The organism is Peribacillus sp. QJM3NY_7 (genome assembly GCF_056173225.1).
In genome coordinates this window covers 2,566,371-3,489,116 of sequence record NZ_CM149663.1, presented here as the reverse complement: position 1 = coordinate 3,489,116, position 922,746 = coordinate 2,566,371, and the positions used below count along the sequence as shown (strand labels likewise).

Annotated in this window: 829 protein-coding genes, 3 other RNA genes, 42 pseudogenes and 7 riboswitches (2 of these 881 running past the window's edge); of the genes and pseudogenes, 635 read left to right on the top strand and 239 right to left on the bottom strand. The window is 39.2% G+C overall.

What is annotated here, in order from left to right; translation table 11 throughout:
• The 11 genes from AC0VX1_RS16630 to AC0VX1_RS16580 all read left to right on the top strand — a co-directional run.
• On the top strand, positions 1-91 hold the end of the coding sequence (locus AC0VX1_RS16630; protein ID WP_413000863.1) for a D-alanyl-D-alanine carboxypeptidase family protein. The gene continues 1,070 nt to the left of window position 1, outside the view; 91 of the gene's 1,161 nt are visible here — the last part of the coding sequence; its start codon lies off the left edge, out of view; the stop codon is at positions 89-91.
• Positions 84-677: a nucleoside recognition domain-containing protein gene (locus AC0VX1_RS16625; protein ID WP_413022823.1), complete on the top strand. Its 594-nt coding sequence runs from the start codon at positions 84-86 to the stop codon at positions 675-677. The genes AC0VX1_RS16630 and AC0VX1_RS16625 overlap by 8 nt, the downstream gene beginning before the upstream one ends.
• Before the next feature lie 2 nt (positions 678-679).
• A complete protein-coding gene (locus AC0VX1_RS16620) occupies positions 680-1,219 on the top strand; it encodes a spore maturation protein (protein WP_239858453.1) in 540 nt (179 codons plus the stop codon).
• A gap of 303 nt (positions 1,220-1,522) precedes the next feature.
• Positions 1,523-2,263 carry a 23S rRNA pseudouridine(2605) synthase RluB gene (rluB, locus tag AC0VX1_RS16615; protein WP_034308106.1) on the top strand — a complete coding sequence of 247 codons (741 nt, stop codon included), beginning with the start codon at positions 1,523-1,525 and terminating at the stop codon, positions 2,261-2,263.
• Between the two features lie 210 nt (positions 2,264-2,473).
• The gene (gene resA, locus AC0VX1_RS16610) at positions 2,474-3,004 is read left to right on the top strand and encodes a thiol-disulfide oxidoreductase ResA (RefSeq protein WP_034308103.1); all 531 of its coding nucleotides are present in this window, start codon (positions 2,474-2,476) and stop codon (positions 3,002-3,004) included.
• Between the two features lie 18 nt (positions 3,005-3,022).
• Complete coding sequence (gene resB / locus AC0VX1_RS16605) at positions 3,023-4,672, top strand: cytochrome c biogenesis protein ResB (protein ID WP_098865317.1); 1,650 nt, start codon at positions 3,023-3,025, stop codon at positions 4,670-4,672.
• Positions 4,665-5,843 (top strand): c-type cytochrome biogenesis protein CcsB, encoded by a 1,179-nt coding sequence (gene ccsB / locus AC0VX1_RS16600; protein WP_034308099.1) that lies wholly within the window; start codon positions 4,665-4,667, stop codon positions 5,841-5,843. The genes resB and ccsB overlap by 8 nt, the downstream gene beginning before the upstream one ends.
• A 294-nt stretch (positions 5,844-6,137) precedes the next feature.
• Positions 6,138-6,854, top strand: coding sequence for a response regulator (locus AC0VX1_RS16595; RefSeq protein ID WP_034308096.1), 717 nt, complete (start codon positions 6,138-6,140; stop codon positions 6,852-6,854).
• A complete protein-coding gene (locus AC0VX1_RS16590; protein WP_475471812.1) occupies positions 6,851-8,644 on the top strand; it encodes an ATP-binding protein in 1,794 nt (597 codons plus the stop codon). Before AC0VX1_RS16595 ends, AC0VX1_RS16590 begins: the two co-directional genes overlap by 4 nt.
• 216 nt (positions 8,645-8,860) lie before the next feature.
• Positions 8,861-9,421 carry an RNA polymerase sigma factor SigX gene (gene sigX, locus AC0VX1_RS16585; protein WP_053537311.1) on the top strand — a complete coding sequence of 187 codons (561 nt, stop codon included), beginning with the start codon at positions 8,861-8,863 and terminating at the stop codon, positions 9,419-9,421.
• Positions 9,387-10,616, top strand: coding sequence for a GerMN domain-containing protein (locus tag AC0VX1_RS16580; protein WP_475468002.1), 1,230 nt, complete (start codon positions 9,387-9,389; stop codon positions 10,614-10,616). Before sigX ends, AC0VX1_RS16580 begins: the two co-directional genes overlap by 35 nt.
• 48 nt (positions 10,617-10,664) lie before the next feature.
• On the opposite strand, the gene serA is transcribed toward AC0VX1_RS16580, so the two are convergent.
• The gene (serA, locus tag AC0VX1_RS16575) at positions 10,665-12,239 is read right to left on the bottom strand and encodes a phosphoglycerate dehydrogenase (protein ID WP_475468000.1); all 1,575 of its coding nucleotides are present in this window, start codon (positions 12,237-12,239) and stop codon (positions 10,665-10,667) included.
• A gap of 321 nt (positions 12,240-12,560) precedes the next feature.
• A riboswitch (FMN riboswitch) is annotated at positions 12,561-12,697 on the top strand.
• Positions 12,698-12,861: 164 nt separating this feature from the next.
• Between serA and AC0VX1_RS16570 the strand changes: the two genes are divergently transcribed.
• Positions 12,862-13,443, top strand: a complete 582-nt coding sequence (locus AC0VX1_RS16570; protein ID WP_034308089.1) for an ECF transporter S component — start codon at positions 12,862-12,864, stop codon at positions 13,441-13,443.
• A gap of 127 nt (positions 13,444-13,570) precedes the next feature.
• Here the strand turns inward: AC0VX1_RS16570 and AC0VX1_RS16565 are convergent, their stop codons facing one another.
• Entirely contained in the window at positions 13,571-13,819 is a 249-nt protein-coding gene (locus AC0VX1_RS16565) for a ferredoxin (protein WP_034308087.1), read from the bottom strand.
• Between the two features lie 289 nt (positions 13,820-14,108).
• Here AC0VX1_RS16565 and AC0VX1_RS16560 point away from each other — a divergent pair, with 289 nt between their 5' ends.
• From AC0VX1_RS16560 to fni, 20 genes are all read left to right on the top strand, one after another.
• Entirely contained in the window at positions 14,109-15,173 is a 1,065-nt protein-coding gene (locus AC0VX1_RS16560) for a YpbB family protein (RefSeq protein ID WP_475467998.1), read from the top strand.
• Positions 15,173-16,678 carry a RecQ family ATP-dependent DNA helicase gene (locus AC0VX1_RS16555; protein ID WP_413023399.1) on the top strand — a complete coding sequence of 502 codons (1,506 nt, stop codon included), beginning with the start codon at positions 15,173-15,175 and terminating at the stop codon, positions 16,676-16,678. The genes AC0VX1_RS16560 and AC0VX1_RS16555 overlap by 1 nt, the downstream gene beginning before the upstream one ends.
• A complete protein-coding gene (locus tag AC0VX1_RS16550) occupies positions 16,668-17,294 on the top strand; it encodes a CPBP family intramembrane glutamic endopeptidase (protein ID WP_057276274.1) in 627 nt (208 codons plus the stop codon). Before AC0VX1_RS16555 ends, AC0VX1_RS16550 begins: the two co-directional genes overlap by 11 nt.
• Entirely contained in the window at positions 17,272-18,036 is a 765-nt protein-coding gene (locus tag AC0VX1_RS16545) for a LysM peptidoglycan-binding domain-containing protein (RefSeq protein ID WP_475467996.1), read from the top strand. Before AC0VX1_RS16550 ends, AC0VX1_RS16545 begins: the two co-directional genes overlap by 23 nt.
• Positions 18,037-18,433: 397 nt before the next feature.
• Positions 18,434-18,892: a YpbF family protein gene (locus AC0VX1_RS16540; RefSeq protein ID WP_034308074.1), complete on the top strand. Its 459-nt coding sequence runs from the start codon at positions 18,434-18,436 to the stop codon at positions 18,890-18,892.
• Between the two features lie 94 nt (positions 18,893-18,986).
• Complete coding sequence (locus AC0VX1_RS16535; protein WP_057276314.1) at positions 18,987-19,802, top strand: metallophosphoesterase; 816 nt, start codon at positions 18,987-18,989, stop codon at positions 19,800-19,802.
• Positions 19,803-19,900: 98 nt separating this feature from the next.
• A complete protein-coding gene (locus tag AC0VX1_RS16530; RefSeq protein ID WP_098865324.1) occupies positions 19,901-20,794 on the top strand; it encodes a MerR family transcriptional regulator in 894 nt (297 codons plus the stop codon).
• 91 nt (positions 20,795-20,885) lie between these two features.
• Positions 20,886-21,461, top strand: coding sequence for a genetic competence negative regulator (locus AC0VX1_RS16525; RefSeq protein WP_034308068.1), 576 nt, complete (start codon positions 20,886-20,888; stop codon positions 21,459-21,461).
• Between the two features lie 269 nt (positions 21,462-21,730).
• Positions 21,731-23,008, top strand: a complete 1,278-nt coding sequence (locus AC0VX1_RS16520; RefSeq protein ID WP_413023403.1) for a Glu/Leu/Phe/Val family dehydrogenase — start codon at positions 21,731-21,733, stop codon at positions 23,006-23,008.
• A 153-nt stretch (positions 23,009-23,161) separates the two neighbouring features.
• Complete coding sequence (locus tag AC0VX1_RS16515; protein WP_057276277.1) at positions 23,162-24,130, top strand: YpdA family putative bacillithiol disulfide reductase; 969 nt, start codon at positions 23,162-23,164, stop codon at positions 24,128-24,130.
• Positions 24,131-24,157: 27 nt separating this feature from the next.
• Complete coding sequence (locus AC0VX1_RS16510) at positions 24,158-25,123, top strand: asparaginase (RefSeq protein WP_098186626.1); 966 nt, start codon at positions 24,158-24,160, stop codon at positions 25,121-25,123.
• A 97-nt stretch (positions 25,124-25,220) separates the two neighbouring features.
• Positions 25,221-25,907, top strand: coding sequence for a glutamic-type intramembrane protease PrsW (gene prsW, locus AC0VX1_RS16505; protein WP_034308057.1), 687 nt, complete (start codon positions 25,221-25,223; stop codon positions 25,905-25,907).
• Between the two features lie 136 nt (positions 25,908-26,043).
• A complete protein-coding gene (gene sleB, locus AC0VX1_RS16500) occupies positions 26,044-26,868 on the top strand; it encodes a spore cortex-lytic enzyme (protein ID WP_371748539.1) in 825 nt (274 codons plus the stop codon).
• A gap of 14 nt (positions 26,869-26,882) precedes the next feature.
• Complete coding sequence (ypeB, locus tag AC0VX1_RS16495) at positions 26,883-28,238, top strand: germination protein YpeB (protein WP_328145008.1); 1,356 nt, start codon at positions 26,883-26,885, stop codon at positions 28,236-28,238.
• 126 nt (positions 28,239-28,364) lie between these two features.
• Complete coding sequence (locus AC0VX1_RS16490; RefSeq protein ID WP_475467993.1) at positions 28,365-28,784, top strand: flagellar brake protein; 420 nt, start codon at positions 28,365-28,367, stop codon at positions 28,782-28,784.
• A gap of 241 nt (positions 28,785-29,025) precedes the next feature.
• On the top strand, positions 29,026-29,211 hold the full coding sequence (locus AC0VX1_RS16485) for a YpfB family protein (RefSeq protein ID WP_034308049.1): 186 nt from the start codon (positions 29,026-29,028) through the stop codon (positions 29,209-29,211).
• Between the two features lie 195 nt (positions 29,212-29,406).
• A complete protein-coding gene (gene cmk / locus AC0VX1_RS16480; RefSeq protein WP_057276282.1) occupies positions 29,407-30,081 on the top strand; it encodes a (d)CMP kinase in 675 nt (224 codons plus the stop codon).
• Positions 30,078-30,665: a lysophospholipid acyltransferase family protein gene (locus AC0VX1_RS16475; protein ID WP_475467991.1), complete on the top strand. Its 588-nt coding sequence runs from the start codon at positions 30,078-30,080 to the stop codon at positions 30,663-30,665. Before cmk ends, AC0VX1_RS16475 begins: the two co-directional genes overlap by 4 nt.
• Before the next feature lie 216 nt (positions 30,666-30,881).
• A complete protein-coding gene (gene rpsA / locus AC0VX1_RS16470) occupies positions 30,882-32,021 on the top strand; it encodes a 30S ribosomal protein S1 (protein WP_323597750.1) in 1,140 nt (379 codons plus the stop codon).
• A 19-nt stretch (positions 32,022-32,040) separates the two neighbouring features.
• Complete coding sequence (gene fni, locus AC0VX1_RS16465; protein ID WP_057276316.1) at positions 32,041-33,087, top strand: type 2 isopentenyl-diphosphate Delta-isomerase; 1,047 nt, start codon at positions 32,041-32,043, stop codon at positions 33,085-33,087.
• A 67-nt stretch (positions 33,088-33,154) separates the two neighbouring features.
• On the opposite strand, the gene AC0VX1_RS16460 is transcribed toward fni, so the two are convergent.
• Complete coding sequence (locus AC0VX1_RS16460) at positions 33,155-33,286, bottom strand: YpzI family protein (RefSeq protein ID WP_065311210.1); 132 nt, start codon at positions 33,284-33,286, stop codon at positions 33,155-33,157.
• A gap of 112 nt (positions 33,287-33,398) precedes the next feature.
• Here AC0VX1_RS16460 and AC0VX1_RS16455 point away from each other — a divergent pair, with 112 nt between their 5' ends.
• The 32 genes from AC0VX1_RS16455 (at position 33,399) to AC0VX1_RS16300 (ending at position 66,833) form a co-directional block, all read left to right on the top strand.
• Positions 33,399-34,019 carry a YphA family membrane protein gene (locus AC0VX1_RS16455; RefSeq protein ID WP_475467988.1) on the top strand — a complete coding sequence of 207 codons (621 nt, stop codon included), beginning with the start codon at positions 33,399-33,401 and terminating at the stop codon, positions 34,017-34,019.
• 497 nt (positions 34,020-34,516) lie between these two features.
• Complete coding sequence (der, locus tag AC0VX1_RS16450; RefSeq protein ID WP_034308039.1) at positions 34,517-35,827, top strand: ribosome biogenesis GTPase Der; 1,311 nt, start codon at positions 34,517-34,519, stop codon at positions 35,825-35,827.
• Positions 35,828-35,843: 16 nt separating this feature from the next.
• Positions 35,844-36,896, top strand: coding sequence for an NAD(P)H-dependent glycerol-3-phosphate dehydrogenase (locus tag AC0VX1_RS16445; RefSeq protein ID WP_413000890.1), 1,053 nt, complete (start codon positions 35,844-35,846; stop codon positions 36,894-36,896).
• A gap of 376 nt (positions 36,897-37,272) precedes the next feature.
• Entirely contained in the window at positions 37,273-38,610 is a 1,338-nt protein-coding gene (locus AC0VX1_RS16440) for an APC family permease (RefSeq protein ID WP_413010998.1), read from the top strand.
• A gap of 856 nt (positions 38,611-39,466) precedes the next feature.
• Positions 39,467-41,575: a sigma-54 interaction domain-containing protein gene (locus tag AC0VX1_RS16435; protein WP_475467985.1), complete on the top strand. Its 2,109-nt coding sequence runs from the start codon at positions 39,467-39,469 to the stop codon at positions 41,573-41,575.
• A 304-nt stretch (positions 41,576-41,879) separates the two neighbouring features.
• Positions 41,880-43,253 carry a putrescine aminotransferase gene (locus tag AC0VX1_RS16430; protein WP_475467983.1) on the top strand — a complete coding sequence of 458 codons (1,374 nt, stop codon included), beginning with the start codon at positions 41,880-41,882 and terminating at the stop codon, positions 43,251-43,253.
• Positions 43,254-43,951: 698 nt separating this feature from the next.
• Positions 43,952-44,149, top strand: a complete 198-nt coding sequence (locus AC0VX1_RS16425) for a DUF2768 domain-containing protein (RefSeq protein WP_048681698.1) — start codon at positions 43,952-43,954, stop codon at positions 44,147-44,149.
• Positions 44,150-44,162: 13 nt separating this feature from the next.
• Positions 44,163-44,888 (top strand): hypothetical protein, encoded by a 726-nt coding sequence (locus AC0VX1_RS16420; RefSeq protein ID WP_413011002.1) that lies wholly within the window; start codon positions 44,163-44,165, stop codon positions 44,886-44,888.
• Between the two features lie 233 nt (positions 44,889-45,121).
• Positions 45,122-46,600 carry a stage IV sporulation protein A gene (gene spoIVA, locus AC0VX1_RS16415; RefSeq protein ID WP_034308024.1) on the top strand — a complete coding sequence of 493 codons (1,479 nt, stop codon included), beginning with the start codon at positions 45,122-45,124 and terminating at the stop codon, positions 46,598-46,600.
• Positions 46,601-47,104: 504 nt separating this feature from the next.
• Positions 47,105-47,377: an HU family DNA-binding protein gene (locus tag AC0VX1_RS16410; protein ID WP_034308023.1), complete on the top strand. Its 273-nt coding sequence runs from the start codon at positions 47,105-47,107 to the stop codon at positions 47,375-47,377.
• 305 nt (positions 47,378-47,682) lie between these two features.
• On the top strand, positions 47,683-48,249 hold the full coding sequence (gene folE, locus AC0VX1_RS16405; RefSeq protein WP_034308020.1) for a GTP cyclohydrolase I FolE: 567 nt from the start codon (positions 47,683-47,685) through the stop codon (positions 48,247-48,249).
• Between the two features lie 20 nt (positions 48,250-48,269).
• Positions 48,270-48,518 carry a trp RNA-binding attenuation protein MtrB gene (gene mtrB / locus AC0VX1_RS16400; RefSeq protein ID WP_034308017.1) on the top strand — a complete coding sequence of 83 codons (249 nt, stop codon included), beginning with the start codon at positions 48,270-48,272 and terminating at the stop codon, positions 48,516-48,518.
• A 249-nt stretch (positions 48,519-48,767) separates the two neighbouring features.
• Positions 48,768-49,598 carry a heptaprenyl diphosphate synthase component 1 gene (locus AC0VX1_RS16395; protein ID WP_106026837.1) on the top strand — a complete coding sequence of 277 codons (831 nt, stop codon included), beginning with the start codon at positions 48,768-48,770 and terminating at the stop codon, positions 49,596-49,598.
• 3 nt (positions 49,599-49,601) lie between these two features.
• Positions 49,602-50,312, top strand: a complete 711-nt coding sequence (locus AC0VX1_RS16390; RefSeq protein WP_034308012.1) for a demethylmenaquinone methyltransferase — start codon at positions 49,602-49,604, stop codon at positions 50,310-50,312.
• Between the two features lie 34 nt (positions 50,313-50,346).
• Positions 50,347-51,309, top strand: coding sequence for a heptaprenyl diphosphate synthase component II (gene hepT, locus AC0VX1_RS16385; protein WP_413023415.1), 963 nt, complete (start codon positions 50,347-50,349; stop codon positions 51,307-51,309).
• A gap of 96 nt (positions 51,310-51,405) precedes the next feature.
• Positions 51,406-51,852, top strand: a complete 447-nt coding sequence (ndk, locus tag AC0VX1_RS16380; protein ID WP_034308008.1) for a nucleoside-diphosphate kinase — start codon at positions 51,406-51,408, stop codon at positions 51,850-51,852.
• 187 nt (positions 51,853-52,039) lie between these two features.
• Positions 52,040-52,813 (top strand): CheR family methyltransferase, encoded by a 774-nt coding sequence (locus tag AC0VX1_RS16375; RefSeq protein WP_475467980.1) that lies wholly within the window; start codon positions 52,040-52,042, stop codon positions 52,811-52,813.
• A 252-nt stretch (positions 52,814-53,065) separates the two neighbouring features.
• Positions 53,066-54,238 carry a chorismate synthase gene (gene aroC, locus AC0VX1_RS16370; protein WP_475467978.1) on the top strand — a complete coding sequence of 391 codons (1,173 nt, stop codon included), beginning with the start codon at positions 53,066-53,068 and terminating at the stop codon, positions 54,236-54,238.
• A 3-nt stretch (positions 54,239-54,241) separates the two neighbouring features.
• A complete protein-coding gene (gene aroB, locus AC0VX1_RS16365) occupies positions 54,242-55,321 on the top strand; it encodes a 3-dehydroquinate synthase (protein WP_475467976.1) in 1,080 nt (359 codons plus the stop codon).
• 24 nt (positions 55,322-55,345) lie between these two features.
• Positions 55,346-55,714: a chorismate mutase gene (gene aroH, locus AC0VX1_RS16360; RefSeq protein ID WP_082609239.1), complete on the top strand. Its 369-nt coding sequence runs from the start codon at positions 55,346-55,348 to the stop codon at positions 55,712-55,714.
• 81 nt (positions 55,715-55,795) lie between these two features.
• Complete coding sequence (gene hisC / locus AC0VX1_RS16355; protein WP_475467974.1) at positions 55,796-56,908, top strand: histidinol-phosphate transaminase; 1,113 nt, start codon at positions 55,796-55,798, stop codon at positions 56,906-56,908.
• 47 nt (positions 56,909-56,955) lie between these two features.
• Positions 56,956-58,059, top strand: a complete 1,104-nt coding sequence (locus tag AC0VX1_RS16350) for a prephenate dehydrogenase (RefSeq protein ID WP_413011014.1) — start codon at positions 56,956-56,958, stop codon at positions 58,057-58,059.
• Between the two features lie 22 nt (positions 58,060-58,081).
• Entirely contained in the window at positions 58,082-59,368 is a 1,287-nt protein-coding gene (aroA, locus tag AC0VX1_RS16345; protein ID WP_057276292.1) for a 3-phosphoshikimate 1-carboxyvinyltransferase, read from the top strand.
• 369 nt (positions 59,369-59,737) lie between these two features.
• Positions 59,738-61,009, top strand: a complete 1,272-nt coding sequence (locus AC0VX1_RS16340; RefSeq protein WP_413023420.1) for a tetratricopeptide repeat protein — start codon at positions 59,738-59,740, stop codon at positions 61,007-61,009.
• A 41-nt stretch (positions 61,010-61,050) separates the two neighbouring features.
• On the top strand, positions 61,051-61,602 hold the full coding sequence (locus AC0VX1_RS16335) for a ReoY family proteolytic degradation factor (protein WP_034307987.1): 552 nt from the start codon (positions 61,051-61,053) through the stop codon (positions 61,600-61,602).
• A gap of 161 nt (positions 61,603-61,763) precedes the next feature.
• The gene (locus AC0VX1_RS16330) at positions 61,764-62,225 is read left to right on the top strand and encodes a YpiF family protein (protein ID WP_057276294.1); all 462 of its coding nucleotides are present in this window, start codon (positions 61,764-61,766) and stop codon (positions 62,223-62,225) included.
• A 160-nt stretch (positions 62,226-62,385) separates the two neighbouring features.
• Entirely contained in the window at positions 62,386-62,892 is a 507-nt protein-coding gene (locus AC0VX1_RS16325) for a Rieske (2Fe-2S) protein (RefSeq protein ID WP_057276295.1), read from the top strand.
• Between the two features lie 3 nt (positions 62,893-62,895).
• A complete protein-coding gene (gene qcrB / locus AC0VX1_RS16320) occupies positions 62,896-63,570 on the top strand; it encodes a menaquinol-cytochrome c reductase cytochrome b subunit (protein WP_034307974.1) in 675 nt (224 codons plus the stop codon).
• A gap of 56 nt (positions 63,571-63,626) precedes the next feature.
• Positions 63,627-64,394, top strand: coding sequence for a menaquinol-cytochrome c reductase cytochrome b/c subunit (locus AC0VX1_RS16315; protein WP_034307972.1), 768 nt, complete (start codon positions 63,627-63,629; stop codon positions 64,392-64,394).
• Between the two features lie 177 nt (positions 64,395-64,571).
• The gene (lhaT, locus tag AC0VX1_RS16310; RefSeq protein WP_098186643.1) at positions 64,572-65,168 is read left to right on the top strand and encodes a lipoprotein heptaprenylglyceryl N-acetyltransferase LhaT; all 597 of its coding nucleotides are present in this window, start codon (positions 64,572-64,574) and stop codon (positions 65,166-65,168) included.
• A gap of 119 nt (positions 65,169-65,287) precedes the next feature.
• Complete coding sequence (ypjB, locus tag AC0VX1_RS16305; protein WP_034307968.1) at positions 65,288-66,073, top strand: sporulation protein YpjB; 786 nt, start codon at positions 65,288-65,290, stop codon at positions 66,071-66,073.
• A gap of 85 nt (positions 66,074-66,158) precedes the next feature.
• Positions 66,159-66,833: a zinc metallopeptidase gene (locus AC0VX1_RS16300; RefSeq protein ID WP_048681645.1), complete on the top strand. Its 675-nt coding sequence runs from the start codon at positions 66,159-66,161 to the stop codon at positions 66,831-66,833.
• Between the two features lie 136 nt (positions 66,834-66,969).
• Here AC0VX1_RS16300 and AC0VX1_RS16295 read toward each other — a convergent pair whose 3' ends face one another.
• Positions 66,970-67,842: a YitT family protein gene (locus tag AC0VX1_RS16295; RefSeq protein ID WP_098937403.1), complete on the bottom strand. Its 873-nt coding sequence runs from the start codon at positions 67,840-67,842 to the stop codon at positions 66,970-66,972.
• Between the two features lie 167 nt (positions 67,843-68,009).
• Between AC0VX1_RS16295 and AC0VX1_RS16290 the strand changes: the two are divergent.
• From AC0VX1_RS16290 to AC0VX1_RS16225, 14 genes and pseudogenes are all read left to right on the top strand, one after another.
• Positions 68,010-68,370, top strand: a pseudogene (locus tag AC0VX1_RS16290) (nucleotide pyrophosphohydrolase).
• A complete protein-coding gene (gene dapB / locus AC0VX1_RS16285) occupies positions 68,363-69,163 on the top strand; it encodes a 4-hydroxy-tetrahydrodipicolinate reductase (protein ID WP_096337595.1) in 801 nt (266 codons plus the stop codon). The pseudogene AC0VX1_RS16290 and the gene dapB overlap by 8 nt, the downstream one beginning before the upstream one ends.
• Before the next feature lie 18 nt (positions 69,164-69,181).
• Positions 69,182-69,607 carry a methylglyoxal synthase gene (locus AC0VX1_RS16280; protein ID WP_328118643.1) on the top strand — a complete coding sequence of 142 codons (426 nt, stop codon included), beginning with the start codon at positions 69,182-69,184 and terminating at the stop codon, positions 69,605-69,607.
• Entirely contained in the window at positions 69,591-70,301 is a 711-nt protein-coding gene (gene bshB1 / locus AC0VX1_RS16275) for a bacillithiol biosynthesis deacetylase BshB1 (RefSeq protein ID WP_057276299.1), read from the top strand. The genes AC0VX1_RS16280 and bshB1 overlap by 17 nt, the downstream gene beginning before the upstream one ends.
• Before the next feature lie 7 nt (positions 70,302-70,308).
• Positions 70,309-71,448, top strand: a complete 1,140-nt coding sequence (bshA, locus tag AC0VX1_RS16270) for an N-acetyl-alpha-D-glucosaminyl L-malate synthase BshA (RefSeq protein ID WP_063590701.1) — start codon at positions 70,309-70,311, stop codon at positions 71,446-71,448.
• A 13-nt stretch (positions 71,449-71,461) separates the two neighbouring features.
• Positions 71,462-72,646, top strand: coding sequence for a CCA tRNA nucleotidyltransferase (locus AC0VX1_RS16265; RefSeq protein ID WP_475467966.1), 1,185 nt, complete (start codon positions 71,462-71,464; stop codon positions 72,644-72,646).
• The gene (locus AC0VX1_RS16260) at positions 72,631-73,611 is read left to right on the top strand and encodes a biotin--[acetyl-CoA-carboxylase] ligase (RefSeq protein WP_034307941.1); all 981 of its coding nucleotides are present in this window, start codon (positions 72,631-72,633) and stop codon (positions 73,609-73,611) included. The genes AC0VX1_RS16265 and AC0VX1_RS16260 overlap by 16 nt, the downstream gene beginning before the upstream one ends.
• A gap of 342 nt (positions 73,612-73,953) precedes the next feature.
• Positions 73,954-74,790: a 3-methyl-2-oxobutanoate hydroxymethyltransferase gene (gene panB, locus AC0VX1_RS16255; protein WP_053535578.1), complete on the top strand. Its 837-nt coding sequence runs from the start codon at positions 73,954-73,956 to the stop codon at positions 74,788-74,790.
• Positions 74,787-75,635, top strand: a complete 849-nt coding sequence (gene panC, locus AC0VX1_RS16250) for a pantoate--beta-alanine ligase (protein WP_057276302.1) — start codon at positions 74,787-74,789, stop codon at positions 75,633-75,635. Before panB ends, panC begins: the two co-directional genes overlap by 4 nt.
• Before the next feature lie 24 nt (positions 75,636-75,659).
• Positions 75,660-76,043 (top strand): aspartate 1-decarboxylase, encoded by a 384-nt coding sequence (gene panD, locus AC0VX1_RS16245; protein ID WP_057276303.1) that lies wholly within the window; start codon positions 75,660-75,662, stop codon positions 76,041-76,043.
• Positions 76,044-76,203: 160 nt separating this feature from the next.
• Positions 76,204-78,984 (top strand): ATP-dependent DNA helicase DinG, encoded by a 2,781-nt coding sequence (gene dinG, locus AC0VX1_RS16240; protein WP_239858433.1) that lies wholly within the window; start codon positions 76,204-76,206, stop codon positions 78,982-78,984.
• A 150-nt stretch (positions 78,985-79,134) separates the two neighbouring features.
• On the top strand, positions 79,135-79,305 hold the full coding sequence (locus AC0VX1_RS16235) for a YpmA family protein (protein WP_065310840.1): 171 nt from the start codon (positions 79,135-79,137) through the stop codon (positions 79,303-79,305).
• An 18-nt stretch (positions 79,306-79,323) separates the two neighbouring features.
• Positions 79,324-79,800 carry a cell wall elongation regulator TseB-like domain-containing protein gene (locus AC0VX1_RS16230; protein ID WP_034307930.1) on the top strand — a complete coding sequence of 159 codons (477 nt, stop codon included), beginning with the start codon at positions 79,324-79,326 and terminating at the stop codon, positions 79,798-79,800.
• Between the two features lie 19 nt (positions 79,801-79,819).
• On the top strand, positions 79,820-81,004 hold the full coding sequence (locus AC0VX1_RS16225) for a pyridoxal phosphate-dependent aminotransferase (RefSeq protein WP_413023428.1): 1,185 nt from the start codon (positions 79,820-79,822) through the stop codon (positions 81,002-81,004).
• Positions 81,005-81,147: 143 nt separating this feature from the next.
• Here the strand turns inward: AC0VX1_RS16225 and AC0VX1_RS16220 are convergent.
• Positions 81,148-82,190: pseudogene (locus AC0VX1_RS16220) on the bottom strand (IS1182 family transposase); the annotation flags it as partial.
• Between the two features lie 435 nt (positions 82,191-82,625).
• Between AC0VX1_RS16220 and AC0VX1_RS16215 the strand changes: the two are divergent.
• From AC0VX1_RS16215 to AC0VX1_RS16190, 6 genes are all read left to right on the top strand, one after another.
• A complete protein-coding gene (locus AC0VX1_RS16215; protein WP_057276306.1) occupies positions 82,626-83,303 on the top strand; it encodes a GntR family transcriptional regulator in 678 nt (225 codons plus the stop codon).
• Between the two features lie 109 nt (positions 83,304-83,412).
• Positions 83,413-84,330 carry a 2,4-dihydroxyhept-2-ene-1,7-dioic acid aldolase gene (gene hpaI / locus AC0VX1_RS16210; RefSeq protein ID WP_475467963.1) on the top strand — a complete coding sequence of 306 codons (918 nt, stop codon included), beginning with the start codon at positions 83,413-83,415 and terminating at the stop codon, positions 84,328-84,330.
• Between the two features lie 77 nt (positions 84,331-84,407).
• Entirely contained in the window at positions 84,408-85,922 is a 1,515-nt protein-coding gene (hpaE, locus tag AC0VX1_RS16205; protein WP_057276308.1) for a 5-carboxymethyl-2-hydroxymuconate semialdehyde dehydrogenase, read from the top strand.
• A 32-nt stretch (positions 85,923-85,954) separates the two neighbouring features.
• A complete protein-coding gene (gene hpaD, locus AC0VX1_RS16200; RefSeq protein WP_475467961.1) occupies positions 85,955-86,938 on the top strand; it encodes a 3,4-dihydroxyphenylacetate 2,3-dioxygenase in 984 nt (327 codons plus the stop codon).
• Positions 86,939-87,480: 542 nt separating this feature from the next.
• The gene (locus tag AC0VX1_RS16195) at positions 87,481-87,819 is read left to right on the top strand and encodes a DUF485 domain-containing protein (protein WP_475467959.1); all 339 of its coding nucleotides are present in this window, start codon (positions 87,481-87,483) and stop codon (positions 87,817-87,819) included.
• Between the two features lie 3 nt (positions 87,820-87,822).
• A complete protein-coding gene (locus tag AC0VX1_RS16190) occupies positions 87,823-89,388 on the top strand; it encodes a solute symporter family protein (RefSeq protein WP_475467958.1) in 1,566 nt (521 codons plus the stop codon).
• 163 nt (positions 89,389-89,551) lie between these two features.
• Here the strand turns inward: AC0VX1_RS16190 and AC0VX1_RS16185 are convergent, their stop codons facing one another.
• Positions 89,552-90,439: a LysR family transcriptional regulator gene (locus AC0VX1_RS16185; RefSeq protein ID WP_475467956.1), complete on the bottom strand. Its 888-nt coding sequence runs from the start codon at positions 90,437-90,439 to the stop codon at positions 89,552-89,554.
• Positions 90,440-90,603: 164 nt separating this feature from the next.
• On the opposite strand from AC0VX1_RS16185, the gene hpaB reads away from it, so the two are divergent.
• The gene (gene hpaB, locus AC0VX1_RS16180; protein ID WP_063575765.1) at positions 90,604-92,076 is read left to right on the top strand and encodes a 4-hydroxyphenylacetate 3-monooxygenase, oxygenase component; all 1,473 of its coding nucleotides are present in this window, start codon (positions 90,604-90,606) and stop codon (positions 92,074-92,076) included.
• 78 nt (positions 92,077-92,154) lie between these two features.
• Here hpaB and AC0VX1_RS16175 read toward each other — a convergent pair whose 3' ends face one another.
• The 3 genes from AC0VX1_RS16175 to AC0VX1_RS16165 are packed head-to-tail and all read right to left on the bottom strand — an operon-like array spanning position 92,155 to position 94,132.
• Positions 92,155-92,541 (bottom strand): 5-carboxymethyl-2-hydroxymuconate Delta-isomerase, encoded by a 387-nt coding sequence (locus AC0VX1_RS16175; protein WP_034307909.1) that lies wholly within the window; start codon positions 92,539-92,541, stop codon positions 92,155-92,157.
• A 17-nt stretch (positions 92,542-92,558) separates the two neighbouring features.
• Positions 92,559-93,347, bottom strand: a complete 789-nt coding sequence (locus AC0VX1_RS16170) for a fumarylacetoacetate hydrolase family protein (protein WP_475467953.1) — start codon at positions 93,345-93,347, stop codon at positions 92,559-92,561.
• On the bottom strand, positions 93,344-94,132 hold the full coding sequence (locus tag AC0VX1_RS16165; RefSeq protein WP_475467952.1) for a fumarylacetoacetate hydrolase family protein: 789 nt from the start codon (positions 94,130-94,132) through the stop codon (positions 93,344-93,346). The genes AC0VX1_RS16170 and AC0VX1_RS16165 overlap by 4 nt, the downstream gene beginning before the upstream one ends.
• Before the next feature lie 507 nt (positions 94,133-94,639).
• Here AC0VX1_RS16165 and asnS point away from each other — a divergent pair.
• The 4 genes from asnS (at position 94,640) to AC0VX1_RS16145 (ending at position 97,957) form a co-directional block, all read left to right on the top strand.
• Entirely contained in the window at positions 94,640-95,932 is a 1,293-nt protein-coding gene (gene asnS, locus AC0VX1_RS16160; RefSeq protein WP_413024274.1) for an asparagine--tRNA ligase, read from the top strand.
• A gap of 114 nt (positions 95,933-96,046) precedes the next feature.
• On the top strand, positions 96,047-96,742 hold the full coding sequence (locus AC0VX1_RS16155) for a DnaD domain-containing protein (RefSeq protein WP_053535560.1): 696 nt from the start codon (positions 96,047-96,049) through the stop codon (positions 96,740-96,742).
• 22 nt (positions 96,743-96,764) lie between these two features.
• Positions 96,765-97,421 (top strand): endonuclease III, encoded by a 657-nt coding sequence (nth, locus tag AC0VX1_RS16150; RefSeq protein WP_063593994.1) that lies wholly within the window; start codon positions 96,765-96,767, stop codon positions 97,419-97,421.
• Positions 97,418-97,957 carry a YpoC family protein gene (locus AC0VX1_RS16145; protein ID WP_268591118.1) on the top strand — a complete coding sequence of 180 codons (540 nt, stop codon included), beginning with the start codon at positions 97,418-97,420 and terminating at the stop codon, positions 97,955-97,957. Before nth ends, AC0VX1_RS16145 begins: the two co-directional genes overlap by 4 nt.
• 39 nt (positions 97,958-97,996) lie before the next feature.
• On the opposite strand, the gene AC0VX1_RS16140 is transcribed toward AC0VX1_RS16145, so the two are convergent.
• Together AC0VX1_RS16140 and recU are read right to left on the bottom strand one after the other, a co-directional pair.
• Positions 97,997-100,771, bottom strand: coding sequence for a PBP1A family penicillin-binding protein (locus AC0VX1_RS16140; RefSeq protein ID WP_475467948.1), 2,775 nt, complete (start codon positions 100,769-100,771; stop codon positions 97,997-97,999).
• A gap of 26 nt (positions 100,772-100,797) precedes the next feature.
• Positions 100,798-101,409, bottom strand: a complete 612-nt coding sequence (gene recU / locus AC0VX1_RS16135; protein ID WP_034307899.1) for a Holliday junction resolvase RecU — start codon at positions 101,407-101,409, stop codon at positions 100,798-100,800.
• A gap of 141 nt (positions 101,410-101,550) precedes the next feature.
• Here recU and AC0VX1_RS16130 point away from each other — a divergent pair, with 141 nt between their 5' ends.
• The 4 genes from AC0VX1_RS16130 to AC0VX1_RS16115 all read left to right on the top strand — a co-directional run bounded on the left by AC0VX1_RS16130 (position 101,551) and on the right by AC0VX1_RS16115 (position 104,228).
• A complete protein-coding gene (locus AC0VX1_RS16130) occupies positions 101,551-102,492 on the top strand; it encodes a DUF2515 family protein (protein WP_413024272.1) in 942 nt (313 codons plus the stop codon).
• 355 nt (positions 102,493-102,847) lie between these two features.
• Entirely contained in the window at positions 102,848-103,123 is a 276-nt protein-coding gene (locus AC0VX1_RS16125; RefSeq protein WP_048688368.1) for a hypothetical protein, read from the top strand.
• Positions 103,124-103,192: 69 nt separating this feature from the next.
• The gene (locus AC0VX1_RS16120; protein WP_054400300.1) at positions 103,193-103,561 is read left to right on the top strand and encodes a YppE family protein; all 369 of its coding nucleotides are present in this window, start codon (positions 103,193-103,195) and stop codon (positions 103,559-103,561) included.
• A gap of 76 nt (positions 103,562-103,637) precedes the next feature.
• Complete coding sequence (locus AC0VX1_RS16115; RefSeq protein ID WP_475467946.1) at positions 103,638-104,228, top strand: YppG family protein; 591 nt, start codon at positions 103,638-103,640, stop codon at positions 104,226-104,228.
• A gap of 69 nt (positions 104,229-104,297) precedes the next feature.
• Here the strand turns inward: AC0VX1_RS16115 and AC0VX1_RS16110 are convergent, their stop codons facing one another.
• Positions 104,298-104,750 carry an Hsp20/alpha crystallin family protein gene (locus tag AC0VX1_RS16110; protein ID WP_475467944.1) on the bottom strand — a complete coding sequence of 151 codons (453 nt, stop codon included), beginning with the start codon at positions 104,748-104,750 and terminating at the stop codon, positions 104,298-104,300.
• Between the two features lie 141 nt (positions 104,751-104,891).
• Between AC0VX1_RS16110 and AC0VX1_RS16105 the strand changes: the two genes are divergently transcribed.
• The 21 genes from AC0VX1_RS16105 to AC0VX1_RS16005 all read left to right on the top strand — a co-directional run bounded on the left by AC0VX1_RS16105 (position 104,892) and on the right by AC0VX1_RS16005 (position 130,571).
• Positions 104,892-105,653: an alpha/beta fold hydrolase gene (locus AC0VX1_RS16105; protein WP_098186732.1), complete on the top strand. Its 762-nt coding sequence runs from the start codon at positions 104,892-104,894 to the stop codon at positions 105,651-105,653.
• 124 nt (positions 105,654-105,777) lie between these two features.
• On the top strand, positions 105,778-108,054 hold the full coding sequence (locus AC0VX1_RS16100) for a DEAD/DEAH box helicase (protein WP_475467942.1): 2,277 nt from the start codon (positions 105,778-105,780) through the stop codon (positions 108,052-108,054).
• Positions 108,055-108,090: 36 nt separating this feature from the next.
• A complete protein-coding gene (locus AC0VX1_RS16095) occupies positions 108,091-109,347 on the top strand; it encodes a ribonuclease H-like domain-containing protein (RefSeq protein ID WP_413024268.1) in 1,257 nt (418 codons plus the stop codon).
• Positions 109,348-109,799: 452 nt separating this feature from the next.
• Positions 109,800-110,255 (top strand): CotD family spore coat protein, encoded by a 456-nt coding sequence (locus AC0VX1_RS16090; RefSeq protein WP_475467941.1) that lies wholly within the window; start codon positions 109,800-109,802, stop codon positions 110,253-110,255.
• A gap of 66 nt (positions 110,256-110,321) precedes the next feature.
• Positions 110,322-110,873, top strand: coding sequence for an SLOG family protein (locus tag AC0VX1_RS16085; RefSeq protein WP_034307880.1), 552 nt, complete (start codon positions 110,322-110,324; stop codon positions 110,871-110,873).
• 198 nt (positions 110,874-111,071) lie between these two features.
• Positions 111,072-111,383, top strand: a complete 312-nt coding sequence (gpsB, locus tag AC0VX1_RS16080) for a cell division regulator GpsB (protein ID WP_034307876.1) — start codon at positions 111,072-111,074, stop codon at positions 111,381-111,383.
• A gap of 80 nt (positions 111,384-111,463) precedes the next feature.
• Positions 111,464-111,853, top strand: an RNA gene (gene rnpB, locus AC0VX1_RS16075) — RNase P RNA component class B.
• Positions 111,854-112,464: 611 nt separating this feature from the next.
• Entirely contained in the window at positions 112,465-113,613 is a 1,149-nt protein-coding gene (locus tag AC0VX1_RS16070; RefSeq protein ID WP_413024264.1) for a THUMP domain-containing class I SAM-dependent RNA methyltransferase, read from the top strand.
• Between the two features lie 193 nt (positions 113,614-113,806).
• The gene (locus AC0VX1_RS16065; RefSeq protein ID WP_034307871.1) at positions 113,807-114,007 is read left to right on the top strand and encodes a cold-shock protein; all 201 of its coding nucleotides are present in this window, start codon (positions 113,807-113,809) and stop codon (positions 114,005-114,007) included.
• A 226-nt stretch (positions 114,008-114,233) separates the two neighbouring features.
• Positions 114,234-116,147, top strand: a complete 1,914-nt coding sequence (locus AC0VX1_RS16060; protein WP_413010216.1) for an ATP-dependent DNA helicase — start codon at positions 114,234-114,236, stop codon at positions 116,145-116,147.
• 131 nt (positions 116,148-116,278) lie between these two features.
• On the top strand, positions 116,279-117,790 hold the full coding sequence (locus AC0VX1_RS16055; protein WP_475467936.1) for a carboxypeptidase M32: 1,512 nt from the start codon (positions 116,279-116,281) through the stop codon (positions 117,788-117,790).
• A gap of 914 nt (positions 117,791-118,704) precedes the next feature.
• A riboswitch (purine riboswitch) is annotated at positions 118,705-118,806 on the top strand.
• A gap of 161 nt (positions 118,807-118,967) precedes the next feature.
• Positions 118,968-119,567: a xanthine phosphoribosyltransferase gene (locus AC0VX1_RS16050; RefSeq protein ID WP_475467935.1), complete on the top strand. Its 600-nt coding sequence runs from the start codon at positions 118,968-118,970 to the stop codon at positions 119,565-119,567.
• Positions 119,560-120,873, top strand: coding sequence for a nucleobase:cation symporter-2 family protein (locus AC0VX1_RS16045; RefSeq protein ID WP_475467933.1), 1,314 nt, complete (start codon positions 119,560-119,562; stop codon positions 120,871-120,873). The genes AC0VX1_RS16050 and AC0VX1_RS16045 overlap by 8 nt, the downstream gene beginning before the upstream one ends.
• 732 nt (positions 120,874-121,605) lie before the next feature.
• On the top strand, positions 121,606-122,694 hold the full coding sequence (locus AC0VX1_RS16040; protein ID WP_475467931.1) for a type III polyketide synthase: 1,089 nt from the start codon (positions 121,606-121,608) through the stop codon (positions 122,692-122,694).
• Positions 122,694-123,224, top strand: coding sequence for an isoprenylcysteine carboxyl methyltransferase family protein (locus AC0VX1_RS16035; RefSeq protein WP_063575780.1), 531 nt, complete (start codon positions 122,694-122,696; stop codon positions 123,222-123,224). Before AC0VX1_RS16040 ends, AC0VX1_RS16035 begins: the two co-directional genes overlap by 1 nt.
• Positions 123,225-123,371: 147 nt before the next feature.
• The gene (locus tag AC0VX1_RS16030; RefSeq protein ID WP_186442078.1) at positions 123,372-123,530 is read left to right on the top strand and encodes a hypothetical protein; all 159 of its coding nucleotides are present in this window, start codon (positions 123,372-123,374) and stop codon (positions 123,528-123,530) included.
• A 188-nt stretch (positions 123,531-123,718) separates the two neighbouring features.
• Positions 123,719-127,432 (top strand): dynamin family protein, encoded by a 3,714-nt coding sequence (locus tag AC0VX1_RS16025; RefSeq protein WP_475467929.1) that lies wholly within the window; start codon positions 123,719-123,721, stop codon positions 127,430-127,432.
• A 15-nt stretch (positions 127,433-127,447) separates the two neighbouring features.
• On the top strand, positions 127,448-128,209 hold the full coding sequence (locus AC0VX1_RS16020; protein WP_413022510.1) for a nucleotidyltransferase domain-containing protein: 762 nt from the start codon (positions 127,448-127,450) through the stop codon (positions 128,207-128,209).
• A gap of 11 nt (positions 128,210-128,220) precedes the next feature.
• Positions 128,221-129,048: a sulfurtransferase gene (locus tag AC0VX1_RS16015; protein ID WP_475467927.1), complete on the top strand. Its 828-nt coding sequence runs from the start codon at positions 128,221-128,223 to the stop codon at positions 129,046-129,048.
• Between the two features lie 85 nt (positions 129,049-129,133).
• A complete protein-coding gene (locus tag AC0VX1_RS16010) occupies positions 129,134-130,009 on the top strand; it encodes a 5'-3' exonuclease (RefSeq protein WP_057277833.1) in 876 nt (291 codons plus the stop codon).
• Positions 130,010-130,277: 268 nt separating this feature from the next.
• A complete protein-coding gene (locus AC0VX1_RS16005; protein ID WP_057277834.1) occupies positions 130,278-130,571 on the top strand; it encodes a DUF6123 family protein in 294 nt (97 codons plus the stop codon).
• Between the two features lie 41 nt (positions 130,572-130,612).
• Here the strand turns inward: AC0VX1_RS16005 and AC0VX1_RS16000 are convergent, their stop codons facing one another.
• A complete protein-coding gene (locus AC0VX1_RS16000; RefSeq protein ID WP_063575783.1) occupies positions 130,613-131,521 on the bottom strand; it encodes a DMT family transporter in 909 nt (302 codons plus the stop codon).
• Positions 131,505-131,918: a reverse transcriptase-like protein gene (locus AC0VX1_RS15995; protein ID WP_063575784.1), complete on the bottom strand. Its 414-nt coding sequence runs from the start codon at positions 131,916-131,918 to the stop codon at positions 131,505-131,507. Before AC0VX1_RS15995 ends, AC0VX1_RS16000 begins: the two co-directional genes overlap by 17 nt.
• A 220-nt stretch (positions 131,919-132,138) precedes the next feature.
• Between AC0VX1_RS15995 and AC0VX1_RS15990 the strand changes: the two genes are divergently transcribed.
• The 4 genes from AC0VX1_RS15990 to AC0VX1_RS15975 all read left to right on the top strand — a co-directional run bounded on the left by AC0VX1_RS15990 (position 132,139) and on the right by AC0VX1_RS15975 (position 134,092).
• A complete protein-coding gene (locus AC0VX1_RS15990; protein ID WP_222619895.1) occupies positions 132,139-132,810 on the top strand; it encodes a reverse transcriptase-like protein in 672 nt (223 codons plus the stop codon).
• A gap of 5 nt (positions 132,811-132,815) precedes the next feature.
• A complete protein-coding gene (locus AC0VX1_RS15985) occupies positions 132,816-133,001 on the top strand; it encodes a zinc-finger domain-containing protein (protein ID WP_475467924.1) in 186 nt (61 codons plus the stop codon).
• 97 nt (positions 133,002-133,098) lie between these two features.
• Positions 133,099-133,791 carry an HD-GYP domain-containing protein gene (locus AC0VX1_RS15980; protein WP_475467923.1) on the top strand — a complete coding sequence of 231 codons (693 nt, stop codon included), beginning with the start codon at positions 133,099-133,101 and terminating at the stop codon, positions 133,789-133,791.
• Between the two features lie 13 nt (positions 133,792-133,804).
• Positions 133,805-134,092: a hypothetical protein gene (locus AC0VX1_RS15975; RefSeq protein ID WP_475467921.1), complete on the top strand. Its 288-nt coding sequence runs from the start codon at positions 133,805-133,807 to the stop codon at positions 134,090-134,092.
• On the opposite strand, the gene AC0VX1_RS15970 is transcribed toward AC0VX1_RS15975, so the two are convergent.
• The gene (locus AC0VX1_RS15970) at positions 134,037-134,501 is read right to left on the bottom strand and encodes an RrF2 family transcriptional regulator (protein ID WP_063593973.1); all 465 of its coding nucleotides are present in this window, start codon (positions 134,499-134,501) and stop codon (positions 134,037-134,039) included. The genes AC0VX1_RS15975 and AC0VX1_RS15970 overlap by 56 nt on opposite strands.
• Positions 134,502-134,671: 170 nt before the next feature.
• On the opposite strand from AC0VX1_RS15970, the gene hmpA reads away from it, so the two are divergent.
• From hmpA to AC0VX1_RS15905, 13 genes are all read left to right on the top strand, one after another.
• Complete coding sequence (hmpA, locus tag AC0VX1_RS15965; RefSeq protein WP_475467920.1) at positions 134,672-135,880, top strand: NO-inducible flavohemoprotein; 1,209 nt, start codon at positions 134,672-134,674, stop codon at positions 135,878-135,880.
• A 334-nt stretch (positions 135,881-136,214) separates the two neighbouring features.
• Positions 136,215-137,303 (top strand): glutamate 5-kinase, encoded by a 1,089-nt coding sequence (gene proB, locus AC0VX1_RS15960; RefSeq protein WP_413000952.1) that lies wholly within the window; start codon positions 136,215-136,217, stop codon positions 137,301-137,303.
• Between the two features lie 35 nt (positions 137,304-137,338).
• Positions 137,339-138,586 (top strand): glutamate-5-semialdehyde dehydrogenase, encoded by a 1,248-nt coding sequence (locus AC0VX1_RS15955; protein ID WP_413010227.1) that lies wholly within the window; start codon positions 137,339-137,341, stop codon positions 138,584-138,586.
• Between the two features lie 80 nt (positions 138,587-138,666).
• A complete protein-coding gene (locus tag AC0VX1_RS15950; protein WP_095679369.1) occupies positions 138,667-139,101 on the top strand; it encodes a general stress protein in 435 nt (144 codons plus the stop codon).
• A 658-nt stretch (positions 139,102-139,759) separates the two neighbouring features.
• Positions 139,760-141,694, top strand: a complete 1,935-nt coding sequence (locus AC0VX1_RS15945; RefSeq protein WP_475467918.1) for a sigma 54-interacting transcriptional regulator — start codon at positions 139,760-139,762, stop codon at positions 141,692-141,694.
• A 188-nt stretch (positions 141,695-141,882) separates the two neighbouring features.
• Positions 141,883-142,857, top strand: coding sequence for a hydroxyacid dehydrogenase (locus AC0VX1_RS15940; RefSeq protein WP_475467916.1), 975 nt, complete (start codon positions 141,883-141,885; stop codon positions 142,855-142,857).
• 86 nt (positions 142,858-142,943) lie between these two features.
• Complete coding sequence (locus tag AC0VX1_RS15935; RefSeq protein ID WP_034307824.1) at positions 142,944-143,135, top strand: DUF3311 domain-containing protein; 192 nt, start codon at positions 142,944-142,946, stop codon at positions 143,133-143,135.
• Entirely contained in the window at positions 143,135-144,631 is a 1,497-nt protein-coding gene (locus AC0VX1_RS15930) for a sodium:solute symporter family protein (protein ID WP_413022501.1), read from the top strand. Before AC0VX1_RS15935 ends, AC0VX1_RS15930 begins: the two co-directional genes overlap by 1 nt.
• 79 nt (positions 144,632-144,710) lie before the next feature.
• On the top strand, positions 144,711-146,375 hold the full coding sequence (locus AC0VX1_RS15925; protein WP_475467914.1) for a thiamine pyrophosphate-dependent enzyme: 1,665 nt from the start codon (positions 144,711-144,713) through the stop codon (positions 146,373-146,375).
• Positions 146,376-146,426: 51 nt separating this feature from the next.
• The gene (locus AC0VX1_RS15920) at positions 146,427-147,608 is read left to right on the top strand and encodes a Glu/Leu/Phe/Val family dehydrogenase (RefSeq protein WP_413022499.1); all 1,182 of its coding nucleotides are present in this window, start codon (positions 146,427-146,429) and stop codon (positions 147,606-147,608) included.
• 58 nt (positions 147,609-147,666) lie between these two features.
• Positions 147,667-149,097: an amino acid permease gene (locus AC0VX1_RS15915; protein WP_412992973.1), complete on the top strand. Its 1,431-nt coding sequence runs from the start codon at positions 147,667-147,669 to the stop codon at positions 149,095-149,097.
• Between the two features lie 114 nt (positions 149,098-149,211).
• A complete protein-coding gene (locus tag AC0VX1_RS15910; protein ID WP_475467912.1) occupies positions 149,212-150,654 on the top strand; it encodes an aldehyde dehydrogenase family protein in 1,443 nt (480 codons plus the stop codon).
• A 63-nt stretch (positions 150,655-150,717) separates the two neighbouring features.
• Positions 150,718-151,749, top strand: a complete 1,032-nt coding sequence (locus tag AC0VX1_RS15905) for an aromatic ring-hydroxylating oxygenase subunit alpha (RefSeq protein WP_475467911.1) — start codon at positions 150,718-150,720, stop codon at positions 151,747-151,749.
• A gap of 176 nt (positions 151,750-151,925) precedes the next feature.
• Here AC0VX1_RS15905 and AC0VX1_RS15900 read toward each other — a convergent pair whose 3' ends face one another.
• A complete protein-coding gene (locus tag AC0VX1_RS15900) occupies positions 151,926-152,372 on the bottom strand; it encodes a DUF5392 family protein (protein WP_475467910.1) in 447 nt (148 codons plus the stop codon).
• Between the two features lie 493 nt (positions 152,373-152,865).
• On the opposite strand from AC0VX1_RS15900, the gene AC0VX1_RS15895 reads away from it, so the two are divergent.
• The 3 genes from AC0VX1_RS15895 to AC0VX1_RS15885 all read left to right on the top strand — a co-directional run bounded on the left by AC0VX1_RS15895 (position 152,866) and on the right by AC0VX1_RS15885 (position 155,158).
• Complete coding sequence (locus AC0VX1_RS15895) at positions 152,866-153,246, top strand: hypothetical protein (RefSeq protein WP_413010235.1); 381 nt, start codon at positions 152,866-152,868, stop codon at positions 153,244-153,246.
• A complete protein-coding gene (locus AC0VX1_RS15890) occupies positions 153,236-153,706 on the top strand; it encodes an endolytic transglycosylase MltG (RefSeq protein WP_057277853.1) in 471 nt (156 codons plus the stop codon). The genes AC0VX1_RS15895 and AC0VX1_RS15890 overlap by 11 nt, the downstream gene beginning before the upstream one ends.
• 103 nt (positions 153,707-153,809) lie before the next feature.
• A protein-coding gene (locus AC0VX1_RS15885; protein ID WP_475467907.1) for an IS3 family transposase occupies positions 153,810-155,158 on the top strand; the annotation gives its coding sequence in 2 pieces (ribosomal slippage) (positions 153,810-154,269 and positions 154,269-155,158; 1,350 coding nt in all).
• A 700-nt stretch (positions 155,159-155,858) separates the two neighbouring features.
• On the opposite strand, the gene AC0VX1_RS15880 is transcribed toward AC0VX1_RS15885, so the two are convergent.
• From AC0VX1_RS15880 to AC0VX1_RS15870, 3 genes are all read right to left on the bottom strand, one after another.
• On the bottom strand, positions 155,859-156,434 hold the full coding sequence (locus tag AC0VX1_RS15880; RefSeq protein ID WP_328178588.1) for a DUF2238 domain-containing protein: 576 nt from the start codon (positions 156,432-156,434) through the stop codon (positions 155,859-155,861).
• Positions 156,435-156,454: 20 nt separating this feature from the next.
• Positions 156,455-157,030, bottom strand: a complete 576-nt coding sequence (locus AC0VX1_RS15875) for a DUF2238 domain-containing protein (protein ID WP_239858409.1) — start codon at positions 157,028-157,030, stop codon at positions 156,455-156,457.
• Positions 157,031-157,157: 127 nt separating this feature from the next.
• Entirely contained in the window at positions 157,158-158,270 is a 1,113-nt protein-coding gene (locus tag AC0VX1_RS15870; protein WP_475467906.1) for a GerAB/ArcD/ProY family transporter, read from the bottom strand.
• Between the two features lie 551 nt (positions 158,271-158,821).
• Here AC0VX1_RS15870 and AC0VX1_RS15865 point away from each other — a divergent pair.
• From AC0VX1_RS15865 to AC0VX1_RS15820, 10 genes are all read left to right on the top strand, one after another.
• Entirely contained in the window at positions 158,822-159,175 is a 354-nt protein-coding gene (locus tag AC0VX1_RS15865; RefSeq protein WP_057277857.1) for a GNAT family N-acetyltransferase, read from the top strand.
• A 704-nt stretch (positions 159,176-159,879) separates the two neighbouring features.
• Positions 159,880-161,478, top strand: a complete 1,599-nt coding sequence (locus AC0VX1_RS15860; RefSeq protein ID WP_475471810.1) for a spore germination protein — start codon at positions 159,880-159,882, stop codon at positions 161,476-161,478.
• Between the two features lie 26 nt (positions 161,479-161,504).
• Complete coding sequence (locus tag AC0VX1_RS15855; RefSeq protein WP_475467904.1) at positions 161,505-162,692, top strand: Ger(x)C family spore germination protein; 1,188 nt, start codon at positions 161,505-161,507, stop codon at positions 162,690-162,692.
• Positions 162,693-162,698: 6 nt separating this feature from the next.
• Positions 162,699-162,932 carry a hypothetical protein gene (locus tag AC0VX1_RS15850; protein WP_063590757.1) on the top strand — a complete coding sequence of 78 codons (234 nt, stop codon included), beginning with the start codon at positions 162,699-162,701 and terminating at the stop codon, positions 162,930-162,932.
• Between the two features lie 13 nt (positions 162,933-162,945).
• Positions 162,946-164,031 carry a GerAB/ArcD/ProY family transporter gene (locus AC0VX1_RS15845; protein ID WP_475467902.1) on the top strand — a complete coding sequence of 362 codons (1,086 nt, stop codon included), beginning with the start codon at positions 162,946-162,948 and terminating at the stop codon, positions 164,029-164,031.
• 191 nt (positions 164,032-164,222) lie between these two features.
• Positions 164,223-165,209, top strand: a complete 987-nt coding sequence (locus tag AC0VX1_RS15840; RefSeq protein ID WP_475467900.1) for an SIS domain-containing protein — start codon at positions 164,223-164,225, stop codon at positions 165,207-165,209.
• Between the two features lie 116 nt (positions 165,210-165,325).
• Entirely contained in the window at positions 165,326-166,612 is a 1,287-nt protein-coding gene (locus AC0VX1_RS15835; protein WP_413022492.1) for an ABC transporter substrate-binding protein, read from the top strand.
• A gap of 41 nt (positions 166,613-166,653) precedes the next feature.
• Complete coding sequence (locus AC0VX1_RS15830; protein ID WP_034307788.1) at positions 166,654-167,532, top strand: carbohydrate ABC transporter permease; 879 nt, start codon at positions 166,654-166,656, stop codon at positions 167,530-167,532.
• An 86-nt stretch (positions 167,533-167,618) separates the two neighbouring features.
• Positions 167,619-168,425: a carbohydrate ABC transporter permease gene (locus AC0VX1_RS15825; protein WP_226990416.1), complete on the top strand. Its 807-nt coding sequence runs from the start codon at positions 167,619-167,621 to the stop codon at positions 168,423-168,425.
• Positions 168,426-168,442: 17 nt separating this feature from the next.
• On the top strand, positions 168,443-169,279 hold the full coding sequence (locus AC0VX1_RS15820) for a PfkB family carbohydrate kinase (protein ID WP_098864309.1): 837 nt from the start codon (positions 168,443-168,445) through the stop codon (positions 169,277-169,279).
• 38 nt (positions 169,280-169,317) lie between these two features.
• On the opposite strand, the gene AC0VX1_RS15815 is transcribed toward AC0VX1_RS15820, so the two are convergent.
• The gene (locus AC0VX1_RS15815; protein WP_034307783.1) at positions 169,318-170,076 is read right to left on the bottom strand and encodes a GntR family transcriptional regulator; all 759 of its coding nucleotides are present in this window, start codon (positions 170,074-170,076) and stop codon (positions 169,318-169,320) included.
• Positions 170,077-170,394: 318 nt separating this feature from the next.
• Between AC0VX1_RS15815 and AC0VX1_RS15810 the strand changes: the two genes are divergently transcribed.
• Both AC0VX1_RS15810 and AC0VX1_RS15805 read left to right on the top strand, forming a co-directional pair.
• On the top strand, positions 170,395-171,588 hold the full coding sequence (locus tag AC0VX1_RS15810) for a M14 family zinc carboxypeptidase (RefSeq protein WP_413010242.1): 1,194 nt from the start codon (positions 170,395-170,397) through the stop codon (positions 171,586-171,588).
• 399 nt (positions 171,589-171,987) lie between these two features.
• The gene (locus AC0VX1_RS15805; protein ID WP_400448205.1) at positions 171,988-173,052 is read left to right on the top strand and encodes a M14 family zinc carboxypeptidase; all 1,065 of its coding nucleotides are present in this window, start codon (positions 171,988-171,990) and stop codon (positions 173,050-173,052) included.
• A gap of 395 nt (positions 173,053-173,447) precedes the next feature.
• On the opposite strand, the gene AC0VX1_RS15800 is transcribed toward AC0VX1_RS15805, so the two are convergent.
• Both AC0VX1_RS15800 and speB read right to left on the bottom strand, forming a co-directional pair.
• Positions 173,448-174,796, bottom strand: a protein-coding gene (locus AC0VX1_RS15800; protein ID WP_475467897.1) for an IS3 family transposase whose coding sequence is annotated in 2 segments (ribosomal slippage) — positions 173,448-174,337 and positions 174,337-174,796 — 1,350 coding nt in all. Because the reading frame shifts where the segments join, the coding sequence is not laid out codon by codon here.
• A gap of 197 nt (positions 174,797-174,993) precedes the next feature.
• Positions 174,994-175,962, bottom strand: coding sequence for an agmatinase (gene speB, locus AC0VX1_RS15795; protein ID WP_413011126.1), 969 nt, complete (start codon positions 175,960-175,962; stop codon positions 174,994-174,996).
• Between the two features lie 410 nt (positions 175,963-176,372).
• Here speB and AC0VX1_RS15790 point away from each other — a divergent pair, with 410 nt between their 5' ends.
• Entirely contained in the window at positions 176,373-177,719 is a 1,347-nt protein-coding gene (locus AC0VX1_RS15790; protein ID WP_475467895.1) for an APC family permease, read from the top strand.
• 389 nt (positions 177,720-178,108) lie between these two features.
• Here AC0VX1_RS15790 and AC0VX1_RS15785 read toward each other — a convergent pair whose 3' ends face one another.
• Positions 178,109-178,963 (bottom strand): MurR/RpiR family transcriptional regulator, encoded by an 855-nt coding sequence (locus AC0VX1_RS15785; protein WP_413022521.1) that lies wholly within the window; start codon positions 178,961-178,963, stop codon positions 178,109-178,111.
• 215 nt (positions 178,964-179,178) lie between these two features.
• Between AC0VX1_RS15785 and AC0VX1_RS15780 the strand changes: the two genes are divergently transcribed.
• From AC0VX1_RS15780 to AC0VX1_RS15750, 7 genes are all read left to right on the top strand, one after another.
• Positions 179,179-179,583, top strand: coding sequence for a PTS sugar transporter subunit IIA (locus AC0VX1_RS15780; RefSeq protein ID WP_063575813.1), 405 nt, complete (start codon positions 179,179-179,181; stop codon positions 179,581-179,583).
• Complete coding sequence (locus tag AC0VX1_RS15775; RefSeq protein WP_106027840.1) at positions 179,583-180,053, top strand: PTS sugar transporter subunit IIB; 471 nt, start codon at positions 179,583-179,585, stop codon at positions 180,051-180,053. Before AC0VX1_RS15780 ends, AC0VX1_RS15775 begins: the two co-directional genes overlap by 1 nt.
• Positions 180,054-180,092: 39 nt before the next feature.
• The gene (locus tag AC0VX1_RS15770) at positions 180,093-181,679 is read left to right on the top strand and encodes a PTS system mannose/fructose/sorbose family transporter subunit IID (RefSeq protein ID WP_475467893.1); all 1,587 of its coding nucleotides are present in this window, start codon (positions 180,093-180,095) and stop codon (positions 181,677-181,679) included.
• Positions 181,680-181,688: 9 nt separating this feature from the next.
• Entirely contained in the window at positions 181,689-182,390 is a 702-nt protein-coding gene (locus tag AC0VX1_RS15765; protein WP_063577687.1) for an N-acetylmannosamine-6-phosphate 2-epimerase, read from the top strand.
• A gap of 361 nt (positions 182,391-182,751) precedes the next feature.
• Positions 182,752-184,029: a Glu/Leu/Phe/Val family dehydrogenase gene (locus AC0VX1_RS15760; RefSeq protein ID WP_053535500.1), complete on the top strand. Its 1,278-nt coding sequence runs from the start codon at positions 182,752-182,754 to the stop codon at positions 184,027-184,029.
• Positions 184,030-184,063: 34 nt separating this feature from the next.
• Positions 184,064-184,354 carry an SAV0927 family protein gene (locus AC0VX1_RS15755; RefSeq protein WP_034307765.1) on the top strand — a complete coding sequence of 97 codons (291 nt, stop codon included), beginning with the start codon at positions 184,064-184,066 and terminating at the stop codon, positions 184,352-184,354.
• A 17-nt stretch (positions 184,355-184,371) separates the two neighbouring features.
• Positions 184,372-184,620, top strand: coding sequence for a biotin/lipoyl attachment domain-containing protein (locus tag AC0VX1_RS15750; protein WP_057277871.1), 249 nt, complete (start codon positions 184,372-184,374; stop codon positions 184,618-184,620).
• Between the two features lie 302 nt (positions 184,621-184,922).
• On the opposite strand, the gene AC0VX1_RS15745 is transcribed toward AC0VX1_RS15750, so the two are convergent.
• Positions 184,923-185,663 (bottom strand): IclR family transcriptional regulator, encoded by a 741-nt coding sequence (locus AC0VX1_RS15745; RefSeq protein ID WP_475467891.1) that lies wholly within the window; start codon positions 185,661-185,663, stop codon positions 184,923-184,925.
• A 175-nt stretch (positions 185,664-185,838) separates the two neighbouring features.
• On the opposite strand from AC0VX1_RS15745, the gene AC0VX1_RS15740 reads away from it, so the two are divergent.
• From AC0VX1_RS15740 to AC0VX1_RS15705, 8 genes are all read left to right on the top strand, one after another.
• Positions 185,839-186,717 carry a dimethylarginine dimethylaminohydrolase family protein gene (locus AC0VX1_RS15740; RefSeq protein WP_475471808.1) on the top strand — a complete coding sequence of 293 codons (879 nt, stop codon included), beginning with the start codon at positions 185,839-185,841 and terminating at the stop codon, positions 186,715-186,717.
• Positions 186,714-188,330, top strand: coding sequence for a M20/M25/M40 family metallo-hydrolase (locus AC0VX1_RS15735; protein WP_475467889.1), 1,617 nt, complete (start codon positions 186,714-186,716; stop codon positions 188,328-188,330). Before AC0VX1_RS15740 ends, AC0VX1_RS15735 begins: the two co-directional genes overlap by 4 nt.
• A gap of 166 nt (positions 188,331-188,496) precedes the next feature.
• Positions 188,497-189,840 carry a YfcC family protein gene (locus tag AC0VX1_RS15730; RefSeq protein ID WP_475471806.1) on the top strand — a complete coding sequence of 448 codons (1,344 nt, stop codon included), beginning with the start codon at positions 188,497-188,499 and terminating at the stop codon, positions 189,838-189,840.
• 51 nt (positions 189,841-189,891) lie between these two features.
• Entirely contained in the window at positions 189,892-191,094 is a 1,203-nt protein-coding gene (locus AC0VX1_RS15725; protein WP_475467888.1) for an amidohydrolase, read from the top strand.
• A 168-nt stretch (positions 191,095-191,262) separates the two neighbouring features.
• A complete protein-coding gene (locus tag AC0VX1_RS15720; protein ID WP_098186360.1) occupies positions 191,263-192,024 on the top strand; it encodes a dimethylarginine dimethylaminohydrolase family protein in 762 nt (253 codons plus the stop codon).
• A 51-nt stretch (positions 192,025-192,075) separates the two neighbouring features.
• Complete coding sequence (locus AC0VX1_RS15715) at positions 192,076-193,491, top strand: amino acid permease (protein ID WP_413022485.1); 1,416 nt, start codon at positions 192,076-192,078, stop codon at positions 193,489-193,491.
• Positions 193,492-193,664: 173 nt separating this feature from the next.
• Complete coding sequence (locus AC0VX1_RS15710; RefSeq protein WP_413011144.1) at positions 193,665-193,823, top strand: hypothetical protein; 159 nt, start codon at positions 193,665-193,667, stop codon at positions 193,821-193,823.
• The gene (locus AC0VX1_RS15705; protein ID WP_413022484.1) at positions 193,780-194,181 is read left to right on the top strand and encodes an SRPBCC domain-containing protein; all 402 of its coding nucleotides are present in this window, start codon (positions 193,780-193,782) and stop codon (positions 194,179-194,181) included. The genes AC0VX1_RS15710 and AC0VX1_RS15705 overlap by 44 nt, the downstream gene beginning before the upstream one ends.
• A 179-nt stretch (positions 194,182-194,360) precedes the next feature.
• On the opposite strand, the gene AC0VX1_RS15700 is transcribed toward AC0VX1_RS15705, so the two are convergent.
• Both AC0VX1_RS15700 and AC0VX1_RS15695 read right to left on the bottom strand, forming a co-directional pair.
• Positions 194,361-194,552, bottom strand: a complete 192-nt coding sequence (locus AC0VX1_RS15700; protein WP_142398305.1) for a hypothetical protein — start codon at positions 194,550-194,552, stop codon at positions 194,361-194,363.
• A 92-nt stretch (positions 194,553-194,644) separates the two neighbouring features.
• Entirely contained in the window at positions 194,645-195,592 is a 948-nt protein-coding gene (locus AC0VX1_RS15695; RefSeq protein ID WP_475467703.1) for an IS110 family RNA-guided transposase, read from the bottom strand.
• A 351-nt stretch (positions 195,593-195,943) separates the two neighbouring features.
• On the opposite strand from AC0VX1_RS15695, the pseudogene AC0VX1_RS15690 reads away from it, so the two are divergent.
• From AC0VX1_RS15690 to AC0VX1_RS15680, 3 genes and pseudogenes are all read left to right on the top strand, one after another.
• Positions 195,944-196,263 (top strand): annotated as a pseudogene (locus AC0VX1_RS15690) (VOC family protein).
• Positions 196,264-196,875: 612 nt separating this feature from the next.
• A complete protein-coding gene (locus AC0VX1_RS15685) occupies positions 196,876-198,012 on the top strand; it encodes a YibE/F family protein (protein WP_475467885.1) in 1,137 nt (378 codons plus the stop codon).
• The gene (locus AC0VX1_RS15680) at positions 198,012-198,788 is read left to right on the top strand and encodes a YibE/F family protein (RefSeq protein WP_475467884.1); all 777 of its coding nucleotides are present in this window, start codon (positions 198,012-198,014) and stop codon (positions 198,786-198,788) included. Before AC0VX1_RS15685 ends, AC0VX1_RS15680 begins: the two co-directional genes overlap by 1 nt.
• Before the next feature lie 295 nt (positions 198,789-199,083).
• Here the strand turns inward: AC0VX1_RS15680 and AC0VX1_RS15675 are convergent, their stop codons facing one another.
• Positions 199,084-200,916, bottom strand: a complete 1,833-nt coding sequence (locus tag AC0VX1_RS15675; RefSeq protein ID WP_191929704.1) for a sigma 54-interacting transcriptional regulator — start codon at positions 200,914-200,916, stop codon at positions 199,084-199,086.
• A 167-nt stretch (positions 200,917-201,083) separates the two neighbouring features.
• Between AC0VX1_RS15675 and AC0VX1_RS15670 the strand changes: the two genes are divergently transcribed.
• The 10 genes from AC0VX1_RS15670 (at position 201,084) to AC0VX1_RS15625 (ending at position 214,608) form a co-directional block, all read left to right on the top strand.
• Positions 201,084-201,314 carry a hypothetical protein gene (locus AC0VX1_RS15670; RefSeq protein WP_475467881.1) on the top strand — a complete coding sequence of 77 codons (231 nt, stop codon included), beginning with the start codon at positions 201,084-201,086 and terminating at the stop codon, positions 201,312-201,314.
• 82 nt (positions 201,315-201,396) lie between these two features.
• Positions 201,397-202,809 (top strand): purine-cytosine permease family protein, encoded by a 1,413-nt coding sequence (locus AC0VX1_RS15665; RefSeq protein ID WP_413022479.1) that lies wholly within the window; start codon positions 201,397-201,399, stop codon positions 202,807-202,809.
• A gap of 47 nt (positions 202,810-202,856) precedes the next feature.
• A complete protein-coding gene (locus AC0VX1_RS15660) occupies positions 202,857-203,846 on the top strand; it encodes a heme-dependent oxidative N-demethylase family protein (RefSeq protein ID WP_475467879.1) in 990 nt (329 codons plus the stop codon).
• A gap of 12 nt (positions 203,847-203,858) precedes the next feature.
• Positions 203,859-204,377, top strand: a complete 519-nt coding sequence (locus tag AC0VX1_RS15655; RefSeq protein ID WP_413022478.1) for a hypothetical protein — start codon at positions 203,859-203,861, stop codon at positions 204,375-204,377.
• A gap of 29 nt (positions 204,378-204,406) precedes the next feature.
• A complete protein-coding gene (locus AC0VX1_RS15650) occupies positions 204,407-205,348 on the top strand; it encodes a PDR/VanB family oxidoreductase (protein ID WP_278088969.1) in 942 nt (313 codons plus the stop codon).
• Between the two features lie 54 nt (positions 205,349-205,402).
• Entirely contained in the window at positions 205,403-206,896 is a 1,494-nt protein-coding gene (locus tag AC0VX1_RS15645; protein WP_053535484.1) for an aldehyde dehydrogenase family protein, read from the top strand.
• A gap of 1,985 nt (positions 206,897-208,881) precedes the next feature.
• A complete protein-coding gene (locus tag AC0VX1_RS15640) occupies positions 208,882-210,486 on the top strand; it encodes a sigma-54 interaction domain-containing protein (protein ID WP_475467876.1) in 1,605 nt (534 codons plus the stop codon).
• A gap of 131 nt (positions 210,487-210,617) precedes the next feature.
• A complete protein-coding gene (locus AC0VX1_RS15635) occupies positions 210,618-211,769 on the top strand; it encodes an iron-containing alcohol dehydrogenase (RefSeq protein WP_475467874.1) in 1,152 nt (383 codons plus the stop codon).
• Between the two features lie 14 nt (positions 211,770-211,783).
• Positions 211,784-213,172 (top strand): hypothetical protein, encoded by a 1,389-nt coding sequence (locus AC0VX1_RS15630; protein WP_475467873.1) that lies wholly within the window; start codon positions 211,784-211,786, stop codon positions 213,170-213,172.
• Positions 213,169-214,608 (top strand): NAD-dependent succinate-semialdehyde dehydrogenase, encoded by a 1,440-nt coding sequence (locus tag AC0VX1_RS15625; RefSeq protein ID WP_475467871.1) that lies wholly within the window; start codon positions 213,169-213,171, stop codon positions 214,606-214,608. Before AC0VX1_RS15630 ends, AC0VX1_RS15625 begins: the two co-directional genes overlap by 4 nt.
• Before the next feature lie 84 nt (positions 214,609-214,692).
• Here AC0VX1_RS15625 and anmK read toward each other — a convergent pair whose 3' ends face one another.
• Both anmK and AC0VX1_RS15615 read right to left on the bottom strand, forming a co-directional pair.
• Positions 214,693-215,871: an anhydro-N-acetylmuramic acid kinase AnmK gene (anmK, locus tag AC0VX1_RS15620; RefSeq protein WP_475467869.1), complete on the bottom strand. Its 1,179-nt coding sequence runs from the start codon at positions 215,869-215,871 to the stop codon at positions 214,693-214,695.
• 163 nt (positions 215,872-216,034) lie between these two features.
• On the bottom strand, positions 216,035-217,645 hold the full coding sequence (locus AC0VX1_RS15615) for a glycoside hydrolase family 10-like protein (RefSeq protein WP_475467867.1): 1,611 nt from the start codon (positions 217,643-217,645) through the stop codon (positions 216,035-216,037).
• A 341-nt stretch (positions 217,646-217,986) separates the two neighbouring features.
• Between AC0VX1_RS15615 and murQ the strand changes: the two genes are divergently transcribed.
• The 10 genes and pseudogenes from murQ (at position 217,987) to AC0VX1_RS15565 (ending at position 226,485) form a co-directional block, all read left to right on the top strand.
• The gene (murQ, locus tag AC0VX1_RS15610; RefSeq protein ID WP_063575832.1) at positions 217,987-218,871 is read left to right on the top strand and encodes an N-acetylmuramic acid 6-phosphate etherase; all 885 of its coding nucleotides are present in this window, start codon (positions 217,987-217,989) and stop codon (positions 218,869-218,871) included.
• A 42-nt stretch (positions 218,872-218,913) separates the two neighbouring features.
• Positions 218,914-219,219, top strand: coding sequence for a PTS sugar transporter subunit IIB (locus tag AC0VX1_RS15605; RefSeq protein WP_063575833.1), 306 nt, complete (start codon positions 218,914-218,916; stop codon positions 219,217-219,219).
• A 48-nt stretch (positions 219,220-219,267) separates the two neighbouring features.
• Positions 219,268-220,557: a PTS sugar transporter subunit IIC gene (locus AC0VX1_RS15600; RefSeq protein ID WP_098186345.1), complete on the top strand. Its 1,290-nt coding sequence runs from the start codon at positions 219,268-219,270 to the stop codon at positions 220,555-220,557.
• A 69-nt stretch (positions 220,558-220,626) separates the two neighbouring features.
• On the top strand, positions 220,627-220,911 hold the full coding sequence (locus AC0VX1_RS15595) for a hypothetical protein (protein WP_057277887.1): 285 nt from the start codon (positions 220,627-220,629) through the stop codon (positions 220,909-220,911).
• A gap of 46 nt (positions 220,912-220,957) precedes the next feature.
• Positions 220,958-222,298 (top strand): annotated as a pseudogene (locus tag AC0VX1_RS15590) (6-phospho-beta-glucosidase).
• Between the two features lie 79 nt (positions 222,299-222,377).
• Positions 222,378-222,707 (top strand): PTS lactose/cellobiose transporter subunit IIA, encoded by a 330-nt coding sequence (locus AC0VX1_RS15585; protein ID WP_413011172.1) that lies wholly within the window; start codon positions 222,378-222,380, stop codon positions 222,705-222,707.
• A gap of 14 nt (positions 222,708-222,721) precedes the next feature.
• Positions 222,722-223,825 carry a DUF871 domain-containing protein gene (locus tag AC0VX1_RS15580; RefSeq protein ID WP_475467865.1) on the top strand — a complete coding sequence of 368 codons (1,104 nt, stop codon included), beginning with the start codon at positions 222,722-222,724 and terminating at the stop codon, positions 223,823-223,825.
• A 34-nt stretch (positions 223,826-223,859) separates the two neighbouring features.
• The gene (locus AC0VX1_RS15575) at positions 223,860-224,753 is read left to right on the top strand and encodes an N-acetylglucosamine kinase (protein WP_475467863.1); all 894 of its coding nucleotides are present in this window, start codon (positions 223,860-223,862) and stop codon (positions 224,751-224,753) included.
• Between the two features lie 23 nt (positions 224,754-224,776).
• Positions 224,777-225,643: a MurR/RpiR family transcriptional regulator gene (locus AC0VX1_RS15570; RefSeq protein ID WP_054400352.1), complete on the top strand. Its 867-nt coding sequence runs from the start codon at positions 224,777-224,779 to the stop codon at positions 225,641-225,643.
• Positions 225,644-225,757: 114 nt separating this feature from the next.
• Positions 225,758-226,485, top strand: a pseudogene (locus tag AC0VX1_RS15565) (GntR family transcriptional regulator).
• 157 nt (positions 226,486-226,642) lie between these two features.
• Here AC0VX1_RS15565 and AC0VX1_RS15560 read toward each other — a convergent pair.
• Positions 226,643-227,845 carry an MFS transporter gene (locus AC0VX1_RS15560; protein ID WP_034307700.1) on the bottom strand — a complete coding sequence of 401 codons (1,203 nt, stop codon included), beginning with the start codon at positions 227,843-227,845 and terminating at the stop codon, positions 226,643-226,645.
• A gap of 25 nt (positions 227,846-227,870) precedes the next feature.
• Positions 227,871-228,461 (bottom strand): TetR/AcrR family transcriptional regulator, encoded by a 591-nt coding sequence (locus tag AC0VX1_RS15555; protein WP_308789433.1) that lies wholly within the window; start codon positions 228,459-228,461, stop codon positions 227,871-227,873.
• A 398-nt stretch (positions 228,462-228,859) separates the two neighbouring features.
• Between AC0VX1_RS15555 and AC0VX1_RS15550 the strand changes: the two genes are divergently transcribed.
• Positions 228,860-229,600 (top strand): VCBS repeat-containing protein, encoded by a 741-nt coding sequence (locus AC0VX1_RS15550; protein WP_475471804.1) that lies wholly within the window; start codon positions 228,860-228,862, stop codon positions 229,598-229,600.
• A 169-nt stretch (positions 229,601-229,769) separates the two neighbouring features.
• On the opposite strand, the gene AC0VX1_RS15545 is transcribed toward AC0VX1_RS15550, so the two are convergent.
• Positions 229,770-230,390 (bottom strand): NAD(P)-dependent oxidoreductase, encoded by a 621-nt coding sequence (locus AC0VX1_RS15545; protein ID WP_475467861.1) that lies wholly within the window; start codon positions 230,388-230,390, stop codon positions 229,770-229,772.
• 429 nt (positions 230,391-230,819) lie between these two features.
• Between AC0VX1_RS15545 and AC0VX1_RS15540 the strand changes: the two genes are divergently transcribed.
• Positions 230,820-231,446 carry a hypothetical protein gene (locus AC0VX1_RS15540; protein WP_034311227.1) on the top strand — a complete coding sequence of 209 codons (627 nt, stop codon included), beginning with the start codon at positions 230,820-230,822 and terminating at the stop codon, positions 231,444-231,446.
• A 236-nt stretch (positions 231,447-231,682) separates the two neighbouring features.
• Positions 231,683-232,187 (top strand): annotated as a pseudogene (locus AC0VX1_RS15535) (transposase); the annotation flags it as partial.
• Positions 232,188-232,444: 257 nt separating this feature from the next.
• Here AC0VX1_RS15535 and AC0VX1_RS15530 read toward each other — a convergent pair.
• A complete protein-coding gene (locus tag AC0VX1_RS15530) occupies positions 232,445-232,609 on the bottom strand; it encodes a hypothetical protein (RefSeq protein ID WP_153246145.1) in 165 nt (54 codons plus the stop codon).
• A 276-nt stretch (positions 232,610-232,885) separates the two neighbouring features.
• Here AC0VX1_RS15530 and AC0VX1_RS15525 point away from each other — a divergent pair, with 276 nt between their 5' ends.
• Complete coding sequence (locus AC0VX1_RS15525; protein ID WP_475467859.1) at positions 232,886-233,875, top strand: MBL fold metallo-hydrolase; 990 nt, start codon at positions 232,886-232,888, stop codon at positions 233,873-233,875.
• Positions 233,876-234,327: 452 nt separating this feature from the next.
• On the opposite strand, the gene AC0VX1_RS15520 is transcribed toward AC0VX1_RS15525, so the two are convergent.
• A complete protein-coding gene (locus AC0VX1_RS15520; RefSeq protein WP_156319673.1) occupies positions 234,328-234,495 on the bottom strand; it encodes a hypothetical protein in 168 nt (55 codons plus the stop codon).
• 1,022 nt (positions 234,496-235,517) lie between these two features.
• Here AC0VX1_RS15520 and AC0VX1_RS15515 point away from each other — a divergent pair.
• From AC0VX1_RS15515 to AC0VX1_RS15500, 4 genes and pseudogenes are all read left to right on the top strand, one after another.
• Positions 235,518-235,580 (top strand): annotated as a pseudogene (locus tag AC0VX1_RS15515) (winged helix-turn-helix transcriptional regulator); the annotation flags it as partial.
• Between the two features lie 713 nt (positions 235,581-236,293).
• Complete coding sequence (locus tag AC0VX1_RS15510) at positions 236,294-237,712, top strand: sigma-54 interaction domain-containing protein (protein ID WP_475467856.1); 1,419 nt, start codon at positions 236,294-236,296, stop codon at positions 237,710-237,712.
• Between the two features lie 407 nt (positions 237,713-238,119).
• Positions 238,120-239,286, top strand: a complete 1,167-nt coding sequence (locus AC0VX1_RS15505; protein ID WP_475467855.1) for an alanine dehydrogenase — start codon at positions 238,120-238,122, stop codon at positions 239,284-239,286.
• 21 nt (positions 239,287-239,307) lie between these two features.
• Positions 239,308-240,693 carry a sodium/glutamate symporter gene (locus AC0VX1_RS15500; protein WP_475467853.1) on the top strand — a complete coding sequence of 462 codons (1,386 nt, stop codon included), beginning with the start codon at positions 239,308-239,310 and terminating at the stop codon, positions 240,691-240,693.
• A gap of 566 nt (positions 240,694-241,259) precedes the next feature.
• Here AC0VX1_RS15500 and AC0VX1_RS15495 read toward each other — a convergent pair.
• On the bottom strand, positions 241,260-241,421 hold the full coding sequence (locus tag AC0VX1_RS15495) for a hypothetical protein (protein WP_413022459.1): 162 nt from the start codon (positions 241,419-241,421) through the stop codon (positions 241,260-241,262).
• Positions 241,422-241,773: 352 nt separating this feature from the next.
• Positions 241,774-242,592, bottom strand: coding sequence for a histidinol-phosphatase (locus tag AC0VX1_RS15490; RefSeq protein ID WP_475467851.1), 819 nt, complete (start codon positions 242,590-242,592; stop codon positions 241,774-241,776).
• Positions 242,593-242,833: 241 nt separating this feature from the next.
• Between AC0VX1_RS15490 and AC0VX1_RS15485 the strand changes: the two genes are divergently transcribed.
• The 6 genes from AC0VX1_RS15485 to AC0VX1_RS15460 all read left to right on the top strand — a co-directional run bounded on the left by AC0VX1_RS15485 (position 242,834) and on the right by AC0VX1_RS15460 (position 247,705).
• Positions 242,834-243,469 (top strand): FMN-dependent NADH-azoreductase, encoded by a 636-nt coding sequence (locus AC0VX1_RS15485; RefSeq protein ID WP_098937171.1) that lies wholly within the window; start codon positions 242,834-242,836, stop codon positions 243,467-243,469.
• 604 nt (positions 243,470-244,073) lie between these two features.
• Entirely contained in the window at positions 244,074-244,703 is a 630-nt protein-coding gene (locus AC0VX1_RS15480) for a fumarylacetoacetate hydrolase family protein (RefSeq protein WP_475467849.1), read from the top strand.
• Between the two features lie 248 nt (positions 244,704-244,951).
• A complete protein-coding gene (locus AC0VX1_RS15475) occupies positions 244,952-245,380 on the top strand; it encodes a MarR family winged helix-turn-helix transcriptional regulator (protein WP_034307691.1) in 429 nt (142 codons plus the stop codon).
• A 655-nt stretch (positions 245,381-246,035) separates the two neighbouring features.
• Positions 246,036-246,980 carry a sporulation protein gene (locus AC0VX1_RS15470; protein WP_475467847.1) on the top strand — a complete coding sequence of 315 codons (945 nt, stop codon included), beginning with the start codon at positions 246,036-246,038 and terminating at the stop codon, positions 246,978-246,980.
• Between the two features lie 305 nt (positions 246,981-247,285).
• Positions 247,286-247,423 carry a hypothetical protein gene (locus AC0VX1_RS15465; RefSeq protein ID WP_413011909.1) on the top strand — a complete coding sequence of 46 codons (138 nt, stop codon included), beginning with the start codon at positions 247,286-247,288 and terminating at the stop codon, positions 247,421-247,423.
• A 54-nt stretch (positions 247,424-247,477) separates the two neighbouring features.
• Positions 247,478-247,705 carry a hypothetical protein gene (locus tag AC0VX1_RS15460; RefSeq protein WP_063575845.1) on the top strand — a complete coding sequence of 76 codons (228 nt, stop codon included), beginning with the start codon at positions 247,478-247,480 and terminating at the stop codon, positions 247,703-247,705.
• Positions 247,706-248,026: 321 nt separating this feature from the next.
• On the opposite strand, the gene fabF is transcribed toward AC0VX1_RS15460, so the two are convergent.
• Entirely contained in the window at positions 248,027-249,262 is a 1,236-nt protein-coding gene (fabF, locus tag AC0VX1_RS15455; protein WP_413011907.1) for a beta-ketoacyl-ACP synthase II, read from the bottom strand.
• Between the two features lie 121 nt (positions 249,263-249,383).
• Here fabF and AC0VX1_RS15450 point away from each other — a divergent pair.
• Positions 249,384-250,236 (top strand): annotated as a pseudogene (locus AC0VX1_RS15450) (helix-turn-helix transcriptional regulator).
• A gap of 285 nt (positions 250,237-250,521) precedes the next feature.
• On the opposite strand, the gene AC0VX1_RS15445 reads toward AC0VX1_RS15450, so the two are convergent.
• Together AC0VX1_RS15445 and AC0VX1_RS15440 are read right to left on the bottom strand one after the other, a co-directional pair.
• Positions 250,522-251,229, bottom strand: coding sequence for an SDR family oxidoreductase (locus tag AC0VX1_RS15445; protein ID WP_475467844.1), 708 nt, complete (start codon positions 251,227-251,229; stop codon positions 250,522-250,524).
• Positions 251,230-251,389: 160 nt separating this feature from the next.
• Positions 251,390-252,136: an SDR family oxidoreductase gene (locus AC0VX1_RS15440; RefSeq protein ID WP_034307681.1), complete on the bottom strand. Its 747-nt coding sequence runs from the start codon at positions 252,134-252,136 to the stop codon at positions 251,390-251,392.
• Positions 252,137-252,317: 181 nt separating this feature from the next.
• Here AC0VX1_RS15440 and AC0VX1_RS15435 point away from each other — a divergent pair, with 181 nt between their 5' ends.
• From AC0VX1_RS15435 to ltrA, 4 genes are all read left to right on the top strand, one after another.
• Positions 252,318-252,863, top strand: a complete 546-nt coding sequence (locus tag AC0VX1_RS15435) for a TetR-like C-terminal domain-containing protein (protein WP_063575850.1) — start codon at positions 252,318-252,320, stop codon at positions 252,861-252,863.
• 151 nt (positions 252,864-253,014) lie between these two features.
• Positions 253,015-254,325: an HAD family hydrolase gene (locus AC0VX1_RS15430; protein WP_475467842.1), complete on the top strand. Its 1,311-nt coding sequence runs from the start codon at positions 253,015-253,017 to the stop codon at positions 254,323-254,325.
• 771 nt (positions 254,326-255,096) lie between these two features.
• On the top strand, positions 255,097-256,359 hold the full coding sequence (locus AC0VX1_RS15425) for a dicarboxylate/amino acid:cation symporter (protein WP_475467840.1): 1,263 nt from the start codon (positions 255,097-255,099) through the stop codon (positions 256,357-256,359).
• Between the two features lie 837 nt (positions 256,360-257,196).
• Positions 257,197-258,471: a group II intron reverse transcriptase/maturase gene (gene ltrA / locus AC0VX1_RS15420; RefSeq protein ID WP_475467838.1), complete on the top strand. Its 1,275-nt coding sequence runs from the start codon at positions 257,197-257,199 to the stop codon at positions 258,469-258,471.
• Between the two features lie 122 nt (positions 258,472-258,593).
• Here ltrA and AC0VX1_RS15415 read toward each other — a convergent pair.
• The 6 genes and pseudogenes from AC0VX1_RS15415 to AC0VX1_RS15390 all read right to left on the bottom strand — a co-directional run.
• A pseudogene (locus tag AC0VX1_RS15415) lies at positions 258,594-258,862 on the bottom strand (IS110 family RNA-guided transposase); the annotation flags it as partial.
• 253 nt (positions 258,863-259,115) lie between these two features.
• Positions 259,116-259,352, bottom strand: a complete 237-nt coding sequence (gene tatA, locus AC0VX1_RS15410) for a twin-arginine translocase TatA/TatE family subunit (RefSeq protein WP_413011893.1) — start codon at positions 259,350-259,352, stop codon at positions 259,116-259,118.
• A gap of 59 nt (positions 259,353-259,411) precedes the next feature.
• Entirely contained in the window at positions 259,412-259,594 is a 183-nt protein-coding gene (locus AC0VX1_RS15405; RefSeq protein WP_475467836.1) for a helix-turn-helix domain-containing protein, read from the bottom strand.
• A gap of 156 nt (positions 259,595-259,750) precedes the next feature.
• Positions 259,751-260,920: a ZIP family metal transporter gene (locus tag AC0VX1_RS15400; RefSeq protein ID WP_475467834.1), complete on the bottom strand. Its 1,170-nt coding sequence runs from the start codon at positions 260,918-260,920 to the stop codon at positions 259,751-259,753.
• 16 nt (positions 260,921-260,936) lie between these two features.
• A complete protein-coding gene (locus AC0VX1_RS15395; RefSeq protein WP_475467832.1) occupies positions 260,937-261,953 on the bottom strand; it encodes a multicopper oxidase domain-containing protein in 1,017 nt (338 codons plus the stop codon).
• Positions 261,954-262,417: 464 nt separating this feature from the next.
• A pseudogene (locus tag AC0VX1_RS15390) lies at positions 262,418-262,833 on the bottom strand (HAD-IC family P-type ATPase); the annotation flags it as partial.
• A 445-nt stretch (positions 262,834-263,278) separates the two neighbouring features.
• Here AC0VX1_RS15390 and AC0VX1_RS15385 point away from each other — a divergent pair.
• From AC0VX1_RS15385 to AC0VX1_RS15370, 4 genes are all read left to right on the top strand, one after another.
• Positions 263,279-265,450, top strand: coding sequence for a DNA topoisomerase III (locus AC0VX1_RS15385; RefSeq protein ID WP_475467830.1), 2,172 nt, complete (start codon positions 263,279-263,281; stop codon positions 265,448-265,450).
• Positions 265,451-265,552: 102 nt separating this feature from the next.
• A complete protein-coding gene (gene mntR, locus AC0VX1_RS15380) occupies positions 265,553-265,981 on the top strand; it encodes a transcriptional regulator MntR (RefSeq protein WP_048687667.1) in 429 nt (142 codons plus the stop codon).
• Positions 265,982-266,211: 230 nt separating this feature from the next.
• Entirely contained in the window at positions 266,212-266,907 is a 696-nt protein-coding gene (locus AC0VX1_RS15375; protein ID WP_413010744.1) for a class I SAM-dependent methyltransferase, read from the top strand.
• On the top strand, positions 266,907-267,602 hold the full coding sequence (locus AC0VX1_RS15370) for an AIM24 family protein (protein WP_098864242.1): 696 nt from the start codon (positions 266,907-266,909) through the stop codon (positions 267,600-267,602). Before AC0VX1_RS15375 ends, AC0VX1_RS15370 begins: the two co-directional genes overlap by 1 nt.
• 108 nt (positions 267,603-267,710) lie before the next feature.
• Here AC0VX1_RS15370 and metA read toward each other — a convergent pair whose 3' ends face one another.
• Positions 267,711-268,619, bottom strand: a complete 909-nt coding sequence (gene metA / locus AC0VX1_RS15365) for a homoserine O-acetyltransferase MetA (protein ID WP_057277307.1) — start codon at positions 268,617-268,619, stop codon at positions 267,711-267,713.
• Between the two features lie 167 nt (positions 268,620-268,786).
• Between metA and AC0VX1_RS15360 the strand changes: the two genes are divergently transcribed.
• The 9 genes from AC0VX1_RS15360 (at position 268,787) to AC0VX1_RS15320 (ending at position 278,113) form a co-directional block, all read left to right on the top strand.
• On the top strand, positions 268,787-269,320 hold the full coding sequence (locus tag AC0VX1_RS15360; protein WP_413010746.1) for a hypothetical protein: 534 nt from the start codon (positions 268,787-268,789) through the stop codon (positions 269,318-269,320).
• A 78-nt stretch (positions 269,321-269,398) separates the two neighbouring features.
• Positions 269,399-269,875, top strand: a complete 477-nt coding sequence (locus AC0VX1_RS15355) for a glutathione peroxidase (RefSeq protein WP_034307586.1) — start codon at positions 269,399-269,401, stop codon at positions 269,873-269,875.
• Positions 269,876-270,016: 141 nt separating this feature from the next.
• Positions 270,017-270,862, top strand: a complete 846-nt coding sequence (locus AC0VX1_RS15350; RefSeq protein ID WP_475467827.1) for a DegV family protein — start codon at positions 270,017-270,019, stop codon at positions 270,860-270,862.
• A 53-nt stretch (positions 270,863-270,915) separates the two neighbouring features.
• Positions 270,916-271,560 carry an HD domain-containing protein gene (locus AC0VX1_RS15345; protein WP_475467825.1) on the top strand — a complete coding sequence of 215 codons (645 nt, stop codon included), beginning with the start codon at positions 270,916-270,918 and terminating at the stop codon, positions 271,558-271,560.
• Positions 271,557-273,434, top strand: a complete 1,878-nt coding sequence (locus tag AC0VX1_RS15340; protein WP_413023296.1) for an ABC-F family ATP-binding cassette domain-containing protein — start codon at positions 271,557-271,559, stop codon at positions 273,432-273,434. The genes AC0VX1_RS15345 and AC0VX1_RS15340 overlap by 4 nt, the downstream gene beginning before the upstream one ends.
• Positions 273,435-273,564: 130 nt before the next feature.
• A complete protein-coding gene (locus tag AC0VX1_RS15335) occupies positions 273,565-274,701 on the top strand; it encodes a conserved virulence factor C family protein (RefSeq protein WP_475467823.1) in 1,137 nt (378 codons plus the stop codon).
• A 283-nt stretch (positions 274,702-274,984) separates the two neighbouring features.
• A complete protein-coding gene (gene ilvD, locus AC0VX1_RS15330; protein WP_034311212.1) occupies positions 274,985-276,655 on the top strand; it encodes a dihydroxy-acid dehydratase in 1,671 nt (556 codons plus the stop codon).
• Between the two features lie 173 nt (positions 276,656-276,828).
• Positions 276,829-277,257 carry a BrxA/BrxB family bacilliredoxin gene (locus AC0VX1_RS15325; protein ID WP_057277313.1) on the top strand — a complete coding sequence of 143 codons (429 nt, stop codon included), beginning with the start codon at positions 276,829-276,831 and terminating at the stop codon, positions 277,255-277,257.
• Positions 277,258-277,333: 76 nt separating this feature from the next.
• On the top strand, positions 277,334-278,113 hold the full coding sequence (locus AC0VX1_RS15320) for a class I SAM-dependent methyltransferase (RefSeq protein ID WP_475467821.1): 780 nt from the start codon (positions 277,334-277,336) through the stop codon (positions 278,111-278,113).
• On the opposite strand, the gene ggt is transcribed toward AC0VX1_RS15320, so the two are convergent.
• Complete coding sequence (gene ggt, locus AC0VX1_RS15315; protein ID WP_413010752.1) at positions 278,114-279,802, bottom strand: gamma-glutamyltransferase; 1,689 nt, start codon at positions 279,800-279,802, stop codon at positions 278,114-278,116.
• Between the two features lie 436 nt (positions 279,803-280,238).
• Here ggt and AC0VX1_RS15310 point away from each other — a divergent pair, with 436 nt between their 5' ends.
• Together AC0VX1_RS15310 and AC0VX1_RS15305 are read left to right on the top strand one after the other, a co-directional pair.
• Positions 280,239-280,856, top strand: coding sequence for a YpjP family protein (locus tag AC0VX1_RS15310; RefSeq protein WP_475467820.1), 618 nt, complete (start codon positions 280,239-280,241; stop codon positions 280,854-280,856).
• 195 nt (positions 280,857-281,051) lie between these two features.
• Complete coding sequence (locus AC0VX1_RS15305; RefSeq protein ID WP_413023292.1) at positions 281,052-281,822, top strand: TerC family protein; 771 nt, start codon at positions 281,052-281,054, stop codon at positions 281,820-281,822.
• A 1,712-nt stretch (positions 281,823-283,534) separates the two neighbouring features.
• Here AC0VX1_RS15305 and AC0VX1_RS15300 read toward each other — a convergent pair.
• On the bottom strand, positions 283,535-283,777 hold the full coding sequence (locus AC0VX1_RS15300; protein WP_475467818.1) for a hypothetical protein: 243 nt from the start codon (positions 283,775-283,777) through the stop codon (positions 283,535-283,537).
• Positions 283,778-284,001: 224 nt separating this feature from the next.
• Between AC0VX1_RS15300 and AC0VX1_RS15295 the strand changes: the two genes are divergently transcribed.
• The 11 genes from AC0VX1_RS15295 (at position 284,002) to AC0VX1_RS15245 (ending at position 292,600) form a co-directional block, all read left to right on the top strand.
• On the top strand, positions 284,002-284,715 hold the full coding sequence (locus tag AC0VX1_RS15295) for an anthrax toxin lethal factor-related metalloendopeptidase (protein WP_413010754.1): 714 nt from the start codon (positions 284,002-284,004) through the stop codon (positions 284,713-284,715).
• Between the two features lie 57 nt (positions 284,716-284,772).
• Positions 284,773-285,567 (top strand): thymidylate synthase, encoded by a 795-nt coding sequence (locus AC0VX1_RS15290; protein WP_048686772.1) that lies wholly within the window; start codon positions 284,773-284,775, stop codon positions 285,565-285,567.
• Positions 285,564-286,049, top strand: a complete 486-nt coding sequence (locus AC0VX1_RS15285) for a dihydrofolate reductase (RefSeq protein ID WP_034307562.1) — start codon at positions 285,564-285,566, stop codon at positions 286,047-286,049. The genes AC0VX1_RS15290 and AC0VX1_RS15285 overlap by 4 nt, the downstream gene beginning before the upstream one ends.
• A 151-nt stretch (positions 286,050-286,200) precedes the next feature.
• Entirely contained in the window at positions 286,201-287,469 is a 1,269-nt protein-coding gene (gene ilvA, locus AC0VX1_RS15280; protein WP_034307560.1) for a threonine ammonia-lyase IlvA, read from the top strand.
• 194 nt (positions 287,470-287,663) lie between these two features.
• Positions 287,664-287,855: a twin-arginine translocase TatA/TatE family subunit gene (tatA, locus tag AC0VX1_RS15275; protein ID WP_034307557.1), complete on the top strand. Its 192-nt coding sequence runs from the start codon at positions 287,664-287,666 to the stop codon at positions 287,853-287,855.
• Between the two features lie 85 nt (positions 287,856-287,940).
• Positions 287,941-288,687 carry a twin-arginine translocase subunit TatC gene (gene tatC, locus AC0VX1_RS15270; RefSeq protein ID WP_475467814.1) on the top strand — a complete coding sequence of 249 codons (747 nt, stop codon included), beginning with the start codon at positions 287,941-287,943 and terminating at the stop codon, positions 288,685-288,687.
• 29 nt (positions 288,688-288,716) lie between these two features.
• Complete coding sequence (locus AC0VX1_RS15265; protein ID WP_475467812.1) at positions 288,717-289,085, top strand: DUF2535 family protein; 369 nt, start codon at positions 288,717-288,719, stop codon at positions 289,083-289,085.
• A gap of 226 nt (positions 289,086-289,311) precedes the next feature.
• On the top strand, positions 289,312-290,154 hold the full coding sequence (locus AC0VX1_RS15260) for a DegV family protein (protein WP_057277320.1): 843 nt from the start codon (positions 289,312-289,314) through the stop codon (positions 290,152-290,154).
• 153 nt (positions 290,155-290,307) lie between these two features.
• A complete protein-coding gene (locus AC0VX1_RS15255) occupies positions 290,308-290,898 on the top strand; it encodes an SCO family protein (protein ID WP_268591209.1) in 591 nt (196 codons plus the stop codon).
• Between the two features lie 278 nt (positions 290,899-291,176).
• Positions 291,177-292,019, top strand: a complete 843-nt coding sequence (locus AC0VX1_RS15250; RefSeq protein WP_413003513.1) for an SGNH/GDSL hydrolase family protein — start codon at positions 291,177-291,179, stop codon at positions 292,017-292,019.
• Positions 292,016-292,600 (top strand): YpmS family protein, encoded by a 585-nt coding sequence (locus tag AC0VX1_RS15245; RefSeq protein ID WP_057277322.1) that lies wholly within the window; start codon positions 292,016-292,018, stop codon positions 292,598-292,600. Before AC0VX1_RS15250 ends, AC0VX1_RS15245 begins: the two co-directional genes overlap by 4 nt.
• 53 nt (positions 292,601-292,653) lie before the next feature.
• Here the strand turns inward: AC0VX1_RS15245 and AC0VX1_RS15240 are convergent, their stop codons facing one another.
• Positions 292,654-293,394: a DUF4397 domain-containing protein gene (locus AC0VX1_RS15240; protein ID WP_475467808.1), complete on the bottom strand. Its 741-nt coding sequence runs from the start codon at positions 293,392-293,394 to the stop codon at positions 292,654-292,656.
• A 234-nt stretch (positions 293,395-293,628) separates the two neighbouring features.
• Here AC0VX1_RS15240 and msrA point away from each other — a divergent pair, with 234 nt between their 5' ends.
• Positions 293,629-294,120 (top strand): peptide-methionine (S)-S-oxide reductase MsrA, encoded by a 492-nt coding sequence (gene msrA, locus AC0VX1_RS15235; protein ID WP_475471803.1) that lies wholly within the window; start codon positions 293,629-293,631, stop codon positions 294,118-294,120.
• Positions 294,110-294,538: a peptide-methionine (R)-S-oxide reductase MsrB gene (gene msrB / locus AC0VX1_RS15230; RefSeq protein WP_057277324.1), complete on the top strand. Its 429-nt coding sequence runs from the start codon at positions 294,110-294,112 to the stop codon at positions 294,536-294,538. The genes msrA and msrB overlap by 11 nt, the downstream gene beginning before the upstream one ends.
• Positions 294,539-294,588: 50 nt before the next feature.
• Here msrB and AC0VX1_RS15225 read toward each other — a convergent pair whose 3' ends face one another.
• Positions 294,589-295,677 (bottom strand): SGNH/GDSL hydrolase family protein, encoded by a 1,089-nt coding sequence (locus AC0VX1_RS15225; RefSeq protein WP_475467806.1) that lies wholly within the window; start codon positions 295,675-295,677, stop codon positions 294,589-294,591.
• Between the two features lie 294 nt (positions 295,678-295,971).
• Between AC0VX1_RS15225 and AC0VX1_RS15220 the strand changes: the two genes are divergently transcribed.
• Positions 295,972-296,139, top strand: a complete 168-nt coding sequence (locus AC0VX1_RS15220) for a YjcZ family sporulation protein (RefSeq protein WP_475467804.1) — start codon at positions 295,972-295,974, stop codon at positions 296,137-296,139.
• A 1-nt stretch (position 296,140) separates the two neighbouring features.
• Here the strand turns inward: AC0VX1_RS15220 and AC0VX1_RS15215 are convergent, their stop codons facing one another.
• Positions 296,141-296,290: a hypothetical protein gene (locus AC0VX1_RS15215; RefSeq protein WP_230137084.1), complete on the bottom strand. Its 150-nt coding sequence runs from the start codon at positions 296,288-296,290 to the stop codon at positions 296,141-296,143.
• A gap of 156 nt (positions 296,291-296,446) precedes the next feature.
• Between AC0VX1_RS15215 and AC0VX1_RS15210 the strand changes: the two genes are divergently transcribed.
• From AC0VX1_RS15210 to AC0VX1_RS15165, 10 genes are all read left to right on the top strand, one after another.
• Positions 296,447-297,421, top strand: coding sequence for a S66 peptidase family protein (locus tag AC0VX1_RS15210; RefSeq protein WP_475467802.1), 975 nt, complete (start codon positions 296,447-296,449; stop codon positions 297,419-297,421).
• Between the two features lie 221 nt (positions 297,422-297,642).
• Complete coding sequence (locus AC0VX1_RS15205) at positions 297,643-297,972, top strand: hypothetical protein (protein WP_034307530.1); 330 nt, start codon at positions 297,643-297,645, stop codon at positions 297,970-297,972.
• A gap of 180 nt (positions 297,973-298,152) precedes the next feature.
• A complete protein-coding gene (locus AC0VX1_RS15200) occupies positions 298,153-299,517 on the top strand; it encodes an aspartate aminotransferase family protein (protein ID WP_475467799.1) in 1,365 nt (454 codons plus the stop codon).
• A 2-nt stretch (positions 299,518-299,519) separates the two neighbouring features.
• Positions 299,520-300,230, top strand: coding sequence for a CoA transferase subunit A (locus AC0VX1_RS15195; protein ID WP_475471801.1), 711 nt, complete (start codon positions 299,520-299,522; stop codon positions 300,228-300,230).
• Positions 300,197-300,862: a 3-oxoacid CoA-transferase subunit B gene (locus AC0VX1_RS15190; RefSeq protein WP_098185832.1), complete on the top strand. Its 666-nt coding sequence runs from the start codon at positions 300,197-300,199 to the stop codon at positions 300,860-300,862. Before AC0VX1_RS15195 ends, AC0VX1_RS15190 begins: the two co-directional genes overlap by 34 nt.
• Before the next feature lie 9 nt (positions 300,863-300,871).
• Positions 300,872-302,143, top strand: a complete 1,272-nt coding sequence (locus tag AC0VX1_RS15185) for a peptidase (RefSeq protein WP_413023274.1) — start codon at positions 300,872-300,874, stop codon at positions 302,141-302,143.
• Between the two features lie 77 nt (positions 302,144-302,220).
• Positions 302,221-303,069, top strand: coding sequence for a putative beta-lysine N-acetyltransferase (gene ablB, locus AC0VX1_RS15180; protein ID WP_057277900.1), 849 nt, complete (start codon positions 302,221-302,223; stop codon positions 303,067-303,069).
• An 82-nt stretch (positions 303,070-303,151) separates the two neighbouring features.
• Positions 303,152-304,531, top strand: coding sequence for a sigma-54 interaction domain-containing protein (locus tag AC0VX1_RS15175; RefSeq protein ID WP_413023272.1), 1,380 nt, complete (start codon positions 303,152-303,154; stop codon positions 304,529-304,531).
• A 119-nt stretch (positions 304,532-304,650) separates the two neighbouring features.
• Complete coding sequence (gene kamA / locus AC0VX1_RS15170; RefSeq protein ID WP_063575877.1) at positions 304,651-306,054, top strand: lysine 2,3-aminomutase; 1,404 nt, start codon at positions 304,651-304,653, stop codon at positions 306,052-306,054.
• Position 306,055: 1 nt separating this feature from the next.
• Positions 306,056-306,343, top strand: coding sequence for a YokU family protein (locus tag AC0VX1_RS15165; RefSeq protein WP_413023256.1), 288 nt, complete (start codon positions 306,056-306,058; stop codon positions 306,341-306,343).
• Positions 306,344-306,687: 344 nt separating this feature from the next.
• Here the strand turns inward: AC0VX1_RS15165 and AC0VX1_RS15160 are convergent.
• Positions 306,688-306,830 (bottom strand): annotated as a pseudogene (locus tag AC0VX1_RS15160) (amino acid permease); the annotation flags it as partial.
• A gap of 213 nt (positions 306,831-307,043) precedes the next feature.
• On the opposite strand from AC0VX1_RS15160, the gene qoxA reads away from it, so the two are divergent.
• From qoxA to AC0VX1_RS15105, 11 genes are all read left to right on the top strand, one after another.
• Positions 307,044-307,985, top strand: coding sequence for a cytochrome aa3 quinol oxidase subunit II (gene qoxA, locus AC0VX1_RS15155; RefSeq protein WP_413023303.1), 942 nt, complete (start codon positions 307,044-307,046; stop codon positions 307,983-307,985).
• A gap of 50 nt (positions 307,986-308,035) precedes the next feature.
• Entirely contained in the window at positions 308,036-309,991 is a 1,956-nt protein-coding gene (qoxB, locus tag AC0VX1_RS15150) for a cytochrome aa3 quinol oxidase subunit I (RefSeq protein ID WP_268564088.1), read from the top strand.
• Positions 309,982-310,578: a cytochrome aa3 quinol oxidase subunit III gene (gene qoxC / locus AC0VX1_RS15145; protein ID WP_063575880.1), complete on the top strand. Its 597-nt coding sequence runs from the start codon at positions 309,982-309,984 to the stop codon at positions 310,576-310,578. Before qoxB ends, qoxC begins: the two co-directional genes overlap by 10 nt.
• Positions 310,579-310,580: 2 nt before the next feature.
• Positions 310,581-310,868, top strand: coding sequence for a cytochrome aa3 quinol oxidase subunit IV (gene qoxD / locus AC0VX1_RS15140; protein ID WP_057277337.1), 288 nt, complete (start codon positions 310,581-310,583; stop codon positions 310,866-310,868).
• A gap of 941 nt (positions 310,869-311,809) precedes the next feature.
• Positions 311,810-312,052, top strand: a complete 243-nt coding sequence (locus tag AC0VX1_RS15135; RefSeq protein WP_034307512.1) for a YozE family protein — start codon at positions 311,810-311,812, stop codon at positions 312,050-312,052.
• Between the two features lie 14 nt (positions 312,053-312,066).
• Positions 312,067-313,833: an ATP-binding protein gene (locus tag AC0VX1_RS15130; protein ID WP_413023255.1), complete on the top strand. Its 1,767-nt coding sequence runs from the start codon at positions 312,067-312,069 to the stop codon at positions 313,831-313,833.
• Positions 313,834-313,983: 150 nt separating this feature from the next.
• Positions 313,984-314,691, top strand: coding sequence for a hypothetical protein (locus AC0VX1_RS15125; RefSeq protein WP_034307510.1), 708 nt, complete (start codon positions 313,984-313,986; stop codon positions 314,689-314,691).
• A 171-nt stretch (positions 314,692-314,862) separates the two neighbouring features.
• Positions 314,863-315,033 carry a YozD family protein gene (locus AC0VX1_RS15120; RefSeq protein ID WP_064505166.1) on the top strand — a complete coding sequence of 57 codons (171 nt, stop codon included), beginning with the start codon at positions 314,863-314,865 and terminating at the stop codon, positions 315,031-315,033.
• 231 nt (positions 315,034-315,264) lie between these two features.
• Positions 315,265-315,969, top strand: coding sequence for a purine-nucleoside phosphorylase (deoD, locus tag AC0VX1_RS15115; RefSeq protein ID WP_034307509.1), 705 nt, complete (start codon positions 315,265-315,267; stop codon positions 315,967-315,969).
• Positions 315,970-316,221: 252 nt separating this feature from the next.
• The gene (locus AC0VX1_RS15110) at positions 316,222-317,712 is read left to right on the top strand and encodes a lmo1851 family serine protease (protein WP_475467790.1); all 1,491 of its coding nucleotides are present in this window, start codon (positions 316,222-316,224) and stop codon (positions 317,710-317,712) included.
• Between the two features lie 113 nt (positions 317,713-317,825).
• Positions 317,826-318,713: an LCP family protein gene (locus AC0VX1_RS15105; protein WP_475467788.1), complete on the top strand. Its 888-nt coding sequence runs from the start codon at positions 317,826-317,828 to the stop codon at positions 318,711-318,713.
• Positions 318,714-318,882: 169 nt separating this feature from the next.
• Here the strand turns inward: AC0VX1_RS15105 and mtnA are convergent, their stop codons facing one another.
• The 3 genes from mtnA to AC0VX1_RS15090 all read right to left on the bottom strand — a co-directional run bounded on the left by mtnA (position 318,883) and on the right by AC0VX1_RS15090 (position 322,232).
• Positions 318,883-319,929: an S-methyl-5-thioribose-1-phosphate isomerase gene (mtnA, locus tag AC0VX1_RS15100; RefSeq protein ID WP_475467786.1), complete on the bottom strand. Its 1,047-nt coding sequence runs from the start codon at positions 319,927-319,929 to the stop codon at positions 318,883-318,885.
• A 14-nt stretch (positions 319,930-319,943) separates the two neighbouring features.
• The gene (gene mtnK / locus AC0VX1_RS15095) at positions 319,944-321,146 is read right to left on the bottom strand and encodes an S-methyl-5-thioribose kinase (RefSeq protein WP_475467784.1); all 1,203 of its coding nucleotides are present in this window, start codon (positions 321,144-321,146) and stop codon (positions 319,944-319,946) included.
• A 78-nt stretch (positions 321,147-321,224) separates the two neighbouring features.
• A riboswitch (SAM riboswitch) is annotated at positions 321,225-321,378 on the bottom strand.
• Positions 321,379-321,449: 71 nt separating this feature from the next.
• Positions 321,450-322,232, bottom strand: coding sequence for a carbon-nitrogen family hydrolase (locus AC0VX1_RS15090; protein WP_413010771.1), 783 nt, complete (start codon positions 322,230-322,232; stop codon positions 321,450-321,452).
• 99 nt (positions 322,233-322,331) lie between these two features.
• Between AC0VX1_RS15090 and AC0VX1_RS15085 the strand changes: the two genes are divergently transcribed.
• The 7 genes from AC0VX1_RS15085 (at position 322,332) to AC0VX1_RS15055 (ending at position 328,562) form a co-directional block, all read left to right on the top strand.
• A complete protein-coding gene (locus AC0VX1_RS15085) occupies positions 322,332-323,504 on the top strand; it encodes a pyridoxal phosphate-dependent aminotransferase (protein ID WP_106027686.1) in 1,173 nt (390 codons plus the stop codon).
• 118 nt (positions 323,505-323,622) lie between these two features.
• Positions 323,623-323,776: riboswitch (SAM riboswitch) on the top strand.
• 108 nt (positions 323,777-323,884) lie between these two features.
• Positions 323,885-325,117, top strand: coding sequence for a 2,3-diketo-5-methylthiopentyl-1-phosphate enolase (mtnW, locus tag AC0VX1_RS15080; RefSeq protein WP_095678882.1), 1,233 nt, complete (start codon positions 323,885-323,887; stop codon positions 325,115-325,117).
• Between the two features lie 6 nt (positions 325,118-325,123).
• Positions 325,124-325,783: a 2-hydroxy-3-keto-5-methylthiopentenyl-1-phosphate phosphatase gene (locus tag AC0VX1_RS15075; protein ID WP_057277346.1), complete on the top strand. Its 660-nt coding sequence runs from the start codon at positions 325,124-325,126 to the stop codon at positions 325,781-325,783.
• Positions 325,780-326,409, top strand: a complete 630-nt coding sequence (locus AC0VX1_RS15070; protein WP_098864272.1) for a methylthioribulose 1-phosphate dehydratase — start codon at positions 325,780-325,782, stop codon at positions 326,407-326,409. The genes AC0VX1_RS15075 and AC0VX1_RS15070 overlap by 4 nt, the downstream gene beginning before the upstream one ends.
• A 24-nt stretch (positions 326,410-326,433) precedes the next feature.
• Positions 326,434-326,967, top strand: a complete 534-nt coding sequence (locus AC0VX1_RS15065; protein ID WP_048686713.1) for a cupin domain-containing protein — start codon at positions 326,434-326,436, stop codon at positions 326,965-326,967.
• Positions 326,968-327,401: 434 nt separating this feature from the next.
• Positions 327,402-328,328: a CobW family GTP-binding protein gene (locus tag AC0VX1_RS15060; protein ID WP_475467780.1), complete on the top strand. Its 927-nt coding sequence runs from the start codon at positions 327,402-327,404 to the stop codon at positions 328,326-328,328.
• A gap of 66 nt (positions 328,329-328,394) precedes the next feature.
• Positions 328,395-328,562, top strand: coding sequence for a DUF2188 domain-containing protein (locus AC0VX1_RS15055; RefSeq protein WP_475467778.1), 168 nt, complete (start codon positions 328,395-328,397; stop codon positions 328,560-328,562).
• 36 nt (positions 328,563-328,598) lie between these two features.
• On the opposite strand, the gene AC0VX1_RS15050 is transcribed toward AC0VX1_RS15055, so the two are convergent.
• Complete coding sequence (locus AC0VX1_RS15050; RefSeq protein ID WP_034307479.1) at positions 328,599-328,841, bottom strand: hypothetical protein; 243 nt, start codon at positions 328,839-328,841, stop codon at positions 328,599-328,601.
• Positions 328,842-328,948: 107 nt separating this feature from the next.
• Here AC0VX1_RS15050 and AC0VX1_RS15045 point away from each other — a divergent pair, with 107 nt between their 5' ends.
• From AC0VX1_RS15045 to AC0VX1_RS15015, 7 genes are all read left to right on the top strand, one after another.
• On the top strand, positions 328,949-329,215 hold the full coding sequence (locus AC0VX1_RS15045; RefSeq protein ID WP_106027689.1) for a hypothetical protein: 267 nt from the start codon (positions 328,949-328,951) through the stop codon (positions 329,213-329,215).
• A gap of 119 nt (positions 329,216-329,334) precedes the next feature.
• A complete protein-coding gene (locus tag AC0VX1_RS15040) occupies positions 329,335-330,297 on the top strand; it encodes a YncE family protein (protein WP_475467776.1) in 963 nt (320 codons plus the stop codon).
• A gap of 1 nt (position 330,298) precedes the next feature.
• Positions 330,299-330,985, top strand: a complete 687-nt coding sequence (locus AC0VX1_RS15035) for a response regulator transcription factor (protein WP_034307471.1) — start codon at positions 330,299-330,301, stop codon at positions 330,983-330,985.
• A complete protein-coding gene (locus AC0VX1_RS15030; RefSeq protein ID WP_475467774.1) occupies positions 330,982-332,397 on the top strand; it encodes a sensor histidine kinase in 1,416 nt (471 codons plus the stop codon). Before AC0VX1_RS15035 ends, AC0VX1_RS15030 begins: the two co-directional genes overlap by 4 nt.
• 19 nt (positions 332,398-332,416) lie before the next feature.
• A complete protein-coding gene (locus tag AC0VX1_RS15025; protein ID WP_063575895.1) occupies positions 332,417-332,854 on the top strand; it encodes a FixH family protein in 438 nt (145 codons plus the stop codon).
• 463 nt (positions 332,855-333,317) lie between these two features.
• Entirely contained in the window at positions 333,318-334,064 is a 747-nt protein-coding gene (locus AC0VX1_RS15020) for a CAP domain-containing protein (RefSeq protein ID WP_475467772.1), read from the top strand.
• A 128-nt stretch (positions 334,065-334,192) separates the two neighbouring features.
• Positions 334,193-335,526, top strand: a protein-coding gene (locus tag AC0VX1_RS15015; RefSeq protein WP_475467770.1) for an IS3 family transposase whose coding sequence is annotated in 2 segments (ribosomal slippage) — positions 334,193-334,589 and positions 334,589-335,526 — 1,335 coding nt in all. Because the reading frame shifts where the segments join, the coding sequence is not laid out codon by codon here.
• Positions 335,527-335,730: 204 nt separating this feature from the next.
• On the opposite strand, the gene AC0VX1_RS15010 is transcribed toward AC0VX1_RS15015, so the two are convergent.
• Complete coding sequence (locus tag AC0VX1_RS15010; RefSeq protein ID WP_034307462.1) at positions 335,731-336,198, bottom strand: hypothetical protein; 468 nt, start codon at positions 336,196-336,198, stop codon at positions 335,731-335,733.
• Between the two features lie 158 nt (positions 336,199-336,356).
• Between AC0VX1_RS15010 and AC0VX1_RS15005 the strand changes: the two genes are divergently transcribed.
• Positions 336,357-337,130 (top strand): SDR family oxidoreductase, encoded by a 774-nt coding sequence (locus AC0VX1_RS15005; RefSeq protein ID WP_475467768.1) that lies wholly within the window; start codon positions 336,357-336,359, stop codon positions 337,128-337,130.
• A 63-nt stretch (positions 337,131-337,193) separates the two neighbouring features.
• Here the strand turns inward: AC0VX1_RS15005 and AC0VX1_RS15000 are convergent, their stop codons facing one another.
• A complete protein-coding gene (locus AC0VX1_RS15000) occupies positions 337,194-338,549 on the bottom strand; it encodes an MATE family efflux transporter (protein WP_413010780.1) in 1,356 nt (451 codons plus the stop codon).
• 294 nt (positions 338,550-338,843) lie between these two features.
• A complete protein-coding gene (locus AC0VX1_RS14995; RefSeq protein WP_475467766.1) occupies positions 338,844-339,956 on the bottom strand; it encodes a mechanosensitive ion channel family protein in 1,113 nt (370 codons plus the stop codon).
• A gap of 192 nt (positions 339,957-340,148) precedes the next feature.
• On the opposite strand from AC0VX1_RS14995, the gene AC0VX1_RS14990 reads away from it, so the two are divergent.
• Together AC0VX1_RS14990 and AC0VX1_RS14985 are read left to right on the top strand one after the other, a co-directional pair.
• Positions 340,149-341,237: an undecaprenyldiphospho-muramoylpentapeptide beta-N-acetylglucosaminyltransferase gene (locus AC0VX1_RS14990; protein ID WP_475467764.1), complete on the top strand. Its 1,089-nt coding sequence runs from the start codon at positions 340,149-340,151 to the stop codon at positions 341,235-341,237.
• Between the two features lie 52 nt (positions 341,238-341,289).
• A complete protein-coding gene (locus AC0VX1_RS14985; RefSeq protein ID WP_082609322.1) occupies positions 341,290-341,433 on the top strand; it encodes a DUF2639 domain-containing protein in 144 nt (47 codons plus the stop codon).
• A 40-nt stretch (positions 341,434-341,473) separates the two neighbouring features.
• Here the strand turns inward: AC0VX1_RS14985 and AC0VX1_RS14980 are convergent, their stop codons facing one another.
• From AC0VX1_RS14980 to AC0VX1_RS14965, 4 genes are all read right to left on the bottom strand, one after another.
• A complete protein-coding gene (locus AC0VX1_RS14980) occupies positions 341,474-342,157 on the bottom strand; it encodes an LrgB family protein (protein WP_063575899.1) in 684 nt (227 codons plus the stop codon).
• Positions 342,132-342,524: a CidA/LrgA family protein gene (locus AC0VX1_RS14975; protein WP_413024158.1), complete on the bottom strand. Its 393-nt coding sequence runs from the start codon at positions 342,522-342,524 to the stop codon at positions 342,132-342,134. Before AC0VX1_RS14975 ends, AC0VX1_RS14980 begins: the two co-directional genes overlap by 26 nt.
• A 205-nt stretch (positions 342,525-342,729) precedes the next feature.
• Positions 342,730-343,284 (bottom strand): GNAT family N-acetyltransferase, encoded by a 555-nt coding sequence (locus AC0VX1_RS14970; protein WP_057277357.1) that lies wholly within the window; start codon positions 343,282-343,284, stop codon positions 342,730-342,732.
• A gap of 333 nt (positions 343,285-343,617) precedes the next feature.
• Positions 343,618-344,397: an undecaprenyl-diphosphate phosphatase gene (locus tag AC0VX1_RS14965; protein ID WP_098864283.1), complete on the bottom strand. Its 780-nt coding sequence runs from the start codon at positions 344,395-344,397 to the stop codon at positions 343,618-343,620.
• A gap of 208 nt (positions 344,398-344,605) precedes the next feature.
• Between AC0VX1_RS14965 and AC0VX1_RS14960 the strand changes: the two genes are divergently transcribed.
• The 5 genes from AC0VX1_RS14960 (at position 344,606) to dapF (ending at position 349,930) form a co-directional block, all read left to right on the top strand.
• Entirely contained in the window at positions 344,606-344,926 is a 321-nt protein-coding gene (locus AC0VX1_RS14960) for a DUF4870 domain-containing protein (RefSeq protein WP_057277906.1), read from the top strand.
• A 918-nt stretch (positions 344,927-345,844) separates the two neighbouring features.
• Positions 345,845-346,639 (top strand): hypothetical protein, encoded by a 795-nt coding sequence (locus AC0VX1_RS14955; RefSeq protein WP_475467761.1) that lies wholly within the window; start codon positions 345,845-345,847, stop codon positions 346,637-346,639.
• 88 nt (positions 346,640-346,727) lie between these two features.
• Complete coding sequence (locus AC0VX1_RS14950) at positions 346,728-347,300, top strand: beta-class carbonic anhydrase (protein WP_048688633.1); 573 nt, start codon at positions 346,728-346,730, stop codon at positions 347,298-347,300.
• 156 nt (positions 347,301-347,456) lie between these two features.
• Positions 347,457-348,758: an NCS2 family permease gene (locus AC0VX1_RS14945; protein WP_475467758.1), complete on the top strand. Its 1,302-nt coding sequence runs from the start codon at positions 347,457-347,459 to the stop codon at positions 348,756-348,758.
• Between the two features lie 182 nt (positions 348,759-348,940).
• Complete coding sequence (gene dapF / locus AC0VX1_RS14940; RefSeq protein ID WP_475467756.1) at positions 348,941-349,930, top strand: diaminopimelate epimerase; 990 nt, start codon at positions 348,941-348,943, stop codon at positions 349,928-349,930.
• A gap of 547 nt (positions 349,931-350,477) precedes the next feature.
• Here dapF and ligD read toward each other — a convergent pair.
• Entirely contained in the window at positions 350,478-352,325 is a 1,848-nt protein-coding gene (gene ligD, locus AC0VX1_RS14935) for a DNA ligase D (protein WP_475467754.1), read from the bottom strand.
• Positions 352,326-352,475: 150 nt separating this feature from the next.
• On the opposite strand from ligD, the gene ku reads away from it, so the two are divergent.
• The 11 genes from ku (at position 352,476) to AC0VX1_RS14880 (ending at position 370,083) form a co-directional block, all read left to right on the top strand.
• On the top strand, positions 352,476-353,318 hold the full coding sequence (gene ku / locus AC0VX1_RS14930) for a non-homologous end joining protein Ku (protein ID WP_048687774.1): 843 nt from the start codon (positions 352,476-352,478) through the stop codon (positions 353,316-353,318).
• Positions 353,319-353,808: 490 nt separating this feature from the next.
• The gene (locus tag AC0VX1_RS14925) at positions 353,809-354,459 is read left to right on the top strand and encodes an MOSC domain-containing protein (RefSeq protein WP_400448105.1); all 651 of its coding nucleotides are present in this window, start codon (positions 353,809-353,811) and stop codon (positions 354,457-354,459) included.
• Between the two features lie 111 nt (positions 354,460-354,570).
• A riboswitch (SAM riboswitch) is annotated at positions 354,571-354,669 on the top strand.
• 104 nt (positions 354,670-354,773) lie between these two features.
• Positions 354,774-356,618, top strand: a complete 1,845-nt coding sequence (locus tag AC0VX1_RS14920; protein WP_475467752.1) for a bifunctional homocysteine S-methyltransferase/methylenetetrahydrofolate reductase — start codon at positions 354,774-354,776, stop codon at positions 356,616-356,618.
• A complete protein-coding gene (gene metH / locus AC0VX1_RS14915; RefSeq protein ID WP_475467750.1) occupies positions 356,615-360,064 on the top strand; it encodes a methionine synthase in 3,450 nt (1,149 codons plus the stop codon). The genes AC0VX1_RS14920 and metH overlap by 4 nt, the downstream gene beginning before the upstream one ends.
• 103 nt (positions 360,065-360,167) lie before the next feature.
• Complete coding sequence (locus tag AC0VX1_RS14910) at positions 360,168-360,935, top strand: polysaccharide deacetylase family protein (protein ID WP_475467748.1); 768 nt, start codon at positions 360,168-360,170, stop codon at positions 360,933-360,935.
• A 75-nt stretch (positions 360,936-361,010) separates the two neighbouring features.
• Positions 361,011-361,781: a dioxygenase family protein gene (locus AC0VX1_RS14905; protein WP_034307426.1), complete on the top strand. Its 771-nt coding sequence runs from the start codon at positions 361,011-361,013 to the stop codon at positions 361,779-361,781.
• Positions 361,782-362,155: 374 nt separating this feature from the next.
• Positions 362,156-365,008 (top strand): 2-oxoglutarate dehydrogenase E1 component, encoded by a 2,853-nt coding sequence (locus AC0VX1_RS14900; RefSeq protein WP_475467746.1) that lies wholly within the window; start codon positions 362,156-362,158, stop codon positions 365,006-365,008.
• A gap of 1 nt (position 365,009) precedes the next feature.
• Positions 365,010-366,287, top strand: a complete 1,278-nt coding sequence (odhB, locus tag AC0VX1_RS14895) for a 2-oxoglutarate dehydrogenase complex dihydrolipoyllysine-residue succinyltransferase (protein ID WP_057277368.1) — start codon at positions 365,010-365,012, stop codon at positions 366,285-366,287.
• A gap of 226 nt (positions 366,288-366,513) precedes the next feature.
• Entirely contained in the window at positions 366,514-367,266 is a 753-nt protein-coding gene (locus AC0VX1_RS14890; protein ID WP_475467744.1) for a DeoR/GlpR family DNA-binding transcription regulator, read from the top strand.
• Positions 367,266-368,186 carry a 1-phosphofructokinase gene (gene pfkB, locus AC0VX1_RS14885; protein ID WP_475467742.1) on the top strand — a complete coding sequence of 307 codons (921 nt, stop codon included), beginning with the start codon at positions 367,266-367,268 and terminating at the stop codon, positions 368,184-368,186. Before AC0VX1_RS14890 ends, pfkB begins: the two co-directional genes overlap by 1 nt.
• A 4-nt stretch (positions 368,187-368,190) precedes the next feature.
• Positions 368,191-370,083 (top strand): PTS fructose transporter subunit IIABC, encoded by a 1,893-nt coding sequence (locus AC0VX1_RS14880; protein ID WP_475467740.1) that lies wholly within the window; start codon positions 368,191-368,193, stop codon positions 370,081-370,083.
• Between the two features lie 147 nt (positions 370,084-370,230).
• Here AC0VX1_RS14880 and AC0VX1_RS14875 read toward each other — a convergent pair whose 3' ends face one another.
• Complete coding sequence (locus tag AC0VX1_RS14875; RefSeq protein ID WP_413010131.1) at positions 370,231-370,488, bottom strand: VOC family protein; 258 nt, start codon at positions 370,486-370,488, stop codon at positions 370,231-370,233.
• Positions 370,489-370,670: 182 nt separating this feature from the next.
• On the opposite strand from AC0VX1_RS14875, the gene AC0VX1_RS14870 reads away from it, so the two are divergent.
• From AC0VX1_RS14870 to AC0VX1_RS14860, 3 genes are all read left to right on the top strand, one after another.
• Entirely contained in the window at positions 370,671-371,075 is a 405-nt protein-coding gene (locus AC0VX1_RS14870; protein ID WP_475467739.1) for a secondary thiamine-phosphate synthase enzyme YjbQ, read from the top strand.
• 39 nt (positions 371,076-371,114) lie between these two features.
• Positions 371,115-371,690: a GNAT family N-acetyltransferase gene (locus tag AC0VX1_RS14865; RefSeq protein WP_475471799.1), complete on the top strand. Its 576-nt coding sequence runs from the start codon at positions 371,115-371,117 to the stop codon at positions 371,688-371,690.
• 106 nt (positions 371,691-371,796) lie between these two features.
• On the top strand, positions 371,797-372,396 hold the full coding sequence (locus AC0VX1_RS14860) for a cell wall hydrolase (protein WP_475467738.1): 600 nt from the start codon (positions 371,797-371,799) through the stop codon (positions 372,394-372,396).
• Between the two features lie 59 nt (positions 372,397-372,455).
• Here the strand turns inward: AC0VX1_RS14860 and AC0VX1_RS14855 are convergent, their stop codons facing one another.
• Entirely contained in the window at positions 372,456-373,043 is a 588-nt protein-coding gene (locus tag AC0VX1_RS14855) for a DUF2087 domain-containing protein (RefSeq protein WP_328145211.1), read from the bottom strand.
• Positions 373,044-373,204: 161 nt separating this feature from the next.
• Between AC0VX1_RS14855 and trhA the strand changes: the two genes are divergently transcribed.
• A complete protein-coding gene (trhA, locus tag AC0VX1_RS14850) occupies positions 373,205-373,849 on the top strand; it encodes a PAQR family membrane homeostasis protein TrhA (protein WP_063575916.1) in 645 nt (214 codons plus the stop codon).
• Positions 373,850-373,949: 100 nt separating this feature from the next.
• On the top strand, positions 373,950-374,435 hold the full coding sequence (locus AC0VX1_RS14845; RefSeq protein ID WP_475467735.1) for a YusW family protein: 486 nt from the start codon (positions 373,950-373,952) through the stop codon (positions 374,433-374,435).
• 262 nt (positions 374,436-374,697) lie between these two features.
• Here AC0VX1_RS14845 and AC0VX1_RS14840 read toward each other — a convergent pair whose 3' ends face one another.
• Complete coding sequence (locus AC0VX1_RS14840) at positions 374,698-375,270, bottom strand: biotin transporter BioY (RefSeq protein WP_048679976.1); 573 nt, start codon at positions 375,268-375,270, stop codon at positions 374,698-374,700.
• Between the two features lie 314 nt (positions 375,271-375,584).
• On the opposite strand from AC0VX1_RS14840, the gene AC0VX1_RS14835 reads away from it, so the two are divergent.
• The 4 genes and pseudogenes from AC0VX1_RS14835 to AC0VX1_RS14820 all read left to right on the top strand — a co-directional run bounded on the left by AC0VX1_RS14835 (position 375,585) and on the right by AC0VX1_RS14820 (position 378,163).
• Entirely contained in the window at positions 375,585-376,103 is a 519-nt protein-coding gene (locus AC0VX1_RS14835) for an NfeD family protein (protein WP_475467733.1), read from the top strand.
• Positions 376,104-376,123: 20 nt separating this feature from the next.
• The gene (locus tag AC0VX1_RS14830; protein ID WP_241634125.1) at positions 376,124-377,656 is read left to right on the top strand and encodes a flotillin family protein; all 1,533 of its coding nucleotides are present in this window, start codon (positions 376,124-376,126) and stop codon (positions 377,654-377,656) included.
• A 216-nt stretch (positions 377,657-377,872) separates the two neighbouring features.
• Positions 377,873-378,016 (top strand): annotated as a pseudogene (locus tag AC0VX1_RS14825) (DNA methyltransferase); the annotation flags it as partial.
• A gap of 45 nt (positions 378,017-378,061) precedes the next feature.
• Complete coding sequence (locus tag AC0VX1_RS14820; protein ID WP_475467730.1) at positions 378,062-378,163, top strand: DUF3732 domain-containing protein; 102 nt, start codon at positions 378,062-378,064, stop codon at positions 378,161-378,163.
• A 130-nt stretch (positions 378,164-378,293) separates the two neighbouring features.
• Here the strand turns inward: AC0VX1_RS14820 and AC0VX1_RS14815 are convergent, their stop codons facing one another.
• Genes AC0VX1_RS14815 through AC0VX1_RS14800 form a run of 4 tightly spaced genes read right to left on the bottom strand, consistent with a single transcriptional unit; the run spans position 378,294 to position 380,258 of the window.
• Positions 378,294-378,704 (bottom strand): cupin domain-containing protein, encoded by a 411-nt coding sequence (locus tag AC0VX1_RS14815; protein ID WP_057277380.1) that lies wholly within the window; start codon positions 378,702-378,704, stop codon positions 378,294-378,296.
• A gap of 33 nt (positions 378,705-378,737) precedes the next feature.
• Positions 378,738-379,484, bottom strand: coding sequence for an SDR family oxidoreductase (locus tag AC0VX1_RS14810; protein WP_475467728.1), 747 nt, complete (start codon positions 379,482-379,484; stop codon positions 378,738-378,740).
• 18 nt (positions 379,485-379,502) lie between these two features.
• Complete coding sequence (locus tag AC0VX1_RS14805; protein WP_475471797.1) at positions 379,503-379,772, bottom strand: carboxymuconolactone decarboxylase family protein; 270 nt, start codon at positions 379,770-379,772, stop codon at positions 379,503-379,505.
• Positions 379,773-379,778: 6 nt separating this feature from the next.
• Positions 379,779-380,258 carry a carboxymuconolactone decarboxylase family protein gene (locus AC0VX1_RS14800; protein WP_475467726.1) on the bottom strand — a complete coding sequence of 160 codons (480 nt, stop codon included), beginning with the start codon at positions 380,256-380,258 and terminating at the stop codon, positions 379,779-379,781.
• A gap of 217 nt (positions 380,259-380,475) precedes the next feature.
• On the opposite strand from AC0VX1_RS14800, the gene AC0VX1_RS14795 reads away from it, so the two are divergent.
• The 8 genes and pseudogenes from AC0VX1_RS14795 (at position 380,476) to AC0VX1_RS14760 (ending at position 391,567) form a co-directional block, all read left to right on the top strand.
• The gene (locus AC0VX1_RS14795; RefSeq protein WP_063575922.1) at positions 380,476-381,021 is read left to right on the top strand and encodes a TetR/AcrR family transcriptional regulator; all 546 of its coding nucleotides are present in this window, start codon (positions 380,476-380,478) and stop codon (positions 381,019-381,021) included.
• A 548-nt stretch (positions 381,022-381,569) separates the two neighbouring features.
• Positions 381,570-382,909, top strand: a protein-coding gene (locus AC0VX1_RS14790; RefSeq protein ID WP_475471795.1) for an IS3 family transposase whose coding sequence is annotated in 2 segments (ribosomal slippage) — positions 381,570-381,957 and positions 381,957-382,909 — 1,341 coding nt in all. Because the reading frame shifts where the segments join, the coding sequence is not laid out codon by codon here.
• Positions 382,910-383,166: 257 nt separating this feature from the next.
• Positions 383,167-384,365: pseudogene (locus AC0VX1_RS14785) on the top strand (IS110 family RNA-guided transposase).
• A gap of 135 nt (positions 384,366-384,500) precedes the next feature.
• Entirely contained in the window at positions 384,501-384,755 is a 255-nt protein-coding gene (locus AC0VX1_RS14780; protein ID WP_475471793.1) for a GNAT family N-acetyltransferase, read from the top strand.
• 470 nt (positions 384,756-385,225) lie between these two features.
• On the top strand, positions 385,226-386,164 hold the full coding sequence (locus AC0VX1_RS14775; RefSeq protein WP_377421532.1) for a DNA/RNA non-specific endonuclease: 939 nt from the start codon (positions 385,226-385,228) through the stop codon (positions 386,162-386,164).
• A 458-nt stretch (positions 386,165-386,622) separates the two neighbouring features.
• The gene (locus AC0VX1_RS14770) at positions 386,623-387,918 is read left to right on the top strand and encodes an IS110 family RNA-guided transposase (protein WP_475467723.1); all 1,296 of its coding nucleotides are present in this window, start codon (positions 386,623-386,625) and stop codon (positions 387,916-387,918) included.
• Positions 387,919-389,015: 1,097 nt separating this feature from the next.
• Positions 389,016-389,234, top strand: coding sequence for a hypothetical protein (locus AC0VX1_RS14765; RefSeq protein ID WP_057277386.1), 219 nt, complete (start codon positions 389,016-389,018; stop codon positions 389,232-389,234).
• Between the two features lie 137 nt (positions 389,235-389,371).
• Positions 389,372-391,567, top strand: a complete 2,196-nt coding sequence (locus AC0VX1_RS14760; RefSeq protein WP_475467721.1) for a transglycosylase domain-containing protein — start codon at positions 389,372-389,374, stop codon at positions 391,565-391,567.
• A gap of 220 nt (positions 391,568-391,787) precedes the next feature.
• Here AC0VX1_RS14760 and AC0VX1_RS14755 read toward each other — a convergent pair whose 3' ends face one another.
• A complete protein-coding gene (locus tag AC0VX1_RS14755) occupies positions 391,788-393,020 on the bottom strand; it encodes an IS110 family RNA-guided transposase (protein ID WP_475467719.1) in 1,233 nt (410 codons plus the stop codon).
• Positions 393,021-393,500: 480 nt separating this feature from the next.
• Here AC0VX1_RS14755 and AC0VX1_RS14750 point away from each other — a divergent pair, with 480 nt between their 5' ends.
• From AC0VX1_RS14750 to AC0VX1_RS14740, 3 genes and pseudogenes are all read left to right on the top strand, one after another.
• Positions 393,501-393,848 (top strand): VOC family protein, encoded by a 348-nt coding sequence (locus tag AC0VX1_RS14750; RefSeq protein ID WP_475467717.1) that lies wholly within the window; start codon positions 393,501-393,503, stop codon positions 393,846-393,848.
• Between the two features lie 411 nt (positions 393,849-394,259).
• Entirely contained in the window at positions 394,260-395,357 is a 1,098-nt protein-coding gene (locus AC0VX1_RS14745; RefSeq protein ID WP_475467716.1) for an L-dopachrome tautomerase-related protein, read from the top strand.
• A gap of 306 nt (positions 395,358-395,663) precedes the next feature.
• Positions 395,664-395,855: pseudogene (locus tag AC0VX1_RS14740) on the top strand (flotillin family protein); the annotation flags it as partial.
• 415 nt (positions 395,856-396,270) lie between these two features.
• Here the strand turns inward: AC0VX1_RS14740 and AC0VX1_RS14735 are convergent.
• On the bottom strand, positions 396,271-397,659 hold the full coding sequence (locus AC0VX1_RS14735) for a M28 family peptidase (RefSeq protein ID WP_413010169.1): 1,389 nt from the start codon (positions 397,657-397,659) through the stop codon (positions 396,271-396,273).
• A gap of 656 nt (positions 397,660-398,315) precedes the next feature.
• On the opposite strand from AC0VX1_RS14735, the gene AC0VX1_RS14730 reads away from it, so the two are divergent.
• The 3 genes from AC0VX1_RS14730 (at position 398,316) to AC0VX1_RS14720 (ending at position 401,412) form a co-directional block, all read left to right on the top strand.
• Positions 398,316-398,498 carry a YolD-like family protein gene (locus AC0VX1_RS14730; protein WP_034307388.1) on the top strand — a complete coding sequence of 61 codons (183 nt, stop codon included), beginning with the start codon at positions 398,316-398,318 and terminating at the stop codon, positions 398,496-398,498.
• Between the two features lie 621 nt (positions 398,499-399,119).
• Positions 399,120-399,749 (top strand): NAD(P)H-binding protein, encoded by a 630-nt coding sequence (locus AC0VX1_RS14725; RefSeq protein WP_057277389.1) that lies wholly within the window; start codon positions 399,120-399,122, stop codon positions 399,747-399,749.
• A 46-nt stretch (positions 399,750-399,795) separates the two neighbouring features.
• On the top strand, positions 399,796-401,412 hold the full coding sequence (locus tag AC0VX1_RS14720; RefSeq protein WP_336059408.1) for an FMN-binding glutamate synthase family protein: 1,617 nt from the start codon (positions 399,796-399,798) through the stop codon (positions 401,410-401,412).
• Positions 401,413-402,410: 998 nt separating this feature from the next.
• Here AC0VX1_RS14720 and AC0VX1_RS14715 read toward each other — a convergent pair.
• Together AC0VX1_RS14715 and AC0VX1_RS14710 are read right to left on the bottom strand one after the other, a co-directional pair.
• Positions 402,411-403,049: an HD domain-containing protein gene (locus tag AC0VX1_RS14715; RefSeq protein WP_475467712.1), complete on the bottom strand. Its 639-nt coding sequence runs from the start codon at positions 403,047-403,049 to the stop codon at positions 402,411-402,413.
• Between the two features lie 104 nt (positions 403,050-403,153).
• On the bottom strand, positions 403,154-404,071 hold the full coding sequence (locus tag AC0VX1_RS14710) for a LysR family transcriptional regulator (protein WP_475471791.1): 918 nt from the start codon (positions 404,069-404,071) through the stop codon (positions 403,154-403,156).
• Positions 404,072-404,508: 437 nt separating this feature from the next.
• On the opposite strand from AC0VX1_RS14710, the gene AC0VX1_RS14705 reads away from it, so the two are divergent.
• A complete protein-coding gene (locus tag AC0VX1_RS14705) occupies positions 404,509-405,120 on the top strand; it encodes an FMN-binding negative transcriptional regulator (protein WP_475467710.1) in 612 nt (203 codons plus the stop codon).
• Between the two features lie 215 nt (positions 405,121-405,335).
• On the opposite strand, the gene pdxR (AC0VX1_RS14700) is transcribed toward AC0VX1_RS14705, so the two are convergent.
• Positions 405,336-406,721 carry a MocR-like pyridoxine biosynthesis transcription factor PdxR gene (gene pdxR / locus AC0VX1_RS14700; RefSeq protein ID WP_475467709.1) on the bottom strand — a complete coding sequence of 462 codons (1,386 nt, stop codon included), beginning with the start codon at positions 406,719-406,721 and terminating at the stop codon, positions 405,336-405,338.
• A gap of 126 nt (positions 406,722-406,847) precedes the next feature.
• Here pdxR (AC0VX1_RS14700) and AC0VX1_RS14695 point away from each other — a divergent pair, with 126 nt between their 5' ends.
• From AC0VX1_RS14695 to AC0VX1_RS14685, 3 genes are all read left to right on the top strand, one after another.
• Positions 406,848-407,471: an FMN-binding negative transcriptional regulator gene (locus tag AC0VX1_RS14695; RefSeq protein ID WP_475467708.1), complete on the top strand. Its 624-nt coding sequence runs from the start codon at positions 406,848-406,850 to the stop codon at positions 407,469-407,471.
• Positions 407,472-407,710: 239 nt separating this feature from the next.
• Positions 407,711-408,349 (top strand): LysE family translocator, encoded by a 639-nt coding sequence (locus AC0VX1_RS14690; RefSeq protein WP_413010175.1) that lies wholly within the window; start codon positions 407,711-407,713, stop codon positions 408,347-408,349.
• A gap of 964 nt (positions 408,350-409,313) precedes the next feature.
• Positions 409,314-409,436: a DNA methyltransferase gene (locus AC0VX1_RS14685; protein WP_412761221.1), complete on the top strand. Its 123-nt coding sequence runs from the start codon at positions 409,314-409,316 to the stop codon at positions 409,434-409,436.
• A 294-nt stretch (positions 409,437-409,730) separates the two neighbouring features.
• Here the strand turns inward: AC0VX1_RS14685 and AC0VX1_RS14680 are convergent, their stop codons facing one another.
• Complete coding sequence (locus AC0VX1_RS14680) at positions 409,731-410,276, bottom strand: cysteine hydrolase family protein (RefSeq protein WP_475467705.1); 546 nt, start codon at positions 410,274-410,276, stop codon at positions 409,731-409,733.
• Positions 410,277-410,395: 119 nt separating this feature from the next.
• On the opposite strand from AC0VX1_RS14680, the gene AC0VX1_RS14675 reads away from it, so the two are divergent.
• Positions 410,396-410,839: an Lrp/AsnC family transcriptional regulator gene (locus AC0VX1_RS14675; protein WP_063575991.1), complete on the top strand. Its 444-nt coding sequence runs from the start codon at positions 410,396-410,398 to the stop codon at positions 410,837-410,839.
• Positions 410,840-411,638: 799 nt separating this feature from the next.
• On the opposite strand, the gene AC0VX1_RS14670 is transcribed toward AC0VX1_RS14675, so the two are convergent.
• Together AC0VX1_RS14670 and AC0VX1_RS14665 are read right to left on the bottom strand one after the other, a co-directional pair.
• A complete protein-coding gene (locus tag AC0VX1_RS14670; protein ID WP_142398305.1) occupies positions 411,639-411,830 on the bottom strand; it encodes a hypothetical protein in 192 nt (63 codons plus the stop codon).
• Between the two features lie 92 nt (positions 411,831-411,922).
• Positions 411,923-412,870, bottom strand: a complete 948-nt coding sequence (locus AC0VX1_RS14665) for an IS110 family RNA-guided transposase (protein ID WP_475467703.1) — start codon at positions 412,868-412,870, stop codon at positions 411,923-411,925.
• 378 nt (positions 412,871-413,248) lie between these two features.
• Between AC0VX1_RS14665 and AC0VX1_RS14660 the strand changes: the two are divergent.
• Positions 413,249-413,451 (top strand): annotated as a pseudogene (locus tag AC0VX1_RS14660) (IS110 family RNA-guided transposase); the annotation flags it as partial.
• A gap of 20 nt (positions 413,452-413,471) precedes the next feature.
• On the opposite strand, the gene AC0VX1_RS14655 reads toward AC0VX1_RS14660, so the two are convergent.
• The gene (locus tag AC0VX1_RS14655) at positions 413,472-414,563 is read right to left on the bottom strand and encodes a GntR family transcriptional regulator (RefSeq protein ID WP_413010177.1); all 1,092 of its coding nucleotides are present in this window, start codon (positions 414,561-414,563) and stop codon (positions 413,472-413,474) included.
• Between the two features lie 338 nt (positions 414,564-414,901).
• On the opposite strand from AC0VX1_RS14655, the gene AC0VX1_RS14650 reads away from it, so the two are divergent.
• The 7 genes and pseudogenes from AC0VX1_RS14650 to AC0VX1_RS14620 all read left to right on the top strand — a co-directional run.
• Positions 414,902-416,512 (top strand): xylulokinase, encoded by a 1,611-nt coding sequence (locus tag AC0VX1_RS14650; RefSeq protein WP_475467700.1) that lies wholly within the window; start codon positions 414,902-414,904, stop codon positions 416,510-416,512.
• A 22-nt stretch (positions 416,513-416,534) separates the two neighbouring features.
• Complete coding sequence (locus AC0VX1_RS14645) at positions 416,535-417,230, top strand: L-ribulose-5-phosphate 4-epimerase (RefSeq protein WP_475467698.1); 696 nt, start codon at positions 416,535-416,537, stop codon at positions 417,228-417,230.
• 51 nt (positions 417,231-417,281) lie between these two features.
• On the top strand, positions 417,282-418,706 hold the full coding sequence (gene araA, locus AC0VX1_RS14640) for an L-arabinose isomerase (protein ID WP_475467696.1): 1,425 nt from the start codon (positions 417,282-417,284) through the stop codon (positions 418,704-418,706).
• Between the two features lie 307 nt (positions 418,707-419,013).
• Complete coding sequence (locus AC0VX1_RS14635; protein WP_413024331.1) at positions 419,014-420,408, top strand: sugar porter family MFS transporter; 1,395 nt, start codon at positions 419,014-419,016, stop codon at positions 420,406-420,408.
• 256 nt (positions 420,409-420,664) lie between these two features.
• A complete protein-coding gene (locus tag AC0VX1_RS14630; RefSeq protein ID WP_475467694.1) occupies positions 420,665-421,720 on the top strand; it encodes an aldose epimerase family protein in 1,056 nt (351 codons plus the stop codon).
• A gap of 816 nt (positions 421,721-422,536) precedes the next feature.
• On the top strand, positions 422,537-423,220 hold the full coding sequence (locus AC0VX1_RS14625) for a C40 family peptidase (RefSeq protein ID WP_475467692.1): 684 nt from the start codon (positions 422,537-422,539) through the stop codon (positions 423,218-423,220).
• A 212-nt stretch (positions 423,221-423,432) separates the two neighbouring features.
• A pseudogene (locus AC0VX1_RS14620) lies at positions 423,433-423,556 on the top strand (hypothetical protein); the annotation flags it as partial.
• A 664-nt stretch (positions 423,557-424,220) separates the two neighbouring features.
• On the opposite strand, the gene AC0VX1_RS14615 reads toward AC0VX1_RS14620, so the two are convergent.
• From AC0VX1_RS14615 to AC0VX1_RS14595, 5 genes are all read right to left on the bottom strand, one after another.
• On the bottom strand, positions 424,221-426,053 hold the full coding sequence (locus AC0VX1_RS14615; protein ID WP_475467690.1) for an amidohydrolase: 1,833 nt from the start codon (positions 426,051-426,053) through the stop codon (positions 424,221-424,223).
• Between the two features lie 13 nt (positions 426,054-426,066).
• Positions 426,067-426,660 carry an antibiotic biosynthesis monooxygenase gene (locus tag AC0VX1_RS14610; protein WP_475467688.1) on the bottom strand — a complete coding sequence of 198 codons (594 nt, stop codon included), beginning with the start codon at positions 426,658-426,660 and terminating at the stop codon, positions 426,067-426,069.
• Entirely contained in the window at positions 426,657-427,301 is a 645-nt protein-coding gene (locus AC0VX1_RS14605) for a hydrolase (protein ID WP_106027448.1), read from the bottom strand. Before AC0VX1_RS14605 ends, AC0VX1_RS14610 begins: the two co-directional genes overlap by 4 nt.
• A 187-nt stretch (positions 427,302-427,488) precedes the next feature.
• Entirely contained in the window at positions 427,489-428,133 is a 645-nt protein-coding gene (gene ycaC, locus AC0VX1_RS14600) for an isochorismate family cysteine hydrolase YcaC (protein WP_098864717.1), read from the bottom strand.
• A gap of 161 nt (positions 428,134-428,294) precedes the next feature.
• Positions 428,295-428,864, bottom strand: coding sequence for an NADPH-dependent FMN reductase (locus AC0VX1_RS14595; RefSeq protein ID WP_328144168.1), 570 nt, complete (start codon positions 428,862-428,864; stop codon positions 428,295-428,297).
• Positions 428,865-429,132: 268 nt separating this feature from the next.
• Here AC0VX1_RS14595 and AC0VX1_RS14590 point away from each other — a divergent pair.
• The 12 genes and pseudogenes from AC0VX1_RS14590 to AC0VX1_RS14535 form a co-directional block, all read left to right on the top strand.
• Positions 429,133-429,863: pseudogene (locus AC0VX1_RS14590) on the top strand (low temperature requirement protein A).
• Between the two features lie 301 nt (positions 429,864-430,164).
• Complete coding sequence (locus AC0VX1_RS14585) at positions 430,165-431,106, top strand: ring-cleaving dioxygenase (RefSeq protein ID WP_475467685.1); 942 nt, start codon at positions 430,165-430,167, stop codon at positions 431,104-431,106.
• A 105-nt stretch (positions 431,107-431,211) separates the two neighbouring features.
• The gene (locus tag AC0VX1_RS14580; protein ID WP_475467683.1) at positions 431,212-432,159 is read left to right on the top strand and encodes a ring-cleaving dioxygenase; all 948 of its coding nucleotides are present in this window, start codon (positions 431,212-431,214) and stop codon (positions 432,157-432,159) included.
• A pseudogene (locus AC0VX1_RS14575) lies at positions 432,156-432,760 on the top strand (alpha/beta hydrolase). Before AC0VX1_RS14580 ends, AC0VX1_RS14575 begins: the two are co-directional and overlap by 4 nt.
• A 369-nt stretch (positions 432,761-433,129) precedes the next feature.
• A complete protein-coding gene (locus tag AC0VX1_RS14570; protein ID WP_098186430.1) occupies positions 433,130-433,966 on the top strand; it encodes an alpha/beta fold hydrolase in 837 nt (278 codons plus the stop codon).
• Positions 433,967-435,015: 1,049 nt separating this feature from the next.
• Positions 435,016-435,548 (top strand): annotated as a pseudogene (locus AC0VX1_RS14565) (FecCD family ABC transporter permease); the annotation flags it as partial.
• A 266-nt stretch (positions 435,549-435,814) separates the two neighbouring features.
• Positions 435,815-437,644 carry a cache domain-containing sensor histidine kinase gene (locus AC0VX1_RS14560; RefSeq protein WP_413010186.1) on the top strand — a complete coding sequence of 610 codons (1,830 nt, stop codon included), beginning with the start codon at positions 435,815-435,817 and terminating at the stop codon, positions 437,642-437,644.
• Positions 437,622-438,788 (top strand): response regulator transcription factor, encoded by a 1,167-nt coding sequence (locus AC0VX1_RS14555; RefSeq protein ID WP_413024320.1) that lies wholly within the window; start codon positions 437,622-437,624, stop codon positions 438,786-438,788. The genes AC0VX1_RS14560 and AC0VX1_RS14555 overlap by 23 nt, the downstream gene beginning before the upstream one ends.
• The gene (locus AC0VX1_RS14550) at positions 438,788-440,062 is read left to right on the top strand and encodes an ABC transporter substrate-binding protein (protein ID WP_475467680.1); all 1,275 of its coding nucleotides are present in this window, start codon (positions 438,788-438,790) and stop codon (positions 440,060-440,062) included. Before AC0VX1_RS14555 ends, AC0VX1_RS14550 begins: the two co-directional genes overlap by 1 nt.
• A gap of 145 nt (positions 440,063-440,207) precedes the next feature.
• Positions 440,208-441,671, top strand: coding sequence for a glycoside hydrolase family 68 protein (locus tag AC0VX1_RS14545; RefSeq protein ID WP_098936807.1), 1,464 nt, complete (start codon positions 440,208-440,210; stop codon positions 441,669-441,671).
• Between the two features lie 85 nt (positions 441,672-441,756).
• The gene (locus tag AC0VX1_RS14540) at positions 441,757-443,316 is read left to right on the top strand and encodes a glycoside hydrolase family 32 protein (protein ID WP_475467677.1); all 1,560 of its coding nucleotides are present in this window, start codon (positions 441,757-441,759) and stop codon (positions 443,314-443,316) included.
• 406 nt (positions 443,317-443,722) lie between these two features.
• Positions 443,723-443,984, top strand: a pseudogene (locus AC0VX1_RS14535) (flotillin family protein); the annotation flags it as partial.
• A gap of 425 nt (positions 443,985-444,409) precedes the next feature.
• On the opposite strand, the gene AC0VX1_RS14530 reads toward AC0VX1_RS14535, so the two are convergent.
• Both AC0VX1_RS14530 and AC0VX1_RS14525 read right to left on the bottom strand, forming a co-directional pair.
• The gene (locus tag AC0VX1_RS14530; RefSeq protein WP_057277415.1) at positions 444,410-444,682 is read right to left on the bottom strand and encodes a hypothetical protein; all 273 of its coding nucleotides are present in this window, start codon (positions 444,680-444,682) and stop codon (positions 444,410-444,412) included.
• A gap of 198 nt (positions 444,683-444,880) precedes the next feature.
• Complete coding sequence (locus tag AC0VX1_RS14525) at positions 444,881-446,500, bottom strand: ABC-F family ATP-binding cassette domain-containing protein (RefSeq protein WP_034307325.1); 1,620 nt, start codon at positions 446,498-446,500, stop codon at positions 444,881-444,883.
• A 344-nt stretch (positions 446,501-446,844) separates the two neighbouring features.
• Between AC0VX1_RS14525 and AC0VX1_RS14520 the strand changes: the two genes are divergently transcribed.
• Positions 446,845-447,246: an RDD family protein gene (locus AC0VX1_RS14520; protein ID WP_063576010.1), complete on the top strand. Its 402-nt coding sequence runs from the start codon at positions 446,845-446,847 to the stop codon at positions 447,244-447,246.
• A gap of 207 nt (positions 447,247-447,453) precedes the next feature.
• Here the strand turns inward: AC0VX1_RS14520 and AC0VX1_RS14515 are convergent, their stop codons facing one another.
• Entirely contained in the window at positions 447,454-447,693 is a 240-nt protein-coding gene (locus AC0VX1_RS14515; RefSeq protein WP_413022250.1) for a ribbon-helix-helix domain-containing protein, read from the bottom strand.
• Positions 447,694-448,041: 348 nt separating this feature from the next.
• On the opposite strand from AC0VX1_RS14515, the gene AC0VX1_RS14510 reads away from it, so the two are divergent.
• Positions 448,042-450,300: a HelD family protein gene (locus AC0VX1_RS14510; RefSeq protein ID WP_475467673.1), complete on the top strand. Its 2,259-nt coding sequence runs from the start codon at positions 448,042-448,044 to the stop codon at positions 450,298-450,300.
• A 40-nt stretch (positions 450,301-450,340) separates the two neighbouring features.
• On the opposite strand, the gene AC0VX1_RS14505 is transcribed toward AC0VX1_RS14510, so the two are convergent.
• Positions 450,341-450,862 (bottom strand): GNAT family N-acetyltransferase, encoded by a 522-nt coding sequence (locus tag AC0VX1_RS14505; protein ID WP_063576011.1) that lies wholly within the window; start codon positions 450,860-450,862, stop codon positions 450,341-450,343.
• A gap of 141 nt (positions 450,863-451,003) precedes the next feature.
• Between AC0VX1_RS14505 and AC0VX1_RS14500 the strand changes: the two genes are divergently transcribed.
• Together AC0VX1_RS14500 and AC0VX1_RS14495 are read left to right on the top strand one after the other, a co-directional pair.
• Positions 451,004-451,195: a hypothetical protein gene (locus AC0VX1_RS14500; protein WP_034307314.1), complete on the top strand. Its 192-nt coding sequence runs from the start codon at positions 451,004-451,006 to the stop codon at positions 451,193-451,195.
• 78 nt (positions 451,196-451,273) lie between these two features.
• A complete protein-coding gene (locus AC0VX1_RS14495; protein ID WP_145505272.1) occupies positions 451,274-451,687 on the top strand; it encodes a hypothetical protein in 414 nt (137 codons plus the stop codon).
• Positions 451,688-451,828: 141 nt separating this feature from the next.
• Here AC0VX1_RS14495 and AC0VX1_RS14490 read toward each other — a convergent pair.
• Both AC0VX1_RS14490 and AC0VX1_RS14485 read right to left on the bottom strand, forming a co-directional pair.
• Positions 451,829-453,186, bottom strand: a pseudogene (locus tag AC0VX1_RS14490) (IS1182 family transposase).
• Between the two features lie 363 nt (positions 453,187-453,549).
• On the bottom strand, positions 453,550-454,740 hold the full coding sequence (locus tag AC0VX1_RS14485) for an alanyl-tRNA editing protein (protein ID WP_268936165.1): 1,191 nt from the start codon (positions 454,738-454,740) through the stop codon (positions 453,550-453,552).
• Between the two features lie 284 nt (positions 454,741-455,024).
• On the opposite strand from AC0VX1_RS14485, the gene AC0VX1_RS14480 reads away from it, so the two are divergent.
• The 3 genes from AC0VX1_RS14480 to AC0VX1_RS14470 all read left to right on the top strand — a co-directional run bounded on the left by AC0VX1_RS14480 (position 455,025) and on the right by AC0VX1_RS14470 (position 456,540).
• Positions 455,025-455,225 (top strand): Hpt domain-containing protein, encoded by a 201-nt coding sequence (locus AC0VX1_RS14480; protein WP_095678933.1) that lies wholly within the window; start codon positions 455,025-455,027, stop codon positions 455,223-455,225.
• Positions 455,226-455,408: 183 nt separating this feature from the next.
• Positions 455,409-455,546, top strand: coding sequence for a hypothetical protein (locus AC0VX1_RS14475; RefSeq protein WP_156500294.1), 138 nt, complete (start codon positions 455,409-455,411; stop codon positions 455,544-455,546).
• Between the two features lie 121 nt (positions 455,547-455,667).
• Positions 455,668-456,540, top strand: a complete 873-nt coding sequence (locus AC0VX1_RS14470; protein WP_230137227.1) for a CvfB family protein — start codon at positions 455,668-455,670, stop codon at positions 456,538-456,540.
• Positions 456,541-456,585: 45 nt separating this feature from the next.
• Here the strand turns inward: AC0VX1_RS14470 and cotJC are convergent, their stop codons facing one another.
• From cotJC to AC0VX1_RS14455, 3 genes are read right to left on the bottom strand one after another with little or no spacing between them, the layout of a single operon-like run.
• A complete protein-coding gene (gene cotJC, locus AC0VX1_RS14465) occupies positions 456,586-457,155 on the bottom strand; it encodes a spore coat protein CotJC (RefSeq protein ID WP_214811943.1) in 570 nt (189 codons plus the stop codon).
• A 13-nt stretch (positions 457,156-457,168) separates the two neighbouring features.
• Positions 457,169-457,435, bottom strand: a complete 267-nt coding sequence (locus tag AC0VX1_RS14460) for a spore coat protein CotJB (protein ID WP_034307303.1) — start codon at positions 457,433-457,435, stop codon at positions 457,169-457,171.
• A complete protein-coding gene (locus tag AC0VX1_RS14455; protein WP_048679115.1) occupies positions 457,436-457,669 on the bottom strand; it encodes a spore coat associated protein CotJA in 234 nt (77 codons plus the stop codon).
• Positions 457,670-457,927: 258 nt separating this feature from the next.
• Between AC0VX1_RS14455 and AC0VX1_RS14450 the strand changes: the two genes are divergently transcribed.
• The 4 genes from AC0VX1_RS14450 to AC0VX1_RS14435 all read left to right on the top strand — a co-directional run bounded on the left by AC0VX1_RS14450 (position 457,928) and on the right by AC0VX1_RS14435 (position 462,388).
• Positions 457,928-458,725, top strand: coding sequence for a 3D domain-containing protein (locus tag AC0VX1_RS14450; protein WP_413022245.1), 798 nt, complete (start codon positions 457,928-457,930; stop codon positions 458,723-458,725).
• Positions 458,726-458,880: 155 nt separating this feature from the next.
• Positions 458,881-461,007: a DNA helicase RecQ gene (recQ, locus tag AC0VX1_RS14445; protein ID WP_475471789.1), complete on the top strand. Its 2,127-nt coding sequence runs from the start codon at positions 458,881-458,883 to the stop codon at positions 461,005-461,007.
• Between the two features lie 124 nt (positions 461,008-461,131).
• On the top strand, positions 461,132-461,338 hold the full coding sequence (locus AC0VX1_RS14440; RefSeq protein ID WP_034307297.1) for a cold-inducible protein YdjO-related protein: 207 nt from the start codon (positions 461,132-461,134) through the stop codon (positions 461,336-461,338).
• Between the two features lie 855 nt (positions 461,339-462,193).
• Positions 462,194-462,388 carry a cold-shock protein gene (locus tag AC0VX1_RS14435; RefSeq protein WP_034307294.1) on the top strand — a complete coding sequence of 65 codons (195 nt, stop codon included), beginning with the start codon at positions 462,194-462,196 and terminating at the stop codon, positions 462,386-462,388.
• An 83-nt stretch (positions 462,389-462,471) separates the two neighbouring features.
• Here the strand turns inward: AC0VX1_RS14435 and AC0VX1_RS14430 are convergent, their stop codons facing one another.
• Positions 462,472-463,386 carry a YitT family protein gene (locus AC0VX1_RS14430; protein WP_222619851.1) on the bottom strand — a complete coding sequence of 305 codons (915 nt, stop codon included), beginning with the start codon at positions 463,384-463,386 and terminating at the stop codon, positions 462,472-462,474.
• Positions 463,387-463,759: 373 nt separating this feature from the next.
• On the opposite strand from AC0VX1_RS14430, the gene AC0VX1_RS14425 reads away from it, so the two are divergent.
• From AC0VX1_RS14425 to AC0VX1_RS14395, 7 genes are all read left to right on the top strand, one after another.
• On the top strand, positions 463,760-465,892 hold the full coding sequence (locus AC0VX1_RS14425) for a PAS domain S-box protein (RefSeq protein WP_475467666.1): 2,133 nt from the start codon (positions 463,760-463,762) through the stop codon (positions 465,890-465,892).
• Positions 465,893-465,948: 56 nt separating this feature from the next.
• Complete coding sequence (locus tag AC0VX1_RS14420; protein WP_413010734.1) at positions 465,949-467,145, top strand: MFS transporter; 1,197 nt, start codon at positions 465,949-465,951, stop codon at positions 467,143-467,145.
• Positions 467,146-467,620: 475 nt separating this feature from the next.
• Complete coding sequence (locus tag AC0VX1_RS14415) at positions 467,621-468,415, top strand: SGNH/GDSL hydrolase family protein (RefSeq protein ID WP_249596162.1); 795 nt, start codon at positions 467,621-467,623, stop codon at positions 468,413-468,415.
• Positions 468,412-469,323, top strand: a complete 912-nt coding sequence (locus AC0VX1_RS14410; protein ID WP_098865268.1) for an ABC transporter ATP-binding protein — start codon at positions 468,412-468,414, stop codon at positions 469,321-469,323. Before AC0VX1_RS14415 ends, AC0VX1_RS14410 begins: the two co-directional genes overlap by 4 nt.
• Positions 469,316-470,296: an ABC transporter permease gene (locus AC0VX1_RS14405; protein WP_034307282.1), complete on the top strand. Its 981-nt coding sequence runs from the start codon at positions 469,316-469,318 to the stop codon at positions 470,294-470,296. Before AC0VX1_RS14410 ends, AC0VX1_RS14405 begins: the two co-directional genes overlap by 8 nt.
• Before the next feature lie 392 nt (positions 470,297-470,688).
• Positions 470,689-471,525: an MBL fold metallo-hydrolase gene (locus tag AC0VX1_RS14400; protein ID WP_400449428.1), complete on the top strand. Its 837-nt coding sequence runs from the start codon at positions 470,689-470,691 to the stop codon at positions 471,523-471,525.
• Positions 471,526-471,605: 80 nt separating this feature from the next.
• Complete coding sequence (locus AC0VX1_RS14395; RefSeq protein ID WP_096339657.1) at positions 471,606-472,037, top strand: CBS domain-containing protein; 432 nt, start codon at positions 471,606-471,608, stop codon at positions 472,035-472,037.
• Between the two features lie 42 nt (positions 472,038-472,079).
• Here the strand turns inward: AC0VX1_RS14395 and AC0VX1_RS14390 are convergent, their stop codons facing one another.
• The gene (locus AC0VX1_RS14390) at positions 472,080-474,053 is read right to left on the bottom strand and encodes a S9 family peptidase (protein WP_475467662.1); all 1,974 of its coding nucleotides are present in this window, start codon (positions 474,051-474,053) and stop codon (positions 472,080-472,082) included.
• Between the two features lie 166 nt (positions 474,054-474,219).
• Positions 474,220-474,540 carry a YckD family protein gene (locus AC0VX1_RS14385; RefSeq protein WP_048678029.1) on the bottom strand — a complete coding sequence of 107 codons (321 nt, stop codon included), beginning with the start codon at positions 474,538-474,540 and terminating at the stop codon, positions 474,220-474,222.
• Between the two features lie 262 nt (positions 474,541-474,802).
• On the opposite strand from AC0VX1_RS14385, the gene AC0VX1_RS14380 reads away from it, so the two are divergent.
• The gene (locus AC0VX1_RS14380; protein WP_106027466.1) at positions 474,803-474,949 is read left to right on the top strand and encodes a lmo0937 family membrane protein; all 147 of its coding nucleotides are present in this window, start codon (positions 474,803-474,805) and stop codon (positions 474,947-474,949) included.
• Between the two features lie 90 nt (positions 474,950-475,039).
• Here AC0VX1_RS14380 and AC0VX1_RS14375 read toward each other — a convergent pair whose 3' ends face one another.
• The gene (locus AC0VX1_RS14375; RefSeq protein ID WP_475467659.1) at positions 475,040-475,957 is read right to left on the bottom strand and encodes an NAD(P)/FAD-dependent oxidoreductase; all 918 of its coding nucleotides are present in this window, start codon (positions 475,955-475,957) and stop codon (positions 475,040-475,042) included.
• Positions 475,958-476,096: 139 nt separating this feature from the next.
• Positions 476,097-476,420: a winged helix-turn-helix transcriptional regulator gene (locus tag AC0VX1_RS14370; RefSeq protein ID WP_057277432.1), complete on the bottom strand. Its 324-nt coding sequence runs from the start codon at positions 476,418-476,420 to the stop codon at positions 476,097-476,099.
• Between the two features lie 263 nt (positions 476,421-476,683).
• On the opposite strand from AC0VX1_RS14370, the gene AC0VX1_RS14365 reads away from it, so the two are divergent.
• The 3 genes from AC0VX1_RS14365 (at position 476,684) to AC0VX1_RS14355 (ending at position 479,728) form a co-directional block, all read left to right on the top strand.
• On the top strand, positions 476,684-477,763 hold the full coding sequence (locus AC0VX1_RS14365) for a nitric oxide synthase oxygenase (protein WP_475467656.1): 1,080 nt from the start codon (positions 476,684-476,686) through the stop codon (positions 477,761-477,763).
• 62 nt (positions 477,764-477,825) lie between these two features.
• On the top strand, positions 477,826-478,098 hold the full coding sequence (locus AC0VX1_RS14360; protein ID WP_057277433.1) for a hypothetical protein: 273 nt from the start codon (positions 477,826-477,828) through the stop codon (positions 478,096-478,098).
• Positions 478,099-478,789: 691 nt separating this feature from the next.
• A complete protein-coding gene (locus AC0VX1_RS14355) occupies positions 478,790-479,728 on the top strand; it encodes a magnesium transporter CorA family protein (protein ID WP_034307265.1) in 939 nt (312 codons plus the stop codon).
• 227 nt (positions 479,729-479,955) lie between these two features.
• Here AC0VX1_RS14355 and AC0VX1_RS14350 read toward each other — a convergent pair whose 3' ends face one another.
• Positions 479,956-480,147, bottom strand: coding sequence for a hypothetical protein (locus AC0VX1_RS14350; RefSeq protein ID WP_475467654.1), 192 nt, complete (start codon positions 480,145-480,147; stop codon positions 479,956-479,958).
• Between the two features lie 98 nt (positions 480,148-480,245).
• Here AC0VX1_RS14350 and AC0VX1_RS14345 point away from each other — a divergent pair, with 98 nt between their 5' ends.
• A complete protein-coding gene (locus AC0VX1_RS14345) occupies positions 480,246-480,407 on the top strand; it encodes a hypothetical protein (RefSeq protein WP_170946911.1) in 162 nt (53 codons plus the stop codon).
• A gap of 125 nt (positions 480,408-480,532) precedes the next feature.
• Here the strand turns inward: AC0VX1_RS14345 and AC0VX1_RS14340 are convergent, their stop codons facing one another.
• Positions 480,533-480,667 (bottom strand): YuzL family protein, encoded by a 135-nt coding sequence (locus AC0VX1_RS14340; protein WP_095392115.1) that lies wholly within the window; start codon positions 480,665-480,667, stop codon positions 480,533-480,535.
• A gap of 98 nt (positions 480,668-480,765) precedes the next feature.
• On the opposite strand from AC0VX1_RS14340, the gene AC0VX1_RS14335 reads away from it, so the two are divergent.
• Positions 480,766-481,017, top strand: a complete 252-nt coding sequence (locus tag AC0VX1_RS14335; protein ID WP_034307261.1) for a YkuS family protein — start codon at positions 480,766-480,768, stop codon at positions 481,015-481,017.
• Positions 481,018-481,072: 55 nt separating this feature from the next.
• Here the strand turns inward: AC0VX1_RS14335 and AC0VX1_RS14330 are convergent, their stop codons facing one another.
• The gene (locus tag AC0VX1_RS14330; protein ID WP_063576028.1) at positions 481,073-481,522 is read right to left on the bottom strand and encodes an OsmC family protein; all 450 of its coding nucleotides are present in this window, start codon (positions 481,520-481,522) and stop codon (positions 481,073-481,075) included.
• A 371-nt stretch (positions 481,523-481,893) separates the two neighbouring features.
• Between AC0VX1_RS14330 and AC0VX1_RS14325 the strand changes: the two genes are divergently transcribed.
• From AC0VX1_RS14325 to AC0VX1_RS14315, 3 genes are read left to right on the top strand one after another with little or no spacing between them, the layout of a single operon-like run.
• Positions 481,894-482,655 carry an SDR family oxidoreductase gene (locus AC0VX1_RS14325; RefSeq protein ID WP_475471787.1) on the top strand — a complete coding sequence of 254 codons (762 nt, stop codon included), beginning with the start codon at positions 481,894-481,896 and terminating at the stop codon, positions 482,653-482,655.
• Between the two features lie 27 nt (positions 482,656-482,682).
• A complete protein-coding gene (locus AC0VX1_RS14320; RefSeq protein WP_475467652.1) occupies positions 482,683-483,186 on the top strand; it encodes a hypothetical protein in 504 nt (167 codons plus the stop codon).
• Positions 483,179-484,231, top strand: coding sequence for an alpha/beta fold hydrolase (locus tag AC0VX1_RS14315; protein ID WP_082609327.1), 1,053 nt, complete (start codon positions 483,179-483,181; stop codon positions 484,229-484,231). Before AC0VX1_RS14320 ends, AC0VX1_RS14315 begins: the two co-directional genes overlap by 8 nt.
• A gap of 184 nt (positions 484,232-484,415) precedes the next feature.
• On the opposite strand, the gene AC0VX1_RS14310 is transcribed toward AC0VX1_RS14315, so the two are convergent.
• Positions 484,416-485,015, bottom strand: a complete 600-nt coding sequence (locus AC0VX1_RS14310) for a nitroreductase family protein (RefSeq protein ID WP_475467649.1) — start codon at positions 485,013-485,015, stop codon at positions 484,416-484,418.
• 243 nt (positions 485,016-485,258) lie between these two features.
• On the opposite strand from AC0VX1_RS14310, the gene AC0VX1_RS14305 reads away from it, so the two are divergent.
• The 7 genes from AC0VX1_RS14305 (at position 485,259) to AC0VX1_RS14275 (ending at position 491,676) form a co-directional block, all read left to right on the top strand.
• Positions 485,259-486,236, top strand: coding sequence for a ring-cleaving dioxygenase (locus AC0VX1_RS14305; RefSeq protein WP_475467647.1), 978 nt, complete (start codon positions 485,259-485,261; stop codon positions 486,234-486,236).
• A 24-nt stretch (positions 486,237-486,260) separates the two neighbouring features.
• Positions 486,261-487,208 carry a ring-cleaving dioxygenase gene (locus AC0VX1_RS14300; protein ID WP_475467645.1) on the top strand — a complete coding sequence of 316 codons (948 nt, stop codon included), beginning with the start codon at positions 486,261-486,263 and terminating at the stop codon, positions 487,206-487,208.
• On the top strand, positions 487,208-487,816 hold the full coding sequence (locus tag AC0VX1_RS14295) for an alpha/beta hydrolase (protein WP_095678950.1): 609 nt from the start codon (positions 487,208-487,210) through the stop codon (positions 487,814-487,816). The genes AC0VX1_RS14300 and AC0VX1_RS14295 overlap by 1 nt, the downstream gene beginning before the upstream one ends.
• Positions 487,817-487,834: 18 nt before the next feature.
• Positions 487,835-488,443 carry a flavin reductase family protein gene (locus AC0VX1_RS14290; RefSeq protein WP_063576035.1) on the top strand — a complete coding sequence of 203 codons (609 nt, stop codon included), beginning with the start codon at positions 487,835-487,837 and terminating at the stop codon, positions 488,441-488,443.
• A gap of 234 nt (positions 488,444-488,677) precedes the next feature.
• A riboswitch (SAM riboswitch) is annotated at positions 488,678-488,780 on the top strand.
• Between the two features lie 83 nt (positions 488,781-488,863).
• The gene (gene mmuP, locus AC0VX1_RS14285; protein WP_336060249.1) at positions 488,864-490,258 is read left to right on the top strand and encodes an S-methylmethionine permease; all 1,395 of its coding nucleotides are present in this window, start codon (positions 488,864-488,866) and stop codon (positions 490,256-490,258) included.
• A complete protein-coding gene (gene mmuM / locus AC0VX1_RS14280; protein WP_475467642.1) occupies positions 490,248-491,210 on the top strand; it encodes a homocysteine S-methyltransferase in 963 nt (320 codons plus the stop codon). Before mmuP ends, mmuM begins: the two co-directional genes overlap by 11 nt.
• 298 nt (positions 491,211-491,508) lie before the next feature.
• The gene (locus AC0VX1_RS14275) at positions 491,509-491,676 is read left to right on the top strand and encodes a hypothetical protein (protein ID WP_162878727.1); all 168 of its coding nucleotides are present in this window, start codon (positions 491,509-491,511) and stop codon (positions 491,674-491,676) included.
• A 459-nt stretch (positions 491,677-492,135) separates the two neighbouring features.
• On the opposite strand, the gene AC0VX1_RS14270 is transcribed toward AC0VX1_RS14275, so the two are convergent.
• Positions 492,136-492,510 carry a helix-turn-helix domain-containing protein gene (locus tag AC0VX1_RS14270; RefSeq protein ID WP_475467640.1) on the bottom strand — a complete coding sequence of 125 codons (375 nt, stop codon included), beginning with the start codon at positions 492,508-492,510 and terminating at the stop codon, positions 492,136-492,138.
• A 229-nt stretch (positions 492,511-492,739) separates the two neighbouring features.
• Here AC0VX1_RS14270 and AC0VX1_RS14265 point away from each other — a divergent pair, with 229 nt between their 5' ends.
• Positions 492,740-493,729 carry an asparaginase gene (locus AC0VX1_RS14265; protein WP_034311152.1) on the top strand — a complete coding sequence of 330 codons (990 nt, stop codon included), beginning with the start codon at positions 492,740-492,742 and terminating at the stop codon, positions 493,727-493,729.
• A 23-nt stretch (positions 493,730-493,752) separates the two neighbouring features.
• The gene (aspA, locus tag AC0VX1_RS14260; RefSeq protein WP_034307227.1) at positions 493,753-495,183 is read left to right on the top strand and encodes an aspartate ammonia-lyase; all 1,431 of its coding nucleotides are present in this window, start codon (positions 493,753-493,755) and stop codon (positions 495,181-495,183) included.
• A 263-nt stretch (positions 495,184-495,446) separates the two neighbouring features.
• Here aspA and AC0VX1_RS14255 read toward each other — a convergent pair.
• Positions 495,447-495,809, bottom strand: a pseudogene (locus tag AC0VX1_RS14255) (glycerol-3-phosphate transporter); the annotation flags it as partial.
• A 468-nt stretch (positions 495,810-496,277) separates the two neighbouring features.
• Here AC0VX1_RS14255 and AC0VX1_RS14250 point away from each other — a divergent pair.
• The 3 genes from AC0VX1_RS14250 to cls (AC0VX1_RS14240) all read left to right on the top strand — a co-directional run bounded on the left by AC0VX1_RS14250 (position 496,278) and on the right by cls (AC0VX1_RS14240) (position 498,838).
• On the top strand, positions 496,278-496,721 hold the full coding sequence (locus AC0VX1_RS14250) for a CoxG family protein (RefSeq protein ID WP_475467638.1): 444 nt from the start codon (positions 496,278-496,280) through the stop codon (positions 496,719-496,721).
• A gap of 167 nt (positions 496,722-496,888) precedes the next feature.
• Positions 496,889-497,152, top strand: coding sequence for a metal-sensitive transcriptional regulator (locus AC0VX1_RS14245; protein WP_034307218.1), 264 nt, complete (start codon positions 496,889-496,891; stop codon positions 497,150-497,152).
• Between the two features lie 228 nt (positions 497,153-497,380).
• Complete coding sequence (gene cls, locus AC0VX1_RS14240) at positions 497,381-498,838, top strand: cardiolipin synthase (protein ID WP_427601521.1); 1,458 nt, start codon at positions 497,381-497,383, stop codon at positions 498,836-498,838.
• Positions 498,839-498,936: 98 nt separating this feature from the next.
• Here the strand turns inward: cls (AC0VX1_RS14240) and AC0VX1_RS14235 are convergent.
• Positions 498,937-500,285, bottom strand: a protein-coding gene (locus AC0VX1_RS14235) for an IS3 family transposase (protein ID WP_475467635.1) whose coding sequence is annotated in 2 segments (ribosomal slippage) — positions 498,937-499,826 and positions 499,826-500,285 — 1,350 coding nt in all. Because the reading frame shifts where the segments join, the coding sequence is not laid out codon by codon here.
• Positions 500,286-500,785: 500 nt separating this feature from the next.
• Between AC0VX1_RS14235 and AC0VX1_RS14230 the strand changes: the two genes are divergently transcribed.
• Positions 500,786-501,241: an SDR family NAD(P)-dependent oxidoreductase gene (locus tag AC0VX1_RS14230; protein ID WP_475467633.1), complete on the top strand. Its 456-nt coding sequence runs from the start codon at positions 500,786-500,788 to the stop codon at positions 501,239-501,241.
• Here AC0VX1_RS14230 and AC0VX1_RS14225 read toward each other — a convergent pair.
• Positions 501,230-501,346, bottom strand: a complete 117-nt coding sequence (locus AC0VX1_RS14225) for a sugar phosphate nucleotidyltransferase (protein ID WP_475467631.1) — start codon at positions 501,344-501,346, stop codon at positions 501,230-501,232. The two genes, AC0VX1_RS14230 and AC0VX1_RS14225, sit on opposite strands and share 12 nt — an antisense overlap.
• Before the next feature lie 776 nt (positions 501,347-502,122).
• Here AC0VX1_RS14225 and AC0VX1_RS14220 point away from each other — a divergent pair.
• The 5 genes and pseudogenes from AC0VX1_RS14220 to AC0VX1_RS14200 form a co-directional block, all read left to right on the top strand.
• On the top strand, positions 502,123-502,413 hold the full coding sequence (locus AC0VX1_RS14220; RefSeq protein WP_475467630.1) for a hypothetical protein: 291 nt from the start codon (positions 502,123-502,125) through the stop codon (positions 502,411-502,413).
• Entirely contained in the window at positions 502,394-503,110 is a 717-nt protein-coding gene (locus AC0VX1_RS14215) for a class I SAM-dependent methyltransferase (RefSeq protein WP_475467628.1), read from the top strand. Before AC0VX1_RS14220 ends, AC0VX1_RS14215 begins: the two co-directional genes overlap by 20 nt.
• Before the next feature lie 67 nt (positions 503,111-503,177).
• Positions 503,178-504,776 carry a glycosyltransferase family protein gene (locus AC0VX1_RS14210; protein WP_475471785.1) on the top strand — a complete coding sequence of 533 codons (1,599 nt, stop codon included), beginning with the start codon at positions 503,178-503,180 and terminating at the stop codon, positions 504,774-504,776.
• A 537-nt stretch (positions 504,777-505,313) separates the two neighbouring features.
• Entirely contained in the window at positions 505,314-506,105 is a 792-nt protein-coding gene (locus tag AC0VX1_RS14205) for a glycosyltransferase family protein (protein ID WP_475467626.1), read from the top strand.
• A gap of 813 nt (positions 506,106-506,918) precedes the next feature.
• A pseudogene (locus AC0VX1_RS14200) lies at positions 506,919-506,996 on the top strand (sugar phosphate nucleotidyltransferase); the annotation flags it as partial.
• Between the two features lie 74 nt (positions 506,997-507,070).
• On the opposite strand, the pseudogene AC0VX1_RS14195 reads toward AC0VX1_RS14200, so the two are convergent.
• A pseudogene (locus AC0VX1_RS14195) lies at positions 507,071-508,220 on the bottom strand (IS3 family transposase).
• Between the two features lie 109 nt (positions 508,221-508,329).
• Here AC0VX1_RS14195 and AC0VX1_RS14190 point away from each other — a divergent pair.
• From AC0VX1_RS14190 to AC0VX1_RS14170, 5 genes and pseudogenes are all read left to right on the top strand, one after another.
• Positions 508,330-508,458 (top strand): hypothetical protein, encoded by a 129-nt coding sequence (locus AC0VX1_RS14190; RefSeq protein WP_475467624.1) that lies wholly within the window; start codon positions 508,330-508,332, stop codon positions 508,456-508,458.
• A gap of 164 nt (positions 508,459-508,622) precedes the next feature.
• Positions 508,623-508,894: pseudogene (locus AC0VX1_RS14185) on the top strand (sugar phosphate nucleotidyltransferase).
• A gap of 23 nt (positions 508,895-508,917) precedes the next feature.
• Entirely contained in the window at positions 508,918-509,142 is a 225-nt protein-coding gene (locus AC0VX1_RS14180; RefSeq protein WP_475467622.1) for a hypothetical protein, read from the top strand.
• A gap of 99 nt (positions 509,143-509,241) precedes the next feature.
• Positions 509,242-509,577 (top strand): annotated as a pseudogene (locus AC0VX1_RS14175) (GDP-mannose 4,6-dehydratase); the annotation flags it as partial.
• 806 nt (positions 509,578-510,383) lie between these two features.
• The gene (locus AC0VX1_RS14170) at positions 510,384-511,646 is read left to right on the top strand and encodes a glycosyl hydrolase family 18 protein (RefSeq protein ID WP_475467621.1); all 1,263 of its coding nucleotides are present in this window, start codon (positions 510,384-510,386) and stop codon (positions 511,644-511,646) included.
• A gap of 180 nt (positions 511,647-511,826) precedes the next feature.
• Here the strand turns inward: AC0VX1_RS14170 and AC0VX1_RS14165 are convergent, their stop codons facing one another.
• The gene (locus AC0VX1_RS14165; protein WP_475467619.1) at positions 511,827-513,068 is read right to left on the bottom strand and encodes an MFS transporter; all 1,242 of its coding nucleotides are present in this window, start codon (positions 513,066-513,068) and stop codon (positions 511,827-511,829) included.
• A 217-nt stretch (positions 513,069-513,285) separates the two neighbouring features.
• Here AC0VX1_RS14165 and AC0VX1_RS14160 point away from each other — a divergent pair, with 217 nt between their 5' ends.
• From AC0VX1_RS14160 to AC0VX1_RS14105, 12 genes and pseudogenes are all read left to right on the top strand, one after another.
• Positions 513,286-515,001 (top strand): ABC transporter ATP-binding protein, encoded by a 1,716-nt coding sequence (locus AC0VX1_RS14160; protein WP_475467617.1) that lies wholly within the window; start codon positions 513,286-513,288, stop codon positions 514,999-515,001.
• A gap of 909 nt (positions 515,002-515,910) precedes the next feature.
• Positions 515,911-516,830 (top strand): annotated as a pseudogene (gene manA / locus AC0VX1_RS14155) (mannose-6-phosphate isomerase, class I).
• Positions 516,831-517,043: 213 nt separating this feature from the next.
• Entirely contained in the window at positions 517,044-517,784 is a 741-nt protein-coding gene (locus AC0VX1_RS14150) for a sugar phosphate nucleotidyltransferase (RefSeq protein WP_475467615.1), read from the top strand.
• The gene (gene rfbB, locus AC0VX1_RS14145) at positions 517,781-518,728 is read left to right on the top strand and encodes a dTDP-glucose 4,6-dehydratase (RefSeq protein ID WP_475467613.1); all 948 of its coding nucleotides are present in this window, start codon (positions 517,781-517,783) and stop codon (positions 518,726-518,728) included. The genes AC0VX1_RS14150 and rfbB overlap by 4 nt, the downstream gene beginning before the upstream one ends.
• Positions 518,721-519,590 (top strand): dTDP-4-dehydrorhamnose reductase, encoded by an 870-nt coding sequence (gene rfbD, locus AC0VX1_RS14140; RefSeq protein WP_475467611.1) that lies wholly within the window; start codon positions 518,721-518,723, stop codon positions 519,588-519,590. The genes rfbB and rfbD overlap by 8 nt, the downstream gene beginning before the upstream one ends.
• The gene (locus tag AC0VX1_RS14135) at positions 519,583-520,041 is read left to right on the top strand and encodes a dTDP-4-dehydrorhamnose 3,5-epimerase family protein (protein WP_475467609.1); all 459 of its coding nucleotides are present in this window, start codon (positions 519,583-519,585) and stop codon (positions 520,039-520,041) included. Before rfbD ends, AC0VX1_RS14135 begins: the two co-directional genes overlap by 8 nt.
• Before the next feature lie 504 nt (positions 520,042-520,545).
• Entirely contained in the window at positions 520,546-520,809 is a 264-nt protein-coding gene (locus AC0VX1_RS14130) for a CmcI family methyltransferase (RefSeq protein WP_475467607.1), read from the top strand.
• Positions 520,810-521,137: 328 nt separating this feature from the next.
• A complete protein-coding gene (locus AC0VX1_RS14125; protein ID WP_475467605.1) occupies positions 521,138-522,742 on the top strand; it encodes a glycosyltransferase family protein in 1,605 nt (534 codons plus the stop codon).
• A gap of 23 nt (positions 522,743-522,765) precedes the next feature.
• On the top strand, positions 522,766-523,572 hold the full coding sequence (locus AC0VX1_RS14120; protein WP_475467603.1) for a glycosyltransferase family 2 protein: 807 nt from the start codon (positions 522,766-522,768) through the stop codon (positions 523,570-523,572).
• A gap of 1,363 nt (positions 523,573-524,935) precedes the next feature.
• Positions 524,936-525,157, top strand: a pseudogene (locus AC0VX1_RS14115) (glycosyltransferase family 2 protein); the annotation flags it as partial.
• A gap of 73 nt (positions 525,158-525,230) precedes the next feature.
• Positions 525,231-526,381, top strand: a protein-coding gene (locus tag AC0VX1_RS14110) for an IS3 family transposase (RefSeq protein ID WP_475467602.1) whose coding sequence is annotated in 2 segments (ribosomal slippage) — positions 525,231-525,480 and positions 525,480-526,381 — 1,152 coding nt in all. Because the reading frame shifts where the segments join, the coding sequence is not laid out codon by codon here.
• 25 nt (positions 526,382-526,406) lie between these two features.
• A complete protein-coding gene (locus AC0VX1_RS14105; RefSeq protein WP_475471783.1) occupies positions 526,407-526,559 on the top strand; it encodes a glycosyltransferase family A protein in 153 nt (50 codons plus the stop codon).
• Between the two features lie 320 nt (positions 526,560-526,879).
• On the opposite strand, the gene AC0VX1_RS14100 is transcribed toward AC0VX1_RS14105, so the two are convergent.
• From AC0VX1_RS14100 to AC0VX1_RS14080, 5 genes are all read right to left on the bottom strand, one after another.
• A complete protein-coding gene (locus tag AC0VX1_RS14100; RefSeq protein ID WP_475467600.1) occupies positions 526,880-527,314 on the bottom strand; it encodes a hypothetical protein in 435 nt (144 codons plus the stop codon).
• 187 nt (positions 527,315-527,501) lie between these two features.
• Positions 527,502-528,329, bottom strand: coding sequence for a glycosyltransferase family 2 protein (locus AC0VX1_RS14095; RefSeq protein WP_475467598.1), 828 nt, complete (start codon positions 528,327-528,329; stop codon positions 527,502-527,504).
• Positions 528,330-528,593: 264 nt separating this feature from the next.
• Complete coding sequence (locus tag AC0VX1_RS14090; RefSeq protein ID WP_475467596.1) at positions 528,594-529,205, bottom strand: class I SAM-dependent methyltransferase; 612 nt, start codon at positions 529,203-529,205, stop codon at positions 528,594-528,596.
• Between the two features lie 82 nt (positions 529,206-529,287).
• Entirely contained in the window at positions 529,288-530,175 is an 888-nt protein-coding gene (locus tag AC0VX1_RS14085; protein WP_375541164.1) for a glycosyltransferase family 2 protein, read from the bottom strand.
• A gap of 172 nt (positions 530,176-530,347) precedes the next feature.
• Entirely contained in the window at positions 530,348-535,435 is a 5,088-nt protein-coding gene (locus AC0VX1_RS14080; RefSeq protein ID WP_475467594.1) for a coiled-coil domain-containing protein, read from the bottom strand.
• A gap of 645 nt (positions 535,436-536,080) precedes the next feature.
• Here AC0VX1_RS14080 and AC0VX1_RS14075 point away from each other — a divergent pair.
• Positions 536,081-537,325, top strand: a complete 1,245-nt coding sequence (locus AC0VX1_RS14075) for a hypothetical protein (protein ID WP_475467592.1) — start codon at positions 536,081-536,083, stop codon at positions 537,323-537,325.
• 30 nt (positions 537,326-537,355) lie between these two features.
• Entirely contained in the window at positions 537,356-538,087 is a 732-nt protein-coding gene (locus AC0VX1_RS14070) for a GT-D fold domain-containing protein (protein WP_475467590.1), read from the top strand.
• Between the two features lie 108 nt (positions 538,088-538,195).
• On the opposite strand, the gene AC0VX1_RS14065 is transcribed toward AC0VX1_RS14070, so the two are convergent.
• The gene (locus AC0VX1_RS14065; protein WP_475467588.1) at positions 538,196-538,630 is read right to left on the bottom strand and encodes a M67 family metallopeptidase; all 435 of its coding nucleotides are present in this window, start codon (positions 538,628-538,630) and stop codon (positions 538,196-538,198) included.
• A 319-nt stretch (positions 538,631-538,949) separates the two neighbouring features.
• Positions 538,950-540,080, bottom strand: a complete 1,131-nt coding sequence (locus AC0VX1_RS14060) for a BMQ_0737 family morphogenetic spore coat protein (protein ID WP_475467586.1) — start codon at positions 540,078-540,080, stop codon at positions 538,950-538,952.
• A 180-nt stretch (positions 540,081-540,260) separates the two neighbouring features.
• Here AC0VX1_RS14060 and AC0VX1_RS14055 point away from each other — a divergent pair, with 180 nt between their 5' ends.
• The 8 genes and pseudogenes from AC0VX1_RS14055 to AC0VX1_RS14020 all read left to right on the top strand — a co-directional run bounded on the left by AC0VX1_RS14055 (position 540,261) and on the right by AC0VX1_RS14020 (position 545,548).
• A complete protein-coding gene (locus AC0VX1_RS14055; RefSeq protein WP_475467584.1) occupies positions 540,261-540,599 on the top strand; it encodes a DUF1360 domain-containing protein in 339 nt (112 codons plus the stop codon).
• Between the two features lie 600 nt (positions 540,600-541,199).
• Positions 541,200-542,186: an NAD(P)-dependent alcohol dehydrogenase gene (locus AC0VX1_RS14050; protein ID WP_475467583.1), complete on the top strand. Its 987-nt coding sequence runs from the start codon at positions 541,200-541,202 to the stop codon at positions 542,184-542,186.
• Between the two features lie 150 nt (positions 542,187-542,336).
• Positions 542,337-542,861 carry a GNAT family N-acetyltransferase gene (locus AC0VX1_RS14045; RefSeq protein ID WP_475467582.1) on the top strand — a complete coding sequence of 175 codons (525 nt, stop codon included), beginning with the start codon at positions 542,337-542,339 and terminating at the stop codon, positions 542,859-542,861.
• Positions 542,862-543,051: 190 nt separating this feature from the next.
• Complete coding sequence (locus AC0VX1_RS14040; RefSeq protein WP_475467580.1) at positions 543,052-543,612, top strand: HPP family protein; 561 nt, start codon at positions 543,052-543,054, stop codon at positions 543,610-543,612.
• Positions 543,613-543,781: 169 nt separating this feature from the next.
• The gene (locus AC0VX1_RS14035) at positions 543,782-544,480 is read left to right on the top strand and encodes an AraC family ligand binding domain-containing protein (protein WP_475467579.1); all 699 of its coding nucleotides are present in this window, start codon (positions 543,782-543,784) and stop codon (positions 544,478-544,480) included.
• Positions 544,477-544,800, top strand: coding sequence for a helix-turn-helix domain-containing protein (locus AC0VX1_RS14030; RefSeq protein WP_475467578.1), 324 nt, complete (start codon positions 544,477-544,479; stop codon positions 544,798-544,800). The genes AC0VX1_RS14035 and AC0VX1_RS14030 overlap by 4 nt, the downstream gene beginning before the upstream one ends.
• Positions 544,733-545,077 carry a hypothetical protein gene (locus tag AC0VX1_RS14025; RefSeq protein ID WP_413010119.1) on the top strand — a complete coding sequence of 115 codons (345 nt, stop codon included), beginning with the start codon at positions 544,733-544,735 and terminating at the stop codon, positions 545,075-545,077. The genes AC0VX1_RS14030 and AC0VX1_RS14025 overlap by 68 nt, the downstream gene beginning before the upstream one ends.
• Positions 545,067-545,548 (top strand): annotated as a pseudogene (locus tag AC0VX1_RS14020) (DUF4822 domain-containing protein). The gene AC0VX1_RS14025 and the pseudogene AC0VX1_RS14020 overlap by 11 nt, the downstream one beginning before the upstream one ends.
• 76 nt (positions 545,549-545,624) lie before the next feature.
• Here AC0VX1_RS14020 and AC0VX1_RS14015 read toward each other — a convergent pair.
• Together AC0VX1_RS14015 and AC0VX1_RS14010 are read right to left on the bottom strand one after the other, a co-directional pair.
• On the bottom strand, positions 545,625-547,361 hold the full coding sequence (locus tag AC0VX1_RS14015) for a methyl-accepting chemotaxis protein (RefSeq protein ID WP_475467576.1): 1,737 nt from the start codon (positions 547,359-547,361) through the stop codon (positions 545,625-545,627).
• Between the two features lie 539 nt (positions 547,362-547,900).
• Positions 547,901-547,975: pseudogene (locus AC0VX1_RS14010) on the bottom strand (hypothetical protein); the annotation flags it as partial.
• Between AC0VX1_RS14010 and AC0VX1_RS14005 the strand changes: the two are divergent.
• The 23 genes and pseudogenes from AC0VX1_RS14005 to AC0VX1_RS13895 all read left to right on the top strand — a co-directional run bounded on the left by AC0VX1_RS14005 (position 547,942) and on the right by AC0VX1_RS13895 (position 570,453).
• Complete coding sequence (locus tag AC0VX1_RS14005; RefSeq protein ID WP_328131809.1) at positions 547,942-548,970, top strand: TRAP transporter substrate-binding protein; 1,029 nt, start codon at positions 547,942-547,944, stop codon at positions 548,968-548,970. The pseudogene AC0VX1_RS14010 and the gene AC0VX1_RS14005 sit on opposite strands and share 34 nt — an antisense overlap.
• Positions 548,971-549,014: 44 nt before the next feature.
• On the top strand, positions 549,015-549,587 hold the full coding sequence (locus AC0VX1_RS14000) for a TRAP transporter small permease (RefSeq protein WP_230303255.1): 573 nt from the start codon (positions 549,015-549,017) through the stop codon (positions 549,585-549,587).
• Positions 549,584-550,861 (top strand): TRAP transporter large permease subunit, encoded by a 1,278-nt coding sequence (locus AC0VX1_RS13995; protein ID WP_475467573.1) that lies wholly within the window; start codon positions 549,584-549,586, stop codon positions 550,859-550,861. Before AC0VX1_RS14000 ends, AC0VX1_RS13995 begins: the two co-directional genes overlap by 4 nt.
• Positions 550,862-550,921: 60 nt before the next feature.
• Positions 550,922-551,968, top strand: a complete 1,047-nt coding sequence (locus tag AC0VX1_RS13990) for a TRAP transporter substrate-binding protein (protein WP_475467572.1) — start codon at positions 550,922-550,924, stop codon at positions 551,966-551,968.
• Positions 551,969-551,992: 24 nt separating this feature from the next.
• The gene (locus AC0VX1_RS13985) at positions 551,993-553,243 is read left to right on the top strand and encodes a nickel pincer cofactor-dependent isomerase, group 22 (protein ID WP_475467570.1); all 1,251 of its coding nucleotides are present in this window, start codon (positions 551,993-551,995) and stop codon (positions 553,241-553,243) included.
• A 64-nt stretch (positions 553,244-553,307) separates the two neighbouring features.
• Positions 553,308-555,512 carry a dihydroxy-acid dehydratase domain-containing protein gene (locus AC0VX1_RS13980; RefSeq protein ID WP_475467569.1) on the top strand — a complete coding sequence of 735 codons (2,205 nt, stop codon included), beginning with the start codon at positions 553,308-553,310 and terminating at the stop codon, positions 555,510-555,512.
• A gap of 61 nt (positions 555,513-555,573) precedes the next feature.
• Positions 555,574-556,341 (top strand): IclR family transcriptional regulator, encoded by a 768-nt coding sequence (locus tag AC0VX1_RS13975; RefSeq protein ID WP_063593711.1) that lies wholly within the window; start codon positions 555,574-555,576, stop codon positions 556,339-556,341.
• Positions 556,342-556,373: 32 nt separating this feature from the next.
• Entirely contained in the window at positions 556,374-557,261 is an 888-nt protein-coding gene (locus AC0VX1_RS13970; RefSeq protein WP_475467567.1) for a fumarylacetoacetate hydrolase family protein, read from the top strand.
• Between the two features lie 11 nt (positions 557,262-557,272).
• The gene (locus AC0VX1_RS13965; protein ID WP_413022196.1) at positions 557,273-557,572 is read left to right on the top strand and encodes a UxaA family hydrolase; all 300 of its coding nucleotides are present in this window, start codon (positions 557,273-557,275) and stop codon (positions 557,570-557,572) included.
• A 4-nt stretch (positions 557,573-557,576) separates the two neighbouring features.
• Positions 557,577-558,734, top strand: a complete 1,158-nt coding sequence (locus AC0VX1_RS13960) for a UxaA family hydrolase (protein ID WP_475471782.1) — start codon at positions 557,577-557,579, stop codon at positions 558,732-558,734.
• A gap of 22 nt (positions 558,735-558,756) precedes the next feature.
• A complete protein-coding gene (gene gucD / locus AC0VX1_RS13955) occupies positions 558,757-560,226 on the top strand; it encodes an alpha-ketoglutaric semialdehyde dehydrogenase GucD (protein WP_475467565.1) in 1,470 nt (489 codons plus the stop codon).
• Between the two features lie 66 nt (positions 560,227-560,292).
• The gene (gene dgoD, locus AC0VX1_RS13950; RefSeq protein ID WP_106027458.1) at positions 560,293-561,441 is read left to right on the top strand and encodes a galactonate dehydratase; all 1,149 of its coding nucleotides are present in this window, start codon (positions 560,293-560,295) and stop codon (positions 561,439-561,441) included.
• Between the two features lie 17 nt (positions 561,442-561,458).
• Positions 561,459-562,370 carry a dihydrodipicolinate synthase family protein gene (locus tag AC0VX1_RS13945; protein WP_413022194.1) on the top strand — a complete coding sequence of 304 codons (912 nt, stop codon included), beginning with the start codon at positions 561,459-561,461 and terminating at the stop codon, positions 562,368-562,370.
• The gene (locus tag AC0VX1_RS13940; protein WP_283928610.1) at positions 562,367-563,314 is read left to right on the top strand and encodes a U32 family peptidase; all 948 of its coding nucleotides are present in this window, start codon (positions 562,367-562,369) and stop codon (positions 563,312-563,314) included. Before AC0VX1_RS13945 ends, AC0VX1_RS13940 begins: the two co-directional genes overlap by 4 nt.
• Positions 563,315-563,348: 34 nt before the next feature.
• Entirely contained in the window at positions 563,349-564,308 is a 960-nt protein-coding gene (locus tag AC0VX1_RS13935) for a C-terminal binding protein (RefSeq protein ID WP_475467562.1), read from the top strand.
• A 14-nt stretch (positions 564,309-564,322) separates the two neighbouring features.
• A complete protein-coding gene (locus AC0VX1_RS13930) occupies positions 564,323-565,186 on the top strand; it encodes a fumarylacetoacetate hydrolase family protein (RefSeq protein ID WP_475467560.1) in 864 nt (287 codons plus the stop codon).
• A gap of 21 nt (positions 565,187-565,207) precedes the next feature.
• Positions 565,208-566,164, top strand: coding sequence for a sugar kinase (locus AC0VX1_RS13925; RefSeq protein ID WP_413022191.1), 957 nt, complete (start codon positions 565,208-565,210; stop codon positions 566,162-566,164).
• Positions 566,165-566,177: 13 nt separating this feature from the next.
• On the top strand, positions 566,178-566,810 hold the full coding sequence (locus AC0VX1_RS13920) for a bifunctional 4-hydroxy-2-oxoglutarate aldolase/2-dehydro-3-deoxy-phosphogluconate aldolase (RefSeq protein WP_098185453.1): 633 nt from the start codon (positions 566,178-566,180) through the stop codon (positions 566,808-566,810).
• Between the two features lie 161 nt (positions 566,811-566,971).
• Complete coding sequence (larE, locus tag AC0VX1_RS13915) at positions 566,972-567,787, top strand: ATP-dependent sacrificial sulfur transferase LarE (RefSeq protein WP_475467559.1); 816 nt, start codon at positions 566,972-566,974, stop codon at positions 567,785-567,787.
• Complete coding sequence (larB, locus tag AC0VX1_RS13910) at positions 567,784-568,554, top strand: nickel pincer cofactor biosynthesis protein LarB (protein WP_475467558.1); 771 nt, start codon at positions 567,784-567,786, stop codon at positions 568,552-568,554. The genes larE and larB overlap by 4 nt, the downstream gene beginning before the upstream one ends.
• Positions 568,535-569,347: a nickel pincer cofactor biosynthesis protein LarC gene (gene larC, locus AC0VX1_RS13905; RefSeq protein WP_475467556.1), complete on the top strand. Its 813-nt coding sequence runs from the start codon at positions 568,535-568,537 to the stop codon at positions 569,345-569,347. Before larB ends, larC begins: the two co-directional genes overlap by 20 nt.
• Positions 569,344-569,820 carry a nickel pincer cofactor biosynthesis protein LarC2 gene (gene larC2 / locus AC0VX1_RS13900; RefSeq protein WP_413003400.1) on the top strand — a complete coding sequence of 159 codons (477 nt, stop codon included), beginning with the start codon at positions 569,344-569,346 and terminating at the stop codon, positions 569,818-569,820. The genes larC and larC2 overlap by 4 nt, the downstream gene beginning before the upstream one ends.
• Positions 569,817-570,453: pseudogene (locus AC0VX1_RS13895) on the top strand (urease accessory protein UreH). Before larC2 ends, AC0VX1_RS13895 begins: the two are co-directional and overlap by 4 nt.
• A gap of 344 nt (positions 570,454-570,797) precedes the next feature.
• Here the strand turns inward: AC0VX1_RS13895 and AC0VX1_RS13890 are convergent.
• On the bottom strand, positions 570,798-571,715 hold the full coding sequence (locus AC0VX1_RS13890) for a DMT family transporter (protein ID WP_413010075.1): 918 nt from the start codon (positions 571,713-571,715) through the stop codon (positions 570,798-570,800).
• 387 nt (positions 571,716-572,102) lie between these two features.
• On the opposite strand from AC0VX1_RS13890, the gene AC0VX1_RS13885 reads away from it, so the two are divergent.
• From AC0VX1_RS13885 to AC0VX1_RS13850, 8 genes are all read left to right on the top strand, one after another.
• Positions 572,103-573,059: a sugar kinase gene (locus AC0VX1_RS13885; protein WP_475467554.1), complete on the top strand. Its 957-nt coding sequence runs from the start codon at positions 572,103-572,105 to the stop codon at positions 573,057-573,059.
• Positions 573,060-573,085: 26 nt separating this feature from the next.
• Entirely contained in the window at positions 573,086-574,096 is a 1,011-nt protein-coding gene (allD, locus tag AC0VX1_RS13880) for an ureidoglycolate dehydrogenase (RefSeq protein ID WP_475467552.1), read from the top strand.
• A gap of 9 nt (positions 574,097-574,105) precedes the next feature.
• Positions 574,106-575,125: a zinc-binding alcohol dehydrogenase family protein gene (locus AC0VX1_RS13875; RefSeq protein WP_475467550.1), complete on the top strand. Its 1,020-nt coding sequence runs from the start codon at positions 574,106-574,108 to the stop codon at positions 575,123-575,125.
• 15 nt (positions 575,126-575,140) lie between these two features.
• On the top strand, positions 575,141-575,761 hold the full coding sequence (locus AC0VX1_RS13870) for a bifunctional 2-keto-4-hydroxyglutarate aldolase/2-keto-3-deoxy-6-phosphogluconate aldolase (RefSeq protein WP_413010071.1): 621 nt from the start codon (positions 575,141-575,143) through the stop codon (positions 575,759-575,761).
• A 12-nt stretch (positions 575,762-575,773) separates the two neighbouring features.
• Positions 575,774-576,850, top strand: coding sequence for a mannonate dehydratase (uxuA, locus tag AC0VX1_RS13865; protein ID WP_475467547.1), 1,077 nt, complete (start codon positions 575,774-575,776; stop codon positions 576,848-576,850).
• Positions 576,847-577,683, top strand: a complete 837-nt coding sequence (locus tag AC0VX1_RS13860) for an SDR family oxidoreductase (protein WP_413022186.1) — start codon at positions 576,847-576,849, stop codon at positions 577,681-577,683. Before uxuA ends, AC0VX1_RS13860 begins: the two co-directional genes overlap by 4 nt.
• Positions 577,684-577,842: 159 nt before the next feature.
• Positions 577,843-578,844 carry a LacI family DNA-binding transcriptional regulator gene (locus tag AC0VX1_RS13855; protein ID WP_475467544.1) on the top strand — a complete coding sequence of 334 codons (1,002 nt, stop codon included), beginning with the start codon at positions 577,843-577,845 and terminating at the stop codon, positions 578,842-578,844.
• Between the two features lie 159 nt (positions 578,845-579,003).
• Positions 579,004-580,245: an MFS transporter gene (locus tag AC0VX1_RS13850; RefSeq protein WP_413022185.1), complete on the top strand. Its 1,242-nt coding sequence runs from the start codon at positions 579,004-579,006 to the stop codon at positions 580,243-580,245.
• A gap of 67 nt (positions 580,246-580,312) precedes the next feature.
• On the opposite strand, the gene AC0VX1_RS13845 is transcribed toward AC0VX1_RS13850, so the two are convergent.
• Entirely contained in the window at positions 580,313-581,182 is an 870-nt protein-coding gene (locus tag AC0VX1_RS13845; RefSeq protein ID WP_369316679.1) for an AraC family transcriptional regulator, read from the bottom strand.
• Between the two features lie 198 nt (positions 581,183-581,380).
• Between AC0VX1_RS13845 and AC0VX1_RS13840 the strand changes: the two genes are divergently transcribed.
• The 4 genes from AC0VX1_RS13840 to AC0VX1_RS13825 all read left to right on the top strand — a co-directional run bounded on the left by AC0VX1_RS13840 (position 581,381) and on the right by AC0VX1_RS13825 (position 586,521).
• Complete coding sequence (locus tag AC0VX1_RS13840) at positions 581,381-582,886, top strand: UxaA family hydrolase (RefSeq protein WP_475467542.1); 1,506 nt, start codon at positions 581,381-581,383, stop codon at positions 582,884-582,886.
• Positions 582,887-582,930: 44 nt separating this feature from the next.
• Positions 582,931-583,944, top strand: a complete 1,014-nt coding sequence (locus tag AC0VX1_RS13835) for a zinc-binding alcohol dehydrogenase family protein (protein WP_475467540.1) — start codon at positions 582,931-582,933, stop codon at positions 583,942-583,944.
• Positions 583,945-584,006: 62 nt separating this feature from the next.
• Positions 584,007-585,494, top strand: a complete 1,488-nt coding sequence (locus AC0VX1_RS13830; protein WP_475467538.1) for a tagaturonate reductase — start codon at positions 584,007-584,009, stop codon at positions 585,492-585,494.
• Between the two features lie 322 nt (positions 585,495-585,816).
• Positions 585,817-586,521 (top strand): TerC family protein, encoded by a 705-nt coding sequence (locus tag AC0VX1_RS13825; protein WP_413010059.1) that lies wholly within the window; start codon positions 585,817-585,819, stop codon positions 586,519-586,521.
• Between the two features lie 189 nt (positions 586,522-586,710).
• On the opposite strand, the gene AC0VX1_RS13820 is transcribed toward AC0VX1_RS13825, so the two are convergent.
• Positions 586,711-588,192 carry an aldehyde dehydrogenase family protein gene (locus tag AC0VX1_RS13820; RefSeq protein ID WP_095679523.1) on the bottom strand — a complete coding sequence of 494 codons (1,482 nt, stop codon included), beginning with the start codon at positions 588,190-588,192 and terminating at the stop codon, positions 586,711-586,713.
• A gap of 498 nt (positions 588,193-588,690) precedes the next feature.
• On the opposite strand from AC0VX1_RS13820, the gene AC0VX1_RS13815 reads away from it, so the two are divergent.
• The 8 genes from AC0VX1_RS13815 to AC0VX1_RS13780 all read left to right on the top strand — a co-directional run bounded on the left by AC0VX1_RS13815 (position 588,691) and on the right by AC0VX1_RS13780 (position 601,544).
• Positions 588,691-590,523: a sigma-54-dependent Fis family transcriptional regulator gene (locus AC0VX1_RS13815; protein ID WP_475467536.1), complete on the top strand. Its 1,833-nt coding sequence runs from the start codon at positions 588,691-588,693 to the stop codon at positions 590,521-590,523.
• 239 nt (positions 590,524-590,762) lie between these two features.
• Positions 590,763-591,908: a histidine kinase N-terminal domain-containing protein gene (locus AC0VX1_RS13810; RefSeq protein ID WP_098864378.1), complete on the top strand. Its 1,146-nt coding sequence runs from the start codon at positions 590,763-590,765 to the stop codon at positions 591,906-591,908.
• Positions 591,909-592,712: 804 nt separating this feature from the next.
• Positions 592,713-594,131 carry an amino acid permease gene (locus AC0VX1_RS13805; RefSeq protein WP_156404363.1) on the top strand — a complete coding sequence of 473 codons (1,419 nt, stop codon included), beginning with the start codon at positions 592,713-592,715 and terminating at the stop codon, positions 594,129-594,131.
• A 509-nt stretch (positions 594,132-594,640) separates the two neighbouring features.
• A complete protein-coding gene (locus AC0VX1_RS13800; protein WP_475467535.1) occupies positions 594,641-595,393 on the top strand; it encodes a hypothetical protein in 753 nt (250 codons plus the stop codon).
• A gap of 266 nt (positions 595,394-595,659) precedes the next feature.
• Positions 595,660-596,655, top strand: a complete 996-nt coding sequence (locus AC0VX1_RS13795; protein ID WP_063576112.1) for a cation diffusion facilitator family transporter — start codon at positions 595,660-595,662, stop codon at positions 596,653-596,655.
• Between the two features lie 166 nt (positions 596,656-596,821).
• The gene (locus AC0VX1_RS13790; protein WP_413024709.1) at positions 596,822-597,565 is read left to right on the top strand and encodes a Cof-type HAD-IIB family hydrolase; all 744 of its coding nucleotides are present in this window, start codon (positions 596,822-596,824) and stop codon (positions 597,563-597,565) included.
• A gap of 172 nt (positions 597,566-597,737) precedes the next feature.
• On the top strand, positions 597,738-598,736 hold the full coding sequence (locus tag AC0VX1_RS13785; RefSeq protein WP_475467533.1) for an NAD(P)H-dependent flavin oxidoreductase: 999 nt from the start codon (positions 597,738-597,740) through the stop codon (positions 598,734-598,736).
• 411 nt (positions 598,737-599,147) lie between these two features.
• The gene (locus tag AC0VX1_RS13780) at positions 599,148-601,544 is read left to right on the top strand and encodes a YhgE/Pip family protein (protein ID WP_475467531.1); all 2,397 of its coding nucleotides are present in this window, start codon (positions 599,148-599,150) and stop codon (positions 601,542-601,544) included.
• Between the two features lie 521 nt (positions 601,545-602,065).
• Here the strand turns inward: AC0VX1_RS13780 and AC0VX1_RS13775 are convergent.
• A complete protein-coding gene (locus tag AC0VX1_RS13775) occupies positions 602,066-602,665 on the bottom strand; it encodes an exonuclease domain-containing protein (RefSeq protein ID WP_475467529.1) in 600 nt (199 codons plus the stop codon).
• Positions 602,666-602,896: 231 nt separating this feature from the next.
• Between AC0VX1_RS13775 and AC0VX1_RS13770 the strand changes: the two genes are divergently transcribed.
• A protein-coding gene (locus AC0VX1_RS13770) for an IS3 family transposase (RefSeq protein ID WP_475467527.1) occupies positions 602,897-604,056 on the top strand; the annotation gives its coding sequence in 2 pieces (ribosomal slippage) (positions 602,897-603,155 and positions 603,155-604,056; 1,161 coding nt in all).
• Between the two features lie 67 nt (positions 604,057-604,123).
• Here AC0VX1_RS13770 and AC0VX1_RS13765 read toward each other — a convergent pair.
• The 3 genes from AC0VX1_RS13765 to AC0VX1_RS13755 form a co-directional block, all read right to left on the bottom strand.
• The gene (locus tag AC0VX1_RS13765) at positions 604,124-604,630 is read right to left on the bottom strand and encodes a tetratricopeptide repeat protein (RefSeq protein WP_475467525.1); all 507 of its coding nucleotides are present in this window, start codon (positions 604,628-604,630) and stop codon (positions 604,124-604,126) included.
• Positions 604,594-605,004, bottom strand: a complete 411-nt coding sequence (locus AC0VX1_RS13760) for a helix-turn-helix domain-containing protein (RefSeq protein ID WP_475467523.1) — start codon at positions 605,002-605,004, stop codon at positions 604,594-604,596. The genes AC0VX1_RS13765 and AC0VX1_RS13760 overlap by 37 nt, the downstream gene beginning before the upstream one ends.
• Before the next feature lie 529 nt (positions 605,005-605,533).
• A complete protein-coding gene (locus AC0VX1_RS13755; protein ID WP_411738339.1) occupies positions 605,534-606,163 on the bottom strand; it encodes a CAP domain-containing protein in 630 nt (209 codons plus the stop codon).
• Between the two features lie 514 nt (positions 606,164-606,677).
• Here AC0VX1_RS13755 and AC0VX1_RS13750 point away from each other — a divergent pair.
• From AC0VX1_RS13750 to AC0VX1_RS13710, 9 genes are all read left to right on the top strand, one after another.
• Positions 606,678-607,361 (top strand): NAD(P)/FAD-dependent oxidoreductase, encoded by a 684-nt coding sequence (locus tag AC0VX1_RS13750; protein ID WP_475467521.1) that lies wholly within the window; start codon positions 606,678-606,680, stop codon positions 607,359-607,361.
• 218 nt (positions 607,362-607,579) lie between these two features.
• Positions 607,580-608,158 carry a GNAT family N-acetyltransferase gene (locus AC0VX1_RS13745; protein WP_475467519.1) on the top strand — a complete coding sequence of 193 codons (579 nt, stop codon included), beginning with the start codon at positions 607,580-607,582 and terminating at the stop codon, positions 608,156-608,158.
• A gap of 155 nt (positions 608,159-608,313) precedes the next feature.
• A complete protein-coding gene (locus AC0VX1_RS13740; protein ID WP_413010037.1) occupies positions 608,314-608,748 on the top strand; it encodes a DMT family transporter in 435 nt (144 codons plus the stop codon).
• A gap of 684 nt (positions 608,749-609,432) precedes the next feature.
• Positions 609,433-611,067, top strand: coding sequence for a peptide ABC transporter substrate-binding protein (locus tag AC0VX1_RS13735; RefSeq protein ID WP_413005037.1), 1,635 nt, complete (start codon positions 609,433-609,435; stop codon positions 611,065-611,067).
• Positions 611,068-611,200: 133 nt separating this feature from the next.
• Positions 611,201-612,130: an ABC transporter permease gene (locus AC0VX1_RS13730; protein ID WP_034311122.1), complete on the top strand. Its 930-nt coding sequence runs from the start codon at positions 611,201-611,203 to the stop codon at positions 612,128-612,130.
• Complete coding sequence (locus tag AC0VX1_RS13725; protein ID WP_076369602.1) at positions 612,130-613,059, top strand: ABC transporter permease; 930 nt, start codon at positions 612,130-612,132, stop codon at positions 613,057-613,059. Before AC0VX1_RS13730 ends, AC0VX1_RS13725 begins: the two co-directional genes overlap by 1 nt.
• Before the next feature lie 49 nt (positions 613,060-613,108).
• On the top strand, positions 613,109-614,122 hold the full coding sequence (locus AC0VX1_RS13720) for an ABC transporter ATP-binding protein (RefSeq protein ID WP_034307038.1): 1,014 nt from the start codon (positions 613,109-613,111) through the stop codon (positions 614,120-614,122).
• A gap of 13 nt (positions 614,123-614,135) precedes the next feature.
• On the top strand, positions 614,136-615,128 hold the full coding sequence (locus tag AC0VX1_RS13715) for an ABC transporter ATP-binding protein (protein ID WP_048679436.1): 993 nt from the start codon (positions 614,136-614,138) through the stop codon (positions 615,126-615,128).
• A 205-nt stretch (positions 615,129-615,333) separates the two neighbouring features.
• A complete protein-coding gene (locus AC0VX1_RS13710) occupies positions 615,334-616,188 on the top strand; it encodes a crotonase/enoyl-CoA hydratase family protein (RefSeq protein ID WP_197281826.1) in 855 nt (284 codons plus the stop codon).
• Between the two features lie 221 nt (positions 616,189-616,409).
• On the opposite strand, the gene AC0VX1_RS13705 is transcribed toward AC0VX1_RS13710, so the two are convergent.
• Positions 616,410-616,610: a cold-shock protein gene (locus AC0VX1_RS13705; RefSeq protein WP_029714163.1), complete on the bottom strand. Its 201-nt coding sequence runs from the start codon at positions 616,608-616,610 to the stop codon at positions 616,410-616,412.
• 184 nt (positions 616,611-616,794) lie between these two features.
• Positions 616,795-617,751: a D-2-hydroxyacid dehydrogenase gene (locus AC0VX1_RS13700; protein WP_475467515.1), complete on the bottom strand. Its 957-nt coding sequence runs from the start codon at positions 617,749-617,751 to the stop codon at positions 616,795-616,797.
• Positions 617,752-617,872: 121 nt separating this feature from the next.
• Here AC0VX1_RS13700 and AC0VX1_RS13695 point away from each other — a divergent pair, with 121 nt between their 5' ends.
• The 5 genes from AC0VX1_RS13695 to AC0VX1_RS13675 all read left to right on the top strand — a co-directional run bounded on the left by AC0VX1_RS13695 (position 617,873) and on the right by AC0VX1_RS13675 (position 623,296).
• Entirely contained in the window at positions 617,873-618,421 is a 549-nt protein-coding gene (locus tag AC0VX1_RS13695; RefSeq protein ID WP_413024459.1) for a GNAT family N-acetyltransferase, read from the top strand.
• A 212-nt stretch (positions 618,422-618,633) separates the two neighbouring features.
• Positions 618,634-620,091, top strand: coding sequence for a CoA-acylating methylmalonate-semialdehyde dehydrogenase (locus AC0VX1_RS13690; RefSeq protein ID WP_475467513.1), 1,458 nt, complete (start codon positions 618,634-618,636; stop codon positions 620,089-620,091).
• A 71-nt stretch (positions 620,092-620,162) separates the two neighbouring features.
• A complete protein-coding gene (locus AC0VX1_RS13685) occupies positions 620,163-621,503 on the top strand; it encodes an aspartate aminotransferase family protein (protein ID WP_239858218.1) in 1,341 nt (446 codons plus the stop codon).
• Between the two features lie 286 nt (positions 621,504-621,789).
• Positions 621,790-622,404, top strand: a complete 615-nt coding sequence (locus tag AC0VX1_RS13680) for an NUDIX hydrolase (RefSeq protein WP_053535163.1) — start codon at positions 621,790-621,792, stop codon at positions 622,402-622,404.
• Between the two features lie 94 nt (positions 622,405-622,498).
• Complete coding sequence (locus tag AC0VX1_RS13675; protein WP_413010025.1) at positions 622,499-623,296, top strand: endonuclease I family protein; 798 nt, start codon at positions 622,499-622,501, stop codon at positions 623,294-623,296.
• 60 nt (positions 623,297-623,356) lie between these two features.
• Here AC0VX1_RS13675 and AC0VX1_RS13670 read toward each other — a convergent pair whose 3' ends face one another.
• The 3 genes from AC0VX1_RS13670 to AC0VX1_RS13660 form a co-directional block, all read right to left on the bottom strand.
• A complete protein-coding gene (locus AC0VX1_RS13670) occupies positions 623,357-624,415 on the bottom strand; it encodes a lactonase family protein (RefSeq protein WP_413024462.1) in 1,059 nt (352 codons plus the stop codon).
• Positions 624,416-624,559: 144 nt separating this feature from the next.
• Positions 624,560-626,323, bottom strand: a complete 1,764-nt coding sequence (ade, locus tag AC0VX1_RS13665) for an adenine deaminase (RefSeq protein ID WP_475467511.1) — start codon at positions 626,321-626,323, stop codon at positions 624,560-624,562.
• Positions 626,324-626,347: 24 nt separating this feature from the next.
• The gene (locus tag AC0VX1_RS13660) at positions 626,348-626,800 is read right to left on the bottom strand and encodes a nucleoside deaminase (RefSeq protein ID WP_057277922.1); all 453 of its coding nucleotides are present in this window, start codon (positions 626,798-626,800) and stop codon (positions 626,348-626,350) included.
• 247 nt (positions 626,801-627,047) lie between these two features.
• Between AC0VX1_RS13660 and AC0VX1_RS13655 the strand changes: the two genes are divergently transcribed.
• The 8 genes from AC0VX1_RS13655 (at position 627,048) to AC0VX1_RS13620 (ending at position 633,205) form a co-directional block, all read left to right on the top strand.
• Complete coding sequence (locus AC0VX1_RS13655; protein ID WP_475467509.1) at positions 627,048-627,950, top strand: AEC family transporter; 903 nt, start codon at positions 627,048-627,050, stop codon at positions 627,948-627,950.
• A 266-nt stretch (positions 627,951-628,216) separates the two neighbouring features.
• A complete protein-coding gene (locus AC0VX1_RS13650) occupies positions 628,217-628,627 on the top strand; it encodes a hypothetical protein (protein WP_475467507.1) in 411 nt (136 codons plus the stop codon).
• Positions 628,628-629,063: 436 nt separating this feature from the next.
• A complete protein-coding gene (locus AC0VX1_RS13645; protein ID WP_034307008.1) occupies positions 629,064-629,792 on the top strand; it encodes an amino acid ABC transporter ATP-binding protein in 729 nt (242 codons plus the stop codon).
• A gap of 22 nt (positions 629,793-629,814) precedes the next feature.
• On the top strand, positions 629,815-630,642 hold the full coding sequence (locus tag AC0VX1_RS13640; protein WP_475467505.1) for a transporter substrate-binding domain-containing protein: 828 nt from the start codon (positions 629,815-629,817) through the stop codon (positions 630,640-630,642).
• A gap of 107 nt (positions 630,643-630,749) precedes the next feature.
• A complete protein-coding gene (locus AC0VX1_RS13635; protein WP_057277535.1) occupies positions 630,750-631,388 on the top strand; it encodes an amino acid ABC transporter permease in 639 nt (212 codons plus the stop codon).
• 14 nt (positions 631,389-631,402) lie between these two features.
• Positions 631,403-632,053 (top strand): amino acid ABC transporter permease, encoded by a 651-nt coding sequence (locus AC0VX1_RS13630; RefSeq protein WP_034307000.1) that lies wholly within the window; start codon positions 631,403-631,405, stop codon positions 632,051-632,053.
• Positions 632,054-632,492: 439 nt separating this feature from the next.
• Complete coding sequence (locus tag AC0VX1_RS13625; protein ID WP_063577730.1) at positions 632,493-632,774, top strand: DUF4190 domain-containing protein; 282 nt, start codon at positions 632,493-632,495, stop codon at positions 632,772-632,774.
• A gap of 110 nt (positions 632,775-632,884) precedes the next feature.
• Positions 632,885-633,205 (top strand): hypothetical protein, encoded by a 321-nt coding sequence (locus AC0VX1_RS13620; protein WP_053535156.1) that lies wholly within the window; start codon positions 632,885-632,887, stop codon positions 633,203-633,205.
• An 80-nt stretch (positions 633,206-633,285) separates the two neighbouring features.
• On the opposite strand, the pseudogene AC0VX1_RS13615 reads toward AC0VX1_RS13620, so the two are convergent.
• Positions 633,286-634,297, bottom strand: a pseudogene (locus AC0VX1_RS13615) (IS1182 family transposase); the annotation flags it as partial.
• A gap of 349 nt (positions 634,298-634,646) precedes the next feature.
• On the opposite strand from AC0VX1_RS13615, the gene AC0VX1_RS13610 reads away from it, so the two are divergent.
• Together AC0VX1_RS13610 and AC0VX1_RS13605 are read left to right on the top strand one after the other, a co-directional pair.
• Positions 634,647-635,096 carry a nucleoside 2-deoxyribosyltransferase gene (locus AC0VX1_RS13610; protein WP_475471779.1) on the top strand — a complete coding sequence of 150 codons (450 nt, stop codon included), beginning with the start codon at positions 634,647-634,649 and terminating at the stop codon, positions 635,094-635,096.
• Positions 635,097-635,206: 110 nt separating this feature from the next.
• Complete coding sequence (locus AC0VX1_RS13605) at positions 635,207-635,335, top strand: hypothetical protein (protein WP_255256757.1); 129 nt, start codon at positions 635,207-635,209, stop codon at positions 635,333-635,335.
• 621 nt (positions 635,336-635,956) lie between these two features.
• On the opposite strand, the gene AC0VX1_RS13600 is transcribed toward AC0VX1_RS13605, so the two are convergent.
• Positions 635,957-636,700, bottom strand: coding sequence for a L,D-transpeptidase family protein (locus AC0VX1_RS13600; RefSeq protein ID WP_239858214.1), 744 nt, complete (start codon positions 636,698-636,700; stop codon positions 635,957-635,959).
• A gap of 225 nt (positions 636,701-636,925) precedes the next feature.
• On the opposite strand from AC0VX1_RS13600, the gene AC0VX1_RS13595 reads away from it, so the two are divergent.
• Positions 636,926-637,378 (top strand): YueI family protein, encoded by a 453-nt coding sequence (locus AC0VX1_RS13595; RefSeq protein WP_034306989.1) that lies wholly within the window; start codon positions 636,926-636,928, stop codon positions 637,376-637,378.
• A 198-nt stretch (positions 637,379-637,576) separates the two neighbouring features.
• On the opposite strand, the gene AC0VX1_RS13590 is transcribed toward AC0VX1_RS13595, so the two are convergent.
• Together AC0VX1_RS13590 and AC0VX1_RS13585 are read right to left on the bottom strand one after the other, a co-directional pair.
• Positions 637,577-638,644 (bottom strand): AI-2E family transporter, encoded by a 1,068-nt coding sequence (locus AC0VX1_RS13590; protein WP_413010012.1) that lies wholly within the window; start codon positions 638,642-638,644, stop codon positions 637,577-637,579.
• 362 nt (positions 638,645-639,006) lie between these two features.
• Positions 639,007-640,275 (bottom strand): L-lactate MFS transporter, encoded by a 1,269-nt coding sequence (locus tag AC0VX1_RS13585; protein WP_095679677.1) that lies wholly within the window; start codon positions 640,273-640,275, stop codon positions 639,007-639,009.
• A 642-nt stretch (positions 640,276-640,917) separates the two neighbouring features.
• Here AC0VX1_RS13585 and AC0VX1_RS13580 point away from each other — a divergent pair.
• Positions 640,918-642,006, top strand: a complete 1,089-nt coding sequence (locus tag AC0VX1_RS13580; protein ID WP_034306982.1) for a branched-chain amino acid aminotransferase — start codon at positions 640,918-640,920, stop codon at positions 642,004-642,006.
• A gap of 39 nt (positions 642,007-642,045) precedes the next feature.
• On the opposite strand, the gene AC0VX1_RS13575 is transcribed toward AC0VX1_RS13580, so the two are convergent.
• On the bottom strand, positions 642,046-642,732 hold the full coding sequence (locus tag AC0VX1_RS13575) for a helix-turn-helix transcriptional regulator (protein ID WP_413010010.1): 687 nt from the start codon (positions 642,730-642,732) through the stop codon (positions 642,046-642,048).
• Positions 642,733-642,870: 138 nt separating this feature from the next.
• On the opposite strand from AC0VX1_RS13575, the gene AC0VX1_RS13570 reads away from it, so the two are divergent.
• Together AC0VX1_RS13570 and AC0VX1_RS13565 are read left to right on the top strand one after the other, a co-directional pair.
• Positions 642,871-643,758 (top strand): R2-like ligand-binding oxidase, encoded by an 888-nt coding sequence (locus AC0VX1_RS13570; RefSeq protein WP_475467500.1) that lies wholly within the window; start codon positions 642,871-642,873, stop codon positions 643,756-643,758.
• Positions 643,759-643,885: 127 nt separating this feature from the next.
• Positions 643,886-645,097: an iron-containing alcohol dehydrogenase gene (locus AC0VX1_RS13565; RefSeq protein WP_413023656.1), complete on the top strand. Its 1,212-nt coding sequence runs from the start codon at positions 643,886-643,888 to the stop codon at positions 645,095-645,097.
• Positions 645,098-645,220: 123 nt separating this feature from the next.
• Here AC0VX1_RS13565 and AC0VX1_RS13560 read toward each other — a convergent pair whose 3' ends face one another.
• On the bottom strand, positions 645,221-645,475 hold the full coding sequence (locus AC0VX1_RS13560; protein ID WP_098864592.1) for an alpha/beta-type small acid-soluble spore protein: 255 nt from the start codon (positions 645,473-645,475) through the stop codon (positions 645,221-645,223).
• A 138-nt stretch (positions 645,476-645,613) separates the two neighbouring features.
• On the opposite strand from AC0VX1_RS13560, the gene AC0VX1_RS13555 reads away from it, so the two are divergent.
• From AC0VX1_RS13555 to AC0VX1_RS13520, 8 genes are all read left to right on the top strand, one after another.
• Positions 645,614-646,348, top strand: a complete 735-nt coding sequence (locus AC0VX1_RS13555) for a YqcI/YcgG family protein (protein WP_034306969.1) — start codon at positions 645,614-645,616, stop codon at positions 646,346-646,348.
• A 172-nt stretch (positions 646,349-646,520) separates the two neighbouring features.
• Positions 646,521-647,147 (top strand): FMN-dependent NADH-azoreductase, encoded by a 627-nt coding sequence (locus tag AC0VX1_RS13550; RefSeq protein WP_187049447.1) that lies wholly within the window; start codon positions 646,521-646,523, stop codon positions 647,145-647,147.
• A gap of 117 nt (positions 647,148-647,264) precedes the next feature.
• Positions 647,265-649,061 (top strand): oligoendopeptidase F, encoded by a 1,797-nt coding sequence (gene pepF, locus AC0VX1_RS13545; protein WP_475471777.1) that lies wholly within the window; start codon positions 647,265-647,267, stop codon positions 649,059-649,061.
• Between the two features lie 231 nt (positions 649,062-649,292).
• Positions 649,293-651,539 (top strand): AAA domain-containing protein, encoded by a 2,247-nt coding sequence (locus AC0VX1_RS13540; protein ID WP_475467497.1) that lies wholly within the window; start codon positions 649,293-649,295, stop codon positions 651,537-651,539.
• A gap of 280 nt (positions 651,540-651,819) precedes the next feature.
• The gene (locus AC0VX1_RS13535; RefSeq protein ID WP_413023659.1) at positions 651,820-652,818 is read left to right on the top strand and encodes an LLM class flavin-dependent oxidoreductase; all 999 of its coding nucleotides are present in this window, start codon (positions 651,820-651,822) and stop codon (positions 652,816-652,818) included.
• Positions 652,819-652,909: 91 nt separating this feature from the next.
• Entirely contained in the window at positions 652,910-653,932 is a 1,023-nt protein-coding gene (locus AC0VX1_RS13530) for an LLM class flavin-dependent oxidoreductase (RefSeq protein ID WP_057277548.1), read from the top strand.
• A 93-nt stretch (positions 653,933-654,025) separates the two neighbouring features.
• Complete coding sequence (gene pabB, locus AC0VX1_RS13525; RefSeq protein WP_413023663.1) at positions 654,026-655,774, top strand: aminodeoxychorismate synthase component I; 1,749 nt, start codon at positions 654,026-654,028, stop codon at positions 655,772-655,774.
• Between the two features lie 101 nt (positions 655,775-655,875).
• Positions 655,876-657,207, top strand: a complete 1,332-nt coding sequence (locus AC0VX1_RS13520; protein ID WP_475471775.1) for a D-serine ammonia-lyase — start codon at positions 655,876-655,878, stop codon at positions 657,205-657,207.
• 456 nt (positions 657,208-657,663) lie between these two features.
• Here AC0VX1_RS13520 and AC0VX1_RS13515 read toward each other — a convergent pair.
• Positions 657,664-657,861: pseudogene (locus AC0VX1_RS13515) on the bottom strand (transposase); the annotation flags it as partial.
• Between the two features lie 209 nt (positions 657,862-658,070).
• Positions 658,071-659,465 (bottom strand): MocR-like pyridoxine biosynthesis transcription factor PdxR, encoded by a 1,395-nt coding sequence (gene pdxR / locus AC0VX1_RS13510; RefSeq protein WP_413009998.1) that lies wholly within the window; start codon positions 659,463-659,465, stop codon positions 658,071-658,073.
• Positions 659,466-659,600: 135 nt separating this feature from the next.
• Between pdxR (AC0VX1_RS13510) and pdxS the strand changes: the two genes are divergently transcribed.
• The 26 genes from pdxS to AC0VX1_RS13380 all read left to right on the top strand — a co-directional run bounded on the left by pdxS (position 659,601) and on the right by AC0VX1_RS13380 (position 684,363).
• Entirely contained in the window at positions 659,601-660,488 is an 888-nt protein-coding gene (pdxS, locus tag AC0VX1_RS13505) for a pyridoxal 5'-phosphate synthase lyase subunit PdxS (RefSeq protein WP_034306956.1), read from the top strand.
• A 1-nt stretch (position 660,489) separates the two neighbouring features.
• Positions 660,490-661,089, top strand: a complete 600-nt coding sequence (gene pdxT / locus AC0VX1_RS13500) for a pyridoxal 5'-phosphate synthase glutaminase subunit PdxT (protein WP_328178172.1) — start codon at positions 660,490-660,492, stop codon at positions 661,087-661,089.
• 141 nt (positions 661,090-661,230) lie between these two features.
• Complete coding sequence (locus tag AC0VX1_RS13495) at positions 661,231-661,977, top strand: SDR family NAD(P)-dependent oxidoreductase (RefSeq protein ID WP_475467495.1); 747 nt, start codon at positions 661,231-661,233, stop codon at positions 661,975-661,977.
• 173 nt (positions 661,978-662,150) lie between these two features.
• On the top strand, positions 662,151-662,738 hold the full coding sequence (locus tag AC0VX1_RS13490; RefSeq protein WP_475467493.1) for a TetR/AcrR family transcriptional regulator: 588 nt from the start codon (positions 662,151-662,153) through the stop codon (positions 662,736-662,738).
• 186 nt (positions 662,739-662,924) lie between these two features.
• Positions 662,925-663,458, top strand: coding sequence for an NADPH-dependent FMN reductase (ssuE, locus tag AC0VX1_RS13485; RefSeq protein ID WP_048680796.1), 534 nt, complete (start codon positions 662,925-662,927; stop codon positions 663,456-663,458).
• A 279-nt stretch (positions 663,459-663,737) separates the two neighbouring features.
• A riboswitch (SAM riboswitch) is annotated at positions 663,738-663,846 on the top strand.
• Between the two features lie 156 nt (positions 663,847-664,002).
• Positions 664,003-664,146, top strand: a complete 144-nt coding sequence (locus AC0VX1_RS13480) for a YezD family protein (protein ID WP_082609336.1) — start codon at positions 664,003-664,005, stop codon at positions 664,144-664,146.
• A 169-nt stretch (positions 664,147-664,315) separates the two neighbouring features.
• On the top strand, positions 664,316-665,032 hold the full coding sequence (locus AC0VX1_RS13475) for a phosphoadenylyl-sulfate reductase (protein WP_057277554.1): 717 nt from the start codon (positions 664,316-664,318) through the stop codon (positions 665,030-665,032).
• A gap of 52 nt (positions 665,033-665,084) precedes the next feature.
• Positions 665,085-666,242: a sulfate adenylyltransferase gene (gene sat, locus AC0VX1_RS13470; RefSeq protein WP_475467490.1), complete on the top strand. Its 1,158-nt coding sequence runs from the start codon at positions 665,085-665,087 to the stop codon at positions 666,240-666,242.
• Positions 666,243-666,275: 33 nt separating this feature from the next.
• Positions 666,276-666,875 (top strand): adenylyl-sulfate kinase, encoded by a 600-nt coding sequence (gene cysC, locus AC0VX1_RS13465; RefSeq protein WP_475467488.1) that lies wholly within the window; start codon positions 666,276-666,278, stop codon positions 666,873-666,875.
• Positions 666,876-666,891: 16 nt separating this feature from the next.
• Positions 666,892-668,517, top strand: a complete 1,626-nt coding sequence (locus tag AC0VX1_RS13460) for a nitrite/sulfite reductase (protein WP_475467486.1) — start codon at positions 666,892-666,894, stop codon at positions 668,515-668,517.
• 20 nt (positions 668,518-668,537) lie between these two features.
• On the top strand, positions 668,538-668,753 hold the full coding sequence (locus AC0VX1_RS13455; RefSeq protein ID WP_063576145.1) for a DUF3906 family protein: 216 nt from the start codon (positions 668,538-668,540) through the stop codon (positions 668,751-668,753).
• Positions 668,754-668,772: 19 nt separating this feature from the next.
• Positions 668,773-669,549 carry a uroporphyrinogen-III C-methyltransferase gene (gene cobA / locus AC0VX1_RS13450; RefSeq protein WP_057277558.1) on the top strand — a complete coding sequence of 259 codons (777 nt, stop codon included), beginning with the start codon at positions 668,773-668,775 and terminating at the stop codon, positions 669,547-669,549.
• Positions 669,549-670,310 (top strand): sirohydrochlorin chelatase, encoded by a 762-nt coding sequence (locus AC0VX1_RS13445; RefSeq protein WP_475467484.1) that lies wholly within the window; start codon positions 669,549-669,551, stop codon positions 670,308-670,310. Before cobA (AC0VX1_RS13450) ends, AC0VX1_RS13445 begins: the two co-directional genes overlap by 1 nt.
• The gene (locus AC0VX1_RS13440) at positions 670,291-670,923 is read left to right on the top strand and encodes an NAD(P)-binding protein (RefSeq protein WP_413009985.1); all 633 of its coding nucleotides are present in this window, start codon (positions 670,291-670,293) and stop codon (positions 670,921-670,923) included. The genes AC0VX1_RS13445 and AC0VX1_RS13440 overlap by 20 nt, the downstream gene beginning before the upstream one ends.
• 152 nt (positions 670,924-671,075) lie before the next feature.
• Positions 671,076-671,975 (top strand): sulfite exporter TauE/SafE family protein, encoded by a 900-nt coding sequence (locus tag AC0VX1_RS13435; RefSeq protein WP_057277561.1) that lies wholly within the window; start codon positions 671,076-671,078, stop codon positions 671,973-671,975.
• Between the two features lie 949 nt (positions 671,976-672,924).
• The gene (locus AC0VX1_RS13430; RefSeq protein ID WP_412992053.1) at positions 672,925-673,443 is read left to right on the top strand and encodes a mismatch-specific DNA-glycosylase; all 519 of its coding nucleotides are present in this window, start codon (positions 672,925-672,927) and stop codon (positions 673,441-673,443) included.
• A gap of 150 nt (positions 673,444-673,593) precedes the next feature.
• Positions 673,594-673,761 (top strand): AzlD domain-containing protein, encoded by a 168-nt coding sequence (locus AC0VX1_RS13425; RefSeq protein WP_413009983.1) that lies wholly within the window; start codon positions 673,594-673,596, stop codon positions 673,759-673,761.
• Positions 673,762-674,193: 432 nt separating this feature from the next.
• Entirely contained in the window at positions 674,194-675,207 is a 1,014-nt protein-coding gene (locus AC0VX1_RS13420) for a glycoside hydrolase family 15 protein (RefSeq protein ID WP_034306927.1), read from the top strand.
• Positions 675,208-675,453: 246 nt separating this feature from the next.
• Positions 675,454-677,394: a 1,4-alpha-glucan branching protein GlgB gene (glgB, locus tag AC0VX1_RS13415; protein ID WP_475467482.1), complete on the top strand. Its 1,941-nt coding sequence runs from the start codon at positions 675,454-675,456 to the stop codon at positions 677,392-677,394.
• Positions 677,394-678,560: a glucose-1-phosphate adenylyltransferase gene (locus AC0VX1_RS13410; protein ID WP_034306925.1), complete on the top strand. Its 1,167-nt coding sequence runs from the start codon at positions 677,394-677,396 to the stop codon at positions 678,558-678,560. The genes glgB and AC0VX1_RS13410 overlap by 1 nt, the downstream gene beginning before the upstream one ends.
• 17 nt (positions 678,561-678,577) lie before the next feature.
• Complete coding sequence (gene glgD, locus AC0VX1_RS13405; RefSeq protein ID WP_057277565.1) at positions 678,578-679,684, top strand: glucose-1-phosphate adenylyltransferase subunit GlgD; 1,107 nt, start codon at positions 678,578-678,580, stop codon at positions 679,682-679,684.
• A 16-nt stretch (positions 679,685-679,700) separates the two neighbouring features.
• On the top strand, positions 679,701-681,137 hold the full coding sequence (glgA, locus tag AC0VX1_RS13400) for a glycogen synthase GlgA (protein WP_475467479.1): 1,437 nt from the start codon (positions 679,701-679,703) through the stop codon (positions 681,135-681,137).
• A gap of 126 nt (positions 681,138-681,263) precedes the next feature.
• Complete coding sequence (cls, locus tag AC0VX1_RS13395) at positions 681,264-682,769, top strand: cardiolipin synthase (RefSeq protein ID WP_413009978.1); 1,506 nt, start codon at positions 681,264-681,266, stop codon at positions 682,767-682,769.
• Positions 682,770-682,844: 75 nt separating this feature from the next.
• The gene (locus AC0VX1_RS13390; RefSeq protein WP_475467477.1) at positions 682,845-683,600 is read left to right on the top strand and encodes an exodeoxyribonuclease III; all 756 of its coding nucleotides are present in this window, start codon (positions 682,845-682,847) and stop codon (positions 683,598-683,600) included.
• A gap of 63 nt (positions 683,601-683,663) precedes the next feature.
• Positions 683,664-684,068, top strand: coding sequence for a hypothetical protein (locus AC0VX1_RS13385; RefSeq protein WP_034306917.1), 405 nt, complete (start codon positions 683,664-683,666; stop codon positions 684,066-684,068).
• A gap of 16 nt (positions 684,069-684,084) precedes the next feature.
• Positions 684,085-684,363, top strand: a complete 279-nt coding sequence (locus AC0VX1_RS13380) for an HNH endonuclease (RefSeq protein ID WP_330501063.1) — start codon at positions 684,085-684,087, stop codon at positions 684,361-684,363.
• Between the two features lie 43 nt (positions 684,364-684,406).
• On the opposite strand, the gene AC0VX1_RS13375 is transcribed toward AC0VX1_RS13380, so the two are convergent.
• Positions 684,407-684,928 carry a DUF2179 domain-containing protein gene (locus AC0VX1_RS13375; RefSeq protein WP_034306915.1) on the bottom strand — a complete coding sequence of 174 codons (522 nt, stop codon included), beginning with the start codon at positions 684,926-684,928 and terminating at the stop codon, positions 684,407-684,409.
• Positions 684,929-685,170: 242 nt separating this feature from the next.
• Between AC0VX1_RS13375 and AC0VX1_RS13370 the strand changes: the two genes are divergently transcribed.
• The 3 genes from AC0VX1_RS13370 (at position 685,171) to AC0VX1_RS13360 (ending at position 686,889) form a co-directional block, all read left to right on the top strand.
• Positions 685,171-685,515 (top strand): avidin-fold protein, encoded by a 345-nt coding sequence (locus AC0VX1_RS13370; RefSeq protein ID WP_098936439.1) that lies wholly within the window; start codon positions 685,171-685,173, stop codon positions 685,513-685,515.
• A 27-nt stretch (positions 685,516-685,542) separates the two neighbouring features.
• Positions 685,543-686,112 (top strand): histidine phosphatase family protein, encoded by a 570-nt coding sequence (locus tag AC0VX1_RS13365; protein ID WP_413010113.1) that lies wholly within the window; start codon positions 685,543-685,545, stop codon positions 686,110-686,112.
• A gap of 69 nt (positions 686,113-686,181) precedes the next feature.
• On the top strand, positions 686,182-686,889 hold the full coding sequence (locus tag AC0VX1_RS13360) for an NAD(P)H-binding protein (protein WP_475467473.1): 708 nt from the start codon (positions 686,182-686,184) through the stop codon (positions 686,887-686,889).
• Positions 686,890-687,119: 230 nt separating this feature from the next.
• Here the strand turns inward: AC0VX1_RS13360 and AC0VX1_RS13355 are convergent, their stop codons facing one another.
• Positions 687,120-687,299 (bottom strand): DUF4180 domain-containing protein, encoded by a 180-nt coding sequence (locus AC0VX1_RS13355; protein WP_413009971.1) that lies wholly within the window; start codon positions 687,297-687,299, stop codon positions 687,120-687,122.
• 450 nt (positions 687,300-687,749) lie between these two features.
• Here AC0VX1_RS13355 and AC0VX1_RS13350 point away from each other — a divergent pair, with 450 nt between their 5' ends.
• The 4 genes from AC0VX1_RS13350 (at position 687,750) to AC0VX1_RS13335 (ending at position 690,330) form a co-directional block, all read left to right on the top strand.
• Positions 687,750-688,166: a BlaI/MecI/CopY family transcriptional regulator gene (locus AC0VX1_RS13350; RefSeq protein WP_048680873.1), complete on the top strand. Its 417-nt coding sequence runs from the start codon at positions 687,750-687,752 to the stop codon at positions 688,164-688,166.
• Complete coding sequence (locus AC0VX1_RS13345; protein ID WP_475467469.1) at positions 688,166-689,017, top strand: M56 family metallopeptidase; 852 nt, start codon at positions 688,166-688,168, stop codon at positions 689,015-689,017. The genes AC0VX1_RS13350 and AC0VX1_RS13345 overlap by 1 nt, the downstream gene beginning before the upstream one ends.
• A gap of 71 nt (positions 689,018-689,088) precedes the next feature.
• A complete protein-coding gene (locus AC0VX1_RS13340; protein ID WP_340862038.1) occupies positions 689,089-689,517 on the top strand; it encodes a DoxX family protein in 429 nt (142 codons plus the stop codon).
• A gap of 387 nt (positions 689,518-689,904) precedes the next feature.
• Positions 689,905-690,330 carry a VOC family protein gene (locus tag AC0VX1_RS13335; protein ID WP_413009966.1) on the top strand — a complete coding sequence of 142 codons (426 nt, stop codon included), beginning with the start codon at positions 689,905-689,907 and terminating at the stop codon, positions 690,328-690,330.
• 175 nt (positions 690,331-690,505) lie between these two features.
• On the opposite strand, the gene AC0VX1_RS13330 is transcribed toward AC0VX1_RS13335, so the two are convergent.
• Positions 690,506-690,640: a hypothetical protein gene (locus AC0VX1_RS13330; protein ID WP_413023686.1), complete on the bottom strand. Its 135-nt coding sequence runs from the start codon at positions 690,638-690,640 to the stop codon at positions 690,506-690,508.
• 202 nt (positions 690,641-690,842) lie between these two features.
• Here AC0VX1_RS13330 and AC0VX1_RS13325 point away from each other — a divergent pair, with 202 nt between their 5' ends.
• The gene (locus AC0VX1_RS13325; RefSeq protein WP_264641298.1) at positions 690,843-691,622 is read left to right on the top strand and encodes a hypothetical protein; all 780 of its coding nucleotides are present in this window, start codon (positions 690,843-690,845) and stop codon (positions 691,620-691,622) included.
• Positions 691,623-691,854: 232 nt separating this feature from the next.
• Here AC0VX1_RS13325 and AC0VX1_RS13320 read toward each other — a convergent pair whose 3' ends face one another.
• Complete coding sequence (locus tag AC0VX1_RS13320; RefSeq protein WP_063576161.1) at positions 691,855-692,508, bottom strand: 2OG-Fe(II) oxygenase; 654 nt, start codon at positions 692,506-692,508, stop codon at positions 691,855-691,857.
• 514 nt (positions 692,509-693,022) lie between these two features.
• On the opposite strand from AC0VX1_RS13320, the gene AC0VX1_RS13315 reads away from it, so the two are divergent.
• Positions 693,023-693,592, top strand: coding sequence for a kinase (locus tag AC0VX1_RS13315; protein ID WP_413023688.1), 570 nt, complete (start codon positions 693,023-693,025; stop codon positions 693,590-693,592).
• Positions 693,593-693,654: 62 nt separating this feature from the next.
• On the opposite strand, the gene AC0VX1_RS13310 is transcribed toward AC0VX1_RS13315, so the two are convergent.
• The 3 genes from AC0VX1_RS13310 to AC0VX1_RS13300 all read right to left on the bottom strand — a co-directional run bounded on the left by AC0VX1_RS13310 (position 693,655) and on the right by AC0VX1_RS13300 (position 696,612).
• Complete coding sequence (locus AC0VX1_RS13310) at positions 693,655-694,443, bottom strand: HipA family kinase (protein WP_098185951.1); 789 nt, start codon at positions 694,441-694,443, stop codon at positions 693,655-693,657.
• Between the two features lie 607 nt (positions 694,444-695,050).
• Positions 695,051-696,139 carry a glycosyltransferase gene (locus AC0VX1_RS13305; protein ID WP_475467465.1) on the bottom strand — a complete coding sequence of 363 codons (1,089 nt, stop codon included), beginning with the start codon at positions 696,137-696,139 and terminating at the stop codon, positions 695,051-695,053.
• A complete protein-coding gene (locus AC0VX1_RS13300) occupies positions 696,139-696,612 on the bottom strand; it encodes an NUDIX hydrolase (RefSeq protein WP_475467463.1) in 474 nt (157 codons plus the stop codon). Before AC0VX1_RS13300 ends, AC0VX1_RS13305 begins: the two co-directional genes overlap by 1 nt.
• A gap of 332 nt (positions 696,613-696,944) precedes the next feature.
• Between AC0VX1_RS13300 and AC0VX1_RS13295 the strand changes: the two genes are divergently transcribed.
• The 12 genes from AC0VX1_RS13295 (at position 696,945) to AC0VX1_RS13240 (ending at position 712,002) form a co-directional block, all read left to right on the top strand.
• Positions 696,945-697,541, top strand: a complete 597-nt coding sequence (locus AC0VX1_RS13295; protein WP_475467461.1) for a serine/threonine protein kinase — start codon at positions 696,945-696,947, stop codon at positions 697,539-697,541.
• Positions 697,542-698,423: 882 nt separating this feature from the next.
• Positions 698,424-699,041, top strand: coding sequence for a hypothetical protein (locus AC0VX1_RS13290; protein ID WP_475467459.1), 618 nt, complete (start codon positions 698,424-698,426; stop codon positions 699,039-699,041).
• 860 nt (positions 699,042-699,901) lie between these two features.
• Positions 699,902-700,807 (top strand): UTP--glucose-1-phosphate uridylyltransferase GalU, encoded by a 906-nt coding sequence (gene galU, locus AC0VX1_RS13285; protein ID WP_054395745.1) that lies wholly within the window; start codon positions 699,902-699,904, stop codon positions 700,805-700,807.
• Between the two features lies 1 nt (position 700,808).
• On the top strand, positions 700,809-702,128 hold the full coding sequence (locus AC0VX1_RS13280; RefSeq protein WP_475467457.1) for a UDP-glucose dehydrogenase family protein: 1,320 nt from the start codon (positions 700,809-700,811) through the stop codon (positions 702,126-702,128).
• A gap of 394 nt (positions 702,129-702,522) precedes the next feature.
• Entirely contained in the window at positions 702,523-704,298 is a 1,776-nt protein-coding gene (locus AC0VX1_RS13275) for a glycosyltransferase (RefSeq protein WP_475467456.1), read from the top strand.
• Positions 704,285-705,466, top strand: coding sequence for a hypothetical protein (locus AC0VX1_RS13270; RefSeq protein WP_475467454.1), 1,182 nt, complete (start codon positions 704,285-704,287; stop codon positions 705,464-705,466). Before AC0VX1_RS13275 ends, AC0VX1_RS13270 begins: the two co-directional genes overlap by 14 nt.
• A gap of 343 nt (positions 705,467-705,809) precedes the next feature.
• On the top strand, positions 705,810-706,814 hold the full coding sequence (locus AC0VX1_RS13265; protein WP_063577735.1) for an NAD-dependent epimerase: 1,005 nt from the start codon (positions 705,810-705,812) through the stop codon (positions 706,812-706,814).
• A gap of 285 nt (positions 706,815-707,099) precedes the next feature.
• Positions 707,100-707,432 carry a hypothetical protein gene (locus tag AC0VX1_RS13260; protein WP_475467452.1) on the top strand — a complete coding sequence of 111 codons (333 nt, stop codon included), beginning with the start codon at positions 707,100-707,102 and terminating at the stop codon, positions 707,430-707,432.
• Positions 707,429-708,655 (top strand): glycosyltransferase, encoded by a 1,227-nt coding sequence (locus AC0VX1_RS13255; RefSeq protein WP_475467450.1) that lies wholly within the window; start codon positions 707,429-707,431, stop codon positions 708,653-708,655. The genes AC0VX1_RS13260 and AC0VX1_RS13255 overlap by 4 nt, the downstream gene beginning before the upstream one ends.
• A gap of 113 nt (positions 708,656-708,768) precedes the next feature.
• On the top strand, positions 708,769-708,972 hold the full coding sequence (locus AC0VX1_RS13250) for a hypothetical protein (protein WP_413009943.1): 204 nt from the start codon (positions 708,769-708,771) through the stop codon (positions 708,970-708,972).
• Positions 708,938-710,668: a phospho-sugar mutase gene (locus AC0VX1_RS13245; RefSeq protein WP_475467448.1), complete on the top strand. Its 1,731-nt coding sequence runs from the start codon at positions 708,938-708,940 to the stop codon at positions 710,666-710,668. The genes AC0VX1_RS13250 and AC0VX1_RS13245 overlap by 35 nt, the downstream gene beginning before the upstream one ends.
• A 947-nt stretch (positions 710,669-711,615) precedes the next feature.
• Positions 711,616-712,002 carry a DUF192 domain-containing protein gene (locus AC0VX1_RS13240; RefSeq protein ID WP_413022624.1) on the top strand — a complete coding sequence of 129 codons (387 nt, stop codon included), beginning with the start codon at positions 711,616-711,618 and terminating at the stop codon, positions 712,000-712,002.
• Positions 712,003-712,753: 751 nt separating this feature from the next.
• Here the strand turns inward: AC0VX1_RS13240 and AC0VX1_RS13235 are convergent.
• Positions 712,754-713,944 carry an MFS transporter gene (locus tag AC0VX1_RS13235; RefSeq protein WP_098185960.1) on the bottom strand — a complete coding sequence of 397 codons (1,191 nt, stop codon included), beginning with the start codon at positions 713,942-713,944 and terminating at the stop codon, positions 712,754-712,756.
• A gap of 298 nt (positions 713,945-714,242) precedes the next feature.
• On the opposite strand from AC0VX1_RS13235, the gene AC0VX1_RS13230 reads away from it, so the two are divergent.
• The 10 genes and pseudogenes from AC0VX1_RS13230 to speD all read left to right on the top strand — a co-directional run bounded on the left by AC0VX1_RS13230 (position 714,243) and on the right by speD (position 722,990).
• Positions 714,243-714,458 carry a hypothetical protein gene (locus AC0VX1_RS13230; RefSeq protein WP_098936455.1) on the top strand — a complete coding sequence of 72 codons (216 nt, stop codon included), beginning with the start codon at positions 714,243-714,245 and terminating at the stop codon, positions 714,456-714,458.
• A 425-nt stretch (positions 714,459-714,883) separates the two neighbouring features.
• Positions 714,884-715,282 carry a hypothetical protein gene (locus AC0VX1_RS13225; RefSeq protein WP_413022622.1) on the top strand — a complete coding sequence of 133 codons (399 nt, stop codon included), beginning with the start codon at positions 714,884-714,886 and terminating at the stop codon, positions 715,280-715,282.
• Between the two features lie 70 nt (positions 715,283-715,352).
• Positions 715,353-715,813: pseudogene (locus tag AC0VX1_RS13220) on the top strand (flavodoxin).
• A gap of 36 nt (positions 715,814-715,849) precedes the next feature.
• On the top strand, positions 715,850-716,623 hold the full coding sequence (locus AC0VX1_RS13215; protein WP_475471669.1) for a hypothetical protein: 774 nt from the start codon (positions 715,850-715,852) through the stop codon (positions 716,621-716,623).
• A 554-nt stretch (positions 716,624-717,177) separates the two neighbouring features.
• The gene (locus AC0VX1_RS13210; protein ID WP_475471667.1) at positions 717,178-718,353 is read left to right on the top strand and encodes an acyl-CoA dehydrogenase family protein; all 1,176 of its coding nucleotides are present in this window, start codon (positions 717,178-717,180) and stop codon (positions 718,351-718,353) included.
• A gap of 208 nt (positions 718,354-718,561) precedes the next feature.
• Entirely contained in the window at positions 718,562-719,716 is a 1,155-nt protein-coding gene (locus AC0VX1_RS13205; protein ID WP_475471665.1) for a betaine/proline/choline family ABC transporter ATP-binding protein, read from the top strand.
• A 12-nt stretch (positions 719,717-719,728) separates the two neighbouring features.
• Positions 719,729-720,382: an ABC transporter permease gene (locus AC0VX1_RS13200; protein WP_475471663.1), complete on the top strand. Its 654-nt coding sequence runs from the start codon at positions 719,729-719,731 to the stop codon at positions 720,380-720,382.
• Between the two features lie 11 nt (positions 720,383-720,393).
• Positions 720,394-721,311, top strand: a complete 918-nt coding sequence (locus AC0VX1_RS13195; protein ID WP_413022617.1) for an osmoprotectant ABC transporter substrate-binding protein — start codon at positions 720,394-720,396, stop codon at positions 721,309-721,311.
• A gap of 17 nt (positions 721,312-721,328) precedes the next feature.
• On the top strand, positions 721,329-721,991 hold the full coding sequence (locus tag AC0VX1_RS13190) for an ABC transporter permease (RefSeq protein WP_034306858.1): 663 nt from the start codon (positions 721,329-721,331) through the stop codon (positions 721,989-721,991).
• 162 nt (positions 721,992-722,153) lie between these two features.
• The gene (speD, locus tag AC0VX1_RS13185; protein ID WP_475471660.1) at positions 722,154-722,990 is read left to right on the top strand and encodes an adenosylmethionine decarboxylase; all 837 of its coding nucleotides are present in this window, start codon (positions 722,154-722,156) and stop codon (positions 722,988-722,990) included.
• A gap of 24 nt (positions 722,991-723,014) precedes the next feature.
• Here speD and AC0VX1_RS13180 read toward each other — a convergent pair whose 3' ends face one another.
• Complete coding sequence (locus tag AC0VX1_RS13180) at positions 723,015-724,040, bottom strand: YeiH family protein (protein WP_475471772.1); 1,026 nt, start codon at positions 724,038-724,040, stop codon at positions 723,015-723,017.
• 133 nt (positions 724,041-724,173) lie between these two features.
• Between AC0VX1_RS13180 and AC0VX1_RS13175 the strand changes: the two genes are divergently transcribed.
• The 12 genes and pseudogenes from AC0VX1_RS13175 (at position 724,174) to AC0VX1_RS13120 (ending at position 740,761) form a co-directional block, all read left to right on the top strand.
• On the top strand, positions 724,174-725,067 hold the full coding sequence (locus AC0VX1_RS13175) for a selenium metabolism-associated LysR family transcriptional regulator (RefSeq protein ID WP_475471657.1): 894 nt from the start codon (positions 724,174-724,176) through the stop codon (positions 725,065-725,067).
• A 237-nt stretch (positions 725,068-725,304) separates the two neighbouring features.
• Positions 725,305-726,210 (top strand): hypothetical protein, encoded by a 906-nt coding sequence (locus AC0VX1_RS13170; protein WP_063591086.1) that lies wholly within the window; start codon positions 725,305-725,307, stop codon positions 726,208-726,210.
• A gap of 498 nt (positions 726,211-726,708) precedes the next feature.
• A complete protein-coding gene (locus AC0VX1_RS13165) occupies positions 726,709-727,335 on the top strand; it encodes a metal-dependent hydrolase (protein WP_098185970.1) in 627 nt (208 codons plus the stop codon).
• 246 nt (positions 727,336-727,581) lie between these two features.
• Positions 727,582-728,001, top strand: a complete 420-nt coding sequence (locus AC0VX1_RS13160; protein WP_475471655.1) for a C40 family peptidase — start codon at positions 727,582-727,584, stop codon at positions 727,999-728,001.
• A 726-nt stretch (positions 728,002-728,727) separates the two neighbouring features.
• Positions 728,728-730,857, top strand: a complete 2,130-nt coding sequence (locus AC0VX1_RS13155) for an ATP-dependent Clp protease ATP-binding subunit (RefSeq protein WP_475471653.1) — start codon at positions 728,728-728,730, stop codon at positions 730,855-730,857.
• A gap of 387 nt (positions 730,858-731,244) precedes the next feature.
• Positions 731,245-733,131, top strand: a pseudogene (gene pulA / locus AC0VX1_RS13150) (type I pullulanase); the annotation flags it as partial.
• Between the two features lie 178 nt (positions 733,132-733,309).
• Complete coding sequence (gene fdhF / locus AC0VX1_RS13145) at positions 733,310-736,273, top strand: formate dehydrogenase subunit alpha (protein WP_475471651.1); 2,964 nt, start codon at positions 733,310-733,312, stop codon at positions 736,271-736,273.
• Positions 736,266-736,787, top strand: a pseudogene (locus AC0VX1_RS13140) (helical membrane plugin domain-containing protein); the annotation flags it as partial. The gene fdhF and the pseudogene AC0VX1_RS13140, both read left to right, overlap by 8 nt.
• 501 nt (positions 736,788-737,288) lie before the next feature.
• Positions 737,289-737,534, top strand: coding sequence for a hypothetical protein (locus AC0VX1_RS13135; RefSeq protein WP_475471649.1), 246 nt, complete (start codon positions 737,289-737,291; stop codon positions 737,532-737,534).
• 509 nt (positions 737,535-738,043) lie between these two features.
• On the top strand, positions 738,044-738,547 hold the full coding sequence (locus tag AC0VX1_RS13130) for a PCYCGC motif-containing (lipo)protein (protein WP_475471647.1): 504 nt from the start codon (positions 738,044-738,046) through the stop codon (positions 738,545-738,547).
• Between the two features lie 182 nt (positions 738,548-738,729).
• Positions 738,730-739,701, top strand: coding sequence for a UV DNA damage repair endonuclease UvsE (uvsE, locus tag AC0VX1_RS13125; protein ID WP_475471645.1), 972 nt, complete (start codon positions 738,730-738,732; stop codon positions 739,699-739,701).
• Positions 739,702-740,188: 487 nt separating this feature from the next.
• A complete protein-coding gene (locus AC0VX1_RS13120; protein WP_194719377.1) occupies positions 740,189-740,761 on the top strand; it encodes a site-specific integrase in 573 nt (190 codons plus the stop codon).
• Between the two features lie 586 nt (positions 740,762-741,347).
• On the opposite strand, the gene AC0VX1_RS13115 is transcribed toward AC0VX1_RS13120, so the two are convergent.
• Positions 741,348-742,058 (bottom strand): Dph6-related ATP pyrophosphatase, encoded by a 711-nt coding sequence (locus AC0VX1_RS13115; protein ID WP_063576190.1) that lies wholly within the window; start codon positions 742,056-742,058, stop codon positions 741,348-741,350.
• A gap of 391 nt (positions 742,059-742,449) precedes the next feature.
• Here AC0VX1_RS13115 and AC0VX1_RS13110 point away from each other — a divergent pair, with 391 nt between their 5' ends.
• The 5 genes from AC0VX1_RS13110 to AC0VX1_RS13090 all read left to right on the top strand — a co-directional run bounded on the left by AC0VX1_RS13110 (position 742,450) and on the right by AC0VX1_RS13090 (position 746,960).
• Complete coding sequence (locus AC0VX1_RS13110; RefSeq protein WP_475471643.1) at positions 742,450-743,121, top strand: GntR family transcriptional regulator; 672 nt, start codon at positions 742,450-742,452, stop codon at positions 743,119-743,121.
• Between the two features lie 17 nt (positions 743,122-743,138).
• Positions 743,139-744,356: an L-2-hydroxyglutarate oxidase gene (gene lhgO / locus AC0VX1_RS13105; protein WP_475471641.1), complete on the top strand. Its 1,218-nt coding sequence runs from the start codon at positions 743,139-743,141 to the stop codon at positions 744,354-744,356.
• Between the two features lie 26 nt (positions 744,357-744,382).
• Entirely contained in the window at positions 744,383-744,724 is a 342-nt protein-coding gene (locus AC0VX1_RS13100; RefSeq protein WP_034306813.1) for a DUF3870 domain-containing protein, read from the top strand.
• A gap of 328 nt (positions 744,725-745,052) precedes the next feature.
• Complete coding sequence (gene glaH, locus AC0VX1_RS13095) at positions 745,053-745,991, top strand: glutarate dioxygenase GlaH (protein ID WP_475471638.1); 939 nt, start codon at positions 745,053-745,055, stop codon at positions 745,989-745,991.
• Positions 745,992-746,198: 207 nt separating this feature from the next.
• Positions 746,199-746,960, top strand: coding sequence for a uracil-DNA glycosylase family protein (locus tag AC0VX1_RS13090; RefSeq protein WP_475471636.1), 762 nt, complete (start codon positions 746,199-746,201; stop codon positions 746,958-746,960).
• A 319-nt stretch (positions 746,961-747,279) separates the two neighbouring features.
• Here the strand turns inward: AC0VX1_RS13090 and AC0VX1_RS13085 are convergent.
• Positions 747,280-747,598 (bottom strand): annotated as a pseudogene (locus AC0VX1_RS13085) (transposase); the annotation flags it as partial.
• Positions 747,599-747,948: 350 nt separating this feature from the next.
• The gene (locus AC0VX1_RS13080; protein ID WP_475471635.1) at positions 747,949-749,061 is read right to left on the bottom strand and encodes an NAD(P)/FAD-dependent oxidoreductase; all 1,113 of its coding nucleotides are present in this window, start codon (positions 749,059-749,061) and stop codon (positions 747,949-747,951) included.
• A 173-nt stretch (positions 749,062-749,234) separates the two neighbouring features.
• On the opposite strand from AC0VX1_RS13080, the gene AC0VX1_RS13075 reads away from it, so the two are divergent.
• On the top strand, positions 749,235-749,828 hold the full coding sequence (locus AC0VX1_RS13075) for a branched-chain amino acid aminotransferase (RefSeq protein WP_475471633.1): 594 nt from the start codon (positions 749,235-749,237) through the stop codon (positions 749,826-749,828).
• Between the two features lie 235 nt (positions 749,829-750,063).
• Entirely contained in the window at positions 750,064-751,002 is a 939-nt protein-coding gene (locus AC0VX1_RS13070; protein WP_475471631.1) for an MBL fold metallo-hydrolase, read from the top strand.
• Between the two features lie 184 nt (positions 751,003-751,186).
• On the opposite strand, the gene AC0VX1_RS13065 is transcribed toward AC0VX1_RS13070, so the two are convergent.
• Together AC0VX1_RS13065 and AC0VX1_RS13060 are read right to left on the bottom strand one after the other, a co-directional pair.
• Positions 751,187-752,794 carry an FMN-binding glutamate synthase family protein gene (locus AC0VX1_RS13065; RefSeq protein ID WP_475471629.1) on the bottom strand — a complete coding sequence of 536 codons (1,608 nt, stop codon included), beginning with the start codon at positions 752,792-752,794 and terminating at the stop codon, positions 751,187-751,189.
• Between the two features lie 141 nt (positions 752,795-752,935).
• Positions 752,936-754,030 (bottom strand): CdaR family transcriptional regulator, encoded by a 1,095-nt coding sequence (locus tag AC0VX1_RS13060; RefSeq protein WP_475471628.1) that lies wholly within the window; start codon positions 754,028-754,030, stop codon positions 752,936-752,938.
• Positions 754,031-754,327: 297 nt separating this feature from the next.
• Here AC0VX1_RS13060 and AC0VX1_RS13055 point away from each other — a divergent pair, with 297 nt between their 5' ends.
• From AC0VX1_RS13055 to AC0VX1_RS13040, 4 genes are all read left to right on the top strand, one after another.
• Positions 754,328-755,473: a glycerate kinase gene (locus AC0VX1_RS13055; protein ID WP_063576200.1), complete on the top strand. Its 1,146-nt coding sequence runs from the start codon at positions 754,328-754,330 to the stop codon at positions 755,471-755,473.
• A gap of 4 nt (positions 755,474-755,477) precedes the next feature.
• A complete protein-coding gene (locus tag AC0VX1_RS13050) occupies positions 755,478-756,824 on the top strand; it encodes a GntP family permease (RefSeq protein WP_475471627.1) in 1,347 nt (448 codons plus the stop codon).
• A 159-nt stretch (positions 756,825-756,983) separates the two neighbouring features.
• Entirely contained in the window at positions 756,984-757,331 is a 348-nt protein-coding gene (locus tag AC0VX1_RS13045; protein ID WP_063576202.1) for a PadR family transcriptional regulator, read from the top strand.
• Entirely contained in the window at positions 757,318-758,307 is a 990-nt protein-coding gene (locus AC0VX1_RS13040; protein WP_475471624.1) for an HAAS signaling domain-containing protein, read from the top strand. The genes AC0VX1_RS13045 and AC0VX1_RS13040 overlap by 14 nt, the downstream gene beginning before the upstream one ends.
• A gap of 175 nt (positions 758,308-758,482) precedes the next feature.
• On the opposite strand, the gene AC0VX1_RS13035 is transcribed toward AC0VX1_RS13040, so the two are convergent.
• Positions 758,483-759,010: an IseA DL-endopeptidase inhibitor family protein gene (locus AC0VX1_RS13035; protein ID WP_413022597.1), complete on the bottom strand. Its 528-nt coding sequence runs from the start codon at positions 759,008-759,010 to the stop codon at positions 758,483-758,485.
• A 646-nt stretch (positions 759,011-759,656) separates the two neighbouring features.
• Between AC0VX1_RS13035 and AC0VX1_RS13030 the strand changes: the two genes are divergently transcribed.
• The 5 genes from AC0VX1_RS13030 to ssrS (AC0VX1_RS13010) all read left to right on the top strand — a co-directional run bounded on the left by AC0VX1_RS13030 (position 759,657) and on the right by ssrS (AC0VX1_RS13010) (position 764,643).
• Positions 759,657-760,049: a sporulation protein gene (locus AC0VX1_RS13030; RefSeq protein WP_063576204.1), complete on the top strand. Its 393-nt coding sequence runs from the start codon at positions 759,657-759,659 to the stop codon at positions 760,047-760,049.
• 21 nt (positions 760,050-760,070) lie between these two features.
• Positions 760,071-760,952, top strand: a complete 882-nt coding sequence (locus tag AC0VX1_RS13025) for a mechanosensitive ion channel family protein (protein WP_475471621.1) — start codon at positions 760,071-760,073, stop codon at positions 760,950-760,952.
• A 460-nt stretch (positions 760,953-761,412) separates the two neighbouring features.
• Entirely contained in the window at positions 761,413-762,666 is a 1,254-nt protein-coding gene (locus AC0VX1_RS13020; protein ID WP_413008594.1) for an MFS transporter, read from the top strand.
• A 204-nt stretch (positions 762,667-762,870) separates the two neighbouring features.
• Positions 762,871-764,352 (top strand): UDP-N-acetylmuramoyl-L-alanyl-D-glutamate--2,6-diaminopimelate ligase, encoded by a 1,482-nt coding sequence (locus AC0VX1_RS13015; protein ID WP_475471619.1) that lies wholly within the window; start codon positions 762,871-762,873, stop codon positions 764,350-764,352.
• Positions 764,353-764,456: 104 nt separating this feature from the next.
• Positions 764,457-764,643, top strand: a non-coding RNA gene (gene ssrS, locus AC0VX1_RS13010) — 6S RNA.
• A 138-nt stretch (positions 764,644-764,781) separates the two neighbouring features.
• Here the strand turns inward: ssrS (AC0VX1_RS13010) and AC0VX1_RS13005 are convergent.
• Positions 764,782-765,324, bottom strand: a complete 543-nt coding sequence (locus tag AC0VX1_RS13005; protein WP_034306780.1) for a ribonuclease H-like YkuK family protein — start codon at positions 765,322-765,324, stop codon at positions 764,782-764,784.
• Positions 765,325-766,197: 873 nt separating this feature from the next.
• Here AC0VX1_RS13005 and AC0VX1_RS13000 point away from each other — a divergent pair.
• From AC0VX1_RS13000 to cobA (AC0VX1_RS12985), 4 genes are all read left to right on the top strand, one after another.
• Positions 766,198-767,403: a nitrate/nitrite transporter gene (locus tag AC0VX1_RS13000; protein WP_475471616.1), complete on the top strand. Its 1,206-nt coding sequence runs from the start codon at positions 766,198-766,200 to the stop codon at positions 767,401-767,403.
• A 53-nt stretch (positions 767,404-767,456) separates the two neighbouring features.
• Positions 767,457-769,778 carry a nitrite reductase large subunit NirB gene (gene nirB / locus AC0VX1_RS12995; RefSeq protein ID WP_475471614.1) on the top strand — a complete coding sequence of 774 codons (2,322 nt, stop codon included), beginning with the start codon at positions 767,457-767,459 and terminating at the stop codon, positions 769,776-769,778.
• Positions 769,779-769,884: 106 nt separating this feature from the next.
• Positions 769,885-772,035, top strand: coding sequence for an assimilatory nitrate reductase catalytic subunit NasC (nasC, locus tag AC0VX1_RS12990; protein ID WP_475471612.1), 2,151 nt, complete (start codon positions 769,885-769,887; stop codon positions 772,033-772,035).
• 101 nt (positions 772,036-772,136) lie between these two features.
• On the top strand, positions 772,137-772,907 hold the full coding sequence (gene cobA / locus AC0VX1_RS12985) for a uroporphyrinogen-III C-methyltransferase (RefSeq protein ID WP_098864519.1): 771 nt from the start codon (positions 772,137-772,139) through the stop codon (positions 772,905-772,907).
• A 176-nt stretch (positions 772,908-773,083) separates the two neighbouring features.
• Here the strand turns inward: cobA (AC0VX1_RS12985) and AC0VX1_RS12980 are convergent, their stop codons facing one another.
• Entirely contained in the window at positions 773,084-773,359 is a 276-nt protein-coding gene (locus AC0VX1_RS12980) for a MerR family transcriptional regulator (RefSeq protein ID WP_269450004.1), read from the bottom strand.
• A 255-nt stretch (positions 773,360-773,614) separates the two neighbouring features.
• Here AC0VX1_RS12980 and nirB (AC0VX1_RS12975) point away from each other — a divergent pair, with 255 nt between their 5' ends.
• The 16 genes from nirB (AC0VX1_RS12975) to AC0VX1_RS12900 all read left to right on the top strand — a co-directional run bounded on the left by nirB (AC0VX1_RS12975) (position 773,615) and on the right by AC0VX1_RS12900 (position 792,607).
• Positions 773,615-776,029 (top strand): nitrite reductase large subunit NirB, encoded by a 2,415-nt coding sequence (gene nirB, locus AC0VX1_RS12975; RefSeq protein WP_475471609.1) that lies wholly within the window; start codon positions 773,615-773,617, stop codon positions 776,027-776,029.
• Positions 776,030-776,046: 17 nt separating this feature from the next.
• Complete coding sequence (gene nirD, locus AC0VX1_RS12970; protein ID WP_054395784.1) at positions 776,047-776,364, top strand: nitrite reductase small subunit NirD; 318 nt, start codon at positions 776,047-776,049, stop codon at positions 776,362-776,364.
• A gap of 198 nt (positions 776,365-776,562) precedes the next feature.
• Entirely contained in the window at positions 776,563-778,179 is a 1,617-nt protein-coding gene (locus AC0VX1_RS12965; RefSeq protein ID WP_268591730.1) for a family 14 glycosylhydrolase, read from the top strand.
• 511 nt (positions 778,180-778,690) lie between these two features.
• Entirely contained in the window at positions 778,691-779,116 is a 426-nt protein-coding gene (locus tag AC0VX1_RS12960) for an OsmC family protein (RefSeq protein ID WP_413022590.1), read from the top strand.
• A gap of 352 nt (positions 779,117-779,468) precedes the next feature.
• Positions 779,469-779,789 carry a hypothetical protein gene (locus tag AC0VX1_RS12955; RefSeq protein ID WP_475471606.1) on the top strand — a complete coding sequence of 107 codons (321 nt, stop codon included), beginning with the start codon at positions 779,469-779,471 and terminating at the stop codon, positions 779,787-779,789.
• Positions 779,790-780,059: 270 nt separating this feature from the next.
• Entirely contained in the window at positions 780,060-780,521 is a 462-nt protein-coding gene (locus AC0VX1_RS12950; RefSeq protein ID WP_278089440.1) for a hypothetical protein, read from the top strand.
• An 893-nt stretch (positions 780,522-781,414) separates the two neighbouring features.
• Positions 781,415-781,738 carry an ArsR/SmtB family transcription factor gene (locus AC0VX1_RS12945; protein ID WP_034306755.1) on the top strand — a complete coding sequence of 108 codons (324 nt, stop codon included), beginning with the start codon at positions 781,415-781,417 and terminating at the stop codon, positions 781,736-781,738.
• 2 nt (positions 781,739-781,740) lie between these two features.
• Positions 781,741-782,133 carry an SRPBCC family protein gene (locus AC0VX1_RS12940; protein ID WP_278089441.1) on the top strand — a complete coding sequence of 131 codons (393 nt, stop codon included), beginning with the start codon at positions 781,741-781,743 and terminating at the stop codon, positions 782,131-782,133.
• An 82-nt stretch (positions 782,134-782,215) separates the two neighbouring features.
• Positions 782,216-782,809: a YdeI/OmpD-associated family protein gene (locus tag AC0VX1_RS12935; protein WP_475471603.1), complete on the top strand. Its 594-nt coding sequence runs from the start codon at positions 782,216-782,218 to the stop codon at positions 782,807-782,809.
• 1,191 nt (positions 782,810-784,000) lie between these two features.
• Positions 784,001-786,022: a transporter substrate-binding domain-containing protein gene (locus AC0VX1_RS12930; RefSeq protein WP_475471770.1), complete on the top strand. Its 2,022-nt coding sequence runs from the start codon at positions 784,001-784,003 to the stop codon at positions 786,020-786,022.
• Between the two features lie 24 nt (positions 786,023-786,046).
• On the top strand, positions 786,047-787,423 hold the full coding sequence (locus tag AC0VX1_RS12925) for a sigma-54-dependent transcriptional regulator (protein ID WP_475471602.1): 1,377 nt from the start codon (positions 786,047-786,049) through the stop codon (positions 787,421-787,423).
• 162 nt (positions 787,424-787,585) lie between these two features.
• On the top strand, positions 787,586-788,593 hold the full coding sequence (locus tag AC0VX1_RS12920) for a TAXI family TRAP transporter solute-binding subunit (protein ID WP_475471600.1): 1,008 nt from the start codon (positions 787,586-787,588) through the stop codon (positions 788,591-788,593).
• 19 nt (positions 788,594-788,612) lie between these two features.
• Positions 788,613-789,713, top strand: a complete 1,101-nt coding sequence (locus AC0VX1_RS12915) for an ABC transporter substrate-binding protein (RefSeq protein WP_475471598.1) — start codon at positions 788,613-788,615, stop codon at positions 789,711-789,713.
• Positions 789,714-789,732: 19 nt separating this feature from the next.
• Positions 789,733-790,893 (top strand): ABC transporter ATP-binding protein, encoded by a 1,161-nt coding sequence (locus AC0VX1_RS12910; RefSeq protein ID WP_413022585.1) that lies wholly within the window; start codon positions 789,733-789,735, stop codon positions 790,891-790,893.
• The gene (locus tag AC0VX1_RS12905; protein WP_048684420.1) at positions 790,857-791,801 is read left to right on the top strand and encodes an ABC transporter permease; all 945 of its coding nucleotides are present in this window, start codon (positions 790,857-790,859) and stop codon (positions 791,799-791,801) included. Before AC0VX1_RS12910 ends, AC0VX1_RS12905 begins: the two co-directional genes overlap by 37 nt.
• Positions 791,801-792,607 (top strand): ABC transporter permease, encoded by an 807-nt coding sequence (locus AC0VX1_RS12900; RefSeq protein ID WP_095678476.1) that lies wholly within the window; start codon positions 791,801-791,803, stop codon positions 792,605-792,607. The genes AC0VX1_RS12905 and AC0VX1_RS12900 overlap by 1 nt, the downstream gene beginning before the upstream one ends.
• Positions 792,608-792,730: 123 nt before the next feature.
• Here AC0VX1_RS12900 and AC0VX1_RS12895 read toward each other — a convergent pair whose 3' ends face one another.
• On the bottom strand, positions 792,731-793,312 hold the full coding sequence (locus AC0VX1_RS12895) for a hypothetical protein (RefSeq protein ID WP_475471595.1): 582 nt from the start codon (positions 793,310-793,312) through the stop codon (positions 792,731-792,733).
• 109 nt (positions 793,313-793,421) lie between these two features.
• Here AC0VX1_RS12895 and AC0VX1_RS12890 point away from each other — a divergent pair, with 109 nt between their 5' ends.
• Both AC0VX1_RS12890 and AC0VX1_RS12885 read left to right on the top strand, forming a co-directional pair.
• Positions 793,422-794,828: an FAD-binding oxidoreductase gene (locus AC0VX1_RS12890; RefSeq protein WP_106026371.1), complete on the top strand. Its 1,407-nt coding sequence runs from the start codon at positions 793,422-793,424 to the stop codon at positions 794,826-794,828.
• A complete protein-coding gene (locus AC0VX1_RS12885; RefSeq protein WP_475471593.1) occupies positions 794,825-796,156 on the top strand; it encodes a (Fe-S)-binding protein in 1,332 nt (443 codons plus the stop codon). The genes AC0VX1_RS12890 and AC0VX1_RS12885 overlap by 4 nt, the downstream gene beginning before the upstream one ends.
• A 216-nt stretch (positions 796,157-796,372) precedes the next feature.
• On the opposite strand, the gene AC0VX1_RS12880 is transcribed toward AC0VX1_RS12885, so the two are convergent.
• Entirely contained in the window at positions 796,373-797,002 is a 630-nt protein-coding gene (locus AC0VX1_RS12880; protein ID WP_098186777.1) for a homoserine/threonine efflux transporter, read from the bottom strand.
• A gap of 139 nt (positions 797,003-797,141) precedes the next feature.
• On the opposite strand from AC0VX1_RS12880, the gene AC0VX1_RS12875 reads away from it, so the two are divergent.
• The 6 genes and pseudogenes from AC0VX1_RS12875 to AC0VX1_RS12850 form a co-directional block, all read left to right on the top strand.
• Positions 797,142-797,969 carry a TrmB family transcriptional regulator gene (locus AC0VX1_RS12875; protein ID WP_475471591.1) on the top strand — a complete coding sequence of 276 codons (828 nt, stop codon included), beginning with the start codon at positions 797,142-797,144 and terminating at the stop codon, positions 797,967-797,969.
• A gap of 275 nt (positions 797,970-798,244) precedes the next feature.
• A complete protein-coding gene (locus tag AC0VX1_RS12870) occupies positions 798,245-798,700 on the top strand; it encodes a HEAT repeat domain-containing protein (protein ID WP_098865835.1) in 456 nt (151 codons plus the stop codon).
• Between the two features lie 173 nt (positions 798,701-798,873).
• Entirely contained in the window at positions 798,874-799,692 is an 819-nt protein-coding gene (locus AC0VX1_RS12865) for a methyltransferase domain-containing protein (RefSeq protein ID WP_475471589.1), read from the top strand.
• 673 nt (positions 799,693-800,365) lie between these two features.
• Positions 800,366-801,061 (top strand): GntR family transcriptional regulator, encoded by a 696-nt coding sequence (locus tag AC0VX1_RS12860; protein ID WP_475471587.1) that lies wholly within the window; start codon positions 800,366-800,368, stop codon positions 801,059-801,061.
• On the top strand, positions 801,054-801,971 hold the full coding sequence (locus tag AC0VX1_RS12855; protein WP_475471585.1) for a DMT family transporter: 918 nt from the start codon (positions 801,054-801,056) through the stop codon (positions 801,969-801,971). Before AC0VX1_RS12860 ends, AC0VX1_RS12855 begins: the two co-directional genes overlap by 8 nt.
• A gap of 180 nt (positions 801,972-802,151) precedes the next feature.
• Positions 802,152-802,682 (top strand): annotated as a pseudogene (locus tag AC0VX1_RS12850) (family 4 glycosyl hydrolase); the annotation flags it as partial.
• A 163-nt stretch (positions 802,683-802,845) separates the two neighbouring features.
• Here AC0VX1_RS12850 and AC0VX1_RS12845 read toward each other — a convergent pair.
• A complete protein-coding gene (locus tag AC0VX1_RS12845) occupies positions 802,846-803,073 on the bottom strand; it encodes an SDR family oxidoreductase (protein WP_475471583.1) in 228 nt (75 codons plus the stop codon).
• 564 nt (positions 803,074-803,637) lie between these two features.
• Positions 803,638-804,009 carry a cyclic-phosphate processing receiver domain-containing protein gene (locus AC0VX1_RS12840; RefSeq protein ID WP_413008567.1) on the bottom strand — a complete coding sequence of 124 codons (372 nt, stop codon included), beginning with the start codon at positions 804,007-804,009 and terminating at the stop codon, positions 803,638-803,640.
• Positions 804,010-804,310: 301 nt separating this feature from the next.
• On the opposite strand from AC0VX1_RS12840, the gene AC0VX1_RS12835 reads away from it, so the two are divergent.
• Positions 804,311-804,490 (top strand): hypothetical protein, encoded by a 180-nt coding sequence (locus AC0VX1_RS12835; RefSeq protein WP_413008565.1) that lies wholly within the window; start codon positions 804,311-804,313, stop codon positions 804,488-804,490.
• Positions 804,491-804,705: 215 nt separating this feature from the next.
• Here the strand turns inward: AC0VX1_RS12835 and AC0VX1_RS12830 are convergent, their stop codons facing one another.
• A complete protein-coding gene (locus tag AC0VX1_RS12830) occupies positions 804,706-805,473 on the bottom strand; it encodes a FadR/GntR family transcriptional regulator (protein ID WP_475471581.1) in 768 nt (255 codons plus the stop codon).
• A gap of 518 nt (positions 805,474-805,991) precedes the next feature.
• Between AC0VX1_RS12830 and AC0VX1_RS12825 the strand changes: the two genes are divergently transcribed.
• On the top strand, positions 805,992-807,380 hold the full coding sequence (locus AC0VX1_RS12825) for an FAD-binding oxidoreductase (protein ID WP_475471579.1): 1,389 nt from the start codon (positions 805,992-805,994) through the stop codon (positions 807,378-807,380).
• A gap of 4 nt (positions 807,381-807,384) precedes the next feature.
• Positions 807,385-808,359 (top strand): bile acid:sodium symporter family protein, encoded by a 975-nt coding sequence (locus AC0VX1_RS12820; protein WP_413022576.1) that lies wholly within the window; start codon positions 807,385-807,387, stop codon positions 808,357-808,359.
• A 90-nt stretch (positions 808,360-808,449) separates the two neighbouring features.
• Here the strand turns inward: AC0VX1_RS12820 and AC0VX1_RS12815 are convergent, their stop codons facing one another.
• Positions 808,450-809,481, bottom strand: coding sequence for an acyltransferase family protein (locus AC0VX1_RS12815; RefSeq protein ID WP_475471577.1), 1,032 nt, complete (start codon positions 809,479-809,481; stop codon positions 808,450-808,452).
• 749 nt (positions 809,482-810,230) lie between these two features.
• Between AC0VX1_RS12815 and AC0VX1_RS12810 the strand changes: the two genes are divergently transcribed.
• On the top strand, positions 810,231-810,872 hold the full coding sequence (locus AC0VX1_RS12810) for a glycosyltransferase (protein WP_475471575.1): 642 nt from the start codon (positions 810,231-810,233) through the stop codon (positions 810,870-810,872).
• Positions 810,873-811,418: 546 nt separating this feature from the next.
• Here the strand turns inward: AC0VX1_RS12810 and AC0VX1_RS12805 are convergent.
• Complete coding sequence (locus AC0VX1_RS12805) at positions 811,419-812,147, bottom strand: exosporium leader peptide-containing protein (RefSeq protein ID WP_475471573.1); 729 nt, start codon at positions 812,145-812,147, stop codon at positions 811,419-811,421.
• 1,012 nt (positions 812,148-813,159) lie between these two features.
• Here AC0VX1_RS12805 and AC0VX1_RS12800 point away from each other — a divergent pair.
• Genes AC0VX1_RS12800 through AC0VX1_RS12790 form a run of 3 tightly spaced genes read left to right on the top strand, consistent with a single transcriptional unit; the run spans position 813,160 to position 817,021 of the window.
• A complete protein-coding gene (locus AC0VX1_RS12800; RefSeq protein ID WP_475471571.1) occupies positions 813,160-814,707 on the top strand; it encodes a spore germination protein in 1,548 nt (515 codons plus the stop codon).
• On the top strand, positions 814,704-815,798 hold the full coding sequence (locus AC0VX1_RS12795; RefSeq protein ID WP_475471570.1) for a GerAB/ArcD/ProY family transporter: 1,095 nt from the start codon (positions 814,704-814,706) through the stop codon (positions 815,796-815,798). Before AC0VX1_RS12800 ends, AC0VX1_RS12795 begins: the two co-directional genes overlap by 4 nt.
• A complete protein-coding gene (locus AC0VX1_RS12790) occupies positions 815,795-817,021 on the top strand; it encodes a Ger(x)C family spore germination protein (protein WP_475471568.1) in 1,227 nt (408 codons plus the stop codon). The genes AC0VX1_RS12795 and AC0VX1_RS12790 overlap by 4 nt, the downstream gene beginning before the upstream one ends.
• A 342-nt stretch (positions 817,022-817,363) precedes the next feature.
• On the opposite strand, the gene AC0VX1_RS12785 is transcribed toward AC0VX1_RS12790, so the two are convergent.
• The 21 genes from AC0VX1_RS12785 to cdaS form a co-directional block, all read right to left on the bottom strand.
• Positions 817,364-818,269 (bottom strand): tyrosine-type recombinase/integrase, encoded by a 906-nt coding sequence (locus tag AC0VX1_RS12785; RefSeq protein ID WP_475471567.1) that lies wholly within the window; start codon positions 818,267-818,269, stop codon positions 817,364-817,366.
• A gap of 619 nt (positions 818,270-818,888) precedes the next feature.
• Complete coding sequence (locus tag AC0VX1_RS12780; RefSeq protein ID WP_475471565.1) at positions 818,889-819,236, bottom strand: hypothetical protein; 348 nt, start codon at positions 819,234-819,236, stop codon at positions 818,889-818,891.
• A 950-nt stretch (positions 819,237-820,186) separates the two neighbouring features.
• The gene (locus AC0VX1_RS12775) at positions 820,187-821,164 is read right to left on the bottom strand and encodes an NAD(P)H-dependent flavin oxidoreductase (RefSeq protein ID WP_413021217.1); all 978 of its coding nucleotides are present in this window, start codon (positions 821,162-821,164) and stop codon (positions 820,187-820,189) included.
• Positions 821,165-821,235: 71 nt separating this feature from the next.
• Positions 821,236-823,122 (bottom strand): sigma-54-dependent Fis family transcriptional regulator, encoded by a 1,887-nt coding sequence (locus tag AC0VX1_RS12770; RefSeq protein WP_475471563.1) that lies wholly within the window; start codon positions 823,120-823,122, stop codon positions 821,236-821,238.
• 206 nt (positions 823,123-823,328) lie between these two features.
• Positions 823,329-824,105, bottom strand: a complete 777-nt coding sequence (locus AC0VX1_RS12765) for an acetoin reductase (RefSeq protein ID WP_413021215.1) — start codon at positions 824,103-824,105, stop codon at positions 823,329-823,331.
• Between the two features lie 35 nt (positions 824,106-824,140).
• Positions 824,141-825,523, bottom strand: a complete 1,383-nt coding sequence (gene lpdA / locus AC0VX1_RS12760; protein WP_475471561.1) for a dihydrolipoyl dehydrogenase — start codon at positions 825,521-825,523, stop codon at positions 824,141-824,143.
• Between the two features lie 16 nt (positions 825,524-825,539).
• Entirely contained in the window at positions 825,540-826,760 is a 1,221-nt protein-coding gene (locus AC0VX1_RS12755; RefSeq protein ID WP_475471559.1) for a dihydrolipoamide acetyltransferase family protein, read from the bottom strand.
• Between the two features lie 105 nt (positions 826,761-826,865).
• A complete protein-coding gene (locus AC0VX1_RS12750; RefSeq protein WP_098936477.1) occupies positions 826,866-827,900 on the bottom strand; it encodes an alpha-ketoacid dehydrogenase subunit beta in 1,035 nt (344 codons plus the stop codon).
• A gap of 21 nt (positions 827,901-827,921) precedes the next feature.
• Complete coding sequence (locus AC0VX1_RS12745) at positions 827,922-828,914, bottom strand: thiamine pyrophosphate-dependent dehydrogenase E1 component subunit alpha (RefSeq protein ID WP_096339542.1); 993 nt, start codon at positions 828,912-828,914, stop codon at positions 827,922-827,924.
• Positions 828,915-829,248: 334 nt separating this feature from the next.
• Positions 829,249-829,791: an NADPH-dependent FMN reductase gene (locus tag AC0VX1_RS12740; protein ID WP_048684481.1), complete on the bottom strand. Its 543-nt coding sequence runs from the start codon at positions 829,789-829,791 to the stop codon at positions 829,249-829,251.
• A gap of 74 nt (positions 829,792-829,865) precedes the next feature.
• On the bottom strand, positions 829,866-830,189 hold the full coding sequence (locus AC0VX1_RS12735) for an antibiotic biosynthesis monooxygenase family protein (protein ID WP_095678418.1): 324 nt from the start codon (positions 830,187-830,189) through the stop codon (positions 829,866-829,868).
• A 110-nt stretch (positions 830,190-830,299) separates the two neighbouring features.
• The gene (locus AC0VX1_RS12730) at positions 830,300-830,893 is read right to left on the bottom strand and encodes a TetR/AcrR family transcriptional regulator (protein ID WP_413021204.1); all 594 of its coding nucleotides are present in this window, start codon (positions 830,891-830,893) and stop codon (positions 830,300-830,302) included.
• A gap of 525 nt (positions 830,894-831,418) precedes the next feature.
• Positions 831,419-832,767 (bottom strand): IS3 family transposase gene (locus AC0VX1_RS12725; protein ID WP_475471556.1). Its coding sequence is split into 2 segments (ribosomal slippage): positions 831,419-832,308 and positions 832,308-832,767, totalling 1,350 coding nucleotides; the frame shifts between segments, so codons are not numbered across the junction.
• Between the two features lie 113 nt (positions 832,768-832,880).
• Positions 832,881-834,869, bottom strand: coding sequence for an acetoacetate--CoA ligase (locus AC0VX1_RS12720; RefSeq protein ID WP_413021202.1), 1,989 nt, complete (start codon positions 834,867-834,869; stop codon positions 832,881-832,883).
• Positions 834,870-834,977: 108 nt separating this feature from the next.
• A complete protein-coding gene (locus AC0VX1_RS12715; protein WP_475471768.1) occupies positions 834,978-836,249 on the bottom strand; it encodes an ATP-binding protein in 1,272 nt (423 codons plus the stop codon).
• A 377-nt stretch (positions 836,250-836,626) separates the two neighbouring features.
• Positions 836,627-836,959 carry a (2Fe-2S) ferredoxin domain-containing protein gene (locus AC0VX1_RS12710; RefSeq protein ID WP_413021198.1) on the bottom strand — a complete coding sequence of 111 codons (333 nt, stop codon included), beginning with the start codon at positions 836,957-836,959 and terminating at the stop codon, positions 836,627-836,629.
• Between the two features lie 588 nt (positions 836,960-837,547).
• A complete protein-coding gene (locus AC0VX1_RS12705; RefSeq protein WP_475471553.1) occupies positions 837,548-838,690 on the bottom strand; it encodes an acyl-CoA dehydrogenase family protein in 1,143 nt (380 codons plus the stop codon).
• Between the two features lie 116 nt (positions 838,691-838,806).
• A complete protein-coding gene (locus AC0VX1_RS12700) occupies positions 838,807-840,054 on the bottom strand; it encodes a GTPase family protein (protein ID WP_034311978.1) in 1,248 nt (415 codons plus the stop codon).
• 117 nt (positions 840,055-840,171) lie between these two features.
• Positions 840,172-840,924 carry a PadR family transcriptional regulator gene (locus tag AC0VX1_RS12695; RefSeq protein ID WP_052137416.1) on the bottom strand — a complete coding sequence of 251 codons (753 nt, stop codon included), beginning with the start codon at positions 840,922-840,924 and terminating at the stop codon, positions 840,172-840,174.
• A gap of 229 nt (positions 840,925-841,153) precedes the next feature.
• Entirely contained in the window at positions 841,154-841,900 is a 747-nt protein-coding gene (gene map / locus AC0VX1_RS12690; RefSeq protein WP_475471551.1) for a type I methionyl aminopeptidase, read from the bottom strand.
• A gap of 268 nt (positions 841,901-842,168) precedes the next feature.
• The gene (cdaS, locus tag AC0VX1_RS12685; RefSeq protein WP_413021190.1) at positions 842,169-842,789 is read right to left on the bottom strand and encodes a sporulation-specific diadenylate cyclase CdaS; all 621 of its coding nucleotides are present in this window, start codon (positions 842,787-842,789) and stop codon (positions 842,169-842,171) included.
• A 272-nt stretch (positions 842,790-843,061) separates the two neighbouring features.
• Between cdaS and AC0VX1_RS12680 the strand changes: the two genes are divergently transcribed.
• Positions 843,062-843,382: a 2Fe-2S iron-sulfur cluster-binding protein gene (locus AC0VX1_RS12680; protein ID WP_095678412.1), complete on the top strand. Its 321-nt coding sequence runs from the start codon at positions 843,062-843,064 to the stop codon at positions 843,380-843,382.
• Positions 843,383-843,479: 97 nt separating this feature from the next.
• On the opposite strand, the gene AC0VX1_RS12675 is transcribed toward AC0VX1_RS12680, so the two are convergent.
• Positions 843,480-843,860, bottom strand: coding sequence for a VOC family protein (locus AC0VX1_RS12675; RefSeq protein WP_053535009.1), 381 nt, complete (start codon positions 843,858-843,860; stop codon positions 843,480-843,482).
• Positions 843,861-844,711: 851 nt separating this feature from the next.
• On the opposite strand from AC0VX1_RS12675, the gene AC0VX1_RS12670 reads away from it, so the two are divergent.
• From AC0VX1_RS12670 to AC0VX1_RS12655, 4 genes are all read left to right on the top strand, one after another.
• Positions 844,712-845,179, top strand: a complete 468-nt coding sequence (locus tag AC0VX1_RS12670) for a DinB family protein (RefSeq protein WP_475471549.1) — start codon at positions 844,712-844,714, stop codon at positions 845,177-845,179.
• A gap of 62 nt (positions 845,180-845,241) precedes the next feature.
• The gene (locus AC0VX1_RS12665; RefSeq protein WP_475471548.1) at positions 845,242-845,655 is read left to right on the top strand and encodes a VOC family protein; all 414 of its coding nucleotides are present in this window, start codon (positions 845,242-845,244) and stop codon (positions 845,653-845,655) included.
• Positions 845,656-845,941: 286 nt separating this feature from the next.
• The gene (locus tag AC0VX1_RS12660; protein WP_475471546.1) at positions 845,942-846,442 is read left to right on the top strand and encodes a VOC family protein; all 501 of its coding nucleotides are present in this window, start codon (positions 845,942-845,944) and stop codon (positions 846,440-846,442) included.
• Between the two features lie 163 nt (positions 846,443-846,605).
• Complete coding sequence (locus tag AC0VX1_RS12655) at positions 846,606-847,157, top strand: DUF402 domain-containing protein (protein ID WP_475471545.1); 552 nt, start codon at positions 846,606-846,608, stop codon at positions 847,155-847,157.
• Positions 847,158-847,245: 88 nt separating this feature from the next.
• On the opposite strand, the gene AC0VX1_RS12650 is transcribed toward AC0VX1_RS12655, so the two are convergent.
• Positions 847,246-847,896, bottom strand: coding sequence for a lysozyme family protein (locus AC0VX1_RS12650; protein WP_034311999.1), 651 nt, complete (start codon positions 847,894-847,896; stop codon positions 847,246-847,248).
• 156 nt (positions 847,897-848,052) lie between these two features.
• Between AC0VX1_RS12650 and AC0VX1_RS12645 the strand changes: the two genes are divergently transcribed.
• A complete protein-coding gene (locus tag AC0VX1_RS12645; RefSeq protein WP_082609346.1) occupies positions 848,053-848,208 on the top strand; it encodes a DUF4021 domain-containing protein in 156 nt (51 codons plus the stop codon).
• A gap of 188 nt (positions 848,209-848,396) precedes the next feature.
• Here AC0VX1_RS12645 and AC0VX1_RS12640 read toward each other — a convergent pair whose 3' ends face one another.
• The 5 genes from AC0VX1_RS12640 to AC0VX1_RS12620 all read right to left on the bottom strand — a co-directional run bounded on the left by AC0VX1_RS12640 (position 848,397) and on the right by AC0VX1_RS12620 (position 852,515).
• Positions 848,397-849,182 carry a glucose 1-dehydrogenase gene (locus AC0VX1_RS12640; protein WP_475471542.1) on the bottom strand — a complete coding sequence of 262 codons (786 nt, stop codon included), beginning with the start codon at positions 849,180-849,182 and terminating at the stop codon, positions 848,397-848,399.
• A gap of 48 nt (positions 849,183-849,230) precedes the next feature.
• Positions 849,231-849,983: an SDR family NAD(P)-dependent oxidoreductase gene (locus tag AC0VX1_RS12635; RefSeq protein WP_034312008.1), complete on the bottom strand. Its 753-nt coding sequence runs from the start codon at positions 849,981-849,983 to the stop codon at positions 849,231-849,233.
• 34 nt (positions 849,984-850,017) lie between these two features.
• Complete coding sequence (locus AC0VX1_RS12630) at positions 850,018-850,806, bottom strand: SDR family NAD(P)-dependent oxidoreductase (protein ID WP_475471539.1); 789 nt, start codon at positions 850,804-850,806, stop codon at positions 850,018-850,020.
• Between the two features lie 113 nt (positions 850,807-850,919).
• On the bottom strand, positions 850,920-851,570 hold the full coding sequence (locus AC0VX1_RS12625; protein ID WP_413021182.1) for a GntR family transcriptional regulator: 651 nt from the start codon (positions 851,568-851,570) through the stop codon (positions 850,920-850,922).
• A gap of 147 nt (positions 851,571-851,717) precedes the next feature.
• The gene (locus AC0VX1_RS12620) at positions 851,718-852,515 is read right to left on the bottom strand and encodes a DUF2935 domain-containing protein (RefSeq protein ID WP_475471537.1); all 798 of its coding nucleotides are present in this window, start codon (positions 852,513-852,515) and stop codon (positions 851,718-851,720) included.
• Between the two features lie 259 nt (positions 852,516-852,774).
• Here AC0VX1_RS12620 and AC0VX1_RS12615 point away from each other — a divergent pair.
• A pseudogene (locus AC0VX1_RS12615) lies at positions 852,775-852,867 on the top strand (formylglycine-generating enzyme family protein); the annotation flags it as partial.
• A 364-nt stretch (positions 852,868-853,231) separates the two neighbouring features.
• Here AC0VX1_RS12615 and AC0VX1_RS12610 read toward each other — a convergent pair.
• The 12 genes from AC0VX1_RS12610 to AC0VX1_RS12555 form a co-directional block, all read right to left on the bottom strand.
• Complete coding sequence (locus AC0VX1_RS12610) at positions 853,232-854,782, bottom strand: histidine kinase N-terminal 7TM domain-containing diguanylate cyclase (RefSeq protein WP_475471535.1); 1,551 nt, start codon at positions 854,780-854,782, stop codon at positions 853,232-853,234.
• A 219-nt stretch (positions 854,783-855,001) separates the two neighbouring features.
• Positions 855,002-856,801 (bottom strand): S9 family peptidase, encoded by a 1,800-nt coding sequence (locus tag AC0VX1_RS12605; protein WP_475471767.1) that lies wholly within the window; start codon positions 856,799-856,801, stop codon positions 855,002-855,004.
• Between the two features lie 298 nt (positions 856,802-857,099).
• Positions 857,100-858,137, bottom strand: a complete 1,038-nt coding sequence (locus tag AC0VX1_RS12600; protein WP_413021172.1) for a C40 family peptidase — start codon at positions 858,135-858,137, stop codon at positions 857,100-857,102.
• Positions 858,127-859,209: a dipeptide epimerase gene (locus tag AC0VX1_RS12595; RefSeq protein WP_475471533.1), complete on the bottom strand. Its 1,083-nt coding sequence runs from the start codon at positions 859,207-859,209 to the stop codon at positions 858,127-858,129. The genes AC0VX1_RS12600 and AC0VX1_RS12595 overlap by 11 nt, the downstream gene beginning before the upstream one ends.
• 15 nt (positions 859,210-859,224) lie before the next feature.
• Complete coding sequence (locus AC0VX1_RS12590) at positions 859,225-860,385, bottom strand: DUF819 family protein (protein WP_475471532.1); 1,161 nt, start codon at positions 860,383-860,385, stop codon at positions 859,225-859,227.
• 161 nt (positions 860,386-860,546) lie between these two features.
• A complete protein-coding gene (locus tag AC0VX1_RS12585) occupies positions 860,547-860,864 on the bottom strand; it encodes a DUF3870 domain-containing protein (RefSeq protein ID WP_034312026.1) in 318 nt (105 codons plus the stop codon).
• Between the two features lie 320 nt (positions 860,865-861,184).
• Entirely contained in the window at positions 861,185-862,051 is an 867-nt protein-coding gene (locus AC0VX1_RS12580) for a carbon-nitrogen hydrolase family protein (RefSeq protein WP_413021166.1), read from the bottom strand.
• Between the two features lie 52 nt (positions 862,052-862,103).
• Positions 862,104-863,588, bottom strand: coding sequence for a sodium:solute symporter family protein (locus tag AC0VX1_RS12575; protein WP_034312033.1), 1,485 nt, complete (start codon positions 863,586-863,588; stop codon positions 862,104-862,106).
• Entirely contained in the window at positions 863,585-863,785 is a 201-nt protein-coding gene (locus tag AC0VX1_RS12570; RefSeq protein ID WP_053534973.1) for a DUF3311 domain-containing protein, read from the bottom strand. Before AC0VX1_RS12570 ends, AC0VX1_RS12575 begins: the two co-directional genes overlap by 4 nt.
• Positions 863,786-863,914: 129 nt before the next feature.
• Positions 863,915-865,147 carry a Zn-dependent hydrolase gene (locus AC0VX1_RS12565; RefSeq protein ID WP_063591173.1) on the bottom strand — a complete coding sequence of 411 codons (1,233 nt, stop codon included), beginning with the start codon at positions 865,145-865,147 and terminating at the stop codon, positions 863,915-863,917.
• A gap of 102 nt (positions 865,148-865,249) precedes the next feature.
• Positions 865,250-866,869 (bottom strand): amidohydrolase, encoded by a 1,620-nt coding sequence (locus AC0VX1_RS12560; protein ID WP_475471528.1) that lies wholly within the window; start codon positions 866,867-866,869, stop codon positions 865,250-865,252.
• Positions 866,870-867,167: 298 nt separating this feature from the next.
• Entirely contained in the window at positions 867,168-868,052 is an 885-nt protein-coding gene (locus AC0VX1_RS12555; protein ID WP_475471527.1) for a hypothetical protein, read from the bottom strand.
• Between the two features lie 192 nt (positions 868,053-868,244).
• Here AC0VX1_RS12555 and AC0VX1_RS12550 point away from each other — a divergent pair, with 192 nt between their 5' ends.
• From AC0VX1_RS12550 to AC0VX1_RS12540, 3 genes are all read left to right on the top strand, one after another.
• Positions 868,245-868,976 (top strand): hypothetical protein, encoded by a 732-nt coding sequence (locus tag AC0VX1_RS12550; RefSeq protein WP_475471525.1) that lies wholly within the window; start codon positions 868,245-868,247, stop codon positions 868,974-868,976.
• A 555-nt stretch (positions 868,977-869,531) separates the two neighbouring features.
• A complete protein-coding gene (rocF, locus tag AC0VX1_RS12545) occupies positions 869,532-870,482 on the top strand; it encodes an arginase (protein WP_034312048.1) in 951 nt (316 codons plus the stop codon).
• Between the two features lie 373 nt (positions 870,483-870,855).
• Positions 870,856-872,292 carry an amino acid permease gene (locus AC0VX1_RS12540; protein ID WP_413008415.1) on the top strand — a complete coding sequence of 479 codons (1,437 nt, stop codon included), beginning with the start codon at positions 870,856-870,858 and terminating at the stop codon, positions 872,290-872,292.
• Positions 872,293-872,553: 261 nt separating this feature from the next.
• Here the strand turns inward: AC0VX1_RS12540 and AC0VX1_RS12535 are convergent, their stop codons facing one another.
• The gene (locus AC0VX1_RS12535; RefSeq protein WP_475471522.1) at positions 872,554-872,832 is read right to left on the bottom strand and encodes a hypothetical protein; all 279 of its coding nucleotides are present in this window, start codon (positions 872,830-872,832) and stop codon (positions 872,554-872,556) included.
• Positions 872,833-873,213: 381 nt separating this feature from the next.
• Between AC0VX1_RS12535 and AC0VX1_RS12530 the strand changes: the two genes are divergently transcribed.
• Positions 873,214-874,545 (top strand): oligosaccharide flippase family protein, encoded by a 1,332-nt coding sequence (locus AC0VX1_RS12530; protein WP_034312057.1) that lies wholly within the window; start codon positions 873,214-873,216, stop codon positions 874,543-874,545.
• Positions 874,546-874,724: 179 nt separating this feature from the next.
• A complete protein-coding gene (locus AC0VX1_RS12525) occupies positions 874,725-874,916 on the top strand; it encodes a DUF3934 family protein (protein ID WP_413008411.1) in 192 nt (63 codons plus the stop codon).
• 215 nt (positions 874,917-875,131) lie between these two features.
• On the opposite strand, the gene AC0VX1_RS12520 is transcribed toward AC0VX1_RS12525, so the two are convergent.
• Both AC0VX1_RS12520 and AC0VX1_RS12515 read right to left on the bottom strand, forming a co-directional pair.
• Complete coding sequence (locus tag AC0VX1_RS12520; protein WP_057277700.1) at positions 875,132-875,497, bottom strand: DUF948 domain-containing protein; 366 nt, start codon at positions 875,495-875,497, stop codon at positions 875,132-875,134.
• A 95-nt stretch (positions 875,498-875,592) separates the two neighbouring features.
• Positions 875,593-875,982: a DUF948 domain-containing protein gene (locus tag AC0VX1_RS12515; RefSeq protein WP_063576276.1), complete on the bottom strand. Its 390-nt coding sequence runs from the start codon at positions 875,980-875,982 to the stop codon at positions 875,593-875,595.
• 130 nt (positions 875,983-876,112) lie between these two features.
• On the opposite strand from AC0VX1_RS12515, the pseudogene AC0VX1_RS12510 reads away from it, so the two are divergent.
• The 3 genes and pseudogenes from AC0VX1_RS12510 to AC0VX1_RS12500 all read left to right on the top strand — a co-directional run bounded on the left by AC0VX1_RS12510 (position 876,113) and on the right by AC0VX1_RS12500 (position 877,475).
• Positions 876,113-876,366, top strand: a pseudogene (locus tag AC0VX1_RS12510) (four-helix bundle copper-binding protein).
• Positions 876,367-876,686: 320 nt separating this feature from the next.
• Positions 876,687-876,848, top strand: a complete 162-nt coding sequence (locus AC0VX1_RS12505; protein ID WP_475471519.1) for a hypothetical protein — start codon at positions 876,687-876,689, stop codon at positions 876,846-876,848.
• A 315-nt stretch (positions 876,849-877,163) separates the two neighbouring features.
• Positions 877,164-877,475: a hypothetical protein gene (locus AC0VX1_RS12500; protein WP_098936493.1), complete on the top strand. Its 312-nt coding sequence runs from the start codon at positions 877,164-877,166 to the stop codon at positions 877,473-877,475.
• Positions 877,476-877,854: 379 nt separating this feature from the next.
• On the opposite strand, the gene AC0VX1_RS12495 is transcribed toward AC0VX1_RS12500, so the two are convergent.
• Positions 877,855-878,526, bottom strand: coding sequence for a hypothetical protein (locus tag AC0VX1_RS12495; RefSeq protein ID WP_475471518.1), 672 nt, complete (start codon positions 878,524-878,526; stop codon positions 877,855-877,857).
• A gap of 313 nt (positions 878,527-878,839) precedes the next feature.
• Between AC0VX1_RS12495 and AC0VX1_RS12490 the strand changes: the two genes are divergently transcribed.
• The gene (locus tag AC0VX1_RS12490) at positions 878,840-879,049 is read left to right on the top strand and encodes a YqaE/Pmp3 family membrane protein (protein ID WP_034315248.1); all 210 of its coding nucleotides are present in this window, start codon (positions 878,840-878,842) and stop codon (positions 879,047-879,049) included.
• Positions 879,050-879,109: 60 nt separating this feature from the next.
• On the opposite strand, the gene AC0VX1_RS12485 is transcribed toward AC0VX1_RS12490, so the two are convergent.
• Positions 879,110-881,680, bottom strand: coding sequence for a helicase-related protein (locus tag AC0VX1_RS12485; RefSeq protein ID WP_475471516.1), 2,571 nt, complete (start codon positions 881,678-881,680; stop codon positions 879,110-879,112).
• A gap of 533 nt (positions 881,681-882,213) precedes the next feature.
• Here AC0VX1_RS12485 and AC0VX1_RS12480 point away from each other — a divergent pair.
• Positions 882,214-883,173, top strand: coding sequence for a sensor domain-containing diguanylate cyclase (locus tag AC0VX1_RS12480; RefSeq protein WP_475471514.1), 960 nt, complete (start codon positions 882,214-882,216; stop codon positions 883,171-883,173).
• 278 nt (positions 883,174-883,451) lie between these two features.
• Here the strand turns inward: AC0VX1_RS12480 and AC0VX1_RS12475 are convergent, their stop codons facing one another.
• Entirely contained in the window at positions 883,452-883,631 is a 180-nt protein-coding gene (locus AC0VX1_RS12475; protein WP_034312075.1) for a hypothetical protein, read from the bottom strand.
• Complete coding sequence (locus AC0VX1_RS12470; RefSeq protein WP_475471766.1) at positions 883,632-884,375, bottom strand: type II toxin-antitoxin system SpoIISA family toxin; 744 nt, start codon at positions 884,373-884,375, stop codon at positions 883,632-883,634.
• A gap of 260 nt (positions 884,376-884,635) precedes the next feature.
• On the opposite strand from AC0VX1_RS12470, the gene AC0VX1_RS12465 reads away from it, so the two are divergent.
• Positions 884,636-885,724: an MBL fold metallo-hydrolase gene (locus AC0VX1_RS12465; RefSeq protein ID WP_307730059.1), complete on the top strand. Its 1,089-nt coding sequence runs from the start codon at positions 884,636-884,638 to the stop codon at positions 885,722-885,724.
• A gap of 326 nt (positions 885,725-886,050) precedes the next feature.
• Here the strand turns inward: AC0VX1_RS12465 and AC0VX1_RS12460 are convergent, their stop codons facing one another.
• The 4 genes from AC0VX1_RS12460 to AC0VX1_RS12445 form a co-directional block, all read right to left on the bottom strand.
• A complete protein-coding gene (locus tag AC0VX1_RS12460; protein ID WP_475471511.1) occupies positions 886,051-886,998 on the bottom strand; it encodes a DMT family transporter in 948 nt (315 codons plus the stop codon).
• Between the two features lie 183 nt (positions 886,999-887,181).
• Positions 887,182-888,648: a sodium:solute symporter family protein gene (locus AC0VX1_RS12455; RefSeq protein ID WP_475471510.1), complete on the bottom strand. Its 1,467-nt coding sequence runs from the start codon at positions 888,646-888,648 to the stop codon at positions 887,182-887,184.
• 17 nt (positions 888,649-888,665) lie between these two features.
• Entirely contained in the window at positions 888,666-888,887 is a 222-nt protein-coding gene (locus tag AC0VX1_RS12450; protein WP_034312093.1) for a DUF3311 domain-containing protein, read from the bottom strand.
• Positions 888,888-888,963: 76 nt separating this feature from the next.
• Positions 888,964-890,628, bottom strand: coding sequence for an amidohydrolase (locus tag AC0VX1_RS12445; RefSeq protein WP_475471508.1), 1,665 nt, complete (start codon positions 890,626-890,628; stop codon positions 888,964-888,966).
• 356 nt (positions 890,629-890,984) lie between these two features.
• Here AC0VX1_RS12445 and AC0VX1_RS12440 point away from each other — a divergent pair, with 356 nt between their 5' ends.
• Positions 890,985-891,311, top strand: a complete 327-nt coding sequence (locus AC0VX1_RS12440; RefSeq protein ID WP_475471506.1) for a YnfA family protein — start codon at positions 890,985-890,987, stop codon at positions 891,309-891,311.
• Positions 891,312-891,595: 284 nt separating this feature from the next.
• On the opposite strand, the gene AC0VX1_RS12435 is transcribed toward AC0VX1_RS12440, so the two are convergent.
• The 5 genes from AC0VX1_RS12435 to ssrS (AC0VX1_RS12415) form a co-directional block, all read right to left on the bottom strand.
• Positions 891,596-892,846, bottom strand: a complete 1,251-nt coding sequence (locus AC0VX1_RS12435; protein WP_268565895.1) for an MFS transporter — start codon at positions 892,844-892,846, stop codon at positions 891,596-891,598.
• A gap of 123 nt (positions 892,847-892,969) precedes the next feature.
• Complete coding sequence (locus tag AC0VX1_RS12430) at positions 892,970-893,941, bottom strand: glycoside hydrolase family 43 protein (RefSeq protein WP_411740120.1); 972 nt, start codon at positions 893,939-893,941, stop codon at positions 892,970-892,972.
• A gap of 724 nt (positions 893,942-894,665) precedes the next feature.
• Positions 894,666-894,854, bottom strand: a complete 189-nt coding sequence (locus AC0VX1_RS12425; protein ID WP_053534951.1) for a hypothetical protein — start codon at positions 894,852-894,854, stop codon at positions 894,666-894,668.
• Between the two features lie 299 nt (positions 894,855-895,153).
• Complete coding sequence (locus AC0VX1_RS12420) at positions 895,154-896,521, bottom strand: MFS transporter (protein ID WP_475471504.1); 1,368 nt, start codon at positions 896,519-896,521, stop codon at positions 895,154-895,156.
• 326 nt (positions 896,522-896,847) lie between these two features.
• A non-coding RNA gene (ssrS, locus tag AC0VX1_RS12415) (6S RNA) lies at positions 896,848-897,035 on the bottom strand.
• A 324-nt stretch (positions 897,036-897,359) separates the two neighbouring features.
• Here ssrS (AC0VX1_RS12415) and tatA (AC0VX1_RS12410) point away from each other — a divergent pair.
• The gene (gene tatA / locus AC0VX1_RS12410) at positions 897,360-897,566 is read left to right on the top strand and encodes a twin-arginine translocase TatA/TatE family subunit (RefSeq protein ID WP_187049373.1); all 207 of its coding nucleotides are present in this window, start codon (positions 897,360-897,362) and stop codon (positions 897,564-897,566) included.
• Positions 897,567-897,891: 325 nt separating this feature from the next.
• Here the strand turns inward: tatA (AC0VX1_RS12410) and AC0VX1_RS12405 are convergent, their stop codons facing one another.
• A complete protein-coding gene (locus tag AC0VX1_RS12405; protein WP_475471501.1) occupies positions 897,892-899,190 on the bottom strand; it encodes a protoglobin domain-containing protein in 1,299 nt (432 codons plus the stop codon).
• Positions 899,191-899,712: 522 nt separating this feature from the next.
• Positions 899,713-901,125, bottom strand: a complete 1,413-nt coding sequence (locus tag AC0VX1_RS12400; RefSeq protein WP_187049371.1) for an amino acid permease — start codon at positions 901,123-901,125, stop codon at positions 899,713-899,715.
• A 504-nt stretch (positions 901,126-901,629) separates the two neighbouring features.
• On the opposite strand from AC0VX1_RS12400, the gene AC0VX1_RS12395 reads away from it, so the two are divergent.
• Positions 901,630-902,691: a DUF3900 domain-containing protein gene (locus AC0VX1_RS12395; protein ID WP_072272954.1), complete on the top strand. Its 1,062-nt coding sequence runs from the start codon at positions 901,630-901,632 to the stop codon at positions 902,689-902,691.
• 56 nt (positions 902,692-902,747) lie between these two features.
• On the opposite strand, the gene AC0VX1_RS12390 is transcribed toward AC0VX1_RS12395, so the two are convergent.
• From AC0VX1_RS12390 to AC0VX1_RS12375, 4 genes are all read right to left on the bottom strand, one after another.
• On the bottom strand, positions 902,748-902,906 hold the full coding sequence (locus AC0VX1_RS12390) for a hypothetical protein (RefSeq protein WP_475471499.1): 159 nt from the start codon (positions 902,904-902,906) through the stop codon (positions 902,748-902,750).
• A gap of 1 nt (position 902,907) precedes the next feature.
• Positions 902,908-903,306 carry a hypothetical protein gene (locus tag AC0VX1_RS12385; protein ID WP_475471497.1) on the bottom strand — a complete coding sequence of 133 codons (399 nt, stop codon included), beginning with the start codon at positions 903,304-903,306 and terminating at the stop codon, positions 902,908-902,910.
• Between the two features lie 181 nt (positions 903,307-903,487).
• Positions 903,488-904,105, bottom strand: a complete 618-nt coding sequence (locus AC0VX1_RS12380; RefSeq protein ID WP_475471495.1) for a hypothetical protein — start codon at positions 904,103-904,105, stop codon at positions 903,488-903,490.
• A 13-nt stretch (positions 904,106-904,118) separates the two neighbouring features.
• Positions 904,119-905,054 (bottom strand): ParA family protein, encoded by a 936-nt coding sequence (locus AC0VX1_RS12375; protein WP_475471493.1) that lies wholly within the window; start codon positions 905,052-905,054, stop codon positions 904,119-904,121.
• 373 nt (positions 905,055-905,427) lie between these two features.
• Between AC0VX1_RS12375 and AC0VX1_RS12370 the strand changes: the two genes are divergently transcribed.
• Positions 905,428-906,285, top strand: coding sequence for a hypothetical protein (locus AC0VX1_RS12370; RefSeq protein ID WP_475471491.1), 858 nt, complete (start codon positions 905,428-905,430; stop codon positions 906,283-906,285).
• Positions 906,285-906,791 (top strand): Pycsar system effector family protein, encoded by a 507-nt coding sequence (locus AC0VX1_RS12365; protein WP_475471489.1) that lies wholly within the window; start codon positions 906,285-906,287, stop codon positions 906,789-906,791. Before AC0VX1_RS12370 ends, AC0VX1_RS12365 begins: the two co-directional genes overlap by 1 nt.
• A 28-nt stretch (positions 906,792-906,819) precedes the next feature.
• On the opposite strand, the gene AC0VX1_RS12360 is transcribed toward AC0VX1_RS12365, so the two are convergent.
• The 5 genes from AC0VX1_RS12360 to AC0VX1_RS12340 form a co-directional block, all read right to left on the bottom strand.
• Complete coding sequence (locus AC0VX1_RS12360; RefSeq protein WP_475471486.1) at positions 906,820-908,112, bottom strand: nucleotide-binding domain-containing protein; 1,293 nt, start codon at positions 908,110-908,112, stop codon at positions 906,820-906,822.
• Positions 908,113-908,364: 252 nt separating this feature from the next.
• Positions 908,365-908,565, bottom strand: coding sequence for a hypothetical protein (locus AC0VX1_RS12355; RefSeq protein ID WP_475471484.1), 201 nt, complete (start codon positions 908,563-908,565; stop codon positions 908,365-908,367).
• Positions 908,565-908,924 carry a P27 family phage terminase small subunit gene (locus AC0VX1_RS12350; protein ID WP_475471482.1) on the bottom strand — a complete coding sequence of 120 codons (360 nt, stop codon included), beginning with the start codon at positions 908,922-908,924 and terminating at the stop codon, positions 908,565-908,567. Before AC0VX1_RS12350 ends, AC0VX1_RS12355 begins: the two co-directional genes overlap by 1 nt.
• 451 nt (positions 908,925-909,375) lie before the next feature.
• Positions 909,376-910,905, bottom strand: a complete 1,530-nt coding sequence (locus tag AC0VX1_RS12345) for a phage major capsid protein (protein WP_475471480.1) — start codon at positions 910,903-910,905, stop codon at positions 909,376-909,378.
• 453 nt (positions 910,906-911,358) lie between these two features.
• Positions 911,359-913,119: a DEAD/DEAH box helicase gene (locus tag AC0VX1_RS12340; protein WP_475471478.1), complete on the bottom strand. Its 1,761-nt coding sequence runs from the start codon at positions 913,117-913,119 to the stop codon at positions 911,359-911,361.
• A gap of 312 nt (positions 913,120-913,431) precedes the next feature.
• On the opposite strand from AC0VX1_RS12340, the gene AC0VX1_RS12335 reads away from it, so the two are divergent.
• The gene (locus AC0VX1_RS12335) at positions 913,432-913,944 is read left to right on the top strand and encodes a hypothetical protein (RefSeq protein ID WP_475471476.1); all 513 of its coding nucleotides are present in this window, start codon (positions 913,432-913,434) and stop codon (positions 913,942-913,944) included.
• Positions 913,945-914,117: 173 nt separating this feature from the next.
• Here AC0VX1_RS12335 and AC0VX1_RS12330 read toward each other — a convergent pair whose 3' ends face one another.
• The 4 genes from AC0VX1_RS12330 to AC0VX1_RS12315 all read right to left on the bottom strand — a co-directional run bounded on the left by AC0VX1_RS12330 (position 914,118) and on the right by AC0VX1_RS12315 (position 916,199).
• Positions 914,118-914,723 (bottom strand): hypothetical protein, encoded by a 606-nt coding sequence (locus AC0VX1_RS12330; RefSeq protein ID WP_475471474.1) that lies wholly within the window; start codon positions 914,721-914,723, stop codon positions 914,118-914,120.
• A 268-nt stretch (positions 914,724-914,991) separates the two neighbouring features.
• The gene (locus tag AC0VX1_RS12325; RefSeq protein ID WP_475471472.1) at positions 914,992-915,186 is read right to left on the bottom strand and encodes a hypothetical protein; all 195 of its coding nucleotides are present in this window, start codon (positions 915,184-915,186) and stop codon (positions 914,992-914,994) included.
• Between the two features lie 201 nt (positions 915,187-915,387).
• Positions 915,388-916,014, bottom strand: a complete 627-nt coding sequence (locus tag AC0VX1_RS12320; RefSeq protein WP_475471470.1) for a hypothetical protein — start codon at positions 916,012-916,014, stop codon at positions 915,388-915,390.
• A gap of 14 nt (positions 916,015-916,028) precedes the next feature.
• A complete protein-coding gene (locus AC0VX1_RS12315; protein ID WP_475471468.1) occupies positions 916,029-916,199 on the bottom strand; it encodes a hypothetical protein in 171 nt (56 codons plus the stop codon).
• A gap of 293 nt (positions 916,200-916,492) precedes the next feature.
• On the opposite strand from AC0VX1_RS12315, the gene AC0VX1_RS12310 reads away from it, so the two are divergent.
• Positions 916,493-917,623, top strand: a complete 1,131-nt coding sequence (locus AC0VX1_RS12310) for a site-specific integrase (RefSeq protein WP_475471466.1) — start codon at positions 916,493-916,495, stop codon at positions 917,621-917,623.
• Between the two features lie 56 nt (positions 917,624-917,679).
• A pseudogene (locus AC0VX1_RS12305) lies at positions 917,680-918,207 on the top strand (DUF3898 domain-containing protein); the annotation flags it as partial.
• 335 nt (positions 918,208-918,542) lie between these two features.
• Here AC0VX1_RS12305 and AC0VX1_RS12300 read toward each other — a convergent pair.
• Positions 918,543-918,680 carry a hypothetical protein gene (locus tag AC0VX1_RS12300; protein WP_475471464.1) on the bottom strand — a complete coding sequence of 46 codons (138 nt, stop codon included), beginning with the start codon at positions 918,678-918,680 and terminating at the stop codon, positions 918,543-918,545.
• 268 nt (positions 918,681-918,948) lie between these two features.
• On the opposite strand from AC0VX1_RS12300, the gene AC0VX1_RS12295 reads away from it, so the two are divergent.
• On the top strand, positions 918,949-919,185 hold the full coding sequence (locus AC0VX1_RS12295; protein WP_475471462.1) for a helix-turn-helix domain-containing protein: 237 nt from the start codon (positions 918,949-918,951) through the stop codon (positions 919,183-919,185).
• 642 nt (positions 919,186-919,827) lie between these two features.
• Here AC0VX1_RS12295 and AC0VX1_RS12290 read toward each other — a convergent pair.
• The 5 genes and pseudogenes from AC0VX1_RS12290 to AC0VX1_RS12270 form a co-directional block, all read right to left on the bottom strand.
• A pseudogene (locus AC0VX1_RS12290) lies at positions 919,828-920,400 on the bottom strand (hypothetical protein); the annotation flags it as partial.
• Positions 920,401-920,495: 95 nt separating this feature from the next.
• Positions 920,496-920,624, bottom strand: a complete 129-nt coding sequence (locus AC0VX1_RS12285) for a hypothetical protein (RefSeq protein ID WP_412992307.1) — start codon at positions 920,622-920,624, stop codon at positions 920,496-920,498.
• Entirely contained in the window at positions 920,611-920,973 is a 363-nt protein-coding gene (locus AC0VX1_RS12280; protein WP_412992309.1) for a YolD-like family protein, read from the bottom strand. The genes AC0VX1_RS12285 and AC0VX1_RS12280 overlap by 14 nt, the downstream gene beginning before the upstream one ends.
• Before the next feature lie 87 nt (positions 920,974-921,060).
• Positions 921,061-921,207 (bottom strand): hypothetical protein, encoded by a 147-nt coding sequence (locus AC0VX1_RS12275; protein WP_475471459.1) that lies wholly within the window; start codon positions 921,205-921,207, stop codon positions 921,061-921,063.
• 351 nt (positions 921,208-921,558) lie between these two features.
• Positions 921,559-921,996: an endonuclease domain-containing protein gene (locus AC0VX1_RS12270; protein WP_475471457.1), complete on the bottom strand. Its 438-nt coding sequence runs from the start codon at positions 921,994-921,996 to the stop codon at positions 921,559-921,561.
• A 621-nt stretch (positions 921,997-922,617) separates the two neighbouring features.
• Between AC0VX1_RS12270 and AC0VX1_RS12265 the strand changes: the two genes are divergently transcribed.
• Positions 922,618-922,746 carry the start of an FtsK/SpoIIIE domain-containing protein gene (locus AC0VX1_RS12265; RefSeq protein ID WP_475471455.1) on the top strand. Its footprint extends 1,008 nt past the window's final position, so 129 of the gene's 1,137 nt are visible here — the first part of the coding sequence; it begins with the start codon at positions 922,618-922,620; its stop codon lies beyond the right edge, outside the window.

Below are 922,746 nucleotides of genomic sequence, written 5' to 3'. Positions count from 1 at the left end.
GGAAGCAAAAGAAAGCTTCAAGCAACAATCATTCCAATCTTCATGGGCTGAAGTATTTGAAGCGGTATTGGGAATCGGACGCAATGGTTAATTACATTTGGGTCGGGATGTTCGTGATCGGTATCGTCTTTGGCATGGTTAATGGAACGATGGATCAGGTGAATGAAGCTCTATTTGTCAGCGCAAAGGAAGCGGTCACCCTTTGCCTGGGACTGATGAGCATACTTGTCTTTTGGCTGGGTTTGATGAAAATTGCGGAGGAATCGGGGCTGTTAGATAAACTATCCAACTTGTTCAAGCCGTTCATGAGATGGCTATTCCCTGAAGTGCCTCCTAATCATCCCGCTATGGGGTATATACTTTCCAATATGATGGCAAACACATTCGGGTTGGGGAATGCAGCCACGCCTCTTGGTATAAAAGCCATGGAACAGCTTAAGAAACTAAATGGAGGAAAAGCAACGGTCAGCCGCTCGATGGTCACTTTTTTAGCAATCAATACCTCAAGCGTAACGTTGATTCCAACCACTGTCATTGCGATCCGCATGAACTACGATGCCCACTCCCCGACGGACATCGTATTTCCGACCATAATAGCAACGGCCGTTTCCGCCGTTGGAGGAATCGCGATAGATCGATATTTTTATTACAGGAGAAAGAGGAACGGGAGGGAATAAGGATGTTGCACTGGATGACCACCATTTCAATTTGGATGATACCGGTTTTGATCCTCGGAATATTACTGTATGGCACATTGAAAAGAGTTCCCACCTATGAGACCTTCGTTGAGGGGGGGAAAGAAGGAATCAACATGTCCTTTTCCCTTATTCCTTTCCTGGTAGGGATGCTTGTGGCGATTTCGGTATTTAGGGCATCAGGGGCCTTGGATTTCATTGTACAATCACTAAACCCCTTGCTTTCCTTTCTTCATTTTCCGTCTGAGGTTTTACCCCTTGCGATTATTAGACCAATATCCGGAACAGCGGCTTTAGGAATCACCAGCGACCTGATATCGGTTTATGGACCGGATTCCTTTGTTGGCCGCTTGGCTGCCACGATTCAGGGAAGTACGGATACCACCTTCTATGTATTGACCGTTTATTTTGGAGCCGTCGGAATCAAAAAAATGGGTGATGCCCTTAAGGTCGGCCTTTTGGCAGACTTGATCGGAATCATAGCTGCCGTTATTGTCGTCACACTGGTTTTCGGCATGAATTAAAAGGTAGGGAAATGGACGATTCCATTTCTTTTTTTTTGTCTTTTTTCTTAAAAGCAGCCATCCATTATTAAGGTGTATTCAAACTTTCATCAAAAGAAACATTTTTTTGTATGGAAAAATAAGCTATGTTACACTCATTATGGAAACCAACCCATTTAACCGTCCCATTATTGGTGTAATAATAAAAGAAAAGCTCTTAATCGCGAAAAACCTTTTGTTTTTGCCTCTCAATATGTAATAATTGTATGATTGTGTATGTATAGGCAATAACAAACGAATGATTATACTATGGGGTGAAGATAGATGGAACGATTACAAAAGGTGATAGCACATGCTGGACTGGCTTCCCGCCGTAAAGCAGAAGAGTTGATTTTAGAAGGTAAGGTAAAAGTGAACGGCAAAGTAGTGAAGGAATTAGGTGTGAAAGTGGGGCCTAATGATAAGGTTGAGGTTAATGAAGTCCCGCTTGAAAAAGAAGCTCCGGTTTATTTCCTATTCTATAAACCGCGCGGCGTCATTTCGGCCGTTTCTGATGATAAGAACAGAAAAGTCGTAACGGACTTTTTCCCTTACATCAATGAACGGATTTATCCAGTTGGCCGCTTGGATTACGATACTTCGGGCTTGTTGATTTTAACCAATGACGGGGAATTTGCAAACACGTTAATGCATCCGAAGCATGAAGTGGATAAAGTGTATGTGGCAAAAGTGAAAGGGATGCCTTTGCGTGAAAGTTTGAAAAAGCTGGATAAGGGAATCAAGTTGGAGGATGGCAAGACTGCTCCGGCCAAGACAAGGGTATTGTCTACCGACAAGAAAAAGGAAACGGCCATAGTTGAAATCACAATACATGAAGGCAGGAATAGGCAAGTCCGCCGGATGTTCGAAGCAATTGGCCATCCCGTCATTAAATTGAAGAGGGAGCAATATGGTTTCTTGACCTTGGATGGTTTAACTGCAGGGGATTCCCGGGAGCTGACTCCACATGAAGTTAAATTAATGCGGACTTTAGCAACGACCGAGCCTAAACAGCGGAGAATGTAAGCTAGTATTTTGCCTGTATTGATAGGTTGAAACCACTACCCCTACTCTTCCCCTGGAAGAAATGGGTGGTGGAAAACAACCTGTAAATACCTTTTCCTTCATGAATCGGGAAAGAATGTCACAAAACCTTCAGAAATGCAAATATAAAGGACATGGCGTTAAATGGTATAATGGTAAGGTTAAATTTAGTGTGGCCTTAGGAGGATCTCTATGGATAAAAAGAAGCGACGCCTCATTAGCAGAACCATCATTCTCCTGCTATTAGGTGCAGCTTTAGTGTTTGCCCTTTATACGAACTTCACTAAAGATAAGAATGAAAGCCTGAGAAAAGGATCCGATGCACCCAATTTCGTCTTGACTGATATGGAAGGTAAAGAGCATAAACTTTCAGATTACAAGGGAAAAGGCGTCTTCCTGAACTTTTGGGGTACATATTGCAAGCCGTGTGAATATGAAATGCCTTATATGGAAAATCAATATAAAAACTTTAAAGACCAGGGCGTTGAGATATTGGCCGTTAACGTCGGGGAATCTGACTATGCTGTCAATAATTTCATTACAAAGCATGACCTTACCTTTCCTGTCATGATCGATAAAGGTAGGGAAGTGGAAAATGCTTACCGCGTGGATATATTGCCTGTCTCCTTTTTGGTTGATAAAGAGGGGAAAGTGATAGATATCATCACCGGAGCTTTGACAGAAGAGAGCATCCAAAAGCATATGGAGAGAATTAAACCATAATATTGGGGAGTTTTTGACATGAAAGAAGTAAAATGCGATTGTGGTCATGTAAATCCGTTTGGCACAAAGATATGCGGGAAATGCGGAATGGTGCTTGGTAACGAAAAAGAGAATCAGCTTATTGATATGAGATATGAAGGAAGTGCCAGGCGTTCACAAACATATAAAAAAACGATCATCGATAAAATATGGAATTTCTTTTCTTCCGTTAAGGTCGGGGTGACGCTCATAGTCATTGCTTTGATCGCTTCAGCTATCGGGACGATTTTACCCCAGGAAATGTACATCCCTTCAACCGCGACGCCTGCAGAGCATTATGAACTGGAATATGGCTGGTTTGGAAGGGTGTATTATGAACTCGGGTTTCATAACTTGTATAGTTCATGGTGGTATTTGATTATCATAGGCATGCTGGGCATATCACTATTGATTGCCAGTATCGACCGGTTCTTTCCGTTATATCGATCGTTAAAAAAGCAAGGGGTCACACGTCATGACGGTTTCATGAAACGTCAGCGGATTTATGGGGTGACAAAGCTTGAAGACCACGATATAAACCTTGAAGAAGTAAAGGATAGACTAAAAAGGCAGCGTTATCATATACGAGAGGAAAACGGTCATATACTTGCCGAAAAAGGTCGTTTTTCACGTTGGGGACCCTATGTCAATCATATTGGACTTATCATTTTCTTAATTGGAGCATTATTGCGTTCCGTCCCTGGGATGTATATCGACAAAGTACTTTGGCTGCGTGAAGGCGAGAGGAAAGAAATCCCCGGTACAAATGGTGAATACTATCTTCAGAATAATGAATTTACCTTAGAGGTGTATGACAAAGAGAGTGAAGAAGATAAGCAGTACAGTGCTGCAATTGATAAAACCGGTACGATCGCTAAAACATATCAATCCGATGTTACGCTCTATGAGCGCAAGGGAGAAACCTTACCAGGGGAAAAAGTGGACCTTGATAAGCTTAAAGATTATAAAATCAAAGTCAATGAACCTCTGAAACATGATCATTATGCCCTTTACCAAGTAGACTATAAATTGGATGAGCTCAGTACGATGGCTTTTAATTTGATAAATAAAAAAACCGAAGAGAAATATGGAAGCTTAAAGGTTGATTTGAACAACCCGCAAAAGAAATACGAGTTGAAAGAAGGATATTCCGTTGACTTGATCAGTTACTTCCCTGATTTCGAGTTCGATGAAAAAGGCGAACCTAGAACGATATCGAAGATTCCGAATAATCCAGCATTTATCTTTAAGATGCATACCCCGGATAAGCCAGAGGGTGAAGTCAGTTTCGTAGCGATTAAGGAGACTGTGGAGCCTTTAGGGGAAAACACTTATAAAATGGCTTTTAATGGTGTGGAAACCCAAGATGTCACGGCTTTGACCGTCAGGAAGGATTTAACCCTTTGGATCTTATTCACGGGTGGAATCATCTTCATGATCGGCGTTGTCCAAGGGTCTTATTGGAATCATCGGCGTATATGGATCAAGAGGAAAGATGATGAGATACTTTTGGCCGGCCATACAAACAAAAACTGGCACGGCATTAAAAGAGATATAAAACAAGCGATAGAATCAACATCACTTTCCGAACCAATGGATCAACTTGAAGAGGAGAAATCTTCTAGTAAGGGGGAAGTTTTAAATGGCTGAATTAAGCAGTAACCTTTTATATGCAGCTTTCATTTTATATCTGATCGCTACCTTTTTATTCGGGGGATCGATCAAGGATAAACGCGGTGCGGAGGAAAAGAAACAAAACAAATGGGCAAAACTGGGCATTTTCGTCACCATTATCGGGTTTGCGGCGCAAATTGGGTATTTCATCACTAGATGGATTGCTGCCGGGCATGCCCCGGTAAGTAACCTGTTTGAATTTACGACCTTTTTCGGAATGATGCTGGTCGGTGCTTTCATATTAATTTATTTTCTTTATAAAACACCTGCCCTTGGGCTATTCGCTTTACCGATAGCATTATTGATAATCGCTTATGCAAGTATGTTCCCTACAGAAATTTCGCCACTCATCCCTGCTTTGCAGAGTGATTGGCTCCATATTCATGTAACGACTGCAGCGGCAGGACAGTCAATCCTTGCCATAAGTTTCGTTACTGCCATCATTTATTTAATCAAGTTCGTTGATCAGACACAATCAAGCAAAAGAACGTTCTGGCTTGAAGTCATCATGTTCACATTAGTCTGCACCATCGGTTTCGTCATCATCACTTCTTCTTTTGCTGCCATGGATTATAAGGCGAATTTTGATTGGGTCGATAAAAAAGGTGCCGAAGTCAAACAGGAATTCAACCTGCCGGCATTGGTAGGTCCCAATGAAGGGAAACTCATCGAGACGGATCGATTTGAACCGTTGGTGGACATGCCTGCACTGATCAATGCCAAGAAACTGAATACTGTTCTTTGGTCATTCGGCATGGGACTCGTCCTGTATGGTTTAATAAGGTTGATTGCTCGCAAAAGAGTGGCAGCTTTGATTAAACCGATCGTTAAAAATGTGAATTTGAATTTATTGGACGAGATTAGTTATCGTTCGGTCCTTATCGGTTTTCCGATCTTTACACTCGGTGCCCTCATTTTTGCAATGATCTGGGCCCAAGTGGCCTGGACACGATTCTGGGGCTGGGATCCGAAAGAGGTCTGGGCATTGGTTACTTGGTTGTTTTATGCGGCTTTCTTGCATCTGCGGATGTCAAAGGGCTGGCAAGGGGAAAAATCGGCTTGGCTTGCCGTCATCGGTTTTGCCATCATCATGTTTAACCTGATTTTCGTCAATCTTGTTATTGCTGGTTTGCATTCATATGCTTGATTCTGTATTGTAATGTTTAGATGAAGGGGGTCTTTTGATAGAAACGTCGAGAGTTGGCTTATCGATTTTTCTAGAAAATGATCCCTTTTTCTGTAAATCCCATTCAATGGGAATATTTCGGTGAAATAGCAATTATCCATTCTTGATGGGCGGTCGGAGTCTTTTTTGTGACAAAATGGTGAAAGGTTCATGGAAGCCTTGTGAAATCGGTTCTTTATCGTACGATGTAAGGAGAAAGTATTAGTCATGGAAGTATTCATTTTGTAGAATATATGATAGGAGGCTGATTACATAATGTATAACGCTATTAAAATTCTCGTGGTGGATGATGAGGAAAGAATCCGCCGGCTGCTAAAGATGTATTTGGAAAGGGAAGAATACATAATCGATGAAGCTGAAAATGGAGATATGGCTTTAACAAAAGCCCTTGAAAATGATTATGATTTAATTTTATTGGATATTATGATGCCTGGGAAAGATGGAATCGAAGTTTGCCGTGAATTAAGGGAAAAGAAAACGACTCCAATTATCATGCTGACGGCTAAAGGGGAAGAAGTGAACCGTGTTCAAGGATTCGAAGTGGGGACTGATGATTATATCGTAAAGCCGTTCAGTCCCCGTGAAGTCGTGTTAAGGGTTAAAGCTTTATTGCGTCGCTCTTCAAGCACAGGTTACATGCAGACGGAAACGACGGCAAAAGATGTGATCGTCTTCTCGCATCTAACAATAGATAATGATGCCCACCGTGTACTTGCTGATAACAAAGAGGTTTCATTAACACCGAAAGAATATGAATTGTTATATTTCTTGGCGAAATCCCCAGATAAGGTTTTTGACCGGGAGCAATTGTTAAAAGAAGTATGGCACTATGAATTCTTTGGAGATCTTCGAACTGTAGACACGCATGTTAAACGCTTGCGTGAAAAATTAAACCGCATATCCGAAAACGCAGCCAAGATGATTGTGACCGTTTGGGGTGTAGGTTACAAGTTCGAAGTCATTAATGACTGATGCTATGGGGCAGTGTTGTAGGGAAGCTATGGGCAACGATCCTATTGCTCGTGTCGTTTGTATTAATTGTTTTAACCGTTCTGCTGGTCGAATTCTTTGAGAATTTCCAAATTGAAAATATTGAAAATGATTTAACCAAAACGGCTGAACAAATCATTAAGGTGACCAATGAACATCAGGGATCCAGCAATGAGGTATTACAAATAGCTTCGGAATTAATAGGCAATGAAACGAAAATGATCATTCTTAATGATGACAAAATGGTATTCTCATCCATCGGTGGAGATAATGAGTTTGAAATCACGCCGGAACTCATTAAAAATGACCCCGAATTGATCAAGGTTTTTACGGAAAGAAAGACTGTAAAAAAGGAAATGGCGCTATCGGATGATGCGGGAAACGAGGGCTTATCCGCAATCGTGGTAGGCATTCCGCTTGAATTGAATGGGGAACAGGATGAAGTGTTCCTATTTCAATCGTTGGAGTCCATGGAAGAAACCACAAAATCCACTACACAGTTCATTTTATTGGCAGCAGGCATCGCCATTATTTTGACAACGATTTTTGCTTTCTTTTTATCTACAAGAATCAATGCTCCATTGGTGAAGATGAGGGAAGCCGCCCTAGCGATTGCCCGGGGGAAATTTGATACAAAGGTTCCAATACTGACTCAAGATGAAATCGGTGAGCTGGCCATAGCGTTTAATCAGATGAGAAAGCAACTGAAATTCAACATGAATGCACTTAGTCAGGAAAAGGAACATCTCTCCAGCATTCTTAGCAGTATGGCAGATGGGGTCATCACCTTCAATAAAGACGGCACAATTCTTGAAACGAATCCGCCAGCGGAAAGGTTTCTGCAATCCTGGTATTTTGAAAAGGGCTATAACCGGGAAGATAATGTGAATGTCCCTTTGGTTTTGATGAATCTTTTTGATGAATCTGAGTCCTTCGATAAGGAACAAGTCGGTGAAATTACCTTGCAGGGCCGTAATTGGGGATTGATTGTCAGTCCGCTATATACAAATGGCGACAATATACGGGGAGCGGTGGCCATCATAAGGGATATGAGTGATGAAAGACGTATGGACAAACTCAGGACTGATTTCATAGCGAATGTCTCCCATGAGTTAAGGACCCCGATTTCAATGTTGCAAGGATATAGTGAAGCGATTGTAGATGACATTGCGGGCAGTGAAGAGGAAAAGGTGGAAATGGCCCGCATCATCTATGATGAATCTTTAAGAATGGGACGTTTAGTCAATGATCTACTCGATCTAGCTAAATTGGAATCGGGTAAAATGAATCTTAGCTATGAATGTGTACCCGTTTCTCCATATTTAAAGAGGATTACAAGTAAGTTTTCTGGGCTGGCTAAAGAAAAAGGGATTACAATATCTGCCAGCCTGCAAGACAATAAGATTCAATGGCATTTCGATCCGGACCGTATTGAACAGGTTTTGACCAATTTAATTGATAATGCGATTCGTCATACTCCCCCAGGCGGTAACATTGATGTCATTCAGAGGACAAGTGATCGAAGGGGACTGATCATTGATGTGAGGGACTCTGGATCTGGAATTCCCGAAGAGGATCTGCCTTTTGTATTCGAGAGGTTTTATAAAGCGGATAAAGCAAGGACCCGCGGCCGTTCGGGTACCGGATTGGGTTTGGCAATCGTAAAAAATATAATCAATGCCCATGATGGGTACATTTCGGTAAACAGTTTACCTAATAAAGGGACGACATTCAGTATCATTTTGCCTCGAATTATGGAAAACGCTGAATGAATGACAGGTGGATCGCCAGATAATCTTGTTTCATAAAGAACTGCGAAGACAAAGGCAATTGGATTTCTTTCCAACTTGTCTTTGTTTTTTTAGGACACAAAATAAGAAGTACCTGATATGTGGAAATTAACGGAATTTTATAATAAGATTAAAGCCGAAGTATGTAACTTTTGTTTAGGATTGACGACTATATTTATGAACGGATGTGGGGAAATGATGGATTCCGTTTTCCACGATCTTTATGAAAAATATCATCAGGAAATATATCAATTCATTTTCTATATGACTAAAAATCGAGAAACCGCCGAAGACCTTGTTCAGGAGGTCTATATCCGGGTGATGAAGGCCTATGAACGCTTCGAAGGAAAAAGCAGTGAAAAAACGTGGATGTATTCGATTGCCAGAAATGTGACGATTGATCACTTTCGGAAACAAAAAGGTTGGAAAGACAAAATCTTTCCTAATTTTGATTGGGATAGGCAATTGCTGAAAGATGAAGAGCCCATTCCCGAGGAAGTGGCTATCAAGAACGATGAAATCCAAGATATTTACCAATGCTTAAACCGGTGTACCACGAATCAAAGATCCGTGATCATTTTACGATATATTCAGGGATTGTCCATTACGGAAACTTCTGAAGTATTGAATTGGAGTGAAAGTAAGGTAAAAACGACCCAGCACCGAGCTTTGAAGGCCATTAAAAAGTTGATGGAAGATTTATCAGGAAAGGAGGGCCACCGCATTGAGGAGATCCCGTTGGAAAGAAAGCGAAATTGAAGACATGCTGCGCGAGCTTCCGACATTAAAAGATGACCGGACCAAGGCAGAGGTGTATGCGAGAATACATGATAAAAAGAAAAAGAAGAAGAAACACTGGATACCTCTGTTCGCGGGTGTTGCCTCCTTATTCTTAATGGTTGTTTTGGCATCATCGTTCATTATTGAAAAAAAAGGAACGACAAGTCGAGAAGACAGCGGCAGCAGTGGGAAATTATCTCTATCTGAAAGTAAGGAAATGGCAGATCTTGAACGGAAGGATTCAAGTAACCAAGAAAAGCCCTCAGAAGATAAACAGGAAGCTCAAGAGTTTTCGAGTAACCAAGCGAAAATCGAATCCAAGGACAAGTTTTCAGAAATGGAACCGCGAAAAGGGGAAAAGGAAAAAACATTTGAACAAGCGATCTACCAGGATGACCTTAAAAATGCCTCGATCATTACGATGGGTGTCCCGGATGATCAAATGAATTTCATCGTTCCCATTTCAATTAAACTTAAACATCATGATGAAAGTGATACACTGAATCAGTTAGTTAATCAAATGTCCGATATTGATGAAGCGCAATATGGGCTATCTGACTATTTTCCGCTTGATATAAAGATTAGCCAAGGAAACGATATAAACACTGCCCATATCGATTTTCCAGAAAAAAGCCGACTGTTGGCTGAAGATACACTTTTTCTCCATTCGATGGAAGAAACGCTTTCCTATAACAATATAGAGAAAATGACATTTTCCACAGAAGGTAAGCAAGGTGCCAGGTTTGCGCATGCGGGATATTTAAAGGAGGTGGATATACCTCATCAAAAAAAACGCACATACCTTCTTTATCAAAGGGATGAGTCATCTCCAAGTTTCCTTGTTCCAAGCAATATGGGTTATCGGGACTTTGAGGAGGCGCTTCAAGCCGGAAAAGGGGAGGCGGACATCGAGGGAATTTCACCTGCAATCCCCCATGACCTGAAATGGGAAAGGATAAGCACTAATGGAAATCTTGTGACTATTCACCTATCAGATCAAGCTGTTATTGAAAATAGTGAGGAAACCCTTCAAGCTTTAGAAGCCATACTCTTCATAGCTAAGGATTTTGGTTTTGAAAAAGTGAAGTTTGAAAATGCTCCTATTGAAGAGGTGGGAAAGCTGAATTTAACTGAAGACATAATGGTGCCCGAAGCACCGAACCAAGTGAATTGAATGCATTAACAGAAAAAAAGTGCCCGCGCTGCGGGCACTTTTTTCTTCTTATAATGAAATACGGGCCAAGAACGTAATTTCTTCTGTTTCCATTAAAAACTGTTTCATGTTGTCTTCTAATGGTAAATCGAAGCTCAAAACCATGATGGCTTCACCGCCAGCTTCTTTTCGGCCAACCTGCATGGTGGCGATATTCACTCCGTGATCACCCAGGACCTTACCTACGTTACCGATTACACCGGGTTTATCGGTATGCTGGATATAAAGTAAATTCGATTCTGGGTGAAAGTCGATTTTGAAACCATTCAAACTTACAATTCGAGAACCGTAATTTTCGATATAGGTCCCACTTATTGTTAATTCTCGGTTGTCACCTTTTACTTTAAGGCTGATCAAATTCGAGTAACCTAATGAGTCCGTAGAGATTTTTTCACCAATGGTTATGCCACGCTCTTTTGCGATCAACAAGGCATTCACTTCATTGACTGATGCATCGACTCTTGATCTTAAAAAGCCGGAGATTAAACTTTTTGTAAGAATCGCGGTATCGAAATCCAAAGATTCTCCTGCATATGTAACGGAGATTTCCTGAATTCCTTCATTCATGCACTGGGAAGCAATCGATCCCATTTGCTGAACAAGTTGATGGAATGGCTGTACCTTTTCAAACACTTCTTTAGATATGGCTGGAAGGTTGATTGAGCTTGAGACTGGATTTCCTTCGAAATAGGTCAAAACTTCTTGGGCAACCTGTACGGCGACATTCAATTGGGCTTCTTTCGTGGAAGCGCCTAGATGCGGTGTAGCAATGACGCTGTCCAGTTCCAGCAGTTTATGGCCAAGTGGAGGTTCTTCGACGAAAACGTCCAGTGCCGCCCCTGCAACATGCCCTTGAACTAACATTTCATATAAATCATCTTCGTCTAGAATTCCACCACGGGCGCAGTTCAGTACATAAACCCCTTTTTTACAGGTAAGCAGTTTTTCTTTATTAATTAATCCTCTAGTTTCATTCGTTAGTGGTGTATGAACAGTAATGATGTCTGCTTTAGGAAGCAATTCATCCAATGGCAGGGCCGTTACGGACATTTTCTTTGCACGATCTACAGTCAGGAACGGGTCATAGACAATGACATCCATGCCAAACACTTTAGCACGTTTGGCAAGTTCCCCTCCGATGCGTCCAAAGCCAACTATGCCTAATGTTTTTCCACGAAGTTCAGTTCCCGTATATGAAGAACGTTTCCACTCCCCATTTTTCAATGAAGCATAAGCTTGCGGAATGTGGCGCATTAATGAAGCCATCATCGCGAATGTATGTTCAGCTGTTGAAATGGTGTTGCCGTCAGGTGCATTAACCACGACAATCCCGCGTTTTGTCGCTGCGGGGATGTCTATGTTATCAACACCGACACCAGCGCGGGCTATAATTTTCAACTGCGGCATACGGTTCATTAAATCTTCCGAAACCTTTGTTGCACTTCTCACAAGAATTGCATCGATCTGATCAAGTTCGTTTGCAGCTTCCTCTACGGTCTTCTGAGTGAGCTGAATATTGGATGCTTCTGAAAGCGGTCCAAGTCCTTCTGGTTTAATGGCGTCTGCTACTAAAATCCGATACACGTCTAAACACCTTCCTAAGGAAAAAAGTTATCTTAAATTTCAGTTAATTTTACAATTGAAATGCTGATAATGTCAATTTGGCATATCTGAATGAAAGCGCTTAAACAAATGATTTTCAACTGATCATCCGTTTAAGGTGGCGATATAAATAGCTTCGCTCCTTTTGCGAAAAATTTTCGAATTGCCATATTGTAAATCCGCTGTTTGTTTTAAGCCGTTCACTGCGACAATCGATATTCATCCTACATGCATCAAATGAGAAAAAATGCTATCAAAAAAAAGGCATTTCAGATATAATGGGAAGTATAAAAAATTTTATAGGTCTATCTTCGGGGCGGGGCGCAATTCCCCACCGGCGGTGATGAAGGAATTTCTACTTCTAAGCCCGCGAGCCTTACAAGGCAGGATTTGGTGTGATTCCAAAGCCGACAGTATAGTCTGGATGGGAGAAGATGGAGGTTCCTTAGTGCGTTTCAACAGTTATTTGCTGAACGTTTGTTTGATGTAACCTTTAATTTATCCCTTTAATTCCATTGGAATTAAAGGGTTTTTATTGAACATCAACATATTTTGGAATCCTAACCTCTTTTTCAGGTAGATCGGAAAAGAAGGAGAGAGAACTATGAAAAAGAACAAAGTGAAAAAAATGGTCTCACTTGCCATGATGGGAAGCATTTCGTATTTATTGATGCTTTTAAATTTCCCGTTTCCAGGATTCCCGCCTTTTCTCAATGTTGATTTTAGCGACATACCAGCACTGATGGCGGCATTGATTTTCGGTCCGATGGCTGGAATTCTAGTCGAGTTCATTAAAAACCTATTGGATTTAGTCATGACAGGGACCTTGACTGCTGTGCCTGTGGGGCATATCGCTAACTTTATAGCCGGAATACTGTTTGTCTTGCCGACTTATTATGTATTTCAGAAAATCAATTCAAAAAAAGGAATGACGTTCGCCTTACTTGCGGGAACAGTTTCCATGGCAGTATTCATGAGCGTATTAAACTATTTTGTCTTTTTACCGGCTTATACCTTCTTTATGGGATGGGATGCCATGTCGGCGCCCGAGTCAAGAAAGTTCGTTACGACGGCAATCTTGCCTTTCAACGTGATTAAAGGCGTGCTCATCACATCTGTATTCATGTTGCTGTTCATTAAATTACAGACATGGATCAATAAGCAAACATTATATAAAAATGCTTAATGGCATTGACGATAGATATGAAAAAACAACCGGATATCCATATCCGGTTGTTTTTTTTATGCCTGTTTTTTGGTATGTGCATTGGCCAAAAGAAAAAGCCATTCTCGATTGAAAATGGCTTGTACCTTTATTCGAATTTTAGTGCATCTCCGTCAAATGCCTCGTCAGCAACTTTGATGGAATCCGTTGGGCATCCTTCAAATGCATCCATCATGTCGTCTATAAGTACATCTGGAATTTCAACGATTCCCTCGTTATCGTCAAGGGTAACAAATGCAATCCCTTCGTCATCATAATCATATATATCTGGTGCAGCTGCTCCGCAAGCTCCACAAGCTATGCATGTTTCTTTATCCACAATAGTAAATTTAGCCATGAATATAACCCCTCCTAAGTTGATTAACAACTGATAATCTTGTATTTCAGATTATTATCTCTTTCTTATTGTAAGACCGAATGCCAAACTTTTCAATAGAAATTGTATTGATAATAACTATCATGTAGCTGAATGTCAACGAAAAACATCGGAAAAATTAACTTGGTCCTTTCCATGTTTCGTCATTTAGTCACATAATTTCCGTTGTATTCATCAATAATAACGGCGGTTTTTGCAGATTTTTGTTACAATGGGTTTATTGGTTAAATGAAACAAGGATGTGAGTCCCATGAATAATTATCTACAGGCCATCATTCTATATGCGATAAAAAAATTTCAAGGTGAGCGCTCCATTTATGCTATATACCATATGCTGCAGGGTAAGAAATCGTCACAAACCATCCAAGATGCCCATTTATTCGGGTTAACGGATATTTTTGGGACAATACCTCGATTTACCCGTCAGCAATTAAATCAAAACATTGAACATTCACTTAAGCATGACTTAATTAATTTAACGGATAAACAGGATGCATATGAAATTAGTTTGCAAGGTGAACGAATGTTGGACGATTACTTTAAAAATAATCCTTTTCCGGAGTATTTAAATGGTTGGAAGTATCACAATATCACCCCTGTTTTCTGGGGAAGGTTAAATTTACTCATTCAAACCATATCCCATATTGTCCACAATGAAAGACGTTTTTATCCGATACAACGAAATCCCAAAATTCAATTCTTCGTAAAGGAATTTTTACATGCCAATCGTCAGGATCGAGCGTTGATTGCCCAACATTTATATGATGAACTGGTATCCCTTTTAGAAAATCAAAGTGATATGAAACGAGACATTTTCATTTTGAAATTGACCGGGATAAACAGGATTGGTCTAACGTTTGAACAGATTGCCAAAAGGAAAAATACGGAAGAAGAGTATGTTCGCTATACATTCCTTGACTCATTGCATCAAATGCTTGCAGATATGGAAACGGGTGGTGATTACCCTCTCTTATCCTCATTAACCAATGATTGGAAAAGAAGTGGTAATCCTCATTTGACACAATCTACAAAGACTACTTTACGATACATCCAGGAAGGGAAAAACCTCGGTGAAATAGCTGAAATCCGCAGATTGAAAGTCAACACCATCGAAGATCACCTCGTAGAAATTGTTTTATCGGAAAAGGATTTTCCGATTTCCGATTATGTGACAATCGAGGATGAGAAGGAAATCGCTGAAGCGATTAAGGAACTTGGTACAAAAAAGCTTAAAGCTATCAAGCAGATGGTCGATAATAAACAAATAAGCTTTTTCCAAATAAGACTTGTACTTGCGAAAATAGGTGAGAGATGATGAACATAGAACGAGTCCTCAAAGAAAAATTCGGTTTTGATGAATTCCGTCCTGGACAGAAGGAAGTGGTTGAATCATTGATGTCCGGCCGTCATACATTAGCGATGCTCCCAACCGGGTCAGGTAAATCATTATGTTATCAGCTGCCTGCTTATCTGGTGAATAAGACTGTCATAATTGTCTCCCCGTTATTATCTTTAATGCAGGATCAAGCGGATCAGCTGAAGATGAGCGGCGAAAAAAGTGTATTGACCCTCAACTCTTTTTTGACGCTTAATCAAAAAAGGAAAGCTTTCGATCGGTTACATAGTTATCGATTTATCTTTTTATCTCCTGAAATGCTGAGCATCGATGGTGTGATAAAATCCTTGAAATCCATAGAAATAGGTTTGTTCGTCATAGACGAAGCACACTGCATTTCACAATGGGGGTACGATTTCCGTCCGGATTATTTGAATTTAGGAGAAGTGAGGCGTGAGCTGAATAATCCGTTGACGCTTGCCCTGACGGCAACTGCAACCGATGAGGTCCGGAGGGACATCGTTGTTAAACTTAACATTGGGCAGGCCGAGGAAATGGTTTCATCGGTTGATCGTGAAAATATTGCCATTATTATCGAGCGAATGTTCAGCTACGATGAGAAGCTAGCCCGTGTGCTGGAGCTTGTCAGGAAATTTACCGGAAGCGGAATTATTTATTTTTCCTCTAAAAAAGTGGCGGAATCAGTCGCTGGTTTTTTACAGGATAACGGGATCGATAGTGTCAATTATTATCACGGTGGAATGGAGCAGGAACAAAGGATGCTCATTCAGCAGCAATTCATTTCCGGCCAGCTGAAAATCATATGCGCAACAAGTGCTTTTGGAATGGGTGTGAATAAATCGGATGTCAGATATGTTATCCATTATCATATCCCGTCCACGATGGAAGCATATCTTCAGGAGATTGGCAGGGCGGGGCGAGACCGGAAACAAAGTGTGGCTGTCTTATTATATAGCGAAGGGGATGAAGGGCTTCCCCTTCATTTGATGGAGCAACAGTTGCCTACGGATTCGCAAATCGATGGTGTATGTTCTTTCCTTAATGAATCACAAAAGAATTTGGCGAATTTGACCCCCTCAGAAAAAGAGCAGCTGTCGCAATCCTTTTCGTTAAACGAAATCCAGCTCCGTTTTTTTACCCAGTTTATTATGGGCAATAACCAGGATCAAGTGGCAGAGATGAAAGAGTATTGTAAGAAGAGGAAAATCAGGAATCAAGAAAAGCTGCATAAATTCCTTCACTGGATATATGCACAGGAATGTCGCCGTTCAGGGATACTGGACTATTTTGGAGAAAAGCATCGGGAAGCGAACCCCATCTGCTGTGATATCTGTGGGATGGATTCCGAAAAAATGGCTGATGTTTGGCCGGAAGTAAAGGTGGATCCGGCCAATTCCTTTTCCACTTGGAAAAAGGAATTGGCTTATATCTTACTAAAGAAGGAAAATGGCAATGAAAAATAAGCAAGCTGAATTAATTAAACAACTTACAGATAAACAGTTGCTATATAATTTGTTTCTTACACAAATTATTCTCTTAACGTTAGCCACTTTTTTAGGTATTATTTTATTTAAAGACCGTTCTGCTTTTTTCGACTTATTTATCTTTGATGACCTGAACATTTTGCTGATTGGTGTTCCTGCGGGAGTCATTGTCGTGTTAATTGACATATTGCTTATGAAAGTGACACCATCTTCCTATCAGGATGATGGCGGCATTAATGAACGCATTTTCAGTAATTTGTCATACCCGATGATATTTGTCGTAGCTTTGGTTGTAGCGGTAAGTGAAGAAGTATTATTCCGAGGAGTGTTGCAAACACATTTTGGGTTGCTGCTTACGAGCCTCATTTTTGCAGCTGTTCATTATCGTTACCTTTTTAATTGGTTTTTATTTTTAAATGTATTGGTTTTGAGCTTCTTTATCGGGTTTCTATTTGAAATGACTAATAATATCATCGTGACGATAACGGCCCACTTTTTGATTGACTTTATCCTTGGTATTTTAATCAGGAACAAAAAGCAAAGAGGGTTTAGCAAGAAAGGGGGTGACTTGAATGAGCCGGGTGCAAAAGAATGAAAAAGAAAATGATCAGGCTGTTGAACTTCGTTCGCGAATTGAACGCCAGAAGGCTAAGTCATCATTGCCCAAACGGAGCAAAGTCCACCAGAATAAAAAGAAAAAAAGTAAAGTGAAGATTAAACTTCCAATGATACAATTATTAGCGTTATTTTTCATTTTGCTTCCAATTGGATTTTACAGCCTTTATACATATTTTCAGGATAGGCCTTTACCTGTTACTAAAAGTGACCAAGTCGTCTTAAAAGAGGAAGATAAAGAATCGATTCCAACTACAGCAACGGCAGAGGACTTAAAGGAAAAAGAGTCGGCAAAGGCTGAAGCGGAGAAAGAAAAAGAAGAAGCTGAGGCTAAGGCTAAAGCTAAAGCCAAAGCGCAGCAGGAAGCTAAGGAAAAAGCCAAGGCACAGGAAGAAGCTGAAGAAAAGGCTAAAGTGCAGCGGGAAGCTGAGGCTAAAGCCAAAGCGCAGCAAGAAGCAGAGGAAAAGGCCAAGGTGCAGCAAGAAGCTGAGGAAAGGGCAAAGAAAGCAGCAGCAGAAAAGAAAAATGTACAAGCCGCTAAATCGGATAAAGAGGAATACAAAGTTGTTTTACATACTGTTCAAGGTGAAGAAACATTATTTCGCATTTCAATGAATTACTACAAATCACAGGAAGGAATTGCTCTGATCAGGGAGTGGAATGGGCTGAATGGCAATGAAATTTCCAGGGGTCAGGTTTTGAAAATTCCGATCAAGAAATAATGATGGCACCTTAAGAAAAAATTAAGTTTTTAAATCCTTCTATTTCAAAACAAAAAAGACTTTAGGCAAAAGGAGTTCTACCTTAATGTTAAAACAAAATTGATTGGAGCGGGTGTTCGAGACTCCTGCGGGGAAAGCGTGTCCAAGGGAGAACCTCGCAGGCGCAATGGCGCCGAGGGCGGGCCGCCTCGGAAAGCGAGTGCCTGAAGTGAAAATCAACATTCAAATTTTAAAAACCTAAAACGAGTTTGTCTCCAGTCTGACCCTGTCTTTATAGGCAGGGTATTTTTAATATTGTTCAACTTGGTTAAGTATGAAGGGCATCGTGACAGGTACATTATCATTTTTTCCTCTACTCTTTCATATCATGATTTGAAAGAGCAGAGGAGGAAATGCGATGGAATCGACAATCATTTTACTGGATGAGAAAACGGATCAAGCAACAAAACAAATGCTGCAAAATGTCGTGGATCGGAAGAAAAAATTCGAGGCACTTAAAAAGAAGCACCTTCAAAGCTTATGGGCAACCATGATTGTTGCTGTCCTTTTTATGATTTATCTTTATTTTTATATCGTTGTACCTTATTCTTATTCCTTTTTCAGTATGTTTAGTGTTTTCGTCGACCATTTTAGCCATTTCCTTTTTTTGGCGGCAGCGATTGGTCTATATGGATATATGGTTTTAATTAAAAAAAAGCTAGATAAAGCTGAAAAGGAGTTTCAACTGCTACGCTGTGAAATCATTAATAAAAGTAAGCAATTGTGGGAAAAAGAGGAAGAATGGAAAAATCGCCATAAGGTTTTTGAAATGATGAAGAAGAATTATGATATTAACCTATATCATGAAAATAAATGATGATCGCGTTAAATCATATTTAATTGCGGGTAATACCGTTTTATGGTTATATGAAAGTACGTTTGGATAAGGATGGAAAGAAGGTTTAACGATGATGTTATGGTTATCTGGCTTATTTTTAATCATCATCCTGCTGTCATTTGCCATGATCTTTTACATGTGGCGTACGGCTATGCAAGATAGGGTGATTTCTCAAGACCTATATTTCAAAGACTTTCCTGAAGGCTTTGGCGATGTGCGGATTTTTTTTATATCCGATCTTCATCGGCGTATCGTTGCGGATAAATTGATTGAGGAAACACGTGACAAGGCAGATTTGGTGATAATCGGCGGTGACATTAGGGAAAGCGGGGTTCCCTTAGAACGTGTGGAAAAAAATATATTGAAGTTAAAAGAACTTGGTCCCCTTTATTTTGTTTGGGGTAATAATGATTATGAAGGAGACTTCCATGAATTGGATGCGACGCTTTTGAAACATGGGGTGAAGATCCTTGATAATACAGCTGTTTCTTTTGAGTCTCAGAATGGAAGCAAAATCGCTCTTCTGGGCATTGATGATATATCGGAAGAACGTGATAGGCTTGACCTTGCCCTGTCGGATTGCGGGAATGAAGATTTCCGGATTTTGGTGAGCCATAATCCATTGGTCAAGAAACAGTTGAATCCGGAACACCATATTAGTCTTGTCCTGTCAGGTCACACCCATGGCGGTCAGATTCGCATATTCGGATTCGGGCCCTATCAGATCGGAAGCGTTAAAAAAGAGGGGGACTGTATATATATGACGAGTAATGGCTATGGGACAAGCGCAGTGCCTTTAAGGCTTGAAGCTAAGCCTGAAACGCACCTCTTCACCCTGAAAAGGGGGACAGACACCGAAATAGGCGAAGCGGTGGAAAAAACCTATTAGGATGCTTTTAAGCGAGTATACCGGGATTTTACAGACCTTGAAAAATCCACTATAATTTCATCAAATGATCGTACAGTTATTGGAGGCCTTGTAAAACCATGCAAGAAGGTAAATATAATATAAAGGCAGTTTCAAAGCTGCTGGACATTCAGTCGGGAACCCTTAGGGCTTGGGAAAGGCGCTATAAATTTATCGAACCTGTAAGGAATGAATCGGGGCACCGGCTGTATACTGAAAAACATCTGCAAATCCTTAAGTGGCTCATTACTAAAACAAAGCAAGGTTTTACAATAAGCCAAGCCGTTTCACTTCTCGAAAGTACAGGCACCCTGGCGCCTGGAGTTCCTGAAACGAACCGTAAGGATGAACAAGCGATTAAGTTATCGGATGAATTAATCGAAGCTCTATTGAATTTCAATGAAAATAAAGCCCATATGCTGATAAGCCGGGCATTCAGTATGTATACAATCGAACAAACCATAGTGGATGTACTCGGTTCAATAATGGTTCAGATTGGGGATAAGTGGGAAAGGGGAGAAATTACTTCCGCTCATGAACACTTTGCGTCGAACATAATAAAATCCAGGATCAGTTCGGTTATGCATACAATTCCGACTAATGGTTTTCTTCCGAAAGCCCTTACCGTCTGCGCTCCCGGTGAAAAACATGAATTTGGACTATTAATCTTCACCATTTTTTTGAAGCGGAAAGGGTTTGAAACCATTTATTTAGGGGAATCCATTGCTGATAAGGACCTTTTCACCGTTCTAAATATCATTAAGCCCTCTTACCTATTCATGTCATGTTCACTGAAAGAGAATCTTGATGGAACATTTAAGCTGGTTGAAGCGTTAATAAAGGATTTTCCGGATTTGAAGGTGGGTCTTGGCGGTGCGGCTTTGAGCCTTATTTCTGAAGAAGACCGAACTGCCTTCAGCGGAGTCTTAATGGGGGACACGCAATCGAAATGGGAGGAGTGGCTGAAAGGTTAGCGACGGCCGTATTAGGAGAAATAATGGATATGCACTCTAAGACCAAGGCTTCATATGATGTATGAAGATGGTAACCAGGGGGCATTTTTTTATGAAGCTGGAGCGATTAACTAATAATAAAATCAAGATTTTTTTGACCCTTGATGATTTAATTGATAGAGGCATAACGAAAGAAGATATTTTAGGGAATTCCTTAAAGGTCCACAAGCTATTTCAGGATATGGTCGAAGAAGCGTGCGAAGAACTCAGCTTTAAAATGAGTGGCTCCATTGCAATCGAAATTTTCTCCTTGCCTGCACAAGGGTTGATAATCATTGTGACAAAGGAAGAAGAGGAACTATTGGCAGACGAAGAGGAATTTTTGGATTTACAGGTGAAAATTGATGATTTCCCCCATATTCTTTATGTTTTCGATGACTTTGAAGATATCGTCCAATTATCTCATAGATTATCTTTTCAAGGTTTGCTTAAAAGTACCCTTTATCATTTTGAGGGTAGATACTATTTACTTATCGAAAATGTTAAAGACACGACATATGACACGGTCATATCTCTAGCGGCTGAGTATGGCCATGCATCTACATTGACACTCAGCCGCATCAATGAATATGGAACATGTATCATCGAAAATGAAGCGATACATGTTTTGCTCAAACATTTTAGCTGATGTAAAACAAAGAAGACAAGGCAGCCGCATTACGGTAAAAAATGTGGTTTGCCTTTTTTTATGTCAACTTTCGGCCGAACAAGATATACGGTAAAAGAGTAAGAAAGCAGTTGATATGATAACGTTTTCATTTTTAGAATATTTCCAACTTTTAATTTCCCGTTTTTACTCTTGCATAAATGTAACGAAGGTGTATACTAGCACATGAAGAGGACTATTTGTACATTATAATATTATATATGGATGAGATATTCTAGGAGGTACTTTTAATGGAATCGGCAAAAGGCAATAGCCATGTAAATGAAGAAGAAAAAAACGACGTACTGAGGTCAACCCAAACTGTAATACATAAAGCTTTGGATAAGCTGGGTTACCCGGAAGAAGTTTTTGAGCTGTTGAAGGAACCTTTGCGTTTATTGACGGTGAAGATACCGGTACGCATGGATGATGGATCGGTTAAAATTTTCACGGGTTACCGTGCGCAGCATAACGATGCTGTTGGGCCTACAAAAGGCGGTATCCGTTTTCACCCTAATGTAACGGAACGTGAAGTGAAGGCATTATCCATTTGGATGAGTTTGAAATGCGGTATCGTAGATTTGCCATACGGCGGGGGTAAAGGCGGTATCGTTTGTGATCCTCGTAATATGTCATTCCGTGAGCTTGAAAGACTGAGCCGGGGCTACGTTCGTGCAATTAGCCAAATCGTGGGGCCGACTAAGGATATCCCGGCACCTGATGTATTTACAAATTCCCAAATCATGGCTTGGATGATGGATGAATACAGCCGTATGGATGAATTCAACTCGCCAGGATTCATTACGGGTAAGCCGCTAGTGCTTGGTGGTTCTCATGGCCGTGAATCAGCCACTGCTAAAGGTGTAACGATCTGTATCAATGAAGCTGCCAAAAAACGCGGCATCGATATTAAAGGGGCACGGGTCGTCATTCAAGGTTTTGGTAACGCAGGTAGTTTCTTAGCTAAGTTCATGCATGACGCAGGTGCTAAAGTCATTGGTATTTCAGATGCATATGGTGCACTCCACGATCCGGAGGGATTGGATATCGATTATCTTCTCGATCGGAGAGATAGTTTCGGAACCGTAACGAAATTGTTTAAAAGCACAATTTCAAATAAAGAACTGCTTGAATTGGAATGTGATATTTTAGTTCCGGCTGCAATCGAAAACCAAATCACTGAAGAAAATGCTGCGGATATCAAAGCATCGATCGTTGTCGAGGCAGCTAACGGACCTACAACAATTGAAGCGACACAAATCCTGACGGATCGCGGAATCCTTCTTGTTCCTGATGTGCTTGCTTCTGCTGGCGGTGTAACGGTTTCTTACTTCGAATGGGTACAAAATAATCAAGGGTATTACTGGTCTGAAGAAGAAGTGGACGAAAAGCTGGAAAAAATCCTTATAAAATCTTTTAATAACATTTATGAACTTGCTCAATCAAGACGCGTTGATATGCGCCTAGCGGCTTATATGATCGGCGTAAGAAAAATGGCTGAAGCTTCTCGCTTCCGTGGTTGGATCTAAAAGGATTCAAATCGGTTTTAATATATAGTTAACATCATGTTCATTGCTTTATCATTGAAATGAATTGTAAAAACTCCTATCATGTATTGATAGGAGTTTTTATTTTTAGACGAACGTATCACATAGTGGATGGAAAGGCAGTGGAGAATAAAGATGAATGTTGAAGAAGTCATTATCATAGGTGGGGGCCCGTGTGGATTGGCTGCTGCGATCGCTCTTAAAGAAGTGGGAATACAGTCCCTGATCATTGAAAAAGGAAATGTGGTTGATTCCATTTACCGTTATCCGACACATCAAACATTTTTCAGTTCGAGTGAAAAACTGGAAATTGGTGATGTCGCTTTTATAATCGAAAACCGTAAACCGGTCCGCAATCAGGCGCTAGCCTATTATAGGGAGGTAGTCAAAAGGAAAGAATTGCGGGTCAATACATTCGAAAAAGTGGAAAAAGTGGAAAAAAGAGAAGATGGCAAGTTTTTAGTCAAGACATCGAAAGGGGACTATACAGCTCTGCATGTGATCATATCGACCGGATACTATGACCATCCTAACTATATGTGCATACCGGGCGAACAGCTCCCTAAAGTATTTCATTACTTCAAGGAGGGCCATCCCTACTTTAATTGTGATGTTGCAGTCATCGGTGGCAAAAACTCAAGTGTGGATGCAGCTTTGGAATTGGTCAAATCAGGAGCAAGGGTATCAGTCCTTTATAGAGGATCGGATTACTCTCCAAGTATCAAACCTTGGATTCTTCCGGAATTCGAATCATTAGTCCGCAATGGAACGATCAAGATGGAATTTAATGCGAATGTCGACAGGATAACGGAAGACAGCGTGATTTATCATGTAGGTGATGAGGAAAAAGTCATTAAAAATGATTTTGTATTTGCAATGACTGGTTACCATCCTGACCATTCCTTTTTAGCTGCAATGGGCATAACTATTGATAAGGAGACTGGAAGGCCTGCATATAACGAGGAAACGATGGAAACGAACGTTAAAGGTCTTTATATTGCAGGAGTTCTGGCAGCCGGAAATAATGCGAACGAAATCTTCATCGAGAACGGCAGGTTTCATGGTGGATTGATTGCCTATCATTTGGCCGTTAAAGAAAAGTGAATGATATAAATGAGGAGCAGTGACCGTATGGAAAAAATATCGCTAATAACGACTGGTGGGACTATTGCCAGTAAAGAAACCGTGAATGGTATGCTGGCCTCTGGTGCATTGACTGGCCATGAGTTGGCATCACTTTGCGAATTGCCCAACGATATCGAGGTTAAGGTGGTTAATCTTTTCCAGATTTCAAGCATGTCCATGTCCTTTGAGAAAATGCAACAGCTTAATTTAGCCATTCAAAAGGAATTGGAGGATCCCGAAGTTACGGGAATCGTCGTGACACACGGTACGGATACACTTGAAGAAACGGCATATTTCCTTGATGTCACGAGTAAGGACCAACGTCCAATCGTATTAACCGGCTCCCAACGTTCTCCTCAAGAAGTGGGCACCGATGTATATTCCAATCTAAGGAATTCGATATTATGCGCTGCAAGTGATCTTATTAGGGATGTTGGGGTAGTGGTCGTTTTTAATGAGCGGATCTATTCAGCAAAGTATGTCAAAAAAGTTCATGCTTCCAATTTACAGGGATTCGAATCTTTTGGCTATGGATATTTGGGGATAATTGATAATGATGTCGTGAGCATCTATCAAAAACCTTTACATAGGGAGTGTTTTGATATTCAGAATCTCATCCCAAGGGTCGATATCATCAAGTGCCATACAGGAGCTGATGGCCTCTTTATTGATGCTGCGGTTGCAAACGGTGCGAAAGGCATCGTGCTCGAGGGTGTAGGAAGGGGGCAAGTCACCCCTGTAATGGTAACCTCCATACAAGCTGCAATCGATAAAGGAATCACGATCATCATGACTACAAGTGCAGAAGAAGGAAAAGTGTACCCAGCTTATGATTATGAAGGCAGCGCATTTGATCTAAAACAACGCGGTGTGATTTTGGGCGCTGATTATGACAGCAAGAAGGCACGAATCAAGTTAGCTGTCATGCTGGCAAGCGAAAACCCTATAGATGAGACCTTCTTTAAGTACTGAAGGATTAAATAAAAAATGGAAGAGTTGATTCTTGGATTCAGTTTTTCTTCATTCCATGGTACGATTAAGGAAAAGAAGATGAAAAGAGGGTCAGCTAATGCTGGTCATGTTGTCAGCGGCTATTGCGCCAGGATTGGCGCTACTGAGCTATTTCTATTTGAAAGATCAATATGAGACCGAACCGATATCGGTTGTGGTCAAAACATTTATATTCGGTGTTTTTCTTGTATTGCCGATTATGTTCATACAGTATGTGCTCGAAACCGAACATATCTTGAATACGGATTTAGCAAATGCTTTTTTATGGGCTGCACTGCTTGAGGAATTCTTCAAGTGGTTCATACTCATTTACGTTATTTATCAGCATGTGGCATTCGATGAGCCATATGATGGGATTGTTTACGGAGCTGCAGTCTCCCTTGGATTCGCCACAATGGAGAATATTTTATACCTGCTGGCCAACGGGGTGGAACACGCTTTTCTCAGGGCCGTTCTCCCTGTATCCAGTCACGCTTTGTTCGGTGTGATCATGGGATATTATTTGGGCAAGGCGAAATTTTCGGCTTCGAATAATAGGGTCTATTTATTATTGGCATTGATCATACCAATTTCGTTACATGGGGTTTACGATTATATTTTGGTTTCCCAAAAATTTTGGGTGTACTTTATTATGCCATTCATGATTTATCTATGGTGGTTAGGCATGAAAAAAGTAAAGAAAGCACGTTTGTTGTCCGACTTTCACGCAGAAAAACTTTCACAGAATCACTACCTTAGCAAATGACGAATACTATCAAAAAACGGAGTGCTGGCATATTTTGCCCGCTCCGTTTTTTTTATGTTTGGAATAAAAAAGCCAGTAAAGAAGAAAATAGAATTACATTAATTCAAGAAAAAGAGGAGTGTTTTTGATGAAAGGAATTTCGTCAAAATGGAAATGGCTTTTGCTGTTTTCGTGTATAACTATATGTTTCGGAATTTACCCGGAAACAAGAACAAATGCCTTTTCGAGCCAAGTCATTCAAAAAGGTGCGGTTGGAGATGATGTAATTGAACTGCAGGCACGCCTGCAAAACATCGGTTACTATAACGGAAAGATTGATGGAGCCTATGGATGGGGCACTTATTGGGCACTTCGAAACTTTCAACAAGATTTCGGGCTGCCAATCGATGGTTTAGCAGGGACTACAACAAAACAGAAGTTAGCGAATGCGTCTAATTTCAATAAAGCATGGGTTCATGAGCAAATCAATAAAGGAAACGAGTTCACCTATTTTGGGGGGGTCCCCATTGAAAAACAGGTAAAAGCGAAAGGAAATGGAACTGGAGGGACGGCTACCGGAAAGGCCCCTTCCAAACCAACGACATCTGCCAATCTTCCAGGGGGTTATTCTCAAAACGATATACAGCTGATGGCCAATGCCGTTTATGGAGAGGCGCGAGGGGAGCCATATACAGGTCAGGTTGCCGTTGCAGCTGTAATCCTGAATAGGGTGGAAAGTGCCGCATTTCCTAATACCATTTCGGGAGTGATTTTTGAACCTGGGGCGTTTACGGCTGTTGCGGATGGACAGATTTGGCTTACACCGAACGAAAGGGCGAAAGAAGCCGTGGTGGATGCTATCAATGGGTGGGATCCAAGCGGTAATGCAGAATATTACTTTAATCCCGATACGGCAACAAGTAAATGGATCTGGTCAAGGGAACAAATTAAAAGAATCGGAAAACATATCTTTTGTAAGTAAAGAGGTGAAGGAAAATGATCAGGAATATAGTGATTGCCCTGCTTGTTGTAGTTGTTGCGGGAACTGCATTCTGGGGTTATCAAGAACATAAGGAAAAAAATGCTGTATTAATCAACGCGGAAAATACGTATCAGCGTGCCTTTCATGATTTAAGCTATCAAGTGGATTTATTGCACGATAAGGTCGGCAGTACTTTGGCCATGAATTCACGTTATTCATTAAGTCCGGCGTTAACAGATGTTTGGCGTATAACTTCCGAAGCCCAGAGTGATGTCGGGCAGTTGCCATTGACCTTGCTTCCTTTTAACAAGACAGAGGAATTTTTATCGAAAATTGCGGACTTCAGTTATAAAACAGCGGTACGGGACCTTGAAAAAGAACCATTGGATGATAAGGAATATGCGACACTGCAATCCTTGTACACACAGGCAGGAGACATCCAGGGCGAGTTAAGGAAAGTGCAGTATCTAGTCCTTAAAAACAATTTAAGATGGATGGATGTCGAGATGGCTCTTGCATCAGGAAAAGAAAATTCGGATAACACGATCATTGACGGATTAAAGACGGTAGAGAAAAAAGTATCTGGGTACGGGGAAACAAATGAGATGAACCCGACTTTTACTTCTGCACAACAGAGGGATGAAAACTTCAAAAATTTGCAAGGTGAAACCATTACGAAAGAAGAAGCAATCGCGACAGCAAAAAACTATGCACACTCAAAAAGCAAAAATCTGAAGGTTAATGTGGAGGAAAATGGAAAAGGTTCCGATTATGGATTTTATAGTGTGAGCATCCTCGATAAAGATTCAGATACTGAATTGAATATGGATTTGACAAAAAAAGGCGGTTACCCTATTTGGTATATCAATAATAGAGACGTGAACAAAACAAATATTGATTTGAATCAAGCCTATACAAAAGCCGAAGCTTTTTTAAAGGAACATGATTTCAGTTCACTTGAATTATTTGAAAGTGCTCAATACGATAATATCGCATTATTGAATTTCGTAACATCGGAAAATGGAGTCAAGATTTACCCGGATTCAGTCAAGGTCAAAATCGCATTGGATGATGGATCCGTTATAGGTTTTTCAGCTGATGAGTATTTAAAATCACATAAAACCAGGGAAGTAGGGAATCCGAACATATCCGAGAAAGAAGCAAAGGACAAAATCAACAGCAACGTAAAAATAATGGAAGAAGGAAAGGCGTTAATCACCAATGATATTGGTGAAGAAGTTCTTTGTTATGAATTTCTCGGTACGATTAAAGACGATACCTACCGTATTTTCATTAATGCAGATACCGGTCAAGAAGAAAAGGTGGAAAAATTAAAGAATTCCGAACCGGTATATGAGAATTTAATTTAAAACAATCGCCAATCATAAGTTGTAGGGAAATGTGCTTAGTCACTTTCCCTTTTTCTTATGACATAAAAACTTCATGATTATTGGATTATATGGGGAATTATACCACAGAAGGAAAAGTTCAAATGAATGGTTGTAGAAATGGGAACGGGTTGTTTCTATACGGACTTTCCCATCGATGTAGAGACTGGAAAAATTGCATTCCTTATGAATGGGACACAATTCAATGTCACATTTTCCAATGAAGAGCAGGCTGTTTATGTATTCGAGTCTGAAGTGCCTGGAAAAGTGAAAGGTAGAATACCCATGATGCAACTATTGCTGCCCGAAGCAGAAACGTTTGTTAAAATCCAGTGGAGGCAAATTCGTACTCCTGGATGTAACCTTGGATACGGCCATTCATCCAGAACATTCCGAGTCTACCCCTTTTCGCACATTAACGGAGGATATCAGCGCTGGCGGAGCTTCCATAAGGCTTTTAAGAGGCACTGCAATTCAATCGGTTTCGCAATTATACCTGTGGATGCCGCTTACGTTGAAATCAGGTGAGTTTCATTATTTAAGGTTAAAAGCAAAGTCATTCGCGTAACGGAAAAGAGCATGGAAATATGCTGCTGCACGTCCAATTTCGTGAACCTTCAAAAAATGATGTACAGACATTAATGAGGTTTATATTTGAAAAGCAGGTGGATTTAAAGAAAAAAGGTTTGCATGTTTAACTTGATTGAATGAAAAACAGCGATTCCATCCATACTGCTAATATAAACGGATGGAGGGTGCGGCGGCTTATATGAAAACATTTGAAAGACTATTAATTAAAGTGATCATCATCCAATTGGCCTGCTTATTTTTTTTCCAATTCCTTTTGAGCAGGGAGGATCAAATCTTTGATTTGACCAAGCTCTCGAGGTATGAAGGTGTCACCAGCAATAATTATACGAAAATCATTGAAACATTCAATGGGCCCCATAAGTAAAAGCGGTGATACCCGCTTTTTTTTGTAAGAAGATTTTCAGTAAAACGATAACGTTTGATGGCTGTTGGGATCAAAAAAAGAACAAAGGTGATTTTGATCGTACACATCCCTTTTATTAATGATTTTCCCGCTAGTTGTGATAAAATGAAAAGGTACTAAATAATCAGCATGATTGTAGGATTCTTGGGAGGATTTATGAAAAAAAAATTATCAGTCGCAATCGATGGACCAGCTGCTGCTGGAAAAAGCACGGTTGCTAAAATTGTTGCAGAAAAGTTCAATTACATATATGTGGATACAGGGGCAATGTATAGGGCCATTACCTATAAGGCCCTTAATCAAAAGATTCTTCTTAATGATGAACAAGCATTATCAGAAGTTCTCATCAATACGGAAATCGAATTAAGACCAAGTGAAAATGGGCAGTTGGTTTTCTTGGATAACGAGGACGTGACAGCCCAAATCAGGAACAATGAAGTGACTGGTTCCGTTTCGGAAGTGGCCAAGCACCGGAGCATCCGGGAGGAATTGGTTCGCAGGCAGCAAATCTTAGGTGAAAATGGCGGTGTCGTCATGGATGGCAGGGACATCGGTACGCATGTGTTACCAAACGCCGAAGTAAAGGTATTTCTAATCGCTTCTGTGGATGAAAGGGCACAGCGGAGGCATCAGGAAAATATATTGAAAGGTTTTCCTTCAGATATCGAAAAATTAAGGGAAGAAATCGCAACAAGGGACAAGCTGGACTCCGAACGCGAGGTATCGCCTTTGAAAAAGGCAGCGGATGCTATCGAAATCGATACGACCTCATTATCGATTCAGGAAGTTGCAGAAAGTATCATGTCTTTAATAGAAGAGAGGAAAAGATGACATTGGATTTTTACACATTTGCCAAGAACATCGTAAAAGGCGTTTTAACGCCTTCGTTTAGGGTTAAAACACTCGGAAAGGAATATATCCCTAAAGAGGGCGGGGTATTGATCTGTGCCAATCACATTGATAATTTGGATCCGCCCGTAGTTGGCATGACGTCTCCAAGAGATATTCATTTCATGGCGAAAGAAGAGTTGTTTCATGCACCTGTTTTAAAGGGTATATTACCGAGAGTAAATGCATTTCCCGTGAAACGTGGCAATAGCGATCGGGAATCCCTTAGGAAAGGCTTAAAGCTTTTGAAGGAGGGCAAGGCGATTGGTCTGTTTCCCGAGGGAACCAGAAGCAAGACTGGTCAATTGGGAGAAGGTTTGGCGGGGGCAGGATTTTTTGCGTTGCGGTCTGATGCCATTATCATACCGTGTGCAATCATCGGCCCATATAAATTTTTACGTCCATTGAAGGTCGTTTACGGTCCTCCAATAAATTTTACCGAATATCGTGAACAGAAAATATCAGCCGATGAAGCCACCAAGATCATCATGGAGCATATTGGGAAATTGATTTCCGAGCATAAATAGTCCTTCATACTTGACAATTTTCTGATTTTGTTAGAATTTATAAAATAAGGGTATTGTTCCTTATTGCCGATGAAAAGGAATATAACTTTATTACTCTAAAAAAAAACTGTTTTTATCTTTATTAGGAAAGTGTTTTTATTGAACCACTTTAAATAAAATATGTGGCCGATGAAGAGGAAATTTGCTGATCAGTCATGGGTTAAGGAGGAGTTAGTAATGACAGAAGATATGAACCAAGTAGAAGTGAACGATTACAAAGTTGGGGATCAAGTTAAAGCAACCGTTTCAAAGGTAGAAGAAAAACAGGTCATTGTCGATGTGGAAAACAGCAAGACTGATGGAATCATACCTATCAGTGAGCTTTCAAGCCTGCATGTCGAAAAGGCGTCAGATGCCGTTTCGGAAGGTGATGCATTGGAGCTGGAAGTCATTAAAGTCGAAGAAGAAGCTCTCATTCTATCAAAACGTAAAATTGACGCTCTTAAGGCATGGGATGACCTGGAATTGAAATTTGAAAATGGAGACGTATTTGAGGCTGAAGTTAAAGATGTCGTCAAAGGCGGGCTTGTCGTAGATCTAGGCGTACGTGGTTTTGTTCCAGCTTCTCTAGTAGAAGACTATTTCGTTGAAGACTTTTCTGATTACAAAAACAAAACTTTAACATTCAAGATCGTTGAACTTGAGAAAGACAAAAATCGCTTAATCCTCTCACATCGGGCAGTGGTCCAGGACCAAAAGGAAAAGCAAAAAGCAAACGTCTTGGATAAGATTGAAAGCGGGCAAGTGCTTGAGGGTGTGGTCCAAAGGATTACCGATTTTGGTGCGTTCGTGGATATTGGTGGCGTAGACGGCCTTGTCCACATTTCCCAGCTTTCCCATCAGCATGTCGACAAGGCATCCGATGTCGTGTCCGAAGGGGATAAGGTGCAGGTGAAAGTGCTATCCATCGATCGTGATAATGAAAGGATTTCACTTTCCATCAAGGATACCCTGCCTGGACCTTGGGCAGGAATTGCAGAAAAAGCTGCCAAAGGCTCTAAACTGGAAGGTATCGTCAAACGCCTTGTTTCTTTTGGTGCATTCGTGGAAATTTTTCCAGGCGTAGAAGGGCTTGTCCATATATCACAAATTTCACACAAGCATATTGCCACACCGCAAGAAGTACTTAAAGAAGGCCAGTCTGTCGAAGTGAAAGTGCTGGAAGTCAATGAAACGGATCAGCGTTTATCATTGAGCATCAAGGAACTTGAAGAACCTCAATCCAATTACAACACATCAGATTATGAGATGCCTGAAGAATCGAAGGGTTTTCAGTTAGGTGAAATGATCGGTGATCAATTGAAAAAACTAAAATAAGATAATAATGGTGATGGCCTTGGAGAGAAAACAACGAAAATTAGATCATATAGAATTTGCGCTTAAGACAGGACAGCAGCATCAAACCGGACTAGAAGATATTTCGTTTATTCACCAAAGCTTACCAGGTATTTCCTTGAATAATGTGAACCTCACAGCAGAAGTTGGCGAACTTGAATTAAGTTCGCCAATTTTTATAAATGCCATGACCGGAGGCGGAGGCCCTGAAACGGAAAAATTGAATGGTGACCTAGCCATTGCTGCAAGGGAAACGGGAATCGCCATGGCGGTAGGATCGCAAATGGCAGCCATCAAGGATCCTAGCCAGCAAGCTTCTTTCAAAGTTGTAAGGAAGGAAAATCCTGATGGTGTGTTGATTGGTAATCTCGGTGGTGAAGCAACAGTCGAACAGGCTAAGCGGGCAAGCGAAATGATCGGGGCCGATGCCCTTCAAATACATATTAACGTCATCCAAGAATTGACGATGCCTGAAGGGGACAGGGATTTTGCGGGTACCCTTTCGAGAATAGAAAAAATCAATGAAACGATCGGAATTCCTGTCATCGTAAAAGAAGTTGGATTTGGGATGAGTATGGAAACGGTACGGCAATTACATTCCGTAGGTGTTTCAATCATTGATGTAGGCGGGTTTGGCGGAACGAACTTTGCTAAAATCGAGAATGAAAGACGAGCAAAAATACTCGGATATTTTAATGAATGGGGCATACCGACAGCCGCTTCGATTGTCGAAGCAGTGAATGTTTCACCACAGCTTTCAGTCATTGGGTCGGGTGGCATTCAAAGCCCTTTGGAAATTACAAAAAGCCTGGCGCTAGGAGCGAAAGGTGTCGGATTGGCTGGACATTTCCTCAAGCTCTATAAAGAGTTGGGCTTGGAGCATTTGATTAAAGAAATACATTACATACATGAAGATTTAAAGGTCATCATGACTGCACTCGGATGCGGTAATATCTCAGAGTTAAGAAAATCGAAATTAGTCATCAAAGGAAATACCTATCATTGGTTATCTCAAAGAGGCATTGATTGTTCCGCGTATGCTAAATGAATGACCACAAAAAGGAAGCATCTCATTGGATCGAATGGAGATGCTTCCTTTTTGTTCATGGATAGACTTAACTATTCCTTTTTCGTGCCTCTTCAGGGCTTTCCATTCTTGTTGCCCCTTTATGACCCAGTGATTGGTCCCTGTCGGACTCCACCCGTTTACTTTCTCTTAACTTCTTCTCTTGTCGATCTTTTCCCATGTTCACACCTCCTTTTTAAATGAATGGGGTAAGGTTTCCTCATTAAATGCCGTGCTTAACGTTTATACTTTGAATAAACAACCCATAATGTTCCTAAAAGGGGGGACGCTGCATGGATGGAATTATATTTTATTGGATTTCATGGATAGTTTGGGTCATTGTCATGTATTTTATTCCGAAAACGGTTCCCTTTCGTTTTGATTTTCTTTTTCATCTATTGGCCGTAATGGTATTAGCGGGCTATAAACTGGAGTCTCCGTTGGTTTCCGTGCATTTGAGCGGACCGTATCTTTTCTTTATTCTGTGTGTATATATTAGGAAGAAATCCATCATCAAGATGATGGAACTGATCAGCGGAAGTCTTATTATCACTCTCGCCTATGCGAGTTTTCAACTTTTTTCTTTACTTGATCCGATATGGCTCATAATGAAACCTTCTTATCTATTGTGTATTTTCCTGAATTATCTTATATTATTACTTTTTAAAAATTGGAAACATCGATTGTTCGTCCTTTTAATTGGGATGCTGCTGGGAGATATCATATATTCCGGATTACTTGCTTACCACTCTTTACCTTATGTGGCCCTTGCTTACGCATGGCATGATAATGCCGTAAAGGTATTGGGAGCAAACATACTGTGGAGAATGTTGGAACTGGTTGGCCAATACATTTATACAATTTCCCATTCGAGATTTTTATCAAAACAAGGAAAAGAGAATTTTAATCAATGAGTATGGAGAAAATTAGTATGGGGTATTAGCTGTTTTATCAAAAGGCAGAAATATAAATGGAACCAATTGGAATTGGAAGGCTTTTATTCATACAATCATTGTTGATTGGCGAGAAATTTGTTACTATAGGATAGTTAGAGGTCTGTAGATAAATCGTAAAATGCTCAAAACAATTAAAAAGGAAGCCGTATGCCGAAGCTTTCTTCATTTTATTGGGCTGTTTAGAATCAAGTTTTAGCATGCAGAGGGTTCAGCTTCATGTCACCTAAGGAACCGGGGCGTCAAGTGGACAAACCGCCCGTGAATACCTGATGAGTTTAACTGAACATCAGTTGGGATTATCCTTACTGATGAAAGATTCCTTTAAATGATGATGAATACAACCTTTTCCTTTAAAAGGAAATTATGAAAATCAATAATGCAAAGCAACCGTAATAAATGCATTCATGAATTTCGTGACTTTGACAGAGATATAGTAGCAGAAAGGGTGAATAGCAATGCCAAAACCGGTAATTGCGATAGTCGGTCGTCCGAACGTGGGAAAATCGACAATCTTTAATAGAATAGTTGGAGAACGGGTTTCGATTGTTGAAGACGTTCCAGGAGTGACCCGGGACAGGATTTATAGTTCGGGTGAATGGTTGACACATGATTTCAACATTATTGATACAGGTGGAATTGATATCGGTGACGAGCCGTTCCTAGAACAAATTCGCCAGCAGGCTGAAATTGCCATTGACGAAGCTGATGTGATAATTTTTATGACGAATGGTCGTGAAGGTGTAACAGCTGCTGATGAAGAGGTCGCAAAGATACTATATAAATCAAGAAAGCCGGTTGTCCTTGCAGTAAATAAAGTCGATAACCCAGAAATGAAAGATCAAATTTATGATTTCTATGCGTTAGGTTTTGGCGATCCATTCCCGATCTCCGGGTCTCATGGACTTGGCCTTGGTGACCTTCTGGATGAAGCGGCTAAACATTTCCCTAAATTTGACGGCCCGGATTATGCTGATGATGTCATTAAATTCAGTTTGATTGGAAGACCGAACGTAGGTAAATCTTCTCTGGTCAATGCATTGTTAGGTGAAGAACGCGTCATTGTCAGTGATATTGAAGGTACGACTCGTGACGCGATTGACTCTCCGTATAAGTATAATGGCAAAGAGTATGTCATTATTGATACAGCAGGGATGCGGAAAAAAGGCAAGGTGTATGAAAGTACGGAAAAATATAGCGTACTTCGTGCATTAAGGGCAATTGAACGTTCAGACGTTGTTCTTGTAGTCCTGAACGCTGAAGAAGGAATTCGTGAGCAGGATAAGAAAATTGCGGGATATGCCCATGAAGCGGGTAGGGCGGTCATCATCGTCGTCAATAAGTGGGATGCCATCGAGAAAGATGAAAAAACGATGAAGGATTTTGAAGAAAAGATCCGTGCTCATTTCCTGTTCTTGGATTATGCGCCAATCATTTATCTTTCTGCCTTAACGAAAAAACGGACACATACCTTAATACCGGTCATTGATCAGGCTAGTGAGAATCATGCTATCCGGGTTCAGACAAATGTATTGAATGAAGTGGTTATGGATGCCGTGGCAATGAATCCGACACCGACTCATAATGGAAACCGTTTGAAAATTTACTATACGACACAGGTAGCCATCAAGCCGCCAACTTTCGTCGTATTCGTTAACGATCCGGAGTTATTGCATTTCTCATATGAGAGATTTTTAGAAAATCGAATTAGGGATGCCTTTGGTTTTGAAGGAACACCAATACGAATTTTTGGACGCCAGAGAAAATAGTAAAGGTGGTTATACCGTGGTAAAAGAAAAAGAAAGTATCGCAGTGATTGGAGCGGGGAGCTGGGGGACTGCTTTAGCGCTTGTAATCGCTGATAACCAGCATGAAGTGAGATTATGGGGACATAATCAGAAACAAATCGATGAAATCAATCAAAATCATACGAATGAAAAATACTTGCCTGGGATTGAATTGCCTTTGGGGATTAAAGGTTATTCTTCCCTTAAGGAAGCATTGGCCGGGATTGAAATAATTATTTTGGCGGTGCCGACAAAAGCCTACAGGGAAGTGCTTGGCCAGATTAAAGAGGCTCATGATAAACCATTGACGATCGTTCATGTGAGTAAAGGAATTGAACCTGATACACTGCTTCGTATATCAGAAATGATTGAAGAAGTCTCTTCGGCGGATTGGCTTAAAGATATAGTGGTTCTTTCTGGACCGAGCCATGCAGAAGAAGTCAGTTTACGTCACCCGACAACAGTTGCCGTTTCTTCAAAGAATATGAAAGCTGCCGAAAGGGTTCAGGACATCTTTATCAATAATAATTTCCGTGTCTATACAAATCCGGACTTGATTGGTGTTGAAATCGGTGGGGCATTAAAGAACATCATTGCTTTGGGTGCCGGCCTTACGGATGGTTTAGGCTACGGGGATAATGCCAAGGCTGCATTAATGACACGAGGGTTGGCTGAAATATCCCGTCTAGGGGTGGCCATGGGGGCTAACCCACTAACGTTTTCAGGTTTAGCTGGGATTGGCGACTTGATCGTCACTTGTACAAGCGTTCATTCCCGTAATTGGAGAGCTGGGAATATGCTTGGTAAAGGGCAAAAGCTTGAAGAAGTTTTGGAAAACATGGGGATGGTCGTTGAAGGTGTCAGAACCACTAAAGCCGCCTATCAACTAGCCCAAAAGTACGAAGTGAATATGCCGATCACCGAAGCCCTGTACGATGTTTTATTCAATGGGGAAGAAGTGAAAAAGGCAGTTGACCTTTTGATGAATCGTTCAAAAACGAATGAGATGGAAGAACTTTTTAACATATTGGATAGCAGGCAGCAGGATTAATCTCCAATCTGTTGATTTTCATAAAAGAATTTCATTAAATTAGGCATTTGATGATGCGCCTTGCCGTGTATCAGCATACAATGCAACGAAAGTAAACTAGTAATTTGACCTCGGCACGGGGGATTTAGTCAAATGAGCAGAAGATATCTAAATATCTTCTGCTTTTTTTTATTGGCAAAAAATCTTCTATTTATGAATAATTGAATAGATTATTCGATTTTGCATAAATCATTCTACATATTTCCTTGTTTTTTGTTAAAAATCGACCCTTTTTTTTGGTATGAAAATTGCGAAGTGTAATATGACCAAAAATTTATAAGGGAGGCTAGAAAAGTTTGTCTTAACTTTTCTCGCATAAAAGGAAGGGGAATGATACATGCAAACAGGTAATCTGAAAAGGTCATTAAACTTGTGGCATATCGTATTGCTCGGTGTTGGATATATGACGCCGATGGTTGTTTTTGATACATTCGGGATAGTTTCCGAAAAAACCGGGGGGCATGTGCCGACCGCTTATATCATTGCTCTTTTGGCAATGTTGTTTACAGCAGCAAGTTATGGGAAAATGGTTAAAATATATCCGCAGGCAGGTTCATCCTATACGTACACACAAAAAACGATCAGTCCGCATTTAGGATTCCTCGTCGGGTGGTCTTCGTTACTTGACTATTTATTTTTACCGATGGTGAACGGCATTTTGACAAAAATATACTTAACTGCTCTTTTTCCGGAAGTATACCCATGGATATGGGTGGTGGCATTTGTCCTTTTAATGACAGTCATTAACTTATTCAATGTTAATTTTGCGGCCAACTTTAATAGCTTCCTGGTTTTTTTTCAAATGTTGGTCATCGTCATTTTTGGGGTACTTGTCGTTAAAGGAGTCATGGGTGGAGAAGGGACTGGAGAGGTCTTGTCGGTTCAGCCATTCATCGGACCCCATATGGAAATCTCGACGCTCATAACTGGTGCAACAATCCTTTGTTTTTCTTTTTTGGGGTTTGACGCAGTCACTACTTTATCGGAAGAAACACCGAATCCATCCAAAACGGTCCCCCGGGCCATCTTTTTGACTGCCCTGATCGGAGGGGTTTTATTCGTGACGGCATCATTCTTTACACAGTTATTTTTCCCGGATATTTCCCGTTTTAGCGATCCTGAAGCAGCTTCTCCGGAAATTGCCCTTTTCGTGGGCGGGAAGTTATTTCAGGCATTCTTTCTTGCAGGAACCTTATGCGGTACCCTTGCCTCCGGTCTTGCATCTCACGCTAGTGTTTCTAGGTTGCTATATGTCATGGGGCGTGACCAAATGATTCCGAAAAAACTATTTGGGTTTGTCCACCCCAAGTACAACACGCCATTTTTTAATGTCATTTTTGTCGGGTCGATATCACTGGTTGCCTTATTCCTTGATTTGGTTACGGCCACTTCCCTCATAAACTTTGGGGCATTAATCGCTTTTACCTTCGTGAATATTTGTGTAATCGTCCATTCGATAAGAAACAAAAGCTTCAGAACGATTAAAGGATTTCTTTCAACTATTCTGTCCCCCGTTTTAGGCGCGGCTTCGGTCTTCATCCTTTGGCTTAATCTCGAGATGAGTTCCTTGATTTTAGGAATAGTCTGGGCGGTAATTGGGATTGGTTATCTTCTATATCGGACAAAATGGTTTACGGAATCCCCTCCGCTATTCCAATTTGAAAAAGCACAGTGAATTTATTCTACTGTTTCATTACACGAGGGAGGGTGTTATATGCCTGATGAGAAATGAAGAGGACATTAATGCTATTGCTTGTTGTCTATTTCCGTTCATGGCGTTAGCAACATGTATTCAGCGCTTAGGGCAAGAATATGTCGCTTAGTATGGTGCCCGGGAGCTTTCATGGTAATGCTTTTCCCGGCGTACGGTTATGTAATGTGGCAAAGTCATTCCTTCGGCAGGTTCGGTGTAGGTTTATATGCAAAAGTCCATTCATACATACGCCTGTTTTTGCAGGTTAGTCGACACTGATGGATTAATTATTCATTTCAATTATATTGCTTTTAATAAATTTCCTTTTGTACTGACCTTTCCATAAGCATTGAATTTACTGATTATTGTGACGGATCCCGTGTCATGGTTGGGAAAGTGGGTGTTATTTATCTGGGAAATTATGTAGGGGGATGAATAAGGAATAGCGACGGGGGCAGAAGCATGGAAGCATATATGTTACCCTTGGTTCCTTATAGTGTTGAAAACAGGGTATGAAGCCGTAATGACGGTATGGAGGGAGCTGTCCTATCTGTATAAAAAGCCCTGGCAGAGGACGGCCATCCACGAATCATAACAAACAGGAATAAGCAAAATTCAAACATGATTGGAATGTATAAGATAAGGTGGACGGTCTTTTATAAAATAAGTCTAAGCTGCATATCAGGTTTTTAGGTCAAAAGGGTCCGTTAAAGGACCCTTTTGTCGTGGGATGAGTAAAGGTAAATGCTGGATATGAGTAATGGTGCCTCTTATTTTTTATCTTGCAATTCGGAATTGTGATAAAATATAGGTTAGGTTACAAAAGGAGAGTGAAACTGTGTTATCTATTCCGGATGATAAAATTAGACCATTCATAACTATAACAATTGATCAGCCTACATTTTCAGACCAAAATATTCATGAGATACAGGAACCTTTCTTCTTTCTTATGAAGGAAAATCAAGTGTTTGCGTATATCCGCATGGATGACCTCCCGTTAAATGAAAAAATAACGACAGTCGATCAGCTTTTACAGTATGCTTTTTCGATTGATAATGTCTGTAAATTGCACCCTAACATTTCCTTGCCGCATTTGTTTCAAATTATCGGTGAGCCTATCGTACTGATAAAAACGGATGATGGCCTGCTAACCGGTTATGTAAAAAGGGAAGATGTATTAGCTGAATTATTCAAGCAGGACAGCAAACAAAATTTAGACCTGTTAAATGTTATATTAACCTCCATTCCTATGGGGATATTTGTGGCTGATAAAGAAAAGAATATCGTGAACTTCAATGAATCAGGCTTGAAGATGATAAAAAAACCTTCTGAACAAGTCATTAATGAACCTGCTGCGAGCATCTTCAATAAGCAGCATATACATAGCGTGTTTGCCAGCGGGAGCAGTATTCTGAATCAGTTGGAGATTACTGATGTCATGAGTGTGCTTGTCGACTATAGCCCGATTCTGAACCATGAAAAAGAAGTCGAAGGCCTGATCATCATCGTTCAGGATTTACCGATGGTTGAGGAAATGGCCATGGAAATAGAATTGATAAAAAGCTCGAATAAAGATTTGAATGCCATTTTAGCGAATATCTATGATGAAATACTTGTAGTCAATCAAAAAGGAGAGCTGCTGCGCTATAGTGACAGCATCATCTCGGGATTCTGGGGGAAGGACTTAAAAGATTATATCGGGAAGAATCTCTTGCAATTAGAGGATGAAGGGATTTTTAATCCTTCGGTAACCCGGTTAGTCCTTGAACAAAAAAAGAAAGTATCGATTGTCCAAGATACGAAAATGAATAAGAAAGTCCTTTCCGTCGGCACCCCTGTGTTCAATGAAAAAGGGGAAATAGATCGAATAGTCATTGCATCAAGGGATATAACTGAAACGACACAATTGAAATCGGAATTAAATGAAATGAGGAAAGAACTGGACTCTTTCAAAAAACAGGATCAATTTTATAAAGAGTTGGTTTTTGCAAGTCCTAAAATGGAGCAGATAATCAGCCAAGTCAAGAAAATCGCCCATTTTTCATCTACTGTATTAATTAATGGGGAGTCGGGAGTAGGTAAAGAAGTGATAGCTGAAGCCATTCATAAAATGGGCAGGCGATCTAAAATGCCTTTCCTGAAGATAAATTGCGGGGCGATTCCGGAAAACCTTCTCGAAAGTGAATTGTTTGGTTATACGAAGGGTTCCTTTACAGGAGCGGATAAAAATGGGAAGGTAGGATACTTTCAGCAGGCCAATAAAGGTGTTTTATTCCTGGATGAAGTTGGTGACATGCCCATACATCTGCAAGTCAAGCTACTGCGGGTACTCCAGGAACAGGAAGTGATTCCGATTGGCAGCACTACACCCATTTCCATTGATGTTCAAATTGTTGCGGCCACGAATAAGAGTCTGGAAAAAATGGTCGAGATGGGCACGTTCCGGGAAGATTTATTCTATCGGTTGAACGTCATACCCATACATGTGCCCCCATTAAGGGAAAGGCCGGAGGATATCCCGCCGCTAGCCTTTCATTTCCTGCAAAAACTGAATGAAAGGTATCAGCGGAATTATCACTTTTCCCCTGATGCATTAAATATACTGGAAGTCTATACTTGGCCGGGAAACATTCGTGAGTTGCAGAACATGATTGAAAGGTTGGTTGTTTCGGCAGATGAAGAGATGATCGATGCTGACTTCATTCAAAGGTTCATACCTGTGGGCAGTGACTTTAAACAAACGAAACCCATCATTACGAGAATCCTTCCGCTGCAGGAAGCGCAGGATCATGTGGAAGAACAATTGATCATGCTTGCCATGAAACAGTATAAAACCACGACCAAAGCGGCTAAGGCGCTCGGGATAAGTCAATCGTCAGTGAGCAGGAAGTATCAAAAAGTGTTAGCTGAACAACAAAGTAAGAAAATCGAAAATGATGCATTTTGATCAAAAGCCGTTGCCGAGTGATGAAAATCACTTGTCAACGGCTTTTATTTTTATGAAGGCATTTTCGAAGCTTTTCAATGATTTCCCAAACTTGATTATGCAAAGTGAAATAACGATATGCATATTTGCATAGTTTTAGAGTGGTTTTTTTTAAAAAAATGCGATTTTATTGGTTAATTAACTTGGCATGCTTCTTGCTTGATTAGTAAGTATAAGAAAAAAGGGAGGTAAGCATCAAAGTTTCATAAAACAAGCAAACTTAATTAACCCATCAACTAAAGCTATAAAAAAAGGAGATTATAAAATGTCAATTAACGTAGAAAGTAAAAACACTCAAGCTAACCAATCAGCAACTCAAGATTATATTAAAAAGGTGCTTCAATTGATCGAGCAGAAAGAAATTTCAAAAGAAGATGCACAGTGGATAACAAGAGAAACGGTCGAGAATTTCCGTAACCATGTAAACCCTGGGTTTTTGGAATACCGGAAGACGGTCACTAAAGACACACAGTTCGCTTCGGTGGAGTGGTCTGATCAAGATTCCTGTTTTACGGATGTAAATGGAAAAAAATATATTGATTGTTTAGGTGGCTTTGGTATTTATAATGTTGGCCATCGTAACCCTAAAGTAGTAAAGGCAGTAACCGATCAATTGCAAAGACAAGCCCTTCATAGCCAGGACTTACTTGATCCATTACGTGCAATGCTTGCCAAGATCCTTGCCGAAATCACACCGGGAGATCTAAAATACTCATTCTTTACGAACAGCGGTACCGAGAGCGTGGAAGCTGCACTTAAGTTGGCTAAAATGTACAGTGACAAATACACGATCATTTCCACGACAAAATCATTTCATGGGAAAAGCCTTGGTTCCCTATCGGCAACGGCAAAGGGCATGTTCAGAAAACCGTTCATCCCGTTGGTTCCAGGTGTGCGCCATGTACCGTTCGGTGATGTGGATATGATGAGAAAAACGTTTGAAAGTTGTGCATTGGTCGGTGAAGATGTTGCTGCTGTGCTGTTAGAGCCTATTCAAGGTGAAGGAGGGGTCATTCTGCCTCCGCAGGATTATTTAAAGCAGGTTCGGGCATTATGTGACGAATATGATGCGTTATTGATCTTGGATGAAGTGCAAACAGGAATGGGACGGACAGGTAAAATGTTTGCATCCCAGCTATATGATGTTGTTCCGGACATTATTTGTTTAGCGAAAGCATTTGGTGGCGGTGTAATGCCTGCAGGCGCTGTTGTAGCCAATGAGAAAGTATTTAAAAGCTGGTTCGACAATCCATTCATGCATACTACGACATTTGGTGGAAATCCATTAGCTTGTGCTGCGGCCATCGCTACGATCGACGTACTTTTGGAAGAAAACTTACCGCAGCGTGCTGCGGAAGTTGGAGAATACTTCTTAAATGGGTTAAGGGAAGTGGCTGCTGAGCACAAAGATAAGGTGCTGGAAATCCGTGGCCAAGGATTAATGATCGGTATTGAGTTCCATAAAGATGAAGTGGGTTATGAATTCTCAAAAGCCCTTTTTGATAAAGGCATTTTGGTGGCAGGTACGCTTATTAATTCCAAAACAATCAGGATCGAGCCATCATTGACTATTAAGCTGGATGAAGTCGATACAGTAATTAAAGCGTTTAAAGAAGTCTTGCCAACTCTTCAATCTTAATTAAAAAAAGCAGAAAAACAGCCTTTGGCTGATTCAGACTGTAGATAAAAAGGTTTCGGAATGGTATCATTCCGAAACCTTTTTGAATTTGTAGCAGTTTTAGATAATGATGAACTCTCCAAGGTCATTATTTCCACCATTTCTCCCCTTCGTCAAGTCCAGGTGGCCATCTTCTTTACATGAATGGGAACCTCCATTCTACTAATCTGCAAGAGGTGTTCTAAGTAAACATTTCAAGCTGATCAAAGGTATCCTCACCACCTCGAGTATTCACCCTTAAATAAGGAGCTTATCTTCCTGTTAACACAAGGTTGACTGGAACGGAACGTACGAGACTCCTGCGGGAAAACGGGGCCAAGGGAGACCCCACAGGCGCTAATAGAGCCGAGGGCGGACCTTCCGGTAAAGCGAGTGCCCTACGTTCCAATCAACGGTCAAATTTTAAACACCTTAAAAAACTGTCGACAAACTCAATTATTATCGAGTTTGTTTATAAACTGAAACAGTCATTGCGCTGTTTTTTTGTTGCTTGGAGGAGGGAATAATTACATATTTCTCGTTTTATAACTTGATCTCAGAATTTTTTTTCACGAGAACGAGTAATGAAAACGGGAATTACACAGATTGGACAAGGATTTAATTCCTTTAACGTAATTTGGTATGTTATAATAATTTCTGGAAAAAGGAGTGATGAAGATATGACACCTGCTCTGCAAAAAATGTGGATATCCTTTATAGCTATGGGCTTTATGGTTATCTCTATATTTCTAATCTACTTAAGCCGCTATAAATTAAAAGGTTTTTGGAGAGTCTTGACAGCAATTATCGCATACATACTTATGATTCTGGCCGGCTTGATCATCCTTATCGTTGTTCTTAGCGGGCCAACCACTTGATAGGTGAGGAGAAATGATGAGAAATTTTTTCAAAATATTATGTTTATTATGCATCTCTGTATCATTATCCGGCTGCTTATATCCGGAGAAGCAAAAAATGCAAAACCAACTGCCTTATAAAGAACAAATACAATCCGTCCAAAGTGCAGTGGATCAATTTCAGAAGGATGAAGGCGGCATACTGCCGATAGTTACTAAAGATGCAGGGACACCGATTTATCAAAAATATGTCATAAAATTTTCTAAGATTTCGCCGAGGTATATGGCTGAACCGCCTGACAATGCCTTTGAATCAGGGGGTGTCTTTCAATACATCCTCGTTAATGTTGAAAAAGATCCGACTGTAAAGCTGTTGGATGTCAGGATGGCGCAGAAGATTCAGGATGTTTCCTTGAGATTGACTGCCTATCAGCAAAGCAACGGATACCCGCCGTTTAAGGAAAGGTTATCCGATAATGTCTTCACGCTTGATTATGAAAAGATGGGCCTGAAGGAAGCTCCGACGGTCACGAGTCCATTTTCACAAAAAGATTTATACCTTGTAGTCGATGGTCAAGGCAGCGTTTTTGTTGATTATACCCCGGATTTACTTGAGGCATTGAAGAAGAATGAGGGGGAAATCAAGCAAGGTGAAGATATCCGGGAACTGCTGGTGCAGAGTTCGGAGTTCGTCCCTGCCTATTCGTTACCATATACAATTGATGAAAAAACAAATACTCCAATATTTCTTACAAAATAGGCATAACCCTTCTTCTGCAAAATATATTGTAGGGGAAGGGTTATTTCTTTTATCTTTATTTCATCTTACTTTTAAAATAACAACCCTTATATAAAAATTTCTGGTGGAGGAAGGGATTGAACCAGGGAAATAAATGGAATAAATTTTTAGGACAACATCATAGATATATATTGTCCTAAATAAATGCAAATGGATAAACGAAATCCCAAAACTCTAATTCGGGAGGGGATACCTTGGAAAAGGTAGATATTTTTAAAGATATAGCTGAACGGACCGGTGGCGATATATACTTGGGGGTGGTCGGTGCCGTCAGGACTGGAAAATCCACATTTATTAAAAAATTCATGGAGCTAGTCGTCATTCCGAATATACCGTCTGAGGCGGACCGCGCCAGGGCACAGGATGAATTGCCACAAAGTGCTGCCGGAAAGACGATCATGACGACGGAACCCAAATTCGTACCGAACCAGGCAGCATCGATTCAAGTAGCTGAGGGTCTCGACGTGAACATCCGTTTAGTCGATTGTGTCGGTTATACAATACCCGGGGCAAAAGGGTATGAGGATGAAAATGGTCCCCGCATGATTCACACGCCTTGGTATGAAGAGCCGATTCCGTTCAATGAAGCTGCCGAGATCGGTACTCGTAAAGTAATTCAGGATCATTCCACATTAGGTGTGGTCGTTACGACGGATGGTTCGATAGGAGAAATCCCGCGAAGTGATTATTTAGAGGCCGAGGAAAGGGTCGTCGAAGAATTGAAGGAGGTTGGCAAGCCATTTATCATGATTGTCAATTCCGTTCAGCCTCACCACCCGAATACGGTAGCACTGAGGGAATCCTTGCAGGAAAAGTATGATATCCCCGTATTGGCCATGAGTGTCGAAGGAATGCGGGAATCGGATGTTTACAGCGTACTGCGCGAGGCCTTGTACGAATTTCCTGTTCTCGAGGTCAATGTTAATCTCCCGAGCTGGGTAATGGTTCTGCGCGAGGATCATTGGTTAAGGGAAAGTTACCAGGAAGCGGTTAAAGAGACAGTCAAGGACATTAAGCGCCTGAGGGATGTTGATCGTGTAGTCGGTCATTTCAATGAATTCGAGTTCATTGACCGTGCAGCGCTTGCAGGCATTGAGATGGGGCAGGGGGTTGCAGAAATAGACCTATACGCCCCGGATGAACTATATGATGATATTCTGAAGGAAATTGTCGGTGTGGAGATTCGGGGCAAGGATCATCTGTTATCATTGATGCAGGACTTTGCGTATGCGAAAGCAGAATATGATCAGGTGGCCGATGCGTTGAGAATGGTTAAACAAACTGGATATGGTGTCGCAGCCCCATCCCTTAACGATATGAGTCTTGATGAACCGGAAATCATCCGCCAGGGAGCCAGGTTCGGTGTCAGGCTAAAAGCTGTAGCTCCTTCCATCCATATGATCAAGGTCGATGTCGAATCCGAATTCTCGCCAATCATCGGTACGGAAAAGCAAAGTGAGGAATTAGTACGGTATCTGATGCAGGATTTCGAAGACAATCCACTTTCCATTTGGAACTCCGATATTTTTGGAAGAAGCCTAAGTTCCTACGTAAGGGAAGGCATACAGGTGAAATTAGCGATGATGCCAGACAATGCACGCTATAAATTAAAAGAAACACTTGAGAGGATTATTAATGAGGGCAGTGGCGGTTTGATTGCCATCATCTTATAGAAAACGTTTAAGGCCGGACCAACTCCATTTATGGATTGGTCTTTTTACATGGAAGAAACGGCAGGATCGAAAGAAAAATATCATTTATGAACGCTAATATTTGAATTAATCTGCTATTCTTTAGTATAATCTTGAAAAAACCTTGTGGTTAAGCGATTTTCAGCAATATAATAAGTTTAATTTCTATAAAAAAGGGAAATGATGAATAGCGAAAGACAAAATTTATAATATATACAATTTTTGATGAAAAGATTCCCATTATTTTTTGAATTCCCTTGCTAAGCTTATAGGATTTGTGATAATCTACATACAGAAAACGCGTTATAACAGCGATTTCAACCTATTTATAAATTTCTGGATGAATTATTTGGAAATTAAATCGGCTTGGTAATCCTTGATTGTCAGGGAATGAAAATTTTTTGACCGAAGCTAATATCAAATCACTATTATAGTGTTGTAATAATGATTTTTTATAAAGATTCCTTTTGGGAGGAGGTGAATGGCATGAACAAAACAGAATTAATTAATGAAGTTGTTACAGCAACTGAAATTTCTAAGAAAGACGCTACAAAAGCTGTTGATGCTGTTTTTGATACAATCTTAGAAGCTCTAAAAAACGGTGATAAAGTCCAATTGATCGGTTTTGGTAACTTTGAAGTTCGTGAACGTGCGGCTCGTAAAGGCCGTAACCCACAAACTGGTGACGAAATCGAAATTGCAGCTAGCAAAGTGCCAGCTTTCAAACCCGGTAAAGCGCTGAAAGATGCAGTGAAGTAATTCTACCATTACATACGGGTGCTTAACCGAAAAGGGCCGCGTGAAAACGCGGTCCTTTTTTTGCTTCTTAATTTCCATCTGTGATAATATAAAAGACAGTGAATATTTTAGATACGCTTCAGATGGTAAATCTGTCACAAGAAAATACCCATCCGAAACCGCTTCTGGCGAAACCGCCTTTAAAGGGCTTGAATCTTTGGGTAATCGGTCGCTTTATAATTGCAATTATGGATTTCCGGGTGCAACGCGCTTTGGTTTTTTTATCTGAATACATAATATTATTGATTTTTTAGGAGGTACAAAAAATGGCTAATGTTGATCATGCCAAATTAGAAGAAGCGGTTAAAATGCTTCTCGAGGCTGTAGGGGAAGACCCAACGAGGGAAGGACTGCTGGATACTCCTGCTCGTGTAGCCAGAATGTATGAAGAAATTTTTTCTGGACTTAATCAGGATCCAAAGGAATATTTCGATACTGTTTTTGGGGAGGACCATGAAGAACTCGTACTTGTAAAGGATATTCCGTTTTACTCGGTATGTGAACATCATTTAGTCCCTTTTTACGGGAAAGCCCATGTAGCATATATTCCGAAAAACGGAAAAGTGACTGGTTTAAGCAAATTGGCACGGGCGGTTGAGGCTGTATCGAAGCGTCCGCAGCTTCAAGAGCGCATCACTTCTACAGTTGCAGACTCGATAATGGAAAAGCTCGAGCCTCATGGTGTAATGGTTGTAGTCGAGGCTGAACATATGTGCATGACCATGCGAGGCGTGAAAAAACCCGGATCTAAAACAGTGACTTCAGCTGTAAGGGGAACGTTTGCGAAGGATCACCGTACTAGAGCTGAAGTACTGGCATTCATTAAAGACTAAGGATATGGGGGCAGGAAAAAATGAATGATAAAAAGATTCTGAATGATTTTGTCGTAATCAAAGCCATTGAGGATAGTGTGAATGTCATCGGGTTGACAAGGGGAACGGACACCAAGTTTCACCACTCCGAAAAACTGGACTCAGGAGAGGTGATGATCGCACAATTCACGGAGCATACCTCGGCAATTAAAATCAGGGGCCATGCAAAGGTCTATACTCCATTCGGAGAGATAGAAAGTGATTCCAAAAAGAATTCACCTGACAAATGATCGTTTCTCAATGCTTGGTTAATTATAAATCAATCACCTGATACGCGTTTAACAAGCTGTAAATTTCCCGCATCCATTTTTTGAAGAGCAAAAGTCGATGATTTCCTTGTTTTTGGAAGTTTCATTTTATAAACGTTGACCATTTCATCTGATTGTTTTTATGGTATAATAATGTGTATTTTACACAGACAGAAACCAATATGTATGTATGAAAAAAATTATCTTTCGGGGATGCAAGGGTGATCTCAATTGTTAAACATAACGGACGACATAAGGCAATTAAAACGATTAATAGAAACGAAAGCTCAACATCCATATTTGTTGAAGTATATACAAAAGCCAAGCTTGGACGAAGATAAACTGATGTTGCTTTGGGGATTGTTTAACGATTTGGACGTTACAAGCGAAAAACGGAATCAATACATCATTTCAACCATGTTAGTGCAAATAGCTTTGGATACCCATGAAATCGTCTCAAATTCGGGTGAAGGAATCGAGTCGCCGGAGGTATTGAAAAATCGCCAATTACAAGTGCTTGCCGGTGATTACTATAGTGGCTTATATTATCAAGGGCTTGCCAGTATAGGTAATGTTGATATGATCCGTATCCTTTCAAGCGCGATAAAAAAAATAAATGATAATAAAATCATTCTATACCAACAAGGGTCGATTCAAGATGTACCAACGCTTTTAATGACGATAAAAGCGATCGAGGCTTCGCTGATTCAGAAACTTGCGGATTACTATAATGAGCCTGTCTGGATAGAGATATCGGAAGATCTGCTGCTTTTAAAACGGTTGCATGCCGAGAAGAGAAGTTATATGAAGTCGGGGGAATCAATAGTTTTTGATGTCCTAAGGGAAATGCCTTTTGATGACTCGATCGGTGGGGATGTTCCCATTTCGGAAAAGGAAGAACAGGTACGCACCCAATTCGACAAGTGCCTGAGGGATGCCAGGCAATCCGTAGAACGCTCGATGCGGAAGCTGGCAAAGTTGGATGATGAACTACTGGAAAGAGTGAAGGCCATCTTGGAACAAACAGAGAGTATGGCAAATTCATATGTGAAAGAAGGGTGAATCATGGAGCAGTCTAAAGAGCAAAAAGTTCATCATGTCTTTGAAAAGATTTACGGAAATTATGACAAGATGAATTCCCTCATCAGCTTTAAACAGCATCTTAAATGGCGGAAGGCTACAATGGCCATCATGAATGTCCCAAAAGGCGCCCATGCACTGGATGTATGCTGTGGAACAGCGGACTGGACCATTGCCCTTGCTAATGAAGTAGGACCAGAAGGAAAGGTTGTTGGTCTGGATTTTAGTAAAAACATGCTGAAAATCGGCGAACAAAAGGTGAAGGAACTCAATCTGGATCAAGTTTCCCTAATGCATGGGAATGCAATGGAACTTCCTTTTGAGGATAATAGCTTTGACTATGTCACGATCGGTTTCGGGCTGCGGAATGTCCCTGATTACATGAAAGTGCTTAAAGAATTAAACCGTGTAGCGAAGCCAGGTGGTATGGTCGTTTGCCTGGATACGTCACAGCCAACGATGCTAGGCTTTAAACAGGGATATTATTTTTATTTCCGTTTCATCATGCCCATGTTCGGCAAATTATTCGCAAAAAGCTATAGTGAATACTCATGGTTGCAGGAATCGGCTCGAGATTTCCCAGGCATGAAAAAGCTTGAAAACATGTTTAAGCAGGCAGGAATGGAAAATGTCAGTTATAAAGCCCATTTCGGTGGGGTAGCAGCAACGCATTTCGGGTACAAGCCTTCAAAATAAGCAGAATAGCAATGGACAAAGCTGGGTGGAATGTATGAAATTTAAAATGATGTATTCATTTTTGAATGCAGATTTGCAATTAATAGAAAAAGAACTGGAAGCCGCAATTGAAGCGGATTCCACGGTTTTAAGGGAAGCTTCCCTGCATTTACTGCAATCCGGTGGAAAACGGATCCGTCCGGTATTCGTCCTATTGGGTGCGAAGTTTGGCAACTATGATATTCATGTCGTAAAGCATGTCGCAGCGACTCTGGAACTGATTCATACGGCTTCCCTTGTACATGATGATGTTGTGGATGATGCGGATTTACGCAGGGGGTCGGCTACCATCAAGTCGAAATGGGATAATCGTGTCGCCATGTACACAGGCGACTTCATTTTTGCTCGTGCACTGGAAATGATGGCGGTCATCGAGTCTCCGCTTGCGCATCAAATTCTCGCTGATACCATGGTTGAACTATGTCTTGGGGAAATTGAACAAATTAAAGATAAGTATAATTTCGAACAGAATTGGCGGATATATTTTAGACGGATCAAACGGAAAACGGCATTGCTCATTGCATCCAGCTGCCAGTTGGGAGCCATTTCAGCAGGTGTTGAAGAGGCAATTCACGAAAAGCTATTTAAATTCGGATATTATGTCGGTATGTCCTATCAAATCACCGATGATATATTGGATTTTACGGCGTCGGAAGAAGAGCTTGGTAAACCGGCCGGGAGTGATTTGATTCAAGGTAATATCACTTTACCCGTTTTGATCGCTATGGAGGATCCAAAGTTAAAAAAGCTTATCGAAACTGTTCGGGAAGATACGCCAATAGATGAAATGTCCCATATAATCAATGCGATAAAAACTTCCGGTGCCATTGAACAGGCAGCGAGGATCAGTGATATGTATTTAGAAAAAGCTTTTACTGAGTTGAAGGGTCTTCCTGCCATTAAAGCTAGAAAAACTTTATCGGATATCGCGAAAAATATCGGAAAAAGAAAGTTTTGATAATGGGAGTTGCGAAACTCATCAAACAATGGTAATATTCTAAAAGTATTGCCTTATATAGGCAAATAACAATGATACATATTAGGAGTGACATTCATGGAAAGAACTTTTTTAATGGTAAAGCCTGACGGCGTTCAACGCAATTTAATCGGTGAAATCGTTTCCCGTTTCGAAAAGAAAGGCTTCCTTCTTGCAGGAGCAAAATTAATGGTCATTTCTCAAGAATTGGCTGAGCAACATTATGGCGAGCACAAAGAACGTCCTTTCTTTGGCGAATTAGTGGACTTCATTACTTCAGGTCCTGTCTTCGCAATGGTTTGGGAAGGTGAAAATGTAATCGCTACAGCACGTCAAATGATGGGTGCTACTAACCCTAAAGATGCAGCAGCAGCAACAATTCGTGGCGATTTTGCGGTAACTGTCGGCAAAAACATCATTCACGGATCTGATTCAGCTGAAAGCGCTGTACGTGAAATCGGTTTATTCTTCAAAGAAGAAGAACTTGTTGAGTATTCTAAACTTGTAAACGAGTGGGTTTATTAATTAGTACTCATCACTATATAGGAAGCGGGTTTCATCGTCATTATGCGATGGAACCCGTTTTTTTTTGCGTTGCTTTTTTAGCTTCCCGGGATGGTAAGGAATTATTGTAGTTTAAAGAAAATATGGCACTCTCCGATATATAAAGGGAAGGACCACTTAAATAATTATGTGCAGGGGAGTCGTAGGAATGCCTCAAGAATATGAAGAGTTTATTCGTAATATCAAAACGCTGACAGGCATTGATTTGGCATTATATAAGGAAGGGCAAATGAAAAGGCGATTGAAATCTCTATATGAAAAAAGAGGATATCATTCATTTCGTGAATACCATAAAGACATTCAAACCAATCCCGAAGTTTTAAATGAGTTTCTGGATAGAATGACAATCAATGTTTCCGAATTTTATCGAAATGCGAAAAGATGGAAGGTGTTGGAGCAGAAAATCCTTCCAGGTTTATTAGCAAGCAAAAAAAAGTTGAAGATTTGGAGTGCGGCCTGTTCAACTGGCGAGGAACCATACACACTTGCCATGATTTTATCCAATCTGGTTCCACTTAGCCAGATAGAGATATTGGCGACGGATCTGGATGAAAATGTGTTGGCGCGAGCGGAATTGGGGATGTATCCTGAACGTTCCTTAAATGAAGTGCCTGAAGAAATCAAAAGGAAATACTTTGAAAAAAAAACGGATTTTTATCGCGTTGATGAAGAAATCAAGAGAAGGGTGACATTTAAAAAGCAAAACCTTCTCGCTGATCGTTTTGAACAGGGGTTCGATTTAATCATTTGCCGCAATGTGCTAATTTATTTCACGGAAGAAGCCAAAAATTTGTTATATGAAAAATTCAGTGCATCACTAAGAAGCGGCGGGGTTTTTTTTGTAGGAAGTACAGAGCAAATATTCACCCCTGGAAAATATCAATTTGAAACGATCGACACATTTTTTTATAAGAAAAAGTAAATACTATTTAAAAAAGGGACTGATTCTGCTCATGGGCGTTCAGTCCTTTTCGTTTGTCGAGTAATAGCAAATCCAGTAGAACTCTGATTTGAAAGAAAAACTATATCGAAAATGTTTAAGTGCTTGTAAAATAGAGTGAAAAATGATTAAATTCAAACAATATGGTTTTTACGTTTTACATATACCCACATTTCATAAAATTGTGGTATATTGATACATATACACTTTAAAGTGCTAAAAGGGGGCTGGAAGATGAGATATTTAACAGCGGGAGAATCACATGGTCCGCAACTGACTACTATCATTGAGGGATTACCGGCAGGAATGCCGATTTCGAATGAGGATATCAATCAAGAATTGGGACGCCGGCAAAAAGGGCATGGACGTGGAAGAAGGATGCAGATCGAGAAAGATCAGGCTTTTATTTCTTCAGGAATCAGACATGGCTACACACTCGGTTCACCGGTTGCTTTGGTGGTCGAGAACGATGATTGGAAACATTGGACAAAGATTATGGGAAGTGAAGGGCTTTCAGAAGAGGAAGCTGAAGAAATTAAACGTAAAATCACCCGGCCTCGCCCTGGTCATGCCGACTTGAACGGCGGGATTAAATATGGGCACCGCGATTTGAGAAATGTTCTGGAACGATCTTCAGCCCGTGAAACGACAGTAAGGGTGGCGGCAGGTTCTGTCGCAAAAAAACTATTGTCTTTATTGGGGATAGAAGTGGCATCGCATGTTTTGGAAATTGGCGGAGTGAAGGCAGAACCGCCAAAATACGAAACGATCCAGCAATTGCAACAGGTAACAGAAGAATCTTCCGTTAGATGTTTCGACAAAAACGTAGAGCAGCAGATGAAGGATGCAATTGATGAAGCGAAACAAAAAGGAGATTCCATCGGCGGAATCGTCGAAGTCATTGTAGAAGGAATGCCGGTAGGAGTGGGAAGTTATGTGCATTATGACCGTAAGCTTGATGCAAAACTAGCCGCAGCGATAATGAGCATCAATGCATTTAAAGGGGTGGAAATAGGTCTAGGATTTGAAGCGGCCCATCTATTCGGCAGTGATGTCCATGATGAAATCGCATGGGATGAAGAACAGGGTTATTACCGGAAAACCAATCGCCTTGGAGGTTTTGAAGGCGGTATGACAACTGGAATGCCAATAGTTGTACGCGGTGTGATGAAGCCGATCCCCACTTTATATAAACCTTTGAAAAGTGTTGATATTGATACGAAGGAAGTGTTTGAAGCAAGTGTCGAGCGTTCCGATAGTTGTGCGGTTCCTGCGGCAGCAGTAGTTGCTGAGGCGGTAGCGGCATGGGAACTGGCGGCTGCCATCGTTGATCAATTCCCTTCAGATCGTTATGAGCAATTAGCAGAGTACATAAGATCATATCGGGAAGAAGTAAAGGGGTTTTAAATCATGGAATCCATCCAAATAAAAACGGCTTCCAAGCAATATCCGGTTTTAATTGGCAAGAAGGCAATCAATGAATTGCCCGAATTAATAACACATGAGCTGAATCATCTAAACAAGATTCTGATCATAACTGATGAGAAAGTGGCGGCACTTCATTTGCAGACTGTGAAGGACGCCCTGATCAAGACGGGAAAACCGGTCTTGCATCATGTAGTGCCAGAAGGGGAGCATGCTAAAACATTCGATGTGTTTTATGAATGCCAAAGCTTCTGCTTAACACAACAGATTAATCGAAAGTCATTGATTATTGCCCTTGGCGGCGGTGCAGTCGGTGACTTGGCTGGATTCGTTGCAGCTACATTTATGAGAGGGATTCCATTTATACAGGTTCCGACGACTTTGCTTGCCCACGACAGTGCAGTGGGCGGCAAGGTTGCCATCAATCACCCGCTAGGGAAAAATATGATTGGGGCCTTTCATCAGCCTGAAGCGGTCATTTATGATCTGGAATTTTTAAAGACTCTGCCACTTAAAGAATTAAGGTCAGGTTTTGCAGAAGTCATTAAACATTCCTTGATAGCAGATAATGAGCTTTATCTATGGTTAAAGTCGAATATTGTTGATTTGAATGATATAACGGATGAGCAATTCCTTACCATGATTACAAAAGGGATTGGCATTAAAGCTAAAATTGTCGAAGAGGATGAGAAGGAAAACGGCATTCGTGCCTTTTTGAATTTTGGTCATACGCTTGGACATGCAGTGGAAGGTTCAATGGGATACGGAAACTTTACGCATGGGGAATCGATTTTAATCGGGATGGTATATGCTCTTAAACTAAGCAGAAAGAAAGTGGATCTTGATTTTAAACTAGATGAGTTTATTGCCTGGGTTTCTTCTTTAGGTTATCAAATAACCATTCCAACCCGACTTGAACATGAAATGCTGCTAGAATTAATGAAAACAGACAAAAAATCGGTCAATGATGCAGCTACCTTTGTCCTGCTAAACGAAGTGGGGTCACCGCTATTAATGGATATAGCCGACTCTGAGCTGATAGAGGAAATGGCGGAGATGATTTAGAGTTCAGTAGAAGGGGGACTACGTGTGATAAGAGGAATAAGGGGTGCCACTACAGTAGAAAGTGACACAGAAATGGAAGTGATTTCTGCTGTCGAAAAGTTGATGGCCGAGATCATTCAGGTCAACGAAGTTGATCCCGATATGGTAGCTTCTGTATTTTTTTCTGCTACGGAAGAGATTCGTTCTGTCTTCCCTGCCAAAGCCTTGAGGAAATTCGAAGGCTGGACTTATGTACCGGTTACATGCATGAAAGAAATACCGGTGAGCAATTCCTTGCCATTTTGCATCCGGGTCATGATCCACGTAAATACGACAAAATCTCAAAAAGAGATACAGCATGTATACCAGGCAGGGGCTACGGTATTACGGCCAGATTTGACAAAGCAGATATAAGATGATTATAAATCTATTAATATGATATACTATTCTCACACTTTCTTACTTTAAAGTGATAAAAATATAGAGGTGATTGACATGAAATGGAATGAAGCGGTCCTTTCCTTGAAGTCTTATCAACCGGGAAAATCCACTGATGAAGTGAAAAAATTATATGGGCTGGAAAAAATCACGAAATTAGCTTCAAATGAAAATCCTTTTGGCTGTTCGGAAAAGGTCAAGGAATCCGTTAGGAATTCAACCCATTCGTTTGCCATCTATCCAGATGGATATGCAACGATGCTAAGGGAAGCTGTTGCGAAACATACAGGTGTGAAAGAAACTCAGCTTATTTTTGGAAATGGATCTGATGAGAACATTCAAATCATCTCCAGGAGTCTATTGGGAGCTGGAAAGAATACGGTCATGGCAACAGGCACTTTTTCGCAGTATCGCCATAATGCCATACTAGAAGGAGCGGAAATAAGGGAAGTTCCTCATATTGACGGTGCTCATGATCTAGAAGGAATGCTTAAAGTAATAGATGATGAAACATCGGTTGTATGGCTTTGTACACCAAATAATCCAACAGGTAAATACATTTCGGAACAGGACTTATTATCGTTCATCGAAAAAGTGCCGGAAGATGTTCTTATCGTTTTGGATGAAGCTTATTGTGAATATGCAACGGCTGAGGATTACCCTAGAACGAATCAATGGATCAATAAATATAAAAATTTGATCATACTCCGGACTTTCTCGAAAATTTATGGACTTGCCAGTTTTAGGGTAGGGTACGGTTTGGCGGATGAGGATATCATCCAGAAACTAGATCCATCCCGGGAACCATTCAATGTGAACACATTTGCACAGAATATTGCTATCGTCGCTTTGGAAGATCAGGACTTCATTGAAAAATGCAAGGAAGAAAATCAAAAAGGGCTAAAGCAGTACTATGAATTTTGCAATAAGGAAAATTTGGCTTATTACGCGTCACAAGGTAATTTCATCTTTATCCATTTTAAACAGGATGCCGATGTGGTATTTCAATATTTGCTTGAGCGCGGCTTCATCGCAAGGTCGGGGAAATCTTTCGGTTTTCCTAACAGCCTGAGGGTAACGATTGGTTCTACGGAAGAAAATGAAGGAATGATCCATGCTATTAAAGCTTTTTTGAATGAAGTTGAGGCACCTTCTGATTCGCTGCTTTAACGTTTCATCAAACCTAGAGGAGCATAAAAGATGCGGGGGAGAGAAGAGTGAAGGGTAAGGTTTTTGTAATAGGTTTAGGTCTAATAGGCGGATCACTGGCCATGGCTGTACGCCATGCACATCCTGAAGCCGTGATTGTTGGTATGGACCTAAGTGAAAAGAATATTCAACTATCGATGCTATTGGGGATCATTGATGATTCTGTATCATCTTTGGAAGCGGGAGCATGTGAAGCTGATTTGATTCTACTTGCTGTGCCTGTCAATGAAACCGTGAAGATTTTAGCTCAATTGGCTGATATGGATTTGAAAAGTGATGTGCTCATATCTGATGCAGGAAGTACGAAGGATACAGTCGTTAAGGCAGCGAAACCATTGATAGATAAAGGGGTGGCCTTCATCGGGGGGCACCCTATGGCTGGTTCCCATAAGAGCGGCGCTGCGGCAGCCAAATTACATTTATTCGAACATGCATTTTATTTGCTTACTCCCGGGGAAACCATCAAAGAAGAAAAAGTTGAGCAGCTGAAAGGGTGGCTGCAGGGGACAAGAGCTAACTTTCTTATTGTTAGTCCTGCCACACACGATAAGCTGACTGGGGTCATTAGTCATTTTCCGCATATTGTCGCATCAGGGCTCGTTAAGCAGGCAGAAAATTACAGTAAGGAAAACAAGTTGATTTCAAGGCTCGCAGCAGGTGGATTCCGGGATATTACCAGAATCGCCTCAAGCAGTCCGGAAATGTGGCGTGACATTTTGTTACATAACCGGGATGTGCTGCTTGAATTAATGAATGATTGGCTGAATGAAATGGAGCATATAAAAGGTCTGGTTGCGAATGAAGAAAGTGAAGAAATCCTTCGATTCTTTACCGATGCCAAGATTTTCAGGGATGATTTGCCGACACATGCGAAAGGCGCCATACCAGCGTTTTATGATTTATATATCGATATACCGGATTATGCCGGAATAATTTCTGAGATTACCGGATATTTGGCACAAGAAGGTATCAGCATTACAAACATAAGGATCATTGAAACCAGGGAAGAGATATACGGTGTGCTGGTCATCAGTTTCCAAACGGATGTTGATCGCATAAAAGCTGCGGAGTGTATTTCAAGACATACAGATTATGAAACGATCCTGGCATAATAATATAGGGAAGGATGGTTTTATGAATACTAAAAAATTACAAACAAAAATCCAAACATTGCGTGGTTCGATTGCCATACCTGGAGATAAGTCGATCTCCCATCGTTCGATAATGTTTGGAGCCCTTGCCGAAGGGGAAACGACAGTAACTAATTTTCTGCCAGGAGCTGATTGTTTAAGTACGATTTCCTGTTTTAAGCAGCTTGGAGTCCATATTGAACAAGATGGCCAGCACGTTAAAATTGAAGGCAAAGGTTTTAATGGATTAAAGGAACCTGAATCAGTACTGGATGTCGGAAATTCTGGTACCACGATCAGGTTAATGATGGGCATATTGGCAGGACAGGATTTTTCAGCCGTTTTGGCAGGTGACGAATCGATAGCCAAACGTCCAATGACCCGGGTAGTCAACCCTCTACGTCAGATGGGAGCAACCATTGATGGCCGAAAAGGAGCCGAATATACCCCCCTCGCCATAAGAGGAGGCAAATTACAAGGGTTTCGCTACGAATTGCCTGTAGCGAGTGCACAGGTGAAATCTGCGATAATCTTGGCCGGTTTACAGGCAGAAGGTGAAACGATCATTATCGAACCGGAAGAGACCCGTGATCATACAGAACGAATGATCCAGGAGTTTGGCGGTAAAATCGAAAAGGACGGCCATACGATTAAAGTAAGCGGAAATCAAGTCTTCAAAGGGACGGCCATCCATGTGCCGGGTGATATTTCTTCGGCAGCTTTCTTCATGGTGGCTGCAGCGATTACGGAAAATAGTGAAGTGGTATTAAAGAATGTGGGCCTTAATTCGACAAGGACTGGAATCATCGAAGTCATGAAATCGATGGGGGCTGATATCACGATAGAGAAGAAGACGAGCGAGGGAGAACCTGCAGGTGACATCACGGTCAGAAGCTCCCGATTAAAAGGAACGACCATCAGCGGTGATTTAATTCCCCGTCTCATCGATGAAATACCGGTAATTGCACTTCTGGCGACACAGGCAGAAGGGATAACGACGATCAAGGATGCAGCAGAATTAAAAGTGAAAGAGACGAATCGAATTGATACTGTTGCAAATGAGCTTTCCATTCTGGGGGCAGATATAACCCCGACAGCAGACGGATTGATCATCAAAGGCCGTAAAGCCCTGAATGGAGGTATGGTTACAAGCCATGGGGATCATCGTATCGGGATGATGCTTGCTGTAGCGGCTTTGATAACGGATGGGGAAGTGGAACTTGCCGACCCTGATGCCATCGATGTATCATATCCACAATTTTTTGGGCATTTGACGCAATTGATAAAGTAAATTTAAAAAAAGTTTACATACCTTATTTGGTCTGTAAACTTTTTTTAAATGCTTAAAAGTGTTGAAAGCGCTAACATCAGGGGTGTTTTGTACCTGAATTGATCATGAAAATAATGAAAAAGGGGTTCAAGATCAAAAAGGAGATTTACCGTAGCATGGAGAATTAACTAGTAACCTTTTTTTAATGAGAATGGGAGGGGACTTCATCGATGGAATACAAGGCTGCAGTATGGTAAACTAATGAATACTGTTTACTATGCATCTCGCGATTACAAGGTATTTTGTTCTTAATGGCAGAGTATGTTACATTATGGCGTGAGTGTGTATGACTAGGGACCAAGTCTATCATGCAAAAGGAAGGATTCAACAATGAACACAGTGGAACAAGTTATACAGCATTTAAAAAAAGGGGAATTAACAGAAGCTCTTAAACATATAAATCGAATTAAATCATCAGAGTCAGCAGAGGACATTTTATTGCTGGCCGAAGAAATGCTCCAGCTTGGCTTTGCGGAAGAGGCAAAGGATCTTTTTGAACATCTGCTGCAACTCTATCCCGATGAAGGAGAATTGATTGTTTCGTTGGCGGAAATCCTAATTGATATGGACCAGGAAGATGAAGCGATGCTGATGCTTGAAAAAGTAAGTGCAGATGATGAAGTGTATCCAAGTGCTTTGCTTTTGGAAGCGGACCTTTATCAATTGCAGGGGATGGATGAGGTCAGCGAACGGAAATTACTGCAGGCTAAGGAAATGCTTCCAGATGAGATCATCATTGATTTTGCACTAGCTGAACTGTTCTTTCATCAAGGCAGGGATCAGGAAGCCATTGCAAATTACATAAAGGTTTTGGAACAGGAACAAGAAATCGCTGGTGTTAATGTCAATCAGAGGCTTGCTGAAGCATTAAGCAGCTCGGGCAAGTTCGAGGAGGCCCTTCCGCACTTTGAGAAGGCCTTGAAGGACGGACTTGAAATCAATACTCTATTTGAATATGCATTTACTGCTTTTCAGGCAGGTCTTTATGAGACAGCCGTACGAAAGTTTATTGAACTGAAAGAATTAGATCATGAATATCATTCACTATATTTGTACCTGGCAAAGAGTTATGAACATCTTGAAGATCTCGAAAATGCCTTGAAAACGGTCAAAGAAGGAATCAATGCTGATGAATTCAATAAGGAACTTTACTTCTTCGGTGGTAAAATAGCCTTGAAAAGCGGGCTTGACGAAGAGGCTGAAAATCTATTTAAAGAAGCACTTGCCATTGATCCGGGATATCTGGAAGCTGCACTCACCCTTTTGAAATTGTATATGCACCAAGAAAGGTATGAAGATGTATTGGAGTGTATAGGTGAAGTAAGGCGATATGGAGAGGATGATCCTCAGTTTGATTGGATTGCTGCTGTATCTTATCAGCATACCGAACAATTTAAAGAGTCATTAACCAGCTATCATAAAGCATATAATTCATTCAAGAGCAATCAAGATTTCCTTGAAGATTATGGTTTCTTTTTAATTGAAGAAGGAGACAGAGCCACATCTAGAGAAGTATTTAATAAGCTGCTTGAGATGAATCCGGCGAATGATGAGTATGCAATGATCTTGGAGCGGCTAGGTGAAAGCACAGAGGAAATGTAGATAAGTGAAATAAAACTAAATCAAGACAGAGGAGGGAATTCATGGTGGCTGCCCCTGTTTCTGTGAATGAGAAGAAGGATTTTATTCGGTGGTTCTTAAATCATTATCAACTGAAACGAAGAGAATGCGTGTGGATATTGAATTACTTAATGAGTCATGATCAACTGATGAAAAAGGTTCATTTTGTAGAAAATGCACAATATTGCCCACGTGGACTGATCATGTCGACACATTGTGTGGATGAGGTCCCTTTCAGGTTCTATAAGTCCAATATCATGACGACCGATGCAGAGAAATCTTTTCATGATATCCGTTTAAATCGGGACGAAGACATTTATATTCAGCTTAATTTTAAATCGTCTTACTCTTCCTATCAATATGCAGCGGTACTCGAGCATAATCCCTTCATGCCGAAATCGACGGCATCGAATGAAAAAGATCAGCTGCTAGCTGAACAATTTTTAGAAAGAAGCATGTTGTATTTTCAAAGGGACCGTCTTCTTAAGGAAATCGATGAAGCACTTGATAAGCATGATGAACAAGCATTTAAGGATTTAACCGAACAATTGAATCAATTGAAAGTACTTGGATGAAATAAATTGACCTTTCCTTAAACAGGAAAGGTTTTTATTTTTTATAAAACATTGATAAAATCCACATTTTTGTAAAGACTATGGGTATATGGTAAAGATGTTATAAAAATAATGGTAAAATGATAAGGAGTTGATTCAAAAATCGGGAGTGAAGAAAAAACATGAAATGGACAGCAAAAGATCTTGACATGTATATGCAATCAAAAGAGTATGTGGATACCGTTTTGATTCCTTTGGTTCCCCTATCTTTTAAAGGGCAAATGAAGCAAACGGGCTCAATGAATGAATTTCTTACCATTTTAAGCTTGGAAATTGAAAAGCAGATGAAAGGTAGAATTCTTTTATTGCCGACATTTCATTATTTAAGCGATGAAATGGATAAGGTTGAACGGTTAAAGCGTTGGGCCAATGAAGTGAAAGAAAATAATTTCGAGCATGTTTTCTTTCTTACATCGGATTTCGAGTGGAAAAAAGAAGAGCGGGAATTAGAAAATAATTTAGTATGGATTCCTGCCATTCCCTTGGAGGGGCTTGAAATTGAACAAGCAAGGGAAATGATTAACCAGCAAGTTATCCAAATCCTTGATATTTTCTCTTATAATTGGAAAAATGAAAAAAAGTAGGATTTTTCGCATTATTTGACACATAGTTGCCACCTTTTGGGTTTTACAAATATTGACCTTGGTAAATTATTGAGATATCATGGAAATGTCCTAGTTTTATAGTGTCGCTATTTATTGGTCCTTTGGGCTCTCAGTATAGTAATAGAGGGGGGGAAAACGCATGAGCAAGCATAATGTTTCACGACGTCAATTCCTTAATTACACACTTACTGGCGTTGGTGGATTTATGGCGGCCGGTATGTTGATGCCTATGGTTAGGTTTGCAATTGATCCTGTATTATCAGCTGATAAAGGCGGGGATTACGTTGCAACTAAGCAAAAGGTAGGTGAACTCACTACCGAACCAACCCGTGTCGACTTTAGTTTTAAACAGGTCGATGGGTGGTATGAGTCTGAAGAAACAAATACAGCTTGGGTTTACAAAACGGATGATGGTAAGATCGTTGCTTTATCTCCAATCTGTAAACATTTAGGCTGTACGGTAGGGTGGAATACGGATAAGACTAATCCGAATCAATTTTTCTGTCCTTGCCATTACGGCAGGTATACGAAAGATGGGGTGAATGTGAAAGGGACACCGCCAGTTTCACCATTGGATGTCTTTGACACGAAAGAAAAAGATGGAATACTTTATTTGGGTCAACTAAAACCGCACGGGGAGGCGTAAACATTGCTAACAAAGTTATATGACTGGGTGGACGAGCGTTTAGATATTACGCCGTTATGGCGGGATATTGCTGACCATGAGGTTCCTGAACATGTTAACCCCGCACATCATTTTTCTGCATTCGTATATTGTTTTGGTGGGTTAACTTTCTTTATTACGGTCATCCAAATCTTGTCAGGCATGTTCTTGACGATGTACTATGTCCCGGACATTAAAAACGCTTGGGAATCTGTTTATTATTTGCAAAATGAAGTTGCCTTCGGTCAAATTGTCCGTGGTATGCATCACTGGGGAGCAAGTCTAGTTATCGTTATGATGTTTTTACATACTCTTCGTGTCTTCTTCCAGGGAGCTTACAAAAAACCGCGTGAATTGAACTGGATGGTCGGCGTATTGATTTTCTTCATCATGCTGGCATTAGGCTTGACTGGTTATTTATTGCCATGGGATATGAAAGCGCTATTCGCAACGAAAGTTACGTTGACAATTGTCGAATCGGTACCGTTGATGGGACCGGCACTCAAGACATTGATAGCAGGAGATCCAACCATCGTTGGAGCACAGACATTGACACGATTCTTTGCAATTCATGTATTCTTCCTGCCAGCAGCATTATTTGCTTTACTAGCGGCTCATTTCCTGATGATCCGAAAACAAGGTATTTCAGGTCCGCTATAAAAGAATGGTGAACCAAAAACCAAAAAAACCTTTTCATAAAGGAGGGGAATTGTTCAATGCATCGTGGGAAAGGTATGAAATTCGTAGGTGACTCGCGTATCTCCGCGGACCGTAAACCGAATATTCCGAAAGATTATTCAGAATATCCTGGGAAAACTGAAGCATTTTGGCCTAATTTCCTTTTAAAAGAATGGATGGTAGGAGCTGTATTTCTTGTAGGCTACCTTTGCCTGACAATCGCACATCCGTCACCATTGGAAAGGATAGCAGATCCAACAGATACAGGGTATATTCCGCTGCCGGACTGGTATTTCCTATTCCTTTACCAATTACTTAAGTATACCTATGCTTCAGGTCCTTATAATGCTATCGGGTCCATGGTAATACCCGGCTTGGCTTTCGGAGCGTTGCTCTTGGCACCTTTTCTAGATCGTGGTCCAGAGCGGAGCCCGGCGAAACGTCCTTTTGCTGTAGGCTTCATGCTATTGGCAATGGCCGGCGTTTTCTATCTAACATGGGAGTCCGCAGCCCATCACGATTGGGAAGCTTCCAAGAAGCAAGGAGCCATCGTGGAAGGTGCAGACATTGATAAAGAGAGCGATGGGTATAAACTGATGGATTCTAATGGCTGTATTAGCTGTCACGGAGCAGAATTAACTGGTGGAGCAGGAGCGCCAAGCTTAATTGACACTGGATTGAAGCCAGAAGAAATTTCTAAAATCGCAGTCAAAGGCCAGGGTGCCATGCCAGCTGGCATGTTCAAAGGTACAGATGAAGAACTGAAAACATTAGCTGAATTTGTATCTGGTTTATCGACAAAGTAATATAGCCATAAACTTCAATTTCTTTCATAGGCTGCAAATAAAGCTGACGACTACGGTTGTCGGCTTTTTTATTGGTAAATTGAAGCGTATATGAGAGGAATTTGAAATGAATACTTGGTTTTCTGGTTGATGGCCTGTAAAATGAATATACTTGAGAATGTAAGTGAGGGTAAAAGAATGAATGTTATTTACAGTTTGCTTGCAAACCGGCAAATGCTCGCTTTGTTATTATTAATAAATATATTCGGTACTGCCTATGGATATTATTGGTATGGTAGTCAATTGGAAAACACTCCGGCGATTTTTTTGGCATTTGTTCCGGACAGCCCGACAGCTAGCCTGTTTTTTGTATTTGTTTTATTGGGGTTCCTGTTAAGAAGGAATTTCGGACTTATGGAAGCGTTGGCGATCATAACACTATTCAAATATGGAATATGGGCGGTTGCAATGAATTTGATGACCTTCGTGACAACCGGTTCATTGCCATGGGAAGGTTATATGTTAATGGCTTCTCATTTGGGGATGGCGATACAAGGGGTATTATATGCACCATTTTATCGAATAAAACCTTGGCATTTGATAGTGGCAGGGATTTGGACCATACATAATGACATAATCGATTATGTTTTCGAAATGATGCCAATTTATCGTGATTTATTGGTATTTATGAATTCGATAGGTTATTTCACTTTTTGGCTCAGTATACTATCCATTTTTGTCGGCTGGTACTTTGGATATAGAAAAAAGCGGACCACCCTATCCTTCATCCATTAAAAAGTTAACTTTAAATACAGCTTTGTAAAAGCAGGGTTAACTTTTTTATGATGAACGAGGTCTACTCATGTTTTTTCTTTCATATCGTTTTAGTAGAGATATGAGGAGGGACGAGTAGCATGTTGAAAAAATTCATATTAACCATTGCTGTTTTATTTGTCGTCTTACATTTCCCTGTCTATGCAGAATCCTCTTCAAGTTTGGAGCAATTAGATAACATTTCCGATAGAGCCTTGGAAATGACCAAGTTGAAGCGATATGGAGATTCGGAAAAGATGCTGACGTTTTTTTCTGACCGGTTTTTAAAAGAGACAGCGAAAGAGCAGATCCTTGACATGGACGAACTTCGAATTATCACTGTAGCTCATAATGAGGCGTTGATGACAATAAAGGATATGAACAAGGGAGATTCCGAAAAGGTTAATTCTGTTACAAAGTTCCGGCTTGTTGTTGATGCGGTCAAGTCCACCCATCAGCCTCTTTGGACAGAGATGGAGGATCAAATGATGAATTCTTTCCAGCAGACAAAGAATGCCGCGATCAATCAAGACACAATTACCTTCAATAGCCAATTGAACTTATTCCTATCACAATATGAAATGATATATCCAAGCTTGAAAGTTGACCTTTCTAAAGAAACGATGCAGCAACTGGACACGAGGATTCAATACATCAACCAATACCGTCCGGAGGTAATCAGTGATGGAGAAAGTCAGAAGGAACTGGATGCGTTGCAAAACGAACTAACTTCCATTTTTGATGATATGGGTGAAGATGATGCAGATCCTTCCCTTTGGTGGGTCATCATATCGACAGGCTCAATCATTATCATGACGCTTTCTTATGTAGGCTGGAGAAAATATAAAGGTGATAGGGAAAAACCAAGGAAAGAACATAATGATTAAATAGACAGGGGAAGAGAACACTATATTTGACACGGTTGCCTTCAATCCATAGAATTAAGAGTAATAATAGTTATAGGAGGATACCATGTATTTCATTTATTTGGCGATTATCATTTTAATCCCGATTTATGCACAAATGAAAGTGAAAAGCACATATAAAAAATATTCAAAGGTATCGGCCTCTTCCGGTATGAGCGGTGCTGAGACGGCGCGGGCCATTTTAGATCAAAATGGACTGTTCAATGTCAGGGTCGAAGAGACACCTGGAATGCTTTCGGACCATTATGACCCAAGGGATAAAACGGTGCGTTTATCATCGGATAACTATCACGGCCATTCAGTTGCCGGTGTAGCGGTAGCAGCCCATGAAGTTGGACATGCGATTCAAGATAAAGAAGCCTATGCATTCTTGCGTTTCCGTCATGCATTAGTACCGGTAGCTAATTTTGGCTCTAACATATCTTGGATTTTGATTTTAATCGGGATGTTAGCTTCAATTCCTGGGTTGCTATTGGCGGGTATCGTATTTATGGCAGCCGCTGTATTGTTCCAAGTGATTACCCTGCCGGTTGAATTCAATGCCTCTTCTAGGGCGATGGATCAACTCGTTTCCGCCGGGGTCATCCGCAACGATGAAGAACGGGAAACGAAAAAAGTATTAAGTGCCGCTGCGATGACTTATGTTGCTGCCGCTCTTGTAGCCGTACTGGAATTAGTTCGTCTTCTGCTTATGTATACAGGAATGAGGGAAGAAGATTAATGAGAAAAGGACACCATCTTGGGATGGGGTCCTTTTTTCATTTTTAAGAGTATTTGCTGCACATTGCTAATAAAATTCAGTTGGACAGGGAAACATTCATAAGGGTTGCATTCAATCGGTATGTACAGTCAATGGATCACCTTTCAATGGGATTCTTGTTCTCATCAAGGGTAAAGCCCTCACCCAATACGTCATGAACTTCACTGACTGATACAAACGCATGAGGGTCCACAGAAGTTATGGCATTTTTTAAGCGGACTAACTCATTTTTCCCAACAACACAATAGAGGACTTCCCGGTCATTGCGTGTAAAGGACCCATAGCCCCTTAATACAGTTACGCCCCGCTCCATATCATTCATGATTTTTTCGGCAATTTCCTTGTTTTTATCACTAATGATCATTGCACCTCTAGCAGCATAGGCTCCTTCTTGCATAAAGTCGATTACTCGGGCACCTATAAAAACGGCAACGAGGGTATACATCGCTTGCCGGTAATCCAGGTATGTAAGGATGGACAGGCCAATGACGACGGCATCAAAGATGAACATGGTCCGACCCATGCCAATCCCTAAGTAACGATGAGCAAAACGGGCAATGATATCCACTCCGCCTGTTGTACCGCCGTAACGAAAAATGATGCCCAGCCCGACACCAACCGAGACCCCGGCAAACAATGCCACAAGCATCAAATCATTACCGAGATTGATTTCAAATTCGTATCTCTCGAAAACCCAAAGCCAAACGGAGAGGCCAACCGTTCCGATAATCGTATAAAAGAAAGATGTGCGCCCTAAATATTTCCACCCAATTAAAAATAAGGGAATATTCAAAATCAAATTAGAATAAGAAGGATTTATCCCGATAAGTTGATATATAATCAAGGTGAGGCCAGTGAATCCGCCCTCGGCCAAGTTGTTCTGCATGTTAAAATGCACAAGGCCAAAAGCGAATATTCCAGCCCCAAAAAGGATAAATATGATGTTTTTCAATTTTAAGCCCAAAAGCATGTCCCATACCTCCAAAGGTTTGCATAGCATTAATTTACTTATTATAACTAATTAACCAATTATGGGCAATTTTGATTCCAAACGTATCTGTTGTCATCTGTTTCACTTTTAGCTAACATGGAGAAGGTATGATGTTTGAAAACGAAAATCAAGAATGGGTGACTCATATGGAAAAGCAAAAGACGATCCAACAAATGCAAGCGGAAGTCGACCGATACATAGGACAATTTAAAGAAGGATATTTCAGCCCTCTGGCCATGCTCGCCCGCATGTTCTGAAGAACTTGGGGAATTGGCTAGGGAAGTCAATCATTACCATGGTGAAAAACCAAAGAAGGCGACAGAGGAAGAGAATACCATTGAAGCGGAATTGGGGGACATGCTTTTTGTGTTGATTTGTTTTGCCAATTCTTTAGGGATTGATCTTCAAAACTCGCATGATTTGGTCATGGAAAAATTCACAACCCGCGATAAAGATAGATGGACAAGAAAAGAAGAGGAAATGGAGGAGGAAGGTAAAGATGAGTAAAGTGAAAGTGATTGTAGCAGGTCCACGGGGCAGAATGGGAAATGAAGCGGTGAAGCTTGTACATAGGACAGAAGGGTTTGAATTGGCAGCTGTCATAGATCGCAAGCATAACGGGGAAAGCCTTTCCGCAATAGAAGGTTTTCACGGGATTGAAGCACCGGTTTTTTCTGATATAAATGAATGCTTTTCTTCTGTAGAGGCAGACGTATTGATCGATTTGACCACACCGGAAGTGGGCATGTTCCATACCGAAACGGCACTTAATCATGGCATCCGCCCTGTAGTGGGAACGACTGGTTTTACAAAAGAAGATTTAGCAAAGCTGGATTCATTGACAAAAGAAAAAGGCATTGGTTGCATCATCGCGCCAAACTTTGCAATTGGCGCCATTTTGATGATGAAGTTTTCCCAAATGGCCGCAAAGTATTTCCCGGATGTGGAAATCATAGAAATGCACCATGATCAAAAACTGGATGCACCTTCTGGAACTGCTTCCAAAACGGCAGACATGATTGCAGCGGTACGTGAAACAAAACAACAGGGGCACCCTAATGAAAAAGAAACCATCCAGGGGGCAAGAGGTGCAAATGTAGATGGCATGCATATCCACAGTGTCCGTTTACCGGGACTCGTTGCCCATCAACAGGTGCTTTTCGGAAGTGATGGAGAGCTATTGACGGTTAGGCATGATTCCTTTAATCGAGCTTCCTTCATGTCAGGAGTCAAACTTGCTGTCGATACGGTCATGAAATTGGATGTTCTTGTATACGGCTTGGAAAATATTATTGAATAGGGATCAGGAGGATTTACGATGAAAATTGCCTTAATTGCCCATGATATGAAAAAGGAAGATATCATTCAATTTGTGACAGCCTATAAAGATGTATTTGAGCAGCATGAATTATTTGCAACAGGTACGACTGGGAAACGAATCAAGGAAGAAGTATCACTGCCTGTCCATCGTTTTCATTCAGGACCTCTTGGCGGAGATCAGGAAATAGGTGCAATGATTGCACGCGGGGAAATGGACATGGTCCTATTTTTCCGCGATCCTTTGACATCACAGCCGCATGAACCTGATGTATCTGCGCTTATCCGCCTATCAGATGTATATGAAATTCCCTTGGCAACAAATATGGGCACTGCAGAAGTGCTCATACAAGGTTTGAAACATGGGTATATGGACTGGTTAAAACTACGGCAAAAACAAGGTGAGATAAATGATAAACAAAAGTAATATAGATATCCTGGCTTTCGGGGCACATGCTGATGATGTTGAAATCGGTATGGGTGGCACAATCGCTAAATATGTGCAACAAGGCAGGAAAATTGTCATTTGTGATTTGACAAAAGCTGAAATGTCGTCCAATGGAACCGTTCCACTGCGGCAAGAGGAAGCCGATAAGGCTGCTGAAATCCTTGGGGTGAAGAGGATTTCCCTTGATCTGCCCGACAGGGGACTATACATGAAGGCGGAATACATAAACCAAATCATCACGGTCATTCGCCAATATAAACCTGCACTTGTATTTGCACCATTTTTGGAAGATCGCCATCCCGATCATGGTAACTGTGCCAAATTAGTCGAGGAAGCAGTTTTTTCGGCAGGAGTAAGAAAGTATATGGAAGAAGAAGGTCTGGGTTCCCATCGTATCCAAAATATGCACTATTATATGATCAATGGGTTTCACAAACCGGACTTCGTCGTGGATATCACGTCTACAATATCGAAAAAGCTGGATAGCCTTAGGGCATATGGGAGCCAATTCGAAAAAAGTCAGGTATCTGTAGAAACACCGTTAGTTAATGGCTATATCGAGACTGTAGAGGCACGGGAGCGGATGTTTGGCAAAGAAGTGGGTGTCGCCTTTGCGGAGGGATTCATGACAAAAAAACCGTTACTGATCGATGCCGACTTGTTAGGAGAATAATAATCTTATGAAATTAAAAATTGGAATTACCTGTTACCCGACAGTTGGGGGTTCTGGTGTCGTAGCAACTGAATTAGGTAAGATGCTTGCAGAAAAAGGACATGAAATACATTTCATTTCTTCAAGCATCCCTTTTCGCTTAAATAAGATGTACTGTAATATTTTTTATCACCAGGTTGAAGTGAACTCATATTCAGTCTTTCAATATCCGCCATATGACTTGGCGCTTGCGAGCAAGATGGCGGATGTCGTAAAACGGGAAAAATTAGATATCCTTCACGTTCACTATGCAATTCCACATGCTGTTTGTGCGATCCTTGCAAAGCAGATGTCAGGTAATGAAGTAAAGATCGTAACGACACTGCATGGTACGGATATCACCGTTTTGGGCCAGGATCCCTCATTGACCAATTTGATTAAATTCGGCATAGAGCAATCAGATGTCGTTACAGGAGTATCTAATTCCCTTGTTCAGCAAACGCACGAATTAATCGCGCCGGATAAGGAAATCAAAACCGTTTATAATTTCATTGATGAAAGAGAGTACCATAAATCCGATTCAGATTACCTTAAGGATGAATACGGAATCAGGGAAGATGAAAAAGTGATCATACATGTTTCGAATTTCCGTTCGGTCAAGCGAGTGAAAGATGTCATCCAGGCGTTTTATTTAACTCAAAAGAAAATGCCTGCAAAGCTACTGCTCGTAGGAGATGGGCCGGAGGTGACAACCGTATTGAAATTGGCTAAAGATCTTGGAATCGATGATGCGGTCTTGTTCCTTGGTAAGCAGGATAACCTTGCGGAATTATATTCAATCAGTGATTTGATATTCCTGTTATCGGAAAAAGAGAGTTTCGGACTTGTGCTGCTCGAGGCGATGGCATGTGGAGTTCCTTGTATCGGGACGAATATCGGGGGAATACCTGAAGTCATCGTTGATGGGGAGACTGGTTATATTTGTGAATTGGGAGATGTCAAAATGGTTGCTGAAAAAGCGGTTGGACTTTTAAGCGACCCGAGTTTACATAAACGCTTTTCTGAAGCTGCGCTGGAAAGGGCCAATACTGATTTCCATAGTGATACGATTATGTCAGAGTATGAAGCCATCTACATTCAAGCACTTGAAGGTAAATCCATGGAATAGGGAGGAGACGCTGATGGATCGGTTATTCTTGAAATCAGTACCCATTCTGGAATTGATTGAAGAAGCAGGATATGAGGCTTATTTCGTTGGCGGCTCTGTAAGGGATTATATCCTTGGCAGGACAATAAACGATGTGGACATCGCTACTTCCGCAACACCCCAGGAAATCAAAAGGATTTTTCCTAATACGGCTGATATCGGAATCGACCACGGTACAGTGCTTGTCATTACGGATATGGGTACATACGAAATTACGACGTATAGAACGGAAAGCGGGTATTCGGACTTTCGGAGGCCCGATGCCGTAAAGTTTGTCCGTTCTTTGACCGAAGATTTGCAAAGAAGAGATTTTACCATGAATGCAATAGCAATGGATAAGACCGGAAAGGTCATCGATCCATTTAATGGTAAGCGCGATTTGGCACAAAAAAGGATTATCACAGTTGGTAACCCGCATGAAAGGTTTCATGAAGATGCATTGAGAATGATGCGTGCTTTAAGGTTCGTCAGTCAACTTGATTTTGAACTGGATCAAGAAACCTTTGATTCCCTTAAAGAGAACGCCCAGAACATCAGTGAAATCGCTGTCGAAAGAATCCTGGTTGAATTTGAGAAACTAGCGGCCGGCTCCAATAAGATAAAGGCTTTCTCACTATTGCTGGAAAGCGGATTATATCAATACCTGCCTCTATTCTCAAGTAAAAAAGATCATCTGATGGACTTACTGAACCTGCCGCTTCATCAACTGAATGCGGCAGAAATATGGTCTATCATCATGATTCACACAAAGGATCAAGAAATCGAAGAGGCTTTGAGGGCATGGAAGCTGCCATTGAAAACGATAAGAAACGTTCAACGTACGATAAAGCTGGTGAAGAGTAAGAAACAATCAGCCATCGATGTATTTCAGGCAGGTCATGGCATAACGGTACAAGCTGCTAAAGTCAGAGCTGCACTGAATGCCGGGAATGTATCGGATGCTGAAGAGAATGCACACCAACGCTACAATGGACTTATTATAAAACAAATGTCGGATCTTGCCGTCACGGGGACGGATCTATTGATTTGGCATCAAGAAAAGCCAGGTCCATGGGTCAAGGAATACTTGGAAAAAATATTGAAAGCTGTCTTGAATGAAGAATTAAGAAATGATAAAGAAGAAATTAAGAGGTGGCTGGTGAAATGCAATCTGAGTTAAGAACAAAGCTGATGGAAGCCCTCTCAAAAGCGGATGGTGCGTTTATATCCGGTCAGGAAATTGCTGAATACATTGGCTGTTCGCGCACAGCGGTCTGGAAGCATATAGAAGACCTGCGCAGTGAAGGATATAATGTCGAAGCTGTTAGGAAAAAAGGCTACCGGATCATATCGGCGCCGGAAAAAGTGTCCGAGAGCGAAATACAACTTGGCTTGGAAACAAAAACGATCGGCAAGATGATCCATTATCAGGAAACTGTTGAATCCACTCAAAAAATTGCGCATCAACTAGCAAATGAAGGCGTTCAGGAGGGAACCCTCGTCGTTGCCGAGGAGCAGTTATCCGGCAAAGGAAGGCTAATGAGATCTTGGCATTCCCCAAAATTCAGCGGGATATGGATGAGTCTGATCCTAAGACCGAAAATTCCGATTCATGAGGCGCCACAACTTACATTATTGGCCGCGGTCGCTGTAGCTCAGGCTATAGAGGATACCACTGATTTGAAGCCGCAGATAAAGTGGCCGAATGATATTTTGGTGAATCGCAAGAAAGTGGTGGGCATCCTGACGGAGATGCAGGCGGAGTCAGATAGAATCCATTCTGTCATTATCGGAATTGGAATGAATATCAATCAGCAATTGGAGGATTTTCCTGAAGAACTGCAGGAAAAAGCGTCCTCCCTACTCATAGAAAGTGGAGGGACGATTTCAAGGTCCAAGGTCATTCAACGAGCATTATTTCGTCTTGAAAATCTGTACGAACTCTATTTAGATCAAGGGTTCATGCCTATAAAGGATTTATGGGAGAGTTATGCGATCAGTCTTGGACAGGTAATCAAAGCCAGTACCGTTAATGACATGATTGTCGGAAAAGCATTGGGCATAACGGATTCAGGCGTTTTACTTCTCGAAGACGGAAAAGGTACCGTACATTCCATATATTCTGCTGATATTGAAATTCAGTAGATTTTTGTCAAATTCGTGAAAATTAAATAGAAAATTTCAAATTTGCTTGATATAATGCAAGTGGGCAGTATCTCATGTGAACTGCACCCCCATAAATACCAAATTATTTGAAAATCTGCCTTGATCCAGAGAACTGGACTGGGACGGAGGGATGAAACTTCTGATGAAACAAAGGGATTGACTAAAAAGCTAAGTGCTGTTTATTGATCGAATTGTGGCTTTTCATGCCATTTTTCGTAGCGAAACAGATACTTTTTTAGTCAGTCCTTTTTTTGCGCATGAATGTATAGACACCAGTTTTCGCTGATGTTTTCATCTCCTCCATTAAAAGGAGGAAACGTAATGAAATTGTCCGGAGATTTTTTGAAGATGAAACAAAATCAAGAGAAGATTGTCATGCTCACGGCTTATGATTACCCGTCAGCAAAGTTAGCCGAACAATCAGGTGTAGACATGATTTTAGTCGGTGATTCTTTAGGAATGGTCGTATTGGGGTATGACTCAACGATTCCAGTTACGGTGAATGACATGATCCATCATACAAAGGCAGTAAAACGCGGGGCACCGAATACATTTGTCGTGACGGATATGCCCTTTATGAGCTATCACCTATCTATGGATGAAACACTGAAGAATGCAGCCCGGATCATGCAGGAAGGTCATGCGGACGCCGTGAAGCTCGAGGGAGCGGATGATGTTGTTGAAAAAATATCAGCATTGACAAAGGCAGGCATCCCGGTTGTAGCCCATCTTGGCTTGACTCCTCAATCCGTCGGCGTTCTGGGCGGATATAAAGTGCAAGGAAAAGATGCAGAAAGTGCAGCACAACTCTTGGAAGATGCGAGAAAGTGTGAAGCGGCAGGGGCGATGCTAGTAGTTTTTGAATGTGTTCCATATCAAGTGGGGGAACTCGTCACACGGAACCTCGAAATTCCAACCATTGGAATTGGAGCAGGTGCAGAAACGGATGGTCAAGTCCTCGTTTACCATGATGTAATCAAGTATGGGGTAGACCGGCTAGCGAAATTCGTAAAAGTTTATGGAGATGCAAATGAACTGATTGGCCAATCGATTACAAGCTTTGTGAATGAAGTGAAATCTAAAGATTTTCCGTCGGAAGAACATACATTCACGATGAAGGAAGAGCAGCTTTCTGAACTTTACGGAGGAAAAAGATGAAAACTTTTACATCAGCAGCTGATTTGCAATTGGCACTTAGAGAGGAAAAAAACAATCACAAAAGCATTGGCTATGTAGCGACAATGGGGTTTTTGCATGAGGGGCATGCAACCCTTTTGGAAAAGGCCCGCAAAGAAAATGATATTGTGGTATTGAGTATTTTTGTAAATCCGATGCAGTTTGGACCGAATGAGGATTTTGAAACATATCCGCGGGATTTGGAACGGGATGAAAATGTCGCAGCCAATGGCGGAGTGGATTATCTCTTCTATCCAACAGTCCATGAAATGTACGGTGAAGAACCATCTGTGAAAGTTGTTGTCCAAAGCAGGACGGATGTTTTATGCGGGAGACAAAGGCCTGGACACTTTGATGGTGTAGCGACAGTCTTAACGAAATTCTTCAATATCATCCTTCCCGATAGAGCTTACTTTGGTAAGAAGGATGCCCAGCAAGTCGCCGTGATAGATGGACTGATCAAAGACTTCAATTTCCCTATCCAGCTTGTTGCTGTAGATACCGTACGCGAGGAAGATGGGTTAGCGAAGAGTTCGCGAAATGTGAACCTATCAGATCAAGAACGCATGGAGGCTAAAGAGCTGTACCAAAGTTTATTGAAGGCCAAAGAGGCGGTTGAATCAGGTGAAAGAAATGCAGCTACCGTCACGGCTCTAATTAGTGAACATATTACTGCCCAAACAAGTGGCGTGATTGACTATATTGAAGTCTATCAATACCCGGAACTTAAACCACTTGAATCACTGGCAGGAAACATCATCATTGCAATGGCTGTAAAGTTCAAGCATGCAAGACTAATTGATAATATCACCTTATATATAGAATAAATCATAAGATCAGGGGGAATTGAGATGTTTCGAACGATGATGAATGGAAAAATCCACCGTGCACGGGTAACTGAAGCTAATTTGAATTATGTAGGCAGCATTACGATTGATGAAGATATAATAGATGCGGTAGGGATTTTGCCTAATGAGAAAGTCGCCATCGTGAATAATAATAATGGTGCAAGGCTTGAAACGTATGTGATTGCGGGTGAACGGGGTAGCGGTGTCGTGTGTTTGAATGGAGCGGCAGCTAGACTGGTGCAGCCGGATGATATCGTGATAATCATTTCTTATGTGATGGTTTCTGAGGATAAACTGGGAGATCACAAACCAAAAGTTGCGATCATGGATGAATACAATAAAATCATTGATTTAATTTCAAACGAACCTGCAGCTACAATCATGTAAGCGGAGGGCCGGCACATGTGCATGAAACATGCATATAGGTGCCGGCCCTTTTCGTCTTTTGATGAACGGCTTGTTTCCTTTATTACGATTATTATGGTATAAAAAAGATAAGAGAATTCCATCAGGAAGTGGAGAAAGCGAAGTTTGAGGTGTACAATTCATGATGCAACGATATGTAGTGGTCGATTTGGAAACAACAGGGAATTCTCCGAAAAAAGGAGATAGGATTATTCAATTTGCTGGAGTGGTCATCGAAAATGACCAAATCGTGGATGAATACTCGACATTCATCCACCCTGGACAGGAAATTTCCTTGTTTATTGAAGAATTGACCGGAATAAGCAACGAGACGGTAAAAAATGCACCTGACTTTGAAGATGTTGCAGAAAATATTGCCCGGCTTATAGAAGGGGCATGTTTTGTTGCCCATAATGTTTTATTTGATTTATCTTTTTTACAGGAAGAATTAGTGCGATGCGGGTTTGAGCCGTTTTATGGTTCCACCCTTGATACAGTGGAGTTAGCGAAAATATTAAAACCAACATCCGATGGATATAAGCTGCACCAGCTGGCTAAAGAAGAAAACCTAGATCATTCCAGGCCCCATCAAGCGGATAGTGATGCATATGCCACCGCTTTATTATTGTTGGAATTGAAAAAAAAGCTGATGAATCTTCCAGTCATGACACTTAAACAGTTGTATCGATTATCTTATTCCTTACAAAGTGAGGTTTCCGAATTAATAGATGCTTGCATTGCAAGCAAACTTGCCAAAGCAGAAGTCCATTCACCTGATCTAATTACTTATAGGGGCCTTGCCTTTAAAAAGGCTGAACATGAAGGTGATCATAAAGACACGGGGTCTAAATTCCCGCTCGACAATGAGGAAAAAGTAGCCATGCTCCAAAGTGCATTCCCTGCATTCGAAGCAAGAAGCGGACAACTTGATATGATGAACCTGATTCACAATTCTTTCGAAACCAGCCAGGATGCAATCATTGAAGCTGGAACCGGTATTGGTAAATCGATAGGTTATCTGCTTCCGGCCGTTTATTTTGCAAAAAAACATCAAAAACCTGTCGTCGTTTCGACATATACGCTTCAGTTGCAGGACCAACTACTTCAAAACGAGGTTCCTAAGCTTAAGAAAATCCTTCCTTTTACCTTTCAAGCTGTTTTACTGAAGGGGAGAAGCAATTATTTGAGCTTGGCAAAGTTCGAAAGGGCTTTGCGTGAAAAGGAAGATAATTATGAAACGGCCTTAACGAAAATGCAGATATTGGTTTGGCTTACTGAGACCGTAACAGGTGATAAAGATGAATTGAACCTTACAAGCGGCGGTCAGCTATTTTGGAATAGGCTTCAAAGTGATGGTCTTACATACGCCGGTTTAAAACAGCCCTGGCTTGAATTGGATTTTTTTGAACGGGCAAAAAAAACAGCTGCAAAGGCGGATATCATCATTACTAACCATTCATTTTTAATGACGGATCTTCTTACGGAAGACGCCTTGATTCCCAAAAAAGGGTATTTGGTTCTCGATGAAGCACACCATTTGGAACAGGCTGCATCCAAACAGCTTGGGAGCAGGCTTAATTACATTTCGGTGAAGACGATTTTGAACAGACTAGGGACATCGGATCAAAAGCAATTATTATATAAATTGGACAGGATGCTTTTGAATAACGGACTGACGGACGGGAGATCTTCACATGAATTGGATCAAAAGCTTAGTGATTTTTCGTATGAATTCGAACAGCTTTTTTATTACCTTTCCAATCAGGCGGAAAAACTTTCACGTTCTGTAAGTCCAAAACGGCTTTCATTCAAAATAGATGATGGAAGATGGGGAAAAGCGATTCTTGTCGCTGAGCGGTTGGTGGATTTATTAGGATACATCATCACGGAGTTAGAGAAAAGATTGGCCCTTTTATTGAATAATGAGTCCCCATTAGGGAAAAATTCATTATTTCACTTAAATGATATCGAGGTGCTGCTTGGACATTTACAGGATACCAGGGACTCCTTGCATGAGTTTTTCATCAAGCCTCATGAAGAAAATATTTATTGGCTTGATTATACGAATGCAGCACCTCAGCATGGGGTGACTTTGACGGTTCAGCCGATTGCAGGCAGTAAACGGCTATGGGATTCCTATTTCGGGCGCCAAAAAAGTGTGGTCATGACATCGGCAACCCTTGTGGTGAAGGATTCTTTTAAGTATTTTAAGGAACAACTCGGATTAGAGAATGAGCCTATGCAGACAGCAAGTTTTCCATCACCCTTTCCTTATAAGAAACTCGTAAAGGTACTGGTTCCAAATGATCTACCAGATATCAATTGTTTATCGGTGGAGGAATTCTCCGAAACCGCGGCAAACCATATTATTGCTGCCGCTCAGGCAGCGAAAGGGAGAATGATGGTATTATTCACCTCGCATGAAATGCTGCGCGCAACCTATCATTCGGTCAAAGATTGTGGTGTTCTGGATGAGTTCACCCTGTTTGCACAAGGGATTTCTGGCGGAAGCCGGATGAGGCTGCTCAGGAATTTCCAAAACTTCGAGAAAGCGGTCCTGTTTGGGACAACAAGCCTATGGGAGGGCGTCGATATCCCTGGCGAGGATTTATCTTGTTTAATCATTGTCAGGCTGCCTTTTTCGCCACCGGATGAACCAGTGACAGCTGCAAAATGCCAACTTCTCGAGAAGCAGGGGCGCAATCCATTCTCTGAGTATTCATTACCCGAAGCCCTATTAAGGTTCCGACAAGGTTTCGGCAGGCTTATACGCACTCCAGAAGATAAAGGGATTTTGGTTATACTTGATCGCCGCATCATCACGGCTAAATATGGAACTGAATTTCAAAAGGCGATTCCGAAAGTGGACTGGCACCAAGGCACTATTTCAGAAATGGCTGAAATGATAGAAGAGTGGATTTAAATGATCTTGATAATTCATTAATCCAGGAATTTTTATAATTTTTAAAGAAAAATAACCACTGAACTGGTATAATGTGATAGGTGGTAAAGCCTTCAAATCCTATTCATACCAGTGGTTGTTGACAATTTATTAAAATGGAGGGGCATTTTCATGGAAAGTAAAATCGAAGTAATTTCAACAGTCAGGTTGCAACATTCTCCTGATCTGTATAAAATTGTGGATTCCTTGAACCGAACATTGAAAAAAGATGATTTGATGTTCGGTCTGGCATTGGATTCCCAAGATCAAGAAAAAGCGATATTTACAATTTATCGTACATAGAAAGAAGGAAAAGCAGCTTTGAAAAAATGGTTGATTATTGCTTCTATCCTAGTCCTTTGTTTTATCGGATTTGTCAGCGGGGCATATATTAAAGCGTTGCAGCCTAAAAAAGAGGCTGGTAATGAGGCTTTTAAAAAGGCAAAGGAAGAGGGCGGCCTTGTTACCATGGAAGAATTCTACCTTTATAATGGGCAGGATTCATACTCTGTCATCATTGGTAAGGGGGAAAAAGGGACTAAGAAAATAGTCTGGCTTCCTGAGGACAAGAAGAAAGAAATAGTAGTGGAAAACTATAAAGATGGTAAATCAAAAAAAGAAATCATGAACATTGTCAAAGAAAAGCTTAATCCCCAAAAAATCATTTCGGTTAAGCTAGGCATGGAAAAGAACGTCCCGCTTTGGGAAGTAACGTATCTTGATGAATCCGAGCGCTTTAATTATGACTATTATGATTTTAAAACTGGGGAATGGCTAAAGTATTATCGAAGCATTTAGAATGGAGGATTAATTTAAAATGAAATTAGCGAACCGTGTTCAGTCATTAACGCCATCAACAACATTGGCCATTACGGCAAAAGCAAAGGAACTTAAGGCCCAAGGTTTAGATATAATTGGTTTGGGTGCAGGTGAACCAGACTATAATACGCCCAAACATATCATAGATGCAGCACTTCTTTCCATGAATGAAGGTCAAACTAAATACACGCCATCCGCTGGTCTGCCGAAGTTAAAAGAAGCAATTGCGGATAAATTGAAGCGTGATCAGGGCTTGGATTACAAACCGTCTGAAATTGCAGTTGGATCAGGTGCAAAGCACTCGCTGTACACATTGTTTCAAGCTATCCTGGATGAAGAAGATGAAGTCATTGTTCCGATACCATATTGGGTGAGCTATCCTGAGCAAATCAAGCTTGCTGACGGTAAGCCGGTTTATATAGTCGGTACGGAAGAAAATCAATATAAAATCACGAAAGAACAATTAGAACAAGCAATTACCGATAAAACGAAAGCGGTTATCATCAACTCTCCAAGCAATCCAACGGGCATGCTTTATTCCAGGGAAGAATTGGCGGCTATCGGGGAAGTTTGCCTGGCTCATGATATCTTGATCGTTTCCGACGAAATTTACGAAAAATTGGTTTATGGAAATGCTAAACATACATCCATTGCAGAGATTTCCCCTGAATTGAAAAAGCAAACGATCATCATCAATGGTGTTTCTAAATCGCACTCGATGACTGGCTGGAGAATAGGCTATGCAGCCGGTGATGAGTCCATCATTAAAGCAATGGCGAACCTTGCTAGCCATAGCACATCCAACCCAACCACAACCGCTCAATATGGTGCGATTGCGGCTTATGAAGGTACACAGGAGCCTGTTGAGGAAATGCGTCAAGCATTTGAAAGCCGTTTGAATAAAATCTATGATAAATTGGTTGAAATTCCAGGCGTAAGCTGCATTAAACCACAAGGGGCATTTTATTTATTCCCGAACGTTAAACGTGCAGTTGAATTAACAGGGTATAGCAATGTCGAAGATTTTACGACTGCGTTGCTTGAAGAAGCTCAAGTGGCTGTTATTCCAGGTTCAGGGTTCGGTGCACCTGATAACATCAGACTCTCTTATGCAACTTCACTGGAGCTGCTGGAAGCAGCCGTTGAAAGAATACATTCATTCGTTAATTCAAAAATGGCCTAATTTATTAAAAACCTGCAGACTGAGTCTGCAGGTTTCAGTTTGTAGACAAAAGGGGTTCGGAATTAAAAAATTCTGAACCCCTTTTGAAATTCCTTTGAATTTTCGCCTAAAGTTAAGAGATTGCGGCTCTACGAGCCCACATGTTAGGCCATTTTTGGACCTCGCCATGTCCAATTGGCCATCTTCTTTAAATGAATGGCAGCGAAAGTAAGCATCGCCTGCATTGACAATTTTTTAAGTCCTCTTAAAGTAGTCCAACGCATACCATGCTTTTCTTTTGCATCTGCGAATACACGCTCAATCGTTTCTTTACGTTTTGCATATATAGGTTTTACATCTTGATGATGACGCAGATAATCTGCTTCTTCCACATGTGTTTGCCAGATATGCCGTGTCACCACTTTTTGACAGTCTTTGCTTTCTGTACACCGAGATAAAAATGAGCATGTTGTACAAATTTGTTTTGGCGATTTGTACTCGCGATAGCCCTCTTTATTTGTTGTTGAGTACTTTAAAGTTTCGCCCGAAGGGCAAAGGTAACAATCAAAATGTTCATCGTATACATAGTCCTGTTTGCGGAAAAATCCTTCTTTGGTGCGAGGACGTGTATAAGGTAAAGCCGGTATGATTTCTTTGTTAAATAGGTAGCTTGTAATCGCTGGTGTTTTATAAGCTGCATCTGCGGCAACGGCTTCCGGTTTTCCAACTTTCTCAATCACTTGTTCAACTAGTGGCTCTAAGATCTGACTGTCATGTGTATTTCCAGGTGTTACAATCGTTCCCAATACAAAACCGTTGCGGTCTGAGGCCGCGTGGAATGAATAGGCCAACTGTTTTGTTCGTTCATCTTTCACTTAGTAGCCACTCTATATTTTCTTTAATCTCTTTGGTCTCTTCTTTATCAAATTTATCTGGTGGAAAAGGCTTTTTTCCATGGTTTTCACGATCTTGATTGATTTCTTCTTGAAGACGTCCTTGATACGCTCGTGTTTCTTTACGAACGATTTTCTTTTCAAATTTCCGTTTATTCGCACTGGCTTTCACATGGGTGGAATCTACAAAATCGTGTTCAGCACTTATTAACTTTTTATTAGTAGCTGTCATTAAAATGCGATAGAAAATCTGTTCAAACAGGTCTGTATCTTTAAAGCGTCGTAGAGAAATGAGGTACTTTATCATGGAAACCTAAAAGGTAAGACAAAGTTGATTGGAGCGGGTGTTCGAGACTCCTGCTTAGAAAAGCGAGTCTAGGGGAGACCCCGCAGGCGAAAGCCGAGGAGGCTCCCGGACCGCCCGCGGAAAGCGAGTGCCTTACGTTCCAATCAACGTCCAAATTGTACAAGCAATAAAAATAGACAAACTCGATTTTCATCGAGTTTGTCTACAGTCTGCAGTTTTTTTTAGTTGGATTATATTTCGATACGTGAAGAAGGCGGGACATTGCATTTTAGTTCACTTCACCATTGTAAAGGAAAAGGTGGGCTGCCGGATTTTCTAGATACATTCAGTCTATTCATAGGCACAGATCATTCGTATATGCAAAACAAGCATGTGGAAAATCATATATGATTTTTAATGAAAATCGATTGCAATCATATATGATTTCATATATGATGAAAATATGGAAGAGAAAAGCAAAAACCCCAGCAAAAAACAACTAGCTTATGAGCACCTTCGTAAATTAATTTTGGATGGAACATATGGTTCTGGACAGCGGATCATTATCGATCAAACGGCAAAAGAACTTAGTTTAAGTCCGATTCCTGTCAGGGAAGCGATCAGGCAACTGGAATCTGACGGCCTTATTCAATATAAGCCTTATAGTGGAGCGGTGGTTACAAGCATAAATGAGAGCGAATACATTGAAACTCTTTCTGTTTTATCTCTGCTTGAAGGATATGCAGCTGCACTCAGTTCTTTAACCATGAATGATCATGATTTTGAAAATCTAATTAATTTAAACAATGAAATGGAAAAAGCCCTCCATAACTTTGAATTAGAGCTGTTTGGTAAATTAAACGAATGTTTCCATGCGGAAATTTATGAAAAGTGCGGAAATTCCTTTTTAATAGAGGAAATTAAACAGGCACAACAAAGAATGAATAGAGTCAGAAAGTCCATGTTCACCATGGTGCCGCAACGCGCAGTCCAATCGATTCGCGAACATGAAAGCATCATAAAGCTCCTAAAGGAAAAAGCATCTTTTGAAGAAATTGAATCATTGGTGAGAAAGCATAAACTGAATGCGATAAGCACTTTCAAGCAGAGGGCGGAAACTAATCAAGATCAGGCACTTTGATGACCCAGGCTTTGTTTTATTATAGTCGATTGATTATTGATAAAAGCAAAGCCGATTTTTTCATTTGAATTATTCGGAATATTCAAATAATAAAAAGGTGGTAGAAAAAATGTACGAGGAAATCAAAAGTCGTTTAAGAGGATCCATCGCACCCGTTATCACTCCCTTTGATGACAAGATGGAAGTTGATGTAAAGGCCATTGAAAATCTAGTAAACTGGCATATTGAAAGCGGTTCCCATGGAATTTCGGTATGCGGGACTACAGGCGAGCCGAGTTCACTTACGATTGAGGAACGGGAATTAGTGATGGAAACGGCAATTAAAGCAGCAAAATCCCGTGTTCCAGTTGCACCAGGTACCGGATCTGCCAATCAGAAAGAAACGTTGCATTTGACAAAAAGGGCACAGGAAATGGGCGCGGATGCTGCTTTAGTCATCGTACCTTATTACAATAAACCGAATCAACAGGCACTTTATAATCATTTTAAAACCGTAGCCAATGCTGTTGATATCCCGCTGATCGTTTATAACATTCCCGGAAGAACGGCGACGAATTTAGAAGTGAAGACATTGGCACGTCTTGCTGAAGATTGTGAAAATATTATTGGTGTAAAAGAATCTAATAAAGATTTCGAACATGTGAACCGTGTCTTATTGAATTGCGGAAGGGATTTTCTCTTATATTCTGGCATTGAATTATTATGCTATCCAATGTTGGCTATTGGAGGGGCAGGACATATAAGTGCTACTGCCAATATCACTCCTAAAGAAGTGGCGGACATTTATAATTTTTGGGTGGAGGGTGATGTAGATAAGGCGCTTGACCTCCATTACAAATTAATGCCATTGAATGATGTTTTGTTTAAAGAAACCAATCCAGGACCATTAAAAGCTGCGATGGGGATGATGGGGAAAATCAATCCGGCATTAAGGCCGCCTATGGGACCGCCTTCGGAACCATTGGAAAAAGAACTGCGTGAAACCCTTCAATCATATGGGTTGATTGACCAGAAAATCCAGTCATAAAGCTAGATTGGGAAGATTGCACAAATCCAAACGATTTTTGTCATCTTCCCGAATTAATTTTTAAAGGAGGATTTATCATGCAAACTTTTCCCGTGCAGGATGTGAAGCATTACGTCAATGGTCAATTTGTGGATGGTATCTCAGGAAAAACATTTGAAAATCTAAGCCCTTTTAATAATCAAGCAATCAATAATGTGGCAGAAGGCTTTAAAGAGGATATTGATCAAGCGGTCGCCGCCGCAAGAGCTGCATTCGATAATGGCCCATGGAGAACGATGAAAGTGGAAGAAAGATTGAAGTACATGAATAGGATTGCTGATCTAATTGAAGAAAATGCCGAAGAAATCTCCTTTTTGGAATCACTGGATACAGGGTTGCCGATTAGCCAGACAAAAAAACAAGCGGCAAGGGGAGCGGAGAATTTTCGTTTTTATTCTGAAATGGTGAAAAGCAGGCTGATAGGAGAGTCATATCAAGTGGATGACACTTTCATCAATTATACGATTCATAAACCGATAGGAGTGGCAGGATTAATCACTCCTTGGAATGCACCTTTCATGTTAGAAACCTGGAAGATCGCCCCGGCCCTGGCTACAGGTAATACATGTGTCCTTAAACCAGCGGAGTGGTCTCCATTGACTGCCAATAAATTAGCTCAAATCATTGATCAATCCGGTCTGCCAAAAGGCGTATTCAATATTGTTCACGGTTTTGGGGAGACAGCGGGGGCGTCCTTGGTTGCCCATCCTGAAGTCCAATTGATATCCTTTACCGGAGAAACGACAACCGGCGCTGAAATCATTAAAAATGGTGCAGATACAATGAAACGTTTTTCCATGGAACTCGGCGGTAAATCACCAGCAGTAATTTTTGAAGATGCCGATTTAGAAAAGGCCCTGGATTCAGTGGTATGGGGAATCTATTCGTTCAATGGGGAGCGCTGCACAGCCAATTCCAGATTATTTGTCCATGAATCGATAATAGACCAGTTCGTGGCAGAATTGAAGGAACGTGTTCATAATATCAAGATTGGAAACCCAATGGATCCAGACACGGAAATCGGACCGCTGATCCATCGTAACCATTTTAATAATGTCTCCCGATATCTGGATATAGCAAAAGATGAAGGGGCGGAAATTGTAAGCGGTGCCATACCAAGTGCTTTCAAGGAAGGGAATTATATTGCCCCGACGCTTCTTTTGAACTGTACAAATGATATGACGGTGGCACAAGAAGAGATTTTTGGCCCTGTCATGGCAGTCATTCCTTTCAAGACTGAAGAGGAAGTACTGAGAATGGCTAATGATGTAAAGTATGGGCTAGCTGCTTATGTATGGACCAATGATATGAAACGTGGACATAGGTTTGCTCAAGCTGTCGATAGTGGGATGGTCTGGGTGAATTCCCAAAACGTTAGGGATTTGCGGATTCCTTTTGGAGGGTCGAAATATAGTGGGGTAGGACGTGAAGGCGGCCATTATAGCTTTGAATTCTATACGGAAACACAAGTTATCCACGTGGCAATTGGAGAACATCACATTCCGAAATTTGGCGACGTAAAACAAAATGCCGTTTCTTCTGCTGAAAAATAATCCGGGTTTCATTAAAGAAGGGGAGAAATACTATGAATTTTTCTATTATTCGTGTTGCGAGAACGATACTTAATGTAACAGATTTAGATAAATCAAGAGCCTTTTATGTGGATGCTTTAGGTTTTATTGAAACGGAAAGAACGAATGACCACATATATTTACGTGGTTTAGAGGAAGCGCATCATCATTCGCTTATCTTGCAAAAGGCAGAAAAGCCAAGCGTTGAAGCAATAGGATACAAGGTTGAAAAAGAGGAAGACCTTGAAGGGTTGGAATCTTTCTTCCTATCCAAGGGAATGAAAATGAAGTGGATGCAGGAAGGAACACAGCATGCACTAGGCAAGTCACTGCGAGTTCAGGATATTTCAGGATTGCCAGTGGAGTTTTTTTACAAAATGGATAAAGTCGAGAGATTGCTGCAACGATATGATATGCATAGGGGTTCGAGGGTCCAAAGAATCGATCATGTGAATTGTTGTGTGCCAAATGTGCAAAAAGCCTCTGACTTTTATATGAAAGAATTAGGTTTTGCCTGCTCGGAAGATACTGTGGATGAGTCGGGCAAATTATGGGCAACGTGGCTACATAGAAAGCAAACGGTCCATGACCAGGCGTTCATGAACGGTATCGGTCCAAGACTTCATCATGTAGGCTTCTTTCTGCCTGACCCGCTTGCACTTATCCATGCCTGTGATGTACTGGCATCTCTTGGATATGCACAGTCAATCGAACGCGGCCCAGGGAGGCACGGCCTATCCAATGCATTCTTCCTATATTTAAGAGATCCGGATGGTCACAGGATCGAATTATACAATGGGGATTACTTAACATCTGACCCGGATACCGAACCGATTCATTGGGATTTGAATGATCCAAGACGCCAGACATTCTGGGGAGCCCAAGCTCCGGATTCATGGTTTGATGAGGCATCTTCTGTGCTTGATATAATATCAGGAGAAGAAGTTCCTCTTAAAGAACCGATCCTGGCAAAAAGTAAGCCTGAATTCATCATCTAAAAAGAAGCGGGATTTAGGATGAAAGATGGAAAATTCAGCAAAAATGCATGGACTCTCATAGTCTTTTCAATAGGGCGCCTGTGCAAATGGTGAAAAGTTGATGGAAGACTGCTGGATAAGGAATGGCCCATCAAATAATGGACGGATCCTTTCAAGGGAGTTGGCACTTACATTTCAATGATTCTCTTCCCTTGAAAGGAAAGAAGATTCATATCAAATGGAAAAGTGAATGTATCAAGAAGTCGAAACAGATGAAGGATAGGCGAGCCAAGACTATTGTGAAAGTGCAAACCTTTTAAAAGATATGGTCTGGGACAGGGCAGCAGTGGGAGCTTACTGCTGCCCTATTTGTAAGTTTCATCGGTTTCACAAAAGGAGTATGGAAAGCTTAGGGAATGGGCTTCAGACCCTCTTTGGGCAGATGAGGTTGTAGGTATTCTGGGATGGAGGGGGATCTGTGCCATTGAAGAATGCGGCTGACATTGGAGGAATACTACCAGGACCGTCCTTGTAAAAATAAATATCAGAAGAGGTGTGTAGAGATGGTTCAGCTGGAAAAAAACCTTGATGAATCGGAACAAACCAATCTAGTGGATTATGAAAAGATTGTTGCCTCGAAAGAGTTTCAGAATATGCTCTCCGACAAAAAGAAGTTCGTCATCCCTTTTACGATTTTCTTTATGGGATATTCCTTGCTTTTGCCCTTCTTAGTTTTTTACACAGATATCCTGGATCACCCTTTCATCGGGGACATAACCTGGGCGTGGGCGTACGGTGTCTCCATTACGGTTATGTCTGTATGGGTTTGCAGCATATATGTAAGGAAATCTGAAAGAATCGATGAACAAATAAAAGAAATCATCGAGAAAGAAGGGCTTTGAAACATGAATTGGACAGTTATCATTCTCTTTGCGCTAATGTCGATAGGTACGCTTTTCATCACGTATATCGCTTCCAAAAAAACTAAAACGGCAGGCTCCTTTTATACGGCTGGGGGCGGGTTGACCGCTAGGCAAAATGGACTTGCATTGGCCGGGGATTTTATGTCGGCTTCCACGTTTTTAGGGTTGATAGGGGCATTTTCCTTAACGGGATATGATGGATTTTTCCTGATGTATGGAGCACTTGTTTCATTTCTTGTCGTGTTATTCCTAGTGGCTGAGCCATTAAGGAACTTAGGGAAATACACATTGGCTGATATGGTGACTACAAGGTTTAAATATAAACAGGTCCGGGGAGTGACCGCATTTAATACCCTGGTGATATCAGTCATGTACATGCTGGGGCAACTTGTTGCTGCAGGCGCTTTATTTAAATTGCTTTTAGACATCCCGTATAATACCTCTGTCATCATCGTAGGTATTGTAATGCTGGTATTTGTTCTATTCGGGGGGATGACGGCGACTAGCTGGGTGCAGATCATTAAAGCCATCCTGCTGATAGGCGGAGTGTTTATATTATTCATGATCGTCATGTGGAAGTTGAATTTTAGTTTCATCGGAATTTTCACGGATATGAAAACAGCGACACCCATGGGTGCAGATTACCTGAAGGCAGGAATTAAGTATGCCAGTGGGTGGGATGCAGCATCCTTGTCACTGGGCCTGATTCTGGGAACGGCAGGTCTGCCTCACATTTTAATACGTTTTTTGACTGTCCCGAATGCACGAGTGGCAAGAAAGTCGGTTGTTTGGGTGATGTGGATTATGGGTGCATTTCATATCATGGTCATTTTTCTCGGATTCGGTGCTGCTAAGTTGGTCGGAACATCGAATATCATGGCCGCTAATCCAGCAGGTAACATGGCTGCACCTTTATTGGCCCAACTTGTGGGCGGGGACATCTTATTCGCATTTATTGCGGCCGTTTCCTTCGCTACGATACTCGCAGTAGTTGCAGGAATCGTTTTAACTGGTGCTACGGCATTTTCACATGATTTTTATAATGAAATATTAAAAGATGGAAAAGCCACGGAAAAACAGCAAATGACGATGGCTAGATGGGCTTCTATTGGTGTGACTGCACTTGCGATTGTTTTATCATTAGGTCTGCAGGAATTCAATGTAGCGTTTCTGGCATCTATCGCCTTTACATTGGCCGCCAGTTCGAATTTGCCAGTAATCCTTCTTACGATCTATTGGAAAAAATTCAATAAAACTGGAGCGATAGTCGGTATGATGACAGGTCTTTTTGGAACACTTTTGCTCGTGGCCCTCAGTCCAAATGTCTGGGACCCGGTCCCCGGAGCATCCATAATGACAGGTGAACCGATTTTCCCTTTGAATTCACCAGGAATCGTTTCCATTCCGCTTGGATTCATCGCCTGCTATTTAGGTGCCCTGATCGGTAATCGCAGGACCGGTCCGAAAACGGTTGCAAAAGACAATTATAATGAAATCCTGGTAAAGTCCAATACCGGTCATGATGTTAAGGGGGTTTTGCGACATTAAATGATGTAAAGGCATGCCTATTAATAAAGCACAGTCCAACGCAATTGTGAATGGATTTGAAAAAGCGGCCATCAAATGATAGGTTGCTTTTTTCTTTTCAATGGATAAAGAAATTCGAACAAATACAAAAGATTACTACAAAGAGGTACAGATGAACTAATATTCAGGGATAACTGGGCATTCCTTCAGAAAATGTTTCTAGGAATTTGACGGCTCCTTTGGAAAGATAGCGTTCTTCGAGCCAAATAAGGGCGGCTTCCGATTGTACTACACAATCTATCAATTCGACTATTTTTATCCCCTGGGTTGAAAACGATATGGACGTGGTACGTGGCATGATGGTAGCGCCTACTCCTTCCTTCACTAAGGATAAGATCATGGCAGCATCAGGACATTCACATACAATCGTAGGGTCAAATCCATGTCTTAGGCATTCATCCACTATCAGTTCGTAAGTACCTTGACCGCTAACCCTATGCAGCAATAAGAGAGGATATTCCTTAATTTGTTTGAATTCGATCGAGTCTGGGATATCCCAATCTTTTGGGGTGACAAGCACAAAATCTTCCGGCGGAAGGTTAATCGATGAGAATTGCTTACCGTTAATAGGAAGCCTTACAATGGCCAACTCGATTTCCCTGTTTATTAAGCCTTCTGTCAAACGGAACGTATCACCTTCCATTAACTTGAAACGAATGTCAGGGTATTTAACCCTAAAGGTTCTCATCCTTTGCGGAATGTAAGAAAAGCAAGTTTTTACTGAACCTATGGAAAGAGTCCCCTTTACCCCTTTACTGACTTCCTTCACTTCCAGTAGTGATTCTTCGAACTGGATTAATAGAGCTTCAGCTTTTTTATAAAGGACCTTGCCAGTTTCAGTGAGTTCAAGTTTCTTTCCATTCCGATCGAAAAGTTTTTCACCGATTTCCATTTCCATTAATTTAAGTTGCTGGCTAAGGGGCGGTTGAGCCATATGTAATTTTTTTGCGGCTTTGGTTACTTGTTCTTCCTGAACGATCGTCACAAAATACTTTAACTGCCGGATGTCCATTATATACACCTCATACATATGATTTACATATACATATTGAATTTTTAAAGTATTACATATATATCATAACACATGGTATATTTTGTTATAGGAATTAATTCAATTTTTGGAATTTATTTAATTGTAAGCGCTTTATTAAGTTAATACTAAAGGGGGATGTAAGCATGCCGGCTAAAACAGGTAAAGAATATATCGAGAGGGTAGACAAAGCAAAGGCGAATGTATGGATCAATGGAGAGCAAGTAAAAAATAAGATCAGTCAACACCCAGCTTTTAAAGGGGTCATGAAATCACAGGCCGAATTATATGATTTGCAGCATGATTCCGCGAAAACTGACATCATGACTTATATTTCACCAACTTCAAACGAAAGAGTAGGGACCTCATTCATGCAGCCGCGGACTAAGGAAGACCTTGAAAAAAGGAGGAAAATGATTCAAGAATGGGCAAGGCATAATAATGGAATGATGGGACGTTCCCCTGACTATATCAACAGTGGGATGATGGCGTACGGTACAGCAGCTGATATGTTCGGCACTCAGGATTCGACATTTGCTAAAAATATGAAAGATTATTATGAGCTCTGCAGGGAAAAGGATTTGTCGTTGACACATACCCTGATTCAACCCCAGGTTAATAGGGGAGTTAGTGCCGCAAAGCTTCCGGATCCTTACATCGCTGCACGGATTGCTGGCAAGAATTCAGAAGGGCTTATTATAAAGGGAGCTAGATTATTAGCTACACAAGGAGGAATAACGGATGAAATCATGGTATTCCCTTCAACATTGCTTAAACAATCGGAAGAAGAAAACCCTTATGCATTCGCATTCTCCATACCAAATAATACACCAGGGTTGAAATTCATCTGTCGTGAATCATTCGACTATGGCAAATCACATTTTGACCATCCTCTTGGTTCAAGATTTGAGGAAATGGATACGATTATCGTTTTTGATGATGTAGTCGTTCCTTGGAATCGGGTATTTGCATATGGGGATGTCGGCATTTGCAACCAGGCTTATAATGAAAGCAATGCGGTTGTTCATATGACCCATCAGGTGGTAGCGAAGAATATCGCCAAAACCGAGTTCATTCTGGGGATTCTGCAACTAATGGTGGAAACCATCAATATCGGGCAATACCAGCATGTTCAGGAAAAAATCTCGGAAGTCATCATAGCGCTTGAAACGGTAAAGGCTTTCATAACAGCTTCGGAGGCAAACGCGAAAGTGGATAAGTGGGGAATGATGACACCCGATTTCACACCGTTAAACATTGCCCGTAATTATTATCCGAAGATTTACCCTAGATTCAGTGAAATAATGCAGCTTCTTGGGGCTAGTGGCTTAATGGCGATACCAAATGAAGCCGATTTCAATTCGGAGCTTCGACCGGATTTGGATAAATATCTTCAAGCTGCGAATGGTGGAGCCTATGACAGGGTTAAATTGTATCGTCTCGCATGGGATGTATGCATGAGTTCATTTGGATCCAGGCAAACCCTGTACGAAAGATTCTTTTTTGGGGATCCGGTCCGTATGGCTAGCGCTTTATATAACGGCTATGATAAACAGGAATATGTGGACCGTGTCAAGGAGTTCTTGAACCGTACTGAAAACCTTGCTGAAATCAACTGAGCCCGGTAGCATTGGCAAAACATATTAATTTAAAGGCCTTCCCGATGATGTGGAAGGCCTTTAAATATGAAATATTGTTCATTTATTATATCGATTATGGATATTATTCTTTTTATATGTGCCAAAATCACTGAATTCCGTAAGTTCCATGGAGAGGGCAAGATATCTTTTTGAAAAGAGGGATGCCAAATGGGACTCCATCGTTTCGAAAAGGTGGTCACATACTTTTGTTTTATCACTGTCCTGGCGTCCAGCGCCAATTTTTAGTATGGCATGAACAAAAGCATCATCCTCTGTACCATCGGCAACACGATAATGCTTCAATTCAATGGCCCGGGATCGAATCCCGCCAATTGGAAAGATGGAGGGATAGGATATCAGTACATCATTCACCTTTCTTAATAAGCCGTCAATCTGGATTTCATCTTTGATATTATCCGTATATTCAATAATTATATGAGGCATATGATTAGTCCCTTCCATTATTTGTGGATATTCAGATGAGGCCGATCCACGTTTTCAGTAAATACATCGTCCCCGACTATTGTGCTAACGAGTTTTCCGATACCTTCAATTTCAGTGATGATTTCATCGCCTACAGCAGTATCCGCCAAGCCTTCAGGTGTGCCTGTCAATATGATATCGTTCGGACTCAAAGTCATGAAGCTGCTGAAATATTCAATTAAATCAGCAATGCCGAAAATCATGTCTTTCGTGTTGCCTTGCTGAGTCAATTTTCGGTTGACGTAAGTTTTGATGGCAAGATTCGAAGGATCTGGAATATCTTCGGCATCGACGAGCCAGGGACCAATGGGGGTGCAGGTATCGCGATTTTTGACCTTTAAATTTGGCCGGTAGTAGTTCTCCAGATAATCCCGTATTGCATAATCATTTGCAATCGTATATCCACTTACATAATTAAAGGCTTCTTCCTTTTTTATGTTCTTCGCCTTTTTACCGATGACCACTGCCAGTTCACATTCATAATGCATATAAGCTGTATCAGCAGGCCGCCTTGTCTGTCCCCGGTGGCCGATGAATGTATTGGGACCTTTTAAGAATGCAAGGGGTTCTTCCGGGGCTTTAAAAGCTAGCTCCTTCGCATGGTCTGCATAATTCAAGCCAAGCGCGAAGACAGTTCGTGGTTCCACAGGGGGAAGCCAGACAACGTCCTGCTCATTGACAAGCCGGCCATCCGCCAATTGGAGCTGGCCATGATATTCACTTGCTGGATGTATGGCACCTGCATAGGCTACACGTGCTCTCTTCATAAAATCCCCTCCAGTGATAATTTTTCCTCGGAAATGATCGTATTTTCCAAATAACCGATTTCGTCTATTTCTATCCTGACTTGATCATTGGCTTTGGCCAGCGGTGCATTCTCAGGAACTCCAACTAGAAGGACGTCACCCGTACTCAAGGTCATGAAGTCCGTTACATCCTCAATAAGCCGGGGGATGGAGCGAATTAGATTTGAAGTTGAATTTTCTTGCCTTAGCTCTCCATTAATATATACACGAAGTCCTAAAGAATCGGGGTTGGAGATGGATTCCTTGGATACGACCCATGGACCGATCGGGCAAAATCCATCACGGGCTTTATGGCGGATAGCAGGACGGAAAACGCTTTCATGAGGAATGCTAATATCATTGGCGATCGTAAAACCTTCTATATAATCCGAGGCATGTTCTTTCTTGACTCTTGTCGCCGTTTTACTGATCACTATTCCAAGTGCGGCTCCGATTTCCAATTCAGGTATGCCGGTTGGAAGGGGAACTGGATTTGAATAAGAAGAAAACGTGTTTCTAGGTTTAATATAAAGGATCGGCCCTTTAGGAGGTTCATTATAAGGCGGATGGTCGATCTTTCCCTTCATTGCTTCCAATGATCCTTTATAGTTTAATAATGTTCCATATACCGTTCCGGAAATAGGGTTATCCAACTTGATTCGTGATACCTCATACTTAACACCGTTCATTAATATATAGCGGTTCGACAGTATTTCCATTTCTTCTGAGTAATCTGTCTTTTGGAGTTTAACTCTTGCTTTTGCCATGGCACTCACCCCTTGATTTTTTAATTAATCATATATGATATCGTATATGATTTTTTGTTTAAGTTCAACATATTTAGATTATTCAGTATAATTAGACAAAAAATGTTAGAAAAAAGCTGGGTTTCAACAGAAAAATGCCTGGAACATTTAGTTAGTATGAAGCTAGGAGTTCAAATTGAAAGATTATGAATGGGGGATATTCTGATGATGAATGGTAAAGAGTATTTGATTACTATTGGTTGATTGGATTCAATCCTTTGTTCAATATTAGAAATGTCGGCCTAAACATATACCGAGATGATTTTACTGTAATAAGAGCATGGGCATTAGTGAAAAGTAATTTACCATGCAACAATCTGGCGAATACGCGACAAAAACATAATAAGAATGATATAAAAGGCATGGAACCTCCGCTTCAATTGATTTATTTGCTTGTAAGCAGGGCTATGGGTATAATAAGTAGAGTAAATTCATTAGTAAGTTAAGTTATTTTTGGAGGTAAATTCCGTGAAAATTACAATAAAAAATGCTAGCAAATTCGTCGATCAAGAAGTAACCATTGGAGGCTGGCTTGCCAGCAAACGTTCCAGTGGGAAAATTGCTTTCCTTCAAATACGTGATGGCTCTGGTTTTATTCAAGGGGTGGTCGTGAAAGCTGAAGTTGGAGAAGAGATTTTCGCTCGTGCGAAATCGGTTTCGCAAGAGTCATCCTTGTATGTAACTGGTGTCATTCAAAAGGATGAACGCTCGCCGTTCGGTTTTGAATTACAGGTGAAAGATATTGAAATCATTCATGAATCATTGGATTATCCCATTACACCTAAAGCGCATGGTCCTGAATTTTTAATGGATAACCGCCATTTGTGGCTGCGTTCAAAACGGCAGCATGCAGTCATGAAAATCCGGAACGAAATAATCCGTGCTACATATGAATTCTTTAATGAAGAAGGCTTCGTTAAAGTGGATCCCCCAATTTTAACGGGAAGCGCACCAGAGGGAACGAGTGAATTGTTCGCGACCAAATACTTTGATGAGGATGCATACCTTTCACAAAGTGGTCAACTCTATATGGAAGCGGCTGCCATGGCACTTGGGAAGGTATTTTCCTTTGGCCCAACCTTCAGGGCAGAAAAATCCAAAACAAGACGACACTTAATCGAGTTCTGGATGATTGAACCAGAAATGGCTTTCATCGAATTTAAAGAAAACCTGGAGGTACAGGAGAAATTCGTTTCTTCCATCATCCAATCCGTATTGAAAAACTGTGAGCTTGAGTTGAATACACTGGGCCGTGATACCTCGAAGCTTGAACAAATCCAAGCTCCTTTCCCGCGCATTACATATGATGAAGCCATTAAGTTCCTTCATGAACAAGGATTTGATGATATTCAATGGGGGGATGATTTTGGAGCTCCGCATGAAACTGCGATAGCGGAAAGTTATGATAAGCCCGTTTTCATAACTCATTACCCAACCAAAATCAAGCCTTTCTATATGCAGCCAGATCCTGACAGGGAAGAAGTCGTTCTTTGTGCCGATTTGATCGCCCCGGAAGGATATGGAGAAATAATTGGCGGTTCAGAACGGATTCATGATCAGGGATTGCTTGAACAGAGAATCAATGAGCATGGCTTGAGCGAAGATGCTTACAAATGGTATATGGAATTAAGAAAATATGGCTCTGTGCCGCATTCAGGCTTCGGTTTGGGATTGGAACGCACCGTAGCATGGATCAGTGGAGTCGAGCATGTCCGTGAAACCATCCCGTTCCCACGTCTATTAAATCGATTATATCCTTGATTACGTTATGAAGCGGTTATCTTGCCTATTGGCAGATAACCGTTTTTTGTTAAAATTATAAACTTATTCGATGAGCCGTATTCATGTTATACTAAATCAGAGGTGTCCAAAAACATGAATAAAGAACATTTATATGCGTGGTTTAAGGAAGGAACGATAACGATTCCATCCTTTTTGTTGACTAACTATAGTGCAATGGGACTGAATGAACAAGAAATGGTCCTATTATTACAATTGCAAAGCTTCATCGATAAAGGTAATCATTTCCCTGCACCCTCCCAACTTTCTGACCGAATGACATTGCAGGAAACGGAATGTCTATTCATGATCCAGCGTTTGGTCCAAAGGGGATTTGTTGAAATGGTGGTTGAGGGGAGCCAAGAAATCGGACAGGAAAAATATTCGTTGTCTCCACTGTATGAAAAAATGATGGACTGTTTCTTGAAAACTTTGAAACAGGCAGAGTCTGCAGAAATTCAAAAAGCGGGGGAGAGCCTTTATACGATTTTTGAACAGGAGTTCGGCCGCCCTTTATCTCCCTTTGAATGTGAGACATTGGCAATGTGGATGGAGGATGACCATCAACCTGAAATCATTAAGTCAGCTCTGAGGGAGTCTGTCATTTCCGGAAAATTGAATTTCCGATACATTGATCGAATTTTATTCGAGTGGAAAAAGAATGGAATTAAAACCTTGGAACAGGCAAGGGAGCAAGGACAAAAATTTAGAGTTCATCAAAAGAGGGACCGAAAGACGGAAACTGCACAACCATTGAAAGATGTGCCTTTCTATAACTGGCTCGAGCAGTAATGTAAATTGAAGGAGAACCGATATGTTGAATAAAGCTCAAATTCGATATTGCCTGGATACGATGGGTGAAATGTTTCCAGATGCCCATTGTGAGCTGAATCACTCCAATCCATTTGAATTGGTGGTTGCTGTTGCCCTGTCAGCTCAGTGTACGGATGTATTAGTCAATAAAGTGACGAAGGATTTATTTCAGAAATATAAAACGCCTGAGGATTACATAAGCGTTCCGATTGAAGAGTTGGAAAATGACATTCGCTCAATCGGTTTGTTTCGTAACAAGGCTAAGAATATACAAAAGCTGTCGCGCATGCTGATCGAAGAATACGGTAAGGAAGTACCGAGAGATCGTGATGAGCTTGTTAAATTGCCTGGCGTTGGCAGAAAGACGGCGAATGTAGTCGTTTCCGTTGCTTTTGATGTGCCGGCGATCGCTGTGGATACCCATGTAGAGCGTGTTTCCAAGCGCCTGGGATTATGCCGTTGGAAGGATAGTGTCCTCGACGTTGAAAAAACGCTGATGGCTAAGATACCGAAGGATGAGTGGTCCGTTACGCATCACCGCCTGATATTCTTTGGACGCTATCATTGCAAGGCCCAGTCACCAAGGTGTGAAACCTGCCCGCTTCTCGAATTATGCCGTGAAGGAAAAAAAAGAATGAAAAGGAAAGAAGCCAATTGACGCAGTCCATATCATTAAAAGTCCCTGAAGAATTGGCTCATCATTTGTTTTTTCCTGAAAAGGAAACCATCTTGGAAAAAGAACGATATGCAGGTTGGAGTGAAACGATTCCATTCGAGGCTTTCCCGTATGAGTTACTTTATTATAATAATGTAGAAGCCTATGCTCCCTGGACGAAGGGGGCAATGCATGTAAAGGAACTCCTGGAGAGATGGAAGGGAATTGATTCGGAATGCAGTTTGCTATATTCTGAGCGAAAAGCGGGACAAACCTTGGGACTCATGAAGCAGGGGATCGGTTTATTTTTAACCGCAGTCTTCTGGATGCATGGGCAGCCAGTGGCATTGAATGATATCCGGTGCCAAATACAATCCTTTAACAATATTCCGGTGAACATGGATGAAAGGCTTTCTTTCATCCTTGCCAGACCCGCTTTTTTTCATTCTTATAGACAGCTCAGTGAGTTGTTCCGAGAATTTGAAAAACAATATGTAAAGTTCATGATCAAAAATAAGAATAGCCAAAAAAACGTCTAAGCAAAAGCTTAGACGTTTTTTTGGTCAATCTTCATATATTTATTCGGTATCTTGGTTTGGATCTGGGTCCGGATTAGGATCGGGATCAGGGGTCTCGACTGGTTTTTCCTCTTCTACCGTTCCAGGGTCAGTGGTATCATCCCCGCCCTCGACATCCTCTCCATTATTGCCATTTCCGTCATCCGTGTTGTTGCCATTACCATTACCATTACCATTACCATTACCATTATTACCATTGTTCCCATTGCCATTATTGTCGTTATTGCCATTATTACCGTTATTGCCATTATTGTCGTTATTATCTTTATTGCCGTTTTCGCCATTGTTATTTTTGTCTTCGTCTTGTTTATCCTCTTCGCCTTCAGCAGGAATTTCTTGTTCCGGATTATCACCTTCGGCAGGATCTTCAATCTTCTCGTCTTCAGTATCCTCAGGGACTACCGCTTCAGCAGGTATTTTGACAGATGTACTCGCAGGATCACTTTGTTGGTTATCCACTAGAGCTACCACTGAGAAAGTATATTTACTTCCAGGGGTTGGATTAGGGATCGTTAAACTAGTATCCTTCGATTTTTTCAATACGCTCTGTGCGCCGCCGTCCACGGACATCTTAACCTCGAATTGGGTATTCCCATTTCCTTTAGGATATGACCATGATAGATTGATTTCATTGCTTTCCTGGTTGTAAGAAGCGTTAATGCCAGGTGAGTCGATTTTTTCATATTCTGTCGTCACTTGTGTAGGCTCGTGACCTTTAACATAATATTCATAAGTGATTTTACTGCTTGGTGTATATTCATTGGCTTTAACAGCTGGATTCGAACCTTTGATGACTCCAACCTTCACAACACTGTCAGGTTGATCAAAGTCTTTCGTTTCTTTTGATTGGGCCATATGTTCCATTAAATTCTTAAAGATGAATTTAGGGATCCTTTGAGATGATTCACCCAGATATTCCATTTTCTCACCAGATGCATTATCATAACCAGCCCAAACCGCGACTGTATAATTGGTAGTGTAACCTGCCATCCAGCTATCTTTTACACCCGAAGATGGGATGTTGTTCGCTGCACGCTGTTCAGGCGTGAAGTTGGTTGACCCGGTTTTACCGGCTACCGGGAGACTAGGTATATTGGCTAACCTTCCTGTTCCATAAGGTTCTTTCATGACGCTTTTCAACATGTCCGTCACGATGAAAGCTGTTGAATCTTTCATGACCGGCTTTGATTCCGTCTTGTTTTTGATGGTTGTTTTATCACGTAAAACAATCTTTTTCACACTATGCGGTTCATTATAGATACCGTTGTTTCCGAATGAACTGTATGCACCGGCAAGTTCAAGTGTAGAAACATCCTTACCGCCGCCCAATGCTGCCGATTCGGTAATCTCCTTGTCGAAAGGAATCCCAAGATCAGTGGCAAAATCACGTGCCCGGTCCAATCCGACTGCTTGTAGCGTTTTTAAGGCAGGGATATTTAATGACCGTGCCAGTGCTTCCCGAGTCGTTACAGTGCCATAATGTCGTCCTGAAGCATTTTTAAGCGGTGTTCCATTACTGTAAGTATATTCCTCATCCTTGATTTGGTGGTAGGTGGACCAATTTAAATATTCCACGGCAGGACCGTAATCCAGAATCGGCTTAATGGTCGAACCAGGTGATCGCTTGGCATCCGTTGCATAATTCCAGCCGCGTTTAACCGTCGTATTCCTGCCGCCGCCCACTGCTTTAATTTCACCAGTTTCTGTATCGAGTAATGTGACTCCGGCTTGGAGATCTTTACTTGGATAATTGATGATTTCATCACTGTTCAACATGTTATAAACATATTCTTGGGCATCTTTATCAATGGTCGTCTGGATTTCCAGACCATCGGTAAATACGTTATAGTCACCCATATCTCCGACTTCCTCAATTACCAAATCGATGAATGCATCGTATGCGGTCGTATCGATTTGGCTCTTATCGATTTCTTGAAGTCCTTCTGTTATATCGATGCTTTGTGCATTTTTCATTTCCGTTTCCGTGATATATCCATGTTTGTTCATTAAATGCAAGACAATATCACGGCGTTCTTTCGCACGTTCAGGGTATTTATACGGGTCATATCTGCTTGGGCTTTGCGGTAATCCTACAAGCATGGCCGCTTCGTTCAACTTCAATTCGTTAAGATCTTTTCCATAATAAGTTTGCGATGCAGTTAAGATCCCGTTGGCACGGTTTGCAAAGAAAATCTTATTCACATACATTTCGAAAATTTCTTCTTTTGTATATTTTCTTTCAAGCTGTATGGATAGCCACATTTCCTGGACTTTCCTTTTAATGGTCTTATCAGGCGTTAAATAAGAACGCTTGATGACCTGCTGGGTCAATGTACTTGCACCCTCTGAGCCGAATCCGTTTTTGACGTTGGCTATGACGGCACTGCCCAGACGTAAGAAATCGACACCGTGATGCTCATAAAAGCGGGAATCTTCCGTTGCCAGGAAAGCTTCTTCGACAAGATCGGGTATGTCTTCATAATTTACATAATCCCGGTTTTCCTTTCCGATTTCAGCAAGTAATTTACCATTTTCATCGAGAATCTTGGATGTGACCGGATCTTTTAAAAGCTTGTCGTCAAGTTCTGGAGCGTCGCTTATAAAATAAGCCATTGCAGCTCCTCCGGCAACCAGGCCTATTATTCCGAATGTAACAAGTATAAGGAAAATCCGCTTAAGCATATTGGTTGGTTTTTTAGGACTTTTATTCTGTCCCTTTTTTTGAGTCTGCCCCTGCTTTCGGCGTTCTTCTCTAGTATTATATTTTTCAGCCATTACAGCTAACCTGCCTTTCTAAAAAACTAAAAATTTTCTGAGATGAGCGAATCTACTACTTTAATATAGTCAATTCTCGGTTGAAAGCCAAGAGTAATCTTTCGTGAACTGCTTTCAACCTCTTGAAGAGTTATAGATTTGCGTCCGCCTTCTTTCATTCTCTTCCAATAAAAACTCAGTTGTTCGGAACTCATTAAATATATATCATCCATTGCGGAAAACCGGATGATGACAAACGCAATTCCGTCATGCTGAACGATATGCTTCATATGTTCAATTTGATGGTCATGAAAATTCTTCAGCGGGAACGAACTGCTGTTTTTCGTTTCCTTTGCCTCAAAATCAATGTACTTTCCTTTATAAACACCATTATAATCGGTGGTCGATGCTTGTTTGAAATAAGCTTCTTTAATGACTGCAGCACTTCTTTTCGGATAGTGGACATCGACAATTTGTATGGGTGTCGGTTTTTTATGGATGACGGCAATGCCGTGTGCTAAATAATACTGATTGGTTTCGTTCAAATCGTCTTCCAATGTTTTTCCCCGGTTGCTGTAACTGATTTTTTTTAGTGGACTTTTCTTTTCTTCCATAGCCTGCGGTACAAATCTTCGTCCGTTGGGATAATGAAATGCCACTTTTACCCCTCCTTTTTTTCACTTATCTATATTAGCAAAAAAAGAATCCAAAATGTGAATAAAAAGAATTGTTTCTTAGAACGATAGGATTTAAGTACAACTATATGTCACAATTCATCGCTATAGAAAGGCTAGATGCGAATGTTAAAGACGGAAAAGCAGTTGCTCCAATCCATAAAAGCCCAAACTGCAAAAGGGAATAGGGATAATATATCAAGAACGAAAGCATATGAACAATTTTTTAGAATCCATCCAGAAATACAATGGTCTTTTTTAGCCGGGATGGTTTCCAGGAATGCAGGCTGGAATATGTGTGATCTTGAAGGGATTTGGTTTTCCAATTTACTTGGCCTTAAATACAGGCATCAATTATTCCTAACGTATGAAGAAGCCAACTGGAGAATATTCCAAGATGCATATCCGCAATTACTTCTCTATCATTATTCGACGAAATATGGACGTCCATTGTTTCACTTATGTCATTATTTTTTTATTACCAAATTCATGAAGAACGAATGGCATTCCTTTTGGAAATATGGAAATCGTGAAAAATTAGTCACTGCGCTTATCATAAATGAACAAAACATCATTGAAGAACCGGTTATTAAAAAGCAATCCTTCGTTTTTCATTCTCTGTTATTTTTCCTGCAGGATTGGATGCATTTTAGCACCGTTTTATTTCCTACTTGCAATGGAGAACTGTATGGATCGTCCGTTGCGCATTTTAGAAATATCGATAAAAGGATTGAATTGGGGAAAAGGTTGGCTGGACTTTTATTTTCTGAAGATTTATTTCCACTATTTTATGAATTTTCCTGCAGGACTGAACCAACGGGTGCCAGATATGATTATGAACAATATCGAAAAAAGCCTAGATACCATGAAACCCCGATGCTGAGAGGAGTATATCCATTAATTCATCATCAAGCAGGGGAGACAGAGCAATGGGATATGAAAAAAAAGGTTAAAAAAAAATGGTTCAATGAACCCAAATGGGAAGAAGACCCGCATTTGACGGAATGGTATGATCATAAACAAAAGCAGCTGCATACGGCAGCAAAAATCAAAAATTGGATTTTATAATAGGAAACAGGGAAGGCATCGATGAAGCCTTCCCTGTTTATCGTTCAGTATTTATTACTTACGTAGAGGGGCGGTTTTCTCCACTAAGTTTCGGGTTTCCCGTTCCTGCCTCTTTAGTGGGCGGCTTTTGTCGTTTTTCGTTTTTCTGCTGTCTGCTTTCATTCGACTGCATAAAATCACCTCCTGTCTGTATTCTTGTTTAAAACTCCATTCTTCATTCTGCCATTGTTGTCGAAGGGCATAATAAATTAAGTGAATTGCACTTTCTTTGCCGATTAGCTTCTAGTTTTGTCAGTCATGAAGGGCTTTCAGATAAAAAAAAGAATAGTACAGGTAAAGAATGGGAGGGATCAGCATGGTCAATAAAAGTGTCGCAACAGAAGAGATATTAAGGATGATAGCTGAGATCAGTACCAGCCTGGATCGTTTGGAAATTTCATATGGGGAAACTGTAAATACAGTGCGGTGTAAACTATGGGCGGAACAATATACATTAGTTAATGAAGCCCAGGAAGCCATTGAGAAAGCCGAGGATTATTGGGTGAATGCTGAAGGTGTGAACCACTCCTTTTCCATTGTTCCGGAAAAAACAATTATAAAACACAAGGTTTTCACTGAATTGCACGTATAATCCGCAGGAATTTCATTTTATGGAGAACTGGATTATACTAAGGGAAACAAATGTACGGAGGAATATATTGTGCAAAAAGAAAAACTGCAGCTGTTAACAGAACAATTGATTAAATATACGGACCAGGCAGATGATATTTATGAGGGTGTACGCCTGGAAGGAAAGGAAAAGGATTTCTTTTCGGAAGTAAAGCCGTTTGCAGATCAGGTCAGGACCGTATGCATCGAATGGGAAACCGGAATGAAGGAGTGGATGAAAGAAACCGAATTTAGGCATCTTTTCCCCGAGCAAATCGAACAAACCGCCCATAACCTTTCTGATGTGGCCGTTCAGGCATTTTTTCCTAAAACAAGTTATAAGCGATTTAAAAGCCATGTCCAGTCGATCGAATTCATCCTTAATAATGTAAAAACGGAAATCGATCGGATTTTATCATAAAAACACCTACACTTTATTCCTTCTTTTTTCATATATTATCAGAACCATGTAATGAAAAAGAGGAGGGCTTATTGTCATGATGAGATCCGGTTATAACCAAATCTCCCCAAATCAAGGACAGTTTCCTCAATCAATTCCGGAAAATTGGGGAGGATACCAACAGCCAATGCCATATCCTCCGCCAAATAATCATAATCTTGAACAACCATTTATGTATCCATATCATCACCAGGATACAGGGGGCTATATGACGCCATATCATGATCCTTATCAGCAGGCAGCGTATCACCCATTTCAACCAGTCACGCAGCAGGCGATGCCCGTGGGAGCTTATCCGGGCAACAGTGTTATGCAGCCAATGGCACAAATGCAGCCAATCCAGTCCAATCTTCAGCCGCAAGCTTTTACTTTTAGTCCGTTCGCAAATCCGTTACAGCCAGCTAAAAGACCTCCGCAAAGTCAGCAGCAGGCTCATAATCCATATCCAAAGCAGCAGTTCATGCAAAAACCCCAGCCATCGGGTTTCAAATCGGTCATGAATCAATTCAAAACACAAGATGGCTCCATGGATATAACGAAGATGATGAACACAGCTGGACAAATGATGAATACAGTTTCCCAAGTATCTTCAATGGTCAAAGGAGTAGGGGGCTTCTTCAAAGCATAGATGGTGAATAAAGAAAAAAGCAGACTTACAAGTGACCAGCCACTTTTTTAAGTCTGCTTTTATTCATGCCTAATGGATTTCAATCCGATTCCCCCTGATTTTGGGTAGGTGAAGCGTGAGGATGCCATCGCGATGTCGAGCGGTCACATTTGCTTCATCAATCGGTTTTGGAAAGGAAATGGTTCTTGAAAAAGTACCGGCTGAAACTTCCTTTTGGAACAATCCTTGATTTTTATCCTTTCTATCTCCATATTTTGCAGATATGGTTACGGAATGGGCCAGTACATCAATTGATATTTGGCTGCGTGGAATTCCGGGCAAGGTGGCAGTTAGGGTATATTCTGAATGCGTTTCGTGAATATCAACCGGAAAGCTGCGTTCTTTCGTCGAGCCGAAGAAATCGTCAAGAGATTTCAGCATGCCTTTAGGAGGCCTTTCGGAAAACAGCCGATCCATTTTGTTAATGAAATGGGAAAAGGGTTCCATTCGATTCCGGTTATTATTTTTTTCAGAAGAGGTCATCACGGTGCTCCTTTCTAAAAAATTCCTTTGCCTATAAGCTATGTGAGGAATGAAGAAATGTGAATGGACTGTTGGGTTTCAGATTCAGGTCCATAGGGAATAACGGTACTGAATGATTAATAAAGGAAATGAGGGATTAATATGACAGATAGCAAGCTTTCCTACATAGATACCGGGAAAGGAAAGGAAACATTGTTGTTTATCCATGGATTTTGCGGAAGCCATGAATATTGGAGCGACATCATTGCTGGATTAAAGGAAGAATACCGGGTTATTGCCGTTGATTTACGGGGACATGGTGCAAGTGAGGAAATAGGGGAGTCTTTCTCGATTGAAGATATGGCAGCTGATATTGCGTCATTTTTGGAAGAACTGGAAATTGGACAGGTATATATGTTTGGTCATTCGCTTGGGGGATATATCACCTTGGCATTCGCAGAAAGGTTTCCTGGGAAATTGTCTGGTTTTTCATTGGTACATTCCACCGCTTTCCCTGATGATGAGACTGGAAAGGCGGGGCGCTTAAAATCAGTCGAGAAAATCGAAAGTGAGGGAATCCCTGCTTTCATTGACGGACTTATACCGAAGCTTTTCGCTCATTCCGATGATCCCAATATTGAACATACAAAGGAAATCGGATATAAAACAAGTGAAATTGGTGCGATAGGATCTTTACATGCCATGAGGAACAGAATGGACAGAAATCATGTTCTCGAAGATACGAAGTTGCCTGTCCTTTTGGTTGCAGGTGAAAAGGATAAGGTGATTCCCGTTGAAAAAACCTTTTCTGTAAAAGGGAGCCATATCAATGAAGTAATACTTAAGGGCAGCGGCCATATGGGAATGTTGGAAGCTCCAGGCAGACTAATTGAAGAAATCATTCGCTTTGTCGAGAAGAATTAAGTGAAAATAATGACCGGGCTGGAAACGAGATGTTGACGTTTCCAGCTTTTTTTTTTTGAATAGGAAATAGTTTCCCTTTTGCATAGAACGTTCATTCGGTAGAATAGGAGGATGAGGTGGTTAAATGAAACTGCGAAAAAATTTACTGGAAGTCATAAAGGATCTAAAAACAAATGAAGATTTTAAAGAAAATATAGTACATTGGCAAGTCATTGAAGCAAAAGAGGCAAAACATGTTCCCTTTCCCGAAGCAATGAATGATAAAATCAAGCATGCTCTTGAAATACGGGGGATTAATGGGTTGTATACCCATCAGGCAACTGCATTTGATACTGCTGTCAGCGGCAATAGCCTTGTAGCGGTAACACCTACAGCTTCTGGTAAAACATTATGCTATAACTTGCCGGTCCTTCAAAAAATACTGGAAGATGAAAAAACCAGGGCGCTTTATATTTTTCCGACAAAAGCACTGAGCTATGATCAAAAAAGCGAACTGAATGAAATGATTCATGAAATGGATGCTGAAATAAATAGTTATACATACGATGGGGACACACCTTCAAATATCAGGCAAAAAATCCGCCAGGCCGGACATATCGTGATCACCAATCCTGATATGCTCCATTCAGGAATCCTGCCCCATCATACGAAATGGGTCTCTTTATTTGAAAACTTGAAGTATGTGGTCATCGATGAACTTCATATTTACCGCGGCGTTTTCGGAAGTCATACAGCCAACGTCATTAGAAGGTTAAAACGGATTTGTAATTTTTATGGAAGCGACCCTGTATTCATCTGTACTTCCGCTACGATCAATAACCCAAAAGAGTTGGCAGAAGAGCTTACGGAAAAACAAATGGTCCTTATCGATAATAACGGAGCCCCGAGTGGGAAAAAGCATTTTGTGTTTTACAATCCCCCAATAGTCAATAAACCGCTGAACATACGCAGGAGTGCGGTTTTGGAAGTCAGGAAGCTGGCAAATGAATTTTTGAAAAATAAAATTCAAACCATCGTTTTTGCGCGAAGCAGGGTTCGTGTGGAAATTCTATTGACATATTTACAGGAGCTTGTATCAAAGCAATTGGGGCCAAAATCAATCAGGGGCTATCGCGGCGGATATCTGCCAACACAGCGTAGGGAAATTGAACAAGGCCTTAGGGATGGTTCCATTTATGGAGTGGTGTCCACAAATGCACTTGAGTTGGGTGTCGATATCGGCCAGCTTCAGGTTTGCATAATGACTGGTTACCCTGGGTCCATATCGAGTGCCTGGCAACAGGCGGGACGGGCAGGAAGGAGACATGGTGAAGCATTGATCATCATGGTTGGCAGTTCCAGTGCCCTTGATCAATATATCGTACAGCATCCCGATTATTTCTTTACCAGAAATCCAGAAACGGCAAGAATCAATCCTGATAATCTTTTGATCCTGGTTGATCATGTAAAATGTGCAGCATATGAGCTGCCATTTAAAAAAGGCGATACATTTGGGAAAACAGAGATTATGGACGTTCTTGAATTCCTTACAGAAGAAAGGGTCTTACACTTGAATGGGGACAAATGGCATTGGATGAATGATGCTTTTCCCGCAAGCAATATCAGCCTGCGTTCAGCGGCACAGGAAAATGTCGTGATCATCGACCAAACCAATGCACCGGTTAATCGGGTCATCGGGGAAATGGATACGTTCAGTGCAATGACCCTTCTCCACGATGAAGCCATTTATTTGCACCAGGGAATTCAATTTCAGGTGGAAGAACTTGATTGGGATGAAAAGAAAGCTTATGTACGAGAAGTCAATGTGGACTATTATACGGATGCTAACCTTGCTGTCCAGTTGTCTGTATTGGAAGTCGATAAACAGCGAACTTTCGCTTCCACAGCAGCTGCTTTTGGTGATGTCGCAATCCGGGCAATGCCTACGATCTTCAAGAAAATCAAATTCGAAACTCATGAAAATATTGGTTCAGGACCAATCAGTCTTCCGGAGATGGAGCTGCATACGAGTTCGGCCATGCTTTCCATGGATTCTGATATATTCAATTGGGACGAAAATCGAATAGAACAAGGAATGATAGGAGCCTCCCATGCACTGAATTACATGATTCCGCTATATGTTATGTGCGATCCGCATGATATCCATGTGTATCCGCAGGTTAAGGCAGCGCATAATGAAAAACCGACCATTTTCATCTATGATAGTTATCCGGGTGGCATAGGGTTAAGTGATAAAGTATATGAAAACTCTGAAGTCATCCTGATGGAAACAATATCAATGATCGAGAATTGCACTTGTGAAAGCGGCTGTCCTTCCTGTATTGGAACGGAATCCGCAACGAAAACAGCCAAGAGTGATGCCAAACAATTATTAAGTCAATTTTGTAAGCAAAAACATTAATAGATTACAGGGATCCGTGAAAAGAGGTGTAATTTCATGTCTTTAAAAAATAAACTAAACCGTATGAAAACCCATATGAACCTAGAGAAACATACTTCTCCTGTAGAAGTAATTGACCAGAAAGAGAATGAAGAAATTCCTTACTTTGAAAAGTGGCTGGAGAACGATACCGTTTCCTTTCATTTCGATGGTGACTATTGTTTCATTAGGGAAGTCCGCTACCCTATAAATCACAAACACGGCTTATATGCATTTTCCGAGCTAAAAAAGGTCGTAAAAGAGTGGAATCAAGCTTCATTGGAGCATCCACTCTCCGCCAAGGGCGTTAAAAGTGAAGATCTGTTTTTCTTCGATACGGAAACGACAGGGCTTGGAGGCGGAGCGGGCAATACCATTTTTTTACTTGGCTATGCGTATTTAGAAGGTGAAGAAGTTGTCGTGAAGCAACATATCCTTCCGCAGCCAGGAAGTGAAATCCCGCTTTATCAAAGCTTTCTGGAAAACATCAATTACGAAACCCTTGTCACATATAATGGTAAATCCTTTGATTGGCCTCAGCTAAAAACAAGACATACCTTGATAAAAGAACATGTACCAAAACTACCGGAGTTCGGACATTTCGATTTGTATCATGCTTCAAGGCGCCTTTGGAGAAACAAATTGGAGCGAGTGAAATTATCAGCGGTCGAAACAGATATTTTAGGTGTACATAGAGAGGATGATATTCCTGGATATTTGGCGCCGATGATTTATTTTGATTTTGTTGAGAGGAAGAATCCGGAAATTCTGTTTGGGATCATGAAGCATAATGAATGGGATATCTTATCACTGATCACATTGTATATTCATTTGTCCCGAAAAATCCTCCAAATCGATGGATATACGGAAGAGTCCATGGAGATTGCACGATGGCTCGATTATTTGGGGAAAAAAGAGGAGTCAGTTGAGACATATCAAAAAATATTGGAAGCGGGAAGTGAGGAAGATCGGATAATGGCTGGTCATGCCTTAGCTTTCCAGAAAAAGAAGCTAAAACAATTCAATGAAGCTTTGGAGATTTGGAAGGAAGTTGCCTTAAAAGGCAATGTGCAAATAAGGATACAGGCGCAGATTGAATGTGCAAAATTATACGAACATCAATTTAAGGAAGTCGGTCATGCTCTAAAATGTTCAATAATTGCCCATCAAGAGATGGTAAGAGAAGGGATCAATCAGGAAAAAAAACAATTGGAATTGGAAAAGAGGATTCGGCGGCTCGAAAAGAAAGAAGGTTCAAAGGATATTTCTGTATAAAATAAAGGAATAAGAATGGTCTTTTAGTGCAAAAGGATGAAAATAAAAAATATGTATACAATTATTGTAGGCTTCAACTATTGTGTGTAAAATGGAAAGAGTTGAGGGTGAAATTCCAAGCGTTCATTTCATACCTTTACATCAAATAAAATTAAGGTGAAAGCGGAGCGGAGAAATGTATAAAACGACTTTATTTCTATTTTTTGTTGTCCTTTGTTTAACGATTGTTTTATTTACTTCATTAAAAGACAGTCTCTATTCCTTTTTGTAGAAAATTACCCTCTATATTTGAAGAGATAGCATTCATATAATAGTGTACTTATCGACAGCCATACTTCGTTTTATACTTATTCTGTATAATTAGGTCATTTCATCAGTACACGTATCCCCTTTTTTTCATAGTCTGTAATGGTAAGACTAAACTTATCATGATGAAAGGGGACGTATTATAAATGTATTTTCGTAATTGTGGAGGAAATAAACCCCATGTTATGGGAGCATCCAACAATGTTATGGGAACATCCAATGTAATGGGCGCACACAACAATGTAATGGGCGCATCAACCGGTAAAAAAAATTCAAACGTAATGGGAGCGTCTGACGTAATGGGAGCCTATAGTCCAATGGCTGTGTCTCCAGCGCAATATGGTCCAACACAAACTTCTCCATCTCAAGTTGCCCCAGCGCAAGTCTCTCCAACACAGCAATATGTCAATACGAATGTATCGAACACAGTGATTCCTGTCGTTCATCCATCACATACTACAAATGTCAATAAACATGTGAACACGTTTAAGCATTATTTCCCGCATACTCAATCCGTTGTGAATGAGTGCTATAATCAACACTTGATTTGTGGGAGGCCGCCGCAAAAACCATGCTGTCCGCCTAGGCATTTCGGATACTAAAAAATAAGGGCTTATCAAGCCCTTGTTTTCTTACATAATCATGTTAAAAGGGAGATTGACTATGCAATGAAGGTTTTGTATATGACCGGCTACAAAGCTTTTGAATTCGGGATATTTAAAAATGACCATGAAGCCGTAAAATATATAAAGAAAGCGATGAAACAGCGTCTCCTGCCATTGGTGGAAGATGGGCTGGAATGGGTGATCATCTCAGGTCAGTTGGGTACGGAATTATGGGGTGCCGAAGTGGTTTTCGAATTACAGGAAGAATTTCATCAGCTTAAATTAGGTGTGCTTACTCCTTTCCTGAAACAGGAAGAGTCATGGAATGAAACGAATCAAGAGTTTTACCGATCCATATTGGCCCGTGCCGATTTTATTGAATCCATTTTCAACAAACCATATGAAGGGCCCGAACAGCTTAAAATCAAAAATAGGTATATGGTCCATAAAAGCGATGCCATGCTCATCATTTTCGAAGCCGAAAAAGAAGGATCAGCCCGATATCCTTATTTTGAAGCGATGAAAAAAGCAGAAACACAGCCATACCCCATCTTTCAGATAAACTTTGATGATTTGCAATCGGCTGCGGAAGAAGCGAGCTGGTCTGAAGAATGAGAGAAAATAATTATGGATTAAAAGTTGTTTCTAAAGCATAATCATATTATTATGAAATTTAGATACAGTTTTAATGGGAATACATACCGTTCACTGAAACAGTAAGATACAAAAAGGTGTTTCGTTGACAAACCCAAGCAGATTTGAAAAAATAATAAAAAGTCGATTGTATTGGCGAAAGTATTGAGGTGAAGTCTTATGCTATCCGATAAGATAAAATTAACGGCTAAAGATATTCTTGAAAAAGATTTTAAAACAGCCATGCGCGGGTATAAACCTGAAGATGTGGATCAATTCCTGGATCTGATCATTAAAGATTATGAAGTGTTCCATCAGGAAATTGAAGATCTTAAACAAGAAAATCTTAAATTGAAAAAACAAGCCGACGAGAGTACAAAACGTCCAAATCAACCTGCTCCAAGTGCTACCCCGGGAACCACTAACTTTGACATCCTTAAACGGTTATCCAACTTGGAAAAGCACGTTTTTGGTAACAAGCTTTTTGATTGAGGTTTTGCATTGTAAAAGTAAAAATTATTGTGGTATTGTGTTTTCGTGAATAATGGAGTATAATCAATTATGTTATGTTAACGTTTGGGTAATTGCTGCTGCATTTATGCAGTAGAGGAAAGTCCATGCTCGCACGGACTGCGATGTCCGTAGTGTTCGTGCCTGGCGAAAAAATAAGCTTGGGCAGCAATCTTGGATTGCTGACGGCTGGGAAAATGCCTAAGTCCTTTTGGATATGGCATGAATACCTATAAAAGTGCCACAGTGACGTAGCCTTTACAGAAATGTAAAGGGTGGAACGAGGTAAACCCCACGAGCGAGAAACCCAAATTAATGGTAGGGGCGCTTTCTTCCTTGGAAATGAACGAGGAGAAGGACAGGAGCACATGCTTCTGTAGATAGATGATTACCGCCGAAGTACGAGACGCGAGTCGCTTGCAGTACTGAGGAACAAAACATGGCTTACAAAACGTTATCATATTACACCAAAAGCACAACTCTCCTTTTAAAAGGAGAGTTTTTGTTTATGGAGATTGCCCTAATATAAAAAGATTGGGCATTTCCTTTTATTTTTCGTTTTCTGAAACTCCGCTGTGTTAAACTTAGAACTTGGCCAGTTTTTCATACCATTCGAAAAGTGTCCAGCGTAAAGAAAAGGCATGAATGAAGTCTTCGGAAACGGTGTTAAAAATAGTGTTGGAATGTTAAGCATTCCTTGATTCTGGGTATCCTATTTATAAAGGTTCCTTAACTCTTCTGTTAGCTGAAGGCGGATGATGGATGGGAACCATACATAATTGGTTTGGATGATTTCAATCATATAATTGCAGCGAGTGTCTTAAGGTGCAGTGATAATAGAGTAAAGCTTTAATTTCACGGTAATCCATAGACGTTCCCGCTATATGATCATGATAGAAGCTAGGCCAACAATGAAGAATTCTAACGACAAGATAATGGTAGTGGACCTTTTAAATAAGGTTTACATGTAAAAAATCAATGCCTGCTTCTAAAAATACATAAATGAAGAAATTCGCGAAAAGGTGCCATTGATTTGGATTAATGGAAAGAAGGTGCAGAATTAATGAAACAATTCGATATTATCGCAACATCAGCAATGGGATTGGAATCAATTGTTGCCAAGGAGGTTCGGGATCTTGGTTACGATTGTCAAGTCGAAAATGGTAAAATCACGTATAAAGGGGATCAATCCGCCATTGCCCGCTCTAATTTATGGCTGCGCACTGCCGATAGGGTGAAAATTAAAATCGCGGAATTTAAAGCATATTCATTTGATGAGTTGTTTGAAAAAACAAAGGCATTGAATTGGGAAGATTACTTATCGGCCGATGTCGAGTTCCCCGTGAGTGGAAAATCCGTTAAGTCAAAGCTATACAGTGTCCCTGATTGTCAGGCAATTGTCAAAAAGGCAATTGTTGATAGATTGAAAAGTAAATACAAGCAAGTGTCTTGGTTTGCCGAGACTGGTCCTTTGTTTAAAATTGAAGTATCTATTTTAAAAGATGTTGTGACACTTACCATGGACACTTCAGGTGCAGGTCTGCATAAACGGGGATATCGAACCGGGCAGGGGGAGGCACCTCTTAAAGAAACATTGGCGGCTGCGTTAATCATGCTGACCAATTGGAAAGCGGATAAACCTTTCATAGATCCATTTTGTGGATCTGGAACGATTCCCATCGAGGCGGCCTTAATTGGTCAGAACATAGCACCTGGGTTTAATAGGGAATTCGTATCTGAAACTTGGTCTTGGATGGACAGCAAGGTTTGGGATGAAGCACGGATCGAGGCTGAAGATTTAGCCGATTATGATCAGTACTTGGACATAACCGGTTGTGATATTGACCATCGAATGGTCGATATAGCTAAAGCTAATAGTTTTGAAGCCGGTCTGGGTGATCTGATTGAATTTAAACAAATGCAAGTGAGGGATATCTCAACCAGGAAAGAGTATGGTGTCATTGTCGGGAACCCGCCTTATGGAGAACGTCTTGGCGAGAAAAAAGCGGTTGAGCAGATGTATAGGGAAATGGGCCAAGCCTTCAAGAAGCTTGATACTTGGTCAGTATACATGATTACCTCCAACCCTGACTTCGAACAGCATTATGGTAAGCCTGCAACGAAAAAAAGGAAATTGTTCAATGGTTTCATTCGTGCTGACCTTTATCAATATTGGGGGAAAAGGCCGCCAAGACAGCCTCAAGGTGAATAAGTAGGTAGAATATAACGGAGGATTTTGCTAGTCAGGACGATTTATTCATAATAGGTTCCAGTCTTGCTTATCATTTCCTTTTCTGTTATTCTAATAATGAATTATTTTTGTTCAGATTTAAGGAATACCTTAATATTCTTTTGAACAAGGATAGTAATATAATGTGTGGAGAACACACTAGGAGGCAACAAAAATGGAACAAGGTAAAGTAAAATGGTTTAACGCAGAAAAAGGTTTTGGATTCATCGAACGTGAAGGTGGAGACGATGTATTCGTACATTTCTCAGCTATCCAAGGCGAAGGTTTCAAAACTCTTGAAGAAGGCCAAGACGTTACATTTGATGTAGAACAAGGTCAACGTGGACCACAAGCATCAAACGTAAACAAAGCTTAATTCAACCCTATATTATTTACAGACAGGCTCTCTTTTGGAGCCTGTCTTTTATTTTACGAATGGGACAACCAGGCAGCATAAATAGAAAAAACATAATACGGTTTCATTTTCTAATGGTTGGTAAATATCTTGACTATTAATGTGAAATAAAGGATAATATACTTTTGCCTAAGATTATAATGATTCGGATTCTATATACTGATGATAGATAAAAGGGGAGACCAGGATGCTTAAAACACTGCCTTTTTCGGTAACAAAGGAAGATTCTTTTTACGATAAGCTTTCAGAATGGATCGGTGATGTCTTTTACGATATTCTTCCCGAAAAAGGATTTGAGCTGCGTGACGAACAAATCTTCATGGCATTTCAATTAGAAAAAGCCTTTAAGGAAAAGAATGTAAGTTTTGCTGAAGCAGGGGTAGGGACCGGTAAGACATTGGTCTATTTACTATATGCGATTTGTTATGCGAGATATACGAATAAACCGGCCATTATTTCGTGTGCAGATGAAACGTTGATTGAACAGCTTGTCAAAGAGGAAGGCGACATCCAAAAAATCAAGAATGCTTTAGGTATTGAAGTGGATGTTCGGCTTGCTAAATATCACGATCAATATGTATGTCTAAAGAAGTTGGATTACGCAGTGAATCATGAAGATTCAGAGGGAATAGATCAGCTATATGATGAACTTCCCAAGTTTGTCCATGATAACTCATCCATGAACGCCTATACAGCATATGGGGACCGTAAACAGTACCCATATTTAAATGATGAAGACTGGTCTAAAGTTGGCTGGGATCAACTCCAAAACTGTTTCACTTGTGATAAACGCCATCGATGCGGGCAAACCCTATCACGGGACCACTATCGAAAATCAAGTGATTTGATCATTTGTTCACATGACTTCTTCATGGAGCATGTATGGACCAAGGAAAAGCGTAAGCGTGAAGGACAGTTACCATTGCTGCCAGATCATAGCTGCGTTGTCTTTGATGAAGGCCACTTATTGGAATTTGCTGCTCAAAAGGCTTTAACTTATAAAGTTGGGGAACAAACCCTTGCCTCGGTTTTGGAATTGCTAACAGCCAATCAGGTTCGTGAAGAAACCTTATACATCATTGAGGATTTAATTGATATCAATGAAGAATTTTTTGATTTGTTGGATGAAAAAGCGATACATGTCAGCGGATCTAATCGTTATGAAATCCCAATGTCCAAAGAAATTACAAGCTTTGCCCATAAGCTTCACAAAAAGGTTGAGGAGTTAGAGGAGAACCTAGTTTTTGAAGCGGAAATGTACACGATCAATGATTATGATTTAAAAGTGACGGAAGAATATTTAGAGCAGCTGGGCTACTCCCTTTCTTTATTTATAAAGGATGAACAGGCCGTTTCCTGGTTTGAAGAAAATGAAATGACCAAAACATTGGTCATCATGCCAAGGCTCGTACAGGATATTTTGTCTGAACAGGTATTCTCTAAAAAAATCCCTTACATTTTTTCATCGGCAACATTATCGGATAATAAATCCTTTCAGTACATTGCAGATAGTTTAGGGATAGAAAAGTATGACAGCTTTTCCGTTGAATCACCGTTTGATTACGATGAAGTCATGAAAATGAACATGCCTACCTTCGAAAATGGAGATCAATTGGCTAAACTTCAATTTACGATGAAGACAATTGAGGAAAATCAAGGTCGAACACTCGTGTTGTTCCAATCAAAAGAAGAATTGCATTGGTTCAAGGAAAACTGCCCAATGTCTTCTTATCCATTTTATTTTGAAGGGGAAGCGGAAATCAGCGAGCTGGTTAAGAAGTTCCAAGAGGATGAGCAATCTGTTCTTTTCTCCTATCATTTATGGGAAGGACTTGATGTTCCAGGGCCTTCATTACAAAATGTTGTGATACACTCCCTGCCATTCCCGCCGCGCGATCCAGTTTTCGAGGCTAAACGCAACTCGGTTTCCGAAGCATTTGAAGAAGTGGACCTTCCATACATGCTCCTTCGCTTGCGCCAGGGAATAGGGCGTTTGATCAGGACGAGCAATGATTCGGGGACAGTCCAGATTTTGATTGATAAGGATCTTTCGGAGCAGGTGAAAGAGAAGATTGTATCCATTCTTCCTGTCACGCTTTAACTAAAGTCAATCCAAAAAAGAGCCAAGGTGCCCCTTGGTTCTTTTTTTATTTTAATTTTTTAATCGGAGTGGTTCTGATAGGAATGATTTTTGTATAATATGGTAAAGTGTAGTTGGAAGGAGCAGTGACTATGACTAAAAAGGGTATCGATCTGATAGAAAAAGAGTTTAAAGAATATGTAAAGAAAATCTCGGCGTATAATGAAGCACTCGCGTTAATTTTTTGGGATTTGCGTACAGGTGCACCGAAAAAGGGAGTTGAGCAGCGTTCCGAAGTTATTGGGGTGCTTTCCTCCGAAGTGTTTAATATGAGCACAAGTAAAGAAATGGAATCCTTCATTGCAGAACTTTCGATGGAGCCTCTTAGTGAAACGACTAATAAAATGGTGCAAGAGTGTAAGAAAGATTTTGAAAGGAATAAGAAAATTCCTGCAAACGAATATAAGGAATTCGTCATTTTACAATCGCGTTCTGAAAGTGCATGGGAAGAGGCAAGGGAAAAAGCTGATTTTTCTTTATTTCAACCTTATCTGGAGCAAATTGTAGCGTATACCCGCAGGTTTGTAGAATACTGGGGATATGAAGGGACGAAATATAATACCCTTTTGGATATGTATGAACCAGGCATGACTGTAGATGTACTTGACAGCGTATTCAGTGAGCTTCGGTCGAGGATCGTTCCTTTGGTAAAACAGATTGCAACAAGCGAACATAGACCTGAAACAGGGTTCCTTTATAAAGAATTTCCAAAAGAAAAACAGCATCAACTCAACTTGGAAATTCTAAAACAGCTAGGATACGATTTCAAGGCTGGCAGGCTGGATGAAACGGTTCACCCTTTCGAAATTAGAATAAATAGGGGAGATGTCCGGGTGACGACCCGATACGATGAAAATGATTTTAGGGGGGCAATCTTTGGTACCATTCATGAATGTGGACATGCCATTTATGAACAGAATATCGCCAATGAGTTAACCGGAACACTTCTTGATTCCGGGACATCCATGGGGATCCATGAATCACAATCTTTATTTTTCGAAAACTTCATTGGACGGAACCATAGCTTCTGGAAAAATAAATTCTCCTTATTAAAAGAATATGCCCCCGAACAATTCAATGACGTGACACTGGATGAATTTTACCGGGGCATTAACGAATCGAAACCATCGTTCATCCGTATTGAAGCAGATGAACTGACGTATCCTCTACATATAATGATTCGGTATGAACTGGAAAAGGCTCTTTTTAATGGAGAACTTGAAGTGAAGGATTTACCGGAAGTCTGGAATGAAAAATATAAGGATTATTTGGGAATTGTTCCTGAAAATGATGCCATGGGCGTGTTGCAAGATGTACACTGGGCAGATGGCAGCTTTGGTTATTTCCCTTCTTATGCATTGGGCTATATGTATGCAGCCCAAATCAAGCAAGCGATGCTTAAAGATGTGCCTGATTTTGATGGACTGTTGGAAGCGGGGGATATTGCGCCAATCAGGGAATGGCTTAATGAAAATATACATAAATATGGAAAAACAAAAAAACCTTTGGAGATTTTGAAAGAAACGACAGGGGAAGGCCTGAATGTTCAGTATTTAATAAAGTATCTTGAAGATAAATATAAAGAAGTTTATAAAATCAAATGAATCAAAGGAAGAAGGACTTGCATTAAGTGTAAAGGCCTTCTAAGTTTGTAGACAAAAGGGGTTCGGAATTAAAAATTCCGAACCCCTTTTGGAAATTCCTTTAAACTTCCGCCTGGAATTAAGCGATTGGGGCTCTACAAGCCCACTAGGTTAGGCCATTTTTGGACCTTACTATGTCCAATTGGCCATCTTTTTTTTAGTAATCCAGCGAAAAAGTAAGCATCGCCTGCATCTACAATTTTTAAGTCCCCTTAAAGTAGTCCACTGCATACCATTCTTTTGCATCTCCCGAATACACGCTCAATCGTTTCTTTACGTTTCGCATATATAGTTTTTACATCTAAATGATGACGCAGATGATCTCCCTCTTCCACTTATGTTTGCCAGATAGGCCGTGTCACCACTTTTTGAAATTCTTTTTGTACACTGTGATAAAGATGAGGATGTTGGACAGATGTGTTTTGGCGATTTGTACTCACGATAACCCTCTTTATAAGTAATCATTTCCAGTTGATTTCGCTGAATAGAATCATGCTTTATAGGCAAAAGGGTTCTAAAAGTTAAAACAAAGGTTGAACGGAATATGCGAGACGCCTGCTTAGAAAAGCGAGTCCAGGGGAGACCCCGCAGGCGCAAAGGCGACGTGGGCGGACCGCCCGTGGAAAGCGAGTACCTGTAGAGGAAATCAACGGTCAAATTGTACAAACCATAAAAGGGCATGAGTAAAATACCAGTAAATGTTATTTGAAGTGGCAGCGGTGTTTTTTCTTTATAGGTAAATCCATGCTATTTAGGTTTAGTGATTTCACAATTTTCTATTAATACGAATGATGACTTATTTTTTTTATTGAAAGTTCGGTTTTTAACAAAAATAACTTTTCAAATAGAGTCAGCGTTGTTATAATTCATATATTAATAAAATATTAAGTTTCACTCGTATAATAGCAGGGATATGGCCTGCAAGTTTCTACCGGATTACCGTAAATAATTCGACTATGGGTGAGTAATAGATCTTGTTGCATAATGAAGGCTTTTGCTGATTCATTTTTCATTCATGCCCAAGAAGTATTGCTTCACTCAAAAAAAGTGCAGCAATGTTTCTTGGGCTTTTTTATATGCCTGGAAACAATTGCATAGATTATGGGTCAATAAACATCCAAGATTGGGAGGAACCTTCATGCAACTTTTAAAGGATAAAATTTTGTCCGAGGGTCAAGCTTTATCAGAAGATATTTTAAAAGTAGATTCATTTTTAAATCATCAAATGGATCCTATATTAATGAAAGAAATTGGTAAAGAATTCGTAAAACGTTTCGAACAAAAGGAAATAACGAAAGTGCTGACAATTGAATCTTCTGGTATTGGACCTGGTTTGATGGCTGCGCTGGAATTGGAAGTTCCGCTCATTTTTGCCCGTAAACGTAAATCACTTACTTTAACAAATGATTTAATAACGGCGTCCGTTCATTCCTTTACAAAAAAAGAAACCAATGCCATTACGGTTTCCAATAAATATATTGAAGCCGGAGATAAGGTTTTGATCATTGATGACTTCCTTGCTGTCGGACAGGCAGCGCGTGGGTTGGTGGAAATCTGTAAGCAGGTTGGAGCAGAAGTGGCCGGAATCGGCATCGTGATTGAAAAAGCATTCCAAAGCGGTGGTAAGGATCTTAGGGAACAAGGTTTTCAAGTGGAATCACTTGCACGGATTGCTGAGTTGAAATTCGGTGAGATAACGTTTGCTGAGGAAAAGGAAGGAGAAGCCGTCAATGTCTAATCAATCACCATTAAAAGTTGCTTCATTAGGATTACAACATGTTCTTGCCATGTATGCCGGTTCAGTCGTCATTCCATTGATAGTCGGTGGGGCGCTGGGATTGAATGCAGCGCAGTTAACTTATTTAGTTTCGATAGACATTTTGATGTGCGGGATAGCCACTTTATTGCAAGTTTGGAAAAATAAATTCTTTGGAATTGGGCTTCCGGTCGTCCTGGGCTGCACATTTACAGCAGTTAGCCCGATGATTGCAATTGGTACGCAATATGGAATCAACTCCATTTATGGATCTATTTTGGCGTCGGGATTGATCGTCATTATCATTAGTAAGTTTTTCGGAAAACTGGCAAGGTTCTTCCCGCCCATTGTCACTGGATCGGTCGTTTTGATTATTGGCATTACGCTCATTCCTGTTGCCATCAACAACCTTGGTGGTGGCCAAGGAGCTGCTGATTTCGGAGACTTGAATAATGTAGCTCTTGGGTTCGGAACTTTGTTATTCATTATATTCATGTATAAATTCTCATCAGGATTCGTACGCTCCATCTCTATTTTATTGGGGCTGTTAGTAGGAACATTTGCAGCTTTCTTCCTTGGGAAAGTGGACTTTAGCTCGGTTGTCAGTGCCACTTGGCTGCATATGCCTCATTTTTTCTACTTTGGAACCCCGACATTCAACGTCACGGCAATCATTACAATGACATTGGTGGCGATCGTCAGCTTGGTGGAATCGACTGGTGTTTATTATGCTCTTGGTGAAATCACGGACAAAGAAATTTCAGAAGACGATCTGGCTCGCGGATATCGTTCTGAAGGACTTGCCATCATGATTGGCGGTTTGTTCAATGCGTTTCCGTATACAGCTTTTTCACAAAATGTCGGCTTAATTCAATTGTCAGGCATTAAAACAAGAAATGTCATATTCACAACGGCTGGCATTCTTATTTTCATAGGTTTTGTTCCAAAAATTGGTGCATTCACGACAATTATCCCTTCATCCGTGCTTGGCGGTGCAATGGTGGCGATGTTCGGGATGGTAATTGCCGCTGGAATTAAGATGTTGAGCAAAGTTGATTTTGCTTCTCAAGAAAATTTATTGATCATCGCTTGTTCAGTAGGGATGGGACTAGGGGTGACCGTCGTTCCTGAGTTATTTGCGCAAATTCCGGAAAGCTTTCAAATCTTAACGGAAAACGGTATTGTTGCCGGAAGTTTGACAGCCATATTCTTGAATATCGTTTTTAACATCATCCCTACAAAAGGGAAAGTGAAGGAAGCCCGTATTGAAGGGCAAAATGTAGCCTGATTAAAAATAGATTCTGTAATCTTGATAGATTCACCCGTTTACATGCCCAAAATCCTCAGGTGAAGAGGATTTTGGGCATTTTTTTCATTTAGGCCTAAGCATATCATTGATAATGAATTTGGAGTTTTGTCAGATAAAAGGAAACTCTCTTCACTTTTTGAATATATTGATAGTATATGTTCAGGAAAGTAGTGATAGGGATGGAGAAAAAATATTGTATTCATTGCAGGACCATACTAAGCCAGGAGTATAGGTGCAGTGTGTGTGGAAAAGAGGAGTTTCAAAACATTATTATACAAGTGCAAAATCAATCTTCAGTAAAGAAAGATGACTGAAAGCGCCCCCTTACCAAATTATAGGTAAGGGGGTTTTATTATATCGTGTATACATATCGATTATTAAGGTGATATGAAGAGTACCTCGCCATTTTATCGCCATTGCCCATCATGTTTCTCTTTGGACATTCAAAAGCCGTACCTCATAAGTCAGCCTTTCGTACAGGAATGCATTAGCGTCCTTATTTGCATGAAAGGTGATATTCGTGGAAGATGTTCCTCCGCTTGTATTGTTGTACTTTCCGTTTTATAGTATTACGCAGTCCTTTTTGCCTGAGTATTTAGAAGAAAAGAAAAAAATTGTTAAATGCCTATACATATCACCATTTAGCTATAAAGCATAATTGGTGTCATGGTGGGTATATTAACCATATCATGAATATTTAGGGGTGGAATCATGCCGTATTTATTATCTGCATCTCATGTAAAACTGCCACATTTGCTTTCACAAGAAAAAATCATGGAATTTTCGAGAGAAATATTTGGAGCATCATTTAAGAATATAGAACGGTTACTAAAGGCCTTTAAAAATGGACAAGTGGAAAATAGATATTTTTCAAATGATCTCGATTGGTTTAAAGAGGATCATTCTTTTGCCGATCGGAATGATTTATATATACAGCAGGCAATCAAATTTGGGAAAGAAGCTATAGAAAAATGCTTAGCCAACACAGAATTTTTAAAAGAAGGACTGCAGGCAAACGAGCTAGATGCTTTCTTCTTTATCTCAAGCACGGGGATTGCCACCCCGACCATTGATGCCAGGATAATGAATGAACTAACATTTAACCCGCATGCTAAAAGGATTCCGATTTGGGGGCTTGGCTGTGCAGGGGGAGCGAGTGGCCTATCACGTGCTTTTGAATATTGCCAAGCATACCCGACTGCGAAGGTCATTGTTTTAAGCGTGGAGTTATGCAGTCTGACATTTCAAAGGAATGATATCTCCAAAAGCAATTTAATTGGGACTTCCCTATTTTCCGACGGAGTAAGCTGTGTTTTGGTTTGCGGTGATGAAGTGCCGAGTGAACAGTTCTCAAAAAAAGTAAGACATTTGCATTTTTTGGATTCGCAATCGACGCTCATGCCGGATTCATTGGATGTAATGGGGTGGGATGTTAAAGATCAAGGGTTATACGTGATTTTTTCGAAAGATATCCCTACAATCATCAAGGATTGGCTTAAACCGAATGTTCAAGAGTTCTTAATGGAGAATGGATTCGATCTAAACGATGTAAAAGATTTCATCGCTCATCCTGGAGGCAAGAAAGTAATTGATGCTTATCACGAAGCCCTCGGGTTCGATGAAAGCATGACGGGAGAGTCAATGAGCGTATTGCGTGAATTCGGCAATATGTCCTCAGCAACTATTTTGTACGTTCTGGAGAGGTTCATGCAGCGGGGCGGGAATAAAGGTGAGGTGGGCCTGGCTGCTGCATTGGGGCCTGGGTTTTCATCTGAACTTGTGTTAATGAGGTGGAAGTGATGATCTTCGCCATTTTCATTATTTTGATCGCTATACAGCGCCTTGTTGAATTATATATCGCCAAACAAAATGAAAAACAGTTGAAAGCCGGAGGAGCAATAGAATACGGTGAGTCCCATTACAAATGGATGGTTCTGATGCATCTTAGTTTTTTTATTGTTCTCATTATTGAAGTGGTCGCCCTTGAAAGGGATATATCTGGACTTTGGCCGATTTGGCTGACCCTTTTTCTAATTGCGCAGTCAGGAAGGATTTGGGTAATCCGTTCATTGGGAAAACATTGGAATACAAAAATCATAGTGGTTCCTGATGCCGATGTAGTCATTAAAGGTCCTTATAAATTTTTCAAACATCCGAACTATATCATAGTGGCAACTGAGATTTTAGTTATTTCCTTATTATTCAATGCATATTATACTGCTATCATCTTTAGTTTATTGAATGTTTGGATGATGATGGTAAGAATTCCACTGGAAGAGAAGGCATTAAAGGAACACACGGAATATTCTACGGTTTTTAAGGGAGAATAATAAAAAAATTTAATTACTTATTGAAAATGATTATCGTTCGTGATAAGATTCTAAATGAAGATGAAAATTATTCTCATTCGGATTTCAATCATTTATTTTAATTAAAAAACTAAAATCTAATCAATATAAAAGAGGATGGTGTTGGTAATGGTTTGGGTATTCATTTTATTGACAATCGCTACATATGGTTTTGTGATGAAACATGTATTGAATAATATTCAAAAACCGGCAAAGGCAGTAAAACCTTATACCGGGTCACCAATGGAAAACCGAGCTGCTTTTAACCCCACCCCAACAACCAGGTAAACATCCTGGTTTTTTTTTTGCATTCCAACAATAGGATCAAATTGCGCGAATCCACCAATTGGTGGTTTTTTTTTGAACATGGCCTGTAATGAATCATATAGTAAAAATAAAGCTGACGGTATGAATAACAAACGAAATCGTTTACAATAAGAATATCAAAATGACGATAGATTAAGGGGTATGGATTCATGATTCAAGAAACATTAAAGCAACAGTCCAAATTGGGAATTTTGACTGCCATGTATGAGAAATTTCAATCGGCAGGTGATACAGGCAATGCAGATAAAATGAAACAGTTAATCATGAAAGTGAATAATGAGGAGTTCATCATTGCTTTTTGCGGGCATTTTTCAGCGGGGAAATCTAGTATGATCAACTTTCTCCTTGGTGATCAAGTATTGCCTTCAAGTCCGATTCCTACGAGTGCAAATACGGTAAAGGTACAAAAAGGGGAAGACTATGCCAAAGTCTTTTACCATCATGAGCCACCAGTCTTATTTCCTGCACCTTATGATTTTAAAGAGGTCAAGAAATTTGCCAAGGATGGAGATTCAGTATCGGCAATAACGATAAGTTCCAATGATTTTTCACTGCCGGATTCATGTGCGATCATGGATACGCCAGGAATCGATTCGACAGACGATGCACATAGAGTTTCTACGGAATCTGCCCTGCATCTAGCTGATGTCGTCTTTTATGTCATGGACTACAATCACGTCCAATCAGAAGTGAACTTCCTATTCACGAAAGAATTGTTGGAGGCTGAAAAACCGACATACTTAATTATCAATATGATCGATAAGCATGATGAAAAGGAGCTTGGATTTCAAGACTTCAAGCTTTCCGTTTCTGAAGCTTTTGCGAACTGGAATGTATATCCTGATGGTATTTTTTATACATCCGTAAGAGACTTGAACAATTCCGAAAATGAAATAGAAGTGGTCAAGCAATTCATATATGAAATGGCGGGCAAAGGTTTAAATGATGGGAAGGATGCCATCATGCAATCGGCTAATGCCCTTGTCGAAAGACATCTTAATTGGCTGAAGGAGCAGTATGAAGAGGAACATGCCGATGATATTGAAGTATTATCAGAACTGCCTCATGAAGAGCGGATACACCTGACCAATCAGGTGGACAGCCTATTGAAAGAAAAAAAATCATTGACTGGACGCATAGAGGAAATCAAGGGCCAGTATGCCGATGCATTGGAAACCATTTTAAAAGGCGCATACATCATGCCGGCTGCAACACGGGACCTAGGTAAATCATTCTTGGAATCGGCTCAGCCGGACTTTAAAATGGGTCTATTATTTGCCAAGAAAAAAACGGATGCCGAACGTGAGGCACGTATTAAGGCGTTCTTGAGCGATCTGCAAGAAAAGGTGAAAACCCAGCTTGAATGGCATCTTAAAGAACTGGCGGTTAAAACGCTTAATCAAGCGGAAATCCATGATTCAACACTTGAAAGTAAGGCTCAGGCACTTCAGATCGAGGTAACGGAATCTTACATAAAAAACTCTTTGAAGCCTCAAGTCGATATTACGGGTGAATACGTTTTAAACTATACGAATGATCTGGCATCAGCCATCAAAAAGAAAGCACGTGATGTGTCAGAAGGATTTTTGAATGATATGGTTACCGTTATGGAAGGAATAGTGGAACAGCAGTCCATGTCCATCGATAAGGAACTTGAAGGTTTTTCTGAATTTGCGGAAGCCCTTAAAGTTACTGCTGCGATGAACGCGGAAATCGAGTACCAAACGGAACGTTTAGAGGCCATTGCCCATCAAACTGAATCATTGGTCGATGAGCGTGAAATCGATATGCTGTTAACTGAATGGAATGAAGAGGAAAATAATATTACAGTCAAAATCATGACAACCGATAAAGTAAGTAATTCAAGGTCCGTCAACGAACAATCTGTAAGTGATCATGTTAAAGAAATCACGGATGCTGTACCTTCCGTGACTGTTTCTTCATCTGATGCTACTGATTTACGCGGAAAAGAAAAGCTGGTGGAAACTGCAGCGAGTTTAAAACAGGCGGCCGAGCTGATCCAACCTCTGAGAGGGTTTCAATCGCTTTATAAAGAACTGAAAGAGAAGGCAAATCGCTTGGAACAACAGACGTTTACGGTTGCCCTCTTCGGTGCATTCAGTGCGGGTAAGTCTTCCTTTGCCAATGCTTTGATGGGAGAAAGCGTCCTTCCTGTCTCACCAAATCCGACAACTGCCGCAATCAACAAAATCATGTCTTCGGACGCTGAGCATCCACATGGAACGGCAACCGTCAAATTAAAGACCGAAGCGATGCTGTTGGAAGATGTAAGCCTGGCATTGGCAGCTTTTGATAAATCGGCAAAGACTCTGGATGAAGCACTTCAACTAGCAGGGCAAATCATTGCGAAGGCAGGGGAAGTTGATAAGGGTAAAACGCACTTATCGTTTCTTAGGGCGTTTCATCAAGGGCTTCCCGAGTACCAAAATGATTTAGGAAATGTGGTTACGGTAGACCTTGAAGGATTTAAACGGTTTGCTGCGGAAGAGTCCAAGTCATGTCTTGTTGATCTGATCGAATTGCGTTATGACTGTGAAATGACAAAGCAGGGGATGGTCCTTGTTGACACACCTGGTGCCGATTCGATTAATGCACGCCATACTGGAGCAGCTTTCGAATATATTAAGAATTCGGACGCCATCCTATTTGTGACTTATTATAATCATCCATTTTCCCGGGCAGACAGGGAGTTCCTGATACAGCTTGGACGTGTGAAAGATTCTTTTGCTATGGATAAGATGTTTTTCATCGTAAATGCCGTCGACCTGGCACAAACGACTGACGAATTGGACGAAGTGATGGATTATGTCACAGATCAATTGAATGGATTCGGTATCCGTTTTCCAAAACTGTTCCCGCTTACGAGTAAGGGGGCGTTGATGGAAAAACAAACGCCTGGTTCGTTTAAGCATTCATTCCTTCCTAATAGCGGAATCATGGAATTCCAAGGCCAATTCGATTCTTTCATAGAAAACGATTTAACTGGACTTGCGATTGAATCGGCTCAAGCGGCTGTAAAAAGAACCGAAGAATTGCTACGAGATGTAATTACAGCTTCCAGACAGGATGAGAAAGCGAAACGAAAAGCCCTGGAGACACTTTCTCATGAGTCACAGGCCATTTCGGAACTCCTTTCAGTCATTAAAGGGGATGCCGAAAAGCAACGGTTGAAAAAAGAGATAGACGAATTGACTTTCTATAGTAAACAACGGGTCTTCTTCCGGTTTAATGATTTCTTCAAAGAATCGTTCAATCCAGCTGTTTTAAAAGATGATGGAGGCGATCTGAAAATTGTCCTCAAGCAATCGATGAAGAACTTATTGGATGCGTTAGGCTTTGACCTTGCCCAGGAAATGCGGGCAACGGCTTTAAGGACGGAAATGTTCGTAAATAAATTACTGAATGAGAAACAGGGCAGTTTGCTTCAGCAAATGCAAAAAATAAGAAGAACCCTTTCATTACAGCCATATGAACCCAATGAGAGGGAATCCCTTGAATTCACTGGAGCTTTTGCCCAATTGGATACAGGGGAATTCAAAAAGGAATTGGCATTATTCAAGAATCCAAAATCTTTCTTTGAAAAGAATGAAAAAGCGAAAATGAGCGAAGGTCTTCAGAAGCGTTTGGATGAACCTGCCCTTATATATGCAAAAGAACAGGGTGAGCGGATTTACGAAATGTATAATGAAGTCCTCGATCAAGAGCTACTCGCGATTCAAAAAGAGTTTAAGACGGAAGTATCGGATATCTTTGCAGGTTTACGTGCAGCATTGGAGGAAACGGTTGATTTACCGTATTATGAAAATGCTGTAGCGGAATTGGCTAAAATGCATTCGAAATAGAAACGAGGTTCATTCATGAAAGAAAACCTTATTTCACGCTTGAGATACCTGGAAAAGAATGAGGATATAACGATATTGATGGCTGCTGTTACTGGCAGCCATTCTTTTGGTTTATCATCGGTCCAATCGGATTTCGATGTTCGGTTTATATATGTTCATAATGATAAGCGATCATACTTGAGCTTGAGTCAGCCAGTTGAAGTCATTCAAGTGAAAGAAGGCCTATTCGACATGGAAGGCTGGGATCTCTTTAAATCATCCCGACTTACCTTAAAGAGTAACCCTGCTCTATTTGAATTGTTTCAGTCACCTATCAGGTTGATAACCCATCCGGATTATTATAGGAAGATGACTGGTTTGATAGCGGATTGCTATTCCAAAAAGGCACTGGGGCACCATTACTATCGGATGATGAGCGACAATCTTCAACAATTGTCAAAAACAAGGGGTTCCGAAAGAAAAGAGCTAAAAATATGGGTACAAGTATACCGTTCGTATTTAACCCTTGAATATATCTTCCAACGGGGTTCGCTGCCACCATTATCGGTATGGGAATTACTTGATTCGGTTTCAATGGACCAAGGAATGAAAAACAGGATGATCCGGATATTTAAAGCAAAACAAATGGAAGAATGTATAAGCAACAATGAAAGTGAAAATAATCTTTCGCTAATAGAAGGGAAATCACTTTCCATAAAGAATGAGATAACTAGGCTACATCAAGGGAAGAACATGGAAATGGAACTTAATGAATTGATTTGGGCCATTTTGGAATAGGGGGATATGAGATGAGTTTTATAATCGAAAAAGAAGAGCTGTTGCCGTTGTTGAATTCTAAAGATATCAGAATTTGTGACTGCCGCTTTCAACTAGGCTCTCCTGATGCAGGGTATAATGATTACAAAAAAGACCATATTTTAGGCGCTGTTTATTTCGATCTTGAAAAGGACTTATCTGGTCAGGTTCAAGATCATGGCGGAAGACATCCTCTTCCTGACCTGGAAACCATTAAAGATAAACTGGAATCAAATGGAATCACCAACGATACTGTACTTATCGCTTATGATGGCGGGGAAGGTTCTTTTGCTTCCAGGTTTGTCTGGTTGCTAAGCTACCTTGGGCATCAGAAAGTCTTTGTCCTGAACGGGGGATACCGCGCCTGGAGGGATGCGGGCTATCCGATTGACTCGATTCAAATGAATTATAGGCCAACCGAATATCGTATCGATTTAAATGAACACGTTTTTGCATCTTTTCGAAAAGTGAAGGATTACACTTTGAATAGACCTGACGATATCGTATTAATGGATTCACGGGAATCTAAGCGCTACGAGGGAATCGAGGAGCCAATTGATAAAAAAGCCGGCCATATACCTGGTGCAGTAAATAAGGTGTGGACGAACGTTCTGGAAAATGGCTATTTTAAAAAGAAGGAAGATCTTCAGTCGAATTTTACAAGCATCGGTAAAGATAAGGAAATCATTGTGTACTGCGGTTCAGGTGTAACGGCCTCACCCAATTATATCGCCCTGAAAGAAGCGGGCTTTAAAGATGTAAAGATTTATATTGGCAGTTTCAGTGACTGGATATCGTATGATGATAATCCAATTGAATAATATTTTTTCCAATTAAACGATCCTTAAAAAAAGGGACAGTTATGTTAAAATGGAAGTACATCATGATAGAGGTGATAATGTGTTAATGAAAGAAAATGAGCAGCATCCATCCTTTATGCTTGTCGATGGAATGGCGCTTTTATTTAGAGCTTTTTATGCAACGGCCGTTACTGGTCAATTCATGATTAACTCCAAAGGCATCCCGACCAATGCCGTTCAAGGTTTTTTGAAGCATATGCTGACGGCGGTGAATCACTTTTCACCCAGTCATGTAGCGGTATGCTGGGATATGGGCAGCAAGACTTTCAGAAATGAATTATTTGATGGATACAAGGCGAACCGATCAGAAGCTCCAGTCGAAATGATCCCTCAATTCGACTTAGCGAAAAAAGCGGTTGAAGCATTCGATATCCCTAACATAGGACTATCTGGTTATGAGGCGGATGACTGTATCGGAACAATTGCCAAAGCATCTGCACAGCATAGCCGAGTGGGTATATTGACTGGCGATCAAGATATGCTTCAGTTAATAGAGGAAAACATTTCCGTACTATTATTAAAAAAAGGGTATGGTAACTATGAGGTGCATAATCCCGATAGCTTTTTTGAGTGGAAAGGGATTACACCAAGGCAAATGATCGATTTAAAAGCTTTAATGGGTGATACAGCTGATAACTATCCCGGAGTTAAAGGAATTGGGGAGAAGACAGCGTTGAAATTATTGATACAGTATCAAAGTATCGAAGGCATTCTTGAAAATGTTGCTTCATTGACGAATGGGCAACGGGCTAAAATTGAATCCGCTGTCGATATGCTTCATTTATCCAGAAAGCTAGCAGAAATAAAATGCGATGTACCAATTTCATGTCCTTTGGACGATGCGGTTTATCAGTATGATCGCGAAAAGGTCAAAAACCTGGCTAGGGATCATGAATTCAGGACATTACTGCGCATGATCTAATCTAACAAGGGGGAGCTTCCTAATGGGGGCTCCCCCTTTTGAAATTCCCTTTAAATTTTCGCCTGAATTTAAGAATTTGGGGATCTACTAGCCCGCGAGTCGAAGGGAGACCCCGCAGGCGGACCGCCCGCGGAAAGCGAGTGCCCTAGTTCCAATCAACGTTCAAATTGTACAGTCCGGGACATCGGTCCTTTATTTTGTACGATGATTTTTTTGTCGAAAAATGGATAGTCAAATTCTTTGATATACGGTAAGATGAAAATAAGGCATGAAGTATGGAGTGGATGAGCAAGTGGCGAAATCAACTGAAGAGTATGTTAGTTTTTTAGAGGGTAAGGGATTCACTTTTGGTAATGACGCAATTGGTTTTATTTATTTTGGTAAGCGCTACACGGATGCAAGTGATATTTTAGTCAATGCAGCAATAGAGTTGACATTAAAGGTACAAAAGAATTTTGATGGCAGCTTTTATATCTCCTTTTTGGAAAATTTAAAACAAAATGGCATTGAAACGCGTAGTGCAGCGGTATCGTTTGCAAAAGAACAGGGGCTACTTAAATAAATCGGACTTCGTAACTGGAAGTCCGATTTATTTTGGGCTTTTCAAGAAAACCCCTGTGTCACCGGTTTCTTTTTCTTAACAGGCAGTTCTGCAAAAATCATTCCCAAGAATATGAATGCGCAGCCGATGATGGAAGCGGAAGTTAATTTTTCCCCTATCAATATGTATGAGGATAACGCTGCAAAAACCGGTTCCATTGAAAAGATCAGCGCCACTCTTGTAGGTGTCGTATAGGCTTGGAAGAAGGTTTGTGCGAAAAAGGCGAAGGCCGTGGCAAGGGCTGCCGTAACCAACAAAGCAGTCCATACATCTCTCTGTAACATGACCTCTGAGCTGAAGATGACGGAATGATTCTCTTTGAAAATGAAAGCTGAAACAAATGATAATAAAGATACGGTGGAAACCTGAATCAACGTCAGCGGTAAAGCGGGAAGGGTCTTGGCATATTTAGCGGTAGTGATGATTTGCATGGCAAAACTGATTGCACACAAAAATACCAGCAAATCACCGATATTCAAATTGGAGCGGTCAGCGAAAGTCATTAAATAAAGTCCGATGGTTGCGGCTGCGACACCTATTATTGTATTGCGGGAAAGCCTATGCTTTAATAGCAGCAGGGAAAAAACAGGTACCATGACAACACTTAATCCTGTTATAAAGCCAGTCTTGGCAGGTGTTGTATAATTCAATCCGATCGTTTGAAGTCCATAGCCGAGAAAAAGCCATACACCAATGTGAAACCCAGCTTTAAAAAGGCCTTTGCTCCCGTTTTTCCCCTTTTTGTGTAGAGTAAATAAATAAGGGATGAGCAAGAATACGAACGCCATGAAAAAACGGACGGCATTAAACGTGAAGGGGTCAAGAAAAGATAGCGCATTTTGGACCATGACAAAAGTGACGCCCCAGATGAATACAACGAATAATAATGAAAAATCAGCTGTCTTGTTCATGATTTTCCTCAGCCTTATTCAAGCGAATGGCCCGTCTCGCCAACTCATCCGCGGACTTATTTTCGATATTTGGAATCCATTTCATGAAAAATAAATCAAGCTCGTCGGAAAGCTTTAACGCCCGTTCCAGCAAAAGGGCATACTTATTTTTTGCAAATCTTTTTTCAATGGCTTGGTTGATGGCTTGGGAGTCTGTACGAAAAGAAACGACTTGATACTCATTGGCCACACAAATCTCCAATGCTTTGATTAAGGCATGGTACTCCGCTTCATGGTTTTCCATATTCCCAAGCGGAAAGGAATGCCTCTCGACCACACCGTTATTATTTATGAAAACACCTGCACCGCTAGGCCCTGGATTGCCCGCACTGGCACCATCAATATACACTTCGATCAAGATGTGCTCCTCCTCGAGTTTAACTGTTTAAATGTTCGATATAATAACGTTCCTTTAAAATTAAGATTGAAACATGAGAATTTCAGGCTGATATGGGAACTATAATTAAAAAGAGTGATTAAAATGCTTACAATATATTATAAAGGGTATGACGAAAAAAAGGTATGAAAATTGTAAGCTGTTCTGCATGAATCGTGAATGGATAAGGAGCTGGAAATCTTTGAAGGTAATTATGCAATGGACATATCAAGCTTCAAAAAAACCATCTGCCGATTTCGTTTCGGATTGGCTTGATGCCGGGACTGCACTGGTCATTACAGAAGATCTTGAAAAGGCAGGAAGGCTGAAAGAAGTGGAATTCAAGGATGAATTCGATACAACATGGAACAAGAAGGAGTTAAAGAAACTCCTGACGGAAATTGAGGAAGAACCGCAGGATGTGACGGTCTTCTTTGATGGAGGTTTTCAAAAAGATGAAAAGGTGGCAGGAATTGGTGTTGCCATTTATTATCGTCAAGGAAAGAAGTTCTTGCGGTTACGCACCAATGTGAAATTGGAGCAATTCGAATCCAATAATGAAGCTGAATATGCGGCTTTTCATGAAGCGGTCAGGCAGATGGACGAACTTGGAATCCACCATCAAAGCTGTGTCTTTAAAGGTGATTCTCTCGTCGTCTTAAATCAACTTTCCGGTGAATGGCCCTGTATGGAAGAAAACTTAAATAAATGGCTGGACCGCATTGAAGCGAAATTGGATAAATTAAAGATCATTCCTGTCTGCAAGCCGATTTCTCGAAAGGAAAACCAGGAAGCCGATCGCCTGGCCACACTTGCACTGCAGGGAAAGGCCATTTTCAGTAAAATAGAAATTGCTGGGTCAAAGGAGCCATAACAACAATGAACAGGAAAAAAATATATGAAGAAGTGGAAGATGTTCTCGCTTCATTTTGCCAAGATTGTTTTTTAAGAAAGCATTTTCGAAAAGAGAATGGGCGTACGTATGCCCATCAGTTCTGTATTTCAGAATGCACGGTTGGTGAAAAACTAAAACAGCTCGGCAATGAACTTAGTGACCGAACTTAATTGCTTTCATTAAGACACAAGAGAAAGAAGGATATGGTATTACAGATAAAAAATAGAGAAAAGTGTGAGAGCAATAAAAAATAGAAGAGGGAAGCATGTGAAACAGCCTCTTACCATACCCCAAAATGATTTCATAAGGGAAGAATTGAAAAAAGATGCATTTGCTTTAAGGGTAGAACATGTACAACCTAACGTAAATATTCAGGATAGAATCAACGAAGCTTCGCTTCATTTGAAAAACATCTTTCAAGATATACGTAAAGAAGGAAAAATACAGCTTGAAAAGATTGTATTGATTAAAGCAAAAGTTGCACCTGTCATTGCAGAAGCTGCAATGAACCCTGATATTTATTCCCTTTTCGATGAGCCGCATGCAGATCACGAGTACACGTATCGGCATAATATAGGTGTCGGGATAATCGCCACTTATCTAGGGATGAAGCTTGGATTATCCAAAGAAAACCTTTCAGCCCTGACTTTGGCAGCCATGCTGCATGATGTGGGGAAAACAAGGATTTCGGATAATATAGTGGAAAAACCGGGTAAACTGAATGAGGCAGAATATGAAGATATGAAACGCCATGCCATTTATGGATATGAATTACTTAAAAATATCCCTGGAATCCCACCATCGATTGCATTAACAGCCCTCCAGCACCATGAACGGGAAGATGGGCAAGGCTATCCTCAAGGGAAGAGTGGAAAGGATATCCATCTTCATGCGAAAATCGTCGCTATAGCCGACGTATTCCATGCGATGTCATCATCATCAGGCCATGCCGTTTTATAAGGTGATTGAGCAAATGAACAGGGATATGGTCAGTAAATTCAATCCTGAGATCCTAATGGAGCTTGTAAGCCGATTAATGTCCACGTTGGTAGGAAAAGAAGTCATGCTAACCAATGGACGATTCGGGACGATCATCATGATCGATCCATACAATCCCCATAAAGCTTTATTGAAAACCGGTACAGAGATCATAGATTTACGAATGGAAAATCGAATGAATCATCGGTTAATGGAAAAAAGCCCGATTATAAAAAATCGGGCTTTTCGTCATTCTGCTTTACCGAATCAAAATAGGTTTTGAGCATCACTTTATTTTCGCTGAAGTCTGCAATCGTATATTGATCAAGGACTTGAAGAAAAGCATCCAAGGCATTGTTAAGGACAAATTTCAATGAACAAACGGGAGAAATCACACAGTTATCGTGATCTTTAAAACATTCCACTAGATAAAAATCTTCTTCGGTTCTCCGCACAAGTTCCCCTACATTTATTTCAGCGGGTGATTTTGCAAGCCGGAAACCGCCATTTCTTCCACGTATCGTCTCAATATAGCCTAATTTACCTAGATTATGAACAATTTTCATCAAATGATTTTTAGACAGTTGATATACTTCAGAAATCTCTTTGATATTTGATAATTTGCTTTGGTCGTGGGTAGCCAGGTAAATCAACACTCTAAGTGAGTAATCGGAATAACTCGTCAACCTCATGTTTATCGCCTCACATTCTATCCCCATTTGACTATATCATAAATGTGAACATTTTATAAACATGAAAACTTATTATCTGAAAAGATGTATAAAAAATATTGCTTTTAATGCATTTAAGTTCTAATATAAACATGTATTCAAAATACTTGTTTATGAAAAGAGGTTTACCTATGCTATCCCAGAAAACTATCGATATTATAAAATCAACCGTACCTGTATTAGAAGTGCATGGTACAACTATCACAACTGTATTCTATAAAAATCTTTTCGAAGCACATCCTGAATTATTAAATGTTTTCAATCATGCCAATCAAAAAAAGGGGCGCCAGCAAACTGCACTTGCCAACACGGTATTGGCAGCAGCTAAATATATAGATCAACTTGAAACGATTTTACCTGCCGTGAAGCAAATAGCACAAAAACATAGAAGCCTTGCAGTCAAAGCCGAACATTATCCGATTGTTGGTGAACACCTATTAGGCGCAATCAAAGAAGTGTTACAAGATTCGGCTACAGAAGAAATCCTTCAAGCTTGGGGAGAGGCGTACGGAGTCATTGCGGATGTTTTCATCAGCATCGAAAAGGAAATGTACGACGAAGCTTCCAATCAGGTCGGCGGATGGTCTGATTTCAAACGATTCACAGTGGTGGAAAAAGTACGTGAAAGTGACGTAATCACATCCTTTTATCTAAAGCCATCAGATGGAAATCAGGTTCCGGCATTTCTTCCAGGACAATATATTACCGTTCGGATCGAGATACCGGGTGAATCTCATTTATTCAACCGTCAGTATAGTTTATCTGATGTTCCGGGAAAAGATTATTTCCGTATTTCCGTTAAAAAAGAAAAGCCGGGAACCTCTCCTGATGGAAGGGTCTCTAACTACTTGCATGAATCCATTCAGATGGGTGACAGTATTGACGTAACGGCTCCTGCAGGTGATTTCACCATCGACTTGGATAAACGAACACCGGCAGTATTCTTGAGCGGAGGCGTTGGCATAACGCCTTTCATGAGCATGGTACATGCGTTGGCTGAAAAGACACCTGAGCGTGATGTACAATTCATTCATGCAACCGATAATGGCCATTTACAGCCGTTCAGAATGGAACTGACAGAACTAGGACACAAACTTACCAACTATCAATTATCCTTTGTCTTTAAAAACCCGAGTGAGGATGATAAGAACCTGCCGAATTTTGCAAAGCAAGGGTATGTAGATAAGGAATTATTGAGCAGTATTGTTAAACCTGAAGCTGATTATTATGTGTGCGGCCCTGTGCCTTTCATGAAGGCCATCATCACTTACCTGAAAGAGCTTGAGGTAGATACGGATAAAATCCACTATGAATTCTTCGGCCCGGCCATGGCGCTATAAGGTTCATTCATCGAAGGAATGTTATTGACATCAAGCAGATAATTTTGCATACTATATTAAAACAATGAACGTTGAGAGAAGATTAGTATGCGAGAATCACTGTGACAGAGAGCGGAGTCATTTGCTGGAAGGCCCGCGACAGGAATGCGCTGAACCTGCTTCTTGAGTCCTATGCAAACCATAGGCGCAAATCCTGGCGTTATCAGGCAAAGTGGAATGCATGAATTTGCATTCAATGAAGGTGGTACCACGGAGAGCAGCCCTTTTCGTCCTTATTTCGAGGATGAAAAGGGCTTTTTTTCATGTCTTAGATATTTATTGGAGGAAGTAATCGATGGAAAAGAAACGCATCGTTGTAAAGATAGGAAGTAGTTCTTTGACCAACACACAAGGTGAAATCGACCAGAATAAATTTTCCGATCATATCCAGGCAGTGGCAGCTTTAAGGAAAGCCGGACATGAAGTTGTCCTTGTTTCATCAGGTGCTGTAGCGACAGGTTTTCGCAAGCTTGGCTACCCTACGCGACCTATCACTCTCAAAGGAAAACAAGCTGCTGCAGCTGTAGGTCAAAGCCTATTGATTCAATCGTATATGGAACAATTGGGGCATTTTGGAATCGTTCCGGCGCAGATTTTATTAACAAGGAAAGATTTCTCGAAAAAAGATCGATATAAAAATGCATATGCCACATTGATGGAATTGCTTGAACGCGGCATCCTTCCGATCATAAATGAAAATGATACAGTATCGGTCGAGGAGTTGACTTTTGGTGATAATGATATGCTATCCGCCTTGGTAAGCGGGTTAGTCCATGCCACGAACTTGATCATATTAACGGACATTAATGGGCTCTATGATTCCAATCCACAGACAAATCCAGGGGCGAAACGATTTGATGAATTATCCGAAGTTACGGATGATTTATTGCAAATGGCAGAAGGTGCAGGATCTAATGTCGGAACCGGTGGGATGAAATCGAAGCTGATTGCAGCGCAAACGGCATTGTCACTAGGGGTGAAAGTATTCATCGGATCTGGTTTGGGGAGTGATAAACTTCTAACTATCCTTGAAGGCAATGGTGATGGCACATATATAGGGAATGAAGACATGGCGATGGTAACGAAAAACAAACAATGGATATCCCTTCATTCAAAAGTATCCGGGAAAATTTTCGTTGATGAAGGTGCCGAAAGGGCCTTAGTTTCAAATGGAAGCAGTCTGCTGCCAGCTGGAATTTATGAAATTAAAGGAGTCTTCAATAAGGGTGATGTTGTCGAAGTCTTTGGTGCAAATGGGTTATTAGGGCGGGGTGAGGTCCTTTATTCCGACGAAGAATTAAAACAGGCGATGGGAAAGAGGACATCCGAGCTTATAATCACTTCCATAGAAGTTATTCATCGCGATAAATGGGTGAAAGCATAAAAAATCAATTTCAAGAAAAAAGGGGGAATTTAGAAATGAGTGAAGTGACGGCGAAAGGAAAGGCAGCCAAAAAAGCCAGTTATCAGCTAATCGGATTGAGTACGGAAAAAAAGAATGAGGCTCTTGGGAAAATTGCTAAACAACTTATTATCGATAAAGATTTTTTGATAAAGGAAAACCAAAAGGATCTGGAAGATGGCAGGAAAAAAGGTCTCAGCGAGTCTATCTTAGATCGAATTATGTTGAATGGTAACCGTATTGATGACATGGCAGCGGCCATTATGCTTTTAATCGATTTAAATGATCCGATTGGGGAACGATTGGAAACGATTGAAAAAGAGAATGGTTTATTGATTAAAAAACAACGGGTGCCTATCGGGGTAATCGGAATGATTTATGAAGCAAGGCCGAATGTGACCATCGATGCAGCTACATTATCCTTGAAAACGGGGAATGCTGTCATCTTAAGAGGCAGCTCGTCAGCCAAATACTCCAATATCGCACTAGTCTCTTCCATTCATAAAGCATTGGAGAATACGGAAATCCCTGTAGAAGCTGTTCAGTTGATCGAGGATACGAGTCGTGAAACCGCTAAGGAACTTTTTCATCTAAATGACTATTTAGATGTCTTGATTCCACGCGGCGGAAAGAACTTAATTGAAACGGTGATTAAGGAGTCCACTGTCCCCGTCCTTGAAACAGGAGCAGGCAATTGCCATATCTTCATCGATCAGACCGCAGATATCACGATGGTCGAGAAAATTGTCTTAAACGGTAAAACTCAGCGACCATCCGTATGCAATGCCATTGAAGGGCTTCTGATCCATGAAAAATGGTTTGAAGAAAATGGAGTGCGTATTCTGGAACTCCTGGAAGAAAAGGGTATTGAATTATATGGAGATGAAGCGGTTTGCAGCTCCTTTCCGAGAGCGAAAACGGCTACGGAGGAAGATTGGTCAACTGAGTACCTGGCTTTAAAACTCAGCGTGAAAACTGTAAAAGGTGTATCCGATGCCATTGATCACATAAACCGATACGGTTCCAAGCATTCTGAAGCAATCCTAACGAGGGATGAACAAAATGCTTACGCATTTTTGAATAAAGTGGATGCCGCAGCCGTTTATCACAATGCTTCCACCCGTTTTACCGACGGCTTTGAATTCGGTTATGGCGCAGAAATCGGCATTTCCACTCAAAAGCTGCATGCACGCGGACCAATGGGTTTACCTGCCTTAACATCAAGCAAGTACTTCATATACGGCCAGGGGCAAATCCGGGAATAGAATTCATTTCTTTCATGGAAGGTTATTAAACCTCAATTAAGGGTATTGTACAATACATTACTTTTAAAGGAGCAGATACCATGGACAAGAGGTTTATAGCAATATATGATAATGAAAATGAAGCGACTTCAGCAGTCAAAAATTTAAAGGAACAAGGATATACATCCGATCAAATATCAGTAGTGGCAAAAAACATCGATAAATTACCAACTGAAGCAGAGGAAGTCAGCCCGGCAAAAACTGATGGATTAGTAGCCGGGGCAGCAGCCGGCGGAGCTGTCGGATTGACAGGCCTGCTTATTGGAATGAGTGCATTGGCCGTACCAGGAATAGGTCCGATATTGGCAGCGGGTCCGATTTTCACCACATTTGGCGGAGCCGCAGCCGGGGCAGCATCGGGAGCAGGCGGATTGAGAAAGCCATTATTGGACATTGGACTGGAGGAAGCCGAAGTCGATCAATATCTAGAGGATATTAAGGCAGGGAAAATCCTTGTCATCGCCGATCCTTTTTAAGTTCGTAAGTAAAACCACCTTGAATGAACAGACTTATGATGTTTGAGACCTAAACTCCATAAAAACTCAAAAATAAACAGCTCTTATTTATTGATAAACCCCGTTCAGGATTCTTGAACGGGGTTAATCTGTTTGTAGGCTAATTTTATTGTCACTAACGATAAAATCAAAAGGAATTCCACATTTGTATGAAGAATAAAAGGAATATAGTCCTGTTAGCGTGAAAGGAAGGGGAATTATGGAAAATAACGTAGATGGAAGCCGCTTTAAGAAATTAAAGAGACATATCAATTTCACCATAAGGATCATTATGATGATGTTGATATTAAAAATCGTTCTCTAGTAATGAAAAGTAAGTTTAAATGAGATGATTTGAATGTCCATTCTTTTTGTAATAATTAATATCAATCGGAATCCTTAAAAACCCAGGATAACAGGGTTTTTTATTTTTCAAAATGAAAAATCTTAATAAAATGCAGAAATAACCTCAAGCGTACTTATGGCCATTACTTTTCTTAGCGCGGCTTTAAATGAAAACTTTTGCGGCGTATTAGCTACCTTTATTATATCTCGTCCTTATTTGACCTGGGCTAGAATAACAGGTTGCCAGAGCTTACATCCAATAAGCCAAATTGATTTTACGCTGGAGGTGGGTATTTTGATAAAAATAAAACTCGTTGTTCCCCGAAAAGGGTATATTACGGATGCTTTTGAAAGATTTGAGGAGTTCAACAAGTTGGAAGAATCGGAAAACGGTGGTAACGTTTCAGTGAAGTTTGTTTTAGAGGAGGTAGTTGAGGATGCCGATAAGATTGGGAAGTTGAAGCTTGATGCCGATGTAATCATCTCAAGGGGATTAATCACGAAACTATTAAAAGAATGCAATGAATCCATTCCTATCGTTGATATTCCTGTGCAGGGCATTGACCTCATTCGTTCCCTGCATGATTGCAAGGCACGTTTCGGCAGTAAAAAAGTGGCCGTCATAGGAGCTTTGAATATGATTTATGGCGTGGAAAACCTTTCGGATATCGTCGATTTGCCAATTCAGTCCTATATATTAAATGATATCGAGTCCTCAGTCAGTTTAGTGGATTTAGCCGTCAGAGATGGCTGTGAGGTTGTGTTAAGTGGGTTAAGTACCTGTAAATATGCTGAAGAGATAGGGTTGGGGGCCATTCTGGTTGATACTGGAAAGGAATCATTTCGGCAGGCGTTGATTGAGGCGAAAAGGGTAGCTCTTGTCAGCAGAAGGGAACAGGAGAAGACCAAGCGTTACCAAACGATTCTTAATTATGCCTATGAAGGGGTTATTGCAATAGATTTAAAAGGACAAATATCCGTATTCAATACGGCCGCTCAGGAGATATTAGCCATTTCCAAGGGGAGCTTAATTGGAAATTCTGTATACGATATAATAAAGCCCGGAACATTTCGTAATATGCTTTTAAGCGACGATGAATACGAAAAAGATACCGTTGCTTACCAATCCATTCAATTATCGGTAAAAAAGGTCGGGATATTTTTAAAAGGTAAAAAAGTGGGGGATATGGTCGCCTTTCAAGATGTTACCCGCATTCAGGAGATGGAAGGGAAGTTCTTTAGAAAGCTTCATTCACGCGGACATGTGGCAAAGTACACATTTGATGATATATTGTATCGGAGTTCGGAAATCAAGAGGACGATTGAAACAGCTCAACGTTATAGTGAAGTGGATTCAAACATTCTTATAATTGGAGAAACTGGAACGGGCAAGGAAATATTCGCCCAAAGCATACATAATCATAGCAATCGGAAAAATAACCCATTTGTTGCCATTAATTGCGCAGCGCTTCCCGAAAATTTATTGGAAAGTGAGCTTTTCGGATATGCAGAAGGTGCTTTCACGGGAGCCATGAAAGGCGGAAAGCAAGGATTTTTTGAACTTGCTCATAGAGGTACGATTTTTTTGGATGAAATAGGAGAAATCTCCCCAAAAATGCAAAGCCGGCTGCTGCGTGTCCTGCAGGAGCGTGAAATCATGCGCATCGGTGATGATAAAGTAATCCCTGTTGATGTGAGAATAGTGTCGGCAACGAACAAAGACCTCATGCAAATGGTAAAGAGTAATGACTTTCGGGAGGATCTTTATTATCGCTTGAGCGTGCTGGACCTTGTATTGCCTCCACTTCGGGATCGCAGAGAAGATATTCCGTTATTGGTGAATGCTTTTATTCGGAAAGGTCATTCGGACCAGAAACAAATCAAGATTACGGAAACTGCCATGAAAAAGCTAAGTGAAGGGAATTGGGAAGGGAATATTCGCCAATTGCAAAATTTTTGTGAGCGATTATGCGCTCTTTATAAGAACAAGTTAATTGATGTGTACGATATCGAAATGTATTTTCCGAATAATAGTAATAAGAAAATACTTCTTTCGGAACAAAACGAAGAGATGGATATATCACCTGGGATACATTTATCCGAGCGTGAAAGAATTGTTCAAACGTTAATAAAGGTGAATTTTAACAAAGGAAAAGCTGCTTTTGAGTTAGGGATGAGTCGGACGACTTTATGGAGAAAGATAAAAAGTTTGAATATTGAAACAAATTGAAACGTAATGAAACAAATTCATTCATTTTGATACAATTTGTTAACTTTATTTATGTCTTGGTTTGAGAACGAATAGGCTTCTTTCTTGAATAAACAGATCTTTTTTATGTTGGCACAATAATTGTATATAAACAATGTAGTAGGAAAGGTTTTTCCTTCAAGGTTTACATGAAAGGTTGGTGGGAATGTGTGAGTCATTTAGTGTATATTCCTCAAGATATTGAGAAAGAGGGGAAAAGTTATTTAGTAGAAAAAGGCTTTAAGATTAAAGTAGGATCTGATTTGTCGCAAGAAATTCTTATGGAAGAAATCAAGGGTTGTGATGCAGTACTAACGAGATCAACGGCTGTAATAAATAGAGAAGTTATTACAGCAGCTGAAAACCTCAAAGTAATAGCCAAGTATGGAGTGGGCTTGGACAATATTGATATTGAAGCTGCTACAGAGCGTGGCATTTATGTAACAAATACCCCAGAGGCAAATGCGAATTCTGTAGCGGAACATGTAATGGCATTAATTTTATCTTTGTCCAAAAACTTAAGCTTGGCTGACAAAGAGCTGCGCAGCGGGAATTTTGCTATCCGTAATCAACTTTTTGGTATGGACTTGGAAGGCAAGACTTTGGGGATTATCGGACTGGGGAGAATCGGTAGAATACTGGCAAAAAAGGCTTCCGAAGGCTTCGATATGAAAGTGATTGGCTACGACCCTTATGTTACCGCCAGCCCGAATTCTGGGCTGGAGATAGCAACAGATTTAGAATGGGTATTCAGAAACGCTGATGTTATTAGTCTGCATCTGCCGTTAACGAAAACAACAAAAGGATTAATAGGAAGCCGTGAGTTTTCCTGGATGAAAACTTCCTCCTTTTTTGTAAACGCTTCCAGAGGCGGTGTGGTGAAGGAAATTGATCTAGTAAACGCTTTGCAAGCAGGCGAGATTGCCGGTGCCGGAATAGACGTATTTGAAGTTGAACCTCCTGATAAATGGAATGCACTTTTTAAATTGGATAATGTGATTGTCAGTCCTCATAATGCCGCTTTAACGAAGGAAGGTTCCGTACGCATGGCTGTACATGCCGCAATGCAGGTGGAACAAGTTCTTTCTGGCGTGAAACCGAACTGGGCTGTAAATGAGCCTTTAACTAAAGGAGTGTCAATGTAATCATACAGAGATAATTATCCGTATTTTCTGACAAATGAGGTTTGAAAGATTCGAGTTTAGCATTTGTTGATAAGGGTGGTGAACAAATGAAGAAAATAATCTATGTGATAAGTGCAATACCGGCACTTGGCTCGCTAGTGGTTATCAATCGAATTGAACCTTATGTGTTAGGGATGCCATTTGTTCTTTTTTGGGCCATATTATGGGTCTGTCTTACTTCAGTTTTTTTGATAATCGCTAATAAACTTGATCCTGCAACCGAGGAGGAAGAAGACTGATGAATGAAGCCCTGCTCGTTATCCTTTTCTTTCTGGTTCTGTGTATTTGGTTAGGGCTTCAAGCTCGAAAAGGTAAAAAAATGAGTTTGGAACAATGGGCCATTGGCGGAAGAGGCTTCGGCAGCTTTTTGCTCTTCTTTTTGATAGCAGGTGAAATGTTTACGACATATACGTTTTTGGGGGCGAGCGGCGGAGCTTATCGATCTGGTATGCCTCCTGCCTTATACGCTTTTAATTGCTTCTATTTTGTAATCGCCTATTGGCTGTTGCCGCCTATTTGGAGATATGCAAAAAAAAATAATGTCATTTCTCAATCTGATTTTTATGACAAAAAGTACAACAGTCCGGCTTTAGGTGTTCTTGTGGCGGTAATTAGCGTCATTTCAATTATTCCATATCTGATCATGCAGTTGAAAGGGTTAGGTATTATCGTATCGGAAACCTCCTATGGTTCCATATCTCCAAATGTGGCTATAGTTGTTGGGGTAATTGCAATCACAATTTATGTAACGGCTTCAGGGATGCATGGAGTGGCGTGGACCGCGGTCATTAAAGATATCATGATTCTGACAGTTGTCGTCTTTATGGGGATTTATTTTCCACTTCATTATTACGGTGGTATACAGCCGATGTTTGAAGCAATCGATACAGCAAAACAAGGATTTTTGATTTTCCCGGAACAAGGTTTGAGTATCTCTTGGTTTATTTCAGCTACGATCATGACAGCATTGGCATTCTACATGTTTCCTCATATGTTAGCGGGAGTGTTCTCTGCAAAAAGTCCGAAATCACTTCGTTGGAATGCTGGGGTTATGCCAATTTATCAAATAATCATCATTTTTTCGTTATTTATTGGTTTTTCTGCGATTCTCCAAGTTCCGAATTTACAGGGAGCAGAAGCAGATTTAGCTTTATTTAAAATGGCGAAGATGTCATTTGATCCCTGGTTTGTAGGAGTTATTGGAGCATCAGGGGCAATGGCCGCCCTTATTCCCAGTTCACTCGTTTTGACGGCTACGGCCACGATACTTTCAAAAAATGTATATAAGGTATGGAAGCCGAATACATCGGATGACCAGCTACAAAGATTGAGCAGGATGTTAGTACCTGTCATTTCTATAGTGACTCTATATTTTACGTTCAATGGCGGGGAGTCGATTTTTACCTTGTATCTTATGGCATATAGCTTCATGGCACAGTTGTTTCCAGCACTATTTTTCAGTTTGTGGAAAAAGAATCCTGTCACGGTTCAAGGAGCATTTGCCGGCATGATCGTTGGAATTCTAATTGTTGTATATTCGACTACATCAGGTACGACACTTGCTACATTATTTCCATCTCTGCCGCAAGCCATACAAGATCTTGATGTAGGGTTAGCTGTATTATTCATCAACATCGCAGTGACTTTAGGAGTGAGTGCCATTACTAGAAAAACTTCACTTGGGATGAAAGAAGATATTAAACCGGCTTCAGGAATGGAAAAGCTTGTTAAATGACAGTGGGAATCAGTCCAATATTCATATAATCATAGATTAATAGAATAAAAACACGTTTTCGAAAGCGGGAGGCTTGATTATGAAAGTCAGTGGAGGAAGAGCAGTCGTAGAAGTAATGGCTAAAGAAGGGGTAAAAAAAGCTTTTTGTGTACCAGGTGAAAGTTATCTTAGTGTAATGGATGCACTATACCAACATCCTGAAATAGAACTTATTTCCGCAAGGCATGAAGGAGGTGCCTCTTTTATGGCGGAAGGGTATGCCAAGGCTTCAGGAGAGGTGGGGGTCTGTATGGCAACGCGTGGAGTGGGTGCTACAAACTTAGCTATCGGCATTCATACTGCTGCTCAGGATTCAACCCCTTTGATTGCGCTTATTGGCCAAGTCGAACGCCCTTTTAAAGAAAAGGAAGCATTCCAGGAAGTGAATTTGACGGGTTTTTTCAGTCATTTATGTAAATGGACGGTAGAGATCGATCGTGTGGAAAGAATCCCGGAATTATTGCAACGAGCTTTCCATATTGCGAGATCGGGGCGTCCTGGCCCTGTATTAGTGGCTTTGCCGCATGACATGTTGGAAGACGAGGCAGAGTTGAACATGAACCCTTCATATCGCTCGCTTCCTCCTCAACCACATATGGAAGATGTGAAGCAGGCGATGGATACGATACGAAACGCGGAGCGCCCCGTATTGATTGCTGGCGGAGGTGTGATTCATGCTAAGGCCAACAGGTTGCTTGTACAGTTTGCGGAGGCAATGAAACTTCCTGTCGTTACAGCTTTCCGTCGGTTTGACGCGTTTCCGAACTCACATCCTTGCTATGCAGGGTGGCTTGGATTTGGGACATCTCAATATTTACTTGATGCAATCCGGGATGCAGATGTAGTTTTGGCATTAGGGACACGATTCTCTCAAGTAGGAACACAAGATTACACCTTGCTTTCTAAAAATTCAAAGCTGATCCATGTGGATATTTGTCCCGATATTTTTGGTAAAGTGTATGCTCCTTCTCTTGCCATTGAAGCGGATGCCAAGAGCTTTTTGGAACAAGCACTGCAAGCGCCAGAATCAGGATCTTTTATTTCAGGCGAAGATCATCTGAAAGAATTGCACGATAAATATATGGGATTTTCTGAACCGAAGGCCGATTACACAGAGGATTTCGTGGATATGGACGGATTGATGCATGATCTGGCTGTCTGTCTGCCGAAGGATACCATCATTACAAATGATGCAGGCAACTTTTTTGGATGGCTATCAAGATATTATCGTTTTGAACAAGAAAACACATACGTGGGGCCAACGTCGGGTGCAATGGGATATGGATTGCCTGCTGCTATTGGGGCAAAACTGGCGCAGCCTCACAAACATGTTGTTTCTATTTCGGGGGATGGCGGCTTCATGATGACTCTCCAAGAGATTGAAACCGCTGTAAGGTATAAAATTCCGACCATATCAATTGTTGTGAACAATAATATTTACGGAACAATTCGAGCACATCAAGAAAGGCATTTTCCAAACCGGGCCGTTGGAACTGACATATCTAATCCTGATTTTGCTGGATTGGCCCGCTTATTTGGAGCACATGGTGAAAAGGTTGAAAAAAATATTGATTTTGCGCCAGCGCTGCAACGGGCGATTGCTTCAGGGCTGCCGTCTGTAATAGAAGTTGCAGTCAATCCAAAGATTCTATCTGTAGGCCAGGACAAGAAGGAAGTATACGAAAAGTTAGTGTCTAATAATTAACTTTGGAAGTTAGCAGGACCCAATAAAAGGCATGTAAGGGAGGTATCATAGTTGTTAAAACCATATATAGTTGTTGAATGGAATGATACGGAAACAGATGCTAAAGGCTGGCTGGTCGTCCATAACTTTGTAAAAGGATACACAGGCGGCGGTACAAGAATGCACCCAACGGTTACCAGAGAAGAGGTCGAAAGACTGGCCGAGGCGATGGCTTATAAGTATGTAGCCTGTGAGTCTGAGACGACTGGCGGTTGTAAAGCGGGCATTGCCTATGATTATAAAGCGCCAGACGCATATGCAGTGTTAAGAAGATTTCTGATTGCGATGATGCCTTATATAGATATAGGGGTATCGTTAGGCAGTGATTTAGGTACCAAATATGAAGATGTACTCAAAATATTTAATGAATTTGGCATTGATATCCCCCTAACGAAATCAATGAAGCAGAATCCGAATGTTCTGCAAGGGATAAAAGACTTTGATGAACTGTTGACGACAAAAATCGACGGGTTGTTTTTAAACGATGTCGTTACAGGCTATGGTGTGGCTTTCTCCGCAGATGAGGCATGGAAATTTAAAAACGGAAAAGGTGGAGCAAGAGTTGTCATTCAAGGATTCGGCTGTGTAGGGGCAAGCTGCGCATTGAAAATGTTCCAGTTCGGTTATAAAGTTGTGGGAATTTCCGATGCAGCCCTTTTGGTTACATGTGACGAAGGATTGGATGTCCAAAAGCTTATTGATCATAAGAATATGTACGGGGAAATGGATAAAGCCTTTTTTGAACCGCATTATGATGTAAGGCCAAACACGGAATGGCTCGACATAGATTGCGACATTTTAATTCCGTCCGCATTGGAGGATGTCATCCACATATCCAATGCCAAAAGCGTAAAAGCGAGCTTGATTGTGGAGGCGGCAAACATTCCCCTTTCTCCCGAGGGAGACGAAATCATAAGACAGAGAGGAATAGATGTTGTCAATGATTTCGTTGCCAACCTGGGGGCGATAAGATTTTATGATGCGGTTATTTTCGGACTGATTAAACCAAATCCACAAGCTGTCGTCGATGATATAGAAAAACTATGCAGGAAAAATACGTATCATTTGTTTACTCAAGCAAAAAAACAAAAAAAATATCAAAGAGAAGTAGCTTATGAAATATTTAAACCGACAATCAGCGACTTGCCGGAATATGCAGTGCCTTCCGAAGCGTTATCGGGGAACTCTCGTTAACTTGTGTTAATCATGAAAGTGTTCAGGCAGTTTATCAATCAGGAACGGGGGGGAATTCATGCAAACAGAAGATGAAAATCAGCCAAAAGAATTACAGCGTTCAATGAAGAGCAGACATTTATTCATGCTCTCCTTAGGTGGGGTAATTGGAACAGGTCTTTTCCTGGGATCAGGATATGCAATCGGTGAAGCTGGACCCTTAGGATCGATTGTTGCCTATTTGGTCGGTGGTTTATTAATGTACTTGGCGATGATTTGTCTCGGTGAATTATCGGTAGTGATGCCGGTGTCCGGTTCCTTTCAGGTCCATGCAACGAAATTTATTGGTCCCGCCACTGGATTTGTCATTGGCTGGATTTACTGGCTAAGCTGGGCTCTTTACGTAGGCCTGGAATTTGTAGCGGCCGGTTTGCTCATGACCAGATGGTTTCCCGATATACCAGTATGGATATGGTGTGTGATATTTACGGTCCTTTTATTCACTATAAATGCATTGACTACGCGAAGTTTTGCAGAGACCGAGTATTGGTTCTCCGGGATTAAAGTGCTTGCCGTCATTCTCTTCATAATTATCGGTGCAGCAGCGATGTTTGGATTGATTCATATGGAGGATGCACAACCTGCTCCGTTCCTTTCCAATTTTATAGGAGATGGACTATTTCCTACAGGGTTCACTGGTGTTTTCATATCGATGATGACAGTCGTATATGCTTTCCAGGGATCGGAAATCATGGGTGTTGCAGCAGGAGAGACGGAAAACCCGCAACAAAGCATTCCGAGAGCGATTCGAAACATCGTAATACGTGTGCTGCTTTTCTATGTACTGGCAATCTTTGTTCTATCGGCCATCGTTCCTTGGAAAGAAGTCGGTGTACTGGAAAGTCCATTTGTAACCGTGTTTGAAATGGTAGGCATTCCTTATGCAGCAGACATTATGAATTTCGTAATTTTGACGGCGGTCCTCTCTGTAGGAAATACGGGTCTGTTTGCTTGTACAAGAATCCTTTTCTCCCTTTCTCAAAACGGTATGGCACATTCTTCATTTGGAAAGCTCAATCGGCGCGGTGTACCTATGAACGCCTTACTAGTCACCATGGTCTTTGCCTTGCTGTCGCTGCTTACTAGTGTAGTAGCGGAAGAAACGTTATTCGTTGTACTGCTTTCCATAAGCGGGGTTGGAGGGGTGCTTACTTGGATGGCGATTGCGTTCGCACAGTACAGATTCCGCAAGCAGTATATCAGAGCAGGCGGAAAGGTTGAAAATCTGAAGTTTAGAGTACCTTTTTTCCCGTTTGCCCCGATTCTCTGCATCATTATGTGTCTAGGTATTTTCGTGTTCACCGCTTATGATCCGACACAGCGAACTTCGTTGTATTGGGGATTGGGCTTCGTCGTTGCTTGCTATATATTTTACTATTTCAGATATGCGCGAAGGAACGTCGAGGTGCCAGCCTTAAAAACTGAACAGACCAATGATTTTATTCAATAGTGATTATTATATCAAGATATAAGAAAACGGTCGTTTAAGATTCATTTAGAAGTGCAGTTAAAAGCAAGACCTATAACTTAGAGAAGTAGAATAATAGAATACGGAGGAAATAGTATGCGTTACTTAAATTATATTAATGGAAAATGGAAAGAACCCACTACAGGGGAGTATAGAGAAAATCTTAGTCCCCATGATGGTGAAAATTTAGGAGAATTTCCATCTAGTGCGGCGGCTGATTTACATGATGCAGTGGCAGCCGCAAAAAGTTCATTCCCTTTATGGAAAAAACTTTCGTTTCAGCAACGGGCTTCATATTTGCAAAAAGCAGCTGATATTTTGAAAAAGAATATGCAGGAAGTAGGTCAAGATTTGATAAAGGAAGAAGGAAAAACATTCTTGGAAGGGATGGGGGAAGCCAATCGGGCTGCCAGCATACTTGAATATTATGCTGCTGAAGCTCGGCAGCCACTCGGGGAAGTAATTCCTTCAGCCAATGCCAATACATTTTTATATACTACCCGCACGCCGCTCGGTCCGGTGGGTTTGATTACACCATGGAACTTTCCTATCGCCATCCCTGTATGGAAATTGGCGCCGGCCTTGATTTATGGGAATACAGTCGTGATTAAACCGGCTGATCTTACACCTAAGTCTGTCCATCATGTGATAAAAGCCTTTGATGAAGCGGGTCTTCCGCCCGGTGTCATCAATTGTGTATTCGGAAGGGGTTCCGTCATTGGTGCTGCATTAGTGGAACATCCTGATGTGAAGGCTATATCTTTTACGGGCTCGAATCAAATAGGTCAGCAAATTCAAAAACAAGCCATTGAGCATGGAAAGAAAGTGCAAGCGGAAATGGGAGGGAAAAACCCGCTTGTCGTCCTCGCCGATGCTGATCTTGAAAAAGCAGTGGAAATAGCTATAGGCGGAGCTTTTAAATCCACAGGGCAAAAATGCACAGCCACTAGCCGGGTGATTGTGGAGGAAGGAATTTATGAAGTATTCCGGGAACGGCTTGTCGCACGTACGAAAGAATTAAAAGTGGGCGACCCGCTCAAAGAAGAAACATATATCGGTCCCGCTGTTTCTAGATCACAACGCGATGGCGTACTTGAAATGATCGATGTTGGGAAATCAGAAGCTACACTTTTATGCGGAGGAGAGATCCCGGCAGAAGCGGAATTGGCGAATGGTTTTTATGTCAAGCCGGCAATCTTTGAAAATGTTCCTCAACATGCCCGCATTGCGCGTGAAGAAATCTTTGGACCAGTCATTGCCCTTTTTAAGGCTGGAAATTATGAGGAAGCAGTTAAGATGGCAAATGATACAGAGTATGGATTGAGCGCAGCAATTTGTACAAACAATTTAACATTGGCTCAACGGTTTATTGAAGATGTTGAAGTGGGTCTTGTTCATGTCAATTCGGAAACGGCAGGAACCGAACCGCAAATGCCATTTGGCGGATGTAAAAGTTCAAGTGCGGGCAGCCGTGAACAAGGGAAGAGTGCCGTTGAATTCTATACAGAAGTCAAGACAGTCTATATGGATCGGATATAACTAAAATTGAATTAAGCGTTTTTAAACTTTTAAATTAGATCAAAAACAGGAGGGGATTTCAAAATGTCCACGAAAGAAAATGTACAGTTCAGCCCAACACTGCCTTATTCACGGTATGTCGATCCAGAGGTATTCAATGAAGAAAGCAAAAAGATCTTCAGAAAGAGTTGGATTTTGGCAGGGCATGCAAGCCAAGTGGAAAAGGTAGGAGATTTCATGACATTGGATATCGCCGGAGAGCCTATTATCATTTCTCACGGGACCGATGGTGAACTGCGTGCTTTCTACAATATTTGCCCTCATCGCGGAATGAAAGTAGAAAACGCCGATAAAGGAAATAAGAAAATTTTACAATGCGGATACCATGGATGGACGTTCAAATTAGATGGAAGTGTAAATAGAGCCCCTAATTTTAAAACGAATGAGCTGGGGATACACAGCTGTATGAAATCCATTCGCATAGAAGTTCAGAATGCCATGATTTTTGTCAATCTTGACAAAAATGCACCCCCTATGGCAGAAGCATATCGGGAATTTTTAGAGGAAATGAAAGAGTATCCATTCTTTGATTCACTGAAACTAGTTAGGGAAACCCGCCGTGTGGTAAAAGCTAATTGGAAGGCCGTTGTTGACAATTACCTGGAATGTGATCATTGTTCCATTGCTCATCCTGGCTTTGCTAAATCCTTTGATTTAGCAAACTTTTGCACAACGACACATGACAAATTCACCTATCAATATATGACAGCAAGCAAGAATGGCGAAGGGGACCAAGCGCGTTTTTATTGGGTTTGGCCGAATATGATGATTAACGTTTATCCAGGAGACGGAAACGTGAATACCATTCAAGTAATTCCCGTTGATGCTGTGACGTCGTTAGGTATTTATCGGGATTATTCCTTAGATGAAAAAACAACCATAGAAAAAGAGGAATATTTTAAATTTGTTGATCAAGTACGGCAGGAAGATTTTGATCTAGTGGAAAAACTGCAAAAAGGATTAAGTTCCGAGGCATTTACAAATGGAATCTTTTCTCCAACAGAACATGCTGCAGTCTATTTTCATGAACTCATTGAAAATAAGCTCCAGAACTAACCACTGAGCTCTCAATTGGAATGCACTAAAAAAGGATCATGGAGAATTTGTAAATGAAAAAACCTAAGCAACCAACCAGTGTGATTCGGCAGTTTACCGGAGCATACTGGTTGAGTTGTTTTTTTGTGCTGCCTTTTTTGCCTTATTTGTTATGAAATTTGCGAACTTCCTTTTATTTATTCGGAGTGGGAGGATTTGTTCTTCCATTGTTGTTCTTCAGCAAGAAACTCAAAAAAAACATTCATGGCAGTAAGCGGATGCTCATCTACTCGTTTAAAGTAGTTGTTTTTTCTGGCATCTGTTAAATAGTTGCTTTTTTTGATTCTCTCCAACATATATTTTTGACTCATTTTCACTATTTCTCTTTGGTTGTGTTTGTTTTCTTTTAATAAGGCAAATCCTACAGCTCCCACCAATGCATAGATTCCAAGTGCGATTTTCGAAATGGGTAAAGAGTCGTTCTTAAATAAGAGAAAAAAAAGATTAATGATGGAAAAGCCTATCATCACCGTTGAAAAAAAACCGTATTTCATATTTTTCTTCAACAAGGGGGACAACTTTAATTGAAGTTGTTCGATTTCGTTTTGCATGAAACCGGGTATATTATTTATTTTGATATTCATTGTTTCCTCCTTATTATCTTGCACCAATAAATAAATGGCACTGTAAAATCGTATTTATTAATGAAATAGGAAAAGGAACCTATATATATCTTATCGTTTGGAAACATGTTTGTCATTTAATATACTCTTGGACCTTTTTGAGGGAAAAGTAAACGCTGTGACACATGTGGATGATCAATGGAATGCCCTGTTATATGTGTTGAAAAATTCTTGAAGTATTCTTGAAGTATGAGGAGTCGAAATACAGATCATTTACCTTAATAAACCAATAGTGGTATGAATGATGAATGAATTATGGTAAAATGGTCCTCAAATGGAAGCTTTATTTTTCGTTTTTTCATTATTAATAGTTATGGATGACCTTCTCGCGCCTTTTTTTGTCATAATTACGTGACTAATGTGGTATTTAGTACTTTTAAATCGAGTTTTGGAACAAATCAATATATAATTAGAAGGCGAGATAGTAGATTCAAAGATTAAGGAGGGACATAGAATGATGGAATGGGCTCTGATCATTTTGTTCGCTGCAGCAGTATTACTGTTCATTTTATCGTTTATTAAAAAGGACTCTGTAAAAGTGGACAGTCAATTGGAACAGATTGCCAGCACTTTTGGGAATGAAATGAATGTATTACAGGAAAAAATCAGGAACATCGAGATAGATGCTGAAATTACGGTGCAAGAGGCAGGCATTTTGGCAATGTCTTCCGAAAAGCGAAACATGTTGCGTGAAGTACTCGACCTACATAAGCGAGGCTATTCATTTGAAAGCATCGCACTTAAGACAAAACAGCCGGAAGAAGAAATAGAACGGATGCTTACTCCTTACATGAAAACGACGAATGAAAGGAGAAATGTGGCCAATGACATCTAAATCAATGCGCAGCTTTGCCGGAGGCCTTGTTGTTGCCGCAGGCTTATGCGGTGCAGTGTACTTCTTTGGTCCAGGTGAAGCGACCGGCACGTCTGAGAAACTATCAGAAGATGAAATGAAAGAGTCTCTGGCTTCAGAAGGGTATGTCATACATTCCGAAAAAGAATGGGAAGATCAGATTGCTGAAGCACAGTCGGTTAAAGATAAGGCGGAGGCGGAAAAAGAAACGGTAAAAGAACCAACGGAAAAAATCATATACCGTACAGTTCTTACTGTGTCTAAAGGCTCGACAAGCATCGATGTGGGTAAAAACTTGCAAAAAGCAAAAGTCATCAAAAATGCCAATGAGTTTTCCGACGCGGTTGAAAAGAAAGGCAAGGCCAACGGATTACGACCTGGAACATATGTGGTGGATAGTGCGATGACTACGGAAAAAATAATTTCCATCATATTTAAATGAACATAAAAATGACCATCGGTAAGATGGTCGTTTCAGACTGTAGACAAACTTGAACTGCCCCGTAAATGTTAGACACCAAATTAACATTTACGGGGTGTTTTTTATGGCTAATTTTTCTGCCGAACAGAAAATATTCATTACACGACTTTACCTTGAAGGTGAGCACAGCTATATGGATCTTCAAAAAATATTTGAAGTTTCGTACCAAATGATTCAAGGATGGGTTCGTTTATACCAAATTCAAGGAGCCGATGGATTTAAGAAATCCAATACAAGTTATTCTACGGAGTTTAAAATGGATGTACTTAATTATATGAATGAAACGGGTATATCTTCTTACGACGCAGCCGCAAGGTTTAATATTTCATCTCCAGCGCTAATTCGGACGTGGAGAATAAATGTTAATGCCTATGGATTAGATGCCCTAATTTCTAAGAAAAAGGGGAGACCATCCATGAAAAAAGATATCAATCCATCCAAACAAATTGAAGGTTCGGTTAAAGATCTTGAAGAACGAATTAAACAACTAGAAATGGATAATGCATATTTAAAAAAGTTAAATACTTTAGTTCAAATGCAGGAAAAATTACAACCCAAATCAAAGCGCAAGTAATTTATGAACTAAAGTCCATTTATGAGGTTGTGGCCTTAATTAAAGTCGCTGATATTCCACGTAGCACGTACTATTATTGGGAAAAACGCTTGAATCGAGAAGATAAGTATTCGAAGGTAAAAGCCACTATTCAGTCTATCTATCATGAACATAAAGGACGTTACGGTTATCGTCGTATCACAAAAGAGTTAAAAAAATATGGATTTTCTCACAATCCAAAGACCATCAACCGCCTCATGAATGAAATGGGCGTAAAATGTTTAGTCCGTATGAAAAAGTATCGTTCGTATAAGGGGCGTGTTGGTCGAATTGCCCCCCATATTTTACAACGTGATTTTCAAGCCGAGAAAATGAATCAAAAATGGGTAACAGACGTAACGGAATTTCATTTATTTGGAGAGAAACGTTACCTATCCCCTATCCTTGATTTATGTAATGGTGAAATTATTGCCTACAAAGTGATGAAACGCCCTGTTTATAAACTTGTTGGAGATATGTTAGATGAGGCGATTAAACACCTAAAACCAGAAGATACGGTCATCCTCCATTCGGATCAAGGGTGGCATTATCAAATGAAGAAGTATCAAAAAACCTTAAAAGATTCCCGCATTATACAAAGCATGTCCCGTAAGGGAAATTGTTTAGATAACGCAGTCATTGAAAACTTTTTTGGCTTGTTAAAGTCTGAATTGCTTTATCTCCAAGAGTTTGAAAGTATGGAGCACTTTGAAAAGGAATTAGATGATTATATACATTACTATAACCACAAACGAATGAAGGTAAAATTAAAAGACCTGAGTCCGATAGAATACCGAACTCAGGTCTTAGAAGCTGCTTAAATTATATGTCTAACTTTATTGGGTCAGATCAACTCGATTTTCATCGAGTTTGTCTACAGTTTTTTTGCTTATACAAATTTGGAGGTTGATTGGAGACGTTTGCGTCGAGAAGGCTTGACAGACAATCGGCGGAAAGGGAGCAGGTACCTGAAATCAACTGGAACGTTTTTTAAAATGGCTGTTTTCCCATACTTTGTTGCAATATACCAGGAAGTGAGTTGTGGTTGATTTCCCCTTCAGATGCTCGCTTTCCGCGGGGCGGGCGGTGAGCCTCCTCGGCGTAAACGCCTGTGGGGTCTCACCTGTCCCGCTGCTCCCGCAGGAGTCTCGCACTTCCGCTCCAATCAACCTTAAATAGTTTCGTTTTAAAAACTCTTTACGAAAAGAGCCTTTAAAATAAAAAGACCTATAATGGAATATGGTGTCTCAGTTAATTCGCAAAATAGGGGTGAATGGTCTTATCCGAATCCCTTTCACGATTTTTCTGAGGGAATGGATACCATAATTTTAAAACAGACTTGGTTATACACCATGACTTTTTTTCATTTAAATAGAAAGAAACCTCATTAGATTGAAGAAATTTGCAACACTCCTGCCGAATAACTGGCTAGCCGATACCCCGGAGACATTTGCGTCGAGGAGGCGTGACAGACAGTCGGCGGAAAGGGAGCAGGTACCTGAAATCAACTGGCATGCTTTTTTATATTTTTTTTAACTTAATCTTTGTCCGCACTCCAGCCCACACTGCAATGATAAGTCCTCCAATCGTATCCGCGATTAAATCGATCATTGTATCTTTATTTCCCCCGCCTTGCAGTGTCATTCCGAATAATTGATCAGAACTAAATTCGTAGATCTCCCATATGACACCTCCAAGTGCCGAGAAAGAAAGGGTGAACAAAAAGACGAACCAAGGGGATATCTCTTTGCCCGCATTTCTGTATACCAATCGTTCATATAAAGCAATTCCCGTAAAAGCAAGAAGGGAACCGCTTAACAAATGCAAAAATGTGTCCCACCAACCCAGTCCATACCAACCTAAAATAGATCCTAAAAATTGTGAAGCGAATAAGAAGATCAAATAGGAAATGATAATTGGCAAATTGAATTGAAGCTTGGTAAATAAGGCCAGTGAAAGGGGAATTGCCCCACATACCACACCGCCTATCGAAACCAGTGATTTGAAAGTTTCATCGGCTGTATAGTAATAAATAGATAAAGCTCCCATGAAAAGTACATACACTAAACTTAATGAAATAACTAGCTTACGATTCATATGATTACCTCAACAAATCATCATAATTTTAATTTTTGTACACTAGAATAAATGGAAATGAGCAGGCCGCCGGTTAGTCCGAAAATTATATCGTACATGGTATCTTTGTTACCGCCTCGCTGCATGGTATGAGTAAAAGTGAGATCTCCCACAAATTCATATATTTCCCAAAAAACAGTGACACAAGCTGAAAGTGATAGAACAAAAAGGAAAATGACCCACCTTGAAGTGTCTTTTCTCGCTTTTTGAGGGATGTAAAGTTTATAAAGGGCAATCCCCACAAATCCCACGAAGATGCCTTTGTAGAAATGAAGTCCAGAGTCCCACCATTTAAAATCAATATAAAAATTTGCGATGGATCCTAAAAATGCCGTACAGAAAATAAAAACATAATAGCCGATTATGATTGGAATGTTAAAGGGATTATTTTTTACAAATAGTAATGAAATGGGCAAGGCACTTACCACTATTCCGCCAAGAGCTACCATCCATCGGGAAGAATCATCCTTTTTGAGGTAAAAGATGAGTAACCCAGTCATGAATGCTATAAATACCAAACTAAAAATAATGATTATTTTATGTTTCAATATACTCACCTCATTCGTAAATATTCATTACGATCATCCAATCGAGCCAGATTGAACCCGGAAAAAATGACTATTTGGAGTATTTTTATGACGTTCTTTTTAAAGTCTCCAACTCACTCATTATATGATCACATTTTTATTGGCTACCATGGTGCTTTTTAAAGATGTTTCTAAATTTAGCCGTTATAAACAATAATAAAGGCATGACCAGACCAAAAGCCGCTGCATGGAATAACCATATATTTTTATTGTATTCCCCGGATGAAGAGACCGTCGGAAAAACAATCAATGAATAAAAAACCATTATCACCCCTAAAGCTGTAGTAAATGGCCGATAATCCTTTATATTGAAAATGTTTGAAAATACGACAACCGAAACATAAAAATACATAACCGTCCTCGTATAGGTTGTGAAAATCCAAATAGTGGCAATTACTGCTTCGATCCGCATGAGGAAATTCCCTACATTTATTTTTTTTGCCATCGTGTAACTTGGAGCAATATTTCTTGCGGTGTTATCGGGTCCAAGAACCAAGATATCCAGCATGATAACCAGAATTAATATGATTCCTCCGATCAAAGTGCCAATATAAAAGGCTTTTCCCCCTTGTTTTCTTTCATTTACTTTTGAAGGGAAAATCATTAAAAACATAACAGGGGAAAGCGTGAACACGCTGACATAAAAAAGTATCGCCCGTATTAAGGGTTTAGTGCCTCCTTCAAATACTGGCAGAATGTTTTGAATGTTTGCTTGAGGAATGATGGAAACCAAAAAAATAATCAGTAATAGTAATACGGGAATGAAGAATATTTCCAACGTGCGTGTAAAAGTTTCAAAACCAAGGCGGACTGTAAAGATCACTACTGCAGCTAACAATATATTTAAAGCTACAAGAGGAGTATCCGGCATCCAAAAAGTTTTAATGAAATTCCCCACATAATAGGTGGTCTCGGCAGCAGTTGAAAATGACCAGAAGAAAAATGTGAGATTGATCATCTTTCCGATTAACTTACCGAAAACCTTTTCATTTATTTGATCTAAAGCGAGATCAGGATATAAATTTCCAACCCTGATGTAAAACCATACAAAAATTAATGCGATTCCTGTTCCAAATAATGCAGCAAGCCACGCATCCTGCTTTGCAAAACCAGCTAAAGGTGAAGGAGTATGTAAAATAACCGTTCCTACCGAATACAAGAGGATTAAAATCATCAATTGATGTGATGAAATTTTGAAACTACCAGGCATTATTTTTCACCTATATGTTTGTTCCTTCCTTCTTAATACTCCCTATTTTTGGCTATTCTTGTTCAAGTTATTCACACGGACATCAATTGCCTATCTTCAACAATCCACCCCCGTTACATCAATCGGTCGCGAATTTTCTGCCTTTTTACTGATGTAGCTCTACTATACAATCATAGAATTACTGTCCAATAGAAAGTAATTTAATTCCTTAGTCCCGAACCTTAATGGTTTAGGAACCGTATATTGTTTTAACTATGGCCTAACTTTTTCAGTAATTCCTCCTAGTACTTGATAGGGACCTTCTTGACTTTCCTGGAAGATATTAATTGCACTGAACGTGTACATTTCCTTTGATATGGCACAATTCTTGCAAATGATTTATTGGTATATCTAATATTTGGAGAAAGGAAGAGGAACTGTTGGACATATTGAAAAATATTTAAGCTCTAGGTTATCAAGCATATTTGATAGGCTTAAATGTCAGAAACTTAATCCGGATTCATAAAGGGCAAGGCGAAGCGGTTAAACTTAAAATGTTAGGAGAAATTAGTATGAAAATACCAGTGGAAAATATAGTGGAGTTAACTGTAGAACATCAATTTTTACAGGCTTTTCCTATATTGAGTCAGTTACGTACAGATTTGACTTTAAAGGAATATCTAGATTTATTAAATGATATGCGTAAGGAGGGGAAACGGTTATTTGCTTTATATCATGATACAAGCATTGTAGCATTAGCAGGTATTAGCTGGCGTGAAGATTCATATAATGAACGCTATGTTTATGTACAAGATTTGGTTACTGATGTAAATCATCGTCCTAGTGGCCTTGGATATAATCTGCTCAGTTATATACATAATTGGGCAAAAGAACAAGGAGCTGAATATATTACATTGGAAGCTTGAAATCGGCGCCTTGTCACCCATATTAGGATGGGGAAGAGGACTTATTGGGCGTAGTCTTTTTATCGTACATATGTACCGGAAATGAAATGTTGCGACTTCAAGAGTGTTGGGAAAATGGGGACGAAACAATTATAAAAGTTGAGTTTGGAAAAAACAGGTATTAATATACTTGGAATTAAACAAGTTGAAGGAAAAAGCTCTTTACTCTTTAATTCTTGCCATCCAAAAATTAGTTGAAAGCTTTTAAAAACTCTGTGGAAATCTGCAGGGTTTTTTTTTGCTCTAAACCATCCCGTCAATTTAGTCCAATAATGGATTATGCGAATATTGGCAATCTATGCATTTACTCATAGAATGCTTTTATACATAATTTCCAATGGATTTGATTTAGATTGTGCACCCTGCCGAATTGATTCTAAAAAGCAAATTTTTTCCGAGTTTGAAAAGATGGCGGGAAGTGGTTGATAACAATCGTGGATTTAAGGGAAAAAGTGAAATTTTGATAAAAGATTATCATGTTTATAATGTTTTTTGCACAGCGATTTATTTTACATACATGGATATAATTGCTGCGAAGGTGAAAACCTAATTTTAGCAAGCTTTTGGTTATGAGGGGGTTAGCATTGAAATCTCGAATTCCTATCCCATTGAGGAAGTTAATTGAAGATAAACAATCGGTGAAAAATAAAAAACAACAAGAAGACCTGAATCAAAGCGAAAATCCAAACTCCAGCAAAACTAAAAATCAAAACCAAAATCCAGTTACATCCCAAAACAGAAGTAAGGACTCAAGGAATCATCAAACAAAACTTATATCCCCTGATCTTCAATATAATATAGACCATATTAAGAAAACGTTAGGAAATAGTTCAGACATCGTTATAAGGGATTTCCAAGCAGGTAAAAATGGGGAAATTAAGTTAGGCATAGTATACACAGATGGATTAACGGATTCTGCTTCCATCCAGGATTTAATCCTCGACACTTTGATGGTTCAAATTCGGAACTCTGACTCGGACGTAGCGGTCCCTGATTGTTTTGAATTGATAAAATCACATACTCTTCCTGTAGGGGGAATAGTGGAAATAACAGATTTTCAAAAGCTTTTCAACCATGTTTTATCGGGAGACACGATGTTATTGATGGACGGCTCCCCAAAAGGATTGGCACTCGGCTCAAGAGGGTGGGTCGATCGCGGAGTTCAAGAACCTTCCTCCCAAACAGTAGTAAGAGGGCCAAAGGATGGATTTACTGAAACGCTGCGAACAAATACTGCCTTAATAAGACGGAGAATAAAAGATCCTAACCTTTGGCTTGAAACAAAGCAGATTGGAGAAAAAACGCAAACGGACGTTGCGATTATGTATCTAAAAGGTGTTGCCAATGATAAAACGGTTTCAGAATTACAGAGCCGGTTAAACCGAATCAATATAGATGCGATTCTTGAGAGTGGCTACATTGAAGAGCTTATTCAGGATGAAGTATACACCCCGTTTCCAACCGTTTATAATACGGAACGTCCTGATGCTGTAGCCTCTGCCATTTTAGAAGGTAGGATTGCGATTCTTGTTGACGGAACGCCGTTTGTCCTTATCGTTCCGGCTCTGATGGTACATTTTTTCCAATCCAGTGAAGATTATTATCAACGGGCAGATGTAGCAACGTTAATTCGACTATTACGGTATTTATCCTTTTTCCTTGCTTTGCTTACACCGTCACTTTATGTAGCTGTCTCAACCTTTCATCAAGAAATGCTTCCTACCCCTTTGCTCATAAGTTTGTCTTCACAACGAGAGGGTGTACCATTTCCAGCATTTGTTGAGGCGATGATGATGGAGCTAGTGTTTGAAATCTTGCGTGAAGCAGGTGTGAGAATGCCTAGAGCAATTGGTTCATCCATTTCCATCGTAGGTGCGTTAGTTATTGGACAGGCTGCTGTCGAAGCAGGGTTCGTTTCAGCAACAATGGTTATCATCGTGTCCTTAACAGCCATCTGCAGCTTTGTGTTTCCATCCAATAGTATGGCCATGGCTTTTCGGATGCTTCGTTTCTTGTTTATGATCCTTGCGGCTACGTTTGGATTATACGGGATCATTTTGGGGCTGATTGTTATGGTCCTACACTTAAATAGCTTACGATCTTTTGGATTACCTTATTTAGCTCCGAATGCACCATTCATTTTACAAGATCAAAAAGATAACATCATTCGAATGCCGCATTGGTCATTATTAAAGCGGCCTCGTCTGATTAGTAAAAAAGATACAGACAGAGGAGATACAAGTTCTCCGAAACCACCTAGTTAAAATGATGAGATAATGAGGGGTTCACGATGAAAAAAATGTTAAGGGTTTTTTTAATGTTACCTATTATATGTCTATCCGGTTGTTGGAGCAGCACTGAGTTGAATAAACTTGCCATCGTTACTGCCATGGGAATTGATAAAACGGAAAATGGATACCTTGTAACCGTTCAAATTCTGAATCCGAGTGAGCTAGCAGGTGATGCCAGGTCTGGTCGCACAGAAGTTGTAACCTTTAAGAAAAGTGGTGCAACTATTTTTGAAGCAATTAGAAGCCTATCAACTGATGTACCAAGAAGGTTATATGTCGCACATCTTCGTGAAGTTGTCTTTGGTGAGGAAATGGCCAGGGCAGGAATTGCAAAACCTCTGGATGTCCTTTCCCGGCAAAAGGAGTTGCGTTCGGATTTCTATATGACCGTTGCGAAGGGTTCAACTGCTTATGATACGCTTAATGTGCAAACGGCCCTTGAAAAAATACCGGCAAATAAAGTTTTTGACTCCTTGGAAAATTCAGAGAGAAGATGGGCGCCGACAAGGACGGTCACTTTGGATGAGCTGGTCAGCAGTATCGTCAGTAAAGGCAGAGAGCCTATGCTGACGGGTATTTATGTTTATGGTGATCCCGAATCCGGAAGCAAGGTCACAAATGCACAAAATATCTCCCCGAAATCTGGTTTGCGACTGGATTATCTTGGAGTATTCAAGAAGGATAAACTTGTCGGATGGTTAAATAAGAACGATAGTAAAGGTGTTAGTTACATTACAGATACTGTGAAGTCAACAGTGGAAACTATTCCATGTGAAGGTGGAAAAATTACAATAAATACGACTAGTTCAAAAACGAAAGTAAAGGGAAAAATGGAAAAAGGAAATCCGAAAATTGATATAAATGTCACGTCAGAAGGGAGTATTGATGATGTAGAGTGCAAAATCGATTTAGCTAAACCGGAAAAAATCAAAGAATTAAATAAAAGATACGCAAAAGACATTAAAGGTAAAATAGAAGGATCGATAAAAACGCTTCAAGAGAAGTATCAAAGTGACATCTTCGGTTTTGGTGACGAAATTCATAGAACCGATCCCAAAGAATGGAAGCGTTTAAAAGGAAATTGGGATCAGGAATTCGCAAATTTGGACGTGAATGTAACCGTTACTGCAAAGATTCGCAATTTAGGGACGATATCAGATTCTTTTCAAAAAGAAATTGAGGAGTAAAGACCAATGTGGGCAATTATTGGAACAGTTTGTACCGGAGCCATTATTTCATTTTTCGAAATACCCCCTCTTATTAAAAAGAAATGCTGGAAGGAAATTGTCATTTTCATTTTATTGCTTTTAATTGGCATGACGTTGAGTATTTTAATAATCAAGGATATTACCATCCCCACTCCTATAGACTGGATAACGAAAATATATAGTCCACTCGCTCATTTCATGGATCGCATTTTATCCTAGGGAGGAATGGAATATGCTTGAAAAAGGAAAAATCAGCTCTGGTGAATTTCTTATAATGGTCATCATATTCACCATTGGAGGAGCGATACTTACTTTACCTTCCGTACTAGTTTCATTAGCAAAACAGGATGGCTGGATTGCTTATATTATAGCTACTCTCATCGGGTTATGTTTCGTTCTGTTATTTACCCGGCTCGCCTTACTTTACCCATCCATGAATTATATAGAAGTTAATGAAAAAATATTTGGGATATGGATCGGGAAGATCTCGGCACTGCTTTTCCTATTATATTTATATTACCTTTCTTCAGCGTTACTTAGTGAAATTGGGAATTTTTTTTCAACACAGGTTCTGGTTGAGACACCTATGGAAATGATTATGATCTTGTTTATATTAACAAGCTTATTTGGTGCACGGCTAGGATTGGAAGTCATCTGCCGAACGGCATTAATCTTTTTTCCTTGGCTTGTACTGCTGCTTTTCATATTATTCGTATTTCTTATCCCTGACATCAAAATGGAAAATATGCAACCTGTATTTGAAGAAGGCATGAAACCGATAATGAGGGGGGCATATCACTCTTTAGCCCTGCCTTATGTTCAGCTTGTTTTCTTTTTAATGATCACTCCATATGTACATGAAAAGGCTGAAATGAAGAAAAACTTTTATCTAGGGACCATATTAGGTGGCGGCGTTCTATTTTTAGTGATCATTTTCTGTATCCTTGTTTTGGGTGCTGAGAATACAGCAAGATTAACCTACCCTTCGTATAAACTGGGAATGAGGATAAGCATTGGTGATTTTTTTGAAAGGGTCGAGGTCATTGTAGCCTTCATATGGGTTTTTACAGAGTATTTTAAGTTGACCATATGCTTTTATGGACTCGCCTTGGGACTAGCACAATTGATGGGACTGCAAAATTACAAAATACTTCTATTCCCATTAGCTTTTCTAATTCTCACGTTTACCATCTTTTCGCATCCCGATCTTGTGCATTATCAACACTTTATGGCTACAGCTTGGACACCATTATCCTTAACGATTTGTTTTATTATGCCATTGTTATTATTAACAGTTGGGAAAATTAGGGGAAGGTAAGGGGGCGTCACTTGTTCAGGTAGACATTACTTGCATCTGGAAAAAATTTACCATGAAAATTTTGATGGGACATGGAAATGGAGTAAATAAAATATTCTGACAAATACATTGACTAAAGAAAGCTGATGATTTAATATAACAATATATAACATTACATAATGTTGTATATCAAATATTAAAGGAGTGGGAAAATGAGTAAATCGGTAATGAATGTAAAAAGTAATGTAAAAACAGTATTGGATCAATTAAAGGGTAAGAAAATTAACAATATTTATTTGGTAGCATGCGGGGGATCTTCTGCCATTATGTATTCAGCTAAGTATATACTGGATCGTGAAGCTAAAAATATAACCTCCGATCTGTATAGTTCAAATGAGTTTATACATCGCAATCCACAACAACTAGGGAAGGAATCTTTAGTCATTTTATGCTCGATGTCCGGAACAACTCCTGAAACAGCTGAAGCGGCTAAGTTTGCAAAAAGTAAAGGTGCGTTTACAGTGGCATTAACGAACGAACCAGCATCACCATTGGCCCAAAATGCGGACCTTTATATTAAATATGAATGGGGGAACGGTGTAAACGCCTTCGATACAAACCTCAGTGTTTTATATCAATTAGTTTTTGGTGTACTTCATATGGCGGAAAACAATGAAAAGTTCGGAAAACTGGTTTCAAGTTTGGAGAACTTACAGCCAGTGTATGAAAAAGCCCTGGAGCAAGAAGTTTCCAATGCAAGGGTATTCGCACAATCTCATGCAAAAGAACCTGTTATCTATACAATGGCAAGTGGTTCAAACTATGGGACAGCCTATTCTTTCAGCATTTGTATCTTAATGGAAATGCAATGGATACACTCACATGCCATTCATGCTGGTGAGTACTTCCATGGACCATTCGAAATTATTGACGAAAATGTACCGTTTATCATTCTATTGGGATTGGATGAAACAAGACCATTGGAAGAAAGAGCATTATCTTTTTCTCAGCGTTATGGCAAAAAGCTAACGGTGTTAGATGCAAAACAGTATGATCTTAATGGTATTGATGAAGAAGTAAAAGGATATATTGCACCGCTTATCTTAAACCGTGTATTACGTCAATATGCAGATGAATTAGCGGAAGCGCGTAATCATCCCTTAAGCAAAAGGCGTTATATGTGGAAAGTAGAATACTGATAGCTAGAGAAAACTTAATATTCTGTATATTTTATTTGCGAATTATACTATAATGTTTTATAACATTATAGTATAATTTCCTGATGATAAAAGCATTTATAAAAAGGAGGGTATTCATGAGAAAAACAAAACTTATATTCGCATCATTTTTAAGTTTATCTTTAATGCTTGGGGGATGTTCTGGTGAAAGAACATCTTCAGAATCAGAAGTTGGAAAAACCACCTTAACATTTTTCCATAGGTGGCCAAAGGAACCGGAAAAAACTTACTTTAATGAAGTTGTAAAAGAATTTGAAAAACAAAACCCCGATATCCATATTAAAACCGAAGCAGTCCTAAACGATTCGTATAAAGACAAAATTAAAGTAATGACAGGTACAAATAATCCGCCTGATATTTATTTCTCTTGGAGTGATGAATTTGCCAGTCAGTTTGTGCGAGGCAATAAAGCTTTGGATTTAACTTCTTATTATAAAAACGATCCGACATGGTCTTCTCAACTCGTTCCATCCCAAGTCAAACCATATACAATTAATGATAAGGTATATGGTGTCCCCGTAACAATGGATGGGAAAATGTTTTTCTATAACAAGGATGTCTTCGAAAAATTGAACATACACCCACCTAAAACCTGGAATGATTTTATCGATGTATTAAAAGTGTTAAAAAAGAATAACTACACAGCTCTTCAATTCGGCAGTCAAGATACTTGGACAATTTCCCATTATGTGGGCACATTGAATCAACGTCTGGTTAGTCCGGAAGTGCTGGCAATGGATTATAATCGAAAAACCGGAAAATTCAAGGATGACGACTACATAAAAGCGCTTGAGAAATTCCAAGAGTTGTTACCTTACTTTAATGAGAATACTAATTCAATAGATCATGAATATGCAAGGCAGCAATTTTCAAATGGTAAAGCACCTATGTTTTATGCAGAAACGGCAGAGATCAAGTTATTTGGACCCACTAAGTTTGAACTTGGAATGTTTAACTTCCCTGAGGTAGAAGGAGGAAAGGGTAATCAAACAAATCTAACGGGATCGCCTGAAGGCTTTATGGTTTCTTCCAAGACAAAGCATCCCAAAGAAGCGATGGAGTTTTTAAAGTTTCTAACCACTAAACATATGGGAGAAAAACTAGTCACTGATGTGGGCAAGTATAGTGCAGTTAAAGGTACGGTGAATGAAAATAATTCTTCCCCGGAACAGCTGGAAGCGGTTCAAAGCATATTAAACACAAAAGAAATGGCCCCATGGTTTGACATGAGCATCGATGCGCGTATTGCAGATGCCTATTTAACCGGAACACAAATGATGTTAAATGGAGATAAAACACCTAAACAAATTATGCGTGATGTTCAAAAAGCTGCTGATACCGTTAGATTTGAAGCGGGGAAATAAGGGAATTCATTTTTCCGTTTTATTAAGGGAGTGATATTTTAATGATAAAACCCGATAAATTTGTACCTTATCTATATCTTCTTCCAGCCTTAGTTTTTTTATTGCTTGTTTATATTCCCATTTTCCAGAATATTGGCGATAGTATGTATAATTGGAGTACATTTTCACCAGATAAAGCATTTGTAGGGATGGATAACTACTTTACTTTATTTAAAGATCCCGTATTTTATGAAGCTTTAAAAAATAATATTCTTTATGCTGTCATTTCGATTGTTTTCCAGGTTTTTGGAGGGTTAATTGTTGCAGCCGTTTTAGAAGATAAATTAATCCGTAAATTTTCACCTATATTTCGCACAGTCTATTTTTTGCCGGTCGTCGTTTCAATGACAGTCATCGCATTGCTGTTTTCATTTTTTTACAACCCGGAAGTAGGGTTGTTAAATCAGTTTCTTAAAATGATTGGATTGAATAATTTAGCATTGCCATGGTTGGGTGATAGTGAAACAGCAATCTATGCAGTCATTGCTGTCTCACAGTGGCAATCAATTGGTTATATAGCCATGCTATATATCGTTTCCATTCAAAAAATTTCACCTGAACTATATGAAGCAGCTGAAATGGATGGAGCGAATAAAATAAAAACGTTTTTTCACATTACGGTTCCAGCAACAAAGGAAATGACATTCGTCGCCGTAATATTAACATTGACAGGTGCCTTTACAGTGTTTAATGAACCATATATCTTAACCGGAGGGGGACCGGGAACTTCTTCGGAAGTCCTGAGTACCTATTTATATAAAACGGCTTTTTCAAAAGATATGATGGGATATGCTTCTGCCATAGCAACGGTTATCTTAATTATTACGTTACTTATTTCTCTTGTACAAATGAAAATATTTAAAACGGGAAAGGAGGACTAATAATGGAGATGCCTAAATCAACGATCGGAGTACCGGAATTAGTTGTGGAAGATCTAGAGTATGCAAGGAAAAGAAAAACCTATAATATGAGAATAGCCCTTGTTTATGCAGGTTTGATCGCCTACTTTCTTGTTGTTGCATATCCCTTATTATGGATGGTCATCAGTTCCTTCAAAAGCACAGAGGAAATTTTTAACCATAGTTGGTCACTTCCTCATACATGGTTGTTTGAAAATTATGTTACAGCTTGGAATAGTGGGATTTCTTCCTACTTTTTAAATAGTGTCATGGTTACTGGCATGACTTGTATGCTAACGGTTTTAGTAAGTGCGTTAGGTGCATACGGATTATCTCGCTTCGATTTTCGTGGAAAGGCTTTCATTTTGGTCATATGCTTAGGCGGTTTGATGCTATCTCCTCAAGTAAGCCTGATCCCTTTGTATAATATCATTCAGAAGCTTGGGATATATAACACCCATTGGGCGCTAATCTTACCTTATGTAGCATACAGAATTCCGCTAACCATCTTGTTGATTCGTGCCTACTTCCTGTCCATTCCGAAAGAACTGGAAGAGGCTGCCCGGCTGGATGGGTGCACAAACCTTGGAATCCTTTTTAGGATTTTCATACCCATGAGTAAACCTATTTTATTAACGACGGTAATTTTAACAGCTTACTATACATGGAATGAATTCATGTTCGCCATCATCTTTATAGATGATGATAGTTTACGTACGATACCTGCCGGTTTAATGCAATTCCGAGATGCATTGCAAACCGATTGGGGAGTGTTGCTTTCTGGATTAACGATTTCAGCGGCACCTATCGTCATTTTATTTTTATTCATGCAGAAGTATTTTATCCGTGGAATTGCTAGTGGAAGTGTAAAATGATAACAGGGGGAACAGGCATGAAGCTAATTGGAATTGGGGATAACGTAGTAGATTATTATAAAGACCAAGGAAAGATATATCCCGGCGGCAATTCATTAAACGTGGCAGTCATGTACAATCGTTTAAATGATGAGCAATCTTCATATATTGGCATTGTAGGAAATGATGGGGCGGCAGACCATGTGTTGGAGGTATTGCAAAAGGAAAAGATGGAGATCAGTAGAGTAAGACAAGCGGTAGGAGAGAACGGTATGGCCGTCGTCGCGTTGGATAAGGACGGGGACCGAATTTTCATTGGTTCCAATAGAGGGGGAATTCAATCCAGATTGGGGATTGTACTGAATGACAAGGATTTGGATTATATTCGGCAACACGACCTTCTTCATACAAGTGTTTATAGCCATATAGAGCATAACCTCCCATCATTAAGCCAACTCATTGACATTTCTTTTGATTTTTCGACAAATCAAGAGGAACACTATTTACAAAAAGTTTGTCCGTATGTGACATATGCATTTTTTTCAGGAAGTAATTTAAACACTGCAGAGTGCCATGCACTGATTCAAAAGGTGCATTCGTTCGGCTCAAAAGTGGTATGTGTTACTCGTGGGGAAAAGGGAGCACTCTTATCAATTGAAAATCAATTATATGAACAAGCTATTATCCAAACCAAAGTTGTAGATACATTGGGGGCGGGAGATTCATTTATTGCTGGTTTTCTCTCATCGTATGTCCAAGGGCAAGATGTAAATAAAGCTTTACAAAAAGGAGCTTTAGCTGCCTCCCAAACCTGTCAGGATTATGGAGCTTTTGGGTATGGTAAAGAATATATTCCTGACCATATGCTGGTTTAACATGATTTATAGATGGAAAAAGGTAACGAGATCCCGGATTAGGAGGGGGATTCGTTACCTTTTTCTTGCGACATGGAACTATCAATCGTAAAGGTCACGCGATTGGCAGGATAATATAAGAAGGAGGAATGGATGGGCTGCTTCTTTGCGTCATATGCCACTTTCTCCACTTTGAAAAGGGGATCTCCCACTTCGCACTCTAAAAATTTTGCTTCATCTGCATTTGCTAATACCATATTTAAAAGTTTCGTGTTATGAACAGGAGTTATATTATATTTATGTTTTATGATGTCATACATGGAAACGGAGTTATGGACATGTTCATTTAAATTAGGCAGAACCTTTAAGGAATAATGAGAAATTTCCAAGGTGAGAGGTTGATTATCATAGTATAAGATCCGTTGTAATTCAAGAACATCACTTTCAGGAGTAATCTCCAAGGATTTAGAAATATTAGCCGGTGCGGGTATGATCCCAAATGAAAGGATTTTAGTTTGAGGTATCTTCCCTAATTCTGACATATATTCAGCATGACCGTTAACAGCAAATAGTTCCCTTTTTACTTTAGGATATTGGACAAATGTTCCCTTTCCTTGTTGGCGTATTAGAAGACCCTCTTCCACCAAGTCCAAAACCGCTTTTCTAACAGTAATGCGACTTACTCCATATATGTCACATAATTCTGTTTCGGTTGGTAATCTTTCGCCAGGAGAGTAAATCCCTTTGTTTATATCTTCAATAATAGATTGTTTCAATTGCATATATAATGGCGTAGAACTATGAGTGTTGAGTTTCATGTTTTCCCCTTTCTCTTATTTTTTTCTTTTATTATAACGTAATGTGATGTTATAGTACAAATCATCAATTCGACTAAATGCATAGCCAATATATATATGGTTAAAGGCATCCGGCAACAACGATCGTTGTTGTGGGAAAATATGCATTTTTGCACTAACATAAAAAGAGTATATTTTAGTGCAGCTCCCAACTTTTAGCTCAAGCTAGTGGCAGCATCATAAAATAGCCATAATACGACACCAAATTCCAACATATTTCTACTTTTCCATTTTGTATAATGAGATAGAAAAATATTTTAAGGGAGTGATTGTTGTCATATGAAAAACAGGAAGGTTATTTCAACTCTGGGAGTTGCCGTTTTATCGGCGAGTATTGCGGCACCAGCATTTGCAGCTAATGAAACATCCCCGGGAACACCCATTCAACAAACTTATTCGGTTTCAGGTTTTACAGATCATGTTGAACTAGGGAAAAAGCTAGAACAAATTGCGAGTGATAGCCAAGGTAAAGTGAAAGTGGAGGTAGCTGGATATTCCAATAGACATAGAGAAATCTATAAAGCAACCGTAGGAACTGGCGACAAAGTCGTTTTCATTCAAAGTGAGATCCATGGGAATGAGAAAACTGGTACGGATGCCATCTTGAATATCTTGAAGTTTTTGGGGACCAACTCACCTGAAGCGGAAAAAATTCGTAAAGAAATTACCTTGGTAGCTTTGCCTAAAATGAATCCCGATGCCGCTGAATTGAACCGTCGCGGAAATGATATGACCTGGGCAGAGGTCGTCGACCAGTTTCCGCAGTTAGCAGGAGCGAATCCATCTTGGAACTACTATACATACAAAAATGAATCATTCGATTATGAGTCCAAACCAGGTTTCGATGTTAATCGTGACTTTAATCCTGATTTAAATTATATTCCTCAAGCTAAAGACTTCCCTGGAAAATCATCCACCCCTGGTTGGTTCATAACACCTGAATCACAAACAACACGTGATGTTTACAAGTCTCTACTGAAGCAATACGGTAAGGTGGAGATTTTTGTGGACCTGCATCACCAAGCTCCCTATTATGAAGTTGATGGAACGGATGATTTAGTCACCTACTCGATTTCCGCTCAATTTGTTCCTGATCCAAGCTCGCCTTCAGGACAGGATTATGCAAAATATGCAAAAAACTATAATTATGATTTTTCCAGACAATTGAATGTGGCGGTATATAATGCCATGAAAGCACAAGGTAATTCTCCATATGGGAATATATCCTTGTATCCGCAAAATCAAAACCTTCCTGGAACGGCTTTAGGAGCCTTTGCTTTAAACGGAAGCGGGACAGTACTCTTTGAAGTTAGAGGTCAAACTCAGTCTTTTGGCCAAAAGAAAAAAGGCATGCTCATTAAAGCAGTTGAAAGAGGCCTATATGGAATAATTGATGGAGTTACTGATGGCTCTGTATATAAAATCAATCCGGAACAATACGAGTCAATTCCACTGACGGAGGGCAGGCAATAATTAAAAGTGAGGAAAAGATAGTTTTATAACTTCCAGCATATATTGAAGTAACCAGACGGAACTCTAGGCAAATGTGTTCTATCTAAAAGGTAAGACAAAGTTGATTGGAGCGGGTGTTCGAGACTCCTGCTTAGAAAAGCGCGTCTAGGGGAGACCCCGCAGGCGAAAGCCGAGGAGGCTCCCCCGGCCGCCCGCGGAAAGCGAGTGCCCTACGTTCCAATCAACGTCAGACGAATGTCCGTCTGGTTTTTCTTCATCGGGAACAAAAATGTTTTTTGGTAGAAGAAAACTATTTGGAAACATAGTCATTTTTCACTATTAACATAAAGTAGTAAAAGTGTCAGAATATTATTAATAGTATTTTTTTCTGATTATTATATTTGATAAGGAGGGTTTTTATTGAATTTTAAAAAGAAGGTTCTATCAGTTTCATTATCTAGTTTAATGACGTTAAGCGCAGTAACAGCTGTTGCGTTACCTGTCGGAGCGGTTGGAAATGGTCCCAGTGCTGGAAATGGACAAGTGACAACTTCAAATCTTCATACATATGAAAGCCTGGTGAGCTATCTTAAAACGCAGGATGCTAAACAAGAAAGGCTGGCACTGGAAGTAATCGGGGAAACGGTAAAAGGAAGGGACATTTACCTAGCGAAGTACATCTCAAATCCTAAGAATCCAACCATACTATTTTTGACGCAACAGCATGGAAATGAACAACTGACTACCGAGGGTGCACTCGAATTCATTAAACATCTAGGCACGAACAAGACTAAAGGTATTTTGGATAATGTAAATATATTGATCATTCCCATGTTAAATGCAGATGGAGCCATGGGAGATGTTAATTTCCCTCTTGATGATTATTTAGCAAAAGGTGATCGGCATTTAACACGGGCAAATGCAAATGGGATTGACTTGAACCGTGAGCATGATAAAAAAACTGATAACATGCAAGTAGAGGTAAAGGCTTTACACGAAAATGTATTTGCGAAATACGATATAGATTACATGATAGATTTACATCATCAAGGGACGCTAAGCGAAACGGACGGTGAACTTGTTTCAGGTTCAATTCTTTATCCTACAAACCCGAACGTAAAGCCTGAAGTGTTAGAAGCCTCAAAAAAATTGGGTGCTGTCGTATATAACTCCATTGAACCAACTGGTTGGGGGCATATTGGTAGGTATGATGGCGGTTCTGGAGAAAATATAGGCCGTAATGGTGCAGCCGTTCGCTATGATATTGCCACACTGCTCTTTGAGATGCGAGGTATGTCGGACCACAATGTCGAGTCAGTAGCGCTTGGACAAAAAAGTAATGGCTATCTAATAAAGCAAACGGTAACCACTTTGGATGCAGCTGTCAGAGCTATTGCCGATGATTCAATTGAAACTGTCGATGCAAGCTTTTGGGACACCCTGCCAACACAATCAAATCGTCCCGGGATAGAATCGGACGAATAAAATGAAGACACATTCCATTCTTTCAGATGGGATGTGTTTTTTTATTTTCCTACACCGATAGACGAAGTTGTTATATGGAATGTAGCAGGACAAGGATAAAGATGACATAGAAAAAAAGCATCTGCTTTCACCTAAGAAGATGCTCAGTTTGTCGACAAAAGGGGGTTCGGAATGATTTCACATAGAACCATGATTTTAAAGGAAGATTAGATGTTCCTTAATGATTTTTGTTTTATGAAACCCTCAATGGATGGAAGAAATTTGCGACACTCCTGCAGAATAGCTCGCTAGCCGAGACACCACAGACGCTTGCGTCGAGGAGGCTTGGCAGACAGTCGGCGGAAAGGGAGCGGATTTCTGAAATTGATCTGACCCAATAAAGTTAGACATATAATTTAAGCAGCTTCTAAGACCTGAGTTCGGTATTCTATCGGACTCAGGTCTTTTAATTTTACCTTCATTCGTTTGTGGTTATAGTAATGTATATAATCATCTAATTCCTTTTCAAAGTGCTCCATACTTTCAAACTCTTGGAGATAAAGCAATTCAGACTTTAACAAGCCAAAAAAGTTTTCAATGACTGCGTTATCTAAACAATTTCCCTTACGGGACATGCTTTGTATAATGCGGGAATCTTTTAAGGTTTTTTGATACTTCTTCATTTGATAATGCCACCCTTGATCCGAATGGAGGATGACCGTATCTTCTGGTTTTAGGTGTTTAATCGCCTCATCTAACATATCTCCAACAAGTTTATAAACAGGGCGTTTCATCACTTTGTAGGCAATAATTTCACCATTACATAAATCAAGGATAGGGGATAGGTAACGTTTCTCTCCAAATAAATGAAATTCCGTTACGTCTGTTACCCATTTTTGATTCATTTTCTCGGCTTGAAAATCACGTTGTAAAATATGGGGGGCAATTCGACCAACACGCCCCTTATACGAACGATACTTTTTCATACGGACTAAACATTTTACGCCCATTTCCTTCATGAGGCGGTTGATGGTCTTTGGATTGTGAGAAAACCCATATTTTTTTAACTCTTTTGTGATACGACGATAACCGTAACGTCCTTTATGTTCATGATAGATAGACTGAATAGTGGCTTTTACCTTCGAATACTTATCTTCTCGATTCAAGCGTTTTTCCCAATAATAGTACGTGCTACGTGGAATATCAGCGACTTTAATTAAGGCCACAACCTCATAAATGGACTTTAGTTCATAAATTACTTGCGCTTTGATTTGGGTTGTAATTTTTCCTGCATTTGAACTAAAGTATTTAACTTTTTTAAATATGCATTCTCCATTTCTAGTTGTTTAATTCGTTCTTCAAGATCTTTAACCGAACCTTCAATTTGTTTGGATGGATTGATATCTTTTTTCATGGATGGTCTCCCCTTTTTCTTAGAAATTAGGGCATCTAATCCATAGGCATTAACATGTATTCTCCACGTCCGAATTAGCGCTGGAGATGAAATATTAAACCTTGCGGCTGCGTCGTAAGAAGATATACCCGTTTCATTCATATAATTAAGTACATCCATTTTAAACTCCGTAGAATAACTTGTATAGGATTTCTTAAATCCATCGGCTCCTTGAATTTGGTATAAACGAACCCATCCTTGAATCATTTGATACGAAACTTCAAATATTTTTTGAAGATCCATATAGCTGTGCTCACCTTCAAGGTAAAGTCGTGTAATGAATATTTTCTGTTCGGCAGAAAAATTAGCCATAAAAAACACCCCGTAAATGTTAATTTGGTGTCTAACATTTACGGGGCAGTTCAAATTTGTCTACAGTCTGAGCATCTGTTTTCATAAACAGGTGCTTTTTGAATTTCAGGACTTTATTTTGTACTTAGACTTTTATATCATTAGCTTGGATCTATCTGATCGATTAACAGTATCGGCCTATATGGCCAGTGTTTGTCCTATAAACTTTTTTCGGTTGAATTCTCCTTTTTTTCTTCTTCTTTTAGTTGTAAGGCTACTAGACTGGCAAAGTCATGAATGATGGTGGCTGCCAATAGTGATGTAATTTGTGTTGGATCATACGGCGGGAGGACTTCCACCAGGTCGAACCCAATAAAGTTGAATCCTTGCAGAGAGCGTATCATCTCTAGGGTTTCAAAGCTATTTAGACCGCCGACCTCCAATGTGCCAGTCCCTGGAGCGCAGGATGGATCGACAAAATCAATATCGAATGTCAAGAAACATGGTGTATCCCCAATGGTTTTCTTGACTTCCTTCACGACATCTTCGATTCCTCTCTTCTTCAGCTCGGGCGTAGTTATCACATTGTACCCTAGTTCTGTACTGGAATCTAAATCTCCTGGATGATTGAGCGTACCTCTGATGCCAATCTGGAAAACTTTATCCGTTTGGAGCAAGCCTTCCTCATATGCACGGATAAACGGGGAACCATGCCAGTATTTTTCTTCATAATAAGTATCCCAAGTATCTGTATGTGAATCAAAATGAAGAAGTGCAACAGGACCGTGGATTTTTGCGGCTGCTCTTAAATTAGCCAATGTTACTGAATGATCTCCTCCGATGCCTATTGGAATGATCCCGTTTTTCATCAAGTCTGACATAGCCTTTTCAATTAACTCATAGCTTCGATGTATATTATGGGGAATCACCGAAACGTCCCCGATATCAATTGCATTACATTCGTCAAAAGGAAATACCTTGTGAATGGGATGATAAGGAAACAACGTCATGGATGCTTGGCGGACTGCCTGTGGAGCAAACCGGGCTCCTACCCTGAATGAAGCAGCTGTATCAAAAGGCACACCTACCACTGCCAATTTGGCATTTTCCCTTGAAGAAGGTAAGCGCATAAATGATCCGGTGGTACAAAACTCTGGTTTAACATCAGGTGATAAAGGATATTTCATTTTTTCTATTCCTCCATTTTCTTATAACTATAGTAGTTTTGAAACTCATTAAATGAATTCCTATAGATGATTAATCATGCAATTACCATGCCAAGTCACTGTGAGTGATTTAACGAGGGTTTTTACAAGATAACATGGGCTTTGTGTATGCAAAGGCGAATAAGTTATGGGAAATTGAATCATCAATGAAGAGATACTGAAAGACTTCATATCTGTGAATCAATCAATTGTGGGTAAGAATACAGGAATTAAGGCGTTTTTCGTCTGTCGAAATAAACCGAAATCATGTGGCACAGAAATTGCATAAAGGTATACAGGTAAAACTTTTAAAAAAGAGGGAGGCATGGGGATTATTCTAGTTAAGAAATTGAACTCACTGGTTTGAAAGCGGTTTCAAGGAGGAATGATAGGTGGAAAATGAGGTTACATTGAAAAGATCACTGAAATTATGGCAAATCGTTATGATGGGGTTAGCATATATGACCCCCATGGTCGTATTTGATACATTCGGCATTGTATCTGGGATTACGGGCGGCCATGTGCCGACTGCCTATATCGTTGCATTGGTGGGGATGCTTTTTACAGCTGCCAGCTATGGAAAACTTGTAAAGGTTTTTCCTGCTGCAGGTTCTGCCTACACTTATACGCAAAAAGCGATTAACCCGCATTTAGGATTCCTGGTAGGATGGTCTTCGTTGTTGGACTATTTGTTTTTACCTATGGTCAATGCATTGTTGACCAAAATTTATTTGACAGCATTATTTCCAGGAGTTCCTACATGGATTTGGGTAGTATTGTTCGTAGCAATCGTCACCATTCTCAATCTCAAGAGCGTCAATGTACTTGCTAACTTTAATGCGCTTTTTGTTTTAATTCAGATTGCCATCATGGCAGTGTTCATCATTCTTGTTATCAAAGGATTGAATGATGGAGAAGGTACAGGAGAAGTGTTTACATTAATGCCTTTCGTAAATGAAGGGATGGACTTCTCGGCCATAATAACCGGAGCTACGATCCTTTGTTTTTCCTTTTTGGGATTCGATGCGGTAACGACCCTATCTGAGGAAACGCCGGATCCGAAAAAAACGATTCCAAAAGCGATATTTTTAACTGCACTTTGGGGTGGAATCATCTTCATTACCGCCTCTTTCTTTATTCAGCTCTTTTTTCCGGATATATCCCGTTTTAAGGAACCGGATGCTGCATTACCGGAAATCGCCCTTTATGTAGGCGGGAAGCTATTTCAATCCATTTTTCTTTGTACGACTTTCGTCAATACGCTAGCCTCGGGACTAGCATCACATGCCAGCGTTTCCCGTCTTTTGTATGTTATGGGCCGTGATAAAGTGTTTCCGGAAAAATGGTTTGGATTCATTCATCCCAAGTGGAAAACACCAGCCATTAATGTACTCATAGTTGGAGTCATTTCAATGTCTGCTTTATTCTTTGATTTAGTGACAGCAACGTCACTGATCAACTTTGGTGCATTAATGGCATTTACCTTTGTAAACCTTTCAGTGATCAGCCATTTTATCATTCGGGAAAAGGAGCACCGAACGATAAAGGGGTGTATTAAATACTTAATTATGCCTTTAATTGGAGCTATAGCAATTGGCATTCTATGGATCAACCTTGAGGCAAGTTCCCTAATAATGGGGACAAGTTGGTTCATTATTGGTTTTTGTTATCTATTATATATCACAAAGGCATTCAGGAAGGCACCGCCCCAATACCAAGTTGAAGAAATTCAGCTATGAAATTTTCGAAGGAGAAACGCATCCGATAAGGGTGCGTCAGAATGTAGACAAACTCGATGAAAATCGAGTTTGTCTACATTTTTTTTTTGGCTTGTACAAATTTGGACGTTGATTGGAACGTAGGGCACTCGCTTTCCGCGGGCGGTCCGGGAGCCTCCTCGGCGCAATTGCGCCTGTGGGGTCTCCCTTAGACTCGCTATTCCCGCAGGAGTCTCGCACCTTCCGTTCCAATCAACTATGTTTAAAAATTTAGATGGAAACCCCTTTTGTCTACAAACTGAACGCATCCTAAAAAGGATGCGTTTTTTTATATGCAATCCTGAAATGCCTATGAATTAATACATACCAAGCCTCTTAACGAAATGTAGTAAAACACATCCTTAAGCAGGCTATCTTCTTAGACGTAGAATTTCTTCACGTGCTTTTTGATAGTTATCTATGGTTTTTTTATCGATTCGATGAAAAACACTTAAGTAAAGAGCATCAACCATGTTAAGTTGCATGATTCTAGATGCTATACTACCGATTCGTTGATCATGTTCGATGTCAGGAAAACAAAGTTGTATACTTGCTATTTTCAATAAAGGCGACTTTGTATAAGCAGTTATTGCCAATACTGGTACGTTTATCTTTTTTGCATATGAAGCCATCTCCAATATATCTTTTGTTTTTCCGGATGTGGAGAAAATGACCAATGCGTCTTCTGGTGTGAAATTGGAAATGTAGGAAATCACTGTATGAAAGTCAGTGTTCATTCCTGTAGTAACGCCAAGTTTAGCAAATTTATTACTAGCATCCAATGCAGCCGTAGAGGAGCCCCCAACACCAAAAAATGCAATTTTCTTTGCTAGACTTAAGCATTCTACTGCTTTTTCAAACTCTTTTTTGTTAAGCGTTTGTACTAAAGAGTCTAAAGCGAATTTATTGCTCATAGTTACTTTTTGGAAAAGTTGATAGGGCGTATCATTTTCACGCAGTAAAGAAAGATCATTAATGTTGGCATTATTTGAACTCATTTCTTTCACCAATGTATGTTGAAAGGTTTTAAAGCTGTCTATACCCATTCTTTTACAAAAACGCACAACACTAGCTTGGGAAACATTTGCGTTGGTTGATATTTCAGAAATCGTGTAAGTTTGCACCAAATCCGCATGGTCCAATATATATTTGGCTACTTGCCGTTCAGCACGAGACAAGGAATCGGCTTTTTCATTTATTTTTTGTAATAAAGTTAAGCTCATGATATGTCTCCTTTATTAAATATTTTATTAAATGATGTAAATCCCTATTGTTTCATTTATATCATAAATGAAATGTTTTTTGCACATAATGCAAAAAAAAATGCCATAATTGAAATTTTATTTCTTATATTTTTAATAAAACCTTGATTTTTTAATTCTTTTTCAATAAGATGTACTTGTGTGAATATTCAAAAAATAAGTTATAAGGAGGAGATAGTTTGAATCGGGCCATTTTACTTGTAAGTCATGGGAATTTAGCTTCGACTATGAAAGACTGTGTAGAGCTTATAGCAGGGAAACAGAAGCAACTCTTTGCATTGAGCATGGATGATCAAGTAACGTTAGATTCATTTGCAAGAGAACTGGAATCGGCAGTCAATCAATTGTTGGATTGGTACAAAGAAATAATCATTCTGGCAGATATTAAAGGGGGTACCCCATGCAATGCAGCTACACTTCAAGTGTTGAAAGATAGCCGGGTACAAGTAATCGCTGGTTTTCATTTAGGTTTAGTTATTGAATCTTGCCTTTCACCTGTAAGTCCCGAAGAGCTTATAGCTAATACCTCTATGAGTATTAGCTATATAAACTCTACAGTTAACCCCATAAAGGAGGAATTGTAATGAGTATCGTTGTTACCCGTATCGATGAACGACTCATACATGGGCAAGTTGCTTATTCATGGAGTGTTGCTTATCAAGTCACAGAATTTATTGTAATTGATGATAGGGTTGCAACCGACCCTACACAACATTTGTTACTAAGCTTGGCAGTACCTTCGGGGAAAAGACATGCTATCCTTTCTGTCGAAGATGCAGTCAAATATCTGGTTGAGCAGTCTGATCAGGAAAAAACGTTTATTGTAGTAAAAAGTCCTCGAGTCCTTTTATCTCTCATTGAAAAAGGTATCATTCTGCCTTCTATAAATGTAGGCGGCATGTACTATAAAGTAGGAAAACAGGAAATAAGTAAAACAGTCTATTTGGATGAAGAAGATAAATCTATTTTTCTCAAGATTAGAGATCACGGGATCCCTTGTGAGATCAGAACCTCTCCTAATGATAAATCGATTGATTTATTCACCAAGATTTAAAGGTCGAAAAGATAGTCAGAGTAAAAAGGGGGAGGAAAAGTGGAAATTGAGTTAATATCAGCGATTTTGTTAAGTGGTTTTGTTGCAATTCTCATGACCGAAAATTATGGATATGGATATTGGATGATTAGCCGTCCCATTTTTGCTGGGCCATTGATGGGACTAATAATGGGAGACCTACAGACTGGATTGATTGTAGGGGCCAGTGTGGAATTGATGTTTATGGGGGTCTTGCCCATTGGAGGCAGTGTTCCTCCTAATGCACAAATTGCTGGTCTAATTGGGACTATTTTCGCGATTAGTGCTGGGGGGAAGCCTGAGGTTGGAATTGCTCTGGCATTACCAATCGGTATTTTAGCACAATTTTTAATCATGCTAGCTTGGAACTTTAATATTTATCTAGTGCATCGGGCAGACAATGCTTTACAAGAGCTAAATCTAAAAAGGGCAGAACGGCTTCACCTTTTTGGAATAATCGTTTTTTTTACAGTGATGTTCATTCCAACTTTTTTAGCCGTTTATTTTGGCAGTGAATTTGTAAATAATATCGTAGGCTCAATGCCTTCTTGGTTTATGGAAGGGTTAAAGATTACAGCAGGGATCCTACCTGCAATTGGAATGGCCATGCTCCTGAAAATGATGAACTTCAAGAAGTTTTGGTCATTTTTCCTAATTGGATTTGTTCTGGCAGTCTACTTGGAACTAAATGTACTTTCGATAGCCTTTTTGGGTCTTGGAATCGCGGTCAGCATTACAGCAGTGGGAACGAAAGGAAATGATAGTGGAACTTCCCGTGATTCCTCCCGCAAGAGTACAGCTAAAACGACGATTCTGACAAGGAAAGATTTAATGAAAACATTCTTCCGCACTTTCTTCAGTATGACGTCTATAAATTATGAGCGTTATGGCAGTTTAGGATTCTGCTATGCGATATTGCCGGCACTCAAAAAACTATATCCAATTAATCAGGATTTAAAAGAATCGGTTGTTCGTCATAATGAATTTTTTAACTGCCATCCGTATACTTCCAATGCCATCATAGGTGTTACTCTTGCACTTGAAGAACAACGGGCACAAGGTAATCCCATCACATCCGATACAATTTCTTCTACGAAAGCCGCATTGATGGGACCGCTCTCTGGAATTGGCGATTCTGTTTTTAAAGCAACTTTTATGACCATTTTTGCTGCAATCGGCGCTGGTTTGGCGTTGGATGGAAATTCACTTGGACCCATTATATTTATTGTGCCAAACGTCTTGCTCAATATTTTTTCTCGTTACTACGGTATTGTCTATGGGTACCAGTTTGGGATAAGCCTCATCCTTAAAATGAAAGACTCTGATGTGTTAAATAAGTTTGTTCAGGGAGCTACCATTGTAGGATTAATGGTAACAGGATCAATGGTAGTGAATTTTGTTAAAGTGGCCGTGGCTGCTAAATGGAACTTTGGTGGAAAAGAAATAAATTTACAAGAACTTCTTGATTCAATTTTACCTGGGCTTTTACCGCTCCTTTTAACACTTGGTTTCTTATGGGCATTACTTAAATATCAAAAAGCTATCTACTGGTTAATCCTCCTTTGCTTTATGGTAGGATTAGCTGGTAAATTCTTGGGGGTTGTTTAGGTGGTAATTATGGATAAAAAAAACGTACTGGAATCTATTAAGAATGGATTGATAGTTTCGTGCCAGGCTAGAAGGGGATGGCCGATGTATGGGGCGGAAATCATGGGCGCATTAAGCAAGGCTGCAGAAAAGGGAGGCGCAGTTGGTATTAGGGCTACCGGGCCAGAAAATATTAAAGCGATTAAAAAGGTAACAAAATTGCCTGTATTAGGTATTCACAAGCAATGGACCGAAGAATGTGAAGTATATATTACTCCTACCTATGAAAGTGCTATAAGCATTATTGAGGCTGGAGCGTCAATCGTAGCATTAGATGGGACTCAACGAAAGCGCCCCCATGGAGAAACGGTAGAAAGAATCATAGGTAAAATCAATAGTGAGCATCCCAATATTTTAGTGATGGCAGATTGTGCGACTTTTGAAGAGGGACTAATCGCAGAAAAATTCGGTGCTGATATAATATCAACCACATTGTGTGGGTATACAGAGGAAACAAAATACGTGAAGGAGGTTGATTATGACCTTATTCGAAAACTCTCTTCTGCCTTAAATATCCCCATCATCGCTGAAGGGCATATTCATACGAAAGATCATGCTAGAAAAGCTATTGAAAGTGGAGCTTTTGCAGTCGTAGTAGGAACGGCCATTACTCGCCCGGAAATTATCACAAAAAGGTTTGTAGATGAGTTAAACCTGTTGGTTGGAAAATAGAAGTTTCAATATATATTTTGAGTATTTTTTTAAGCTTAACAGTCCTAGGATTGACTGCCGTGGATTAGATTTGTACCATCATTTGGCATCTGCTACAGGTCAACACTTTCTTTTTCAGGATAAACAAAAAAAGAGCACTCAATGAATGTTTATACATTTATCTGGTGCTTTTTTTTTTGTATTTAATCATCATTTTTACATATGCAAATCTGAATTGCTTATGAATTAATACATATGTCCTGATGATTGTATGTGTGATTTGGGTGAGGACAGATGGCGGTATGGTGCCATTCATACAATATCCTCACAGCTGGCATGAAAGTTGCTTAATAAGTAATAAGAATAAAAGTGAGGTGCTAAAATGTCAGAGGAAATTAAGGTTATTGAAAAACGTCAATTGGATAATCCACTGCAAGAATTCCAGGATATCTTAAAAGAAGCGATTCATGTTTTGGACTATCCAGAGCAGGTTTTTGATTTTTTGAAAGCGCCAATGCGTTTTCTGGAAGTCTGTATTCCTATTCAAATGGATAATGGCGAGACAAGGATGTTTCAAGGGTATCGTGCTCAACATAATGATGCAGCCGGTCCAACGAAAGGGGGAATCCGGTTTCACCCGGATGTCACTCCTGAAGAAGTTAAGGCATTGGCCGGATGGATGAGCTTGAAATGCGGAATAACCGATCTTCCATACGGAGGGGCAAAAGGCGGCATTGTGTGTGATCCGAGACAGATGAGTTCATCTGAGCTTGAACGATTAAGCAGAGGGTATGTCAGGGCAGTAAGTCAAATAGTGGGCCCTACAAAAGATATCCCTGCACCAGATATGTATACGAATTCCCAAATCATGGCATGGATGCTGGATGAATATGATCACATCAGGGAATTCGATTCACCGGGCTTCATTACAGGAAAGCCTCTGAGATTAGGAGGATCGAAGGGCAGGGAAAAAGCCACTTCCAAGGGCGTATTATATACACTTCAAATGATTTGTGATTTAAAGGGGATTCCCATTGAAGGCATGCGGGTAATCATCCAGGGATTCGGGAATGTCGGCAGTCATTTAGCATTGTATTTACATGAAATGGGGGCAAAGGTTGTCGGAATAGCGGATGAACTTGGAGGTTTATATGATCCGAATGGATTGGACATTCCTTACCTTTTGGAGAACAGGGACTCTTTTGGGGTCGTTTCGAACTTATACAAAGATTCATTATCCAATCAAGAATTATTGGAAAAAGAGTGTGATGTGCTGATCCCCGCAGCGATTAGCGGAGTGGTGAATAAGGATAATGCAAAACGACTAAAATGTGAAATCCTGATTGAAGCAGCAAATGGGCCGACGACAAAGGAAGCGATCAAGATTCTCGATGATAAAGGTATAGTGCTAGTCCCGGATATTTTGGCGAATTCTGGAGGGGTAATTGTCTCGTATTTTGAATGGTGTCAAAACAATCAAGGTTATTACTGGACGGAAGAGCTTGTAGATGAACGATTGAAGGAAAAGATAACGGCCAGCTTTTTGAATGTCTACCATACTTCACAAAAATATTCCGTGAACATGAAAGTGGCTGCTTATATTGAAGGGATTCGCAAAATAGCAGAAGCATCCCAGCTTCGGGGGTGGATCAGGTTCTGAACGAATTAGGGTTTACAAGAAAGGAGGCAATCCGTTGAATTTTGATATTCTTTCCGAAAATAAAGAAAACCAGGCTATTCATCATTATTGCTTATTGTCACAAGATTATAGATATGATGTAACCATTGTATATTCGGCCCAGTTTTTCGGTAAAGCAATGGTGACTTCCATGCAAAGCGGAAGAATGATCCTGCTTTGTGCCAATGATATTAATTTAGATCAGTACTGGGCTCCGACCCTTGGCATTGAACAAGAAGATATATCTGAGTTCCAAAACTTTCTAAGGTTAGTTTTACAAACCCCATTTCATTTTGAAGAATACTGAAGGAAGGAATGATGTAAATGTACGTTGATGTGATTCTTAGCCCTTGTGATGGCAGGATTGAAAAAATTTCAATATCCAAAAATTCGAGATTTTACGAATGGGAACAATTATTTCAGATTAAGAAGGCAGATGGAAGTGTGGAAATCATTGATATTGGTGTCAGCGGGAAAATAGAAACTTTGGAGGTATTGGAGGGCGAACCAGTGGTGGCCGGCGAGGTCCTCGCCTATTTTAAAGAAGATTTATTTGTGACCGGCAGCGATTAATATAAAACGAAAGGCTGTTTTCGCATACTTTGTTGCTATTTACGAAGTAGTGCAGTGTGGTTGATTTCCCCTCCAGGCGCTCGCTTTCCTTGGTGCGGGCGGTGAGCCTCCTCGGCGTAAACGCCTGTGGGGTCTCACCTGTCCCGCAGCTCCCGCAGGAGTCTCGCACTTCCGCTCCAATCAACCTAAAATAGTTTTGTTTTAAAAACAACAATCTTTACGAAAAGAGCCAAACAAAAAGAAGATGATATGATTCATCTTCTTTTTGTTTTATCCGATAATCCTCCACTTCTCTCTTATTATCATGGTCCCCTATACCACAATTTTGCAGAAACCCGATTCCCAGTTTCCATCACATTCTTAATGAGGAAATCGAGTCTTTCATCTGTCAGGTTAAAACTGACAAAACCAATGCTCACCGCACCGTGAACTTCCCCAAAATGGTTCAATATCGGTACGGCAACAGAACAGGTTCCCTCTGTTCTTTCACTGTGACTGATCCCATGTCCCTTCGTTTTAGTCTCTTGCAATATATCCCAAAAAGCTGCTCTTTCTTTAGTTGGCAGAAGAGCATCTATGATTTTTTTTGTTTGATTATATGGCATATAGGCGAGCATCGCTTTATTGGCAGCCCCGATATGCATAGGTACACGTGAGCCAAGCTGGTCATAAACCCGGATTTGGCTCTTTTCACTGTCGATCCTTTCGATAACGAGTGATTCCATCCCGATTGGTTGGCTTAGATAGACGCTTTCCTCCACTTTGTTCATAAGCCTTTCGAGTTCAGGTCTTATTTGACTAATGTAATCCATTTTGTCATACATGCGTAAACCATATTCGAGCCAAATATTCCCCAAACCATATTGTTTGGATTGCCCGTCCTGTTGAATTAATCCATGCAAGGACATTGCCTTTAACAAACGATGCATGGAGCTGACAGGAAGATCACATTCTTGGGAAAGTTCCGTAATTGACAGCCAGTTTTCCGAAGAATTGGATACCAGCACCTTTATAACGTTCATGGCGCGGTCGATTGATTGCATATAAAAACCACCTATCTTTCCATACAAGTTAAATAAAAAGTTAATTTATTTGAAAATTTAAAACATATTGACATTATACCAAAACTAAATTTATAATAAAAGAAAAATTCCTATTGGCGGAAACGTTTTCCGCTATGCGGAAAAGGAGGGGGAGGCAGTGACATTTTGTTCGTCCATGTACAAACCATTGGAACGTGTCATTGTAAAACATCCGAAAGAAGCTTTTATTAGTCAAGAGCATTTAAGCCAAACATGGGAGAACTTCAACTTTTTGGAAGAGCCAGATTTCAACGAAGCGCTAACAGAGTATGGTGACTTTATATCCATTTTGGAGAAATATGTCCCAAACATCGATTATTTGCCAGCATCTTCGGTAGTTGGAATTGACTCCTTATATGCGCATGACCCAGTCAAATTCACTAGCCAAGGGGCCATTATTTTAAAGTCGGGGAAAGAATCGAGGCAGCCTGAAGCGACTGTATACAAGGAATACTGTAAGGAAAAGAACATCCCGATCATTGGGTATTTAACGGGTGATGCGGTCGCGGATGGCGGTGATATCGTTTGGCTTGATGATAAGACCTTGGTTGTCGGGCATGGTTATCGTACAAACGCTGAAGCCATTCGGCAATTAAAGGAAATGACCGCACATCTTGTGGATGAATTCATCGTAGTTCAGCTTCCGCATGATCAAGGAGAGGCAGAGTGTCTCCATCTCATGTCTTTCATCAGCATGGTCGACCATGATTTAGCGGTAGTTCATTCCCGCCTTATGCCTGTCTTTTTCAGAAAACTGCTTATTGAACGAGGCATTCAGCTTATCGAAGTGCCGATTGATGAGTACTTGAACTTGGGGTGTAATGTGCTTGCCATAGCTCCGCGGGTTTGCGTGATACCTTCTGGTAACGCTTACACGAAGCAAAAGTTAATTGATGCGGGAGCGACAGTTTATGAGTACAAAGGAACTGAAATCAGTTTCAAGGGCACTGGAGGTCCTACCTGTTTAACCTGCCCGGTGGTGCGTAGAAATATTGATGAAGGGGGATTGAAATGATTCAATTACTATGGGATACTCCAGAAACGCTCCGTGCTTTGTTGTGTGAACTTGTTAGCTGGGAAAGCCGGACTCTTACACCAGGGGAGCGAATGTTCCCTTATAAGGTGCAAGAGAAATTAAGGGAGCTTGATTATTTTAAAAGGAACCCGGCACACTTATCGCTTCATGAGGCAGATTTAGGAAGGAATTTTGTCAATGCCTTTTATAAACATCCCGATAGCAAGGAGACCGTAGTATTAATTAGCCATTTTGATACGGTTCATACTGAAGAATACGGTGACCTTGAGACTCTTGCATTTCAACCAGAGGAGCTCACGAAAAAACTTCATGATAGGAAAGATGATCTGCCGGAAGAAGCGCGCATTGATCTGGAATCAGGAAAGTACTTGTTTGGTAGAGGAACGATGGATATGAAAATGGGGCTTGCCCTTCATATGGCTATCATCGAAAAGGCAAGCATCGAACAATGGCCGATCAATCTCCTGCTGTTAACGGTTCCGGATGAGGAAGTGAATTCTGCGGGAATGAGGGCTGCAGTTAAAGAACTTGTGGCTTTACGGGATAAATATGACCTTTCCTATAAAATGTTTTTTAATAGTGAACCGTCCTTTTCACAGAAACCGGGTGATAATAATCATTATATTTATTCCGGAACTTTGGGGAAAATCATGCCCGCTGCCCTTTTTTATGGGAAAGAAACTCATGTAGGTGAGCCATTAAAGGGCATAACCGCTAACTATATAGCCTCGTTTCTCACGCAGCTCATGGAGTGGAACACTCTTTTTCTGGAAAGTGACCTTGGCGAGGAAACACCTTTACCAGTATCGCTTCAGCAAAAAGATCTAAAACTACAATATTCAACACAGACACCTTATCGGGCAGCCGCGCTTTATAATGTGTTCATCATGAAAAGAACAGCTGCAGAAATAATGGATCTATTCGAGCAGGTTGCGAACGAAGCAGCGATGAAATGCAATGAATCTTATAAAGAACTATGCCTGCGTGAACAAATTGAAGGTGTGGGCGAAGTACAAGTATTGCGCTACGAAAAGTTACTTTCATATGCCGAGGGCAAATTTGGCGGGAGTTTTGTTGAGCAAATAAAGAGTGAAGTTAAAGGAAACAAGGATTTGGATGAACGTGAAAAATCAGTGCGGATCGCTGAAAAATTGATGATACAATGTCAGGAGCTATCACCCGCCATTGTATTGCTGTTCGCACCGCCATATTATCCAGCCGTCAATTCGTCCGATGATCCGCTTATCATCGAATCTGTGAAATTAATGAAGGAGACTGCCAGAAAGTTTGATGAAGAAGTCAGCCAAATTCATTATTTTAATGGCCTTTGCGATTTAAGCTATGTTCAATATACTGATGATTCTGACGGCTGGACGGCTTTTGAAAAAAATACACCAGTCTGGGGCGATACTTACAGCATTCCTTTTGCCGATATGCAAAAACTTCAGGCACCCGTACTTAATGTGGGGCCATTCGGCAAGGATGCCCATCAGCGTACTGAGCGCCTTCACATCGATAGCGCCTTTGTCCATACGCCCGTTTTGCTTGAGAAGTTAATAAAGAGTATGTTTAAGTGTTTGGTTGAGAAGTGATGGTCCGACAGGAAAACTGGATTAATAGCATTAAACTTTAACTGGGGGTATTAAGATGAATGACCTTCCTAATGGTCCAATCACTTCCAAGCCGCTTAACCAGAATAATAAACCACTTAACCAACTAACGGAGTTGCCGGAAAAAGGGGTAAATCCTTTTGTATTAATGTTTATCGTAATTGTGATAGTGACGGTTCTAACCTATATCTTACCAGCAGGCCAATATGAAAGAATTGAAAAGGATGGCCGAAGTGTAGTCGATCCCACTTCTTTTGAATTCGTAGAATCAACACCTGTGGGATTATTGGAAATGTTCAGCAGTATTCATGCAGGGATGATTGAAGGAGCGTCAATTATCTTGTTCGTCTTTTTGTTTGGCGGAGCACTGGGAATCATGCAGGCAACAGGAGCACTGGATTCTTTCATTAAGTTTGTGGCTGTCCGATTCGGAACAAAAGAAAAATTGCTTATTCCGTTGATGATATTAATCTTCGCATCATTAGGGACACTGATCGGCTCTGCTGAAGATGCATTAGTTTATATCGCCATCATTGTTCCGATGACAATCGCATTAGGCTTTGATGCACTCACTGGTTTTGCGATCGTCATCCTTGGAACATTGGCGACTGGATTCATTTCGGGCATTACGAACCCATTTAATGTTGGAGTTGCCCAAAGCATTGCAGAATTGCCCATGTATTCGGGAATGGGATTGCGGATCGCTCTTCTTGCAGTTTTTTATATCGTTACAGTATTGTACATCTATTTTCATGCAATGAAGGTTAAAAGGAACCCTGAACTGGGGGAGTATGGGAAATTCAGGCGTGAAGAACATGGACAACTTGATAAAAACTTTAGGATGAGCAAAAGACATAGCGCTGCTTTAATTATTTTATTGGTGAATTTCATCCTATTAGTATATGGAGTTATTAAATTAGGATGGTATATAAGTGAAATTGGCGGCTTGTTTTTATTAAGCGGGATCATAATGGGCCTAATCGGAGGCTTGACTCCGTCCAAGATGGCTAATGGTTTTATTTCAGGAGCAGGCGATATGGTTTCCGGGGCATTGATAATAGGTGTTGCTCAGACAATCTTGGTCATCATTACTAGTGGCGGATTGCTTGATACCATTTTATATTATGCTGCAGGATTGGTTGAGCAGCTTCCTCCCGCCATAAATGCAATTGGAATGTTCATTGTCCAATTATTCCTTAACTTCATTGTTCCTTCAGGAAGCGGACAAGCAGCATTGACGATGCCGATCATGGCTCCATTAGCGGATTTAATGGGTGTGACAAGACAAACGGCAGTTTTAGCTTTTCAATTAGGGGATGGGATTTCAAATATGATATTTCCGACTTCTGGAGTGCTATTGGCTGGACTGGCAGTGGCCGGCATATCATTTACGAAATGGGTAAAATGGGTATTTCCTTATCTTTTGATTCAGGTTGCCGTAGCGATTATCTTTCTGATCATTGCTCAAAGCATACAGTATGGCCCCTTTTAAAGATCTAAAAAATCTGAATATTGGCACTAAGTGATAAGGGAGGCATTTTTGATGAAGACAATACAGGAGACAGTTGTGGATGAAGTGATTTCATGGAGACGTCATTTTCATGAAAATCCGGAGCTCTCGTATCAGGAGCACCAGACTTCCGAATTCATCTATAGGAAATTAAAAACCTTTACAGGATTAGAAGTGACAAGACCTACCGAAACGAGTGTATTAGCGGTTCTCAAAGGCGCAAAAAAATCACCCCGAAAATCGAATACGATTTCCTTTCGTGCAGATATTGATGCACTCCCGATTGAAGAGGAAGCAGATATTGAATATCAATCAAAAAATCCAGGGGTTATGCATGCATGCGGACATGATGCACATGCTGCGATGTTATTAGGTGCTGCAAAAGTCCTCTCCGGGAAAAAAGACGAGATTAATGGAGAAATCAGGTTCATTTTCCAACACGCCGAAGAGGTTCTGCCAGGAGGAGCTCAGGAATTGGTGAAAAAAGGGGTCATGGAAGGAGTGAATTATGCATTTGCATTGCATGTTACTCCTTATGAACGAACAGGAACCATATGTTTAAGGGAAGGGGTATTCTGTGCAGCAGCCGATGATTTTGAAATTAAAATCATAGGGCAAGGCGGTCATGCGTCGACTCCGGAATTAACGGTAGATCCGCTTATCATTGGTGCAGAAATAACGACGAATATTCAACATATCGTTTCCAGAAAAATTTCAGCTCTTAGGACACCTGTCATTTCAGTCACCCAATTCCATTCCGGAAGTGCGCTCAATGTCATACCTGAATATGCAGAAATCGGCGGTACCATTCGTTCCTTGGACGCTGATAGCCGAGTGAAAGCTAGGGAGTATCTAGAGCAAATCGTTAAGGGGATTTCAGAAGCGCATGGGGCAAAATGTGAAGTCACTTGGTATTTAGGGTATCCAGCGGTGGTGAATGATAAAGCTGCCGTTGATATTTCAAGAACGGTCATGGAAGGTATTTTTGAGGAAAATAATATCATCCAAGTTGATGATCCTATGTTTGGGACAGAAGATTTTTCGGCTTTTTCCGAAATCGTTCCCTCTTCCATGCAATTTCTAGGCGTCCATGATCATGAGTTTGGAAAAGCTTATCCTTTGCACCATCCTAAATTTAAAATCGATGAGAAGGCTTTAGGGTATGGAGTAAGATATTTTGTAGGAATAGCGGAAAAATTATGCGGTCATCAAAATAATAGAGAAAGCATGGATTAAGAAGAGACACCCCTTTTAGTTAAGTAAGGCTTTCGGTTGTCTTTTCTCTCGCTTTTGTCATAGTTAAGCAACTGCTTGAACAGCAAAAAGGTCAAAAAGGAAATTCATTTCAAAAAGGTGAATTTCCCACATTTTAAAAAATAAGCAACCTATTTAGGAGGAATATATATGTTTAATCACGCGATTGTAAGAAAGATTGGAAAAAGTTTTGTAAATGGCTTAACAACATCAGATTTAGGAAACCCGAATTATGAAAAAGCGCTTGTACAACACGAGGCTTATGTAGAAGCATTAAAACAATGCGGTGTGAAAGTGACCGTTCTCGAATCGGATGAGAGGTATCCTGATTCCACGTTTGTAGAAGATACCGCGGTGTTGACGCCCAAATGTGCCCTTGTAACCAATCCTGGAGCAGAAAGCCGGAATGGTGAGATTGATGAAATGAAAGAAGTTTTAAAGGACTTTTATGACACAATCGAATATATTCAATCTCCAGGTATGTTAGATGGCGGGGATGTAATGCAAGTTGAGGATCACTTCTATGTTGGCCTTTCAACCAGAACGAATGAAGCAGGTGCTCTGCAGTTCAAAGATATCATGGGTAAGTATGGTTATGGCACGACCATCATTCCCCTTAAGAAATTCTTTCATTTAAAAACGGGTGTCAATTATCTGGGAGACAATAATTTATTAGTGGCAGGAGAATTCATTAATCATGAGGCTTTTTCTAGCTTTAATCAAATCATCGTAAAAGAGGAAGAAGAATATTCCGGTAACTGCGTCAGAATGAACGACTGCGTTATTGTCCCGAAAGGGTTTGAGGGTACAAAGAAAAAGATTGAAGAATTGGGATACACAGTGATTGAAGTGGAAATGACTGAATTTCAAAAACAAGATGGCGGCCTTAGTTGTCTCTCATTGAGGTTCTAAGATGTTTTGGAAGAAGGCATAGGCTAATAGATAAAATAAGGACGTGATTATATGGGGTATGGACTGGAGAATAATGATCAGCTGCAACGCTCAATGAAAAGACGCCATTTATTTATGCTTTCACTTGGCGGCGTAATTGGTACAGGCCTTTTTTTAAATGCTGGCTATACGATTAACCAAGCGGGGGCAGGAGGAGCCCTGATCGGTTATCTAGCAGGCGGTCTTATTTTGTATATGGTCATGGTCTGCCTTGGCGAGCTAGCCGTTCATATGCCGGTTACAGGATCATTCCAAAAATATGCTGCCGAATATATTGGGCCTTCCGCAGGTTTCTCTCTAGGATGGATGTATTTCGTAGGCTCAGCCGCAACTGCAGGAGTTGAATTTACGGCAGCAGGAATATTGATGAAACAATGGTTCCCCCATAGTCCTACCTGGATGTGGTGTGCGGTGTTCATAGTGCTTTTATTTACATTGAATGCATTAACGACAAGAGGTTTTGCAGAGGCAGAATATTGGTTCGCTGGAATAAAAATCGTTGCAGTGATTTTGTTTATCTTGATTGGAATCGCTGGTATCTTTGGTTTTGTCTCTTTATCTGATCGTCCAACCCCATTCTTCGAGAATTTGGCACCTTCTGGTCTATTTCCAGCTGGCGGCATTACAATTATCTTTGTGACAATGATGAATGTAATATTTTCTTATCAAGGCTCAGAACTTATAGGAATAGCGGCAGGTGAAAGTGAAAAACCTGAAGAAAACATTCCTAAAGCCATTCGAAACGTACTATTTAGAATCATTGTTTTTTACATTTCATCCATTATCATCCTTTCCGCCATATTCCCTTCTTCGGAATTAGGTTTATTGGAAAGTCCTTTTGTAACTTTGATGAAGATAGCGGGGATTCCTTATGCAGCAGGTATCATGAATTTCATTATATTAACAGCCATTCTTTCAGTGGGGAATTCATGTCTTTATGCATCTACAAGGTTGCTTTGGTCGATGGCCCATGATGGGATGGCACCAAAAGTGTTTGGTCTATTGTCCAAAAGGAAAGTGCCCTTGAATGCCCTTCTTTTTACAATATGCTTTTCGCTTCTCTCGTTATTGACTAGCTTCATTGCGGCGGATACTGTGTTCGTGATACTAATGTCCATAGCGGGTATCTCCGTCACGATTTCATGGATGGGAATTGCTTTATCGCAATATATGTTTAGAAAGAAATTTATTAAAGCGGGTGGCAAAACGGAAGACTTACAATATATAGTACCGTTTTACCCATTCGTCCCGTTGTTTTGTTTAGGCTTTTGTTCGCTGATTCTAGTATTCCTTGCCTTTGACCCCACTCAAAGAGTTGGACTGTTTTATGGAATAGGATTTTTGGTAGCCTGTATATTATTCTATAAATTTAAATTGGCTAAGAAAGCAGAGTCGAACACGAACATAGAAAATGAAAAAATATTGTAATAGAGTCCCTATATTGATTGCCCGTTCGTATAAAAGGTTAACCAGTAATTACTGGTTAACCTTTTTTAATCTTGTAGCTGCGGTCACTTGAATGATTATTTGGGAGGGGAATACTGACATTTTGACGAAATAGAAGGAATATCATATTACGAAAATAGGAAGGAGGAATGGGAATGTCTGATAACAAAGTGACTAATAACATCACAACGAGTATAGAGGGGAGGGATCTCGTCATGGAACGTATATTTGACGGGCAGCGGGACCTTGTTTTTTCTGAGCACTGGCTGGATGGTGGGGACCGAGTGGATGGCAACGGAAAATCGGGCGTTTAATTTTAAGTCTGACGGCTTATGGCATTATTGCATGCCGTGCACAGGTGAAAACCAAGGTGAATTTTATAACCAAGAATCTTGGGGGAAAGCTGTTTATCAAGAAATAACCGTACCCGAGAAGATTGTCTTAACGGACATGTTTGCAGATGAAGAAGGCAACGCAGCCGACGGTATGCCAGTTACACTGGTAACGTTGACGTTTGTTGAACACGAGGGTAAGACAAAACTCATCATGCGTTCTGGATTCGCTTCAGTCGAGGGGCTTCAGCAAGTAATGGGAATGGGTATAGTTCAAGGATGTGCCTTGCAATTTTACCGCCTCGACGACCTGCTGGATAAGCTTCAGGAGCTGTGGTAAAAAGGTATAGGTGCTATTTAACAACTCGTGTCATATGAACGTAACATATGCGAGTCTTACTTAAGCAGGATCGCTTTTTTTGTATGAAAACACAATAGTAAAAAAGCCATGCTAAAATAAACCCTCCATATTCTCATTTTTTTGATGGGGGTAAATGTACTATGTCGTTATTTAACTGGTTATGCAGTTTGTTGTTCAGATGGAGCGATTGTATAGCCTTTCTTTTTTAGGTATTCGATCATTTTTAATTCTTTGTTCATTTGTTTTTCTTCAAGGTAATTTGAGCCTAGTTCATGATAAGGTTCTCCTGTTTTTAAGATGTTGTAAGCAATCGTTAATAGTAAATGGGCAGATGCGATTCGTCCCTTCATTTTCCCCTGTCGTTTAGTAATCCTTTTTCGATGTGAAGCAATTCGGTTATTTTGCCTTGATGTCGCTAATACACACTCTACGGCCATCGTTTTTAATGCTTTATTTCCTTGTGTGGTTTTACTCGTTTTTTTTTACCAGCACTTTCGTAATTTCCGGGACTCACACCAGCCCAAGATGCAAGATGTTTAGCCGACTTAAATACGGACATATCAACGCCCATCTCCGCAATAAAAGTAGCTGCGGCAGCTTTGTTCACACCAGGTATACCATCCAATAATTCTACTTCCTTACGATAGGGGGACAGGAGTTGATCGATTTGTTTTTCCAATTCTTCTATGGCTTTTTCTAAATAACTCATATGATCCCAATGGTAACGCAACATATCACGGTGATGACGGCGAATACGACCATTAATTGCATGGGCAATGTCAGTAATACTTGCTTTTGTTCGCCAATCCACCATTTTTCGGAGACCATCGGTCTCTATTTTTTCGCCGTTTAGAATCGCTTCAAGGATACGGCGTCCCGATACACCAAAAATGTCTGATAATACGGATGTTAGCTTGATATTAGCATCTTGAAGAATTTTGTGAATGCGATTCTGCTCTGAAGTGCGATGATGAATCAATTTTTTTCGATAACGAGTAAGATCTCGTAAATCACGAATATTTTCTGGTGGAACAAAATTGCTTTCAATAAGTCCGCATCTTAAAAGCTTGGCAAGCCATTCGGCATCTTTCACATCAGTTTTACGCCCTGGAACATTTTTGACATGTCTGGCATTGGCAAGAACAAGGTGAAAAGAATCTTCGAGTATATTCCATATTGGTTTCCAGTAGACTCCAGTACTTTCCATCACAACATCGGATACCTGAAGGGTAGCGAGCCAATCACTTAAAGCCAAGAGTCCCGTTGTTGTAGTTGAAAAAGTTTCAATAGAGGTTTTTGGCTTTTTATCTAATGGACCAAATAACACACAGGCTACTACTGTTTCTTGGTGTACATCTAAGCCAGCACACCGTTCAATCATTGCTTCCATAGGAGAATCACCTCAAAAAAAGATTAACAATACATATGACAGGAGATTTGTTACAAAAATTTTTGTATACGTACTAGTAGCACACTAAATGGTTCTTCAAACCTGTCACAACCAGTTTCTTATACAGGGTATCTTCCTTAAGATCCACCAAAAAAAGTTCAGCCTGGTTGTATTGTTATCATCCATTATCGTCAAGGGGTTAATGGGTTAGACTCTATTTTTGAGTTTGGATTTTCGTAGTAGATGGTGGCGGCGAGGTTGGCCGCCATAGAAGTTTCTTATGCACCTAAGGACAATGAAGCATGTGGAGAGAAGGAAAAGAAAACTATACAATTAAAAATGGGGGAAGTAATGAAAATCAATCACATAAATTTAACTGTTAATGATGTTACAGCTTCACGTGACTTTTTAGAAACATACTTTGGATTGACATGTGCAGGAAGTAGGGGAGATGGGTTCGCTGCAATGAAAGATGATGATGGTTCCATATTGACTCTGATGAAAGGAAGCAATGTACGATACCCCAAAACTTTTCATGTTGGATTCATTCAAGAAAATGAAGAACAAGTTAACAGGATCAATCAGAGGTTGAAGGAGGATGGATTCAAGGTAAAACCTCCACAACACTTACACAAGCACCCGGAGGATTTAACGTTGAAGTACTGTGTTAAAAGTATATGGAGATGAAATGCCGTTTTCTAAAGATGAATTAGGTGGAAAACTGAAAAAGATGGTAGTGAAAGTGCTAAAAAGGCTGGATTTACACAAAATATTTCTGCAATGGAAATGCAAGAATTTGTTCAAAATCAATTGATGGAAAAAATGAAAATACCTACATTCATTGCAATCTAGGGAAGCTCCAAAGTTGGAGCGATGGATGTAGGCATGCTCTAGAAATCCACCATAGATCTCTGAGATACTTGATTTTAAAAAGATCTTCTATATATTCTTGAATCATTCACATTTTACTAAACGATAATTATACGAATTTAAGGGCAATACTACTTAGGAATTGTAGTATTGCCCTTAGTTTTTCACAACTGATGATATTGACAATGAAGTGAGAAAAACAGGAATGAAGAGGCTTGACAAGTATTTTTTTGGAATTTGCTTCTTCCCATCCTACCGTGGAGACGTTAAGGTGGTATATCGGATTTTGTTTACGCAAACCAAATCCATTCATGATAAGATAAATAAATCAAATACTAGTAAGGCGGGGTGGAGTCAGTCAATTCTGGCTCCTTCCTGCCTTTTTTGCCCACCCAATATTTGGAGGTTTTATTTTGAATGTTATCGCAAATAAATTTAAAAAAATGGGATACAAGCATGTTTCTTTGTACGCCGTCATAGCACTTTGTTTTGTCTTGTCTGTTTTCTTTGTTCATTACAATTATTCATTCTATGAACGCCCAATAGCCAAAGTCATTAAAACAAATCTGGAAAATACAACTGAATTGAATGATATGTATCAAAATGAAGATCGACTATTTACCCAGAGTATAATAGCCGAATTACAAAATGGAGAAGAAAAAGGAAAACTTATTCATCTAAAGAATGAATATTCCTCATCCGGAGCGTTTGATCAAGAATATCGAGTTGGAAATGATTTATTTGTTTCGATTGATACGAAGACAAAAGGAAATAAAGAGTTGACCGGAACCATAAAAGACGTAAAACGGGATAAATTTGTGTTGATCGTAGCATGGGTTTTTATTTTGACATTACTTATCGTTGGAAAAAAACAAGGCCTGCTTTCAATTATTAGTTTGGCAGTCAATGCCATACTATTGTCATATGCATTAGATTTTTATTTGAATACATCAAACATTGGTTTGGTTTTGATATGCAGTATAAGCATCATTCTATTTACGGTCTTTTCCCTTTTACTCGTTAATGGTTTTAATGAAAAAACATATGCAGCCGTTATTGCGACACTGTTAGGGACATTTTTATCTCTGCTCATTGCTTATCTTGTTATGTGGTTAACTTCCGAAAAGGGCCTTCGATATGAAGAGATGCAATTTATCACTCGTCCTTATAAAATGGTGTTTTTGGCAGGGTTATTTATCGGTTCTTTAGGAGCCGTAATGGATATAGCCATTACCATGTCTTCTTCGATTTTCGGGTTGTATGAAAAGAATATCCACATATCAGTAAAAGCACTTAAAACTTCAGGATTAGAGATTGGAAAAGACATAATGGGAACCATGACAAATATTTTGTTTTTTGCCTATATAAGTGGTTCCATTCCTATGATTATTTTGTATTTGAAAAATGATTCCGCATTGGGTTTTACCCTTTCCATGAACCTCACATTGGAATTGGCCCGTGCCCTAGCTGGTGGTATCGGAATCGTGTTAACTATCCCGATCGGTCTATATGTCTCTATTTTTTTCATTAATCGAAAGAGGGAAAGATAATGAATGTATTAGTGTTGCTAGCGTTTATACTATTTATATTAATGATCTTGATTGGCGGAAAAAAAGGGGCACGTTCATTTTTTGCTTTGTTCCTAAACTTTGGTGTGTTACTTTTCACCATCATTTTTATGACTAATCCATATATTGATCCGTATATCGTAACATTGATTGCATGTACGGTGATTAGTTATATTAATTTATTTTTCATTAACGAAGTGTACAGTACAACAAAAACAGCATTCATTTCTACTATTATCACGATTGTTATTGTCCTCTTTTTTATTGTCATTGTGACGGAAAATGCGATGATACAAGGTTTCGGTGAAGAAGAAATAGAAGAGCTTAGCATCTTTTCCCTTTATATTGGGGTGGATTTTGTTAAAATTGGAGCTTCAGTAATTATTATGAGTACTATTGGCGCGATTATCGATACAGCCATGGCCATTGCATCTCCCATGCGAGAAATGCATCATCACCATCCATCCATTAGCAAGAAGGAATTATTCACATTTGGATTGAGTATTGGGCGGGATATTTTAGGGACATCTACGAATACACTATTTTTTGCTTTCTTTGGAGGCTATTTGGCATTGCTTATATGGTTTAAAGATTTGTCCTATTCTGTTGGGGAAATAGTAAACTCAAAAATATTCAGTGCTGAAATGATCACTATATTTTGTGCTGGAACCGGAGTAGCCCTGATAATTCCTATTACAGCCTTGATTACTGCTTATTTTTTGGTGAAAAAAGGAGAAAATAAAGAGAAAGCTATATAGGTTCATGGCAAAAAGGCTTATGGGCACTCATTTTTATAATCGGAATAAGTCTTTGTTTTTTTGCAAATGATTATCCAGATTCGGCGGGATACGCTTAACCGTTTCATTTTTGAGGACGGTTGGTGGAGGAACAAGATGCCATATTGCCTACAGCCATTTTAATTGCTTGATGTATATATATGGTTTGATAATAACGAAAAAGCTGACAGCAGAAGCCCGTTCAAAACGGCTCCTGTTGTCAGCTTTTCTTTTTTACCATGGGCTCCAATTCGATAATGGGACTGCACGCCGAAAATCAAACATGTATGTTTAGCTGTTTGCGGAGACGTTGCATTTCTGAATTGAAATAGGCTTTGCTGTAATCACATCCGACAATTGCTACGATATTGCCGTCATCATCGATGATTGGCGCAAAGCTTGTTTTCCACTCACCGTACCTGTCTTCGTATATGGGAGTAACACCCGCTTTACCATTAAACGCCTGGTAAGCGACATTGACCATTTCCGGGGGACCCATATATTCTTCTCCCGGTTCAATTACAAAGCCTTTGTCTGCAACAAGGTGAATCAGACGTCCATCCTCCGACATGATAAATATAAAGACCCATTCAATTACGCCTTCCTTTTCTTGAATCATGGTAAGTTTTTGTTTTAATTTCTGGGAATAGGAAGTTTGCCGGTTCATATTTTTTTGTAGACTGATAACCTCTTCAGCTGGAATGATAGCTGCGGTTACAACGGCAATGGATCGAAGCCGCTGGTTTATTTGTTCTTCTAAAATGGCCCGTTTATCCACTGGTGAAAAGCTTGCCTCTTCCATTTTATTTCGTAATTTTTTATATTTCCTGCTCATCGTCGGCTGGCTGACTTCCAATACCTTTGCCGCCAGTTTCAATGATTTATATTGTTCCATCGCCATGTTGATGAGTTGTTCTTCCACAAGGTCAACGGCTTCCTGCAAAGGCATTAGGAAATCGATGACAGGTAGTGAAAGAGGTTTGGGCCCTTTAAATGGAAGCACCTCTTTAACCAAAGCAACATCCACTTCCGGCATTCCGCTAGTAATCACAAGTCTTTCAACTGTATTTTCAAGTTCGCGCACGTTACCGGGCCATTGATAGATGCAAAGCAAGTCGATTGCATCCGGGGTGAACGCTACCTTTCGATTGTACAGTGTATTGTACTTTTGTAAAAAAAACTGAACCAGGTGGGGGATCTCATCCACACGATTTCTTAGCGGCGGAAGATGGATAGGCACGACATGAAGACGATAATATAAGTCTTCTCGGAATTCACCTTTTTTCACCATTTTTTCGAGCGATTTATTTGTTGCGGCAATCACTTGAATGTCAACAGGGTGTGAGGTCGTACTTCCAATTGGTGTGACAACTCGCTCCTGAAGGACACGAAGCAGTTTTACCTGTACGTTAAGCGGTAACTCGCCCACTTCATCCAAAAATAAGATACCTTTATGGGCCAGTGTGAATTTTCCCTTGGCGCCTTCTTTCCGTGCGCTGGTAAAAGCCCCTTCTACATAGCCAAACAGTTCGCTTTCAATCAGGTTTTCCGGAATGGCGCCGCAATTGACAGGTATAAATGGTCCGTCGCTTCTATTACCCATATTATGTATGGCCCTGGCGGCTATTTCCTTTCCTACACCGGATTCCCCCAATAAAAGGACGGTTGCGCTGACATCACAAACCATTTGCATTTTATGCAGAACATCAAGCATCGGTTTACTGCGGATCACAAATGGAAAAGTTGGCTTTTTCGATTCCATTAATGGTCCCGATTGCCCCCTTGATGTATCTGGATATGAGTCTTTAATTTCTTTGTAAGCCCAGACCCATGCCCCGGATTCAATTGGGTATGCCGTCATCAGCAGCTCATGACCCTGCCATGAGGACTGCATGATAGATCTTTTCTCATTTTTGCCCATTATCTCTTCTGCCAAGCTTGTGGAAAATAAATCTTGTTCAACATCCTTGATGGAACCACCGACATTAGCGGATTTGATTGTATGGAATAAGGTTTTCCCTGTTCCGGTCGATTTCATGATGGTGCCATTTTTATCTGTCACAATAAGCTGATCGTAAATAGACAAGAGTGCAGAGGTGAAGTGATCCATTTATGTCTACCTGCCTTTCATTTAACTTCCTAGTTTCATATTACAGAAATTTCACAATTGTTCAATAGTTTCAAAAATGAATATTCTTCCTATTGAAAACCCTGTTAGCATAGTGCTTTCTGATTGGCATGGTTATTGCAATAAGTAAAGAGAAGGGACTAGAAAGCATGATTGCAAAGGAGGGAGAAGCGATTTTGAATAAAGAGAATCAGTTCCGACAGAATATCAATTCTCAAGATCCCTTTATTAAAAATCTATATTCAGATTTGAATGAGCGGATCAATGCGTATGAGCAGGAAGATGCCGTGAAAATCGAAAAAATGAAATGGAGTGATGCGACAGGTTCTATTTTTTTCATGATTTTAATCATAGCCTACCTAATCTATTCATTTGTCTAAAATGTTGTTTAGGTCACGAAGAACAATGACAGCCTCATTCCAAGCCATACAATCATTATTTTAATAGTTGGGAGAGAAGCGTGTGAGCAAAGAAAATTCCTCCATTTCAAAGGATGTGGCCTTTGGGTTCTTACCGGCAAGTAAAAACGACCGGATTTTTAACCTACGGGATTTAATTTTAGTTCAAGTTGTTATTGGCCTCTCATCTTTTGGGCTGTTGACTGGCGGATATACAGGTACAATGCTTGACGCGAAGCAGTCACTTGCAGCGATTTTATTCGGTAACGCCTTCCCTATGCTGTTGATTGTTCCCATTACCCTTTATTTTGCGCGTTATGGCATAGACACTTTTGTAGGGTTTCGAAGTTCACTTGGTTATTTAGGATCCAATATCTTTTTCTTTGTTTTTCTTATTTTAACCCTCGGCTACATTTCCATTGCGCTCTTTATGTCCGGCCAGGCGTTGGCCGAGGCTGCTAATTGGCTGGGGATGCCCGCGATTTTTTCAAGCCAGGCAATGGGGGCGCCGTTTTTCTCGATTTTACTCTTTATCTGTGCATTTCTTGTAACTGTGAGGGGACCGGTAGCGATACAAAAATATACCGCAGTGGCCGTGCCGGTTTTTATGGTTCTCATGTTTGGGCTTCTCGCAATTGTTTTGTTTGGACAGGGATTCACGAAAGTTGCCCATATACTTCCTTCTGAACCCTTTGAAACGACTTCTCGTTCATTCGCGACAGCCCTGGAATTAAATGTCGGTCTCGGCTTTTCATGGCTTCCGTATCTTGGCCAATACAGCCGTTTGTCCAAAACAGAAGGAGGCGCATTTAAAGCGGGATTCTACAGCTATGGAATCATCGTCTGTATCGCTGCATTAGTTGGGGCCCTTGCTGCATTAGTCGCTGGTTCACTTAATCCTTCTGACTGGATGTTTTCCATCGCAGGAAGTTGGGGCGGCTTCATTGGCTTGATTTTACTTTCGGTAGGGAATGTCGGTGCAGCCATTTTCCTTATGTACTCACAAGCTGTCAGCTTTAAAACTGTATTCCCGAAAAAATCATGGATGATTGCGATGGGAACGACCGTACCGGCTATATTCTTACTTCTAAGCTCAACGTTCTATGATGCATTTGGTTCATTTATTGCTGTCATTTCCTTCATTATGGCTGTACTTGGCGGCATTGTCGTGGCAGATTACTTTTTTGTAAAGCGCCAACGCATTTCAATAAGGGATTTGTATGACACACAAGGCTCTTATACTTATTGGAAAGGCATTAACCCGTCTGCCGTTCTCACGGTGGTCATTGGAACGATTGTTTACTGGGCACTCTATAATCCATTGACTTTTGAAGCAAGTGACTTTTTCCTTTATACAGCTGCCGGAATTCCAACATACTTTGTCGCTTTAGTCACCTACTATGTTTCATCTAAATACATTTTCCGTTATGAAGTTGACATGGTGCGTCCATCCGTGGAATTAAAGGAAGCTAAGTAGAAAAAAACTCACTTTAAAGAATCTAGGGAACGAGAGGAGATTGTTCAATGTTTACACAAAGTTTAGATTTCAAAACAACAGATTTAGATACATTCCCATTTCCATTCACTTCGGGTAACTATCGTTATTCAAACGACTTGAAAAAACTCTCAAACGTTAACTGTATTGAAGTTACACCAGAATACAAACTCCAAGTGGAAACGAAGCGTCGTCTCCTTGAAGAACAGCCGCATATAAGGTTTCAATCTTTTTCACACACAATGGAAATGCAATGGGAAGTGTTGGAAATGCTGATTGACATGGCAGCTGATCGCTATCCGGAGCATTTCGATGTCATTAAAGATGGGGACAAATGGACTTTCAAGAACCACATTTTCGGGGAAACCGATTCATTCGTGTATGGCGATGCCAGCACGCTTCCAAATGAGCCGCTTGACTATATAGGCCGCCATTTCCATAATGATTTTGTTTTAATGGTTCATCGCGATAGTAATTTCTATTTGGAAGTGGGTCAAGTTTCATACGCTGCACTCTTCTCGGCTAACTGGAATAAAGGGATGTCCTTTGATGAGATACATGCACCTGTTCCATTCGTATCACGGAAAGGTGATGAACTCGCAGATCGCGTTCGTAAGTTTTTATTATCCATCGAGCCAGGAAAGCCATGGACACGCATCAATTGGAACCTGATGGCGGACCGTTGGGATGTCAACTATGAAACGATGGATGTCTGGGGACCGCAACGTTCTGAAATAACACCGGAAAATGCAGGTAAACTTGTTCGTTTGCGTGTTGAAGAACAAAAATTTTATCGCATGCCACGAAGCAACGCCATTCTATTCGTATTGAATACTCAATTCCTGCCGCTAGAGGATTTGACATTGCGCCAGGAGTGGTTTGATCTGACATATAGCGTACTGCAGGATATTCCCGGACCAATGGCTGAATACAAAGGAATTGCCCCATTCCTTCCACAATCGGTCGAATATTTGAGGGGTATCGATGAAAAGAAAAAAGCGAAGATAAACAATAAGTAGGAGGATAGGGCCTTGTACAATAGTCCAGTATTGTTTGATAAATCCATTACGATCGTAAACAAATTTACCCCTCGGAATGAACGAAGAAAGTTTGTCGTCATTTCTGATCAAGCCGGATATGATCAGGCGAAAAGTTTCACTTCTGAAATCGAAGGTACAGTGCCTGTTGAATGTCTATCCATTAACGGAATGGAAGATAAAGAGGAGATTAAGAGAGTCATCCTGTCACAAAAGATGGGCACCCAATTTTATATTGCAGCTGCGTGGAACAATGCCGTGATGATCTTCTCGCTCGGAGTGGAGGCTGGTCTATCTGAAGCTGAGATCCAGACGGTGATTATCGGGCCTAAACGACGTTACGTATATTGCATGAAATGTTTCGAAGTGTCGGAAGTCGAAGAAGAATCAGAAATTGCAGAATGTGACCATTGCAAAGCCAGTCTTGAAATAGGTCCTTTTTATTCAATCGTACGGGAAGGTTATATTGGTTACCCATACATCCCGATCGGAAAAGAAGAAGTAGGGAGCTGATCATCATGCGGGTAGTAGGAAATATTCAAATGAAAGTAAACAAGATCATTCAAGAAACTCCATTCGTGAAACAGTTCGAGTTGATTCCAGTTGATGGAAAGCCGTTGCCTGCATTTACAGGCGGTTCGCATTTGACCACTTACATGCCGGCTGGAGATAAGATTTTCGAGAGAGAGTACTCCCTTATCAGCAACCCAAGGGACCGCAATAAATATGCGATTTCTATTCGGCGTGATGAGGCATCACGCGGAGGTTCGGCTTTCTGGCATGATCAAGTAAAGATAGATTCCAGGTTGGAAGTCAGTTTTCCTAAAAATAACTTCCCTCTCAGCTTTCGAGCTAAGCATCATGCTTTTTATGCAGCTGGAATCGGCATAACCCCATTTCTGGCAATGATGGAAGACATGGCCGCCGAAGGGCAAACCTTCGAACTCCATTATGCTGCACGCACTCCGGAGTTATGTGCTTTTTATGATCTGCTGAAAGCCAAATACAATGATCAATGCACCTTTTATTTTTCACAGGCAGAAGACAAACGCAGAATGATGCCCGAGACGATGATGGATCATCGCATTGGCACGCACGTCTATTTTTGCGGACCAATCGAGATGGTGCAAGAGTATCGAAAAGCTGCCAGTTCCTATGGTTATCCGGAACATGCGATCCACTTCGAATTATTTGCGGCAAAAAATGATGGGGCGAGAGATCCTTTCATCGTCGACCTTACAGACAGCGATCGGTCCATCCGCGTTCAGGAGGGTGAAACACTGCTTGATGCGCTTTTAAGGGAAGGAATCGATGCACCTTATTCTTGTAAAGTAGGCGGGTGCGGAAGTTGTGAGGTGGATGTTGCAGAAGGTGAAGTGGATCACCGTGATTTCTTCCTTAGCGAAGAAAACCGTCAAACACGGAAATCAATCCTGACATGCTGCTCACGTGCGAAGGACGACAGACTGGTCTTAAAACTGTAACGATTAAATCCTGTACAGATTATAAAAAAATAATGAAAACCGGAGGAATGAAACATGACAATATTAGAAACGGCAGTATTAGAGCTTAAAAATTACATCGACGGTAAGTGGCAGGCCTCATCTTCAAATGAAGTAATCCCGGTAATCAATCCTGCAACACAGGAAATCATCGCAAAAGCTCCGCGTGCCACCAAAGAAGATACAGAAAGGGCAATCTCAGTAGCGAAGGCAGCCTTTGAAAGTGGAATCTGGTCAGGCCTAACAGCACAGGAGCGTGCTTCCTACCTATATAAAATTGCTGATAAAATTGATGAACGTGCCGAAGAGTTAACGATTCTTGAAACAATGGACAACGGGAAACTTAAAGCAGAGGCAGGTTTCGATATTGCTGATGCCGCCGCGTGTTTCCGTTACTACGCTGGTTTGGTCCTTCATCCAGAAGGGGAAACGTATCAAGTTCCCGCTCCCGTGCAAGCGATGGTTGTTCGTGAGCCAGTAGGTGTAGCCGGTTTGATTGTACCTTGGAATTTCCCACTTCTAATGAGTGTCTGGAAAATCGCACCGGCGCTTGCAGCAGGAAACACCATTGTATATAAACCGGCTGAAGTGACACCTGTAACAGCAATGAAATTATTCGAAATCCTGGAGGAAGCAGGCATCCCAAAAGGTGTGGCTAATATGGTGATGGGCCGCGGCACCGTTGTCGGTCAAACCATCGCGGAAAGCAACGATGTTGACATTGTTTCATTTACAGGAAGTACGGATGTTGGCCGCTCCATCATGAAGGCGGCAGCGGGCAACTTAAAGAAAATTTCCCTGGAGCTTGGCGGTAAATCACCTAACATCGTTTTTGCAGATGCAGATTTAGAGACGGCCGTCGATTATGGATTATTTGGCATCTTCTTCGGTGCCGGTCAAGTTTGTTCATCAGGCAGCCGAATTCTAGTTGAAGAAAGTATTTATGATGAATATGTAAAACGTTATGTTGAACGCGCAAATAAAATTAAAGTTGGACCTGGACTTGCAGAAGACAGCAACATGGGGGCCATTGTCAGCGAAGCGCAAATGAATAGCATTTTGAACTATATTGAAATCGGCAAACAGGAAGGTGCGACACTTGCGGCAGGCGGTTACCGTCTTGTTGATGACGGTCTTGACAAAGGGTATTTCATTGCACCGACTGTCTTCACCGATGTAACACCTGATATGCGCATCGTACAAGAGGAGATCTTCGGTCCAGTCGTTGTCATTCAAAAGTTCAAAGATGAAGAAGAAGCTATTAAACTGGCAAATGATACAGACTACGGACTTGCAGGCGGCGTATTCACGAACGATGGAGCAAAAGGATTGCGTGTGATCAAGAAGGTACGGGCAGGCATCACATGGGTAAATGATTATCATCCAACATATGTCGAGGCGCCATGGGGCGGTTACAAACAGAGCGGGATTGGACGCAGTTTAGGAAAATACGGCTTGGACGAATACCAGGAAATTAAACAAATCAACATCAATCTCGATGTAAAACCCGTCGGCTGGTTTCCAAAATAATCGTCACTTACTTTCTTTAATCAAACCAAAAACCTAATCCAAATACGGATTAGGTTTCAGTTTGGCGACAAAATGGGTTAGTGAAAGGGTTATGTGTAATGATTTCCACTCCAGGCACTCGCTTTCCGCGGGCGGTCCGTGAGCCTCCTCGGCTGTTCGCCTGCGGGGTCTCCCTTGGCCACGCTTTTCCCGCAGGAGTCTCGTACCTTCCATTCCAATCAACTGGAACTTCTTTTTTAAGAAATATTGAAGGGAAACTGTCACTTCTTCTCCAATTCGTTTAAACAGTCTGGCGGTTTCATCAATTTTTTGACAAAAGGAGTTTCGAATTGGCACTCGCCCCGAACCAAGGTTTTAAAATTAAACTTGAGTATCTTTCATGTTTTTTACTAGTTTATACGGAAGAAAGAAACCTTCACTAGATTGAAGAGACTTGCGACACTCCTGCCGAATTACTGGCTAGCCGGGACCCCACAGGCGCTTGCTTTGATGAGGCTTGGCAGACAGTCGGCGGAAAGGGAGCGATTTCCGAAAAGGGGTATGTGTAATGATTTCCACTCCAGGCACTCGCTTTCCGCGGGCGGTCCGTGAGCCTCCTCGGCTGTTCGCCTGCGGGGTCTCCCTTGGCCACGCTTTTCCCGCAGGAGTCTCGTACCTTCCATTCCAATCAACTGGAACTTCTTTTTTAAGAAATATTGAAGGGAAACTGTCTCTTCTTCTCCAATTCGTTTAAACAGTCTGGCGGTTTCATCAATTTTTTGACAAAAGGAGTTTCGAATTGCACTCGCCCTGAACCAATATTAAACTTGAGTATCTTTCATGTTTTTTACTAGTTTATACGGAAGAAACCCTCACTAGATTGAAGAGATTTGCGACTCTCCTGCCGAATTACTGGCTAGCCGAGACCCCACAGGCGCTTGCTTTGATGAGGCTTGGCAGACAGTCGGAGGAAAGGGAGCGGATTTCCTGAAAGGGTTATGTGTAATGATTTCCACTCCAGGCACTCGCTTTCCGCGGGCGGTCCGTGAGCCTCCTCGGCTGTTCGCCTGCGGGGTCTCCCTTGGCCACGCTTTTCCCGCAGGAGTCTCGTACCTTCCATTCCAATCAACTGGAACTTCTTTTTTAAGAAATATTGAAGGGAAACTGGCTCTTCTTCTCCAATTCGTTTAAACAGTCTGGCGGTTTCATCAATTTTTTGACAAAAGGAGTTTCGAATTGCATTCGCCCCGAATCAAGGTTTTAAAATTAAACTTGAGTATCTTTCATGTTTTTTACTAGTTTATACGGATGAAACCCTCACTAGATTGAAGAGATTTGCGACACTCCTGCCTAATTCCTGGCTAGTCAAGACCCTAAAGGCGCTTGCTTTGATGAGGCTTGGCAGACAGTCGGAGGAAAGGGAGCGAATCTCTGAAATCATCTGCAACTTTTTTCAATTAAAAAACTGCAGGCAAACTGAGTTTTCATCGAGTTTGTCTACAGTCTGAAACCTAATCCAAATACGGATTAGGTTTTTTCAAACTGTCGAGAAACTTTTTAAAACACTTAACAAATAGTTCTTAACCCTTAAAGTATCTGAAATTAAACAATCTTAAGGTATGAGCCATTTCGCAGGCGTTTTTATTATGCAACAAAAGGACAAGTTTTCCTGTGATGAGTGAAAATGGATTTGAGCATAAAAAACACCATTGATATGATAAAAGTAACATACCATTGCTATTTATCGTTTTAATCAGAAATAGGGCAATGAGATTGAATCGTTTTACCGGTGCAGCATTTATTCTTGGTGTCGTTGATTGTCGTACATAGTATCATTAAAAAGAAAAAGGAAAAAACATTACATAATGCTCACACAATATAATTTAATAAGTTCATTGTCTTCTTTAATTGAATAGACTTGGAAGCCGACAGGACCTTCAAAAAGTCTTCAATCAAGGAGGAAGCGTTCTATCAAATAGTAAAGACCAGCCAGGGAGTGGATATTGATGACTAAGTTTTATTCGGATATGACAGTGGAGGAAGCAATATCTTGTTTCCCGATAGGAAGCACTGAAGTGGAAGTTTTGGATGATTCAGAGGATTTCATCGGATTTTTGACAATAGAGGCTTTATCAGCGGCAGTGCAGCAGAGTGATTTAACGAAGCCCATTTCTCATTTCATTACGGTTAATGCACCGCTGCAAAATTTACGGAATTACTCAATACCATATGATCAATTTCAAGCATTCTTTGAGAGTGATTTATGCAGGGTTGTTTTTAATGCACTGTATGATGGAGTGTATATCACTGATGGTGTTGGAACGACATTATTTATCAATCAAGCTTATCAACGTATTACTGGAATAAGAGAAGAGGAAATCATCGGAAAACCGATGAGTTATTTAATTGAGCAAGGTATGATATCCGTTTCAGCTTCATTGGATTCCATTCGAACGAAGAATCAAGTTACTTTGACACAAAGAATTCGAAATGGAAGAAAGATTATCGTATCGGCCACACCTATTCTATCGCCACAAAATGAAGTTATATTTGTCATAAATAGTGTCAGGGATATTACTGAATTAATCCGGATGAAGTATACGATTGACAGCCAAAAGTTATCTTTCCAACCTATTTCCCAATTATTGCCTGGCTCGGAACAGGTCAATTTTCAGGAAATAATCATTGGTCCTTCTACAACTCCATTATTCAAACTGGCTGATAAAGTGGCTAAAACGGATGCGAAGATCTTGTTACAGGGGGAAACGGGAGTAGGGAAGAGTTTAATCGCCAAGTACATACATGCCAAAAGCTCCAGAAAGGAAAAAATTTTCCTTGAATTAAATTGCGGAGCCATTCCAGCGAACTTGGTGGAATCTGAACTTTTTGGATATGAACCAGGGGCATTTACCGGATCCCTAAAGAATGGAAAAATGGGGATTTTTGAAAAAGTGAATGGTGGCACTTTATTTTTGGACGAAATTGGGGATTTACCTTTAGAGTTACAGGTGAAACTTTTGAAAGTGGTAGAAGAAAACAAGTTTATGAGAGTGGGTTCTACCGAAATGAAAGAAGTGGATGTCAGGTTAATTACAGCCACCCATCGCGATCTGGCCTCCCTCGTGCAAGAAGGATCCTTCCGCGAAGATCTCTATTACCGGCTTAATATCGTTTCCTTTGAAGTCCCGCCTTTACGCCAGAGAAAGGAAGAAACGATCCCGCTTTTAGAAATGTATTTGAAAAAATTCAATGAAAAATATAATGAGAAGAAAAAGATGACACCGGAATGCTATGAATGGCTGACGAACTATTCGTGGCCTGGTAATATACGTGAGCTTGCGAGTCTTGCAGAGCGGCTGGTCGTCACGACTTATGATGATACGATAGATTTATCTAATTTGCCATCTTTCATCCAGCCGGTCTTATCAAGAAAAACGACAACACATTCTTTGAAGGAAGCCGTTTCCGAGCTGGAGCGTTCACTGATATTGAATGCGATGAAAAAATATGGGACTACAAGGGCCGCCGCCATCTCTTTGGATATCAGTCAAAGCGCTTTGGTGCAAAAAATGAAAAAATTTCACATGCGATTAGAAAACGAATCGAATTAGTTTATTTGATTTGATTTCTACTCATTATTGATCCGGTAACACATGAAAAAAAGGTTATCTCCCTTATAAATTAAGCGTTTTCACTTTGGCATGATTCCTGCATTAGTAAAAACATGAAAGGGGAGATAACCATGAATATTTCTATATTTTCTATGGCAAACAAATTGGTGACAGGAGCAGACTCTTTACAGCAGCTGACTGATGAGGCTACGCGATTAGGGATGAGGAATCCGTTGATCGTTACAGATAAAGTTTTAGTGGGTGCCGGGGTTGTACAAAGGGTTGAGGATTTACTTTCATCAGCATACGGTATTTTCTCGGATGTGAATCCAGAACCGGAAATTGAAATCGTTGAGCATTGTGTACGGACAATCAAGGACGGAAAACATGATGGACTGATTGCGGTAGGCGGTGGAAGTGCGATTGATATTGCAAAAGCCTCTTCCGTCATGGCTACGAATTCAGGCAGCATCGAGAGCTATTTCGGTACGAACTTGATTGAAGTTCCAGGTCTCCCTTTAATAGCGATACCCACGACGGCAGGGACCGGGTCAGAAGTGACGAATATTTCGATTTTATCGGACAAAAAAGAACAGGTAAAGAAGGGAATCGTAAGTCCGTACCTTTTACCGGATGTAGCGATTGTATCACCCGTCATGACGCTGACTTGCCCGCCAAGTGTGACTGCTGCGAGTGGAGTGGATGCACTTGTTCATGCGGTCGAGGCTTATATTTCCAAATTTGCTTCGCCCGTTACGGATGCTTTGGCAATTGGGGCCATGAAGTTAATCGCAAAAAATTTACCTAAGGCTTATGCTGCGCCGGATAATATGGAAGCACGGGAAGCGATGATAACTGGAAGCCTAATGGCAGGGTTAGCTTTTGGCAATGCAGGTGTTGGAGCTGTTCATGCCTTAGCTTATCCGCTTGGAGGCCGCTTCCATTTATCACATGGAGTCAGCAATTCATTATTACTGCCATTTGTCATGAAGTGGAATAAAATTGCCTGTTTGGAAAGGTTTCGCGACATTGCTGAAGCACTTGGAGAGAAAGTCAATCATTTAAATGATGATGAGGCAGCGGATAAAGCGATAGAAGCGATGACCAGAATATGTCGCTATGTTGATATACCACAGTCACTAAGTGAATTTGAGATTCCTGAATCGGCTTTAAGTGAAATGGCTGCCGAGGCCATCAAACAAGTCCGTTTACTTCGCAATAATCCCCGTGCATTAAACGTTCGGGATATCGAAAAAATATACCGTTCAGCCTATGGCTTTTAAGTGGAGGAAACATTATGAAATGGAAAAAACGCCGCTACGGAGAAGAGACATCGTATATACCTGCGGGACCTTTTAAGATTAGACTGCCATTTGTCCATTATCGTTTTGAGTGGCCTGACTACGTTCAAGGATTATTGATGTGTGCAGTTGACCTTGGAGCGATAACGCTGCTTGCAGACCATCTCGGTATGTCTTTTGACGTGGCTCTAGCCGTCGTTATCTTGAATGGATTATTATACTTGGCGCATCATTTACTCGGGGACCCGGTTATACCAGGTTGGATTACACCTGCGGTCCCATTGCTTGTATTGTTCGTCGGGCAATTTCCGGAGGGGCCTGATCGGGTCTATGCACTCGTTGCGTTTCAATTAACATTAGGTATTTTATCGATATTGCTTGGAATGACCGGACTTGCCAGTAAGGTCGTGCGACTAGTGCCGAATGCAATCAAATCAGGCATTATTTTAGGGGCGGGTATTGGTGCTGTCGTTTCCATTTTTGAAGTAGGTGGAAAGTTTGATTTATTTCCTTATACAATTAGCATTTGTATCGGCTTTGCTTTTTATCTGCTTTTTTCGAAAAGTTTTGGAAAATTGAAAATGCGAAATAAAGCTTGGGTATTCATAGGGAATTTAGGGATATTGCCGGCAATTTTACTCGCGGTCTTTGTAGCCCCGATTTTTGGAGAAGCAAAATGGCCTGATATCCAATGGGGATTCAGCAGTCCGGATTTTGCTACGCTATGGTCAGACTATACTGTTTTCGGTTTAGGTTTTCCTGCCTTGACCTTCTTTTTAAGTGCGATTCCAGCTGTTTTTGCTACTTATTTAGTCGTATTCGGGGATGTGCTCAAAACAAAAGCGCTGCTTTCTGAATCCGATGAGGTCAGGGAAGATGAAAAGGTGGACTATAATCCAAACAGAGCCCATTTAATTTTTGGCGGCCGAAATGTGATCATGAGTTTTATCGGACCTGATATAACAATGTGCGGTCCGTTGTGGGCAGCCATGCAGGTCGTGGTTGTGGAACGGTTCAAGAATGGCAAGAAAGCCATGAATTCTTTCTTCGGCGGTGCCGGCTCGTTCCGTTGGGGTACGAATACAGGGTTATTCTTATTGCCGGTAGTCAGCCTGGTGGAACCCATTCTCGGTGTCGCCTTGGCCTTGACGCTTTTGGTTCAAGGATATGTTAGCGTACGCGTAGGGGTGATGCAGGCGAAGAGCCAACGCGACCTCGGAATTGCAGGTGTCGTTGCTGCCATCCTTGTTATAAAAGGTGCTGGCATGGCGTTTGCTGCAGGCATTCTATTATGTGCCCTATTATATGGCAAGGACTTTTTCAAAGGAGAGAATGATAAGACTTTTACAGATCATGGAGAAGAAGAGGAGAGTAAGGCATCATGAAAAAAGTAGTGGAAAAATGGCCAATTTATATTAATGGCGCACCTATTCATACAGAAAGTCATTTTGTAGTGGAAAATCCAGCAACATTGGAGCCTGTGGGCTATGTTCCGGACGCTAACGAAAAAGAGGCAAAGGCTGCTGTGGATGCAGCTCAAGCTGCTTTTCTGACTTGGTCGAAAACGAGTGCATACCATAGGGCGGAATTACTTGAGAAATGGTATACCATCATTGAGAACAGGCTGGATGAAATCGCAACGATCATGACCCTGGAACAAGGAAAGCCATTGGCAGAGGCAAAAGGTGAAATGAAGTACGCCTCAAGTTTCGTGAAATGGTACGCTGAAGAAGCAAAGCGCAACTATGGGGAAATCATACCAGCCTCCGTTGCATCAAAGCGTATTTTAGTGCAAAAGCAGGCAGTCGGTGTTATTGCTGCCATTACCCCGTGGAATTTTCCTGCTGCCATGATCACGAGAAAAGTGGCGCCGGCTCTTGCTGCGGGATGTACCGTGGTCATAAAACCCGCGGAACAAACGCCTTTGACCGCTTTGCTATTGGTTGAAAGTGCTCATGAAGCGGGCATTCCGGCAGGTGTGATAAATATTGTAACTACACAAAAACCGGGAGATGTATCAGACGTGTGGATGAATGATTCACGTGTTAAGAAGATCACATTTACCGGCTCCACTCCAGTAGGGAAACATTTAATGAAAAAGGCGGCAGAAACAGTGAAAAAAGTCTCGCTTGAACTCGGTGGATTGGCTCCGTTCATCATTGCTGAGGATGCGAATATCGAAGAAGCAGTATATGGTTTGATTCAATCGAAATTCAGGAATGCTGGACAAACATGTATTTGTGCGAACAGGATATTCGTCCATGAGACAATTGAACAGCCGTTTTTACAAGCTTTCGAACAAGCTGTTTTAGCTTTGAAGGTTGGAAATGGAATGGAAGGAGCCGATCTTGGTCCATTGATAGATGGAGCTGCAGTTAAAAAGGTTCGGCTTCAGTTGGAGGATGCTGCAAGTAAGGGCGCCATAATCCATAACACCTCAAGAGTCGATGAACAACAAGGCCATTTCATAGCACCAGCCATACTTTCCAATGTAACGGATGATATGCTGTGCATGCAGGAAGAAACGTTTGGGCCAATTGCGCCAGTCAGTACATTCAAAACCGATCAAGAAGCGATAGATCGAGCCAATAACACGAATTTTGGCTTGGCAGCTTATGTGTATACCGAGTCACTTAATAAGGCGGTTGCCTACTCGGATGCACTTGAATATGGGATTGTCGGTATTAATGACAGTGCCCCATCCACTGCACAAGCGCCATTTGGAGGCATGAAGGAAAGCGGTATAGGCAGGGAAGGCGGACACTACGGCATGGATGAATATTTAGAAGTGAAGTATGTCTCCATGCAGCTTGGCAAGTAAAAAAAACAGAAGGGTCCGCCATGATTCTTAAGGCAAAAAAAGAGTGGAAGGCCCATCAATTATCGATGTGCCTTCCACTCTTTTTCAATGGTTAAAATGATTTTTACGTCCCTTCAGATAGGAAGGAGGAAAGGTCATGTTTCCAAGGATGACATCGGAGACAGCACCGGTAGCCATGGGAACGTTACTTGTATGACCATGGAAAGTCTCATTTGCAAGTAATGCAAAGGCCACCGCTTCTTTCGCTTCAGAAGAGTATCCCAACTCTTCTTGAGTCAAAACTTGAATAGAATTTCCAAGCAGTGATTGAATCATGTTTAATAGCGTTTTGTTATAGCTGCCACCTCCGCCAATGATCACTTCTTCAATACTGGTTTTTGGGAAGATGAAATTTCGATAGTTTTCCACAATGGACTTTGCTGTAAACATCGTTACGGTTGCCAAAATATCTTGGTTTGGAAGCGATTCAAACATCTTTAATAGTTTTACTACATATTGCTTTCCAAACAATTCCCTGCCCGTTGATTTTGGTGGAGGGCTCATAATATAAGGATGACTGATACAATAAGATAAAAGTTCGTCACTGATTTGTCCTTGTTTAGCTATGTTTCCACCTTCGTCATAGCTTATATTGAACAATTGGCGGCATACTTCATCAATGATCATATTCCCAGGCCCTGTATCAAAAGCGTACATGTCATCCAAAGATGCTTGCTTGGGTAAGACGGTTACGTTTCCAATGCCACCTATGTTTTGAAGTAATCGTCCCTTTGCTTCACTTCTATAAAGAATGTATTCGGTAAAAGGAACAAGAGGAGCTCCTTGTCCACCAGCAGCCATGTCCATCGTCCGAAAATTAGAGATTACAAGTGTGTTTGTATCGTGAGCAATTACTGCAGCTTCCCCAATTTGCAAAGTGGAGGGGATATAATTTTGTTCTTTTAAAGGCTGGTGGTAAATGGTTTGTCCATGGGATCCGATAAGATCAAGTTTATTAATGGGAAATCCAGCTTTATGACAAACTTCCTTTACGGCATTGGCAAATAATTTCCCTAATTTAAAATTCAAACTGCATATTAACTGCACATTGGATGTGTCTGCAGATAAAGACTGTATAATTTCTTTTTCAATTTCTTTTGGAAACGGGCATGTCATGAACTCAATCATTTCGATTTCAGTTTCGAGTCCACTTTTATTCACCCGAACGAGTGCGGCATCAATTCCATCCAGTGATGTTCCGGACATTAATCCAACTATGTACATCGTCATTCCACCTACTTCGATTCTTTTATCATCGTGATATAGCATAATATACAACAGTGTATGCTATTAAGATAAAACCTTTTCCAATATATTGTTTATGGATGCTTTACGTCCATTGTTCACTGAGAAGGGCCTTTTAAACTATAATGCTTTTTCTTGAAGATCATTTTACTTTTATATCAATCTGTTTAGTTTGTTTGCTTTCATTGTGGGTGCGGTCCAATGCTGTCACAACATATGTGTAAGTCTTTCCTTTTTCTACACTGCCGTCATTAAACAATTGACTTGTATTTTCCTTATGCACTGTGGCAAGTAAGTTCGTTGAATCTTCAATGTTTCCTTTTTTATTCCCATCAAAACGATAAATGGCATAATAGGTTGCATCTGATTGCTTATGATCTTGAATTTCGAATTGTATCCCATCTCCTGATTGTGTGGCCTTGCTCACCTTTGGGGCCTTTGGTGCATGATCATCAATCCAAGGCATGGCTGGAACCAATGCGGGATGCTTATAAATATCCTCGCTTAAGCGATCCGCTATCCCAAGAGGGTTTTTCCGTAAATCCTTGGCACTGAAATGCATGCTTCCATCAAATTCCTTATATGTTCGATTCAGTTTTAACTGGTTTGGCATTTCTTCAGAATTGAACCAGTTTTGCACACCATTGGACTCGGTATTAATTTTATAGTCTCCCTGTCCAATATAGAGTTGAACATTTTTTCCTGCGACTTCTTTTGTCCACCAATCCAGAAGTTTGGCATAGTCAGCTACTGGCAATCCTATATTCCAATATAATTGAGGGGCAATATAATCAATGTATCCATTATTGATCCATGTTCGGGTATCTGCATATAAATCATCATAATTCGTTTGTCCAGCGGCAGTGTCAGATCCTGTGGGATCAACTGCTTTGTTGCGCCAAACTCCAAATGGACTTATACCAAACTTCACAAAAGATTTTTCTGCCTTGATTTCTTCGTTTATATACTTAACAAGGTTATTTACATTATCCCTGCGCCAATCTTCAACATTTGTAAATCTATCTGCTCCATATTTTTGATAGGAAATATCATCTGGGAAAGGTACTCCTGCAATCTTGTAAGGATAGAAATAATCGTCCATATGGACTGCATCGATATCATAATTCTTAACAACTTCCAATATTCCATCGATCACAAACCGTTGTACGCCAGGAATGCCTGGGTCAAAGTACAATTGCTGCCCATATGGTATGACCCAATCCGGATGCTTTCTAGCAGGATGAGATTCTGGAAGATTATCAATATCCGATATTTCAGCTGTTTTACCTAAAGGCATCGTAATGCGGTACGGATTAAACCACGCATGGAATTCCATATTACGATCATGTGCCGCTTCTACCATGAATGCAAGAGGGTCATACCCAGGATCTTTTCCTTGGACCCCTGTTAAATATTTTGACCAAAGACCGTATTCAGAAGGATAAAAAGCATCCGCAGTGGGTTTGATTTGCATAACGACAGCATTCATCCCCATCGCTTTTTGTTCATCCAAATATTTTATGAATTCTTCTTTCTGTGCTGATATGGATAAACCAGGTTTGGACGGCCAGTCAATATTTAACACACTTGCAATCCAAGTTGCGCGCAGTTCCTGTTTTACATAAGTGGTTGCTTGCGGGATTGTCCCTGATTCTGCATTTGCAATCAAATCAGCTGGAAGGAGAAGTGATCCTCCCACCAAAGCGGCTAGAGCCAATGAACCCAATTTTTTCTTTGTAATTCTTTCATTCATCAATAGTACAACCTCATTTCATTACTAATATTTATATTTAATTATTTGTAAGCGTTAACAAATAATGAATATATGCATTTATCACCTATGAAAACTGAGATAAAAACCAACAATAAAAAGAATCGTAGGTTTGGTTCACGAAATGGCTACTCGGTTTACATTTTTTATTTTTAGTAGAAAGATAACAATCAATCAATCAATTTAGGTATCTTACTTTTATTTTAAAATTAAATTTTAAAAATGTATACACAATATTGAAATTAAATTTTAATAGTGATATAGTCTCTTTAGCTAATAAAGTTTCACCACTTTCACCACTGAAATAAAAAAGGATGATATGTATGCTAGAGCATTTAACGACAGAGAGTCGTAATGAAAAGACCATGAGTTTAGATGAAATGGGAACTCTTGAATTTTTAGAAGTGATGAACGAAGAAGACATTAAAGTTGCTCATTGTGTAAAAAAAGAACTTCCGCAAATATCTAAAGCTGTGGACATGATCGTTGAAGCCATGAATAAAAACGGCAGATTAATTTACATGGGTGCAGGAACAAGCGGGCGCATCGGTTTATTGGATGCAGTAGAATGTCCCCCAACATTCAATACCGATCCGAGTGAAGTAGTGGGTCTCATAGCTGGTGGGGAAAAGGCTTTCATTAAGGCGGTTGAAGGTGCTGAAGACAGTTTTGAATTAGGTCCTGAAGATTTGAAGAAAATCGAATTGACAAACAGGGACGTCGTAGTGGGCATTGCAGCTAGTGGACGCACTCCATATGTTATTGCTGGATTGGAATATGCCAATCAAGTTGGTGCAGGAACTGTGTCGATAAGCTGTAACAAAGGTTCCGAAATAGGTAAGATTGCAAAAGTTGCGATTGAAGTGGTAAACGGGCCTGAAGTCCTGACGGGTTCTACACGTTTAAAAGCTGGAACATCGCAAAAGTTAGTATGCAATATGCTTTCCACCGCCTCAATGGTTGGAGTTGGAAAAGTTTATGGGAATTTAATGGTAGATTTACAGTTAACTAATGAAAAGCTGGTTGAACGTGCAAAACGTATTATCATGGATGCTACTGACTGCAGCTATGAAATTGCAGATGAATTTTTAGAAAAGGCACATGCCCAGCCTAAAATCGCCATTGTCATGATATTAACGAATGTATCATATGAAGAAGCGTCAAATCGTTTAGTGAAGGCACAAGGATTCATAAGAAAAACGATTTAACGCTTTTTATAAAAAAAAATTAAAAAATTGGAGGAACAAATAATGAAGGTATTATTCGTATGTTCAGGTGGAATGTCCAGTGCAATCGTTGTAAGCGCTTTAAAAAAGGAAGGGGAAAAACAGGGTATAAACATAGAAGTATTGGCGGTCGGCACACAAGAATTCGATGCAGAAGTACGAAATGGCTGGGATGTCGCGATGGTAGCTCCGCAAGTCAAACATCGTTTCGACGGCTTTAAGGCTTCTGCAGATGAAGCGGGCGTCCCATGTGAAGCCATTCCAGCTCAAGCCTACAGCCCTCTTGGCGGACCTAAGCTACTTAAACTTGTAACGGAACTAGTAAAATAATAAACGGACCACTATTCTTATCACTAAACGTAAAAGGGGAAAACACGAATGGACAAGTTTGTAGCTTTTTTAGAAAATAATCTTTCAACACCTATGGCTAAATTGTCTGAGCAAAAGCATTTACGCGCAATTCGGGATGGTGTGGTTTCTGCGTTACCATTCATCATCTTTGGCAGTTTATTCTTGATCATTGCATTTCCGCCCGTTGCAGCAGATACTGCATTAGGTGAATGGTCTGCAAAACATATAGCTGAAATTTTAATTCCATATCGATTAACGATGTTTATCATGACGCTATATATTACTTTTGGTATTGGCTACAGCTTATCTCAAAGCTATAAACTTGATCCGCTATCTGGAGGTTTACTTTCATTGGCAGCCTTCTTGTTCACAATTGGTGTAAAGATGATGGATGATGTGGGGTTTGTTTTGCCAATGACAAATCTCGGAGGCCATGGCCTTTTTGTAGGAATGCTTGTATCCATTTTTGCTGTCGAAATTCTGCGTTTTTGTAAAACAAAAAATATCACGATTAAAATGCCGGATTCTGTTCCAACTTCAGTAGCCCGCTCATTTGAAGCATTAATTCCAGTTTCAATTGTCCTGCTTGTCATGACTTTAATTACAGTCGTTTTTGCTGTTGATTTACATTCACTTGTTGATAAAGCGGTTGCACCGCTCATCAGTGCTGGCGATACATTGCCAGGTGTATTAATTCCAGTATTTTTGATTACATTCTTCTGGTCATTTGGTATTCACGGCGTATCGGTAGTAGGTGCCGTAGCTCGTCCGGTATGGGAAGTATACTTGGGGAATAACTCTGCAGCAGTTGCAGCTGGAAAGGCAATTCCCCACATAGCACCTGAAACATTCTTCCAATGGTTTATTTGGATTGGTGGATCTGGTGCAACATTGGGATTAGTAATAGCCATGCTCTTAACGGCGAAGTCCAGCTATAGTAAAGCAATGGGGAAAGCAACAATTGTGCCGAGCATTTTTAACATCAATGAACCTGTTATCTTTGGGATGCCGATTGTACTAAACCCGGTACTGATTATTCCATTCATCATTACACCGCTGATTGGAGCAACACTTGCATATATAGCAACGTCCATCGGACTTGTGAACCCGACATATGTAATGGTTCCCTGGACATTGCCCGCTCCAATAGGTGCCTACCTTTCAACGGGCGGGGATTGGAGAGCCATTGTTCTCGTGATGGTGAATTTAACCATTTCGGTCCTTATATATCTGCCATTCTTTAAGATGTACGATAAAAAGCTTTTAGCACAGGAAAACATGGTAGAAACAACGGATAATAAAAATATCGCTTTATAAGGAATACCTAAAAGGGAGTTTGGGACTAATGCTCCAAACTCCTTTTATAAATTGAGAGGAGGAAAGGACATGAATTCAACATCCAGAATTCACTTTTTTAGTTACAAAAGTGCCTTTCTATTTTTTGGCTTCATTCTTGTTTTTAATTTTATCTTTAACGGATTAATGGATGCCTTTGAGATAAATAAACAATTATCACTGTACTTAGGAAATACCTTTGCCATAAGCGCAGGATTGACGATGGTTGTTTGTTTTGTTGAAGGTAAGTTTAAAAACAAGAAACAGGCAACACTATTATTCTTGTCTTTATTAGCGGTAAGTGCACTGGTTTGTTATGCAATAATCTATAAATGAATGAAGAATCCAGATTAGCTTACGATGAGGTGTTGGGGAAATGGAAATGGAAAAAGGGCTGAAGATTGCCACAATCGGTGGAGGCTCCAGTTATACGCCAGAATTAATAGAAGGTTTTATAAAACGATATGATGAGTTGCCTATTAGGGAACTGTGGTTAGTGGATATTGAGGCAGGAAAAGAAAAACTGGAGATTGTAGGAACCTTGGCAAAACGGATGGTTGAAAAAGCAGGACTTCCAATGGAAATACATCTAACGTTAGACCGCCGTCAAGCCTTGCAAGATGCTGATTTTGTCACAACTCAAATGAGAGTGGGTTTACTTGATGCACGAATCAAGGACGAGAGGATCCCGTTGGAATTAGGATTAATTGGTCAAGAAACAAATGGGGCAGGAGGATTGTCCAAGGCATTACGAACGATACCCATACTTCTGGAAATTGCAGAAGAAATGGAGGAGCTCTGCCCTGATGCATGGTTAATTAACTTCACAAATCCAGCGGGGATGGTAACGGAAGCCCTGCTCCGCTACAGTAAACATAAAAAAGTCATTGGAGTATGCAATGTTCCATTTAATATGCATATGTCTATTTCTAGCATGCTTGGTGTCGATATGAAGAGAGTGCACATAGATTTCGCCGGTTTAAACCACATGGTATTTGGGATGCATGTGTTCGTTGATGATCAAGAAGTAACAGATAAAGTGCTTGAAATGCTTGGCAATCCTGAAATTCAGCTGACAATGAAGAATATTGCCCCATTGGCTTGGAACAGAAGGTTTTTGAAATCTTTAGGAGTGGTGCCTTGCCCGTACCATCGGTATTATTACAAAACAAAAACGATTTTAGAAGAAGAGTTGGAAGCATTCAAATCAGGGAAAACCCGAGCTGAAGTTGTCAAAAAATTAGAAGAAGGTTTATTTGACCTATACAAGGATGAAACCCTTGACATCAAGCCTCCACAACTAGAGTAGCGCGGTGGAGCTTACTATAGTGATGCAGCATGTAACGTCATTTCTTCTATTTATAATGATAAAAAAGACATTCAAGTGCTAAATGTACAAAACAAAGGATCGCTTACTGATATTGATTATGATTCAGCAGTCGAAGTAAGCTGTATCGTCACCAAGAATGGACCAATTCCTTTGGCTATGGGTAAATTACCCGTACAAGTGCATGGCTTGATCCAACAAATCAAATCATTTGAGAGAATTGGTGCTGAGGCAGCCGTTACAGGTTCTTATGATAAAGCGTTATTGGCTTTAACGATCAACCCGCTCATCCCAAGTGATGACCTGGCGGAAATGGTTTTACAAAAACTTTTAAAAGCGCATGAAGAATACTTACCGCGATTCTTCAGTGAAAGTGCTGTTCCGAACATCAAGTGAATGGTGTTTTAACTAGTGAATCTGGATTACAGAAATCCAATGAACCTTCATAATCTAACATAAATGGGAGTGTAATGATATGTCAACTGAACTGAACAATAACGAAATGGAAATTTTTGAAATAATATCACATAGTGGAAATGCAAGAGGATTAGCATTCGAAGCACTGAAAGAAGCGGAAGAATTTAATTTTGAAATGGCAGAGGAACTAATTAAACAAGGCCAGGAAGAATTGAACATGGCCCATAAGACACAAACCAAGCTCATTCAAGCAGAATTGAATGGAGTTCCAAGTGAGAAAACTTTATTGATGATTCATGCTCAAGATCACTTGATGACTGCAATGAGCGAACAAAAACTAATAGAACACATGATTCGCATAGTAAAAAAGCTAGCCCCACAACAGTAAAGAGGTGATTGAAAATGGGAAAACTCGGTATATCTATCTATCCAGAGCATTCAACCGTTGAAAAAGACATGGAATACATTGCACTTGCACACAAATATGGCTTCAAAAAGATCTTTACTTGCTTGCTTTCTGTCGAAGGAGACAAAGAGAAGATTTTAAAAGAATTTAAAGAAACGATTCATTATGCCAATCAATTGAATATGGAAGTGATGGTCGATATTGCTCCCCGAGTATTCGGTTCACTAGGCATTTCGTATAATGACTTATCATTCTTTGCAGAATTAGGCGCGTATGGAATCAGGCTGGACATGGGTTTTACAGGCAACGAAGAGTCGATCATGACACATAATCCATATGGTCTAAAAATTGAAATAAACATGAGTAATGCAACGAAGTATCTAGAAAATATCATGGATTACAAACCAAATATAGAAAATTTAGTTGGATCTCACAACTTCTATCCCCATCGCTATGCAGGATTGAGCTATCCACATTTCATTAAATGCTGTGAGTCATTCAAAAAGCATAATATCCGCACGGCAGCTTTCATAAGCTCACATGCAGCAACGTACGGACCTTGGCCTATAATGGAAGGATTATGTACATTGGAAATGCACCGGGAATTACCGATTACAACACAAGCGACACATTTGTATGCAACAGGATTGATTGATGATGTAATCATAGCAAATGCTTACGCATCTGAAGATGAATTGAAACAGCTTAGCATGTTAAACAGCGGTCTGTTAACATTTAATGTTAACCTTCACGAAACCATAACAGCTTTGGAGAAAAAAATAGTATTGGAAGAATTCCATTTTTACCGTGGAGATGTTTCCGATTATCTAATTCGCTCGACTCAATCACGAGTGAAATATAAGAGCGAAGAATTTAAACCAACATATACGCCTGATATTAGACGCGGTGATATATTAATTGAAAACGAGCTCTATAGACAATATAAAGGGGAATTGCAGATTGCATTGAAGGAAATGAAGAATTCGGGGAAAACGAATGTAGTTGCCCGAATAGCAGAAGAGGAGATTTTTCTCCTCGATTATTTGGAACCATGGGGGAAATTCCAATTCAATATTAATGGATCAGGGAAGGAACGGTGATATTCCTTCCTTTTTTACTGAATAGGAGAATGACATGAATTATATTATCGGTGTTGACGGCGGAGGGACCAAAACTGAAGCAGTGGCTTATGATATGGATGGTAATAAAATTAGTGAAGGCAGAGCGGGCTTTGGAAACCTGCTTATTAATGAAAAACAAGCCACCGCTAACATTATACAGGCAATTGAACAAAGCATGACTCCTATTGATGGCAGCTGCCTATACATTTGTTTAGGATTAGCCGGGTATGGAGGAGTTGAAAATCCGCAGGGCATAAAAAGTGCATTAAGCAAGGCATTTAAGGCCCCGTTCACCATTGTAAATGATGCAATTATCGCTCATGCTGCTTTGCTAAAAGGAAATGATGGCATTTTGACCATATCCGGAACGGGATCTGTAAGTATCGGCATCCATGAAGGAATCGAGAAATCGGCTGGTGGATGGGGACACATTCTTGGGGATGAAGGAAGTGGCTATTGGATCGCCATGCAGGCTTTTATAAGAATGACGCAAGAAGAGGATGAAGGGTATGAATATAGCCATTTAACCGAGTCGATACTGAAAAAACTTGGCTATCTTAGTGTAATGGAACTGAAGAAATTCATTTATTCTGCCACGAAATCCGAGATAGCCGCGTTTGTTCCCCTAATAGTCCAACATGCGGAGAAGGGGGATGGCTTCTCGCAAAATATTCTGAATCAGGCCGGGTACCACCTTGCAAAACAAACGCTTGAGGTTATCAAGAAGTTAAAGTTGTGTGAGAATGTTACAATTGCATTAAAAGGTAGCATATTGTCTAATGTACCATTGGTGCAAAGCTCATTCATCAATCATATTAAACTTGAAAACCCAAATGTGAAATTTGTTTTAGAAGACGTATCAGCTACCTTGGGTTGTTACTACATAGCAATGAAGCATTTAAAGTAAGTAGATCAAGGAGAGTAAATCATATGCACGGCGAAAATATTATATTGAGAATTGAAAGTTTATTGAACCAATTGCCCAAATCAGAAAAGAAAATTGCACAATATATTTTAGAAAATCCCAAAGATATAGTAAGAATGACGATACATGAATTGGCCGACCATGCCAACGCAAGCAGTTCGGCAGTAACGAGGTTCTGTCATTCCATAAAAGTTAATAGTTTTTCAGAACTGAAGGTATCCCTATCATCCCTGATTTCCCAGCCGGAGAAAAAAGGTTTCCATGACATTGAGCCTAATGAAACAATAGCATCGATCAAAAATAAAATAGTGTCCAACTCTGTCCAGGCCATTCAAGAAACGGCACATTATTTGGATGAGGCCGTTCTTGACAATATCATTGAAACCATGAGAAGTGCAGATGTGATTTATGTCTATGGTTTAGGGGCATCATGGCTCGTTGCTGAAGATATTACACAGAAATGGTTACGGTTGGGAAAGATTGTAAGTGCCAATCAAGACCCGCATATTACGGCCACTGCACTTGCTGCATCATCAAAGAATACCGTTTTTTTCTGTATATCCAATAGTGGCGAAACTGAAGAAATCCTGGAACTCGTTGATATTGCTAAAGCATATGGCATTAAAACAATTGGTTTATCGCGATTGGGGAACAATGGACTAACTAAAAAAGTTGATATGTCACTAAATCATGTCCGTGCACCGGAGGCTAAATTCCGAAGTGCTGCAACAAGTTCGCTATTTGCCCAATTTCTAACGGTCAGCATTATTTTCTATGCGTATGTTTCTAAATACTATAATGAAAATAAAAACGAAATTGAACGTTCAAGGGAATCGGTACTGAAATTCACAAAAAGGAATGTGGATACCTAAATGTGGGCCTAATAAAATGGATAAAATCAACGAACCTAAATTTTAGCTTGAGATGTTTCCGATCAGGATGCCTTGTAAAAATATACATCACGATGAAAGGAAGATGTAAGCTGAATGATCCAAAAGAATTCTCCGAGTCCCATTTATCATCAACTTGAAGAGGAGATTAAAGGAGCGATTCAAAGTCTTGAATTGGTGCCAGGAGAGATGATTCCTTCAGAAAAAGAATACACTGAAAAATATGGCATAAGCAGGATGACGGTGAGACAGGCCATTTCTAACCTCGTGAATGGCGGTTATTTATACAGGCAGCGCGGAAAAGGAACTTCGTTGCCGAACAAAAATCGGAGCCGCCCTTGCAAGGTCTGACTAACTTTACAGAGGATATGATTTCAAGAGGACTTAAACCAAGTACGCGAGTTATCAGTTTTACGGAGGTCAAGGCAGATCATGAACTTGCTGTAAATCTTGAGGTTGAAGCAGGAACTGCTATTTTCGAACTGGAACGTGTAAGGCTTGCTGATCGGTTGCCGATGGCATATGAAAAGCTATACATCCCTAAAGATCATGCCCTGGACCTTAAGGAAGAAATAGCTGTAAGTGCCATTCATGATTATGTTGAAAAAAGGTTAGGCTTAAAAATCCAGCATGGCAGACAGGTAATTGAAGCCGCCATCGCTCAAAAAAAAGAGGCGGAAATGCTCGGGGTAGCTGAAGGTTCTCCTGTATTGCTGATAGAACGAAGAAGTACCCTTGAAACCAATCAGCCACTTGCGGTTGTCAGATCTGTCTACCGGGCTGATCGATATACATTCAAAATCAATTTGGAGCGGTTATCGTGAGCAAAATGGTAGTAATAATCCCGTTCTCAAAGGATTACTAAAAAACCCCCCCTGCCCAAATATGGACAAGGGGGGTTTTTAGTAGAATATCATTTTTCAAGATTGAGAATTTGCGAGATAGAAAGGAAAGATACGGATTAACAATCCGGGACTTTCATTATTTCGCTAAGCTTTCTGTCAATCGGTTTTCTTTCCAAATGACTGTAATGCCAAGGCCAATGACGATAATGACAGCAGCGAAAAGATAAGGGTAGTGGATGTTTACGTCAAAAAGCAATCCTCCCATGGATGGCCCGGCGATATTCCCTAAGCTCGTATAGGTGGAGTTCATTCCAGCAACGAATCCTTGTTCTTTTCCGGCAGCTTTTGATAAAAATGTCGTCAATGCCGGACGAAGCAGGTCAAATGCAAGGAATATGAAGCAAGTTACCACTAGTACTGCCAAAAAGCTGGAAATCATAGTGGATGCTACCGCAAAAATGGCCCCGACGATTAAACATAATTGGATAAGCTTCTTTTCGCCGAGAATATCTACCAGCTTTCCAAACATGAATACCTGTACAACAACTCCGAAAATAGAGCTTATTGTAATGATAATGGCAATATCCTTCGGCGTGAAGCCGAATTTATGATCAGAAAATAGGCTAAAAACCGTTTCATAGGCTGACAAACCAAAAGCGAGAACAAATACAATGATGAACGCAATGAAGTAAAGCGGATTCAGGGATTTTTTTAAATCGCCGATAAAGTTCGTTTGCTTTGTATTAGCAGAAACTTTTGCAAGCTGTTCCTTTGTCATCGGTTCTTTTAAAATGAATATTGATGAAAGGCAAGCTATAAAAGCAATGCCCGCCGCAAGGAAGAAGGGCAAGCGTATACCATATTCTGCAACAAAGCCACCGATTCCTGGTCCTATTATAAAGCCCAAGCTAATGGCGGCTGAAATATAGCCCATTGCTTTTGGCCTTTCTTGAACGGATGTAATGTCCGCAACATATGCAGTAACACCAGGCATGATAAAGGCGGCACTGATTCCGCCTAGGATCCTAGATAAATAAAACACCGACACATTTGTCCCTACACCGAAGATTAGTTCAGAAACACCAAAAAGGAATAAGCCGATGATGATGATTTTCTTTCTGCCGTAACGGTCAACCCAACGACCTGCGAAAGGAGACATGACAAGCTGTGAAACCGCAAATACGGCAACCAGATAGCCCATCGTGCTTCCGGATAAATGCATGATATTCATAAATGACGGCATAACGGGGATGATGAGTCCTATTCCCAGAAAAGCAATGAATATATTGCTTAGAAGAATAATTAATACCGCCTTTTGATCTTTAATTGGTTTATTCATGTTTTAACACCACTTTCTTTGTGAATCATTTTTGCGAAATACCCCTCCAAAACACTTTCCAGGAGGCTGATAATTTATCATTCAGCCGTTTCTCATCATTGCCGTATACAAGCTCAAGCAAAATGGAATCCACGACTCCCAAGAATGCATAGGTCGGAGTTATGGCTTCATCTTCGACGATTAATTTGGCATTGATCCAATCATGGAATTTACATTCCAGGATCGCCTGCACCTTTTCCTCGATATCGATCACTTCCTGCCCGATTTCTTTTTCAAGATGTGCTGGCGGAAAAAAGGACATACGCAGCCAAAACTTTATATGCTCATTTTTTTGGAAAAGGTCGATGACCAATTGAAGGAATCCGTATAAATCTTTTTCAGGATTTTTTGAATCAACTTTACGGAAATATTGGAGCTTCGACGATAGCTCCGTCTCTTTCGCATCACGTAAAACTTGCAGGAAAAGATCATCCTTGCCTTTAAAATGAGCGTAAATGGATTGCTTTTTCATGCCGACTTCTTCAGCTATTTGAGAAAGCGAAGCTCCTTCATAACCATGAATCGTGAAATATTTTAGAGCGGCTTCCTTAATTTCATTACTTTTCAATAATATCACCTCATAATTTAACGAACGTTCGTCAGTTATATTAGCAAATTACATAAATATATGCAAGCGAATATGTTAATAAAAAGGTATTATGCCCGAAATCATTGATAATTATGGCGCTATATTTGAAAAGGACATAGCTATGCACTCAAGGCTATTCACAAAATTCCTGCATATAATTCTATATGGAAATTAAAGAGGCAGGTGGGATGAAGTTGGATATGTATGACATCAGAAATGAGATTCATTACTATTACACAAAAATACAAGAAACGAATCATCCTTATTATTGGTACTGTTTGGCTGAGACCCAAAGTAGGGCCGGATTAACAAATGAAGCACTGAAAACGATAGATAACGCCTTGTCGTTTCAGAATCCTTATCCTTCCAAACAGGAACTGCTAGTCATGCAATTGAACCTCCAAACCGTTCTTTCAAGACAAATGAACTCAAACAGAACAGTCATAGTGACCTCAAAGCAGGGAGATATTGATGGGGACGGGATAAAGGACAATGTTTTTCTTACCGCTAACAAAACCCCTGATAGTCCCTTTTGGAGGAATATAACGTTGGTTATCCATAATGGGAGGACTAATCAATATGAACAAGTTCCAATGAAAAATGACTCAGGATATAATCCGACCCTTTTTCTTGGTGATTTTACAGGTAATGAGGGGGATGACATATTAGTGGTCATTGATACAGGAGGAAGCGGGGGTTCCATTTATGCGTATGTTTTTTCCTGCCTTAACGGCCAACCCATGACCATTTTTAATTCGGATTCATTCAATGAATCCTTTCAATACGATGTTAATTATCAAAACCAATACAAAGTGAAGGTGAACAGTCGCTACCTAAAAGAAAGGTACATTCTTGACCTGACTTCTAAGGATCAGGAATATTTATCTGAAATTTATAACAAGGAAGGTATATTGAAGGCGCCGATTGAAGGATGGGTCAATCCTTTATCTGGTTTATATCCGGTTGATTTCAATAGAGATGGCATATATGAGCTCGAAGCGTATCAGAGGATCGCCGGGAGGTACAATGCCGACTCACTGGGATTTGTACAGACCGTATTGAAATGGAACGGGAAAGCATTTGCTCCTGACCGGCAGAATGTGGCTATTTTTGGAAAGGAAATATAGCACAAAGGAATAGATGGTCCATGAACAAGGTACAGGCAAAATCTTCGCCCAAAAGAAACCGGAAAATATTCCTGGCAATGGTTCACCTGACTGTGTTCATTGACGAAGAAAATTGAACCGGCTTTCTATACGATTTAACTTCGAAGGGGTTTATTGCATATTGGAATTTTTAGTAGGCGATGCCTACACGTGCTTTTAAATAATCGTTACTTTTTATTTGACTAAATGCAAATTCTGCTGTATCCGGAACGGATATTTCAACCCCATCCTCCGGCAAAAAGTCGCCTTCTATACGATATATACCAACTCTTTTTCCATCCGGCAAATACGTAGGACAGACAATTGTCCATTGAAGTGTTGATTGTTTAAGCAAATCGAAAACTTCATGATGTTCTTTCGCTGCACGGGTAGACCTCTGCTTTGATTCACTTGTCTGATAACGCAAAGAATTTGGGATTGTTCTACTTTGGAGGATACCTGCCGTTCCAATGGTAATAATTCGTTGTATACCTTCGTTTTCCATAGCTTCGATAATTAGTGGCATACTTTCTGATAAAGTCGTTGTCCCATCAGTATTAAGTGCACTAATCACTACATCAATTCCATGCATGGCGCGTACGATATCATCTTTATTTAAAACATTACCTTGAATAATGGTTAAATTGGCATTGTTTATAGTAATCTTCTCTGGAGTGCGAACTAAAACCGTAACATGATGATTGTCTTGCAGACCATAAATAACTAATTGACCCCCAACTCGTCCAGTTGCACCCAAAATTAAAATATTCATGGAAACGACCTCCTTTTTATCTAATATAATTATTCCACTAACATTGTATCGTCATTTTCAACTAATGGGGAGTTTTGTGCATTAAATCATTATAATCCAGTGTTTGCTGGCGGTACCCCATGCCCAAGAGCATTTTCCCACAATCTTGTTGTGGGTATATTTTTTCCTCAACATTGAATTCATCCAAAAGCTTATTGTGGATAGCTTAATGAAAGATTACCTATTTCCTGCTTCAGATAAATTAAATAAATTTTTTATAAAATTATTCATATTTAGACAAAATTACTAATTTCTGTTTTATAAAGCCTTTCTAATATGAAATCCTGTTATGTCCAAGCTCACTTATTCCTTTTCCATATACTAATAAAAAAAGGAGGTGAGAAAGTGAGTAAAAGTAAGAATAGCTCTTCACGCAAGGATGAAGAGAAAGTGAGTAATAATGAGCATAGCTCTTTACGTAAAGATAAAGCGAAAATAGAATCGGCACACCAAGAGTGTATTGATCGTGCTTATCGTATTCCTATATTTTTAAGTACGACGACTCATTTAAATGACAACCAACAACGGTTTCTAAACCGTCTAATTTTAGAGATTGAGAATGCTTTGCTTTTTCCGCGTACATTACCATTAAGCGAAAGTTATCCTGAATCCATTTTAACTGATATTCGTCGGTTAGTTTCATCAAGCTATGGAATGTTGGCAGTAAACCTTCGTCGTTTTAAAATTCAAACAGTTGATGTCAATGCAGGACCCCTTCCACCTTCCACTCCATTCTGGACAGGATCCGTTTATTCACAAGTAGAACCTTCAATGGCTTTTCAATTTGGTCTACCCTTATTATTAGTAAGGGAAGAAGATACTGACGCAAATAATGGAATTTGGGCAGGAGGAATTGCCCCACTCAACCTATTTATAGTTTGGCATTCTGAAACTCAAACTGTAGATCAATTCTTTAACACTCCTGAATGGAGATCAGCCTTTGCAAATTGGAGTGCACAAGTAAGAAATGCTTTTTATATACAGACAGAGCCTCAGTTCAAGTACAGATGTGAATGAAACCCTGGTACTTTAGCAACAAGTCGAAAATATACAATGTTTAGTTCACCTTTATATATTTTCGACTTATTCACACAAAAACAAATATTTCCTTTTTGTTATCACGAACAAAAAGATTTACTTCATAAAAACAGACTTTATAGAAGAGAGACGGCCGGGTCTGGTAACATCCGAAGGCTTTGCGTATAATTTCGTTAAAATGTTGGCGGGACCCCATCGCCATCAAGCTAAGGTGAATTTGTATCATCATAAAAAAACGAGAGTTTCAAAACTACTTATCTCCATCTTCTCTACAACAATTAGCTAAAGAAGTTGGTTTTGTTCAACGTACAACTAAATATCAAGCACAAGAATTAATTGCTTTATGTGTATGGTTTAGTCAACAGTCGCGAGTAACACCACTCACACAATTGTGTAGCCGCCTCGAAGCATCTACAGGTGTCCTCATGAGCCCTGAGGGGTGGGGAGTTCCTCCACGTTTAGTAGGAAAAGCGAGGGAAAATGATAAAACCACTTTCGGTTCCACGGGTCTACTAACCATTCAATCGAAAGGCTTATACATAAGGGATTTAGGGTATTTCGACTTACACGCTTACATTGAAAATGAATGATGAAGGTGCTTACTAAATCTCACGTTTGAAGTTGAATTCTCGTATATATCGTAAGAATGATGAACCAGATTTTTTTTGGAATGGGACTGTGAAGAAAGGTACTCTCTTTATTCAGTTAGAACGGAAGGAGTTTTGAATCAATTTCAACATGGATGTTTTTTTGTCAGCGTTATTTTTAGCGTTACCATAGCAAATTAAAGAGAACATCCTTGTATATTATCTCTTGCGGGCGTACCTTGATGGCGATGTGGCGGTATCCCAATAAGAAAAACGTTCGTTGATAAGGAAACAAAACGGGCCGCTCAATAGCTTCATGAGGGGCCCACTTAACGTGAAAAAAATATAAAAACGTCTTAAAACAAGTCAATAGCGACCACAATTTTGCCCCTAATATCCCTGTCCTTCTTTCGATTTTAGAAAAGCATCAACGGATTCATCCAATAATTTTTCCCGATTAGGATCTTCATTGACATCTGTATCCACTTCCATCACGTCGTTTAATCGACTAACCTGACTTTTTGGCTGAGCTGGATTATTTTTTTCTTTTGGCATATAAACTCCTTCTTGAACAGTTATTTTTTATTTAGTATGAACGATTCATCCAATATTCACTAAGATTATTTCCGCTTCTTTCCCAAATTGAGTCCGGTTGTCTTAATGGAAGGTTGAAACAACATACACGATATTCTTTCGGTTATCGTTGACTGAATATTATAAATATTGTAATATTTATTTTGCGTATTTGTTTTTTTTGAAACGAGGTTTTATATTCGAAACAACTGGATTTTCTTTGTGTACAGTCAAATAATCTGACAGGAGGTTTTTGTTATGAAGAAAAGAATAAGAAATACTTCGTTTGGTTTTTTGTTGGCAGTGACCATAATTCTATCATTATCATTATTTCTTCCTTCATTTGGCCAAACAGCGGTCCAGCAAACCGAGTTTAAAGTAACCCTATTAGGTACAGGTTCTCCACTTTTAAGTACATCCCGCTCCGGTCCAGCTACTCTTGTAGAAGTTGGTAATGAAAAACTCCTCTTTGATGCTGGGCGCGGAACCGCTTTACAATTATATAAAGCGAATATGTTACCAGGAAGTGTTGATAAGTTATTCCTGACGCATTTGCATTCGGATCATACAATCGGCATACCGGACGTATGGCTTACAGGTTCCTTACCAACAGGAGGGAAAAGAGAGCAAGCATTTAAGATTTGGGGACCTAAGGGAACCGAGAAAATGATGGTACATATGAATAAAGCATATAAAGCCGATTTGGATGCAAGGGATGACTCTGGAAATGGGAACGTTGAAGGAGCAAGTATTGTCGCAAATGATATCAAGGAGGGTATTGTCTATAACAAAAAGGGAATTGAAGTAATAGCCTTCAAGGTTGACCATAAATCAATAGAGCCGGCTTTCGGTTATCGGGTTAATTACAAAGGACATTCAGTCGTTATCTCAGGCGACACCCGATATAATGAAAATCTTATAAAATTCTCCAAAGGTGCTGATGTAGTGATTCATGAGGTTGCAGCGGCAAAACCTGATAATGAATCAGAATCAATCGCCAATATACTTGATCTTCACACTACACCGGAGGAAGCAGGTAAAGTCTTTAGCCAAATACAACCAAAACTTGCTGTGTACTCACATATAGTATTATTGGGAGGATTAACAGAAGAAAAAGCTGATTTGCTCGAAAGAACAAAAAAAACATATGAAGGAACTGTGTTAGTAGGGGAGGATTTACTATCCATTCAAATAGGGGAAGAGGTACAAGTACAACAGCCGGTTAACGAGGCGAACTCGGGAAACTAAAACGGACAGAGCTTCAGCGAGCAAATGAGTTACTCCTATCAATTAATGCCATGAGAGTTTGAAACACGAGCTACCTTACCAAAGCCAAATAAATGCATATTTTTTCTAAAGGGAATCCAAAAAGAAGGATTCCTTTTTTAGTTAGGTAAAGAAGGAAAAACAGAGCTAGGCCGTCCGTCAGAAGAAATCAGTGAAAAAGATGGGAATATTATATGGTTCTTATACGAATAGAGGAAAAAATGGAGGAAAGAAATCAAAATTTGCTTTTGCCTGCATAGACCAAAAGCAAGGCTTTTTTAAAGTCAAATATTAAGGAAGACAAAACGAAAAAAATCCCCGACATGTATATCGTGAATGGCTCCAGGAAGTCTATGATAATGCTTATTTTTTCACTCTCTCTTCACCTTGATTTTATTCATTTTGATGCCAGAACGTTTCATTACCTATGAAATTTAGAACCAAGACTGTTGAACTTCTTGAAGTTGTTGTTGAGCTTCTTCAAGCTGTTGCTGTGCTTGTTGGAATAGTTGTGGATTATCATTCTCTTGGGCAGATTGTATAGCCTGTTTGGCTTGTTGCGCAGCAATGATAGCTTGCTGATATTGTTGTTTTTGTGTCATTTTAAAAGTCTCCTTCATTATTTTTACTAAAGGCTAAACCTTTAACTTTTTTATATTTTGTATTAAAATTTTGATATTATCCATGTATAGGTTGATTCATTTCTCCTTTTGCAGGATAGAAGGCATGAACGGAAAAAATTTGATTTTCTTGAAGTTAATAAACGGATACTCCATAAAAAACAAGATGAAAGGTGAACGTTACAGACATACGTTTTTTCCCTACTTCAAATGAAATCCGTTATAAATCACCACCGGATATTACTTCAGCATGGAAACAATGAAAGAAAATACAACATAGACTAAATAAGCCACGCTGATTTTCCATTAGGTTATACAAACTTGTCGGAACCATAGTTTAGTCGCTCATCGTTTTCACCTTCATCAATTTATTAGACCTGTCACATTAAAAAAACTCCCGAAGCTTTGAGAATACTAAGTCTATCCAACATTTGATCTGATTAACCGTGCTTTCTTTCGGGGCGTTCCATAATTACAGCGCATTGGCTTGATATACGAAGCTTACGAACATAATCAGATATCCAGTTGATAAAGGTTATATCAGCTAATGTATCCTATAACATCGCCTTTGAGTTGCCGATTATTTTAATAGTGGCATAAGGGTAGAACCTTGGATTTGATAAGAATTTGTCATGAAACCTCTTAATAAAGAGAAGGGACTATCCGTAAGGAATGGAATCATAAATGATTCAATTAAAGGGGGCAGGATAGCGTAATAGCTTGCTTGCAGATATAATGTTCAAAGAAGGAATTTAATGCTATGGTCCTTACTCTGATGTTTTCCAGTGATTATGTCGAAATATTCGAAAAAGGGAGCCGAGGTGTATAATGAAGGATCCTAATAAGATTTACTGCAATGCGGTTGAGACAATTTTGGTAGGTTTTGGATGGAAATGGAATCTTGTGATGAGAGAGACGTACCAATGAATTGAAAAAAGTTTGATACCCGCAATTACTCAAAAAAATGTTTAACTCAGCAACTTCGGGAGCTTGAAGAGGAAGGTGTAATCTTAGGTATTACTTACAACCAGGTTCCACCGAAGGTAGAGTATGAACTGACAGACTAAGTCTGGATTTTAAAAGGAGATCCTGCATCTGAGGTGTAGGTGGGCGGATTCACATATAGAGAAAAAGTACGGGGGAGGCTATCGTTCTAACAAACCGGCAGCTCGATAACGTACAAAATATATAAGAAGCCGACCTAATACAAGGCCGGCTTTTGGTTTATGGGATGACTTTGCGTTTGCGAAAGTCTCAGAAGATGTTCATAAACATGGCTTCGGTATCTACGTAATCGTGAAAACCTAAGCGACACGCATAGTTCCATGGCACAACGCTCTGTTGCATCCACGAGAAGTCACGCATCTGTCATCTCCAAGAGGCTATTGTAAGCACCCGGCTTGCAAGGAAACTGCAACGGAATTCCAAAATCCTTCGAAATTGGGGTCTAAGACGCATTAACCAAGGAGAAATTCATCGCACTTCCAAGCAAAAATCCGCAGACTATAGAAGGACGAAACGCCAATTTAGTCCAATCTTCAGCACTTTGAACGGGCCGAGATGTGCACCATATACCTTGTATCCCTGCATCAAACTACATATTTTAGCCCACCACGATGGTTCGATGACCTCTACGGTGTTTCTAGCATGGCAAGGTTAGGCGGAACAAGTTCAGCCATTACATTCTAAGTCTTTCGTGGCACAAGCATCAAGCATATTTTTTACTAGAATATCCCAAAAAAGTACACCCCCTTACTACAAAATCATGGAGGAGTATACAATGAGTCGATTAAATGATTATGAGGTTCTAAATCAACTGAAATACATTGATGGTATAACTATTATTGATAACAAAGGGACAATCTTATTTACAGTCAAATTTAATCCTCGATTTCACTCTGAGGTTCTTGAACGTGAGGAAATATTAGGAGAAAGTTTATTTTCCGTTTTCCCTACGTTGAATGAAAAGACGAGTACGTTGTTAAATGCGATGAAATCAGGGCGTCCGATTTTTAGAGGTAAGCAAGAGATTGTTGATTTTATGGGACGGAAAATTGAAACCACAAATATTTCACTACCAATCAGAGCCCATGGGAAAATTATAGGAGCAATTGAATTTTCGAAAGAAATAAGTAAAGAAAATAAAGAAAATCTTATTCCTAATCATACAATCGATATAAATTCAGAAATGTTTAAAGGTGATAAACGATTACTAGAAAATATTCATCCAGAACGAGCAAAATATACATTGAGAGATATTATAACGAATAACGAACAAATGAAGAATATAAAGCGCTTAACCGAAAAAATTGCAAAAGGGAGCTCACCCGTCTTTATATATGGTGAAACAGGAACAGGAAAAGAATTATTTGCTCAAGCGCTGCATAATGCCAGTAATCGTGTAGAAAAGCCTTTCATAGCGCAAAACTGTGCAGCAATTCCGGAAGCCTTAATTGAAAGTATTTTGTTCGGTACAATTAAAGGGAGTTTTACCGGAGCGGAAAATAATCCAGGCTTATTTGAAATAGCAGAAGGTGGAACGATTTTTCTAGATGAAATTAACTCAATGCCAATTCATCTACAGTCCAAGTTATTAAGAGTACTGCAAGACGGATATATTCGAAGATTAGGAGATAAAAATATTAGAAAAGTTGATGTGCGTGTAATCACCGCATCCAATAAACGCCCTGAAGATTGTGTAAAGGATAAAGATATTAGGCTTGATTTATATTACAGATTATGTGTAATGACTCTCAATATTCCACCATTACGGGACCGGAAAGATGATATAAAGCTATTATTGGTATCTTTTATTTCTAAATATAATGTGTTGCTGCACAAAAATATAAACAATGTATCGAGAGAGGTATATGACTTTCTCTTGAGTTACAACTGGCCGGGAAATGTACGGGAGTTGGAACATATTGTTGAATTTGCAATCAATCAAATGGATGACTGGGAAGATACACTTCAAATGAAAGATATTGAAGAGCGTGTGAAGAATTTCATTCGACATAGTGAAGAAGAGTTTCAGATTGGACCTTTAAAAGAAGCTGTTGCCAGATTAGAAAAGAAAATGATTGATAAGGCAATCCAACAAACAAAAAACAATGTATCACAAGCAGCTAAAATACTCGAAATCCCAAGACAAACTCTGCAAAATAAGATCAGATTGTACGAAATTGTGCCCAAAAGTTAACAAAAGTGAAATAAACTTATGTACATAGTGCCCGAAAAATAACATTCACTGCTCAAATATTAACAATTTAATCATTTTTTATATCTGCAATCGACATATATTAAATAAAAACTCTTGTTTTTTCTGATTTTTCAGCTTAAATCAGCCGAAAATGATGATTTCTTTTGGCATACTTCTTGCTTAAGTATACATATGAAAGAAAAGGGATTTGTGACCTTTCAAAAAATAGGAAGTAATATTTAGTCATAAAGATAGGAAAAGGAGTGAAAGGTTGAGTTAAGAAAAAGGATTATAAAAAATTAGGATTATATTGAATCAAAAAGGTACCTTATAGTGAAAAAATTTTATTGTCACAATGAAAACACAGCAGGTATTGCTGTGAATTTTGAAACTAAGGGGGAAGTAAATTGATATTTGGTGTATTGAAAGATAGTAAAGTCGGGGAGTTCCGAGTAATAGCAACTCCATTAGAGGTCGGAACTATTAAAAGCGATGGTCATACCGTCCTTGTTCAAAAAGATGCGGGACTCCTAGCAGGGTTTAGCAATGAAGAATATGAAGAGCAAGGTGCTGAGATAGTAGACGAATTGAAGGAAATGTATGAAAGGTCTAACCTCTTAGCAAAGGTGAAAGAAATTGAAGAAATTGAGTACAAATTACTTAGAGAAAATCAAATTATCTATACCTGTATCCATCCAGCTGCTAATGAAAAACAAGTCCAAGCCATTCTTGACAGCAAATGTATTGCATTTACGGCAGAGGATTCACATCGATTCGGCTCAGTGAATTGTGAAGCAGCAGGTAAACAAGGAGCTCTAATGGGCTTACACTCGATGCTAACGATAAATGGAGGCAAAGGGAAATTTGTAAGCGGATTAGCAGGGGCACCCAGCATTAAAGTCCTCATCCTCGGGGGAGGTCTAGTCGGAAAATCAGCATTACAAGTTCTACATTCATTAGGAGCTTGGTGTACTGTAATGGATATAGACTTCGGTACATTAAGGGAAATTGGAAAGATTTATAACGAAAAAGTAAACACTCAAATATCAACTAAACAAAATATCCAAAAAATACTTCCGGAAATTGATATAGTGATTAATAGCGTGAAATGGCCAAAAGGAAATAAGGATTATTTAATAGATAGAGATATGCTCAACTTAATGGAAAAAGGATCTGTAATAGTAGATATTAGCAATGATGCTGAAGGGGCGATCGAGTCCTTCCGTGAAACCACTCATGATAATCCTACTTATATTGAAAACGGCGTCGTTCACTATTGTGTGGGCAATATTCCAGGTGCTATAGCAAATTCCACATCCGTAGCATATGCTGCATCTGTATTAGGCCACCTTAGATCTATTCTAAATTCAGGTGTTAAAGAAGCCTGCATAAAAGATGGTTTTTTAAGACGGAGTCTGACGGCGTATAAAGGCTATCTCACTCATGAAGAAACTAGTGCTATTCAAAACAGACCATGGATAAAACCGGAAGATATCCTTGATATTACACAAGTGAAATTGGACATTGCACCACCCGCTACAGTTACAAGGTCAGATTACTTTTTAAAAATCTAATCAGAAAAGGTGGATTCAGCTATGACGTTATATACGCTGTTGGTAGACTTCACTCTCGCAAGTATACTTATATTAATAAGTATGTTTATGCGGTCAAAAATCAAGTTATTGCAAAAGAATTTCATTCCCGCAAGTTTAATGGCAGGATTTTTAGGTTTAGCGTTAGGTCCTGGATTCCTGAATATCCTACCTTTTTCAGCGGACATAGGTTCGTATGCAGGAGTCATCATAATTTTTGTGTTTGCTTCGGTAGGGATAAATGGATTTTCATTTACCCCGGGGAATATGAAAAAAGACCTCAAAAGAATGGGGGCATATGCTTCATACAAAATATTGATAATTGGCGTCCTCATTTTTATTCCAATTACATTTTCAATATTGGTTATTTCTAAATGGGTTCCTGAGATTAATTATGGTTTTGGATTAATTTTGGCAACTGGATTTTATGGGGGGCATGGAACAGCAGCTGCGGTAGGATCAACCTTTGAAAATTTAGGTTTTGCCGCAGCAACAGATTTAGGTATGACATCAGCCACCATTGGTATATTAGCAGGTATTTTCGGTGGACTAATATTTATAAAAATGGCCACAAAAAAAGGATATACACAATATGTTAAAGACTTCTCCGAAATATCAGAGGACATGAGGACAGGTTTAGTGAAGCCTGATAATCGAGTATCCATAGGGACGGAGACGATTTCACCGATAGCACTTGATCCATTGGCATTTCATGTTGGGCTTTTACTAATTCCATCCGGTTTAGGTTACTTGCTTAATACATATATTGCAGATACCTGGGGCCTAGACTTTCCAACATTTACAATAGCATTCATCGTTGCATTGTTAATGTATGCATTCATGGGCAAGGGGAAAAAGGGTGTCTATAAATATGTGGACGAAAATGTGGTAAATAGGTTAGGTAGCTCAGCAACGGATTACCTTGTATTTTTTGGAGTAGCCTCAATAAAACTACCTGTCGTTCTTGAGTATGCACTTCCACTTGGATTATTAATGCTTTCAGGAATCATAATTGTCATTTTAATGTTATGGGCAGTCGGTCCACTCATGAACTATGAAAGTTGGTTTGAGCGTTCAATATTTGTTTACGGTTATGCAACAGGTGTCTTTGCGATAGGGCTGACCCTATTAAGAGTAGTTGATCCAAATAATAAATCTAAGACACTCACAGATACAGCTATCGTTGGACCGCTTAATACGCCTATAGAATTATTTGCATGGTCAGCTGGACCGGCAATGCTATTAGGCGGACAACACTGGTCATTTGTTGGGATTTACGCGGCTATTTCTATTGTCTGCGTTTTAATCTCCATTAAGTTAAAATGGTGGTATTGGAAAATTCCTTTAGAGGATAAGCCGGATGCATCTGCACTTAATCGCGATGGATGACGAAGGTGGTATCCACGCCATTGGAAACAACACTTATAGTTTCATAAAATAAAAATCAGCCATTTAGATGAATGGTTGATTTTTTTCTGAATGTTTATTCCCATTACAAAAGTCATGCCAAGATTATTAGAGCTCGGGATGGGATAGTTTGGTAGGCATAATTAGAGTTGGTCGGTGTCTAAATCAGAGGAGTTAATGCTGTCGCTCCTGTGATGGTTAATACTCCGATGATGGTAAGATACCTGCTTGGAAAAAAGAGGACTATATAAATCACATCTCATAAAAACACCTGTCCGGCCTGAAGATGTGACTGGATACGGTTGTCTACTTAAAATCAGATAGAGCCAAACATTTTACAGGCGTAACATTAGATAATTAATAATAGAGGATATCTAAGATAATAAGATTAATTATTAATTGGGTACACCAGCTATAACCCAGAATAGGGCGCTTGAATTTAATAAAAGGAAAGCACATATTATACGTGACTAATATGTGCTCTTCTTTTTAGGAATTTATAATGTTTTAGGTCTTGAAATAAGGTTTATTCAATAAGGAAGTATAAATTAAAGATACCCATTTAATACTGTGCCAAAAAGATCGAATTCAGGATCTTTTGACTGGGTTTTTGGAGGGGCTTCGGATCGCCCTATTGAAGAGTTGATACCACCTTCAACTGACTCTTCAAGGGTTTCATCATTCTCTTTATGCAATGGGTTTTCAATCATCCCAAAATCAACTCCTTTTTATAAGATAAACGAATGGTTAGTTATTAATTCCCTAAATACTTTTATTTTATGCAAAAAAATATGGCGATGACTGGAATTCATTGAAATGAACGGAGAAAAACGTGTAAGCAATCGTGATGATTTTTATGACTGGATGCATAATGATTATTTTATGCCCATAAAAAAAAATGGTACCGATTCATTGATCAGTTGAGGGATTTAACAGGATTAACTAGCGACCCACGAATTAATTTTTGGACTTTGGCCTTCTTAGTAGCAAAAGGATTGAAAAAGTTCATTCCACATGTGGTTACAGGAAGCTCTAATGATCGGACCAGTTCTCATTGAAAGGTTAAAGTGGAGTGAGAATCCTTTCCTTTTTATCAAAGTAAGCCCACTCAGAAAAGCCGATCTCCTTTAGTCTTTTTTTAACTAGTTCAAATTCATCGCCAATACGTTCCGGTGTATGCGAATCCGATCCAAAGGTTACCTTCACATCATAGAAAAGAGCTCGTTCTAAAATGTCATCTGCTGGATACCACCCACCACAATCTTTCGTTTTACCAGAGGTATTAATCTCAATGGCGATATCTTCTGAACTAATGATTTTTAGCGTTTTTTCAATACTGTCTGTCTCAATGGAAGAAAAGGCTGGATAAAAACCTTTCATTGCATCAATATGGCCTAAGATTTGGAACACTCCGCTTTTAGCCGATTTCTGTATTAATTCATAATATTCATCCTTTACTTTTGACTGTTCTTTAGAGGTTAAGCCATTCCAACGACCTCTTTTAAAAATGCTAATATCCTGAACATAATGAACAGATCCAATTATGTAGTCAAAAGGGTGTAAAAGATATTGATCGCGGTAGACTTCAATGTGATCAGGGAAGAAATCACTTTCCATTCCTAATAACACGTGAATTTTGCCTGCATATTTCTCTTTTAAGCGAAGTACTTCCTCAATATAAGGAACTAATTCACTTTTTGCCATTGCAGTAGTTGGGTAGAGATGGTCGTCCTCACTATAAAAGTATGGAGAATGGTCAGAAATCCCAATATAATGCAAGCCGTATTCGATGGCTTGCTTTACATAATCCTCAATTGTGCCGATAGCATGTCCACAGCGTTCATGGTGAGTGTGGAGATCAAATTTTATTGAATTCGTCATTTACTTAGTCCTCCTAAAGTGAACCAGATTGTCTTATTTTATCATATCCAAAATTCATATCCTTTCTCACAAAATGAAAGAAGATTTATACCTTACTACCCTCGAAAACGAATTTCTATCTTACGGATTTAATTTTATACCCATCAATTAAAGATATTTTAGTTCGAGTAATTGTATAAAGGTTGAATTCCCAAGACAAACTAGAATGTCCAAATATGTAAAAAGAAAGGGAAGATACTGAATGACAAAGGTATTGTATATCACGGCTCATCCTCATGATGACAAACAATCTTACAGTATGGCTGTTGGAAAAGCATTTATTGACACATATAAAGAAGTAAATCCTAGCCATGAAATTGTGAATATTGACCTTTATAAAGAAAATATTCCTGAAATTGATGTGGATGTTTTCAGTGGTTGGGGGAAACTTCAAGCTGGAAAGGGTTTTGAAGAACTCTCGTCGGAGGAGAAAGCGAAAGTTAGTCGGCTCTCAGAATTATGTGAGCAATTTATAGCCGCCGATAAATATATATTTGTATCGCCTTTATGGAATTTTTCATTCCCGCCAGTTTTGAAAGCTTATATTGATTCCGTAGCTGTTGCAGGTAAATCATTTAAATACACCGAACAAGGCCCCGTTGGTCTTTTAACTGATAAAAAAGCCTTGCATATTCAAGCTCGCGGTGGTATTTATTCAGAAGGACCGGCAGCTGAAATGGAAATGGGTCACCGATATCTAAATATCATTATGCAATTCTTCGGAGTGCCTTCCTTTGAAGGTTTATTCATTGAAGGACATGCAGCAATGCCTGATAAAGCACAAGAAATTAAAGAAAATGCTATAGCACGTTCAAAAGATTTAGCTTCTACTTTTTAAATCAAGGAGCCAACAATTTTTGTTGGCTCAGACTGTAGACAAACTCGATGAAAATCGAGTTTGTCTATTTTTATGGCTTGTACAATTGGACGTTGATTGGAACGTAGGGCACTCGCTTTCCGCGGGCGGTCGGCCCTCGGCTTTCGCCTGCGGGGTCTCCCCTAGACGCGCTTTTCTAAGCAGGAGTCTCGTACACCCGCTCCAATTAACTTTGTCTTGCCTTTTAGATAGAACACTTTTGCAAGGAGTCATTTTTGTTTTAAAATAGAAGTATTAAAACTTGAGGTGATGAGGATGCTGATCTCGCTGAATAGAATCATGTTTAGAAGTTGGCTCTTTTTTTGTCAAAATAAAAAATAATTATATGTCTGAATTCTTCTTCACCAATCATAGCGCATTAAGAATTCGTATTTTATCCGCAAGTTAAAATCTGGACCGCCCTAACGTCATTCGAACATGAAATTATATTAATCATTGTATAAAAAGTCAGAAAAATATAAAATGTACTTAAATCGGAGGGCTTCTTCTTATGTCATGAGTAAGGTTTTCAAATTGTTCCACTATCATTTAAATATTTATTTCTTAAGAGAAAAGAGTGGTTTTTATGAAGAAAGACATTAAAAATATCTATTGTGTAGGTCGAAACTACGCCTTGCATGCAAAGGAATTGAATAATGAAATACCAACTTCCCCTTTTTTATTTTCAAAACCGACTCATTCGCTCGTGGAAGCACACGGTCAGTCAATTACGTTGCCGAGTAATCAGGGTTCCGTTCACTTTGAAACTGAACTTGTCATACATATCGCAAAACAGTTCGAACCAGGAATGAAAGTAGATGAAATAGTAGACTCCATGGCCATTGGGTTGGATCTGACACTTAGAGATGTTCAATCACAGTTAAAACAAAAACAGCATCCTTGGCTTTTGGCTAAAGGATTCAAAAATTCGGCAGTTGTTAGTGATTTTATTCCGTTTCCAGGTGTTGAAGCATGTGAACAATTAGATTTTTCCCTTTTTAAAAATGGAGAGCGTGTACAGGTCGGGAATATTAAAGACTTACTTTTTGATTTGCAAACCATTATAGAATTTACAGCAGAGCATTTTGGGCTTGGAAAAGGAGATATAATTTATACCGGTACTCCAAGTGGCGTCGGTCCTCTTTCAGATCAAGACCAGCTTTCACTTAACTGGGGTGGAAATGAAATAGGGTCCTGTTCTGTTACGATGGGTTAAAGAAAAAAGCAGTCATTTTGACTGCTTTTTTTATGGATTAGCTCAATTTTAGACAAAAAGAAGAAACTCGTCTAAAATAACCATATAACATACATGGCACGCACTTTTTTAAAATAAGTTCAACCATTACATTATGGCTTTGGTAAAATTATTTTTTATGAAGTATCTTAGAACAATTTATATGCCTTATGATAATCAATTAAAGTGCCAAATTTTAATTATATAGGATGGAACAGGGTGGAATGTGCATGAAAAACAACCAAGAAAAGAAGTATTTAGATAATTGGCTCTCGATTACAAATATTCAAATGGGCATTACGAATGAGCTGGAAAGTGCTTTGCAAAAAAATCATAACCTTTCATTAAAAGAGTTTTACGTTCTTTACTTTTTATCCAAAACAAGCGAAAAACAATTGAGGCTACAACAATTACAAGAGATGGTAGGATTAAGTCAAAGTGCTATATCCAGGCTGGTAGTCAGGCTTGAAGCAAAAAGCTGCGGCGTATTACAAAGGCAAATATGCGAAGATGATCGAAGAGGTATTTACACACGGTTAACTACATTAGGTGAAGAAAAACTACAAATATCCTTAAATACTGTTCATGAAATTCTGCACTCTGCTTTTTCAAAAGGAAACCTTCAAGAGGAATTGCAATCATTAATCGAGAAATTATAATATGGTCCTAATATCCCTTAATAACGTGAAGTCGGTTATTTCTATATATTTTAGATAGGAATATACCTTTAGCCCAGTAAGGTAATAATGAACGGATCTGTTGTGAAAGAGAGACGTGTTTATCCGGATTTGAATGTAAGCGCATGCATTTAAGAGGGATGGAATAGATTTGTTTTACCAGCGAGGATAAATTAGTTTAATGGCTAATAATGTTCCGGGAAATGGATATATCATAATAAAGACGAACTGTTATTTTTAAAGTATTTTCTAAACAAAAAAAATGCCAGGACGGAGGATTGTTAGCTCCTGGCATTTTTTTTAGAGAGAAAATTGAACTCTCTCTTTCTTTACTTTGACGTTTTGTTGCTGGATTTCCCCCTATATAAATATAATTAATAATAAAAGAGAAGGAATCAATCCTTCTCTTTTAAATTTAATAATCCATCAACAGCATTATAAAAGACGACGAACTCCATTATCAAATGAAGATCACATACTGCGGCAAATTATTTGAAACTATTTTCATTTTTTGACGTAATACTATCAGGGATAATTTAGAAATCTCATAAAAAACAAATGGATTTCCTGTTCTTTCTAATTACGCCCCATTATACATATAAATTCTAATATAGGTTTGACGAAGGGAAGAGGACGTATGTTTAAAAAAATCTTAGCCAGCTTAGGAAAAGGAGCTGCAACTGTAGATTTACAATGTGACAATCATAATTATCAAGCTGGAGAAAGCATTCAAGGGCAGATAGTCATTCAAGGCGGTGAGGTGGAACAGAAAATCAATCAAGTGACTGTCCGGCTGATGATGAATGTGGTATTAAACCAAGGAAGCGTTACTAAGGAAGTTGCCCATATACCATTAATTAATCGAGATTGTATTCAGCCCAAAGAACGTAAGGTCATTCCTTTTCATTACGTCCTACCTGCGAATATTCCTATTTCAAGGGGAACTGTCTCATACTATCTGGATACACATCTTGATATTGAGGGCGGGGTCGACCGCAAAGATGTAGACCGGCTAGTCATCCAATCCCAGGAATCCATCACATCCATTTTTAATGCAATGGCTCAATTAGGATTTCGCGAGACAGCTGACTCAGGTAAACTCGATCAATATGGACAGGAATTTGCTTTCTTTCCCACTCAACAATTCATGGGACAAGTAAATGAAGTGGAAATGCGGTTTGCCAATGAAGAATCAGGTATCCGGGTCTGGATGGAGGTTGACTGTAAAAGCGGCTACAAGGAAATTGAAGCGAAACGAGAGTTTCTTTTAAATCGAGAAGTTCTTGAGCAAGAAGACGATCTTCATAAGCTACTTGAAAAGTATATATCGGAAGCTATAGAACAGCCTCATGCTTTTACACGGACGTTCTCTTATTCCGCAAACCATCCTCATGGTCGCTCTTACCAAATGGGAAACGCTATACCTGGAATGGTTGGTGGATTAGCAGTGGGTGTTTTAGGGACTATGTTATTCACTGAGATGATGGAAGGTTTTGATATGGAGGAGATGTTTGAAGAAGCAACAGAGGAATTTGATGGGGGATTTGATTCATTTTTTGATAATGGGGATGGGGAATCCTAAAAATAATTAGGGTATGTTATAAAATAAAAAAAGGCGCACTAATTAGTTCTTGAGTAAGAATTAGTAAACAAGCGTTACTTACTTTGATCAGTAAGTAACGCTTGTTTTATTGTTGTTTTTATAAGCCAGGAAGAGAACATTTAATAGTGCACTTGCTTCCTATTGCGCTCCGATTTCCCCTTAATCCTCCTATATTTGGAAAAGTTTTATCCATCAGACTAAAATCTCCGTTCTCCTTTCCCGGAACAGTTCACTAAAAACGAAGTCATATCTAGCCGATTGTGATAAAGGATTAGGTGAAGATCATGAAGGAAAATGAAGAAGTGATGGAGAAAAAATATGAATGTTCAACTATGATAACCACAAAGTTAATGGAATTGACATTCTTTCATCTTCTGAAAATAGCCCTTCGTTTTTTGGTTTGGCGTGAAAAAAATGAATAAACAATCATATAAGGCTAATTCTATAGACAAGAATGTTAAAAAGGAGATTACATCGTGAAGCCATATGAAATAAAAAATATGATTATTGATGACGAGTTTAATGGTGAAGAATCGGTTACAGCTGACTTTACTCACAATGATAAAGATTATAGCATTACTTTAAAAAAAGAAGATCTTGAAATAATTAATGCATGGGTTTTTGAGGATGGTTCATCACTTCCTGCAAACTTATCAGGTACTATCATTGAATCATTAAGAGAAGATATTAAAAAGAGAATCTAGTCATTGGCACTAAATCTTTTTTTGTCATTTTCTTAATCGAAGAAAAATGTAGCCTTGTTTATAGGATGATAAAAGATAATGAAAAATTATTGCTTGTGGTGCAATACCAACAAGAGTATTAATATGTTTTACTTCAGAAGACTTGTGGACAAGGAATTCTAACTGTTTTGTTTACTAAATTAGTTAGTATAGCTAAAAGGTATTTCAAAAAATAGGGCTTTCTGAATAAGAAAAAAAACCTTAATCGAAGAAAAAGACCCAATGCGGCGCTAACTAAAGGTACTATTGAGGACTTTAATAAAAATACGAGTGAAAGTTAATTCACTCGTACTTTTTTAAAACGATAGCTGCATTATGACCTCCAAAACCAAATGAATTGGATAGACCAGTATTTATTTTCACTTTCCGAGCAACACCTGGTACATAATCCAAATCACATAATGAATCAGGCTTTTCTAAGTTGATGGTTGGAGGAATAATTCCTTCCTTTAAACTTTTTGCCAAAGCAATTGCTTCCACGCCTCCAGCTGCTCCTAACATATGACCTAGCATAGATTTATTAGCTGTTATTGGGATTTGATAAGCTTTTGATTCAAATAGCTTTTTAATCGCTAGTGTCTCAGATAGATCTCCCACTTCTGTACTTGTTGCATGTGCGCTAATAACATCAATCTCTTCTGGAGAAATATTTGCGTTTTTCAAAGCCATTTTCATTGCAAGGTAGGCTCCTTTTCCTTCTGGGTGTGTAGCTACCATATGATAGGCATCAGAACTTGCACCATACCCTATGACTTCAGCATAAATCTTTGCATCTCTGCGTAAAGCGTGAGATAAAGATTCCAAGATTAAAATTCCTGCTCCTTCTGACATGACAAATCCATCTCGATTTACATCAAAAGGACGGCTAGCTTTAGCTGGATTATCGTTTCTCGTTGATAATGCTGTAGCATTACCAAAACTAGCTAGTGATAAATCTGTAATAGCTGCCTCTGCTCCTCCAGCAAAAACGGCATCAGCTTCTCCAAAGCGAATAAGCCTGAATGCTTCACCAATAGCGGTATTTCCGATTGCACAAGCAGAAACAGGTGACATAGTAGGTCCCATTGCGTTCCATTTGATACTAATTTGGGCTGCGGCTGCATTAGAAATCATGGCTGGTACCAGGGTTGGACTGACTCTTCTTGGACCTTTCTCTCGAAGAGTATCCACATTTTCAATCAATGTTTCAATTCCTCCTATCCCCGAACCAACATATACGCCAAGTCTTTCTAGATTGATATCATCAATATCTAATTTAGAATCAGTCCAAGCTTGTTCAGCAGCAGCCAAAGCAAATTGGGAAAAGCGATCAAGACGTCGGGCTTCATTTTTTCCTAAAGTATCATCTGCATTAAAATCACGAATAATTCCAGCAATTTTTGCTTTATGGTTGCTCACATCAAATGTATCAATAGAGGAAATGCCTGACTTACCTTCAGTCAGATTTCTCCAAAATTTTTCTACGTTGTTTCCAATAGGAGAGACTACTCCCATTCCGGTAATAACGACTCTTTCCATTTTTCATCACCCCAAATGAATAGTATACTCGTATTATACTTCAGGGTTATCCTATTACAAGTGAGCATTTATCCTGGTATAATAACTACCCGGTTAAATGGTTATGATGGAGGGTTTAGAAATGAATGATAAAACCAGACTCGAAGCTTTGTCTACATTTTTGAAAACGAAGCGATCCCAAATTAAGCCTGAATCTATAGGTATACCTGCTGGTACCCGGAGAAGAACACCTGGCTTACGAAGAGAAGAAGTTGCACATTTGGCGGGAGTTAGTACTACTTGGTATACGTGGCTAGAGCAAGGTCGGGATATAAAGGTCTCTACAAGCGTATTGGATTGCATATCTACAGCTCTGCAATTAAATAATGATGAACGAGAGTATCTATATGATTTAGCTTTAGAAGCGAAATCATCCATTATTCATCGAAAGAAGGATCAGCCAAAACTTAGTCCTTCTTTGGAAAGAATTTTAGCGGAGTTAACGTATTGCCCTACTATCATTACAGATCGACATTGTCATATTGTAGGCTGGAACAATGCTGCCGCTCATGTATTTCTAGATTTTGAACAACTTCCTGATGACCAAAGAAATTTGATCCATCTATTATTTACAAGAAAAGAATTAAAATCATTAGCTGTGAATTGGGAGCATTTTGTTAAAGGATTTCTTTCCATTTTTCGTGCCTATTATGGTCACTACTTAGGTGATGAATGGTACAACCTATTTATTAAAGAAATGAGTGATTCTCATCCGGAATTTCAATCTTTATGGCAAGAAAGTCAAGTGAGTAAAGCTCCAGAAATGATGATTGAATTTAGACATGCCAAAGCCGGTAAGATGCTGTTTAATTTAACTTCTCTCCAAGTCCAGGGGGACATGGACCTAAGATGCAGTATCTATACACCAGTAGAGGGAACAGCTACGGAAGATAAATTAAAAACGATTTATGAAAAAAATCTCCATTGAAAGTTAATAAACCAGCATATCTACAGTCTATGAAATAATACTCGCAAAATACTTCAACTAAAGTGCTTTACTTCAATAAGGCAGGTTGCTGAGGCAGCCTTTTTCATATGGCACGAACGGGACAGTTTAGTTTAGGTATATTTCTTCACCAAATTATAGAAAAATCCGGTTATCCTAGTTAGGCAAAGGAAAACCGGATTTTTTCTTTAATTGGTTCTAAAGCAATAACAATTGCAAAAGATGGTTTCATCGAACCAGCTTTAACACCAAATAATTTGCACATGAAGTATTGCTACCAATCGATTCGTTTTCCATCTTTGAAGAATCCCCCGTTAGGTCCTTCAGCTCCAGTAGTAGCTAACCAAAGGATAGATTCAGCAGCTTGCTCAGGAGTTCTTGGAGCAGATGGTCCCCCCATATCTGTACTTACCCATCCCGGGTCGACCGCATTTATTTTGATATCAGATTTGATTTCTACAGCTATTAATTGTGTCAATCCATTCAGGGCAAATTTGGACATTTTATAAGCCCCTACTCCTGGATATGACATTTCGCTCATTGCCCCATATTCTGAGGAAACATTGATGATTCTCCCATAGCCTTGTTTTTCCATGAGGGGAATAAAGGAACGGATCATATGGTAAACTCCAAAGAAATTGGTTTCCATTGTATTCTCTAAAATTGATGGATCCATATTCAATAATTGTTTATTCTCATCCAGATACACGCCAGCATTATTAATCAATACGTCTAATCTGCCATACTTCTCATTTATTGCTACCGCAGCTTGACGGATGCTTTCTTGATTATTGACATCTATCGACACAAACGAAACGTCCAGATTTGACTCCCTAAATTGTTGTATCGCTTTATGACCCATCTCCGGATTCCGACTTGACAAAATAACCTTAAAACCTATCAAAGCTAATTGTTTGACTAATTCATATCCAATTCCTCTATTTCCGCCTGTGACAAGTGCAACTTTCGCATCCTTTGACATGTTAATTCCTCCATTTTTTGGATAATAATTTTGATCAGAGGAGATTTCTCCAGTTAAAGTCTGTAAACATCCCGAGAAGAAATTGAAAGGCTGTCAAGATCTTCTCGACAGCCTAAATTTCAGAAAATGAATAGCTCTTAGTTTTATCTTCCTTTTATTATTACCAAGGTTGACTTGTTGGTCCAATTGTAAACTCATTAATGTTCGTATCTTCTGGCTGATCAATAGCGAATGCCACAATATTGGCAACTCTATCAGGTGCAATACCATATTGTTCGTACAGCGCAGTCATACCTTCTGAAATATTCTTATCAGTAATCGTATCCAGCAATTCCGTGTTGATCGCTGCTGGATAAATAGTTGCTGTGCGGATATTAGTACCTTCTTGGGCAGATTCCATACGCAAAACTTCCATTAAATCACGAACAGCCCACTTTGTTGCTCCATAAACAGCACCGCCTGGGTATGCTTTAAGCCCAGCTACTGATGACGTTGTGATGACATGTCCAGACTTTTGCGAAGTAAATGTTGGCAATACTGCTGCGATACCATTCAATACACCTTTAATATTAACGTCAACCATGCTATTCCACTCGTCGGTTTTTAATTCGGAAAGTGGTGAATTAGGCATTAGTCCAGCGTTCAAGAAGATTACATCAACACCGCCAAAAGTGTCTTTAGCTAGTTGAACAAGCTGCTGACTATCATCTGGGTTAACGACATCTGTGACGCGATAAGCCACTTGACCACCGTTCGATCTAATTTCTTCTGCTAATTTTGCTAAACGCTCTTCACGTCTTGCGCCAAGTACAACTTTTGCACCTTTTTCAGCTAACAGCTTAGCTGTTGCTTCCCCAATACCCGAACTTGCGCCTGTAATTACAACCACTTTGTTTTCAATTGTCATTTCGTTTCATCCTTTCATGTAAAATAAAACTACAATTGATGTTTTCTCGACATCTGTCTATAATTTAAAATATAAATTTAAACAAAACAAGGCATATAAATCGTTAATTTAATCAGTTTTGTTGTTTAAACAACAAATCAATAAAAATTGTTGACTATCTCAAGGAAAGTATGGTGTTAATATGGCAAAAGTGGATAGAAGAATTGTAAGAACTCAAGAAGCAATTAAGAAAGCATTTCTTGAATTGATGTCTGAAAAAAATTTTGATAGCATGACCATTCAGGATATTTCTGATAGGGCAAATATTAACCGTGCAACTGTTTATCTCCATTACTTGGATAAATTTGATCTGTTGGATAAAATCATAGAAGAACATATCAATAACATGGTTAACCTTTGTGAATCGGAAGCTGAAATGGATTGGATTGAATCGACTGTACACTGCATGGAATATCTTGAACGTAATTATTTATTTTTTTCGACGATGTTGGCAAGTGAGGGAGCTCCGTACTTTCGCAGCCGGTTTGTTCAGCATAATATCGAAGAGTTCAAAAAAGACGTGGATATAACAAAAGGAAAAAATTTTGGTCAAAGTGAAGATGTAGTTGTCGAATTTGTGGCAAATGCTTATGTAGGTGTAGTGGAATGGTGGTTAAAAAATGGCATGCCTTATCCACCGGAGGAAATGGCAGAGAAGGTAGGGGACTTATTAGAGAGGATTTTATAGAAAATGTTAAGAATTACAAATGATATTTGACTATTATGGAAATTATTGATAATATTTACGCATAAAAGAATCAATCGGCAATGGCGCCTGTTTCAATAGCTAATAACGAGCTATTGGGCAGGCGTCTTTTGCATTTTTCAGGGGGGATAATATGAATAATAGAACCAAATTAAAGGCTCTATTTGGCATGATCATTATTTGCTTGTTTTTGTCTGCTTCCTTAGGAGCGGCTGCAAGCGGAAATGCAGTTTCGAATGAGCAAAAAAGGGAGCCCCACTGTATTCAAGTGTTGGATAAAGGAAAATGGGCTCCTGACACCTATAAGTCTATTCAAAACCTAATTGATAAGCATGGTGCTGGAAGTACAGCATACGATCCAAATCGAAAACCTTATGTTGTTTTTGATTGGGATCATACGAGCATCATGAATGATACGGAGGAGGCCCTCTTTCTTTATCAAATTGATCACTTGGCATATAACATGCAACCGGAAGAGTTTTATGAAGTGATCAAAAAGAATGTGCCGAATGGACCCTTTTCACACGAGTTTAAAAACCTTCAGGGAGATGCAGTCACTCTCAAGCAAATCGCCGAGGATCTGAAACGCGATTACGAATTTCTTTATTCCAACTATAATGGGATGAATGGAAAAGAGCGGTTAGAAACGCTACATTCAACTGATCGATTTAAAGATTTTAAAGCGAAAATGTACTTTCTGTATGAAGCCATTGGGGAAACATACGGTGTTGAAATCGGATATCCATGGGTGCTTTATTTATTTGCGAACATGTCGACCGAAGAAGTTCAGCAGCTTGCAGAGGCTTCAAATGATTATAACTTAGGGGCGGAAATGTCATCGGTGACGCTTATAAGTCCTGGGTCCATGTTAGGAAAAGCCGGTACAGTTGAAGTTACCTATACAACAGGACTGCGTCTGGCCTCGGAAATCGCAAACTTAATGCATACTTTTATGGAGAATGGGATTGACGTTTATGTTATTTCGGCTTCGATGGAAGAGGTGGTGGAGGTATTTTCGTCAAATCCAAAATACGGCTACAACCTTCCAAAGGAAAATGTCTTTGGGATGAGATTAAAAAAGAAGGAAGGAATTACTCAAGCAGAATATGAAGACAATTGGCCGATCACTGCTCGAGAAGGTAAGGTGGAAGTGATCGAACACGCCATCTCCAAAACGAGGGGCGGATACGGTCCGATATTCGTAGCTGGAGACAGCAGTACAGATTATGAAATGCTGACAATTAAGAGTTTGAAACTAGGTTTAATTATCAACCGCCTCAAAACAGGTGATATCGGCAAGCTTTCGAAAACAGCTGCAGAACGTATGGGCAAAAACAACCCGAAATATGTTCTCCAAGGAAGAAATGAGAATACAGGCTTATGGATACAGACTGAATACACGATCAAGCTTGGGTCAAATGAAGAAAAATTGTTGGCGAATTAAAAAGATTCGTCCCAGTAGATTCAGTCAAACTGGGAGTATAAAATAAAGATTGATGATGATATCTTAGACTCGCTTTTATACATTCAAGTTTCCGAAACATATCCAAAATCAGTGTAAATCATGCACCCTATTTCCATTAAGCCATATTAAATGAAGATAAATCTTCTACTCTCATTTCGTAAACATAAAGTATTTTTGGTTTTACATCTTGAAGAATTTAATCAAATTCAGTAGCAAACAAGCGTATTTATATAAATTCTAAATCTCCTCCTAATCTAGTGAATTGCCGGTTACCCTATTTTTTCCTTATAGTATCACAGCTTCGATCTACGTCCCAACCAGCCTAATCATGTTTCTACAAGCAGGGGCAAACTGTTTATTGACGGGGTTTATCCCACGAGCAGGTACGTTTTGCCCCGGCTACCGTTATAATAAAACCAAAAAAAATGGTCAACCAAAAATATTTTCTGGCTGACCTTATACGAACGGGTGCGTTAGCTGATTAAGGAAAAATTAAAAATGTAAACGGGATTAATAATTTATTCTTATAACTTTATAGTAATTCAGTATTTTACTGAATCGCGAATAGGTGATACAGTTTTTTTATATTTACAAATATTTTTAAAAGGAGGTTATCTATGGAATATACAGAAACGGTTTTTAAAAGCTATTTCTTCTTTCTCTTTCAATAGTCAAATGAGATAGGAATGATCTATTTATTGACATATTGTGTGATGAGGCTATTAATCTTTCGTTCAGGGAGGACAACCTATGAAAAGGTTTTTTGCTTTTCAAGTTTTAATTGCATTGTTTATTGGAGCACTTATCGGACATTTTTTTCCTGAACTTGGCCAATCCTTAGAACCAATTGGCGACGCTTTTATTCATCTTATTAAAATGATTGTTGTGCCTATTGTTTTCACTACCATTGTCATTGGGTCATCGGGCGACGGAAACATGAAAAAAATGGGTTCATTAGGACTTAAAACAATTATTTGGTTTGAATTTATAACCACTCTGATTCTAGGTATAGGTCTTCTACTTGTTAACATTTTAAAGCCTGGTGCTGGGCTTAATTTGTCCCATCTTGCTCAGAAGGATATCACACAATTAAATGAAAGCGTTACCAAAGTTGTCGATTTTAAAACGATGCTTGTTAACATCATTCCAAGCAACATTGTTGATGCGATGGCAAAAAGTGATTTATTAGCTGTTATATTCTTCGCTATTTTATTTGGTGCAGCTGCTGGAGCAATTGGCAAAAAGTCAGAGCCAGCAATGAAGTTTATGGAATCAGTTGCAAATATCATGTTTAAACTGACACAAATGGTCATGGTAACCGCTCCGATTGGTGTACTCTCTCTCATGGCAGCCTCTGTAGGTCAGTATGGTATTGCCCTTTTAATCCCTATGGCAAAGTTGATTGGGGTTGTGTATCTTGGGCTTGCTATTGTTATTTTCGTTCTGTTTCCAATAATTGCTTGGTTCTTGAAGATTTCTTACTTTAAAGTGTTTCGAATGGTATGGGATTTGTTCCTTATCGCTTTTTCTACAACAAGTACAGAAACCATTCTGCCTCAGTTAATGGATCGAATGGAAGCATACGGTTGTTCGAAACGTGTTGTTTCATTCGTTATTCCTTCTGGGCTATCACTGAATTGTGATGGTTCGACATTGTACCTTTCTGTTTGCTCTATTTTCCTAGCACAGGCATATGGCATCCCGATGGATTTTGGCCAACAGTTGATTGTAATGGGGGTTCTTGTTGCAACCTCAAAAGGAATTGCTGCTGTTCCATCCGGTTCGCTAGTTGTCCTTTTAGCTACCGCCTCAGCAGTAGGGCTTCCGGCAGAAGGCGTCGCAATTATAGCAGGCATTGACCGTGTGCTGGATATGGCACGTACAGCTTGTAATACTCCTGGACATGTCCTCGCTTGTATTGTGGTTTCGAAGTGGGAAAAAGAGTTCCGTCAGGAAGAATGGAAAGCTCAAACCGAACAGTCAAGCATTCGGCAGGTACCACCAACATTTTGATGATTCGTTAAGCAGTATCATTACATCAGAATTATTGGGAAAAGCAATGATACAAGTAGCAAAGACTGGATATTCTCGGCCCATTGTGGAAAGTCATGAGTTAAAACTAATGATGGGGTCTGACACATATTATGATTAGTCATCTTGAAGACTTTTTTTGAATTGTATGGCTGTTGGGTGGGTGAAGAAAATGGAAAGCGAGAAGGTGAGATACCTTTGAGAATCAATGGCTTTGACATTGATCAGGAAAAACGTTTGTGAAAGTTGAGAAATAAGAGTTTTCCTTCACTAACACTCCGTTAGTTTAAATCGGAGCTGCCTTTAAGGCAGCTTTTTCTTGTGTGCCAGGCATGGCAACTATCTAGGTGGTGAAAGTCCGCTGTGGGGGTACACATCGACCACCCACTAAGGAAGCGCAAGGTGCTTATCGTGAGGTAAGGGCTGGAGGAAGCGTGGAATAAAATCTTGGTTCGACGAACAGGAATCTGATACTAAGGCTCTATAAAGGGACTAAACTCCAAGACAAGTTAAAGTCCAAAAGATGTGCGTAACTTTATAGAGTAAATCAGGCGAGTAAAAGAGGAAAGATAGGTGTCTTACCCTGGGAGGTCTTGCGGATGTACAGAAGTACAGTCGAAAAAGGTTAGTCGCAAGAAGTCAGCAGAAGCCATAGTATTGAAATAATTTCATGAAGGGCTTAACAATTTATAGTGTTTCAACGCCACGAATGCGTAAGTGACGGACTCCGAATGTGTTAATGGTGAAAGTATGAGCGTACCTCAAAGAATAACCAAATGGAGATATCACTTACTACGTGAGAGGAAAGGAGAAACGAGTGTGGAACTTTTAGAACAAATCCTAAGTAATAAAAATATGAACGAAGCCTACATACGTGTCTATAAAAATAAAGGTGCAAGTGGGGTCGACGGAGTAACAGTCGACGAACTAAAGCAATACCTGAAAGAGAACAAAGATGAACTGCGTCAGCGCATCAGAACAAGAAAATACCAACCACAAGCTGCCTTAAGAGTGGAGATCCCAAAAGAAAATGGAAAGATGCGCAAATTGGGAATACCAACAGTAGTGGATAGAGTCGTTCAACAAGCCATTCATCAAGTTCTCAGTCCACTATTTGAAAAGCAATTCAGTGAATTCAGTTACGGTTTCAGACCAAAAAGAAGTTGTGAAATGGCGATAATTAAAAGCCTGGAGTTTCTGAATGATGAACATGATTGGGTAGTCGACATTGATCTTGAAAGGTTCTTCGATACCGTCCATCACAATAAACTCATTAGAATCATATCCAACACAATAAAAGACGGAAATGTCATCTCGTTAATCAGAAAATACTTAGTCAGTGGAGTCATGGTGAATGGAAAATATGAAGACACACCTGTCGGTACTCCGCAAGGAGGCAACCTCAGTCCACTATTAAGTAATATAATGTTAAACGAACTTGATAAGGAACTGGAGAAAAGAGGATTAAGGTTCGTGAGGTACGCTGATGATGCCCTTATCTTTGTGAAAAGTGAAAAGGCAGCGAACCGAGTAATGAGCACAATCGTGAGATTTATAGAAGAGAAATTAGGCCTGATAGTCAACGTAGAGAAGAGTAGAATCTCACGTCCAAAAGAGTTGAAATTCTTAGGATTTGGGTATTATTACGACACTAATAACAACAACTACAAAGTGAAACCTCATCCAAGTTCTGTACAGAAGTTTCAAAGGAAACTTCGACAACTGACAAAGCGAAATTGGAATGTGCCACTAGACTACCGAATATTGAAATTGAACCAAGTAATAGTTGGATGGGTAAACTACTTCAGAATGGCAAACATGAAAAAAACGACGGAACGAATAGACACAAAGCTTCGCTCTAGAATTAGGGTCATCATATGGAAACAATGGAAAGTAGCGAAAAAACAAATTAAATCGCTTATTCAACTAGGAATTCCGGAGGAAGAAGCGAAAGGATTAACCTACTGTCGAAAAGGTTACCGATTCATAGGAGTATCCAAAGTCGTCCAAAGAGCAATCTCAAACAAAAGACTAAAGCAGAGGGGAGTCCCCTCTGCTTTAGAACATTATCTAAAAGTACACACTGTGATATAAATTGAAACGCCGTATACGCGAACCGTACGTACGGTGTTGTGAGAGGGGCGAAAATAAACTTATTTTCGCCCTACTCGATTATGCAACTATCGGGGCAGATTACTGTTTTTGTTCATTATGACTAACCATTTTGATAGATTCAACCAGTAATGAATTCCCACGATGGCGGTGTCTAAACGGTTTATTGGTTTAAGTTCTTTGATCGAACTTAGAAATTTAGTAAACCCCTCATCGTTATTTTCAAAGGTTAGAGGATGACCGACCAAATTCCTCGATAGTTAACAGCTCAAGCAACATGAGATTGTTGTGCAATATCAATTCCTACAACAAGATGACGATTCGTGATTCTTTCAATTAGTTGATTTTGTTTGTTTTGCATTTTAAAATTCATAGAGCTTTCTCCTTAAGATGAGTTTTGGTTTGTGTGTACTCTCATCATTATTCAAGAAAAAGGTGTAATTCTTCATTAAGAAAAACTAACAAAGTCGATTCCTTAATGTAAAGGAGATCGACTTTTTATGTTGGAATTCTTTTAGCGTATAAAATTTCAGAAATGGGCTATATAGTTTGCTAAGACCGTTTGTAAACGTAATACTTTTTTGTTGATATTCTAAAAATCAAAAAGCAGGAACAATTTTTAATTCTTAGGCATCACCTGATTTATCCTGCTTCTTTTCAACAGTCGTTAACTCAGGATTTTCCCCTTCTCTTTCTCCTTCTCCTTTATCTTCGTCAGATACTAATCCCTTGGTTGCACCCTTGAATTCAGTTAAAGTACGTCCAAAGGCTCTACCGATTTCCGGCAGCTTTTTAGGTCCAAAAATAATCAAGGCAATGACAAGTATTAAAATTAAACCTGGTATACCTATACTTTGAAACATAATACTTCCCCCAAGTAATTAAATTTTGTAATTCCTTTTAGATCATTTTTAGAATAACTTCAGTAAAAAAAATCGTTTAAATCCATATTCTTATCAAGTTTTTTTAAGCCCTGATTTATTTTAATTACCGTTGAAATTTTTGGTCGATAGTTCGGATCGCTACATAATTTTGAAATTGTACCTCTACTTATATTTGATGCTCTTTCTAACTCTAATTCATTTAGGTCTTTTTGTTTATCCACCCATCTACCAAAATTACTTTTTTCCCAAGTCTCATTGCCAATTACGCTCCTTTTAATTAGTTTTAGCAGCGTTGGTTAATTTTTAATTCAACAATGTTGAAAAGCTCTACCAAGTTCGGGGATTGCTTATGGGTCCAAACAAGATTAAGGCATCCCTTAAAATTTCACGAAAAATGCAGTAAAGTACATGATTAATAGTCCAATCGCGAAACCAGAAAGGTTTAACCATGAAACAGATGCTTCATTATGTTTTCTATGATCTTCAATGAGCATTTTTGTTATGACATAAATTACTTGAAGAATGGCCCCTGCTCCAATACCAAGGAATAAAGCTCCCCAAATTGGTGAGAAGATGAATCCGCCCACCCATGTACCCGCAATGGCGGGTGCACCTGCGATAACTCCAAGTAATAGAAAGTCTCTAAAACGAGGTGTGGCCTTTAATAAAGGAGCAGCGATTCCAATTCCTTCCGTGATGTTGTGAAGGGTAAACCCTACGATTAAAAAGGTTCCTAAAGCAGCTTCACCTAGTGCAAAGGAAGAACCAATTGCCAAACCTTCTCCAAAGTTATGAAGGCCAATTCCGGTAGCCATTAACAAAGCCAGACCAAAAGGGGAATATCCTTTCCTTTCTTGTTTTCTTTGTTGATACTGTTCAAAGCCGATCAATAATAAAAAGGTTAAGGAAGCCCCAATTATGACAACCATATTCCCCTGAAAGACAGAAGGTGCTTCTGCACCAATTTCAAATCCATCAGCCAGAGTCCCGACAAATAAGAATAAAAGGAGCCCAACGGTAAGCGCAAGAATCCCATTTATAGATTTTCGTGAGAAACGTTTCATAAATGGATACCATAACAACCCCAATGTGATCGGGACAATTCCAACGTAAAATCCGATTAAGCCGTAATTAAGAAAGTTGCTCCAGGTGGTTTCTGGAGTTAGTGTGGCAGCTGCAATTTCACCTTCCGTGATAATGCCATATTCTGTGATTAACTTAATGGTATGTGGATCACCTTCCACCCATGGGTAAGAGATGGTCACCTTTCCCTCATCAAATCGTTCAAGTTTTGCTTGAGGAGAGACATTATAATTCCACACCGAATCATTAACCATCACTTGAGAAATCGTTAAGGGTTTAGGTCCGGTATTACTAACAGATAATTCGAAACCGAATTTAGTTACCTTGATGCGTTCAATGTTCAAGACTTCTATCGGTGCTGCAGGATCTTTTTCTACACCTGCTCCATTCATTAGCACCCAACCTAGCACCCCTATAAGTAATACTAACGGTATTAAAACAGTAATTAGCCATTTTCCCTTCATAATTATCCCTCCTTTTTTATTCGACCTCAAAGAATCCCATCCAGCCTAACTCAGCAAATTCACTTACATGGGCATGGAACATATATGTTCCCTTGTATGGAAATCGAACTTCAATAATTCCACGTTCTCCCTGACATTGCATGATCGTATCAGTGAACTGAGAGGGGTTATCGTTTCTCCCGGTTGGATAATACGTAAAGTAATTCGCATGCAAGTGAAACGAATTTAATAAGTCGAATTCTGTTAAATTACTTAGATAGATCCTTACGAGTTGATCTTTTTTGATTTTAATAGGGTGATTCATAAATGCGAAGGCATAGCCATTCACCGTATAAAACTCGTTTTCGCCGTCTAAATCCAAATCAAATCCATTCATAACCATGTTTAACTCTAATGCCGGCTCTCTTGGCTTCTTTGGATCAATAATAAAATTACCGTATAAGCCTTTATGAATATGGCGGGCTAGGGGGAGCACATGGCAATGGTAAATTTGTAATCCGTAAGGCTTCGCTTCAAATTCGTACGTGAATTTCTGTCCAGGATAAATAGAAGTTAAACCGTCCATCTCTGGAGGATGAATTCCGTGAAAATGAATAGAGTGGGGGTGGCTGCCCTGATTAATAAAGTGAAACCGCAATAGGTCCCCCTCGGTACAACGAAAAGAAGGTCCTGGAATTGTTCCATTATAAGTCCAGCCTGGAAATTTAATTCCTTTGGCAACTTCGATTTCCTTATCAATTGCCACGACTTCATATTCCCGGAGTGTTTGACCGTTGGGCAGCTTGGTAACGTTTCCATAATCAAACTCAGTAAGGAGCCGTTCTGCCATTTTATAACCTGTGGTTTTTGTTTTATCACTCATATTTGCATGATTGGAATGATTGCCATTCTTGTGAGATGAATTATTGGATGCCTGAGCCATAGTTGGAAATTGTGCCATTTTATTTAAGTAATAAGATCCAGCTACTCCAAACGCACCTGCAGTTCCCATCTTTAAAATATCTCTGCGGGAAACCTTTTTCTCATCAGTCATTACTTGACCCCCTTCTAAAAAGTTTCCTTAAGGAAACTTTTTGTTGTATAAGCTATACTTTAAGGTAAGTACAAGTTTGATGTCAACTCTTTTTTCAGAATACTTCGTATACGATGATAAGCAAGTATGGATCTGGAAAGGTGGATGAACTAAGATCCATCCGGACGGTTACAGACGATATATTGCTGCAAAAAGGGTGGAATGGATCTAGCCTATTGTTTATGAGAACTAAACTTTACATCATCAAAAATAGGAAAGAGAGGATTTGTGCATCAATAATTGGTTGCTTCGGCAACCTTTATAAATAAAAGAAGCCATTTTGGTCAATCTTTTTTCAAAATGGATTCTAATTTAAGTTAATATGGGACTCGGGAGGAACTTTTGATCAATCTTTATTTCGAAGATAAAAATAGTATTTTTTAAAAAAATGAGATGCTTCTTATCAAGAAGCATCTCATTAACATCTATTCTTTAATTTTTAATAATCTTATTGCATTTAAAATAACAATTAATGCAGCACCTGTATCACTTAATATCAAAGTGTAAGCCAGCCAGGAAAGAATAAAACCAATGCAATGACTTTAATAATTACGGAGAAACAAATATTTTGTTTAATAATAGTTAAAGCTTTTCTGCTTAACTTCATTGTATGAGGAAGTTTATCAAGATTATCAGCCATTAAAACAATATCTGCTGTCTCCATTGCGGTGTCAGTCTCTGCACCGCCCATAGCAATACCTAAATCTGCTGTTGCAAGTGCTGGGGCATCATTAATACCATCTCCAACCATTGCTACCTTATGTCCTTCATATTGTAATTTCTTTATGGCATCTACTTTATCCTCTGGTAATAAATTTGCAAAATAACGAGTAACATTAGCTTCTGAAGCTAGATTTTTTATACTTCTTTAATGTTTGGCTGGTTATAAGGAATAATTTTATTGCCGGCTATAGCCAAAGCATTTAAATATACTATATGAGTTAGTCTAAATTGGCTTGTAATCACTCCATTCAACAGGTATTAAGTATTTTTCCTTAGGCAACTCGGCTATCTTTGTATTCTTTATTAATAACATTTTTTAAAGTGACTTTAGTTCTTTTGCCAATTAGCGTTCCTTAGAAGGGCTTTTTAGGGTAATCATTAACTGGATTGCAATCAAACCAAGACTATAATGTTGATCCAATTCCTTTAGCTTTTATAAATCATAGATAAAAACAATACTTTAGAACAGTCCGGTAAAAACGAAGTCATATCTAGCCGATTGTGATAATTAAGGTATAATGATAGGGGAAAGATATTATGTAACGGATTAGGTGAAGATGATCATGAAGCTAATCATTGCGGAGAAACCAGATCAAGGTTCAACGCTAGCGGCTCAATTTAAAACGAAAAAACAGCAAGGCTATATAGAAATCATGCCGAATGAACTTTTCCCCGATGGAGCTTATGTAACTTGGGCCGTCGGACATTTATGTCAACTTGTTTCGCCGGAAACCTATCATTCAAAATGGAAAAAATGGTCGATGGAAACGTTGCCGATGATTCCTGAGAAATTTCAATATGAAGTGACCCGGCAAAAGGCAAAGCAATTCAATGTTGTGAAGACTTTGCTTAGGAAAACGGAAGTCGATGAAATCATTCATGCAGGTGATGCCGGGCGTGAAGGAGAATTGATTGTACGCAACATCGTTAACTTATGCAATGTCAATAAACCGATGAAACGTTTATGGATATCCTCTTTGACCCCGAAAGCGATTTATGAGGGATTTCAAAATCTGAAGAGCGAAGAAAAAACCAGGCCGCTTTATTATGAAGCGTATACGAGAGCTTGTGCGGACTGGGTTGTGGGAATGAATGCGTCGAGAGCGTATAGTATTTTATTGAAACAAAGGGGTGTTTCGGATGTGTTTTCAGCTGGAAGGGTTCAGACACCGACTCTTGCTTTGATAGTAAAGCGGGAAATGGAAATTGAGCAATTCAAGTCTGAACCGTTCTGGGAAGTGTTCGCTGACTTCAAGATGGACGGTAAGAAATATCAGGGTAAATGGCAGCTGAATAATGATCCGAGAATCAAGACAAAAGAAATGGCTGATAAAATTGCCGCCTTTTGTAAGGGTAAGGAAGCTGAAATAGCGGAAATGGATACTGAAAGGAAAGAATTTCAGCCGCCTTTGTTATTTAATCTATCATCATTGCAAGCGACAGTGAACAAGATTTATAAATATTCACCTAAACAGACGCTTGATATCGTGCAAAGTTTATATCAAAAAGGGATCGTTTCTTATCCACGTTCAGATTCCAATTACGTGACGGAGGGGGAAGCCGAAACATTTCCCGATATTTTACAAAAACTAAGCGGATTTTCAGAATATGAATCCCTGTTTCCTTTGCCACAACCGAACATCATGAATAATAAACGGTTTGTAAATGAAAAAAAAGTGACTGATCACTATGCCATTATTCCGACGGAGCAGGTAACCGACCCGAAGCGGCTTTCCGCTGAAGAACGGAATATATATGACTTGGTTGTTCGCCGGTTGATTGCGGCCCATTATGAGAAGGCCATTTTCGATTACACCACCATTAAAACGCTCGTCGATAAGCGGGCCGAATTCATTTCTAAAGGCAAGCAGCAGATTCAAGAGGGATGGCGCAAAGTGATTTTCCAAGATGACAAGGATGATGATATCATTTTGCCGTCCGTTTCCAAAGGGGATACTGGAAATGTCGCCAATATAAAGGTGAAAGAAGGAAAAACCCAACCTCCTAAGCGCTATACAGAGGGTCAGCTGATCACTTTGATGAAAACTGCCGGAAAGCATCTGGATAATGAAGAGTTAGAAAAAGTACTGATGAAAACCGAGGGTCTCGGAACCGAAGCAACTCGGGCTGGCATCATTACCATGCTCAAAGACCGTAAATACATCAATGTCAAAAAAAACCAGGTGTTTGCGACAGATAAAGGAAAAGTGCTGATTACTGCCATCGGGGAGAAAATCCTGGCTTCACCTGAAATGACAGCCAAATGGGAACAGCGTTTGAGGGAAATCGGTGAAGGAAAGGCTTCAGCTGGAGGCTTTATGGAAGCTGTTAAAAAGATGTCAGCAAAAATCATCAGTGATGCCGTGGAATCATCGGAAAACTGGGATTTTCAAGGGCTGGATACCGAGTCGATTCAACGGAGCGGCTCTAAAAAAAGAAGCTCGGCATCTGTGGGCAGCTGTAAACTATGCGGTTCTAAGATTGTCGATAAAGGGGAATTCTATGGATGTGTAAGTTATCAAAAAACAAAGTGTAATTTCACAATATCCAAAAAAATCCTTAATAAGAAAGTTAGTCAAGCAAATATAAAAAAGCTGTTGGCGAGCGGTGAAACGGATTTGATAAGCGGTTTTAAGAAAGGGGAAAAGACCTTTGATGCCATTTTATCTTGGTCCGACTCTGAAAAGAAGATCAGTTTTACTTTCCCGACAGAACAAAACGTCAAGCAAACTTAAGGAAAGACTTCATTAAAGGCGCCCCGAGACTTATATCTTCTTGTTTCGGGGTCGTATATATAGTAAAATTTTTAGATATGCGTTTGAATGGGAGGATTCCGAATGCCTACACCGAGCATGGAGGATTACATAGAACAAATTTATTTACTTATTGAAGAAAAAGGATATGCAAGGGTTTCCGATATTGCTGAAAATCTTTCCGTCCACCCATCTTCTGTTACAAAAATGGTTCAAAAACTTGATCAGGAAAAATACTTGATATATGAAAAGTACCGGGGGCTGGTCTTAACCGCAAATGGGAAAAAAGTTGGTAAAAGGCTCGTATACCGCCATGAACTTTTAGAACAGATGCTAAGGTTGATTGGGGTCAAGGAAGAAAATATTTATCAGGATGTAGAGGGGATTGAACACCACCTTAGTTGGAATGCCATCGATAGGATTGGAGACCTGGTTGAATTCTTTGAAGAATCTCCAGACCGTGTCGAGGATTTACGAAAGATACAAAAAAGAAATGAAGAAAATTCAAAATAAGCTGCCGCTGGCAGTTTTTTTTATGTTTTAATATCATCTGTCTTCTTGAGCCGGGCATGGTTCATTTTACAAATAAGGTCTAAAGGGGAGTAACGTTTTAAAAGAGGATTTTTTAATTATGAACAGAATAGCTATAAAGAGGCCCCGGTATTTTGATTCAGGAAAACGAAGTGTTTTTGTGTTTTTCAGTAACTTATTGATTAGGGGTTAAATGGGAGGGAGAATTTCTTATGAATATACATACATGGCATAAAGAGTCGGAAAAGGAATGGGATGTTTTTGCACCTATGTGGGTGAAGAATTCGCAAGAAATGTGGGAAACGGGGAGTCGGAAAAACATCATTCCCTTCTTTTCTGAATATGTACCTTCGGGATTGAAGGTGGCTGACATAGGCTGTGGAGATGGAGTTGGTTCCTTGAAATTGGCCGAAGCGGGATTTAAAGTAACTGGAGTTGATTTATCCAATGTGATGATTGAATTTGCAAAGGGGAAAACCGCTCAACAACCAGGACTTTCTTTCCTGCAAGGGGATTTCTATAACCTTCCCTTCGAAGATGAAGAAATGGATGCGGCAATGGTCATTAATTCTTTGGAATATACGGGCGAACCATTAACGGTGATGAAGGAAATCCAACGGGTAATAAAGCCTGGAGGTTATGTCTGTTTTGGAATACTTGGTCCAACAGCTGAGCCGCGAAAAAAATTCAGCTTCCACCGGTTATTGGGAGATGAAGTCATCATGAATACCATGCAGCCGTGGGAATTTGAAAAAATGGCTTTAGAAACGGGATGGAAGGCAGTGGCTGATACCGGCGTTGCAAAGAGAGGGGTGGACTATGCAAAGCTGGGACATTTTTCAAAGGAATTAAAGCAAGCTGTATCGTTCATGTGGCTTTTCCTCCTGCAAAAAGAGGTGGGGCAGTGATGGGGAAGTATCAAATCGATCAATTCGTTGAAAAGACGAAGCAGCAGGATAAAGGGCAAGGATTATTCGAACTTGAAACGGAACGAATCCTGGAGATTAATTTGGAAAAGCAGATCTGGGCAAAAATGGGGACGATGGTTTCTTATCGAGGTCATGTTAAATTCGAGCGGGAAGGCATCTTGGAGCATGGTCTTGGTAAACTCTTTAAAAAAGCCTTAACTGGTGAGGGGGCATCCCTGATGAAAGCGACCGGAAGCGGCAAGCTATACGTCGCGGATCAAGGGAAGAAGATTTCCATTTTACAGTTAAATGGTGAATCGATCTGTGTTAACGGAAATGATTTACTCGCATTTGAGCCGGGGATTTCATGGGATATAAAAATGATGCGGCGCATTGCCGGGTTATTGGCGGGCGGATTGTTCAACGTAAGGCTCGAGGGGAGAGGCATGGTCGCATTCACTTCCCATTATGAGCCTCTTACTTTAATGGTGGAACCTGGGAATCCAGTTTATACCGACCCGAATGCCACAGTAGCATGGTCAGGGGAATTGCAGCCTGAATTCGTAACGGATGTTTCATTGAAGTCGTTTTTTGGAAGGGGAAGCGGCGAATCCGTTCAAATGAAATTCGAAGGACAAGGATTTGTGGTGGTCCAACCTTTTGAAGAGGTATATTTCGGTAATAAGGAATCATGAAACAAACAACCTGAGTCAGATACTCAGGTTGTTTCCCATGATGATCGGATGTGTCTGCCATAAAAAAGCGATTCATTTCAAAGTGAAAGCTTCTTTTTTCTTACCCTTTCAATCCCACTCATAAGGGGTTGATTGGTAGACATAATAGTTCAGCCAATTCGAGAACATCAGGCTGCAATGGCTCTTCCAGCGGTGAAGAGGTATCCTGGTCGGATCGTTATCAGGAAAGTAATTTTCAGGGAGTTGCGTATTGATCCCGCGTTCCCTATCGCGCTTGTATTCTTCACCGAGGGTATCGGCATCATACTCGAAATGGCCGGTAACCATAATTCTTTTTCCATCAACTGAAGCAGCCATCAATACACCAGCTTGATCGGACTGTGCGAGAACCTTCAACTCAGGATGGTTAACTAATTTTTGATAGTCAATATCCGTATAGCGTGAATGAGGGGCCATAAAATAATCATCGAAACCGCGGACTAGATTTTCATTCGGTTCAAGAACCTCATGAGTGTATACCCCAAAGCATTTCTCTGGAAGTTCGTATTTGCCTATTCCATAATGATGGTACAGTGCAGCTTGTGCCCCCCAACAGATATGTAGGGTGGAAGTGACATTTTCACTTGACCAGTTCATGATGCTCTGCAGTTCTTCCCAATAATTAACGTCTGAAAACTCCAGCTTTTCCACTGGAGCGCCTGTAATGATCAAGCCGTCATATTTCTTTGTGCGAATATCATTGAATGATTTATAAAACTGATCTAAATGAAATTTACTTGTGTTCTTTGATTCATGTGTGCTTAAGCGCAGGAATGATATATTTACTTGAATGGGAGTATTGCCAAGAAAGCGCAGTAACTGGGCCTCCGTTTTTTCTTTCTCTGGCATTAGGTTTAAAATTAATATATTCAATGGACGGATTTCCTGATTGGTAGCTCTTTGCTCATCCATTACGAAGATATTTTCCTGTTCTAAAATTTCCCTTGCTGGCAGTTGTTCCGGAATTCTAATTGGCATGATTAGCCTCCTTCTTCAAAAATCATAATATTTTAATTATATAGAAAATTATTGAATAGAAAAGCTATTTTAATAATTTCTTGTAAATCCCGAAGGAAAGGGCCTGGGAATGGTAAAATGGGAAGAGCGGAATACATTAACTATGAAGTTGGAGAGGTGTTTGGAGATTGTTTGATCCTACAGCATTTGAAAACATGAAAGTGGTATTGGAAGGAGCGGTTTACGATCGTGACTTCATTGGGGATATATTGGTCATAAACCGTGATGAAATAGTGAATCTCTCAACCATGTCCAGATCATATAAGATCGAGATGGAATTGAAAAAAACAAACGCGCCCATTTCCATTAGCGGTGCCATTGAGCTACACGCTTCCCTACATAACCTAAGTTCAGAGTTACTCGATGCAGCTATTGATGATACGCATTCAGGCTGCACGGTCAATATATTCATTTCTTTTCCTAAAAAGCTTGATGATGTGAATGCTGAACAATTTATGAGTGACCTGGAAAAAATCTGGGGAGATCAGAGAATCATATCTGTGACGACCAGCGAAACGGTCAGTAAAAAAATGCAACCCATTACTTCTTCTATATATAAAATTTCATTTGGAAGGCTTGTAAGAGAAGAGCAAATGGATGATTTGGAAGACATGGTAGAGTATTTGATTCAATCCATTCAAGCAGTGAAGATTCCTGGATGATAGGAAAAGGATTAAAGTTGGTAAACCTACCTTTAAATACGGTAAAATGAATCATCATACTAAAGGGAGAGATCATTCATGTCCATTTACGAATTTGAAGTCAATAAAATCAATGGCGAAACCATCTCGCTTGAGGAATATAAAGGGAAAGTGATGATTATAGTGAATACCGCAAGCAAATGCGGTTTTTCGCCACAGTATGATGATTTGCAAAGTCTGTATGTGCAATATAAAGAGGATGGGGTAGTCGTGCTTGGTTTTCCGTGTAATCAGTTTTTGAATCAGGAGCCTGGTGATGATCTGGAAATCGATTCATACTGCAAATTGAATCATGGTGTAACCTTCCCGATGTTCGCAAAAGTGAATGTCAAAGGAAAGGAAGCCCATCCCTTATTCAGCTATCTGACTGAAAATGCTCCTGGAGTGATGGGGTCCAAATCGATAAAATGGAATTTTACAAAGTTCTTGATTGATCGTAATGGAAATATCGTCAGCCGGTTTGCACCTAAAACAAAACCTCTGGAAATGGAAGAAGATATAAAAAAATTAATATGAAGTATGAAATCGAGTCCAACGGAAAGTTTCTGTTGGGCTCTTTTCTTGAGGTAAGATATTTATTGCATGCATCCGTTTTTAAAAGGGGACAGATGGTTGGGATATTGAATATAATAAAAGACACAAATGAGGGGGGAAACCATGGAACGAATTGCATGGGTAACAGATAGTACGGGAACTTTAGATGAAGAATTATCATTGAATGAACATGTATACATCGTTCCGATGGTCGTCATCATCGATGGGAAGGAATATGAAGATGGCGTCGACCTATTACCTGAGGAATTATACCGGCGGATGAGTGAGGAAAAAATCACGGCAACCACGTCACAGCCCTCGGTCGGCCGATTCCAGGAATTATATAAGGAGCTTGAAAAACGCTATGATCGAATCATAGCCGTACATCTTTCCAGTGAATTGAGCGGGACGGTTTCTGCGAGCAGGCAAGCTGCACAAATGGTTCCGATCCCTGTTGACGTTTTTGATACTTTACTTATTTCCTTTCCAATGCTATTAATCTTGAAACGGCTCATGCATTATATTGAGAATGGCGATACCATCAATGAAGCATTCGTCAAAACGAGAATGTATGCGGATAACCATGAGACCTATGTAATGATAGGCTCTTTAGATCAGCTGCATCGGAGCGGCAGGTTAACAAACGCACAGTATATTCTAGGAAGCCTATTGAGCTTTAAACCCATCATTTCAATTGAAAATGGTGTGCTCCATACTAAATCTAAACCTCGGAACCTTAAAAAAGCGGAAAAACAGATCTTCACTGATTTTCGCAGATCAGTCGAAGCGGGAACAGTAAAGGAATGCACCATATTATATGGTGGAGTGTCGGAGCAGGCACAAAAATGGAAAAAGGTGATTTCCGAAGAATTCCCTCATGTGTTGATCCATGTATCCCCACTGGGGAGCGCCATCGGGGTGCATACCGGTGAACAGACGATTGGGCTCAGTTGGTTCAATGAAGATTAAAGCACACCATTATTGAGAACCATGGTAAAATAGAAAGGACATGGAGTGGTGAAATGAAACAAACGATGATTGAGTTAACGGAGAAGTATGTATATGACCGATTGAATTCTGATGCCAGCGGCCATGATTGGTTCCATATCGATCGTGTTCGTAAGCTGGCTTTACATATTGCAAAAGAAGAACGGATAGGAAATGAGTTCATCATTGAAATGGCGGCTCTGCTTCATGATATCCCTGATGATAAACTAAACCAGGAAGCCGATGGGGGCTGGAAAAAGCTTGATGCTTGGTTTGATGAAATAAAGTTGGATATTGATAGTGTTGATGCCATCAAAAAGATCATCAATACAATTTCATTTAGTGCAGGACAGATGAGGCTACCTTCGATAGAGGCTGAAATTGTTCAGGATGCGGATCGCTTGGATGCAATTGGTGCCATTGGCATAGCCAGGACATTTGCATTTGGCGGAAAGAAGGGACAGCTTATGTATGATCCTTCATTGCCCATTAGGGAAAATATGACCAAGAAGGAATACAGGAATGGCAAAAGCTCTTCCATTCATCACTTTCATGAAAAATTATTGCGCTTGCAAGACATGCTTAATACTTGTACAGCCAAGAAGATTGCTAGTGAAAGGCATGAATATATGGTAGGATTTTTAGAGGAATTTAATAAGGAATGGGATGTACGATTATGAAAGTTTTTAGCATGGAACATGTAATGAAAACCCAAGGGGAAAAGCTGCTTTTTAAAGATGTCTCTTTTTCCATTACCGAAGGGGAAAAAATCGGGATCGTTGGGATAAACGGTACCGGTAAATCGACATTATTGAATATCATCGCAGGGCTGGAAGACAGTGATTTAGGAACGAAGGATCATCCGAATGATTATACGATTTCCTATCTGTCCCAAGATCCGCATTTTGATGAGAAATTGACGATCATGGAATATATGTATGAAAGTTCAACTCCTGTATTTTCGTTGATTAAAGAGTATGAAAAGACGCTCATTGAACTTCAAGTGGACCCGCAGAATAGCGCAATACAGGACCGTTTGTTAAAACAGCAGCAGGATATGGACACGCTAGGCGCCTGGGATACAAGTGCCAATGCCAGAACGATACTGACCAAGCTTGGACTTCCTGATCATTCAAGGAGACTGGGGGAACTATCAGGCGGCCAAAAAAAACGTGCGGCCCTGGCAAAAACCTTGATTGAGACCCCTGATTTATTGATTTTGGATGAACCTACGAACCATCTCGATTTTGAAAGCATCACTTGGCTTGAAGAATATTTAGGTAAATATCAAAAATCCGTTTTATTTGTAACCCATGATCGATATTTCCTTGATCGTGTGTCCAATAAGATTTGGGAAATCGCCCAGACCCAGCTTTTCGAATACAAAGGAAACTATGCGGATTATTTAGAATCAAAGGCCATTCGTGAAGAGAATGAATCGGCTGAAAGAACGAAAAAGGAAAGTCTATTCAAAAAAGAACTGGCCTGGATCCGTAAGGGTGCAAAGGCCCGGACAACGAAACAAAAGGCCAGGATCCAACGCTTCGAAACATTGGAATCAGGTGTAAAGGATAAGCAGAAAACCGAGAACCTGGAAATGGAATTAAGCGGTGCCCGTCTTGGGAAAAAAGTACTTGAGATGCAGGATGTTTCTAAATCCTTCGGTGATCGAACCATCATCAACCATTTTTCCTTCCTCTTCAAACCAGGTGATCGAATTGGGATCGTCGGTAATAATGGCAGCGGAAAGTCAACCTTGTTGAATATCCTGGCAGGTAGGGAATCCATAGATGAAGGAAACCTGGAAAAAGGGCAAACCGTGAAAATAGGGTACTATACGCAAGAAAGCGTCGATATGGATGAGAATTTGCGCATGATAGAGTATATTCGGGAAACGGCGGATTCAATCGCCCTTAAAGATGGTAGTTTCATATCGGCTGCGCAGATGCTTGAAAGGTTCTTATTTCCAATGGGATCGCATGGGACGCCAATTCGTAAGCTGTCCGGTGGGGAGAAAAGGCGATTATATCTCCTTAACATATTGATGTCGGCACCTAATGTCCTGCTTTTGGATGAACCGACGAATGATCTGGACACGCAAACCTTGACCGTTCTTGAGGATTATTTAGAAACATTTTCAGGGGTAGTCATTACTGTCTCACATGATAGGTATTTCTTGGATAAAACGTGCCACCAGCTTCTTGTTTTCAAGAATAAAGGTGACATTGACTTTTATTACGGCTCATATTCAGAGTTCTTGGAAGACAAGACGGAAGAGGCTGTGCCAGTAAAAGCACCAGAGCCACAGATGAACCGGACCGAAAAGAAAAAGAAAAAACTGACTTATGCGGAAAGTAAGGAATGGGAAGAGATAGAAGGGAACATGGAGCGGGCCGAGCAGCGCTTGAAAGACATTACATCAGAAATGTCAGCAGCGGGAAGCGATTTTGAAAAAGTCCGCCTGCTTCTTGAAGAAGAAAAGGAACTATCGGTTAAATTAGACCATTTGATGGAAAGATGGGCGTATTTAGCGGAAAAATTGGAAGAAGAATGAGCGTGGTGACTGGTCCAAGGAAGTAAACTTGGATCAGTCTTTTTTTTGCCAATCTCAATTGCATGAGAATCTGTTTGCGATGTGATAATATCTAGTACATGGAAACGTCTTGTCAAAGGAGAGAAATGCATTGAAAATTAAGTCGATAGAACCTACACCAAGTCCGAATACAATGAAAATCAATTTAACAGAAGAGCTATTAGCTGGTAAAAGCAATAATTATAAGAAAGATCAAGCTGACCAGGCACCCAAGCTGATAAGGGATTTATTTACGATCGAGGGAGTGAAAGGGGTATATCATGTTGCGGACTTCTTAGCCGTTGAGCGAAACGCGAAATATGATTGGAAAGATATCTTGGTCCAAATCCGTCAGGTCTTTGGTGAAAAAACCGAGGAACAAAATCAACAAGGGGCATTAAATGAACATTACGGTGAAGTAACTGTTGCCATTCAACAATTCAAGGGCATTCCGATGCAAATTAAAGCAAGTGATAGTCAACACGAAAAACGTTTTGCCTTACCGGAATATTTCATAAAGGGCATTGCCGCTGCCCAAAAAGAAGATGATAATGTAGTCCTGCTTCGAAAATGGAAGGATTATGGCGTAAGATATGGTGATATGGAAGATATCGTGAAGGAAGTGTCGGATGAACTGATCGCAGCTTATCCGGAAGATCGAATTAATCGGCTAGTTGCAGCTGCACAAGAAATGGTCGATACGAAGGAAGCAATTTTGAAACGTCCAAAAATTAAACTGACTGCAGAAATGATGAATGATGAAAGTTGGGAAAAGCGTTATCAGGCATTAGAACAAATGGAAGATCCTACGGTTGATGATATTCCAGTATTGGATATGGTACTCTCCGACAGTAAAGTCTCCATTCGAAGGCTCGCGGTAGTATACTTGGGTATGATTGAAGATAGAAAAGTGCTTCCGAGCTTGTATAAAGCCTTGAAAGATAAAAGCGCGGCCGTAAGACGTACTGCTGGTGATTGTTTATCAGATCTTGGCTTTGAAGAAGCGATGGGAGAAATGTCTCAATCACTTTCGGATAAAAATAAATTGGTTAGATGGCGGGCCGCGATGTTTTTATACGAAGTGGGAAATGAAACGACCCTCCCTTATCTTAAACAAGCGGAACAGGATCCTGAATTCGAAGTGGCCCTGCAGGTCAAGATGGCCATAGACCGTATAGAAAATGGCGAAGAAGCAAAAGGTTCGGTTTGGAAGCAAATGACAGAATCAAGACAAGCGAATGACAAGTGATTTGAAATGACCCAGGAAAAAGGCATGCGGCTGATATAATCCGCATGCCTTATTATTTTTTTTAGGATCATTTCCAATCGTTTGAAAGGGGTTCCCCTGAGGTCGAATCTATAAATTGGAACTCTATTATTTTAGTAAAATGATTTTTGTAGATATTTAGTGAAGAATGGTTGCATTTGTCTATAAATGTGTTAGAATTTTTAGAGTATACTAAAAATTATATTATTCTGAATCATTAAACATTTAGCGGAAATTGGGGGTACAACAAATGTCTACATCAAATATGAGAAGTGACATGATTACAAAAGGGGTCGATCGAGCTCCACATAGAAGTCTGTTGCGGGCAGCTGGGGTTAAAGAAGAAGATTTCGGTAAACCGTTCATCGCGGTTTGTAATTCATACATCGATATCGTTCCAGGTCATGTCCACCTTCAGGAATTCGGAAAAATTGTGAAGGAAGCGATTCGCGAAGCGGGCGGTGTTCCTTTCGAATTTAATACGATCGGGGTAGACGATGGAATTGCAATGGGGCATATTGGTATGCGCTATTCCTTGCCAAGCCGTGAAATCATCGCAGATTCCGTGGAAACTGTTGTATCGGCACATTGGTTTGACGGTATGGTGTGCATTCCAAACTGTGACAAGATAACGCCGGGAATGATGATGGGAGCACTTCGTGTCAATATTCCTACAATATTCGTAAGCGGCGGACCCATGAAAGCAGGTAAAGATAAAAATGGTAAATCTCTTTCATTAACATCCGTTTTTGAAGGGGTGGGTGCTTATCAAGCAGGTAATATCAATGAAGAGGATTTGCAGGAGATCGAGCAAGTTGCATGCCCTACTTGCGGTTCTTGTTCAGGAATGTTCACAGCAAACTCCATGAACTGCCTGGCTGAAGGATTGGGACTTGCGCTACCGGGAAATGGAACGATTTTGGCGGTAGCCGAAGAACGTAAGGAATTCGTTAAGAAATCCGCTAAACAGTTGATGGAGATAATCAAACAGGATATCAAGCCTCGTGATATCGTGACGATTGATGCAATTGATAACGCATTTGCCTTGGATATGGCGATGGGCGGTTCGACGAACACCGTGCTTCATACACTTGCATTGGCACATGAAGCAGGTTTTGAATATCCGATGGAACGCATAAATGAAATAGCTAACCGCGTACCGCATCTAGCGAAAATTGCACCGGCATCCGATTACCATATTGAAGATGTACATAATGCCGGTGGTGTAAGTGCCGTCATTAATGAGTTGCTCAAAAAACCAGGTGCGTTTAATGGAGATTGCCTTTCTGTCTCAGGTAAGACGCTCCGCGAAAATGTTGCCGGTTGTGAAATATTGGACAAGGATGTAATCCATCCATTGGATAATCCGCATTCTGAGCGTGGCGGGCTTGCGGTATTGTTCGGTAACCTTGCTCCTCAAGGCTCCATCGTAAAAGTGGGCGCCGTTGACGCATCAGTTGGTGGCTATCACAGGGGTCCGGCCATTTGTTTCGATTCCCAGGAAGATGCACTTTCCGGAATCATTACCGGAAAGGTTAAAGAAGGGGATGTAGTGGTCATTCGTTACGAAGGGCCTAAAGGTGGGCCGGGAATGCCGGAAATGTTGGCACCCACTTCCCAAATCGTCGGGAGGGGACTTGGAGCGAAAGTCGGTTTGATCACTGATGGCCGCTTTTCAGGAGCATCGCGAGGCATCAGCATTGGTCATATATCCCCCGAAGCAGCTGAGGGAGGCCCGATCGCCTTTGTTGAAGATGGAGATATCATCGAATTGGATTTGAATAATCGTAAAATCCAATTGGAAATTTCCGATGAAGAATTCGAAAAACGCAAAGCCAATTGGAAAGGCTTCGAGTCAAAGGTCAGGACTGGCTATTTAGCACGGTATTCCAAACTTGTGACGAATGCCAGCTCAGGCGGAGTGATGAAAGTTTAAGTTTAAAGGGAAGACTAAAACATGGTGGCAGAAGGAAACTGGATTTCTGTCACCATGTTTCTTTGTGAAGAAAAATGAAATTTTACAAAGCTTTAAGCGTCATTTTTGCATATGCACTGAAGAATATAGTATCATTATACTAATTGAAGAAATGTAACCAAGGAGGTTTTTTTATGTCGATGGCATATGATGAATATATGAAACAAATGGTGAAACCAATGCGTGCGGAACTGGTGCAGGCAGGTTTTGATGAGTTGGAATCCGCTGAAGCGGTTGAAAACTTTATGGAATCGGTGGAAGGTACGACACTTGTGGTCGTGAATTCAGTTTGCGGCTGTGCTGCCGGGTTAGCCCGTCCAGCTGCTACTCAAGCCGTACTCCAAGCGGACAATAAGCCAGATCATTTGGTAACTGTATTCGCAGGCCAAGATAAGGAAGCGACAGCTAAAATGCGCGAATACTTCGATGGAATAGAACCTTCTTCACCATCCATGGCTCTTTTAAAGGGCAAAGAGGTCGTACATTTCATTCCGCGCCATGATATAGAAGGACAGCCAATGGAAGCCATCATGGAAAATTTATTGGCAGCGTTCAGTAAGTAAATAAGTGATGAAGTGGAATGTCCTGGAAACAGGGCATTCTTTTCAAATTTTAAGAGAGTATGAAGGGGTAGGATTCATGTTTGTCACAACAGTAGGAAGAGCCGATAAAGAAACGATGATATTAGCCAAAAGGTTAGCTGAAGAATTGCAAATCCCCTTTATAGCAAGAAGAAAACGATCGGTGAGTGATATCCAAGCGGAACATAATGAAGATGATTGCCTTGTTTTTGGTAAAAAGCGGATGGAGTTATATCGATATCAGGAAAAAGAACCATTCTTTTTTCATCCGAACCTGGCGATGATCCGTATAAAAAGAATAATGCGCGGAGAGAGTGATCCATTTCTCATTGCCGGAGATATAAATGAAGGGAGCGCTGTGCTTGATTGTACCTTGGGATTGGGCTCTGATGCGATTGTCTCAAGTTTCGCGGTGGGTGAACATGGACGGGTTGTCGGATTGGAAGGAAATCAATATTTGGCCTTGCTCGTGGACCGTGGAATGAAAACATGGGAGGATGCAGAAGAAAAAATGATTTCTGCGATGAGAAGAATAGAGGTCAGGCAGGGTGACCATTACGAAATATTGAAAACATTGCCGGATAATCATTTTGATGTCGTATATTTCGATCCCATGTTTGAAGAAACGATTCAGGAATCGAATGGTATCAGGGGACTGTCTCATTTTGCGGATGGTAAGGATCTATCGGTTGAAATAATGAAAGAAGCCAAGCGGGTTGCGCGCAATAGAGTCGTGTTGAAAGACCATTACCGCAGCTCCCGCTTTGAGGAATTTGGATTTGAGGTACTAAAAAGAAAAACATCCAAATTCCATTTTGGCTTCATTTCCATCCAGTGATCACGATTTATAATCTGTTTCGTCCAGACCCATGGCACAGCCTTCCCGGCTTGAATCGGCAGCACCATAGTTCGAGCCATCGGGGTTGATTTGAATCGCTTGGACATTCCCTATTGAGTGGGGAACTTCATTAAAGGCGAAGCCCATTGCTTCCAAGTGGCCTTTGCTAGTCATATCCATTCCAGGCTCCCATTCAATATGAGGCCCCATCGGAGTGAAAATTCTAGGTTCTTCGATGGCTGCTTTCAAATCCATTTTTAAATCGAGTACATTAATGATCGTTTGTACGACTGAACTGATGATGGTTGGTCCTCCTGGTGACCCTAAGGTCAAGATCGGCTCGCCGTCCTTAAAGATGATGGTCGGGCTTTTACAGCTGACTGGGCGTTTATTGGGCTGCACTTCATTCATGCCGCCAGGAATGGAATCAAAATCAGTCAGTTCGTTATTCAGCATGAAACCATAGTCGGAAACCATGATGCCTGATCCGAATGGATGTTCCACTGTAGAAGTGCATGCTGCGATATTACCCCATCTGTCACGGACAGTGAAGTGCGTCGTTTCACTGATCTCTTCTTCATTAGGTTGCGGAATGACTTCCCTTTGTTGCACGGAATCATAAATCCAAGGGTTTCCGAAGTCAATGGCATTATTTCTTGCCTTGAAATTAATGAATGAGCGGCGTTTAGCTATATACTCATCATGCATGAGACCCGCCAATGGCAATTCGGCAAATTCGGGATCAGCGAGAAATGCTTTTTTATCTGTAAATGCCAGACGCATCGCTTCTGCGATTAAATAATATTTTTCCCAAGAACGGGCGTCATATTGTTCAATTTGGAAGCTTTCCAAAATTTTCAGGATTTGAATGACCGTGAATCCGCCGGCACTTGGCGCATTTGATGAAGCAATTAAATAATCCTTATAAGTCCCATACATTGGTACATCGATAGTAGCTTTATAGCCCTTTAAATCAGAAAGCTCCATGAACCCTCCAAGTTCCTGTATGCAGGAAATGATGCCCTCTCCGATTTCACCTTCATAAAAAGCGGAAATTCCTTCACGTTGTAATATCCGATAGGTATTCGCCAATTTTTCTTTAATCAGCAAATCGCCATCCTGATAGGGTTTTCCGTTTGGTATGAAGAACTTACGCGCTTCATCGCCCAATCGATATTCAAAGTTTTTAAGAGCATCGCATAGAACCCAATTGACGGGAACTCCTTTTTCAGCAAATTCAATGGATGGCTCGATAAGTTCTGCCAATGGCTTGCTGCCATTTTCGGCGAGTGCTTCATCCATAGCTTTCAGTATTCCAGGAATGCCAACCGCTGTTGCTTTGATAGATCTCTCTTTAAAAGGGATGACTTCCCCTTTTTCATCAAGAAACATGTCTCGATGTGCGGCTTTAGGTGCCCTTACATGGCCATCGTATATTTTCGTTTCCTTATCTTTTGCATTATATACCATAAGAAAACCACTTCCGCCGATACCAGTCATCATTGGTTCAACAACATTTAGGGCAAATTGGATGGCGACGGCCGCATCGACAGCATTTCCACCTTCACGTAATATTTTTTCCCCTATTGAAGTTGCGACAGGATGAGCTGTAACGACCATTCCGGAGCTCCCTTTCGCAGTTTCCCTTTTGTAATCCTTATCTTTTATCTTCTCATTGTTGTTTTCCAAAATGATTCCTCCATTATTCAGTCCTTTTATCTGCCAAAAAGGTAAACTTATGTTTGAGTGAAAAGAAAACCTTGTCATTGTAGAAAAATGACAAGGAGATTTTTCGTAGGTATTCATTTATTCTTAATCAGCAAATGATAAATATACGAAAAATGCTAATGTAACAAGACATAAAGCCACCATGGCAGTCGAAGCCATATAAGACCCCTCCTTAAAAAGACTTGAATCTAATTAATTTCTCCAAAAATCGTCAAAATCCTTCATTTAAATGTAAATTTATTGATATTTATTAAAAAGTTCGAGTTCATTAAACTTTATATAGGTATTTATCCTTTTTTTTGATTTTTAAAACATGGGTAACTATATATTCGTAATTACCAAAAAATAAAAGTATACTAAATATAAAGACAATACAAAAAAGGAGGGGGAGTGTGAGTTGAAAGCAGCGGTTTGGTTCAGGAAAAGTCTCGTCATTTTAGTATCCGTTTTGACGTTTGGTCTTGTCACTCCTTCAGATCTGGCGTGGTTAGCGGAAGCCGATCCGTTAAAGGATACTAAAAAGGGAATAGTGGAAGAAGAGGGATTAGCCTATCTTCCTTCGCAGAATTCAACTGAAATTGAGGAAGAATTCAACCGGGAAGAATTTTTATCGGACATCCTGAATAAGGCAGAGGAAAACGCATTTATGAAATTTGGCGATAAGATCAATCCAAAAATTGGCGATGAATTCAAAATGGTCATATTACCAAAAATGGAAGAAGCCATTACAGAAATGGCTGCACAATTTCCGGATGAAAAATTACAGCAATTGACCATCACTGAGCAGCCGAGTGCAGGCAGGGCCGAGAAGATATTCCATATTTATGATTCAATCAGCGGCAAGGATATCATCAGATTCCATGTAAGGCAGGAAAATCCCCCATTGGAAGGACATTGGTTCGATTTTCACTATCATACTCATCATGATTCATTTGCCACCCATTATAATATAGGGAAAATATATTGGGATAAAAATACGCCGCCAGAGTGGACGAGTAAACAAAAGCTCTCATAGTGGTGGATTTCGTTGATTTTATTTAAGTGGAAGAGTATGATGAAATGAAACTTAATAAGCATCGAATGATACGTTGTCCTGCAACGTATTTATTTTGTGTTAAAACTTAAAGTAAAGTTTTTATCATAACTGGGAACAATGTTATTTTAAAAGGTTTTCTAATTTTGCTGTTATAGGAACAGAGGAGTCTTTATCATGTCAGAGTTGTTAAATAACATCGTGCAAACGTATGCTCAATTTTTTGACTGGCATATGTGGGTGGAGGTTTTATCCGACCCTGTGAGCTGGGGGTTGATCGGAACGCTCGTCTTAATGGAAGGATTGCTATCAGCGGATAACGCACTGGTATTAGCTGTGATGGTCAGGCACCTTCCTCAAAAACAACGGAAAAAAGCATTATTTTACGGTTTGTTTGGTGCTTATGCTTTTAGATTTATAGCGATTGGAATCGGTGTTTTCCTCATAAAGCTTTGGTGGGTGAAGGTGATTGGAGCCGCCTACCTTGGTTGGCTCTCGTTTAAATACTTTAGGGATAAAAGAAAAAAACAAGCTGGGATCGACGAAGATATCCAGGGAATGAGTAAAAACAGCATACTGATCCGAATGTTTGGTACTTTATGGGGAACGGTTGCGGCAGTGGAATTGATGGATATAGCATTTTCCGTCGATAGTGTCTTGGCCGCTTTCGGAGTGAGTGAAAAAGTCTGGGTCCTTTTGACAGGCGGAATGATTGGTGTCTTGATGATGCGGGGAGTGGCCGGAGTATTTCTAAAATTGATAGATAAGGTTCCAGAATTGGAAACTGCCGCTTATGTCCTTATCGGATTCATAGCAATAAAAATGTTAATGGCAGTTGCAGGGATCGAAATCCAACCTGCGATCTTTTTTGTCTTTATATTACTGATTTTCGGCACTACAATCGTGTATCATTTGAAGAAAGGGAAAAAGGTCAAGGAACATGGCTGAGCGCCATTTAAAAAGCTGTCATCAAAATGATGTCAGCTTTTTTTCGCCAAAGTTTCGAAATGGTCTCATCCAGTAGCACTTTCCCGATTTTCCATAAAAAAGTTCATTGTTTAAGAATCAAATTAAATGAAGAATTATTCTTGTTAGTAATTGTATTTTCCCTTGAGGAAGTATCAAAGGGATGACAAGATGGTTTAAATGAAGAAATATCAAGTTTATGTTCCGAGAGGGATCTGTAGATTGATGAAAAAACAATTCATTATATTAAAAAATAATCACTCTCTTCGCCCGCAGGAGTCTCGTACCTTACGTTCCAATCAACTGGAATGTTTTTTTTGAGGGTTAGTAAATCTGAGCGTTGATTTCCACTCCAGGCACTCGCTTTCCGCGGGCGGTCCGGGAGCCTCCTCGGCGCTCGCCTGCGGGGGTCTCCCTTGGCCACGCTTTTCCCGCAGGAGTCTCGTACCTTACGTTCCAATCAACTGGAATGTTTTTTAAATGAAAACTACAGGGTAACTCGCTTTTCTTCTAAATTGTCTTCAGTCTGGCGATTTGAATGGTCTCAACCCTAACCATAATTTTAAAACAAACTTTGTCTTGCTTTTTTATGGACGAAACCCTCATAGGATTGAAGAGATTTGCGACACTCCTGCCGAATAACTGACTAGCCGAGACCCCACATACACTTGCGTCGAGGAGGCTTGGCAGACAGTCGACGGAAAGGGAGCGGTTTTTGAAATCAACTGAAATTTTAATACAAAAAAATTGAAAGTGAAATGCTTTTTCTTCGAATTCATCTGCAATTTTTGCGGTTGTATCAATCTGTCAATAAACTTGGTCTGAAAGGGTCCCATCCTAATATGATTTAAGAATTTTTCTTCATGTTTTTACTTTTTTATATGGATGAAACCCTCATAGGATTGAAGAAATTTGCGACACTCCTGCCGAATAACTGACTAGCCGAGACCCCGCAGACGCTTGCGTCGAGGAGGCTTGGCAGACAGTCGACGGAAAGGGAGCGGATTTCTGAAATCAACTGAAATGTTAATACAAAGAAAAAATTGAAGGTGAAAGGCTTTTTCTTCGAATTCATCAGCATTTTTTGCGATTGTATCATTCTGTCAATAAACTTGGTCCGAAAGGGTCCCACCCTAATATGATTTAAGAATTTTTCTTCATGTTTTTACTTTTTTATATGGATGAAACCCTCATAGGATTGAAGAAATTTGCGACACTCCTGCCGAATAACTGACTAGCCGAGACCCCACAGACGCTTGCGTCGAGGAGGCTTGGCAGTCAGTCGGCGGAAAGGGAGCGATTTTTGAAATCAACTGAAATGTTAATACAAAAAAATTGAAGGTGAAAGGCTTTTTCTTCGAATTCATCAGCATTTTTTGCGATTGTATCATTCTGTCAATAAACTTGGTCCGAAAGGGTCCCACCCTAATATGATTTAAGAATTTTTCTTCATGTTTTTACTTTTTTATATGGACGAAACCCTCATAGGATTGAAGAAATTTGCGACACTCCTGCCGAATAACTGACTAGCCGAGACCCCGCAGACGCTTGCGTCGAGGAGGCTTGGCAGTCAGTCGGCGGAAAGGGAGTGAATTTCTGAAATCAACTGAAATTTTAATATAAAGTAAAAGTTGAATGTGAAATGCTTTTTCATCAGGTTGCCTACCCGTTTAAAGCTGACATCAAAAATGATGTCAGCTTTTTTTATGGAAAATATCAAGTATTTGAAGAAGAGCGGTAAATGTAGTGAAAAAAAGAAAAGGCAATAAAAAGTTAAGCCATAGAGAAGATAGTAGCGGATGCAGCAGTATGCCAAAGAAAATGGAGAACAGAAAAAGGTCGAGAATGATAAACACTTTTAAACTGTAAATATCAAGGACTTCTTCAGCAAGTTCATGTTGCTCATTCAAGATGGCTTTTTTATTGTTGGTTTCCATGCGATCACCTTAAACCTTTTACGATTATATATATTTGATATATGAAAACCGCGGATCAATGGTTCTTCTCAGGATGAATGTGCAACCAAAATTACCAAAAAAACATAGAACTTTTACATTCAGGCAACATGTTATACTAATATAATAGTATGTAAGATTTAGAGATTTTAAATAACATATATTTTCTTAACGATACATGGAGAATGAAGAAAGGGGAGAAGAGTATGAAAAGGAAGAAATGGTGGTTATCCATATTAGCATTGTTTGTCTTTTTACTCTCAATGCTCTCCTATTCATTAGCGAAAGATGATGGGGTAAAATGGCGGAATTTACCCAAAGATAATCTTTTAAGACAAGCTGAACTTTTTAAGGGAAATAAAGAATTGCAAAGAATATTTTTATTTCCAGAAGAGGAGTACGATCAAGGGGAAGCACTGAAAATTGCTGGAACCATTAATAAACTGCCTCATTCACTTTTGGTGAAAACAGCGGAAAGTGGTGTGAGGATCAAACTATTCGATGGCGATATAACGGAAAATCAATCCGCGGCTAAATTAAAGGGGAAAACTCCGCGTGGTTATTTGAATAAAGAAACAACTTGGGATGATGTGCCTGGTATGGGCGGATCACATACGGTATTGGTTAAAATCGGGGCGAGTGACAAGGGCAACGGGCATGGCTCGGTTAATTTGGAACTGCATGAGCTGGGGCACTCCATTGATAATATAGTGTTTGATGGAATCCGTGATGACATGGATTATTTGAAGATTTGGGGTAAGGAAGTGGATGGGCTGTTTCCTGGGATTACGTATTTTTCCAACTACCCTGAGGAATATTTTGCAGAAACGTTCGCCATGTTTTATGTGAACCATGAACAAAATCAATTGCTTAGACAAAAAGCACCCGAGACTTATAATTTTATTAAACAATTAGATTAAACATTGGGCAATAATACGTTAAAATAAGGAGAATGAAAGTAGAAAAGGTGGTTTATCATGAAGCAATATTTAGATTTATGCAAGCATGTACTCGAAAATGGAACGCAAAAAGGTGATCGTACGGGGACAGGAACGATCAGTACCTTTGGATATCAAATGAGATTCAATTTAAAAGATGGATTCCCTGTACTTACAACGAAAAAGGTTAGTTTAAAAGCGATTATCCATGAACTATTATGGTTTTTGAAGGGTGATACAAACGTTGGGTACCTTCAGGAAAACAGTGTGCGCATCTGGAATGAATGGGCGGATGAAAAGGGGGAATTAGGTCCGATTTATGGTCATCAATGGCGTTCCTGGGGAACGGCCGATGGAAGGCAAATCGACCAAATCAGTGAATTGATCGAACAAATCAAGACGAATCCAAATTCAAGAAGATTGATAGTCAGTGCTTGGAATGTTGGGGAACTGGATGAAATGGCCTTGCCGCCTTGCCATGCTTTCTTTCAATTCTATGTTGCTGATGGCAAGCTTTCATGTCAGCTATACCAACGTTCAGCGGACGTCTTCTTAGGTGTTCCTTTTAATATAGCTTCGTATGCGCTTTTAACGATGATGATCGCCCAGGTATGTGATTTGGAAGTTGGCGAATTTGTACATACTTTCGGGGATGTCCACATCTACTCTAACCACCTTGAACAAGTGGAACTGCAGTTGACTCGTGACCCGAAACCATTGCCAATCATGAAAATCAATCCAGATGTGAAAAATATCTTTGATTTTAGCTTCGAGGACTTCGTTTTGGAAAATTACGAAGCCCATCCCCATATAAAAGGTGAGGTTAGCATATGATATCGTTGATAGTGGCTATGGATCAAAATCGTGTGATAGGTAAAAACAATAAACTGCCATGGCATTTACCAGCAGATCTGCAGTATTTTAAAAAAGTGACGATGGGCCATCCAATCGTCATGGGGCGAAAAACATTTGAATCGATCGGCAGGGTCCTGCCTGGCCGCGAAAATGTCATCGTCACCCGCAATCAGGAATTTAAAGCGGAAGGCTGCGTAGTATTACATGATATTGCACAAATCAAAATGTTCGCAGATAACCATGAAGAGGAAGTCTTCGTAATTGGCGGAGCCGAAATCTTCAAGGAAATCCTTCCTTTTACCGACCGCCTGTATATTACGGAAATTCATGAAACTTTCGAAGGGGATACTTTCTTTCCCGAGATTGATGAAAATGAATGGGATGAAATTTCCTCAAACCCAGGCAACATCGATGAAAAAAATCGATTTGCACATGATTTTATTATTCTACAAAAAAAATAAAGTGCTAATCCGATTATGGGGAAATGACCATAATCGGATTTTTTTTGGTATGGGACAACCAAAAGAAAGAATTTTTAGAAAAATCAATTACATTAATAACAGTAAAGTGCTATAATGATTGAATTCATCAGAAAGGAAATGAGGGATTGTTATGAATCAGACTGCATCTAAGAATAGGGGGATTCAATTGGAAGATATTCTAATTGCCTATAGAGAACTGAAAGAAATCGTTTTACATACACCTTTACAAAAAAATCAGAGGCTCTCTGAAAAATATGATTGTAATGTTTATTTAAAACGCGAGGACTTACAACACGTACGTTCCTTTAAATTAAGAGGGGCTTACTATAAAATGAAAAGCCTGACCGAGGAAGAGACGAAGAACGGAGTCGTTTGTGCCAGTGCAGGAAACCATGCACAGGGTGTTGCTTTTTCCTGCAGCCAATTGGGCATTCACGGGAAAATTTATATGCCTGCTACAACTCCAAGGCAAAAAGTCGATCAAGTTCAGCTATTCGGCAGGGATAATGTGGAGATCATCCTAATAGGGGATACATTCGATGATGCATTTGCCATGGCGATGGAATGCTGTGAAAAAGAAGAGCGTTCCTTTATCCATCCATTTGACGATGAAAAGGTAATCGCCGGGCAAGGTACAACGGCTGTAGAAATCCTGAACGATTGTGAAGATGGAATCGACTATGTATTTGCCGCTATGGGCGGCGGCGGGTTAATGGCCGGAGTATCGAGTTATTTCAAATCGGTCTCCCCAAATACGAAATGCATTGGAGTTGAGCCGCAAGGTGCTGCTTCGATGGAATACTCCTTCAAGGAAGGAAAAGTATCTGAACTCGAAAAAATAGATACATTCGTTGATGGCGCAGCTGTCAAGTGTGTGGGACAGTTGACATATCAGCTTTGTAAGGAAAACCTTGAAGATATCGTTGTCGTACCTTCAGGCCAAATCTGTACGACGATTCTCGATTTGTATAATCAGCATGCGATTGTCGCTGAACCGGCAGGTGCTATATCTGTAGCCGCGTTGGATTCATATAAAGAACAAATCAAAGGAAAAACGGTTGTTTGCATGGTCAGCGGAGGGAATAACGACATTGGGCGCATGCAGGAAATTAAAGAGAAATCCTTATTATATGAAGGGCTGCTTTATTATTTTATCGTGAATTTTCCACAACGTGCTGGCGCTTTAAGGGAATTCCTTGATGAAGTGTTAGGACCGAATGATGATATAAGCCGTTTTGAATATACGAAGAAAAATAATAAAGAAAGCGGGCCGGCCCTGGTTGGTATAGAGCTAAAAGATAAAAATGATTATGAAGGGCTCATCCAAAGGATGAACAAGAAAGGATTCTCTTTCGTAGAGGTCAATAAAGACAGTAATTTATTTCACTTGTTGATTTAAACATGGATAAAATGTTAAATTAGGATAGAATAATACCTATGTTTTTACATTTTATTCTGCCGGCCCAGTCGTATATGGGCATACTGTCGATAATTGTTACCATTCTATGACGAATTGCCAGTTCCCTTTCAATTGGTTGGAAATGGTATTATAATCGGAGTAGGTCTAATTACAACACCAAAGGGGATGTATCCATGTCGAACATTGGAGTACCTGGTCTAATTCTAATCTTAATTTTGGCATTAATTATCTTTGGTCCGAAGAAACTTCCAGAAATTGGCCGTGCTTTTGGACAAACGCTTCGTGAGTTTAAAAAATCCACAAGTGATTTAACAAAAGGTGATTATGAAGAAGATAAGAAGCTACAACAAAAAAATCATGAATGATTGAATGCTGGGCGTAAGATGGAATCGTCTTGCGCCTTTACGCTGTAACAAAGATACGGATTTTCAGATGAAGGCGTGATCAACTTTGGAAGATAAGGAATTAAATATCATCGATCATCTCGATGAATTGAGAAAACGGCTCATCATTACAGCTGTTGCTTTTGTCATCTTTTTTATCGCCAGCTTTATTTATGTTGAGGAGATTTATAATTGGTTCGTGAAAGATCTCGATTTTGACCTGATGGTATTGGGACCGAGTGATATTATCTGGATTTACTTCATGCTTGCAGGTGTCGTAGCCATTGCGGCAACGATACCGGTAATTGCCCTGCAAATCTGGTTATTCGTTAAACCCGCTTTGATGCCAAATGAAGTGAGGGCGACCCTTGCCTATATTCCAGCACTTTTCCTGCTTTTTATCGGAGGGCTTGCTTTCGGTTATTTTGTCATCTTCCCGACCATTCTTCAATTTTTGATTGAATTGGGTGATGGGATGTTCATAACCAGTTTTACAGCTGATAAGTACTTTTCATTCGTATTTAATATGACGATACCTTTTGCTGTTTTATTCGAGCTTCCTGTCGTTACCATGTTTTTGACCTCCCTTGGCATAATAAATCCTTATGTGCTTCAAAAATTAAGGAAGTATGCATACTTTGTACTTGTTGTCATAGCGATATCGATTACGCCGCCTGACTTTATGTCAGACTTTATGGTGATGGTTCCATTGCTGTTATTATACGAAATCAGTATTTCATTATCTAAAGTCGTCTATAAACGAAGGGTGAGACGTGAAAACTTGCGGGAAGACACCTACGAGGAAGGTTTATAAGAAGAAGCCCATAATGGCATTTTGCCCTTATGGGTCTTTTTTTTATGATTTTCAATCTGATTTCTCATTTTTTTACACATTTGAATATTTATACTTTTGGATTTATTGTGTATAATGTAAGCAATCGGTTAAAAATGAGGATTGATATTTTGATGTTCAAATGCTTGGAATTCAAAGATTGTTTTGGACATAAGGTCACCATTTCAGAAATACCTGTCTTACTGCCTAGTGATCCGAATTTTTTTATGTTGACCGTGCGTTTGGAAGTATTTGTTAAGAAGGTTTTTGCCAATAAAGATCATAAAGAAAATTACTCATTTAAGCATTATTTAGCATCCGTACTCAAATGGCCCGTTTACAACAAGCTTTTTTTTGGAAGTTTACTCAATAATGCTTAATGCGGATTGTTCCATAGCTAACATCTCCGTTAAAAGAGATGACACGAATGCCATGCAATATCGAATGTATCGGCATGTGTTCAGGTTAGCTCATGGAACGGTCTTTTTTTGTGTAATCATTTCAAAAGATAAGTATCACTTCAGTCAAAAAATGAAACCTTTGGTTTGAATGCTTACCTTGAATAGGTATAATACAATAGATATGTTAATTTAGGGATGTGTAATGATGAATAAAGTAAAGATAGTAACAGACTCGACAGTAGATATGACACCAGAGGAACTGGAATTTTATGATATTACAATGGTCCCTTTATCGATCTTTATAGATGGGGAGACTTTTTTGGATAAGGTCGAAATCGAACAAGAAGAATTCCTGAAAAGGATGAACCAGTCAAAAGAACTGCCAAAAAGCTCACAACCGGCCGTAGGTACCTTTGTGGAGGTATATGATGAACTCGGAAAAGACGGCAGCGAGATTATTTCCATACATATGACAGGTGGCATGAGCGGTACTGTTCGTTCAGCGGAAAGCGCAGCTAGCATGTCTGAAACGAAGGTTACCGTTCTTGACTCGAAATTCATTTCAAAAGCGATGTCATTTCAGGTGATCGAGGCAGCGAAGATGGCGAAGGAAGGGAAATCCGTAGCCGAGATAATTGAACGATTGGAACATATTAAAAAGCAGTCAAGTTTAATCATTGTCATAGAAACACTTGATAACCTCGTTAAGGGTGGAAGGATTGGCAAAGTTTCTGCTTTTATCGGTTCATTGCTGCACATAAAGCCGATTGCACTTCTTGATGATGGTGTACTGAACCCTGTATCCAAAGCCAGGAGCCAGTCACAGGTCGTCAAGTTCATCATCAAGAAATTCAAAGAAGAGACTCAAGGCAAAAAGATTAGAGGCATCGGTTTTGTACATGCGAATGGCCTTGAAATAGCGGATAAGGTCCGCCAGGCCATTGCAGACTTGACAGGATATCAAGACATAAAGATAGAAGCAACGACTGCCGTTGTCAGTACCCATACAGGTGAAGGCGCCATGGCGATCATGTATTATTGGGACTGATAAGGATATACCATATGAAACTGTGTTTGGCGGCGGTTTCGTCACTTTTACAAGTGTCTTTAATTCGTAGAAATAGTTGCTGTCCTCATTCCGGATGGTCTGTTAGAATAAATGAAGTAACAGAATATTTTATACATAAAGGACGGGGTAGGGATGAGAAAGCTGCAATTGCTTATGGCAGCTATGGGAGCGTCAATTTTATTGCTGTTGACCGCATGCGGTTCCAATGGTGTACCTGATGCCAAAAATTGGGACCTTGAAGACTTCAGTTATATCGATCAGGAGGGGAAGCCTTTCTCAAAAAGCGATCTTAAAGGAAAGGTTTGGGTAGCGGATTTTATATTCACGAGCTGTGAGACGGTCTGTCTCCCCATGACATCGAATATGACGAAGCTGCAGCAGCAATTGAAGGATGAAGGGATTAAGGATGTAGAGTTCGTTTCATTTTCCGTGGATCCGGAAATTGACAAACCTGATGTTTTAAAAAAATTTGGTGACCAATTTAATGTGGATTACGGCAACTGGCACTTTCTGACCGGTTATGGACAGGAAGAAATCGAGCAGTTTGCATTGGATAACTTTAAAACGATCGTCAAAAAACCAGAAGCGGAAGATCAGGTGATTCATGGGACCAGTTTTTTTCTGATGGATCAAGAAGGAAAGATCATCATGGATTATACAGGTCTGCAGGATATTCCGTTTGATGAAATCATTAAGCATATTAAAATTTTACAGAATTATTGAACAGGTTAAATGACCTGTTCTTTCTGTTTTCATCCTTCTTAATTACCGGGCTTTATCGATGGTGAAAATGAGCAATAAGTTTTTGAAGAAACGTCGGTAGTGAAGAATGATTTTACATGCTAAGTAACATGCTAATTTTTATAGGACTAGCTTTAATTCACAGCGTTTTTCATATTGTATAGTAAGGAATGCTCAATTTTGGAAGTACAATGAAGGTATATTGTTTGCAATTTTTCTTTTTCTGCATGATATAATATATGGGTAGGAAGGTGAGGGTCATGAGGAACAAAATCACCTGTCTTTTCATATGCCTAGTTTGGATTTCAGGCTGCAGTCAAAATGAAACAGCCTCAAATCAGCCATCTGTTCAGCAGAAAAGCATAGTTGAGCTGAGTAAAAAGGAAACCATTCCTGCCAGCTTTTTTCCGGACCCTGTGAAAATCGTGTCAATTGGCGACTCCTTGACTCAAGGTGTCGGTGATAGTAAAGATAATGGCGGGTATCTGCCTTATTTACAAAATAAGCTGGAAAAAGAACCATCGATTACTTCCGTTGAGATGATTAATCATGGCATACGTGGAAATAGGACCGACCAACTATTGAAAAGACTGGATAAGACTAGGATTAAAGAGGACATAAAGCAAGCTGACTCGATTGTCGTCACAATCGGTGGAAATGATATCATGAAGGTCTTTAAACAGAATTTCTCCAATCTGGAACTGAATCAGTTTGATTCGGCAAAAATAGGGTATGAAAAAAGATTAAGGCAGATACTTGATAAGGTTCGTTCCGAAAATGATTCTGCGCAAATATACCTTGTAGGCGTCTACAATCCATTTTCCAAATGGTTCGGAGACTTTTATGAACTTGATATGATCATGAATGATTGGAATGAAAGTGGAAAAGAGATCATTGAAGAATATGATTCAGCATATTTTATTGAAATAGCAGACATTTTCGAGAATCCCGAAGAAGATTTGCTTTATGCCGAGGATTATTTTCACCCAAATGACCGCGGATATGAATTAATCGCGACAAGAATCTATAATGATATGGATATTACCACTATCGGAAAAGACACATTGGAAGCGAGTGCCAAAGGAGATGATGACCAAGAATGACAAATGTCAAATGGAAGACTTTGTTTATTTCCCTATTAGCCTTAAACATCCTGGTCATCCTGTTTGTAACGATTTTAGTTAATCTGCCGACTAAAGATAAAGAGCTGATACCCAAAGTAAGCCGCGAAGAAGATATCCAATTTCAAATTCACACGAATCGGGAAGATTTGACAAGGTTAATCAACCAGTATCTGGATAAAGAGGGGTTAACGGGATCCATTCACTATGAAGTGTATTTAACGGATGAGGTGGAGCTATACGGAACAATGCCATTTTTCAACCGTGAAGTGGAAATGAAATTGACTTTTGAACCAATTGCCCAAAAGAATGGGGATTTGATTCTTAAGCAAAAATCAATTGCAGTCGGTAAAATGAACCTTCCTGTTTCATATGTAATGAATTTGATTAATGAGCGATATAATATGCCTGAATGGGTTAGCATAAGCCCCAATGATAAAAGTATTTATGTGTCATTACAGGATATGGAACTGAAAAGCGATATAAGGGTGAAGGCGAAAGAATTCGATCTGAAAAATGATGACATTTCATTTTTATTGACCATCCCATCATCATTACAGTGATCGTGAATAAATGGATAAAAACCAGGATCGATGCATCCTGGTTTTTTATTCATTTATGGGGAGAGCGTTAGGGTTTCTAGTGAGGATGATTCCCGATTCGATCCGATTATATAAATGGTAGAGGAAGTATTTTCTTGAAATGCTTTGTTTGGCAAAGGGAGTGCGATTTCTTTTGTTCCAGTTTTCCTCACTTCGAAGTCAACTATCATGGGATGAATAGTGAGATATTCGCTTGCTTTCCTGAAATGGAGTTGATCAAAGACGACATCTCCGCTTTTGACCGCAATGTCCACCGAGGGTAATTCATGTGAAAGCTGGATGAATCGGACCTTTGCTTCATTTGGGGGAACAGATGGGTTATCCTCGAAAGGTAAAATTTTCAACGATTCGTTAGCCACGGTAGGTGCTAGAGCAATGGTATAGGAAGCTCCGATTTCGAGAGCCACTTTACAGCTTAATAGAGGTGAGGTGTTTTGCCCGCTGTGGTATATATCCAATTGGTACTTGCCGGGGGGCAGTGGTGAATAACCATTGCACTCTTTATACGAGAAATTTTTGAGGATACGCATTTCATTTACATGAACATCAAATGGGTGAGCTGTTGGGGCAGCATGTAAGAAGCGGACTTGTGCAGGCGGTAGGACAGTTATTTGTTCATTTCTGTATGTTGAATTTTCGAGACTTTTCAAATGTTTATGGTAATAATAATCATGAAATTCCGAATCGCTGTTTTTATAAGACGATAGTAAATCATATGTTTCCGATTTTTGTGGATATGATTGTTTATCGCTCATTTCCAACACCTCTCATTTTTCCATCATGTTGTTAACATATGTAATCATGCTTGGGCGTGTGTCTCCTTTTTAATAAGAAAGGTACCATTTTCGTGAAAAGGCTCTCGGCATATTATTTTACAGGGGTATATAAAAACGTTAAAATGCATTCAATGGATGGTTTGTAAAAAAGGAGGATTTTCATTGACAAAGCAATTAGAGAAAGCAACATTCGCAGGTGGATGTTTCTGGTGCATGGTGAAACCGTTCGATGAACAGCCCGGCATCGAATCCGTTATCTCGGGCTATACAGGCGGGACTACGGAAAATCCCACGTACAAAGAGGTTTGTTCTGAAACCACGGGACATTATGAAGCTGTTCAGATCACCTTTGATCCAAACGTATATCCATATGAGAAGATAATTGAGTTATTTTGGCAGCAAATTGATCCGACAGATCCTGGCGGGCAATTTTATGACCGGGGAAGTTCTTATCAAACGGCCATTTTTTATCATGACGAAAACCAACGTGAAATTGCAGAAGCATCCAAAGCCAAGCTGCAGGCGAGCGGGAAGTTTTCCGGACCAATCGTAACCCCGATTATACCGGCCAAAACGTTTTATCCAGCCGAGACATACCACCAGCATTACTATAAAAAGCAACCTGAACATTATGAAAGATATTCGACTGGCTCAGGACGTAAAGCATTTATACAACATCACTGGGGGGGAAAAAATGAAAAGTAAAGAAGAATTAAAAAAGAAACTCACTCCGATTCAATATGAAGTCACGCAAAATAATGGAACGGAACCAGCCTTTAACAATGAATATTGGAATTTGAAGGAGGAAGGATTATATGTGGATATCGTTTCAGGCAATCCTCTTTTCACTTCAAAGGAAAAGTTCGATTCAGGCTGCGGTTGGCCAAGCTTCACTAAACCGCTTAAAGAAGAGGAAGTGGTGGAAAACCTCGATACGAGTTATGGTATGAGAAGGATCGAGGTCCGCTCAAAAACTGCCGATTCTCATCTGGGACATGTTTTCAATGACGGTCCGGGACCGTCAGGATTACGCTATTGCATCAATTCTGCATCATTAAGGTTCATCCCGCTCCAAGATCTTGAAAAAGAGGGATACGGGGAATATAAAAAGCTTTTTGAGTGATTGGAAAACCCCCTATCAGATTATGATAGGGGTTATTTATTGAGTAATATTCAATCTGTGATGATTGACGCGATCCGGACATATGGAATGTCGGTCAGGTCCATTGCTTTAGTCCTGCCAGTCACCTCAAAACGGACAGTATGTGAACCGGGGCGAAGTCCATTAGTGACAAATAAATATCTTTCACGGGCAAATGGCCACCATGTATTCAAAGTCGTGATTTCATTTCCGTCAATCCATACATTCACTTCCCCGCCATCAGGACTTCTAAGCAGTTTCACACCAAGCATACTCCCTTTGAAGGTATATTGAATCACACTGCCCTTTTCACTACTAGTGAAATATCCGCCCATTGGCCGGAAACCGCTCATTTTTTCATAGTGGTCAATTTCCGATAATTCAAAACCGGAATGGGCATGCAGCTTAGTTGGAAGACCCGCTACAGCCTTCTCTTGTTTGATGTTATTCAGGAACCGTTCATAAATGGCATCGGCATATAATTTATACCCCAGCCCATTTGGATGTACCAAATCTTTGGTCAGCTGTTTTTCCGTATATCCTGAATTTTTGAATATCGGCCGCATATCCACATTTGTAGCACCATAATGTTTGGATAAAAGTCCAATGGCTGTCGCAAATTCCTCATATTTCAAGGAACTCTCTGTTATTGTGAATAACTCAGCATTAGGGTGGAGCCGTTTTGCCTTTCTCATTAACGCTTCATATGTCATGGTAAAATCATCGACATTCATATATTTGCGGTCATTTTCACCAAAAACGAAGAAAATCAGATCTTTATGATCATGCTTCCTTCTTTGGGAAAGCTTGAATAGGCCCTCAAAAGCAGTTGATCCGCTTTGGACCACGTAGTCACCGTGTAACGGAATTTCATTGGCATCATTCATCTTATTTTCTAGCTGTTTGAACCATGTTCGATTAGGATTTTCAGCTCCCGATCCTCTTCCGATACTGTCACCAATGACGAGATACTGAATGGGCTGGCCTGATTGGAATTTTTGATAAACATTTATCGAATCATCTGATCCATATGTTTTAGGAACTTTTTGAAGGATATAGCTGATTAGAAGGATCGTGGCGATTGCAGCGAAAGGGATGAAGGATTTTGCGTTCGTTTTCAATTATGTTCCCCCGTATTGCCTTTTATGTATCCATGTAGGTATGAGATAGCTTAAAGAGGCTAAGAATTGTTTTTTCCTTATTATATCCCAATTTTAAAGTAACACAATAAATTTGTGACAATTTTCATGGTTACTCGTGGGATTTCAGCCATTGAATGAATAACGCTTAAGATGGTGTTGATTGAAGTTTTTTCTTAAATCCAAAAAAATGGGCAAATGCACAGACCAAGGCGGGCGTATCGACATATGGTAAGGTGTAAAGAGAAAACAGAATTCTAAAAGGAGTGAAACTTAATGTACGGATATGGTGGAAATGGTGCAGGACCAGGGTACGGATATGGTGGCGGTGGATACGGCGGCGGCGGATGCGGCGGCGGTAGCTGCGGATTTGGATCAGGCTTCGCTTTAATCGTTGTCTTGTTCATTCTATTGATTATCATCGGTGCTTCATTCTGCTGCTAATTCAATAACCCAAAGACCAGTTGATAAAGCTGGTCTTTTCTTTATGTATGGAAATTGGTGGTTTGACGGTGGACTTTTCCAATTCCATGGTTGCTGACTGAATCGTCATGGATAAATCCAGGTGATAATGGGACAGGCGATACACAGCCATTCCTTTTTTAAATCCTGATTTCTGTGCATCTGGAATGGCGTGAGAATTCAAAGAAACTAGCTCGGTGAATGTAATACGATAAAGGACTTAGTTTTCTTTGTAAACCATTTCTGCTAAAATAACGACAGAATGTAATTAATTTAGGGGGATAAAGATATGAAACCTTCCCGTTTACAAGCAGGGGATGAAATTCGCGTAATTGCTCCTTCTAGAAGCTTGGCGATTGTCAAAGGGGAACAACGCAGATTGGCAGAAGAAAGATTGACTGAGCTTGGTTTTAAAGTGACATATGGTAAAACGGTTTTGTTCCATGATGACTTTTTCTCGAATTCGATCGAAGACCGGATCGAGGATTTGCATGATGCGTTCAGGGATCCGAATGTTAAGGGGATTTTCACAAGCATAGGGGGGTATAACGCTAACCAATTGTTACGGTATATCGACTATGATTTGATTAAGGAAAATCCAAAAGTGTTGGTGGGGTATAGTGATATAACCGCCATTTTATTGGCCATTTATAATAAAACAGGCTTAACTACATATTCAGGTCCCCATTTCTCGACGTTCGGGATGAAGGCTGGTCTGGAATATACGATGGAATATTTTAAAAAGGCTGTAATTGAAAGTGAAGGCTTTTATCTTGAACCAAGTGAAACGTGGAGTGATGATTCTTGGCATTTGGAACAGGATGACCGAACTTTCCACCCGAATGCTGGATACATGGTCATTCAGGAAGGTGAAGCTGCCGGGACAATCATTGGGGGAAATCTTTGTACAATCAATCTATTACAAGGTACAGAGTACATGCCATCTTTAAAGGACAGTATCCTTTTCATAGAAGATGACGAAGAAAGCCATCCATTCAGTTTTGACCGGGATTTACAATCCTTGCTCCATCAGCCAGGTGCAAGTGGCATTAAAGGAATAGTCATCGGCCGTTTCCAAAAGGATTCAGGAATGACTGAATATGCTTTGCAGGAAATCATCGCCGCCAAAAAGGAGATAAATGGCATACCCGTGATCGCTAATGCCAACTTTGGTCATGTTCATCCTTTTGTAACTGTGCCGGTTGGTTCAAAAGCAGTAATGAAAGTGAAGAACGGAAAAGCGACGATCCAGATCCATCCATGAACAGTTTGAAGACGCCGTTCAAAAAATGGACGGTGTTTTCATCTGTTAGGGGTATGTATGTATATGGTTTTCATTATGGTGTATATTAGGAGTCTTTCCTCTTGTCAGTACTGGAAATTGTCCTATTTTACAAGCATTATTAGGGAATATGAGTCTAATAGTTCAAATTCTTTATTTTTCTGATATAATACTAAGAGATTTAAAATAGAAAAGGTGATTATGTGTTATTAACAATTCCAGCATCCATTCGTTTAGAAGGGGCTTTGGCCGAGTATAATAAAAAAGGCCGTGTGAGCCATACATGTTCCGTTTGTAACGAAGACACTTCTAACGGGGATGCAAGTAACTTGAACTACTATAAGTTAGGAACTAAAAAAGTTTGTCATTCCTGCATGAAAAATGTTTTGCGTCATCCGTCTTTAAAAGAGTATGAATATGTACATACTTCAAATATCGATAAAACGGCTTTTTATAAAAATGTGTTGGCTGTTTTAAAGGATGAAAGTTTTTTGGAATCCATTCGTGAAGAAAAACTAAATAGCGTATTGTAAGAAAAAAGTGTATCTCTCGCGGATACACTTTTTTTGTCGCCATTTTTGGAAAATCACCCATGAAACCAAGAAATTATCCGTATACAGGCTTAGGCCAATTTCCTTAGCAAGATTGCCTTCATCTGGACATACACTTTATTATATGGCATTTGTTTTTAAAGAGAAGGAGTGTGTGGGCTTATGGAGCAGTCTTCATTGATCAAACCGGTCCTGGGAGGAGCCTACCCGACTATCAGTCATGGTCAGGGAGTGTTTTTATACGATAAAAATGGAAAGGATTATCTCGATGCTTCTTCCGGTGCCGTTACAGCCAATATTGGCCATGGAGTCCAGGAAATCATTGAGGCGATGGTAAAACAGGCTCAACAGGTTTCGTTTGTGTATCGTTCCCAATTTACCAGCGATGCTGCAGAGAAACTCGCCGGAAAAATTGCAGAATTGACCAAAGGGGAACTGACATACAGCTTTTTTGTAAACAGCGGCTCCGAGGCGACTGAAACGGCATTAAAAATTGCCATTCAGCATTGGCAGGAAAAAGGGAAGCCAAAGAAACAGAAAATCATATCGAGATGGATGAGCTACCATGGCATCACGATGGGAGCTCTTTCAATGTCTGGACATCCGATTCGCCGGGAACGCTTTACTCCTTTGCTTGAATCATATCCTTCTGTATCTCCTCCATATTGTTACCGATGTCCACTTCAACTTGACCAACATACTTGCGGAATGGCGTGTGCTTCGGAATTGGAAGCATCAATCCGGCGCATTGGCAGTGAAAATATAGCGGCGTTCATTGCAGAACCTGTTATCGGCGCAGCCGGAGGGGCCATTGTTCCTCCTGACGGTTATTTTCAAAAACTCAAGAAAATCTGCGAAGAGAATGATATTTTATTCATTGCGGATGAAGTAATGACCGGATTTGGACGTACCGGTAAGATGCTTGCTTCCGAATATTGGGATGTGGAACCTGATATCGTGACATTAGGTAAAGGTATGAGTGGGGGGTATACCCCAATAGCGGCGGCAGTAATGACCAAAAACGTGATGGAACCCATAATGAAAGGATCGAAGTCAATTATAGGAGGTCATACTTTAAGTGCAAATCCGTTATCGTGTGCGGTATCTTTGGCGGTTTTAGACTATATCGAAAGGAATGAACTTGTCGAAAAATCAGCCGACAGGGGGAATTACCTGATTAGGGGCTTGAAAAAGTTGGCAGGGAAGTATTCCTTTATCGGTGATATACGTGGGAGAGGTTTATTGATTGGCATCGAATTTGTCCTGGATAAAGCAACGAAGGCCCCATTTCCGAAGGATGCAGATGTGACCAATGAAATCATTGAATTGGGAATGAGGAACGGAATCCTTCTTTATCCCGCAGCTGCAGGCCTTGACGGTGTAACCGGGGCAGCCCTCATCATCTCCCCGCCGCTAACGATATCGGAAGAGGAGTGTGCTGAATTGTTAATGAGGGTCGATATAACCCTTGGGCAATTTAATGAATCGATAGGTAAACGATCATCACAACAAGGAAGTGAGTCATAGTGGTGGAAAATACATTCCAGAAGACTTGTCGTTTGGAAGATGTCCGCCATCACTTTAAAGATAAACAGTCCATCCTATTTGGGGGATTCGGTGGCATAGGGACGCCTCCGGGATTGATCAATGTGATTTTGGAATCAGGTATTAAGGATTTAACCTTGATTGGGAACGATACAGGTTTCCCAGATATCGGAATCGGAAAACTGGTCACCCAGCGCCGAGCGAAAAAAGTCATCGTTTCCCATATCGGTTCCAATCCCAATGCAGGACTATTAATGAACAATGGTGAACTCGAAGTGGAGTTCTGTCCGCAAGGGACACTTGTCGAACGCATCCGGGCCGGAGGGATGGGACTCGGCGGAATATTGACCGATATTGGAATGGAAGCCGATATCGTCCGGGAAGGCAAGCAAACCGTAAAGCTAGGCAAGAAAAATTATCTGGTGGAATCGGCATTAACTGCAGATATCGCCATTGTTTACGCAGAAATGGCTGATCCTTATGGAAATCTTCTATTCGATAAAAGTGCCAGGAATACGAATCCAATCGTTGCTGCAGCCGGACAGATCACTATAGTCGAAGTCAGGCAAATCGTTCCGCTGGGCACTTTGGATCCAGAGAACATCATTGTACCGGGGGCCTTTGTGGATTATATCATTCCATCAAAAGGAGTCGATTGGAAATGGGTTTGGGAACAGGGGATAGAAACAGAATAGCGAAACGGGCAGCAGCAGAAATAAGCGATGGGATGCTGGTCAATTTGGGAATTGGCATTCCATCACTTGTACCGAATCATCTTTGGGATGATCATAAAGTGATGTTTCATGCAGAAAATGGCCTTGTGGGAATTGGCAGTACTCCTGAAACGGGGAAGGAAGATGCGCATCTTTGCAATGCTGGGGGATTGCCGATCACCATTAGAGCCGGGGCTTCTTACTGCGACAGTACTGTTGCATTTGGAATGATACGCCGCGGCAGGGTGGATATCACGATTCTAGGAGCCCTTCAAGTAAGTCAAGCGGGGGATCTCGCAAATTGGATTGTTCCGGGAAAGCGGGTGCCAGGCATGGGCGGTGCAATGGAACTGGCTGCAAAGGCAAAAAAGGTCATTGTCTTGATGGAACATAACGATAAAGCGGGCATGTCTAAATTAGTCAAAACATGTACGTTGCCGTTAACAGCCCAAAAATGCGTACATATGATCATCACCGAATTAGGCGTGTTTTCCGTAACTTCGGAGGGCCTTCTATTAACTGATGTATTTGATACGTCCAGCATTGAGGAAATCAGGAATCGGACAGAAGCCTTGTTTACCGTCTCTGAAAACATCCACAAATTAAAAGAATGAGAGAGGAGAATGGATATGTATGAGGAAAAAATAAGAACATGGCTGAAAGAACATCGGATGAATGGGGTTCAGCTTTTGCAAAAACTGGTTCAGGAACCGAGCAAAAGGGGCCAAGAAGGAAGTGCACAAGCAATAGTGGTCGAAAAGTGCAGACAACTTGGTCTGGAAATAGACCTATGGGAAATCGGGGATGAACAATTAAGAAAACATCCCCATTTTTATTGCGACCGCAGGGATTTTAAAGGAAATCCGAACCTTGTGGCCATTAAAAGAGGAACAGGCAAGGGGAAATCCCTTATTTTAAACGGACATATTGATGTAGTTCCTGAAGGAGATCATGCAGCATGGCATGATGAACCCTATAGCGGCAAGTTGATGGACGGGAAAGTTTTCGGGCGGGGAACGACGGATATGAAAGGCGGCAATGTATCTTTATTGCTGGCCATTGAAGCGATCGTCGAATCTGGAATCCAATTGAAGGGGGATTTGATATTTCAGAGTGTGATTGAAGAGGAAAGCGGTGGTGCCGGCACACTTGCGGCAGTCATACGCGGGTATAAAGCTGATGGTGCAATCATTCCGGAACCTACAAATATGAAACTATTCCCATTACAGCAAGGTTCGATGTGGTTTCGACTGAGAATAAAAGGCAAGTCTGCACATGGAGGCACTAGGTATGAAGGAGTCAGTGCAATTGATAAAGCGGTTGTTGTAATGAAAGAAATCAAGATGCTTGAACAAGAACGGAATGAGTCACTCCGTCATTCACTCTATAAAAATGTCCCTATCCCCATTCCAATCAATATTGGTAGCATTCAAAGCGGGAATTGGCCTTCCTCCGTGCCGGATACAGCCGTCCTGGAAGGAAGATTCGGCATTGCCCCTACAGAAACCATGGAAGATGCACAAGAATCGATGAAGGAGCGAATAGATGCTTTAAACGAGAGTGATGCATGGTTCAAAGAAAGACCTATTGAATTAGAATGGTTTGGGGCCAGATGGCTGCCTGGCAATCTCGAAATCAATCACCCGCTCATGAAGACAATTAGCACATACTATGAAAAAGTGGTCGGGGAAGAACCGCTTGTCGAAGCTTCACCATGGGCGACGGATGGAGGGTATCTTTCATCGGTTGGTTCTACCCCCGTCGTTGTGTTTGGACCAGGGGAAACGAAGATGGCCCATGATTCGAACGAATATATAGAGGTGGATAAAATGTTGGAAGTTGCGGAAATCATCGCTTTGACCATTATTGAATGGTGTGGGGTGGACCAGGAATAATCATTTTTCCAAGGTCTGATCCAGGAAGGGTCAGGCCTTTCGCAACAATTTTCGAAGATGTGAAAGGAGCGGGACAAATGGAGGCTGGAATCATCGAAAAAAGAATTCGAAAGCCAATGTGCACCATACATATTACGATCGACCATTTTAATAAGCGAATCAGGGTTGATGATTATCTAGGGCATTTTCAAGAATGCGTGGAGGAAACCTTGAAGGTGGCTAAAAGCATATCAGCAGAAAAAATCATCTTCAAGTCCCGCAAGGAAAACGTTATGGCATTGCTTGCTCAGGGCTTTCTATATGAAGGAAGCATCGATAAATTCTTTTTGGGAAGCGATTGTTTCTTCCTTGTTAAATATAACCGGAATGAAAGGCGCAACAGTGCTGAATGGGAAAGGGAAGATCAAATCCTTACCGATGTTCAGATGCTGCCGATTAAATCCGGACTGGATGAACCGCCGTCAGCCTATCAAGGCCGTAAAGCTGAAGTGGCAGATGCACTTCAGCTGGCCCAACTGTATGGGAAGGTTTTCGAGGTGTATCCCACACCGATGAATGATCCGGTTTATGTGAAAAAGTGCATGGAAATGGGAACGGTTTTTTATATTTATGTCCATGAAGAGAGGATCGTCAGTGCTGCTTCCGCAGAAATTAATTCCTTTTACCATAATGCAGAAATCACTGATTGTGCGACATTGCCGGAACATCGGCAGTACGGCTTGATGAAACACTTGATTTCCGCGCTTGAAGACTATCTTATTTCACACGGCATTTATTGTATCTATTCGATTGCCCGGTCGCTCTCGTTCGGCATGAATGCTGCATTGCATCAGCATGGATACTCGTACCGCGGACGTTTGGCCAATAATTGTTATATCTTTGATAAACTGGAAGATATGAATCTTTGGGTGAAAAACTTTAGTTGAATGCTCATTTTTAGGCGGTTCATGACAAGTTTTTGGCATTTCCTCATATACATCTAGCAAGAAGGTATTGAGGAGGGATAGCTTGCCTAGTGAATTTTTTAATACAAGTGAAGTGTTGGAAGCGATATTAGAAACCATTGATGAAGGCATTCATGTGATAGATCCAAAAGGACAGACCATCTTTTATAACGAAGTGGCCGCCAATCATGATGGGATGAAAAGAAGTGAAGTGCTCGGGAAACCGTTGCTTGAAGCGTTCCCTTCTTTGAATCACAAATCATCGACGTTACTCCGGGTCATTAAATCTGAAAAACCAATCTATAACTATAGTCAATCGTATGTAAATGCTCATGGGCGTATCATTGAGACGCTAAATACTACTCTACCCATATATGTAGATGGGTTTATGATAGGTGCAATCGAGATTGCAAAGGATTATTCAAGCTTGAAGCAATTATCGGAAAGGTTAGCTGATCTGGAAAGCTCGCTCAAGACAATCAAAAGTCCTCAAAGGAAAACGACTGGGAACGGCGGATTGTATTCTTTCACTGAAATCCTGACAAGTGATAAGGGGTTTAAAGGTTTGATATCCCAAGGTAAAAAGGCTGCCCGCTCCACCTCATCGGTATTGGTTTATGGGGAAAGCGGTGTAGGAAAAGAGCTTTTTGTTCAAAGCATCCACCAGGAATCGAGCCGCAGTAATGAACCTTTCATCGCGCAAAATTGTGCGGCCTTACCAGAAAGTTTATTGGAATCGCTTCTATTCGGTACGGCAAAAGGAAGCTACACTGGTGCTGTGGAGCGACAGGGATTGTTTGAATTGGCCAACGGCGGAACCTTGTTTTTGGATGAATTGCAATCGATGCCGATTGACTTGCAGGCAAAGCTTCTGCGCGTGCTTGAAGATGGGTTCATCAGGAGGATAGGTGGCACAAAAAGTGTACAGGTGAATGTCAGGATCATGGCAGCGATGAATATTGATCCGAAAAAGGCCGTATCGGAAAACAGGCTAAGGCCGGATTTATTTTACCGATTGAACGTATTGAGCTACGAGCTGCCTCCGCTAAGGGAGCGGATTGATGATATAGAGCTTCTTTCTGAACATTTCATATCAATATTTAACAGTAAATTAGGACTGTCCATAAAAGGCATGGATGAGAAGACAAAGGATTTTTTTCGGAAATATCACTGGCCTGGAAATGTAAGGGAACTTAAACATACGATAGAATTCATGATGAACCATACGGAGAATGATGTTATGAATCTTGAAGATCTGCCCCAGTTTTTAAAGAAGCGCAACCCATCCGAAAAAATACTTCCGCTTCGTGAGGCCATGATTGAGATGGAAACAAAATTGATTACCGAGGCACTTCTTCAAACGAACGGTAACGTTTTCCAAGCATCGAAGCTATTGCAAATTCCAAGACAGACCTTGCAATATAAAATAAAAAAACATATTTGATGGAAAAAATCCGGATGCAGCCTGCAGTCCGGTTTTTTTTTATGGGCATTCGAATTTTTGGGTCATTTTGGCATCCTTCTTGCATTTAATACTACTATCATAACTCAGGAGGTATAACCATGTTATTTGACTTATATAAGCCAGATCGCAATTGGAAAGATATAGAGCTATGGAAAGATGTAACCGAAGAACAATGGAACAACTGGCTGTGGCAGCTTACAAATACGATTCGAACAGTTGATGATTTGAAAAAAGTGATAAACCTGACTCCGGATGAAGAGGAAGGCGTGAGGATTTCCACGAAAACCATTCCATTGAATATCACCCCATACTATGCTTCGTTAATGAATAAAGATGACCCAAGGTGTCCAATCAGAATGCAATCGGTCCCAATCTCGGAAGAAATGCATAAAACCAAATATGACATGGAAGACCCCCTGCATGAGGATGAGGACTCCCCTGTACCGGGATTGACCCATAGATATCCGGATCGCGTTCTTTTTTTGGTGACGAATCAATGTTCCATGTACTGCCGTTATTGTACGCGGAGACGTTTTTCAGGCCAAATTGGCATGGGCGTGCCAAAAAAACAATTGGACGCAGCAATCGGTTATATACGTGACACACCGGCAGTTCGGGATGTCCTTATTTCCGGCGGGGACGGATTATTGATCAATGACACGATCCTTGAATATATCCTTAAAAACTTAAGGGAAATTCCTCATGTTGAAATAATCAGGATAGGTACACGGGCACCGGTTGTTTTTCCTCAAAGAATCACTGAAAATTTATGTGCCATATTAAAAAAATATCACCCGGTTTGGCTGAATACTCATTTCAATACCTCGATAGAAATTACCGAAGAGTCAAAGAAAGCATGTGAGATGCTTGCCGATGCGGGTGTACCTGTAGGCAACCAGGCAGTTATTTTAGCGGGGATAAATGACAGTGTCGCAATCATGAAAAAGCTGATGCATGATCTTGTTAAGATCCGTGTCCGCCCTTACTATATCTATCAGTGCGACCTTTCGGAAGGAATCGGTCATTTCAGGGCACCCATTTCAAAAGGAATTGAAATCATCGAAGGGCTCCGGGGCCATACATCCGGGTATGCAGTGCCTACCTTCGTCGTCGATGCTCCAGGAGGGGGAGGGAAAATCACCCTGCAGCCGAATTATATCCTTTCACAATCTCCAACAAAAACGGTACTGCGCAATTTTGAAGGTGTGATAACCACATATCCTGAACCTGAGCAATATACACCAGGACTTGCAGATGATTATTTCAAAAGGGTATATCCTGATATGGAAGAAAAACAGTCAGATATAGGTGTATCTGGTTTAATGAACGACAAGCAATTCAATTTAGTGCCTGAAGGGCTAAAGCGAATGAACCGACGGGAAAATTACGTGACCAACCCAGAGCATGCTTCATTGAAGAACAAACGTGAAAAGCGAGATTTGTTAAAAGAAAAGAAATTCCAGGCACAGCAAAAAAAGAGCACTCCTAAGGGGGATGAATAGCATGGAGACGTGTCCATGGTGTGAGGTCGGAACATTACAATCGGTAACCGATACAGTGTTTTGGGAGTTGCCAGATGGATCGAGAGCGGTTGAAATTGATGAAACGCCATCGTTCTATTGTGATAATTGCCATGCGCTATTTCAGAGTGATGAAACGACTAAAGAGATTGAAGACCAGCTGTTTTTAATTGATACGAAAGAGTTAGGGAAACAGACGACGTATGACGAGTTATTGAAGATGAAGCGGTTGTTAAAGCGGAATTATTTTGATTTTGGAAATAAAAAATAATTAGAAGTTGCCTCATCATCTACTTTTTTGGTGAGGTTTTTCTGTGCGCCCGGCGGTGCGGTCTAAGGGTGCACATCTCGAACAGTGAAGGCAATATTAGCGGTTGCTTTCCGTAGTGACGCGGAATTCTGAAGAAAGCAAGCGGTATATTGAGATATATTATTTTGGAGGCTCTTTTGGAGAGGTCTTTTTAAATTTCTTCAAAGGGTATTAGGGTAGATGAAAAAGCACTGTTAAAACAACTAAATTTTATTTTCAAAATACGAAGCAGAAATAATAATGAAAGACCAATCGTACAAAATTAAAAACCCTGCGGCTGTTGTAAAGGAAAGGCAAATTTAAGGGCCTGTTATTTTTATATCAATGGCCGGTCCAAGAAAAAATTCAGTACCAATAGTGCAGCCAACCCCTATCAAGGACAATTGCAACCATTTTAAATCTTCATCTTCACTCCCTTACTTTGACCACTAGGAATAAAAAAAACCATGCAGTATCTCCTCCTCACATATTCAAATTTCTTTTCAAAGCAAGTAGGTATTTAGATTACCTGTTTCTCTGAACATTCCCCAAATGAATTCATATATATATCCCGCCTATAAGTGTGATTGTGAGAAATTACCATTCTTAATAAGCATTTTTTGGGATAACTTCATTTTTTGTGGATAACTTAGAAATGAATCTTAAAAGAAAGGGTACATATATGAAAATAAAATGGGTTACATTAGCTATTCTTTCTACCATCGTCAATGTGCTTTCTGGCTGTGAATCATTAGCGGTCTTAGACCCTAAAGGACCTCAAGCCCAAACGCAGGCCAATGTGATTTGGCTATCAATTGCGATCATGGCGGTTATTGTTATAGTTGTTTGTGCTATTTTAGTCTTTGTCTTAACGAAATACCGTGACTCTAAACTACCTAAAGATTATGAACCACCCTACATTGAAGGGAATCATGTTGTTGAAACGATTATTGTTGGGGTCCCAATTTTAATCGTCATTTTCTTCTCCGTTGTTTCTGTAATTTCCAACAATAAAGTGGAAGCCACTCCGGAAGGGTACAAGGGTCAAGATCCATTAGTTATTTACGCTTCGTCATCAGACTGGAAGTGGCATTTTAGTTATCCAGAAAACGATATCGAGACAGTTAACTACTTGTATATTCCAACAAATCGACCACTTGAATTTAAACTTTATTCATTCGGGCCTATCACGAGTTTCTGGATTCCACAACTTGGCGGTCAAAAATATGCCATGTCTAACATGGTGACCACATTACACTTAGCAGCGGACGAATCAGGGGAAATGATGGGACGAAATGCAAACTTTAGTGGGAAAGGATTCGCTGAAAATATGTTCCACGTCGAAGCGATTTCTCAAGATAAGTTTGATGAATGGGTAAAGGAAGTTAAAGAAACTGCGAAACCCATTACTGAAGTAAGATTCAATGAATTATTAAAACCGGGTCATGAAGGACAGTTAACGTTTACTGGAACTCATTTAGACTTCTCACCAGCTCCAGAAGGTGAAAATGCTGGACATCATCATGGCTCAAGTGACTCTAACGCGAATTCAAAAGGCGAACATATGGAACATGATCATAAGTCAAGTAATAGTAAAGAAAAATCAGTACACAATCATGAATAATTTCTTAGTCTATCTCGAGAAAAATATTTTCAGAAAGGAAACACAAAAGTATGGGTTTTTTCTCTAGATTTCTTATACCTAATCCTAGTCCCGTCATTTACTCATCAATGGTGGCCATTGGTGTTACTGTTCTCTTGATCATTGTTGGTTTAACCCACTTTAAAAAATGGTTTTTTTTATGGAGTGGCTGGCTAACAACCGTCGATCATAAAAGAATAGGTATTATGTATCTAATATCTGCTTTGCTAATGCTATTTCGTGGTGGGGTAGATGCTGTGATGATGCGTGCGCAACTTGCCGTACCGGATAACAAATTATTAGATTCACAGCACTATAATGAAATTTTTTCAACACATGGGGTTGTGATGATTCTCTTTATGGCGATGCCGTACATTATGGCCTTAATGAATTTCGTAGTGCCATTACAAATTGGAGCCCGAGATGTAGCATTCCCACGTCTAAATGCCGTAAGTTTCTGGTTATTTTTTATGGGTGCGATGCTTTTCAACATCTCTTTTGTAATTGGTGGTTCGCCTGATGCAGGGTGGACATCTTATTTCCCGCTTGCAGGTAATGAATTTAGCCCGCATGTTGGAACGAATTATTATATGATTGGTATTCAGATAGCCGGAATAGGTACATTAATGACGGGGATTAACTTTTTGACGACTATTCTTAAAATGAGAGCACCCGGTATGACATTAATGAAAATGCCAATGTTTACATGGTCTGCTTTAGTCACAAGCATTATTATCATTTTCGCATTCCCTGTATTAACAGTGGCGCTGATCATGGGAACAATGGATCGACTATTTGCAACCAAGTTTTTCACAATGACTGATGGCGGTATGGATATGCTTTGGGCTAACCTGTTCTGGGTTTGGGGACATCCTGAAGTTTATATCTTAATTTTGCCTGCATTTGGTCTTTTTAGTGAGATTATCCCAACCTTTTCACGACGTAACCTATATGGATATCGATCAATGGTTGCTTCAATGGTATTTATCTCTATATATTCATTCTTCGTTTGGACGCACCATTTCTTTACAATGGGGCAAGCAGCATATGTTAATAGTATTTTCTCGATTACAACGATGGTAATCGCTATCCCGACTGGAATCAAGATCTTTAACTGGTTGTTCACGATGTGGAAAGGCAGAATCAGATTTACCGTACCTATGCTTTATTCAATAGGTTTCATACCTCTTTTCACAATCGGTGGAGTTACCGGGGTTATGCTTGCGATGTCAGCGGCGGATTATCAATACCATAATACAATGTTTTTAGTAGCTCACTTCCACAATGTCATTATTCCGGGTGTAGTATTTGCTGTGCTTGGTGCCGGAACTTACTACTGGCCGAAAATGTTTGGTTTCATGTTGAATGAAAGGATTGGGAAATGGGCGTTCTGGTTTCTAACCATTGGTTTTTGCTTAGCATTCTTCCCTATGTATATTACGGGTTTAGATGGTCAAGCACGTCGTATGTACACATACTCTGAATCGTCTGGATTTGGACCATTGAATATGATTTCGTTTATCGGGGCAGCTTTAATGGCAATCAGCTTTGTATTAATCGTATACACGATTTACTATAGCATTCGCCATGCTCCAAGAGATGTTAGTGATGATCCGTGGGATGCACGTTCCCTTGAATGGGCTACTCATAATCCAGTACCAGAATATAACTTTGCTATTATTCCACAAGTGAACTCAAGGGAAACGTTTTGGGATGCTAAATATAATGGTCATGAATTATTCAAGGGTGACTATGAAAAAATTCATATGCCCAATAACAGCGGGGGACCGTTTATCCTGTCCTGTATCTTCTTTGTCTTTGGATTTGCGTTAGTATTCAGCATATGGTTTCTTGCGATTATTGGGTTAATCGGTATCTTTGTTTGCATGGCTCATCGTTCATTCGAAATTGATCATGGGCATTACATTTCTGTAGAAGAAATTAAAGAGACAGAAGCAAAATTCGGAGGTGTTAATAAATGGAAATAGATCACTCGCAACCTCTTGAATATAGTACGGAACAAAATCGTCTAAATATTTTAGGCTTCTGGATTTTCCTTGGAGCCGAAATTATGCTTTTTGCAACACTCTTTGCATCATATTTTACATTAGTTGATCGTACGGGTAATGGACCTGCAGGAGCAGAATTATTTGAAATCACTCCAGTACTTGCTGAAACATTCTTGCTCTTAACAAGCAGTTTTGTCATCGGGCTTGGAATTCATGCCATGCGAATTGGCAACAAGAAAGCTATGTTGACATTTTTCGTAATCACTCTCCTTCTTGGATTAGGATTTATAGGATTTGAAATTACTGAGTTCATTACCTATTATCGCGAAGGAGCTACACTGCAAACTAGTGCATTTACATCGATGCTTTTTACAACATTAGGGACACATGGAGCACATGTTACATTAGGGCTTTTCTGGGGGTTATTTATTATCCTTCAAGTGAAAAAACGCGGGTTGACACCTGAAACAGCCAATAAATCTTTCATTTTCTCTCTTTACTGGCATTTCTTAGATATCGTTTGGATCTTCATCTTCACCTTTATCTACATGAAAGGGATGACATGAACATGAAGGAATTATTCCCGGCTAAGCAAGTATGGGGTTTTGTATTTTCATTGATTTTGACGTTTGTAGCTATTTTGGTTTACTTCTTCAATATGTCAAAAGCAACAGGCATGACGATTTTTATATTGACAGCATTCATACAAGCAGCTGTTCAACTAGTTGTGTTTATGCATGCTCGTGAAACTGATGATAGCAAATCAATTTTTATGACATTATATTGCGCTATATTCCTAGCTCTAATTACTGTCTTCGGTACAATACTATGTATGATCTGGGGTTGGAGTTATTGATATGATACAGCTTGGGAACAGAAGGCGTATGATGAGTAATTGAAGTTGAAATAGGGACAATGAGCTATGAATAGGGAAAAGCTTATAAAGCCCTATCACAATATAACTGCTGATAAATTCCAATTTTAAAAAGACCTTCATTTAAGGGATACGGCTATTGAAATTCCCTTTTAAGGTTATTTCCAATCCCAATGAGAATGGGGGAAATAGCAACTGATCGTGCGGATTCAGATAGCCATCTAAAAAAATGTTTTATAAACTATTAGGGAAAAGTAATAGCAAGGAGTTTCATGGCTGGGAAGAGTACCAAAAAGAAATTCCCTATTTCTCCAGATGCAATGAAAGCATATCATTATCAAGAACTTCATCGTGAAAATCCTACTCGTGAGTAATATGTTCTTCATACTATTCGTAAGAGGTGTAAGGCGATAGTGAAAAGACTGGATTTTTTACAGCAAACAAAAGCAATAAATTGTTCCATATATGAATGAATAAATCCCCTCATTTTAGACAGAACAGTGGAAACCACTATTTCTATCGATGAAGGGGATTTGATTTTTCCTTTCAGAAAACTATAGCCTGCGGGAAATTGAAGATTTTTGAAGTCATTCCGTCATCCTTAATTCGGAATGACAGACCGTACCCCGCATGTTTATTATAGGCCTTGGGCATTGATTGATACCAGTTGAAGAACTTCGTCTCCTTTATCGAACATACTTAGAACGATATCGTTAAAAATAAAAAAATTTCCCGTTTTAAGGAAAGAGTACGATATTTTAGTGTAATTCCGTAATAAAACGAATGCGTTTTGTGCTGAAAAATCGTGGATTTCATAAAATGAGGAAGAAAAAACCAAATTGTTTTTTAAAAAAGTGGACGGAAGCGAAAGTTTCCGATATATTAAAGCAGAAATCATAGTTATTTTAGGGGGGCTCGACATCATGAGACCATTTTATTTATATTTAATGAAATTTCGACAACCAAAGGAGATTGATGCAATCACTAAATTTGCCAATTATGCCTATGAGGATCATGGCTTCCCAAAACAATCGACTGATTATAATGAACTGAGCAGTTATTTAGAATTGAATGCAGACTATCTCGAAAGTATGTCAGTATTCGATCAAGCGTGGGAACAGTATGTCCAAATAGAAGAAGGGCTCATATTGGGAGATCAGGAATAGGGAGGATCGGAAGGATGTTAAAAAGCCTTCAAACCCGAATTTTGCTTTATTCTTTACTTATTGCAAGTGTTCCTCTTCTGATTTTGGGAATCATATCCTATGGATCACAACGCTCCCTTCTGGAGAAGGAAGCAAAAAATGCCCTGAATGCAGGTTCACTGAATATTGTAAATGAAACATACAGCTATTTGAACGAACGGATCAGTGATGTGAGGTTAATGAGTGCAAATTCTGCAATCATCAATCCTGGCCACTCAAAAGAAGAGAAGTCAGATGAACTAAAAAAGTTTATCGATGCAAAAGGAAATTATTACGGAGTTTTGCATTTGGATATGGAAGGCAATGTCATTGCAGATACATCCAATAAAATGATCGGGGATAACCTCGCGAAGAGAATATGGTTCAAAGAGGCCACGGAAGGTCATGAGTTCCTTTCAGACGTATATAAAACCCGGGCTTTCCCAGAACCGATTATAGCTCTGAGTACGCCGGTATATGATCATGCAGGGAAAATGATCGGAGTCGTGTCCACAGCTTTCCGTTTGGAAGGCCTCTGGGAGATGATGGAAAAAAAGGCTAATGAAATCAGCGATAAATACCCAGTGAACTTTTTCATGATCAACCAGGAAGGCATCATGATTTCGAAAAAAGACCCACACGGCATGATGCAGGATTCTGCCTTGAGAGAAATGGGATTAACAAAAGATAAGCTGATGGAAGCTTCGTTATCGGATGATTTGTACAGTGCAGAGAATGGGGAAAAAATATATTCCATCAAGCCTGTCCATACGATAGCACAAACAGAGAATAAATGGTTTGTTGTTGTGGGTGCTGATAAGAAGCAGGTGTTTCAGCCTTTGAATGACCTATTGACACGGTACCTGACCATCTATAGCATCGTTTTTGTTTCTATCATTCTGGCTGTCTATTTACTAACAAAGAGCCTCGTTCGGCCAGTTCAAGAACTTGTCGAAGCGACAGAGGATTTCATAGGTGGAAAGGAATTCATCATTTCCGATAAAAGAAGCTTCGAAGAAATGGAAAAATTGAACCTTGCCTTTCTAAGAATGATGGAAACGATAGAAGATCGTGAGAAGGAAATCGTCCGTACGGAAAAATTGAAATATGTAGGCCAGCTAGCTGCCGGTGTCGCCCATGAAATCAGGAACCCATTGACGACAATAAAGGGTTTTTTCCAATTATTGAAGAGCCAGGATCATGATAAATCATTGATAGAAAAATATAGCGATGTCATGCTTCATGAAGTGGATCGGGTCAATGTATTTGTAACACAACTTCTTGATTTGGCAAAACCGCATCAACTGGAATGGGAGAAAATCGATTTAAAGGATTTCCTTGATGAAATTATGGATACCTATACTTCCTCAATTCCGAGTTCTCATGTAAGAATAATTAATGGCATGACACAATCCGTCATTGTTTATTCAGACAGGAACCGGTTAAGGCAGGTTCTCTTGAATGTCTTGAATAATGCATGTGAAGCCATCGAAGCAAGGGGGCAGATTGAACTGCATCACGATTCCATCTCCCAATATATAAGATTAGTGATCAGTGATGATGGAAAAGGCATAAGTCCCGAGAATTTAAAAAATATCGGTATGCCCTTTTATACCACCAAACCGGATGGAAACGGATTAGGTGTAGCGACATGCATTCAGATAATGGAGGAATTAAAAGGGAAATTCCAAATTGAGAGCGTCCCCGACGAAGGAACGAAAGTGACGCTCACTATCCCCACTACGAACCGTCTCATTAAATGAGGCGGTTTTTGGTTGCAGTGCCCTTAAATAAATGGGCCGGTTAATTAGCTAAATGAGCAAAATGCCCGCTTAATTCCATTAACCTCCATGTTTGTTTGTGCATATAATTTACTAATCAAACGATAAGGACCATATTGGGGGATGTCTCTTATGGGCAAAAAAAAACAGCCGAAATTTAAATTAGGCGATACAGTCGTAATAACAATGTATGGGACAGTCGGGAATATAACCGATGTAAAATTTCTCGATGGTGCTTATGTGTATGAAGTGAACTATAGTGAAGGTCTTTATATCGAAAAAACATTGCAATCGATAAATGAATATGAAGGAGAAATCCTTTATCCGAAAGAGCAAATCGATATTGAATATAAATTTTTATTAGGTGACTTGGTCCAAGTGGATGGATATGAACAGGATTATTTCAAGATTATCGGCTATCGAACGGAAATTTGGCGCTATAAGGAAAATGCCTGGGAGGATGTAATCTATGAGTTATCAAGAATCTCTGATGGTGAATGGCTTGAAGCGCATGAAGAAGAACTGACTTTGATTGCCGATGCTAAACGTGCAGATGGAATCATTAAAAAGTTGGGTCTGCTCCTTCCTCAAAAGAAAAATGAGCTTGCTATCATTGCTAAACAAAACAACCCTGGTAAAGGTGAGCGAGAAATGACAATGACAAAAGATGAAAAAAAGGAAATGATTGATGGCCTGTTGGATTTATATAATGATTATTGTAAGCTCTACGAACATTTTGGCGATGATGAATATCGTCACATCATGAAAATCGCCCTTGCTAAAATAGAAAAGGCGGCAGAGGAAATTTATCCAGATCATAAAAAGAAGCAAACGAAGTGAAAAACACCTATAAAGGGAAATTTCCAGATTCCCTAAAGAAGTATCCATTCAAATTGAACACGAATGGAACTTGATAACGATAGACCTTTCATATGTTTTTCCATTAAGGGATGCCTTACTGGTATATTTGTCTCTACACATTCATAGACCTTTAAATAAGGGGGCGATGATTTGCGAGAAATTGAGGTTTTTATTGATACAGAAGAGATAGCGGAATTCTTTTTTCAAGAATTGATAAGACGGGGCTATCTTCCAACAGAAGCTGAAGTTGAAGATCTTGCTGACATCACATTCGAATATCTTCTTGAAAAATGCATAATTGATGAAGAAGTCGATGAGTAACCTGTCATAAGACGGTTAGCAGCTTCCTTTCCCTTAATTTTATTAACCATTAAAAAAAAAGACGGCGGACCTCCGCCGTTTTGTTTGCGATTTAGGAAGGGTGCCAAAAGTCGTTTCGTGATTTCCATTTTTTAAGTTCCAGATAAGGTTCGATTTTCCTAACTTGTGGTTGATATGGTATAGTAGTTTTTGAATATCATTTCAACCACAAGTTAAGGAGGACATAGTCGTATGAGCGTACATATTGGTGCAAAAGAGAATGAAATTGCGGAAACGGTCTTACTTCCTGGGGACCCGTTGCGTGCAAAATATATTGCTGAAACATTTTTAGAGGATGCTAAACTTTATAATGAAGTTCGTAACATGTTTGGATATACAGGGACATATAAAGGAAAACGAATTTCTGTACAAGGTACAGGCATGGGTGTCCCATCCATTTCGATTTACGTGAATGAATTGATGAATAGCTATAATGTCCAGAAGTTGATTCGTGTGGGAACTGCAGGAGCGATTCAAAAAGATGTAAAAGTCAGGGATGTGATCCTTGCCATGAGTGCCTCCACCGATTCCCAAATGAATCGTATGACTTTCGGCGGGGTGGACTTTGCCCCGACCGCAGATTTCGAATTACTAAGAAAAGCTTATGACGCCGGCACGGCAAAGGGCTTGCAATTGAAGGTCGGTAATGTATTTACGGCCGATCAGTTTTATAACGATAATAGTGAATTGGAAAAATGGGCAAAATACCAAATACTTGCGATAGAAATGGAATCAGCGGCCCTTTACACGCTTGCTGCTAAATTTGGACGCCAAGCTTTATCTGTATTGACCATTTCCGATCACATTTTAACTGGTGAGGAAACGTCGGCGGATGAGCGCCAGTCAACTTTTAACGAAATGGTTGAAGTGGCATTGGAAGCAGCTATCCAGGACTGATAATTGGATGTAAATGACAGGCGGGTGACCAGGAATAAGTGATGCTGTATAATGGCAGTTTGGATACAGGCTCATTTGTTCCAGGTATCCGCATTTTTGTAATATCAGGAGATGCCTGTTGTCTTTGGAGCATTCTCCATGATTTGAAGTTTATTAAAAAATACATATGGCTATAAGTTGTTATTTTTGATAACTATTATTTTTCGATTGGCATGAAAGCTGTTAAAATAGATAGAAATCGTTTATATCGTCATGAAGAATGAAAGTGGTGAGGCTTCAGTGGAAGAAGAAAATCAAAAACAGCCAAAAGAGGCAGGGAAATTCATTAAAATAAAAAAGTTTACGTTCATTATGGGGATTTTCTTAGTCATATTTCTAACTGCAGGGATTACTACAATAGCCTTGACCTTTGGAGATGAAAAAGTAGAGTCATTAGCACCGGATAAGCATGCGGAATTTGAAAAGCTGTATACTACATACGATAAGATAAAAGATAACTATTATGAAGAGGTTGATGAAGAAAAGCTGGTTGACGGCGCAATTAATGGAATGATCAAATCATTGGATGATCCCTACTCTGCTTATATGGATAAAAAGGAAGCATCGAGTTTCCATGAGAGCATCTCTTCATCTTTTGAAGGAATCGGTGCTGAGATTCAGGAGCAGGATGGAAAAATCATGGTCGTCTCACCGATAAAAGGGTCCCCAGCAGAAAAAGCAGGGGTAAAACCAAATGATATCATTTTAAGTGTGGATGGTAAAAGTGTTGAAGGGCTAACCTCTTCTGAAGCTGTCCTGAAAATCAGGGGCGAGAAGGGTACCAAAGTGGATCTTTCCATCTCAAGAGCTGGTGAGTCTGAACCGATCGAGCTCACCATTAAACGGGACACAATTCCGATTGAAACCGTATATGCGGAAATGCTTGATGATGGAGTTGCAAAAATTCAAGTGACCAGTTTTTCCGAACATACAGTCCAAGAGCTGAAAACGGCGCTTGAAGAAATGTCGAAGAAGGATATGAAGGGTCTCGTATTGGATTTACGGGGAAACCCAGGAGGACTTCTTGACCAAGCAATAGAAATGGCAAGCCTGTTCGTGCCTAATGGGAAAGTGGTCCTTCAAGTTGAGGATCGCAGCGGGAAAAAAGATGTATATAAATCGGAGAATGATGGAGAACTGAAAATCCCGGTAGTCGTGTTGATTGATGACGGAAGTGCCAGTGCTTCTGAAATCGTTGCAGCGGCTGTCAGTGAGTCTGCGGACATTCCATTGATTGGTGTCAAGTCATTTGGGAAAGGGACAGTGCAGACTGCCGAAAAACCCTTTAAAGATGGATCTAACTTCAAATATACGGCAGCTAAATGGTTGACTCCTGAAGGCAATTGGATTCATAAAAAAGGGATCAAGCCGGATATTAATGTGAAGCTTCCCGATTATGCCAGCCTTCCGTACATTTCGCCTGATAAGGAATTGAAAGCATCCGATTCTTCTAGTGAAGTGAAGGCGGCTGAAGAGATGCTGAAGGAAGCAGGACATGATCCAGGTAAAATAGATGGATTCTTCGATGAAGCAACCAAGAATGCGGTCACAGCATTCCAAAGGGAACAAAAAATTAAAGAAACCGGCACCATTAAGGATGATACTACCGTGAAATTGATGCAGGTCATCCGCGAGAAAATCCTTAAAAACGACACACAAGTGAAAAAGGCAGTAGAAGTATTAAAGAAAGAAATCAATAAATGATTTTGATCGAAAAGCCTGTCAGCGGATATCGTTGGCAGGCTTTTTTTTCGTTTCATGCATAGAATTCCAAAATTAGGCAGAGAATAGGGGTAATTTTCCGATGAGGTGAGGTAATGAAAGAAAAGGTATTGTTCATATATCTATTGGTCTTGATTCTGGCAGGCTGCACCTATGCCCCTTTACCCAAACAAAATGGAAATGAAGGTACGGAAAAAAAACTAACCAATGAAGATAACCAGGAAAACGATAAAACTTTTCTGTTAATTGGTGTTGACACAAGGGGAGAGCAAAAATCTCGATCAGATGCGATTATCCTTGCAAAATACTTTCCTGAGCAGGAGAAACTGAAGCTGGCTTCGATTATGCGTGATAGTTATGTGAAAATCCCCGGGAATAAATCAGGATATAACAAAATAAATGCTGCTTATTATTATGGTGGGAGGGAATTGCTCAAGAAAACCATACAGGAAAACTTCGATGTCAAGATTGACCATGTAGCGGTAATCGACTTTAAGGGATTTGTGAAGATGGTGGATTTACTTGCCCCTGAGGGGGTGGCGGTGAATGTGGATCAGGAAATCATAGATGATATGAGCATCCAAGCAAGCGTCGGTAAAAGCGTTTTACATGGTGAGGAAATATTGAAATATGTCCGTTTTAGACATGACGATGAAAGTGATTTTGGCAGGGTTGAACGACAACAAGAAGTAATGGTTCAATTAAAAACAGCGTTTATAAATCAAATCTCATCCTTCGAAGGGATGGCGGCCCTTCCTAGTATAATCGAACAAGGACTCTCGTACTTGGATACGGATATTGGCCTGAAAACAATAATGGAAATGGGTCCCAAAGCCGTCTTCCATACACCGGACACGGTCGAAACCTTAAGGGTTCCAGTGAAAGGAAGCTTTAAGGATGAAATATATCCCCAGTCCGGAGCCGTTTTGGAAATAGACTACACTAAAAATAAGAAGGCACTTCAGGAGTTCTTTTCAAAATAATAAGAATGTCCTTTTCTCTTATCGAAGACATCCTAATATTAACTGAAGATGTTCAAATTTAAATATTGTATTATAGACCTCGCAAGAATAATCTTAATTCAATCACCTTTAAAAAACGAGAGGGATAAAAAATCCTTCTCGTTTTTTAACACCATAAAAGGAACCTGGATCAATTAACAAAATGCGGAATGTTTTTGAAGAAATCCGGTGTTATGATGCCGTTTTCGGTAATGATGCTTGTAATTAGATGATTCGGTGTAACGTCGAAGGCTGGATTGAAAGTCTTCACGTTTTCCGGAGCGATCCTTACACCTTGAATGAAGGTGATTTCCGTTCCATTCCGTTCTTCGATCGGGATGGATGTGCCGGATTCGATAGAAAGGTCGAATGTGCTTGATGGTGCGGCCACATAAAAGGGGATACCAAAGTGCTTGGCTAATATGGCCAATCCCAACGTCCCGATTTTATTGGCAGTATCTCCATTTGCCGCAATCCTGTCGGCCCCGACGATAATTCCCTTTATTTCTTTCTGGTGAATCGTATGGGCAGCCATATTATCAGAAATTAAGGTGACGTCAACTCCCGCTTGCATCAATTCCCAAGCCGTCAAACGCGCCCCTTGCAGGACAGGCCTTGTTTCACATGCGTACACTTTTAGCGGAAAGTCCCTTTCTTTAGCCAGGTGGAAGGGAGCCAAGGCTGTGCCATACCGAGCCGTGGCGATTCCCCCAGCGTTGCAATGCGTAAGAATGGAATCTCCTCTAGTGAATAGCGATAAACCATGTTCCCCGATTTTCCTGCACATTTCTTCATCTTCAGCAAAGATGGCTTTAGCCTCCGATATAAGTGCTTCCTTGGCAGTTGAAATGCTTTGCGCAGCCTGCAAGGTGTTCTCCATCCTCCTTAACGCCCAAAAAAGGTTGACTGCAGTAGGCCGTGAAGAGGCGAGTTTTTCAATATGTCTCATTACATTTTTCTTGAATTCCCCTAAATCAGCGGTTGTTTCCTGCTTGGCGCCAAGTGCAACACCAAATGCTGCCGTCAGCCCAATTGCTGGGGCACCGCGAACTTTTAAAGACAAAATGCTGTCATATACATCATCAACAGAATGAAGTTCAATAAATTCAGTTATGGAAGGAAGGGCTTGTTGATTTAATAATGTAATATGGGTATCATCCCAATGTACCGAATATGGTAAGGGTGCAATTGTAGTCATGTTCAGGTCTCCTTTTAAATGGTTGAGTAAGATGGCAGTATCCGTTGCTTCAACGCTTCAATGACGGCTGGAACATCCAATTCTCCCCGTTTTTTAATTAAAAAAGTACCGATTTCCAATGTTGCCGTTTTGGCTGCGATCCTTGTTTCTTTATCTTCAATGACGTTTAAATCGGCTACATGGGAAAGGCCAATGGTTCGCCGAATCAGTTCGCAGCCGGCAAAGCCGAATGCATCTTTTTTGAATTTTGTCAGTAAATAAGGCAGATAACCCTTCACATGGCGGAATGGACTTTTATTTTGGACCTCCCATAATTTGGTGTAAGTTTCTTCAAAGGCATTCCAAAATTCATGAAGGAGCGTGAAAATCTCTTCCTTTCCAGCGCCATTGCGTGTGACTGCCTGAAAGAGAAGATTGGCGGTGTATTGACCAAGGTCAAAACCAACTGGCCCATAAAAAGCGAATTCCGGATCAATAACCTTTGTTTCAGTTACACTTGCAAATATACTTCCAGTATGTAAATCTCCATGAAGCAAGGCTTCCTGCTCGGTTTCAAAGCTTTGCTTCAGCTTGGCGACCTCAAGTATCACTTCTTGATCATTCCATATTTTTTGGGCGGCATCTTTCAATTCCACCTCGAAATCTCCAGGGAGTTCCTCAAAAAATGGATCCGTGAAAATAAAGACCTCAGTGATTTTGCAGAGTTCGGGATTCGTGAAATGTCGGGCCACCTCCTTTTTAGAAGAGGGTTCTAAATGATAATCGGATGTATAAAATGCCGTCTTCGCAACATACTCACCAATATGTTGTGAAAGCAATGGATATGAATCGCCATCGATCAATCCTGTTCTAACGATTTTCAAGTGCGATAAATCCTCCATGACTGTGATGGCAAGCTGTTCATCCGAATAGTAGACTTGCGGTACGAATTCGGGGCAATAACTTCTGAAATGAATCAGCGCATTCGCTTCAATGGCTGCCCTTTTCAATGTCAGCGGCCAGCTTTCACCAAGTACCTTGGCATAAGGGACCGCTTGTTTTATTATTAGACCTTTGTTTGTGACCGTGTCTGTAATATGAAAAACATAATTTAAGTTACCATCGCCGATTTCATTACATTTCAAACTTGCATCCGCATTGACCAAGCCAAGTTTTTTTGCAAGAGTTATAGCTGTTTCGTTTGTCAATCTCTTAAAATTTGAATGGTTTTGAGTCATTCTTTTCCCCTCCAGATTCAAAATAAGAATAAAAAAGCCTCTTTCATATAGAAAGAGGCAGAAGTTTTGGCTTCGGACCTCTTATCTTCCAGAAAATGAATTCTGGTGGAATTAGCACCGTGCTCTGTGGATTCAATAATCCGGCGGAAGATCCGCCCCATTTCACAATGGTATTACAGTCGGTTGCTGGGCTTCATAGGGCCTTTATCCCTCAGCCTGCTCTTGATAAGAGTAAATGTTTTCTGAAATTTTAATCTTCGGGAAAATAATATCAACTTTTTAAATAGTTTGTCAATGGGTAAATTAATAAAAATCAGGACGGCGATCTTCGAATACAGGTATTTTGTTACGTGCTTCCGTAACTTTGTTGAAGTCCAAGCTGCCTGTCAATAGTTCGTTTCCTTCTCCGGCTTCACTTATGATATTCCCCCATGGATCAATAATCAAGGAATGGCCCGCAAATATATTATTGACATCCGAACCTGTACGATTAACGGCTACAACATAGGCTTGGTTCTCGATGGCACGGCTTATCAATAAAGCTCTCCAGTGATCGAGTCTCGGCTTTGGCCATTCAGCCGTAACGAATAGAACTTCCGCGCCTTGAACGGTATGGGCTCGCTGCCATTCTGGGAAACGAATGTCATAACAAACGAACCCGGCACATATTTTTTCATCAAGGGTGAATAAACCATCTTTTTCACCTGGCTGCAGGAAATGATGTTCATCCATTAATTGAAATAAGTGAAGCTTATCATATTCTTTAATGAGCTTTCCGTGTTTATCGATGATGATCATGGTGTTATAGATTCCCTTGCTTGTTTTTTTCGCAATGGAACCTCCGATGATGTGAATCTGGTGTTTCTGTGCCTGTGTTTTAAGAAATTCAATCGTTTTTTCTGCCTCTTGATCAGCAATCTCATTCAGCCTGGTCAAGTCGTATCCGGTTGTCCAAAGCTCTGGTAATATGACGATATCGGGTTCGGACCGAGCTGCTTTTTCCATCCATTGTTCTGCAACCTGAAAATTGATATCTGGTTGCCCGAAAGCTATATCCATTTGAATACAAGCTATTTTCCACTTCATCGTTTAAACCCCCCACATGTAAAAAATGCTTTACAAGACTACGATAAACATATATCATTTGTGACTAGAATTTCAAGAAATTTCAGAGAAGGTGTATAAATGGTGCAATTCGAAAAATCCGGACTGCTTCAGGACCTGCCCAAGCAGTTTTTTGCTTCACTGGTCGCAAAAGTCAATGCAATCACGGAGCAAGGACATGATGTCATTAATTTAGGCCAGGGAAACCCTGATCAGCCGACGCCGGAACATATCGTCAAAAGTTTGCAAACTGCCGCTGAAAAAACGATTAATCATAAATATTCGCCATTCCGGGGACATCAATATTTAAAAGATGCTGCTGCCGTCTTTTATGAACGGGAATACGGTGTCAAGCTGGATCCGAATAGTGAAGTGGCGATTCTATTCGGGGGAAAGGCAGGTCTTGTCGAACTTCCGCAGTGTTTATTGAATCCAGGTGATACAATCCTTGTTCCAGATCCCGGCTATCCGGATTATCTTTCCGGTGTTGTTTTAGCCCAGGCAAAGACCGAACTGATGCCCTTGACAGAAGAAAATGATTTTCTTCCGAAATACGATGACATACATAAAGAGGTTCTTGATAAAGCCAAAATGATGTTCTTGAATTATCCGAATAATCCCACAGGCGCTTCTGCAACTGAAAGTTTCTTTGATGAAACCGTCTCCTTTGCAAAAGAACATTCAATTTGTGTGGTCCATGATTTCGCCTATGGGGCGATCGGATTCGACGGAAAAAAACCGATAAGCTTTCTCCAGGCGGAGGGAGCGAAGGATGTAGGAGTTGAAATATACACTCTATCGAAAACATATAATATGGCAGGGTGGAGAGTCGGCTTCGCAGTGGGCAATAAGAGTGTAATAGAAGCTCTTGAACTATTACAAGACCATCTTTATGTGAGTCTTTTCCCGGCGATACAAGAAGCTGCGGCAAGCGCTTTGCTTGACTCACAGACCTGTGTAGAGCAGTTAGTGCAAATGTACGAGGGGCGAAGGAATGTTTTCATTGAGGGATTGAGGTCCATCGGCTGGGAAGTCAAAGCTCCAGCGGCATCGTTTTTTGCCTGGCTCAAGGTACCTGGAGGTTTTACGTCCGAGAGTTTTGCGGACTATTTATTAACGCATGCCCATGTAGCTGTTGCCGCAGGGAATGGGTTCGGTGAATTTGGCGAAGGTTATGTCAGGGTAGGGCTACTGACTTCGGAAGAACGGCTGCAAGAGGCTGTGGAACGAATACGGACATTAAACTTATTTTAATGCAATAAGGTTCACCTTTAAATAGTTAAAACTTATTGACAAAGTAGGAATTACCTGTCAGAATACAAAATAAATTCTTAATCTTTCGATACTTGGATGCAACTTATATATCAGCGTTTTCTTATTTTGAGCAGGTGGAGGGACTAGCCCGATGAAGCCCAGCAACCGACCGTAATTCCATTGTAAAATGGGGCGGAATCCTTCCGCCGGATTTTTTTGAAATCCACAAGGCACGGTGCTAATTCTTGCAGCCGATGGCTGGGAGATAAGAAGATGGCTTTTTAAAGCCTCTTCTTTATGAAGGGGCTTTTGCCATTTTGAGACCATCTCAGGCCAATAGTGACATCGAGAGTTTACTAACGTGTTATAGGAGTGATCAGATGAGCGAGATAGTCGCTACTTATTTAATTCATGACTTTATTGGAAATCATGAGAAAAAAGCAGAGAGCATTGCCTTGGGTCTGACTGTCGGGACATGGACGGACTTGCCGCATTTGGTACAGAAACAACTGGAAAAACATAAGGGACGCGTCGTATCGGTGACACCCCTATCTGAAGAAGAGAGGGCAAACAGCTACTTTAATCGGAAAGTATACCGTTCGCTGATTAAAATTGCCTATCCGGCAAGGAATTTCTCCAATGATTTACCTGCAATCCTTACGACGGTCTTCGGCAAACTTTCATTGGACGGTGAAATAAAACTTATAGACTTGGATTTTGTCGGTGATATTCAAAAAGCTTTTCCCGGGCCGCAATTTGGCATTGAAGGCATAAGGGAAAAGCTTGGCGTATTTAACCGGCCCTTGGTGATGAGCATCTTTAAAGGTGTATTGGGAAGAGACCTAACATTTCATAATGAGCAACTGAAGCAACAAGCATTGGGAGGTGTCGACCTAGTTAAGGATGATGAGATCCTCTTCGACCAGGAACTCACTCCATTTTTCGATAGAATAAAAACGGGAAAAAGAATATTGAATGAAGTCTATGAAACCACTGGCCACCGTACTTTATATGCTGTCAATCTATCTGGGAAAACTTTTGAATTATTGGATAAGGCAGAGCAAGCGGCTGAAGCAGGGGCAGATGCTTTATTGTTCAACGTTCATACATATGGTTTGGATGTATTGCAGGCCTTGAGTGAACATGATCGTATAAAGCTGCCGATCATGGCGCACCCCGCATATAGCGGGGCATTGGCATCTTCATCATTTTATGGTATCGGCTATCCATTATTGCTTGGTAAATTAGTAAGATTATCAGGTGCGGATTTATCCTTGTTCCCTTCCCCTTATGGAAATGTCGCACTTGAAAAAACGGAGACCTTAGCGATTGCTGAAGCTCTGACAAGAGATGAACTTTCATGGAAAAAAGCCTTCCCTGTTCCTTCTGCAGGCATTCATCCGGGCATGGTTCCGGACCTGATCAAGGATTTCGGGCTTGATAGTGTGATTAATGCCGGAGGCGGAATTCACGGGCACCCTGACGGAGCAGAGGGCGGTGCCAAGGCATTCCGTTCTGCTGTGGAAGCCGTTCTGGCAGGAAAGGAACTTTCTGAAGCGGCGGCTGAGGAAGAAACCCTAAAAAAAGCTCTTGTGTTGTGGGGAGGGCTATAAGAAATAATGAAACCGATCATCTTTTGTGATTTTGACGGAACGATCACCAACACAGATAATATCATTTCAATTATGAAGAAATTTGCGCCTCCGGAATGGGAAGCGTTGAAAGACGGTGTCCTTCAGCAAAAAATCAGTATATCTTCAGGAGTTGGGGATATGTTTTCCCTGCTTGATAGTGGCTTGAAGGATGACATCATCCAATATGTAAGAAAAACGGCCGGCATTCGACCAGGGTTTTATGAATTCGTTGAGTATACGAAACAAGCCAATATCCCTTTATATATTGTAAGCGGGGGCATGGATTTTTTCATTTCCCCCCTTTTGAATGATATCTTGCCAACAGAGTCCGTTTATTGCAACCATGCATTTTTTGATAAGGAAAAGATTTATATTGAGTGGCCACATGCTTGTGATGAGCAATGTAATAATGATTGCGGTTGCTGCAAGCCATCCATTATGAGGGAAATTGCGGGTCCGGAAGATTTTAAACTTGTTATTGGAGATTCAGTTACGGATTTTGAAGCGGCAAAACAGGCCGATTTTGTCATAGCCCGTGACATATTGCTTGAAAAATGCGGTAGGGAAGGAATTCCACATCAAGGATTCGAAACATTTTTTGATGTAATTGACATCATAAAGCAGCAGGAGGTGGTTAAAGCGTGAACACTCATTCTAAAGAATGGCTTGAGTTGGCAGATATTAAAGCTGAACTGGCCGAAAGGGATTGGTTTATGGGAACAAGCGGGAATTTGTCCATCCGCGAACCCAAAAGCCCTTTCTTTTATATTACCGCAAGCGGTAAGGATAAAAGGAAGCAATCGGATACGGACTTTTTACTGGTGGATTTAAAAGGAAAACCAGTTGAAGATACGAACCTAAGACCATCGGCCGAAACGTTACTTCATACAGACATTTACCGAAAAACCAATGCGAACTGTGTACTCCATGTCCATACAGTTGAAAATAATGTGATTTCGGAATTGTACGGAGATGAAGGCCAAGTTTCCTTTCGTAATCATGAAATCATTAAAGCGACCGGTCGGTGGGATGAAGATTCGGAGCTTCGGATTCCAATCATATATAATCACGCTGACATACCGTTGCTATCCGATAAGTTCAAGCCGCATGTCGAAGAAGACTCTGGCGCTGTGCTGATACGCAATCATGGCATTACGGTTTGGGGCAAAAGCGGATTCGAGGCAAAAAGAATACTTGAAGCCTGCGAATTTTTATTTCAATATCAACTGTTACTTAATCAACAAAAGGCGTTTGCAGGTTCTATAAGATAAATACTCATAGAGGAGGAATGAATGATGGCGACGATCAGATTCCATGAAACAAACGAGGTTATTGAAAACGGTGAACAGGTAAAAGGTTTTTTAGAAACACAAGGGGTTATTTATGAGCAATGGGACATTTCTAAATTACCTGCACATCTTGTAGAAAAATACGATCTAACAGATGCTGACAAGGAGGAAATCCTTGTAACATTCCAATCAGAGATAGCGGAAATCTCTGAAAGAAGAGGCTATAAAGCCCATGATATCATCACATTATCCGATGCAAATCCGAACTTGGATCAAATGCTTGAAAACTTTAAGCAGGAACACCATCACGAAGATGATGAAGTGCGTTTCATAGCAGGTGGAACGAGTATCTTTGCCATTGAAGGCAATGATAAACAGTGGTTTGATGTACGGCTTAATCCAGGAGATCTTATTAGTGTACCAGAATCAACAAGACATTATTTCACGCTCGCGGAAGATAGGAAAACTGTTGCTGTCCGGATTTTCGTAACAGCTGCAGGATGGGTGCCAATTTACGAAAAAGACGAAGTTCAAGCATGAATCAATGTTGAAAAGCCAGCTTACGGGCTGGTTTTTATTTGTAGAAAAAAGGGAAGTCGGAATGGTCTCACCTAATCTTGATTTTTTTAAAAAACATTAATCCCTTTGTGTTTTTTCTATTTTATAGGAAAGAAATCCCGCAAGATTGAAGAAACTTGCGACACTCCTGCCGAATAACTGTCTAGCCGAGAACCCACAGGCGCTTGCTTTGATGCGGCTTGGCAGACAGTCGGCGGAAAGGGAGAGGATTTCTGAAATCGACTGGATGTTTTTAAATAAAAAACTGCAGACGAACTCGCTTTTCTTCGAATTTGCATAGTCTGAAACCAGCTTACGGGCTGGTTTTTTTATGTGAATCCGGCAAGTGCTTTAATAAGCTAATTATGATAAAATTTAACGGAATCGAATTTAACCGGATTTAGGAGCAGATAAGAATGAAAACGACCGAAGTGTACATATTGGGCGGCTTTCTCGGCAGCGGGAAAACGACGCTTCTTCGAAATATTTTAAAACAGGAAAGTGAAGCGGGCAGAAAAGTGGCAGTGCTTTTAAATGAGCTCGGCAGTGTATCGGTTGACAGCGGACTCATTGGTGATGGAGTGCCTCTGAAGGAGTTGTTTGACGGGTGCATTTGCTGCACAATTCAAGATAAACTGGAAGTTCAGCTTCATGAGTTACTAACCGAAAATGAACTGGATGCGGTTTATATTGAAACGACGGGTGCAGCTCATCCAGTTGAAGTATTGGATGGCATCATGTCGCCGATTTTCGCCAAAAAGCTTGAGTATAAAGGGATCATCACGGTCGTCGATTTATTAAGGTGGCGCGATCGGGAGGAACTGTCTCCGCAGCTTCGACAGTTGCTTACAGAGCAAATCCATCATGCCGATTTCATTTTATTGAATAAAGCGGATATGGTAAGTGAGATGGAGGCCGCACAGCTAATATATACGATACAGGCGCTGAATACGGATGCTGTATGTTTATTGACGGAGTATGCAGCCGTTTCATTGGCATCATTGCAGCAAATGCAAAGCAAAAGGCATAATGTACATCAAAAGCTTGATGTACATGACCATTTGCACTTAACTGCAATCGTTCATACATTTGAAGGTGCTGTGGCACAAACCGACTTTGAAGAGTGGCTTAGGGCCCTTCCGGAAACGGTCTATCGAATGAAAGGATATATTTCCTTTACACATTCACAATACCCGCATTTATTCCAATACTCCTACGGAATGCCGATGTATATGAATGAAATGATGAAAATGCCATTGAATATCGTCATGATCGGGGAAAAGTTGGATAAGGAAATGTTGATCGGTCAGTTGAAAGCTTTGGAAGCGAAAGCGGCCCGATAAACGTTTACCGCCCATTAAAGAAGGGAAACATGAAAAGAAGACTTTCTTATTAAGGAGGCGGTATCAGTGCCATGGAATAAGGACGATTACCCAAACTCGATGAAGAATCTAGATGAAGATGTCAGGGAAAAGGCTATAGAAATCGCGAATGCTTTATTGGATGAAGGATATGAGGATGGAAAAGCCATTCCAATTGCCATAGACCGGGCTAAGATGTTAGTAGGAAATGATTGAGAAAATGGTCAGACCCACATAGGGGTCTGACCATTTTTATTGTTGCATTCCAAAGGCGGCAAATGTCTTTTCGTCTTCTATCAATCCGCAGGCAGCGCACTGAACCCGAACTTCAGGACCATTATATGCTAGATGGAATGGCAGAAGGGAGTCGTTCGAATATTGTTCAACAATCTCACCGGATTGGGGATCCTTTTTAATGGGTGTTGCTACTTGCTGAATGAGATTGAAGCGAGATTTATTTGTCCGGCAATTCGGACAGCGGTATACTTGAGACATTGTACTCACTCCTTTTTTGGATTTTAAAAAGCATGATATCTTATAAGATAGTCTTTACAAACTTGAACATTAATATGTATAAATTAGTAATGGATGGAAGGGATACTATGAAAGAAAATGTCAGGCAAGAAGAATTACTGGTGGCTTATTTAAGCATATGGAACAATCGTAAGGTGAACGATGGAGGGGGAAGGGAAGTGTTGCCGGAACTCATCAGACGAGAGCTTTTGGATGAAAATGCCCATCCCCGCGCCCGAAAACCAGTATTGGAGAAATTTTACCTTTCTATTAAACGCGTGATGGAATCTTCGCTTTCGGAAGAAATGAAAAATGAGATTGTAATGGCCTATATCACTGAATTGGAAAGATTATGATTTTTTGAGTGTGTACGGATGCTTGTTAGCAAATATTCTTTTATGCTTCATACTTTTTTCACAAATCATTGTTAAAATTTTAAAAAAATAGATATTTAATGAATAAGGAGCTTAAAATTATGAAGTGGGGCGGGCTTTTTCTTGCCATCGTACTGCTTACGGGGTGTATTAGCGGTAATGCATTTACTAAAATCAATAAAAGTCAATCTTTCCTGGCAACTGTCAATATCAAGGATACCTCACTGACTTTCATAGACGCAAACTATCATGCTTTTGCAAAATGGGATATTTCAGAACCATTTACCGGAGCCCTGCTCCTGGCAGACAAAGATACTATCCTGCTTTATGGAAAAGAGATGGAGAAAGTCCAAGTGTACTCTTTATCTGCAGGAAAACTGATAAACAGTTGGGAAATTGGAAAAGGGATCGTCAATATGCAGTTGTTACGTGATGGAAAAAGCATCGTGGCGGTCAATCAATCGAATCACTCCATTTATTTTTTAAATGCTGATGGGGAGGAACAGGATATTGTCAAGGTTGGTAAAAGCCCCTTGACCGTTCTTCAAGGAGAGCAAGCGAATCGATTATATGTTATTAATTTTGGTGATACCAAATGTTCATTGATAAATCTTGAAACGAAAAAGGTCGATTTCGAATTTCCCGTACATAGTTCCAGCACAGGCACATTATTAAGGGAAGAAAAGGATGAAATATGGATTGGAGGACACGGTGATGGGGATCAAGTGGAAGAAGATCTTTATATTTATTCGGCAAAAACGGGAGAGTTGAAGAAAAAGCTTAAGGCCCCAACCATGCCGATAAAGTTCCTGGAAAATGAGGAAGGGATATTTGTCCTTAGTCATGGGACTAGCTCCTTATATAAATTGAATGATCAATATGAGGAAGTCAAAAGCAAAGTGGTCGGCGTCAACCCCTTTGAAATGGCGAACTTTAATGAAGATGTGGTCGTGGCGGGATATGATAGTGATGAAGTGTATGTAATGGATGCTGAAACAGTCGATGTTAAAAAAACAATCAAAGTCGGCGAAGGTCCATTCCAATTGATGTTGAGGAGTAGATGACATGCATGTTTACACCATTTTAGTCGTGGATGATGAAGAAGATATGCGTAATCTAGTTGAAATGTATTTGCTGAACTCAGGTTATCGATGCCTTCAAGCTGCGAATGGAAAAGAAGCTATAAGTATGGTTGAAACAGAGGAAGTGGATTTAATCCTATTGGATATCATGATGCCAGGTATGGACGGTTTCTCCGTTTGTGAAGAAATTCGCGAAATTGGGGAGATCCCTGTGATATTTGTCAGTGCGAAAGGTGAAGAATGGGATAAGGTGAAAGGGCTGAAGCTTGGCGGCGACGATTATATCGTCAAACCTTTCAATCCAGGAGAATTGGTCGCAAGGGTCGAAGCGGTATTGCGAAGGACAGGGAAATTATCATTGAATGAAGAGAATCAAAACCATGTCCGATTCGGTAAAATTAGCTTGAACTTACAATCCAGAACGGTTTTAGTGGAAGGGAAGCCAATCAATTTAACCTTGAAAGAATTCGAATTGCTGTTATTCCTCATGCGTCATAAAAGCCAGGCACTCAGCCGTGAACAACTGCTTGAAAATGTATGGAGCGGTGAGTATGGAGGATCTTTACGTACTGTGGATACCCATATTAAAACGTTACGAATGAAATTAAGAGCGGCCGATTACATTCAAACCGTCTGGGGAATCGGTTATAAGATAGAGGAAAAGAAATGATCTATGAATGGCGAACCCTTTCTTTTAAATTATGGCTCACCATTATCTCCGCCATCATCCTATCCGTGCTGTTCGCTTACTCCCTTTCTCAATATTATTATAAAAATCTATATGTGGAGAAGCTTAAAACGGATTTAGTCAATGAAGCATCATTGCTAGGGGCGGATTATTCCGGCGGTGAAATCAGCGAGGACTTTAAGCAAAAAGTTGAATGGTTTAACAGTAAGAACGACAGCGAAGTCTTTGTCGTCAATAATCCCAGGGAATTGAGTGCTTGTCTGCCTTTTGAAATCAATTACGATACCCTTATTTCTGAAGAAGAACGGCAAATGCTTTTAGATGGGAAAGCCGTAGAAAAAGAAGGATATGAGAAAAGGTTTGAAAAGAACATCGTAGCGGCGATCATACCTCTGATTGACGAAAATCGCCTCGAAGGTATCATCTATACATATATTCCTGTAGATTCCATTACGGTCTTATTTAAGGAATTTGCTGCAAAATGGTTGGCGGCGGTTCTATTATTTTTGATTGTCGCGATTTTGTTTACTACTAAATGGTTGAAAAAGCTAGTCAGTCCGATTAAGGAAATCGAGACTGCGGCCCATCGTGTCTCAGAGGGGGATTATGACATACACGTCGAGGTAAGGAGTCATGATGAGATAGGTAAACTGGCAATAGCCTTTAATGATATGGCCAATTCCATCCATTTGGAAGAAGAAAGAAAAAAAGAATTTCTAGAAAATGTTGCACATGAGCTCAGAACCCCGCTTAGTTACGTAAAGGGATATACGCAGGCCATATTGGATGGTGTCGTGAAAAATGATGAAGAGCAACGGAAATACCTTCACCTCATTTCAAGGGAGGCTCTTAGGCTGCAGCGGCTTGTGGGAGATCTTATGGACTTATCAAAAATGGAAAGTGCTCCATTCTTGTTAAATAAAACCCCGATTGCCTATGCGCAATTCATTGAAGACGTACTTGTGAAATATGAACCGATAATAAAGGAAAAACAATTGGGCCTGAAGCTAGACCTGGATCCAGACCCGATTATTTTTGGGGATGAAGGAAGGATGGAACAGATTCTACATAACATTTTTGATAATGCCATTCAGTATACGGATTCCGGAGGGGCGATTCATATTACCCTAATTCAGCATAAAGATGATTGCGAACTGCTGGTAACTGACACGGGCAACGGGATTCCGGAAGCGGATCTGCCGTATATCATGAATCGTTTTTACCGTGTGAACAAAGCACGCAGCCGATTTGATGGCGGTTCAGGGCTTGGACTGTCCATTGTCAAAAAATTGGTGGAATTACAAAATGGTAAAATTGAAATAGAAAGCAAGGAAAAAAGGGGAACAACAGTCAGGGTCATCCTGCCGAATATAAAAGAAGAATGGAATTCATAAAAAGGGGATACGTTCAAAAATGAAAAAAATCATGTTATTTTGCATGGCGTTAATTTTTTTGGCTGGATGCGGCAAGAAAGAGGAGATTCCAAAAATGTTAAATGTCGATTTAGCTGTCGATCCAACTCAGGGTAAAGTGAATGAGCCTGTGAAATTTCAGGCAAAAGTAACATATGGGGACGAAGTCGTGACAGATGCGGATGATGTCAGTTTTGAAATTTGGCTTGCGAATAGCGATGACCATGACAAGATAGCAGTAAAACATAAAGGGAACGGTATATATGAACTGGAAAAGGCTTTTGATGAAGAAGGTACCTATTATGTATATGCCCACGTAACGGCAAGGGACATGCACAACATGCCAAAGAAAGAATTCGTAATAGGCAAACCAAGCACTCCCGAACAAAATGGCGGAAAAAAAGAAATGGACGAGATGAATGATGAAGAAATGAAATGATGAAGAACTGAAATGATGAAAGTACCATCAAAATCAAAACAATTCGGGCTTAAATCCGGATTGTTTTTTTATTTGGAAAACTGTTCAAGACGATAGGGGGAAAATGAGGAAATGTCGAAGTGAAACCGAAAAATTTGTAACATAAAAGTAAAGAAAGTCATAATAATTCGGTTAGTAACGATATGTCAACTAAAAGTTATTAGTATTCCATGGAAATGGTTCTATGTAACTACCATTGACAAATAATTGCTGGAAAAATATGAGTATTTATACTGTTGGCAGAAACATAGATAGTTAAAGCATTTCTGCTTGTTTTCTCTGAAACTTGGAACATAATTATATTTTCATTCGCATCCTGTGAATTTGATGGAAATTGATGGTGCCTTTATTACAAAAAGTGCATGTTATGATAATTCCAGAAGCAAAGCACAACAAAAAATGAACATCACAGGAGGAAATACGAATGAAAAAGAAAATGATTATGTCAGCAGCAGCGGCTGCAGCTATTATATTCACAGGAGTAGGAGCTAACCAAGCTGAAGCAGCCAACTGTGATACAGTGAAACAAGTAACTTATAAAACTACGAATAAAGAGGATATGCAAAAAGTCCTTAACCAATACCTAGCTAAATACAATATCACTATTCCTGCAGCGCAGGCACAACAAAAACCAGTTCAACAACCAGTTCAAAAACCAGTTCAAAAACCAGTTCAAAAACCAGCTCAACAAGAAGTTGGAACAACGAACCAATCAAAACCAGCAGCAAAACCTGCAGCACCAGAAGTAACACCTGATAAATCAACTGATAAAAAACCAGAGACAAGCTCTGAATTAAGTGCTTTTGAACAAGAAGTTGTTAAATTAACGAATGCAGAACGTGAAAAACAAGGTTTGGCAGCTCTTAAAATCGACACTGAGTTGAGCAAAGTTGCACGTATCAAGTCTCAAGACATGAAAGATAAAAACTACTTTGACCACAATAGCCCGACTTACGGCTCACCTTTCGATATGATGAAACAATTCGGAATCAGCTATAAAACAGCTGGCGAAAACATCGCACAAGGTCAACAAACACCAGAAGAAGTGGTACAAGCTTGGATGAATAGCCAAGGACACCGTGAAAACATCATGAACCCTAGCTTTACTCATATTGGAGTAGGTTACGTAGAATCTGGTAACTACTGGACTCAACAATTCATCGGAAAATAATAGATTAATAGAAAAGTGCATCCCATTAATGAACTATACCCCGGATAACGGACACACATAAAAAAGTGTCCCTTATCCGGGTTTTTTTATGTTTCAATAGATGTAATGAGTATGGACGGAGGGTTTCTATGAGTAAGAATATATATACTGAATTTCAGATTAAAGAACTTGAAAAGAATCCAAATATCATTAGTGCTTCCGAGCGATCTATTTCCTATAGTCCGGAATTTAAGACAAAAGCTGTTAAGGATTATAAAAAGGGGAAATCCCCCTCTCAAATTTTCATTGACCAGGGATTTAATCTCGAGATAATTGGAAAGAAACAACCTAAACGTTGTCTACAGCGCTGGCGTAGTACCTTTGAAAGGTTTGGTGAGGAAGGTTTCCTTACGGAACGCCGTGGAAAAGGAAGTACAGGACGCCCCACTTCTAAGCCACAGTCTGTAGAGGACCAACTTAGGAAGGCCGAGGCGAGAATCAAATTCCTTGAAGCAGAAAATGACTTCCTAAAAAAGCTGGAGGAGCTAGAAAGGCAGGCTCTGAAAAAGAAATGATTCTAACTGCTGCTGAGAAGTTCTATCTAATTGAAAGGACAATCAGAATACACCAATTAAAGAAGGCTGTTTCCTATCTATGCAAGTTGGCTGGTGTAAGTCGAAGTGGCTACTATGATTGGTTAAAGGCAGCTACTTACCGTGAGCTTCGTGAAGAACAGGATGAATTGGACATAGAATTGATTAGAAATATTTTCATCAGTAAAAAGGAAAAAGTAGGCGCCCTCCAAATCAAAATGATTATGGAGAATGACTACTCGGCGGTAATGAATCATAAAAAAATCAGGCGGTTGATGACAAAATATAATCTCCTAGCGAAAATCAGAAGGGCCAACCCATATCGGAAGATGGCCAAAGCAACCAAGGAGCACCTTACTTGTCCAAACCTCCTTGATCGTGAATTCAATCAGGAGGAGCCAGGCAAGGTCCTGCTTACTGACATTACCTATCTTTATTATGGGAAAGGCCAAAAAGCGTATTTATCCTGCGTAAAAGATGCCGCGACAAAAGAAATCGTTACGTACCATTTATCCACTTCATTAGAAATGGATATCGTTTACGAGACTTTAAGTAAGCTAAAGCAGGCTGTGTGTCACAAGTTCCATCCGAATGCAATCCTTCATTCTGACCAGGGGTTCCATTACACCCATCCGCTATTTCAGCGCAAAGTGAAGGAACTTGGGATAACCCAATCCATGTCCCGCAAGGGAAACTGTTGGGATAATGCGCCAATGGAAAGTTTCTTTGGCCACTTTAAGGATTTGGCAGAATATAAAACATGTACTCATTTAACGGATGTGAAGGAAGAAGTTGATCGAGTTATTGAAGAATATAATGATCATCGTTATCAATGGGGGCTAAAGAAAATGGCCCCGGTACAATACCGGGACCATTTATTAGCCGCTTAGGCACTTTTTTATACTGTCCGTAAAATGGGGCACAGTTCATTAACATGGGGTGCGCTTTTTTTTTTGCGAGAATGGTTCCATTCCATGGGAAAAAATCAATTGTACCATTTATTAGCTCTCTATAATGTACCCCAATCTAAAAAAATTGAACCAAGAAATAACTGGAACCGCACCTTAACATCAGTGAGGTCCCGGTGAAGCCACTTAAATTTCCGATACATCGATTTCTGAATACTGTGTATTGAAACTTTTTTGAAGCCGTATTTCCAATGTTGATTCTTTATATTGGGCTGATGCTCCTTTTTTCTTTACAGGTGCGGGGAGTGTTATGACATGACGATCTGACTCTTCGGGAATCCCCTCGATGATGGATTGGTTAGATGTATGGTAAAGTTTCATTTTCTTTAGCCAAGATTCATCTTGTATTGGAATTCTTACGAAGACATATAAGTGGGTTTCAAATACTTCGGCATGTAAAGGATGTTCAGATCTGGCATTTACTTTTTGTGAGCCGCCATCATTTTGGTTCATCATACCTTGCATATTGTCAGGGATCACTTGTGAAAATACCTTTTCAATGAACGATTGAACATCACTTTGCTGCATATTTTTCATGAATTCCTTTTGGTTAGGGTTATTCTTAAAAGAAAAAAGTGAATTCCAGGGAAACATATTGAATTCCTCTCTCCTGTTTATGGTCTGACAGGTTTATTTGTTATATTTTATGCAGCTAAAGCCCAGAGGTTCTTTTTTATAATTACTAAATTATAGAAAATGGAATAAACTTATGTATAATTAAGTAAAATCCATTAGATAAAGAGGGTAAGCCTGTGGATGAAAAAGTAGCTTTTATTACTGGTGGAGCAACGGGTATCGGCAAAAGGATGGCATTTTCACTCGCGGATAATGGAATGTCCATTATCATTACTTATCGAAAAAGTAAAAAGGCAGCTTTAGCATTAGTGGATGAATTACAGGAACTGTACCATGTTAAGGCAATTGCGATTCAAGGTGACTCGTCAAATGAGGAAGATTGCCGGAATATATTGCAAAAGATTTCGGAGACATTTGGCCATGTTGATATCTTCATTCATAACGCAGGGCCATATATGCATGATCGTAAACCGATGACTGAATATGGCGGCAATGAATGGAAGTACATCATGGACGGGAATTTAAATGGTTTTTTCTATTTTGCGAAGGAACTTATTCCACAAATGCGCAGCAGAAATTGGGGCAGAGTCATTACCTTAGGGTTTGAACGGTGTGAAACTGCACCAGGTTGGATTTATCGTTCTGCTTTTGCCGCTGCAAAGAGCGGCTTGACCTCCTTGACAAGAACCTTGGCTGCGGAAGAAGCTACTCATGGAATCACCGTGAATATGGTTTGTCCTGGTGATATCATAGGGGATTGGAAAGAGAAGGAAATAAGGGTCGCGAGAGCAGAAAAGGATGATACGGTTCCAGTCGGCAGACCGGGGACGGGGGAAGATATAGCGAGGGTCATCACGTTCCTTTGTGATGAAAAATCGGATTTCATTACCGGGAGCATCATACCGGTAACAGGCGGTAAGGATGTTCTTGGGAAAATATATAAAGCCTAGTGATTTAGAATTTGAATTCAGAATGAAAAAAAGTGAGGCTGGTGTAATCCAGCCCCACTTTTTTTATGCCATTTTTTTATATTTTACTCGCTGAATGAACCGTAAGCGAGCAGCCAAGCCTATTGCCCCAAGAGCCAAGCCGGAAATTAAGCCGATCCAATACCCAAAGGCTCCCATATCCGTAAACTTTGCAAAGAAATAGCCAATTGGAAGCCCGAGAATCCAGTAGGAGACCAGTGACATGGCAAATGTAACATTTACATCTTTATATCCACGCAAAATGCCCTGAATAGGTGCCTGCAGGGCGTCCGATATCTGAAAGAAGATGGCATATATTAAAAAATGTGATGTCAGAATCATTACTTCGTGATCTTTAGTGTATAAAAAGGCCACAGGTTCACGGAAGAGGAAGAGGATGGTCGACAAAACGAGTGACATCGTCAAGGCCATCGAAATGCCAATCCAGCTATACTCTTTGGCATCTTTATAACGGGCTGCCCCGATTTCAAATCCAATGACGATCGTCAATGCCATGGATATACTTAGCGGTATCATATAAAGCAGTGACGCAAAATTCATGGCAATCTGGTGTGACGCAATCGTAACGGTATCATACTTACTCATCAAAAGGGTGACAGCCGAAAAAATGCTTGTTTCAAAGAAAATAGCGAGCCCGATGGGTACCCCAATCAATAATAAGGCCTTCCATTCTTTCCATGAAACCCGGAAAAATTCAGTGAAAACCTGATATGTCGAAAATGGGTTTATTTTTATCACGACCAGTATGGCCACCAGGGCAATTAACCAATAGGTAATGGCAGTGGCGTACCCGGAACCGACACCGCCAAGTTCAGGGAATCCAAACTTCCCGTATATTAACAAGTAATTAAAAAGGACGTTTACCGGGAGCGCACATAAGGTAATGATCATGGAAATCCTGGTTTGCCCCAGAGCATCGATGAAAGCCCTCAACGCATTATAAATGAATAAAGGAATGATACCGAGTGAAAGGGCGATCAAATAATCATGAGCCACCATGTGGACACTATCTTCAAGGTCCATGGCATTCAATACGGGGTTCAAAGAAAATGCTCCAATGATTAAAATGATCAATGCTAAAGCCACAGCTAAATAAATGGCCTGCATCACGGAATAGGAAACGGATTTGGACTGCCTGGAACCCACCAGCTGTGAAACCACCGGTGTTAAGGCAATCAATATCCCGCTCAGCCCCGTGTACACGGGTGTCCATAGCGAACTGCCGATGGAGACGCCAGCAACGTCCTGAGTGCTGTATTGCCCCGACATCATCACATCAAAAAAAGTCATGGCATACATGCTGATTTGGGTGATCAGGATAGGTATCAATATATAAAATAACAGGCGGATCTTTTGTGATTTAGTATAAGTCTGATTCATCAAAGTACCTCAATATCAATATTTGGAATTTTCAACACAATGAAAGAATTATATCACATAAGCATGTGATATTTTAAGAATTTTTATTTGATGCAAAAAAGACTTGCCGTTTAGGGCAAGTCTCAGTTTGTAGATAAATCCGATATTTAATTAAGACTGCCTACATTTTTTTAGGCAGTATAAAATATGAACGTTGATTTCCACCAGGCACTCGCTTTCCGCAGGCGTTCCCGCAGGAGTCTCGAACACCCGCTCCAATCAACTTTGTTAAAAATTCAGATGGAACCCCTTTTGTCAGTCACGCATGGATTCAAAATCATTCATGGCTTCCGTATCTGAGTCTTTTTGAAGAATGAATGCCTGTGAAGGAATGGCAATTTGTACTCCTTCATGTTCCAATATCTCCATTATTTTAAAGTTCACATCTTCTTTGATTGATAAATATCCTCCAAAGTCCGTGGCTTTCGTGAAGAAATATAGATAAAGGTTGAAACCGGAATGACTGAACTCATCAAATTTAACCAAAATCGTTTCCGGATGTACTTCAGGATGATCAATAAGCATTCTTTCAATGTCTTTAATGACATTTTCCAATTTTTCTTTTGGTGTTGTGACATTAACACCCAAATGGAAGGCGATCTGTCTTTTTCCCATCTTGGACCAGTTGATGATCGGTTCATTCGAAAGGGTCGCATTTGGGACTGTAACTAAAGCTTGGGCAAAAGTCCGAACTTTAGTGCTTCGGAATGTGATGTCTTCAATGGTTCCCTCCACGCTTGGAGTTTTGACCCAATCTCCTATGGTAAAAGGTTTTTCGGTAACGATGACGATACCCCCGAAGAAATTGCTGACGGTATCTTTAGCGGCAAGTGCGAAAGCCAATCCACCCAAACCAAGCCCAGCAACAAATCCATCGACATTGAATCCCCATTCTTCCGCGATGATGGAGGCACCAAAAGCAATGATGATTATGTTTGTGATTTTCGTAAAGAACGGCATGACGATTTGATCGACTTCAAGTCCGAATTTACTTACTAATTTCGGAAATAAAATGGTTAAGATCGAACTGATGTTGAAAATCGTCCAAAAGAATAAGAAGACAAAAAACGACCTGTATATTTTCGATCTGAGTTCAATCGAAGGTGAGTCGATCGGAAAGTAGTGCAGTGAAATGATAACCCCAATCAAAACGATAAGCCATCTTACTGGCTGTTCTATTGCGAGCATTAAGTTGGCGGCAAATTCAACTTTACGTTTTTCTGCAATCCGTAGAAAGAACTTGAATATATATGTAGTAAATACTTTCCGAAGCAAAAGGAAGATTAGAAAAATGCCTATGGAAATTCCTAATTTGGTCCAGGCTTCGATTCCATCAAATTGATTGAGTGATTCAGAAACTTCTTGCAATGTATTACTCCTCCATTGTATCTTGTAGTATTGTAGAATACTAAGATTATAATATATCCATGCTGAAAAAGGAAAAATAATCGATGATTACATACATCATGGGGGATTTCGGTTCACTGAATACTTTTTCAAGTTATTAATGGCAAGGATATATGGTAATATGGATGCAAAGTGATTTTTTAAGTTTGGAAGGTGGAAATATTGACTAAGAAAATAGTATTTACCGGAGGCGGTTCTGCCGGTCATGTATCTGTTAATGCAGCAATCATCCCGGAATTTTTAAAGCATGATTGGGATGTTACTTATATTGGTTCAAAAAAAGGCATTGAAAAAAATATCATCGAAACGGAATTTCCCGAGGTCCGTTATGAAACGATTTCCGTTGGGAAATTCCGGCGTTACCTATCTGTTGAAAATATGAAAGATCCTTTCCGGGTCATAAAAGGGATTTTTGATGCACGAAAAATATTAAAAAAGACCAAGCCTGATTTCATTTTTTCTAAAGGTGGTTTCGTTTCGGTTCCAGTCGTTTTGGCAGGCAGGATGCTTAGGATTCCGATTGCCATACATGAATCGGATTATACGCCTGGTCTGGCTAATAAGATCGCGATGCCACTTGCATCGAAAATTTTCACTACCTTCCAAGAAACGGAAAAAGAACTTCCAAAAGAGAAGGCCATGTATCTTGGCGCTGTATTACGCGATGGCATTTTTACGGGAAACGCTTCTGCTGGTAAAGCATTTTGTGGATTCACGAAAAACAAACCGGTGTTACTCGTTATGGGCGGAAGCCTTGGGGCCGTTAAAATCAATAATTTAATTACAGATAACCTTGATGCCTTATTAAAGGATTATCAGATTATACACATTTGCGGGAAGGGAAATGTGAAAACCGAATTGAAACAAAGGGGATATGCTCCTTTTGAATTCGTGCACGAAGAATTATTCGATCTTTTGGCGGCTGCCGATGTCGTTGTGTCAAGGGCTGGTTCAAATTCTATCTTTGAATTCCTTGGTTTGCAAAAGCCGATGCTGCTTATCCCTCTAAGTGCCAATGCATCCCGGGGAGATCAAATCCTGAATGCGTCAAGTTTTGAAAAACAGGGTTTTTGTAAAGTCCTCCAAGAAGAAGAGCTGAATGATCGGATTTTTAATACTACATTAGGGGATTTATTGAAAAAATCGGATGAATATCAAGAGAAGATGCGTCAAAAACGGCCATTCAAAACGGCAGCTGAAATGTATGAATTACTGCTTAAAGTAATGGCTGCAAAAAAATAAGTATCATTTCCCTCTATGCAGCATATCTTTTTCGAACAGAGGAGGGGGTAGAATGGCTTATGAGTATTCCAAAGGATGGTTCATTCAGCAGCTAAAAGCCGCAGGGATTAGCTATCATCCAATTGAAAAAAGAAAGCTGGAGCTGTATAAGACTTATATTCTAAGGCGTTTATACGAGGATCTGCAAAAAAAATAATCATAAAAAGAACCGCAACGCGTTGACGTTGCGGTTCTTTTTATAGGAAATTACTTATAAAAGGAAAGAAACAGGAAATGAGGATACCTGCGATAGCCATTGCCGCACCTGCGACAGCCCCGGTAAACTCACTTTCCTGGGCAGCTTGAGCGGTTCCAAGTCCATGGGCGATCGTACCATAGGCGATACCACGTGCGAAGGGCATTGTAATGTTTAGTTTATCCATCATTTTTGGAGCGATCATCGTACCCAGCACCCCTGTCAAAATGACGAAGGCAGCTGATATATTAGAATTCCCGCCATAAAGTTCCGTGATTTCAACCGCGATTGGCACTGTAATGGATTTAACCGCCAATCCTTGGAATATGAATGGTGGAAGTGAAAATGCTTTAGCGATGGCGAAGGCAATGATCAATGTGACAAGGAGACCAAAAATCATCCCGCTAATAGCCGGCATTGCATATTTAACGATTATTTTTCTGTTTTTATAAAGTGGTACGGCCAGAGCAACGGTAGCTGGTCCCAGGAAATAGGTAATGATGTCTTTTCCAGGTGAATAATCCTCGAAGTCCAAACCGCTGATCAGCAGTACGAGAATAATTGTAACCGTACTGAAAAATACGGGCGTCGTAAAAGGGGATGGGTGTTTAGCATATATTTTCCTTCCGATGAAATAGGCAAGGATGGTTATCAAGATGCTATATGTTGTGATGAACGCTGTCATGCTGTTTAACCTCTCCTCTGTTGGATAGCTTCTGAACGGTCCATGCTGAAACGATGAATCCAAATATCAGGCTTATACCTAAGGTAAGTGCCAAAGGCAAACCGAATTCAATGAAAAGCCATCCCATGGTCATTAAGCTGATTGAAATGGGAATGAAGAAAAAGGCTAGGTGCTTTACCAAAAATCCTGATGTAAGTTCAATCCATTCGACTTTTATGACCTTCGTCTGTAATAAACCGAATAACAGAATCATGCCGATGACGTTACCTGGTATAGGTAAGTGAAGTAAATTGGCTAAATAATAGCCAAGCTTGCAAATGATGAGCAGGAAGATAAGCTGCACGATAAAAGCAAATATTTTTCTCATGATTAAGTCCTTTCAATGACGCTTTGAATATATTATTGAATTGGTCAATTGTATTCATTATAAAAAAATATCCCTAAAAAGAATAGGGATTTGCAGCAATCTATGTTTAACATCCTGTGAAACTGGAAAAAAGAGCTTTCCAGGTATGGAAGCTCCGGCCATTATATGAAAGGATAAACAAAGCATAATTGAAATGTTCTTCGCTCTATGCTTCAAGTAACTGCTGTTCGTCATCATCATGCTGTCTAAGGATATGAAAGGTGTATAAATCTTTAGGGATTTCATACAGATCGTAGATATCTCCCTCATGATTGATCTGATCATAAAGGGATTTTCTTGTTTCGTTGGCAATGACGGCATAGGGAAGCTTTTCTGCGGCTTTTATGGAGCGGATATTTTTTTTGCGAATTCGCATGAAGACCGTTTCCAAACCGAGCTCGAAAAAAAGCTCTTTGAAGAAAGCGTCTTTTGCGATGGCATTATACCCTTTTCCATGATAAGGCTTGCCAAGCCATGTACCTAAGAAACCTGCACCATTTTCAATATCGTATAAAGAAATACAACCGATGGGATTTTCCCATTCATCCAAGATTGTTCGTGAAATGAGTTGCCCAGCATCTTCGGCTTCGATCGTTTGCTTAGTAATGAAAACATATTCTTCATATGAATCTACCTTATGGCGCACGAAAGGGAAGACATCTGGATGCGTCATTTGTTCATAAAGAGAAAAACAATCTGTGAAATCTCTCTTTTTTAACATTTCCGTCCCTCCGTTTGAGGGCAGTTCTTATGCGTAGTCGCTGCCCACCCTCGAAATTTTTCAAGTCGTTCATCAAAAAATTTCGGGGTGGGAATCGAACCCACTAGAACCGGAAACCGGTGGCGCACCATTTGCCTTCCCTATTTTTATTGTCAGAAAGTATGCAAATCTAAAGAACCTTACGAAGGTATAATACTAAAAAAAAAACGCTTTGGGAATAGGTTTTTTGCCTTTTTTTTTCGTCAAATTTCAACTTTTTCTTGAAGGGTGAAATCTTTAGGCAAACGTCTGCATTCTTCCATGAAAAACTGATTGTTTCACCCGTTTTTTTCTTTAAAATTTACCTGTAAATTGCATGAATAAAATGATTGCGCCAAGGGCCCATACATAGATGGAGAATATTTTAAGTGAACGCTTTTTTAAGAAATCGATCATCCATACTACAGCTATATAACCAAAGATTGCTGCTGACAGGGTCCCGACGAAAAGCGCAGTGAGTGGAAGCCGTTCAACTTCTCCTGTAAAAATCGGTTTCATCTGAAATACGATGCCCCCCGTAATGGCAGGAATGGAAAGCAAAAAGGAAAAATAGGCTGCAGTGGCCCTATCCAGCCTGCAGAAGAGGCCAGCTGCTATCGTTAAGCCGGAGCGCGAAAGAGCGGGCATGATGGCAGCAGCTTGGAAAGTACCGATGATCAGCGCGTCTTTAATCGAAATTTCATTAAGGGATTTGCCGCCTTTTCTTACACCGTCGGCTACCCATAAAATCAGTCCGGTCGCTAAAAATTCCCAGCCTATGGTCACACCTGTTTTTGAAAGGCCGTCAAACCAATCACCAAGTAAAATGCCGGCAATCACGGCAGGAATCGTCCCAGCAATGAGAAGCAGAGTCATTTTGGAGAAAGGATTTTTCAAAATGGCAATTATGTCCTTCTTATAAACGACCAATAATGCCAGCAAGGTTCCGATGTGGAGCATGGTATCCAGAAAAATGCCCGCCTCGTCAAGGTGGAAAATATGCCGACCTAAATATAAATGTCCAGTGCTTGAAATAGGTAAAAACTCAGTCAAGCCTTGAATGATCCCAAGGATGAAGGCTTGAAATTCATTCAGCAAAAAAACATCACTCCATTCTAGAAGGTATAGGACAATCCATTATTTAAACTGTATGCACAAGACGGATGAACATGTCCGGATTTTAGTGGTGATATCAAGAAAAGGCAGTCCAGATTTACCTTCTTTCGAATATAATGAGAGGAAAAATGAAACTATTTTTCATTTGATTCGTAAATATTTATATGAGAAAGGAGGAGAAGACACTATGCCTAGTAAAGATGAAAGAGTGTTTGCTGCCCTTATTTATGTGATCAGCTTTTTTACAGCATTTATCGGTCCTTTGGTGATTTGGTTATTGAAGAAGGACTCGTCACAATTTGTGGATTACCACGGAAGGGAATATTTGAATTTTTTCATTTCCTACACCGTGTATTCAATAGTCGCAGGGATACTCACTATAGTATTGGTTGGATTCTTGCTATTGCCGGTAATCGGGATAGCTTTAGTCGTATTCACCATCATTGCTGCTGTTAGGGCTTACGAAGGAACGGATTATCGATTCCCGTTGATTTTCAGGATATTATAGAATGATGTAAAAGAATTCCGTTCATTCGGAGTCCTTTGAGAACTGCAGGCAAACTCGAAGAAAAGCGAGTTTGTCTGCTGTTTTTTATTTGAAAAACGTTCCAGTGGATTTCAGAAATCCGCTCCCTTTCCGCCGACTGTCTGCCAAGCCTCCTCGACGCAAGCGTCTGTGGGGTCTCGGCTAGCCGGTTTTTCGCCAGGAGTGTCGCATATTTCTTCCATCCATTAAGGAGTACAGGGAAAAACATAAAAGATAAACTAGTCTTAAATAGGGTTCGGAATAAGACGAACCTGCAGTTTTTTCTTTTAATAATTCCAGTGGATTTCAGAAATCCGCTCCCTTTCCGCCGACTGTCTGCCAAGCCTCCTCGACGCAAGCGTCTGTGGGGTCTCGGCTAGCCAGTTTTTCGGCAGGAGTGTCGCATATTTCTTCCATCCATTAAGGAGTACAGGGAAAAACATGAAAGATAAACTAGTCTTAAATAGGGTTCGGAATAAGACGAACCTGCAGTTGTTTCTTTTAATAATTCCAGTGGATTTCAGAAATCCGCTCCCTTTCCCCCGACTTTCTGCCAAGCCTCCTCGACGCAAGCGTCTGTGGGGTCTCGGCTAGCCAGTTTTTCGGCAGGAGTGTCGCAAATTTCCTTCAATCCAAAAAGGAAAACAGTAAAAAGACATTAAGAAAAATCTAGTGCTACAATAGGATTCCGTTCAATGCAGAGTCCTTTTTTATTTGGACCGTGTTGGGAATTGCCCTTCATTAAAAAGGGAATAGATCACATTAAAGCGAATAAAGTATTATGATAACTGCTTCCCTGCACATTTAGGAAGCGGATCCGGGCGGATTGTGGTATTGCTAATCAATGGCCGCATTAAAGGCGGTAATCTTTCTTGTAAGGAGTGAGGAGCAAAGCGGGATATGAATATACGTGAATATTATCAGAAAACGAGCAATTCAAATTTTCATGCATCTTGGGTATCTCTTGTTTTGGCCGTTGTTTTTTTCATTTGCCATATTTTTGCGATGATTCCGGGCAATATATTATTGATAACTTCTCCTTTTATTTTCTTTAGCATTGCTCAATTTGTCAGTCATCGTATATATGAAAATAGAATGAAGGAATTGCCTGAAGAACATATCGGGACGAATGCCGGGTTATTAAAAAATGAACATGTTTTATTGACTTTTATGCCAGCACCGACTTTGCGACTGCTTCTCTTTGCGCCCGATGGGTCACTAATGGGCGAGGTACGTGATTTGAATATGAGGTGGTTCATGTGGATGATTCCCAATTTCTTGTCGATGCTAATGGCCAAGCGATATGAACTGGTGGACCATGAGGGGCGTTTGCTGGCTAAGTACCATATCAAAAGGGGGCTTTTCAATAAAATGACGATCCTGGATGATCAGGGCGGCATTATTGGATCGTATCAAGAAAATCGGTCATTCGTGAAGGTAAATGGAATGATCTATAAGGAAGATGGTACGGAATGGATGCAAATTGAAACTCCGGGAAGTGTAAATTCTTTCGAGATTGCCACAAAAGACGGGGAAAAGATCGCTTCATACCAAGAAGGCTGGATGCCTTTGGAGTGGGGGAAACGATTCAAGACTAATACACCCATACTTTCTTTTTCATCAAATGTTGCTGAAATTCCTAAAATCATTGTCTTTGGGTTCTGTGCAGCCACGCTGAATCATCGTTCAAATTGACTACGGTTCCCCTTTAGCAAATCTTTTAAATACCTGATATAATAATAGGAGATACATAGATTAAATACATAATAAAAAGGTGGTAACTATGAGTTTACTTAATGAGATTCTGGATTATAATGAACAGTTTGTAGAAAAAGGTGAATATGTTAAGTATAGGACGGATAAGTTTCCTGAGAAACGTATGGTCATCATAAGCTGTATGGACACTCGGCTCGTTGAACTATTGCCAAAATCCTTGAATGTCAAAAATGGTGATGTCAAAATCCTGAAGACTGCCGGGGCAATCGTCTCCCACCCATTCGGCAGTGTCATGCGGAGTATCCTTGTTGCTATTTATGAGCTAAAGGCAGATGAAGTATTGGTCATACCTCACCATGACTGCGGGATGGCATCAGTCGATGCCGATGCTGTAATGGACAAGATGATCGAACGTGATATACCGAAGAGCACCATCGATACACTGGGAGCTGCAGGAATCGATATCCGCAGTTGGCTTCGCGGATTTGATGATGTTTATGAAAGTTGTAAGAACAGCGTCGAAGTGATTAAAGGACATCCATTGATTCCTAAAAATATTCCTGTGCATGGTCTAATCATTTCGCCTGATACAGGGAAGCTGGAATTGGTAGTAGATGGGTATTCGCAAGAACAAAAATAATATATTCATCGAGGCTGTCGGGAGCATTTCCGACAGTTTTTTTCAAATTTTTATCATTGCTATTTATTTTTATCCTTTTTTTTGTTAAAATCGCCAAGTGTAGTTTGTCACTAATACAAACGGGTGGGCGAGGGATAAATTTGATAAGGATACAACATGAAGAAATTAAACTTGGAAACGTTTTTTCATTTTTCCGACTATGGAACGAATGGAAAACGTGAAATCCTTGCTGGAGTGGTCGGCTATTTTACGATAGTCTATATTCTCATCGTGAATTCCCTGATTTTATCGGAAGCGGGTATACCGATTAATGGTGCAGTGATTGCCACGATTCTTTTATCTGCTTTAAGCTGTGTCATGATAGGATTTTGGGCGAATGTCCCAATCCTTCTCGTTCCAGGAATGGGCGTCAATGCCCTATTTGCTTATACCATGGTTCAAGGAATGGGTCTATCATGGAAATCGGCTCTTGGTGCTGTGTTTGTCTCAGGGGTAATTTTTGTAATCATCGCTTTTACAAAATACTCCAAAATCATCAGTGATTCGATTCCAAGTTCGATAAAAGAAGCCATATCTGTTGGTCTTGGCTTATTCTTGATGCTGATCGGACTTGAAAAGGGCGGGATCATCACAAGAGGTTCATCATCAATCGTCGCACTGGGAGATTTAAGCGATCCAGCGGTGTTTGCAACGGTGTTGACCTTTTTACTGGCAATCACGCTGTTCATCAAGAATATCCCCGGTAATTTCATGATAACCATCCTGGCAGGCAGCCTTATTGCCTATTGGTTCGGGACGGTTCAACTATCGGAAATCCATTTTTCAGGCATTAACACAGCTTCCTACGGCGATCTCTTCTTTTCATTATCGTTCTTGGAAGCGAACCGGATTGAATTCTGGATAAGTGTATTTGCGATGACGATGGTTCTTGTTTTTGAAAATATTGGTCTTGTACACGGGCATGTAGACAGTATCAACCGCCAGGATGCCTATAAAAAGTCGCTGCAGGCGACAAGTGTGTCCGTTCTATTATCAGGCTTATTCGGTTCGAGTCCTACCGTCGCAACAGTAGAAACGGCAGCAGGAATCGCATCAGGAGGCAGGACTGGTCTTACTTCAGTGGTGACGGGCGTGCTATTCATCCTATCACTGTTATTTATACCGGTGATTAAAGTGATCCCTGATAGCGCCATTGCCCCCATCTTGATTATCATTGGCATTTTGATGCTCGGAAACATAAAAAAGCTGAATTTCAGTGATTTAACCGAGAGCATACCTGCAATCATGATCATCACGATCATTCCTTTCACATACAGTATTGCCGATGGAATGGCATTCGGTTTCATCCTGTACCCATTCTTGAAGCTTGTAACCGGAAAAGCGAGAGAAGTGTCAGCCCCGATGTATGTGAGTGCCGGAATGTTTATCGTCTATTTCATCATTGGTATGATCGGTTAAAATTCAAAAGAGCGGTTGGAATGAGTTAATTCTTATTCCAACCGCTCTTCTTATTGGTTTTTTCGTCGAAAAAAATGGATTTAATGTGATTTACGCGATGACACATCCATCTTCAAAATGCTATGATATAGAATATTAAAAAAATGATAAATGACAAGCAGCATATTAGAGGATGTGACAGGATGATTATTGAAGGTTTAAAAAGCCATGGTTCAGGAAATGATTTCTTGATAATTGATGAATTGACTACGACCCTGACGTTTACGGAAGAAGAGCGGAAAAATTTCGCGAAGGCCCTATGCAATCGGGAGAGGCTCGGAGCGGATGGTATTTTGTTCGTAATGAAAAGTGAACATGCTGATTGCCGGATGCGTGTCTTTAATGCGGATGGATCGGAAGCCTCGATGTGCGGCAACGGACTTCGCTGTGTTGCACGTTACGCGAACGACGTTCTGGGGCTAGATAAAATGATCGTGGAAACCATGAAGGCAAATTTACTAGTCGAAAAAACGGAAGATATTTATGAGGGCATTCCGACTTTCAAGGTGGAAATTTCACCGGTAAGTTTTAATGTGAAGGATCTACCTCTTGTATTGGCTAAAGAACAGCTGCAAAACGAAACATTGCCGGAACTGCATGATACCCTTTTATTTTCGGCATTGGCGGTTCCAAATCCACATTTGATCACACTTGTCGATAGTGATGTTTTACAAAGTGATTTGCAGGAAAAACTTTCAACAAAGGTCAATCAACCGAATGAACTTTTCCCTGATGGTGTCAATGTCAGCTTTGTGAAAGAGTTGGAACCAGGGAGCATTTATGTGCGGACATTCGAACGTGGAGTAGGCTTCACGAATGCATGTGGAACGGCGATGTCGGCTTCTAGCCTAGTAACATGCTCTGTTGGGTTAAACGCGTTGGAAAGTGAAATATCTGTCTACAATAACGGCGGAAAAGTTAAATGCGTAGTCCACCATGATGTAGAAAGCCAAACGTATTCAATTGATTTAATCGGGAATGCAACCTATGAATTCAAAGTATCGATTGAAATGGACTTAGATCAACCTGAAAAATTTGAAATGCTTGAAAAAGAGGATTTTGAATTGGAAACAAGCTTATATGCCAAGCTGCAGGATGAAGTGCAAAGTTATTTGAGAACAAAATTATTATGAAATTTTTAAACTGCAGGCGAACTCGAAAAAACGAGTTTTCCTGCAGTTTTCTTATTTGAAAAAAGTTGCAGTTGATTTCAAAGATCCGCTCGCTTTCAGCTGACTGTCTGCCAAGCCTCCTCGGCTAAAAGAACCTGTGGGGTCTCGACTAGCCAGTTATTCGGCAGGAGTGTCGCAAATTTCTTCCATCCATTAAGGGTTACATAAAAAAAACTGAAGGATAAACTAGTCTTAAATAGGTTTCGGAATAAGACGAGCCAGCAGTTTTTTCTTTTAATACACTAAGTTGATTGGAACGGAAGGCGCGAGACTCCTGCGGGAAAAGCGAGTCCAAGGGAGACCCCGCAGGCCAGCGCCGAGGGCGGACCGCCCGGGCAAGCGAGTGCCTGGTGTGGAAATCAACGATCAGAATTACTAACCTTCAAAAATAATGTTCGAGTTAATTTCAGAAGTCCGCTCCCTAACCGCTCGACTGTCTGCCAAGCTGCATCAAAGCAAAAACCGCCCGCGGAAAGCGCGTTTCTAGAGCAACTTTCCATCTTACCAATTAGTTATTGGTCTTTTTTTGTTTTAGGAACGACAATACTTCCAAAAAGGCTGGTCCATTATCCACCAGTCGGTAATCCATAAACGCACACCCGTCCCTTTTTATTCTGTTTGGTATGGTTTCAATCGTAAAGTCCTTTAACTGGAGACTTTCGTTCACTTCCTCCCAAAACAAAGGTGTAGCCACACCAGCGAAAGAATTTCCCCGTGGGGAATAAGGAAGAATGATGGTTTTTCCTTCACTATGCTGCACAAAGTCCAAGTAAAGTCGATTATGCCGATTTATTTTCATTCTTTCCGTTGTAAAATCATTCGGATTGGAACTTGTTAAATAATCACCTAGAAAGTCAGTGAATATGCGAGTCTCCTGATAAGTAAATCTGTCTTCAGGCAGAGGGATGTGAATTTGCAGTCCTTTGTTACCTGAAGTTTTTACAAAAGCTTTAATCCTTAATGATTCCATCACCTTTTTTATTTCCTGTGCAGCCTTTACCGCAAGCGAGAAATATTCGATGGAAGGAGGATCCAAGTCCAGGACGATTTCGTCGGGTCTTGTTTTACCGGCTTTCTGAAATGGGGCATGAAATTCCAATGCAAGTTGATTACCAAACCAAAGGAGAGTTTCAATGTCGTTACACAGCATATACTCGATATCCTCATCCATGAACGTTTTTATAAAGTTCGGCGCATAATCAGGTTTGTTTTTTTGGAAAAATCTTTCTTTATCCAAAGTTCCATGAGGATAGCGGATCGTGGTAAGAAGCTTATCCTTCAAGAAGGGTAAGAAGAAAGCTGAAACCTCCCGTAAATAATGAAGATATTCTACTTTTACCACCTGTTTACCTTCTGTTTTCCAAAGCGGTTTATCCCTGGAAGTTATTTGTACAGTATCTGGAAATGTATATTGGCCTAGCACGAATTTCTCCCAGGTACATTCGTCGGGAGAAGTTTGTAAAAGCCACTGGGAAAACTGAGGTTCACGCAATTCATTTTCCTCATAAACGTGCAAGAATTGAACTTCAATGCAAATGGATGGGTGGATATAAAAAAATTGTGCGTCTTCGTCTGATGCATTTTGCTTGATCAATTGATGCAATATACTTTTATCTCTAGCACTCAGTCCATTTTTGACACTTCCAATTTTCGTTACGGCACCTTCTTTCAATACTGCAAGGGAAACGTAGCCATTTTCTTTGTGCAATGCTGTGATGAAACAAGAAACGGTCTTCCAATTTTTCACCTTAATCCAAGATGTTGTACGTCTTCCTTCTTGCCAAGCACCCCGAGTTTCCTTGGCGACAATCCCTTCGCCATCTAACAAGGTGACCTTATTCAAGGCAATATCCAAAACGTCAAAACTCTCTATTAATTGTATCAAAGCCTTATCGGTGGGATCAGGAGGTATAGGAAGACCGAGTTTTCCCCCCATATTCAACATCAATTCCCTTCGTTCCACCATAGGTTTATCTGCTATGTCTTTTCCGCTGATGCGAAGCAGGTCAAACGCTATAAACCGACACGGGGAAAAACGGGCATTTTCTGAAATTAAGGATAGTTTCCCAAGGCGTCCTCGCCACTGTATTTGAAAAAAGTCCGCTTTCGCCTGATTCGTAAGCCAGACCAATTCTCCATCTAATTGAAGCGGGAGATAACCTTCCAGGTCCAGGTCTTTGATGTAAGCAATGATTTCTGGGAATTGAGGTGATAATTCCTTTTCATTTCGACTCGAAATGCTTATGGTATCGGAGTCTATCGTTAAAATAGCCCTAAAGCCGTCATACTTGACTTCATAACGCCAATCATTGGAGTTGGGGGCTTCAGGGTAATAGGTAGGCAGCATCGGTTTCATTTTTGTATTTACCTCCGCAAATAATTGATAACATTATTTTGCCAAAAAAACGAAGTGTTAGAGTTGGCAATTGTTTTTTCGGTTTTTTTTGAACAAAGGGGAATAATAAAATTGTTCTTCTCATCAAAAATAAGTTATGAGGTGACGAATATGCATACGATGTGGAAGGGGAGCATATCATTCGGTTTGGTGAACATTCCGATCAAACTTCATGCTGCAACGGAGGATAAGGATATATCTTTAAGGACGTTGCATAAGGAATGTCATACACCGATTAAATACGAAAAGGTTTGTCCAGTATGCGAGAAAGAAGTGGGGAAGGATGATATAGTCCGCGCTTTTGAGTATACAAAGGGAAAGTTTGTTGTATTGGAAGACAATGAACTAGAACAACTGAAAAAACAAAACGAAGAAAAAGCCGTGGAAATCGTGGATTTCGTTAAAATTGAAGAAATAGATCCTATTTATTTTAACCGGAGTTATTACATGTCCCCAAATGACGGGGGGATAAAAGCTTATTCCCTTTTGAGGCAGGCCCTCAAGGAATCGAATAAGGTTGGGTTGGCAAAAATCATCATTCGCTCCAAAGAACAAATGGCGGTAATCCGAGTCGTTGATAATACCTTGGTTATGGAAACGATTCATTATCCGGATGAAGTCCGCTCCACAGCGGATGTTCCGAATATCCCTGCCAATGATACCATTGTAAAAAAAGAAATCGATACTGCCGTATTATTGATAGATCAATTAACGACTACTTTCGATCCGACAAAATACACCGATGACTATCGAACCGCGTTACTAGAATTGATTGAATCAAAGAAAACGGGTCAGACGACGATTACAGCGAAAACAAAAGAACCAGTTTCCAACAATGTAACTGATTTAATGGAGGCACTACAAGCATCCATAGACCGTACAAAACATGATGAACCGGAAAAGAAAAAGACGACCCGAAAGAAAGCGGCACCGAAAAAAAAGAAACAAGCGTAAACAGGAAGCTGAGCGGAAGACGGATGATGTCGCTCGGCTTTCTGCTTGTTTTTGCAAGGAATCAGGCTTCTAATAAGATGAAAAGGTCTTGATAAAGAGGGAAGGAAAGTACAAATAGGTGAGTCGATCACGATGCAAGAAACTGAATGGAATTACAGGAAATTAGTGGATATTAACGAAAGCAAAAAAAATTCGCTCCCTAAAGAGCGACAATGAGGAATTCAATCGTGAAAATCAACATATAGGCGAACGGTTGTAGTTTTCGACTATATATTGTGTTCATATTCTACCATATTTAATTCTGAAATAGCAACTAAATTACTGAAACTAACCTATGAATTTTTCTGGAAATCAATGATATTTAGCCCATTAACGCCGCATATGGCTTTTTCATTTCATATACATATAAAAAGGTACTGAATAAAATGGACTTTTAGTATAATTTATACATATAGGACGATATAAATTTAATATGAATGGAAGATGCAAAATGGAAAATGGGAAAATCAAATCACTACATGCGGGGAAGCCGAAACATGAAATTTTTTCGAATATTGATATCTTTTCAGCCATGGATAAACAAGCACAGGATAATTTGAAAGTGACTAAAGCTGGCATAATCGGTGATGGTGTCGGTAATGTAAAGTTCCATGGAGGTCCTGATCGGGCTTTGTGCTTTTACCCATTTGAGCATTATTCATTATGGAATGAAAAATTCTCTAAAGAGCTGGATATCCCTGCATTCGGTGAAAATTTAACTATAGCGGGGATGAAGGAAGAAACAACATATATCGGCGATATTTATCAAATAGGCGATGTGATTGTTCAAATTAACCAAGGGAGGATACCTTGTTCGACCATTTCCCTCTTCAATCAAGAACCTAAGTTTTTGGAACACGTGCTGAAAACGAGTTTCACTGGTTATTTTGCAAGAGTACTTCAAGAAGGAACGATAAATAAACAAAACGAGATTGTGCTGATAGATCGTCTACAAGAAAAAATTTCTGTCCATTACGCAGCAGAGGTCATCCTTCATAAACGGGATGGGCTTGAAGGTGCTAAGGCTATACTTACACTAGACTCGTTAGCGGAAGACTGGAAACAAAGGATCTTGAAGAGGGTTCAAGCAGCAAAAGATTGAATGATTTTTGCAAAAGTGAAAAAAATGTCGATCAGGTATTGAAATTGACAGACTATTAATGTAAATTAAATATAATCAAATTTTGAAATCTTATGAAAATTATATAAATGGATCTTATCGAGAGAGGTGGAGGGACTGGCCCGAAGAAACCTCAGCAACCAGCTTAGGCAAAGGTGCTAAATCCAGCAAGCAGAGCTTGATAGATGAGGAGAATGTTTCAAAAAACCTTCTTCTTTGAGAAGGTTTTTTTTCTTTTCTCTCATACTCTATAGAAAACGACAAAAACAGGATTGTTTTTGGGAGAGGGTGTAATAATGAATTTTCGTAAAGAAGTGAAAGAAAGAATGCTGGTTGGGGAAGGGGCAATGGGGACCTTGCTTTACTCTTATGGCATCGATCAATGTTATGAGGAATTAAACTGCACGAACCCAGATAAAATAGAGTACATCCACAGAGCCTATCTGGAAGCTGGTGCAGATATCCTTCAATCGAATACTTACGGGGCCAACTTCAACAAATTGAAACGGCATGGACTTGAAGGTGAAGTGAGCAGAATCAATCGTCAGGGAGTCATTCTTGCTAAAAAAGCAGCAAAAGGAAAGGCATATGTCTTCGGTACCATAGGGGCACAGCGGGGGATCAGGAAATCGGATTTAAGCATGGAAGAGATAAAGCGAGGTTTTCGTGAACAGCTATACAGTTTGTTGATGGAAAACCCTGATGGGATCCTCCTGGAAACATTTTATGACCTGGAAGAACTGGAGACCGTGCTGAAAATCGTTAAATTTGAATCTGGACTCCCGATCATCGCAAATGTTTCGATGCATGAACTGGGTAATCTTCAAAATGGAATCCATTTAAATGATGCCTTTCAAAAACTTGAGCAATTGGGTGCCGATGTGGTTGGGGTGAATTGCCGCCTTGGACCACATCATATGATTCGGGCCTTGGAAGAAGTGAGTTTGCCAAAGCAAGCATCGATTGCCATTTACCCTAACGCCAGCCTGCCGGATTATGTCGATGGGAGGCTCGTTTATAAAGCTGTCCCGGAATATTTCGGTTCTAGTGCCCTGGAACTTCGTGAGCAAGGCGCCGCGATCATAGGAGGGTGCTGTGGAACGACTCCACTGCATATTCAAGCTGTAAAGCATGCAATTGGAAGTTTGGCTCCCGTGAAAGAGAAATTTACGAAATCCCGTGAAATAGAAGTAATTGAAGTGAACGATAGAGAATTGGAACTTCCCCTTTACGAAAAAGCCAAAACGGAACGGACGATTCTTGTTGAGCTTGATCCACCGAAAAAGCTAGGGATAGAGAGCTTCATGAGTGGTGCTGAAGTTTTGAAAAAAGCAGGGGTCGATTCCATAACATTAGCGGATAATTCACTTGCCTCACCGAGGATATCGAATGATGCACTGGCTAATTTACTGAAGAACCAATTGAATATAAAACCGATGGTGCATATAACATGCCGTGATCGAAATTTGATTGGCCTGCAGTCACATTTAATGGGTCTGCAGACGGTGGGGCTGAACGAATTATTGATCATCACCGGAGACCCTTCAAAAATTGGGGACTTCCCGGGTGCCACTTCGGTTTATGATTTATCTTCCTTTGACCTGATAAGCATGGTCAAACAATTTAATGAAGGTCTTTCCTATTCCGGTCAAAGTTTGGGTCAACGGGCAAATTTTAAAATTGCGGCAGCTTTTAATCCCAATGTGAAATATCTGGATAAAGCCGTACTTAGAATGGAAAAGAAGATTGCCTGCGGTGCTCAATCCTTTTTGACACAGCCAATTTATTCCGTGGAGCAAATCGAAGAAGTATATGAAGCGACAAAACATCTGGAAACCCCGATTTTCATCGGTATCATGCCGTTGACAAGCACCCGGAACGCCGAATTCATCCATAATGAAATCCCAGGCATCAAATTGCCTGATAATGTTAGAAGGGCCATGGCTCTAGCGGGGGATGACCCTGTAAAGTCAAGGATTGAAGGGGTGAATATCGCGCGGGAACTGGTGGACGCGGCTAGGGAAAAATTCAAGGGCATATATTTAATCACTCCATTCCTTCGCTATGAAATGACGGCGGAACTTACGAAATATATTAGAAAAGTCGATAGTAAACAGACATCAGAGGTGGAAAGTACATGAATAAAAAAGCGATACAAGATCAGTTGAATTCTAAGATTCTCCTACTTGATGGGGCGATGGGAACGATGCTTCAAGCGGAGGATTTGACAGCAGACGATTTTGGTGGGGAACAATTCGAGGGCTGCAATGAATATTTATCACTGACGCAACCGGAAATCATCCAATCCATTCATGAAAAATATTTAGCAGCGGGCGCAGATATCATAGAAACAAATACCTTTGGAGCGACCAGCATCGTCCTTGAGGAATACCAAATAAGTACGATTGCCTACAAGCTAAATAAAATTTCAGCTGAGCTTGCCGTTAAAGCTTGTGAAAAATATTCCAATGATGAATGGCCAAGATATGTAGCTGGATCGATGGGCCCCACTACAAAAACGCTTTCCGTAACGGGCGGAACGACTTTTGATGTTTTAACAGATTCTTATGAAGAGCAGGCACTGGGTCTCTTGGATGGCGGGGTAGACTTGCTGTTGGTGGAAACCTGTCAGGATATGCTTAATGTCAAGGCTGCCTTTTCTGGAATCAAAGCAGCATTCGCTAAAACGGGAAAAGATGTGCCTGTCATCATATCAGGAACAATCGAACCGATGGGCACGACACTTGCAGGCCAGTCCATAGAAGCTTTTTATTTATCGGTTGAACATATGAAACCCGTAGCTGTCGGCCTTAATTGTGCAACAGGGCCGGAATTCATGATAGACCATATCAGGACACTTGCAGATATATCAAATAGCGCCATCAGCTGTTATCCGAATGCCGGGCTACCTGATGAAGAAGGCCACTATCATGAATCACCTACATCCCTGGCAGAGAAAATGAAGCAATTTGCCGAAAAGGGATGGGTCAATATTATTGGCGGATGTTGTGGCACGACACCAGAACATATTAAAGAACTTTCCAGGGTACTCGAAGGCATGAAGCCCCGTACAATTATGGAAGCTGCCCATGGTCATGCCGTATCAGGGATAGAGCCGCTAATTTATGATGATTCAATGCGTCCTTTATTCGTAGGGGAGAGAACGAATGTTATCGGTTCCCGAAAATTCAAGGAGCTGATACGTGGAAAGCATTACGAGCCAGCTGCCGAAATTGCACGTAACCAGGTAAAGAAAGGCGCCCATGTCATTGATATCTGTCTTGCCGATCCTGATGGGGATGAGCTTGGCGACATGAAGGAATTTGTAGAAGAGGTCGTCAAAAAAGTGAAAGTCCCATTGGTCATCGACACTACGGATGAAGTCGTACTTGAACAAGCATTAAAACATTCACAAGGAAAATCGATCATAAATTCCATAAACCTTGAAGATGGTGAAGAGCGCTTTGAAAAAATAGTACCCTTAGTCCATCAATATGGTGCTGCCGTTGTCGTGGGAACCATTGATGAAATTGGGATGGCTGTTGATGCTGAACGGAAATTGGAAGTGGCTACGCGGTCTGTGGATTTGCTCGTCAATAAGTACGGTCTAAACAAAAATGACATCATTTTTGATCCGCTGGTATTTCCTGTAGGCACTGGGGATGAACAATATATTGGATCTGCATTGGAGACGGTGAATGGAATAAAGGCGATTAAAGAAAAGTTTCCGGAATGCCTGACGATACTTGGAATTTCCAACGTTTCTTTCGGTCTGCCGGAGAGGGGAAGGGAAATATTAAATGCCGTTTTCCTTTACCATTGTACAAAAGCGGGTCTCGATTATGCTATCGTGAATACAGAAAAACTTGAACGTTTCGCCTTGATATCGGATGAGGAAGTGAAATTGGCGGAGGCACTCCTGTTTGAGACATCAACTGAAACTTTAGCGATTTTTACCGAATTTTATCGTGGAAAAAAAGCGGAGAAGAAGGATGATGGTGTGATCCTGCCATTGGACGAACGTCTTGGTAACTATATTATCGAAGGAACGAAAGAAGGATTGATTGATGATTTAAATGAAGCGATAGAGCGCGGTGATACCCCATTGGAAATCATCAATGGCCCATTGATGGATGGGATGAGTGAAGTGGGGCGGCTGTTCAATGACAACCAACTTATTGTCGCAGAGGTGCTTCAGAGTGCTGAAGCGATGAAGGCGGCTGTAGCTCACCTTGAACCACTTATGGAAAACGCTGAAGATAGTGCTAAGAAAGGGAAAATCCTGTTGGCGACCGTCAAGGGAGATGTGCATGATATCGGGAAAAATCTAGTGGATATCATCCTTTCCAATAACGGCTATGAAGTCATTGATTTGGGAATAAAGGTCGCACCGCAACAAATCATTGAAGAGGTTCGAAAACATGAGCCAACCATCATTGGCCTATCTGGGTTACTTGTCAAATCTGCACAGCAAATGGTTTTAACCGCACAGGATTTAAGGCAAGCGGGAATAGATACCCCAATTTTAGTTGGAGGGGCAGCATTATCCCGTAAATTCACCGATTTTAAAATTTCACCTGAATATGAAGGGCCGGTTTTATATTCCAAAGATGCGATGGATGGTTTGGCGGTAACGAATATTTTACATGACGCCGACAAAAAAGTGGTGTACTTGGAAGAGTTGGTCGAGAAACGAGAAAGATCGAAAGCGAATGCCGCCATTGCTGCCACATTGGAAAAACCTGTTCGTAAGCAGTCCACAGCGGCTCCTTTAAGCGATGTTCCTGTTCAAACACCGCGTGACATCAAACGACACGTCCTGAAAAACTATCCATTGGATGTCGTCCAGCCATATATAAATAGGCAAATGCTGATTGGTCATCATTTGGGGTTAAAAGGCAAAGTTACCGAATTGCTTAAGCAAGGGAATGAAAAAGCAGTGCAGCTCAATGATCTCGTAGACGAATTGATCGAATTCCTAAAGACGGAACCGGATTATGGTTTGCATGCAGTTTATCAATTTTTCCCTGCTCAAAGCGAAGGAGATAAGCTATTTATATACAACCCGGACAATCATCATGAGGTTTTGGAAACTTTCGAATTCCCCCGGCAAGATACGAATCCGCATCTTTGTTTAGCGGACTTCGCAAAACCGATTTCCTCCGGGCAAATGGATTATGTTGGTTTCTTCCTGGTCACTGCCGGAAAAGGAATCAGAAAATGGGCAGAAAAACTGAAACTTGAAGGTGATTTCTTGAAAAATCACGCCCTTCAATCACTTGCTCTTGAAACAGCTGAAGGGTTCGCGGAAAGAATCCATCAATTAATGCGGGATGATTTAGGTATAAGCGATCCGATTGATATGTCCATGAAAGAGCGGTTTGCAGCTAAGTACACCGGGCAAAGGTTTTCATTTGGTTATCCTGCTTGTCCTAATCTGGAAGACCAGGAGAAGCTATTCCGCCTGCTGCAACCTCAAGATATTGGCGTGGAATTGACTGAAGGATGCATGATGGAACCAGAGGCTTCCGTTTCAGCCATTGTTTTTGCACATCCTGAAGCTCGTTACTTTAATGTCGATCGATAACTTCATTTAATAAGGCAGCGGTATTTTTTACCGCTGCCTTATTGCGCATGAAACCCCTTAACTGGTACACCTTAATGGTCAAAAGGAAGGGGATGCAGCACCTATGAAGAAGATGCTAAAATTAATTCTTGTCATGGCGAGTTCTCTCATTATTATTTTGTCTGATGTGGATGTGCAAAACATTCAAGTACATGCAGTTATTCCCGAAGAGATGACACCGTTGCTAAAAAGTAAGGTGAATCAGAAAATCGCTTATTTGACCTTCGATGACGGACCATCCTTGAATACCATGGAGATTTTGAATATTTTGGATCGCTATCATGTTAAGGCCACATTTTTCGTTAAAGGTAACGAAGAACCATACGCAAAGAGATGTTATCAGGAAATGATATCCCGCGGTCATTCGATCGCCCTTCATTCTTATACACATGATTATTCCATCGTTTATCGGTCGACTGAGAGTTTCTTTCAAGATTTGAATAGACTTGAAACCATGCTGCAAGAGGAATATGGGATAAAAAGCCGTATTGTGCGCCTTCCTGGCGGCTCGAATAATCAGCTGCGGCATCAGGCGTCAACGAAACCAATCATCAATGGAATCCTTCAACAACTAAAGGAAAAAGGGTATATTTATTTTGATTGGTCCATTGACTCGACAGATGGCTTCAGTCCGTCAATAAGTGAACAACAAATCATTTCTGCTGTACAAAAAGGGACGAAAAATCAAAAGCATGTTAATATCTTATTGCATGATATCAATAGTATGAAAAATACAGTAAAAGCGTTGCCTGATATAATTGAATTCCTTAAAAAAGAAGGATATACCTTTGATACTATTGATGAGACTACGCCGAAAATGCAATTTAATTGATGAACACATTGTTTAACTATAGTAAATTAAGGTATAGGATATTGAGATTACAATGCGAAAGGATTTATCGTCTCTATGATGCCATCATTGTTTTTATCACATGGAACACCGCTATTAGCTTTGGAAAAGAATAGCTATACTCTTTTTTTGAAGGAGTATATGCAAACTATGAAGAAACCTGCTGCCATCGTTATTTTGTCAGCACATTGGGAAAATGAAGATCAAATGATTTCTGCAGTGGGGAAGCATGAAGTCATTTACGATTTTGCTGGATTTCCTGAAGAAATATTTCAGATAACATATCCTGCGAGGGGATGCCTGGAGCTGTCAGATCGAATTTTAACCTTATTGTCCAGGATAGATGTATTGGGGGAACTTGATGAAAGGCGCCCCCTGGATCATGGAGCATGGGGGCTTTTGCATATCATGTACCCAGAAGCTGATATCCCGACCGTATCTATGTCCATTAGTCCTTCGCTGCCATTGGACAAGCAGTATGAAATTGGGAAAGCATTAAGGGAATTAAAGGAAAATAATGTCCTGATCATAGGAAGCGGTGGAATTGTCCATAATTTCACACATATTCAGGAAGATATGCATGTTGCAGAGGGATGGGCAATCGAGTTTGAGAACTGGGTCGAAGAAAAAATCATGAAATGGGATTTGCAATCTTTGTTCAATTATGAAAATATCGCCCCTTACAGTACAGAGGCTGTGCCTTCCAAAGAGCATTTCATTCCATTGGTCATCGCAATGGGCTCAGGGGATGACAATAAAAAAGCGGCTCTTCTGCACAGAAGCTTTCAATATGGCAATCTAAGTTTAACAGCCTGGAAGTTTGAGTGAGCTGAAAGGGTTTTCAAACTAGTTAAATTTACCTGAAAAATAATCATTATACAAAAATACAAAAATCTTTTTTTAGCGAAAAAAAGACTTAAATGAGCAAAAAAGACAGTTAAAAGCGATTTTTGACGAATTAAGCAGAAATATAGTTGAAAAAAGGTTGTATAAAGTGGTTTAACCTTTGGATATTTCGACAAAAACATGTTAATATAACATCTGAAAACGTTTTATCCTTTAAAATTTTATTATTCAATAACCAAGTTATTTATTATATATCTTATATATATCCTATATTTGGGGAAAATTAGAAGAAAGAAATTTGGGGATGGATAAAACGGAATGAAAAAAATTATGAGAAAAATTTGGGGGTTTACAAAATGACCATCAATGATTCTAAGGTATTAGACCGCTGGAAAGCTTTTTCGGGTCCAAACCTTGGGTATGTCATGGAGCAATACGATTTATTTCTAGCCAACCCGGAAGAAGTGGATCCGGAACTGAAAAACTTTTTTGAAGTAGCAGGTCCTCCTTCATTCGATGTATCGGCAGAAACAACGACTGTAAGTGCATCAACTGTACAAACTGGAGAAGTTCTTCCAATGAAGAAAATTATGTCTGCAGTGAAGTTAGCTGAAAATATCCGTGCATACGGGCATCTTGCTGCAAATATTTATCCTTTAAAAGAAGAAGCTCTGGATACTGAACAAATTCACTTTGAAAAATATGGCTTGACTGCAGATGATTTAAGGAAAATACCGGCTGACTTTATTTGTCCGGAATCACCTGAAGACGTGAAAGACGGATACGAAGCCGTACAATACCTAAAACAACTCTATACAAAAACGATAGCCTTTGAATTTCATCATGTTAATGACTTGGATGAAAAGCAATGGCTTACTGATATGGTCGAATCTGGAAGCATGTTCCCGGAAGTGGGAAAAGAGAAAAAAGAACTATTACTTAAACGATTGAATGAAGTAGAAGGTTTCGAGAAATTCCTTCACCGCACATATGTAGGGCAAAAACGTTTCTCAATTGAAGGACTGGATGCTATGGTTCCGATTTTAGATGAAATGATTTCACAAACTGTCCAAAACGGAACGGGTAATGTGAATATTGCCATGGCTCACCGTGGACGTTTGAATGTGCTTGCACATGTATTAGGAAAGCCTTATGAGGTCATTTTCTCCGAATTCCAACATTCACCGAATAAAGATTTGGTTCCTTCCGAGGGTTCGACAGGCATTAACAATGGATGGACAGGTGATGTTAAATACCATTTAGGTCTGGATAAACAGATTACTAAAGCTAATATACAAAAAGCAAGGATTACACTTGCCAATAACCCAAGTCACTTGGAAGTAGTCGGTCCAATCGTGGAAGGGTATTCTCGTGCGGCTCAAGAAGACCGTACAGAAAAAGGATTCCCTGTGCAAGACATTTCCAAATCTCTTGCAATCCTGATTCATGGTGATGCTGCATTCCCAGGTGAAGGAATTGTACCTGAAACGTTTAACTTAAGCCGTTTACGCGGTTATCAAGTTGGCGGCGCAATCCATATCATCGCCAATAACATGATCGGTTTTACAACGGAAAGTGAAGATTCACGCTCAACCTTATATGCTAGTGATTTGGCAAAAGGCTTCGAAGTGCCGATCGTGCATGTAAATGCAGATGATCCAGAAGCATGTATGGCTGCTGTGAACCTTGCTAACCTATATCGTGAAAAATACAACAAGGATTTCTTGATCGACCTGATCGGTTACAGACGTTTCGGCCATAACGAAATGGATGAGCCATTGGTGACTCAACCTGAAATGTATGCATTAATCCATAAGCATCCAACCGTAAAAGAGCTTTATGGGAAAAAACTTATTGAATCCGGCGAGTTCACTGAAGCTGAAGTTAAAGCGATTGCTGAGCAAGTGGATACAAGGCTTGCAGATGCATATGCGAAAATTTCCGGAAATAAACCGGAAGCTTCCAAAGAGTGTAATCCTCCTGGGATTATTGAAAAAGGACTTCCAGCCATTGAAACGGCAGTTCCGAAACAAGAACTTGTTACAATTAACGAAGAGCTTGTTAAATGGCCGGAAGGATTCACCCCTAATAAAAAATTAGGAAAGATCTTATCACGCCGCTTGGATTCCTTTGGTCCTGACGGAAAAATCGATTGGGCACATGCCGAGACATTGGCTTTTGCATCGATTCTAAGTGACGGCACGCCAATCCGTTTGACAGGACAAGATTCAGAGCGTGGAACATTCGCACAGCGTAATATCATGTTACATGATAGTGTTAATGGAAAAACATATTCACCACTTCACACACTTGAAACTGCCAAAGCTTCATTCGCTGTTCATAACAGCCCGCTTACGGAAACGGCAGTTCTGGCTTATGAATATGGTTATAACGTTTTTGCACCTGAGACACTTGTATTATGGGAAGGCCAATTCGGTGACTTCGCTAATACAGCACAAGTGATCTTTGACCAATTCATCGCTGCTGGCCGTGCAAAATGGGGTCAAAAATCAGGTCTTGTCATGCTGCTTCCACACGGTTATGAAGGACAAGGGCCAGAGCACTCAAGTGCACGACTGGAACGCTTCCTTCAATTAGCAGCTGAAAACAACTGGACAGTTGCTAACTTAAGTTCGGCAGCTCAATACTTCCATATCCTTAGAAGACAAGCTAAGATTTTGGATCAAGAACAAGTACGTCCGCTTGTCATCATGACACCGAAGAGTATGCTTCGTAATCAGGTGATGGCTTCTACAACAGAAGAATTCAGTGAAGGTGCGTTTGAATCATTCGTAGAAACCAAAGCTTTGGGCAAAAAACCTAAATCGGTTGAACGCATTGTTTTTGCAACAGGTAAATTGGCGGTTGAACTTCGTGAAAAAGCGGCAACTGAAAAAAATACGGATTGGTTGCAAATCATCAGTATCGAAGAAATTTATCCATTCCCATTCACTGGAGTTCAAGAAGCCCTGAAAAAATATACAAATCTTAAAGAAATCTTCTGGGCTCAAGAAGAACCTAAAAACATGGGTGCTTGGACATTTGTTGAACCTCGCCTAAATGCAGCGGCTCCTGGCAATCTTTCAGTAACATATATAGGAAGGAAGCGCAGATCAAGCCCGGCTGAGGGAGATCCACTTGTCCATAAAAATGAACAACAACGGATTATGACTCAAGCAATTACACGCAATAATGAGGGGGAGAAATAAAATGGCTGAAGTAAAAGTACCTGAATTAGCAGAATCAATTTCTGAAGGATCTATTGCGCAATGGTTAAAACAACCCGGTGATCACGTTGAAAAAGGAGAATATGTCCTTGAACTTGAAACGGATAAAGTGAACGTTGAAATCATTTCAGATTATACTGGTACACTTTCTGAACATTTAGCAGAAGAAGGCGATACTGTCCAAGTCGGACAGGCTATCGCCATCGTTGATGAAAATGGATCAGCTGCAGCAGCTCCAAAAGCGGAAGCTCCTAAGGTTGAAGAAGCTAAAGCAGAACCAGTTAAGGCTGAACAAGCGGCTCCTGCTAAAGAGGCTCCTAAAGCAGAAGCGAAAGAATCATCATCCACTCAACAAGTTATTGCATCACCAGCTGCAAGGAAATTGGCTCGTGAAAAAGGAATTGACTTGACTCAGGTGCCTGTAGCAGATCCACTAGGTCGTGTACGTGTACAAGACGTAGAAGCAGCAAGTAATGCACCTGCAGCTCCTGCAGCACCTGCGGCAGCTCCAAAACAAGCTCCTGCAGCTAAACAAGCAGCAGCTCCTGTTGAAGTGAATGATGACCGCATTGAAGTGGTTAAAATGACACGCCGTCGTCAAACCATTGCCAAACGTCTAGTTCAAGTACAATCAGAAGCAGCCATGCTTACAACTTTTAACGAAGTCGATCTTTCTGCAGTCATGGAATTGCGTAACCGCCATAAGGATTCTTTCGTGAAAACAAATGATGTTAAACTTGGTTTCATGTCATTCTTCACTAAAGCGGTCATTGGCGCATTGAAAAAATATCCGTTATTGAATGCTGAAATCCAAGGCGACCATATCCTGAAAAAGAACTTTTATGATATCGGTGTAGCAGTATCCACTGATGAAGGTCTTGTCGTTCCGGTTGTAAGGGATGCTGACCGCAAAAGCTTTGCTGAAATCGAGAAGAACATTTCGGATTTAGCTGTTAAAGCGCGTAACAACAAACTGGGACTTTCAGATTTATCAGGTGGTACTTTTACCATCACTAACGGAGGGACTTTCGGTTCCCTATTATCAACACCAATATTGAATGCCCCTCAAGTTGGGATTTTGGGCATGCATACAATCAAGACTCGTCCAATCGCTGTTGGAGACCAAATCGAAAACAGACCAATGATGTACCTTGCATTATCTTATGATCACCGTATCGTAGACGGAAAAGAAGCTGTTGGTTTCTTGGTGGCCATCAAAGATATGCTTGAAGATCCAGAACAACTTTTACTTCAAGGCTAATAAAATAATACTACCCTCCTGTCATCTTGACATGGGGGTTTTTTTGTTGAACAAGAAAGGATATTTTCATAGAAAAAAAGATAATGAAATTCAAGAAAGTTCATCTCTAATAAAAATGAATGTTTTTGAATGTATTTTTGGATGAATTTGATTATTTTTAAACGTTTATGATTGATTATTCCTTCATTTTCATATATGATGATGATATTAAAGTGAGGTGGGCGAATTGTTGACAACTGAAAGGCACCAGTTCATCTTATCGATCCTTAAAGAACAAGGAACGGTAAAGCTGCAGGAGCTTGTAGATCAGTTACAAGCCTCGGAGTTGACCATTCGGAGAGATTTAGTGCAACTCGAAGAAATGAAGCTCTTGAAACGCGTGCATGGCGGGGCCTCTTTACTGCAAAGAAAAGGCCTTGAGCCAACAACTATGGAAAAGCAATACAAAGCAAGAGCTGAAAAACAACTTATAGCAAAGCTGGCTGCTTCATTCATAGAGAAAAATGATTGTATATATCTTGATGCAGGCACGACAACTGCCGAAATGATTCCTTATTTAAAGGATAAAAATATAACGGTGCTGACAAATGGTCTTATGCATATTCCAAAACTCATCGAATTGGAAATCAAAACAGTGTTAGTTGGCGGAACGATAAAGTTTTCGACAAATGCAATTATAGGAAGTAATGCTGTACAGTTTTTGAATGAATACCGTTTTGATAAATGTTTCTTGGGAATGAACGGCATCCATCAAGAATTGGGTTTCACAACACCAGACCCGGAGGAAGCCCTGCTGAAGAAGATGGCATTACGTCTCTCTAACGAGACCTACGTGCTTGCTGACAGTTCAAAACTTAATGAAGCTACTTTCGCCAAGGTGGCAGATGTAAGCGATGCCATTATCCTTACTGACAGCAATGATGAAGAGGCTGTTGCTCACCTTCAAAAAAATCCAAAGGTAAAGGTCGTGACCATTTAATGATTTATACAGTGACACTTAATCCATCCATCGATTACCTGGTCGAAGTGGAGAGCTTTCAAATGGGCAAGGTGAATCGAACCAGTTATGATGCAAAATTCCCTGGAGGGAAAGGGATCAATGTTTCCCGTGTGCTAAAAAGGCTGGGAAATAGTACAACAGCGTTAGGATTCATCGGTGGACAAACAGGTGAATTTGTAAAAAGGTTTTTAAGACAGGAAGAGATTTTCACGGACTTTACAGAAATAGCTGGAGATACAAGAATTAACATTAAATTGAAAACAGGGCTTGAGACCGAAATAAATAGCCAAGGGCCAGTCATTTCAAAAGGGAATTATCAACAATTATTTAGTCAGATTGAACAGTTGAACAATAATGATATCCTCATTTTGTCAGGAAGCATTCCTCCAAGCGTTCCTTCGGATGTATACGAAGCCATGGCAAGGTCTTGTACCCTTAATGGCATTAAAGTGGTGGTGGATACGAGTGGCAAGGAATTACTGAATGTCCTTCCACACCGGCCATTTTTAATAAAGCCGAATCATCATGAACTGGGTGAGATTTTTTCCACCGAAATAAGTAACATTGATGATGCTAGGGAATATGGCGCTAAATTGGTTGAAGCAGGAGCACAAAACGTTATTGTCTCAATGGCGGGACAGGGTGCCGTGCTTTGCTCGGGTGGAGAATCATATTCCGCAAATGTTCCAAAAGGGAACGTCATCAACTCAGTGGGTGCCGGTGATTCCATGGTCGCAGGTTTCATCGGGACATATGAAAGGACAGGGGATATTCTATCTGCTTTCCGCTTCAGTCTTGCGGCAGGAAGTGCTACAGCCTTTTCATCCGATCTCGGTACATTGGATAAAATTGAAGAGTTATTACCGCAAATTGCTATCAATCAACTAACAGGAGGCTGACTCTATGAAAATTACAGACTTGTTAAAATTGGATACAATCATAATCAATCTGCAAAGTGTTACAAAGCAAGCAGTCATTGATGAACTATCAGGAAAGTTAGCCGAGGCAGAAAGGTTAAATGATGTGGATGGTTTCAAAGCTGCCATCTTAAAACGTGAAGAACAAAGCACAACCGGGATTGGTGAAGGGATAGCCATACCGCATGCAAAAACAAATGCTGTAAAGATACCTGCCATCTGTTTCGGCAAATCGGTCAGTGGTGTGGATTATGAATCGCTTGATGGACAGCCGGCCCATTTGTTCTTCATGATTGCAGCCAGTGAAGGAGCGAATGCAGATCACTTGGAAACCCTTTCCAGGCTTTCTTCGTTACTGATGGATGATAAATTCAGGGCCCGATTGATTTCTGCTTCTTCTGGTGAGGAAGTGTTGGAGATAATCAATCAAAAAGAAATGGAAGCTTATGAAGAAGAAAGTGAAGAAAAGCAATTGAGTAATAGCGCCAGCAGTAACGATAAAGGAGGTAAAATCCTTGCCGTTACAGCTTGTCCAACAGGAATTGCCCATACTTATATGGCTGCCGATGCGTTAAAGGCTAAAGCGAAGGAAATGGGAATCGATTTCAAAGTGGAAACAAATGGTTCCACAGGTATTAAAAATGGTTTAACCGCCGCAGAAATTGAAGAGGCGGATGCCATTATTGTTGCTGCTGATAAGCAGGTGGAAATGGATCGTTTTAATGGAAAACATGTCATTATTGTCCCTGTTGCCCAGGGGATCCGGAAGACCGAGGAACTGTTAACCAGGGCCGTGAATCAGGATGCACCTGTTTACAAAGGAACTGGAAATGATAAAAATGATGAAGGTGATTCAGCTAAAGGAGGATTGGGGATTTACAAGCATTTAATGAATGGCGTAAGTAATATGCTTCCATTTGTCGTCGGGGGCGGAATCTTGATTGCGCTTTCTTTCTTTTTTGGAATCGAGGCAGCTGATCCGGCAAATCCGGATTATAATCCCATTGCCAAAGCATTAAGTGATATTGGCGGGGGAAATGGTGCCTTCTTCTTACTTGTCCCAGTACTCGCTGGATTCATTGCTTCAAGTATAGCCGACCGTCCAGGTTTTGCCCCTGGTATGGTAGGGGGATTATTGGCAGCACAGGCTAATGCCGGTTTTCTTGGCGGGCTGATTGCCGGTTTCCTTGCAGGTTATGTCGTCTTACTATTAAGAAAATTGTTTTCCAAGTTACCGCAAACACTTGATGGCATTAAACCGGTTTTACTCTATCCTGTATTCGGGATGTTAATTACAGGGTTTATCATGATATTTCTCGTAAATGAACCAGTAACTGCAATTAACACGGGCCTGACCAATTGGCTGCAGGGCTTATCAGGCACGAACGCAATATTCCTCGGCTTGATTCTTGGGGGCATGATGGCTGTGGATATGGGAGGCCCCTTAAATAAAGCGGCATTCACTTTTGGGATTGCAGCCATTGAAGCATCAAGTTTCGGACCGCATGCTGCAGTTATGGCTGGTGGAATGGTTCCTCCTCTTGGAATCGCACTTGCAACTACATTCTTTAAAAGTAAATTCAGTGAAACGGAAAGGAAATCCGGCTTCACTAATTACTTCATGGGTGCTTCGTTCATTACAGAGGGAGCTATTCCTTTTGCGGCGGCGGATCCATTACGGGTTATTGTCAGCAGTGTTATTGGGTCAGCGACGGCAGGAGCGCTGTCAATGGCTTTTAATGTAACATTGCCAGCGCCGCATGGGGGTATATTCGTCATCCCCCTAGTCAACCATCCTTTCCGCTATTTGCTGGCGATTTTAATAGGAGCCCTCATTACCGCTTTAATATTGGGAATCTGGAAAAAGAAACAAAAATAAATATACTACAAAAGCGGGTCCGAGATAAATGGACCCGCTTTTTATTACTTCCATTCCAATATTTCGATCCAGCCGAAGGGATCGGTTAAATATATACGGTTCGCACCGGGCAACCCCCATCTACTGTAAAAGAAATATACTAAGTCATTAAATGTTGTTTAAATTCGTTGAGTTTTTCAACTTCAAGTGCTGGATGCGCTTTTCTTGCGGAATGAAATGATCCTCCGTTCCGACATGAATCTTGATCGATCCCGATTCGAACCATAACCCGCCATTGGAACTTAATGACAGAGGCTTTTTCACTTCCCGGAACATTAGTATCTCAGTGAAAAACTTCCTTGATTGGTCCTCGGTATTAGGAGATGCTAATTGGTAATGGTCGATTGACTTAAAAATGAAGTTCATCTTGCAACTCCTCCCGATTCCTTATATATCCAATTTTAAAATAAAAAGATCAATAAGGATGCTTTTTTTGATTGCCATCGATAAGATCTCCTTATGTTTTAGTCGTGCATGGTTTAAGAAAGCATGAATTTTTATGTTTATGGGTAAAGGAGTATTAAAATGAATAAAAGGAGTGAATGTACATGCTGAAGAAAAATACCTTAAAAACGGTGAAAAGGGATGATATGATTGATGTTACGACAGAAGTACAGGCATTCATCAAGGAAAAGGGGATTCAAGAAGGGGTAGCTCTTATATATTGTCCACATACGACTGCCGGGATCACGATCAATGAAAATGCTGACCCCGATGTCAAAAAGGATATATTGAGGAGACTGGATGAGCAATACCCATGGAATCATACATTGGATTTACATATGGAAGGTAACACGGCTGCCCATTTGAAATCAAGTACGGTTGGTTCTTCACAACAGGTGATCATCCATAAAGGGAGCTTAGTCCTTGGTACTTGGCAGGGTGTGTATTTTTGTGAATTCGATGGTCCCAGAGAAAGGCAATATTTTATTAAATTAAGTGTCGACCAGTAAAATGGAAGGTTCAGCATGGATGAAGTGGGAGGAAGCGGAGTGGACGATGTTCGGATTGAAGGTAGCAAAGTCATATTGAGGAATGTAAAACAAACCGATTTAAAACGTTTATGGAGCCTGAAATATGGAGAAACCGATCCCGAATGGAAAAAGTGGGATGCACCTTATCTCCCTCTTGAACTCATTGATTTCCATACGTTTATCGAAAAAGAAATGAAGCATAAAACCTATGATGAAAAAATCGGGGCTTACTCCGAGCTATTAATGGAAAAAAACGATCAAATTATAGGATCTGTTGTATATTACTGGGAACATGAACCTTCACGCTGGCTTGAAATCGGAATTACTATTTTTGATCCCCAGTATTGGAATGGCGGTCATGGGACAGAAGCATTAATGATGTTCAGTGGGTATTTATTCGAAAACCTGGAGATTGAGCGGGTTGGACTTACAACTTGGTCAGGTAATGAACGTATGATCGCAGTTGGGAAAAAGGTAGGAATGCAAGTAGAGGGAAGAATGAGAAAATGCCGCTATCATGATGGTTATTATTATGATTCAATCAGAATGGGAATGCTGCGGGAAGAGTGGGAATCATTAAAATTCCGAAGGTAAATTGAAATGTGAAAATATTTCCTGCATTTCCTTGGAAAAAATTTAGCACTGTTTTCTCCAATATGGTCTGTTATCCTAGGAAGGTGCTTAACGAGGAGGTAACAGGATGAAATTATCAGTATTAATATCCGTGATAATGACTCTAAGTGTCATCGTACTTGGTATAGCTTTTTCTAAGGGAACGACAACTAAAGCTTCTGATGGGGCAACTAAACATGTCATTAAACAAGGTGAATCGATTTGGGATATTGCAAAGCAGCACGGTGTTCCAATCGGTAAGTTAAAAGAAGTCAATCATAACGTAAATAATGTTGCCGAACCTGGTAAAACATTGATTATTCCACATGTAATGAATGATAAAGATAAAGAATTATTAGCAAGGCTTGTGCATGCAGAAGCCAAAGGGGAACCATACAGAGGAAAGGTCGAGGTGGCGGGAGTTGTTTTGAATCGCCTTGATAGCAATGAATTCCCTGATACGGTCCGGGAAGTGATTTATCAAAAAAACCAATTCTCGCCTGTTGGTGATGGCAGTATAAACAAACCGGCAGGAAAGGATGCCAAGAGAGCTGTCAATGAAGCATTGGCTATTCATGGTTACACAAATGATGCCTTGTATTTTTGGAATCCAAGTATTTCGGACAGCGAATGGATGAAACAATTAGAGGTAATAAAAATTATCGGCGGGCACCATTTTGCCATCTAAACTGCATCTTAAGAACCGGCTTTCCAATTGGGAGACCGGTTCTTTTTTTTAGAAAACCGTTAAATGATATCAGCCCACATTTCGCGGGGATTCAGCTCATAAATGCTGTTTTCGCGGTACATGATGCTTCCGATAATGAGTTCACGCCTTATCGTTGCATAATCATCATGGAAAGACTGGATGAATTCATTCAGTTCTTTTTCTGGATATTTACGTCCCTTTTCCAGAAGGCTTCCAATATGATGAAGAACGATCATTTTCTTTTTTCTTTGTGCTGGTATAGTTTTTAGTCGACCATCTGGAGTATAAAAGTTTTCAAGGATCTTTTTATGTTCTAAAATCAGCTTTTGATTTTCCATTTTACTGGAGTCCCCCTTAGTTGAAACCATTTTAGGCAATGCTGACGAATAATGCTTCAGGACATCTTCATTCAAAAAATAATAGACCGTATTTTTTTCCCTCCGGTCCTTCACTAAATTAATGTCTTTCAATTTCGATAAATGGTGTGAGATGGTCGGAGCCGTCAATTTTAGTATACCTGCAAGTGCCTGTCCGTGTTTTGGACCGTTTGCCAGGATGGATATTATCCTGATCCTTGTCACATCACCAATCGTCTTGTGGAAAGCGACCAATTTTTCTAATTGCACTTTATCCCCCCCCTCATAATTAGATTAACATCTAATTAGATAATAATCTAATTAGTGGCAGTTAATCAAGTTACTATTCACTTTTCTATATTGCTTGGAAGATCTGATGTATACTTTAGGGGAATACTAAAAAAATTAATCCGGAATTAAGGAGCTGTAACATGGCCAATACTCATGTTTATACAAGAAAAGAAGAAGTGGTCAATGCGATAACCCACGGTGTCGGCGTTTTGTTGAGTATTGCCGCACTTGTGTTTTTAATCATATTCTCAGCCCAAACAGGATCGCCTTGGAATGTAGTCATTTCGGTCATATATGGTGTTTCCATGCTTCTTTTATACGTCTCTTCCACTTTAGTGCATAGTTTTCCAGAAGGTAAAACAAAGGATATTTTTGAAATCTTTGATCATTCAGCCATATATATATTCATTGCAGGAACATACACGCCAATCATGCTTCTTGTGATCAAAGGGTCACTGGGCTGGACACTGCTAGGTATCATTTGGGGAGTTGCAATCATTGGCGTCGTCTTCAAAGCTTTCTATGTGAAAAAATTCCTCTTCCTTTCGACGATCCTTTATATTGCCATGGGGTGGATGATCGTTATCGTTTGGGGACCACTTACAGCTACGATGCCTGCAGCGGGTATCCAGCTACTGATTGCAGGGGGATTGCTTTATACGTTCGGAGCCATCTTTTATGTTTGGCGGGGGTTTCCGTTCCATCACGCGGTTTGGCATGTATTCGTGCTTGGGGGAACTGCCACACACTTTTTTGCGGTATTGTTTTATATCCTTCCACAATGATAACTTGGCCGATTTGATGTATTTGAGAGATTGGTTGAGGTTTTAAATGACCCCCATTAGGAAATAAGTAAGGTATACAAACTAAAGGAGGAAAAAACTAATGGGGAGATCAATCAAAATATTATCAGTGCCGTTTGCCGCTATGCTTGTTTTGGCTGGATGCGGCGAAGAAAAAGATGAAGTGAAAAACCCCCCGGTTCAGGAAAATGAAAATCAAGCTGAAAATAATCCTGAAACAGGCAAGGATAATAATGAAAAACTGGCTTTCACATATAAGGATTTTCAATTAGAAGTGGATTATACCGGCAATGATAACGAATACGAAGCTGAATATGATACAATGGGAGCCCAAACAGAAGCTTCAATCGAGGACAAGCTTAACAAACACGAAGTTCACGGTGATGAAGCAATGAAAGAGTTGACCCCGATTCTAGAAAAATTGACATTCACTAAAGATTCAACAGATGATGAAGTCATTCAAGAAGTGACAAAAGCTTTTAATTTGAAGGATGGCTATCAAGAATTTGATTTAGAGGTCGTTTTCGATGATGGTACGAAAAAAGAATATAAAGTGAGTAATAAGTAACTAAAATCCGTAACGATATTCTGAATGTTTCTGTGTGCCTTCAATAGTTGTCAAATTACTGTTCCTATAGTAAAATGATTACGGTTAGCAGAGGGGATAATATACATTTGCTATTCATATTCGGACTTATGGGGATAGGACCGCAATAAACACTTGCAAAAAAGATTCTTTTTTAAGAGTCTTTTTTTTTGCAGTATTCTGGAAGTTGAATATAGAAGAAAAGAGAGGATGCCATAAGCGGTATCCTCTCTTCATTTACCCATCATTGGGATATTGGTGCATTTTTTTTTGGCAGCATATTAGCCGACGCTAACCTTGAACGGATTGTAATGCCAAGCCAAGATGCAAGGAATGCCTTTAAAACGCCTACGATTATAAATGGTGCAAAACCGCTGGCGAATGCCACTGGCCAAGATAATGAACTCATATATTTTAACCAAACCGTACCGATTACCAAAGTAATTATCATCCCGATTGTATTTGCAACGAAAGCCATTGCAACGGAGAAACGGGTTTTTTCCAATATCAGACCCGTTATATATACTGTCGGGATATAGGATAATAAATAACCGCCAGTCGGACCGAATATCTTAGCTAGTCCCCCGGACATTTCAGCGAAAACCGGTACTCCCGCTGCGCCTATGAACAGGTATAGTAAAACGGAAGAGGTTCCATAACGTGAACCCAGTATCGTTGCTGCCAGTCCAACAGCTAGAGTCTGTCCTGTAATTGGAACTAAGGGCAGTGGAATGGTAATTTGGGCAAGTATTCCTATAAGTGCTGCAAATAATGCTGTAACCATCATCATTCTTAACTTCTCATGACGCTCCTTCATCGTGTTTCCTCCTAATGTAAACCTGGATATGTAACGAGTTAACATATAAAGAATTTTAATATGTTAACTAAACACTGTCAATGGTATTATGCATTTTATTTCAATAATGGTCCTAGAGAATACAGGGTTTTACAAGGGTGAAATTCAAAACTTGGAAAATAAATGAAACTTTTTGAATGCATCAATCGTATGAATGGTAAGCGAAGTAAATGGAGGGGATTATAACCATAGATTATTAATGTTGGTAAAACGCTTAGCCTAGGCCATTAAAGTAGTATGCGGCTTAGAAAAATCGAATTTAAAGGATGAAAGAGATGGAGTTATTTGGAGTTCCATTAGAAACAGTCTATTTATATGGATTAATTATATTCGGGGGGTTAACATTCTTATTTATCTTGTTTAATGATATATTTTCCGGCCTTGAATTACCGGATATATTTAATCCTACGCTCATTTTAAGCTTTTTGACCGTGTTTTTTGCGAGTGGTTTTTTACTTGAATTGCTTTCAGGGCTTAATGCTGGATTATGTGCCGGCATTTCCCTCATCATTTCATTTACCATCGTCACTTTACTGAATGTATTTGTTTTGATTCCCATCTCATCAGCGGAAGAAAGTTTGACATTTCATGATAATGACCTCAGAGGAAGGGTCGGCAGGGTTCTCACATCAATCCCCGTTGACGGGTTTGGGGAAGTCCTGATAGAAAGCATCAGTGGAAGCATCGCCAAAACTGCGGCCAGCTATAAGAATGAAGGAATTGTTTCGGATACAAAGGTCTTGATCATCGAAGTTAAAAATGGGGTTATCTATGTAATGCCCCACCAGGATTAAAAAAGTGTAGGAGGTAAGTTATGTTTGATTTGATTTGGATAGTTGTCGCCATAGTTGCAGTTTTATTTATCGCACTTATTGCTGTCTTTGTTACGAAATATCGCACGGCTGGTCCTGATGAGGCATTAATCGTGACCGGAAGCTACTTAGGAAGCAAAAATGTTCACATTGACGAATCAGGAAATAAAATTAAAATCGTCCGCGGCGGGGGTGCTTTCGTTCTCCCGGTGTTCCAGCAAGCGGAACCACTAAGCTTATTGTCAAGCAAGCTTGAGGTCTCCACTCCCGAAGTATATACAGAACAGGGAGTTCCGGTCATGGCAGATGGTGTATCGATCATCAAGATTGGCGGTTCAATCACCGATATAGCCACAGCTGCTGAGCAATTCCTTGGTAAATCGAAAGATGACCGTGAACAGGAAGCGCGGGAAGTATTGGAAGGACATCTTCGTTCCATCCTTGGTTCGATGACCGTCGAGGAAATTTATAAAAATCGTGAAAAGTTTTCCCAGGAAGTACAGAGGGTTGCCTCGCAGGACTTAGCTAAAATGGGACTCATTATCGTATCGTTCACGATTAAAGATGTTCGGGATAAAAATGGATATCTTGAGTCGCTCGGAAAGCCAAGGATTGCACAGGTGAAGAGGGATGCCGATATAGCTACCGCCGATGCAGAGAAAGAAACGCGAATCAAGCGAGCCGAAGCTTCGAAGGAAGCTCAGCGTGCCGAACTTGAAAGGGCAACCGAAATAGCCGAAGCCGAAAAAATCAACAAGCTAAAGGTAGCGGAATTCCGTAGAGAGCAGGATATTGCGAAGGCACGGGCTGACCAAGCGTACGATCTTGAAACGGCCAGATCTAAGCAGGATGTAACCGAACAGGAAATGCAAATCAGGATCATCGAACGGCAGAAGCAAATTGAGCTGGAGGAAAAAGAAATCCTCCGCCGTGAAAAGCAATATGATTCAGAAGTGAAGAAAAAGGCCGATGCCGACCGATATGCGGTAGAGCAGGCAGCCTCTGCCAACAAGATGAAACAGATTACAGAAGCGGATGCCGATAAGTATAAAATTGAAGCCATGGCAAAAGCGGAAGCGGAACGCGTTCGCATGGACGGTCTTGCTAAAGCGGACGCCCAAAGGGCACAAGGTACGACAGAAGCGGAAATCATCAGGTTAAAAGGGGTAGCAGAGGCAGAAGCCAAGCAGAAAATAGCTGAAGCTTTTGAACAGTTCGGGCAAGCCGCTGTAATGGACATGATTTTGAAAATGCTGCCGGAATATGCAAAACAAGTGGCTAGCCCGCTTAGTAATATAGACAAGATCACTGTAGTGGACACAGGCGGAAGCGGTGCGAATGGCGGGGCTAATAAAGTGACTGGATATGCAACGGATTTAATGGCAACCTTGCAGGAGTCATTAAAAGCATCTTCGGGAATTGACGTCAAAGACTTGCTTGAGAATTTCTCTGGAAAACGAAATTTACCATTCACCACCATCAGCCAGGAGAATGTCGAAGCGAGCATGAATATGGCAGCAAGCAAGGAAGAGTAGTAGTGGAGAAGAAAATGAAGAAAGGTAAGGGCACTTATATGCTCTTACCTTTTTTTGAATAGAAGAATATTTTATTTCCTATACTAAAGGGACAAAAAGAACGTTTAATTTTTATTATGATGAGGCTTCTTATGGAGCACCTATGGTTAGTGGAAAAGTGAGATTTTACCCTTGTCAAAAGCCAGTTGATGTTCTCGAACAACTCATTCTAATAAAGGTGAAACAGTATTAGATTGTTTTATGGGTTCAGGATCAACAGGACAGGCTGCACTTAAATTGGAACTTTATTGGTTCGAGTTAGATAATACTTACTTTAACAAAGCTACGAAGGCCTTGCACAAAGATGAGGAAAGTAAATGATGTTATTGCTGTTAAACCTCCTAAAGACATCAATGGGGTACGCATATGTTTATGCATTTACGCTTTATGTTAGGGTTACACGAATTAATTATTAAACAAGGGGTTCCGTTTGTCCCGAATTTTCTTATATTCTCTCAAAGAATTTGAACCAAATCTGGTTTCATATGGTCTATCCAAAGGTATTACTCCTTCATAAAAGTAGTGGTTGAATACATCATAATTCTTATGATTGATATAAAAAAGCCCTGTATAACAGGGCAATTCTTATCATCAACTTTTATTTTAATTTGCTATATTCCACATCTGTTACTGGTTCCAACCATTCCGGTGTACCTGCAGTGATTGCAATGTGTTCAAACCAGCTATCTTTTGTAGCCCCGTGCCAATGTTTTACACCATCGTGGGTGACAATAACATCACCGGCTTTTAAGAATTGAGCAGGTTTTCCTTCTTCTTGGTACCAACCTTCGCCACCAGTTACTAATAAAAGTTGGAATCCATCACGATGAATATGCCAGTTATTTCTGCATCCTGGTTCAAAGGTCACATTCCCTACACCTACACTCACTTTAGGGTCAGCAATTAATGATTTAAGATAACTTTGTCCAACAAAAAATTGTGCATATGCTTCATTTTTTTCGCCCACTGGGAAAATAACGCCATTTTTTACTTCCTCATGTTTTGCCATTTTAATTCCTCCAATAAACTATATTTTTTATTATTAACCTACTTGAACTGTAGGGCGTATAATCAGTTCATTTATTCCTACATTAGATGGTTGTTCAATGGCAAAGGCTATTCCACGAGCGATACTGTCACCATCGATGGCAACTTTGTAAAATTCATCTAGCCCTGCTTTCATCGCTGGGTCTGTTGTAGTTTCTAACAATTCGCTGCTAACAGCCCCAGGAGAAATATTGGTAACTCGGATATTGGTGCCATTCATCGCTTCTTCTTGGCGTAAACCTTCAGAGATGGCTCTTACTGCAAATTTGGTACCACAGTATACTGTTCCACCAGGGTAGATGTTATGTCCTGCTACTGAAGAAAGGTTGATAACGTGACCGGATTTGCGTTCTCTCATAGATGGAACGATACCAGCGATGGCATACAAAACACCTTTGATGTTGACATCAATCATTTTATCCCACTCATCAACTTTATTTTCAGCTAGAAAAGCTTGTGGCATGATTCCAGCATTGTTAACTAGTACATCAATTTTGCCAAACTCTTTAAGTGCATAAGCAGCGAGTTCTTCCATTTGTTGACGAGAAGTGACATCTGTCACTTTATAAATGGCTTCACCGCCATTGGTTCTAATTTCTTCTTGTAATTTCTTTAATCGATCTTCACGACGAGCTGCGAGTACCAACTTTGCTCCTTTAAACGCAAGTTCTTTTGCAGTAGCTTCTCCAATTCCAGAAGAAGCACCTGTAATAATGACAACTTTATCTTGAATATTAGACATAATAAATAACACCCTTTCTTAATTTTCAGGAATAATTTCATTTACGCAAGCTAATGCGTTCAGTGTTCTCGGAAAGCCCATATATGGAAGGCAGTGGGTGATGGCGCTGATCAATTTTCCCTTGTCATTGCCCACATTTTTGTTACCCTGTACATGTGCCTTCACTTGACCTTCAGCACCACCTAAAGCAGTAATGATGCAGAGCGTTAACAATTCTCGTGTTTTCAAATCAAGTCCGCCACGGGTGTATAAATCTCCGAAGCAAAAAGTGGTTAGATATTCCTGTATATGCTTTTAATTTGACGGAGCACTCTCCTGCATTTTTTTAATGACATCACCAAATATCTTTACTTGCACTGCAAGTCCTTTATCAAAACGATTTTCTTCATCTACAGTCTTTTGACTTTCAATCGGCAAAGCGATATTCTTTGCTTTGAAAACCTCATTGACTTCATTGATAGCATTTAACGTTTTTGGGAATCCGATGTATGGAGCACACTGGTAAACAGCCTCTTTGATTTCGACAGATGTTAGCCCAACGTTTAGTGCGGCGTGAACATGCGCATTCAACTGATGCAATGTTTGATTGGTCGCAAGAACAACCAGTGTGATCAACTCACGCATCTTATCATCAAGGTTACCTTGATAAAAAACTTCCCCAAAAATGAAATGGCTTAGAATGTCCTGAAAATCAGGATCAGTAGTATGTGCGGCAGTTATTCCCTCACCAAAAAGCTGTTTGAACTTTTCCTGGCTCTTTTCAACACGGTCCATAACTAAACCTCCTCTTTGAATTAACTCTTCTATTATTCCAAGGTAGTAAAATTTGATGTGTTAGCAAATCGCATATTGATACGATATCGCACATTTGTATATAATATAAAATGTAAAGAGGATGTCTACAACTATCAAAATGCTACGATTTGTACGTTATTGCACAAGTTAATTGAAATTGTGCGTTAATTTTTAAGAAAGTTTGGTGAAAACTACAATGTCTAGGGTGGATAGAAGAGTACAAAAATCTCAAGAAGCAATAAAAAATGCTTTTATTGAACTAATGACTGAAAAAAGTTTTGATCATATTACGATACAAGATATTTCCGACAGGGCAAATGTCGGACGCAGAACGATTTATGACCATTACATGGATAAATTTGATCTACTTGATAAACTCATTGAAGAACATATTAACCAACTAAGGATACTCTGCGAGTCGGCATCTGAATTGAATTTTGTCGAGGGAAATCTAATTTGGTTTGAATACTTTGAACGTAATCATTCATTCTTTTCAACAATGTTAACGAGTAAAGGAGCCCCTGCTTTCCGTAGTCATTTCCTAGAATTTGTAATCCAAGAGTTAGAGGGTGAAGTTGATGTAACTGAAGGGAAAAATCAAGGTTTAAGTAAGGATTTAATTCTTAAATTCTTTGGAGCAGCTATAGTAGAGATTGTAGAAGTGTGGTTCAATAATGGATTATCAGAACCGACACAAGTCGTGGCAGAACAAGTGGGGCTTTTGTTAGATAGGAATTTATAGTTAGAAGATAGTTTTGTCAGATACAACGAGATTGTGAAGAAATATACTTAAACTCCCATGAAAATTAAAAAAGGTCAAAATTCAGAAAAAACCACCCCAGTAAAAACGCTTTTTAAAAAAAGGCTGAGCCTTATGAGTGATCTGATTGAGTTTGGTAAATGGGTAAACAAAAACCTCCAATCATAGCAAATTAAGTAGAGGCTAGCGCGACGACAAAAAAAAGGATTAATCTCCCATGAGTGCTACCCATAAAGGGCGCGACAGTCGGTGGTACACCGTGGTCGCCGGAGTCAGACTAACGGATGGGCTCAAAGGCACCATAGTTCAACGACCTTCTTCGCCAGCCATTAAACATTATTGACCCCGAACCCCATTTCATTCTCTGTGGTGCAGCGCCGGTTTTGCGCTGCATGGATGGTAACGGGTGCGTTCGTATTATAAGGTTAGCCAGTTTTTTAAACTGTACCCTATAGAGTAGACACTAAAAAAAGGTCTGCTCTGTAGGGTACTTTTATGTATAATGAAAAAAATGGGAGAATCGGAGAACAATTAAATGCCAAAAACTCTTTACTGAGAAAGAAATAGAAATACTATCTAATAATCCATATGTTAAATCTGTAAGTTCAAAGGGTGTTACATATACAGACGAATTTAAGAGGATTTTTATAGCTGAAAATGAAAATGGTAAGTTGCCAAGGCAGATTTTCGAGGAGAATGGTTTTAATATTGAAGTCATAGGTATTGTCAGAGTACAAAGGGCAGCCTCCAGATGGCGTACTGCTTATAAAAAATCAGGAGTATTGGGGCTTAGGGATACGCGTAGTGATAATTCGGGGAGACCAATTCAGAAGGAGCTTTCTCTAGAAGAAAAGAATGCTAGATTAGAAGCACAAAATCAATTGTTGAGAGCTGAGAATGAGTTACTAAAAAAGTTAGACATGATGGAAAGGGGGATGAAGAAAAACGAGTAAAAGTCTCTGCTGAACAGAGGTTTCTTTTAATACGTTCAGTAATAGAAAAGTATCTACTTAAAAATATGGTGAGTTTCTTATGCGAAATGGCGGGAGTTTCTCGCTCTGGTTTTTATAACTACTTTTCTTCACAAGCTCAGGAAAGAAGAGAGCGAAGAGAAGAAAAAGACTTGATACTTAAAGAAAATATTTTAAATGCTTTTCATTTTAAACGCCGCAAAAAAGGTGCACGCCAGATTAAGATGACGTTAGAAGGACAGTTTCGAATTACATATAACTTGAAGCGAATCCGAAGGATTATGAGGAAATACAGGATTGTTTGTCCTATTAGAAGAACCAACCCTTATCAGAAGATGTTGAAAGCCACTCAAGAACATACCATTCTGCCAAACTTATTAAACCGAGAGTTTAAACAAGCAATTCCAGGAAAAGTATTACTTACTGATATTACATATTTATATTATGACAATAGACAAAAGGCTTATTTATCCACGATTAAAGATAGTTCAACGAATGTAATACTTGCCTATAATGTGTCTAGCCGAATGACATTAGATTTAGCTACAGATACATTAGTAAAGTTAACGAAGAATAAACGAGTAAAGTTTGCCGAAGGGGCCTTTATTCACTCTGATCAAGGAGTACACTATACTAGTCCCACTTTTCAGAAACACGTAAAAAAACTAGGACTTGGGCAATCCATGTCAAGAAGAGGGAACTGTTGGGATAACGCTCCACTAGAGTCCTTCTTTGGTCATTTCAAAGATGAAGCCTATATTAAACCTTGTAATACTATAGAAGAACTAAAAAAGGAAATAAGAAGTTATATGACGTACTATAACAATTTCAGATATCAATGGAACTTAAAGAAGATGACTCCTGTTCAATACAGAAATCACCTTCTCCGAGTGGCATGACCTTTTTTTAAAATGTCCTTTACATAGGGTACAGTTTATTTACTGGTTGACCTTTTTTTAATAGAATCTATTATATCGGTAGCCAGGGTAGGACGTACGGGTGCGTGGGACTTGATCCCGTGAACTAAACTGTCCGCCCCCTACTTGTAGAAACATGTTTGAGGCTGGTTGGGACGTAGATCTCGTATAACAAGCGAAGCTATGACACTACATGGAGGACTAGGGGTACTGGTTAGTAAGTAGAGGAGGGAAAAACAATGAATCCAGTAGTTGGTCTGGATGTGGCAAAGGGAGAGAGCCAAGTTCAGGCATTTTTAGATCAATCAAAACCGTATGGAAAGAGCTTTTCAATAAAGCATACTAGAGAGTTAGATCATTTTATTGGATTTCTAAAAGAAATCGAAGAGGTGACAGGGCAGATGCCTAAGGTCATTTTAGAATCTACAGGGCATTACCATACTCCCGTTATTCAATTCTTGGAGGAACAAGGAGTTCTATATATCTTACTAAATCCGATTATTTCTTATCAGGCAAAGAAGTCTAGTTTACGAAAGGTAAAAACAGACGCAATTGATGCGTACCAGTTGTGTGTGCTGTATTACAAAGAGGATTTTGAATCTCATAAAATTAGAGGAACTCGACTTTTGGACCTTCGGAATTTGTCAAGACAACAGGAAATCGTAACGAATATGTATGTGGAAGCTAAACTTCAGTTTCACACCATTTTAGATCAAGTGTTTCCTGAATACCGAAAGGTTTTTGGCGATTTATTTTCAAAGGTTTCATTATTGATGTTAAAGGAATATCCTACTTCAGAGGCCGTATTAAAAGCCTGTGAAAGTAAACTAGCAGAGAGTGTAATGGAGTTCTGTCCTAGCCGTTCTGGTCAATGGGCATGGGGAAAAGCCAAAAAAATAATGGACTCCGCATCTCGAAATCCATTTCAAAAAAACGTGTATGAAAGTCACGTAATCAATCTTCATATGTATATTGAGTTGCTTTTTCATTACCAGGGACACCTCTCTGATTTGGAAGATCGTATAGTGGCCCTAGCAAATGAAATGGAAGAATATAAGATCATCCAATCGATTCCCGGTATAGGAGAAAAAATCGCAGCCACGATTATCTCTGAAATTGGTGAATCGACCGGTTTAATCATCCGAAAAAACTGGTTGCCTTCGCTGGAGTAGATCCAAGTGTTCACTCATCGGGTAAGTTTACGGCAACCATTAATCGTATAACTAAAAGAGGTTCAAGCAGACTACGTCATTCTCTGTATCTTGCCGTACTATGCGGCATAAGAAGTTCAAGGAACAAAAAGCTTAAAGAATTCTATGATAAGAAAAAATCAGAAGGAAAACCTGACAAAGTATCAATCGTTGCCTGTATGAATAAGTTGCTTCATTGGATTTACGCTTTATTAAAGAGAAAAGAAATGTTCCTAGATTTAGCCTAATTAACGGTTTTGTGAAACAGAGAAAAATCCTTCCAAAAGGGTTTTGGAGGGTTATTTGTCATGAACAAAAATAGTATATCATAAGGGAAAAGAAAATTTTAGAGAAAGATATTGACATCCTATTAGCTGGTTTAGCTGAAGATTAGGGATTTTGGAGATGGAAAAAAATATCTAGATTGGATACAACAGCAGTCAGCCAAAAAAACCAAAGGCTTTATTTTAGTAGTAGAAAACGAGGAACCAATCGGTCAACTTGAACTAACTTTTAAGGAATATGAAGGAAGAGGAATTGGTTTTATCAATCTTTATTACCTTATTCCAGAAAAACGAGGAATGGGGTTAGGTTCACTTTTACACGACTATGCAATTAATTTCTTTAAAGACAATTGAGTTAGTGAATACCATCTTCGTGTCTCCCCATCCAATTTATCACGCAATAGCCTTTTATAGAAAAAATGGAATGAAACAGATTAAATCTGAAATGGATGGTAAAGTGCTAAGAATGTCTGGAATTATTTCTCAACAATAAGGGTGCCTAATGACAACCTTTTATTGTTGATTTGAAATAAAGTCTGATAATTTCTAAAAAAGATTGATATTTTAAAACAAAGTTTGATAAAACCCTGTATTAAATATAGGGTTTTTCTTTTCCCCCTAAATCCCAGCTGCATTATTCGTTGCAATTTGAAACTGTACAAGCCTTTATTGAAATTTAATACTGCACACTTCGAACAAATTATCTACTGTAATAAAGTTAATCTTGGAATATACTATTATCAATAGGTTAACAATGTTAATCTATGTTAAATTCCGAGATTTTTAGAATGAACAGTATGAAACTACTATAGGAGAGTCCTAAAATGAAAAAGAAAATGAACTATTTTATCTTACTTTTAACGACCATCTTTATGGTTGGTTGTACCAACGTAGAAGATGCATCCGTTACAGATGGAGAAACAGATCCACAAGAAGTAACCACAGTGGAAACAAATAAAAATAGCGAAAAAGAAGAAACTATCACTACGGTTGTTGATGAACCAGTAGTAGAGGAAACACCAACCCAACCAAAAAATGAACTCTTCTCAGGATACAAACTTACTGAAGTTGATGGTGGTGATTTGTCTGGATATCGTGAACCTAACGTCGTCGTTGACATTGGTTATGGGGACCGTGAATATTGGGCATTTACTAATGAATACGGGCAACTAGTACGTGTCATTGCTGACGAAATCATTATACAAGATGACAGTAATGAACCTGTATTATCGTCTGGCAGATACTATTCTGATGAGGCAAAGGTTCCTGGTGTCGAAAGTGACGTTTTAGATGAAGGACATATCATTGCTGATTCTCTCGGAGGGGTATCGAATGCTTATAATATTGCCCCACAAGATAGTACGCTTAACCGACATGGTGATCAAGCTTATATGGAAGACGTGATCCGTAACGCAGGTGGAGCTACTAATTTTGAAGCAATTATCACATATCCGAATACGGAAACGCAGATTCCTTCAAGTTATCAGTATACCTATACTTTAATGGGTAGAGAAATCGTTGATACATTTGACAATGTGAACCCTGATGAAGTAAACTCATCACTCGGTTTAACAGGCAGTGAGCCTTCTGATTCAACTAGTTCAAACACAAACGGTGATATTTCTAGTGTTGATACTAACGGTAATGGACAGGTGACGATTAAAGAAGCAAAAGCAGCAGGTTTTAGTATGCCAATAACGAGTGATCATTGGTTATACCCATATATGCAAGATAATGATAAGGACGGTATGGTAGGTGAGTAAGCCCCTAGAACTTTGAGGAAAAATAAATGAACGAAAGAACTGTTTCCTCGTTGGACGATTTATAACAATTTGCAAACGGATGACTTTAGTTCAATAACAATCTTCAACTATCGGGCGCTTTAAATGAGGAAAGACCATAGTAATATAATTAAACTTTTTTATAAAAGGGTGATTTAATTGAATATAGAAAAAGCGTGTTTTGATCAATCTTTTTTTCAAAAAACGCTTTTTCTCTTGCTCTTTTATCAAGGTTTATAGGGTTAATTTAATCAAACTTTATTTCAAAGCTACATTTATATTTGGAAAAAGTTTGTGAAGAAATGTACTTAAACTAACGGGGCAGCATTCCTGTAATAACTGAAAATGAGGTTTGAACGAAAAAAGACCTCTTGATAAGATGAATGTGTCCTAAGCTGGCCAGCTAAAAAAGGACAAAACATCTATTTGGAGGTCTCACAATGAATTATAACCAAAATCATAAAATCACTCAAATTACTTCTGAAACCTTAATTGTCGGAGTAGATATAGCCAAGCACAATCATGTCGCGAGAGCACAAGATTTTAGAGGATTGGAACTAGGTAAAACGTGTTTCTTTGAAAATACGAAAGCAGGATTTCATTCGTTTCTAGATTGGATTACCCAACTTGTTAAAGGGTGTAAGTTAAATCAAGTGATTGTAGGGATGGAGCCAACCGGTCACTACTGGTTAAATCTAGCTCATCTTCTAAAAGAGAATAATATTAAGTTCGTATCAGTCAATCCACTACATGTTAAACGAAGTAAAGAATTAGACGATAATTCACCTACTAAGAATGACGTGAAAGATGCAAAAGTCATCGCACAGTTAGTCAAAGACGGAAGATACGCCGAACCAACAATTCCACGTGGAATTTATGCAGAACTCCGAGTGGCCAAAAAACTTCGCGATCTTCTCAACGTTGACTTACAGGTCGTTCAGGGACAAGTTCATAACTGGCTTGATCGTTACTTTCCCGAATTTTTGACGGTGTTCAAAAGTTGGGAAGGCAAGGCAGCTATTCATTTTCTAAAGCTAGAAGCCTTGCCACATGAACTTGTAAAGTATACGGATGAAGAGCTCTTACTTTCCCTAAGACAAGTGGTAAAACGCAGCATAGGCTTAAAGAAAATACGAGCACTTAAAGAAGCAGCCAATCGTTCGATTGGTATTCGTCAAGGGGCAGCTATGGCGAAATTAGAGTTGAGAGCTTTACTAGAGAAGTATGATTTTATTCAAATGAAATTCGAAGAAATAGATCATCAATTAGATCAGTTATTAGACCATATCCCAGGTGTCACACAGATGTTAGAGGTGTCAGGAATCGGTCGAGATACAGTAGCAGGGTTTTTCGCAGAGGTCGGAGACCTCAGAGACTATCAACATCCTCGCCAAATCGTAAAATTAGCAGGTTTAAGTTTAAAAGAAAACACATCCGGAAAGCACAAAGGTCAGACCAAGATTACCAAACGGGGACGAAAGAAATTGAGGGCTCTCTTATTCCGGGCAGCCATGATACTGGTGGCAAAGAACAAGGCTTTTAAAGCTCTTCATATATATTACACAACACGTTCCCACAATCCCTTAAAGAAAATGCAATCTCTGATAGCCTTGTGTAACAAGCTTATTCGAATTCTGTTTTCAATCGGTAAAAAACAATTTACGTTTCAAGAAGACAAGATGTTAAAGGATATCCCTCATATGGCAACATTTGTAGGACATCAAACAGTCGCATAGTTCATCGGATTTTTATGGTTACACGGTCATTTAATTAACACTCATTTAAAAGTGAAGCACGGATTAGTCGGCAAAGCAACTAACGTGAGGACTTAGATCCTGTGGGGCAGCATGACCGACATCCACCTCATGGAAAGGTTGAACGAAGGAATGTAGGAGCATCGACTCTGTGAGACATGGGAGGGTTGACCTCCATGAGACATGTGGATATCCTAAAGTGCGATCATAACATTGTTTAAACCAATTTTTTCCTATGATTGGCTAGTTTAGCATGCACTTTTTTCGGTAAATCCCTATTCTTGAGGCGTAATGCCGAGCTTACATAGATAACGGTTAATGATATGACTATGAAATCCTAAGAATTCTAGAGCAATCGTGAGATTGTGTTTAGTTTATTGAGGGAGTTAGTGTAATAAGACGGGTTGAAAATCCAATTCTCTTTTAAGGCGCTCTTGGGACATATTATTCAGCTAAGAAAAGTAAAAAAATAAAAATCCATCCCTGAAAAGCTTCAAGGATGGATTCATACAAACACCATGATCCTTAGGGTGTTTCTTGGATAATTCTTGTTATGGTCTATAGATAGGTAAGTTATCCGGGTTATTACGTAAAACAAACATAATATATAGAAAAAAAGAAAGTGCTTATAAACGGGAACAAAATCCAGCTGTCATAATTGGTGGCTTTTTTTATTGAATAAAGTGGGCAGATTTGATCTTTATATAGAGGGGGGAATCGAGGATTAAATATTTTTGCCCCCTTAATACTAAGGTTCTTTTCGAATTAATATAAATGGTCTGTGTAATGACTGAAAAAAATGAAATTTTCTATACACGCTTTGATCCTTTTAGGAGGTATCTATGGTATTCATGAAATATTTATAGTTGGTACACAAAGGTATTTTTCAAAAATAGTAGGGAATGCCATCCATCATTTTATCAACAGGGGCATTTGTTTCATGTATAACGTCTTTAAGACAAAGCAGGTCGATAATAGCATTCTTTTCAGGATAATTTTAAGACTATTCGCTTCAAATAAGTAGACGTGTTTCCCTACTTAAGACAAATCACAAGTTGTTCTCGAAAGGGGGATTTAATTTGAAGAAATTTATTGTTTGTTATACCTTGGATAATGATATTAAACGAGAAAAAATAATAAAAGGGCCAGATGTAAAGAAGGAAGACGTTCTTAAAGATGTATTAGATAAGATAGTACGAAGTAATTACTTTATTGCGAAAACCGACCAAGGAGAGTATAGGATAAATTCTTCCTTAATACGTTATATTCAGGTCTTGAGTGAAATGCACTGTTTTTAATACCATACTGAATATTAATGACTAGTGACTAAATAAAAGGTTATTTGCATAGTTTTCTTCAATTTTGTTGATTAACTTGAATATGGGAGAGAAGATTAATGTCAGAAACGTATCGTTCACGTCAGGAACGAAAACAAGTGGAAAAAACAAAACAAGATCAAACAAAAGGTAAAAACTCCACTAAAAGAAGGTCTTTCTTGAAAAAAGTTCTACTTTGGTGTTTTCTGTTATGGGTTATTTCAATTGGAATAGGGGCAGTTACGGTTGCAGCGATGATTAAGGATGCACCTAAAATAGATGCTTCAAAACTTGTCGATCCGCTTTCTACCAAATTATACGATAAAAACGGTAATTTCCTTTACGAATATGGTAAAGAAAAGCGGACGAAAATTAAGTATTCTCAAGTTCCAAAAATGTTGGAACATGCTTTCCTTGCCACGGAGGATGCTCATTTTTATGAACACAATGGCATTGATATAAAAGGAACTACGAGAGCAATCTTCAAGAACCTAAAAGGGGATTTCGGATCTCAAGGCGGAAGTACGATTACACAGCAAGTCATCAAGAACTCCTTTTTGTCACCTCAGAAAACAATAAAGCGAAAGGTACAGGAATGGAGCTTGTCCTATCAGCTTGAGCAAAAGTATTCTAAACATCAAATCTTAATGATGTATTTAAATAAGATCTACCTTGGAGACGGGGCATATGGTGTAGCAGCAGCCGCCAAAAATTACTACGGAATCGATGCCGATGATCTAAATAAATTGACGCTTCCGGAGGCCGCTATGTTAGCGGGGCTTCCACAGAGTCCAAGTTATTACGATCCCACTGAAGCCGAACATGTGAAAGCTGCAACAAATCGTCGTAATAATGTTTTAAAAGCTATGTATAAACAAGGGTATATTACGAAAAAGCAATTGGAGGATGCAAAGAAGGTTCCAGTTACATCAGGACTTGTTCCAAAAAAGAAACAACAAGGAATGCCGTACGAGGCGTTTTTGGACGCTGTTGTAAAAGAAGTTGAAAAAAAGCAGAAAAATGTTGATATCAGTTCGGATGGATTATCTATTTATACGACGCTAGATCCAAAAGCTCAGACCTTTGCGGATAAATTAATGAACACCGATACGATTATTTCTTATCCAAATGACAATTTTCAAGGAGCATTCGTATTTTTAGATACAAAAACAGGAGAAGTTCGAGCTATTGGAAGCGGTCGAAACCAATATAAAGCTTCCTTCCGAGGCAACAACTTTGCGGTTGATATTAAACGTCAACCAGGATCTACTTTCAAGCCAGTCTTTGATTATGGTCCTGCTATTGAAAATTCAAAATGGTCTACAGCACACCAAATTAATGATCATGAGATAACCTACTCAAATGGTCAATCTATTTCTAACTGGGATCATCAATATCACGGAATGTTGTCTATTAGAACAGCACTTCAATGGTCATACAATATTCCAGCACTCCTTACCCTTCAAGAAGTAGGAATGGATAAGGCACAAAACTTTGCAGAAAATCTGGGTATTACTTTTAATAATAATAAGGTGTACGAATCATATGCGATTGGAAGTAATACGGTTAATCCATTAGAGTTGGCAGGGGCATATAGTGCTTTTGGAAATAACGGTGAATACAATACACCACATTTTGTTCGTAAAGTTGTCTATCCTGATGGCAGAGTTGTTAATTTTACTCCAAAGCCAAAACGTGTTATGCATGATTACACAGCTTATTTGGTGACGGATATGTTACGGACAGTCGTAAAATCTGGTACAGGAAAAACTGCAAATGTTCTTGGACAAGATGTGGCTGGAAAAACTGGCACAACCAATTTTGACAGTAAAACCAGAGCACAATATGGATATCCAACCGGTTCGGTAAATGATAGTTGGTTCGCTGGTTATACACCGCAATACACTATGGCGGTTTGGACTGGATATACTAAAAATGGTCCAGGTAATTATATGGATGGAAATACAACTAAAATCTCGCACCAAATGTTTAAGGTCATGCTGGAAGCGTTTGGAACAGACCAAAGCAGATTCCAGCAGCCTAGTGATGTATACCAGGTGAATAATGAACTGTTCATTAAAGGTGCAAATCCTGAAGAAGCTCCACAAGTTACAAAAAATAATAAAGATAAACCATTTGAAATTGGTGAAAATAAAGAGGATAAAAAACATAAACAAGAGGAAGAGAATCATAAACAGCAAGAGGAAAAGAAACACAAACAAAAGGAAGAGAATCATAAACAACAAGAGGAAAAGAAACATAAACAAAAGGAAGAGAAGCATAAACAACAAGAGGATAAGAAACACCAACAATAAAGATTTTTAGGATGGGATTGCATTGGTCCCATCCTTTTTTTGATTCACAAAAGAAATGTGAAGGTTTCTACTTAAATGATTGGGTGCTTTACTTCAATAAGGGAGGTTGCTGAGGCAGCCTTTTTGTATGAAAATATATTCGTGAAAGGCCATACAAAATAAGCCCACCATATTCTAATTTTTTGAAGGACGTAAATGTACCATGTCGTTATTTTAATGGTTATGCAGTTTGTTGTTCAGATGGAGCGATTGTATAGCCTTTCTTTTTTAGGTATTCGATCATTTTTAATTCTTTGTTCATTTGTTTTTCTTCAAGGTAATTTGAACCTAGTTCATGATAGGGTTCTCCTGTTTTTAAGATGTTGTAAGCAATCGTTAATAGTAAATGGGCAGAAGCGATTCGTCCCTTCATTTTTCCCTGCCGTTTGGTAATCCTTTTTCGATGTGAAGCAATTCGGTTATTTTGCCTTGATGTCGCTAATACACACTCTACGGCCATCGTTTTTAATGCTTTATTTCCTTGTGTGGTTTTACTCGTTTTTTTTTTACCAGCACTTTCGTAATTTCCGGGACTCACACCAGCCCAAGATGCAAGATGTTTAGCCGACTTAAATACGGACATATCAACGCCCATCTCCGCAATAAAAGTAGCTGCGGCAGCTTTGTTCACACCAGGTATACCATCCAATAATTCTACTTCCTTACGATAGGGGGACAGGAGTTGATCGATTTGTTTTTCCAATTCTTCTATGGCTTTTTCTAAATAACTCATATGATCCCAATGGTAACGCAACATATCACGGTGATGACGGCGAATACGACCATTAATTGCATGGGCAATGTCAGTAATACTTGCTTTTGTTCGCCAATCCACCATTTTTCGAAGACCATCGGTCTCTATTTTTTCACCGTTTAGAATCGCTTCAAGGATACGGCGTCCCGATACACCAAAAATGTCTGATAGCACGGATGTTAGCTTGATATTAGCATCTTGAAGAATTTTGTGAATGCGATTCTGCTCTGAGGTGCGATGATGAATCAATTTTTTTCGATAACGAGTAAGATCTCGTAAATCACGAATATCCTCTGGTGGGACAAAATTGCTTTCAATAAGTCCGCATCTTAGAAGCTTGGCAAGCCATTCGGCATCTTTCACATCAGTTTTACGCCCTGGAACATTTTTGACATGCCTGGCATTGGCAAGAACAAGGTGAAAAGATCCTTCGAGTATATTCCATACTGGTTTCCAGTAGACTCCAGTACTTTCCATCACAACATCGGATACCTGAAGGGTAGCGAGCCAATCACTTAAAGCCAAGAGTCCCGTTGTTGTAGTTGAAAAAGTTTCAATAGAGGTTTTTGGCTTTTTATCTAATGGACCAAATAACACACAGGCTACTACTGTTTCTTGGTGTACATCTAAGCCAGCACACCGTTCAATCATTGCTTCCATAGGAGAATCACCTCAAAAAAAGATTAACAATACATATGACAGGAGATTTGTTACAAAAATTTTTGTATACGTACTAGTAGCACACTAAATGGTTCTTCCATCCTGTCACAACCAGTTTCTTATACAGGGTATCTTCCTTAAGATCCACCAAAAAAAGCTCAGCCTGGTTGTATTGTTATCATCCATTATCGTCAAGGGGTTAATGGGTTAGACTCTATTTTTGAGTTTGGATTTTCGTAGTAGATGGTGGCGGCGAGGTTGGCCGCCATAGAAGTTTCTTATGAAACTAGAGAGGTAGTTTAGTTGAAAAAGCTTAGTTTGAACACACAGTGAATGACCTTTGCTTTCATAATATGACTGTATGGATATGTGCAATACAGTATCTCAGTTTCTTTGGACTGTGTTTTAAAATAATGTAAGTTGCTCATAATTTTCTTTTAAAACTATTTGACGAAGGACACTTATTTATAAAGGTCGTTAATGTTCCTGGTTGGAATCGTTAATGATTTAAAGAAATCAGTTGAATGGTATTGCAATCTCCTTGGCATCTCGCGAAATAATGACTCTGTAGAATCACCTGTTTACAATATTCCTGTAACAAGTGAAACTGGATTAACTTTAGATGACCATACGTTTGATCCTAATTTCATATTTAAGCCATCCAATAATGTCTTATTTAATTTCTACGCAAAAGATATAGACGAAGCTTACCAATTTATCAAGAGTAATAACATAGCCATTGTTAAAGAAATAGAGCGTATTGGAAATTTTGCTTATTTTAACTTTCAAGACCCAGATGGTAATGTACTTATGATTTGTAATGGTTAATGTTCTTAGGGAGTAGCCGGCCGGGCTCACTACTCCCTTTACTTAAGTTTTTTTCGCACTTCCTTTTAACTTCACAGTTTGTGTCAACTCTACAATAAGGCAGGTTGCTGAAGCTGCCTTTTCTTATGGCAGGAGACAGATTTATTTTCTAACCAGGCTGCTGGACGGGAGCAAATCATAAAAGTTTTTATGTTAATTCAAATTGACTGCAAACGTAAATTCAGACGCTCTCATTCCCCGTCTTTGAAGAGCCAGTGGAAGCTTGAATCACTTTATCGAAACTCCCATGTTTCTCGGACTAATAAACCCACAGCATCCATCACGATAGAAAAATTTATCAAGAACCAGGCACTACAAAAAATTTTCATCATATATAGGTGATATCCGTTCGGATTTGATGAGGAGGATATCATGCAACCTATGTTACCTATGGAAAAATATTTTGGGCAGTTTGAACTGGTGCATGCTTTTTATGGGGCTATGCCTACAGGTGTCAGCGTTTCCGAAACCGGTCGTATTTTTGTATGCTTTCCGAAATGGGGAGACGACGTTCAATTTACTGTGGCAGAAATTGTTGAGGGTGAATTGCAGCCTTATCCCAGTGTAGAAACTAATTTAGTTAATACTGGGAATATTACGATGTCTTTCGTCAGTGTCCAAAGTATCGTTGCTGATGGAAGAGGAACACTTTGGGTACTAGATACAGGGGCACCAAATTTTTCTGAACCTATTCAAGGGGGAGCAAAATTAGTTGCAGTTGATTTAAGCACGAATACAATAAGGAGAGTATATACCTTTACAGAAGATGTTGTCTTGCCAACAACTTATCTGAATGATGTCCGTTTGGATTTTCGGGTTGGAAGAGCAGGCTATGCATATATAACGGATTCTTCTTCCAGAGGGCCAGGGGCTATTATCGTCGTAGATTTAGAAAATGGGAACGCGTTTAGACGGTTAAATGGGGCAATATCAACTTCACCTGATCCCTATTTTTTACCGAAAGTAGAAGGTGAAATTCTGATGAATCGAAACCAGGACGGCTCGACTTTCCCATTTAGATTGGCTTCCGATAGTTTAGCGATTTCTCCTGATGGAAAGGTTTTATTTTATGCTCCGCTAACCAGCCGTCAGCTGTTCTCGATCTCAACAGAAGCCCTAAGAGACAGAAGGATACAGGACCTGAATTTATCCCAATATGTGCAGTATTTGGGGGAAAAAGGTGCGTCTGATGGAATGATCACCAGCGCAAAAGGAATCGTTTATGCGGGAGACTATGAAAACAATAGTATCCGGAAGATATTGCCGAATGGCGCAATGGAAACCATCGCACATGACCCGAGAATTTTATGGCCGGATACTTTTTCGATTGGCCCCGATCAATACTTATATGTCATTGTGAATCAATTACATCGGCAGGCGAGATTTCATTATGGAAGAGACCTCCGGGAAAAACCATATAGTTTACTTCGTATGAGAATTGATGAATTCCCTGCTCCTACCTTTTCATAGTAATCGTAAACGAAGGTAGCTATCCCCCATCAGGGAGCTGCCTTTTTTGTCAGATATTCCCGCAACTGTCCTATAATAAAGAAGTGACTTAACTCAAATTGAAAAGCCTGCTTCATCTTAGACTTTAAAATATAAATAAACCACCATAGGCATGAAGCTACATAAGTATCAACTTACGGTAAGAGGAAAAATTTTGAACAAAACTAGGAGGTAATCATGGGAAGATTAGTTCACCTCGAAATTCATGTGGATGACATGGAACGGGCAAAGAAAGTTTACAAAAGCGGAAGCGGAACGCGTCGCATGGGCGGTCTTGCTAAAGCGGACGCCCAAAGGGCACAAGGTACGACAGAAGCGGAAATCATCAGGTTAAAAGGGGTAGCAGTAGCAGAAGCAGAAGCCAAGCAGAAAATAGCTGAAGCATTTGAACAGTTCGGGCAAGCCGCTGTAATGGACATGATTTTGAAAATGCTGCCGGAACATGCAAAACAAGTGGCTTTTATCTTTGGTTCATTCACAGTTAGAACATGGCTATGTTACTTGCGACTTAGAAAGCGTTATGATTTAATTTGTAACCTAAAATTTCCAAAAACAGCCCACACTTTAAAGTTTGTGCTGTTTTTGGATTTCTATCTATTGATTGATGAAATTATTCCAGTGAAGTAGTATTGGAGAGGTACACTGATTATATTGAATATTTACAGTAGGATGGTATTGGAGTTGGATAAGCATGTATGTTTTATTACATAATTCATATAGGATCTTCACTAGACTTAGAGCTTAGTAATAGTGAAAAAATTAAGCACAAGGCGCTGGCCGATAAAAAGAAGAGAGCATCTGTAAACTACACAGATGCCCTCCTGTTTTTCTCCAAGATCCATTATTAATCTCGTAATTCTGTACAATGAAGTATTTAATCTACCGGACGATCATCAAAATCATAGTCTACCGTGCCAGGAGCTACACGAGCATTTGTTAATGCCGGAGTTTCCGGACGGGCAATTTGATACACACTGGCACCGACAATTTCAGCTGCTTGTTGCAATTTTTCTTTCGATATCTTATCCAGTGTATCTGTAGGCTGGTGATACCAAGGCTCTACAGGGGAATGGATAAACAAGGCGGATGGAATGCCAAGCTCATGGAATGGTTGGTGGTCACTCCTGCCCAGCTGTCCATAAGGAATCGCAACATCCATCGTTCTGGCCCCTGCTGAGGAACCCAGGTCCGTCACAAGGTTTTTCATTCCATCAATGGTATACATAATCAAACCACCTGCAGGATTATCCTCGCCAGCATCACGTCCGCCTATCATATCCATTTGGAAGTGAGCCACCATGCGGTCTACATCCTCTTTGGGAAGGGAATCAGCATAGAAGGATGATCCAACGAGCCCTCTTTCCTCAGATCCGAACGTAAGGAAGCGAATTTCAGTGTCAATTGGGGTTTTGGCCAGGATCCTTGCCAGTTCCAGCACAGCTGATACACCAGAAGCATCATCGTTTGCACCAGGGCCGCCCGGGACAGAATCATGATGGGCTCCAACAGTCACGATTTGACCATTATCCTTATTGGCTTTTGGTTTTAGGGAAGCGATGACATTGTAGGATGTCTTTTCGATTCTTTCAGCTTTTCCCACTTCCAGACTGGACGTGATTTGTTTAGTTTTAAGCTGTTCGACCAACCCTAACCCTTGGGCTTGGGTAATGGCTACAGCAGGTATATTTTGCCCCGCTGATACTTGTCCGAAATTATTTCCTGATGGTGAGTTGTTGTACATTAAAACGCCAACCGCTCCTTTATTTAAGACATTCTGAACCTTTTCAACAAAGGTAATGTCCCCACGTTCAACTAGTGCAATTTTCCCAGATACATTTTCTCCAACTTCCTCTGGCTTTGCTTTTCCAACATTAACAAGTTCGGCCGTTACCTTTCCGCTGATACTGCCGCTAAGGGCACGCGGTGTTCCTCCTAAATCACTGTCACCAATTTTCACTGTTACATTTTGCACCGTATCATAGATGGGAAAAGGCTGAACCTTTGTTTCGAAACCAAGACTCTTAAACTGACTTTCTATGTATTTGACTGCACGGAGCTCCCCTTCTGTACCAGCAGCTCTCGGTTGCTCTGATAGATAGGCAATCGTATTATACATATTGTCCGCACTAATTTTTTTGATAACTTTGTTATCAAAAGCTGTGTCAGACTGGGCATTTATTGCTCCGCTAGTTTGTGCAAATACTGTACCAGTTGATAGAACCATACCCGCAGCTAATAGTACTGTTAGTGATTTTCTATACATATAATCCCTCCTTATTCATAATCTTCCTAATTATGTATTTAACTGAATAGTTTGTAAATGAGTCATTAGTCTTTAAATTCCGAATATCAATCGGTTTCTGACACCCGCTCTCCCTTAAGATTATGCCGCAAAGAAAAAGCGATCCTTCTTAATGAAGAATCGCATCATGTATTGAGGCCGTCAATATATTGTATTGTAAAAAAATGATCAAACATTCAAATCTATCAACTTCATTTTAACCTAACTTTTGAAAAGCAATCCCGTTTAGTCCAAATGACAATTTGAAGAAGATAGGGAATCCAATTCTTTCTGGACTAGAAAATCTATGAACGATCTTGGAATGACTTCGGATAAATCATTTTAGAAATCAGTCCGTATTGTCGATAAGGGAGTCCGCCGACAAAACGGGGATATTATACGTTAAGTAATTTTCAGTCTAAAAAGTCGATTCACTTAATATTCATTTTTATTATTGATTTTACCATTCCCTAAAATATTCTAATGTTCAAACCTTCACAAATTGTTCACAACAATAATGAAAACGCTTACGATTTTCATTGTATAATATATATATATCCTAATTGATATCATAGTTTTGCACCAATTATCATACAATTTTAAATAAATAATTGAATAGACAGAAAGGAGATAATCAGGTGATCTTAAAATCGTTGAAAAAAAAGGGCATAACGACCATCATTTATTATAAAGAAGGAGTATTAAAAACATGCAAGGGTCAATTGCATAAACTTAACCTTAATGAACAAACCCTTTCCTTAAAGGATGAAAATCAAAAGATTTTCTCTATTCGTTTATCTCGTATTATGGAAATCTATTAATTTAATTGCTTTCAATTAACATATTTAAATTACAATATATTTATTAATCCCGAATCTCTAGTTTATTACTAGAGGTTCTTTTTTCATATATGGAAAGCTGGTCAGTTTAGTATTCTTGTAGTTAGTAATTTTTCAGTTTTGAAAAAATGGGGCACCTCATTTCCGGATTGATAAATATAGTTTTTATACTATGGCCAGTATCCTTCGTGGAATTCCTCAATATGGTGTTCGTTAGAAAGTCTGGGTGCGATTAACTATGGAATGTATGGAGTGATTTACATAAAAAATGAATATTTATAAGAGATAATTTTCGGTTTTGTTTCCCCAGGAAATAATCGTCTTTATTGTCAAGTTTTCTATAATTACCCAAATTAAGCCTAACTCACTTCACAAGAGCGGAGTAGTTGGGTTTCGTTACTATTTAATACCAATCACTAATCTAGTTCCTACAGCTTCAGTAATAATAAAAGCCTAATCGCTTCCACTGAAGAAATTGGAATTTCCCTAATAATTAACTATCAAAGAATCGTTAAAATTAACGATACGGCGAAGACGCTTAATTGTTTCATTAAACTTTAAAGTGGTAAATAGATAGTATCAAACTAGCAGGGAGGTATTAAAATGAGAGTTCTGGTAATAGGAACAGAGGACATGACCGGAGAGCACGTTGTAAAACAGCTGGCAGACAGGCACCATAACCCGGTAGCACTGGTAGGAGCAGAGAATAAAGTAGAGGAAATGGTTAAACTTGGAGCACGAGATGTAGTTTCTTTGGAAAAAAGGGATTTTTCCAGTGCCTTTTCGGGCTGTGAAGCAGTGATCTACCTGAGTAGTGCCAGTCCCCGGACTGGGGAGGGCAAACCAATACTGGTTGACCATCAGTCAGTAATAGACTCTGTTGAGGCAGCTAAGAAACATGGGGTGAAGCGCTTTGTTCTGATGAACACCATGCGAGCAAAAGAAATGGAGAGCAAGAATTCTAGTACAAACGATGTCAAGTACCACTCAGAAGAGCTATTAAAACAGGAAAAGCTTACATATACGGTCATACGGACAAGTATGCCTGTGGATAAGCCGGGAATAGGTAAAGTTGAAGCTGGACCATCAATTGTGAATGACAAAGGCGAGATACCAAAAGAGGATATTGCTTCTGTATTGGTCAAAGCGCTGGATACTGAAGAAGTATTTAATAAAACGTTCCATGTAACTTCTGGCGAAATTCTGATTGATGAAGCACTCCAAAGATTATAGATAACTCGAGTAACTTGTACAAAAATAAGAAGCAAAGGGTGATAAAATGTCCAAGTTAAAAAATTACCTTCCTACAGTTTTAAAAGGATCTGCGGTTTTAGGGACAGTTGCGGCCGCAGCGTACTTTTACCGAAAGGATGATACACAAAAACAACATTCAATCCTGAGGAACTTCCCCCTAATCGGCAGAATTAGATACATGACAGAGCAAATAGGACCTGAACTTAGGCAGTATTTATTTGAAAATAATAATGAAGGCACCCCTTTCTCAAGAAAGGAATTCGAGGATGTTGTAAAAGCAGGAAAATATAAGGAGCGTTTAATCGGATTTGGATCGGAACGTGACTTCAATGAGGCTGGATACTATATTCGAAATAGTATGTTTCCCAATCTCCGGGAAGAATTGAGAATAGATAATAGCCAAAAAATCAATACAAAGGTATATGAAGTAGATGAGGAAGGTCTATTGACCAGAAAGGAGAAGCGCGAAGATAGACAAATAGAACCGTACTTTTTACGAGACGAGGATGCTGTCATAATCGGAGGGGATACATGCCGGAATCCCTTTAAATTAAAGGGGCTCGTAGGACAGTCTGCAATGAGCTACGGGGCACTCGGTGAGAATGCCATCACTGCACTGTCGAGAGGATTAGGGCTTGCAGGAGGAACATGGATGAATACTGGTGAAGGTGGTCTTTCCAAATATCATCTCTCCGGAAATCCCGACATCATGATGCAAATCGGTCCGGGACTGTTTGGAGTAAGGACACCAGGTGGGGAGTTCTCCTGGGAAGAATTCAAGAAGAAAAGTGAAATCGGGCAAGTAAAGGCATTTGAAATTAAGCTGGCACAAGGTGCCAAAATCAGAGGTGGGCATATTGAAGGACAGAAGGTGACAGAAGAAATTGCCCAAATCCGCCTGGTAGAACCTGGCCAAACGATCAATAGCCCTAACCGGTTCTATGAATTCAAGAATTTTAATGAATTGTTCGAATTTGTGGAAAGAATGAGGGATGTAGGCGGAAAGCCTATCGGTATCAAAATTGTTGTGGGGGATCTTGATGCACTTGAGGAAATGACGAAAACCATGAGAGATACAGGTAAAGGGCCGGATTTTATCACGGTGGATGGCGGGGAAGGCGGAACTGGGGCAACCTATCAGGAGCTTGCAGATGCAGTCGGACTCCCAATTATGTCAGCCTTGCCACTTGTAGATGAGATGTTAAAAAAATATGGTGTACGAAACCGGGTCAAGCTGATTGCATCAGGCAAGCTGACTTCTCCAGATAAAGTGGCGGTCGCTTTAGCGATGGGGGCAGATTTAGTCAATATAGCCCGCGGTTTTATGATTAGCGTTGGCTGCATCATGGCTGAAATCTGCCATACAAATCATTGCCCTGCAGGAGTAGCCACAACTGATTCAAAGTTGCAGGAAGGTCTGGTTATTGAGGAAAAACAATACCGAGTCGCCAATTACGTGATTTCCCTCCGCGAGGGGCTATTTAACCTTGCAGCTGCCGCAGGTATAGATACTCCGACCAAATTTGAACGAAAACACATCGTTCACAAGGATGAATGGGGAAGAGTTTCCCCTGTCCGGGACATCACCCTCACTCCCGAAAAAGTGGAGAAGTTAAGAAATAAGGAAAAAGTGGAGAAATAGCTTGGCGGGATTTTTATTTTAACTATATAGAAGAAACTCGTCAAAAAGGTAAGCCTTTGCTCAATGCAGCAAAGGCTATTTAAGTGCGTCCGGCATTGGTGCAATGTATAGGGGGCAAGTCTCGAATCATGAAGTCAGTAGTAATGATTAGCTTAACGGATGGGTGTCTGAGTATTCAAATAAAATAGAGGTGAAAGTTAAAAATATCGAAGTTTCAAGGAAGGATTGTTTACAAATGGAAAATGAGCTCGTCTAGTTTCATATTCTGAGACCCGTGAGATAGTAAAAGTAACAGAAAGACCAGAAGTCATTTCATTAGCGGGGGGACTTCCAGTTTCAGAGCTGTTTCCTGTAGAAGCGCTTAAAGTTGGTGCAATATTGAAGAGGGAGCAGCATTTCTTCAATATATATATGCGTGTTAATGACCCCGTGAACTATACGCGTTGATTTGGATGGGGCAAACGGAGAGAGCCGAATCAGGCATTTCATCTGATTAATCTTAACCGTAGGGGGAGGTTGCTTTACGGCTTTAAGAATATAAGTATGTGGATGTTTCCCGTAAGTTTCCGAATGGTGACTGGCAGGAAGTCATCCGATTGGCAGGACAGAAAGTGGGTTGGAAAGTCTTAATCGATTTTTATTTCAGGTTAGAATTGAATTAAAAAATGGAATGTTACTTTTTCAAATACAGGGGTCTTTATTAGTTACGAAAAATAAACAACCAAGGGAGAAATCTAATTGGTTGTTTATTTTTTATTTGGCTTTTTTCGTAAAGATTGTTGTTTTTAAACGAAACTATTTAAGGTTGATTGGAGCGGAAGTGCGAGACTCCGGCGGGTGCACCGCCCGCCCCGCGGAAAGCGAGCATCTGGAGGGGAAATCAACCACACCGCACTACTTGGTAAATAGAAACAAAGTATGCGAAAACAGCCTTTATTTTTTAGTGGCTTCCTTGGCCGATATAACCTTTTGTACAAACTTTCTGTCATTTTTGTACGCTATTCTGTCCAAGGTGAATGCAAAATACATTCACAGAAATTTTTATTTTTATATTCCGGTCTAAAATATTCAATAATATCTTCCTTCATATTGCCAAAAGTAGTTTCTGGCTTATGATTAAAGCCCTCATAAAACGCTGGAATAATGTCCTTTTTGAAATTGTTACGTGGGAAAGCCTTTATAATTTCTTCACGTAAGTCGTCAGGGAATTGTTCAAAGCCATCTCCCATCACATCTAAACCAACACCTGAAAAGAGTAGTGCCACTTCAGCTTCCTTATGTTCTGCAACGCCAGGTGTCGTATGTAATGCAATAGCATCCCATACAAGACGAATCGACTCATCTGGAATTTGATACTGCTGTAAAAAGCTCCTCGCAGCATTTGCACCGTCTACTTCAAATCGTAAATCTGGACTGCTGAACTTTTTTGTTAAACCTAAATCATGGAATAATGCACTAACATATAGCAACTCTAAATCATGATTCTGCTTCGTCTTTTTTCCGTTGACTGCACCAAATAAAAATACACGATTTGAATGATTCCACAACAAGTCGTCCCCATGCTCGCGTAAAAGATCTGCTGCTTCTTTAGCCAATTGAGAATCTGGAATTTTAATGCCTGCTACTTCTTGAAACATAATTGAAAATCCCCTTTACAATTTGATTATGAACTTGTTTTCATTGTAAAGAGAAATTTATCATTTATCTATCCATTCATTTCTATGATAATAATAGATAAAAACTATAATATAGAACTTTTTAAAGAAGCTATCTCATCATTTTCTGTATGAAAACGCAGCCTTTCGATTTCACATAATAATAACTTAATATACTTACGTGCCGCATAATTGATAAAACGATTCTTTTTCATCACGAGATAGACAGATCTAGTCAAAGTTGGTTTTTCAATACGTTGGAAAAATAAATCCTCTGTATCATAAAATTCATATAATGTACGCGAAACAAAACTGCGGCCAACCCCATTTCGAACGAGCTTCAAGATAGATTCAATGCTAGACGTTTCGACGATGGGTTCTAACTGCCTGCCAACCTCATGACTCGTTTTATCAAGTATTTTTCTGCATTGATGGATATTTGGAAATAAAATAAGCGGACTATCTAAAACATCGGAAAATGAAGCCTTCTGCTTTCCGGTACTTTGATTACTAATCAGGTAAAATTCTTCATCATACAACTTCGTCACCATCAACATATCATCACGATCGAATTCAAAACCAATACCAAAATCTGCTTGATTCTCTAAAACAGCCTTTTCCACTTGATCAGTACTTTGAACAAACACTTTTATGTTTGGATATAATTGGTTGAATTTAATGCACAAAGTGGATACTAAATCAGTTATTTCTCCTGGTAACACGGCAATTTTCAATTCCCCGATTTCTACTTTTGTAAGTGCTCTAATTTGAGAAGATATACTTTGTAAGGAATTTTGAATATTCAATGCTTCTTGTTGTACGATTTCCCCCACCTTAGTAAGTTCAATCTTCTTACCAATACGGTTGAATAGTGCATAGCCCACATCTTGTTCAAGCATTTTAATTTGATGGCTTAAAGTTGGTTGCGAAATTCCTAATTTTTCAGCTGCTTTTGTAAAATGCAGTTCTTTACTGACCATTAAGAAATATTCTAAATGTCTTATTTCGATACTATTTCAATCCTTTCTAATGAAAATAATTAAATCTGTATGCTTCCAATAAAATAATCTAGTTATTAAGTTACTTTATTTGAAGGGATTATTCCATAATTTGGCCCGATTGCTGGATAAAATTAAAAAACACCATTAGGCTATTTGTTATTTTGGTTCATAAATACCTCACTATGATTTGGATAACGGGCCTGGTTAAACAGAAATCATGTCTAATTACTGATTAAAATTGAAGTCGTAATTAATTCACTAAATGAAAGTTTATATACTCAAAATAAAAGGTCATCATTATATGAAAATTGTAATCAATATTGACATGTACAATTAATAATAATTGTACCTTTTTAGATGTCAGTTTACATAATAGAATATTTCCTATAATACTTAAAATTTACGAAATTTGAAAAGACTTTATAAGGAGGAGCTAAATCATGTATATACCTAAACATTTTCAACTCAAGGATGAAGAAATAATTTATGATTTTATCGAAAAGTACAGCTTTGCCACTTTATTTTCTCAACACAATGGAGAACCATACGCTACCCATCTTCCACTCACATTAAATAAAGGTGAAAGTGCATTATATGGTCATTTTGCCCGTCCAAACGAACAATGGAAGGATATAGAATACCAAAAAGTTCTTGCGGTTTTCCAAGGTCCTCACTCTTATATATCTCCTTCTTGGTATGAAACAACGATGGCAGTTCCTACTTGGAATTATGTCTCTATCCATTTATATGGAAAGATGGAGATTGTCGAAGATCAAAAAGTCATATTCGATTCCCTGAATGATATGATAAAAAAATATGAAAGTCCAGATAGCCCATACAATTTAATTGATGTGGATTCCAGATTTATCGAAGGAATGAGTAAAGGGATTGTAGCATTTAAAATAAAAATCACAAAAATTGAAGCGAAAGCTAAATTAAGTCAAAATCACCCTGTGGAACGGCAAGAATTGATTATTAAGAATCTAGAAAACACTTCTCAACAAGATAATATACAAGTAGCGTCTCTTATGAAGAAGAATCTAGAAAAATAAAAGTTATTCGACATTGTCTTGTTCAACTGATGTGGTAGATTTGTTAAAAAATTAAGCCTAATTTCAGATGGAAATTAGGCTTAGTTTTTGATCTACAGCTGCCACTTAATTTCATCGCAATTAAAAATTAAGGGACCTATGAAGATTATTTATCGGTGCAGCACCAAACATTCAAATAAAACAGCTACAATTCATTCTTTCAAAGAATGGTGGAGTTATTCTTTGAACCATGCCTTCTTTAAGAGTTTCACACCCACATCGATTTCATTGGAAGAAAGATTACTGAAACCTAGTTTAACCATTGGTCCGTCGGTGTTATTTTTAATGAAGTAGAGGGACGTAGGATATACAGTAACTCCATGTGAGGAAGCTTGTTGAATTAACCATTCTTCTGTATGCTTCAGATGTACTTTGACTAATACGTACAAACCAGATTGTTCACCAATAATGGATGTATTTTGACCGAATTGCTCTTTTAAAGCGGATACTAAGTGCTGCATTTTTCTTTTATAAACAAGGCGCATGCGTTTAATATGTCTACTCCATTCTCCCTCTTCCATAAATTTAGCCATTGTAAGCTGGCTAAGCAGGGAGGTAGTAGCTTCAAAATGAAGAAATTGATTTTTATAACGATTTAAAAGTGGCTGTGGCAAGACCATATAACTTAAACGAATTCCTGGAAGAAAGGACTTCGAGAAATTCCCTAAATAAATGACTCTTGCTGAATCAATGGAGGCAAGAGCAGGAAATGGTTTTTGTGTATAGCGAAATTCACTATCATAATCGTCTTCGATAATATATCCACGCATCTTGTTAACCCAATGAATAATCATTTGCCGTTGTTGAATAGACATGCTTACTCCAATTGGACTTTGATGGGAAGGGGTTACATAGATTAATCGTGATTTCATTTGTTCTAATTTTGAAAGTTCAGCACCTGTTTCATAAACCGGCAAAGTTTCAAACATAAAACGATGGAATTGAAAAGCTTCCCTGGCACCGTCGTAACCAGGGTCTTCAACTATAATACTCTGGAATTCATCCTTCAGTATATGTCCCAGGTATACAAGCATTTGTTGGGTACTGCTTCCGATCATAATTGCATTTGCATTTGTTTTCACTCCGCGTGATTGGAATAAATATGTGGAGATTTGTTCGCGCAGGCATTCTTCCCCAAATGGTTCCCCGTATCGAAAGCTATCCTGTAATGTTAATACTTGATTAGCAATTCTCCTCCAAATTTTCAGTGGGAAATGTGTTTGATCAACGGCATCTGCCCTGAAATCAACTACCGGAGGTCTCTTGGACCCAGTCTGCTTTTTATCATAAGAGATTAAGGGTTCCTGAAATATACGGGGTTCTAACTCGTTTGCAAAATAACCTTTTCTGCCCTCTCCACGAATATACCCTTCAGCAACAAGTTGTTCATATGCCAGTAAAGTTGTATTGCGGCTTACATGTAAAGAATCTGCAAGTTGACGAATGGAGGGTAATTGCTCATTTGCAAAAATGTCTCCTTGTTCAATATATGATTTGAATTTCTCATAGATTTGTTTGTATTTTGGGGCGTTATCATTGAACGTAAAAATGGTATTATTCATTTGCATTCCCTCTGACATGTATATTTGTTTAATATTGTACCTTTTTTTATGTCAACTTGTATAATAATATTTTTTTATCGGATATATATTTTAAAAATTCAAATATAAGTTGAAAGGAAGATTATTGTGTACATTCCTAAGCAATATCGTATGAAAAATGAAGAAGCAGTTCAAATTATGAAGTCTAACCCGTTTGCCTTATTGATTACTGTTAAAGAACATCGTCCCTTGGCTACTCATATTCCTTTGGAAATTCGCGAAGATGAAGGAAAAATCTATGCGACTGGGCATATCGCATACGGAAACATGCAGAAAAAGACTTTAGACAATAATAGTGATGTGTTACTGATTTTTCAAGGGCAGCACGCTTACATTTCATCAAGTTGGTATCAGTGCGAAGAGGTTCCAACATGGGACTATCTAGCTGTACATGCGTATGGATCAGCGCGTTTAATCACTGAAGACGAGCTGATTTCCTCCTTGGATACTATGCTTAATCATTATGAGGGTCACCGAGAAAATGGCCGGACCTGGGAAACGTTTGATCCAGAGTTGCTTAAGAGTGAAATGAAAGGAATAGTGGGCTTTGAAATTGAAATCACATCTATTCAAGCTGCAGCCAAAATGAGTCAAAATCGCAATGACACAGATTACAGAGCGATTATTACAGAGCTTGAAAAATCAAATGAACAAGGGGAATTTCAGGTTGCGCAATGGATGCGAGAGCAAAGGAAAGGGTCAATTGAATGATTGGCATATTACTAGGGTTTGCTATGGCACCCCTAAAAGCAAAAATGGTGTTTATCATTTAGGTAAGTCAAAACCATTCCTTACAGACAAGAGAACAGTTGGAACATATTCCTTTTCTAAATGAGCAACAAATCGCCTCCTTGATGAAAACGAACCTTAAAAAAAGTGTAACCTTGCTTTCACCATCAAGGAGGAGCCCAATAAATCTTGTGCCAAAATACAATAAGGAGTTGCTTTTTATGGATTTTTCTAATATTTGGCTATTTGTAATTGCTGCTGCTACATTGTTAATAATACCTGGACCGGCTGTGTTGTATATTATGGCAAGAAGTATAGACCAAGGGAAGAAAGCGGGCATAGTATCAGTTCTTGGTGTATCACTTGGCGGTTCTGTTCACGTTTTAGCTGGAGCGGTTGGAGTTTCAGCGATCCTTATGACATCAGCAACAGCCTTTAATATCGTTAAATACTTGGGTGCTGCTTATCTTATCTATCTGGGGTGCAGGACTTTATTTTCTACATCTGATCGAACGACTTCAGAAATTCCAAAAGCCCCTAGTAAAAAGTTAGTAAAGATATTTTACGAATCTGCGCTCGTGGAAGTAATGAATCCTAAGACAGCACTCTTTTTTTTAGCCTTCTTTCCGCAATTCATATCACCTTCGGCCGTATCAGTCACAATACAATTTTTACTTTTAGGAACTATATTTATTATCCTAGCTTTTATTAGTGATGGTCTGTATGCAGTACTTGCAGCAAGTATTAGAAAGCGGATTCTGGGTAGGGAATTGAATTCTAGTTTGCAGAATCGGATAACTGGTTATTTATATATTGTTCTAGGGGTATTCTCCGTCTTTGCGAGCCCCTCCAAAACATAAGAATATTTGATAAAAATCGATTCTACTAAGATAATAAGTAAAACGAAATGGAAAGATATTTTATGCCTGGATTTATCATTGAAGATGACTTTTGTTCGTTATTCCCTCATGCAATTGCATGCTTTAAAGTCAATGGAAGCCTCAATTTTACGAACAACTAGATTGCAGGCACCAGTTGATCTCCCTGAATAGAATCATTTTTAGAAGGCATTCTCATCACACAAGTTTTTTTAATAATTCGGTTAAAAACAATAAAGACTCTAGGCAAAAGGTTTCTATCTAAAGGTTTGGAGCGGAAGTGCGAGACTCCTGCGGGAAAAACGTGTCAAGGGGAGACCCCCCAGGTGCAAAGGAGGCTTCCCCGCGACCATCCGCTGAAAGCAAGTGCCTGGAGCGGAAATCAACATCCAAATGGTACAGGCAAGGCAAAAACTGCAGATCCAATCATATAGACATGGGAGCCACAGTTTGTAGACTACCATCTAAAAGCTAAACCAAAGTTGATTGGAGAGAAAGGTGCGAGACTCCTGCGGGAAAAACGCGTGCAGGGGAGACCCCGCAGGCGCAAAGGCGCCGAGGAGGCTTCCCGGACCGCCCGCGGAAGCGAGTGCCTGGAGCGTAAATCAACGTCTAAATAATACACCCAAAAAAAACCATAGGCATACTCAATTTTCATCGAGTTTGCCTACAGTCTGAGGTAAGGGCACTATTATACTCTTATCTTTTCTTTGATAATTGCAGCTGCTGCCTTTTTATATTTAACAAATACGTTGTCATACCCGGTTTTCAAGTAATTCATCATTTTTTGTTTTTAACGGGAATTATGAAAGTAAAAGGAAAGCCGTTCAAAAGGGTTTTATCACAAAGGGTCAAAAAGAACGTTTAATTCTTATTAATGGGAGCTTCTAATGATGCTCCTGCGTTAGTGGAAAAGTAAGCATTCACCCTTGTCAAAATTAAGTTATTGTTTGAAAAAGTATTACATTGTTTTATGGGTTCAGGATCAACAGGACAGGCTGCAATTAACCTAAAAGGGAACTTTATTGGTTTCGAATTAGATAATAAGCTTCGAATGTTAAGCTTTTAAAAGTTGATTGTGCAATCTTATTTTGGCCGTGAGCTAAGTGTTAATTTGATACAGGTATTTTAGTATTGAGGTACTGTCACATGCCCTAGTTTGATGGGCATGTGACGGTATACCTTTAACATCATTTCTCTTTTTTTTGTTTGATTTTTTTTGTGCAACGGGTAGTTGCACATTTGCAGGAAACTACAAGATACAGCTTGGATAACAATCTAACATCAGTAAAAAAGGGAGCTTGTTTAAAAACAAGCTCCCACTTATAATAAATTATTGGTTCTACAAGGTTGTATTATTTTCTTATTCCAGGAAATCCTCGGTCGAAATTACATTGGCATGCATACCGTTAAGTGCGCTGACAAAGGCATAATGGACCTGTTCAGCTGGAACGACCTTATCTTGATAAGATAAGTCCCTTGTCGCACATGCATCTTCAATAAGAGTAGTTTCAAAGCCTAAATCCACTGCAGCTCTGACTGTGGCATCAATGCACATATGCGTCATCATACCTGCAATCACTAGCTTTGTTACTCCTTTTTCTTTTAATTTGCTTTCTAATTCAGTCTGTAAAAAGCTGTTAGGGAAATGTTTTATGATAATGCTTTCGTGTTCTAATGGTAGAACAGCTTCATTCAGTTTAACTCCATCCGTATTCGGAAGAAAAAAGCCTAACCCAGGATCACTAGCGATATGCTGGACATGAAAAATATTATCTTTGTTATTCTGCCTAAACCATTCAAGAACTTTAGCAGCATTAGCGGCTGCTTTTTCAGGGTTGCTTAATTCCATCTTTCCATTTGGAAAATAGTCATTTTGAATATCGACAATGATTAAAGCTCTGCTCATTTTTTCCACCTCTTTAAAAAATTTTAGTACAATATAATGATAAATGATATATTGATTTCTATCGATACTTTGATGAAACACTTTTATATCAAAGCATTTCATGGTGAAAGGAATTTATTATGGAACTTGATAACATTGATTTTCAAATCCTTCGGTTATTATCCGAAAATTCACGTATTCAGTGGAAAGACTTAGGTGAACAAATTCATATGACGGGACAAGCAGTAGGAAATCGGATTAAAAAACTTGAGGAAAATGGAGTAATTAAAGCCTACTCACTAATAGTCGATGAAATGAAATTAGGACTTTCTTATACAGCATTTGTCATTATTTATATGGAAACAGCAAACCATGATTCGTTTATACGTTTTATTAATGATAGAAATGAGATAGTTGAAGCTCACCGAGTATCGGGAGAAGGTTGTTACCATTTAAAAATAAAAGTTAACTCTCAAGAACTATTGAATCTTTTTCTTAATAAAATTCTCGATTATGGGAACTATTCGTTAAATCTATCAATACAAGAAATTAAGCAACATAATCCGTTGACTGCCACAATTTAATAAATATATTTTTTTTTAAAAGAAGATACTGTATTCCCAATCAACATGAATCGTTTCAAGTATGGGGATGTTCGACTGGGACAGTAGCAGTGGGAATAGTCTTTTTTAATATCGTAGATTCGAAGGGAAAAGTAAAACGTTAGATGATTATGCGCTTGCTGATGTTGGTGTTGGAATTTGTTTACGTTAGTTACCGTAGTAGCAGGGTCTGCTTTCTTATTATTCCCTTAATCGCGAGGGATGTGGGTAAAAGCGGGAATCCGTCAGCAAAGAGGTGGCAAAGAGATATGGTGTAGACTTAAACAAGGGGATAGATTGTTAACGAAGATGGTCCATGAACTTAATCTAACATGAAACCATACCCGATGGTGGAAGTTAATTAATGTATCGAAGAAATATGGACAAATTACTGTTCTTATAAGCTGGTTACATACACTTTGTTTTTTACTAGGTTAACAAGTAAATGGATTGAACCTGTTCCATTTTGTTCATCTACGTGCTCAATGTAGTACTCTCTTCGTTGCAGGTTACGTTAGCCATAATTGTTGATTAAGCAATTTCTTCTGCTCGTTTAGCTACCCCATTTGGTTTGCAACAGTTTTACTATTTGTTCCAATTTCCTTAGAAATGATGTTTTATTAAAAATTACTGAACTAATGGGTCTTGCTTTAAAAAGGGAGGTTGCTGTGGCAGCCTTTTTTGTATGAAAACACAATAGTAAAAAAGCCATGCTAAAATAAACCCTCCATATTCTCATTTTTTTGATGGGGGTAAATGTACTATGTCGTTATTTAACTGGTTATGCAGTTTGTTGTTCAGATGGAGCGATTGTATAGCCTTTCTTTTTTAGGTATTCGATCATTTTTAATTCTTTGTTCATTTGTTTTTCTTCAAGGTAATTTGAGCCTAGTTCATGATAAGGTTCTCCTGTTTTTAAGATGTTGTAAGCAATCGTTAATAGTAAATGGGCAGATGCGATTCGTCCCTTCATTTTCCCCTGTCGTTTAGTAATCCTTTTTCGATGTGAAGCAATTCGGTTATTTTGCCTTGATGTCGCTAATACACACTCTACGGCCATCGTTTTTAATGCTTTATTTCCTTGTGTGGTTTTACTCGTTTTTTTTTACCAGCACTTTCGTAATTTCCGGGACTCACACCAGCCCAAGATGCAAGATGTTTAGCCGACTTAAATACGGACATATCAACGCCCATCTCCGCAATAAAAGTAGCTGCGGCAGCTTTGTTCACACCAGGTATACCATCCAATAATTCTACTTCCTTACGATAGGGGGACAGGAGTTGATCGATTTGTTTTTCCAATTCTTCTATGGCTTTTTCTAAATAACTCATATGATCCCAATGGTAACGCAACATATCACGGTGATGACGGCGAATACGACCATTAATTGCATGGGCAATGTCAGTAATACTTGCTTTTGTTCGCCAATCCACCATTTTTCGGAGACCATCGGTCTCTATTTTTTCGCCGTTTAGAATCGCTTCAAGGATACGGCGTCCCGATACACCAAAAATGTCTGATAATACGGATGTTAGCTTGATATTAGCATCTTGAAGAATTTTGTGAATGCGATTCTGCTCTGAAGTGCGATGATGAATCAATTTTTTTCGATAACGAGTAAGATCTCGTAAATCACGAATATTTTCTGGTGGAACAAAATTGCTTTCAATAAGTCCGCATCTTAAAAGCTTGGCAAGCCATTCGGCATCTTTCACATCAGTTTTACGCCCTGGAACATTTTTGACATGTCTGGCATTGGCAAGAACAAGGTGAAAAGAATCTTCGAGTATATTCCATATTGGTTTCCAGTAGACTCCAGTACTTTCCATCACAACATCGGATACCTGAAGGGTAGCGAGCCAATCACTTAAAGCCAAGAGTCCCGTTGTTGTAGTTGAAAAAGTTTCAATAGAGGTTTTTGGCTTTTTATCTAATGGACCAAATAACACACAGGCTACTACTGTTTCTTGGTGTACATCTAAGCCAGCACACCGTTCAATCATTGCTTCCATAGGAGAATCACCTCAAAAAAAGATTAACAATACATATGACAGGAGATTTGTTACAAAAATTTTTGTATACGTACTAGTAGCACACTAAATGGTTCTTCAAACCTGTCACAACCAGTTTCTTATACAGGGTATCTTCCTTAAGATCCACCAAAAAAAGTTCAGCCTGGTTGTATTGTTATCATCCATTATCGTCAAGGGGTTAATGGGTTAGACTCTATTTTTGAGTTTGGATTTTCGTAGTAGATGGTGGCGGCGAGGTTGGCCGCCATAGAAGTTTCTTATGGAACAAAACGGGTTCAGCTTTTAAAAAAATAGGGCTCCTCAGTGAGATATGGGTAAGACACCACACTAACTCAAAACCCTATGAGGAACCCTAATATGAAGTTTAAAATGCAAGATAAACAAAATCAACTAAACGATGGAATTTCCATTGGAGTGGATATTGCCCAACAATTACATGTGCTAGAGCAGTGAATTCCCGTGGAATTGTAATCGTAGACCCATTTGCATTTGAAAATAATGAAGATGGATTTGTTGTTTTAATAAAATGGATGGAGGCAGCCATTGTGGGAGTGGAGCCTATAGTCATCACACACTAAGGTTATTGTATGTCTAACTCTTTGACAGTTTCGCCTTCAATTAACACTGGCTGATAATAGGTTTCGTTTGGTAAATCCTTCTTTCCTTGTAATTTCTTAATGACCCAATCAGCTGCATCATGTCCCATTTGTTCTTGTGGGTGTGTTAATGTCGTTAGTTTGATATTGGCATTTTTCGCAATATAGGAATTGTCCTGACCAATAATTGATAATTGTTCGGGAATAGAAATATCGAGTTGTCTGCAAACATTTACTACTTCCAAACCTACCTCGTCGTTATAACAAACAATGGCAGTCAACACGTCTCTATTTTCATTTAGGAACTCCTTCAAGTTCGTGTATAGGTCTAGCTTCGTTTCTGTAGTATACGAAAGCAATTGTTCTGGTTGAAAGCGTAATTTGGCTTCTCCAAGTGCTTTTATATACCCTTTCATTCGATACTTTCCTTGTAAGTCATCCATTTTAGCAATGAGTCCGATTTGGGTGTGTCCTTTCGAAATCAATTCTTTTGTTGCGAGGTAGCTTGACTGCACATCATCCAGGCAAAAGAAAGGAACCTCTAATTCTTCATAATAAGCGTTGATCATGATGAATGGAACCTCTTGTTCCTTAAATGATAGGTAGTAACCGATGTTGGGATTGTATAGATTGCTTTTTGTAGGTTCAATGATCATACCATCCACGCCAAATGACAACATCATTTCCAAGGCTTTTTTTTCTTGTTCGACATCATTATTTGTACTGGCTAACAGTAACGAATAATTATCTTCATTCAACCTTCTTTCAATTCCGCGGATAATAGAAGGGAAAATGTAATCAGAAATGTAGGTCGTGATTACACCAATCGTTTTATTTTTGGAATTGCCACCAGATTTTGATTGATATTGGTTACTAACATATGTGCCAGATCCTTTTTCACTTCTCAAGAATCCCTCGTTTGATAATTCTAAAATGGACTTTCGTACAGTGTGTCTGCTAACGTTGTACATTTCTTGCATGACGGATTCAGTAGGAATTTGTTCCCCTACTCTATATTCACCTGTAAGGATTTTATTTTTTAAATCATCAATGATTACCTGATACTTTGGTTTCATTAAACCTCACTTCTTCCATAGTTGTTTGCATTCTAATTTATGCGCTTAAAATATTTGTGCGGACATATTTTACCATAATTTTTGAATAAATTAAAACAAATCATCTTATTTTTTGTATAAAGTTATAAATTCACCCTATTTACCTTTAGGTTTCATGTAGTATAACTTCCCTTAATACAAATTCATGACTTTAAGGTGAGGATGGAGTATTTCGTCTGAAAGTTGTAAGTATAAATAATATAAAATGTTGACAAATGTACGTACAAAAAATATAATATGGTTGTTAATAAATTTAAGCGACTCCTTTTTTTGAAAGCGCTGACAGAAGGGGGATTAACGTGCAAACGAATATATTAAAAATTAAACAAGCGATTACCGGGGGAGAAACTTCACTTGGAATCGAATTTGGATCCACACGTATTAAAGCGGTGTTGATTGATAATCATCATGAAACTATCGCATCTGGAAGTTATGAGTGGGAAAATTTCTTGGAAGATGGAATTTGGACGTACAACTTAGTGGATATTATCACTGGTCTGCAAACAGCTTATAGTGAAATGAAGCAAGAAGTTGAACGGAATTATGGAATTACCATTCGGAAAATAGGTTCTATTGGATTTTCCGCAATGATGCACGGTTACATGGCTTTTGACAGTACAGGGGAGCTACTTGTTCCGTTTCGAACTTGGCGTAACTCAACAACAGGTGTTGCCGCAAAAGAACTAACTGATAAATTTCAATTTAATATCCCTGAACGATGGAGTATTGCTCACCTTTATCAAGCGATATTAAATGAAGAAAAACATTTGCCTCGCATTGATTGTATTACGACTTTGGCTGGATACATTCACTGGTTATTGACTGGAAATAAAGCAATTGGCATTGGAGATGCTTCAGGCATGTTCCCCATTGATGAATCAACGCAAGATTACAATGAATCAATGGTCAAGCAGTTTGACGAATTAATTGCGACAAAAGGTTATCCTTGGAAGCTAAAAGAGATTCTTCCTAAAGTCTACATTTCAGGTGAGCAGGCGGGTGAATTAACCGAAATTGGAGCGAAAATCCTCGATAGATCAAGAAATTTACAACCAGGCACTCCAATTTGTCCACCGGAAGGCGATGCTGGGACTGGAATGGTTGCTACGAATAGTGTGAGGAAACGTACCGGAAACATCTCAGTAGGAACTTCCGTTTTTGCGATGATTGTATTAGAGAAAGAACTTTCAAAAGTATATCCAGAAATTGATCTGGTAACTACACCAAATGGAAGTCCCGTTGGAATGGTTCACGCGAATAACTGTTCAAGTGATCTCAATGCTTGGCTGGGATTGTTCCGTGAATTTTCTGAGGCAATGGGACAAAAGGTTGATATAAATAAATTATTTGAAGTAATGTTGAATAAAGCTTTGGAAGCGGATCCAGATGGTGGCGGTTTGCTTAGCTACGGTTATTTCTCAGGTGAAAATATCACAGGATTGGAAAAAGGGCGACCATTATTTGTCCGCTCGCCTGAGAGTCAATTCAATTTAGCAAACTTCATGCGCACTCACCTTTTTACTGCTTTCGGTGCATTGAAAATCGGAATGGGTATTTTGACAAAAGAAGAAAATGTTGCAATTGATCGTATTTTGGCTCACGGTGGTTTATTTAAAACCCCTCTTGTTGGACAAAAAATCGTTGCGGCTGCAATGAATGCTCCAGTATCAGTTATGTCAACAGCAGGAGAAGGCGGCGCGTGGGGAATGGCGATTCTTGCATCTTACATGATGAATAAAGAACAAAAAGAAAGTTTAGAAGACTTCCTTGACAAAAAAGTATTCGAAGAGGCTGATGGTCAAGAAATTTATCCTGATCAAGTAGATGTTAAAGGATTTGAAGCATTTATTGAAAGATACAGGAAGGGTTTAGTGATTGAGCAGGCCGCTGTAGACAATTTGATGTTATGAGTGGAAAACTGGAGGGATTGACGTGTTAGAACAACTGAAAGAAGAGGTATATCAAGCAAATTTGGACTTGCCTAAATATGGACTCGTGAAATATACATGGGGAAATGCGAGTGCCATCGATCGTGAAAGCGGTTTATTTGTTATCAAGCCTAGTGGCGTTGATTACGAAACGATGAAAGCCAGCGATATGGTTGTTGTTGATTTAGATGGCAATGTTGTTGAAGGAGAGTTAAGGCCTTCATCAGATACAGCGACTCACGCTGTACTTTATAAATATTACCAAGAAATCGGCGGCATTGTGCATACTCATTCAACTTGGGCGACAATCTGGGCTCAAGCAGGCCTTGATGTTCCAGCGATGGGGACCACTCATGCAGACACATTTTATGGATCCATCCCATGTGCCCGCTACCTAACACAAGAGGAGATTGATCGTGGGTACGAAGTGGAGACTGGGAAGTTAATCATCGAAACATTTGAAGAGCGCGGGTTAAACATTTTAGCCGTTCCTGGTATCTTACTTCATGGTCATGGTCCCTTTACTTGGGGAAAAGATGCAAAATCCGCCGTAATGAATAGTGTGGTGTTGGATGAAGTTTCGAAAATGAATTTATTTACACGGGAATTAAATCATTTTGCAAAAGAATTACCACAAAATATTTTGGATAAACACTATTTACGAAAACATGGAAAATATGCTTATTACGGTCAAAAGTAAGATCAACTCTATCAAATTATCAACCTATTAGATAAAGAAAAGAGGCTTATTATGTTAACAACAGAAAAAAAGGAATTTTGGTTTGTCGTAGGATCACAACATCTATATGGGGAAGAAGCGTTAGCAGAGGTCAAGGCGAATGCACAAACGATAGCCGATGCATTAAATGAAAGCGGTATATTACCCTATCCACTTGTATTGCAAGATTTAGCTGTCAGTGCAGATAAAATCACAAGCATCATGAAAGAAGTCAACTATCGTGACGAAGTTGCCGGTGTCATCACTTGGATGCATACTTTCTCACCTGCAAAAATGTGGATTCGTGGAACAAAATTATTACAAAAACCATTGCTTCATTTAGCAACACAATTCAATGAAAGTATTCCTTGGGCAACGATTGATATGGACTTTATGAACCTGAACCAATCCGCTCATGGTGACCGCGAATATGGTTTTATCAATGCCCGATTGAAAAAACAAAATAAAGTTGTTGTAGGTTATTGGGAGCGTCCTGAAGTGCGGCAGCAAATTGCACAATGGATGGACGTAGCGGTTGCTTATAACGAAAGCTTCAACATTAAGGTCGCTCGCTTTGGTGACAACATGCGTAACGTTGGAGTAACCGAAGGGGATAAGGTTGAAGCGCAAATCCAATTTGGGTGGACAGTTGACTATTTTGGAATCGGAGACCTTGTTCAATATGTAAATGCGGTTACTGATGAAGAAATTGATGCTTTATTTGCAGTATACGAAGGCCATTATGAATTTGATTATGGTACCTACAGGAGGGAAAATTGGGAGAAAAGCGTAAAAATACAGGCAAGCTATGAAATTGCGATTAAACGTTTCCTTGATGATGGTGGTTACACGGCCTTTACAACGAACTTCGAAGATTTATATGGGATGAAACAACTTCCTGGTCTTGCCGTCCAACGTTTGATGGCACAAGGATATGGCTTTGCGGGTGAAGGAGATTGGAAGACGGCAGCACTTGATCGCTTACTGAAAGTGATGAGCCATAACCAATCAACTGGATTTATGGAAGATTACACATATGAATTAGCTGCAGGACAAGAATCAATCCTTCAATCACATATGCTCGAAGTCGACCCATCTTTAGCAAGTAACAAACCAAAAATTGTCGTATCTCCATTAGGTATAGGTGATCGTGAAGATCCAGCACGTTTAGTATTCAACGGCAAAGCAGGAGACGGTGTCGTTGTTTCCATGGCAGACTTTGGTACAAACTATAAACTTTTGATTAATGAAGTTTCTGCATTCGAGCCAACAGTTCCAGCACCAAACCTGCCAGTTGCCCGTGTACTTTGGGAAGTGAAGCCAAACTTCCAAGATGGAGTGAAAGCTTGGCTTGAGAATGGTGGCGGTCACCATACAGTTGTTTCATTGAATTTAACAACAGACCAAATCATAACCTATGCCAAACTTGTTGGCTTGGAATACGTAGTTATTAAGTAATGTCTCTCCCTTCAAGGAGGCTCCGCTTCCTTGGAGGGAAAAAATAGGTAATCCAGAAGTTGAAGAACGGAAATAGTGACCATTAGTATGATCCCTTTATTTTCGTAAGCGTTTTCGTGGTTTTTAGGGAAAAGATGAAAGCGTTTTAATAGACAATGACGACACGGAATTCATCCTAACAAATAACTTTTACGACGGAAACTGGGATGTATTTGTGGTTGAAAACACTATTATTATTTCTCAAAAAGCAATCAATATTTTAGTAGTGGGATTAAATATAATTTTAAAACCTTTAGGGGGAACTTAAATGGTTAATGAAAAGAAAATCTCAAGTGGATTCATTTATTTTTTTGGGGCTTTTGGAGGCATTCTCTTCGGTTATGATATCGGCGTTATGACGGGTGCTTTGCCTTTTCTGCAACATGATTGGAACCTTCAAAACAACCCAGGTGCCATTGGCTGGATTACCTCTTCGTTGATGTTTGGAGCTATTTTTGGAGGTGCCATGGCCGGACAACTTTCCGATCGTTTAGGACGGCGCAAAATGATTTTAATATCTTCTATCATTTTTGCTGTTGGATCCATTTTGGCAGGAATATCCCCTCATAACGGAATCCTTTTTATGATTGTTGCCAGGATTTTATTAGGCTTGGCTGTTGGAGCTGCTTCTGCGTTGGTCCCAGCCTATATGTCGGAAATGGCGCCTGCACGTTTACGTGGACGTCTGTCAGGAATTAACCAAACAATGATAGTCTCTGGAATGTTGCTTTCATACATTGTCGCTTATTTATTGAAAGACTTACCAGGGACAATGGCATGGCGGTTGATGCTTAGTTTGGCTGCCGTACCTGCTTTGATCTTATTTATTGGAGTGTCCAGGTTACCCGAATCACCACGTTTTTTAATTAAGAACAATAAAATGGATGAAGCTCGTAGGGTGTTGGGCTATATTCGCGCCGACAAGGAACAAATTGATTCTGAAATAACACAAATACAAGAAACTGTTAAAGAGGAAGAAAAGGTAAATCAAAAAGCATCATGGGGTACCCTTTTAAGTAATAAATACCGTTATTTAGTAATGGCTGGTGTGGGTGTTGCTGCGTTTCAACAGTTCCAGGGAGCAAACGCAATTTTTTATTACATTCCTATGATTGTGGAAAAAGCAACAGGGCATGAAGCCAGCTCAGTATTGATGTGGCCAATTATTCAAGGGGTTATTCTCGTACTAGGTTCATTAGTATTCCTAATGATTGCTGATAAATTTAATCGCCGTACTTTATTAACAATCGGCGGAACGATTATGGGGCTATCCTTTATTTTGCCGGCCATATTGAATGTATTAATTCCTAATGCAAATCCGATGATGATGGTTGTTTTCTTAAGTATCTATGTAGCTCTTTATTCATTCACTTGGGCTCCATTAACTTGGGTCATAGTTGGAGAAATTTTCCCGCTGGTAATTCGCGGGCGGGCGTCAGGAGTGGCTTCATCATTTAACTGGATTGGTTCTTTCTTGGTCGGCCTGCTATTTCCGATCATGACCGCTTCGATGTCTCAAGAAGCTGTTTTTTCAATCTTCGGTGCTATTTGTTTACTTGGTGTTTTATTTATCCGGACATGCGTTCCTGAAACTCGAGGTCATACTTTGGAGGAAATTGAAAAAATTGGGGAAATTAGGCAAGCTAAGGGGAAAAGTGCTTAAATTAGACCTATTAAGGTTTGGAGCGGAATTAAAAGAAGCTATACCAGAATAGAAGAGATTTTAAATCAGGAGGCAATAAGGGAAATACTTCATCAAGAATATGTTGATTTACTCATATGATTCCTTTTCTTAGGCCCGAGGTTGCTACTTCGGGCTTTACAATTATTAAAAATGTTAGCTGAACTTTTTATGCAATTTATGGTGTTTTAGCTTTTATTTATATGAAGGAATTTAATAGGGAAGGAGGCCGATAAAAATGAAAGTAGCACAAAGCTCGTTTGGAAATGATGTCTTGCTGTTTACGATAGAAAATGATCATGGATTAAGAATGGAAGTTACGAACTTTGGTGCAAGAATCGTCAATCTGTTCGTCCTAACGGAATCGGGTCGTAATAATATCGTATTGGGATTTGATTCGATTGAGGATTACAAAAAAGAAACGTATTATGGAGCAACAATAGGAAGAGTCGCTGGAAGAATAAAAAATGGCGAATTTTCAATTGGTGAATCACGTTACCAAACGTCTGTAAATCAATTAGGGAATACATTACACGGTGGCAGCCCTGGATTCGATGAAAAAACCTGGGGTTATGAAGTGAAGGAGACGGATGAAAGTGCTTCGATCATCTTTTCAACCGACTCACCTGATGGCGAGAATGGTTTTCCGGGGAATTTGAAAGTAAGTGTGACTTACACATTAGACAACTTAAATATTTGGTCAGTGAGCTATCAAGCAAAAAGTGATAAAGACACCGTTTTTAATCCGACCAATCACGTCTATTTTAACTTAACAGGGCATCCCAGTCATCCAATCGATGATCATTTCTTACAAATCTCTTCTCAAGAATTTGCACCAGTAAATGAAGATACCACGGTAACTGGGGAAAAGCGTAGTACAATTGGCACGCCTTATGATTTTCGAACCCCGAAGAAATTAAAATCAACCTTTGAAGCCATTGACGCAGAAGTTAAAAAAGTTCAAGGGATCGATCATCCATTCTTCCTTACGTGCCCAGGACTTCATCAAACTGCAGCCAAATTAATTAGTCCTGACCAGAAAATAACAGTCGAGGTATACACAGAAGAGCCTGCGGTTGTCATTTACACGGCAAACTTTGTGAAAGATGTGCCACTTATGCACGGAGAAAAATTAATTCAACACGGCGGAATAACGTTTGAAACCCAAGCTGCTCCAGGGGCGATTGAGTTTGAAGGTTTTGGGGATATTCTTCTTTTAGCAGGCCAAAATTATACTTCCCAAACAAAATACAAAATTGAGGTCAGTACCCACTCAGCTGAAGGTTCCAGTTAGTGTTAAAGAGTAGAATTGGCTGATTTCATTTTAATAATTTTACATAGATTCGGCTGCTAGTTGGGATCAACATCCGTGACTGTAAGAACGATCGAACATAGCTCGTGGCATGTAGCAGGCAGGATTCCCGCCGAATAAGAGTTAGCCATTCACTCGAACTGAGTTTTCAAGGATAGAGGATAACTTATATCTTTAAGCGTAAACAGTTAGATGGTGGGCTGTAAAACTAAGGTTAAAGATAAGCACCCATTTAAACAGCACATATTCTATACGTAGCACCCCCTGATACGATCCTTGTATCAAAGGAGGTGCTTTTCCTATGCCTTAACAAAAATTAACGATTGTCCCCAACAAATCATTCACTCGATTGTTTTGTACGAAACAAGGCAGAATTGTACAAGAATGGAATGGCATCACGAAAAATATTCAGGCAGTTATTGTCGTAAGCGATATGCCTTTATTAGACACCACCTAATTTAAGGTTGAGAGGATTAAATTGAATATACCAAATTAATGTCAGAACTTCGATGTATTTAATAAGCTCAAGGATTTGTAACTAGTGAAAATAATAAAATGTAAGGAGTCGCAAATATATCACAGTACGAGGAGGCTATCCAAACCGGATGGTTACTATTATAAAAAGCAAGAAATTTACTCTTTATTACTACCTTTCGAAAACATGAGCAATATTTTGGTTATTTTGTATTTTATACTCACTTTATGTATGCATTTGTAATAATAATGTAAAATTAGGTAAATGTGTGTGTCACTTAAAGGTGATAAAATGATAAAAAAGAGATTTAATCGGGGGAGAAAATGAAAAAAATCATAGCATCTTTTGTTGTTTCTGGATTGTTACTATCAAATCCGTTGGTTGGTAATGCTGCATTGGGCGATCGTACATTAAAAAGTGGAATGACTCATACAGAAGTAAAACAATTACAAGAGGTTCTAAAGAAAAAACAATATTTTAAGAGTAATAATACAACTAAATATTTTGGGACCGTTACTAAAAGTGCAGTCGTAAAGTTCCAAAAAAGTAAAGGTTTAAAAGCTGATGGTATTGTCGGTCCGAATACATATAAAGCTTTGGGAGTAAAAAAGAAGACCTCCAACGTAGCTAGTGTAAATAAAACAAGCAATAAATCTGCTGCGATAGTGAAGGAAGCAAAGAAACATTTGAATGTACGGTATGTATGGGGTGGAACTACACCAAAAGGTTTTGATTGCAGCGGATTCCTAAAATACGCTTTTGATAAAGGCGCAAATGTCACATTACCAAGAACGGTATCGGAAATTTATAAAAAGGGGACAAAGGTGTCCAAACCACAAGTAGGAGATGTGGTCTTTTATGAAACCTATAAACCTGGTGCCTCACATGCTGGTATTTATATAGGCGGCAATCAATTCATACACAGCTCCTCATCAAACGGTGTAAGTATTTCCTCCATGGATAATAGTTATTGGAAGAAAAGATATGTAGGAGCAAAAAGAATGTAATAGAGAAAGTTGCCAGTTCTTTTTTGAAGAGACTGGCAACTTTCTAGTTCTAACAATAGGTTAGGATACTAAGAAGTCCTATAGATGGTAGAATCGGTATTGATACATAAAATTTTTTTAAAATACAATTTTAGCTTTTATTGCTCCCGGAAACACTTGGGTATAATGGATACTCTATATACCACATATAATTTCTTTAATTCTCACATAAGACAGTCGAGGAAGTTTATAAAAAACCATGAAAAGTTTTCCCAGGAGGTACAGAGGGTAGCCTCACAGGACTTAGCTAAAGTTGGCCTCATTATCGTAGCGTTCACCATTAAAGGTGTTTGGGATTTTTATATACCTTATGTACACGATATATTAATTGTGTACATAAGGTATTTTATCTTTTAAGAGTAAGAATGAATAGGTGTACAAGTTTAAGAGGTGTTTACTTTACAAGAAATATCTAATGCAGCCAATTATGTTCGATAAAGGTGTTATCGTATGATTTATCATAGAATCTATCATCGGCTACAACGACGCCATTCCCACCGTTGCACAAGCGCCATTTGGCGGCATGAAAGAAGGCGGCCATCAAGGCCTTGAAGAATATTTAGAAGGAAAAATATATATCGATGGATTTTTAAAATAGGGCAAGATAGGCTTAAGGTGAAGTCAAATCCTTAAGCCTTTCCTTATTTACCTCATAAAAAGTCTTAATTCAACACACGCTCCCCATTGATTAACAAACCTCAGTTACAGAACCTATGGCCAGGAGGAAATATCAATCTACTATCTCTACATTTCTAGAGTATTTAAAGACAAGGCATGTTCTTTCAATTTTATTTCATCAAACAAATCCCTAAATATTTTAAAATTCATGAGATAATCATATACTGAAATAGAAAATGTAAAACTTTATTTAAATAATATAAAGAGCCTAACTTTCTCTTTAAGGAGAAAGTTAGGCTTTTTTCATTTTATGTTTGGATTCGTCCTTGGCCCCAAACCCTCATTAGAAAGCAAAGCAAGTACAACCGATACCCCACTTAGTTCCATCATTTCCTATTACGGTATGAGTGTGTTGATGGAGAGGGTTACTGCAACTATGTTTGTGATCATGGGCATCGTGAGAAAGTATACTGTCGGCTAGGTTAGCACCACCATAACCATAAACTCCCGTCGGTGACCAATCAGGTGATGCTGGCGGCAATTCAGGTGATAAATATTTAAATTCATCATTTCCATAAACAACCTGCCCACCCATAATGGTGAGAATTGATTCAAGGTCTTTGATTTCTTCTTCTGGCACAGTAAAGTAGTCAGCAAACAATACAGCAATATCAGCAAACTGACCTACTGCAAGGGTACCCTTTTTATCTTCATCACCGGAGAACCACGCACTTCCTTTGGAATATAGTTCCAGAGCTACTTTTCTGTCAAGTTTATTCTTTTCATCGTATATCGAAAGACCACCAATGGTTTTTCCTGCAACCATCCAGTAAAGAGCAACCCAAGGGTTATAGCTAGAAACCCTCGTTGCATCACTACCGGCGCCAACAGGTATACCCAGGTCTAGCATACGATAAATCGGAGGAGTATGCTTTGCGGCTTCCTTTCCGTATAAATCAACAAAGTATTCACCTTGGAAAGCCATGCGGTCTTGGATGGCAATACCGCCATTTAAAGCCTTAACACGTTCCATACTACGATCTGAGATTGTTTCTGCATGGTCAAACCACCAGCGTAGACCATTAAATGGAATTTCTCTGTTGACTTCCTCAAAAACATTTAAGAAACGTGTTATTGACTCGTCATAAGTTGCATGTAAACGGAATGGCCAACGGTTTTCCACCAATAGAGAAATTACTTTCTTTAAGTCAGCTTCCATCACAGTAGCTAGGTCGGGCCGGGGCATTTGAAATTTTTCAAAATCGGCTGCCGAGAATACTAACATTTCTCCGGCACCATTCATTTTATACTTATCATTTCCTTGACCAGGAGAAACAATTTTTGCCCATGATGCAAAGTCTTCATATTCATGATCTGGATTTTGCGTAAATAGATTATAAGCAATACGCAAAGTTAATTGATCCTTCTCGGCTAAATGTTCAACAACTTTGTAATCATCAGGATAATTTTGGAATCCGCCACCTGCGTCAATGGCACTTGTGATACCTAGTCTATTTAATTCGCGCATAAAATGGCGAGTTGAGTTAATCTGGTCGTCAATATTAAGTACTGGAGCTCTGCCTAAACTTGAATATAGAATAGAAGCGTTAGGATTGGCAATTAAAAGACCCGTTGGATTACCTCGTTTATCCCGCTGAATTAAACATCCCGGAGGGTCTGGGGTATCTTTTGTGTATCCCAGTGCACGCAGCCCTGCTCGATTTACAAGTGCTCTATCATAAAGATGTAGCACAAAGACAGGCGTGTCTTCAGAAACAGCATTAATCTCTTCCAAAGTTGGCATCCGTCTTTCTTTAAACTGAAATTCAGACCAACCTCCAACTACTCTTACCCACTGAGGAGCAGGTGTACGCCTTGCCTGCTCTCTAAGCATTTCCAGAGCAATAGCAAGTGATGGCACACCTTCCCAGCGCAATTCCATATTATAATGAAGACCGCCACGAATAACGTGTATATGAGAGTCATTCAAGCCCGGAATAGCTCTCTTTCTTTTAAGGTCTATTTTTTTGGTTTTTTCTGTGGCACTATCAAGAAGCTCATCTCCACCTACTGCAGTGATTAAACCATCAGTTATGGCGATAGCCGATACCTCAGGTTGAGATGGGGCAAGGGTAGTGATTTTTCCGTTATATAAGATCATATCCGGTAAATTCATGTTCACACCTCGTTTACTTCCTATTATTCTGTAACCATGGATGAAATATTTTACCGAGAACGGGCATTAATACCCATGATAGCAAAGACACTATACATACCGAAACAAAAAAAGTTGACATAATATGATTCATATTTTTTATAACAGGTCCTACCACTATAGGAACCAACATGCTAAGAGGCCATACACCAAGAACGGTAACAATGGACATTTTCCATTTTGGCGGCGGAACTGGCGTTTTCGGAGTAACAAACCAATATGCCAAACTGCTTTCAGTTTTGTAAGTTGGATTAGTAGCTTGAAATGGTTCTGCCTTTTTTAACAAATCTCGACGAATATCTGATTCTTGCCAAGCACGAAGATGATCATACGTATTAAAGCGAAAAACAACAGTATACTCTCTGGATCTGTTATTGGGGACTATTAGATTTACGCCTAAATGCCCTGGAAATTTAGTGGCGGCAGCTTCAATTTCATGTCTCCACATTTCAAACTGTTTTTCTCTACCTTCTTGAATTTCCCATGTAACAATCGTTGTAACTGGACCACCGGCATCCATAGAGTTCCCTGTTTGAGTTTCTCCGACAGTTACTTTTTCTTGATTCATATTTTCCTGCTTGGAGGCGCGCCATGTACCATAGTATATGCGTATTCCACGCCTTGACCATAAGCGCCAGTGTGTTCTTTTACAATTTCCATAACAGCATCATAAGTGTCTTTGCGTGCCCAGTCACGTTGGTATTCAAGTAAAACTTGAATTGCTGTCACTGGAATTGCTCCAGCTTGTTCTACACGACGCATAGCAGCGTTATGTGCTGTCAAACTTGTGCCACCTGAAGCATCATCAACTGCATAAACTTCATAGCCAGCTTTAATTGCTTCAAGCACAGGGAATGCAAGACAAACTTCAGTCCAAAGTGCTGCAAATATCAATTTCTTTCTACCTGTTGCTTTAACTGCCTCAACAAATTTTGAATCTTCCCAAGAGTTCATTGAACTACGTTCTATAATTTCATGGTTTGGGAATATGTCAAGGATTTGTGGCCAAAAATAACCAGAAAAGCTTTGTGTTTCAACTGTAGTAAGAATAGTGGGTACATTAAAAGCTTTTGCTGATTTAGAAAGTAGCATAACGTTATTCATTAATGTTTGTCTGTCAATGCTTGCAACTCCAAAAGTCATTTGAGGCTGAAAATCGATCAAAATTAATGCACTGTTCTCCGGAGTTAACAATTCTAAATTACTCATAATAAAACACTCCTTTTTTAAAATTGTTTCATCTAAAAGGCAATTATTAGTTTCAGCTGTAATCGAAAAAATAAAAGCCTTGCTATACTTCTAATTTAAAAAGGAGCGCTGATTAAATCAGCGCTAAATTTATACGATCCACTTTTAAAAAAAGTGATTGATTTATAGCTAGTTCTTAGGAATAAATTTATGCATTTTGTTTACTAAGATCTCGCTGAGCTCCCATATAGCTTCCAATTACATTTTGATAACCTGGAAGATTACTAGCAAGCAAATTGCCAAAACCTTCGACATCGTTGCGCCAATCGCGTTGTAGTTCGCAAGCTACGCTAAACCAGTTCATTAGTTGCACGCCACTATGTGCCATACGCGTATTGGCAGCTTCTGCAACTTGTTTACTGAAAGTTCCTGAAGCATCAGTAACAGCAAAAACTTCATACCCAGCTTTTATTGCGGAAAGTGCAGGGAAGGCAACGCATACATCCGTAACTACGCCCGCGATAATAAGTTGTTTTTTTCCAGTTTTTTCGATTGCTTTTACAAAATCGTCATTATCCCATGCGTTAATTTGTCCAGGACGAGCTATTTTTGGAGCGTTAGGAAAAAGATCAACCAATTCCTGCATAAGTGGTCCATTAGGTCCGTTTTCAAAGCTTGTTGTTAAAATAACTGGTAAATCAAAAAACTTAGCAGTATGAGCAAGAGCCAAAACATTGTTCTTAAATTCATCAACACCATAGTCACGAACAAGTCCAGCCATAAGGCCAGTTTGATGATCCACTAAAAGAACGACAGCTTCATCTTTATTAATACGAGAATAGAGATCAGACATTATGTATTCCTCCTAAATTAAAGTAATGAAGAAAGTTTAAACATTGGATTATTTACCATAAATTTCTTCAATTTCCGCAATCACTTTATAACTAAACTTATATTTATGCCAATAATTTTCTTGGAAATCAGAAAAAACGTCAGATTTATTTTTAAAAATGCTTACTTTACTTCTTTATCTAAAACAAGAGTTTTATCTATCCAAATTATAAATTGTTGTAAATAACGCTGAAGATAACGTTTTGTTTGTTCGTCAGTAAGCACTTTCTGATCGGAATCAATCTTTTCATGTACTTGAGAAATCAGTACTTTTTGAAATGGAAGAACATGAACTTGCATAGTTTCTAGTATTTCTCTGATTTGCATCTGAGCATAAACAGTACCTAACCCCCCAGGAGTTGCTCCGATTAGGCCAACCGGTTTTCTGCTAAGAACTGCGGATTCCCGGGGTCTTGATGCCCAGTCCAATGCATTCTTTAATACGCCTGGAATTCCAGAATTGTACTCTGGACTTACAATAATGATACCGTCAACGTCTTGGATAGCAGATTTAAATGATGTCACTGTTTCTGGAACACTTATTTCTAAGTCTTCATTAAACAAAGGTAGATTATTTATCTCGATCCAACGAAATTGATGGGAATCATCCATCTCTGTTAATGATTGAGCAATGATTCGATTATAAGAGTCTTTTCGTAAACTACCACAAATAAGGCCTATAGTTTTTGTCATATATTTCCTCCTTTGTTAAAATCACCTCATCATACCATGATATACCAACGTAAAAAAAGTGGCTTTATGCCTAATGATCAAACTGTTTAATTTAATGAGGTGTTTAGTACAAATAATCTAGGATGTAAGGGTTTCTCATTAGTTTTCTTATTATTGGTTTGTGTTTGCAAGCTATGGCAAATAGACTATGTCTATATTATTCCCTCTTCGAATAACCATATATTTCCAACGTACTATTAACTATAAAAAAATTGGAGGGAGTGCAGAAATGGAAAAAAAGAAAGTTGCGTTGTTAGAACTATTTTATGATTTGTTGTTTGTGGCGGCGGTTGCGGTGGCAACTCATGTTTTACTTCATGTTGAAGATGGTCATATCCATATAGAGTATTTAGTGAAATTCGTCTTAATTTTCATTCCGATCTGGTGGGCTAGGGAGAGGCAAACCATCTTTTTAACCGTTTCGGAAAAGATTTATTTTATTAACGAATCTTTTTGATCCTGCAAATGTTTTTGTCCTAATAATGACATCAAGCTTGTCAGCTGATTTTGATCCATATTATCTTTCTAATAGGTTATATTCGGTTAAGGGCCGTGACTGCGATCCAATATCTTATTGTCCAGCGGATAGGAGCAGGAGTTCGTAAGAAAGGAGCACTCTTTCTAGGAAGATATTTTTGGATTGGAATCGTTATTTCATTATTATCCGTCTTTTTTGATTCTTGGATTCGGTATGCTGTGTTGTATTTTCGGAATTCTTATCGATATTATCCCACTGCTTGGAAGAAAGTGTTTAGAAAAGGTTCCGACTAATACAGCCCACTTGTTTTTCATCAATACAGGTTTGAACAACACCGTTTGAAAATTTATCATTTTTGCTTGTTTTTAGGGATTTTACCAGTCTTTTTTGTTATTAATTTGGTTGTAGTAGTACCAAATATTGTGATAATAGGACAATTAACCCTGTTTTTCATCATCTATGCTAAATTAACAACTACATAAATAAAAGCATCAATTAAACCAGTATCAATCTATAGTGCTGGTTTATTTGTATATATTGGTATTACTTCCATTTGATATTGAATCAGTTTATCCATAAGTTGATTGAAATAAAAATGGGTATTGTGAATAATTTCCATGCTTCTTTTTTTAATAAAATTAAAGATCCAATATTTATAGACAATAAAAAAATTTGGACAAAGGAAAAAACACCCATAAAGTCGCATATACAATTATCAACAAATTGGCGATGCTTTTTTAAGGTTAGTGTCTAACCAGAAATAAAAAGAGGAGTGAAAATAAAATGAGTAAAAAAACGATGGGTATTCACCACATTACTGCAATAGTTGGTCATCCTCAAGAGAATGTTGATTTCTATGCAGGTGTATTAGGTTTACGTTTAGTGAAAAAAACTGTCAATTTTGATGACCCAGGTACCTACCATCTTTATTTTGGTAATGAGGGTGGAAAACCAGGAACAATCATGACATTTTTCCCATGGGCAGGAGCTAGTCAAGGGAAAATTGGTGATGGTCAAGTAGGCGTTACATCATATGTTGTTCCAAAAGGAGCTATGAAGTTCTGGAAAAAAAGACTGGAATCCTTCAATATTCCTTTTACTGTAAGAGAGCGCTTTAGCGAGGAATACTTGGAATTTGATGACCCACATGGGCTACACTTGGAAATTGTTGAAAGGGAAGAAGGGGAAGTAAATGCATGGACCTTTGGCGGGGTAACACCTGGGGTAGCTATTAAAGGCTTTGGAGGTGCTACTTTATTATCGACCCATCCTGACAAAACGGCTGTATTGCTAGAAAACATATTGGGACTAGAATTAATCGGCAAGGATGGCGACTTTGCACGTTACCGTTCTTCAGCAGAAATTGGCAATATCATTGACTTAAAATTAACGGCAATAGGACGCGGGACAATGGGTGCTGGCACCGTACACCACATTGCATGGCGGGCAAAGGATGATCAAGACCAATTGGAATGGCAAAAATATGTTGAGGAAAACGGATATGGGGTAACTCCTGTAAGAGATCGAAACTATTTTAATGCGATTTACTTTAAAGAACACGGGGAAATTCTCTTTGAGATTGCAACAGATCCTCCAGGATTTGCTCACGATGAACCTGAAGCGACGATGGGAGAAAAATTAATGTTGCCAGAGCAGTATGAACAGTCTAGAGGGCAGATTAAACAAAGTTTATTACCATTTGAGGTAAGAGAATTAGGGTTGTGAGCTGGTTAGCTGGTACAAATTAAGCAAAGTTAGGTGAGATTTTTTCCATAGAGAGACCTAATTAATTTCTTGATCAAAGTAATGAAAAGAATGGGAATGGTGAGGTTGCAAAAAACTACAGGGATCCATCATATAACAGCAATGGTGAACGATGCCCAAAGAAGTATTGATTTTTATGCTGGCATACTGGGGTTAAGACTTATAAAAAAGACGATAAACTTTGATCGTCCAGAAGTCTATCATCTTTATTTTGGAAATGAAACTGGTCAACCTGGATCTGTTATAACTTTTTTTCCGTGGTCAAAGCAGTTAAAAGGTCGAATTGGAACAGGACAGGTTGGAGTAACCAGTTTTATAATCCCGAATCATTCGATTAAATTTTGGGAAAATCGTTTGGGGAAATTTAGAATCAGGTTTATTCAATCAGTACGTTTTGGAGAAAAATATTTACAATTTCAAGATCCAGATGGTCTCGAAATTGAATTAGTGGAACGAAATGAAGGGCCAAAAAATACTTGGAGTTTTGGGGAAGTCGATTCAGAGGTTGCAATTAAAGGGTTTGGTGGAGCTATATTAATTTCAACTCAGCCTAATAAAACTGCAAATGTGCTTGAAAACGTATTAGGGCTCGAATGTCTTGGGCAAGAAGCGAGCTTCCTTAGGTTTAAATCGGATGGTCGGTTTGGAAATACAATTGATATTAAGCTAACTCCTTCGGTTCGCGGGTTAAAAGGGGCTGGAACTGTTCACCATATCGCATGGAGGGCAAAGGATGACCAAGATCTATTGAGATGGAGAACACTTCTTCAAGATAAGGAGTATTATCCGACTGAGATTCGTGATCGAAACTACTTCAAAGCTGTGTATTTCCATGAACAAGGCGGTATCCTTTTTGAAATAGCGACAGATCCGCCAGGCTTTTCCGTTGATGAAGCTGTCGCTGAGCTTGGAAGTAAACTGATGTTGCCATCCTGGCTGGAGCCAAACCGAGAAGAATTAGAAGAAGCCTTACCTAATGTGGAAGTTCGCGTTCTGGAGGGAGATCAATCATGAAACATATATTTAATAAGGGTAAAGATTCAACGAAACCAACGTTATTATTACTACATGGTACTGCGGAAATGAATTAGATTTATTACCTATAGCGGGAAGAATTGATGACGAGGCTTCAGTGCTAAGTGTCCGCTGAAATGTATTGGAAAATGGAATGCCTCGATTCTTTCGGAGATTAGCTGAAGGTGTATTCGATGAGGAAGATCTGATTTTCCGTACAAAAGAATTATATGAGTTTCTTGATGATTCTGCTGCAAAGTATAATTTTGATCGAGAAAACATGATTGCCATTGGATACTTAAATGGAGCTAATATAGCTGCTAGTTTATTATTTCACTTTCAAAATGCATTAAAGGGAGCCAGTCTCCATCACCCGATGGTACCGAGAAAAGGAGTTGTTCTTCCTGATTTGTCAGGAAAATCAGTATTTATTGTTTCTGGTAAAAATGATCCTATATGTTCGCCGATGGAATCTACTGAACTTCAATCCTTATTTGAAAAGGCTAATGCAAAAGTTGAAATTCATTGGGAAAATAGGGGGCATCAATTGACTGTTGATGAAGTTGAAGCTGCGGCTCACTGGTATCGTAGAGTCTTTTAAACTTTAGAAATACAAATTAATTTTTTTGTAAATAACTTAAAATTCGCAGAGTGAAATCGGATAAATAAGCCTTGATGTTTTAGGAAGGGCTGTGATTCCTACCCCAATTGCAGTTGCTTAGAAATCTTTAATTCGATTTTTCAGTTTAGTTTTTTCAATATTTTTTAATAATTTACACACCTTGGTTTAAATAAATTGAATCTAATAATATTAGTTGATTTGATATTTTTTGAATAATTTTACAATTTCGATAGTAGGGAATATAATAATCCTATAAACATTTTGCAAAAAATATGTTAAATGTTTTGGAGTGAAGAGTTTTTTTTAGAGAAGCAAGAATATAGGTTTAATTCATGGGAGGAAATTTATATGGCAAAATTTACTGTAGGTAATGAAAATCATGCTCCAATTGAACTTTATTATGAGGACCAGGGTTCAGGGAAACCTGTTGTCTTAATACATGGTTGGCCTTTAAGTGGACGCTCTTGGGAATATCAGGTGCCAGCTCTTATTGAAGCGGGTTACAGAGTCATAACATATGATCGTCGAGGATTCGGAAAGTCATCCCAGCCATGGGAAGGATATGAATATGAAACATTTGCTTCCGATTTACATAAACTGTTAGAACATTTAGATCTTCAAAATGTCACACTTGTTGGTTTTTCTATGGGTGGAGGTGAGGTAGCTCGATACATTAGTACGTATGGAACAGATCGTATTGAAAAGGCTGTTTTTGCTGGAGCAGTTCCTCCTTATTTATACAAATCAGAGGATAATCCTGAAGGAGCATTAGATGATGCAACAATTGAAGAATTCAAAAGTGGCGTGATAAATGACCGCCTTGCATTTCTTGACAAATTTACGAAGGGATTTTTCGCGGCGGGTAATCAAACAGATTTAGTTAGTGAGCCATTCCGTTTATATAATTGGGATATCGCAGCCAGTGCCTCACCTAAGGGTACGCTCGATTGTATAACGGCCTTTAGTAAGACAGATTTTAGAAAGGACTTGGAAAAGTTCAATATACCTACTCTTATTATTCACGGTGACTCTGATGCAACTGTACCTTTTGAGTTAAGTGGAAAACGTACATATGATTCCATTCCTGGTAGTAAGCTCGCTCTAATAAAGGGTGGTCCGCATGGATTAAACGCAACTCATCCAAAAGAATTTAATGAAGCGTTACTAACATTTTTAAAAGATTAATAAAGTAATGACGATCCTATTTCAAATGAGAAGGAGGAGCAGTCTTTCTTTTTATAAGGTTGTAGGAAAACTCTTAATATGAGGCAGAAGTAGAGTGTTGCTAACTTTTAGTATAAATCACTCGTAGCCATTATTATTACACTGATATCAGGGATTGATTGGATAATTCTACACTTTTCAATACCCTTTTTGTTAACTGCAATTGCATTTTTGGGGTTTTGCTAATAAAAAAGTTAGCTGTGATATATACAGTATTATAGCTATAAGCAGATCTAGGGCACCCCGAGATGTACTTGACCTTAATTGTTATAAATGTATTTCTAAAGGAAAAAGGCAGTCTAATACCTTCCTAGTTAATAGAAGAAACTCGTCAAAAAAGGAGCCTTTGCCCAAAGTGGTAAAGGTTTATTTCTGTATTTATTTCCTATTTCCATCCTTGCATCGAGACCGTGCTTTAACTGAAAGAGTGAATGACTTTTTCTTCTTTCAGTCTCTCTATCAACTGTTTATCAATTCTATCTCTACTTTGAATTATTCGATTTGTTTTAAAGTTATATTTATGTGAATGTTTATTTAATTATTTTATTTAAACTAACAGCTACTCCTATAAGTGTTAATAGAATCTTCGATATTCAAATGCATACTTGTAGGAAATTTATACTTTGTATAAAACCCTACAGCCGTTCCCCATACTAATATAGTCCAGACATATCCTTTTCATAATTCATCATATTTTGACGAATATCTTCTAAAGTTAATGTAAATGGAAGATAAATTTTGCCTTAATATAGTTACTTAGTTAATTAATTTATTCTCGTAACTATAACCAATGAAGGGGAAACAGTATTGGATTGTTTTATGGGTTCAGGATGAACAGGGCAGGCTACTATAAATCTAAATCGGAACTTTATTGGTTTCGAATTAGACAATGATTACTTTATTGAAGCTTCGAATGCTTTACATAAAGTTACGACAAGTTACATGATGTTGTTGCTGTTTGAAACCTTCTGAAGCCATCGAATTACCACCTCTTGTGACAATTACGAAGACGGACTGCGGGAATGCAGCCAGTCAAACTTGTATTAACAGGGGTGGGATTTTCTGTGGTCCTCTCAGGTCTGATGCTTGTCCTTATTTCATCTGCTGATTGACAAAAGGTGGATTTTATTACAAATTGGCTGTCAGGGAACATATGGGGTGCAGACCTGCTATTCTCATCCCCTTTACACTGTACAAAGCGACTCGGCTGAATCTTTTTGGGTTGAGTGTACCTATGCCAATAGGCTTAGGTGTATCAGTTGAAAAAAAGGGCGATCCTGTTGCTGACATCGGTTTCGCTTGCAGCAGCAGCAGCTGTCTTTGTCACAGGAGGCAGCGCCTTTGTCGGGCTCAGGGTCCGTACTTTGCAAAAGCTCTGGTCGGACCTCGAAATCAGCTCTTCCTGCCGTTAGCGATTCTGATCAGCGCCTGGATGCTTGTGGCAGATACTATCGGAAGAAACATACTTGAACCCAAAGACATACCTGCGGGGATTATGATCGCTTTAATAGGGGCTCCTTATTTAATGTTTTTGTTAATGAAGAGTAGGAGAAAAAGCATAATTTTTGTAAAAGCTGAAGATGTCTTCAGCTTTTTTTGTGTTTGCCTTATCATCTTCAAATCTCTGGCGCAGCGCAAATTGGAACATAATATAAGCCCGAACTGCGAAATATAACGATACATGCACTTACACGAATCCTACTTAAGCATGATTGACTTGGTTTTTTGATTTGATATAGTTTTAGGATGCTAAAGTGAGAAGATAAGATCAGACTAAAAAATAGCCTTCTGCGAAAGGGGGTGCCTCCTTTGAAAAGCATACAAAGCCGTTTATTGATCATGCTGCTGATTTTCATCGTTCTGCCCTATTTCCTGTCCGTTTTTTTCATCTACACTTACACAAAAAACAGTGTGGAGCAGTATGAACTTGAAAACAGCCGGGAGCAGCTTCAGAAGAATGCGGATGAACTGGAGCAGTATTTTGACGACATGATTGATTTTCCATATATTCTGTACCGCAACCCTGATCTGTTTCGGATTTTTAAAAACGGCTTCGAAGACTCCATATATTTCAACCCTATGACCATGGAAAAGAGTCTCGAAACCTTTTATCTAATGAGAAACGAATTCCGGCAAATCCGTTTCTATATTGCTAAAAACAATGAGTCATTTACTGTCTATAATGCAATGATCAGCACACACAGGTATCAGCCGGATTTTCTGAACCGGGACCCGATCAAACAGCTGTATACATCTGACTCACAATATTTGATTGAGCCGCCCCACCCTCTTGAGAATTACAATAATGCAGCCATTGTTCCAAAATCGGACAAAACGATGGTGATGACTTTTCACCACAAAATTATAGACGTTCTTTCTAAAAAGTTTCTTGGGATGATTACAATCGATATTGATTTGGGCGAATACGCCCGCATTTGCAATAACCTTGTCCAGGGAGACGCATCTTCAGTTTTGCTTATTGATTCAAAAGATCGTGTCATGTATGCAAATGATCGTGCCCTGATTGGAAAACCTCTTCCTGCCGAAGAAAAGCAACGTCTTGACGGGAATAGGAGCCGGCATGATGACGATATTCTCTTATCAAAAGAGTTATCAGGGTCACTGAACGGCTGGAAATTGATTAAGGTCATGTCGAGTCAGGCTTTATATGAAGATGTCAGGAAAACTGCCTATACCAATATCCTTGTCGGCATCGGCGTAGGAATACTGGGTTTGCTGATGATAGGCATTATCTCAAATAGGATTACCCGTCCCATTACGAGGCTGAGCAGCAAAGTCCGCTCCATTGAAGGCGGAAATATGAATGTCCCTTTTGATGATACCAGAAGCGATGAAATTGGCCATTTGGAGTCCCACATGAAGGACATGATGAACCGGATCAATTCCCACATTGACCGTGAATATAAGCTTGAAATTGAAAACAGGAAGAACCAGTTCAGGGCGTTAAAATCACAGGTTAATCCTCATTTTTTGTTTAACGCTTTACAATCCATCGGCGCTGTTGCCCTCAGGTCGAATGCACCAAAGGTCTATCAATTGCTGACTTCGCTGTCCAAAATGATGCGCTACTCAATGCAGGCAGATCAATGGGTACGGGTTCGGGATGAAGTTGAGTATACAAAAGCGTACCTCTCCCTTCAAACAGAGCGTTTTGGTGAAAATGTAAGTTATTCGGTCAATATCGATGAGTCCATTTTGGACATGACTATTCCAAGTATGATTCTGCAGCCCCTGGCAGAGAATTTCTTTAAACACACGTATGAGGAAGGGTACAGCAACGCTCATTTGTCCATTAACGGGGAAAAACAAGGAAACGATCTGTGCTTTACTGTTGAGAATGATGGTCCGGGTCTGACGGAAGAAGAGCTTCAGACACTACGGGAACATATCTATACACCCCCTTACGAAGGGACTTATTCGCATGAACATATAGGCCTGAAGAATATTCGTGACAGGCTGCTTCTAGGGTATGGACCAAGTGCAGAAATGAAAGTAGATTCGAATGACGGGCTGGGGTTTTCCGTCAGCATGAGGATCCCGATAAAGAGCCCCTTGGGAATGATAAAGACTTACTTCAGGAAAGGAGATGAACACGGTGAAAGCACTGATTGTCGATGATGAATTCAATGTGCGGGACGTCATACGCCATTTAGGCCAGTGGGAAACTCACGGCATCACCAAGCTATTGGAAGCCAAAAATGGCCATGAGGCAAAATCACTGATTGAAAAAGAACGCCCGGAGATTATCTTTACAGACGTGAAAATGCCCGGTATGGGCGGAATCGAACTGATTGAGTGGCTGGATTCCATTTCCTATCCTGGGAAAGTTATTTTCATTACTGGTTATAACGATTATTCCTATATGCGCAAAGCCATTCAGCACAGCAGCTTTGATTACCTGCTGAAGCCGATTGAGTATGAGGCGTTCAATCATACACTGGAAAAATCGGTACAAGCCTGGAAGGATGACTTTGAACATGCTGAAGTGCTGGAAGATGTGAAAAAACTGCGGAGAAACCAGTTAGCCACTGCGATATGTCTGGGGGACCGTTCGGATTCAAGCAGCCTGGCCGAGTTTCTTCCTGAATCGGAGGGCTATATGCTGACGCTGCTCTCCTTTTACCAGATGCACAATCCGGATCTCTATATCCAAAAGCTTTCAGATGAGCTTACGGACCGCAAATTAGGAAATGCGTTTTCCCTGCAGACGGATCTTAACCTCTGCCTTGTTATCACCATTCGCGATCAATGGCTCTCCGTTGAGGAATGGATCAGCCAGGAGTTCGATATCCCGGTAAGGCTTGTAACTGAAGAGCAGGTCGAAACTTTATCGGATATCAGGACCTCGTTTCAGGCTCTGCAGAAAAAGCTCGAGGAACAAAACTTCCGATCCATCCACCGTCTGGATGAAATAGATGCCGCTCGCCGCATGGAAGACATGGTTTCCTATGTTGACATGTATTATATGGAGGATTTGAGTCTGGAAAAGCTGTCGAATGTTTTCTTTTTAAGCCGCGAGCATATCTCAAGAAAGTATAAGCAAGAAACCGGAATGACCCTGTCCAAATACATCACGGAGCTTAGAATCAGCCAAGCAAAGTCGTGGCTGAAACAAAAAGACAAAAGCATTTATTCCATCTCTACCATGCTTGGCTATCAAGATGAAATCTACTTTTCAAAGCTATTTAAAAAGGTCGTCGGCATGACGCCTTTTGAGTTCAGGAACAAGAACGATCAACATGAATCTAAAGGGGTGACATGATGAAAAACAGGTTTTTATCTCTTTTGTTAATCGGAGCCGTCAGCCTGCCTCTTTCTGCATGTCAGGATGAAGCCCCACCAGAAAAAACAGAAAAGACAGAGCGGAAAATCACGCTGGATTTAAGGAATCCGAAAGTGGAAATCTCCACTCAATTTGAAGAAATGACGCGTGCTTATGAACGGGAAAATCCTCACGTCAATATCAGGGTACATACTGTTGGAGGGGCAATGGATGACCTCGCCAACCTAAAAGCCGAAATGGCGACCGGCACTGGTCCGGATATCTTTACAAACAGCGGCTATGAAAATGCCAAGCTGTGGCGGAACTATCTGGAGGATCTTTCAGGGGAGCCCTGGATTAATCAAGCATACAAAGAATCCCTGACGCCAGTCACATTGGACGGGAAAATTTACGGAATGCCGGTTAACCTTGAAGGGTATGGCTTTATCTATAATAAGGATCTATTTAAACAAGCCGGCATTACTGACCAGCCCGCCACTCTTTCTGAATTGACAGCAGCTGCCGAAAAGCTGCAGAATGCAGGCATTACTCCCTTTGCAACAGGCTATTATGAAGACTGGAAATTGGGAGACCATCTAATGAATGTTGCTTTTGCCCAGCAAAAGGATACTGATGCTTTTATAAGAAATTTAAATAACGGAACGGAAAAAATCAGTACCAATCAAACATTTAAGGATCTCCTTGCCCTGCTGGACCTCACCATAAAGTACGGAAACGATAATCCACTGTCTACGGACTATACAATGGAAGTGAATCTGTTTACCTCCGGAAAAGCAGCCATCATTCAGCAAGGCAACTGGATTCAGCCGATGATCGATCAAGCTTCGCCTGACATGAACATCGGTTTTATGCCGATTCCGATTAATGACCGACCTTTAAAGGAAGCCCTTGTCGTCAGCGTTCCAAATTATTGGGCCGTAAATAAACAGTCCATTCCTGAAAAGAAAAAAGAAGCCAAGAAATTTTTAAATTGGATGGTGTTGTCAGAACAAGGAAAACGGTTCATGACGGAAGAATTCAAATTCATTCCTGCGTTTAAGAACATTAAAACTGATGATATAGGGCCGCTCGCAGAAGAAACACTTCGAAATTACAAAGATGGGAACACCGTCCCATCTAACTGGTTTCACTTCCCTGTTGAAATTAGGGAAGAATTCGGAGCCGCGACTCAGCTCTATGTCGGGAAACAGCTGAACCGCAATCAGCTGCTCAATGAATATCAGAAGTCCTGGGAGAGGTTTTCGAAGGAATAGCCTCTTGCCGGGGCTTTTTTTGCCTTTTACAACTGCGATATCAATATACGACTAAATTCCAATCAATATGTGGCATACCTCTCTTTTCAGGAATCGCCTATAATTCTATTGTACTAGCAAACACATAAAACGAGGAGGAAGATTTATGAACTTTAGCAGGCTTGCCAAACAGGCAACAGCAGGAATACTTAGTACTGGCATTCTATTAAGCGGTACTGTTACCCAATCCTTTGCAGCTCCAAAGGATCCGGCGGATTACAAAGAAACGTACGATACTTCACAAATCACTCGATCAGCTATGAAAGATATGATTAATCAGCACGGTGATACTAGATATGCCGTTCCTAGGTTTGACGAATCCACAATTAAAAACATCCCTTCTGCCAAAAAAGTAACGGAATCAGGCGAAACCATTGATTTAGATGTGTGGGATACATGGCCATTGCAAAACGCTGATGGAACTGTTGCAGAGTACAAAGGATATCATATCGTTTTTGGATTGGCAGGCGATCCTAAAAACGCGAGTGATACGTTTATCTACATATTCTACAAAAAAGTGGGCGACAACTCCCTTGATGCTTGGAAGAATGCTGGAAGAGTATTTGATGACAATGATAAAAACGTTCCAAATGATCCTTACCTAAAAGAGCAAGCCGAAGAGTGGTCAGGTTCTGCAACCTTCACTGAGGACGGGGAAGTTCGCTTATTCTATACAAACCGTGAACCGTATAAACCTGAGTCAGGGAATTATGGGAAACAAACCTTGACAACCGCTCAAGTAAACCTTTCAGAGCCAGATTCTGAAACATTAAAAGTGGATGGTGTTGAGGATTACAAATCCATCTATGAAGGCAAAGACAGCAAGTACTACCAAACTGTAGATAAATTTGTAGAGGACGGAAATTCCGCTGATAATCATACATTCAGAGACCCTCACTATGTAGAAGACAACGGCCGCAAATACCTTGTGTTTGAAGCAAATACGGGTACAGAATATGGCTACCAAGGCGAAGAATCGCTATACAATAGAGCTTATTATGGCAACAGCAATAAATTCTTCCAGGGTGAGAAAAACAAACTTTTGCAAAGCCCTAAAAAAGAGTTAGCTGAACTTGCAAACGGTGCAATTGGAATCATTGAAGTAAACGACGATTATACATTGAAAAAAGAAATGAAGCCATTGATTGTTTCAAATACGGTCACAGATGAAATCGAACGTCCAAACATCTTTAAAAAGGACGGCAAGTGGTATTTATTCACAAGTTCAAGAGGATCAAAAATGACCATTGATGGAATCGATAATCAAGATATTTACATGTTAGGCTACACGTCAAATTCCTTAACTGGCCCATATAAACCATTAAATAAAACGGGCATCGTCCTGCATCAGGATCTAGATCCATATGACATCACTTGGAACTATGCACACTATGCGATCCCGCAGGCTGGCAGTGATAATGTTGTAGTGACAAGCTACATGACAAACAGAGGTTATTTTGAAGACAATAAATCTACCTTTGCCCCAAGCTTCCAGCTTAACATTAAAGGGAAACAAACATCGGTAGTAAAAGACAGTATTCTTGAACAAGGCCAGATTACGGTTAAGTAGTTACCCAATGAAAAGAAAAAGAAAATGTCAGGAAAACTTGGCATTTTCTTTTTTCTATTTTAAAAGAGAAAAGTGGTGAGTTTAAGTGAACAAAAAGAAATATAAGATGGTTGGATTATTCTTTCTTGGATTATGGATGGTTATTTGCACAGGAATTTTGATTCATTCATTTTATAAAACAAAAGAAGCTAATCCGCCAAATAAGGTAGAAAAGCACTCATACCGGGCTGCCTATCATTTTACTTCTCCTGATCATTGGAAAAACGATCCACAGAAGCCCCTTTACTATGAAGGAAATTATCATTATTTTTACCTTTATAATGGAGATTACCCGGATGGCAATGGTACAGAATGGCGACATGCCACCTCTAAAGATTTGATTCACTGGAAGGATGAAGGAATTGCCATTCCAAAATATACGAATCAAAATGGGGATCCATGGACAGGGTCAGTCGTGTTTGACAAGGAAAATACAGCTGGGTTTGGAAAAGGGGCTTTTGTGGCGATCGTAACACAACCATCTAAGGATGGCCAGAAACAAGAACAATTTCTATGGTACAGTACGGACAAAGGAAATACGTTTACCTCTTACAGTGACGAGCCTATTATGAAAAATCCAGGAACGAAGGATTTTAGAGATCCAAAAATCATCTGGGATAACACGAATCAAAAATGGGTCATGACCATGGCCGAAGGATCGAAAATAGGTTTTTATGAGTCTTATAACCTGAAAGATTGGCGCTATACGAGCAGTTTTTCCACTAAGAACATTGGAGTTTTAGAGTGCCCTGACCTTTACCAGATCCGCGCTGATGACGGGACAGTAAAGTGGGTGCTGGGCGTCAGTGCAAACGGAAAAGCAGCAGGGAAACCCAACACCTATGCATACTGGACAGGAACGTTTAATGGAACGGAATTTCTTCCAGATAACAATGAACCGCAATGGCTAGACTACGGTTTCGATTGGTATGGCGGAGTAACGTTTGAAGATGGCAAGGCAAGTGACAAATTAGACAAACGCTATGCCCTCGCTTGGATGAATAACTGGGCCTACGCCAACAATACGCCGACATTAAAAGAAGGGTTTAACGGAATGGATTCGATCGTCCGTCAAATTGAACTAAAGCGTGAAGGCGAGAATAAGTATTATCTTTCTTCACAGCCTTCTGAAGCATTAAAAGAATTGATAAGCTCAACGAATTCTTTTAATAAAATCGAAGTGGATGGCTCGGAAACACTTGATTTTAAAGGAGATGCCTATCAAATAGAGGCGGATCTCTCATGGTCGGATTTTAAGAATGCAGGATTTAGGCTCAGGGAGTCAGATGATCAAAAACGCCACGTTGACGTAGGCATCTCTGCAGAAGGAAATTACTCTTATGTCAATCGGGTATTCACAGATCAACCTGACGAAACGAATCAGTTGGTTGAAAGTATTGCACCATTTGATGTCAGTAAGAAGAAGGTTCATTTAAAGATTCTCGTCGATAAAACGAGTATTGAAGTTTTTGTGGATGATGGAAAGGTTGCTTATTCAAACTTAATATTCCCTCATGCCGAAGATAAGGGAATTACTCTCTTCTCCGAGGGCGGCAAAGCGATCTTTAAGAATATGAAGGTTACACATTTTGATCCGATTAATTGAATCTCATCTTGGCAGATACCTTTCATATGAGTACACATACATTCTTTTATAAGAAATAACTCTTCAAATATGAAAATTTACTAAAAGGGGCCCCACCAACATTTAGCAATTTCGACATAAAAAAGCCCGATTTCTATAAGCTAAGACTGTCTTATATGTACTGAAACTTATCTTTGTCATATTAACTGATCATATATAAATGTATGAGTTATTGAACATAAACAGATGAGGAAAATCCTCATAAATCCTTCAGCTAAAATGTGTTAAGAAACTTAGGTTTTCTGAACAGAACCTTAGTTCTTAACACCTTACGGAAAAGATACAATTTTAGGTTTAATTTCTCCCAGAAGCACTTGGGATTAATGGATAATCATATACCATATATATTCTTTAATTCTCACATAAGACAGTCGAGGAAATTTATAAAAACCGTGAAAAGTTTCCCTAGGAGTTACAGTGGGCAGCCTCGAACGACTTAGCTAAAGTGGGACTCATTATCGTAACGTCCACCAATAAAGACGTTTGGGATAAAAATGGATATCGTGAGTCGCTTGGAAAGCCAAGGATTACGCAGGTGAGGGAGGGTGATATAGCTCGTCGATGCAGAGAAAAAATCGCGAATCAAGCGAGCCGAAGCGAACATGAATATGGCAGCAAGAAAGGAAGAATAACAGGGGGGAATTTAAGGGGCACTTACCCCAGTATGTAGACAAAGTGGGTTCGGAAATCAACACCCCAATTGTATAGGCAAAAAACTGTTGGTCCAATCATATAGACAAGGGAGCGACGGTTTGTAGACTACTATTATCTAAAAGTTAAACCAAAGTTGATTGGAGAGAAAGGTGCGAGACTCCTGCGGGAAAAACGCGTCCAGGGGAGACCCCGCAGGCGCAAAGGCGCCGAGGAGGATTCCCGGACCGCCCGCGGAAAGCGTGTGCCTGGAGCGGAAATCAACATCTAAATCGTACAACCATGAAAAAACTGTAGGCAAACTCAATTTTAATCAAGTTTGCCTATAGTCTCAGGTAAGGGACGATTATACTCTTACCTTTTTTTGAATAGTTTTGACAGTTTATCTGGCCTTTTATACTACTTAACAAATATGTTCGTCATACTCGGTTTTCAAGTAATTCATCATCCTTTGTTTCTGGTGTGAATAATGAAAGCAATTAAAGTAGTAGGAAAAGTCGTCAAAAAAGAGAGGGTTTTTATCATCGAAGCTATAAGAATTTAAAAAATCCGAGATTACTTTTTCTTGTTCCACTACATCGAACAATCCGGATATATAAAAATGATAACTGAATTTATCATATAAAAAAAGATATCCTGTATCATCAAAAATATTTTTCACTGTATGACCATCCAATTCTAACTCACTCCTTCCTTACCAATATACCTTTTTATCCATGAAATTATTCAGGGCTCATCTTTCAGGGAATATTATTATATTTATTGCAGCGTGTTTTTTATGCCTTCAATACATTAAAGGTATGGAATAAATGCAGGCAGAAGGAATAGCGAACGAAAAAAGCACATCCAATAAGGATGTGCTTTCATAAAAGTATTATTTGTACATTTCAGCGACTTGTTTTTGCAATTCGCCATTTTCAAGGTACTCATCATAACTCATTTGCTTATCGACTGTACCTTTTGGAGTAAGTTCAATGATCCGGTTCGCAATAGTTTGGATGAACTGATGATCATGAGAAGAGAAGATCATAGATCCTTTAAAGCTGATCAAACCGTTGTTTAATGCCGTAATCGATTCTAAGTCCAGATGGTTGGTAGGTTCATCAAGCATCAGGACGTTCGAACCGCTTAACATCATTTTGGAAAGCATACAGCGGACTTTTTCGCCCCCTGAAAGTACACTTGCCTTTTTCGTGACTTCATCGCCAGAGAATAACATCCTGCCCAAGAAACCGCGCAGGAAGCTTTCGCTCTGGTCATTAGGAGAATATTGACGGAGCCAATCGACAAGATTTAAATCGACACCTTCAAAGAATTCAGCATTATCTTTAGGGAAGTAAGCCTGAGATGTTGTAACGCCCCATTTGAATGAGCCGCCATCCGGTTCGATTTCACCTGCCAAGATTTTGAACATTGTTGTTTTAGCAATCTCATCTTTACCGACAAATGCAATTTTATCGCCTTTATTCATCGTGAAGCTGACATTATCCAATATTTTTACGCCATCGATCGTTTTCGAGATTCCATCTACACGAAGCAGGTCGTTCCCGATTTCACGTTCAGGAGTAAAGCCGACATATGGATAGCGGCGTGAAGAAGGCTCGATGTCATCCAAGCTGATTTTATCCAATAATTTCTTACGGGATGTAGCCTGGCTCGATTTGGATGCGTTGGCACTGAAACGCGCGATGAAATTTTGAAGCTCTTTGATTTTTTCTTCTTTTTTCTTATTGGCATCTTGAGTCAGTTTAAGGGCAAGCTGGCTAGATTCATACCAGAAGTCATAGTTACCGATATAAACTTTGATTTTACCGAAATCAAGATCCGCGATATGTGTACAAACCTTGTTAAGGAAGTAACGGTCATGGGAAACTACGATAACAGTGTTTTCAAAGTTGATTAGGAATTCTTCCAGCCATTTGATCGCTTTTAAGTCCAAGTGGTTGGTAGGCTCATCCAGTAATAGAACATCCGGTTTACCGAATAGTGCCTGGGCAAGCAATACTTTAACTTTGTCGCCACCATTCAATTCAGCCATTTTCTTCGTATGCAGGTCTTCTGTAATCCCAAGGCCTTTTAAGAGGATTGAAGCTTCGGGTTCAGCTTCCCATCCGTTTAATTCGGCAAATTCCCCTTCAAGCTCGGCCGCTTTCATTCCGTCTTCGTCGGTGAAGTTTTCCTTCATATAGATGGCATCTTTTTCTTGCATGACTTCATATAATCTTTCATGTCCCATAATGACGACTTTAAGGACTTCTTCCTCTTCATAAGCGAAGTGATCCTGCTTTAGAACGGCAAGGCGTTCGCCTGGCCCCATATGGACATCACCGGATTGTGCTTCAATTTCACCTGAAAGGATTTTTAAGAAAGTGGATTTACCGGCACCATTCGCACCAATCAGGCCATAGCAGTTACCAGGAGTGAATTTTATATTAACATCTTCAAACAGTTTACGATCGCCATAACGTAAACCAACATTATTTACTGTAATCATTTATTTACATTCCTCCAAAATACTTTTGTTTCAACGTGTTCAACACTTTGTTTCATTAGTTTTACGCTGATTCATACAAACAGCAGTTTACAATCTTGTATGTTTTAAACTGTGCATCATTTAAATTGTATCTTATTTCTTAGGAAAATTAAAGGCAGATTAGTAAAAACAAACGTTTATAAGCAAAAATTACACAAGGATTTAATTTTGTTTATAAATTGCAACCTATAAATGTAAGTACTATTTTTTTATTGAATATGATTATGGGTATAAAGTCTCATTACACAACAACTTTATAATTGGTAATATAGGTAACTGTAACTAATACAATGGGAGGAACATATATGAGTGATTCAGTAGGTTTTTGGAAACGTCTTTTTGCAGGTGTTTTGGACGGCATAATAGTATCAGCACCATTAGCGATAATTTTCGGGGTGATTACCGGTGATTGGGAAAACGAAAATTTTTCAACTCTTTTTAACTTTCTTTACATGGTGATTGTCCCGATACTATGGTATGGCTATACAGTTGGTAAAAGGATTATGGGTATACGCATAGTAAGGATGGACGGCAAAAAATTAGGCATAGGCACTATGCTATTGAGGTATTTAGTTGCTGCTTTGGTATATGCCATTACATTAGGGATAGGGTTTATTGTCAGTGCATTCATGGTTGGCATAAGGAAAGACCATAGATCGATACATGATTTCATAGCAGGTACATACGTGACATCAAATGAACCATGAATAACGGATAAGCAGTTTAATAGCTGCTTTTTTTTTTGCGAAAATACAGATTCAAACCGATATGATTTTTTAAATATGGAGGAAATTTAGCCGAATACTTTATTGTACGGTATTTAGGTATAAATATTACATTGGAAACCACGATAGAATATCTCTAGCGGTAATACAGTGGCAGTTAGGAAGCTAAAGAGCACTTAACCTTAATGGTCAAGTGCTTTTGTTATTCAAAACCTCTTTATTTTGATTGATGATGATTTTATTTCTTAAAATCATTTCTTTATTATTAAGTCCAACATTAAGTTCTTTTGTATCATTCACTTTTTCCAGCAGTGAAATTACGGATATTTCCAGTAATTCAGAAATAGGCATTTGTGTTTTGGATGATAAGATTTCAAGTTCATCGATTAATTTAGGGGATAGCATTGGTTGTTTTTGATTTATTTCCATGACAGGACCCGCTTTCTTAAAAAAGTTATGTAATTGTCATTTAAGTATATAATGTCAGTTTCCGATAAAACATTAAAGTTGCGTTATTTATGTTAAGAGTTGATGACAATTACAGAAGAAAGGCATATCCATGAAGGTCTCAGCATAAGTCAACATACCAAAGCTAAATCCAATCTGGAATATATCGTGTATTCTTCGAATTATATGAAATATCAGGGAAGGTACATTACAACTATATAATTCTATGTCTCCAGATTTGTCAACCATTGGCTTTTCTGATAGTATAAATGTCCATTTCGTCTTAGCATCGGCATTTTAATAAGTTTGATCAATATACAAGGAAGGGGAGTGATTTCATTGGGTAATCACCCTGATTTTGAACAGGAACGACAGCGGCTGGATTTTACAAAACGTTATATCGATGTAGTCATCAAAACATCTGAAACAAGCAAAGATCAATTTCAGCGGAATATGCAAGAAGCCTTTGGCGATGCCGATTGGTCTGAATCTGCGTTATATTCACAGCTGCTGACGACGGCCAACTTTTTTGAGATGTCCAAAACCGAACTTGAAAGTTTACGCAAAGCAAGTAAAAAACCTTACTTTGCAAGAGTGGATTTTGAAAGGAATGATGGGGAGAGAGGCGAAGTCCTTTATTTCGGAAAAGCATCTCTTTATCAGAGGGAAAGCCAGGAACAGATCATCGTCGATTGGCGTTCACCGATTGCAAATCTGTATTATGAGGGACGGATTGGTGAAATAGAATATGAAGCGGAAGGGGAGACATTCAGCGGGAACATCACTTTAAAAAGACAGCTAATGATAGAAGAAGGTGTCTTGGAGGAGATAAGGGACATTGATTTGACAACAACGGATGAATTGTTGCAGGAATCCCTTTCCAAGAGTTCCAGCAATCGATTGACGGATATCATCACCACGATCCAGGAAGAACAGAATAAAATCATTCGGGCAGATTTGAATAAACCTATCATTGTCCAGGGCGCAGCGGGCAGCGGTAAAACCACAATCGCTTTACATAGGATCTCTTATTTCATTTACCACTATAAAGACTTGTTCGATCCGCGACAATTAATGATTCTTGCTCCGAGCCGGGTATTCATTGATTACATATCTGAAGCTTTACCTGAATTGGGTGTCGAAAAGGTAAAACAATTCACGTTTTCCGAATATGTTCAGGCAGCGATAGGAAAGCAAGTGAAGCTTATAGCGGATGATAAATTAACGCGATTGCTGGAAAAAGATGATGAAGAAATTAATTCAGCCGTCTGGATATCAGGTCTGAAAGGATCCCCTGCCTTTAAATATATATTGGACGAATATATAAAGGATATTTTCAGTGGGTTTCATCCGGATGCTGATTTTTATTGTGATAAATATCGCCTCTATTCCGCTAAGAAGTTCATTAGATTATTGGAAGAGGATTATTGGTATTTACCGTTATACAGCAGGCTGGACAAACTGAAGGCCATTTTACAAAATGAAGTGAAATTAAAAAAGAAAACAATGCTTGAACGTGTTGTTGATCTTTATGATGCCAAAATCGAGAAGGCGCTCTATAAGAATATCGATCCAGTCATACGCACGGAATTTGTTACAAAATGCCTCGATAAAAAAGAGGAAAGGATAGGACAGATCCAAAAGGCGATCCGTTCTTCTGTAAAAGCGTATTTTAAGCAATTCAAAAGTAAAGATCTCCTGGAGTACTATCAGGAATTATACCAAGATCCAGAGCGCCTCGCCTCATACAGCAACGGTAAGCTTACTGTTGAAGATGCCAGGGTTTTATGTGAGTACAATCATAAATTATTTTCTGCTAATAGTTATGAGATAGAGGACTTAGGAGCACTATTATATCTTCAGGAGCGGCTTTTCGGTGTCGATAAAGAAAACAAAGCAAAAAATGTTGTCATTGATGAGGCACAGGATTATAGCTTCATGCAGTTACAGGCCCTAAAGACGGCAGTGGATACCGATATGTTCACACTTGTAGGCGACCTTGCACAAGGCATCCATTCATACCGCGGACTTCAAACATGGGAAGAGGTTCACAGTCGTATTTTCCCTCGGGCGACGTATACTGAATTACAAAAAAGCTACAGAACAACTGTTGAAATTATGAAACAAGCTAATGAAATACTTCAGTTGTTAACATACGATTTCCCGGAAGTTGAACCCGTGGTCCGGCATGGCAAGGATCCAGAATTCATTTACATTGAAAAGGAAGGTTGGGAAGAAGAACTGATCGAGCTGATCGCAACCCTTAGTGGAGAAGGTTTTAAAACGTTTGCCGTTATTGCCAAAACGATGAAAGATTGCAAGCTGGCAAATGAGAAACTAAGTGAATTCCATCAAGGCTTTCATTTAATAGATGAAGCGGGAAACATCCCTAAAGATAAAACATTGATTGTTCCTTCCTATCAAGCCAAAGGTCTCGAATTCGATGTCGTATTTGCAATATCCCTCGAAGAAGCGTATTGCCACGAAAACGAACTTGATATCAAATTGCTGTACGTAACAATGACAAGGCCATTGCACAGGCTATATTTTTTAGGTAAAGAGAAAAATGCTTTCCTTATTGAGACATGAAAGGGGGAGGGTGGAATGCCACCACCTCCTCGTGAAATGCTCATAGATGCAAAAGGATATCCTGAATATCTTCCCATCCGAAACCGACTTCGATAAGCTCGACGCCTGCCATTTTAACGGTTTTTTCAGCTATCACTTGACCTCCAAGTGCTTTGTAAAAACCGCATGATGGGTTATCCTTTAATGCCCAGATTATTAAATTCTTATGTTCCATTTTCATAAGCTCATGTATGACCGCTTTTATCATTTTTCGTCCAAGTCCCTGTTGTTGATATTCTTTTAAAAAATAAATGGCATATACTTCACCTTGAAAATGCGGATCATTCGTTTGTTCTGGTCCACCGGCAGCGAAACCGATGATTTCCCCATTGGCGTTTTCCGCAACAAAGGTAGCATTATGCAGCATTTTTAAATTCCTTAGCCAGTTTTTCTTTTTGGCTTCCAGATTCATGGAAGACAAATATTGATCCGGAAGGATTCCTTTATAAGTTGTTTTCCAGCTGTTTATATGTACTATTGCTATTCCATCTACATCTTCTTCTATGGCTTTCCTTATCTTCATAAAAAACACCTTCAGATTTTCATATTTCCCCCTAGAATATCATGGAAAAAGTGAATAAGCATTTTATTTATGTTTATAACTGCTTTTGAAAGGATAAGAAATAAAAGAGTGATCAACCAGATGAAGGGAAGGATGAGAAAGATGAAATTGAAAGTTGGTTTTTATTTTCCGGGCGGCAAAGAACTAGAGCATGAGGTTGAAGGTGATGATTCAACTCAAATGATTTCAAATATTCAAAAGCACCGTTATTATAATTTAGTTAAAGGCGATTGCCATTATGTCGTAGATACGGAAAAAGCAGCATATTTTTCTGTAACCGAAATATTGGATTGAGAATGAACCGCATTGGACTTTTATTCCATTGCGGTTTATTCTTTTTGTTGTAAGGAAACCGGAAAAGGAGTATCGTCAATGAAAATCAATTTTACCAAGAAACAGTATGAAACATTATTCAAAATGGTTCAGTACGGATATTGGGTTGCTTCCGATACTGAAGATAATAAAGAATTCAGTGAAATGGAACAGTATATCAATTCCTTTGCGAAAGATTTCGGCATGGAAGGAGTACAGTTTATAAAGGATTACGAAATGTATGATCTGAGCAGGGAATTGGAGGATCAACTTCATACAGTCATAAATGAGTATGAAGATGGAGTGTTCAGGGATAAGCTTGCCTACCATTTGGCTAGGAAAGAGTTCGCCTTGGAGTCGGAAAACCATGAATACAATCAGGAGGAAGCGTTTAAACGTATCATGGAGCTCGAGGAAAAATATCATCTTCATATTGAAGAACACGGGTTAGGGAAATTGAAAATAGGAGAATAAAAAGAGAGAGGACGTAATCTGTCCTCTCTTCAGTTTGTAGACAAAAGGGGTTCGGAATTAAAAAATTCCGAACCCCTTTTAGAGATTCCCTTTGAATTTTTTCCTGAAGTTAGGAGATTGGGGCTCTACGAGCCCACTATGTTAGGCCATTTTTGGACCTCGCCATGTCCAATTGGCCATCTTCTTTAAATTAATAGCAGCGAAAGTAAGCATCGCCTGCATCGACAATTTTTTAAGTCCCCTTAAAGTTGTCCAACGCATACCATGCTTTTCTTTTGCATCTGCGAATACACGCTCAATCGTTTCTTTACGTTTCGCATATATAGTTTTTACATCTTGATGATGACGCAGATGATTTGCTTCTTCCACATGTGTTTGCCAAATATGCCGTGTCACCACTTTTTGATGGTCTTTGCTTTCTGTACACTGAGATAAAAATGAGCATGTCGCACAAGTGTGTTTGGGTGATTTATACTCGCGGTAGCCTTCTTTATTGGTTGTTGAGTACTTTAATAGCTCTCCCGAAGGACAAAGGTAACAATCAAAATGTTCATCGTATACATAGTCCTGTTTGCGGAAAAATCCTTCTTTGGTGCGAGGACGTGTATAAGGTAAAGCCGGTATGATTTCTTTGTTAAATAGGTAGCTTGTAATCGCTGGTGTTTTATAAGCTGCATCTGCGGCAACGGCTTCCGGTTTTCCAACTTTCTCAATCACTTGTTCAACTAGTGGCTCTAAGATCTGACTGTCATGTATATTTCCAGGTGTTACAATCGTTCCCAATACAAAACCGTTGCGATCTGCAGCCGCGTGGAATGAATAGGCAAACTGTTTTGTTCGTTCATCTTTCACATAGTAGCCACTCTCAGAATCCGTTGTACTTTCTTTAATCTCTTTGGTCTCTTCTTTATCAAATTTATCTGATGGAAAAGGCTTCTTTCCATGGTTTTCACGATCTTGATTGATTTCTTCTTGAAGACGCCCTTGATACGCTCGTGTTTCTTTACGAACGATTTTCTTTTCAAATTTCCGTTTATTCGCACTGGCTTTCACATGTGTGGAATCCACGAAAACGTGTTCAGCACTTATTAACTTTTTATTAGCAGCTGTCATTAAAATGCGATAGAAAATCTGTTCAAACAGGTCTGTATCTTTAAAGCGTCGCTCATAATTTTTCCCGAACGTGGAGTAGGAGGTACTTTATCATGGAAACCATAGCCTAAGAACCAACGGTAAGCCATATTGGTTTCAACTTCTTCAATCGTTTTACGCATGGAACGAATACCGAAGGTATATTGAATGAATGTCAGTTTAACTAAAATAACTGGATCAATACTTGGGCGTCCTACCTCTGAATACATCTCTTTCACCAAGTCATAAATGAAAGTGAAGTCAATGGCAGCCTCCATTTTACGAACCAAATGGTTCGGTGGCACCAGTTGATCTAACGTAATCATTTCAAGTTGATCTCGCTGAATAGAATCATGTTTAGAAAGCATCCTCATCACCTCAAGTTTTAATACTTCTATTTTAAAACAAAAATGACTCCAGGCAAAAGTGTTTATCTAAAAGGTAAGACAAAGTTGATTGGAACGGAAGGTACGAGACTCCTGCGGGAAAAGCGCGTCTAGGGGAGACCCCGCAGGCGAAAGCCGAGGAGGCTCCCCGACCGCCCGCGGAAAGCGAGTGCCTGGAGTGGAAAATCAACGGCCAATTGTACAACTCATAAAAAATAGACAAACTCGATTTTCATCGAGTTTGTCTACAGTCTGGAGAGAGGACGTAATCTGTCCTCTCTTTTCTGAATTTGAGAAGTAATGATTTCCATGATCATCACGTATGCCATCCATTACGGATCGGTTTTATGCACGAGGATTTTGACCTAATTTTTCAACTGAGTATTGATAAAATGCAATTAAGTCATTTTGTGATGCAAAGCCTGCTTGTGCAGTACGTCCGTTCCCTCCGCCTTTTCCATTATAGGAGCCCAGTTCCGCTTTGAAATATTGTCCGCAATTAAAGGGATTGTCCCCGCTGTGCGAGAGGATGACCTTTTGCTCCTTACGTGATGCTAATAATACAGTAACCTTTTCTTTTTTTACAATCGTACCTGCAAGGTAAAGCAGTTCTTTCATTGAGCTATCTTCGAAAATATGAGAAATGAATCCCCCTCCATTTTCTGCAAGCAGGGAGTCAGCAAGAAAATTTGCATTTTCAAGTTTTAAGTTTTCATTTGCCGATAGCAGCTGCTTATAGTCATTTTCAAGTTTCTCCACCCTATTCAGGATCTCTGTACGTCCGGTATTGAATTTAGTCGATAATGCAGAAAGAATTCCTAGACTTTCGGAATAATCATTCAATGCCCTGAAGCCGCACTTAAAGTAGAGACGGGTAAGCTCCTTCTGCTTCTCCGCTTTGAAAATTTTTATTAACCCAATCTCACCGGTACGCTCTACATGAGTTCCACCGCAAGGGTTATATTCAATTCCTACTATCTCAACAATACGGATATTTTCAGACACTTTAGGCATTTTGACGACAGGAAGTGTCTGTAGTTTCTCGTTTGTTACATAATAGATAAGTAATTCGCGATTCTCGATGATATATTGATTAACTAGCTTTTCAGCAGCAGCCGTATGTACCTCAGTCCATTGAAATCCTGCCATTATATCGATCGTTAAATATTCCTTACCAAGGTGAAAGCTAACCGTATTAGAGTCAAACAGTTCCCTGCAGACAGCAGAGAGTAGATGCTGGCCGCTATGCTGTTGCATATGATCGAAGCGGCGGGGCCAATCAAGTTCACAGTGGACGATCTCTGAATCTGGCCGTCTCTCCATCTTATGAAGAATCTTTCCATCATTGTCTTTTATAACGTCAAGAACGGTGATTCCTTCTATTTTACCAGTATCTGCTGGCTGACCGCCGCCTTCGGGATAAAAAGCGGTTTCTTCAAGAGTGATATAGTAAAAGCCATTTTCTACAATGGTCTCCCGAATTTCGGTATCCCATTGGGAGGTCTTGGTGGACGTGTAATATAATTTTTTTGTCATGAATGATTTCTTTTTCCTTTCAGTTGATCATTAAATTATATCACCGAAATACTAGAGTTTAAAATCGCGGGTTTTAGAAGATTAGTCAGGGATAAAAGCAAAACTTTATGACAAATTCTAAATAAATTGTGCAAGATGGCAATAACTATTTATAGACTGCCCTTTTGATGTAAAATACTCCTGAAAGTATATACTTTAGACCAATTAAAAATGCATTAAACAGATTTATGTAGTTAAAGGATAATTATAGGGACCTTTGGGTTGGGAGGGTTAAGTGATATGAAGTGAATCTTGTAAATGTGGAAAAATATAAAAACAGCTTATTTGGGAATATAAAAAATAAACTTTCTGATTGGCTGGAGCTGGATGTAGGGCAGACCATTCCGGCTCAAGAGATATTCCGATTTCTGCATTCAGTCAAAGGGTCGGCTGGAATGCTGCAATTATGTGGACTTATGGCCATCACCGAAAAGCTATTTGATTGACTTGATGTAGAAAGGCTTTTCAAAAGCTGAAATCCTCACCTCCGGACGCCATTGTACTGGATATCCTTCTTGAAGAGGGGGAGATGGACGGCTGGGCGATCCTGAGGGAATTAAAAGAATCCTCTGATTTGAATGAGTCCCGTTTTTGTTTCGACTGCACTTGGAAAGGGAGAAGGGGATGCCTTGGGAGCTAAGGATTATTTAGTTAAACCTTATAAACCGAGCCAATTATCCAAAGTGATCATGCATACCTTGTTAAGTAACGGTAAACAAGGGCAGATATTAATCCCGCAGGCATTTCATGGAGAAAACAAGGGGTAAAAAATAAAAAACCGTAATAGGTATACAGAACATCAAAAAAATGATAAATTCAAATATGTTGGAAAAATAAATAATTGGGTACAATTGTAGGTAAAGGTAAGTTACAGGAGGATTTTTATTCATGCAAAAAATTCAGGCCGGCATGGCTGTAGAGTTAGAAGTGGAACGTAAGGCTGATTTCGGATGGTTTTTAACGGATGGTTCAGAAGATGTCTTACTTCATCATAATGAAATGAATGAAGGAACGGAACTTGAGATTGGCGATGAAGTAACTGTTTTCATCTACCATGACAAACAAGCAAGGCTAACAGCGACAATGAAGATACCCGAAATTCAGATTGAACAGTATGGCTGGGCGGAAGTTGTCAATGTGAAAAGGAAACTTGGTGTTTTTGTTGACATCGGTCTTTCGAAAGATATTCTTGTATCCCTGGATGACCTTCCGAATATAGATCGATTATGGCCTGAGGTTGGTGATCGTCTATATGTATCCCTGAAGACAGATCGTCATGATCGCCTGTTTGGTAAACTTGCAACCGAAGATGTCATTCAGGAGATTGCAGTAACAGCTCCATTAAAAGGGATTCGTAACACCAGTATTAAGGGAAATGTCTATCGTTTGCTTATGGTTGGATCATTCTTTATTTCAGAAGAAGGGTACCGCTGTTTCATTCACGAAAGTGAACGCAAGGAGGAGCCCCGTCTTGGTGAATTAGTTGAAGGGCGCGTCATTGATAGTAAAGAAGATGGAACGCTTAACGTTTCTTTAATCCCCTTTAAACAAGATTTAATGGGGGAAGATGCTGATGTCATTTTCACTTATTTAATGAATCGCGGCGGTGCAATGCCTTATGGTGACAAAACGCCACCTGATGATATCAAGTTCCACTTCGGTTTGAGCAAGGGAGCGTTCAAGCGTGCTCTCGGCAAACTGATGAAAGAAGAAAAGATTTACCAGGAAGATGGATGGACATATTCTTCAGACCGTAAATGAAAAAAGCAGCGGATTTTATCCGCTGCTTTTTTATTGTGAATTTCATTAAAAGAACTTCTTTTTACCTTTTTCTTCTTTTAAAATCTCCACCGCTTCCCTGAACCTCATCGAATGGATAATTTCCCTCTCACGCAAAAATCTGAGTGAATCATTGATATCGGGATCATCCGAGATGTCGATCAACCACTGATAAGTTGCTCTGGCCTTCTCTTCAGCGGCGATGTCTTCATATAAATCTGCAATCGGATCGCCCTTGGCTTGGATATATGTGGCAGTAAATGGATTCCCTGCTGCGTCATGATAAAAAAGGGCACTATCATGATTGGCATAATGTTCACCTAGGCCAGCTGCAGCCATCTGCTGAGGGGTGGCGTCTTTTGTAAGCTTATAAATCATTGTGGCAATCATTTCGAGATGGGCGAATTCTTCCGTTCCGATATCCGTAAGCAGGCCAATCACTTTATCAGGAATTGTATATCGTTGATTTAAGTATCGGAGTGCTGCAGCCAACTCGCCATCAGCACCTCCGTATTGTTCTATTAAATATTTAGCCAATCGGGGATTACAGTCTCTTACTTTAACTGGATATTGCAGCTTCTTTTCATAAACCCACATAGCTCATCTCTCCTTATACCTGCCATGGCCAAGGGCCTTGGCCCCATTCCCATTTATTTTCACCGCCTGGACTGTTTCCAAATCCCAATAATGGACCATATTTAGGCTCAAAAACCGATTTCAGTTGTTGGGAGTATTCATGAAATTGATTGAATTGCTGTAAAGCCTGCTGGTCGTTAGGATGTGTATCCAAATAAAGAGTCAACTCGACAAGTACGAAATCGGCAGCCTGTATTTGTTCAAGCAACTGATAATATTCATCATCCAGTTTCTTATTCATTTACGTCTCCCTTTCCCGATATGGATTATCATAAAAATCATAAAAGAATTTCCAAAGTGTACCGTATTTCAAAGCTTCTTCCGGAGTGAACTGCTCCATATTGGGCGGTTGAAAATTAATATACAAATTAGGAGGTGTCCTGTAATACTTTCTCCCAATAGGCGGACACGGATCGAATTTACTATGGAAAGGTTTATATGACTTAACTAGGGTAAAAGTCTTTTCGCGAGTCACAAAAAAATACCTCCTTTGTAAAGATATAGCCTCTAATTTTTATGCCTCGGTAATGCATAATATGACTGCTTTGGCCTGGAAAGGGAATTAAATGGAAAATGATGTTTTTTCAGAATATTATAAAATCTTGTTATAGTCCCGTTATCTTACTGAGATGTTTGTCATCTATTCTTTATCTGTTTGTTCTTTGTATAGAAAAAAACTATGTTAAGATTTAACTCGTAGCTTATAAAGCAGCTCACAAGGAGGTAACAACATATGAAAAAATCAATCTTATCGTTAGCGGCAGCGGCTGCTATATCCGGTGCATTCACAATTCCGGTACAAGCAGAAGATGTCAAAGTGAAAGATGGAGACACATTATGGGGGATATCTCAAACATATAAAGTATCAGTAGAAGATATTAAGTCTTGGAACGATTTGTCTTCAGACGCGATTTATGCCGGAGAAACCATACATATTTCTCAAGAAGAGCATTATAAAGTAAAGTCAGGGGACACATTATCGGGAATTGCACACAAATATGATGTAGGGGTAAATGATATTAAATCTTGGAACGGTTTAAGTTCAGATACAATCCATCCTGGTCAAGAATTTGTCATTAAACCGGCAGCTAACAAAGTCGAAGCTGCAAGTGTAGGGCCTGCACAGAAATCAGGGCAAGCAGCACAAGCAGAGCAATCCGAACCAGCTGAACAAACTAAGCCGGTTGAACAATCGGAACCAGCAGATTCAAACAATGAATCCCAAGATCAAGCCGAATCTGGAAAAGAGATTTCTGTTAGTGCAACCGCCTATACGGCTGATTGTCAAGGCTGCAGCGGAACAACAGCAACAGGAGTGGATTTGAAAGCTAATCCAGATGCAAAGGTGATTGCTGTGGACCCATCAGTCATTCCGCTAGGCTCAAAGGTTTATGTTGAAGGTTATGGCTATGCAACGGCAGCCGATACAGGCAGTGCCATCAAAGGGAATAGAGTGGACATATTTGTTCCAAACGAACAGGATGCCGTGAATTGGGGCGTTAAAAACGTTAAAGTGAAAATCCTGAATTAATTTAGCCATGCAAAACATGTTTATATATTGAAAAAGCAGACACAGACATATTGTGTCTGCTTTTTTGTCCTTTAGGTTGTCGGGAAAAGCAGGTACAATAGAAGAAATAGATCCTTATAAATCCTTAGAAGGTAAATAGGAGGAATAGTAAATTGATGGAAAAAGCACGTGAATATTTACAAGAATACTTTGGTTATGAGTCATTCCGAAAAGGTCAGGAACAGATTATCGAACAGGTGTTGGGAGGGATAAACACAGCGGGAATCATGCCTACCGGCGGAGGTAAATCAATATGTTACCAAATTCCAGCCCTTCTGTTACCAGGTGTAACACTCGTTATATCCCCACTAATTTCCTTGATGAAGGACCAAGTAGATGCCCTCGAACAAAATGGGATTGATGCCACGTTTCTTAATAGCTCCATTTCTGGGTTAGAATCATCCAATAGAATGAACGATATTAAGCATGGTAGATATAAGCTGGTTTATGTTGCACCTGAACGTTTGGAAAATCCTGCATTTCAACAGGATCTATTTAATGTGGAAATTTCTATGGTTGCCATTGATGAGGCCCACTGTATATCTCAATGGGGACATGACTTCAGGCCAAGCTACCTAAAAATCAAAACCTTATTGAAAAACATGCCATCCGCTCCGACTGTACTGGCTTTAACGGCAACTGCCACACCGCATGTGACAGCTGATATATGTCAGTCGCTCGGAATATCTGTACAGCATACGGTATCCACGGGATTTTCCAGAGATAACCTGTTCTTTTCCGTTGTGAAAGAAGAAAATCGCAGTCGGTTTTTAATGCGCTATTTGGAGAAAAACAAAAATGAATCGGGTATCATATATGCAGCAACCAGGAAAGAAGTCGATTCCTTGTATGCCAAGCTAATTAAAGCCGGATTCAAAACAGGTCGATATCATGCTGGCATGAATGAAAAAGAACGGTCGGAACAGCAGGATCAATTCATTCGTGATGACGTTCCCTTGATGGTAGCGACATCTGCCTTCGGGATGGGAATCGATAAGTCGAATGTTAGATACGTCATCCATTACCAAACTCCAAAGAACATGGAGAGTTATTATCAGGAAGCGGGCCGTGCAGGGAGGGATGGTTTGGATAGCGAGTGTATCCTCTTATATTCCCCACAGGATATGCAGATACAGCGTTTCTTGATTGATCAATCAAATCCCTCTCAGGAGTGGCAATCCCAGGAATTGAAGAAATTGAACAGAATGAAGGATTATTGTTTTACCGAAGGATGTTTGCAAGCCTTCATTCTTAGATATTTTGGAGAAGAAAACCCTGAAGATTGCGGTCATTGCGAAAATTGTACAGATAAACGTGACTCTGTTGATGTAACTACACATGCACAAATGGTCCTTTCGTGCATGTTGCGAATGGGGGAGCGATTCGGTAAAACGATGATTTCCCAAGTGCTTACGGGATCACGCAATAAGAAAATTGAAGAGTTCGGATTCCAGAAGCTTTCAACCTATGGTATCATCAATGATCAAACTGCGAAGGATGTTGGTGATTTCATTGATTTCCTGACAGCAAAACAGTATATCGAAATGACGGGCGGACAGTTTCCGGTTCTTAAAGTTACCAATGCTGGCAGGGAAGTGCTTTTGGGACAGAAAAAAGTCCTGCGTAAGGAAATAAAAAAAGTAAGCAGCATCAGTGCTGATCATGGGCTGTTTGAAGAGTTGAGACAGTTAAGAAAAGAATTGGCAAGTATGGAAAATGTACCTCCATTCATTATTTTTTCCGATGCATCTTTGAAAGATATGGCCGTCAAACTGCCGAGGACGGAAGAGGAATTCCTGGAAGTCAAAGGGGTGGGGATGCAGAAATTCGAACGCTTCGGAGACGCATTTTTACAAGTGATTTCCCAGTATGTACAGGCACACCCTGAGTTAGAAACGAATACTATGGTTACAAAGGAAACGGTAAAGAGAGCTACTAAACCATCTCACTTAGAAAGCTATCGCTTATATCAGGAAGGCAAATCAATCAAGGAAATAGGGACATTGAGAGGATTGTCTGCCATTTCAATTGAAAATCATTTATTAAAGTGTGCAGAAGAACACTTGGATATCAATTGGGATGAGATTTTCTTGGAGAAAGATTTTAATCTTGTTTTGGAAACTGCGAAACAATTGGATTCAGAAAAATTGAAACCACTTAAAGAAGCCCTGCCCGAACATATTTCCTACTTTATGATCAAAGCGATCTTGGTTAAGGCAGGGCTGGAAAACGAAAGGTGTTAAGGTTTTTTGGATAATTTCTTCATTGAATAAATAAGAATTTGGTTTAATGCGTATACTAGGAATGATAAAAAGGTGAAATTTCGCTCCTTTAATCAGAGTCTTTATAAAAAAGAGGAGGTTGCTCATGTATTTTGGTAAAAAGAATTCAGAGGAACCGGAAATAGTTATGGAAGATACGATAGTATATGCATGCGGATCAGCGGATTGCAATGGTTGGATGAGAAAAGATTTTGCCTCGGAAAACTATGATTGCCCAATGTGTGGAAGTCAATTGGTTGAAGAAATCAGGGAGCTCCCAAAAATTGAAAATGAGTATAATGCGTTTAAATAAAAGAGGTGAATCATAGCCTCTTTATTTTTTATTTTGAGAAGGAAGGATGGAGGAGTGTTTTTATCTGGGATTAATGCTTTACATATAAAGATATGTATGATATTATTAGATTTCAGTGTTATGAAAAGAATGCACTGGAGGGTAATTTAAAGTAACATTTTTATTAATAAAATAATTTTTCATCATTTTCATGATGAAGTAGAAACGAGTTAAACACATTTAGAAAAAAGAAATACATGTTATCACCAAGTATTTTCCTCGATCCATTTCTGTTCTTCATTAACTTACTTCTATGTACCATTTGTCTTTTGGAATTTAATCTACCCAATTGGAATTACGGACGGTTTTAATTAATAAACATGTACTTACAAGCTTTTATCTGATTCTCGCAGGCACGGTCTAGGAACCGTATGGATGGGAGAGAGGCAGGGCTTTCATTGTTTTAGGTTTTGGCATTAAAAATTACTCTCGTGTTCGCTTCGATTTGAAATGTTCAACGAACGAGCAGGAAGAACCATATGGAATGGATTCTTAAACAGGCGCAGTCTCGATTATCTGAAGGGTAAGTCAGGGACTGTGTTTCATTTTGGGGAATACTTTCTTTTTTAGAATCTTTCCTCAAATATATAAAGCATATATATGATATAATGGTAACTGAGATATGAAAAATTCATGCCGTAATCTCAAGTTCTTACCATTCAAAAAGTTTGGTTGAAAGAACAATAATCATACTTAGATTTGCGAATGGTTATTTACTCACAATTTAGATTAAACGCCATCTATTCTTCTTTTATCTTTATGGCTTGTGATCTGTTATGCAGGACGGAGTCAATTCAATTCTAAGGAGTGAGATATATGTATAGAAGAAATAATACGGAAGAAATCATTCCTGAAGAAACAAAGGTGTGGGAATGTACATCAGAAGATTGCAAAGGTTGGATTCGCGATAACTTTACAAGTAATGATGAACATGTTTGTCCGTTATGTAGCAGCGAGATGAAACCCGGCACCAGAATGCTTCAAGCAATTAACAATCCAAGAAACTATTAAGGCTATAAAAAAAGCTGAAGGGGATTCCCTTCAGCTTTTTTTATCTTTCTGCCAATTTGATGAAGCAAAAAGCAGATGAATGATTAGTGGATATCTTTTTTCTTGAATCGGCCGCCTCGGACTTCCGCGATATCCCCTACAGCAAGAAATGCAGATGGATCGAAGCTTTTGACTATCTCTTTAAGTTTAGCTTCCTCAAGCCTGTTTATTACACAAAAGATGACTTTTTTATCATCACCGGAATAAGCACCTTCACCAGCTAAAAAGGTTACGCCCCGTCCAAGGCGATTCATTATGGCTTCACCGATATCATTAAATTCATCACTGATAATCCAGACAAATTTGGATTCGTCCAAACCTGCGATGACGATATCCATCGTTTTATATGCCACGAAGTAAGCTATGATCGAATACATGGCACGATCCCACGAGAATACGAAGCCCGCACTTCCCAGGATGAATAAATTGAAAAACATGACGATCTCCCCAACGGAAAAAGGGAGCTTCTTACTAGCGAGTATAGCAAGTATTTCTGTACCATCCAATGAGCCGCCATATCGAATGACCATTCCAACTCCAATGCCAAGAATCATTCCGCCGAAAGCGGACGCTAGGAGGATATCTTGAGTGAAAGCTGGTACATGATGAAGCAATGTAGTGGTAATGGAAAGGATTAAAATTCCATAAAGGGTAGATAATGCGAAGGTTTTGCCAATTTGTTTATAACCGATAAAAAAGAAAGGAAGATTCAAAATGAAAAGAAAGATTCCGAGCTTCCATCCAGTGATGTAAGATAACATAATCGATATACCCGTTATGCCCCCGTCGATTACGTTATTCGGCACTAAAAAAATCTCGAGGCCGACAGCCATCAAAACCGCACCGATTGTAATTAATAGACCTCTCTGTAAAATTTGTCTCAGGGTTAATTTTTTATGCTGGGTCTTCTTTTGCATAATTTCTGTTGTACTTGCACCTGCCAGGTCTGACATAATCATGCCACCCACTCCTTCTCTCTATATAGGTTCTATGTAATTATAAACCTATAGGTATAATTAAATAAAGAAATTAACATTCTGATTCATATATTCCTGAATAATTATTGGTATCATTGATAACGTCCTGGAATGAAGAAACAGGGTTGTTAATGCTTGTCATTACCATGTATTCTTATTCTACTCCATACAAAACAATAGTATTTCTAATTTTATTGAATTTATGAAAGAAACCTGCATTTTCTTGAGATATGGGGTGCACCGAAAGAATCGATGTGTAAATAAATAGGAATAAGGAAATAAAAAACCTTTGAGGTACTATGAATTTCCTTTACAATATAGGAGAATAGAACGTTTGAGGTGATCAAGTAAAAAAATGGAACAATCAATTGTAGCATCAAATCCTGTTCTCTTTATGATTGCAGTACTTTTGATAATAATGGCTTGTTATACGGCGTTGGATTTACTGACAACATTACTGACGATAAAGAGATATAAACGCCTTGTGTATATAGGGAGCAGCTGCTCTATGGGAGTGGCTATTTGGACGCTTAATTTTGTTGTCATATTCACCCTCGATAATTCAGGAATGGCAGCAAACAACTTTTCTACAATAATTTTTTCGTTAGCATTAGCCATCGCTCTCGCAGGGGTTGGGTTATTGGCCATTTCGTATAAAACACAAGTACTGCAAATCGTTTTTTGCGGTTTCATGTTTACGATGGCCATATTATCCAATTATATAATGGGAACATCTTCATTAAACCACTCTTTGCACTTTAACCCATTATCGGTCTTCAGTACGCTTTTCAGCATCTTTATTTTATTTGTAGCAGCACTTGCCATCTTATTTCATTTTAATAAATTAAGTCAATCCTCGCTAAAACCAGTCAGTACTCTTTTGATGAGTGGGGCAATCATTGAAGGCTATTATCTTTTTGTAAGGGTGTTACCGATGAACGCGAAAAATGAAGCGGGTGAATTTGTTCCACTCACTCCATTTATGCTTTATCTTACATGCTTCGTTTCATTATTCATCCTTGCCAGCTTGATAGCTTCAAGTACGATTGTGGGCCGGCGGTTAGCAAAAAGTGATAATACTGTAAGCGATATCCGTTATGCTTTAGATCAATCGGCGATCGTCGCCATCACGGATGCAAATGGGATCATTACATATGTAAACGAAAAATTCATGGAAATATCACAATATGAAAAATATGAACTAATAGGGAAAAATCATTCCATAATCAATTCTGGTCATCATCCGAAAGAATTTTTCACTGACTTATGGCTAACGATCAGCAAAGGGAAAACATGGCATGGTGAAATATGCAATCGGGCTAAAGATGGTAATGTATATTGGGTGGATACAACTATCGTTCCTTTTATGAAAAAGGGTAAACCATATCAATATATTTCCATCCGTTCGGATATTTCCAGTCGTAAAAAAGCAGAAAATGCTTTAAAGGAGTCAATTAAAGAACTGGAAGATATGCATTATGCAATCAACCAGTCCTTGATTGTGGCGATTACCGATGATAAAGGAGTCATTATCGAAGTGAATGAAAAGTTCTCGGAGGTTTCTGGTTATGGGAGAGGTGAATTGATAGGCCAGACCCATAAGATCGTTAATTCTGGATACCACTCAAAGGAATTCTTTGAAAAAATGTGGAAGACCGTCCGTGAATGCAAAGTTTGGAAAGGTGAAATTAAAAACAAGGCGAAAGAGGGCAGTTTTTATTGGGTCGATACAACAATTGTTCCATTTTTCAGCGAAGAAGGAAAGCCATTTCAGTATTTAACAATTAGTTATGACATAACCGAGCGTAAACAATCGGAAGAGATGCTCCATCGGCAGGATAAATTAGCTGCTGTCGGTCAGCTTGCTGCTGGAGTGGCACATGAAATACGCAATCCCTTGACCTCCATGAAAGGGTATACGGAATTTTTGCAATTGGATGAAACGGACGAAAATAAGCAAGAATATCTGGAAATAATCATGGAAGAAATCAATCGTGTGAATGAGATAGTTGAAGAGTTCTTACAATTGGCCAAACCACAGGCCTTGACTTTGGAGATGAAGAATCTTGTGCCAATCATTCAAAATGTTGTATCTTTGACGGAATTTGAAGCCAGGAAGAAGAACATCACGCTGTTTTCGGATTGTAATGACGAAGAGATCTTCGTTCGTTGTGATGAGAATCGATTAAAACAAGTCATATTGAACTTCATTAAAAATGGTATGGAAGCTATGCCTGACGGTGGGTTCATAAAAGTCATGACTGAAAAAAAAGAGGATAAAGTGCAAATATCCATTACCGACACAGGAATTGGGATTCCGCCAGAGCAGCTTAAGAGACTGGGAGAACCATTTTTCACAACGAAAAAATCTGGTAATGGGTTAGGGTTAATGATCAGCTTTAAAATCATAGAAAGCCATTTGGGAAATGTCTTTGTCGAGAGCGAGGTCAATAAAGGTACAGTCTTTAAAATTGTGCTCCCTATTTAGCCTAATAGGAGCAATGAAAAAATATCAACAAGAAGATGTCTGCGGGGGAACTGGATTTGGAAAATCAAAAGCAAGTCAATATCATTAGCTTGAAGGTGTTTTACCTTTTTTCATTTTTTGCAGTAGGAAGTTTAACACCGCTATTAAGCGTTTATTTAGCCAATGAGGCAGGTTTGTCAGGTATTGAAATAGGTACGATCATGTCCATTGGACCGATAGTGATGATCGTTTTTCAACCTTTTTGGGGGATTGTATGTGATTGGAGCGGGAGACCGGCAAAAATACTGGCAATGACATCGTTGCTTGCTGGTGTATTCGGTTTAGGTTACTTGCTGTTCGATCACTATTTACTTATAGTGTCCGTTGCTGTCGCATTGGCTATTTTTCAAAGTGCGATAATACCAGTTTCAGATAGCATCACCCTTCAATATACAACGAAAATCAAATCGAATTATGGGAAAATCCGTTTATTCGGATCACTTGGTTACGGTGTGGCCGTTTTTGTAATGGGAAAATTATCTGAATCCTTCATGGGTCCTTCCGTGATATTTTATGCTTTTTTCTTCGGCCTTTTGATCGCGGCTAGTCTGGCTCTTCGTTTGCCCGAAGAGCCGCCTGGGGAAAAGGTGAAGCTTTTCGGTGGAATGAAAGAATTGATCACGATGAAACGATTTCTTATCTTTCTTGCTATAACATTCTTGCTTTTTGGTCCTAATCTTGCAAATAACGTATACTACGGTTTGTTTGTAGAGGCAAGGGGAGGGACATATACAGGAATTGGCATTGCGTTCCTTTTAGCTGTATTATCGGAAATCCCCTTTATGAGAATCGCAGGTACCTGGATTCATAAGATAGGCTTGCTGCCAATTACCTTATTGGCTGGAACGGCCTCATTGGTCCGCTGGGTTTTATACTTCACCGAACCGAGTTTGGCTACCGTATATGTGTCCTCGATCATTCAAGGGTTTTCACTTGGCTTATTCATTCCTGCGGCTTTACAATATATCAGGGAAGTTGTCCCTGTACGTATTACAGTAACGGCAATAACGCTTTATTCCGCCATAGGCAATGGATTGGGTAACTGGTTCAGTACCTTCAGCGGCGGAATAATCCTGGATAAATCAGGAATATATGCGGTCTATTTATTTTATGGTTTACTCACCCTGATCGGAATGCTGCTTACAATATGGCTCATGAGGTATGAAAAAAAATTAAAAGTTATGGGGAGACCCATAGGTATAATAGAAAAATGATGGAAAATAAAGCGAGGGACCTCTTTGCCTATCATGGTGAAGAGGTCTTTCTCTATTCTATTTACAAATTTAAGAGAAGGCAGGCTAAATGATCAAGCAGAATGAACATTCTTTGAAAGGGCGTAGGGGTTCATTAAAATTCCTCAGTAGACAAACTCGGTGAAAATGGATTTGTCTCCAATTTTAAATGGGTTTCTATAATTTACACGTTGATTGGAATGAAAGGCACTCGCTTTCCGCGGCAATTTAGCCTGCCAGTCTACCTTGGACACGTTTTTCCTCACAAGTCTCGATCGCCTGTTCCAATCAGCTTTATTAAAAATTTAGAGAGAACCCCTTTTGTAAACTTTCCGCGGTAAGTTATAAAAGATATGTTTTTATGAATTGGGAATTTTAACCAAAACAATCAGTTTTTTATTTTTGGAAATAATATGATTTAATGGAAGATAGAGAATGAATGGAAGGGTGAGTGTTTTTGAGCAAACCAAAAGTGTTGGCTATTACCATCGCATCAGCTTTTATCGGCCTGTTTTTTTTATTTTGTCTTGGATGGGCGATTATGGACCATTATGGAAAGGGTACTTCCGATAAGGAAGTGATTGAAGAAACCGCCATTAAAAAAAATGATTTTCCCGATGATTTTACGGTAGTTGCGATAGGCGATTCATTGACCCGAGGCACAGGTGATGAAACAGGGAAAGGTTACGTTGGACTTGTTATTGAAGATTTAAAGAGTGAATACAATAGAAAACCAATCATTCATAACCTGGGAATTAATGGACAAGTGTCTAAAGAATTGGTTCAGCAAGTGAGACAACCGGAAGTGAAGCGCCAAATCCAGGCTGCTGATGTTATTTTAGTTACAATCGGGGGTAACGATTTATTTCAAAAAGGCAGGACCCTGCTTGAATATGATCGTGAAGCTATTACTGTATCACAAAAGAATTTCTTGGGAAATTTACATGAAATTTTTAAAGATATCAATAAAGTCAATGATACAGCTACCATTTTGTTGCTTGGGCTGTATAATCCGTTTATAGATTTGGATGAAGACTTTGATACGAACCGCATCGTACGGGACTGGAATAATGAAACGGCGGAAGTCGTCGCTCTTTATGAAAATGCCATTTTCGTACCAACTTTTGATTTATTTCAATTGTCGGTAAATGAGTATTTGTATTCAGATAAATTTCACCCTAATAAGAAGGGATATCGTTTAATTGCTGATAGAGTTGCTCCTTTAATAAAATGGGAGGATGTGGAACGATGAAACAGGTGACATTGTCTGTCAGGGACTTGAAAAAAAGGATTGGCAAAAGGGAAATTATTAAAGGAATTGATTTTGAGCTGAATGAAGGGGAAGTTTTCGGCTTTTTAGGACCGAATGGAGCAGGCAAGACGACGACGATCCGCATGTTGGTCGGTTTGATTAAGCCAACCTCGGGTTCCATCCATATATGCGGGTATGATGTTCGTCAGGACTTTACAAAGGCTATGAAGCAAATGGGCTGCATCGTTGAAAATCCAGAGTTATATCCATTTTTGAGCGGGTGGGATAATTTGCTCCACTTTGCAAGAATGTTACCTGATGTTGATGAAACAAGAATGGACGAGGTTGTTGAACTCGTCGGTTTGCAAGCGAGAATTCACGATAAAGTGAAGACCTATTCATTAGGAATGAGACAGCGTTTAGGAATCGCGCAGGCCATGCTCAACAGCCCTAAACTATTGATTTTGGATGAACCAACTAACGGGCTAGATCCAGCCGGAATCCGTGAAATGCGGCAATTCATCAGAAAGTTGGCTGAAGAAGATGGTATGAGCGTTCTGGTTTCCTCACACTTGTTAGGTGAAATCCAGCAACTTTGTGACCGGGTCGCAATCATTAAAGGTGGGGAAATTATTAAAACGGATACAGTGGAGAGCTTATTATCCACGCAGGAGCGGATATTCTGGCGGGTGGAACCTATTCAAAAGGGTGCGGAAATACTTAGCAGCTTCACCGAAATTACTTTAGATCAAAAATATATCATTACAGCCTATGATGAACTCAAGACACCTGAATGGAATGCTGCTCTTAACCAAGCAGGCGTGAGGGTGCATGAAATGAATCGAAAGCTCCCGGGATTGGAAGAATTGTTTTTGCAAGTTACGGGGGGAGGTGCGGGAATTGAATAACTTGGTCCAAAATGAAATGATGAAGTTGCTGGCAAAGAAACGGTTAATCATAATCGGTCTCATCGTTGGAATTTTAGTCCTGATGTTTACATATGCCCAATACAAACAAGTGGAAGAGCAACGGGAGAAGTTGGGAACTGATGATTGGCGTGCAGCTCTTCAGCAGCAAATCATTGATACTCAAAATCGATTGGGCTCCAATAGGATGCTCGATGAATGGCGTGAACAGCTGCAAGTTAGTCTGAAGCAGCAGCAATATTATCTCGATCATGATATCAATCCCTCAGAACCAGGCGCAGCCACTTTTACACGCATGTTTTTGGAAAATGCAATCGATTTGTTCATTCCGCTGTTAATCATGATTGTGGCTAGTGATATGGTTTCTTCCGAAAATAGTCAAGGGACAATCAAGCTTTTGCTGACACGGCCAGTGGAGCGTTGGAAAATCTTATTGAGCAAATATGTAACATTATTATTATCGGTTTCGATTATCGTGGCGGTGACAGCCTTATTGTCTTACCTATTATCGGGTATCGTTTTCGGATATCAAGGTTGGGGGGCCCCTGTAATAACCGGATTTGAATTGAAGGGGGCTGACGTGGATGTCAGTCAAGTAAGGCTAGTGGAACAATGGAAATTCCTATTGATGGATTTGGGACTTGTCTGGCTGGTGGCGGTTGTTGTAGGGACCCTTTCTTTCATGCTTTCGGTACTGGTGAGAAGCACCCCTGCAGGCATGGGTATCATGCTGGCTGCATTGATTTCCGGGGCTATATTGAACAATATGGTTTCATCATGGGAATCAGCGAAGTATTTCTTTATGGTGAATTTGAAATTGACCGCTTATATTAGCGGAACGGCTCCGCCAATAGAAGGGATGACTTTATTATCCTCCGTCATTACTCTGCTCGTTTGGTGGGCGCTTGCTTTAATTGTATCTTTTACAGTATTTACCCGGAGGGATGTATACTGAGAAACAGCCTATAGAAATTATAAGTTGTTTCTGTTTGTTGACATAATTGGTTCGGAAGTGTCGCTTTTAAAACAAGACCTGGTTATCCACATGAAATTTTACTGTTTTATATGAACTGAAACCCTCAATGGATTGAAGAAATTTGCAACACTCCAGCCGGAATAACTGTCTAGCCGAGACACCACAGACGCTTGCGTCGAGAAGGCTTGGCAGAAAGTCGGCGGAAAGGGAGCGGATTTCTGAAATCAACTCCTCCTTTTTTAAAAAAATTGTAGGCACGCTTTCGAATTTGCCTGCAGTCTGAACAGCCTATAAAAATTATAGGTTGTTTTTTATTTTCTCGTACAGGGTATCCTTTATAAAAAAGTATGTTCAAAATAGGAGGATTATAAATGGATGATAATCATTTGAATGAAAAATTCATGCCAATGACTTCAGTTTCCAGTGGAGATGTACAGATTATAAATGAGGATATATATTGTCTGTCCGTCCAAATCGTTAACGTAATTTTTGTAGGGTCACCCAAGGATGATAAATGGGTATTGATAGATGCAGGGATGCCACGTTCAGCAGAGGCAATAAAGAATACTGCTGAAGAAATATACGGACCGCAAAAACCACCTGCTGCAATTATTTTGACACATGGACATTTCGATCACGTTGGTGCACTTATTGAGTTAATGGAGTATTGGGAGGCTCCTGTTTATGCCCACATTAAAGAAATGCCTTATTTAACGGGACAGGAAAATTATCCCGAACCAGATCCAACTGTTGAAGGGGGGATGGTCGCCAAAATCTCATCGATATTTCCGAATGAGGGAATCAACCTTGATGAAAAAGTTCAGCCATTGCCTGATGATCATAGTGTTCCCGGGCTTCGTGATTGGAAATGGGTTCACACCCCAGGCCATTCGAAAGGACATATTTCACTTTTCCGTGAAAGTGACCGGAGTTTGATTGCTGGAGATGCTTTTGTGAATGTCAGGCAAGATTCCCTATACAAGGTTATCACTCAGGAGAAAGAAATAGCAGGACCGCCGCGGTATTTAACAACCGATTGGGAGGCTGCCAAAGAATCGGTACGTCTATTGGAAAGTCTGAAGCCTGCTGTTGCCATAACGGGGCACGGGTATCCTGTTGAAGGGAAAGAACTGGAAATGGGTTTAGCGAAGCTTGCAAAGGAATTCGATTCATTAGCTAAACCGGATCATGGGAAATATGTGGAATGAAGGGTGACCGTGTTTAATGAATAATTTCTCTACAAAAGTCAAAAATAAACAAGCAACTTATGAAAAATGGAGGGATTTCCGTGACTAATTTAAGAGATATCATGACAACAGACGTTGACTGTTGCACTGCGGAGGATAATATATATGAAGCAGCAGTCAAAATGAAGAATGGTGATGTTGGTGTCATTCCTGTATTGGAGAATAACCATTTAATCGGTGTCATTACAGACAGGGATATCGTCATTCGCTGTGTTGCCGAGAAAAAGCCAAATTCGACTAGAATTACCGATGTCATCTCCACCAATCTTGTAACAGGTACGCCTGATATGTCAGTGGAGGAAGCTGAGGAGTTAATGGCTACCGAACAAATCAGAAGGCTCCCTATCATTGAGAATGAAAAGCTGGTCGGTGTCGTGGCATTAGGTGATCTTGCTGTACACCAACAGACAAATTCAATGGCGGGAGATGCTTTAAGTTCAATTTCCGAAGACAGAGATCAAATTCAGCACTAAAAATCAAAACTCTGTTAGCTATTGCTAACAGAGTTTTGGTTTTTAAAGATACTTATTGAACCAGCCCTTGATTTCCTCAACATGTTGCAGGCGCATTTTTGGAGATCCGCTTCGCGATACCTCATGAGTTTCATTTGGGAATGAAACAAGTATGGCTTCTTTATTTTGCCGTTTTAAAGCGACAAAGAATTGCTCGCTCTGTTCAATGGGACAGCGGAAGTCCTTTTCTCCGTGAAGTAAAAGTAAAGGCGTATCCACAGTGGAAACATATTTTAATGGAGAGTGCTGCCATAGTTTTTCAGCAGAGTTAATGATATCGCCGCCAACTTCCCATTCTGTAAAATAATAGCCAATGTCGCTGACCCCATAAAAACTTAGCCAGTTACTGATACAACGCTGAGAAACAGCCGCCTTGAAGCGGTTGGTATGTCCGATGATCCAATTTACCATGAATCCTCCATAACTTCCTCCGGATACCCCTAACTCTTCATCGTCTATAAAATCATACGTAGCTAGAACGTGATCGACTCCAGCCATTAAGTCCTTATAATCCATGCCTCCATAGTCGCCACGGCAGGCGTTTACAAAGTCCTGGCCATATCCTACACTTCCTCGCGGGTTAGTGAAGAATACAGTATACCCTTCATTAGCCAAGGTCTGGAATTCATGAACATAGGTATTAGCATACATCATATGCGGTCCGCCATGTATTTCTAAAATGAGCGGATATTTTTGACTACCATTAAAACCGTTCGGTCTCATGATCCAGCCGTGAATGGTAAGCCCATCGACTGATGGAAAAGTAATGGGTTCAGCCATGGACAAATGTTTATCCTTCAAAAACTCCTCATTAACAAAACTGATTTGTTCCTTATCACCATTGGTAAGGTTATAAGCAAAGAGATCGCCAGGATGAACAGGTGTACTGATGGCCACGACAGCACGGTGGCTTTCGGGATCTATAGTCAGGCCGTATATATGCTGCGGGTCAAGGATTGATGGATACATAGCTCCTTCAATGGAACCATAATATACTCCGGTATTACCATAATCACTTATTAAAAAGTAAAAACCTTGGCTATCGTTTGTCCACAAAATACCTGGGTCGACGGCTCCGATTTGGAAATCCCCTATTGCGGAATCTCCAATTTGCACGTCCCATCCGTCGGTCAAACACTTAGTCGTTTGGTCCATGATGGAATATAACCAGATATTTGAAAAGGTCGCACCGGCAAATTCTTTATTATGGCCTATGAAAGATAGATATTCGCCATTTGGAGACCATTTAGGATCTCTAAAGAAACCTGTACTATCCGTAATTTTCTCTAAAGATTTCGTATCAAGATCCATGATGAATATATCTGAAAAAAGTTCATCATCACTTCTTTCTGCATCCCCGCTTATGAATGCAATACGTTGTCCGTCTGGAGACCACGCATTCGGAAGATGATCAATATTGTTTTCCGTCAGCAATGTGAATTCTCCCTTAAAAATGTCCGCTATTACAAGCTGCTGATATAACTGATCAAAATAGCCTCTCCCATCCCATTTGTACTTGATCCGGTCATACCTATTAACTTCTTTGGATAGATCATTTTCATTTACCGTATTAAGGTTTTCGCCTTCCTTTAACCCGGTAGAAAGCAGTAACTTGGTGGAACAAGGGGACCAAATTGGCTTAGATGCGCCGTTGACGAAATGGGTGAGCTGGCGAGCTTCCCCGCCAATGCTCCCGATAATGTGGACTTGTTTTTTTCCTGATCTATCTGATATAAAGGCGATATGCTTGCCGTCGGGGGACCAGGCTGGTGATGTATCACGATTATCCCCAAACGTCCATTGCTTTGTTTCATTCGTAATCAGGCTGAACATAAACAGATTGGAAATGTATTTTTCCGTTTTTTCATCTATTCTGGTTTGGACATAAACCGCCATGCTGCCATCCGGTGATAGCTTTGGATCGGTTACTGATTTCAAGTGAAATAAGTCTCTTGCTGTTATACCTATTTTGTTCATCCTTTTCACCCTTTCATTTCTCATAGTTATGTATTTCGCTAAAGAGAAATAAAATCCTTTAGTAAATGGTAAATGTCATGTTTATTTATCAAGGACGAAAGAAATGAAAATAATCCGGCCTTTTTATCAGGTCGGATTATCTGGATATATCGGCAAAAACTTACAATTACTTATGCATATGTCCTGTATGCGGACGGTGCGGCGGTATTTGGAAATTATGTTCTTCCATCATTTTATAATGTTTTTCAAAATGAGAAACCATTTTATCGGCTTCTTCTTTCGAAAGCGCGCCATACTCAACATATTTTTCGATCAATATCTTTTTGTCAGCAAGTATTTGTTTTTGGATCTTAGCGATTTCCGATTTTTGAGCATCAGTGAATTGTACACTTTCAGTCTTTGCTTTATTTTCCTGTGCAGCCGGATGATTAAGGTTGACTAAGAATAGGGAACAAGCTGTTAAACAGATGACGAAAAACTTTTTCATGAATGAACGACTCCTTCTTTTTAATGATTTTTTCTGCCTAAATGAAGAACTGTAGAACCTTTAAAAATCTGAAAGTCTCTTCCTAATGGTGAATGATAATCAATATGGAAGATTCCTTATTTCTTTATTATCATTTACAGCATTTACAGTTTTATGTAAAAAATAAGGGGGAGGTTTGTTAGAGAAAGATATGGGTATTTTAAATGTAAGTGGAATTCTTATTAATAAAAAGTCCTTTAAAAGGGAAGAAAGGGGGATTATCATGATTTGGACGATTATTGGTGTAATAATATTATTATGGGTTCTTGGTTTAGTCTTCAAAGTGGCTGCAGGCTTTATACATATCTTGCTTATCATCGCGGTCATTCTCATTTTGGTTAAGGTTTTTAAGGGAAGGAATCGAATGTAGAGGTGTATTGAATGACTGACCTGGAAAAGCTTTAAATACCAATGTAAAAGGCGGCCTGGTGAACAGGGCGCCTTTTAATTCAGGAAACTGTCAATCATAAGGAAGTGGATGGCCTAACAGCCTCTTATGAATCCATATCGCTGACTGGGTGCCATCTCCCATGGAAATGGTGACTTGTTCGGAATGGGCAACGAGGTCGCCGCCTGCCCAGACTCCTTTAATATTCGTTTCTTTAGTCCGGGGATGAACCACGACATGATTGTTTTCATTGACCTGCACACCTAATTGTAAGGCTAGGCCATTATTAAGCTTGTTCCCTTTAAACGCCGTAAATGCCTTTTCAGCTCTGATAATTTTACCAGATACTAATTCTATGCCCGTTAACTCCTGATTGGCATCGACATGAACCCCACAAACTTCCTCTTCAATTACGGGAATGTGATTTGCCGTTAACTTATCTCTATACTCATCATCAATTTTAGATTTCAAATGGTTTACGTAAATGATATCTTTTGACCAATATAATAGAGTAAGCGCCATGCCTGCACCCGTATTTCCGCCACCAAGAACAACGGTTTGCTTATCCATGATCTCATATCCATCACAGTCAGGGCATATATATGTGGATGTCCCAAGAGTTGAATAGATGTTTTTGATTGGAGGAATGTTATCGGTAATGCCAGTACCAAGAAAAATCATTTTTGCTTGATATTCCCTGTCATTGTTAGTTTGGATAAAAAACTTGTCCTGCTTTTTTTCTAGAGATGTCACTGTATCATCCATGAATTCGACACCGAATTTTTCAGCGTGCTGCCTGCCAAGGGTCCTTAATTGTTTCCCGCTTACCCCGTCTGGCCACCCAAGAATGTTATGGTATGCCTTGGCAATGGAGGAGCGGCCTTGAGCAGAATCAATGACGATAATATCATGTTTATACCTTCCTAGCTGGATGGCTGCCTGAATCCCGGCTATACCTCCACCAATAATAATGCAATCTGCTTGTTTCATGAATTCACCGCCCATAAATTTGGAATAAACCTAGTGTTATTCTATCTGTAAAAAATATACCACTAGTCGCTGGAGCTTAAACAAAAAAAAGGAGAAAGTCCGCATCTGGCAGATCTTCCTCCCTTATCTTTAGCCTATATCATTGATTCTGTATTGGGTCGAGCCATTCTTGTGCCCAATTTTGAATTTCGTTCATAACCGGTGCAAGGGCCTTGCCTTTATCAGTTAAAGAATATTCAATCCTGACCGGTGTCTCTGGATATACGTCCCTTTTAACAATACCTTCAATTTCCAAGTCCTTTAAACGTTCAGAAAGAATCCTGCCGCTTATCGGGAATGCAGATTCAATATTACAAAACCTTTGAGGGCCATTAAGTAATTGATTGACAATCAATCCAGTCCAGCGTTTACTCAAGATTTGCATTCCTTTTTCAAATCGTGGACAAAGTGTCGTATTATTCATCATATCACCTCATTATTAATATATTATAATGCATTTACCTCATATGTAACAACTTTACCGAAAATTATTTAGTTACTAGAGATGTTATAGTATAAGAAATTCACGAGCTTACTTTAAGTATCATGAAAAGGATTCCGCCTCGGATTTGCCACATTTTTAAAAAAAGCGTGCTTTTAAAAATGTGTTGTTTAGAGATACCATGTAAAATATGTTATTTTAATATTGAAGTCAAAGTTTTGCAAATGGAAGGATCCGTGGGAAAGATGAGTGAGTTACTGCAAGAGGCCGTATCCTTTATCAGTACAAGTTATCCGGAATTATTGAAAACGGAAGAGGACATAAATGGCAGGATCGAACAAATTAAAAAGGAAATAAATGAAACAGGCAGATATGAACATACATATGAAGAATTGGTTTATGGTGCTAAATTAGCTTGGCGGAATAGCAATCGTTGCATTGGGCGCTTTTTTTGGGAATCACTAAGGGTGATTGATAAAAGAATGATTCAAAGCGAAGAACAAATGGTATCGGCCCTCTTCGAGCATATCGAATATGCTACGAATAATGGGAATATCAGACCTGTGATTACAATTTTCAAACAGAAAGATCATGATCGAAAAGTGGATATTTGGAATCATCAACTTATTCGTTATGCAGGATATGAGACGGAACATGGTGTAATCGGCGATTCAAGTTCAATCGAATTCACCAAGCGATGTATGGCATTAGGGTGGGAAGGGAAATTCGGACCTTTCGATATTTTACCCCTTGTAGTCCAAGTGAACGGAAAAACCGCTAGTTTTCATGATATACCTGAAAGCCTCGTTAAAGAGGTTCAAATCACCCACCCTGAACTGACATGGTTCGAAGATCTTAAACTAAAATGGTACGCAGTTCCAATCATATCTGGTATGAGGCTGGAAATTGGCGGTATTACTTATTCAGCTGCACCATTTAATGGGTGGTACATGGGAACGGAAATCGGTGCTAGGAATCTTGCTGATGAAGAACGCTACAATATGCTGCCGGCAATCGGGGAGAGGATGGGCCTGGATATTAAACGTGATTCGAGTTTATGGAAAGATCGGGCCCTTATCGAACTGAATGAAGCAGTCCTTCATTCGTATAAAAAACACGGAGTCAGCATTGTTGATCACCATACAGCAGCTAAGCAATTCAAGAAATTCGAAGAAAAAGAAGCCTCATATGACCGGAAAGTAACGGGGGATTGGACCTGGTTAATTCCACCGGTGTCACCAGCCACGACCCATGTTTTCCATCAGCCATATAACAATGAAATTATGAAACCTAATTTCTTTTATCAAATTCCTCCATATAAATAAAGGTTTACATGAACTGGCGGCGGGTATATATACAGTAAGCCAAATAAATAAGGGGGAAGGTAATGATGGCATTAGGAAGAAACGCGGTATTACTAGGAGTCGGAGTTGCCGGAGTCTCATTTTTATCGAATAAAACGAACAGAGGAAAAGTGAAGGACATGTGGTCAAATGCAAAAGCAAAAACGGTAGGCTTTTGGAATAGGACGGCTTCAGAGCTGGATCCTGTAATTGAAAAGGCGGGTCACCCTGATCCATATGATCATGATGACAATAAAATGGTGGACGAAGGCGCCATGTACGGTGTTCACTATTATAATAATGCAAAGCATGGATAAAGCAATCAGAATCGCTTGGGAGTACCCAAGCGTCAGACTGCAGACAAACTTGTTCAGTTTGTCTGCAGTTTTTTTAATTAAAAAGTTCTTTTGATTTCAGAAATCCGCTCCTTTTCCGCCGACTGTCTGCCAAGCCGTTTCAAAGCACCTGTGGTGTCTGCTAGCCAGTACTTCGGCAGGAGTGTCGCAAATTTCTTCAATCTAATGAGGGTTTCATCCATATAAAAAGTAAAAAAAATGAATGATAACCATAATTTTAAACAAACTGGAGTGGAAATCAACATCTGAAAATTGTAACCATACCCGAGGAGTTGAAGGTGTGTTTTGAATCAGGTGGTTTAGGAACATCAGTTACGTTTTCCGAACCCTTTTTGTCTACTAACTATCGCTTGGGGCTACCCAGGCGTTTTTTTGTAGTGGCATTTTATTTATCAATTGATAAAAGTTAGATGATTACGAAATCTGAACAAGGATTCAAGGTATTAAATTCTTTATTGTACTTTAAATGAATAAGGATTAAGATAAAAGAATCGAAAGGAAGTGGATACGAGTGAGCAGCAGTTCTTATGATCCTGAACCCAGAAAGCAAGAGGAAGCCAATATGATGCTAGAAGTCGAGACTGTTATTCTCCCTGAGTATCTGCTCGAAGAAGGTAAATAAGGCTTTCTCTATAGAAGAGGAGGTCAAAAAATGATTGAAATCTACAAGACGGATGATAACCGTCACCTGAACAATATCGAGGAAATGACAAAAGGTTCCTGGGTGAACATTGTCGCGCCCACAGAAGCTGAAATAGATTATATATGCTCGACTTTGAAGTTACCGATCAATTTCATGAAAGATCCACTCGATGATGAGGAAAGACCGCGAATCGAAAAAGAGGATGATAATGTTTTAATAATTGTCGACTTCCCATATTTGACCAGGGATGAAGCCGACTTACCGATTTTTGAAACGATTCCCATAGGCATGATCTTTACCAAAGACTGTTTCATTACGGTATCTCTGAAAGAAACTCCGATATTGGCGAATTTCAAAAACAATAAGATCAAAGGATTCTTCACCAATAAGAAGACGAGATTTGCTTTACAAATATTATTCGAGATTTCATCCTATTATTTACGTTACCTGAAACAGATTAATAAGATGACTAATGAAGCCGAACGTGAATTACATCAGTCGATGAAAAATAAAGAATTATACACTTTCCTTGCTTTGGAAAAAAGCCTGGTTTATTTTACGACATCATTGAAATCCAATCGTGTAGTCCTTGATAAGATCCTCCGATTTAATTATCTGAAAATGTATGAAGAAGATAAAGAATTGCTTGAGGATGTAATCATCGAAAATGCTCAGGCTATCGAAATGGCAGAAGTGTATCTATCCATTCTTAGCGGTATGATGGATGCATTCGCTTCGATCATTTCCAATAATGTCAATAATGCCATGAAGTTTCTAACATCAGTGACCATTATATTAACGCTTCCGACGATGGTGGCAAGTTTTTACGGAATGAATGTGGAACTGCCATTTGAACATAATCGGTTTGCTTTCATTTTTACATTATTAATTGCCATCACTTTGGCGGGGACGACTGCATTCATTTTTTGGAAGAAAAAATATTTTTAAGATCAACCGGCTTATTAAGCCGGTTTTTATTATGGGTTTGTGCAATTTGAACATTGATTGGAACGTAGGGCACTCGCTTTCCGCGGGCTGTCCGCCCTCGCCGCATTTGCGCCTGTGGGGTCTCTCATGGACTCGCTTTTCCCGCAGGAGTCTCGCACCTTACGTTCCAATTATAGTTCAACTGGTGCGAGAACCATTAGGTTGATGCTGCCAAGCATGTTTTTGTTTTATTCCTCAAAAAAATCAGAAAAACCTTCACTGTTAATGCGATCTGTATAAGGGTTTTCATCATTTACATTCTTTGCATCCAAATTGGTTTTAATCACTAAACGGGGACTCTGTGACGCTTCTCTTATGATACGATCGTTCAACTCTTTAAAATCCGGTACCTTCTTATTGCCGGGTTTGTTTGGTTCCAATAAAACCACCTCCATTTTTATCTTTGCAATAAATGATGGGGTGTATTCATGAATATTCTTAGGTTTGGGAAGGATAAAGGACTGAGGAGGAGATCAAGATGACCAAATGGAACGAGCAAGCATCTCGCAATAATAATTTAAGGGCAAGTGATTTAAACCCAGATGGAGCCGGAAAAGGAAAAATGGATTCAAAAACAATTGATGGAGATCAATTGAATGATCTAAAGATCCAAGAGGAAATCAGAAAGCAAAATATGTAAGAGTAGTCCCTGATTTTAATTTAAAACAAAAAAGAATCATGCAGCGGAAAACGCTTGGCGGATAAACCAAGCGTTTTTTTCGTATCATGGTTTGAATTTCATGGTTGATTTAGGATTCACTTTTATCAGGTACGCTTTTGCTTTTTAAGTGAAGAGGGTTGAGTGAAGGACCCGGTTTCTTTTGTAGTGGTACCTTGCCCCTCTACCTGAGAAGAACCTAAACGAGTTTGTGAAGCATCTTTCTTGTTTTTTCCATTCATGTTTATCACCTCGATATTACTTTTCCTATTTCCTTTGCATCCTATACATATATTGAGGGGGATAAGGACAGGTTAGAAGGTAGAGGAGGTGTGTGTTGATGTCAAGAATCGGTGTTGAAGAATCATTAACGAATATTCAGGAAGCACTTCGTGAAAAAGGTTTTGATGTTGTGGAAATTAAACAAGAAGCTGACGCAAAAAACGTGGATTGTTGTGTGGTAACAGGTTTGGAAAGTAATGTGATGGGTATAAGCGATACTTCATTAAAAGCGTCTATCATTGAGGCAAATGGTTTAACGGCTGATGAAGTGTGCCGCGAGGTTGAAAATAAAGTGAATACCATTCAATAGTTCAAAAAGTGCCTAAACCGATATAGGGTTAGGCACTTTTTCCGTTTATTCAAGGTTACTGTGCTATGGAAATTTCCGCAATCAACTCCACTGCTACATTCCCTTTGATCGCCCGGGAAATCATACATGAAGTCTCGGCTTTTTCAGCAAGTCTCCCCGCTTTTTCAACCACTTTTTCAGAAGTACCCGGCACCAATATAAGTGCGGGGCGATGAATGATTTTCTTATAGGTGAATACACCATTCGTAACATCCACTAACGCTTCTGATTGCATGGTCAAGCTCACCTTTTCTATATGGGACCGCTCTAACATGGCAGCATAGGTAATGATATAGCAGGTCGATGCCGCTCCAAGCAGCATTTCATCGGGATTAGTTCCAATCCCTGGTCCTTCCATTTCCGTAGGAATGCTTATCTGTGTTTGAAGATTCCCTGAATGAATCGTGCCGCTATCATTTCTGCCGCCAGGCCACTCCGCAGTTAAATGAAAGTGATGTATTGTCATTTTTTAACCTCCTTACTATTCTATAGTGTAAACGACAAAACAGGTTAAGTATCCGATTTTGCTCAATCAGTCAAATAATCCAGCGATTGCCAGAGTTTTTAAATGGCAAAGAATCCGCTGTGCGGATCTAAGATATGAATTGATCAAACAAATTACAGCCCTGCCGAATTACGTTTCCAGTAGGCTCAATTTCTGCTAGCTGACAGAAGCATGCTTATTAAATATAAGATACATGTTGATGAAACAAAAGGCAGAGGCATTAGGCTATTTTAAGCACAATATTGGATAGGCTTTTCTATAATGATATAGACGGTTTTATATAAATAATACTTCATTAAGGAAGGGCTGAAAAGTTGACTACATTGAGTAATATGTTCGATTTGACTAATAAAACGGCTATCATTACCGGCGGCGGCAGAGGACTGGGAAAACAGATCGCCATGGCGTTGGGAGAGGCTGGCGCAAATATAGTCATTGCTTCACGAAATCTGCCTGTATGTAAGGAGGTATGTGAAGACTTGCAATCGATGGGTGTTAATGCCGCTGCCTTTGAATGTGATATCACCGATGTGAGCGCCATTGACCATGTCGTTCAGGAAACGGTTGCTCAATTCGGCACGATTGATATTCTTTTCAATAATAGCGGTACGTCTTGGTCAGGTCCGCTTTTGGATCTTCCCAAGGACAAGTGGGAAAAAGTATTGAATGTTAACGTTACAGGTACATTCCTGTTTTCACAGGCGGTAGCGAAGGTCATGAAGCAGCAAAATTCCGGAAAAATCATAAATATTGCATCGGTGTCAGGTCTTGGCGGGACGTTTCCTGAGCTTTTGGATACGATAGCTTATAACACCAGTAAGGGTGCCATCATTACAATGACCAAGGATTTAGGAGTTAAACTTGCTAGATACGGCATTCAAGTCAATGCAATTGCACCTGGATTTTTCCCGACTAAAATCACAAAGGAAATTCTTGAAAAGTCTAACTATGACATATTAGGTAAAACTCCGGCTGGCAGGTTTGGCGATGAAGATGATTTAAAGGGTGCCGCCGTTTTTTTAGCCTCACAGGCTTCTGACTATATGGTGGGTCATATTTTGATCATTGACGGTGGAATATCAGCATTAGTATAAACGGAGGAGAAAGGAAGGAAGAAATATATGGCGGAAAAATCCAATTTTTATAAAGGGCTTAAATTACTGGGCACACAAAAAGAGCAACAGCTGAATAGTAAAATTCAAAATCTGCTGAATAATCGCGAATTAATCGAAAGAGTTAGCAATAATGCGCAAATGCAGGTACCAAGAATAAATAGTCTGCAGGAAACCTCAGAAAGAATGTCCATCATCATGAATTACCCAACAAAAAAAGATGTGGCGAGTTTAGCGAAATTAGTCATCCAACTCGAAGAAAAAATTGATGGGTTGCAAGAATTGGTCTCTATACTAGTTGAGAATAGGGGCGGGAATGTCGGGGGTAATTCTTCAATTCGCAATAAAGGCAATGCCAATTCATCCCGCAGCATCAAAAAGAAATCAAGATTGGCATCCAATGAAAAGGAAGGGAGTAAAAAAAGGTTATCTGATTTTATAAATAACTCCTTATTGTTAAGCTCACAGCTGCCTGAGTTCAATTCAGTTGGTCAGGAGAATTCAAATGGCTAAGCGGAAAGTGCCGAAAAATCAATCTGAATCCAAAACTAAATGGCAACATTTATTGGATATTCCCAATCAGCCAATGCCTGAAATGGGACTGACTCCGAAAATAGCGGTGTGGAAAAAAAACAAATCAACGCTTTGGTTTTATCCCTCAGCACAAAAAAAATATGATGTACCGGTTTTTCTTATATATTCACTAATCAATACTCCTTTGATTCTTGATTTATCTCCGGGGAATAGTTTAATAGAATCTTTTGTAAATGAAGGTTTTGATGTGTATTTGCTTGATTTTGGAAGCCCGGGCTTTGAAGATGGTGACATATCGATCGAAGATTATATCGTCGATTATATTCAAAAAGGAGTGCAGCGTGCATTACGTCACTCTGGAGCATCAGAAATTACAGTCATGGGGTTTTGCCTCGGAGGTACAATAGCCGCAATATATGCTGCCATTGCAGACGAGCCCATCAAGAATTTGATACTTTCCGTGACCCCGGTCGATTTCAGTGCCTCGGAATTTTTTGATCAATGGCAGGAAGCGTTAAAAGAAGGAACAGCGGATTTTGACGAGACAATAGATATTTATCAAACGATACCGGCCAGTGCAGTTAAATATGGTATCAGGTTAATTACATCGCCCGTCTATATATCACCTTATTTATCTTTATTGAATCAAGCGGATGATGAAAAATACGTTCAAAACTGGCGCCGCTTCAATGCTTGGGCTAATGGGCATGTACCGTTATCCGGAGCAGCCGCAAAACAAATAACCAAGGATTTATTGATAAAAAATAGCTTGGTTAATGGTGGTTTTAAGGTAAGGGGAAAAAAAGCGAAGCTATCGAAAATTGATGCTAGTGTTTTGGTCATAGCAAGTAAGTATGATCGACTGGTCCCACAGGAAATGATTTATCCGGTAATGGAGCATTTAACATGTAAGGATAAGACATATAGCCTACTGAAAAGTGGACATGCTGCTAGACAATATTCCGGTGTACTCCCATATTATTTGAAGGAATGGCTGCCAGGGCGTTCTTCACCAATTCAATAAGATTAATAGGGGGATGTGAAATGTACGTGTTGAACGTCAGTGAGGATATCAAAATCATGCCGGTTGTTGAGTATATAGGCTTTGCGTCATTGATATTTTCAAAATTTTTTGCAACATTTCCGGATTACTAAAGCGAAATAAAATAAAAGGGCTGGCTCGTTAAGTAGAGCCAGTCTCTATTTTATCATCGATAATATTTCACACGTTCTTCAAGTGGTGAGAAGTCTTTATCGCCAGGTTCTGCAGTGGGTTTTCCAAAAGGCAACTGTGCGATGAGTTTCCAATCTCGTGATATATCCCATGTCTTTCTCACTTCGTCATCGATTAAAGGATTATAATGCTGAAGGCTTGCACCAAACCCCTCAATTTCCAAGGAAGTCCATACGACAAATTGTAAAATGGCAGAAGATTGGTTCGACCAAATCGGAAAATTTTCGGCATACGTTTTGTATTGTTCTTGTAGCCTATTTATTTTGGCCTGGTCTTCAAAGAATAAAACCGTTCCATAACCATTTATAAATGACCTCATTTTTTCTTCCGTTTTTGTAAAATCTTTGCCATCGGCTGCTTTTTTTAATGTTTCTTTCGTGATATCCCATAATTGTTCGTGGCTTTGACCAGTTAATACAATCACTCTGGCACTTTGGGAGTTGAAAGCGGAAGGGGAGTATTGAACGGCATGATCGATAACTTCTTTAATCCTTTTATCAGGAACAACATGTTCCTTGCTAAGGGAATAATAAGAGCGTCTATCTTCAATTGCGCTAAAAAAATCTTTAACCATATATCACAACCTCCATTCTTATACCGATTTATTTTGGCCTGTATTTTTTATTTTATGATAAGTGAATCCGGTTGAAATTATTTGAATGAAAATGGTTGACAATTTTATCCCTGTCGTTTATCTTTAAATCAAGATATTTGCATTAAAAGTATTATGTTAGGTTGAATACCTTGAATTCGAGATATTATTAGCGGATTAATTCATCTCCGTAAGGGGAGATTTATAAAGATAGGAGTGGTACGGATGGAATTAAAAGGATTACATCATGTTTCGGCGATTACAGCAAAAGCGGGAAATAACTTTGAATTCTACACAAAAGTCTTAGGGATGCGATTAATCAAAAAAACGGTGAATCAAGATGATGTTCGTGTGTATCACTTATTTTATGGAGATCAAATTGGTTCACCGGGTACGGAATTGACGTTTTTTGAAATTCCAAATGCTGCCCGCACTCATGAGGGAAACAATAGCATTTCAGAAATTTCTTTAAGGGTGAGGGATGATGAAGCGCTAGGATATTGGAAAAAACGGTTTGTGGAATTCAATGTTGAGCACGATGAAATATCGAGCCGTTTTGAAAGAAAGGTGCTTTCTTTTAAAGATCCTGAAGGGCAGAGGCTTCTTCTGGTTTCCGATCAGGATAATAACGGTGTTGATGGAGGATTTCCGTGGAATGGAAGCCCAGTGCCGCAAGAGTTTTCCATACTTGGATTAGGACCAGTAAAACTCACAGTACCCAATATTGAACAAACAGAAAGTGTTCTTATCGAGGTATTGGGGTTCAGGAAATCAGGCACATACCCATCCGCAATCAGGGGGCAAAATCCGATAGTCGTTTACGAGACAGGTGAAGGAGGAACTGGAGCAGAACTCCATATTGAAGAAAGGAATGACATACCTCGGGAAAGGCTGGGGAGGGGTGGAGTACACCATGTTGCCTTTCGGGTGGATGATGAAGAAGAATTGAGAAAATGGGTAGAAAAGATTAGTGAATCGAAATTCGTGAATTCGGGATATGTGGACCGCTTTTATTTCCGTTCACTCTATTTTAGGGAGCCGAATGGCATATTATTTGAACTAGCTACTGATGGACCTGGTTTTGAAGTGGATGAAGCTGAGCAGCATCTAGGTGAGAACCTTGCCCTGCCACCTTTTTTGGAATCGAAAAGAAAGGATATTGAATCGAATTTAAAACCACTTAATACAAAATCAACTAATTAATCAACGGGAAAGGAAGTAATCGGCATGCAAAAGCAAAATGCAGGGATACACCATATAACCGCAATTGTAGGCAATCCTCAAGAGAATGTGGATTTTTATGCTGGAGTATTGGGAATGCGTATGGTGAAGAAAACCGTTAATTTTGATGATCCAGGCACCTATCATTTATATTTCGGAGATGAATCCGGTTCACCGGGCACAATCATCACTTTCTTTCCTTGGCCTGGGGCATACCGAGGGACAATTGGCTCCGGACAAGTGGGGATTACAACATATGCCGTTCCGGAGGGTTCAATGGGCTTCTGGGAAAATCGTTTGGGTAAATTTAATATAGACTTTGAAAAGGTTTCACGTTTCGGTGAGGAATATCTTGAGTTCCAAGACCCACATGGTTTGCAACTTGAACTGGTTGAGCGTAAAGAAGGTAAAAATAGCGAGTGGTCATCCGGCGGTGTACCAGCTGATAAGGCGGTCAAGGGTTTCGGCGGAGCTGTATTATTGACGTCAAAACCGATCAAAACGATGGAACTTTTAGAGGAAGTGATGGGCCTTCAAAAGGTTGGGGAAGAGGGCGATTTCATCCGCTTCAAATCCACATCGGATATCGGCAATTTGATCGATGTTAAAAAAACGGTTTTACCAAACGGTAAAATCGGAGTGGGAACTGTCCATCACATTGCATGGCGTGCGAGCGATAATGAAGATCATAAAGAATGGAGGGAGCATATCGGTAACCATGGCTATGGTGTGACACCCTTTACAGACCGACAATACTTCAATGCCATTTATTTCAGGGAAGATGGAGGCATACTCTTTGAAGTAGCCACAGATCCACCTGGCTTTGCTCATGATGAAACGAAAGAAACGATGGGCAGTAAATTAATGCTGCCGCCATGGTTGGAAGAAAAGCGGGAAGTTATGGAAAAAACGTTACTGCCGGCAGTGCCGAGAGTACTAGAGGAGGATAAATGATGAAACATATTTTTCAAAAAGGAAGTAATCCAGAAGCTCCGTTACTACTGCTGTTACATGGCACTGGAGGAACGGAAACAGATCTCTTGCCATTATCCGAAATGGTTTCACCGGGTTCGTCCGTACTGAGCGTACGGGGAAATGTACTTGAAAATGGAATGCCCCGTTATTTCCGACGGTTAGCTGAAGGGGTTTTTGATGAAGAGGATTTGATTTTCCGAACGAAGGAGCTTTATGACTTCTTGGAATCAGCGTCCGGAAAATATGACTTCGACCGTGACAGAGTGGTGGCATTAGGTTATTCCAATGGTGCAAATATAGCGGCAAGTTTGCTGTTCCATTACGAGGGGGCCTTACAAGGAGCGATTCTTCATCATCCAATGGTTCCAAGACGAGGGATTGCTTTGCCGTCCCTTTCAGATATACCTGTATTTATAGCTGCAGGTAAAAACGATCCGATTTGCCCGGCAGAAGAAACTGAAGAACTTAATCAACTTTTACAGCAAGCTGGCGCAACAGTTGAAGTTCAATGGGAAAATTATGGTCATCAGTTGACACGTTCAGAGGTTGATGCAGCAGGTTCATGGTTTCAAAAGAACTTTTTATAAGAATGAGAGGGAATGAAGATGATTTCTGTTAACCCTGAAAGTCTGACTGAACGGGATAATTATAAGTTTTTGACTGGAAGCATTATACCGAGACCTATAGCGCTGGTTACGACACAATCCGAAACCGGTACAATCAATATAGCGCCGTTCAGCTTTTTTAACATAGTCAGTTCAAATCCTCCGATGATTTCCATTTCTGTTCAACGGAAAGAAGGAGTTTCAAAGGATACAGCCCGAAATGCAATTCAAACAGGTGAGTTCGTTGTTCATATCACTGACGAAAATAATGTTGCTGATGCAAATCGAACGGCCAAGGAACTCCCATCTGAAGAAAGTGAATTGGGTCTTACTAATTTCACGCTGGCTGTTAGTGATAGGGTATCCGTACCAGGATTGGAAGAAGCGAAGGTGCGTTTTGAATGTACATTAGAGCAATCGATTCCATTGGCAGGTTCCAAGAATGAACCTGGTTGTGATTTACTGATAGGGAAAATAGTCTGCTATCATATAGAGCAAGATATTTACCATAATGGCCGTATTGACCCGAATGGGCTAAAACCTGTAGCAAGATTAGCAGGTCATACTTATACAAAACTAGGGGAATTATTTGAAATAGAACGTCCTTAAGGAAAAAGAAAAAAATGGCGACATCTTTTAAGATGTTGCCATTTTTAAGACCAACATGACCCCGGTTAGTTTTATTTGCCATTATAATATGCTTAGCGCCTGTTCCAAAAATAAGCAACCTTTTAATATTAATGCCGCAGACGCCATGATCGTTAGCATTTAAAGGAAGTCTTAACATTCCGAAACAAAACTTGACAAATTTTTCATAGATTGATAAAGTTATAAAAAAATAATTTCTTATCCAGAGAGGTGGAGGGACTGGCCCTATGAAACCTCAGCAACAGGTCTACAAAGACACTGTGCTAATTCCAGGGGGTGAAACCTTGATAGATAAGACCGTACGTGTTTATTTGTCAGTAACGCACTCTTTTTTAGAGTGCGTTTTCGTTTTTTCTGGATGCAAGATTAAGGAGAGTAAGAATGGATAACAAAAGGAAGCATGATTTTCAAAGGCAAATGCAAGCACGGCATATAATAATGCTATCGCTTGGCGGGGTGATTGGAACTGGTTTATTCTTAAGTTCGGGTTATACGATTCAACAGGCTGGTCCGTTCGGAACCATCCTTTCGTATCTGATTGGTGCATTAGTGGTTTATCTAGTCATGCTATGTCTAGGTGAACTATCAGTGCATATGCCCGAGACTGGTGCGTTTCATAGTTACGCAACCAAATACATCGGACCAGGGACAGGATATACAGTAGCCTGGTTGTATTGGCTAACCTGGACTGTTGCACTAGGTTCGGAATTCACGGCTGCAGGATTGTTGATGCAGCGATGGTTTCCATCAATCAGTGTCTGGATATGGAGTGCTCTATTTGCCATTTTGGTTTTGGCATTAAATGCGTGGACCGTTAAGTTTTTCGCTGAATCCGAATTCTGGTTTGCGTCTATAAAGGTATTTGCTATTGTAATATTCATTATTCTGGGAGCTGCGGCAATGATAGGTTTCATTCCAATGATTAACGCACAATCAGCTCCGTTATTTTCCAATGTTACAAGTGCAGGTTTATTTCCAAATGGTGCTTTTGCCATTCTAATGACGATGCTCGCGGTGAATTTTGCATTTTCTGGAACTGAATTGATCGGAGTTGCAGCTGGAGAAACTGTGAATCCGGAAAAAACGATTCCAAAGGCAATCCGTATGACATTATGGAGATTGATTATCTTTTTTGTAGGTACCATCGTTGTTTTATCCGCATTATTGCCTGTTTCGGATGCAAGCGTATTAGAGAGCCCCTTTGTTGCCGTTCTAGAACGAATTGGAGTGCCATATGCAGCGGATATTATGAACTTTGTTATATTAACTGCCATTTTGTCTGCTGCGAACTCAGGACTATATGCCTCATCCAGGATGCTTTGGTCACTTGCAGATAAGAAAACTATTTCACCAATATTTGCAAAATTGACAAAACGGGGTGTTCCCTTGAATGCAGTCCTTTTCAGTATGCTGGGCGGTGTTTTAGCACTTTTCTCGAGTATTATTGCGCCGGATACTGTATATATAGTGCTTGTATCCATTTCTGGACTAGCCGTGGTTATAGTTTGGATGAGTATTAGCGCGTCACAGTTTCTATTTCGCAGACGATATATAAACGAAGGAAACTCAGTTAATGATTTGGCTTATCATACACCATTATATCCATTCGTACCAATCGTTTCATTTATGCTATGTCTTGCTTCTTGCATAGGAATTGCATTTGATCCTACACAAAGAATAGCACTATATTGTGGCATTCCGTTTATTTTGTTTTGCTATGGAAGTTATTATCTGACACAAACCATAAAGAAAAGAGGAGTAGACCATGAAAAATAAAATTAACCCAATTGAAGAAATTTTACAAGGTCATTCAGTTATGATTTTGGACGGAGCTTTAGCTACAGAGCTTGAAAGTCATGGGTGTGATTTGGACGATCCCCTGTGGTCTGCACGTGTATTACTTGAAAATCCAGAAGTGATTTACCAGGTGCACTCTGACTACTTTCGAGCTGGTGCTGACTGTTCGATAACGGCAAGCTATCAAGCAACGGTTGAAGGTTTCGCCCTCCGCGGAATACAAGAAAAAGAGGCATTGGATCTAATCAGGAAAACGGTTTTACTAGCAAGAAAAGCAAGAGATGAATTTTGGAAGGAAGAATTTCAAACGATTAGACCTAAGCCATTGGTTGCTGCATCAGTTGGACCTTATGGGGCTTATCTTGCAGATGGTTCAGAGTATGTCGGGAATTATGGTGTTTCAGATGAAACTTTGGCGGCATTTCATCGCTCACGAATATCAGCTTTGATTGAAGCAGGAGCTGACATTTTAGCATTTGAAACGATTCCTTCCCTGCAAGAAGCAAAAGTATTACATTCATTATTGAAAGATTATCCAGAAGTCTATGCTTGGCTGTCCTTTTCTTTGAAAAATGAAAAAGCGATTAGTGACGGCACATTGCTGGAGGAGTGTGCCAGATTGTTTGGGGACAGTGAGCAAATTGCCGCAATTGGCATCAACTGTGCGCCTGTATCAGTTATCACGGAAGCCATACAGGTGTTGCGTGCAAACACGAATAAACCAATTATCGTTTATCCGAATTCCGGTGAATCATATAATCCAGAAACTAAAACATGGCATGGTCCAGAATCATGTAATAGGCTCGATGTGAAATCTGAAGATTGGCACCATGCGGGGGCAAATATAATTGGAGGATGTTGCAGAACCGCTCCTCATCATATTGCGGGCATTTCAAGAAAGTGGCGACCTTCCGTGGTAACGTTCTCCTAGCCTTTTTTGTTATCAAAAATATTGTTATTAAATATGTAAGTAGTCGGGAAACCTATAAACAAAAAGAACAGGAATCTGGCGGTTCCTGTTCTTTTTGAGCTCTTTATTCAGATTCGAGTAATTTGAAAGGATTGAATAATTAATTTCTTGACACTTCAGAAATAAGTCGCGCAAGATCAGCTGAAAATTACAGGTAAACCAACCCTTTTGCAAAAACTGTAAAAAGAGAAATTAAATCATATTTTTTTCGTGCTTGGGAAAACTAGACAAACAATGAATGGAAAGGAGAGAATGAGTTATGAGTCGTGGTAAAAATTTTAATCATAAAGAAAAAGGACATCCAGGAAATTTACCCAATAATAGAATTAGCGAAGAGAAGGAACACAGCCGCCAGTATGAACAGATTGAGGATATTGTCACTCATGAAGCTTTCAAGAATAGGGAAAAAGAAGATGAAATGCCTTAAAATATGGAAATGCAGCATATCTGTTGAGACATTATATTGAGGAATTTTCCATTTCTTTAAGGATTCCAATAATAGAAGCACATGAATTAAGACATAACGCTCACTTCATGTTGCTTCTTTTTTGATTAATTCACCGGGGGAAACCATGATCTTTGCCATGTTTTTTCTTTCATTGCAAATAGATAAAGAGGGAAAATGAATAAGTCTAAAGAGGACAACAGAAAATGAAAATGGATGATTTTTTAAAAAAACCGACTATCTTCTATATATTAGTTAATGAAATTTAAATTTCTAAACACAGAAATAATTACGTGCAACCGTCAAACTGGGCGAACCGAACTATCCTATTTGATGAAAGCTGCGGTATATTACAATTATAATGAACATGTCAGGCAGTATAAGAACCTGCTGAAGAAGTACGGTTCTTTTACCAAATACCAGTTTAAACTCAATGTCTGCCTATGTTTCATTTTGTTTATCGCGATTTATTTCCACTTCCCGTTTAGCTCTAATAAAAGCGATAAATTGAATCGTTTCCTCTTCAGAAAGGGAAATTCCATCTACAGCTAGCTTCATATCTGGTAAATCCGTTAATTCCATGACTTGAGGCGACTCATTATCCATATCCTTAGATTGATACTCCACTCGACCGAGAATGTAATCAGTTGAGGTATCATATAAGCCTGCCAATAAATTAATCGTTTCTAATGAAGGGCGGCGGTGGCCCGATTCGTAACCGGCATAGGTACTTTTGGCGATTCCGAGCCTGTCAGCGGTATATTGCAAAGACCATCTTTTGGACTTCCTTAATGTAGTCAATCTATTTAAAATCATTATTATTACTCTCCTTTTATATAAATCCATTATAACATCATATTGAAAAAAGTGTACGCGTAATGAATAACTTTCGCTTGATTTCACTATGAAACATGACTATAATAACATGTGTTGTACGCGTTACATGAACATTTACAGCGGAAACATCCTTATCTGAGATATTAGAATGATAGTGAAACAGGGAGGCTTATTAGGGGGTAGTATATTGGAAAAGTTAAAATCAAAAATGAAGAAGTTGATGTTGCTTACTACAGGTGGTACAATTGCATCGTTAGAAGGAAAAAATGGACTTGTTCCAGAAATGAAAGCTGACGAAATTTTAGGCCACCTACCGGGATTGGATTTACTATGTCAGATTGATAGTAAGCCTTTGATGAATATTGATAGTACAAATATGCAGCCGGAAGATTGGACAGAAATGGCACAATCCATCCATAAGCACTACCATGATTACGATGGCTTTGTGATTACCCATGGAACAGATACAATGGCTTACACTTCTGCTGCGCTCTCATATATGTTACAAGATTTAGGGAAACCAATCGTCATTACTGGTTCTCAGGTCCCGATTGCCTTTAAAAAGACAGATGCCAAAAGGAATATCTCTGATGCGATCCGGTTTGCTTGTGAAGATATTGGAGGAGTATATGTTGTTTTTGATGGCAGAGTCATTCAGGGTACGAGGGCCATTAAATTGAGAACGAAAAGCTATGATTCGTTTGAAAGTATTAACTATCCTTATATTGCGACCATATTCAAAGATAAAATTGAGTATCTAAAGCCAGTTCATTCACCAAAGAATAAGGAAGCTAAGCTGGATGCTTCCCTATGTACTGATGTTGCTTTAGTCAAGCTGCATCCCGGTATTAAGCCTGAATTCTTTGATTTCCTGAAAAATCAGTGTCGGGGAATCGTAATTGAAAGTTATGGAAGCGGTGGTATTCCATTTCAAGGAAGAAACATTTTAGAGAAATTGAATGAGTTAGTACAATGTGGAATATCCGTTGTCATTACTACCCAATGCTTAGAAGAAGGGGAAGATATGGATATTTACGAAGTGGGACGAAAAGTGAACAAGAATGTCATCATTCGTTCCAGGAATATGAATACAGAAGCCATCGTTCCTAAGTTGATGTGGATATTAGCGAAGACGCAGGATCCTAAAAAAGTGAAGGAAATGATGGAAACACCGATTGCAGAGGACATTACATTCTAGAACAAACAAAGGGGCAAGAGGAAATGTTGATAGAAGAGAAAACATACCGAATCGAGAAAGACTTTCTTGGGGAAAAGGAAATTCCAGCAGATGTTTATTATGGTATACAAACTTTACGCGCAGTGGAAAATTTTCCGATTACCGGTTACAAAGTCAATGAAGAAATGATTCGTGCATTGGCCATGATTAAAAAAGCCGCCGCTTTAGCGAATATGGATACCAAACGGTTATATGATGGTATTGGAAGCGCTATCGTCAAAGCTTCTGAAGAAGTGATCGATGGAAAGTGGCATGAATATTTCATCGTTGACCCAATTCAAGGCGGTGCGGGGACATCGATGAATATGAATATTAATGAAATCGTTGCCAACCGTGCGTTAGAACTTATGGGACACAATAAAGGTGATTATGTACATGTTAGCCCAAATAGCCATGTTAACATGTCTCAATCAACCAATGACGTATTCCCAACTGCCATTCATTTATCAACACTGCGTCTTTTGGAGCAATTGTTACAAACAATGACCAAGATGAGTACGGTTTTAAAGAAAAAAGCAAAACAATTTGATCATGTTATCAAAATGGGACGCACACATCTTCAAGACGCAGTGCCGATTCGCCTTGGTCAAGAATTCGAGGCTTACAGTCGCGTTTTGGATCGGGATATAAAAAGAATAAGTCAATCACGTCAACATTTATATGAAGTGAATATGGGAGCAACAGCAGTGGGAACGGGATTGAACGCAGATCCGCGTTACATTGAAAACGTTGTTACATATTTAGCTGAAATCAGTAACTTGCCGCTTGTAGGAGCAGAACATTTAGTAGATGCAACCCAAAATACGGATGCATACACTGAGGTATCAGCTTCATTGAAAGTATGTATGATGAATATGTCTAAAATTGCAAATGATTTACGTTTGATGGCTTCAGGACCGAGAGCGGGATTAGGAGAAATCACACTTCCAGCCCGTCAACCAGGTTCATCCATCATGCCAGGTAAAGTAAATCCAGTCATGCCAGAATTAATTAATCAAGTCGCTTTCCAAGTAATCGGGAACGATAATACGATTTGCTTAGCATCAGAAGCGGGACAACTAGAGTTGAACGTAATGGAGCCAGTGCTTGTATTCAATTTGTTGCAATCAATCAGCATTATGAACAATGCTTTCAATGTCTTTACAGATTATTGTTTGGAAGGCATTGAGGCTAATGAGCAGCATTTAAAAGATTATGTCGAACAAAGTGTCGGAGTGATTACAGCAGTCAATCCGCACCTTGGGTATGAAGTGGTTTCACGTATTGCCCGTGAAGCGATATTGAAAGGGAAATCAGTTCGCGAACTTTGTTTACAATATGATGTGTTGACAGAAGAAGAATTGGATCTGATTCTAAATCCTTATGAGATGACAAAACCCGGAATAGCGGGGGCTTCTCTTTTTGATCGGCAATAACCAGTATTTTGGTAGAAAGCATGAATCTATATGATTTTTGATATAATGACTATGCCTTTAGGACCGTTGGTTTAAAGGCATGGTCATTTTTTATATGCATTTCAATAAGGTATGTCACAAACGTCCGTCAACTTCTTTTTGCCATAGATAACTTAATATTGCGTCAATTAATCATGGATCGGTTTAACTGACAGTAAAAAACCCATCCCCCTTAGAATATATCCAGGGGGATGGGGAAACTTGAGCTCAATAATATGCCTGTATTAGCCCTTTACCACTTCCTGTCCTCGAACATTCCAAGTACATGCAAAGACCACTACTGCCAGTACACAAGAAATCGTAATTAATGTAAAACCTGCATTACAGCCTGAAAAGTCAACTACAAATCCCATAATGGCATTAGCCGCTACAGATCCACCTAGATATCCAAATAAGCCAGTCAGTCCTGCTGCAGTGCCTGCAGCTTTTTTAGGAACTAAATCAAGTGCTTGCAGACCTATTAACATTACTGGTCCATAAATTAAGAATCAAATCGCAATTAGGGATATAATATCAATCATTGGGTTGCCTGCAGGGTTAAACCAATAAACAAGGACTGCGATTAATACTCCTAAATTGTAGAAAATGAAGAAACTGAAAAAGTTACGGAAGAATAATCTTAGCCTAAAAAAAGCCCCAGTGATTAAGCTGGGTCTGAGTTTGTAGACCAAAGGGGTTGCATCTAAATTTTAAGCAAAGTTGGAGGTGCGAGACTCCGGCGGGAAAAGCAACCCCACAGGCGCCAAGAGCGCCGAGGAGGCTCCCGGACCGCCCGCGGAAAGCGAGTGCCTGGAGTGGAAATCAACGCTTATATTTTACATTCCCTCAAAAAAATGTAGGCATTCAATATTGTTCGAGTTTGTCTAAAGTCTGAGGCCCAGCAATAAAAAACGATCGTCCCTTTTTTTACAGGGGCGATTCTTTGCTGTTATTATCTTTAAATGATATCTTACACCGGGAGAATTTTGTTCAAGATTCTAATCGTACCGTTCTATTCAGTATTGTTCAGCCATACATTACAAAGATGTAAATAGAATGATTAAGGGGGAACTGCTTTGTCAGAAGGTGTGCATAGTATCATATTACCTGTTTCCAAAAAAACGGTATGGGGTTTTGTAAGTAGCATAGATCGTTGGGCACCTCTAGTCCCAGGATATATCAATCATGAGATGTTAAATGAGCGGACACTTATTTGGGAGTTTAAAAGCGATTTGGGATTAATGAAGAAGAAAATTAAACTGGAAGTGAATATTATGGAATGGATTGAACCAGATAAGGTAACATTTAAGCTTAAGGGATTAAATGAAAAATTTGATGGGCATGGCTATTTTTTAGCGGAAGAGTGCGGAATTGGACAGACTAAAATGACTGGCTGCCTGGCGATTACGGCAAAAGGCGCTAAAGCCCCTATCGTCAATGCTTTGTTAAAAACCTACGTTCCCCAAATGACGATCGAGTTTTCTGAGGCAGTTGCACAAAGTCTCCTTGTACAAAAATAGGAATTACATATTGGAGTTTTATTGGATATTGGCACTTGACAATTATACCTAGGTGGTATGTATTATAAATTGTAAGATTTTTATCAAACCTTCATTTCGTCTGAAGGGGTTTTATGATGGATATCTGGATAGGATTCATAAGTAATAGGCAGGGTAGGAGGCCTCACATGGAGTACGATAAGCAGGTTAAAAATAGAGTGAAGCGAATTGAAGGACAGCTTCGTGGGATTTTGAAAATGATGGAGGATAATAAAGATTGCAGGGATGTAGTAACTCAGTTATCTGCAACCAGATCTGCAATCGATCGGACGATTGGGGTAATAGTAAGTTCCAATCTTGTTGAATGCGTCCGGGAGGCTAATGAATCCGGGGAAAAGAATCCCGAAGAGCTAGTGAAAGAAGCTGTGAATTTATTAGTGAAAAGCCGGTAAGCGATTATTTTTTTGTTAAATTGGAATTTTTAAAACAAATATTATTAGACTGCCTGGCCAATCTGAGAAATTTTAGTGTCCGGGCTGGATGTATTTTTTAAAATGGGCCTCTACAAGAAGAGGTCCATTTTTGTGAATTCTCTGTTTTCATTTCTGATAAGCAAATCCTTTGATATAAAGAATTTGCATGGTATCCTTAAAGGGATAAAAATTTAGTGAGGGTATGCTATGGAATTTACGCATGTTACATCGGTTTTGCTCGGCCTCGTCATCATTCTAAATATTTTATTTGCAACGATTGTCATATTTTTTGAAAGAAGGGAAGCGAGCACGACCTGGGCTTGGTTATTGGTTTTATATTTTTTGCCTGTAGTCGGTTTTATTTTATATCTGCTTTTTGGAACAAGTTTAAGGCATGCACACTTATTCCAATGGGAGGATAAGAAGAAGATCGGGATCGAAGAAATTATTGATAAACAGATGGAAGAGCTTTCAACGAATCATTTTCCTTTTCGAAATGCTTCTTCGAGTAATTATCGTGATTTGATTTATATGCATCTCCGAAACAATGATGCCGTCCTTACTGAAGATAATCAGGTCGATATTTTTACGGAAGGGAAAAATAAGTTTGACCAGCTTTTTAAAGATATCGAAGCGGCCGAAAACCATATACATATACAATATTACATCATTCAAAGGGACGGCCTGGGTAAACGATTCATTGAAGCTTTGACTAAAAAAGCGAATGAAGGCGTCAAAGTTCGGCTGCTTTATGACGAATTGGGATCTAGAGGGATGACTAAACGTTTCTTCAGGGAATTTAGGCAGGCTGGAGGACGAGTGGAGGCATTCTTTCCATCCAAATTTAAATTTATAAATTTACGACTGAATTTCCGTAACCATCGAAAGCTCGTCATCATAGATGGAAAAGTAGGGTATGTTGGCGGCTTTAATGTTGGTGATGAATATTTAGGGCTTAATCCAAAATTCGGTTATTGGCGTGATACACACCTTCGTATAGAGGGGTCGGCTGTCAAGGCCATTCAAACTCGGTTTATCCTGGATTGGAATCAGGCATCAAAGCATCATGATATAACTTATCAGCCTCATTATTTCCCTATTGTAGAGACCCAAGGGAATATAGATTTGCAAATAGTGACAAGTGGGCCGGATTCTGAATGGGAACAAATTAAAAATGGCTATATTAAATTAATTTCATCAGCAAAGAAATCGATTCTCATTCAAACACCTTACTTCATACCGGATGCCAGTTTATTGGATGCAATCAGGATTGCGAGCTTATCAGGGGTAGATGTGAAAATCATGATTCCGAATAAACCTGATCATCTATTTGTTTATTGGGCAACGACTTTCAATGCTGGGCAGCTATTAAGAGCGGGTGCTAAGGTATTCATCTATGATAACGGCTTTATTCATGCGAAGATGATCGTGGTGGACGAAGAGGTCTCCTCGGTGGGGACAGCAAACATTGATGTCCGTAGTTTTAAATTGAACTTTGAAGTCAATGCCTTCATTTATGATGAAGGCATGGCCGAAACACTGACCAGGATTTTTTATAAGGATATCGATGTATGCAGGCAGCTTACAATTGAAGAGTTTGAAAAGCGATCAAAGTGGATTCGTTTTAAAGAGTCCATTGCAAGGCTGGTATCACCGATATTATAATATATTAAATAAACGAACCATTACTACATGGTCTGTTCAGACTGTAGACAAATTCGAACAATCGAGTTGATCTGACCTAATAAAGTTAGACATATAATTTAAGCAGCTTCTAAGACCTGAGTTCGGTATTCTATCGGACTCAGGTCTTTTAATTTTACCTTCATTCGTTTGTGGTTATAGTAATGAATATAATCATCTAATTCCTTTTCAAAGTGCTCCATACTTTCAAACTCTTGGAGATAAAGCGATTCAGACTTTAACAAGCCAAAAAAGTTTTCAATGACTGCGTTATCTAAACAATTTCCCTTACGGGACATGCTTTGTATAATGCGGGAATCTTTTAAGGTTTTTTGATACTTCTTCATTTGATAATGCCACCCTTGATCCGAATGGAGGATGACCGTATCTTCTGGTTTTAGGTGTTTAATCGCCTCATCTAACATATCTCCAACAAGTTTATAAACAGGGCGTTTCATCACTTTGTAGGCAATAATTTCACCATTACATAAATCAAGGATAGGGGATAGGTAACGTTTCTCCCCAAATAAATGAAATTCCGTTACGTCTGTTACCCATTTTTGATTCATTTTCTCGGCTTGAAAATCACGTTGTAAAATATGGGGGGCAATTCGACCAACACGCCCCTTATACGAACGATACTTTTTCATACGGACTAAACATTTTACGCCCATTTCATTCATGAGGCGGTTGATGGTCTTTGGATTGTGAGAAAATCCATATTTTTTTAACTCTTTTGTGATACGACGATAACCGTAACGTCCTTTATGTTCATGATAGATAGACTGAATAGTGGCTTTTACCTTCGAATACTTATCTTCTCGATTCAAGCGTTTTTCCCAATAATAGTACGTGCTACGTGGAATATCAGCGACTTTAATTAAGGCCACAACCTCATAAATGGACTTTAGTTCATAAATTACTTGCGCTTTGATTTGGGTTGTAATTTTTCCTGCATTTGAACTAAAGTATTTAACTTTTTTAAATACGCATTCTCCATTTCTAGTTGTTTAATTCGTTCTTCAAGCTCTTTAACCGAACCTTCAATTTGTTTGGATGGATTGATATCTTTTTTCATGGATGGTCTCCCCTTTTTCTTAGAAATTAGGGCATCTAATCCATAGGCATTAACATTTATTCTCCACGTCCGAATTAGCGCTGGAGATGAAATATTAAACCTTGCGGCTGCGTCGTAAGAAGATATACCCGTTTTATTCATATAATTAAGTACATCCATTTTAAACTCCGTAGAATAACTTGTATAGGATTTCTTAAATCCATCGGCTCCTTGAATTTGGTATAAACGAACCCATCCTTGAATCATTTGATACGAAACTTCAAATATTTTTTGAAGATCCATATAGCTGTGCTCACCTTCAAGGTAAAGTCGTGTAATGAATATTTTCTGTTCGGTAGAAAAATTAGCCATAAAAAACACCCCGTAAATGTTAGTTTGGTGTCTAACATTTACGGGGCAGTTCAAGTTTGCCTGCAGTTTTTTTATTTAAAAATAGTACGGAGCTTGATTTAAGAAATCCGCTCCCATTCAGTTGTAAACAACTGTTATTAATTGAGGTTGCAAAAATCGTTGATTTCCTCTCCAGGCTCTCGCTTTCCGCGGGTCCGCCCTCGACGCCTTTGCGCCTGCGGGGTCTCCTCCCTTGGACGCGCATTTCCCGCAGGAGTCTCGCACACCGCTCCAATCAACTTTGCTTTAATATCATGGTTCGGGATGAGACCATTCCAAACTCGATTTTGGTACAATAGTTATATCCAGAAAAGGGGGAAAAGCCGTGAAAACGTTTATATTCACATGAGCTTCAAAAGGTTTAGGTGCCGCCATCGCCAAAGGGTGTGTGCAGACAAGTGATCATTGCATTTTAGTTTCCCGTACAGCCCATCCTGAAATGCAGCGGATGGCTGACCGGTTTGGACGAAACTTACATTTATTCGCTGGACTTGAATGAAACTGAAAAGTTGCCTTCCTTAGTCAAGGAGATTCTTGCTGCTGTCGATGATACAAGTGACATTTATTTCATTAATAATGCAGGTGTCATTGAACCTATTAAGCCGGTAGGAAACCTTGGTACAGTAAATTTGGAAACGAGCATGCGGGTGAATTTCATGGCACCCATCGTATTGGCTGATGAATTCGTTAAACAGACAAAGGACTGGAACAGAAAGAAGGTATTGGTCAACATATCTTCAAGAGCAAATAGTTCAGAGTACCAATCAAAAAGCCTATACATACTGTTTATCTGCTGCGTATTATGGAGAGAAACATTTAATTTTTCTCCGTGTTCTAATAACCTGATAAATCCACTTAGATCTTTTTTATTTTTAATAATGATATTTCATGAATGCCTGCATCCCTTAAGCGAATAATCGGCCAAACGGGTAAGGACCTACAGATAAAAGGTGTTTATTGACAACCGAGGTTAAGGGTTTTATACGAGTTCCAGTATCACCTGCAAGAATAACTCCTTTCATTCTTAATGTTCTAATTTATGTAGGCGGTGGGATTGCTGATTCCCTTAAGTGTGCAAAAGACTTTTTACAAGAAGAAAAATTTGTTGTGTTATTAGAGGTAATATTTTCCAATACTCTTTAAACCCTTTTGTTCAGAAATTTCAAAGGCAGGTTACAGGTGCCAGAGTTCTACTGAAAGAAGTTCATGATCCTACTCGTTGTGTCGTGCTCGAATTAGACAGGAAAAATAACAAATTTCTATATTATTGAAAACCGATAAATACCCCTTCTTCTTATTTTATAGCAGGGATTTATATGTATAATTCTGATGTTTTCAATCATGATTCACGAGAAGGCTCGCCGAGAAAGGGTTAACAAATGTTTACTATATGGGAGAAGAAAATCCAATTATTTTGCTTATTCCAAAGTAGGTGGCATATGGATATCGAGTACTAGGTCAAAGCAATTGATTATATTAATAGTATTGATCACCCAAGGGCAAGAATAGTAGATCCAATGAAAAATATTGGGAACCCTGAGGGATTTAATTTTTGAGCCCTGCAGGCAAATGGGGGAAATTTGGTTATCTTGGAGGATGATATTATTGTTCCAAATAATAACTGGCTCCAAGTCATGTTTAATGCTCTCCAAGATTATCCTGATTTCGCCTATGTGTCACTTATGTGGTCTGGAGTTTTAGATGGCTTAAAAAATAAAATATTTTTTGAGAAAACATCTTTACGAAACCAGATTATACGATTTATTTTGAGGCATCTTATACTGTCTTTGGTTGTGTCATGTTAAAGAAGGAACTATGGCAGGTACATTTTTCTGATTTAATCAAAAGTGATTTATATGGAATAGATGGGTATTATCAGGAAAAAGCGAGCCAGTTAGGGATGAAAACCACCTATATTCTTTCTCATATGCCAGAGCATTTAGGCCGCTCAATAGAAACTGATCCTTTATATGGTGCATATAAAGTCATTTATACGTTTGAACTGACTAGAGATGATTATACCAAATGGAGAAGAACGAAAACTCTCACTAGAGGTAAGGAGCTAAATTATGAACAGATTTTGGGATGACGTTATAAAGCCTATTTTTTTGAAGGAGAATATCAAATCAATTATTGAAATAGGGTGTGCAGATGGAATTAATACACATAATATTTTAGCTTATTGTTCGGAACAAAACGCTCACCTGTTAGCTATTGACCCGGTGCCCCAATTTGATGTGGATACATTAGAAATGCAAAATCCTCATTTTACGATTAAAAAAGATTTAAGTTTAAATGCCTTACCGCTCATTACTCATTACGATGCTATTTTAATTGATGGAGATCATAATTGGTATACGGTTTATCATGAATTGAAAACAATAGAGAAAAATTCTTTGAAGGATCATGAATTTCCAATTATCTTTTTTCATGATACTGATTGGCCATATGGTAGAAGAGATATGTATTATTTTCCAATTTCAATTCCTTCTCAATATCGAAAACCATATGCCCAAAAAGGAATGTTGCAAGGCTTTAATGGGTTAATCGATTCCAATGAAGTACCCGGAATTGTGAATCCTCAATTGAATAACGCTCTATACGAGGGTGGAGAACAAAACGGTGTCCTTACAGCTATTGAAGATTTTATAAAAGAATCTTCTATACCATTGAATTTTATCGATATTACAATCAATCATGGTCTTGGGATCTTATTTCCCAAAAATAAAAATCTTGCAATATTTATCGAAAATATTGCAAAGAACTATTATGCTAAACATCAATAATTCCGGGAGGTTAGTATTTATAATAAGGCATTTCAATACTTGATTAAATAAAGGGAGTATGTTATTGATGGAACAAAAGTCCATTTATCTTAATGGAAGCAAGGAAATTTCCATTGAATCATTATTTAAAAATGTAAGTAATTCTTTTACGATTGAATTTTGGGTCAAACCGTTAGATACTATTCATATTGACGTGGAGTCCTTGTCCGGTATAAGCGGTCTTACAAACCAAAGATTTATTATTGGTCCAGGGCATGGAGAAAATGAAAAGGAAGCTGGTGTAGGGGTATCTGTTGGTACAAATGGTATTATCGTTTATGAACATAGTTCTAGCTATTTACCAGCCCTTTTAGTATTTCCTGTGACAATAACTGATTGGACACATATCGCAATCGTCTATCGTGAAAAAACTCCTTATTTATATATAAATGGTGAATTTATAAAGCAAGGATTGAAGAGCAATAAAAATACCGTATATGCCTCCGGTTTTTTTGGGGGCTATGAACCATATGGATATTATGTTGGTTTTTTAAGAGAGATTAGAATTTGGAGTAATGTAAGATCTAAGAAGGATATAAACGAAAATCTAAATAATACATTCATCGGAAATGAAAATGGGCTTTTTGGATACTGGACCTTTAAGGAAAATTTAATCAAGTCAACGAATAAACATAACTTCATTTTTAAAGAGTTCTATAAAAAGGACATAAAAATGATATTTGTGGTATCTAATGCAGGTTTAATTTATCCTGATATGGAGAAGGTAATAATTCAGGCTTTGAGAAAGACTGTTAAAGATTTGATTGTCGTGTCTCCTAATGATGATATTCTAAAAATTGTCCACGAAACCAATCCAAATATTATTCTTTATTTTAGTCCTGGTATCCTTACCCAAGCACATCTTGATGTAGTAAGTCAGTTAAGAATAAAGAAGGCGTTATGGCTTACAGATGATCCGTATTATATGGATTATACACAAAATGTTGTTTCTTTTTTTGATATTGTTTTTACACAAGAACTAAATTGTGTAAATATTTATAAATTACGTGGTTGTCAGAGAGTCTATTATTTACCACTGGCAGTAGATACAGAAATCTTTCACCCTAAAAGTGTAGGACCAGAATATGAATCAGATATTTTATTTGTGGGGAGTGCATTTACTGAACGGATTAAAATGTTCGATAAAATGGCTAGATATTTATCTACAAAGAATTTGCGAATCATTGGTAATGGGTGGGAAAAATTAAGTAAGTATCGTATACTAGCGGGAAAAATTCAACATCAATGGGCTTCTCCGGAGGAAACGGCCAAATATTATAATGGTGCAAAGATTGTGATTAATTTTCATAGGACAACTGATGATCGATATGTTAATCTAAACAGTCGAAACATCCCCGCATTTTCAATTAATCCCAGAACCTTTGAAGTTTCTGCATGTGGTTCTTTTCAATTAACAGATTTACGAAAGGATTTAATTAATCAGTATAACCCAGAGGATGATATTGTCACTTATTCCTCTCACTTGGATTTAATGCATCTGCTTGAATACTATTTAAATCATCCTGACGAAAGAAGAATAATAGCAAAACGGGGATTGCAAAGAACCCTTTCAGAACACACGTATGATCATAGAATAAATAAATTAGTAGATAGATTGTTTGATTAGACAGTTAGAAAAGACTGTGTGTTATATTCAAATCTCTTTTTAAAATTGCTCCAATTTCTTAATAACTCAAAAAGAGGCTGATTAAAACATAGATTGACTTTTTGAGTCAGCCTCAATTTTATTAAATAAACAATTAATTGCTGCAAAAACGACATTTGTTGAGTATCACTAAAAATTTTACATTCTTCACATCCTTTTTAAATATGTGTTCATTCCATAAACTTTAGAAGCGGTATCCTGAATGAAGAATAGGAGGTATTCTTGCAAGGTTTAGTAGCTGAACTTGTTAGAAAGGATGCCAAGTTGTATGGGGTTTTTGTTTTTGAATTTCATTTGTAATTCATATTTTTTTTCACTGAAATAGATAAAGTGAAACTTTATAAGCAGGGGATCATTTTCTATGTATACTCTGAATATAGTGGAGAGGGACCTTCTTTCCGTTAAACCTAGGATAAATGATGCACAAATGTTTCTTTTTAGAATCATGATCATGAAAAACTGAAAGAATTATTACAAAAATGAATTGGAGGAATAATAATGGCTTCTGATTTTGTTGTGATTTGTCATTATTATAATGAACATTATTTATTGCAATGGTGGTTAAAACACCATTATCAGTTATTTGATCACGGTGTAATGATTGATTATGGATCGACTGACCAATCAAACGAACTTATTCGTCAGTTGGCTCCGAGTTGGGAGATTCGCAGATCGAGAAATAATGAATTTGATGTTGAAGCTTGTGACCAAGAAGTAATGGAAATTGAAAGGGAATTTCAGGGCTGGAAGACGGTTTTAAATACAACTGAGTTACTTTATGTAAAAGATAAAAATGAGTTCTTAAAGGGTATTGAAAAAAGTGGAAATGATATTTATCGAGCAAATGGAATTGTCATGGCAGATCCGATTGGTTTTTATAAAAAAAATCCTGATCCTACAATATCGTTACCTAATCAGCGATTCCATGGTTATATTGAAATAGAAAAAAAACCGGTAGCCTTTAATAATGATTTATCTGGATATAGAGATCGATTTATTCATAGATATCCTGATGGAGCCTATATTGTTGGCCGCCATTTTTCAAATCATACACCTGCAATAAAACATCCGGATGCATATGTACTATGGTTTGGGTTTAGCCCATGGAATGAGAGGATGATTCAAAGAAAGTTATTTATACAAACAAGAATTCCTAAGCATAATCTAGAAAAAGGGTGGGCGATTCAGCATTTTGTTGATCGAGAAAAGCTCGATACAATGAATCAGGATCATGCCTCTCTCTCTGAGGATCTTCGTTTAAGAAAAGAATGCAACTGGATTTTTTCATGACGTATTAAGTTTTTCGTTAAGTGATTATATTCACTTATTATTATCTAATAAGTCATATTTTCTGAAATTTTCTTTTGCTTTTTCTAAAGAAACTTTTAAATAATCATCATTATAAATAAATGAAAAATCCTTATCTAATGGATAATTATCCATCATATAACACAAACAATAACCGATAAAGGTAAACAAACATTCGCAGAGATTGTTATGTCTCAAGAAAAATTGAGAGGGCCTATACCAAAATATGAGTATTTTTATGATGAAGAAACAAGAGATTTAGTAAGAGAGTTATTTAAAAAGGCTTTTGAAATGTATGGTTACAATCAAAATCATCTAAATTAAAACAGGTTTTATAACAAATTATTATATTTAACAGAAATATGTGAGTAAATACTAACTTAATGGTTTTATAGGAAACTAGGAAACTACTTATCTATGTATCAGTGATAAAATGTTTATGGCACTATAAAAATGGTTCTGAAGGATATTTTTATTCATCCAATATCCGTCAGAACCATTTTTTACTTGCCAAATACAAATAAAAAAATATTAAAAGAAAAAAACAACTGATTAAACTTTGGTAAATAGTAATTCAATATAAATTTGTAAATATGTATTGATTCCAAAGATTTTGTTAAGTATTTTTGCTTAAAAACTTGGGGTTTTTTATTTTAATGGTAATTATAAATAATCAATTTTAATACTAATTTTGATAAAAAATCAACTAAGTAACAAATAAAAGTGAGCAACATATTGTATATTGATAAAAGTGTATGAATCTTTTGATAAATGCCGGAAAGGAGTCATTAATTAATGAAAGGAGTCATACTTGCAGGTGGAACCGGAACTCGACTTAGACCATTTACTTCTATTATAAATAATCATCTCTTACTGTAGCAGCCACCCAATGATTTATTGGCCGATTTGGATTTGAGTCAATATTTTGGACACTAAAAAGTTAAATCTTAAGCTGTATTCCTAATTCGATCTTCAATGGCTTGAGGGGTTTGATAACCCAAGCTGCTGTGAATTCTTTTTCGGTTATACCAACCTTCAATAAATTGGAACATCGCTAATTTAGCTGTTTCATAGTCTAGATATTGTACGTGGTTGACTTCTTCCTTCTTTAATAGGGCATGAAAGGATTCAATACAGGCATTATCGTACGGGCAACCTTTCTGACTAAAGGATTGCTTAATATGATGGTTTTGGATATGTTGAGTAAACTCACTGCTTGTATATTGTGAGCCAAGATCGGTATGAAGAACTAAGCCCTCCGAGGGCTTTTGTGATAGGTGTGCGTTATTGAAAGCTTTTATGACCAGTTCTGTCGTCATTGAACGAGAAAATGAATATCCTACTATTTTCTTAGAATGAAGGTCCAATACCGAAGCTAAATAACACCATCCGTCTTTTAACGTGTGGATATACGTAATATCTGCTACCCATTTCTCATTAATGGTCTGAGTAGTGAAGTCTCGTTTTAGCAAATTATCCAATTGAATAACCTTTTCTTTAGATGGATAGGGACGGTATTTTTTCTTAGTAATAGAACGAATTCTCGCCTTGCTCATTAAGCGTTGAACACGCTTTAGACTTAGGGAAAACCCTTTGGTTAATAAGCTTTCATGAATCTTTGGAGCCCCATATCGTCCCTTGCTTTCCAGGTAAATGAGATGAATTTCCTTCGTGAGTTCTTGGTTTTCCTGTTCACGATTTGATGCGACTATTTGAAGGGACTGATAATGGCTGCTTCTTGGGATTTCTAGTATTTCACACATCTTCTGTACGGGATATTGTTTCTTGTGTTCCTCAATAAATTCGGTAAGATCTGTTTCGGTTACTTTTTCGCGAATATGGCCATAGCCTTTTTTAAGATTTCAACTTCTTGCTTTAACCGAAGGTTTTCCTTCTGAATGGCGGCTAATTCCTTTGGAGTCATGGACTCTTCCCCTAAACCGATTGGAGTAAATTTTTAACCCATTTATAAATGGTGACTTCTGATACGCCATATTCGCCGCTTAATTCTTTGACCGAATTACCCGAGTGATAAAGATCTACAATAGTCTTCTTGAATTCATTATTATATTTTTTACCTGTATTTTTACGTTCCAAGACGGACACATCCTCTCAAAAATCATTGTAAGGACTTAACTAAAATGTGTCCATGAAACTATACTAACTCCAGATTTTTAACTTAAGAGACGCCGGTATAAAAGAAATTATGATTATTATAAATCCGAAGGACATCAATAATTTTATTTCGATATTAGGTCAGGAAAAAGAATTAGGCGTTACGTTGCATTATAACGTACAAAGCAATGAAGGCGGAGGAATTGCTGAAGGTATTTAGTGTGCCAAAGATTTTTTATTGGAAGAAAAGTTTGTAGTATTATTAGGAGATAATATTTTTGAAGATTCTTTAACTCCTTTTGTAAAAGCTTTTAAAAATAAGGGAAATAATGCCAGAGTACTTTTAAAGAAGTTGAAGATCCTACTTGTTACGGTGTTCCTGAAATCGATCAATCTAATTATAAAATTTTATCCATTATAGAAAAACCTAAAAAACCACTTTCCAATTATTGTGTAACAGGTATTTATGCGTATGTCATGACGTTTTTACGTATATAGAAAAAACTAATCCTTCTAATCTTAATGAACTAGAAATAACGGATGTGAACAATTTATATATTGAAAATAATCAACTTCAATTTGATATTTTAACTGGATGGTGGATTGATGCAGGCACGCATGAATCGCTCTTTAAAGCTTTTCAATATGTTAACTAAGTAATAGAGAAGGAGGAAATCAATTGAATAAACACCTTCTCATTACATGTGGTGCTGGTTTTATTGACTTTAATTTTATTACTTATATTTTAAATCATTCTGATTTCTATATTACAAATATTGATGCATTAACGTATGCTGGCAGTCCTAATAATATTCAGCCTTTTGAAACATCCAATAGATATCGTTTTATTCAAAGTGATATTAGTGATAGTGATAAACTGAATTTAGTCTTCAATCAAGCATAGAATGCAATTAGTAATTTTGCTGCAGAATCACATGTGGATCGCAGCATTCAGCATGCATGCACTTCCCTTTATTGAAACCAATATTTATGGACGTTTAATCTAGTTCAAGCGGTTTTAAACGGGAAAGCAGAAAAAATCATCCAAATTTCTACAGATGAAGTGTATGGATCTTTAGACTCGGCAAATCCTCCATTTACAGAAAAAACTCCCTTAGCACCGAATAATCCGTATTCTGTAAGAAAAGCCAGCGCCGATTTACTTGTTCGCTCCTTTGTTCAAACATATCAATTACTGCTTATTATCTCAAGGTGCAGTAATAATTATGGCCCAAGGCAGCATACAGAACAATTTATCCCAAAAATCATTAAAAACGCTATTAATAACGATAAAATCCCTGTGAATGGCGATGGTTTAAATATTCGTGATTGGATTTAAGTTAAAGATCATTACAGAGCGATTTAAAAGGTTCTTGAAAAGGGGATTAATGGAGAAATTTATAATACTGGTGGAACAGATGAACATACAAACCTGGAAGTAATTCAAATCATTCTTAACCAATTAGGTAGAGACAAACAATTAATATTGTTTGTAGAGGACAGCCGATATGCAATGGATTCATCAAAGACGTCGACCAACCTGTGATTCACTTGTAGATACAAAAGTCCGATCAGCCTGATTAGCTTTTTGAAGCTGTTGACACACACGCTAAACCATAGAAATGTGTTTATTTGGCTCTTCATCAGAAGGTAATACCTTTAAAAACTGTTTTGATCGTGAATAATTTGATTAAGGCCAGAGGCGTTGTCCTGAACCGCCTGATAATAGAATAACATGCAAAGCTATCACTCCTATATTTATTTGAAATGGCCATAAAAATAGTTCGATACGGAGATGCAAGGGACAATCCGTTCAGCAGAAGAACGGGACTTTGCCGATTGAGACAAATTTCATGAATATAAAGAGAAGGGCATATTAAGAAGCCCCGAATTTGTGGCAGATAAACTTTTGCAGCTGCTTGAAGCAGAAGATTTGGAGAATGGGAAGTTCTACGACATTAAGAATTTACTTATGTATAGGAAATATGGCTTATAGCGTAGGGGGTGTCCCTTTGGACAGCCTCTTTTTTTTGTGATCCTTTATTCCATTAAAAAAACGAATCATCATTAGGAAATGTGATAATTCGTTCTATCCAATTACCTGAATAACATAAACTTTTTTGGAGGGAGTTTGGAGGGTTTTGAATGACGATCATTATTGTGAAAAAAGGTGACAGCCTTTGGGAAATTGCCTCGAAAAATAAAGTTGCCCCATCGAGGATAATTGAAGTCAACGGATTGGAATCAACAGCTTTGGTTCCTGGTCTGGCATTGTATATACCTAATGAAAAAGCGGTGAATCGAAGGTATCTAATTAAAAGTCAGGATACCCTTACTAAAATCGGCAGTCGTTTTGGTACGAGTGCAGCGGCAATCAAGGAGGCAAACCCAGGAATCTCTGAAAACTCGCTAAAAGTCGGTACGGAAATTTTGATACCGTCTCCTTACAAAAATCAATTGATTACGCTGGGTTTTGCCTTCCCGACTTCAGGTGGAGTCGTATTTGAAACACTTGAGCAGAATGGTGATAAATTATCCTATTTAGCCATTGTCGCTTATTCGTTTACAAGGGAAGGAAATGCGTACGTTGATGGAGATGATCTCCCGCTTATCGCGAAATGCGAACAGACAGGGGTGAAGCCGCTACTAATGATCCGAAACTTTCAAGATGGTGATTTCGATGCTGATTTGGCTGGTGATGTCCTTGCCAGTTCAGTATACAGAGCGAATTTAATCAATAGTATGCTGACTTTCGTAAGGGAGAAAGGCTATGGGGGTGTCAGCATGGACATCGAATTCATCCCACCTGCCAGGCGTTCCGATTATGTGCTTTTTTTAAAAGAATTAAAGGAGGGTTTGAACGAACTGATCCTGCATGTGAACGTACATGCAAAAACAGCGGATAATCCTGATAATCGAATTGTAGGCGGGCATGATTATCGGGGGATCGGAGAGGCAGCTGACCTTGTTGCCGTGATGACCATTGACTATGGGTATCCGACTGGACCGCCTGAACCCATTTCCCCACTTTGGTGGATGGGAGAGGTTCTTCGTTATGCTTTGTTGAATATTCCTGAATATAAACTGCAGTCGGCATTTCCTATGTATGGATACGATTGGATAGTACCGAGCCACGAGACGAAAGCTTTATCAGCTCAAAATGCCCAAAACCTTGCCATTGCAACTGGTGCTGAAATAACTTTTGACACCTCAGCGGCTTCACCTTCCTATTCCTACCGAAGAGAGAATTCGAATCATGTCGTGTGGTTTGAAGATATACGATCGATAAGTGCAAAATATGAAATGATTGATGCATATGAACTGATAGGAGCAACTTATTGGCAGATTGGTTTAGAATTCCCGCAGAATTGGGAGTTTATAAATAATAATATCTGGATTATCAAATAGAATGAATGGGTGCAGGCGGTTTATATATTTACTTCCCTTGTTTGGTTGTACGGCTTTTAACAGAGGCAAGCCAATCATACCGAGCAAGATTTTAAAGAGAGGCAATATTGTTAGACGGGTCTTGAAACGATAAAAAAGGTGCCATGGAAAACCAAGGCTCCTTTTTTTCGTGAAACGAAATCATCTAGGAAGATTAGATGACTTACTTGACAGCAATTGATCACATTGCTTCCCTATTAAGTCGTTCCTTTTAAAAGTTGCATAAAGAAAGGCAAGGAATATCAGCGTGGAGGAAAATTGGAATGTTGTTTTGACACTGTATGTTTCCGTTATAAAGCCTAATAGTAAGACAGAGCCGGCAAATGTAAGATTGATGACTGCTCCCCAAACGGCATGAATTTTTGCAAGAGTCTTTTCCGTAGCATGGTCTTGGAATAGCTTGGTATAGATCACTTCCCGGATTTGTTCTGAAAGCCCGTACAGGCATGCCAGCAGCAAAGCTAATGCAGGAATACTGGTAGTTCCAAAAAGCAGGATCAGCAGTGAACTGAGAAATAGCCCGAAAGTGATGAAGAATCCAATATATTTTTCTAGTAACTTGGCAAAACGGATGACGATCAATCCACTGAAAATCATGCCGACAAAGTAGCTTGTGTTAATGTACCCCCACCATTCCTCACCCAGTTGCAGGTTCTGTTCTACATATATATAGATAACGGCAGCCACCCACACGCTTGAAGCTAAAGTGGTTATGAAATCAATGGAAATGAGGGTACGGATAGTTGGGATTTGATGAATCGCAACCCATCCGGATTTAATCGAATCCCAGTTTGAAGGAGCAACAGGGTCCGTCGCTTGTTCAGGGACTTTGATTCTCCCTGTATAGATCGTTGAAACGGCATAAAGCATGACCGTAAGCCAAATGATGAAACTGCTGTTGGTACTTATCAATAAGACGGAACCTAGTGGCCATCCTGCTACAAAGATGGTCTGGGTGATCACATTCAAGAAACCATTCGCTTTCATCCGCTCTTCTTTTGGAACTAATTGAGGAACCAAAGCTGCGCTAACCGGGGCAGCGACTCCGTCCAATAATGAAATCAAAGCAATGAAGAAAATGACGGCAACAGAAAAACCATGATCGAAACTTATTATAAAGATTCCTAGGCAAACGAGTAAGAGCGTTTTCCACCATTGAGATTGAACCATGATTCTTTTTAAAGGAAACCTGTCGATGACGAGGGGGGCAAGTAAACTGCTGATGAACCGAAAAATCGTTGTAATGAACGGGAGCAAACTCAAATAGAAGGCAGACCCCGTCAAATTATATAATAGTGAAATCAACCCGACAACATAAAAAATATCCCCTAGATTTGCAAATGCCTGACCAATCCAAAGGCATCGAAACGATGTGTTTTTCATGAATACCATCCTTTACGAAAATAAAGTTCATGGATATTTAGAATGGTTATTTTTTTACACTGGATTCACTCCTTAAATTCAATAGATTGCATGAGCCGGGTTGGCTTTTTTTATAAATGATTTTACCATAATATGAACGTGGGCGTTCTGAAATGCTTGCTCAATATGGAATATGGAATTATACTCCTTAATATATGTAAAAAAGGAGAAAAATTTGATGATTCGACGTTTTGCTTCATATTACCTGCCGCATAAGCGGTTATTCATTATTGATTTCTTCAGTGCAGTGGTCGTGGCTGTACTTGAGCTTGCATTTCCGCTAGCTGTTCAGTGGTTTATTGATACACTGCTGCCTGGCGACGATTGGTCTGCCATTGTTTCGGTAAGTGCCGGTTTGTTCCTGCTTTATATCATTAGTACCTTCTTACAGTTCATCGTAGGGTACTGGGGCCACAAATTGGGTATAAATATCGAGACTGATATGCGTGAGGAATTATTTGAGCATGTGCAGAAACAATCTTTTCGTTTTTTTGATAACACGAAAACCGGCCATGTCATGAGCCGCATAACCAATGATCTGTTCGATATTGGTGAACTTGCTCACCATGGTCCCGAAGATTTATTCATTGCCTTCATGACTTTTATAGGTGCATTTTGGATTATGTTGACAATCAATGTGAAACTGGCACTCGTATCGGTTTGTATTTTACCGTTTCTCGTGTTATTGATTGTCATAAGTAATTTAAAGATGAATAAAGCTTGGAAGAAAATGTATACAGAGGTTGCGGATGTAAATGCCCGTGTGGAAGATAGCGTCTCAGGAGTGAGGGTTGTACAATCCTTTACGAATGAAACATATGAAATGAAAAGATTTGCTACTAATAATCGCAGATTCCGTAAAGCGAAACTACTAGGTTATAAGGTTATGTCCTTTAGCTTATCAGGCATATACATGATGACAAGGTTTATGACCCTTGCCGTGTTGGTGATCGGAGCTTGGCTGACTTTTCATGGGCAGCTATCTTATGGGGAACTGGTTGCATTCGTCTTATATGTTAACGTATTATTTAAGCCGATCGACAAAATCAGTGCGTTGATGGAACTCTATCCAAAAGGGATGGCCGGCTTTAAGCGTTTTACGGAACTACTGGATGTCGCGCCTGATGTAGTGGATAAAAAGGATGCAATTGAGATGACCACCCTATTAGGGGATATTTCCTTTAAAGATGTTTCTTTTAACTATGAAGACAAAAAGCCAGTTTTAAAAGGAATTGATCTAACAATTAAAGCTGGTGAAACCATCGCTTTTGTCGGGCCTTCAGGAGCTGGGAAAACGACTATATGTTCATTGATTCCACGTTTTTATGATGTTATGGCCGGTTCGATATCCATTGATGGAATTGATATTCGGGAAATGACGAAAAAGTCATTGCGCTCACAAATTGGCATAGTCCAGCAAGATGTATTCCTTTTCACAGGAACTGTAAAAGAGAACATTGCGTACGGAATGCTTGGAGCATCGGATGAACAAATTCAGGAAGCCGCAAGGAAAGCCCATTTGGAGACTTTCATTGAAGGACTTCCAGAAGGCTATGAAACTCAAATAGGTGAACGAGGCTTGAAATTATCGGGTGGACAAAAACAACGAATTGCAATAGCGAGGATGTTTTTGAAGAATCCGCCAATATTAATTCTCGATGAGGCAACCTCTGCACTCGATACGGAGACGGAAAGAATAATCCAGCAGGCTCTTACGGAACTAGCTGAAAACAGAACGACGTTAATCATCGCACACCGATTGGCAACCATTCGAAACGCTGACAAGATCGTGGTTGTTACGGAAGAAGGAATTGCTGAAGAAGGCGGTCACGATGACTTACTTAAGCAGGGGGGCATTTTTGCCAATCTGCATCAATTACAATTCCAAAAATGATGGTGATCAAAAGCTACATATCCTTTCATTGAGGATATGTAGCTTTTTTATATCGTGGAGTTATTTTCATTAAGAATTCAAGAAAAAATGAAGGTATGAGATGAGGTAGTCCTTTTCGTTAATTTATAATTTAATACATAACCAATGCTTCAATTATCTTCGTCTTCTCTTTCAAACACCTTGCATTATATACAAGAGAACTACGATTCCATATTGGGATGTATATTAATGAAATCACTCCTGCTTCTTTAGTAAGTTCTACGAGGAACAAAAGGGTTGCGTCAAGGCAGCTAACGGTTCAAGCCAACCCCCGGGTTCAAGCAGCTTCCGCACCTGGCAAGCCCTTAATCTTTTTAGACTGCTTGATTCCTAAATTGTTATCATTGTAGGGTACAGTATCCGATATTCCCCCAAAACCTGTATTTGCTTGTGCCAGTCTTTAACTATCATTAAACACATAAGTTGCACTTTTTGATACTCTTCATATTGGCGAGTCGGGACAGTCAGCACTTAACTTGAGAGTTGGTCTAGCAGTCTTGTCAACTGGATTTTGAACCGCTTATTGATTGGGCTTACCGAACTGAATGTCAGTGGAAGTAGGCATCCAGTGTACTAACAAACCGAATCACGGGTAATAAAGGTTAGGGAAAATATAATAATGTAGCACATAGGAGGACTTGGAGTTGATCCAGGTCTTTTTTTAATTTGGATGTAATTAAGTGAAGACGGATATGACTTCTTATAGATCTCGTTTATTAATTTATTTGAAATAGCAGATTCTTAATTGAGGGTTAAATAAACTTTTGCTACTAATCCGAGTATGCAATGGAACCGATTCTTCAAGTTATCCATAAAATAATAGAAGATGTTTTAGTTGTTTGTAATATTTTTTTAAAAATTTGGAGAGGGTTGAATTACCCAATATTTTTACAACCGGCTTTCAAAGAAAAAATATGGGGAGGCACTGCGTTACGAACAAATTTCATTATAACATTCCTTCACAAAATACTGGTGAATGCTGGGTCATTTCTGCCCACCCAAATGGGCAAAGTGTTTTAAGTGCAGGTGAATTTAAAGGCCTTTCCCTAGGAGAGCTTTAGGGAAAATACCCTGGGATTTTTGATGGAATGAATAAGGGGGATTTTCCACTTTTAACAAAAATTTTAGTTGCGAATAATGATTTATCTATACAAGTCCATCCTAACGATGAAAATGCTAATAACAAGGAAAATGGTACACAGGGTAAAACAGAATGCTGGTATATAATTCACTGCGAAGATGATTCAGAGATTGTACTTGGGCATAATGCAAATACAAAGGAAGAATTAATAAATATGATTGAAAATAAGCAATGGGACCGTTTGACCGGGTGACTTTTTCTATGTACCAGCTGGTACGATACATTCTCTTGGTAAAGGAATCCTTGTTTTGGAAACACAACAAAGATCTGACTCCACTTACAGTGTCTATGATTATAACCGTGTCGACAGTAATGGTAACCTGAGAGAATTACATTTAGATAAAGCGATTGATGTAACAATAATTCCCCATAAAATAATCAAGCTGTATGGTGATAAAAAAAGATGAGGCAACTATTACAAAATTTGTGGATTCTGAGTATTTCTCTGTATATAAATGGGAGGTGAATGGGTCTTTTTCTTATACACAAAACGAAAGGTTTCAATTAGTAAGTGTAATCTAGAAATGGTCAAATTAAAACAGCAGAAGGAACAACTTTAATCAAAAAAGGAGACAAATTTATTCTGCCGTTCGATTTAGGGGATTTTGAAATTAAGGGTAATTTAGAACTAATCGTTTCACATCCATAAGAATGTAGGTGGGGGTAAATGGTGTGAAAAGCAAAATATAATAATAATACCAAATATCAATAATAACTTATAAAGTAAACCATTTTTATTCAAAATATTATGTCAAGTGAGTATGTCAGTCATATAGTAATATGTAATGTCAACATTTTTGGAAAGAAACTCTTTGATTCATGGAAAATATCTGATACTAATACAATAAAAAGGTGGTAAAAAATGAAAGGAGTAATACTTGCTGGTGGTACAGGGTCTCGTCTAAAGCCATTAACTAAATTTCTGAATAAGCATCTTTTGCCAGTAGGACCTTATCCGATGATTTATTGGTCAATTTTAAAGTTGAAAGAAGCCGGAATAAATGAAATTTTAATTGTAACAAATAAAAACCATCTTAGTTCCTTTATCGAGTTATTGGGACTTGGGGAAGATCTCCATGTAAACATTCAATATAAAATACAGGATAACGAAGGTGGAGGAATAGCAGATGCACTAATGGCAGCTAAAAATTTTATAAATAATGAAAAATTTGTGGTATTACTAGGAGATAATATTTTTGAAGATTCATTATCCCCTTTTGTTCAGTCATTTCAAAAACAGGAAAAGGGTGCAAGGTTACTTCTAAAAGAAGTGGAAGATCTTACTCGATATGGTGTACCTCATTTAGACAAAACCAATCAAAAAATAAAGTCCATCATTGAAAAACCGAGCAATCCTCCGTCTTTATATTGTGTAACTGGAATCTATATGTTTGATCAAAAGGTTTTTGAATATATTGAAACGATTCATCCTTCACATCGAAATGAGTTGGAAATAACCGATGTGAATAATCTATATATTCAAGACGATAAACTGCAATTTGATATTTTGCAAGGATGGTGGGTTGATGCAGGCACACATGAGTCACTTTATCAGGCGAATCAATGTGTATACGAAAAAATAAAGAAGGAAGATGCGAATTGAAACGACACCTCCTCATAACAGGTGGAGCCGGTTTTATTGGATCCAATTTCATTTCCTATTTACTTGAAAATTCTAATTACTATATAACCAACGTGGACTCCTTTACCTATGCCGCAAAAGTTGAGAATATCCAACCATTTGAAAAATCGAATCGCTTTCGTAGCATTCAAGCAGATATTGGTGAAAAAACAGAATTATCCAAGGTATTTGATCAAGATTATTTTGCCATCATTAATTTTGCTGCCGAATCCCATGTAGATCGAAGTATTGAGGATGCATTTCCTTTTATTCATACAAATATTATCGGAACATATAACCTATTACAGGCAGTTATGTCTGGAAAAGCTCATAAGATGATTCAAATCTCAACAGATGAAGTATATGGTTCTTTAGAGCCGAATGATCCTCCATTTACTGAAACAACCTCTCTTGCTCCGAACAATCCATATTCAGCAAGTAAAGCTAGTGCGGATTTATTAGTAAGATCCTACTTCCAAACCTATCAACTGCCGTTAACGGTTACTAGGTGCAGCAATAACTATGGTCCTATGCAACATATAGAAAAATTCATTCCTAAAGTCATTACGAGAGCCTTAAATAATATAGAAATCCCCTTATATGGCGACGGATTAAATATTCGTGACTGGATATATGTTGAGGATCATTGCCGTGCCATCCATGCTGTTCTTGAAAAGGGATTGTCCGGCGAGGTCTATAATATTGGAGGTTCAGAGGAAAAAACAAATCGAGAAATAATCGACTATATTTTAAAGCTGTTAAGAAAAGAGGGAAAACTGATCAAGAATGTAGCGGACCGAAAAGGGCATGATCGACGATACTCCATGGATTCCTCGAAAATCTCGAGGGAACTAGGTTGGAGGCCAACTATTTCTTTTCATGAAGGGATTCAAAAGACAATAGAATGGTATCGCCAAAATGAATAAAAGAATGGGTGAGAATTTGGATATTGTCATTACCGGTGCCAATGGCCAATTAGGAAAAGAACTAGAAAGACGGTTAGGTCAATTTCATACTGTGATAAGTTTAAGTAAAAATGATTTAGACATCTCAGAAAAAGAGGAAGTATATAAAAAAATTACCCAACTTGAGCCGCAAATCATTATTCATGCTGCCGCAAATACTGCCGTGGATCAATGTGAAACAGACCGTAGAAAGGCTTTTGAAGTAAATAGCCTTGGTACCGGCTATGTTTCGCTAGCTGCAAATATGGTTGGTGCCAAGGTGTTTTATATTAGTTCTGATTATGTGTTTGATGGAAATAAGCAATCTCCTTATTTGGAGGAAGATGTTCCAAACCCACAATCAACTTACGGTATGACCAAATGGATTGGGGAACAATTGGTCCTTTCAATAAATAATGGGACAGTGATCCGCACTTCCTGGTTATACGGCCATGACGGGAAGAATTTTGTGAAGACTATGTTAGAAGTGGCGAAAAAAAATAAGGAAATAAGAGTTGTAAATGATCAGGTGGGTTCCCCTACGTATGTTAATGATCTTGCTGAAACGATTAGTCATTTATTCGATAAGAAAAACGGCATTTATCATGTAAGTAATGCTGGCTCATGCTCTTGGTATATACTTGCAAAAGCGATTTTTGAGGAAGCTGGATTCGATTCAAATTTGGTGAAAATCATAACTACTGAAGAATTTGGTGCTTTAGCCCCGAGACCTCATTTTTCAGTCTTGGAAAATAAAGCATTGCTTCGAGAAAAGGTTCAAATCCCCCGACCATGGAACGAAGCATTAAAGGAATTTATTCGAAAAGAGGTCTGTCATGATTGAAGGTGTAAAGGTTAAGAAACTTGTGAAACATTGTGATGACCGTGGCTTTTTTGCAGAGCTTGTCCGTGATGATGAACCTGAATTGTTGTCGAGGTTTGGTCAGGCTTCTTGTTCGATGAGTTATCCAGGAGTCGTTAAAGCTTTTCATTATCATGAGAAACAGGATGATCTATGGTTTTTTCCTTCAGGGAATGCCCAAGTCGTTCTTTATGATTTGAGGGAAGGTTCTTCTACAAAGGGAGAAACTGATGTGTATTATATGGGTGAGGAAAATCCAATCATGCTACTGATACCAAAAGGCGTTGCACATGGGTATCGTGTTCTCGGGCAAAAACCCGTTACGATTCTTTACTTTACAACTGAGTCATATAATCCGCTCAATCCTGATGAGAAACGGATTAATTGGGATGATTCGGAAATAGGTTTTTCATGGGAGACAGAAAACAAATAATGAGGTCTTTTCAGAAAGAAATTAAAATATATTTGGGGCCGGTTCTATTGTATTTAGCTATTTAGTGGAATCTGGTCTTTTTCTTTGTCAGTGACATAAAAGTAAGAGTCGTTATCTGAGCCATAGAAGTTCGAATTAGGAATATAGCGAAAGTGCATTTTATAAAGATGATTAAACGGAATAAGGGAATTTTGCTTAAAAATAAGTGTTGCAAGTGCTCTTGACTTTCATATAATAATATGTATTATCCAAGTGATTAGTAAGAGAATTATTTATTTAAGGATATTGAAGTTCTTTTTGAAATTCCTGAGTATAAAAAGGTGGTTTGAAATTATGGAAAGTAAATAATTGGAGGTATATAGCCGCTGTAGCTGATTGAACAATAGATATAACATACTATAATAAACCAAAAACTCTTCCTAGAATACATTATCTAATTGGTTCTACAACTTCAGATGAGTTCATTAAAGAGGTTAAACGAAAATTACAAAGAATGACTCAGTAATGTTGATTTTAGACTCAGATCATTCAAAAAGTCATGTTTTAAAAGAATTACAAATGTATCATTCATTGGTTACTAAAGGAAATTATTTAATTGTAGAGGAAACAAATATTAACGGACACCCTGTTTTACCTGATTTTGGAGAGGGGCCCATGGAGGAACTAGAAGAGTTTCTTTTAATGAACGATGAATTCGTCATTGATAAAAGTCGGAAAAAATTTTTATTAACCTTCAATTCTAAAGGATATTTGAAAAAGGTTAAATGAAAATGATTTATACCCTAATGCCTTTATTTATAAAAACAGACAAAAAACATCATTTTCTAAGTGGTAAAAAACAGCATAAAAATTATTAGGATATAGATATAGTTGGCTGTGGACAATACCTAGTGTATCACTAATTTATTAATTAAAATTTCCGGGTAGCTCAGTTATAAAATGTATCTTGCTAATAAATCATAGTGTTATCATTGAAAATGTATAACTCATTATAAACATTCAGAAATTATAAAGGTTATTGGCGGCGGAAATTAATGAATGTGTCTATTTCTTTTTCATTAGGGTTCTAAAATCATCTTGGAAGGGAGATTTATTTATGGAACAGGAACCCATTCTATTTACAGGATATAATAATATTAAAATTAAAACACTATTTAAAGATATTCAAAACTCTTTTACCTATGAATTTTGGGTGAAACCTTTAAAAGCCATCTACATTGATACAGAATCTCTTGAGGGTGCCAGTGGTACGGTAGGGCAAAGATTTGTAATAGGACCAGGGATTGGAGAAAAATCGCAGAATGCAGGTACAGGAGTATCAGTGGGTACAAATGGGGTTATTGTTTATGAACATAGTGGTTACTATCTCCCTGCACTTTTAGTTTACCCCATGTCCATTACTGAGTGGACACATATAGCTGTAGTTTATCGTAATAAAACACCTTATTTATATATTAATGGTGACTTTAAGAAGAAAGGATTAACTAGTCCAAAAGAGAATGTCTTTGCTTCTGGTCTATTAGGAGGTTTAGAACCTTATGGAAATTATGTGGGTTATTTAAAGTGTGTTAAAATTTGGGATTTCGATAAATCAGAATGTGAAATTAAATCAAATATGGAAAAGCTCATAACTGGCGAAGAAAAAGGACTTTTTAGGTATTGGACATTTGACGGAGGAGCAATAAGATCTAATGCTAATGATTTTGACCCTTTTTATTTAAAAACTTATAAGAAAGACTTGAAAATACTGTTTGTTAATTCAGGAAATGGAGTCCCATATACACCATTAGAAAATTCTATAATAAAAACCTTAAACGATGTTGTTCGTGAATTAAAGGTTGGATCACCTAATGAGGATTTATTAGGAATATCTAAAATTATGAACCCTGATATAGCCATTTTTTTTTCACCTGGTGTAAGTTTGCAATGTGATCTAATAGAAGAGCTAAAAAAACAAGGAATAAAAACGGCACTATGGTTAACAGATGACCCGTATTATATAGACATAACGAAATCTAAAGCTTCTTGTTTTGATGTAGTATTTACACAGGAGTATAGCTGTGTTCCTCTATATCAATCAGTTGGTTGCCCTAAGGTTCACTATCTTCCACTTGCAGCAGATCCTGATGTTTTTCATCCGAAGATAGTAAATCCGAATTATGAATCGGATATTTTATTTGTTGGTTGTGCGTTCTGGAACCGTGTAAACTTATTTGATTCGATTGCTAGATATCTATACAAAAAAAATGTCATAATATTAGGGCCATACTGGCAACGACTAAAAAATTACCGTTTACTGAAAGGGAAAATTCGTAATACTTGGGCCTCTCCAGAAGAGACAGCAAGTTATTATAATGGTGCAAAAATTGTTATCAATATTCATCGCTTACATGATGACTCAACAATTAACATAAACACCCAAAAAGTAAACGCAAATTCAGTTAATCCTCGAACATTTGAAATTTCTGCATGTGGAGCTTTCCAGCTGACTGATATCCGAGATGGTTTAACTAGTTTTTATATGCCTGGAGTGGATATTGCCACCTATTCTTCACCTAATGATTTAATTAGAAAGATAGAATATTATTTGAATCATGAAGCTGAAAGGAAAGCTATTGCACTACATGGTCTGAATAAAACCCAAGAAGAACATACTTTTTTAAACAGAATTAATAGTTTACTAAATATTGCTTGGGAATAGAAAAAAAATAGGAGTGTTCTTTAATGAAGTTTTCTATAATAATAAGATGTTTCAACAAACTTTCAATAATCAGGAAATGTGTAAATGCCGCAATAAATTCTACTGACTCCCAAACTGAAATTATATTAATAAATAATCACCCACCTTATCAGGATGCCGTAGAATATATTAATAATATTAACCACCCTCGTGTTAAAGTGTTAGATCCTTTAAGTAACATTGGTAATGCTACAGGATTTAATTATGGAGCAAACTTTGCAAAAGGGGAATTCCTTATAATATTGGATGATGATATTATAGTTCCAAAAAATAATTGGATTACAGTAATGTCAAAAGCATTTGAAGATTTTGAAAATTTGGCATATGTATCATTAATATGGCCTGCAGTATTAAATAATTTACAAAGTACCAATGATTTTAATAACAGAATTATTAACAAGTCAGAATACAAATTCAGTTTTGAAGATAAATTCACTGTATTTGGATGCGTTATGTTAAAAAAAGATCTTTGGCGAAAACATTTTTCTAAATCAAATTTAATCAAGGGTGATTTATACGGAATTGATGGATATTATCAACAAAAAGCAAACAAGCTCGGAATGAACACTGGATATATACTTTCACATATGCCAGAACACTTGGCTAGAACAATTGAATCAGACGCATTATACGGCGCTTATAAAGTTATTTATGCATTTGGTTTAACTAGCGAAGAGTATACAAATTGGAAAAGAGAAAAGTTGGAATTCTCCGAAAAAGAACTACTGGCCCTAAAACAGTTTGGGTATCAGGAAATTGAAATTAAAAATATGTGGAAAAATAATATATAAATTAAACGTTTTATTTTGATGTGTTAATTTGTTTTTGGATTACAGTGAGATTTTCTTTTATAGACAGACACTTTGAATTAAAGAAGCCCTTCTATTGGGAACATTATAATGTTTCTAATGGAAAGGCTTTTTTCGCGTGTGGATTTTTGTCAGATGTTTTCCAAGGATATGGGGATTCTTGCTTATTGAAGAAAGATAAAATGGATTTCTCAGATATATAATATAGATTGTTTAAAAAGTCTTGAAGGGATCTAAAAATGACGGTTATAAAGGAGTTTAATATAAGAGAAGGGGTTAGTTAACAATCTTTTGGTATAAATGAAGAAGAACTCGTGGAGTTAGTATAGTTCCATGGACACTTTTTAGTTAAGTCCTTACAATGATTTTTGAGAGGATGTGCCCGCCTTGGAGCGTAAGAATACAGGTGAAAAATATAATAATGAATTTAAGAAGACTACTGTAGATCTTTATTACTCGGGTAATTCGGTCAAAAAATTAAGGCGAATATGGTGAAGTTACCATTTATAAATGAGTTAAGGAATTTACTCCTATCGGTTTAGGCAAGAGTCGTTGAAGTCAAAGGAATTATTTGTCATACAGAAGGAAAACCTTTGGTTAAAGCAAGAAGTTGAAATCTTAAAAAAGCTATGCCATATTCGCGAAAATGTAACCGAGACAGATCCTACCGATTTTTTGTGGAACACAAGAATCAATATCCCGTTCAGAAAATGTGTGAAGTTTTTAGAAAACCAAGAAGCAGCCATTATCAGTCATTTCAAATAGTCGTGTAAACCCCGAACAGGAAAACAAAAAACTAACTAAGAAAATACATTTTGCTCATTAAACTTTGAACACGTATATATTAGGAAAAAGCCTTTGTTAATAAGATTTCATGTACCTCTTGGATTCCCCATAACGTCCTTTGCTTTCCAGGTGAATGAGGGTTCTATAAAGAATCCTTATCCATCCAAAGAAAAGGTTATTCAATTGAATAATTTGCTTAAGCAAGACCTCACTACACAGACCATTAATGAGAATTGGGTAGGAGATATAAAAATCATTAGATTAAGCGAAGGGTTGCCTGTACGATAATGCCTGTATTGAATCCTTTCATGCTATCTTAAAAAAAGAAGAAGTAAACCACAAACAGTACTTAGACTATCAACTGCAAAATCTGCCCATTTCCAATTTATGGAAGTAAAATAGAAAAGAATTCACAGCAGATTTGGATATCAAACTCCTCATGCCATTAAAAATCGAATTAGAAATACAGCTTAACCTTCTTTTGTCCAAAATAATGACTTAAATCCAATTGTATTAATAAATCGTTATAATTCTACAATAAAAGAGGAGAGTTTAGTAAATGACCCCCATAATATCCATCATTTTAACTAGTTATAACAAACCCTATACAATTGGGAAAGCCATAGAAAGTGTTCTCGATCAAACTTATCAGAATTGGGAACTTTTCATTATGGATGATAACTCCAATGAAGAAACAGTAAAAATCATAAAGCAATATATAAATAAGCCAAGAATACATTACTTTAACAGTAACATTCAAGACAGTGAAAGATATAAAACAATGGAGTTAGTATAGTTTCATGGACACATTTTAGTTAAGTCCTTACAATGATTTTTGAGAGGATGTGTCCGTCTTGGAACGTAAAAATACAGGTAAAAAATATAATAATGAATTCAAGAAGACTATTGTAGATCTTTATCACTCGGGTAATTCGGTCAAAGAATTAAGCGGCGAATATGGCGTATCAGAAGTCACCATTTATAAATGGGTTAAAGAATTTACTCCAATCTGTTTAGGGGAAGAGTCCATGACTCCAAAGGAATTAGCCGCCATTCAGAAGGAAAACCTTCGGTTAAAGCAAGAAGTTGAAATCTTAAAAAAGGCTATGGTCATATTCGCGAAAAAGTAACCGAAACAGATCTTACCGAATTTATTGAGGAACACAAGAAACAATATCCCGTACAGAAGATGTGTGAAATACTAGAAATCCCAAGAAGCAGCCATTATCAGTCCCTTCAAATAGTCGTATCAAATCGTGAACAGGAAAACCAAGAACTCACGAAGGAAATTCATCTCATTTACCTGGAAAGCAAGGGACGATATGGGGCTCCAAAGATTCATGAAAGCTTATTAACCAAAGGGTTTTCCCTAAGTCTAAAGCGTGTTCAACGCTTAATGAGCAAGGCGAGAATTCGTTCTATTACTAAGAAAAAATACCGGCCCTATCCATCTAAAGAAAAGGTTATTCAATTGGATAATTTGCTAAAACGAGACTTCACTACTCAGACCATTAATGAGAAATGGGTAGCAGATATTACGTATATCCACACGTTAAAAGACGGATGGTGTTATTTAGCTTCGGTATTGGACCTTCATTCTAAGAAAATAGTAGGATATTCATTTTCTCGTTCAATGACGACAGAACTGGTCATAAAAGCTTTCAATAACGCACACCTATCACAAAAGCCCTCGGAGGGCTTAGTTCTTCATACCGATCTTGGCTCACAATATACAAGCAGTGAGTTTACTCAACATATCCAAAACCATCATATTAAGCAATCCTTTAGTCAGAAAGGTTGCCCGTACGATAATGCCTGTATTGAATCCTTTCATGCCCTATTAAAGAAGGAAGAAGTCAACCACGTACAATATCTAGACTATGAAACAGCTAAATTAGCGATGTTCCAATTTATTGAAGGTTGGTATAACCGAAAAAGAATTCACAGCAGCTTGGGTTATCAAACCCCTCAAGCCATTGAAGATCGAATTAGGAATACAGCTTAAGATTTAACTTTTTAGTGTCCAAAATATTGACTCAAATCCAACAACAAGGTATGCCACATTAATTAATGAAGCGATTCCTAAGACAAGAGGAAAGTATCTTACTTATCTAACAGATGACAATTCATTTTTACCTTCACGCTTTGAATCGATGTTAAAAGTACTGAATCAAAATCCTTAAATAGAAATCGTATATTCACAGCAATTGGTGAAAACCATTAACGAATATGGAATAGTTGAACAGGAAAAAGTTCGAAAAACATATGGAGTATTAAAGAACCCTGTGGGGTGGGTTGATCATTGTTCAATTATGCATACTCGTAACCTTGCAGTAAGAATATTCAAGGGATTTGGAAGCTACTGGAATGATGATCAAGCATACTGGTATAATGGGGATGCAGCTTTTTGGAGTCGTTTAACAAAATATAAGCCATTTCATCCTATTCCGGAAATTTTAGATATCGCGATTAAAGATGATAAATCATTCCAGAGACTGTATACTCATTTGCCAAAGAGCATACCAGTGGATATTATCTTATCCCACCTAAAATTAAAATCACTGAATGTTTTTTCATTTTTAATGAGGTGCTTATGATCATTTTGTAAATAATATACAGCCGGGTGATATTGCGCCTTTACAAGTCTTTGATTAGGAAAAAGCAAAAAGTTTATAAATACCTGACTGTCTATTGGTGTTCCCTCTTTATATTTGAAAAGAAATGGATCCGGAATCTTCACAACCATGCTAGGATCATATTTTAATTTTGTAAACACTTCTTGGGAAATCTTTCTCCGTACTTGATTTTCAATAATATATGTCTCTGAGGATGGCCCTCTTACAAGAGTTCCGTTTGAAGAACATTTATTAGCCCAATTACCAGATGGTTTGCCGATTGAGGAATTATCCGAAAACACCCCTATTTTGCCAGATGGCACCCTATTTAAACATGAAAACTATTACATTAGCCTCAATAATTGTTTACATCCTTTAGAAAAACAGGTAGCGATGAAGCTGAAGCTTCCGGTTACGAATCCAGTTAAAATGGACCTTTCGTTGTTATCTAAATTTAAAACAGGAGAGCCTTTTAAGTGGGAGATTCTTTTTTGAAAATAAAAAAGCCTTTCAAAAGGGGATATAATGATGCTCCCGATTGAAAGGCTTTTCGCGTTCCACAGTTTCTCTAATCTCTTTAAGATCACTCATCTTCCATTTAAGAAGGAACCTTTTTTGGCTGTCTAGGATGATTTTATTCTGTAATGCCCTATTTAACCTAAAACTACTACTGCCATAATGATGAATAAAAACATCATTTGCTACCCATAGTTCTCTATTGGAAATTTGAGCTCTTATACTGAAATCTGCATCTTCAAAATATCCAGGGGAAAAGCGTTCATCAAGACCCCCGATCATATCAATCAAACTTCTTTTGAAAATCATGCAAAGGCCGCTTAAGTAATCCACTTTATAGCCTTGTTGATCATGCTTTTGTGTCCATTCATTAGCGAATTTTTGCATTTGATCCATATTCTTGTATGGAGTTGGAATAATTGCTTGATGTGAAACGACATTATTTGATCTGGGCCCAACGATGCCAATGGAAGGATTTTTATTGAGTTGGCATAGTAGCCGGCATAACCATTCGTTTGTAACAACAGTATCATTGTTTAGAAGGACAATATTTTCTCCTCTCGCCATAGTAATGCCCTGATTGCATCCGCCGGAAAATCCTTTGTTTTTTTTATTAGCAATTACCTTGGTATTAGGGAGCGTTTTAAGAAATTCAAGTGTGCCATCCGTAGATCCATTGTCAACTAAGATCAATTCAAAGTTTTCCCTGGTGTAGCGAAATATGCTCGATATGCATTCCTTTGTAAAAGTAAGGCCATTTCGGGTAAGAATGATAATGGAGGTCAGTGGGGATGTATCAGGTGGATATTTATTACTCTTCAATTTTTTCTCCTCCTACCTAGCAGCCCCTCATAAAGGCTATTGTTAACAAAGGGCTAGATGTAATTAAGATGATCAAAACTACAAACCAGCGTTATTTGTTGGATACCAAATGGTCGAAAGAATCAAGGTCTGAAATTTATGAGGAAAGATTAATTAGGGATAACTTTTGATATGTTCAATGTATTCAAGTTAAATTATCTTTATACGAAAATCCGTAATGCGAGCCATAGGAAAATCATTATTATTTACCTCATTCCTCCTATTTTATAAATTGATTAGATTCAAATCCCATAAAGCTAGTGATTTATCAGCAAAATTCATTTCTCCTTCCGTACAATTCTCATTAATAACCAAGATGGGTTTTGGAAAGTTGAATGGCTCAATCTCTAGGTTAAGAGGGCGCCAGCGTCCTGTTCTTATTTCATGATTACACGAATGATTTGTAAATGTAGTCGTTAATAAATACCTCGATTGGCTAGCTTTAAAATTGTTTAAAGCTAAATGAATATCAGAAAAACTAAAATGTACGAGACAATCTCTACAGAGGATTAAATCACCTGTAGGTAGACGATCTTTTGTTATGTCCATATGAAAAAACTGTACATTGTTTAAGGGATATTTTTTTTTATTTCTTTTAATTATCTCATCGACGATATCAATCCCAATATATAATTCCGTATTTTTGTATACTTCTTTCATCCAATTAAAATCACCACACGGTGCATCTATCATTTTTTTTATCTGAAATTGTTTTATTATGCTTGGTAATTCCTGAATGAGTGTTTTGGTTTGAGTAAGTGATGAACCCGTACCAGATACAGACTCAGAATTTCTCCACCTGTTTTTCTTATAAATATTTGTAAATAGCTCTTTCATTTACATTCTCACCTTTCATCATTTTGTTAATTTAGAAAGGAATTAAAAAAACGACATGACTCGAAAGGGCAATCTGTAAAATCTAGAAATCTATATTAAATTTGGTAAAGTACCAATCATCATCATATTTTCGTTTTTGAAAGTAGGCCCGTCGCTGCTTTTTAACTCCATCAAGGAGCACTTGGGATTCAATAGGGTTTGCTTTTACATGGATCATGAGTTTTTTGCACTTTTGTATGCGATGAGTATTAAAATGAGAGTAGGCCATTCTTAATAAATTATAATAAACTTCATCATAGCTAACTTCATAGGGGTGAGTTTTTCTGAACAAGTGGATAATTTTTACACCGGGCATAGCGTGACAGCGAAATCCAAACAGCCATAGCTTAATAGAAAGCTCTACATCTTCATGTCCCCAAGTTTTAAATCCCGTTTCAAATCCGCCAACATCTTCAAACACTTTTTTTGAGATAATAAAACATCCTCCGGGTAATACGGCAGTTTCAAAAAGCCCATTTTGTTTAGGGTTCCATTTAATTCTAAGGTTTGACTTTAAGGTCTGACCATAGCCAATGAAATCGGAATTGCCAAACGAAGCGATTGCTGGGGTTACTGCATCTGTTTTTCCTGTAAGCAGGGGTTCTACAATATGATCGATCCACAAATCTTCAAACTGTAAATGGGCATCGCAAAAAATCAGGAATTCTCCAGAAGCTTTTTTTGCTCCTAAATTTCGTGCGTTAGCAGCTCCAATTCCTTCTGTTTCAAAAATTTTAACCTGGTTTGCGTGATTATAGGTAGGAAGAAAATCACAGCAATCATCTGATGATCCATCGTTTATAATAATCACTTCGAAGGAATAATCTGTATCAACTGAAAATAATGAATCGAGAGTGTTTTTCACATTTTTCCCTTCATTTTTGGCAGGGAAAATTATTGAAATTAAAGGATGATTTTTCACTTCATTTATCTCTCCTTTTGTAACGATTTTTCATTAGTAAGAAAAATCAAGGACTGTGATATTGAATTTAATAGGGAGATTATCACAATCCTTGATCTTCGGTTGAAAGTGGTATTTAAGTTTCTGTTTGTAGTTCCATGAGTTAAAGTGAGGGTACATATACTCTTAATAATGGTTATTATTAATGCTTTCTAAAATTCTTAAAGGGATCTATCGCTGTTTTTTGCGCTCCAGAATGTAAATTATATAAAGGATGATTTTTATAAAACATATCTAATGAAAATGAATCTGACTTAGTGTTTTTAAATGTAGTATCTTGGTAATCTTTTTTCTGATACGATGACAAGATCCCGGAATTATAATTTTGTTGAGTTCGATCAATTTCTGTGTAACTCGGTTTATTTAGGGGAGAGGATATTTGACTATGTGATGTTTGCATATTAAAATTTTGGGTTGTATTTTTTTGTTGGTTTGTTTCATTCGAGAATCGAAACGCACTTGGTTGATTAATTACTTCTTTGTTATTTGGCGAATTGAAATTTCCCATATTAACACGAGTATTTCCAACTTGCTGTTGTTTTCCATTATTATTAAAAGGTTTTTCCATTTTTCCTGTTGCTTGCAAATGATTTTTTTCTCGTTGTTTAATATATTTTGTTCGTTCATCTTTATCATGTATTTCTTTTGCTTTTTGATCATTTACCGTTTTACTTGTAGTTTCCATTTTTTTTAAATAATTAATTTCTTTATCTTTTAAATCTATTATAGAACCGGTTAAGTTCTTAATTTCCTGTTGATGTTGGCTTTCATTTTCCTTTAAATTGATAATCGTCTGTTCTAAATGATCAATCTCGGCTTTATATTTATTTTCTTGCTCTGAAACACGAGCAATCGATTGATTTAACTGATCGATTTCTTGTTGATGTTGACTTTCATTTTCCTTAAAATGAATAATCATTTGCTCTAGGTTTTCAATCTCTGCTTTATATCTATTTTCTTGCTCCGAAACAAAAGCGATCGATTGATTTAACTGATCGATTTCCTGTTGACGTTGATTTTCATTTTCCTTTAGATTGATAATCGTCTTTTCTAAATGATCAATCTCAGTTTTATATTTATTTTCTTGCTCCGAAACAAGAGCAATCGATTGATTTAACTGATCGATTTCTTGTTGTTGTTGACTTTGATTTTCCTTTAAATTGATAATCGTCTGTTCTAAATATTCAATCTCGGCTTTATATTTATTTTCTTGCTCCGAAACAAGAGCAATAGTTTGATTTAACTGATCGATTTCTTGTTGATGGTTATCTTCATTTTTCTTAAAATTAATAAGCATTTGCTCCAGGTTTTCAATCTCGGCTTTATATTTATTTTCTTGCCCTGAAAAAAGAGTAATCGATTGATTTAATTGTTCGATTTCTTGTTGATGGTGATCTTCATTTTCTTTAATATCAATAATCATTTGCCCTAGGTTTTCAATCTCTGCTTTATATTTATTTTCCTGTTCGGATAGGTGGTCGATGGTTTGGGTATAATTTTCAATTTCCTGGTTAAATTTGTCGATAACTTGTATATGATGATTTTCCTTTTCGGAAAGTTCAATCATGGCTTTTTCTAATTTTTCAATCTCCACTCTATATTTATTTTCTTGTTGGGATACAACGCTAATCGTTTGATTTAACTGATCGATTTCTTGTTGATGGTAGTTCTCTTTTTCCTTTAAATCTATAATCATCTGTTCTAGACTTGCAATTTCCACCTTATATTGACTTTCCTGTTCCGATAGTTGGCCGACCATTTGAGTATAATTTTCAATTTCCTGTTTAAAGTTGTCGATAACTTGTTTTTGCTTTTCTTCCTTTTCGGAAAGTTCGATCATGGCTTTTTCTAAACTTTCAATCTCGGCTTTATATTTATTTTCTTGTTGGGATACAACGGCAATCGATTGATTTAACTGATCGATTTCTTGTTGATGGTAGTTCTCTTTATCCTTTAGGTCGGAAATCATCTGTTCCAAATTCTCAATGTTCACTTTGTAATGACTTTCCTGTTCGGATAGGTGGTCGATCGTTTGATTATATTTTTCCATTTCCTGTTTAAAGTTTTTGATAACTTGTATATGATGATTTTCCTTTTCGGAAAGTTCGATCATGGCTTTTTCTAAGCTTTCAATCTCCACTTTATATTTATTTTCTTGTTGGGGTACAACGCTAATCGTTTGATTTAACTGATCGATTTCTTGTTGATGGTAGTTCTCTTTTTCCTTTAAATCTATAATCATCTGTTCTAAATTTGCAATTTCCACCTTATATTGACTTTGCTGTTCCGATAGTTGGCCGATCATTTGAGTATAATTTTCATTTTCCTGTTTAAAGTTGCCGATAACTTTTTTCTGCTGCTCTTCCTTTTCGGAAAGTTCAATCATGGCTTTTTCTAAACTTTTAATCTCGGCTTTATATTTATTTTCTTGTTGGGATACAACGCTAATCGTTTGATTTAACTGATCGATTTCTTGCTGATGGTCGTTCTCTTTTTCCCTTAGATCGGTAATCATCTGTTCCAAATTCTCAATGTTCACTTTATATTGTCTTTCCTGTTCGGATAGGTGGCCGATTATTTGAGTATAATTTTCAATTTTATGTTTAAAGTTTTCGATAATTTGTTTATGATGATTTTCCTTTTCAGAAAGTTCGAACATGGATTTCTCTAAATTATCAATCTCGGCTTTATATTTATTTTCTTGTTGGGTTACAACGCTAATCGTTTCATTCAACTGATCGATTTCTTGTTGATGGTCGTTTTCTTTTTCCTTTAGTTCGGAAATCAGCTGTTCCAATTTCTCAATATTCACTTTATATTGACTTTCCTGTTCGGATAGGCGGTCGATCGTTTGAGTATAATTTTCAACGTCATGTTTAAAGTTTTCGATAACTTGTATATGATGATTTTCCTTTTCGGAAAGTTCGATCATGGATGTCTCTAAATTTTCAATCTCCGCTTTATATTTATTTTCTTGCTTTGAAACAAGAGCAATCGTTTGATTTAACTGCGCGATTTCTTGTTGATGGTAGGACTCTTTTTCCTTTAGATCGGAAATCATCTGTTCTAAATTAGCAATGTCCACCTTAAATTGACTTTCCTGTTCGGATAGGTGGCCAATCATTTGAGTATAATTTTCAATTTCAAGTTTAAAGTTTTCGATAACTTGTTTCTGCTGCGCTTCCTTTTCAGTAAGTTCAATCATCGATTTCTCTAAATTTTCAATCTCTGTTTTATATTTAATTTCTTGTTGGGATGCATCGCTAATCGTTTGATTTAACTGATGGGTTTTTTGTTGATGGTAGGACTCTTTTTCCTTTAGATCGGAAATCATCTGTTCTAAATTAGTAATGTCCACCTTAAATTGACTTTCCTGTTCGGATAGGTGGCCAATCATTTGGGTATAATTTTCAATTTCAAGTTTAAAGTTTTCGATAACTTGTTTCTGCTGCGCCTCCTTTTCAGTAAGTTCAATCATCGATTTCTCTAAATTTTCAATCTCCGTTTTATATTTAATTTCTTGTTGGGATGCATCGCTAATCGTTTGATTTAACTGATGGATTTCTTGTTGTTGGTAGGACTCTTTTTCCTTTAGATCGGAAATCATCTGTTCTAAATTAGTAATGTCCACCTTAAATTGACTTTCCTGTTCGGATAGGTGGCCAATCATTTGGGTATAATTTTCAATTTCAAGTTTAAAGTTTTCGATAACTTGTTTCTGCTGCTCTTCCTTTTCGGAAAGTTCGATCATAGCCTTTTCTAAACTTTCAATGTCCAATTTATATTTATTTTCTTGTTGGGATGCATCGCTAATCGTTTGATTTAACTGATCGATTTCTTGTTGATGGTAGGACTCTTTTTCCTTTAGATCGGAAATCATCTGTTCTAAATTAGCAATCTCCATCTTAAATTGACTTTCCTGTTCGGATAGGTGGCCAATCATTTGGGTATAATTTTCAATTTCAAGTTTAAAGTTTTCGATAACTTGTTTCTGCTGCCCTTCCTTTTCGGAAAGTTCGATCAGGTCTTTTTCTAAACGTTCAATCTCCAATTTATATTGACTTTCTTGTTGGGATGCATCGCTAATCGTTTGATTTAACTGCGCGATTTCCTGTTGATGGTAGGACTCTTTTTCCTTTAGATCGGAAATCATCTGTTCTAAATTAGCAATGTCCACCTTAAATTGACTTTCCTGTTCGGATAGGTGGCCAATCATTTGTGTATAATTTTCAATTTCAAGTTTAAAGTTTTCGATAACTTGTTTCTGCTGCCCTTCCTTTTCGGAAAGTTCGATCAGGTCTTTTTCTAAACGTTCAATCTCCAATTTATATTGACTTTCCTGTTCGGATAGTTGGCTAATCTTTGAAATGTAATGATCAATTTCTTTCTTATATTTTTTTATATCTTTTTTATGGTGCTCTTCCTTATCTGAAAGTTCTTTTTCTAAGTGATTCATCTCCACTTTATATTGCTTTTCTTGATCGTATAAAAGATCAATGGTTTTAGTAAGCTGATTCATTTCTTTTTTATAATTCATTTCTTTTTCGTTGAGAGAATGAATGGTTCCTTTTAACTCTTGAATTTCATTTTTGAAAATATTTTGCTCGTGAAAATAAAACATAACTGTTTCAACTAATTTCTCAATCTCTAAATTTATGCTTTGTACATCTAGGTTAGTTATTTTTTTATTTACTGGAGCAAGAAGTGATTTCACCTCTGTAAGCCCATCCGCCATTTTTTGAAAACCATCATGGCTTTTAATTTCTATATTTTTAGCATTTTGTTTTTGAGCAGACTCATAATCTTTAACTTTCTTTTGAAGAGCAGCAATTTCACTTTGTAATAATTTATTCTTATCTCCAAGAGTTTTTATGTCATTTTTTTTCTTTACGTCGTTTGTTTTGGTTTCTTTAAAGTACTGTAGTTCTGCCTTATATTTGTTAATTTCTTCTTCCAACTTCTGAACCTTGGTTTCTGCACTCTTCCTTTCATGTTCCTTCCGATTGATTAGTTCTTGAAATGTTCTTTGTTCATTTATCATTTCTTCATTGTGTTTTATTAATTTTCTTATTTTCTTTTTACTATAATCGACTTCGTATTCATTAACTTTTGATTTGTATAGGGAAAGTTCAGATCTAAGGTGAATGATCATTTGCTGAAGTTGAACTGGAGTTATTTTATTCAATTTACTTTTTTGAATTTCATTGGCTTTTTCATCATCTGTGTACAAAATAACCACTCCTTATTTTTGATCACGTGTGACAGGCGGTAATCTCCAGCCATTACTAATAAGGAATCAATTAGACAGGTTGAGATTGAGCGACTGTAAATGACCAAGAAGTTCCTATGCGGAGATGTTTATCAAGATTTTTATGGGTGTGGAGAACCGTTCGTCAGAGTGTTGGTGTTGCTTCATGATTAGGAACACTGCGACATCCAAATCATTTTAGGGGTAATGGTAGACAAAAGAAAATTCCTCCTCATAAAATGATCATCTTGACCGAAAAATCTTTGATTTCAATTTTTCAATATTCATGTGACTGGTTTTAATCAAATACTGATCCCTTTATAAATGATTCCATAATAGTTATATGTACCGTATTTCAAAAAGGTGATTATATTTATCACCTTTTTGATTCCCCTCATAAAATTCATTTACATGGATGAAGGCACTACATTTCCTTTTAATATTGTATACACAAACTTACCCAAGGAATTTAGAGTTTGCCGAGTGTATTCTTTATCATTTCTTCATTCCTCTTACATATTATAAATATGGGTGGTTAAGGGTTGTGAGAAAAGAGCCGTACGGTATTATTTAATCCTTTTGAATAGTAAATCTGTAACCAGGATTAATATAGAGGGGGATACATAAATGGATATTAAAGTAGAAGTTGGAGATAAAAGGGCAGGAGCCATCCCTTATGAGTCTCTTCCGGCATTTACTTATCTTTTCAGGGAATTGGGTTTTGATGTGCAGCCAGACACTGAAAATAAGAAGGTACACTTAAGTTCTGCATTGCAGGGTAAAAGAATTGTCATTTCATCCGACTATGATGTTAAATATAACACCTTTAGAAAGCACCTTCTAGAAAGGAAGGTGTTGGAGTATATTCAAACATTCCTATCTGCATGCGGGGCAAAGGTGATTCTTATGGATGAAAAGAATGAATCAGAAAGGGCTGATTTTCATGTATACTTTTCACTCTTTGAAATTCCAGGAATAAAAGAGCCCATTCTTGAATTAGTCCATAATTCAAAATCTGCTAATAAAAAGTTATTGGATATTTTTCAATATGAATGTAAAAGGACTGGAACAAAATTTAAATCTAATGAGGTAGTCAGAAACGCAAATAACCCTTTTATTAATATACAGATTATGTATCCTGTTTTTACGGATGAAGATTTTTGGGGGAAACTTGGTGAGAAATATGCGATGTCCATAACTATAGGAATATTGGCTAGATTTCACGAAAGCTCACCTTTATCTGTTTTGTCATTAGTTCCAATTGAAATTTTCTCAAACATGTTTATTCATTCTGAAAAAACTGGGATAAATTTAGAGCCTGCCATGCAAAAAGAAAAAAGGTTACCAGAAAAGAAAAAGTTTTTATTAAAGAAACCAACTATTACTAAAAGAAAAGAAGCAGAAGTGTTTTTAGATTATCATATTTTTATTGAAGAACTTGAAGAACGTAACAAAATCAAGCTTATTGGAAATCTTCATATTAAAAATATAGGTACGGAGGTTTTGCGGAATCCAGTTATCTGTCTGCGTTCCAGCCCTTCAGAAAGTATAAAAATATCTGGGCAAATATTGCCGCCCAATGTTGCCGAAACTTTGGGGGTCATGAAAAATGAAGAAACAAAAGGGTGGAAATATATGAATGAGGAATGGTTTGAAGAAATGGAGAAGGGTGAAACCTGGATATGTCCAATTCAATCTAAAAATATTAACCCCAGGCAAACAGAATCTTTAACTAACTTACAAATAAGCGTCCTTCAACCTGAAGAAAACAGCAATATTCGTGTAGAGGCTTTTGTATTTTTTAAAGAACAAGATCTGGAAATCAGTTCAAGTAATCAAATTTCCTTATTATTAACGAAGAAACAAGGGTAAATGGGAGAGCATATTGGGGGTGGGAGTGGGGTGTTTGAAGGGACTTATCACTTTGAGAACCAGTTATTAGATAATATGAAAGTGATAAAATTATTGGACCAAGCGATAAAACAGAAAAAAGGCTTTTCTCTTGCCCGTTTTGGAATAGGTGAAATAAGCTATTTAAGCTGGCCTGCCAATGGATTATTGGTCCAGGAGTTTAAACGATATGAATCTTATGCGGGAGTATCCAATTCACCAGAAATAATTAGGAGGGAATTGGTCAGGTCATTGCGGGATACAGACATTGCTGGTTTGATAGCTCCTTGGCGACTGGATCCTTGGGCAAAACAAACCCGAACTGTACTTAAACAACTGAAGTTCATGCCTTCGAAAGCTTGTTGTGCTTGGATCATGCAGAGCCTCTTGGATGAGGGGACATTATGGCCATGGCTGAGTAATAAGAGGGTATTTCTTGTTGGACGCCGTTCAAAAGAAGCAGAAATCGTTTTTAAAAAACAAGGCGTACAAATTATTGGCAGTATAAATTTAAATGGTTATGAAGAATTAAATAAAGTACAAAATGAGCTACAGTCTAATCAGAAATGGGAAATAGCGTTAATTTCTGCCGGGATTCCGGCAACCATTTTAGCTCCAAGAATTGCAAAATTCACCCAGAAGGTTGCCATTGATTTCGGGCATGCCCTTGACATGATTCTTGATGGAAAAGAATACAAACATTCCGACCTAGTAAAAAAGTGGAACGATCAGTTTAAAAAGTAAACAAAAATTAAAAATATAATCATTGGAGGGAAATAATATAAAAGAATACTCGCAGATTCAACCTTGAATGCAAAAGGAAGAGGTACGAGTATCTTAGTTACACTAAATTCAGTTTACGAATTTTAATTGAATCGGAAAGGATTTTTTTTCTGTTAGTTTGAAACATTTTAATTCAGGGGTCGAGTTTGCAAACGAAATAATTAGGTGAGCTACCTCTGGGTAGTTATTTAAAGCAATATCCCCCTCTGACGGATAAGCACCATCTGTTGGGTGGGAATGGTAGATGCCAATAAATTCTTCATTCCTCCTATCGATAAGTTCAAATACATGACGAATTTGATCTAAATCCATCGAGTAGGAAAAGGAGCTCCTATTTACATTTTCCATAGGCCAAATTGTTTCTGCGACCCCATTTCGCCCTGAAAGCAGTCCACAGGCCTCATAAGGAAGTTCTCGTTTGCAATGTGAAATCATTTCAAGCCTAACATGATTGTTGATGTAAAAAGTACCGGATGTTAAACTTAAATCATTTGTTTTTTCCACAACAACCTTTTGCTCGTACTGGTCGAACCTGGAGGGCAGAGGGAGTGATTTGATGTTGTTGAGTGGGCTGCGGGTTAGGCATTCCTAATTTTCTTCTTACTTTACGTCTTAGCTTATCAGATGCCATTTTTTTCTCTCCTTTTATAGGTATGCTCTATAAATATGAAAACATGAATCTTTATGTAACCTAATAATTAATAAATGGGTCGCCTAAAATGCGGGATACATTTACTAAGTGTTGAAGTAAACGATGGAAATGGACTTTCCAAGTTTCTTTATAAAAAAAACCGAGAGATTAATATCCCTCGGGTTTTTAGTATTATACAGGGAAACGTTCGCAATCTCCTACTTCAACCTCTAATCCAGGGTTAGCTCCTTCTGTCAGAGATATCATTACAACAGTAGATGAACCATTTATTGTAAGCATAACTGTATCTCCCGCAGGATCCAGATCAGTTAAGATTAGAGTGAAGCCGGCATTTTCCGGTAATCCTCCAGCAGGTGTGATAGTTCCAGTACCTGTTACGGTAAGCGTTCCTGCAGCTAAATCACAGACAGGTTGGTTAAAGTCAGTGGCTGTAAACGTGAAGCTTTGGTCAATATCAGCATCTGGTGTTCCGATAGGTGTCGGTCCTAGTGTATCGAGGAAGGTAACTTGTATTCTGCTACCAGAAAGGGTACATTGGTCACAAACTAGAGCCGTGAGATCCAATTGTCCTGTTGTAAGGCCACCAATACCGCCTTCTGTTACACTAATAGTTGCTTCGCCAGTAAAGTCTGCTGAACCTTGACAGTCGCAGTTCAATGTCGGGAAGAAGGTTGGGCATTGTTGCGGGAATCGTGGTGTTGGGCACACGAAGCCGTCTTCTTCAATTGGAATGACAGGACGCGGTCCACAGAACTTAGCCTCGACCTCAAGCTTAACCTCAGCCTCAACTTGAACATCTTTACACATGGTCACATCAAGTACAACCATATCACCAAGCATTTGATTTAAAACAACTGTACATTGAACATCGAAAATATTACAGTTGATTTCTGTTCCCTCTGGGAAACATAGGATAACTTCATCCATGAAACTAACAGGTACTACGAAATTACAACCTGGTAGTGGTTCTCCATTGCAAAAGAATTGAACGCGGATATGGACATGGAAGGCAAGGGAAACAATTTGGGCCCCTGGAACACTAGGAATGTTAGCTGGAATGGCTCCGATAAAATCACAGCTTCGTGTACCAACTACTTCCGAACAAGTAGCGGTTATAGTGTTACCATCATGACGTGCATCTTCAATTGCCGCAAAGCATTCCTCAGGTATTTGAACTTTATTGCGGTCACGATTTGTTAGAACAACCCAGTCATATACTTTAGTAACTCGAATACATTCAGGTCCGATGGGGTTCGGTACCACTTGTCGGCCCTGAATAGATTTGACGTTCCTTTTTTTCATCAAACATCTTTCCCTTCAGTATCAGGTTTTGAACACATTAACATACTATGGGGATATCTTTTTATGGGTACATTTTTCTTAGAAAATGGGCTAATAAAATATTATGAATGTATAAATGTATATTTATATAATCAAAATTCTAATCATAAAATCTTAAAAGAAAGATTAGGAGGTGAATAGGTGTTGGCTATTGAATGGCTTGATTTTTTTATTTTAATATTGGCTACCTTCCGGTTAACTCATTTAATTGTATTTGACGATATCACTTCATTCATCAGAAAACCTTTTTTGACTGCCACCATCCAAGAAAATGCCTCTGGACAACTGGAGGAAATCATTGAAATAAAAGGATCGGGACTTCGTTATTTCATAGGTTCGCTTTTAAGTTGCTATTGGTGTGTAGGGTTTTGGTGTTCCCTCATTACTGTACTTATTTATTATTATTTACCTGCCGCTTTTCCAATCCTATTGGTCTTTGCTGTTGCGGGAGCTGCTGCTTTTATTGAATCTAAATCATGAAAGTATAATCGTGTAGGGTAAGACAATTAAAAGCATAATGAACTTTATGTATCGATATTCAGACTAATAGTATATGCTGAACATCATATAAATGCTTAATGGACAGAGAGGCTTATATATTCTTGGGTTTTAGATCAAAATCAATCCAAAACCGTTGTAGATTGATAGCAAGTACGAGGGCCATTACATTTTAATTTTAAGCATCAGGGAGCAAGCGATTGATTAAAATCCATTCAGAAACGAATGGATTTTTTCTTATAATATAGGAATTGATTTGGGAATATAAATTGGAGTAAACCTTCATTAACGGGTGATCCGGTTATTATGTCATACGATGCCGAAGAGATCTTTAGCCAGTTTGACCCGTTGAAAATAGGAATAAAACCATATTCTTAGAACACAGTTTCTCCTGCAAAAAATGTTAGAACTCCCCATGTATTCAAATGTTGATTGCTTTTTTGAGAGTATGTATCCGGAATAATCAATTTTCCATTTCGACAAATCGGTATTCTTTATTCAACGAATGGAGCAGGATAGTTCAAGTACAGTTATTGAAGGTTAGTAAATTTTAAGTGAATATAACGAATTGGAGAAGGATTAATGAAAGCAATCGTGTACACCAAGTACGGTCCCCCTGACGTTCTTCATTTGAAAGAGGTAGAAAAACCGGATCCTAACGAGAATGAAATACTGATAAAAGTAAAAGCGGCAACGGTAACAATGGGGGATATTCGGTCACGGAGCTTTATAGTTCCCCTCTCTGTTTGGCTGCCAGCTCGGTTTATTATGGGATTAAGACGTCCCAAGAAAACCATATTGGGCTTGGAGTTATCTGGAGAAGTTGAGTCAGTGGGCAAAGATGTCAAGCTGTTTAAAGCAGGTGACCAGATTTTTGCCGCTTCCCAAGCGAGTTATGGTGCTTATGCCGAGTATAAGTGCTTGCGTGAAGACGGGCCCGTTTCCATAAAACCTAATAATTTATCTTTTGAGGAAGCCGCAGCCATTCCAATCGGGGCACGTACAGCATTGTTTTATCTTAGAAAAGCTAACGTTCAGAGTGGTCAAAAGGTTCTTGTCTATGGTGCTTCAGGGAGTGTAGGAAGTTATGCAGTACAAATTGCCAAGTATTTCGGAGCAAAAGTTACAGGGGTTTGCAGTACCGCGAATGTAGAATTGGTAAAATCTCTTGGAGCCGATAAGGTCATCGATTACACTTCAGAGGATTTTTCCAGAGATGGTGGGACCTATGATGTTATCTTTGAAGCGGTAAACAAGAGTCCGTTTTCAGCTTGTATGAAATCGTTGAAGAAGGACGGAACCTATCTAAATGTCACAGTACCTGTACCAGGTGTTCGAATGCTATGGACTAAATTGACAACCGGCAAGAAGCTGATATTGAGTCAAAATTCACCAGAAACTCCCGAAGCTCTAAACTTCCTCAAGGAGCTTGTTGAAGCAGGGAAGTTAAAAGTGATCATTGACAGGTGTTATGCGTTTGAAGAATTAGTTCAAGCCCATAGGTATGTAGAGAAAGGACACAAGAAGGGAAAAGTCGTAATAACTATGGAACATAATGGGGAACCCTGATGGGTGAAACAACGAAGCCCTTAAAAAAAAGATAAGGGGTGTGTTCTTAATTATAAGGCAGCCGGTTTATATGGAAGTATTGGGTACGGATGTTATTGAGGTGCACCGCTGGTACGATATAGATCTAATTATAGCAAAGGGAGTGGAAAAATGTTTCCGATTTTAGAAACAAAGCGGTTGGTCTTGAGAGAATTGGTTGAAGGTGATACAGCAGATCTATTAAAATGTTTTTCCAATCCAGATGTATTAAGATATTATGGGCAAACTCCATTAACAAATACAGATCAGGTGAAGCGAATCATTAGGAATTTTTCAAAGAGTTACGAAGAAAAACATGGAATTAAATGGGGAATTGAATGGGAAGGAAAGGAGGGCATTATTGGAACGATTGGATTTCAAGAATGGTCTCATGAACATAAAAGAGCAGAATTGAGCTATGCACTTTTTCCAAAATATTGGGGTAACGGTTATGCAACAGAAGCTGTCAGTAAAGTGATTTCTTATGGTTTTAAAGAGCTTGAATTAACGCGTATTGGAGCAATTGTTTTTATTGAAAATAAAGCATCCAACAAATTGTTGATTAATTTAGGTTTCAAAAAGGAAGGGATATTAAGAAATTATATGTACCAAAATGATGTTTCATTTGATACTAATCTATACTCTCTTTTACTGTAAATCCTTAATGGTATGCCAATGAATATTGAAGGTTCACAGACAAAAAAGTGGGGGATGATAACTGTTTTACGGGAATCAATAAATGAATATTCAGATATATATTTAAAAATTCATTGTTTTCCTGTAAGATAACAATATATAAAAAACCTGTCGACTTGTCGACTTACAAAACGTGAGGAAAATAGAAATTATGGAATTCGAAAAAAGTGTTGAAAAAAGTTGGAGCAATCAACAAAACATAGCTCTAACAGCATATTTAAAGAAAATGAAGGGTGAAGCTAGGGAAAAGGATAGAATTGATTATATCGATTCCTTTGTTTCAGCTATGGGTGGGCTCATTGCTATAATCATTATTAGTTTTATAGCTGTCTATTTAGGGTATCCGATGGCATTAGCTCCTCTTGGGGCGAGCTGTGTCATTGTTTTTGGTGCGCATAAAAGTCTCTTGTCACAACCCCGTAATGTTATTGGAGGACATATTATCTCTACAACAATAGCTCTTATCATTTGGAGCATCTTTGGTAAAAGCTTATTCATTATCGGTCTCGTATTGGCCATTGTATTAATTATAATGACTTTTACAAAAACTATTCACCCGCCCGCAGCAGCTAGTGCCCTTGTTTCGATCAATTCTCAAGCTGGTTGGGGATTCCTGACTTCAATTGTAATTGGCACTTTATTATTAGTTTTTATATCGATGATTTATAATAATTTATTTCAAACAAGACAATATCCAAAACACTGGTTATGAAAAATTTATATCACATGCTTTTATGTGACTGTTTTGGCTCATCCCTTATTGTTCTAACTGCCTTAATTCAATAAGCGGGGAGCTGCTTTTTCTTACTCTAAGAGTTAAAAACCTTACTTACCATCTTATTACATAAAAGTAAAGTGTTATAATGATTTACTAAAGCTTGATGGGCAGTGGTAAAATCCCAGTAAAAAAGGTGAATGTTCATGTCTGGAACATAATAGAAGATTCTTATCAAATCAGTTTGCAAAATATTCGCCATCACTCTCAGCATATCCATTTAGGAATTGAAATTCTTTTCGTAATCCGGGGAGAAGTCGAGGTCATGGTCAATCAAGATTCCTGGCATTTGGCGGAAAATGATCTCCTGCTAATTAATTCCAATGATGTTCATACCATTAAGGGGTACGAAGATAATGTAGTATTATTGCTGCAAATTCCCCTAAATTCCATCGAGCAGCTTTATCAGGATATTTATGTGTGTTATTTCGACTGCCATTCATCCAAAGAGGATAATGGGTTATATCTTCTTTTTGATCAAATCCGTCAACTCTTGGCTGAAATTTTAATCGCACATTACCAAGAGCAGGATGGAAGTGTACTTGAAATCAACAGCCTGATATACAAGCTAGTTACACTCTTTATCCGGAATTTCAAAACCACACATCTCGGTCACAATCAATTTATTGAATTGAAGGATGATAGAATTAGGGACATCCTTACTTTTATTGAAAAAAATTATCGCAAACAGATGTCTTTAGAAGAGATTGCCAAACGGCAATATTTATCACTATACTATTTGTCCCGTTATTTCAAGCAGGCTGTTGGTGTCAGTTTTTCACAATATGTAAAGCAAACCGTTTGAAATCAGCTGTTCATGAGCTATTATATACCGATCATAACATCATGAAAGTCTCGTTAAATAATGGTTTTCCTAATGTGAAAGCTTTTAACAAGGCTTTTAAGGAAATGTACAATCAAACACCTGCCGAATATCGAGGTCTTCATAAAAAAGAACCTTTCCAGGAAGTAAATAATATAAGCGAACAATATACCTTGGTGAATTCACCGCACTTTTTAATTGAATTGAGCAAGTATATTTCGCAAAAGTGTTACGGTGAAAGAATCGGGGGTTTCGACGGTACAAATCAAACTGCCAGAAGAACCTGTTCTTGTCCGGGATAAAGCCCAGCGATTACTGGTGATGGGACAGCTGGAATATGCCTTAAATGATGAGGTCCAAGCAGAATTAAGGCTAATTCAGGAGCAGCTGCATTTTGAATATGCCTATTTCACGAACCTATTTTCCCACTCGTTTACGATAATGGACCCGCTTTTGCAAATAGGGGGGCCATATTATAAGATTGATGCGTTATTTAACGAGTTTCAAAGACTGGGTTTAATTCCATTCATTAGTGTGGAATTTGAAAAGGAAGTCGTAAAACGTAGAGGTGTTTGTTGATCATATTCCTTATACGGAAACAGAACTTTCCTTTACAGATCCAGACAAAAATTTGGAAACTTACACAGGGGACGTAGAAACAGATGTTGATGGAGATAAAATTTTATCAAGAACCCCATGTCAAGGAACAGTGGCATTGGATGAAAAGGGAAATGATGTATCAAGCTATAACTCGAATTATTTAGGTCTTGCAAAATATGATGATAAAACAAATAAGTATGAATTTTTTGATGCTAAAACCGGTGAAAGCCGTGGTGATTACGGCTATTACGATGTTGTTCACGGAAATAAGATAAGAGCACATGTTTCACTAGGGAAAATAGATATGGCGCAGTTCTTGAAATTACAGAGCTTAATGAAAATAAATTCACTTATAAACGAATCGGTAAAGATAAAGAGGGAAAAGATATAACGATAACAGTGGAACATATACCTTATGAAGGTGATTTGAAACTAAAATCAACTAAGTAAAATAGTAAGAAAGGGATTTTGCATGAATAGCAAAATCCCTTTCTTGATATAGTAATAGAGTGGTGGTTAGAGATGTTTAAGCGTTAAACCGTTCAACAGATGTCTCCAGGTCATTAGCGAGCTTAACCATTGAGGAGGTGGAGAAGGAAATGTCCTCCATGGATTTTGCTTGTTGATCGGTTGATTGTGCCACTTGCTTTGAAGCCACTGCCGTTTCCCTTGTCAACCCTGCAAAATCTTCTATCGAAGCATTGATTTCCTGAGAACTTGCTGCCATCTGCTCTGTAATGGCTGATATTTCTTGAATCTGATCACTAACATGCTCAAAAGATTTTATAGTCTGTTTAAAAGTTTCTCTTGTATTGAGCACAAGTTTTGCCCCTTCCTCTACCTCATTAGTTCCAGTTTCCATCATTTTCACTGCTTCATTTATGATGGATTTAAAATGAAGCAGGGACTCTTGAATATGGATTGCAGATTCCTTCGTGCCCACTGCCAATTTCCGTACCTCGTTCGATACCACCGCAAAACCTTTACCTTGTTCACCGGCTCTAGCAGCTTCAATTGCCGCATTTAGTGATAGCAGGTTTGTTTGCTCGGCAATTCCTGTAATTACATGTACAATATTCACAATTTCATTTGCTTGATCGTCCAAATTCTTTATTCTTGAACTTGTTTGCAGCATCACATCTTTTACTTGCAGAATTTGATTTGAGAGTTCATTTATATCTTGATTTCCAATGGACATCCTAGATGAAACATGATTTGTCTGTTCGCTGACTTCTGAAGAGGCTTCGGCAATTCTTTGTATACCTATGGTCATTTCCTCGATGACCCTCGATGATTCTTCACTTCTGTGCAATTGTACTTCCGCAGCTCCTGCAACTTGCTGAATCCCATTAACGATATATTGTGTGGAAGTATCCATTTCTTTGATTTTGTGCTCGATATCACTTGATGATTCCATTAGCTGGAATGATGAGCTTTTCATGGAATTGACGATCATAGTTGTATTGGTGATCATTTCTTCAAAGGATTTCACTAAAACCTTGATTTCGTCGTTTCCCTTAACCCTTGTGTTGCTAATCAGTTTATTGGCTGTTAATAAATCCCCATTTGAGATTTCCTTTGCAGCCAAGCTGACCTTGAGAAGCGGGCTTAACTTTTTAGTCAAGAACCATATTAGTGCACCCACCACGATCGCCATTAAGATTACATTGATTATTATCGTCAGGGGCAGGATGCCACCCAGAACCTTGCTGGCCGTAGCATCGACTTTGCTGGCATCGATATCCACCCCTAGAATTCCAATGACCTCGTTACCATTCTTTATGGGAACGAAAACGGATAAATAGTCACCATATTCAGGATCTTGAACGATGGAAGTAGTTGAAGCCTTTCCCTTCATGACGCTTTCTACATCCTGAAATGAAGTTGCAGTTGTGGGTGTTAAAATGGGAGATGCTTTTTTATTTCCCTTACCCATTCCGTCTATAAGAATATGGACTTTTTCGCTATTTTCGTCAATTCCCAATGTATATACATATAATGCTCCAGTTTTTTGTCTATAATCGTCTAACTGCTCGCGTATCTCCCAATATGTAGAGTTTTCGGATTGATTACTTAAAAAATCAGCATAAGATGTTGGATTTATTCCTTGAGAGATGTTGCTTGCTATGTTTAAGCTGCTCATAGCGATTGTTTTCTCAACCGTATCATTTGTACTTTTATACATTAATAATAAACTTCCAATTAATGTAATGATCATGTCTGTTAAAAGAACAAAACCTATTTTCGTACTGAGTTTATTCATCTTTGTTTATTCCTTCCCCGTGTTATATATTTACCATGTTTTATATATCGGTAATAATTAAATTTATTTAATGAGTCCTTTTTAAAACCCTCGGGTGGAGTTTTTATCCTTCAGATTTCAATCTGTTGTAAGAGGGGTTCATATTGATTTTCCATCCTATAAATATTCTAATATAGAAAAAACGACTTTTATCTTTCCCGTTTTGTTTCTAAAAATCTCAACCGTAAATATTAATTAGAGAAATGGAGAATTTGTTAAATTGTTATAAAATTCAAAAAATGGTTTGACATTAATAAAAATAGGAGCTTATAATCAACGTAAGATGTAAAATTCGAAAACCGAGTTTTATATTATAGAACAAATTAATCATTAATTTTATTAGGTAATGGCTTAAAAAGTGAATCAACTTGTGAAACATAACGTAATGAGAAGTGAAGTGTTTTTTCCTCACTCCGAATAAAACAAAAACTAAGTTTTATATTATAAAACGATTTGATTTTTGCTTATACAAGGGTGAGGAGAAGTTTTAAAGATCAGCCTTAAATGATGACGCTTACAAAAAAATCGGGGAGGGTTTTTATTGAAAAAAAGAAAGCTTTTTGTATTCTCCGCCAGCTTAACTCTTGCAGCAGCATTCCTTTTATCAGGATGTGGTGGAGGTGAGGGAGAAAAAACCAGTGGATCTGGAGTTGAAAAGAAAACAATTAAAGTGGCACATTATTTTGCTGAAAATCATCCTCAAAACATTGCCTTGAAAGAAAAATTTAAAAAAATAGTAGAAAAGGAGAGTAATGGTGAACTAGAGGTTCGGATTTATGCGAACAGTACTTTAGGTGCAGAGAAAGAATTTTATGACGGCGTCAGAAACGGAACGATCGAAATGGGTGTTCCAGGACTAATTATGCAGTCGGACATTCCTAAAATGGGTGTTCCGGAATGGCCCTTCCTGTTTAGGGATTACGATCATGTAAAGAAGGTATTGAATGGACCTATCGGAGAGGAATTGACAGAAGAGCTTGATCCAAAACATGGAGTGACACCTCTTGCATGGAGTGCAAACGGATTTAGGATGTTTTCGAGTAATCGTCCTATAAAGAGCATGAAAGATTTTGATGGACTTCGACTGAGAATGCCGAACATCCCGAATTACATAAAATTAGGTGAATCATTGGGAGCGAACGTTAGCCCATTGCCTATTTCAGAAGTTTTTACCGCACTTGAACAAAAGGTAGTAGATGCTCAAGATAATCCCATAGCCACGCTGAGATCCTCGGGGTGGAATGAAGTTCAAAGTGATGTTCTGGAATCCAAGCATATGTTCAGCCCTAATATTTACATTATCAACAGCAAATTCTATAAAGGGCTATCAAAAGAACAACAAAAAATCATTCAAAAAGCAGCAAAAGAGTCGGCAGCATATGAGTTTGAATTGATGGAAAAAAGTTATGAAGATGACAAAGCTTATCTTAAGGATAATGGAATCAAATTCACTACGCCTGACAAAGACTTTTCAGAAAAAATGTTAAAAGCATCTCAACCTGTTTATGATGAGGCCTTTGAGGAAAATGACTGGGCGGAGGAGCTCGTCGGAAAAATAAAAGCAGAATGAAGCAATGAAGCAGGCGCTCTAGATAGGAAGGGGGAGATGTATAGGTGAATAAAATATCCAGAATCTTGGAAAATTCGTTAAACATTATTATGGCAGCTGCTTTAGCGATAATGGTCGTACTCGTGTTTGGTAATGTGGTCCTCCGTTATTTCTTTAATTCAGGGATTACTTGGTCAGAAGAAATGTCAAGGTATCTTTTTATTTGGTTGACGTTCCTCGGCGCCATTGGAGCTTTCAAAAACAAAGAACACTTAGGTGTAGACATGGTCATTAAACGGCTTCCGAATAAGATGAAAAAAGTGGTACTTGTTATTAGTGATTTGATGATGTTATTCGTTCTTCTCTTAATCCTGGATGGAAGCTGGAAAATGACTATGATAAACATTGATAGTGCTGCACCGGCCACTGGAATGCCACTGGCATTTGTATATGGGACAGGTATTCTTGTAAGTGTTTCAATGGGCAGCATGATCATTTTCAATTTGTATCGGATTTTCTTCAATAAAATTAAAGACGAAGAATTGGTGATGATAAGTGAGTCAGAAGAGCTAATTTCCCTCCATGCTGATGAATTTGAGTCAGATATTAGGATAGTTAAGGAGGAGAAGCAGGGATGATAGGTGTATTCGTCGGATCTTTACTGGGAGCCATGGGACTTGGAATACCTATTGCTTTTGCCTTACTTGTTAGTAGCGTAGTGCTTATGTACTTTCTTGGTATTTTTGATAGTCAAATTATCGCACAAAACCTAATCAGTGGCGCGGATAACTTCCCTCTAATGGCCATACCATTCTTTATGCTAGCAGGAGAGGCGATGAATCGGGGCGGTTTATCACGGCGTATCGTTGAGATGGCAATGAAATTGGTGGGTCATATCAAGGGAGGCCTTGGTTATGTTGCGATCATTGCGAGTGTGTTGTTTGCGAGTTTATCAGGATCTGCGGTTGCCGATACGGCCGCGCTTGGCGCTATATTAATTCCAATGATGGTGAAGTCCGGTTATGATGTGAACCGGTCAAGTGGTTTGATTGCATCAGGTGGTATCATTGCCCCGATCATACCGCCAAGTATTGGTTTTATCATTTTCGGTGTCGCAAGCGGTGTGTCCATTACAAAGCTGTTCATGGCAGGAATCGTTCCAGGTGTTTTACTAGCGGTTGGACTTACGGTTACCTGGGCCATTGTTGCACGAAAAGATAAAGTCGCCGTTAACCCCCGAGCTTCAGCTAAAGAAATACTTACTTCATTTCGTCAAGGCATTTGGGCTCTATTCCTGCCCGTCATTATCATTGGTGGATTGAAATTCGGTTTATTTACACCGACTGAAGCAGCAGTGGTGGCTGCAGTCTATGCAATATTTGTCGGTCTTGTAATCTATCGCGAGATGAAAGTGAAAGATTTGTATGAGGTCTTTGTACATGCAGGAAAAATGACGAGTGTTGTCATGTTTCTGGTCGCTGCAGCACTCGTATCATCCTGGCTGATAACTGTAGCGGATTTACCTGGTCAGGTAATTGGATTGCTTGAGCCATTTATGGATCATCCTTTGCTTCTATTAGTAATGATAAACCTATTGGTTATCGTAGTTGGAACAGCTATGGATATGACGCCGACAATCCTTATTCTAACACCTGTCTTGATGCCATTGGTGGTCGCTGCAGGTATTGATCCAGTTTACTTTGGTGTCCTGTTTATCCTGAATAACGCCATCGGTTTACTTACACCACCTGTCGGAACCGTTTTAAATGTCATGTGCGGCATAAGTAAGATCAGTATGGAAGAAATCATGAAGGGGATTTGGCCTTTCTTGCTCGTTGAAGTAATTGTATTGATCTTATTGTTACTGTTTCCTTCATTAGTGATGGTACCGCTAGGATGGTTTACCTCCTAACGGAATGAAACTGCTAATTCGGTTTGTATGCTGATATTCATCTTATTTTATAGGAGGAAAATGATAATGAATAATTTGTTCAAACGTTTGGCGGTCGGAGTTTTACTGCCATCATTACTACTATTAAGCGCTTGCGGAAGCGGACAAAATGAAAGCGCTTCAGCTGACGGTATTCAGAAAAGAACAATCAAAGCAGGGATCGGAAATAGTAAAATGCATCCACAAGGAAAAGGAATGGAGAAATTTAAAGAACTGGTTGAAGAAAAAAGCGGGGGGAAAATGAAAGTCCAAAACTTTTTTGATGCCACCCTCGGAGATGATCAGAAAATGACAGAAGCTCTTCAAGGTGGCTTACAGGAAGTAACTGTTCCTTCAACCTCACCACTTGTTGGTATGATTAAGGAATTTGGAATTTATGACTTCCCATTTGTCTTTAAAAATGAAGAAGAAGCTTATACAGTACTTGATGGTGCAGTAGGAAAAAAACTTTTGGATAAATTACCGGAACATGATTTAGTAGGTTTGGGATACTGGGAAAATGGTTTCCGAAACTTAACCAACAGCAAACACCCTGTTAAAACGGCTGAAGATTTCAAAGGGCTTAAACTTCGTACCATGCAAAATGAAGTGCATTTAGATGCATTTTCCAAGTTAGGGGCGAATCCATCTCCGATGGCTTTCTCAGAAGTGTTTACTGCACTGGAAACAGGCACTGTTGATGGTCAGGAGAATCCACTCGCAACAATTCAAACGCAAAAATATAATGAAGTGCAGGAATACCTAAGTCTTACAAATCATGTTTATACACCATTTGTATTCCTTGTAAGTAAAAAGTTCTGGGATGACCTATCAGAACAAGAACAAGAAATCATGAGTGAGGCCGCACAAGAGGCTGGAAAGTATCAACGGGAAGTTAACCAAAAAGAAAATGAAAAGGCACTTAATTATCTAAAAGAAGAAGGAATGAAAATCAATGAAGTAGAACCGGAAGAAATCGAAAAAATGAAGAAGGCCATCCAACCAGTGACGGATGAATATGCCAAGAAATTCGGACCAGATCTTGTAGAGGAAATGATGAGCGAAGTTGAAAAAGTACGCGGTAAATAATCCAAATTGTTTGGAGGAAAGAAAATGGATATTATCTCTGAACTTTTACGTGAAATCCAATTACCGAAAATGGTACAAGTGAGGCAGAAATTTCGTACAACTCAAATCGCTGATGTAGCTGGTGAGGTGAAGAAGGCGATAAAAGAAGCAGGTGTCTTATCAAGAATAAATGAAGAAGACAGGGTGGCAATTGCAGTAGGAAGCAGAGGGGTAGCGGACCTTCCTACATTAGTAAGAGAAACGGTGGCTGCCGTTAAGGAGGCGGGAGGTAATCCTTTCATCGTACCTGCAATGGGAAGCCATGGTGGTGCCACGGCGGAAGGGCAAATCGATGTGTTGCTTCAGCTGGGTATTTCAGAAGAAGCGGTTGGAGCGCCTATCAGGTCATCGATGGAAGTTATTAAACTGGATGAGTTGCCAAATGGCCTCCCTGTCTATATTGATAAACTTGCTTACGAATCGGATAAAATCATAGTCATTAATCGGATAAAACCACATACAGCATTTCGCGGACCGGTTGAAAGCGGACTTATGAAAATGATAACTATCGGTTTAGGAAAGCAAAAGGGAGCCGAAGCTGCACATGCATACAGCTTTAAGTATATGGCGGAACATGTCCCTGAAATGGCTAAGGTTTCCTTGTCAAAAGCTCCTATCATATTTGGTCTTGCGTCGATTGAAAACGCTTATGATAAACCGGCGAAAATCGTCGCAGTCCCAGCAGAGGACCTGGAGGAAGTGGAGCCGGGACTATTGCTTGAAGCAAAATCATTGATGCCGAAAATACATTTCGATTCGATGGACGTACTTATTGTAAATGAACTCGGAAAGGACATTTCGGGGGATGGAATGGACCCGAATATTACGGGTAACTTCGCCACACCATATGCTACCGGGGGGCCAGACGTTAAACGGACCGTTGTACTTGGACTTACTGAAAAAACTCACGGTAATGCGAATGGCATTGGCATGGCAGATATGACGACAAAAGCCGTCATGAATGAAATAAAATGGGAAAAAGGGTATGCCAATGCACTCACCAGCACAGTCACAGATGTAGTAAAGCTCCCGATGTTTTTGGATACGCAGGAATTGGCTGTAAAAGCTGCCATCAAAACATGCAATGCCTTCGATTTGAATAAAGTGAGAATCGTAAGAATTAAAAACACGCTTGAAATCGGTGAAATTTGGATTTCTGAAAGCATGATGGAAGAAGCTTTAAAGAATGAAGATATAGAGATCTTGTCAGACCCAGAAGACTTGGCGCTGGACTAAAAATCTTCTTTACTATTTTCATAGAACGAAAGAATTGATTTGAACTCAGAAAAGGAGTGCTGAAATGACACACCTATATCCACTAATTGGAAACGAAATAAACCCTTACCGCGATAATGTGCAGGGAAAAGCAAATGAACCTATTACGGTTGCAGGTCTGTTGGACCGTTCGAAGCTGACGCTAGGCACCACATATGAAGGGGGGAAGCCTGATTGGACGCTTGAAGAAATTTATATGCGGCTCGAGAGGAATGCCCCGCGTATCGCAATAATCGGTGGTTCGTCCGATCATCCGGCCCATATAATGGATTACCAAACGTCAGCACGGGCAGCAATCCGCATTTGGCAAAACGGCGGCGTGCCGTTTCATTTCTCGACACCGGTAATGTGTGATGGCACTGCACAAAACAATCAAGGAATGAGTTACTCTCTCCAGAGCCGAAACGCGGTTGCACAAATGGTTGTCAACCAGCTGGAAGCTCACAGTTATCATGGTGCATTCGTCATTCAAGGGTGTGATAAGCAGCCTCTTGGTGTTGTAAGTGCACTCGCCCATGTTGATCGTGTTCGCCGAAACCGTGGTGAAGCACCCTTTTTCGCAACATTCGCACCTGCTCACGTATTGGAAGGCGGTTCGATTCCAGTTGACGTAATTGAAGAATTGGAAACTCTTGCGAAAAATGCGGAAAGCAAAGGAGCAGCCGATGTAGCCGTAGATTTACGAGATACGATGGCATATATATTGCAATGTTCATCGAATACTGCTTTCCAGGGCGTGTTTGAACGGGCCTATGAACGAGGAATATTGACGAAGGAACAGCATAAATACTTTGAAATGAGACTTGCTGTCGCAACATGTGACGGGCAGGGAGGTGTATGTGCCTTTAATGGTACGGGGAATAGTTCACGTCATTTAGTGGCAGGCATGGGTCTCGTACATCCAGCAGTGGAGCTGTTGACCGATCCGCCAACACAACGCCAGATTAACTCGGTGCTTGATAGCTTTGCCGGCATGATAAACGAAGAGCGCTACGGCGTGGCCAACATTGTCGCTGCGAACATAAAAAATGCAATCCGTATACACAGCGCATCGGGTGGTTCTACTAACTTAATGATGCATATTGTCGCAGGCATGCTTTATGCAGGATTCAAATTCAGTTTATGGGACCTTGACCGCATTCATCATTCACATCCAATTCCTGACTTATTTGATTACAGTTTGACAGAAGGAAGGGACATTTATTCACTTGCGATGCAGTGTTGCAGCGGGAAAAGCAGAGGAATGGAAACACTTTTTCATGAACTTATTGAGAATGGTGTACCAATGGATCAGGATGCGCCGACTGTCGCAGCAAAAACTTGGAAAGAACGTCTTTCGATCACAAATAGCCTAAAAGCAGTTAATGTTAAGAAAAATCAGGTCATTTTATCCAATCCACGACGTGGATTCAGCGGTGTTGATGTATTAAAAGGAAACTTCTTTGAAAGCGCCGTTGTAAAAATCAGCGGAATGCCAACACCACAGCTTGACCAATTCGACGATAAGCTTGCATTTGTCCTTTATTACGAAAATGAAGATGATGCAAATAAAAGCCTGCTCGAGTCAAATCTGCTTTCAAAAATAAAAGAGCAAAAGCTTTTCGAACATAATCTATTGCTAGAATCTCTTAAATACAACAATGAGTCGGAATGGTCTCTTCTAAAAACCGCTACCTATGGGGAATTATTTGACAGGATGGTTGAAGCCGGCACATTGAAAATTGCGGTTATTATCTCAGGGCAGGGGCCAGTGGCATTCGGAATGCCGGAAATGTTTACACCAATGCAACACATCAATGCAAATCGTGTTATGAAAAAAATCGCTACAATCATTAGCGACGGCCGCTATTCAGGAGTCACATATGGAGCTGCCATAGGGCATATGACACCGGAAGCGTATGAAGGTGGCGGCATAGGTTTACTTAAATCAGGGGATGTAATTCACCTTCAGCTTCGTGATCGACGAATTGATTTTGTAGATTCTACTAAACTTCATTCTGGAAAGGTTATTCATGATTTTGCGGATCACTTTAAAGAAGAAAGACAATCATTGGCAGCTGAACGCAAGCAGCGGATGAAAGTTAGACAAAAAATGGTTGCGGCAAGCAACAGGATGTTTGGGCATACAGATGCAGCAAATGGTGTTGTTCCAATCGCTGTCATTGAGGATGCGGTACTTGATTATGAACAAGATATTATAATCCATGAAAAAAAAGTAGAAATAAAGTGAGGTATGCTCGTCATAAATCCGATAAGATAAAGGTAGACAGAATGAAAAGGAGTGAGGAACGATGCCTATCATCCAATCGGTGGAGCGTGCCTTGAAAATATTGGATTTATTTGATGAGCGTGAGCGTGAACTAACTATCACAGAGATAAGTAAGAGAATGAATTTACATAAAAGTACGGTTCATTCACTATTAAAAACCTTACAGGAGCATCACTATATTTCACAAGGCGAAGAAAATGGAAAATACTCGCTAGGATTAAAGCTATTGGAGAGGGGAAGCGTTGTTGTGACCCATCTCGATTTGCGCAATGTAGCAAGAAAACATCTTGAAGGGCTTTCAGCAACAACGAATTTGACGCTGCACCTTGTCATATTGGACGGGCAGGAAGGTGTCTATGTCGATAAAGTTGAAGGTACTGGGGTAACGGTCCTGTATTCCCGTATTGGACGTCGTGTTCCGATTCATACAAGTGCAGTTGGCAAATCTCTTGTTGCAACCAAAACGGATAGTGAACTGGATTTGCTCTTGGACGGCTATGATTATACGGGACCGACAGAAAAATCGATTAGATCCAAGGAACAGTTTTTAGCCGAAATCGAAAAAGCACGCATTAATGGTTATTCAATGGATAATGAAGAAAATGAACCGGGCATTTTCTGTCTTGCCGTACCGATAAGAGATTATTCAGGAAAGGTAATCGCTGCAATGAGTGTATCGATGCCTGCTTCGAAAGTAAACGAAGAAACACATGAGTATTATGTACGTCTCTTAAAGGAATGCAGCAGTAAAATTTCGCAGGAGCTCGGTTATGAATATCAAAAAATATAAAAAAAAGGTTTGCCCTTAGGAGGAACTAGCAAATGAGAATTATTCGCTATGTACATGAAAACAAAAAACAACTTGCTGCCGTGACAAACGAAAACAATGTGGTGGACCTTCCATTTACTGATTTTATGTCGTTGATTACAACGGCACGCCATGAAAACAGAACGGCGTTTGATATTGTAAAACAAATTGTCACTGAAGGGAAAAGGCAGCCATTGGAAGGTCTTCAATTAACAACGCCTATCGACGCACCGGAAGTATGGGCATCTGGCGTTACGTATAAAAAAAGCAAGGAAGCACGTAACTACGAAGCAACGCAAGGAAAGCTGGACCGCCAAACTTTCTATGACAAAGTTTATGATGCAGAGCGTCCTGAGATTTTCTTTAAATCAACTGCAGCAAGAACCGTAGGACCTAATGACCCGGTATATTTGCGTTCAGATTCAAAATGGCAAATTCCTGAACCAGAGCTTGGTCTTGTCATCGATAAAAAGGGAACGGTGCTCGGATATATCGCAGGTAATGACATGAGCTGCCGTGATATTGAAGGTGAAAACCCGCTTTATCTCCCACAGGCAAAAGTTTGGAAAAACTCTTGTTCCATTGGACCGGCCATCTTGTTAAAAGAGGCTGTTCCAGATCCATATGAGCTTAAAATCATGTGCCGGATTTTTCGAAATGAAGAAAAAGTATTTGAAGGTGAAGCGAAAGTAAACCAACTGAAACGAAAATTGGAAGAGCTCGTCGACTATTTAGTCTTAGATAATACTGTATTTGACGGATCCGTTTTACTTACAGGTACATGTGTGGTTCCGCCAAATGAATTTACATTGAAAGGCGATGACCGGATTGAAATCGAAATACCAGGGATAGGGGTATTAAACAATCCGGTTATCCAAAGTAAAGCAGTTCAAACCATTTAAGGGGTGACAAAATGAGCGAGTATAAAACACTTTACTTAAGTAGGGAGGATAGTGTAGCTGTCGCTTTATCCGAAATCCCTGCAAACACATCAGTAGTTGTGAAGTCAGACCTTGAAGAACTTGTCGTACCCATTCTTGAATCGATCCGTTTTGGACATAAGTTCGCAGTCAAGGCCATCAAACAAGGAGAAGACATAATTAAATATGGGGAAGTCATAGGTGCAGCCTCAGCTTTTATTCCCATTGGTGCACATGTTCATGTACACAATTTAGAAGGCAAAAGAGGAAGGGGTGACAAAATTGCTGAATGAAAAAATGCAGTTTTGGGGTTACCGCCGTCCGGACAGCCGCGTCGGTGTACGGAATCATGTACTGATTTTGCCGACGATAACATGTGCAACTCAAACAGCTCAGCGCGTCACAGAATTGGTGAGCGGAACCGTCACATTCATTCATCAGCATGGCTGTGCGCAAGTGGGCACTGATTATAATCAAACGGCCCGAACCTATGCGGGAATGGGCATGAATCCAAATGTATATGGTGTCATAGTACTCGGACTTGGCTGTGAAACACATCAGGCGCACCGTATTGGGGATGAAATTGCCAAATGCGGTAAACCAGTGAAAACTGTATCGATCCAGGATCATGGAGGCACTCTTCAAACCATTGCCGAAGTATCTAAAATCGCAGTCAAAATGGTCCAGGATGCCTCGATGGTGCAACGGGAATTATGTGATTTTAGCGAGCTGATTGTCGGCACAGAATGCGGTGGGTCGGATGCATGCTCCGGCTTATCGGCGAACCCGGCAGTCGGACGTACTAGCGATTTGGTAGTTCAGCAAGGGGGAACCGCAATATTAGCGGAAACGACTGAACTCATCGGTGCAGAGCATTTGATCGCAAACAGGGCGGCAAATGACCAGGTAGCAAAAAAAGCGTATGCGGTTATTAAAATGATGGAAGACCGCTCGATTCATATGGGCGTAGACATCCGCACCGGAAATCCAAGTCCGGGAAACATTGAGGGAGGTCTCAGCTCACTAGAAGAAAAATCCCTGGGGGCAGCGACAAAATCAGGTACAACCAGATTGGAAGAAGTCATTGATTATGCCCAGGTACCCACAAAAAAAGGGCTAGTATGGATGGATACGCCTGGCCATGACATTGAGCAATTGACGGGTATGGTCGCAGGCGGTGCCCAAATCGTTCTCTTTACAAGTGGAAGAGGCACGCCGACTGGTTCTCCTATTTCACCCGTCATAAAAATCTCGACTAATACACCAATGTTTGACAGGATGAATGAAAATATGGATTTAAATGCCGGTACGATCGTTGATGGTTTAGAAACCGTTGATGAAGTGGGCAGGCGCATCATGGAAGAAATTCAACATGTTTCTAACGGGAAACTAACAAAAGCGGAGATATTAAAGCAGCATGACTTTGGTATATGGAGAATTGGACCGACATTCTAAAACGAAAAAGGAGCTAAAGACTATGATATCAACTACATTTGCAACGAAAACATATAAAAATTTCATTAATAATGAGTGGGTGAATGCATCTTCTGGAAATACAATCCAAAGCATTAATCCTGCGGACAAAGAACCGGTTGGCTACGTACAAAGCTCAACCGAAAAAGACTTGAATAAAGCTGTAGCCGCAGCGCATAAGGCAAAAAGGGATTGGCGCAGGCTCGGCCAGTCTGCACGTGGGCAAATCCTTTTCAAAACGGCCAATATATTGGAAGAAAATCTAGATGAAATTGCCGAAACCATGACTCGCGAAATGGGTAAAACGTTACCGGAAGCAAGGGGTGAAACGGCACGGGGGGTTGCAATCCTGCGTTACTATGCTGGGGAAGGGATGCGGAAAGACGGCGATGTTATTCCATCATCCGATAAAGATGCCCTAATGTTCACGAAACGCAGCCCACTTGGTGTTGTCGGGATAATCACGCCATGGAACTTCCCGGTTGCAATTCCCATCTGGAAAATGGCTCCTGCTCTTGTATATGGCAACTCAATCGTATGGAAACCGGCTACGGAGGGAGCCGTTACGGCAGCGAAAGTCATGGAATGCTTCACAAAAGCAGGCTTCCCTGAGGGCGTAGTGAATTTTATTACCGGTAAAGGATCGATCATTGGTCAAGGACTCATCGATCATCCGCTTTTAAATGCGATCACATTTACCGGTTCTGAAAGTGTAGGTCAGAGCGTCGCAAAATCAGCTTCTGCCCGTGGGATAAAATATCAGCTTGAAATGGGTGGAAAGAATCCAGTCATCGTAGCGAAAGATGCAAACATCGACCAAGCTGTCGAGGCGGTCATCAGCGGTGGATTTCGTTCTTCCGGCCAGAAATGCACAGCTTCAAGCCGTGTTGTCGTTGAATCGTCAGTCTATGATGAATTCAAACAAAAACTGGTAAAGGCAGCAGCGGAAATTACAGTTGGCAACGGTCTTCAAGAGGGTATTTGGATGGGCCCATGTGCAAGCGAAAGCCAGTTCAAAACGGTCACAGAGTACATTGAAAAAGGCAAGCAGGAGGGTGCAAAACTCATACATGGCGGGGAGATATTAACTGGCGGAGACTATGATAGGGGCTTTTTCATCACACCAGCGATTTTTGAAGACGTGACGTCCGAAATGGAGATTGCACAGGCAGAAATTTTTGGACCAGTTATCGCGCTTATGAAAGCAACCGATCTGGTCGAAGCGATTGACTTGGCAAATAATACGAAGTACGGATTGAGTGCATCAATCTTCACATCAAATATTAGTTCAATTTTGGAATTCATCGATGAAATTGAAGCAGGTCTTGTCCGCATTAACGCAGAAAGCGCGGGCGTAGAGTTGCAAGCCCCATTCGGAGGCATGAAGGCATCAAGCACGGGTTCGCGAGAACAAGGTGAAGCGGCGAAAGAATTTTATACAGCCATAAAAACGGTTTTTATTAAAGGTTCTTAACAAGTTCAAGGGAGGTTTGCATTTTTGAAAATCTCTCTTTCTTCAAAAAACATTGCGAGGTGCTTGATGAAAATCATAAAAATTTCTTTATACAAAGTTCCGCCCCGCTGGCTGTTTTTAAAAATCGATACGGATGAAGGCATTTCCGGATGGGGAGAGCCTGTTGTGGAAGGCCGTGCTGAAACGGTTAAAGCAGCAGTTAACGAACTGACTGATTATTTGATCGGGAGAAATCCGAACGACATTGAAGATATCTGGCAAACGCTTTATAGAGGTGGATTTTACCGCGGGGGCCCAATTTTAATGAGTGCCATTTCCGGCATTGAGCAGGCATTATGGGATATAAAAGGAAAATACTTCAATATTCCTGTATACCAAATGCTCGGCGGCAAAGCACGTCAAAAAATTAAAGTTTACTCATGGGTCGGAGGAGATAGACCGGTGGATGTCGTTGCAGCCGCAATTGAAAAACAGAAAGAAGGCTTCCTTGCTGTCAAAATGAACGCATCAGAAGAAATGAATTACATAGATAGCTTTTCGAAAGTAGAAGCGGTCATCGAACGGGTTGCTTCAATCAGGGAAGCGGTTGGCAAAGACTTTGGCATCGGTGTGGATTTTCACGGGAGGATTCATAAAACGATGGCAAAAGCGATTGTAAAAGAACTAGAACCTTACCGCCCCATGTTCATTGAAGAACCGGTGCTCCCGGAAAACAATGAAGCACTTCGTGAGATTGCCTGGCATACTACGTGTCCGATTGCGACGGGAGAAAGAATGTATACTCGCTGGGGCTTTAAGCAGCTACTTCAAGATGGTTATGTCGATATAATTCAGCCGGATCTGTCTCATACAGGTGGTATTTTAGAAGGGAAAAAAATTGCCGCAATGGCAGAAGCGTATGATGTAGCCATTGCGCCGCACTGCCCGCTCGGTCCGATGACTCTTGCTTCATCCATTCATCTGGACGCAACGACACCGAATTTCATTATTCAGGAGCAAAGCCTTGGTATTCATTACAACGAAGGCATGGACATTCTCGATTATATGAAAAATCCAGAATTATTCGACTATGAAGATGGTTATGTGAACATTCCTGATAAACCGGGTCTTGGTGTGGAAATCGATGAGGAAAAAGTGATGCAGGCAGCAGAGACCGGACATGATTGGAAGAACCCAATTTGGCGAAATGAGGACGGGAGCATCGCTGAATGGTAATAAAAGGAGGAAAAATAATGGACTTTCATGGCATCATTCCACCGGTAGTCACCTTATTTGATGAAACGGGGAACTTGGATTTGGAGTTGAACAGAAGGTATATCGACCTATTAATCTCACGGAATATTGACGGTATTTTGTTGATGGGTAGTTCAGGTGAGTTCTCCTCACTTACAACTGAAGAAAGGAAATTATATGTACGCGAAATGTTAAAGTACATTAACGGAAGAGTGCCAGTTATGGTCGGAGTCGGGCATACCGCATTAAAAGAGGTGCAAGAACTGACTTCTTATGCAGAAGAGCATGGAGCGAACGGTGTTCTCGTAGTAAACCCATATTACTGGAAGCTGTCTGACGAGCAATTATACCGACATTTTTCCAGCGTGGCGAACCATACTAATCTGCAAGTTTTCATTTATAACATCCCGCTCTTGACAGGTCAAAACTTATCCATCGAACTGATTAAAAAATTAGCCGAAGATCATTCAAACATTGCAGGTATTAAAGAGACGGTCAGTGATTTCGGCCACCTTCGTCAAGTGCTGGCGGAAGTGAAGAAAGTTCGCAGTGATTTCAAAGTCTTCTCCGCTTTTGACGAGCATTTGCTTCCGGCCCAAATGATTGGAGCAGCGGGAAGCATTAATGGAAGCGCGGTCTTTGCCCCGGAAATATCCGTACATTTATATGAATCGTATCATAAAGGAGATCTCGCTGAAGCCCAGAAAAATCATCAAGTGATTTCAAAACTGATGGATGTGTACAATTACGGTCCGACATTTTTTACAGCCATGAAGGAAGCTGTTCATCAGCGCTGGTTTGACGTTGCTGCTGGTCACCGTGCCCCATGTGATGTATACCCTGCTGATTTGAGTGACAAAGTAGCTGCTCTCTTAAAAAATATAGATATGAAAGAAGGCGTCCAAAAATGAAAGAATCACGCGACTTGCTCGAAACGTTAGGCTACCCATCTACTGATCTTAAAGAACTTCCTACATCAACGAAAACATTTCCGGACGGTGCTCAATACCGCATTGAACTGCCAAGTGTAGAAGGTCCAGCGGCCCTAAAAGAAACATTGAAAGAAATTGACCGGCTTGGTTTGACTATTCACCGGATATCCCAGGGCAGCGGCATCATGCTTCAAACGGATGAAGAAATTAAAGAAATGTGTGAAATGACAGCAGAGCGCGGTATGGAGCTCAGTTTGTTTGTCGGTCCCAGGGGTTCTTGGGATGTCAGTGCGGGACCGCTTACGCCAGGAGGTAAATCCCAGGGAATCCGCCATGAAGGATCGGACCAGCTTGTTTATGCCATGGAAGACTTGAAAAGAGGTGCTGCACTTGGTCTTCGCGGTGCGTTAGTTGCAGATGAAGGACTCCTACTTTTAACGAAAGAAATGAAAAAATACGGACAGCTTCCGGAAGACTTTGTTGTTAAAGTATCGGTTCAAATGGGTTCAGCCAATCCAGTATCCGTTAAATTAATGGAAGACATCGGAGCGGATACCTACAACGTGCCACCTGCATTAACGCTGTCCAAACTTGCAGCAATCCGACAATCAATAAACATTCCCATTGATTTATATGTTGAAGTTCCTGATACCTTTGGAGGCTTTCTTCGCTATTATGAAATACCGGAAATTATCCGTGTATTGGCGCCAGTATACATTAAATTTGGTCTGCGTAATCATCCTGATGTATACCCTTCAGGGAAACAATGGGAAAGTACGAACATCTCACTCGCTCAAGAACGTGTACGCCGTGCCGCAATTGGCATTCAAATGATCGAACGATACTATCCTGAAGCAATAACATCGAAACTCGGTGCAGAAGGACTCGGCATTGCAAAAATTGAAAAGGCAGCAGCGAAATAGATGTCTGGTCTTACTATAAAGGAGTGGAGCCCGAATGACCTTTAAAATATTATTAACGGATTACGAATTTGAACATTTGAAATATGAAGAAGAGATTTTTCAAGAAAGCGGTCTGGATATCAATTTCATCAAAGCGCAATGCAAAACTGAAGAGGAAGTAATGGAGCATGCAAAAGAAGTGGATGCAATTTTAAATCAATATGCTCCTATCTCACGACGAGTCATCGAGTCGCTCGAAAACACGAAAATCATTTCCCGCTATGGTGTTGGCGTCAATACAATTGATCTCGATTCCGCTAAGGAAAAGGGGATTACTGTCGCCAATGTACCGGATTATGGCATGGAAGAAGTATCGAATCATGCATTGGCACTTTTACTTTCTTCGGCGCGGAAAGTGGCACTGTTAAACAAGGAAGTGAAAAAAGGTAACTGGGACTTTAAAGTGTGTGTCCCGATTCATCGCTTTGACAAGCAAACTGTTGGGGTTCTTGGCTTTGGTCGGATTCCGCGCCGTTTCATTGAAAAGGTGAAACCGCTAGGCTTTAAAACCGCTGCTTATGACCCTTTCGTATCGGCTGCAGACATGGCTGCTGTCGGGGTTCAAAAAATGGATCTCGACGAAATAATAGGTGAAGCCGATTATTTGTCGATCCATGTGCCCTTAGGTGATGATACATACCACCTGATCAATGAGGAGCGCCTTAAACAGATGAAGAGTAACGCGGTCATCATTAACACGGCACGCGGACCGATAATCGATGAAAAAGCACTTTCCAATGCACTTGAAAAAGGGATCATAGCAGGTGCTGCACTTGATGTGACAGAAAATGAGCCGGTCAGCATCGATAGCCCGCTACTCACAATGGACAATGTCATCATTACGCCTCACAGCGCCTGGTATTCTGAGGAAGCGATGGTTGAACTTCGTCAAAAAGCAGCAAGAAATATCGTTCAGGTCTTAAAAGGGGAAAAAACACCATACGCATTAACCTAAGAAAGGGGAAAAAAATGAAAATAGCGACTTTTTCCGTGCAATCCGAACAGCACATCGGTCTAGTTCAAGATGATCAAATAATTAGTTTAACGGCTCTCTGTCCAGAGGAATTTCCTGCATGCATGAAAAAATTTATAGAACGAGGCAGCGAGTTGCGTTCACGTGCTGAACAGTTAATCGAGCAACGGGTAAATAACGATGCAATATTCAAACTGTCAGAAGTAAAGATCCTGCCGCCAATCGCAAAGCCGGATAAAATCATTTGCGTAGGACTTAACTATTTTGATCATTGCAAGGAAACCGGGATGGAGCCGCCGGCTTCGCCAGTCATTTTTTCAAAATATTCGAATGCGATTACAGGTCATAATGATCCGATTGAAATCCCAATTAATTCAACAGAGGTCGACTTTGAAGCAGAGCTTGCTTTTGTCATTGGAAAAGAAGCGAAACATGTGTCAGAAGAAGAGGCGGATGACTACGTCTTTGGCTACACGATTATGAATGATATCAGCGCCCGAGATTTGCAATTTCAGGACGGTCAGTGGTCAAGAGGCAAAACGGCGGACACATTTGCTCCATTTGGTCCTGTTATCGTGACAAAAGATGAAGTGGGTGACCCTCACAATCTAGCGATTTCGCTTGAATTAAACGGTGAAATTATGCAGGATTCAAATACAAGCAACCTAATTTTTACGGTTCCGAAAATCATTTCATTTTTATCACAGTCCATGACACTAATGCCAGGTGATTTGATTGCAACTGGCACGCCACCAGGAGTTGGAATGGGAAGGAATCCAAAAATCTGGTTGAAAAACGGTGACCGGATGAACGTCAGCATTGAGAAGATCGGTACGCTTTCTAATCACGTAATAGCATGACAAGAGAAAGAAGATGATGACATGGATGTTGTAACCATCGGAGAAACAATGACAGTGTTTACCCCGAATGAAGAAGGACCGCTACGCCACGCCAGATCTTTTTCGATGAAGTTTGCCGGTGCGGAATCCAATGTCGCGATCGGGTTAAGCCGACTCGGTCATAGCTCACGCTGGATTAGCCGTCTCGGTGATGACGAATTTGGCGATGCCATGCAATCGTTCATTCGCGGAGAAGGCGTTGATGTCTCTTATGTAACAAGAGACCCTGATGCGCCTACCGGCGTCTTTTTTAAAGAATTCAGACGGCTGAATGATACCCGGGTTTATTATTACCGGAAAGATTCGGCAGCTAGTAAAATGACGGCGGAATTACTAACTGATCTTGCCATCCAAGATGCCGCTTATCTCCATATTACGGGGATTACCCCTGCACTAGGGAATTCTTGTCAGTCGCTCTTGGATAAAGCGGTCCGCATTGCTAAAGAAAACGGAACAAAAATCGTCTTCGATCCGAATATTCGTTTGAAAATATGGGGTGATGAAAATGAAGCACGTCACATCATAACAAAGTACGCCTCAAAAAGTGATATCGTCATGCCTGGGGTGGCCGAAGCCGAATTTTTATTTGGCTCCCATACTCCGGAGAAATTTGCCGATCATTTTCATGAACTCGGTGTCGAAACAGTTTTACTTAAATTGGGCAAAGAAGGCTCTTTAATTTCAGCCCCGTCTGTACCGAAAACATACGTTCCTGGATTCTATGTCGAACGGGTCGTGGATCCCATCGGTGCTGGTGATGCTTTTGCATCCGGTGTACTTTCCGGAATGCTTGATGGACTGCCGCTAGATGAAGCTGTAAGGCGTGGAAATGCCATGGGAGCAATGGCAACGATGGTAAATGGCGATGTTGAGGGTTTGCCGGCCCGTGCCGACCTCGATTTGTTCATGAGTGGCGGCACAGAGGATGTAACGAGGTAGAAAGGTGGAAAAAATGACTAAACTTGAAGAGCTTAAACATGGGAAGCTGGTCGGCGTCATCCGCGGTGCACGCCCCAATCAAATTATACCAATCGCCCGGGCCCTGAAAGAGGGCGGCATCCGAACGCTAGAAATAACAGTGGAAACACCCAAAGTGTGCCATTTGATCGAAAAAGTGAAAGAGGAGTTCGGTGATGATATCATAGCGGGTGCCGGTACAGTATTGGATCCTGAAACGGCCCGTGCGGTCATCATGGCAGGGGCTGAATTTATCTTTTCTCCAACCGTCAATGTCCAAACGATTAAACTGGCGAAGCGCTATGGCGTTATTAGCATCCCTGGTGCGCTCACACCAACCGAAATATTGACTGCTTACGAGCATGGAGCTGACATTATCAAAGTTTTCCCGGCAGATGCACTAGGTGTTAGCTACTTTAAAAATCTTAAAGGACCGCTCCCTCATATTCCCCTTATGCCAACTGGCGGTGTCAACCTTGACAACCTCGCGTCATTTTTTAAGGCAGGGGCCATCGCGGCGGGAGTAGGCGGTTCATTGATCAATCCTGCGAAATTGATTACAGGTGAAGATTACACCAGGCTGACAGAAACGGCAAAAAAATTCTCGGCTATCGTACAAAAAAGCTAAAGCCGTCCAGCGCTTATATGAATATCATTTCAATAAGCGCTGGGAATGAAAGTACGACTGCTTTATTTCCTCCTTTTCAATTTTTTTGTAATCCATCAAGGGTGTGATAATGCTGGTGGGCAGTGGATAAATTCAGATAAACCAGAAAGGGGAAAAGTGATATGTTACTAGAAAAGTACAGAAATCTGCAGGATATTCTTCAAAAAATGGAGTCGGTTGTGGTCGCTTTTTCAGGAGGGGTGGACAGCACGTTTTTGTTAAAAGTCGCTATTGATACTCTGGGTTATGATAAAGTGTTAGCCGTTACAGCGGATTCGGAAACCTATCCATCGAGTGAGTTGAAAGAAGCCATTATGCTATCAAAATGGATTGGTGCCAACCATCGTGTCATTCAAACTTCGGAGTTGGCCATTCCTGGATATAAAGAAAACAATCAGAATCGCTGTTACTTTTGTAAAAGTAGTTTATTTGACCACCTGCTTCCTATTCTTGAAGAATATGAATTTAATAATATTATTTATGGAGTTATCGCTGATGATGCTAACGAATTTCGTCCAGGCATGAAAGCAGCTAAAGAAAAAGGAATCAGGGGACCTCTTCTAGAAGCCGATTTATTCAAAGAAGAAATAAGAGTATTGTCCAAGCAAGCCGGATTGCCAACCTGGGATAAACCGTCATTTGCTTGCCTATCCTCACGAATAGCATATGGCGATATCATTACGAAGGAAAAATTGACCAAAGTTGATAAATCAGAGGCTTACATAAAATCACTGGATATTCATCAGGTAAGAGTAAGGACGCATGAGGATACTGCCCGAATTGAAGTTGAACCCGATGATATGCCAAAAGTGCTTCAATACCATGCGGCGATCACGAAACGTCTGAAGCAATTTGGTTATAAGTATGTATCAATGGATCTCACCGGCTATACAAGCGGAAGTATGAATATGGCGCTTAAAAAGGAAGAAATGTCATGATTGACGATATTTTGGAGCAGGTTCAAAAGGGTTCATTAACAGTTGCGGAAGCCAAGGGAAAACTTGCATCCTATGAAAATTTAGGGTTTGTAAAAATCGATCATCATCGCAAAAGGAGACAAGGCTTTCCCGAAATTGTGTTTGGGGAAGGGAAAACAGCTGAACAAATTTTAACGATTGTCCAATCGCTGCGGACAAGGAATGATTCCGTGCTTGTGACTCGTATTTCTCGGGAAAAAGCGGTATTTGTACAAAAAGAATGTAGTGATTTTGAGTATAACGAGATTGCACGGACACTTGCTTGGGTTAGAGAAAAGCCGAAATCCGTTGATTCATATATTGCAATTGTATGCGCCGGGACATCAGATTTGTCTGTTGCTGAAGAAGCAGCCGTGACGGCCGAAACTCTAGGTATTCCTGTCAGGCGTATATACGATGTTGGCGTTGCTGGGCTTCATCGCCTCCTTGACAATATAGACGAAATAAGGGGTGCTACCGTATCAGTTTGTGTCGCGGGAATGGAAGGGGCACTTCCAAGTGTGTTAGGAGGCCTTGTCACGAATCCAATTATTGCTGTGCCGACAAGTATTGGTTACGGTGCTAATTTTAACGGTTTATCGGCCCTTTTATCAATGCTCAATTCATGCGCATCTGGTGTAAGTGTGGTGAACATCGATAATGGATTTGGTGCAGCCTACAATGCAGCGATTATATACAAACTTGTACATAAAAAGGAGGTCAATTGTGGTGAGGACTTTATATTTTGACTGCTTTTCCGGCATAAGCGGAGATATGGTTATTGGTGCGTTAATCGATGCAGGTGCAGACCCTGTACAAATGGAAGAAGAGTTAAAAAAGTTGAACATGGATGAAGAATATAATCTGTCATGGGGGAAGGTCGTCAAAAATGGCATTACGAGTACTAAATTTGATGTCATTCTTACCAGTAAATCAGACCAAACACATGAACACGAGCACAGTCATGGACACGAGCACAGTCTTGGACATGAACACAACCATAGCCATGTACCACACAGCCATCACGGCAGCCGTACCTACAAACAAATTGTAGAAGCTATCAATGAGGCGAACTTTAATGAATCGGTAGCTAACATGTCACTCGCCATTTTTAAGAAGATTGGTGAAGCGGAAGGACATATACACGGGCTTCCACTGGAAAAAGTACACTTTCATGAAGTAGGGGCGGTAGATTCAATAATAGATATAATCGGAGCTGCAATTTTAATCGATCAGCTAGGTATTGAATCAGTTCAGTCATCAGCCATTCCAACTGGATCTGGACATATACATATTGATCACGGAATATATCCTGTTCCTGCACCTGCCACTCTTGAAATATTAAAGGGGGTACCGATTGCCTCAAACGATATTCGTTCTGAATTAGCAACGCCGACCGGTGCTGCCATCGCTGCGGTTTTAGCTGGAAATTTTGGCTCGCTTCCACCCATGACTGTCGAATCGATTGGCTATGGTGCGGGCTCAAAAACATTCGAAAATCATCCGAACGTCCTTCGAGTTATCATAGGGGAGACTAAATGAACCGCCCACCTGATCATGAGCATCTTGATGAACAAATGGTAAAAATGGAAGTGAATCTAGATGATATTTCCGGTGAATGGCTTGGGTATGTTATGGATTTGTTGTTTGAATCAGGAGCAAATGATGTATTTTATACGCCAATCTATATGAAAAAAAATCGACCGGGAGTGTTATTGCAGCTTCTCTGTTCACAGCAGGTGATTTCGAAAATGAAGAAGATATTATTTGCTGAAACGACGACTCTCGGGATACGCTACTATCCACTTACCGTGCACAGGCTCGAACGATCATTTTTACATGTACATACACAATGGGGAAAAGTGACGATGAAGAGGGGTATTCATGAGGGATTGACCTTGCAGCAGGCACCTGAATATGAAGATTGCCGTAAAATTGCCTTACAGAACAATATACCTCTTAAAAGGGTGTATGAAGAAGTTTGGAAGTGTCTCGGGGAGGTCAAAGAGAAATGAGTTTGGTGTCGATTCTTACATTAGGATTCCTATTGGGGATAAAGCATTCGTTAGAACCGGATCATTATTGCCGTAGCAACGACGGCAGGAAACACGAAAAAATTATCCCGTTCCACTCTAACGGGGGTGTATTGGGGGATAGGCCATACAAGTACGCTGTTTCTTATAGGTGTCCTATTCATTTGGATGAAGGGGGAAATTCCAGAGTCGTTAAGCATGACACTGGAATTCGGCGTTGGCATTATGCTTGTTATGCTAGGGGCGAGAAGTTTATTTAAAGCACGCCCTGATATTAAGAACGAGAAAGATAGATTTCGTCCTTATTTGGTGTCTGCTTTAATTGGTTTCGTACATGGTCTCGCGGGCAGTGCCGCAATGGTCATTTTAACAATGTCGACCGTAACCGGTATTGGCGAAGGATCTATCTATATCATTATATTTGGCGCAGGGACAATTATTGGCATGCTGTGCTTTACTACCATTCTAGGCATACCGTTTGCTTTGAATGGGAAGGACATCGTTTTAAACCGAATCTTCATCAAAATAGCGGGAGCTATAAGTTTTGCATTCGGACTTTATTATATATACAAATTGGGTGTAACAGAAGGCTTGTTTGCGCTCTGGGCTAGTTGATTTATTTTATAAGCATGATATTTGACTGTCTAAAACGAATAGTCAGTCTTTTTTTTATATAAGTTCATCAAACCAAGCTTGATTCCTCAGAAAGAAAAGGCCACAACCGACAATAAGCTTGTCTTTACAGGAACACTTCAATGGACATGTTCAAGCAAATTCCTGGGTATATTGTAACAGATATGAATCCCCAATTATTATTCTGCAATTATTTGTAGTTGAAAGAAGGGATGGACAATAAAAATAAGACCCCATGACACTGCCATTTTTATAAGATTGGCAGTGTCGTAGGATCTGTTATCATGTTACATAGAAAGTCACGAAATCTAGGTTCTGCTCCGGTCCTAGGCAGATAAACGTTTATTTTTCCTTTGGAGAATCCATATTTCAATTGCACCAGAGCCAAGCAATACTCCTGAAACAATGAAGATAAGTCCGATGAAATGTGCAGGCACAAGGGCTTCATTTAGGAAAAATGCTGCCCCTAACAAAGAGAATAAGGTGTTTAAGTTAAGAAATATGGATGATTCGGCTGCGCCTACCTTACCAATGGCATAATTATAGCTCATGTGCCCGAGGGCGGTGGCAAAAATAGCGGAGAAAAAGAAAGCTCCCCAGATGGATGGCGGTGCGGATGCCAGGGAAGATAAGCCCTCTGGTTCCTTCCATAAGCTGATAGCAAAAAGAATAAAAGAACCGATCAGCATCATGTAGCCGGTTAATAATCGTGGATCCATTGTTTTTGAGGCTTTATTAATGAGGATGAAACTCAATGCCTGTGAAAGAATGGAAAGCAAAATATCCACATCCCCAAGATTAATAGAATGAATTCCTCCGCTTCCTGCCATAACGGTAAAACTCACACCCAGGGAACCGCATATAAAGCCAAGCAGCTTGATTAACGTAGGTTTTTTTCGAAAGAAAATCATGGTCAAAATGACAGTCAATATTGGCCCCATGCCCAAAATCAATCCAGCATTCGAGGCGGAAGTCTTCGTCAATCCCTCAGCTAAAAAATAATGATGAAAAACGACACTCAAAAGTGCTCCTCCAAAAACGTAAAAAAGTTCACTTTTTTTAGGAAGGCGTATTAGTCCAAAGAAGAAAAGGATAATAATGACGATAAGAGAAGCAGTAAAAATTCTCATAGATGTTATCGTTACGGGCTGCGTATGCGCAACTAAAATTTTAATAACTGAGACATTTAACCCCCATGTAATCATTATTCCGGTAAGTAAGATGTATATTTTCAAAAAACTCATTCCAAACAACCTTTCAAACTTATTTAACAATTGATATATTATACAACTTTCTCCCAAATTAATAGCAAAGAGTAAATTTGATCGAAAAAAATCTGAAACTGTCAATCATTTAAAGATGAAACAGTTCTTGTTCATTTTCCATAATAAGGTTTATTTATCTTAAATTTAGCTGAAATATCATATGAAATAGTATCGAATAAAAATAAAATTACAAATTATCAAACTTTTCTATTGTTTTTGATAGGGTTTTCATTTACAATTTCCTTATGATTTACCAAACCGGTTTAGTAATTAACTAAATCGATTTAGCTAATAAGCATAATGAAAGTGATATGATCAAATGTTTTTGTTTCCATTTGTGAATGTTCGCAAGAAGGAGGTACTGTATTGTCATCAAAATATGGTGTTTTAACGCTGGGCGACGCCATGATCACGCTAAATCCGGAAGAGACAGGACCTTTAAGATTCGTTAACCGTTTTGAGCGAAAAGTAGGAGGCGCTGAACTGAATTTTGCGATTGGCTGTGCAAGGCTAGGCTTGCGGTCAAAATGGATTAGCCGTTTAGGCAAGGATGAGTTCGGTAAAGTTATTTATAATTTCGCTCGTGGGGAAGGCGTGGACATGAGTTATGTGGCCTATGTAAATGGATATCCAACATCTCTTAACTTTAAAGAAATTCGGGAAGATGGTTCCGGAAAGACATTTTATTACCGCTATCAATCTCCCATTTTAACTTTAAAGCCTGGAGATATAACAGAGAAGATGTTTGAAGGGATTGATATAGTCCACCTTACTGGAGTATTTTTGGCTATAGATCCGAAAAATGTCAACATTGCCAAGAGGGTAATGGAAATTGCAAAACAAAAAAATATACCTGTTTCTTTTGATCCGAATATCCGCTTAAAGCTATGGTCCATCGAGGAAGCAAGGTCAGTTTACTATGATATTTTTCCATATGTTGATATTTTGCTTACAGGTTTAGATGAAATAAGATTGATCATCGGTACTGACTCAAAAGAATCTTTGGCTGAATTCGCGAAGGTGAATGCTATTGATCAGCTTGTCATTAAGGACGGGAAACAAGGTTCAAAACTATATACCAAAAGTGAATGGCATGAAAAAGAAGCTTTCCCTGTAATACCTGTAGATACAGTTGGTGCAGGAGATGGTTATGATGCCGGTTATATTTACGGATACCTTAATGGTTTATCAATTGATGAAAGATTGGCATTCGCAAATGGTGTAGGAGCTCTTGTCACCACTGTTGCAGGGGACAATGAAGGATTACCATATTTGGATGAAGTAATGCCTTTCATACAGAATGAGATTGTAATAGAAAGATAGCAGGCTGAAAGAAATGGGGAGAGAAAATGGCAACAGTAACGATACAAGCCGAGGAAGCAAAACGATTAGTTATAAAGCAGCTGACCAAAGTGGGTTTGAATGAAGAAACTGCCGGGAAAATTGCGGAAGTATTGGTTCATGCTGATCTCAGAAATGTCAATTCCCATGGTGTTTTGCGAACAGAGCATTATGTGAACCGTTTACAGGCAGGGGGTATAAATCCCGAAGCCCAGATTTCCTTCCAAAAGACAGGGCCCGTTACCGGTGTAGTTGATGGAGATGATGGATTTGGGCATGTGATCAGCGACGTGGCCATGGACCATGCAATCGATATGGCGAGAGAAAATGGCGTGGGCATGGTGACTGTTTTTAATAGCAGCCATTGCGGAGCACTAAGTTATTTCGTTCAAAAAGCCGCTGATGCAAAGTTGATTGGCATCGCGATGTCACATACCGATAAAATTGTGGTCCCGTTCGGGGGAAAAACATCATTTCTTGGTACCAACCCAATCGCTTACGGAGTTCCTGCCAAAACGAAGAAACCCTATATTCTTGATATGGCTACATCCAATGTTGCATGGGGGAAAATTCTCCAGGCACGCGAAGAAGGAAAGGAAATCCCTGAAGGATGGGGTGTCGATGAAAATGGAGCTGCAGTCACGGATCCGAATAAAGTCGTTTCCCTTTCCACTTTCGGAGGCCCGAAAGGCTATGGTCTATCGGTAATTGTAGATGTGTTTTCTGGATTATTGGCCGGTGCGGCATTTGGCCCGCACATTGGGAAAATGTATGTCGATCTTGATAAGAAACGGAAGCTGGGGCATTATTTTTGTGTAATTAATCCTTCATTCTTTACAGATACTGATATATTTTTAGAGCAAATGGATCAAATGATTGAAGAGCTTAAACAGGTTGAACCTGCTCCAGGGTTCGATCGCGTATATGTACCGGGTGAGATTGAACAGATCAATGAAGAAAAAAACCTGAAACATGGTATTACGATAGCATCAAGTGTTTATGAATTTCTTACAAAGTAGGTGGGAGAAATGAAAGCGGTTCAAGTACGGAAAGCTCATGAACTTATCATACAAGAAGTGGAAAAACCACGGATTTCGAACTCGACGGATGTCCTTGTAAAAGTAAAAAGAGTCGGGATTTGTGGATCGGATATGCATATTTACCATGGTACGAATCCTCTTGCTACGCTGCCGCGAGTCGTCGGGCATGAAGTAGCGGGAGAAGTTGTGGAGATTGGACAAGGCGTCGTGGGCATAAAAGTTGGGGACCATGTTGTTATTGAGCCCATCAGTTACTGCGGGAAGTGTTACGCCTGCCGCAAAGGCCGCCAAAATGTTTGTGAAAAACTGTCCGTTTTTGGCGTACATGAAGATGGTGGTATGAGAGAATGGTTCGTCCTTCCCGAGAAACAATTACATGTTGTGGATTCCGCGTTGGCTTGGGAAGAAATAGTATTGGCTGAGCCATATACAATCGGAGCACAGGCCGTTTGGAGAGGTGAAGTAGAGGAAGGGGAAACAGTGCTTATCCAGGGAGCTGGGCCTATTGGGATTTGCATATTAAAGATGGCAAAGCTTCAAGGAGCATCAGTGATGATCACGGATTTAAGTGAGGAACGTTTGGAATTCGCTAAAGAAAGCGGCGCTAATATCATTGTCCATGCGGGAAAAGAAGATGTTCAAAAACGAGTGGAAGAATGGACGAATGGAGAAGGTGCCAACGTCGTCATTGATGCAGTATGCTTGCCGATGACATTTGAATTGTCCTTTGATGTCGTATCAACGGCGGGCCGGATTGTCGTACTCGGTTTTGATGAACGGCCTGCATCAGTTTCCCAACTGCCAATCACTAAAAAGGAAGTCTCGGTTAAAGGATCTAGGTTGCAAACCAATCAGTTCCCAAAAGTAGTTAAACTTTTAAATGAAGGAAAACTCAGACAAGAAGGTTTAATTACCCACACATTTTCGCTCGATGATATCCAGGAAGCATTTAATTTTGTGGAAAATCATCCCGAACAAGTTCGAAAAGCGATCATCGTTTTTAATTAAAGGGGGGCAGGATTTATGGACAAACAATCAATCATTCATCGAATAAAGGAAACGAAAGTTGTAGCTGTTATCCGGGGACAAGATGCAAAGGAAGCGGCACAACTGTCTAAAGCAGCTGTGGAAGGCGGTGTTCGGGCAATAGAATTGACTTATACAACACCGGGAATTGAAGAAGCTTTCAATGAACTGCAGAATACGGATGCACTCTTAGGAGCAGGATCGGTACTTGATTCTGAAACGGCTCGACATGCGATTTTAGCTGGTGCCAATTTTATCGTCAGTCCGTATTTTGTCAATGGAGTAGCCGAACTTTGTAATCGATACGGCATTCCCTATATGCCTGGTTGCATGACAATCAAAGAAATGGCTACGGCATTGGAAGCAGGTTGTGATGTTTTGAAGTTATTTCCGGCAAACCATTTTGAACCTTCTTTCATCAAGTCGGTTAATGGTCCACTGCCTAATGTAAGAATCATGCCAACCGGCGGAATTAATTTGGATAACATGAAGGACTGGCTGAATGCAGGTGCGGTAGCAATTGGGATTGGCAGTGATTTGAACAAAGCCTATCAAAATGGCGGCTATGAAGCAGCAGTGGAATTAAGCGGAAAATATATGCAAAAGATTGCGGAATGACGGAGGTGCATGATGAACATTACATTTAGATGGTATGGGAAAGACAATGATACCGTTACATTGGAGCACATTAAACAGATTCCTGGTGTGAAAGGGATTGTTTGGGCACTACACCAAAAACCTGTTGGTGAGGTATGGGAAAAGGAAGAAATTAAAGAAGAAATCGAATATATCCAATCATTTGGTTTTCACACGGATGTTGTAGAAAGTGTAAATGTCCATGAATCGATTAAATTGGGTAACGAAGACCGCATGATATATATTGAGAAATACAAAGAGACGATCCGGAATCTCTCGGAAGCTGGAGTGAAAGTCATTTGCTATAACTTCATGCCGATTTTTGATTGGACTCGTACGGAAATGTTCCATCCTTTGGAAGATGGCTCAACTGCCCTATTTTATGAAAAGGCGAAAGTGGATACGTTAGAACCGAAAGATTTGATTCGTACTGTGACGGAAGCTTCCGATTTAACTTTACCAGGTTGGGAACCAGAAAAGATGGATCGAATTTCTGAATTATTCGAAGCTTACAAAACTGTCGACGAAGAGCAGTTATGGGCGAATCTTGAAATATTCCTAAAAGAAATATTACCTGTTGCCGAAGCTTGCGGCATTAAAATGGCTATTCATCCGGATGATCCGCCATGGTCCATTTTTGGCTTGCCAAGAATCATCACAGGTGAATCGAGCTATGAAAAACTGATATCGATTTCGGACTCACCGTCGAATGCATTTACCATGTGTACTGGATCGATGGGGGCAAACCCTGAAAATGATATGGTCCAAGTGGCTAAAAAGTATGCAAACCGTTCGCCTTTCTCCCATATTCGAAATGTGAAGATTTATGAAAATGGTGACTTTGTGGAAACATCCCATCATACCCAGGATGGATCCATCAATATACAGGGCGTCGTGGAAGAATTGAATAAGCAGAATTATACTGGTTATGTCAGACCAGATCATGGCCGCCATATTTGGGGTGAAGATTGTCGCCCAGGTTACGGTTTATATGACCGAGCATTGGGCATCATGTATTTGCTCGGATTATGGGATGCATATGAAGCTGGTAAATCAGGTGGGAAATCATGATTCCCATCCATGAAAACTTATTGAATAGGGTGGCAGTGATCACTGGAGGCAGCGGTGTTTTATGTTCGAAAATGGCTGTGGAATTGGCCCGTCATGGTGTCAGGATAGCTATATTGAACAGATCGGCCGAAAAAGGGCAAGAAGTGGTCGAACTCATTGAACAAAAAGGGGGCACTGCGATATCCATAGCAGCAGACGTTTTGGATAGAGCCTCATTGGAGAATGCAAGAGGAAAAATAATAGAAGCGTTCGGAAGAGTGGATCTATTAATAAATGGAGCGGGAGGCAATCATCCTGATGCCATTACAGCTCCAGAGAAATATGGGGAAGAAGCGGAAGGGAAATCCTTTTTTGATTTAGACGAAAATGGTTTCTCCCAGGTTTTTGCCAGTAATTTCACCGGTACATTTTTGGCCAGTCAGGTTTTTGGGAAAGAGTTATTGCAAGTGGAAGCACCGGTTATCGTAAATGTATCTTCCATGAGTGCCTACGCTCCGATGACTAAAGTGCCAGCATACAGTGCGGCCAAAGCTTCGATAAATAATTTTACGATGTGGATGGCGGTACATTTTGCCGAAGCAGGTTTACGGGTGAATGCCATTGCTCCAGGATTCTTTTTGACGAAGCAAAATCGGGATCTTCTGCTTAATGAAGATGGCAGTCTGACAGCAAGGTCTAATAAAATCATTACTTCAACACCCATGAAGCGTTTTGGGCAGCCTGAAGACTTACTTGGAACGTTGCTTTGGCTCGCTGATGAATCCTACTCGGGCTTTGTCACAGGAATTACGGTACCGGTCGATGGTGGTTTCATGGCATACTCCGGCGTCTGAATTCAGCTCCTATAAAAAGGCAAACAAGTTAACGTGATAAATTAAGTTCCGTGGTATGGGAAATTGACTTTTTACTGCATCAGAAGGTGATTGTAAAGCTTTACTTATTATAATAGAATATTCCTTATATATTGAAATCACACGACAGGGATGAATGAAATGAAAACCATTACAATTACTGATGTCGCCAATCACGCGAAAGTATCAAAAAGTACAGTTTCCCAATACCTGAACAAACGCTATGAATATATGAGTGAAAAAACCAGGAAAAAAATTGAAGAAACAATCGAAGAGTTAAACTATCAGCCTAATATAATAGCGCGCAGTTTAAAACAAAAATCCACTTTTACCGTTGGGGTAGTGGTTGCCAATATCCTTCACACGTTTTCAACGCAAGTTATCAGAGCGATAGAAAACTACTTTTATGAACAAGGGTTCCACATTATCGTATGCAATGCAGATGACAATCCTGAAAAGGAAAAGAATTATATTGAAATGCTAAGGGCTAAACAAGTGGATGGGATCATCATTTTTCCCACAGGGGACAATCTTGATTTATATCAACGTATGAAGAGTGATGAATTCCCGATTGTTTTCATGGATAGGACGATCGAAGAATTGGATATCGCTACAGTCATGCTCGATAATCATCTTGCTTCCAGGTTAGCGATCGATCGGTTTATTGAAAAGGGTTTTGAAAACATTGCAATCATTACCACTTCAATAATACGCGATATCAGTCCTCGAATCGAACGGATCCAAGGGTATAAGGATTCGCTTGCTTCCCATGGGATACCATTCCATTCAGAATATATTAAAACTGTGAATGCAGATGAAATTCCGGTTGCACTTTCAGAATTTTTCGAATTGGAAAAGCCGCCTCAAGCCATTTTGGCAGGAAATGATATCGTACTTAATGAGGTATTGCGTTATATGAAACAGCATGAAATCCATATACCTGATGACATAGCGGTCATAGGAATCGATGATGTTCCGTATGCCAGTTTCTATACACCGACCATCACAACGGTTAATCAGCCAGCCATTGAAATGGCCAACTTGGCAGCAGAGTTACTGCTTAGTCAAATCAATAAAACAGGAAAAGAGGATACAAGCGTCCATCGCTTGAAACCGACTTTGCTTTCAAGGAATTCTTGCTAGAATCGGATGTAAGAATTCCTGTGAAAAAGAAAGCGCTTTTTTTACGGGGATTCTAAACCGATTTAGTCATGGGTCATATAGGCTTTACTCTTGGTTATTAAATGGAAACGTTTCCAAAAATGCTGCTTGCATTTATAGAAACGAATAGGGGGGTACTTTATGTTTTCAAATGGTAGAGGAATGGTTATCGTTTTCTTGTTCTTGGCAGGGGTAATAAATTATCTGGACCGATCTGCACTGTCCATTGCAGCTCCGTTCATCCAGGATGATTTATCCTTAACAGCAACACAGATGGGAATTATCTTTAGTAGCTTTTCAGTCGGATATGCCGTATTTAACTTCCTTGGAGGCATGGCGTCCGATAAATGGGGAGCAAAGCTTACGCTTTTCGTGGCGATGATCGTATGGTCTTTATTCAGTGGTGCACTTGTACTTGCTGTCGGTTTTGCCAGTATGATCGTCATCCGTATCCTGTTTGGGATGGGCGAAGGCCCTCTCTCATCAACCATCAATAAAATGGTGAATAACTGGTTCCCGTCAAATCAACGGGCATCTGTCGTTGGTTTGACGAATAGCGGGACTCCGCTTGGTGGCGCAATCGCAGGTCCAATAGTTGGATTCATTGCCATCTCATATGGATGGAGAGTTTCTTTCATTGCCATAATGATAATTGGTCTTATTTGGGCGATTTGCTGGTGGAAGTTCGTTAAAGAAAAACCACAAGAGTCAAAAGAACAGAAACATACAGGGAAATCTTATGTAGCGGCTACATCGGAAGGAAAGGTGAAATTCACCTTTTATTTAAAACAAAAAACGGTTTTATTTACAGCTCTAGCCTTTTTTTCTTACAACTACATCCTCTTCTTTTTCTTAACTTGGTTCCCAAGCTATTTGGTGGATGCACGCGGCCTAAGTGTGGAAAATATGAGTATCATTACAGTGATTCCTTGGATTTTTGGATTCATCGGACTAGCTTTGGGTGGATTCGTGTCAGATTTCTTCTATAAAAAATTCGCACAAAAAGGTGTTTTATTCTCACGTAAGCTAGTGCTAGTAACATGTTTGTTCTTATCGGCGTTATGTATCGGTTTTGCTGGACTTGTATCCACAACAGTCAGTGCAGTAACGCTTGTCGCACTTTCCGTCTTCTTCCTATATTTGACTGGTGCCATTTACTGGGCCATCGTCAACGATGTCGTCGACCCTGGTAATGTTGGTTCTGTTGGAGGTTTTATGCATTTCTTGGCAAATACAGCAGGAATCATCGGACCGACGTTAACAGGATACATTGTCGATACCTCAGGCACATACACAGTTGCATTCTTGCTTGCAGGTGGATTGGCAGTTGTTGCCTCGCTAGCGGTCATCCGTTTTGTACGACCGATAGTAAAGCCTGCGTAATAGATTGTTAGAAAGGAAGTGTCTCCCAAAGGGAAGACACTTCCTTTTTCATTTGTATTAGGCATGCCTAGCGGATCCTATTTTCTTTTCGAAATGTAGCTGGTGTCTTTTCATTGTATTTCTTAAAGGTACGATAAAATTGGGGCATGCTTTCAAAACCACACATTTCGGCAATATGGGCAATGGTGTGATTCGTTTCCAGTAAAAGTTCCTTTGCCTTGATGATCCTTTTCGTGTTTAGATACACGACTAACCCAATTCCAGTCGTTTCCTTAAAAACCCTGCTAAAATGTGCGGGACTGACCAATGCTTTTTGTGCAAGTATCGTCAGCGTCAATGGTTCATCCATATGTTCATTAATATAGATTAAAATATCTTTCATCCATTCTGAACTATAGCTCTTGCCCTCGGATAATTCTTGTTTGCCATTTATCCGGATACGGTATAAATCAAGTATGATCTGATGAACGGTCAGCAAACAAGCATGCCTCGAGCCTATCGATCGGCTATTCGTTTCTTGCAGGATGAGTTCTAGCTGTTCTTCCATCTTTACTTGTTTCTTTTGCGGCAATGATATTTTATAATTCTTACTCTTTTTTGTCAGATCAAACAAATGTAAATATGAAAAAGAATCATCAACCATATCTTTATATATTAATGTGGGACTGAAAAAGATAATGGTGGAGGTGACAGGGTCGTCCTTATTCGGTAAAGCCCTATGAATGGTATTATTCGGGATCAGGAATACATCCCCTTGCTGCATATCATAAAACACATCACCGATAAAAAAGGTCCCTTTACCGTTATAAACATAAACAATTTCATAATGGTCATGCATATGATCGGACAATTCATTCTGGGGACTTTTCGTATCTTGATAGACAAAAGAAAATGGGAAGAGTAAATCATGATTTAATGCATTGTGGATTTTTTTCATTTGTTCATCTCCTGAAAGTATAATACAACAAGAATGAGTATATTTATAGCAAAATACGTAATTAATATTTCAAAAATTGATGTTAAAATTAATAGAGGATTTGAAAATTTAAAAAAATCAAGGGAAAAATGAAAGGGCTTTCGGAATGGATTTAAGTTACCTTTAGAACTTCTTCACTCATGATAAGGAGGGAACAAAATGAATAAATTTGTTCAATTGCATTCAAACGATGATGTTGTTATTTCCTTGGAGGGGATTCAGAAAGGACAGAGCCTCCAGATTCAAACAAAAGATAGGGGAATGATCCATATCAAGGCACGTGATGACATTCCTAAAGGGCATAAAATGTTAGTGAATCCGGTTAAGCGAGGGGAGGACGTAATCAAATTTGGCTACTCGATCGGAAAAGCTAAAGAAGATCTCTCCATTGGAGATTGGGTTCACACCCATAATCTGACATCCGGTTTGCATGGCATATTGGATTACTCCTATCAACCTAGCAGGCAAAAAACAAAAGAACCCAGTCAAAATCATACCTTCCAAGGATATATCCGTGAAAATGGGGAAGTGGGTATCCGGAATGAAATCTGGATCATCAATACGGTGGGCTGCATCAATAAAACATGTGAACTTCTCGCCAAAATGGGCAGTGAGCAATTTAAAGATCGTCAAATCGATGGAGTTCATCACTTTTCCCACCCCTACGGTTGTTCTCAATTGGGAGATGATTTGACCCATACGCAGAAACTATTGGCAGCCTTGGCTCAACATCCAAATGCAGCAGGGGTTTTAGTTGTAGGATTAGGGTGTGAGAACAATCAAATCGAAGCATTTAAAGAAGTTATAGGCGAATTTCCTCCAAGTCGGATTAAATTTTTAAAAGCCCAGGAGGTTCAAGATGAATTGGAGAGTGGCTTACGTTTAATGGGGGAACTAGTGGACTATGCAGAAGGGTTCGTACGCCAGAACGTACCAGTTTCAAAGTTGAAAATAGGCTTGAAATGCGGTGGTTCCGATGGTTTTTCAGGCATTACTGCTAATCCATTGGTTGGTGCGGTTTCCGACTTAATTGTGGAAAATGGCGGGACCACGATATTGACAGAGGTTCCTGAGATGTTTGGAGCGGAAACGATATTGATGAACAGGGCGATGGATGAAGAAACCTTTAAGAAAATCGTTGACCTTATAAATGATTTCAAACAGTATTTCATTCGCCATGATCAAGAAATTTATGAAAACCCTTCACCTGGAAACAAGGAAGGCGGCATAAGTACACTGGAGGAAAAATCACTTGGATGTACACAAAAAGGGGGACATGCCACTGTAGTGGATGTAAGCCCATATGGACAACGAGTAGAGAAGCATGGTTTGAATTTAATCAATTCTCCTGGAAATGACCTGATTTCGGTGACGGCTTTGGCAGCAGCCGGCGCACATATCGTTCTATTCACTACGGGAAGAGGAACACCATTCGGCGGACCGGTGCCAACTGTAAAAATAGCCACTAATTCGGATTTAGCCGATCGTAAAAAGCACTGGATTGATTATAATGCCGGCCGGTTGATTGAAGGTCAAAAGATGGATGAATTAAAGGACGATTTATTCCATTACATTCTTGAGCTTTCATCCGGTAAAAAGAAAACGAATAATGAAAAATTCGGGTATAGGGAGATTAGCATATTTAAAGAAGGTGTCATTCTCTAATAGTACAAGGTGTCTATTAAGCTATAAAAAAGGAGTGTTAATCAGTGAAAAGTATCGTTTGTGAACAACCTTTTGAATTTAAGATGATACAGTCGGAAAAACCCGTACCAAACTCAGGGGAAGCTTTGATTCGTGTGCGGCGTATAGGTATATGCGGTACGGATATCCATGCATATGGAGGCAATCAACCCTTTTTTAGCTATCCTCAAATTCTTGGCCATGAATTATCCGGTTATATTGAGTCCATACCGGAAAATGAATCTGGGCTTAATGTCGGGGATCAAGTATCGATCATCCCCTATATGGAATGTGGAGAATGCCTGGCTTGCAGAAGTGGAAAAACGAACTGCTGTACGGATATGAAAGTGTTGGGTGTACATGCTGAAGGCGGCATGAGTGAGTGGATTACGGTTCCTTATAATCATTTGGTGAGAACCGAGGGTCTCACACTTGATCAATCCGCAATGATAGAGCCTTTAAGTATCGGAGCTCACGCAGTTAGGCGCGCTGCTATTCATAAAGGGGAATTTGCACTAGTGATTGGTGCTGGTCCCATTGGTTTGGGAGTCATGGCATTCGCTAAAGAACAGGGAGCGAAGGTGATCGCAATGGATATAAATGATGAACGCCTTGCGTTTGCTGGCAAATGGGCAAATGCCGATTATACTTTGAATGTTTTGGAGAATCCAATGGAGAAATTGGCCCAATTGACGAATGGAGATATGCCAAGCGTGGTATTTGATGCGACAGGTAATGCTAAGTCAATGATGGATTCTTTTAAATATCCTGCTCACGGCGGAAGATTGATTTATGTAGGTTTAGTTAAAGCGGATATTTCCTTCAATGATCCTGAATTCCACAGTAAAGAGCTTACATTGATGGGAAGCCGCAATGCAACAAGGGATGACTTTGATTATGTCGTGAATACGCTGAAAAATGATTTGTTGGATATGAGCCAGTATATTACACACCGCACACATATGGATGAAATGATCAATCAATTTGAAGGATGGTTAACTCCTGAAGCTAAAGTGATCAAGGCTATTGTCGAAATATAAGCAGTATGCTGTTAAATCGCACTCTGAATTGGATATTTCAATAAGAAAGGAATTCTTTGATCATGAACATAAATAAAAGTCCACTAAAGCGTTTGAGTAAAGATACAAAAGCTGTCCAATCCTCACATAAGATGGATTTCCCCATAAAAGTATTGCAGATTGGTGAGGGGAATTTTCTTCGGGGCTTCTTTGATTGGATGATTCATGAGTGTAATAAACAAGGTCATTTCAAGGGAAGCATTGCAGTTACCCAGCCCCGCCGCGCCGGGAAAGGGAAAATAGAGGAAGTGAAGCGGCAAGATGGACTGTATACATTAATGTTACGTGGTTTTCACCAAGGGAAGAAAGTGGAACATACAGAGATCATTTCCGTTTTTTCAAAGGTAATTGATCCATATGAAGAATGGATGGAATTTTTAGCACTTTCAGAAAATCCTGAATTGGAATTTGTAGTTTCCAACACGACTGAAGCAGGACTCAAATACCAGCCGATTCCTTTGGAAGAAGGAAAGCCGATGGAATCTTTTCCAGGAAAGCTGACCGCTTTTTTGTATCATCGCTATCTGCATTTTAACGGGGATGCGAAAAAGGGACTGATCATGCTTCCATGTGAGCTTTTAGAGAGAAATGGTGATTCATTGAAGCAATATGTTCTTAAGCATAGCAGGGATTGGGATTTACCAAAGCCATTCATGGAGTGGGTGGACCGGGACAACCTATTCCTAAACTCGCTTGTAGACCGTATCGTTACAGGATTTCCAGCCAATGAGTCGGACACCCTATTTGCTGAATGGGGATACAAGGATACTCTGCTAAATACGGCAGAACCCTACCATTTATGGGCTATTGAAGGTGACCCTTGTATCGATCAACGTCTTCCTTTACAACAATCCGGATTGAATGTGCATTGGGTAAAAGATTTGACACCTTATCAAATGAGGAAGGTAAGGATACTTAATGGTTCACATACCTTGTTGGCTCCTTTAGGCATTTTATCTGGATTGGAAGAAGTAAAACAGGCAATCGATCATCCCGAATTCAACCAATTTCTAAGCAATGCCATCGAAAAGGAAATAATTCCTTCATTACCTTTTGATCAAAATGAGATGATGCAATATGGGGAAAGTGTTCTTGAGCGATTTAAGAATCCTTTTGTACATCACCTCCTGGCCGATATCTCGCTGAACAGTATTTCGAAGTTCAAGGCTCGTCTCCTTCCTACCTTAGAGGAATATCATGAGGCGAAAGGCACGCTGCCCGACTGTATCGTAAGAGGTTTTTCGGGCCTGATCCGATTTTATAGGGTTAATGAAATGAAGGGGAGTTATATTGGTAAAAGCTTTGCGGGTAAAGACTATGTCGTTAAAGATGATATAAAGACAATTGAATTTTTCCAGGAACAATGGCTTCGTTATGATAAAGGGGAAGTCCCGCTTAGACAATTGATAGAGGCAACCTTAAGTAATCAATATCTATGGGGGAAGGATTTGAGCGATATCCCGAACCTAGGAAATGAAATATGCCAATATCTAGAAGGGATGATCGACTAAAATAATCCGTTGAAAGGATATGGACAAGGTTAAGTTCATGAATAACATTACTATCTATTATTTTTTTCTTTATTTTATTTGTATTTTTGGTATACTGAATTAGTGATATTTTTTCTTGGTAGTTTCCTAATGGAAAGATATTAAAAGAATTACATATTCTTTATTCCCGTGAAGGGGAGTAGCGTCAGGGATAACCTGAAATAAAGTCGTCATTACGTGGGAATCCCACCGGCTTTATTGGCCTAATTCATTTAGTGCTTAGCGAGACCTTTGCCATTTATGGCAGAGGTCTCTTTATTTTTGTAAAAAGGAGGAATTTGTGTTGGATTTTTTAACAGGTGAATTCATTTCAGGACTTTTAGCGATCATTATGATAGATTTGGTTCTAGCCGGTGATAATGCGATCCTTATTGGATTGGCTGCAAGAAAGCTTCCAAAAGAACAGCAAAAAAAGGTGATAATATGGGGAGCGGTCGGGGCTATAGTGATAAGGATCATTGCAACGCTGCTAGTTGTTTGGCTATTAGAGGTGCCAGGACTGCATTTAATAGGGGGATTACTTCTTGTATGGATTGCTTATAAGCTCCTTATCGATGAAGAAGAACATGATGTGAAGCCTGCAGACTCGATGTGGGCTGCCATAAAAACCATCATTATTGCTGATGCATTGATGGGATTGGACAATGTCCTAGCGGTTGCAGGTGCTTCTCATGGTAACTTCCTTTTAGTGGTGATCGGTTTACTTGTATCAATTCCAGTAGTGATGTATGGAAGCACTTTGATTCTGAAACTGATCGAACGCTTCCCATTCATCATAATAATTGGTGCGGGAATACTAGGCTGGACAGCTGCTAAAATGATCGTAGCTGAACCTTTCATGCACGACTACTTTGCAAATCCCTTCATTAAATATGGATTTGAAGCGATAGTGGTGATTGGAATCCTGTTTGCCGGGATTTCAAGACAGAAAAACATCGAAAAAGAAAAAGCAAACAGAGAAAAAATGCAAATCGAACGTAATGGATAATCGATACAAAGAGACCTTTCGGATGAAAGGTCTCTTCTTTTTGTCTATGCCATATAAGTGCAAAACAAGAAAAGGGACGTACCAAAGTCCGCACTTTGGTACGTCCTTTTGCGAATTAGCAAACGATAACATGCACTTCAATCATGATATCTTTGCCAAATGAGCATATGGAGCGTTCACTCTGTTATTTTAGTTTAAGTTAATCCAGACACTTTTGACTTCCGTATAATTATCCAAAGCATAACTGCCCATTTCCCGACCGATTCCACTTTGTTTATACCCGCCAAATGGAGAAGCTGCATCAAATGCGTTATAGCAGTTTACCCAAACTGTACCTGCTTTTAATTCATTAGCGACATAATGGGCTTTTTTTACATCCTGTGTCCATAAACCTGCAGCCAATCCATATTCTGAGTTATTTGCCCGGTTTATTACATCATCCAAATCGTCAAAAGGCATCGCAGCTACAACAGGACCGAAGATTTCCTCTTTAGCGATTGTCATTTCGTCTTCAACACCTGCAAATATTGTAGGTGTTACAAAATAACCCTCTCCTTGACCGTAATTACCCCCGGTAACCACTTCAGCTCCTTCAGACTTTCCTTTTTCAATATAACCGCCGACTCTTTCCATTTGTTCACTGGATACCAAAGGCCCTATCTGGGTAGATGGATCAAGACCGGCCCCTTGTTTAATGTTTTTTGCATGGGACACTAAGTCAGCTACCACGTTATCATAGGATTTCTTTTGAATGTACAGGCGGGAACCGGCACAGCAAACTTGTCCTTGATTAAACATGATTCCCATTAAAGCTCCAGGAATGGCTTTACTCATATCTGCATCCGGTAAAATGATATTAGGTGATTTCCCGCCTAATTCCAACGAGATTTTTTTCACGGTTCCCGAAGCTTGGCGCATGATCATTTTCCCTACTGAGGTTGAACCGGTAAAGGCAATTTTATCGACATCAGGATGATCTACAAGCGGTGACCCTGCTGTTTCACCAAATCCTGGTATGACATTGAGAACGCCAGGAGGAAAACCTGCTTCAAGCGCCAATTGTCCTAAATATAAGGCTGAAAGCGGCGTTTGCTCCGCTGGTTTTAAAACGATCGTACATCCGGTGGCAAGGGCTGCGCCTAATTTCCATGCGGCCATAAGTAGGGGGAAATTCCAAGGGATGATCTGACCTACCACTCCAACCGCTTCATGACGGGTATAATTGAAGTAATTCCCAGCAACAGGTATCGTTTGTCCTACTATCTTAGTGGTCCATCCCGCATAATAACGGAAGTGATCGATTGCAAGGGGGACATCGGCATTAGTGGTTTCGCCAATTGGCTTGCCATTATCCAGGGTATCCAATTGCGCTAAAGCCTCTTTATGTTCCTCCATGAGGTCCGCTAATTTATAAATGAGGCGACTGCGTTCCGATGCACTCATTTTTTTCCAAGGACCTTTGTCGAACGCCGTACGGGCTGCTTTGACTGCTTTATCTACATCTTCCGGACCCGCTTCACTCACAACCGCTAAAACCTTGCCGTTTGAAGGATCGAGAGTCTCAAAGGTTTTTCCTGAAGCAGCTTCCACCAATTCCCCATTTATCAAAAGCTTTTTGGTGCCCTTCAAGAATTCTTGCACACGTGGATTGAGTTTAATAGTTTGTTCCATGTATAATACCCCTTTTCAATTGGATTATATGTTCGATATCTGTTTGGACAATGGCTCTAAGTAAAAGGATCAGGCATACTACTATGTTTTTTTCCAATTCCCTTTGGCAGACTTGCAGCAAATCATTTTAAAACTGGATTGCTTGATTTCTTTCCCCCCTTTATCAAAAGGAATCAATATCTCGACATGTAATTATGCAAGACTGATGCCATAACAAAAAACCGATGAAATCAGTTAAAAAGGTGGTGGAGGGAAAAGGGAAGGTGCCTTACTGTTCCATATTGGAACGGGCAGGTGTTCCAATATGGAACAAAAAAGTTTAGTAGTTCACATAAGCTTGTTTTCATTTTGGTGGATATCTGAATTTTCTGTTATAATTAAATTGAAGGAATGAACCCTGAATGCTCTGAAACTTTGGATCACTTAGAGTTTCATTAAAGAAATTGAATAAAAAACAGAAGCCGATTTACTTGATTATACATACGGGAGGATTATTCAATGTCTGTTAATATAAGCGCGGATAAAGGAACCATACCGGCATTTATTCAAGAATCATGGCAGCGGTGCATTTCGAAGGGACTTCAGCCAAGCATGATGGAAAAGGAAGATATGCTTGGTGCTTTTGAGTTGGCCGAATACCACGATCGATATGCGGAACTTCTGTACCATTCTTCTCCCATTTTAGAAGAAGTTTATCATTCGATTAATGGTTTGGAGTCCATTTTATTACTTGCTGCTCCTGAAGGATATATCATCGAAACAGTTGGGGATCCAGCTTTCATCCGCCATGCAGATAATGTTTCCTTAAGAAAAGGGGCCAATTGGCTAGAGGAATCAAAAGGAACAAATGCAATAGGAACAGCCATAGTGGAGAGGAACCCTGTATTGATTCATGGCAGTCAACACTTTCATCAGGATAACCATTTTCTTACTTGTGCCGCATCGCCCATTTATCACCCTGATGGGCACCTGCTTGGTGTTTTGAACTTAAGCAGTCATCAACAGAATTATCATCCTTTTTCCATTAGCTTAGTTCAGAGGGTGGCTGATAGCATTAAACAAGCACTCTTGTTGTCCCAAACACAAAAAAGGGAGAAAAACCTTTATTTTATATATGATTCATACCCTGATCCGTTAATTACCCTAGATAAAGAGGGGAAAGTTACAGATCTCAATTCAGCGGCGTCAGATGTTATCGGCACATTGGAAAAACCGGTATCGAATATTGTATCAGGAACTGACCCACTCGTTTTAGAACGGAGGGTTTCCATTAAAGACCAGGAATTCTTGGTTCAAACCCTTGGCAAAAATATGGAACATCAATCATCCGTGATCGTACGGTTAAAAAAACAGAAATTGATTGATGGATTAACAACCAATCGTTATCAATTTACCGATATAATAAGTAATGATCCGCAAATGAATCAAACCATATCCATTGCTAAAAGAGCTTCAGCGCTTGATATCAGCTTGCTAATCACTGGAGAAAGCGGAACGGGAAAAGAACTGTTCGCTCAATCCATTCATGGGTATAGCTTAAGAAGTGATAAGCCATTCATCGCCATCAATTGCAGCGCAATTCCAGAAAACTTATTGGAAAGTGAGTTATTTGGGTATGAAAAGGGTGCCTTTACTGGAGCAAAAAGCGGCGGGCATAAGGGGAAGTTCGAAGCTGCAGATGGCGGAACCCTGTTTTTGGATGAAATAGGGGACATGCCGGTTCAAGCTCAAGCGTCTCTGCTCCGTGTGCTTCAGGAACGATGTGTGACGCGTGTCGGCGGACATGCTTCCATTCCAATCGATGTCAGGGTCATTGCTGCCACCAACAAAGACTTACAAAAAGAAATGGAAGCTGGAGAATTCCGTGCAGATTTATTTTTCCGCCTTTGTGGATTATCTTTAAAACTTCCAAATCTGAGGAGTCGTAAAGATTTATTGCTCTTAGCAGAATACATTTTAGCGGATTTACCTTATAAGAGCGAACATACTGAACTGACAGTCGAAGCTAAAACATTCATTTTGGGATATTCGTGGCCAGGAAATTTCCGTGAATTGCAAAACGTTCTCGGACAGGCTGCATTCCTAGCTGATAAGGGCCCGATTACAAGGGACATGCTTGTGGCACTTTGTCCTGTTTCTTCCATTACAAATGAGGAAGGGGCAATTGCCGATCGAAAACCAAGAAACTTTCAAGAACAAGAAACCCAGCTTATCAGAAATGCATTGGAACGAACAGGTGGAAATATCAGTAACGCCGCGAAACAACTCGACATCGGCCGAAATACGCTTTATAGAAAAATGAAAAAATATGGAATCAACTTTCAAAAGTAAGAGTTCCTTAGTATATAAAAAATATGTATGATAATTTTTCTTTTAAAATTCAGATTCCCGACCTGATTTGGTCGGTTCTTGTTATTGCAAGTAACTATATGCGAACATGCATACCTTGTCTCCTTATAAGCTACATTTCACTACTATTAATAATGAAGTGCAGGAAATCAAAATCTCATATAGAATAATGTTATTGATATAGTATCTAAATTTCCGTAAGGGGATGTGTGGTCAATAGTATGAAGTTGTCATCTGAACATAAGAAGTATAAATTTGTATTGATCCAATATTTGGAAGAAAAAGAATCTGAGTTTTTAAATGAATGGAACGAGACTATTAAGATCAATGAAATAGATCCCTACAAAGAAAAGATTAAAGAAAATGGTTATGGAATGTACTCACTGGTGATCCAAACGTTCAAGGAAGTACTATCTGAAGATTTGCTGATTAAATTGGCTTACCAGGTTGCAAAAGAACGTCTTGAAGCGAATATCAACATTGGGGATTTTCTATATAATATCAATTTGGGGAGAAATATCATAATCAGAAATCTTTTTGGGGCAAATATCCCGATTAATTATATGCAGAAATTCATTAATGACATCAACTTGCACTTTGATACGTTCAGTTACCATGCAGTAACGAGATATACGAATCTTACAAATGAAGTGATTGAGGAAAAAAAGTCTTATATAAGTGAAAACCACAAAGATAAATTAGCGGTATTGGGCCAGATATCATCAAGCTTTGTACATGAATTCCGAAATCCTCTTACAGCTATCATGGGGTTCAATAAATTACTGAAGAGGGAGAATCCGGATTTGAAATATTTGGATATCATCGATTATGAGTTAAATCAGCTGAATTTCAGGATAACCCAATTCCTCCATACCTCTAAATCAGATTTTAATGAGGAACAAAGAGAGGAAATTTCAGTGTTAAAGCTAATTGAAGAAATTCAAGAACTGACTTATGCAAATATTGTGGATGCCAGTGTTAATGTGGAAATAGATATTTATCCAAACTTCGTCATGACAGCGAGCAAGGATGGGTTAAAACAAGTGTTCTTGAATCTTTTTATAAATTCGATTGATGCCTTAAAGGATAAAGAACATCCAAGAATTTTGAGGATAAACTCTTTAATCGAGGCGAATGAGAGAATAATTAGAATTTCAAATAATGGACCGGCCATTGCCAGTGAATTGATTGAATCTATTTTTGAACCCTTTGTCACGACGAAAGAGTTAGGAACGGGAATTGGGTTATACGTATGTAAAAAGATCATTGAAAGTAATGATGGATATATGAATTGTGTCTCCAATGAAAATTTAACCACATTCAGCATCCATTTCCCTAAAGTCCAGAATGAGCTTCAAAGGGTATAATACATATCATATAGTGACTTTTCATAAAGTAAAATAGTATACATATCGATATTTTTCGAAGTATGTACAGATTTTTGATTAATAGGAAAGGCTGTTTCGGATCTGCCGGAATTACATAAAATCATTCTCAAGAAAATAAATATATTTGGAAGATGCAAAATCATAATTTGGTTTTTGGCATCTTCTTTTTATCTGTTATTTTTCGGTATGTAAAGGTGTCGAAATCTAAAATGAAATCAGTTAAATGGTCATTTTTAATTCAATTGTGAATCAAAATGGGTCAATAATTAATATATGAATCAAAAAATGCATTTATGATGCAACAATGAATCGTTTTTAATCCATAAAAGCGTTAAACCCTAATTGAATAACTATCCTTTTTTTGGCATGGATATTGCTTTTATTTTATATAGGTATGAAATTTTAATGAGAGAGGGTGCTTTTATAAAAAAAGAAGATAGAGGAAAGAAAGAATAAGAGCTGGTTATTTTACATAAAAGAAAAGAACTTCACTCAACAAAAGCGAAAGTGAAATATCAACAAGGACCATTGTACGTTCCGTGTAATTCATTGAGGGGCTAATGGTAGTAAAGAGATAGTATAAATAGAAATGCATTACCGGTTAATAGAATATACGCTGTTCAATATACATATAACGATTGTGAATTTGGCCTCATGAAAACGAATGATGAAACGGGTATAGGACTGTTAACATTGTTTTTTTGAATGAAAGATTTCTACTAGGGTACCCATGAGCAGTGGTTTACTGCTTACAAAACGTTAAATTGACAGTTTTTAAGGATGGTGACAATAGTGGCACTTCAAACAAATGAATTGAAACATGGTCTCAAGACCAGGCATGTCACAATGATTTCTATTGGCGGGGTAATAGGGGCAGGACTATTTATCGGAAGCGGAACCATAATTGATTCAGCTGGTCCTGGTGCGATTTTATCGTATATAATCGCAGGATTGATGATCGTGCTTATAATGCGTATGCTGGGTGAAATGGCTGTGGTAAATCCTGATAGCGGATCCTTCTCAACATATGCACATCAAGCATTCGGTCCTTGGGCCGGGTACACGATCGGCTGGTTATACTGGTTCAACTGGGTTATCATCATTGCTATTGAAACTACGTTATTGGGAACTATGATTCATGATTGGTTTCCTGGTATACCTATGTGGGCTGCCAGTCTATCTTTCCCTATATTAATGACGATTACGAATATCTATTCAGTCAAAGCTTATGGGGAATTTGAATACTGGCTAGCTTTCATGAAAGTGGCTGCCATTGTAATATTCCTCTTCCTTGGTGCCGCCATGATTTTTGGATTGGTTCCGGGATTTGATTCACCAGGCCTTTCAAACATAACTGGAGCGGAAGGATTTTTACCAAAAGGTTTTCTGCCTGTCCTTCTTAGTGTGATATTCATCACTTTCTCTTTATCGGGAAGTGAGGTAGCTGCCATTGCTGCAGGTGAGTCTGAAAACCCTGAAAAAAACATTATTAGAGCCATAAACAGTGTCGTATGGCGTCTTCTTCTTTTCTTTGTTGGTTCAGTGACCGTGTTGGTTCTCGTAATCCCCCAAGGTGCTGAAGATTTACTGAAAACCCCCTATGCCAGCGTATTTGACATGGCAGGCCTGCCGGCAGCGGGTCAAATCATGAATATCGTAATCTTCACTTCATTGCTTTCTGTTTTGAATTCAGGCCTATATACTAGCTCTCGTATGTTATATTCTTTATCAAAAAAAGGTGATGCACCGAAAATCCTTTCCCGAGTGAATAAGCGGGGAATCCCGATTTGGGCGTTAATGGCAAGTGTTTTCTTTGCTTATGTGTTCACGACATTTAAATTTGTTTCCCCTGATAAATTGTTTGCTTTTCTCGCAAACAGCTCGGGAGGAGTCACGATGATCATGTATATCTTTATCGCCTTTTCTCATCTATATTTACGGAAAAAGACGGAAAAAGAAAATCCCGGGACACTCAAAGTGAAAATGTGGCTATTCCCTTATTTAACCTATGCGACCATTGCCGTTTTATTTATTATATTCGTTGCTCAGGCGTTTATTGATTCCATGAGATTGCAATTCTTTCTTACAACCCTTCTCACGATTCTAGTTATTGGGTCATACTTTCTGTTTTATCATAAGAAAAACGTAATTGCTGCTGAACAAGAAGGAAAACTAAAAAATATCCACGTTAAGGAAGGGTGAGGAATGTAGTCGCTTTGTCCAATTATAGTGAAAAGAGATTGACTATTCTAATAAAAGACTGCCTTTAGTGGGCAGCTCCGTTTGTCGACTATAGGGGTTTCGAAATAGTCTCTACCCAAACCATGATTTTAAAAGAAGACTAAGTTATCCTTCATGTTTTTACTTTTTTACGGGGTTTGTACACTTTGAACGTGAGACCCCGCAGGCGAAAGCCGAGGGCCGATCGCCCGCGGAAAGCGAGTGCCCTACGTTCCAACCAACGTCTAAATTGTACAAGCCATAAAAATAGACAAACTCGATTTACATCGAGTTTGTCTACAGCCTGGGCTGCTCTTAGTGGGCAGCTTTTTTTCTGTTTCCAAAAATGATTGCATTCATTTCATGGGGGCGTTATATATAACCGTAACTTTGACTGCCACCCCCTCTGTACAATTATGATACTCATTCATTTGCAACTTTGAAATCCTTTGCTAGAATATAATCTATAGAAAAGATTAGGAGTGGTGACTGTGGCTGAAACTCCAGCTGAAGGTTTGATTCATTATATTGCACCAAAAGGAGAGTATATCCCTTTTTTAGATGATATGGACTATATCGCTAAAGGATTGGAATGGAAATTATTCACTGCCCGTTCGGTTAAAAGAGAACTATTATATAAAAGCGGAAGTTTTCAAGCAAAAGTCAAATTGGCAGGTTATGAACAATATGGCAACGGACTTGACACTGTAGTCGTTCAATTTGAAAATGGTAAGCTTAGCTGCATTAACCCTTCCTATTTAAAGGAAATGCAAAGCTCCAGTTTCGGAAAAGAACTGTTGAGTGGCCCGGTTTCCGAAACAGCCGCAGTTTCAAGTGAAACTGAGCAGGTGGATGAAGCACCAATTACGGAAAACGCCGATCGGCCAAGTGCAGAACCAAATAAGGCAAAAACCAAAACTAAAAAGACGACAGCAAAACCTAAATTGGACTTGCCTGGGGAAAAAGTGCATTTCACCGCGACTATCAAGGAGTTCACGGCAAAAATGAACCATTTCACTGGTGAAGAAGATGAAGTCATACTCTTGGAGAATGTCAAAGTGACAACGGAGCCTGAATTGACTATTGGCGATGCTTGGTGTGGATATAGCAAGACATTAAAAAAAGCTGAGCTCGAAGAAGGAGACGCAATCGAATTTGATGGAAAAGTGGTCGACAAAAAATACAATAAAGAAATACGCTATAAAGTAAATAATCCATCCAAGTTAGTGAAAAAAGAAGGATAAACACTCGAAGTTATTGGATGATATGGAGTAAGCCGCCGCTTACTCCTTTTTTATTTGCCGTATTCAGGCATCTAAAGAAATGAATGATTACATGAACTTATTAGAATAGATGCGTCCACCACTGGAATATATTCGTTTGTGGGAGATACAACTTATAACCTTTCTCCAATCGTATTGGTTTTGCGTTTGTGGTTTCATATTTTCCAGTGTTGGGGATAATACATTATGATCATGCATTTATAAAAAAAATAAGGGGGGATATTCATATGAAAGAATTATTTCGATTATTGAAACAAGGTAATAAATCGGCGTTCATTGCTGCCTGTGTGAATAGTATCATCGCAGTGCTAAAGGGGATTGCCTATTTCATGACAGGAAATGTCGCTATGTTTGCTGAAACTTTACATACTTTGGGCGATGCTGCTAATCAGTTTTTCGTCTTCATTGGTTCTGCACTAAGTAAAAAGTCACCAACTGATCGATTCCCTGATGGTTTTGGACGTTTGGTTAACCTTGTATTACTAGGGGCAGTATTGGTTGTCGGGATCATGTCTTATGAAACGATTAAAGAAGGGTTCCATCACATTTTACACCCTTCAGAATCAACTGGTATCCTTATTAACTTGTCAGTCCTTTCGTTAGCGGTTGTGTTGGAATCATATGTATTATTTAAAGCGATGAAAGAAGTGGTCCATGAGACTGGAATCGAAGCTAAAGGGGCAGCCGTCATATTCAAGAGCTTTTCTGGTTTAAAAAGGGCAAAACCAGCGACGAAATTAGTATTTATGGAAGATATGGTAGCGACAGGTGGCGGCGTCCTTGCGATAATTGCCATATTATTAGCAAACTTCACGCCTTTTATCCAAGCGGAAGGAGTTGCTTCCGTCATGATCGGTCTTGGTATGTTCTATGTGGTTGGAAGGGTTTTTCTTGACAATGCTGCTGGTGCTCTTGGGGAAGCCGATATTGAAATGCGGCAAAAAATTGGTGCGATGGTCATGGATGATCTAGACGTAAGGGATATACAGAAACTGGCCGTAATAAAAGAAGGGGAAGATTTTCATGTTGAACTTGAAGTTGAACTTGATCCCCATATTTCAATCGCACAGGCGGACGACATTAAAGATCGGCTGTTTAATCAAATATTAAAGGAAAGAGGGGTAACGGACGTCATTATAGAATTTGATGAAAATGATGGTATCCCAAAATGGGAAGGTCAGATAAAAAAAGAATTGAATGAAATCAAAAAAGACAGCGAGTAGAAATAATGGCAGAATACAAAATGTCATGATTAGGATAATTGTGTGATTATAAATCAAGACACTAATGATAATGCTGTTCAATTCATCACGTACTTTCCTTGGGTATGCATTATAAGCTATCATGGACTTAGTTACATAATGAAGGATTATGGAAGGGTGAATAAGAATGGAGAAACAAAATATTAAGCTAGTTGCACTTGATATGGATGGCACGCTTCTCAATAAGGCTGGAGAGATATCTGAAGAAAACCGGAGAGCGATAAAAGAAGCCGAAAATGAAGGGGTTTTTGTGGTATTGAGCACAGGAAGATCCTATGCGACGTGCAGTGATTTTGCAAAGTCAATGGAACTCCAATCATACCTCATTACAGTAAACGGAAGCGAAATTTACGATAACCAAGGAAAACTGGTGGAAAGGAATATCGTCGATAGTGAATCCATACAATGGATGTGGGAATTAAGCCAAAAACATGGTACACATTTTTGGGCCATTAGCTGCGATAATATTTACAGGGCCGAAATGCCTGAAAAAATCCATGATTCGCAATGGCTTAAATTCGGTTTTGATACAAATGATGAAAGCATCCGCCAAATCATCATGGATGAACTGGTATCAAAAGGAACCTTTGAAATAAGCAATTCAAGCCCAACGAATATTGAAGTGAATGCCATGGGAGTCAATAAAGCGAAAGCGATAAAGCTCGTATGTTCACTGCTCGACATTAGCATGGAAAATGTAATGGCAGTGGGTGACAGCCTTAATGACCTTGCGATGATTTCTGAAGCGAAAATGGGCGTGGCAATGGGAAATGCCCAAGAAATTGTGAAAGAAAAAGCAGATTGGATTACAGCGACAAACGAAGAAGATGGTGTAGCTAAGGCCATTCGGAAATGGGTGCTTTCAAATTGAATCGAAACTGTATATGGGGCGTATTCCATATACAGTTTTTTTATTAAAATGGTGCTGCATGACAATTAAATTTTAGCTGCTGAATTAATTTCTTGAAAATTGTGTCTTTTAGAAGTATGATAATCTTGTAGTGTTATATTTTGGTAATATATTAATAATGGGAGGTTTAAGGATGACAAGTAGTTTGCCTGAACAGTGGTGGAATCAATTAACTTTACCAGTTATCTCAGCACCTATGTTTTTAATATCTGGTCCTGAGTTAGTGAAAGAATGCTGTTTGAATGGGGTGATCGGCTCTTTTCCAGCACCGAATGCGCGGCCGATAGAGGTACTGGATCAATGGATGGGTGACATAAACGATACATTGATTGCAGCAAAGGATAAAGAACCAGGCTCAAAGATCGCTCCATGGGCAATGAATATGGTTGTTCACCGTACATATAGCCGGCTTGAAGAAGAGTTGGAATTGGTCATAAAGCATCAGCCTCCCATCGTCATTACATCATTAGGTTCACCAAAACATGTGGTGGATGTCGTACATAGCTATGGCGGGTTGGTCTTTTCGGATGTCAGCTCTGTGGATTTTGCAAAGAAAGCTGCGGAGTCTGGTGTGGACGGATTGATCTTGGTTGCTGCGGGAGCAGGCGGTCATGCTGGTGAGATAAATAGCTTTGCTTTCGTGGACAGCGTAAGGACATTCTGGGACGGAATCATTTTGCTCGCCGGATCGATCAGTACTGGTCACAGTATCTTGGCAGCTCAGGCGGCAGGAGCGGATCTTGCATATATGGGTACACGTTTTATCGTGGCGAAAGAGAGCAGGGCAAATGATGAATATCGTGAAATGCTTGTCGATTCTGACCATGATGACATCATCTTGACTGATGCATTTTCAGGCGTTAATTGTAATATGCTTAAACCGAGCATCAGGAAGGAAGGATTGGACCCAGAACAATTAGCCAAAAAAGAAAAAGTCGATTTTGACAGCATGTCCAAATCGTCTGAATCTAAAGCATGGCGTGATATTTGGTCAGCGGGTCATGGTGTGGGGGCGATTAAAAAAGTAGATACCGCTGCAGGCATCATAAAACAATTAGAAAAAGAATATCAGGAGTCCTTGAAGAAATTGACCGGGCAGGCGGAAAAATTAAAAGGATTTATATCGAAATGATATGAAAGCGCTTTATTTAATTATTCTAATATAGCCAATATAAAGGGTACCCATTATGGGTACCCTTTTTTTCCATGTAATATCAGAGCTAATTCATAATAAAGTATTTTCAGCTTAAAAGGCAATCTAAATGGATTTAAAGATAAAAGCAGTAAAGGTAGGATGTATCGCTGTGAAAAAATATTGATAAAAAGATGGATAAATGTTATATTATTTTCGTGATAATGACCAAATGGACAATCTAGTCATATATTATTGATTGTTTAAAAAGTAATATATATTTAGTTGAAAATGAAGAATGTTAAATTAACATTGCAGAAGCATATGACTTAATTTTGTATTCTTTCATGCGTTTTCACAGAGATAGATTAAATAAACGGCATATTCGTCGTATGGGAGGGCTTGGTAGGCGTGTTAAAATCTTTAAAGGGTGAATTTTTAGCCATAATAAAACATCCTATGATACTCATTTCCATAATAGGGATCATACTGATTCCTTTATTATATAGCGGCACATTCCTTTGGGCATTTTGGGATCCATATGGTAAGGTGGACCAATTGCCAGTAGCCATTGTCAATTTGGATGAGGGTGCGGAGTTCAATGAAACGGAACTTACAATAGGAAAAGATTTAGTCAAGGAGTTAAAGGAAAAGAAGGATTTCGATTGGCATTTCGTCAGTCAAAAAGAAGCCAATGAAGGCCTGGAAAATCAAGATTATTACATGAAAATAGAAATTCCGAAAAACTTTTCGAAGAATGCAACGACCTTGCAGGAGGACAATCCGAAAAAACTTGATTTAATTTATACGTCCAATGAAGGGTTTAATTATATATCCACTAAAATAGGTGATGCAGCTTCGGAGAGAATCAAAGGGGAGGTTTCGTCAGCGGTTACGAAAACCTATGCGGAGTCAATGTTCGATAATTTGAACGAAGTGGCTGACGGACTCAAAAGTGCCAGTGATGGAGCTGGAGAATTGAAAGACGGAACAGATACAGTGAAAAACGGCTCCAGTGAACTTGGTGAAGGGATTATCTCAGCAAAAGAAGGTTCCAAAAAAGTGGATGAAGGAATTGACTCCCTTCATTCAGGTTCTGTCGAAATCCATGAAAACCTGGAAAAATTAGCTGAAAAATCATTGACCTTTTCGAATGGGGTCGGTTCGGCAGCTGCAGGATCAAAGGAACTTAATCAAGGGTTACAACAGTTCAGTTCTGGTGTTGGGCAAATGAAAGATGGTCAATCCGAGCTTTTGCAAGGGGCCAAGAAATCTGAAGCGGGAACTGGTGAATTGGCCTCTGGATTGCAACAGTCATTAGAGGGCTTCAATCAAATAGATGAAAAGCTGCCCGCTTTAACTGAGGGAGCAAATGGTGTAGCGGCTGGAGCCGCCCAGCTTTCAGGTTCATTGTCTGAATGGAGCGCAGCATCGAACGAAGCAAAAGCGGGGGCATCTGAAGTTTCGGCAGGTTTGGATGAGGTTATTTCCGGATTGGAACAACAATCTGAAGCTACGGATGATCCTGCAGAGAAAGCGCGTTTGGAGGAAGTGATTTCTTCTCTAACACGCATCAGTGAAGGTAGTAAAGGAGTATCTGAAGGAGTGGGAAAACTATCGGCCAGTGCAACCGAAATTGCTAAAGGCTCAAATAGCCTTAGTGATGGAGCCAATCAGTTAAGTGAAGGCACTAGTGCGTTAAGCGGCGGTTTCACGCAATTGAAGCAAACTCAGGATAAACTTGCCAATGGGGCGAATGAACTGAAAAATGGCCAAGGTCAATTGGTGTCTGGTTTGACAACATTTGGCGAAAGTATAGATTCAGCGCAGAGTGGACTTGGACAATTAACTGATGGCATCAATAACTTGGTAAGTGGGCTTGATCAGCTTGAAGATGGCTCCAAGCAATTATCAAGTGGAACCTCACAGCTTTCCGAAGGTTCGGAAGGCCTGGTTACAGGAACGGATAGATTGAAGGAGGGTTCAAACAGCCTAACTAGCGGAATGGGAGAACTGGCGAATGGAGCCATTAAGTTACAAGATGGTATCGCCAAACTTTCAGATGGATCTGCAGAATTACATGACGAATTGAATGACGGGGCAAATGAGGCAGGCAAGATCAAATCCAATGAAGAAGTTTATGACATGTTTGCAAGCCCAGTTAAAGTAGATAAATTACCAATTAATAATGTACCGAACTATGGCACCAGTTTTGCACCGTATTTAATTTCATTAAGTTTATTTATCGGGGCTATCGTTCTGACGATCATTTTCCCGCTAAGAGATCCTGCTGTTATACCTGCGAGTGGATTTAGCTGGTTTATTAGTAAATACAGTGTCATGGCACTCATCGGAATCTGTCAAGCCATATTGGTGGACTCGATTTTAATTTTAGGTCTTGGAATCAATGTTACGAGCCTGCCGTTGTTTTTTGCAGTAAGCATTCTTGCTAGCTGCACATTCATGGCAATCATCCAGTTCCTGGGTTCAGCCTTTGACAATCCAGGCCGGTTCATAGCATTATTGATTTTGATTCTCCAACTGACCAGCAGTGGCGGAACATTCCCCAATGAATTAGTACCTGGCTTCTTGCAAGGATTCACACCGTTCCTGCCGATGACTTATTCCATTAATGCTTTTCGTGCTGTCATCTCAACAGGAGATTATAGCTTCATGTGGCACAATCTTGCCATATTGGCGATATTCCTCGTTACGGCATTAATCTTATCACTTCTTTACTTTATTTATCGGTATAAGAAAATGAACGGCACATTGAATGAAAATCGGGAAGAAGCAACTGTACAATGATCAAAAAAACAGCGATCCGTCTAGGTCGCTGTTTCAGACTGTAGACAAACTCGATGGAAATCGGGTTTGTCTTTTTTTATGGGTGTTACAATTTAGACGTTGATTTCCGCGGGCGGTCCGGGAGCCTCCTCGGCGCGCCTTTGCGCCTGCGGGGTCTCCCCTAGACGCGCTTTTCCCGCAGGAGTCTCGCACCCTCCGCTCCAATCAACTTTGTTTTAACTTTTAGATAGTACCCTTTTGCCTAAAGTCTATATTGTTTTAAAATATAATTATAAAAATTGAGGTGATGAGGATGCTTTCTAAACATATTTCAAATGGGGTTCTGAATTTTTTAATTCCGAACCCCTTTGTCTACAAACTGAAACAGCTACCCGTCATGATTCGCTGTTTTTTATTAATAACCTGAATATATGTGCCAAGCGCTTCCTGCTCACAAAGAAAGGGAAAGATGTCAAAAAACGATTATAGTGACAAAACTATGGCGCAACCTGTACAAGAGTGTAAAAGTATTTAAACAGCTGTTATACCCTTGTCTTTTGAGCGGCAGGTGCATATTTCTTCATTGGATTTTTTGCAATGACATCCTTCAAATAAGGATGGCCAGAAGGACCTGGTTTTCTCATAAGCTCCATTAGGTAAGATATATCGTCCATGGCCCTATGTGTTTGAAAATTGGTGATATTATGTGCCTGCAGTAATGTTAAGAGTTTACTATTCTCAAATCCATATTGCTTCCAAGGTACATTACGCATCGTACAGTACCACTTTTGATCATTGATTTCCGGATACATTTGGTAGAGAAAACTTCTATCGAAAGAAGCATTGTGTGCGAAAATCGAATCGGTACGGTCAATGAAGGTTTTAATTTTTTCATCATGAAAACTCTTTCCTTCTACGGAGCTGTATGGAATTCCATGAATTCTGTATGCTTGATCATAATTCCTTCTTGCTCCATAAGAGAGAGGCTCCCTTAAAAATGATTCTTGATCAATAAGATTAATGATTTCCCCTGTTTCACTACTGTATGTAAAGAGTATAAGGGCAAGCTCGATAATTTCATCTGAAGAGGGACGTAAACCAGTAGTTTCTACATCCAGTACTACACCTAATCTATTAGTCAATTTTTTTTCCTCCAGTTGGGTTACATTCTTCTATTATAGCTGACATAGAATGGCTATTGAAAGCATTATGATCGTTTTAAAGGATTTGAAATATTGAAGGTAAGGGTGAACTAACGATACTAAAAAAGATAGAGATTTTTAAGCAATTGGTATTATCCCCTTCAGGTAGACAGAGAAAAAAGAGAACATGATAAAATGTTCTTAACTGTCAATCTGGAGGGGATTTTTTGTATGGCAAAGAAGGGGCAAACGTTTCAAGCGTATACAGAAGAATTAAAGAGAGAAGTGGTTCGTCTGAAAGTGGAGGAAGGTTGGTCATATCGCCAGATTCGTGAGCGTTTTGGTATTAAAAGTGATGCACAGATAGCCAGTTGGGTGAAGAAAGTGCAGAATAACGAATCTTTTGAAGATCAACGTGGTGTATGGAACCGTAAGAATTTTTCTAGTGTCGAAGAGGAAAATACCTATCTAAAAGCGCAGGTGGATTATTTAAAAAAGCGCAATCCAAATCTACATGGGAAGGAATGGTCCTGAAAGCCGAAAGGTTTCAAATAATCGATGGTTTGAGGAAAACGTACCCACTTTCGTGGCTATTAAAAATCGCTGAAGTTTCAAAGGCTGGATACTACAAATGGCGGAAGACACATTCTGCTCGTTCTTTGCGACTTGAGAAAAATTTATGGATAAAGGAACATATTTTAGCCATCCATAAGCTACACCCCTACTACGGATATAAACGGATGACTGGAGCTTTGTCCAGAGAAGGAATCGTTGTAAACCACAAGCGTGTTCGTCGATTAATGAGAGAGTTGGGGGTCCAATCAGTCATTCGGAAGAAACGCCCTTTCTACGGTCGAAGAGGGTCAGTTGTATTTCATAATGTCTTAAATCGTGAATTCTACGCAGAGATGAGGTTTCATAAGTTAGTAACAGATATAACCTATGTACGGATTGGAGACACGTTTGCCTACCTTTCCGCCGTTTTAGATTTGTATAATAATGAAATTGTTGCATGGGAAGTTTCTACACGAAATGATCTTGAATTGGTTCATAATACGCTAAACCAGCTAAGGGACAAGCCGTTTAGCAAGGGGGCTCTCCTGCACTCAGATCAAGGATTCCAATATACGACGAAATCATATGAAAATCAGGTGAAGGAACTCGGCATTCGAGGAAGCCACTCTCGTCGTGGCAATTGTCACGACAACGCGTGTATAGAAAGCTTCTTCTCACATTTAAAAACAGAAAAGTTATATTTAAAATGTCCAAAAACAGCAGAGCAAGCTTATCTAGCTATTCAAGAGTATATAGAGTTTTACAATACGACTCGCTTTCAAGAGAAATTCAACGGCCTTTCCCCAATTGAATATCGAGAAAAGGCCGCAGCTTAAAAAGTACTCTTTTTTTATTGTCTACTTGACAGGGTTATGTGCAAATCTCTATCTTTTTTATCCATGTTCATATGCAGTGCAAAATGTTTTCCGTTTCATGTTCGGCAATTTGTACGAATTCTTCGTTTTTTTGAAGACTGAAAATGTTTTTGGATTGCTTTATATAGTGCAGTCCTTCTTCAGGTTGTTGCAGATGAACCAGATTCTTACCAGTTAAAAGATGGAGTTCCGCATATAAATATAATGATTCTATCGAATTACAAATGTTGATCCCTTTAAGAGTATAATTTAATGATGCTTGATAATAATGAAGTTCAGTCAATGTTTGTGCTAATCCATGAATGATCTTCACGATAATGGTACCTTCTTGGTTCACATGGGGAATATTCTCGATAAATTCCAGTGCATCATTGAAGATGGTGATGGCCTCTTCATAATTCTTCGTTTTAAAATGGATGATCCCGATACTATTTAAAACTTCTATCTCCTGTTGATGAAGAATGACCCGTTTACCCATGGTAATCTGCATGGCTTCATTCAATAATTCAATAGCCTTTTGTTTGTCATTGTACAAATAAAAAAAGAGATACCTTCATGCCATTTTAAGAATTGATAAAATGATATCGATTTTTCCGGTGCAGTTGCCATTTCTTTTTGAATGATTTCATAAATTGCTTCATAATTACGTGTGCGTTTGTATTTGTTAATCAAAAGTTTAATGGTTTCTATGTAATTATAAATCGGTTCATTTTTGGTAGTGAAGAAATACGGCAGGTCAACTTTAAGTTTATCCGCAAAAAGTGCCAATTCATCAATGGTTGGAGAAGTGATGCTTCTTTCATAATCTGACAGGCCATTAGGTTCACATATATCCTTAGCCAGTTCTTCTCGTGTAAGATTTTGTTTAATTCGTAATTCGTTGATGACAGAGCCAACCTCTATTTTCATTACAATTGTCCCTTTGTACCTATGTCTAAAATTCTATTTTAACATAATTTATTTTTTATCAGTAAGATAATCGAAAGATAGTATGATATGATACGATCAAACTGAAATTAAGCCTTTTTGATATAAAGTGAGAAAGGAATATAATCAGCGATAATGGCAATCATTTGACTTGGAATATAATATAAGAATAAATAAAAAGAGGCGGCAATCGCCGCCTCTCAGACTGTAGACAAATTCGATGAAAATCGAGCTAGTTTACAGTTTTTAATTTGAAAAAAGTTGCAGTTGATTTCAGAAATCCACTCCCTTTCCGCCGACTGTCTGCCAAGCCTGCTCGACGCAAGCGTCTGGGGGGTCTCGGCTAGCCAGTTATTCGGCAGGAGTGTCGCAAATTTCTTCTATCTAATGAGGTTTCATTCCAAATAGGTAAAAATTCATGAAGGATAACCAAGTTTCCTTACATTATCATGGTCCGGGGGAGAGTTGTGTCGACAAACTCAGAGACGGCAATCTGCCGCCTCTGAAGCTTTTAATTTCCAATGAATTGTTGGGTCCAATAGTGGGCGTATTTCCCTCCAGTTACATGCCCGATTCCAATGTGCGTATAGTTCTTGTTAAGAATATTCGCCTTATGTCCGGGGCTGTTCATCCATGATTTCATGACAGCATCCGCACTAGGTTGACCTGCTGCGATATTTTCCCCTGCGTACTCGTAACTGATCCCAAAGGATTTCATCATATCGAAAGGCGATCCATAACTGGGGCTTGTATGATTGAAATAATTATTATCACGCATATCCTCAGATTTTAGAATGGCTACGTTGGAAATGGCTGTATCCATTTTAAGTGAAGGGAGGCCCGATTTTGCCCGTTCTTCATTAACTAAACTAAGGACCTGCTGTTCAACTGATTGACTTTCTTTGCGATTAACCGCGGTAATGGATGATTCGGGAAGATTTATGATTTGTCCGATTCGAATTTGATTTGCATCGTTTATAGCAGAGTTCGATTTAAGTAATTCGTCAATGCTGACATCATATTCAGAAGCGATTTTCGTTAAGGTATCTCCTTCTGCCACCTCGTATGTATTCGCTCCCAAAGCAACTTTTGGAGATAGAAGTGATAGTGACAGTGCTGATAAAAGGATGATTTTCTTCATTTTAATTCCTCCTAGTAGAATATCTGGATTGGTAATATAGTATCCTATAAAAATAGTTTTGTGTAAAATTAGCTCATTCTCATTCTTTATAGGACTAGGAAAAAGGATAGTATAAGAATATACATAATAAGGGTCCATATAACTTGGCAGATTATATGGTAAATGAAAATCATAGGTCTATTTGATAAATTGGAATGCTGAATTTCTGGAAAAAAAGAATCATTTTACGTTTGCAGGCCATGTTTTTCAGGGAAATAACAAGTACATCAAAACGATATAGTTATATGGAACTAAAAAGGTTGAAACTAATTATTTATCTCAAGGGTGGAGCTTGTATGGATTTAAAGGCAGGGAAAGTTTTTTGCAAAGATACATTTGAAGCGAGAAAATATCCCATGTTGGAGGAAGACCTTCCATGTGATGTTTGTATAGAAGGAAGAGTTTCATGCACACTGTGCCTATTTTTTGACAGAGACTGGTCTAATTTTTTTCCTGATCGATAAAAGGGATGGAAGTGAAGGAAGTACGGTTGCGAACACTGGACTTTTACAGTTTTCAAATGAGTAGAAAAAGCTTGTACTATGCATCCAATCCCATGGATGTTTCTAAGCTTAAAGAAGAATATAGGAATCTTAAAACCTGCAATTTCCCTGTTGAATATTATACTGAAAAAGAGATTAACCGGAAATTTTCGTTTTCGGAAGCAGGAGCGCTGGTTACAGATAATGATGCTGAAATCAATCCTTATAAACATGTACATTTATTGATTGAAAAGGCAGTTTCGAAAGGCGTACGTGTCTATGCAAAAACAAAAATCAATGGAAAGATACTAAAAGAGAATCAAACCCAGTTATTTATCGAAAAGGGTCATACCGTACATGCACAGACGGTCATCTTCGCAACTGGTTATGAAGCCCAAAAAGAAGTGAAGGATAAAAATGCAGTGGTTCTCAGTTCATATGCCATAGCAACAAATCAAATAGCCGATCAAGCTCAATGGCATGATAATATGATGATTTGGGAAACGGCACGGCCTTATTTATATGCAAGAAAAACTCCTGGCAATCGAATTATCATTGGTGGCCTTGATGAATCAATGATTTTGAACAATAGAGATAAATTAATAAAGCAGCTTGTCAATCTGTTTCCAGAATTAGAGAATCGGATCTGGGCTGATTATTATTGGGGAGCTTTGTGAGATCCATGATGGTTTACCGACAATAGGAATGTATCCTGACCATCCTAATTCTACTTCTTATTGGGTTATGGCGGGAATGTGAAGGTTTACAGTGTCAACCGTTCCCAAAATAATCAGGGATTAAGGCATTTTTCAAAAAGTATTGTCCATTAAGACAGGTATCTCTTCATCTTGAATAGAATTAAGTAGACAGCTGAATATACGGGAGGGATTCTTCGATGTGGTTTAAGGAATTGGAAACAGAAAGACTGCATTTAATCGAAATAGGTCACCATCATGCCGAGAGTCTGTTTGAAATCCTCTCTAAAGATGAAGTGACCAAATATGATGGGATAGAAAGTTTAACTCTAGTAGAAGATGCCTGCCGCTTAATCGACTCGTTTAAAAGTGCTTATATAAACAAACGAGGGATGCGGTGGGGAGTCATTCTAAAGGATTCAGGCAAGTTCATCGGTACTGTTGGCCTGCATCAATTGAGCCTAGCCAACAAACGCACCGAAATAGGATATGAAATCCATCCTGAATATTGGAGGAAACACTTTACGTCTGAAGCTGTCAACGTAGTTTTGCGCTATTGCTTTGAGGAATTGAGACTAAACAGAATCGCCGCTTTAACTTTCAAGGATAATATTGCATCCAGAAACCTTCTGAAGAAATTTGGATTCAAAGAGGAAGGCAGCCTCAGAAGTTATCTATTTCTTCGTGACCAGTACCATGATGCCCTGGTATTTTCCTTGTTGAGTACGGAGTATTGCCAGTTAAGGCAACAAAGTGTTCAGGAATCATATAGATTTTAGTTTGGTATAGAAGATTGCAGCTGGCCCAAAGTGCCAGTTTTTTTATTTGCAGATGATTTTATATCAGTAAAGGACAATATACATATTTTTCATGTTAAAATGGTATGCGAATTCATTAATCAGTCCGGATGGACATAAAAAGGAGCAAAATCACTGTGAAGATATTATTTCCGTTGCTCGCGGTCCTGGGCGGAATCACCATTGCCATACAAGGACAAATCAATGGTGGATTAGGAAAAAAGGTGGGGGTAATTGAAGCTTCCTTCATTTCGTTTGGAATCGGGACTCTCGCTTTATTATTTATTGTTTTGTTTGCGGGAAATGGAAATATTTCTTCCATCGCGTCTGTACCCAAATGGCAATTAACAGGCGGGCTGTTAGGGGCTATTTATGTCATTGTGATCGTATTGGTCGTGCCTCGGATTGGAGTGGCACCGGCATTGGTCGGGGTTATAGCAGGCCAGATAATTATTGGGGCAGTCATTGACCATTTCGGTTTATTCGGAGGCGTTCGCATCCCATTGGATGCGAAAAAGGTGGCAGGAATTTGTTTACTTTTCGTGTCATTATATTTGTTTAATCATAAATGAAGAAGGGGCACTTTTCAATGAAATGACGGGTACATATAGGGGAATATTTCTATTCCCCTATAGTTAATGTCTATTATTTGGAGATTGATTAAAGAGAACTAAATATTTTAATCAAGTAATGCATTATTCTGCTAAAATATATTATTTGAGAGGGGATGGTTTGCTAGGAAAGTTGTCTTAGTAATCAACCTGATGTGAATTATTAGAATATTGAGAAATAAATAGACAAGAGAACCTATATGAATACTGATTTAGAAGGGTTTGTAAAAACACCTGGAAGTCGGAAGTCCTTTTAGGTGATCATTTCTATTTACCTAGTATCTAGATCGAATTGATTAGCAATTAATTACTATATTGTGAAAAAGTACTCACCGGTTTATTGATTTTTTGGTTTATTCGTAATATACTTAAAATTCAACATCTTTAATTCGAGGTATAGTATCCTTGGCGAGGTGAAAAAAAGGTGATTTTATACCTAGTAAACTGCATTAATTGCTTTTTTAGGTAGAAATTAAGATTTATGCAAACGGTTCGCTAATTGTTTTTGGTGAATTCCTGCAATGAATGCTTCTGCTTTTCCTCGCAATCATTATATGTACTATACGGAAGATTAATAGGTGTTAGAAGGATAATCTCTTAAATGGGAATATTCTAAGAAAGATTAAAGATGAGGGGGAATATTTTTTGAAAAAGTCTAAATTTTCAGTGCTTGCTCTTCTTATGGCCATCATGCTTATGCTTGCGGCATGCAACGGCGGTTCGAAGGAAACTTCGAATGAAAAAGAAGGGGGCTCGGGTGACTCATCCGGATCAAAAGTATTAAACGTAAACAATTCGAGTGAACCTGGTTCGCTTCACCCTGCAAATGCTCAAGGTACTCATGAATCATGGATCCTTGAACATACGTTTGAGGGACTGACAAAGAAAACAGAAGAGGGCAAAATCGTACCTGGTTCTGCTGAATCATGGGAAATCAGTGAAGATGGATTAACTTGGACATTCAAATTGAAAGATGGTTTGAAATGGTCAAATGGAGATCCGCTTACAGCCAATGACTTCGAATATGCTTGGAAATATGCTTTGAAACCGGAAACAGCTGCTGATTATGCTTACCAACTTTATTATCTTAAAGGCGGGGAAGCATACAACAGTAAGAAAGGGAAGGAAGAGGACGTAGGCGTTAAAGCGACAGACGATCATACATTAGTCGTTACTTTGGAACAGCCTACACCATATTTCCTTGACTTGACTTCTTTCTATACTTTCTATCCAATCGATAAAAAGGTACAGGAAGAAAATCCAAAATGGGCTCTGGATGCAAAAACACACGTTTCAAACGGTCCGTTCAAATTAACGGAGTGGAAACATAAAGAAAGCCTGAAAATCGAAAAGAATGAAAATTACTACGATAAAGATAAAATCAAATTGGATGCGGTTAACTTTGCTCTAATTGAAGATGAAAATACAGCATGGCAAATGTATCAGAGTGGCGAATTGGACCTCGCTTATCCACTGCCAGTGGATATTCAAGGTCAAATGGTCAATTCTGATGATAAAGAATTCAAAATGGGCAAAGAACTTGCCGTTTACTATTACAACTTTAATACAGAAGTGAAACCTTTCAATAATGCTAAAGTAAGGAAAGCGCTTTCAATGGCTATCGAGCGTCAAAAAATCACCGAAAATGTTGCTCAAGGCGGACAAAAGCCTGCTTTCGGCGTAGTCCCTCCGGGTATTCCTGATGCATCTGGAGATTTCCAGGAAAATACAGGTAACCTATTTAAGGAAGATGTTAAAGAAGCTAAGAAATTGTTAAAAGAAGGACTTGCTGAAGAAGGCATGAAAGAATTACCTGAGTTTTCAATTTTGTATAACACTTTAGATTCACACAAGAAAATTGCTGAAGCGGTTCAAGGAATGTGGCGTGATAACCTGGGTGTTGAAGTGACACTTGAAAATGCGGAATTCCAAGTTAAGCTTGACCGTGAAAAAGCTGGTGACTTTGAAATTTCCCGTGCAGGATGGGTTGGTGACTATGTTGACCCGATGACATTCATGCTTTGGGAAACGGACGGCGCCTATAATGATGCAGGTTGGTCAAACAAAGAATATGATAATTTATTAAAAGAAGCAAAATCTACAATGGATCCAAAAGAACGCATGGATGCTTTGCATAAAGCAGAGAAAGTCATGATTGACGAAATGCCGATCCTTCCGGTTTACTTCTATACTAAACCATATATGGTTAAATCGAATGTTACTGGAGTTTATGCTCCAATTAACGCTTATCCGAACTTTATTTACGCGGATAAAAAATAATAGAAGGATAATAGTGAAATGGGAGGTATGTCCGATTAAGGACATACCCCATTTTTCAATTGCGAATTTGAATATTTCATGCATTCATTTCCGTTTTCAACTTCTTAGAAAATCGATGATTGGGGTGATTACCATGTTGAGATATACATTAAACCGTTTTAAATGGGCGATTATTACTTTATGGGCTGTTATTACATTAACGTTCATCATAATGCATACGATTCCGGGAAATCCATTTGCAAAAGAAGGAGCCATGCCTCCTGCTGTATATGAAAACCTTCAAGTCCACTATGGATTGGACAAGCCGTTGTTGACCCAATATGGGAATTATTTATTGGAAGTCGTTCAATTTGATTTTGGTCCTTCATTGAAATCTTCATCCATTTCCGTGAATGATTACATTTTGAAGGGGTTTCCGGTGTCATTGCACTTAGGGGCACAAGCTTTGGTGATTGCCATCTTCTTTGGCCTCATTTTGGGTGTCGTGGCATCACTGAAAAGAAATAAATGGCCCGACTATTTATCAATGATCATTGCCATCGTAGGGATTTCCGTTCCTAACTTTATCCTGGCGACTATTTTAATTAATTATTTTGCAATTAAATGGAATATATTCCCTGTTGCTACATGGGCGACATGGCAGCATACCATTTTACCATCCATTGCCCTTTCCATGATGCCGCTTGCTTTCATCGCGAGACTGATGCGGACAAGCATGCTTGAAGTAATGGGGCAGGATTACATTTTGACAGCAAAAGCCAAAGGATTGAAACGGAGCGGTGTCATAATCAAACATGCGATTCGGAATGCGTTATTGCCGATTATCACGGTTCTGGGCATCCTTACGGCTAATATCGTGACAGGAAGCTTCATCATTGAACGTATTTTTGGTATTCCTGGCATGGGAGATATGTTCGTAAAGGGAATATCCAACAGGGACTACCCGGTGATTCTTGGTTCCACAATTGTGTATAGTGCAGTGCTTATTTTATTGATATTCATCGTTGATATAGCCTATACGTTGATTGATCCTAGAATTAAAGTGACGGGGGAGAAGAAATAATGGCAGATAAAGTGCATTTAACCGAAGATATGTTCCAACCCGCCGAAGGCAACTTTAAGGAAGCTGAAAAAATAGCAAGACCTACAGTTTCATATTGGTCTGACGTCTGGCGTCGATTTAAAGAAAATAAGCTGGCGATGACGGGGTTTATTCTTATAATCCTCTTGGTCTTGATGGCGATTTTTGGTCCGTACATTAACGGATATACTTATTATGGACAAGATTTCGAGAAAAAGAATCTTAGCCCAAATAGCGAGCATTGGTTTGGAACAGATTCATCAGGAAGGGATCTATTTACGCGAGCTTGGTACGGTGCAAGGATATCCTTGTTCATTGGATTGATGGCAGCGCTGATCGACTTTTTAATTGGTGTCCTTTATGGCGGGATTTCTGCCATTCGCGGTGGACGCACGGATAATATCATGATGCGTTTCGCTGAGGTGATCTATGCGATTCCATACCTATTGATGGTTATCTTAATGATGGTCGTATTAAAACCTGGTATTCTGCCGATCATCATTGCGATGTCGATTACGGGGTGGATTCCGATGGCGCGACTGGTACGGGGCCAGGTTTTACAACTGAAAGAGAATGAATATATCCATGCTGCAACAATCTCTGGAGCCAATACGAGCTGGACTTTAAGAAAACACATGATTCCAAATACAATGGGACCGATCCTTGTCAATTTAACGTTGACTGTACCTACTGCCATTTTTGCCGAAGCTACACTTAGCTTCTTGGGACTGGGAGTTCCGGCACCTCAGGCAAGCTGGGGAACATTGACAAGTGATGCACTGGGAAGCATTCTGGTAGGGAATTTCTATCAACTGTTAATCCCGGCAATATTGATTTCCTTAACGATGTTCGCGTTCAATGTGGCTGGTGACGGATTGCAGGATGCCTTAGATCCAAAACTACGGAAATAAATGAGTCCTAACATAATGATTTGATATTACTAGAATAGGAGGGACGATGATGGAGAACCTATTAGAAGTCAACGATTTACAAATCACCTTCCATACTTATGCAGGTAAAGTGCAAGCGGTTCGCGGTGTGAACTTTGGCGTGAAAAAGGGGGAAGCCGTTGCGATTGTTGGGGAGTCCGGATGCGGCAAAAGTGTTACAGCGAAATCTATCATGAGATTATTGGAAACACCCCCGGCAGAGTATGGAAAAGGGTCGATAAACTTTGGCGGTAAAGACCTTCTTAAAATGAGTGAAAAGGAAATGCAGAGGATTCGCGGGAATGAAATCAGCATGATTTTCCAGGATCCGATGACTTCGCTCAATCCAACGACAAAAATCGGCAGCCAGATCATGGAAGGAATTTTAAAGCATAATAAAAATATGTCCCGAAATGATGCATACGAACGGGCGCTGGAAACACTGAAACTAGTAGGTATTCCACAGCCGGAAAAAAGGATGCAGCAATATCCGCATGAGTTTTCAGGTGGTATGCGCCAAAGGGCAATGATAGCGATGGCCCTTGCTTGTGAACCGAAATTACTGATTGCCGATGAACCTACAACTGCATTGGATGTAACGATACAAGCGCAAATATTGGAACTGATGAAAGATATCCAACGAAGAATGGATACTTCCATCATTTTAATCACTCATGATTTAGGTGTGGTTGCGGAAACTTGTGAACGGGTAGTCGTCATGTATGCAGGCAAGGTTGTGGAGACGGGTACGGTAGAGGCAATATTTTCAAACCCGCAGCATCCTTATACAAGAGGTTTGCTTAAAACGGTGCCGAGGCTGGATATGGAAAAAACGGCTCCGTTGGTTCCAATTATCGGATCACCACCAGATTTATTGGATCCGCCAAAAGGATGCCCATTTTACCCAAGATGTGAATCAGCAATGAAAGTGTGCAAAGACCATGATCCGGAGCTTGAAGTAGTGGAAGAAGGTCAGACAGCCGCATGCTGGCTGCACCATCCGATGGCCAAGGCAGCACAGGTACAAGCACCGACTAACGTATAAAGGAGGAGAACCAATGGTTTCACTGAAAAATAAGGCCGTAAAAGAAAAGACATACAACGAAAATTCTCCTCTTGTTGAAATAAAGAATCTGAAGAAGCATTTTCCTATCGGTTCTCAATCGCTGAAAGCGGTAGATGGTTTGGATCTCAAAATCTATCCAGGGGAAACTGTCGGTCTTGTTGGGGAAAGCGGTTGCGGTAAGTCGACTGCAGGTCGTACAATCACTCGATTATATGAACCGACAGATGGAGAAGTTCTTTTTCAGGGGAAAAATATTTTCGATTACAAACCTGGGGAAATGTCACATATCCGCCGTGAAATACAAATGATTTTCCAAGATCCTTACGCATCCTTGAACCCAAGGATGAAGGTGGAGGAATTGATTGGGGAACCACTTGCCATTCATGGGATATCAAAAGGTAAAGAGCGAAGAAAACGGGTGGAAGACCTGTTAAAGCTGGTTGGTTTAAGTCCGGAACATATCACTCGTTTTCCGCATGAATTCAGTGGTGGACAACGGCAGCGTATTGGAATTGCAAGGGCATTGGCTTTAAATCCTAAATTCATCGTTTGTGATGAACCAATCTCTGCCTTGGATGTTTCGATACAGGCCCAAGTGGTCAACTTATTAAAAGAACTGCAAAAAGAAATGGGATTGACTTATTTATTCATCGCGCATGATTTATCGATGGTCAAGTATATTTCAGATCGCATTTTAGTCATGTACCTTGGAAGAATGATGGAACTTTCGGATAGTGATTCTTTAACGAAAGATCCGCTACACCCATACACACAGGCCTTGCTATCCGCAGTGCCGATACCAGACCCGACTATTAAACGGGAAAGGATCGTCCTTAAAGGTGATGTACCAAGTCCGATCAATCCGCCGAGCGGCTGTGTATTTCGGACGCGCTGCCCTAAGGCGATGGAGATATGCTCCAGTGCTGTACCTGAATGGAAAGAACAAAAACCAGGGCATTTCGTTGCTTGTCATTTATATTGGTAAACAAAAAAACCAGTTGCATTTGCGACTGGTCTTTTTTTACACATTTATGTAAAATATTTTTAGAATAGAAACGATTATCAAATTATTTATCAGCATGTCAAAATAAAAAACTAGGAATCTGAAATTAAAACATATAAAATGTAATTATATGTAAATATAAAATTCTGTTGAATGTTTCAATTTGTGAGAGAAGGAGGGACTGTTATTGTATTCCACGATAACTAGTGAGATTGTCGATCGTGTCATGATTGTTACTCTTAATCGTCCAGAGAGAATGAATGCTTTCAATGAAAAGATGTGTGAGGAGATGATTCGCGCTTTTAATGAAGCGGATGAAAATGATGACGTAAGAGCCGTCATATTAACTGGCGCTGGGGATGCTTTTTGTGCTGGAATGGATTTGGAAAAAGGTGCAGAAACGTTTATGGATCACACTCCTTTGGTTGAATATCGCGATGCAGGAGGAATGTTGTCATTACGGATTTTTGAGATGAAGAAACCTATGATAGCAGCCATTAATGGAGCGGCAGTCGGGATTGGGATAACAATGACTTTGCCCATGGACATTAGAATTGCTTCAACAGATGCAAAGATGGGTTTTGTATTTGCAAGGCGGGGGATAACGATGGAGGCATGCAGCGGCTGGTTCTTGCCTAGACTTGTCGGAATGGGCAAAGCTTCCGAATGGATTTTTACCGGCAGGATGATTACGGCCAGTGAAGCATATGAGGGGAGGCTGGTAAACAAGATCGTCGAGCCAGAAGAATTGATGTCTGCAGCAATGGAGATTGCGACAGACATTGCGGAAAATACATCTTCCGTCTCTGTGACGCTATCCCGGCAGTTAATGTGGTCCATGCTCGGTGCGAACCATCCTGTTGAATCACACAAAATAGAATCGAAAATGATTCATTGGACCGGAAAACAAGCTGATGCACTAGAAGGAATTGAGGCTTTTCTCGAAAAAAGGAAAGCCGATTTCAAAATGAAAAGCAGCACGGATATGCCTCCGTTTTATCCGTGGGGAACGGATCGAACATATGAAGCGGATAAGAAATGAATGAATGGTAAGGTCGATATCGAGGGCTTCGGAAGTGCTTGATAATTTTTACTTTTCGGATAAATTAGGGTTTCTTTTCTTAGTGTGTTATACTAGGTTTACCATTTACTAAACTTGTTTCATGTTCCCTATTCCCTGTGAATAGGGTTTTTTTATGATTGTTTTTTTGATCAAAAAAAACAGACCCTACAAGTAGGGTCCGTTATATATTGTATTTAAAATTATGCTTTTTGAACGTTAGTAGCTTGGGGTCCACGTTGACCTTGCTCAACTTCAAAAGTAACTTCTTGACCTTCGTCTAATGATTTGAATCCTTCGCTTTGGATAGCTGAGAAATGTACGAATACATCGTCTCCGTTTTCGCGTTCGATGAAGCCAAATCCTTTTTCTGCGTTAAACCATTTTACTTTACCTTGTTCCATTGTTGTTGCCTCCTAGTGTGAATCCACACATTGTGTTACTACCCTTGCTCAATCATTAGACGAAAAGTTTTTCACTTATCAATCTTCCCGAACAAAAATAATTCTTTTTAAATATAACAGATAATGTCGGAATCTGCAAGCTAACAAGGAAAGATTATTAATGTATACAGAAAATGAACAATTCTTAATACCCTTTTTTGTAATCAAGTAAATTTGTTGAAGGTGTTTTACCATTTAGATAGTCCTTTAAATTCGGCATGAAAATATCCTGAATTAGCCTTTGGTCGTAAAATTCCGTATTTCCGGATGTGTGCGGCGTGATGATTACGTTGTTCAACTCCCATAAAGGGCTATTCTCAGGAAGTGGCTCCGTTTCAAACACATCAAGACCAGCACCTGCAATATCTTTGTCCTTAAGCGCTTGAATCAATTCGTTTTGAATGACCAGGTTTCCCCTTCCTATATTAATGAAAAATGCGGAGCGCTTCATTAACTTGAATTCGTTTTTACCGAACATATTCCTTGTTTCTGGGGTCAATGGTAATGTCACGACAATATAATCACACCTAGGAAGAAGATCAATCAATTGTTTTTGTGTGAACATCTCATCTACGAATTCTTCTGATTTACCGGAATGGCGCATCCCTAATACGGTCATGCCAAAAGCCTTGGCAATTTTTGCGGTTTCCTTTCCGATTTTCCCGACACCGATGATTCCGATGGTCTTTTCATGAATTTCCTGCTTCATATGTGCGTGATGCCAGGTCCTTGTCTGCTGTTGCTTAATATATGTATCTACTTTTCTTGTTAAGGCAAGCATTAACGCGAAAATTGTCTCTGAAATGGGATACGCATGAACGCCGTTTGCAGTTGTAATCTGAACATTCTTTTTTTCTAAATTGTCCAGGGGTAAAGCATTCACTCCTGCACTCCATGTCTGGATCCATTTAACATCGCTCTCAGCAATCGATACAGACATTTCCGCTTTCCAGCCTGCGATGACTTCTGCATCGGCAATATGATCTCTCCATTTTTCCGGGGATCTCCCGGTGATAACAGTCCACTCGGGAATCAATTCTTGGATCTTCTGTAATAAGATTTCATTCAAATTTTGGCTTATTATGAGTTTTCTTTTTGACATAATTATCCTCCTGGATATTTTTTTCTGAATTATACGTAAATTTCGATAATATTTCAATTGGGAAGGCGATTGCTTACCAATCTTGCTATAATACTAATAATCAATGGAATGGGGTGTAATCATGAACGTGAAAGAGATATATGGACAGCTGCCTGCCCTGGAATCAAAACGATTGATCATGAGGAAAGTCACCATGAATGATGCCGAAGACATGTTCGCTTATGCATCCAAAAATGAAGTTTCCCGTTACGTCACCTGGGAAGCCCATCGTTCCCTAAGTGATACAAAAGATTTTATCCGATTTATACTTCAAAATTATGAGGATAAGAAAATCGCTCCATGGGGCATAGAACACAAGGAAAGCGGTAAGTTGATTGGTACCATTGATTTTGTTTCATGGCAGGTTGACCATCATCGTGCGGAAATAGGGTATGTGCTTGCACCAGAATATTGGGGGAGTGGCTTGATGACGGAGGCAGTCCAAAAGATAATCGCCTTTGGCTTCGAAAATATGAACCTAGTTCGAATACAAGCAAGGTGCTTCGTTGAAAATTCAGGTTCAGAGCGAGTCATGCAAAAGGCTGGTATGTCTTTTGAGGGAATCATCAGAAAAGGAATGTTCGTCAAGGGGAAGCATCAAGATCTAAAGCTATATTCCATTATAAAATGATGGCCGCGTAGTCAGCTGATTAAAGGGAAAGTATGAAAAATATACATCGTTTGCGAAATCGTGAATTTCTGTTGTTGATTATGGTGGAAAGCCAGAAACAAACAATATGTGCAAATATTGAATCAAAAACTATACAAAACGTCTAATGTAAAAAGTCGTTTTGAAAAATATAATGAAACTATGAAATCGTGTTGAAATGGAGGGTTTATTTAATGACAGTTATCAATGAAGTAGAAACGTTGAAAAATTATATCGGTGGCAAATGGGTTGATTCCACAACTTCGAAACATGAACAAGTGCCAAACCCGGCAACAGGAGAAGCATTGGCAATCGTACCCCTTTCAACAAAGGAAGATGTAAACCAAGCGGTGGAGGTTGCTAAAAAGGCGTATAAAGAATGGAAAAAGGTCGCCGTTCCAAAAAGAGCTCGCTTCTTATTCCGTTACCAGCAATTACTGATTGAACACTGGGATGAGCTTGCAAAGCTGGTCACTATGGAAAACGGAAAAAGCTATACAGAAGCATATGGTGAGGTTCAGCGCGGGATTGAATGCGTGGAGTTCGCAGCAGGTGCCCCTACCTTGATGATGGGAAGTCAGCTTCCTGATATTTCCCCAGGCATTGAATCTGGCATGTATCGTTATCCAATGGGTGTCGTTGCCGGGATTACGCCGTTTAATTTCCCGATGATGGTGCCATGTTGGATGTTCCCGCTGGCAATAGCTTGTGGAAATACGTTTATCTTAAAACCTTCAGAACGGACACCGCTTTTGGCCAACCGTCTCGTGGAATTATTGACAGAAGCCGGTGTTCCGGATGGTGTTGTCAATATTGTCCATGGTGCCCACGATGTCGTGAATGGGATTTTGGAGCATGAAGACATTAAAGCGGTATCATTTGTGGGATCCCAGCCTGTCGCAGAGTATGTATACAAAACGGCAGCTGCCAATAAAAAACGTGTCCAGGCTTTATCGGGTGCGAAAAATCATTCGATCGTCATGCCTGATGCAGATTTGGATAATGCCGTAACGAACATAACGAATGCAGCTTTCGGATCTGCAGGCGAGCGCTGCATGGCTGCGTCAGTGGTTGTTGCGGTGGGAGAAGTGGGAGATACGCTCGTTGAGAAATTAAAGGCTGCAGCGGACAACATCAAGATTGGAAATGGAATGGATAAGGACGTTTTCCTGGGACCTGTAATCCGTGATACTCATAAAAAAAGAACAGAAAAATATATTGAAATCGGGGAAAAAGAAGGAGCTGTCCTCCTTCGTGATGGCAGGAATGAAGGCGATCAGGAAAAAGGCTATTACGTTGGACCGACATTATTTGATCATGTAAAAACAAACATGAAAATATGGAGTGATGAAATTTTTGCTCCTGTCTTATCCATAGTACGAGTTAATACTCTTGAAGAAGCAATTGAATTGACCAATCAATCCGAATTTGCCAATGGTGCCTGCCTCTATACGGATAGTGCAAAAGCCATCCGGGAATTTCGCGAAGAAATTGATGCAGGGATGCTTGGCATTAACCTTGGGGTACCCGCGCCAATGGCATTCTTTCCATTTTCCGGATATAAAAGTTCGTTTTATGGGGACCTTCATGCCAATGGGAAAGACGGCGTGGAATTTTATACCAGAAAGAAAATGTTAACGGCAAGATACTGATAGGAAAAAGGGGGTCGGCGCAATTTGTGGTCGGCCTTCCTTTATACATTATTTTAGGAGGAGTGTAGCTTATGCAGGTTGAAAAACAGGGTCAGGATCTTAAAGCGATGGATGGTAAATATGTGTGGCATCATATGAAAGGGGCTGAACCCACCCCTGGTGCAATGGTGATTAAAAACGGGCAAGGAGCATGGATTACGGATGTTGATGGGAATCGCTTCCTGGATGGGATGTCTGGTTTATGGTGTGTCAACGTCGGTTATGGCCGCACGGAACTGGCTGAAGCAGCTTACGAGCAGCTGAAGGAACTTCCATATGCCCCTTTAACGAATAGCCACATCCCGGCTATTAAGCTAGCGGAGAAATTAAATGAATGGCTTGGTGGGGATTATGTGATTTTCTTCTCTAACAGCGGTTCAGAAGCCAATGAGGCGGCCTTTAAAATTGCGCGGCAGTATCATCAGCAAAAGGGTGAACATGGACGCTATAAATTCATTTCTCGTTATCGCGGCTATCATGGCAATTCAATGGGAGCCCTGTCAGCTACCGGGCAGGCACAGCGAAAATATAAATACGAACCTCTCGCCCCAGGGTTTCTTCATGTATCACCGCCAGATTCTTACCGAAATCCAGAGGATGAAAGCGGTGAAAAAAGTGCAGCGGAAATTGAACGTACCATTACATGGGAGCTGAGCGAAACGGTGGCTGCGGTCATCATGGAACCAATCATCACCGGGGGCGGAATTTTGATGCCGCCCGATGGATATATGAAACGTGTCAAAGAAATTTGTGAGAAAAATGGTGTCCTTCTCATTTCGGATGAGGTCATTTGCGGGTTTGGCCGAACTGGTAAGAAATTCGGATTTATGAACTATGATGTAAAACCAGACATCATAACAATGGCTAAAGGGATCACGAGCGCTTATTTGCCATTATCCGCTACTGCCGTCAAACGTGAAATTTATGAAGCGTATATTGGCTCAGACGTTTATGACCGCTTTCGGCATGTAAATACATTTGGCGGCAATCCTGCTGCCTGTGCTGTCGCTTTGAAGAATATTGAAATATATGAAAATGAAAAACTAATTGAACGGTCCAAGGAGTTAGGGCTACGCTTTCTGCAAGAGTTTGAAGAAATCAAATCTCATCCCAATGTTGGGGATGTACGCGGGAAAGGTTTGTTGGTAGGCATTGAACTAGTGGAAGATAAACTGACAAAACAGCCGATCGAACTTTCCAAAATCAATAAAGTCATTGCTTCATGTAAAGAAAAGGGGCTGATCATAGGGAAAAATGGCGATACAGTAGCAGGTTTCAATAATATCCTGACTCTTGCTCCCCCGCTTAGTATAACTGAAGAGGATTTCGCATTCATCATAGCGACGGTAAAGCGAACGTTAGCTGAACTATGAAAATAAAATGAAAAAACTGAATATTCGACAATTTCATGCATGTGCCTGTTGATACACATAACTTACTTTTTAATGAGGCTGATACGTTAGTTTTAGCACCGTTCGGAACTTTGAACGGTGCTTTTGTCTATGATCAAGGAAGAATAAGAGGTAAAGGAATCTAGTGGAAATTAAAGGCGATATTTTGGAATCGTTTTCCTTGCTTAGTTATAGCGGATGTTCGAAAATGGAATGATAAGGAGTAGTGATAGAATATCTATATTATCCGGCAGAAGAGGTGAGGGACATGAATAATGAAGATATAACAAAAAAATTAACATTACATATCCCTGAAATTTTAGGGAGTGGGAATTTTTCAAAGTATGCTGTATTGGTACCGCTAATAGAGAAAGAAGATGGAATTCATGTTCTTTTCGAAGAGCGTTCGCACAAACTGAGGAGGCAGCCGGGGGATATATGTTTTCCGGGCGGGAAAATAGACAAGCTGGATCATGATGAACAGGCTGCTGCCCTAAGGGAAACATATGAGGAACTTAATTTGCGAAAAGAAGATATCGAAAACGTCTTTCCAATCGATTATTTGGTATCTCCATTCGGGATGATTGTCTATCCTTATGCAGGATTTGTTCGTAACCATCAACGGATAATACCTAATCCAGCTGAGGTAGAAACCATTTTTACGGTCCCGCTTTCCTTTTTCATGGAAAAACCGCCAGAAATTTATCATGTGGAATATAAAGTGGAACCGCATGCAAACTTCCCCCATGATTTAGTCGTTGGCGGGGAGAATTATAAATGGCAGCCAAAACAGATGGAAGAGTATTTTTACTTATATAATGGTCGGGTAATCTGGGGAATGACAGCGAAAATCCTTACCCATTTTATTGAAATTCTTCGTTAGACCCTTCTAAAGCACCTTTTTTTTTCGGTCTATTTCTATTAAACTTTAATTATGGTAAAAGTTAGATTTTTAATAGAAGCGGGGGGATGAGTGGATGAAGTATAGTTTTGAAGTACTTGAAAAAGAACGGGAAATGGCAATGGCTGCACTAGTCAACTTTAATGAAAACCGCGAATACTATGATGAAACCAAAGATCAGGAACTTAAGCTGGCATACTACAAAGATGGTTCCTTGGACCGGGAAGGATTGAAGGACCTACTTGTGGCAACCCATAAAAACCAGCTGAACTACTCACCGCATCGTCATGTTTACCCATGGGTGGACTTACAGGAAGATGGCCAGCTGAAAAGTTTGTATTCCGGTAAAGGGATGGATCCTGCACAAGTGATTGAGGAAGATATCCGTATACTGGAAGTGTTGTCAAGAGGTATTGAATCAACAAATTCGGAGAATATTCTCGTTAATTGTGAACATGTAGTACCTCAATCATGGTTCGATAAAAAAGAACCGATGAGGGGGGATTTGCATCATCTGTTCGCCTGTGAACCAACGTGTAATAGCAGCCGGAGTAACTATCCATACCATGATTTTGAGGATTATATCCCTGAAAGAACGGCTGCCGGTATAAAAGCGGGTTGCGGGAAAACGGACGAAAGTAAATTCGAGCCCGAATACGGAAAAGGGATCGTGGCGAGGGCAACTTTGTATTTTTTACTCAGATATGAGGGAATCATCGATAGCGGCAATATCGATCTTTCACTGCTTTTGGAATGGCATCGGCTTTTTCCCGTCAGCACTTATGAAAAACATAGAAACCTCGCTATACATGAAATGCAGGGTAATCGTAACCCATATATAGATTTTCCCGAAATGGCAGAGAATTGGAATTAAATTAGGGCATAAAAAGAGGATTGAAGCGCAGCGAAAGCTTCAATCCTCTTTTATTATGGATTATAAGAATTTTACGCAAACAGGGAAAGGAACTTGAACATCCTTTTGCAATAATGTTAATTTTCCGTCATGTTCATTCCGGGCATATAGTGTCAAGTTTCCTGATTGTTCATTAGAAGCAATCAGAAATTTTCCGCTAGGGTCCAATGAAAAATCACGCGGCCAATGTCCTTCGGTGGAAACCAGCTGCACGAATGCCAGTTTGCCTGTTTCTTGATTGGTTTCGTAAACGGCAACACTATCATGACCGCGGTTTGCGGCATATATGAATCGCCCGTCATCAGAAATATGAATGGCGCTTCCTTGGTTATTTTCCTTGAAATCTTCAGGGACGGTCCGTACCGTTTGCAATTCAGAAAAACTACCGGTTTGACTATCGAAGCTCAAAACAATGACTTCAGGTACAAGTTCTGCCATGACATACGCAAATTTACCGTTTGGGTGGAAGGTCAGATGCCGTGGTCCGCTGCCGGGAGCAACAGATAAGCTGTTTACTTCTTCCAAAACCCCATTATGTAGTTTATAGGTTATTACTTTATCTATTCCGAGGTCGACAACAGCAATGAACCTTTCATCCGGCGTGAAACCAGCGAAGTGAGTGTGTGCTTTTTCCTGACGTTCTTCATTCGGTCCATGCCCTTCATGTTGAACAGTTGATGATACAGGCAAAGGGGTCGCATCGTCATGAAGCGGATATGATTCAATCACGCCTTCTCCATAACTGGAAGTGACCAAAACCTGTTTCTTGCTGTCGACACTTATATGGCAGGAAGAGCCATTTGGTGTAAGTTGTTTGCCTAAGAAGGTAAGCTCACCTGAATCTTCATTAATCGAATAGGCTGAAACCCCACCGCTGCCCGCTTCTTTAAAAATGGCGTAGAGATTCTTTTTGTCCTGGCTGATGGCGACATAAGTCGGATCGGTCAATTCTGCTGCAAGTACCGGTGTACTGAGCTTTCCTTCTGCTGTATCTAAAGTAAATCGGTAAATACCTTCGCTGTTTCCTTTTGTGTAAGTGCCTATGTATCCAATGATGTTCTGTTGATTATGTTTTGCCATATTTATCTCCTCCAAGAAAGAATTGTGTTTATTTTTATTTTAACATAGATGATGCGCATATATCCTTTTCCCATTTTATGTTGAGTCGGAACCTTTTTCTTTTAGAATTTTTTTGGGTGATATGAAAAAAACCCGCCTAGCGGGTTAATTTAAATCGACTGGCTTTGAAGCTTCGATGGGTATATGCCTAAACTCAGAAACGGAAAATAAACCCTGATCCGTCAGTTTGATTTCAGGGATGACTGGTAGCGCCAAGAAGGCAAGTGTAAGAAAAGGGTTGAAATGCCTGTTAGCACCGAGTTTCAATAAGGCTTCATCGATGTGCTTCAATGAATGGACCACATCCATATAATTGCATTCACTCATCAATCCAGCTATTGGAAGGGGAAGGGAAGCTAGTATTTCCCCATTTTGGATTACAGTCAATCCACCCTGCATTTTTTTGATTTCCTTAGCTGCCAGAAGCATATCCTGGTCATTCGTTCCGGCAATGATCAAATTATGTGAATCATGGGCTACTGTCGTGGCAATGGCTCCTGATTTCAACCCGAGCCCTTTGACGATTCCCAGGCCGACTTGTTTGGTCATATGATGCCGTTCAATAACAGCAAGTTTTAAATGATCAACATGTTCGGAGAACTGAAATAGACCATCATGATTAAGTGTGACCGGTTCAATCGAATGCTTTGTAATCAAGCTGTTTGGAGTTATCTCAATAATATTAGCGAACTCATTTTTAAAAGGTATCGCGAAATCATCTCCGGTTATTTCATGAAATTGAACAGAGTGCTTCAACCCGTCGATAATAACCTGTTTCTCATCAGCTGGATAGTTAAGCAATCGATTATTTTGTACCATAAGCTTTCCATCTTTGAAGACCGAATGGAGGATGACTGAATCAAGATCATCCAGCAGTAGGAAGTCTGCCTTGTATCCAGGTGCAATTGCACCATGTTCCTTTAATCCAAAGCATTCTGCTGCATTAATGGTCGCCATTTGAATGGCGGTAATTGGCGGGACACCTGTTTCTATGGAAAGTCGAACGTTGTGATCGATACTTCCTTCAGAAACTATATCATCTAGGTGCCGGTCATCGGTGACGAATAAACAACGGCGGGAGTTCTTCTCATTAATAACTGGAATCAGGTTAATTAAGTCTTTGGCGACGGTGCCTTCCCTGATCATAAGATACATTCCTTTACGCAGTCTTTCTTTTGCCTCTTCCGCTGTAGTGCATTCATGATCCGTTTTAATGCCTGCACTTAGATAAACATCGAGCTGTTGTTCGGATAATCCAGCTGCATGACCATCGATGCTTTTGCCCAGTCTGTTTGCATCGTATATTTTTTGCAGCATATCTTCATCTGTATGTGAAACGGCAGGGAAATTCATTACTTCGGCTAAACCAAGCACTCTCGGGTTTTGATAAAAGGAAATTAAATCTTCACTTCTTAAGACAGCACCAGAATGTTCAAACTCCGTAGCAGGTACACAAGAGGGCATCATGAAGTAAAAATCAAAAGGAAGTTGATCTGATTGTTCAATCATATATTCCATGCCCTTTTTGCCAGAAACATTGGCAATTTCATGAGGATCTGCAACGATGCAGGTCACACCATGTAAAAGGAGGATTTTTGCAAGTTCATAAGGCCTGACCATCGATGATTCTATATGAACATGGCCATCAATGAAGGAAGGGCATATGAATTTTCCTGAAGCATCGATTTCCGTAGTACCCTCATAATGCCCAATTCCAGCAAAATAACCATCGGCGATCGCAATGTCGCCAGTATAGATATCACCATTGAATACATCTATGATTTGCCCGTTCTTAATGACGCAATCTGCAGGTGTTCTTCCTGATGCCACGTCAATTCTCCTTTTAAGTAAGTTTTTTTTCATATTCATAACCCCTTTGGCCATAAAAACCAGTTAATATTTCACTTTTTCCGTATTGGTTTCCCATGTTCGGAATGGTAAATCATGGTCATTAAAAGACAATTGTTTCATTTTAATTGTGCGGTTTTCCATTGGCAGGGCAAGTTCTTGGTAGATAAAGTGATCATCAAAGCCAATAACTGCAGCGTCTTCTTTAGTGCATGCGTAATAAATGGCTTTTGGACGTGCCCAATAAATAGCACCGATGCACATGGGGCATGGCTCGCAGCTAGTGTAAATTTCACAATCTGTAAGCTGGAAGCTGTCGAGATTCCTGCATGCATCACGAATCGCCTGTACCTCGGCGTGAGCAGTAGGATCGTTGGCCGTTGTCACATTATTACATCCTCTGCCCACGACTTTGCCATCTTTTACGATTATAGCACCAAAAGGACCTCCGTTCTTAGCCAGTACATTTTCATTTGCAAGCCGAACAGCCATTTCCATGAATTTTACATCCACTAAAAAAACACCCCTTCATATATTAATAACTAAAAAGTGTTAATGTTACGTTTTTTAACGTAAATATAATAAACAATATACCATATGTCTGGGGAAACAGAATATCGTTTTCTGAAAATAAAGAAAAATCAATTTATTACGTGCAATCGAAAGGATTTAAAAGAATTTTTACAAATAATTATAAAACTGATATTGTTAGAAGAAAATCATTAGAATTATGAAGGTGATATGCATGGGTTTTTTGGGAGTTCTATTACCGATATTCGGTATATTTGTTTTAGGTTTCATTGGTCAGAAAAAGTTTAATCTTGATACAAAATCGATTTCCACGATGGCATTATATTTAATGTCACCTTTTCTCGTGTTCCGGACTTTTTATTCCGCAGAATTTACGATTAATTATTTTTACCTGTTCTTATTCACGATAGTACTTTGCCTTTCTCTCATACTGGTAGTCTACATTATATCTTTTTTTCGCAATTATACAGTCACTGAAACAAGCGGCATGATATTGGCATCGGCATTCATGAATAACGGGAATTACGGTACACCCGTCATTTTCCTGTTATTCGGAGCCGCAGGACTCGATTATGCAATCATCCTTATGGTGGGACAGCAGTTAGTGATGTGCACGATCGGCATTTATTTTGCAGCAAAGGGCAGTCCTGAAGGAAACGGAGTTCATACAGCAATTAAAGCGGTATGTCGAATGCCAATTGTATATGGAGCTATTGCAGGAACAGCCTTTCAGTTCGTGAACATACCTTTAAGCAATTCGGTTATGGAAGCTATTAATCTTGTTGCAAACGCAGCGATCCCGACAATCATGATTACACTGGGAATGCAGCTGGCCAACATTTCCCTGAAAAAAATTGCCTATCGAAAGCTATCAGTTTCGCTACTCCTTAAACTTGCCGTTTCACCAGCAATTGCCTTCCTGTTATCACTTGCCTTGCCAGTGGGTGAAATGGTCAGGCATATCATGATCATCGTAGCTGCCATGCCAACGGCGGCCAACACTACAATGTATGCGCTCCAATTCAATACGGAGCCTGAATTCGTTTCAAGTGCTACATTCATCAGTACATCTTTAAGCCTGATTACGCTTCCCATCATCTTTTTCTTTGTATTATAGAAGATTATGATTCTAATTATGTGGGCAAACTTATTTTAAACACGAATCGGACGTTTCCTATCCAATAAACGAGATCCGGCCTAATTATAGGCATTGCCCTTGATGACCAAATCTTGGGCTGGGTACCCATTGCGGTACATGAACTTATGGCCTTTATTTAGGTGTTGATGAAAAAATGATTTCAACAATTTCATTTTAATATTAAAGAGTAGCTTATTAAACTGGCGTTTGGTATGTTAATGCCAGTATTTGATTGGAGGGGTTTTGTGTTCCAGACTAAAATTAAATTGATTAATCCTGGAAAGATTGATGCCATACTAAAGGAAATCGTCCTGAAAACCTTTGAAGAAGCACTGGAAGAAAAACTCTTGCTATGCATGGAGTGCGGAGATGTCGATTTTTATATCGCGTATTCAAATAATGAGGAACTTCAAGATGCGATTAATGAAAACTTTGAACTTGATGAATGTGGTGAAATCATGAAAATAGATGAACATCAGGAACTTATGGATGATTTATACGATTATTTCTTGATCATACATAAGGAAAGTGATTTGTTTGATTTTTTTCCAGCAGGTCCATATACCCACAATGGGGAAATTCATGAATCAGATACGGATATGCTGGCGCCAAGGGGTTTGTATTCAGCACCATTTGAAGATGCGATAATGGAATAATACGAAAAGACAGCAAATGCTGTCTTTTTATATTATTAAAAGCGTATTCAGCTTTCGGGAAATAAATGATTTTTATAAAAAGAGGGAATTTTTCCAAGGGGAAATAAGTTAAAATTTAACATTTATATGGAATATAGCAATAATATCATGAAATATGATAACGTTTTTAACAATTTAAAGTTTATATGGTAATTTTAAGAAAAATTATATATAATAAAAAGTGTGAATATTGAATATATTATTTAAATTACTAGTTTAAAATAACAATAAAAATGGTCGCTTCCCTAACACTATCGAAATATTGGGAAATAATATTGGAAGAAAGGATTATACATAAGATATGAATCGAGTTAAGAGAATGTTATAGTACGTTTTTATAATTCTGATTATTATAAATATTCAGTTTCGAAGATTGATTATGGGTGGGGTGCTAATTATGATAGTTTTTGACCGAGTGAATAAGTATTATGGCGATTTCCATGTATTGAAAGAAATTAATTTAACAATCAAGAAAGGGGAAGTGGTAGTGGTCATCGGACCTTCCGGATCAGGAAAAAGTACACTGCTTCGATGCATTAATCGTCTAGAGACCATTTCGCAAGGATCCCTTTCAATAAATGGTTTGAATGTAGCGGATAAAAAGACGGACATTAACAAACTCCGTCGGAATATCGGTATGGTTTTCCAGCATTTTCACTTGTATCCCCATAAAACCGTGCTCGAGAATATCATGCTTGCTCCCAGGAAGGTCTTGGGACAATCCGAAGAGGAAGCAAAAAAGATTGCACTGAAGTATTTGGACAAAGTGGGGATTGGAGATAAAGCAAATTCATTTCCTTCCCAGCTTTCAGGTGGACAGCAGCAACGGGTAGCGATTGCCAGAGGTTTGGCAATGGGACCGGAAATCATGCTTTTTGATGAACCTACCTCAGCCTTGGATCCGGAAATGATTGGCGAGGTACTGGATGTTATGAAAGCACTTGCCCATGAAGGAATGACGATGGTGGTTGTTACGCACGAAATGGGATTTGCCCGTGAAGTGGCGGATCGAATCGTATTCATGGACGAAGGCAGGGTTTTAGAAGAGGCAACTCCGGCTGAGTTTTACGCCAATCCTCGTGAAGAGAGGGCTCGTTTATTCCTTAGCCGTATATTAAATCATTAAATAAAAAACAGGGGTGAATTACATGTTGAAGAAAAAGAAATGGTTAAAATTATCTTTGCTATCATTACTGGCAGTCATTTTATTAGCTGGTTGCAGCGGGGGGAATGATACCGACAAAGCTGAAGAGGGTGGAGGTAAAGGCAAAGAAAAAGATGTTCTAGCACAAGTGAAGGAAAAGGATAAGATCGTTTTTGGGGTGAAAAATGATACAAGGCTATTCGGTTTGAAGAATCCTAGTACTGGAGAGGTAGAAGGCTTTGATATTGATATTGCCAAAGCTCTTGCAGCAGAAATCCTTGGTGATGAGAATAAAGTTGAATTTAAAGAAGTGACTTCTAAAACTAGGATGGCCTTATTGAATAATGGTGATATCGACGCAATTGTAGCAACTATGACAATCACGGAAGATCGTAAAAAAGAAGTTGACTTCACTGATGTTTACTTCGACGCGGGACAATCTTTGTTAGTCAAAAAGGGCAGCGATATCAAGGGTATTGATAGTTTGAAAGGGAAAAAGGTATTGGCTGTCAAGGGCTCTACTTCTTCCATAAATATCCGTGAAAAAGCTCCTGAAGCACAAGTGCTGGAATTTGAAAACTATTCCGAAGCGTTCGCTGCACTTAAATCCGGACAAGGGGATGCATTGACAACGGATGATTCCATCCTTTATGGAATGGCAGATGAAGATCCAAGCTATGAGCTTGTTGGCGGTACATTTACCGAAGAGCCTTATGGAATTGCCGTAAAAAAAGGGAATTCTGAATTTGTGGAAGAGTTGAATAAAGCCCTTAAGTCACTTAAAAATTCAGGCAAGTACGACGAAATCCATGATAAATGGATTAAACACTAAACATTTTAGCAAATGTATATGGGCAGCTGACCTTGAATAACATTTGAACATTTGTCTGTGAGGATGAGCGTTTTGCTCATCCTTACTAGTTAAAGGAGTTGTATGCCGTGCTTGATTTCTCCATTTTAACAGAGAATCTGGATATGTATTTATTAGGCTTTAAAAATACGATCATGTCGAGTTTGGTCGCGTTGGTATCGAGTTTGATTCTTGGTGTGCTAATTGCCATCATGCGGATTGCGCCAATAAAGCCACTAAACTGGCTGGGTACCGCCTATGTCGAGTTCATTCGGAACATACCGTTATTGATCATTACCTTTTTCTTCTTTCTTGGTCTTAAACTAAGCGGTCTATATGCAGGGACATTAGCCTTGACCATTTACACTTCATCTTTCATAGCTGAGGCAATTCGGGCAGGCATACTCTCCGTGCCTAAGGGTCAAATGGAAGCTGCCCGTTCATCAGGCCTGACATATGGGCAGGCCATGAGGCTCGTCATACTGCCGCAGGCCGTTAAAATCGTCATTCCTCCTTTAGGGAACCAATTTATCAATTTAGTAAAGAATTCTTCCATTTTGGCCGTCGTTGCAGGACTCGATCTTATGTACCACGGGGATTTGATTTCTTCAAGGACATTTGTCGTGTTTGATGTGTACATTTTCGTTGCAGCTTTTTACTTAATTCTTACCATTCCTTTAAGCTTTGGCGTTGGTTATTTGGAAAAACGTCTGGCTAAGAGTAATTGAGGGAGGTATAAGATATGGATTTTGCAGGTGCCTATACACCAGATAATCTTAAGTTTTTATTAGAAGGATTTTGGGTAACGCTCCAGGTAGCTTTTATATCCATTATTCTAAGTTTCATTATTGGCGGGCTTGTAGGTATAATCCGATACGCAAAAGTGCCGGTGTTATCACAAATACTAGCTTTGATTGTAGAAACGGTACGTAATTTACCTCTGTTATTAATCATATTTTTTACGTATTTTGCTTTGCCGGAGATACGGATTAAACTGGAAATCATTCCAGCAGCCATAGTTGCCTTGACAATTTTTGAGTCAGCCATGCTTTCTGAAGTCATTAGAAGTGGACTGAAATCCATTGATAAAGGTCAAATGGAAGCTGCCCGTTCATCAGGTTTGAGCTATACACAGGCATTGATACATATTATTCTGCCCCAAGCGCTGCGCCGCATGGTTCCTCCCATTGTCAGCCAATTCATTTCTTTATTAAAGGATACCTCTTTAGCGGTTGTCATCTCTTTGCCGGAGCTGACACATCATGGTCAAATCATATATGGACAAAGTCAAAAGTATTTAATACCGATTTTGATCCTGGTAGCTCTCATGTATTTCATAGTTAACTATAGCCTTTCTTTGGTAGCCCAGAGACTTGAATTGAAACGCACCTAAAAAAACGGCTCAGAAATGAGTCGTTTTCTATTTGTCTAGGAGATTCGGAAGTGTCTCACCCTCAGCCTTGTTTTAAAACTTGTTTAACTCCATGATCCATACAGTCGGCGGAAAAGGAGCGGACTTCTGGAATCAACTGGAATGTTATTTTCAGAAGAAACCGTAGGCTGAACTCATGCCAAACACGTTGAAACTAAGTTATCCTTCATGGTTTTATACTGTAATCCTTTATGGATTGAAGAGATATATGATACTCCATCCGAATAACTGGCTAGCCGAGACCCAGCAGGCGCTTGTGCCGAGAAGGCATGGCATACAGTCGGCGGAAAGGGAGCGGACTTCTTAATCAAATAGAATAATAGTGATGAATGAGTACACAAAAAATGAATCTTTTGCTTTTAATAACCGTATATATAAAGGAAGAAAGAAGGTGGAAAATATGTCGGAAATTAAAAGAAGTAATAGCAAAGCGATTGTATCATTGATCATGGGGGTATTATCCCTGTTTATTCCAATCATCGGCATCATATTAGGTATTTTAGGGTTAATATTTGCATCGAAAAGTAAACAAGAAATGAACCTTACTGGTGAATCTGGAAATGGTTTAGTGACAGCTGGAAAAGTGTGCAGCATTATTGGAATAATCTTGAATGTTCTCATGATTTTGATTTTCATGGTGTTTTTTTATTTCGTAGTCAATACGGATATATCAACCTATTGAATGTAAGTATTAACTTGACAAACAAAGAAAAGTAATTTAAACCTATATAAAATGGAAATTCATGTTATAATTATTATAAATATCTAAATATTGTATGAAGGGATGATATTTTGACCATTCAAATCTTTGAGTACCCAGCCGTATTCTATTATGAAAAGCACCCGTTGATTATCGACTCTTTTTCCGTTCAAGTTTGTTTCCCGGATTTTAGGCGAGAAGGAATTATTTCTTCCGTTAGCGGCAGGAACCGGTTAGATGCCTTAGCTTGTGCTCAAGAACTGTTGGAATCCATGGTCGAACATTTTATACACGATAAAAAAACAATCCCGGATGCAAGCGAAATGGAAAAGGTGAATCTGGATCGGGGAATTAATATATGCGAGGCTGCACCCTTCAGAATCGAAATAGAAAATATCACATATGAAAAATAAAAAAACCTTGCCGGTTAAAGGACAAGGTTTTTATTTTGGATTACTTGAATTTGTAACCCGGAATGTCAGACCAGTACATACTATAAATGAATGGCAGCGAAAGTAAGCATCGCCTGCATTGACAATTTTTTAAGTCCCCTTAAAGTAGTCCAACGCATACCATGCTTTTCTTTTGCATCTGCGAATACACGCTCAATTGTTTCTTTACGTTTTGCATATATAGGTTTTACATCTTGATGATGACGCAGATGATCTGCTTCTTCCACATGTGTTTGCCAGATATGCCGTGTCACCACTTTTTGACAGTCTTTGCTTTCTGTACACCGAGATAAAAATGAGCATGTTGTTCAAATTTGTTTTGGCGATTTGTACTCGCGATAGCCCTCTTTATTTGTTGTTGAGTACTTTAAAGTTTCGCCCGCAGGGCAAAGGTAACAATCAAAATGTTCATCGTATACATAGTCCTGTTTGCGGAAAAATCCTTCTTTGGTGCGAGGACGTGTATAAGGTAAAGCCGGTATGATTTCTTTGTTAAATAGGTAGCTTGTAATCGCTGGTGTTTTATAAGCTGCATCTGCAGCAACGGCTTCCGGTTTTCCAACTTTCTCAATCACTTGTTCAACTAGTGGCTCTAAGATCTGACTGTCATGTGTATTTCCAGGTGTTACAATCGTTCCCAATACAAAACCGTTGCGGTCTGCGGCCGCGTGGAATGAATAGGCAAACTGTTTTGTTCGTTCATCTTTCACATAGTAGCCAATCTCAGAATCCGTTATACTTTCTTTAATCTCTTTGGTCTCTTCTTTATCAAATTTATCTGGTGGAAAAGGCTTTTTTCCATGGTTTTCACGATCTTGATTGATTTCTTCTTGAAGACGTCCTTGATACGCTCGTGTTTCTTTACGAACGATTTTCTTTTCGAATTTCCGTTTATTCGCACTGGCTTTCACATGTGTGGAATCCACGAAAACGTGTTCAGCACTTATTAACTTTTTATTAGCAGCTGTCATTAAAATGCGATAGAAAATCTGTTCAAACAGGTCTGTATCTTTAAAGCGTCGTAGAGAAATGAGGTACTTTATCATGGAAACCTAAAAGGTAAGACAAAGTTGATTGGAGCGGGTGTTCGAGACTCCTGCGGGGAAAGCGCGTCTAGGGGAGACCCCGCAGGCGAAAGCCGAGGAGGCTCCCCGACCGCCCGCGGAAAGCGAGTGCCTGGAGTGGAAATCAACGTCCAAATTGTACAAGCTATAAAAATAGACAAACTCGATTTTCATCGAGTTTGTCTACAGTCTGAAACCATCATTACCTGTAAAAGGAATGATGGTTTTTAGTTTCGCTAAAAAAATCCCCATTTAATTATTTTTTATTTTTGGGGAAAGGATATTGCGTTCTTTATAACGAATATGTATAGTATAGGTAACGTAGGTAAAAAGTATCAATAGTTATATATTTTGGAGGTGTATGTGTGAAATATTATATAGCATCAGACGAAAAAAATTTGAAGCAAGTAAAATCATTGATCAAGAAATTGACTTCAAAAGGATTTACTTGTGTGAATGACATGAATTTAAATACGAATGATGAGAAAAACCAAATAACGGACGACATTGGAGAATATGAAAAAAAGGGGATAGAGGAAGCCGATTTCATGCTGATCTTCCTAACGGCAGGAAAAGGTAATCTATATGAGCTTGGCTATGCTTTATCATTAAATAAGAAAATAATTGTGTATTCTCCTGAGAAAGAAAATTATCATATTAATAAAAAATCAATATTTCATAATCTGCCCGAGGTAAAAATCTGCAGCGGGACCTTTTATAAGCTGGTTAAATTGATACATACGCTTTCTCCGGAAGGATCTGAAAAAGATTCACTGCCTCTTAAATAAATGTCAAATGTAAAATTTTAAGGAGACCCTCTAATAAAATTTCTTTTGAACGAATTGTTTAAAGTATTAAAAATGAGGGTAAAGACCATTAAAAAAGGGAGAGGGCTGTTTTGGCCATTATTGATATCGACCAATTATTGTTAGCCACTGAAGCGATAGCAGAAGAGTCAGTTCCATTCCATCTTGATACATTTGACATCGATCAACTTTTAGATAATACGGATAATTGGAATTGGTAAAGAAAAGCATACCCATAGAGGATATGCTTTTTTTAGGCTGTTTTCACATACTTTGTTGCTATTTACCAGGTAGTGAGTTGTGGTTGATTTCCCCTCCAGATGCTCACTTTCCGCAGGGCGGGCGTTGAAACTCCTCGGCGTAAACGCCTGTGGGGTCTCACCTGTCCTGCTGCTCCCGCAGGAGTCTCGCACTTCCGCTCCAATCACCTTAAATAGTTTCGTTTTAAAAACAACTATCTTTACGAAAAGAGCCTTTTTTAAAGAGAAAATAGCCTGATTACCTGTATGAAAATAATACAAGAAACCAGGCACGTGGAGATATTTTAACGATTGGATAAAGTTAAAACCTGCGTCCTTTTACGAATCCTAAAATCACAAACATTGAAATGGTGCCGATAACAAAAATTGCTTTAATGGAATTCACTAGAATTTCATCGTACATTTGTATTACCTCCTTGTATGTAATGACAGTGCGATTATGATTAGCTGTTGATGTATAAATTATAACATAAAGTCAATATCTGATGGTGGGAAATTAAAGGCGATATGGGTAATAATGTATTGTTGTACAGTTAAAATATAAAAAAGATATCCTCTAAACAGTGGATATCATTGAGAAATTTATTTAAGTCCTAGTGCTTTTTTTGTTTTTGGTCCGACGATTCCATCAGAAGTAAGTTTTTTGGACTTTTGGAATTTCTTTACGGCTGTTTCGGTGTTTTTTCCAAATGACCCATCTACTCCTTTAGTGCTGTATCCAAGTTTAGTTAATCTTTTTTGCAGTTCGATAACCTGAGGGCCACTGCTTCCTTTCTTTAGGGTAGCGTTTGTATTCACCGGCAGGCTCACAGACCCGCTCACTTTGAATCCATTTGTGGCAGCTATGTTGGCAAATGATTTATTCGAACTGGCAATCAAGACTACAGTGCTCATTCTCACCCTATCGTAAAGCCATTGTACATCATTGTTATACATACGGATACAACCGGCACTTATATATTTCCCGATTGTTGAAGAATCATTATTGCCGTGTATTGCGTACGTATTTCCTGGTGTATTCCTTGCATTGATCCCCAGCCATCTTTTACCTAGAGGGTTTTTTGGGTCTCCGCCTCTAATGTTGCCTTTATAATAGGGACGATTCACAATCTTTGTCACTACTTTAAACTTTCCTTCAGGAGTGTAGGAGGCTTTCTTACCTGTCGCCACGATGAATACCCTCACCAATTTATCATTTTCGTAATAGGCAAGCTGATTATTGGCTTTATTGATGATAATCAGTTGTCTTGCTGCCGCACCTGAAGTATTACTGAACCCCAAAAAACTAAAGGCGAAAATCAATACAAATACAATTAATTTTTTCATGTTTTTCCCCGTCCCTCATTTAAGCAACCTACATTTACACATATACTATCCTATGCATGAAGCGAGGCTAAAGTGACAATTTTTTTAAAAAAGGGTAGACTAATTAACTATGGGAAAAGTCAAACTTAGATCCAATTTCACTTTTATGCATATCAAAAGAATGATGGGCACTATTTTTGGCCATATTACATACATTATTGAAGGGAAAGCGGAGGTGGGAAAGAATTGTCACGCCTAAAGGTGGAGGACTATCTAGAACAAGGCATCCATGGTCCAAAAGAAATCAAGGCTGGTGAACGAAGGGAATTTCTGGGCACATTACGGGAACGCGTAGTCATCGTCTTAAAAAGAAGCCAAGTCTTTGAAACGAATGTATACCCGGAGATAGAGCAAATGATGAAGCAGTATCCCCGTTCAAATTTGTTTTTAAATGGTCAGATGGACTATCAATATCTAGGAAAATATATTAAATTGGCAATGAGTCATGATATTCCTTACAAAATCGTCCTAAACAAAGATCATAACTCCGATTTGGGTCTGGTGTTAGCGGAAAGTAACGCCATAAACAAAGAAGAAATTTATATACAGAAGCAAATTCATACCCAGCAAGTCATCAAAAAGAAAAGCTTCACAGCCTTTTTTAAACGCTGTGTTAAAAAATTATTAAAAAAACGTTGATGCAACTATCAACGTTTTTAGTTTGTCTACAAAAAGGGGGGGATGGACTATTCCGAACCATGATAGTAAGAATAGGTTTTCCATAATGGTTTTTTATGGTTTTATGAAATAAACTGGAACTTTTTTTGAAAGAAAAAACTGTAGTCAAATTCATTTTTAATCGTTCATTTAATTAAGTGTGTAGACAACTTTTCCTGTTTATGTAACCCTATTCCGTAACCTGTAAAACTTCCTGAAATTCCCTATAATCGTTTTTACTACAGAATAGGTAGGGATAGCGATTAAAATGCCAATGAATCCGTATATTGATCCAGCAGCAAGCAGCAATAGGATAATGGTAAGCGGGTGAATGTTAAGCCGTTTCCCCATAATATTCGGTGTAACCAAGTGCCCTTCGACCTGTTGAACAACAATAAGGACAATAAGTACTTTCACTGCCAGCCCAATGTCTTGCTGTAAGGCAATGAAAAGGGCGGGGATGATGCTTATTAATGGACCAAGGAATGGTACAACGGTAAAAACCATGGCGAATAAGGCCAATACGAGTGCATAATCGAGACCGATAATAAGGTAGCCAACATACATCAAAGTCCCTATGACAATTGATATGATGAATTGACCAATAATATAAGTTGAAAGGGCTTTATCGACGTCTTTTAAAATTGTGTTCCCCTCTGATTCTACATCGTTCGGTATGTATTTTAATAGAAATGGTCGTAATTTATCTCCATCCTTCAAGAAATAGAATAAAATGAATGGTGTAATGACCAATACTGTTAATACACTAGTTATCGTGGATAAAATGGTATTGACATTCACGATGAGTTTTTCCGAATAATCTTTCAAATGCGTGACCGCTTTTTCTTTCAACTCTTCCATATTTACCATGCCAAAATCATTTTTTTCAATCATGACTTCAGATTCTTTAGAGAATTCCTTGACTTTGCTGGGGAGGTTTTCAGATAATTTTTGAAATTGGTCAACGATTACAGGACTGCCAAAGTAACCTGCCATCCCAATCATACTAAATATGATCAAAAACACGGTGAAGATGCTAGCTGACCTCGGGATAAATTCAGTTAACAAGTTAACGACCGGCCGTAATATATAGTATAAAAGCCCAGCCAAAATAATAGGGAAAAACATGGCAGCAATGATTTTTTGCAGAGGTAGGAGAACATAATCAATCTTACCCAGTAAAAAAATAATTAAAATGATCAAAATGATCGCGCAAGCATATTTGAAAAACGGTTTATTGATCCACAAGACAATCCCCCCTAATTCCATCTCTTACTTGATTCCCTGATTTAGCTAAATGTTAAACTAAATAACTTGATTAAATGTTCGGTGCATGGAAACAAAAACAAGACTTTCACTGTAAAAAGAAGGACATATTAAAAAAATATATCGGCCATTTTGACTTTAACCTGTCTTTACGTGCATAAGTCGATAATCTGAATTTATGCTCACAACTGCCCCCAGGTGAGATGACCTAATCCATATGATATTCCAATGTGCTACAGTTCAAAAAGCACCGATACGGTCATATACATACTAAAAAGGCATCATCAAGGTAAATTCCGGTTATGGAAGTTTACTTGATCATGCCTTTTTTAAAGGTTATTAAATTAGGATATCTTACTTAATGTGTTCGTTGCACCTTGTTTCTGTTCTTTTTGCATTTTTTTGATGTCCAGACGCAACCAGATGGAAATGGCGAATGCTATCGCAATTAATGCTGCGAAAACGTAGAATACCGGAATGTAACTGTTCGTACTTTCCCTGATTGCAGTAACCAACATTGGGCCGCAAACCCCGCCTAGAGACCATGTAGTTAAAAGATAACCATGGATGGCACCAATTTCCTTAGTGCCAAATAAATCCCCGGCAAATGCAGGGAGATTAGAAAATCCTCCTCCATAACAACTAACGACCAACAAGATGAGTCCTTGGAACAATAGTGTATTTGTAGTCGTTGGAAGTAAAAGGAAGGCACCGATTTGAATGATGAAGAAAATGACGAAAACATTTGGACGGCCCATATAATCAGATGCCGCTGCCCAGCCAAGTCTTCCTCCGCCATTAAAGATTCCCATTATACCGACTAATGTTGCTGCACCTGCCACTGACAGCCCGACAACGTCTTGAGCCATAGGAGAAGCAACCGAAATCATCATGATCCCTGCACTTGTATTGATCAATTTCATGGACCATAACATCCAGAAGTGTTTAGTTTTAACCGCTTCTTTTGCAGTTAATTGCCTTAGGTCTTTCTTCAGTTCTTTCTTACCGGACTCAATATCTTTCTTCATTCCTTCAGGCAGCCAGTTGGCTTTTGGAGGTGCAATATAGGATGCCCCTAAGAACATCAGTATGAAATAGCCTGCGCCTAAAATATAATATGTAGTATAAATGCCAACGGATTCCATAAGGCTTGCAGCGACTGGGGCTGTAATGAGAGCTCCGGCACCGAAACCCAATACTGCCATTCCTGTCGCCAATCCTCTGCGATCTGGGAACCATTTGACTAAAGTGGATACTGGTGAAATGTACCCGATCCCCATACCAAGTCCACTTAACACCCCATAAGTCAATAGGTAAAGCGGAAGTGAATCGACCATTACCGCTAAACCGGAACCGGCTTGACCTAAACCGAATAATACGGCAGCGACCATAGCTGACTTCCTTGGACCATTTTTTTCTACGAATTTGCCAAAGAAGGCAGCAGAAGTTCCTGCAAGCGCCATCATTATTGTGAATGCTAACGTTACTTCAGTTTCTGACCACCCCATGGTCTCGACTAATGGTTTTTTGTAAACGCTATATGCGTATGCACCGCCAATGGATAGGTGAATGGCGATAGCGGATAAAGCGATTAACCATCTGTTTTTTGTCATGTTGTTACCCCTTTTCGTTAAAGAATTAGAAAGTTGCATGCGTTTTGTCTATAATATATCGTTTTGCATGCGTTTTATCTATCTCGTGGGATAAGTATATAAGAATATTATTTAGTAGTAAACTACTAAATTGAAATTCATGTAAAATTTTCCTCTGTGCTTAGAATTGGGAAAAACCACTTTATGGATTCGGATTAAAAATGTTATATATTCTAAGGAATTTAATATACATATAAGGTTTGCAGGTATTGCTTTGGTGTATTATTCACGAATCTGCCAAAAGTCTTTTCATTTATCGATTTTCTTGGTTACAAAAGGCAAATGATTGAATTTACTCTAAAGGTGCGATGAACCAAAATTATTCTCATTGGCTTTATAGTGATTATTTTGATAAAATTAATCTAATATTCAAGACATATTAGCGTACCACTCGGAATTGATATTTTTAGTGGTTTCAGGAATAATTGATTCTTTTTTCAGGAATCATAGTCTGGAAATCAAAGAAAAACCAATTTATTTTAAAAAATTCCGAAAATTTCGTCTTAAAGGCTTGAACTATGATTCCTTATAGGAGTAAACTAATGAAAGATAGATTTTATGGAAGTGAAATCTTGTAAATTTAATCAACAAGGGGTTTTGGTAATGAAGGAACATGACATGCAAATCACGCTTAGTACAACAAAGAAAGAAAAACCACAAGCGGACCAGCTTGAGTTCGGTAAGCAGTTTACCGATCATATGTTTATTATGGATTACACACAAGGGCAAGGGTGGCATGATCCAAGAATTGTTCCTTATCAACCGCTCTCATTGGAGCCATCAGCTATGATTTTTCACTATGGTCAATCCGTTTTTGAAGGATTGAAGGCATATGCAACACCTGAGGATGAAATTATCTTATTCCGTCCGGAAAAGAATTTCCAACGCTTAAATAGTTCGAATAGCCGATTATGCATACCGGATGTCGACGTTGATTTCGCGTTGAAGGCCTTAAAGACTTTAATTAGCGTTGATAAGGATTGGGTTCCCCAGGCAGAAGGGACATCTTTATATATCAGGCCATTCATTATAGCTACTGAGCCTTATCTTGGAGTATCTCCATCGAATAAGTATCAGTTCATCATCATCATGTCACCAGTGGGATCGTATTATAAAGAAGGCATCCATCCAGTTAAAATTGCAGTGGAGTCAGCTTTTACACGTGCAGTTAATGGAGGTACAGGTGAAGCCAAAACGGGCGGTAATTATGCATCGAGCCTAAAAGCCCAGGAAGTATCCGAAAAGATGGGTTATGCTCAAGTTCTTTGGTTAGATGGAGTGGAGAAAAAATATATCGAAGAAGTTGGAAGCATGAATGTTTTCTTCAAAATTAATGGTGAAATCATCACCCCTGCTTTAAATGGAAGCATCCTTCCGGGTATTACTCGTGATTCCATTATAGAATTGCTGAAACATTGGGGTCTTCCCGTGTCGGAAAGACGCATCTCGATGGAGGAAGTCCATGAAGCCTATAAATTGGGTCACTTGGAAGAGGCCTTTGGAACGGGAACAGCCGCGGTCATATCACCAATTGGTGAATTTTTGTGGAATGGTGAAGAAATGATTGTTCAAAGCGGAGAAACGGGCGAACTTTCCAGAAAGCTTTATGATACACTGACAGGTGTCCAAACAGGTAAAGTCACAGACGAGTTGAGCTGGACTACGAAAGTTGAAGAAAAAGTGACTCAATGATACTTTAAAAAACCTTCTTTGAAGGTTTTTTTTTTGCTTTCAGATAATCATTTTGTGCCTTATGGCAACTGCGACGGCCTCGGTCCGGTGATTCACTCCCAATTTCCTGATGGCAGAAGAAATATGATCTCTGACAGTAAATTCACTAACGCTCATTTTTGGTGCCATTTGCTTTACTCCCATCCCATTCGCTAAATATTGAAGGACCTCCGCTTCACGTTTGCTTAGAAGGTAAGTGGGAGGGGCGGAATCGAATGTTGAACTGACAGCCAGCTTCAAATAATGGGAAAGCTTCATTAAATCATTCTTGGTAACGGGCTCGTTGGTGTGAATGGGGTCAACCAACACTAAACCGATGGCCAAGTCATTCACAATTATCGGAATGATTGCCAATGAAGAGATGGAAAATCTTTTAACGTATTTTGCAGGGATGGAGGATTTCGCATGCTGGATGGTTAAGTATATGGGCTTGTTATGGATGACTGCTTGGTGGATCGGGTATATATCATGAATATTTTCCCTAACATTATGTAATGAAAAAGTATCTTCACTTGTACATGCACAAATTCCTTCACCCATTCCTGTTAAACATGAGTAACTGAATAAAGATGCTCGTTGAAATGAAAAAAAATCCACACAGCCCTTTACGATCATTTGTGATTTATTTGCCATATCTTTTTGTTGGGAAATCTTTTTTACATGTTTCATCAGAGTTTCCTCAAGCATTCGACTTAATTCCTCCCTACATTTTCAGTACTAGGATAAATGCTACTAATATCTTACAATATAATGAAAACTCTTACAAATTTAAAAATCCTTAGAGATTCAAAAGTTTAAAGTTCATAATTTCAAGGAGGCATTACCATGAAAAGAAAGAGTTTAACGACCACAAGCAGGAGTTTTAGAGAAGACACCCTACCATTTAAACTTTACCAAAAGGCAAAGAAATTCGGTATATGGAATCCTCGGGACATTGATTTCAGCCAGGATAAAGAAGATTGGAAGTCATTTACTGACATTGAAAGGGAAGTGTTATTACGGATCATTTCCCTTTTTCAGGGTGGGGAAGAAGCCGTGACTTTGGATTTGCTGCCGCTCATAATGACAATAGCCAAAGAAGGCCGGATCGAAGAAGAAATGTACTTAACGACATTTCTGTTCGAGGAAGCGAAGCATATGGAGTTCTTTCGCTATACATTAGATCAAATTGGTGAAACGGGTGATTTGACGGGTTATCACTCAGACACTTATAAATCGATTTTTTATGAAATTTTGCCTGAAACGATGGAGGAACTTTTAACCGATCAATCACCAGAAGCCTTGGCAGAAGCGGCCACTGTTTATAATATGTTTACCGAAGGCGTTCTTGCAGAAACTGGATATTTCGGGTTCTATCAGTCTCTCGAAGCTAATAAAATGATGCCTGGTTTATTAAAAGGTGTGGGTTTTTTGAAAAAGGACGAATCACGCCATATTGCATATGGGACTTTCCTGCTGCAGCGAATCATCAGTGAACATCCACATATCTTTAAACAGGTTGAAAAGAGGATGGAGGAGCTTTCACCACTGGCCATCACGTTAAATACGGAGGGATATGATCGGTTAGGAAATCCCTTTGGTAATGACCAACAAGCTGTATTGAATTTTACCCTGAAACAATTATCAGTGCGGATGGAGATATTAGCCAGGGCAAAAGGGAAAGGGATTGAAGAAATCTACCAAAGCAATGAAAAGGAATATGGGGTGTTATAATGCCGAAATAAGATACAAGCATACTGTAAGTTTACATTCGTTAATGGATGGTCATTGGGAACTTGAATGCAACGTATGAACGATTCTTAACTGCGAATATAGACTATTAAATCCGAGGTGAAACGATATGAAGGTAAATGCTCATTCGAATTTTTGGTTAAGGTCTTCGGTTTACAGTGGCACTAACACTCGTTCACTCATACCGGGCCTATTCAATGGTCTGGGGGCACGAAGGATTCTGCTCGTGAGCGATGCTGGCTTGGAAAATGCAGGCGTCGTTAAAAAAGTTGCCGAAACTTTTGAGCAGCAGAAATTGGGTGCCAAAGCTGAAATAGTTGGACAGTTTCTGGGTGTAACACAAGACGCAGCGAGTAAATGTGTAAACGAAGCATTGAAATATGCACGCGAAGTTCATGCCGATGCCATCCTTGCCATTGGTGGAGGGAGTGTCATCGATACCGCAAAAGCATTGAAATACGGATTATATAAAGGAATTACGGATATAAATGATTCAATACCAAGCGGTTTTCTATATGAGGGTTTTCCAAAAGCACAATCCATGAATATCCCGCATATATCCGTAGCCACAACAGCAGGAACCGGTTCTGAAGTATCTCCGATCGCAGTCATATATAATGAACATAAAAATGTCAAAATGAATATATACAATGTTTTTTTAAGTTCGGATGTTGCGATTCTAGATCCCGAGTTAACAGTCGGACTTCCGTCTGACATTACGGCGTTTACTGGTGCCGATGCATTGACACATGCAATTGAAGCGATCATTTCACCTGCTGCGACATCAATAACCGATGCATATGCATATCAGGCCATTCGAGTTATTGAAAGAAATTTACCGAGGGCCGTAAAGGATGGAACGAATATTGAGGCTAGAATGGAAATGCTGCATGGAAGCATGATGGGAATCACTGCATTTTGTAGTGCATTGAATGCGATTCCTGTTCATAACTTTGCCCACGCATATGGGGCGTTATTCCGTATTCCGCATGGACTGGCCAATGCCGTATTATTACCGGTCGTCATGGAATCAATCCCGGCTTTATATCTTCAAAAGGCCCATTTGATAGCAGAAGCCTTTAGTGTAAAAGTACAGGATGAAGATTCAAAAAGGATCTTAGCGAAAGTGGTAGAAAAGCTACGTGTTTTCCTATCTGATCTTGGGCTGCCCTCCGACTTCAGCGCCTATGAAATTAACCAGTCGGATATGGAAAGAATTCTGAAAGCAGTAATGACCGACCCAGCTGCCGCTAATTACCCGATGTCGGAGGAATTAATAATGTCAGTTGTTTCAAGAGTTTCACCCGTAAGAATTAACTGATCTAAAAAAGCCAGCCCGTAAAGGTTGGCTTTTATTGCGTTGTAACGTGTTAAGTCCCGAATTTTACCATTCAAAAGTTCATTTCTTTATCTGATGTCTAAGAACTACAGTGATAGACTCTGGTTAATGTTTTTTTCCTAAGTTTTCCTGTGCCATCTTTATAAGTTCCTTGACCATGCCTCCGCCTAACTTTCCGCCTATTTTTCCATTCTGCTTGGATGTCAGTTCACCGTTATAGTCTTTTTTCAACGGTACGCCCATTTCTTTTGCTACTTCAAACTTTGCCTCTTCGGGATTCTTTGTGCCAGCGATTTTGGCTTTTAAATCATCAAGGCCTTGTCGCGCTTCAGATACCAATATTCTCCTTCTCCTTGCCATTTAGCAATACCTCCTCCTATTTTTTTCTTAGGTTATCCTAATGAAATGAAAATGATAAACCTGATTTCCAATTCGAAGAAGTTTTAGTTTATTTAAAGCGGGTAACATATAATAAAACGACGATTTAAGGAGAAAATGATGCTGACTGCGAATTCAAGTTTGTTAACAAAAGAAGATATGACAAATCCCGATCGAGTGCCGCAATGGCTAATCAAGGAATATCAAACATTCCATGAAACAGTGACCGATAAAACCTTTCCTTGTTATTTTGGTATGAAAGCTGAAAATAAAGGGGAACTTCGTTATGCTTATATCACACAGGAAGATTGGTCCAATCTCCCTAAAGCAGTGGAAAGCTTTCTTGATTTATTTCAGGAACCACCATATATAAGGCATGGACTTTTCGTTTTTATGGAGCCTGATTCGATAGAGGGTGATATAGAATTTTACCGTAAAAGGTTTTGGGAGATCCTTCAATACCTGCATCAAGCGGATGAAAAACCTTGGCCAATTGAAAAGCCGAAAGATCCGGATCATTATTTATGGGACTATCATTTTGCCGGGGAACCAATCTTTGTCTTTGGTAATGCACCTGCTTATAAACAGCGTAAAACTCGCGATTTAGGAAATAGCCTTGTCCTTGGTTTCCAGCCCAGGATGATCTTTGAAGGATTGGAAGGAACGGAAAAAGGCGGAATCATGTCACGGGAAAAGGTCCGGGAACGGGTGGAGAAATGGGATAATCTCCCGAAGCATCCTGATATCAGTCACTTTGGCGATGTAAATCATAATGAATGGAAACAATTTTTCATAGGGGATGATATAGAACCGATAAAAGGTAAGTGTCCCTTCCATCATAAACAATTAACGTAACCGTGAGCAAATTGCTCTCGGTTTTTTTGCGTTTGAAAATAAAAAACATAATCCTTGCCTTATTGGATTTTCAGTTTTATAATGTGAAAGTAGCAATTGCAGTTAATTCGAGATATATGGATTAAATGCTATTTTTATTAAATATACAAAATTAACAATTGGGGGAACGAAAATGTCTAAAGTATTGTTTGTTAAATCAAATGACCGCCCAGCGGATCAAGCTATCAGTGTCAAAATGTATGAAACGTTTTTGAACGCATATAAGGAAGCTAATAGTAGCGATGAAATAACTGAATTGGATTTATTTGAATTGAATTTGCCTTATTACGGAAATACTGCAATCACTGCCTTATATAAACGCAACCAAGGCATGGAATTGACTGAAGAAGAAGTGGAAATTGCTGATATCGTGCAACAATACTTGAATCAATTCCTTGCTGCCGATAAAGTAGTATTTGCCTTCCCGCTATGGAACGCAACGGTTCCGGCACCATTGGTAACTTATATTTCTTATCTTGCCCAAGCGGGAACAACATTCAAATATACAGCTGAAGGCCCAGTTGGCTTAGCTGGAGATAAAAAAGTAGCCTTACTTAATGCACGCGGATCCGATTATGCATTGCCTGGAATGGAAGCTGGCGAAATGGCTGAGAAATACGTAACGATGAATCTAAACTTATGGGGCATTAAAAACCCAGAAACGGTCGTAATCGAGGGACATAATCAATATCCAGATCGCTCACAGGATATAGTTGCAGAAGGATTGGCGAAAGTTGCTGAAACTGCAGCAAGATTCTAATTTTTTAAAAGGAAAACCAGTATGTATTTTTAGCATACTGGTTTTTCTATGCAGATTTTTCTGAAAGTCGATTATAATAAAGGGTAAGCTATAAGCATGAAAGGAAGTGCAGAGGATATGCAAACGTTTAAATCACGTGACGAATTAAAGATAGAAGAAACTTGGAATTTAAAGGATATTTACGAAGATCAGGCTAATTGGGAAAAAGATTATCAAGAAGTCCTAAAGATGACAGAAAAATTAAAAACTTACGATGGCCATATTCAGTCAGCCCAAGATTTATTCGAGTATTTACGGTTAAGTGAGGAAGTTGGCTACATTTATAACAAGCTATATGTATTTGCCATGCTTCAAGCCGATTTGGATACACGGGTCACCTCATCACAAGCATTGCTGGATCGAGCTGGTAAGTTAGGGCAGAAAATAAGTAATGCTTCTGCATTCTTCATGCCGCTTCTTCTAAGCCTGGAAGAACAAACATTAAAAGGGTACATAAAAGAAGTCGAGGGTTTGAAATATTTTGAAGAGGATTTATTGGATTCCTTCCGCTATAAAGCCCATGTATTAACGAAAGAACAAGAAGAAGTGCTTTCGCAAATAGGCGAAGCCTTTTCAGCTCCACAAAAAACGTTCGGAATGATCAACAATGCGGATATAAAATTTGGGGAAGTTACGAATGAAGACGGCGAGAGGGTAGAGCTGACGCGAGGAATGTATTCCAAATTGATTGAAGATGATGATCGGGATAAAAGAAAAGAGGCTTATTTCGCATATTATCAGCCATATGTACAATTGAAGAATACAATCGCTTCCACACTTGCAACGGCAATCAAAAATAATGTGAATCTTTCAAAGCTGAGAAATTATCCATCTGCCTTGGAAAAATCCTTATTTGGAGATCAAGTTCCAAAAGAGGTTTATGATAATTTGATTATGTCTACTAAGCAAAATATCGGACCCATGCATAAATACATTCATTTAAGAAAAAAATTGCTGGGTGTAGAAGAATTACGTGCTTATGATTTAAGTGTACCATTAGTCGAAGGGGCTAAAGAGGAGATTTCTTACGATGATGGTTTTGCTTTGATGGTGGAGGCACTAAAGCCACTTGGCGAAGAGTATATCACAATCCTTAAAACCTTTAAGGAAAACAGGTATATCGACGTCAGGGAAACACCTGGAAAACGTTCAGGTGCTTACAATTTAGGACTTTATGGTGTTCACCCTTTCATCCTATTAAATCATCGTGATGATTTAGACAGTGTATTTACACTTGCACATGAATCTGGACATGGCATGCACTCATACTATAGCTCAAAATACCAACCGCAAATAAGTGCTGGGTATTCCATTTTTGTCGCTGAGGTTGCTTCCACTGTGAATGAAATCCTTTTGATTCGCCATTTAATTAAGACAACAAAAGACGTACAAAAGAAAAAACATTTACTTAACCATTTCATAGATAGTTTTAAAGGGACATTCTTCACACAAGTGATGTTTGCGGAGTTCGAAAAGATTGTACATGAAAAAGCTGAAAATGAAGAACCTCTAAATGCCGAGGTTTTTAATACAGCCTATGAAACGATATTTCGTGCATATAATGGAGATGAAATAAGTTTCGATGAAGAAGTGAAGTATGGCTGGTCACGCATCCCACACTTTTATCGTCCGTTTTATGTCTACAAATATGCTACAGGTTACGTTTCAGCCATTACGATCGCTGATAAGATCCTTTCTGGGGACAAAAAAACACTTGAAAGTTATTTGACTTTCTTGAAAAGCGGGAGTTCCGATTTCCCATTGGAGCTGCTTAAGAAAACAGGCGTAGATTTAACGAAACCTGAGCCGATCGAAAATGCAATGAAGATTTTCAGTGATCTCGTCGACCAATTCAGTGAGTTGACAGAAGGCTAATCTAAACCATTTCTTCCAAAAGAGCCCATGGTATGATGTTATAAAAAATGCTATAGTTAAAACATTGGCGTATGAAAGGCCCAATCAATAGATTGGGCCTTATTTTATATGCAAAAGAAACAGTTAATTCGCGAAAAAGTCATGATGACAGCGTTATTTTCAACATCGGAGCCTAGCCAATGGGCCAGTTTCTTCGTACTACAATGGCATATTTTGTGAGGAAAGTGAAAAATGAATTCGACAGTTAATTATATAAAAGAATGGCAGCAGGCACTTCAACTTGAAATCCTGCATTTGAAAAAATATGGCAGCACAAAATACTTGGTTTCGAACGTCCATCTGCTTACAAGCGACGGTTCCTTCAACTATTATTTTGAAACAGGTTCATCGGTAAAAATCCCTGTCGGTTCCCTCGTTCGACTTGAATGGGGAGGGATTAAACAGGATGGAAGGATCCTCTCATCGGAAGGGAAAAGTATAATCATTGTTTTTGATCGCTCGTTAGGCGATATCATCAGTGAAGCCTTTTTATACCATGATCCCTGGGAATTGCTGGAGCAATTGATTATCCGCTTGGATGAAATCAAGAGGAGTAAAAGGAAAAGGCTTCGAATCAAGCGCCTGATGGATCCGTCCATGCCGCAAAAACATCCTTTAACTGAAAAACAAAGCAGTGTGAAAGAATTATATTCCCGTTCGAAGTTCAATCCTGTCACTTTTGTTTGGGGACCGCCTGGAACAGGAAAAACCTATACTTTGGCTCGTACAGTAGCCAATCATTATTTACAAGCTAAAAAAGTTCTGGTTTTGTCCCATAGCAACCAGGCTGTAGATGTTTTGATGGCTGAAATTTCATCATTCATTAAAAAGAAAGATCTTTTCAAAGAAGGCGATGTGCTTCGCTATGGATCTCAATTCGGTGAATCACTAGCTATCCATGATGATATTGTTACGGGGCAATTATTAGGTAAACATGAACCGACATTAATTAAAGAAAAAGAAGAACTTGACGAAGAAAAACGTCTTTTAAAATATGATTTGGCAGGTTCCTTCAGTAAAAGGGATACAGATCAGTTAATTGAGATAGAGAAAAAGCTGGCCAAAGTATTGGAGAAAATCCGCCAAAAAGAGATTCAATTCGTAAAAGAAGCAAAAGTGATCGGGACGACCTTAGCTAAAGCCGCAAATGACGAAACGGTTTATCAAAAGGAGTATGATCTGGTCATCTTGGATGAAGCGAGTATGGCTTACGTTCCTCAGGTGGCTTTTGCTGCAGCGTTAGCCAAGCATATTATCGTTTGTGGTGATTTCAAACAATTGCCGCCCATTGCTTCGGCTCGTGATTCCCTCGTAAAACTTTGGCTGAAGGAAGACATATTTCATCGGGCCGGTGTCGCCCAGTCTGTTGAAGAAGGAGAACTCCATCCCCATCTATTCCTATTAAAGGAACAGCGCCGCATGCATCCGGATATTTCAGCATTCACTAATCGTGTCGTCTATAACAATTTTGTTGGCGATCATAAAAGTGTTGCGACTAGCAGGGAGGGCATAATGCTGGCGGAACCGTTTGCCAATAGGGCATCGGCACTTCTTGATACTAGCTTAGCAGGGGAATATTGCATCACTGAACGGACATCCCACTCGAGAATGAATTTATGGCAATTGCTTTTATCTTTTCAGTTGATTCATGAAGCTTATGTGGGCGGTTCAAGGTCAATTGGTTATGTCGCACCATATCGGGCTCAGGCAGAATTGATGGAAAAGCTATTGGATGACTTATATGAAAAAGAACGGCAAACTGCGGATATCATCGCTGCAACTGTACATCGTTTCCAGGGAAGTGAACGTGAGATGATGATCTTTGACACAGTTGATAGTTATCCGCAAAACAGGGCTGGAATGTTATTGACAGGGAGAGAAAGTGAAAGGCTGATTAACGTGGCCATAACAAGGACTAAAGGTAAGTTCGTACATGTATGTGACACTTCGTTTGTTAACAAACACGTTTATCGCAGTAAAACACTTCGTCAGCTTGTCGATCATCAAATTCAAAATGATCAGATTGTATCAAAGAAAGACATTGGAAAATGGGTTAACCACCAGCACCCGAAATTACGATGGATGCATGCCCGTAAATTGGGGGACTTTCAGGGAGATATTGAAACAACAAAACATGACATGGTTATCGCTGTACCGGATTTGAACAGTTTGTCAGAAGAATGGCAGCAATATTTAATGAAACGGAACCCTGCAGTGAAATTGACGATCATATCAGCAAAAAGAAATCCTGATATCAACTCGGATCATTTTATTTGTTCACCTATTTCCTTTTCCTTTATCATCTTTGATCATCGAGTTATTTGGCTAGGTTTGCCCGTGGAGTCCAATAATCGGGTTCAGCCCCCATATATAGCGGCTCGTTTGGATTCAAAAATCATGGCAGATGAATTACTATCTCAATTCAAAAAAAGTGAATAGCTTTGGAAAGCCCCTTAAAAGGGCTTTTCTTTTTTACATAAATCCCTAAAAAGACCTCGATAGAATAAATGATGACCATTTGAGCCACTTGCGTCCTTAGTATATTAAACCAAACACCTCGTTAGAATATATAATTCACGTATACTCCCTAATTTGGATTCAACTCCTTATATTTTCTGCTAAAGGCTGCAAACTAAACAACAAGGCAAGCGTTTCAGGCGACTTTCGGCTGGTTATGATTTACGATTAAGTTACGAAAGCCAAGAAAGGAGGTAACAAATTGAAATTGAGCATATTGGATCAATCCCCGATTGCATCCGGGCAATCAGCACAAGAAGCTTTGCAGGCTTCACTTCAACTAGCTCAAGAAGGAGATAGGCTGGGTTATAGCAGAATCTGGTTTACTGAACATCATGATTTGCCTGGCTTGGCCTGTTCCGTTCCAGAGGTTTTGATAAGCTATATTGGTTCACAAACAAAAAATATCCGGATTGGATCAGGGGCAGTACTGCTTCCACATTATAAGCCATACCGAATAGCAGAGACATATAATATGCTAGCCACGCTTTTTCCAGGCCGGATTGATATCGGAATGGGACGTGCTCCTGGTGGATCTGCCGAAGCAACGATGGCCTTATCCGATAATTTCCTTCAAAATGTATATAAAATGCCCGAACTTGTTCAAGAACTGTTAAATTTTCTAAGAGATGAATTTCCGAAAGAACATCCGTTTTCAAATGTCTCTGCTGCTCCTATCCCAATGCTATCCCCTGAACCATGGATATTGGGAACAAGCGGGAAAAGTGCAAAACTAGCCGCTGAGAATGGAACTGCATACGCGTTTGGGGAATTCATGAGCGAAAATGATGGCGTGCAGAGTATTAAACAGTACCGTGAGCACTTTCAAACAAAAGGGTTACTCAAAGCACCTAAAACGATTATTACGGTATCGGCCATTTGTGCTGAAACGGAAGAATATGCGAAAGAAATCGCCCTCAGCAACACCCTGTGGAAAATTCAAAGTGGACATGGGGAAAGAAAGCAAGTTCCAAGTATAGAAGAAGTAAGGAATCATGAATGGACTGAAAAAGAAAAAACACAGATGGAAACCATGCATAAAAAACTGATTCTTGGTACCCCTTCACAAGTTAAGGATCGCCTATTGACGATTCAGGAGAAATATCAGGCAGATGAAATCATGTTGATAACCATCACTCATAAGTTGGAGGATCGGCTTAATTCGTTTCGATTGATTGCCAGGGAAATGCTTAACAGTTAATCCTTAAGCATTTTATGTGCATTTTTTGTGTATTTTCTATATGATGGCTTTGCGTCCGATTTATCATAATTGAAAGAAAGAAGATGAAGATATGAATGCTGATCAATATGCAAAAAAACTTGGCGACATTTCTTTTTCCGTTCTGGACCTGGCTTCTATTGTTGAAGGTGGTACAGTTTCGGGAGCTTTTAAAAATACAGTAGAATTAGCTAAACATGCAGAGCAATGGAATTACAACCGTTTCTGGGTTGCAGAACATCATAGCATGCCTGGGATTGCAAGCTCTGCAACGTCAGTGCTTATAGGCTATGTTGCAGGCAGGACGGAAAGGATTCGGGTAGGTTCTGGAGGCATAATGCTACCGAATCATGCACCGCTGGTTATCGCAGAACAATTTGGAACATTGGAAGCAATGTATCCTGGTAGAATAGATTTAGGACTGGGGCGTGCTCCGGGAAGCGACCAATATACAGCCATGGCACTTCGGGGTGATGTACGTAATAACGGACAGGATTTTCCTGAACAATTGGCGCAGCTCCGTAGCTATTTAGATGCGGATTCTAAACATAATCGTGTTCGCGCCATTCCTGGAGAAGGGCAGGACATCCCGATTTGGCTGCTTGGTTCAAGTGGGTTCAGTGCAGCATTATCAGCACAGCTGGGATTGCCATTTTCATTTGCAAGCCATTTTTCCCCTGAAAATACTCAACCAGCTTTAGCCCGCTACCGCAATAATTTCCAACCATCCGACGTTCTAGATAAACCTTATGTCATGGTTGGTATCAATGTTTTTGCAGCCGATACTACGGAAGAAGCGCAAAGGATTGCTACATCATATCAACAGCAGTTCTTGAATTTGATACGGAACACACCCGGTCAACTAGCTCCTCCAGTTGATACGATGGAAGGCCTTTGGACAGAATATGAAAAAGCCATTGTCATGAAGCAGCTGAACGCTTCCATTATAGGTAATCCAAAAGAGGTAAAAGAGCAGTTGCAGGGATTTTTAAATGAAACACAGGCGGATGAAATGATTATAAACTCTGCCATTTATGATCAGGATGCACGCCTTCGTTCTTATGAAATCATTGCAGAGGTTACTGGAATGAAATAATTGTTAAAGAATGAGCTTGCAGATCCCGTGTCTGCAAGCTTTTTTATAAAAATACATACCGATTGGCTTCATAAACAAAGTTAGGAGAGAGTAATGAAACGAGAAGATCCTTTATCCTTAATATTTCACTTCACAGATAAAAAAGGTGACAGCAGGCCACTATATTTTGCGAATCCGAAAAAAGTGATCACCGCCCATTCAATTGAGGATGTCCTTCCCCAATTCCAAAAAGTCCAGGAATCGATCGAACAGGGGAATTATGCAGCGGGATATGTTTCCTATGAAGCGGCACCTGCTTTTGAACAATCCTTTAAAGTAAAAGATGGAGCCAAAATGCCATTATTATGGTTCGGGATTTTTGATAAACCGGAAGCGGAAATACCTGAAAAAGTGACCGGGGCTTTTCAGTTATCTGAATGGCAATCAGAAACGGATTCAAATGCCTATCGTTCTGGATTTCAAAGAATAAAATCAGAAATCAAGAAAGGCAACACATACCAAGTCAATTATACGATGCGTTTGCAATCTCAGTTCGAAGGAGATGACTTCGCTTTTTTTGAACGTTTGAAGAGAGCCCAACGCTCGAACTATAGTGCATATTTGAACGTGGGTTCACATCGAATCCTATCGGCTTCACCGGAGTTGTTTTTTCGTTGGGAAGATGGTCAGCTGATTACTCGGCCCATGAAGGGAACGGTAAAGCGGGGAACGACACTGAAAGGGGATCAGCTCAATGCTGAATGGTTGGCAGCCTCGGAAAAGAATCAAGCTGAAAACTACATGATTGTGGACCTGCTAAGAAATGATTTGGGAATGATTGCGGAACCAGGAAGTGTCGAAGTTCCACAACTTAAGGCAATTGAAAAATATCCGACCGTTTGGCAAATGACATCCACGATTACAGCCGATACGAATCCAGGAACAACAATCATTGATATATTCAAGGCCCTTTTTCCTTGTGGATCGATAACAGGGGCACCTAAAATTAAAACGATGGAAATCATCGCTGATATCGAGAATTCACCGCGTGAAGTTTATTGCGGTGCAATCGGGTTTATCACTCCTGAATCCGAAGCCGTTTTTAATGTGCCGATTCGTACGGTCGTGATAGATAAGGAAACAGGGAAAGCCGAGTATGGGGTTGGCGGGGGGATCACTTGGGATTCCGAGTTATCGGAAGAATATGACGAAGCCTTTTTAAAAGCCAAATTATTAACGGTTGAACGGCCTGCTTACAAACTATTGGAATCGATAAAGCTCAGCGATGGCGAATATTATTTGTTGAATGATCATATCGACAGGATGAAACAATCCGCTGAGTACTTCGATTATCGATTCTCTGAATTGTATCTTAGAGATCGACTCCAAAAGTATGCGGAAATTAACCATGGGACGCTGCAAAAAGTAAGGGTACTACTACATGAAAATGGTGAAATTGAAGTCTTGGGACAAGCAATCAAGCCCCTTGATCCAGAATTCAAGGCCATACTGGCTGAAGCTCCAATATCAAGGGCAAATCCATTTCTATTTCATAAGACCACCAATCGTGATGTCTATGAAGGCTTTCAAATGAATAATCCCGACTTCCAGGATGTTCTGCTTTGGAATGAAGAAGGATACATTACGGAATTCACCAACGGAAATGTAGTGGTAAAGATAAATGGTGACCTCTATACCCCTCCGGTGGAATCAGGTTTGCTTGCAGGAACATTTCGTCAAGAATTGATCAGGAAGAAGGAAATCAAGGTAAAAAACATTTCAAAGGCTGACCTCAATAACGCTGAGGAAATTTGGTTCATTAATAGTGTGCGAGGGAAATTAAAAGTGAATTTAACTTTCTAAGCTGATAATTCGTAAAAAAGTGAAAAGTGTAATCTTTATTACAGTTTGTTGAGTTATAGTAGATGATGAATACTACATTTGGGGGAGGGACTGCTGAGGAGATGCATAAAATCGCAGGATTATCGATTAACGAATGGAAAGCGAAAGATCCTATACTTAATAATGTGATAAAGATGAATGAAGTCTTCTGGAAGAATCCAGATTACGGTAACAAACAAGAAAATCCAATCGTCCAAGCTGAACAAGTTAAATCGGCTGAAGAAAGATTAAATAGATTTGCCAATTATATAATTAAAGCATTTCCAGAAACTGAACCAATGGAGGGGATCATTGAATCACCTCTAGTAGAGATTCCTTTCATGCAAAAAAACTTGGAAAAATCCTATGGAACTAAAATTGCGGGAAAACTTTTGCTGAAATGTGACAGTCATTTACCTATATCAGGTTCAATCAAGGCACGCGGAGGTATTTATGAGGTCTTAAAACGTGCTGAGGAAATAGCAATGAAGCATGGCGGTTTAAAGCGGACTGATAATTATGGAATACTTGCGAGTGATGAATATAAGGAGCTTTTTTCAAAATATTCGATTGCTGTCGGTTCAACCGGCAATTTAGGAATGAGTATTGGAATAATAAGCGCGAAGCTGGGATTTAAAGTAACGGTCCATATGTCTGCAGATGCCAAACAGTGGAAAAAGGATAGATTAACAAGTCTGGGTGTCATTGTAAAGGAATATGATGATGATTATAGTAAAGCTGTAGAAGAAGGCCGTAAAGAAGCATCACTTAATCCCGATTGCCACTTTATTGATGATGAAAATTCCATGGATCTGCTGCTAGGTTATGCGACAGCTGCAACGCGACTGAAGAAACAATTGAAAGATATGTCCATTGCCGTAGATGAAGATCATCCTTTGTTTGTGTACTTACCATGCGGTGTCGGCGGCGGGCCCGGCGGCATAACATATGGGCTCAAGTTAGCCTTTGAAGATGATGTACATTGTTTTTTTGCAGAGCCGACACATTCACCATGCATGACGCTCGGATTGATGACAGGACTTCATGACAAAGTTTCGGTTCAGGACTTTGGCATCGATAATAAGACGGAAGCGGATGGTCTTGCAGTAGGAAGGCCTTCAGCATTGGTTTCCAGTATGATGACGACCATGTTAAGCGGTAGCTATACCATAGAGGATAGAAGGTTATTCGAACTGCTCAAGGAAATGGCAGAGACGGAAGGCCATTATTTAGAGCCATCTGCCCTAGCAGGAGCATTTGGTCCGATACAACTTTTGTCAGCTAAAGAAGGAAGGGAATATCTTATGGATCAAAAACTGCTGGCTAAAATGAACCAGTCGACGCATGTCATCTGGGCGACCGGCGGGAGCATGGTACCAAAAGATATGATGGATTCGTATTTATCTAAATGTTAAAAAAATCCACAAGAGTGAAATTTTCAGAATGCAGGTAAACTCGTAGAAAAGTGAGTTTGCCTGCATTATTTTTATTTTAAAAACCTCTCAGGTGTTTTCAGACGAAGCCGTTTTTCGTCCAAACCGCACTTTATTTGACCGACAACGAATTATTCGAACCCCGGAGCATAAATTTTGCTGTCCGGATGATGATTCCGTTCCCTTAAGGTCGACGTCCTGCCAAATACTCCTCACCGCAAGTTTCAAGCAGTGGCTGGGCTCCAGACATTCAATCCTTCATCACAAAGAAAAGTCTTGTATTAAAATCAGGGTAATCATCCCGATACAATCGTGAGAGGGAATCAGGATGAGACCATTCCGAACCTCTTTTGACATTTTCATTGAAATATCTCCTAAAGTTAAGAAATTGGGGCTCTATGAGCCACTATGTTATGCCTCTTTTGGACCTAGCCATGTTCAATTGGCCATATTCTTTAAATTAATGGCAGAGAAAGTAAGCATCGCTTGCATCGGCAACTTTTTAAGTCCCCTTAAAGCAGTCTTACTCATATCATGCTTCTTTTGCATCTACGAATACACACTCAATCGTTTTTTTATGTTTCGCATATATAGGTTTTAGATCTAAAAATGACGCAGATGATCTGCATCTTCCACGATATGCTTGTCAGAAATGCCGTGCCACTACTAAAAGCGCGTCTAGGGGAGACCCCTCAGGCGAAAGCCGAGGGCCGACCGCCGGCGGAAAGCAAGCGCCTGAAGTGGAAATCAACGTTCAATATGTAAAAGCTAAAAAAACTGTAGACAAACTCGAGCGAAAGTTTGTCTACAGTTCGTGAAGTTCACGACAGTGAACTTCTTTATATTTATAACCCCCATGAGTTCAATAAAAGGTGAATGGCTTTTTCCAATTCGGATTCAGGAATCCCTGCAAAGCCCAATATAATTTTTGGAGGATGTTCGTCAATTTTCTCGATTGAATATGTTGATAATCCATAAATTTTAATATGGTCTTCGTTTGCCTTTTGAATAAGTGTCTGTTCATCCATGCCGTTCTTGACGATGAGGACGATATGCAATCCTGACCGCTCTCCAATGATTTTTATTTGTTGATGGGGTTTAAATAGATCAATCACTTTATCCAGCTTCCGACGGTACACTTTCCTCATCCGATTTAAATGCTTTTCAAAATCCCCTTCCTTCATGAACTGTGTCAACACGTGCTGATCAATCCGTGAAACGGTTGAATGGTAAAAAGACAATTCCTGTTGATGCATTTGTAACAATGGAGCGGGAAGAACCATATAACTGATCCGAATTGATGGCATCAATGATTTTGAAAATGACCCTAAATAAATCACCTTATCACCAGCATCCATACTTTGTAAGGAAGGAATTGTTTTTCCACTATAACGAAATTCACTATCATAATCGTCTTCGATAATATAGCGGTTTGCTGCCCCTTGAGCCCAGTTCAACAATCGCGTCCGTCTGTTAACGGATAGGATTGTCCCATTGGGGAAGTGATGTGAGGGAGTGACATACACAACGTCGATGTTTGAATCTTCAATTTGGTTCACCTTTACGCCTTCTTCATCAATTTGCAGTGGATGGACTTCATTTGGGTAGCTGCGTAAAATCCGATGAATCAAGTGATACCCGGGATCTTCAACACCATAGATGGCATTTTTATCGAATAGAAGGACAAGCTGCTGTAATAAAATTTCCATTCCTGCACCAATGATGATCTGTTCTGGGACACATTGAACACCACGTGCATGATACAAATAATGGGCAATTTCACATCGTAATTCATATTCCCCTTGAGAATCCCCAAGTAAAAGAAGATCTTGATGTGATTCATCGATTTTGCTTTTCATGTATTTTCTCCATTTTTCAAATGGGAAATGTTCCGTGTCAATTTGGCTGGGATGAAAATGATATAGCAATTCCCCTTGTTTATGATTGATTTGTTCAACTGATACTTGGTTAGTTTGTGTATACTCTAAATCCTCGAATGTTTGAATATAGTACCCTTTTCTTGGTATGACTTCAACGTATCCTTCAGCAGTCAATTGTTCATATGCAGTCTCTACGGTATTTTGACTTATTTGAAGGAACTCTGCCAATTTCCGTTTGGAAGGCAGTTTTGTGCCGTAAAGAAGACGGCCTTCAATGATTTCTTTTTTAATATATGAATATAATTGTTCGTACAAAGGTACTTCACTTAACCGATTTAAATTGCAAGAAAGCATATTCATTTTGTTGCCACCTTTTTGATAAAATTTTACTGACCCCATTAAATTTATTAAAACTGACACTTTCAATGTGGTCAACTCTTTTTTATACTAAGCCTAACAAATCTAAAAAATGAAAATATTAGGGGGAAGAAAAAAATGGAAAAATTATTAGGAACTGACACAGTAAAAAGAGGAATGGCACAAATGCAAAAGGGTGGCGTAATCATGGACGTCATTAACGCAGAACAAGCAAAAATCGCAGAAGCATCTGGTGCGGTCGCTGTCATGGCATTGGAAAGGGTTCCTTCCGACATCCGTGCGGCTGGCGGCGTAGCAAGAATGGCAGATCCGCGAATTGTCGAGGAAGTAATGAATGCAGTCTCAATCCCGGTCATGGCTAAAGCAAGGATTGGCCATATCGTTGAATCAAGGGTCCTGGAATCCATGGGAGTGGATTATATCGATGAAAGTGAAGTGCTGACTCCTGCGGATGAAGAATACCATATCCTAAAAAGTGATTTCACAGTACCTTTCGTTTGTGGCTGCCGTGATTTAGGCGAAGCTGCGCGCCGTATTGGTGAAGGAGCATCCATGCTTCGTACAAAAGGAGAACCAGGAACAGGTAATATTGTGGAAGCTGTGCGTCATATGAGAAAGGTACAGTCACAAATTCGCAAAGTGAGCATCATGAGTGATGATGAATTAATGACAGAGGCAAAAAATCTTGGAGCCCCTTTTGAAATTTTAAGAGAAATCAAACGCACAGGTAAATTGCCTGTAGTTAACTTTGCAGCCGGCGGAATTGCCACTCCAGCAGATGCTGCATTGATGATGGAATTGGGAGCAGATGGCGTTTTCGTTGGGTCTGGTATTTTTAAATCTGAAACTCCAGAAAAATTCGCATCCGCAATCGTTCAAGCGACTACATATTTCACCGATTATGAATTGATTGGCAAGTTGTCAAAAGAATTGGGCAGTGCAATGAAGGGCATTGATATTTCCAAACTAGCTCCGGCAGAACGGATGCAGGAACGTGGATGGTAATATGATAACGATCGGTGTTTTGGGATTACAGGGAGCGGTTGAAGAACACTTGAACCAAATCAAAGCTGCCGGCGAACAAGCGATTATAGTAAAAAAACCGGAACAGTTGCGGGAAATCGATGGCTTGATCATTCCAGGCGGAGAAAGCACGACGATGAGGAAGCTAATGGATCGTTATGGATTTATGGAACCGATCAAAACTTTCTTCGAAGGTAAAAAACCTATTTTCGGTACATGTGCTGGGATGGTATTGGCGGCAAATGAATTGACTGGCGATGAGGTGGCCTATCTCGGACTAATGGACATTTCCGTGAAAAGGAACGGATTTGGACGTCAACGGGAAAGTTTCGAGGCTGACCTATCCATCAAAGGAATGGAAGCCCCTTATAAGGCAGTATTCATCCGGGCGCCATTTGCTGATGAAGTTGGAGAAGGTGTAGAAGTATTGGCTGTTTATGAAGAGAATGTAGTGGCTGCGAGACAAGACCATGTCCTCGTAAGTGCATTTCATCCAGAATTGACAGGTGATGATCGCTTCCTTCAACTTTTCATTGAAATGGTGAAGACATCCGTAAGTAAGGCCGAATTGAAAACCTGCTAAACAAATGAAGCTGTCCTATTAATAGGACAGCTTTACTTTTGAAAGCTCAAAACTTTTAAAAAAAACATATTGCTTGAATTTACTATTCTTTACTTTTATAATAAGTAAGTAATTACTTACTTATTTGGAAAGGGAATGTATATGACAGCAAGAGTTGCAGTTATCACAGGGGGAGCAAGCGGTATAGGCCGAGCCACATGCCTGAAATTCGCAGCAAAAGGGGACAAGGTCGTTGTTGCGGATTTTAATGAAGAAATGGGTCGGGAAACCGTTGATCAGATAACAGCTAATGGTGGAGTGGCCATTTATGTTAAAACGGATGTTTCTAAGCAGGAAGATGTTGAATCGTTAATCAATAAAGCAGTGGAAACATACGGAAGGCTCGATATCATGTTTAATAATGCCGGCATTGGTGCGGGCGGTATGATCCTAGACCAAGATATGGAAGGTTACTACAAAACGATTGGGGTGAACCAGCACGGAGTGGCCTTTGGAATCATGGCAGCAGGACGGAAAATGAAGGAACTGGGTAACAAGGGAGTCATTATAAATACCGCTTCCGTGTTTGGCTACTTAGCTACCCATGGGACTTTTGCCTATCAGGCGACTAAAGGCGCTGTAAGAATGATGACACAGACAGCAGCTTTGGAATTGGGTGCTCATGGCATACGCGTAGTGGGCATTGCGCCGGGCGGGGTCGACACTCCTATCATACAAGGTTATAAAGACATGGGAATCATCGATAAATTGAATGCAAGTCAAATGCGCGGTGAATTGATTAAGCCAGAAGCCGTTGCAAATGCCGTCTATCTATTATCGTTAGAGGAAGCGGAGGCGAACAATGGAAGTGTAGTCATGGTCGATGATGGCTATGCATCTTTTAAGTGATTTTCATAAATAGAAAACATCGTCCCAACCAGATGATGTTTTCTATTTATGATATATGGGAATATTGAATTCTAATAGATCAAAGGTAATATTGACCGATTGATACCAGCGATATATCATGGGAAATAGATGGGTGAAATCGGTCTTATCTTTATAAAAGAAGGTTGATATTTTTGAAAAAAGGGCAGCAAACCAAAGAACGAATCATAAATGTAGCCCGGACTCTTTTTGCCACTAAAGGTTTTGACATGACAAGAACGAATGAAATTGCCTCTGCATGCAATGTTTCCGAAGCTACTATTTACAAATACTTTGACAGCAAAAAAGATTTGCTTTTGTCTACAATTACCCCTAATGAAAAAGAGGAATCTGAAGATGGGACTAGCCATCTATCCACGGATGATCTAGTGGAGAATCATGTTACTACCATGATAAAAAAAATTCTTGAAAATAAAGAACAGTTTTCGATATTATTTAGGGAAACACAATTCGATCAAGATATTTCAAAGCAATATGTAGATCAGATTTTCAAGCCAAATGCCAGGCATATTGAAATACAGAAGAGAATAGATAGCGGAGAGATACAATATATCTCTGATATTATTTTATTTAATGTAGGGATCATTTCTTTCACATTGGCTTTATCTACACATTATGAGATCCATCAACAAAAAAAGGAGCCATATTTTACTTCTGAACGAATTAAGAGCATTGCCCAACTTTTGGTATATGGTATTCATGGGAAACAAAATCATACATAATGAAACGGTCATATTTAGGGCATGAGCATCAAGCCGTAAATATGACCGTTTCTTTTTTCATTCAGAGTAGATGTCCAGAGTGTAAGATTTGACTTATATTTTTCAGACAATTACGATAAATGTATACTTCACGAAATGCTTTAAGAAAATTATATCTGGAAATCTTGTAACATTGGAGGGTATCAAATGAGCGATATCGTAATTTTATCAGGAAGTCCGGCTATTCCATCAAGAACGGACATTTCACTAAAACATATTCAATCATTAGTCGAAAATGCAGGATTTACTACAGCTTATTTCTCGATTACGGATTTCTCAGCAGATGATTTATTCCAAGGGAAATATAATAGCGAGGATATCTCAAAGCTTTCAGAGAGAATTCAAGCAGCCAGAGGAGTCATTATAGGTTCACCGGTATATAAGGCTTCTTATACAGGTGTATTGAAAGCATTGATTGATTTGCTGCCAGAAGGTGCTTTTAAGGGTAAGCCGGTGCTGCCAATCATGATTGGTGGAAGTAACAGGCATCTATTGGCGATTGACTATGCGCTTAAACCATTAATTTCAATATTAAAAGGCGAGCCGCTGCAGGGGATTTATTTTGTTGATAAGGAAATAGATAAACAGAATCCAGAAAATCCGATCAATGATTTGCATCTAATTGATCGCGTCCAGAGTCAGGTTCAAGAATTTGTAGAAGCGATACAGTTAAGAAATTAATGACTTCAATAAATTAATTCCTTTTATAAAAAGACTGGAACCCTAGAAATTTTTTTAGAATAACACGCGTCAATAATAGGCCTATTAATGAAAATAGACTCATTTTTTTGGAGATTTTATCTAAAAAGACGAGTCTATTTTCGTATTTATATGAACATAAAATCATAAATTGAATAGTGTGTATAAAAATAACAGTTCATCCATAATATTAAACCAAGTTATTTTATAAGAAAACTCCATTGACAAGGATTAAATATATGTTAATATTTAAAATAATAAAACTTATCCAGAGCGACGGAGGGAATTGGCCCTTTGAAGTCCGGCAACCTGCATGATGGATGCAAGGTGCTACCTCCAACAAAATGTTGATCATTTTGGAAGATAAGGTAAAGATATTTACCTTGCGATCTTTCCATCATGGAAAGATTTTTGTTTTTTGTGAAAATTTTAGGCAGACCATAACAATGTAAGGTTGTATGGAATTATATAAATCTAAAAAATTTAAAATAAAATATTCGCGGGTTTTCTTAAAGGAGGAACTGGTTTGAATAAAGAGAATCAGCTTGAAGAAATTTTTGAACGACTTCAAGAAATGCTTAATTCAATGAAATATGGATCCATTACACTTATTGTCCAGGATGGTAAAATCATTCAAATGGAGAGAAATGAAAAACTAAGAATTAAATAAGGTATCTGCTGACTAGAAAAACTAGAGGCGGGTTTAACTGATATAAAGAGAGTATTGGTTAGATTCGTCTCTTTTTCCTAGATTCAAATAACCCGGGGGATATTACAAAGGGAATTGATCAACAGTTACTCTAACCTGATACAGCAAGTTTTTAGAGGGGGCTACAAAGTTGGCTGCATTAATAAACTATGAAAATTTCAATACAGGGGACTTCCCTGTATTTCCTGAAGACACTGAGACAAAAGGTGCTTTGGAAGTACTGCAATGGGCGAATGACCATTATGGAGACAAACTGATTTATGCTTGCAGTTTTGGTATTGAAGGCATCGTGCTTACGGATTTATTGGCGAAGGTCAATCCTTCGGCAAAAATAGTATTCCTAGATACAGATGTTCATTTTGAGGAAACTTACCAATTGATCGAGGAAGTGAAGAAGCGATATCCGAAGCTTTTGATCGAAATGAAGAAACCTGACTTGACGCTTGAGGAACAAGCGGCGGAATATGGCGATGAATTATGGCTTAGTGATTCCAATAAGTGCTGTAACATCCGTAAAATCGTTCCGCTTACAGATGTGCTTTCATCGGCAACAGCCTGGCTTTCGGGACTGCGGAGGGAGCAATCCGAAACAAGGGCTAAGACCGAGTATATCAATAAGGATAATAAGTTCAAATCAGTTAAAATATGCCCACTCATACATTGGACATGGAAAGATGTTTGGCGCTATGCCCACAAAAATGGACTTCCATATAATGTCCTGCATGATAATGGATATCCGAGCATTGGATGTAAAACGTGTACTGCACCTGCCTTCAATGCAGATGATTTACGCTCAGGCCGTTGGCAAGGGGCTCAAAAAACGGAATGCGGTTTGCATTTATCTTAAATAAATAGAAATTATAGGCTTAAATAAATAGAAACCATAGGGGGAAATTAGCATGACAATCAGTTTACCGCACGGAGGAACATTAATCGATCTTTGGGAACCAAAATATGATTTTAGTAAAATAACGAAGTCAATCGAAATCGATGAAATTGCTTTAAGCGATCTTGAATTGATAGGGACTGGTGCCTACAGCCCGATTAAAGGATTCTTTACAAAAAGTGACTATGAGACAGTGGTAAAGGATATGAGGCTTAGCAGCGGACATGTATGGAGCATCCCGATTACGCTGCCTTTGACCGAAGAAACTGCAGGAAGCCTTACTATAGGTGAAGAAGTAACATTAACCCATGATGGTGAAACATACGGGGTTCTCTCCGTTTCTGATATTTACACTCCAGATAAGCAATTGGAAGCGACATTGGTATATCAAACAGCTGATGAGAAGCATCCTGGAGTGAAAAATTTATATAACCGCGGGGATGTATATGTCGGCGGGGAAATAAAGTTGATCAAGAGAATAGAGCGCCCGCTATTTCAAGCTCATTATTTGGACCCAGTCGAGACAAGGAAGGCTTTCGCTGAAAAAGGATGGGAAACGGTTGTCGGTTTCCAAACGAGGAACCCTGTTCACCGTGCACATGAATATATTCAAAAGACAGCATTGGAAATCGTCGACGGCTTATTCTTAAATCCACTCGTCGGTGCCACTAAATCAGATGACATTCCGGCAGATGTAAGAATGGAAAGCTATAAAGTGCTGCTTGACAAATATTATCCTAAGGATCGCGTCTCCCTTGCAGTTTTCCCTGCTGCCATGCGTTATGCAGGACCTAGAGAAGCCATTTTCCATGCGATGGTCCGTAAAAATTATGGTTGCACCCATTTTATCGTCGGACGTGATCATGCGGGTGTGGGCGATTATTATGGCACATACGATGCTCAAAAAATCTTTGGGAACTTTAACGCAGATGAGTTAGGAATCACGCTATTATTCTTTGAACATAGTTTTTACTGTAAAGCATGTGGCAATATGGCTTCCGCTAAAACTTGTCCGCATGGCAAGGAAGACCATGTCATCCTGTCTGGAACGAAGGTAAGGGAAATGTTGCGTAATGGAGATATTCCTCCAGCTACCTTTAGCCGTAAGGAAGTCATCGAGGTGTTGATAGAAGGTCTAAAAAAAATGAAGTTTATAACTGATTGGACATAAATGGAAGGGTCACATGAAGAGGGGGATTATCAAATGAGTAAAAGTACGAATGTCACATGGCATGAGACGTCATTGACCAAGGATCACCGACGGAAGCAGAACGGGCATGAAAGCACGGTTCTATGGTTTACAGGACTATCGGGTTCCGGAAAATCAACGATTGCAAACGCGGTCGCTAAAGAATTATACAATCGGAATATTCGAAGTTATGTTTTGGATGGTGATAATATCCGTCATGGCTTAAATAAAGATTTAGGTTTTTCTGAAGAAGATAGAACCGAGAATATTAGGCGGATCGGTGAGGTTTCCAAGTTATTCGTGGATAGTGGGCAGTTCGTATTGACCGCTTTCATATCACCTTTCAGGGCAGATCGGCAGATTGTACGTGATTTACTCGAAGAAGGGGAGTTTATTGAAGTATACATAAAGTGTCCGATCGAAGAGTGCGAAGTGCGTGATCCAAAAGGGCTTTATGACAAGGCCCGTAAAGGCATCATTAAAGATTTTACCGGAATCGACTCTCCATACGAAGAACCTGAACGACCGGAAATCATTTTAGAATCCGACCAATACAGCATTGAAGAGTGCGTTGAACAGGTAATCGGTTATTTAACAGCAAAGAAAGCGATTTAATCAAGGAGGAAATGTAATGGTTTACGAGAAATTTTGGTCGGAAAATCCACTAATCGCTAAAAATAAAACGGAAATCTGGAAATTGGAAAAAGACGGCTTGAAGATATTTGAAGATATTCCACATTACGCAGCTAATGGGTTTGATTCCATCCCTAAAGAGAAATGGGATATGTTCAAGTGGGCAGGTTTATACCTGCAACGGCCAAAAGAAGCTGGTTATTGGATGATGCGAGTCGTTATTCCCGGAGGTATCCTGACTTATGATCAACAAATAACTCTAGCTAACATCGCTAAAGATTACGGGAGGGACGTATATGACATTACAACCCGTCAAGCCATTCAATTCCATTGGCTGACCATCGAACAGGTCCCGGATATATTGAATCGTTTAGAAAAGGTTGGAATGACTACGGCTGGAGCTTGTGGTGATATAACCCGTAATATCATCGGTAATGCATTGGCAGGCATCGATCCTGATGAACTATTTGATACACGCGAGGTACTATATGATGTATTTGAGTATTTCCGCCTTAATGAAGACTATTCGAACCTTCCGCGGAAATATAAAATGTCCATAAGTGCCAATATCCATAATGCTTCAAATGCTGAAATCAACTGTGTTTCATTCAATCCAGCTACTAAAGTGATTGATGGAGTAACGGAAGTCGGTTTTCACGTAAAAGTAGGGGGTGGGCTTTCCTCCGTTCCGATGCTGGCAGAAGAACTTGACTTATTCATTTTACCTGAAAAAACTGTGGAAGTGGCTGCCGCCATCACGACGATATTCCGTGACTTTGGGTACCGTGAAAAGCGTCATCGCTCACGTTTGAAATTCCTTGTCGCTGACTGGGGTCCTGAACGATTCAAGGAAAAATTGCTGGAATACACCGGTCCGCTTCCTGAAAAGGGAGAAAGTGCGGTGAAGGGATGGAATGCAGGGTATTTCTACGGCATCCATAAACAAAAGCAAGATGGTCTGAACTATGTTGGCGTCAATATACCAGTTGGTCGTCTAAACCCAGACGAAGTGATCGAGTTTGCCGAACTTGCAAAAAAATATGGAAATGGTGAAATCCGCAACTGTAATTCTCAAAATCTAATCATTCCTAATGTGCCGGATGCAAAACTTGAGGAATTAAAGCAGGAATCCATCTTCGAAAGATTTCCATATCAACCAAAGAAATTCATTGGGTACTCCGTTTCGTGTACAGGCATCGAGTATTGCAACCTGGCTCTAGTTGAAACGAAAAACCGAATGAGGACCATTTCTGAATCACTGGACAAGGAAATAGATCTCGATGTGCCTGTAAGGATGCATATGGTCGGCTGTCCGAATAATTGCGGTCAAAGAGCCATCGCCGAAATAGGGCTGCAAGGCATAAAAATGAAAAATCAGGATAAAAAGATGGTCGAGGCTTTTGAGATATACGTTGGAGGAACGCTGAATGAGGGCGGGAAGTTCAATGAAAAGCTTAAAGGAAAAGTGGAAGCTGAAAAGCTCCATCATGTTTTGAAAGAAATGATCCTATTTTTCAAAGAAACTAAACTTCTTTCCGAAACCTTTCTCGACTTTGTGGAAAGGGTAGGGGTAGACAAATTACAAAGTAAACTTGATGATATATTAGCGGAAGTGGCCGTTTAATAGGGGAAGGTAAGCATTCCATGAATCTATACCGTTTTGAAGTCACTATCAAGGAAAAACCAATTCATGTCATCATTGTTGCCGATTCAGATGAAAAGGCGTTTGACCTTGTTGATATCGAGCTGGAAAAGCATTATTTGAAAATGCCTGAAGTGGATGACATCTCATTATATGAAAAAAGGAAAATTAAAAATGGAGCAGGTTTCGTTTTATCGGAATTCGAAACAATTCTCTAAGGGAAGGCAGGATGCAAAAATGGGGAAAGTATATCTAGTAGGAGCCGGTCCCGGAGATCCAGATTTAATTACATTAAAAGGATTAAAATGCATCCAAGAAGCTGATGTCATTTTATATGATCGACTTGTCAATAAAGAACTTTTGAATCATGCAAAAGACGGTGTCGAGCTGATTAATTGCGGTAAACTGCCGGATTATCATTTGTTGCAGCAGGATACCATCAATCGGTTCCTCGTTAAATATGCAAAAAAGGGAAAAATAGTCACCCGTTTGAAAGGCGGCGATCCATTCGTCTTTGGGAGGGGCGGTGAGGAAGCGGAAGCCCTTGCCAAAAGTGGCGTGAGCTTTGAAATCGTACCAGGAATTACAGCTGGAATCGCTGCTACAGCCTATGCGGGAATTCCAGTTACACATAGGGACCATGCTTCATCATTTGCAATTGTTACCGGTCATCGGAAAAAAGATGAAGAGGATAATATCAAGTGGGAATCCCTTGCAAAAGGAATCGATACATTAGCCATTTATATGGGTGTTAAAAACCTGCCATATATTCAAGGAAAACTTTTGGAACATGGAAAAAGCCCAGAGACTCCGGTAGCCCTTATTCATTGGGGTACATTAACAACGCAAAAAACAGCTGTCAGTACGTTGGCTAAAGTAGTGGAAACCGCCAATAACGAACAAATTTCGAATCCTTGCATGATAGTTGTGGGGGATGTCGTTAATTTACGGGAAAAAATCAAATGGTTTGAAGGAAAACAAACCGAAAATTTGTTGGCGAATGAGGCCTTTTAATGGAAGCCATTTTATATATTTGCCATGGCAGCCGTGTTAAAGAAGCTTCAGCCCAAGCTATTGATTTTATTAAAGTTTGTATGCAAGCACAGCCATATTCCATTCAAGAGTATTGCTTCTTGGAATTGGAAACTCCTACGATTGAAGAGGCCTACGAACGATGCGTCCAAAAAGGTGCGACGAGCATATTGGCCATTCCAGTTCTATTGCTGACAGCTGTACATGCAAAACATGATATTCCAGTCATATTGAATAAAATGAAAGAACGGTACCCCGCCGTTGAATTGAAATACGGAAGGCCGATTGGTGTCAGCGAGAAAATGGTTGACATTTTAGTGGAACGGTTGGAGGAAACAAATGTAAGTGTTACAGAGGATTCCTTGGTATTATTGGTTGGAAGGGGCAGCAGTGACCCCGACGTGAAAAGGGATTTATCTCGATTGGCCGTGTTGCTAAGGAACAGGTTTCCAAAAATCCGGGTGCAAGAGTGTTATTTGACAGCTGCCACACCAAGCTTTGGAGAAGCGTTAGAATTTGCAGTGGAATCTCGATCAAACCAAGTATTTATCATTCCTTACTTATTGTTTACAGGTCTCTTAATGCAGTCGATTGAAAATAGTATAAAAAAGATCCCAAAAAAGGGGAAGCAAAGAATCATACTATGCCGATATTTAGGTTATCACCCAAAGATTGAACAAGCAATATCGGAACGAATTCATGAAGTGAGTGGGGAGGGAGCCTATGTATCCAATTACGCTTAATATCGAGAACAGAAAGTGTGTCATCATCGGCGGCGGTAAAATAGCTTACTTTAAAGCGGGCCCCTTATTGGAAGCTGGTGCTGAAGTTACCGTCGTAAGCCCCGAAATATGCACAGGTTTTCAAGCGTTGGAGAAAGAAGGTAAGATTCGGGTTTTACTTAAAGAAGTGGAAGAAACTGACTATAATGATGCATTTTTAATCATTGTGGCTACCAATTCTACTGAAGTAAATGAACGAGTTTACGAGAATGCATCCGAAAGTCAGTTGGTTAACGTAATCAGCAATCATGAGTTGGGTAATTTTCATATACCGGCCACATTGAATAGAGGCATGCTTTCCATAAGTGTTTCTACCAATGGAGCAAGTCCAACGCTCGCAAAAAAAATACGGAATGACCTAGGTAAAGTATATGATGAATCATATGAAGAATATCTTGAATTCCTTTTTGAAGCAAGAATGATTATAAAGAATGGGTCATTTTCAAAAGAAGAAAAATCTAAATTATTGAAAGATTCAATAGAGGATATTTATAAATATTCCTTAAAAGAAAGATATCGTTTTTTAGCTAGGCTTTTACCAGTAGAAGCTGAAGAAAATATATCATTGGGCTGATCAGAAAAACTGAAGGCACCTAACCAACATGTCATTTCATGTTGGTTAGGTGCCTCTTTGTGCCTTAAAGGAAATCTAAATGATGTATACAGGCAAACGGTACCATCGGGTCGATGATATAGGTTCTATTTTAGTGAAAAAAGGGGAATGTCATGAAAAAGTTAATCGTTTTGGCCTTTATCGGGTTTTTAGCCCAATTAATCGATGGTTCGCTTGGAATGGGGTATGGAGTGAGTTCCACTTCCTTATTGTTGACATTCGGGATTGCCCCTGCAGTAGCATCAGCATCCGTTCATTTATCGGAAGTAGTGACCACAGCAGTATCCGGAGCCTCACATATAAAGTTTGGGAACGTTGATAAAAATATGGTCTATCGCTTGATCATTCCAGGTTCTGTTGGTGCATTTGTAGGTGCATGTTTCCTGAGTAACCTGCCAGCCGAATTAGCAAAACCGTATATTGCCATATTTTTATTTGGTCTTGGTGTATACGTTTTATTCCGCTTTTTATTTATTTTTAAACCGTCAAAGGAAAATGAAACCGTAAAGCCATTGACAGCAAAACAATCCATTCCGTTAGGCCTTTTTGCAGGCTTTTGTGATGCAACAGGCGGAGGCGGTTGGGGACCCATTGCAACACCCGTTTTATTGTCAAAAAAAGGCATGACGGCGAGAAAAGCTGTAGGAACTGTAGATACGAGCGAATTTGCCATTGCTTTCTTTGGAAGTCTTGGCTTTATCATTTCTCTTGGATGGGAAGCTGTCAATTGGCTTTGGGTCGTAGCGTTGATAATTGGAGGAGTGGTTGCCGCACCAATTGCAGCCTGGCTCGTCAGGATGCTTCCTGCTCAATTAATGGGTGTTTTAGTGGGCGGTTTCATTATCTTAATCAATGTAAGAACATTATTAGCTACATGGATTCCGATTGAAGCCCATATATACATCTATACTGGCATCGTGATAATATGGTTTTCTGGAATTCTTCTTACCATCAATAAAATGGCCAATGCGAGAAAAGATGATCATATCGAACACCGCCAGAATGTTTCCTGATTCCCGAGTTTGAAAGAAGCGAATGTACACAAGTTGCATATTCCGATGCGTAAATAAACTCGTAGGTATGTATGTGCCTACGAGTAAAGTCGTTTGCCAAATGGAATTCCGACTATAAAGTTGCTGCGGTTTTAATAAAGGATCTTGATCTTATTTAATAGATTCATTACCATTTTTAAAGGTTCCTAAAATCGAGAGACTTATCACTCCAAATCTATATAAGAATCAATAGTACCCTTAACTAAAGTAAGCCATCGGAGAGATTTGAATGATTTTAGAACAGAAGCAGAATCAATAATTTATAGCTCCTACTGTTCAAATGAGTGATTTACACTTTCACTTAATATAATAGGAGGAACTATTTCTTTTACTCTATCGAATTTAAATCCCTGCCTGTTTGGATATCAGCATTTGATTGATGGAGGCTAATTCAGCGTCCAAAAAGACCCGTGATTTCCACCAGGAATAACGGGTCTTTCGCTTGTCTTGGTTTCCCCAATAACCCTCCCCGTGCCTACAATTGGTCTTCAAATCACTACTAGTAAATGACTGGGCAAATTGAATGCACTCAGCCATATTCTTAATGTCCTTTAGCTTTCTGTCATTTCCGACGATGAGTACATGAAAAAAAATCGCGGATATCCTTTAATTTAAATCCCTGCAAGCTTTGAAAAGCATGCAGGTTTTTGCTTTATGACGGGACATCGGAAAAATCGGTTTATTCCTTGGAAAAAAAAATCTTTACCTCCACTATGGTATCCTTTTCATATCTAATGTCTGGCAGTGTGTCCAGTGAAGGCGAACGTAATGCTTTAGGAGCAATAGGTCTTCTATATACAATTTATAAGGTCTGCACCCATACTATGGAGCCGTCACCGTTCAAAAGGTAGTTAAATATTTTTCAGTTTTGTACAATGATTAAATAGCAAATTTGAAAAGGAGTTTTAATATGGAAGGCATCTCTGATCATTTAAAGGAAAATTTGGATATTTTGTTCGTAGGTTTCAATCCAAGCATTCGTTCAGGTGAGACTGGTCATCATTATGCGAATCCAAATAATCGCTTTTGGAAAATCCTCTTCGAGTCCGGGCTGACACCAAGGAAATATGAACCGACTGAAGACTCTTCATTGCTGGATTTAGGTTATGGTTTTACCAATATCGTTTCCAGGCCTACAAAAGGAGCGGACGATATCACTAAAGAAGAGTACATAAAAGGAAGGAAACAATTAAAAAGGAAAATAAAAAAGTATAAACCTAAACTTGTCTGTTTTGTAGGAAAGGGTGTCTATCAGGAATATCGTCAATTACGAAAAATCTCATGGGGGCTGCAAGAAGAAACCACATCCAATGAGACCATGGAATTCGTTGCCCCATCTTCCAGCGGTTTAGTTAGAATGCCGATAAATGAGATCATCGAAATATATAGTGAGTTGCCCATTCTGCTTAGCCAGCTGAAAAGCAATTGAAGAAACTTATTAAAACAACGGTGAAATTATACGAGTCAGGATAATGCTAAAATGGAAAAGCGGTGGCTTTTCCGAGGTCAATGGTGGTGAAACTTTTGCCAAGGAGTAAAGAATTGTATATCTATTTTATGGGATACCTAAGTATCAGTCTTGCTAACAGGCTCGTCGATAGGGACTTTCATACCTAGAATCGATCTTTTGGCGTTGCTTAGTAATATGCAGATTCCTGAATGGGGCATCGATTGGCTAAAGCATGAGAAAGTAGCCTTAATGGCGGCGCTTTTTGCATATAGAACAGGTCTTTTCACTTTAGGATAATGGGTTGGATTTGGCCGAATCTTTTTACAGCTTTCCTGGCTGCCGTTTTTACGAGAAGACGATTGGCTTGCTTTCCTTGATGAAATTACTAAATTTCTTTTAATGATTACTAAACATTTTAATGATAGGCCGATATAACCAGTAATGGATTGCCATTACTGGTTTTTTATTTCCCAAGAACATATTTCATAAACCGCACCTTTCTGAGTTCGTTCATTACGGTTAGGCAAATGACGCTTTTTAATGAACATTGGAAGCTTGATTATCAAAATGGCCAGTGATTACATAAACTAGGGTGAATGTACTTCTGAATGGTCGTTTTGGTTAGCAGAAATGAAAGCGCTTCTAATTGAAAATGAAACAACCAACGTTTAGAAAACGGGAGTCTGTCTACAATGGGAATAAGCAAATAACTATGGAGGTGTTCAATTGATGAATGTTAATGGTGCCCTAGAGGTTCTTGATCGCATGCGGCTTCCTAATGGTGCATATACTGCAAGCGTTTCCGATGATTATAATTATGTCTGGATAAGGGATGTCGTTTATACAGTAATACCTTTTATAAATGATCCGTCCAATCGTTACGAAAAAGCATATCATGCTTTATTCGACTTATTTCAAACCTATGAGTGGAAGATAGATATTCATACGGTGCAGAAACCCCAGTTTCTATTTGAACATATCCATGCAAGGTATTCCACTGAGCTAAAAGAACTGCCCGATGAGTGGGGGCATGCCCAAAATGATGCGGTAGGTGCCTTTTTATGGGGTGTCGGTGAAGGATATAGGCATGGTAAAAAGGTGATAAGAAACCAACGTGATTTAGAAATTGTCCAAAAGCTGGTCAATTACTTGGAATGCCTGCAATATTGGCAGTCGGAAGATAACGGGATGTGGGAAGAAAATATAGAAATCCACGCTTCAAGCATAGGTGCATGTGTTGCTGGATTGAATTCAGTCAAAATGCTGGTAAACGTCAAGGAAGAACTGATTAAAAAGGGAGAAGAAACACTTCGTTTCCTGCTTCCAAGGGAAAGTTATTCAAAAGAGACGGATTTAGCCCTTTTATCGTTGATTTATCCGTATCGGCTGGTAGACCGTGAAATAGCACTTGAAATATTGAAGAATGTCACAGAAAGACTAGAAAGAACAAATGGTTGCATTAGATATGAGAAGGACCTTTATTATAATGACGGTCAAGAAGCGGAATGGTGTTTCGGGCTTCCATGGTTGGGCTTATGCTACCTTGAACTTGGCATGATGAACAAAGTTAATGAATATATAGATAAAACAAAAATGATCATTCCGGAAAATTGGGAAGTTCCTGAGTTATATATTGGAGGCAGTAATATACCAAACGGGAATACTCCTTTGGCATGGTCAGTCTCATTATCCTATTTATTCTTGACGAAGACTTCCATGATTCGAACTGAACAAATAACATGAAGCATTCATACTGGATACCTTAAAGCTCTTCCTAAAAAAAGGGAAGAGTTTTTCTTGGTATAATAATATTTTTACAATAAATGTCTTTTTTCTTTAAAAAAGTGTTTAAATTTACAAAAAAACGGCTATTTATAACAATAACTTCACCTCCATTTGAAGGATTAATATCATTTTCATCGAATATATATAATAACTGGGGAAGGATGGGTAAAATACTATCGAGTTAATACTGATGGAGGGGTTTTATTGAGTACAATTATTGACCAGCTACAAGAGATTTATCCAAGCGATTTCGATTTGTATTTGTTTCATGAAGGCACCCTTTATGAAAGCTATAAAATGCTTGGGGCACACATTGTGACAACATTAGGTAATGAAGGAGTACGATTCACCGTTTGGGCCCCCCATGCCAAGCAAGTTTCAGTAGTCGGTAATTTTAATAATTGGGACGGAAAAGATCATACGATGAAACGGATCGAGCGTTCAGGTATCTGGGTGTTGTTCGTACCAGGATTACAAGAAGGGGAACTCTATAAATATGAAATACATACACCCGGAAATAAACGTATCCTAAAAGCCGATCCATATGCCTTTTATTCGGAGGTCAGACCAAATACTGCTTCGGTCATTAAAAGGCTGGATAATTTTGAATGGCAAGATTCGAAGTGGATAGCCGATAGGAAAAAGGAAAATATTTATCAAAAACCCATGTCCATTTATGAAGTGCACCCAGGAACATGGAAACAGAAAGAAGATGGTGAATTTTATTCGTACCGTGAATTGGCTGATAGATTAGTTGAATATGTGATTGATAATAGTTTTACACATATTGAAATCATGGCCATAATGGAACACCCTTTTGATAAATCTTGGGGATATCAGGTCACGGGTTATTATTCCGTAAACAGTCGGTACGGTTCACCGGAAGATTTTAAATATTTAATTAACCTTTGCCACCAAAAGGGCATAGGTGTAATCCTTGACTGGGTTCCCGCCCATTTTTGTAAAGACGCTCATGGACTTTCCCGTTTTGATGGTACGCCTCTCTATGAACCAATTGATTACACGAGAGCAGATCGCCCGTTATGGGGGACATACAACTTTGATTTTACTAAACCAGAAGTAATAAGTTTCCTTATATCAAATGTAATGTTTTGGATGGATGTATACCATATTGATGGGGTCCGTGTCGATGCGGTATCCTCAATGGTTTACTTGAATCATGATAATCCATTGCCGGTCAAGCTGAAAAACCAGTTTGGCGGTGAGGAAAACCTTGAAGCCATACAATTTTTACAAAAACTTAACGAAGTGGTTTTTAAGAAATATCCCAATGCATTAATGATGGCTGAAGAAGCGACAGACCGGCCACTTATAACTTCACCTACCGATATAGGCGGCCTGGGCTTTAATTATAAATGGAATATGGGATGGACTAACGATATCCTTCGTTATATGAAACTTGAAACAAATGAAAGGCCATATCATCATAACCTCTTAACATTTTCATTTTTCTATGCTTTTTCAGAAAATTTCGTCTTGCCCTTTTCACATGATGAAGTAGTTCATGGCAAGAAGTCATTATTGAATAAAATGCCAGGTGACTATTGGCAGAAGTTTGCAAATTTACGGTTGCTTTTTGGGTATTTCATGACGCATCCTGGGAAGAAGCTTCTATTTATGGGAGGAGAATTTGGCCAATTCATAGAATGGAAAGATGAGGAACAATTGGATTGGTTGCTTTTGGAATATGAATCCCACGAAAAGATGGCATATTACTTCCGTACCCTTCAGGACTTTTACAGCCAAACTTCCTCCCTTTGGAGACTGGATCATGTCCAGGAAGGTTTTGAATGGATCGATCCGAACAATAGTGAACAAAGTATCATTACTTTTATGAGAAAAGGTAAACGCAAAGGCGATTATTGCATTGTTGTCTGTAATTTTTCTGCACAGGCTCATGCTTACTATCAAATAGGTGTACCATCCCAAGGCAAATATATAGAAGTTTTCAGCAGTGATTCAGCAGCTTTCGGAGGATCGGGTCAGATCAATGAAGAACCCATTAATGTCAAAAAGATACCATACCAAAATCAACCATACAGCATGGAAATAACTGTACCTCCATTAGGCATTTCTATTTTTATGAAGCAAACAAAAAAAAGACGGGGGAGAGTGACCGAATAATGGGAGCGAAAAAATGGATAGCAATGTTATTGGCAGGAGGCCAGGGTTCAAGGTTAGGCGAATTGACGATTGGTTTGGCAAAACCAGCTGTTCCCTTTGGCGGTAAATATAGAATCATCGATTTTCCATTAAGTAACTGCACTCATTCTGGTATAGATACGGTTGGGGTACTGACCCAATACCAGCCATTGATTCTAAATGATTATGTTGGTAATGGCAAAGCTTGGGACCTTGATTTGGATGTTGGCGGAGTTTCCGTACTTCCCCCTTATCAAGGGAAAGAAGGCGGTGAATGGTATAAAGGGACGGCAAATGCTGTTTATCAAAATATCCAATACATTGATAACTATGATCCGGAACATGTACTAATTCTCTCTGGTGACCATATTTATAAGATGGACTACAGTAAGATGCTGGATTATCACATCGAAAAAAATGCAGAGGCAACAATAGCGGTCATTCAAGTGCCGTGGCAGGAAGCAAGTCGTTTCGGAATCATGAATACCAATGATGATGATAAAGTCACACAATTTGACGAAAAACCAAAATACCCAAAAAGTAATCTTGCTTCCATGGGAGTTTACCTTTTCAATTGGAAAACCCTAAGACGGTATTTAATCAATGATGAAAAAGACGAAAATTCTTCCAATGATTTTGGCAGCAACATCATTCCAAAAATGCTTGAAGATCGAAAAAAGCTATATGCCTACCGTTTTAATGATTATTGGAAAGATGTTGGAACGGTCGAAAGCCTTTGGCAGGCACATATGGACTTATTGGAGGATACGCCAAATTTCCAGTTGAATGATCAGCAATGGAAAATTTTTGCCCGCAATGCAAATCATCCACCGCAATATATATCACCGGATGCCGAGGTCAGTCAGTCGCTTATCAATGAAGGATGCATGATACATGGGAACATTGAACATTCGGTTTTATCCTATAATGTACAGGTGGGCTATGGTTCAACCATAAAAGATTCAGTCATCATGCCTAATGTCACGATTGGTGAAAACGTTCATATAGAAAGAAGCATCATAGCCAGTAATTGTGTTATAGAAGATGGTGCCGTAGTTGGCAATTCAGCGGTGACATCCGATATTACCTTAATTGGTGAAAATCAGACCATTATCAATCCAAACAAAAAAAAGATCACTCTTAACTAGAAAAAGGGGAAGATGCTATGGAAAATGTGTTGGGTATTATAAACTTAATCAATGAAAGACAACATTTAAAAGATCTGACTGCTCACCGTAATGTAGCATCTGTGCCATTTGGTGGACGCTACCGTTTGATTGACTTTACTATGTCGAATCTCATTAATGCAGATGTATCAAAAGTAGCCGTTTTCCCAAAAGAAAAGTATCTTTCAGTTATGGATCATCTTGGCTCAGGTAAAGAATGGAACTTGGATCGGCGTTCAGGAGGCTTATACATCTTGCCCCCTATCCATCCGGATGAAACGGTAACAGGCGATATGAAGCAATTTTATGATCATCTCAGCTTTTTCGAACGTGCAGAGGCAGATACTGTCATCATTTCCCCAGGAAGCCATGTATGCAAATTGGATTTTAATGAAGTGCTTGATTATCACAAAAAACATAAAGCGGATATCACGGTGGTATATAAGGATTATGTAGGGGAATTGATTGAAAAACCAATCTATCACACCTGCTCGGTAGATTCGGATGAAGACATAACTGACATTAGCTTTTATACAATCCCTAGACCTGGTGACCATGTTTGTCTAGAAACTTTCATCATAAGTAAATCGCTATTGGTGAATTTGATCAAAAGCTGTGTTGCCAGTGGGGAATATGACTTTTTGAAAGACGCTGTGAAAGCAAATCTTCATCGTTTTACCGTAAAAGGCTATAACTTTACAGGTGATATGCCATTCATCCATTCGATTGAAAGCTTTCATGCCAGTAATATGAATTTCCTGAACCCTTCGGTAATCCGTTCTTTCTTCGGGGATACTTGGGATGTTTATACGAAAATCAAACATGAGGCACCGACCAAATATTCAAGTTCTTCGAAGGTTACCAATTCATTGATAGCCAACGGTTGTGATATTGAAGGGATTGTCGAAAACAGTATACTCTTCCGTGGGGTAAAGGTGAAAAAGGGTGCGATAGTAAGAAATAGCATCATCATGCAAAAAGGCGTGATTGAAGAAGGAGCCATCGTAGAAAATATCATAACTGATAAAGAAGTGAGAGTTACTAGTGAAAAATCAGTAATTGGTTTAAAACAGCCTACTGTAATAAAAAAAGCGGAAGTAATTTAATAGAGGAGGTGCGGCAATGAATGTTGTATTTGCTGCTTCAGAATGCGCCCCTTTTATAAAAACGGGAGGGCTCGGAGACGTTATAGGCGCGCTCCCGAAAGCGCTGAAAAAACAGGGAGTCCATGTAAGTGTCATCCTACCTAAATACGGGGATCTTCCTAACCAATTCAAACAGGAATTGGAACATATGACGAGTATTGAAGTTCCTGTTGGCTGGCGCCAGCAATTTTGTGGCATCGAAAAACTTGTTGCTAACGGAATTACATATTATTTTCTGGATAATGAATATTATTTCAAAAGGCATGGTAGTTATGGTTTCTTCGATGATGGCGAAAGGTTCGCCTTCTTTTCCCGTGCCATTTTAGAGGCATTACCCTATTTGGAAGAAAAACCGGATGTTATACACTGCCATGATTGGCAAACGGGCCTTGTCAGCGTTTTGATGAAAGCCCATTATCATAAACATCCATTTTATCAGGATATTAAAACGATATTTACAATACATAATTTACGCTATCAAGGAGTTTATCCTAAAGTTGTATTAGCTGAATTACTCGATTTGAGTGAGTTATATTTTAATATCGATGGTCTTGAATTTCATGGGAATGTAAGTTATTTGAAAGCCGGCCTGGCTTTTTCTAACATTGTCACAACGGTAAGCCCAAGTTATGCGGAAGAAATTCAGATACCTTATTTCGGGGAAAATCTGGATGGGTTTTTACGTAAGAGAAAAGGTGAACTTAAAGGTATTATCAACGGAATCGATTATGAGGAATATAATCCTGCAGCAGATGAACATCTTGCTGTTCCATTCGATTCTTATGAGGGTAAGATGGAGAATAAACGTCAGCTACAGGAATCGCTGGGTCTTCCTGTCAATGATGACGTCCCGGTTTTATCAATGGTAACGAGGCTTGTTGATCAAAAAGGAATAGATCTTGTTCTCCATGTTTTTCATGAAATGATGAACCAAGGAGTTCAATTCATTCTTTTAGGTACGGGTGAAGAGCAATATGAATCGGCATTTCGTCATTTAGCTGACCAATATCCAAATCAGGTTTCAGTCCATACATATTTTGATGAGGGGTTAGCAAGAAGGATATATGCAGGTTCTGATTTATTCCTGATGCCATCACAATTCGAACCATGTGGTATCGGCCAACTCTTGGCACTGCGTTATGGTACACTGCCTTTAGTGAGGGAAACTGGCGGACTTCGTGATACGGTCATACCGTATAACCAATTTACTGGTGAAGGCAATGGCTTCAGTTTTACGAATTATAATGCACACGATATGCTCCATACAATTGAGCAATCTGTTGGCCTGTACAAATTCCAGCCGAAAAGATGGAGGAAAATGGCCGAAAATGCAATGAAGTTAGACTTCAGTTGGACATCATCGTCATTAAAGTATATGGAGCTGTATGAAAGTTTGATTCCTGTCATGAAGTGATAACTGGATAGGTAATACACAAAGCACTTGCGAACATTGTTTTCGTAAGTGTTTTGTTTCTTTTACCATCAAATATGGGTATATGATATTTATATATAAAATATTGCTGTGTAGGAGAATGAAAAGATGAAAAGAAGAAGGATGGAAATTGTATTTTTATTTATATTAATTGCTTCAGTTTATATGATCCTGTTCACTTCAGTTAGCTTCGACGTGAAGCTATTTTTTATTGGATTATATATTTTGGTCATGTTTATCACCCTATTTTCACTAATGCTCGAAAATAGATTTGCCCACGAGACACTTTTATGGATGTATGTGCTTTTGTTTTTCCCGGTATTTGGATATGTATTTTATCTTTTCTCAGGTCAGCTCTATTTAAAGGGGTATTTATTCCGAAGTAAAAGGAAAAAAGATAGAGAAGAATGGAAGAGTCTTGTTACACGGGTATCCTCTCCAGATTTATCGTTCTTGAATGATCATCAGAAATCATTCGCAGCTTTTGCCAAAAATGCATCTGAGACCACCATTAGTACATCATCGAAAACGGAAGTATTGAAAAATGGCAACGAAACGTTTACAGAAATCATAAAACAATTAAGAAAAGCTGAGAAATTCATCCATATTGAATACTATATTTTTCGTTCCGACAGGCTTGGTACTGAAATTATAGATATCCTTATTGAAAAAGCAAAAAATGGTGTGGAGGTTTTATTCATTTTTGATGCGGCAGGAAGCTTAAGCCTCTCAAATAATGAGGTTAAACGGATGAAAAATGCAGGGGTTAAAGCCTATCCCTTTTCGCCATTGAAACACGGTTTTTTCAATCAAAAATTTAATTTTAGGAATCACCGCAAAATCATCATCATAGATGGGGAAGTTGGCTTTGTAGGAGGTTTAAACGTAGGAGAGGAGTATTTAGGCCGAAATAAAAGCATTGGTTTTTGGAGAGATACACATATGATCCTTAAAGGTGAAGCGGTATATATGCTTCATACCGTTTTCCTTTTGGATTGGGAATATGTCAGCGGCGAAGATGTATTGCAAGGACGTCCAGAATTCAAGAATAAAGTGGTACAAGGGGATGGAGCTGTCCAGGTGGTAGCGAGCGGACCTGATACACAACAGGGGATCATGAGTGATTTTTACTATTCACTTATCACGAACGCCACAAAATCAATCTGGATTGCAAGTCCATACTTCGTACCAAATCAAGCGATTAAAGCAGCAATTAAACATGCCGCAATTAAGGGGATACAAGTTAGGGTTCTGGTTCCGGCAGTAAATGATGGGTTTTTAACCCAATACGGCAGTCGCTCCTATTTCGGTGAGCTGCTTCAATTCGGCGTAGAGGTATACTCGTACAAAAAAGGTTTTCTACATCAGAAACTTATTATCGTAGATGGTGATATGGCTTCCATAGGAACGGCAAATATGGATATGAGGAGTTTCCACCTGAATTTCGAAGTGAATGTCTTTCTTATGGGCAGCCGTACCATTGAAGATCTCATCACTCATTACAAAGAGGATATGATGGATAGTGACAAACTAGATCCTATCGGGTATAACAATCGTGGTTTACTGGAACGTTCAAAAGAATCATTTGCCAGATTGTTTTCGAATGTACTCTAATGGGAAAAAAAGCAGATTAATAGTATAGTTGAAATGTAAAGAAATTAATTGGACATAAGGAGAATTTAAGAGAATATGAAATTGGTTTCCTGGAATGTAAATGGAATTCGGGCTTGTGTTAAAAAAGGATTTTTAGATTACTTTAAAGACGTGGATGCAGATATTTTCTGCCTTCAAGAAACTAAGCTTCAAGAAGGGCAAATTTCACTTGAGTTGGAAGGGTACCATCAATATTGGAATTATGCACTGAAAAAAGGATATTCAGGTACAGCCATTTTCACGAAGGAAAAACCGCTTTCAGTGAAATATGGTGTAGGAGAGCTGGATGAGGAGCCGGAAGGCAGGATCATAACACTGGAGTTCGAGAGTTTTTATATGGTGAATGTTTATACCCCCAATGCAAAAAGGGATTTATCAAGATTGAATTACCGTCTCGAATGGGAAGATGAGATGATAAAATATCTTAAGGAACTGGACCTGATGAAGCCGGTTATCTTTTGTGGTGACCTCAATGTCGCACACCAGGAAATCGACTTGAAAAACCCAAAACCCAATATAGGGAATTCAGGTTTTACAAATGAAGAACGTGGAAAGATGACTGAATTACTTGATTCAGGGTTTATCGATACATTTCGCCATTTTTATCCAGACCAGGAAGGCTCTTATACTTGGTGGTCATATATGGAAAAAGTCAGGGAGCGGAATATTGGGTGGAGAATCGATTATTTCATTGTTTCAAAACGTCTGGCGGATTCTTTAATAGAGGCAAACATTCACTGCGATGTCATGGGCAGCGATCATTGCCCGGTCGTTTTGGAAACAAACCTCTAAATGGAATAAATTCGGTTAAATGGGGATACTAATGGTTATCCATATTCAACAGGAGGTTTGATTATGAACACATTTATCGTGGGCTTTCATCAAGAAGATAATGTAGACAGCATGCAAGTGCAAAAATTGACGTCGGCTGAGTTTGAAAAAGCAACATCACGCGGATTTCGCAGATTATTTGAACTGGATACAAATATCGGTTATTTCGTATTTTTTGATGCTGAAGATGATGAGGGTGATTTATCCCATCTAGTTTTACAGTATGAAGAAGATAATCAGGATCCAAGTGATTGTTACTCCTTTACTAAAAATGATTTTTATGAGTTCATGGCACTTTATTTACAAGGGATGGATGAAGTGGAAGTGGAGGATGAAGAAGATGATGACAATGAAGAGTACGGACCAATCCATCATCTTGCCCATTTGATGTTTCATATTGTTGAAGAAGGAAAATCCGTAAAGCCATAATTGGCCGAGTAATGTAATGATAGGTACTTGTAAGCTTTGTGATAGGGATGAGATAGAACTGACCATCCATCATTTAACACCTAGAGAATTTGGCGGAAGCCATTTACCAATAGCCTATCTCTGTAAATCTTGCCACAAACAGATTCACGCACTGTATTCAAACCGAGAACTGGCCATCCGACTAAATACCGTGCTTTTGTTAAAAGATGATGAAGCATTAAAAAAATATTTAAAGTGGATTAAAAAACAACCGGTTACAAGGGCAGTGAGAATAAGAAAATCAAAAACGAAATAAAGCAAAAGCCCATCTTAATAAGGTGGGCTTTTGCTTTTCATTTTCAGCTTGCTTTATTTTTCAACCGATCCAATAAAAATCCACCTTTAAAATAACGTGGTTCATATGAAATGATGAAAGCCTTAGGTTCAAACTTTTCAACGGTTGCTATCAATTCTTGTTCCCGATTGCGTTTGGTCAAGATTTCCATACGATAACGGTTGCTATCCCTGCCCTCGCCCGTATAAAGAGTTACACCAAATCCGTTGTTCCTCAATGTATCTACCAAATGTTCATTTTTGGTTTGAGTATTAACGGTTACATTAATAAAACCGATGGCAAGTTTTTGCTCAATTTTCGTACCAAAAATTATTCCGATTCCAAAACCGACTGCATATACAACCATGGCGAGTATGCTTTGGTCACCGCCAAATACGAGGGATAATCCAAAAACGTATATTAACATTTCTGCGATACCCAGTATCGAGGCGAGTATGGTAATATTTTTTACTAAGAAAATGGTTCGCAATGTGTAAATTGGAACATAAATAAGTTGTAATAGTAGAATCAGAAGTATTTCTTTCACTTGAGCACCTCACCAAAATCTTCCAGTTTGATTAGACGTTTCAAATTATGAATTGTTCATTCCATAAGTAACATCTTCCCTAATATAACCACATCATAATAGGGGAATTCAATGGGGAATATTATGTATTTTTTGTGTCATTTCAATGGACACAGAATTAAAAATCCCATAAGATTTTTCAATATTCTTTTTTTAATTAATTTGGTATCATTATCCTTATTAATTCATATGGGGGAATGATGATGTTTAATTATGATGGTCGGATATTCAAAGCTAAAATCAATTCTGAAAATGGAGAAGTGTCAGGAAATACCACCTTCCACTATTCACAAGATGGCTCAATTCTTTCAGCAAGTTATCAGGGGGGAGAGATTGTTAAAGGGACTTTAATAGGGCTGGTCAATCTGGATGGAACTCTGGAATTTAGATATAATCATATCAATGAAAAAGGGGAAATTAGAGGAGGCAGCTGCCTTTCCACCCCTGAAATGCTGCCTGATGGAAGGTTGCGCTTGCATGAAAAGTGGAAATGGTCAGATCTCGAACGGACTGAAGGACATTCCATCATTGAAGAAGTGAAAAAATAACAATCTACTTAGAGGGGTTTGAGGACAATTACTACTATTTGTTTAGTGCGGCATGGTCAAACAGATTGGAATGCACTAGGAAAGCTGCAAGGGCAGACTGATATTCCTTTAAATGAACTTGGAAAGATACAGGCACGGCAATGTGGTGAATTTTTGTCAAAAGATGATTGGGATGTAATTATTACAAGCCCCCTGAAGAGGGCAAGGGAGACGGCGGATATCATTTCGCACTATATTGAAGTACCGGTTATTGAAAAAATGGAATTCATTGAAAAGAATTTTGGCGTCGCTGAAGGAATGACTGCAGCGGAAAGGAAGTCTGCATTCAGGGATAAAGATTATCCTGGTCAGGAAAATCAGGAATCTCTACGAAACAGGCTGATGAATGGACTCCAGGAAATTCAGAAGGAGTATCCTGAGAAGAAAGTTATACTTGTTGCACATGGAGCCGTCATTCATTTTATTTTACGCTTGATGTCAAATGAGTCAATCATATCCAACGAAATGCGCTTGTTCAATGCATGTTTGAGTACGATTAGATTTGAAGTTGATTCTTGGATAATTGATGATTTCAATCAAGTGAATCATTTATCTTAGTCCTATTAAGCTAGGTTAGTTAAAAAGAAAATGGGTGTTTGAAAAGCTAATTATAGAAAGAAGGAAATCATGACTAATAAGAAGGCATTGATTTTAGGTGCTACAGGTATGGTAGGCACCCAGTTGGTTAAAGAGCTAGGCAAAAGCAAAATCTATAGTGAAATCCATTTGCTGACAAGAAGGGCACTGAAACTCACCGATCCCAAATGCATAGGACATATTGTGGATTTCGATAATTTATCCAAGTATGCCGATTTGTTCATAGTCAACGATGTGTTCATTTGTTTGGGTACAACTATTAAAAAGGCTAAATCGAAGGAAGCATTTCGTAAAGTGGATTATGACTATGTAATTGAAGCAGCTAGATTGGCGAAGACATCCAATGTTGAAAAAGTACTCGTCATTACGGCCATGGGTGCCAATTCCAAATCAAAGTTCTTCTACAGCCGTGTTAAAGGTGATGTGGAAGGGACACTACAACATCTGGCATTGAATACTGTACATATTTTCTGTCCTTCCCTACTTCTTGGAGAACGAAAGGAATTCAGGGCAGGTGAAAAGATTTCTGGGCTGCTAAGTACTTTTGCAAAATTTGTCTTTGTAGGCCCTTTACGTCCATATCGTGCAATAGAAGCAAACAAAGTAGCTGCTGCAATGTACGTTGCGGCCCAAACGACGGCAAAAGGATATCATTTTTATGATTCTGCTGAAATAGAGGAATTTGCACAAAGAGTTACGATTAATAGTGATCATCCGGATAAAATAGTAAAAAAATAGATACAAGTTTCCTGTAAAAATGAAGGTTTTTAGAAGACCATGCCGACGATATACTGAAAACGGGCCCCAATAGGCTCGTTTTTAAATTCCTGTGTAATAAAGGTGGAGAACCAGAAGGTCTTGGTAATAAGCAATGCCAAAGGTTTTTAGTTGTTTCTATAGCTGAGTTAGCTCAATAAGAAAACCGAGTATAAAGATCCAGGTCTTTTTTAGAAATTTTCTGGTAATGTTTATAGTGCTTTAGACAAGTTATCGATCGCTTCTTGTTCTGATGGAACAAAAAAAACATTGTTCCCTTTATTACACTCATAAATGAAATCTTTCAGTGGTTTACTGGTATAAGATGAAAAATCCCCTATGATTGCAAATTCAATATGGAAGTTGCAAATTTTCGAAGGATCCTCCTGCAAGTTTTGTACTTAGCTATAAAAAATCTTCTGAAATTGCTTCTTGTTTAGTGCTATTCGACTGCTACCGGTTTTGCTGCTAATAGTCATAATAATATCCAATGCACTTTGTGTTCCTTTCAGCTGGTTATCTAAATAATGAAGCCCTAGATAAAATTGACTTCCTTTTTTATAAAGCATTTATAAATTTGAGGAAATGGAGGACAAAGGATTACTATTAATTATAAAAACGTGCCTGTAAAAGGCTCGTTTTAGACTGTAGTCAAACTCGAATAAAAGCCAGTTTACCTACATTTTTTTATCTATAAACGTATCATTTGATTGGAACGGAAGGTAGGAGACTACTGAGGTTAAAGCAAGTACCTGGAGTGAAAATCAATGTTCAAATCTTCCGGATGAAACTTGATTGTAACAGTGATTTCCACTACAATTTGTAGTGGGAGGTGGAAAAGGATGAATATTAAAAATTTTAAATATGATGAAGTTGGACTGAATCGTTTCTTTGGTCCATTGGAAGCAAATATCATGGAATATTTATGGGATAAAGATGAACAAAGCATTAAAGCGGTTCAACAATCATTGGAACTTGACAAACCTATCAATTTCAACACAGTAATGACCGTCATGAATCGTTTAGTCGAAAAAGGCATTCTTGAAAAGAGGTCTGAAGGAAGGCTTTCATTATTTCGCCCGGTGCAGTCCAAAGAGGAGTTTTTTGAAGAGCAGTCAAAGAAACTGACTGAGAACTTGCTGGATGAATTTGGTGGAGCGGTCATAAGCCATATGCTGGATGCCATGAAAGACGCAGACCAAGGTTTAATTGAAAAATTGGAACAAAAAATTCAATCGTTAAAAAAGGATAAATTATAATGTGGAAGAGAAAGTCTTATTTTGTGATAAGCCTGAGTCTTTTAATTGCCTGTGTGGTATGGTGCCAAATGGGAGCTTTTTTAGTACACATCTTTTTTGGCGTGAATATTAAATCTAATTTCTTTAAATTTTGTTTTAGTTTATTCAAGGAAGATTCAGTATACTACTTTGTGGTCGTTACACTGCTCAGTATAATAATATCCTATAGTATATTGAGCACCTTATTCAAAATTGCAGAGCAATATTTCTTATCCAGAAGGTTTAAACAAAAGCTTTTTCTTTCAAAAAACGTTGATATGACAAGGAATGTAAATGAAACATTCAATCGGGTCAACAATGATATCTTAGTTGTGAACGCTGAACAGCCTCTTGCGTTTACGCTTGGTTTCAGGCGGCCTTTCATTGTGTTCAGTACTGGTTTAATTCGATTACTGGACTTTGATGAACTAGAAGCGGTAGTGGAGCATGAGGCCTTTCACCAAAAGAAATATGATCCACTGGTCATCTTTATTTTACAGTTGATTTCAAATGCGTTATGGTTTGTCCCATTGACAAAATGGTGTCATAAAAATTACAAAATAATAAGTGAATTATCAGCCGACGAAAATGCGATTCATAAAATGGGGACTGAATTAGGAATAAGTGCCGCTTTATTGAAGTTAATTAAACATGGGTGCACAGATAAATCCTCTCCTGTCCTTGTTCATTTCTCGAATGAATCAGTTAACTATAGACTTCAGCAATTAATTGATCCCCATAAAACAATTCCTTTAAGGGCTGAAACTACCACGATTTTTGTTTCCATTTATGTTTTGGTTATCCTTATCGGAATGACTATAGTGATTGTCTGATGACTTTCACTTGATTTTTTTACCACCTTACACTACACTTTGTAGTGTAAAATAAAAAAAGGAGATGTGTCATGAATAAACAAGAAATAGGTACCTTTTTATTAAGAGTTATGTTGGGAATTTCTTTTTTCTTGCATGGTTTGTCAAAATTTAAAGGTGGATTGGAAAACACTTCAGGGTGGTTTCAAAGTATAGGCATTCCGGGATTCATGGCCTATGTAGTCGGTATGATTGAATTGGTTGGAGGAATTGCTTTAATAATAGGTCTTGGAACAAGAATAATTTCTGCCCTCCTTGTATTCATCATGGCTGGTGCAATTGTTTATGTGAAATTCCCAGCAGGTTTTATGGGGAATGGAGAAGGCTCAGGGTATGAACTGGATCTCGTTCTTATGATTATTGCCCTTCACCTAGTATTGAATGGAAGCCGCTTCCTATCTATAGACTCTAAATTACCAAAACTAAAAAAAACACAGGATTGGGATAGGATAGCAAGCTAATAAGATTAAGCGACAAAAATTCCAACACTTTTTTAAGCATTCTTGAGGCATGATACCGGTAATCTACTAGGGTCATGCCTATTTCATTTCATCTATTATTATTTGAAGTGCTTCATGATTTGAAAAACCACGAATAAAAGAAGTTTCCCATAACTGCCATAACGTGACATACTTTGTCTATACATCAAGAACCTTGGAATTTTCAATTCAACATTTATAAAATTTGATAGTTTTCAGTAAATTCCCATTGACGAACGCATGTTCTATGTTATAAAATTCAATCATGGGTAATAATGGTATAGTGATTATTGCCATTGACAGTTCAAAGCAAGCCTGGAAATTTCCAAGCTTAGTAAAAAAATTCAAAGCAAAAGGAGTTATCTAATTATGACCATGCGATTATCTCCATATTTAATGATGAATGGAAATGCGAAGGAAGCGATTCAATTTTACGAAAAAGCATTGGATGCCAAAGTCCTCTTTAAACAAACTTTTGGAGAAATGCCAGAAAATCCTGAATTTCCTCTGCCAGAAGAAGCAAAGGATCTTTTGGCACACGCAATGTTAAAGGTTGGGGAAACGGACTTCATGTTTTCGGATACGTTTCCAGGTCAAACCAGTCAATCTGGAGATCAAGTCACGATCTGCATTTCAATTAACGAAATTGAAAAATCAAAACGAATCTTTGAAACTTTGTCGCAAGGTGGAGAAGTGAAAATGCCTCTGCAGGAAGCTTTTTTCAGCCCTGCTTATGGGATTGTAACAGACAAATTCGGTGTAACCTTTCAAATTTATACAGAGGGTGAAAAATGATTGGTTAAATAATAACAGCTGCTTTGGTGAATAGTTGCAGCTGTAATGTGTGAATAAATAAATCCCGATTTCTCATTAATATTACTGAGAGACCGGGATTTTTAAGTATGACTCTTATCTCTTTTCATAGGGCATCAAAAGATCCCCCACGGAAGCATATAAGATAACATCACGTTTATAGATTAAGTAGGCGTCCATTCTCACTGTCACTGGATTCTAGATTCAATCTGAATGTATATATAGCTCGTAACTCCACCAATGAAATCATGAATACGTAGTTTTCTGGTTCCACAATTTTACTCTGATACATTATCGTTATCTCCCTGTGATATTCGTCATATATTCTTCATCTATTTGTTCTTTGTTTAGAATATGCCTATGCTATTATTTAAAACATTGACATACAAATTAGGCTCTTCTTTGTAAAAATTTTTCCTTTTAATCAGGTACAGGTACTATCATATCATTCGAAGTAACAATTCATTGCGTAATAAGGGGAAAGGGGAAACAATGTGAACACAGATCAAGCTTTCGACCTGCTAAAGGATGCAGGAGTAACAGAAAGCAGTAGTATACAAACTGTTAGACGCTGGCTTCGTGAAGGTAAGATTAAATATGAGGGAGGCAACGGGAATAGGAAAACCGGGTACATAATGGATGACACAGATCAAGCATTTGAAATGTTAAAAGATGCAGGAGTAACAGAAAGTAATAGTGTACAGACTGTCAGGCGCTGGCTTGGCGAAGGTAAGATTAAATACGCCGGGAACGGAAAGAGGAACACCGGATACATAAGTGATGACACAGCTTCAAAGCTTGCTATAAATGATAGTATAAATCAAAATAAGGACGAAATCATACACCGATTAAAATTAAAAATACAAGCTCAAGAAAAGCATATAGAAGGTATCGAAGAGCTTCATGAGACAGCAAAAAGAATATTGATTCAGCAAAGGGATATGTTCAAAAAGGAAGTTGCCATTCTAAAGAATGAGAAAAGTGAATTACAAAATGAATCAAAGGATTTATTAAAAGAAAATATTGAATTACGTAATGAATTGATAAAATTAAAAGAAAAAATCAGAAACAATTACATGATTGACTCCACTATTCAATCCAATGATTATAGTGAAAAATTAGGGCTTTCTAAAATGGCGAGCGATAAAGAAGTATTGGCAGAATATAAAGGGTTACTAAAAATAACTCATCCAGACCATAATGGCAACGCGAAGGTATTTCATTACATTAAGACTGATTACGATAATTTTAGAAAGAGCAACAAAGGTAAATGAATAGTGAATGCATGCAAAGGTATTTTTACATCAAACCTAAAGAAAACCCTAGGGGAAAAGCGTAATTTGAAACGTCGGAAATAGTTTGATGGGACGAAACAGTGTCAATTTAGACTATTGATCATTATTTTTTGTTTGGCGATTTTAAATAGGGGATTTTTAAATGAACGAATAGGTGCCTTTGTTCATTAGGCACCTAAATTTGAGGCTTTTAAAGTCTATCGTTTACACATCATGAGCGGCTACTCTGTCTCCTCATCCATTGTGTTGCAACCCATTTTTCCCCCGTGATAACGGGCGCCCCACCGTGTAAAGTTAGTTCGTTTAGGTTTTTATCGTTGTAAAAATATTCGAAATACACAGCCATTCCCTTTCGCGGGGATACTGAAAAATTCAATTTAGGAAAAAAAGTTTCCCCTCCATGTTCCACATCATTTAAGTACAAGATGATTGTGCTAATTCTATTATTTTTTGCGGCAATACTTGAAGATGTAAAAAAATCAAAATGAGCTTTATACTCTTGTCCAGGAGTGTATTTAAGAATTTGAATACCCTCTCCATGTTCAACGGGTATATTCATGATTGTTGATATCCTTTTTTCAATTTTGGTAAGGATGTCATATTCATTTTCTTGAAAAAACATACTGCTGCTTGTTCTTATCTCATTTACTTCGTGCGTAACTCCAATTTTGGAACGATTCATTTTGTCTTTTGACATTTCAATAAGTCCGTCACATTCTTCGTCACTCAAAACATTTTCTAAAACTACAATTAGAGGTTCTTCTAATCTAGCAACTACATTTATTTCTCTGTCTTCCGTTTTGATTTTATTTCCAATATGATTAAAAATCGTTTGTTCTTTACTTGTTTTATTATCCACTGTCAACTTTCATCGACTCCCAAAAGAATGAATTTTCAGAACAAAATGTTTGGATTATTCTGTAAGCGTTTTCCCATGTTAATTATACCATGAACATTGATATGTATCTGTTACTTATTTCCGTCGACAAGTAAAAATTACTGGATGAACTGGCGCTTGACTATAGCAAACTTTAATCTTTTACATAAAATATAGGAAGCTCACAATATGAACAAGTCTCTTTGCATAGATTTTCATGTGTGTATTTTCACTAAAATCCTTACGTGAATTTTTCCTTCTGTTCAAATAAGAGTAAAAATGATGCTTGCTTGTTCACATTTTTGTGAAAGGTATATCATTCCTCTTTTATGATTGAAGGGTTTATATAAGCTATTCTCTTAACCCTATAATCAAAGCCGTTTTCTTTCAGAATGTGCACAATGACAAGGGGACGGAGGATTCATCACCAAGAATCTTAGAGAAAAAGAGACAAAGGATAAAAAGTAATAGTACGATAGTGAATATTAAGGAGTGATTGAAAGTGGAAGACTTTAAATCTATCTGTGTTACTGAAGGAATTAAAAAAGTGGATGTGATAAAAAATCCGACGTCGTTTCCACTGATCGGAAAGGGGGCGCAAGGGGCTGTTTTTAAAATTTCTTCAGATAAATGTGTGAAAATTTGTGCAAAACCAGAATTTGCAGCTAAAGAGGGAAATGTATTAAAAATTGCACAGGAGTCTCCCGCTATTCCACGGCTTTATGAGGTGGGGCATAACTATATTATTATGGAATATCTTGAAGGGCCAACTTTATTTCAATATTTAGAATCTGGGGGGATCCTATCCGAAAAATTGATGAGGCAAATTCTTTTTGTTTTAAAAGAAATGAAGCGATTAAAGTTTACCAGATTGGATGCCGATTTGCGCCACATTATTGTAACTAAGGAAGAAGAGTTAAAAGTAATAGATCATTATAGCTCCTTTACACGGATTCGAAACAAACCAGAGTTGATATTCAAAGGCCTAAAAAAGTTAGGTCTATTACCAATTTTCTTGGAAGAGTTAAGAGAAATGGATCCCGAATCCTATATAGAATGGAAAAATTTATAAATAAAAAAAGTAACTCCTTTAAAGCAAATAAGAGTTACTTTTTTCTATGGAAAAAACCAGCGTTATTTGGGATTGCTATGATGCTGGATGATACGTTCAACGATTTCAGGCAATTTATTTTTCTGTTCTAAAAGAAACTTGTAGAGAGCATCTCTATCCTTCGTTTTCACATTCCACTCTTTAGGGATGGATTCGATTACTTGATAGATCGATTTGTTCGGCAATTTCACAATTTTTTCTATAAACGATGTAAGCTCTTTGTGATCATCGAGAAGAGAGAAGGCCCACTTATAAAAAGGCCAATGGTAGTTATATACCGGTGTTTCACTTAATGTTTGAGCAGACCATTGGTAGCGTCCTGGAAAAACTCTGCCATGATCAATCATATGGACATAATATCCGCCATCGCTGAGATTTTCCAAAATGACATTCATCGTACCTCGATCAGAGTTATTCACCCATTGGTCGAATACCGTTATACCGGCAAGCATATCCCGGTTTTTAACATCCGTCTTTGTGGGAGGATTTTCTCTAACATTCTCGAAAACGGTACTGTTTCTAATAAATACACAGCCATATTGGTATCCAGAACTATAGTTGTGTTTAGTGGATTGTAATTCAGGCGTCTTCTTGATGAAATCTTCCGGTATATATACAAGATCAAATGGGATAACGGGAAGTGAAAGGAGCTCTGCCAACTTTCCGATCAGGTATTCATTGACCACTTCCTTTTCTCTGTCTTTCTTAGTATCGAACCACTTCACGACATATTCTTTACCATCGCTGAAAAGAATGACATGTGCGGTTCCGCCCCTTAATGTTTGTACATATTTAACTGGATATTTTGTCATATCACTTTGTCTCCTTTAAAAATATTTGTCTAGCTCTTTTTCATTTTCACCTTATCTTTTTTATTAACATTATTGCTTCTGTATTGATTGATGAAATTCGTTTTAAGTTTCGGTAAATGACTTTTCTTTTCTAAAAAGAAATTTGTACAGCACTTCACTTTCTTCCTTTGGGAAGGAATACAAATGATGTTAAAACCCTTCATTTAGCATAGTACCTGAGAACTCATTTTTGCATACTACGATATCACCCGAATTCTGGGATCAATCATATGGACAAAATTGGTGCCTTCACTAAGTTCTAGTAAAATACTTTTCTCGATAAATAAACACGAATAGTGGATCTGAACTAAATTTGTATTTTTGGAATGTAATTTAGGAGTATTTTCATGATTTCGTCATGGGTATAAATTAGTCCGACGGGGACAAAAGGAAGGAACATTGCTAATTTATTGCACACATACTCAATTACTACTATTATTGGTTCTTTTATTTTCAGTGCCATTCATTTAATTACAAACTTTTTACCATCGCTAAAAAGAATGACATGTACCTTTCCACAAATTAATGATTTTACGAGCTCAACAGGTTATTTTGGACTGACTCATAGTTAATTAATTTCGTTGTTTTTTTCTATTAAGCTGTATAGCCTTTGTTGTTCGATGATTTGTTTATTCAAATCGAAATTTTCATCAATTATCTGTCTTGCACTTCTGGTATATCTCTTCCATACTCTTGGATGACTCAGGAAATATTTTAGACCTTGAGCCAATTTTAAATCATCTTTCTCAGGAACAAGGTAACCTGTTTTTTTATGCTCAATCAATTCCGGAATCCCACCGTGAAAGGTGGAGATGACTGGTAAACCACTTGCCATAGCTTCTTTTAATGCATTTGGAATCCCTTCTACATCACCATCTTCGCCTGTTTCACTGGCAAGGCAAAAGAGGTGGGAATCTCTTAATTCGTTAGAAATTTGGTTTGAATCCATTGGTCCTCTAAGAAAAACGCGCTCGTTTAATTGATTTTCATCAATGAAAATTCTTAACTTCTCTTCATCTTTACCTGTCCCAATGATGTGCAGTGTCGTTCTTGGGTATTCCTGATGAATCCGTTGAAAAGCCTTCAAAAGTGTAAGGAACCCCTTTTTCTCGACAAGTCTGGCTACGGACAAGATTCGGATTTCTCCTTCATTAGGTAGGGAACGTTGGACAAATGGGTATAAATCTAAATCCAGCCCCCCATATAGTACATGTATTTTATCTTCTTTAAATCCTAATTTTTTCAATTCATCTGCAAGAAAATGGCAGACTGAAAAACAAGCAGCTCCATGTTTTACTAAATTTTGATATCGGAGGACATTTTTGCGAAACCTCTTATATGTTTGAGTGGAAGAATCACGTCCTCGAAAATGAACAACCAAAGGAATATCATACTCAATAGCTGCTGGTAATATATCGATGGAATGTTTCCCTTGATGAGCGTGAATCGCAACGACATTTTGCTCCTTAAAGAAGGCTCCAAGGTTTTGAATTTCGTTCAAATTATAATAGTGTTCAAACTGATATTGAACATTGTCGCAATTTGGGTATGGGCCTATAACAATAGGGAGATATTGATCCAGCATAATGATCTGATTGTACATAAATCCTTGATTGATTTTTATAGGTTCTCTAATGTAAAAAGCGATTGTCTTCACTATTTCAATCCCTTTCTTCTCTCTAAAATCAAATTTTCGATAAAACTTTGAAATATTTGTCGATCTCGTTCAGATAGATCTTTCGGAAAAGCGGACCATTTAAAAAATTGTACTTTTTGTATTTCTATATCATCAGCCTTTAAATCTCCGCTGAGTATTTCTTCGGTAACGTAAGCAATGTTGACTGAAAAGTATTGATCACCATTAGGCAGCTTCGTAAAATAGTCCTTCCCTGAAAAAACGCCAATTAATTGAAGGTTACCGATGTTAATTCCTGTTTCCTCCAAAATTTCACGTCTGCATGCCTCTTCCGCAGATTCTCCTAATTCGATGAAGCCGCCTGGCAATTTCCACATTTTTTCGGATTGTACCATTAGAAAACGGCTGTTCTGATCGATAACCAAAACGGTGACCCCAGTAAGTATCAAAGTTCTAGTTCCAACGAGAGCACGTAAATCTTCAATGTATCCCATCTCAAGTCTCCTTTCTGATCTTTTTTGGTTAATCTACTTTTATAGTAAATGCAAAATGGAAAAGATTCGAAACGGACAAGTACATATATTTGTTTGTTTTTTGTAAAGTTCTTAATTTTATGTGTATGAGCATAAGACACTGAAGAAATGCTGGGAAAAGCTTTCCTTAAGAGAATTATGCATCAATTGCTAATATCTCGTCCTTAAGAACTCAGAAAAGAAGGGATGACTTAATTTTGTGAAAAAGTGTTATTACCCTAAAGCAAATATTCAATGATTTCATAGTATAGATATTATGATTATTAATAAGCAGAAAAGTGGTGGTAGGTTCGATGATTGATTTTAAATTAATAAGGGTTGAAAGAATAGAAAAGAACGGTAAAAAGGAACTTCTTATTCATAATCCAACCACATTAAAACTAATTGGGGCAGGAAGTCAAGGTGCAGTTTTTCAGCTTGATGAAGATATTTGCGTAAAAATCTATGTCAATCCCAATGCAGCAACTAAAGAGGGGAAAGCGCTTGAAGCAGCGAAGGATACCCATATTGTTCCAAGGTTATATGAAGTCGGTCCAAACTATGTAATTATGGAGTATTTAAAAGGTCCCAATCTAAAAGATTATTTGAAAGGGAAGCAAGATATTCCCGAATCGATTACAGAACAAATCATAATGATTCGAAAGGAACTGAAGAGAGTTGGATTTATTAGAATCAAGACCTCAATCGGACATTTTGTTGTAACAAAGGGAAATGTGCTGAAAGCAATCGATCATTCAGATGGCCTCACAATGAATGATCCATATAATCCAAAGATGTTTCGTGATTTAAAGAAATTGGGGTTATTGGATACTTTCCTGAAACAAGCAAAGAAAATCGATCCTGAATCGTATGAAGAATGGCAAAAAAATATCGACTTCAATGCGATATAAATGAGAATATGCGAAAGTGGTGCTTAAAAGATGTTAAGTGGGCCAATATCGCAAAAAATCCATGATGATTTCCTACAAATCCAATTATGTCGTACAAGCAGGGAAACTTAAAAGAGGAAAGTCGAACCCTTAACGTAAAGGAGTTCGGCTTTTTAGTTTGGAATTATCCCAGACTCTAAAATTTTGCGAAATGGGCGGAAAAGCATTATTTCTCCCGTTCGCAAAAGTGCATGTTCGGCAGTTATAAGGACAAATTACAATATTCGTAAAATCATTTTTACAACCAGATAACGATTTTTCCTTATTAAAGTGGTTTTTTTGAATTTTTTTTGGGAGATGGTATAAGTTTAACGTCTACACATGACAAACGCTCAGTCATTCAAAGGCTTGTTGAATAACTATAGAAAGAAAGTGATGGTTGTTTATCTATGAAAGATCTGTCTATGCAAATAAGAAAATCGGAAACCACATGTATGGTTTCCTAAACTAAAAAGAGGTGATTCATTTTCAAACATCCCTAAATTTGACACCAACCATTTCGACTAAGACTGCTTATACAGTTCCATTCTTTGGGCTTCCATTACTCTTGAAGTATCAGACCGGAATGATTACGATGGATCAGTTGTTGTCCCGATACAATAAATTATAAGTACATTGCTATTATTATGATCGGCAACGGCAACACAATCATGTCGACAATACTAAGAAATGGTGAAATAGCCTATCTCCGATTGTCCATATACTGATTCTGCAACAAAAGTTATTTACTAGAAACATAAAAGGTGAAAGTAATTTCAATTGGGAAGACGATTTTTCCAACTCACAATATGTAATTCAAATGTGCCTCCATAACCAATAAATAGTGAAAAGGGTGGGAACCTAATGGGTAAAAATGATCAAACAGATAATCACAAGGAAGACAATAGGAAAAAATATAACCATATATTAGAAAATATTCAAGGCCAACTCCAACTCCAAGAACAAAAACAGAAGGATCTTCAGGTTCAACTTCAGAATCAATTAATTAAACAACAAAATGATACTTTAAATAAAATCTTACAAGAAATAACGAAGATTTCACAACCACTGGAAAAAATTCAAGACCAACTCCAACTCCAAGAACAAAAACAGAAGGATCTTCAGGTTCAACTCCAGAATAAATTATCTAAACAACAAGATGAGCATTTAGATAAAGTCTTACACGAAATATCGAAGCGTTCACAACCACTAGAAAAAATTCAAGACCAACTCCAACACCAAGAAGAACAACAGAAGGAACTTCAGATTCAACTTCAGAATCAGTTAATAAAACAACAAGATCAAACTTCAGATAAAATCTTGCAAGAAATAACGAAGATTGCACAACCACACCCCCCCTTATTAAAATCACCTTTTAGCATAATCGATACCCTTGATTTAGATGTAGAAAAAAAAGCGCAAATTGCGATGTTTATAGCAAATAGCAGTAGTGGTAATAAAAATGAAGATGAAACTCAATAAAGAAGAAGAGGCTGTTAGAGCCTCTTCTTCTTTATTTGAAAAAAAGTTCATTTCCATCGGATTCCGGTGCACAGTAGTTGCCATACGTCAAAACTAGACGAAGGTTGCAAATGGAGCGAAATGACTCATTAGAATTGTATCCAATATGCTAAGTTTTGCTCTTCACGTACCGAGAAAGTAAAAGTGTTGCATTAGCCTCTAAAAGGATGATAAGTGTTATTGCTTTAGGAGTGAAATTCCTTAACTATATCCATTCAACATAGATCGAATTCTTATTAAAAATGGATGGGGTTAAAAAAACCTCCCCTTTCATTTGAAAATTCCCACCTCAAAATCATGAATACAGTCCGTCATATATTTTAAAATGGCTGTTTTCACATACTTTGTTGCTATTTACCAAGTAGTGAGGTGTGGTTGATTTCCCCTTCACCTGTCCCGCCACTCCCGCAGGAGTCTCGCACTTCCGCTCCAATCAACCTTAGATAGTTTCGTTTAAAAACAACAACCTTTACGAAAAGAGCCTTTAAAATTAAACAAAAAACTGATCCTGCGATGGAGTTTTTCAAAGAAAGAGAAAGGGAAATCGGTTAGGCTACTGTACCGGAAAAAAAAAGCTCTACAGTAGTTAATCCAAACCGTATATCGATCATTTCAACCTCCATTACATAAAAAGTGTAATGCAGGTTTTAAAGGGCACTAACCGACAGGATGCGGGGCCCGGCCACAGCCAGATTGGAATTCTTCCATATATATCCTACTGGCCCCTGTTAAATAAAAATGGACGAATTGGGCTACTAACTAGACCGTAAGTTGTCCTATTGCATATAAAGGATTAATGAATGACAAAAGGGAGGCAGCTTATGAAAATCCGAAAGGCCATTATTCCGGCCGCAGGTCTAGGGACCCGATTTTTACCTGCTACAAAAGCTCAGGCTAAGGAAATGCTGCCGATTGTTGATAAACCAACGATTCAATATATTGTTGAAGAAGCAGTAGCTTCGGGCATAGAGGAAATAATTATCATAATCGGTAGAGGAAAAAGATCAATAGAGGATCATTTTGATAAATCCTATGAGTTGGAAGATGCACTTTTAAGAAAAAATCAGCTCGATATTTTAGAGGAAGTTCAGAAAATATCCAGCTTGGCAAATATCTATTATGTCCGCCAAAAGGAGCCAATGGGGTTAGGACATGCAATTCTCTGTGCTAAAAGCTTCATTGGAAATGAACCTTTTGCGGTTTTGTTAGGGGATGACATCGTTATGTCTAATACACCCTGTCTGAAACAAATCATCAATGTTTTTGAGTATTGCAACAGTTCCGTCGTAGCTGTTCAGAATGTTCCAGAAAAGGATGTCAGTAAATATGGAATTATTAAGCCAAAAGGGACAATGATTGAGCCAAACCTTTTCCATATTGATTCTTTGGTGGAAAAACCGAAAAGGGAAGAGGCTCCTTCCAGATATGCGATAATGGGGCGTTATGTTTTTAGACCCGAGATTTTTGAAACATTATCAAAGCTTCCTGTTGGACATGGTAATGAATTACAACTTACTGATGCCATAAATGAGCTAAATAAGCAGCAGGCCGTATTAGCATATAACTTTGAGGGAAACCGATATGATATTGGTGATAAAGTTGGATTCATTAAGGCAACAATAGACTTTGCTTTGCGCAGGGATGATATAAGAGACGAGGTACTTTCCTATTTAAGGGATGTAAATAAGAAAGAAAACCTCCAAATTATAAAGAGAGAGCTTGAATAATATGAAAATAGCTGTTTTGGGTACAGGTTATGTCGGTCTGTCCACTGGTGTTTGTTTGTCAGAAATAGGTCATAATGTCATTTGTATCGATACAGATGAACAGAAAATTAAAAGTTTACGTCAAGGGATTTCCCCAATATATGAACCGGGTCTGGAGAATTTGCTTGCTCAAAATGCTGCAGCGGGTAGACTGCTATTTACTACATCTCATCGAGAAGCGCTAAATGGTGCCGAGATTATCATCATTGCCGTAGGAACACCGCAAATGGAGGATGGGGGAGCAGATTTATCTTATATTGAGCAGGCCGCGAAGGATATTGCTGCGAACCTGGTACAAAGTTCAGTAGTCGTTATAAAGAGTACTGTGCCTGTTGGTACCAATGATTTTATTAAAAGCATCATTGAAGAACATTGTAACGAAAGTGTCAGCTTTAATATGGTTTCAAATCCTGAATTTTTAAGACAAGGGTCAGCCGTCATGGATACGATGCAAGCAGATCGAATCATAATCGGTTCTGAAAATGATGAGGCTGCTAAGAAAGTGCAAGAAATGTATCGTCCGTTAAATGTACCATTTATACTAACAAGCATTCGAAGTGCGGAAATGATTAAGTACGCCTCTAATGCCTTTTTGGCGACCAAGATTAGCTTTATCAATGAAGTTGCCAATTTATGCGGAGTAGTGGGTGCAGATGTTAAAGATGTAGCACAGGGAATGGGAAAAGATAAAAGGATCGGAGAAGCTTTTTTACAGCCCGGCATTGGTTATGGAGGATCTTGTTTTCCAAAGGATGTTAAAGCGTTGCTTCATACTGCCAATTTAAATGGAGTACATTTTTCCCTGTTAAAAGAAACAGTAGCGATCAATGATTTTCAGCAGGAGCTTCTTGTAACCAAAGCGATAAATCGCTTAGGAGATTTAAAAGGGAAAAAAGTTGCAATGCTTGGTCTCGCTTTCAAGCCAGAGACAGACGACATGAGGGAAGCTCCATCAATCAAAATTGCGCGTTCATTAACCAAACTTGGAGCAGAAGTGGTAGCTTATGATCCGGTTGCAGTGGATAATGCGAAGATCATATTAGGGGATACAATCAGGTTTGCCAGCACAGTCCGCGAAGCGGCAGTGAATGCGGATGCTGTATTCATTGTTACCGAATGGAAAGAGTTTAGACTTTTAGATTTGAAAACATTGATGACAACAATGAGACGGCCAATCGTTTTTGATGGTAGAAATTGTCTTGAAGAAGATCGAATCAGAGCGTGCAAGAAAATTGAATATTACCCAATAGGAAGACCAGCAATTGTTATTGGAATGACATAAAGCGAAAAAATTTTTCTAACACTTCTTTAACTCAGACATGATTTTTTGAAAACGTATATTAGGTTCAAACTGGCAATGCAGCACCTTTGATCGTATCTTGGGTGCTTTTTTATATTTCTTAAAAAGAAGAAAAATCAACATCGACGATTAAAACCTTAATTAACATCAACTATACATGTTTTTTTATTATCATTGTTTGTAAATGATCTTGTGTCATGGCACCTACTTAAATCCCCTTTGTATTAGACAAACGCATACTCTCTGCGATTTAGCTTTACTGTATGTTATTAGTCCATGCGTACCTAGGGAGTCCTGCATAATATACTTGAAAAGGTCCAGGAAATTTGCTTACTATGCATGAAAGGAGATCATTTATTTGCACACAGTTATGCATTTGAATTTAAGAGTTGATCCGACCCAATATATCTCACAGATTCGAGAAGTTCCTGATTATGATTATATTCATATGGTACGACAACCTAAGTATATGATAGATCTTTCCCTTTTAAATGAGAAGGTTCATTATCTCAATGAAGTTTTCTCACCAAAAGAATATGTAAAAAGAAATAATATCTCCCTATTACATGCTCATCATGGCCAATTAGGGATGTTATTACTTCCTTTTAAAGAGGAAACAAACATTCCGTTGGTAACAAGTATTAGAGGCCGGGATGCAACCCTGGCCAATCAGCCCATTGGCTATCTAGATAACATGAAAATGCTATTTGATCGAGGGGAGCGTTTTTTCCCAGTTTGTCAGTATTTAGCAGATAGGTTAATTGCTTGGGGTTGTCCTTCAGAAAAAATTAGAGTGTTATATGGGGGCGTTGACCTTAACGAATTCAAATACCGGGCACCACATAAAGGGGATTCTCAAAACATTCTATCCATCGGTAGGTTAGTGGAAAAAAAAGGACATCACATCTTAATGCAAGCTTTCCAAAAAATCAGAGGTAAATTTCCAAATGCAACCTTGACGATTATCGGAAGAGGGGAGCTTGAAGAATATCTCATTTCATTGGCAAATCAACTTAATTTAGGAGACTCTTTTCGTTTATTAAACCATCTCCCTAAAGATCAAGTACGAGAACAAATGACCAATGCAGATATATTTTGCGCCGCGAGCTTAGAAGCTGCCGATGGAGATGTAGAAGGTATACCTAATACATTAAAAGAAGCTATGGCGATTGGAGTACCAGTGATTTCGACCAATCATGCCGGTATCCCTGAATTAATAACAAATAACAAAGAAGGGGTTTTAGTACAAGAAAAAAATGTGGATGAACTGGCAGATGCTCTTGAATTTATGCTGACGAACAGAGAGATATGGGAAACATATACAGTAGCGGCTCGTCAAAAAGTGGAACAAAACTTTAACCTCGCCCAACAACTTCAACAACAAGCTGAATTTTATGATGAACTTGTAGCCCCTTATAAAGTAGGTAAACGATATTTAGTAACACCGCGCCAAATAGATAAAAAAGTCCTTAAGGAGACTCCACAGCCTCAACTGCAAGGAAAGGTTGATGGCGAAAAGATAGCGCCTAGAAAAAAAGCCGAAATAGCCAGAAAAGCCCTTATTTATATGCAGCAGCTTCAGCATCTTCAAGAGCTTGAAGAGTTTGAAGAGTTTGAAAAGCTTCCACAGCTTCAGCAGTTCCAGAAACTTCAACAGTTCCAGAAACTTCAACAGTTCCAGCAGCTTCCACAGCTTCAGCAGCTCCAACAGCTCCAACAGCTTCCACAGCTTCAGCAGCTTCAGCAGCTCCAACAGCTCCAACAGCTCCAACAGCTCCAACAGCTCCAACAGCTCCAACAGCTCCAACAGCTCCAACAGCTTCAGCAGCTTCAGCAGCTTCAGCAGCTTCAGCAGCTCCAACAGCCCCAACAGTTTCAACAGCTTCAAGAGCTTCAAGAACTTCCACAGCTTCAAGAGCAGACTAAGTCTAAGGTCAAAGATGAACTTGTAGCATCTAATAAAAAAGACAAAAAAGCTAAAATTCAACAGAAGGCTAAAGGTAATGATGAAACAATGGAATCTCATAAAAAAGAAAAAAAAAGTCAAAAAGCCGAAAAAGTAAAAAAAGCTCTTAATAAAATTCAGCAGTTTCAACAGTTTCAACAGCAGGCAATAGATGAGCAGTTAGGAGGAGATCATGGAGGACTTTAAAACCATTACTGTTACCAAAGGTGAAAAATCTTTGGAAATTAACAATCCAACTACCTATTCGCTGATTGGAATGGGTGCTCAAGGTGCAGTTTTTCAACTTTCAAAAGATAAATGTGTAAAAATCTATTCAGACCCAGTACAAGCAAAAATGGAGGAAGAAGCTCTTGCAGCTGGAAAACATCTACCCTTTATGCCTTTGGTATATGATACAGGACCAAACTATATAGTCATGGAATATTTTAATGCCCCGACCTTAAAAGAATATCTGAGAAATTGTACCTATATCCCTGATTCTATTGTAAAGAAACTTCTCTATATATTAAAGGAATTAAAACAAGCAAAGTTCACCATGATAGATGCCCCCCTACGCCATATTTTTGTCGTCGGTAATGAGGAACTTAAGGTGATTGACCATGTGAATTCCTTTAAAAGGATACACCCTGTTCCATTAAAATTATTAAGAGATTTGAAAATAATCCTTTTAAAGGACTCGTTCCTAGATCAAGTGAAAAAGCTTGAACCGGATACCTTCAATGAGTGGGAGGGTTATTTCAATCAAAATAGTTTGGACTTTAGAAATATTCCAGTCCACTCAGGAGGTTCAGGTAATGGAGTGAAAGTGGATAGCGCCATAACACAAACCCTCATTGGAAAAGGACATCAAGGTGCTGTTTATCGAGTGTCTGAAGAGACATGCGTTAAACTTTACGGAAAAACTGAACATGCAAATCAGGAAAAAATGGTTCTTTTATCAAGTCAAGACTTGCCCTTTATACCGAAAGTTTTTGAATCAGGACCCAATTATATTTTAATGGAATATCTATTAGGACCAGATTTAAATACGTTTCTTAAAAAACAATCTGTACTTTCTGTGGACATCACAAAACGGTTACTCTTTATATTAAAAACAATGGAAAAATCAGGTTTCAAACAAATTGATGCCCCATTACGACATATTATTGTAACCAAGAATGGTTTTAAATTAGTCGACCATGTGTACTCTTTTTCACGAGAACAAAAAAGACCTCTCGAGTTATTTAAAGACCTGCGAGAAAGAAATTTTTTAGATGCTTTTTTAGAACAAGTGAAGGCGTTAGATCCCGGTACGTATGCTGAATGGACAAAAACACCAATCCCATTAGATGAAAATGAAAATACCCTTGTATAGTCATAGTTATCTAACAGTAACCGAGCATTTAAAAAACCGATGATGATTTCGCATTCACCGGTTTCCAAGATGGTTTTAGTATTAAGTGCTAGTTCACAGCGGGTATAAGAGTGAATAACCTCATGAGGCTTAAAGCCAAAAAGATAGCATGAATTGGTGGTTTACGAATAAAACGTAAGTCTCTCTCCAATGAGAATTTTGAGTTTATTTCCTCTTTTTATCCGTCATGAATTCTGTTCTGTTGGTGTAAAGAATCGAAAGTATCACTGTATAAATAATGTAGTCAGTGTTCCGAAAAAGGTGTCAGAATCCTAATGTAATAGAAAGGGTTGGAATTAATGCTATGAACATTTTAGTAACAGGGGCAGCAGGATTCATTGGTTTCCATTTAACAAAACGTTTGTTAGCCCTAGATAACAAGGTTATTGGAGTAGACAATATTAATGATTATTATGATGTTATTTTAAAAAACAATCGACTGAAGATATTAGAAGAAAACCCTGATTTTGAATTCCACAAAATGGATTTGTCAAACAAAGAAAAATTAAATCAATTATTCAAAGACAGAACCATTGATATAGTGATTAACTTAGCAGCCCAGGCTGGAGTACGTTATAGCATAGAAAATCCGGATTCTTATGTTAATTCCAACCTTGTTGGTTTTGTCAATATCTTGGAGGTTTGTCGACACAATAACGTAAAGCACTTAATTTATGCATCCTCTAGTTCTGTATATGGAGCAAATACTAATATCCCCTTCTCAACCAAAGACCCAGTGGATCATCCAGTAAGTTTATACGCTGCCACTAAAAAGTCTAATGAATTAATGGCTCATACGTATAGTCATTTATATAATATTCCAACCACAGGACTCCGTTTCTTTACGGTGTATGGCCCATGGGGGAGACCTGATATGGCTTATTATTCTTTTACTAAAAATATTATCGAAGAGAATACAATAAAGGTTTTTAATAATGGAGATATGAGAAGAGACTTCACTTATATTGATGATATTGTTGAAGGAATAGTCCGGTTACTTGATAAACCACCGATTCATACTATTGGATGGGACAGAGCTAACCCTGATTCAAGTTCAAGCTATGCCCCATACAAAATTTATAATATCGGTAACAATAAACCTATAAAATTAATGGATTTCATTAACACATTAGAAAAACTAATTGGCAAAAAGGCAAAAGTAGAATTCTTACCAATGCAACCGGGGGATGTTAAGGAGACATATGCAGATATTGCCGATTTACATGCTGATGTGGGGTTCCATCCTTCAACAACAATAGAAGAAGGTTTAGCTCATTTTGTAAATTGGTACAAAAAGTACAATAAATAAGGAAAAGAAACAGAAACAGTGAGTTTTACCAAATGGGATATTAATCGATAAAAAATAAAAGTAGGAATCTCTTTTGAAGTCCAGCCTTGAGGAAATTTTACTTGTCATGGGTGTATGTGAAAAATAGGTGTTGTCAAACTTCAATGTGCATATTAGGCAGCACTGATCAATAAATTTAAAGTATAATATGTAAAAACCCAAAACCAAAGAATGGGTATATGGACGAATAATGCAAGTGAAAATATAAATTAAAATTTTTGTAAGTTATTAAAAGGAGAAAGTAATTTGAATCCTGAAAATATGAAAACTCCATTGGAAGTTCTTAATGAGTATAATTTGTCAGATTTTCTCATGACATCCATTAAACGAAATTCAACAAAAAAGCCTCTATTCAAATTAAATCCTCTGTTTGAAAACTACTTTAAAGTTTGTTCTGAAGACCTGCCATTTAAAGACATTTATAAAGCCGATTCTATGTTCCCTCAAGAATTTCACAAACAAGTGAAACAAATTACAGAACGAGGAAAATTAAAAAAATCAGGCAAATATCATGAACTTTTAGTTTTAGCAGAACGCGAAAAGAGAAAATTTCTTATTAAAGGGACTGGGGTGGAATGAAAACCATTGCTTATTTTGTAAGTGAAAACATTAAAACACACCAACGTTTTATATATAATCAAATCGTAAAAATAACTAACTATCGCACAATCGTAATCGGCCCATTCGACAATACCGACCGTACAGAATTCCCCTTTGAAAACTACTATAATATAAACAAAATTAAAGATCTAAAAAAGTTCTTCGAAGAACAAGATATCATAGCCATTCATGCTCATCATGGATCACACGGACAAGAGATTTTGCCATTATGTGAAAAATATAATATTCCTTTGATTGTTAGCATTAGAGGACGAGATGGTTCGGACAGACCGGAAATTTTCAAAAAAAATGCTAAGCGATATTCAGCATTAAATAAACATGGTGCACACTATTACCCTGTATGCCAATATCTTGCAGAAGGATTAAGAAGGTTAGGAATTCCGGCTAAGAATATGCATATATTATATGGTGGTATCGAATTAGATCTTTTCCCCTATTCTAACCGCACTCTTCCTAGAGTAGGCGAAATAAGAGTTCTATCGGTAGGTAGACTTGTAGACAAAAAAGGATTTGTTACTCTTATAAAAGCATTTAAACGCATTTATTCACAATATCCAAATGCTAGGCTGCATATTATTGGAGCAGGTGAAGATGAGAAACGAATTAAATCCACCATAGCAGAATATAACCTGAAAGATGTTGTGATTCTTAGAGGAGCTATGGATTCAAAACAGGTTTCGGACGAATTGAAAAAAGCCCATATCTTCTGTCTAGCAAGTCAGACAGCTAAAAATGGTGATATCGAGGGTATTCCTAATGCCTTAAAAGAAGCAATGGCTAGCGGTTTACCTGTCGTTTCCACTCGACACGCAGGAATCCCGGAATTAATTGAACATCAGAGAACAGGATACCTAGCTCCAGAAAAAAATGATATGGAGTTAGCGAAAGGCATACAATTCTTTATAGAAAATCCAGATATTTGGACCGACTATACGGAAAGAGCACGGAAAGTCATTGAAGAAAAATTTGATGTCAATAAACAAATTATTGAGCAACAAAGACTATATTCTCTTGTTAATACAGTGAAAACAGAAACGGCAACGAAAAAGAAAACGTATAAGCAATCGGAATCGGAAAAGAAAACCAAAGCGGAATCGGAAAAGAAAAAGGAAATGAAAAAGAAATCGAAAACAAAAACGAATACGCAAACGAAAACGGAAAAGAGTAAAAAGAAAAAATAAATCAAGTTAGGAAACAGCGGTGCGTGAAGGAAAAGAAGAATAAATGACACTCTTCCAAATTATTGGTAGGTAAAATGATTAGAGTGTAACCAACAACTTTGGAGGTAGCGCATTTGGCGATGCTACCACGTCCGTTACGGGATGAAGAACGAGAAAAGGGAGCTAATGCTCTAGGAACGATGGTTAGACTTCATATTCAATTGATCGCTTGCAATGTGTACTACGATCAAAAAGAAATGCCAAAGAAAGCAAAAACATACAGGCAGGAGGAGCTGTATTTTCATGGACTGGAAGTCTTTATATACTATTTGGACTAGTTATCCCAATTTAAATAATGAAATGCGTTTAATGCTTGAAGAAATGAAGGATGATGAAATATCACTTGAAGACGCCTTTTATAAAAATTTGGAATTCGGGACAGGTGGTATGAGAGGGGAAATGGGTCCAGGTACGAATAGGATGAACATTTATACTGTTCGTAAAGCGACTTTAGGACTTGCTGAATATATTCAATCGTTTGGGAATGAGGCAAAATCCAGAGGAGTCGTAATTGCTTACGATTCAAGACATAAATCTCCCGAATTTGCATTGGAAGCAGCCAAGACTTTGGCCACAAAGGGAATTAAAGCTTATGTATTTGATGAATTACGCCCTACCCCACAGCTCTCTTTTTCTGTACGTAAGCTGAGTGCATTTGCAGGGATCGTCATTACAGCAAGCCATAATCCGCCTGAATATAATGGGTATAAAGTGTATGGTCCAGATGGGGCACAACTACTTCCTGAGGCGGCGGATCAAGTCATTAAATACGTGAACGCGATTGAAAGTGAGCTTTCCATTGTAGTGGAGGAAGAAGAAGCCCTAAAGGACAGAGGGCTCATTCAAATCATTGGCGAGGAGCTGGATACTGCTTATAACGAGCATTTGCTCACTGTTCCGGAAGATTCAAAGTTAGCAGATGAAATCGATGTAAAGCTCGTGTTTACACCACTTCATGGTACAGCCAATAAATCAGTAAAACGTGCTTTGCATGATTTAGGATATCGAAATGTCCATATTGTTAAGGAACAGGAATTGCCTGATGCTCATTTTCCTACTGTTAAAGTGCCTAATCCAGAGGAACATGATGCTTTTGAATTGGCCATTGCGCTGGGGAACCGTGTTAATGCTGATTTATTGATTGCCACCGATCCGGATGCGGATAGGCTTGGAATTAGCGTGAAGAACAATGCTGGAAATTATGTCGTATTAACAGGCAACCAAACTGGCGCTCTCTTTTTGGATTATTTAATTTCACAAAAACAAAAGAAAGGGACCCTTCCTCAAAATGGAGTCGTATTAAAGACCATCGTGACTTCAGAAATAGGACGGGCGATTTCTGAGCAAAATGGTTTAAAAACTGTAGATGTTTTAACTGGATTTAAATACATTACAGAAAAAATCAATGAATACCAGACAAGTGGAGAACATTCTTTCCTGTTTGGCTATGAAGAAAGCTATGGATATTTGATCAAAGATTTTGCTCGTGATAAGGATGCCATACAGGCTACTATTCTGGCAGTGGAAGTCTGTGCCTATTACAAAAAGCAAGGTAAAACGATGTACGAAGGTTTACTGGATGTATTCGATAAATATGGATACTATATGGAAGATTTACGGTCGTTGACTTTAAAAGGAATTGAAGGTACGAAGCAAATTCAAGCGATTCTCAATGAATTCCGGAGTAATCCACCAAATCAAATCTCTGGTCATCAAGTCGTGATTCAAGAGGATTATCTCAGCAGTAAAAAATACATGTATGGGACAAATAGGGAAGAGGACATCAAACTCCCAAAGTCGAACGTATTAAAATACTTTCTTGAAGATGGGACATGGGTATGTTTACGCCCTTCCGGAACAGAACCTAAAATAAAATTTTATTTCGGTGTTCAAGGAAGCTCGATGAAGGAAGCTCAGGGAAAATTATCCGCCGTTACGACAGGCTTTATGAAAAGTATCAATAAAATGCTTTAAAGAAGTACCCTCATTCAGAGGATTTTCATAAAAACCTAGAGTCAGCATTCAAGAAATGCTGGCCTTTTTTTGTCCATTAATGGATAGCACCCATCCTTTCGGTATCATAAAGACCCTTCTTAAAAATCAAGAATTCCGGGGGGCGAATTAAGTTTTTGTGGCTGAATAGGGTTTATCCAAACATGTTCAGGGGATCGGGGGCTTATGCGGATATGTATGACCATTAGACACTAACTGAAATATTGAGCATATAATATACTATTCCAATTCACCAAATCCCCCTATGATAGTAGCCTTGCTGATACCGTATGACGTTACGTAGTACAGTTGTACAGGCCCTAGGATGGGTCTTATGAAAGGTGCTAAATAGGGAGGGTTTTTTTAGGATTCTCATCGGCACCCATGTTGAGGCCATAAAGTCTTAAAAAGTAAGACAAGTACATTCATTGAAAATCATACATAATCGTACATTCAAACAAAAAACTGCCTATATTAACTATGGCATAGTAATGTTATAAAGATATCTTTATATAGCCTGGAACCCGATCTGGTTCCCTACGGTGTCTCCATCACTTTCCGGTGGACTTGGTGAAATCATAAAGGAACTGGAGTAACCGTCACTCAGTCCTTTGAGTTGCTATACGGACAGCAGGTTTTGATATTCATTACTGAACATAAGAAGCAGGGAAAACAACTAAAAGTTGTGATTATATACTGTTGCTGTGATTTTTAAAAACAGGGTATTAAATTTAAAAGTCATGGAATAAAGTATTAGAAGTCAAATGGACCCTGCTTAGTTATTTTTTCCTATATTCGCTTCATGATCAACTTTCTTCCCTTTTATTCTTTAGAAGCAGGGAAAGAAAGTTGCTGTCTTAAAAGAAGTTCATGAGATTGACATTTTCTTTTTTTGAAATAAGGTCTATTCCCTGCGAAGGTGAGTGAACATGAAAAATAGAATTAAAACAAAAGTGATAAAAATAATCAGTGGAAACAAGGTAACTGGATTAACTGTTCAAGTTGCAGATACTCAAAGAAAAAGAGAAAAGGGCTTGATGTTTGTCGGAAAATTACCCGAAAATGAGGGGATGTTATTTGTGTTTTCAGAAGAAATATATGGTGGATTTTGGATGAAGAACACATTTATCCCTTTATCCATCGCTTTTCTTGATTCATATGGGGTAATAATAAAAATACTTGATATGGAACCTTGTATAGAGGATTATTGCCCTACCTATGATCCAGGAATGTTTTATTATTATGCAATTGAAGTGAATCTTGGATGGTTTGAAAAGAATCAAATCAAAGAAGGGGACTATGTAAAGTTTAATTGATTCCTATCCCCACCTCTAGTTCTTGGAGGTGAATTTGTATTTATATTGATTATGCTAGGTAGATTGTGAAGAGTTTTACTTAAACGAACATGGTGTTTTCCCTTCATTACCGAAAGCTCAGCAGCTCCTTTTCTTATGCAACTAGAGAGGCAGGTTTCTTGAAGGGTCAACTTATATATTAACTTTTCTCCGTTCCTAACAAAGGCTACACCCAGGCCTTGCAGTAGTGGAACCGCACCATAAGTCATGAGGTTTTTAAATTATGCCAAGCCATATTCCTCAGTTATGAATTCAAAAGAAGTTTGACAGTATGATTAATAAATTTTGAGTAATGGAGAAATTTCACCCAAAGATCTATTCTGTATTAAACAAATCTTCTATATGATGAACTACAATTTTAATATTTCACTATAAAGAAATAGATGAATTCAAAAAAGCCTAAAAAAAATGAAACCGAACTCAAATGACCGGTTTTCTTTTTAATTATGGCTCTTTTCGTAAAGATTGTTGTTTTTAAAACGAAACTATTTAAGGTTGATTGGAGCGGAAGTGCGAGACTCCTGCGGGAGCAGCGGGACAGGTGAGACCCCACAGGCGTTTACGCCGAGGAGGCTCACCGCCCGCCCCGAGGAAAGCGAGTATCTGGAGGGGAAGCAACCACAACTCACTACCTGGTAAATAGCAACAAAGTATGTGAAAAAAGCCTTGATAATTGATGTTTATAAACTATTCGCCTCAATTCTTTAACATCTTATGCTGCCTGCTTTTGTTTCTGGTCTAAGCGATGACTCAGGAAAGTTAAAAGACTTGCCAAGATAGCAATCAGCCCGCCTACCCATGTGACACTCATCAAATTTCCCTGATGGTAAACAATTCCGCCTAATGCGGAACCAAAGGCGATACCGACATTGCTTGCCACAGGCATCAGTGAAGCGGCCAATCCTGTAGCTTTAGGTTGATAAATACCTGCTAGGTCTATTAAATATAGCTGGGTAGATGTTGTTAAAAGGATGGCCATTAATGACATCAAACTAATGTTAACCAAGCCAAAGATAAAATTATCTGTCGTCCAATATAAACTGATCAGGACAACTGCTTGCACGAGAAAAACAAACCGGAGGCGTCCGATGGCATTGTAGCTGGCAATTTTACCAGCGAGTATGTTGCTGAAAATGGAAATGAATCCGTAGCCAAACAAGATCCAACTGATGGAACCACTTGGTGCTTCCATTCCTTTCAGGATCGGAACAAGATACGTATAAACGGCATACGTCGCTCCAAATCCAAGTGATGGAATGAAAAAAGCCATTAAGATTCGCGGGTGTGTCAACAAAGAAAATTGATCACGCATTGAACTGCGGAATGGACTGTGCATAGTAGGCAAAATGAAGAAAGATGCCAAAAATGCAATAGCTCCGAGTAAAGTCGTTAACAGGAAGGTTGCATTCCAGTCGTACCTTTCGGCGATGACAGTGCCAATTGGTACTCCGATCACGTTTGCAAGTGTAAAACCACCGAAAACGAATGAAATAGCAAGTCCACGTTTTGCGATTGGCATGTTTTCACTGGCAACGATCATGGCAAGAGAAATTAAAACTCCTGTTACAATCGCAGTCATCATCCGAAGTGCAAGGAGCATGACGTAGGTCGTCGAAATCACGCACAAAGCATTCAGGATGATGAACAAACCTATCAAAAACAACATCCATTTCCGTTTTGGAAAATGGCTGGTTGCCGACATCACGAGCGGTGTGGCAATGGCAAACGTAATGGCAAACGCAGAAACGAGTGTGCCTGCTTTTGCATTGGTAATATGGAGACTCGAGGAAATATCGGTTAAGATCCCGACGATAACAAATTCGCTTGTCCCGAGAACAAATGTTAATAAAGTAAGTGTTAAGATGAGCAGCCAATGCCGCTTGGTTAATTCTGTGGTGTGCATAAATACCTCTTTCCTTGATGAATGTAAAGTTGTCACAGGGTGGAAAAACAATCTAACTATCATACCATAAAACATTTTTATGAGGAAAACTCTTGCATAGTTACCATAGATTATTTCCTGCTAAAAAAGCTTGTACCTGAATCATTCACTCATTTTACCGTAACCTGTTATGATATTAAAACAAAAAAAGAATTCGAAACGGATTAATAAGGAAAAGCATAAGGGTAACAAGATAATAAAAATGTAATACTCTATATCAGGGAGAAGACATAAATCAAACAAGAAGGATGTGATCCTGATGGTTGATGAAATAAAACGGGAACAATGGAAAAAGAAAGTTATCGAAAATCTGAAGAGGGAAGCTGTCAAAAATATCATAGCAATATCGGGAGACCTAGCAAGATTAGATGCTAAAGTCAATAATACTTACACTGTATACATCAAGGATGGAAGGATGATAAAGAAGCAAACAAATGGGAAGTGTGTTGTCATTAATGGGAAAATACAAGGATAAAAAGTAGTGTAGGAATAAAGAATGCACTTTTTAGAATGCGAAGGAATATAGCGGCAGGACAGCTTCCTGCTTTTAAACCGGGTAAGGGATAAAGACGATAAAATAGTTGTATAGCGTAAAAAAAATACTCTGGGATGAGTTATTCTCCAGAGTATTTTTTTGTACTTGGCAGCGGTAGTTAGGCTTCTATTTTTCCGAGGCAACAAAACAAAAATATGAAAACTTAGCTAAAATATATTGACAATGATAATCATTATCACATAAAATACTAATTGAAAATGATTATCAATTTCAATTAAGTCTCTGCATGTTTATAAAATGAATTTCGAATAGGCGGTACCTCTGTCAAAAACGAACGGACTGACCAAGTGCCAAGGTAAAAGAAGAATTCAAAAAAACTGAATGTGAGTGAAGGAGGAGCACCTATGGATAAAAATTTTATAATTTTAGAACTATTTCAGCATGAAGTAAGCTGCTGCTGCCCGGGTCAAAGGCACCAACATATAATTGAGTTTCTTCAAGGAGATGTTTGGACAATTACAAATGAACGGAAGTACATTGATTGCCTAGGATGGCATTCCTTAATAGTTGTCAACAACGAGTTTCAGTTTTTTATGCACGTGGAAGATATCGAGGAACTGTATTCCAAGGGCAGCATTTGCTCCATTTTGGATTTGAACCTTAAAATTAACCATTTGAGTTTTAAACTAAACGAAGCACTCGATGCACATGATAGGGAGTCATTTCTTTCATTTTCCGATGAACTGAGCAACGTACAAAAAATTAAGAATAAAATGAACTCTGATGATGTACATGCTTTTTAAGAAAACAAATTTCATGTACATATAACATAAAAACAATAAATCGTTCGAGATGTTGGAAGGGGAACTTATCATGTCTAAAATCATTATAATTTTTGCCAGTATGAGTGGAATACAGAAGAAATGGCGAATACCATTGCAGAAGGAATCACAGAAATCAGTGATGTGAGTATCGAAAAGATGGATATTATGGATGGTCCTGTAGCTTCCATGCTTGAAGATTACGATGGGATCATATTAGGAGCATATACGTGGGGAGACGGGGAGTTACCCGATGATTTTTTAGACTTTTATGAGGATATGAATCATATTGATCTAACTGGAAAGAAGGCTGCGGCGTTTGGTTCCTGCGATTCAGCTTACCCACAATATGGTGCAGCCGTAGATATTTTGACAGGGAAATTAAGGGAACAAGGTGCTGCTATCGTCCTGGAAGGTTTAAAAGTAGAATTAACCCCAGATGATGAGGATATTAAGAACTGCCAAAATTTCGGGAGGGAATTTATTAAGAATAGTTTTGTCACTTCAATATAGAATTTGAAATTTTATGAGGAGAGAGAGGAGAAGGGAATGATCGGTAGGGAACATCGGATTTCCATTGCTACTTTAACTGATTATCATTTACAGGATTTTATCATATGTCCTTATCAATTTTACTATTTTCATATAGAAGGAAAAATCACCACACAATCGGATTGGAGGAAGATGGTTCAAGTTGTGGTTAATCAAGTTGTAAGTCGATATTATAAACTTCCTCCAAAAAGTCAGACGACTAAGAAGGTTTTGGAGTTCATAGATGATCATTGGAGTGCCATTGAAGTACGTCAGTTCGAGTCGAAGATTCATTATTATAAGGCTCTTGCTAATATTACAGATCATTTACTCCAATGTTTAACTACTGAAGGAATTGAAAATCCACCTTTGTTTTTATATGAAAAATTTAACATGAATATGGATGAGTTGGGTACCGAACTTTCCTTAACTTTTGAAGTGGCAGAATGGTCAGGCAACTCATTCATCATAAAGAAGTATTTAGTTGATACAGATGAAGAAATGAATCTTTTATTTAATAATATGATTTCGGTATTTTGTGAAAAGGCATTTGGTCAATTACCGGAAAGAATAGATATATACTCGCTTATAGAAGGTAAAAAAGAAACATTTATACCAACCAAGAAAGATGTTTCTGGTGGATTGGAATACCTGAACATGATCAAGAATCTTTTACAAGAACCCAAAAAGTATTTGAAGACGGATTCCTTAGCAGTTTGCAAAAGCTGTTCTTACCAAAAAAGATGTTATGAAGGAATTAATATAAACCAAGAAAGATTTAACAGTCAATAATCGTGTTTGAAAAACCTGGAATTATTGTCTATATTATTAGGAATTACAGTTTATTAAAGAGAAAAGAAACGTTCCTGGATGTTGCCTAATTAACTGAATCAGAGAAATATCCTTCCAAAAAGGTTTTGGAGGGTTATTGGGCATGGCCCAAAATAGTAGATCTAAGGGAAATGAATCTTTTAGAGAAGGATATTGACATGCTATTAGCTGGTATATTTCACTAACGAAGGCTGTTAAAAAACCATTGTATTAAGCAAAAAAAGAATGAGATTTGAGCGTAAAAAGAAGAATTGTCTATTTATTACATTTTGTATTCCAAGAATAACCTCGACAGAATATAAGTTAAAAACCAAATTCAAGCAGTTAAGTCATAATCAAATCATTTAAAATGGAAAAAAATAGATTTTTAAAAGGGAATTCCATACTTTTGTTGAACATGAATATTGAGGAACATTTTAATTGTTTGAAATTGTAACCGTTTACATCGAGGCGTTTAACATATTTTATTTGTTTATGGTAGTAATTATCAGTAAAAAAAGAATGGAGGTTAGCCAATGGTTAGCACGATGGCAATCAATAAGGATGATTCCCGTTCCTTTCTAACGGAAGAACACCTATTATTTAAACAATCAATTCGTGAATTTCTCGCCAAGGAGGCTGTCCCCTTTTATGATCAATGGGAAAAAGAGGGGGAAATACCTTACTCATTTTGGGAAAAGGTAGGCAATAATGGATTTTTATGTCCATGGATTGAAGTGGAATTCGGTGGAATAGGAGCAAATTTTGGATATTCTGTTGTGCTGGCAGAGGAATTGGAGAGGGTGGGTTCAGCCTTGGGGGGAATATCCATTCATTCTGATGTTGTAGCCCCTTATATTGCTTCATTCGGGACAATAGATCAAAAACAAAGATATTTACCAAAGTTCATTACAGGGGAAATGATTTCTGCCTTTGCATGGACAGAGCCGGAAATGGGATCGGAATTAGCTGATATTCAAACCACAGCCATCAAGAAAGATGGCTATTATCTTCTCAATGGAGCCAAAAAGTTCGTTACAAATGGCTTTAAAGCTGACTTCATGATAGTAGCATGCAAAACAGATCTAAATGCTGTTCCTCCCAAGGACGGAATCAGTCTACTGCTTATTGATAAAGATACACCTGGTCTATCACGGGGTAGAAAGCTTAGTAAACCAGAACAGGGAAGCCTAGGTACAGCCGAACTATTTTTCGATGATGCTCCAGTTCCAGTTGGCAACCTCCTTGGGGAGGAAGGGAAGGGCCTTTCATATATCATGCAAAAATTGCAGCAGGAAAGACTAATCTGTGCGATCAGTTCTATAATGGCTGCAAAAGACATGCTTCACTTGACGATGAATTTTATAAAAAGTCAAAAAGCAATTGATAATAAAAGAAGTGCATTTAAAAATGCACAGTTTACCATCGCTGAAATAGCGACAGATATTCAACTGGGAAGAACGTTTATTGATGGGTTGATCTGTAAACATATGACTGGGGAGAATATCATAACTGAAGTATCGATGGCTAAACAATGGATAACGGGGATGTCTAAGCGAATATCTGATAAGTGCATGCAGTTGCATGATCGTTACGGAAGTATGGGTGACGATAAAATTGCCCGGCGTCATCGGGACATTTCTTTGCCAACATTCTTTACAGGGACAGATGAAACCATAAAAACCCTGATTGCTAAAAATATAGGATTTTAATTCATTTTTAATACTATAAATCTATCCAACTGCCTCAATTAAGATGGGGCAGTTTTTTTTACCATTTTTTCAATATAAATACAATGAACTAGTTTTTTATAAAAAAAGGTTTAAGCAGTTTACCTTATGGGTACAAGAGACTGTGCATATGAAAAATTAATATTTTTGTAAAATTTGTAATTGTATGCGAATGATGGAGGTGCTTTTTATGTTAAAAATCGAAAATGTATCGAAAATCTACAAGGGAGGAAAGAAAGCTGTAAAAAATATATCATTGGATATTAAAAAAGGGGAGTTCATTTGCTTCATTGGTCCGAGTGGATGTGGAAAGACAACGACAATGAAAATGATTAACCGTCTTATCGAACCATCTGAAGGCAAGATACTTATTAATGGTGAAAATATCATGGATAAAGACCCAGTCGAGCTTAGAAGACAGATCGGGTACGTTATCCAGCAAATCGGCCTTTTCCCTCACATGACCATTCTTGAAAATATCACCCTCGTTCCAAAACTTCTTAAATGGAATGACCAGAAGAAGAAGGAACGCGCACTGGAATTGCTTCAGCTTGTCGATATGGGACCCGAATACCTGGAAAGGTATCCCTACGAATTGAGCGGCGGGCAGCAACAAAGGATAGGCGTTCTCAGAGCACTTGCTTCCAATCCTCCACTCATTTTAATGGATGAACCTTTTGGCGCACTAGATCCAATCACCCGCGATGCCCTTCAGGAGGAGTTTAAAAATCTGCAGCGCACACTTGATAAAACAATCGTTTTTGTTACGCATGATATGGATGAAGCCATTAAACTAGCCGACAGGATCGTCATCTTAAAGGCTGGTGAAATCGTCCAAGTGGGAACACCGGATGAAATCCTCAGAAACCCAGCCAATGAGTTTGTTGAAGAATTCATCGGCAAAGATCGTTTGCTTCAAACAAGACCCAATGTTGAGTTGGTTGAACAAATCATGAGTCGAAACCCAATTTCCATTACAGAGGAAAAATCCCTTACCGCTGCTATTACGATAATGCGCGAGAAAAGGGTCGATTCTTTACTTGTGGTCGATGAGCAAAATGTTTTGAAAGGGTTTGTAGATGTTGAAACGATCAGTGAATATCGAAAAAAAGCTAAATTTATCAGCGAAGTCATCAATACTGAAGTCTATTCAGTGAAACAGGATACTTTAATCCGTGATTCCGTTCAAAAGATTTTAAAACGAGGTTTCAAATACGTGCCTGTAGTTGACCAAAATAAACATTTGGTCGGAATTGTCACTAGAGCTACATTGGTCGACATCGTATATGACAGCATTTGGGGAGAGGAAGAAAATCAAGTGGCAGAAGTAGTAGAAATGTGTTAGGAGGTGTAAGAGATGGAAACAATGCTCGATTTTTTACAAACGAACTGGCAAGAATTGATCTTTAAAGCATGGGAGCACTTATATATTTCCATAATCGCTGTTTTCCTTGGAATAATAGTCGCTGTACCTCTAGGGATAATGTTGACACGAATGAAAAGGAGCGCATCGATTATAATCGGAATTGCGAATATTATGCAGACATTGCCAAGCTTAGCGGTTCTCGCCTTTTTCATTCCTTTCCTTGGCGTTGGGAAAACACCCGCAATCATTGCGTTATTTTTCTATTCCGTTTTACCCATACTCAGGAATACATACACAGGCATTAAAGGAGTAAATGAAAATCTGCTGGAATCCGGACGGGGCATCGGGATGTCAAGTTGGGAGAGGATTCGTCTGGTGGAATTCCCGCTTGCACTTTCCGTCATTATGGCTGGTATCCGTACGGCTTCCGTCTATTTAATTGGATGGGCCACCTTAGCTTCCTTTATTGGAGGCGGGGGCTTGGGAGATTACATTTTTATCGGTTTGAATTTATACCAAACAGAATATATCATCGCTGGTGCAGTTCCGGTAATCGTCATGGCTATCCTGGTTGATTATGTATTCTCGATCATAGAGCGAAAAGTCGTACCAAAAGGCTTGAAAGGCATGAAGGAAGTTGCTTGAGGAGGATTACCATGAATAAAAAAATAAGAAATACAATTTTAATGGCCCTTATCGTTTGTGCATTAATGATCACCGGCTGTTCTTTGCCTGGTCTAGGGTCATCTTCTGAGACTACTGTAAAGATCGGTGCCCAAAGCATGACCGAATCCGAAATCCTGGCGAACATGATCGCTCAACTCCTTGAAAGGAATACGGAACTTGATACGAAAATCATCAAAAATCTAGGTTCGAATTTCGTTCAGCAAAAAGCGATGGAGACCGGTGATATAGATATAGCCGCAACTAGATATACAGGGACTGATTTAACGAGTGTCTTGGGACAGGAAATCGAAAAGGACCCAGTAAAGGCGATGGAAATTGTTCAAAGGGAATTCAAGGAACAATATGGATTCAAATTTTTTGATTCTTATGGATTCGATAACACATATGCCTTTACGATTTCAAATGAATTGGCTGAGGAAAAAGGGTATCAGAGAATATCGGATTTGGAAAAGGATGCAGATAATTTAAGGTTAGGTGTGGATAGTGCTTGGCTGAAAAGAAAAGGGGATGGTTATAAAGGATTCGTCGATACATATGGATTGGAGTTTGGCGAAACTTATCCGATGCAGATTGGCTTGGTTTACGATGCAGTCAAAAATGGTCAGATGGATATTGTCCTTGCATATTCCTCAGATGGACGGATTAAGGTTAATGATTTGAAGCTCTTAGAAGATGATAAACAATATTTCCCTCCATATGACTGTTCACCGGTCGTTACTGAAGAATTATTGGAACGGCATCCTGAAATTGAAGAGGAACTTAACAAGTTAATTGGCGAGATCACTACTGAAACCATGCAGGAACTGAATTATGAAGTGGATGGGAACTTGAAGGAGCCATCGGTCGTAGCATCGGAATTCCTTAAAGCACATAAATATTTTGAATAATTGGGAGGTGCAAACTAATGGAAACCTTGCAACAGTTGGGAACGTATTATTCCCAAAATTGGATGTATGTTCTTACTGAGTTTTATCGCCATTTTTTAATGTCTGCTTATGGAGTGTTATTTGCAGCAATTGTAGCCATCCCGATAGGCATTTTCATCGCGAAACATAAGAAATTGAGTAATTGGGTATTTTCGATAACGAATGTCATACAAACCATACCAGCATTGGCTATGCTTGCACTCCTGATGCTAGTGATGGGGCTGGGGACAAATACGGTAATCTTATCGTTGTTTTTGTATTCATTATTGCCAATCCTGAGAAACACGTATGTCGGGATTACAAGTATAGATCATGCTTATTTAGAATCTGGAAAGGCAATGGGAATGACAAAGCTCCAGTTACTAAGAATGGTCGAACTGCCATTATCTCTATCTGTCATCATGGCTGGCTTACGTACAGCTCTTGTCGTTGCAATTGGGGTAACTGCTGTCGGTACATTCGTAGGGGCAGGCGGACTGGGAGATATCATTGTCAGGGGAACGAATGCGTCAAATGGAACGGCAATCATACTTGCAGGAGCAATTCCGACGGCATTGATGGCCATTCTCTCGGATCTTTTACTCGGATGGCTGGAACGGATTCTTTCACCGATAAAGAAGAAAAAAGTTCATACTGCCTAGAACAAATCAGGAAAATAAAAAAGCCGTTGCATGTTAATGCAATGGCTTTTTCTTAGCTTACCGATTAGAAGTCAGAAGCTTTGACTGGCAGATTTAGTTTTTTATTTCACGAAAAGGGTAACTATAAGGGTAGTCCTAAAAAAAGTATAAGGGGAATCATTCATGAAACTTACACCTGAGCAGCGTATTGAACTTCATGGCTTTAATAATCTTACTAAATCTTTAAGCTTTAATATGTATGATATTTGTTATACAAAAACCAGGGAAGAGAGGGAGTCCTACCTGGATTATATCGATGAACAATATAATGCAGAGCGGCTTTCGAAGATCCTGCACAATGTTGCGGATTTAATAGGGGCGCATGTTTTAAATACGGCCAAACAGGATTATGTCCCTCAAGGCGCCAGTGTAACCATTCTTGTTTCAGAAGGACCTGTCGTCGAAGTACCTAGGGGGACTTATGAGGAATCACCAGGGCCTTTACCTGATAATGTGGTCATGCAACTGGATAAAAGCCATATTACCGTACATACATACCCTGAATACCATCCAAATGAAGGCATTAGCACATTCAGGGCCGATATCGATGTCTCTACATGTGGAGAAATATCACCCCTTAAAGCCCTTAATTATCTCATTCATTCCTTCGATACCGACATTATCACGATCGATTACCGAGTAAGAGGATTTACGAGAGATAAAGATGGGCGGAAATTGTTCATTGACCATGATATTAATTCCATTCAAAACTATATTCCTGATGAAGTAAAAGGTTTATATGACATGATCGATGTAAATGTATACCAAGAAAATATATTCCATACGAAATGTAAGCTGAAAAGGTTCGATATTAATAATTATTTATTCAATTATACAGAGGAAAAACTGAATAAAGAGGAAAGGCAAGAAATTATAGAAAGGCTTCAAACAGAAATGGATGAAATTTTTTATGGTGCCAATGTTCCGCATCCAATAGAAAAAGACAAGCATGCCGATTAAGGGATGCTTGTTTAAATAGAAAAATTAATTTAAATGGAAAGCCTGAACCAATACATAGCCGAGGCAACTCAATAATATAGAGCCAATCAGTCCAGCAATAAAAGGTTTACCGCCATATTTCCTAAAAGTGACAAGGTCAATATTCAATCCTAGTCCCGCCATCGCCATTGCCATGAGGATATAGGAAAGCATAACAAGCATTTCGGCCAAAGGTTCAGGAACTGCACCTGAAGAATAAATGGCACTCATCAATAAAAACCCAAAAATGAACCATGGTATCTGAATGGATTTCCAGGAAAATTTCTTTCCGGTAACCGTTGATCGTTCTTTCCAATTCATGATGAATCCAATTAAAATGGCAACGGGTATAAGCAGGGCCACCCTAGTTAATTTGACCACCACTGCCAAGTCGACAGCCTCATTCCCCCCCGGTGCCGCAGCAGCGATGACGTGAGCAATTTCATGGAGTGTCGCACCGGAAAAAATACCATATCCTTGATCGGATAACTCCAATAATGGATATAGGACCGTATATCCGAAGGTGAAGGTTGTACCTAATACAGCAACCGTCGCTACAGCTATTGCTGTATCTTTTTCTTTTGCTTTTATTTGGGAGGAAATTGCCAGTATGGCAGCAGCTCCGCAAATTCCCGTTCCGCAAGCTGTCAATATGCCAAGCTTTTTCTCAACATTAAATAGGCGGGTCAATCCATAAACTACTAATATACCAAATGCAAGACTAATGGCGCCAACTGCAAATGTTTTCGGACCGGCATAAATAATATCCTTTAGGTTCAAGCGCATACCCAATAAGATAATGCCCACTCTCAAAAGGACTTTACTTGAATAATTTGTCCCTGCAACGGCGTAAGCCGGGACACCGATTAGCGATTTCCAAACAACACCAATCAGTATTGCAATGACTAGCTGTCCCATTATATGAAGAAATGGAAGCACCGCTAAGTATTTTGCTGCAATGGCAATTAGCAAAGTCAATGCTATTCCTTTTGTAAATCCGAGTTTTCTAGTTTCAACTTTTATTTGTTCCAGTGTGATCACTCCATCTATGTTGATGCTTTAACTTTAAAACTAAATTAAAAATAAGTGAAATATATTTTTGCTATTTCAATGATTACTTCTACTTATGGTAAAATGAAACGCATAGGAAAATAAGGAGGTAACAATGGATCCGTTAAAAGTATTCGTAACTGTAATCGAACAGCAAAACTTTTCAAGGGCAGGGGATATCCTGAACATGTCGCAGCCAGGAGTCAGTCTTCACATAAGGAATCTGGAAAATGAGTTAGGAACGAAATTAATTTATCGTTCCCCCAAACAAGTTCAAATAACTGAGCCGGGAAAAATTTTGTATAGACATGCAAAGCAAATGCTTAATCATTATGAAACAGCAAAAAGAGAAATAAATGAATTTAATAACGTGGTTAGCGGAACGATGAAAATAGGTGCAAGCTTCACGATAGGGGAATATTACCTTCCAAAAGTATTGGCAGAATTTGCGGCACAATATCCGATGGTGGATATACAAATCATCATCTCTAATTCAAATGATGTCATTCAAGGAATCCGTTCGAATAAGCTTGATATAGGCTTGATTGAAGGGGAAACGGATTATAAAGATATAGATGTCAGGCCCTTCATGAATGACGAGATGATTGTGGTCGTTCCCCCGGATCATCCACTTTCACAGATGGATCTCATCGAGGGCAATATGCTCCAAAACCAAACATGGGTACTTAGGGAGCAAGGATCGGGGACCCGTACATATTCCGATAAACTTCTGAGCAGTCTGGAGTTAAACATAAAAAAAACCTTTATTTTCACCAGTATCCAAGGAGTGAAAGAAGCGGTGATGGCTGGACTCGGCATTGCCTTATTATCCCGATTGACAGTACAAAAAGAATTGAAGTCCAATGAATTGAAAACTTTCCATTTGAAAAATGAGCCCCTAATAAGACCTTTTTCGATCGTGAAAAAGTTGGACTTCGAATCATCAAAAGCCATGGAGCTATTTCTAAGGAAGGTCGAAGAATTTGCGATAAAGGGTCGTCCTAAATAAAACCCTGAACATTTGCTCATCCTTTCATTTTCAATGAAGAGGTTGGGCATTTTTAACGACGAATTATTATTAATTTTAATGAAAACGTCGAAAGTAATTTGGAATATGTCAATGTTTAAACGAATTTTACGTATTTTAACATAATTGCAAACATATAAATTAAATAGGTAGTCTCCAGGAAATTCTAAGTCCCTGTAGACTTTTCCTGATATTAATAATCTTAAAGGAGCAACCACATTGGCTATAGAGGAGCAGAAAGATAAACGGATTTCTGTTTTCGACAGGATTATAGGATTCATGCCAAAATTTTATGTGATTGGGACAATTTTAATTTTTGTTTACACGTTAGTCGCGATGGCTCATTTAGGTATCCAAACTTTAAAAAAGCCAGAGGAAACCATTGTACCTGCCCCCCCTGTTTCTCAGGGATTTGAACATACATTGATATCGTTAATCATCGAACCTATCGTAACATCTGAATTTTATCAAATCATCTTTAACACATTATTCCTTTACCTAGTTTGGATATTGCTATTCCTATTAGCCCCGATTGCTTTTTACCGTTTGAAACACTTTAAATTCTTTAATATCGAAATTGAAATTGAAAAACAAGATGCAGCCGTTTATGAAGTATTCAGCATGAGCAGTTCAAAAATGAAATTTGCAGCCTATTTAACATCCGAGGAATTTCAACTGGAGATATCAGAGGAAATTGCCAACAGTAAAGACTTTAAAACACCCTTAATCTATACATTGGACTGTGCCGTGGATTTTTATTCCGATCAATTAGGTCTTTCCTTTACCTATGATATCTATACCCTGAACCAGTTCAAAAAAGCAAAGCTGCCTAAATCCATCAAAGCGATGCTTGAAAAGTCCATTCAAACCGGCGATCCGTGCATTACGAATAAAAGCAATAGCGATAGTGAATATTACAAGAATTTTCTTATCCATTATTTCGAAAACATGGACGGGAAATTCGTCACCGTCTTAAATAGTTATCAAACTGAATTCGATACATTCGATAAATCACTGCTTAAAATCCTGCAAAACGTCATATACGATTACTATTTACAATATAACTATATTTACGAAGCAAGTGAGAAGGTGGAAAAGAATGAAACCATTTCCCCTAATAATTAAAAAAACCACCCTACAAGTGGTTATTTTTTTTGGAAAGGTGATTGTTAATTATATTTTGGACAATTACATTATTACCAATGAGCTCCGACGATTTATTTACATGCTGTTCCCGAAAATCCATGTTCTTTATTTTCTTGGACTTTTTCCCATTTTTAAAATTATTGAAGGCATTTAAAAAAGCTATCTGAATCACTCCCCTTATAGATTAGTATATTCATATTTTGGATAAAATTTCATGAAAAACCTCAATTTACTGAAAAATATTTTGCGTATTTAGAGTAATGAAAATTACCTAAACAAAGCAATTATAGACATTAGAAAAAGTGTTTTAAATGTACGAAAAGGTATTTTATTTGCTCTAATCACTGATTTCTTTGGCTTTATTTATAAGAACTAGAGAAATTTTCCCCAAAATGTTGTATAGTTAGATATGCAGAGATTCGAACAAACATTCGTTTTCTTGAGCAGATTACTTCTTAGAGGGACAGGAGAGAGACAGTGAACGGGACAGCACACATGGCTATAGGGGCAACAGTTGGATTCTTGACGGCAAACACACTTCAAACAGATCCAACCACCACTTTATTCTTGGTGGGCATCGGGGGAGTTTCAGGGCTGATGCCCGATATGGATATTGATGGGAAGTTAAGTAATAGGATTACCTTTTCACATAAGTTTATCCGAACGATAGCACAAACGATTGGGATTTTAATGATCATTTATAGTCTTTTGGAAGGCTCTGAAACGGAAAAGTGGATCGGGGCAGGGGCAGGAATCGGAATCATCATTATTTCATCTTTCATTAGGCAAAGGCATATGCTGACCTTGACTGGATTAGCGGTATTAGGAGGAGGTTTATCTTTGCAGGAAAGCTGGTTGTGGCTTTTTGGAGTCTATATTATCTTGGCATCCTTTACACCACATAGAAGTTATACCCATTCGATTGCCGGTATCGCTTTCTTTGGCATCATTGCCTTTCAATTCGAAGCCTTTATGGGGATTGACGGAATTTTCGCCACTTGTTCATTAGGATACATAAGTCATTTAATTGCAGATTTGAAATGTTTACCTTTTAATAAACGTGGAGTGAAATTATTTCTTCCATTTTTCTCAAAAGAATTTTGACAGTGGTTTTTTACCGCTGTTTTTTTATGAAGAAAAGATAGTTTTATTAAAGGTGCTTTTCAATATATTGAATGGACACTTGATTCGACTTATTTCTATGTTTTATATGGTCATTCTTCCTAAATCTACTAAATGTAACATATTCGTAAAGATCCTGTGATGCGAGTGATATAGCTTTTCTAGTATATTAGGTTTAGCAAATCACATCAGGGGGTAAATAATTTATTTAAGAAAATTGTCGTCGGATTGTCATTGGCTATCACGCTTGTAACCGCATCCTTTGCCGGAAACCAAGTGGAAGCTGCTTCATATCATATAAAAGCGATTAAAGTGGCTAAAAGTGAACTAGGTACAAAATATAAAATGGGTGGCATTTCTTCATCAGGTTTTGATTGTTCGGGTTTAGTGAAGTATTCATATCAAAAGGCTGGTAAGAATTTACCAAGAACTGCTGCTGACATATATATAAAAGGAAAGAAAGTTAAAAGCCTGCAAAAAGGTGACTTAATGTTCTTTGCACCAAATACAGCGAAAAAACCCACACATGTGGCCATATACATAGGAAACAATGAATTCATACACTCGTCATCATCAAAAGGAGTGTCATACGCTAAAACCAATAATAGTTATTGGAAGCCAAAGTATATCGGTGCGAAACGGATATAATAGAAGAAAAACACTCTTAATATAAAAAAGCTAAGAGACTTAATGAAGTCTCTTTCAATTTGTAGACAAAAAGGTTTCGGAAGGATTCATTCCGAAACCTTTTTGGTTTTTTATTGGAATTGAATCAGCTATTGCGGAAAGGAAAGCATGGCATGGGTTGAACAACGAGGGGACTTTTAAGAGAGTATCGATATCACCTCAAGTATTAAAACAAAAAAGTATTCTATCTTAAAATTAAATCAAAGATGATTGGATCGGGTGTTCGAGACTCCTGCGGGAAAAGCGCGTCAAGGGGAGTCCCCACAGGTGCGAAGACGCCGAGGAGGCTCCCCGACCGCCCGAGGAAAGCGAGTACCTGGAGTGGAAATCCAACGTTTAAAAATTGTTAACCATAAAGAGACTTAATAAAGTCTTTTTTTGTTTTAAAAAATAAAAGTGAATGAGGCACATGGACAAGATAATTGGCATTTTGCTAATAGTTTAAGGTTATGGTGAGTCCTGAATTGGGTAATCGGTAGTATGAAGCATTCATGAAAGCTTTTTAGTTGACTGGAAATGGATAGTTTAATATGCTAAGCAAACCAAATCGAAGGAATTCCTTTTTTTAAAAAAAGTTTCCAGACAAAATTATTGAAAGTCAAAGAAGGTCAATGTATAATAAAGTCAGAAAGTCAAAGAAGGTCAAAGATTTATTTTCAATTTAATTTTTTAAAGGAGGAGTACTACATGCTTTGTGAAAAATGCCATGTAAACCAAGCTAATATTCAAGTTCACCTAAAAATGAATGGTCAGGAGCATGATGTGAAACTGTGCTCCACTTGTTATAAAGAAGAACGAAACAAACTTGGAGCTGCTATGGGCGGAATGGATATGGGGAAATTCCAATTTAACGGATCTCCAAACTCATTCAATCCATTTAATTATAAAGGTGTACCAAAACCGGATTCTGCTGAACATGGCGAGGACGGAGGATTGCTTGAGGAGTATGGCCACAATTTGACCGATGCTGCTAAAGCAGGACTTATTGATCCGGTAATCGGACGAAATGAAGAAATCAAACGCGTCATTGAAGTTCTAAACAGACGCAATAAAAATAATCCAGTTTTAATCGGTGAACCTGGTGTCGGTAAAACAGCCATTGCTGAAGGTCTTGCTTTAGCGATTGTTGAAGGTTCAGTGCCAGTTAAATTACGTAATAAGCTAGTATATATGCTCGATGTAGCGTCCCTTGTTTCCAATACTGGAATTAGAGGGCAATTCGAAGAAAGAATGAAGGAATTGATCAGCGAATTACAGGAAAGGAAAAATGTCATTTTATTCATCGATGAAATTCATCAACTTGTGGGAGCGGGTTCGGCCGAAGGATCAATGGATGCAGGAAATATCTTGAAGCCTGCACTTGCACGCGGCGAACTTCAGCTTGTCGGAGCAACCACTTTATCCGAATATAGGAAAATTGAAAAAGACGGTGCACTTGAAAGACGTTTCCAGCCTGTACAGGTTAACGAACCTACAACGGCTGAGGCATTGGTCATCTTACGCGGTTTAAAAGAAAGTTATGAATCTTATCATGGTGTAACATATAGTGAGGAAGCCCTGAAAGCGGCTGTTGAACTTTCGAACCGCTACATTCAAGACCGATTCCTCCCTGACAAGGCAATAGACTTAATGGATGAAGCTGGTTCCAAATTGAACTTGACCATCGAAGACGGCCAGGTAGAAAACATGAAAGAACGGCTAGTGCAAATTTATAAAGAAAAAGAAATGGCCTTAAAAGAAGAAGCATATGAAAAAGCTGCCGTTCTTCGTGATGAAGAAGAAAAACTGGAAAAGTCATTGCAAGCAGGGGAAGATGCAATTAAGCCAACCGTAACCGTTGAAGACATTCAAAATATCATCGAACAAAAGACCGGCATTCCTGTAGGTAAGCTCCAAGAAGATGAGCAAGAAAGAATGGTTCATCTTCAAGCGGAGCTGATGAAAAAAGTAATTGGGCAGGAAGAGGCTGTCAAAAAGGTATCCAAGGCCGTTCGAAGAAGTCGTGCCGGGTTAAAATCCAAAAATCGTCCTACCGGTTCTTTCCTTTTCGTCGGTCCGACAGGAGTTGGTAAAACCGAATTGGCGAAAACTCTTGCCGAGGAATTATTCGGGGACAAGGACGCTATGATTCGTCTTGACATGAGTGAATTCATGGAGAAACACAGTGTTTCCAAATTAATTGGTTCTCCTCCTGGATATGTAGGACATGAGGAAGCTGGACAATTGACGGAAAAAGTTCGCCGCAAGCCTTACAGTATCATCTTATTGGATGAAATCGAAAAGGCACATCCGGATGTCATGCATATGTTCCTGCAAATCATGGAAGATGGCCGCTTAACCGACAGTCAAGGCCGGACCGTTACTTTTAAAGATACCGTGATCATCATGACGAGTAATGCAGGAGTCGGTGAGAAACAAAAAGTAATGGGATTCGGTACAAGTTCAGCTGTGGAAGAGGCTTCCATCCTGCAATCTTTAGGCAGCTTCTTCAAACCGGAATTCTTGAACCGGTTCGATAGCATCATTGAATTCTCTGCATTGAAGAAAGAAGATCTTCTGCAAATTGTTGATATCATGATTCACGAGCTAGACGAAACACTTGCTGCAAATGGTTTATCTTTAGATGTGACCAATGAAGCGAAACAAAGGCTAATTGAACTCGGATATCACCCAACTTTCGGGGCGAGACCGCTCCGCCGTGTTCTTCAAGAACAGCTCGAAGATGGCATCACTGACTTTATCTTTGAGCAGCCTGAAGTTAAGAACTTTACTGCAATTGTTGAAGATAACTCAGTGAAAATTATTAAAACACCATAAAGAGTACTAGAAATGCCTCCAAGACCGTAAAACTGTTATGGAGGCATTTTTTTCTTTTTTTGGATTCACTTTTCATTAAACGATAAGTAAGGTCCAGCAAAATGACCTGCTGCTTTCGATTATTAAATATAGATTTCTGAATTTTCGACATAATTTGCAGTTTGGATGTTTTGATGGGTAATGCCTGTGGAATCATAACATAATGGAAGATTCGCTCATGATTATAAAATGAATAATTCCTGTTCTATTATGGGAATTTCAATGGAGGAATGACCTATTAAAGATTCACTTTCTTATTTTGAAGAGGAAAATAAAAATAATCAAAAACCTATGGATAATGAAACGGAAAATCAGTTGGAATCCCTGCCGATTGCTAATATTAATCCGGTAAACCCGTCAGAATTGGATGATTTATATTTCTATGAAGGCAAAGATTTAGGAAATTCCTATCTTAAAGATAAAACGGCATTCCGATTATGGGCACCACTTGCATCTGAAGCCAAGCTAGTTACTTATAAACATTGGGATGATACAAATGGAATGGAGATTCAAATGGTTCGTTCGGAAAAGGGGACCTGGACCATTGAGCTGAACGGAAATCAGGATGGATTGATTTATACATATAAAGTGAAAGTGGGAGAAACCTGGAGTGAAGCCGTCGATCCCTATGTTCGCGCAGTTACTGTTAATGGTGATAAAGGGGTCGTGATAGATTTAACAGATACGAACCCAAAAAGGTGGACACGGGATAAACCACCTCTTGAAAAAGCTGAGGACATAGTCATTTATGAATTGCATACACGGGATTTATCGATTCATCCTGAAAGCGGAATCCATCATAAAGGTAAATTCTTAGGAGTAGTTGAAGCCGGAACCAAAGGTCCAGAAGGAGCGAAAACGGGTCTTGATCATATTAAAGATCTAGGTGTTACCCATGTTCAGTTTATCCCGATATTTGATTTTGCTACAGTCAATGAAAAGAAATTGAATGAACCACAATATAACTGGGGATATGATCCACAGAATTATAACGCTCCCGAAGGCTCTTATTCGACTGATCCGTATCAGCCAAAAGTAAGGATCCGGGAGTTAAAGGAAATGATACAAGGTTTACATGACCACGGGTTACGAGTAATCATGGATGTTGTATATAATCACGTTTATTCTGTGGAGGACTCAAACTTCCATAAACTCGTTCCCAAATACTTTTTTCGCTATAACGCCGATGGCACCTTATCGAATGGAACTGGTGTAGGAAATGATACTGCTTCCGAACGTAAAATGATGAGAAAATTCATCGTTGAATCCGTGACCTATTGGGCGAAGGAATTTAACCTTGATGGTTTCCGCTTCGATTTAATGGGTATTCACGATGTGGAAACGATGAATGTAGTGAAAAAGGCACTGGCAGAAATTGATCCGACCCTCATTGTTTTGGGCGAAGGCTGGGATATGGATACCCCCTTGGCCCAAGAGCTGAAAGCAAATCAAAAGAATGCTTTTAAAATGCCTGGAATCGCTCACTTTAATGATGCGATCCGTGATGGTTTAAAAGGGTTTGTCATGAATGAACATGATAAGGGATTCGTCAATGGCAAACCAGGAATGGAAGATATTATAAAAAAGGGCATCGCTGGTGGTTTGAAATATGATGAAGATATCGCCACATATCAAAGACCAGATCAGGTGATCAATTATGTTGAAGCACATGATAATTATACGTTATGGGATAAGCTGCTCATCACTAATCCAGATGCTACGGAAGAAAAACGGAAACAGATGCATAAATTAGCTTCGGCAATTGTCTTACTGTCACAGGGAATTCCCATGATACATGCTGGACAAGAGTTTATGCGCACGAAGGATGGAGATGAAAACAGCTATCAATCTTCTGATTGGATTAACAGGTTGGATTGGAAAAGGAGAGCGGAGTTAGATCGGGAAGTGGAGTATATGAAAGGGCTGATATCTCTCAGGAAAAATCATTCTGTTTTTAGGTTAAGCACACCCGAAGAAATTGAGGAGCAATTACAATTCATTGATGCTCCGCCAAATGCGGTTGCATTCACCTTACAACATCAAGATTATAAAATGGCAGTGATTCATAATGCAAATTGGGACGCGATAACCATTACTCTTCCGCACGAAGGTAATTGGTCCGTTTTAGTGGATGGTCAGCGTTCGGGCCTGGAAGAAATTGATAGGATTACAGGGAGTCAGATAACCGTTGCCCCTTTAAGTTCGTTTGTATTGAAAGCAAACACTAATCATTGATACTAAAGTCGAAGTGAGTGAATACTATGTCTCACTTCGGCTTTTGTTCATTTTCTAATATGAAATTGGTCAAATGAAGACTTCCATTATTCACTTTCACAAGTTTGAGAAAATTTGTGCGAGGGTAGAAAATACCAAATGATGAATTTTATCGTTTTTTAAGAGGGGAGCGATTATTTTGCCAGAGAAAGTGCATATAAAAATCAATGGTGCTGAGACCAGTGTGGAAGGTAATCAAACAATATTACAAATGCTGACGGATAGCTCCATTGAAGTCCCGAATGTTTGTTACCACCCTAGCCTAGGCCCTATCGAAACATGTGATACATGTTTAGTGAGCGTTAATGGGGAACTAGTTAGATCTTGTTCCACCAAGATCAAAGATGGGGATGTAATCGATACAGCCGGAGCAGAGGTAAAAGAAGCACAGGTCATGGCGATGGACAAGATATTATATAACCATGAGCTTTATTGTACGGTTTGCGATTATAATAATGGCACTTGTGAAATACACAATACCGTTAAGGAAATGAAGGTAAATCATCAAAGTGTTCCTTTTGATCAAAAACCCTATGAAGTGGATCGGACGAATCCATTCTATCGATATGACCCAGATCAATGCATCCTTTGCGGCCGTTGTGTTGAAGCTTGTCAAGATGTACAGGTCACTGAAACATTGACTATTGATTGGGAAGCAAAACGTCCGCGTGTCATTTGGGATGATAATGTTCCGATCAATGAATCTTCATGTGTGTCATGTGGGCACTGTTCCACAGTTTGCCCGTGTAATGCAATGATGGAAAAAGGGATGGAGGGTGAAGCCGGATTTTTAACTGGCATCGCTAAACAAACTCTTCGACCTATGATAGAAATTACCAAAAATGTTGAAACGGGTTATGGCTCGATTTTAGCGATTTCAGATATGGAATCCGCCATGAGGGATGCAAGGATCAAGAAGACAAAAACGGTTTGTACATATTGTGGTGTAGGATGCAGCTTTGACGTTTGGACCAAAGACCGTAAAATCCTTAAGATCGAACCGCAAGTGGAGGCACCTGCAAATGGAATTTCGACTTGCGTTAAAGGGAAATTCGGATGGGATTTCGTGAATAGTGAAGAAAGACTAACAAAACCTTTAATTAGAGAAGGGGATGCGTTCAGAGAGGCTGAATGGGAAGAAGCCCTTGAATTGATTTCCCGTAAATTCACCGACATCAAGGATTCTCACGGTCCGGATTCGATGGCTTTCATAACGTCTTCCAAATGCACCAATGAAGAGTCCTATTTAATGCAAAAACTGGCTAGGGGCATCATCGGCACGAATAATGTTGATAACTGTTCCCGGTATTGTCAGACACCGGCTACTTTGGGACTATTCAGAACGGTTGGATATGGTGGAGATACAGGGGGCATAAAGGATATCGAAAATTCCGAACTTGTATTGATCATAGGCTCCAATACATCCGAATCACATCCCGTGTTGGCTACAAGAATCAAGCGTTCCCATAAACTGGGGAAACAGAAGCTGATAGTCGCAGACATCAGAAAGCATGAAATGGCTGACCGTTCCGACCTCTTCATCCAGCCTGCTCCGGGATCGGATATGATATGGCTATCGGCCGTCACTAAATATATCGTCGATAAAGGTTGGACAGATAAAGACTTCATTAAAAATCGTGTAAATGGGATGGAGGAATATATCAAGACTTTAGAACCCTACACAATGGATTATGCGGAAAAAGTAACAGGCGTAGCTAAGGAAGATTTAATTACGTTGGCAAAAGCCATTCATGAAGCGGGAAGCGTTGCAGCGCTTTGGGCCATGGGCGTTACCCAGCATGGCGGAGGAAGTGATACGAGTACTGCAATTTCCAATCTATTGCTCATAACGGGCAACTACGGTAAACCTGGAACAGGCACTTACCCTTTACGCGGACATAATAATGTACAAGGAGCCAGTGATTTTGGCAGTATGCCGGATCGCTTGCCAGGTTATGAAAAAGTAACGGATGAAAAGGTACGCGCGAAATATGAAAACATCTGGGGTACAAAAATTCCTGAAAACCCTGGCCTTAATAATCATGAAATGGTCGAAGGGATTCATTCAGGTACCATTAAAGCCATGTACTTAAAAGGCGAAGATATGGGGTTGGTCGATTCGAATATCAATCATGTCCATGAAGCTTTTGAAAAACTGGACTTCTTTGTGGTACAAGATATCTTCTTATCAAGAACGGCTGAATTCGCGGATGTCGTCCTTCCAGCAAGCCCAAGCTTTGAAAAAGAAGGTACCTTCACGAATACCGAACGCCGTATACAACGCCTGTATCAAGTCTTTGAACCGCTTGGCGACTCAAAGCCTGATTGGCAAATCATTATGAATGTGGCGAATTTGTTAGGAGCGGGGTGGGATTATCGGCATCCAAGTGACATCATGGAAGAAGCAGCTAAATTATCGCCTTTATATGCTGGAGTAAGTTACGAACGCTTGGAAGGTTATAAAAGTCTTCAATGGCCAGTTGCTTCAGATGGTAAAGATACTCCATTGTTATTCACGGAAGTTTTTCCGTTTCCCGATGGAAAAGCGAGGTTATTTCCAGTCGAATGGACCAAACCGATTGACTTTGGGGATGAGTTTGATATCCATGTAAATAATGGCCGCTTATTAGAACATTTCCATGAAGGAAACATGACATATAAATCAAAAGGCATCAGTTCCAAAACGCCAAAGGTCTTCCTTGAGGTATCCCGGGAATTGGCAAAAGATAGAGGGCTTGAGGATGGCACCCTTGTTCGGCTCACTTCACCGTATGGACATGCAAAAGTGGAATGTCTGATTACGGATCGTGTAAAAGGTAAAGAAGTTTATCTTCCGATGAACGATTCAGGTGACGGGGCCATCAACCAATTGACAAGCAGCCATTCAGATAAAGATACTGATACTCCCGCCTATAAGGAAGTTCAAGCAAAAATGGAAGTTCTTAGGGTCAAAGGAGACAATCCGTTGCCGAGCATCAACCATCGTAATGGGAATCCTCAACCGCAAATGGGTGTACAAGTACAAAAAAAATGGGCCCGCGAAGATTATATATTCCCTGGTGACCTCTTGAAGATCAAAAAGGAGGAGAGGAACCGTGGCTAAAGCGACAAAAGTGATCAATCGAATCAGCATTAGTGATGAAGAAAGAAGAAGGATTGAACTCGAGGATATCGAGCGTACCCTATTGGAAAATAAAGAAGTGATTAAAGAAACGTTTGAAGTCATGAAGGGCATGCGGGATCGTGGGATATTATCGATGGTTAACAGCTTGTTGAAGGAAGGGGATAAAGTGCTGAACATTCTTGTCAAGACAGCGGACACCCCAGAAACGGCAAATACGCTGAAAAATCTGCTTCTCATACTTGGCACATTAGGGACACTTAATGTTCAGCAGCTTGAACCGCTAATCCTCAAAGTCAACTCAGGGATTGCCCGTGTGGCCGAAGCTGATAAAACGCCAGAAAAGCCAAGTTATTTAGCGTTACTGCGTTCCTTGAATGACCAAGAAGTCAAACAAGCCATGACCTTCCTGATGACTTTTATTAAAGGAATGGGAGAAGATACAAGCGATTTAGAAAGAACCACCCAATTACCGGAGAATCAGCATTTGCATAAAACGAATGAAACAGTGGAAATAGAACGGCCCGCCTCCAGAAAATCATACGGATCAAGTATTCCCAGTAAAAGCGGAAGCGATAAACGAAACACCGGATGGTTTTGGATTGCAGCTGGAGTTTCACTCGTAACGATTCCACTAACCTTAGCTAAAAGTAAGAAATAAAGTGCCTTGCTCGTTAAACTTATTGAAATGGACGTAGAATCGTCTACGAAATTGACTTTGTTTTTTGAGAACCCACTAAAAATATTTAAGCCGATGATCGCCAAAAGGGAATGCATCGGTTTTTTTCGTTGAACGTGCTATCAAAATTTCTCTCGCCATCCTTTTATTACATTACTTATATGAGATACAAATAATAAAAGCAATCATAAGTGAAACGAACACACACTTAATTATTAAGGGGCGGAAAAGTAAGAATAGGACGCTCTTTTAAAAGAGCTAAAGAAAAACCTACAACCGATGGCACCTATTATGTGAGGGAGTGAAAATGTAAAGAGATTGATGAAAGAGCTCGGTCATAGTTCAGATTTGTCCGTGCGAATGGTTGAATCTCCACACCAAAAATCGGCAAAGCCAACTGTAATCCACCTTGACGGATTGGCGGATGGTAACATCATTATGGAATGGAAAGAGTTGATTTCTACAGGTATCACCGTGCCTTTTGGAGAATTGATTACGATTACGATGATCCTTCCGTATTTGAATAAAAAGAGTTCTGCCGTTAAAGTGGGCCTCTTTGCATAATTATAGGTGGGGTTTCCTTAACCCTCAATTCGATCGTTCTTTGTCCGTATTAGGTCCTTATTTATAACCGCTTATATAAAACAAAAAATTAAACCAGCTGCTTCATGAAGAGGGAGGCTGCCGGTTTTTGATAGCTGAGGATATAAACAAATATAAAAAAATATGGTAAATAACAAGAGCAGAAAGTAATCTTATCCACGACCTACGATCAAATATTGTTTGATTCTAAAGAAAGAGCCATTTATTCAAGCCCTGTAGGTTGTCGAGGAGTATAATAAGTAAATACGTGCCTAAAAAACACAATGATGGTAGCGCTCTTATCACAGTATCACCTCATTCTTTTATCTTAAAGCGTGGTAAATACTTTAAAATTATGTACGAAAGTCGTACCAGAAAACCATTTTAGTATAATTGATATTTTAAATCCTAATAATTAAGGAAACTTATGCTTGTAGAAACAGCTTGCGTGCCATAAAATGGGAGTATTAAAAGGAGCAAGGAGTGTAAAAATGAATCTGAAATTAATGTCGGTCACTATGGGAATCTGTTTTTCAATAATACTTTCAGGTTGTTCAAGTGAAGAGGAAAGTGTTGTACAAAAAGAAAGCGGCCATGAAGGACATTCAGAGCATACGGTATCCGGAGATCTTCAGGAGGAGACAAGCAGTAAGGAAATAGCACCTGATTTCTTAGCCGAAAAACCGGAGGATATGAAGACAATCTATTTAGCTGTTGCACAAAATAAAGATTTACTAGAAAAAATACCTTGTTATTGCGGTTGCGGAGAGTCAGCTAACCATAAAAATAATTATGATTGCTTTATCCATGAGAATAAAAAAAATGGGGAAGTGGTTTGGGATGACCACGGGACAAGATGCGGAGTTTGCTTGGAAATTGCTGCGCAATCCATATTGGACTTGAATGATGGCATGAGCGTCAAAGAGATCCGGAATAAAGTCGATGAAAAATATAAAAGTGGGTATGCCAAACCAACTCCTACCCCTGAAGTGTAAGTGAAAAAAAGTATGAAATTCTAGACTGAAATGATAACTTGGAAAAATGGCTTTGGCCCGATATTTTTTCGGAAAAAGGCCATTTTTTTAATTTCTTAGAGCGGTGGATTTTTCACATATATATTATTGGTCAAAAAGGGGAATACTTCCATTAAATATTCAACCGTAAAGGAGCCATCACCTTGACATTAATTCGACTTGGTTATGTAGCCATGAGTAATCATGTGCCAAACTGTTCGCCATCCCAAACGATGACTTATACTCAGTTTTCGAAGATTAAGGACAGAGATGCAGCGATAAGGAAGCTCGAACGCCTTTCAATATCCAATCTTCATAATTGCTGGCGTTTACTGATTCATAACGAAGCCAATAATATTCAGTTCTTTAGGCTTTCTTCAAAACTTATCCCTTTAGCCAATCATCCGGAAATTCCAGAATGGGATTACATAGAAGCTATTTCAGAAGAACTGGCTAAATTAAAAACATTCATAAAGAATCACCCCAAAATAAGGATAGATTTTCATCCAGATCATTTTGTCATCTTGAATAGTTCAAATATCGATATTCTGAAGACATCCTTAAAAACATTAAGGATGCATTATACATTATTAAAAAAAATGGGAGTGGATCCCGAACATCGCTGTGTTTTACATGTTGGCGGGGGGTACGGCGAGCATGTACAGGCATTAGAGCAGTTTATCCATAATTGGGGTTTGATTCCGGAATCGATTCAAAGAATGGTCATTCTTGAGAATGATGATACTACCTTTACTTTGTCGGAAACCCTTTATTTATGTGAAAAATTGGGAATACCAATGGTTTTTGATTATCACCATCACCTCGCACATCATTTACCAAATGAAGATTGGAAAAATCATTGGGACCGAATATTGACTACCTGGAGTAATTCCAAACTACACCCTAAAATGCATATTTCAAGTCCAAGGTCCGATAAAGAATTTCGAGCACATGCTGACTTTGTGAATACTGGGATGTTCATGGAATTTTTGCAACAAATAAAGGGAAGCTTACCACATCTCGACTGCATGATTGAAGCAAAACAAAAGGATGGAGCGCTTTTCCAGCTGATGGATGAGCTGAAAAGTCACAAAGACATAGAAATCATTGATGATGCCAGTTTTTATATTCATTAATGGATTGGGGGATATTTGACAAAGAGAAGTAAATTGAATTCTCTTTGTTAAATTTAAAATGAAGAAATGTTTAAAACAAAAGTTTACATAATTAAATTATAGTAAATTTAATGAATTGCCAAATGAATGGAAAATTGATTGGGTTATAGGTGTGGTATACATTATTTTACAAAAATAATAAAAAAGTCAAAAAAACGAGCTCCATATTTGGCTTTTAAAGCTATTGTTTTAATTCATTGGAGTCATAAGTCAAGAACAAATTAAAAGCGCTCTATGAAGCTGTAAGACGGCGAAAGGAGGATAGTAGATTACAAGCTCTTCCCGGGTCACTTTTGTTAGAATATTCCGAATGTAACAAAGGACCTCTATTGATACATTCGAAATCCCGTTAAATCAAGGTTTATAAGCGTATCAAAATTTATAAAACTTGCCTTTTTTTAAGCTGTTCACGTACAATGAAAGAAGGAGAAAGGGGAATGAGCCGTTCATGCAAGCAACCTCTCAAAGAATTAAAAATGTTCAGCCGATACGCAGGTTGGATCACATAGAAAAGATGAAAAAATCACTATTAAAATATTGCAGCTACAGGGATTATATGATGTTTTCAATCGGGATAAACATCGGATTACGTATAGGGGATCTTTTACAATTGCGAGTGAAAGACATCCTTGAGGGTACGCATATAGTCATTGTGGAGCAAAAAACAGATAAAATTAAGCGGTTCCTTGTCAATCCTCAGCTTCGTAAGGAAGTTAGGAAATATGTCCGCAAATCGAACCTGAAAAATGAACAGTATTTATTTCCAAGTCGAAAAGGTAATGGTCCAATCACCAGGGTGCAGGCCTATCGAGTTCTGAACAAAGCGGCTGAAATGGCAGACATTCCGGATGTCGGTACACATACCCTCCGAAAAACCTTCGGCTATTTGCATTACCAAAAATTCAAGGATATCGCTCTACTGCAGCAAATCCTTAATCATTCCAATCCCAAAGATACGATGATTTACATAGGACTCACACAGGATTTAATGGACGAAACATTAATGGATTTCTATTATTAATTGAACGGACGAAGACAACTCCTGTATTTTTCATTCTTTTTATATGGATAACACAGTCCTTAAATAGAGCATTATTATAGAGAAACATTATTTCGTTATATCTGAAAGGGGAGATAAAACCGGCATCATTGGTGCGGAGAGGTGAAAGGGGTTTCAGAGGGGGATAAGCTCCTTATACTAAGAAAATCGCCTTCACTGAGGATTTTTGAAAAATATAAGAGTTTTGTTAGGGCAACAGTTTTAAATCAACCGAATGACTTTTCAAAAAAGACTAGAATATATAGTCTTTTTTTGATGTCACCAGTACTGATTTTTATCGCTTAATTTCTTATTAAAATAGTATATTAGAAATATTTTTCCTTCTAAAAGTCTGTTGTTCTCCTATTTAACAAATAATGAATCAGAAAGTTTTCAGCAATGAATGATTGCTGCAAAGTTAAGTTACTATAATTTTATTATGTTAACTAAAATAATTTTATCCTATTGTTAAAGGACTCCTCAGATGAACTGCACCTCAATCTAAAGAAAATCACATAATTGGGGTGCAGTGTAGAGTTGTTGCCAGGAATATTGATAATAAGTTCGGTTATAAGGTACTCTTATTCGTCATCTTATCTAGCTCCAAAGGTAAAAAAGCATACTCCCCGTCTTTAATAATCTCACATTTACGAACTGGAATTGGCTGTTTAAAAATAGGCCCATTTATTACTGTGGTATGAAACTCTCCACCTTCTCCGCAGGGGTCAATGCCGCGAGCTTCAAGTTCCTTCACGTATTCATGGGTTAATGTTCGTCCTAAATCATCCTCTCGCATTCCCAATGATAAATTAACGGTTACAATGATCGTAACGAATCCTAGATTCATGAACTCTTCGACAGCTTCACGATGGTTCATTTCCCATAAAGGCATTCCAAGCTTCAATCCGGCATTCTTCGTAACTTTTTCATGCCAACAACCATGGGCAGGCATATCCAGGTCTCCAGTTACCAACACTTCTGCTCCTTGATTCTTTGCATCTTCTAAAAGGCGCATAAATACCTTTTCATAATCAGTCCAACTCGCAGCCGCAGTATATACAGGCAAACCTATTGATTCAGCTTGGGCTTTTATGAGTTCCGGAGGCATTCCATGGGATCTGGAACGTTTTCCTTCCTCCTCCAACATGACAATCAGTCCTACAGCTTCTCCAACCTTCAATGCCTTATATAAGGCTAAGACACTATCCTTTCCTCCGCTAAAAGATGCTATGAATTTATGCCCGTGAGCACTATTTTTCCAATCGATTAATTCAGCCATGCAATTTTCCCCTTTATTCTAATGACTTTTACCAATTTCAAATTTTGTATTTCATAACTATATTTGTTTGATTTTAACACGCTTGGAGCCTGCAGATAAGATATTAATGTATCTTGATACAAAAAGACTTGATTTGAATGGAATTTCATCCCAAAAAAACTTCTCTATACTGAACTGAACAATATAAGATGATTATTTTAAATCACTAGTGTATAGCTACATATAAATGAATGCCATAAATTATCTTTATATGAGAAAAGTAGATGTTTACCTAGTATTGTATCCAGTGTTTTTTAAATTGGATACAATTTATTTAATTTTCTGCATTGTAATCGCTTCATTAAGTTGATATAGTTTAAATTGTATCCAATATCGAAAGGTGGACGCTGAATTGGATAATGCTAATTCTAAAAGAGATAAATCTACAATCGTAAAAAATGTAACGAAAAGTCTTAGGAAGGCGATCTTGAATGGGACGTTAAAAAAGGGGGATCGACTCATCCAAGAGGAGTGGGCAGATCGCCTGGAAGTAAGCAGAATGCCCATTCGTGAAGCCCTTACACAACTTCAAATGGAGGGGTTGGTGGAAATGGTTCCTCATAAAGGTGCAATCGTCACACCGATTACCCGGGATGATATTGAAGAAATTTATCATACCAGGTCTCTGCTTGAAGGCCTTGCTGTAGAAAAGTCGCTTCCTTATTTAACAAAGGAGGATAAAGAAGAATTAAAGGGAATTTTGATTGAAATGGAAGGGATTCAGTTATCTGATGAAACCAATGAACATTATATCCTTTTGAATGCGACTTTTCATGAAACCCTCCGAAAAGGGTGCCCGTGGCCAAGAGTTCAAAAAATGGTAGAAACGTTGGGTATCTCACCCATTGCGCCGAATTTGCTGATTGATTATTACCCAGAAACGCAACGGGAACACCGGATGATATATGAAGCGGCACTAAGAGGGGATCCTGCAGAACTAAGGGCAGCAGTAGAATTTCACATCTTACGGACTAAGAACAATTTAATTACGTATATGGAGTTGCTGAATACTAAAAATCATTAATAAAAGGAGTGTTAATTGTGTATGATTTCGCAATTGTTGGCGGGGGAATTGTAGGTTTATCGACGGGAATGGCCCTTTATCAGCGGTTTCCTAATGCTAAAGTGGTAGTCATTGAAAAAGAGGCTGTTGTTGCAGATCATCAAACGGGGCATAACAGCGGAGTCATCCATTCAGGAATTTATTATAAACCAGGCAGTTTCAAGGCACGGTTTGCCCGTCAAGGAAGCAAATCAATGACGGAATTCTGTAGGATGCATGGAATTGATCATGATATTTGCGGCAAGGTCATTGTTGCAACAAAACCAGAAGAGTTGCCCCTTCTAGATGATTTATTTTCACGCGGTTTACAAAATGAGCTAGCTATCCAAAGAATCGGTGTGGAAGAGTTAAAGGAAATTGAACCGCATGTTAATGGACTTGGAGCGATTCGCGTCCCGCAAGCCGGCATCGTCAATTATCGTCAGGTAAGTGAAAAGATGGCGGATATCATCCGAGGCAACGGCGGTGAAATCAAGCTGAATACAAAGGTGGAGAAGATTGACGAGGATTCTGATGAAGTCATCATCGCTACGAACAACGGGACAATAAAAGCAAGGATAGTCATTAATTGCGCTGGATTGCACAGTGACCGTATCGCAGCAGCCGCGGGGTATAAAACTGATATGAAAATTGTCCCGTTTCGCGGTGAATATTTTAAATTGAAGCCCGAAAAGCGCTTTCTTGTCAATCATTTAATTTATCCGGTACCTAACCCTAAGTTTCCATTTCTAGGAGTTCATTTCACACGGATGATTAGCGGCGAAGTAGATGCTGGCCCAAATGCTGTACTAAGTTTCAAACGTGAAGGTTATAAAAAAACCGATTTCAATGCGAAGGATTTAACTGAAGTTTTAAGCTATAAAGGTTTTTGGAAAATGGCCAGTAAATTCATGAAGGAAGGGATGGATGAATATGTCCGTTCTTTTAGTAAAAAGCAATTTACGAAAAGCCTTCAGGAATTGATTCCGGAAATTCAAGAAGATGATTTAATACCTGCACCTTCCGGAGTCCGAGCACAGGCGTTACAGGATGATGGTAATATGGTGGATGATTTTCATATTATAATGGGGAAACGGACCATTCATGTTTGTAATGCACCGTCACCTGCAGCAACAGCCTCCATTGAAATTGGAAAAGAGGTTGTTACCCGCATTCCGGAACAAACACACTTATTGGAAGCTGTATTGACAAAATAATATTGTTAAAGAGAGGAAGAGGCTTCATGTTCAATGGTAAAACAATTTTTATTGCAGGTCATGCACGTTTACCTCAAGGGATGGCGGCGAAAAGTGTCTTTGAAACATTGACCATCACTGCAGAAGTCGATGCTAAATATGGTGTTATCCTGGAGGCTTCTTGTACACTGGCAACAGAGCATGGACGGGAATTTATTGGGCGTTTATTAAAAGGGATCAGTTTAAATGATGGTGTTGATGAAGCGATAGAATCGATTACATCTTATTATCGGGGGAAAGCGGCTAATGCATTGATTGCTGCATTGAAGGACCTGGATCTCCATTTTCAGCAAATTAAAGCGGCAGAAAAAACGAAACTACCAAGTTAGTAAAATGATTTATCAGAATAATTTGTAAAAGATGTTGACAATTATATGAAAAAACGTTTTAATGTAATTAAGCCAATATTATGACATTAACACCTTTTGGAAACTACCTTTTCAGAATCGTGTAAAGATCTTAATGATTGGAAACAGGAAAAATAAATCATACATAAACTGCATATTCGCTGTGACTCTATTTGCATAGAGCAGTGAAGTGAATATAAGCCAGTTGTACAGTTGGATTCCCATTTTATTTGGGAATCATGTGCGACTGGCTTTTTATATTTCCTGTTAACTTTGTCACCTATATTACAAATAACAGGAGGAATCATTCATGAACATTGCAGAAAAAAAGAGAGCGAAGTTTGAAAGGAAAACAGAAAAATACGAGGTGAAAGTTCACCCTCAATCCAGCCGTTTATATCATATTGAAATTTCAAAAGAGGCGATTGCTGCTTTTTTAGAAACGGTATCCAAGGATAATCAGTCTGTTCAACATCTGGAATATACGCCATATGCACGACTCATCATTGCTTCATATCTTATGGATCAAGTAGGGGAAGACTTTGGTGAATTGCTTCGTAACATCGTTCATGATCGGGAATCCGGGGGCTTCACCCTTGGCTTGGAGGGTGTCACGGAGAATACAGATGAATATGTCATTTTTGCAACGGCCATTTCATACTTGCTGGGAACTCCAAACCATGATTCCATGTCAGGGAAATATTATGCCCGCTTCAGTGTTCAAGACACGGATAGCAGTGATTCATATTTACGTCAGGCTTATCGTTTATTTACACTTCATACGGATGGCACCTTTGTAGATGAACCAACGGATTGGTTACTAATGATGAAGATGATCGAACAAAATGCAAGTGGTGGCGAATCACGTTTATTGCATTTAGACGATTGGAAAGAGCTTGATATGTATGTGAATCATCCATTATCCAGCCACAAATTCACGTATAAAGCTCCAAAAAGCAAGAACGTTGACCAGGAAATTGAAAGATTGACCTTCTTCAATCATAATAACAAACCTGGTGTATGTTTTATCGATCAATTTGTTTATCCTGAATCAATCGAACAAGCCAAATACTTGCGCGATTTATCCAATTCATTAGAAAGTGATGAAAGTGTACTCGAACTTGAACTGCCTGTTGGAGATTTAGTTGTTGTCAACAACATATTCTGGCTTCACGGCCGCGCTGCATTTGAAAAGGATCCGAACCTGAATCGTGAATTACTTCGCCAACGCGGAAGATTCAATCAATAGTTTCAATTTGTAAACCCAAACATTTTTTTCATCCCCAAATACCATTTTCAAGATAAATTCTTTTCAATCCAAGGGTTGGAAAGCAATTTATCTTTTTTTTGAGAGGTTTCCAACAAGGTTCATAATGCCCCTATGTCGGTGGCAAATCTGAATTTCTGATATACTATATTGGCCAAAATAAATAAAGGGAAGAAGGGGTAGTAATTTATGGGGATCGCTAATTTTTCTAAGTTTCCGCAATTTAAAGACTTAATTAAAGCTTTACCTGCTGTCTATACAGATGAAATGATAAAGAGTGAGCAATTTTTGCTTGAAAGAGAAGAAAAGAAAAAACTCGAAATATATTATGCTCCTTTCGAATATATAAATGAACGGGCCAAAGTGGTGATTGTCGGAATCACTCCTGGTTTACATCAAATGAAAAAATCTTATTCTACCGTAATTAATGCAAGAGGGCACCTGCATGGTGACGAAGAGATCCTGCACGAAGTAAAAAAAAATTCCAGTTTTGAAGGAACGATGAGAAAAAATTTAGTTAAAATGTTGGATGAGCTTGGATTATACACATACTTAAACATTTCGTCCACACTGGATCTTTTTGACGAAGCGAGTCACCTCGTTCATACTACCTCAGTTTTAACCTACCCAGTTTTTTATAACGGAAAAAACTATAGTGGAACAACTCCGAACATTTTAAAGACCGAGTTGCTTAAAAAAAATATAATGGAAGGCTTAGCTACCGAAATAGGTACCATTGATCGTCCGCTTATTATTCCTTTAGGCGTTAATGTTACCAAGGTCTTAAACTATTTAGCGGGTCAAGATTATTTGGATGCCAATAACATACTTCTAGGATTTCCTCATCCATCTGGAGGAAATGGTCATCGTCATAAGCAATTTGCAGCAAATAAAGAGCAAATGAAAATGATGTTACAGCACTATTTTTCAAAGGAAATGACCGTGGGTTAAAAAGGAGTGCTGTATGCTCATTGAAGCTTTTGTAGGTATGAAAGGATGGGGAACAGTTGATTATTGAATTCTATAATTCATCAATTTGTGTTAAAAGTAAAATTAACTATTTACTACTGATATTATGGTGATTATAATAGGAACGAATGTTCTTAATTATAGGAGGCATTAACATGGATGAATTAGAGGAATTTTTAAAAACACTCACTATTGAAGAGTTGAAAGTTATTTATGAAGAAGTAAGTGAACCTGATATTAATAAATAGATGAAATAAATTGAAATGGAAGATTCTTATTGTTTCATTTCAAAGAACAGCATGTTTTTTCCTGAACGTGGAGTAGGAGGTACTTTATCATGAAAACCATAGCCTAAGAACCAACGGTAAGCCTTATTTGTTTCCGCTTCTTCAATCGTTTTACGCATGGAACGAATACCAAAGGTATATTGGCTAAAATAACTGGATCAATACTTGGGCGTCCTAACTCTGAATACATATCTTTCACCAAGTCATAAATGAAAGTGAAGTCAATGGCAGCCTCCATTTACGAACCAAATGGTTCGGTGGCACCAGTTGAACTAAATCTAAAGTAATCATTTCAAGTTGATCTCGCTGAATAGAATCATGTTTAGAAAGAATCTTCATCACCTCATGTTTTAATACTTCTATTTTAAAATGACCCTAGGCAGAAGTGTTCTATCTAAGAGTTCAAGCAAATAGAAAAGCGCGTCTAGGGCAGACCCCGCAGGCGAAAGCCGAGGGCCGACCTCACGCGGAAAGCGATGCCCTACGTTCCAATCAACGTCCCAATTGGACAAGCCATAAAAATAGACAAACTCGATTTTCCTCGAGTTTGTCTACAGTCTGAATCAAGGACCCATTAAAGGTCCTTGATTTTTTTTTTGAAAAGGACCATTTGAAAAAAACGGAACTGATCATTTTCTGATCAGTCGAGTTCATACAGCAAGTTAATGAAAGGGAAGTTAAATTTATAGCGCACCTCTTACATCATAATTATCGATTTCGATTTCAATTTCTCTGTCAAGTGCGAGGTTTGCCAATAGTGAGCCTATATATGGGCCCATAGTTAAACCTGAAGCTCCAAGACCATTGGCTACGATTATGCCTCCCCAGCCAGGTAAAGGTCCCATGACGGGAAGGAATCCCGGCGTGAATGGACGGAATCCGACCCTTGCTTCAACAAACGTGCTATCTGTCAAACCGGGGGCGGTTTGCAAGGCTTTGTTGAAAAGCTCCTGCAGCCCTCCTGCGGTCATTCGGTTATCGAAAACTTCCGTATTTTCATGAGTCGCCCCCGCAACGATTTTATTATGATCAAAAGCCAAAAGATATTGATCACTCGGAGGCATGACTACAGGCCAGTTATTTGTATTTTCATTTGCCATTTCCAGATGAATGATTTGAGCCTTTTGGAAAGTGACTTGAAAATTCACGCCCAGTGGTTTCAGTAATTCCGGTGCCCAAGCGCCAGCACAAACAATTACTTTATCAGCAGGAATGAATTCATCTCTAAGTGTTACACCTGACACTTGAGTACCGTTATATGTAAGTTTAGCTTCGCCATACATAAGTTTTGCACCGTATTTTTGTGAAGCCCTCAATAAGGAATCACGTAGTGCGCGTCCATTGACCCGCGCTGCACCACTCACATGAACGGCTGCATATTCGCTGGAAAGAGGCGGGAATAAGGCACGTGTTTCCTCTGAGGAAAGTAAGGTGATCGCCCCCATCTCCGGTGCTTCTTCTTGCCGTTTTGCCGCCCGGTTCTTCATGGCATTCAGTTTAGCTTCATCTGTATGCAGACTTATGGCACCGACCTGAGCATACCCAGTCTCGGTTTCACCGTCCCGTTCAAGTTCTTCAATTAAGCCCGGGTAAAAGGCCGCACCATTTTTGGCAAGAAGATACCAAGCTTGGTTGCGCCTTTGCGATATCCACGGGCAAACGATTCCTGCAGCTGCAGATGTTGCCTGACCGGCATCTTGGCGGTCAATAATGATCACTTCAACCTCATTTTTAGCCAATTGATAGGCAGTGGAAGCTCCCAAAATTCCTGCACCAACTACAATGATTTTTTGCATGATTCAACATCTCATTTCTTTCATATGTATAAACGCTTACCACTACTATATCGGAGACCAGAAATGATTGCCACATTTGATATTGTAATTTCTTTCACAAAGTTATTTTATCTATACTGAATATGCTATGATTGAAATTGTGAAAGCTTGAAAAGACACTAGGAGGACATATCATGCTAAAAAAACAAATGGAATCATACATATCAGAATCCGTAATCGAAAACAAGATTGAGTTATTTAAAGAAGAAAAGGATTATGTAGAAAAGCATAAATTACTCGCCGAGGATATCATCATAGTGGAAAAAGAAAATGCATCGCGTTTTACGGATGCTTATATAGAGCGCAGTAATAAAGAGAGCGAAGAATTAATCTCTGAAGAGAACTCTGCATTTTTATCACAACCGATTGAGTATTTGAAAAAAAACAAAGATGAATTCCTTTACTTTGAATCACAATGGTTCGGATTAATCGGTGTTGAGGCACTTTCGTTAGAAGTCGATGATGTTTTTGGTACGTATAACGCAATGTTCGGATTGAAATTCCAGAAAAAAATGGGAGAAGTTTTAAAAACATATTTGACTAAGGAACTTCAAGCAGAAATTGGTTCGTTCAGTTTAATGTTTAACCAGGGCGACGGGCTATGGGATGTGAATTTAGCCTTGGATAACATAAAAGGATTCCGAGAAGACATGACATTAGAAGAAGCTTTTCATTTAATTTATCATTTTCTTTTCAACCTTGTTCAAACGATCGAGGAAAATATGTAAAACGAAGTGCCGCCATAAATTTTAATGGCGGTTTTTTTACTTCTTGATTTAACCGATGCCCCTAGGCTTTGCTTCTGGATTTTTATCGATGACCCTGGATATTAATAAAAGGAACTTGAAAGGATTCGTCGAATTGATTAATGATATACGTTATTTAATAAACTTAAATGTTTTTTTTTTAGCAATTTCGATTTTTTTCATGTAAATGTAGTTACATCGGAAGGGGAAGTTATACTTGCTGAATGAATTGAAAGTTACTCAAATTACCATTCCATTGCCTTTTAGATTGGACCATGTCCATTGTTACTTGGCGGAAGGTGAAAAAGGATGGACTATCATTGATGCGGGATTAAATAACAAAACGACCAGGGATTTATGGAACCCAATTATCGAAAAACACGATATTGCCGATATTATCATCACACATTATCACCCAGATCATTTCGGGTATGCAGGGACATTACAACAATTGACCTGTGCGGATGTATGGATGACAGAAGTGGATGAGCATGCGGGAACTACGTATTGGGAAGCCGATTCGCTGAATCTGCTTAAAGAAAATTACAATGCGTGTGGTATGGAAGAAGATGTCGCCGCGGCCTTATCCAGTGACGAAAGCGGATTCATGCCCCAAGTAAAACCCTATCCTACCGTAAATCATCATCTTGAAGAAGGAATGAAGCTGCATTTTGGCAAATATGAGTATGAAGTGCTTTTCACTCCGGGACATTCGGACGGCCTGATTTCCTTATATAATAAGGAAAATAGCGTCCTTTTCTCGACAGATCATATATTGCCCAAGATATCTCCAAATATATCTTATTGGTTTAAAGGTTTCAGCAACCCATTGGAAGAGTTTTTTAATTCTTTGAAAAAAATACAAAAGCTTGACGTTGAATATATCATCCCTTCTCATGGGAAACCGTTTCAAAATGCCAATAAAAGAATTGTTGAATTGTTGGATCACCACCAGGACCGGTTGCATGTAATTCATGAAAACATGAAAGAGCCGATTTCTGTAAAAAGTGCTTGCCAGATCTTATTTAAAAATCTGTCCATTCACGAAACCAGATTTGCTGTAGGTGAAACATTGGCACACCTAGAATACCTTCTTTTGAATGACCAATGCAGAAAGTTTAAACGTGATGGCAAATGGTATTATCAATCCATCTGAAATTTTTTCCAAACTATAGTAAAGCCATCTAAAGCCGCTAATTACTCCATTTTATGTTTATTATCGCTATGGAAAGCTGGCGGGTAAGGGAAGAGCGGAGACAGGTGATACTCGAATACATGCCTGATATTCATTGATTGAAAAAGAAAAGACCATCGCCCATCATACTTGGGCGGTGGTCTTTTCATTGCCTGGACCCTATTTGTCCATTAACTTCTTTCATAATATCTTCAAGAGATATGACAATTCCTTTATCGTCCTTATAGCTAATGTGCTTAGGCTGAAAATGGAGAGGCGATTCTAAACCAGCTGCGGCTGAGATCCGAAATAATCCTTTTCTAAGGGTTACAAGAAAGTTAACCACACGGTATTTCTTTTCATCGATGACAAGTGCTTTTTGCAATTCCGGATCAGTGGTGGCTACCCCGACAGGACAAGCATTGGAATGGCATTTCATCGTCTGTATACATCCTATCGCAATCATGAAACCCCGGGCTATGTTCACAAGGTCTGCTCCCATGGCTAGAGCGATCGCAATTCTATCAGGCGTGAACAATTTACCGGAGGCGATGATTTTGACCCTATTGCGGACTCCGTATTTTTCCAGTGTCGATACTAAAATCGGTAAAGCGGATTTTATCGGCAATCCTACGCTATCGATCAACTCCTGATAAGAAGCACCGGTTCCTCCTTCACCGCCATCCAATGTAATGAAATCCGGACCTTTCCCGGTTTCTTTCATGTAGCTAGCAAGCTCTTCAACACTGTCAGTTCCGCCGATTACCATTTTGATGCCTACCGGGATTCCTGTATGGTCCCTGATTTTTTCGATAAAATCGCACATGGATTTTACGTCATCGTATTGGTGAAACCGATTCGGACTATCAATTGCCTTGTACGGAGCGACCTTACGGATTTCAGCGATTTCCGGATTCACTTTTTCAGCATCGATATGACCTCCGCGAGTTTTGGCACCTTGGGCCAATTTGATTTCAAATGCTTTGATTTCGGGTATTTCACTTTTTCTCTTTAATTCATCCCAATCCATTTCGCCGGTATTATCCCGAACCCCAAACATGGCTGGACCAATTTGCATGATGATATCGACGCCGCCGATTAAATGGTAAGGAGATAGTCCGCCTTCACCTGTATTCATCCAGGTGCCTTTTGCAGCAGCCAATCCCTCAGAAAGCGCAGTGATTGCGTTCTTACCCAAAGAGCCATAACTCATGGCGGACATTCCGATAAGACCTTTTAGCCGAAAGGGATTCTTAGTGTTTGGGCCGATGATTACGGCATCCTCATCATCCAATAAGAATGCAGAGGAAGCTTCATCTTCCCATTTTTCTTCTCGTTGTGAGAAAAGCGGGTCTTTCAATAGAATGTATCTTTTTGTCGTCACTTTGGTTTCACGATCATATTTTTCTTCTTCTGACAATTTTGGAAACATGCTATTTTTAACAAAGAAGCCTTCCTCATCAAAATCCCGCTTTGAACCAAAACCTATGACATCCCGTAAATATTTTGAACTTTTCACCATATGTTCATAGTCATCGCGAGAAAAGGGTTTTCCTTCGTTATCACTGTTAAACCAATATTGCCGCATCTCAGGTCCAATTTTTTCCAGAAAGTATCGTATTCTCCCAAGCACGGGGTAATTTCTTAAAATTGCATGATGCTTCTGCATGCGATCAAAGAAAATCATATAAAGTAATAGTAAAACCAAAATGATGATAATGATGAAAATAACGGTAAATCCAAGGATAATTAAAACATTTGCGATGCCACTCATTCAATCCCTCCTGATATGCAAAAAAATCATGTATTTTTAATCTACTCGGTAATTCGATCAATTATACAAAATTCCAATGCAAGGTTTTATAGGGATTGAACGAAAAAAATTAAATAGGCATTATCGTTCTCACAATATGTTTCAACTTCTCCTTTTCGATTGGCTTACCCAAATGGCTAACTGCAAAGTTATGGCATCATGCAGCACTTGTGGATTATATCCGGTAATTTCCTTGATTTTTTTTAATCGGTATATAAGGGAATTACGATGGATATACATTCTTTTGGCACATTCCCCGATATTTAAGTTACTAAGGAAAAATTGATGCAGTGTCTCAATCAACTTCTCAGATAAGTTGCCTAGAATTCTTTCCTGAAATTGCTGTTTCGTCCGCTCATCTATCCTTTCCAACAGAGCTTTTGTTTCCACATCAGTATATCTAGATAAAGCTTGTTTGGCTTCACCTAGTAAAAGTGCTGTTTCAGCTTCGCGGAAAGAGTGGACGATGGATGATTCCTTATCCACGATAGAGCCCAAACCGATTTGTATAACGAAGTCTTTTGCTTTTAATTGTTTGATGGCTGAATCCAGTCTTTTCTCAATGTTATTTCCGCTAAGCGCCGTAGTGAGAATGAAAACCCGATTCACACTCAGGAACCCAACAAGGGCATACTGGGAACCAAAAACAGTTTCAGTCATCTGAATCAGCTCATTCTTATTTAACGGATTTAATTTCATTTCCATTACCCCCACTTGATAGGGAGGTTCTAATTTCATTCCAATCAGTTCAAGTCTCTGATCAATCGAATGCTGATTGATATCTTCCTTTAATAAGTCTTCAAATACCAATTCTTTCAAGTGTTGTTTCCATTCGAGTTGTTCCGCCATAAAAGCTTGATGAAGCATCATTTCCGTTATCATTTTCACCAATTCGCCGAATTCCAAAAGTTCAGTCGGATCTCCGGTGATCCCAATGACACCTATAATTCCATTTTGAAAATTAATCGGCAAATTAATTCCAGGAAGGACACCTACCCATTGATGACGATCATTTTCGGGAATGATTAACGGCTTTCCCGTTTTCAGTACTTCCCTTGCTCCTAAATGCAATTGGTCGATGCGTTCATGATTTCCGGAAGCGATGATGATTCCTTTATCATCCATAATATTAATGTTTCTGTTAAGTCTATTGGTGGTTTGTTTGACAATTTCCATTGCAATTTCTTGGGTCAGCATTCAAGTCATCCTTCTAGAGTTTTTTTATTTGCTAACAGAATGGTGATCATATTTTATGCAAACAAGCTATGATTTTTCATGTAAAGGGATTGTCGATAGTTTAAGCCTTTAGCTATCTTATATTTTATGAAAATAGGAAAATAACAGAAAACTTTTCAGACAGATTATTTTTTTGTATAGTATAACCAAAAAAATCCAATATGTCATACTTATTTTCGTTTAGAATGAACGATGATTAAAATATTTCCGAAGATTATAATTAATTGATATAAAAATATATTCAAAGGGGAACTGAGCATGAAAATTGTTATTGCACCAGATTCCTATAAAGGAAGTTTATCAGCAACAGAAGCTTCAAAGGCTATTGAGCGAGGAATCAGGAAGGCACTGCCGGATGCGGAGACAGTACTGGTTCCTGCGGCGGATGGCGGGGAAGGCACGATGGATAGTCTTGTAGCAGCTACAAATGGTCGAAAAGTTGAAGTGACCGTAAAAGGACCTTTACTTGAAGATGTTCAGGCAGCATATGCAATCTTGGGCGATCAAAAAACTTGTGTGATTGAAATGGCTAGTGCATCTGGTCTTTGCCTTGTCGATCCAGCTGAGTTGAACCCATTGATCACTACTTCATACGGGACAGGGGAGCTTATTCAAAAGGCATTGAATGATGGCTGTCGAAAGTTCATTTTAGCGATTGGCGGAAGCGCTACCAATGATGGCGGTGTCGGTATGCTCCAGGCTTTGGGAATGAAGGTGTTTGATGAAGAAGGCAAAACTCTGGGATACGGAGGTGCCGAATTATCACGGATATCAAGCATTAATACGGAGGATTTTGATTCCAGAATAGCGGATTCCGAATTTTTGATTGCCTCGGATGTCCAAAATCCGTTAGTCGGTCCTGATGGGGCATCAAGGGTATTCGGACCTCAAAAAGGGGCGACTTCTGACATGGTTGAAATGCTTGATAAAGCTTTATCATCATGGGCTGATTTGGTGGAAATCAAAACAGGCATACACTTGCATGATAAAGCAGGTGCTGGTGCTGCAGGAGGAATTGGAGGTGCATTTCAAGCCTTTTTCCGTGCAGAAACAAAAAGGGGCATCGATATTGTCATGGAGTATACGAAACTGGGTGAAAAATTGTCCGGTGCCGATTGTGTCTTTACCGGTGAGGGCCAAATCGATTACCAGACTGCTTCAGGCAAAACACCCATGGGAGTTGCACAAGAAGCCAAAAAGCATGGTATTCCGGTATTTGTTTTGGCTGGATCGATCGGAACAGGTATTGAAGTTTTATATGACCACGGAATAACGAGTGTTCATAGTTTGGTGAATGCTCCCATGCCTTTAAAGGAAGCAATGGAAAGAGGAGCTGAATTGTTGGAAGTTTCAGCCGAACAAGTAATGCGGGCTTTTTTGGCAGCGATCAAAAATAGGGGGTAATCTTATGTTATTTATTGTTTTGGCCATCGGCGTGTTCTTAATTGTTTTTTCGACAACTAAATTCAAGCTGCATCCGTTCTTATCGCTTCTATTAGGCACTTTATTTGTGGGTTTTGCTTCTGGAATGCCTCTGGATCAGATTGTTGAGAATATCAACGGCGGTTTTGGCGGATTGATGACAAGCATTGGACTTGTAATCGTTTTCGGTACAATAATCGGGACCATTTTGGAAAAGGCCGGTGCCGCATTAAGAATGGCCGAAGTTGTATTGAGGATTGTCGGCCCTAAAAGACCGCAGCTTGCCATGAGTATGATTGGCTTTATCGTATCCATACCCGTGTTTTGCGATTCAGGTTTCGTTATTTTATCGAGCTTAAGAAAAGCGTTGGCAAGACGCGCAAAAGTAGCAGTTGCTTCCATGTCAGTTGCACTTGCAACTGGTTTGTATGCAACACATACACTTGTACCTCCAACTCCAGGGCCAATTGCGGCAGCCGGAAATATCGGAGCGGACGGATACTTGGGGACTGTCATTTTGATAGGTCTTATTACGGCCATACCAGCTGCACTTGCTGGTTATATATGGTCAATGAAAGTAGCGACCAAGATAGAAGTTGAAGATGACCGAAGTGACCTGGATTACGATTATGATGAAATTGTCCGTTCATTCGGCAAGATGCCTTCTGCCTTACAATCATTTTTACCGATCGTTTTACCGATTGTCTTGATTGGAGCCAGTTCTGTATTAACGCTCTTTGGAACGGAAGGGGGGATTGCCGCATTTTTCGTATTCTTGGGCCAGCCGGTCATCGCATTGCTCGTAGGAGTAATTTCCGCTTTGACATTGCTGCCTAAGTATGATGAAGAAACATTAACAAACTGGATAGGAGCCGCCTTATTGGATGCTGCGCCAATTTTATTGATCACCGGGGTGGGCGGAGCATTTGGTACCGTCATTAAAAATACGGGGATTGCAGACATCATCCAAAGTTGGGATATGGGCAGCATCTTTAGCGGTTCCTTGTTCCTGTTGGTCCCGTTCCTAATTGCTGCTGGGTTGAAAACGGCTCAGGGTTCTTCGACAGCATCACTGGTCATCACTTCATCTTTGATTTCCCCCATGCTTCCAACGTTGGGGATTGAAGGGGCTGTTCCTCTTGCATTGGTAGTCATGGCTGTTGGAGCAGGTGCGATGACAGTAAGTCATGTAAATGATAGCTTCTTCTGGGTGGTCACCCAATTTAGCGGGATGAAAGTGACGGATGCCTATAAAGCTCAAACAATGGCAACCTTAATACAAGGAGTGGTCACGATTATCACGACGATGATATTGTGGGGCATTCTTGTGTAATATGAATATTGGAAAAACGGAGAGGCGTGAACCGCTTCTTTTTTTATGCTTTAAATAAAATATATTTTCATTTTCATGTTGGTGTAAGAACTAAAATAGTGTATGATGCATAGTATAAGGTATGGTGTACGTCACATAGTATAGAGAAGGGGTGATTGGATGAGCACTTTACTGAATTCATTAACCACTGAGCTGCGCAGAGGCACTTTGACGTTAGCTGTCTTAAGTCAGCTCAAAACTCCGCAGTATGGGTACTCGCTTGTCCAGCGTTTAGAGAAGTCTGGAATTACCATCGATCAAAGTACTTTATATCCTTTGCTTCGCCGCCTGGAAAAACAAGAATTGGTGACCAGCAGCTGGGATACTTCTGAAAGTAGACCGCGCAAGTACTATTCTTTAAGTGATTATGGGGGAGAAATCTTCACGCAGTTAAAGGAAGAATGGGAAAAAACTTCTCAAGAGCTTTATATATTATTAAAAGGAGAGGGAGAACATGGAGCTGATTGAACTTTATATTCAGGAAGTGACCCGAAGGCTGCCAGAAAAAAACCGGGCGGATATTGCGCTTGAGCTTCAATCCACAATCGAAGATATGCTTCCGGATGATCATACGGAGCAAGACGTGAAAGCGGTACTTTTAAAATTAGGAGATCCGGTTACACTGGCAGGTGGTTATCGTGATCGGCCAATGCATCTGATCGGACCTCGTTATTATGATGTTTATATCAGTCTGTTGAAGATGATTTTACCAATCGCTGCAGTCATTTCACTGATCGCATTAGTAGGGGACAATCCGTTTCGGGATACGGGGAATACTGTTATGGAAGCAATTTTAAAAATAATCGGGAAAGGAATTTCAAGTATCATCAGTACAGGTATCCAAGTGTTTTTCTGGTTAACGCTTTCATTTGCCATTTTAGAACGCTTGGACACTTCAAAGGACCAGTCGCCCGTAACAAAAGACTTGAAACCATGGACACCGGAAAACTTAAAAGATATTCCGAACATTTCAAAGATAAAAGCGGTCCCTATGATCGAGGTTTTTGCAAGTTTGTTAGGCCTTTCCGTATTCGCAGCCCTTTATTTCAATGCAGCAAACCTGTTAGGCGTCTATGAAAAAAGAAATGGCAGTCTCATTTTCGTGACACCTTCTTTTAATCAAGATGTATTGAATTCCTATTGGCTGCTGGTATCTTGCGTCATTATCATTGGGGTGCTCTTAGCGATATATAAATTATTTTTAGGTCGATGGACCCTGAAATTAGCTTTTTTTCATGCCATATACCAGCTGTTGTACACTCTGGCCTTCATCATCATCATTAGTAATCCTGATTTATTGAACCCGGAATTCCTTGCATACCAAAGAACACTATTCTCAATCGATGAATGGAAAAGCTCGATATACTGGGGTCTCATACTCCTCTCCATCATTTTTGCCGCCTACGATACCTATCAAGGCTTCCGAAAGGCAAAAATCCGTTAAGGCACAGCATCCTAGCTGTGTTTTTTTTTGAATGTTTTGTGAAGTGAAAGGTGAGCTGATACAAGCCAGAAAGATTATTTCTCAAGATATAATGGTCAACAAAAAAACACCACATATGTCATATAGTTTTTAACTAACTATACAGCATATGAGGCGTTACATTTAAACCAATGTTTTATTGAACTGCATCGAACTGATTGACTTTCCAAGTAGATCCGGACTTATAAAAGGTCACCGTTCTTTTTACTGACTCACCGTCAACTGTAGGTACTGTTAAATTGTATGACCTAACGTTTTGTTTTTGATAGACTAATTTAATTTTTGCTTTTTTCCACTCTAACATGCTAAAGCCATCTCCGACTGGACGGGCTAATTTCCCTTTATGGGTAATGTAATTATATTTAGTCAGCCCTTTTTCAACTGCATTATTAGTAAATGTCTCTGCTAAGTAGGCAGTCAATTTATCTTTTGTGTTAAACTCTTGGCAAAGGTATGAATACTCTGTCCCTTTATAATTGAAAGTTTTTTGTGAACATGAACGGGTTTTGTATCCATATAAAGCATTCCAAAAATGTTTGCTGGCATTATCGGCTATCTTTAATGCATTTGCGTCAGACAATGTTGTCGTTTTTGCGGTAACCGGACCACTTAATGTGAAAAATAAAATGATAATGGATAATAACATACCTAAAAGTTTTTTCATATCATATCTCCCCAATCCCTAATAGGATACTTATGTAACGAAAGTTTAATAAATATTACAATTGTTACATTTATATTACAACATGTTTGGCATAAGTAAAAGAGAAATCTTGTAAATTTTTAAATAAATTTTAGGTTTTATTACATATTCATAGTTTGTTCACTATATTCTTTTTGAAAGGGCGTTCACGGATTTGCAATAGAATGAGGTTACATACTTCCTATTCCACCAACTGACCTTTTTAAAACCAAGAAGTGAATACTTTCAACGGACAAGTTCATTCATTATATTTTCATTAATATCAACATATGTTCAAAGAACTCGAATTACCCAGGCAGATCCGGAAAAAATAAAATATAATGGTTTGACAAACTTTCTAATTCTACCGTATTATAAATTATATACTTGAATACATTCTCCAAAGGGGAGTAGCTTTTACAACAATGTCGTCATTACGGAGCTCTTTGCTCTCGGTGTTGTTGGCAGCATATTGTTGTTAGCCAGACCTTACCTATTGGTAAAGGTCTATTTTGTTTTAGTAAACCTTTACCAAAGTGGTAAAGGTTTTTTTGTAGTCCCCTTAAGGAAATGTATAAACATGTAGGTTTTAATAGAAAAACAAATAAATATAAATGGAGTGTATTCTTTGATACTTAGAAAATCTTTGCTACTTTTAGGAATAGGTTCTGCACAAATAGATTTAATCCTTCCGAAAAATACGTATAAATCCGGTGAATGCATAAATGGATATTTTTTGATTAAGGGTGGTACCCTTGCGCAAAGAATAAGAAGGATTGAATGTGATTTGATCATGGATACTCATTCTACGGGAATGGAAGAGATCCTTAAAACGAGCACCATTTTGTCTACAAGGGAGATAAATTCAGGGGAAAGCAACGAAATTCCTTTCAACTTTTGTCTGCCTATATTGAAGGAGCCTTATAAGCGAGGGGTATCCTATCGCCTTAAAACAAGACTTATCCTTGATAAAGGGATAATCGGAAAGGATGATGACTGGATTTTAATCGAATCTGAATAAACGTGAAATGGAGGTGAAAACATGAATATCTTGAAATTTTCTGAGCTTGCTGTGGATTACTGGGAAGAATTTTTATTATTGAGGCTTTTCATTTTGGCTATACTGTTATTGGCTGTTTATTATATTTTGAATAAACTGGTTGAATGGTTTTTTAGAAGATCCAATTTTTTCGACGAAGAAGTCGAAAAAACAATACAGGGGGTTACTCGTTCTTCTCTTAGGTACGGTATATCCGGGCTTTTCCTTATATATTTGATTGGACAGTTTATAGACCTAAAAGGAATTTTAGCCGGAGCTGGTATTTTAGGGGTCGTGATCGGATTTGCCGCTCAGCAAATGCTTAAGGATATCTTATTGGGATTTGTAAGGCTTTCGGATAATGAATTCCGAGTCGGGAATTTCGTGACATTCAACGGGACAAGTTCCGGGACGATTGAGGAAATCGGTATCCGGTTCATGCAGATCAGGGAATGGTCAGGAAAATTGCTGACCATCCCACATAGTGAAATCAGGACGATTCAAAATTTTAATAAAGGGAGAATGCGAGTCATTGAACGCATTACAGTAAGTTACCAGGAAAATCCTGAAAAGGTAAAACGGCTGTTGGAGGATATATGTATTATCTGTAATGATAAGTATGGTGAAAGCCTTCTAAGGCTAGAAGATGGTACACCCGAAGAGGATTTTAGATACATAGGCATTACGGATTTAAATCCGAATCTAAAATATGTTGGATATGAACTATGCATAGTGGGACTTGTGAAACCTGATGATTACTTTGAAACATCGAGAAGCGTGAGGTTTGAAATGATGACTGCTTTACATGAACATCAAATTCTAATGCCATCTTCCCATTTGCTTGTACAGGGCAATCCTAATCAAGAACGTTTATTGGAAACCTGAAAAGAAGAAACACATTTGCTTGAGATAATCCGGGAAAAGATCAAGAAAAAATGATGGATAAGGTAACAAAGGTCAGAAGCCATATTCGGCGACAGCCCTTTGAAGCTTAAGGATATTAAAGGGCTTTCTTTCAAAGGAAGTCCATTTTTTATATTAGATAAATAGAACAAACCCATCCCAAAAAATAGTTTTATTTTATTAATTTTTCCCTTGATTTATCAGATTAAATAAATTATTATGAAAATAACATAAAATGGAAGGGTGACCTTTAAACAATGATCATTTAATCCTATTTTTTAAGAAAAAATGCGTGCTTAAAACGAATTTTTTTCTGGATAGGATTAGTCTGTACATTAAAATACAAACAAAGATCATTGTGTCCTTCGATTAGGGATATTTTTTCTTGTTATATTTGTATTGTACTGCCTCCTGTCCAGATATTTCACAGGGGGTTTTTATATTGGCGAATAACACATCTGAAACATTAAATAAAAAGGAACCTAACATTTTTAAAAATCGAGTATTCCAGGCCATTATCTTCTCAGGGTTGTTTTTACAAATAGGGATATGGGTACGGAATTTTGCCGTTTTGTTATTCGTCATGGAAAAGACAAATGGAGATGCCTTTGCCATTTCCATGATATCAGTAGCAGAATTCGCACCCATTTTTATTTTTTCATTTATTGGAGGCACATTTGCTGACCGCTGGAGTCCGAAAAAAACGATGGTTTGGTGTGATATTTTAAGTGCAATGTCTGTATTTGCTGTCCTTATCTCGCTAATCTTCGGCAGTTGGAAAATGGTTTTCTTCGCAACTTTAATTTCGGCGATACTTTCTCAATTTTCTCAGCCATCGGGCATGAAGCTATTTAAGATGCATTTGCCAGAAAGTCAAATCCAGACAGGGATGTCAGTTTATCAGACCGTTTTCGCAGTATTTATGGTTTTAGGTCCGATTCTTGGTACATTTGCCTTCCAATCTTTCGGGATCAACACCTCGATTGCGATTACTGGCCTGGCGTTTCTACTTTCAGCTGGCGCACTCGCCTTTCTTCCAAAAGATCGCAAACTGAATGAGGGGACAGCAAAAACAACATTATGGCAGGAAATGAAAAGCGGAGTGAGCTACGTATTACGAAAAAAAGAACTAAGTTTGCTTGGTTTATGTTTTCTGGCTGCCGGGCTCGGACTGGGTTTCATTCAGCCGCTCTCGATATTCCTTGTTACAGAACAACTGGAACTGCCTAAGGAAAATCTCCAATGGTTATTTATGGTGAATGGGTTTGGTATGATTTTAGGCGGAGCCGGTGTAATGATCTTTGCCAAAAAGGTGGCACCTCAAAGATTATTAGCTTTCGGAATGCTTGTGAATGCCATAGGGTTGGCGGTAATGGGGCTTTCGACAAATCTTTGGATTACACTTACTGCCGAGTTCTTTAATGGGCTAATGCTTCCTTGTATCCAAATCGGGATCAATACATTGATATTGCAGAGGACCGAGGGAGAGTTCATCGGAAGGGTCAATGGAATCTTAAGCCCATTATTCACTGGATCGATGGTGTTGACCATGAGCGCGGCAGGCGTGCTGAAAGAGCAATTTTCACTCGTAGCCATATTTGAAACCGCCGCTTTCTTTTTTATTCTAGGAATGTTTTTCATATTGCCATTGTACAATCAGAAGGCCGAAACGAAACCTCTGGAAGTTCAATCGTAAGCATCTTGCGGTGTGCCAGCACCTAAATACAGCTACAACCATTAGAAAAGCAGCCAAAATTGGCTGCTTTTCTTTCTTTTTTCTTCATACTGTCATTGAAACTGACAAATTCTGGATTTACATTTATTTTAGGAGTACTGGTTAATACTAAAAATGGGCTTATTGTACTTATGCAAGTGAATAGCTTACAAAGGAGAAAAGTTAATGATCCTTAAAAACATATTGAAAGAAGCGATAAACGGGGATTTGCCGAAGGACGTTGAACATATATCCATAACAGGTGTAACCGATAACTCTAAAGAAATAAAAAAAGGATTCCTTTTTGTTGCCGTAACCGGATATAAGTCCGATGGCCATAATTACATCAATGATGCAATTCGCTTAGGGGCATCGGCTGTGATTGGCAATCGAGATATTAAGGGTTTGGAAGTTCCTTATTTAAGAGTGGAGAACAGCCGTAAAGCATTAGGACAAATCGCCAAAAGGTTTTATGGAGATCCCAGCAATCAAAAAATAATGATAGGAATTACGGGCACAAATGGGAAAACTACAACTAGCTATATGCTTCAGCAAATATTAGAAGAGAATGGAGTAACCTGTTCAGTCATTGGTACGATACAGCATATTATCAATGGGAACAAAGTCGATTCCCATAATACGACTCCAGGTACCATGGAATTGAATTCCTTGCTGGTTGAAAGTAGGGACATGGTTGTCATAATGGAAGTGTCTTCACATGGATTAGCTCAATACCGTTTAGAAGGAATTGAATTTGATTTCTGTGTCTTCACGAATTTGTATCATGACCATCTTGACTTCCACGGTACGATGGAGGATTATTTCCTGGCAAAATTACTGCTTTTTGAAAAATTGAAACCTAGTGGTCTTGCGGTTATTAATGGAGATGATTTCTGGGGGGGGAAACTGCAAGAATACTTATGGGAGAAGAATGTCAGAGCCTTTGTTTTTGGAAAAGCCAATCGCTGCGATTTAGCCATAACCAATTATAATACCGCAACGAACCCCTTTATTTTATTGAATGAGAAACAAGACTTTGTGAAAATTGAGTTACCTTTACCTGGACTTCATAATTTATATAACGCAACAGCTGCCTATTCCGTAGCGAAGATGTTTCCAATTTCAAAACAGGAAATTCTCACTTCATTGAAACGATTTTCCGGTGTACCAGGAAGGTTTGAAATATATAAGAAAGCATCTGGGCCGACTATAGTCATCGATTATGCACATACTGCAGATGCCATTCATCACATGCTTCAAACGGCCAAAGAATGTGGGGCCAAAAAGATTTATCATATCTTTGGTTTCCGGGGTGGACGAGATACAACCAAAAGGGCTGAAATGGTTAAAGTATCTTCGGAACATAGTGATGTTTTGATTTTGACAATGGATGATCTGAATTCGGACGGGATGGACGGGATGGAATCCACACTAAATAAACTGCTTAGTGATTACTCAGCTGGAAACGGAAAGGTTATTCCTGATCGTACCTTTGCTATCCAGGAGGCGTTACAAGCAGGAAAAGAAGGGGATTGGATTATCATAACAGGTAAAGGAATTGAGAGGTATGATCAAAAATTCGGACTGCCAACCATTTCTGACAAAGAAACGGTATTATATCTTCAAAATGAGGACCAAGGGGATTTTATCGGTTTTTTTGATCAATAGTTGATTATAACGAATCCAGCTTCCATCCATTCCACAGCCATAAGTGATTTTAAAATGGTGATTATTAACATTGTAACATGTAAGTAATTCAGGTATGATAATTATACAAGCTGCACTGTTCGTAATGATAATAAAGTTTTAACCTTTAAGCTGTAATAGGGAGTTTTATATTGAAACAGGAATGTTATGCCTCGTCACTGACTTGGACAACAGGATTTTTTCTGCAAACACCCACTTTGAGGAGTGGTGGTTTAAAACTTTCTTACTGAATACGGCATTGGCGGCTTATATCTTAAAATGTTAAAGCCGGTCTCGGTCTGAGGCCGGTTTTTTGCTTATTTAAAATTGCATACCGAAAAAAAGTATGTAACGCTTTGCCGTCTGAAAATTCCCAAACCATATTGTGCAATTACATATTTTTGTAAACATTCACTCTTGTTTTGTATAACGGTTGGCATAACTTGAAGCTACGAAAGCATCCGGTTTGATTTTTGGTTCCACCCCCATGGATTCCATCCTGGCTACCATTTCTTTTACAAACTCACTGGTTTTGTTTCGCTTTCCAACCCCGATATCAATGTGACCTTCCATTGTGAACGTCGCACCTTGATATACAGCAGGCAGGACAATATCGATTAATTGATTTTTTCTTTCTTCCGTAAACAGTGATACGATTTCCTCTGTTAACGACAACTCTTGAGAAATACGTTCATGTAAATGCAGCATCCTTCTAGGGATCATCACTTTTCTTATACAACCCCATACACCATTTCCGACCTGCCGTATTACGATGCCGGTAATGAAAACCGTATGTTTTTTATGTACTTGCGAATCTGTCCCGACCATTAATTGATAGTTACCGGAAGGATTTAATTCCATAAACTCAACAATATGAACGAATACCTCTTCAAAGGACATATCCTTTTTCTGAAGATTTTGAAATGGGATGTTCTGAAATGGATATTGCTTCATATTATTGTACCCAACCTTTCCCCGGATAGAATCAGATTATTAAATATCTCATACCGTTCATAACACATCATATGAAAGAGGTCCTTGTTTCGTGCCGTGGGAAGAACCCGCGTTTAAAGAAGGGTCATCATTTCAAGTTGATCTCGCTGAATGGATATCACCTCAAGTCTTATTTCTTCTATTTTAAACAAAGGCTCTTTTCGTAAAGATTGTTGTTTTTAAAACGAAACTATTTAAGGGTGATTGGAGCGGAAGTGCAAGACTCCTGCGGGAGCAGCGGGACAGGTGAGACCCCACAGGCGTTTACGCCGAGGAGGCTCACCGCCCGCACCAAGGAAAGCGAGCATCTGGAGGGGAAATCAACCACACCGCACTACTTAGTAAATAGCAACAAAGTATGCGAAAACAGCCTAAACAAAAAAGACTGTAGGCAAAAGGAGTTCTATCTTATGTTAAACAAAGTTGTTTGGGAGCGGGTGGCTGGAATGAATTAACGGACAAATATAAAACTGGAAACAAACTCCATTATAGTCGGGTTTATCTACAGGCTGAAAGAGAAGCTTAAGCATTAGGCTTCTCTTTTTTTGTATGGAGAATATTTCAAAATGTTCTTGGAGTTTATTCCGGCCATAAATGAAAAGTTAAAAAAGCCTGTAACTTTACATCACCTAAGTAAACACAATATCATGCGATTTTTATTAGAAAAAGGAAATGAATTTATTAAATTTTGACCAATACCTACTTCAAAGTATTCACAATTTAATAACTTACAAAAAAAGTGTGTGATGTTTTCTTACATAAACAAAGAAATCTTACTTTTATAAGAGTAAAATAAACAAATATTCAATTAATAAAGTATTGGAGAGATGAAAAATGAAAATATCTGAATTGAAAAAAAGCGGTCATGCTCCGTCATTATTAGCTTCATTCCTTTATTTTGATATCAGTTTTATGATTTGGGTATTATTAGGGGCACTCGGTGTCTATATTACAAAGGATTTCGGACTTTCCCCAGCTGAAAAAGGCTTGATTGTGGCTATTCCGATTTTGGGAGGCTCGTTTTTTCGAATCGTCCTTGGTTTTTTGACTGACCGCATCGGCCCGCGGAAAACCGCAATCGGCGGGATGCTTGTAACGATGATTCCACTTTTTGGGGGATGGTTATTCGGTGAAAGTTTAGCAGAGCTTTATTTAATAGGGATATTACTAGGGGTGGCAGGAGCAAGTTTTGCTGCAGCACTTCCTATGGCCAGTCGTTGGTATCCCCCGCATTTGCAGGGTCTTGCGATGGGCATTGCAGGTGCCGGTAACAGCGGAACTCTTTTTGCGACATTGTTCGGACCTCGTCTTGCAGAATCTCTTGGCTGGCATAATGTTATGGGATTAGCTTTGATTCCTTTAACCATCGTGTTTATCATTTATATTTTAATCGCAAAAGACGCGCCATCTCAACCGCCGGCAAAACCACTAAAGGAATATTTCAACGTATTTAAAATAACGGACACTTGGTATTTTTGTATTCTTTACAGTGTAACTTTTGGGGGCTTTGTCGGGTTCACTAGCTTTTTAAGCATCTTTTTTGTTGATGAGTATGGGTTAACACGAATAAGGGCGGGGGAATTCGTTACATTATGTGTCATCGCCGGAAGTTTCTTTCGTCCCGTCGGAGGATTTATTGCCGATAAAATAGGTGGAGTTAAACTGCTTATGTTTCTATTTATTGGACTCACTATATGTATGTTTGGGATTAGTTTTCTTTATTCTCTTACTGTCGTTACAATCCTTCTGTTCATCGGAATGCTATTTCTCGGTATGGGCAACGGAGCTGTCTTTCAGTTAGTTCCACAGCGATTTTCTAAAGAAATAGGTTTTATCACAGGGATTGTGGGAGCTGCCGGAGGTGTTGGCGGATTCTTGGTTCCAAACATACTAGGTACGTTGAAACAGATCACTGGCACATATGCTACAGGATTTTTAGTATTTTCCGCAGTTGGAATCGTGGCTTTGCTTATCCTGGGCCTAGCTCAGCTTTCATGGAGAAAAACGTGGGTACTCGGAAAGAATTCAGTTAAGATCTAGAACTTTGTTTACTTAGTTTGGCTTTTTACAGCACTTGTTTTTGGGGGGATAAAATGTATAAACAAAAACTGATCTTAGTAGGGAACGGAATGGCAGGATTACGTTGTGTTGAATCCATCATTAGTAAGGATCCGACTGCCTTTGAGATTACTATTTTCGGAAGTGAACCGCATGTTAACTATAACCGAATCTTATTGTCGACTGTGCTTCAAGGCAATACCTCTTTTGAAGATATTACGATAAATGATCGAAACTGGTATACGGAGAATAATATCCAATTGTTCACAGGTGAAACGGTCATAAAAATCGATAAAGAGACTAGGAAAATAAAAACAGACAAAGAACGGGAAGTTTACTACGATAAGCTGATAATTGCCACAGGTTCTGTTCCGTTCATTCTTCCTGTCAAAGGTGTAGATAAAGAAGGCGTCATTGCATTTCGGACGATTGAAGATTGCCAAAAGATGATTGAAACTTCACGCAAACATAAAAAAGCAGTCGTCATCGGAGGCGGTTTGTTAGGTTTGGAAGCAGCGAGAGGTCTGTTAAACCTTGGTATGGAAGTGCATGTCGTTCATATCGCTGACTATTTAATGGAAAGGCAGCTCGATTCAACGGCATCACTTTTACTGCAAAAAGAGTTGGAAAACCAGGGAATGAACTTTCTTTTAAAAAAGGAAACACAGGAGTTAATTGGTAACGAGCGTGTAGAGCGCGTCCGTTTTAAAGATGGAACGGAGCTGGATGCAGATTTGGTCGTTATGGCTGCGGGAGTCAGGCCGAATATTCAGTTGGCCAAAGAAAGCGGAATTGATACCAATCGTGCGATTATTGTAAATGACTATTTAGAAACCAGCATCCCAGATATTTATGCGGTTGGTGAATGTGCTGAACATCAAGGCATGGTTTATGGGCTTGTTAAACCTCTATACGAACAAGGTGAAGTGCTGGCAAAGCATATTTGTGAGATGAAATGCAGCGGATACCAAGGCTCTGTCCTTTCGACCCAGTTGAAAATATCAGGAGTTGAGCTATTTTCTGTTGGTGATTTCCTTGGTGACGAAACAACGAAATCCATCACAACTTTTGATGAATTGGATAGTGTTTATAAAAAGTTGGTTTTTCAAGGAAGAAAAATCATAGGTGCTGTGCTTTATGGAGATACAAACAACAGCTCACGATTACTCGATATGATTGTAAAGCGGCAAGAAGTATCGTCAGAGGAAAGGCGTTCAATGTTCCAGTCACCAAATACGGCTGAGGGATTAATCGCTTCGATGGCAAATCATGAAATCATTTGCCATTGTAATGCTGTTTCAAAGGGGGGAATCATTGAAGCGGTTCAAAATAAGGGATTAACGACAGTGGAACAAGTTAAACAATGCACAAAGGCTTCCGGTTCTTGCGGCGGATGTAAGCCGGCAGTGACCGAGCTTTTGACCTATATTCAAAGTAATCTTACTACTCAGGATGAGAAGCAAACTGCATTTTGCTCATGTACGAAATTAACGGAAGATGAAGTTGTGTATAAAATGCAGCTCCAAGACGTATCGACTGTCCAAGAAGCGATGGATGCTCTTGAATGGGAAAATACAAAAGGTTGTTCAACTTGCAGGCCTGCATTGAGCTATTATTTAGGGATGATTCATCCAGAGTACGAGATCAGACAGCAAACTCTTTTCATAAACGAAAAAAAGAATGCAACAGTTCAAAGTGATAACCGATACTCAGTTATCCCGCAAATGTACGGCGGGATGACGAATGCAAATGACTTGCGAAAAATTGCTAATGTTGCCGATAAATATGAAATATCCCAGGTTGCGATAACAAGTGAACAAAGGATTCATTTAATGGGGGTGAAAAAAGAAGATCTCCCAGGTGTGTGGGCTGATTTAGATATGCCGTTAAGTTCGAAATATGGTAACACCGTTCAAAACGTCAAAACATGTATCGGTGAACATGTTTGCTCTTGTGATAAACAGCAATCCCTATTACTTGCTGTAGATTTGGAAAAAAGATTGGAGCAAGTATCTACACCATACCGTATAAAGATGGGCATATCCGCTTGTATGCATAACGGTGCAGGATCAACAACGAAAGATATAGGTGTTATGGGCATTGACAGGGGCTGGGAAATATATGTGGGCGGAAGCAGCGGGCGGGATGCACGTGCAGGTGAACTGCTATGTGTAGCCGGCACAAATGAAGAAGCCATTGAAATCATCATCGGCTTTATTCAATATTATCGGGAAACAGCCAACTACTTAGAACGGACTTGGCAATGGATTGAACGATTGGGATTAATTCATGTTAGAGAAATATTGTTTGATGATGAACTTAATCAGCAACTATCTCAACGAATGGAACTGGCCTAGATCAGGGAATGAACAAAGGGGAAAACTAGTTGCAGGACTTAGTAAGCGGTTAAATGTTTGTACCATGAAAAATCCATAGAAATCCATGAGTAAAGGGTGAGGAGCCTTGACCGAATTATTATTAAAGTATTTCCGCACGAAGCAACAAGAGGTCCAATCAGAAAAACGATATGATACACAATGTCCATTTTGCAGCATGCAATGTAAGATGCAGCTGCTGGAACAAACAATAGTGACAAGAAAAAAGTATATGACGATTGGAAAAGATAATCCAACCTCAGAGGGGCGCTTATGCATTAAAGGAATGAATGCACACCAACATGCTTTGCATAAAGATCGAATTAAATACCCATTATTGAAAAAAAATGGGGAATTTGTTCGAATATCATGGGAGGAAGCATTAAGCCACATTAAAGAGAATTTCACAAGAATTCAAGCGGAAGATGGGGTAAATGCATTATCTGTTTATGGGAGTGCATCCATTTCAAATGAAGAAGCCTATTTGCTTGGGAAATTTGCAAGGGTGGCTTTAAAAACAAAGTATATAGATTATAATGGCCGTCTGTGCATGTCTGCAGCTGCTTCGGCAGCCGGCCAAACATTTGGTATGGACAGGGGCCTGACCAACAGCTTATCAGAGGTTCCGTTCACAAAGTGCATAATCTTGGCGGGTACGAATATAGCGGAATGCCAACCCACAATCATGCCGTACTTTGAGCAAGCGAAACAAAATGGGGCATATATCATTGCTGTAGATCCCCGGGAAACAGCAACAACGAAAATGGCCGACTTACATCTAAAAGTGAAACCAGGGATGGATGCCGCCTTGGCAAACGGATTATTGAAAGTGATCATTGAAGAGGATTTTACTGATGAAGCATTTATCCGGGAACGTGCAAATGGCTATAAAGAAGTTAAAGAGTATGTTACATCTTTAGAGTTGGAGGAGATTGCCGAAATGACAGGGGTTCCTAGCGACCAAATCCAAAAAGCGGCTGCCATGTTCGGGAAAGAAGAATCAGGGATGATTTTTACAGCTAGGGGCGTTGAGCAGCAAACAGATGGTTCGGCCGCCGTCCGTAATTTTCTTAATATTCTTATTGTTACAGGAAAAATCGGAAAAGTGAATTCGGGCTATGGAGCTATCACTGGACAGGGAAATGGGCAGGGAGCAAGAGAACATGGCCAAAAGGCAGACCAGCTGCCGGGGTATCGCATGATTGAAAATGAGGAACATAGATTACATATTGCAAGTATATGGGGAATTGATGAGGCTGATTTGCCGCGTAAAGGTGTATCGGCATACGAAATGATAGAGAAGATAAATGAAGGTGAAATTACCGGCATGTTTTTAATGTGTTCCAATCCAATTGTTTCAAATCCCAATGCTAACTTTGTCAAAAAGGCTTTGAAGAAATTAAAGTTTCTTGTCGCAGTAGATATGTTCGTTTCTGAAACTGCTAGATTGGCTGATTTGATTTTACCTACTTCGTCTTATTTAGAGGATGAAGGAACGATGACGAATTTGGAAGGACGGGTAACGTTGCGGGAAGCAAGTTTTTCATCACCTGGGGAAGCGAAGCATGATTGGCAAATCATTTGTGATATAGCTAAAGCTCTTGGGAAAGGGGAGTATTTTCCCTTTCAATCTGCAAATGAGATATTTGAAGAACTAAGAGTGGCAAGCCGCGGGGGAACCGCCGATTATTATGGTATAACGTATGATCGCTTAAGAAAAGAAGGAGGCATTTTGTGGCCATGTCCATCCATTGACCATAAAGGGACTAAAAGGTTATTCGAATCGTCTTTTGCCCACCCGGACGGAAAGGCGGCCATGGTTGTGGTTAATAACGTGCCTCATGTTCCAAAAGAAAAGCCATGTACGGAATTTCCGCTTTATTTAACAACAGGAAGAATCATGTCACACTATTTAACTGGAGTACAAACGAGAAAAAGCTCATCATTAGCCGCAAGAAATTTTGAATCATATATGGAAATCCATCCAGAAACAGCCAAGAAATATCATATTTCAGACAATACTTTGGTGAAAATTGAATCAAGGCGCGGAAGTATTGTTGTAAGAAGCAAATGGTCCGCAACGATTCGCCATGATACTATATTCGTTCCTTTTCATTGGGCAGACTCCCAAAATGTCAATCGCCTCGTTTCACAGGATTTAGACCCGACATGCAAAATGCCTGGGTTTAAAGTCAGCGCTGTAAAAGTACATCCTATATTAGAGTTAACGTCTCATTAAGGGGAGGGGATCTTCCCCTTCACCATATTTTTTTGATTCAATCATAATCGAAAAATGGAGCTAATCACATTTCATGACTAAACAACAAAAGGGGATAAAGGATGGAAAAAGGTAAGGTCTATATCGTTGGTGCCGGACCTGGTGATCCGGACTTAATTACTGTCAAGGCAATCAAATGCATCGCGGAAGCGGATGTCATCTTGTATGATCGATTGGTAAATCGTGAATTGCTTTCATACGGCAAACCTGAAGCTGAATACATTTATTGCGGTAAAGCGCCTGGTATACATTGTGTCCCTCAAGAGGACATTCATCAATTGTTAATAAGTAAATCAATGGAGAGAAAAACGATTGTTCGTCTAAAAGGCGGAGATCCTTTCATTTTTGGCCGTGGCGGTGAGGAAGCAGAAGCGCTGGCAAAGCACGGAATTCAATTTGAAATAGTCCCTGGAATCACATCTGGAATCGCTGCGCCAGCTTATGCTGGAATTCCCCTGACTCACAGGGAATGGGGGAGTTCCTTCGCAATTGTCACAGGACACTGCGTGACTGGCAAACCTGATAACATCAACTGGCATCATTTAACACATGGTGTTGACACCATTGTTATTTATATGGGTATGAAAAACCTTCCATATATCTGTAAACAATTACGCTCCTGCGGAATGAAGCCTGAAACTGCCATTGCAGTCATCGAACAAGGAACGACAGGTTTTCAACGAACTATTACAGGAACAATCGATTCAATAGTGGCGATCGTTACAAGAGAGCAGGTTGCCAATCCCGCCATGATCGTAATAGGAGAAGTGGTGAATTTATCCGGGAAATTATCATGGTTTTCCGAGAAAACAAAAGATAAGGAGTTCGCTTAGAAAGGAATGATTACCTAAAAAACTTTTACTGTAATGAAACTGGAAAACTGGACATGAAAGTCATCATGTCCAGTTTAAAAATGTTAACAGCTATTTTAATATTGCAATGTGAAAATTTTGTCGAAGAGTGAAATATGGACATAGAACTGCTAATAATTCGGGTTTCTAGGCGAAAATCAATTACGCAGGCCAAAGTGTGCATTTAATTGGCCCTGCAGCATTTTTTTTCGCATTTTTTCCTGTTCAATTTTTCTTTTCTCTTTTAATTTTTCCTGTCTAATTTCATGGGTTTGCACTCCATCCTCTATTTTATCGGCGATTTCCACTAATGCCTTGACGTCGGAAAAAGAGTATTTACGGTTACCACCCTTAGACCTTTCGGGGAAAACTAGTTTTCTTTCTTCATAATACCGGATTTGTCTATCGGATAGTCCGGTTAATTCTCTGACCACACCTATGGAAATTACCTTTCTATCTATATAAGATTCTTTTTGCTGGACGATGAAAATCACCTCATTTTGGATTTATGCTGAATCAATAAGGATATTATATCCTAATTTTCTGAATATTTGTAATAAAAACTAACATTAAATATTAATTTTTAAAAACTATGTAAGATTTTATTACATGATTGTGGCAATAAAAAGTGACGTCACCTATAATCAATCATATCATCCTTTCAAAAAAATCTTATTGGAGGACAAAACATGTCTAAGCAGAAATTGGCACTCATTGGGAATGGTATGGCTGGAGTAAGATGTATAGAAGAAATTTTGAAAATTCAACCGGAAAGGTTTGAGGTGACTGTCTTCGGAAGTGAGCCGCATCCGAATTATGATCGAATCCAACTATCGAATGTATTGCAAGGGGCTACGACGATAGATGATATTACAATAAATGATTGGAACTGGTACAAAGAGAACAATATTACACTTTTTTCAGGTGAAACAGTCAAGAACATCGACACCACTAAGCAAATCATATATTCAGATGCTAATCGCGAAGTTGCATATGATCAATTAATTTTAGCTACCGGATCAATCCCTTTCATACTTCCGATAAAGGGAGCTGATAAAAAAGGAGTGACCGCCTTTCGAAATATTGAAGATTGCGAAAAGATGATTGAATATTCTAAAAACAACAAAAAGGCTGCAGTCATTGGTGGAGGATTGCTGGGTCTTGAAGCAGCAAGGGGGCTTTTGAATCTAGGTATGCAGGTAGATGTAATTCACCTTTCGGAATATTTGATGGATAGGCAGTTAGATCCAGCAGCAGGAAAAATGCTGCAAAGGGAACTGGAAAGACAGGGAATGAATTTTTATCTCGGGAAACAGACTCAGGAGGTTTTAGGTGAATTTGATGTCAAAGGATTACGCTTTAGTGATGGCGAGGAAGTTAGCGCCGACTTAGTGGTCATGGCAGTTGGGATTAAGCCAAATGTTGCAATGGCCCAAAATTCCGGCATCCCTGTCAATCGAGGAATTATCGTGAATGATTATATGGAGACAAAGATCCCGAATATTTTTGCGGTTGGTGAATGTGCGGAACACCGTGAGATGGTGTATGGTTTGGTCGCTCCCCTATATGAACAGGGCAAAGTATTAGCCAAAAGGATTTGCGGATTGGAAAGCAAACCTTACGAGGGGTCCGTGCTTTCTACTAAGTTAAAAATATCTGGTGTTGATGTATTTTCAGCTGGAGAAATTTTCGATGATGAACAAGCCAAATCAATCAAGGAATTTAATGAATGGAATGGTACTTACAAAAAAGTAATGATTCGAAATGGGAAAATTTCTGGGGCGGTATTATTCGGGGATACAAAGGAAAGCAATATCCTATTGAGCATGATCAATAAAAATGCCGACGTTTCGGAATACTTGAATGTTGGAACAAGTGAACCCAGTGTCAGCCTTGTCACTTCGATGTCAAATGAAGAAATCATCTGTGGTTGTAATGGTGTAACGAAGGGTGATATTGTGACGGCTATCGAATCTAATGGTTTAACAAGCATTGAGGAAGTAAAAGGCTGCACAAGTGCTTCGAGATCATGCGGTGGTTGTAAGCCGTTAGTCGGTGATATTCTCGAGCTGACATTAGGCACTGATTTCAGTAAGTCAAACCAGAAGGAATCCATATGTACGTGCACCACATTATCAAGAGATGAGATTGTTGCCGAAATACGCGAAAAAAATCTGACACATACTCGTGAAGTCATGAATGTTCTCGGCTGGAATACAAGTGATGGATGCTCGAAATGTAAACCGGCACTGAACTATTACTTAGGCATGATCCATCCTGTTGACTATGAAGATGAAAAAGAATCCCGCTATGTCAATGAAAGGCTACATGCAAATATTCAAAAGGATGGTACATTTTCCGTTGTGCCAAGAATGTATGGCGGCGTCACAAATCCCGATCAATTACGGAAAATAGCAAATGTTGCCGATAAGTATAATGTTAAGTTACTTAAGGTAACAGGCGGTCAAAGAATAGATTTGTTCGGCGTTGAAAAAGAGGACCTTCCAAGCGTATGGGCCGACCTGGATATGCCTTCTGGATATGCGTATGGAAAAACGCTTCGAACTGTGAAAACATGTGTCGGTGAAAACTTTTGCCGGTTTGGCACCCAAGATTCAATCGGTCTGGGGATTGCCATGGAGAAGAAATTCGAACGTGTTGGCACACCGCATAAGGTTAAGATGGCTGTGTCGGCATGTCCTCGTAATTGTGCTGAATCCGGTATCAAAGATCTTGGTGTTGTCGGTGTTGACGGTGCATGGGAAATTTATATTGGCGGCAATGGCGGTACCCATTTACGAGCTGCTGAATTATTATGTAAAGTGAAAACAAGTGATGAGGTAATTGAAATTACGGGTGCGTACATCCAACATTATCGAGAGACTGCCAATTATTTAGAAAGAACGTCGGTCTGGGTTGAGCGTGTCGGGTTCGATACCATTAAGGCGATTATTGGTGATAAGCAAAAAAGGATGGAGCTTAACCAACGTTTGGATGAGGCCTTATCCGTATTGCAAGAACCGTGGAAAGAAATCATTGAGAGCAATGCGATCCAAACCGGTTTATTTCAAAAAGTGAAAATTCCGGCTATATCAAATAAATGAATATGGGGGCAGCCTAAATGGGGAAAACACTTCAAAAGATAAAGGTCTCAACCGTAAATGAAATGCCAAAAAACCTGGGGAAAACAGTAACCATAGGATCTCATGAAATTGCTCTTTTTCATTTAGCAAATGGTGAATTCCGGGCTATTGAAAATCGTTGCCCACACAAAGGTGGGGTACTTGTGGAAGGCATCGTGAGTGGTGATCACGTATTTTGCCCGATGCATGACTGGAAAATCAGTGTCAAAAATGGAGAAGTCCAAAAACCTGATAATGGTTGTGTAAAGACATTCCATGTTGAAATAGAAGATGGTAATGTTTATATAGTTTTATAACCAGTTGCTATGGATAGTCTCTAAGACTATCCATATTTTCTTTGCAGTTTTTTGAACTAAATTTACCCGGCAGAATAATTGATAAATATTTCCAAAGGCAATATACTTTCAAGTATAGGAATTCTTTTATTAAAACGAATGAATGTAAGCGATTTCGAAGAACAAATGAATAAAGTTATAGGGGAAGGTTGGCGTTTTATGAACAAATTATCGGTTGGCGTTTTTACCTTTATGCTGTATTTTGTTCCTTTATCAAATACACCTGGAATGGCAGAAGTACAACCAGATTACAAGCTTTATGTGATGGCCCCCTTGGGTGAAATAACAGATTGGGAGGCATTTAAAGCAGAGCTGACCCAGTTGAAGGAAAATGGAGTATATGCAATAACGACAGATATCTGGTGGGGATTGGTCGAGAGTAAAAAAGATAATCAGTTTGATTGGTCCTATTATAAAAAATATGCGGAAACCGTGAAAGCTTCCGGTTTAAAATGGGTGCCCATTTTGTCTACGCATCAATGCGGCGGTAATGTGGGGGATGATTGCAACTATCCCATCCCAAGTTGGCTCTGGAATAAAGACACTGCCGAAAACATGGCTTTCAAGAGTGAAAGTGGTTTCTGGAATAAGGAAGTACTTGCTCCTTGGTGGGAGGGCACAGCCGGTCAGTACAATGAATTGTACAAATCCTTTGCAGAGAACTTTGCTGATAAGAAGGATTTAATAGCAAAAATATATCTAAGTGCAGGACCGGCAGGGGAATTAAGATATCCCTCCTACCAGAATGCCGATGGCTGGGATTATCCTGAGAGGGGACAGCTTCAAGTTTATACAGAAGGAGCAAAACGGGATTTCAGGCTTGCCATGAGAGAAAAATATTCCACGATAAAAAAATTAAATGCTGCTTGGGGCAAAACGTATAAAAACTGGAATGAGATTCAGCCGCCAGGAAATGGGGATGAATTTTTCACCAAGGGAGGAGCAATCGACACTAAATTTGGATACGATTTTATGCAGTGGTATCAAGGGGCACTCGAAAAGCATCTTGCAAAAATTTCGAAGTTTGCCCATAAACATTTTGATGAAGTCTTTGGCGTGCCAATTGGAGCTAAAATCTCAGGAGTCCATTGGAAAATGAATGATCCAGTAATGCCGCATTCAGCAGAATATAGTGCCGGGTACCATAACTACTCCAAATTATTGAATCAATTTAAGAAATCGAATATGGCCCTTACATTCACCTGTCTGGAAATGGGAGATCAAGACGCACATACTGCACCGTCCTATAGCGCCCCTAAGACTTTGGTGACCCATATTGCCTCTTTAGCTAATGAAAAAGGAATTTCTTTAAACGGGGAAAACGCACTCCCTCTCATCGATAATGAATGGGGCTTTGACAATGTAGCAGAAATGCTTTTTAACCATGGTTTTGAGGGATTTACATTGCTTAGGATGTCTTATTTATTCGACGATGAAGGAAATCCAACTAATGAGTTCAGGATGATGGCTGATAAATTGGAAGGCAAGTCGATTCCAGTTACATTCACAGTTGAAAATGTACCTGCCACACAGGGAGTTTACTTAATTGGGAACAGAGGGGAAATCGGCCGATGGAATCCTGAAGATTACGAATATAAACTCACTCAAAACACAGAAGGCAGCTGGAGTGGAACATTTCGTTTAGCTGCAGATCGATTCTATGAATTCAAGTTCGTTCTGAAAGATGAAAATGGCAATATCACTTGGCAAGATGGCGAAAATAATAGGTATAAAACTCCTTTGAATGGAGAAGGAAACTATAAAACTGCATGGTAAATGGGTTAATAGGGCTATGATTTAAAATTCAGACGACAAAAGGTGGTTCGGAATGCTCTCACAACCATGATTGGTAAACTTAATATCCTTCTGTTTTTTTACTGCTTTATATACATCAATCCCTGAATAGATTAAAAAAATTTGCGACAATCCTGCCGTATAACTGTCTGCCAAGCCGCTTTGCTTTGATGCGGCTTGGCAAACAGTTGGCGGAAAGGGAGCGGATTTCTGAAATCATCTGAAATATTTTTTAGGGTTTTAAAGCCTGAAGAGGTAATCAACGTTCAAATTTTACAGTATGACTAACTAAGCAGGACTTGTGGGAAGAATATAAGGTATGGAAAATCATCACAAGTTAGGGTATAAAAAATCCAGAATCCGAGTGATGTATATTTGCATACTGACCCCATTACGGCAATATTTTTTAATACTTAAATGATATAAATTTACAATAATTAAAATGTGGTCCATTTTTGGAACGAAGCAACAAGAAAGGGAGGAATTAGAATATATGAAGACAACGATTACATGGACAGGGGAACTGGCCTTTTCTGGCACAACTCCGTCGGGACATGAAATAAAGATGGATGCCGCCGAAGAAGCAGGAGGTAAAAATAGTGGAGCAAGACCCACAGAATTACTTTTACACTCTCTTGCCGGCTGTACAGGAATTGATATTGTCATGATTTTAAAGAAAATGCGATTTGAAACAAAGGCCTTTCAAATAGAAATAGAGGGGGTACGGTCAGAAAATCATCCTAAACGTTTTACCGATTTTCATATCCATTATTTATTAGAGGGAGATCTACCTGAAGATAAAGTCGTCCGTGCGATTCAATTATCCAAAAATACGTACTGTTCAGTGTATCACTCATTAAATGCCAACATTAAAATCAGCTATTCAATAAATGGTGTTAAAGGAAAACAAGACATATAATATGTAATTTAAAGGACTATTGTTAAACAGGAAGTTGTTTTACATCCGTATAATAAAAACAGCCCCATTTTTGAACATGGGGCTGTTTTGACTGAAATGAACATCCTCATTTCAATCATCTATACCAAAACGTGCAAACCACAGGAAATAATCCCTCTCATGGTAATCCGAGGGTATTCTACCGAAAATATCAATCTAAAATTGGTTTTCAGGGTTAGCGAACTCCATTTTACGGAAGGAAAGGGATAATTCAGTAAGCAAGTAATCAAAATGTAATGGTTTGTCATTGGAATGCCCTTGATGTTAGGAGTTTATCCATATAAACTTTAGATACTATTGAGGAGTGGTTAAGTTGAAAGAGATAACAATTGACAAATTAATTTTTAAAAATCATTTATCGATGATTGAACAATATTCATTGAAAGATTTCATGTTTAAGTGGCTCGGCAGCCCCGAAGAAGGTTTAGATGATCTTCTCCCGCTTACATACACAGATGAAGTTTTTGCAAAAATGGAAACGACATCGGAGACTAAAATCAAGATTCATGGAGAAGAAACCCTCAGATATGTCACCATTACGGAAGATAATCAAATTGTAATAGGTGGCTTGGATCCGAATCAAGAGTTAAAGTTTAGAATTGTGTCCCTGGAAGAGCGTTTGAAAAGCTACTAAAACTGAATCAAATTTTCAAAAATACCTTAAAAAGGCCGTTCCTGTGGAATGGCCTTTTTAAGGTATTTTTTTCATCACGTTAAGAGAGTCGTGAATACCACATGTTAACTGTACTCGAAAGTAATTGAAACCCTTATCTTATGCAAGTTAAGCGAGTAACTCTTTAAACTCGCGATATTTTTGGATTAATTTAACAAAATATAAATGTTTATTGGTTTGTCTTAGTATATTATAGAGTAATGAAGTCGACTAAACATTGGGGGGAATGAGATGAGCGAGACGTTGGCAAGTTCAATAAAAACGCTTTTGAAGGAAACGTTTGAAGGACCGGGAAATGAAGGAAGCTATTATACTGAATCAAAACCGAATACCGGGGTTTTTGGTACACTTGATGGTTTAACCGCAGTAGATGCTTCACGTTCCATAAACGGATCGACAATTGCGGCACACGCAGACCACACCCGGTATTATTTATGGGTGATCCAATCGATGATCAATGGCACAGACTTTGAAAAAGATTGGGAAGAAAGCTGGACCATCACTACTGTTGATGAGGTGAAATGGACTGAAATCAGAGAGGAATTACATAAAGAATATGTATCTCTTTTCGCAGAAATCGAAACAATCGATTTAGGAAAATGGCTGACAAATGTAAATGCGACCATTGCCCACTCAGCTTATCATCTTGGAGCGTTACGTCAAATGATAAAAAGCCTTGAAATAGAAAAATAATATAATATATTGAGAGTTTTTAAACTGATTGGAACGTATGGCACTTGCTTTCCGAAGGAAGTCCGCCCTCGGCACTCTTGCGCCTGGATTCTCCTTTCGACACGCTTTTTCCGCGGGAGTCAGGTACACGCGTTCCAATCAACTTTGTTTGAAAAACCCAGATAGATACTTTTAGTCTTAGTCATAAGAGGGGTTCAAACGATCTCATCCCTAAGTTGAAGGTTTATAATATCAGATAGTTTATTTCCTTTTTCATATTTTTGAATGAGTCATTATTGATTTATACTTACTTCGTCCGAATCTCGTGCCGTAATTCTTCTCCTTCAACTCCATTTGCCTGTCATTTGCTTTTTTACTTTCTTGCTCAGCCCATATGAAAGCAGAGTTAAAAATTGGGCCTCCTTATAAAATCCCCAGTAACACCCATATCTCTGAATTTCCGCAATCAAAAGAGTCTCTTTTTTAAGTACCATACATAATATCTGAGTTCAGATCTCAAGTAATATACTTCCATTCTCCGAATGAATCATCATAATCCCTACCCAATCCGTCTAGTGAATTAAGGAATAGTAAACGCCTTCACGAATGATTAAGTGCATCCCAGATATGGAAACCAGTAAAACTCTTTTCCGCTTTGCTTATCAATGAAGATATAATTCTAAAATACTCCTTTGCTGAAACACGAGCATATCCAATATTCAAAAATAGCAATTGATCATATATGAATCACTTTAACAAACGGGGCCAATTTAGTTGTAAAAGGATTTAATAATATACTTGATGATATTGGAATAAAACAAATAAAGTGTGTCAATAATAAAATTGACAGGACACCAATCAGTGTCATATAATAAAAGACACCAATTGGTGTCCAATTAAAAGGGTGGGTGATTTTGAACGAGAAAAATCAAGAACGTGATATTTATGTAGCCATTGCTGACCCAACAAGACGTAAATTGCTACGTTTGTTGGCGGACGTGGAGGAATTGCCACTAAATGAGTTGACCGTACATTTTGAAATGGGCCGTACTGCGGTTTCAAAGCATTTGGCAATCCTTAAAGAGGCAGGTCTAGTAATCAGCAGAAAAGTCGGCAGGGAAACCCGTTATCGACTGAATGCTGGTCCGTTGAGAGAAATTGAGGATTGGGTATCGTTTTACAGAAGATTCTGGAGTGAAAGAATATCACTTTTAAATCAAATATTAGAGGAGGAATAAAAATGAGTTTAACAGTAACACAAGATTTTAATTTTAAGAGCCCGATCGAGAAGGTATGGCTTGCCTTAACGGATGCAAATACTCTTGGGAAATGGGTAATGGCTAATGATATTAAACCTGTCGTCGGACATAAATTCCAGTTTCGAAATGAACAGTGGAAATTAATTATTGATTCCGAAGTTCTTGAAGTCGAGGAGCCTTATAAGTTATCTTACACCTGGGTAGGTGGCGGTATAAACACTACAGTCACATGGACCTTAAAGCACGAGGATGGAACAACCCACTTACATCTCGAACAAACAGGATTCGAAAAAGAAGATCAAGCGTTCAATGGTGCGAAATATGGTTGGGCGAAAATGGGCGAAGAACTTAATAACGTGTTAGAGGTATTGTAAGACCAAACCTCTGCCTTGTTTTTTAGTATTTAGCTAACGTATAAGAAAAAAGCAAACTGCTCGGAAAGAGGAGTGTTCCGTGATGACAAAAAGTAGAACAAATCCTAAGGTTGATGAATTTTTAGGTAGAGCTAATAAGTGGAAAGAAGAATATGAGACATTAAGAAATATCGTTCTTGACTGTGAACTGACTGAAGAATTTAAATGGATGCATCCCTGTTACACGTTTGAGAATAAAAACATCGTTTTAATACATGGATTTAAAGAATATTGTGCGCTTCTGTTTCACAAAGGTGCCTTGTTACAGGATGCCCACGGGCTTCTAATTCAACAAACGGAGAATGTACAGGGAGCGCGCCAGATTCGGTTCACTAATGTTCAAGAAATAGTTGCAACGGAATCCATTCTGAAAGCCTATATTCATGAAGCCATTGAAGTTGAAAAAGCCGGGTTGGAAGTGGAATTTAAAAAGAGTGAAGAATTCATAATTCCTGAAGAACTTCACAATAAATTCGATGACATCCCTGCCTTGAAAACTGCTTTTGAAGCATTGACCCCAGGAAGGCAAAGAGCATACATCCTTTATTTTTCACAAGCCAAACAATCCAAAACCCGAGAGTCAAGAATCGAAAAATGCATGCAGAAAATTCTCGATGGGAAGGGTTTAAAAGATTAATATATTTGATGACAAAATAAATTAATCATGTTTTGGATTTCACCCCACTTTGCGTTCATTCGAACTCCTTTTTGGAACGCAATTAACCACTCAACCGAATAATAAAATGGATAAAAACAAAAAAGTGATCCATAGAGTGTAAGCGATCTGCCGTGAAAAAGCCTACTTGTTGCAGCTAAGGAAAGAAAAAAACTGCACACCAAAGTGTACCTTGTTTTTTTGCTTAAAGGTCACTTTTTTTGAGCTAACGGTTGCTTATCTTGAACAAGGTTTAAGTAATGATTTGAACATACCACCAATAAAATATGGTACTTTTATGGAGTAGCAAAAAAGCCCAATTTCTCAATTTTATTACTGAGAAATTGGGCTTTTTTCGAATATTTCGATTCAGGAAAATGCTAACGACCATGGCCCACTTCGCGTATCATCTTGGAACGTTACGACAAATGATAAAAACCCTTGAAATGGAATAATAAGATAACAATCTGATGGTTAACATTATTGGAAACTTGGGCAATCTTTGTATTCTTGGGCACGCTTTTCCCGCAGGGTTCTCGAACACCCATTCCAATCAACTTTGTGTTAAAAGATGTCCACAGTTTTTTTGAGAACTCCAGGCACTCGCTTTCCGCGGGTGGTCCGGGAGCCTCCTCGGCGCCTTGCGCCTGTGGGGTCTCCCCTGGACTCTCTTTTCCCGCAGGAGTCTCGTACCTTCCGTTCCAATCAACTAACGTGTTTTAAATAAAAAAAATGCAGGCTGATCTTATGCCGAACCATGTTTAAGACTAGTTTATCCTTCATGTTTTTCTCCTGTAATCCTTAATGGATGGAAGAAATTTGCGACACTCCTGCCGAATAACTGGCTAGCCGAGACCCCACAGACGCTTGCGTCAAGGAGGCTTGGCAGACAGTCGGCGGAAAGGGAGCGGATTTCTGAAATCAACTGGAACTTATTCAAAGAAAAAACTGCAGGCAAACGCGTTTCCTTCGTATATGTCTAAAAACAAGACAAGAGTAACCTTCATGTTTTTTACTGTCATCCTTATTGGATATCGCAGCTTATGCATTCAGAAACACACTCTTTTGTAGGTTATTGTTATATTGTGTCAGATTATACTAAGAATTCTTTACATATTAAAGGGTTCAAGTCTTAATTGGAGAAGTATATAATTATGATGTTTTTAGCAAAGGATTACTGACTGCAAGGATTTTGACGTAGAAGGAGGGCTCTTAATTAAAAGGCAGCTGCTTAAACTAAGTATATTTTGCTTTATAATTTTTGTTCAAACATTATGGTCTCCCGCTGTTTTTGCTAAAGAAAAAACATTTATAATTGCTGGAGAAAGTGCCCTTCCTCCATTTTCATTTGAAAATGAAGCTGGTGAACTGACAGGCATCAATATTGATTTAATGGAGGAAATAGCGAAATATAATGACGTAGATTTCAAATATATTCCGATGAGGATGGAAGAAGCCGAAAAAGCCTTAAGTAACGGAACAATTGATGCAATTGTTGGAAGTACCTATAATACCGAAAAAGATAACCAATTTGATTTCACGCAATCCTATTTTACAATGTCCCAATCCATAATCATTCCTAGTAAAAGGAAACAGGATATTCATACGTTAACGGATCTACGTGATTCACATGTTGTCCTTGACCATAACACACCAGTTATCAGTACATTTCTCAATATGAGGAATACAAACTTAACGACCGTTTCAAATCAATACTCCGGAATTTTAACATTATTGAACAACCGAGCTGATGTGTTCATCGGAAACAAATGGACAGCTGATTTCTATTTAAAAAAATTCCGCCAAGAAAAGAATTACATCATTCTTGATGAAGTCATTGAACCTGCGGATTATACGATTGCAGTGAAAAAGGGAAATCAATCGCTTCTTTTCATGATGGACAATGCACTCACAGAACTTAAGGCAAACCGAGATATCAATGGGATAATCGATAAATGGGTAATGCCGCAATCCAATCAGAAAATTGCCAGACTCGAACAATTTATATTTTGGTTGATCATAATCTTAACTGCCGTGGCCCTTATCCTTCTAATCATATACATATGGAATCAAAAGCTAAAAAAATCCGTACATAACCAGACTTTGAAATTACATTTATTAAATAAGGATTTAGAGAAACAACGGCAAAATATCGCTAATGCTGAAGCGTTCAAAGATCAAATCTTAAACAATATCCATAATGGCATCATAACATTCGATCTCGATTTCATGATTACCAGCTGCAATGCAAAGGCATCGGACATTCTTAACATTTCCAAGGAAATGATTCTGAATCTTACGAATCATTCGCATTTAATGAAGAATTTCGAAGCTTTACACCAGGAACAAAGTGAGAATAATCGTACGGGTTCTTTTCGGATATTGGTATTAAATGAGGAAAATGAACAGAAGGTGATTTCTTATTCGTTTCATAAGATGTTCAATACTGAAGATATACAAACCGGATACTTACTTTCCATGAATGATGAGACGGAAAAGAAAACATTGGAGAAAAAATTGGTCACACAAGAAAAGCTGCACGCTCTTGGTCAACTAGTTGCAGGTGTCGCACATGAAATAAGGAATCCTTTAACATCGATTAAAACATTCATTGATTTACTTCCGAGTAAATATGATAATCCTCAATTCCGACAAGTTCTAATGGAGCACTTGCCTACTGAAGTTAACCGCTTGAATGGGATTGTTACCGATTTAATTGAATATGCACGTCCGCGTCCGCCAAATATTACAAATTGCCACGCCCATGAGCTTATATCCTTACTTGCTTTTCATAAGGTGACAATGGAAAAAAAACAAATAAATTTCGAGCAGATGATTGAGGAGGACTTTATTTTTTATATAGATTTACAACAAATTCAACAAGTACTTCTTAACTTGGTGTTGAATTCGATTGATGCCGTTGAAGAAACAAAGGAAAAGACCATTAAAATCACCATTGATAAAGTGAACGAAAAGACAGGGCGGATTACCATATCGGATACTGGAAAAGGGATGAAGCAGGAAGAACTGAACCATATTTATGAGCCTTTTTTCACAAATAAAGAAAAGGGCGTCGGTTTGGGACTTACGTTATCGTATAGGCTCATTAAAGAAAATAACGGAGATATCCATGTGAAAAGTTATCCTAATTCAGGAACGACATTCACCATTTTACTACCTATATATATTGAATAGAAGCCTGGAAAGAGGAGGAGTCATATGAGAATGCAAGTATTGGTGATTGATGATGAACCTGCTATTTGCACCGCTCTTAGCTTTGCATTGGAAGATTCTTATGATGTCATGACAACTACAGACCCGGATGAGGGTCTACGGAAAATCGACAATCAGCACTTTGATATTGTGTTACTTGATTTGAGAATAGGAAATAAAAGTGGACTTGATGTCCTCCAGAAAATCAAACAAATATCACCTAACGTAACAGTCATCATGATGACTGCCTATTCATCCATTGAAACTTCCATTGAGGCCATAAAAAAAGGAGCCTACTACTATATTGAAAAGCCAATTAATATTGAAGAACTTTCTTTGTTATTGATGAGGGCAGCCGAATTCAAACAGATGTCCAATCAATTGGAAACATTACATGAAGAATTAGAGATTCAAAAGGGATTCGGTAACTTCCTTGGTAACAGCAAGGCGATGCAGCGTATTTTCTCAATGATCGAAAGAGTGAAAGATATTGATTCCAGTGTTCTCATCACGGGAGAAAGTGGTACTGGAAAGGAGCTTGTAGCCCGAAATATCCATACGTTGGGAAGAAGGAAAAACAATCCAATGCAGATCGTCAACTGTGCAGCAATTCCTGAGATGCTGCTGGAATCTGAATTGTTCGGTTATGAAAAGGGAGCATTTTCAGGTGCAACTCAGAGGAAGGAAGGGAAATTCGTTGCTGCAAATGGAGGCATCCTTTTTCTGGATGAGATCAGTGAAATGCCCCTTCCACTTCAAGCCAAATTATTAAGGGTATTGCAGGAACGGGAAGTGACGCCTCTGGGATCCAATACAAAAATCTCATTGGACGTCCGTATTATAAGTGCAGCCAATAAAAACCTGGAACAAATGGTGATGGAAGGGGAATTTAGGGAGGATTTGTTTTTCAGGCTAAATGTCATACCCATCTCGATGCCGCCACTAAGAGATAGAAAAGAAGATTTACCGATCCTTATGGATTATTTTATAAAAAAACACGCGAAGGATATGAATCGTGAAGAAAAGATGTTCTCGGCAACCGCACGTCGGATTTTACTGGATTATCATTACCCTGGGAATGTCCGGGAGCTTGGAAACATTATAGAATATGCTGTTGCCCTATCAAACTCAAAAAAAATGGAAGAAACCGACTTGCCGCAATATGTTCAAGAACAGAAGTTCATTCTCCAGCCGGATGGCCCTGCCGATGATTTTAACAGTTTCAGGATTCCCATTGGCATTTCCATGAAAGAGATAGAAGAAAAGGTCATAACGGCCACTCTTCAATATTGTAATAATCATCGGCAAAAAACAGCACAAATCCTAAAAATTTCTGAAAGGAGCCTTCGTGATAAAATCAAGCTCATTTCAAAAGAAGAATAAAGGGTTCATCGCATTAACCGGCAATTTTTTCTGGAAAACCGGAAAAAATTGCCGGTTTATCCTTGTATGACATTCAAGAAATCGGCAGGATTTGCGTTTTAAAGCAGAAAATCGACTTGGCATGGCATTTGCATCTAAATACATTAAGAAAGGAGGATCACGATGAAAAATGGAGCACTCTTTATAAAAGTCGCTTTGTTATTTTGTTTCATGACAGGATGTTCTTTTATGAATGAACAGCAGGAAATATCTAAACCTGCTACAACCTTGATCCAGAGGCAACTAACTTCTGAAGGACAGGATTTAAATAACAGGATGTTAATCATTGGAACCGGAGATATGACAGGTGTTTACTTTTCATTGGGACAAAGATTATCAAATATGTATGAAAAATACAACGGGGCTGTGTCAGGTACCCAAGTCACCGATGCTTCCATCGAAAATACTGAATTGGTTAGCCGTCATCGGGCAGAAATTGGTTTTACCTCAGTGGATGTACTGGATTTGCCTGAAACGGATAAATCCAAGTTAAGAGCTTTAACGGCCCTATATTCCAATTATGTTCAAATTGTTTCTACTAAACAAAATGATATTGATTCCTTGGAAGATTTAGCGGGTAAACGCATTAGTGTAGGAACGGCTGGAAGCGGTACAAGGCTTATTGCAGAGCGGATACTGTTAGAATCCGATTTACCGACTGATCAATTGAATTTATCCTATCTTTCTTTTTCTCAATCTGCAGAAGCATTACGAAATGGTACCATTGATGCAGCTTTCTTTTCTTCGGGAATCCCTAATAATGAAATCGCTTTCATATCCAAGCAGACGGAACTAACTTTCATTCCAATACCGGGAGACATCATTGAACGCCTTCAAAAACAATATGGAGTTTATACCCATAATGAAATTCCCAGAGATACATACAGGGGGATGAAAAAAAATGTCCAAACGATTTCAATTAAAAATGTCCTGGTAACCTACAAGGAAATGTCTGATCCTCATGCTTACAATCTTGTGAAAACATTATATGAACATCTGCCTGAACTGCAGCATACACATCCAGCTGCTTCTGATATTTCAATAACGGAAGCAACTAAACAAGTTCCCTTGGATTTTCATCCAGGGGCCGTGAATTATTTCACCGAACAAGGAATTATTGGAAATCAATGAAAAACGGGAGGTAATGATTATGAAAAAGCTGATGAGTTTTTTATCAATAATAGTATTGATCGCTCTTGCGGGATGTGGTAATCCTACTCCGCAAAAACCGGGGGAATCCGTACAAACGGGTGCTGGTGAAAAAGGAGAGAAAAAAATAACGATAGCCGGTAATGGCGGTGTCATCGAAAGTGCCATCCGAGATGTGATTGCCCCAAAATTCAAAGAAGAAACGGGAATCACGGTTAATTATATTTCCGGTTTATCAGGTGAAATCCTATCCAAAGTGGAATTACAGAAGAATGCTCCGCAAATAGATGTTGCCCTTTTTGTACCGGTTGATGTTATACGCGCTAAGGAGAAGGAACTGATCGTACCAATTGATGAGTCCAATGTTCCCAATATGAAATCGGTGGATTCACGGTTCATTCCGGTTGAAAATGCGGCCGCTCCAGCATTTGGTTTGGTAATTGCACCAGCTTATAATACGGAAACCTTTAAAAAGGAAGGCTTAAAATCAATTGAATCATGGAATGATCTTGTCTCTCCTGATTACGAGGGTAAAACGGCATTTTCAGATATTACGAATGATTGGGGTTTCAATACCCTTAATGGTCTGGCGATTTCAAACGGCGGCAGTACGGAAGACATGGAACCAGGTTTAGATAAGGCTAAAGATCTTGCAGCGTATTCCAATACATTTTATAAAAATTCAACGCAAATGATGCCAGCGATCCAACAAGGAGCTGCTGACGTAACGGTCATGGGAAGTTATTCCATAGGTGAATTAGCCGTTTCAGGTATTCCGATTAAAATGGCCGTGCCTAAAGAAGGCGTGCCGCTTCAAGCTTTCAGCGCTGGTCTAGTGAAAAATACGCCAAATAGCAAAGAAGCCCTAGAATTCATCAACTATGTAATCAGTGAAGAAGCACAAGCATTAATTTCCGAAAAAGGATTTTATCCGACAGTGGAAGGCATGAAAATTCCAGAAAAATATGAAGAGTCAATCGGGCTTAAAGCAGGTGATAAAACATTCAAACCTGATTTCGCCAAGTTTGCCGAGATCCGTGCAGAGGTGTCAGACAGATGGGCGAAAGAGGTTACTCCTGAATTAGGGAAAAAACTCAAATAAAAAGGAGCGTGTTGATCACATGGAAGTATTAAAAAAAGATGTGGAAATTAATAGGCAACACCTGGAGGCAGTTCAGGGGAGTGGCGCAAATAAAAATGATGTAGAGATTAAAGGCGCGTTTAAACAATTTGGAGCGAATGTTGTCCTGAATGGCATTGATTTGGAGGTGAGACAAGGAGAGTTACTCACTCTTCTTGGTCCTTCCGGGTGCGGAAAGTCCACAACCTTAAACCTTATTGCCGGATTCCTCGATCCGGATCGGGGCGAGGTCCATATTAAAGGAAATAATGTTACGAAGGTTCCGCCTTACAAGCGTGATTTAGGAATGGTTTTTCAAACCTATTCGCTTTTTCCCCATATGACAGTCTATGAAAATCTCAGTTTTGGCTTGAAACTGCGCAAAGTCGGGAAAGCTGAGCAAAAAAAGAAGATTAGTAAAGCGCTTGAATTAGTGAAAATGTCAGGATTGGAGAATCGTTATCCAAGGGAATTATCAGGAGGTCAGCGTCAGCGTGTAGCGATTTCAAGGGCACTTGTTGTTGAACCGGAGCTCCTTTTGCTTGACGAGCCGCTTTCAAACCTTGATGCAAAGCTGCGTCATGAACTAAGGGCCGAGATTAAGCGTTTACAAAAGGAAATTGGCGTAACGACCATTTTTGTGACTCATGATCAAGAAGAAGCTCTATCCATGTCTGATCGAGTCGTGGTCATGAATGCAGGGAAAATTGAACAAATCAGTACTCCGACTGAAATATACGATCATCCGAAGACAGAGTTCGTCTTTCAATTCATCGGGAAATCGAATTGTTTTGAAGGGAATGTGTCTGCTATCGATAAGCGGAAAGTTGCAGTCAAGATCGGTTCTGATATCACTCATGTCGACACAAAAAACGTCATGGGAAATGAAAGTGATCTGAAAACCGGGGATGAGGTAAAACTTTATATTAGACCGGAAAAACTGCAAATTGTTTCTCTCGATGAAAAATCTTCATCTCCATTGGATTTCCATCGTGCCAAGATCAGCCAAATGAACTATCTCGGTACCTCATGGGAAATCAATGTTCTGCTACAGGGGAAAAGTATTCAAGTATTGACTTCCGCTTTCGATTCATCATGGCAAAATGGAAGTGAGGTGTTGATTGGATGGAGCCCATCAGAAGTTATGCTAGTCAAGAAATAGAACAGCAAACGAGTCCTATCGAGCCGCAAAAGAAGCCTAAAAGCAAGAAAAGGAAAGTCTGGGTGCCGGGATTACTTCTTTTAACGCCGATTCTGCTTTTCATATTTGGTTTCTTTGTCATACCGATGTTATACATTTTATATTTAAGCTTCATATCCACAGATAATCTTGGAGGAGCGGAGGCAGTTTATAGCATAAAAAACTATACACAATTATTTTCCGATAGCTATTACTTATCTTCATTATGGCTGACAGTGAAGATCAGTTTATATTCGGTCTTGGTTGCTTTATTTCTTGGATATCCAGTAGCTTTGACAATGGCCAAAAGTTCAGCGCGGATCAGAGGGTATATCACTCTCTTGATCGTGTCACCGCTCTTGGTAAGTATAGTTGTCCGTAATTTTGGCTGGTACCTTTTGCTCTTGCCTAATGGAACGATTAATCAAACCTTGATGGCCCTTGGCATAATAGATGCACCATTGAAACTATTGTTTTCGGAGATAGGAGTTGTGATTGGGCTTTCCAATGCATATCTTCCTTTCATGATCTTATCCATCGTAGCAAGTCTTTACAATATCGATCCTTCTCTTGATAAGGCAGGAGCCATACTTGGGGCAAGCCCATTCAGAAGGTTCTTTTCCATTACATTGCCGCTAAGCATCCCAGGTATCGTATCTGGCTGCATTCTCGTATTCAGTTTGTCAATGAGTGCTTATGTTACGCCTGCACTAATGGGGGGAGCCAACGTGCCCGTGATGCCTGTTGTCATCTATGATCAAATTAATAACCTGCTGCATTGGACATTCGGATCTGCTCTTTCTTATATTCTATTAGCAACCACTGTCATATCGGTAGCCGTCTTTACCAGAGCGTTTGAAAAAGGGAAATTCAAGGAGGTATTCCGATGATGAAAACGTTTGGCGGCCTTCGGGTTGCAGTAGCCGTTTTGGCCATTATCTATATCTTGATCCCGCTCATTGTCGTTATTCCCGCTTCTTTTACAAGTGCCAATTATCCAAGTTTTCCGGCTGAAGGCTTTTCACTGCAATGGTATGCCAAGATCTTGGAGCGCCCTGAATTTTTGGAAGCATTTTTGAACAGTGCGAAGTTCGCAGCATTAGCTGCCCTTTTCTCCGTCATATTCGGTACTTTGGGTGCCCTTGGCATCGCAAAGTATGATATTCCGGGAAAATCGTATATTACGGCCCTTTTAACTTCTCCATTAAGTGTGCCGCAATTAGTCTTAGGGATTGCACTCTTAATGTACTTTACACCAATGATGCTTGCCGGTACGTCTACAGGATTTTTAATTGCCCATATCGTGATTTGCATACCATATGTCATGCGGCTCGTATTAACCGGTTTAAGTGGATTTGATTATAATCTCGAAAGGGCTGCGGCCATACTTGGAGCCAATCCACTAACGGTATTCATGAAAGTGACACTGCCGCTAATTGGATCCGCGGCCATCTCAGGGGGATTATTCGCATTTTTGACATCATTTGATAATGTAACGGTCTCTCTTTTTATGGTATCACCAGAAATGAGAACGCTGCCGATCGAGATTTTCTCGCAAATGCAGGATGCCTACAATCCAATCGTCGCATCCGTGTCGAGCGTGGTTATTTTCATATCAGTCCTTCTGATTGTCATACTTGAAAAAATTCAAGGTGTAGGCAAAGTTTTTGGCGGTTCGCATCATACAAACGGTTAAAAAACGGTATATATGATGTGACATACGATCATGCTGGCAAAGTTATGATTTTTTCGAAGAAAACTCATGTGTACATTCCATTCAAATGGGCCAAACACCTTTTCGCAGCCAATAACGGCGCCGTTAGGACAGGGACAGAGGGATTAACCTGCTTTGCAATATGTTCCATACTATATTGTGAAGCAAAATCACTTCTGTCTTTCCATCCAATTGTTCCACCATCTTTTTAACCCGATCGTCATGTTCCTTTCTTTTTCCTTGTGATAATAAATGGATGATACCGGGATCGACCAATGATTCGATCATACAGTCCGGATTCTTATTTAATAGGTAATTTTGAAGGGCGATCGGCGTTTCTTTTACGGTTGAAACCAGGCCAATGCGAGTATAGCGAAGAGCTTCATCAAGCATGGCCTCATCTGAACGAAATAACTTTACAGAGTATAAAGGCTGTAAAATTGCAGTGATGTCATTAAAGGCAGAGCAAGTAAGTTGGATGCATGAAACATCAGAATCACAAGCTAAATTCACTAATGCAGAAAAGCGGCGGATGATTTCAGGAGTTAACTTGCCGCTCTTTTCCATCAAGGAGAGAAGAGACGTGTCCATGAAATGAAGGAGTTCAATGTTCGGTGCAACGGTCTGAAAGGCAATTTCAATTGGTTTTAGTGCAGTTGTGGTTGCATGAATCAGTGCGATTTTCAAAAAAAACCTCCTTTTTTTTCATCATTATACCTAGCAGAATCCTAAAATGCCATTATATTACATACGGGTAGACCTTACCATATTTCTATTAAGAAAGGAAGTGGGAAGCATGGAGAAAGAAGCCTTGGTCGATCTTCGACAGGTAATTCCAGGTGACAGAATGTTTCTTGATTTGGCAGAAAGGTATTGTTATAGCTATGACGCTTCTTTTGGGGAATATTTACCCGAAATCGTCATCCAGCCCAAAAACGCGGAGGAAATCAGTGAAGTGGTTAAATTGGCTAATACTCACAAAATACCTGTTTACCCTAGAGGATCAGGAACTTCGCTAAGCGGCGGCCCTTTACCTGTTAAAGGGGGGATGGTTCTTGATATGACCCTTTTGCGGGATAAATTGATCATTGATCGGGAAAATATGCTTGCCATAGTCTCTCCAGGGGTGATTACGGCAGATATTCATAAAAAGGCTGAAGAAGCTGGCTTATTCTATCCGCCGGATCCAAGCAGTTCCAATGTAGCCACTATAGGCGGGAATCTATTAGAAAACTCCAGCGGGCCAAAGGGATTGAAATACGGAACGACAAAAGAATACGTGATAGGTCTGGAGGTCGTCACCCCGACTGGAGAAATCATTCGTACTGGCGGAAAGACCGTAAAAAATGTAACTGGGTATGATTTGACCCGATTGATCGTAGGATCGGAAGGTACTCTGGGCATCGTAACTGAGGCAATCATCCGCTTAATACCAAAACCTCAATCTAAACAAACATTTGTCGCCCACTTCAATCATTTGATAGACTCTGGACATGCAATTACCAGCATTTTATCATCAGGAATTCTACCCTCTGCCCTGGAATTAATGGATAATGCGTGCATCCGTGCTGTTGAAAGCTACCGTCCTTCCGGGTTGCCTCTTCAGGCAGAAGCCATTCTGATCATAGAAATAGATGGACACCCATTGGCGATTGAGGAAGAAATCAATAAATGCGCCGATATATGCAGGGCAGAGGGTGCTTCCTACGTCAAGATAGCGGAGACAGAGGAAGAGCGCCAAACGATTTGGAGTGCGCGTAAATTGGTTTCCCCGGCCATTACACAAATGGGTCCTACAAAAATTTCTGAAGACGCGACCGTTCCACGCAGTCAAATACCTGCAATGATGGAGAGATTAAACAATATCCGGGAGAAATACGGGTTGAACTTGGTTGTATTCGGTCATGCAGGGGATGGGAATTTACATCCGAACATCATTACTGATAAACGAAATATTACGGAAATGAAAAAAGTGGAGCTTGCTGTCAGTGAAATTTTTGAAGCGGCAATCGAATTAGGCGGAACACTTTCAGGGGAACATGGAATCGGTACTTTAAAGTCACCATATATGGAAATGGAATTAGGAATAACCGGAGTGAATATGATGAAAAAAATTAAAGAAGCATGGGATCCCAATAATATCCTGAATCCAGGGAAGATTTTTCCTGATAAGGGACAGACAAGGGTCGTGTTGGTTCCATGAATCTACCCGCCAAACCGAATGAGTCAAATGCTGCGGTCCAAAATTTATTTTCAGATGCCTATGATTGGACAAACCAATGCGTAAAATGCGGATACTGTTTACCGGCATGCCCTACATATGAATCAATGGGTGTGGAATCCGCCTCTCCACGCGGTCGTATCAATCTAGTGAAAATGGCAGCCGAAGGAAAAATAGATTTCCAAAAAGATTTAGCTGAACCAATCGACTTATGCTTAGGCTGTCGTGCTTGTGAAACAGCATGTCCTGTTGGTGTGCCATACGGACATATACTGGAAGCGGCTAAAGAAGCCATTGAAAACTCCCCGTCAGCAAATCAAAAAAACAAAATGACAAGAATCAAAAAACTGGCATTGGTTCATCTTATTCCATATCCAAAACGAATGAACAGGATTGGAAGTGCAGTGCAGCTCTATCAAAAAACCGGCTTATCCAAGCTTATCCGTTCATCAAATATATTGCAGAAGGTTTCCCCTGCCCTTGCACATTTAGAACAGGCACTTCCAGTCATCGAGACTTCTTCCAAACGTATCCGGCCAGGTACGATTATGCCGGCAAAAGGGGAAACGAAATTAAAAGTGGCATTTTTTACTGGGTGTATCATGGATTCCATGATGTCACGAATTAACCGTCTTTCCATTGAACTGCTTACCATAGCAGGTTGTGAGGTCATACTCCCTGAAAATCAGAATTGCTGCGGTGCTCTGCATTCCCATCAAGGTGAAACAAAACAAGCGAAAGCATTGGCAAAGAGGAATATCCAAACCTTCATGCAAACGGATGCTGATGTAATCGTAAATAACGCAGGAGGCTGCGGTGCTTCGCTTCTTGAATATGGACATCTATTGGCAGAGGATCAAGAATGGGCTGCGGCGGCAAGGGCTTTCTCGGAAAAATCAAAAGATATCAGTCAAATTCTTCATCAATTGGGGCCGCTACCCTTCACTGAAGGATGGCAAGGCATCGTTTCCTATCAAGATTCATGTCATTTACGCAATGTACAAAAGGTCCAAAAGGAACCTCGTTTATTATTGCAATCCATACCAGGAGTTTCCTATGTCGAAATGGAAGGGTTTGACCGTTGCTGTGCATCTGGAGGCATTTACAATCTTCTCCACTTTGATGAATCCATGAAAATTCTTGATGAGAAAATGAAGAATCTTAACGAAACGAAAGCAACTACCATTGTTACGGTTAACCCAGGATGCCAAATGCAAATGAGCATTGGCATCCAAAGGGAGGGAGCGGCGAACCAAATGAAAAGTTTGCACCTTGTTGAAGTACTAGCCAAGGCTTGCGGCTTGGATTGACAAAAAGGGATACTTCAAACTTCATAGGACATTACTTCGTCAGTATTTTCTGCACTTATGGGGAAATACTGACGTTTTTGTTTTAAATAATGAAGACGTAAAAATCTTTGCAGTCAATAATGCAGTGCCATATGTATAATTAAAAAGATATCGGTGCCGGTTCGTAAATGAAAAAAACCGTTCAATTGTCTGAACGGAATGTGTAAGTAAATGAATTTAAATTCCTGTTTTTATCCCAAAACCGATTAAAATTAAGCCAGTTGATTTTTGGAATGCTTTCTGGAATTTGGAATTGTTCATCCATTTTTTTGCGTAATCAATTAGATAAACAAGAAATAGAAACCACAGTACAGCGAGCAAGGTTAAGATGAAGGCTAAAATAATCAATTGTTGGTTTACATTTCCGTTCAAATCGATAAATTGTGGCATGATGGTTATATAAACTAAAACGGTCTTTGGATTAAGAATATTATTAAGTAATGCTTGCATGAAGGAATCTTTATTGTGCCGGTTTGAATACTTAACAGGTGTATTTGCTTGTGCTTGAATTTCTTTTAAGGAAAAAACGCTTTTAGCAAAAAAACTTTTTATCCCTAAGTAAATTAAATATGCGGCTCCCAAATATTTGATTGTACTGAAAAGAATCACAGACTTTGCAATGACAACAGATAGTCCAAGAATGGCTATAAGCGTCCAAAAAGAAAGTCCCGTTGCCATTCCGAGAACGGTATAACGTCCCGCTTTCGGACCATGGCTAAGCGTGTTTTTCACTAAGAGCATTGTATCTGCTCCCGGTATAATAACCATCATTGCCACTATTGATATGTATGTAAGTAAGCTGTCCAAACTAATTCCCCCTCCCGTTTTCATAGTGGTTACTAAAGTAACTACTTAGTAAGTATATTAGATGAAAATGGAAAACGTCAACAGATTTTGCTAAAATATTAGTTACAAAGGTAGCGACTACGGTTGTGTTGGAGGGTTTATGAAAGAAACCATTTTAGAAACATTAAAAAATCTGAATTTCACCGAATATGAAGCGAAAGCATATCTTGCCTTATTGGAAGAATCGCCATTAACAGGCTATGCAGTAGCAAAAAACTCCGGTGTACCACGTTCAAGAATATATGAAATTCTGGATAGTCTCGCCATACGCGGAGATATTCTGGTCAGTCCTGGAAACACACCACAGTATACTCCTGTTCCTGCAAAGGAGCTAATAAAAAACCGTCGGATGAAAGCGGAAGAGAATTTTGAACTGGCAGAAAAATCATTAGCGGAGTTCGAACGGTCTGCAAATGATCGTGAAAATATCTGGAATATCATGGGGCGCAATGAAATACTTGATAAAGTTAAAGCTTGTATATTATCTGCTAAAAAAAGAATACTCTTAGAGATTTGGGAAGACGAATTCGAAGAATTAGAACCTGAATTAAGACAGGCCGCAAATGGTGGGGTCGATGTAACAATTATTGCCTATGGGGAAATCGTCTGTGGTTTTGCAAATGTTTACCTCCATTATATGGGTTATGAAATTACAGAAGAGTATGGTGGACGATGGCTTGTTATCAGTGGCGATGATTCTGAAGTAGTCGCAGGTATAGTCTCTCTTGGTAAAGATAGCCGTGCAGCATGGACCATGCATGTAGGTTTAGTGATGCCCATTACAGAAGTCATGATTCATGATTTGTATCTCATGGAAATCATGGAGAAACATAGGGAACTTTTAGAAGAAAGTTTTGGTGTAAACCTCGTCAATTTACGTAAAAAATTTTCTATTCATCCAGATAATAAAAAACATTACGTGGACTAGATTTGTACATGTTCAATAATAAAAGCATCCTTCAAAGTGGCATGAATCCAGGCAGGATTTATGCCTTTTAAAGTTGAAGTTGATAGGCGCAGGTAAATTGAAGACAAACAAAGCACCTCGTCCCGGAACCCGGGTGTTTGACGATCCGGCAGATAAATTTAACTATATTAAAATATGGAAAAGGGTATAATGAAGAAGGAATAAGCCATTTTGGTAATGGGATTATCATATCGGATTACATGTTTGATATCCGGATCACTAAGACAGAAGGAGAAATGATTCATTTGAATAACAAGGAAACAACGGGTATCGAGTTACCTGCCAACTATGAGGAATTAAAAAAATCTGCCAATCGCAAATCTAATTGGAGAGAACGTTTAGATGCAATCGAAGAATTGGGTCAAGCAAAAAATAAACAAGTAATCGACATTCTCACACATATCATGAATAATGATTCTGTATATAAAGTTCAAGAGGCAGCCTACCGTCAATTGAAAAGTTTAGGCGAAGATGTGCAATTGCCAGCAAGGAAAAAGGGCGAGTTGATCAAAGGTTTGACCAAAATCTTAGTGAGGATCAAGAAGAGTTTACCTGAAAATCACACATATCACGAATTCAAAGACAAACTCCAGAAGATGAGAATGGATATATATGATACATATGAGGGTGAAAAAGGAGCAGACTTTGATAAATGGCTTGAAAATACGTGGTCAGCTTTATCGAAAAGATAAAAGTTTTTAGAAAAATAAGCAATATGGATACAGGAGCAAAGTTTTTGCTCCTTTTTCTTATGTGTAAAACAAAGTTTTAGCTATGGTATGCTAATATATTTAATAGAGGAAGTATTTGGCTGTTTGCTTTAATTTGAAAACCGATAACTACATACGAATTCAGGGGAGAAAAGATGACAGATTATATTGAACTTTGGAAACAGGCAATGACAGATCATACAGGGAAGATACCTAACAGGCTAAAAGATGATGCTGCAGAAGAAGCTTTTTGGGCTTCCAAGGTTGCAGTGAAAAAACAACATAAAGCGGACCCTTATGCAAAAATTGTGCAGCAAGAGTTATTGGCATTATTAAAACAGGATGACCATGTTTTGGAAATCGGCCCTGGATGGGGCAATTATACATTTGATATTGCAAAAGAAGTCAGGAAGCTAACTTGTATAGATAGTTCCAAAAGCATTATCAATTTTTTGGAAGTCCAGGCAAACGAAAAAGGTTTCGAAAACATGGAGTTAATTCATGATAAGTGGGAAAGTGATAACAAAAAAGTCAAATATGATGTAGTATTTGGTTTTAATTGTTATTACCGAATGAGTGAAATCGGTCATACCTTATTAAAAATGAATGATTCTGCAGCTCGTTTAGCGATAGTAGGTATGACAACCGGACCAGAAAAACCTCATTATATGGAATTGAAGCAACGAGGATATACGATCAATTTAAGAAGACGGGATTACATACACATCTTGAATGTTTTGTATCAACTTGGAATACTGGCGGACTGTAAGATCGTTAAATTGAAAAGTAAAAAAATCTATTCCACCTATGAAGAAGTAATCCGAGATAATACAACAAAAATTCTTGATGAACATTTTTCCTATGATGAAGTAAAAACGATCCTAAATAAATATGTGGTGGAAAAAGAAGGAGTTTTCGAATACGAATATCCGTTTCATGCAGCTTTGATGTATTGGAATCCAAGGTTAAATTAACAATTTTAGTACCTTTTTCTCTGGCCCTTCAGGAAAAAGGTATTTTTTCGGTTGGATATTCGCAAAATAATAGTAACAAGGCTACAAATATGTTGAAAAAATGGAGTGTGAATGATAAATGAAAGAAATATCCGAAAAGAGATTTTGTGAAACTTGTAAAAAAGAGACAGTTCATACAGTAACTGAAGATGCATTGGAAATAGAATATTCATGTAATGATTGCGGTAAGCACCAAGATATTTTCAAGACATTTTTTTAGATACACAAATTTCACTTGACAATGGTCAGTAAAGTGAAGAAGTATCCAAATCACTCGCGAAAAATACCTAATATTTGTTAATTATGAAAGCAATAAACTACAAATGCCATTAGTCTCAATCTAATGTACTAGGAATTTTAAAATACATACAATGGTATACAAAAAAAAAGAACTTTATTTTTAATCAGTGAATCGTTGTAAATTTAAAGCTCGAGGACTCATGATAGAAGGATTTCTTTCACCATCGTAAAAAAGTGTTTTTACTAAGGAAGGATTCCCTTTTATTATGTGAAAAGATGCTTGATGTTTTATTAAAGGATCCAGATTTAAAATGTCCTATAATTTCTTCCAACGGAATGCAATATGTGATATATTGCATATTATATATACCTGTATTTTAAGGAGGTAAAGCCGTTGAAGCATTCAAATTCTTCACAAAAAATTAAACGTACGTCTGTACGTGAAGAAGCATACATGATATTGCGGGATTGGATTGTCCAGGGGATCCTGTCGCCAGGCCAACAATTACGCGACAAAGAATTAGCCGAACAATTGGGAGTAAGCAGAACCCCTATTAGAGAAGCACTTTTAAGGCTTGAGGATGAGGGATTTGTCGAGACAAAGCCGAGCCGTTCAACTATTGTTTCCCCTATTCGATTCGAAGGGGGATTAAACATATATTCCCTTGTTTGGACACTGGAAAAGCTGGCTATGGAACAGGCTTTTGATTTCATTGAAGAAAGACACTTAATGGAAATGGAAGCCATCAATCATGAAGTTAAAAACGCAATCGACGAGGGAAATCAAATAGTGGCCGTCCAGAAAGATAATGACTTTCATTCCATTTACATCAATCTTTCAACAAATGATGAGTTGAAGCGGATTCTATCGGGACTCAAACAAAAACTTATACGAATGGAACTGTTTTATTTCAATCAGGTAAGTGATGTTCACTTTTCCTTTGATGAGCATAATCAGATCATACAGGCAATTAGAGGTGGAAATCTCACTATGGTGCTTAAGGGGATAGAAAAGAATTGGAAAGAAAGTTACTTTAGAATACAAGCCCATACGGAACGTGTAAAAAGTGGGAAAGAAAAAAATGAATAATGATACTTTAGTTGCCATATCACCTTCAAGAAATAAAGGGATTGCACTGGTACTGACTGGCGCTGCGTTATGGGGAGTGTCAGGAACGGCAGCTCAATATCTATTTCAGCAGCAAGGTTTCAGTCCTGAGTGGCTCACTGTTGTACGCTTGTTGCTTTCTGGAATCATCTTATTGGGGGTCGCTTATAAGAATGAAAGACTGAAAGTTTTTGAGATTTGGAAAACTAAAAATGATGCGCTTCAAATTATCCTTTTTGCCATTCTGGGCATGCTCGCTGTTCAATACACATATTTTGCAGCAATTGAACATGGCAACGCAGCCACTGCCACTGTCCTTCAATACTTGGCCCCGGCACTGATCACTTGTTATTTAGCCATTCGCTCCAAACGTTTTCCAAGCATTACGGTGAGCGTAGCTGTGATTATAGCGATTTTAGGCACTTTTTTGCTTGTGACGGGAGGAAGCATACGTACACTCTCCATTTCCGGGTGGGCAGTATTTTGGGGAGTAACATCAGCCTTTGCCTTGGCATTCTATACATTGCAGCCTTTTAAACTCCTTTCAAGATGGGGTTCAATGATTGTTGTGGGTTGGGGCATGTTGATTGGAGGCATATGCTTTAGCATAATCCATCCCCCATGGGCATTTGAAGGCAAATGGACGTTACCTTCATTTTCAGCGGTTTTATTCATCATCATTTTCGGTACGATCATTGCTTTTTATTTTTATTTGGAAAGTACAAAATTCATATCTGCTTCAGAGGTAAGCTTATTGGCTTCCGTTGAGCCATTATCCGCAACCTTAATATCCGTTTTCTGGTTGAATGTAACGTTCGGTTTTGCCGAGTGGCTCGGCACACTCTGCATTATAAGCACCATTACAATACTATCCATCGTAAAAAACAAGTAAGGTCATTGTAAACCGGGGAAAATCTGCAGGAGTTTATTTTTACTTGGCGATAAAAAACCATAGTCTCCCCTGTAAGGGGATAGCTCGAATATTAACGAAAGCTAAATTAGCATGAGTTATATCCATACACTTCTTTAAAAAGCAATTACACTGCATGTGAATTTGCTTTTTTTTGTATCGCTTGCCGAAGAAAAGGAATCCTCAGCAACAAATGGGACGAGGGCTGAGGTCGTTCAACAACTGGAAAAAGATTTATTTGAATTGTATAGAGATCCTGAATTGAATGTTAAACCGACTCAACTAGAAAAGTGCGGTGGAGCGTATTACAGCGAAGCCGCCTGCAGTCTCATCAATTCGATTTACAATGATAAGCGGGATATTCAGCCAGTCAATACACGTAATAACGGAGCGATAGCGAGTATCCCAGATGAATCAGCCATTGAAATTAACTGTGTGATCACCAAAGAAGGCCCTAGACCAATCGCCATAGGAGACCTGCCTGTAGCAGTCCGGGGGTTGGTCCAGCAAATTAATTCATTTGAAAGAATGGCTGCTGAAGCGGCTGTCACAGGAGATTATCATAAAGCTTTGGTAGCGATGACGATAAACCCTTTGGTACGATCAGACACCATCGCCAAAAAAATGCTGGATGAAATGCTCGAAGCCCATAAAGAAGACCTGCCGCAATTTTTCAATGAAGTGAAATTATGAATTAATTCAATGAATACAGAATGGGCTTATTAAAAAGCAATTGGCTTTAAGACTAAAATAGATCACAGCCTGTTCGATTCCAATCAGGCTGTGATCTATTTTATTTACCTGCGTCTTTATACTATCTGTTTTTGGAATATTCCCAGCGAGAAAACTTTTACGATTAAGGCTGTTGTCGAGATGGTCTTACAATAAACTCATTAACGGTAACATCTTCAGGTTGATTCAAAGCAAACAGAATCGTTTCCGCTATACGGGCAGGACTAATCGCAAAAGCATCGTATAATTCTTCGAACGGACCTTTCAAGTCAGTATCAGTAATAGTTTGCGTTAATTCTGTTGCGATAGCTCCTGGAGAAACAATCGACACCCGAACATTACTTCCAGCCACGGCTTCCTCTTGACGTAACGTTTCACTATCATATTTACAGCTGCTTTCGTTGCGCTATAAACAGCTCCAATTAAATTTATTGTTTACATCAGGAGGCAGTTAATGCAAAAAAGCACAAAAGATAACTGTTTTACATTTTACAACGGATGACAAAGCCTCAAAGAAGGAAAAATCACCACAGAAAATTGAAAGATCTGGGTGGCTGGAAATGTCTTAAGAAACCACTAAACTTAATTAGGCGATATGGCAGGGGGGAGGATAGTAACTTTAAAATTACATATCTCATATGTGTCGAATCTTTATGTGTACCCGGTATGAACTTCTGCTTGGCGGTACAATGCTATGGGAGTTGGTATATAGATATACGCAGCCAGAAAGAAAAAGTAATTCGATGATCAAGTTGTTCACATGTGGATGATCGCAAAGTGTGCAATGAAAGATATTCAATCTCTTAAACAAAGTAGAAATACAAAAAGAGCAACTCAGATTAAAGTTGCCCTTTGTATCTTACCTACGGTCTAATGTAAAAACAATGGGTGAAATGTAATTGAAATTGAGAAGGGGTTACCGTATATCTATATAATGTTGCAGAACCTTTGACGGGAAGAATTTGAGGGGCAATGGTCGTAAGGATACGATAATGGCAGGGGGCATAGTTAAATTCCGTTGTGCTTGCTTTAAACAGTTGTACATCGCTTTACCGCCAACTGAATTGGCAGAGTGAATAGTAATGCGATTAGCAAATAGTTTTTCTTTCACCATCATTTGAACAAGCATAGAACCATTCCTGGTTTTATTTAATAAATCATGGTCCAATGAGAGATGTTCAATATCAAAGTTCTTTAATAGCTCTAAACATTCGTCAATAGTCTCGACTAACACATAGCCATCGGGTGCTTTCCGATAGTCATCCAAAAAAACGCTGATTTTCTCCATTTCCTTCACTCCTTTGCTTATGCAAGTGTGACTAAGAAAAGTCAATTAAACCCAAGAAAATATATGGTTTTATCTTTTAAGTTTAACACAACAAGGTAAGAAGGGGGCATATTCGACGTTTAATACTACTATACGACAGCCTTTTTTAGATCGTCGTGCTACTTCAACTAACGGATCTTTACTATAAGAAGGAACTGTTACTGAGCAATCCCTTGTGAATATAGTACAAAACATCCACTTATAAGTTAATAATGTAATAATTTGGGTAAAAGGTAATATCTTGATTAAAAGGAGAAGTGATATGGTACATCCAGACGAGATTTACCTTATATTAAGGGACAAAACGCTGCTGTTGGAGTTAAAGGAACAGATTAATGACTATCATATTTCCTACTTATCAATGATTAATGAACAGCTTTCATTGATTGATAATGCTCTTAAAGTATGTAACATTGATTCCTTCACTATGTCAAAAGGATAAAACCAACATTTACTTATATAGGGGATCAATTTTTCAACTATAATTAACCAGCTTAGCGCCCTCTGAGAAAGGCGCTTTTTTTATTGGGCAAAGTAGTGTCAATTAATAGGCCAAGGTTAAAAAATCACTTAGTTGATAATTTTAGAGGTGTAATTCCATATTGGGTTAATCATATTGCAAGCGGAACTTTATTTTCCCTACAGCATTGTGTGGTTTTATTCATTTGGATAAGCAGTTATTTTTGCATCTTCTCCGATGCTTTCAAGTGTAGCCGCAGCCATCTGCTCTCTAATGCGAATGATATGGGCATTCATTAGTTGCTTGGCTTTGTCCGCGTCCTTTAATGCGATGGAATAGTAGATTTCTTTATGTTCTTGAAGCGTTTCTTGAAAATGACCTGGTTTTGCGAAACGATGCCGTCTGGTGGCACGAATTGTATTTTTCATTTGGTCACTTAAAGTATGAACCAATCCAGCATATATGGAATTATTTGTGGCTTGTGCAATACTATGGTGAAAAAGCAGATCTGCTCGCAAGCCTAATTCTTCATCATGTTCCGAGCGTGCCATTTCTTCTAGAGCTTTAAATATATTTTGTAAGTCAAGAGAGTTTGCTCTCTGCGCAGCAAGAAAAGCACACTCCGTTTCAATTACTCGACGGACTTCAAGCATTTCATAGACCATGTTGTCCTCAGTTTTGAGGATGGAGGTGGATAGATGTTCAATCAGGGATTGAACATCAGATTGTCTGATAAATGTTCCATCACCTGGTCTAATCTCAATGACTCCGTTTATCTCCAATACTCGAAGGGCTTCCCTGATTGATGTTCGACTCACCTTAAAAAGGTTGGATAATTCGCGTTCAGGCGGTAATTTATCTCCAGGTTTCAATTCACCGCTAATAAAAGATTCCTTAATTTGATTGAAGATGATTTCGTACACTTTGGGAGATTTAACTGGTATTGAATCCAATACTTTCTTCACATCCTTCCATGACAACCCTAACAACATGCTGGTACGACTATTAGTGAAATCATTCTAACAAGCATTCATTTATGAAGCAAGGGGATAATCCGCAATATTAAAATTAAAATAAATATCTGTTGAAAAAATCTGATATTTTAATTGGTTAGACCAATATTGTAAAAATATAACGGTCTAGATTCAGTCAAATTATGTTCACATGGCTATTAAAGGTCATTTGGTTTTTGTTATAAGGATGGAAAATTAACTATAAATATTGAGAATAAAGCATTTTTTTATGGATAAAAGTATAAAACGGATAATTGTTGAAAAAGTCAAAAAAATTAGTATAATGAAAATTGGTTAGACCAATCATCCGATAAATGGAAGCGATATCATATAAAGCTATTTAAGGAGGGGGAAACCATCTCTTGATACTCAGTTGAAGAATAGAAGAAGAAACTAAATATTGGTATAGGTACGACCAAAGTTTTTGATATGACAAAAACGGATGTTATAGCAGAAAGAAGGAGAATAGAATGGAAGCGGCTTTTGTAAATTTAATCAACGATTTAAAGCAAATCCTTTCGGAAAGTCAAGTAACGGAAAACCAGACAGTAAGAGAATTGCATGGCAGAGATGAATCCTATCATGCTGTAAGTCTTCCTGATATCGTTGTATTTCCGGAAACAGCACAGCAAGTCAGTGAAGTTGTGAAATTGGCAAATAAGTACAAAATTCCGATGGTTCCTTTTGGGTTGGGATCAAGCCTCGAGGGACATGTCATACCGTACAACCATGGCATAACTATTGATTTTTCATTAATGAATAAAATCCTGGAAGTGCGTGAAAACGATTTTCTCGTAAAAGTTCAGCCTGGCGTAACGCGTTCGCAACTAAACAAAGAATTGAAAAAATACGGTTTGTTTTTTTCCGTTGATCCGGGAGCTGATGCTACTCTTGGCGGAATGGCGGCAACCAATGCCAGTGGAACGACATCCGTTAAATATGGTGTGATGCGTGATCAAGTCCGTGATCTTGAAGTAGTACTTGCTGATGGTTCGATTATACATACTGGCAATTTGGCCGCTAAATCTTCATCAGGCTATCATCTAAACGGCCTTTTTGTTGGTTCAGAGGGAACGCTTGGCTGCTTTACGGAATTGACGTTAAGAGTTTATGGAATTCCTGAGCACGTTATGGCGGCAAGAGCATCATTTCCGACATTGACCCATGCGGTGGAAGCTGTTGTATCCATTTTGCAGTCAGGTGTTCCAATAGCAAGGGTGGAACTTGTCGATGAACCATCAATGACGCAGGTTAACCTTTATAGTGATACAAGCTATAACGAAGCGCCTACACTATTTTTGGAGTTTCATGGCAATGAAGCCGGGTTAAAGCAAGACATAGAGTTCACTAAGGAAATAGTAGCTGAACATAATTGTCTCGATATTGAATTTGAAACAGATAATGCTGCCAGGAACCGCCTATGGGAAGCTCGCCATAATCTTGCCTATGCTTATATTCATGGCAATCCTGGGAAAAAACTGATGGTGACTGATGTCTGCCTTCCGATTTCAGAGCTGTCCGGTGCCATTCACCACGCAAGGGAAGCTATTGATTTCCTTGGCCTTACCGGTGGGATCGTCGGCCATGTAGGCGACGGGAACTATCACGTACTTTTAATGATTGATAACAATAACCAAGAAGAGATTAAAAGAGCAGAACAGCTAAATGAACAAATTGTCCTGTATGCCCTAGAACGTAAGGGAACATGTACTGGCGAACATGGTGTTGGGGTCGGTAAACAAAAATATCAGGAAAAAGAACATGGGAACTCACTGTTTGTGATGGAAAAAATCAAATTAGCCCTTGATCCAAATAATTTATTAAATCCCAATAAAATATTAATGCTAGAAAGAGTGTGATGGAATGAAAGTATTAGAAGCATTAAGCGCAGTAGCCGGAAAATATTTTGCTGTTTGGGTTATCTTAATATCCGTCATTGCTTTTATATTTCCTGGGCCATTTTTGGGATTGGGGGGATTCATTACAATATTGCTTGGCGTTGTCATGTTTGGAATGGGGCTCACTTTAAAAGCAGTTGATTTTAAAATCATTATTACTAAACCACTGCCCGTGATAATTGGAGTTTGCGCCCAGTTTATCATTATGCCATCTGTAGCATTCCTTATTGCTAAACTCATGAATTTGCCCGCCGAATTAGCTGCAGGTCTGGTATTGCTTGGCTGTGTACCAGGCGGAACAGCCTCTAACGTGATGGTATATCTTGCAAAAGGGAATGTACCTTTATCGATAGCTATGACTTCGGTATCAACTTTACTGGCTCCTATCATGACACCGCTGCTTCTGCTTTTGCTGGCAGGACAATGGATGCCTGTTGATTTTTTTGATATGTTTAAGTCCATTGTACAAGTTATCCTTCTACCGATTGTTTTAGGATTGGCCATTAAGCGGTTTTTCCCAGTAGCAGTTGAAAAAAGCTTGACCGTTTTACCACTTATTTCGGTAGCAGCCATCATTACTATTGTAAGCGCAGTAGTCTCAGGCAACGCAGCTAGCATTGCTGCTTCCGGGTTCCTTATTTTTACTGCCGTGATGCTTCATAACGGATTTGGGTTACTTTTTGGTTACTTAGCAGCAAAAGTGCTTGGACTTGATGAAGTGAATAGAAGAGCGATTTCGATTGAAGTGGGCATGCAGAACTCTGGGTTAGGTGTTGCGCTTGCTACTGCACATTTCGGCCCGCTGGCAGCACTTCCAAGCGTCCTGGCTGCTGCATGGCACAACATATCGGGACCAATTCTCGCGACTTACTGGTCAAAAAAACATGCTGGCGACAGTATAGAGGAACCGAGAGTTCATCCGGTGGAGACCAAGCTTTAATTATTTGTAATTGAAAAAAAATCCCATGCTCCCAGCAGGGGTTTTTTTTATCTATAAATCCCAGCACTAAGTAAGGGTTTTAACCTTCCACTAACTGATTTTTACAAATTCGCTTAAACGCCTTTTGAAATATTGAAGCAGGTCATAAGAAATGTACGATATCGTAATTATAAGGAGTGTCTCAAATAGTTTTAAGAAAAGATTGTCAGATATATGATCCATTCTTAGTGCCGATATAATTAAATCAAAAATATCGATGAAGACTACATGAACAATGTATATACCCAGGGCTCTTCCTCCTACTTTAGTAATGAACAAATCCTTCCCCAATGTTTTATTATTTAATGCAAATAAAAAAAGAAATGCAGTTAAAAAGATAGTAGAAATAAAATACTCCCCATGACTTCCCGATAATATCTTTTCTAATAAGTATCCTTCTACCACTTGGATAGTAAAGAAGATAAAAATTAAAGATAAATTGGTTTTGGCTGTTATTGCTCCCGACTTTTTAAAGAATTTATCATCCGCAAAGAAGAATCCCAAAGTTGTATAAAAAAGACCAATGAATAAAGCATCCCGTGTACTTAGAGGAAGATCATAGAACACCGAATACGATTGTCCGATAAGACCTAACAAGTTGAATATTAAGCTAATGGGTAAAAGAAGCCATGCTTTTTTTAACTTAAAAAAACCGAATAGAATGATAACACTCCAAATTAATGCGGTTAAAAACCACAATTGGTATCCGCTAGTCCCAGTTCCGTAATATAAAAGGTCAAGAAAAGAAAAATGATTAATGTATTGCGCAAATTCCTTTGGTACATCGGCAGCATCTTTATAAAGAATTAGAACATCATACATCATATAAAAGAAGAGCCAGCACAAATACAGTTTCAAGATTTTTATAATATACCTTTTAAAATAATCAAAGGAATCCCTTTTATGGATCATCTTTTGACCGAACAAATAACCAGATGCAGTAAAGAAGAATGGCACCGCAAATCTTGAGAAGTTGTCGAGAATAAATAGACCAATTTGGCTATCCCTAGGGAATACATGAATGACTACAACAGAAAATATGGCAAAAAATTTAATAAAGTCAATCGCGTTATTTCTTTCCATTTGTTCACCCTTTTCATAACACTTTTACTATCATTGATTATTCCCTATATTATGTACACAAAAGAAAAATTTATTTTTCTCTTTCTGATTCCAATTATAAGATACTGTAAGACTTAATTAATGAACAGCTAATCGTTCAGGAGGGTGGACTGTTTGTAGTAGTAGCTTCACTATACAGATAGTAATCATTTGAATGCCTATGTTCTTGTTAATCTGGCCCTTACAGAAGAAACCCCTGTAATCAAGCCTTTTGACTTAGGGAAATGGGAGACTTTCTGATTGCAACTTGCAAATTGATATTTAATTATCATTACTTGGAGCACTGCACACATGCTGGAGCATAAGTCCTGCTGATATATTAAAAACATTTAATTTTTGCTGCTCTAAAAGAATGCTTAATAGTTTTGGTAAGACAATGATGAAGGGGGAGGAGGCGTTCTTATTTTCTACTTTCTCTATTAACTTGCTCCCATATTAAATTCACTAATTCTTTGCGTCTCATTCCTGAATTTTCAAGTAATTTAAACATTAATTCATCATATTTAAAGCACCAATGCGACGTAGCTGTGTCTGTGTATTAATCATGATTGATGACCTGATTTTATACAAAACAGCTTACATTGGACGATGTGAGTCCATCTAATTCCAATTTAATATAAACATGGTAAGTTACAGCAATTTTATGCATATAAAATTCGCATATATCAATAATAAAAAGGAACTTTTTAACTTTGGAAGGAGATGGTTTTATGAAAAAATTATTGTTGATGGGATTTATTTTATTATTTCCTCTAAACATGGTGGCCGGAACAACTAGCGCATACGCTAAGCCACAGGAACAACGTATTAGCCAATCTGAGGTAAACTTCGAAAATGAATTCAGGAGACTTTGGATTGATCATGTATTATGGACAAGTAATTATATAACAAGTGCAACCACCGCTGGAGCGGAGGATCAAACACAGGTACTGGCTAGACTTCTAAAGAATCAGGAGGATATTGGTAATGCTGTAAAGCCAGTATACGGAGAGAAAGCTGGGAACAAACTTACGGATCTGCTTAAGGAGCATATTGTAATTGCGGGAAAGATTGTAGATGCGGCTAAAAGCGGAAATGATGCCTTGGTGAAACAGCTAAACAAAGAATGGTATAGAAATGCTGATGAAATAGCAGCTTTCCTTAGCGGTGCCAACCCCTATTTAAAAAATGAAGATCTAAAAAATTTGCTGTATTTGCATCTGAAATTTGTGACAAATGATTTAACTGCAAGCTTAGCAAAAGATTGGAACGCAAGAATCGTTGCAATTGACGAAGGGGTCACACATATAATCCTAATGGCAGATACTATCACTGCTGGAGTTATAAAGCAGTTTCCGGATAAGTTTAAATAATAATCTTAAGAATCCTCCAATAATCTGTTGGAGGATTCTTTCATGTTGAGAGATGAATTGATTATGTTTATATAACTGGTTCAATCAAATGCGCGCTGTTGCGTAACTGCATTATTACACTGAACTACACGGTTACTTTAAGTACATTCCTTCACAACCTCTTTTATAAAAGAGGTTTCTTTAGCATCATGCCAGTGCATTATACTGAAGAAAGGTAAATTTCACTTTTCGAATTATTAAGGGTATGGGGATATTTCTCATTAGTTAATAATCAGTGAGTAGAAGCTAAAACAAATAATAAAGTAGAGTGATTAACGACACAAAAGTGTTGTTTTTCATTCGATTAACAAAAATACAAATTTAATCCAAAGACAGCAGGTTTGTGTTTGTGTCAAAAAATTAATAAACACAAATCTCTGTCTTTTTAATTTTTTGACATTATGACTCCACTAGTGTGTAACCAAAACCACCACGTTCAGTAAATCGGAAAAAGCCCACAACATTTAGGTTAGGGCTCTTTTTACTCCTATTTACTTACTTTGACAGCTAGTTGGAGATTTTTGTGACTACTAATGATGGATACCTATATGTTACATTGGCAGATGCAGTTATAACTCTAATGCTTAGCCTATCGTTTGCGGATAATCGAATTTGGATTGTTCTTCCTATCGTGTTTCTAGTTTCAACTTGTGATGGTTGACCGCCTGGACCGCCTGAAATACGATTAAAGGATTCAAAAGTACTTTCAAGAACCGGGGTTGTGTCATTGATGAATAACCTGAACTGCACCTCGGTATTAAACGTCAAGTTAGAAGCATTAATCAATCTAGCTGTTAAATCCATGCTAATCTCATAAACCCCAGCAGTCAGAACCTCAATATCAGTATAAGGACCAGGACCAGGAGGAAAAGGAGCAGTTCCTAATAACGGCCCAGTAGTTGTAAAAACAACCTTCTGCCCCAGAGCAGGAGGACTTACCGTAGATACTGTGACAAAATTTCCAGACGGATCGTACAATGATCCATAAGCCAAAGCACCCCCTGGTCCTGGGGGTCCAGTTTCTCCCTGAGGTCCTGGAGGTCCTGGAAGTCCTTGAAATCCTTGAGGTCCTGCAGGTCCTTGAGGTCCTCGAAGACCTTGTTCACAATCCTTACATTTTTTATGATCGTTTTTATTGACGCAATCATCTGTTTTATTAAAGAAATCATCTTTTTTACACTTATAGGTCGTGTCAACAAATCTACGACCTTGAATTGGCTTATCTATTTTACTCACCCTTTTTCTCATTGTTCACATTCCGAAAAGTCGAACAATGAAGCTTTTTTTCTGTTTTTTCCGTTTCTCTTTCTGCTTTAATAGTTTCTATTTCCTCTTTAGCAGAGGATACAAGGGTCCTATACGTTTTACAGTAAGTCACGGAGATCTATAAGAAACACTTCCACTCACTGACAAAATTCCCAGACGGATTGTACAATGATCCATAAGCCAAAGCACCCCCTGGTCCTTGAGGTCCTGTTTTCCACAGTGTGATTCTTTGCAACAATTATTATCGTGATCGGCCAAATTAATCACTCCTTTCTACAACTATATATGCCGATATAAAAAAAAGGCTTGGATTTTTAGGTTTATTTTTTTAAAATCAGGATCTATTTAAAGTTATATTGAATGGGTTATATTGAATGCGTACAATTAGAATGATAGCTGAATATCGTTTGGGCAAGTCGTTTTAAAGAAGAAGCTGGAATATCGATTTATCAACAACGTTATGTACACCTTACAAAGAAAAAACTTAATTACAACTGAAGAGAATGTGCTTGTTGAACTACCATGAAAATTAACTTCTGCAGTTATGGGAAAAAGGCAATACTGAATAAGACGCAGCTCATTTGTAAAAGGGGAGAGCGTCTTATTTATGGAATCGGATTGGTTATAAAACTGAATTAAGAAGACTCCGGTTCTGCCAATGTAACCGTGTAGCTTAAACTTTCAAGTCTTCCAAGCGAATTCCGAACAATGGATTGTTGCAACTGAGAAATATGATTTTCGTAAAAGAAAGTATTGTCGAATCCCGTTTCGCGTGGAAAATCATGGATTTCTAAATCTGAATCACCCTGAGGTTGAAAAGTTTAGATTCAATGAATAGGATATTTGTAAAGATTTTGTAAAGATTTGTGAATTATTTCGGGAATAAGGAAATGAATCAAATAATAAACGATTATCTAATTATTTAAGAAATAACTAATAGTCTTTTGCCCCATACTAAGTAAAAAGCAGGCAGAGGTGTGTGATGATTAACTTTCATTCAAGAAAAAAGAAATCTAAAATAGAAGAAAACACAGAAAAAGAAAATTTGATTTTTTCGTGTGATTTACAGGAAAACAGCACCTATCTGAAAACCATTTTTTCTTATCCTGATAACTCCGACCTTGGAGTCCGACCTATACATGTGCCTTCACAAAATAAAGACGCCCACTTTTTTTTTATGAGGGGGATGGTGGATGCCACCCTCATTGACCACGCCATTTCTTCTTTGCAAGAAAAGGAGATACAAATAGAAGTGGGCGAAGATTTAACCGAGGAGATAAGCAAAACGATTCTTACAGGAAATCAAGTCTCCACCCTTATAGAAAGGAAAGAAGCCATCTCCGCTTTATTGGACGGACAAACCATCATCCTGATGGAAGGGTCATCAAGCGTCCTATCGCTTCAAACAGCCAAATATAATGGTCGAAGCGTGGATAAGCCGCAATCGGAAAACGTGATTAAAGGGTCCAATGAGGCGTTTGTGGAGTCAGGAACCGTCAACATTTCCCTCATTAGAAAAAGGCTCCGTGACGAATCATTAGTAACGGAAACGCTCTATATTGGACATGATAAGAAAACGAAAATCAGTCTGATGTATCTAAAAAATGTGTTGGACCCTGACTTGTTGCATCAAATCAAACATCGCGTGACCCAAATTGACGTGGACTATATCGAGGATGTATCGGTACTGGAACAACATATGGAAGAGAGGGCGTACTCCCTTGTTCCGACCATTCTCTATACGGAACGACCTGACAGGGCGACTTCTTTCATACGGGAAGGGAATGTGATTCTCATCATGGAGAATTCACCTGCCGCGCTTGTGGCGCCTGCTACTTTTTGGTCGTTTTTTCACACGTCGGAAGACTATTACCTGAGATGGACATATGGAAATTTTATACGGATGATTCGATTGTTATCGGTTTTCATCGCCCTTTTCACACCCAGTTTATATGTGGCTGTCGTGAATTTCCACAGTGCCATGATTCCGACCGACCTTCTTCTTGCCATTGCCGCAACAAGGGAAACCGTCCCATATCCTGTCATTATTGAAATCATCATGATGGAATTGGCTTTTGAAATCTTACGGGAAGCAGGAATCAGGATTCCGACGCCGATGGGTTCGACCATTGGGATCGTCGGGGCACTCATTTTGGGTCAGGCGGCTGTCGACGCCAATATCATCTCTCCGATTTTGGTCATCGTGGTTTCGATAACGGGTCTTGCTTCCTTCGCCATTCCGAATGTATCGTTCAGCTTTGCGGTACGGATTATGCGTTTTGCCCTGCTCATTTTCGCTTCCTTTATGGGACTTTTCGGCGTCATGATGGCGACCATCATGTGTGTTGCCTATTTATCCACCCTCACTTCTTTTGGTGTGCCGTACCTGGCACCCACCATTCCATTCTTCCCCTCGTCTAAAGATACGCTAGGAAGAAAGGTGTCCTGGAAGGAACGAATCAAACCGATGTATCTGCATCCAAAGAAAGCGACGGAAAATTCAAAAACGAAAGGAAAGAGAGGGCTATGATCCAAAAGAAAGAGTATAAACTCGGAAAAAGAGAAATCATCTCGTTGCTTTTGCCCGTCATTGGAATAAAGTTTGCCGATATGACGCCCACTTTGCTGTTCGACGAAACGGAAACGGCCAGTTGGATGGCGATACTCGTTTCTGCTCTTTGTTTTCTTCTTTCCTTTCTAGTTTTTTTAAGTGTGATGAAGAAATACCCTGATAAAGGATTAATCGACGTGTTTGCCATGATTTTCGGAAAACCCTTAGGTTTCCTAGTAGGATTGATTTTCTTTCTCCTTTTCCTGATCGGAACAGCAGTGGATACTCGAAGCTATGTGAATATCTTTTCCACTCTTTATTTTCCTAAAACGCCCCTTCTCGTCCTTTATTTCCTGCTCTTTATGGTGTGTGTTTTTCTTGCAAAAAGAGGACTGGAAGGAATCACGCGAACCAGTTTCGTTTTTCTTATTATGATTAAAGGGGGCTTATTGCTCCTCATTATCCTACTTTGGGATCGGCTTGAATTTTCGTACCTTTTCCCGATTTTCGGACGAACATGGGAAAACATTTTCATTACAGGGTTCAAATTTATGCCGCTTTTCGTGGAAATTATGGCACTTGCCGTCTTCATGACATTTTTTAGAGATTTTTCCACCTATAAAAAATCGAGCCTCATCAGTTTTGGCATCGTCTGTTTCGAACTCGTCACGTTTTTCTTGTTTTATATCATGCTGTATGATGTGCCGTTGGTTACGGAAATTACCTATTTATTTCATGAAACAACCAGAAATGTTTCGGCAGGACGGTTTTTAGCGAACCCTGAAACCATCTTTTTACCGATTTGGCTCCTTTCGACGTTTATCCGATTTTCCTTTTACCTGTATATCACCACCGCCCTATTTTCCTATTTATTTAACATCAAAAAAGTCGAACCCCTTTTGATTCCCTTTGCCGCGCTTCTCATTGGTCTAGGCATGCTTCCTGAGAATCCCGTCGAATCGGAATACAGCATAAGGGAAAACGTTATTTTCCGTTTCGGTTCCTTCTATTTCTTTTTCTTGCCCTTCGTTATGTGGATATTTGCAAAAAGGAAGGAGGGGAAATCATGAAAAAGTGGATGCTTGTTTTGTCCCTTTTCTTATTAACGGGGTGCTGGGATAAAATAGAACTGGAAGAACAAGCGTTTGTTGTGGTGGTGGGTTTGGACAAAGGAAAAAATGGTATGCTCGATGTAACCTATCAAATTGCCAATCCACAAGTCGGTTCAACGGATCGTTCCAAAGCAGAGAAAGAAAAAGCATTTGAAATCGTGTCGCTGTCTGCCCCGAACCTTGCGGTTGCTACACAACTCGCGAATGTAAGCATAACAAGGAACGTATCCCTCTCGCATGTGAAAGCGCTAATCGTCGGTGAGGAACTAGCCAAAGATAAAATGTTTCTTCATATATCGGAAACCATCACAAAAGAAAGGGGGCTGAGGGAAAGCGTGTTGTTTTTGGTATCGAAGGAGAACGCTTCTTCTTTTATCAGAAACAACAAAACCCCCTTTGAGACAAGGCCTCACAAATTTTACGATTTGATGGGTCAAAGGTGGAAAGAGACGGGATTTGTTCCTTTATCGACGTATCAAATGTATTTAAAAAATACGCAGCACGATGCGGGTGCCTTTTTAGCCATTTATGGTACAGCCAAAAATAGACCTCAACAGGTAAAGAAAGAAGAGGATGATAATGTGGCAGGTGAGGTGAAAATCCGATCAGGAAGTCACACACAATCCATCGGTTCGGTTGTGTTCAGAAATGGAAAAGCGATCGGAAAGTTGACGGGTGAAGAAACGAGGTTAACCCTCCTATTGCAACAAGATTCAGATGTAGATGAATTAACGACCGCATTTTTAGATCCCGTCAAAACAAAAAATACGATTGGGACACGAGTTTATATCGAAAAAAAGGCCAAAATAAACGTCAATACAAAAAAATCAAGGCCCGTCATTACAGCGACCGTTCCCGTGAAAGTGGATCTCGTTTCTGTTCCGAGTTTGGTTAATTACTCAACGAATACAGAGAATGGAACCATGCTGAAAAACCATATTGAAAAGGAATTGGAAAGGAAAACGGATAAGGTGGTGGAAAAATCACAAGAAAAATTGAAAGTGGATATTTTTGAATTTTATTATCTGGCGAGGCGAAAATTTCTCACCATGAAACAATATGAAGCCTACAATTGGATGGAAAACTATCCAAAAGCCACGGTCAACATTCATTACGAGGTGGAGTTATACCAATTCGGAGAACAAGTGTTACCCACCAATCGACAACGCGTAAGGGATTGATATTATGGTTTTTCTTGCAAATCTTTTACTGATTTTTATCATCTTCCACACATTTAAGCATGGGGTAACCGTAGGCAGAGAGATTGGAAAAAAAGCGAAATATGCGGTTTGGTTTTTAGCCCTTTCCCTTGTTTTCCTGCAAGGATATCATTTTTTTCGTTAAAAAAATGACGATTGTCACCCCATACGCAAGATGTCTTCTGACAGGCAAAGATTATAAAAAGACTGAGTCAGTCTTTTTTTCTAAACGTATATTAGTTTGCCTGTTGTATTGAACACTTACATCAAATCGCATGTAGAACCGTTGAAGCTTTCCTTTTATAAATCTTATAATTTCAAGATTTAACCAATTAAAAAACTATTTATCGCTTTTTTCTTTTGTTTAAAATCGATATGGGTATACATACTAGTAGTAGCAAGACTTTCATGACCTAATAATTCCTGTAAGGTTCTTAAATCCACTTTATCTTTGTTTTCTTGCAAGAGTAAGGTAGCAAAAGTATGCCTTAAATGATGCAGAGAAAATCGGTGAGCGGGTAAGCCAGCCCGTTCTAGAATCTCCTTAAATATTTTGTGCAATCCACGAGGATTTAAAGGCTTATTTTTTTGATTATAAAAGATCGGTTCACTGTAATGTTTTTGCTGCTCTAAAAGAGTTTCTTTATAGTCATGAAATATCGGTAAGACAATGGGATGAAGGGGGAGGAGGCGTTCTTTTTTCCCTTTCCCTCGAACTAAAATGGTTTTATTTTCCAAATTAACTTGCTCCCATGTTAAATCCACTAATTCTTGACGTCTCATTCCTGTTGTTGCGAGTAGTTTAAACATTAATTCATTTCTAATGCTTTGGGGGCGCGGATCTTGTTCTAAATAGGCAAATAATTTGTGAAGCTCCTGTAAAGTCATATATTTAGGTAAATTCTTAGCGGCTTTAGGTGCTTGAATACCTGCTGTGAAGTCAGACTTCATGTAATTTTCTTTTAAACAATATTTACTAAATGATTTTAAGCACGAAATGCGACGTTGTAGCGTTCTTGGCTTAATACCATAATTAATGACCTGATCTTGCACAAATCGCCGCACAATGGACGATATGAGATCATCTAGGTCCAATGATCGGTTGTTAACAGTTAAAAAATCACCGTAGAGCTTTAAATCGAATGCGTAACTAGTTAATGTGTTCAAGGAGTAATTTTTCTCAACTTCTAAGTACATGAGATAATCATCCGAAGCTTGAACGTAATTCATAATTATCAGACCTCCTGGGAATTATTCAGTCCAACCCAAGGAATTATGTTCGAAACCATCTATTATGAGAACTAGCCGACTTATAGGGAGAACCCTGAGAGTTATCGGAAGTAGCATTGAATATTATAGTCAACTTGAACCAAGTTAGGGGACAATAATAATGAATCTTATGGGAACTTGAAGCTGTGACCACTTGGTATTATTATGTTTGTTTCTAGTTTACATAATATATATTATAGGAAGTTGTATTTTTAATGTTTATTTTGTCTCATATCTTAAGAATACTTAACTTAGTGAGACGGGAAACGCATTTTTTATATTTAATTTCATTCCCATTATTTATCTATAATTTTTTTATTAATTAGACATTGTTAACTTATACTTTAAAACTTAAATAAATATTGTTCCAATTAAAATGATTGATCCTCAATTAAAAATTCGGTCTAAATTCGCAATAAGATTTCTTGGATTTGAGCTAATTTCACATCAGTTACGGTCATTAAAATTTTCTTGATTTATATATTGATTTTTAATTTATCTGCTAATTGTTAACATATTTCGTTTTCAATCATTTTTATGCTATAGATCGGATTATTCAATTAGTATTTATCATCCTTAGTCATTTCACTCTAAGGATCTCTAATTGCTTGGTTGTGGTAATCAAATCTATTTTATTATTTCCCTTCATGTATAAAACGGAAGCGCCCTCAGTTTTCCCCTTTTTCCATCCATTCGCTTTAAGGGCCATTGCATATCCATAGGGAATGCCGTCTTCTTCAGAAGCCCTTGACCAATCATATCTATTCCCTTGTTCATTTAACTGAACCAATTCAGCATTTTTAGGTATAGGGAATTCATTTAAATCTTCTGTAGCTGTGTATAAAGAAATAGAAATTGAGTAATAAATGGTTGCCCCTCCTATTAAAAAAGCAGCTAGGGTAAGTGCACAACTAATCTTTTTCTTCATATTGCTTCCCCTTTCCTTTACTTTCCTAAAGACCTATTCAAAGAATCGTTATCTAATAACCTGTAGTAATCTAAATATCCCTGTTTTATTTACATTATTTATCATTTTTATTATTCTTATATATAAATTAAATGGCCAAATGAGAAAAATCACGGGTTAACACTTATGAAAAGTTATATAAATATAATTTACCTCAATGGCAATTCAAAAGGTTTTTTATCATGCAAGTTCCGCTTTCTACCTGAAATTGATGATAGCTCCTCCATTTAGCCACATAATTACAATATAAGCTTTCATAATTAACCTCATAGCAGCCTTTAGCATGAATAACCTTTAAAAATTGTTTTAAACTTAATGATGCTCAAACCGCCATCGAGTTTTGATGTAAAATAACAAGCATTGACCGCTTTCATATGTGGAAACAAGAAGTGAATCAATAGGAAGCTGCCAAGGATTATAAGGCAAACCTTCAAATTAAATTTGTATAGAGCCACACCTACTTTCAGCAATCAGTTCTTGTTTATCATGAGTGAAATAAAATCGTAAAAGTCGATTTTTACATTTTATATAAAAAGATTTAAAAGTTTCAGGAATCAAAAATGCCAGATAAAATAGAATGGTTTTAAAATCTCAAGCTTTGTTTGAATTAAGCAGAATAATAATGTTATGTAAACACTCACGAAAGGTTAATTACCTTTTTGGTTTTTTTGCATTTGAAAGTTTTTATTAAGAAGTTGCTGAAAGTTAATTAGCAAGTAATTGATGGGCTTATGTAGCTTTTTTCTATTGAATTGGCTTTTCGCGTTAGAGTTATAAATCATTCTTCTGTTATAAATAACGGTCATGCATTTTTGATAAAGTCTATTCTTGACCACCTATGGAACTTTATTTCTAATAGATAAAAAAAGGAACACGAAATCACTATTGATCGCATGTTCCAGTTAGGTTATTTATGTTCGAATGGATTCGATACGGCTTTGGATGAATTCGAACGAGTTTTTTGCTTCTTGGACGATTTGTTTGATCAGTTCATTGACGGTCACTATTTCTTTTATGAGTCCTACGGATTGACCGCAAGACCAGATGCCTCCGTCTAAATTTCCTTCAAAGTATACTTTCTTGCTTCTTTGTCCCGTAATTAGCGGAATCAATTCCTCTATAGTGGCACCTTCATTTTCAAGTTTGTCCACTTCTTTACTGACGGCATTTAATGCTACACGCGAAGGACTGCCTATATTCCGTTGGATGACGACCGTATCCGTTTCATTGGCCGATACCATCCACTGCTTCACGTTTTCATGAATCGGTGCTTCTTGCGTTGCCATAAAGCGAGTCCCCATGACAATACCTTCAGCACCGAGTGATAAGGCGCTGATAAGGCCCCTCCCATCCGAAAATCCCCCTCCAGCTATTACTGGTATATTTACAGAGTCAACGGCTCTAGGGAGCATGACAAGCGTTCCTACATCCCCCATGCCTGGATGTCCGCCTGTTTCATTCCCGACAATAATAATCGCATCGACTCCTAATTTCTCTGCAGAAACAGCGTTTTTGACGTTCGCTACCTTATGTAACACGGTAAAGCCGTGCTCTTTAAGTCTGGGCATTAAACTTTCTGGGCTTCGGCCACTCGTTTCAACAATTTTCACATCTTCCTCAATTAAAATATCGATGAACTCATCATTCGGGGTTGCCGTTTGACTTGGAAACAGGTTCAGGTTGACAGCAAAGGGTTTCTTGGTCAAAGTTTTCACTTTCCGTATTTCATCACGGAGACCCTCTGGTGTCACCTGTGTTTTCGAAGTGATGATACCAAGTCCCCCGGCTTCTGAAACAGCGGCTGCAAGCGGGGCCCGGCCAACTTGAAACATCCCGCCGCAAATGATCGGATATTCAATCCCCAATAATTCAGTCATTCTCGTTTTCATTTGCCATACCCCTTTCATTTTTCAAGGATTTCTATAAGTCTGTTTTTCTTACATAATGTACACACGCATGTCTATATACCATACTTATGGAGCCGCTTGTAAAATGTACTTCTTGGAATATCCATCAGCTTTGCTGCAGCAGTGACATTTCCTCTTGATTTTTGTAATGTCTCTATCATTAGATCCCGTTGAATTTTTTCACGGATCGTCAGTTCATTTCCCTTGATGCCATTTTTACCCGGTTCTTCCCATGCAGGGAAATCATCATGCCGTGTAACGGTCGGTGAATGCATGGTATTCAACACTTTAACATAATCAAGAGGTCCTTCTGCTAGTAAGATGGTCAATCGCTGAAGTACATTCTGCAGTTCTCTAATATTGCCTGGCCAATTGTACTCCTTTAAACGGTTCAATAATTCTTCAGTTAATGGAATATTCCAATGATTCTTCGAACACAAGTAGTTGACTAGATAAGGAATATCTTCAATCCTTTCCCTTAATGGAGGTACATGAATGGGGTAAACGTTCAGCCGATAGTATAAATCCTTACGAAAGGACCCTTCATTGACAAGCTCTTCAAGATTACGGTGTGTTGCAGTGATAATGCGAATATCCAATGATATGCTTTTTGTGCCGCCGACCGGAACGATTTTTCTTTCCTGAAGAACACGCAGTAAGGCAACCTGCATCGCTGAAGGGATTTCACCGATTTCATCGAGAAAAATGGTCCCTCCATTTGCCTGCTCGAACTTCCCTTTGTGACCTTGCCGTTTAGCCCCTGTAAAAGCGCCATCAACATATCCGAATAGTTCACTTTCCATTAAATCCTTAGGTATGGCTCCGCAATTTATCGTGACGAACGGTCCTTTTTTGCGGATGCCATTATCATGAATAGCCTTGGCAATAAGCTCTTTCCCGACACCCGTTTCACCGGATATATACACATTCGCTTCTGTCGGTGCAACAAGCTTCACTTTACGTAATGTGTTATGAAAGGATTCACTAATCCCTCTTTCCCCTTCGAAGACAAATCTTTCTGAAGGCATTGAAGCAGGAAAAAGCCTATTGGCTTCACGACCATGATTCTCCGATAGGAATAAACACTTACCGGAAATCCTATTATCCTCTTTGGATAGAAGCGGATTTTCCTTTACGATTCGATATCCATGATTTAACAGATCGGTCAACGCCATACCGATGGATTGAGGAATTTTTTTGCGAACCTGTTTACTGGCGGAGATTATCATTTGTTTATGATTACATACGATAAAAGGCAAATCTGGATAGGTTTCTGCAAGTTCTATCGAGTGCTGGGTCAGTGCCAGCTCCTTTTTATAGGAACGCATTCCCATTTCCTGTTCGATCGTATACGCCAAATTGGCTACCATCCCCAGCATGGAGGGATGAAAATATTCTACTGGACATGATATATCCAAAACTCCCAATATCTTACCGTCTTCATTTAATATGGGCATGGCAGAGCAACTCCATTTGTGCGAGGCAATCGAATAGTGTTCGGTACCTTGGATCATTACGGCTTCACCCGTTTTCAAAGCTGTTCCAATTGCGTTCGTTCCGACCTCACCCTCCGTCCAGCAGACACCCTCCACAAAATTTATTTTTCCTGCCTCATCGAGGATTTTCTCGTTTCCGGAAAGTGAAAGGACATATCCATCCGGATCGACCAATAAAGCCATCATTCCAGATTCTTTTATCGATTGATTCATCCTGGATAATTGGGGTGATGCCACTTCTAATAGGAAGGAGTTTTTTTCTCTTTGAATGTCCAATAATTCATCCGTCAAAATGTGTTTGCCTTTATTAAGGTATGGGTTGACTTGATCTTTTTTGCAGCGATACCAGGATTCCATTATTCGCTTGTTCAGACGATTTGAATCGAGAACCCCTTCACTGACAAAGCGTTCCCATGTACGTAGATAACAACTGGTGGATAGCATATAATCCTCCTCTAATCATTTGGTTTGAACCTTCATTTGACCAGTCAATCTAGAGGAAAAATACCATGGAGTAATAAAATAGGATGTTATTCGAGGTCTTTTTAATTATAGTAGATTATGTATTCGCTTACAATATATAGATTGAGTTTGCAAAAAAAGCATCATGTGATCATTCACATGATGCTTCTCCATATAAACAATAAAGTTTATGAAAAAATAACTCCTCCATCAATCATGATGGATTGCCCTGTCATATAATCCGAATCCGGTGAAGCAAGGTAAGAGACGAATTTCGCCACATCTTCTGGGGTTTCGGAGCGTCCCAAGGTTATGGAATCTGTGAACTTTTTAAATGTTTCCCCTTTAGCAAGATTCATATAAGGACCCATTTTTTCATCGATTAAATTCCACATTTGCGTCCCGACAATTCCTGGACAGTATGCATTCACCGTAATGCCGAACTGGGCCAATTCCTGTGCTGCCGCTTGTGTCATTCCCCTAACGGCAAATTTTGTGGCCGAGTATGTACCTAGTAAACTAAACCCTTTATAACTGGCTATGCTGGCAGCACTTATGATTTTCCCGCCTTCTTGCTTTTTCATTTGTTCAGCCGCGGCTTGCAGGCAAAAGAGGACACCATTTACATTTATATTGAAAATCTGTTCAAGGTCTTCTTGAGTTACTTCCAATAGAGGCTTTATTTGAGCAATTCCTGCATTTGAAACCATAACATCCAGTTGTCCAAAACGTTCCACAACTTGATTCACCATTTCGAATACTTCCCGTCTATTGCTTACATCCGCTTTAACGGCAAAGCTTTCACGTCCAAGTTCCCTTATCTCATTCACGACCGATTCAGCCGTATCCAGATTGACGTCGTTAATGACCACATTCAATCCATCTTGAGCTAATCTTAATGCAATGGCACGTCCGATACCACGACCTGCACCAGTGATGACTGCTGTCCGTTGACCGCTAACCATACAAAATCCCCCTTCAGTAAAAAAGCTTATTTATTTTAGGAATGAACAGCTTGACCTACAACATTTAAAAGAGCTTCATGTATGGATTCCGACAAGGTTGGATGCGCCGCCACTAAATCTTCCATCATATCTGCCGTAATTTCTGCATGCAGCATGATCGTTCCTTGTCCAATCAATTCTGTTGCATGCTGACCGGCAATGGAAAAACCTAGAATTTCATTATATTGTGGGTTCACTAGGACTTTGACCTTTCCTACCGGTTTATTGGAAAGGGCAGCTTTCCCATTTGCCGAAAAAGCGAATTCACCAACTTTAATTTCACCATATTTTTGACGCGCTTCTTTTTCGGTCAAGCCTACACTGGCAATCTCCGGGGAGGTATAAATGCAGCGAGGGATTGCCCGGTAATTCACTTGTGCAAATTGACCGCAGGCATTCAGGGCCGCCACACGCCCTTCATGAAAAGCTACATGGGCAAGTTGGATGCCTCCTATCACATCACCGCAGGCATAAATCGATCGATTGCTTGTTTGCATTCGATCATCCACCGAGATGCCAAGTCGGGAAAAATCAATATCGTTTTCCTCTAAGCCTATTCCGTTCACTCTTGGTTTTCTCCCTATAGATACGAGTACGTAATCAGCATGCATTTCTTCCAATTTGCCATCGCCATTCTCTAAATATACCGTTTTACTGGTTGCATTGATGTTTTTGACAGCTGTAGAGGTATGGACCGTAACGCCTTGGTTTTTCAATTCTTCATGCAGAATGCTTGTGATATCCTCATCTTCCCCTGGAAGCAGCTTTTCCCCCATTTCGATAACGGTAACCTTGGTGCCCATCCTGCTATAAATGCTGGCAAATTCACATCCGATGACGCCGCCTCCGATAATTAGCAGGGAATCGGGAATGGCAGGAAGTGACATGGCATGACCACTGTGGATGATCCATTCACCATCAAACGGCGCAAAAGGTAGTGGAATCGGTTCAGACCCCGTTGAAATGATGATCTTACTTGCATCAATCACTTCATTTTCATTTCCGTTCTCGATCCGCAGTCGATTGCTTGAAAGGATAGAAGCCCTGCCCTGTATGACTTTTATTTTATTCTTACCCATTAAATATCGAATGCCGTTCACAAGTTTAGAAATGACCTCTCTTTTTCGTTCCTGTACGGTATCCCAATCGACTTCAATCGAATTGAGGGAAAGGTGAATTCCCATTTGCCCGGCATTTTTCACCAAGTCATACGTATCGGCACTTTTCAATAATGACTTCGTTGGCATGCAGCCTTCGTTTAAACAGGTTCCGCCCAATGGCCCATCGACTACCAATATGACCTCCTTATCCTGCTGGGAAGCAGTGATTGCCGCTACATACCCTGCAGGACCTCCGCCTATAATAACTATACGATTCAAGGTTTTCCCTCCTTTTCTATAAAATCACGGTGATCGGCTCCTCTAAATGCCGTTTTAGTGTTTGTAAAAAGGCAGCAGCGGGTGCCCCGTCCAGTACACGGTGATCAAAAGTTAAACTGAGTGGCAAGATTGTTCTCCTCTCCAATTCTTCACCAATATAAAGCGGGGTATCATAAGCAGAGCCAATTCCGAGTATCCCCGTTTCCGGAGTATTGAGAATGGGTGTAAAATGCTCAACGCCAAATGCCCCGAGGTTACTGATTGTAAAAGTGGACCCTTGCATGTCTTCAATTGGCAATTGACCGTCACGTGCACACCGGGCCAACTCCTTACCCTTATTCGATAACTGTCTTAGGGTACAATTTTCGGCATTTCTTATGACGGGAACAACTAGTCCATTCTCCAAGGCCACCGCTAATCCAAGATGGATAGACTCATACAATATGATGTTATCGTCAATATAAGCACTATTCATTTTAGGGTGCTCTTTAAGTGAAAGCACGACAGCCTTGGCAACAAAGTCCGTTATAGTCAATTTAGTTGATTCATATTTTTGCAGCGTTTCTGTAGCCTGTTTTTGCAAAATGACTAGATCAGTGACATCAACTTTCAGCGTTAGCGTTAATTGGGCACTGCTTTGCAAGCTCTCTTTCATACGTTTGGCAATGATGTTCCTCATTCCCTTAACAGGAATCTGCTGCTGACTCTCTATAGCAGGTTTTGGCGGAACTATTCTTTCTTCTGTATTTACCGGGATGGAATCCCTTTTCTCCATTACTTTCTGGACATCTTCTTTAGTGATTCTTCCTCCTGGCCCTGTGCCATGAATTCTCTCAATGTCAAGATTCGCTGCCTGTACCATTTTTCGTGCAACCGGAGTGATCATCAAACGATCTCCCATTGGCAAAGTGGGGGACTCTTTTGTTTTCGGCTTTTCTTGTTCATCAATTTTCAACTGGGTCTCTACAGCAACAGGTTCATCGATCTTTATTTTTTCATTCGGATCTCCGATATGACAGATAACGGTTCCTGGAGGTACTCCTTGCCCTTCTTGAACAGCTATATTCAGAATCGTACCTTCCGCTGGAGATTCAATATCCATTTCTATTTTCTCTGAATTGATGCTGGCTATTGCTTCACCTTTTTCGACTGGATCCCCAACAGCCTTACTCCATAACGAAACAGTGCCTTCTTTCATTGCCATGCCCAATTTCGGCATTACCACTTCGACAGCCATATCTAATTTCTCCCTTCATAATGGTTTGTTTTATCCATCATTGGTTTTGTTGCTCCAACCTTTGCAGTTCTATGCGAAAAAGCTGGAGCATGCATCTGGATTTATTTACACTCCTAGAATGGAAGGTTCCCCTAATAATTCTGAAACGGCTTGTATCACTTTTTCTGATGTAGGAAGGTAAATATCTTCAAGCGGTGGAGAAAAAGGGACAGGTGTATGTGGTGCCGTAATCCTCTTGATTGGCGCATCGAGCGTATCAAACCCCTTATCCGCCACCAGTGCGGCAATATCCGTTGCGACACTGCATCTTGGGTTCGCTTCATCGATCACGATCAAACGATTTGTTTTTGCCACAGAGGAGAGAATCGATTCTTCATCCAGTGGTGACAAGCTCCGCGGGTCGACAATCTCAACTTCAATTCCTTTAGCTGTGAGTTTTTCAGCAGCCTCCATCGCGGTGTGAACTTGTTTACCGATAGCAACGATCGTCAAATCCGAGCCTTTCCTTTTCATTTCGGCTTTGCCGATTGGGATTGTATAGTAGCCTTCCGGAACCTCTCCAACCATGTTGTATAGTGTTTTATCTTCAAAAAAGATGACAGGGTCATTATCTTCAATGGCTGAAAGTAAAAGCCCTTTTGCGTCATAGGGGGATGAGGGAACGACGACCTTCAATCCTGGAATGCTGGTGAACAAGGCATAAAGGCTTTGTGAATGCTGAGCTGCAGCCCTGAACCCTGCGCCATGCATCGTACGGATCGTCACGGGAACCTGTGCTTTACCGCCAAACATATAGCGGAATTTCGCACCTTGATTCAATACTTCATCCAAACAGCTGCCAATGAAATCGTTGAACATTAACTCGGCTATCGGTCGCAAGCCTGTCGAAGCGGCTGCCATTGCCGCTCCCATATATCCTGCTTCAGCAATGGGTGTGTCAAGAATTCTATCCCGGCCAAATTCTTGAACCAATCCTTTCGTGACACCTAAGACGCCACCCCATGCTTCGTCATCCTGCAAATGATCGACCTCTGCACCGCCGGCTACATCTTCTCCCATAAGGATGACATTCTCGTCTTTTCTCATTGCCATGGCCATTGCTTCATTTATTGCCTGCGACATACTGATTTTTCTACTCATCTCAATTCCTCCTTTTATGGTTTAATAAGATACATAAACATCGTTTAATAAATCGGACGCTTCTGGATATGGGCTCTCTTCACTGAACTTAACTGCTTGTTTAATAGATTCCTCAACGGCATTCTCAAGAGAAATCAGTTCTTTTTCCGCCAGCAGATTCTGATTCAGTAAGTAATTCCTAAATAGGGCAATCGCATCTTTCTCTTGTTTATGTTCCTTTTTTTCTTGTTCCTTTTTATATTTCTGTGCATCTCCCTCGAAGTGGCCATAATTACGATAAGTAACGCATTCGATCAATGATGGGCCTTCTCCCCTGCGAGCCCTCTGAACGGCTTCTTCAGCAGCCTTATACACGGCCAGTACATCTTTCCCATCCACCCGGACACCCGGGATATTGTAGCTTATCGCCCGATCGGCTATCGTTTTACAGCTAGAAGCATAGTTGAAAGGCGTGGCTTCTCCATATCCATTATTTTCAGCGATGAATATTACGGGCAGCTTCCAGATTGCCGCCAGATTTATCCCTTCATGGAATGTCCCATGATTATTGGCACCATCACCAAAAAAACATACACTAACATGATCGGTCTTTTTATACTTGGCCGTTAATGCTGCACCGCATGCGAGCGGAAAGCCTCCGCCGACTATCCCGTTTGCACCTAACATCCCCTTGTCCAAATCGGCAATATGCATCGAACCGCCTTTTCCTTTGCAAAGCCCGGTCACTTTTCCATAGATTTCAGCCATCATCCCGTTTAGGTCGCATTCTTTTGCAATACAATGGCCATGGCCCCTGTGAGTGCTTGTAATGCTGTCCTTTTCGGATAGGTGGGCACATACACCAACAGCAACCGCTTCTTCCCCTGCATATAAATGGACAAACCCAGGTAAAATCCCTTTTGCAAAAGATTCATGAACTTGGTCTTCGAATTTTCTGATTTCCAGCATTTTCTTGTACATCCAATAAGCCTTGTCCTGTGATAACTTTATTTCATTCGATTGAACCGTTTCCATTTTTCAGCCCCCAATCAGTAATAGCGAGTCAATCTTATATAGTGCAATTGCCGTGCCAAAATGGGAGGCGGTAAAATTAGGACTTTAACTATTTTCAGCAGAAACAAAACGAGACAAAATGAGATTGGTGTCTCGTTTTGTCTCGTTTTGTTTAAAATATACGATCCGAATTCACTTATAACTGAAGTTCAAAGATGGTTTGAATGTGGAAAGCAGCCTGCTTAAGCTTAAGGAATAAGCTCTTTATACACCTTTTATTTAGGTTTCAGTATTTACTAACATGAATTTTGTTAAATAGTTAGAGAGGAAGGATCTAGCTAGTAAACTATCAAGCTTAACGTAAATTTTTTAGCGCACCGCTCCATGCAATTGTTTGATCTAGCATTGCATGGACATTACCAAGGTGTAAATCAGCCGGTTTAAACGTTTTGAAGTTTTCAAAGTCTGTAAATAGCGATAATGTTGGATTTACACGAACGTCCGCAACTAGTAATTCCCCTAATATGCCACGCAAATGTTCGGCTGCACGGGCTCCGCCAGTTGAACCATAGCTTACGATGCCCGCAGCTTTGTTGTTCCATTCATCACGTGCGGAATCAAGTGCGTTTTTTAATGCCCCTGTAATGCTGTGATTATATTCTTGTACGATAAACACAAAACCATCCAAGCTAGAGAGTTTTTCTGACCAAGCTAATAATCCTGGTTCTTTACCAGTGCCTTCTCCAAAAAACGGCAATTTGAAATCTGCGATATCGACGATTTCATAAGTTGCATCTTCTCGTTTATCTGCTATTTCTTTAACCCAATTTCCCACTTGTGGACTTACGCGTCCTATTCGTGTGCTTCCTAAGATAATTCCAATCTTTAATTTTTCCAATGTTTTCTCCTCCTCGTAAAAACTGACTGGCCAATTAATTGTTTTAAGAATATAACCTTTATAAGATGATGGATTTACATATTTTCAATCTCTTCCACTAACGTGTAGTACCCACCTTCTGTATCTTCAATGAGATGCTTTATTTTGTTAAGATGTTCTTTGAATTCACTTTTTTCTAACCAATTTTTATGAAAATCAATACTCTCAAAGGTCGTTACCATAATTGCCTTATCATTATCTACAGAACGATGCCAACGGCTGCTGATCCAACCGGGAACACCTTGTGATCCCTTCTTGAAATTGAGCAGTTCTTCAGCTTGGATAGCAACCAATTCATCTAGTTTGCCTGTTTTAGCTGTAAATACATTAATCCATACTATTGTATTACTTGATTTCATATTCATAATCTCCTGTCTTCAATCTATTTTTTTAGTTCATTAAATATTGGCATTTCCTATACAATCACCACGGTATGTCAGTACTGACTGTCATTATACTTATTCAAAAACTAGGGAGTCAAAGCCCTAGTAAATGTTTGCACACTCTCCATGATAAATGCCTCCAGGGACACGGTTGGATAGTTCTCATCGGCATCCAGATTGTTCATAAAGGCACCAAAATTCATCATCATGAACGACAACGCCTGAAGCTCTGGGTCTGTGGGAATAAGCTTTCCTTTTTCATGCATCGTGTTAAAATAGTTTGTCAAAATATCCAGTAACTGTCGGGGATGCTTTTGTGTTTTTTCTCTAAAACCAGGTAAATTGCCTTCCTCCTTGATACTTATCATAATCATTTTCCGGTTACGATTCATGATTTCATGATATGTTCGACTGATCAGTAGTAAATCTGAATGCAAATCCCACACGATTTTCTCTTCATTAAAAAGTTTGGTCATCTCTTCAGCATAATGATATCGGTCAAATGCCGTTTCTAAAAGATTTTGCTTGCTTCCAAACCGACGGAATAGTGTTTTTTCACTAAAACCTGCGGAACCAGCAATTTCCTGAGTAGAAACACCATTGTACCCTTTCTCTGCAATTAGATCGATTGCCGCCAACAGCAGCTTATCATCGGTACTAAGCTTATTACTGGTACTCATGCTCTCACTTCCTCCGAATGGACTGTCAGTACTTACTGACTTTCCATTTTATTCTATTCACCTGTTTTTAAATTGTCAAGAAAAATATTTCCAACAGCACATTTTATTTTTAAGATTGAACGGGAAAAGGTGCACTATACGTATGAGAGTCATGGATGGCATATGGCATAACCTTCTAAAATCAAAGACCAGTATCCAGAAATGGAGAAGTTGCTCGTTGGAGAATCATCTCTAAGTTCAATCAAGAGAAATTTAAAAAGACGGAGCTCTTTGCTCCTCCTCAGTTTGTAGACAAAAGGGGTCTATTTAAAAATTAAAACAAAGTTGATTGGGAACGGAAGGTACGAGACTCCTGCGGGAAAAGCGAGTCCAGGGGAGACCCCACAGGCGCAATGGCGCCGAGGAGGCTCCCGGACCGCCCGCGGAAAGCGAGTGCCTTGAGTGGAAATCAACGTATAAATTACACAAAACACTAAAAAAACTGTAGATAAACTTGATCTGACCCAATAAAGTTAGACATATAATTTAAGCAGCTTCTAAGACCTGAGTTCGGTATTCTATCGGACTCAGGTCTTTTAATTTTACCTTCATTCGTTTGTGGTTATAGTAATGTATATAATCATCTAATTCCTTTTCAAAGTGCTCCATACTTTCAAACTCTTGGAGATAAAGCAATTCAGACTTTAACAAGCCAAAAAAGTTTTCAATGACTGCGTTATCTAAACAAATTCCCTTACGGGACATGCTTTGTATAATACGGGAATCTTTTAAGGTTTTTTGATACTTCTTCATTTGATAATGCCACCCTTGATCCGAATGGAGGATGACCGTATCTTCTGGTTTTAGGTGTTTAATCGCCTCATCTAACATATCTCCAACAAGTTTATAAACAGGGCGTTTCATCACTTTGTAGGCAATAATTTCACCATTACATAAATCAAGGATAGGGGATAGGTAACGTTTCTCCCCAAATAAATGAAATTCCGTTACGTCTGTTACCCATTTTTGATTCATTTTCTCGGCTTGAAAATCACGTTGTAAAATATGGGGGGCAATTCGACCAACACGCCCCTTATACGAACGATACTTTTTCATACGGACTAAACATTTTACGCCCATTTCATTCATGAGTCGGTTGATGGTCTTTGGATTGTGAGAAAACCCATATTTTTTTAACTCTTTTGTGATACGACGATAACCGTAACGTCCTTTATGTTCATGATAGATAGACTGAATAGTGGCTTTTACCTTCGAATACTTATCTTCTCGATTCAAGCGTTTTTCCCAATAATAGTACGTGCTACGTGGAATATCAGCGACTTTAATTAAGGCCACAACCTCATAAATGGACTTTAGTTCATAAATTACTTGCGCTTTGATTTGGGTTGTAATTTTTCCTGCATTTGAACTAAAGTATTTAACTTTTTTAAATACGCATTCTCCATTTCTAGTTGTTTAATTCGTTCTTCAAGCTCTTTAACCGAACCTTCAATTTGTTTGGATGGAATGATATCTTTTTTCATGGATGGTCTCCCCTTTTTCTTAGAAATTAGGGCATCTAATCCATAGGCATTAACATTTATTCTCCACGTCCGAATTAGCGCTGGAGATGAAATATTAAACCTTGCGGCTGCGTCGTAAGAAGATATACCCGTTTCATTCATATAATTAAGTACATCCATTTTAAACTCCGTAGAATAACTTGTATAGGATTTCTTAAATCCATCGGCTCCTTGAATTTGGTATAAACGAACCCATCCTTGAATCATTTGATACGAAACTTCAAATATTTTTTGAAGATCCATATAGCTGTGCTCACCTTCAAGGTAAAGTCGTGTAATGAATATTTTCTGTTCGGCAGAAAAATTAGCCATAAAAAACACCCCGTAAATGTTAGTTTGGTGTCTAACATTTACGGGGCAGTTCAACTCGATATTCATCGAGATTGTCTACAGTTTGAGATGAAGCTTTTTGCTCCGCCTGAATTCTAGAATATTTTTTTCTCATTCAACTCGAGTGCCAATTCTTTAAAAAACTGTAGCGATTCTGGATTTCCCATGGAGTCTGCATTCACTACTTTATCAAACTCGAAACCTAATAATACTTTACGTATCGGGACTTCCATTTTCTTTCCGTTCAACGTTTTAGGAATTTGTTCAACGACATGGATTTGGTCAGGGATAAAGCGAGGGGATACATGCCCTCTGATTTGTTCCTTGATTTTTGCCGTCAATGCTGCATCCAGACTTTCCCCGGGCTTAAGGACTACGAACAACAGCAGTGAGGAACCGCGGCCAAGCACTTCCCTATCAATGACTAGGCTTTCCATTACCTCGTCTATCGCTTCGACGACCCGGTAGATATCGCTAGTTCCCATCCGTACACCAGAACGATTGATGGTCGAGTCGGAACGTCCATAAATGATACAGCTGCCCTTGTCGTCGATCTTTATCCAATCACCATGTTTCCATATGCCAGGATACGTATCGAAATAACTCTCGTAGTATCTTTTCCCATCTTGATCATTCCAGAAATAAAGCGGCATGGACGGCATCGGTTTGGTAATGACCAATTCACCTACTTCATTAATCAATGTTTGACCATGCTCATCAAAGGCTTCCGCACAAACACCCAATGCCCTTCCTTGTATCTCTCCGATTCTCACGGGCAATGTTGGAACACCGCCCACAAATCCGGCACATACATCGGTCCCGCCACTGGATGAACTGAGCCAGATATCCTTCTTGACATTTTCATACACCCATTTATAACCGTCTCCAGATAATGGAGCTCCAGTTGAAAAAAGAGCCCTCAATTTCGATAAATCATATTTCCCCAGGGGCTTGTTTCCTAACTTCATGGAATTCGTAAGGAATGGTGCACTTGTTCCAAAGAAAGTCATGCCTGTATCTTCCGCCAATTTCCAAAGAACATCCATATTCGGAAAAGAAGGACTGCCGTCATAAAGGACGATGGTCCCTTCATTAAGCAAACCACCCATAAGGAGATTCCACATCATCCAGCCTGTCGTCGTAAACCAGAATACGGTATCCTCGGAAGTCATGCCTTGATGGATTCTTGTTGATTTGAAATGCTCCAATAATATACCGCCATGTCCTTGTACAATCGGTTTTGGCATCCCGGTTGTACCTGATGAATAGAGAATCCAAAGCGGATGATCGAAAGGAACACTTTCAAAAGATAATTCTGCCTTTTCTTTTAATAGGTCATCCCAAGGAACTGTATCTGCCAGATTCACTTCAAAAATCTTTTTTTCTATGTAAGGAACCAGCACGGTATGCTTGACAGTGACCAATTCCTGTTTAAGCTGGGAGACGACCGATGTTTTATCATATACATTTCCATTGTACTGATATCCATCAACCGCCAGTAATACAACTGGTTCAATCTGTTTGAAACGATCTATGACGCTTCTTGCCCCAAAGTCAGGTGAACAACTGGACCAGATGGCACCTATGCTCACTGTTGCCAAGAAGGCTATGACCGCTTCAGGTATGTTTGGCATAAAGGCAACAACGCGGTCACCGGATTTCACACCAAGTTTCCTTAATGAATGGGCGACAGATGCCACTTTTTCTTTCAGCTCTTTCCAGCTAACCTCTTGCTGCCTGATATGTTCGGAGCGAAAAAAAATCGCCGTTTTCTCTTCTTGATCATTCAATAATGCATTTTCAGCATAATTAAGCCTTGCCCCCTCGAACCAATTCGCACCTGGCATAGATTGCTCCGCTAAAACCCTGTCATATGTCCTGCCGGCTTTTACATCACAATAATCCCAAATTGAAGCCCAAAATTGCTCCAGTTCATCTACCGACCATTTCCATAATTCATGATAGTCATGAAATGTTAAACCTTTCTTTTCTTTTAACCATTTCACATATTGAGTCAATACCGTTTGCTCGATTTGTTCCTTTGTCGGTTCCCAAATGATTTGTCCATCTGTAAGCGATTTCATGCAATCATCTCCCTTAGGTATCAAATGCGTCATTGAATCATTTCATAATATTGGTAGTTTACTTAAATTGTAATCTATGAGTTTTAAAACTGTCAATTTACACTAAACTCAATTAGGCTCGTATTTATGTATGGGCAGGTTAATGGAGAAACATGTCCCTTTCCCTTGTACACTTGACACATGTACCGTACCATCCATGCTTTTGATAACGCTATATGAAACCATCATACCCAACCCCGTCCCTTTATTTTTTGTCGTGAAGTAAGGCTCACCTAAACGGTATATCTGTTCCTGTGTCATTCCAATTCCCTGATCTTGGATTTTAATTTGGATGGTGGAGGCAGCACGAATTAAATCTATGTATATTTCGCCAGCATGGTCCATCGATTCTATGCCATTCTTTAGGATATTGAACAAGCACTGCTGGAATTTCTTCCTTTCCCCCATGATAGAATAAGCTCCATCTTCGATTAGTGATAACTTCAATTCTGTTCCATTATTGTTAGCGAGGGGTTTTATGCTGTTCACGACATGCTGAATTTCCTCTGATACCCTTAATCGCTCCGTGTTTTCAGGGCTTATGGAAGCAAATGTCAAATAGTCATTAATGACATCCGTGGCCCGATCCAATTCCTTCAGTGCAATATTTACATATCTGACCTTTGTATGGGAAGTAACGTCTTCGCTTAACATTTGTATATATCCCCTGGTAACTGTAAGGGGATTTCTGACTTCATGAGATATGCTTGCAGCAAGATGACTAACGATTTGCAATTTTTCCGCTTTCACTAATTTTTCGAGAACCTGAAAATTAGTGAGGATGACCTCCCATAGTAAGATTACAACAACAATTCCAATGACTTGGATCGTGAAGTATTGTTTCCATAGACTTATGCCGATAGTAAGTTCAAATACTACTGTTGAAATAAACTGCGTGAGAATATGTACAATGAAGATTAATGATATACCGATGAGAATTTTTTTACTGACAGAGAGTTTCAAATAGTATTTAGATATAAAAAACAAGGAAACACCCACTAGTGGAAAAGTGATGCATGATATATAAAATCCATTATCACCCCCTGATAAATAGCGGATAACAAGAGTGATGACTATCAATATGATTCCTAACCGATAGCCTCCATATAAACCGCCTAACAGAAAAGGGATCCATCTAAGGTCCCAAACAAAATCCTCTTCTATAACAACGGGAAATAGCATGCATAGAACAAGTGAAAGAATAGGGAAAATCGATAGGAAGGATCCTTTTAATGCATCTAAACGGTATACGTACTTCACTAGATAGCTCATTTGCAATAAAAAGATCGGAAAAAGGATAAGTAAAAAGTTAATCAGTAAATCTTTGGTCATAAGATTCATTTTCACACCGAACTTTCGATATTTTTCGAAGATTTAGACAGGCATATCAATCATATCAAGATAGATAATGATAAGCTAGTTAAATTATTATGAGGTAAATAAAAGTTACCTCTTCCGCCAACCAGGAAAGAATTTGAGGTAATGTTATATAAAAAATACCCGTTCTTAAAGAACGGGTATTTTTTTCATATTGGTAAAACTGTTGAATTTTCTAAGAGAACAATTTTCAATTAGGATTAATGGGGAGATGTAAACTTTATTGATTAAATTATCGACTGATGGGTAAAAATAATCAGTCCACTGAATATCGCCATTTTTTCTTCCAGAAAAGCGTTATATGCAGAAACCCTTTTTATATAGAAGTGAGATGTTACAGTTCATTCACTCTTCTGGTTCTTGAATGTTTTCCCATCATGATAATAAAGTTCAGAACCTAGATGAACATTGTCAGTTCCTTCCAATTTATGAATAAGCTCTTTACTTTTTGTTTTATCCATTTCTTTATACCAGGTTCCTTGTGGATATAGAATAGCGATCGGACCATGCTTGCATTGGCCGTTGCATAATGTTTTTGTTGTGTGAATCTCCTTTTGTAGTTCTAAGTTTTTCAATTCCCCCCTAATCGTCTCTGTTACTTCTTCTGCTCCATTTTTCGTGCATGTTTTCCCGTTGCAAATTAATAGATGTTTGCTAACCCCAACTAAGTTCATATAAATTCCCCATTTCCTTTTTATTTGACCTCTATAGCAAATGGATCGCTATTGACTTTATCATAAAACTTAAATCCTCCTCAAATTTTTATCAACCTCAAACTCTATCGGACTAACCTGATGACAAGGTTTCCTGGTTTACTATCAATAAACGCATTATAAGAGTTTTCCACAGGATGTATGGAAACAATGGTAAACCATACCCGGGTAAAGTATATGTTACTCTAAAAGAAATCGTGCTACAATTCGCACGTTCTTTTTTTAATGTTATGGTACATGTCTGATTAAATTCCACTTCAACGGTTCTTTTCTCTACACTACCTTCAATCGGTTTATTGCACTTGCCATAAAACACAAAAAAGCCAAGCGCCGATTCAGGGACTTTCTAATCCTATTTTCTCCCGAATTCCAGAAAAAATAAATTTTGTTCTAGTTTTCCCCACACTCTAGAAGTCTTACATGTGTATGGAAAAATGACTACACCTAATCATGCCCTTAAAACAAAAACACAAATTAATGTTAGAAAAAGAACAGGAAAAAACACTGAAACGATCATTTCAGTGCCATCAAAAAATATTTGAATAAGAATTAATAAAGAGCTGATTTTGCGAGCGTGGTGATTGTTGCATCATCCATCGGAGGATTATGGAGTCCTGCGCGTACATCCCTATAGTAGCGTTGCAGGGGATTGTTTCTTTGTAAACTTTTGGCTCCGACGACTCTCATCGCTTTATCGACGATGGAGATCGATTTGTTGACGACCGATAACTTAACTGCCCCCAATTGCTTCGATAATTCATCATGATCTTCAGGCTGCCGCACCCATTTTTCTGCGACAGAGTAGAGGAAATGGTGTGCTTCACCCAATTCCAGTTCCATCTCCCCGATTGTACGTTGAACATTCGGAAGATCCCTGATTGGTCCTGGCAAGCTATTTGGAGAATAGGTTTTCGCAAATTCGACTGCGTAATTTCTGGCAGCCACTGCGATTCCCAAGTAGCAAGCCGGTATATGTAATAGCCACGCTTCAGGTTTTCTTTTTTCACCAGGATTGCTTTTCATGACATAATACTTTTCAGGCAGGCTGACATCATTTAACACCAGATCATGACTTCCTGTCCCCTGCATGGAAATCATATCCCAAGTTTCTTCTATACTTACCCCCTTTACATCACGATGAACTAAAAATGTGCCAAGTCGCTCATCCTCGGGAACCCATGCCGTTACGAGAAAAATATCAAGGACAGGAGAGAGTGTAGTAAAAGTCTTTCTGCCATTCAAATTCCATTGATTACCCTTTTTGATCGCGATGGTTTCCGGTCGGCCTCCGCGCGTCGGACTCCCCGTTCCAGCCTCAGATGCTGCCGTATTGATTAGTGCACCTTTCGACACTTCATCATACAATTCTTTCATGACTCCTTTTTCCCAAGGTCTCTTCTCTGATAAGGAAAGTACCGTTCCGACATGCCAGCCTATTCCTAAGGCTGTTGGGCCGCAATATTGAGCTATTTTTTCTTGGCATAGGAGAAAATCATATAAGGAACCGCCATATCCCCCATACTCTTTAGCTAATGTTAATTGGGGGTATCCGAATTCCTTTAACTCCTGAATGTTTTCATAAGGAAACCCCTTTGAATCATCAAGTGCCTCAGATCGGCCGGAAAACAACTGAATCGCATCCTCTAATTTTTGTAAATAGTCTTTTTGCTTCTGTGATTGAAAAAACGACATGAAGATCATCCCTCCTCTAGTAAACAAAAATCTTGAACCATCCAGCAGCAGATACAGAACTGCTAACTCCACTTTATCATATCACCTTAGTGTAGTTTATGGTTCGAATCTGCATATTAAGAGTCAATGTCTTCATTTTTATATTCTTTGTTCGCGTTCTTGTATGCCTCCTTCGCCTGATCAATATTCTTGTTTTCTAGAAAGTAAGCTATCGCGGCTTGCCCGATTCCATAAGTGACGGCACCCGCTACCGCTCCGGAAACGACTAGACCAGCTCCTGGGATGAAACGGACTGCAGCCCTGACACCTTCCCTGACAAGGAGTCCGATGCCAACATTGATTCCTAACGCTGCAATGAATTCACTTGCCGTTTTCGTATTGATTTCTTTATCCGCGATAAAACCAATCACCACAATCATCAAACCCTGAATGCCGGTCAAAATGGGAAAATCGGCAAAAGGTATTGGCTCTGCACCGATTAGACCTGCGATTGCCGTAAACGTTCCCACTATCGTCCGCGCGAATTTCTTCTTAACGAATTGGCTCTGCATCGCTTTGGCAGTTTTCAGCTTCGCTTCACTGGGTAAGGCCTCAATTAAGTAATCAGAAAGCAAATCTATGTTCCAACGCATATCATATTCAATATTTCCGCTTTCATCAAAATCAATATACGAACAAGTAGGGATAATGTTCAAAAGTGGTATTTCACTATCTTTAAATCGTTTTGACATCAAAGCGATGGCTTCATCAATATTCTTTTTTTTCTTAGGATTGGCATCAAAAGGTACTTGTTTATAATGTGGCGGATCTAATTCATCCACTTGTGTGACCACACAGATGACAGGAACATCATAATGGTGATTCTCTTTAACGATCTTGCGCAGCTTATTCAATTCTTGTAAATCTTCTTCAATACGTGAATCCGCTTCTTTCGCTTTAATCAAGAAAAGAAACACATCAGGCTGTTCTTCAGTCACCGCTTTTATCAATTCATCCAATGGTGTATCTTCCTCGAACTCTTCCGTAGGAGCTTCACTCTCACCCAGACCGCGTGAGTCCAGCAAACGAATTTTGGGTTCGGCATCACTCGGGTACCATAACCATTTCCCCTTACCCGTTCCAGATTTAACGGAACTGACATATTGCCGTTCCTGACCAAACATCGCATTGATCAGTGAGGATTTTCCAGACCCTCTTCTACCGACAAGAGCAATTCGCGGTTCCCTTGCATCAACAGTCATCGTTTTAAGCTTTAAGAGCTGGTCGAGCATTTTGGTCTTTTTCGATTGTGAAATTGGGAGCTTATCTACCTGGCCTTTAATGAAACTGAATATGCTTCCCATTTCATCTTGTTTTTCCGCCATCACTCATTCCCCCTTTTTAAGAAGTGTCTTAAGTAACATTTACCCTTGAACGATTCAATTTAAGCATGTAACTTCATTCTACTTGCAAATTAAGGGGCTCCATTTTGGTCTAATCATTTAACTCTTTTCTTTTAAGAACATAACGACACTGGCCATGTATTTTTGAATTTCCTGGACTTGAAAGGCCGCAGAATCCGCAATCTGTTTGTAATGATGCTGTCCTTCATCGGTTATTCGTAAATACCGTTTAGTTCGTTTTTCACTTTCCCACCTGCCGACAAGTAGGCCGTTCTCTTCCATTTCATGAGATAAATCGTATAAATAGCCATTTGAAGCGATCCAGCCGAACTGATTTTTAAGCAGATCGCCAATTTCCCCCATATAAATGGGTTTCTTAGTGAAAGCGGCTTTTAAAGTTACATAACGGACAAGGTCCTTCACCGATATTATTTTCGAGAAATAAGACCTGTATTCTTCTGGAAGCTCATTTACAACCGGTGGGTTTTCACCAGATCCCCTTAAATCGAACATGAAGCGATCAATGACCTTTTTCACTTCGGAAAACCGTTCCAGGAAATTTTCTTGATACCATATGTAAAGCTCTTTGCCTTTTTCCGTTATTTGATAATAATTTCTTCCCTTATTCGTATATAATGATAAATGATTGGATTCGACTAGCGTATTCGATATTTTACATAAATAGTCATAGCTATGCACTTTTCCAGTGAACGTATTTTTCAGGTCCTGATGAATCGCCCTTGGATAATTCGCTTTTATCCTCAAAGAGTGAAGTAAGAAAATCGTTAAAAATTCGCGCTGGCTCAACCCCACGGTTTCTACCGTCGCAGACAGTTTCTCCCCTTTCTTCACAGTCATTCCCCCCTTAATACTGTATATAATTAAATATTTCTTCCTTCCCCTTATTATCCTGTGCTGCCACATAATAGTAAAGTTTTTAATGCCAAACTGCCTAGTACTAATTTTTTGGATTCGATCTATTGTGGGATAGGAGAATTCCGAATATTCTGTCGAGGTTTATTGTGAAATAGTTTAAAGCAAAAAAAGAAACGGCCTTATCATAGGCCGTTTCTTTTTTTGCTTACTGTTCCGTTAAAATGATCGGATCTTCTTTTGTAATGACGAGGGTATGTTCATATTGGGCGGAAAGCTTTCCATCTGCCGTTCTCGCCGTCCAGCCGTCTTGGTCCATTTTCATATGCCATGTTCCTGCATTCAGCATAGGCTCAATCGTGATGACCATGCCCTCTTTTAAACGGGCACCTTTACCTGGCTTACCATAATGTAGGACGGTAGGGTCCTCGTGCATGGTTTTGCCGATTCCGTGTCCTGTAAAATCGCGGACAACAGAAAACTTTTCACCTTCTGCATAAGACTGGATTGCATGCCCAATGTCCCCGAGACGATTTCCTGCCCGTGCAACTTCAATGCCTCTATATAAAGCATTCTTGGTTACATCCATTAAGCGCCGAGCTTCTTCGGAAACTTCTCCGACTGCATATGTCCAAGCTGAGTCCGCCAAACCTCCGTTAAGGTTCACCACCATATCGATCGTGACGATGTCTCCCTCTTTTAGGGCTTTCTTTTGCGGAAACCCGTGACAAATCACATCATTCACTGAGGCACATGTTGCATATTTATAGCCGTTATAGCCCTTTTGTTCAGGTGTAGCACCATGCGCTGCCAAATATTGATCGACAAATTCCTCGATTTCCCAAGTCGTGATACCCGGTTTTATCATTTTTGCAATTTCTCTATGCGTCGCAGCAAGAAGTTTGCCCGCTTCATGCATCAAATTTATTTCTCGTTCACTTTTAATGGTTATCATGTAAAATCCTCTTTCGTTTTATAACTTATCTGCTTGAGACTCCTTATTTATCATATGCCTTTTTTTATATAAAAAGCAACCAAAAACCCGGTAAAAATCACCGGGTTGATTAATTCATGAAATTTTCTGTACCTGTAATTCTGATAAAATAAGCAAAATTACAAAAGCCTAAAAAGGATCCAGCGATTACTTATTTACGCGATTGAATATTCCAGGGGTGAATTACCTGGAACATGATAATTACCCTGTGACTTATGTCTTAATAATTCTATATAGGCCCGTGTGTATTAATTGGGTACAGTTTCCCATTCATTGCAAATGAAACTCTTCCTGTTTCCTCTGATACTACCAATACAAGGGCATCACTCCGTTCAGATAAACCCAAAGCAGAGCGGTGGCGTGTTCCCAGTTTCTTTCCCCCGGTTGACATGTCTGAAAGTGGAAGGACATTTGCTGCGGAAACAATCTGATTTTGACTAACCAAAACGGCACCATCATGCAGTGGATTTCCAGGAAAAAAAATCGATTCCAATAAAGAATGGGTTAACTCCGCTCCTATAGTAATACCGGGTTGAATCAATGAATCAAGGGGATCTCCCCGTTGAATCACAATCAACCCGCCATGTCTCAAATTCGATAAATTTTGAACGCAAGTTGATAATTCGGGATATTTGTCCGTAAATGGTGACAAGTAACAGTTTAGATAAAATGTTGCTGCTTTCATATCAATGTAGATGAATTTATCCTTTATTTTCTCGAAATTTCCAAGAAGACAATAATTTTCATCACCCATTGCTTCTAAGTTATCCTGTAATGCCGATATTACTTGGCGTATCTCCTCTTTTAACGTTTGTTTCATTGGTGAAAAATCACAATGTCCATTATTCACAGGCATGCACCTCCCTTTAATTATTCTACTCTTTTTTTCAATGGATCTTAATTCCCACTAAAAGACCATTCTTATTTTCCCTAGCTCTATTTATTCCTTTTTACATTAATAATTATGAATGTACTTAAAGTTTGTCTTCACGATAATTAATTATTCATCTTTACTATAAATCAGCAGTGACTTCACATTTTTTTATGTCATATGGACAAGGTAAGAGAATAGATATATTAATGACCTGTTGATAGATATCCTATAATAAGAGGTGGTATTAGATGCCTTATGTAACAGTATTAGACCAAGGAACGTTTGAAGTTGAAATGGGAAAAAAATTAGTATTGGCATTGGAAGATAACGGGATAAATATTCTCCACCGATGCGGTGGGAAAGCTAAGTGTACAACTTGCAGAGTGGAAATATTGGCAGGTGATTTTTTGGAGGTTACACATAAAGAAAAAAAGGTCTTTGAGGAAAAAGGAATGGAAGATCATTTGCGTTTATCTTGTCAAATTTACGTGAATGGAGACATAACAATTCGGCCGATCAAAACGGTTGAGAACTCTGGACTTCCTGCTGGGCCAAGGCCTGAAGACTAAATGTTTCATAAAGAGTGTAGTTTGATCAAAAAACATCAAAACGACTAAAAATATTTTTTCTAGTCGTTTTGATGTTTTTTATCTTTAGCTAAATGATTTACTTCTTTTCCATGACCGCAAAGTAATTATCTTCATTATCAGCAAAATTGAAGACTCTTCCAGATGGCATATTTACAAGTTCTCCCACTTTGATATTCTTCTCCGAAAAGTCTTTATATAATTCATCAAGATTATCCGAGTAAAACATTAATGAAGGTGTAGCAAGATTTAATTCAGGCTGCATTTTAGCAATGAATTCCTTATTATGCAGGATGATACTCGTTTGTGCATCCTTTGTTGGTGCTATTTCAATCCATCTTAACCCTTGGCCGTTATCTTCTTCAGAAATTACGCTAAATCCGAATTTTTCCGTCCAAAATTTCAATGACTCATCTTGGTTATTAACGTATAACATAATTTGACCGACTTTATTAATCATTGGCTTCTCTCCCTTTCTGCTGGTTCCGTTATTAATTGAATCATTTATGTATAAGCATCATGCTGGTTGGGAAAATATAACTGATTAAATCGTATAATAAATGAAAGATTTAAGCAATATTTACAAAAATTGAATTTTTCCTCTTTTGGGAAGGTTTTTGAAAACCAACACAATTGTTTATGGGAAGCGGATATCTCTTACGAACTTTGCTTAATTGTTTCTTTTACATATTCCAAGAAATCTGTATGTGCCGGATTCCCTTCCAGATGTTGAGCTACCACAGTCAATGGCTTAAAACTCTATCTCTCTTTTTGGAGTAAAGAACCGTCTCTGTTTTATTGCCCCTATTCACTTCATCAAGTGCAGAAGAAAAATGATATACAGAATCATATTCATACCATTTATAATCTTGATTTATATTCCTTTTTATAACTTCTCCAATATACGCTCCTATCCTTACCACAAAATTATCAAAATGATTCTTTAAAAGTTCCCTACCCATTTGAGTAGTGCTTAATCATTTCGTATAAGTATCTATATAACGAATGCTTTCAATAGTAAAATCTAAATTTCTCTTTGTTAGGTTCTCTTGATCCCAAGTATCACTGACACATCCTGATACTTTAATTTCGCAATGCCTTTTAAATCATTTTTTATTAATTTAGTTTTATTTAATGAACCGTACATATGACATTTCCCCTTTTTACTTTATCTATTGGTTAATTATATATTAATGGAATTGCTCCATTGTTTATTAAAAAAAGCTATGCATTCTTTATATTCAGGAATTTGCAGGACTTTTCGATTTTTCACAGAACTTTTATACAGAGTATTGATCAAAGGAGAGTGAAATGGTGGTTCTTTCGAAAGAGGGTTTGTTAAATATATTGGAAGGCAACAGGAGATTGACGTTGCGGGTGGTTGAAGCTTTCCCTGAAAAGGAATTATTTAATTATACACCGGCCGGGAAGCTTCGCCCTTTCGCAGAGATGGTTAAAGAAGTCATGAACATTGAGACTGGATATATGCGTGGAATTGCACTGGGTATTTGGGAGTTTCCAGATTCCTTTGCTGGAATTTCCACCAAAGAAGAACTCGTATCAGCATGCGAAACAGTAAGGAATGAGACGAGGAAATTGTGGGAGGAAATGACCGAGGAAACGCTTGGAGTGGTTGAAAAAGATCCTTTTTTTGGTCCCTCACAAAGCCACTTTGATAGACTTCAATATGCCTTGGAAAATGAGATCCACCATAGGGGACAGGGTTATATTTATCTTAGAACCCTTGGAATTGAACCACCGGAATTTTTCGTAAGGTAATCATGCCTTAAGTAATAAATTGGGAGCATTGAAAAATAAATAAGAAAATAGGAGTGAGATACATGTCAGTTGATGCATATCTTAATTTTAATGGGAATTGTCGACAAGCAGTAGAGTTCTACGCAGAGGTTTTTGGAACGGAACAACCAAATATCATGACCTTTGGGGAAACACCGCCTAATCCGGAATTTCCCCTTCCAGAAGATGCGAAAGATTTAGTCATGCATACAAGGCTTACTATTAATGGTAGCAATATCATGTTTTCAGATACTTTTCCTGGTATGCCTTTTGTAGAAGGAAATAATATCAGCCTGGCATATGTCGGTAATGATGTGGAGGAAATTAAATCGATCTTTAACAAACTAAGTGAAGGCGGCACGGTTGGTCTAGAGCTGCAGGAAACATTCTGGAGTAAAATTTACGGTCAGTTAACCGATAAATTCGGAATCAAATGGCAATTTAACTTCGAAAGCTGAGAAACGGAATTTGGATATAGGACTTTTCACGGTTGAAAAGTTTCTATATCCTTTTGTATTTCCATCACCATGAGAAGGATATTGTAACAAGCAAAGGAATAAGGGGATTAGTTAAATAATCGGTTGGAAAACACAAAACACAACCTAACTTTACATCATTATCTTGGTTCAGGATAAAAGGTGTATAGTGAAAGGGTACTTTCAAGGTATTTAATCTTATCTTATCGAATCAATTCTCATATCCTGACCATAATAGCAAGGATGAAAACAATAAAGGAGAATAATCATGAAAAACAAAATTCAAAAAATCACAACTAACCTTTGGTTTGATTCACAAGCCGAAGAGGCGGCGATGTTCTACACATCCATCTTTGAAAATTCTAAGATCGGAAGAATCACTAGCTATGGAAATGAAGGAAATCAAATCCATGGAAAGACAATGGGTTCTGTGATGACCGTGGAATTTGAATTGGAAGGACAAACATTCGTAGCATTGAATGGCGGTCCTCAATTCAAATTCACAGAGGCAATATCATTTATCATCCATTGCGAGGATCAAAAAGAATTGGACTATTATTGGGGGAAACTCTCGGAAGGCGGAGATGAAAAGGCGCAAGTGTGCGGTTGGCTGAAAGATCAATTTGGTGTGTCATGGCAAATCATCCCAGAAAGTCTAACCGAGATGGTGAACGACTCCAATCCTGAAAAATCGGAAAGAATGATGAAGGCGTTGCTCCAAATGAAGAAAATTGACATTAAAACTTTAGAGCAGGCGTATCAAGGATAAGTTCCAATAAACAACATTCTGATTAGGCAGAAGAGTGAACGATTTTGAAATAGTTAAAGCCTAATTTCTCGGTACTTGTGAAATTAGGTTTTGATATTTACCAAAGTAGAAAAGAAACAAATGGCATAATGATCTAGATGGTTTTTAAGGGAGAAATAAAAAGATGGACAAAATATATACAACACCACTTCAACTGGGCAATGAAATAATTGAAAGAAAAATCCGCTATGACTCTTTAGTTGTAGAACATACCTGTATGCTATTAAACGCACAAAATCATCATGTCGTGCTTTTTCATGAAATCATGGATGCGTTCACGATGAAAGCGGGTCCCATAGAATTAAACATACCCATTGGAAGTTATACGATAGCTTATTATTGGAAAGACCGCCCTTATAATTTATACATTTGGAGAGATAATGAAGGCAATTATTTAGGTTCCTATTTCAATATTGTAAAAAATACATATATGGCGGATAAGTTGTTATCCTTTGAGGATTTGATCATTGATATCATGGTGCTTCCGGATGGGTCACATTTTATTTTGGACGAGGAAGAGTTACCTGTGCCCTTAGAGCAATTTGAGAGTGGTTCTGTTAAACAAGCCTTAAACTCTTTACTTGATTCCATTGATATCTTTCTTTCACAAATCATTGAGGAATCCGGGAAACTCTATAAACATACTGACCTCCTTCCATGGTTGAACAATAAATGACAATCGTTTTGATTCTTTGAACTCCGCAAAAGAGGTAACATTACCATGAACAAAAAGCCTACTTCATTCAGTAGGCTTTTTGTTCCCCTCACTCACCATCAGCTTGAGCCGATATACTGTTACCAAGCTCCTCAATGTTCTTAGATACCTTTGCACTGTATGAGTAGTCACCGTAGCAATATGGGTACCGAAAATTATCCTTGTCCCCGCCGCAATCATAGAGCTTGGGGTTCTTTTCGACCTGAAGCATGGAGAACTTCTTCGCAAGCTCTTCATTATGCTTGCCCCCTTCATTCGCCACGAAATCAATATAACCAATACCCATGTTATATGCTTGAATGATCGTGGCAAAATCCACACCCTTTTCATTGCCATATTCATTGATCCTCTTAAAATGTTTCACCCCATACTTAATGCTTTCCGTTGGATCTGTGATTGTATTTGGATCAAGACCCGCTGACTCAGATGCCTGCATTGGGTCACCGCCCCGTCCTCGGCTTTCCTGCTGCATCAAAGCAATCAATGTCGAAGTATGCTCTTCAAGTCCGTATTTAGCCAACTCCCCTTGAAGGAGTGAGCTATACTTTTTTACGTTCGCGAAAGAATCAAGCGTATTTACTGATGTGGAAACATTTTCGGAATAGGGGGTTTTCATGATCTCCTTAATGAGCAAAAATCCAAAAATCAGGATGAAAATGGTAAAAACTTTCTTTGATTTCTTACGTTTCTTCTTCTTCACATTCTCTCTCCGATATCTCTAAGTTAATATATTTATATCTTAACAAATAGTAAGACTAATAACTATTTAGAATACCCAATAAAACGTTTTGCAAATGAGATTACCATGCATATTTTATCAAACAATGAGACACCCTATTGGTTGGAGGTGATATGTATGGACAAGAAGAATGAAAAAGAAGAAATCCTTGATGATAAAAAGAAAAAATATAGAAACGAATTTGGGGCAGATCCGGATGAACAAGAAATGAATGGTCTGTATGGTATGTTGGAAACTGAATATGAAGATAAGCTTCATGATAAAGAAAAGTAACGATTGGTTTCTTTAATGTTTGTTAAGCGCCTTAATATGGCGTTTTTTTATGAGTTCCGTTACTATTCTTATGGTTCGCATTTCGTTTCATAATGTACTGATTTTTAAAATTTGAATTCATTTGGTCATAAAATAAAAGGATACGATTAAAAAGGGAGTGACCTAATACTGTCACTCCCTTTACACGTTTAGTATTGTGAAGACTGGCCGCCATCAATCGGAATGACAGCCCCGTTGATGAACTCCGATTCCCCTGATAATAGGAAGGCGACTAAACGGCCGACCTCTTCTGGTTTACCAAAGCGTTTCTTAGGATTCAAACTGACGAAATCCGCCATTGCTTCTTCCCAATTTTCCCCGCCTATTTGCCTGAATGAACCTTCTACCATTGCCGTTAAGATAACTCCTGGTGCAATGGCATTTATGCTGATTCCATATTGACCATATTCAATGGCAGCTGTTTTCGTTAAGCCTGCAACAGCATGCTTACTCGCAACGTAAGCACTTTGGTTAAGCACAGCACGAATTCCACCTACGGAAGCCACGTTCACCACTGCCCCTGATCCTTGTTCTTTCATGATTGGCAGAATGTATTTCATACCATAGAACACACCATTGATATTGATGTCCGTCACTTTGTTGAAAACTTTGCTATCGTATTCAGCCATAGGGGCTTGTTTACCTTCGATACCCGCATTATTATAAAATGCATCGATTCTGCCATATTTGCTGACTGTTTGGTCTACATAGTTCTTTACTGCTTCTTCATCCGATACATCTGCAGTGACCAGAAGCACGTCCGATTTTGGTGCAATTTCCAAGATTAATTTTTTTGTCACTTCCAAAGATGCATCGTTTAAATCAACTAATGAAAGTTTAGCCCCTTCTTTAGCCAATTCCAATGCGGCTGCTTGTCCTAACCCTGATCCTGCCCCAGTAATGATTACAACTTTGTCATCGAATCGTTCGCTCATTTGTCAAAACTCCCTTTTTAAGTTATCTCGAAAATCCTTTGATTATAATTATCCTTTAAAGCTTAAGAATCCATCATCAACAGGGATGACTTGTCCATTAATGGCGTCCGCTTTTTCAGAGAACAAGAACGTTACAACTTCAGCAACTTTTTCTGGCTGAATCAATTTTTTCCTCATATGAAGTTGTGCCAAACTGTCCAGGAACTCTTGATCTTCACCAATGATCGGCGTTTCGATGAAACCTGGTGCAACGCCGACAACACGAATCCCATATTGCGCAAGTTCAATGGCACCGGATTTAGTCATGGCGATGACTGCAGCTTTTGCAGCATGGTAATTAAAGCTGCCAATTGAAACCATCGTCCCATATATAGAAGCTGTATTAACGATCGTTGCCCCAGTTACACCAAGCTCGACCATCTTCCTTGCTGCATAATACATGCCATAATATACGCCGTGTTGGTCAACATCAACGACTCTGTGGTATGATTCTGGATCCATTTCCAAAAATGGTTTTACTAGCCCAATTCCAGCGTTGTTGAATATGCCATTGATGGTGCCATGGTTGGCAATTGCTGCTTCGACCATCGCTTCCACTTCTTCCGCTTTAGCTACGTCTACTTTCACAAAAGATGCCGTGCCTCCCTTTTGTTGAATAGATTCAGCTGTTTCCTTAGCGGCAACATCATTATAATCAGCCGCTACGACAATAGCTCCCTGATCAGCTAATTTATATGCCGTTTCCTTACCAATTCCGCTGCCCGCTCCTGTAATTATTATGACTTTTCCTTTTAAACTCATGTATGTGTCCCCCTTTAATAATGTTTTTTGCTAATCAGATTAAAATGGCCCCTCCGTTGATTACAAGTTCTTGACCCGTAATGTGGCTGGAAAGATCGGATACTAAGTACATCATTAGATTTGCAACTTCCTGAGGCTCAGCATACCGGCCATCCGGAGTCGTTGCTTCCAACTGTTTTCTAGCCGTTTCTGCTGCCGCGGAATCACCTTGACCAAATCCGCTTTCAATCGACCGCATCATAGCTGTATTGACGACACCTGGGCAGACCGCATTCACCCGGACACCATGTGGAGCAACTTCGACACCAGCTGTTTTCGTCATTCCAAGAACCGCATGTTTACTTGCGCCATACGCCATCATATTTGGCGTTGCCAGTAAACCCGCTCCAGAAGCTGTATTCACGACTGCCCCGCTTTTTTGTTCAATCATATGTGGCAATACATGTTTCAAGCCCAAGAAAACGCCGCGTACATTTATTGTCATTAATTGATCGAAAACCTCAGTAGGATAATCGATAAGGGGCATTATTTTGCCTTCCCACCCGGCATTATTCAAGAAAATATCGATTTTCCCATAGGAATCTATCGTTTTTTGGACATAATTTTTAATATCGGCTTCCTTTGTAACATCGGCTTTTACGAATTTCGCTTCGCCGCCGTTTTCTTTGATTTTATTTACCGTTTGCATGCCAGCCTCTTCGGAAAGGTCTACAACAACCACTTTGGCTCCATTTTCTGAAAGTGTAATAGATGCTGCCCGGCCGATCCCCCCGCCGCCACCGGTAACAATTGCTACTTTTTCTGTAAAATCGAATGCTTGCATAATATTCTCCCTTTCTCCCTTTAATCTTGCTGAAGATATTCTTGTTTGAATACGATTACATCATAACATTTATTTTGTCGATTGTCGACAATTTGGTTTTAGAGTCAAAGACTCTACATCACTCCACGACTCAAGGCTTCATGAATTTCATTTTTTGCTTTAACGAAATCATCTTCTAGAATGGCCTCAATGGACATTTTTAATCTGAAATGGAAGTTTTCCATCGTTTCCGTATTCCATTGACTTTGGGCAAAAACCATAAGGATATGACTGGCTTCTTCAAAAAATCTTGATAATGCTTTATTATTAGCGATTGAAAAAATATAGCGAAATATCTGTGTTGCCCTTTTTTGATACTCGATTACATTCCTATTTTCACACTCATCGGTTGCACTTTCCAAATGCCTTTGTAATGATTGCTTATTTTCTGCATGCCACTTCCCTTGGGAAAAATCAATGCCCATCTGGATCAACCCGATCGTAACATCATTATATTCAATGATTTCCTTTTGTGAAAATGGCTTGACGATTGTTCCCCGCCGCGGCATCCTCTCAACAATACCGTCAACCTGCAATAAATAAAGGGCTTCGCGTACGGGTGCACGGCTAGTGTTCAATTCTTTGGAAATGTCTTCTTCGACGATTTTCTCTCCAGCTTCTATTTCACCTTCAATGATTTTTTTTAATATGTGTTTAGCGATTTGTTGTGGTAACGATTCTCCAAAATAAATGCCATTTGTCAAATTGGAAGCATTTCCAAACATCTTTCAGCACTCCTATACTTCTATAATTAATTTTAGTTCTTCTAGTATAACATAAGGATAGGAATTAACTTCCTTTATAAATCACATCCATTAAGGAAAGCACATATAAAGAGCCCGTTTAAAGAAAGGGCTCCATGAGGTACTTTTTTATTCGACTAGCCTCGGTTTCGCTGGATCGCAGTTTGGCTTTTCCATGTCTGTCGATTCAGCAAGTTTCGTTAAATAATAACATTCTTCACGCCACATATGATCGGCCATTAATGGCGCAAAAGTTCCAAGAGCCTGCGCACTGAGGTCAAGCTCCTCCAATTCAAGCAGGAAGTGCTGGAAGAATTTAATTTCCAATGTAACGTCCGCATTCATTTTTTCCAACGCTGGGAATGTTGACAGATTAGTTCGTAAAAATCCAGCCATTTCAACAGCTTTTAAATAAAAATCATTAAAATGTTTTTTATATTGCTCACTTTTCTCTTTTAATCTTTTTTCAATATCATCCAAATTGGATGATATTGTACCTGCATGCCCTGCTGCATCTAGCAGCCAAAGCAAATGATGATGAAGTTCATGAAAAATCGGCGGCATTTGATTTGCATTGAAATATTTCAATAATCTTAAATATTCTTCTAATTCGTTCACCATATGATTAATGAATGAAGGTGAAAGATGTATTTTAATTTTACCTACCAGATGTTCTTTTAAAAGACATAGCTTAAACTCCCGAAATCTTAATGTTTCTTGTTCTGCTGTGGCAGTAAGTTGCGAAATTTCTTCCGAATTGGCTTTACCAAGGAGAGTATCAAAAATTTGAATGAATTCTGAGGCAATTTCAATGTATTCCACTTCGACCGGAGCTAAAGACTCGTGGATGAACCTGGCATGGTCTCCTAAGATTTGCAGCCAAAACCGATGCTCGAATCTTGCTGTTTTCTCCAAAAACTCGTTCATTTGCTCTCCCCCATAATTTAAAGTAAAAGAAACACACTTATAATTTTTATTCTTAAACCTACAAACTTATTAATATAAATTATATGGGGCGTAATTAATCTAAAATTGATTCATTACCCGCACGATTGAACATCCTGCCGAGACAAAATCCCGTCCACACCCCAAGTGGCTCAAACGTGTTTTTACCTTCTCCAAAAACGTTCATTTGCGTTCTAATTTAAATCTCTGGCAGTATAACTAAAAAAACAATGTTCTTCGAGTGGTGAAAGTTCCAGGGGGAGAAATAGAATTAAGGGACGATAGAATTAAAAGCAAATGGAAAGCTGAAATCAGACCGTTTCTTCTGCCTCAAAAAAGGAAATCATGAACTTTTATCATTTAAGAGAATTATTGATGCAATCCGAATGGTTAAATTCCTTCCGACAAAACGGATTTTCAGATGTAAAAATCTTGAGATCGAGTACCGTCTTAGAAGAATTAATGAATTCTTCAGCTTCAAATAGCCCCCTTCAGCCTTTGAATGAATCTTTGAAACGAGTCATGGACGAACATTACCGCCTCATTTTTTCTTACGGAAACAGCCTCGGTTATAGATTACAGAGCTAGTAAAAAATAGGGCACTCATCATGAATAACGCAGCTTAAGATGTGTCTGGAATCTTGAACACATTGAAAACCTAGAACAAGTTCAAGGTTTAAAGGAATGATAATATAGTCTTAGGCTATGATCCGTACACAATTTCGGCCATTCTTCTTAGCGGCATATAAGGCTTGGTCTGCCCGTGGCATCAATGTTTGGATGGAATCGCCTCGATCTCCAGCTTCAATTAATGCATGAGTCACACCGAAACTGCAGGTAACGGAAATCTTCTCTCCATTAACCTCTGCAATACTTTCAGAAACCTTTACCCTTATAACATCGGCTAACTCATATGCAGTGGATAAAGCGGTATTCGGCAAACACACGATAAATTCTTCACCACCATAGCGCCCCAATAGATCTCCTTCCCGAATATATTCTTTTGCTGTATTTGCAACAAGCATTATGACGGCATCCCCTGCTTCATGTCCAAAATTATCATTAACATTTTTAAAATGATCGATATCAAACATGATGACTGAAACACTGCCGCCTTTCCTGCTTAGAGCATCGAATAAAATTTCCGATTTTTTGATGAAAAATGTTCTATTCAATATTTGGGTTAACCCGTCCAAGCTGGCAAGTTGTTTCAACTTTTCCAGCATGAGCACTCTTTCAGTTACGTCGGCGAAGGTAATGATCTGTCCGATAGGCAGGTTGCTTTTGTTGAACACGGGTGAAAAACCAATATGGTAATGTACCATATCACCATTTATGCTGCATGTAAAATCACTGTCTTGCTTAAGGTAGATTATTTCCCTAAGATGATGATTCCCATTTAGCACACTTGTAATCGTTTTACCTATAGTATGTTCATCCAACAAAGGTATGACTTTGCGCATTCCATGGTTATAATCAACAATCAAACCCTGTTGATTTAAAACGATGACACCATCTTTCATACTTTCAAAAACAGTTTCCCTGGCGATCGGTGCTACATTGAACATTTGAAAAGTCAATAGTGCCGCACCATGAAAGATAAACGTGATACTCATGGATACAGGACCAAGATCGATACCATATGAGCTTAATCCGTTTATATAATAGTAATTTGCTATTATAGGAATAAGCAGACCTGCCACCATCATTGATATTTGCATCCTGAATCTGAATGAAGAATTTTTCAACTGCCTTAGCAATATTATTATACTTATCATCACACATAAAAAAAGAAACAGGGAGTGAACGTAAAACCAAGGGCCGCCCACCAGTTTAATTATTGGAAAAGGACTATCGCCTCTCAATCCCATTGATTTGTAATATAAGTGATGAGAATCATTTGTATAATGCATGAAAATGGTGATGAACGGTATGATGAAGAGTGCATATTTCCATACCTTCTTGAGGCTATCCCCTATATATTCAATACACATCAACAAAAGGAAGACTGGGATGAATGGCAAGGCCAAGTACTCGACCCTTAACCAAAATAAGATTTGTTCCAAAGATGTACTGGAAAGTTCGAAAGCATAGGAAAAAGTAAAAATGGAAGACAATAATGTCACGATAATATACGGTTTTGCTCCAGGTGCATCCTTGACCTTTAATAGTGCAAATAAACACAGGAACAAACTTAAAGCACCTGCCAATATAACTACGAGTAAGTATATCGATAATTCCTGTGGCATTGCGAATCAACTCCGTTAAACAAAAAATACTTTTTCCGTATATTATATAGCACTTTATAACTAGGTGACTAGCGTTTATTCGGGGAATTCTGAATTTTAAAGGAATGATTTTTTTAAACGCCATATTGGTAGCTATTTACTAACTCCCAAAACTTAAAAACCCCTGCTTCATCACTTTGAACGTGAACGGCAGGGGTTCTTAAGTTGTAAAAATATGGATTACACCTTCTCTGTTACTGCTGTGAATCGATTTAAGAAGGAGAGTATTTTTTGATAGACGGCAATCTCATTTTCTTTTTTGGAAAATCCATGTCCTTCATTTTCTAGAAGCATATAATCGACATCTCTTCCTTTATCCTTCAACGCTTGAACGATTTGATCCGATTCCTCTTTGACGACACGGGGATCGTTTGCTCCTTGAATGACAAGCATTGGCTTTATCATGGATTCTAGATAAGTGATAGGCGAATACTCGATTAGTTTTTCTTTATCTTTTTCCGGATTTCCTACCCACTGGTCCATGACTGGCTTCCAGTCTTCAGGTACGGAATTGATAAATGAGAATAGGTTGGATGGGCCGAAAATATCGACAACCGCCTTAAAATAATCCGCATATCGCCCGTGCAGCAGAAGGGCCATATAGCCTCCGAAGCTTCCGCCCATCAAAAGAATGTTGCCTTTTTGTGCATGCCCTTGGTCTATCAGCCAATCAAGGCCGGCTACATTATCAAGTCGCGGTCCATTTCCCCAATCTCCCTCTACCATTTTCATGAATTCCAAACCATAACCAGTAGAACCGCGGAAGTTTGGCGCGAAAATACTGTAACCGTTATTCAGGAAAAATTGAAATGAAGCTCTAAAAAACTTCCGTTCTGCCGCTTGAGGTCCTCCATGAGGCCAAAAAATGACTTCACCATTGTCATTTTCCTTTTTTGCCCTAAAAAATAACGATTCGATCTCCCGGCCATCAAAGGAAGGGTAGGTAATGATGTCCGGTTCAACCAATTCATTAGAATCGACGCCAGGAACAGTATATTTAGTTAATGATACCCACTCATCACCTGTATTTTTATAGATATTATGAGGCTTGGTTGCACTCATGCCAAATAGGTAAAGCGTGCCTGATGCAGCAACTTCAAGTTTATTAATGACACTGCATGGCACGGGGATGTTTCTCCAATTTTCATTTTGCAGATTGATTTCATATAATTGATCCTCTACACCCTTTTGACTGGTTATATATAATAATTGATTCTCTTTACTATAAATAATGGCAGTAAAACTCTCATTCTCCAATTCTTTAACTTTACAGAACTTGTTTGTTTCAAGGTTGTATGAAGCTAAATAGGTAAAGTCCGAATCATAATCAGTCAATAAATATATCATCGAATCCGAAACAAAAACCCCATCATTCACTGTGTGTTGTTTCTCTGTCGGCGGAGTGAGCAGGATATCTTCGTTCCCTTTTTTTGCATAGAGAAGAGTATATGTATTAGCAAAGTGTTTATAGTAAAGTAAGGTTTCTTCATCCGGGCTGAAGCCAAATAAATAGGTCGCTGCATCTTTCCCCTCCAGTACCAGCCTTTCCTGTCCTGATTCTAAATCCAAACAATAGGAATTAAGAAAGGAAGGATTTCCTCTGGATGTCGTGTAGTAGAGCTTTTTACTGTCATTCGATAATTTTGGCATGAAATTACGTGTATTTTCATGATTAACGATTTCCTTCATTGTACCTCCATTCAAAGGAACTCCGTAAAACTGGGTATTTTCATTACCGTCTTGATCGAAACCAGCAATGATAAACCGGCTCTTCTTATCATATATAAGCCCTTGGCAGCTTTGATCGATGGATGTAAGCGGATAAGGAAAGGAGTTTGGCAAATCCATTCCCCATAAATTATACTTTCCGCTCAAATTGGTACTGAAAACCAGATGTTTTTCATCTGGACTTACAGCAAAATCAGCAATGGAAAACGTTCGTAAAAATTGCTCAACATCAGGTATTGGAAAAGTGATCATCATTGGCAACCCCTTGCTTTTATAATATTGAGAAATATCCGTAAATAATTATACCATATTTTTCCTCGAAGGTACTGAGGAAATAGTGAATTAAGGTTTTAACTAGCGAAATATGGATAAGTTAATCTCATTTAATATTAACTAAAACACTCTATAGGCATCCGGAACATCCAGGTTATGCAAAACTATTCTTTTTTAAATTCATCGGAGCATCGTTATGTCATTCGATAGACTGAGTAAAGATCTATTTACATATGAAAAAAGCTTAAGAGCACTGGGCTCTTAAGCTTGTTAAGCATCAATCGATATATCTTCTTGCTCCGGCATATTCCTCTCCGTATCCCGATGTTTTTATTTCATCTATCCTTACATGTGTTGAGCTGTTAGGCGAATGGATCATTTTGCCGTCACCAATATACATTCCGACATGATGGACCTTTCCTTTCCCTTTATCATGGGCAAAAAATAGTAAGTCACCTGGCTGTAGATTTTCTTGTTCAACCTTTTTGCCATGCTGGGCCTGAATGGAAGAGTCCCGTGGGATCGTTATTCCATTAGCGTGATACATCGTATACGTAAATCCAGAACAGTCAAATCCAAAACCGGACATTCCAGCCCATAGATAAGGTAGCCCCAAAAAACCTTTTCCTGATTCAACGATGTCCTTACCGGTTGGAGCCGGTATTTGATTTTCATTTTGATAGACTGACACGTCTTGCTTTTCCATCCATTTTGCCCCATTACCCGGTGTCATCACCTTCACTTTATCTTTTTTCACCTGCAATAGCGGAAGGCGGGTATTGAAGCTGACTTCGATGAATTTGGACCGAAGTTTCGAATCCGAATAGAGCCAGGTCTTTGGGGCATTTACAAGGGCAAATCCTCGTTTAAATTGCTTCTCAAAAGAATGTCCGTCTTTTAATTGTCCCTTCGGCATCCAACCTGGGTAACCAATATCATTGCGGGGTGTAGGTTGATTGGAAACGGCTACTTTCACCCATTCGCCACGTTCTTCAAGAATCGTCACTTTAGAACCATATAAAGCTTGTGTTTCCAGGTTACCTACAAGCCACAGCTTGTCTTCATATTTCATCGAGCCGATCCATTCATTCAAATCAGCGGGATTCGATGCAGAAGGGGCATCGATTCCCCTTAATAATCCCGGCTCAGTCCAAAGAGTGGCCACGTTCACATCAACATAGGCAATTCTCTGCTTCTCCCTGGAACTAGCTTCATTGGGACTGAATACTAAAATACCAAAAGCCAATAAAGATAATACAAAAACGGTTAACCTTTTCAAATCATTCACCCTTTCGAAATTGTTTTTATTGAGCAAAAGAGGATTTCCTCTTGACTCCCAGTCCAGGTTTATCGGAAATGAGAAGTTGATCTTTCATAAATTGAATGCCTTCAAATGGCTCATTCTTAATCCATAATGGGGCATCTAAATCAATCTTCGTTATATTTGGATGGGCGGTTGCCAGATGAGCCGCGGCCGCTACACTAACGGATGATTCCATCATACTCCCGATCATGCATTCCACCCCGGCTGCTTCTGCCATATCTGCGATTTGGAGTGCTCGTCGAATTCCGCCAGTTTTCATTAATTTGATATTAAGGAAATCAACAGCATGTTCATTCAGGAGCCTCATGGCATCACGTGGGGAAAACAAACTTTCATCGGCCATGATCGGCACTTGGACAGAGCGTTTTATTTCTTTCAATCCTTCGATATCATGGGCTTGCACGGGCTGTTCCACCAAATCAACGTCCAGCTTTCTTTCTTCGATTTCATGAATGATGGAAATCGCTTGTTTTGTTGTCCACCCTTGATTTGCGTCAATCCTGATCATAACCTGTTCGCCAACAGCAGCACGAATGCAGGCAACGCGCTCCACGTCATTCTTCCAATCCTTCCCCAGTTTTATCTTCATCGTAGAGAATCCGCTTTCGATAAGGGACAATGCCGCCTTTGCCATTTCTTCAGGTTCATCAACGCTGATTGTCATATCATTTTTCAGGACATTAGATTTACCGCCAAGATATTGATATAATGGGAGCTGCCATCGTTTGCTGACTACGTCGTACAAAGCGATTTCAACAGCAGCTTTTGCACTTGTGTTACCTACACAGGATCGTTGGATCAGCTGAGACAATGCATTGATATTCTCGATGTCGCGGCCAATTAGATGTGGTGTGATCACTTCTTCAATGACCGTCATGATTCCTTTTGTAGAATCACCTGTGATGGCAACCGTAGGGGCTGCAGCCCCCAAACCTTCCGTTCCATCCTCCAATTTTACGTAAACCATGATGTTTTCAATTTCCATTGCAGTGCGTAATGCAGTCTTGAATGGCTTGATAAGTGGCAAGGTTTCCACTGATACTTGTAAACTTTCAATCTTCATATTAACAACCCTTCCTTAAAAGCTTGAGAGTATATATGATGTAAGAATTCCAAAATAGGTGCCCAGAAGACTGCCAAGTACTGCCATCAATATCCCGACCGGTATTAGCGACCGGTTGAATGCACCAGCCAATATGGGGGCTGATGCCACGCCCCCTATGTTGGCCAAAGAGGCAACTCCCATTGTAAATAGATCCAACTTAAAGATTTTGGCCAAAATGACCATGATCAATCCATGAAAGAATAGAATCATAAAGCCGGAAATAATATACACAGGTGCTTGAAACAGCTGTGAAAAATCGGCATGGGAAGCAATTAAACCAATGACGATATAAAGCATGACTTTGGAAATTTCCATGGAACCGGCAATACGTCCAACCTTCGTGACAGCCAGAATTAACCCTACGGTCGAAGCGATGATGATCGTCCAAGTGGTTCCATTCACAGCGGCACCGAGTACCGGCAGTCTCTCCCCAATTTTGGTTGCACCTGCTGAAACAATTAAAGCCAGCGCCAAGAAACCGATCAATTCCACGAATCCAAATTCCGTCTTGGCGGTTTCCCCCGCTTCAAGCTCGGAAGTCATCTGATCAATGAAAGATGTATCCGCTTTCGTCCAAATATTGAATTTTCCAGCAAGAGGCACCAGCCAAAACAAGAACATGACCCAAATGGAATAATTAACAGTATCCATGATCAACGCATAGCCAAAAATATTTTCAGGCACATCGAGTATGCCTTGCAAGATCACCATATTGGCAGAGCCCCCTGTCCAGCTTGCGCTCAAGGCCGAGAATGCCTTCCAAGTTCCTTCCGAATAAAAGCCATTCATTAAAACGTAAGTAAGAGTGAACCCTCCAATAATGCTGAATGAAGCCGCAAAAAAAGTTAACAGCATCTTTGGTCCAAGCCTGATGATTTTCCGCATATCGCATTGCAAAAGCATAAGCATCAACATGGCAGGCAAGAGGAGCCCCCGTATGGTGCTATATGCACTTTCGACTGACTCACTATCTGAAAAGACCCCTAATGTTTTCATCAGAGCCGCTCCAATATAAATAAGGACAATACCAGGAACATACTTGAAGAACTTTCCTCCTATCTTTTTCTCCACAACCGCAATCAGGGCAGTAAATGCCAATAAAAAGCAGACAAACATTACACCATCTTGAATCATATTCCATACCTCCTAATCTTTTATAACTAAATGCAATTTCCATTTTATTTAACCCCATCAATGAATTATTGCATGGCACTACATAGAAAAATCCAGCTGCCAAAGAGCGCGTACGCACTCTTTAACAGCTGGATTTCAATTGCGACTGACAAAAGAAGCAGCTATAACTTATAAAGTTGCTGATATTTGATGCTGGCATTTCTTAGGGCGACGGTCAGTGCTTTCTGAGATGAACCAAAATACCGTTGCTCAATTTCCGTCTCCAATTCATCGGGCCGAAGAATGGATTTACCAACTAACATGGATTGAATGAAGCGTGATGTAATCGATATCGTGGTCGAGCATTCCGCATCCACTATTTCATGCGTATCACGATCAATGACGAACCCGATAAAAAAGCAGTTGAATTGCTGTGTAATTGGATTATTGGACGGTGCCTTCGATTCGCCAACTATATATACTGTATTCTGTTGAAACATGATTGTTGTGCCTCCTGCCATTACAGACATCATAACAGGTATAAATAGGGTGACTATCTATATTATTACAATATGAAATGGTTATATATATTTTAATATATATAGCAAGCATTTGACAATATATTTTGTATATTAAGTCAATTCCCGATTCCTTCGGCCAGAGAATAGATAAGTTCTATAACTAATACGCCAATCAAACTGAAGAATCAAGAAGAATAACCAGGTATTGTTAAAGAACTCGTTTCAGGGTTCATTTTTTGACCTACCACCGCACTTTATTGGACCGTCATTCGGACGACAATGGTTCGGGATCCAACACATCATTTCAGCCCTTTGTATGGTTCATATTTCGCATACATATCTTTTCGGCGATTACGATCCTTGAAGGTGGTTGCTGCACCACTTTTTCGATTCTCATAAAGTTCGTCCATATCCACTGTACCGGTAATGATGGTATGTTCATTCATTTCCGCCTCGGCCACTATTCCATTAGCAGGCCAAGCGCTGTCACAGGGGCTAAGGATACTGGCACGGCCATATCCGTTCGGCAAGGGTGATCCTGGTTCACCAACTGTGGGGCAATGAACAAAATATACCTGATTTTCTATTGCACGTGCATGTGCGCAATGGCGAACTCGCCAAAAACCAGCCTCTGTAAATGTGTATGATGGGCAAAATATGATGTCGGCACCGTTCACTGATAATATCCTTGAAATTTCAGGTATCTCCGCTTCATAACATACCGCTATCCCTATCTTAACCGGACCCACGGAATAAACCTCCAGTTCATCGCCTTCAGAAGTATGCCAATTCGCTTCAGCAGGAAAGATATGAGTCTTTTTATGCTCAACGACTGATCCGTCTTCATCAAAAATATAAGCAATATTGTAGTATTCATTTTCGCGGCGTTCCAGATGAGTGCCTGCAATGATGACTTGTTTTCTTTTTCTTGAAATTGACCTGAAAAGATCTTTGTATTGATTGGTATATTCATCGATCCTGATAACGGACGAGGCATCCTGTTCTCCAAAGGCCGCTGATAACCCGATAGTTAACAGTTCAGGAAAAATGATATAATCCGAGTTTTCGGGAACTTGGGTGATCAAGTCTTCTACTTGTTCCTGAAATTCAAGGAAATTTGACACTTTTTCTACACGAAATTGGCAAGCCGTTATTTTAATTTTCACAAAAGCCCTCCCATATCATGTTTTATCAGTTCTTCCAGACTTTTAAAAGAAATCAGGATATCTTGTCCAGATCATTCATCTCGGTCTGTTGCATGGAGATTTGTTTAGTCAGGGCACTTACAAGGAATGTTACTAGTATATTAATCAACAAAGCTATGACGCCTGTACTGATATCATTAATTACATGTGGGGTATTTGGCAGGAATGTAGCAACCTTCACATCTGCAATTGTCGCATATAAAACAATCAGGACACCTGCCAATATTCCAGCCATCGCACCATACTTATTGATTATATTGGTTTTTGGCAAACTGAAAAACAAGGACGGGGCCAGTTGCGTAATTAAACTGTATGACATGATATTCAGGATGGCCAAAGCCTCGCCGCCTGTAACCGTTACAATTAAAGCAATGATTGAGATACCAATAATGATTATCCTTGAGACAATCAATTGATGTGTTTCAGTCGCAGCAGGTACCAGGACTTTGAAAAAGCTATTTGTCAGACCTACCGATGCAGCCATTAGCATGACTGAAGCCGGTACTAGGGCCGTCAATAAACCTGCAGCTCCGATAACCCCTATCACCCAAGGATCGAATGTTTGTATCGCCAGCCTTAAAAGTGAGAGATCACCATCAGCTCCTTGCAAACCCGGGATTTGCATGATGGCTGTAAATCCAATGAAAAAAACGAACAGCAGCAACAATGTGTATAAAGGTAACGCAATCGCATTTTTGCGAAGGGTCCTTTCCCCATTGGACGATAAAACGACCATGAAAGTTTGTGGCAGCAAATAAAATCCTAGTGCATTCAGCAAAACGGTGGACACAAACCAGGACTGACTCAATCCCTGATCTGCCAAAACCAACATTTCCGGTTTGGCAGCTTGAACGGTCTCGAACATTGGCTGTATGCCTCCGAAATAATGAACTGGAATGTAAATCCCTAAAAAGATGACGACCACCAAAATCATGAAATCTTTCAGTATGGCAGTCCATGCCGAACCATGAATGCCTGAAATCATTACATAGGTAGTTACAACCACAGCGCCGATCACACTTGCAGCAACTGGTGAAATTGCTCCGTATGATGCTTCTGAAACAATGATACCCAATCCTTTAAGCTGTATGACTATGTACGGGACGAGGGCTAAGCTTCCCAATACAGCAACGATCATCCCCATTGACCTGCTTTTATATTTAGATGCAAAATACTCTGGCTGAGAGATAATGGAATGTCGTTTTGAATATCTCCATATTTTAGGGACGAGCCAATATGATAGGACATAAGCTAAGAAAATATAGGCGGGAACATAATAAGCAGCGGCACCTTTTGAGTATGCCCACCCACTTCCGCCCAGGAATGTAAAAGTTGTATAAATTTCACCTGCTATCAAGAGAAAAATGAAGAATGTACCGAAGCCCCTGCCCCCTACGGCAAATTGCTCCATATCCATATCCTTCCCTTTTCTAGCTTTAATCCCTAAATAAAGTGCTAGAACCAAGAAGATGGCAATGATGAGCAATGAGATATTCATTCAGATTCACTCCCTTTATTATCAGGATCGAACTTATAGACGATCATTAATATAATCGATGCCATCACCATCCAAAATGCAACCCAAAATAACAAAAAAGGCATTCCCAATATGTACGGTTCTATTTTATTTGCATAGGGCAATAAACCTAAAAACCCTATAAATGGAACAAAAAGCAATAGCTTAATAGCATCCAAATTATACCCTCCCCTAATTAGTTTCCTTACACGGGTGCATAACCATCAGTCAAGCCGACTTTCATGCTGAACTGATGGTTTGATGGCACCCTTCGGTCACTGGCTGTATACAACCAACTATATTTCCGCTTAAGATGACTGGATGGCAAGGACCGTTTCCAATATTACATTGACGCCTTTTTCACAATCTTCCCATGTGGTAAGTTCCTCTTCACAATGGCTTTTCCCGTTGATGCTTGGGACGAAAACCATGGCAGTAGGTATATAACTGGCTATAAACTGTGCATCATGTCCTGCACCGCTTACCATTCTTTTATATGGTAGTCCTAATGAATTGCTCGATTGCTCGAGCAAATTGCAAATGGATTTGTCGAACCACACGGTATCCCTGTCCCACAATTTTTTCGCTTGGATGTCGCAGCCGCCTTCTGAACCTCTAGTTGTAAGGCCTTTTATGACTTCCTCCACCTTTTCGATGACTTTGGAATCCTTATGTCTCGCTTCAAGCGAAAAAACCACTTTATTAGGGATGACCGTATGGATATTCGGAAACACATTTACCCTTCCCATCGTAAAAACCAAATCGTCATCAAGCATGCCTAGCTTCTGACGGGCCTCCATGATCAAGCTATTCGCGGTGAAGAAAGCATCTTTTCTCATATTCATCGGGGTGGTTCCTGCATGATCGGATTCTCCTGTAATTTCTATCTCATAGCAAACCATACCAAGGACACATTCAACGACACCGATCGTTAGTGATTCCCGTTCAAGAATGGGCCCTTGTTCAATATGCAACTCTAGAAATGCAGTTGCTTCTTTTAAACGAGACTCTTGATCCCCTGCATATCCAATGGCACTCAAGGCACTTTCGAAAGTGGTTCCTTCACTATCCGTCTTTTGCAGCATGACGGATTTTTCGAATTTACCCGAAAGAACTCCCGAAGACATCATGGAAGGTTCGAATCTGGCTCCCTCTTCGTTTGTAAAATTGACGATCATTACCGGAATTTTAGGCTGGATATTGTTTTCGACCAGAGTACGCACGACTTCCAAGCCTGCAGCTACACCCAAGATACCATCAAACCGCCCGCCCTTTTTTACCGTATCCATATGCGATCCCATTACAATAGGTGGTTTGTTTTCAAGTCCCGCTAAAGTGGCGTAAATATTCCCCATATCATCAATCTTAATGGTCATACCCAATTCTTTACAGCAAGCGCAAAAATAATCACGGACTAATCGATCTTCGTCGGAAAGGGATAGCCGTGTGACCCCGTTGTTTTCTGTGCGTCCAAAATCAGCAAATTTCTCTAGCGTACGACTCAGCCTCTCACCATTAATTAATAATTTTTGCTTTTTCATAGCGAATATCCCCCTTTTAGATAACCTGCTAAATCCTCTTCGTTCGCTTAAGCCAAAAAATTGTAAGTGAAGGTCTTGTTGTTTTAGAATAGTCACGCTAGATTATATTTCCACCATTGTTTCCCTATGATAAAGAATCTCCCCATTCAGAATCGTCGATTCAACTTTCAAATCCTTGATATTTTGGGAATCCACTTTCAATATACTATCATTCAATACTACTAGATCGGCAAGCTTTCCTGCCTCCAGGCTGCCTTTGACATCTTCATCGAAACTAGCAAACGCGCCATTCCATGTGTATAGTTTAATGGCTTCCAATACGCTAATCGATTGAATCGCACCTATTTTCATACCAGACCTGCTTGTTCTATTAACAGCAACGTGTATGCCTAATATAGGGTCGTGATCAGTAACGGGAGCATCTGAACCGGCTGCGGCCAGGATGCCATTATCAATAAAATCACGGGCAGCGTACATATGGTTGACCCTATTGCCGTAATGTTCAATATATATATCACCGAATTCATAAGGAAATGGGGGGTTGGGGATTGGGATGACCCCAAGTTCTTTCATCCTTTTTTGTAAATCTGGTGAAGATATTCCAGCATGCTCAATTCTATGTCTATGATCTTTTCTGGGCGATTCATTCAAAGCCATTTCCACGCAATTTAAATACATCTCTATTGCCCTGTCTCCTTGGGCATGGACTGTGATTTGAAAGCCTCTTTTATGTGCCTGACCTAATACTTGATGGATCTCCTCTTCTTTATAATAAAGAATCCCGGAATAACCAGGATCACTCTTATAAGGCTCACGGGTGGCAATTGTCGGACCGGTACTGCTGCCATCCGTAAACAATTTGGCTGGTCCGATTTTGAATCTTTCGTCCCCCGTTCCGGTTATCACTCCCGAATCTACCATTTTATTCACAAATTCATGAGAATTATTCAATGAACCGACCATCGCATAGATACGGACACGAATGTCCTTATTTTTTATGGCCTGCTGCATTAAACGGAAACTGTCAGGACCATGAGCACCAGCTTCATGAATGCTTGTAATGCCTGCTTCAATGAAATGTCCCGATGCTATTTTGACCGCCTTCAACAGTTCACTTTCTGAATAGCTTGCTCTGTCGGCCATTATCATATTTGCTGTTTCAATGAGTTTTCCTGTAAGTCTCCCCGCTCCATCCTTTTCAATGATTCCTCCAGTTGGATTCTCTGAGTTTTCATCAATTCTAGCAATCTCAAGCGCCCTGCTATTCACCACGCTTATATGGCTGCATGTGCGATTCACGATAATGGGATGGTCTGTTGAAATAGCATCCAATTCCGCTATTGTTGGATAACGTTTTTCTTTCACTGCGGTCTCATTGAAGCCCCAAGCCCGAATCCACTCACCTTTAGGGATCGTCGAAGCTTTCTTCTTCAGATCGATTAACAAATCTTCTATAGATTTGATATGTTCAGCTTTACAGCTCACTGCCAATTGATTGACACCATACAAGATAAGATGAATATGAGAATCTATAAACCCAGGAAGTAAGGACTTTCCCTGCAAATCAATCACATTTGTTTCTTCTCCGATAAATACCTTGATTTCCTGATTCGTTCCGACTGCCGAGATACGATCACCGTTAATTGCCAGGGCTTCCGCGACTTCATTTTTTTGATTTACGGTTATGACTTCGCCGTTTATGAACACGATATCAGCTTTCAACCAACACACCCCTTCCTTATTGTTTCCCCCTCAGCTCTGCCACCTCTTCATTTGCTGTCCCTGCCGCCGCTTACCAGAATATTCTGTTTTCAACAGATTCATTATATCCACACCAGATTGTGAAATCATTAGACAAATAGTTAAAAATATCATCGTTTTTTTATACCTTTTATATAATTGCGTCTTAATTCCCATGGTTTGCTGGCCCCAGCCCCCTCTATTCCTAAGGGGACTATAACCAATCAAAAAAAGGATAGATCCAGCTGCTTATTTGCTTATCTATCCCGCCATTATTCAATTACAACCCATTGTTGCTCCCGATAATGCCAATGGTCAAATACTGTTTATTTTCTTGAAAATCCCATGGCCAGTATCGAAGGGTTAATTCGCTTTTATCCAATTTTTCAATAAACGTTTTTACCCCTATCAAGGCTGCCCCATATCCAACGTTCGAGGCCAATGCAAAGATGGCATTCAGCCCTTCGTTAATGGTATCCATATACTCAGGTTCGATTTTTAAGATATCAGTCCATGTAATACAGAATCCATTTTGCTTGGTACATTTAGATATAGAGTGATTCACTGTACGAACGATCTCATCCCTTACATCCAAAATTCCATTCTTCATCTCTTCTGCATCTTTTTTCTGATAGTGGTTTGCATGATCGGAAAGAAGCTCCATGGCCCAATTATAAAATAGTTGAGTATAAATGGCGGAAGTTGCCACGATATCAAAATCATTATAATAATTAGCAAAAACACGTTCAGAAAGCTGACCTAACCGATTCTCGGTATCCTTTAAATACCGAATAATTCCCTTTGCCGTTTCACCACGATTCAGCATGGAAGATAGGTGGTGATCAAAATCCACTTTATCGAGGCCTGTTACATCAATTTCAATAAGTTGAATTTTCTCCCGGGTCCGTTCAGGCAAATTTGCCGTACCCTTTTCCATACTTTCCATATCAATATCAAATAGGTATATGGAGTTGCATTTAGTTGCCAGATACTCTATATCCAAATCATCGCAATTGCCTGCTCCGACGATAGCCACTTTATCTACGAACGCTTTTTTCGAAAAAAAGGCATCGAATAAACCTGTAACTTGTATACGATGCTGTTTCCACCGTAACTTTCTGTATTCATCCCGATTATGGTTCATTTTTCTTTGATAGGTTTCCAAGTCAATCTCTCCCTTTAGGGTAGTAAGGATTTATTTATTGTAACAAAGTATCCCGATCTTTTGGAGGGCAGGTAATTTAGATTTCGCACTGGGGAAAAGATAGGCTCAATTTCCATAGTAAAATGAACGATAATGATGTTAGGATAATATGGGAATTGTTTTAAAGTAGCAGTCATTACAGGAGGGTGTTCCTTGAGCAAAACAAAGAAGATTTTACTTACTTTACTAGGTGTTTTTTCAATCATCTTGGTCGGTGTTGTGATCCTTTTGTTTACATTCACACAGAGCATGAAAGCAGATCCCGATGAAGAAAAGAAGATCCGGGATAAAGCTGAAAGATACTTAGAGGAAACTTTTGATGAAGGAACCGAAATATATGATGTCCTATACGACAATATGGGAAACCGGGGCTATTTTGAATACGCAGCTAAAGTGAAACATGAAAAATATGGTACGCATTTTCTTGTTTTCTTTAATGATGAAACAGGGGAAATGGAGGATACATTCCTATCTGATAAATGGCAAGATGATGCAGAGAAGGAAATCAGGCCATATGTTGAAAAAGAACTGGGTGACGTGTTGATATCCAAGGAAATGGAAAATATTGCAGAAAGTGAAGATTGGGAGAAGATTCAAGAAGAAATAGGCGATTATAATCAATTACTCTTGGTCTTTGATGAGGGGATCGGTAAAGAATTGAACATTGATCCGAATAAGCCAGCCAGCTATAAAGATTACGAAGTTTCCCCTACCATCCGGATTACCCTTTCACGTAAGAAACAGGATGCAGATGAAGACCGCTTTAACGAAATGATCAATGGCCTTAAAAAAGATAAAGTTCTTGAACATGGAAATATGATTGTAGAATATATTAGTACCAATGGTGTGCCACTTGAAGATGAGGAATGGCATAAAAAGTTTTAAAACCAACATATAGTTTAACAGGAAGGTAAAGGGCAGCCGCTCTTTACCTTTTTAGTATATGTGAAACAAACCCTTCAAAATGGCACTTTCCTCTAGTAATCTATCCTATTTTTTGTAATGAATCGTTTCTCGCGGTTAACCACATTAGAGAAAAAGTTCTTTATTCTCACGTCAAAAAATTTTTTTTAATATAAAAATGAAAAATCCTTCCATGCATTTTAGGTGAAACCGCTCCTTTTGATGAATAAATGTAACCAGTATAATATATTCAATATCTTCAGAATCTTCCTTCGGCCACCGATTCAGGTTGGTAACGCTATCACTTCCATTCCTGGAATAAAAATCTTAACAATCGCAGATTTCAAAGGAATTGAGCCAATTCCCTTCATACCTCGCACGGTAATGTATCCTATTCATAAATAATCAATAATAGGAATTTTAACCCATGACTTTTACCCTTTTTTCAATCGTATAAATATTCAAAAAAATGTCGAGTTGAGTCATCTATCCTTTTACCCTTATACTAGGGTAGAAAAATCGAAGGAGGAATTACATATGAAAAAGGAAATTTCAATCATTGGTGTGCCAATGGATCTTGGTCAAACTAGAAGAGGAGTGGATATGGGGCCGAGCGCCATCAGATATGCAGGATTAAGTGAAAGACTTGAAAACATTGGCTATACTGTCCGTGATGAAGGTGACATTAAAGTAGAAATACAGGAAAGAGCACAAAGTGATAGTGACACAAATTTAAAGAATCTGCAGGATGTAGCAGAAGGTAATGAAAAATTGAGTCAAAAAGTGGATGAAGTCATCCAAGCAAATCGTTTTCCTTTAGTTTTAGGAGGAGATCACAGCATTGCTATCGGGACATTAGCCGGTTTAGCGAAGCATACTGAAAACTTAGGGGTAATATGGTATGATGCACATGGGGATTTAAATACTGCCGAAACTTCCCCATCAGGAAACATACACGGTATGTCCCTAGCCGTAAGTTTGGGTCTTGGCCACCCTGCACTGACTAACATCGGCGGATATTCTCCAAAGGTCAAACCAGAGAACATTGTCATCATTGGTGCCCGTTCTTTAGACCAAGGTGAGAAAGAGTTAATCAGGGAAAAAGGAATTAAAGTCTATACGATGCATGAGATTGATAGAATGGGTATGACAAAAGTGATGGAAGAATCGATTGCCTATCTGAAAGAACGTACGGATCTTGTACATTTATCACTTGACCTTGATGGTCTTGATCCAGATGATGCACCTGGGGTCGGTACGCCTGTAATGGGAGGCATTAGTTACCGTGAAAGCCATCTTGCCATGGAAATGCTGGCTGAAGCTAATATCATTACATCGGCAGAGTTTGTTGAGATAAACCCAATATTGGACGAGCATAATAAAACGGCTGAAGTTGCTGTCGCATTAATGGGCTCATTGCTTGGGGAAAAATTACTTTATGGAGCGGAAGAACATATCACTCCTGATTTATTGGCTCAAGTTAAATAATCGGACACTTTGTTTTTGATAGAAAGATAGAGAGTTCTTTAAAGTGATACTCCATAGGAAAAAGCCCATACTTCGTTTATGAGCTTCTTCCTCCATTGGCGGATGATCGATTTGAATCAATTTACATCCCTAGTTTCCTGACGCTTGGCTTCTCTTTCTTTATTAAGCGGCGCTTTCGAAATTAATTCTGCATAGGTACCTATGTTCATTGAATCATGCTTCTTTAATGCAGAAGTAATCTCTTTTCGGAGGGAATTCGACATCATCTAAGAATCAAAATCAAAAGCTATTAGACTTGTAAGAACACAAATTCCCTAATAACGTCCCAACATAAATGAAACCGTTTGCACCCATCAGGTAAAGGAGTTTTTCAATGAAAACAGCAGAAAATCAACCAAATGAATTAAAACGGAGCATGAAAGCAAGACATTTATTTATGATTTCAATAGGGGGATGTATTGGTACGGGCTTTTTCATCGGTTCGGGCTATACCATTCATGAAGCAGGAGCTTTCGGCGCTATCCTCTCTTACATAGTCGGCGGCTTCATCATGTATTTAACGATGCTATGTCTAGGTGAACTATCCGTTGCGATGCCTGTTTCCGGTTCGTTTCAGACATATGCGACAAAGTTCATCGGTCCTGGCACCGGGTTTGCCATTGGATGGCTTTACTGGTTAGGTTGGGCAGTTACAGTTGCTTTGGAGTTTCTGGCGGCAGGCCAGCTTATGCAAAGATGGTTCCCTGAATCACCCGTTTGGATGTGGTGTGCAATCTTTGCTTTTCTCATCTTTTCACTAAACGCCTTATCAGCAAAGGCATTTGGCGAATCGGAATTTGTTTTTTCCAGCATAAAAGTATTGGCCATCATTCTGTTCATCATCGTTGGCGGTGCTGCTATGTTTGGTTTGATTGATATGAAAGGTGGACAAGAGACTCCATTTTTCTCAAACTTTTTCGCTGAGGGTCTTTTCCCTAATGGGATATCGGCCCTGCTAATCACAATGATTACAGTGAACTTTTCCTTCCAGGGCACAGAGTTAATCGGAATTGCCGCGGGAGAAAGTGAAAACCCGGAAAAGGTCATACCAAAATCCATCAAACAAACGGTGTGGAGAACCCTCTTCTTCTTTGTTCTTTCGGTCACTGTACTTTCGGCGATGATTCCAAGGGAAGAAGCAGGTATCTCAGAAAGTCCATTCGTTGTTGTACTGGATAATATCGGGGTTCCGTATGCAGCTGACATCATGAACTTCATCATTCTTACAGCACTATTGTCAGTGGCGAACTCCGGTCTTTATGCTGCCACACGTATGCTCTACTCGCTTTCAAGGGAAGGTATGGCAAGTCCGAAACTCGGTTTGGTGAATAAGAGAGGAATTCCGCTTAATGCCCTGCTCATCACACTGGCGATTGCCGGTTTGTCTTTACTTTCTAGTGTAGTGGCTGCAGACACAGTATTTGTCTTTCTTCTCTCCCTTGCAGGATTAGGTGCACAAATTGGCTGGATTGCCATATCTGCTAGTCTTCTTGCTTTTAGAAGATCATATACCCGCCAAGGTGGAAAGATAGAAAATCTGAAATTCAAAGTTCCGCTATACCCATTCATCCCCATTCTTGCTTTAGCAACAAACTGCATCGTCATGATTAGTTTAGCATTTGTTCCTGAGCAGCGAATGGCCCTGTATTGCGGGGGAACATTCTTCCTTGGATGTTATGCGGTTTATCACTTTAGAGTGAAGAAAAACAAGACCATAGAAACGCCTAAGCAGGAAGTTGAATTAAATGCCGGTAAAAAAATGGTCATTTAATCAGAACGCTGCGAAGTATAGTAAGTGGTGAAAAGTGATTTTTACAATCCATCAAGATTGCTTTTCAAAGAAGAAATACCCTGGATGTTTACACACCCAGGGTATTTCTTTTATTTAGTCACCATTCCTGCCAGCTACCCAATGGTAAAGCGCTTTCCAGCTTTTTTAGTTCCCCTAACCACCCCTGTATATATATAGGAAGTTAAATTTCAAGATACATCTGGGCAATAAAAACCAAATATCAAAACAAAAAAAATCATCTTAATCGATGATTTTATATTGTGCAAATTCCTTTAATTTAGGCAGGATTGGCTCTAAAATTTCCTTGGCTATGTAATCGGTGTCCAATCCAATGAAGCGTTCACTTTCCATGTCGACAGATCTCGCATTTTCCGGGTCATCACAAAAAATAAACGATATGATTCCGTTATCCTCCATCATATCTACATATTTAAATGTAATGTCATGTTTCGTAAGACAACTTTCAAACGCAATGCACAATTCATCTATATTTGATTGACTAATAGATGTGAATATCATATTGATCATCCCCTCTGCTAAAGGATAGCAAAATAAAGCTTGAATTTCAAAGCGAAATTCGTGTCCCACTCTTATGTTCTTCTGACACTTTCGACAAAGAAAACATGGCAACAAAAAAGCCCTCGATTGGAATATCACCGTATGAAGCCTTTTGATAAATGTCATGGCTAATGATTTTCCCATTAGAAATGATTGTAACCAAATCGATTCATTCCATTTCCCAAGCTTACCCTTATTTAATTTTTTATCTTTCAACAGCGATTAATAAGGATTGCCATAGGCATAATCGCATTTTGTATAGCCGTGATCTGCAGTTCCTCATGAATATTCCATGGCATGTCTCATATCTTTATACAAACACCTTGTTAGGAGTGGACCAACATGAAATCTTTTTATAAAGGAACGCTCATCTTGATTGTCGCAGCGTTTTTTGGTGAATGTATCGAATTTTTAGTGAACATGCTCCTAGCCAGGGAATTACACGAAGAGGGCATGGGGCTTTATATGTCCATATTGCCAATTTTCTTTTTGATATATGTGATCGCCAGCCTTGAATTACATATTTCCATCTCAAAATTCGTTGCGGAAAATAAACAGGCCATGCATTATAATCTTATCATTCATGCACTTAAGATGGCTGCAGTCGTCGTATTGGTAATGTGTGTAGTCATGCCTTTCATACTTTCCTTCTCATCCATAATGGACAAATACCATCCCTATATTAAATGGCTGCTCATCACACTGATCCCAATAGTTGCCTTTTCGTCGATTGCAAGAGGCTATTTCATGGGTGTCCAGCAAATGGGGAAGATTGCCTTTTCCAACTTTTTAAAAGATATCATTCAATTCGGCTTGCTTTTCCTCATCTTTAACTTATTTCATTTTAACCAGGAAAAGTCATTATTGATGGCCTTTTTTGTTTTGATTGGCAGTGAGTTCCTCGTTTTTCTTTACTTGATCAACCTTTTGATTCTTCAAATGCGGATCATGAGGCGCGGTACGAACTCACGGACAACCGGTAAACTTGCACGGCAAAAGTTATTGGCGGTTTCTCTGCCCACCATGGGGTTAAGGATCTTTCATGCGATAACAAATGCCATCCAACCTTTTTTGATCCACACTGCCCTTCTCTCGGCAGGATTCGGTGCGGTAGTGGCTACAGAGCATTTTGGGATGCTTACTGGAGTTGCAATGACGATCGGCTTCTTTCCAGCCTTTATCGCGCATTCCTTAATGATCATGCTCATTCCGAATGTTTCGAATGCATACAAGAGGCAGGATAAAGAAAAATTGAGGGTTTTATTGCAAAAATCGATGTCTTTCACCGTATTGTATGGAGTTCCGGCCGTGTTTTTCATTTATTTCTTTGCGGAACCTTTGACCTCCCTCTTTTTTTCTTCAACTTCTGCCGCATACTATTTAAAATTATTATGTCCTTACTTCCTTTTTCATTTTTTTGTCATTCCCATGCAAGCCTATCTCATCGGCCTGGGTTTAGTGAAAGATGCTTTCATCCATACCGTATGGTCCCATATTGTTGCCTTTTTAATGATGTATATCCTAGGGTCACAGGCTTCTCTTAATATGGGAGGAATCATTTTAGGAATGAACACTGGTGCGGTATTATTAACCTTCATGCACTACTTGACCATTTGCAAAAAAATCGGCATAAGCATCTTACTGACGAAATCAAGATCGATATCGATAAAGTGAAGCCAATAGCAAGTTCAGCACGGCAAAAACCTTGCTGTTATTGGTTTCTAAAGATTTAGATTAAAAATATTGAGCCTTTCCCTGTACATATCACCTTCGTTACTGTATATTTCAACATACTTGGGTATAATCAAGTAAAATGGTTTAAACTAACCATACAATAGTAATGGAGTGATTTCATGAGTAAAGCTAAGGCTAAGAGCGGAACGGGTAAAGGTACGGGCACTGGAACGGGCAAGAAGGGCTGGAATCGTTGGAAAACAAGTGCCAACAAGAAAAAAAACGCCAAACCATATGTTAGTAAAGGCGTCAAGCATTCCAGTGATTCAAAAACATCCGGTCACTCTACAGGTGACAAGACAGAAAAATAATTGCTTGTCCTACAATCCATACAAAACATACAAAATTTATGTTTGTTCCATATTCTCATACAGGGTGTTAAGAGATCTGTATGAGAGAAATGGGTCTTATAGAAATAAACCACTAACAATATCCATATGAGGCATAAGAGTACGGCTATTATACATACCATCAAAAAAGACACTCCAAAACCCGGCAGTGTCTTTCATTTTTATTTTTTTCTTTTTTATCTAATTTGGCTTTTGGGTTTGATAGCATTGATTTTTTTCGGGGAAAACTCTGTACGGAAGCCGTTAGTGGCTTTTTTAACAGAGTTTGTAACCGAATGTATCGCTTCACCAACGTCCTGAGCAGAATCCAATAATGGTTCAACCGTTTTCATTTTAGCTTTTACATCGTCGGTGATTTCATTTGCAGTTTGCAATAGTTGTTTCGATTCGCCGGATAAATCGTGGATGGCATTTCGCACCTCAACCAATGTGTGATTGGCTTCCCCTATCGTGACCATTCCCTTTTGAAGTGTACTTATCAAAAATACGACCAACCAAATGAAGGCTAAAGCGATTGCAGCCACACTATATTGAATAATCAAGATAAAGCTCCCCCTCTGAATTAAATGGTAGAAACGATTGCTTTTAATAGGTTAGTGAATCCCGGGGTGCCTGTTTTTAAAGATAAATGATGATTCTATCTGAGTTTTATTTGAACCCCCCCAGCTTTAGTTCGGGTTGAAGGAGCTGACGGTGTGGATAAATCCTTGGGGCGGCCTTCCAAACTGGCTTCTTTCATGGTATTGGTTACATTATGAATCATTTCCCCAACATCTTGAGCGGATTCCAGCAATGGATCTACATTTTCCATCTTCCCTTTTACATCCGCAGTAATTTGATTAGCAGAGTGGATCAGTTGTTTGGACTCTTGCGTCAATCCATGGACGGCATTTCTTACCTCTTCCAGTGTCTTATTTGTCTCTTCGAGCGTTCCCATTCCTTTACGCAGCGTCTGGTTGACATTATATATCAAATACACGACGGCTCCGGAGACACTGGCAACACTTAATTTAATGAACATTTTCATATATCCACTCCTTTCATTTAAATTTATGCATTGTCCCTTTCATTCATTCCCTATAGTCCATTACTTGTCCGATCAGTTTTAAAGAACCATTTACCTTTCCCCAAATGAAGTTTAAAGGGTAGTTTAATGGATAATAGTAAGGGCGTGTAATCATTGTTACGACGCATGCTTAAAAGAAGAACATGTAAACATGATGCTGGAAAGCATTCGCTTGGATCGGGAATATGCGGATATTTGCTCTTTTTTAGCACAGGCGATAGGTAGAGGAACCCCGTTTATTTCAGAGTTGGCTAATGTTTTATCAAGATTTGTGAAAGCTGCGGAAATGAATGCAAAAAACACGATCATGAACAGTGTCAAAAATGTGCCGAGGCTTGTTTGTGATGCGCAGAAGAATGCAGAAAAATAGTCGCTTGATGTAAGGATAGCATTAGCTATTCCTTTCAGACTATAGACAAATTCGATGAAAATCGAGTTTGTCCATTTTTATGGCTTGTACGATTTGGACGTTTTTATTGAAACGTAAGGCTCGCTTTCCGCGGGCGGTCGGCCCTCGGCTTTCGCCTGCGGGGTCTCCCCTAGACGCGCTTTTCTAAGCAGGAGTCTCGTACACCCGCTCCAATCAATTTTGTCTTACCTTTTAGATAGAACACTGTTGCCTGGAGTGAGTTTTGTTTTAAGTATTAAAACCTGAGGTGATGAGGATGCCTTCTAAACATGATTCTATTCAGCGAGATCAATTTGAATTGATTACTTTAGATCAACTGGTGCCACCGAACCATTTGGTTCGTAAAATGGAGGCTGCCATTAAATTTAAAGAAGATGGCCAATTGAACATGGCGAGGTCCAAAAATGGCCTAACATAGTGCGCTCGTAGAGCCCCAATCTCATAACTTTAGGCGAAATTCAGAGGAAATTTCAAAAGGGGGGCTCAGAATTTATTAATTCCGTACCCCTTTTGTCTACAAACTGTAAGGAATAGCATTAGCTATTCCTTTTATTATCCTTCCCCCTTACCAACTGACTACTTTTTGAACCTATTAAAGGATGATGATATTTCTTATATATTCTAACGAGGTATTTGTTGAAATTTATTTACCAAGAAATTTCAACAAATACGAAAAACATCTATTGAAAATCGCCCTTTTTAGGCACACTAGTATTAAAAACAGGAGGATATTATGACACCTCGGAATGTTCCTGCTAAAGATGATTTAGAAGTGAAAGATACCCCCGCTTCACCTGAGAAGGAAAGTGAAGCAGCTAAACTCAATCGATTATTAGGTGCAGTCATGCGATATTTATCAGATGATGAGCAAGAAGAAATAGATATAGAGTATCTTCTCGAAAACACCGAAGGGCTGCGGGATTGGTGGAGCGAATATAGGGAGCTTGACCGAAAACGGGTCGAAGAGGAAATTAAAAATTCGCTGACGGATCTATCCCTCGAAGAACTAGAAAACATCCGAGAACAAATCCGTACAAAGGCATAAAAAAATCCCTGCATAGGGATTTCAGTTTGTAGAATGGGGTTCTACCTAAAATTATAATAAGACTAGATTATCCTTCATGTTTTTTACTGTAATCCTTATTGGATTGAACAAATTTGCGACACTCCTGTAGAATTACTGGCTAGCCCGGACACCGCAGCCGCTTTGATGCTGCTTGGCAGACAGTAGGCGGAAAGGGAATGGATTTCTGATATCAACTGGAACGTTTTTAAAATAAAAAACGGCAGTCAAACTCGCTTTTTTTTAGAGCTTGTCGTCTGAAATCCCTGCATTGTAACCAGATCTTGCATGAATTTTTTTACCAAAGACATTTTTTGAATTTAACAATATACCGTGCATGCGGCACCATACATCCTCGTATTCAAACGCCACTCAAGGTACTTAGTTTTAGTTGTTCGATCATGGAATCAACCAATGCATGCAATGGATTTAAAACTGTCTGTCCTGTCTGAAGTTCATATCTCCTTGCCGCTTCGACCATTGATAGTTGAGCTACAGACAGCCGTCTATTTTCGTTTTTAAACTGGGATAAATAATTCATGATTTCCTGATTATATCTTTCTCCCAATCCCTGCATAATGAATTCAAAGGCATCGTCGATAATGATGACTTCAAAATCCACAGTCCCATATTTTTCAGCATGTGCAGTTAAACGTTTGACTGTTCCTTCAACAGTGGCAGGGTTCGTGAATAATATCATTTGCGGCTGCTGCAATTGGCAAATTTGCTCAAAATATGGTTCATCGATTTTAATGATGGGCATGGGTAAAGATAGTTGTTCTTCGTTTAATAAAGCAATATAGTTTGTACAAGTTATCAGGATGGCATCCACTTTACATTCGGCAATCCATTCGACCTGTTGTTTAACCTTTTTTTGACCATCCGAATAATTAAAATTTTCATCCGTTGACACCCGCTGCATCAATCCCGGATCTACAAAATGAAGCCATTCAATATCGAATTTCGAGAATGCGTTTTCTATGTATTCTATATTTGTAAAGTGTGCATGCAAACAGCCTATCTTTTTTTTCATAAATCTCCCGCTTTCGTCAGTTAGTATTCTGATTATTCTAACACAAAAACGCGACACATTGACCGATGGCAGCAAAAACGATGAATAACCATGTCCCTTCTGTTATATTGGGGTAAAAGACTGGTTCTTTGAGCCAGATATAACAGGAGGTATGAATCGGGCTCTTGAGCATATATTTATCAAGGCGATAACAAGGGGAATCATCAGGAAAATGGAACATCAGTAACCAAATTGCTGCTCATTAAAGTAAAGTAACCATTAAGAGAAACAAACCGAAGTCAGTTAAAAAACATTATATTGGAGAGTGTTCACCATTCTTTATTTAATTGCGATTCTATTCCCTCCATTAGCGGTTTTATTGGCCGGTAAACCCATTCAGGCTGTGCTTAATTTGGTCCTCACACTATTTTTTTATGTCCCTGGATTAATTCATGCAATCCTAGTGGTGCATGACAAGAAAGCGGATAAACGAATGAAGCGGCAAGCAGCGTTTATTGCTAAACTGAAACGAACGACTAAGTGATTTATGCAAACACCAATAACCCGAATGCAATGTATTCGGGTTATTATCAAAAGAATTCGTTTAATTGAATCTGTGCGTCTTTCTAATCCCTCTATGATAACAAGCGTCACATATTTGAAAACGTGAGTCATCAGGCAGCCTTTTTCCACAGCGCTTGCATTTTTTTTGATAATTCAACATTTCATCTTTTAACTGATCATGAACGCCATCACTGATTTCTTCACGGATACGCTCCCAATAAACAGCTTCCGTACGCTTACCCATCCGATATAAAAATAAAAGATGAAGACCTATCGCTTTATAAGATAGCTCCAATTCCTCAAGATTCCTTGTCTTGATGATCGGTTCAGGAAGGTCACTGTTCTCGGCAATCGCTTCGACCGTTTCCAGCCACTGTCTGATCAGACTTGGTTCTTTTGCCGAAAAAGGAATATGCAGGAAACCATATAAATCCATTAAAGAAAAACGAGCTTCGATTTCTGTATCCCGTATCAGTTCGTAAAGCTCCCTTTCTTCCGATAGCGAAGCCTTTTTCGTGCCTTTAGGAGGCTCAAACCTCTCCCACATTTCGAAAAATGTCCCCAGGTTCCGGTAATATTTTTGGAAACGTTCAAATACAGCAGAGGTTGGGGCGATTGTGAAGGTTTGAACTGGCTCATCTACCTGTTCCAGCAACTTATTCATGATTTTGATTTCTGCTGTAAATGCTACCTTCCCCGTGTCATAAATCCCTTTTCTACCCGCCCGGCCTGCGATTTGCTTGATTTCTTGAGAAGTCAATCTTCTTCTTCGTGTCCCGTCGAATTTTTCATTTTCAAGAAAGACGATGCGGCGTATTGGCAAGTTCAATCCCATTCCAATCGCATCGGTGGCAACGACAACTGATGTTTCACCGCGATTGAATAATTCTATTTGCCGTTTTCTATTTTCAGGAGGCATACTGCCGTATATCATGCTGACATTATGTCCACTCTCTTTAAGCCGGGATGCTGTTTCCAGTACCTGCCTTCTAGAAAAGCAAATGAGGGCATCCCCTTTTTTTGTATACTTCAGTCCAAACTCCCTTTGTTCCACCTCAAGCGGTATTTCCCGTCTGTATTCGTGAAGTTCTAAATCGGCTTCATTCAGAAGGTTCAGAAGCATCTTTTTGATATTATTGCTCCCGATTATGTGTACTTCATTCGCGTTAGCTTGCGTAATTGCCCTAAACCAAGAAAAGCCTCGATCTTTATCGGCAATCATTTGGGCTTCATCTATGACGATTACTTCATGGTAGTCTTTTTCATGAAACATTTCAACGGTACTGGAGACATGTTTCGCACCCTCAATAGCCTTTTCTTCTTCACCGGTTTTTAATGAGCAAGGTACACCATCCGCATTTAATTTATCAAACACTTCCAGTGCAAGCAGTCTAAGTGGAGCCAGGTACATACCGCTTTCCGCTTGTTTCATTTTTTCCAGGGCCTTATGCGTCTTCCCTGTATTGGTCTCACCTATATGCAAAACATATCTAACTTTTTTTCCCAATGATGGAGTATAGGCCTTACCGATGATGTCATCGATCATCCTTTGCTCTTCTGCCCGCTTCCTGGCTTCTTCTGCCAATACTTCAGCTTTCCTTCTTTCTCTGTTCTCCACGTCTTTTTCAAATATTTCTTCGTGCAATATTTCATTAAAAGGAATTCCCTCAAGCTTCAGTAAATCAGAAAGGTATTCTTCCTGAAGCTCATCAAAACAGGACTGAGACAAATCGGCCAATTCATCGCTTAGTATACCTTGAAGGGCTTCAATCGTCAGCCTTTCCCCATATGACTCCAAAAACTCATGATGCAGGGCGGCAGATAGATGGTTCAAGTATTTGTCAGGGGCTAATTTCATTATGAAATCCGCAACTAACCTTTCATACCTGTAGTAGTAATTTTCATATTCATAACGGTTCCGGCCCCAACCGATTAACGAATGGATATCGCCTGTCAGCTCTTCGAAAAAGTCAGTGACCATTAGGTATTCGGCAGCTTGAAAACCGCCCTCTTCAACTAATTGTTCTTCAAGCAAGTACGGATCGACATATTGGAATTTAGGCTTATTCTTCAGATCTTTTGCCATAATACCAGCAATATAATACCTGACATGTAAATATAAAAGAAGTGAGTTATTTTCGAAAAATGAATTGGCTTCTTCTTGCAGCCTTGCGCGTATTTTCCAACGCTGTTTGGCAAGCCGCTGTTCTTCTTGTCGCCTAAAGAATTTCTCCCTTGCATTTTTATATCTCTTCTCCCAATCCTCTTGATTGTCGGCAAAGGTTTTTTTAATCCACGTTAAGCCATCAAATGGGCGATACTTCTTTAATTCGTTCCGGAACATGCTATTGATCAGCTTATGGTCTGAACCTTCCGTTACAAATCCCCTTTCGCTTAAAAAACCCTTTTTTTCCTTTCTGGGCACATCATTTGATGCTTTATTTATCCAAACATTAATCCAAATTTGCTCAATAAAAGTCGTCCTGTCTGATATATATGCTGAATAAGAAGGCATTGTCTCTTGATTCTCTAAATAAAAATCAATATCCTGGATGATTTTTTCTTTTGTATTCTCTATAGCAATAGGATATATACTTTCTAATTTTCCCATAGTGATCCCCTTTTGAATTATCCAATATGTACTTGATTACTTCCTTTTATCCTCCCCAAATTTTTGTTTAAAATGAGCTTGGTACATTCGTTTTATCATTTAAATTCATGAGCTCCGTTATCATGAGAGGATGCAAAAATGCCAGGTTGCTTTACTTTTCAAGATAAATATCAAAAATATGCCAAATATGCACATTAAAGTTACTCTCACCATTTCATTTACAGTATAATGCTATAAATACTGATTAGAATTTATGGATTTATGAAGAGATACCCAGCCTTGGCCAGAATCGTTTTATAATCAGGAGAATTTAATGATAATAAAAAAAAGCCGAAAATAAAGTAAAGGTTCATTTTTCAACTTTCCCGATTACATGATTCATCCATAATACAATTCCAACCCTTTAATTGAGTTTAGAGGAAATCCGGGCAACTGTCACGATATTCAGATTATGCTTTTGTGTCTTTGCTTTGTGTATAAGGAATATCATCAGAAAACCTAATAAGAATATAGATAAAAAAAGGAGCCTGAGAATGATTCAGCAAGATATCAACTATTATAAAAATTTTGATTCCATCGCTAAAGAAGTATTAGCACTATTAGCTCAAACCATTGAGGTCAATACATTTTTCCTTTCTATAGTGAATCCCATCCAGAGTTTCATGATCAAGTCCTTCAATAGAAATGCAAAGTTCATTTGTGAAGGTGACATCCTTCCTTATAATATGGCTTATTGTAAATTAGTTGTTGAGAATGGCTTGGAACCACTCGTTATCCCGAATTTGGGGAAACATGAATTGACTAGTGACCACCCTGCAACAAGGTTTATCGGGAATGGGTGTTTTATGGGAGCTCCCCTTATAAATGAGGATGAAATCATTGGGACATTATGTGCATTCGACATTAATCCTCATGTTTTTAAAGAATATGACCTAACCCTCATTAAGTCTATGGCAGCTTTGATTAGTCATGCCATCAATCTTGAAAAAGGGATTATCAGGGATCCTTTATCAGGTCTTTATAATCGGAACTTCATTTATAATTATTTTGATTATCATCAAGATAAAACGAACGATGAAATGGCCCTTCTTTACATCGATCTTGACCATTTTAAATTTTTTAATGATTCCTTTGGACATGATACTGGTGACGGCGTCATCAAAAAGGCTGCCGAATGTTTTTTGCAAACCGTACCCGAAGGCAGTCAGGTGGCTCGAATCGGTGGTGATGAATTCATTGTATTATTAAATCCTTCGCATTGTGAAGATTTAATGAAAAGCACTCAGCAAAACGCTGAATTATTATTGAACAGTTTATCCACAATGCCCATTACCATTAATGGAAATGATCATTTTGTATCAGCTAGCATAGGGATTAGCTTTTATCCTCATCATGGTATGGAAATGGACTCACTTTTGAAAAAAGCGGACCGTTCCATGTATATAGCCAAAGAGTCTGGACGGAAAAATATTCAATACTTCCACCCTGAGTGATCGTATAAAAAATAAAAAAACCAGTTCTCCTTAGGAGACTGGCTTTCTTTCACCTTAAAAAAATCCAACGTTTCGCTTTCAGCCTTTGCAAAAGCTTGAGCAGGTCGGCATTTGCCTTATGTATCCGTTTCTCGGATGGTGAAGCGGAGGGGACCGGGATGTTAACTCTCTCGGGCTTTTTGTTCATATTCTGAAAGACCCTTCCTATTCTTTGATTTTGAATAGTATATGCGGGTTAACCATTAAATATCATAAGGAAAGGAAAAACCCCTGCCTTTTCATAAAACACTTTTTAACCGGCTGAAGCGTGCAGCTTTTTCTTTTTGTTTCAGAATGATGCGTTCGTTCTGTTTCATCACTTTTTTAGTGTGGGGACTTAAACCTACATCGGGTATTTTAACCTGTGGTTTGATTACGGCAACTGACACGTCGTTGCCGGCTTTATCATAAATGCTCATTTATCCTTCACCACCTGGTTTTTGTTTTATGACCATATCGAACATCATGATTAATAATGCTATCAATAAACAATCGACTTCTGAAACGAAGCTTTCTGATTTAACGTCAAGGATATAGGGTTCCATCAAAATACTAACAGGCTGCAGAGCCATTTTTTCTTCATCATTATAATACGTATCTTCTCTTTCCAATGTAGCACGAATGGTACTGCCATTCAAGTTCGGAACCCCATTTATCACCGACTGCTTGTCCTGTTCGGTTTTGAAAGGAAGGATTTTCACGTTCATCCCTTCCTTTGCTGCATATGCTTGAAGGAGAATGCTCAAATAAGCCAAGTATTCCTTATTCGTTTGATAATACTCAGGTATTCCTTCTTTCTTTAGGAGATGAAACATATTCTTGACCTTTTCCCTATTATCCGTTAATAGTTTATCACTTTCCGCAACGGCTTTTGTTGCATAGGATAGCTCGTTATCGCCAATCTTCGATATATACATGCTCAAGAACACAAACATATCAATCAGGATAAATACGATAGCCATGATCAAGAAATTTTCCCACTCATTAAAAATGCTCATCGGATAGAAATTCCAATAAATCAGTGCTCCCAGTATAAAAATGATATACCAGGTTTTTCGAATCGTTTCAATCCTTTTACTAACCTTCTCTTTATATTTCCAAGAAAGAATGACATAGGCTAATAATGCAATAAATACTACCCATACAAAGACTCTGAAAAACATTAACAATCGATTTATCCCCCTACCATTCAGCTGCTACATTCCTTATCCCGTCCTCTATATTATTCATTATATATACCTCTATTCCCTGCCTGAGACGGGTGAAACTTAAACATTTACCACAAGAAAAAACACTCCATCCAATGTGATTTTACAGATATCTTTATCATTTATATTGTGGGACATCATAGTAAATAACCATATAAATTCTATGATATGATATGTATTAATAAAAGCTATGATTACTATTGGAGGAAGCTATCATGATGAAAATTATTAAGATCCTCATTTCTACTTTTATACTTTTGTTACTTTTCCTTAACCTCTATCCTCCGCTTGGAAGACGGACAAACAAAGAAAAGGTAAAAAGTTTCACTACTAAAGAGAATTTTGCCAAAGGGAAATTCCAAAATCAGATTCCTGCCAGTCAAGCGATGAGTCTTAAGCATACTGGTTCCATTTTACGTGATTTCATAAAACCTAATCCAAAGAGGAGGCCCGACAGTCCCATTGTAATTGGAACAAAAGAACCCTCCGTTTCTAAGAATTCCAATAAAATCACCTGGTTTGGTCATTCTGCTTTCATGTTGGAGTTAGATGGGAAAACCATTTTAGTGGATCCCATGTTTGGCAAAGCACCCACTCCCTTTCCATGGTTCGGGAACAAGCGCTTTAGCGGGGAGCTGCCTTTTGATATCGATATGCTTCCTCCTATCGATGCCGTCCTGCTTTCACATGATCACTACGATCATTTGGATTATTTCTCGATAAAGAAATTAAAAGATAAGGTCAACCAGTTCATTGTCCCACTCGGTGTCGGTGGACATCTAGAAAGATGGGGCGTTAAACAAGAACTGATTCAGGAACATAATTGGTGGGATGAAGCTTCATTCAAGGACTTGCAATTTATTTGTACACCTGCAAGGCATTTTTCTGGTAGAAGTTTAGGCGATGGCAATACGACACTTTGGTGTTCTTGGATAATTAAAGGAAAACAAGAAAAGGTATATTTCAGCGGCGATAGTGGTTATGGCAGCCATTTTAAAGAAATCGGCGAAAAATACGGTCCATTTGATTTAACTTTAATGGAATGCGGCCAATATGATGAACGTTGGTCAACCATCCATATGATTCCGGAAGAAACTGTTCAAGCACACATCGATGTACAAGGAAAACGGATGATCCCCATTCATTGGGCAGGTTTCACATTGTCTTTTCATGACTGGACAGATCCGATAGAACGGGTAACAAAAGCGGCCAATGACCTGGGTGTCCAGGTCTGCACACCTCAAATAGGCGAACCGGTAGTGCTAGGTTCAACGGATTTCCCTCAAACAAGATGGTGGAAATGAAAAAAGGGGTTCGGAAAACGTATCATTCATCAAATGATGTTCCTGAACCAAATGACCCAAAGCAATACCTTCCCCCCTCAGGTCTGGTTTCTATCTAAATGTTATATCTAAGTTGATTGGAGCGGGTGTACGACACTCCTGCGGGTAAAGCGCGTCTAGGGGAGACCCCGCAGGAGTCTCCCTGACCGCCCGCGGAAAGCGAGTGCCCTACGTTCCAATCAACGTCCAAATTTATACAAGCCAAAAAAAACTGTAGACAAACTCGATTTTCATCGAGTTTGTCTACAGTCGAAAGGTCCATCCATATTGGGATGGACCTTTTTCATTTACAATTTCCCTTCATTATATTCAAGATTCACTTTTATTGAATGCTCTTTCTTCACTCCAAAATAATTGGTGCCTATTACGCCTAAAATGATTAGTATCGAACCCAATATATCATAGATCGTAAGCTTTTCATTTAGAATGAGAGCTCCTGCCGCAATCGTGACAACAGTGGAAAGATTGGCAAACACACTCATTTGCGAAGCTTTTATTTTTGATAAAATCGTATTGGATAATAATGAAGTGACCAATGAAGCCAATATTCCCAAATACAAAATGGAACTGATGAATTCCATGCTCGACCATGGTGTAAAGAATTCCGCCATCGTACCTTGTTTTAAATGGGTAACGAGTGCAGCTGCATTAAAAATGACAAAGCCTGTTCCCATCATGAAAAAGGACATTTCACCTGGTGTATGGTTCCTGGCAAGTGAACGGGTCATCGTTGTATAACAAGCAGTTGCAATACAGGATAGCAGGATCAATACCATCCCAAGCATGTCAGAAAAATTGATGCTGCTCCCTTTCATCACAAAAATAAAAATGACCCCAACTACCGACAAGACAATCGAAAGTTTTTGATATAAAGATGTTTTCTCCTTAAGGAAGTATCCAGCTATCATCAATGTTAGAATTGGAGTGACGGCTGACAGAATTCCAGCATCGGTGGATTGCGAATACTTAAGTCCGAAAGTTTGAAAGGCAAAGAAAAGAGTTGGGAATAATAGGGAAAGCGGTACAAGATTTTTAACCGACTCCCAAGAATAGTTCACCTTTATGACTTTTACGGCGACCAGGAATAAAATGATGGCGAAAGAAATCGTGAACCGGAACGCCAAAGTATCAAGCGGATTCGATACAGCAATCGCCATTTTCGTGAATAAAAAAGATAGGCCGACAATACTTGAATGAAATAGCGCTAACATGTATGCAAATGATCGGGATTTCATGGCTGCAACTCCTCAACTAGATTACTATATTCCTATTTAGGTATAGTACCCTTTGCATCTGTATTGCAACCCAAGTTAGAGGTAAAAAAACTGGTCTTTTTTTTTCTGGATATTAACGAATTTAAGCCTATTACAATAATGTATGGTTGAATTAAATCTGAATGCACCTTATCGTAAGAAATATTAATCGACAATGACAGAGTTTTTTGGATAGGTTTCTTCTAATTCAATACTATTGCAGGCAATTGGTTCTTCAAAAGCGGTCTGGGCTTTCTGTTTTCTTTTCAAATACATACTGATGGCATAAGCAACTGTGAAGTTTATCAATAAAGCAATTAAGCCTATATTAATATTCAAGAAATTCATCTGAGCAAGATGCATTCCTATGGCGAACAGATCCCCTGTAATGAGGCCCGCTGCAATACCTGCAGGTCTTATGGAGCGGAAAAAGAAAATCGATAATAATCCAGGCAGGAATTGCCCAAAACCATAATAGGCTGTGTTGATCAAGTTCAGCATCAAGCTCGGCGCCAGCAATGTTAACCCCATCGAACAAAACAGATAGAGAAGAACAATAATTTGGACCCATTTTCTTTGAGATTTTTCAGGAACATTACTTAATAAATTCCTGGAAACTAAACCTCCAACCGCCAAACTAGTTACGGCAAGTACTAAAATGCCCGAGAGAGCTGCCCCAGCAGCCACTAAACCAACTGCCCAAGGAGGAAGGATGCTTGTCACTGTTGCCATGAAGGCATGGTTTGGATTGTCTAAATCAGGGATTGAAACAAGAGCAAAATATGAAGCTAGTATGAGAAACGGATACATCAACATGTACAAGGGCATAAATCTTTGCGTTCTCTTAATCGTACCTTCTGACTTACTAGTGAATACGACAGCAACGATTATCGGCATGCAATAGAAGGCTAATGCTTGAAAAAATATAGTGGTCATGCTGAAAACGACATCTTCCGAATTATCTATCGTAACCATCGCTCCATGTTGCTTAGCCAAATTGAATAGGTTTGACACTCCGTTAATTTCTTTTATAACCACTAACCCGGTGATTATGATCGCTAGAAGCATGATTATATCTTTAAGGATAGAAATGAGTGCTGGAGCTTTCACACCTGATATCGATATATAAATAAAGGCTAAACACCCTGAAACAATGACTGACAGTGTCGGCGATAAATTAAACCCCAATGCGTTAAGCGCCACGACGAGTCCCTCAAATTGCAGCTGTCCCCAAGGAATCATGAAGAGCAATGCGGAAATTGCCACTACCAGTTCCAATCCTCTATGGGAATAATGCCCTTTGAAAATATCCGGTAGTGTCATTGCCCCGTATTTTTTCCCGGCTCTCCACATTAAAGGGGCCATATAATATCCAATGGGGTAAGCAAGAAGTATATAACCTAGAAACCAGATGCCATATCCCGGACCTTTGGCGTATATTCCTCCTGGAAATCCAATCATTGTCCCTATACTATAAATTTCACCAACTGCGAGGAAGAATAGTAATATTCCACTGAATGATCGGCCCCCGACTAAATATTCCTCAACACCAACTTTCCCTTTACCACCCCGACTGTTCAATGCTATTCCAATTGATAAGAGTATAATAGATCCAAACACAATCGCCGCCATTATCCATTCCTCCTCATCTACCCCATCTTTTCATTTTTATATTGATGACGATCATAAATATGCCAAGATATACAAAGACAAAGGCTAGTCAACGGAAACCATAAAAACACCCAAAAATAAAGGATAGGTATTCCCATTACACTGAAATCAAGTTTCGCAATAAAAGGGATGATACCAACAATGGCTATGAAGGGAATGATCACACCTATGAATATACCAGCTAATTTTCGGCGGGACATAATTCTCCACCTTTCCTTTTATAAGGTTATTAATGATGCGTTCCATCGCATAATTTGCTAAGTTTAACAACTTTTTTCAATATATTAAACTCCAATCCTTCTGGTATACAACCTGACCATTCACGAGAGTGGCGATAACTGGAATATCCTTAATTTCCAATGGGTCGACCTTCAATGGATCTTCTGAAAGAATAACGAAGTCCGCTCTCTTTCCGATTTCGATACTTCCGGTATTCTTTTCGTCAAAATTAAGTTCCGCCCCCCATATCGTCATTGAGCGCAGTGCACTCTCAACGTCTATCCTTTGTTCAGGCCCTAATACTTCCCCTCCCATCGTAATGCGATTAACTGCAGCCCAAACTGAAAATAACGGTGAGATAGGTGTTACTGGACAATCGGAATGCACAGTAAATAGCAAGTTATTTAGAAGTGCGTCTCTTAAGGGGTTTATACTGTTGGCTCTTTCAGGCCCAAGAAAAAGTTTTTTATGCCTGTCCCCCCAATAATAAACATGATTAATGAAAAATGAACCTGCTACGCCAAGCTTTTTCATTCGTTCTAAATCGGATTTAGTCACGGTTTGCAAATGTTCAATTCGGTGGCGGTGATCGATGCGTGGATTTTTTTTCAGTGCAAATTCATAAGCATCTAATATGGAGCCAATGGCCCTATCCCCGTTTCCATGCGTTGTTATGCGAAACCCCCTTTTGTTTAAATCAAGAACTTCTTCATTAAATTCATTTTGTTCGTGTAATAAGTCTCCGGAAACACCAGGATTACAATGGTATGGCTGCCGCAATGCCGCTGTTAACCCTTGAATTGACCCATCTTGAAACAACTTAGCACTATCAAGACGAGCACGACCGCAGGACTTTTCAATAATTTCCAGATTAAGTTCATTAGCAGTATATTTTCCTAATTCATTTCCTTCCCGCAGGAGATTGTGCATGACCATTAAGCGCATTCGCAATGGATTTTTTCTTTCCGCGATTGCTTTAAGATGGGCTTCCAGTTCAACTATGCCCATATTCAACCCTACACCGGCGTCAGTATTTGTAGTGATCCCTGTTTCTAAGTAATCCTTCGAGCCTTCGCTTAATAATGAAACCAATAAATCCAAAGACGGTGCCGGAATCTTCTTTTCAACCATATTCATGGCAGGCAGCTCATATAAAATACCATTCAGTTGCCCTGATCCATCCCTGCCTAGATGTCCACCAGGAGGGTCCAAAACAGTTTCATCCATTCCTGCCATTTTAAGAGCTGCAGAATTAACCACTCCGAAGTGTGCGGATACATGCCTGATGAAAACGGGATGATCAGGTACAACTGCATCCAATTCAGCACGGGTTGGATGCCTTTTTTCTTTTAAAAGAGTATCATCATACCCAAAACCCAAAATCCAATTCTCTTTTTCAGTTTGTTTAGCCATGGAAAGAAGGCGGGCTTGTATATCTTCAATGGTTTGGTTAAGGGGCGAGCTACAGTTTGCTTGTTTTCGAAACTGTGAGTACATCAATAAATGGTTGTGGGTGTCGATAAAGCCCGGAAGCAATGTTGCGCCTTTTAAATCGATAACTTGTGTCCGGCTGTTATATTCAATGGACGCGCGAGGTGGTTTCGCTTCAGTCCAGATTCCAATGATGATTCCATTACTTACTGCTACAGAACCTCCAATGCGACTTTTTTCATCTAATGTCAAAACGTTTGCGTTCGTTATCAAGAGATCCACCTGAACCATAAAAATGCCTCCTTTAATGAGTTATTCAAAAATTCCTCTATACGTAATGACACTTCCGCTATTTATTTACCTCCCTCTATTAGATTGAAGTTGTTTTTAATGCCTTTACACCAACTCATCACAACGTCAGTACCACTTAATAGTGAATGATACACACAGCGTTTTAAAAAGTCAATAAGAAGTCAGAATATTCAGCGATATATTTCAACCTCATCATACTAAAACCAAATTATATGAAGAATCATATTCATGCATTAACGGTGAAGCCCAGTTAATTTACTAACAACACTGTAAAGTATGATCATTTACCGTTTAATCTATGATAAAATTTCAACGAGGAAGCGAGGTATACATATATGTTGGTTACTATTGTAATTTTCGTTATGGCTGGTCTGGCGGAAATTGGCGGCGGTTACCTTATTTGGCTTTGGTTAAGAGAAGGTAAATCCATTTTTCTAGGTTTAGCCGGAGGTTTCGGGTTGGTGTTATACGGTATCATTGCAACATTTCAAACGTTCCCTACCTTTGGCCGTGTATATGCTGCATATGGCGGGGTTTTCATTGTTCTTTCTGTTTTATGGGGGTGGGGCATCGATAAGAAAACCCCTGATTTATATGATTGGATTGGAGCTATAATCTGTTTGGTCGGTGTTTCAGTCATTATATGGGGCCCTAGACAGTAAAAGAATTAAAGGGCATAAGACCCTTTAATCAGACTGTAGACAAACTCAAAGAAAAAGCTGGAACGTTTTTTTATAAAAAAACGTTCCTGCTTTTCAGAAATCCGCTCCCATTCCGCCAACTGTCTGCCAAGTCTCATCAAAGCAAGCGTCTTGGTGTCTCGGCTACCAATTTTTTCTTGCAGGAGTGTCGCAAAGTTCTTCAATCAAACATTTGAAAACGCATACATAATTTATGATAATCTTTTTCATAAACTGGTTCCCGATTAGAATACAACTCATGATTATTAGTTAGTTGCACTATAAAGGGGCGGTTTAATTTCGATTTGCATTTTTTTGTCATTTGATAGAGTAAAGTAAGAAATAAGGGTAACAAGTAAAACAACTGCGCTTAAGCAATAATATGTGTTTTGGAAACCCATGAATGAATACATACTACCCGCTACGGAAGAAAAAATAGTAATGGCACTCTGTTTCGCAAAATTAAATGCCAGTAAATAAATGGTTGCGCTTAGCCTAGTATCAAATACTCCTGTAATGTATTTAAAAATGGAAACTAAGAGTAAGGGCATTTCAAAAGCTGCAATCAACCTGAATATTGATAAGAGAACAGGACCCGTAGCTATTGCACTTCCAAAAATACGAACGAAAGTTAATACACCGAAAAGAATCAGCCCATTTTTAGCACCCATTTTATTTACGATCACAGGGGCAAAAATCATTAATATGGCTTCAAGTCCAACTTGAATGGAGACTAGCTTACTAAATATATCCGTTCCATATTCTTTAGAAGAAAAGAATTGTACATAATAGTTAGGAAACTGTTGATCGAACACATCATATATGGCGGCCGTGCCGATTATTAAGAATGAAAGGTACCAGAAGTTCTTTATTTTAAATATCGAAAAAACAGCTTTTTTACTAATTTCATTTCCTTTATCCTTCGAGCCTCCTGACTTGATATGGTCTTGACCTTCTATTTTAGCCATAAATAATAAGATAGCTAAAAAAACTGCAGCACCTGATGCAAACCAAAAAATTGAATTAGGGTTTTTTACAAACATTACTCCCCCAATCAATGAGGCCGTAGCCCCTGCTATAGATCCGAATAACCTTACCCTGCCATATTCAAAACCATTATTACGACTCACTCTTTCTATATAGGATTCAACAACCCCCACCCCGCCGTTGAATACTGCACTAAGGTATACACTTCCTATAATTGCTCCTATAACTATATTCGCTTTTAGTAATGGGGCATAAAGGAAGCTGAAGAAAGGCCCCATAAACATTAAAAGGATTACGACAACCCAAAATAAGTTTTTTTTGAATCCCAATTTATCTGAAATGATTCCTAAAAAAGGTTGATAACATAATGCAATTAATGACATCGATGAAAAAACAATGCCTGTTTCACTTGGGTTAAGACCGGCAACATCTTCTAACCATAATGGGAGGAAACCAAGAACGATTGCCCAAATTATAAAGTAAAAATAAAATAGTCCTCCAAAATTCCAAAAACCTTTAGAAACATTCATATAAGGTCCCCTTTACGTATTATATAAGTCAAATTTAACTATGCTAAAATGCAAGTGAATCTTTCCACGGCATTGCAGAAAGATTCCAAGCTGAATATTAATATTTCATCACTAGCTTTTACTTTAACTTTTATTCACCGCATCCGGTAATGGGATCCCAAAGTTTGGAGAGCCATCCTGGTTCCATTTAAATACTTGTGCCCGTGTATGGCGATTGGGATCATACAAGGGGTCCCCTTCAATTTCGGTATAATTACGAGCATGGTAAATTAAAATATCCTCGCTCCCATCCTCTGAAACTGTAAAGCTATTATGACCTGGTCCATATTGTCCATTTTCCGGTGCACTTTGAAAAACAGGATTTGGAGATTTAGTCCAAGAAGCAGGGTCTAACAAATCACTATCTTCCTCAGCCGTTAGTAAACCCATGCAATAATTATGATCTGTTGCACTGCATGAATAAGTAATGAAAACCTTTCCATTTCTTTTAAGCATTGCTGGACCCTCATTTACATGGAAACCAATAGTCTCCCAAGGTAATTCAGGCTTTGAAAGCATTACCTGCGGCCCCTTAATTGTCCAAGGATTTTCCATTTCCGCAATATATATATTTGAATTACCTTTAATGTTAAAATCCCTTTGTGCCCATACATAATATAAAATACCTTTATGTTCAAAAGCGGTAGCATCTAATGAAAAAGATTCCCATTCTGTCTTAACTTGTCCCTTATGAATCCATTCTCCCTTTAATGGATCGGGACTTTCATTCTCAAGTACAAACATTCGGTGGTCGAACGTTCCGTTTACTGGTTGGTCGGTTCTCGCTGCAGCGAAGTAGATGTACCATTTTCCCTTTATAAAATGAAGTTCTGGAGCCCAAATCAGTGAGCTTTGCGGTCCAGTCTCATTTTTTCTCCAGACAGTAATAGCCTCCGCTTTACCTATTCCTTGAATAGTTTTAGATCGCCTGATTTCAAGTCGGTCATATTCTGGTACGGATGCAACAAAATAATAATAGTTATCCGAATGCTTATAAACCCAAGGATCTGCTCTTTGTTCAACAATTGGGTTCTTATAAGTTTGCATTGTATTCATATTTTAGTCTCCTTTTTGTTTACGTCTACTCTTTGAATCTAGTTGCAATTATCTATTTCGATAACGATATCTGAAATTTTTTCTGACGGTTGAGATCCCCCCTATTGGATATATTTAATATTTTTTGCTCCGCCCGATAAATCTTAATGATAAATAAATCGATAATTAATACGGACTAATTTTACAAAAGTGTAAATATTCTTAATATTTATCCGTACAAATAAATAATAATTTGTCTTTTTAAAGATGTCAACGCTTTCTTTTGTTATTATTTTGAAAATTCAGATGAATATATCTCAAAATTTATACGTACATCTTTTAAAATTCATTTGAACCTTGATTCGTTAGATTGAAAGGTGAATCGGGACACTGATAAAAACCATTTCTATATCGAAACCTTCATGTTAACTATCTTGTATATAATTCAAGCAATTATAAAACCACTTTTGGCGAGAAATCACTTTCCTCTTATTGACAAGTTTGCTGACACTCGATACATGAAATTTTTCCCTCCGAATACCATGGTCAAATTATTAAACTAAGAATTGCCCAATTCTTGATGCGCTTAAAAAAGCCCTCTTATCAAAAGAGGGCTCAGTTTGTATGTTCCAATCAACGTTCAAATTGTACAAGCCATAAAAAAACTGTAGCCAAATCGATTTTCATCGAGTTTGACTACAGCCTGAGCCCTCTTATCAAAAGAGGGCTTTTACCTAATATAGTTTTAAGCTTCCAAGGCTTCTTTACGCTTTCTTTTCCTTGATTCTGTTATTAGATCATAACCAAGATAAAGGATGATGGCTCCGCCTAACAATTTAACATATAACGGAATGTCCGCTACAAAGAAATAAATCATAGAGAATAATGTCCCTATAATGCATAACCAAAAAATTACATGTTTTAAAATTTTCAAAGTATTGACTCCTCACAAAAGATGAGATTAATTTCTAGTTCGCTCCACTTCAAGGGAGAATTAATTATCCATACCATCATTCTAACATTTATTCTTTATAGTAAGAGTGACTCATATTGCGAAAATATGAACATTTAAGCAACTTTTCTCAAAAGTAGGTCACGCCAAACAACTCCTGGAAAACCTTTACGCTATTTCTTGTCAATTTTCCATTTCATTTATGGCAAAAAAGACTAAAAAAACAAATAGGCATGAAATGACAGCATGGGTATCCAAGCACTGCATTTCATGCATGTAGTTCACAAGACGTTCATTTTATTGGCTTCTACGCCCATTTCTTCAGTTGGTTCCGAGTGATCATGTTTATAATAAGCCATTTTCACTGGAACGAATGATAAGGCAACTGCAGCAATGAGACCCGGAATGGCGAAGGCGATGAAATTCAATTGGATGGGCAGCGAGATGGATAATAAAAATCCGCCGAGTATGGGCCCGAGCATGCCGCCAATCCTTCCGATACCAGATGCCACCCCTAGTGCAGTCGATCTAATATTCGGCGGATAGTACTGGGAAACATAGGCTTGTACAAGGTTTTGGGCACCAATGGTACAGGCTCCAGCAATCGCTACCAATGTGTAAATCAAAAATGAGCTTCCTCCCATTCCCAATAGCGTCAAACTTACAGCACCAAGCGCATACATCGGCACAAGCATTTTCTTGGAACCAAAACGATCACAAAGTTTAGCGATGATTAGCGTGCCTACGATAGCGCCGCCTTGAAGGACGATCAAGAAACCTAAGCTTGAATTCAACGCATACCCTGCCTCGATCATTAGCTTTGGAAGCCATGTATTCAAGCCATATACCATCAATAAGCACATGAAAAAGGCGATCCAGAACATCAATGTGCTAAGAGTACGGGAATCCTTAAACAATCCAACAATCGGCATATTGGCTTCTGTTTTTTTCACTTCCACAAGTTCGTCCTTGATGTCGAATTCACTTTCCGGACTTACCTTGGATAATATTCTGATCAGTTCTTCCTTTTTGTTGACTCTGATCAGATGGGTCGAAGCCTCTGGTAATCGTTTCATCATGAAGGGTAAAAACAACAATGGTATTCCGGCAAACCAGAATATTGATTCCCAACCTAGTGTCGGCATAACCAGGATGCCCAGTATCGGCGCAAGCATCCCTCCGAATGAGTAACCGCACAAAACGATTGAAACGACCATGCTCCGCATCGTTTTCGGTGCATAATCCGTCAATAAGGCAATGACGTTCGGCATGATGCCCCCAAGCCCTAACCCCGCCAGGAATCGGAAAGTCGAAAACATCGTAGGCGTATCCGCAAATCCACATAAAAGCGTAAATAAACTAAATAAAATAAGTGTAATCGCGATTACGTTTTTCCTGCCAATCCGATCTGCTAAGGTACCAAAGAAGATGGCCCCGAACAACATTCCAAATAGACCGTAGCTGCCCATGGCCCCAGCTTCCACGGAAGTAAGGTTCCATTCCTCTGTCAATAACGGGACGACTGTTCCGTAAACGACAAGGTCATAGCCGTCAAAAAGGATAATGATAAAACACCATACCAGCAACCCTAAATGAAAGCGGTTAAATTTACTGTTGCCAATTACCTCGGTCGTATTAATTTTAGCCATAAAATCTTTCTCCTCTCTAGGTGACTGCAATAATTCCATCCAAATGATAGCGCTTACGTAATCATTCAAAAAATATTCGACTCACATATTTTATACAAATAGTGAACTGAGTTATCTAATCGTTATTATAAATGCTAATTATCTGATATTTCAATAAAAACTTTCACATATTATTCATAATTTTTGAAGCCTTCACATAACCCGGTTATTAACATGGTATTCGCAATTTCTGGATATCATCTTTTTTTTATACGGATCTTCAACGTACCAAACCATAAAACAACAAAAAACCAGTCCCTTATCGGACTGGTTTCTAATTATTAAAGTAGTAAGCCGCCATTGCCGTATTCAAGTAAGAAAGTTTTAAACCACCACTCCTCAAAGTGGGTGTTTGCAGAAGCAATCCTGTTGTCCAAGTCAGTGACGAGGCATAACATTCCTGTTTCAATATAAAACTCCCTATTACAGCTTAAAGGTTAAAACTTAATTATCATTACGAACAACGCAGCTTGTATAGTTATAATACCGAAATATCATCAAACTTGCAAGTTTAATCATTCCCATTCAACAAAAAAATTTCATGCCCAAAACGTCAAATGGTACTCTGCTTACACTATCCGTCCCCCACTTTCATTGATATCATTTTAGGGAATATCATACTTGGGTAAGTAAATATTTTAAGATAGAATGTGCAAGATAAAATGGAGACGGAATTGAAAGCGTTTGTCTTCCAAAGATCATCGGATGTTCAACACTATAATATATTCTAAATACCATTTGCAAATACATGGAAGGAGTCTATAATATTAACTAATAGATTTGATTGGAGTGACTGATTATGCTATCAAACATTGGTTTTCCCGGTTTAATTTTAATCCTTCTTTTAGCTTTAATTGTTTTTGGACCGAACAAGCTGCCTCAAATCGGACGGGCAGTCGGCACCTCACTTAGGGAATTTAAAGATGCAACCAAGGGAATAACAGAAGAAATACAAGAAGAATTCAAAGATGACGTAAAAGCTGCAAAAAAAGAAACGATAAAATGAAAAAGACGCCTGCACGCAGCAGGCGTCTTTGATGCGTTTGTGGCGCAGAACCGTCAGGCCACATCCCGACGTTTAGCTAAAAGCTTGTTCTTCGACTTACACAAATTAGCTCATCGCTTTATTAATATAACATTAAACTTATATTTTATCAAGTGATTTAATGAGCAGCCTGTTAACGGCATCCATTGGGAAGTAATTTAAATCCCTATTTATAGTTTATTCATATTCTATAGACTGCTTTGGGGGTTTTTAGATATATTCTATCGAGTTGTTTATTAAAATACAAATGAGTCATAGAGCTGTTCTGCAAAACCGTTCAACTTCATTACAAGTTCATTGTCAATTGAGTCAATTGATCCGAGGAAACGGCCACTTGATTGAACGCTTCATTAATTTCATCGAATATTTCATTCAGCTCTGTCATTTCCTTGGTGATCTTGATATTCTGCTCTTTCACAGAAAGCATGGCCTTTGCTATATCAGTAAAAAATATGCCCGTTTCTTTTCCTTGTTTCGTGCCTTTAGTAATTTCCCCGCTAACCATGGAAATTGACGTGTTCATGACATTGGTAAAATGAGCGATTCCATTAACCAATTTCACTACTTCAGATACCGAGTCCTTGGTATTTTCCGATAGCTTCCTTACCTCACCAGCGACAACCGCAAATCCTTTACCATTTTCACCAGCTCTTGCCGCTTCGATCGCTGCGTTCAACGCCAACAAATTCGTTTGCTCGGCAATTGAAGTGATGATCGTGACAATTCGTTCAATTTCCTTTGAGGTATTGGAAAGCTGCTCCATATCTTTTGAAATGATCGTCATTTGATCCTGCGTTTTCACCAATCTTTTCTCTAATCCTTGTAACAGTTCCACTCCCTCATTTGACTTTCCTTCTGCATGTATGGCAATCTCGGACCCCTTTTGGGTGAAATCATGAATTTCCCCTACCTTATTTGCCATTAATTGAGTTGCTGAACTGGTCTCTTGACTGATTGCTGCCAATTCCTCTGCATTATGATTGACCTGTAGTTTCATCGTCTCTTTTTCTGCTAAGTCTTTTTGGCGAATCTTCTCATTTTCGAGTTCATATGCTTCTAAAACTATTTGCTGCTCTAAATTAAAAATTTTAGTGACAGCCAGAATGTTATCTTGATATTGCTCAATATTTTTTATGTTGGAAATCACATGAATGATCAATGATTGCAATAAATCCTGAAATGCACTCATATACCATTTTGGCTGAAGTCCAATTCGCACATGTACTTGTGCGATAATATAACGCTGTTTAATATACGCATCATCAATGGTTCCGCTAAACATTTCGAACATATGACGATGCAGTGTCTTTTTCAACCTATCAACAGAACCATTGTCCTTAATGATTTTCATTAAAGAGGGTTCATTTTCTAGATTTTTATAAAAGTTCCCTACAATTTGTGTCAAATGTTCCTTCACTTGTTCCTGTAAAGAACGAATTATACACAAATCCTCGATGCTCAAATGAATCATTTCCACTTGATTCAATACGCTAGGATATTCCTTGATATTGATACTGACGTGTTCTTTATATTGCGTATAGTCTATAGAATCTATCTTTTGTTTATTTCTCCATATTCTTTTCATGATTAAATTGCCCCCCCATTTTTTAACCCTTATATACTATTTCGACATAAAGTCTGTTTATCTTAATTCACTTTGAAAAGTTTTCTTCTTTCACATAATACTTATGAACGATATATGTCCAAACAAAAAAAGACACTCCAGAGAGTGTCCCAGACCGTATACTTTTTTTGAGAGAGTGTAGAATATGAACGTTGATTGGAACGTAGGGCACTCGCTTTCCGCCGGCGGTCCGGGAGCCTCCTCGGCCCTCTTGGTGCCTGTGGGGTCTCAATTGGACGCTCTTTTCCCGTAGGAGTCTCGTACCTTCCGTTCCAATAAACCGGAATATATTTTCAAGAAAAAACTGTAGGCTGGACTCATTTCGAACACTTGGATAAGCTCGCGACACTCCTGCTGAATAAATAGTTAGCGAAAAACAAAAACATGTAGGATAACCAAGTTTTCATTTAAAATCTTGGTTCGGGGAGATAGCCTTCCTAACTCCTTTAGTCGTCAAACTGAAACGCTCAAAAAGTGTCTTTTTCAATGATCTTTTTCCTGCTGGTTAAGGTTGGAATGCTTACGGGAATAAGCGAAGTAAATGACTACTCCGATAGCCATCCAGATTAAAAACCTTATCCATGTATGACTCCCTAGCTGAATCATCAAGAATACACAAAAAACGATTGCCAGGCCAGGAACGAGCGGTACTGCCGGACAATAAAAAGCTCGTTTCATATCCGGTCTTGTTTTACGTAAAACGATAACCGCTACGGAAATCATCGTAAAAGCAGTCAATGTTCCAATGTTGACCAACTCTGCCAATTCACCAAGAGGTATGAATGCTCCCAATAGGGCCGCTATCATACCAAATATCCATGAAGCTGCATAAGGTGTTTTATATTTTTTATGAAGTTTTGATAAGGATTTTGGCATCAGCCCATCACGTGACATTGCAAACATAATTCGCGTTTGGCCATACAACATTACCAAAATCACCGTTGTCATTCCGAGGAAGGCACCTAGATCGATGATACCTGCAACCCAATTTTGTCCTGCGCTTTGCAAGACCAAAGAAATCGGGTGATCAAGAGCCTGGCTGAATTGTGCATACGGTACCACACCAGTCATGATCAAACTTACCGCCATATAAAGCACTACACAAATGACTAATGAACCGAGAATTCCCCGTGGTAAATTCCTACCTGGATTTCTTGTTTCTTCAGCCGCAGATGCAACTGCATCAAAGCCGATGAAAGCAAAGAACATTAAGGCGGCAGTTGAAAATACTCCATCGATACCAAATGGCATGAAAGGCTGCCAGTTTTCCGGTTTCACATAATAAATAGAAGAAACGATGAACAACAACACTACCAACACTTTAATAACGACCATGATATTATTGATTCTAGTCGTTTGTTTCGTACCTATGGAAATCAAAAAGGTTATCGCCATGACGATCAAAAAGGCCGGCAAGTTCATATAAGTCGTGACACCTTCGACCGAACCCGGTGCCGCCGTCAATTTCTCTGGAAAGTTAATTCCGAATCCACTTAAAAATGATTGGAAATAGCCCGACCACCCGGCCGATACGGCACTAACAGCCAATAAGTATTCAAGAATTAAATCCCATCCGATTATCCAAGCGGCGAATTCACCTAAAGTTGCATAAGCATACGTATAAGTCGAACCGGATACCGGCACGGAAGCTGCAAATTCTGCATAAGAAAGTGCAGCGAATAAACAGGCAAGCCCAGCAATGACGAAAGATAATGAAAGTGCAGGACCAGCATTCACTGCACCAGTACCTGTTAATACAAATATGCCTGTCCCAATAATCGCTCCGATTCCTAGCATCGTTAAATCCCAAGCTCCTAGTTCCCGTTTCAATCCTTTACCGCCGGAACCTGCGTTTTTCAACAAGTCCTCAATGGACTTCTTCCTAAAAATACTCATGTTCTTTCCTCCGTAAATTTTATAGACTATTCTGAAAACTACAGACAAATAAATTCACTTACCATTTATATCGAAGAAATTTCGACAAATTTCTACAATTCCTGAATTGTCTGACTTTCAAATTATACGTATTACCCCTTCCTTCGTCAATGATTTATTATTGTAAAATTCTGTTTTTTGAATTTTACTTGGAAGGGAATCCTTAATATTCAACAGGAATATCAATATTTAACAAATAAGGATGAACAATTCATTATTTTAATATCAATAAAGTGAGCTATTGGAGTATTTCGATTAATTTTTTCTTGTATAAGTCCTAATATTTTTAATCCAATATTGGATCATTCGTTATTTTTGTATATGTATTATTATGAAATAATACTCCAATATTATTCTGATCATTCATGCGCCAATAGTTTGACGGAATCAAAGTACATCACTATACTTATTAAGTCTTAAAAAAAGTACGGGAATTATGCTTAATAATTGAAGAAGGTGACATTCATGGATTTTGCAATTACCTATCTGTCTTTTTATTTAATCCAAGTCGAAGGAAAAGGCGATCAGGCTGATAAGCGTTTTAAACATTTCCAAACTCTTGATACTGAAGAATACGAAGAAAGTCCTCTAAAGGATTTTTTGGATGGGGAATTGATGAAGATTTCCAAACGGAAAGTCGACCGTCATCCAAAAACTGAACAAATACCGACGAAAATTGGATCTTTTATTGTCGAAGAAGGACATGCACTTGATTCCAACCCTAATTACAATGTATTTAACCGTGTTCGATATGCAAAAACAAAACAGGAATTCCAAGAGGAAAACGAACAATTCACGCGGTCTTATATTGATACAAGTGCCGTCCGTGGCGGTGTCTTCATAATCGCATCGGCAAAATTAACGAAATATCTTGATGAACCATTCGTTTTCTTACTAAAATGTGATTTTGAGCCAAAAGTTGCTTCGATTTCGGATGAACGGACCTTGATTAGGCACGTTGAAATGGCAATCACCACTAAAAATATGAAATCCATCCAATACCCATACATGCCCGAAGAAGGAATGGTCGAAGAAGGCGAACTGAAAATCCACCAAGCCTCACATGCCCGCTACTTCGAGGACTTTTTGAAATTCGTGGAGTACGGGGAATCAATGCCGGAAATCATGAAAAATCAAGTCATTCACATGGTCCATGAACATGTATCCGCTCAATTCGAAGAAAACAGTGACGAACTGCAGAAATTCGAACAGGATCTGGAAATCTGGGAAACCAGTGAAAAGCGGGAAATCCAGGAACGCCTTGAAACCCATCAGGTCGTCGAAGCCACAGCCCAGATTGTCGAGCATACACCTGAAGCCGAAATGCGAATGAAGCTTGGCAGTACATCCGTCAAAGGACTGTTAGCCGATTTTGGCGAAAGCATTCATTTAGGAAAGATTAATGGGAAGTATGTATTGATGATAGAATCCAATACAATAGAGTTCGATAAAGGCGTTTCCCCGATTGAGTTTCATAAGCCGGATGATTTGATGGAGATTGTGGAGCGGATTAGTAGGAAGGTTTGAGTATTTTAATACGTATATTTTGAGCATTGTGTGACCACTAATATAACAGAAAACAGCTATACAAAGGTTTTCCCGGCAATATTAGTGACCGAAAGTGTGACCGCTAAATTAACAAAAATGGCTCTTATTCCTGTTAAAAGGTTTCCTAAAGGATTACTAACAAAAAGAGAGAATGCATTATGAAATAGAATTCTCTCTTTTTGTTTATACTTCAATTCAATACATCCTTTTATTAAATCTACATAACCCTTGCTCTTTATATTTTCTAATTAGTTTTGCTTCATATTGTCTTGCTTCTTTTTCTGAATCAAATTCCGCCAGAAACTTATAAGTGAGCTTCCCTTCTTGCATCAACTTTTTATGTTCCAAGTTTCCTCTATTTGTATATCTCCTACATCGGTACCAAACTCCACTTCCAACATAAACAATCCTTCCGTTTAGCAAATGTTCATATACAACAAACTTATTTACCTTTCTTATTTCTCTTGGGTTCAAATCATGTTTCTTTATTAGTTGTATGATTTTTTGAAAAGTTGTGCCATATATGTTTGCTATGTCTTGATTAGTCATTTTATCTGATAAATGTAGTATTAGTTGCTCCTTTGTTGGCAACATAAAAAATCACCTCGATATTCTTATATCTAAGAAATACGAGGTGTAAATTAATATTAAATATAATTCAAATAACTATTGAGGAAAAACGCTTCACATAACATAATCTTATCTTCACTACAAAAATTTAGCACGATCGTCGAAGAAACGTCTTAACCTTCTTAAGAGACCTTTGTGACATTTTTTATAATTTTTGTCTAATTTTATAAGACCTCAATTTCGCTTCTACAACTGATTTTACTAGGACATCAATAATATTATCGATTGAAGCTCCTCTATCTGGGTAAACATTAAATGTTCTAGCAAATTTAAATAATTCATTTTTATTAGAAAGAAGTGGTGAATTCTCAATCAAATTCCTTGCTTCTTTTACATCCATCGAGCTTTCAAAAGCTTGAGATAGTTCAGCTAATTCCTTTTCTTTAGAGTTTTCGCGAGATGCCCTATAATCAATTTCATCTTTAAGCTCTTCTGCTTTATTTATAATTTTATTTATTAAATCATCTACAGTATCTCGTGATTTCGTCTGTATATCTATGAACTTTGCTAACTGTATTAACTCATTTTTTTGATTGAATTTATTTTTTATAACAGTTTGCTTTTCTCCAAAGGTTGATTCTGAATTAATCTGTAAAAGAATATCCAAATATTCATGTTCCTCATTTATATTGATATTTTTTTCAATAACTTTTATTTCTGAATAACCATTTATCAAACTTTCATATTGACTAGTAGTTATATTTTGCACAAAATTGTGAATTAATTTAAATAGAATTTCACTGTCTTTTTTTGAGTTTGACACTATATGTCCCTCCTCACAAAGTAACTCCTGTTAATGATATAAACTCATCAACTAATTTCTCTATTTCGCGTCGAATATCTAAGTATAGACCTGAAACTTCCGTATCAAGAACTACTGGAACTCCCACTTCAGGCGATTCAGCAAATAACGTATTGTTATTTCGAATATGCTCCTCAAATACAGGATACCCAGCACGTCTAACCTGAGAAATATATACGGATTGAGCTTGAATAGGAGACCCTTTATATATATTTATCATAGTAAATATTACACCAGAAAGCCTAGGATTGATTTCAACCCATTCTCCTGGTCCGTCATTTACATAATTATTATACCTAGACTTTAGGTTGTCAATGTGGCGTACTAATTGGTCAATACCTAAAGTAGATAAAAAATCTGCTTTGGCTGGAACAATAAATAAATCACTTGCTATAATAGCATTTTGAGTCACAATATTAAAGTTAGGTGGACAGTCAATTAACACAATATCGTATTCACCCTCAATTTCTTCCAGTCCTCTTTTTAATCTAGTGAATAATCTTAAAAAACTACTTCTAATTGTTCTTTGTGAATTTCCACCATACTGTGTAGCTAACTCTAAATCTAAATTAATTAATTCGAGATGTGAACTTATTAAATCTACTTTCCCTTCAGAAGACATAGACCTTATATGTTTATTTACTTTATCGGGAGTCACAATTAAATCTCTTAAAGATACATCTCTGTTATCATTTAAGAATTCATCATACCAGTGCTTTATCGTTCTACTAGAATTGTCTAATTCTCTCCATTCATCAACATTAATAAATGAAAAAGTTAAATTTGCTTGCGGATCTAGATCTACAATTAAAACTCTAGAACCCCTAAACGCAAGTTCAGCTGCAATATTAGCAGTTAAAGTTGTTTTACCTACTCCGCCTTTGTAGTTAATAAAAGAAACTATATCCATAAAAAATGCCACCCCTTTTTAGTCAAATATACCATTTTTAAAACTTTTTAGAAATTAATAAATTATAAAACAGTCTCTAAACAATATTAAAATACTAAAAAACAGCACCTAAATCAGATGCCGCTTCCTAACTTACTTATAGGTTCTCCACAATTAATTGCACCATACCCTAGTGAAAGTTTTGAAATAAAATTGATATTTTATTACAATGTAGTTTTTATATACCTTTTCTGGATTTATTTTATTGACTTATCGAAAAATAGCTATTAGAATAATGTCAAATATAGTCAGACGAAAGGGATTAATTTTTTTAATGACAAGACTTAGAAAAACAAGGCGAAGTATACGCAGGGGGATAAACAGAGGATTAATATTGAAAAGTTTAAATGTAGCTGATTTACAGGGACACTTTTCAAATACTAATCTTTTTAAAGGTACAATTGGCTCTTACGATAATTTACCTGCAGCAACAGTTGTTTTTGATTTATCTGGTTCATCCTTGGACATTAGAAATCGCGGAGCAAAAAATTTTGCAGCGAATTCTCAATACTTATTTAGAAGATTAACAGATATTATTTACCATAACCACGGAATTGTTGAAAAGTTTCCTGGAGATGGAATAAGTATGCATTTTCCTAGTATTTCTCCTGACGAATGGGATGAATATTTATCCGAAGAGAATTTGGGTAATACTAATTTTGATGGAATCAACTTTAATGATATTGATTTAGACGAAGATGGTTTATACAAAGTAGACTTTGATGAAGAATATCTTGATGAAGAGTTTTCTTATGAAAAAGAGTATCTTGACGAAGTAGATTCTGACGAAGTAGATTCTTATGTAGATTCTTATGTAGATTGTTTTTCTAAGGAAATAGCAATATATAATGCTTGTAAAGCAATCAAACAAATGGATTACTTTTTACGCAAAAGGATGAAACTGAGTAGAAATAAATATAGGTTTACACTCACTTATGGTAAAGACACAATTATTACAACTTTCGGTAGTTCAAGACATCAAGAGCTTATTACAATTGGACACGCAGTAAATGTTGCTCATAAACTTGAAAAACTTGTAAAGCAAAAAGAATGTTTTTTAGGAATAGATCCCTATTGTAAGATATTTGTTGAACGCATGGATATTTTTCCGTATTTGTCCTCTTATTCATTACCTAGGGAACTAACTAGAGATAATAACCCTAATGAATATTGGTACGGGGTGAAGTTTTAATGAATTTATCGAATCCAGAAGATATTAAACAATTGTATGATTACCATAAGCATAATTTAGTGTACATAGGGGATTATATTAAGTTTGCAGATGGTAAAGCCGGGATTGCTTTAGGAGCAACTTTAGTTATGCTGGGTTTCTTTGGAAATGAAGCAAAGGACATTGGATTTAGTAATTTGTCTTTCGCGAATTACTCTTTATTAATTGGGCTTCTACCATTAATTACAGCATGTTATTTTTTTATTTGGAAAGTCCTTTGGCCTCGCTATACAACTGATACTACTCTTTATATGTCTTGGGGAGGAATTGGCTCTTTCTCAAACAGCAAAGCCTATGTTGATCACATTGAAGATACAAATGATATAGACTTCATACATGATTTAGGACATCAAAACTTCGATCTAGCTAAAGTTTGCATTAAAAAATACCTGTATTTAAAATACGGATTTATTGCTCTAACTTTTGGAGCAATTATTGAATCTATAAGTTGGTTTTTTAGTAAATAAAAGGACAAACCGAATGGTTTATCCTTTTTTATTTGTCCAATATTTCTATCTGTTCATTAATTCCTAGATCTTTCATTACATTCTTATCATCATTGACAAATATTCCAAACCTATCTCGCCCAATTAAATTTCCTTGTGAATCATAAATGGAACACTCCATGTAATGATGTCCATTATATGCCGTGTGTCGCTCACAAGTGTATTTATCTTTAAAGTTATCCATTATATAAGTTAATCCGTGCTCAGATTTACTAGCTTCTTTTCCTCTATTTATTACTTTCCACTCGATCCTGCTAGGTTTTAATTGTTTTAAAGCTCTCTTTAGAACTAATTTAAATCCTAAACCCGCTCCCTTTTGAATAGTCCTAGTATTACTCTTTAATGGTATAATATTTTTTAAGTCCTCTGAAACTTGACCTATAATTTCAAAATCATCTGGAGATTTAAATCTAGTCGTCTGCTCTTTAGGTAAAAGATATTTTTCCCAATCGAATATTCTCATCTGATAGTATGCTTTTAATTTACTATCAACTAGAACATATTTATCCTCATGTGTTACCCCATCTTTTACAAATGTCTTAATTTTTATTAGTTCATCTGGTAAATCAAGGTATGAAAATACATTTTCGCCAATCATTATATTATTTTTAGGAGCATTCCCCTGAAGTTTAGCTGCCAAGTTTGTATGGATACTAGTTGAAGTTACTTCCGTTATTTGATCCAAACCATAAGAGGACCATAAAACTTGATGTTCATCCCCTATATCAATACCTATTCTTATTCGTAATGGTTCTAGATCATTCTCTATAAAAAACTCACTTAATGTATACTTATTGTATGACTGCATTAAAGAAGCTGCGTTCAATGCATTTATAATTGCATCTGATTTCTTCATACTTTTATGCCCAAAATAAGCAAAAACAGCATCACCCTGTAGTCGATGAATATGTCCATCAAATACCTGGAAAATTTCAATAGCAGATCTTAAGATAGCGTTTTTATAAAACCTTACAGTTGATAACGGAAATTTCAAACCCAATTTTGTTGAACCAGAAATATCTAAGAATAAAGAGCAAATATACTGATTTCTGGTTTCAGTTTCTAATAAATCCGAGAAATCCGGATGAATTCCAATGGCACTTGAAAATGGAGTTTCAGTTTTACCAAACAAATTGCGTAATTGATCTTTTGCAGGTAAGACACTATCTAGATCTGAGGCGTTCGCCATTTTTTCGAACACATCATAGTGGGATTTCTTCAGTATTTCCTTCGGAACCTTTTGTGCAAACATTTGATCAAATATTGGTTTTAATTTTTCCATATTTACCTCCATTAAGAGAAAAAGTAACTACAGTTATATTCTACCACTATTGTTATAGTTTAAAAGAATGTGCTTGAAGAAATATTTAGAGGGAGTCAATGATCTTATCTAAAAAAATGTAGGGAAGTTTATAATCAGAATAAAAGACTTTTGATTAATTTCTTTACATACTCCATTTAAGAGCTTTAAACAAATTTATAAAAAACATTAGAGTTTCTGTTAAAGTCAATATAGGATAATCTGGAGACCTTTTTATTTAATTTTCCATAACTCAATATACTTTTCCAATGATTTTTTAACTTTAATATTATTCTTATTCCTCGCTGCTATTGAACTGATATATTGCTCATGTGTTTTTTGAACCTTGTCCTCAATTTTCAAAAGCCAAATCAAAGGATCAAATATTATTTTTTCTTCAAGGATTCGAGCAAATAATTGTTCCTCTTTATTCATCAGTATTTACCACCAAACAGACCAGTTAAAAAGTCAGAATGCTGACCATCTTCTTTGCTCTCTATTTTTAATCTCATTGAAGAATCCAGAGCTAAAATTTTATAAGCTTCATTTACCTTTGAAGTAGCTTTGTTCATAATCTCAACTGCAGGATTTATCTTTGGACCGTGAATTCCATTTACTACAGAGCCACGTTCCATGATTTGTTCTTGAGCATCCTCAATTAGGACCAAGTTAAAAGCTAAGCCTTCTACAATGAACTTATCAGTTTCTTGCAGTTGGTCAATTTTTTTCAATTCATTTATGATGAAATTATAATATTCTCTAGCTGTTTCGTTAAATCTAGTTGGTGCTTGCATCTTATTCTCTCCTTTACATTAATTTACAATAAAAATCGTTACATCAATAATTCCTGGTAGTGTGAGCGACACTTCCCAAGTTATAATTACACCATGTGTACTTTTTTCTAAGTAGATAGGCGGTTACATTTACCCACTCATTATTTATAAAACATAATGTTGTTATATATTAGTTCGTATAAAATTAAACGATATTGGACTTAACTGTTGTGCTAATAAAACCTTATTTACTGCTTTGTGTAGTTCTGTTTTACTTCTAATATTATCTTTTAAAAGGAATACTGCGACCTTGGCGACAAAGAACCTATAGTCTTCTTGTCGAAGGATTCGTTTAAATCTATCTACATCTAGTAACTCTCCCAACTTTTTCACTCCTGTTACTCTTAATAAAAGTTTAGAGAACTGATATAATCTTTGTTCTCTAAACTATCACTTAATCTTATTCAATAATTTAAACGATTATCAGCTTAGTTAAAGCATCTGGATTGTAAACTGCTCCATCCGCAAAAACATCAAACAAGAAACCTATGGAGCCTTGTAGAGCATGCTGGGAATCTCGAACCGAGGTCATTTGAGCACCCTTCTTTACCATTACCGCATATCCATCTTGTAAACTACCAACAATACAAGGAATCTCTCCTACATCGCCAGCATCAAGAGAATCTGTGATGACAATTCCAATTCCGAACAAAGTATAAGTTGGTTTTGAATTTTGGATGCCATTTTGCACATAGAAATTTCCTGCTGCATCTTTTAACTTAGCTATTCGATTATAGAACGGTCTGGACATAATGTACTCAGAACGCTGTAAGTACTCAGGATGGATTGATAAAGACATATCTAGTAGGATGTTTAAGAGTTCTTCATCTGTTGCTGTAACTGACAAACTTAATTTACCGATTTCAGCATTAGGAACAATACCAGCAAATTCATCTGCTGAGGTTCCACGTAATATTGAACGTTCAATTGCTTTGAAAGTTCGTTTTGCTAATAAGTTCGTAATATAATCAGCCATATTCATAGCAGCATCATTTATTAACTGATTCGTAAGGGCAATGTATGCACCAGCACGTTTTTGGGATAATGTTACCTCCCCAAGAGAAAATGCTTCTTCAATTAAAGACTGCCCTTCTCCAACAAATGATGCCAATCCAACCGAAGTTTCACGAGGAATTTTTATTGAACCACCAACAGTTGGAATCTTTTTTGCCTTAGCGAATACTTCAGAAGTTTCCATTAGTTTCTCTACAATCATATCCGAAACTGTTTCTGGTATAACTGATCTATGTCCATTTGTCATTTCTAAAGAGCGAAGACTATCATTAAATTCTCTGCCTTCTGTTACTTTTCTATTCTCAAATTCATTACTATAAGTTTTACCATATCGATGTTCTGTTTTCATATTGTTGTTTCTCTCCTCTTTTTTTTCATTTCCATTTTGTATTACATCAGAAGGAATTTTAACTTCCTCCACTAAATCAATTCCTCTTGCCGCGATAGTTGATTGTGAATAGGCTGGGTCTCGAACAACCGAAACCTCGAATAATTCAAGTTCTTCAATGGTTCTTTCATAAAGACCGGCTTCGAGTAGTTTCCAGTTATCTTTTATTGTTCGAAAACCGAAAGACATATTTCTTAGGATTCCAGAATTGATTAATTCGTAATAATCTTTTCCCCATGTTGTAGGGGTAATCATCGCTTCCATGAACAAACCTTTATTATCTTCAGTAAGATTCAAAGATTGGTTACGAGTAGAAGCCAAGATTAATTTGTTGTTATGTTCTGCAAGGAAATCTATGTCTCTCTGAGCATTTTGAATTGAACGAGCAAAGGCTCCTTTTGCAATTTTTTCAACGAATCTTTTTGTGACTCCAAGAACATTACTTAATGATTCGGTTTTATTCACATAACCAGTAACGGTCATTGTTCCATCTTCATTAGCAAGTAATTCAGCATTTTGAACTCTTAGTTCCATCTTCATTTATATTTCGTCCCCTCTATTTGAATTAATAACTGCTTTCAAAGGCAGTTAAATGCAAAATAAAATAAGCCATGCTCGAAGACATGACTCTTTGACTAGGCTTATACTAGTCTGCTTTTTATCAGAAAAATCAGGAAAGATAGACCTCATTCTGTAAGAACTTTTAGTTTTATTTACTGCTAAATAGCAGCACAATGACATATTTCAAAAAAGAGGAGAGCCAGCCATATGGAATTAAAACTGACTCTAATTTTGAACATCGGAAAATAAGGAGGTTAAACCAATGTTCATTTCTTAAAAACTCAACTACTGAAATTAAAAATCTAAAATAGAAAAAGAGCTTCTCGAAGTAAATAGCTCTATAATATATATATATACAACTGGAACTTTCTATACAGATTTCGAACAGTTTTTTAACTATTTGGAATTAAAAATAAGACAGCCATTGCTGCCTTAATCTTCAACTTCATTAAAAAGGAAAGTGTTCATATCTACTAATGTCCCTTTGGGCCTTTGTTTTTTTCTCATTTCTTGATAAATTATTCTTCTTTTTGTAATCCATAAAGTTTCCTTCTTTGTAACCGGTTTAAGAGATATAATTCTAGTTTTAATTCCGAATGGGGTAACTTCCTCTTTTGTGCTTTCATTTACAATTTTAAATCCCGCAAATGTATCCTCTTCAAGATGCCTTGTTGATATTGGACGCTGCTCTGCTCTATGGATTTGTTTGTCTTTATCAATTATTTCTAAATCTATATTTTTGCTCTTTTCTACTTTAACTCTTTCACTTAATTTCTCATCATTCTCAACTTTCCAATACCATTTACCATATGTTTCTGATTTTCTTACTAAATCTTTTTTATTAGATAATTTATAACCTAAATTCTTTTCTTCAAGCCATTTTTTTATGACATTCATACCAACTCGATTTTTACTATTTCCGTTTCCTCTTACCCCATAGATATTGACCATCTCAGAAATGAAATCTTCCTGAAACCAGTTTTTACAACAATTATCTATATTATAGAAGGCTGTAGAATTTGGTATCAATTTTTCTCGTTTAAACATTTTTTTTCCTTCCACTTCTTCTAAAAAATTAAGAAGACCCTTTTCGATCTTTTCATTTTCTACATCAATATAAGAGACATTTGGAAAAAAATTCATTACATAATTGATATAACCTTCTTTAAGCATTTTCATAATTTCTTTATTTGACCATAGCAAATATTGCTTCCGCGGCTCAGAAATACTGATATTTTGTAGTTCTTTATTATTTTTATTAACCTCAGTTTGAAGGATTGGTTGAGAAGGAATTAATATAGAAGCCGTGACCTTACCATTTCTTATCCGCGCAAGTTGTTGAAGAAATTGGTCAGGGGTAGTTGGATTGAAAGAAAAAACCGATTTGAAATTTGGATCTGTTATATTAATACCTTCATTCCAAACCGAAGTTGAGATTATAAAGTATGCTGGTAACTTTTCTTGGTTATTTTCAACTGCACTTATTAAGTTTGTATCCGCTAATTCATAGAATTTATTATCCTGTCCACAAACGAAAGATGCATTATTTTCAACAGCCAATTTACTGACATGTTCTGAATTTCCCCTAACAAAAGTTAAGACTTTGTTGCTATCAGAGACATTTTCTAAGATTTCATGTAAAAGTATTTCCTTTGAACGAAAAAAACGGATTTCAGCTATGTTTGTATTGTGACGATCGGGAAATTTTAAAATTTCAACATTCCAAAGTTTATTATAATATTCTAATGGTTCCGGTGTACCAGTCATTAATATTTTGGGAACGTTCATCAACTCAAGATATTTTACAGTGTAATGCGTTGAGTTATTCCAGCTATCAGTCACTATATAATGTGGTTCATCGGCAACTATTAGATCATAATTAAGAAGCTCCTCTAGATTATTCTCTTTAATATGTTTTTCTAAGCTTTGGTAGTTCATAATGGTTATTAGATTTCCTCTAAAACTTCTAAATAAAGAATTAAGTTCTTCATCTAAATCCTTAAGAGTCTGTTTTTTTAAACCGTTTCGGTTGCTCAAATACAGTATTCTCTTATTATTTTTATCTGACCAAGGAGCTATAACGTTTTTCAAAGTATATGTTTTACCTGCTCCAGGTTCAGCATATAAACCATAAAATTTATTTCCTACCATGCTGTTCAACAGTCCTTCTGTTAATAAGTGTTCTCTTTTCATTTTTGGCTTGTTCCTTTACTTTTAAATTTTTATGTTTAAAAGTGTTATATCTGCTAAATCTAAAATGTAAACTAATTGAAACCAATTTCTACAACTATCTATATAAAGAAGATTGTAATTAATGGTTTCAAAATAGTATAAAATGAGAATTTTATTATCTTCTTCTACTAACGGAACAGTTTAGTTTAAAAACTCGTATTTAAGTTACGTTCTAGCGTATTTTTTATGCAAAAAAAAGGAAGTTGTCAATTTGCAGGATTTTTCTAAATCAATTAAACTCATCATGAGAAGAAACGATGAGGTGTTGAAATAATGAAAACCACAGAATTTAAAGCAGTATCTGAAGTAGATTTGATGAATACGAAGTTTGATGCACTTAAAGAAGTTGTTACCGCTTGGCAACAAACAGTACAATTTAATATTAATTTAATGTGGGTACTCCTAGCTTTTGTTATTGGGGCTGCTGGGTGGGCATTAAGTGTACTTGCAAAAAAGTGGGTTCAGGATGCAGTTAATGCAAAACTAGACAATATAAAAAAAGAAATAAAGGATCAATTGAAAAACGAAATGTTTGAAGAATATACACGTCAATTTATTGGCTCTAGAATCATCATATCTATTCTATATAAAAAAGAAGATAAACAATTCTTCGTTTTCCCATTAGTATTTGTACGGGAACATGACACCAAAAACAAGCTAGATGTAGAGGTAACAGAAACAAAAATAATAATAACAAATCCTCATCCCCATCCGGTAGATTATGATTTATTTATTAAGGGAGCAAAATGGATTTCTTCAGAGATTGGAAAGATAAATAATAATTAAGTAACGGGGCGTTGATCCAGGAAGGATTAGCGCATTTTTTGTTGAACTAACAGTCAGATTAGTTTCAGAAGAATTATTTAGGGATTAGTTAAAGAGTAGGTCTTCCTATTATAGAATCTACTCTTTTTTTTGATATTAAAAATTAGTGTTATTAACAGTATAGGAATTGGGTTTTACCATTTATCTTTTGGATTTCCTTTCACCTCATCCTCTAAGTCCTTTTGCATAGCATTCAAGATGTTGATTATTAATTCATCATTGTCATACCACATTTCAACTCTATCTTCATAGTAAAGTTCTATTGCCTGATGAGTTTTGCTTTCGTCACCGAAATATAAGTTTGCTCTCGTGATTATTACATCGAATTCACCTATGTATTCCCCTAAGGTCTCCGAAAGCTTATAATCACCTTCAAAATACTCAGATAAAAGTTTATCATGACCATTTTCTTGTTCCTTTTTTTGTTGCTCTAAATCATTTTCAACACTTTCATCGTACTCACTTGCTAGATCACTTACAGCTGTGATTTTACTATGGAGTTTAGAAAGTTGTTCTAAAGTTTCAATTCTCTTATCTGAAAGTTTTTGCTCTTCGGCATATTCCTGTTGTCTTTCCCAAAGATTATGATTAATAATTGAACTAAAATACCCACCACCAAGAGTAAGTACGGAGCCAATTAAAAGCATTACTAGTCCATTATCAGCAATTCTCTTAGATAAAGACCTTTTTTGAACTCCATCTCCTTCTTGATTTGTACCATTTGGATCCTCATTACTCATAAATCATTCCCCTTTAAATTTATATATTTGATTATAAACTAAAAGGGATATCTGTTGGAAAAAATATGAAAAGCTTAGCCCCCATAGTATCAACAGAAATGAGACAGTTAGTAGTGGAGATATTCAATTAAAGATTTTCCGACTTCCATATTTTCGTTCTTTCTCTTCCTTAACTTTTCTACGTTCTTCTAAAACCTGATTTAATTCGTTGACAGCCACAAATATTGGTTTAAGGTTCACACGCTCTTCGTGAACTTTCCCTTTTGAATTAACGTTTCGTCATTGCTCTATATGTATACCAATTTTTATCTGTTGATTTTTTATATCTTACTTTATAACCAAACCAATGAGTTAGAATTGTCATATCTTCCATGTTTCTCATTTGAACTTTAAAAATATCTTCGGTTTTAGGGGTTCCACCCATCCAGCTGTAAATTGATACTGAGTTTTTGTTGTTTGTCATTCATTCTTATTACCTCCGTAAATTGTTTATTTGCATCTTACGGAGTCTTTATATCCTCTATAAAATTAAAGTGTAAAGCAAATGGTGAAAATTTTATCCCGTACGACTATTTTGCATTAGGATTAGTGTATTTATATTAAATCAAAATTCAAACCCCATATGGGCTGAATATTGGCTCCTAGACGCTATTCTGATTAATGACTAATACGGTAACTCGTCATTGTCATCTTCTAACCAGTTATAAAGGGGAACATCTGAATCTTTCAGTCTTTCTTTATATTTTTCATGGGGATCAATTACTCCATGTTTGACATTACTTCTATATAAAGTGTTTTCAAGACATGTTCTAAGATATGCTCCAAAGTTTTCTATATCTTTCTTTTGTCTTGCTTCTTCAACTACTCGTACACAGACTTCTTTACTAAGTCCCTTGATTCGATATTCGTTTGTTAATTTATAAATAATATCATCATTGTTAACTGTTTCCTTGTTAACAATATAATTTTTGTTTTCTTTATCTTGTTCTTTTTTATTTTTCTTTTTAATACTTGAGCCCTTTTGTAAAGGTTTGCCGGTCCCTTTAGTCAAGGCTAGGTTTTCCCTTTTGTCATAGCTGGGATTTACAATTTGTCTTTCAGGCTCTTGATTTGGTGGTATGTTCAGGTCTTCCCTTTTTTCAGACTTAGAATTACTCTCCAATAGTAATTCCTCTACAATCTTATTTGTGATGTGAAAATATTTTTTTGAAGGAACACCCATTACTTTTGTTGCTATGTAACCGGCGGCTTCTAATTCTTTAGCAGCCTTAAGTTGCTGTTTGTATGTCAAAGAAGTTTCTTTCTCTAAAGGAATTCTTTGTCCTCTCTTATAGTTAACATGCCTTTGCTGCCGAAACTTTCATAACTTGAACACAACTGTCCAAATATGATGGCTCCATTTACTGATACAGAATGAGCTAAATCTTTGTTGTACATTACAAATCCTTTACCACTTAAAATTGACATTAATTTCATTATAGTCTTTCTCCCTTGACACAGAAGAAGTAGATTTGCTACCATGTTTCATGTAGAAGTTTAATTCTTCTGCGATGTTCTTAATAAGAGATGGTAGAGCCGCCAAACTCATTTGCCATCTCTTTATTTATTTCATTACAACGAACGTATATTCGTACATAAAGTTTTATATCTTTTAACCCTTTGTTTATGTTTTTGTTCAATCTCTGTCCGCTTAAAAATAATCATGTTAATATATACCTAGGAAATCTTTTCAGGTTTAAAGAGCAGCTTTTAAGGAGGTTGTTCTTACTGTGAAAGGAAGTATAACTAAAAATAAACAAACAGGAAAATGGGATTTTGTCTTCAATGGTGGAATAGACCCTTTGACAGGTAAACGAAAGCAGATTCGCCGCAGAGGTTTTTTATCTAGACAAAAAGCTTTAGATGCTATGACACTAGTTAAATCTGAAATTCTTCAAGATGAATTTACTGATTTATCTTCATTAAGCTTAGAAAAGTTTATGATTGAATGGTTTCAGGAACGTAAAATCCAGTTACAGGCGAGCACTTATGAAACTCAATATATTTATTTTAGAACTGTCATAAAGCCTCGATTAGGTCATTTTAAATTACAAAAAATAACTCCAATGATTCTTCAAAGATTTGTAAATGATTTAGTGAAAGAGAACCATTATTCTGAATACACAATTCACCTTATATTCCGTGTCTTAAGTGCAGCATTAAAAAAGGCAACTATTATTAGACTGATCAAGACGAATCCTTCCATAGGCATTACATTACCTAAAATTAGAAAGAAGGAAATTGAAATATGGTCTCTTGAACAGATTAATTATTTTATAGCAGCCTCTAAACAGACTAAACGATTGACACGTTGCTTTGTAGGTTTCCTTATCGGTTTCCTATGTGGATGCCGTGAAGGTGAAATAATGGGACTTAGATGGAAAGATATAGACTTTGATACTAACACTATTTATATACGTCAAACTTTAACTCAAAAGGCTGAAATTAAAGCAGGAGCAAAGAATAATTCTAGTGTTCGGTCAGTTAGTATTCCTGCAAAATTAATACCCGAACTTATATGTCACCGACAAATGATTATTGAAGAAAAACTCTTGCTAGGTGAGAAGTATGAAGATAATGATTTAATAATTTGCACACAACATGGAACGCCGATGATTCCACGAAATTTCAGGAAAGAGTTTTACAATTTAACCGATAAAATTGGATTACCTCGAATAAAATTTCACTCATCTAGACATTCACTTGTATCTCTTCTAATTCAGCAAAATGTAAACGTAAAGCTAATTAGTGAAAGATTAGGTCATGCTGATATTTCAACGACACTTGATATTTACAGTCACGTTTCGCAAAATATGCAACAAAGTGTAGCAATTGAACTTGATAAAATACTTCAATTGTGACCAATTTTGTGACCATCGTAACCTAATACTAGTTGTATCAAAGGCTCAGATACCCTTTTCCATACATGCCCGAAGAAGGAATGGTCGAAGAAGGCGAACTGAAAATCCACCAGGCCTCACATGCCCGCTACTTCGAGGACTTTTTGAAGTTCGTAGAATATGGTGAATCGATGCCGGAAATCATGAAAAACCAGGTCATCCATATGGTCCATGAGCATGTTTCCGCTCAATTCGAAGAAAACAGTGACGAACTGCAGAAATTCGAACAAGACCTGGAAATCTGGGAAACTAGCGAAAAACGGGAAATCCAGGAACGCCTTGAAACCCACCAGGTCGTCGAAGCCACAGTCCAGATTGTCGAGCATACACCTGAAGCCGAAATGCGAATGAAGCTTGGCAGTACATCCGTCAAAGGACTATTAGCCGATTTTGGCGAAAGCATCCATTTAGGAAAGATTAATGGGAAATATGTATTAATGATAGAATCCAATACAATAGAGTTCGATAAAGGCGTCTCGCCGATTGAGTTTCATAAGCCGGATGATTTGCAACTACTAATCGAAAAAATCATAAATAAAAGTTGATAAATAGTGACCAATAACTCATCTTTAATATCAAGGGTTTTAGACAAATCTGTGACCAATTTTGTGACCAATATTAATACAAAAATTCAAACTCTCAAAACGCGATTATTTACTCTAAATTTGATCACAACTACTAACTGTTAGTTAGTAGTTTTTTCTTGTAATAAAATATTAACCTAGTTTCATTAATGTTATTTATGGTGTGACCCATTAGTTAATCACCCGATACTCACATACATAATCAAGTGGAGATTCTTCAGGAAATTCTTCTGTAAACCACTGAACTACACCCTCAGATGTTTGAATGTTGTAGGTAAATACTTCACCGCAAGCTGTCACATTTCGTGAAGATCTTCTATAGAAGCAAGTTGATAATTGAACTCAGCTTGCATTTCTTCTTCAAATACTATCCACTGTGCAGCGTTATCAACTGATACAAATACCTTTTTAGCTTCAATTGTTTGAGTTATCATTTTGGTTATCCCCTTTTAAATTCGATTTTTGTTAGGTTCACATTGAACCTGACACTGACTTATGTAGAGGACTTGGAGTTAAAGTCCCCGCCCTCTTGTCTCTTCCATTTTCTCACTCTCCGACTACAATTCGTTGTTGTTATTCAAAGTATATTACGACTACATTTGTTTGTCAACAACATTCCGTAGTTTATCTTACTACTTTCTGTAGTCAATTTTTTTCTATGTGATATAATTGATTTATTTAGAAAGAAAAGGTGGGTTATTCATGGGTATAAGAGTTAAATCTAACTTAAAAAAGATTCTAGATGAGAGAAATATATCTATAAGGCAGTTAGCTTCCATGACTGATTTGAAATTTGAAACACTAAGAAGACTATATAATGACGACACAAAACAATATCAAAGGGATACCATTGGTAGAATTTGTGAAATTTTGGAAATAAAAATTGGTGACATATTGGTCCTAATTGAAGATGGTACAGAAGAAAACCACCAATCGTAAATGACTGGTGGTTTTTTGAATGAAAGGGAATTAATTGTAAATAATACAATTGTAGCTTGCGTTTTAACTCATGAATTTCCCCTCTTTTGAGCTAAGGTGTATTCCATTGTTTTGTTTAGTTTACTTTACTTCAAATTCAGCTACTTGAGGATCTACTCCATTTTCAAAGTTCTCATCGTTTGATGGACTGATTTGAAGTCTAATCTTTTCAATATCCTCTATAGGAGTATTAAAAATCACTCCCACTTCACTTTCTTTATTGACCTTACCATAATAATTATCATCTTCACCTTCATCAGAATCGATAAAATCATAGTTCAATGAATCTACTGTTTCTTGTTTACCGTTAGCGAATACAGTAACTTCTTGAATGTTTTGGAAGCTGTAGTCTTCATCAGATGTGTTTTCAGCATGTGATTTAATATATAGATATTGAAATTCATCTCCGACTTCTTTTTCCGTATACATGGAGATTCTATCTTGCTCATCAACACTCACATTAGATACCTTTTTAAAAGAGATTTCTTCAATTTTAAATTTAATTGGATTTGCATCATACTCTTTGTCTTTAGCTATCTCACGTAACACTTCAACTTTTTGTTCTGGTTGATTCTCAGCAGCTTCAGTTTCTTCTGCACCGTCCCCAAAAGCATCCTCAACTTGATCAAAGTTCGCTAATATAGCCTCTTTAAAGTTATCATCAGATACGATCTTATATTCGCCATCTTTATTCTTCTTAAGGTTTAACGTAACCTCACGAGTAACCCTTGGTGTATCCTCTGATTTAATATGCTTAAGCATTGATGATTCCATTAGCTTCTCCATTGCTTTATCAGCCTTCTCTGAACCTTCATCAAACGCTGTTGCAAACGCTACAGGCATTACCTCAGCAATCGCAGCTGTAGTTGCTACACCAACATCGACTGATGTAATTTCAACCTTTACTTTAGCCTTATCGCCTTCGCTTGATACTTCTTTTGGTTTATCAAACTTATAATCTTTTCCGATTGCTTTTAGAAACTTCTCACTGCTCATGGATTCTTCTTCTGATTGTAATTCTTCCAACCCTTCATCTATTTGTTTCCCGGCTTTTTCAAAGTCGCTTTTTTGGAATGCTGTTAAAAACTCGTCAACTGTATCAGTTGGTTTTTCTTCCCCACATCCTGCTAATAAACCTACAGATACAACTAAACCAGTTAATAATAATTTTTTCATTTATAATCCCCCTAAAATTCACATACTTTGCAATTTTACCATATTAATCTAATACTTTTGTATTATTTTTTAAAAATTATCTATACACTAACTACCTATAGTGCTTTAGTTGAGAATACAATATTTCTCTCTTTTAATTTTTCTTGATATGCTAAATGCTCAATGTATCCCTCTGCGACAAAAGTTTTAGTTTCACCATTTTCAATCCATTTAATTAAATACACTCTTACCATCCCTTATCTCTACCGCTACAAGATCCTCAAACTTCACCCTGATAATATGTCCCTTTTCATTTTCCAACTCTAAATGAATCATCTTTATCAACGGATCTAACCTGTGTATCATCCCAACATACTCCCAATCAAAACCATCTTCCCAAACAGTAAACTTTACAGGTGAAGCAAACTCCATTGCGGTATGTATCTTGTTCTCAAACTCCTCTAACTGGTACTCATCTAATATTGGCTTTACTTGACGGTAGTAATCCTTATTTACATCATTAAGTAACTTAACGTATTCAGGCAGCATCAGAGCTGGTTGCCATTTAAGCTTTCCGCGATCTTTTATAGACATAAGAACATCTCCATTTCATTCTATAAATACATTATAGAACATTTGTTCTTATTTTAGTCCAAAAAATGAAGGGTAAAATTTCCCTTCTTAAAGATGACGTAGATACTTTTCCTGTAACAATGTTTTAATAAACCCCTCTAAATCCAGAGTACCCTCTTCAGTAGCTGTACCAATTCCCTCTATATAAGAGTATTCTTCGGTATCAATAATTTTTAATCCTTCTAGGTTGCGCATGTTTATTCCATTCCTCCAAATATCAATCGATTGACGTCAGAATTACATTATTCTGTTTTTCAAATTCCTTTATTGCATATTGGATTGCATCTTCTTCACTATATTTTTCACGGCACAACTTCACAGGCGTACAATCCTCAGCCATTAAGAATACATGATCATCAAATAACTATAACTGTAACTTAGACTTTATGTAACCGGTTCGCTCAAAACTCAATTCTTTCAATTCCACAAAATCATCCTCCCTCATAGCCTATATATTCATTATATAGGTAAAAAGTCCTCATGACAGTATTGTGAATAGATTAGCAATTATTTTTTATTTGTGACAAAAAATGTAACAAACACTTCTTAATCAGAGTGTTTCTTATGTATTTCAGATTCAATTCGAGTAATTACCTTGCTCATATTCCCATTGATGGTACTTCCACTGAACCGCAGCGTTTTCCATCCAATTGATCTTAAGTATGCATCTCTCTTCCTGTCATGAGTCTCCGCTTTTTTACTTGAATGAAAATCTTTACCATCACATTCAATGGCTAGTCGATATTCTGGAAGTGCCACATCAATTCTATATCTTCTTATTAGATACTGTGCAGTTGCTTTATAATCCCTTATCCATAACGCTTTCAATACCCTCTTCTCAATAGGACTTTGACATTTATCTAATTCCACGAAGTATGGGGGAATGTATTGATCCACCTTCACTCCTCTGCTTCTTCGTATGTCCAAGCACAGAAAGACAAACCCTGATATGACAAGTCCAAAAAACACCACATATTCTACCATTGTAAATAAATTTCCCCTTTCTCGTAGGTACAAGCAACATCTACGAACTTTCTACATATCATTTACCAAAGTCGATACGATTTCTTTAATAAATTACCTACTGATTATCTGAAAAAAATCAACTAATTACCGACTGTTCAGATACTTTGTTTTTACTAATTACCATTATCAATGAAATACAAGTTTAATCCGTTGGTATCACTGCATTGATGGAATTTGTTAAGAGTGAACGTAGTGAAGGATTAAGGGGGAGCACGCGGGGGATTTATTTAATTCGTAATAGACTGAGTATTTAAAGGAGGAATTATTTTTATGAGAAGAAAGCATACTATAGAGTTGCATTCATTTATGGACAGAAGTTTTCAAGGATAAAAAGAAGGTAAATAGGAAAACTAGTCCGAATATTAACCTATATTCGGTAAGTCCACTTATCTTATTAGATGGCCTTGTATCCATTGCCTTATTGGAAAAGTTTTTTGAACATCAAGGAAATTATGATGTAGCTGAAGCCCTACACACAGGAGTTAATATTGCTATACCTTGTATAGCATTCGGATTTATATGGAAATTAGTGCTCGCTGATAGTGGTGCGTTCCTATGATGAAGCTATGGAGAGCAAAAATGAAGCTGCGTGGTTCATTAATGAGGGCATTTAAGCTTGGTGGAATTCACAAACAAACAACAACGCAATCAAAGACGTATACACGCTATCCTAAGATTCACGAAGTCCATATTGATGAGGAAAATGAT

What these genes read in the sequence shown, in the direction of transcription:
- AC0VX1_RS16625 (WP_413022823.1), top strand. Translation starts at nt 84, where the DNA reads ATGGTTAATTACATTTGGGTCGGGATGTTCGTGATCGGTATCGTCTTT.
- AC0VX1_RS16620 (WP_239858453.1), top strand. Translation starts at nt 680, where the DNA reads ATGTTGCACTGGATGACCACCATTTCAATTTGGATGATACCGGTTTTG.
- rluB (WP_034308106.1), top strand. Translation starts at nt 1,523, where the DNA reads ATGGAACGATTACAAAAGGTGATAGCACATGCTGGACTGGCTTCCCGC.
- resA (WP_034308103.1), top strand. Translation starts at nt 2,474, where the DNA reads ATGGATAAAAAGAAGCGACGCCTCATTAGCAGAACCATCATTCTCCTG.
- resB (WP_098865317.1), top strand. Translation starts at nt 3,023, where the DNA reads ATGAAAGAAGTAAAATGCGATTGTGGTCATGTAAATCCGTTTGGCACA.
- ccsB (WP_034308099.1), top strand. Translation starts at nt 4,665, where the DNA reads ATGGCTGAATTAAGCAGTAACCTTTTATATGCAGCTTTCATTTTATAT.
- AC0VX1_RS16595 (WP_034308096.1), top strand. Translation starts at nt 6,138, where the DNA reads ATGTATAACGCTATTAAAATTCTCGTGGTGGATGATGAGGAAAGAATC.
- sigX (WP_053537311.1), top strand. Translation starts at nt 8,861, where the DNA reads ATGGATTCCGTTTTCCACGATCTTTATGAAAAATATCATCAGGAAATA.
- AC0VX1_RS16570 (WP_034308089.1), top strand. Translation starts at nt 12,862, where the DNA reads ATGAAAAAGAACAAAGTGAAAAAAATGGTCTCACTTGCCATGATGGGA.
- AC0VX1_RS16565 (WP_034308087.1), bottom strand. Translation starts at nt 13,819, where the DNA reads ATGGCTAAATTTACTATTGTGGATAAAGAAACATGCATAGCTTGTGGA.
- AC0VX1_RS16560 (WP_475467998.1), top strand. Translation starts at nt 14,109, where the DNA reads ATGAATAATTATCTACAGGCCATCATTCTATATGCGATAAAAAAATTT.
- AC0VX1_RS16555 (WP_413023399.1), top strand. Translation starts at nt 15,173, where the DNA reads ATGAACATAGAACGAGTCCTCAAAGAAAAATTCGGTTTTGATGAATTC.
- AC0VX1_RS16550 (WP_057276274.1), top strand. Translation starts at nt 16,668, where the DNA reads ATGAAAAATAAGCAAGCTGAATTAATTAAACAACTTACAGATAAACAG.
- AC0VX1_RS16545 (WP_475467996.1), top strand. Translation starts at nt 17,272, where the DNA reads ATGAGCCGGGTGCAAAAGAATGAAAAAGAAAATGATCAGGCTGTTGAA.
- AC0VX1_RS16540 (WP_034308074.1), top strand. Translation starts at nt 18,434, where the DNA reads ATGGAATCGACAATCATTTTACTGGATGAGAAAACGGATCAAGCAACA.
- AC0VX1_RS16535 (WP_057276314.1), top strand. Translation starts at nt 18,987, where the DNA reads ATGTTATGGTTATCTGGCTTATTTTTAATCATCATCCTGCTGTCATTT.
- AC0VX1_RS16530 (WP_098865324.1), top strand. Translation starts at nt 19,901, where the DNA reads ATGCAAGAAGGTAAATATAATATAAAGGCAGTTTCAAAGCTGCTGGAC.
- AC0VX1_RS16525 (WP_034308068.1), top strand. Translation starts at nt 20,886, where the DNA reads ATGAAGCTGGAGCGATTAACTAATAATAAAATCAAGATTTTTTTGACC.
- AC0VX1_RS16520 (WP_413023403.1), top strand. Translation starts at nt 21,731, where the DNA reads ATGGAATCGGCAAAAGGCAATAGCCATGTAAATGAAGAAGAAAAAAAC.
- AC0VX1_RS16515 (WP_057276277.1), top strand. Translation starts at nt 23,162, where the DNA reads ATGAATGTTGAAGAAGTCATTATCATAGGTGGGGGCCCGTGTGGATTG.
- AC0VX1_RS16510 (WP_098186626.1), top strand. Translation starts at nt 24,158, where the DNA reads ATGGAAAAAATATCGCTAATAACGACTGGTGGGACTATTGCCAGTAAA.
- prsW (WP_034308057.1), top strand. Translation starts at nt 25,221, where the DNA reads ATGCTGGTCATGTTGTCAGCGGCTATTGCGCCAGGATTGGCGCTACTG.
- ypeB (WP_328145008.1), top strand. Translation starts at nt 26,883, where the DNA reads ATGATCAGGAATATAGTGATTGCCCTGCTTGTTGTAGTTGTTGCGGGA.
- AC0VX1_RS16490 (WP_475467993.1), top strand. Translation starts at nt 28,365, where the DNA reads ATGGTTGTAGAAATGGGAACGGGTTGTTTCTATACGGACTTTCCCATC.
- AC0VX1_RS16485 (WP_034308049.1), top strand. Translation starts at nt 29,026, where the DNA reads ATGAAAACATTTGAAAGACTATTAATTAAAGTGATCATCATCCAATTG.
- cmk (WP_057276282.1), top strand. Translation starts at nt 29,407, where the DNA reads ATGAAAAAAAAATTATCAGTCGCAATCGATGGACCAGCTGCTGCTGGA.
- AC0VX1_RS16475 (WP_475467991.1), top strand. Translation starts at nt 30,078, where the DNA reads ATGACATTGGATTTTTACACATTTGCCAAGAACATCGTAAAAGGCGTT.
- rpsA (WP_323597750.1), top strand. Translation starts at nt 30,882, where the DNA reads ATGACAGAAGATATGAACCAAGTAGAAGTGAACGATTACAAAGTTGGG.
- AC0VX1_RS16460 (WP_065311210.1), bottom strand. Translation starts at nt 33,286, where the DNA reads ATGGGAAAAGATCGACAAGAGAAGAAGTTAAGAGAAAGTAAACGGGTG.
- AC0VX1_RS16455 (WP_475467988.1), top strand. Translation starts at nt 33,399, where the DNA reads ATGGATGGAATTATATTTTATTGGATTTCATGGATAGTTTGGGTCATT.
- der (WP_034308039.1), top strand. Translation starts at nt 34,517, where the DNA reads ATGCCAAAACCGGTAATTGCGATAGTCGGTCGTCCGAACGTGGGAAAA.
- AC0VX1_RS16440 (WP_413010998.1), top strand. Translation starts at nt 37,273, where the DNA reads ATGCAAACAGGTAATCTGAAAAGGTCATTAAACTTGTGGCATATCGTA.
- AC0VX1_RS16430 (WP_475467983.1), top strand. Translation starts at nt 41,880, where the DNA reads ATGTCAATTAACGTAGAAAGTAAAAACACTCAAGCTAACCAATCAGCA.
- AC0VX1_RS16425 (WP_048681698.1), top strand. Translation starts at nt 43,952, where the DNA reads ATGACACCTGCTCTGCAAAAAATGTGGATATCCTTTATAGCTATGGGC.
- AC0VX1_RS16420 (WP_413011002.1), top strand. Translation starts at nt 44,163, where the DNA reads ATGATGAGAAATTTTTTCAAAATATTATGTTTATTATGCATCTCTGTA.
- AC0VX1_RS16410 (WP_034308023.1), top strand. Translation starts at nt 47,105, where the DNA reads ATGAACAAAACAGAATTAATTAATGAAGTTGTTACAGCAACTGAAATT.
- folE (WP_034308020.1), top strand. Translation starts at nt 47,683, where the DNA reads ATGGCTAATGTTGATCATGCCAAATTAGAAGAAGCGGTTAAAATGCTT.
- mtrB (WP_034308017.1), top strand. Translation starts at nt 48,270, where the DNA reads ATGAATGATAAAAAGATTCTGAATGATTTTGTCGTAATCAAAGCCATT.
- AC0VX1_RS16390 (WP_034308012.1), top strand. Translation starts at nt 49,602, where the DNA reads ATGGAGCAGTCTAAAGAGCAAAAAGTTCATCATGTCTTTGAAAAGATT.
- hepT (WP_413023415.1), top strand. Translation starts at nt 50,347, where the DNA reads ATGAAATTTAAAATGATGTATTCATTTTTGAATGCAGATTTGCAATTA.
- ndk (WP_034308008.1), top strand. Translation starts at nt 51,406, where the DNA reads ATGGAAAGAACTTTTTTAATGGTAAAGCCTGACGGCGTTCAACGCAAT.
- AC0VX1_RS16375 (WP_475467980.1), top strand. Translation starts at nt 52,040, where the DNA reads ATGCCTCAAGAATATGAAGAGTTTATTCGTAATATCAAAACGCTGACA.
- aroC (WP_475467978.1), top strand. Translation starts at nt 53,066, where the DNA reads ATGAGATATTTAACAGCGGGAGAATCACATGGTCCGCAACTGACTACT.
- aroB (WP_475467976.1), top strand. Translation starts at nt 54,242, where the DNA reads ATGGAATCCATCCAAATAAAAACGGCTTCCAAGCAATATCCGGTTTTA.
- hisC (WP_475467974.1), top strand. Translation starts at nt 55,796, where the DNA reads ATGAAATGGAATGAAGCGGTCCTTTCCTTGAAGTCTTATCAACCGGGA.
- aroA (WP_057276292.1), top strand. Translation starts at nt 58,082, where the DNA reads ATGAATACTAAAAAATTACAAACAAAAATCCAAACATTGCGTGGTTCG.
- AC0VX1_RS16340 (WP_413023420.1), top strand. Translation starts at nt 59,738, where the DNA reads ATGAACACAGTGGAACAAGTTATACAGCATTTAAAAAAAGGGGAATTA.
- AC0VX1_RS16335 (WP_034307987.1), top strand. Translation starts at nt 61,051, where the DNA reads ATGGTGGCTGCCCCTGTTTCTGTGAATGAGAAGAAGGATTTTATTCGG.
- AC0VX1_RS16330 (WP_057276294.1), top strand. Translation starts at nt 61,764, where the DNA reads ATGAAATGGACAGCAAAAGATCTTGACATGTATATGCAATCAAAAGAG.
- AC0VX1_RS16325 (WP_057276295.1), top strand. Translation starts at nt 62,386, where the DNA reads ATGAGCAAGCATAATGTTTCACGACGTCAATTCCTTAATTACACACTT.
- AC0VX1_RS16315 (WP_034307972.1), top strand. Translation starts at nt 63,627, where the DNA reads ATGCATCGTGGGAAAGGTATGAAATTCGTAGGTGACTCGCGTATCTCC.
- lhaT (WP_098186643.1), top strand. Translation starts at nt 64,572, where the DNA reads ATGAATGTTATTTACAGTTTGCTTGCAAACCGGCAAATGCTCGCTTTG.
- ypjB (WP_034307968.1), top strand. Translation starts at nt 65,288, where the DNA reads ATGTTGAAAAAATTCATATTAACCATTGCTGTTTTATTTGTCGTCTTA.
- AC0VX1_RS16300 (WP_048681645.1), top strand. Translation starts at nt 66,159, where the DNA reads ATGTATTTCATTTATTTGGCGATTATCATTTTAATCCCGATTTATGCA.
- AC0VX1_RS16295 (WP_098937403.1), bottom strand. Translation starts at nt 67,842, where the DNA reads ATGCTTTTGGGCTTAAAATTGAAAAACATCATATTTATCCTTTTTGGG.
- dapB (WP_096337595.1), top strand. Translation starts at nt 68,363, where the DNA reads ATGAGTAAAGTGAAAGTGATTGTAGCAGGTCCACGGGGCAGAATGGGA.
- AC0VX1_RS16280 (WP_328118643.1), top strand. Translation starts at nt 69,182, where the DNA reads ATGAAAATTGCCTTAATTGCCCATGATATGAAAAAGGAAGATATCATT.
- bshB1 (WP_057276299.1), top strand. Translation starts at nt 69,591, where the DNA reads ATGATAAACAAAAGTAATATAGATATCCTGGCTTTCGGGGCACATGCT.
- bshA (WP_063590701.1), top strand. Translation starts at nt 70,309, where the DNA reads ATGAAATTAAAAATTGGAATTACCTGTTACCCGACAGTTGGGGGTTCT.
- AC0VX1_RS16265 (WP_475467966.1), top strand. Translation starts at nt 71,462, where the DNA reads ATGGATCGGTTATTCTTGAAATCAGTACCCATTCTGGAATTGATTGAA.
- AC0VX1_RS16260 (WP_034307941.1), top strand. Translation starts at nt 72,631, where the DNA reads ATGCAATCTGAGTTAAGAACAAAGCTGATGGAAGCCCTCTCAAAAGCG.
- panB (WP_053535578.1), top strand. Translation starts at nt 73,954, where the DNA reads ATGAAATTGTCCGGAGATTTTTTGAAGATGAAACAAAATCAAGAGAAG.
- panC (WP_057276302.1), top strand. Translation starts at nt 74,787, where the DNA reads ATGAAAACTTTTACATCAGCAGCTGATTTGCAATTGGCACTTAGAGAG.
- panD (WP_057276303.1), top strand. Translation starts at nt 75,660, where the DNA reads ATGTTTCGAACGATGATGAATGGAAAAATCCACCGTGCACGGGTAACT.
- dinG (WP_239858433.1), top strand. Translation starts at nt 76,204, where the DNA reads ATGATGCAACGATATGTAGTGGTCGATTTGGAAACAACAGGGAATTCT.
- AC0VX1_RS16235 (WP_065310840.1), top strand. Translation starts at nt 79,135, where the DNA reads ATGGAAAGTAAAATCGAAGTAATTTCAACAGTCAGGTTGCAACATTCT.
- AC0VX1_RS16225 (WP_413023428.1), top strand. Translation starts at nt 79,820, where the DNA reads ATGAAATTAGCGAACCGTGTTCAGTCATTAACGCCATCAACAACATTG.
- AC0VX1_RS16215 (WP_057276306.1), top strand. Translation starts at nt 82,626, where the DNA reads ATGGAAGAGAAAAGCAAAAACCCCAGCAAAAAACAACTAGCTTATGAG.
- hpaI (WP_475467963.1), top strand. Translation starts at nt 83,413, where the DNA reads ATGTACGAGGAAATCAAAAGTCGTTTAAGAGGATCCATCGCACCCGTT.
- hpaE (WP_057276308.1), top strand. Translation starts at nt 84,408, where the DNA reads ATGCAAACTTTTCCCGTGCAGGATGTGAAGCATTACGTCAATGGTCAA.
- hpaD (WP_475467961.1), top strand. Translation starts at nt 85,955, where the DNA reads ATGAATTTTTCTATTATTCGTGTTGCGAGAACGATACTTAATGTAACA.
- AC0VX1_RS16195 (WP_475467959.1), top strand. Translation starts at nt 87,481, where the DNA reads ATGGTTCAGCTGGAAAAAAACCTTGATGAATCGGAACAAACCAATCTA.
- AC0VX1_RS16190 (WP_475467958.1), top strand. Translation starts at nt 87,823, where the DNA reads ATGAATTGGACAGTTATCATTCTCTTTGCGCTAATGTCGATAGGTACG.
- AC0VX1_RS16185 (WP_475467956.1), bottom strand. Translation starts at nt 90,439, where the DNA reads ATGGACATCCGGCAGTTAAAGTATTTTGTGACGATCGTTCAGGAAGAA.
- hpaB (WP_063575765.1), top strand. Translation starts at nt 90,604, where the DNA reads ATGCCGGCTAAAACAGGTAAAGAATATATCGAGAGGGTAGACAAAGCA.
- AC0VX1_RS16175 (WP_034307909.1), bottom strand. Translation starts at nt 92,541, where the DNA reads ATGCCTCATATAATTATTGAATATACGGATAATATCAAAGATGAAATC.
- AC0VX1_RS16170 (WP_475467953.1), bottom strand. Translation starts at nt 93,347, where the DNA reads ATGAAGAGAGCACGTGTAGCCTATGCAGGTGCCATACATCCAGCAAGT.
- AC0VX1_RS16165 (WP_475467952.1), bottom strand. Translation starts at nt 94,132, where the DNA reads ATGGCAAAAGCAAGAGTTAAACTCCAAAAGACAGATTACTCAGAAGAA.
- AC0VX1_RS16155 (WP_053535560.1), top strand. Translation starts at nt 96,047, where the DNA reads ATGAATAAAGAACATTTATATGCGTGGTTTAAGGAAGGAACGATAACG.
- nth (WP_063593994.1), top strand. Translation starts at nt 96,765, where the DNA reads ATGTTGAATAAAGCTCAAATTCGATATTGCCTGGATACGATGGGTGAA.
- AC0VX1_RS16140 (WP_475467948.1), bottom strand. Translation starts at nt 100,771, where the DNA reads ATGGCTGAAAAATATAATACTAGAGAAGAACGCCGAAAGCAGGGGCAG.
- AC0VX1_RS16130 (WP_413024272.1), top strand. Translation starts at nt 101,551, where the DNA reads ATGTTAAAGACGGAAAAGCAGTTGCTCCAATCCATAAAAGCCCAAACT.
- AC0VX1_RS16125 (WP_048688368.1), top strand. Translation starts at nt 102,848, where the DNA reads ATGGTCAATAAAAGTGTCGCAACAGAAGAGATATTAAGGATGATAGCT.
- AC0VX1_RS16115 (WP_475467946.1), top strand. Translation starts at nt 103,638, where the DNA reads ATGATGAGATCCGGTTATAACCAAATCTCCCCAAATCAAGGACAGTTT.
- AC0VX1_RS16110 (WP_475467944.1), bottom strand. Translation starts at nt 104,750, where the DNA reads ATGACCTCTTCTGAAAAAAATAATAACCGGAATCGAATGGAACCCTTT.
- AC0VX1_RS16105 (WP_098186732.1), top strand. Translation starts at nt 104,892, where the DNA reads ATGACAGATAGCAAGCTTTCCTACATAGATACCGGGAAAGGAAAGGAA.
- AC0VX1_RS16100 (WP_475467942.1), top strand. Translation starts at nt 105,778, where the DNA reads ATGAAACTGCGAAAAAATTTACTGGAAGTCATAAAGGATCTAAAAACA.
- AC0VX1_RS16095 (WP_413024268.1), top strand. Translation starts at nt 108,091, where the DNA reads ATGTCTTTAAAAAATAAACTAAACCGTATGAAAACCCATATGAACCTA.
- AC0VX1_RS16090 (WP_475467941.1), top strand. Translation starts at nt 109,800, where the DNA reads ATGTATTTTCGTAATTGTGGAGGAAATAAACCCCATGTTATGGGAGCA.
- AC0VX1_RS16085 (WP_034307880.1), top strand. Translation starts at nt 110,322, where the DNA reads ATGAAGGTTTTGTATATGACCGGCTACAAAGCTTTTGAATTCGGGATA.
- gpsB (WP_034307876.1), top strand. Translation starts at nt 111,072, where the DNA reads ATGCTATCCGATAAGATAAAATTAACGGCTAAAGATATTCTTGAAAAA.
- AC0VX1_RS16070 (WP_413024264.1), top strand. Translation starts at nt 112,465, where the DNA reads ATGAAACAATTCGATATTATCGCAACATCAGCAATGGGATTGGAATCA.
- AC0VX1_RS16065 (WP_034307871.1), top strand. Translation starts at nt 113,807, where the DNA reads ATGGAACAAGGTAAAGTAAAATGGTTTAACGCAGAAAAAGGTTTTGGA.
- AC0VX1_RS16060 (WP_413010216.1), top strand. Translation starts at nt 114,234, where the DNA reads ATGCTTAAAACACTGCCTTTTTCGGTAACAAAGGAAGATTCTTTTTAC.
- AC0VX1_RS16055 (WP_475467936.1), top strand. Translation starts at nt 116,279, where the DNA reads ATGACTAAAAAGGGTATCGATCTGATAGAAAAAGAGTTTAAAGAATAT.
- AC0VX1_RS16050 (WP_475467935.1), top strand. Translation starts at nt 118,968, where the DNA reads ATGCAACTTTTAAAGGATAAAATTTTGTCCGAGGGTCAAGCTTTATCA.
- AC0VX1_RS16045 (WP_475467933.1), top strand. Translation starts at nt 119,560, where the DNA reads ATGTCTAATCAATCACCATTAAAAGTTGCTTCATTAGGATTACAACAT.
- AC0VX1_RS16040 (WP_475467931.1), top strand. Translation starts at nt 121,606, where the DNA reads ATGCCGTATTTATTATCTGCATCTCATGTAAAACTGCCACATTTGCTT.
- AC0VX1_RS16035 (WP_063575780.1), top strand. Translation starts at nt 122,694, where the DNA reads ATGATCTTCGCCATTTTCATTATTTTGATCGCTATACAGCGCCTTGTT.
- AC0VX1_RS16030 (WP_186442078.1), top strand. Translation starts at nt 123,372, where the DNA reads ATGGTTTGGGTATTCATTTTATTGACAATCGCTACATATGGTTTTGTG.
- AC0VX1_RS16025 (WP_475467929.1), top strand. Translation starts at nt 123,719, where the DNA reads ATGATTCAAGAAACATTAAAGCAACAGTCCAAATTGGGAATTTTGACT.
- AC0VX1_RS16020 (WP_413022510.1), top strand. Translation starts at nt 127,448, where the DNA reads ATGAAAGAAAACCTTATTTCACGCTTGAGATACCTGGAAAAGAATGAG.
- AC0VX1_RS16015 (WP_475467927.1), top strand. Translation starts at nt 128,221, where the DNA reads ATGAGTTTTATAATCGAAAAAGAAGAGCTGTTGCCGTTGTTGAATTCT.
- AC0VX1_RS16010 (WP_057277833.1), top strand. Translation starts at nt 129,134, where the DNA reads ATGAAAGAAAATGAGCAGCATCCATCCTTTATGCTTGTCGATGGAATG.
- AC0VX1_RS16005 (WP_057277834.1), top strand. Translation starts at nt 130,278, where the DNA reads ATGAAGTATGGAGTGGATGAGCAAGTGGCGAAATCAACTGAAGAGTAT.
- AC0VX1_RS16000 (WP_063575783.1), bottom strand. Translation starts at nt 131,521, where the DNA reads ATGAACAAGACAGCTGATTTTTCATTATTATTCGTTGTATTCATCTGG.
- AC0VX1_RS15985 (WP_475467924.1), top strand. Translation starts at nt 132,816, where the DNA reads ATGAACAGGAAAAAAATATATGAAGAAGTGGAAGATGTTCTCGCTTCA.
- AC0VX1_RS15975 (WP_475467921.1), top strand. Translation starts at nt 133,805, where the DNA reads ATGAACAGGGATATGGTCAGTAAATTCAATCCTGAGATCCTAATGGAG.
- AC0VX1_RS15970 (WP_063593973.1), bottom strand. Translation starts at nt 134,501, where the DNA reads ATGAGGTTGACGAGTTATTCCGATTACTCACTTAGAGTGTTGATTTAC.
- hmpA (WP_475467920.1), top strand. Translation starts at nt 134,672, where the DNA reads ATGCTATCCCAGAAAACTATCGATATTATAAAATCAACCGTACCTGTA.
- proB (WP_413000952.1), top strand. Translation starts at nt 136,215, where the DNA reads ATGGAAAAGAAACGCATCGTTGTAAAGATAGGAAGTAGTTCTTTGACC.
- AC0VX1_RS15955 (WP_413010227.1), top strand. Translation starts at nt 137,339, where the DNA reads ATGAGTGAAGTGACGGCGAAAGGAAAGGCAGCCAAAAAAGCCAGTTAT.
- AC0VX1_RS15950 (WP_095679369.1), top strand. Translation starts at nt 138,667, where the DNA reads ATGGACAAGAGGTTTATAGCAATATATGATAATGAAAATGAAGCGACT.
- AC0VX1_RS15935 (WP_034307824.1), top strand. Translation starts at nt 142,944, where the DNA reads ATGAAGAAAATAATCTATGTGATAAGTGCAATACCGGCACTTGGCTCG.
- AC0VX1_RS15930 (WP_413022501.1), top strand. Translation starts at nt 143,135, where the DNA reads ATGAATGAAGCCCTGCTCGTTATCCTTTTCTTTCTGGTTCTGTGTATT.
- AC0VX1_RS15925 (WP_475467914.1), top strand. Translation starts at nt 144,711, where the DNA reads ATGAAAGTCAGTGGAGGAAGAGCAGTCGTAGAAGTAATGGCTAAAGAA.
- AC0VX1_RS15915 (WP_412992973.1), top strand. Translation starts at nt 147,667, where the DNA reads ATGCAAACAGAAGATGAAAATCAGCCAAAAGAATTACAGCGTTCAATG.
- AC0VX1_RS15910 (WP_475467912.1), top strand. Translation starts at nt 149,212, where the DNA reads ATGCGTTACTTAAATTATATTAATGGAAAATGGAAAGAACCCACTACA.
- AC0VX1_RS15905 (WP_475467911.1), top strand. Translation starts at nt 150,718, where the DNA reads ATGTCCACGAAAGAAAATGTACAGTTCAGCCCAACACTGCCTTATTCA.
- AC0VX1_RS15900 (WP_475467910.1), bottom strand. Translation starts at nt 152,372, where the DNA reads ATGAATATCAAAATAAATAATATACCCGGTTTCATGCAAAACGAAATC.
- AC0VX1_RS15895 (WP_413010235.1), top strand. Translation starts at nt 152,866, where the DNA reads ATGATGGAATGGGCTCTGATCATTTTGTTCGCTGCAGCAGTATTACTG.
- AC0VX1_RS15890 (WP_057277853.1), top strand. Translation starts at nt 153,236, where the DNA reads ATGACATCTAAATCAATGCGCAGCTTTGCCGGAGGCCTTGTTGTTGCC.
- AC0VX1_RS15880 (WP_328178588.1), bottom strand. Translation starts at nt 156,434, where the DNA reads ATGAATCGTAAGCTAGTTATTTCATTAAGTTTAGTGTATGTACTTTTC.
- AC0VX1_RS15870 (WP_475467906.1), bottom strand. Translation starts at nt 158,270, where the DNA reads ATGCCTGGTAGTTTCAAAATTTCATCACATCAATTGATGATTTTAATC.
- AC0VX1_RS15865 (WP_057277857.1), top strand. Translation starts at nt 158,822, where the DNA reads ATGAAAATACCAGTGGAAAATATAGTGGAGTTAACTGTAGAACATCAA.
- AC0VX1_RS15855 (WP_475467904.1), top strand. Translation starts at nt 161,505, where the DNA reads ATGAAAAAAATGTTAAGGGTTTTTTTAATGTTACCTATTATATGTCTA.
- AC0VX1_RS15850 (WP_063590757.1), top strand. Translation starts at nt 162,699, where the DNA reads ATGTGGGCAATTATTGGAACAGTTTGTACCGGAGCCATTATTTCATTT.
- AC0VX1_RS15845 (WP_475467902.1), top strand. Translation starts at nt 162,946, where the DNA reads ATGCTTGAAAAAGGAAAAATCAGCTCTGGTGAATTTCTTATAATGGTC.
- AC0VX1_RS15840 (WP_475467900.1), top strand. Translation starts at nt 164,223, where the DNA reads ATGAGTAAATCGGTAATGAATGTAAAAAGTAATGTAAAAACAGTATTG.
- AC0VX1_RS15835 (WP_413022492.1), top strand. Translation starts at nt 165,326, where the DNA reads ATGAGAAAAACAAAACTTATATTCGCATCATTTTTAAGTTTATCTTTA.
- AC0VX1_RS15830 (WP_034307788.1), top strand. Translation starts at nt 166,654, where the DNA reads ATGATAAAACCCGATAAATTTGTACCTTATCTATATCTTCTTCCAGCC.
- AC0VX1_RS15825 (WP_226990416.1), top strand. Translation starts at nt 167,619, where the DNA reads ATGAGAATAGCCCTTGTTTATGCAGGTTTGATCGCCTACTTTCTTGTT.
- AC0VX1_RS15820 (WP_098864309.1), top strand. Translation starts at nt 168,443, where the DNA reads ATGAAGCTAATTGGAATTGGGGATAACGTAGTAGATTATTATAAAGAC.
- AC0VX1_RS15815 (WP_034307783.1), bottom strand. Translation starts at nt 170,076, where the DNA reads ATGAAACTCAACACTCATAGTTCTACGCCATTATATATGCAATTGAAA.
- AC0VX1_RS15810 (WP_413010242.1), top strand. Translation starts at nt 170,395, where the DNA reads ATGAAAAACAGGAAGGTTATTTCAACTCTGGGAGTTGCCGTTTTATCG.
- speB (WP_413011126.1), bottom strand. Translation starts at nt 175,962, where the DNA reads ATGAAATATCCTTTATCACCTGATGTTAAACCAGAGTTTTGTACCACC.
- AC0VX1_RS15775 (WP_106027840.1), top strand. Translation starts at nt 179,583, where the DNA reads ATGAGTATCGTTGTTACCCGTATCGATGAACGACTCATACATGGGCAA.
- AC0VX1_RS15765 (WP_063577687.1), top strand. Translation starts at nt 181,689, where the DNA reads ATGGATAAAAAAAACGTACTGGAATCTATTAAGAATGGATTGATAGTT.
- AC0VX1_RS15760 (WP_053535500.1), top strand. Translation starts at nt 182,752, where the DNA reads ATGTCAGAGGAAATTAAGGTTATTGAAAAACGTCAATTGGATAATCCA.
- AC0VX1_RS15750 (WP_057277871.1), top strand. Translation starts at nt 184,372, where the DNA reads ATGTACGTTGATGTGATTCTTAGCCCTTGTGATGGCAGGATTGAAAAA.
- AC0VX1_RS15745 (WP_475467891.1), bottom strand. Translation starts at nt 185,663, where the DNA reads ATGCAATCAATCGACCGCGCCATGAACGTTATAAAGGTGCTGGTATCC.
- AC0VX1_RS15740 (WP_475471808.1), top strand. Translation starts at nt 185,839, where the DNA reads ATGTACAAACCATTGGAACGTGTCATTGTAAAACATCCGAAAGAAGCT.
- AC0VX1_RS15735 (WP_475467889.1), top strand. Translation starts at nt 186,714, where the DNA reads ATGATTCAATTACTATGGGATACTCCAGAAACGCTCCGTGCTTTGTTG.
- AC0VX1_RS15730 (WP_475471806.1), top strand. Translation starts at nt 188,497, where the DNA reads ATGTTTATCGTAATTGTGATAGTGACGGTTCTAACCTATATCTTACCA.
- AC0VX1_RS15725 (WP_475467888.1), top strand. Translation starts at nt 189,892, where the DNA reads ATGAAGACAATACAGGAGACAGTTGTGGATGAAGTGATTTCATGGAGA.
- AC0VX1_RS15720 (WP_098186360.1), top strand. Translation starts at nt 191,263, where the DNA reads ATGTTTAATCACGCGATTGTAAGAAAGATTGGAAAAAGTTTTGTAAAT.
- AC0VX1_RS15715 (WP_413022485.1), top strand. Translation starts at nt 192,076, where the DNA reads ATGGGGTATGGACTGGAGAATAATGATCAGCTGCAACGCTCAATGAAA.
- AC0VX1_RS15710 (WP_413011144.1), top strand. Translation starts at nt 193,665, where the DNA reads ATGTCTGATAACAAAGTGACTAATAACATCACAACGAGTATAGAGGGG.
- AC0VX1_RS15705 (WP_413022484.1), top strand. Translation starts at nt 193,780, where the DNA reads ATGGTGGGGACCGAGTGGATGGCAACGGAAAATCGGGCGTTTAATTTT.
- AC0VX1_RS15700 (WP_142398305.1), bottom strand. Translation starts at nt 194,552, where the DNA reads ATGAAGGGACGAATCGCATCTGCCCATTTACTATTAACGATTGCTTAC.
- AC0VX1_RS15695 (WP_475467703.1), bottom strand. Translation starts at nt 195,592, where the DNA reads ATGGAAGCAATGATTGAACGGTGTGCTGGCTTAGATGTACACCAAGAA.
- AC0VX1_RS15680 (WP_475467884.1), top strand. Translation starts at nt 198,012, where the DNA reads ATGAATGTATTAGTGTTGCTAGCGTTTATACTATTTATATTAATGATC.
- AC0VX1_RS15675 (WP_191929704.1), bottom strand. Translation starts at nt 200,916, where the DNA reads ATGGATCACTTCACCTCTGCACTCTTGTCTATTTACGATCAGCTTATT.
- AC0VX1_RS15670 (WP_475467881.1), top strand. Translation starts at nt 201,084, where the DNA reads ATGATTGCAAAGGAGGGAGAAGCGATTTTGAATAAAGAGAATCAGTTC.
- AC0VX1_RS15660 (WP_475467879.1), top strand. Translation starts at nt 202,857, where the DNA reads ATGTTTACACAAAGTTTAGATTTCAAAACAACAGATTTAGATACATTC.
- AC0VX1_RS15650 (WP_278088969.1), top strand. Translation starts at nt 204,407, where the DNA reads ATGAAAGTAAACAAGATCATTCAAGAAACTCCATTCGTGAAACAGTTC.
- AC0VX1_RS15645 (WP_053535484.1), top strand. Translation starts at nt 205,403, where the DNA reads ATGACAATATTAGAAACGGCAGTATTAGAGCTTAAAAATTACATCGAC.
- AC0VX1_RS15640 (WP_475467876.1), top strand. Translation starts at nt 208,882, where the DNA reads ATGACTAAGTTTTATTCGGATATGACAGTGGAGGAAGCAATATCTTGT.
- AC0VX1_RS15635 (WP_475467874.1), top strand. Translation starts at nt 210,618, where the DNA reads ATGAATATTTCTATATTTTCTATGGCAAACAAATTGGTGACAGGAGCA.
- AC0VX1_RS15630 (WP_475467873.1), top strand. Translation starts at nt 211,784, where the DNA reads ATGAAATGGAAAAAACGCCGCTACGGAGAAGAGACATCGTATATACCT.
- AC0VX1_RS15625 (WP_475467871.1), top strand. Translation starts at nt 213,169, where the DNA reads ATGAAAAAAGTAGTGGAAAAATGGCCAATTTATATTAATGGCGCACCT.
- anmK (WP_475467869.1), bottom strand. Translation starts at nt 215,871, where the DNA reads ATGTACATAGTTGGATTAATGTCCGGAACATCACTGGATGGAATTGAT.
- AC0VX1_RS15615 (WP_475467867.1), bottom strand. Translation starts at nt 217,645, where the DNA reads ATGAATGAAAGAATTACAAAGAAAAAATTGGGTTCATTGGCTCTAGCC.
- murQ (WP_063575832.1), top strand. Translation starts at nt 217,987, where the DNA reads ATGCTAGAGCATTTAACGACAGAGAGTCGTAATGAAAAGACCATGAGT.
- AC0VX1_RS15605 (WP_063575833.1), top strand. Translation starts at nt 218,914, where the DNA reads ATGAAGGTATTATTCGTATGTTCAGGTGGAATGTCCAGTGCAATCGTT.
- AC0VX1_RS15600 (WP_098186345.1), top strand. Translation starts at nt 219,268, where the DNA reads ATGGACAAGTTTGTAGCTTTTTTAGAAAATAATCTTTCAACACCTATG.
- AC0VX1_RS15595 (WP_057277887.1), top strand. Translation starts at nt 220,627, where the DNA reads ATGAATTCAACATCCAGAATTCACTTTTTTAGTTACAAAAGTGCCTTT.
- AC0VX1_RS15585 (WP_413011172.1), top strand. Translation starts at nt 222,378, where the DNA reads ATGTCAACTGAACTGAACAATAACGAAATGGAAATTTTTGAAATAATA.
- AC0VX1_RS15580 (WP_475467865.1), top strand. Translation starts at nt 222,722, where the DNA reads ATGGGAAAACTCGGTATATCTATCTATCCAGAGCATTCAACCGTTGAA.
- AC0VX1_RS15575 (WP_475467863.1), top strand. Translation starts at nt 223,860, where the DNA reads ATGAATTATATTATCGGTGTTGACGGCGGAGGGACCAAAACTGAAGCA.
- AC0VX1_RS15570 (WP_054400352.1), top strand. Translation starts at nt 224,777, where the DNA reads ATGCACGGCGAAAATATTATATTGAGAATTGAAAGTTTATTGAACCAA.
- AC0VX1_RS15560 (WP_034307700.1), bottom strand. Translation starts at nt 227,845, where the DNA reads ATGAATAAACCAATTAAAGATCAAAAGGCGGTATTAATTATTCTTCTA.
- AC0VX1_RS15550 (WP_475471804.1), top strand. Translation starts at nt 228,860, where the DNA reads ATGCAATTGAACCTCCAAACCGTTCTTTCAAGACAAATGAACTCAAAC.
- AC0VX1_RS15545 (WP_475467861.1), bottom strand. Translation starts at nt 230,390, where the DNA reads ATGAATATTTTAATTTTGGGTGCAACTGGACGAGTTGGGGGTCAATTA.
- AC0VX1_RS15530 (WP_153246145.1), bottom strand. Translation starts at nt 232,609, where the DNA reads ATGCCAAAAGAAAAAAATAATCCAGCTCAGCCAAAAAGTCAGGTTAGT.
- AC0VX1_RS15525 (WP_475467859.1), top strand. Translation starts at nt 232,886, where the DNA reads ATGAAGAAAAGAATAAGAAATACTTCGTTTGGTTTTTTGTTGGCAGTG.
- AC0VX1_RS15520 (WP_156319673.1), bottom strand. Translation starts at nt 234,495, where the DNA reads ATGACACAAAAACAACAATATCAGCAAGCTATCATTGCTGCGCAACAA.
- AC0VX1_RS15510 (WP_475467856.1), top strand. Translation starts at nt 236,294, where the DNA reads ATGAGTCGATTAAATGATTATGAGGTTCTAAATCAACTGAAATACATT.
- AC0VX1_RS15500 (WP_475467853.1), top strand. Translation starts at nt 239,308, where the DNA reads ATGACGTTATATACGCTGTTGGTAGACTTCACTCTCGCAAGTATACTT.
- AC0VX1_RS15495 (WP_413022459.1), bottom strand. Translation starts at nt 241,421, where the DNA reads ATGATTGAAAACCCATTGCATAAAGAGAATGATGAAACCCTTGAAGAG.
- AC0VX1_RS15490 (WP_475467851.1), bottom strand. Translation starts at nt 242,592, where the DNA reads ATGACGAATTCAATAAAATTTGATCTCCACACTCACCATGAACGCTGT.
- AC0VX1_RS15485 (WP_098937171.1), top strand. Translation starts at nt 242,834, where the DNA reads ATGACAAAGGTATTGTATATCACGGCTCATCCTCATGATGACAAACAA.
- AC0VX1_RS15480 (WP_475467849.1), top strand. Translation starts at nt 244,074, where the DNA reads ATGAAGAAAGACATTAAAAATATCTATTGTGTAGGTCGAAACTACGCC.
- AC0VX1_RS15475 (WP_034307691.1), top strand. Translation starts at nt 244,952, where the DNA reads ATGAAAAACAACCAAGAAAAGAAGTATTTAGATAATTGGCTCTCGATT.
- AC0VX1_RS15470 (WP_475467847.1), top strand. Translation starts at nt 246,036, where the DNA reads ATGTTTAAAAAAATCTTAGCCAGCTTAGGAAAAGGAGCTGCAACTGTA.
- AC0VX1_RS15465 (WP_413011909.1), top strand. Translation starts at nt 247,286, where the DNA reads ATGAAGGAAAATGAAGAAGTGATGGAGAAAAAATATGAATGTTCAACT.
- fabF (WP_413011907.1), bottom strand. Translation starts at nt 249,262, where the DNA reads ATGGAAAGAGTCGTTATTACCGGAATGGGAGTAGTCTCTCCTATTGGA.
- AC0VX1_RS15445 (WP_475467844.1), bottom strand. Translation starts at nt 251,229, where the DNA reads ATGTCAAAGGATGCGAAAGTTGCACTTGTCACAGGCGGAAATAGAGGA.
- AC0VX1_RS15440 (WP_034307681.1), bottom strand. Translation starts at nt 252,136, where the DNA reads ATGACAATTGAAAACAAAGTGGTTGTAATTACAGGCGCAAGTTCGGGT.
- AC0VX1_RS15435 (WP_063575850.1), top strand. Translation starts at nt 252,318, where the DNA reads ATGGCAAAAGTGGATAGAAGAATTGTAAGAACTCAAGAAGCAATTAAG.
- AC0VX1_RS15430 (WP_475467842.1), top strand. Translation starts at nt 253,015, where the DNA reads ATGAATAATAGAACCAAATTAAAGGCTCTATTTGGCATGATCATTATT.
- AC0VX1_RS15425 (WP_475467840.1), top strand. Translation starts at nt 255,097, where the DNA reads ATGAAAAGGTTTTTTGCTTTTCAAGTTTTAATTGCATTGTTTATTGGA.
- tatA (WP_413011893.1), bottom strand. Translation starts at nt 259,352, where the DNA reads ATGTTTCAAAGTATAGGTATACCAGGTTTAATTTTAATACTTGTCATT.
- AC0VX1_RS15400 (WP_475467834.1), bottom strand. Translation starts at nt 260,920, where the DNA reads ATGAAGGGAAAATGGCTAATTACTGTTTTAATACCGTTAGTATTACTT.
- AC0VX1_RS15395 (WP_475467832.1), bottom strand. Translation starts at nt 261,953, where the DNA reads ATGACTGATGAGAAAAAGGTTTCCCGCAGAGATATTTTAAAGATGGGA.
- AC0VX1_RS15385 (WP_475467830.1), top strand. Translation starts at nt 263,279, where the DNA reads ATGAAGCTAATCATTGCGGAGAAACCAGATCAAGGTTCAACGCTAGCG.
- mntR (WP_048687667.1), top strand. Translation starts at nt 265,553, where the DNA reads ATGCCTACACCGAGCATGGAGGATTACATAGAACAAATTTATTTACTT.
- AC0VX1_RS15375 (WP_413010744.1), top strand. Translation starts at nt 266,212, where the DNA reads ATGAATATACATACATGGCATAAAGAGTCGGAAAAGGAATGGGATGTT.
- AC0VX1_RS15370 (WP_098864242.1), top strand. Translation starts at nt 266,907, where the DNA reads ATGGGGAAGTATCAAATCGATCAATTCGTTGAAAAGACGAAGCAGCAG.
- metA (WP_057277307.1), bottom strand. Translation starts at nt 268,619, where the DNA reads ATGCCAATTAGAATTCCGGAACAACTGCCAGCAAGGGAAATTTTAGAA.
- AC0VX1_RS15355 (WP_034307586.1), top strand. Translation starts at nt 269,399, where the DNA reads ATGTCCATTTACGAATTTGAAGTCAATAAAATCAATGGCGAAACCATC.
- AC0VX1_RS15350 (WP_475467827.1), top strand. Translation starts at nt 270,017, where the DNA reads ATGGAACGAATTGCATGGGTAACAGATAGTACGGGAACTTTAGATGAA.
- AC0VX1_RS15345 (WP_475467825.1), top strand. Translation starts at nt 270,916, where the DNA reads ATGAAACAAACGATGATTGAGTTAACGGAGAAGTATGTATATGACCGA.
- AC0VX1_RS15340 (WP_413023296.1), top strand. Translation starts at nt 271,557, where the DNA reads ATGAAAGTTTTTAGCATGGAACATGTAATGAAAACCCAAGGGGAAAAG.
- ilvD (WP_034311212.1), top strand. Translation starts at nt 274,985, where the DNA reads ATGAGAAGTGACATGATTACAAAAGGGGTCGATCGAGCTCCACATAGA.
- AC0VX1_RS15325 (WP_057277313.1), top strand. Translation starts at nt 276,829, where the DNA reads ATGTCGATGGCATATGATGAATATATGAAACAAATGGTGAAACCAATG.
- AC0VX1_RS15320 (WP_475467821.1), top strand. Translation starts at nt 277,334, where the DNA reads ATGTTTGTCACAACAGTAGGAAGAGCCGATAAAGAAACGATGATATTA.
- AC0VX1_RS15305 (WP_413023292.1), top strand. Translation starts at nt 281,052, where the DNA reads ATGTCAGAGTTGTTAAATAACATCGTGCAAACGTATGCTCAATTTTTT.
- AC0VX1_RS15300 (WP_475467818.1), bottom strand. Translation starts at nt 283,777, where the DNA reads ATGGAAACCAACAATAAAAAAGCCATCTTGAATGAGCAACATGAACTT.
- AC0VX1_RS15295 (WP_413010754.1), top strand. Translation starts at nt 284,002, where the DNA reads ATGAAAAGGAAGAAATGGTGGTTATCCATATTAGCATTGTTTGTCTTT.
- AC0VX1_RS15290 (WP_048686772.1), top strand. Translation starts at nt 284,773, where the DNA reads ATGAAGCAATATTTAGATTTATGCAAGCATGTACTCGAAAATGGAACG.
- AC0VX1_RS15285 (WP_034307562.1), top strand. Translation starts at nt 285,564, where the DNA reads ATGATATCGTTGATAGTGGCTATGGATCAAAATCGTGTGATAGGTAAA.
- ilvA (WP_034307560.1), top strand. Translation starts at nt 286,201, where the DNA reads ATGAATCAGACTGCATCTAAGAATAGGGGGATTCAATTGGAAGATATT.
- tatA (WP_034307557.1), top strand. Translation starts at nt 287,664, where the DNA reads ATGTCGAACATTGGAGTACCTGGTCTAATTCTAATCTTAATTTTGGCA.
- AC0VX1_RS15265 (WP_475467812.1), top strand. Translation starts at nt 288,717, where the DNA reads ATGGGTCTTTTTTTTATGATTTTCAATCTGATTTCTCATTTTTTTACA.
- AC0VX1_RS15260 (WP_057277320.1), top strand. Translation starts at nt 289,312, where the DNA reads ATGAATAAAGTAAAGATAGTAACAGACTCGACAGTAGATATGACACCA.
- AC0VX1_RS15255 (WP_268591209.1), top strand. Translation starts at nt 290,308, where the DNA reads ATGAGAAAGCTGCAATTGCTTATGGCAGCTATGGGAGCGTCAATTTTA.
- AC0VX1_RS15250 (WP_413003513.1), top strand. Translation starts at nt 291,177, where the DNA reads ATGAGGAACAAAATCACCTGTCTTTTCATATGCCTAGTTTGGATTTCA.
- AC0VX1_RS15245 (WP_057277322.1), top strand. Translation starts at nt 292,016, where the DNA reads ATGACAAATGTCAAATGGAAGACTTTGTTTATTTCCCTATTAGCCTTA.
- AC0VX1_RS15240 (WP_475467808.1), bottom strand. Translation starts at nt 293,394, where the DNA reads ATGAGCGATAAACAATCATATCCACAAAAATCGGAAACATATGATTTA.
- msrA (WP_475471803.1), top strand. Translation starts at nt 293,629, where the DNA reads ATGGTGAAACCGTTCGATGAACAGCCCGGCATCGAATCCGTTATCTCG.
- msrB (WP_057277324.1), top strand. Translation starts at nt 294,110, where the DNA reads ATGAAAAGTAAAGAAGAATTAAAAAAGAAACTCACTCCGATTCAATAT.
- AC0VX1_RS15220 (WP_475467804.1), top strand. Translation starts at nt 295,972, where the DNA reads ATGTACGGATATGGTGGAAATGGTGCAGGACCAGGGTACGGATATGGT.
- AC0VX1_RS15215 (WP_230137084.1), bottom strand. Translation starts at nt 296,290, where the DNA reads ATGGCTGTGTATCGCCTGTCCCATTATCACCTGGATTTATCCATGACG.
- AC0VX1_RS15210 (WP_475467802.1), top strand. Translation starts at nt 296,447, where the DNA reads ATGAAACCTTCCCGTTTACAAGCAGGGGATGAAATTCGCGTAATTGCT.
- AC0VX1_RS15200 (WP_475467799.1), top strand. Translation starts at nt 298,153, where the DNA reads ATGGAGCAGTCTTCATTGATCAAACCGGTCCTGGGAGGAGCCTACCCG.
- AC0VX1_RS15190 (WP_098185832.1), top strand. Translation starts at nt 300,197, where the DNA reads ATGGGTTTGGGAACAGGGGATAGAAACAGAATAGCGAAACGGGCAGCA.
- AC0VX1_RS15185 (WP_413023274.1), top strand. Translation starts at nt 300,872, where the DNA reads ATGGATATGTATGAGGAAAAAATAAGAACATGGCTGAAAGAACATCGG.
- ablB (WP_057277900.1), top strand. Translation starts at nt 302,221, where the DNA reads ATGGAGGCTGGAATCATCGAAAAAAGAATTCGAAAGCCAATGTGCACC.
- kamA (WP_063575877.1), top strand. Translation starts at nt 304,651, where the DNA reads ATGTTATTTGACTTATATAAGCCAGATCGCAATTGGAAAGATATAGAG.
- AC0VX1_RS15165 (WP_413023256.1), top strand. Translation starts at nt 306,056, where the DNA reads ATGGAGACGTGTCCATGGTGTGAGGTCGGAACATTACAATCGGTAACC.
- qoxA (WP_413023303.1), top strand. Translation starts at nt 307,044, where the DNA reads ATGAAAATAAAATGGGTTACATTAGCTATTCTTTCTACCATCGTCAAT.
- qoxB (WP_268564088.1), top strand. Translation starts at nt 308,036, where the DNA reads ATGGGTTTTTTCTCTAGATTTCTTATACCTAATCCTAGTCCCGTCATT.
- qoxC (WP_063575880.1), top strand. Translation starts at nt 309,982, where the DNA reads ATGGAAATAGATCACTCGCAACCTCTTGAATATAGTACGGAACAAAAT.
- qoxD (WP_057277337.1), top strand. Translation starts at nt 310,581, where the DNA reads ATGAAGGAATTATTCCCGGCTAAGCAAGTATGGGGTTTTGTATTTTCA.
- AC0VX1_RS15135 (WP_034307512.1), top strand. Translation starts at nt 311,810, where the DNA reads ATGAGACCATTTTATTTATATTTAATGAAATTTCGACAACCAAAGGAG.
- AC0VX1_RS15130 (WP_413023255.1), top strand. Translation starts at nt 312,067, where the DNA reads ATGTTAAAAAGCCTTCAAACCCGAATTTTGCTTTATTCTTTACTTATT.
- AC0VX1_RS15125 (WP_034307510.1), top strand. Translation starts at nt 313,984, where the DNA reads ATGGGCAAAAAAAAACAGCCGAAATTTAAATTAGGCGATACAGTCGTA.
- deoD (WP_034307509.1), top strand. Translation starts at nt 315,265, where the DNA reads ATGAGCGTACATATTGGTGCAAAAGAGAATGAAATTGCGGAAACGGTC.
- AC0VX1_RS15110 (WP_475467790.1), top strand. Translation starts at nt 316,222, where the DNA reads ATGAAGAATGAAAGTGGTGAGGCTTCAGTGGAAGAAGAAAATCAAAAA.
- AC0VX1_RS15105 (WP_475467788.1), top strand. Translation starts at nt 317,826, where the DNA reads ATGAAAGAAAAGGTATTGTTCATATATCTATTGGTCTTGATTCTGGCA.
- mtnA (WP_475467786.1), bottom strand. Translation starts at nt 319,929, where the DNA reads ATGACTACAATTGCACCCTTACCATATTCGGTACATTGGGATGATACC.
- mtnK (WP_475467784.1), bottom strand. Translation starts at nt 321,146, where the DNA reads ATGACTCAAAACCATTCAAATTTTAAGAGATTGACAAACGAAACAGCT.
- AC0VX1_RS15090 (WP_413010771.1), bottom strand. Translation starts at nt 322,232, where the DNA reads ATGAAGTGGAAAATAGCTTGTATTCAAATGGATATAGCTTTCGGGCAA.
- AC0VX1_RS15085 (WP_106027686.1), top strand. Translation starts at nt 322,332, where the DNA reads ATGGTGCAATTCGAAAAATCCGGACTGCTTCAGGACCTGCCCAAGCAG.
- mtnW (WP_095678882.1), top strand. Translation starts at nt 323,885, where the DNA reads ATGAGCGAGATAGTCGCTACTTATTTAATTCATGACTTTATTGGAAAT.
- AC0VX1_RS15075 (WP_057277346.1), top strand. Translation starts at nt 325,124, where the DNA reads ATGAAACCGATCATCTTTTGTGATTTTGACGGAACGATCACCAACACA.
- AC0VX1_RS15065 (WP_048686713.1), top strand. Translation starts at nt 326,434, where the DNA reads ATGGCGACGATCAGATTCCATGAAACAAACGAGGTTATTGAAAACGGT.
- AC0VX1_RS15060 (WP_475467780.1), top strand. Translation starts at nt 327,402, where the DNA reads ATGAAAACGACCGAAGTGTACATATTGGGCGGCTTTCTCGGCAGCGGG.
- AC0VX1_RS15050 (WP_034307479.1), bottom strand. Translation starts at nt 328,841, where the DNA reads ATGTCTCAAGTATACCGCTGTCCGAATTGCCGGACAAATAAATCTCGC.
- AC0VX1_RS15045 (WP_106027689.1), top strand. Translation starts at nt 328,949, where the DNA reads ATGAAAGAAAATGTCAGGCAAGAAGAATTACTGGTGGCTTATTTAAGC.
- AC0VX1_RS15040 (WP_475467776.1), top strand. Translation starts at nt 329,335, where the DNA reads ATGAAGTGGGGCGGGCTTTTTCTTGCCATCGTACTGCTTACGGGGTGT.
- AC0VX1_RS15035 (WP_034307471.1), top strand. Translation starts at nt 330,299, where the DNA reads ATGCATGTTTACACCATTTTAGTCGTGGATGATGAAGAAGATATGCGT.
- AC0VX1_RS15030 (WP_475467774.1), top strand. Translation starts at nt 330,982, where the DNA reads ATGATCTATGAATGGCGAACCCTTTCTTTTAAATTATGGCTCACCATT.
- AC0VX1_RS15025 (WP_063575895.1), top strand. Translation starts at nt 332,417, where the DNA reads ATGAAAAAAATCATGTTATTTTGCATGGCGTTAATTTTTTTGGCTGGA.
- AC0VX1_RS15020 (WP_475467772.1), top strand. Translation starts at nt 333,318, where the DNA reads ATGAAAAAGAAAATGATTATGTCAGCAGCAGCGGCTGCAGCTATTATA.
- AC0VX1_RS15010 (WP_034307462.1), bottom strand. Translation starts at nt 336,198, where the DNA reads ATGTTTCCCTGGAATTCACTTTTTTCTTTTAAGAATAACCCTAACCAA.
- AC0VX1_RS15000 (WP_413010780.1), bottom strand. Translation starts at nt 338,549, where the DNA reads ATGAATCAGACTTATACTAAATCACAAAAGATCCGCCTGTTATTTTAT.
- AC0VX1_RS14985 (WP_082609322.1), top strand. Translation starts at nt 341,290, where the DNA reads ATGGCTTATGAGTATTCCAAAGGATGGTTCATTCAGCAGCTAAAAGCC.
- AC0VX1_RS14980 (WP_063575899.1), bottom strand. Translation starts at nt 342,157, where the DNA reads ATGACAGCGTTCATCACAACATATAGCATCTTGATAACCATCCTTGCC.
- AC0VX1_RS14975 (WP_413024158.1), bottom strand. Translation starts at nt 342,524, where the DNA reads ATGAGAAAAATATTTGCTTTTATCGTGCAGCTTATCTTCCTGCTCATC.
- AC0VX1_RS14970 (WP_057277357.1), bottom strand. Translation starts at nt 343,284, where the DNA reads ATGTTAAAAAAGAGAGATTTCACAGATTGTTTTTCTCTTTATGAACAA.
- AC0VX1_RS14960 (WP_057277906.1), top strand. Translation starts at nt 344,606, where the DNA reads ATGCCTAGTAAAGATGAAAGAGTGTTTGCTGCCCTTATTTATGTGATC.
- AC0VX1_RS14955 (WP_475467761.1), top strand. Translation starts at nt 345,845, where the DNA reads ATGAATATACGTGAATATTATCAGAAAACGAGCAATTCAAATTTTCAT.
- AC0VX1_RS14950 (WP_048688633.1), top strand. Translation starts at nt 346,728, where the DNA reads ATGAGTTTACTTAATGAGATTCTGGATTATAATGAACAGTTTGTAGAA.
- AC0VX1_RS14945 (WP_475467758.1), top strand. Translation starts at nt 347,457, where the DNA reads ATGAAGAAATTAAACTTGGAAACGTTTTTTCATTTTTCCGACTATGGA.
- dapF (WP_475467756.1), top strand. Translation starts at nt 348,941, where the DNA reads ATGATTATTGAAGGTTTAAAAAGCCATGGTTCAGGAAATGATTTCTTG.
- ligD (WP_475467754.1), bottom strand. Translation starts at nt 352,325, where the DNA reads ATGAAACCGATGCTGCCTACCTATTACCCTGAAGCCCCCAACTCCAAT.
- ku (WP_048687774.1), top strand. Translation starts at nt 352,476, where the DNA reads ATGCATACGATGTGGAAGGGGAGCATATCATTCGGTTTGGTGAACATT.
- AC0VX1_RS14925 (WP_400448105.1), top strand. Translation starts at nt 353,809, where the DNA reads ATGGAAAATGGGAAAATCAAATCACTACATGCGGGGAAGCCGAAACAT.
- AC0VX1_RS14920 (WP_475467752.1), top strand. Translation starts at nt 354,774, where the DNA reads ATGAATTTTCGTAAAGAAGTGAAAGAAAGAATGCTGGTTGGGGAAGGG.
- metH (WP_475467750.1), top strand. Translation starts at nt 356,615, where the DNA reads ATGAATAAAAAAGCGATACAAGATCAGTTGAATTCTAAGATTCTCCTA.
- AC0VX1_RS14910 (WP_475467748.1), top strand. Translation starts at nt 360,168, where the DNA reads ATGAAGAAGATGCTAAAATTAATTCTTGTCATGGCGAGTTCTCTCATT.
- AC0VX1_RS14905 (WP_034307426.1), top strand. Translation starts at nt 361,011, where the DNA reads ATGATGCCATCATTGTTTTTATCACATGGAACACCGCTATTAGCTTTG.
- AC0VX1_RS14900 (WP_475467746.1), top strand. Translation starts at nt 362,156, where the DNA reads ATGACCATCAATGATTCTAAGGTATTAGACCGCTGGAAAGCTTTTTCG.
- odhB (WP_057277368.1), top strand. Translation starts at nt 365,010, where the DNA reads ATGGCTGAAGTAAAAGTACCTGAATTAGCAGAATCAATTTCTGAAGGA.
- pfkB (WP_475467742.1), top strand. Translation starts at nt 367,266, where the DNA reads ATGATTTATACAGTGACACTTAATCCATCCATCGATTACCTGGTCGAA.
- AC0VX1_RS14880 (WP_475467740.1), top strand. Translation starts at nt 368,191, where the DNA reads ATGAAAATTACAGACTTGTTAAAATTGGATACAATCATAATCAATCTG.
- AC0VX1_RS14875 (WP_413010131.1), bottom strand. Translation starts at nt 370,488, where the DNA reads ATGAACTTCATTTTTAAGTCAATCGACCATTACCAATTAGCATCTCCT.
- AC0VX1_RS14870 (WP_475467739.1), top strand. Translation starts at nt 370,671, where the DNA reads ATGCTGAAGAAAAATACCTTAAAAACGGTGAAAAGGGATGATATGATT.
- AC0VX1_RS14860 (WP_475467738.1), top strand. Translation starts at nt 371,797, where the DNA reads ATGAAATTATCAGTATTAATATCCGTGATAATGACTCTAAGTGTCATC.
- trhA (WP_063575916.1), top strand. Translation starts at nt 373,205, where the DNA reads ATGGCCAATACTCATGTTTATACAAGAAAAGAAGAAGTGGTCAATGCG.
- AC0VX1_RS14845 (WP_475467735.1), top strand. Translation starts at nt 373,950, where the DNA reads ATGGGGAGATCAATCAAAATATTATCAGTGCCGTTTGCCGCTATGCTT.
- AC0VX1_RS14840 (WP_048679976.1), bottom strand. Translation starts at nt 375,270, where the DNA reads ATGAAGGAGCGTCATGAGAAGTTAAGAATGATGATGGTTACAGCATTA.
- AC0VX1_RS14835 (WP_475467733.1), top strand. Translation starts at nt 375,585, where the DNA reads ATGGAGTTATTTGGAGTTCCATTAGAAACAGTCTATTTATATGGATTA.
- AC0VX1_RS14830 (WP_241634125.1), top strand. Translation starts at nt 376,124, where the DNA reads ATGTTTGATTTGATTTGGATAGTTGTCGCCATAGTTGCAGTTTTATTT.
- AC0VX1_RS14820 (WP_475467730.1), top strand. Translation starts at nt 378,062, where the DNA reads ATGTTTATGCATTTACGCTTTATGTTAGGGTTACACGAATTAATTATT.
- AC0VX1_RS14815 (WP_057277380.1), bottom strand. Translation starts at nt 378,704, where the DNA reads ATGGCAAAACATGAGGAAGTAAAAAATGGCGTTATTTTCCCAGTGGGC.
- AC0VX1_RS14810 (WP_475467728.1), bottom strand. Translation starts at nt 379,484, where the DNA reads ATGTCTAATATTCAAGATAAAGTTGTCATTATTACAGGTGCTTCTTCT.
- AC0VX1_RS14800 (WP_475467726.1), bottom strand. Translation starts at nt 380,258, where the DNA reads ATGGACCGTGTTGAAAAGAGCCAGGAAAAGTTCAAACAGCTTTTTGGT.
- AC0VX1_RS14795 (WP_063575922.1), top strand. Translation starts at nt 380,476, where the DNA reads ATGTCTAGGGTGGATAGAAGAGTACAAAAATCTCAAGAAGCAATAAAA.
- AC0VX1_RS14775 (WP_377421532.1), top strand. Translation starts at nt 385,226, where the DNA reads ATGAAAAAGAAAATGAACTATTTTATCTTACTTTTAACGACCATCTTT.
- AC0VX1_RS14770 (WP_475467723.1), top strand. Translation starts at nt 386,623, where the DNA reads ATGAATTATAACCAAAATCATAAAATCACTCAAATTACTTCTGAAACC.
- AC0VX1_RS14755 (WP_475467719.1), bottom strand. Translation starts at nt 393,020, where the DNA reads ATGGAAGCAATGATTGAACGGTGTGCTGGCTTAGATGTACACCAAGAA.
- AC0VX1_RS14750 (WP_475467717.1), top strand. Translation starts at nt 393,501, where the DNA reads ATGTTCCTGGTTGGAATCGTTAATGATTTAAAGAAATCAGTTGAATGG.
- AC0VX1_RS14745 (WP_475467716.1), top strand. Translation starts at nt 394,260, where the DNA reads ATGCAACCTATGTTACCTATGGAAAAATATTTTGGGCAGTTTGAACTG.
- AC0VX1_RS14735 (WP_413010169.1), bottom strand. Translation starts at nt 397,659, where the DNA reads ATGTATAGAAAATCACTAACAGTACTATTAGCTGCGGGTATGGTTCTA.
- AC0VX1_RS14725 (WP_057277389.1), top strand. Translation starts at nt 399,120, where the DNA reads ATGAGAGTTCTGGTAATAGGAACAGAGGACATGACCGGAGAGCACGTT.
- AC0VX1_RS14720 (WP_336059408.1), top strand. Translation starts at nt 399,796, where the DNA reads ATGTCCAAGTTAAAAAATTACCTTCCTACAGTTTTAAAAGGATCTGCG.
- AC0VX1_RS14715 (WP_475467712.1), bottom strand. Translation starts at nt 403,049, where the DNA reads ATGTTTCAAGAAGTAGCAGGCATTAAAATTCCAGATTCTCAATTGGCT.
- AC0VX1_RS14705 (WP_475467710.1), top strand. Translation starts at nt 404,509, where the DNA reads ATGTATATACCTAAACATTTTCAACTCAAGGATGAAGAAATAATTTAT.
- pdxR (WP_475467709.1), bottom strand. Translation starts at nt 406,721, where the DNA reads ATGAATAATACCATTTTTACGTTCAATGATAACGCCCCAAAATACAAA.
- AC0VX1_RS14690 (WP_413010175.1), top strand. Translation starts at nt 407,711, where the DNA reads ATGGATTTTTCTAATATTTGGCTATTTGTAATTGCTGCTGCTACATTG.
- AC0VX1_RS14680 (WP_475467705.1), bottom strand. Translation starts at nt 410,276, where the DNA reads ATGAGCAGAGCTTTAATCATTGTCGATATTCAAAATGACTATTTTCCA.
- AC0VX1_RS14675 (WP_063575991.1), top strand. Translation starts at nt 410,396, where the DNA reads ATGGAACTTGATAACATTGATTTTCAAATCCTTCGGTTATTATCCGAA.
- AC0VX1_RS14670 (WP_142398305.1), bottom strand. Translation starts at nt 411,830, where the DNA reads ATGAAGGGACGAATCGCATCTGCCCATTTACTATTAACGATTGCTTAC.
- AC0VX1_RS14665 (WP_475467703.1), bottom strand. Translation starts at nt 412,870, where the DNA reads ATGGAAGCAATGATTGAACGGTGTGCTGGCTTAGATGTACACCAAGAA.
- AC0VX1_RS14655 (WP_413010177.1), bottom strand. Translation starts at nt 414,563, where the DNA reads ATGAAACCAAAGTATCAGGTAATCATTGATGATTTAAAAAATAAAATC.
- araA (WP_475467696.1), top strand. Translation starts at nt 417,282, where the DNA reads ATGTTAACAACAGAAAAAAAGGAATTTTGGTTTGTCGTAGGATCACAA.
- AC0VX1_RS14635 (WP_413024331.1), top strand. Translation starts at nt 419,014, where the DNA reads ATGGTTAATGAAAAGAAAATCTCAAGTGGATTCATTTATTTTTTTGGG.
- AC0VX1_RS14630 (WP_475467694.1), top strand. Translation starts at nt 420,665, where the DNA reads ATGAAAGTAGCACAAAGCTCGTTTGGAAATGATGTCTTGCTGTTTACG.
- AC0VX1_RS14625 (WP_475467692.1), top strand. Translation starts at nt 422,537, where the DNA reads ATGAAAAAAATCATAGCATCTTTTGTTGTTTCTGGATTGTTACTATCA.
- AC0VX1_RS14615 (WP_475467690.1), bottom strand. Translation starts at nt 426,053, where the DNA reads ATGAATTTACCGGATATGATCTTATATAACGGAAAAATCACTACCCTT.
- AC0VX1_RS14610 (WP_475467688.1), bottom strand. Translation starts at nt 426,660, where the DNA reads ATGAATCAAGAAAAAGTAACTGTCGGAGAAACTCAAACAGGGAACTCT.
- AC0VX1_RS14605 (WP_106027448.1), bottom strand. Translation starts at nt 427,301, where the DNA reads ATGAGTAATTTAGAATTGTTAACTCCGGAGAACAGTGCATTAATTTTG.
- ycaC (WP_098864717.1), bottom strand. Translation starts at nt 428,133, where the DNA reads ATGTCTGATCTCTATTCTCGTATTAATAAAGATGAAGCTGTCGTTCTT.
- AC0VX1_RS14595 (WP_328144168.1), bottom strand. Translation starts at nt 428,864, where the DNA reads ATGACAAAAACTATAGGCCTTATTTGTGGTAGTTTACGAAAAGACTCT.
- AC0VX1_RS14585 (WP_475467685.1), top strand. Translation starts at nt 430,165, where the DNA reads ATGAGTAAAAAAACGATGGGTATTCACCACATTACTGCAATAGTTGGT.
- AC0VX1_RS14570 (WP_098186430.1), top strand. Translation starts at nt 433,130, where the DNA reads ATGGCAAAATTTACTGTAGGTAATGAAAATCATGCTCCAATTGAACTT.
- AC0VX1_RS14550 (WP_475467680.1), top strand. Translation starts at nt 438,788, where the DNA reads ATGAAAAACAGGTTTTTATCTCTTTTGTTAATCGGAGCCGTCAGCCTG.
- AC0VX1_RS14545 (WP_098936807.1), top strand. Translation starts at nt 440,208, where the DNA reads ATGAACTTTAGCAGGCTTGCCAAACAGGCAACAGCAGGAATACTTAGT.
- AC0VX1_RS14525 (WP_034307325.1), bottom strand. Translation starts at nt 446,500, where the DNA reads ATGATTACAGTAAATAATGTTGGTTTACGTTATGGCGATCGTAAACTG.
- AC0VX1_RS14520 (WP_063576010.1), top strand. Translation starts at nt 446,845, where the DNA reads ATGAGTGATTCAGTAGGTTTTTGGAAACGTCTTTTTGCAGGTGTTTTG.
- AC0VX1_RS14515 (WP_413022250.1), bottom strand. Translation starts at nt 447,693, where the DNA reads ATGGAAATAAATCAAAAACAACCAATGCTATCCCCTAAATTAATCGAT.
- AC0VX1_RS14505 (WP_063576011.1), bottom strand. Translation starts at nt 450,862, where the DNA reads ATGAAGATAAGGAAAGCCATAGAAGAAGATGTAGATGGAATAGCAATA.
- AC0VX1_RS14500 (WP_034307314.1), top strand. Translation starts at nt 451,004, where the DNA reads ATGAAATTGAAAGTTGGTTTTTATTTTCCGGGCGGCAAAGAACTAGAG.
- AC0VX1_RS14495 (WP_145505272.1), top strand. Translation starts at nt 451,274, where the DNA reads ATGAAAATCAATTTTACCAAGAAACAGTATGAAACATTATTCAAAATG.
- AC0VX1_RS14485 (WP_268936165.1), bottom strand. Translation starts at nt 454,740, where the DNA reads ATGACAAAAAAATTATATTACACGTCCACCAAGACCTCCCAATGGGAT.
- AC0VX1_RS14470 (WP_230137227.1), top strand. Translation starts at nt 455,668, where the DNA reads ATGCAAAAAATTCAGGCCGGCATGGCTGTAGAGTTAGAAGTGGAACGT.
- cotJC (WP_214811943.1), bottom strand. Translation starts at nt 457,155, where the DNA reads ATGTGGGTTTATGAAAAGAAGCTGCAATATCCAGTTAAAGTAAGAGAC.
- AC0VX1_RS14460 (WP_034307303.1), bottom strand. Translation starts at nt 457,435, where the DNA reads ATGAATAAGAAACTGGATGATGAATATTATCAGTTGCTTGAACAAATA.
- AC0VX1_RS14450 (WP_413022245.1), top strand. Translation starts at nt 457,928, where the DNA reads ATGAAAAAATCAATCTTATCGTTAGCGGCAGCGGCTGCTATATCCGGT.
- recQ (WP_475471789.1), top strand. Translation starts at nt 458,881, where the DNA reads ATGGAAAAAGCACGTGAATATTTACAAGAATACTTTGGTTATGAGTCA.
- AC0VX1_RS14440 (WP_034307297.1), top strand. Translation starts at nt 461,132, where the DNA reads ATGTATTTTGGTAAAAAGAATTCAGAGGAACCGGAAATAGTTATGGAA.
- AC0VX1_RS14435 (WP_034307294.1), top strand. Translation starts at nt 462,194, where the DNA reads ATGTATAGAAGAAATAATACGGAAGAAATCATTCCTGAAGAAACAAAG.
- AC0VX1_RS14430 (WP_222619851.1), bottom strand. Translation starts at nt 463,386, where the DNA reads ATGATTATGTCAGACCTGGCAGGTGCAAGTACAACAGAAATTATGCAA.
- AC0VX1_RS14425 (WP_475467666.1), top strand. Translation starts at nt 463,760, where the DNA reads ATGGAACAATCAATTGTAGCATCAAATCCTGTTCTCTTTATGATTGCA.
- AC0VX1_RS14410 (WP_098865268.1), top strand. Translation starts at nt 468,412, where the DNA reads ATGAAACAGGTGACATTGTCTGTCAGGGACTTGAAAAAAAGGATTGGC.
- AC0VX1_RS14400 (WP_400449428.1), top strand. Translation starts at nt 470,689, where the DNA reads ATGGATGATAATCATTTGAATGAAAAATTCATGCCAATGACTTCAGTT.
- AC0VX1_RS14390 (WP_475467662.1), bottom strand. Translation starts at nt 474,053, where the DNA reads ATGAACAAAATAGGTATAACAGCAAGAGACTTATTTCACTTGAAATCA.
- AC0VX1_RS14385 (WP_048678029.1), bottom strand. Translation starts at nt 474,540, where the DNA reads ATGAAAAAGTTTTTCGTCATCTGTTTAACAGCTTGTTCCCTATTCTTA.
- AC0VX1_RS14380 (WP_106027466.1), top strand. Translation starts at nt 474,803, where the DNA reads ATGATTTGGACGATTATTGGTGTAATAATATTATTATGGGTTCTTGGT.
- AC0VX1_RS14375 (WP_475467659.1), bottom strand. Translation starts at nt 475,957, where the DNA reads ATGAAACAAGCAGATTGCATTATTATTGGTGGAGGTATAGCCGGGATT.
- AC0VX1_RS14370 (WP_057277432.1), bottom strand. Translation starts at nt 476,420, where the DNA reads ATGAATAATACGACACTTTGTCCACGATTTGAAAAAGGAATGCAAATC.
- AC0VX1_RS14365 (WP_475467656.1), top strand. Translation starts at nt 476,684, where the DNA reads ATGAGTGAGTTACTGCAAGAGGCCGTATCCTTTATCAGTACAAGTTAT.
- AC0VX1_RS14360 (WP_057277433.1), top strand. Translation starts at nt 477,826, where the DNA reads ATGATGGCATTAGGAAGAAACGCGGTATTACTAGGAGTCGGAGTTGCC.
- AC0VX1_RS14355 (WP_034307265.1), top strand. Translation starts at nt 478,790, where the DNA reads ATGATTGAAATCTACAAGACGGATGATAACCGTCACCTGAACAATATC.
- AC0VX1_RS14345 (WP_170946911.1), top strand. Translation starts at nt 480,246, where the DNA reads ATGACCAAATGGAACGAGCAAGCATCTCGCAATAATAATTTAAGGGCA.
- AC0VX1_RS14340 (WP_095392115.1), bottom strand. Translation starts at nt 480,667, where the DNA reads ATGAATGGAAAAAACAAGAAAGATGCTTCACAAACTCGTTTAGGTTCT.
- AC0VX1_RS14335 (WP_034307261.1), top strand. Translation starts at nt 480,766, where the DNA reads ATGTCAAGAATCGGTGTTGAAGAATCATTAACGAATATTCAGGAAGCA.
- AC0VX1_RS14330 (WP_063576028.1), bottom strand. Translation starts at nt 481,522, where the DNA reads ATGACAATACATCACTTTCATTTAACTGCGGAGTGGCCTGGCGGCAGA.
- AC0VX1_RS14325 (WP_475471787.1), top strand. Translation starts at nt 481,894, where the DNA reads ATGTTCGATTTGACTAATAAAACGGCTATCATTACCGGCGGCGGCAGA.
- AC0VX1_RS14320 (WP_475467652.1), top strand. Translation starts at nt 482,683, where the DNA reads ATGGCGGAAAAATCCAATTTTTATAAAGGGCTTAAATTACTGGGCACA.
- AC0VX1_RS14315 (WP_082609327.1), top strand. Translation starts at nt 483,179, where the DNA reads ATGGCTAAGCGGAAAGTGCCGAAAAATCAATCTGAATCCAAAACTAAA.
- AC0VX1_RS14310 (WP_475467649.1), bottom strand. Translation starts at nt 485,015, where the DNA reads ATGGTTAAAGATTTTTTTAGCGCAATTGAAGATAGACGCTCTTATTAT.
- AC0VX1_RS14305 (WP_475467647.1), top strand. Translation starts at nt 485,259, where the DNA reads ATGGAATTAAAAGGATTACATCATGTTTCGGCGATTACAGCAAAAGCG.
- AC0VX1_RS14300 (WP_475467645.1), top strand. Translation starts at nt 486,261, where the DNA reads ATGCAAAAGCAAAATGCAGGGATACACCATATAACCGCAATTGTAGGC.
- AC0VX1_RS14295 (WP_095678950.1), top strand. Translation starts at nt 487,208, where the DNA reads ATGAAACATATTTTTCAAAAAGGAAGTAATCCAGAAGCTCCGTTACTA.
- AC0VX1_RS14290 (WP_063576035.1), top strand. Translation starts at nt 487,835, where the DNA reads ATGATTTCTGTTAACCCTGAAAGTCTGACTGAACGGGATAATTATAAG.
- mmuP (WP_336060249.1), top strand. Translation starts at nt 488,864, where the DNA reads ATGGATAACAAAAGGAAGCATGATTTTCAAAGGCAAATGCAAGCACGG.
- mmuM (WP_475467642.1), top strand. Translation starts at nt 490,248, where the DNA reads ATGAAAAATAAAATTAACCCAATTGAAGAAATTTTACAAGGTCATTCA.
- AC0VX1_RS14275 (WP_162878727.1), top strand. Translation starts at nt 491,509, where the DNA reads ATGAGTCGTGGTAAAAATTTTAATCATAAAGAAAAAGGACATCCAGGA.
- AC0VX1_RS14270 (WP_475467640.1), bottom strand. Translation starts at nt 492,510, where the DNA reads ATGATTTTAAATAGATTGACTACATTAAGGAAGTCCAAAAGATGGTCT.
- AC0VX1_RS14265 (WP_034311152.1), top strand. Translation starts at nt 492,740, where the DNA reads ATGAAGAAGTTGATGTTGCTTACTACAGGTGGTACAATTGCATCGTTA.
- aspA (WP_034307227.1), top strand. Translation starts at nt 493,753, where the DNA reads ATGTTGATAGAAGAGAAAACATACCGAATCGAGAAAGACTTTCTTGGG.
- AC0VX1_RS14245 (WP_034307218.1), top strand. Translation starts at nt 496,889, where the DNA reads ATGGAGTACGATAAGCAGGTTAAAAATAGAGTGAAGCGAATTGAAGGA.
- cls (WP_427601521.1), top strand. Translation starts at nt 497,381, where the DNA reads ATGGAATTTACGCATGTTACATCGGTTTTGCTCGGCCTCGTCATCATT.
- AC0VX1_RS14225 (WP_475467631.1), bottom strand. Translation starts at nt 501,346, where the DNA reads ATGAAAGGAGTTATTCTTGCAGGTGATACTGGAACTCGTATAAAACCC.
- AC0VX1_RS14220 (WP_475467630.1), top strand. Translation starts at nt 502,123, where the DNA reads ATGTTAAAGAAGGAACTATGGCAGGTACATTTTTCTGATTTAATCAAA.
- AC0VX1_RS14215 (WP_475467628.1), top strand. Translation starts at nt 502,394, where the DNA reads ATGAACAGATTTTGGGATGACGTTATAAAGCCTATTTTTTTGAAGGAG.
- AC0VX1_RS14210 (WP_475471785.1), top strand. Translation starts at nt 503,178, where the DNA reads ATGGAACAAAAGTCCATTTATCTTAATGGAAGCAAGGAAATTTCCATT.
- AC0VX1_RS14205 (WP_475467626.1), top strand. Translation starts at nt 505,314, where the DNA reads ATGGCTTCTGATTTTGTTGTGATTTGTCATTATTATAATGAACATTAT.
- AC0VX1_RS14190 (WP_475467624.1), top strand. Translation starts at nt 508,330, where the DNA reads ATGATTATTATAAATCCGAAGGACATCAATAATTTTATTTCGATATTA.
- AC0VX1_RS14170 (WP_475467621.1), top strand. Translation starts at nt 510,384, where the DNA reads ATGACGATCATTATTGTGAAAAAAGGTGACAGCCTTTGGGAAATTGCC.
- AC0VX1_RS14165 (WP_475467619.1), bottom strand. Translation starts at nt 513,068, where the DNA reads ATGAAAAACACATCGTTTCGATGCCTTTGGATTGGTCAGGCATTTGCA.
- AC0VX1_RS14160 (WP_475467617.1), top strand. Translation starts at nt 513,286, where the DNA reads ATGATTCGACGTTTTGCTTCATATTACCTGCCGCATAAGCGGTTATTC.
- AC0VX1_RS14150 (WP_475467615.1), top strand. Translation starts at nt 517,044, where the DNA reads ATGAAAGGAGTAATACTTGCTGGTGGTACAGGGTCTCGTCTAAAGCCA.
- rfbD (WP_475467611.1), top strand. Translation starts at nt 518,721, where the DNA reads ATGAATAAAAGAATGGGTGAGAATTTGGATATTGTCATTACCGGTGCC.
- AC0VX1_RS14135 (WP_475467609.1), top strand. Translation starts at nt 519,583, where the DNA reads ATGATTGAAGGTGTAAAGGTTAAGAAACTTGTGAAACATTGTGATGAC.
- AC0VX1_RS14130 (WP_475467607.1), top strand. Translation starts at nt 520,546, where the DNA reads ATGTTGATTTTAGACTCAGATCATTCAAAAAGTCATGTTTTAAAAGAA.
- AC0VX1_RS14125 (WP_475467605.1), top strand. Translation starts at nt 521,138, where the DNA reads ATGGAACAGGAACCCATTCTATTTACAGGATATAATAATATTAAAATT.
- AC0VX1_RS14120 (WP_475467603.1), top strand. Translation starts at nt 522,766, where the DNA reads ATGAAGTTTTCTATAATAATAAGATGTTTCAACAAACTTTCAATAATC.
- AC0VX1_RS14090 (WP_475467596.1), bottom strand. Translation starts at nt 529,205, where the DNA reads ATGAAAGAGCTATTTACAAATATTTATAAGAAAAACAGGTGGAGAAAT.
- AC0VX1_RS14075 (WP_475467592.1), top strand. Translation starts at nt 536,081, where the DNA reads ATGGATATTAAAGTAGAAGTTGGAGATAAAAGGGCAGGAGCCATCCCT.
- AC0VX1_RS14060 (WP_475467586.1), bottom strand. Translation starts at nt 540,080, where the DNA reads ATGAAAAAAAGGAACGTCAAATCTATTCAGGGCCGACAAGTGGTACCG.
- AC0VX1_RS14050 (WP_475467583.1), top strand. Translation starts at nt 541,200, where the DNA reads ATGAAAGCAATCGTGTACACCAAGTACGGTCCCCCTGACGTTCTTCAT.
- AC0VX1_RS14045 (WP_475467582.1), top strand. Translation starts at nt 542,337, where the DNA reads ATGTTTCCGATTTTAGAAACAAAGCGGTTGGTCTTGAGAGAATTGGTT.
- AC0VX1_RS14040 (WP_475467580.1), top strand. Translation starts at nt 543,052, where the DNA reads ATGGAATTCGAAAAAAGTGTTGAAAAAAGTTGGAGCAATCAACAAAAC.
- AC0VX1_RS14035 (WP_475467579.1), top strand. Translation starts at nt 543,782, where the DNA reads ATGGGCAGTGGTAAAATCCCAGTAAAAAAGGTGAATGTTCATGTCTGG.
- AC0VX1_RS14015 (WP_475467576.1), bottom strand. Translation starts at nt 547,361, where the DNA reads ATGAATAAACTCAGTACGAAAATAGGTTTTGTTCTTTTAACAGACATG.
- AC0VX1_RS13995 (WP_475467573.1), top strand. Translation starts at nt 549,584, where the DNA reads ATGATAGGTGTATTCGTCGGATCTTTACTGGGAGCCATGGGACTTGGA.
- AC0VX1_RS13990 (WP_475467572.1), top strand. Translation starts at nt 550,922, where the DNA reads ATGATAATGAATAATTTGTTCAAACGTTTGGCGGTCGGAGTTTTACTG.
- AC0VX1_RS13985 (WP_475467570.1), top strand. Translation starts at nt 551,993, where the DNA reads ATGGATATTATCTCTGAACTTTTACGTGAAATCCAATTACCGAAAATG.
- AC0VX1_RS13980 (WP_475467569.1), top strand. Translation starts at nt 553,308, where the DNA reads ATGACACACCTATATCCACTAATTGGAAACGAAATAAACCCTTACCGC.
- AC0VX1_RS13975 (WP_063593711.1), top strand. Translation starts at nt 555,574, where the DNA reads ATGCCTATCATCCAATCGGTGGAGCGTGCCTTGAAAATATTGGATTTA.
- AC0VX1_RS13970 (WP_475467567.1), top strand. Translation starts at nt 556,374, where the DNA reads ATGAGAATTATTCGCTATGTACATGAAAACAAAAAACAACTTGCTGCC.
- AC0VX1_RS13965 (WP_413022196.1), top strand. Translation starts at nt 557,273, where the DNA reads ATGAGCGAGTATAAAACACTTTACTTAAGTAGGGAGGATAGTGTAGCT.
- AC0VX1_RS13960 (WP_475471782.1), top strand. Translation starts at nt 557,577, where the DNA reads ATGCAGTTTTGGGGTTACCGCCGTCCGGACAGCCGCGTCGGTGTACGG.
- gucD (WP_475467565.1), top strand. Translation starts at nt 558,757, where the DNA reads ATGATATCAACTACATTTGCAACGAAAACATATAAAAATTTCATTAAT.
- dgoD (WP_106027458.1), top strand. Translation starts at nt 560,293, where the DNA reads ATGAAAATCATAAAAATTTCTTTATACAAAGTTCCGCCCCGCTGGCTG.
- AC0VX1_RS13945 (WP_413022194.1), top strand. Translation starts at nt 561,459, where the DNA reads ATGGACTTTCATGGCATCATTCCACCGGTAGTCACCTTATTTGATGAA.
- AC0VX1_RS13940 (WP_283928610.1), top strand. Translation starts at nt 562,367, where the DNA reads ATGAAAGAATCACGCGACTTGCTCGAAACGTTAGGCTACCCATCTACT.
- AC0VX1_RS13935 (WP_475467562.1), top strand. Translation starts at nt 563,349, where the DNA reads ATGACCTTTAAAATATTATTAACGGATTACGAATTTGAACATTTGAAA.
- AC0VX1_RS13930 (WP_475467560.1), top strand. Translation starts at nt 564,323, where the DNA reads ATGAAAATAGCGACTTTTTCCGTGCAATCCGAACAGCACATCGGTCTA.
- AC0VX1_RS13925 (WP_413022191.1), top strand. Translation starts at nt 565,208, where the DNA reads ATGGATGTTGTAACCATCGGAGAAACAATGACAGTGTTTACCCCGAAT.
- AC0VX1_RS13920 (WP_098185453.1), top strand. Translation starts at nt 566,178, where the DNA reads ATGACTAAACTTGAAGAGCTTAAACATGGGAAGCTGGTCGGCGTCATC.
- larE (WP_475467559.1), top strand. Translation starts at nt 566,972, where the DNA reads ATGTTACTAGAAAAGTACAGAAATCTGCAGGATATTCTTCAAAAAATG.
- larB (WP_475467558.1), top strand. Translation starts at nt 567,784, where the DNA reads ATGATTGACGATATTTTGGAGCAGGTTCAAAAGGGTTCATTAACAGTT.
- larC2 (WP_413003400.1), top strand. Translation starts at nt 569,344, where the DNA reads ATGAACCGCCCACCTGATCATGAGCATCTTGATGAACAAATGGTAAAA.
- AC0VX1_RS13890 (WP_413010075.1), bottom strand. Translation starts at nt 571,715, where the DNA reads ATGAGTTTTTTGAAAATATACATCTTACTTACCGGAATAATGATTACA.
- allD (WP_475467552.1), top strand. Translation starts at nt 573,086, where the DNA reads ATGGCAACAGTAACGATACAAGCCGAGGAAGCAAAACGATTAGTTATA.
- AC0VX1_RS13875 (WP_475467550.1), top strand. Translation starts at nt 574,106, where the DNA reads ATGAAAGCGGTTCAAGTACGGAAAGCTCATGAACTTATCATACAAGAA.
- AC0VX1_RS13870 (WP_413010071.1), top strand. Translation starts at nt 575,141, where the DNA reads ATGGACAAACAATCAATCATTCATCGAATAAAGGAAACGAAAGTTGTA.
- uxuA (WP_475467547.1), top strand. Translation starts at nt 575,774, where the DNA reads ATGAACATTACATTTAGATGGTATGGGAAAGACAATGATACCGTTACA.
- AC0VX1_RS13860 (WP_413022186.1), top strand. Translation starts at nt 576,847, where the DNA reads ATGATTCCCATCCATGAAAACTTATTGAATAGGGTGGCAGTGATCACT.
- AC0VX1_RS13855 (WP_475467544.1), top strand. Translation starts at nt 577,843, where the DNA reads ATGAAAACCATTACAATTACTGATGTCGCCAATCACGCGAAAGTATCA.
- AC0VX1_RS13850 (WP_413022185.1), top strand. Translation starts at nt 579,004, where the DNA reads ATGTTTTCAAATGGTAGAGGAATGGTTATCGTTTTCTTGTTCTTGGCA.
- AC0VX1_RS13845 (WP_369316679.1), bottom strand. Translation starts at nt 581,182, where the DNA reads ATGAAAAAAATCCACAATGCATTAAATCATGATTTACTCTTCCCATTT.
- AC0VX1_RS13840 (WP_475467542.1), top strand. Translation starts at nt 581,381, where the DNA reads ATGAATAAATTTGTTCAATTGCATTCAAACGATGATGTTGTTATTTCC.
- AC0VX1_RS13830 (WP_475467538.1), top strand. Translation starts at nt 584,007, where the DNA reads ATGAACATAAATAAAAGTCCACTAAAGCGTTTGAGTAAAGATACAAAA.
- AC0VX1_RS13820 (WP_095679523.1), bottom strand. Translation starts at nt 588,192, where the DNA reads ATGGAACAAACTATTAAACTCAATCCACGTGTGCAAGAATTCTTGAAG.
- AC0VX1_RS13815 (WP_475467536.1), top strand. Translation starts at nt 588,691, where the DNA reads ATGTCTGTTAATATAAGCGCGGATAAAGGAACCATACCGGCATTTATT.
- AC0VX1_RS13810 (WP_098864378.1), top strand. Translation starts at nt 590,763, where the DNA reads ATGAAGTTGTCATCTGAACATAAGAAGTATAAATTTGTATTGATCCAA.
- AC0VX1_RS13795 (WP_063576112.1), top strand. Translation starts at nt 595,660, where the DNA reads ATGAAAGAATTATTTCGATTATTGAAACAAGGTAATAAATCGGCGTTC.
- AC0VX1_RS13790 (WP_413024709.1), top strand. Translation starts at nt 596,822, where the DNA reads ATGGAGAAACAAAATATTAAGCTAGTTGCACTTGATATGGATGGCACG.
- AC0VX1_RS13785 (WP_475467533.1), top strand. Translation starts at nt 597,738, where the DNA reads ATGACAAGTAGTTTGCCTGAACAGTGGTGGAATCAATTAACTTTACCA.
- AC0VX1_RS13760 (WP_475467523.1), bottom strand. Translation starts at nt 605,004, where the DNA reads ATGAAAATAGAGGTTGGCTCTGTCATCAACGAATTACGAATTAAACAA.
- AC0VX1_RS13755 (WP_411738339.1), bottom strand. Translation starts at nt 606,163, where the DNA reads ATGAAGAAAATCATCCTTTTATCAGCACTGTCACTATCACTTCTATCT.
- AC0VX1_RS13745 (WP_475467519.1), top strand. Translation starts at nt 607,580, where the DNA reads ATGTGGTTTAAGGAATTGGAAACAGAAAGACTGCATTTAATCGAAATA.
- AC0VX1_RS13730 (WP_034311122.1), top strand. Translation starts at nt 611,201, where the DNA reads ATGTTGAGATATACATTAAACCGTTTTAAATGGGCGATTATTACTTTA.
- AC0VX1_RS13725 (WP_076369602.1), top strand. Translation starts at nt 612,130, where the DNA reads ATGGCAGATAAAGTGCATTTAACCGAAGATATGTTCCAACCCGCCGAA.
- AC0VX1_RS13720 (WP_034307038.1), top strand. Translation starts at nt 613,109, where the DNA reads ATGGAGAACCTATTAGAAGTCAACGATTTACAAATCACCTTCCATACT.
- AC0VX1_RS13715 (WP_048679436.1), top strand. Translation starts at nt 614,136, where the DNA reads ATGGTTTCACTGAAAAATAAGGCCGTAAAAGAAAAGACATACAACGAA.
- AC0VX1_RS13705 (WP_029714163.1), bottom strand. Translation starts at nt 616,610, where the DNA reads ATGGAACAAGGTAAAGTAAAATGGTTTAACGCAGAAAAAGGATTTGGC.
- AC0VX1_RS13700 (WP_475467515.1), bottom strand. Translation starts at nt 617,751, where the DNA reads ATGTCAAAAAGAAAACTCATAATAAGCCAAAATTTGAATGAAATCTTA.
- AC0VX1_RS13695 (WP_413024459.1), top strand. Translation starts at nt 617,873, where the DNA reads ATGAACGTGAAAGAGATATATGGACAGCTGCCTGCCCTGGAATCAAAA.
- AC0VX1_RS13690 (WP_475467513.1), top strand. Translation starts at nt 618,634, where the DNA reads ATGACAGTTATCAATGAAGTAGAAACGTTGAAAAATTATATCGGTGGC.
- AC0VX1_RS13685 (WP_239858218.1), top strand. Translation starts at nt 620,163, where the DNA reads ATGCAGGTTGAAAAACAGGGTCAGGATCTTAAAGCGATGGATGGTAAA.
- AC0VX1_RS13680 (WP_053535163.1), top strand. Translation starts at nt 621,790, where the DNA reads ATGAATAATGAAGATATAACAAAAAAATTAACATTACATATCCCTGAA.
- AC0VX1_RS13675 (WP_413010025.1), top strand. Translation starts at nt 622,499, where the DNA reads ATGAAGTATAGTTTTGAAGTACTTGAAAAAGAACGGGAAATGGCAATG.
- AC0VX1_RS13670 (WP_413024462.1), bottom strand. Translation starts at nt 624,415, where the DNA reads ATGGCAAAACATAATCAACAGAACATCATTGGATACATAGGCACTTAC.
- ade (WP_475467511.1), bottom strand. Translation starts at nt 626,323, where the DNA reads ATGAATATGAAAAAAAACTTACTTAAAAGGAGAATTGACGTGGCATCA.
- AC0VX1_RS13660 (WP_057277922.1), bottom strand. Translation starts at nt 626,800, where the DNA reads ATGGAAATGGCTGTTCGGCTTGCAAATGAAAATGTACTGGCTAAGAAC.
- AC0VX1_RS13655 (WP_475467509.1), top strand. Translation starts at nt 627,048, where the DNA reads ATGGGTTTTTTGGGAGTTCTATTACCGATATTCGGTATATTTGTTTTA.
- AC0VX1_RS13645 (WP_034307008.1), top strand. Translation starts at nt 629,064, where the DNA reads ATGATAGTTTTTGACCGAGTGAATAAGTATTATGGCGATTTCCATGTA.
- AC0VX1_RS13640 (WP_475467505.1), top strand. Translation starts at nt 629,815, where the DNA reads ATGTTGAAGAAAAAGAAATGGTTAAAATTATCTTTGCTATCATTACTG.
- AC0VX1_RS13630 (WP_034307000.1), top strand. Translation starts at nt 631,403, where the DNA reads ATGGATTTTGCAGGTGCCTATACACCAGATAATCTTAAGTTTTTATTA.
- AC0VX1_RS13625 (WP_063577730.1), top strand. Translation starts at nt 632,493, where the DNA reads ATGTCGGAAATTAAAAGAAGTAATAGCAAAGCGATTGTATCATTGATC.
- AC0VX1_RS13600 (WP_239858214.1), bottom strand. Translation starts at nt 636,700, where the DNA reads ATGAAAAAATTAATTGTATTTGTATTGATTTTCGCCTTTAGTTTTTTG.
- AC0VX1_RS13585 (WP_095679677.1), bottom strand. Translation starts at nt 640,275, where the DNA reads ATGACAAAAAACAGATGGTTAATCGCTTTATCCGCTATCGCCATTCAC.
- AC0VX1_RS13580 (WP_034306982.1), top strand. Translation starts at nt 640,918, where the DNA reads ATGAAGGAACATGACATGCAAATCACGCTTAGTACAACAAAGAAAGAA.
- AC0VX1_RS13575 (WP_413010010.1), bottom strand. Translation starts at nt 642,732, where the DNA reads ATGCTTGAGGAAACTCTGATGAAACATGTAAAAAAGATTTCCCAACAA.
- AC0VX1_RS13570 (WP_475467500.1), top strand. Translation starts at nt 642,871, where the DNA reads ATGAAAAGAAAGAGTTTAACGACCACAAGCAGGAGTTTTAGAGAAGAC.
- AC0VX1_RS13565 (WP_413023656.1), top strand. Translation starts at nt 643,886, where the DNA reads ATGAAGGTAAATGCTCATTCGAATTTTTGGTTAAGGTCTTCGGTTTAC.
- AC0VX1_RS13560 (WP_098864592.1), bottom strand. Translation starts at nt 645,475, where the DNA reads ATGGCAAGGAGAAGGAGAATATTGGTATCTGAAGCGCGACAAGGCCTT.
- AC0VX1_RS13555 (WP_034306969.1), top strand. Translation starts at nt 645,614, where the DNA reads ATGCTGACTGCGAATTCAAGTTTGTTAACAAAAGAAGATATGACAAAT.
- AC0VX1_RS13550 (WP_187049447.1), top strand. Translation starts at nt 646,521, where the DNA reads ATGTCTAAAGTATTGTTTGTTAAATCAAATGACCGCCCAGCGGATCAA.
- pepF (WP_475471777.1), top strand. Translation starts at nt 647,265, where the DNA reads ATGCAAACGTTTAAATCACGTGACGAATTAAAGATAGAAGAAACTTGG.
- AC0VX1_RS13540 (WP_475467497.1), top strand. Translation starts at nt 649,293, where the DNA reads ATGAATTCGACAGTTAATTATATAAAAGAATGGCAGCAGGCACTTCAA.
- AC0VX1_RS13530 (WP_057277548.1), top strand. Translation starts at nt 652,910, where the DNA reads ATGAATGCTGATCAATATGCAAAAAAACTTGGCGACATTTCTTTTTCC.
- pabB (WP_413023663.1), top strand. Translation starts at nt 654,026, where the DNA reads ATGAAACGAGAAGATCCTTTATCCTTAATATTTCACTTCACAGATAAA.
- AC0VX1_RS13520 (WP_475471775.1), top strand. Translation starts at nt 655,876, where the DNA reads ATGCATAAAATCGCAGGATTATCGATTAACGAATGGAAAGCGAAAGAT.
- pdxR (WP_413009998.1), bottom strand. Translation starts at nt 659,465, where the DNA reads ATGAATATGCTTTCTTGCAATTTAAATCGGTTAAGTGAAGTACCTTTG.
- pdxS (WP_034306956.1), top strand. Translation starts at nt 659,601, where the DNA reads ATGGAAAAATTATTAGGAACTGACACAGTAAAAAGAGGAATGGCACAA.
- pdxT (WP_328178172.1), top strand. Translation starts at nt 660,490, where the DNA reads ATGATAACGATCGGTGTTTTGGGATTACAGGGAGCGGTTGAAGAACAC.
- AC0VX1_RS13495 (WP_475467495.1), top strand. Translation starts at nt 661,231, where the DNA reads ATGACAGCAAGAGTTGCAGTTATCACAGGGGGAGCAAGCGGTATAGGC.
- ssuE (WP_048680796.1), top strand. Translation starts at nt 662,925, where the DNA reads ATGAGCGATATCGTAATTTTATCAGGAAGTCCGGCTATTCCATCAAGA.
- sat (WP_475467490.1), top strand. Translation starts at nt 665,085, where the DNA reads ATGACAATCAGTTTACCGCACGGAGGAACATTAATCGATCTTTGGGAA.
- cysC (WP_475467488.1), top strand. Translation starts at nt 666,276, where the DNA reads ATGAGTAAAAGTACGAATGTCACATGGCATGAGACGTCATTGACCAAG.
- AC0VX1_RS13460 (WP_475467486.1), top strand. Translation starts at nt 666,892, where the DNA reads ATGGTTTACGAGAAATTTTGGTCGGAAAATCCACTAATCGCTAAAAAT.
- AC0VX1_RS13455 (WP_063576145.1), top strand. Translation starts at nt 668,538, where the DNA reads ATGAATCTATACCGTTTTGAAGTCACTATCAAGGAAAAACCAATTCAT.
- cobA (WP_057277558.1), top strand. Translation starts at nt 668,773, where the DNA reads ATGGGGAAAGTATATCTAGTAGGAGCCGGTCCCGGAGATCCAGATTTA.
- AC0VX1_RS13445 (WP_475467484.1), top strand. Translation starts at nt 669,549, where the DNA reads ATGGAAGCCATTTTATATATTTGCCATGGCAGCCGTGTTAAAGAAGCT.
- AC0VX1_RS13440 (WP_413009985.1), top strand. Translation starts at nt 670,291, where the DNA reads ATGTATCCAATTACGCTTAATATCGAGAACAGAAAGTGTGTCATCATC.
- AC0VX1_RS13435 (WP_057277561.1), top strand. Translation starts at nt 671,076, where the DNA reads ATGAAAAAGTTAATCGTTTTGGCCTTTATCGGGTTTTTAGCCCAATTA.
- AC0VX1_RS13430 (WP_412992053.1), top strand. Translation starts at nt 672,925, where the DNA reads ATGGAAGGCATCTCTGATCATTTAAAGGAAAATTTGGATATTTTGTTC.
- AC0VX1_RS13420 (WP_034306927.1), top strand. Translation starts at nt 674,194, where the DNA reads ATGAATGTTAATGGTGCCCTAGAGGTTCTTGATCGCATGCGGCTTCCT.
- AC0VX1_RS13410 (WP_034306925.1), top strand. Translation starts at nt 677,394, where the DNA reads ATGGGAGCGAAAAAATGGATAGCAATGTTATTGGCAGGAGGCCAGGGT.
- glgD (WP_057277565.1), top strand. Translation starts at nt 678,578, where the DNA reads ATGGAAAATGTGTTGGGTATTATAAACTTAATCAATGAAAGACAACAT.
- glgA (WP_475467479.1), top strand. Translation starts at nt 679,701, where the DNA reads ATGAATGTTGTATTTGCTGCTTCAGAATGCGCCCCTTTTATAAAAACG.
- cls (WP_413009978.1), top strand. Translation starts at nt 681,264, where the DNA reads ATGAAAAGAAGAAGGATGGAAATTGTATTTTTATTTATATTAATTGCT.
- AC0VX1_RS13390 (WP_475467477.1), top strand. Translation starts at nt 682,845, where the DNA reads ATGAAATTGGTTTCCTGGAATGTAAATGGAATTCGGGCTTGTGTTAAA.
- AC0VX1_RS13385 (WP_034306917.1), top strand. Translation starts at nt 683,664, where the DNA reads ATGAACACATTTATCGTGGGCTTTCATCAAGAAGATAATGTAGACAGC.
- AC0VX1_RS13380 (WP_330501063.1), top strand. Translation starts at nt 684,085, where the DNA reads ATGATAGGTACTTGTAAGCTTTGTGATAGGGATGAGATAGAACTGACC.
- AC0VX1_RS13370 (WP_098936439.1), top strand. Translation starts at nt 685,171, where the DNA reads ATGTTTAATTATGATGGTCGGATATTCAAAGCTAAAATCAATTCTGAA.
- AC0VX1_RS13360 (WP_475467473.1), top strand. Translation starts at nt 686,182, where the DNA reads ATGACTAATAAGAAGGCATTGATTTTAGGTGCTACAGGTATGGTAGGC.
- AC0VX1_RS13350 (WP_048680873.1), top strand. Translation starts at nt 687,750, where the DNA reads ATGAATATTAAAAATTTTAAATATGATGAAGTTGGACTGAATCGTTTC.
- AC0VX1_RS13345 (WP_475467469.1), top strand. Translation starts at nt 688,166, where the DNA reads ATGTGGAAGAGAAAGTCTTATTTTGTGATAAGCCTGAGTCTTTTAATT.
- AC0VX1_RS13340 (WP_340862038.1), top strand. Translation starts at nt 689,089, where the DNA reads ATGAATAAACAAGAAATAGGTACCTTTTTATTAAGAGTTATGTTGGGA.
- AC0VX1_RS13335 (WP_413009966.1), top strand. Translation starts at nt 689,905, where the DNA reads ATGACCATGCGATTATCTCCATATTTAATGATGAATGGAAATGCGAAG.
- AC0VX1_RS13330 (WP_413023686.1), bottom strand. Translation starts at nt 690,640, where the DNA reads ATGTATCAGAGTAAAATTGTGGAACCAGAAAACTACGTATTCATGATT.
- AC0VX1_RS13310 (WP_098185951.1), bottom strand. Translation starts at nt 694,443, where the DNA reads ATGACAAAATATCCAGTTAAATATGTACAAACATTAAGGGGCGGAACC.
- AC0VX1_RS13300 (WP_475467463.1), bottom strand. Translation starts at nt 696,612, where the DNA reads ATGGGATACATTGAAGATTTACGTGCTCTCGTTGGAACTAGAACTTTG.
- AC0VX1_RS13295 (WP_475467461.1), top strand. Translation starts at nt 696,945, where the DNA reads ATGATTGATTTTAAATTAATAAGGGTTGAAAGAATAGAAAAGAACGGT.
- AC0VX1_RS13290 (WP_475467459.1), top strand. Translation starts at nt 698,424, where the DNA reads ATGGGTAAAAATGATCAAACAGATAATCACAAGGAAGACAATAGGAAA.
- galU (WP_054395745.1), top strand. Translation starts at nt 699,902, where the DNA reads ATGAAAATCCGAAAGGCCATTATTCCGGCCGCAGGTCTAGGGACCCGA.
- AC0VX1_RS13280 (WP_475467457.1), top strand. Translation starts at nt 700,809, where the DNA reads ATGAAAATAGCTGTTTTGGGTACAGGTTATGTCGGTCTGTCCACTGGT.
- AC0VX1_RS13270 (WP_475467454.1), top strand. Translation starts at nt 704,285, where the DNA reads ATGGAGGACTTTAAAACCATTACTGTTACCAAAGGTGAAAAATCTTTG.
- AC0VX1_RS13265 (WP_063577735.1), top strand. Translation starts at nt 705,810, where the DNA reads ATGAACATTTTAGTAACAGGGGCAGCAGGATTCATTGGTTTCCATTTA.
- AC0VX1_RS13255 (WP_475467450.1), top strand. Translation starts at nt 707,429, where the DNA reads ATGAAAACCATTGCTTATTTTGTAAGTGAAAACATTAAAACACACCAA.
- AC0VX1_RS13245 (WP_475467448.1), top strand. Translation starts at nt 708,938, where the DNA reads ATGGACTGGAAGTCTTTATATACTATTTGGACTAGTTATCCCAATTTA.
- AC0VX1_RS13240 (WP_413022624.1), top strand. Translation starts at nt 711,616, where the DNA reads ATGAAAAATAGAATTAAAACAAAAGTGATAAAAATAATCAGTGGAAAC.
- AC0VX1_RS13235 (WP_098185960.1), bottom strand. Translation starts at nt 713,944, where the DNA reads ATGCACACCACAGAATTAACCAAGCGGCATTGGCTGCTCATCTTAACA.
- AC0VX1_RS13230 (WP_098936455.1), top strand. Translation starts at nt 714,243, where the DNA reads ATGGTTGATGAAATAAAACGGGAACAATGGAAAAAGAAAGTTATCGAA.
- AC0VX1_RS13225 (WP_413022622.1), top strand. Translation starts at nt 714,884, where the DNA reads ATGGATAAAAATTTTATAATTTTAGAACTATTTCAGCATGAAGTAAGC.
- AC0VX1_RS13215 (WP_475471669.1), top strand. Translation starts at nt 715,850, where the DNA reads ATGATCGGTAGGGAACATCGGATTTCCATTGCTACTTTAACTGATTAT.
- AC0VX1_RS13210 (WP_475471667.1), top strand. Translation starts at nt 717,178, where the DNA reads ATGGTTAGCACGATGGCAATCAATAAGGATGATTCCCGTTCCTTTCTA.
- AC0VX1_RS13205 (WP_475471665.1), top strand. Translation starts at nt 718,562, where the DNA reads ATGTTAAAAATCGAAAATGTATCGAAAATCTACAAGGGAGGAAAGAAA.
- AC0VX1_RS13200 (WP_475471663.1), top strand. Translation starts at nt 719,729, where the DNA reads ATGGAAACAATGCTCGATTTTTTACAAACGAACTGGCAAGAATTGATC.
- AC0VX1_RS13195 (WP_413022617.1), top strand. Translation starts at nt 720,394, where the DNA reads ATGAATAAAAAAATAAGAAATACAATTTTAATGGCCCTTATCGTTTGT.
- AC0VX1_RS13190 (WP_034306858.1), top strand. Translation starts at nt 721,329, where the DNA reads ATGGAAACCTTGCAACAGTTGGGAACGTATTATTCCCAAAATTGGATG.
- speD (WP_475471660.1), top strand. Translation starts at nt 722,154, where the DNA reads ATGAAACTTACACCTGAGCAGCGTATTGAACTTCATGGCTTTAATAAT.
- AC0VX1_RS13175 (WP_475471657.1), top strand. Translation starts at nt 724,174, where the DNA reads ATGGATCCGTTAAAAGTATTCGTAACTGTAATCGAACAGCAAAACTTT.
- AC0VX1_RS13155 (WP_475471653.1), top strand. Translation starts at nt 728,728, where the DNA reads ATGCTTTGTGAAAAATGCCATGTAAACCAAGCTAATATTCAAGTTCAC.
- AC0VX1_RS13130 (WP_475471647.1), top strand. Translation starts at nt 738,044, where the DNA reads ATGAATCTGAAATTAATGTCGGTCACTATGGGAATCTGTTTTTCAATA.
- AC0VX1_RS13120 (WP_194719377.1), top strand. Translation starts at nt 740,189, where the DNA reads ATGCAAGCAACCTCTCAAAGAATTAAAAATGTTCAGCCGATACGCAGG.
- AC0VX1_RS13115 (WP_063576190.1), bottom strand. Translation starts at nt 742,058, where the DNA reads ATGGCTGAATTAATCGATTGGAAAAATAGTGCTCACGGGCATAAATTC.
- AC0VX1_RS13100 (WP_034306813.1), top strand. Translation starts at nt 744,383, where the DNA reads ATGTTCAATGGTAAAACAATTTTTATTGCAGGTCATGCACGTTTACCT.
- glaH (WP_475471638.1), top strand. Translation starts at nt 745,053, where the DNA reads ATGAACATTGCAGAAAAAAAGAGAGCGAAGTTTGAAAGGAAAACAGAA.
- AC0VX1_RS13090 (WP_475471636.1), top strand. Translation starts at nt 746,199, where the DNA reads ATGGGGATCGCTAATTTTTCTAAGTTTCCGCAATTTAAAGACTTAATT.
- AC0VX1_RS13080 (WP_475471635.1), bottom strand. Translation starts at nt 749,061, where the DNA reads ATGCAAAAAATCATTGTAGTTGGTGCAGGAATTTTGGGAGCTTCCACT.
- AC0VX1_RS13075 (WP_475471633.1), top strand. Translation starts at nt 749,235, where the DNA reads ATGCTAAAAAAACAAATGGAATCATACATATCAGAATCCGTAATCGAA.
- AC0VX1_RS13065 (WP_475471629.1), bottom strand. Translation starts at nt 752,794, where the DNA reads ATGAGTGGCATCGCAAATGTTTTAATTATCCTTGGATTTACCGTTATT.
- AC0VX1_RS13060 (WP_475471628.1), bottom strand. Translation starts at nt 754,030, where the DNA reads ATGCTGACCCAAGAAATTGCAATGGAAATTGTCAAACAAACCACCAAT.
- AC0VX1_RS13055 (WP_063576200.1), top strand. Translation starts at nt 754,328, where the DNA reads ATGAAAATTGTTATTGCACCAGATTCCTATAAAGGAAGTTTATCAGCA.
- AC0VX1_RS13050 (WP_475471627.1), top strand. Translation starts at nt 755,478, where the DNA reads ATGTTATTTATTGTTTTGGCCATCGGCGTGTTCTTAATTGTTTTTTCG.
- AC0VX1_RS13045 (WP_063576202.1), top strand. Translation starts at nt 756,984, where the DNA reads ATGAGCACTTTACTGAATTCATTAACCACTGAGCTGCGCAGAGGCACT.
- AC0VX1_RS13040 (WP_475471624.1), top strand. Translation starts at nt 757,318, where the DNA reads ATGGAGCTGATTGAACTTTATATTCAGGAAGTGACCCGAAGGCTGCCA.
- AC0VX1_RS13035 (WP_413022597.1), bottom strand. Translation starts at nt 759,010, where the DNA reads ATGAAAAAACTTTTAGGTATGTTATTATCCATTATCATTTTATTTTTC.
- AC0VX1_RS13025 (WP_475471621.1), top strand. Translation starts at nt 760,071, where the DNA reads ATGAATATCTTGAAATTTTCTGAGCTTGCTGTGGATTACTGGGAAGAA.
- AC0VX1_RS13015 (WP_475471619.1), top strand. Translation starts at nt 762,871, where the DNA reads ATGATCCTTAAAAACATATTGAAAGAAGCGATAAACGGGGATTTGCCG.
- AC0VX1_RS13005 (WP_034306780.1), bottom strand. Translation starts at nt 765,324, where the DNA reads ATGAAGCAATATCCATTTCAGAACATCCCATTTCAAAATCTTCAGAAA.
- AC0VX1_RS13000 (WP_475471616.1), top strand. Translation starts at nt 766,198, where the DNA reads ATGAAAATATCTGAATTGAAAAAAAGCGGTCATGCTCCGTCATTATTA.
- nirB (WP_475471614.1), top strand. Translation starts at nt 767,457, where the DNA reads ATGTATAAACAAAAACTGATCTTAGTAGGGAACGGAATGGCAGGATTA.
- cobA (WP_098864519.1), top strand. Translation starts at nt 772,137, where the DNA reads ATGGAAAAAGGTAAGGTCTATATCGTTGGTGCCGGACCTGGTGATCCG.
- nirB (WP_475471609.1), top strand. Translation starts at nt 773,615, where the DNA reads ATGTCTAAGCAGAAATTGGCACTCATTGGGAATGGTATGGCTGGAGTA.
- nirD (WP_054395784.1), top strand. Translation starts at nt 776,047, where the DNA reads ATGGGGAAAACACTTCAAAAGATAAAGGTCTCAACCGTAAATGAAATG.
- AC0VX1_RS12965 (WP_268591730.1), top strand. Translation starts at nt 776,563, where the DNA reads ATGAACAAATTATCGGTTGGCGTTTTTACCTTTATGCTGTATTTTGTT.
- AC0VX1_RS12960 (WP_413022590.1), top strand. Translation starts at nt 778,691, where the DNA reads ATGAAGACAACGATTACATGGACAGGGGAACTGGCCTTTTCTGGCACA.
- AC0VX1_RS12950 (WP_278089440.1), top strand. Translation starts at nt 780,060, where the DNA reads ATGAGCGAGACGTTGGCAAGTTCAATAAAAACGCTTTTGAAGGAAACG.
- AC0VX1_RS12940 (WP_278089441.1), top strand. Translation starts at nt 781,741, where the DNA reads ATGAGTTTAACAGTAACACAAGATTTTAATTTTAAGAGCCCGATCGAG.
- AC0VX1_RS12935 (WP_475471603.1), top strand. Translation starts at nt 782,216, where the DNA reads ATGACAAAAAGTAGAACAAATCCTAAGGTTGATGAATTTTTAGGTAGA.
- AC0VX1_RS12925 (WP_475471602.1), top strand. Translation starts at nt 786,047, where the DNA reads ATGAGAATGCAAGTATTGGTGATTGATGATGAACCTGCTATTTGCACC.
- AC0VX1_RS12920 (WP_475471600.1), top strand. Translation starts at nt 787,586, where the DNA reads ATGAAAAATGGAGCACTCTTTATAAAAGTCGCTTTGTTATTTTGTTTC.
- AC0VX1_RS12915 (WP_475471598.1), top strand. Translation starts at nt 788,613, where the DNA reads ATGAAAAAGCTGATGAGTTTTTTATCAATAATAGTATTGATCGCTCTT.
- AC0VX1_RS12910 (WP_413022585.1), top strand. Translation starts at nt 789,733, where the DNA reads ATGGAAGTATTAAAAAAAGATGTGGAAATTAATAGGCAACACCTGGAG.
- AC0VX1_RS12905 (WP_048684420.1), top strand. Translation starts at nt 790,857, where the DNA reads ATGGAGCCCATCAGAAGTTATGCTAGTCAAGAAATAGAACAGCAAACG.
- AC0VX1_RS12900 (WP_095678476.1), top strand. Translation starts at nt 791,801, where the DNA reads ATGAAAACGTTTGGCGGCCTTCGGGTTGCAGTAGCCGTTTTGGCCATT.
- AC0VX1_RS12890 (WP_106026371.1), top strand. Translation starts at nt 793,422, where the DNA reads ATGGAGAAAGAAGCCTTGGTCGATCTTCGACAGGTAATTCCAGGTGAC.
- AC0VX1_RS12885 (WP_475471593.1), top strand. Translation starts at nt 794,825, where the DNA reads ATGAATCTACCCGCCAAACCGAATGAGTCAAATGCTGCGGTCCAAAAT.
- AC0VX1_RS12875 (WP_475471591.1), top strand. Translation starts at nt 797,142, where the DNA reads ATGAAAGAAACCATTTTAGAAACATTAAAAAATCTGAATTTCACCGAA.
- AC0VX1_RS12870 (WP_098865835.1), top strand. Translation starts at nt 798,245, where the DNA reads ATGATTCATTTGAATAACAAGGAAACAACGGGTATCGAGTTACCTGCC.
- AC0VX1_RS12865 (WP_475471589.1), top strand. Translation starts at nt 798,874, where the DNA reads ATGACAGATTATATTGAACTTTGGAAACAGGCAATGACAGATCATACA.
- AC0VX1_RS12855 (WP_475471585.1), top strand. Translation starts at nt 801,054, where the DNA reads ATGAATAATGATACTTTAGTTGCCATATCACCTTCAAGAAATAAAGGG.
- AC0VX1_RS12840 (WP_413008567.1), bottom strand. Translation starts at nt 804,009, where the DNA reads ATGGAGAAAATCAGCGTTTTTTTGGATGACTATCGGAAAGCACCCGAT.
- AC0VX1_RS12835 (WP_413008565.1), top strand. Translation starts at nt 804,311, where the DNA reads ATGGTACATCCAGACGAGATTTACCTTATATTAAGGGACAAAACGCTG.
- AC0VX1_RS12825 (WP_475471579.1), top strand. Translation starts at nt 805,992, where the DNA reads ATGGAAGCGGCTTTTGTAAATTTAATCAACGATTTAAAGCAAATCCTT.
- AC0VX1_RS12820 (WP_413022576.1), top strand. Translation starts at nt 807,385, where the DNA reads ATGAAAGTATTAGAAGCATTAAGCGCAGTAGCCGGAAAATATTTTGCT.
- AC0VX1_RS12815 (WP_475471577.1), bottom strand. Translation starts at nt 809,481, where the DNA reads ATGGAAAGAAATAACGCGATTGACTTTATTAAATTTTTTGCCATATTT.
- AC0VX1_RS12810 (WP_475471575.1), top strand. Translation starts at nt 810,231, where the DNA reads ATGAAAAAATTATTGTTGATGGGATTTATTTTATTATTTCCTCTAAAC.
- AC0VX1_RS12800 (WP_475471571.1), top strand. Translation starts at nt 813,160, where the DNA reads ATGATTAACTTTCATTCAAGAAAAAAGAAATCTAAAATAGAAGAAAAC.
- AC0VX1_RS12795 (WP_475471570.1), top strand. Translation starts at nt 814,704, where the DNA reads ATGATCCAAAAGAAAGAGTATAAACTCGGAAAAAGAGAAATCATCTCG.
- AC0VX1_RS12790 (WP_475471568.1), top strand. Translation starts at nt 815,795, where the DNA reads ATGAAAAAGTGGATGCTTGTTTTGTCCCTTTTCTTATTAACGGGGTGC.
- AC0VX1_RS12785 (WP_475471567.1), bottom strand. Translation starts at nt 818,269, where the DNA reads ATGAATTACGTTCAAGCTTCGGATGATTATCTCATGTACTTAGAAGTT.
- AC0VX1_RS12780 (WP_475471565.1), bottom strand. Translation starts at nt 819,236, where the DNA reads ATGAAGAAAAAGATTAGTTGTGCACTTACCCTAGCTGCTTTTTTAATA.
- AC0VX1_RS12775 (WP_413021217.1), bottom strand. Translation starts at nt 821,164, where the DNA reads ATGAAAACGAGAATGACTGAATTATTGGGGATTGAATATCCGATCATT.
- AC0VX1_RS12770 (WP_475471563.1), bottom strand. Translation starts at nt 823,122, where the DNA reads ATGCTATCCACCAGTTGTTATCTACGTACATGGGAACGCTTTGTCAGT.
- AC0VX1_RS12765 (WP_413021215.1), bottom strand. Translation starts at nt 824,105, where the DNA reads ATGGTTAGCGGTCAACGGACAGCAGTCATCACTGGTGCAGGTCGTGGT.
- AC0VX1_RS12755 (WP_475471559.1), bottom strand. Translation starts at nt 826,760, where the DNA reads ATGGCTGTCGAAGTGGTAATGCCGAAATTGGGCATGGCAATGAAAGAA.
- AC0VX1_RS12750 (WP_098936477.1), bottom strand. Translation starts at nt 827,900, where the DNA reads ATGAGTAGAAAAATCAGTATGTCGCAGGCAATAAATGAAGCAATGGCC.
- AC0VX1_RS12745 (WP_096339542.1), bottom strand. Translation starts at nt 828,914, where the DNA reads ATGGAAACGGTTCAATCGAATGAAATAAAGTTATCACAGGACAAGGCT.
- AC0VX1_RS12735 (WP_095678418.1), bottom strand. Translation starts at nt 830,189, where the DNA reads ATGAAATCAAGTAATACAATAGTATGGATTAATGTATTTACAGCTAAA.
- AC0VX1_RS12730 (WP_413021204.1), bottom strand. Translation starts at nt 830,893, where the DNA reads ATGAGTACCAGTAATAAGCTTAGTACCGATGATAAGCTGCTGTTGGCG.
- AC0VX1_RS12720 (WP_413021202.1), bottom strand. Translation starts at nt 834,869, where the DNA reads ATGAAATCGCTTACAGATGGACAAATCATTTGGGAACCGACAAAGGAA.
- AC0VX1_RS12715 (WP_475471768.1), bottom strand. Translation starts at nt 836,249, where the DNA reads ATGAATCTTATGACCAAAGATTTACTGATTAACTTTTTACTTATCCTT.
- AC0VX1_RS12710 (WP_413021198.1), bottom strand. Translation starts at nt 836,959, where the DNA reads ATGAACTTAGTTGGGGTTAGCAAACATCTATTAATTTGCAACGGGAAA.
- AC0VX1_RS12705 (WP_475471553.1), bottom strand. Translation starts at nt 838,690, where the DNA reads ATGTCGTTTTTTCAATCACAGAAGCAAAAAGACTATTTACAAAAATTA.
- AC0VX1_RS12700 (WP_034311978.1), bottom strand. Translation starts at nt 840,054, where the DNA reads ATGGCGGAAAAACAAGATGAAATGGGAAGCATATTCAGTTTCATTAAA.
- map (WP_475471551.1), bottom strand. Translation starts at nt 841,900, where the DNA reads ATGATAACCATTAAAAGTGAACGAGAAATAAATTTGATGCATGAAGCG.
- AC0VX1_RS12680 (WP_095678412.1), top strand. Translation starts at nt 843,062, where the DNA reads ATGCCTTATGTAACAGTATTAGACCAAGGAACGTTTGAAGTTGAAATG.
- AC0VX1_RS12675 (WP_053535009.1), bottom strand. Translation starts at nt 843,860, where the DNA reads ATGATTAATAAAGTCGGTCAAATTATGTTATACGTTAATAACCAAGAT.
- AC0VX1_RS12670 (WP_475471549.1), top strand. Translation starts at nt 844,712, where the DNA reads ATGGTGGTTCTTTCGAAAGAGGGTTTGTTAAATATATTGGAAGGCAAC.
- AC0VX1_RS12665 (WP_475471548.1), top strand. Translation starts at nt 845,242, where the DNA reads ATGTCAGTTGATGCATATCTTAATTTTAATGGGAATTGTCGACAAGCA.
- AC0VX1_RS12660 (WP_475471546.1), top strand. Translation starts at nt 845,942, where the DNA reads ATGAAAAACAAAATTCAAAAAATCACAACTAACCTTTGGTTTGATTCA.
- AC0VX1_RS12655 (WP_475471545.1), top strand. Translation starts at nt 846,606, where the DNA reads ATGGACAAAATATATACAACACCACTTCAACTGGGCAATGAAATAATT.
- AC0VX1_RS12645 (WP_082609346.1), top strand. Translation starts at nt 848,053, where the DNA reads ATGGACAAGAAGAATGAAAAAGAAGAAATCCTTGATGATAAAAAGAAA.
- AC0VX1_RS12640 (WP_475471542.1), bottom strand. Translation starts at nt 849,182, where the DNA reads ATGAGCGAACGATTCGATGACAAAGTTGTAATCATTACTGGGGCAGGA.
- AC0VX1_RS12635 (WP_034312008.1), bottom strand. Translation starts at nt 849,983, where the DNA reads ATGAGTTTAAAAGGAAAAGTCATAATAATTACAGGAGCGGGCAGCGGA.
- AC0VX1_RS12630 (WP_475471539.1), bottom strand. Translation starts at nt 850,806, where the DNA reads ATGCAAGCATTCGATTTTACAGAAAAAGTAGCAATTGTTACCGGTGGC.
- AC0VX1_RS12625 (WP_413021182.1), bottom strand. Translation starts at nt 851,570, where the DNA reads ATGTTTGGAAATGCTTCCAATTTGACAAATGGCATTTATTTTGGAGAA.
- AC0VX1_RS12620 (WP_475471537.1), bottom strand. Translation starts at nt 852,515, where the DNA reads ATGAACGAGTTTTTGGAGAAAACAGCAAGATTCGAGCATCGGTTTTGG.
- AC0VX1_RS12610 (WP_475471535.1), bottom strand. Translation starts at nt 854,782, where the DNA reads ATGCCACAGGAATTATCGATATACTTACTCGTAGTTATATTGGCAGGT.
- AC0VX1_RS12605 (WP_475471767.1), bottom strand. Translation starts at nt 856,801, where the DNA reads ATGATCACTTTTCCAATACCTGATGTTGAGCAATTTTTACGAACGTTT.
- AC0VX1_RS12595 (WP_475471533.1), bottom strand. Translation starts at nt 859,209, where the DNA reads ATGAAGATTGAAAGTTTACAAGTATCAGTGGAAACCTTGCCACTTATC.
- AC0VX1_RS12590 (WP_475471532.1), bottom strand. Translation starts at nt 860,385, where the DNA reads ATGATTCAAGATGGTGTAATGTTTGTCTGCTTTTTATTGGCATTTACT.
- AC0VX1_RS12585 (WP_034312026.1), bottom strand. Translation starts at nt 860,864, where the DNA reads ATGTTTCAACAGAATACAGTATATATAGTTGGCGAATCGAAGGCACCG.
- AC0VX1_RS12575 (WP_034312033.1), bottom strand. Translation starts at nt 863,588, where the DNA reads ATGAATATCTCATTGCTCATCATTGCCATCTTCTTGGTTCTAGCACTT.
- AC0VX1_RS12565 (WP_063591173.1), bottom strand. Translation starts at nt 865,147, where the DNA reads ATGAAAAAGCAAAAATTATTAATTAATGGTGAGAGGCTGAGTCGTACG.
- rocF (WP_034312048.1), top strand. Translation starts at nt 869,532, where the DNA reads ATGAAAAAGGAAATTTCAATCATTGGTGTGCCAATGGATCTTGGTCAA.
- AC0VX1_RS12540 (WP_413008415.1), top strand. Translation starts at nt 870,856, where the DNA reads ATGAAAACAGCAGAAAATCAACCAAATGAATTAAAACGGAGCATGAAA.
- AC0VX1_RS12535 (WP_475471522.1), bottom strand. Translation starts at nt 872,832, where the DNA reads ATGATATTCACATCTATTAGTCAATCAAATATAGATGAATTGTGCATT.
- AC0VX1_RS12530 (WP_034312057.1), top strand. Translation starts at nt 873,214, where the DNA reads ATGAAATCTTTTTATAAAGGAACGCTCATCTTGATTGTCGCAGCGTTT.
- AC0VX1_RS12525 (WP_413008411.1), top strand. Translation starts at nt 874,725, where the DNA reads ATGAGTAAAGCTAAGGCTAAGAGCGGAACGGGTAAAGGTACGGGCACT.
- AC0VX1_RS12515 (WP_063576276.1), bottom strand. Translation starts at nt 875,982, where the DNA reads ATGAAAATGTTCATTAAATTAAGTGTTGCCAGTGTCTCCGGAGCCGTC.
- AC0VX1_RS12505 (WP_475471519.1), top strand. Translation starts at nt 876,687, where the DNA reads ATGCCTTCTAAACATGATTCTATTCAGCGAGATCAATTTGAATTGATT.
- AC0VX1_RS12500 (WP_098936493.1), top strand. Translation starts at nt 877,164, where the DNA reads ATGACACCTCGGAATGTTCCTGCTAAAGATGATTTAGAAGTGAAAGAT.
- AC0VX1_RS12495 (WP_475471518.1), bottom strand. Translation starts at nt 878,526, where the DNA reads ATGAAAAAAAAGATAGGCTGTTTGCATGCACACTTTACAAATATAGAA.
- AC0VX1_RS12485 (WP_475471516.1), bottom strand. Translation starts at nt 881,680, where the DNA reads ATGGGAAAATTAGAAAGTATATATCCTATTGCTATAGAGAATACAAAA.
- AC0VX1_RS12480 (WP_475471514.1), top strand. Translation starts at nt 882,214, where the DNA reads ATGATTCAGCAAGATATCAACTATTATAAAAATTTTGATTCCATCGCT.
- AC0VX1_RS12475 (WP_034312075.1), bottom strand. Translation starts at nt 883,631, where the DNA reads ATGAGCATTTATGATAAAGCCGGCAACGACGTGTCAGTTGCCGTAATC.
- AC0VX1_RS12470 (WP_475471766.1), bottom strand. Translation starts at nt 884,375, where the DNA reads ATGTTTTTCAGAGTCTTTGTATGGGTAGTATTTATTGCATTATTAGCC.
- AC0VX1_RS12465 (WP_307730059.1), top strand. Translation starts at nt 884,636, where the DNA reads ATGATGAAAATTATTAAGATCCTCATTTCTACTTTTATACTTTTGTTA.
- AC0VX1_RS12460 (WP_475471511.1), bottom strand. Translation starts at nt 886,998, where the DNA reads ATGAAATCCCGATCATTTGCATACATGTTAGCGCTATTTCATTCAAGT.
- AC0VX1_RS12455 (WP_475471510.1), bottom strand. Translation starts at nt 888,648, where the DNA reads ATGGCGGCGATTGTGTTTGGATCTATTATACTCTTATCAATTGGAATA.
- AC0VX1_RS12450 (WP_034312093.1), bottom strand. Translation starts at nt 888,887, where the DNA reads ATGTCCCGCCGAAAATTAGCTGGTATATTCATAGGTGTGATCATTCCC.
- AC0VX1_RS12445 (WP_475471508.1), bottom strand. Translation starts at nt 890,628, where the DNA reads ATGGTTCAGGTGGATCTCTTGATAACGAACGCAAACGTTTTGACATTA.
- AC0VX1_RS12440 (WP_475471506.1), top strand. Translation starts at nt 890,985, where the DNA reads ATGTTGGTTACTATTGTAATTTTCGTTATGGCTGGTCTGGCGGAAATT.
- AC0VX1_RS12435 (WP_268565895.1), bottom strand. Translation starts at nt 892,846, where the DNA reads ATGAATGTTTCTAAAGGTTTTTGGAATTTTGGAGGACTATTTTATTTT.
- AC0VX1_RS12430 (WP_411740120.1), bottom strand. Translation starts at nt 893,941, where the DNA reads ATGAATACAATGCAAACTTATAAGAACCCAATTGTTGAACAAAGAGCA.
- AC0VX1_RS12420 (WP_475471504.1), bottom strand. Translation starts at nt 896,521, where the DNA reads ATGGCTAAAATTAATACGACCGAGGTAATTGGCAACAGTAAATTTAAC.
- tatA (WP_187049373.1), top strand. Translation starts at nt 897,360, where the DNA reads ATGCTATCAAACATTGGTTTTCCCGGTTTAATTTTAATCCTTCTTTTA.
- AC0VX1_RS12405 (WP_475471501.1), bottom strand. Translation starts at nt 899,190, where the DNA reads ATGAAAAGAATATGGAGAAATAAACAAAAGATAGATTCTATAGACTAT.
- AC0VX1_RS12400 (WP_187049371.1), bottom strand. Translation starts at nt 901,125, where the DNA reads ATGAGTATTTTTAGGAAGAAGTCCATTGAGGACTTGTTGAAAAACGCA.
- AC0VX1_RS12395 (WP_072272954.1), top strand. Translation starts at nt 901,630, where the DNA reads ATGGATTTTGCAATTACCTATCTGTCTTTTTATTTAATCCAAGTCGAA.
- AC0VX1_RS12385 (WP_475471497.1), bottom strand. Translation starts at nt 903,306, where the DNA reads ATGTTGCCAACAAAGGAGCAACTAATACTACATTTATCAGATAAAATG.
- AC0VX1_RS12375 (WP_475471493.1), bottom strand. Translation starts at nt 905,054, where the DNA reads ATGGATATAGTTTCTTTTATTAACTACAAAGGCGGAGTAGGTAAAACA.
- AC0VX1_RS12365 (WP_475471489.1), top strand. Translation starts at nt 906,285, where the DNA reads ATGAATTTATCGAATCCAGAAGATATTAAACAATTGTATGATTACCAT.
- AC0VX1_RS12360 (WP_475471486.1), bottom strand. Translation starts at nt 908,112, where the DNA reads ATGGAAAAATTAAAACCAATATTTGATCAAATGTTTGCACAAAAGGTT.
- AC0VX1_RS12355 (WP_475471484.1), bottom strand. Translation starts at nt 908,565, where the DNA reads ATGAATAAAGAGGAACAATTATTTGCTCGAATCCTTGAAGAAAAAATA.
- AC0VX1_RS12350 (WP_475471482.1), bottom strand. Translation starts at nt 908,924, where the DNA reads ATGCAAGCACCAACTAGATTTAACGAAACAGCTAGAGAATATTATAAT.
- AC0VX1_RS12345 (WP_475471480.1), bottom strand. Translation starts at nt 910,905, where the DNA reads ATGAAGATGGAACTAAGAGTTCAAAATGCTGAATTACTTGCTAATGAA.
- AC0VX1_RS12340 (WP_475471478.1), bottom strand. Translation starts at nt 913,119, where the DNA reads ATGAAAAGAGAACACTTATTAACAGAAGGACTGTTGAACAGCATGGTA.
- AC0VX1_RS12335 (WP_475471476.1), top strand. Translation starts at nt 913,432, where the DNA reads ATGAAAACCACAGAATTTAAAGCAGTATCTGAAGTAGATTTGATGAAT.
- AC0VX1_RS12330 (WP_475471474.1), bottom strand. Translation starts at nt 914,723, where the DNA reads ATGAGTAATGAGGATCCAAATGGTACAAATCAAGAAGGAGATGGAGTT.
- AC0VX1_RS12325 (WP_475471472.1), bottom strand. Translation starts at nt 915,186, where the DNA reads ATGACAAACAACAAAAACTCAGTATCAATTTACAGCTGGATGGGTGGA.
- AC0VX1_RS12315 (WP_475471468.1), bottom strand. Translation starts at nt 916,199, where the DNA reads ATGAAATTAATGTCAATTTTAAGTGGTAAAGGATTTGTAATGTACAAC.
- AC0VX1_RS12300 (WP_475471464.1), bottom strand. Translation starts at nt 918,680, where the DNA reads ATGATAACTCAAACAATTGAAGCTAAAAAGGTATTTGTATCAGTTGAT.
- AC0VX1_RS12295 (WP_475471462.1), top strand. Translation starts at nt 918,949, where the DNA reads ATGGGTATAAGAGTTAAATCTAACTTAAAAAAGATTCTAGATGAGAGA.
- AC0VX1_RS12280 (WP_412992309.1), bottom strand. Translation starts at nt 920,973, where the DNA reads ATGTCTATAAAAGATCGCGGAAAGCTTAAATGGCAACCAGCTCTGATG.
- AC0VX1_RS12275 (WP_475471459.1), bottom strand. Translation starts at nt 921,207, where the DNA reads ATGCGCAACCTAGAAGGATTAAAAATTATTGATACCGAAGAATACTCT.
- AC0VX1_RS12270 (WP_475471457.1), bottom strand. Translation starts at nt 921,996, where the DNA reads ATGGTAGAATATGTGGTGTTTTTTGGACTTGTCATATCAGGGTTTGTC.